The organism is Chryseobacterium sp. (assembly GCF_029240215.1).
Classification (GTDB): Bacteria; Bacteroidota; Bacteroidia; order Flavobacteriales; family Weeksellaceae; genus Chryseobacterium.
In genome coordinates this window covers 115,343-890,040 of the sequence record NZ_JARBTK010000001.1, presented here as the reverse complement: position 1 = coordinate 890,040, position 774,698 = coordinate 115,343, and the positions used below count along the sequence as shown (strand labels likewise).

656 protein-coding genes, 2 tRNA genes and 6 pseudogenes (1 of these 664 cut by a window edge) are annotated in these 774,698 nt (G+C 35.0%); 389 read left to right on the top strand and 275 right to left on the bottom strand.

Annotated features, from left to right (window positions below):
- Positions 1–452: 452 nt before the first annotated feature.
- The 4 genes from K0R77_RS03890 to K0R77_RS03875 all read right to left on the bottom strand — a co-directional run bounded on the left by K0R77_RS03890 (position 453) and on the right by K0R77_RS03875 (position 5,621).
- The gene (locus tag K0R77_RS03890; RefSeq protein WP_300348204.1) at positions 453–2,714 is read right to left on the bottom strand and encodes a glycoside hydrolase family 3 C-terminal domain-containing protein; all 2,262 of its coding nucleotides are present in this window, start codon (positions 2,712–2,714) and stop codon (positions 453–455) included.
- Positions 2,715–3,082: 368 nt separating this feature from the next.
- Complete coding sequence (metQ, locus tag K0R77_RS03885; protein WP_300348192.1) at positions 3,083–3,889, bottom strand: methionine ABC transporter substrate-binding lipoprotein MetQ; 807 nt, start codon at positions 3,887–3,889, stop codon at positions 3,083–3,085.
- Between the two features lie 54 nt (positions 3,890–3,943).
- On the bottom strand, positions 3,944–4,600 hold the full coding sequence (gene metI / locus K0R77_RS03880) for a methionine ABC transporter permease MetI (RefSeq protein ID WP_300348181.1): 657 nt from the start codon (positions 4,598–4,600) through the stop codon (positions 3,944–3,946).
- Positions 4,593–5,621, bottom strand: a complete 1,029-nt coding sequence (locus K0R77_RS03875; protein WP_300348171.1) for a methionine ABC transporter ATP-binding protein — start codon at positions 5,619–5,621, stop codon at positions 4,593–4,595. Before K0R77_RS03875 ends, metI begins: the two co-directional genes overlap by 8 nt.
- 372 nt (positions 5,622–5,993) lie before the next feature.
- Here K0R77_RS03875 and K0R77_RS03870 point away from each other — a divergent pair, with 372 nt between their 5' ends.
- The 3 genes from K0R77_RS03870 (at position 5,994) to K0R77_RS03860 (ending at position 9,801) form a co-directional block, all read left to right on the top strand.
- Positions 5,994–6,968, top strand: a complete 975-nt coding sequence (locus tag K0R77_RS03870; protein ID WP_300348159.1) for a hypothetical protein — start codon at positions 5,994–5,996, stop codon at positions 6,966–6,968.
- Positions 6,958–7,554, top strand: coding sequence for a hypothetical protein (locus K0R77_RS03865; protein WP_300348154.1), 597 nt, complete (start codon positions 6,958–6,960; stop codon positions 7,552–7,554). The genes K0R77_RS03870 and K0R77_RS03865 overlap by 11 nt, the downstream gene beginning before the upstream one ends.
- A 120-nt stretch (positions 7,555–7,674) precedes the next feature.
- Positions 7,675–9,801, top strand: a complete 2,127-nt coding sequence (locus K0R77_RS03860; protein ID WP_300348144.1) for a type IA DNA topoisomerase — start codon at positions 7,675–7,677, stop codon at positions 9,799–9,801.
- Between the two features lie 107 nt (positions 9,802–9,908).
- Here the strand turns inward: K0R77_RS03860 and K0R77_RS03855 are convergent, their stop codons facing one another.
- The 3 genes from K0R77_RS03855 to K0R77_RS03845 are packed head-to-tail and all read right to left on the bottom strand — an operon-like array spanning position 9,909 to position 11,797.
- Positions 9,909–11,213, bottom strand: a complete 1,305-nt coding sequence (locus tag K0R77_RS03855) for a helix-hairpin-helix domain-containing protein (RefSeq protein WP_300348136.1) — start codon at positions 11,211–11,213, stop codon at positions 9,909–9,911.
- 60 nt (positions 11,214–11,273) lie between these two features.
- A complete protein-coding gene (locus K0R77_RS03850) occupies positions 11,274–11,441 on the bottom strand; it encodes a hypothetical protein (protein ID WP_300348127.1) in 168 nt (55 codons plus the stop codon).
- 11 nt (positions 11,442–11,452) lie between these two features.
- A complete protein-coding gene (locus K0R77_RS03845) occupies positions 11,453–11,797 on the bottom strand; it encodes a MerR family transcriptional regulator (protein WP_263002568.1) in 345 nt (114 codons plus the stop codon).
- A gap of 82 nt (positions 11,798–11,879) precedes the next feature.
- On the opposite strand from K0R77_RS03845, the gene K0R77_RS03840 reads away from it, so the two are divergent.
- Positions 11,880–12,770, top strand: a complete 891-nt coding sequence (locus K0R77_RS03840; protein ID WP_300348120.1) for an SMP-30/gluconolactonase/LRE family protein — start codon at positions 11,880–11,882, stop codon at positions 12,768–12,770.
- Between the two features lie 58 nt (positions 12,771–12,828).
- Here the strand turns inward: K0R77_RS03840 and K0R77_RS03835 are convergent, their stop codons facing one another.
- Positions 12,829–14,133 (bottom strand): DEAD/DEAH box helicase, encoded by a 1,305-nt coding sequence (locus K0R77_RS03835; RefSeq protein ID WP_300348116.1) that lies wholly within the window; start codon positions 14,131–14,133, stop codon positions 12,829–12,831.
- A 148-nt stretch (positions 14,134–14,281) separates the two neighbouring features.
- Between K0R77_RS03835 and K0R77_RS03830 the strand changes: the two genes are divergently transcribed.
- The 5 genes from K0R77_RS03830 (at position 14,282) to K0R77_RS03810 (ending at position 18,773) form a co-directional block, all read left to right on the top strand.
- The gene (locus tag K0R77_RS03830; protein WP_300348114.1) at positions 14,282–14,704 is read left to right on the top strand and encodes a PaaI family thioesterase; all 423 of its coding nucleotides are present in this window, start codon (positions 14,282–14,284) and stop codon (positions 14,702–14,704) included.
- 83 nt (positions 14,705–14,787) lie between these two features.
- Positions 14,788–15,132 carry a phage holin family protein gene (locus K0R77_RS03825; RefSeq protein WP_300348102.1) on the top strand — a complete coding sequence of 115 codons (345 nt, stop codon included), beginning with the start codon at positions 14,788–14,790 and terminating at the stop codon, positions 15,130–15,132.
- A gap of 233 nt (positions 15,133–15,365) precedes the next feature.
- Entirely contained in the window at positions 15,366–17,360 is a 1,995-nt protein-coding gene (locus K0R77_RS03820; RefSeq protein ID WP_300348098.1) for a S9 family peptidase, read from the top strand.
- Between the two features lie 188 nt (positions 17,361–17,548).
- Positions 17,549–18,037, top strand: coding sequence for a DNA-deoxyinosine glycosylase (locus tag K0R77_RS03815; protein ID WP_300348094.1), 489 nt, complete (start codon positions 17,549–17,551; stop codon positions 18,035–18,037).
- Positions 18,038–18,089: 52 nt separating this feature from the next.
- On the top strand, positions 18,090–18,773 hold the full coding sequence (locus K0R77_RS03810; protein WP_300348091.1) for a hypothetical protein: 684 nt from the start codon (positions 18,090–18,092) through the stop codon (positions 18,771–18,773).
- 60 nt (positions 18,774–18,833) lie between these two features.
- Here K0R77_RS03810 and K0R77_RS03805 read toward each other — a convergent pair whose 3' ends face one another.
- A complete protein-coding gene (locus K0R77_RS03805) occupies positions 18,834–19,526 on the bottom strand; it encodes an AIM24 family protein (protein WP_300348087.1) in 693 nt (230 codons plus the stop codon).
- Between the two features lie 199 nt (positions 19,527–19,725).
- Between K0R77_RS03805 and queA the strand changes: the two genes are divergently transcribed.
- The 4 genes from queA to K0R77_RS03785 all read left to right on the top strand — a co-directional run bounded on the left by queA (position 19,726) and on the right by K0R77_RS03785 (position 24,007).
- Positions 19,726–20,775, top strand: a complete 1,050-nt coding sequence (gene queA / locus K0R77_RS03800) for a tRNA preQ1(34) S-adenosylmethionine ribosyltransferase-isomerase QueA (protein ID WP_300348084.1) — start codon at positions 19,726–19,728, stop codon at positions 20,773–20,775.
- Between the two features lie 99 nt (positions 20,776–20,874).
- On the top strand, positions 20,875–21,909 hold the full coding sequence (gene rlmN, locus K0R77_RS03795) for a 23S rRNA (adenine(2503)-C(2))-methyltransferase RlmN (RefSeq protein WP_300348080.1): 1,035 nt from the start codon (positions 20,875–20,877) through the stop codon (positions 21,907–21,909).
- Between the two features lie 79 nt (positions 21,910–21,988).
- Positions 21,989–22,867, top strand: a complete 879-nt coding sequence (locus K0R77_RS03790) for a hypothetical protein (RefSeq protein WP_300348076.1) — start codon at positions 21,989–21,991, stop codon at positions 22,865–22,867.
- Positions 22,868–23,029: 162 nt separating this feature from the next.
- Positions 23,030–24,007: a polyprenyl synthetase family protein gene (locus K0R77_RS03785; protein WP_300348073.1), complete on the top strand. Its 978-nt coding sequence runs from the start codon at positions 23,030–23,032 to the stop codon at positions 24,005–24,007.
- A 58-nt stretch (positions 24,008–24,065) separates the two neighbouring features.
- On the opposite strand, the gene K0R77_RS03780 is transcribed toward K0R77_RS03785, so the two are convergent.
- A complete protein-coding gene (locus K0R77_RS03780; protein ID WP_300348068.1) occupies positions 24,066–24,362 on the bottom strand; it encodes a hypothetical protein in 297 nt (98 codons plus the stop codon).
- Between the two features lie 138 nt (positions 24,363–24,500).
- Between K0R77_RS03780 and K0R77_RS03775 the strand changes: the two genes are divergently transcribed.
- Positions 24,501–26,933, top strand: coding sequence for a thiamine pyrophosphate-dependent enzyme (locus K0R77_RS03775; RefSeq protein ID WP_300348062.1), 2,433 nt, complete (start codon positions 24,501–24,503; stop codon positions 26,931–26,933).
- 296 nt (positions 26,934–27,229) lie between these two features.
- On the opposite strand, the gene K0R77_RS03770 is transcribed toward K0R77_RS03775, so the two are convergent.
- The gene (locus K0R77_RS03770; protein ID WP_300348057.1) at positions 27,230–28,432 is read right to left on the bottom strand and encodes a C1 family peptidase; all 1,203 of its coding nucleotides are present in this window, start codon (positions 28,430–28,432) and stop codon (positions 27,230–27,232) included.
- Between the two features lie 348 nt (positions 28,433–28,780).
- Here K0R77_RS03770 and K0R77_RS03765 point away from each other — a divergent pair, with 348 nt between their 5' ends.
- The 12 genes from K0R77_RS03765 to K0R77_RS03710 all read left to right on the top strand — a co-directional run bounded on the left by K0R77_RS03765 (position 28,781) and on the right by K0R77_RS03710 (position 43,177).
- Positions 28,781–29,299, top strand: a complete 519-nt coding sequence (locus K0R77_RS03765; protein ID WP_300348056.1) for a sigma-70 family RNA polymerase sigma factor — start codon at positions 28,781–28,783, stop codon at positions 29,297–29,299.
- 11 nt (positions 29,300–29,310) lie between these two features.
- Entirely contained in the window at positions 29,311–31,764 is a 2,454-nt protein-coding gene (locus K0R77_RS03760; protein ID WP_300348055.1) for a von Willebrand factor type A domain-containing protein, read from the top strand.
- Positions 31,765–31,895: 131 nt separating this feature from the next.
- Entirely contained in the window at positions 31,896–32,399 is a 504-nt protein-coding gene (locus tag K0R77_RS03755; RefSeq protein ID WP_263002549.1) for a GbsR/MarR family transcriptional regulator, read from the top strand.
- A 258-nt stretch (positions 32,400–32,657) separates the two neighbouring features.
- Positions 32,658–32,960, top strand: coding sequence for a hypothetical protein (locus K0R77_RS03750; RefSeq protein ID WP_300348054.1), 303 nt, complete (start codon positions 32,658–32,660; stop codon positions 32,958–32,960).
- A gap of 137 nt (positions 32,961–33,097) precedes the next feature.
- A complete protein-coding gene (locus K0R77_RS03745) occupies positions 33,098–33,802 on the top strand; it encodes a DUF2071 domain-containing protein (RefSeq protein WP_300348052.1) in 705 nt (234 codons plus the stop codon).
- Positions 33,803–33,894: 92 nt separating this feature from the next.
- Positions 33,895–35,334, top strand: coding sequence for an alpha-L-fucosidase (locus tag K0R77_RS03740; RefSeq protein WP_300348045.1), 1,440 nt, complete (start codon positions 33,895–33,897; stop codon positions 35,332–35,334).
- A 275-nt stretch (positions 35,335–35,609) separates the two neighbouring features.
- Positions 35,610–38,273: a glycoside hydrolase family 3 N-terminal domain-containing protein gene (locus tag K0R77_RS03735; protein WP_300348042.1), complete on the top strand. Its 2,664-nt coding sequence runs from the start codon at positions 35,610–35,612 to the stop codon at positions 38,271–38,273.
- A gap of 86 nt (positions 38,274–38,359) precedes the next feature.
- On the top strand, positions 38,360–38,623 hold the full coding sequence (locus K0R77_RS03730; protein WP_300348037.1) for a hypothetical protein: 264 nt from the start codon (positions 38,360–38,362) through the stop codon (positions 38,621–38,623).
- 215 nt (positions 38,624–38,838) lie between these two features.
- Positions 38,839–40,155 (top strand): sorbosone dehydrogenase family protein, encoded by a 1,317-nt coding sequence (locus K0R77_RS03725; RefSeq protein ID WP_300348034.1) that lies wholly within the window; start codon positions 38,839–38,841, stop codon positions 40,153–40,155.
- Positions 40,156–40,238: 83 nt separating this feature from the next.
- The gene (gene lpdA / locus K0R77_RS03720; protein ID WP_300348033.1) at positions 40,239–41,627 is read left to right on the top strand and encodes a dihydrolipoyl dehydrogenase; all 1,389 of its coding nucleotides are present in this window, start codon (positions 40,239–40,241) and stop codon (positions 41,625–41,627) included.
- Between the two features lie 66 nt (positions 41,628–41,693).
- Positions 41,694–42,287: a hypothetical protein gene (locus tag K0R77_RS03715; RefSeq protein ID WP_300348029.1), complete on the top strand. Its 594-nt coding sequence runs from the start codon at positions 41,694–41,696 to the stop codon at positions 42,285–42,287.
- Positions 42,288–42,385: 98 nt separating this feature from the next.
- The gene (locus K0R77_RS03710; RefSeq protein WP_300348026.1) at positions 42,386–43,177 is read left to right on the top strand and encodes a patatin-like phospholipase family protein; all 792 of its coding nucleotides are present in this window, start codon (positions 42,386–42,388) and stop codon (positions 43,175–43,177) included.
- 2 nt (positions 43,178–43,179) lie between these two features.
- Here the strand turns inward: K0R77_RS03710 and ade are convergent, their stop codons facing one another.
- From ade to K0R77_RS03690, 4 genes are all read right to left on the bottom strand, one after another.
- Positions 43,180–44,808, bottom strand: coding sequence for an adenine deaminase (gene ade, locus K0R77_RS03705; RefSeq protein ID WP_300348022.1), 1,629 nt, complete (start codon positions 44,806–44,808; stop codon positions 43,180–43,182).
- A gap of 72 nt (positions 44,809–44,880) precedes the next feature.
- Positions 44,881–45,333: a hypothetical protein gene (locus tag K0R77_RS03700; protein ID WP_300348020.1), complete on the bottom strand. Its 453-nt coding sequence runs from the start codon at positions 45,331–45,333 to the stop codon at positions 44,881–44,883.
- 56 nt (positions 45,334–45,389) lie between these two features.
- The gene (locus K0R77_RS03695) at positions 45,390–46,100 is read right to left on the bottom strand and encodes an ABC transporter ATP-binding protein (RefSeq protein ID WP_300348018.1); all 711 of its coding nucleotides are present in this window, start codon (positions 46,098–46,100) and stop codon (positions 45,390–45,392) included.
- A gap of 82 nt (positions 46,101–46,182) precedes the next feature.
- Complete coding sequence (locus K0R77_RS03690; protein ID WP_300348016.1) at positions 46,183–46,758, bottom strand: hypothetical protein; 576 nt, start codon at positions 46,756–46,758, stop codon at positions 46,183–46,185.
- Positions 46,759–47,312: 554 nt separating this feature from the next.
- Between K0R77_RS03690 and K0R77_RS03685 the strand changes: the two genes are divergently transcribed.
- Positions 47,313–47,504: a cold-shock protein gene (locus tag K0R77_RS03685; RefSeq protein WP_139423175.1), complete on the top strand. Its 192-nt coding sequence runs from the start codon at positions 47,313–47,315 to the stop codon at positions 47,502–47,504.
- Positions 47,505–47,726: 222 nt separating this feature from the next.
- On the opposite strand, the gene K0R77_RS03680 is transcribed toward K0R77_RS03685, so the two are convergent.
- Positions 47,727–48,446 carry a DUF3667 domain-containing protein gene (locus tag K0R77_RS03680; protein WP_300348010.1) on the bottom strand — a complete coding sequence of 240 codons (720 nt, stop codon included), beginning with the start codon at positions 48,444–48,446 and terminating at the stop codon, positions 47,727–47,729.
- Between the two features lie 210 nt (positions 48,447–48,656).
- Between K0R77_RS03680 and K0R77_RS03675 the strand changes: the two genes are divergently transcribed.
- Positions 48,657–49,340 (top strand): GNAT family N-acetyltransferase, encoded by a 684-nt coding sequence (locus K0R77_RS03675; RefSeq protein ID WP_300348007.1) that lies wholly within the window; start codon positions 48,657–48,659, stop codon positions 49,338–49,340.
- 228 nt (positions 49,341–49,568) lie between these two features.
- Here K0R77_RS03675 and K0R77_RS03670 read toward each other — a convergent pair whose 3' ends face one another.
- The 8 genes from K0R77_RS03670 to K0R77_RS03635 form a co-directional block, all read right to left on the bottom strand.
- Positions 49,569–50,294 (bottom strand): LytTR family DNA-binding domain-containing protein, encoded by a 726-nt coding sequence (locus tag K0R77_RS03670; RefSeq protein ID WP_300348002.1) that lies wholly within the window; start codon positions 50,292–50,294, stop codon positions 49,569–49,571.
- 3 nt (positions 50,295–50,297) lie between these two features.
- A complete protein-coding gene (locus K0R77_RS03665; protein WP_300347999.1) occupies positions 50,298–51,326 on the bottom strand; it encodes a sensor histidine kinase in 1,029 nt (342 codons plus the stop codon).
- A gap of 147 nt (positions 51,327–51,473) precedes the next feature.
- Positions 51,474–52,691, bottom strand: coding sequence for an ABC transporter permease (locus K0R77_RS03660; protein ID WP_300347996.1), 1,218 nt, complete (start codon positions 52,689–52,691; stop codon positions 51,474–51,476).
- 363 nt (positions 52,692–53,054) lie between these two features.
- Positions 53,055–53,792: an ABC transporter ATP-binding protein gene (locus K0R77_RS03655; protein WP_300347990.1), complete on the bottom strand. Its 738-nt coding sequence runs from the start codon at positions 53,790–53,792 to the stop codon at positions 53,055–53,057.
- 99 nt (positions 53,793–53,891) lie between these two features.
- Entirely contained in the window at positions 53,892–55,148 is a 1,257-nt protein-coding gene (locus K0R77_RS03650) for an efflux RND transporter periplasmic adaptor subunit (RefSeq protein WP_300347987.1), read from the bottom strand.
- A 28-nt stretch (positions 55,149–55,176) separates the two neighbouring features.
- Complete coding sequence (locus K0R77_RS03645; RefSeq protein WP_300347984.1) at positions 55,177–56,481, bottom strand: TolC family protein; 1,305 nt, start codon at positions 56,479–56,481, stop codon at positions 55,177–55,179.
- Between the two features lie 693 nt (positions 56,482–57,174).
- Positions 57,175–58,173 (bottom strand): SDR family oxidoreductase, encoded by a 999-nt coding sequence (locus K0R77_RS03640; protein ID WP_300347980.1) that lies wholly within the window; start codon positions 58,171–58,173, stop codon positions 57,175–57,177.
- A gap of 124 nt (positions 58,174–58,297) precedes the next feature.
- Positions 58,298–60,004, bottom strand: a complete 1,707-nt coding sequence (locus tag K0R77_RS03635; protein WP_300347977.1) for an FAD/NAD(P)-binding protein — start codon at positions 60,002–60,004, stop codon at positions 58,298–58,300.
- Positions 60,005–61,605: 1,601 nt separating this feature from the next.
- Here K0R77_RS03635 and K0R77_RS03630 point away from each other — a divergent pair.
- The 3 genes from K0R77_RS03630 (at position 61,606) to K0R77_RS03620 (ending at position 66,458) form a co-directional block, all read left to right on the top strand.
- The gene (locus K0R77_RS03630; protein WP_300347972.1) at positions 61,606–64,113 is read left to right on the top strand and encodes a PIG-L family deacetylase; all 2,508 of its coding nucleotides are present in this window, start codon (positions 61,606–61,608) and stop codon (positions 64,111–64,113) included.
- 100 nt (positions 64,114–64,213) lie between these two features.
- A complete protein-coding gene (locus K0R77_RS03625; RefSeq protein ID WP_300347969.1) occupies positions 64,214–65,905 on the top strand; it encodes a sodium:solute symporter in 1,692 nt (563 codons plus the stop codon).
- 34 nt (positions 65,906–65,939) lie between these two features.
- Entirely contained in the window at positions 65,940–66,458 is a 519-nt protein-coding gene (locus tag K0R77_RS03620) for a DUF2911 domain-containing protein (protein ID WP_300347966.1), read from the top strand.
- A 454-nt stretch (positions 66,459–66,912) separates the two neighbouring features.
- Here K0R77_RS03620 and K0R77_RS03615 read toward each other — a convergent pair whose 3' ends face one another.
- The 23 genes from K0R77_RS03615 to K0R77_RS03505 all read right to left on the bottom strand — a co-directional run bounded on the left by K0R77_RS03615 (position 66,913) and on the right by K0R77_RS03505 (position 88,507).
- Complete coding sequence (locus tag K0R77_RS03615; RefSeq protein WP_300347963.1) at positions 66,913–67,269, bottom strand: response regulator; 357 nt, start codon at positions 67,267–67,269, stop codon at positions 66,913–66,915.
- 887 nt (positions 67,270–68,156) lie between these two features.
- Positions 68,157–69,239 (bottom strand): alpha/beta hydrolase, encoded by a 1,083-nt coding sequence (locus K0R77_RS03610; protein WP_300347961.1) that lies wholly within the window; start codon positions 69,237–69,239, stop codon positions 68,157–68,159.
- Entirely contained in the window at positions 69,236–69,622 is a 387-nt protein-coding gene (locus K0R77_RS03605) for a hypothetical protein (RefSeq protein ID WP_300347958.1), read from the bottom strand. Before K0R77_RS03605 ends, K0R77_RS03610 begins: the two co-directional genes overlap by 4 nt.
- Before the next feature lie 98 nt (positions 69,623–69,720).
- Positions 69,721–70,500 (bottom strand): LytTR family DNA-binding domain-containing protein, encoded by a 780-nt coding sequence (locus K0R77_RS03600; protein WP_300347955.1) that lies wholly within the window; start codon positions 70,498–70,500, stop codon positions 69,721–69,723.
- The gene (locus K0R77_RS03595; protein ID WP_300347951.1) at positions 70,497–71,516 is read right to left on the bottom strand and encodes a sensor histidine kinase; all 1,020 of its coding nucleotides are present in this window, start codon (positions 71,514–71,516) and stop codon (positions 70,497–70,499) included. Before K0R77_RS03595 ends, K0R77_RS03600 begins: the two co-directional genes overlap by 4 nt.
- Positions 71,516–71,641, bottom strand: a complete 126-nt coding sequence (locus K0R77_RS03590; RefSeq protein ID WP_300347949.1) for a hypothetical protein — start codon at positions 71,639–71,641, stop codon at positions 71,516–71,518. The genes K0R77_RS03595 and K0R77_RS03590 overlap by 1 nt, the downstream gene beginning before the upstream one ends.
- A 138-nt stretch (positions 71,642–71,779) precedes the next feature.
- Positions 71,780–71,941, bottom strand: a complete 162-nt coding sequence (locus tag K0R77_RS03585; RefSeq protein WP_300347946.1) for a hypothetical protein — start codon at positions 71,939–71,941, stop codon at positions 71,780–71,782.
- Between the two features lie 45 nt (positions 71,942–71,986).
- Positions 71,987–72,463, bottom strand: a complete 477-nt coding sequence (locus tag K0R77_RS03580; RefSeq protein WP_300347944.1) for a DUF6265 family protein — start codon at positions 72,461–72,463, stop codon at positions 71,987–71,989.
- Positions 72,464–72,527: 64 nt separating this feature from the next.
- Positions 72,528–73,331 (bottom strand): DUF6597 domain-containing transcriptional factor, encoded by an 804-nt coding sequence (locus tag K0R77_RS03575; RefSeq protein WP_367182677.1) that lies wholly within the window; start codon positions 73,329–73,331, stop codon positions 72,528–72,530.
- Positions 73,332–73,866: 535 nt separating this feature from the next.
- Entirely contained in the window at positions 73,867–73,962 is a 96-nt protein-coding gene (locus K0R77_RS03570; protein WP_300348362.1) for a DUF2798 domain-containing protein, read from the bottom strand.
- Positions 73,963–74,020: 58 nt separating this feature from the next.
- Positions 74,021–74,794, bottom strand: coding sequence for an SDR family oxidoreductase (locus K0R77_RS03565; protein WP_300347942.1), 774 nt, complete (start codon positions 74,792–74,794; stop codon positions 74,021–74,023).
- Positions 74,795–74,824: 30 nt separating this feature from the next.
- On the bottom strand, positions 74,825–77,878 hold the full coding sequence (locus K0R77_RS03560; RefSeq protein ID WP_300347941.1) for an efflux RND transporter permease subunit: 3,054 nt from the start codon (positions 77,876–77,878) through the stop codon (positions 74,825–74,827).
- Positions 77,879–77,880: 2 nt separating this feature from the next.
- Positions 77,881–78,927, bottom strand: a complete 1,047-nt coding sequence (locus K0R77_RS03555) for an efflux RND transporter periplasmic adaptor subunit (RefSeq protein WP_300347939.1) — start codon at positions 78,925–78,927, stop codon at positions 77,881–77,883.
- Between the two features lie 6 nt (positions 78,928–78,933).
- Entirely contained in the window at positions 78,934–80,298 is a 1,365-nt protein-coding gene (locus K0R77_RS03550) for a TolC family protein (protein WP_300347937.1), read from the bottom strand.
- Positions 80,299–80,342: 44 nt separating this feature from the next.
- Positions 80,343–80,954 (bottom strand): TetR/AcrR family transcriptional regulator, encoded by a 612-nt coding sequence (locus K0R77_RS03545; RefSeq protein ID WP_300347934.1) that lies wholly within the window; start codon positions 80,952–80,954, stop codon positions 80,343–80,345.
- Between the two features lie 217 nt (positions 80,955–81,171).
- A complete protein-coding gene (locus K0R77_RS03540; RefSeq protein ID WP_300347931.1) occupies positions 81,172–82,440 on the bottom strand; it encodes an acetyl-CoA C-acetyltransferase in 1,269 nt (422 codons plus the stop codon).
- A 10-nt stretch (positions 82,441–82,450) separates the two neighbouring features.
- Positions 82,451–83,854, bottom strand: coding sequence for a dihydrolipoyl dehydrogenase (lpdA, locus tag K0R77_RS03535; RefSeq protein ID WP_300347928.1), 1,404 nt, complete (start codon positions 83,852–83,854; stop codon positions 82,451–82,453).
- Between the two features lie 13 nt (positions 83,855–83,867).
- Positions 83,868–85,046 (bottom strand): acetyl-CoA C-acyltransferase, encoded by a 1,179-nt coding sequence (locus K0R77_RS03530; RefSeq protein WP_300347926.1) that lies wholly within the window; start codon positions 85,044–85,046, stop codon positions 83,868–83,870.
- 15 nt (positions 85,047–85,061) lie between these two features.
- The gene (fabF, locus tag K0R77_RS03525; protein WP_300347924.1) at positions 85,062–86,300 is read right to left on the bottom strand and encodes a beta-ketoacyl-ACP synthase II; all 1,239 of its coding nucleotides are present in this window, start codon (positions 86,298–86,300) and stop codon (positions 85,062–85,064) included.
- Positions 86,300–86,734: a PaaI family thioesterase gene (locus K0R77_RS03520; protein WP_300347921.1), complete on the bottom strand. Its 435-nt coding sequence runs from the start codon at positions 86,732–86,734 to the stop codon at positions 86,300–86,302. Before K0R77_RS03520 ends, fabF begins: the two co-directional genes overlap by 1 nt.
- Before the next feature lie 59 nt (positions 86,735–86,793).
- On the bottom strand, positions 86,794–87,387 hold the full coding sequence (locus K0R77_RS03515) for a TetR/AcrR family transcriptional regulator (protein ID WP_300347918.1): 594 nt from the start codon (positions 87,385–87,387) through the stop codon (positions 86,794–86,796).
- Between the two features lie 192 nt (positions 87,388–87,579).
- A tRNA-Leu gene (locus tag K0R77_RS03510) sits at positions 87,580–87,659 on the bottom strand.
- Positions 87,660–87,739: 80 nt separating this feature from the next.
- On the bottom strand, positions 87,740–88,507 hold the full coding sequence (locus tag K0R77_RS03505; RefSeq protein ID WP_300347916.1) for an MBL fold metallo-hydrolase: 768 nt from the start codon (positions 88,505–88,507) through the stop codon (positions 87,740–87,742).
- A 53-nt stretch (positions 88,508–88,560) separates the two neighbouring features.
- On the opposite strand from K0R77_RS03505, the gene K0R77_RS03500 reads away from it, so the two are divergent.
- Both K0R77_RS03500 and K0R77_RS03495 read left to right on the top strand, forming a co-directional pair.
- A complete protein-coding gene (locus tag K0R77_RS03500; protein WP_300347912.1) occupies positions 88,561–89,988 on the top strand; it encodes a TonB-dependent receptor in 1,428 nt (475 codons plus the stop codon).
- Between the two features lie 12 nt (positions 89,989–90,000).
- A complete protein-coding gene (locus tag K0R77_RS03495) occupies positions 90,001–90,450 on the top strand; it encodes a GAF domain-containing protein (RefSeq protein WP_115950968.1) in 450 nt (149 codons plus the stop codon).
- 167 nt (positions 90,451–90,617) lie between these two features.
- Here the strand turns inward: K0R77_RS03495 and K0R77_RS03490 are convergent, their stop codons facing one another.
- The 3 genes from K0R77_RS03490 to K0R77_RS03480 all read right to left on the bottom strand — a co-directional run bounded on the left by K0R77_RS03490 (position 90,618) and on the right by K0R77_RS03480 (position 93,335).
- The gene (locus K0R77_RS03490) at positions 90,618–91,346 is read right to left on the bottom strand and encodes an ABC transporter substrate-binding protein (protein ID WP_300347907.1); all 729 of its coding nucleotides are present in this window, start codon (positions 91,344–91,346) and stop codon (positions 90,618–90,620) included.
- Between the two features lie 23 nt (positions 91,347–91,369).
- Positions 91,370–92,692 (bottom strand): magnesium transporter, encoded by a 1,323-nt coding sequence (gene mgtE / locus K0R77_RS03485; protein ID WP_300347903.1) that lies wholly within the window; start codon positions 92,690–92,692, stop codon positions 91,370–91,372.
- Between the two features lie 85 nt (positions 92,693–92,777).
- Complete coding sequence (locus tag K0R77_RS03480; protein WP_300347888.1) at positions 92,778–93,335, bottom strand: pyruvate decarboxylase; 558 nt, start codon at positions 93,333–93,335, stop codon at positions 92,778–92,780.
- Between the two features lie 172 nt (positions 93,336–93,507).
- On the opposite strand from K0R77_RS03480, the gene rpsO reads away from it, so the two are divergent.
- From rpsO to K0R77_RS03455, 5 genes are all read left to right on the top strand, one after another.
- Positions 93,508–93,777 carry a 30S ribosomal protein S15 gene (gene rpsO / locus K0R77_RS03475; protein ID WP_034679332.1) on the top strand — a complete coding sequence of 90 codons (270 nt, stop codon included), beginning with the start codon at positions 93,508–93,510 and terminating at the stop codon, positions 93,775–93,777.
- Positions 93,778–93,929: 152 nt separating this feature from the next.
- Positions 93,930–95,120, top strand: coding sequence for an acyloxyacyl hydrolase (locus tag K0R77_RS03470; RefSeq protein WP_300347877.1), 1,191 nt, complete (start codon positions 93,930–93,932; stop codon positions 95,118–95,120).
- 142 nt (positions 95,121–95,262) lie between these two features.
- On the top strand, positions 95,263–97,470 hold the full coding sequence (locus K0R77_RS03465; protein WP_300347874.1) for a polyribonucleotide nucleotidyltransferase: 2,208 nt from the start codon (positions 95,263–95,265) through the stop codon (positions 97,468–97,470).
- 182 nt (positions 97,471–97,652) lie between these two features.
- On the top strand, positions 97,653–98,009 hold the full coding sequence (locus K0R77_RS03460; protein WP_300347871.1) for a hypothetical protein: 357 nt from the start codon (positions 97,653–97,655) through the stop codon (positions 98,007–98,009).
- A gap of 504 nt (positions 98,010–98,513) precedes the next feature.
- Positions 98,514–98,948, top strand: coding sequence for a cold-shock protein (locus tag K0R77_RS03455; protein WP_300347864.1), 435 nt, complete (start codon positions 98,514–98,516; stop codon positions 98,946–98,948).
- Between the two features lie 56 nt (positions 98,949–99,004).
- Here the strand turns inward: K0R77_RS03455 and K0R77_RS03450 are convergent, their stop codons facing one another.
- The 5 genes and pseudogenes from K0R77_RS03450 to K0R77_RS03430 all read right to left on the bottom strand — a co-directional run bounded on the left by K0R77_RS03450 (position 99,005) and on the right by K0R77_RS03430 (position 105,359).
- Complete coding sequence (locus K0R77_RS03450; RefSeq protein ID WP_300347862.1) at positions 99,005–100,063, bottom strand: nucleotidyltransferase domain-containing protein; 1,059 nt, start codon at positions 100,061–100,063, stop codon at positions 99,005–99,007.
- A complete protein-coding gene (locus tag K0R77_RS03445) occupies positions 100,060–100,956 on the bottom strand; it encodes a hypothetical protein (protein WP_300347856.1) in 897 nt (298 codons plus the stop codon). The genes K0R77_RS03450 and K0R77_RS03445 overlap by 4 nt, the downstream gene beginning before the upstream one ends.
- A 2-nt stretch (positions 100,957–100,958) precedes the next feature.
- Positions 100,959–102,977, bottom strand: coding sequence for a hypothetical protein (locus K0R77_RS03440; RefSeq protein ID WP_300347850.1), 2,019 nt, complete (start codon positions 102,975–102,977; stop codon positions 100,959–100,961).
- A 110-nt stretch (positions 102,978–103,087) separates the two neighbouring features.
- A pseudogene (locus K0R77_RS03435) lies at positions 103,088–103,837 on the bottom strand (nucleotidyltransferase domain-containing protein).
- 139 nt (positions 103,838–103,976) lie between these two features.
- The gene (locus K0R77_RS03430) at positions 103,977–105,359 is read right to left on the bottom strand and encodes an RtcB family protein (protein WP_300347847.1); all 1,383 of its coding nucleotides are present in this window, start codon (positions 105,357–105,359) and stop codon (positions 103,977–103,979) included.
- Between the two features lie 100 nt (positions 105,360–105,459).
- Between K0R77_RS03430 and K0R77_RS03425 the strand changes: the two genes are divergently transcribed.
- The 3 genes from K0R77_RS03425 (at position 105,460) to K0R77_RS03415 (ending at position 107,256) form a co-directional block, all read left to right on the top strand.
- Positions 105,460–105,798: a HopJ type III effector protein gene (locus K0R77_RS03425; RefSeq protein WP_300347841.1), complete on the top strand. Its 339-nt coding sequence runs from the start codon at positions 105,460–105,462 to the stop codon at positions 105,796–105,798.
- A gap of 258 nt (positions 105,799–106,056) precedes the next feature.
- Positions 106,057–107,067 (top strand): WYL domain-containing protein, encoded by a 1,011-nt coding sequence (locus K0R77_RS03420; protein ID WP_300347834.1) that lies wholly within the window; start codon positions 106,057–106,059, stop codon positions 107,065–107,067.
- 57 nt (positions 107,068–107,124) lie between these two features.
- Positions 107,125–107,256 carry a hypothetical protein gene (locus K0R77_RS03415; protein WP_300347828.1) on the top strand — a complete coding sequence of 44 codons (132 nt, stop codon included), beginning with the start codon at positions 107,125–107,127 and terminating at the stop codon, positions 107,254–107,256.
- Positions 107,257–107,305: 49 nt separating this feature from the next.
- Here K0R77_RS03415 and K0R77_RS03410 read toward each other — a convergent pair whose 3' ends face one another.
- The gene (locus K0R77_RS03410) at positions 107,306–108,496 is read right to left on the bottom strand and encodes a DUF1501 domain-containing protein (RefSeq protein ID WP_300347821.1); all 1,191 of its coding nucleotides are present in this window, start codon (positions 108,494–108,496) and stop codon (positions 107,306–107,308) included.
- Positions 108,497–108,587: 91 nt separating this feature from the next.
- Complete coding sequence (locus K0R77_RS03405) at positions 108,588–109,961, bottom strand: DUF1800 domain-containing protein (RefSeq protein WP_300347815.1); 1,374 nt, start codon at positions 109,959–109,961, stop codon at positions 108,588–108,590.
- A 239-nt stretch (positions 109,962–110,200) separates the two neighbouring features.
- On the opposite strand from K0R77_RS03405, the gene K0R77_RS03400 reads away from it, so the two are divergent.
- The 7 genes from K0R77_RS03400 to K0R77_RS03370 all read left to right on the top strand — a co-directional run bounded on the left by K0R77_RS03400 (position 110,201) and on the right by K0R77_RS03370 (position 117,341).
- Complete coding sequence (locus tag K0R77_RS03400; RefSeq protein ID WP_300347810.1) at positions 110,201–110,764, top strand: hypothetical protein; 564 nt, start codon at positions 110,201–110,203, stop codon at positions 110,762–110,764.
- 113 nt (positions 110,765–110,877) lie between these two features.
- A complete protein-coding gene (locus tag K0R77_RS03395; protein ID WP_300347804.1) occupies positions 110,878–111,933 on the top strand; it encodes a glucokinase in 1,056 nt (351 codons plus the stop codon).
- 144 nt (positions 111,934–112,077) lie between these two features.
- A complete protein-coding gene (locus K0R77_RS03390) occupies positions 112,078–112,644 on the top strand; it encodes a YceI family protein (protein ID WP_300347795.1) in 567 nt (188 codons plus the stop codon).
- Positions 112,645–112,722: 78 nt separating this feature from the next.
- Positions 112,723–113,334 carry a YceI family protein gene (locus K0R77_RS03385; RefSeq protein WP_300347788.1) on the top strand — a complete coding sequence of 204 codons (612 nt, stop codon included), beginning with the start codon at positions 112,723–112,725 and terminating at the stop codon, positions 113,332–113,334.
- A 239-nt stretch (positions 113,335–113,573) separates the two neighbouring features.
- The gene (locus tag K0R77_RS03380) at positions 113,574–114,215 is read left to right on the top strand and encodes an alpha/beta hydrolase (protein WP_300347782.1); all 642 of its coding nucleotides are present in this window, start codon (positions 113,574–113,576) and stop codon (positions 114,213–114,215) included.
- A gap of 95 nt (positions 114,216–114,310) precedes the next feature.
- On the top strand, positions 114,311–115,657 hold the full coding sequence (locus K0R77_RS03375) for an ammonium transporter (protein ID WP_300347776.1): 1,347 nt from the start codon (positions 114,311–114,313) through the stop codon (positions 115,655–115,657).
- 265 nt (positions 115,658–115,922) lie between these two features.
- The gene (locus K0R77_RS03370) at positions 115,923–117,341 is read left to right on the top strand and encodes an L-serine ammonia-lyase (RefSeq protein WP_300347769.1); all 1,419 of its coding nucleotides are present in this window, start codon (positions 115,923–115,925) and stop codon (positions 117,339–117,341) included.
- 132 nt (positions 117,342–117,473) lie between these two features.
- Here K0R77_RS03370 and K0R77_RS03365 read toward each other — a convergent pair whose 3' ends face one another.
- The 7 genes from K0R77_RS03365 to tsaE all read right to left on the bottom strand — a co-directional run bounded on the left by K0R77_RS03365 (position 117,474) and on the right by tsaE (position 124,483).
- Entirely contained in the window at positions 117,474–118,319 is an 846-nt protein-coding gene (locus K0R77_RS03365; protein WP_300347753.1) for a prephenate dehydrogenase, read from the bottom strand.
- A 269-nt stretch (positions 118,320–118,588) separates the two neighbouring features.
- Positions 118,589–120,868: a cation:proton antiporter gene (locus K0R77_RS03360; protein WP_300347744.1), complete on the bottom strand. Its 2,280-nt coding sequence runs from the start codon at positions 120,866–120,868 to the stop codon at positions 118,589–118,591.
- Between the two features lie 100 nt (positions 120,869–120,968).
- Positions 120,969–121,691 carry a LytTR family DNA-binding domain-containing protein gene (locus tag K0R77_RS03355; protein ID WP_300347732.1) on the bottom strand — a complete coding sequence of 241 codons (723 nt, stop codon included), beginning with the start codon at positions 121,689–121,691 and terminating at the stop codon, positions 120,969–120,971.
- Positions 121,657–122,430, bottom strand: coding sequence for a histidine kinase (locus K0R77_RS03350; RefSeq protein ID WP_300347727.1), 774 nt, complete (start codon positions 122,428–122,430; stop codon positions 121,657–121,659). The genes K0R77_RS03355 and K0R77_RS03350 overlap by 35 nt, the downstream gene beginning before the upstream one ends.
- A gap of 10 nt (positions 122,431–122,440) precedes the next feature.
- Entirely contained in the window at positions 122,441–122,812 is a 372-nt protein-coding gene (locus tag K0R77_RS03345; protein WP_300347722.1) for a hypothetical protein, read from the bottom strand.
- Positions 122,812–124,005, bottom strand: coding sequence for an alanine dehydrogenase (locus K0R77_RS03340; RefSeq protein ID WP_300347714.1), 1,194 nt, complete (start codon positions 124,003–124,005; stop codon positions 122,812–122,814). Before K0R77_RS03340 ends, K0R77_RS03345 begins: the two co-directional genes overlap by 1 nt.
- A gap of 70 nt (positions 124,006–124,075) precedes the next feature.
- Positions 124,076–124,483, bottom strand: a complete 408-nt coding sequence (gene tsaE, locus K0R77_RS03335) for a tRNA (adenosine(37)-N6)-threonylcarbamoyltransferase complex ATPase subunit type 1 TsaE (protein ID WP_300347705.1) — start codon at positions 124,481–124,483, stop codon at positions 124,076–124,078.
- 101 nt (positions 124,484–124,584) lie between these two features.
- On the opposite strand from tsaE, the gene dnaG reads away from it, so the two are divergent.
- From dnaG to K0R77_RS03320, 3 genes are all read left to right on the top strand, one after another.
- Positions 124,585–126,555: a DNA primase gene (gene dnaG, locus K0R77_RS03330; RefSeq protein ID WP_300347692.1), complete on the top strand. Its 1,971-nt coding sequence runs from the start codon at positions 124,585–124,587 to the stop codon at positions 126,553–126,555.
- A 172-nt stretch (positions 126,556–126,727) separates the two neighbouring features.
- A complete protein-coding gene (gene clpP, locus K0R77_RS03325) occupies positions 126,728–127,414 on the top strand; it encodes an ATP-dependent Clp endopeptidase proteolytic subunit ClpP (RefSeq protein ID WP_300347686.1) in 687 nt (228 codons plus the stop codon).
- Between the two features lie 163 nt (positions 127,415–127,577).
- Positions 127,578–128,840: an esterase-like activity of phytase family protein gene (locus K0R77_RS03320; protein ID WP_300347679.1), complete on the top strand. Its 1,263-nt coding sequence runs from the start codon at positions 127,578–127,580 to the stop codon at positions 128,838–128,840.
- 124 nt (positions 128,841–128,964) lie between these two features.
- Here K0R77_RS03320 and tpiA read toward each other — a convergent pair whose 3' ends face one another.
- The 4 genes from tpiA to K0R77_RS03300 form a co-directional block, all read right to left on the bottom strand.
- A complete protein-coding gene (gene tpiA / locus K0R77_RS03315; protein WP_300347673.1) occupies positions 128,965–129,723 on the bottom strand; it encodes a triose-phosphate isomerase in 759 nt (252 codons plus the stop codon).
- Between the two features lie 96 nt (positions 129,724–129,819).
- Positions 129,820–130,170, bottom strand: a complete 351-nt coding sequence (locus K0R77_RS03310; protein ID WP_300347668.1) for a TerB family tellurite resistance protein — start codon at positions 130,168–130,170, stop codon at positions 129,820–129,822.
- Positions 130,171–130,224: 54 nt separating this feature from the next.
- Positions 130,225–131,325 (bottom strand): BT_3928 family protein, encoded by a 1,101-nt coding sequence (locus K0R77_RS03305; protein ID WP_300347666.1) that lies wholly within the window; start codon positions 131,323–131,325, stop codon positions 130,225–130,227.
- 1 nt (position 131,326) lies between these two features.
- Entirely contained in the window at positions 131,327–131,893 is a 567-nt protein-coding gene (locus K0R77_RS03300; RefSeq protein ID WP_300347664.1) for a DUF1599 domain-containing protein, read from the bottom strand.
- Between the two features lie 306 nt (positions 131,894–132,199).
- Between K0R77_RS03300 and folP the strand changes: the two genes are divergently transcribed.
- The gene (gene folP, locus K0R77_RS03295; protein ID WP_300347661.1) at positions 132,200–132,964 is read left to right on the top strand and encodes a dihydropteroate synthase; all 765 of its coding nucleotides are present in this window, start codon (positions 132,200–132,202) and stop codon (positions 132,962–132,964) included.
- Positions 132,965–133,148: 184 nt separating this feature from the next.
- Here folP and K0R77_RS03290 read toward each other — a convergent pair whose 3' ends face one another.
- The 5 genes from K0R77_RS03290 to K0R77_RS03270 form a co-directional block, all read right to left on the bottom strand.
- Complete coding sequence (locus K0R77_RS03290) at positions 133,149–135,602, bottom strand: DUF5686 family protein (RefSeq protein WP_300347654.1); 2,454 nt, start codon at positions 135,600–135,602, stop codon at positions 133,149–133,151.
- Between the two features lie 140 nt (positions 135,603–135,742).
- The gene (locus tag K0R77_RS03285; protein ID WP_300347649.1) at positions 135,743–135,979 is read right to left on the bottom strand and encodes a hypothetical protein; all 237 of its coding nucleotides are present in this window, start codon (positions 135,977–135,979) and stop codon (positions 135,743–135,745) included.
- Between the two features lie 90 nt (positions 135,980–136,069).
- Complete coding sequence (locus K0R77_RS03280; RefSeq protein ID WP_300347644.1) at positions 136,070–138,487, bottom strand: hypothetical protein; 2,418 nt, start codon at positions 138,485–138,487, stop codon at positions 136,070–136,072.
- Positions 138,488–138,630: 143 nt separating this feature from the next.
- A complete protein-coding gene (locus K0R77_RS03275; RefSeq protein WP_300347639.1) occupies positions 138,631–139,377 on the bottom strand; it encodes a hypothetical protein in 747 nt (248 codons plus the stop codon).
- 235 nt (positions 139,378–139,612) lie between these two features.
- Positions 139,613–142,096, bottom strand: a complete 2,484-nt coding sequence (locus K0R77_RS03270; RefSeq protein ID WP_300347635.1) for a DUF5686 family protein — start codon at positions 142,094–142,096, stop codon at positions 139,613–139,615.
- A 382-nt stretch (positions 142,097–142,478) separates the two neighbouring features.
- On the opposite strand from K0R77_RS03270, the gene K0R77_RS03265 reads away from it, so the two are divergent.
- From K0R77_RS03265 to K0R77_RS03250, 4 genes are all read left to right on the top strand, one after another.
- On the top strand, positions 142,479–143,075 hold the full coding sequence (locus K0R77_RS03265; protein ID WP_300347629.1) for a hypothetical protein: 597 nt from the start codon (positions 142,479–142,481) through the stop codon (positions 143,073–143,075).
- Between the two features lie 42 nt (positions 143,076–143,117).
- On the top strand, positions 143,118–144,188 hold the full coding sequence (locus K0R77_RS03260) for a hypothetical protein (protein WP_300347624.1): 1,071 nt from the start codon (positions 143,118–143,120) through the stop codon (positions 144,186–144,188).
- Positions 144,189–144,314: 126 nt separating this feature from the next.
- Entirely contained in the window at positions 144,315–144,986 is a 672-nt protein-coding gene (locus K0R77_RS03255; RefSeq protein WP_300347620.1) for a hypothetical protein, read from the top strand.
- A 564-nt stretch (positions 144,987–145,550) separates the two neighbouring features.
- Complete coding sequence (locus K0R77_RS03250; protein ID WP_300347615.1) at positions 145,551–146,273, top strand: hypothetical protein; 723 nt, start codon at positions 145,551–145,553, stop codon at positions 146,271–146,273.
- A 565-nt stretch (positions 146,274–146,838) separates the two neighbouring features.
- On the opposite strand, the gene K0R77_RS03245 is transcribed toward K0R77_RS03250, so the two are convergent.
- A complete protein-coding gene (locus K0R77_RS03245) occupies positions 146,839–147,927 on the bottom strand; it encodes a Gfo/Idh/MocA family oxidoreductase (RefSeq protein ID WP_300347611.1) in 1,089 nt (362 codons plus the stop codon).
- A gap of 95 nt (positions 147,928–148,022) precedes the next feature.
- On the opposite strand from K0R77_RS03245, the gene K0R77_RS03240 reads away from it, so the two are divergent.
- Entirely contained in the window at positions 148,023–148,400 is a 378-nt protein-coding gene (locus K0R77_RS03240; protein WP_300347605.1) for a helix-turn-helix domain-containing protein, read from the top strand.
- 587 nt (positions 148,401–148,987) lie between these two features.
- Here K0R77_RS03240 and alaS read toward each other — a convergent pair.
- Positions 148,988–151,591, bottom strand: a complete 2,604-nt coding sequence (gene alaS / locus K0R77_RS03235; protein ID WP_300347600.1) for an alanine--tRNA ligase — start codon at positions 151,589–151,591, stop codon at positions 148,988–148,990.
- A gap of 588 nt (positions 151,592–152,179) precedes the next feature.
- Here alaS and msrA point away from each other — a divergent pair.
- Positions 152,180–152,695: pseudogene (msrA, locus tag K0R77_RS03230) on the top strand (peptide-methionine (S)-S-oxide reductase MsrA); the annotation flags it as partial.
- Between the two features lie 237 nt (positions 152,696–152,932).
- Here msrA and K0R77_RS03225 read toward each other — a convergent pair.
- The 3 genes from K0R77_RS03225 to K0R77_RS03215 all read right to left on the bottom strand — a co-directional run bounded on the left by K0R77_RS03225 (position 152,933) and on the right by K0R77_RS03215 (position 155,202).
- Entirely contained in the window at positions 152,933–153,370 is a 438-nt protein-coding gene (locus tag K0R77_RS03225; RefSeq protein ID WP_300347595.1) for a hypothetical protein, read from the bottom strand.
- A gap of 81 nt (positions 153,371–153,451) precedes the next feature.
- The gene (locus tag K0R77_RS03220; RefSeq protein ID WP_300347590.1) at positions 153,452–154,297 is read right to left on the bottom strand and encodes an ABC transporter permease subunit; all 846 of its coding nucleotides are present in this window, start codon (positions 154,295–154,297) and stop codon (positions 153,452–153,454) included.
- A gap of 2 nt (positions 154,298–154,299) precedes the next feature.
- Entirely contained in the window at positions 154,300–155,202 is a 903-nt protein-coding gene (locus K0R77_RS03215) for an ABC transporter ATP-binding protein (RefSeq protein ID WP_300347584.1), read from the bottom strand.
- A 94-nt stretch (positions 155,203–155,296) separates the two neighbouring features.
- Between K0R77_RS03215 and K0R77_RS03210 the strand changes: the two genes are divergently transcribed.
- The 4 genes from K0R77_RS03210 to K0R77_RS03195 all read left to right on the top strand — a co-directional run bounded on the left by K0R77_RS03210 (position 155,297) and on the right by K0R77_RS03195 (position 160,191).
- Entirely contained in the window at positions 155,297–156,670 is a 1,374-nt protein-coding gene (locus tag K0R77_RS03210) for an AAA family ATPase (RefSeq protein ID WP_300347578.1), read from the top strand.
- Positions 156,671–157,108: 438 nt separating this feature from the next.
- A complete protein-coding gene (locus K0R77_RS03205) occupies positions 157,109–158,068 on the top strand; it encodes a T9SS type A sorting domain-containing protein (RefSeq protein ID WP_300347572.1) in 960 nt (319 codons plus the stop codon).
- A 207-nt stretch (positions 158,069–158,275) separates the two neighbouring features.
- Complete coding sequence (gene prfB / locus K0R77_RS03200) at positions 158,276–159,388, top strand: peptide chain release factor 2 (RefSeq protein ID WP_300348351.1); 1,113 nt, start codon at positions 158,276–158,278, stop codon at positions 159,386–159,388.
- Between the two features lie 86 nt (positions 159,389–159,474).
- On the top strand, positions 159,475–160,191 hold the full coding sequence (locus K0R77_RS03195) for a VTT domain-containing protein (protein WP_300347565.1): 717 nt from the start codon (positions 159,475–159,477) through the stop codon (positions 160,189–160,191).
- A gap of 152 nt (positions 160,192–160,343) precedes the next feature.
- On the opposite strand, the gene K0R77_RS03190 is transcribed toward K0R77_RS03195, so the two are convergent.
- Complete coding sequence (locus tag K0R77_RS03190) at positions 160,344–161,204, bottom strand: alpha/beta hydrolase (RefSeq protein ID WP_300347562.1); 861 nt, start codon at positions 161,202–161,204, stop codon at positions 160,344–160,346.
- 316 nt (positions 161,205–161,520) lie between these two features.
- Here K0R77_RS03190 and K0R77_RS03185 point away from each other — a divergent pair, with 316 nt between their 5' ends.
- Both K0R77_RS03185 and K0R77_RS03180 read left to right on the top strand, forming a co-directional pair.
- Positions 161,521–162,402 (top strand): DUF808 family protein, encoded by an 882-nt coding sequence (locus K0R77_RS03185; protein WP_300347556.1) that lies wholly within the window; start codon positions 161,521–161,523, stop codon positions 162,400–162,402.
- A 134-nt stretch (positions 162,403–162,536) separates the two neighbouring features.
- Positions 162,537–163,454, top strand: a complete 918-nt coding sequence (locus K0R77_RS03180) for an acyltransferase family protein (RefSeq protein ID WP_300347552.1) — start codon at positions 162,537–162,539, stop codon at positions 163,452–163,454.
- A 186-nt stretch (positions 163,455–163,640) separates the two neighbouring features.
- On the opposite strand, the gene K0R77_RS03175 is transcribed toward K0R77_RS03180, so the two are convergent.
- The 6 genes from K0R77_RS03175 to proS all read right to left on the bottom strand — a co-directional run bounded on the left by K0R77_RS03175 (position 163,641) and on the right by proS (position 170,415).
- Positions 163,641–163,991 (bottom strand): prevent-host-death protein, encoded by a 351-nt coding sequence (locus K0R77_RS03175; RefSeq protein WP_300347550.1) that lies wholly within the window; start codon positions 163,989–163,991, stop codon positions 163,641–163,643.
- 86 nt (positions 163,992–164,077) lie between these two features.
- Entirely contained in the window at positions 164,078–165,196 is a 1,119-nt protein-coding gene (gene dnaJ, locus K0R77_RS03170) for a molecular chaperone DnaJ (protein WP_300347545.1), read from the bottom strand.
- A 70-nt stretch (positions 165,197–165,266) separates the two neighbouring features.
- Positions 165,267–165,803 carry a nucleotide exchange factor GrpE gene (locus K0R77_RS03165; protein ID WP_300347540.1) on the bottom strand — a complete coding sequence of 179 codons (537 nt, stop codon included), beginning with the start codon at positions 165,801–165,803 and terminating at the stop codon, positions 165,267–165,269.
- A gap of 231 nt (positions 165,804–166,034) precedes the next feature.
- Complete coding sequence (locus K0R77_RS03160) at positions 166,035–167,357, bottom strand: Nramp family divalent metal transporter (RefSeq protein ID WP_300347536.1); 1,323 nt, start codon at positions 167,355–167,357, stop codon at positions 166,035–166,037.
- Between the two features lie 121 nt (positions 167,358–167,478).
- Positions 167,479–168,813: an OmpA family protein gene (locus tag K0R77_RS03155; protein ID WP_300347533.1), complete on the bottom strand. Its 1,335-nt coding sequence runs from the start codon at positions 168,811–168,813 to the stop codon at positions 167,479–167,481.
- A 126-nt stretch (positions 168,814–168,939) separates the two neighbouring features.
- Positions 168,940–170,415, bottom strand: a complete 1,476-nt coding sequence (gene proS, locus K0R77_RS03150) for a proline--tRNA ligase (protein ID WP_300347530.1) — start codon at positions 170,413–170,415, stop codon at positions 168,940–168,942.
- Between the two features lie 146 nt (positions 170,416–170,561).
- Here proS and K0R77_RS03145 point away from each other — a divergent pair, with 146 nt between their 5' ends.
- The gene (locus K0R77_RS03145) at positions 170,562–171,626 is read left to right on the top strand and encodes a prolyl-tRNA synthetase (RefSeq protein WP_300347527.1); all 1,065 of its coding nucleotides are present in this window, start codon (positions 170,562–170,564) and stop codon (positions 171,624–171,626) included.
- Positions 171,627–171,681: 55 nt separating this feature from the next.
- Positions 171,682–173,088: a hemin receptor gene (locus K0R77_RS03140; protein ID WP_300347523.1), complete on the top strand. Its 1,407-nt coding sequence runs from the start codon at positions 171,682–171,684 to the stop codon at positions 173,086–173,088.
- Between the two features lie 180 nt (positions 173,089–173,268).
- Here K0R77_RS03140 and K0R77_RS03135 read toward each other — a convergent pair whose 3' ends face one another.
- Both K0R77_RS03135 and K0R77_RS03130 read right to left on the bottom strand, forming a co-directional pair.
- On the bottom strand, positions 173,269–173,988 hold the full coding sequence (locus tag K0R77_RS03135) for a ZIP family metal transporter (protein WP_300347520.1): 720 nt from the start codon (positions 173,986–173,988) through the stop codon (positions 173,269–173,271).
- Positions 173,988–174,713 carry a class I SAM-dependent methyltransferase gene (locus tag K0R77_RS03130; RefSeq protein ID WP_300347516.1) on the bottom strand — a complete coding sequence of 242 codons (726 nt, stop codon included), beginning with the start codon at positions 174,711–174,713 and terminating at the stop codon, positions 173,988–173,990. Before K0R77_RS03130 ends, K0R77_RS03135 begins: the two co-directional genes overlap by 1 nt.
- Before the next feature lie 136 nt (positions 174,714–174,849).
- On the opposite strand from K0R77_RS03130, the gene K0R77_RS03125 reads away from it, so the two are divergent.
- Both K0R77_RS03125 and K0R77_RS03120 read left to right on the top strand, forming a co-directional pair.
- Complete coding sequence (locus K0R77_RS03125; RefSeq protein WP_300347512.1) at positions 174,850–176,019, top strand: class I SAM-dependent RNA methyltransferase; 1,170 nt, start codon at positions 174,850–174,852, stop codon at positions 176,017–176,019.
- A 244-nt stretch (positions 176,020–176,263) separates the two neighbouring features.
- Positions 176,264–177,268: a glycosyltransferase gene (locus tag K0R77_RS03120; protein WP_300347508.1), complete on the top strand. Its 1,005-nt coding sequence runs from the start codon at positions 176,264–176,266 to the stop codon at positions 177,266–177,268.
- 52 nt (positions 177,269–177,320) lie between these two features.
- Here K0R77_RS03120 and K0R77_RS03115 read toward each other — a convergent pair whose 3' ends face one another.
- Entirely contained in the window at positions 177,321–178,547 is a 1,227-nt protein-coding gene (locus K0R77_RS03115; protein ID WP_300347504.1) for an aminotransferase class I/II-fold pyridoxal phosphate-dependent enzyme, read from the bottom strand.
- 144 nt (positions 178,548–178,691) lie between these two features.
- Here K0R77_RS03115 and K0R77_RS03110 point away from each other — a divergent pair, with 144 nt between their 5' ends.
- Positions 178,692–179,150 carry an Lrp/AsnC family transcriptional regulator gene (locus tag K0R77_RS03110; protein WP_300347490.1) on the top strand — a complete coding sequence of 153 codons (459 nt, stop codon included), beginning with the start codon at positions 178,692–178,694 and terminating at the stop codon, positions 179,148–179,150.
- A 5-nt stretch (positions 179,151–179,155) separates the two neighbouring features.
- Here the strand turns inward: K0R77_RS03110 and K0R77_RS03105 are convergent, their stop codons facing one another.
- Complete coding sequence (locus K0R77_RS03105) at positions 179,156–180,181, bottom strand: bestrophin family protein (protein WP_300347487.1); 1,026 nt, start codon at positions 180,179–180,181, stop codon at positions 179,156–179,158.
- A gap of 73 nt (positions 180,182–180,254) precedes the next feature.
- Positions 180,255–182,327 (bottom strand): thiamine pyrophosphate-dependent enzyme, encoded by a 2,073-nt coding sequence (locus tag K0R77_RS03100; protein WP_300347467.1) that lies wholly within the window; start codon positions 182,325–182,327, stop codon positions 180,255–180,257.
- A gap of 424 nt (positions 182,328–182,751) precedes the next feature.
- Between K0R77_RS03100 and dnaE the strand changes: the two genes are divergently transcribed.
- The 5 genes from dnaE to K0R77_RS03075 all read left to right on the top strand — a co-directional run bounded on the left by dnaE (position 182,752) and on the right by K0R77_RS03075 (position 198,480).
- On the top strand, positions 182,752–187,419 hold the full coding sequence (gene dnaE, locus K0R77_RS03095) for a DNA polymerase III subunit alpha (protein WP_300347462.1): 4,668 nt from the start codon (positions 182,752–182,754) through the stop codon (positions 187,417–187,419).
- 295 nt (positions 187,420–187,714) lie between these two features.
- Positions 187,715–190,603 carry a T9SS type A sorting domain-containing protein gene (locus K0R77_RS03090; RefSeq protein ID WP_300347460.1) on the top strand — a complete coding sequence of 963 codons (2,889 nt, stop codon included), beginning with the start codon at positions 187,715–187,717 and terminating at the stop codon, positions 190,601–190,603.
- Positions 190,604–190,906: 303 nt separating this feature from the next.
- Positions 190,907–193,555, top strand: a complete 2,649-nt coding sequence (locus tag K0R77_RS03085; protein ID WP_300347454.1) for a fibronectin type III domain-containing protein — start codon at positions 190,907–190,909, stop codon at positions 193,553–193,555.
- Between the two features lie 193 nt (positions 193,556–193,748).
- Positions 193,749–196,373, top strand: a complete 2,625-nt coding sequence (locus tag K0R77_RS03080) for a GEVED domain-containing protein (protein WP_300347446.1) — start codon at positions 193,749–193,751, stop codon at positions 196,371–196,373.
- A gap of 142 nt (positions 196,374–196,515) precedes the next feature.
- The gene (locus K0R77_RS03075; protein WP_300347439.1) at positions 196,516–198,480 is read left to right on the top strand and encodes a T9SS type A sorting domain-containing protein; all 1,965 of its coding nucleotides are present in this window, start codon (positions 196,516–196,518) and stop codon (positions 198,478–198,480) included.
- Positions 198,481–198,762: 282 nt separating this feature from the next.
- Here the strand turns inward: K0R77_RS03075 and K0R77_RS03070 are convergent, their stop codons facing one another.
- On the bottom strand, positions 198,763–199,590 hold the full coding sequence (locus tag K0R77_RS03070) for an ion transporter (RefSeq protein ID WP_300347434.1): 828 nt from the start codon (positions 199,588–199,590) through the stop codon (positions 198,763–198,765).
- Positions 199,591–199,653: 63 nt separating this feature from the next.
- Between K0R77_RS03070 and K0R77_RS03065 the strand changes: the two genes are divergently transcribed.
- On the top strand, positions 199,654–200,751 hold the full coding sequence (locus tag K0R77_RS03065) for a Nif3-like dinuclear metal center hexameric protein (protein WP_300347424.1): 1,098 nt from the start codon (positions 199,654–199,656) through the stop codon (positions 200,749–200,751).
- A gap of 2 nt (positions 200,752–200,753) precedes the next feature.
- Positions 200,754–201,530, top strand: a complete 777-nt coding sequence (locus K0R77_RS03060; protein WP_300347404.1) for a hypothetical protein — start codon at positions 200,754–200,756, stop codon at positions 201,528–201,530.
- A gap of 245 nt (positions 201,531–201,775) precedes the next feature.
- Here K0R77_RS03060 and K0R77_RS03055 read toward each other — a convergent pair whose 3' ends face one another.
- On the bottom strand, positions 201,776–203,554 hold the full coding sequence (locus K0R77_RS03055) for a long-chain fatty acid--CoA ligase (RefSeq protein ID WP_300347396.1): 1,779 nt from the start codon (positions 203,552–203,554) through the stop codon (positions 201,776–201,778).
- Positions 203,555–203,795: 241 nt separating this feature from the next.
- Between K0R77_RS03055 and K0R77_RS03050 the strand changes: the two genes are divergently transcribed.
- On the top strand, positions 203,796–204,935 hold the full coding sequence (locus K0R77_RS03050; protein WP_263001303.1) for an acyl-CoA dehydrogenase: 1,140 nt from the start codon (positions 203,796–203,798) through the stop codon (positions 204,933–204,935).
- Between the two features lie 33 nt (positions 204,936–204,968).
- The gene (locus K0R77_RS03045) at positions 204,969–205,334 is read left to right on the top strand and encodes a hypothetical protein (protein WP_300347385.1); all 366 of its coding nucleotides are present in this window, start codon (positions 204,969–204,971) and stop codon (positions 205,332–205,334) included.
- A 212-nt stretch (positions 205,335–205,546) separates the two neighbouring features.
- Here the strand turns inward: K0R77_RS03045 and K0R77_RS03040 are convergent, their stop codons facing one another.
- The gene (locus K0R77_RS03040) at positions 205,547–206,485 is read right to left on the bottom strand and encodes a DUF4349 domain-containing protein (protein ID WP_300347382.1); all 939 of its coding nucleotides are present in this window, start codon (positions 206,483–206,485) and stop codon (positions 205,547–205,549) included.
- A 220-nt stretch (positions 206,486–206,705) separates the two neighbouring features.
- Between K0R77_RS03040 and K0R77_RS03035 the strand changes: the two genes are divergently transcribed.
- Together K0R77_RS03035 and K0R77_RS03030 are read left to right on the top strand one after the other, a co-directional pair.
- Positions 206,706–207,200 (top strand): hypothetical protein, encoded by a 495-nt coding sequence (locus K0R77_RS03035; RefSeq protein WP_300347375.1) that lies wholly within the window; start codon positions 206,706–206,708, stop codon positions 207,198–207,200.
- A gap of 16 nt (positions 207,201–207,216) precedes the next feature.
- On the top strand, positions 207,217–209,586 hold the full coding sequence (locus K0R77_RS03030; protein ID WP_300347369.1) for a reprolysin-like metallopeptidase: 2,370 nt from the start codon (positions 207,217–207,219) through the stop codon (positions 209,584–209,586).
- A gap of 70 nt (positions 209,587–209,656) precedes the next feature.
- Here K0R77_RS03030 and K0R77_RS03025 read toward each other — a convergent pair whose 3' ends face one another.
- A complete protein-coding gene (locus K0R77_RS03025) occupies positions 209,657–211,252 on the bottom strand; it encodes a peptide chain release factor 3 (protein WP_300347364.1) in 1,596 nt (531 codons plus the stop codon).
- Positions 211,253–211,308: 56 nt separating this feature from the next.
- A complete protein-coding gene (locus K0R77_RS03020; RefSeq protein WP_300347357.1) occupies positions 211,309–212,499 on the bottom strand; it encodes an MFS transporter in 1,191 nt (396 codons plus the stop codon).
- A 170-nt stretch (positions 212,500–212,669) separates the two neighbouring features.
- On the opposite strand from K0R77_RS03020, the gene K0R77_RS03015 reads away from it, so the two are divergent.
- The 8 genes from K0R77_RS03015 (at position 212,670) to K0R77_RS02980 (ending at position 225,242) form a co-directional block, all read left to right on the top strand.
- A complete protein-coding gene (locus tag K0R77_RS03015; RefSeq protein ID WP_300347349.1) occupies positions 212,670–213,500 on the top strand; it encodes a type II CAAX endopeptidase family protein in 831 nt (276 codons plus the stop codon).
- Between the two features lie 80 nt (positions 213,501–213,580).
- Positions 213,581–214,162, top strand: a complete 582-nt coding sequence (gene rdgB, locus K0R77_RS03010) for an RdgB/HAM1 family non-canonical purine NTP pyrophosphatase (RefSeq protein WP_300348339.1) — start codon at positions 213,581–213,583, stop codon at positions 214,160–214,162.
- 109 nt (positions 214,163–214,271) lie between these two features.
- Entirely contained in the window at positions 214,272–215,186 is a 915-nt protein-coding gene (locus K0R77_RS03005) for a ribonuclease Z (protein ID WP_300347343.1), read from the top strand.
- A 6-nt stretch (positions 215,187–215,192) separates the two neighbouring features.
- Positions 215,193–215,963, top strand: coding sequence for a TIGR02757 family protein (locus K0R77_RS03000; protein WP_300347338.1), 771 nt, complete (start codon positions 215,193–215,195; stop codon positions 215,961–215,963).
- A gap of 10 nt (positions 215,964–215,973) precedes the next feature.
- Positions 215,974–216,504, top strand: a complete 531-nt coding sequence (locus K0R77_RS02995; protein ID WP_300347335.1) for a hypothetical protein — start codon at positions 215,974–215,976, stop codon at positions 216,502–216,504.
- A gap of 230 nt (positions 216,505–216,734) precedes the next feature.
- Positions 216,735–219,002, top strand: a complete 2,268-nt coding sequence (locus K0R77_RS02990) for a choice-of-anchor L domain-containing protein (protein WP_300347329.1) — start codon at positions 216,735–216,737, stop codon at positions 219,000–219,002.
- A 173-nt stretch (positions 219,003–219,175) separates the two neighbouring features.
- Complete coding sequence (locus tag K0R77_RS02985; RefSeq protein WP_300347323.1) at positions 219,176–222,778, top strand: choice-of-anchor L domain-containing protein; 3,603 nt, start codon at positions 219,176–219,178, stop codon at positions 222,776–222,778.
- Between the two features lie 106 nt (positions 222,779–222,884).
- Positions 222,885–225,242 (top strand): choice-of-anchor L domain-containing protein, encoded by a 2,358-nt coding sequence (locus K0R77_RS02980; protein ID WP_300347315.1) that lies wholly within the window; start codon positions 222,885–222,887, stop codon positions 225,240–225,242.
- Positions 225,243–225,330: 88 nt separating this feature from the next.
- Here K0R77_RS02980 and rsmA read toward each other — a convergent pair whose 3' ends face one another.
- Positions 225,331–226,101, bottom strand: a complete 771-nt coding sequence (rsmA, locus tag K0R77_RS02975; protein ID WP_300347306.1) for a 16S rRNA (adenine(1518)-N(6)/adenine(1519)-N(6))-dimethyltransferase RsmA — start codon at positions 226,099–226,101, stop codon at positions 225,331–225,333.
- Between the two features lie 92 nt (positions 226,102–226,193).
- Here rsmA and K0R77_RS02970 point away from each other — a divergent pair, with 92 nt between their 5' ends.
- The 10 genes from K0R77_RS02970 (at position 226,194) to K0R77_RS02925 (ending at position 237,603) form a co-directional block, all read left to right on the top strand.
- Entirely contained in the window at positions 226,194–227,090 is an 897-nt protein-coding gene (locus tag K0R77_RS02970) for a permease-like cell division protein FtsX (RefSeq protein ID WP_300347299.1), read from the top strand.
- Between the two features lie 4 nt (positions 227,091–227,094).
- Entirely contained in the window at positions 227,095–227,391 is a 297-nt protein-coding gene (locus K0R77_RS02965) for a DUF3098 domain-containing protein (protein ID WP_300347289.1), read from the top strand.
- 92 nt (positions 227,392–227,483) lie between these two features.
- Positions 227,484–228,302 (top strand): undecaprenyl-diphosphate phosphatase, encoded by an 819-nt coding sequence (locus K0R77_RS02960; protein WP_300347284.1) that lies wholly within the window; start codon positions 227,484–227,486, stop codon positions 228,300–228,302.
- A gap of 212 nt (positions 228,303–228,514) precedes the next feature.
- Complete coding sequence (gene truB / locus K0R77_RS02955; RefSeq protein ID WP_300347279.1) at positions 228,515–229,213, top strand: tRNA pseudouridine(55) synthase TruB; 699 nt, start codon at positions 228,515–228,517, stop codon at positions 229,211–229,213.
- Between the two features lie 80 nt (positions 229,214–229,293).
- Entirely contained in the window at positions 229,294–229,803 is a 510-nt protein-coding gene (locus K0R77_RS02950; protein WP_300347271.1) for a hypothetical protein, read from the top strand.
- Positions 229,803–230,525: a 23S rRNA pseudouridine(2604) synthase RluF gene (rluF, locus tag K0R77_RS02945; protein WP_300347265.1), complete on the top strand. Its 723-nt coding sequence runs from the start codon at positions 229,803–229,805 to the stop codon at positions 230,523–230,525. The genes K0R77_RS02950 and rluF overlap by 1 nt, the downstream gene beginning before the upstream one ends.
- A 301-nt stretch (positions 230,526–230,826) precedes the next feature.
- The gene (gene rpsA, locus K0R77_RS02940) at positions 230,827–232,623 is read left to right on the top strand and encodes a 30S ribosomal protein S1 (protein ID WP_300347259.1); all 1,797 of its coding nucleotides are present in this window, start codon (positions 230,827–230,829) and stop codon (positions 232,621–232,623) included.
- A gap of 188 nt (positions 232,624–232,811) precedes the next feature.
- A complete protein-coding gene (locus K0R77_RS02935) occupies positions 232,812–235,430 on the top strand; it encodes a T9SS-dependent M36 family metallopeptidase (RefSeq protein ID WP_300347257.1) in 2,619 nt (872 codons plus the stop codon).
- Positions 235,431–235,542: 112 nt separating this feature from the next.
- Positions 235,543–236,523: a DMT family transporter gene (locus K0R77_RS02930; protein ID WP_300347255.1), complete on the top strand. Its 981-nt coding sequence runs from the start codon at positions 235,543–235,545 to the stop codon at positions 236,521–236,523.
- 84 nt (positions 236,524–236,607) lie between these two features.
- Complete coding sequence (locus K0R77_RS02925; protein WP_300347252.1) at positions 236,608–237,603, top strand: alpha/beta hydrolase; 996 nt, start codon at positions 236,608–236,610, stop codon at positions 237,601–237,603.
- Positions 237,604–237,889: 286 nt separating this feature from the next.
- Here K0R77_RS02925 and rplS read toward each other — a convergent pair whose 3' ends face one another.
- Positions 237,890–238,246, bottom strand: a complete 357-nt coding sequence (gene rplS, locus K0R77_RS02920) for a 50S ribosomal protein L19 (RefSeq protein WP_007846341.1) — start codon at positions 238,244–238,246, stop codon at positions 237,890–237,892.
- Between the two features lie 388 nt (positions 238,247–238,634).
- On the opposite strand from rplS, the gene K0R77_RS02915 reads away from it, so the two are divergent.
- Positions 238,635–239,336: a CoA transferase subunit A gene (locus K0R77_RS02915; protein WP_300347242.1), complete on the top strand. Its 702-nt coding sequence runs from the start codon at positions 238,635–238,637 to the stop codon at positions 239,334–239,336.
- A gap of 172 nt (positions 239,337–239,508) precedes the next feature.
- Positions 239,509–240,162: a CoA transferase subunit B gene (locus tag K0R77_RS02910; RefSeq protein WP_129534196.1), complete on the top strand. Its 654-nt coding sequence runs from the start codon at positions 239,509–239,511 to the stop codon at positions 240,160–240,162.
- A gap of 289 nt (positions 240,163–240,451) precedes the next feature.
- Here K0R77_RS02910 and K0R77_RS02905 read toward each other — a convergent pair whose 3' ends face one another.
- A complete protein-coding gene (locus K0R77_RS02905) occupies positions 240,452–241,261 on the bottom strand; it encodes a DUF4197 domain-containing protein (RefSeq protein ID WP_300347239.1) in 810 nt (269 codons plus the stop codon).
- A 106-nt stretch (positions 241,262–241,367) separates the two neighbouring features.
- Here K0R77_RS02905 and K0R77_RS02900 point away from each other — a divergent pair, with 106 nt between their 5' ends.
- The 12 genes from K0R77_RS02900 to gldG all read left to right on the top strand — a co-directional run bounded on the left by K0R77_RS02900 (position 241,368) and on the right by gldG (position 260,322).
- Complete coding sequence (locus tag K0R77_RS02900) at positions 241,368–243,641, top strand: family 20 glycosylhydrolase (protein ID WP_300347237.1); 2,274 nt, start codon at positions 241,368–241,370, stop codon at positions 243,639–243,641.
- A 37-nt stretch (positions 243,642–243,678) separates the two neighbouring features.
- Positions 243,679–244,674 (top strand): isoaspartyl peptidase/L-asparaginase family protein, encoded by a 996-nt coding sequence (locus tag K0R77_RS02895; RefSeq protein ID WP_300347234.1) that lies wholly within the window; start codon positions 243,679–243,681, stop codon positions 244,672–244,674.
- Between the two features lie 59 nt (positions 244,675–244,733).
- Positions 244,734–245,396, top strand: coding sequence for a copper homeostasis protein CutC (locus K0R77_RS02890; protein ID WP_300347231.1), 663 nt, complete (start codon positions 244,734–244,736; stop codon positions 245,394–245,396).
- 148 nt (positions 245,397–245,544) lie between these two features.
- Entirely contained in the window at positions 245,545–248,043 is a 2,499-nt protein-coding gene (locus K0R77_RS02885; RefSeq protein ID WP_300347228.1) for a glycoside hydrolase family 2 protein, read from the top strand.
- A gap of 24 nt (positions 248,044–248,067) precedes the next feature.
- Positions 248,068–248,976, top strand: coding sequence for an AEC family transporter (locus tag K0R77_RS02880; protein WP_300347225.1), 909 nt, complete (start codon positions 248,068–248,070; stop codon positions 248,974–248,976).
- 409 nt (positions 248,977–249,385) lie between these two features.
- Positions 249,386–251,833: a primosomal protein N' gene (priA, locus tag K0R77_RS02875; RefSeq protein WP_300347222.1), complete on the top strand. Its 2,448-nt coding sequence runs from the start codon at positions 249,386–249,388 to the stop codon at positions 251,831–251,833.
- Positions 251,834–251,992: 159 nt separating this feature from the next.
- Positions 251,993–253,462, top strand: coding sequence for a D-alanyl-D-alanine carboxypeptidase/D-alanyl-D-alanine-endopeptidase (gene dacB, locus K0R77_RS02870; protein ID WP_300347219.1), 1,470 nt, complete (start codon positions 251,993–251,995; stop codon positions 253,460–253,462).
- A 144-nt stretch (positions 253,463–253,606) separates the two neighbouring features.
- Positions 253,607–255,520: a M1 family aminopeptidase gene (locus tag K0R77_RS02865; protein WP_300347216.1), complete on the top strand. Its 1,914-nt coding sequence runs from the start codon at positions 253,607–253,609 to the stop codon at positions 255,518–255,520.
- A 232-nt stretch (positions 255,521–255,752) separates the two neighbouring features.
- Positions 255,753–256,949 (top strand): glycine C-acetyltransferase, encoded by a 1,197-nt coding sequence (gene kbl, locus K0R77_RS02860; RefSeq protein ID WP_300347209.1) that lies wholly within the window; start codon positions 255,753–255,755, stop codon positions 256,947–256,949.
- Positions 256,950–257,290: 341 nt separating this feature from the next.
- Complete coding sequence (locus K0R77_RS02855) at positions 257,291–257,845, top strand: CopD family protein (RefSeq protein WP_300347203.1); 555 nt, start codon at positions 257,291–257,293, stop codon at positions 257,843–257,845.
- 76 nt (positions 257,846–257,921) lie between these two features.
- The gene (locus K0R77_RS02850) at positions 257,922–258,650 is read left to right on the top strand and encodes an ABC transporter permease (RefSeq protein WP_300347201.1); all 729 of its coding nucleotides are present in this window, start codon (positions 257,922–257,924) and stop codon (positions 258,648–258,650) included.
- A 4-nt stretch (positions 258,651–258,654) separates the two neighbouring features.
- Positions 258,655–260,322 carry a gliding motility-associated ABC transporter substrate-binding protein GldG gene (gldG, locus tag K0R77_RS02845; RefSeq protein WP_300347194.1) on the top strand — a complete coding sequence of 556 codons (1,668 nt, stop codon included), beginning with the start codon at positions 258,655–258,657 and terminating at the stop codon, positions 260,320–260,322.
- Between the two features lie 49 nt (positions 260,323–260,371).
- Here the strand turns inward: gldG and K0R77_RS02840 are convergent, their stop codons facing one another.
- From K0R77_RS02840 to K0R77_RS02830, 3 genes are all read right to left on the bottom strand, one after another.
- On the bottom strand, positions 260,372–262,039 hold the full coding sequence (locus K0R77_RS02840) for a serine hydrolase (protein WP_300347191.1): 1,668 nt from the start codon (positions 262,037–262,039) through the stop codon (positions 260,372–260,374).
- Between the two features lie 75 nt (positions 262,040–262,114).
- The gene (locus tag K0R77_RS02835; RefSeq protein WP_300347181.1) at positions 262,115–262,924 is read right to left on the bottom strand and encodes an AraC family transcriptional regulator; all 810 of its coding nucleotides are present in this window, start codon (positions 262,922–262,924) and stop codon (positions 262,115–262,117) included.
- A 16-nt stretch (positions 262,925–262,940) separates the two neighbouring features.
- On the bottom strand, positions 262,941–263,795 hold the full coding sequence (locus tag K0R77_RS02830) for a TraB/GumN family protein (protein WP_300347167.1): 855 nt from the start codon (positions 263,793–263,795) through the stop codon (positions 262,941–262,943).
- 294 nt (positions 263,796–264,089) lie between these two features.
- On the opposite strand from K0R77_RS02830, the gene K0R77_RS02825 reads away from it, so the two are divergent.
- Positions 264,090–264,767, top strand: coding sequence for a YceI family protein (locus tag K0R77_RS02825; protein WP_300347155.1), 678 nt, complete (start codon positions 264,090–264,092; stop codon positions 264,765–264,767).
- 78 nt (positions 264,768–264,845) lie between these two features.
- On the opposite strand, the gene K0R77_RS02820 is transcribed toward K0R77_RS02825, so the two are convergent.
- The 6 genes from K0R77_RS02820 to K0R77_RS02795 all read right to left on the bottom strand — a co-directional run bounded on the left by K0R77_RS02820 (position 264,846) and on the right by K0R77_RS02795 (position 269,202).
- Positions 264,846–266,012: an NAD(P)/FAD-dependent oxidoreductase gene (locus K0R77_RS02820; protein ID WP_300347144.1), complete on the bottom strand. Its 1,167-nt coding sequence runs from the start codon at positions 266,010–266,012 to the stop codon at positions 264,846–264,848.
- A 28-nt stretch (positions 266,013–266,040) separates the two neighbouring features.
- A complete protein-coding gene (locus K0R77_RS02815; protein ID WP_300347130.1) occupies positions 266,041–266,799 on the bottom strand; it encodes an AraC family transcriptional regulator in 759 nt (252 codons plus the stop codon).
- 97 nt (positions 266,800–266,896) lie between these two features.
- The gene (locus tag K0R77_RS02810) at positions 266,897–267,634 is read right to left on the bottom strand and encodes an SDR family oxidoreductase (RefSeq protein WP_300347121.1); all 738 of its coding nucleotides are present in this window, start codon (positions 267,632–267,634) and stop codon (positions 266,897–266,899) included.
- A gap of 196 nt (positions 267,635–267,830) precedes the next feature.
- Positions 267,831–268,406, bottom strand: a complete 576-nt coding sequence (locus tag K0R77_RS02805) for a Crp/Fnr family transcriptional regulator (RefSeq protein WP_300347116.1) — start codon at positions 268,404–268,406, stop codon at positions 267,831–267,833.
- 59 nt (positions 268,407–268,465) lie between these two features.
- Positions 268,466–268,741 (bottom strand): zinc ribbon domain-containing protein, encoded by a 276-nt coding sequence (locus tag K0R77_RS02800; protein ID WP_300347112.1) that lies wholly within the window; start codon positions 268,739–268,741, stop codon positions 268,466–268,468.
- A 32-nt stretch (positions 268,742–268,773) separates the two neighbouring features.
- A complete protein-coding gene (locus K0R77_RS02795) occupies positions 268,774–269,202 on the bottom strand; it encodes a DUF4268 domain-containing protein (RefSeq protein ID WP_300347109.1) in 429 nt (142 codons plus the stop codon).
- Between the two features lie 141 nt (positions 269,203–269,343).
- Here K0R77_RS02795 and K0R77_RS02790 point away from each other — a divergent pair, with 141 nt between their 5' ends.
- The 6 genes from K0R77_RS02790 (at position 269,344) to K0R77_RS02765 (ending at position 274,036) form a co-directional block, all read left to right on the top strand.
- The gene (locus tag K0R77_RS02790; protein ID WP_300347107.1) at positions 269,344–269,751 is read left to right on the top strand and encodes an Rrf2 family transcriptional regulator; all 408 of its coding nucleotides are present in this window, start codon (positions 269,344–269,346) and stop codon (positions 269,749–269,751) included.
- A gap of 89 nt (positions 269,752–269,840) precedes the next feature.
- Positions 269,841–270,533 (top strand): phosphoadenylyl-sulfate reductase, encoded by a 693-nt coding sequence (locus tag K0R77_RS02785; RefSeq protein WP_300347104.1) that lies wholly within the window; start codon positions 269,841–269,843, stop codon positions 270,531–270,533.
- A 22-nt stretch (positions 270,534–270,555) separates the two neighbouring features.
- On the top strand, positions 270,556–271,464 hold the full coding sequence (cysD, locus tag K0R77_RS02780) for a sulfate adenylyltransferase subunit CysD (protein WP_300347102.1): 909 nt from the start codon (positions 270,556–270,558) through the stop codon (positions 271,462–271,464).
- Between the two features lie 63 nt (positions 271,465–271,527).
- Positions 271,528–272,769 (top strand): GTP-binding protein, encoded by a 1,242-nt coding sequence (locus K0R77_RS02775; RefSeq protein WP_300347099.1) that lies wholly within the window; start codon positions 271,528–271,530, stop codon positions 272,767–272,769.
- 40 nt (positions 272,770–272,809) lie between these two features.
- Positions 272,810–273,655 carry a sulfite exporter TauE/SafE family protein gene (locus tag K0R77_RS02770; protein ID WP_300347097.1) on the top strand — a complete coding sequence of 282 codons (846 nt, stop codon included), beginning with the start codon at positions 272,810–272,812 and terminating at the stop codon, positions 273,653–273,655.
- A gap of 90 nt (positions 273,656–273,745) precedes the next feature.
- Positions 273,746–274,036: a putative quinol monooxygenase gene (locus K0R77_RS02765; RefSeq protein ID WP_300347095.1), complete on the top strand. Its 291-nt coding sequence runs from the start codon at positions 273,746–273,748 to the stop codon at positions 274,034–274,036.
- 160 nt (positions 274,037–274,196) lie between these two features.
- On the opposite strand, the gene K0R77_RS02760 is transcribed toward K0R77_RS02765, so the two are convergent.
- On the bottom strand, positions 274,197–275,474 hold the full coding sequence (locus K0R77_RS02760) for a T9SS type A sorting domain-containing protein (protein WP_300347093.1): 1,278 nt from the start codon (positions 275,472–275,474) through the stop codon (positions 274,197–274,199).
- Positions 275,475–275,672: 198 nt separating this feature from the next.
- Entirely contained in the window at positions 275,673–276,479 is an 807-nt protein-coding gene (locus tag K0R77_RS02755; RefSeq protein WP_300347091.1) for a T9SS type A sorting domain-containing protein, read from the bottom strand.
- Between the two features lie 258 nt (positions 276,480–276,737).
- On the opposite strand from K0R77_RS02755, the gene K0R77_RS02750 reads away from it, so the two are divergent.
- The 9 genes from K0R77_RS02750 (at position 276,738) to def (ending at position 286,165) form a co-directional block, all read left to right on the top strand.
- The gene (locus tag K0R77_RS02750) at positions 276,738–278,873 is read left to right on the top strand and encodes a TonB-dependent siderophore receptor (RefSeq protein WP_300347088.1); all 2,136 of its coding nucleotides are present in this window, start codon (positions 276,738–276,740) and stop codon (positions 278,871–278,873) included.
- Positions 278,874–278,884: 11 nt separating this feature from the next.
- On the top strand, positions 278,885–279,970 hold the full coding sequence (locus K0R77_RS02745) for an HmuY family protein (RefSeq protein WP_300347085.1): 1,086 nt from the start codon (positions 278,885–278,887) through the stop codon (positions 279,968–279,970).
- Between the two features lie 24 nt (positions 279,971–279,994).
- Positions 279,995–280,873 (top strand): hemin ABC transporter substrate-binding protein, encoded by an 879-nt coding sequence (locus K0R77_RS02740; protein WP_300347081.1) that lies wholly within the window; start codon positions 279,995–279,997, stop codon positions 280,871–280,873.
- The gene (locus tag K0R77_RS02735) at positions 280,857–281,897 is read left to right on the top strand and encodes an iron ABC transporter permease (RefSeq protein WP_300347078.1); all 1,041 of its coding nucleotides are present in this window, start codon (positions 280,857–280,859) and stop codon (positions 281,895–281,897) included. Before K0R77_RS02740 ends, K0R77_RS02735 begins: the two co-directional genes overlap by 17 nt.
- Positions 281,897–282,670 carry a heme ABC transporter ATP-binding protein gene (locus K0R77_RS02730; protein WP_300347076.1) on the top strand — a complete coding sequence of 258 codons (774 nt, stop codon included), beginning with the start codon at positions 281,897–281,899 and terminating at the stop codon, positions 282,668–282,670. The genes K0R77_RS02735 and K0R77_RS02730 overlap by 1 nt, the downstream gene beginning before the upstream one ends.
- Before the next feature lies 1 nt (position 282,671).
- Positions 282,672–283,322, top strand: coding sequence for a class I SAM-dependent methyltransferase (locus tag K0R77_RS02725; RefSeq protein WP_300347073.1), 651 nt, complete (start codon positions 282,672–282,674; stop codon positions 283,320–283,322).
- A 4-nt stretch (positions 283,323–283,326) separates the two neighbouring features.
- Positions 283,327–284,355, top strand: a complete 1,029-nt coding sequence (locus K0R77_RS02720; RefSeq protein ID WP_300347070.1) for a ChuX/HutX family heme-like substrate-binding protein — start codon at positions 283,327–283,329, stop codon at positions 284,353–284,355.
- A 231-nt stretch (positions 284,356–284,586) separates the two neighbouring features.
- On the top strand, positions 284,587–285,459 hold the full coding sequence (locus K0R77_RS02715; protein WP_300347067.1) for a ChaN family lipoprotein: 873 nt from the start codon (positions 284,587–284,589) through the stop codon (positions 285,457–285,459).
- Positions 285,460–285,535: 76 nt separating this feature from the next.
- Positions 285,536–286,165, top strand: a complete 630-nt coding sequence (gene def, locus K0R77_RS02710; RefSeq protein ID WP_300347064.1) for a peptide deformylase — start codon at positions 285,536–285,538, stop codon at positions 286,163–286,165.
- A gap of 25 nt (positions 286,166–286,190) precedes the next feature.
- On the opposite strand, the gene K0R77_RS02705 is transcribed toward def, so the two are convergent.
- The 15 genes from K0R77_RS02705 to K0R77_RS02635 all read right to left on the bottom strand — a co-directional run bounded on the left by K0R77_RS02705 (position 286,191) and on the right by K0R77_RS02635 (position 297,552).
- A complete protein-coding gene (locus tag K0R77_RS02705; protein ID WP_300347061.1) occupies positions 286,191–286,709 on the bottom strand; it encodes a hypothetical protein in 519 nt (172 codons plus the stop codon).
- Between the two features lie 184 nt (positions 286,710–286,893).
- Entirely contained in the window at positions 286,894–287,316 is a 423-nt protein-coding gene (locus K0R77_RS02700; RefSeq protein WP_300347059.1) for an organic hydroperoxide resistance protein, read from the bottom strand.
- The gene (locus tag K0R77_RS02695) at positions 287,317–287,748 is read right to left on the bottom strand and encodes a MarR family winged helix-turn-helix transcriptional regulator (protein ID WP_300347056.1); all 432 of its coding nucleotides are present in this window, start codon (positions 287,746–287,748) and stop codon (positions 287,317–287,319) included.
- Positions 287,749–287,777: 29 nt separating this feature from the next.
- Entirely contained in the window at positions 287,778–288,410 is a 633-nt protein-coding gene (locus tag K0R77_RS02690; protein ID WP_300347053.1) for an NAD(P)H-dependent oxidoreductase, read from the bottom strand.
- A 173-nt stretch (positions 288,411–288,583) separates the two neighbouring features.
- Complete coding sequence (locus K0R77_RS02685) at positions 288,584–288,949, bottom strand: hypothetical protein (protein WP_300347050.1); 366 nt, start codon at positions 288,947–288,949, stop codon at positions 288,584–288,586.
- Positions 288,950–288,961: 12 nt separating this feature from the next.
- On the bottom strand, positions 288,962–289,690 hold the full coding sequence (lipB, locus tag K0R77_RS02680; protein ID WP_300347047.1) for a lipoyl(octanoyl) transferase LipB: 729 nt from the start codon (positions 289,688–289,690) through the stop codon (positions 288,962–288,964).
- A 31-nt stretch (positions 289,691–289,721) separates the two neighbouring features.
- The gene (gene trpA / locus K0R77_RS02675; protein WP_300347044.1) at positions 289,722–290,456 is read right to left on the bottom strand and encodes a tryptophan synthase subunit alpha; all 735 of its coding nucleotides are present in this window, start codon (positions 290,454–290,456) and stop codon (positions 289,722–289,724) included.
- A gap of 50 nt (positions 290,457–290,506) precedes the next feature.
- Positions 290,507–291,691, bottom strand: coding sequence for a tryptophan synthase subunit beta (gene trpB, locus K0R77_RS02670; protein ID WP_300347041.1), 1,185 nt, complete (start codon positions 291,689–291,691; stop codon positions 290,507–290,509).
- Positions 291,692–291,782: 91 nt separating this feature from the next.
- Positions 291,783–292,235, bottom strand: a complete 453-nt coding sequence (gene tnpA / locus K0R77_RS02665; protein ID WP_300347038.1) for an IS200/IS605 family transposase — start codon at positions 292,233–292,235, stop codon at positions 291,783–291,785.
- Between the two features lie 47 nt (positions 292,236–292,282).
- Positions 292,283–292,933 carry a phosphoribosylanthranilate isomerase gene (locus K0R77_RS02660; RefSeq protein WP_300347035.1) on the bottom strand — a complete coding sequence of 217 codons (651 nt, stop codon included), beginning with the start codon at positions 292,931–292,933 and terminating at the stop codon, positions 292,283–292,285.
- Entirely contained in the window at positions 292,930–293,706 is a 777-nt protein-coding gene (gene trpC, locus K0R77_RS02655; protein WP_300347032.1) for an indole-3-glycerol phosphate synthase TrpC, read from the bottom strand. The genes K0R77_RS02660 and trpC overlap by 4 nt, the downstream gene beginning before the upstream one ends.
- Positions 293,707–293,815: 109 nt before the next feature.
- The gene (gene trpD, locus K0R77_RS02650) at positions 293,816–294,802 is read right to left on the bottom strand and encodes an anthranilate phosphoribosyltransferase (protein WP_300347029.1); all 987 of its coding nucleotides are present in this window, start codon (positions 294,800–294,802) and stop codon (positions 293,816–293,818) included.
- Positions 294,799–295,482: an endonuclease/exonuclease/phosphatase family protein gene (locus K0R77_RS02645; RefSeq protein WP_300347027.1), complete on the bottom strand. Its 684-nt coding sequence runs from the start codon at positions 295,480–295,482 to the stop codon at positions 294,799–294,801. Before K0R77_RS02645 ends, trpD begins: the two co-directional genes overlap by 4 nt.
- A 12-nt stretch (positions 295,483–295,494) precedes the next feature.
- The gene (locus K0R77_RS02640; protein ID WP_300347025.1) at positions 295,495–296,109 is read right to left on the bottom strand and encodes an aminodeoxychorismate/anthranilate synthase component II; all 615 of its coding nucleotides are present in this window, start codon (positions 296,107–296,109) and stop codon (positions 295,495–295,497) included.
- 18 nt (positions 296,110–296,127) lie between these two features.
- Positions 296,128–297,552: an anthranilate synthase component I family protein gene (locus K0R77_RS02635; protein WP_300347023.1), complete on the bottom strand. Its 1,425-nt coding sequence runs from the start codon at positions 297,550–297,552 to the stop codon at positions 296,128–296,130.
- A gap of 430 nt (positions 297,553–297,982) precedes the next feature.
- On the opposite strand from K0R77_RS02635, the gene K0R77_RS02630 reads away from it, so the two are divergent.
- The 5 genes from K0R77_RS02630 to K0R77_RS02610 all read left to right on the top strand — a co-directional run bounded on the left by K0R77_RS02630 (position 297,983) and on the right by K0R77_RS02610 (position 302,459).
- Positions 297,983–298,198, top strand: a complete 216-nt coding sequence (locus tag K0R77_RS02630) for a hypothetical protein (RefSeq protein WP_300347022.1) — start codon at positions 297,983–297,985, stop codon at positions 298,196–298,198.
- Complete coding sequence (locus tag K0R77_RS02625) at positions 298,198–298,560, top strand: c-type cytochrome (protein WP_300347021.1); 363 nt, start codon at positions 298,198–298,200, stop codon at positions 298,558–298,560. Before K0R77_RS02630 ends, K0R77_RS02625 begins: the two co-directional genes overlap by 1 nt.
- A gap of 3 nt (positions 298,561–298,563) precedes the next feature.
- Positions 298,564–299,487, top strand: coding sequence for a 23S rRNA (adenine(1618)-N(6))-methyltransferase RlmF (gene rlmF / locus K0R77_RS02620; RefSeq protein ID WP_300347019.1), 924 nt, complete (start codon positions 298,564–298,566; stop codon positions 299,485–299,487).
- A gap of 337 nt (positions 299,488–299,824) precedes the next feature.
- Positions 299,825–301,525 carry a lysine--tRNA ligase gene (gene lysS / locus K0R77_RS02615; protein ID WP_300347017.1) on the top strand — a complete coding sequence of 567 codons (1,701 nt, stop codon included), beginning with the start codon at positions 299,825–299,827 and terminating at the stop codon, positions 301,523–301,525.
- A gap of 169 nt (positions 301,526–301,694) precedes the next feature.
- Positions 301,695–302,459: an OmpA family protein gene (locus K0R77_RS02610; protein WP_300347015.1), complete on the top strand. Its 765-nt coding sequence runs from the start codon at positions 301,695–301,697 to the stop codon at positions 302,457–302,459.
- A gap of 1 nt (position 302,460) precedes the next feature.
- Here K0R77_RS02610 and K0R77_RS02605 read toward each other — a convergent pair whose 3' ends face one another.
- Together K0R77_RS02605 and K0R77_RS02600 are read right to left on the bottom strand one after the other, a co-directional pair.
- Positions 302,461–303,474 carry a cytochrome d ubiquinol oxidase subunit II gene (locus K0R77_RS02605; RefSeq protein WP_300347013.1) on the bottom strand — a complete coding sequence of 338 codons (1,014 nt, stop codon included), beginning with the start codon at positions 303,472–303,474 and terminating at the stop codon, positions 302,461–302,463.
- Positions 303,471–304,814, bottom strand: coding sequence for a cytochrome ubiquinol oxidase subunit I (locus K0R77_RS02600; RefSeq protein ID WP_300347011.1), 1,344 nt, complete (start codon positions 304,812–304,814; stop codon positions 303,471–303,473). Before K0R77_RS02600 ends, K0R77_RS02605 begins: the two co-directional genes overlap by 4 nt.
- Positions 304,815–305,043: 229 nt before the next feature.
- On the opposite strand from K0R77_RS02600, the gene gyrB reads away from it, so the two are divergent.
- The 5 genes from gyrB (at position 305,044) to K0R77_RS02575 (ending at position 312,762) form a co-directional block, all read left to right on the top strand.
- Positions 305,044–306,978 (top strand): DNA topoisomerase (ATP-hydrolyzing) subunit B, encoded by a 1,935-nt coding sequence (gene gyrB / locus K0R77_RS02595; protein ID WP_300347009.1) that lies wholly within the window; start codon positions 305,044–305,046, stop codon positions 306,976–306,978.
- A gap of 146 nt (positions 306,979–307,124) precedes the next feature.
- Positions 307,125–309,017 carry a DUF3857 domain-containing protein gene (locus tag K0R77_RS02590; RefSeq protein ID WP_300347007.1) on the top strand — a complete coding sequence of 631 codons (1,893 nt, stop codon included), beginning with the start codon at positions 307,125–307,127 and terminating at the stop codon, positions 309,015–309,017.
- A gap of 2 nt (positions 309,018–309,019) precedes the next feature.
- Positions 309,020–310,957 (top strand): DUF3857 domain-containing protein, encoded by a 1,938-nt coding sequence (locus K0R77_RS02585; RefSeq protein WP_300347005.1) that lies wholly within the window; start codon positions 309,020–309,022, stop codon positions 310,955–310,957.
- Positions 310,958–311,037: 80 nt separating this feature from the next.
- Complete coding sequence (locus tag K0R77_RS02580) at positions 311,038–311,865, top strand: DUF3298 and DUF4163 domain-containing protein (RefSeq protein WP_300347003.1); 828 nt, start codon at positions 311,038–311,040, stop codon at positions 311,863–311,865.
- A 45-nt stretch (positions 311,866–311,910) separates the two neighbouring features.
- Positions 311,911–312,762, top strand: coding sequence for a diacylglycerol kinase family protein (locus K0R77_RS02575; protein ID WP_300347001.1), 852 nt, complete (start codon positions 311,911–311,913; stop codon positions 312,760–312,762).
- 280 nt (positions 312,763–313,042) lie between these two features.
- On the opposite strand, the gene K0R77_RS02570 is transcribed toward K0R77_RS02575, so the two are convergent.
- Both K0R77_RS02570 and ggt read right to left on the bottom strand, forming a co-directional pair.
- Complete coding sequence (locus K0R77_RS02570; RefSeq protein ID WP_300346999.1) at positions 313,043–314,323, bottom strand: dicarboxylate/amino acid:cation symporter; 1,281 nt, start codon at positions 314,321–314,323, stop codon at positions 313,043–313,045.
- A 201-nt stretch (positions 314,324–314,524) separates the two neighbouring features.
- The gene (ggt, locus tag K0R77_RS02565) at positions 314,525–316,210 is read right to left on the bottom strand and encodes a gamma-glutamyltransferase (protein WP_300346996.1); all 1,686 of its coding nucleotides are present in this window, start codon (positions 316,208–316,210) and stop codon (positions 314,525–314,527) included.
- 163 nt (positions 316,211–316,373) lie between these two features.
- Here ggt and K0R77_RS02560 point away from each other — a divergent pair, with 163 nt between their 5' ends.
- Positions 316,374–317,339 carry an NAD-dependent epimerase/dehydratase family protein gene (locus tag K0R77_RS02560; protein WP_300346994.1) on the top strand — a complete coding sequence of 322 codons (966 nt, stop codon included), beginning with the start codon at positions 316,374–316,376 and terminating at the stop codon, positions 317,337–317,339.
- A gap of 82 nt (positions 317,340–317,421) precedes the next feature.
- Positions 317,422–318,174 carry a polysaccharide deacetylase gene (locus tag K0R77_RS02555; protein ID WP_300346992.1) on the top strand — a complete coding sequence of 251 codons (753 nt, stop codon included), beginning with the start codon at positions 317,422–317,424 and terminating at the stop codon, positions 318,172–318,174.
- Here the strand turns inward: K0R77_RS02555 and K0R77_RS02550 are convergent, their stop codons facing one another.
- The 3 genes from K0R77_RS02550 to K0R77_RS02540 form a co-directional block, all read right to left on the bottom strand.
- On the bottom strand, positions 318,175–318,474 hold the full coding sequence (locus K0R77_RS02550) for a hypothetical protein (RefSeq protein ID WP_300346990.1): 300 nt from the start codon (positions 318,472–318,474) through the stop codon (positions 318,175–318,177). It abuts the gene before it with no gap.
- 24 nt (positions 318,475–318,498) lie between these two features.
- Positions 318,499–319,704 carry a metallophosphoesterase gene (locus K0R77_RS02545; RefSeq protein WP_300346988.1) on the bottom strand — a complete coding sequence of 402 codons (1,206 nt, stop codon included), beginning with the start codon at positions 319,702–319,704 and terminating at the stop codon, positions 318,499–318,501.
- 73 nt (positions 319,705–319,777) lie between these two features.
- On the bottom strand, positions 319,778–320,845 hold the full coding sequence (locus tag K0R77_RS02540; RefSeq protein WP_300346986.1) for a 3-oxoacyl-ACP synthase III family protein: 1,068 nt from the start codon (positions 320,843–320,845) through the stop codon (positions 319,778–319,780).
- Positions 320,846–320,943: 98 nt separating this feature from the next.
- On the opposite strand from K0R77_RS02540, the gene K0R77_RS02535 reads away from it, so the two are divergent.
- The 8 genes from K0R77_RS02535 to K0R77_RS02500 all read left to right on the top strand — a co-directional run bounded on the left by K0R77_RS02535 (position 320,944) and on the right by K0R77_RS02500 (position 326,191).
- Positions 320,944–321,513, top strand: coding sequence for a hypothetical protein (locus K0R77_RS02535; protein ID WP_300346984.1), 570 nt, complete (start codon positions 320,944–320,946; stop codon positions 321,511–321,513).
- A complete protein-coding gene (gene ubiE / locus K0R77_RS02530; RefSeq protein WP_300346982.1) occupies positions 321,510–322,241 on the top strand; it encodes a bifunctional demethylmenaquinone methyltransferase/2-methoxy-6-polyprenyl-1,4-benzoquinol methylase UbiE in 732 nt (243 codons plus the stop codon). The genes K0R77_RS02535 and ubiE overlap by 4 nt, the downstream gene beginning before the upstream one ends.
- A gap of 3 nt (positions 322,242–322,244) precedes the next feature.
- The gene (locus tag K0R77_RS02525; protein WP_300346979.1) at positions 322,245–323,027 is read left to right on the top strand and encodes a porin family protein; all 783 of its coding nucleotides are present in this window, start codon (positions 322,245–322,247) and stop codon (positions 323,025–323,027) included.
- A 138-nt stretch (positions 323,028–323,165) separates the two neighbouring features.
- The gene (locus K0R77_RS02520) at positions 323,166–323,468 is read left to right on the top strand and encodes a hypothetical protein (protein ID WP_263001508.1); all 303 of its coding nucleotides are present in this window, start codon (positions 323,166–323,168) and stop codon (positions 323,466–323,468) included.
- On the top strand, positions 323,468–323,755 hold the full coding sequence (locus tag K0R77_RS02515; protein WP_179467329.1) for a cell division protein ZapA: 288 nt from the start codon (positions 323,468–323,470) through the stop codon (positions 323,753–323,755). The genes K0R77_RS02520 and K0R77_RS02515 overlap by 1 nt, the downstream gene beginning before the upstream one ends.
- A gap of 221 nt (positions 323,756–323,976) precedes the next feature.
- A complete protein-coding gene (rny, locus tag K0R77_RS02510) occupies positions 323,977–325,545 on the top strand; it encodes a ribonuclease Y (RefSeq protein WP_300346971.1) in 1,569 nt (522 codons plus the stop codon).
- Between the two features lie 224 nt (positions 325,546–325,769).
- On the top strand, positions 325,770–325,964 hold the full coding sequence (locus tag K0R77_RS02505) for a hypothetical protein (protein ID WP_300346969.1): 195 nt from the start codon (positions 325,770–325,772) through the stop codon (positions 325,962–325,964).
- Positions 325,965–326,005: 41 nt separating this feature from the next.
- Positions 326,006–326,191 carry a hypothetical protein gene (locus K0R77_RS02500; RefSeq protein WP_300346967.1) on the top strand — a complete coding sequence of 62 codons (186 nt, stop codon included), beginning with the start codon at positions 326,006–326,008 and terminating at the stop codon, positions 326,189–326,191.
- Between the two features lie 77 nt (positions 326,192–326,268).
- On the opposite strand, the gene K0R77_RS02495 is transcribed toward K0R77_RS02500, so the two are convergent.
- Together K0R77_RS02495 and K0R77_RS02490 are read right to left on the bottom strand one after the other, a co-directional pair.
- Positions 326,269–327,141 carry a sugar phosphate isomerase/epimerase gene (locus tag K0R77_RS02495; RefSeq protein ID WP_300346965.1) on the bottom strand — a complete coding sequence of 291 codons (873 nt, stop codon included), beginning with the start codon at positions 327,139–327,141 and terminating at the stop codon, positions 326,269–326,271.
- Positions 327,142–327,147: 6 nt separating this feature from the next.
- Positions 327,148–327,615 (bottom strand): acyl-CoA thioesterase, encoded by a 468-nt coding sequence (locus tag K0R77_RS02490; protein ID WP_300346963.1) that lies wholly within the window; start codon positions 327,613–327,615, stop codon positions 327,148–327,150.
- A 141-nt stretch (positions 327,616–327,756) separates the two neighbouring features.
- Here K0R77_RS02490 and K0R77_RS02485 point away from each other — a divergent pair, with 141 nt between their 5' ends.
- On the top strand, positions 327,757–328,113 hold the full coding sequence (locus K0R77_RS02485) for an arsenate reductase family protein (RefSeq protein WP_300346960.1): 357 nt from the start codon (positions 327,757–327,759) through the stop codon (positions 328,111–328,113).
- Positions 328,114–328,190: 77 nt separating this feature from the next.
- Here K0R77_RS02485 and gcvT read toward each other — a convergent pair whose 3' ends face one another.
- Genes gcvT through idi form a run of 3 tightly spaced genes read right to left on the bottom strand, consistent with a single transcriptional unit; the run spans position 328,191 to position 330,279 of the window.
- Positions 328,191–329,267 carry a glycine cleavage system aminomethyltransferase GcvT gene (gene gcvT / locus K0R77_RS02480; RefSeq protein ID WP_300346958.1) on the bottom strand — a complete coding sequence of 359 codons (1,077 nt, stop codon included), beginning with the start codon at positions 329,265–329,267 and terminating at the stop codon, positions 328,191–328,193.
- 18 nt (positions 329,268–329,285) lie between these two features.
- Positions 329,286–329,762 (bottom strand): hypothetical protein, encoded by a 477-nt coding sequence (locus K0R77_RS02475; protein ID WP_300346955.1) that lies wholly within the window; start codon positions 329,760–329,762, stop codon positions 329,286–329,288.
- A gap of 7 nt (positions 329,763–329,769) precedes the next feature.
- Positions 329,770–330,279 (bottom strand): isopentenyl-diphosphate Delta-isomerase, encoded by a 510-nt coding sequence (idi, locus tag K0R77_RS02470; RefSeq protein WP_300346952.1) that lies wholly within the window; start codon positions 330,277–330,279, stop codon positions 329,770–329,772.
- Between the two features lie 238 nt (positions 330,280–330,517).
- On the opposite strand from idi, the gene K0R77_RS02465 reads away from it, so the two are divergent.
- The gene (locus K0R77_RS02465; protein WP_300346948.1) at positions 330,518–330,919 is read left to right on the top strand and encodes a phosphoheptose isomerase; all 402 of its coding nucleotides are present in this window, start codon (positions 330,518–330,520) and stop codon (positions 330,917–330,919) included.
- 97 nt (positions 330,920–331,016) lie between these two features.
- Complete coding sequence (locus K0R77_RS02460) at positions 331,017–331,976, top strand: NAD(P)-dependent oxidoreductase (RefSeq protein WP_300346945.1); 960 nt, start codon at positions 331,017–331,019, stop codon at positions 331,974–331,976.
- 59 nt (positions 331,977–332,035) lie between these two features.
- On the opposite strand, the gene mscL is transcribed toward K0R77_RS02460, so the two are convergent.
- Positions 332,036–332,422 (bottom strand): large conductance mechanosensitive channel protein MscL, encoded by a 387-nt coding sequence (gene mscL, locus K0R77_RS02455; protein ID WP_300346942.1) that lies wholly within the window; start codon positions 332,420–332,422, stop codon positions 332,036–332,038.
- Positions 332,423–332,558: 136 nt separating this feature from the next.
- On the opposite strand from mscL, the gene K0R77_RS02450 reads away from it, so the two are divergent.
- Positions 332,559–334,076, top strand: coding sequence for an NAD(P)H-hydrate dehydratase (locus K0R77_RS02450; protein ID WP_300346939.1), 1,518 nt, complete (start codon positions 332,559–332,561; stop codon positions 334,074–334,076).
- A 24-nt stretch (positions 334,077–334,100) separates the two neighbouring features.
- On the opposite strand, the gene lgt is transcribed toward K0R77_RS02450, so the two are convergent.
- Positions 334,101–334,946: a prolipoprotein diacylglyceryl transferase gene (gene lgt / locus K0R77_RS02445; RefSeq protein ID WP_300348336.1), complete on the bottom strand. Its 846-nt coding sequence runs from the start codon at positions 334,944–334,946 to the stop codon at positions 334,101–334,103.
- A 455-nt stretch (positions 334,947–335,401) separates the two neighbouring features.
- Entirely contained in the window at positions 335,402–335,644 is a 243-nt protein-coding gene (gene yidD / locus K0R77_RS02440; RefSeq protein ID WP_300346936.1) for a membrane protein insertion efficiency factor YidD, read from the bottom strand.
- A gap of 196 nt (positions 335,645–335,840) precedes the next feature.
- Between yidD and K0R77_RS02435 the strand changes: the two genes are divergently transcribed.
- Positions 335,841–337,118, top strand: coding sequence for a replication-associated recombination protein A (locus K0R77_RS02435; protein ID WP_300346933.1), 1,278 nt, complete (start codon positions 335,841–335,843; stop codon positions 337,116–337,118).
- A 49-nt stretch (positions 337,119–337,167) separates the two neighbouring features.
- On the opposite strand, the gene K0R77_RS02430 is transcribed toward K0R77_RS02435, so the two are convergent.
- The 3 genes from K0R77_RS02430 to K0R77_RS02420 form a co-directional block, all read right to left on the bottom strand.
- On the bottom strand, positions 337,168–337,605 hold the full coding sequence (locus K0R77_RS02430) for a hypothetical protein (protein WP_300346930.1): 438 nt from the start codon (positions 337,603–337,605) through the stop codon (positions 337,168–337,170).
- 199 nt (positions 337,606–337,804) lie between these two features.
- A complete protein-coding gene (locus K0R77_RS02425) occupies positions 337,805–339,976 on the bottom strand; it encodes a DUF2339 domain-containing protein (RefSeq protein ID WP_300346927.1) in 2,172 nt (723 codons plus the stop codon).
- Positions 339,977–340,103: 127 nt separating this feature from the next.
- Positions 340,104–340,517: a thioesterase family protein gene (locus tag K0R77_RS02420; protein WP_300346924.1), complete on the bottom strand. Its 414-nt coding sequence runs from the start codon at positions 340,515–340,517 to the stop codon at positions 340,104–340,106.
- Between the two features lie 135 nt (positions 340,518–340,652).
- Between K0R77_RS02420 and dnaA the strand changes: the two genes are divergently transcribed.
- The 4 genes from dnaA to K0R77_RS02400 all read left to right on the top strand — a co-directional run bounded on the left by dnaA (position 340,653) and on the right by K0R77_RS02400 (position 344,005).
- Positions 340,653–342,107 carry a chromosomal replication initiator protein DnaA gene (gene dnaA / locus K0R77_RS02415; RefSeq protein ID WP_050380830.1) on the top strand — a complete coding sequence of 485 codons (1,455 nt, stop codon included), beginning with the start codon at positions 340,653–340,655 and terminating at the stop codon, positions 342,105–342,107.
- A 115-nt stretch (positions 342,108–342,222) separates the two neighbouring features.
- Complete coding sequence (locus tag K0R77_RS02410) at positions 342,223–342,696, top strand: low molecular weight protein-tyrosine-phosphatase (RefSeq protein WP_300346919.1); 474 nt, start codon at positions 342,223–342,225, stop codon at positions 342,694–342,696.
- A gap of 46 nt (positions 342,697–342,742) precedes the next feature.
- Positions 342,743–343,441 (top strand): SAM-dependent methyltransferase, encoded by a 699-nt coding sequence (locus tag K0R77_RS02405; RefSeq protein ID WP_300346916.1) that lies wholly within the window; start codon positions 342,743–342,745, stop codon positions 343,439–343,441.
- A 186-nt stretch (positions 343,442–343,627) separates the two neighbouring features.
- Positions 343,628–344,005, top strand: coding sequence for a hypothetical protein (locus tag K0R77_RS02400; protein ID WP_300346913.1), 378 nt, complete (start codon positions 343,628–343,630; stop codon positions 344,003–344,005).
- A 67-nt stretch (positions 344,006–344,072) separates the two neighbouring features.
- Here the strand turns inward: K0R77_RS02400 and K0R77_RS02395 are convergent, their stop codons facing one another.
- Complete coding sequence (locus K0R77_RS02395; RefSeq protein WP_300346910.1) at positions 344,073–344,924, bottom strand: DUF4349 domain-containing protein; 852 nt, start codon at positions 344,922–344,924, stop codon at positions 344,073–344,075.
- A gap of 144 nt (positions 344,925–345,068) precedes the next feature.
- Here K0R77_RS02395 and K0R77_RS02390 point away from each other — a divergent pair, with 144 nt between their 5' ends.
- Positions 345,069–346,136, top strand: a complete 1,068-nt coding sequence (locus K0R77_RS02390; protein WP_300346907.1) for a DUF2891 domain-containing protein — start codon at positions 345,069–345,071, stop codon at positions 346,134–346,136.
- A 1-nt stretch (position 346,137) separates the two neighbouring features.
- Here the strand turns inward: K0R77_RS02390 and K0R77_RS02385 are convergent, their stop codons facing one another.
- Positions 346,138–346,611 carry a DUF962 domain-containing protein gene (locus K0R77_RS02385; protein ID WP_300346903.1) on the bottom strand — a complete coding sequence of 158 codons (474 nt, stop codon included), beginning with the start codon at positions 346,609–346,611 and terminating at the stop codon, positions 346,138–346,140.
- Between the two features lie 194 nt (positions 346,612–346,805).
- On the opposite strand from K0R77_RS02385, the gene K0R77_RS02380 reads away from it, so the two are divergent.
- The gene (locus tag K0R77_RS02380; RefSeq protein ID WP_300346900.1) at positions 346,806–348,689 is read left to right on the top strand and encodes a PEP/pyruvate-binding domain-containing protein; all 1,884 of its coding nucleotides are present in this window, start codon (positions 346,806–346,808) and stop codon (positions 348,687–348,689) included.
- Between the two features lie 87 nt (positions 348,690–348,776).
- On the opposite strand, the gene K0R77_RS02375 is transcribed toward K0R77_RS02380, so the two are convergent.
- The 3 genes from K0R77_RS02375 to K0R77_RS02365 form a co-directional block, all read right to left on the bottom strand.
- Positions 348,777–349,358, bottom strand: coding sequence for a DUF4956 domain-containing protein (locus K0R77_RS02375; RefSeq protein WP_300346897.1), 582 nt, complete (start codon positions 349,356–349,358; stop codon positions 348,777–348,779).
- Positions 349,359–349,603: 245 nt separating this feature from the next.
- Complete coding sequence (locus tag K0R77_RS02370; RefSeq protein WP_300346894.1) at positions 349,604–351,058, bottom strand: sigma 54-interacting transcriptional regulator; 1,455 nt, start codon at positions 351,056–351,058, stop codon at positions 349,604–349,606.
- Between the two features lie 4 nt (positions 351,059–351,062).
- Entirely contained in the window at positions 351,063–352,205 is a 1,143-nt protein-coding gene (locus K0R77_RS02365) for a VWA domain-containing protein (protein WP_300346892.1), read from the bottom strand.
- Between the two features lie 391 nt (positions 352,206–352,596).
- Here K0R77_RS02365 and K0R77_RS02360 point away from each other — a divergent pair, with 391 nt between their 5' ends.
- Positions 352,597–353,301, top strand: a complete 705-nt coding sequence (locus tag K0R77_RS02360) for a bifunctional 2-polyprenyl-6-hydroxyphenol methylase/3-demethylubiquinol 3-O-methyltransferase UbiG (RefSeq protein ID WP_300346890.1) — start codon at positions 352,597–352,599, stop codon at positions 353,299–353,301.
- Positions 353,302–353,526: 225 nt separating this feature from the next.
- Here K0R77_RS02360 and metG read toward each other — a convergent pair whose 3' ends face one another.
- On the bottom strand, positions 353,527–355,560 hold the full coding sequence (metG, locus tag K0R77_RS02355; RefSeq protein WP_300346888.1) for a methionine--tRNA ligase: 2,034 nt from the start codon (positions 355,558–355,560) through the stop codon (positions 353,527–353,529).
- A 333-nt stretch (positions 355,561–355,893) separates the two neighbouring features.
- Here metG and K0R77_RS02350 point away from each other — a divergent pair, with 333 nt between their 5' ends.
- The 15 genes from K0R77_RS02350 to pheA all read left to right on the top strand — a co-directional run bounded on the left by K0R77_RS02350 (position 355,894) and on the right by pheA (position 377,606).
- A complete protein-coding gene (locus tag K0R77_RS02350) occupies positions 355,894–358,629 on the top strand; it encodes a SusC/RagA family TonB-linked outer membrane protein (RefSeq protein ID WP_300346871.1) in 2,736 nt (911 codons plus the stop codon).
- Positions 358,630–358,641: 12 nt separating this feature from the next.
- Positions 358,642–360,273 carry a RagB/SusD family nutrient uptake outer membrane protein gene (locus K0R77_RS02345; protein WP_300346868.1) on the top strand — a complete coding sequence of 544 codons (1,632 nt, stop codon included), beginning with the start codon at positions 358,642–358,644 and terminating at the stop codon, positions 360,271–360,273.
- 19 nt (positions 360,274–360,292) lie between these two features.
- Positions 360,293–361,327, top strand: coding sequence for a SusE domain-containing protein (locus K0R77_RS02340; protein WP_300346865.1), 1,035 nt, complete (start codon positions 360,293–360,295; stop codon positions 361,325–361,327).
- Between the two features lie 73 nt (positions 361,328–361,400).
- On the top strand, positions 361,401–363,560 hold the full coding sequence (locus tag K0R77_RS02335) for a glycoside hydrolase family 97 protein (RefSeq protein ID WP_300346862.1): 2,160 nt from the start codon (positions 361,401–361,403) through the stop codon (positions 363,558–363,560).
- 497 nt (positions 363,561–364,057) lie between these two features.
- Positions 364,058–365,908 (top strand): glycoside hydrolase family 13 protein, encoded by a 1,851-nt coding sequence (locus K0R77_RS02330; RefSeq protein ID WP_300346859.1) that lies wholly within the window; start codon positions 364,058–364,060, stop codon positions 365,906–365,908.
- Between the two features lie 7 nt (positions 365,909–365,915).
- A complete protein-coding gene (locus tag K0R77_RS02325) occupies positions 365,916–366,434 on the top strand; it encodes a nuclear transport factor 2 family protein (RefSeq protein WP_300346856.1) in 519 nt (172 codons plus the stop codon).
- 12 nt (positions 366,435–366,446) lie between these two features.
- A complete protein-coding gene (locus tag K0R77_RS02320) occupies positions 366,447–367,829 on the top strand; it encodes an MFS transporter (RefSeq protein WP_300346854.1) in 1,383 nt (460 codons plus the stop codon).
- Positions 367,830–368,064: 235 nt separating this feature from the next.
- Positions 368,065–368,793 (top strand): pirin family protein, encoded by a 729-nt coding sequence (locus K0R77_RS02315; protein WP_300346851.1) that lies wholly within the window; start codon positions 368,065–368,067, stop codon positions 368,791–368,793.
- A gap of 192 nt (positions 368,794–368,985) precedes the next feature.
- Positions 368,986–369,537, top strand: coding sequence for an NADPH-dependent FMN reductase (locus tag K0R77_RS02310; RefSeq protein WP_300346846.1), 552 nt, complete (start codon positions 368,986–368,988; stop codon positions 369,535–369,537).
- A 258-nt stretch (positions 369,538–369,795) separates the two neighbouring features.
- Positions 369,796–370,788, top strand: coding sequence for a phosphoribosylformylglycinamidine cyclo-ligase (gene purM, locus K0R77_RS02305; protein ID WP_300346843.1), 993 nt, complete (start codon positions 369,796–369,798; stop codon positions 370,786–370,788).
- Between the two features lie 109 nt (positions 370,789–370,897).
- Positions 370,898–371,464, top strand: a complete 567-nt coding sequence (purN, locus tag K0R77_RS02300; protein ID WP_300346840.1) for a phosphoribosylglycinamide formyltransferase — start codon at positions 370,898–370,900, stop codon at positions 371,462–371,464.
- Between the two features lie 419 nt (positions 371,465–371,883).
- Positions 371,884–373,398 carry a bifunctional phosphoribosylaminoimidazolecarboxamide formyltransferase/IMP cyclohydrolase gene (purH, locus tag K0R77_RS02295; protein WP_300346838.1) on the top strand — a complete coding sequence of 505 codons (1,515 nt, stop codon included), beginning with the start codon at positions 371,884–371,886 and terminating at the stop codon, positions 373,396–373,398.
- Positions 373,399–373,482: 84 nt separating this feature from the next.
- The gene (purD, locus tag K0R77_RS02290; protein ID WP_300346834.1) at positions 373,483–374,721 is read left to right on the top strand and encodes a phosphoribosylamine--glycine ligase; all 1,239 of its coding nucleotides are present in this window, start codon (positions 373,483–373,485) and stop codon (positions 374,719–374,721) included.
- 279 nt (positions 374,722–375,000) lie between these two features.
- Entirely contained in the window at positions 375,001–376,530 is a 1,530-nt protein-coding gene (gene guaA / locus K0R77_RS02285) for a glutamine-hydrolyzing GMP synthase (protein WP_300346831.1), read from the top strand.
- 239 nt (positions 376,531–376,769) lie between these two features.
- On the top strand, positions 376,770–377,606 hold the full coding sequence (gene pheA / locus K0R77_RS02280) for a prephenate dehydratase (RefSeq protein ID WP_300346827.1): 837 nt from the start codon (positions 376,770–376,772) through the stop codon (positions 377,604–377,606).
- 67 nt (positions 377,607–377,673) lie between these two features.
- Here the strand turns inward: pheA and K0R77_RS02275 are convergent, their stop codons facing one another.
- Entirely contained in the window at positions 377,674–378,738 is a 1,065-nt protein-coding gene (locus K0R77_RS02275) for a hypothetical protein (RefSeq protein ID WP_300346824.1), read from the bottom strand.
- A gap of 108 nt (positions 378,739–378,846) precedes the next feature.
- Here K0R77_RS02275 and K0R77_RS02270 point away from each other — a divergent pair, with 108 nt between their 5' ends.
- Together K0R77_RS02270 and K0R77_RS02265 are read left to right on the top strand one after the other, a co-directional pair.
- The gene (locus K0R77_RS02270) at positions 378,847–380,490 is read left to right on the top strand and encodes an AarF/UbiB family protein (RefSeq protein WP_300346822.1); all 1,644 of its coding nucleotides are present in this window, start codon (positions 378,847–378,849) and stop codon (positions 380,488–380,490) included.
- A gap of 218 nt (positions 380,491–380,708) precedes the next feature.
- Positions 380,709–382,061, top strand: a complete 1,353-nt coding sequence (locus K0R77_RS02265; protein ID WP_300346819.1) for a DEAD/DEAH box helicase — start codon at positions 380,709–380,711, stop codon at positions 382,059–382,061.
- Between the two features lie 34 nt (positions 382,062–382,095).
- Here the strand turns inward: K0R77_RS02265 and K0R77_RS02260 are convergent, their stop codons facing one another.
- The 7 genes from K0R77_RS02260 to K0R77_RS02230 all read right to left on the bottom strand — a co-directional run bounded on the left by K0R77_RS02260 (position 382,096) and on the right by K0R77_RS02230 (position 387,201).
- Positions 382,096–383,061: a tetratricopeptide repeat protein gene (locus K0R77_RS02260; RefSeq protein ID WP_300346816.1), complete on the bottom strand. Its 966-nt coding sequence runs from the start codon at positions 383,059–383,061 to the stop codon at positions 382,096–382,098.
- Between the two features lie 9 nt (positions 383,062–383,070).
- Positions 383,071–383,727, bottom strand: a complete 657-nt coding sequence (locus K0R77_RS02255; protein WP_300346813.1) for a GDSL-type esterase/lipase family protein — start codon at positions 383,725–383,727, stop codon at positions 383,071–383,073.
- A gap of 68 nt (positions 383,728–383,795) precedes the next feature.
- Positions 383,796–384,260, bottom strand: a complete 465-nt coding sequence (locus K0R77_RS02250; protein ID WP_300346809.1) for a lipocalin family protein — start codon at positions 384,258–384,260, stop codon at positions 383,796–383,798.
- A 199-nt stretch (positions 384,261–384,459) separates the two neighbouring features.
- Positions 384,460–385,623, bottom strand: a complete 1,164-nt coding sequence (locus K0R77_RS02245; RefSeq protein WP_300346806.1) for an iron-containing alcohol dehydrogenase — start codon at positions 385,621–385,623, stop codon at positions 384,460–384,462.
- Positions 385,624–385,728: 105 nt separating this feature from the next.
- On the bottom strand, positions 385,729–386,253 hold the full coding sequence (locus K0R77_RS02240) for a hypothetical protein (RefSeq protein ID WP_300346803.1): 525 nt from the start codon (positions 386,251–386,253) through the stop codon (positions 385,729–385,731).
- Between the two features lie 189 nt (positions 386,254–386,442).
- Positions 386,443–386,724: a hypothetical protein gene (locus K0R77_RS02235; RefSeq protein WP_300346800.1), complete on the bottom strand. Its 282-nt coding sequence runs from the start codon at positions 386,722–386,724 to the stop codon at positions 386,443–386,445.
- 219 nt (positions 386,725–386,943) lie between these two features.
- On the bottom strand, positions 386,944–387,201 hold the full coding sequence (locus K0R77_RS02230; RefSeq protein ID WP_300346797.1) for a hypothetical protein: 258 nt from the start codon (positions 387,199–387,201) through the stop codon (positions 386,944–386,946).
- Positions 387,202–388,133: 932 nt separating this feature from the next.
- Between K0R77_RS02230 and K0R77_RS02225 the strand changes: the two genes are divergently transcribed.
- Positions 388,134–390,671 carry a phosphoenolpyruvate carboxylase gene (locus tag K0R77_RS02225; RefSeq protein WP_300346794.1) on the top strand — a complete coding sequence of 846 codons (2,538 nt, stop codon included), beginning with the start codon at positions 388,134–388,136 and terminating at the stop codon, positions 390,669–390,671.
- 129 nt (positions 390,672–390,800) lie between these two features.
- Here K0R77_RS02225 and K0R77_RS02220 read toward each other — a convergent pair whose 3' ends face one another.
- A complete protein-coding gene (locus K0R77_RS02220; protein ID WP_300346791.1) occupies positions 390,801–392,405 on the bottom strand; it encodes a S8/S53 family peptidase in 1,605 nt (534 codons plus the stop codon).
- A 167-nt stretch (positions 392,406–392,572) separates the two neighbouring features.
- On the opposite strand from K0R77_RS02220, the gene K0R77_RS02215 reads away from it, so the two are divergent.
- From K0R77_RS02215 to K0R77_RS02200, 4 genes are read left to right on the top strand one after another with little or no spacing between them, the layout of a single operon-like run.
- A complete protein-coding gene (locus K0R77_RS02215) occupies positions 392,573–393,697 on the top strand; it encodes a DegT/DnrJ/EryC1/StrS aminotransferase family protein (protein ID WP_300346788.1) in 1,125 nt (374 codons plus the stop codon).
- Between the two features lie 3 nt (positions 393,698–393,700).
- The gene (locus K0R77_RS02210; protein WP_300346785.1) at positions 393,701–394,150 is read left to right on the top strand and encodes a hypothetical protein; all 450 of its coding nucleotides are present in this window, start codon (positions 393,701–393,703) and stop codon (positions 394,148–394,150) included.
- A gap of 15 nt (positions 394,151–394,165) precedes the next feature.
- Positions 394,166–395,188, top strand: coding sequence for a UDP-glucose 4-epimerase GalE (gene galE, locus K0R77_RS02205; RefSeq protein ID WP_300346782.1), 1,023 nt, complete (start codon positions 394,166–394,168; stop codon positions 395,186–395,188).
- A gap of 22 nt (positions 395,189–395,210) precedes the next feature.
- A complete protein-coding gene (locus K0R77_RS02200; protein ID WP_300346779.1) occupies positions 395,211–395,648 on the top strand; it encodes an adenylyltransferase/cytidyltransferase family protein in 438 nt (145 codons plus the stop codon).
- Positions 395,649–395,699: 51 nt separating this feature from the next.
- Here K0R77_RS02200 and K0R77_RS02195 read toward each other — a convergent pair whose 3' ends face one another.
- From K0R77_RS02195 to pnuC, 5 genes are all read right to left on the bottom strand, one after another.
- Positions 395,700–398,204: a TonB-dependent receptor gene (locus K0R77_RS02195; RefSeq protein WP_300346775.1), complete on the bottom strand. Its 2,505-nt coding sequence runs from the start codon at positions 398,202–398,204 to the stop codon at positions 395,700–395,702.
- 167 nt (positions 398,205–398,371) lie between these two features.
- Positions 398,372–399,397, bottom strand: a complete 1,026-nt coding sequence (gene mltG / locus K0R77_RS02190) for an endolytic transglycosylase MltG (protein ID WP_300346772.1) — start codon at positions 399,395–399,397, stop codon at positions 398,372–398,374.
- A 26-nt stretch (positions 399,398–399,423) separates the two neighbouring features.
- The gene (gene dapF, locus K0R77_RS02185; RefSeq protein ID WP_300346769.1) at positions 399,424–400,197 is read right to left on the bottom strand and encodes a diaminopimelate epimerase; all 774 of its coding nucleotides are present in this window, start codon (positions 400,195–400,197) and stop codon (positions 399,424–399,426) included.
- Positions 400,198–400,292: 95 nt separating this feature from the next.
- The gene (locus K0R77_RS02180; protein WP_300346766.1) at positions 400,293–400,859 is read right to left on the bottom strand and encodes a hypothetical protein; all 567 of its coding nucleotides are present in this window, start codon (positions 400,857–400,859) and stop codon (positions 400,293–400,295) included.
- A gap of 4 nt (positions 400,860–400,863) precedes the next feature.
- On the bottom strand, positions 400,864–401,532 hold the full coding sequence (gene pnuC, locus K0R77_RS02175; protein WP_300346763.1) for a nicotinamide riboside transporter PnuC: 669 nt from the start codon (positions 401,530–401,532) through the stop codon (positions 400,864–400,866).
- Positions 401,533–401,696: 164 nt separating this feature from the next.
- Here pnuC and K0R77_RS02170 point away from each other — a divergent pair, with 164 nt between their 5' ends.
- The 4 genes from K0R77_RS02170 to hemN all read left to right on the top strand — a co-directional run bounded on the left by K0R77_RS02170 (position 401,697) and on the right by hemN (position 406,874).
- Entirely contained in the window at positions 401,697–403,340 is a 1,644-nt protein-coding gene (locus tag K0R77_RS02170; protein ID WP_300346760.1) for an APC family permease, read from the top strand.
- Positions 403,341–403,391: 51 nt separating this feature from the next.
- Positions 403,392–404,402: a glycosyl hydrolase gene (locus tag K0R77_RS02165; protein WP_300346757.1), complete on the top strand. Its 1,011-nt coding sequence runs from the start codon at positions 403,392–403,394 to the stop codon at positions 404,400–404,402.
- Positions 404,403–404,517: 115 nt separating this feature from the next.
- Positions 404,518–405,399, top strand: coding sequence for a sialate O-acetylesterase (locus K0R77_RS02160; RefSeq protein WP_300346755.1), 882 nt, complete (start codon positions 404,518–404,520; stop codon positions 405,397–405,399).
- Between the two features lie 95 nt (positions 405,400–405,494).
- On the top strand, positions 405,495–406,874 hold the full coding sequence (hemN, locus tag K0R77_RS02155) for an oxygen-independent coproporphyrinogen III oxidase (RefSeq protein WP_300346753.1): 1,380 nt from the start codon (positions 405,495–405,497) through the stop codon (positions 406,872–406,874).
- A 71-nt stretch (positions 406,875–406,945) separates the two neighbouring features.
- Here the strand turns inward: hemN and K0R77_RS02150 are convergent, their stop codons facing one another.
- Positions 406,946–408,313 carry a PQQ-dependent sugar dehydrogenase gene (locus K0R77_RS02150; RefSeq protein WP_300346751.1) on the bottom strand — a complete coding sequence of 456 codons (1,368 nt, stop codon included), beginning with the start codon at positions 408,311–408,313 and terminating at the stop codon, positions 406,946–406,948.
- 215 nt (positions 408,314–408,528) lie between these two features.
- Here K0R77_RS02150 and secD point away from each other — a divergent pair, with 215 nt between their 5' ends.
- The 6 genes from secD to K0R77_RS02120 all read left to right on the top strand — a co-directional run bounded on the left by secD (position 408,529) and on the right by K0R77_RS02120 (position 415,048).
- Entirely contained in the window at positions 408,529–411,438 is a 2,910-nt protein-coding gene (gene secD / locus K0R77_RS02145; protein ID WP_300346749.1) for a protein translocase subunit SecD, read from the top strand.
- Positions 411,439–411,567: 129 nt separating this feature from the next.
- Positions 411,568–412,785, top strand: a complete 1,218-nt coding sequence (locus K0R77_RS02140) for a TCR/Tet family MFS transporter (RefSeq protein ID WP_300346747.1) — start codon at positions 411,568–411,570, stop codon at positions 412,783–412,785.
- A 61-nt stretch (positions 412,786–412,846) separates the two neighbouring features.
- Positions 412,847–413,179: a twin-arginine translocase TatA/TatE family subunit gene (locus K0R77_RS02135; RefSeq protein ID WP_300346745.1), complete on the top strand. Its 333-nt coding sequence runs from the start codon at positions 412,847–412,849 to the stop codon at positions 413,177–413,179.
- Positions 413,180–413,181: 2 nt separating this feature from the next.
- Positions 413,182–413,742, top strand: coding sequence for a phosphatase PAP2 family protein (locus tag K0R77_RS02130; RefSeq protein WP_300346743.1), 561 nt, complete (start codon positions 413,182–413,184; stop codon positions 413,740–413,742).
- 1 nt (position 413,743) lies between these two features.
- A complete protein-coding gene (locus tag K0R77_RS02125) occupies positions 413,744–414,559 on the top strand; it encodes a tetratricopeptide repeat protein (RefSeq protein WP_300346741.1) in 816 nt (271 codons plus the stop codon).
- Between the two features lie 33 nt (positions 414,560–414,592).
- Positions 414,593–415,048 (top strand): tRNA (cytidine(34)-2'-O)-methyltransferase, encoded by a 456-nt coding sequence (locus K0R77_RS02120; RefSeq protein WP_300346739.1) that lies wholly within the window; start codon positions 414,593–414,595, stop codon positions 415,046–415,048.
- A 12-nt stretch (positions 415,049–415,060) separates the two neighbouring features.
- On the opposite strand, the gene K0R77_RS02115 is transcribed toward K0R77_RS02120, so the two are convergent.
- Entirely contained in the window at positions 415,061–415,534 is a 474-nt protein-coding gene (locus tag K0R77_RS02115; protein ID WP_300346737.1) for a 23S rRNA (pseudouridine(1915)-N(3))-methyltransferase RlmH, read from the bottom strand.
- Positions 415,535–415,632: 98 nt separating this feature from the next.
- Between K0R77_RS02115 and K0R77_RS02110 the strand changes: the two genes are divergently transcribed.
- Positions 415,633–416,667: a DUF4421 family protein gene (locus K0R77_RS02110; RefSeq protein WP_300346735.1), complete on the top strand. Its 1,035-nt coding sequence runs from the start codon at positions 415,633–415,635 to the stop codon at positions 416,665–416,667.
- A 55-nt stretch (positions 416,668–416,722) separates the two neighbouring features.
- Here K0R77_RS02110 and K0R77_RS02105 read toward each other — a convergent pair whose 3' ends face one another.
- On the bottom strand, positions 416,723–418,234 hold the full coding sequence (locus K0R77_RS02105; protein WP_300346733.1) for a helix-turn-helix domain-containing protein: 1,512 nt from the start codon (positions 418,232–418,234) through the stop codon (positions 416,723–416,725).
- A gap of 355 nt (positions 418,235–418,589) precedes the next feature.
- Between K0R77_RS02105 and K0R77_RS02100 the strand changes: the two genes are divergently transcribed.
- The 4 genes from K0R77_RS02100 (at position 418,590) to K0R77_RS02085 (ending at position 421,858) form a co-directional block, all read left to right on the top strand.
- Positions 418,590–419,195, top strand: coding sequence for a hypothetical protein (locus K0R77_RS02100; RefSeq protein WP_300346731.1), 606 nt, complete (start codon positions 418,590–418,592; stop codon positions 419,193–419,195).
- Between the two features lie 6 nt (positions 419,196–419,201).
- Positions 419,202–419,822 carry a hypothetical protein gene (locus tag K0R77_RS02095; RefSeq protein WP_300346729.1) on the top strand — a complete coding sequence of 207 codons (621 nt, stop codon included), beginning with the start codon at positions 419,202–419,204 and terminating at the stop codon, positions 419,820–419,822.
- Positions 419,823–419,834: 12 nt separating this feature from the next.
- Positions 419,835–420,476, top strand: coding sequence for a hypothetical protein (locus tag K0R77_RS02090; protein ID WP_300346726.1), 642 nt, complete (start codon positions 419,835–419,837; stop codon positions 420,474–420,476).
- Between the two features lie 353 nt (positions 420,477–420,829).
- Entirely contained in the window at positions 420,830–421,858 is a 1,029-nt protein-coding gene (locus K0R77_RS02085) for a YihY/virulence factor BrkB family protein (RefSeq protein WP_300346723.1), read from the top strand.
- A gap of 132 nt (positions 421,859–421,990) precedes the next feature.
- On the opposite strand, the gene nhaA is transcribed toward K0R77_RS02085, so the two are convergent.
- The 12 genes from nhaA to K0R77_RS02025 form a co-directional block, all read right to left on the bottom strand.
- Positions 421,991–423,169, bottom strand: coding sequence for a Na+/H+ antiporter NhaA (nhaA, locus tag K0R77_RS02080; protein WP_300346720.1), 1,179 nt, complete (start codon positions 423,167–423,169; stop codon positions 421,991–421,993).
- 2 nt (positions 423,170–423,171) lie between these two features.
- Complete coding sequence (locus K0R77_RS02075; protein WP_300346718.1) at positions 423,172–425,376, bottom strand: RelA/SpoT family protein; 2,205 nt, start codon at positions 425,374–425,376, stop codon at positions 423,172–423,174.
- A 121-nt stretch (positions 425,377–425,497) separates the two neighbouring features.
- Complete coding sequence (locus K0R77_RS02070; protein WP_300346715.1) at positions 425,498–425,863, bottom strand: hypothetical protein; 366 nt, start codon at positions 425,861–425,863, stop codon at positions 425,498–425,500.
- A 207-nt stretch (positions 425,864–426,070) separates the two neighbouring features.
- A complete protein-coding gene (gene acs / locus K0R77_RS02065) occupies positions 426,071–427,981 on the bottom strand; it encodes an acetate--CoA ligase (RefSeq protein ID WP_300346713.1) in 1,911 nt (636 codons plus the stop codon).
- A gap of 35 nt (positions 427,982–428,016) precedes the next feature.
- Positions 428,017–429,915 (bottom strand): AMP-binding protein, encoded by a 1,899-nt coding sequence (locus tag K0R77_RS02060; RefSeq protein ID WP_300346711.1) that lies wholly within the window; start codon positions 429,913–429,915, stop codon positions 428,017–428,019.
- 78 nt (positions 429,916–429,993) lie between these two features.
- Positions 429,994–430,359, bottom strand: a complete 366-nt coding sequence (locus tag K0R77_RS02055; protein ID WP_300346709.1) for a response regulator — start codon at positions 430,357–430,359, stop codon at positions 429,994–429,996.
- An 11-nt stretch (positions 430,360–430,370) separates the two neighbouring features.
- Positions 430,371–433,064, bottom strand: coding sequence for an ATP-binding protein (locus tag K0R77_RS02050; protein ID WP_300346707.1), 2,694 nt, complete (start codon positions 433,062–433,064; stop codon positions 430,371–430,373).
- On the bottom strand, positions 433,057–433,251 hold the full coding sequence (locus K0R77_RS02045; RefSeq protein ID WP_300346706.1) for a hypothetical protein: 195 nt from the start codon (positions 433,249–433,251) through the stop codon (positions 433,057–433,059). Before K0R77_RS02045 ends, K0R77_RS02050 begins: the two co-directional genes overlap by 8 nt.
- Before the next feature lie 68 nt (positions 433,252–433,319).
- Positions 433,320–433,547, bottom strand: coding sequence for a DUF6814 family protein (locus K0R77_RS02040; protein ID WP_300346703.1), 228 nt, complete (start codon positions 433,545–433,547; stop codon positions 433,320–433,322).
- Between the two features lie 42 nt (positions 433,548–433,589).
- Entirely contained in the window at positions 433,590–435,137 is a 1,548-nt protein-coding gene (locus K0R77_RS02035; protein WP_300348334.1) for an MFS transporter, read from the bottom strand.
- An 84-nt stretch (positions 435,138–435,221) separates the two neighbouring features.
- The gene (locus K0R77_RS02030) at positions 435,222–436,601 is read right to left on the bottom strand and encodes a porin (RefSeq protein WP_300346701.1); all 1,380 of its coding nucleotides are present in this window, start codon (positions 436,599–436,601) and stop codon (positions 435,222–435,224) included.
- A gap of 247 nt (positions 436,602–436,848) precedes the next feature.
- Entirely contained in the window at positions 436,849–437,265 is a 417-nt protein-coding gene (locus K0R77_RS02025) for a helix-turn-helix domain-containing protein (RefSeq protein WP_300346699.1), read from the bottom strand.
- A 158-nt stretch (positions 437,266–437,423) separates the two neighbouring features.
- Here K0R77_RS02025 and K0R77_RS02020 point away from each other — a divergent pair, with 158 nt between their 5' ends.
- The 8 genes from K0R77_RS02020 (at position 437,424) to argH (ending at position 446,357) form a co-directional block, all read left to right on the top strand.
- On the top strand, positions 437,424–438,023 hold the full coding sequence (locus K0R77_RS02020; RefSeq protein WP_300346696.1) for a GNAT family N-acetyltransferase: 600 nt from the start codon (positions 437,424–437,426) through the stop codon (positions 438,021–438,023).
- Positions 437,995–439,191, top strand: a complete 1,197-nt coding sequence (gene argG, locus K0R77_RS02015) for an argininosuccinate synthase (RefSeq protein ID WP_300346694.1) — start codon at positions 437,995–437,997, stop codon at positions 439,189–439,191. Before K0R77_RS02020 ends, argG begins: the two co-directional genes overlap by 29 nt.
- A 71-nt stretch (positions 439,192–439,262) precedes the next feature.
- Positions 439,263–440,243: an N-acetyl-gamma-glutamyl-phosphate reductase gene (gene argC, locus K0R77_RS02010; protein ID WP_300346692.1), complete on the top strand. Its 981-nt coding sequence runs from the start codon at positions 439,263–439,265 to the stop codon at positions 440,241–440,243.
- Between the two features lie 268 nt (positions 440,244–440,511).
- The gene (locus tag K0R77_RS02005; RefSeq protein ID WP_300346691.1) at positions 440,512–441,651 is read left to right on the top strand and encodes an aspartate aminotransferase family protein; all 1,140 of its coding nucleotides are present in this window, start codon (positions 440,512–440,514) and stop codon (positions 441,649–441,651) included.
- 241 nt (positions 441,652–441,892) lie between these two features.
- Positions 441,893–442,867 carry an acetylornithine carbamoyltransferase gene (locus K0R77_RS02000; protein ID WP_300346690.1) on the top strand — a complete coding sequence of 325 codons (975 nt, stop codon included), beginning with the start codon at positions 441,893–441,895 and terminating at the stop codon, positions 442,865–442,867.
- Positions 442,868–442,922: 55 nt separating this feature from the next.
- Positions 442,923–443,717, top strand: a complete 795-nt coding sequence (gene argB, locus K0R77_RS01995; protein WP_300346688.1) for an acetylglutamate kinase — start codon at positions 442,923–442,925, stop codon at positions 443,715–443,717.
- Positions 443,692–444,774, top strand: coding sequence for a M20 family metallo-hydrolase (locus tag K0R77_RS01990; RefSeq protein ID WP_300346687.1), 1,083 nt, complete (start codon positions 443,692–443,694; stop codon positions 444,772–444,774). Before argB ends, K0R77_RS01990 begins: the two co-directional genes overlap by 26 nt.
- 278 nt (positions 444,775–445,052) lie before the next feature.
- Positions 445,053–446,357, top strand: coding sequence for an argininosuccinate lyase (gene argH, locus K0R77_RS01985; protein WP_300346686.1), 1,305 nt, complete (start codon positions 445,053–445,055; stop codon positions 446,355–446,357).
- 131 nt (positions 446,358–446,488) lie between these two features.
- Here the strand turns inward: argH and K0R77_RS01980 are convergent, their stop codons facing one another.
- Positions 446,489–446,950, bottom strand: a complete 462-nt coding sequence (locus K0R77_RS01980; protein WP_034673539.1) for an Lrp/AsnC family transcriptional regulator — start codon at positions 446,948–446,950, stop codon at positions 446,489–446,491.
- A 249-nt stretch (positions 446,951–447,199) separates the two neighbouring features.
- On the opposite strand from K0R77_RS01980, the gene K0R77_RS01975 reads away from it, so the two are divergent.
- From K0R77_RS01975 to carB, 3 genes are all read left to right on the top strand, one after another.
- Positions 447,200–448,090 (top strand): aspartate carbamoyltransferase catalytic subunit, encoded by an 891-nt coding sequence (locus tag K0R77_RS01975; protein WP_300346684.1) that lies wholly within the window; start codon positions 447,200–447,202, stop codon positions 448,088–448,090.
- Positions 448,091–448,166: 76 nt separating this feature from the next.
- Positions 448,167–449,252, top strand: a complete 1,086-nt coding sequence (locus K0R77_RS01970) for a carbamoyl phosphate synthase small subunit (RefSeq protein ID WP_300346682.1) — start codon at positions 448,167–448,169, stop codon at positions 449,250–449,252.
- 171 nt (positions 449,253–449,423) lie between these two features.
- Entirely contained in the window at positions 449,424–452,606 is a 3,183-nt protein-coding gene (carB, locus tag K0R77_RS01965) for a carbamoyl-phosphate synthase large subunit (protein WP_300346681.1), read from the top strand.
- Positions 452,607–452,676: 70 nt separating this feature from the next.
- On the opposite strand, the gene K0R77_RS01960 is transcribed toward carB, so the two are convergent.
- On the bottom strand, positions 452,677–452,973 hold the full coding sequence (locus tag K0R77_RS01960; RefSeq protein ID WP_300346679.1) for a type II toxin-antitoxin system RelE/ParE family toxin: 297 nt from the start codon (positions 452,971–452,973) through the stop codon (positions 452,677–452,679).
- A gap of 332 nt (positions 452,974–453,305) precedes the next feature.
- Here K0R77_RS01960 and K0R77_RS01955 point away from each other — a divergent pair, with 332 nt between their 5' ends.
- Genes K0R77_RS01955 through K0R77_RS01940 form a run of 4 tightly spaced genes read left to right on the top strand, consistent with a single transcriptional unit; the run spans position 453,306 to position 455,044 of the window.
- Positions 453,306–453,911 carry a DUF2911 domain-containing protein gene (locus K0R77_RS01955; RefSeq protein ID WP_300346677.1) on the top strand — a complete coding sequence of 202 codons (606 nt, stop codon included), beginning with the start codon at positions 453,306–453,308 and terminating at the stop codon, positions 453,909–453,911.
- A 3-nt stretch (positions 453,912–453,914) separates the two neighbouring features.
- Positions 453,915–454,439, top strand: a complete 525-nt coding sequence (locus tag K0R77_RS01950) for a GNAT family N-acetyltransferase (RefSeq protein ID WP_300346676.1) — start codon at positions 453,915–453,917, stop codon at positions 454,437–454,439.
- A gap of 2 nt (positions 454,440–454,441) precedes the next feature.
- Positions 454,442–454,810 carry a cupin domain-containing protein gene (locus K0R77_RS01945; RefSeq protein ID WP_300346675.1) on the top strand — a complete coding sequence of 123 codons (369 nt, stop codon included), beginning with the start codon at positions 454,442–454,444 and terminating at the stop codon, positions 454,808–454,810.
- Between the two features lie 3 nt (positions 454,811–454,813).
- Positions 454,814–455,044 carry a hypothetical protein gene (locus K0R77_RS01940; protein ID WP_300346674.1) on the top strand — a complete coding sequence of 77 codons (231 nt, stop codon included), beginning with the start codon at positions 454,814–454,816 and terminating at the stop codon, positions 455,042–455,044.
- A 50-nt stretch (positions 455,045–455,094) separates the two neighbouring features.
- Here the strand turns inward: K0R77_RS01940 and K0R77_RS01935 are convergent, their stop codons facing one another.
- On the bottom strand, positions 455,095–455,838 hold the full coding sequence (locus tag K0R77_RS01935) for a dienelactone hydrolase family protein (protein WP_300346673.1): 744 nt from the start codon (positions 455,836–455,838) through the stop codon (positions 455,095–455,097).
- A gap of 355 nt (positions 455,839–456,193) precedes the next feature.
- Entirely contained in the window at positions 456,194–456,622 is a 429-nt protein-coding gene (locus K0R77_RS01930; protein WP_300346672.1) for a type I restriction enzyme HsdR N-terminal domain-containing protein, read from the bottom strand.
- Between the two features lie 8 nt (positions 456,623–456,630).
- Between K0R77_RS01930 and holA the strand changes: the two genes are divergently transcribed.
- From holA to K0R77_RS01905, 5 genes are all read left to right on the top strand, one after another.
- Positions 456,631–457,668, top strand: coding sequence for a DNA polymerase III subunit delta (gene holA, locus K0R77_RS01925; protein WP_300346671.1), 1,038 nt, complete (start codon positions 456,631–456,633; stop codon positions 457,666–457,668).
- Between the two features lie 201 nt (positions 457,669–457,869).
- Positions 457,870–458,811, top strand: coding sequence for a thioredoxin-disulfide reductase (trxB, locus tag K0R77_RS01920; protein WP_300346670.1), 942 nt, complete (start codon positions 457,870–457,872; stop codon positions 458,809–458,811).
- Between the two features lie 51 nt (positions 458,812–458,862).
- Positions 458,863–459,234, top strand: coding sequence for a fluoride efflux transporter CrcB (gene crcB / locus K0R77_RS01915; protein ID WP_300346669.1), 372 nt, complete (start codon positions 458,863–458,865; stop codon positions 459,232–459,234).
- Positions 459,235–459,373: 139 nt separating this feature from the next.
- A tRNA-Ser gene (locus K0R77_RS01910) sits at positions 459,374–459,458 on the top strand.
- Positions 459,459–459,710: 252 nt separating this feature from the next.
- Positions 459,711–460,442, top strand: coding sequence for a phage integrase SAM-like domain and Arm DNA-binding domain-containing protein (locus K0R77_RS01905; protein WP_300346668.1), 732 nt, complete (start codon positions 459,711–459,713; stop codon positions 460,440–460,442).
- A 6-nt stretch (positions 460,443–460,448) separates the two neighbouring features.
- Here the strand turns inward: K0R77_RS01905 and K0R77_RS01900 are convergent, their stop codons facing one another.
- Both K0R77_RS01900 and K0R77_RS01895 read right to left on the bottom strand, forming a co-directional pair.
- A complete protein-coding gene (locus K0R77_RS01900) occupies positions 460,449–460,982 on the bottom strand; it encodes a hypothetical protein (RefSeq protein ID WP_300346667.1) in 534 nt (177 codons plus the stop codon).
- A 272-nt stretch (positions 460,983–461,254) separates the two neighbouring features.
- Positions 461,255–461,677, bottom strand: coding sequence for a hypothetical protein (locus K0R77_RS01895; protein ID WP_300346665.1), 423 nt, complete (start codon positions 461,675–461,677; stop codon positions 461,255–461,257).
- Positions 461,678–462,534: 857 nt separating this feature from the next.
- Here K0R77_RS01895 and K0R77_RS01890 point away from each other — a divergent pair.
- Entirely contained in the window at positions 462,535–463,773 is a 1,239-nt protein-coding gene (locus tag K0R77_RS01890) for a phage integrase SAM-like domain-containing protein (protein ID WP_300346664.1), read from the top strand.
- Between the two features lie 473 nt (positions 463,774–464,246).
- Here K0R77_RS01890 and K0R77_RS01885 read toward each other — a convergent pair whose 3' ends face one another.
- Positions 464,247–464,459 carry an ArsR family transcriptional regulator gene (locus K0R77_RS01885; protein WP_300346663.1) on the bottom strand — a complete coding sequence of 71 codons (213 nt, stop codon included), beginning with the start codon at positions 464,457–464,459 and terminating at the stop codon, positions 464,247–464,249.
- A gap of 243 nt (positions 464,460–464,702) precedes the next feature.
- On the bottom strand, positions 464,703–464,960 hold the full coding sequence (locus K0R77_RS01880) for a hypothetical protein (protein ID WP_300346662.1): 258 nt from the start codon (positions 464,958–464,960) through the stop codon (positions 464,703–464,705).
- 501 nt (positions 464,961–465,461) lie between these two features.
- Here K0R77_RS01880 and K0R77_RS01875 point away from each other — a divergent pair.
- The gene (locus tag K0R77_RS01875) at positions 465,462–466,061 is read left to right on the top strand and encodes a YdeI family protein (protein ID WP_300346660.1); all 600 of its coding nucleotides are present in this window, start codon (positions 465,462–465,464) and stop codon (positions 466,059–466,061) included.
- A 120-nt stretch (positions 466,062–466,181) separates the two neighbouring features.
- Here the strand turns inward: K0R77_RS01875 and K0R77_RS01870 are convergent, their stop codons facing one another.
- The 3 genes from K0R77_RS01870 to K0R77_RS01860 all read right to left on the bottom strand — a co-directional run bounded on the left by K0R77_RS01870 (position 466,182) and on the right by K0R77_RS01860 (position 468,560).
- The gene (locus K0R77_RS01870) at positions 466,182–467,225 is read right to left on the bottom strand and encodes a bifunctional transcriptional activator/DNA repair enzyme AdaA (RefSeq protein ID WP_300346658.1); all 1,044 of its coding nucleotides are present in this window, start codon (positions 467,223–467,225) and stop codon (positions 466,182–466,184) included.
- Entirely contained in the window at positions 467,212–467,697 is a 486-nt protein-coding gene (locus K0R77_RS01865) for a DUF1203 domain-containing protein (RefSeq protein WP_300346656.1), read from the bottom strand. Before K0R77_RS01865 ends, K0R77_RS01870 begins: the two co-directional genes overlap by 14 nt.
- A gap of 296 nt (positions 467,698–467,993) precedes the next feature.
- A complete protein-coding gene (locus tag K0R77_RS01860; protein WP_300346654.1) occupies positions 467,994–468,560 on the bottom strand; it encodes a TetR/AcrR family transcriptional regulator in 567 nt (188 codons plus the stop codon).
- Positions 468,561–468,664: 104 nt separating this feature from the next.
- On the opposite strand from K0R77_RS01860, the gene K0R77_RS01855 reads away from it, so the two are divergent.
- The 7 genes from K0R77_RS01855 to K0R77_RS01825 all read left to right on the top strand — a co-directional run bounded on the left by K0R77_RS01855 (position 468,665) and on the right by K0R77_RS01825 (position 477,812).
- Positions 468,665–469,669, top strand: coding sequence for a hypothetical protein (locus tag K0R77_RS01855; protein WP_300346653.1), 1,005 nt, complete (start codon positions 468,665–468,667; stop codon positions 469,667–469,669).
- Positions 469,670–469,705: 36 nt separating this feature from the next.
- Entirely contained in the window at positions 469,706–470,146 is a 441-nt protein-coding gene (locus K0R77_RS01850) for a nuclear transport factor 2 family protein (protein WP_300346651.1), read from the top strand.
- Positions 470,147–470,363: 217 nt separating this feature from the next.
- A complete protein-coding gene (locus K0R77_RS01845) occupies positions 470,364–470,744 on the top strand; it encodes a hypothetical protein (protein ID WP_300346650.1) in 381 nt (126 codons plus the stop codon).
- A 182-nt stretch (positions 470,745–470,926) separates the two neighbouring features.
- Entirely contained in the window at positions 470,927–475,276 is a 4,350-nt protein-coding gene (locus K0R77_RS01840; protein WP_300346649.1) for a CusA/CzcA family heavy metal efflux RND transporter, read from the top strand.
- 3 nt (positions 475,277–475,279) lie between these two features.
- The gene (locus K0R77_RS01835) at positions 475,280–476,434 is read left to right on the top strand and encodes an efflux RND transporter periplasmic adaptor subunit (protein WP_300346648.1); all 1,155 of its coding nucleotides are present in this window, start codon (positions 475,280–475,282) and stop codon (positions 476,432–476,434) included.
- 46 nt (positions 476,435–476,480) lie between these two features.
- A complete protein-coding gene (locus K0R77_RS01830) occupies positions 476,481–476,948 on the top strand; it encodes a heme-binding domain-containing protein (RefSeq protein WP_300346647.1) in 468 nt (155 codons plus the stop codon).
- A 96-nt stretch (positions 476,949–477,044) separates the two neighbouring features.
- On the top strand, positions 477,045–477,812 hold the full coding sequence (locus K0R77_RS01825) for a phosphatase PAP2 family protein (protein WP_300346646.1): 768 nt from the start codon (positions 477,045–477,047) through the stop codon (positions 477,810–477,812).
- A gap of 216 nt (positions 477,813–478,028) precedes the next feature.
- Here K0R77_RS01825 and K0R77_RS01820 read toward each other — a convergent pair whose 3' ends face one another.
- From K0R77_RS01820 to K0R77_RS01810, 3 genes are all read right to left on the bottom strand, one after another.
- On the bottom strand, positions 478,029–478,535 hold the full coding sequence (locus K0R77_RS01820) for a YceI family protein (protein ID WP_300346645.1): 507 nt from the start codon (positions 478,533–478,535) through the stop codon (positions 478,029–478,031).
- A 62-nt stretch (positions 478,536–478,597) separates the two neighbouring features.
- Entirely contained in the window at positions 478,598–479,881 is a 1,284-nt protein-coding gene (locus tag K0R77_RS01815; RefSeq protein WP_300346643.1) for a hypothetical protein, read from the bottom strand.
- A gap of 33 nt (positions 479,882–479,914) precedes the next feature.
- Positions 479,915–480,451 (bottom strand): YceI family protein, encoded by a 537-nt coding sequence (locus K0R77_RS01810; protein ID WP_300346641.1) that lies wholly within the window; start codon positions 480,449–480,451, stop codon positions 479,915–479,917.
- A gap of 897 nt (positions 480,452–481,348) precedes the next feature.
- Between K0R77_RS01810 and adhP the strand changes: the two genes are divergently transcribed.
- Entirely contained in the window at positions 481,349–482,368 is a 1,020-nt protein-coding gene (adhP, locus tag K0R77_RS01805) for an alcohol dehydrogenase AdhP (RefSeq protein ID WP_300346639.1), read from the top strand.
- 106 nt (positions 482,369–482,474) lie between these two features.
- On the top strand, positions 482,475–483,866 hold the full coding sequence (locus K0R77_RS01800; protein ID WP_300346637.1) for an MBL fold metallo-hydrolase: 1,392 nt from the start codon (positions 482,475–482,477) through the stop codon (positions 483,864–483,866).
- An 83-nt stretch (positions 483,867–483,949) separates the two neighbouring features.
- Here K0R77_RS01800 and K0R77_RS01795 read toward each other — a convergent pair whose 3' ends face one another.
- Positions 483,950–484,366: a DUF3788 domain-containing protein gene (locus K0R77_RS01795; protein ID WP_300346635.1), complete on the bottom strand. Its 417-nt coding sequence runs from the start codon at positions 484,364–484,366 to the stop codon at positions 483,950–483,952.
- Between the two features lie 141 nt (positions 484,367–484,507).
- The gene (locus tag K0R77_RS01790; RefSeq protein WP_300346633.1) at positions 484,508–484,792 is read right to left on the bottom strand and encodes a hypothetical protein; all 285 of its coding nucleotides are present in this window, start codon (positions 484,790–484,792) and stop codon (positions 484,508–484,510) included.
- 303 nt (positions 484,793–485,095) lie between these two features.
- Between K0R77_RS01790 and K0R77_RS01785 the strand changes: the two genes are divergently transcribed.
- From K0R77_RS01785 to trxA, 11 genes and pseudogenes are all read left to right on the top strand, one after another.
- On the top strand, positions 485,096–485,758 hold the full coding sequence (locus tag K0R77_RS01785; protein ID WP_300346632.1) for a BON domain-containing protein: 663 nt from the start codon (positions 485,096–485,098) through the stop codon (positions 485,756–485,758).
- Positions 485,759–485,906: 148 nt separating this feature from the next.
- Positions 485,907–486,023, top strand: a pseudogene (locus tag K0R77_RS01780) (transposase); the annotation flags it as partial.
- 139 nt (positions 486,024–486,162) lie between these two features.
- Complete coding sequence (locus K0R77_RS01775; protein WP_300346630.1) at positions 486,163–486,771, top strand: Crp/Fnr family transcriptional regulator; 609 nt, start codon at positions 486,163–486,165, stop codon at positions 486,769–486,771.
- 65 nt (positions 486,772–486,836) lie between these two features.
- A complete protein-coding gene (locus K0R77_RS01770) occupies positions 486,837–487,148 on the top strand; it encodes a rhodanese-like domain-containing protein (RefSeq protein ID WP_300346628.1) in 312 nt (103 codons plus the stop codon).
- Positions 487,149–487,152: 4 nt separating this feature from the next.
- Positions 487,153–487,587: an OsmC family protein gene (locus tag K0R77_RS01765; protein WP_300346626.1), complete on the top strand. Its 435-nt coding sequence runs from the start codon at positions 487,153–487,155 to the stop codon at positions 487,585–487,587.
- A 155-nt stretch (positions 487,588–487,742) separates the two neighbouring features.
- Positions 487,743–489,050 (top strand): TolC family protein, encoded by a 1,308-nt coding sequence (locus tag K0R77_RS01760; RefSeq protein ID WP_300346624.1) that lies wholly within the window; start codon positions 487,743–487,745, stop codon positions 489,048–489,050.
- Positions 489,051–489,235: 185 nt separating this feature from the next.
- Positions 489,236–490,180, top strand: a complete 945-nt coding sequence (locus K0R77_RS01755; RefSeq protein WP_367182664.1) for an efflux RND transporter periplasmic adaptor subunit — start codon at positions 489,236–489,238, stop codon at positions 490,178–490,180.
- A 245-nt stretch (positions 490,181–490,425) separates the two neighbouring features.
- The gene (locus K0R77_RS01750; protein WP_300346622.1) at positions 490,426–493,647 is read left to right on the top strand and encodes an efflux RND transporter permease subunit; all 3,222 of its coding nucleotides are present in this window, start codon (positions 490,426–490,428) and stop codon (positions 493,645–493,647) included.
- A 58-nt stretch (positions 493,648–493,705) separates the two neighbouring features.
- Positions 493,706–494,005: a hypothetical protein gene (locus K0R77_RS01745; protein ID WP_300346620.1), complete on the top strand. Its 300-nt coding sequence runs from the start codon at positions 493,706–493,708 to the stop codon at positions 494,003–494,005.
- A 12-nt stretch (positions 494,006–494,017) separates the two neighbouring features.
- Positions 494,018–494,224 carry a DUF2892 domain-containing protein gene (locus K0R77_RS01740; protein WP_300346618.1) on the top strand — a complete coding sequence of 69 codons (207 nt, stop codon included), beginning with the start codon at positions 494,018–494,020 and terminating at the stop codon, positions 494,222–494,224.
- Between the two features lie 95 nt (positions 494,225–494,319).
- Positions 494,320–494,607, top strand: a complete 288-nt coding sequence (gene trxA, locus K0R77_RS01735; protein WP_300348331.1) for a thioredoxin — start codon at positions 494,320–494,322, stop codon at positions 494,605–494,607.
- A gap of 112 nt (positions 494,608–494,719) precedes the next feature.
- On the opposite strand, the gene K0R77_RS01730 is transcribed toward trxA, so the two are convergent.
- From K0R77_RS01730 to K0R77_RS01685, 10 genes and pseudogenes are all read right to left on the bottom strand, one after another.
- Complete coding sequence (locus K0R77_RS01730) at positions 494,720–495,466, bottom strand: LytTR family DNA-binding domain-containing protein (protein WP_300346616.1); 747 nt, start codon at positions 495,464–495,466, stop codon at positions 494,720–494,722.
- Positions 495,467–495,501: 35 nt separating this feature from the next.
- Positions 495,502–496,473: a sensor histidine kinase gene (locus K0R77_RS01725; RefSeq protein ID WP_300346614.1), complete on the bottom strand. Its 972-nt coding sequence runs from the start codon at positions 496,471–496,473 to the stop codon at positions 495,502–495,504.
- 32 nt (positions 496,474–496,505) lie between these two features.
- The gene (locus tag K0R77_RS01720; protein WP_300346612.1) at positions 496,506–497,390 is read right to left on the bottom strand and encodes a DUF6268 family outer membrane beta-barrel protein; all 885 of its coding nucleotides are present in this window, start codon (positions 497,388–497,390) and stop codon (positions 496,506–496,508) included.
- Positions 497,391–497,433: 43 nt separating this feature from the next.
- Positions 497,434–498,108 carry an ABC transporter ATP-binding protein gene (locus K0R77_RS01715; RefSeq protein ID WP_300346610.1) on the bottom strand — a complete coding sequence of 225 codons (675 nt, stop codon included), beginning with the start codon at positions 498,106–498,108 and terminating at the stop codon, positions 497,434–497,436.
- 218 nt (positions 498,109–498,326) lie between these two features.
- Positions 498,327–499,568 (bottom strand): FtsX-like permease family protein, encoded by a 1,242-nt coding sequence (locus tag K0R77_RS01710; RefSeq protein WP_300346608.1) that lies wholly within the window; start codon positions 499,566–499,568, stop codon positions 498,327–498,329.
- Positions 499,552–500,223 (bottom strand): acyloxyacyl hydrolase, encoded by a 672-nt coding sequence (locus K0R77_RS01705; protein ID WP_300346606.1) that lies wholly within the window; start codon positions 500,221–500,223, stop codon positions 499,552–499,554. Before K0R77_RS01705 ends, K0R77_RS01710 begins: the two co-directional genes overlap by 17 nt.
- Before the next feature lie 62 nt (positions 500,224–500,285).
- Positions 500,286–501,419, bottom strand: coding sequence for an efflux RND transporter periplasmic adaptor subunit (locus K0R77_RS01700; RefSeq protein ID WP_300346603.1), 1,134 nt, complete (start codon positions 501,417–501,419; stop codon positions 500,286–500,288).
- Positions 501,420–501,450: 31 nt separating this feature from the next.
- A complete protein-coding gene (locus K0R77_RS01695) occupies positions 501,451–502,758 on the bottom strand; it encodes a TolC family protein (protein WP_300346600.1) in 1,308 nt (435 codons plus the stop codon).
- A gap of 13 nt (positions 502,759–502,771) precedes the next feature.
- The gene (locus K0R77_RS01690; protein WP_300346598.1) at positions 502,772–503,137 is read right to left on the bottom strand and encodes a DUF2147 domain-containing protein; all 366 of its coding nucleotides are present in this window, start codon (positions 503,135–503,137) and stop codon (positions 502,772–502,774) included.
- A 288-nt stretch (positions 503,138–503,425) separates the two neighbouring features.
- Positions 503,426–503,602, bottom strand: a pseudogene (locus K0R77_RS01685) (conjugal transfer protein TraG); the annotation flags it as partial.
- A 335-nt stretch (positions 503,603–503,937) separates the two neighbouring features.
- Between K0R77_RS01685 and K0R77_RS01680 the strand changes: the two are divergent.
- The 9 genes from K0R77_RS01680 to K0R77_RS01640 all read left to right on the top strand — a co-directional run bounded on the left by K0R77_RS01680 (position 503,938) and on the right by K0R77_RS01640 (position 511,763).
- On the top strand, positions 503,938–504,864 hold the full coding sequence (locus K0R77_RS01680; RefSeq protein ID WP_300346597.1) for an SDR family oxidoreductase: 927 nt from the start codon (positions 503,938–503,940) through the stop codon (positions 504,862–504,864).
- A gap of 61 nt (positions 504,865–504,925) precedes the next feature.
- Complete coding sequence (locus K0R77_RS01675; protein ID WP_300346596.1) at positions 504,926–505,282, top strand: hypothetical protein; 357 nt, start codon at positions 504,926–504,928, stop codon at positions 505,280–505,282.
- Positions 505,283–505,295: 13 nt separating this feature from the next.
- Complete coding sequence (locus tag K0R77_RS01670) at positions 505,296–506,198, top strand: AraC family transcriptional regulator (protein ID WP_300346594.1); 903 nt, start codon at positions 505,296–505,298, stop codon at positions 506,196–506,198.
- Between the two features lie 124 nt (positions 506,199–506,322).
- Positions 506,323–507,081 carry an SDR family oxidoreductase gene (locus K0R77_RS01665; RefSeq protein ID WP_300346586.1) on the top strand — a complete coding sequence of 253 codons (759 nt, stop codon included), beginning with the start codon at positions 506,323–506,325 and terminating at the stop codon, positions 507,079–507,081.
- Positions 507,082–507,101: 20 nt separating this feature from the next.
- Entirely contained in the window at positions 507,102–508,019 is a 918-nt protein-coding gene (locus K0R77_RS01660; protein ID WP_300346582.1) for an AraC family transcriptional regulator, read from the top strand.
- 121 nt (positions 508,020–508,140) lie between these two features.
- On the top strand, positions 508,141–508,707 hold the full coding sequence (locus K0R77_RS01655; RefSeq protein ID WP_300346579.1) for a Crp/Fnr family transcriptional regulator: 567 nt from the start codon (positions 508,141–508,143) through the stop codon (positions 508,705–508,707).
- A gap of 78 nt (positions 508,708–508,785) precedes the next feature.
- Positions 508,786–509,649, top strand: a complete 864-nt coding sequence (locus K0R77_RS01650) for an SDR family oxidoreductase (RefSeq protein WP_300346576.1) — start codon at positions 508,786–508,788, stop codon at positions 509,647–509,649.
- Between the two features lie 460 nt (positions 509,650–510,109).
- Positions 510,110–510,973 (top strand): helix-turn-helix transcriptional regulator, encoded by an 864-nt coding sequence (locus K0R77_RS01645; protein ID WP_300346573.1) that lies wholly within the window; start codon positions 510,110–510,112, stop codon positions 510,971–510,973.
- 79 nt (positions 510,974–511,052) lie between these two features.
- A complete protein-coding gene (locus tag K0R77_RS01640) occupies positions 511,053–511,763 on the top strand; it encodes an FAD-binding oxidoreductase (protein ID WP_300346571.1) in 711 nt (236 codons plus the stop codon).
- A 576-nt stretch (positions 511,764–512,339) separates the two neighbouring features.
- On the opposite strand, the gene K0R77_RS01635 is transcribed toward K0R77_RS01640, so the two are convergent.
- Together K0R77_RS01635 and K0R77_RS01630 are read right to left on the bottom strand one after the other, a co-directional pair.
- On the bottom strand, positions 512,340–513,080 hold the full coding sequence (locus K0R77_RS01635; protein WP_300346569.1) for a YoaK family protein: 741 nt from the start codon (positions 513,078–513,080) through the stop codon (positions 512,340–512,342).
- 202 nt (positions 513,081–513,282) lie between these two features.
- Positions 513,283–514,455 (bottom strand): metallophosphoesterase, encoded by a 1,173-nt coding sequence (locus tag K0R77_RS01630; RefSeq protein ID WP_300346567.1) that lies wholly within the window; start codon positions 514,453–514,455, stop codon positions 513,283–513,285.
- A gap of 203 nt (positions 514,456–514,658) precedes the next feature.
- Between K0R77_RS01630 and K0R77_RS01625 the strand changes: the two genes are divergently transcribed.
- Positions 514,659–515,465 (top strand): sensor histidine kinase, encoded by an 807-nt coding sequence (locus tag K0R77_RS01625; RefSeq protein ID WP_300346565.1) that lies wholly within the window; start codon positions 514,659–514,661, stop codon positions 515,463–515,465.
- On the top strand, positions 515,462–516,157 hold the full coding sequence (locus K0R77_RS01620) for a response regulator (RefSeq protein ID WP_300346562.1): 696 nt from the start codon (positions 515,462–515,464) through the stop codon (positions 516,155–516,157). Before K0R77_RS01625 ends, K0R77_RS01620 begins: the two co-directional genes overlap by 4 nt.
- Before the next feature lie 195 nt (positions 516,158–516,352).
- Here the strand turns inward: K0R77_RS01620 and K0R77_RS01615 are convergent, their stop codons facing one another.
- The 4 genes from K0R77_RS01615 to K0R77_RS01600 form a co-directional block, all read right to left on the bottom strand.
- Positions 516,353–516,958 (bottom strand): NAD(P)H-dependent oxidoreductase, encoded by a 606-nt coding sequence (locus K0R77_RS01615; RefSeq protein WP_300346560.1) that lies wholly within the window; start codon positions 516,956–516,958, stop codon positions 516,353–516,355.
- Between the two features lie 28 nt (positions 516,959–516,986).
- Positions 516,987–518,126, bottom strand: coding sequence for an aldo/keto reductase (locus tag K0R77_RS01610; protein WP_367182661.1), 1,140 nt, complete (start codon positions 518,124–518,126; stop codon positions 516,987–516,989).
- Between the two features lie 97 nt (positions 518,127–518,223).
- Complete coding sequence (locus K0R77_RS01605; RefSeq protein ID WP_300346558.1) at positions 518,224–519,102, bottom strand: AraC family transcriptional regulator; 879 nt, start codon at positions 519,100–519,102, stop codon at positions 518,224–518,226.
- A gap of 543 nt (positions 519,103–519,645) precedes the next feature.
- Positions 519,646–522,714, bottom strand: a complete 3,069-nt coding sequence (locus K0R77_RS01600; RefSeq protein WP_300346556.1) for a glycoside hydrolase family 2 TIM barrel-domain containing protein — start codon at positions 522,712–522,714, stop codon at positions 519,646–519,648.
- A 590-nt stretch (positions 522,715–523,304) separates the two neighbouring features.
- Here K0R77_RS01600 and K0R77_RS01595 point away from each other — a divergent pair.
- On the top strand, positions 523,305–524,597 hold the full coding sequence (locus K0R77_RS01595; protein ID WP_300346554.1) for a hypothetical protein: 1,293 nt from the start codon (positions 523,305–523,307) through the stop codon (positions 524,595–524,597).
- A gap of 47 nt (positions 524,598–524,644) precedes the next feature.
- On the top strand, positions 524,645–526,018 hold the full coding sequence (locus tag K0R77_RS01590; RefSeq protein WP_300346552.1) for a hypothetical protein: 1,374 nt from the start codon (positions 524,645–524,647) through the stop codon (positions 526,016–526,018).
- A gap of 98 nt (positions 526,019–526,116) precedes the next feature.
- Here the strand turns inward: K0R77_RS01590 and K0R77_RS01585 are convergent, their stop codons facing one another.
- Positions 526,117–527,190, bottom strand: coding sequence for a serine hydrolase (locus K0R77_RS01585; RefSeq protein ID WP_300346550.1), 1,074 nt, complete (start codon positions 527,188–527,190; stop codon positions 526,117–526,119).
- Positions 527,191–527,463: 273 nt separating this feature from the next.
- Between K0R77_RS01585 and K0R77_RS01580 the strand changes: the two genes are divergently transcribed.
- From K0R77_RS01580 to K0R77_RS01555, 6 genes are all read left to right on the top strand, one after another.
- Complete coding sequence (locus tag K0R77_RS01580; RefSeq protein ID WP_300346548.1) at positions 527,464–528,426, top strand: alpha/beta hydrolase; 963 nt, start codon at positions 527,464–527,466, stop codon at positions 528,424–528,426.
- Positions 528,427–528,996: 570 nt separating this feature from the next.
- Positions 528,997–529,455, top strand: a complete 459-nt coding sequence (locus K0R77_RS01575; protein WP_300346546.1) for an Hsp20/alpha crystallin family protein — start codon at positions 528,997–528,999, stop codon at positions 529,453–529,455.
- Between the two features lie 72 nt (positions 529,456–529,527).
- Complete coding sequence (locus K0R77_RS01570) at positions 529,528–530,703, top strand: cation:proton antiporter (RefSeq protein WP_300346544.1); 1,176 nt, start codon at positions 529,528–529,530, stop codon at positions 530,701–530,703.
- A gap of 171 nt (positions 530,704–530,874) precedes the next feature.
- Positions 530,875–531,444, top strand: a complete 570-nt coding sequence (locus K0R77_RS01565; protein WP_300346542.1) for a Crp/Fnr family transcriptional regulator — start codon at positions 530,875–530,877, stop codon at positions 531,442–531,444.
- 88 nt (positions 531,445–531,532) lie between these two features.
- Positions 531,533–532,213 (top strand): type 1 glutamine amidotransferase domain-containing protein, encoded by a 681-nt coding sequence (locus K0R77_RS01560; RefSeq protein ID WP_300346540.1) that lies wholly within the window; start codon positions 531,533–531,535, stop codon positions 532,211–532,213.
- A gap of 102 nt (positions 532,214–532,315) precedes the next feature.
- Positions 532,316–532,513, top strand: a complete 198-nt coding sequence (locus K0R77_RS01555; RefSeq protein ID WP_300346538.1) for a hypothetical protein — start codon at positions 532,316–532,318, stop codon at positions 532,511–532,513.
- Between the two features lie 132 nt (positions 532,514–532,645).
- Here the strand turns inward: K0R77_RS01555 and K0R77_RS01550 are convergent, their stop codons facing one another.
- The gene (locus K0R77_RS01550) at positions 532,646–532,897 is read right to left on the bottom strand and encodes a hypothetical protein (protein WP_300346536.1); all 252 of its coding nucleotides are present in this window, start codon (positions 532,895–532,897) and stop codon (positions 532,646–532,648) included.
- Here K0R77_RS01550 and K0R77_RS01545 point away from each other — a divergent pair.
- Positions 532,800–533,335: pseudogene (locus tag K0R77_RS01545) on the top strand (YeeE/YedE family protein). The gene K0R77_RS01550 and the pseudogene K0R77_RS01545 overlap by 98 nt on opposite strands.
- 331 nt (positions 533,336–533,666) lie before the next feature.
- Here K0R77_RS01545 and K0R77_RS01540 read toward each other — a convergent pair.
- The 3 genes from K0R77_RS01540 to K0R77_RS01530 all read right to left on the bottom strand — a co-directional run bounded on the left by K0R77_RS01540 (position 533,667) and on the right by K0R77_RS01530 (position 540,350).
- Positions 533,667–534,329: a hypothetical protein gene (locus K0R77_RS01540; protein WP_300346534.1), complete on the bottom strand. Its 663-nt coding sequence runs from the start codon at positions 534,327–534,329 to the stop codon at positions 533,667–533,669.
- A gap of 156 nt (positions 534,330–534,485) precedes the next feature.
- Entirely contained in the window at positions 534,486–539,639 is a 5,154-nt protein-coding gene (locus tag K0R77_RS01535; RefSeq protein WP_300346532.1) for an Ig-like domain-containing protein, read from the bottom strand.
- 120 nt (positions 539,640–539,759) lie between these two features.
- Positions 539,760–540,350 carry a hypothetical protein gene (locus K0R77_RS01530; RefSeq protein ID WP_300346530.1) on the bottom strand — a complete coding sequence of 197 codons (591 nt, stop codon included), beginning with the start codon at positions 540,348–540,350 and terminating at the stop codon, positions 539,760–539,762.
- Positions 540,351–541,538: 1,188 nt separating this feature from the next.
- Between K0R77_RS01530 and K0R77_RS01525 the strand changes: the two genes are divergently transcribed.
- The 36 genes from K0R77_RS01525 (at position 541,539) to K0R77_RS01350 (ending at position 604,046) form a co-directional block, all read left to right on the top strand.
- Complete coding sequence (locus K0R77_RS01525) at positions 541,539–541,805, top strand: hypothetical protein (protein ID WP_300346528.1); 267 nt, start codon at positions 541,539–541,541, stop codon at positions 541,803–541,805.
- A gap of 939 nt (positions 541,806–542,744) precedes the next feature.
- Complete coding sequence (locus K0R77_RS01520) at positions 542,745–543,470, top strand: NUDIX domain-containing protein (protein ID WP_300346526.1); 726 nt, start codon at positions 542,745–542,747, stop codon at positions 543,468–543,470.
- A gap of 17 nt (positions 543,471–543,487) precedes the next feature.
- A complete protein-coding gene (locus K0R77_RS01515; RefSeq protein WP_300346524.1) occupies positions 543,488–544,972 on the top strand; it encodes an FGGY family carbohydrate kinase in 1,485 nt (494 codons plus the stop codon).
- A gap of 105 nt (positions 544,973–545,077) precedes the next feature.
- Positions 545,078–546,406: a xylose isomerase gene (gene xylA, locus K0R77_RS01510; protein WP_300346521.1), complete on the top strand. Its 1,329-nt coding sequence runs from the start codon at positions 545,078–545,080 to the stop codon at positions 546,404–546,406.
- Between the two features lie 62 nt (positions 546,407–546,468).
- Positions 546,469–549,345 (top strand): SusC/RagA family TonB-linked outer membrane protein, encoded by a 2,877-nt coding sequence (locus K0R77_RS01505; RefSeq protein ID WP_300346519.1) that lies wholly within the window; start codon positions 546,469–546,471, stop codon positions 549,343–549,345.
- Positions 549,346–549,356: 11 nt separating this feature from the next.
- The gene (locus tag K0R77_RS01500) at positions 549,357–551,306 is read left to right on the top strand and encodes a RagB/SusD family nutrient uptake outer membrane protein (RefSeq protein ID WP_300346517.1); all 1,950 of its coding nucleotides are present in this window, start codon (positions 549,357–549,359) and stop codon (positions 551,304–551,306) included.
- Between the two features lie 85 nt (positions 551,307–551,391).
- Positions 551,392–552,567 carry a mannonate dehydratase gene (gene uxuA / locus K0R77_RS01495; protein WP_300346515.1) on the top strand — a complete coding sequence of 392 codons (1,176 nt, stop codon included), beginning with the start codon at positions 551,392–551,394 and terminating at the stop codon, positions 552,565–552,567.
- A 34-nt stretch (positions 552,568–552,601) separates the two neighbouring features.
- Positions 552,602–553,417, top strand: coding sequence for an SDR family oxidoreductase (locus K0R77_RS01490; RefSeq protein ID WP_300346513.1), 816 nt, complete (start codon positions 552,602–552,604; stop codon positions 553,415–553,417).
- A 113-nt stretch (positions 553,418–553,530) separates the two neighbouring features.
- Entirely contained in the window at positions 553,531–554,949 is a 1,419-nt protein-coding gene (uxaC, locus tag K0R77_RS01485; protein ID WP_300346511.1) for a glucuronate isomerase, read from the top strand.
- Positions 554,950–554,953: 4 nt separating this feature from the next.
- Positions 554,954–555,961 (top strand): sugar kinase, encoded by a 1,008-nt coding sequence (locus K0R77_RS01480; protein WP_300346508.1) that lies wholly within the window; start codon positions 554,954–554,956, stop codon positions 555,959–555,961.
- A complete protein-coding gene (locus K0R77_RS01475; RefSeq protein WP_300346506.1) occupies positions 555,958–556,593 on the top strand; it encodes a bifunctional 4-hydroxy-2-oxoglutarate aldolase/2-dehydro-3-deoxy-phosphogluconate aldolase in 636 nt (211 codons plus the stop codon). The genes K0R77_RS01480 and K0R77_RS01475 overlap by 4 nt, the downstream gene beginning before the upstream one ends.
- Positions 556,594–557,877, top strand: coding sequence for an MFS transporter (locus K0R77_RS01470; protein WP_300346503.1), 1,284 nt, complete (start codon positions 556,594–556,596; stop codon positions 557,875–557,877).
- 25 nt (positions 557,878–557,902) lie between these two features.
- Positions 557,903–560,365 (top strand): glycoside hydrolase family 95 protein, encoded by a 2,463-nt coding sequence (locus K0R77_RS01465; RefSeq protein WP_300346501.1) that lies wholly within the window; start codon positions 557,903–557,905, stop codon positions 560,363–560,365.
- Positions 560,366–560,384: 19 nt separating this feature from the next.
- A complete protein-coding gene (locus K0R77_RS01460) occupies positions 560,385–562,103 on the top strand; it encodes a glycoside hydrolase family 43 protein (protein WP_300346498.1) in 1,719 nt (572 codons plus the stop codon).
- Positions 562,104–562,317: 214 nt separating this feature from the next.
- Positions 562,318–563,937, top strand: a complete 1,620-nt coding sequence (locus K0R77_RS01455; protein WP_300346495.1) for a glycoside hydrolase 43 family protein — start codon at positions 562,318–562,320, stop codon at positions 563,935–563,937.
- A 95-nt stretch (positions 563,938–564,032) separates the two neighbouring features.
- Positions 564,033–565,967 (top strand): alpha/beta hydrolase-fold protein, encoded by a 1,935-nt coding sequence (locus tag K0R77_RS01450; protein WP_300346493.1) that lies wholly within the window; start codon positions 564,033–564,035, stop codon positions 565,965–565,967.
- Between the two features lie 243 nt (positions 565,968–566,210).
- Positions 566,211–568,676, top strand: coding sequence for a TIM-barrel domain-containing protein (locus K0R77_RS01445; protein WP_300346491.1), 2,466 nt, complete (start codon positions 566,211–566,213; stop codon positions 568,674–568,676).
- 35 nt (positions 568,677–568,711) lie between these two features.
- On the top strand, positions 568,712–571,273 hold the full coding sequence (locus K0R77_RS01440; RefSeq protein ID WP_300346489.1) for a glycosyl hydrolase 115 family protein: 2,562 nt from the start codon (positions 568,712–568,714) through the stop codon (positions 571,271–571,273).
- 150 nt (positions 571,274–571,423) lie between these two features.
- Positions 571,424–572,542, top strand: a complete 1,119-nt coding sequence (locus K0R77_RS01435; protein ID WP_300346487.1) for a family 43 glycosylhydrolase — start codon at positions 571,424–571,426, stop codon at positions 572,540–572,542.
- A gap of 16 nt (positions 572,543–572,558) precedes the next feature.
- Positions 572,559–573,950, top strand: coding sequence for a glycoside hydrolase family 43 protein (locus K0R77_RS01430; protein ID WP_300346485.1), 1,392 nt, complete (start codon positions 572,559–572,561; stop codon positions 573,948–573,950).
- Between the two features lie 166 nt (positions 573,951–574,116).
- Entirely contained in the window at positions 574,117–576,126 is a 2,010-nt protein-coding gene (locus K0R77_RS01425; RefSeq protein WP_300346483.1) for an NPCBM/NEW2 domain-containing protein, read from the top strand.
- Between the two features lie 21 nt (positions 576,127–576,147).
- Positions 576,148–578,730, top strand: a complete 2,583-nt coding sequence (locus K0R77_RS01420) for a TIM-barrel domain-containing protein (protein ID WP_300346481.1) — start codon at positions 576,148–576,150, stop codon at positions 578,728–578,730.
- 18 nt (positions 578,731–578,748) lie between these two features.
- Positions 578,749–580,155, top strand: a complete 1,407-nt coding sequence (locus K0R77_RS01415; protein ID WP_300346478.1) for a glycoside hydrolase family 43 protein — start codon at positions 578,749–578,751, stop codon at positions 580,153–580,155.
- 25 nt (positions 580,156–580,180) lie between these two features.
- Complete coding sequence (locus K0R77_RS01410; RefSeq protein ID WP_300346476.1) at positions 580,181–581,548, top strand: glycoside hydrolase family 43 protein; 1,368 nt, start codon at positions 580,181–580,183, stop codon at positions 581,546–581,548.
- A 6-nt stretch (positions 581,549–581,554) separates the two neighbouring features.
- Positions 581,555–583,498, top strand: coding sequence for a glycoside hydrolase family 97 protein (locus tag K0R77_RS01405; RefSeq protein WP_300346474.1), 1,944 nt, complete (start codon positions 581,555–581,557; stop codon positions 583,496–583,498).
- Positions 583,499–583,665: 167 nt separating this feature from the next.
- On the top strand, positions 583,666–586,194 hold the full coding sequence (locus tag K0R77_RS01400; protein WP_300346471.1) for a glycosyl hydrolase 115 family protein: 2,529 nt from the start codon (positions 583,666–583,668) through the stop codon (positions 586,192–586,194).
- A 144-nt stretch (positions 586,195–586,338) separates the two neighbouring features.
- Positions 586,339–589,080: a T9SS type A sorting domain-containing protein gene (locus K0R77_RS01395; protein WP_300346469.1), complete on the top strand. Its 2,742-nt coding sequence runs from the start codon at positions 586,339–586,341 to the stop codon at positions 589,078–589,080.
- Between the two features lie 209 nt (positions 589,081–589,289).
- A complete protein-coding gene (locus K0R77_RS01390; protein WP_300346467.1) occupies positions 589,290–591,917 on the top strand; it encodes a glycoside hydrolase family 3 C-terminal domain-containing protein in 2,628 nt (875 codons plus the stop codon).
- Positions 591,918–592,060: 143 nt separating this feature from the next.
- Complete coding sequence (locus K0R77_RS01385; RefSeq protein WP_300346465.1) at positions 592,061–594,034, top strand: alpha-L-arabinofuranosidase C-terminal domain-containing protein; 1,974 nt, start codon at positions 592,061–592,063, stop codon at positions 594,032–594,034.
- Between the two features lie 137 nt (positions 594,035–594,171).
- A complete protein-coding gene (locus K0R77_RS01380) occupies positions 594,172–595,869 on the top strand; it encodes a ribulokinase (RefSeq protein ID WP_300346463.1) in 1,698 nt (565 codons plus the stop codon).
- Between the two features lie 237 nt (positions 595,870–596,106).
- Positions 596,107–596,805, top strand: coding sequence for an L-ribulose-5-phosphate 4-epimerase (locus K0R77_RS01375; protein ID WP_089874206.1), 699 nt, complete (start codon positions 596,107–596,109; stop codon positions 596,803–596,805).
- Positions 596,806–596,891: 86 nt separating this feature from the next.
- A complete protein-coding gene (araA, locus tag K0R77_RS01370; protein WP_300346458.1) occupies positions 596,892–598,388 on the top strand; it encodes an L-arabinose isomerase in 1,497 nt (498 codons plus the stop codon).
- A gap of 21 nt (positions 598,389–598,409) precedes the next feature.
- The gene (locus K0R77_RS01365) at positions 598,410–599,567 is read left to right on the top strand and encodes an aldose epimerase family protein (protein ID WP_300346456.1); all 1,158 of its coding nucleotides are present in this window, start codon (positions 598,410–598,412) and stop codon (positions 599,565–599,567) included.
- 3 nt (positions 599,568–599,570) lie between these two features.
- Positions 599,571–601,298, top strand: coding sequence for a sodium/solute symporter (locus tag K0R77_RS01360; RefSeq protein ID WP_300346454.1), 1,728 nt, complete (start codon positions 599,571–599,573; stop codon positions 601,296–601,298).
- 87 nt (positions 601,299–601,385) lie between these two features.
- Positions 601,386–602,030 (top strand): 3'-5' exonuclease, encoded by a 645-nt coding sequence (locus K0R77_RS01355; RefSeq protein ID WP_300346452.1) that lies wholly within the window; start codon positions 601,386–601,388, stop codon positions 602,028–602,030.
- A 108-nt stretch (positions 602,031–602,138) separates the two neighbouring features.
- Positions 602,139–604,046 carry a DUF294 nucleotidyltransferase-like domain-containing protein gene (locus K0R77_RS01350; protein WP_300346450.1) on the top strand — a complete coding sequence of 636 codons (1,908 nt, stop codon included), beginning with the start codon at positions 602,139–602,141 and terminating at the stop codon, positions 604,044–604,046.
- Between the two features lies 1 nt (position 604,047).
- Here the strand turns inward: K0R77_RS01350 and K0R77_RS01345 are convergent, their stop codons facing one another.
- Positions 604,048–604,725, bottom strand: a complete 678-nt coding sequence (locus tag K0R77_RS01345; protein WP_300348313.1) for an NUDIX domain-containing protein — start codon at positions 604,723–604,725, stop codon at positions 604,048–604,050.
- Positions 604,726–605,250: 525 nt separating this feature from the next.
- Here K0R77_RS01345 and K0R77_RS01340 point away from each other — a divergent pair.
- The 6 genes from K0R77_RS01340 to K0R77_RS01315 all read left to right on the top strand — a co-directional run bounded on the left by K0R77_RS01340 (position 605,251) and on the right by K0R77_RS01315 (position 615,789).
- Positions 605,251–607,626, top strand: coding sequence for a glycoside hydrolase family 127 protein (locus K0R77_RS01340; protein ID WP_300346449.1), 2,376 nt, complete (start codon positions 605,251–605,253; stop codon positions 607,624–607,626).
- A gap of 26 nt (positions 607,627–607,652) precedes the next feature.
- Positions 607,653–609,566: a sialate O-acetylesterase gene (locus K0R77_RS01335; protein WP_300346445.1), complete on the top strand. Its 1,914-nt coding sequence runs from the start codon at positions 607,653–607,655 to the stop codon at positions 609,564–609,566.
- A gap of 33 nt (positions 609,567–609,599) precedes the next feature.
- Positions 609,600–611,054, top strand: coding sequence for an MFS transporter (locus tag K0R77_RS01330; protein ID WP_300346443.1), 1,455 nt, complete (start codon positions 609,600–609,602; stop codon positions 611,052–611,054).
- Positions 611,055–611,333: 279 nt separating this feature from the next.
- Positions 611,334–612,455 (top strand): endo-1,4-beta-xylanase, encoded by a 1,122-nt coding sequence (locus tag K0R77_RS01325; RefSeq protein ID WP_300346442.1) that lies wholly within the window; start codon positions 611,334–611,336, stop codon positions 612,453–612,455.
- A gap of 200 nt (positions 612,456–612,655) precedes the next feature.
- A complete protein-coding gene (locus K0R77_RS01320; RefSeq protein WP_300346441.1) occupies positions 612,656–613,624 on the top strand; it encodes a glycoside hydrolase family 43 protein in 969 nt (322 codons plus the stop codon).
- Positions 613,625–613,755: 131 nt separating this feature from the next.
- Positions 613,756–615,789, top strand: a complete 2,034-nt coding sequence (locus K0R77_RS01315) for an alpha-glucuronidase (protein ID WP_300346440.1) — start codon at positions 613,756–613,758, stop codon at positions 615,787–615,789.
- A 54-nt stretch (positions 615,790–615,843) separates the two neighbouring features.
- Here K0R77_RS01315 and K0R77_RS01310 read toward each other — a convergent pair whose 3' ends face one another.
- A complete protein-coding gene (locus tag K0R77_RS01310; protein ID WP_300346438.1) occupies positions 615,844–616,437 on the bottom strand; it encodes a hypothetical protein in 594 nt (197 codons plus the stop codon).
- 177 nt (positions 616,438–616,614) lie between these two features.
- On the opposite strand from K0R77_RS01310, the gene K0R77_RS01305 reads away from it, so the two are divergent.
- The 7 genes from K0R77_RS01305 to K0R77_RS01275 all read left to right on the top strand — a co-directional run bounded on the left by K0R77_RS01305 (position 616,615) and on the right by K0R77_RS01275 (position 623,829).
- Positions 616,615–617,487: an AraC family transcriptional regulator gene (locus K0R77_RS01305; protein WP_300346436.1), complete on the top strand. Its 873-nt coding sequence runs from the start codon at positions 616,615–616,617 to the stop codon at positions 617,485–617,487.
- Positions 617,488–617,576: 89 nt separating this feature from the next.
- On the top strand, positions 617,577–618,230 hold the full coding sequence (gene fsa / locus K0R77_RS01300) for a fructose-6-phosphate aldolase (protein ID WP_300346435.1): 654 nt from the start codon (positions 617,577–617,579) through the stop codon (positions 618,228–618,230).
- 3 nt (positions 618,231–618,233) lie between these two features.
- A complete protein-coding gene (locus tag K0R77_RS01295) occupies positions 618,234–619,082 on the top strand; it encodes a transketolase (protein WP_300346434.1) in 849 nt (282 codons plus the stop codon).
- Between the two features lie 376 nt (positions 619,083–619,458).
- Positions 619,459–620,415, top strand: a complete 957-nt coding sequence (locus tag K0R77_RS01290) for a transketolase C-terminal domain-containing protein (protein WP_300346433.1) — start codon at positions 619,459–619,461, stop codon at positions 620,413–620,415.
- Between the two features lie 55 nt (positions 620,416–620,470).
- Positions 620,471–621,454 carry a Gfo/Idh/MocA family oxidoreductase gene (locus K0R77_RS01285; protein WP_300346432.1) on the top strand — a complete coding sequence of 328 codons (984 nt, stop codon included), beginning with the start codon at positions 620,471–620,473 and terminating at the stop codon, positions 621,452–621,454.
- A gap of 145 nt (positions 621,455–621,599) precedes the next feature.
- Positions 621,600–622,787 carry a galactokinase gene (galK, locus tag K0R77_RS01280; RefSeq protein ID WP_300346430.1) on the top strand — a complete coding sequence of 396 codons (1,188 nt, stop codon included), beginning with the start codon at positions 621,600–621,602 and terminating at the stop codon, positions 622,785–622,787.
- A complete protein-coding gene (locus tag K0R77_RS01275) occupies positions 622,756–623,829 on the top strand; it encodes a UDP-glucose--hexose-1-phosphate uridylyltransferase (RefSeq protein ID WP_367182659.1) in 1,074 nt (357 codons plus the stop codon). Before galK ends, K0R77_RS01275 begins: the two co-directional genes overlap by 32 nt.
- Positions 623,830–623,859: 30 nt before the next feature.
- On the opposite strand, the gene K0R77_RS01270 is transcribed toward K0R77_RS01275, so the two are convergent.
- Positions 623,860–624,558, bottom strand: coding sequence for a DUF1826 domain-containing protein (locus tag K0R77_RS01270; protein ID WP_300348295.1), 699 nt, complete (start codon positions 624,556–624,558; stop codon positions 623,860–623,862).
- A gap of 268 nt (positions 624,559–624,826) precedes the next feature.
- On the opposite strand from K0R77_RS01270, the gene K0R77_RS01265 reads away from it, so the two are divergent.
- The 4 genes from K0R77_RS01265 (at position 624,827) to K0R77_RS01250 (ending at position 628,562) form a co-directional block, all read left to right on the top strand.
- Positions 624,827–625,693 carry a phosphatase PAP2 family protein gene (locus K0R77_RS01265; RefSeq protein ID WP_300346428.1) on the top strand — a complete coding sequence of 289 codons (867 nt, stop codon included), beginning with the start codon at positions 624,827–624,829 and terminating at the stop codon, positions 625,691–625,693.
- Between the two features lie 114 nt (positions 625,694–625,807).
- On the top strand, positions 625,808–626,164 hold the full coding sequence (locus tag K0R77_RS01260) for a response regulator (RefSeq protein ID WP_300346427.1): 357 nt from the start codon (positions 625,808–625,810) through the stop codon (positions 626,162–626,164).
- A 300-nt stretch (positions 626,165–626,464) separates the two neighbouring features.
- Positions 626,465–627,076: a DUF4142 domain-containing protein gene (locus K0R77_RS01255; protein ID WP_300346426.1), complete on the top strand. Its 612-nt coding sequence runs from the start codon at positions 626,465–626,467 to the stop codon at positions 627,074–627,076.
- Between the two features lie 319 nt (positions 627,077–627,395).
- Entirely contained in the window at positions 627,396–628,562 is a 1,167-nt protein-coding gene (locus tag K0R77_RS01250) for a zinc-dependent alcohol dehydrogenase (protein ID WP_300346425.1), read from the top strand.
- A 45-nt stretch (positions 628,563–628,607) separates the two neighbouring features.
- Here the strand turns inward: K0R77_RS01250 and K0R77_RS01245 are convergent, their stop codons facing one another.
- Complete coding sequence (locus K0R77_RS01245) at positions 628,608–628,883, bottom strand: hypothetical protein (protein ID WP_300346424.1); 276 nt, start codon at positions 628,881–628,883, stop codon at positions 628,608–628,610.
- A gap of 141 nt (positions 628,884–629,024) precedes the next feature.
- Between K0R77_RS01245 and K0R77_RS01240 the strand changes: the two genes are divergently transcribed.
- From K0R77_RS01240 to K0R77_RS01170, 15 genes are all read left to right on the top strand, one after another.
- The gene (locus K0R77_RS01240; RefSeq protein ID WP_367182658.1) at positions 629,025–629,345 is read left to right on the top strand and encodes a DUF6660 family protein; all 321 of its coding nucleotides are present in this window, start codon (positions 629,025–629,027) and stop codon (positions 629,343–629,345) included.
- Between the two features lie 146 nt (positions 629,346–629,491).
- Positions 629,492–633,856, top strand: a complete 4,365-nt coding sequence (locus K0R77_RS01235) for a CusA/CzcA family heavy metal efflux RND transporter (protein WP_300348288.1) — start codon at positions 629,492–629,494, stop codon at positions 633,854–633,856.
- A 1-nt stretch (position 633,857) separates the two neighbouring features.
- Positions 633,858–635,096: an efflux RND transporter periplasmic adaptor subunit gene (locus K0R77_RS01230; RefSeq protein ID WP_300346422.1), complete on the top strand. Its 1,239-nt coding sequence runs from the start codon at positions 633,858–633,860 to the stop codon at positions 635,094–635,096.
- Positions 635,097–635,125: 29 nt separating this feature from the next.
- Positions 635,126–635,494 (top strand): hypothetical protein, encoded by a 369-nt coding sequence (locus K0R77_RS01225; protein ID WP_300346421.1) that lies wholly within the window; start codon positions 635,126–635,128, stop codon positions 635,492–635,494.
- A 289-nt stretch (positions 635,495–635,783) separates the two neighbouring features.
- Entirely contained in the window at positions 635,784–636,584 is an 801-nt protein-coding gene (locus K0R77_RS01220) for a Cof-type HAD-IIB family hydrolase (RefSeq protein ID WP_300346420.1), read from the top strand.
- 121 nt (positions 636,585–636,705) lie between these two features.
- Complete coding sequence (locus K0R77_RS01215) at positions 636,706–638,058, top strand: sigma-54 dependent transcriptional regulator (RefSeq protein ID WP_300346419.1); 1,353 nt, start codon at positions 636,706–636,708, stop codon at positions 638,056–638,058.
- A gap of 160 nt (positions 638,059–638,218) precedes the next feature.
- Complete coding sequence (locus K0R77_RS01210; protein WP_300346418.1) at positions 638,219–638,578, top strand: hypothetical protein; 360 nt, start codon at positions 638,219–638,221, stop codon at positions 638,576–638,578.
- A 12-nt stretch (positions 638,579–638,590) separates the two neighbouring features.
- The gene (locus tag K0R77_RS01205) at positions 638,591–638,731 is read left to right on the top strand and encodes a hypothetical protein (protein WP_300346417.1); all 141 of its coding nucleotides are present in this window, start codon (positions 638,591–638,593) and stop codon (positions 638,729–638,731) included.
- A 335-nt stretch (positions 638,732–639,066) separates the two neighbouring features.
- A complete protein-coding gene (gene kdpA, locus K0R77_RS01200; RefSeq protein WP_300346416.1) occupies positions 639,067–640,755 on the top strand; it encodes a potassium-transporting ATPase subunit KdpA in 1,689 nt (562 codons plus the stop codon).
- A gap of 124 nt (positions 640,756–640,879) precedes the next feature.
- Positions 640,880–642,889, top strand: coding sequence for a potassium-transporting ATPase subunit KdpB (kdpB, locus tag K0R77_RS01195; protein WP_300346414.1), 2,010 nt, complete (start codon positions 640,880–640,882; stop codon positions 642,887–642,889).
- A 13-nt stretch (positions 642,890–642,902) separates the two neighbouring features.
- Positions 642,903–643,469, top strand: coding sequence for a K(+)-transporting ATPase subunit C (locus tag K0R77_RS01190; protein WP_300346413.1), 567 nt, complete (start codon positions 642,903–642,905; stop codon positions 643,467–643,469).
- Between the two features lie 38 nt (positions 643,470–643,507).
- Positions 643,508–644,587, top strand: coding sequence for a porin (locus K0R77_RS01185; protein WP_300346411.1), 1,080 nt, complete (start codon positions 643,508–643,510; stop codon positions 644,585–644,587).
- 62 nt (positions 644,588–644,649) lie between these two features.
- Positions 644,650–645,774: a sensor protein KdpD gene (locus K0R77_RS01180; protein WP_300346409.1), complete on the top strand. Its 1,125-nt coding sequence runs from the start codon at positions 644,650–644,652 to the stop codon at positions 645,772–645,774.
- Positions 645,774–647,504 carry an ATP-binding protein gene (locus K0R77_RS01175; RefSeq protein ID WP_300346407.1) on the top strand — a complete coding sequence of 577 codons (1,731 nt, stop codon included), beginning with the start codon at positions 645,774–645,776 and terminating at the stop codon, positions 647,502–647,504. The genes K0R77_RS01180 and K0R77_RS01175 overlap by 1 nt, the downstream gene beginning before the upstream one ends.
- 134 nt (positions 647,505–647,638) lie before the next feature.
- Positions 647,639–647,857 (top strand): hypothetical protein, encoded by a 219-nt coding sequence (locus tag K0R77_RS01170; protein WP_050379944.1) that lies wholly within the window; start codon positions 647,639–647,641, stop codon positions 647,855–647,857.
- A gap of 84 nt (positions 647,858–647,941) precedes the next feature.
- On the opposite strand, the gene K0R77_RS01165 is transcribed toward K0R77_RS01170, so the two are convergent.
- From K0R77_RS01165 to K0R77_RS01150, 4 genes are all read right to left on the bottom strand, one after another.
- On the bottom strand, positions 647,942–648,349 hold the full coding sequence (locus K0R77_RS01165; protein WP_300346404.1) for a hypothetical protein: 408 nt from the start codon (positions 648,347–648,349) through the stop codon (positions 647,942–647,944).
- 126 nt (positions 648,350–648,475) lie between these two features.
- On the bottom strand, positions 648,476–648,760 hold the full coding sequence (locus K0R77_RS01160; RefSeq protein ID WP_300346402.1) for a DUF3817 domain-containing protein: 285 nt from the start codon (positions 648,758–648,760) through the stop codon (positions 648,476–648,478).
- 127 nt (positions 648,761–648,887) lie between these two features.
- On the bottom strand, positions 648,888–650,156 hold the full coding sequence (locus tag K0R77_RS01155) for an NAD(P)/FAD-dependent oxidoreductase (protein ID WP_300346400.1): 1,269 nt from the start codon (positions 650,154–650,156) through the stop codon (positions 648,888–648,890).
- A 261-nt stretch (positions 650,157–650,417) separates the two neighbouring features.
- Positions 650,418–652,901: a hypothetical protein gene (locus K0R77_RS01150; protein WP_300346398.1), complete on the bottom strand. Its 2,484-nt coding sequence runs from the start codon at positions 652,899–652,901 to the stop codon at positions 650,418–650,420.
- Between the two features lie 134 nt (positions 652,902–653,035).
- Between K0R77_RS01150 and K0R77_RS01145 the strand changes: the two genes are divergently transcribed.
- The gene (locus K0R77_RS01145; RefSeq protein ID WP_300346396.1) at positions 653,036–654,175 is read left to right on the top strand and encodes a 1-acyl-sn-glycerol-3-phosphate acyltransferase; all 1,140 of its coding nucleotides are present in this window, start codon (positions 653,036–653,038) and stop codon (positions 654,173–654,175) included.
- Positions 654,176–654,187: 12 nt separating this feature from the next.
- Here the strand turns inward: K0R77_RS01145 and K0R77_RS01140 are convergent, their stop codons facing one another.
- Positions 654,188–654,412, bottom strand: a complete 225-nt coding sequence (locus K0R77_RS01140; RefSeq protein ID WP_300346393.1) for a hypothetical protein — start codon at positions 654,410–654,412, stop codon at positions 654,188–654,190.
- Positions 654,413–654,722: 310 nt separating this feature from the next.
- On the opposite strand from K0R77_RS01140, the gene K0R77_RS01135 reads away from it, so the two are divergent.
- The 12 genes from K0R77_RS01135 to K0R77_RS01080 all read left to right on the top strand — a co-directional run bounded on the left by K0R77_RS01135 (position 654,723) and on the right by K0R77_RS01080 (position 670,875).
- The gene (locus tag K0R77_RS01135; protein WP_300346391.1) at positions 654,723–656,192 is read left to right on the top strand and encodes a response regulator; all 1,470 of its coding nucleotides are present in this window, start codon (positions 654,723–654,725) and stop codon (positions 656,190–656,192) included.
- Positions 656,193–656,196: 4 nt separating this feature from the next.
- Complete coding sequence (locus K0R77_RS01130) at positions 656,197–659,820, top strand: response regulator (protein WP_300346389.1); 3,624 nt, start codon at positions 656,197–656,199, stop codon at positions 659,818–659,820.
- A 14-nt stretch (positions 659,821–659,834) separates the two neighbouring features.
- A complete protein-coding gene (locus K0R77_RS01125; RefSeq protein WP_300346387.1) occupies positions 659,835–660,200 on the top strand; it encodes a response regulator in 366 nt (121 codons plus the stop codon).
- 1 nt (position 660,201) lies between these two features.
- Entirely contained in the window at positions 660,202–661,032 is an 831-nt protein-coding gene (locus tag K0R77_RS01120; RefSeq protein ID WP_300346385.1) for a protein-glutamate O-methyltransferase CheR, read from the top strand.
- A 7-nt stretch (positions 661,033–661,039) separates the two neighbouring features.
- Positions 661,040–661,624: a chemotaxis protein CheB gene (locus K0R77_RS01115; RefSeq protein WP_300346383.1), complete on the top strand. Its 585-nt coding sequence runs from the start codon at positions 661,040–661,042 to the stop codon at positions 661,622–661,624.
- A gap of 26 nt (positions 661,625–661,650) precedes the next feature.
- On the top strand, positions 661,651–662,016 hold the full coding sequence (locus K0R77_RS01110; RefSeq protein WP_300346381.1) for a response regulator: 366 nt from the start codon (positions 661,651–661,653) through the stop codon (positions 662,014–662,016).
- Positions 662,017–662,208: 192 nt separating this feature from the next.
- Positions 662,209–664,539, top strand: coding sequence for a TonB-dependent receptor (locus tag K0R77_RS01105; protein ID WP_300346379.1), 2,331 nt, complete (start codon positions 662,209–662,211; stop codon positions 664,537–664,539).
- A gap of 4 nt (positions 664,540–664,543) precedes the next feature.
- Positions 664,544–665,350, top strand: a complete 807-nt coding sequence (locus K0R77_RS01100) for a DUF4249 domain-containing protein (protein WP_300346377.1) — start codon at positions 664,544–664,546, stop codon at positions 665,348–665,350.
- Between the two features lie 259 nt (positions 665,351–665,609).
- On the top strand, positions 665,610–666,203 hold the full coding sequence (locus tag K0R77_RS01095; protein WP_300346375.1) for a (2Fe-2S)-binding protein: 594 nt from the start codon (positions 665,610–665,612) through the stop codon (positions 666,201–666,203).
- Entirely contained in the window at positions 666,200–667,177 is a 978-nt protein-coding gene (locus K0R77_RS01090) for a xanthine dehydrogenase family protein subunit M (protein ID WP_300346373.1), read from the top strand. The genes K0R77_RS01095 and K0R77_RS01090 overlap by 4 nt, the downstream gene beginning before the upstream one ends.
- A gap of 41 nt (positions 667,178–667,218) precedes the next feature.
- Complete coding sequence (locus K0R77_RS01085; protein WP_300346371.1) at positions 667,219–669,429, top strand: xanthine dehydrogenase family protein molybdopterin-binding subunit; 2,211 nt, start codon at positions 667,219–667,221, stop codon at positions 669,427–669,429.
- A gap of 216 nt (positions 669,430–669,645) precedes the next feature.
- Complete coding sequence (locus K0R77_RS01080) at positions 669,646–670,875, top strand: PQQ-dependent sugar dehydrogenase (RefSeq protein WP_300346368.1); 1,230 nt, start codon at positions 669,646–669,648, stop codon at positions 670,873–670,875.
- A 63-nt stretch (positions 670,876–670,938) separates the two neighbouring features.
- On the opposite strand, the gene K0R77_RS01075 is transcribed toward K0R77_RS01080, so the two are convergent.
- On the bottom strand, positions 670,939–672,102 hold the full coding sequence (locus tag K0R77_RS01075; RefSeq protein ID WP_300346366.1) for a cytochrome c peroxidase: 1,164 nt from the start codon (positions 672,100–672,102) through the stop codon (positions 670,939–670,941).
- A 106-nt stretch (positions 672,103–672,208) separates the two neighbouring features.
- Entirely contained in the window at positions 672,209–672,586 is a 378-nt protein-coding gene (locus K0R77_RS01070) for a hypothetical protein (protein ID WP_300346364.1), read from the bottom strand.
- A 194-nt stretch (positions 672,587–672,780) separates the two neighbouring features.
- On the opposite strand from K0R77_RS01070, the gene K0R77_RS01065 reads away from it, so the two are divergent.
- Together K0R77_RS01065 and K0R77_RS01060 are read left to right on the top strand one after the other, a co-directional pair.
- Positions 672,781–673,047, top strand: a complete 267-nt coding sequence (locus K0R77_RS01065) for a hypothetical protein (protein ID WP_300346361.1) — start codon at positions 672,781–672,783, stop codon at positions 673,045–673,047.
- Positions 673,048–673,197: 150 nt separating this feature from the next.
- The gene (locus K0R77_RS01060; RefSeq protein WP_300346359.1) at positions 673,198–673,905 is read left to right on the top strand and encodes a DUF421 domain-containing protein; all 708 of its coding nucleotides are present in this window, start codon (positions 673,198–673,200) and stop codon (positions 673,903–673,905) included.
- Positions 673,906–673,983: 78 nt separating this feature from the next.
- On the opposite strand, the gene K0R77_RS01055 is transcribed toward K0R77_RS01060, so the two are convergent.
- The 9 genes from K0R77_RS01055 to K0R77_RS01015 all read right to left on the bottom strand — a co-directional run bounded on the left by K0R77_RS01055 (position 673,984) and on the right by K0R77_RS01015 (position 682,545).
- Positions 673,984–674,406 carry a hypothetical protein gene (locus K0R77_RS01055; protein ID WP_300346356.1) on the bottom strand — a complete coding sequence of 141 codons (423 nt, stop codon included), beginning with the start codon at positions 674,404–674,406 and terminating at the stop codon, positions 673,984–673,986.
- 209 nt (positions 674,407–674,615) lie between these two features.
- Positions 674,616–675,299: a lycopene cyclase domain-containing protein gene (locus K0R77_RS01050; RefSeq protein ID WP_300346354.1), complete on the bottom strand. Its 684-nt coding sequence runs from the start codon at positions 675,297–675,299 to the stop codon at positions 674,616–674,618.
- Positions 675,300–675,758 (bottom strand): sterol desaturase family protein, encoded by a 459-nt coding sequence (locus tag K0R77_RS01045; protein WP_300346352.1) that lies wholly within the window; start codon positions 675,756–675,758, stop codon positions 675,300–675,302.
- Position 675,759: 1 nt separating this feature from the next.
- Complete coding sequence (locus tag K0R77_RS01040) at positions 675,760–676,227, bottom strand: SRPBCC family protein (RefSeq protein ID WP_300346350.1); 468 nt, start codon at positions 676,225–676,227, stop codon at positions 675,760–675,762.
- 28 nt (positions 676,228–676,255) lie between these two features.
- Positions 676,256–677,092, bottom strand: a complete 837-nt coding sequence (locus K0R77_RS01035) for a phytoene/squalene synthase family protein (RefSeq protein ID WP_300346349.1) — start codon at positions 677,090–677,092, stop codon at positions 676,256–676,258.
- A gap of 12 nt (positions 677,093–677,104) precedes the next feature.
- Positions 677,105–678,568 carry an NAD(P)/FAD-dependent oxidoreductase gene (locus K0R77_RS01030; RefSeq protein ID WP_300346347.1) on the bottom strand — a complete coding sequence of 488 codons (1,464 nt, stop codon included), beginning with the start codon at positions 678,566–678,568 and terminating at the stop codon, positions 677,105–677,107.
- A gap of 1 nt (position 678,569) precedes the next feature.
- Positions 678,570–679,250 (bottom strand): MarR family transcriptional regulator, encoded by a 681-nt coding sequence (locus K0R77_RS01025; protein ID WP_300346344.1) that lies wholly within the window; start codon positions 679,248–679,250, stop codon positions 678,570–678,572.
- 171 nt (positions 679,251–679,421) lie between these two features.
- Entirely contained in the window at positions 679,422–680,777 is a 1,356-nt protein-coding gene (locus tag K0R77_RS01020; RefSeq protein WP_300346342.1) for a T9SS type A sorting domain-containing protein, read from the bottom strand.
- A gap of 361 nt (positions 680,778–681,138) precedes the next feature.
- On the bottom strand, positions 681,139–682,545 hold the full coding sequence (locus tag K0R77_RS01015) for a hypothetical protein (protein WP_300346340.1): 1,407 nt from the start codon (positions 682,543–682,545) through the stop codon (positions 681,139–681,141).
- 275 nt (positions 682,546–682,820) lie between these two features.
- Here K0R77_RS01015 and K0R77_RS01010 point away from each other — a divergent pair, with 275 nt between their 5' ends.
- From K0R77_RS01010 to K0R77_RS00980, 7 genes are all read left to right on the top strand, one after another.
- Positions 682,821–684,629: a hypothetical protein gene (locus tag K0R77_RS01010; RefSeq protein ID WP_300346339.1), complete on the top strand. Its 1,809-nt coding sequence runs from the start codon at positions 682,821–682,823 to the stop codon at positions 684,627–684,629.
- A 694-nt stretch (positions 684,630–685,323) separates the two neighbouring features.
- Positions 685,324–685,953, top strand: coding sequence for a TetR/AcrR family transcriptional regulator (locus K0R77_RS01005; protein WP_300346338.1), 630 nt, complete (start codon positions 685,324–685,326; stop codon positions 685,951–685,953).
- Between the two features lie 88 nt (positions 685,954–686,041).
- Positions 686,042–687,127: a DNA polymerase III subunit gamma/tau gene (gene dnaX, locus K0R77_RS01000; protein WP_300346337.1), complete on the top strand. Its 1,086-nt coding sequence runs from the start codon at positions 686,042–686,044 to the stop codon at positions 687,125–687,127.
- A gap of 116 nt (positions 687,128–687,243) precedes the next feature.
- Positions 687,244–687,744: a hypothetical protein gene (locus tag K0R77_RS00995; protein WP_300346336.1), complete on the top strand. Its 501-nt coding sequence runs from the start codon at positions 687,244–687,246 to the stop codon at positions 687,742–687,744.
- Positions 687,745–688,112: 368 nt separating this feature from the next.
- Positions 688,113–689,195: a chorismate mutase gene (locus K0R77_RS00990; protein WP_300346335.1), complete on the top strand. Its 1,083-nt coding sequence runs from the start codon at positions 688,113–688,115 to the stop codon at positions 689,193–689,195.
- Between the two features lie 197 nt (positions 689,196–689,392).
- A complete protein-coding gene (gene rsgA, locus K0R77_RS00985; RefSeq protein ID WP_300346334.1) occupies positions 689,393–690,319 on the top strand; it encodes a ribosome small subunit-dependent GTPase A in 927 nt (308 codons plus the stop codon).
- Positions 690,320–690,646: 327 nt separating this feature from the next.
- A complete protein-coding gene (locus K0R77_RS00980; protein WP_300346333.1) occupies positions 690,647–691,063 on the top strand; it encodes a nucleoside-diphosphate kinase in 417 nt (138 codons plus the stop codon).
- A gap of 399 nt (positions 691,064–691,462) precedes the next feature.
- Here the strand turns inward: K0R77_RS00980 and rpe are convergent, their stop codons facing one another.
- On the bottom strand, positions 691,463–692,113 hold the full coding sequence (gene rpe, locus K0R77_RS00975) for a ribulose-phosphate 3-epimerase (protein ID WP_300346332.1): 651 nt from the start codon (positions 692,111–692,113) through the stop codon (positions 691,463–691,465).
- Between the two features lie 90 nt (positions 692,114–692,203).
- Positions 692,204–693,280, bottom strand: coding sequence for a M42 family peptidase (locus tag K0R77_RS00970; protein ID WP_300346330.1), 1,077 nt, complete (start codon positions 693,278–693,280; stop codon positions 692,204–692,206).
- 52 nt (positions 693,281–693,332) lie between these two features.
- Here K0R77_RS00970 and K0R77_RS00965 point away from each other — a divergent pair, with 52 nt between their 5' ends.
- The gene (locus K0R77_RS00965; RefSeq protein WP_300346328.1) at positions 693,333–694,040 is read left to right on the top strand and encodes a DUF4294 domain-containing protein; all 708 of its coding nucleotides are present in this window, start codon (positions 693,333–693,335) and stop codon (positions 694,038–694,040) included.
- A 21-nt stretch (positions 694,041–694,061) separates the two neighbouring features.
- Here the strand turns inward: K0R77_RS00965 and K0R77_RS00960 are convergent, their stop codons facing one another.
- Complete coding sequence (locus tag K0R77_RS00960) at positions 694,062–694,478, bottom strand: NUDIX hydrolase (RefSeq protein ID WP_300346327.1); 417 nt, start codon at positions 694,476–694,478, stop codon at positions 694,062–694,064.
- Positions 694,479–694,602: 124 nt separating this feature from the next.
- Complete coding sequence (mnmD, locus tag K0R77_RS00955) at positions 694,603–695,277, bottom strand: tRNA (5-methylaminomethyl-2-thiouridine)(34)-methyltransferase MnmD (RefSeq protein WP_300348278.1); 675 nt, start codon at positions 695,275–695,277, stop codon at positions 694,603–694,605.
- Positions 695,278–695,361: 84 nt separating this feature from the next.
- Here mnmD and K0R77_RS00950 point away from each other — a divergent pair, with 84 nt between their 5' ends.
- From K0R77_RS00950 to K0R77_RS00940, 3 genes are all read left to right on the top strand, one after another.
- The gene (locus K0R77_RS00950) at positions 695,362–696,435 is read left to right on the top strand and encodes a branched-chain amino acid aminotransferase (protein WP_300346326.1); all 1,074 of its coding nucleotides are present in this window, start codon (positions 695,362–695,364) and stop codon (positions 696,433–696,435) included.
- Positions 696,436–696,715: 280 nt separating this feature from the next.
- Positions 696,716–697,228 carry an FKBP-type peptidyl-prolyl cis-trans isomerase gene (locus tag K0R77_RS00945; RefSeq protein WP_300346324.1) on the top strand — a complete coding sequence of 171 codons (513 nt, stop codon included), beginning with the start codon at positions 696,716–696,718 and terminating at the stop codon, positions 697,226–697,228.
- 79 nt (positions 697,229–697,307) lie between these two features.
- Positions 697,308–698,345, top strand: coding sequence for a peptidylprolyl isomerase (locus K0R77_RS00940; RefSeq protein WP_300348275.1), 1,038 nt, complete (start codon positions 697,308–697,310; stop codon positions 698,343–698,345).
- 476 nt (positions 698,346–698,821) lie between these two features.
- Here the strand turns inward: K0R77_RS00940 and K0R77_RS00935 are convergent, their stop codons facing one another.
- Together K0R77_RS00935 and K0R77_RS00930 are read right to left on the bottom strand one after the other, a co-directional pair.
- Positions 698,822–700,624, bottom strand: coding sequence for an ABC transporter ATP-binding protein (locus K0R77_RS00935; RefSeq protein WP_300346321.1), 1,803 nt, complete (start codon positions 700,622–700,624; stop codon positions 698,822–698,824).
- A 125-nt stretch (positions 700,625–700,749) separates the two neighbouring features.
- Positions 700,750–701,253, bottom strand: a complete 504-nt coding sequence (locus K0R77_RS00930; protein ID WP_300346317.1) for a hypothetical protein — start codon at positions 701,251–701,253, stop codon at positions 700,750–700,752.
- 159 nt (positions 701,254–701,412) lie between these two features.
- On the opposite strand from K0R77_RS00930, the gene K0R77_RS00925 reads away from it, so the two are divergent.
- The 4 genes from K0R77_RS00925 (at position 701,413) to K0R77_RS00910 (ending at position 704,276) form a co-directional block, all read left to right on the top strand.
- The gene (locus K0R77_RS00925) at positions 701,413–701,988 is read left to right on the top strand and encodes a hypothetical protein (protein WP_300346316.1); all 576 of its coding nucleotides are present in this window, start codon (positions 701,413–701,415) and stop codon (positions 701,986–701,988) included.
- Positions 701,989–702,121: 133 nt separating this feature from the next.
- Positions 702,122–703,222: a three-Cys-motif partner protein TcmP gene (gene tcmP / locus K0R77_RS00920; protein ID WP_300346315.1), complete on the top strand. Its 1,101-nt coding sequence runs from the start codon at positions 702,122–702,124 to the stop codon at positions 703,220–703,222.
- Positions 703,222–703,947 (top strand): DUF5131 family protein, encoded by a 726-nt coding sequence (locus K0R77_RS00915; protein ID WP_300346314.1) that lies wholly within the window; start codon positions 703,222–703,224, stop codon positions 703,945–703,947. The genes tcmP and K0R77_RS00915 overlap by 1 nt, the downstream gene beginning before the upstream one ends.
- Positions 703,948–704,030: 83 nt before the next feature.
- Complete coding sequence (locus K0R77_RS00910) at positions 704,031–704,276, top strand: hypothetical protein (RefSeq protein WP_300346313.1); 246 nt, start codon at positions 704,031–704,033, stop codon at positions 704,274–704,276.
- A gap of 35 nt (positions 704,277–704,311) precedes the next feature.
- Here the strand turns inward: K0R77_RS00910 and K0R77_RS00905 are convergent, their stop codons facing one another.
- On the bottom strand, positions 704,312–705,049 hold the full coding sequence (locus tag K0R77_RS00905) for a DUF6261 family protein (RefSeq protein ID WP_300346312.1): 738 nt from the start codon (positions 705,047–705,049) through the stop codon (positions 704,312–704,314).
- Between the two features lie 586 nt (positions 705,050–705,635).
- On the opposite strand from K0R77_RS00905, the gene K0R77_RS00900 reads away from it, so the two are divergent.
- Positions 705,636–706,802 carry an aspartyl protease family protein gene (locus tag K0R77_RS00900; protein WP_300346310.1) on the top strand — a complete coding sequence of 389 codons (1,167 nt, stop codon included), beginning with the start codon at positions 705,636–705,638 and terminating at the stop codon, positions 706,800–706,802.
- 85 nt (positions 706,803–706,887) lie between these two features.
- On the opposite strand, the gene K0R77_RS00895 is transcribed toward K0R77_RS00900, so the two are convergent.
- From K0R77_RS00895 to K0R77_RS00855, 9 genes are all read right to left on the bottom strand, one after another.
- Positions 706,888–707,271: a DUF5071 domain-containing protein gene (locus K0R77_RS00895; RefSeq protein WP_300346309.1), complete on the bottom strand. Its 384-nt coding sequence runs from the start codon at positions 707,269–707,271 to the stop codon at positions 706,888–706,890.
- A gap of 123 nt (positions 707,272–707,394) precedes the next feature.
- Positions 707,395–707,883, bottom strand: a complete 489-nt coding sequence (locus tag K0R77_RS00890; RefSeq protein ID WP_300346308.1) for a hypothetical protein — start codon at positions 707,881–707,883, stop codon at positions 707,395–707,397.
- A gap of 26 nt (positions 707,884–707,909) precedes the next feature.
- Complete coding sequence (locus K0R77_RS00885; RefSeq protein WP_300346307.1) at positions 707,910–708,296, bottom strand: hypothetical protein; 387 nt, start codon at positions 708,294–708,296, stop codon at positions 707,910–707,912.
- A gap of 3 nt (positions 708,297–708,299) precedes the next feature.
- On the bottom strand, positions 708,300–709,658 hold the full coding sequence (locus K0R77_RS00880; protein WP_300346305.1) for a M28 family peptidase: 1,359 nt from the start codon (positions 709,656–709,658) through the stop codon (positions 708,300–708,302).
- A gap of 1 nt (position 709,659) precedes the next feature.
- A complete protein-coding gene (locus tag K0R77_RS00875; RefSeq protein WP_300346304.1) occupies positions 709,660–711,057 on the bottom strand; it encodes a M28 family peptidase in 1,398 nt (465 codons plus the stop codon).
- Between the two features lie 296 nt (positions 711,058–711,353).
- A complete protein-coding gene (locus tag K0R77_RS00870) occupies positions 711,354–712,595 on the bottom strand; it encodes a DUF1015 domain-containing protein (protein WP_300346303.1) in 1,242 nt (413 codons plus the stop codon).
- A gap of 7 nt (positions 712,596–712,602) precedes the next feature.
- Positions 712,603–713,562 (bottom strand): D-2-hydroxyacid dehydrogenase, encoded by a 960-nt coding sequence (locus tag K0R77_RS00865; RefSeq protein ID WP_300346302.1) that lies wholly within the window; start codon positions 713,560–713,562, stop codon positions 712,603–712,605.
- 107 nt (positions 713,563–713,669) lie between these two features.
- Complete coding sequence (gene serC, locus K0R77_RS00860) at positions 713,670–714,734, bottom strand: 3-phosphoserine/phosphohydroxythreonine transaminase (RefSeq protein ID WP_300346301.1); 1,065 nt, start codon at positions 714,732–714,734, stop codon at positions 713,670–713,672.
- A gap of 117 nt (positions 714,735–714,851) precedes the next feature.
- A complete protein-coding gene (locus tag K0R77_RS00855) occupies positions 714,852–715,202 on the bottom strand; it encodes a 4Fe-4S dicluster domain-containing protein (RefSeq protein WP_300346300.1) in 351 nt (116 codons plus the stop codon).
- Between the two features lie 59 nt (positions 715,203–715,261).
- On the opposite strand from K0R77_RS00855, the gene K0R77_RS00850 reads away from it, so the two are divergent.
- Genes K0R77_RS00850 through K0R77_RS00840 form a run of 3 tightly spaced genes read left to right on the top strand, consistent with a single transcriptional unit; the run spans position 715,262 to position 717,507 of the window.
- Positions 715,262–716,296 (top strand): acyl-CoA reductase, encoded by a 1,035-nt coding sequence (locus tag K0R77_RS00850; protein WP_300346298.1) that lies wholly within the window; start codon positions 715,262–715,264, stop codon positions 716,294–716,296.
- 47 nt (positions 716,297–716,343) lie between these two features.
- Positions 716,344–716,796: a peptidylprolyl isomerase gene (locus K0R77_RS00845; protein ID WP_300346297.1), complete on the top strand. Its 453-nt coding sequence runs from the start codon at positions 716,344–716,346 to the stop codon at positions 716,794–716,796.
- A gap of 27 nt (positions 716,797–716,823) precedes the next feature.
- Positions 716,824–717,507: a Bax inhibitor-1 family protein gene (locus K0R77_RS00840; protein WP_300346296.1), complete on the top strand. Its 684-nt coding sequence runs from the start codon at positions 716,824–716,826 to the stop codon at positions 717,505–717,507.
- Between the two features lie 166 nt (positions 717,508–717,673).
- Here K0R77_RS00840 and K0R77_RS00835 read toward each other — a convergent pair whose 3' ends face one another.
- The 3 genes from K0R77_RS00835 to K0R77_RS00825 form a co-directional block, all read right to left on the bottom strand.
- Positions 717,674–717,922 (bottom strand): hypothetical protein, encoded by a 249-nt coding sequence (locus K0R77_RS00835; protein WP_059136935.1) that lies wholly within the window; start codon positions 717,920–717,922, stop codon positions 717,674–717,676.
- Positions 717,922–718,230, bottom strand: coding sequence for a co-chaperone YbbN (locus tag K0R77_RS00830; RefSeq protein ID WP_300346295.1), 309 nt, complete (start codon positions 718,228–718,230; stop codon positions 717,922–717,924). The genes K0R77_RS00835 and K0R77_RS00830 overlap by 1 nt, the downstream gene beginning before the upstream one ends.
- Positions 718,231–718,355: 125 nt before the next feature.
- A complete protein-coding gene (locus K0R77_RS00825; protein WP_230669270.1) occupies positions 718,356–718,988 on the bottom strand; it encodes a peroxiredoxin in 633 nt (210 codons plus the stop codon).
- Between the two features lie 207 nt (positions 718,989–719,195).
- Here K0R77_RS00825 and K0R77_RS00820 point away from each other — a divergent pair, with 207 nt between their 5' ends.
- A complete protein-coding gene (locus K0R77_RS00820; RefSeq protein ID WP_300346294.1) occupies positions 719,196–719,378 on the top strand; it encodes a hypothetical protein in 183 nt (60 codons plus the stop codon).
- A 44-nt stretch (positions 719,379–719,422) separates the two neighbouring features.
- Here the strand turns inward: K0R77_RS00820 and K0R77_RS00815 are convergent, their stop codons facing one another.
- Positions 719,423–720,613: a pyridoxal phosphate-dependent aminotransferase gene (locus tag K0R77_RS00815; RefSeq protein ID WP_300346293.1), complete on the bottom strand. Its 1,191-nt coding sequence runs from the start codon at positions 720,611–720,613 to the stop codon at positions 719,423–719,425.
- A 167-nt stretch (positions 720,614–720,780) separates the two neighbouring features.
- Between K0R77_RS00815 and rsmG the strand changes: the two genes are divergently transcribed.
- The 4 genes from rsmG to K0R77_RS00795 all read left to right on the top strand — a co-directional run bounded on the left by rsmG (position 720,781) and on the right by K0R77_RS00795 (position 725,121).
- Positions 720,781–721,416 (top strand): 16S rRNA (guanine(527)-N(7))-methyltransferase RsmG, encoded by a 636-nt coding sequence (gene rsmG / locus K0R77_RS00810; protein WP_300346291.1) that lies wholly within the window; start codon positions 720,781–720,783, stop codon positions 721,414–721,416.
- Between the two features lie 65 nt (positions 721,417–721,481).
- Positions 721,482–721,889 (top strand): hypothetical protein, encoded by a 408-nt coding sequence (locus K0R77_RS00805; RefSeq protein WP_300346290.1) that lies wholly within the window; start codon positions 721,482–721,484, stop codon positions 721,887–721,889.
- Between the two features lie 29 nt (positions 721,890–721,918).
- Positions 721,919–722,425, top strand: coding sequence for a DUF922 domain-containing protein (locus tag K0R77_RS00800; RefSeq protein WP_300346289.1), 507 nt, complete (start codon positions 721,919–721,921; stop codon positions 722,423–722,425).
- The gene (locus K0R77_RS00795) at positions 722,422–725,121 is read left to right on the top strand and encodes a PD-(D/E)XK nuclease family protein (RefSeq protein ID WP_300346288.1); all 2,700 of its coding nucleotides are present in this window, start codon (positions 722,422–722,424) and stop codon (positions 725,119–725,121) included. The genes K0R77_RS00800 and K0R77_RS00795 overlap by 4 nt, the downstream gene beginning before the upstream one ends.
- 62 nt (positions 725,122–725,183) lie before the next feature.
- Here K0R77_RS00795 and K0R77_RS00790 read toward each other — a convergent pair whose 3' ends face one another.
- The 3 genes from K0R77_RS00790 to K0R77_RS00780 all read right to left on the bottom strand — a co-directional run bounded on the left by K0R77_RS00790 (position 725,184) and on the right by K0R77_RS00780 (position 728,385).
- Positions 725,184–726,362, bottom strand: a complete 1,179-nt coding sequence (locus K0R77_RS00790) for an acyl-CoA dehydrogenase family protein (protein ID WP_300346286.1) — start codon at positions 726,360–726,362, stop codon at positions 725,184–725,186.
- A 71-nt stretch (positions 726,363–726,433) separates the two neighbouring features.
- Positions 726,434–727,174 carry an NUDIX domain-containing protein gene (locus K0R77_RS00785; RefSeq protein WP_300346285.1) on the bottom strand — a complete coding sequence of 247 codons (741 nt, stop codon included), beginning with the start codon at positions 727,172–727,174 and terminating at the stop codon, positions 726,434–726,436.
- A 23-nt stretch (positions 727,175–727,197) separates the two neighbouring features.
- Positions 727,198–728,385 carry a sugar MFS transporter gene (locus K0R77_RS00780; protein ID WP_300346284.1) on the bottom strand — a complete coding sequence of 396 codons (1,188 nt, stop codon included), beginning with the start codon at positions 728,383–728,385 and terminating at the stop codon, positions 727,198–727,200.
- A gap of 178 nt (positions 728,386–728,563) precedes the next feature.
- Between K0R77_RS00780 and K0R77_RS00775 the strand changes: the two genes are divergently transcribed.
- From K0R77_RS00775 to K0R77_RS00750, 6 genes are all read left to right on the top strand, one after another.
- Positions 728,564–731,467: a TonB-dependent receptor gene (locus K0R77_RS00775; protein ID WP_300346283.1), complete on the top strand. Its 2,904-nt coding sequence runs from the start codon at positions 728,564–728,566 to the stop codon at positions 731,465–731,467.
- Between the two features lie 13 nt (positions 731,468–731,480).
- Entirely contained in the window at positions 731,481–733,016 is a 1,536-nt protein-coding gene (locus K0R77_RS00770) for a RagB/SusD family nutrient uptake outer membrane protein (RefSeq protein WP_300346281.1), read from the top strand.
- 1 nt (position 733,017) lies between these two features.
- Positions 733,018–734,448, top strand: a complete 1,431-nt coding sequence (locus K0R77_RS00765) for a glycoside hydrolase family 30 beta sandwich domain-containing protein (protein WP_300346279.1) — start codon at positions 733,018–733,020, stop codon at positions 734,446–734,448.
- Positions 734,449–734,458: 10 nt separating this feature from the next.
- Positions 734,459–736,681 carry a glycoside hydrolase family 3 N-terminal domain-containing protein gene (locus K0R77_RS00760; protein WP_300346277.1) on the top strand — a complete coding sequence of 741 codons (2,223 nt, stop codon included), beginning with the start codon at positions 734,459–734,461 and terminating at the stop codon, positions 736,679–736,681.
- Positions 736,682–736,859: 178 nt separating this feature from the next.
- On the top strand, positions 736,860–737,669 hold the full coding sequence (locus tag K0R77_RS00755; protein ID WP_300346275.1) for a glycoside hydrolase family 16 protein: 810 nt from the start codon (positions 736,860–736,862) through the stop codon (positions 737,667–737,669).
- Between the two features lie 38 nt (positions 737,670–737,707).
- Positions 737,708–739,147: a glycoside hydrolase family 30 protein gene (locus K0R77_RS00750; RefSeq protein ID WP_300346272.1), complete on the top strand. Its 1,440-nt coding sequence runs from the start codon at positions 737,708–737,710 to the stop codon at positions 739,145–739,147.
- A gap of 140 nt (positions 739,148–739,287) precedes the next feature.
- Here K0R77_RS00750 and K0R77_RS00745 read toward each other — a convergent pair whose 3' ends face one another.
- The 3 genes from K0R77_RS00745 to K0R77_RS00735 all read right to left on the bottom strand — a co-directional run bounded on the left by K0R77_RS00745 (position 739,288) and on the right by K0R77_RS00735 (position 741,635).
- Entirely contained in the window at positions 739,288–740,100 is an 813-nt protein-coding gene (locus K0R77_RS00745; RefSeq protein WP_300346263.1) for an SDR family oxidoreductase, read from the bottom strand.
- A 120-nt stretch (positions 740,101–740,220) separates the two neighbouring features.
- Positions 740,221–740,520: a hypothetical protein gene (locus tag K0R77_RS00740; protein WP_300346256.1), complete on the bottom strand. Its 300-nt coding sequence runs from the start codon at positions 740,518–740,520 to the stop codon at positions 740,221–740,223.
- Between the two features lie 260 nt (positions 740,521–740,780).
- Positions 740,781–741,635 (bottom strand): nucleoside phosphorylase, encoded by an 855-nt coding sequence (locus tag K0R77_RS00735; RefSeq protein WP_300346249.1) that lies wholly within the window; start codon positions 741,633–741,635, stop codon positions 740,781–740,783.
- A 146-nt stretch (positions 741,636–741,781) separates the two neighbouring features.
- Here K0R77_RS00735 and K0R77_RS00730 point away from each other — a divergent pair, with 146 nt between their 5' ends.
- The 3 genes from K0R77_RS00730 (at position 741,782) to K0R77_RS00720 (ending at position 746,942) form a co-directional block, all read left to right on the top strand.
- Entirely contained in the window at positions 741,782–743,629 is a 1,848-nt protein-coding gene (locus K0R77_RS00730; RefSeq protein ID WP_300346244.1) for a cytochrome c peroxidase, read from the top strand.
- 215 nt (positions 743,630–743,844) lie between these two features.
- A complete protein-coding gene (locus K0R77_RS00725; RefSeq protein WP_300346239.1) occupies positions 743,845–745,986 on the top strand; it encodes an alkaline phosphatase PhoX in 2,142 nt (713 codons plus the stop codon).
- Positions 745,987–746,042: 56 nt separating this feature from the next.
- Entirely contained in the window at positions 746,043–746,942 is a 900-nt protein-coding gene (locus tag K0R77_RS00720; RefSeq protein WP_300346237.1) for a leucine-rich repeat domain-containing protein, read from the top strand.
- A 3-nt stretch (positions 746,943–746,945) separates the two neighbouring features.
- Here K0R77_RS00720 and K0R77_RS00715 read toward each other — a convergent pair whose 3' ends face one another.
- Positions 746,946–747,269, bottom strand: coding sequence for a translation initiation factor (locus K0R77_RS00715; RefSeq protein WP_300346235.1), 324 nt, complete (start codon positions 747,267–747,269; stop codon positions 746,946–746,948).
- Between the two features lie 427 nt (positions 747,270–747,696).
- Between K0R77_RS00715 and gpmI the strand changes: the two genes are divergently transcribed.
- From gpmI to K0R77_RS00690, 5 genes are all read left to right on the top strand, one after another.
- Positions 747,697–749,238 carry a 2,3-bisphosphoglycerate-independent phosphoglycerate mutase gene (gene gpmI / locus K0R77_RS00710; RefSeq protein WP_300346233.1) on the top strand — a complete coding sequence of 514 codons (1,542 nt, stop codon included), beginning with the start codon at positions 747,697–747,699 and terminating at the stop codon, positions 749,236–749,238.
- 151 nt (positions 749,239–749,389) lie between these two features.
- A complete protein-coding gene (locus tag K0R77_RS00705; protein ID WP_300346231.1) occupies positions 749,390–750,367 on the top strand; it encodes an acyl-ACP desaturase in 978 nt (325 codons plus the stop codon).
- Positions 750,368–750,463: 96 nt separating this feature from the next.
- Positions 750,464–750,895 (top strand): BT0820 family HAD-type phosphatase, encoded by a 432-nt coding sequence (locus K0R77_RS00700; RefSeq protein WP_300346229.1) that lies wholly within the window; start codon positions 750,464–750,466, stop codon positions 750,893–750,895.
- Between the two features lie 164 nt (positions 750,896–751,059).
- Complete coding sequence (map, locus tag K0R77_RS00695) at positions 751,060–751,869, top strand: type I methionyl aminopeptidase (protein ID WP_300346227.1); 810 nt, start codon at positions 751,060–751,062, stop codon at positions 751,867–751,869.
- Positions 751,869–752,636 carry a class I SAM-dependent methyltransferase gene (locus tag K0R77_RS00690; protein ID WP_300346225.1) on the top strand — a complete coding sequence of 256 codons (768 nt, stop codon included), beginning with the start codon at positions 751,869–751,871 and terminating at the stop codon, positions 752,634–752,636. Before map ends, K0R77_RS00690 begins: the two co-directional genes overlap by 1 nt.
- Positions 752,637–752,690: 54 nt before the next feature.
- Here the strand turns inward: K0R77_RS00690 and K0R77_RS00685 are convergent, their stop codons facing one another.
- From K0R77_RS00685 to K0R77_RS00675, 3 genes are all read right to left on the bottom strand, one after another.
- Positions 752,691–753,395, bottom strand: a complete 705-nt coding sequence (locus K0R77_RS00685; protein ID WP_300346223.1) for a T9SS type A sorting domain-containing protein — start codon at positions 753,393–753,395, stop codon at positions 752,691–752,693.
- 81 nt (positions 753,396–753,476) lie between these two features.
- Positions 753,477–753,803, bottom strand: a complete 327-nt coding sequence (locus tag K0R77_RS00680) for a multidrug efflux SMR transporter (RefSeq protein WP_300346221.1) — start codon at positions 753,801–753,803, stop codon at positions 753,477–753,479.
- Between the two features lie 281 nt (positions 753,804–754,084).
- Positions 754,085–754,648 carry a Crp/Fnr family transcriptional regulator gene (locus tag K0R77_RS00675; protein WP_300346219.1) on the bottom strand — a complete coding sequence of 188 codons (564 nt, stop codon included), beginning with the start codon at positions 754,646–754,648 and terminating at the stop codon, positions 754,085–754,087.
- A gap of 245 nt (positions 754,649–754,893) precedes the next feature.
- Between K0R77_RS00675 and era the strand changes: the two genes are divergently transcribed.
- From era to K0R77_RS00655, 4 genes are all read left to right on the top strand, one after another.
- Positions 754,894–755,769, top strand: coding sequence for a GTPase Era (gene era, locus K0R77_RS00670; RefSeq protein ID WP_263001893.1), 876 nt, complete (start codon positions 754,894–754,896; stop codon positions 755,767–755,769).
- Positions 755,770–755,835: 66 nt separating this feature from the next.
- Positions 755,836–756,264, top strand: a complete 429-nt coding sequence (locus K0R77_RS00665) for a DoxX family protein (RefSeq protein ID WP_300346215.1) — start codon at positions 755,836–755,838, stop codon at positions 756,262–756,264.
- A 155-nt stretch (positions 756,265–756,419) separates the two neighbouring features.
- On the top strand, positions 756,420–758,822 hold the full coding sequence (locus K0R77_RS00660) for a prolyl oligopeptidase family serine peptidase (RefSeq protein WP_300346213.1): 2,403 nt from the start codon (positions 756,420–756,422) through the stop codon (positions 758,820–758,822).
- Positions 758,823–758,971: 149 nt separating this feature from the next.
- Positions 758,972–759,544 (top strand): Crp/Fnr family transcriptional regulator, encoded by a 573-nt coding sequence (locus K0R77_RS00655; protein WP_300346211.1) that lies wholly within the window; start codon positions 758,972–758,974, stop codon positions 759,542–759,544.
- Between the two features lie 86 nt (positions 759,545–759,630).
- Here K0R77_RS00655 and K0R77_RS00650 read toward each other — a convergent pair whose 3' ends face one another.
- Positions 759,631–760,023 (bottom strand): helix-turn-helix transcriptional regulator, encoded by a 393-nt coding sequence (locus tag K0R77_RS00650; RefSeq protein WP_169320020.1) that lies wholly within the window; start codon positions 760,021–760,023, stop codon positions 759,631–759,633.
- Between the two features lie 110 nt (positions 760,024–760,133).
- Here K0R77_RS00650 and K0R77_RS00645 point away from each other — a divergent pair, with 110 nt between their 5' ends.
- The 5 genes from K0R77_RS00645 to K0R77_RS00625 all read left to right on the top strand — a co-directional run bounded on the left by K0R77_RS00645 (position 760,134) and on the right by K0R77_RS00625 (position 764,213).
- On the top strand, positions 760,134–761,912 hold the full coding sequence (locus K0R77_RS00645) for a hypothetical protein (protein ID WP_300346207.1): 1,779 nt from the start codon (positions 760,134–760,136) through the stop codon (positions 761,910–761,912).
- 10 nt (positions 761,913–761,922) lie between these two features.
- Positions 761,923–762,525, top strand: a complete 603-nt coding sequence (locus K0R77_RS00640; protein ID WP_300346205.1) for a DUF6705 family protein — start codon at positions 761,923–761,925, stop codon at positions 762,523–762,525.
- 3 nt (positions 762,526–762,528) lie between these two features.
- Entirely contained in the window at positions 762,529–762,975 is a 447-nt protein-coding gene (locus K0R77_RS00635) for a hypothetical protein (RefSeq protein ID WP_300346203.1), read from the top strand.
- A gap of 80 nt (positions 762,976–763,055) precedes the next feature.
- Positions 763,056–763,541, top strand: coding sequence for a hypothetical protein (locus K0R77_RS00630; protein WP_300346201.1), 486 nt, complete (start codon positions 763,056–763,058; stop codon positions 763,539–763,541).
- A 33-nt stretch (positions 763,542–763,574) separates the two neighbouring features.
- The gene (locus tag K0R77_RS00625; protein ID WP_300346199.1) at positions 763,575–764,213 is read left to right on the top strand and encodes a hypothetical protein; all 639 of its coding nucleotides are present in this window, start codon (positions 763,575–763,577) and stop codon (positions 764,211–764,213) included.
- Between the two features lie 165 nt (positions 764,214–764,378).
- Here the strand turns inward: K0R77_RS00625 and K0R77_RS00620 are convergent, their stop codons facing one another.
- The 10 genes and pseudogenes from K0R77_RS00620 to K0R77_RS00575 form a co-directional block, all read right to left on the bottom strand.
- Positions 764,379–764,765 carry an HU family DNA-binding protein gene (locus K0R77_RS00620; protein WP_300346197.1) on the bottom strand — a complete coding sequence of 129 codons (387 nt, stop codon included), beginning with the start codon at positions 764,763–764,765 and terminating at the stop codon, positions 764,379–764,381.
- 162 nt (positions 764,766–764,927) lie between these two features.
- On the bottom strand, positions 764,928–765,452 hold the full coding sequence (locus K0R77_RS00615) for a GNAT family N-acetyltransferase (RefSeq protein WP_300348267.1): 525 nt from the start codon (positions 765,450–765,452) through the stop codon (positions 764,928–764,930).
- 15 nt (positions 765,453–765,467) lie between these two features.
- A pseudogene (locus K0R77_RS00610) lies at positions 765,468–765,959 on the bottom strand (GNAT family N-acetyltransferase); the annotation flags it as partial.
- Between the two features lie 71 nt (positions 765,960–766,030).
- Positions 766,031–767,392 carry an MATE family efflux transporter gene (locus K0R77_RS00605; RefSeq protein WP_300346195.1) on the bottom strand — a complete coding sequence of 454 codons (1,362 nt, stop codon included), beginning with the start codon at positions 767,390–767,392 and terminating at the stop codon, positions 766,031–766,033.
- A 70-nt stretch (positions 767,393–767,462) separates the two neighbouring features.
- Positions 767,463–768,647, bottom strand: a complete 1,185-nt coding sequence (locus tag K0R77_RS00600) for a sigma-54 dependent transcriptional regulator (RefSeq protein WP_300346193.1) — start codon at positions 768,645–768,647, stop codon at positions 767,463–767,465.
- Between the two features lie 56 nt (positions 768,648–768,703).
- The gene (locus K0R77_RS00595) at positions 768,704–769,363 is read right to left on the bottom strand and encodes a YggS family pyridoxal phosphate-dependent enzyme (RefSeq protein ID WP_300346191.1); all 660 of its coding nucleotides are present in this window, start codon (positions 769,361–769,363) and stop codon (positions 768,704–768,706) included.
- A 142-nt stretch (positions 769,364–769,505) separates the two neighbouring features.
- The gene (locus tag K0R77_RS00590) at positions 769,506–770,372 is read right to left on the bottom strand and encodes a polysaccharide deacetylase family protein (RefSeq protein ID WP_300346189.1); all 867 of its coding nucleotides are present in this window, start codon (positions 770,370–770,372) and stop codon (positions 769,506–769,508) included.
- A gap of 118 nt (positions 770,373–770,490) precedes the next feature.
- Positions 770,491–771,219, bottom strand: a complete 729-nt coding sequence (locus tag K0R77_RS00585; RefSeq protein ID WP_300346184.1) for a DUF72 domain-containing protein — start codon at positions 771,217–771,219, stop codon at positions 770,491–770,493.
- 9 nt (positions 771,220–771,228) lie between these two features.
- Complete coding sequence (locus K0R77_RS00580) at positions 771,229–774,078, bottom strand: heavy metal translocating P-type ATPase (RefSeq protein WP_300346182.1); 2,850 nt, start codon at positions 774,076–774,078, stop codon at positions 771,229–771,231.
- Between the two features lie 231 nt (positions 774,079–774,309).
- Positions 774,310–774,698, bottom strand: the 3' portion of a protein-coding gene (locus K0R77_RS00575) for a helix-turn-helix transcriptional regulator (RefSeq protein WP_300346181.1). Its footprint extends 172 nt past the window's final position; 389 of the gene's 561 nt are visible here — the last part of the coding sequence; its start codon lies beyond the right edge, outside the window; the stop codon is at positions 774,310–774,312.

The window sequence follows — 774,698 nt, the reverse complement described above, 5'->3', positions numbered from 1 at the left end:
CAGCGACATCCTTTTTTGTTATTCGGCAAAAGCACAGGCACAAAAAATATACAGTCAAGAGCTGGAAATAGATACTGATTATTAAAAGGAATGAAAGATTAAAAGTTCAGTTTTGCAGGATCAAAATCGAAAATTAAAAGCCTTTAAGAATTGAATATTTGTTAATAACTGGTAATTGGAAGAAACTGAAAGAAGAAAGTGTAAAAAGCTCGAATGAGATAAAATGTGTTTAATAATAAAAAAAATGAGAACCAGAAAATATAATTTTAAAGAGATCTTTGAATGAAAAGTATAAATTAAATGAATTAGAAGCATTAAACGGTTCAGACCTCTGTTGCTTTAGCGTACCTTCTTACAAATCCCAATAGTAAAGTGAAACAAATTGATATAAGAAATAAAAAGCCCGACACTTCGAGAATTAAGTGTCGGGATTTTTTTAATATAAAAGCAATTTATTTTAATGTAAACTTCACTTTTGTCTTGATTGCATCCGAAGAATTTCCGATTTGTGCTTCAAAATCACCTGGTTCTGCAACCCATTGGTTTTTATCGGCATCGAAAAAACTTAGCGCAGTTTTATCAATCGTAATGCTCACTTCTTTTTCTTCATTAGGATTTAAAAATATTTTTTCAAAACCTTTCAATTCCTTTGTTGGTCTTGGAACAGATGATTTAAGATCGCTGATGTACAACTGTACTACTTCGGCTCCTGCTTTTTTACCTGTGTTTTTTACCATAACCGTAAACATAATTTTATCATCCTGACCAATTACTGTTTTATCGGCTTTAGCTTTGCCGAATTCAAAAGCTGTATAGCTTAAACCATGCCCGAAACTGAATAATGGTCTTATTTTTTTTGTATCATGCCAACGGTAACCTACGAAAATTCCTTCATTATAGGTAATATTTATAGGGTTTTTCTGATCTTTTCCTTTTCCGGCTGTCAGTTCTTCCTTATTTCCCGGATATTCTCCTAATTTGTGAGCCGAATTATCCTCTAGCTTGACAGGAAAAGAGAATGGCAGTTTTCCTGAAGGATTGGTATCTCCAGACAAAATAGAGGCAATTGAATTTCCTGCTTCTGAACCCAAATACCATGATTGAAGCACAGCAGGTACATCTTTGATCCAAGGCATTGCTACTGCATTTCCTGAAACTAAAACCACCGCAAAGTTTTTATTGGCTTTTGCCAAAGCAGCAATCACATTATCCTGATTGTATGGTAATCCATAACTTTTTCTGTCGTTTCCTTCACTGTCCTGAAAGTCAGATTTGTTTAAACCACCAACGAAAATTACATAATCAGATTTTTTTGCCAATTCAACAGCCTCATTCAGCAATTCATCTGCAGAGCGGCTGTCTTTTAAATCCTGTCCTGATTTTACACCATTATATTCTCCACCAATATCACCTACATAACCTCTTGCAAACTGCACATTTGCCTGTTTTCCGAATCTTGATTTGATTCCGTCTAGAGGTAAAGTTTCATATTTTGCTTTTAAAGAAGATGAGCCGCCACCAACAGTCATTATTTTGATTGCATTTTCACCAATGACAGCAATTTTTTTTGCTTTATTTAAATCGATCGGAAGTACATTTCCTTGATTTTTTAAAAGAACGATTCCCTCTTCACCGATTTCTCTTGCAACTGCTTTATGTTCTTCAGAAGCTACGTTTCCGAAAGGCTTCTTGGTGTTCATCGTAGTTTTATAAGCCAGATTCAAAAGCCTGGTCACTTTATCATCCAGTTCTTTTGTCCCTACTTTTCCTGATTTAATTAAATTTAAATAAGGCTGAGCTAAATAATAGTTGTCATAAGCATTTTTTGTTCCGGCGGAAAGTCCATTGGTCCAACTCCCGAATTCAAGATCCAATCCGTTGTGGATGGCTTGCTCGGTATTGTTCACTGCGCCCCAATCGGAAACTACGACACCTTTGTAACCCCATTCTTTTTTTAGAATGTCATTTAAAAGATATTGATTCTGACTTGCATATTGACCTTTGTACATATCATAAGCTCCCATGATTGTCCACGAATCTCCCTCTGTGACTGCTGCTTTGAATGGTGGAAGATAAATTTCGTATAGAGTTCTGTCATCAATATTTACATTGCTTGTATGACGGAACATTTCCTGATTGTTGAGTGCGTAATGTTTTACGGAAGTTGCAACTCCGTTTGACTGTACCCCTTTGATATAAGGAACAACCATTTTTGAAGTTAAATAAGGATCTTCACCCATGTACTCGAAATTTCTTCCGTTGAGGGGAGTTCTGTAGATGTTGACTCCAGGTCCTAAAAGAATATCTTTTTTTCTGTAGCGTGCTTCTTCGCCTAAAGCTTTACCATAATTCCATGACATTTTTTTATTCCATGTTGCAGATAAAGCAGTCAAAGCAGGGTAAGCAATGATAGAATCGTTCGTCCAACCGGCCTGATTCCATTCGTCCCACATTACTTCCGGTCGCACTCCGTGAGGTCCATCTGTTGTCCAGAACTCCGGAATTCCCAATCTTGGAACTCCGGGTGAACTGAATTTTGACTGTGCATGAAGCATTGCCACTTTTTCCTCCAAAGTCATTCTCGAAAGTGCATCTTGCACACGTTGCTCTACAGATTTTGATTCATCAAGATAAATCGGCAGAATAGTATTTTGAGCCATAGAATGAGCAGATATTAGTGTGAACAAACCTACAATGGCAGTTTTCTTTAGCATAAAAAACCTTTTTATTGATTGAAAACAAATGTACTGAAATTATTTATTATCTCAAATTGAGAAAATGGGTTTTGGTTATAAAATGGTTAATTGTAATATTAATTTAATACCACATTTTGATCTTAATTGAAAAGATTATGACTGTTTTCTTGAAAATGCAAATTTGTTTTAACAACACTAAAAAGAGCTAATTTGTTGATGCAAAATAGGGTTTGTTAAAGAAATTTTCTTTTAAACAATTTACTAATTTGATTATATATTAAAATATCCATCTTTTTCTTCAAAAAAAATCACCCTTTCAGAGAAGAGAAATTTTCCGTAATTAAATTGACCATTGATTCTTCACCATTGACGATACAATACTTTAATTAAAAACCTTTAACAGCACCACCTTTGAAAATCTCATCTGCTTTTTTAGCAACTTCTTCAGACTGATAAGCTTTGAGGAAATTTTTAACTTTTTCGTCATTTTTATTGTCTTCTCTTGAAACCACTACATTCATGTAAGGCGAGTTTTTATCTTCTTTAAAAATTCCAAATTCATTGGCATCCAAACCGGCCTGTGCTGCAAAATTATTATTGATGATGGCTATTACAACTTCCTTATCATCCAAAACTCTTGGTAATTGAGGAGCTTCGATTTCCAGGATTTTCAGCTGTTTTGGATTTTCAGTAATATCGGTAACTTTCGGTAATAATCCGACACCTTCTTTTAGTTTTAATAATCCGTTTTTCTGAAGAAGCAATAATGATCTTCCGCCATTTGTAGGATCGTTCGGAATCACGATCGTGCTTCCATTCTGAAGCTGAGAAATATTTTTGATCTTTTTTGAATAAGCGATAATTGGATAAACAAAAGTATTTCCAATCACAGCCAATTTATAACCACGCTGTTTTGATTGTTCATTTAAATAAGGAACGTGCTGGAAAGCATTCGCATCAATATCCCCATTATTAAGAGCTTCGTTTGGAATTACATAATCATTGAAAGAAATGAGTTCAACCTCGAGATTATATTTTTCTTTGGCAACTTTTTTTGCTGTTTCGGCAATTTCCTGTTCAGGACCGGAAGTTATTCCCACTTTAATGTAATTCGGATCTTCTTTTTTTGATGAATTACATGCATTCAATAACAGCAAACCTGCTGCTACAAAACCTAAAATCTTTTTTTTCATTGTAAATTATTTTCTATAAACTGTATAACTTTTTTATTGTCTGACTATTTAGACTTATCGATGATCAAACCTTTTCGCCACCCGATCCCCGGAAAACTGAATGATAAACACCAAAGCCACAAGCAATCCCAAAACCATATTCATGATCACAGCATCATATCCAATGTATCCATATTGATAACCGATTTGCCCAAGTCCACCTGCACCGACTGCGCCACCCATCGCGGAATAACCCACCAAAGTAATCAGCGTAATACTTGCATTGTTAATGAGCGACGGTAAAGCTTCCGGCAATAAAACTTTTCTGATGATTTGAAGCGGACTAGCTCCCAAAGCTCTTGCAGTTTCAATCAAACCTTGCGGAATTTCGAGCAGACTGTTTTCAACCAATCTTGCAATAAACGGAGCAGCACCAATACTTAACGGAACCAAGGCGGCATTCACTCCGATTGAAGTTCCTACTAAAGCTCTTGTAAACGGAATCATCCACACAATCAAGATGATAAAAGGAATGGATCTGAAAATATTAACCAAAACAGAGAAAATCCTGTTGTAGATGACATTTTCTAAAAGCTGACCTTTTTTCGTTAAAAATAAAAAAATTCCAATAGGCAAGCCTAAAGCAAAACCAAAAAATCCTGAAGCGAAAGTCATAAATATCGTTTCCCAAAGTCCTTTGGATAATAGGGAAATCACAGTGTCGCTAAGCATAACCTCTTACTGTATTTTGAATTTTATTCTGATTAAAATAGTAAATTGCTTTCTGGTTTTCTTCGTATTTTCCTTTTAAATGAAGGAGCAGCGTTCCGATGTTTGAACTTCCCAGATATTCTACATCGGCTTTCAGAAGCTGATATGGGATTTTATATTCATCATATATTTTTGAAAGCAGTTTTTCAACGCTGATGTCTTCATTAAGTTCAACTTCAATCAGCGGAAATAAGCCGTCCTTCGGTTCTTTCTGTAGTGTTTTTGTGAATTCCTGAGGTATTGTCATGTTTCCTGAGTTTATAAATTGTTTGATGATCGGATGATCTCTGTTTGAGATAATTTCCCTGAGTGTACCTTTCACGACCAGTTTTCCTTTGTCAATTACTGAAACGTGATTACAAATGGCTTTTATCACATCCATTTCGTGGGTAATCAGTAAAATAGTGATGCCCAATCGATTATTAATATCTTTTAAAAGTTGCAGAATAGATTTTGTTGTAGCCGGATCGAGTGCGCTTGTCGCCTCGTCACACAACAGTAAGTAAGGATCATTGGCTAAAGCTCTCGCAATGGCAACCCTTTGTTTTTGACCGCCCGAAAGACTTTTGGGATAATCATTCGCCTTGTCTTCAAGTCCGACAATTTTTAAAAGTTCATTGACTTTTTCATGGATCTGATCTTTTTTTAGCTGATCCAGTTCTAAAGGAAGCGCCACATTTTCAAAAACCGTCCTTGAAGAAAGCAGATTAAAATGCTGGAAAATCATTCCTATTTTTTTACGCTCTTTTGCCAATTGTTTCGAACTTAATTTGGTGAAATCTGTCCCGTTGATGATGATTTGTCCTTCATCGGGTCTTTCCAAAAGATTGACGGTTCTTATCAATGTGCTTTTCCCCGCTCCGGAAAACCCGATGATGCCTACAATGTCACCTTTTTCGATAGTCAGACTCACATCGTCCAACGCTTTGAAAGACTGTTTTTTTTGATGAAATGTTTTTGAAATGTTTTTTATTTCTATCATTGTTCCTGATTTGTTGTTAAAGAAAAAAGGCTTTACAACGTGGTAAAGCCTTTAAAAAATATGTCATAATAAAGTAAGGTCATCCACTAAAATCCACATATAAAGGCATACAGCAATACATCATCATGTGCATGATGCTCATCTTCTTCATAGAATTGTATCTGAATTTTGTTTTCATTTTCATTTCCAAACCTGATTACGGTTGCAAATATAAAACATATATTTTCATTAGTCTACTTTTTTAGTAGACTTTTTAATGATTCATATTTAAGCTTTTGATTTTTAGATATTTATTTTTTGCAGGCAATCATTTTATATTAGAAAATTTTCCACTTACTTGGAGTAGTTTCATTATATTAGCATAAAAAACTAATGGACGCAAAACTCGAAATTATAAGCTTTAATCTAAATCCATATAAAAAAAATGAAGGAAATTCAACATTTTCCGATATTTTCAATAAAAAAATTCAATCTTCTCAAATAGCAGCTATTTACCAAAAATTAGTAAATATTTTGGATAATCCCTCTGACTCGTCATATCATAGAGTCGGAAAAAAAGCTTTTACACTAATTGGAGATAAATCCGGATATAATAGTACTGACAATCTTATTTATGGTTTGTTAAAAGGAGGAGATTTAGGTAATGGAAAAACAAAAGGTAAGCTAATTGATAAAAATGAGGAAGAAAATTTAGATGGAAATGTGATAAATGATAAGTATTTTTTTATAATTTATTTTCCATTAAATGATAAAAAAGGATATGTTTTATTTCAATCTTATAAAGACGAGGGGATCAGAAAAGTATTTATAGATACTATAATGAAACAACTTTTTAGCTTAGATGAAGAATACAAAAAACCAACGACTGAAAGCTTTTATCCAGCAATAATTAAAGAGGAGTTTAAACAAAATGCTTTAGTAAAAGAAATTAAATTTACGGATAGGCAATTATCTTCAAGATTAAGTGATGAACAAAGTTTTCAATCTATTGCAAATGAATTCAAAATTGAAGTTAAAATTACACCAATTGGTGGTGGTGTAGCAACAAGACTCTACAGACGATTTATTGAATCATTAGGTCTGCAAAAAATAGGAGATAATAATCTTCAAAATTTTGATAGAACTAGTATAGTAGTTCAAAATGAAATTACAAAAAAAGTCACGCATTTTGAACTAGGAAATGATTTTGAAGACATTAAACCAAGAATATATCTAAAAGACAGAGTTGATTTTGATAATAATGAATTACCAGAATATAATTCTTTAAAAGAATATTGCTTGCAGTTACTAAGCGAGATTAAAAATGAAGATAATAATTTAAGAAATATAAGAAGAAATGATTCTTAAAAATTTTAAGAATACTATTAAGTCACTGAAAACCGATGTGAATGGTGTAGAAAAAAAACTTACTCTTAAGTATTTTATTTTTCTCTGTATAATTCCTTTATCCTCTTTTGCAATTGTTTACTGTAATTTGGGTAAAAAATTAATTGATAACCCGTCAATTTTTGCTAATCTTTTATCGCTATTTATTGGTCTTATTTTTGGAGTTTTGATGAAAATACCTGATAAATTAGGAGATCTTAAAATTAAAGAAGATGATAGTTTAGAGAATCAAAATAAAAAAAATCAAGCATTTAATTTCTTAGTTAGTTTTAGAGATTTTTTGACATTTAGTATCGTTTTAGCTATTTTTATTATCATACTTATTGTTTTAAATAATTTTTTCCCTGGATTAACAAGTATAAATGTTGAAGAATATTATACTAAAATTAATTGTTTTGAAATCACAAAAATTAGTACTTACTTAATTATTATCTTAATTTTTCGTTTTATTTTGGTGTGGGGAATATTAAGTTTTATATTTTATTTAATATTAACAATTTCTAATTTGTATGAGTTTATACTTTATGAATTCAAGAAAAATTATTAATTATATAGTTAAGTAATTCGCTTTCATGAGTAATATTTTTCAGAGATTTTTTATTTTTCCTTTAGATGAATTCCAAAAAAAATCCCGAATTTTGCACCCCTTTCTATAACCCGATTATTCATGAAACTTTGTATTGCCGAAAAACCTAGTGTTGCCAGAGATATTGCCAAAGTATTGGGCGCAACCATGCCTAAACAAGGCTATATGGAAGGGAACGGTTATTGTGTAACTTGGACTTTTGGACATCTTTGTACGCTCAAAGAACCGCACGATTACGGTCCGCAATACAAATCCTGGAATCTGTTTTTGCTGCCGATTATTCCAAATAATTTCGGGATTAAATTAATTCCAAACAAAGGCGTTGAAAATCAGTTTAAAGTTATTGAAAAACTAGTTGCAGAATGTGACGAGGTCATCAATTGCGGGGATGCGGGACAGGAAGGAGAACTTATTCAGCGTTGGGTTTTACAGAAAGCAAAATGTGACAAACCCGTGCAACGTTTGTGGATTTCTTCCCTTACCGAAGAAGCGATTAAAGAAGGTTTTGAAAAATTAAAACCTGCCGAAGATTACAAAAATTTATATTTGGCAGGAAATGCAAGAGCAATAGGAGATTGGTTGTTGGGAATTAATGCCACAAGGCTTTTTACAAAAAAGTTTGGCGGAAATAAAGCGGTTTTGTCTATCGGAAGAGTGCAGACTCCCACTCTGGCAATGCTTGTTCAGCGTCAGAAAGAAATTGATGCGTTCTCAACAGAAGAATATTGGGAACTGAAAACCAAATATCGAGATGTTATTTTCAATGCGGCAATTGACCGATTAAAAACTCTTGACCGCGCAGAAAAAGGCTTGGAATATTTAAAAGTCAATCCTTTTGAAATCCTTTCGTTTGAAATTAAGGAAGGAAAAGAGAAAAATCCCAGACTGTTTGATTTGACTGGACTTCAAGTTGAAGCCAATAAAAAATACGGATATTCTGCAGACAGTACGTTGAAGTATATTCAAAGTCTTTACGAGAAAAAGTACGTCACTTATCCCCGTGTTGATACAACGTATCTATCGGAAAGTTTATATCCGAAAATTGGTGGAATTCTTCAAAGTATGGTTATTTATAAAGAGTTGATTTCGCCATTACTGGAGCAGCCGATTCCAAGGTCTAAAGCGGTTTTTGATGACGCGAAGGTGACCGATCACCATGCGATTATTCCAACTGAAATTCCGCCGACTCAGAATTTAACCAAAGAAGAAAAACTGATTTATGATCTGATTGCCAAACGTTTTATCGCTGTTTTTTATCCTGAATGTAAAATTTCAAATACGGTCGTGGAAGCTCAAGTGGGAACAATCCCTTTTAAAACAAGCGGAAGACAGATTCTCGAACCGGGTTGGAGAGCAGTTTATGCTAAAGATGCCAAAGAGGAGCCGACTGATAAAGAAAAAGATAAGGAAGAGGAACAAACGATTCCTGAATTTAAAGTGGGTGAAACAGGACCTCACGAACCCATGATTCATCAGGGAAAAACTTCTCCGCCAAAAGCGTATACCGAAGCAACTTTACTCCGTGCCATGGAAACTGCCGGAAAACAGGTCGATGATGAAGAACTTCGTGAAATGTTGAAAAACAACGGGATCGGAAGACCTTCAACCCGTGCAAACATTATTGAAACGCTTTTTAAGCGAAAATATATAGAAAGGAAAAAGAAAAATTTAGTCGCGACTTCTACAGGAATTCAGCTGATCGACACTATTGAAGATGAGTTGCTGAAAAGTCCGGAACTGACAGGGGAGTGGGAACTTAAACTTCGTAAAATCGAGAGTGGTGAATATGAAGCGAATCAGTTCAAAGATGAATTAATTCAGATGATCAGGGAACTGACCAAAAAAGTCGTTGACGGAAAGGCAAAAGTTTTTACTTTACATGAAGAAAAAGAAGAAGTCAAAGAAAAGAAAAAACGCGAACCAGCCGTAAAAAAAGAACTGCAGTCCTGGGAAGAAACAAAATGCCCCAAATGTAAAGAACACCATCTGATGAAAGGGAAAACCGCAGTCGGATGTTCCGATTTTAAAAACTGCGGCTTTAAAGTTTCATTTGATATTTTCGGAAAAAAGCTTTCGGATAAACAACTGATGGATTTGGTTTTAAAAGGAAAAACATCAAAATTAAAAGGTTTCACCACGCATCCGGAAAGTTTAAGCGAAGGTATAATCTCATTGTCTCCCGAATTTGTAATTAATTTGAATTCATAATTAATTGATTAACATATAGTTTGTCATTCCGTAGGAATCTAAGCTTTTATTGACTGCTTAGATTCCTACGGAATGACAAAAATACTGCGATAATTAAACTCTAAAACCTATTTCACATATAATCTCATTCTCGCTTCGTATTCAGGTTTTGTTTTAAGGAATTTCCAAATTTTTTTGTCGTCAGGATTACTCACTCGATAGTAGATAATTTTATCCGCAGAATATTTAAAATAAGGATGATTTTTCAGCCATTCTTCCGGAGCATCAACCAATGAATATCGTTCCACTTTTGAATTGTCGAGCGGAGCAATACTTAATAATTTCTGAACCAGTTCTTTGTCAATATTATAAGTTTCAAGAATTTGTTCTTTTGTCATAAAACCACCCAGCTTTTTTCTGAAACCGATCATCGAGCCTGCACTTTTTTCGTCTAAACCAAATTCCAGAAGCTGTCTGAAAGTAATAGAATTCATATCTGTTTTAGAAAAATCTGTCTTATCCTGTCTTGTTTCAGACTTTTTATCGACAGAATTTTTCATTGTTGCAGGGTTTAATTTGATGAAAGGTTTCAATTCTGCAAATTTTTCAGGAGAGATTACAAAACAATTCTGGATATCTTCTAAGGTTTTAAAACTTCCTTTTAGGTTCCGGTCACGATAATTGACGATTACGTTAGCTTGTTTTTCTGTAAATCCTAAAGCCATCCAACCATTGACGTCCAAAACATTAGGATCGAAAGTTGTTTGCGGAGTTTTGGTTTTAAACGAATTAGATTTTCCAGCATACACATTAAAATTAGCAGGAGTTTTTGCTGGTAAAAGTAAATAAGGAGCAAGCTTTTGATAATTTTCATCATTAATAATAAAGCATTCTTTGAACTTTTCTTTGCTGACAAAGCTTCCGCCGAGATAACTTTTATATTTTAAAATTGCCGCTGACTGTTTCTCAGAAAAGCCCATCTTTTCCCAATCATTTTGAGAAAGCTGATCGGGATTAAATTTCCCTGAAATATTCAGAGAAGTTTTTTCAAATTGTTTGAAATTATAATGACTTGATTTTGCGTCTTTATTGCTTTCCGGGAGTAAAATAAAATCCTGCAGTTGAGTAAATTTTTCATCAGAAACTGCGTAACATTTTTTAAACTGTTCTTTTGAAAGAAATTTTCCGCCTACAATTTTTTTGTACTTGAGAATTGTTGTGGTTTGTTTTTCGGAAAACCCTAATTTCTGCCATTGATTTTCATCGAGATCATTCGGGTCAAATTCCGTTAAAATGTCTGTAGGTAAGCTTTCAGAAACGAATTGTACTTCAGGGAAATTTTCTTTTTCCTTATCGGTATATTTCTGAAAACCAAAAAGAATAAGCAGCAGCAAACCAAGAACTGCTATCTTTTGATAGTAATTTTTTTTCATCATTTTGTAAAATTAAAAATAAAATTTAATTATTAAAATGATTTCCCGAAAAAATTAAACTTATTTTGTTTTCTTGTTATGAATGAAAAGCTGTACAAGAGAACCTACGGACAACCCAATCAAAGCACTCATCACAATACTATTAGTTTCAAAAATATAACCCATAATTAGAAGCGTTAATGTAATGGCAAGAATGATAAAAAGGTATTTCCGTTCGATTTTGATCATATAATCTGATTTTATTCTGAATCTTTTTCAACTAAAGAATCTTTAAGCTTAAGTAATTCTGCTTTTACAAACTCAAGTCGGTCGATGAGAGAAATTGTTTCAGAAATTTTTGAATTTGTAGTCAGCGCAACACGCGCTCCGTCTAAAGTATACCCTTTTTCTTTCACCAAATGATAGATGATCTTCAGGTTTTTGATGTCTTCGGGAGTAAAATAGCGGTTTCCTTTCTTGTTTTTTTTAGGCTTAATGATCGGGAATTCCTGTTCCCAATATCTTATCAATGAAGCGTTTACATCGAATGCTTTGGCAACTTCTCCTATCGAATAATACAGTTTGTCGGGTAAATTTGTCTTCATTATAGCTGATCCTGAAAATTCAAAGATAAATATTTTTTAAACTACTTCGCAAATCGTAAATTGTCGGCTTTAAATAAAAAGAATGAAAAGGATATTGAATTTAGGTCTTATTGGTTTGGTTTTGGCATTTCTCAGTTGCAAATCACAAAATTACAATGCTATGTTTGACAACACCGAACCGAAATTAGTTTCAGATCAATTCACTTTTACAGAAGGACCGGCAGCTGACAAAGCCGGAAATGTCTACTTCACCGACCAGCCGAACGATAAAATTTATGTCTGGGACTGGAAAACCAATAAAATCACAGAATTTCTCGATAAAAGCGGACGTGCCAACGGAACTTATTTTGACGAAAATGACCATCTGATTACCTGCTCAGATAAAGAAGGCGAAATCTGGAAAATTTCAAAAGATAAATCTGTAGAAGTTTTATCTAAAGGTTTTGAAGGGAAAAGATTAAACGGTCCGAACGATCTTTGGTTAGATGGAAATGGCGGAATTTATTTCACAGATCCTTTGTACAAAAGAGATTACTGGGAAAACTTTAAAGTAGAAATTCCTGAGAAAAATTTGTATTACAGAAACAAAGACGGCAAAATTTCAAAACTGGAAACTTTTACCCAACCCAACGGGATTATCGGAAGCATAAAATCAAAAAAACTGTATGTTTCTGATATTGATGCAGGAAAAACTTATGTCTATGATATTTTAGGGGAAGGAAAACTTTCGGAAAAGAAATTATTTTGCGAAATGGGATCAGACGGAATGACGCTTGATAAAGAAGGAAATTTATATTTAACAGGCGATGGTGTTACGATTTTTAATAATAAAGGAGAAAAAATTCACCACATCAAAATTCCGGAAGACTGGACAGGAAATGTAACTTTTGGCGGAGAAAATAACAATGTTTTGTTTATTACGGCTTCAAAATCAGTCTATACTTTGCCGACTAAGACAAAAGGATTGAGGTAGATTGAGGGTAAAGCAAAGGTCAAGGTTAAATTTTTTAGCCTTAACCTTTGCCTTAATTTTAATAAGCCACCTCCATTTTCACTTTTTTGCCTTTTAGTTTTTCTGTACTCAGTTTTTTCAATAAATCTTTCACTTTACTTCTGGAAACTGCTACATAAGAAGTCGTATCTTTTACTTCAATAAGGCCCAAATCTTCTTTTTGCAGTTCTCCTTTTTTTAGTAAATATCCTACGATATCCACTTTATTGACTTTATCTTTTTTTCCGGCACTGATGTAGACTGTTTGAAACGGAGAATTCTCAGGAACTTTTGTAAATCCTTTCACAGATTCTTCAGGCGTATCTTTTCTGATAAACGGAAATTTTTCATCTTCTGTCATAACCAAATAGGCAAAACCTTTGGCATTCATTCTTGCGGTACGTCCGTTTCTATGGATAAATGCATCTTCTGTTGTAGGTAACTGATAATGAACAATCGACTCAACTTCCGGAACGTCTAACCCACGCGCAGCCAGATCTGTTGTAATCAAGACTCTCGCCGTATCATTTCTGAATTTCAGCAGAGCACGTTCTCTTTCATCCTGTTCCATTCCGCCGTGAAAGGTTTCTCTGGCAATGCCCTTATCCAAAAGCAAATCAGCGATGCGGTCAACGGTTTCTCTGTGATTACAGAAAATCAGAGTTCTTTTATTCCCGATTTTACAAATCAGATGAAATAATGTATCCAATTTTTCTTCAGAAATCGTCATTACTTTTCTTAATTGGATATCAGGTTTGTTCTCCAACTTTAAGAAATCAACTACCTTTTCATTTTTCAGACCTGTAAACTTCGGAATTTCGTCCATAGAAGTTGCCGAAGTCAGAATTCTTTGATAGAGATTGTACATATTCTCAATAATGTACTCCATATCATCATGAAAACCAAATTCCAGGGCTTTGTCGAATTCATCCAACACAAGATTTTTAATCGTTTTTACATCAAGATTTTTATTTCTCATATGATAGGCAACTCTTCCTGGAGTTCCGATTAATACTGCAGGAGCTTCCTTGAGATTGTTCATTTCAATCTTTTTATCGTGACCACCGTAGCAAACCGTAACTTTGAAATCAGTTCCCATCGATTTAAAAACCTGCTCAATCTGTAAAGCCAATTCTCTCGCCGGAACCAATATTAAAGCCTGAATTCCTGTAGATTCTTTTTTAAGATTTCTTAGAACAGGAAACAAAAAAGCCAATGTTTTTCCTGATCCCGTAGGAGAAAGGAGTACAACATCTGTATTGTTTTCCGTAGTTTTGTATGTAGATTTCTGCATCTGATTCATATCCTGAATCTGCAGTTTTTGATAAATAGATTCTAATCCCATTTTGCAAAGGTAAGGGAAAAGTATTTTTGTTGAAATTTTTAAATTATTTTAAAGAACTTTACATCAAAATTTTTAAAGAATTAAAAAGTAAAAAGAACCAAGTAAAAGTAATTTTAACTCTAAAAACTCTAAAACTCTCTCACCCAAGATGACTCCCGAGAAAAAACAACTCATGACCGACAGTTTCAACCGTTCAGAAACGTTGAAATTTTATAATGCCGAACTTCTGGAAGTGGAAACTGATTTCGTCTCCATCAAAATTCCAAAAATGGAAATGATGACCAGAACAGCCGGAATGTTCAACGGTGCGATGATTGCTTCTTTGGTTGATGTTTCATCTGGTTATGCTGCGGTGAGTCATTATGAACAGGATTGCTATGTTGTAACTGTGGAGCTGAAAGTGAATTATTTACGACCTGCAATTGGTGATGCGCTGGTTTCAAAAGCATACGTTGTAAAAGGCGGAAGTAAAATCAGCGTGATTAGAACAGAAATTTATACAGTGAATGAAGATCATACTTCAGAAAGCCATGTCGCAACTTCGTTGGTGACGATGATGAAGATAAAATAATTTGAATGCAATCGGGATTAATATATTTTCTAATGAAATGGAATGAGTTTTGTTAAATAAGCATAACATAAAAATAAAATACTATGAACTTAATTATTCGACTATTGATCACTGCTGTCGTGGCATTTTTACTCACAAAAATTTTGCCGGGCGTAGAATTTGCCGGCTTTGGATCAGCAATCATTTTTGCAATTGTTTTAGGATTACTTAATTTATTTGTAAAACCAATTCTCAGCCTTTTCGGATTACCACTTACGATCATTACTTTAGGGTTATTTGCTTTGGTTATCAACGCAGCAATTGTTCTTATCGCAGATTATTTTATTGACGGAATGGTTGTGAATGGCTTCTGGTGGGCATTCATTTTCAGTATTTTACTTACGATTGTAACTTCGTTGGCTAATTCTATGTTTTCAGATAAAGATTAGTAATATAGTACATTATAATAAAAATCGTCAGTTTCAGCTGGCGATTTTTATTTGGTGATATTGTGAAAAATATTTTTGTAATTTACTTCATCGAATTTTTGATATGTATGTAAATAAACTGTTAATTTTTCGTTGATTTTTATTTAAAATATTAACTTTGGCAACCTTAGACTTAACAGAAAAAATAATTGAATTCTCATTCGATTTATATATTCAAAAATTGAAAATTTTATATGAAACTTAAATATAATCTGCTTGCTTTGGCAACTCCGTTTTTAATGAATGCACAACAATTAATGACACCTGAAATTCTATGGACTTTAAAAAAAGTTGGAGTACAGGCAGTTTCTCCGGATCAGTCTTCACTTATTTATAAAGTCGGACAGGTTGATCTTAAAACAGAAAAAACTAAAAACGAAAACTATTTTCTGAATGTTTTTAATAATCAGTCTTCTAAAATTGATTTAGGAAAAAAAGCATTGATTCAGTGGGATAAAAACGGAATTTACGCTCAGGAAGGCGACAATATCTTTCTTTCAAAAGATAACGGGAAAACCTGGGCTGAATTTTATGCAATCGGTGAAGCAGATAACATTGTAATTTCTCCTGACGGTAAAAAAATAGCTTTCAGTAAGCAGGTTTTAGTTGAAAAACTGATGGGAAAAGATAAATATTCCGACACTCCAAAAACGACTGCCCAAGTTTACACAGATCTGAATCACAGACATTGGGATTATTTCAACGAAGGAAAATACAATCATGTTTTTGTAGTGAATATTTCAGATAAAGTTGATTCTGCAAAAGATCTTCTGGAAGGAAAAACCTGGGATTCGCCTCAAAGACCTTTCGGCGGAGCAGAAGATTTCATCTGGAGCCCTGATTCTTCTCAACTTTTATATGTTACAAAGCCGAAAAGCGGTAAAGAATACGCAACAAGCACAAATACGGATATTTTTGCTTACGATTTAGCTTCGGGAACAACAAAAAATTTAACTGAAACAAACAAAGGTTATGATGTAAACCCAAAATTCAGTCCCGATGGAAAATCTCTGGCTTGGCAAAGTATGGAAAGAGACGGCTACGAAGCCGATAAAAACGACATCAAATTGATGGATTGGAAATCCGGAAAAACTTCAAATCTCACAAAAGCATGGGACGAAAGTGTTTCCGGAGATGTTTTCTGGGGCGGAGATTCTAAATCGATTTATTTCACAGCAGCTTTCAGAGGAACAAAGCAATTGTTTTCTTTAGATGCTAAAAATTCTAAGGTTCAGCAAATTACAAAAGGTGATTTTGATGTTAACGAAATTTTTGCTGACAACAAAACATCACTTTTAGTTTCAAAAACAGATATTAATCATGCTTCAGAACTCTATTCTGTAAATCTTAAAAACGGAGAGTTGAATCCCGTTACAGAAGTTAATAAAGAGATGTATTCTAAGTTAGATCAGGGAAAATCTGAATTAAAAATGGTAAAAACTTCAGATGGAAAAGAAATGGGAGTTTGGTTCCATTATCCGCCAAATTTTGATCCGAATAAGAAATATCCAACTTTAGTTTATTGTCAGGGAGGTCCGCAATCTGCTTTAACTCAATTTTTCAGCACACGTTGGAATTTTGCTTTAATGGCAGCAAACGGCTACATCATCGTTGCGCCAAACCGTCGCGGAATGCCGGGTTGGGGAACAAAATGGAACGAAGAGATCTCTAAAGACTGGGGCGGACAACCCATAAAAGATTATTTGGCAGCAACCGATTTTGCGAAAACTTTACCTTATGTAGACAGCGAAAGAGTAGCAGCAGTCGGAGCAAGTTATGGTGGTTACAGCGTATTTATGTTAGCAGGAGTCCATAACAATAGATTCAAAACATTCATCGCCCACGATGGTTTGTTTGATATGAAATCTTGGTATTTAACAACCGAAGAGCTTTGGTTTGCGAATTGGGATCTAGGTTCTCCATGGGAAAAACCTTTGCCGAAAGCATATACTGATTTTAACCCAAGCAATTTTGTTGACAAATGGAATAAACCGATCATGATCGTTCAAGGGGGAATTGATTTCCGTGTTCCTTACGAGCAAGGTCAGGAAGCTTTCCAGGCTGCAAAATTAAGAGGATTAAAATCAAAATTGGTTTATTTCCCGAACGAAAACCACTGGGTTCTTCACCCACAAAACGGATTGGTTTGGCAAAGAGAATTCTTTGATTGGCTGAAAGAAACTTTGTAAACAAAAGCTTTGACTTTGTAATTCCCCTCCTCTGGAGGGGTGGATAAATTTTCAGAGAAAATTTAGACAGGGTGGTTTTACAGCCTCTAATTACTTTTAACATATAAAAAAAATGAACACGAGCGGACTTTAGTCCGCTTTTTGTTTTCAAATACTCAGGCTTTAGCCAAAATTTATATATTTGAATTATGCAAAACCGCATCTCATCATTTTCGCCAATTATTGATAACACGTCTAAAATCATAATTTTAGGTTCAATTCCAGGTGTGAAATCTTTAGAAAAGCAACAGTATTACGGGCATCCACAAAACAAGTTCTGGAAAATTATTTTTGAACTGTTTCACGAAGAGCTTACGGAAGATTACAATGAAAGAATTCAAATTTTAAAGAAGCATCATGTTGCACTTTGGGATGTCATCGATTCCTGCGAAAGAAAAGGAAGCTTAGATTCTGAAATTAGGAATGAAGAAGCCAATCAGATTGCAGAACTTTTAGAAGAATATCCAAATATCAAAGCAATTTTCTGCAATGGCGGAAAGTCTTATAAAAACGTGCAGAAAATTTTAGGTAAAAATTTCAGAATTCCGATTTATTTATTGCCATCAACAAGTCCGCTTCACACGATTTCTTTTGAGAGGAAATTCGAAGATTGGAAAAAGATTGTAGAATATATTTAAATTTAGCATTTCATTTGAAAAAGATATATTTGTGGTTCACAAATACTTTTACATGAATAAAAATTTTTTATTGCTATTTTGTTTTATTACAAGTTTTGCTTTTTCACAAGAATATCATTACGATTATTTTATTGCAGAACATTCTGTACGTTTTAAACCAGATAATCAACAATGGACGAGTGAGTCTTTTTATGATTCTGTTAATCAGAAAATGTTGTTTATCAGAACTCAAAATGACAAAATTATAGCATCAATTTATGATAAGGAAAATAATAGAAGTCATATATTTAAAGTAAATAAACTAAAAGATAAGATAACTTTCATTTACAAGCACACTAATCAATATCCTCAACAACAACACAAGAAGGATTACAATAAAGAAAATATTATTAAAGTAGAAAAATTAGATTCGCTAAAATATAATGTTACAGTTTTCAAAAATTCAAAATTAAAAAAGAAGAAAATATCAGCAATTGTAACGTTAGAAAAATCTGAATTTAATTATATAAATTTTAATGCTGATTATAACAGAACAGATGAAATTAATAAAAAAATAAGATCATTTCTAAATCCTAAGTTTAATTACATTATAAGTAATCAACAGAAAAAATATCATTCTTCTGATTACACTTTTGAGGAATCAATTCAAAAAATTCAAAAAACGGATTTAACGATTATAGTACCTGAAAAGCTTGTTCTGAAAGAATATAATTATTGGTCAGACTTTGAAGATTAAATTAAATATAAAAAGCAAGGAAATTTTTCCTTGCTTTACTTTTATAAATTAAAATGATTGCTATTTCTCCACCACATAAACCTCCTCATACGGCTGTATCAACACCCAACCGTTCCCTGAAAACTTCATTTGAAATTCTTCACCGCTTCCTCTTCCGATCAAACTCTTGAAAGAAACATTGGTTTTCAGTTCAGGACTTAAATTTCCTGACCACGCAACGGTAGCATTCGGATCTGTAAAAACCGGTGCGTCAGGAGTTACCATTAAGGTTAATGGTTCACCGTGAGTAGTGATTGCGATGTGACCTGTTCCTGAAAGTTTTACTTGGAAAAGTCCTCCAGACATCATTCCGGCAATGCTTTTCAACATTGTAATGTCGCTTTTAACACTTTGTTCGTGCGCTAGAACATCATTTCCATTCACGAAAAGAGTTTCGTTGTTTAAATATAAGATTCTAACCTTTTTCCCTGAATCGGCAACATATAATTTACCGGTTCCTTCTGCTTTCATCAGTTTTGCACCTTCTCCGCTTATGGCTTTTTTCAAAAGATTTCCCAGTCCGCCGGAAAGCATTCCCTGTCTTTCAAAATTGACATTTCCTACATAACCGACCATGCTTCCTGCTTTTGTCCAAACTGCCTGGTTGTTGAGGTTGATTTCTAAAAGTGCTGGTTTTTCCAGTTCAAAATAATCTCTTTCAAGAGGATTTTCTTTGGTCTCTTTTACGAATTCTTCTAAAGAATATTTGCTCATAGGTGTAATTTTAATTCTGTCTAAAATACTGTTTTTTCTTGTAATAAGTAAACAAAATAAAAAAATGTAGTACTTTAAAATCCCTGTCAGTACCGATAGTGAAATAAAGACTTGACAAAGGGGGTGCGAATGTTGTATATTTGCAGTCCGAAAATTACATCCGTAATTTTTTTATAATTTTTAAACCGTAATTTAAAAAATGAAGACATCCGATTTTAATTTTGATCTCCCTGAAGAATTATTGGCAGAGCATCCATCAGAACACAGAGATGAAGCAAGATTAATGGTTCTTGACAGAAAAACTCAAACCATTGAGCATAAAACATTCAAAGACGTTGTGGATTATTTTGACGAAAAAGATTTGTTCATTTTCAACAATACAAAAGTTTTCCCTGCACGTCTTTACGGAAATAAAGAAAAAACCGGAGCTAAAATCGAGGTTTTTCTTTTGAGAGAGCTTGATAAAGAAACCCGGGTTTGGGATGTTTTGGTAGATCCGGCAAGAAAAATAAGAATTGGTAACAAATTATTCTTTACTGAAGACGAATCTTTGGTTGCAGAGGTAATCGACAATACAACTTCAAGAGGAAGAACTTTAAGATTTTTATTCGATGGTTCTTACGAAGAATTCAGAACCAAATTGAAAGAATTGGGAGAAACTCCGCTTCCAAAATATATCAAAAGAGACGTAGAGCCGGAAGATGCTGAAAGATATCAGACAATCTATGCAAAAATTGAAGGAGCTGTAGCGGCACCAACTGCAGGTTTACATTTCTCAAGACATTTGATGAAGAGATTAGAGATCAAAGGAATTGATTTTGCTGAAGTTACGCTTCACGTTGGTTTGGGAACTTTTAACCCGATTGAAGTAGAAGATCTTTCTAAGCATAAAATGGAATCTGAAGAAATCATCATCGATGAGAAAAATGCTGAGATCATTAACAGGGCTGTTCAGGAAAACAGAAGAGTTTGTGCTGTAGGAACTACTACGATGAGAGCAATTGAAACTTCAGTTTCTTCAAACAGAAAAATTTCTGCATTCCAGGGTTGGACCAATAAATTCATTTATCCACCTCACGATTTCGGAGTTGCCAATACGATGATTACTAATTTCCACACGCCAAAATCAACATTAATGATGATGATTGCAGCCTTTGCAGGAAAAGACTTTTTAATGCATGCATACGAAGAAGCCGTAAAAGAAAAGTATAAATTCTATTCTTACGGAGATGCAATGCTTATTTTGTAATTAATTTTAAATTATAGATTATAAATTTTAGATTGAATCCTAATTTTTTAAAGGGTTTTAATCTAAAATTTATAATTTAAATCTATAATAAACAATACTTTGAAAGACATCCGTACATTATCACTCGATCAGCTTAAGGACTATTTTGGGTCTTTGGGAGAAAAACCGTTCCGTGCGAAGCAGGTTTATGACTGGCTGTGGAGCAAAAATCTGCATTCGATTGAAGAGATGACGAATCTTTCAAAGCAGCTTCGTGACAAAATTTCCGAAGAGTATACCATCAATCCTGTTTCTGTCGATCAACTTCAGAAAAGCACCGATGGAACCATTAAAAACGGAGTAAAACTTCACGATGGTTTATTGGTAGAATCTGTTTTGATTCCAACCGAAACCAGAACGACAGCTTGTGTTTCTTCACAGGTCGGCTGCTCATTAAACTGTGAATTCTGTGCTACAGCAAGACTTAAAAGGATGAGAAATCTTGAAGTCGCCGAAATTGTAGATCAGGTTGCATTAATTGACAGTCAAAGCAAAATGTATTTCAACAGACCGTTAACCAACATTGTTTTTATGGGAATGGGTGAGCCGATGATGAATTACAAAAACGTGGTGGAAGCCATTAAAAAAATCACTCAGCCGGAAGGTTTGGGAATGTCGCCAAGAAGAATTACCGTTTCTACATCAGGAATTCCAAAGATGATCAAAATGTTGGCGGATGACGAATTACGAGTGAAATTAGCATTGTCTTTACACTCAGCGATTGAATCTAAGCGTAACGAAATCATGCCGTTCTCAGATAAATTTCCTTTGACGGATATTATGGAATCACTTCAATACTGGTACAAAAAAACAGGTTCTGTAGTTACTTTTGAATATTGCGTTTGGAAAGGTATCAATGATGGAGATGAGGACATTAAAGCTTTAATTAAATATTGCAAACAGATTCCTTCTAAAGTCAATTTGATTCAATACAACCCAATCGGAGACGGAAAATACGATCAGTGTAACAAAAAAGCGGAGGAAAACTATGTTCGTCAGCTTGAAAACGCAGGAATTACCGTTATGATCAGAAAAAGTCGTGGTGGCGATATTGATGCTGCTTGTGGACAGTTAGCGAATAAAAATGCTGAATAATTCAATTAAGATCAATGCTTTATCAATGGCTTGATCATTCTTAACGATCAGTTTATACTTAAAATACTATTTTTGTAGGATGAAAAAAATCATTCTGCTTTTTATCATTTGTTTTTCTCAAACTGCTTTTTCTCAACAGGCAGAAATTTTTAAGCTTAAAAAATTCAGAGTTTCAGTTTTAAACGATTCGATCCAAGAAACTTCTGGGCTGAACTTTTTTGATGGAAAATTATATACTTTCAATGACAGCGGAAATCCTGCAGAATTATATGAAATTGATAAAAACTCAGGAAAAATCCTCAAAGTTTTAAAAACAAATGCCGAAAACAAAGATTGGGAGGCGTTGACTAATGATGGTAAGAATTTTTACATCGGAGATTTTGGTAACAATGCAGGAACCAGAAAAGATTTAAAAATCTATAAAATTCCATTCCAGAATAACGAATTGCAAAATGATGCAATGAAAACCATTTCTTTTTATTATCCTGAGCAAAACGATTTCACATCAAAAAATATTTCGACAGATTTCGATTTGGAATCGATAATATATTTAAACGGAAAAATTCACATTTTCACCAAAGAATGGGCTTCGAAATCTACAACTCATTACACAATTGATCCTGAAAATTTTCAAAATCAAGCTGCTCAGAAAGTTGAAACTTACAAAACAGGTTTTGTGGTTACGGATGCTTATTATTACGAAAAGAAACTTTACCTTGTGGGGTATACCAAGAAAACCGAAGTTTTTTTAGATGTTTTTAATGAAACCGATTCAGGAGTTTTTTTTAAAGAAAATTCAAGACATTTTTATTTAGGTAGTGCTTTGTCAATCGGGCAGATTGAAGGAATTGCCGTCGATGAAAAAGGAATTTATATTTCAGGAGAAAAATTCTATTCGCCGATTAAGAAAACGAAGCCGTTTTTTTATTTTATTCCTAAAGAAAAACTCAAACTTTAATTTTGTTAAAATTGGCTGAAAAACCTGTGATAAAACTTTCTTTTATGTATATGGAATAATTTTGGGTTTTCCATCTGACCTTTTAAAAAAAATAGGAATAAACAGATGAAAAAAATTATCTTTGTGAGAATTAATAAATACTCAACCAATCATTCTTAGATAGTGTCAAATATTGTAGAAGAAATCAAACGACCGATCAATGAGGAAATGAAACTTTTCGAGCAGAAGTTTTATGAATCCATGCAAAGCAAAGTCGCTTTACTCGATAAAGTTACCCGTTTTATTGTTACGACAAAAGGGAAGCAGATGCGTCCGATGTTTGTTTTTCTATGTGCTAAACTGATAGGTGATGTCAACGAAAAAACGTACCGCGGAGCTTCGATGATTGAGCTTATTCACACGGCAACTTTGGTGCATGATGATGTAGTGGATGAAAGTTTTAAAAGGCGTAATTTCTTTTCTATAAATGCTTTATGGAAGAATAAAATTGCCGTTTTAGTTGGTGATTTCTTACTCTCAAAAGCGGTTTTACTTTCTACAGACCATAAAGATTACGATTTGCTTTCTGTGATTTCCAGAACGATCAGAGAAATGTCTGAAGGCGAACTTCTTCAATTGGAAAAAGCTAGGAAACTCGACATTACTGAAGATGTTTATTACGAAATTATCCGTCAGAAAACAGCTACTTTAATCGCAGCGTGTTGCGAAATTGGAGCTTTGTCAAATGATGCTGATGAAAATTTAGCCAAGAAAATGATGCAGTTCGGAACGTATACCGGAATGGCTTTTCAAATCAAAGATGATTTATTCGATTATTTAAGTTCAAATGTGATCGGAAAACCGGTTGGAATTGATATTAAAGAGCAGAAAATGACGCTGCCTTTAATTCATACTTTAAAAATTGCCAGCGAAACCGATAGAAAATATTATTTCAACACCATAAAACGTTACAACAATGATCAAAAACGTGTAAAAGAACTTATTGCTTTCGTGAAAAGTTCCGGCGGTTTAGATTATGCAATTCAGGTAATGAAAGATTTTCAGCAGAAAGCAAAAGATATTCTTGATGAATTTCCTGATTCTGAAGTGAGAAAATCTCTGCACATGATGTTGGATTATGTGATTGAAAGAAAATTCTAATTAATCATTTGTATTAAAATTTCAATGTTAATTTAAAGAAAACAAAAAAACAGGAATTTTAATCAATTATTGTTGTTGTTATAATAATCACAGACAAAATAATACAAAATAAAGCGATTAAAAATAAATAATCCGCAATACTCTCATATCTGTTTCCCAGACTTTCTTTTTTAGATCTTATCGACATGAAAGAAAATAAACTGCTGCACGCAAAAAATACACATGCGATGCCTGCAAACTCGTCTAAAAATGTATGATGACTCGTTTTAGTGATTTTTAATGAGGTAATGATGATCAGAGAAAATCCCAAAAGATTACTCGATGCATTGAGGATGTGGGTTGATTTTTTTTCCATATTACAGAGTTTTATTCAAAGTAAATACATTTTTTTTCATTATCAAATTTTTAAAAAACATTCTTGAAAATTAAAATTAATATAAAAAGTGTATATTAGCAAAATACTTCAGAATTAAAAAATATTTAATATTTGGCTATGCAGACAACCTATATTGAAACTCAGCAGATTTCTTTTCAAGATTTTAAAAATCAGATACTTGAAGACTATAAATTAGGAAGAATCTCTCGTGAAATGTCTTATTTGGGCAGAAGAGAAGTTCTTACCGGAAAGGCGAAGTTCGGAATTTTTGGAGACGGAAAAGAGTTGCCGCAATTGGCAATGGCGAAAGTTTTCAGAAACGGAGATTTCCGTTCTGGATATTATAGAGATCAGACTTTTGCGTTGGCTATAGATGCTTTATCGGTTGAAAGTTTTTTTGCTCAGTTATATGCAGATACAAGTGTGGAAAGAGAGCCTGCATCTGCCGGAAGACAGATGAATGGTCACTTTGCCACAAGAAGTTTAAATGAAGACGGAAGCTGGAAAAATTTGATGGATCAGAAAAATATTTCTTCTGATATTTCTCCGACTGCCGGACAAATGCCAAGATTATTAGGTTTAGCTCAAGCTTCAAAAATATATAAATCAGTAAAATTTGACGGTTCTGAAAAGTTCTCTAACGAAGGAAACGAAATCGCTTTCGGAACAATTGGAGATGCCTCAACTGCCGAAGGTCATTTCTGGGAAACTTTAAATGCAGCATGTGCTCTTCAAGTTCCAATGATTGTTTCAATCTGGGATGACGGTTACGGGATTTCAGTTCCAACGATGAAACAGAGAGCAAAAGCTGATATTTCTGAAATGTTGAGCGGTTTCCAAAGAAAAGAAGGTGAAAATCAGGGTTGTGAAATTATTCAGGTGAAAGCTTGGGATTATCCGGCTTTATTGGATGCTTATGCGAAAGCAGAACATTTTGCAAGAACTGAATCTGTTCCTGTTGTTGTTCATGTAATTGAAGTTACGCAACCTCAAGGGCACTCAACTTCAGGTTCTCACGAAAGATATAAGAACGAAGACCGTTTATCTTGGGAAGCGGATTTTGACGGATTGTTGAAATTCAGAGAATGGATTTTAAATTATTCAATCGAAATTGAAGGAAATGAAGAGATCATTGCAAGTGTTGAAGAACTGGATGCAATTGATGAGGAAGCTAAGAAAAAAGTAAAAGCAGGACAGAAAACTGCTTGGGAAAATTATCAAAAAACGCTTACAGAATTGGCTTTTTCGGTTTTACCTTTAGTTGAAAATTTGAAAGGCCAGAATTCTGAAATTGAAACTTATATAAATCAATATAATAAATTGGTTTCTAAAGCTAAAAAAGATGTTTTCCATTTGGTGAGAAAATCTTTATTGGCAACAAGAGGAACCAATTCTGCGGAAAGAACTCAGTTGATGAACAAGTACAATGAAGTTTTTGAAGTTGAAAAAGATAATTATTCTTCTCATTTATATTCGCAGTCTCAGTGGAAAGCTGAAAATATAAAAGAAGTAAAACCGGTATTCACAGAAGCGTCTCAGGATGTGGATGGAAGAGTAGTGGTAAGAAATAATTTTGATAAAATATTTGAAAAATATCCTCAAACTTTGGTCTTTGGTGAAGATGCCGGAAATATCGGTGACGTGAACCAGGGATTGGAAGGAATGCAGGAAAAATACGGTGACATTCGTGTTGCCGATACAGGAATCCGTGAAGCGACCATTCTTGGTCAGGGAATCGGAATGGCAATGAGAGGTTTAAGACCGATTGCCGAAATTCAGTATTTAGATTATATTTTGTACTGTTTACAGGGAATGAGCGATGATTTGGCGACCGTTCAATATAGAACAAAAGGCGGTCAGAAAGCTCCCGTAATTATCAGAACGAGAGGTCATAGACTGGAAGGAGTTTGGCATTCAGGTTCTCCAATGGCGGGAATTCTGAATCTTTCAAAAGGTATTTTGGTATTAGTACCAAGAAACCTGACGAAAGCTGCCGGATTCTACAATACCATGCTTCAAAGTGACGATCCAGCTGTGATTGTTGAATGTCTGAACGGATACCGATTAAAAGAAAAACAACCGGATAACTTAGGTGAATTTACTGTTCCTGTCGGAAAAATTGAAGTGACAAAAGAAGGAAAAGATGTTACTTTAGTAACGTATGGTTCAACTTGGAGAATTGTCATGGAAGCAGCAGAAGAACTAGAAAAACTAGGGATTTCTGCGGAAGTTATTGACGTTCAGTCGTTAATTCCTTTTGATTTAACGCATGAAATTGCTGAATCTGTGAAGAGAACCAACAGATTGGTCGTAATCGATGAAGATGTGGAAGGCGGAACTTCAGCATTTATTCTTCAGCAAATTTTAGAAAAACAAAAAGCTTTCAGATTCTTAGATTCTGATCCGTTGACGATCGCTGCAAACAATCACAGACCTGCATATGCAAGCGACGGAGATTATTTCTCTAAGCCGTCTTCAGATGATATGGTAGAAAGAATTTATGCATTATTTAATGAAACAAATCCTCAGAAATATCCTGCGATATTTTAATTGAGATTTTTATAAAATTGAAACCGCTTTCTTTTAGAAGCGGTTTTTTTGTTTTTTGAAATTATCAATTAGTTTAAAATATAATGAAATAGATACAGTTTGTCATTCCGTAGGAATCTAAACATATATTTTAAAACTAAGTCTAGATTCCTACGGAATGACAAAAAGATTGTAAAATTCACTTTTATTTTTTAACTGAAAATTTAAAAAAACCGCCTTATGAAAAAATCTCAAAGCGGTCTATTAACAAGTTTAAAAATATCTAAAATTGTCAACTGAATGACAATAATGACTTCCTATAATCCAATATTCTTGTTTGGTTTCAATTGTTTTCTGATGTTCTTTGGAATTGCATTTTTGTGAACCAAAATTGCTGTTGATTTATACTCAACATACGGTCTTGTCACATACAGATATCCATCAAAATCGTTGGTTACTCCCCAAGAATTTTTCACCATGTAATATTGTTTTCCGGTTTGATCTTTTGCCAAACCTACGATGTGCATTCCGTGATCATCGGTTGTCGTAAGGTTGTTCAACGCTTTTTGACGAAGATCTTCAGTGATGGTTTTGTCTTTTTTAGGCTGTGTAAACAATTCTTTTTTTACTTCCGGAGTAATCTGATCCAAATCTACATCCGGTACATATGCAACACCATTTTTGTAAGAAAAATATGGTTCAGAAACATCTGTTGCCCAACCTACAGAATAACCTTTGCTAACAGCATTATCAATGATCGCTGTCATTTCATTCATCGGGATATTCCAGTCTGTATCATGACTCCAGTTATCAGGAATCGGAACTACAAATTTCTGATAGTATGGATAATCTTTGTAAGAAGACAATTCTACATAATCTTCGGGATTAATTCCTACAACTTCTTTAGCAAATGTTTTTGGAGTATAATTTTTCCCTTCATAAGTGAAGTTTGCGGGAACTTTTCCAAGATATTCATCAAGAATTGCATCCACAGAATTCATCCAGTTATCAGGAAGTTTTCCTTTTGAAGATGCTGCAACCAAACCTTCTAAAACAGGTTTCAGTTTCCCTTGCATTTCATTGAAATTATTTAAAGTCTGTCCAGATTTTAATCCTGTGTAAACTTCCTGCGGAACGGCTCCGTATTTTTTATACATATTGACAACATCATGTAATTCTCCACCATCGCCCCAACTGATCGCTCCGCTGTTTAAAACATATAATTTTGCCTTATCGTGATAAGAATTTCTTGCCGTAAAAATTTCTGCCAAATCAACAGGTTTTTTACCCATTCTTTGCATTTCGGATTCTAAAAAAGAGTTTCCCGAATAACTCCAGCAAGTTCCTGACGAACCTTGGTTTTTCACCGAAGTAGCTCCCACATCTTTTAATGTGGTAAACTGGAAATTGGCATTTTGAGACTGATTGTTTTTCAACTTGTTGATCAGGTCATCCTGAGCAAAGATCATACTTCCTGTACATAAAACAACAAGCAATGATGCAAATCTTTTATTTTTCATAAGAAACATACTGTTTATTTACAGTTAAATGAAATCTATTTTTAGCAGTACTAAAACAATTTTAAACAATTTCACCCTGTAAGAATTATATTTAAATAGTCGACAATGTTAACCGTATGTTACAAGATTGAATGTTAAAAAGGGTTAATACTTTACGGTTTTTAGTTATACAGTTAAACAGTTCGGACGCACTAACTAACTAACTAACTAACTAACTAACTAACTAACTAAAAACTCTACAACTTTTTACCTTCTTTACTTTGAGTATTTCCTTATTTTTAGAAAAAGTTTATCATGTTTCCAACCTTTTTAAAATTTCCTGCATCTATAAGAGTATAAAGCCTGATTATGGAAAAAGAATTACTGTTAGAATGCCAACGGAACGACCGCAATGCACAGCGGAAGGTTTACGAGAAAATGGCGGGCAAGCTGCACACAGTCTGCAAACGCTATCTTAAAAATGATGAAGATATTGAAGAAGTATTGGCAGATACTTTCTATAAGATTTTCACAAAGCTAAATCAGCTTCAAAATCACGAAATTTTTGAGGCTTGGGCGAGAAAAGTTGCCGTCAACGAATGTCTCCAAAAGTTAAGAAGTATGAAAGCTCTCAACATTTCTTTAGAAGAAGAGTTGGTAGAATCGACAGGAACTCCAACAGACAGTATTTCTTTTGAAAAAGACATTTTGAAGCTGCTCAATTTCCTTCCCGAAGGTTGCAGAGCGATTTTCAATCTGTTTGCGATTGAAGGTTATCCGCACAAAGAGATTGCAACAATGCTTTCTATAAGCGAAGGAACTTCAAAATCTCAGCTCAATTTTGCGAGAAAAAAATTGCAGGAACTCTTGGTCAATCACAACATTTAAACTTTTACACAATGGAAAACAATCACGATATAGATAAAAAATTCAATGAGGCTTCTCATTCTTTGGAAGAACCTACGACTTTTCCTGGTTTTGATAAAGTTTGGGCAAAAGTGGAGGAGAAATTAGATAAAAAAGAAGAAAAGAAAAAAGTAATTCCAATCTGGTTTCCTTATGGAATCGCAGCGAGTTTGATTATTGGTTTGGGAGCATTTTACTTTATTAATAAAAATAATGTTTCTGAAATTAATAAACCTCAAATTGCTCAAAATACTATTTCACCAAAAGTAAATCCTAAAGTTCAGGTAATTGATAGTACTGTAAAATCTAATATTGAAAAGGAAATTGCTGTTGTACATTCTCAAAAAGAAAATCAAGTTTTAGTTTATTCAAATGTAGTTCCTGAACCTGTAAAAGCTCCAATTATTTTAGTTCCACAACAAGGAGATTATAGAGTTGCAAGTAACCCAAATTATATGGAACCAGATCATGACGGAGTTTTAGATAAAGATGATGAGCCGCAAGAGATGAGAGAAGTTGTTGTAACAGGTGCTTTAGGAATTAGAAAAAGACAAGATGCGACATCATCCTCAACTCAGATTTCAAATTCTAATGTAGTTCAATCTTTACAAGGTAGTGTTGCAGGAATTAAGATTTCAAGTAATAATAATGGGTGGCTTAATAATCAATCATACAACAATAATCCGTTAAATTCTCTTCAAGGACAAATACCAAGTAGTCCGATTCTTTCGAAAAGTCTGCCACAAAATATTGTCATTAGAGGGGTTTCAAGTTTAAATGGGAATAATCAGCCTCTCATTATAATCGATGGTGTTGTTGCAAACCAAAGTGCTTTAACAAAGTTGAATCCTCAGCAGATAAAAAGCGTAGATGTTTTAAAAGAAGCAGCACTAACCGCTCTTTATGGAAGCCGTGCCACCAATGGAGTAGTCGTTGTTACCACCAAAAAACTTTCGAGAAAAGAAAGAAAAGCACTCAAGCAAATTCAAAAAATTCAGGACAGCATTTCAAAATCAAAGCAGATTCAACAATATAATTCTGAAGAATACGATGCTTTCGTTGAAAATCCTTTTGAACTGACAAAAAACCAATCGGTTTCTACTTTCTCGGTTGATGTCGATAAAGCAGCTTATTCCAATATTCGAAGAATGATTAATAATGGTGAAATCGTGAATAAAAATGCGGTGAGAATCGAAGAGATGATCAACTATTTTAAATACAATTATCCCCAACCGAAAAATGATCAGCCTTTTTCAATAAATACAGAATACAATGATGCACCTTGGAATCCTAAACACAAATTGCTGAAAATAGGTCTTCAGGGAAAAAATATTCCGATGGATAAATTACCAAGTTCAAATTTTGTTTTTCTGATTGATGTTTCAGGTTCGATGAATGAAGCGAATAAATTACCGTTGCTCAAATCGTCTTTCAAAGTTCTTTTAGATGAATTAAGACCACAAGACAAAGTCGGGATCGTAGTCTACGCAGGAAGCGCAGGAATGGTTTTACCACCGACTTCAGCTAAAGAGAAAAATAAAATAATTGAAGCTTTAGACAAACTTCAGGCAGGTGGAAGTACAGCAGGAGGACAAGGAATCGAACTGGCATATAAACTTGCCCAGGAAAATTTTATCAAAGGTGGAAATAACCGAGTTATTATTGCAACAGACGGAGATTTCAATGTAGGAGTATCTTCGACAGGCGATCTTCAAACCTTGATTGAAGAAAAAAGAAAATCCGGCGTATTTCTTACCTGTTTAGGTTTCGGAATGGGGAATTTTAAAGACAACCGAATGGAAACTTTGGCCAATAAAGGTAACGGAAATTATGCTTACATCGACAATATGCAGGAAGCCAATAAGTTTCTTGGAAAAGAGTTTGCGGGAAGTATGTATGCGATTGCCAAAGATGTGAAAATTCAGATTGAGTTTAATCCGAAATATGTGAAATCTTACCGTTTGATTGGTTATGAAAACCGAAAATTGAAGAATGAAGATTTTACCAACGATAAAATTGATGCAGGAGAATTGGGAAGCGGACATACTGTAACGGCTTTATATGAAGTCATTCCAACTGATGTAAAATCTGAATTTTTACCAAAAGAAAATGATTTAAAATATACTAAAAACACAAATGATGAAAATTTTAATGACGAAATGGCTACCGTGAAATTCAGATATAAAAAACCTGACGGAGATACAAGTTCAGAAATCGTTCAGGTGGTGAAAAATTTAAATGAAACCATTTCTTCAGCAAGTGACGACTTTAAATTTGCCTCTTCTGTAGCTTGGTTTGGATTGGTTTTAAGGAATTCTGATTTAATTAAAAACAAAAATCTAATTGACATTGAAAAACTTTCTAAGAAAGGAAAAGGAAACGATGAGGAAGGTTACAGATCAGAGTTTATAAGATTGTTGGAAACTTATAAAACCATTCAAAAATAAGATGTTATCAAAAGAAATTTCTTCGGAGATTTCTTTTTTTTAACAAAATAAACTTTCAAATATTATTGAAAATTCAAAAACTATGATTATATTTGTAGTAGAAAATCGACAAAACAAAATAATTAAAAGAAATGAAACTTTCAGAAGCCAAAGAAAAATACATTCAGACTTGGGGAACATTCGCAACGAGCTGGGGAATCAACCGTACAATGGCACAGGTTCATGCTTTACTTTTGGCAAATGGAAAACCGCTTTCTACAGATGAGGTCATGGAATTGCTTGAAATCTCAAGAGGAAACGCCAATATGAATCTCCGTGCTTTGATGGATTGGGGAATTGTGAAAAAAGAGTTTATCAAAGGTGACCGAAAAGAATATTTCATTGCCGAAAAAGATGTTTGGTTTTTGTTTAAACAGATTACAAAAGAGCGAAGAAAGAGAGAAATAGAGCCAGTTGTAGCATTTCTAGAAGAATTAAAAAACATTGAAGACAACAATTCTGATGAAGCAAAAGAATTTATCAAATTGATGGATGATTTTAGCAATGTCACAAGCAAAATCAACAATATTATGGATCTCGCTATAAAAAGCGATGATCATTGGCTGGTCGGAAAGATCACCAATTTATTAAAATAGAAAGGACTTCAAAATCCTTTTTTATTTCAAATTAACTTTCAATAATTACTGAAAATATTATAATTATGAAAAACTCAATTATTCATTTAATCCTAATTTTTTATTTCGGAGGAAAAACAAAAAGAATAACTTTTTAAAATTGAATATCATGAAAACACTTTTAAACATGAATTAAAGATTCAAATCATAACGGTTTTAATATTTGTTGTCACTTTAGCACAATATATTTATTTCGGAAACGACATTTTTTCTCAGATTATGATCATTGAATTTTTTATTTTGGCGATCGTACAATATACTTTGAATATTATTAAATTTTTCAACAATAACTTTACCAATGACGAATCTCGAAAATTATATATGTTTCTGTCAACTTTTGTCGTTGTAGGTTTTCTTAGTTGGAGATTGGCTTTTGTTTTTGATTGGAATGATTTTGAAAATTTTTCGGGAATGTTAGTTTTAACATGGATGTTTCTTACGCCATTGTTGATTTTTCAATCTCTATGGATAAGTTGGTTTGATTCAAAAAACAAGATTAAAAAACAAGATTTAATTGATTGAAATTTCTTAAAACCATTAAACTAAGGGAAAATGAATCATACAGATTTAATCAAAAAACAGCGGAATTATCTGATTAAAAATTAAATATTTAACCATTTTAAATGATATTATTTTAAATAATTCAAAAACAAAAAATTATGAATTTCCTGAAAGCCGAATGGCGAAAATTAGCAATCATCAATTACGAAATAAATCCTGAAATCTTAATTAAATATCTCCCAAAAGGTACTGAAATCGATTTCTATAAAGGTAAATGTTATGTAAGTCTTGTAGGTTTCATGTTTTTAAATACCAAATTATTAGGACTTCCGATTCCTTTTCACAGAAATTTTGAGGAAGTAAATCTTAGATTTTATGTAAAGAAAAAAGAAGGAAACGAGTGGAAAAGAGGTGTGGTTTTCATCAAAGAAATTGTTCCGAAACCGGCTTTGAGTTGGGTGGCAAATTCTGTTTATGGAGAAAACTACAAAACGATGCGCATGAAAAATCATATACAGCATACTGAAAATGATTTTATGATCAAATATTCATGGAAAGACAAAAGTTGGCATTCTATCGAAATAACCGCTGATAATAAAGCCTTTCCTATCGAAAATGATTCAGAATTTGAATTTATCACAGAGCATTATTATGGCTTTACAAAAAGATTCAACAAAACTTCAGAATATGAAGTCTGTCATCCAAAATGGGATTGGTATAAAGTTAAAAATCATCAGGTGGAAATTTGTTTTAACAAGATTTACGGAAAAGATTTTGAATGTTTAAATCATCAGAAACCACTTTCTGTAATGCTCGCAGAAGGTTCCGGGATCATAGTTAAAACTAAGAAGTACTTGGTTTAGGTAAAATCTTCAGATAAAATTCAGTTAATTGACTGTAAGAATATTTTTGCTGGTTCATCAAATCATGATTAAATTAGCAAAAACTAAACTTTATGTTAAGTAAAAAAACGAAAACCATATTTTTCTCGTCACTTTTACTCTCATCCACTTTTTTTTCACAGGCTCACAATGTTTCGGAAGGCTACCAAAAACCGACTGATCCGCTTGTTGTCCAAAATCTTGAAAACTGGCAGGATTTAAAATTCGGATTGTTTATGCATTGGGGAACATACAGCCAATGGGGAATTGTCGAAAGTTGGAGCCTTTGTCCTGAAGACGAACCATGGACACAACGTAAGCCCGAACACGGAAAAGCTTACAATGAATATGTGAAAAACTATGAAAATCTTCAGACGACTTTCAATCCAACTCAATTTAATCCACAAAAATGGGCAGATGCTGCAAAAAAGGCAGGAATGAAATATGTAGTGTTCACAACAAAACATCACGATGGCTTTGCCATGTTTGATACACAACAGTCTGATTATAAGATTACCTCATCAAAAACTCCTTTTTCCAAAAATTCGAAAGCGGATGTGACAAAAGAGATTTTCGATACATTCCAAAAAGAAGGCTTCAAAATCGGAGCCTATTTTTCAAAACCGGATTGGCATTCTGATGATTATTGGTGGTCGTATTTTCCGCCAAAAGACAGAAATGTGAATTATGATCCTAAAAAATACCCCGAAAGATGGAATAATTTTAAAAATTTCACATTTAATCAGTTAAATGAAATCACTTTAAACTACGGTAAAATTGATATTCTTTGGTTGGATGGAGGTTGGGTTCGTCCATTTAATACCATTGATCCAAAAGTGGAATGGCAAAGAACGATCAAGGTTGAACAGGATATTGATATGGATAAAATCGGAACAATGGCTCGAAAAAATCAACCCGGAATTATCATTGTAGACCGCACGGTTCCCGGAAAATGGGAAAATTATGTGACACCCGAACAAGCCGTTCCTGAGCACGCACTTTCGATCCCGTGGGAGAGCTGTATCACGATGGGAGATTCGTTTTCTTATGTTCCGAATGACAATTATAAATCTTCTCAGAAAATCATTGAAACTTTAGTGAAAATCATTTCGAGAGGCGGAAATTACCTGATGAATATCGCTCCCGGACCAAACGGAGATTATGACCCGATTGTTTACGAAAGATTAAATGAAATCTCAACTTGGATGGATAAAAATCAGTCCGCAGTTTTTGCAACGAGAGCGGTGGCACCTTATCATGACGGTAATTTTTATTATACGCAAAGTAAAGATGGGAAAACAGTGAATATTTTTCACTTGGATGAAAAAACAAATTATCAATCTCCGTCAACTTTAAATTTTTCCATTCCTGAAAATTTTAAACCAAAATCATTGAACGTGTTAGGAGTTTCTTCTAAAATTCAATGGAAAAAATCTGGAAACTCAATTGAAATTAATTTACCCAGGGAAAGAACTCAATTACAATATTCAACCGTAATTAAGATTACGCAATAGTTGAAATTGTAAACTAATTGTATATTAAAATGACTTAGGAAATCGGAGCGTTAGGAAAATAAAGTCTGTGAACGTTAAGAAAATTCTACTGTTTGAGCGCGACACAAATGTTGAACTGAAAAAGCAACATAAAATTCGCACGAGTTTTAGAATTTTTAGAGAACAGATTTTATTTTTAGCGGAGAGTTTCAAGTCTTGAATTTTTGGTTCTTTTGTTTGACTTCGTCGAATCTTCGATTTCAAGACAAAAGAACAATAATTAAATCAAATTATTTATGTGCTTTAAATTTCGTTTTAAAATCATAGCAATTTCATTATTGAGTTCTGTAATTATTTCAGCTCAAAAACCATTATATAAAGATCCGAAACAACCAATAGAAACAAGAGTTCATGATTTGCTGAAAAGAATGACACCAGAAGAAAAATTCTGGCAGTGTTTTATGATCCCCGGAGATTTGGACAATGTTCCGGAAGGCCAATATTCCCACGGAATCTTCGGATTGCAGATAAGTGCAGGAAATCAAGGCGGTGGCGTTGCCGGACAATTGTTGAAATATAACGCAAATGAAGATGCGGAAAGATTAACCAAAAAGATCAACGCGATTCAAAAATATTTTGTTGAAGAATCAAGATTGGGAATTCCCATTATTCCTTTTGATGAGGCTTTACACGGATTGATGCGTGAAGGAGCAACGGCTTTTCCGCAGGCGATTGGTTTGTCAGCAACCTTCAATCCTGAATTGATGAAAGAAGTTTCGACAGCTATTGCCAAAGAATCAAGATTAAGAGGAATTCGTCAGATTCTGACACCGGTTGTGAATTTGGCGAGTGATGTTCGATGGGGAAGAACAGAGGAAACGTACGGTGAAGACCCATTTTTGACTTCGGTGATGGGAGTGAATTTTGTCAGTTCTTTTGAAAATCAGGGAATTATAACGACTCCAAAACATTTTTTAGCGAATGTCGGCGAGGGTGGAAGAGATTCATATCCAATTCATTGGAGCAAAAGATATTTGGAAGAAACATATTTAATTCCTTTTCAAAAAGCCTTCACACAAGGCAAAAGCAGATCGGTGATGACTTCTTATAATTTGTTGGACGGACGACCTTCAACGGCAAATCATTGGTTGCTGACCGAAAAATTAAAAAATGAATGGTATTTTAAGGGATTTGTGATTAGCGATGCAAGTGCAGTTGGTGGATCAAACGTTCTGCATTTTACGGCAAAAGATTACGATGATGCTTCTGCACAGGCGATAAATGCGGGACTTGATGTGATTTTCCAAACGGAATACAATCATTATAAATTGTTTATTCCGCCATTTTTGGATGGAAGAATTTCTCAGGAAAGAATTGATGATGCGGTTTCAAGGGTTTTGAGGGCAAAATTTGAATTGGGTTTGTTTGAAAATCCTTACGTTTCTGATGCAGCTATTTCAGAATTAAAGAAATTAAATCACAAACCGTTAGCCGAAAAAACCGCCATTGAATCTTTTGTTTTGCTTCAAAATAATAATCAGACGCTTCCGATTTCGGAAAATGTTAAAAAGATTTTAGTGGTCGGAACTGATGCTGTTGATGCGAGATTAGGCGGTTATTCAGGGCCGGGAAACAAGAAAGTGAGTATTTTAGATGGGATTAAAAATTTCGTTAAAAATAAAAATATTGAAGTCAATTATTCCAAAGGAATTGACTGGAATTTGAAGGATTTCACGACCGTTTCAACTGAGTTTTTATCTTCAGAAAATCAAAAAGGTTTGAAAGGAAATTATTTTTCCAATTCAGATTTAAAAGGAAACCCCGTTTTTGAAAAACAGGACGAACAATTGAATTTCAAATGGACTTTATATTCTCCAAATCCTGAAAAACTGCAACCCGACAATTACAGTGTTCGCTGGACTGGAAAATTGGAGGCTCCAAATTCAGGAAAATATCAGCTTGGATTACGTGGAAACGACGGTTTCAGATTGTATTTAAATGGAAAATTAATGATCGACAATTGGGAAAAGTTGAGTTATTCAACCAAAACTGTTGACATAGATTTTGTGAAAGGTCAAAAATCTGATATTGTTGTTGAGTTTCATGAAAATAGAGGAGAAGCAAACATCGAACTGATCTGGAACTATGGATTGAATGATTACCAAAAAGACTTTAATGATGCTTTAAAATTGATTCAAAATGCAGATAACATCATCATTGCAGCAGGAATTCATGAAGGTGAATTTCAGGATCGTTCTTCGTTGAGTCTTCCCGGAAATCAGGAACAATTTATTCACGAAGTTTCAAAATTAAATAAACCTACAACAGTAGTTTTGGTTGGCGGTTCTGCCATAAAAACTACGAATTGGAAGGACAAAGTAGGAGCCATTTTAGATGTTTGGTATCCCGGAGAGGAAGGTGGAAATGCGGTGGCAAAAGTGCTTTTCGGATCAGAAAATCCTTCCGGAAAATTACCAATTACGTTTCCGATTGAGGAAGGACAGTTGCCTTTAACGTACAATCATCACCCGACCGGACGCGGAAATGATTATTATGATTTGAGTGGTGAACCATTGTATCCGTTTGGTTTTGGTTTAAGTTACACGACTTTTGAAATTTCTGATTTAAAATTAAACAAAAACCAATACTCTGAAAACGATACCATCGTTGCTAAAGTGAAGGTGAAAAACACAGGTTCAAAAGCGGGAAGTGAAGTCGTTCAATTGTATGTAAAAGATTTGGTGGCTTCGGTTTCAAGACCTATTATTGAATTGAAGGGCTTTCAGAAAGTGTATTTAAAATCTGGAGAATCAAAGCAGATTTCAATTGAAGTCCCTGTAAAAGAATTGCAGTTTTTAGACGAAAAAATGAATTGGATCGTTGAAAAAGGAAACTACGGAATTATGGTTGGAAATTCTTCTAAAAACCTGCCTTTAAAGCAAAATCTTGAAGTTGAATAATACCTCTTGATAATGTGGTATGATATATGTAATGTTTATCATGAATCTGAATGAAATAATTTAAATCATTCAAAAAATAAAATGTCATGAAAAAGTTACTAATATCAACTGTATTGTTATTTGGATTATCAATGAGTGTATATGGACAAAAACGTCCGCCTGCTCCGCCACATCCGTCAAAAACGGAGCTGACAAACAGTAAATCCCGCGAATTACAAAAAAGATACAATGCAGAGAAAAAGCTCATAATGAATCATCCGATTGCAACCAAAAAGATGAAGCAGGAGCAATTGAAAGCTTTGAATTTAAGATATCAGAATGAAAAGAAATTACTGAGAAGTGCAAGGTAATATCAATTTCAAGTTAATAAATAAAAAAAGAGAATGTTTTTGCGTTCTCTTTTTTTGTTTAAAATTAAACTGTAAAACTTTGTTTCTGCTAAAAATAATTTAAACATTCTAATCTTATTTTATCTCATGAAAGCTGTTATGAAGCTTTAAAGGAATAGTTTTTGTTCGTGAAATGTAGAAATTTCAATAATCTGTCAAATCACTCAATAAAATTTATGAAAAAATTTATTCTACCTATTGTAATTGCGCTGGTTGTAAGTTGCAAAGACAAGAAAAGTTCTGAAAATATGCAGAAAGACGTGGTTAAAACCGAAACCGATACTTTACAGTTACCTGCTCCGGACGAAAAAAGTGCTAAAAATAAATTCAGTAATGTTATTGGATGGCCATCGGGAAAAACTCCAGTTGCCCCTGAAGGATTTACAGTGACAAGATTTGCGGAAAATATTAAAAGTCCACGTAACATGATTCAGGCTTCAAATGGCGATATTTTTGTGGTGCTTTCCAATTCTGAACGTACAACAAAAGAAAAGATCAAAAATGATATCAGCGGAAAAAGTGATGCCGAAGTTGGCGGAAAATCAGCGAACAGAATTATTCTTTACAGAGATGCCAATAAAGACGGAGTTGCAGAATCTTCTTCTGTTTTTCTTGATAATTTAAATCAACCTTACGGAATGCTGATTATTAAAGATCAATTTTATGTGGCAAATACTGACGGGCTTTGGGTTTATCCATACAAAGAAGGCGAAACAAAAATAACAAAACCTGGTAAGAAAATCGTCAATCTTCCGGCGGGAGGATATAATAATCACTGGACGAGAAATTTAATTTCAAATAAAGACAATTCTAAAATCTATATTTCGGTAGGGTCGGGAAGTAATGTTGGAGAAAACGGAATGGAGTATGAGGTACGGAGAGCTAATATTTTAGAAGTGAATCCTGACGGAAGCGGAGAAAAAATATTTGCAGCAGGACTTAGAAATCCAGTAGGAATGAGTTGGAATCCCACAACCGGAGAATTATGGACGGTCGTGAATGAAAGAGATGAATTAGGAGATGAGCTGGTTCCCGATTATTTGACAAGTGTGAAAAAAGATGCTTTCTACGGATGGCCTTATTCATATTTCGGGAAACATGAAGATCCTAGAAGAAAAGGAGAAAAACCTGATTTGGTTGCAAAAGCAATTGTTCCGGATGTCCCTTTGGGATCTCATACCGCATCTTTGGGATTGACATTTTATACAGGACAAAAGTTCCCCGAAAAATATAAAAATGGAGCTTTTATCGGACAGCACGGCTCTTGGAACCGTTCGTCTTTGGTAGGTTATCAGGTTGCTTTTGTACCATTTAAAAACGGCAAAGCGGCAGGAAGTTTTGAACCATTCCTGACTGGTTTTATTGCGGATAAAGATAAAGGTGATGTCTATGGAAGACCGGTCGGCATTTTACAGATCGCAGACGGATCTTTACTCGTTGCAGATGATGTCAGCGGAATTGTCTGGAGGGTTTCCTACAACAAGGATAAGTAAAAAAACAGCAAAAGCAACTTGGTAGAGTTGCTTTTCGTTTTCGTCAATATTTTTCCTTAAATTCGCATAAAAATTTTAAGCTAATGAATTACGATATTATTGTCATCGGAAGTGGTCCTGGTGGATATGTTACAGCAATCAGAGCGGCACAGTTGGGTTTCAAAACCGCAATTATCGAGAAAGAAAATTTAGGAGGAATCTGTCTTAACTGGGGATGTATTCCAACGAAAGCTTTGTTGAAGTCGGCTCAGGTTTTTCATTACATCAATCACGCTGAAGATTATGGTTTAAATAAAGTGGAAGCTAGTTTTGAGTTTCCGAATGTGATCCAGAGAAGCCGTGGTGTTGCTTCTAAGATGAGCAAAGGAATTGAGTTCTTGATGAAAAAGAACAAAATTGATGTAATTCTTGGTACAGCTAAAGTTCAGAAAGGGAAAAAAGTTTCTGTGACTGATAAAGAAGGTAAAGTAACTGAATATACAGGAACAAACATCATTATCGCTACAGGAGCCCGTTCTAGAGAATTACCAAACTTGCCTCAAGACGGTAAAAAAGTAATCGGATACAGACAGGCATTGTCTCTTCCTGAGCAGCCAAAATCTATGATCGTTGTTGGTTCTGGAGCTATTGGAGTTGAGTTTGCTGATTTCTATAATACAATGGGTACGAAAGTTACGGTTGTTGAATTTTTACCAAACATTGTTCCTGTGGAAGATGAAGAAATCTCAAAACACTTAGAGAAATCTCTGAAAAAATCAGGCATTGACATCATGACTAACGCATCTGTTGAAAGCGTGGACACAAGCGGAAACGGTGTGAAAGCTACTGTAAAAACTGCAAACGGAAACGTAACTCTTGAAGCTGATATTTTATTGTCTGCAGTTGGAATTGCTGCAAACATTGAGAACATCGGTCTTGAAGAAGTGGGAATTCAGACAGATAAAGGTAGAGTTTTGGTTAACGAATGGTACGAAACTTCAGTTCCTGGTTACTATGCGATCGGAGATATCATCCCGACTCAGGCTTTAGCGCACGTTGCTTCTGCTGAAGGAATCACTTGTGTAGAAAAAATCAAAGGCTTGCACGTTGAGAAAATCGACTATGGCAATATTCCCGGATGTACTTACTGTCACCCTGAAGTAGCATCTGTTGGTCTTACTGAAAAGCAGGCTAAAGAAAAAGGTTACGAAATCAAAGTTGGTAAATTTCCTCTTTCTGCAAGTGGAAAAGCTACTGCAAACGGAAATACTGACGGTTTCATCAAAGTAATTTTCGATGCTAAATACGGAGAATGGTTAGGTTGTCATATGATTGGTGAAGGCGTTACCGATATGGTTGCTGAAGCTGTGGTTGCAAGAAAACTGGAAACTACAGGTCACGAAATCATCAAATCTATTCATCCGCATCCAACGGTTTCTGAAGCGATTATGGAAGCTGCTGCTGCTGCATATGGTGAAGTGATTCACATTTAATTTTAAAGTATAATTTATTATATATCTAAAGCTCAGATTCTGTCTGGGCTTTTTTACTCTATATTTATGAAGACAAGATTCATTTTATTATTTTCTCTATTTTCAGTATTCTTATTTTCTCAAGAACAAAATGACAAAGGTTTTTTCTCTACGGAATATATATTAAAAAACACTCAGGATACAATAAAAGCTAAAGTCAGAAACATTGGTAAATTCAGTAATAAGAAGTATTACTTTGCCACGATCATGTTTAAGATGAAAATGAGAGATTCTAACGGAAATGAAATCTGGGTGCAGCCGAATGATATTAAATATATCAAAATCACTGATGAGAACAATCTGAAACACGAATATTTTGCTTCATCAGGGAGACTTCCAAAAGAACAAGGACTCATCGAAATTTTGTACGAAGGGAAAAATATAAACTGGTACAAAGATTATCACAATCCAACGTTGGCTATGCAGCTGGAAATAAAAGGCTATATTACAGATAATAATAAAAATATTCTTTATTGGGGCTTCTTTGATGATCTAAAACGTAAATTTAGAATCATATTTAAAGATTATCCGGATTTGGAACTCAGATTAAAATCAGCGAATACAGAAGAAGATTTTGTAAAGCTCTTACGTTTGTACGATGCTAAAATCAGTAAGTCTTAAAATTTGTATTTGCTGTTAAAATTTTGATTAATTAGTTACGCATAATAATTAACATGAATAGAGTGAAATTTCCAGAGAGTTTTCTTTAAATTTATTCAATGAATTTTGAAAAAACAGGATTGGTTTTATCGGGAGGCGGTACAAAAGGTATTGCTCATGCAGGAGTTTTAAAATTCCTGAGCGAGAAAAATATTGATATTGATATTCTTTCATGTTGCAGTGCAGGATCCATTGTCGGTTGTCTTTATGCAATCGGAAAAAAGCCTGAAGAAATTTTAGATTTCTTTCAATCTATCTATTTTTTTAACTGGAAACATTTTACTTTTAATCAACCCGGATTGGTTTCCTCCATTATTTTTGCCAATTATCTCAAACCTATTTTTCAGGATATGAAAATTGGTGATCTGGATAAAGAAGTGAGAATTGTTGCTACAGAATTGGTTTCCGGAACCGAAAAAGTATTCGATAAAGATTTTAAAGTCATTGATGCGATGATTGCTTCCTGCTCAATTCCCGGAATTACAACGCCTTATATTTTGGGTGAAGAAATGTATTGTGATGGAGGGGTTCTCAATAACTTTCCGGCAGATATTATCAGAAATGACTGTGATAAATTGATTGGCGTATTTGTTTCGCCACCTCATGATATTAAAATTACTGATCTTAAAACTATTAAATCTATTGTTTCACGATCATTCGATTTGTTTTCCTACAGAGTTGAAAAAGTGAAATTTGAATATTGTGACTGGCTTATTTCCTCAAAAGACCTTTCCGCTTTTGGAAATTTTGAAAGAAAAAAAGATCGTCTCGAACAAATTTACAACATTGGTTATGAAGCTGCTAAAAACAGCTATTCTGAAAGTGATTTTGTGAAAGAACTGAAAAATTAAATTTATTTCACAAAAACATCCGTAAACTCAAAAATTTTACCGTTAAACAAGCCTTTATCACTCAGTTTTAGTTCAGGAATTACCAAAAGTGCCATAAAAGATAAGCTCATGTAAGGCGCTCTCAGTTTACTTCCTAATTCTTTAGCTCTTCGATCTAATTTAATGTATAATTCAGCGACTTCTTCAGCAGGAAGATCGGTCATAATTCCGGCAATAGGTAATTCCAAAACCAATTCTTCAGCTTCTGTCGCTAAAGAAATTCCTCCCTTTGCTTTAATCACTGCATTAACAGCTTTACAGATATCTTCATCATTAGTTCCTACAACAACGATATTATGACAATCGTGGGCAACACAAGATGCGATTGCACCACTTTTTAAACCAAAATTTTTAATAAAAGCAGTTGCGACAGGTGCGTCATTGTAACGATTCACAACGGCAATTTTCAGAATGTCTTCTTTAATATTTGATTCAGCAAATCCCTCAATTACTAAAGTTTCTGCTTGAATTTCGTGCGTAATTAATTGTCCGTCTAAAGCTTCTATTACCCGAATTTTTTCACCTTCACTTTTAATTTTAAAATCAGAAGGTTGTTTCATATTGCAATTAAAATTATTCACAATCGGGGCTTCAACAGATTCAATAAATGATTTTCCGTTCTCTGCTACCAATTCTCCATTGATGTACGTTTTTAAAATATTAAGATCATTAATATTATCAATTTCAATAAAATCTGCATTGTCTCCAACTTTTAATAGACCAATCGGTAAATGATAGTGATTGATAACATTGTAAGAAGCCGCACGCAAAACGTCGTATAAATCGTGACCTTCTTTCAAAGCACGTTTTACATGATCGTTGATATGAGATTCAATCAAATTATCAGGATGTTTGTCATCACAACAGAACATGATCTGCTCTGGGAAATCTTTTAATAATGGAATTAATGTATCGAAATTTTTAGCGGCACTACCTTCTCTGATCATTATTTTTACACCATGTTTCAGTTTTTCCAAAGCTTCCGTGTGACCAAAACATTCGTGATCAGTAGTTATTCCTGCATCAAAATAAGTCTTCAATCCTTCACCCATTAATCCGGGAGCGTGGCCGTCGATGGGTTTTTTATGTTTTTTTGCAGAAGCAATTTTCTTTAAAACTTCTTCATCATTATAAATCACACCAGGAAAATTCATCATTTCAGCCAGATAAACGATTTCATTTCTGCTCAATAGTTGATCAATATCATTTGAATCAATTATTGCTCCTGCTGTTTCAAATTGAGTTGCGGGAACACATGAAGGAGCTCCAAAATAAAAGTGAAACGGAACTTGCTTGGCGTTGTGAATCATATAATCTACACCGGTAACTCCTAAAACATTGGCGATCTCATGAGGATCGGAAATCGTTCCTACAGTTCCGTGTTTTACGGCAATTCGGGCAAATTCTGACGGGACAAGCATACTGCTTTCTATATGAACATGAGCATCAATAAATCCCGGTAAAATATATGTATCTAAGTTTTCCTCAATTTTTTTTACTGAAGTGATTTTTTTATTTGAAATGACAACCTCAGCAGAGTAAGTTTCCTTTGAAATGATGTCTATTAAATTGGCTTTAACTGTAAATTCCATTGTGCTTTTATTAAAATGAAAAATTCCTAATCGTGAAAATTAGGAATTTATTATTTGATTTTTTAATTAAATTTAATTTTTTACAACCCTTCCGTCCTGTTTTACCACAATTTTTCCATCAATATCGGTAACAATCAATGTGTACGGTGGTTTTGTTGCAGAATCTGTAAGATAATTTCTGTACACTTTATAGCTGTAATTATTATTGTTGAACTCGTAATAATAATTTCCTCCACTTCCGTCTGGAATAATTTCTCCGTCAGAAATAATCATACTTGGTTTGGCAGTAATTTTTGTATTTGCACCCCACGATTGATAGAGATAATTTCCATTAGGTTGTTTATCGATTCTTATTTTAAACTTTTTAGTTTTAATAATAACCGTTTTCGGAATTTTTTCCTGATCTTTTTCCCCTCTGTTATTCTTGATTTCTTTAGGCAAATCAGAAATATTATCATCTTTTATCACCTTTGCAAAAGATAAAAAGGGTACTAATGTTGCGCACAATATAATTTTCTTAATCATTTTTGTCGATGTATTTTAAGATTATTGTACCGGAATGTTATCAAATTTAGAGCCAATTACAAAATATTTTCTGTCTGTGTATAGCTCGCAAAAGCTTCTTCTAAACTATCGAATTTTCCTTTGAACTCTTCAACTGCGCAATCCTGTAAGATATTTCCTTTGTGAATCAAAATCACTCGTGAACACAATGCTTCAACTTCCTGCATAATGTGCGTGGAAAGCAATACCGTTTTTTCTTTACCAATCTCTTTCACCACATTTCTGATTTCAATGATCTGATTAGGATCTAAACCGTTTGTTGGTTCGTCTAAGATCAATAAATCCGGCTGATGAATGATCGCCTGAGCCAAACCTACTCTTTGCTTATATCCTTTCGAAAGCTGTCCGATTTTTTTTGATTTTTCCGGAGTAATTCCTATCAATTCAATCACTTCATCTACTCTTTCTTTAGAAATTTTGTGAATATTTGCCACAAACTGCAGATATTCTTTCACATACATTTCTAGATATAAAGGATTGTTTTCAGGAAGAAAACCGATGTTTCTTTTGCTTTCAATTTCATTTTCCGAAATGTTTTTACCATTAAAAATGATTTCGCCCTCATCAATTTTCAGAGCACCCACAATAGATTTCATCAAAGTAGATTTTCCGGCTCCGTTAGGACCGAGAAGACCGATGATTTCGTTTTTTTCAATAGAAATATTAATGTTGTTGAGAGCAGTTTGCTCAGCAAACTTTTTGGTGAGATTGATTACTTGCAGAGACATAATTTAATGATAATCTTTTTACAAAAATAAAATAAAAAAACTCATTCGCAGAGAATGAGTTGAGTATTATTAAAAAATAAAATTATTTTCTTGATTTCTTTTTAGGCGTTGCAGGCTTTGTGGCTTCAGGTGCTTCGTTTGTGTAGGTTTGTTGTGTATTCGCCACATTAGAAACGGCGGCTGCTCTTTGTGCTGGTTTATTGTACAAAGCCGCTTTTGAAGTACCGATCCCGAAAATTTTATCAATCTGCTTTTTATTTAAAAACTGTGATTTTCCTACATATTTTCTGTTTTTATTGATAAACTGAATGAATTGTACTGTCGGCTGACCGTAATTTTTTTCATAATGAAGTTCGATGATATCATTAGGAAGTTCTAAAGTGACATTTCCTACAGGTTGGTCGATAAAACCGTCAGTGACAAGTTTATAAAGCCCCATCACATCGCCATTCACATCCAAAAACGAAAATGATCTGAAGGTATTCAGATTACTGGTGTTGATATCCTGATAATTAAAAGTAAACCTGTTTTCTTTTTTATAAAGACCTACCGAGTTTTCCTTGCCGATTTCCACCAAAGTCTCATTTTTCAGAACTTTGATCTGTGAAAAAGCAGCAACACTAAATAGGCAGGTGAATAGTAGAATTATTTTTCTCATGTATTTTTGTTTTAATAATTGTGATATGGTCTTGCTAAATTAATTATTCTCCCATAAACAACAATTTTTTCTGGGACAAAAATAATATTTTTTTTTGACTTCGTTTTTTTCTATTATTAAAATTCCAGACTGGGGAAAAACAGGTATCGGGATAAAAAATACCAGGACAAGATTTGAAATGTTGTATCCTATGAAGATTTTAATCTGAATGCAGTTGACTATCTATCTGGTGAAGCCCTTTACATATACTAAGCAAATGGTGATTAATTGAGAATATAATTGCATATGTCATTTATTTAGTATATATTTGTAAAATAATAAGGCAACTGCATGATAAAAGTGAGATTTTAATTTAATCTCAAATGAATGTCAGCCGCTCAATTTTGTCATTAATATTTTAGGTGTTCTACCTTTTAAGAAGTTCGATTTTCACTCTTAAATTCTATTCATCCATATTTTTTTCTCAAAAATTATTATCGTTTTGATTTATATCAGGACACCAGGACGATTGATCCTTTAAAAACAGAATACAATAATTTTTTAATACATATACAATGCAACAAGGAACAGTAAAATTCTTTAACGATACCAAAGGATTTGGTTTTATTACTCCATCAACAGGTGGTCAAGACATTTTCGTACACACTTCAGGTTTAGTAGATAATATTCGTGAAAATGATGTCGTAACATTCGATTTACAAAATGGAAACAAAGGTGTTAATGCAGTTAACGTTAAAATAGCGTAACTTTATTAATAACCATCATATGGTACATAAAGCAGATAATTTATTTTATCTGCTTTTTTTATTTTTCTATTCAACCTAAGGCTGGATATTTGTCTTATCTCAGCTACTTAAGGAGCTATTTAGAACTGTAAATATAGTTTGTTAATTGTTTAATAAAGCAAGTTAATCAAGCAATCTTTTTCAGATTTACCTTTTTGTTAAATCTATTATTTAAGATCATAATCAATCAAATGAAACTCCCAAAAATAAAAGAATTGCAACCACGAATAAAATTGCGATGATCAAATACATGATATAGCTTAAAATACTTCGTGAAAGGATCTCTATCCATCTCATTTTAAAGAATTGTTTATTCGTCCAAAAAATTAAAATAAAATCGATGAAGAACAGGAGATTAGTAACAATATTAAAACCTGATTGATTTTTGAGAAAATACAGTACGGGTAAAAAAAGTATGTGTACTCCTAGCCGTTGAGATGTTTTAAAGGCCTCAAAAATTATAAATTCATAGAAGTTATACCCAGATTTTTTAAAAATTACGTAGGTTGTCAATGCATAAATTGGAATTGTAGTGACCACAAACCAGTAATAATGTTCAAAAACCTTTTCTAAAACCAGTCCGGAGGATTCGTCAAGATCAGAGCGATTATTGAGATCAAGCAAGTGATAGATCAAGGCATAAACCGTAGCTAAAATAATGACCATTGAAATTGGTCTGAAGTGATTCACTCGTTGTCCCGCAATATAACTTTTGATCACATGACCAGGCTCCTCAAAAAGCTTTTTCAGAGAATAGCCGATTCCTTTATCATAGTGTAGTATACCATGTTGGATGTCTTCCCAAAGGAATTCATGGTCAATACGTTTAGTTGTTGCAGACTGACCACATTGGTTACAGTATTTTCCTTCAAATATGTTTCCACAGTTCTTACAAGTTATCATACATCGAATTTTGGTTTAGCTGACTTTATTGCAAATCATAAGCTGTATTTTGGTATATATCAAAACTACAATTTATTTTCAGAAAATATAATTGTCTTATTTGTAAAGTTTAATTTAGTATCACTTTAGAGGTTAAGATAGTTATTAAGAATACATTTGATTTTCGTAAATTACAATCTCAAATCTTATCCTTTACTTTAATTATTTAAAATGAATCTTGACAAATTAGATAATCCGGCATGGTATTCATTAAGGGAAACTCATGCAAATTTTGCAGTTGACTATGAGCAGATAAAATTTTATAATCCTGATTATTGTACCTTCGGTGGTGCGTTGAATAATGAAAAAACAGAGTCTGGAATCACAACATACGCATCTTTTACCGACAAGTTTTTTGTAATTGGAAATAGACCTGATATCAATAGCAAAGTTCGAATAGAAAGTGAATTGATCTGCGATCAAATGATTCTTGATAGACGAATTGACCTTGATATTTATGAGAATATTATTGTACTTCAGACAGAAGATCAAAAAGATCAACTATTTAAGCTTGTTAATATGGTGCAGCCAGGATATTTCAAAAATAAAACTGCCGATCTGGGAAATTATTATGGGATCTACAAAAATGATCAACTAGTTGCAGTTACCGGAGAGAGAATGAAAATGGATGGATACACTGAATTAAGTGCTATTGTTACCCATCCTGAATACACAGGAAAAGGATATGCAAAACAGCTCATCGTCCACGCAAGCAATAAAATATTCAACGAATCCAAAATTCCTTACCTGCACGTTGCCGATAATAATGTTAATGCTATTAGGCTGTATGAGAAATTGGGGTTTGTGATAAGAAAGAAAATAAGTTTCTGGAAATTACTTTCAAATGAAGGATAATAAATTTTTGATAAAAAGCACTATGATTTAGGAGCTGAAAAAGAACGGAAAGAAAGTGAATTATCATCTTTTTTTCCGGTTTAGTACCGATACCGAAGAAATATCGAAACATTTGGTCGAAAATTTAGAAAGAATTTCGCAATTATTAGATTTATCATCATCGACAAAAAACTATACTCCCAACAAAGTTAGCAACTCCATAACTTATTTTATAAATGGATTCAGTAGTTACAAACTCTTTCCACCAATATATTCCATCAAACCATCTTTATAATTAGGAGCGATTACTATTTGTTCTTTTCCGATAACGACTTGATTTCTTTCGATGGCTTCTATTTTGTCGAGCGCAATGATGTACGAGCGATGAATTCTCATAAAATTTTCAGAAGGTAATTCTTCTTCCAACTTTTTCAGACTCATTAAAGTCAGAATCGGTTTTGGATTATCTTTCAGATAAATTTTCACATAATCTTTGAGACCTTCAATATAAAGCACTTCAGAAAGATTGATTTTGATCTGCTTGTATTCCGATTTCACGAAAATAAATTCCTGTTTTTTTTCTGATTTCGAACCAGAAACAGATTGTAAAGATTCAAAATGATTTCTGGCTTTTGTAGATGCATTCAAGAATTCGTTATAATCAAAAGGTTTCAGTAAATAATCGAGTGCATTTACTTTATAACCGTCAATTGCGTATTGGTCAAAAGCTGTTGTAAAAACCACTTTACTTTTTTGAGGTAACAGTTTTGAAAACTCAAGACCTGTCAAATCCGGCATTTGAATATCAAGAAAAAACAAGTCAATATCTTTATTTTCTTCCAAAAACTGCATTGCTTCGATAGCGTTATTGCATTTAGCTTTCAGCTCCAGAAAAGGCGTTTTCAGAACATAACTTTCTATGAGATTCAGGGCCATTGGCTCGTCGTCGGCAATCAGGCAGGTTATTTTTTTCATTTTCTATTTCGTTTTCAATTTCACTTCCGCAATGTACATTCCGTCATTTAAACAAGAATGAAACTCGTGCTTCTCGGGATAAAGCAAATTAAGTCTTTTCTGCAGATTCTCCACACCAATTCCCGAACCGCTTTTGTCAGTATCGGTTTTAGGAAAATTGGAGTTGGAAGCAGTGAAATGAATTTCATCCTCCAAAATTTCCATTTTAAAATTAATATCCGAAGGCTGCGTTGCAGAAACGCCGTGTTTGAAGGCATTCTCAACAATCGAAATAAACAGCAATGGTACAACTTCCAGGCTAGGAATTTTTGTTGGAAAGTTGGTGTAAACTTTAGTTTTATCATTCAATCGAAGTGACATCAAACTGATATATTTATTCAGAAAATCAATCTCCTCGGAAAGGCTTATTTTTTCAACATCGGTTTTGTACAAAAGATGTCGCATTAGTTTGCTCAGACTGTGAAGGCTTTGCTTGGCTCTATCTGGCGCAAAATCTATTAATGAATAAATATTATTGAGCGCATTGAAGAAAAAATGTGGCTGCAATTGGTATTTCAGATGCTGAAGTTCGGCTTGTAGTTTAATATTATCTGCTTCGATTTTCATTTCTTCAGCTTTCTGCATTTTTTTTCCGGAACTGATGGCAATTGAAAATGCAACAGGAATCAGATAGATCATAAAGTCTATAAAGTAACGCAACCCAACTGGAGGGTTTTTATCCCGGAAACCTTTGGGTTTCCCTTCTTCAAAAAAATCAAAAATTTCGTTCCTGAAATAAATTAAAACAAGAATTAAAGCCATATTTGTAAGAAAATAAACCGATTTTTTGTCCGAGAAAAACCATTTTATCAATACAAAATAATTGACATAAAAAATGATCGCCAAAAAAATAAGCTGCAACCAAAAATGCTGAAAAATATCTCCCCAGCTTCCTTCTGACCCTATAGAAAATGCGGCTGGAAGAAAGAATAAAACCAGCCAGATCAAAAGATGAAGGCTGATTTCGAGGCTTTTATTTTTTAGATTGAGCATTTATTTTTGATATTATTGATTATTTTTTATTTTAAAATTTAAACTTACTCAATCCTTTAAAAATTTTGGATCTGTGGAAGTTTCGAAGAAGTGAATTTAAGAATTTTCCCAGCATTGTTCTTTTTCATTATTAAAATTAAAAGTTTTTTATTCATATCTCAAAGCTGTGATAGGATCTGCCTGAGCAGCCTTTCTGGCAGGATACCATCCAAAAAACACACCAGTAATCGTACAAACTGCGAAAGATATTACAATAGAACTCATCGTAATGCTCACCGGCCAGCCTGCAAATTGTTTGATACCAAAAGTCGTAAGCAGACCAATGATGACGCCCAAAACACCTCCGGTAATTGAAATGAGAACAGATTCTATCAAAAACTGCATCAAAATATCCTTGCTTTTTGCACCAATTGCCATTCTAAGTCCAATTTCCCTGGTTCGTTCTTTTACGGAAACGTACATAATATTCATAATTCCAATCCCACCAACGATTAATGAAATACTTGCAATGGCGACCAAAAGAACAGTCAGCATCTCGCTTGTGGAACTGAATGTGGAAATAAGCTCCTGTTGGGAAGAAACATTGAAATCGTTGTCTTCATCAGGTTTTATCTTATGCTGGTCTTCCATAATTGATGTGATCTCGTTCACCGCCTGTTCAGAATTTTCTTCACTCACAGATGATGCAACAATTGACTGAAGGAACGTCTGAGCCAATATCCTTTTCTGAACTGCCGTGTAAGGCGCAATGATAATATCATCCTGATCCTGACCAAATGTGTTTTCTCCCTTTTCTTTCAAAACCCCGATTATTTTGAACGGAATATTCTTAAAACGTATCATTTTCCCGATAGGGTTTTCATTCGGGAAAAGATTTTCCTGAACGGTTTTTCCTATTACGGCAACTTTGGAATAGGCTTCCACATCGTCCTGTGTAAACATAGAACCTTCTTCCACATTCCAATCCCGGATTTTAAGATATTCCGGCGAAGCGCCATAAATGGAAGTCGGCCAGTTGTTGGATCCCGCAATACTTTGTCCGTTTCCGTTGACCAATGGTGAAATGTCTTTGATTAATTTTGCCTGAGATTTCAGAGCGTTATAATCTGCCATCGTCAAAGTCTGTGTATCGGATGCATCTGAACGAACGCCGCCCATCATTCCTGCACCGGGACGAATCGTGATTAGATTTGCGCCCATACTTGAAATGTTTTTTTTGATACTTTCTTTGGAGCCTTCTCCAATTGCCAGCATTGCAATCACGGATGCCACGCCAATGATAATCCCGAGCATCGTCAGCATTGCTCTGGTTTTGTTGAGGAGAATGGCTTTCCAGGCTATTTTTAATAAATTGGTGAAATTCATTTTTTTTGATTTTTGGTTTTTAACGCAAAGGCACTAAGATTTTTTTTCAACCTACCTTTTTTAAAGTCGCTAAGATTTTGCACTCAGCAATTAGTCTCTCGCAGATTTTTTGATTTTGCAGACTTGCGAAATCTGCTTAATTAGCGAGAGTTTTATTTAAAAAAAACTTTTTGCAAAACCGACCTCTTCATTGTCTTCTCATTTGTCGGTTTCATTTTCTTTCTTCACTGCATCTTCATTTTCGTCAGCATTTTTGGTTTTGCAAAAAGTTAACTTCATTCATTTGTGTTCACTAAATATATAAATTGAACAAGTTTCTATTTTATATTGAATTACAGCAGCCAGGCTGAACTACACAAATAATTATTCTGCTTTTGGAAGTTTTAATAATTCGTCTTTAGCAATCATTCGGTTTTGTACCAATTTGTCTTCTTTGATGATTCCGTCTCGCAAAATCACGGTTCTTTTGCTGAATCTTGCAATGTCTTCTTCGTGTGTTACGAATCCGATAGTAATTCCTTCGTCATTCAGTTGCTGAAAAAGATTCATCACTTCGTAAGAAGTTCTGGTATCGAGATTCCCTGTTGCTTCGTCTGCCAAAAGGATAATCGGATGGTTGACCAACGCTCTGGCAATCGCCACTCTCTGTTGCTGTCCGCCGGAAAGCTGGCTCGGAACGTGACTCATTCTGCTTTCCAAACCGACTTGTTTTAAGGCCTTCACAGCGCGCTCCCTTCTCTCTTCCGCCGACACTTTGGAGTTGTAGAGCAAAGGCAACTCTACATTCTCCAGCGCGCTGGTTCTGGCCAATAAGTTATAAGACTGAAATATGAATCCGATTTTCGTATTTCTGATTTCTGCTAACTGATCTTTGTTCAGACCTTTTACCAAAACCCCGTCCAGTTCGTAAGTTCCGGAGCTTGGCTGATCCAGGCATCCCAAAACGTTGAGGAAGGTTGATTTCCCCGAGCCGCTGGCTCCCATAATCGTCACAAATTCACCTTCGTTGATGGTCAAATTAATTCCTTTGAGAGCGTGAACGATCTCATCGCCCATTTTGAATTCGCGTTTCAGGTTTTCTATTTTGATGATGGGTTTCATTTGTAGTTGTTGGTTTACTGTTGATGGTTGATGGATTTTTTTAGTTGAGATTTAACGATTGATGTTCTATTAACTATCGACCGCCAACTCTTAACCAAATCAATTTCCTTTAGGCGGACCTGGGTCTGAACCAGATTTCTTGTTGTTATTACTTGGTCTTTTCGGCATAAACGGACTGCTTCCGTCTTCTGATTTTGCAACAGCTTCCTGTTGTTCTTCAAGAGATGTTACGATTTGTTCTTTTCCTGACAATCCGCTTTTTACCTGAATATTAATACCGTCATTGATTCCGATTGTGATTAATTTCTGTGAAAGACTTCCATCGTTATTTTTAATCCAAATGTATTTTTCTTTGTTTTTTCCGGTTTTGATTTCAGGGATTTTTGCTGTGATCTGATTCTGCTGATAATATTTCTTCAACATTTCCGCATCCGGACTGAAAGCAATTGCAGAAGCGGGAACCGTATTAATGTCCTTCAATTCCTGAGTATAAATCGTAATGGTTGCGGTAAGTCCTGGTTTTAATTTTTGTTCAGGATTATCTGCATCAATGATGACGGTGTAAGTCACCACATTGGATGTAGTAGTTGCCGACAAACGAACCTGACGAACACGACCACTGAATTCTTCCTGAGGATAAGCATCTACTGTGAAACTAACACGCTGACCAACTTCTACTCCGCCTATATCGGCCTCATCTACATCAGCTTCCACCTGCATTTTGGTAATGTCTTTTGCAATTTTGAAAAGTGTTGGAGTCGTCATACTCGCCTGAACGGTTTGTCCTTCTTCTACTTCTCTGCTCAGGATAATTCCGTCAATCGGAGCATAAATATTTGCATAACTCAAATTGGTTCTTGCCTGGGCCAAAGCTGTTTTTCTCTGACTTACCGTTTGCTGAGAATTTTTAACCTGGTAAGCCGCCTGTTCGTAATCTGCTTTGCTGATAACACCGGATTTGAACATATTGTTTTGACGGTTGTAATTCTGCTGGTAATAATTCAGTTCGTTAAGAGCCGCATTATATTGAGCCAAAGCATTATTCACAGATTCCTGAAGATTGGTTTTGTCCAATTCTGCCAAAAGCTGACCTTTTTTAACTTGAGAATTATAATCTGTATAAATATGATTGATGATTCCCGAAACCTGCGTTCCCACATCCACCTGGTCAACCGGTTCTACAGTTCCCGTTGCAGTAACGGAAGTCGTAACACTCTGCTTAGACATTTTTATGGTCTGAACAGCAATATTGGTTTCTTTTTTCGTTGCGAAAAATTTGTAAACGAAGAAAATAACAATTATCGAAACAAGAACAATAATGGAATTTTTGAAGTATTTTTTATATTTTGGATTCATAATCTTGATATTTTGATTCGTTTTTTTATTAATTTGTTGTCAGAGTTTTACCTTGATAAAAATTCAGCAATTGGCTGTACAGAACTGCCATATATTTTGATTGAAGATAGGTTTGTTCATTGGTGAGATATGTATTTCTGCTTACCGAAAGTTCCGTCGTGGTCAAGCCTCCGAATTCGTATTTCTTACTGGCCAGATCGTAAGCAAGTTTTGCATTATCTCTTGCTACTTTAGAAGATTTTTGCTGAGCCTGATTTGCGACTGCATTTTGCCAAGCCGTTTCGATACTTGAATATAAAGTTTTACTTGCACTGATTTTATCCAGTTTATTTTGTTCTATATCTATTTTAGCCAGTTTCACATTCGTATCGTTCTGTTTTTTTGAGAAAATCGGGATGTTCAGAGACAAACTAACGGATTTATTGAAATTATTTTTAAACTGATTAAAATATCCATAATCCTGAGTGCTTGTGTAGCCAGTATTCAAACTTGCGCTTGCCGAAAGTGTTGGCAAATAACCTGTCTTCGTAATTTGTAACGCATTTGCGAGAATCTCATTTTGCGCATCATAAATTTTAAGATCAGGAAGATTTTCGATGGCCTGAGCAAAAACCGTTTGTTTGTCAGGAATCGATTCCATCAAATCATTCAGAGTCACTTTTTCAATTTGAAAATCTACACTTGGGTCTAATTCCAAAAGTTGTTTCAGCTTCAAAACCCGCTGATTGTAAAGATTCTCGCTATTCACAAGTGTATATTGATTTTGGGCATCCTGAGTTTCCACATCTGCAAGATCTAGTTTTGAAATTGCTCCGTTTTTGTATTTGGTTTGCGTTAGTTTCAGTTCTTCAGCCGAGGAGTTGGCTGCATATTTTGCACTTTCAATACCTTCATAATAGTATAAAGACTGAAGATAAGCATCTAAAACATTCAGAACAATACTGTTTTCTGCCTGTTTCTGGTACAATTCAGATTGTCCGACAAGCATCTTATTCTGTTCGATTTGAAGATTCAGCTTATTTCCCTGATAAATGGTTACGTCTCCACTCAAACCAAAACTGTTCGAAAAAACATTCTGATTGACGAAAGAACTTGTAATGGGATCGACACTGGAACCATTGGTCAACCCAACCGAAGAAGAACCGTAAATCGTAGGAAGTTTATTGTTTTTCTGCTGTTGAAAATTAAGCTCGGCAGTTGTTTTGTCAAACACTTTCTTTTTGACGGTAATATTATTCTTAACTGCGTAATCAATACAGTCCTGAAGTGTCCAGACTTTTTGAGCAGGAGCAAGGATTCCGATGAAAAATAATATGATGAGATATGGTTTCATTTTTTGTCTGTTTTACGAAGCAAAATTGCATCAGACAGAAATCAACATCAAATCTAATAGACAAACGAGAGGATTTTATAGAAGGAAAGTGATATTGTTTCGACAGAGAATTGATAAAAAATAGAAATCTTTATTCTTCAAAAGGAAGCACTATTAATTTTTCAGGCACATCAGATAAAAGATAAAGTATAATGGCACAGTAGCAAACCGGAAGATGCTGTTCATGTTTTCCACGACTACTACAGGGTGAAAAATGATAATATGCATTCTATCTCGGCTCAGAATTATTAATCATAACAAATGCACAGTTTCAGTAAAAAAATGAGATCGGGTAGGGTTTAGATTTTACTATATCTTTGTCGTTTGATGTACATTAATGCCTTGAGTCCTTAAATTGTACTACGAAAATATTATCTATTCTGTGAAATCGTACTCAGAAAATGTGTAATATAATGTTTTTAATACTGCTTTAACAGCATGGTATGGATATAAGAAATCTTATGAACCAGAAGATGATAAAACGTATATCAATCACGCGCTGACTCCTGAGTTATTTTAACTGAAGGAAACAATATGAAAGGAATTCGGGTATCAATTTAATGGTGTTGACTCCCTGATAAGAAAACGTAAAATACTTAACATCATTGAATGAAAAAGCCATCTATAACTGATGGCTTTTTCATTATATTTATATTAGGGTTGACCGCTGCCACCAGCTGAACCATAGATTTGTCCTGTTGCAAAACTTCCATTATTGTCAGCAAACTGCACAAAGATGGAGGCTAGTTCTGCAGGCTGCCCTGGTCTTCCTAATGGGGTATCATCTCCGAATTTAACCAGATTTTCCTGTGTCTGACCGCCACTCACTTCTAAAGCTGTCCAAACTGGTCCTGGAGAAACGCCATTTACTCTGATGCCCTTTGGACCTAATTGTTTTGCAAGGGATTTTACATAACTTGTGGTTGCTGCTTTTGTCTGTGCATAATCGTAGAGATCGGCAGAAGGGTCATAGGCCTGGACTGATGATAGTCCGATAATGCTGGAACCTGGTTTCAAATGGGGTAGTGCTGCTTTTGTGATCCAGAATGGTGCATAGATATTGGTCTTCATAGTTCTGTCGAAATCTTCTGTGCTGATATCCAGAATGGATTCGTTGGATTTTTGGTGACCTGCGTTATTGACTAATATATCAAGTCCTCCCAATTGAGCTACTGCTTCAGAAACCAATTTCTGGCAAAATGCTTCATCTCTGATATCACCAGGAATTGCTATTGCTTTTCGACCGGCTTTTGTGATCAGATCTATCACTTCTGCGGCATCCGATTCTTCTTCCGGCAGATAATTGATTGCGACATCTGCACCTTCTCTGGCAAATGCAATAGCGGCTGCACGTCCAATCCCTGAATCTCCGCCCGTGACAAGAGCTTTTCTACCAACCAATCTTCCGGAACCTATATAGCTTTCTTCACCGTGATCCGGAATTGGATCCATCTTCCCTGCTAATCCGGGAAATGGTTGGAATTGTTTTTTGAAAGGTGGTTTGGGATATTTTTTAGTGGGATCTTGTAGAGGGGATGTTTCTTCGTTTTTCAAAGGTTCTGCCTGGATGTTTTCTTTATCCTCAGTAGATTCAGGGGTAATAATATTTACTAATTTGTCAAGTGCTTCTCTTTGTGTGATTTGATCGTCCATATGAATTGTAATTTGGTGTGAATAATTGATTTTAGTTTTATCATAAGCAATCTACATTCCATATCATATAATGTTGGAAATTATGCTTGAAATTGCAAGAAAAACCAAATTCAAGATAGATAAATTATAATTTTTTTACAATCCTGCTGGCTGCAGTATCGCAGAAATCAAGCCCTGAATAATCTGGATTTAGTCCACCAATAAACGGAACCGCCATGATAAATAAATTGTTGACTGTCTGCCCATATTTATTTAACGACTGGAAATAATCATTAATCTTCAGACCATTGACTTTGAGGTAATAATTATCATTCTGTCCTTTAACCACTGGATTTTCATCAGTTTCTGATAATTTTTCTGCGGTAGTATTACTTTTAAAACTCAAATAGGCTTCACTGATTAGCTCATCCGATCTCAAGCTTTCAAACGGCAGGTCAGACAATTCCAAAGGCTTTTGACCGATGGCATCAACAAATACATGATAATGCTTTTGGTGTTTTTCTCTTTGAGGTGACAGATAATGGTAGACACCTCCTGATTCAGGATGTGGCTCTACATAGCTTTCTTTATCAACTTGGATCAGGTCAATAATGCCTGCGTCATATAATGCGATAATTTCTTTGTATGAAGATTGGGGCAGTGATGCGATAATGATTGATATCAGAGGAAGAAGTGTTTTTCTGAGACGCAGCATATCTTCTGCCGAAAAATGTTTTGCAGGATAATTCATCGCATAACTAAATGCTGATAAAGTTTCTTTCCAGCTGATAGATTGATGCCGTTTGATCGATTTTTCTGCTTCGTTGTATTCTGCTTTGAAAAGCTGAAAAGAATCCAATTCCTCTCTGATGCTCATCATTTTATCAACAAATTCTTCAATGCCCAAGTCCTTTACCTGAAAGTAAAAGTCAGCGTCTTTCTTTTTTAGAGGTAATTTAAAATTGATCTCAAAAACATGGTCCAGATCGACAAAACCATTATGTTTTTTTTTGTAATCATAGATTTCCTGCAGTGACATCATCCAATCATTTGAGTAGGCCTGATCTTCTGAATGAAACCTTAATGCCGGTAAAAAGCCACCTGTTGAAAACATATGAATACGGAAATTTTCCGAATCAACATTGAGTGAATATTTTAACTGCCCATCTTTCAGAACTTCATATTGACCATTTAACCGTGATAAAGTCTTGACAGCATCCACAGCAGTTAGAGAAGTTCCCCTAATCGCAATAGGGAAGTTGGTGTGGCTTGTAAATTTGGTGGGCGGGTAGGGCGAATCAAACCACCCGACCACTGCTTCTTCGTGTTTTTTTGGCCAGTAATGTCCGGTACATAATACCACTCGGTCGACTATGAAATCTTTTTGAAGATCAGTCATAATTTTAAATTTTTGGCCTCTGTTCACAGGAATAATATCCTGTACACAACAGTTTTTTCGGGCAATGATTTTGATCCCATTTTCTTTTGCCATCTTTATATAAAGCTCAAATTGATATTCCATATAATTTCCTAAAAGAAGTCTTGGAATAACCTGGTAGGCATTGAATTTTCCACCTGATGAAAAATCTGGAAATAAACTGGTAGGATGCTGTGCTAAATAATCTTCAAAGCTACAAGAAAATTTTGGCAGTTCATTGGCTGAAATATTGGCAACATGCTCGATTCCAGAGCCGCCTTTTCCGTAGGGCATTCCCACACCCAACCTGTCATTTTTTTCAAATATATAAATGGTGTCAGGCTTAAAATTCTGATCCATCATGTTTTTCATTATCAGAAGTGCGGCAGGTCCGCCTCCTATAAGTGCTATAGTTTTTGAGTCGATATTTTCCATAAGAATATTATACTTGCCTCAAATTCAAATTGCATACCTATTTTTACCTGTAGGGAAAATATTTATACGAGTTGGGTCAGCTCTTTTATTAATAACATGAACTGACAAGGTCTTAACTTTTTATTAATTTCTAATTGGTTATATAAACCAGTCTTCACAATGATCGTCTTTTGCTCATAAATTATAATAATGAACCGCCCCAGGAAGCCATAAAAGAACCTCTGCGTTATATTGTAGTCAGAGCATCATTTTGTTTTGTGGGCATAAAAATTCTTTTGCAGTAGGCTTCACTGAGGACTTGTTTGCCGTTACAATTGCCATCATCTTATAAAAAAGTTTAGTTCCAACCAAAAATATAATAAGGTTCAATAAGGAAGCTCATCAATCTTATGGGCTAAACTATATTTTTAGTTGCTGCGAATAAGAACCATATTTGAGATATGTGTAATTATAATGAATTATTATTGCGAATATGATTAAATTGCATAATAATAACCATTATTCTAATATTATGAATCAAACACTAAAATGTCCAAACTGCAATTCAGAAATTATCTTTAATGCACAGGCCTTAATTGCAGGCGCCTCTTTTGAATGTTCTACTTGCAAATCGAAGATAAAATTGTCCTCCTCAAGCACAAATGAAACGAAAAAAGCTTATGACAAGTTTACCGAGCTTAAAAAAAAACTTGATAAAAAATAATGAGAGGTGGAGATATTAATACAATGCTTATTGATAGACTAGAAAGAGTATATATCTTAACTGGTTATGGACAAAATCTACAGACTCAAATAACCTTAAATGCTTTTATGGATTACATAGGTTGTAGGCAACCCTTAAAAAGTAGATATAATTATTATGATAATACCAAAAAATAAAAAATGAGAATATTTTTTATATGTATGATTTTACTTTTTACCTAAAGCGTAAAATAATCAAATCAAAAAATTATTTCTCTTTATAAAGAAAACTGAAGAATGGCTTATCAAAATATTTATGATCAATGCACTGCACGATTAGAATATTTAAATTTCTTTAGGTATAATACTTTAAAGATGTTAGAGAAAACTTCTAGTGAGAAAGATTTTTTAATTATCAATTATAATATTCCAGTACCATATAGCACGAAAGCAATTTTAAAATTGATAGTAATTATTATGGTTTAAAACATTATTTTTAAGATCAAAACGGTCAATTTATTGATAAAAATAAGTAATTTGAAGTTAGTAAATTTGAAAAAGAGACTATTGAAAAAATTGATGAGTATCTGAAACAGGTAAATCAGAATATTTTAGCAATAAAAGTAATGGTCTAATTGGTATATAAACACATTGGAATGTTATTGCAAGAATTAATGAAAATATATAATTAAAGAATTGTATACAATAAAATCACTTGCTCCTTTGCGAAATTATCGTGAATAACCCCGTATTTATGAGGTTACTTATTATATGCAGTTGTTTTCTTATTTAAGTTTATGATAAACCATACGTTATAAAATAAAACCGACTTTGAATCGTCAGCAAGAACCGTGTTGCTTTTTCTTTTAAGGTTGAAAGAAAAACGATTTACTTATATTTGCCTCGCAAAGCAAATTCAAATGTTCAAAAAAGTAATCATTGTATTTATCCTTAGCTTTTATACGGTTTTTTGTTCGGCTCAACAGGTTCGACCCTCAAAATCATCTGAAATTTACCGTGAACTCAAAACCCTTAAACACCTACCTAAAGTTTTATACCTTGCAGCTCATCCCGATGATGAAAATACAGGGTTACTCTCCTGGTTAATCAACGACCAAAATGTAGAAACGGGTTATTTGTCTTTAACCAGAGGTGATGGTGGTCAGAATTTATTAGGCACAGATCAGGGTGCTGCATTGGGTTTAATCAGAACTCATGAGCTTTTAGAGGCAAGAAAGTTAGACGGCGCCCAACAGTTTTTTACCAGGGCAATTGATTTCGGGTTTTCTAAAAATACGACTGATACCTTTAAACAATGGGATGCAGATAGCATTACAGCGGATGTAGTTTGGGTCATCCGTAAATTCCGTCCTGATGTTATCATTTGTCGTTTTCCTCCTAATGCTGCGGCAGGCCACGGACAACATGCGGCTTCGGCCGTGGTTGCGGAAAAAGCTTTTAAGCTGGCAGGCGATAAAACGGCTTTCCCAGATCAACTAAAATATGTGAATGCATGGCAACCAAAACGCGTATTGTGGAATACTTTCCGCTTTGGTGGGGTCAATACGACAGCTGAAAATCAACTGAAAGTTACCGTTGGGCAATATGATGCGCAACTGGGAATGGGCTATGGTGAATTGGCAGGATTAAGCAGAAGTTTACATAAAAGCCAGGGTGCGGGAACACAGTCTGTAGCCGGTATCAGAACTGAATATTTTGCCCACGTTATTGGCGAACCTGCAAAAGCAACACTCTTGGACGGAATAACTAAAACCTGGACTTCACAAGGAAGCGCTGATATTGACCAATCATTAGATAAAATTATTTCCTCTTTTAATTTTAATCAACCTGATCTCAGCTTACCTGCCTTGCTTGCTTTACGAAAAAAGGTTGTAGCTCTTCAGGATGGAGACCTGAAAAGGGATAAAATTAAATCTCTTGACAATATCATTTTAAGCTGTGCCGGATTTATGGGCGAGGTAGTGACCAATCAGGCTGAAGCTGTTGCCGGGGATCATTATAATTTCAGATTAAATCTGATTTCAAGAGCTACAAACCCTGTTGTTTTAGAAGATGTAAAATGGTTAAGTCAATCAGAAAGCTTCAACAGAAAACTATCAAAAGATTCTTTAATTACCATTCAGCATGACATTCAGATTCCTGCAGATGCAGCACTCACAGAACCTTACTGGTTGGCAAAATCTCCCACGAACGCAGCAACTTTCTCTGTTCCAAATGATACTTTAATCGGTTTGCCAGAGGCAGAATCGCCACTGAATGTTTTGCTTGGTTTAAAAATCGGTTCGGAAAATTTTCAGGTTAAACTTCCTTTATCTTTCAAGAAATTAGACCCGGTGCGTGGTGATGTAGTCGAAGCCTTGCGCATTGTTCCTGCATTGGAACTGAAATTTACACAACCACTTTATCTGGTCAAAGAAAATGAAGATTTGCATTTGGGTTTAAATTTTAAGGTTAATTCCAACAAACCTTTTAAAAATAAGGGTATTGTAAACCTTATGTATAACGGAGAACGATTAGGCGGGGCTGATGTAAATTCGCTCAATGGAAAAGATTTTACCGTTGAGTATGTCATTCCAAAAGCTAAAATTGCCTCAATAAAATCAAATCAGTTACAATTGGATGCCAATTTTATTGCGGACGAAGTTACTTATAATAAAAAACAGGTATTAATTCAATATCCGCATTTACCTTCCTTACAATATTTTACTCCTGCCACTGTAACTGTAATGAAAGGCGATATTCAGGCGAAGGTTAAAAAAGTGGGTTACATACAAGGTGCAGGCGATTTCATTCCTGAATTCCTACGCATTGCAGGTATTCAGGTAGATGTCCTGAAAGACGAAGATTTTTATGGCAACTTAGATGAATCCAACGGAAACGGTAATCAAAACAAGCTGTCACAGTATGATGCTATCGTTCTTGGTGTTCGTGCGAATAATACAGAAAAAAAACTGGGTCGCTGGATGCCTTTTTTATGGTCTTATGTAAAAGCCGGAGGTAATTTGGTGATGCAGTACAACACCAATCAGGATACAACCGTTGACCAATTGGGAATGTACAGTTTTAGCATTGCCAATAAGCGTGTTACCGAAGAAAATGCGGAGGTTAAATTTTTAAATCCAAATCATAAATTACTGAATTTTCCGAACAAAATTACGGCGGATGATTTTAAAGGTTGGATGCAGGAGCGTGGCGCTTATTTCCCTGCTCAATGGGATGCAGCGTACGAACCGCTTTTTGAAATGCACGATACAGGTGAAGAGCCTTTGCAGGGATCAACTTTATATGCCAAATATGGGAAGGGTAATTTTATTTATACACCATTGGCATTTTTCAGACAGTTGCCTGCGGGAAATGTTGGTGCGGCACGTTTATTTTTAAACTTTTTATCTGCACAGAAAAACTAATGAATAATCAACTTAAAAATTGGAATACCTGGTACCTATTACTAGCAGCTGCATTAGTATTGCAGATCGTATTTTATTATTTGTTTACTAAATTCTGGGCATGAGTACTATAGATTGGACAGTTCTTATTGTTACACTTGTTGCAGTGGTGGTTTACGGCGTATTGATCGGTCGTGGCCAAAAAAGTAACGAATCCTACCTGAAAGCAGATAATAAAATGCCTTGGTACATTGTGCTTATAGGTATTATGGCTACGCAGGCAAGTGCAATCACTTTTCTTTCAGCACCGGGTCAGGCGTATACAGACGGTATGCGTTTCGTTCAGTATTACTTTGGTCTGCCGTTGGCGATGATTGTTATTTGTATTACTTTCATCCCGATTTTTCAGCGTTTAAATGTGTACACGGCTTATGAATATTTAGAAAACCGTTTCGATAAAAAAACAAGAGTGCTCACTTCACTGCTTTTTCTTTTTTCCAGAGGCTTATCCACAGGAATCAGCATTTACGCTCCGAGTATCATCTTATCAAGCGTTTTAAACTGGAATATTTATTTGACTAATGTTTTAACGGGTGGCATTTTATTGATTTACACCTATATTGGTGGAGCAAAAGCGATTGCTCACACCCAAAAATTACAGTTTCTCATTATTCTGGGAACCATGGCTTTTGCAGGATATTTACTTATTCAAAATATGCCGAATGGAATTGGTTTTAACGATGCACTTTATCTGGCGGGGAAATCAGGAAAGCTCAATGTAATCACCACAGAATTTGATTGGAAAGATAAATACAACATTTGGAGCGGACTTATTGGTGGTTTTTTTCTGGCCCTTTCTTATTTCGGTACAGACCAGAGTCAGGTTGGGAGGTATATTACTGCGAAGGACAATACCAATGCAAAAATGGGCTTGCTGTTGAACGGATTGGTGAAAATTCCGATGCAGTTTGCTATTCTCCTGATCGGTGCCCTGCTTTTCGCATTCTTTTCTCTTAAGCCGGCTCCGATTTATTTTAACGAACGCTCTTATCAACATTTAAAGGAAACAAAACCTGAACAGGCTGCGGCTTTTGAAAAAGAACACCAGGATTTACAAATAAAATTTAATGTAGAATCGAAAGAAATTCTAAAACTGAAGGAAGCTCATTCTCCCCAAATTAACAAAACAATTCAGGATTTTAAAAATACACAAACCCAGGTAAAAGCACTTCACGGCAGGGTAGAGGAGGCTATCAATAAATCAAACTATAATGCGGAGAAAACTGATACCAATTACATTTTCCTGTATTTCGTAAAAAATACCTTGCCTGTAGGGATGATTGGTTTACTGTTTGCCGTCATTTTTCTGGCCAGCTGGGGCTCAATTTCCGCAGCGCTGAATTCCCTTGCTGCCTGCTCCTTAAAAGATGTACATTTGATATTCAAAAAAGAAATTCCTGATGATGCCACCGAATTGAAGTACAGTCGCCTGCACACTTTAGCCTGGGGTATTTTCTCAATCGGCGTTGCCATGTTTGCCACTCAAATGGGTTCCCTTATTGAAGCGGTTAATGTATTAGGTTCTCTTTTTTACGGCCCGATATTGGGAATTTTTCTTGTCGCATTTTACTATAAGAAAATCACCGGTTCAAATGTATTTATTTCTGCAATTTTATCAGAAATTGCGGTTATTGCCGTTTATAATTTTGATATCGTTTCTTTCCTTTGGCTTAACGTCATTGGGGCAGCGGCAGTCATTATTTTTTCGGCAATTGGGTTACTGTTTTATAAGCAGAAAGCAGTAACTTCGTAACACATATCTACATAAATACATTCAATAAAATATTATGAAAACAATGATTAAAACTGTTGCTGTAGTTTTTGCTACAATGACGATTTCAGTAAATGCATTCGCACAGGAAGCTAAAAAACCTGCGAGCCCTCCGGCTACTGCAACGGGGAAAATTAAAGATGCAACCATCACAATTGCCTATAGCAGTCCTTCTGTTAAAGGGCGTACCATCTGGGGTGGTCTGGAAGCTTATGATAAAGTTTGGCGTGCGGGTGCCAATGAAGCAACTACTTTCACAACGGATAAAGACATTACCGTTCAGGGTAAAAAGCTTCCTGCAGGTAAATATAGCTTTTTCTTAATCCCTAAACAAAGCGGAACCTGGACTGCGATTTTTAACAAAGAGCCAAAACAATGGGGTGCTTATAAGTACGAAGAAGCAAAAGATGCTTTACGTGTTGATGTAAAAACAAAAGCTTTACCAGCAACACAGGAAACTTTAGTATACAAAATAAACAGTAACGGATTCACAATGGATTGGGATAAAATCTCAGTTCCTGTAGAGATAAAATAAATGTAAATATGAGAAATAAAAATCCCGTTAATGCAGGATTTTTATTTAAAAATTTGATCGTGTATTAAAGATGACTATTTGTAAATTTTTAGTGATATAAAACAGCATTTCATAATTACTACTTTCAAATATTTTAAAATACGATGTGTTACAGATTTTTTATTATAATCAAAAAGGTTTATATTCAAAACTTCACTGTATGGTTTTGATAGTCTGCAAAAGAGCAAAATAAAATGTTACTGGCACTGGTAAAGGCTCCGCCTGATCTTATAATGTCCAATCTGAATCAAACAATGGTGCAGTATAATCAAAAGGGATCTGATGAAAGCATTTTCAATGAAACAAACCATTGAAAATGCTTTTTTTGGTTTCATAGCATGAATTCTTATTCGAGATTGATGTTTTTGAAATAATCATCATTTATCTACAAGGTATGATATATGGTGATCGTGCATCAGCTGGTAAACTCTTGTATCTTTAAAATGACTTCATCTATATCAAATGGTTTTGAAATAAAAGCATCGGCATTACACGCATTCGTAACATTATCAGCCTTAGCATGTGCGCTTATGATAATGACTGGAAGTGCTGCGGTCTCAGAATCCGATTTTAATTGATTGCAGATATCAGTTCCTGATCCGTCAGGAAGCATCACATCTAAGATAAAAAGGTCGGGGACACTTGATTTATCTCTGTTGTTAAATGCAGCAACATTCGAGAACGAGCGGACATCATAATTTTCAAATGACAGGAGCAACTGAAGTGCATCTCTGATGCCTGTCTCATCTTCTACAATAAAAATACTTTTCATAATACGCTTCGTTTCAAAAATGAAGCCAATGTTAGTGGAACTTATTATAAAAACAGAAAGAATTGCGTCTACATCCGTGTCTGCTGCTTCTCTTATAACCTTTTATCTTCATTCGTCTGTAGTATAATTGTTTTTTTTTTCATGCCGCTGTATCACGAACCTGTTATTTTATTATTTGGAGACCAATCAACTCAATCTTAAGCATGATAAAAGAGCTTCATTGTATTATTGTAACAGAGATATTGATAATAAACTAATTAAATTGTTTGGAATTGATAGTCAAAAAAAAGGCTATTATGATTTAGAAAAAAAAATGATATAGAAACAGATTATACTAAAGAATAAAATTTTAAGGATGTTAGTATTCAATTCGGACGGGGAATAATAATGCTGGACAGTGCTTATTATTAATCTTAAAGATATAAAATTTGCAATATATGGTTCGGAACTTAATAAAGCATCTAAACTGGAATAGTCTAACCTTATTGATTAGAAAAATTATTTGTTTGATTATCAGTATTTTAATAAGCCATGAATGAGAATTTAGTTTTGTAACTTGTTGACTATGAGTATAATAAAATAATGGCGTCAACTGTCTTTAGTTGACGCCATTTTCCTTTGTACTCATAATCGTAGAAATATCGAAACATTTGATAGAAAATTTGGAAAGAATCATAGAAATAGATATTTCTGGCATATGAAACATGATAGGTTTTCCTCAATTCATTTACTGGTAATTACGTAAAGGAGGCTGTTTCAAAAAATAATACCTGTCTCTACTATCTGACAAATTTTGTCGTTTAGCAGATTTTCAGAGAATGATTTTAGCTTTAGAGATAGCCTTTTTTACTCTGATATGTTTAGACCGTAATCATTATTTTTTTAAATTAATTACAGTAAGACACCCGCGGATTGGTACTGTCTCCGCATCTAAACTGATATTTAAATTGTAGATATTTCGGTGTGGGATTATCCGTGACCTCAAGCGGAGCCATCGACTGTCCGTTATAAGAAGGCATGGTGACCTGTACAGCAGAACCATTGCCTAAAGCCACATTTTTAGCATTGCTGTTTCCATTAAAACTATAATCCATCATGGCATCCAAAAGACGGTACACACCGTAATAGTCCAATGCATCGAAAGCTGTTCGGGAACTTGGCATTACGTGATCTGTCACATAATTGTATCCATTTACACTAGATGATTTAATATAAATAAAATCTTTTTCAGCATTAGAAATATTGATATTTTTAAAGATATCGATTGCCATCCTGTGATCGTTAACATCATCTTCATCATAGACCTGGGTGATCATTTTGGTATTGGAAGGAAAACTCTGCAATTGCTGTTGCGTGGTCAATGGACTGTTCCAGTTGAACGAATACCAGGGAGCCATAGTGAAAAGAAAACGTCCGTTTTGTCCCCAGCCTTTCTCTGTAAATGCTTTATAGGAAAGATCGATACTTGCCCCACCTCCAAAAGAATGTCCCATAAAACCTACTTTCAGAGTGTCAATAATGTTGGGGTAATCTGCAGCGGCCTTCGTGAAGCCTTCCCAAAGGGTCTGGTAACGGTGATCAACACTGACATCAATAGTGCGGTAAGGAACAAACACCGCCACATAACCTTTCTTTGCAATAAAGTTATACAGCTCTATATTGTATTCTTTTTCCTCACCCCCAAACGGATGCGAGAAGAATATAGTAGGTCGAGGAGAAGTAATGCCTTTAGGATAGAAAATTGAAACCTGTGTTCCTGCGTACTGTGGATTACTGAAGTCAATTTCTGCCACCTCATAGCTTCCGTCTGCACCATATCCTGACACAGGTCTTTGTATAGGTCCATCAAGGCTGGTGTCAAGTTTTGACTGGAGAGGAGAAGCTGCTTCGTCAGTATCGTTAGTGTATTGAGAACATGCAGAAATCGCAATAAATATAATAATTAGCCATAGGTTTAATAGTGTTTTCATTTTCTTTTGTTTTTAATATTTTGAATCATCTCATCTTTAATTTCCTGATATTTTTTATATTGATCTGCATCCAGAATTTGGCTCAGGGCATTGGATTTTTCTTTCTGTAAAGCTTTCAGTTTTTTGAATTTGGAGATTTTACTTTCGTTACTTTGCAGAATTGGGTCATTCTTTCGGGCATACTGAAGATCAAGAGCAGAGACCTGCTCAATTTGTTTGGCATTTAACGCTAACTGACTTGTCATCCATGCCGTCATCATCTTTGCACGTTGTTCGGGAGTACTGTCCTGTAACTTTTTTGTCTGTGCTGTTACATTTGCAAATGTCATACATATAAATGCCGCAACAAAAAGTAGACATTGTTTTTTTTGTTTTAAAATCATCTTGAAAATTTTAATTTTAATAAAACAAATGTAGCAAGACTGCTTATTTCCTTTAAGATAAAAAAGGGTGAACCTGCTAAATTCAGAGATGAAATTCATTATTGATCCATCCACTTCCTAAAATGCATGGCCTTTGCTTTGCTGACAAGGATCTGTTCCTGAGGTAAAGGATGTATTTTGACAAGTAGCCTCCCATTGAAAAAATATTCTACGGCTTCTACAGCGTTTTTATTGATAATAAATTGGCGATTAGCCCTGAAAAAAACAGCAGGATCCAATTCATGTTCAAGTTGTTCCAGTGTGAATTCCATTATATATCGCCTGCCATCTGCTGTATGCGCATATACTATTTCATTTGAAGTATGGAACCAATTGATCTTAGCCGCTTCCACAGGAATAAGCCTTCCACAGTAATGGATCAGAAAGGATTTTTTAAATTGTTTTGTCGTATTCTGGAGTTCCTGCAGCAGAGACCGTGTTTTAGTGTGTTCAATTTTGATATCAGCCGCAATAAGGGTATTGTATTTAAGTAAAGTCCGCTTTATTTCTTCCGTGTCAAAAGGTTTTAGAACGTAATCAATGCCGTTGTTACGGAAAGCCTCGATAGCATAATCATTATATGCTGTAACAAAAATAACAGGTTTTATAATGTTTACCTGTCTGAAAATCTCAAACGATAATCCATCGGAAAGCCTTATGTCTGAAAATATCAGGTCATAATCTTTATTATTTAAAATAAACCAATCCATTGCTTGTGTTATACTTTGTAAAGTCTTCACGATTTGGATTTCCGGGTTGATTTCTCTCAGTATATATTCCAGGTTTCTTGCGGTAGCAGCTTCGTCCTCGATAATTACAATGTCTAATTGTTTTTTCATAATAATGGAAGCTTTACGATGAAATATTCTGTCGTTTGATGGATCTCTATCTCATGACGGGTTTGCAATTTGTATCTTTCATTCAGGTTGATAAGGCCAAGTCCGGTGCTTTCTGCTTCGCCGATGTTGGGCTGCAGATTATTCTTGACAATAAGCCATCTACCTTCCCCATAAATCTCTACAGTTAAAGGATAAGAATCTGTACCTCTATTATGTTTAACAGCATTTTCCACCAAGGGTTGCAGTGATAAAGGAAGAATTTGGCCGCCTATAAAATCTTCGCTAATATTGATATGAATCTGAAAGGCACTTTCCAGCCGCATTTTTACAAGCTGGATATAGGATTTCAAATGCTCAAGCTCTTTTTCCAGAGTTACCAGATTGTTGCCTGAACGAACCAATGTATATCTGAAGATTTTGGAAAGATGGAGGATATAGTTTTGGGCCATACCTGGATCTTCCCTGACTATAGCAGAAAGGCTGCTTAGGGTATTGAACAGAAAATGAGGGTTAAGCTGTTCCTGAAGTAATTGAAGCTGTGTCTTTAGGTAGGCGGAATTGAGCTGCTCGTTGATCAGGTCTTTGTTTTTGCTTTCACGCATCAGAAGAATTAGACGGATGACTATAGCGATCATAATACTGCTGAGCAAAAACCGGGCAAAATATCCTCTGATCCTACCTCCCGGAAGTTGAAAAGTTCCAAAAAGCAAAGAATGGGTCATGCTTCCCAGTATAATAGCTGCCACAACCACCAAGGCATTGAATATGTATAGTTTCCAGTATTGTTTATTTTCTCTAAGCACGCTCAGAAGTTTACCGTCAGAAAGATTCAGATACAGTAATAAGATACAGAATATCATATTATTTAAAAACTGAAAACCATATTCCCAAATATTGAATTGCCAGTAACGGGCGATAATCCCATCACTGTTAAGAGCCATCAGTTTTGCAGAATTGACCATCAGCGTAATCAAAAATGCACTGTAAAGATATATTTTTCTCTCATTCTTATTCATTAGTACAAAGAAAGCAAAATATTAAAATCAATGATATAATAAATAGCTGAAGCGGCAAAAGTACGTGGTGAAATGATCGGTTTAGAGTGCATAACATTGGCTAAAGTATTTTGTAACTTCTCCAAATACTTAATTTATACAGTGACTTTTTAAAAGCCCTTACAAATATGTTTAATTTTTTTCGACGATTGTGATCTGTAGTGGCTCAAGGTTTCGTATCAATAATCAGTGTGTAAATCTACTTTATTTTAGATTTTCCAGGCTTAATTTGCCATATCCTTTACAAGCTGGGTAGGAGAGTTGCAGTCACAATTGCTGAAACCGACAAGATAAATGTCCCTTTGAGGAATATAAACCGCCATCGACTTGAATCCGAAAACACTTCCGCCATGTTCACGGGTAGGGATGCCATTGATATCCTTCAAATTTATGTAAATTTGTATATAGTTACCATAATAAAAACTGTCTAACTAATGTATGCGTTTCATGGGAAAGGTTCTATGTTCATCCTTACCATTTCTCAATCCTGAGATTTCTGCCTCCAAAGAATCTCTGCCGATCTTCTGGTAGGAAATTACCTGCGGAAAATCATGGAATCTGTTCTCAAAGATCAATCGGGTGGATGAGACTGAAATAGCTTCGAACCGGACAGGAGATCCTCCATTCTGATCTTTAACGGTAGGGATATAGAAAAGCCTGCCTCTTTCCTCAGATATGCGAATGGTTTCAAGGATGAGGGTATCGCTGCCTTTAATGGAATAGCTTCGACCGCTAAGTTCATTTTTTCCGGACTTCTTCCAAGACTCGTAAACGATACCTCTGCTCGTTCTGTTTTCCCACCTGCCGGCAAGCCATTGTGCTTTTCTGATATAGTTGGAAGGTACAGTGCTACAGCTGTAACATACCCAAATAAAAACCATCATTTTTAAGAATATCTGTTTGCTCATGATGTCATTTTACTGCAAAGGTGCATTATTCCTTAGATTCAAAAATTGTATAAATGCGACAATATTATTTTGTTCCGTAAAACAACGTACTCAATGTAAGATGCTTTCCGTAAAACTCTTTAGGGCTGACACCGACAAGTTCTCTGAAATCCCTGATAAAATGCGCCTGATCGTAGTAATTATTCGCATGAGCCATGGAGGTAAAGCTCGAATATTCTTTGGTTAACATCATTTTAAGCGTTCCCTGAAAACGAATGATCTTTGAAAGTTTTTTGGGACTCATCCATATGGCGCTATGAAATTTTCTTTCCAGTTGCCTCATGCTTATCCGTAATTCGTGAGAAAGAGCTTTAATCGGAATTTGTCCGTTAGCAGTTATAATCATTTCTACTGTGGATCGTACGATTTGATCGGCCGTTTCAGAACGGGCCAGCCTCTCTAAAAGGAATCTTTCAACCCGCTCGATTCTGTTGCTGACATTATGGATACTAAGCATCTCATTTTCAAAATGCTTTCCATCAGCTCCGAAAATACTTTCCAATGGAATACCTGTGTTTTCCATTTTTTTGATGGGAAATGTAGAAAAATGCGTAAACCCGTGGGGACGGAACCTGACGGAAAAGATTTCAGTGCTTCCGGAAGGCTCGATCTCAAGCGGTCGGGAGAGCTGCCCCATGACAAAACATCTCGGCTGCAGAAAACTGCTACCGCATTCGTTATATTGAAGGTACAGACCTCCGTAATGGATGATCATTTCCATACAGCCATCCGGGACAATAGATTGTCTCTGAGGTTGATCACCCGCAGCATCTTGCAATGTCCAGTAGCATTTAACCAGCATCGACAGATCCTCAGAAGGTTCAAACATTCGGTAATCCATTATATTTTTTTATAAAATTAGCTACTTTCGAGCTTACGAACAAGATTTAATGGAAAGTCTCAGATTGATATATTATTTCAGGCAAACATATATTTTAATGTACCAGATCAAAATATGAAATAGTAAATGCCTATGATCAATCTTGTTTATGTGTACTTAATAGTGAAACTCATAATTTAGATAAAGATGCTAACTGGTACAATTAAGTATATAATCACCAAAATTACTTATAAGTGGATGCCTTACGCCAATACTTTAACGCCGATAATTGATGCGCTGAAAGAATGGGGATAAAACACCGGGAAGAGATTTTGAAGCAGTAATATCCTGATTAAGTATATTCGTGTTAGAGTAATAACTTTTATGCAGGTGTGATCATAAATAATTTGGTCCTTAACCACTTAAATGGCTTTATGAACGAGACATAGCCAATTTAGTAATTTTTCAATAAAAGGATCTACCAATTTTTGATATGTGGAGCAATAAGTAAAATAGTAGGTACAGCAACAACGTACGCCAATTCTCAGGACTTTATCCAGATTTTTAAGAAATTGGGCTTAAATCCAATGTTCACTAGGATTACAGTAAAAGATATGATGCCTGTTGTTGCTATTCCCATTATCAATGCAAATGCTATTTTCTTTTTCATTTTTGCTTTAGGCTATGCCGGATCAATATTATTTCTGACTCGCAAGATTTTTTTTGATCTTCATCATAATACTGGCAGGTACAAAATTCGGAAGTTTGGAGTTGAACCAATTTTGAAGACCAATTACTTTTTTTCCGTGTCCTTCGAGCAAATGTTTAACTCCATATTCTGCAACAATTTCCGGATGCATTGGTTTTGTCTTATGCAGGTTTGTCGTTTGCATTTCACTGGTAGTAAACGCAGTATCTACCGTGCCTGGATATAAAGAAAGAATGGTAACACCCGTGCCTTCCAATTCAGCTGCTAGCGTATCACTAAAAGCCAAAACAAAAGCCTTAGTTGCAGAATAAACAGAAAAATATGGCATTGGTAAAAATGAGACTACTGAGCCTATGTTCATAATTCTCCCAGATCTGCGTTTGACCATATCTTGTGCAAAAAGCTTGGTCAATACGACTAAACTGGAAATATTCAGGTGAATCATGTCCAACTCTTCATCCAACGAAGTTTCTGTAAAATGACCATAGTTGCCTACTCCGGCATTGTTGACCAGATGGGTCACTAATAAGTTTTCATCCTTAATCTTTTTGTGCAAATCTCTAGCAACATTTGGATCAGAGAGGTCTGCAACATAATAGTGAATAAGTACGCCATATTTTTTTGTTAAAGCTGTCTGCATCTGTTTCAATTTGCTTTCTGTACGGGCAACCAATATCAGGTTGTGCGCTTTTTCTGCTAATTGATGTGCCATTTCGTAACCAATTCCAGATGATGCTCCGGTAATTAAAATATATTCTTTCATTTTTTATAAATTTTTAGGTTAATTAATAAATTATATCTTCTCATCTAGTTGCGGAGGTATCAACTTATACATGACTGGTGTAACAATTCTTGACAATATCGTAGAGCTTATCAATCCTCCAATTAATACAATTGCCAATGGTGCAATTAAAGGATTAGGGTTCAGTGCGATAGGAAGTAATCCACAAATTGCAGTGATTGAGGTTAATACAACCGGAAGGAAACGTGTTTCACCAGCAATATGGATGGCTTCATCAATACTATGTCCTTCAAGCCTAAGCTGATTCGTAAAGTCAACCAAAAGCAGTGAGTTTTTAACCTGAATTCCTGATAAGCCTATAAATCCGATGATGGATACCAATGACATAGGATTTCCGGTAAGAAGTAACAAAACAACACCCCCTAAAATTCCCAATGGAATAATAGATAATACAATGATGATCCCTTTAAACGTTTTGAACTGTAACAGTAAAACGGCTATGAAAAGAAAAGTACTGAGTATAATGACCGAAAGAAAATTCCCTCCCAATGCATCACCTTCTGATTCTGCTTCGCCTGATAGCTTGTAGGAATATCCTGCCGGAAGTTTTAGCTTGTCGAGTTCAGGAACAATATCTTTAAGGATGTCATTTGCCAATACGCCTTCTTTTGTAAGAGAGGTTACTTTTGCAAAACGGGACTTGTTGAAATGATTGATAGCTGTAGGAGATTTCTCAAAAGTAATCGAAGCAATTTGGTCAATCTGAACCGGGATGCCTTGGATATTGTTGACATATAAATTTTTAAGTGCATTTAAGTTCGAAAACTTTTCTCTTGGAAGCGTTATTACAACATTCCTGGAATCGCCCCGATCGTCAATATAATCTCCCACGTTCAATCCTGCGACCGCCATACGGATCACTTTATCAACGTCGCTTGTCATGACTCCCAATGTTCTTGCTTTTTCTTTATCGATTTTTATCTTTACATCAGATTTATATGCATTCAGTTCATTATTGATATAGAATGTTCCCGGATGCTTTCTTAACAGCTCTTCAACTTTGAATGATAGTGAACGTAGCGTATCCTGATTTTCTCCGAATATTCTTACCACGATATTCGCTTCTATGGGTGTCCCTTGTTCAAAATCTTTTATTTCAATTCTGGCATCAGGAAAATCTGCGAATTTTGTACGCAATTTTCTGATGAGGTCCGTTTTTGAACCCGGACTTGCTTCCTCACCCATCTGTACGAAGATCTGTGCAAAATCAGGTTTGATATCCTGTTGGTGAACATTATAATAGATCTGAGGATTTCCTTTTCCCACATTTGAGGTAAAATTGACAATTTCACTCTCTTTCTTTAATTCTTTTTCTATCAGTTTTGTCACGCGGTCACTTTCAGGAATGTCGGCCTGCAGAGGCATTTTGATATTGACCAAAAACATCGGTTTTTCTGAAGTAGGAAAGAGCTTGAATCCGGCTAGCGGAAATAGCATAAATGCTGCAATACTCAGTACAATAGATATTCCGATGGTCGCTTTTGGCCATTTCAAAGCAACAGGCATAATACGGTTATACGATACGCTTAGAAATTTTTGCAGATGTTTAAGAAAGAAATTCCCTTCTGAATGCGTATGAGTCTTCAATATTTTACTTCCTAAAAAAGGCACTAAGGTCAATGCCACGATCATCGATGCCAAAACACTTGTCATGACGGCCATAGGAAGGCTTCGGATGAACTCTCCTGCAATATCAGGCAGGAATGCCAGTGGAAGAAATGCAATCACCAAGGTAGCTGTACAGCCAACAACTGCGATACCGATCTGTTTGGTTCCTTTCAAGATGGCATCTTTTCTTGAGTGTCCCTCTCTCAGCCACCGCTCTATATTTTCAACCACTACGATACTATCATCAACTAAGAGCCCTAGTGCAACTACCAATCCTACGATACTCAACTGATTGAGGGAATATCCCAAAAGATTCATCGTGATCAGTCCCAAAGCAAGAGAAAGTGGTATGGAAATCATCACAATGATGGATGCTCTGAAACCCAGAGGTAATAATGTGATCACTACTAAAACAATAGCTAACCCGAAATCAAAACCAAGGTGTCCCAGACGTTGCGATACCATGTCTGCCTGATCAAAATTTTTGACCATTTTGATGTTTTCCGGTAGTGTCTTGTTGAATTTTTCTAAAATAGGCTCATATTCTTCTTTCGCATTCGTGATGTTTACATTGTCTTTCATTCCTGCAGTTACCAGAATACAACGATTGCCGTTGAGGCGGGTAATATGATTCACGGTTCCGTCTTTGTAGGTGACATTGGCTACATCTTTAAGATAAATTATTTTACCACCTGCATTATAAATCACCGTGTTGGCAACATCTTCTACATTCTTGAATTTACCGCTGGTCTTGACGTTAAAAACCTTACTGTCAAGATTGATGCTTCCTCCCGGAATATCGGCAGCCTCGCTTTGAATACTTCCCATGACAAGATTCAAAGGGATTTTCAACTGAGCTAATTTATCAAGTTGCAGGTCAATCCTTATTTCCTGCTCCGGGATCCCTGCATACTTTACTTCACGGAGATTGGTGATCTTTTCAAGCTGAGTCTTTAATTGATCTGCCTTATCTCTCAAGGTTTTTCCTGACACCGTGTTTGAAACTAAAGCGACCTGAAGTATTTTAACATCAGAAGAGGATATTTTTTCAGTTTTAATCAGATAAATGTCCTTAGGAAGTTCACTGCTCTTTAGTGCATTGATCTCCGTTGAGATTTCCTGATACTTATTATCGACATCGACACCGTATTTGAATTTAATCTGTATTGCGGCAACACCATCTTCAACTGTGGTCAGGATTTTATCAATATTTTCCAATCCATAGATCTTGTTTTCGATGGGTTTTACCACCTGTTCTTCCATGTCTTTTGGGCTGGTTCCAGGATAAATGACCGTTACAAGATATTGAGGAGGGTGTGTAGTGGGGTCTTCTGATCTCGGCATTGTGAAAAGCGTCAGAATACCTACCACAGCTACCAGAACGAATATGATCAGCGTAAACTGATAATTTTTAACGGAGAAATTGGTAATCTTCATAATTACTGAATGATTTTAATAATAGATTGCTCGTTGAGGTAGGCACTGTTGGAAATGACGATCTGATCAATTCCGAAAGGCTTTTCTTTGAGATAGACCTTATTGTTGTCAAACTTTAAAATATTTACGGCTATTTTCTTCACTCTGTTTTTACCGTTTGGAGCGAAGATGAACCCTTGCTCTCCATCTGCTTCTACCAATGCGTTGTAAGGGATAACCACTGATTTTTCGATCTGGTCTGTTTTGATCTCGGCTTTTCCAAACATACCAACCGCCGGAATTGCGTGGTCAAGTTTTAATTTCAATTCTATCTGAAATGAGCCAATCTCTCTGTCAGCAGCCTGTAATTTTCTAAAAACCGTAGCTTCAAATTTGTGATCAGGATAGCCATCTATCGTAACTTTAGCTGATTGTCCGACTTTAATCGCTGCCCATTCTCTGTCTGTCACACCGACTTTTAATAAATAGCTGTTACTTTTTTGAGTGGAATTGGTTAGAAAGACAGGGATTCCTCCACCTACTATTTCTCCCTCATTCGCTATCTTTTTTGCTACAAATCCATCAGAAACAGCATATATTTTAGCATAGCGCTCGTTAAAGGCGGTAGCTTGCCTTGATTTTTGGGCAACTTCTAATGAAGTTCTCGTGTTCTGTAATTGTTCCAGGGAGAAGACACTATCTTTGTACAGATTATTGGCTCTGTTAAAATCACGCTGCGCTTTAGCAACATTCAGGTCTGCCTGAGCAACTCCAGCAGCAATTTCGGTAGCGTTCAATGTAGCAAGAAGTTGTCCTTTTCTAAAAAACTGTCCTTCATCTACATATATTTTGCTGATCACCCCTCCGATTTTAAACGAATAGTTAGCTTGATCTTCGGTGCTGATTAGTCCTGTTGCTACGATTGAATTGGAAACATCTTCTGATGATAATGATGAAACTTTTACCGAGATGATATCCTGTCCGGACATTGTATTTTTTTCAGGTTTTTTTTCACTGCATGACATGATAAGTAGTATAAGAGCAATGAATGATGATTGAATTTTTTTCATAATAGATTATTGTATATTAAAACTGGCATTTGCTCGTTCAATCGCTGTGTAAGCAATCCAAGTGTCAAATAGGGTAATGTTTGATTTTATTTGTGCGTCGATCCATTGATTTTGTGCATCTAGAAGTTCGATATAGATCGTTATTCCTTCTTTGTATAGTTTAGACATATCGCTGTAGTAGGTCTGACTTGTTTTCAGCTGGGATTGCGCAGCTCGGTGTTGAGCGATCGCACTTTCCATATTGGCCTGTCTAACTTTCAGTTCGGTTAAAAGCTGTTGTTGCACATAATCTGTTTGGGATGTTATGGCTTGTTGTTCAGCTATTGACTGTTTGATGCGGTATGTATTTTTTCCGAAAGCGAAAAGATTCCATTCTAAAGAAATTCCAAATAAGTAGTATCTTGTTTTTTGATTAAATTTCCAGTCAAAAGCTTGGGAACCCAGATCCAGGCTGGCTCCAATCTTCGGAATAAGATAAGACTTGGCAAGTCCTGTCAGATCGTTATTGATGTCCTTGGAAATTTTGAGTTTAGACAATTCCTCACGATTGCTGATATTGTCATTTGGCAGCTGGGCTTCTTCCGGCAAAGTTGTGATGTCATCAATTACAATGCTTTCTGTCAATGGTCGATTTAAAAGAAAATTAAAATAATATTGTGCAGATTCCTCTGTTTTCTGAGATGCGATAATGGAGGCATTGATTTTCGAAACTTCATTTTGACTTCTGATAACTGCTGTTCGATTGATTTTTCCATTTTCAAACAATTTTTTATTTACTCTTTCCCCTTCGGTAACGAGTGTTAGATACGATTGGTAGATCTTGGTCGCATTGGTAGCTTTAAGATAATTGTAATAAGCTGTTTTTATCTCTTTTACAAGCTCTCTTTTGTAAAGGAGAATTTCTGTTTTTTGTAGATCGATCTGTTTTGACTTAATCTTTCTGTTATATCCAAGCTCAGCATTTAAAATAGGCTGGCTAATGCGGAATTTTGCATCATAAAAGTTATCGGGATTCAGTAGAATACTTTGATTCTGAAGTTGAGGGAATGAACTGCTTCCTGTCAACTGGTTCAAAGTAGAGTAGACCCCATTCAGAAGATCGCCTGTCGGGAAATCGATCGTTCTCCCTCCGTCTGCCTTTGTGTAGGTTGTTGAAAAAGCAACGTTGGGTAAGAACATGCTTTTAGCTTCCCCGAGAGCATAGACACTTTTTTCAAGAATAAAAGACTGTTGTTTGATGCTTTGGTTAGATTCAATGCCTTGTTGAATGTAATTGTCAAGTGTACTTTGGGCATGAGTCAATTCTGCTGGAGAAAATAAAAAAATACTCAGGCAACAGAATAATAGTTTTTTTTGATTTTTATTAATCATTGTATTAAATTTAAACAGTGTTCAATTATTGGATAAAAAAAGGATTATCCTTTTTCGAGAAGTGAAACAAAACAATCATAGCCCTTTTGCATTAGTTCCTCATTTGTTTTATTTTCGAAACTAACGGTACGGTCCTTACAGAAAAGAGCACATATACCATGGACAGAGGACAGGATCATAAAGGTCAAATACTCGATATCCATATCTTTAAATCGTCCCTCATTCTGACATTCTTTGATGATCCCGGACAGATGATTGATCGCTTCTTTTGCAATTTGGAAACCTCCTTGTTCAGTCGAATTTGATGTTGATTCCTCAACAAGAAACATCAGGTTGTAATAATCTTTATTATCCTGAGCAAATTTAATAAATACCCTTCCTACAGCTTTCAGTCTTTCAAAGGGTTGTGCCACACTATCTAATATTTTCATCTGAGAAAGCAGCAAACGAAAGCCTTCCTTATGAAGTTCGTGAAAAATCTCACTTTTATCCTTGAAGTGGAAATAGATCGTACCTGCACTATAATCGATTTCACTCGCAATATTTCGCATGCTGGTGCTTTCATATCCCTTTTGAAGAAATATCTTTCTTGCAGCATCTAAAATACGTTTTCGCATTTCAAGTTTTTCTTTATTCTTTCTGTCTGTAATACTCATGGGATTATGAAATTAAATGTATTGAGTTCCTGAAATTAATATTTTATATGATCAATTCCAAAACCGGGAATGATGATTATACCAAATAGTAATTACTTTGCAAATATACTGAACGGTGTTCAATTAAAAAAATGTTTTCTTATTTTTTTTAAAATTATAGAGTAGAATCATAAATGTCCTGATATGACAAGGACATTTATGATTATTCTACCTACTACTATTTCTCAAGGATCATCGTCACGCCCTGACCTCTTGCAGCGCATATGGAAATAAGACCTTTTCCAGCTCCTTTTTCATTTAATAGCTTAGCAAGTGTTGCAATAATTCTACCACCCGTTGCTGCAAATGGATGTGCAGCTGCAAGGCTGCTTCCTTTTACATTAAGTTTATTTCTGTCGATTGTTCCTAAGGCCTGATCTAAGCCAAACTCCTTTGAAAGTTGATCACTTTCCCAGATTTTGAGTGTTGCCAAAACCTGTGCTGCAAAAGCTTCGTGAATTTCATAGTAGTCAAACTCGTCTAATTTAATGTTTGCTCTTTTTAGCATTCGGTCAGCGGCAACTACAGGAGCTAATAATAAATTATGTTGGTTTTTTACATATTCAATTCCTGCAATTTCAGCTTGTGTTATATAGGCGAGGATAGGGAGGTTATTTTTGATAGCCCAATCTTCACTTGCCAGCAATACTGCTGAGGCACCATCAGTGAAAGGAGTAGAATTTCCCGCAGTCAGTGTGCCGTTCTGTTTATCGAATGCAGGTCGTAACTTGGATAACTTTTCAAAAGTAGTGTCCCTTCTCAAATTGTTGTCGACGGATATTCCCAGATAAGGGGTGATCATATCTTTATAAAATCCTTCATCATACGCTTTAGCCATATTCACATGGCTCAGCAATGCAAGATGATCCTGATCTTCTCTTGAGATCCCGTAATATTTTGCAGTGATCTCTGTGTGTTCTCCCATGACCAAGCCCGTTTCAGGCTCTTTTCCTTTATAAGGAATTGGAATGAAATCTTTTATTTTTGCTTTTGATAACTGTTTCAATTTACCAAACGTGGACTTTTCACCATTGGCTTTGAGTAAGATTTTCCTCAATCGTGCATTGGTTTCAAAAGGAATGTTACTCATTGCTTCCACACCACAGGCAATACCACTTTCTATTTGTCCCAGTGCAATTTTATTGGCAATATAGATTGCTGATTCGATTCCTGTATCACAAGCCTGTTGAATATCGCAACCGGGCGTGGCAGGATCAAGTGAGGTTTTCATTACTGATTCCCGAACAAGATTACTTTCCGAGATATGTTTAATAACAGAACCTCCTGCAACTTCACCCAGTCTTTTATGGTGTAGATTGTATTTTTCGATCAGTCCACTTAAAGTGGCAACTAATAGATCCTGATTGGTGGCGTTGGCAAAAACTCCGTTGTGTCTTACGAAAGGTGTTCTGTTATAACCTACAATGGCAACTTTTTTTACTGACATAATACTTAATTTAAATATTGATTGCAGACTGTCCTGAAGCCAACATATAGGCTTCTTTCAAAACTTCCGAATAAGTTGGATGGGCATACGATATCATAAACATATCGCTGTCTGTTACTTCATATTCTAATCCAATCACAGCTTGTGCAATGAGATCTGCAGCTCGTGGACCAATAATGTGCACTCCAAGCACTTCACCATATTTTGGTTCAGACAATACTTTTGCAAAACCATCTTTCTCCATCGCTGCCCTGGCTCTCGCACTTGCTGAAAATGGGAATTTACCTTTTCTGTACTCGATCCCCTTTGCTATTAACTCTTCTTCCGTGTAACCTACAGATGCTACTTCAGGCCATGTATAAACTACGCCAGGAATTCTGTTATAATGAATGTGTGGCTTTTGTCCATCAATAATCTCTGCAACAAAAACACCTTCTTCCTCAGCTTTGTGAGCCAACATTGGTCCTGCAACCACATCTCCTATAGCATAAATTGATGGAACGGTGGTTTGGAGATTTTCATTTGTTTTTATTCTTCCTTTGTCATCAAGCTGTATAGTTGTATTTTCCAATCCCAAACCTTCAGTATAAGGTCTTCGACCTACAGCCATTAAAATATATTCAGCTTCTAAACTAAATTCTTTTTGATTTTCATCTCTATAATAAACAACAGCTTTGTCCCCTAAGTTTTCTACACCATAAACACTTTTGCTAAGTTGAATATCGATTCCCTGTTTCTTTAAAATTTTTCTCAAACTTGCACCCAACTCAAGATCCATTGTAGAGATGAGTTCCTTTGCATATTCTATGATGGTAACCTTCGTACCTATGCGATTATAAATGGAAGCCATTTCTACTCCAATAACTCCGCCTCCGATGATGATCATACTTTTTGGCTTGTCATTTAAAGTTAAAGCTTCTGTTGATGTAATGATTCTTTTCTTATCAATTTTAATATTGGGTAGAGTCGCAGGTTTTGAGCCTGTAGCGATGATAAAGTGTTTAGACTTGATTTCTGTAGATTTGTTATCAGGACTTTTTACGGTGATTTCCGAATTGTTCTTAAATTGTGCAGTCCCCTCAAATACTGTAATTTTATTTTTATCCATTAAAAAGTTCAGTCCTTTGGTGTTTTGAGTAACCACCTCATTTTTTCTTGCAATAAACTGCTGAAAATTTAGCTTTACTTCTTCCAATTCAATACCGTGTTTATCAAAAGTTTCTATTGCCTGATGGTAATGTTCTGAGCTGTCCAGCAAAGCTTTGGTAGGAATGCATCCTACGTTAGTACATGTTCCGCCTAAGGTCGGATATTTTTCTACAATTGCCGTTTTATAACCTAACTGAGCACAACGTATTGCTGCGACGTATCCACCGGGTCCCGATCCAATTACAGTGATATCAAAAGTTTCCATATTGATTTTATTTTTAGTTCATTAAATTTTCAATAACAATGGCAGTTGCGCCTCCACCTCCGTTGCAGATAGCTGCTACGCCATATTTACCTTTTTCCTGCTGAAGTACAGAGACTAAAGTACAAATTATTCTCGCTCCTGAAGCACCCAATGGATGTCCTAACGCCACAGCACCACCATAGACATTGATTTTTTGAGGATCTAATCCTAATTCAATCTGGTTTGCCAGTGCAACAGCTGCATATGCTTCATTAATTTCAAAAAAGTCGATATCCTCCAACTGAAGATTTGCTCTTTTTAAAGCTTTTGGGATGGCAATCGATGGGGCAGCGGTAAACCATTCCGGAGCTTGCGCCGCATCTGCATATCCAACAATTTTTGCCAGGGGTGTAAGATCATATTGATGAACGGCTTCTTTTGATGCCAATAATATAGCTGCTGCACCATCATTCAGATTACTTGCGTTTGCAGCGGTGATTGTGCCGCCTTCAACAAAAGAAGGTTTTAATTTTGAAACTTTTTCGGGAATTATTTTGTAGATATCTTCATCCTCAGTAATAACCGTTTCTCCTTGTTTTTGTTTTAGTGTAAAAGGAATGACTTCATTTTTAAATTTACCTTCTTTTGTAGCTTTTGCAGCTTTTTCATAAGATTTCAAGGCATATTCATCCTGCTGTTCTCGGGTTAACTTATATTTTTCTACGCAGAGTTCAGCAGCATTTCCCATGTGGAAATCATTGTAGACATCCGTTAATCCGTCTTTTAGCAGACCATCAATCAATATTTCATTACCCAGTTTGTTGATCTTTCTTTTATTGGTGTAATGTGGTACGTTGCTCATACTTTCCATTCCTCCGGTGATGACCATGTTTTCCAGTCCCAGCTGAATTTGCTGAGCTCCAAGAATGGTTGCTTTCATACCTGCTGCACAAACCTTATTAACGGTTGTGCAATCTGTCTCGTCAGGAATTCCTGCAAATTTTGATGCTTGTCGTGCAGGGGATTGCCCGAGATTTGCAGACAAGACATTTCCCATATAAACACTATCAATATCTTTAGGATCAATGTTGACGTTTTCAATGGCTCCTTTGATGGCTGCTGCCCCAAGATCTGTTGCTGAAACTTCAGCGAAATTTCCCAAAAATCCGCCAATGGGAGTTCGTTTAGCGGCTATTATAAATACTTCTTTCATTTTATAGAATTAAATTTAAATTTCACGGAAAACAACAGTTGAGTTATGTCCTCCAAAGCCAAAAGCGTTACTCATCGCTGTTTTAATTGTTTTTTGTACCAGCTCATTCATTACGATCTGAATTCCTGCAGGAATGTTTTTATCGAGGTTTTCAATATTGATTGTTGGAGGAATGATATTTTCGTTAATTGATTTGATAGCGAGAATAGCTTCGATTGCTCCAGCGGCTCCCAGTAAATGACCGGTCATTGATTTTGATGAGCTCACCCATAAGTTAGTGGAATCATTGAAAGTTTTCTTAACAGCATTGAGCTCCGCAATATCTCCTATAGGTGTAGAAGTTGCATGGAGGTTTAAATAATCTAAGTCAGAAGGATTAAGTTTTGCCTCTCCTAATGCCAATTGCATTGCTTTGGAAGCACCTATTCCTTCCGGATGTGGTGATGTCATATGGTACGCATCTGCGGTCATGGAAGCACCAACCAGCTCTGCATAAATTTTAGCACCTCTTTTCTTGGCATGTTCATATTCTTCTAAAATAAGTGCACCTGCACCTTCTCCCATTACAAAACCATCACGATCCCTGTCAAAAGGCCGGCTAGCTGTGAGTGGATCCTGATTACGAACTGACATTGCCTTCATTGAAGAAAAGCCTCCAATCGAAGCGGCAGTAATAGGAGCCTCTGAACCACCTGTAACAAATATTTTTGCCTTTCCCAAACGGATATAGTTAAAGGAATCCATAATGGCCGTGTTAGATGTAGCACAAGCTGATACGGTTGTATAATTAATTCCCTGCAAACCAAATTTCATTGAAATCATTCCGGAAGCCATATTAACAATTAGTTTTGGAACAAAAAATGGACTGAACCTGGGAATGTAATCACCCTTTACATAGTTTTCGACTTCGCTTTCAAACGTTTCCATACCCCCTTGTCCAACTCCCCAGATGACACCAATATCAAAAGGATCAAGTTTTGATATTTCTAAACCGGAATCTTGCAATGCTTGTGAAGCACTGTACAAAGCATATTGCGTAAACAAATCACTTCTCTTAATTTCGTTACGGTCAAGATATTTTTGAGGGTCAAAATCTTTAATTTCACATGCAATCTGTGTTCGAAATTTCGAGGCGTCAAATCGTGTTATTTTATTTGCGCTGCTAAACCCATTAATAGAATTTTGCCAAAAAGCATTGATGTCATTTCCCAAAGGATTGACTGTACCTAAACCGGTTACTACAACTCTTTTCATTAGTATTTTATTATTTCTGTTTTAAATAGATTAGAACTGCCTTTAGCGATCAATCTGCTTTTGTCGCTGTTCCAGGTTTCGCATTCGGCATTGATGAATTGTTTTCCTTTTTTAATAATCGTTGTTTTTGCAACGATACTTTCGTCTCCGATTACTGAAGAAAAATAATCGATGACATTATTTATGGTGATATAAAAATGTGCTTCATTCAGTGAAAACATTGTTGCACCGATGATATCGTCAATAATTGCAGCTGTTACTCCTCCATGTAAATTGCCTACAGGATTCAGCCATTCAGGCCGAATCGCATATTGGAATTCCAGCTTTCCTTGCTCAGCAGCAACGATAATTGGATTCAGCCAACGCATAAAAGGCGAAGGTGATTCTGTGAATTCTTCTCCTATAAAGGATTGGATTTTTTCTAGCGGTGTCATATATTTTTATTTACTGATTACTTAAATATACCGATCGGTATTTGTGTGGTTAAAAAATTTTATTTTACGATTTCCTCATCAATGATTTTCTTAATTCTATCCAGCATTAAATGAAGATCTGCGGGATCATCTGAAATTTTTGCGAGCAGAATCCCCCCTTCAATCATCATAATGAATGACTTGGAGTATTCAACAACACTGATGTCATTTTTAAAAAATCCTTTAGTTCTGCCTTCATCTATTATCGCAGAAATATTGTCTTCCCAATTTTCAAAAGTTGACCTTACTAATACTTTCATTGCCGGCATGACATCGTCTGATTCTGCTGCTGAGTTAAGATATGGGCATCCACCATTATCAGAAACATATTTCCAGTTATTTCGATAAAAATCAAGGAATGCTATTAGCTTTTCATATGCATTGTATTTTTTGGAGATCCATGCTTCGGTTTTTTTTGAAAGTTCCTTGGTATTATACTTAAAGACGGCAAGTCCGACCTCTTCTTTATTTAAAAAATTCCCATAGATACTGCCTTTAGTTAAGCCTGTAGCATTTGTAATATCTGACAAAGAGGTACCTGCATAACCTTTTTTATTAAAGATAGAAGCTGTTTTTTCAATAATGAATTGTCGCGTTTGTTCTGCCTTGGTCATTTTTCTAATAATTGTATAACAAAGATATGAAATAATACCGAAGGGTATATTTTTATTTTCGAGAATGCCAAAGTTCTACATAGTAAGTCCTTATGAAACAATAAAACTAAAAAGTGGGAAATGATTATAAAATCAACAATATTTATAGATAAATGGCACCAACTGTCTTTAGTTGGTGCCATCTTTCGTTTGTACCCAGGACCGGGATCGAACCGGTACTCCTAAGAACTGGTGTTTGAGACCAGCGCGTCTACCAATTCCGCCACCTGGGCTGGTGTTACAGTATGCTGTAAATCGGTGTGCAAATATAGAAACTTTTTTTTATGTTCAAAAACTTTTTGCAAAATTTTCTTTAAAAATTGATCTCCAAACCATCGTAGGCAAGGTGCATTCCGTCGGGAAGTAACTTATCTTCAATATCATGCAGACCAAAATGATGACTGATATGCGTTAAAAATAATTTTTTAGGTTTTAACTCTTCGTGAAGTTTTATAACATCTGCCAATACAAAATGGGCAGGATGCGGATCAAATTTACGGATGCAGTTCAAAATAAGAACATCCAGATTGTGCAATTTCTCCTTTTCCGTCTCAGAAATAAAACCGGCATCTGTGATGTAGGCTAAGTTTTTAAATTTATATCCAAATACCATTATTTTGTAATGAATAACCTCAATTGGAGTAATTTCAAGATCTAAAACTTCAAAAGATTTATTTTCAATCGTATGCAGATCAAATGCAGGAGCTCCGGGATATCTTTCATCCACAAAAGCATACGGAAAACGGTTTTTAACTTCATTTCCCACTCTTTCACTGCTGTAAAGAGGCATATTTTTTCCGCTTTTAAAAATTAAAGGACGCATATCATCAAGACCAATTACGTGGTCGTTGTGCTCGTGGGTAAGTAGCGCAATATCTATATGATTTTCCTGATTGATCAGCATTTGTTGTCTGAAATCGGGGCCACAATCGATGAGGATTTTTTTGTTTTCATCGGTTGTTACCATTGCAGAAGCCCTGAAACGCTTATCTTTCGAATTTTTCGAGGTGCATACCTCGCAAGTGCAGCCAATAACGGGAACGCCCTGAGAAGTTCCTGTTCCTAAAAATTTCAACTTCATTTGTTTTGAGGTTGGTTTAATTTTGGTAAATTTACGAAAAATTTAATGTCCTAATGTATCAGAAACTAACTCCTAAACAAAAAGCATTAACAATTAATCTAGATCCTACTATTTATGGTACTTTCGCAGAAATTGGAGCAGGACAGGAAACTGTACGACACTTTTTTAGAGCAGGAGGAGCTTCCGGTACAATTGCTAAAGCGATGTCAGCTTATGACAAAGATTTTAGTGATGCAATCTACGGAAAAGAGGTTAAAAACAGATATGTAACCCAAAACAGACTTCGAAAAATGCTTCGCTATGAAGTTGCTTTGATCGAAGAAAGAATTTCCAGAGAGAACAGCCCAAACAGAAAGTTTTTTTCTTACGCAAATACGGTAACTACCATCAATTTTGACAAAACGGTAAAAGGTCACGGTTGGGTAGGAATCCGTTTTCAGGTGAAAGAAAATGAGGATTATAATGAAGTTGTCATTCACGTAAAATTCAAAGAAAATGACGCTACTTTGCAGCAGGAAACTCTTGGGAATTTGGGAGTGAATCTTATTTTCGGAGCATTTACTTACTTCGATAATCCTAGAAGATTGATTGAATCTCTGTACGACGATGTTGCTACAGATAATCTTGAGATTGATATGATCGATTTCAGCGGTCCCGCTTTCGCTTATGTTGACAACAGACTGATGTCTCTGCAATTGGTGAAGAATAATATGACCGATGCTGTAATCTTCAATTCTCAGGGAAATAATATGCTTCCTGCGGATGTTTTGTATAAAAAGAATATTTTCGCTGTCAGAGGAAGTTTCAGACCTGTAACAAGAGTAAATATTGATATGCTCCGAAACGGAATGGAAATGTTCCTAAAAGACGCAATCTGTACTCAGGAAGAAACTGAAGTTTTATTCGAAATTACCATCTCAAACCTCCGTGCAGACGGAGACATTGATGAGCGTGATTTCTTGGATAGAGTAGACGTTCTTGGTAAATTAGGATATACGGTAATCATTTCAAACTTCTCAGAATACTATAGATTGATCGACTATTTCTCTCATTACACGAATGGTGACATTGGTGTTGCGATGGGTGTAAATAATATGTTGATGGTATTTGACGAGAAGTATTATAAAGATTTATCAGGTGGAATTCTTGAAGCATTCGGTAAATTTTTCCGAAACGGAATGAGAGTGTATCTGTATCCTTACAAAGATCCTGAAACTCACGAATTGTTAAATTCAGATAACCTTAAAGTAGAAGAAAGTCTGAAAGAATTATATAAATATTTCAAACTCAACAACCGTATTGTAGATATTAAAAACTACGATCCTGAGTTTTTGGAAATTTATTCAAGAGAAATACTGAGAAAAATAGCCTGCAACGTAAGCGGTTGGGAAAACCAGGTGCCGGAAGGTGTTGCTGAAATGATAAAAGAAAGAGGAATGTTCGGTTACAAACAGGAACTTTCTCTAAAACAATTTTCTTAAAACAAATTTAAAATGTCTGAATTAAAAAAAAGACTTTCGTCTATTCTTGAAAGTCCAAAACATAATACTGAGGAGAAACTTGAAAAAGTATGCCATTTATTGGATCAGGAAATTTCGTATTTCAACTGGACGGGCTTTTATTTCAAAAACGGAGATAAAGATGAGTTGAAATTAGGTCCTTACGTTGGTGCAGAAACTGATCACATCATTATTCCTTACGGGAAAGGAATTTGCGGACAGGTTGCAGTTTCAAACGAAACGTTCATCGTTCCTGATGTTCATTTGCAGGATAATTATTTGAGCTGTTCAATTGATACAAAGGCTGAAATTGTAGTTCCGATTTTCAAAAACGGTGAAAATATTGGTCAGATCGATATTGATTCTCATACCATTGATCCCTTCACAAAAGAAGATTTAGAATTACTGGAATGGCTTTGTAATGAAGTTTCAAAGATTTTGTAATTCTTAAAATACATAAAATTATAAACTCCGATTTTTTGTCGGAGTTTTTTGTTTGAAATTTTAGCAAATATAATTAACCGCAAAGTTTGTCATTCCGTAGGGATCTCAACAGCGTAGAAAAAGTTCAAACATTTAGATTCCTACGGAATGACAAAGTGTATGTTTAATTAAGTATTAAAATCAGCAATCAATTCTTTAAAATAATTCTCACACTTCGCAATATGCGTTCCGTACCAGGAAAAAGCTTCACCATCAACAATCATTATTTTTTTATCAGGATAAAATTCTTTCAATTCGGAAATGTGTTTTTCTTTAAAAGGAAATGGCTCCGAAGAAAGCATAATCACATCTGCTTCACCCAAATCTTCAACCTGAATTTCAGGATAACGGGTTTGGTTTTTAAATATATTTTCAAAACCGATTTCCGATAAAATATTGTGAATAAAAGTATCTGAACCTATTGTCATATAAGGATTCTTCCAAATCAGATAGGCAGCTTTTATTTTTCTGTCAATTTTTGCCCTGTTAAGAACTTCGTAAATTTTAAGATTAAAAATCTGTGCTTTTTCTTCTTTATTAAACAGTAAGCCTAAGTTTTTAACTAAATAATAATTGTCTTCAATCGTTTCCGTATTATAAACAATTACTTTGAAATCTTTCATTAAAGTTTCTACCTGATCTTTTACGTTTTCCTCTTTGTTTGCTAAAATCAAGTCGGGTTCTAAAGCCTTTATTTTTTCAATATTAAGGTTTTTTGTACCACCAATAATTTCTACATTTTTTATCTTTTCAGCGGGATGAATACAGAATTTTGTTCTTCCAATGATCTCATTATCAGTTAATCCAAGATCAAATAAAGCTTCAGTAATTGAAGGTACCAAAGAAATGACTCTCATAAAATTTTAGACTTTGTCTAAAATTACAAAAGTTTTCCGGTTAAGAAAAGTCCGGCAATCGTAAAGTAAATAATTAAACCGGTAACATCCACCAATGTCGCCACAAATGGGGCAGAAGAAGTAGCCGGATCGAGGTTGAATTTTTTTAAGATAAACGGTACCATAGAACCGGATAAAGTTCCCCAAAGTACAATCATAGAAAGTGACATTCCTGCGCTGAGAGCAATGAAAAACCAATAGTCACCGTAATTAAACCAACCCATTTTGTGCCAGATCATGATTCTGAAAAAACCAATTACCCCTAAAAATGTTCCTAAAATCAGACCTGTCACCAATTCTTTTTTCATGACGATCCACCAGTCTTTGATGGTGATTTCCTGAAGGGCCATTGCACGAATAATCAAAGTTGCTGCCTGCGAACCGGAATTTCCGCCACTTGATATAATTAAAGGAATGAAAAGTGCTAAAACAACGGCTTTTTCAATTTCGTTTTCATAATATCCCATCACAGAAGCAGTGATCAACTGTAAGAAAAATAAAACAATCAGCCAAAGCCCCCTTTTTTTAATCATTTCAAACCAATGCGTCTGAATATAAGGATCATCCAAAGCTTCAACACCCCCGAATTTCTGAATATCTTCTGTGTTTTGAGATTCAATCTGATCTAAAATATCATCAATTGTCACAATTCCCACCAAAACTCCTGCATCTGTTATGATCGGAAGTGCTGTACGGTCATATTTTTCAAAATAGGTTACTGCATCTTCTTTTGACGTTGTGGTTTTAATAGCAACAAACTGATTGTCGGTAAGATCGGAAACTAAAGTATCTTCTTCAACCAATAGTAAACTTCCAAGTGCCAAATCATCAATCAGGCGGTTTCTCTCATCAACTACATACAGATGATTGATGGTTTCCACCCTTTTTCCGACTTTTTTGATCTGCTGAAGACATCTTTTTACCGTCCATTCTTTTCTGATCTGGATGTAATAAGGTGTCATCAGACGGGCAATAGAATCAGAATCGTAACCCAAAAGTTTTAAAGCAATTCTTCTTTCCTGCGGATTAAGGTGATTGATAGAATATTTAATCAACTCATCCGGAAAATCTTCAAAAAGTGCAGTTCTGTCATCCGGAGTCATGGCATTCAGAATCTCTGAAACTTCGTCACTACCGATACTTCTGATGGTTTCTTCCTGAAAATCCGGGTCTAAATGGGAGAAAACATCGGCTTTGTATTCTTTCGGAACTTTCAGAAAAGCCAACAATCGTTCATCAGCGGGAAGTTCGCTAAGTCGTTCGGCAATATCGGCTGGGTTGAAGATGAGTTCGTCTGTATAATTCAAAACCTGAATTTTTTTGGATATGCAAAAATAATTCAAATTTTCAACAAAAGAGAACGATAACGTAAATTTAAGGATTTATTAAAGGTTAAAAACCGGCTTCAGAAGAGGGTTTTTGTTTTCTCAATTCTTTAAGGATACTTTTCATCGCACCATTGGTTCCTATTTTAATTGAGTTTTCTGCAGATCCCAAAAGGCGCATATTTTTACGATATGTGTCATAATCTGATGATGCAATGAGATTTCCTTCAGCATCAAAAAGTTTTAAACTTACAACCACCTGATTTGAGAACACATATTTTCCCAAGCCTACTTTGAAATACTTTACTTTAGGAACGATCACGAAGTCTGCATCGTTGTTTTTGCTGTATTCATGAATGGTTTTAGAATCAATGCTGTCGTAGGAAACCTGAACTTCTGATCTCAGCATTTTATTTTTTCTGAACGCGCTTACATTATCTGAAACTGCACTGAAAAATGCATAATTTGTAGGTTCTTTTATTTCATCCAAATCAGGTTGTACCTCGGGATTAAAGTATAAGATCTTCTTGATTTTGTCATGAGTATTTACTTTCTGTGCTTTTACAGAAGAAATGCTGGCAATAAAGACAGTGGGAATCAGTATGTAGAGTAAAAAATTTTTCATCTTCTTGTCAATGCAAAATTACTGCCTTTTAATGGGATGGCATAATTTTATTAAGAAATTTTTAACATATTTTTCTATCAAATTTAATATACAGCATCAATAATGTTTTGTAGTATTAGAAAATAGTCGTACTTTTGCAGCCGTTACATAATAATCATTAAACAATATTGGAATGTACTTAACAACAGAAAAAAAAGCAGAAATTTTCGCAAAACATGGAAAATCTGCACAAGACACGGGGAGCGCTGAAGGACAGGTAGCTCTTTTCACTTACAGAATCAACCACTTATCTCAGCATTTGAAGGCTAATCGTCATGATTTCAACACTGAGAGATCTTTGGTTAAATTAGTAGGTAAAAGAAAAAGCTTATTAGACTATCTTAAGAAAAAAGATATTACAAGATACAGAGCAATTATTGCTGAACTTGGTTTAAGAAAATAATCTATCCGATTTCCAAAAATAAAAGCAACTTCGAAAGAGGTTGCTTTTTTTGTGAGGCGAAAATGAAATTGGTAATAAATGTTTACATAATCTTTATTTACTTTGATGAAAGAATAGTTAAATTTGCGCTTTTCACATTTTAAATAAAAGATTTGAAATACTTTTACTCATGTTTTTTTCTGTTTGTATCTACTCTTTTCTTTTCTCAGGATTTAGATACGATTCCAAAATCAAATTTACGGGCAACAGCAAGTCTGCAGATCGGGAAATTTTTAGGAACCAATGATTATCTGAAAACTCTTGATCACAGACAATTTATTGGTGCTGCTGCAGAACTGACCGTGCAAACCGAAGGGAGCAAAGAATGGCATAAAAGATTTGGTTATCCTTATTATGGTGGTGGGATTTTAGCATTAGACTTTCTGAAAAACAGTGATATGGGACATCCTTTTGCGGTTTACGGTACATTTGGAGGGGCAATTAAAGAAACAAATACCCATTCTTGGAATTATGAAACGAGTGCAGGTTTTGCATTTGGCTGGGAACCATTTAATCTGGAAAAGGGATATTTGAATGAAACTTCAGGGTCATCGGTCAGTATTTACATCAATTTAGGAGCGAGTTACAAATATTACTTAGGCAAAAATTTTGATTTGGGATTAGGCCTTAATTTCAATCACTTTTCAAATGGTGCTTTAAAACATCCTAATAAAGGAATGAATACTTTTTCTCCCAAATTATCTCTTACATATCACTTTGATAAAAGATTGATTCACGCAAAAGATTCTGTGTCGTCATTTGATAAATATTCAACTTTAGACATCAATGTTTTCGGCGGTGTGCGGCATTCGATATTTTTGGGTAAAGATGATGGTTTTGAATATTCTGATGTTAATTTAACCGAAAAATTTAAAGGTGAATATTATCAGAACTGGGGTGTCGAAACAGTTTATCACAGGCAGGTTACATACAAATCTTCTTTAGGATTAGGAGTAGGCCTTTTGTATGATGAAGATTATAACAACAGATTTTATCAGGATGAAAGTGGGGCAATTCAAACTGAAAAGAGATTTAAACATGACAATCTTTTACTTAATATTTTCCCTTCTTATCGTCTTACGATTTCAAGATTTGCTGTTCAGCTGCAGCCGGGATTTTATTTGTTTAAAAAGTCTGTTGACCGACGTTATGATAAAACTATTTTTTATCAGCGAGTTGGTTTTCAGTATACCATTGGAAAAAACTTGTTAGTCGGAATCGCATTGAAATCTTTCAAATTTCACAAAGCTGATTATATTGAATGGAGACTTGGATACAGGATTTTTAATAAGAAAAATTTATAATTCAGGTAAAATTAATATGAATATTTCTTCTTATCAACTTTAAATCTTGTATTTAAAACAAAAGCCTTAAATTTGCAAACGAAATTTAGACGAAATATAAATAATTAAAGCGCTCAATACGGAGTGCAACACAAAACAATTTATGAGTATACCTCAAGCAATTACAGAGACGATCATTCTTGCAGACGGCAGAGAGATCACAATTGAAACAGGAAAATTAGCGAAACAAGCTGATGGTTCTGTAGTCGTAAAAATCGGCGGAACAATGCTTTTAGCAACTGTTGTAGCCAGCAAAGAAGCAAAAGATGGTGTAGATTTCTTACCATTAACAGTAGATTACAGAGAAAAATTCTACGCAGGTGGAAAAATCCCTGGAAACTTTTTCAGAAGAGAAGCGAGACCATCAGATCAGGAAATCCTGACGATGCGTTTGGTAGACAGAGTTCTAAGACCATTATTCCCGGAAGATTTCCATGCGGAAGTTCAGGTAATGATTTCATTAATTTCTTATGACGGACAGTCAATTCCTGACGATTTAGCAGGTCTTGCAGCTTCGGCAGCGATTGCAATCACCGATATTCCTTTCAACGGACCGATGTCTGAAGTAAGAGTAGTAAGAATTGACGGGAAATTAGCTGTAAATCCTAATTATGAAGATCTTAAATTGGCTGACCTGGACATCATGGTGGGTGCAACTAAAGATTCTATCGTAATGGTGGAAGGCGAGATGAAAGAAATCACAGAAGCAGAAATGCTTGAAGCGATTACTTTTGCTCACGAAGAAATCAAAAAACAAGTTGAAGCTCAGGAAAGATTAGCTGAAAAAGTAGGAAAATCATTCCCAAAAAGAGAATACAGCCACGAAAATCACGATGAAGCCATCCGTGAGAAAGTGTGGAAAGAAACATATGATAAAGTATATGAAGTAGCGAAATCGCCTTCAGGAAAAGAAGAAAGAGGAGAGAAATTCAAAGCTGTTTTGGCTGAATTTTTAGCTCAATATGTAGAGCATCCTGAAGAACTGGAGAGAGTAACGCCTTTCGCAAAAGTATATTACCACGATGTGGAAAAAGAAGCGATGCGTCAGATGATTTTGAATGATAAAATCCGTCTTGATGGTCGTGATCCTCAAACGATTCGTCCGATCTGGAGCGAAATCGATTATTTACCGGGAGCTCACGGTTCTGCAATTTTCACAAGAGGTGAAACTCAATCTCTGACAGCTGTAACTTTAGGTTCGGTAAAAGATGCGAACATGGTAGACAGTGTAATGGTAAATTACGACGAAAGATTCTTCTTACATTATAATTTCCCGCCGTTCTCAACAGGTGAAGCAAGACCTTTGAGAGGAACTTCAAGAAGAGAAGTTGGTCACGGAAACTTAGCTCAAAGAGCTTTGGCGAATATGATCCCGGAAGAAAATCCTTATACAATCCGTATTGTTTCTGATATTTTAGAATCAAACGGTTCTTCTTCTATGGCGACTGTTTGTGCAGGAACTTTAGCATTGATGGATGCGGGTGTTCAAATCAAAAAACCGGTTTCAGGAATTGCAATGGGATTGGTAACTGATATTAAAACAGGAAAATTCACTGTACTTTCTGACATCTTAGGTGACGAAGATCACTTGGGAGATATGGACTTTAAAGTAACCGGAACTGCAGACGGAATCACCGCTTGCCAAATGGACATCAAAATCCAGGGATTGTCGATGGATATCATGGAAAAAGCGCTTCTACAAGCTAGAGACGGTAGATTGCATATCTTAGATAAAATCACTGAAACTATCGCTACTCCAAGAGAAGACGTGAAACCACACGCTCCGAAAATGGTCATGCTTGAGATCTCTAAAGATTTCATCGGTGCTGTTATCGGACCTGGTGGAAAAATCATTCAGCAGTTACAGAAAGATACAGATACGGTGATCGCCATTGAAGAAGTTGGTGAAATCGGAAGAATTGAAATTTCTGGTGTTAACAGAGAAAAGATCAACGCAGCGATTGCAAGAATCAACGAAATTACTTTTGTACCGGTGGTAGGCGAAGTTTACCAAGGTAAGGTGGTAAAAGTAATGGATTTCGGAGCTTTTGTAGCGATTGCAAAAGGTACTGAAGGTCTTCTTCACATCTCAGAAATCGAATGGGCTCGTTTAGACAAAGTTCCTTATAATGAGGGTGACGAAGTTGAGGTGAAATTCATGGGTTATGATGACCGTAAAAAAATGAAACTTTCAAGAAAAGTTCTATTGCCAAGACCAGAAAGACCGGCTCCAAAACCAAGAAATGAAGGAAACGTAAATCCTGAAGGTCGGGACCAACCGGGAGAACACAAACCTTTGAACGAAGCTTAAGAAATCATTCTTAATCATATAAAAATCCCTCGAATTTTTTCGGGGGATTTTTATTTTAATTAATATTCATATTTTGAGTGGGTTTCTAAAATTTATTCTACTTTTAACTTAAAATTAATTCAATAATTAAAGGTTTCAAACCTAATATCTAAATTCTAATATCTAACTTCTTTTTCTAAGCTATGAAAAAACTTTTTATCCTTTCACTAATCGCTTTATCAGCTTTCAGTTTTGCCCAAACCGTCAATGATGTTCCATTGAAAGATATCGATGTAGATTACGTTCAGATCATTGGAACAGGCCGTTCGCTGAGTACGAAAGTGAATGTGGAAATCGATTTTGGGCAGGAAACAAAATCCATCTCATTTAAAAACGGAACCAACATCAAAGATGAAAGAGGGCGTAATGTGAAGTTCAATTCTATGATGGATGCTCTTAATTTTATGTCTGCAAATGGCTATTCACTTCAGTTTGCCTATACAACCAATAATGAAAAAGATGAAGCTGTATATTATATTCTGAAAAAGAAAGACAGGTAATCAATCAATAACATCCATTTAAAGTTAATTTAAAGCGGGTTTTTGTTTAAAGAAATAATCTGACATTCAATTATTTAAATAATAGTCTTCAAAATCCATGGAATTGTCGTATATTTGTATTATAATTAAGAAGAAGGTTTCTGCTTTTCTTAAACTATTAAAGTTTAGAATACTCTTTATCCCTCAGTTTTCTTTATTCTGACTGCCGTTTTTTCACTTTTATTTTTCTAAAATGAATATTGTGTCGGCAAAACGAATCACCAATACTGACAAACAATTCAGAACACCTTTTTATTTTTTCAGGAAGCGAAATGATTGAAATAATCACAGCAACTTCCCGGTAACGATCGTAAATCCTAAAAAATTTATTATCTGAATGAAGCGGAATCATTAGAAGAATTTCAACAGAAATCTTTTTATGATGGTAAATAATACCCTTTGATGAAATATTAAAAAAATCATCAATATTTAAATTCAAGAATAACAATTAATATACAATAATATATGGCGGATTCTTTCTCAAAAAAAGAAAACTTTAAGAAAAAATTACAGAAGCAAAAGGAAAAAGCGATACGTCGCGAAGACCGAAAAAATAGCAATGACAAAGGAAAAAGTCTTGATGATATGATCATGTATGTAGATGCAAACGGTCAGTTGACAAGTACACCTCCCGATAACTCTAATGCAGAGGCTATCAATTTGGATAACATTCAGTTGGGTGCAGCTCCGATCCAGGAGGAAGATCCAATCAAGTCTGGTATCGTTACATTTTTCAGCGATAAAGGATACGGATTTATCACAGAAGATAATTCTAAAGAAAACGTATTCTTCCACAGTAACAACTGTGTGGATATCATCAAAAAAGGAAACAAAGTATCTTTCGAAAAAGAAAGATCACCAAAAGGTTTTTCTGCGATCAATATCAAAATCATCAGATAGTTTTTTTAAACTATATATAAAACAAAACCGTCTCAGTAATGAGACGGTTTTTTATTTTAAGAATAGAGATTTTCTCTGATTTCCACTAAGATTTTGGTCGTTTTTCCAAGATCCGGAAAATCGGGAAGTGTTGAGACTGAATGATAATATTCAATCGACTGAATCAATTCTTCAGCTTTCTTCATGACGGCATCATACGACCAGTTTCCAGCTTTGATGTCCAATAATTCATCACGGTTTTCTACACGGATATTTAAAGAATTGGTTTTAAAAATCTGCTCACAAGACTGCAAAAGCCGAATCGTGTGCATCATATTTTTGCTGTCGTAGTTTTGCCCATGACTTTTATTGACATTGTAGCGATCGTCATTTCTTTCCGAAACCCATTTCCAGTATTCACGGTAATCTTTGCAATAGGTGGAGTAGGCATCGAGATTACAAAACATGAAAGCTACAGATTGTTCATCTTTCGGAATTGATGATAAAGAAACCTGATTGGCTTCTTCGTTCTGGATAATTCCTTTATAGTGTAAATCTCCCGATTCATTGTAGAAAACGGCAAACATTCCTTTGGTATTATCGATGTTGACCAATCCGCATTTTTCCTGAGTTTTTCCGTTTTTCAAAAGCCATTTTTTCAGTGGAAGAGAACCATTGTTTTCTAAAATATAGCAGAAATCAAGAATTGATTTTCTTTCCTTTTCAATAGGATTTAAAATCTTTTTATTGAGTCCTTTTGCTTTTTTGATCTGCGAAATCGCATAACCCGCAAAGGTATCTTTGCATAATTTGGAAAGAAAATCTTCAGGTTTCAGCAAATCCATCAACGGATTTTTATGCTGAATACAGTCATCCGGACTTGCCAGAATTTCCAAAATATTCGGATTGTTTTTCTGTAGTAATTCGACAAATCTTCCAATTTCATAATACGAAATATCATTAGTCTCATTAGAAATCTGCGGAATATAATTTAAGCCAAAAAATTCTTCTTTTGGTAAGTAATATACTCCCCGAATGTCTGTGTCTGAGTTTTCTGTTTCGAGGCCGAAGGAGCGGCTGCCGGAGATGGATTCTAGGAGGATGAGGTCTTTATTTTTTAGGTCTTGGATAGTCATGGTGCTTTTAATAATTCATCAATAATTTCTTTTTTGAATTTGGAAAAAGGTCTTTTATGATAATCTTTTTCTTTGATTTCTATACCGAAAACCATTCTATATGCTTCTTCTTTAGACATTAATTTTCCAAAAGTTTTATTAACCAAAATCTCTAAATAGTTGTCAGAATATTTATAACGTAATTCTAGTAAATCTTTTAGTTCTCGATCGGATTGCGTTTCATAAATCATATCAATTTTATTAAATTCAATAGTCCTTTTAGCTTTTTCACTAGTTGATTTAATGACTGCTTTAGGTTGTTTTATAGAACTAAGAGAATAGCTAAAGGTAAACATTGTGGTTTTATCATCTAAATATGGATGGTTAATGTTTACTAAAGCATTTTCCCAACCTCCAGCAGGAGCTTTACTATGTTTAATATGATTACAAGAATGGCAACTAGGAATTAAATTGTAAAAACTTAATGCAAGAATAGGAAAGGACTCTTTTGGAAACCAATGGTCAAGTTCTGCTCGGGCGTTGTTGAGTTTATCAAAATCTAAAGTGTAGTTTCGATTACAATATACACAGGTATCAATTTCTAAGAGATTTAAAAATTCTTTATTTGGAAAATTATCATAACCAGTTTGAATAAAGAAGCTTTTGATAAGTTTTAATTCATGACTTGACATCCATTTCTTTACAAATTCCTTATTTATTTCAAGTAATCTTTCTGGCTTAGCACTAATCAATTCATCTTTGTATTTATTTAAAAAATACAGGAATTCTGTACTAAGTTTTTTTTGAGTTTTTTCTCTCAATATATATCCTTTTTTTATAGTATCATCGAATACTTTACTTACTTTTTGATTATGAAATTCAATTGCTTGTTTTGTAGGATTTATATTTATCATAACTATCTTTGAATGGTGACTCCTAATTCTTGTGCTTTTTTAATCAATTCTTCTATTTCCTTGTCTTTGTTAAATTCTTCAGGGAATTTTTCGAAATACATATCTTCTAATTTGTATTTTAAAATAGGTTCGTCAATGATATCAATTATTTTTTTTGTATTAGCATTATCACTTATTATACTTTCTTTATCGTTTAGGTATTTAATAACTTCTTCAATCTTTTCTTTTGCAAAGTCTCCCATTAAGCCATCTTTAATGAAGAAACTATCGGATAATAGATCTGTAATGTTAGCGCCAAAAGATTTTGTGGGTTTTTCACTTTCTGATAAAATTTCTGTTGTAACTCCATTTTTTTTTAAATAGACTACATTACTATTTGGAATGTCTGAAAGAGTCAAAGGATCGTGCGTTGCAAAAACAATCTGTATATTTTTAATTTTGTCTTTTACAGAATTTATTAGAATAGGTAAAGTGGTTGTAAGAGCATTAATGTATTTCTTTTTCCATTCAGGATGAAATCCTAAGTCAGCTTCATCTAATAAAAAAATACAATTTTGATTATACTGATGGTCTCCGAATCTTTTTAAATAATCATAAATAGAAGAATATAAGTCTATTAAAGCTTTTTCCCCTGTTGATAGTTTTTTTGTCGATTTAATTTCTAATATATCTCTACTTCTATTTGGAAGTGAATCAGTTAATTCATCTTTAAGAAACTCATATGTTTTGATAAATTGATTGAAAGTCTCCAAATCTAACTTTTGAATGTCTATTTCAAGTCCTCCTTCAATTTCTATGGTAGATTCTTCATCTATAAGTTGATTTATTTGTTTGTAAAAATCCAATATACGTCTAAAAATAAATATATGATTTTTTATTGTTTTATTGATATTTTCGATTTTAAATCCACCAGGAAAAGTTCCATCTTTTAAGCTAATATTATCTCTTAATTCTTTTAATAAAATTTCAGAATCTCTAATCTCTATTTCATTTTTCTGTTTTCTTAAAATTCGATAAAAATAATTACTTGTTTGAATTATATATTTATTGAAAAAATGGTGCAATTTTTCATTAAAATTTTCTGCTTTCAGAATTTTATTAAAATCGTAACTTCCATTATCGCCAGTAATCGTAAAAGTATCATTAACAACTAAAAAGGATAGAATATTTACTTCTAAATTCTTTTTTAAATCTTTTCCGTCGTGTAAAAGATGAGAAGTTTCTTCAGAATTTTTATATACACTCCAAATATCAGTTAATTCTTCTTGTACACCCTTGTGCTTATTAAAAAAATCCTCTACTTCTTTTTCGTTTTCGAAACAGAAGCGCTGATGTTTTGCTCGATCCATTAAATCATTTCTAACTCTGTAAAATTTATTTCCTATCGTTGTCTGTATATAAACCCTTTCAAAATCATCTTTATAGAGTTGGTTTGCTTTGATTGTTAATTTTTCATAAGAAGGAAAATTTTCATATGATTTTTTTAAACTTTCAAGTAAGTTAGTATTTTTTAAAAAGAATAAATGTCTTTGAATGTTTTGAAGATAAAATGTAGAAATTGATTCGCTATGATGGTGAATCATACTTATTTGTGAATTAATATCAATTAAATCATGATCAATAACTGGAGAGTAATAAATTGTTTCAATTTCATTTCTTTTAATTTTAGTAATTTCATCAATTTCAAGTTTTTCTGAGAAATAAGAAAAACTGTCTTCTAATAAATTTTCAAAAATAAAAATACAATCAAAGACTTTATCTTGCCTGTCATAAGGTGAAAATATTTTATTTAGATTTCTGAAAAAACTTGTTTTTCCAGCTCCATTTTCTCCTACAATTGCTGATACTAAACATAGATTGTCACCCCAAAAATTTTCAATATGATTTGTATTTGGAACTCGAGTTACTTCATACTTGTTATCTCGTTTGTGTTTAATATCATAGATGTATTTTCCTCCAAGGTTTAATATAGATTCAGAAAATAGAAAATGTTCTTTTGTATATATTGCTACAAGCCTCATAGTTTAATATTTAGTTTTTTCTAATGTATTAATTTTTTGTATAGATTTCAAAGAAATAAATATATTTTTTATTTCAAAAAAACGACTACGGATTCCCGTAATCGCTTAATTCATATTGCTAATATCTCCCTAAAAACCCTCTCCATCTCATTTTTATCAGTTTTTCCTGATAATAAACCTTTAGACCTTTCCTCATTCTCCTTTACCATTTCCTCCAAAAACCCAAAAAGTTCCCAATCATTTGGATGGTAATAAGATTCTCCTTTTGTGGCTTTTAAGGCAACAAGATTTTCTATTTTGGTTCTTGTAAAATCATCCACTAAAACTAGCAATTCATTGAACAAAACTGGCGGTACCGTTCCTTTTTCTAATATCCATTTTCCTGTTAAAGCTGTTCGAAGGCAATAAAAATAACTTTTCAGTTTTACTTCATCGGTTCTGCAGGCTTAGAGATATTTTTTGCTCATGCTCAGATAATGGTAAGAAACCTTTATCGGAGAAAAGCAGGAATCTGCCAAAGGCTTAAAAGGATCATAAAACTTTTCATTTTTTACATAAACGATAGGAGAGTAGAACCAACTCAACAAAGCCGCATTGGACTTTAACAGCAGATGAAAAGTTTTTCTCAGATCCCATCCGGAGCCGTCCAGATCGTCTTCGGTCATGAATTCTATCGTTTCATCTTTATCCCATGGCGATAGATACCAGTCTTTTTCGTGACGATAGATGAATCGTATGTCATAATCGCTGTCAGGAGACGCAAAACCCCATGCTCGGCTTCCCGATTCTACGGCAAGAAGTATTTCTATGTTTCTTTTTGCCTCTATTTCTTTTAATTTTTCTAATATTTTTGGTGTCATTTTTTTGTTTTTTAATTAGAATTTATGCTTCAAGTTTGTCATTCCGTAGGAATCTCAACATCGCAAATAACTTTGCAGAGATTCCTACGGAATGACAAACTGTTTGAAGATTTTTAAAATAAGATTTGTATCAAAAAATCTATGCTTTTCTAAATTTCTTCTTCTTTTTCCAAGGCGCATTCTTCTGCACATCTCCCGCCATAATACATCCGTAAGGCATCACTTCATCCAACACTTCACAAAGTCCGTATTCTTCGATTTGTGCTCTCACGTTTTTGGCACTTTTATAAGCAGTTGGAAGTTCGGAAATATCAATTTCATTGGAGAAAAAACGGATATCTAATCCTTTGGTTTCTTCTTCAAAAACTTCTTCAATCGTTTTATGAGCCAGTGATTTTTTATGCTGCGTTCTGCTGAAATTCCTTCCTGCTCCGTGTGGCGCAAAACCAAGATTTCTCTCATTGGTTTTCCCCTGAACAATCAAAACGGGTTCTGACATATTCAACGGAATCAATCTTGGTCCCGTAATATCCGGCATAAATTTATCGTCAAGCGGAGTCGCTCCTTTTGCATGATAAAACAAATCTCCATCCTTGAAAACAAAATTATGTTCATTCCAATATCTGTTTTGTTTTTCGATATTCATTTTGTTTAAAACGGCATCGTGGATTGAAGTATGGTTTTCTTTTGTCCATGTTCTTATTAACTGCAAAGCTTCCCAATATGATTTTCCTTCTTCAGTTTCGTAAGGGATCCATGCGTTTTCTCTCAACGTTTCAGGAGAAATTTCCTGTCTGAATCTGTTTGCGACTTTCATTCCTTTATCGTACAAAGCAGCTCCAGGAGCTCTTGATCCGTGGTGAGTTACCAACATTGTATTTCCTGTATTTTTAGAAATTCCGACGAATAAGAAATGATTTCCGTCACCCTGCGTTCCCATATGAGAACGGGCAATGCTGATCAGTTTTTCGTCATTCAGAAACCAGTTTACTCTGAAAGCATCCATTAATTTCTGAGACATTTCCATTTGCTCACCTCTTGGTCTTCCTCCGGGTCCGAAATGTGTAATTGAATGGGCTACATCCAAAACTTCTTTAGGATCAGCTTTTCCAAAATCTGTCAGCATAACTGAACAACAGATATCTGCGCTATGAAATCCCGGGTGAATGGCATTTTTTGCCACAACAACTCCACCAACTGGAATCTGACCTTCAGAGCCTGTCGGACAGGCATCGGGCATGATCGCACCTGCAACCAAAGTCGGAGTTTTCATCAACACTTTCATCGTGTTGATTACTTTTTCGACGTTATCATTTTCACTTTCGTGTTCAGCTCTGATGTTGATGATGAAATCTTTTGGATTTTCATGAAGCGGAATTAAATCCGGTTGTCTGAACTGTTCTAAATATGCAGTGATCTGGTTTTCGTCTAAATTATTTTCGTTGATATGCGCAATTGCTTCTTTGAACCATTTTGCTGATCTGTATCCTAATTCGATTAAGTTGTTTCCGTTAAATTCCATTTTATTTCGTTTTGATAATGCAAAGTAATTCTCTTAATGCGCAATAATTTTGCGTAGATAAAATTATTTTAATTATTTTTGATAAATTAAAATCAAAAATATGCTATTTGAACAATTAGAAAATTCTCAGGATCAGGAACCAATTCAATTCAAAAATGTAATCGCATACATCGATGAACATTACAATTTCACTCCGACAAAATTCAAAAACGGGAATACGGTAAATGAAGCCGATCAAAATAATGGTTCGTGCAAAGTTTTCGGTTTTGCAAAATTGAATAGCTTATCTAAAGAAGATACTTTAAATCTTTTTGGAGAATTTTACAGAGAAGATGTTTTACAAAACCCGGAAGGAACAGATCATCAGAATATCAGAAACTTTATGGAATTCGGTTGGGAAGGAATTTCTTTCGAAGGTGACGCTTTGGCTAAAAAGTAAATTTATTTATTCATGTATTTTGTCATTCTGGAGGAATCTCAACAATTTTTTTATAATTAATTGCTTAGATTCCTCCAGAATGACAAAGTGACTGTTCATTTTTAAACACCCCGTCAAAAAATCGAAGATTATGCCTCAATATTTTTTATATTTAATTGATTCGGCGAATCTCGTTCCTCGATTTCCAAAGGAGGGGAATTCTTTGCGCCTTAGTCTTGAACTCAACCTTAATCATTGCTTTAACCTTAGTCTTAACTTATGTCATCCAACAAAAATGCTCTCATCCGCTACAAAACTTTAGATAAATGTCTCAAAAACAAGTATCGACAATATACTTTGGAAGATTTGATCGATGAATGTTCTGAGGCTTTGTTTGAATTTGAAGGCAAAGAATCGTTTGTCAGCAAACGAACCGTGCAGCTTGATCTGCAGAATATGCGCAGTGAAAAATTCGGGTACGAAGCTCCGATTGAGGTCTACGAAAGGAAATATTATCGTTACAGCGATCCTGATTACAGCATTCATCAAATTTCGGTCAATGAAAGTGATCTGAAAGCGATGAATAATGCAGTCCAGATTTTAAAGCAGTTCAAAGATTTTTCGATGTTCAAAGATATGAACGGGGTCATTCAGAAACTGGAAGATTCCATTCATGCGACCAATCAAAAGTCGATTATTCATTTAGATAAAAACGAACAGCTAAAAGGTCTGGAACATATTGATATTTTGTATGAAAGTGTTTTGAATAAGAAAGTTTTGAGAATTACTTATAAAAGTTTTAAAGCAAAAGAGGAAAATATTTTGACGGTGCATCCGCAATTATTAAAAGAATATAACAACCGATGGTTTTTGATTTGTTGGCACAAAAACGCAATTTACAATCTCGCTTTAGACCGAATTGAAAACATTGAAGTAGACGAAAAAGTAGAGTACATAGATAAAGATTTTGATGCAGACCGATATTTTGGTGAAGTAATCGGAGCAACAGTTTCTGAAACACAGCGTCCACAGAATGTGATTTTTATGGTTAATTTTAAGCATGCTCCTTATGTGAAAACAAAACCATTTCATCATTCTCAGGAAGTGATCAAAGAAGATGAAACCGGTACAACTTTTAAAATTTGTGTACAGCTTAATTTTGAATTAGAAAGAATGATTTTGGGAATGGGTGAGTTTCTGACTGTTTTAGCACCCAGAAAACTAAGGCAAAGAATTGCGAAAAGCATAAAGATTGCCAATGCAAATTATCAGGAACAATCTGATATGTAAATTATTTAAGTAAAATTTATGGCGCAGAAATTGTAATTATCAAGAAAAATAAATATTATGAGATCAAGAATATTAAAAGCGGTACTTGCAATGGTGGTTCCCATTGTCATTGAATATGTTATCAAGAAATTTACAGAAAAGAAAGAAGAAGTGAAGGATCCGAATAGACAGATTCCTTCGCCACACTAATAATTAACCAATTATACCTTTAGCCTTACAAAAAAATTGTAAGGCTTTTTTATACGAAATCATATATGCCGTTTTTCCAGCCGAGAACTTTTGACGAATCGGCATTGAGCCAGTTTTTGAGAATGGTCGCATAGACTTTTCTGAAATCTTCGGTGTAAATCAAATCTCCTTCGTTGAGGTTTTGCAAATCGGGTAGAGCGTTGAGAATTCCTTTCTTTTTTAATCCTCCGCTGATAAAAAACATCTGATTTGCAGTTCCGTGATCAGTTCCTTTGCTTGCGTTTTGGGCAACGCGACGACCAAATTCTGAAAAAGTCATGAGTAAAATATCATTAAACAATCCGTTGGCTTTCATATCTGAAACAAAAGACTTCACTGCGTCGTTGATTTCACCGAATAACTTTTGCTGTCTTTCATTTTGATTGACATGCGTGTCAAAACTTCCTATTGAAAGATAGTAAACCTGAGTGTTGATGTCAGATTTGATCAATGAAGCAACGGTTTTAAAGTCTTTTCCCAATTTAGAATTCGGATATTCCTGAGTCGATTTTTTCGCCTTACTTTTTTCGAAAATATAATCGGCGTTATTAATGGTTGACCCTAAAGTTTTGTACAAATACGAAACCGTTTCGTCATCGTGATGATGGTCATGATCGTAGAGAGATTTGAAATATTTCTCCTGACTTGTCTGATACAGTTTTTTAGGATCTTTAAAGGCAAAAGCTTTGTTGTTTTCACCTTTTAAAGCCAGACTCAACATATCATCAACTTCCAGAGCCTGTGTAGGATGTTCACACTTATAACATTCTTCATCCAAAAATCTTCCGAGCCATCCGGTTTCCAGAAATTCGTCGCTTTTGCTTGCGGAATGCCAAATATCCATACTTCTGAAATGCGATTTGTCTGGATTTGGATACCCAACATTATTCATCAGAGAAAGTTCTCCACTATCAAATAATTCTTTAAAATAAGACAGGGTAGGGTTGATTCCTGTTTCGTCATTTAAAGGCAAAGAATCATTGATGGCGATATTATTTCTTTCTTTAAAATAAATATCATTTTTTGTAGGAATGATCGTATTCAAACCGTCATTTCCACCTGTAAACTGAAGTACAATCAGTATTTTCTGATTCGGATTCAGTGCATTATCCAAAGTCATTGACTGCAGAAAATTTGGAACAAACAATGAAGCCGTTGCCAATGAGCTTATTTTTAGAAATTCTCTTCTTTTGATAATCATGAGATTAGGTTTTAGGTTAAAGATATTAGGTTGTAGTTTTTAGGCGATTGTTTAAGCTTAAACCTAAAAGTTGCTACCTTCTACCTGATAATTACATTAACTGATATTCCGGTGTTGACATTAAGTTGATGATATTCATTTTCACACTTTGATCAGAAAACTGATTCACGGTATTCATATCTAAAGAGTCTGGGTTTACGAGCAGATAATTTTCAGCTTTTTTATTGGTTAAAGCTTTGTCTACTTTGTTCCAGTCTATGATGATATTGGGATTTTTAAAACTCTTATTTAAAGCTTCCCGGGATTTCATACCCATATCCATATCGTCATCTTCTTTTGCAGAATATTCCATCGGTCTTAAACCTGACCATATTTGCGGAATCTGAAGTCTCAACATTAAAGTCGAGCTTTCAATCCATGATTTTCCGTTTGGCCAGCCTGCAACGTTTGGAGGATACAGCAACATTTGCCCTAAAAGCTTCTGATAAACTGAAATGTTTTCAGGATTTTGAATTTGCATCGGTAACATTCTCATCATTCCGGCAAAAAGTTCTGTAGGAGATTTTATTCTGTTTCCGATATTTTTTTTGTCATAAAACCATGAACTTGAAAAGATCTCATTCATTAGTTTTTTAATATCGTAACCTGACTGATAAAAATTTTCGCTGAGATTTTTAATGATTTTTAAATCAGGTTTTTCATTGACGAAGAAAGTGTAAATCTTTGTCGTAATGAATTCTGCTGTAGCTTTTTGTTCCAAAATAATATTTAAAACATCATCACCTGTGAAATTTCCGGTTTTACCGAGAAAATTTTTTGTTCCTTCGTCATGCTGTTTTTTTCGTTCAAGAAAATTACCTTCTTTATCGTAACCCCATCCTGTAAAAGCTCTTGCCGCTTCACGGATGTCTTTTTCTGTGTAATTTCCTCTTCCCATCGTAAAAAGTTCCATGACTTCTCTTGCGAAATTTTCGTTGGGATGATCTTTTTTATTCTGTTGATTGTTCAGAAAGCTGAGCATTGCCGGAGAACGGCTTACCTCAAAAAGGAAATCTTTAAAATTCCCCAAAGATTTCTCCCGGATAACATTCAAAAGCTGTTTATTGAATTTTGGATTGTTGATTCTTGTCGCAAAATGTCCGTGCCAGAAAAAAGCCATTTTTTCTCTTAACTGTTCATTACTTGTAGCGAACTTTTTGAGAAAATTGAGATTGAGCTCATTGTTCTGCTTTTGATTCACCTTTTGGATTTCTCTTTTCTGTTCGGCAGTGGCTTTGGGATCATTATATTCAATGGGTTCAATGTCGGGAGTTTCATAGACAATGGGAGAAAAGTTCTCTTCATTGAAAACTTCCTTCAAGATGGTCTTGATGTTTTTATCTTTCAGGTTATCTACCTGCTCAATTCCCGGTCCGAAACCGGCACGCCAAAGAAGATGTTTGTTATTGATAAATGAAGCAACCATAGTCCTGATTTTGTTTTTTGATGATTAAATGAAGAAGAGGTTAAAGCATGTAAACAATTATTAATAATTATTTATTGTTTGCCTTCATGTAAAGTTAAACAACTATTTAAATATTTGAAAATTTAATCTGTTGATTTCCATTATTTTATGAAATGCTTAAGGTTTAATGTTAAGATGTATGAATTATTTTGGCATGATTTTTACATCTTCCACTTCAGTAAAATTTTAAAATCAGAGTTATGAAAATGTTTAAACAAACCATATTAGCAGCTGGAATTTTAACAGCAGGTTTAGTAAGTGCGCAAAGTGCTCAGATGAACAATATGATTAAAGTTGGTGCAACAGCGGGTATTGCTGTTCCTTCGGATAACCTTTCTGCTGCAGTAGGTGTGGATGTAGCGTACCAGAATTTGATCACTCCGGGATTTGGTTTAGGTATTGCGACCGGATATACTCATTATTTTGGAAAAGATAACAACGGATATGATAATAATGATGTGGGTGTAGTTCCTGTAGCGGCACTGTTCAGAATTTATCCAAAACAGACAGGTTTCTATTTTGGAGCTGACCTTGGTTACGGATTTTTAGTAGGTGATGACAAAGTAGCATCAAACTCTACAGCAGACAGACCAGATGGAGGTTTTTATTTGAAACCTGAAATAGGATATCACAACAGAGACTGGAATTTCTTTTTGCAATATCAGAAAGTATTCTCAGGAAGTAACGGTGATGTAGCAGGTCAGGACTACAATGTGGGAAGCATCGGAGCAGGATTCTCTTACAATATTCCTTTAGGAAAATAATTTATAGCTATATAATTAATTATAAACCAAACCTTTTCTAGTTTTTGAAAAGGTTTTCTTTTACCTAGCGAGAATTACCAAAACAATTATTATATTTGATAAAATTTGCGATTATGAACTTAAATCCAAAATTTCCACTTTTTTTACCGGGGGTAAAAAACAGCAATAACGATAATGTTTCAATCATTGGTGCAAACCTTCGTGAAGATATTACCACGGTCGCTTATTATATCTCTGGGAATGGTGGAATTGAAACTAAAATTCAAAAAAATTATCCTACAAAAGAATATACTTCTTTTACTGACATTCTCAAACAGTTTGTACAGGAAGAGCAGTTAGAAAATGTTAAACGTCTTGGTATTTCAGTTCCTGGACCGGTTTTGAACGGGAAAAGTAACCCTGCAAGATTAGGTTGGAGCTTTGATGTCGAAGAGTATAAAAGCGCATTTGGTTTTGAAGATGTATGCATGCTGAATGATCAGGAAGCTTCTGCATATGGGATTGCTCTTCTTGAAGATAGTGATCTTGATGCAATTTACAGCAGCGGTCATTTAGAGAAAGGAAATGTTGCGATCTTAGCTCCGGGAAATGGACTAGGTGAAGCAGGATATTTCTTCGACGGAAAATATCTGAGACCTTTTGCTACAGAAGGAGGTCACTCAGAATTTTCTCCCAGAACCAATGTTGAAGTAGAGTTTTACCAGTTTTTAAATAACATCTACGGAATTGTAAGTTGGGAAAATGTACTTTCTAAAACGGGATTATTTAATATCTACAGATTTCTGAGAGATGTTAAAAGACATCCGGAACCGGAATGGCTTTCAGACAAACTCAACAACGGAGACGGAAATTTCACGGAAGAAATTTTCAGAGCTGCAGTTGAAGATGATGTCATGATCTGCAAGATTGCTTTGGATACGTTCCTGGAATTTTTAGCAAGAGAAGCCAACAACCTTACGCTGAAATTAAAAGCAACAGGTGGTTTGTTAATTGCCGGTGATATTCCACAGGTTATCAGACAGTACATTGATAAAGACAAATTCTACGAGAAATTCAAGATCAGTGATAAGATGGAAGATATGTTGAAGAACATTCCGATTTATCTCATCAATACAGACAGTACGAGTATTAATGGTGCTGCACTTTACACCGCTTATTATAAAGATTAAAAAATAGAACTCCGAAGAAATTCGGAGTTTTTTTATGGGTGATTTTAGTCATAAAAAATATTTATGATAATTGATCTACATCAACGCTAACTAACGATCAAGATAATTACATTTGCAGAAATAAATAATTAAATAATTTTATTCATGAAAAAAATATTCTTGTTAGCGGTTTTAGCCGGCGGTTTGGCTTTCGGACAGTCAAAAAAAGTAGTAACATCTGATGTTCACTGGTGGGGTTACAAAGTTGCTAAAACTGAATCTAGTTCTCACGACGGTACTGTAAAAGTAAAATCAGGGAATATGATTATGAAAGGTAATGAGCTTGTAGGAGGTGATTTTGTTTTAGATATGAATTCTATCAACGCTACAGATCTTTCAGGAGAATACCAGGGGAAACTTAATGGTCACCTTAAAAACGGAGATTTCTTTGAAGTTGAAAAATTCCCAACAGCAAGTTTCAAAATTACTTCTGTAAAGAAAAACAGCGACAGGGTTTACAATAAATTGGTTACAGGAAATCTTACCGTTAAAGGAAAAACAAGTCCTGTCTCTTTCCCGGCAAAAGTTAATTATGCAAACGGAGTGGTGAGTTTAGAGTCAAATAAATTCTCTTTCGACAGACAAAAATTTGATGTTGCTTACAAATCTTCAATGAAAGATGTTTTTGTGAAAGATGATATCGATATGGTTGTAAAAGTGACTGCGAAATAATTTAATCAAAAAAATATTATTAAAAGTGTAGAAGTTCTACACTTTTTTTTATTTTTGTTGAATTGTAAATAAAAAAGAATGAAAAGATTATTATTGTTTGTGATGATGTGTGCGAGCATATCATTTGTATTTGCTCAAAAAAAGGGAGATAAAATTTCAAAAGTGATCACTTCTGAGATCAAATGGTGGGGACACAAAGTTGTAAAAACTAAAGCTTCCTCTCATTACGGTAGCTTAAAACTGAAAAGCGGAAAGTTTAATTTTGATAAAACAGTTTTTGTAGACGGTGAGTTCGTGATTGATATGAGAAGTTTAGTAGTAGCTGATCTTTCAGGTGACGATCAGGTAAAATTGACGAATGAATTGAAAGGAACCAATTTCTTTGAAGTTAAAAAATTCCCTACTGCAAAATTCCATTTGAAAAAGATTATTCCTTTGGCGAACAGCGAGTATAATTCTACGATCGTTGGAGACATTACCATCAAAGGAATCAGAAAAACGATTTCGTTCCCGGCAAACGCCCATATTACGCAGTTTACCGTAGAAATTGAGTCTTCAGTATTCTCATTAAACAGAAAAGACTTCAGAATTTTCTATCAGAATTCTTTGAAAGATTATTTCATCAAAGACGAGATGGATATTCAGTTTAAAGTTTCTACTCAGAAAGTTGACAACGAAAGACCTTTGTAAGGTTAATATTTTCATAAATTATCATGCACAACTTTTTTTAAGTTGTGCATTTTTTTTATTTTAGTACTACGAATCGATTGGTAATAAAAAAGATATCAGCAATTAGCTTCTTAAAAACTTTGAGGACCTAGTTAAGTGGAACGCCTTTGCGAACTTAAAAACAGTTAGTATAAAAAAATCTTTGCGAACTTTGCGTTTAAAATCTTTATAAATCGAATAAGAAAATTTAAAAAGTACAAATGAAAATATATGTAGTAAGCGGTTTGGGAGCAGATTTTAAAGTTTTAGAAAAACTAAAATTTCCCGAGCAACATGAAATCGTTTTTATTGATTGGTTGATTCCTGAGCTGGATGAGAATTTTACAGATTATGTTAACAGAATGGCTGAAAAAATCGATACTAGCGAGCCGTTTTATTTATTAGGATATTCCTTTGGCGGAATTATGGTACAGGAACTGAATGCATTGAAACCTGCCGAAAAAGTTGTCATCATGGGAAGTATCAAATCTGATAAAGAAAAATCCCGATTGATTAAAATGGGTGAAGTCACAAAAATTCCAAAATATTTGCCTATAGGTCTTTTTAATGATCAGACTTCGGTTTTCTATACAAGACTAAGAAAGTTTTTTGATCCGAAAAATCCTAAAGTCATTGAATATTTCCAGGTAAGAGATCCTTACTACCTGAAATGGTCTGTCGAAAGAATCTCAGAATGGAAATTTGAAGAAAACCCGAATGTAATTCAGATTTTAGGCGACCGTGATATTGTTTTTCCAATAAAAAATTCAAAACCAAACTATATTATCAAAGGCGGAACCCATCTTTTTCCGGCAACAAAATACAAAGAAGTTTCAACCTTGCTAAATGAAATTTTTATTTAAATTTAAAATTAACCCTAATTTAATTGGGGTTGATTCATTTTAATACTTATTTATTAAAATTTATATTTAATTTTGTAGGGGTTAAAAATAAAAATATGAAAGTTGGTTTAAAATGGAAAGTTTCATTTATCATAATTTCTTTAGTTGCCATTGGCGGACTTTTCTGGAAGCCTAGCGTTGATTTTCCAAATACCGGAGATTTTTTAGGACAGGAAAATATTGTAGGTTCTGATGTAGCCTGGATTTTAGCTGCAGCCGGACTTGTTCTTTTGATGACTCCCGGACTTTCATTTTTCTACGGCGGAATGGTCGGCAAAAAGAATATGATCTCAACAATGCTGCAAAGCTTTATTGCTTTAGGAGTGATTTCTATTTTGTGGATTGTTGTCGGTTTTTCTCTGTCTTTCGGAGATTCTATCGGTTTTGAAATCGATGGCGAACATTACGGAATTATTGGAAATCCTTTTACATATCCGTTTTTCAATCATGTCAGTATTTATCCTCATAAGACAATGGCTTCCACGATTCCTTTCATCTTATTTGCATTGTTTCAGATGAAATTTGCGGTGATCACTCCGGCTTTGATCACAGGGTCATTTGCTGAAAGAGTTAGATTCATTTCTTACCTTTTGTTTATGGTTCTTTTCAGTCTGTTCATTTATACGCCTTTATGTCATATGGTTTGGCATCCGGAAGGTCTTTTAAATAAATTTTTTGGCGTTAAAGATTTTGCAGGAGGAACGGTCGTTCACATGAGTGCAGGTTTTGCAGCTTTGGCAGGTGCCATTGTTTTAGGAAACAGAAAAAATCCGCATCACGAACCTTCGAATATTCCCTATGTCATTTTAGGAACAGGAATGCTTTGGTTTGGTTGGTTCGGTTTCAACGCAGGTTCAGCTTTAAGTGCAAACGCAACTGCGGCAATCGCTTTCGGAACTACAACGATTGCTTCGGCTTCAGCAATGATGACTTGGATATTTTTTGACAGAATCAACGGAAGAAAAGTTTCTGCGCTCGGTGCGTGTATCGGAGCGGTTGTAGGTTTGGTGGCGATTACTCCGGGATGTGGTTTTGTATCGATTCAGGAGAGTTTGTTTATCGGTTTTATTTCTGCGATTGTATCAAATTTAATGATGAACTGGAAAGCTTTGAAGAAAATCGACGATACTTTAGACGTTTTTGCCTGTCATGGAGTAGGAGGAATTATGGGAATGATCTTGACTGCGATTTTTGCACATGGCGAAAACGCAAGTCTTCTTCACGGCGGAATCGGGGTTTTTGCCCATCACATGATAGCGTTGGTTTTAGTTTCATTATTTACATTTTTCGGATCATTACTTTTATATAAAATTACCAACCGAATTATCACGCTCAGAGTTTCCGAAGAATCAGAGAATATTGGTTTGGATATGTCTCAACATGAGGAAAGCCTGAAATGGTAATTTAATTTAATTAATTTTATTTGGGCAGCTTTATCCGCCTGTAATTTATCCTGAGCTTGTCGAAGGACTCCCGCTTTTTTGCCTCCGCTTCGCTCCGGCAAAAAGAGCTCCGTTCAAGTCGGGCTGCGTAGTTGTGCAGAGTTCAAGAGAGGTTCATAAAAAGTGAGATTTGTTTGTATTAGATTTAGCTGTAAACCTTTTTTAACATTTCATTTCTTTAGATTTTATCGTGTATATTTGCTTTTCATGAAAATGAAAATCACGTATGGAATCTATATCGGTTTTTGAGATTATTAAAGTAGGAATTGGACCTTCCAGTTCGCACACAATGGGACCCTGGAACGCTGCTTCGGCATTTATCAGAATTATAAAAAGAGAAAGATCAATTGCTGAGGTGAAAGAAGTTTTTCTGGAATTCTTCGGTTCGCTCGCAAAAACGGGGATTGGTCACGGAACTGATATCGCCGGAATGTTGGGTTTAAACGGAGAAGATTTTAAAACCATCAACACTTCAAAGATCGACGAAATCGTTCAACATATCAAAACGTCTGAGATTCTTAATTTAGGCGGAGAAAAAGAAATTCCTTTCATCTACGGACATCATCTGGTTTTGAATATGTCCAAATCTTTAGATTTTCATCCTAATGGAATGATTTTTAAAGCCATCTTTGAAGACGGAACAGAGCTCGTACAGGATTTTTATTCTGTTGGTGGCGGTTTCATTGCAAGTCAGGAAAAAAACTCTATCGAAAAACATTGCGTTCGTACTTTGTACCCTTGTCATCACGGTTCGGATATTGTAAAATATTGCGAGAAATTAGGTTTAGATAAAATGTCAGATCTAGTTTTAATCAATGAAGAAAGCTGGAGAACTCAGGAAGAAACGAGAAAAGAAGCTCTCAATATCTGGGAAAACATCAAAGAATGTATTTACAAAGGTGTTAATAAAGAAGGCGTTTTACCAGGAGGACTCAACGTTACCCGAAGAGCTGCAGGAATCAACAGAAAACTTCTTGGTGAAGAAATTTATAAAAATAAAGATCAGTGGTTTCAGCAGGTTGTTGATGCCGAAGAGAATTTCACCAATATCAATAAATGGATTGCGTGTTTTGCATTAGCTGTAAACGAGGAGAACGCAAGTTTTGGCCGAATTATTACTGCACCAACGAATGGAGCAAGTGGAGTGATACCGGCGGTTTTAATGTATGCACAGGCTTTTACACCCTATACAAGTGACGACGATATTGAGAGATTTTTATTGGTTGCCGGAGAAATCGGAACCTTATTCAAGAAAAACGCAACTATTTCTGCAGCAATGGGTGGTTGTCAGGCAGAAGTTGGGGTTTCTTCAGCAATGGCTGCTGCAGGTCTTACAGAAATTCTTGGCGGAAGTGTTGGTCAGGTTTTGATGGCGGCAGAGATTGCAATGGAGCATCATTTAGGTTTAACGTGTGATCCGATCAGAGGTCTGGTGCAGATCCCATGTATCGAAAGAAATACGATGGGAGCGATGAAAGCGATTACTGCAGCCAATATTGCATTGGAAAGTGATCCTGCAAAAGCCAAAGTAAGTCTTGATCAGGTAATACAAACAATGTGGGAAACTGCTTTGTCGATGAACGACCGTTTCAAAGAAACTTCTGAAGGTGGTTTGGCAATTGCAGTGAATGTTCCGGAGTGTTAAAATAAAAGAAAAATAGCACACTATAAAAACGTCCTGACGTTTTACTTAAAACCTCAGGACGTTTTCATTAAAAGATACTGACGTTTCATCTAAAACGTCAGTATCTTTTTTTTGAGAGATAAAATTCCTTTTTTATTTATCTAAAATCCCTCTGATTTTATTTGCATTTTCAATGAGTTCTCCCAAATATTCAAAGTTTTCTTTTTCCAATGCAGATTTGAATTTTCTTAACTGAGAAATATGTTCATTGAGAACATCCAGTACATTTTCTTTGTTCTGCTTAAAAATCGGAACCCACATTTCAGGATGAGATTTGGCTAATCTTACCGTACTTGAAAAACCCGAACTTGCCAATTGGAAAATCGTTTCTTCTTCTTTTTCTTTCTCTAAAACGGTATTCGCAAGTGCATAAGAAGTAATATGTGAGATATGTGAAATATAAGCGGTGTGAACATCGTGAGCTTCTGCATTCATGTAAATCAAATGCATATCTAAACTTTCAACAACTTTTTGAACCAGTTCTAAAGCATCATTTGCTGATTCTTCACGGTTACAGATCACTCCTGCCTTGCCTGAAAAACTTTCCCCAATGGCAGATTTTGGTCCGTGATTTTCCGTTCCCCACATCGGATGAAAGGCAACAAATCTTGATCTTTTCGGATGGTCTTTAGCTGAATTCACTACTCCTGCTTTGGTAGAACCTACATCCATCACAGTTTGAGAATCTGAAATTGAATCTAAAACAACAGGTAAAATCTCTCTTGCCGCATCAACAGGAATAGCAATGATAATTAAATCAGAATCTTTAATTCCGCTTTCTAAATCCATTTCTTTATCAATGATATTTAATGCTAAAGCTTCTTTTAAATTACCTTTATTATTGTCAATGCCGTATACGAAATCAACGAGTTTTTTTTCTTTCAGTTTTAATGCGATTGAACCTCCGATCAATCCTACACCAATAATGCTAATTTTCATTTTCTTTTAATTTAAAAATAAAAAACCCCGTCCGAGGACGAGGTTTTAAGTTATATAACAAGAATCTCTATCCCAAATCTGAGCTGAAAATTCTATAATAATATGTTCTGTTTTTGTTAATCACAAAGCGAAGGTAATGATTTTTTTAATTTTATTAAAATTGAATGATGAATTTTGTTTTGTAAACGAATAGTCAATTTTAAAATACAATGATGAAATTCATTTTCGAAGAATAATTGACTTGTAAAACAAAATTCATAATTGACCAACTAAGGGTTAGAGATTATCAATGTCGAAGGAATATCCGAAAGCCAAAGACTTTTTGAATCGATCAGACCTCGCCAGCTTTTTTTGCTGATCAACATTAGATCCTGACCATTTAGGAATTCCTTTTCAATTTTCTTTTCGTTGTATAATGTAATGTGATTTGGTGCAACCTGTTCGATACTTCTGATGAGTTCTTTGACCTCAATATTATTACGAATTTGTCCTGCAACATCCAAAATAATGATTTGAGAATTGTTATTATTGATCAGTCTTTTCGCATATTCAAGCAGGTAAAAATCACTTAGATTAAAGATCGGAACAAACACTTTTTCGGCGGAAGTAAATCCTTTCTCCACTAAAACTCCAACAGGAATATTCGTTTTATCTAAAATCTGTAAGGTAAAATCGTCAAACGGAGAATTGTTGAAAATATAGCTTTTACCTTTTACGGTATTCAATAACTTTTCAGGATTGATAATTTTTGTGGTGAATCCTAAAAGTCTTCCCAACAAACTTCCTTCGTACATTGATTTTCCAAGCATAATTAAAAGTAAATCGTAATTTCCTTTGTTTGAAATGCTTGTAAGATCGCTTTCAATGTCTGTTGAAGCTTTGAAAAGCGTAGTTACTTCTATCTGTAGATCATTAGAAGTTTCAATAACGTTTTTGAATTGATCATTTTCATATTCGTTGATTTCGTAAGTGTGCATTTCGTCAACAGGAGCGATATTCATTGCAGTAATGCTCTTATTGCCATTCATTTTATACGTGAAATCGTTGGCGAGTTTCAGAAGAGTACTTCCGGATTCTGGATTATCAAAAGAGAGCAAAACACGATATTTTGAATCGTTCTCATCATTTGCAATATCTTCATTTTTCTTAGATTTAAAAATATAATTAATTAAGTCTAAGGCCGGCCCGGTCATGAATGTTGTGAATAGCGCCATAATGACCATCATTGCAAATATTTTCGGGCTTAAAACTCCAAGGTCGTAACCGATATTTAAAACAATGAGTTCCATTAAACCTCGTGTATTCATCAAAGCACCAATTGTTAAACTTTCTTTCCAGTTGATTCCGAGAAATTTTGCTGTTAAAGCACTTCCTGCAAATTTTCCTACTACAGCAACCAAAATAATAGCACCTGCAGTTACCCACAAATGACCTTCATTCAACAAACCTATTTGTGTACGAAGTCCGGTAAATACAAAGAAAAGTGGTAATAAAAGTACAAGAGCAACGTCTTCTACTTTGTCAATAAACAATGATCTGAATTTCGCGTTTTCAGGCATAATTGCTCCCGCCATAAATGCTCCGAACAAAGCATGAATTCCGATCACTTCTGTTGCGTATGCTGATAAAATCAACGTCAGAAAAAATATAGCAACCATCGGTTTGTTGATGGTGTTTTTTTCTGCCTGAAGATCTCCGATTCTTTTCAGGAAAGGTCTTACAATTTTAATCATTAAAAATACATAACCAATCGCCATTAAAATCACGTAAATCGAACTGGCAAAAGAACCCGCTTTTACAATCGCAATCACGGCTGCCAAAATACACCAAGCCGTAATATCATCCGCTGCTGCACAGGTTATGACAATTGTTCCTAATTTTGTTTTCTGAAGATTCCTCTCCTGAACAATTCTCGCCAACACAGGGAATGCTGTGATACTCATCGCAATGGCAATAAATAAAGCGAATGACGTAAACTGAACTCCATCTGGAGCAAATTCACGATAGATGAAATAGGAAAGTCCGATTCCCAATGCAAAAGGAATAATGATACTTGCATGACTTATGACAACCGCATCGTGCGCTTTTTTTCTTAAAACACTCAAATCAAGCTCCATTCCGACGATGTACATGAATAGAATCAATCCGATTTGGCTTAAAAACTGCAAATTTCCCAATGATTCTTTAGGAAAAAGAAATGCGGAAAATTCAGGGAAATACATTCCTAAAAGTGAAGGTCCGAGAATAATCCCGGCAATCATTTCACCGATTACGCTTGGTTGTTTAATTTTAATGCAGATCCAGCCCAAGAATCTTGCTGCCATTATAATGGTAACAATCTGTGCCAGTAAAAGAGCCAAAGGATGATGAAGATTGGTCTGAAAAGATTCAACGAAATTTTCCCATGTAGAACCGTTATGTGTTTTTACAACGATGTTTTCGCCAACTTCAAGTGTTTGTCCCTGAATCATAAACCAATACATCAGACAAGAAAAAACTGCGATGGTCACGATGTAAAAGATGATATTTCTGTATTTAGCCCAATTCATATTCCCCTTTTTTGTCTACAAATTTGAAAAGAATAAAACGATCTACAGCATTGATTATTTTTAAATGTAATGAATCTTCTGAAAAATGTAATAAAACAGATTATCTGTTTCCAAACACTTCTAATAAAGAACTTCTATACGTTTCACCGATGTGAAGTTTAAGAAAATTCTCATGATTTACTTTAATATTTGTAACAATTTCGCTAGTTGAAAAAACTTTGATTGCCGAGATTGAAATAATCTCTTTTTTGTTGACCTGAGCAAAATCTTTCGAAGGTAGCATTTCTAAAAGTGATCTGAAGTTGAGATTCTTTAAAACAATCGTTGAATTGTCTTTAAGGGTGATTTCTTTGTCTCGGCTATCGATTTCAGAAGTTTTAATATAGGCGATTTGATCTGTAAAAATAATGGTTTTACCGATATTGGTATTCCACTCGATGAAGTTTTTTTTCTGCGAATTGGCGTTGATTTCCTTTACTTTTTCAAACGCCTGAATCAGTCTTTCTTTTTTGATAGGTTTACGCACATAATCGACTACATTCAAATCGAAAGCTTCTGCAGCATATTCTTTGTAAGCCGTTGTGAAGATGACTTTCTTTGAATCTGAAATGCGTTCTGCTACCTGAATACCATTTATTCCGGGCATTTCGATGTCTAAAATGCAGACTGTACAATCAAGATCGTTGATCTCGTTCAGGAAAATTTTAGGATCATTAAAAGCTTTGATGACTTCTACGTTTTCTATTTGCTCACACAGAAGTTTGAGATAACTGATTGCCAGAATTTCATCATCTAATATAACGCACTTTATCGTAGAACTCACCGAGGTTTATTTTTAATTCTGCTGTGAAGATACCATTTTTTGAACTTCTGTTGAGATCGTAGAAGTTATTGTAGATCATTTTTAAACGCTGATCCAAAGACTGACTTCCGAATCCGCTTTTTTCTTTTTCCAAAACATTTTTCAGGGATGCTTTGTTGCTGACTTTCATCGTGAAAACTCTGTTTTCCAGTTCAAGCTGAATCGAAATGAAAGAATCCTGAGCGAGAAAATCTGTGTGTTTAAAGGCATTTTCGATAAGATCTACAGAAATCAACGGTGCAAAAACTTTTTCTTCGTAAACTGCATCAGACTTATCAATTTTAGATTTAATTCTGAAATCAAAAAGCGGATTGATCTTGATTTTATTGATTTCGATCAGGCTTAAAGCAAAACTGAATTCTTCTTTCGGACTTACAAATTTTTTGTTGCTTTCGTATAAAATATAATCCAGAACATTGGCGAGCTTGTCCAATGACATATAGGTCTGATAAGCATGAGACTGTACAGAATTTAAAATGTTTTTAAAAAGATGGGGATTCAGTTTGGTTCCGATATGTTCCAACTGAACTTCGTTTAATCGTTGTTCAATCAGTTTATTAGTTTCCGAAAGTTTGTTGTTTTTCTTTCTGAAACTCTGATTCTGACTGAATAAATAAATACTGACCGTAAGAAAAAAGAAGATGGCAAAAACTCCGACGAAAATCAGATAATCGTGAATCATGTAGTAATTACCGTCCATCGCAGTCGTTTTATTTTATTTTTTTCAAACTTAATAGTTGAGCTTCTTCAGCACATTTTTCAAAAGTAACTTCATAACGAGGATTTTTTTCAGGGTAAAAAATCAGATAATCCGGGCAAGGTTTTTTCTGAGCATGACTTCTGTCGAAATCTACTTTTCCGGCAGTGATGATGCTGTCTTTTACAAATTTTTCATTGATTTGTAAAGCAGCCATTTCAGCTTTGAAATTTTCAGAATACTTAAAATCTTTAGAAAGGGTTTCGGCGATTACGCGACTGTTTGGTAAATATCCACTGCAGCTTACACCTTTTTTATTAAGAACAAAAAATACAATAATAAGTCCGGGAACAAGACCGATTAGAAAGAATTTGATTTTTTTCATTAGAAAATTAAAAGATTGATATCATGATAAGTAAGTCCGAAACGGTCACAGATTACCTTTTTGGTGTGTCTGCCTTTGTACATATACAGACTTTGTTTCATTTCGTTTTTGCGGATCAGCATATTTTCAAAACCACCTTCTACATCATAGTTTAATATATAAGAAAGGAAAAAGTTTGAGATTGCTTTGGTAGTTGTTCTTGGCATTTTTGAGGTCAGATTGGGAAGACCGCAGTGAATAACGCCGTGTTTAATGATGTAAGGGTCATCCATCGTGGTCAGTTCTGATGTTTCGATCACTTTACCGTTATCGATAGCGATGTCGATAATGACGCTGCCTTTTTTCATTTTGCAAACCATTTCTTCGGTTACAATCGGCTGCATATTTAATCTGGGAAGTGCTCCGATGACAACATCGGCACGTCTTAGGCTTTTGCTAAGCTCTTTAGGGTCGATAATTGAAGTTGGAACTCTGCTGTCAACCAAAGTATGAAGTCTCCTCAACTTAGAAAGCGAATTATCAAAAACTTTTACGCTTGCTCCCAAACCAATTGCAGCTTTTGTGGCAAATTCGCCAACGATTCCTGCGCCTAAAATGACAACTTCGGTAGGTCTTACTCCGGTAATTCCGCCGAGCATTAATCCATTTGATAAGGCTAATAATTCTGAGGCATATAAAATGGAAACCGTTCCTGCAATTTCTCCGACTAATCGTACTAAAGCCAATTGTTTGTATTCGTCAACGATAAATTCGAAGGCAATGGCATTGATTTTTTTCTCCGCTAATTTTAAGAAATAATCTTTATCTCTAAGATTAATCTGTAATGCAGAAACTAAATAGGTATTAGGCTTAAAATAATCAATTTCTTCATCCGTCGGAGGATTGACCTTTAAAATCAAATCCTGACTAAATGCCTCTTTAGGATCTTTGGTGATAATCGCTCCCGACTCTGAGTACTGAAGATCGGTAAAAAAAGAACCTTGTCCAGCACCGGATTCTACAATAATCTCATGACCGTGCTGTACCAAAACCTGCACTGCGTCGGGTGTTATACAAGTACGTCTTTCATTGAGACAGGTTTCTTTGGGAACTCCTATACTGAATTGCTTGCCTTTTTTGATAACTTCCAACTTTTCCTCCTTTGGCATTAATTCTTCCTCGGAAAAAGGAGTAAAAATATTTGTGCTACTCATTTTAAATTCAATTATGACTTACAGAAAATTAAAAATTCAATCGATTTCTTCGAACAAAGATACATAATATTTACTCGAAACTGATTTCTCTGCTTTCGCCGTTATTGTGAATGCTCATCGTGTGGTACTTCAATCCGTACAATTCTTCTTCATAAACTTCGGGCCACTCAATGATGCATAAATAGGCATTGTCAAGATATTCTTCAATTCCGATGTCATATACTTCATCGATATTTTTCAGGCGGTAAAGGTCAAAATGATAGACTTTTCCTTTTGGTGTACTGTATTCATTTACAATTGAATAAGTCGGAGAATTGACTTCATCTGTACTTTCTAAATTTTTAAGTAAAAACTGAGTGAAAGTAGTTTTTCCGGCACCTAAATTTCCTTTTAATAAGAGAATCGGATGCTGTAGTTGCGGAAGGATTTCTTCTACAACGTTTTGCCAGTTTTCTATCTGTTTGATATTAAATTGCATGAATGTAATTTGATGCAAAAGTAATAATATTACATTTTAAATATAACAATAAACTCCAATTAATTAAATTCTGAAACTTCAATTTTCCTTACTTTTGTAAGATGATTTCCAAGCAGACGATAGATAAAATATTTTCCACAATCCGGGTAGAGGAGATTGTTGGCGAATATGTGCAGTTGAAAAGAGCGGGATCAAACTTTAAAGGTCTGAGCCCGTTTCATGATGAAAAATCGCCAAGTTTTGTGGTTTCTCCAAGCAAGCAGATTTGGAAAGATTTCTCGACTGGAAAAGGGGGAACTGCAATTTCTTTTTTAATGGAAATTGAAAATTTCACTTATCCTGAAGCGCTTCGCCACGCCGCAAAAAAATACGGAATTGAAATTGAAGAAGACCAGCGTGAATTTTCCGAAGAAGCAAAAAATGCGCAGTCTGAAAGAGATATTCTTTATAAAATTCATGAAATCGCCAACGAATATTTCCAAAATATTTTATGGGAAAATGAAGAAGGCAGATCGATTGGTTTGTCGTACTTCCGTGAACGTGAATTGAAAGATGATATCATCAAAAAATTTCAGTTGGGATATTCTCCGGAAAAGAAAAATGCGTTTACAGAATTTGCTTTAAATAAAGGATATTCCAAAGAAATATTAGAAAAATCAGGACTGTCAATTTTTCCTGAAAATTCTCCTGCAGGTATCGACCGTTTTCGTGAAAGGGTGATGTTTCCGATTCACAGCTTTTCGGGAAGAGTTTTGGGTTTTGGAGCGAGAATTCTTAAAAATAATATCAAAACTGCCAAATATCTCAATTCACCTGAAACTGAAATCTATCACAAATCAAATGTTTTGTATGGTTTAAACCAAAGTAAACAGGCGATTTCGAGAAAAAACATTTGTCTTTTGGTGGAAGGTTATATGGATGTGATTTCTCTTCATCTTTCAGGGATTGAAAATGTAGTGGCGAGCTCCGGAACTTCTCTTACGACCGAGCAAATTAAGCTTATCAAAAGACTGACAGAAAACGTTACGATTCTTTTTGATGGTGATAATGCCGGAATTAAAGCAAGTTTCCGAAGCATCGATATGTTGCTGACGGAAGGGATGAACATCCGGGTATTACTTTTCCCGGAAGGCGACGATCCCGATTCTTTTGCCAGAAAACATCCTCAGGAATATGTGGAAAAATTCATCGAAAATGAAGCGATGGATTTTATTGATTTTAAAGCTGAAATTCTTTTAAAGGAAGCAGGAAATGACCCGATAAAAAAGGCAGAAGCAATCAGAAATATCGTGAAATCTGTCGGTTTTGTGCAGAATGCGCTTAAAAGGGAGGTTTATTTAAAAGAAGTTTCTAATAAATTCGGGCTTTCTGAGCAGAGTTTATTTAATGAACTGGATATTCAGAAGCAGATCACTCAAAATCAGGCACCGAAAAGTCAACCTAAAGAAAATATTCAGCCCAAACTGGAAATAGTTCCTGAAAGCGTGCAACAAGTTGATCCTATTATGTTTGATTTGTTGAATCAGGAAAACAATCTTGTGAATTTGATGCTGAATTTCGGGGACGTTGTTCTTCACAGAGAAAACCAAGAGAACGAGAGATATGAAATTACCGTCATCGAGGAAATCCTTCATCATTTTGAGGAAGAAAACTATGAATTTCAGGTTGAACTGAATAAAATCTTAATCGACAGCATCAAAGAGGGTATTCAGAATGATGAGTTAAGAAAGGGCGATTTTTTTGTCAGTTTTATGGACGAAAATATTACTTCAAAAGTAGTTGATGCCATTATGCCTTTAAATGATCTTGAAAACTGGGCTTCCAGAAATATTTTTCCGCCTAATTATGGTGACAAGATCAACAGTCAGGTAGAAGGAGATATTTTAATTCACAAATTCAGATACATTGATTATTTAATTAAAGAAACTACTGAAAGCCTGGAATTAAATAAAGATAACGAATCTAAATATTTTGAATCTATCAAAAAAATAACCTTACTGAAACAGGCTTCCATGCAGCTTTCGGAAATTTTAGGATATTCTCCTATTAAAGGAATTTATGTGAAAAGGTAGACGGAATTAGTTGTCAGAATTCAGTTGAAGAGTTTAAAATTATTTTAAAATAAAAATCTGCAAACTTAAAGCTAAGACCCACCACCTAAACTGCCAAAAAGTCCTATAAAATTTTAGGAATAAAAGTTGTAAATTACATCTTAATTAATTTTAAAAATATACCAATAGAAATATGGACATTAAAAAAGAATTCAGAGATTTCTCTGTAAAACATTTAGGAAACAACGGTTTGGTAACCGATCAGTATATGGGAATGTATGGTCCTACAAACCTTACCCCTTACATCATGGAAGAAAGAAGAATGAACGTTGCTCAGATGGACGTTTTTTCTCGTTTGATGATGGATAGAATCATTTTCCTGGGAACAGGAATTGACGATCAGGTTGCTAACATCGTAACGGCTCAGCTTTTATTCTTAGAAAGTGCTGATCCTTCAAAAGATATTCAGATCTATATCAACTCTCCGGGTGGAAGTGTTTATGCAGGTTTGGGAATTTATGACACCATGCAGATTATTAAGCCGGATGTTGCTACAATCTGTACAGGTATTGCCGCTTCGATGGGAGCTGTATTATTGGTTGCAGGTGAAAAAGGAAAACGTTCTGCGTTGAAACATTCAAGAGTAATGATTCACCAGCCTTCCGGTGGTGCGCAAGGTGTTGCTTCTGATATGGAAATCAACCTGAGAGAGATGTTGAAATTGAAAAAAGAATTATACGACATCATTTCTGAACATTCGGGACAAACTTACGAATGGGTAGAAAAAGCATCTGACAGAGATTACTGGATGACTTCTACCGAAGCGAAAGAATTTGGAATGGTGGATGAGGTTTTACAGAGATCTAAAAAGGAAAAATAATTTTTCTTAAAAAAATAATTAACATACGCATCAATTTATTTGGTGCGTTTTTTTGTGAGCAAATATTACTTTTAACATCTATAAAATTATTTAAAACACAATTATTATTCTGTTCAAGATGAGTTTATAATCAATATCTACTTTCGCACCTATAAAAGTATTTATGAAAAAAATCCTGTTAACTATTATTGCTTTCATTTCTTTGACAGCATGTAATAATGATGATAATGTAACTAATCAAGACATCAATTACTCAAAACTTCCTCAGGAATTCCCTTTCTCAACATTAATGACCTTAAATGGAGTGAATATTATTAATGGTGGTTTTGGTTCAGGAGCAACGGCGCATCCTACTCAGAAAGGTGAATTTTATGTAATTACCGACCGTGGTCCCAATGTAGCCTACTCTAATGGAATCAAAATTCTTGTACCGAATTTTACACCAACGATCATGCATTTCAAAATCAATGCTGAAGGAAATATTGAAGTCATAAAATATATCAAACTTAAAAACCCTTCCGGACAGCTGATTACTGGTCTTCCGAATCCTGTAGGAATGGGAAGTACTGGTGAAATTGCTTATGCTGCAGACGGAAGTGTATTGGGAACAGACAATTATGGTCTTGATAGCGAAAGTATTGTAGCTGCCGCAGATGGAACTTTCTGGGTTTCTGATGAATATGGTCCTCACATTGTACATTACAGTGCAGAAGGTGTAGAATTAGAAAGAATAAGCCCAATCGGTGTAAATACAGGTACAAGAAAACTTCCTGCCGTTTTTGCAAAGCGAAGACCCAACAGAGGAATGGAAGGAATGTGTATGACACCGGACGGAAAAATGCTGGTTGGAGCAATACAGTCTACAATGTATGTTCCTACAAAAGCTTTGGCAACAAATACTACCTTAACGAGAATTGTAACTTTTGATGTGGCAACAGGGCAGACTAAGCAATATTTATACAAACAAGACGGTGGAGCTTCAGATTCTGTTTGCGAAATTACTCCAATCAGCAACACAGAATTTTTAGTGATTGAAAGAGATGGAAGTTTCGGTTCGGTTGGCGGACTTAAAAAAGTGTATAGGATCAATCTTTCAGGTGCTTCTGATGTTTCAGGAACGGATCTCACTGCTGTTGACGGAATGAAAATCAACGGAAAAACTCTTGAACAATCTACATGGGCCGAGTTGAGTACAGCGGGATTAATGCCCGTTACAAAAACGTTGGCGGTAGATTTGGTTACTAAAATAGGATACGAACACGATAAATTTGAAGGAATTGTCTATTTAGGAAATAATAAACTGGCCGTTTTTAATGATGATGATTTTGGAGTTACAGACGATGGAAACGGAAATCCAAAAACGAAAATCCTTCCTAAAACAGGGAAGCAGGATAAAGGAACTATGTATATAGTCGATATTCAATAATTAGGTTTTTGCAAAAAGCGGCGGCATCTTAGATGCCGCCGCTTTTGTTTTTTATAAAATTTAATAGAATTGATTTATATACTAAAAATCTTATTTAGTTAAGTCAACCTATTTAAAATGGCTTTTAATTAAACCCCTCAATAATTTTAGAAAAATCTTCAACTTTCAAAGCAGCCCCGCCAATTAATCCACCATCAATATCCGGTTGAGAGAAAATTTCTTTAGCGTTGTCAGGTTTTACAGAACCTCCGTAAAGAATAGACACTTCGTCAGCAACTTCCTGTCCGTATTTCTCAGCGATAATTCCTCTGATGTGAGCATGAATTTGCTGTGCCTGTTCCGGACTAGCCGTTTCACCAGTCCCGATTGCCCAAACTGGTTCGTAAGCAATTACTACTCTCTTGATTTCATCCGCAGAAAGAGTGAAAAGCGCAGTTTCGGTCTGGGTTTTCACAACGTCTAAATGTTGACCTGCTTTTCTTTGTTCAAGAGTTTCACCGTTACAGTATACAGGAATTAAGCCTTTATCTAAAGCCAGTTTTACTTTCTTGTTACAGCTTTCGTCGTTCTCACCGTGATATTGTCTTCTTTCGGAATGACCGATCAAAGAACCGTTTACATTAATTGATTCCAGCATATCTGCAGAAAGTTCTCCTGTGTAAGCACCACTTTCAAATTCACTCATATCCTGTGAGAAAACTCCGATTTCGTCTTTCTCAAAAATGTCTTTTGCCATCATTAAATACAAAGATGGCGGAGCGATCCATACTTCACAGTTGGTTTTATTTTCATTTTTATAACCTAATAATTGAATCATCAACTGCTGTGCTTCAATTACGTTTTTGTTCATTTTCCAGTTTCCTGCAACTATTTTTCTTCTCATAGTTTTTTTATTTTAGAAGTTAGAGATTAGATACTGGAAGTTAGAATCACAGTAAGTTTTAAACTAACATCTAACTTCTCGTTTCTAATTTCTCAATTAATTAATATTCCAAAGATTTTTCAAAAGCACATAGAAAGTATGTTCCTCATCAGTCACCACATCATCAGCTTTGATCAGAGATTTTGCAAACTGGGTAAAGTTTAAACGTTCTTCTTCAGTAGAATCTTCTAAGAAACAACGTCCGTGAAATTCAAAATGATCTTTCCATTCTTCAGGCTGAAGCAATGCGATGGTTTCCAACTCGTTATCTAAATTGATTTTAAAAGGAAATTCGTCAGCCAAATACTGCTGAACCAACATTCCTTCTTCCGGAGCAAATTCACCGTCCACAGACGAAAGAATCATTAGTAAATGATAACCTGCAATTGATTTATTTGATTTTTGCATTGATATATATTAAAATTTTTATTTAAAGTTCTGAAATTGACAATTCAGTATTGACTAGTCAATATAATTTTTAGCAGGTTGTTTGTCAACTATTTTTCCTTTTTCTAAAATTAAAACAAAAGGATTGCTTCTCGCAATTGTTTTGATGGCAGTACCATCCATCATTGCATTTTTGATGGTTTTAAAAGTATCCGGCATTGTTGAAATTCCGTAAACAATTGCAGTTTTGTCAGTATTTGCTTTAGCTTCTACTTTCTGAAGAAGATCTTTTGAAACGTCTTTCGGATGATAAGAAAAAACAAGAACAGCTTTCGGTGCGTTGATGATTTCATCCGTAAGGTCAATTCCTGTAGGATCTTCAATTTTAAATTTGGTGATTTCAGATTTGTATCCTTGTTTTACTAAAACCGATTCATTTTTACCTTCTTCAATCTTCCACGGTGAGCCATCTTCCCAATATTTTGTCTGGTTGATATAATCATCCTGATTGACTTTTAAAACTTCTCCTGTTTTTGAGTTTTTCAGAGAGTAATACGTTTTATACTCAGAAGGGTTTTTTGCAATTTTACCTTTTTCGGCAACCAGATCGGTTCCTATTTTATAATCACGGAAATCAATTATTGGTTCATTCATAATTCCCTGAGCCATAATGAAAATCATGATTCCGGAGAAAAGTCCTAAAGCGATAGATTTGAATTTATTATTTGATTTTGTCTGATCAAATTCATCTTTTTTAAACTCTTTTCGATACAATAAAACGAGGATTAAAAGCCCAACCAAAAGAACAATGTCTTTCACAAAGCTTTCCCATGGTGTAAATTTAATTGCATCACCGAAACATCCGCAATCTGTCACTACGTTGAAATACGCTGAGTAAAAAGTTAGAAATCCAAAGAAAATACAAAGCGCAATCAAAGCTGAAAGGGTGAATTTCAGTTTTAATTTAAGCAAAAGCATAAAACCAAGTAACAGTTCCAAAACCACAACGATGATTGAGAAGACCAAAGCAAATTTTACCAAAAAGGGCATATTGAAAACAGAAGGTTCAAAATATTCCTCCATTTTAAATGAAAATCCTACTAAATCTACCGCTTTTACAAATCCTGAAAGGATGAAAATGACGGCAACGATGAAACGTAATAAACCTTTGATCATATTAAATAATTTGATGTTCTACATTGTTTTCTTTTTCAGAGAACTTGATCAGGCAGAAAACCGCATAGTTCAGCATGTCAAAATAATTGGCATCCAGACCTTCCGATACGATGGTAACGCCTTGATTGTCTTCTATTTGTTTGGTTCTTAAAACTTTCTGGTAAATAAGATCAGTAATCGATGAAATTCTCATATCTCTCCAGGCCTCGCCGTAATCGTGGTTTTTTCTTTCCATTAAAGCTTTGGCTTCCTGAGCATATTTGTCGTAAAGGCTTAAAATTTCTTCTTTATTTTCGTTAAAATCATTCGAAAAACCTTTCTCCAACTGAATCAATCCTATGATTGAGTAATTGACCACAGCGATGAATTCTCCTTCCTCACTTTCATCAATCATTTTTACATCAGTCATCTGTAATGTACGAATTCTGTTGATTTTAATGTAAATCTGGTCGGTGATCGAGCTCGGGCGCAAAACTCTCCATGCAGCACCATAATCCTGTAATTTTTTACTGAAAAGATCACGGCACTCATTGATAACTCTCTCGAACTGTATTGAAGTTTTTAGCATAAATTCTCTTAATAGCCCAAATATACGAATTAGGTTTTAGGTAGCAGGAATTAGGTATAGAGTTTTTGAGTTTGAAAGTGGGAGAGTTGTTGAGATTAAGTACCGGAGTACTGAGTTTTTTTTGATTTTGATTATTTTTTTTAGAGCATATTGATTAATGATTATTTTTGCATTGTGAATATCATAACAGATAAAACTAAAAATTCACGATCTTAAAAAGCCATGCTGTCAAATTCTCAAACGCTGAAATCTTTTCATTCAATCAATTGTAATGGTCAATTAGTGGATTTATCTGTCCCGAAAATTATGGGAATTTTAAATCTGACACCGGATTCTTTTTCGGATGGTGGCAAATTTAACAATGAAAAATCTGCGCTTGAACATGCTGAAAAACTAATCAATGATGGCGCATCGATCATTGATATTGGTCCTCAATCTACACGACCGAATGCGGAATTTTTGGATGGTGATGAAGAAATCAGGAGAATTGGAAACATCATTTCATCAGTAAAAAAAGAATTTCCTGAAACTTTAATTTCTTTAGATACTTTTTATGCTGAAACGGTGAAATTTGGTTTTAATGAAGGAATTGACATCGTAAATGATATTTCAGGCGGACAGTTTGATGACGATATGTTTGATGCTGTTGCTGAGACAAAACTTCCTTATATTTTGATGCACATTAATCCTTCTTACAAAACAATGCATGAAAAAACTTCTTTTGCCGATATAACTTTGTCTGTCAATCAGTACTTTTCTAAAAAAACAGATGAATTATTAAAAAAAGGTATCAAAGATATTATTCTTGATCCGGGTTTTGGATTTGGAAAAACAGTGGAAGATCAGATGAAAATGATTGATGAGGTAGAGTTTTTTGATTTTGGAAATTTTCCTTTACTGATCGGGATTTCGAGGAAATCTTTCATTTATAAACCTTTGGGGAAATCTGCTTTAGAAATTAATGAAGAAACGCAAAAACTTCACATGAAAGTTTTAAAGCAAGGAGCGAAAATTCTACGTGTGCATGATGTGGCTGAAGCCAGGAAAACGATTGATGATTTTTTAAAATAATTATTGACAATTGTTTTTAGCCGATATATTTTAACTGTCAATCCTACATTAAGTTTGTCATTCCGGAGGAATCTAAACTGTCTAAAAAAAACTTAGTAGAGATTCCTCCGGAATGACAAAGACTGTGTAGATTTCTTATAAAGTGACAAAATTTATTAAACTTCCCTCTTTATTTAAGTCTATTCTAAAATCCTAATAATTTCAGTTTAAACTGAATGGCAAAATTATCTTTGAATTTTGGACTGTTGTAATATCCGACTCTGTAAAAGAATCCTAGATTGAATTGTGACGAAAGGAAATTATTCCATTCCAGACCTAATTCGTTATACAAATGATCCAATTTTTCAAATTCAAACTGGTGGAATTCCTTGTTTTTTAAATCACCAATTGTTCCTCTGTAAATAAAGTCAAAACTTGAAACGTTTTTGCCGAAACTTTTGAAATACCAAGGAAGTCTGTGTGTCAGATAGGCACCAACAAATTTATCGTTGTAATATTTTCCGCCTTCCATTGTTGCGAAACCTAAATAGGAAGTCAGGTTGAAATTGAGTCCGCCATGTCCGTTTCCTAAGCCATTCATTGTGAAGTTTTTCCAGATCGGTGCTTCACCTGTGATGATTCCACCGTAAGCTCTGATCCCGGTAACTCCTAATTTTGTTTTAAAATTATGAACGAAAAGTGCATCAAATCTGCTGAAATTAAAATCTCCGTCTAAAGTTTTAAATCCTTGTTCGTAATTAAAATATAGTTCCGGAAGATTTTGCTCGTATGTATATTTTCCGGTTGGCGTCATGATGTTTTTTGAATTAGGAGAATATTTTAAAGTAATTGTTGATGATGCTATATCAAATTGATTTCCTAAACCTCGGTAGTTGTAAGCAAATTTAGATTCTTCCTGCGTTTTTTTTGCCGCAACATTGATGGTCAAACCATTCGTGATGTCATTTTCGTAACTTACTTTAAAGCCTTCATGACCAAAGAAAACTCCATTATTCAGAGCAACTCCTGAGTTCATGATTTTCATTCTGAAGTTCCATAAATTTTCTGAGAAACGACCTGCAGCCATCACGTCATTGAAATATTCAACACGGAAAAACGAATTTTTATTTAAAGTAGTACGAATGTCAACTCCTGCTCCGTATTTAAAGTCTTTATCGTAAATTCCGTAAGCAAAATAAGCATCAGGCGAAATGTATTTATTGAATTTTTCGTTCAATTTTGCTCCCGCTCCGAAACGGAAATGCTCGTATTTATTATAACCAATCAATCTCGCCAAATCAAAATCTACGATTCCTACTCTGATTTTCCCTTTCAGTAAACCGGTTAAAGCTTTTGCTTTTTGGTCGAGCTTATATTTGCTGCTCAGACTGTCGATTTTTGTGTAGGTTGTTACTTCACGGTTGGTCAGATTTTCTGTACGATATTGATCAATCAGCTTTCCGTCAGAATTTTTCACATCAATCGTATAGCCTTTAAAATACTGTGGTTTTTCTTTGATGGGCGTTTTAAAATCGAAATAATCAGCGGTGGCAAATGCGTAGCTTCCAAATTTCTTTCTGGTGTTTTTTTCTGCTTCTTTTTCTTCTTTAGTTTTGTTTTTATCAGATTTATCGTCACTATCGAAAGAGGTAGAACCCATTTTCAGTTTGTAGTTTTCTTTTACCAGAAACCATTTGTTTTCAATGGGCTTCCAGATGCTTGTAATACTGCCTTCACTTCTGATTTTGCTGTTGCTTTCTATTTTTTTCAAAGCATAGCTTTCTTTATCTACATAAATATATCCGTTGAATTTTCTGCTGTTCTCAGCTTCTTTGTAGCCAACCTGGCGAAAACGTATTACATAATTTTGTCTTCCGTCAATTTCTATTGAGTCGGTCAGAAAAAAGCGGTAAAGATTTCTGTTTTCTTCTTTGATTTCTTTCGGAATCACATTTCTGTTAGACCGGAAAGCCATCAGTTCGTAGATAGGTTCTTTTAAACCTGCAATTTTATTATCAAGGATATTGGTTTTCTCACCGTATTTTTTTGAATATAAACTTTGTGAAGCCCGTTCCCACAGAAACATTTTACTTTTACCGACCAGTTTCATCAGATTGACAGATTCCAAAGAATCTTTTCTTTCCTGAGCTTTCATCGGTTGCTGCGGAAGTTTTTTCAGGGAATCTATTCGGTTTGCGATATAGGCATTGTAAGCTTTGATGCTATCTTCATCAAAATCCAATGAAATTTTTTCGTAAGATTTAAATGAATAGGAATCCAAGCTTAGCGGTGAATTCTGTTTGTAATTATCATTGATCTTTCTAAGAATTTCTAAAGCTCTCGGATCACTTTTGTCCTCCAGAATTACGGTTTGTATATTTTGGGTCTTAGGATCGGCTTTGCTCAAAAAGACTTCCATCACCTTGTCTACAACCACATCATCTTCATAAAACCCTTTTGCTGAAACTTCTACCTTTTTACATTTTGTTCTGAAGCTGAGAATCCCTGAAGCATCGGTTTTTCCTATGGCTTTATCATTGCAAAAAATGGTTGCATTAGGAATTGCAGCCTGATCAGCAGAATTTTTAACAATAATTTTCGACTGTGAAAAAATGCTGATGCACCCGAAAGACAACAGCAGGATATAAATTTTATTCATAAAGAATTTCTAACAATTAAATTTGATCGATTGTTGATTTTTACATTTTCCTATTTCAGGAATTAAAAATCATGTAAATCAAATCAGCTATGGCAAATAAAGTGCCGCAGATGTTAAAAATTCTTAATATAATTTATTTATCAGTTAAGATGAGCTTGTTTTTCTGCAAATTCTTTAGAGAATTTTATTCTGTCTTCTTCCAGTTTTTCCTGACTGTCGGGTAAAATATAATTAAAGAGAATTTTGTTTTCGTTGTCCAGAAAAATCATTTCTTTTTCTTCACCATCAATCATTTGAGAGAAGATTGCCCACATCGAGGTATCTTTTAATCTTAATAATTCAAAAAACTGTTCTGCTTGTATTTCTATTTTTTTCATTGATTTAATTTTTTATTAATTACTGCTTCTTTAACCACCCCGTCAAAAATTCTTTCGAATTTTCGCCACCCCTCCAAAGGAGGGGAATTTTTAGAACTCTAATAATTTGAGTTTAAACTGAAAGGCAAAATTCTGTTTAAAACTGTATGTTGTATAATATCCGATTCTGTAAAAAATACCTAAATTGAAATAAGACGAAAGGAAATTATTCCATTCCAATCCAACTTCCTGATACAAATGATTTAATTTTCTGAATCTGAAATCATGATATTCCGGATGTTTCATATCACCAATGGTTCCTCTTAAAACAAAATCGAAACTCGAAACATTTTGCCCGATACTTTTAAAATACCACGGAAGTTTGTGAGTAAAATAATATGCAACAAATTTATCATTATAAAATTTTCCGCCTTCCAAAGTTGCAAATCCTAAATAGGAAGTCAAGTTAAAATTAATATCCCGACTCGGCGATGCTAAACCGTTCATTGTAAAATGCTTCCAGATCGGTGCTTCACCGAGAACCAATCCGCCGTATAATCTCACTCCGGTTGTTCCTAATCTTGTTTTGAAATTCTGTACATATAAGGCATCAAAACGGGTGTAATTAAAATCTCCGCCCAAAGCTTTGAAACTTTGTTCAAAATTAAAATACAATTCGGGATATTTCTGATCGATCAGCGATTTTCCCTGTGGAGTCATGATGTTTGTAGAGTTCGGAGAATATTTCAGCGTTACCAATGTGTTGAAATTTTCGAAGGTTGCCCCGCTGTTTCTGAAATGATAATCAAATTTTGCCTCTTCCGTATTTCTTCGTGCGGCAAAAGCCAATGTCAAACCGTTGGTAACATCATTTAGATAAGATACAGAAGCACCTTCATAACGGTAATATTTATCATTGTTGATATTGTTTCCGTAATTCATCATTCGCATTCTGAAAGTCCAGAGTCTGCGGTAAAACTCGCCGGAAGAATTGACATCATCGTAATATTCAATCCTGAAAAAAGAGTTTTTATCAAGTGTGGTTTTGATGTCAAGACCGATTCCATATTTAAATTTTTCGTCAGCCAAACCATATGCAAAATAATAATCCGGTGAAAAATAAGGATTAAAATTTTCATTCAGTTTTGCTTTCAAACCGAATCTGAAACCTTCATATAAGTTGTAATTAACGACTTCTCCAATATCGAAATCAAAACTTCCAACTCTTACTTGTCCGTTGATCAAGCCGGTCAAAATTCTCGCTTTACGGTCGACGTTATATTTTTTTCCTAAACTATCAATAACGAAATAGGTGTTTTTTTCTCTTTCGGATAAAGGCTCGGTCCGGTATTTTTGTAAAGTTTTTCCGTCGGCATTTTTTACTGTGAAAGTGTACCCCTTAAAATCTTTAGGATTTTCTTCGGTTGGCGATTCGTAGTCAAAGTATTTTGAACTCAGATACGCATAAGTTCCGAAACTTTTTTTGTGTTTTTTTGAGTGGCTTTCTTCGTCTTCATCGGATTTTTCGGGATTATTCATTTTCATTCGGCTCATTCTCAATTTTACGCTTTCTTCAGCCAGAAACCATTTGTTATTAAATAAAATCCAGGTACTTGTAATGTTTCCTTCGTTTTTATCTTTGCTGATGCTTTCGATTTTTTTAATACCATATGTTTCGGTATCGATATAAAGATACCCACTGAATTTTCTCCTCTTAACTGATTTTTTGTAACTCGCTTCACGAAATCGGATCACAAAATTTTGTCTGCCATCAATTTCAATTGAGTCGGTGAGGTAAAATCTGTACAAACCACGATTTTCGGTCTTGATCTGACTCGGAATTTTATCCCGGTTTCCCTGCAAAGCAATCAGTTCGTAGATTGGTTGTTTCAGTCCGGAAATACGGTTGTCGAGAATATTGACTTTTTCGCCGAGTTTTTTAGAATACAGAAATTCCTGAGCTCTTTCCCAAAGAAATAATTTGCTTTTAGAAAAAATTCTTCTTGCCGAAACATCATTCATTGAATCTTTCGTTTTCTGCTTTTTAAAGAGATTAAAATTGTTGTTAAAAACTTCATTAAAAGCAGAAATACTGTCTTGATCAATGTCTAAAGATATTTTTTCGTAAGATTTATAAGTATAGGAATCTAAACTCTTCGGAGAATTATTTTTAAAAAGCTGATCAACTTTTCTCAATATTTCTAGAGCTTTAGGATCACTTTTATCTTCAAGAATAACGGTTTCGATGGACTGTGTTTTGGATGAAGTGTTAATAAGTGTGACGGTCATTTCATTTTCAACCAAAGCACTTTCTTTGAAATAATTTTCAGCAGAAATCTGAATACTTTTGCATTTGGATTTAAATTCTAAAAATCCGTTCTCATCTGTCTTTCCTAGAATTTTGTCGTTGCAGGAAATTGCTGCGTTCGCAATAGGTGTTCCTTTAGCTTCATTAATTACTGTAAGCTTTGATTGTGAAAAACCAAAAACGAACGCCCACAGAAACAGAACAATAAGAACTCTTTTCATAACAAATTTGTCGGTCAAAATTACTGATATTTCTTCTTTCAGGAAAGTTTTTCCGGGATCAATTTTTTAAAGATAGTGCATGAAAAACTCCGAAAAATTTAATTTCCGGAGTTGATTTTTATTTTTAAGAAAAAGAAATGATATTATTTCAAATCGCTTTCGGTAATCACAATTTCTTTGATGACTTTCCCTTTAGAATCGGTGTAAACATATTTTAAATTATTGACACCTAAAACAGCAGTCTGCTTGAAAATCTGTTGAATCTGCGGAGTCTTGATCATTTCGTCTTTCATCAATTTGTCTGCACCTTCTGCATTTAGCATCGGAATGTAGCTGTCCGGAACTTCATTTGTGTAAATTAAGTTGTTGTTTTCATCAGCTTTGATGCTCATGATTTTTGTTCCTGTAGTTTGATCAACCATCGGAAGATTTTTGTTGAATGCTTCCAGAATCTGATTAAGCTCATTACTGTTTGGCTTATCGCCTTCTGCGATCGATTTAAAATCTACAGATTGGTTGACATTATTTTTGTCGATCATTTTATCGATGATCAATTTTGAATCTGCGCTGTATACTTTCAGATTAAATTTTACTCCGCTCTCAAAAAGTTCTTTTCCTGATTTTTCACTTTTGATCGCCTGAGCAATCAATTCAGGAAGAGATTTGCTGACCAATTCACTTTCCAGATCGCTGCTTTGATAGTTGGTATTAACATCAATATTGACCTGATCAGCATTTGTAGAGCTCGCTTTTGTAGATCTGATCATCTGATTAATCATCATCGACGAAGAATTGTTGTACATTTTGACAAAATCCTGAACTTTGTCTTCTTTCGTTTGACACGCCATAAGCATCAACGAGGCAAAAATAATTGTGAATAGTTTTTTCATAAATAATATTTTAAGAAATGGTAATAACAAAACAGAAACCAATATGCCTCTGTTTTGTTAAATTATTGAAAACTTCTTTGATTGTGAATCGTAATTTTGACAATGATCTAAACTCTATAATTGAAAAACTTTGTGAGCTTTTATAAGTGAAACGGCTTTGTGTAACTTGACAAAAGTTAATTGTCAAAAAAACCTTTGTGCGCTTTGCGTTAAAATTAAGAATCATAATAAATAATCAATTCAAAAAATTAAATCTCAATTTAATCCCAAAGTTATCCTTGAATTCCGAAGTCTGATAATGTCCTAATCTGTAAGAAAAACCTACGCCGAAATTTCTACCCAAAAATCGATTCCAAATCAAGCCAACTTCCTGATAATAGTGATCCAAAACCTGGAAATCAAACTGATGATCGCCACGGTTTTTAAGATCTCCGATGGCAGATTGATATTCCAGTTCGATGTTTGAATATCTCGAACCAATCGTTTTAAATCTGAAAGGTAAATTTTGTGAAATCTTGAATGCCACAAATTTATCGGCAAAGAAAGTTCCTGAAGGCATTGTTGCAAACGCTAAATTATTTGGCGTGTTGATGTTTGAATACCAATGTTCCGGATTTCTGTCGTTCTGACCGGCAATTTCAAAGTTTTTCCAGATCGGAGCCGTTCCTGAAGAAATTCCTCCGAAAAGTTTCAGATTGGTAATTCCCAATTTCGATCTGAACTGATGAATAAACAATGCATCGGCTCGGTAATAATCTAAATCTCCGCCTAAAGCATCAATTCCTTTTTCGAAATTCATGTAAACCTGCGGAAATCCTTTTTCATAAGTGTATTTTCCGCTTGGAGTCATGATATTTTTATCGTTCGGTGAGAATTTTAACGATAGAGTAGCGCTCACATTATCAAAACGATTTCCCAGATTTTTGTACTGATAATCAAAAAGTGCTTCCTGTTTTTCTTTATTCACGGCAATTTTCATGCTTAATGAGTTTGAAATATCATATAAATAGGATGCTCCCCATTTTTGATTCTTATAAAAATTGGCATTGTGCAGATCTAAATTCAGATCATTCACTTTCATCATCATATCCCACATATTGTTGCTGAATCTTCCTGCTGCAAAGACATCATCCACATAATCGATTCTGAAAACGGAAGTTCTCTTGGAAGACAGTTTCATATCAAGACCCAAACCGTATTTCCAGGTGTGATCTTTAAAACCATATCCGAAATATCCGTCCGGAGAAAATGTTTTGTTGAATTTTTCATTCAGTTTTACACCGGCTCCCAAACGGAAACCTTGGTATTTATCATAGCTGAAAAATTTAGTAAGATCAAAATCAATCATTTTGTAACGCAGATTTCCTCGCATCAATTGGGTCAGGAAACTCAGTTTCTTTTCAAAATCATGTTTCTGTACAAAGCTGTCGATTTTCACGTAGGTTGCACTTTCTCTTGCAGTCAGACTGTCGGTTCTGTATTGCTGAAGCAGACTTCCGTCAGTGTTTTTCATCTCGAGAGAATAGCCTTTAAACTCAGATGCTTTCTGTGCTTCATTCAGCTGGAAATCGAAGAAACGGTTTTTCACATAAAGATAATTTCCGAAAGTTTTTTGGTTGTATTTTTTTCGGTCGCTCAGTTTTTCGCCTTTCTTTAACGTGTCGGTTTTTACGCTGTCTTTCTTTGAAGTATTAAACGTCTGGTCGCCCATTTTCAGTTTGATGTCTTCATAATCCAGAAACCATTTTCCGTCAATCGGTTTCCAGACCGAGACAATGTCGCCTTCATTTCTTTTTTTACTGGTACTCTCAAACTTTTTCAGCGCATAGGTTTCAGAATCCACATAGATTTTTCCGTTAAACTTTCTCGGGTTTTGCTTTTTCTTATCGGTGATTTCCTTGAACTTAATGACGTAGGTTTTTCTGCCGTCCAATTGTAGAGTGTCTGACAAATAATAATTAAAAAGCTTTCTGTTTTCAGGTCTTAGCTGTCGTGGAGTTCGGTCTAGATGTGAAAGATTAATCGCCACCGCTTCATAAATCGGATTTTTAAAACCCGACATTCTGTTGTCTATAATATTGGTTTTCTCCCCGAACTTTTGAGAATATTTGTATTCCGTCGCTTTTTCCCAAAGGAACATCTGACTTTCCTGAGTAGCGTCGAGCAGATCTTCGCCGATCAGAGAATCTTTCTTTTCACTTTCTTTTTGTTTAAATTCAGATTTATCAACCTTTGAAAGAGAATCTTTTCTCGTTGCCAGGAAATTTTTAAAAGTATCAATTGAATCTTGATCGACATCAATCGAAAATTTAGAATACGATTTAAAATTATAGGTATCTAAAGATTTGGGCGAGTTTTCTTTTTCTCTTTTATTCAGTTCGTCCAAAATTTTCAATGCTCGCGGATCACTTTTATCGGTGATCACCACTTTATCGATATTGCTCTGTTTCTCAGACAGCGGCTGCATTGCCACTTCCATTGATTTTTTAACGTCAACGGTAACATCTTCAAAATTGCTCGCCAGAATTTCAACTTTCTTACATTTTGTTTTAAAAGATAAAACGCCGTCAAAATTGGTTTTCCCCAAAAGATTATCGTCGCAGTAAACGGCTGCCTCACGAATAGGTTTTTTATCGGTTTTGCTGAAAACTTTCAGTGAAGTCTGCCCGAAATAGAACACCGCAAAAAATAAAAAGAACGGAGATAGAAGTTTGGTCATTGAGTTTTTTTATTAATAAGACAAAACTATTGATAAGAAGGTTACAAAACCATAACAGAAAATATAATCTTTTGTTAAAAATAATAGTCGAGTGTATTTGCTTTTATTACAGATAATTGTTGGGTTTTTCAATTCTCGGGGTGAGGATAAATGGAGATTTATTTAAGAGATTTTAAGGCTTTGTAAGTATTATACAATTTCTAAATATATGATCTCGTCAGTTCGAGTAAAAATTATTTGAAGAATAATTTGTATCGAGAACACAAGGGCTTCATCTTTTTCATTTAGGTTTGAAATAAAATTGCTTAAATTAAGATGTTTGATTACTTTTAGCTAACTTATTTAGCATTTAAAATTTCTAGCTTTATCAAAAAATTTAAACATGACCAAAAAAGAACTTTTAACATGGATTATTTTAACTATGTTAATCATGATGCTTCCAATATCATTTTTTCTTTACAATTTTTATGATAGTGAGATTTCCGATGATATAGGAAAGTGGGGTGCTTTTGGAGATTATTTTGGTGGTTTACTAAATTGTACATTCTCTTTACTTAGCGTAATTGTAACGATTTACATAGCATTAAAATTATCCAATATTGAAAAAAATAGGAACAGAGATAATTTAAAATTTGAAAAAGAGAAACTACTTCGTGAATTTCGAGAATCAGAATATAAGAGAATCAATTTTGAACTTCAAAAAGTATGGTCATGTGTAACAGATTCTAATCGAGAAGATGCAATAAGAACACTTGCTAGCATAAATTGGCAATATAGATACTTTATGACATCAAATTATCATTTATTTCCATTTCTTGCAGATAATGAAATAACAAATCTTCACAAAACTCTTCAAGAAATTATAAATCTATTTTGGAAAGAAAAAAGTTTTGAAGAAAAGGAAGAAATTATTGGAAAATTTACGAAGGATTTTGATGCTTTAAATATGAAAATGCAAACATTCTTATTGAAAAATTAAAAAAAGTAATTCATAACAATATATAATCTCAAAAAAACATCTATGTCATCAAAAGTTGAATATAAAAGAACAATATGTTTTTGTAATATACGCATTAAAAAAAAGTTCAAGTGTGATTGGTTTCAATTCTACCCTTTGGAAGATTTTATAAATTCTGACATTAATACTAATCATTTTCCTTTTGTTTTAGAATATAAAATTACTACCGATGACATTACTCAAATATCTCATGAAGCTACTTTAGAAGAAGGTGATGAAGAAATTGAACAAATAGATAGAGAATTTTGGTCAAAAATGAATCATGAATTTAATGTTATGACTTATATTCTTCGACTGTTGTCTGTAGTTACAAATCATCACTTTTTCACCTACAATGTAAATGATCAAGGCTGGTTTATTAATTTAGATGGAAAGCGAAATGAAGACATATATTGTAAATATGGAGCTAAGATTTATAACGACAAAAATTTAAAAAATTTAGGTTTTATATCCAAATTTACAGATGTAGACTTCAAAGATATTGATTTGATTCAACACTCAATTTATTATCAAATTCCTGATCTTGACGAAGATATAAATAATGAGTTGAAGATGAGTATACATAGCCATCTTTTTTTTGAATTGCTCGATAATCTTTCTGAAATTCAAAAACAATATTTTGATTCAGCAGTTGTTTTAATTAATAACGGTGTGAAAATTCGAAATGAAATGAAAAGTTTGTCGTTCTTAGCATTTATATCAAGTATAGAAACTATGACATCGCTTGTGACAAAACTTAATAAAGAGGAAGTTGAAGTCGAATGTCATTCATGTAAATCAATAAAGAATTCAAAATATAGCTGTCAGAGTTGTGGTAAACCTATTTGGGGGGTAGGTCAACAAATAAAGTTATATCTAGAAAAATATTTATCTGCGGATGAAAAACTAAAAGCTTCGATTAATAAATTGTATAATTACCGATCAAAAATTGCTCATGCAGGAAGCTTATTAACCGGTAATATCAATTTTGAATGGAATGACCCAAAAAAAAGAAAACAGCATTTTCATACACTTATAGCTGCAATGCAATATAGTAAAATGAGCTTAGTAAATTATGTGTTGATGAACGACTAGCTTTTATTTACGCAATTACGTTTATTAAATTATATATCTATAGGTTTTTACGAGTCAGTTATTAAAAGTATTATTTTATACTTTAAAAATTTACTAAATCTATTGAACTAAAATAATAAAAATATCATGGAATCAGAACAAATTACCAAAGAAAGTCGAATTTCCCTTAAACTTTCTAATGATTTAAAAACTTTTGAGCAAAAAGAAAAATTTTTGGAGATTTTAGAGAAAAGAATGGAAGAAAATAAAAAATCTCTTGGTAGCTTATTTGTAGCTTTATTACTGTGTGGTTTTGCATTTCAATTAATATTACAAACTAAAATATCAGAAGTTAATTTAGGTCCCTTCACAGTTAATGATACAAAAATAATATTTCTAATAATCCCATCAATCTTCACTTTTGTTTACTATAAATATTTAATGATATGGTATGACTTTGCTGAACAGAAAAATGTTTATAAAGTTTTAACTTCATTACTTTTCGATCTTGAATATGAATCGTATTTAAATGAGAGATTGCGACCATTTTCTATTACAGATTCAGTAAGCAAATATCATAGTCAAAAAAAAATGAATTTAACAGGATGTTTAGGTTATTTTCTTTGGCTGCCTATAGGACTAATCATAATAATATTTCCTTTTGGATATGAAGTTTATTTAATTTTCAAATTATTGACCAGTACAAACTCATACAGCTTTTTCGAAATATTACTAATAGCTATTCCATCGACAATTTTTGTTCTAACCATTCTAATGCTTGTTAAGGTTATTGATAAGGGTATAAAAGGTGAAAATTAATTTTTCAACTGTGTAATATATTCTTGACCCTTAAGCATTCTATAAAAACAAACCTCGCCCACCGCGAGGTTTTTCCATTTCAAAAAAATATTCTTTCAATCCCATACTATTCAAAAATATTTTTATATTTGTTTTAAGAACAACAAAAAACAAAATGATGATGTATAAAAATAATCCCGCAGTTCATGCGCAGGTTTCCGGCACTCCCGGTTCCAAAATCCAACTCAACATTTTCAAGCCATTGCCCATCTCAAAAAACGGTAAACCGTTCCGTTGGTTCGTTCAGGCAGTCTGAAGAGCGCTTCAATCCCTTCGAAAGGGCATTCAGGCATTCAGTTGAGGGAATCAACCGCTTCGTAAGGACGTTCAAGTGTTTCGTAAAGGCAGTCAACCGTTTCGAAGAGACAATCAATTAGTTCGAAGGAGCGTTCAACCACTTCGAAGAGGCGTTCAACCCGTTCGAAGAGGTAATCAAGTACAATTTGTTATATTTCAACACTTTACAGCTGTTTTGAAAAGAAAAGTAAATTTAAAAAACAATATAAAAATAAACTTTAATCAAAATTGTTAAACACAAAAAATAATTCTATTATGAAAAAAGATCAGGTAGTACGAACCTTCAGACTTGCAGATTCTGTACTGAAACAAAAAGCAGATGAACTGATGGGTTTGATTGACAGAGACATCACCGAATTTACAGACCGTGGCTATAACGCCGCCAAAAAGACCGAACTGACAACTGCACTCCACACCGTAGACAACTTCCCGAACGATGAACAGCTGGAAGCCATCAAAACAAATCTTACCGAACAAAAAGATGCCGCCAGAAATGCACTCGAAAAAACCATGCGCAGTATTTTCAATATGGCAGAAAATGTTTTCGGACTCTACAGTGCCAAATACAAGGAATTTGGTAATGCATTGATCAGTCAGCAAAGTGATGCAGAGATCGTTCGCGTTGCCAAAATCATGAGTAGTACTGCCGAAAAATATCTTTCCCAACTTGCTGACGAAGGTCTTACCGCAGAGAAAATTACCACCCTTATTACACAGCGTGATGCCCTCGATGTTGCTATAGATGCACAGGCAAAAGGTATTTCTGACCGTGATGTAGCCACAGAAAGCCGTGTAGAAGCACTCAACAAACTCTACCAACTACTTACCAAATACGCAGGCATCGGTCGTGATATCTTCTACGAAACCAACGAAGCCAAATACAACGACTACATCATCTACGACACCCCAAGCGGATTGCCGGAAGTGCCGCCTACAGAGGATCAGGTGTAAACTTCTCAATACGGTTTTCTTCAAAACCTACTTGAAGTGACGACGTGCTTAAATTAATACCAAAGTTGCATCGTCAGTCGTTCGTCAGTTCGAGTGTCCCGATGAAATCGGGATGTATCGAGAACCCGTGAACCGAAGCACAAAATCTGTCTTCCAGTCAAAAACTTCTCGATACGATTTTTTTCAAAAACCTACTCGAAGTGACGTCTCGCCTATACTGATAACGACTTAACCTCGTGAGTCGTTCGTCAGTTCGAGTGTTTTTCGCAGCGCAGCGGAGAAAAATGTATCGAGAACCCGTGGATCGCAGACTGCCTGTAAATCAAAAACTTCTCGATACGGTTTTTACAAAACCTACTCGAAGTGACGACTTGTTTACACAATACATCAGTCGCTTGTCAGTCGAGTTCCGTCAGTTCGAGTGTTTTTCTTCGAAAAGCGAAGAAAAATGTATCGAGAACCCGTGGACCACTGACTGCCTATGAATCAAAAACTTCTCGATACGATTTTTTGCAAAAATCTACTCGAAGTGACGACTTGTTTAAACGATACAAGATACGCTCCGTCAGTCGAGCTTCGTCGCAGACAGCTCTATAGTATTCAGCAATTCATAAAGTTGTACAGCATCATCAAAAGAAGGTGCATTTCGGGTATTGTTTCTAATGTCGTCTGCCAGCAACTTATACATTCGGGCTACATTTCCTACCATTGGATTTTCGGGAAAATTATTCATAATCTCTGCCGGAACTTTCATTAATTTCAGTTCTTTCTCAGTTCCTTTCGCTCCAAAGATGGAGAGAGGCACCAGCTGTCCGTGTCCCAAATCACCTCTTACCTGTATGTCGCCTTCTGTTCCGTTAATTTCCCATAATAAATTAGTACCTCTTGAAACGCCACCACGATAATGTACAGAAATAGCTGCACCATTATCTAATGTACCGATTATCATAATTTGGTCTTCTGCTGTTTTCGATTTTACGTCACCTGTTTCCAATACTTTCACCGTATCGAAATTGCTTGTCAGTTTGGAACTGAGTTCTGAAAAGCTTCCCAATACAGTGGTAACACCAGCCAATGTATGTGCCAATGGTATCGTTAGCATAGTTGCACCATTGGCTTTATCGTACAAATAAGATAAATCTGCAACAGTCTCGTTTCTCCAGTTCCCGCCCGAACCAATCAAAGTTGTAGACAGAACTTTCCCGACAAAACTATCCTTTATAAGTTGTTGCAAATACAAAATTTCAGGTGCAACCACCATTTGAGTTCCTACAACAGCCACAACGTTTTTTTTCGCTGCCATTTCGGCTAAAAGTCTGGTTTCCTCCAAACCATTTCCAAGTGGATGCTCACAATACACGTGTTTACCTGATGCCAAGGCAGCTTTTACTAACTCAAAATGATAGGGTACTTTCACGGTAACGATTACCAAATCTATTTCCGGTGAGCTGATCAATGCTTCCGCATTCTGAAATGCATAAGGGATTTGGAATGCTTCGGAAGCTCTTTTTGCACTTTCATAGGTTGTATTCGCTACACCTAGAATTTCAAAATCATCTTCCAAAAACTGTAATGCGGGTATATGTGATTTTGATGCCCAATGGCTATCGGGATTTAAACCAATAATTCCGACTCTGATACGATCTGTTTTCATTTTTCTTTCTTTTTATCTAATTGCAAATTTATCAGGAAACAATTAACTTTGTACAGTACACATACAATTGTAAGGTACATACAAAAATGTAAGTAATGGCAAACAAAGAAACCTCTACAAATAACCAGAATAAAATTTTTATCACTGATTGCAATGTTACTTACGCAGTTCAGCTGGTTGGAGGCAGGTGGAAACTTCCTATTCTGTTGCAATTGGAAAAAGAGAAAAAGCGTTTCGGAGAATTAAAAAAAATAATTTCCAATATCACCGAAAGAATGCTCACTCTACAGTTAAGAGAATTGGAAAAAGATGGTTTACTAATAAAAACGGTTTTTGCAGAAGTTCCGCCAAGAGTTGAATATGAATTAACGAATATTGGAAAGGAACTGATGCCTGTTTGCAAAGAACTGCATCAATGGGGAGCAAAGCATAAAATGGGATTAATTGAAAGTGATAACGATAAAATAAAATAATAATTGTTCTAAGTAATTTACTTAATTAGGACATCAATAATTTATTACGAGAGTCTTTGAATCAGAGTTTGCCTTTAAACAAAAAACTTCTCGATACGTTTTTTTAGCAAAAATCTACTCGAAGTGACGTCGGGTTTACACGATATCAAACGATACAAAGAGACCCGTCAGTTCGAGTGTTTTTCTTCACTCGGCGAAGAAAAAAGTATCGAGAACCCGTGAAGCATGGGCTGCCTGTGAATCAAGAACTTCTCGATACGGTTTTTGCAAAAACCTATTCGAAGTGACGTCTCGCCTATACTGATAACGACTTAACCTCGTGAGTCGTTCGTCAGTTCGAGTGTTTTTCGCAGCGTAGCGGAGAAAAATGTATCGAGAACCTGTGAATCGAAGCACAAATCTTTCTATAAAACAAAAACTTCTCGATACGGTTTTCTTCAAAAACCTACTCGAAGTGACGAACGACTGAGTTGTCGTTAAATACAAACAAACCCTTTCAAAACTGAAAGGGTTTGTTGTTTACAATAAATTCGGATCATTAAATCCTTATAGAAACCGCAAAGCGGTAATGTTTACTAGAAAATTAATTAAAGATTCAAAGCCTTCTGATACGCATTTTCCAAGCCATCAAGATTTTTTCCTCCTGCTGTTGCGAAGCCTGAATTTCCACCGCCACCGCCTTGGATTTCTTTTGCTAAATCTTTCACAATCGTTCCTGCCTGATAGTTTGAAGCCAAATCATCGGAAATTCCAACGGTAATCATTGGTTTTCCGTCGTAATCTGACAAAACAATCGTTACAGAAGTTGGGATTTCTTTCTTCAGTTGGAATACAATATCTTTTACCGAACCTGCATCCAGAGAGGTTTTCTTTACCAAAAGCTGTTTGTCGCCTTTGTGTTCATAAGCCGTTTTCCAGTCGCCGATTTCGCCTTTTGCTTTTTCTTTTTTCAGAGATTCAACTTCAGATTTTAATGCTGAATTTTCTTCGATCAATTTCTCGATTGATTTTACAATATCTTTAGATTTCAGCAATTGAGAAAGCTCAACAATCTGTTTTTCTAAATTCTTGAAATATTCTTCAGATTTATCTCCTGAAATCGCTTCAATTCTTCTGATTCCTGCCGCAGCAGAACTTTCAGAATTGATTTTAAAATGACCGATTTCGCTTGTATGTTTTACGTGAGTTCCACCACACAATTCTTTTGAACTTCCAAACTGGATCATTCTCACGCTGTCACCATATTTTTCACCAAACAATGCCATCGCACCTTTGTCAATTGCCTCCTGAATCGGGATGTTTCTGAATTCCTGCAAAGCGATATTTTCTTTGATTTTTGCATTGACTTTTTCTTCAATCAAAGCCAATTCTTCATCCGTCATTTTACTAAAATGCGAGAAGTCAAAACGCAGATAATCCGGACCAACAAATGAACCTTTCTGCTCAACGTGAGTTCCCAAAACTTCTCTCAAAGCTTCGTGCAACAAATGCGTTACAGAGTGATTTGCCTGAGAGTTTTTTCTTTCGGTTGCATTAACTTTAGCATAAAAAACAGCTCCTGCATCTTTCGGAAGTCCGTTGATTAAAGAAATAATCAATCCGTTTTCTTTTTTAGTTTCTAAAACTTCAAAGCTTTCAACCGCATTTTCCAGTACACCTTTGTCACCGATTTGTCCACCACCTTCAGGGTAGAAAGGGGAGTTGCTCAATACCACCTGATAAAATTCGCCGTCTTTATTTTCTACTTTTCTGTATCTTGTAATGTAAGTTTCCGCTTCGATTTGATCGTAACCTACAAAATTTTCAGGTTTTTCTTCCAAAACAACCCAGTCGTAGACTTTAGAAGCTGAGTCTTTTTTAGAACGTTGTTTTTGTTTCGCCATTTCAGCTTCAAAACCGGCTTCGTCAATCGTCAAACCTTTTTCTTCTGCAATAATTCTAGTCAAATCATCCGGGAAACCGTATGTATCATACAATTCAAAAACTTCAACACTTGGAAGAACTTTAGAACCTTCAGAAATGGTTTGCTGAATTAATTTATCTACTCTTAATAAACCTGTTTCTATTGTTTTTAAGAAAGATTCTTCTTCACTTTTAATGACTTCAGTGACTAATTTTCCTTGCTTCTCCAATTCAGGGAAGAATTTTCCCATTTGATTTTGAAGCACAGCCACCAATTCAAAAAGGAAAGGTTCTTTTCTGTCTAAAAATCGATAAGCATAAGAAATTCCTCTTCTTAAAATTCTTCTGATCACATAACCTGCACCTCCGTTGGAAGGCAGCTGTCCATCTGCAATGGCAAAAGAAACCGCTCTGATGTGATCTACTACAACGCGGATTGCGATATCTTTTTCGTCCGTTAAAATTCCTGTATATTTTTTACCTGAAAGTTCTTCAACTTTAGCAATCAACGGCGTGAAAACATCAGTGTCATAGTTGGATTCTTTCTGCTGTAAAGCCATACAAAGACGCTCAAATCCCATTCCTGTATCAATGTGTCTTGCAGGAAGATTTTCAAGAGAACCGTCAGCTTTTCTGTTGAACTGCATGAATACTAGATTCCAGATTTCAACAACCTGAGGATGATCGTTGTTCACCAGCTCCAAACCGGAAATTTTAGCTTTTTCCTCTGGAGTTCTCAAGTCTACATGAATCTCTGAACAAGGTCCACAAGGTCCGCTTGCTCCCATTTCCCAAAAATTATCTTTTTTATTTCCGTTGATGATTCTGTCTTCTGAAACGAATTGTTTCCAAAGATCATAAGCTTCAGTATCTCTTTCCAGATTTTCTTTTGCGTCGCCTTCAAAAATGGTTACGTACAAATTTTCTTTTGGGATTCCGTATACTTCCGTCAACAATTCCCAAGCCCAAGAAATCGCTTCTTTTTTAAAATAATCACCGAAAGACCAGTTTCCCAACATTTCAAACATCGTGTGGTGATAGGTATCACGACCCACATCATCCAAATCGTTATGCTTTCCGGAAACTCTCAGACACTTTTGTGTATCGGCAATTCTCGGGGCAGTCGGAGTTTTATATCCTAAGAAAAAATCTTTGAACTGTGTCATTCCCGAGTTGGAAAACATCAGCGTTGGATCATCTTTCAACACGATCGGTGCTGAAGGAACGATAAGGTGGTTTTTACTTTTAAAATAGTCTAAAAACTGTTGGCGTATTTCCTGTGAAGTCATTTTTTATAGCTTTTAATATCAAAAAAATTGATAAGGATGCAAATTTAATATTTTTAAGTGATTGTAAGATACTGTTGTTGGGAATTTATAGATGTTCTGATTATTTTTACTACAATTAAGATAGGTTATAATGCAAATCTTAAATGTCATTAGTTAGTTTAAATCAAATCCCAATATGATTTTTGAAATTTTCAAAGTCGTCTTTGTCATTCCGCAGGAATCTCACCAGTGAAATTCGAACGTTTAGATTCCTCCGGAATGACAAACTATGGAAAAATATGACCAAAAATTTTCATTTAAACTCTAAATTAAAACCGTTCAGATTCGTTTTTCCGTATATATGATTAATCGAAATTGTTAAATGAAAATTCTTAAAACCAAATTTAATTTTAGCGTGAAATTTGCATCTAACTAAAGTGTTCTAAAAATTATATCAACAAAATGATTAAGTACAACAAACAAAAAATGAAAAACATATTCATATTACTCGGGATGTTTCTTGGAATCGCTGTGTTTGCAGCGAGTTGTGGAGATTCAAAAAAAATGAAAACAGGAGAAATTAACAAAGAAAAAGAAAATGAGACCGTTATGGATGGAGCCAATGTAAAAGAAGTTTACTTCGCAGGTGGATGTTTTTGGGGAACCGAACATCTTTTTCAACAAGTGAGAGGAGTTGTAAAAACTGAAGTGGGATATGCCAACGGAAAAACTAAAAATCCTACTTATGAAGAAGTGATCAGTCATACGACGGGATTTACAGAAACCGTAAAAGTGAAATATGATGCCGATCAAGTGGATCTGAAATTACTGATTGATCTTTATTTTAAATCAATCGATCCTACTACTTTGAACAGACAAGGAAATGATGTAGGAGACAATTACCGAAGCGGAATTTATTTTACAGATAAAAGTACCGAAGCCATTGTAAAAGCTGAGGTTGAAAAATTAGCCAAAAATTATTCTAAACCAGTTGTTGTAGAAGTTGAGACTTTAAAAAATTTCTACAAAGCAGAAGATTATCATCAGGATTATCTGAACGCAAATCCGGGTGGATATTGTCACATTGAACCGGGACTTTTTGAAGAAGCCAGAAACGCAAATCCGCTTCCAAAAGCGAAAAAATAAAGTTGAAAAGTTGTCGAAAGGCAACTTTTTTAGTTTAAAAACCTTTCTTTGATGCTGAACATTGAGATGTTTAGGAAAATTAAAAATCCGAGTATTAAATAAAAGGTTTGTTTAGGAAGTTGACTCATTTGAAATTTGAATTTTGTGTAGCCTGTGTAATAGTCACTTTCTGTATAGTTATAAAAAACAGTATCGTCACCAAAAACATTTTGTATTTTATTTGGATCTTTGTAAAAATGAACGGCAAAGATGTCCCGTTTTGTTGAGATATAAACCATAGGTCTCTTGTTTAGCTATAGCCATATCATTTAAAATAGATGCAAAATCTCCATAAGTATTGTTGTTATCTAAAATAAATTCAATTCCTGATTCTTTTTTGTTTCTTTTTTGAAGTTCTTTCAGTTTTGAAACATAATATTTAGAATTTTTTTTTGCGGAATTTGGCTGAACAGTAATTTTTTGATAATTCCAATTTCTCAATGGTTCAAAAGAGTATTTATAATTTTCATCATTTAATTTCGCTGGAATACCTATATCAATAACCCCTACATTGATTTCTTCATATTTTTGATTCCCGAAATACCAAAACAAAACAGGAATCAATAATGCACTTATCAATCCCGGAACATAGTATATTTTCTTTCCTGAAATCATTGGTTTAAATTTAAATAAAAAAAGTGACTCAATAATGAATCACTTTCGTATTTGAATAATTTATGTCTGATAAATATACAATTACCAATCTCTTTTCTTTAAAATCCAGTAAGAACCAACGATGAAGATGGCGCACCAAACCAGACATGCAATCAGACTTTCTGTTGGGTAGGTAAATTCGTATTTTAAGCCCATTGCTTTTGCCATATTCAGTCTAAGCATTGGGTTTGGGATTAAACTTGACATACTTTCCAATGGAAAAAGTCTGCTAAAGAAAAAATCGTTTTGAAGAACTTCATTTCTTTGAGCTCCCTGCATTCCTGTTAATTTAGAGTAAGCTTCAATTCCTCCAATGACAGCCTCGCCAACCCAAATAACGAAAAATGCAAGGAATACGAATACCGATTTTCTTAAAAGAATTGATAAAAACATAAGGAAACAGAAAAAAGAAAATAGTTTCACGAAATAATTTCCAATGAAAAATATTTCTTTAAAAACCATTTCAGAATCTGTTACCGTTGAATAACTTTTCCCTAAAAACAAAGTAATTCCAAAAACAATTAATGTAGAAACTATTGTGAAAATTGTAATGGTAATCAGTTTCGAGCCAATGAATTCTTCTCTGCTCAGTCCGTCAATTGTATTTTGCTTAAACATTCGGTTGCTGAATTCCTGCGAGATTGAAAATACAATAATTAGTCCTAAGAAAATCTTGAGCAATGCGACCGTCCATGTCGTAAAATTCCAGATTCCTGGGAAATCATACATTCCTTGTTCTTTTAGGTTGATTGGATTTCCAAAAAGCTTAAGGTCAGCTAATCCGATAAAAAGCAGAGCAATCAAAATGGCAAAATACAGGATCGTAAAAACCTTAAATGGTCTGTAATTCAGGTTTTTGTAATATTCGAGTTTTAATAATTTCATCATGATTAATTGTTGTTTTTTACAAGTTCAAGGAATTGAGTTTCAAGCGATTGTTTTTTCTTAGCCAGATGAGATAAGAAAATACCTTTTTCTGCAAGTTTCTGATTTAAGCCTGATGCGGAAATCGAAGCATCGTCACGAACCTGAGCTTTAACGATTTCACCATCAATTTTTACTGAGGTAAACCACTGAAGTTCTTCCAGAGCACTCAAAAGTGAAGTATTGTTATCAGCTTTCAGTTCAAAATACCCATCGTTGCTGGTCATTCCGTCAACGGCCCCGGAATAGATGGCATTTCCGTCTTTCAAAACAATTACGTGGCTACAGATTTTTTCAATCTCATCCAGAAGGTGACTTGCAATAATGATCGTTATTCCCTGTTTAGCGATCGTTCCAATGATTTCTCTGATCTGGATAATTCCTTCAGGATCTAAACCGTTCGTTGGTTCGTCTAAAATTAAAACTTCAGGATTATTCAGCAAAGACGATGCAATCGCCAAACGCTGTTTCATTCCTAAAGAAAATGTTTTAAAAGTATCTTTTTTTCTTTCTAAAAGCCCGACCGTATTTAAAACTTCATCAATTCTTGAATAAGGTGTTCCTTTAATCTCAGCAACAATTTTAAGATTTGTTTCTGCACTTAAATAAGGATAAAAATTGGGCTGTTCGATGATGGCACCAATTTTTTTCAGCGTTTCAGAATCTGTTCCCTTTTTTCCAAACCAGAACCAATCGCCGCTTGTAGGATTGATGGTTGAAAGAAGCATCCCGAATGTAGTAGATTTTCCGCTTCCGTTGGGACCGAGAAGTCCGTAAACGTTGCCTCTTTCCACATCAAAGGAAATATTGTTGACAACAACTCTCTTGAATTTTTTAGTCAGATTTTTGACCGATAAAACTTTTTCCATGTAGTTTGTTTATACTCTAAAAAGTCTCTCTTTTTCGTGAAATGTTACAAATTGGGTATAAATAAAAACAATTTTTAATATTAAAATATTAAATTTGATAGAACTAACAGATGATTTTATGAAGTTAACCGAACTTGCAAAAGAGCTCAATATATCACCGGAAAGCATTAAATTTTTTATTCAGGATTTTGATCTTGACTTAGCAGACTGCATCTCAACCAATTTTGAGGTGAAAAAAGATTTTGAAAAATTTGCCCGAGAAAATGCAGATTTTCTTAAAGATTATGAAAAAGATTTAGATAAAAATAAAACCCTCGACCACATTGCCAAAACCATCAATCAGCCAAAAGAAAAGATAGAAAAGGCAATCAAAGAAACAGATCCCAATATTTTTGATAACGGATTTTTCCGCTCATCGATTTCCAGTTATGGAATTGACCAAAAATTAGGAGGGAATTATCAATTCGTTTATGATTATTTCGGATATAAAACCAGTCTTCAGAAACGTGATTTTATAGGCTACAGAGATTTGTTTTTCTATATTTCTACGGTTCTGGAACCTTTTTTAAATGAAAAGCAGATCAAAGACTGGGGAATTCACAAACCTGCCGGAATTATTCTTTACGGACCTCCCGGAAGCGGTAAAATTTTCTGGGCAAATAAAATTGCTGAGATCATCAATTATCATTTCAAAGAAGTGAAAAAGCATTATCTGGGAACTTCTTACGTAGACGGAAACAAAACCGATTTTAATGATTTCTTAGTCAATACGATGAATGCCGACAAAATTTTGCTTTTTATGGATGATTTTGATCAAATTATGACGGAGCGAAAAGCAGAGAAAGACATTCCCTCATGTAACCTGGAAGCTCAGGAAATTATTCTTCATTACATCAGTAAATTTGAAAAAGAAGATCTTCTGATGATCGGATCTGCCAATTCTGTTTCGGAGATTGATAAAGAAATTATGGCACCCGGAAGATTTGATGTTTTGGTTCCGGTATTCCCTCCAAATGCTTCGGAAAGGTCTGAAATCATTTTATACATGATGACAAAAGGTCTTGAAGAAGACTCGCTTTTGTACAAGATTCTGAAAAATAATAAAGCCGACAAAATCCCATTCTGGAATAATATTGCTTCAAAAATGAAAGTTTTCAGCAATACAATGCTCATTGATTTTACCCAAAGTCTGAAAAAACGCATAAAAAATCTCTACCAAAAAACCAGAAACGAAAAATTGGTAATCGACCAAAAAATTCTGAGTGCTGCCTTACGTGACGCTGCAAGTAAGCTTACAGAAGAATATCTGGAGCAGATCGCAATGTTTTTGGCAGATGTTATTATCAATAATCCCGAAGATTTTCAGACAAGAATTAATGCTTTAAAAACTGAACTTGAAACGTACCGTATTGTGGAAGAGCCGAGAAGAGCAATTGGTTTTCAGCATAATGATGGTGATGAAGAATAAGTTTGAAACTTTTATTTAAGTCAAGTATAAAAATAGGATGATTTTTTATTGCTGACAAACCTTTAATTTTCAGTGTAATATTTCTGTTTTTATTTAAAAAAGATGTTTTTATTTAGTATTTAAGAGATTTTCTTTTTATTAATCAGTTTTATAAATGATTTTGTTTTATTAGTGATAATATGTTTTTATGATTCGATAAATTCTGTCGTATAATGTCTTTGAGTTCTTCAAATGATGTTAAATAGTTAATTTAAAGATAAGTAAGTATTTATTGAGTATCTGTTTTTTATTGCAGAGTATTTATAGAGTAGTGGTTTTAATGATACCTCTTCTATATTTGTTCATGCTTTTTCTTGTACCGTGCGATTTGAAATATGCTGATCTTCAAAATTTCAAACTGTAAAAACATAAAAACTAATTAAATATTATACAAAACCTATGAAAAGAAAACTCTTCTCTCTTGGCATTATCTTTACTTTTGCTCAGGTAAATGCCCAAACTTATCAAAAATTATCACTTTCAGGATTCAATGCAGATGTCATCGCAAACGGAGTAGGATTGGCAACAACTTCTACAACTGCAAGTTTAGACAAGGATACAGATAATTTTGCGTATATGTCAAAAGATTTTAAAGTGAATTCATCGACTACAGCTCTTACTTATGGATTGCCCGAAAATGGACTTATCACTTCTGCAGTAGCAACAACAAGCGGATTATCCTATCAGTTGGCTTCTTATTCTGCTAATAATTCTTTAAGACTTCCCAATGCCAACGACACGGGAACTCTTACTTTGGCAACTCCGTATACCGCAAACAATGTATATGTACTCGCTGTGAGCGGAAGCGGTCCGTCGATCGGCGATATTACAGTTAATTTTCAGGATGGGACCTCGCAGGTTTTTTCAAGTACAACTTTTCAGGATTGGTATGGTGGAAGCAGCTTTGCAATACAGGGAATCGGTAGAATTAACAGAGCATCAAATGCTTTGGATGCGGGAGGAGGAATAAACCCAAGAATTTATCAGATTCCTTTAGCTATCAATGCTACGAACCAATCTAAACCCATCATATCTGTCACATTCAAAAAAACGTCTACCGAAGTAACGGTGATGAATATTTTTGCAATCTCTGTACAAACAACTCAGCTTTCAGTTTCTGATACAAAATTGGGTAAAGAAAAAACAGTTTATCCTAATCCATTTTCAAGCGAACTGAATTTTGAAAATATTTCAGATATCGTTTCCATAGATGTCTTAGATGTATCAGGAAAGATCATTAAACAGAATTTACAACCAGAACCAAAAATGGATTTTTCATTTTTAAATAAAGGAATTTACATCATTGTTTTAAAAAATAAAAACGGAACATCTTTATCTCAAAAAATTGTAAAAAAATAAATTTTTAATCAAAAGACGCCTTAAAAACTACTCAAACCGTTTACTTGTAAGCGGTTTTTATTGTAACACTAATGAAATTTAAAGTGATTTAATTCAGAAAACGATTTCGCATTATGACTAAAAAAATAAGATGAAATTGTTTAAACCTAAATTTCGGGAATTATAAACTCTCAATTTTAAATCTTATTTTTGCAAAAAAAAATATTCGTGATCAACAACGACCAGATAAAAGAAATTCAATCAAGAATTGAAGACCTTCATAAATATCTTCAAATCGATAAAAAGAAGATAGAAATCTCCAATGATGATGAAAAAACCGCAGCTCCGGAATTTTGGGATAATCCTAAAACAGCTGAGGTTTTTTTGAAACAGCTCCGTTCAAAGAAAAAATGGGTGGAAGATTATGAAGAGATCAATACTCAGTTTGAAGATCTGCAGGTTTTGATGGAATTTGCAAAAGAAGATCCCGATTCTGAAAAAGAACTCGACGAAAGCTTTCCGCTTTTGATGGAGAAAATTGAAAACCTGGAATTTAAAAATATGCTTTCCAACGAAGGTGATGAGCTGTCAGCAGTTCTGCAGATTACAGCCGGAGCAGGAGGAACAGAAAGTTGTGACTGGGCTGCAATGTTGATGAGAATGTACACAATGTGGGCAGAAAAACAAGGCTACAAAATCAAAGAGCTCAACTTCCAGGAAGGCGAAGTTGCCGGAGTGAAAACCGTGACTCTGGAAATCGACGGCGAATACGCTTTCGGTTATCTGAAAGGAGAAAACGGCGTTCACAGACTGGTAAGAATTTCACCTTTTGATTCTAATGCAAAACGTCACACGAGTTTTGTTTCAGTGTATGTCTATCCGTTGGTAGATGATACAATTGAGATCAACATCAATCCTGCCGATATTTCATTTGAAACGATGCGAAGTTCCGGAGCGGGTGGACAAAATGTGAACAAGGTAGAAACTGCGGTTCGTCTTCGTCATGCACCAACAGGAATTATCATCGAAAACTCAGAATCGCGTTCTCAGCTTCAGAATAAGGAAAAAGCAATGCAGCTTTTGAAATCCAGACTATACGAAATGGAATTGGAAGAAAGATTAAAAGCCCGTAACGAAATCGAAGCCGGCAAAATGAAAATCGAGTGGGGAAGCCAGATCAGAAATTACGTAATGCATCCTTACAAATTGATAAAAGACGTTCGCTCCGGTCATGAAACTTCAGACGTAGATGCGGTAATGAACGGAAATCTTACCCCTTTCCTCAAAGCCTTTCTGATGGCAGACGGAACGGCGGTTTCAGATGATGATCTCGACCTTTAAATATCATGCTTACATTTCTGTTAAAATATGCTAATATATTTTCAGCATAATTTTATTAAGCTTATTTTTGTTCATCATCATTACTTATGGAAGATTTCAATAGCTGGAGAGATTTATTAAACCCTGAATTTTATATAAAAATGGGTGGGTTTTGGCTTATTTTGTTTATCATTTTTGCCGAGACAGGTTTATTTGTAGGGTTTTTCCTGCCGGGAGATTCACTGTTGTTTGTTTCGGGGATTTATGCGGTAGAAATCATCAAAGAAACTTTCGGATCTACAGGAAGTGATTTCTTAGATACCACAATTCTGGCTTCTGCAGTGGCTGTTGCGGCAATTATCGGTAATCAGGTAGGGTACTGGTTTGGAAACAAAACAGGACCAGCTTTATATAACAAAAAAGATACGTTCTTATTTAAAAAGAAATATCTTTATCAGGCACACGATTTCTTTGAAAAAAACGGAGCTTTAGCTATCATCATGGCGAGATTTTTACCTGTGGTGAGAACTTTTACACCCATCATCGCCGGGATTGTAAAGATGGATAAAAAAGATTTCCTCAGAGACAATATCATCGGTGGTGTTTTGTGGTCTTTCCTTTTGATTTTTGCAGGACATTATCTGAATGAGCTGTTTGCAATACAATTCGGGATCGATCTGAAGAAAAAATTAGAATACATTATCATCGTTATTGTATTGATTACAACGCTTCCGGTGATTCTTAAATTTATGTTGGGAGCACCAAAAGAAAATCCGAAACTGGAGGATGAAACTTTGGAAGACCTAATCGATAAAGAGAAATAATTACTTTAAAAAAATAAAAAGAATATTTGTCATTCCGGAGGAATCTAAACGTTTGAATTTCTCCTCCGGAATGACAAACATTTTTTAGAAATATTAAAATTAATTTTAAACAGACTTTAAAATAAAAAAAAATAACCTGCTCAAAAAGCAGGTTATTTTTTTATCCATTCAAGAATATTAGGATAAATAATGCTGTCTCTTTTCTTTTTACTGAAAAATCTCGGAGCGTGACCCGTGTTTTCCATAAAAACCAATTTGTGAGGAACGTTCCTTGCTGTTAATGCAGAATCTAATGCCAATCCCTGTTTCTGATTCACTAAGAAATCCTGGTTCCCCTGAAACAAAAGTGTCGGAACATTTGTAATATTGGCAATCGGGCTTGCTTTCTGAAATTCCGCGGAAAGATTTTTCCTCTCAAATTTGCTTCCGACCATTTTCTGAACCGTTCCTGAAGTATATTTTGAATAAAATGAATTTAAATATTCCTTTGAATAAAAATCTGTCGGTCCGCTGAGAGATATTATTTTTTTAATTTTATTAGAATTTTGATACCCGTAAAGCAAAGCCAAATGTCCACCTGCACTTTCGCCTAAGAGAATATAATTATTAGGAAAAAGTTCGGCTTTTTCTGCCAAAGCATTGAACTTTTCAACAACCGAATTGATGTCTTCAAGCTGTTCTTTATAAGTGAAATGCTTTGAAACCAAACGGTAATTCATATTAATACTCGGAATATGATGATCAAAAAGCATTTTCTGGATTTTAATCATGTGTTCTTTTCTACCATATTTCCAGGCTCCGCCGTGAACGATTAAAACGACAGGCGAATCCTGAGTGTAACCTGCAGGAAGAAAGACATCCATTTTCTGGCGTTTGTGTTCACCATATTTTAAATTGTAAATTTTCTGACTGTCTTTCCCCACCCAAACGCGAAATTTAGAATTACAAGAATTTAATACTAAGCCTATCAATCCTAAAACAAAGAAATGGTAATTGAGAATCAGCTTTTTCATAGAGTAAAAGTAAGAAAATATAATTTTTTTTGAGGGAATTGTTTTGTTTAGATCTGTTGAAATAAATCATTACCTCAAAATTTATATAATGTTTGTCATGCTGGAAGCATTTAAAATAGTAAGCTTAGATTCTTGCGGAATGACAAACTTTTCATAAGTTTCTGTCTGGTTTTATTCTTTATAAATGAATTTTAAATAATATTTTTAATCAATATCTTTTTAATGAAAAATCCTCAACTAAAAACAATTCCCAATCCCAATTAAAACATTATTTTTGTCTGGATTTTAACCACTATTAAAAAAATATTAAAATACTATGGCTTCTGGATTTTTTGCAATTTTAGATGATATTGCGGCTTTGATGGATGATGTTGCGGTTACGAGTAAAATTGCAACTCAAAAAACTGCCGGAATTTTGGGGGATGATTTGGCGGTGAACGCAGAAAAAGCAACAGGCTTCATGTCTTCGCGGGAAATTCCTGTGCTTTGGGCAATTACAAAAGGCTCATTTATCAATAAACTGATTATTCTTCCTGTTGTATTCTTGCTCAACTGGCTGTATCAACCTGCAATCAATTATGTTCTGATATTGGGAGGCTTTTATCTTGCTTTTGAAGGAGTAGAAAAAATCATTGAATTTTTATTTCACCGAAAGAAAGAAGGTCATGAAGTAATAGAAGAAAGCGAAAAAGAAGAAAGCGCCGAAGATTCTGAAAAGTCAAAAATAAAATCTGCAATAACCACTGATTTTATTTTGTCTATTGAAATCGTAATCATCGCTTTGGGAACGGTTTTAGAAGAAAGTCATCCGTTTATTACCCAAATTCTTGTGACAAGTCTAGTGGCATTCATTGCGACAGTAGGTGTATATGGAATTGTTGCCCTTATTGTGAGAATGGATGATGCAGGGTTTAAATTAATTAAAAAAAGCAAAGGAAAAGGTTTTTTTGCTAAACTTGGCCAGTTTCTGGTTGATGCTTTGCCTTGGATTATTAAAGCTTTGGGCGTGATCGGTACTATCGCATTGATTATGGTTGCCGGTGAAATTTTTGCCCACAGAATAGATTATCTTCACCATTTTTTACCAACCTGGCCTGCAATACTGAAACAGGTGGTATTTGGTTTAGCTGGTGGTTTAGTCGGGGTTGCGCTATTTACGGTAGGAAAGAAAGGGTATTCTTTAGTGACCAAGAAATAGTTTCTGATGATAAAGTATAAATATCCTGTTTTGATTCAATCGAGGCAGGATTTATTTTTTAATGAAATTTCATTTACTTTTGTGTTTTAAAAACATCAGGAAATTCAGTATAAATATTTTAGTGACCTTCATCTATGGGTAGAAATTTAACAATTGATATTTTAAAAATTGTACTGGCATTTTTTGTCGTGTTTCTGCACATGAATTTTCTCAAAGAAACTTATCCCGTTTTAAGTTATGTCTTGGTGAATGGACTTTTTAGAATAGCTGTTCCAGTTTTTTTAGTCATTACAGGATTTTATTTTTTTCATATTGATCATTCTAAAAAGCTTAAAAAATGGCTTTTCAGAACGTTTCTTTTGTACACAATCTGGATGATGATTTACATTTCGTATTGGAAGGATAATGAACAGGTCTTACTGACCCTTATTTTTGGTTATCATCATTTATGGTATCTGATCGGAACCTGTTTTTCGGGAGCTATTCTTTTTCTGTTGCGAAAACAGAATTCCTCTTTATTGTTTTTTCTGGCAGTATTTTTATTTTTGATTGGTTATGGCGTACAAATCTTAGGAAATCTTCATTATTTTGAAAAAGAAAAGGATTCGGTTTTGAATATGTATCTTCTCTATCGAAATTTTCTTTTTGTGTGTTTTCCTTTTTTGACCATTGGTTTTTTAATTAACAGACATCAGACAGATTTGTCAAAATATAAAAATTCTTATCTATTGTTGATCCTGTCAGTTTTTTGTGTGATGTCAGAAGCATTTTTCAATTATTATTCGGTAAGTGCAGAAAGTACAGATATCTTATTTTCGTTGCTATTTGCCTGTCCTTTAGTGTTTTTATATTTTAAAAATGTTTACATTAAAACCAACACCAAAATTTTAGCAAACCTTTCAACAGCGATTTATGTTGTACATCCGCTGATCATGAAATCAAGTTTTTACACACAAATTCAATCTTATCAAGTTTTGATTTTCTTGTTGTTATTGATTCCGATAAGCTTTGCTTTGGTTTTTCTCAACAATAAATCAAAGTATCTGCTTTAAATTTAATCCGTACATCTCTGGTCTGAATCAAACTTAAAGCAGATACTTTAATTTACATATTTTAAACTTCTCAGATGAATTTTTTCACCTGAGGTTTTTTTTGTGATAAAATAAATACCGTTTATTATCTATTTAAACTGATTGACGCTCTATTTCAGTAATTGCTTATAGAAATACAGAAATTTTTTAATTTAAATTATAATTCATAATCACAAGTCTCAAAATAAAATGAACAAAGTCTTGTTGTGCATCATTTCTGCTAATGAGCTTGTTTTTGTATTCGTAAGTACTGAAAACTTTGATTAAGGTTTTATAAGTATTGTAATCTTCATCCTTAATTCTGAGTTTTACGTGTCCGTCTTTTCTTTTGATAAGTTGGTCATCTAAAGTTCTGACCTTAAATAACACATCGCATGATTTTGGCACCAAACCATAATATCTTTCCACAATATTTACTTTGAAAGCATCAAAGGTAATTGTATTAAAAACAAGATTACCATTAGAATCTGGTGTGCGAAGCTGAAGTTGATAGTTCATATTGAGTTTCTACCTTTAAATATATAAAATTAAAATATTAGATTAAAGTGAAAAAAAGAGACTTATGCAAAGCCTCTTTTTTGTATTTAGTTGAATAAATCCTTCACTTTATCAAAAAAAGTTTTTTCCTTTCCGGATGGTTCTGCAACCATATCGCCGCTTGACATTTGTTTTTCAAAGAAATCTTTTTGTTCCTTATTGAGCGTTTGAGGGGTCCATACATTGATGTGTATAAACATATCACCTTTTCCATAGCTGTCGATGCTTGGTAAGCCCTTTCCTGCCAATCTCAATATCTTTCCTGATTGAGTTCCTGCATCAACGGTAATTTTTACTTTTCCGCCAACGGTCGGGATTTCTTTTTTTGTTCCCAAAGCTGCTTCAGCAAAAGAAACGTACAGCTCCTGATGAAGATTATCACCTTCTCTTTTGATGGTTTTATCTACTTCTTCCTCTACAATCACAAGTAAGTCTCCCGGAACGCCGCCAAATGGTGCATCGTTTCCTTTTCCTCTTACATTCAGCTGAATGCCGTCTCTTGCACCTGCGGGAATGTTGATGGTAATTTCCTCTTCATCTTTTATTAACCCCTGTGCATTGGCTCCTGCGGGAATTTTATCGGCAACTTTCCCGATTCCCTGACAAGTTCCGCAAGTAGTCTGAGTCTGCATCTGTCCGAACATCGTGTTCATCACCTTCATCTGAACTCCGGCTCCGTTACACGTAGGGCATGTTTTTGAAGTGGCACCTTCTGCCATCTTCATTTTTTTTACTTTAAGAGTTTTTTGGGTTCCGTTTACCATCTCTTCAAGATTCAGCTTGATTCTGATTCTTAAATTAGAACCTTTCACCTGTTGACGACCACCGCCGCCGCCGAATCCTCCGAAACCACCGCCACCGAAGATGTCACCAAACTGACTGAAGATGTCTTCCATATTCATTCCGCCTCCAAAACCACCGCCTCCGAAACCTCCAGCTCCGCCAACTCCCGCATGACCATATTGGTCATAACGGGCTTTTTTATTGTCGTCACTTAATACTTCATAAGCTTCTGCGGCTTCTTTAAATTTATCTTCAGCTTCTTTATCTCCCGGATTTTTATCAGGGTGATATTTGATCGCCATTTTTCGGTATGCTTTCTTTATTTCGTCGGCACTCGCAGATTTGCTGACCTCAAGAACCTCGTAATAATCTCTCTTTGACATATTTTTATAAGTAATGAGTAATGGGTAATAAGTAAACAAATATTGATTGCTTATTACCCATTACTGATAATTAATTTCCTGTTACCACTTTTGCAAAACGGATTACTTTGTCACCTAAAGTATATCCTGTTTCTATCACATCTACAATTTTACCTTTCAAATCTTCAGAAGGCGAAGGAATTTGAGTAATTGCCTCGTGGAAGTCTACGTTAAAGCTGTCTCCGGCTTTTACTTCCATTACTTTTAAACCTTTCTCAGTCAATTTGCTTTTGAATTTTTGATAAATTAATTCAACGCCTTGAAGATCGGTAGGGTTTCCGTTTTTAGCAATTTCTTTTAAAGCTCTTTCAAAATCATCCAAAACGCCTAACATAGAAACCATCATTTCCTGGTTGGCATAAGTGAAGAATTCCATCTTCTCTTTTGAAGTCCTTTTTTTATAATTTTCAAACTCTGCGTACAATCTGATGTAACGGTCTTTTTCTTCTGCCAAAAGTTCTTCGGCAGTAGGCGTTTCTGTCACATTTTCCTGTGTCGTTTCTTCAGTTTGAGTGATGTTTTCTTCCTGATTATTGATATTTTCTTCGTTGATATCCTGATTTTCCATGTTTCAATAACTTTTTATACTCCATGTTTGTCAAAGATTTTGCCAAAGAAAGAATCAGGACATTTAGGCAGATATTGTATTTGGTCTAATGTTGAAAAAATGACTGAAACCATAGCCCCGATTGCAGTGAAAATCCTTTTTTGAAAAAAAAGATTGCAACGGAAAGCGGGAAAAAGCTCTAAAAATTAGATGATTTAATACTAAATTGACGATTCGCAATCATTTCAAAAATTATTCTCCGAAAAACGTCTGATATAAAAGATATAAGTTTAGAATAATTATAATTGCTGTTATAATCCAGACACAGATTTTCAAGAATGATTTGTTAACAAATTCACCCATTTTTGCCTTGTCACTAGTAAACATGACTAACGGAACAACCGCAAAACTTAGCTGCATTGATAAAATAACCTGGCTTAAAACCAAAAGGTCTGTCGTTCCCTTTTCACCATAGATAATCGTTACAATGAGGGCAGGAATTACGGCAATTAATCTTGTGATGAGTCTTCGCAACCATGGTTTTAATCTGATATTTAAAAAGCCTTCCATTACGATTTGTCCGGCGAGAGTTCCTGTCAAGGTAGAGTTTTGTCCGGAAGCTAAAAGTGCAATTGCAAAAGCAATACTTGCCATTGATGCGCCTAAAATTGGTGTCAACATTTTGTAAGCGTCGTGGATATCTGCAATGTGTTTATTTCCGGTTGTGTGAAAAGTTGCAGCCGCCAAAATTAAAATTGCAGCATTGATGAAAAAAGCTAACAATAGGGAAACTGTACTGTCTAAAGTTGCAAATTTTATCGCTTCTTTTTTTCCTTCTCTGTCGCGTGTATAATCTCGTGTCTGAACAATACTGCTATGAAGATATAAATTGTGTGGCATGACTGTGGCACCTAAAATTCCGATGCCAATGTAAAGCATTGCGGGATTTGTGATGATTTCTTTTTGAGGAATTAATCCACCCAAAATAGCATTGATTTCAGGTTTAGAGATGATGATTTCATAGCCGAAACAAATCAAAATGATAAACATCAAACCTGCGACTATACTTTCTATCCATCGGAAACCCTTTGCCTGAAGCAATAAAATAATCAAGACATCAATTGTAGTAATCACAATTCCCCACGTCAGAGGAATTCCAAAAAGTAAGTTTAAAGCGATTGCAGAACCGATGACTTCCGCCAGATCACAGGCGGCAATAGCAATTTCACAAAACACCCAAAGAATAAAATTGGTAGTCGGTTTGAAATGATCTCTACAAGCCTGAGCAAGATCTCGTTCTGCAACTACACCCAATTTCACTGATAAATGCTGCAAAACCATTGCAAAAATATTGGAAATCAAAACTACAGAAAGTAAAGTGTACCCAAATTGCGAACCACCGGCAATATCTGTTGCCCAGTTTCCGGGATCCATATAGCCAACTGCCACCATTAAACCGGGACCGGCAAATGCAAGATATTTGCGCCAGAAACCTGAACCTTTAGGTATAGAGATTGAGGAGAATACCTCTGGTAATGAATTAGATATTTTATCTTTTCGCCAGGCGTTTTTCATACTGAAGTTTCATATTGTTAGAAATGACTAACAAATTTAATTAAATAAATGAAATGGAGAAGGTATTCACATAAAAAATCCCGAAAATATTTCTTCGGGATTTAATTTGATATGTAAAAGATTATTTCGTAAATCTTACTGCCATTTTTCTGTCGACAGCTCTTTCTTCATCTGTTGCAGCTGCATCAACTGTTGCAAACTGACTACCGTAGCCATCAGCTCCTGTAACTTGCGCACCAACACCTTGTTTAGATAACCAATCTTTGATGTAAGTTGCTCTTTCACCGGAAAGTTTTACATTGTTAGCTTCGTTACCGACTTTATCAGTATATCCGCCAATTTTAATTTTAGCTTCAGGATATGCTTTCAAAATAGCAACTAAATTTTCTAACTGACCTTGAGAACCTGCTTCTAATTCTGTTGAGCTTCCCATTTTGAAGTTAACGTGATCAAAATTATACCAGTTATCTTTTAAAGCTGCATCATCAGCTGCGCTTACATAAGATCCGCTTTTAAGGAAAGTAATCATGTTGTCCTCCATTCCTCCTTTATAACCTTTCAATGCTGTACCGTTCAGATCAATATTTTCATCAACTTTAGTGGTTGTCATTGTGGTTGCAGTGTCATTTTGCATTGAAGAACTATCTGTTGTCGTATTTAAAGAATCACCTGCAACAGTTGTCGTAGTTGTAGTTTCCTTTTTCTCACACTGTTTCCATAAGAAATATCCTGCAGCAATCAATAATAGTAAAGGTAAGAGCCATTTCCATATTGATCCTCCTTCAGAAGTTGTAGGTCTTTCCGGGAAAGTTCCGCCATCAGCAACGCTTTTAGTTACCTCGATTTTTGGCTCCTCATTTGAAACTGCAGTTGGTGTCGGAGTAGGCGTAGAAATTGGAGAGGTCTTGATAGCATCGTTATCATTATCAAACTTATATCCTTTTGCCCAGTCTCCAACATTTAAAGATGCTAAAGAAAGTCCTGCAGGCAACAATGATGAAACTATACCTTTCTGATCATTCAATAAACTTGAAATTCCTGATTGATCAAGATTATTATCTGCTGCGTATTTTCCTACCGCACCAACAGTTGCTCCTGTAACTAGGTTAAGTAATGAAGATGAAGAATTATTACTTATTCCCGCATAGGTTGCAATGGAATTAGCTAAACCACCAAGTTTATCACCGAAAATAGAAGATAATAAACTCTGTACCCAAGTGTTATTAGAGGTAAGATCAAGCAAATTTCCCAAAATTCCCTGAGAAGGAGCATTTGAAATTGCATCTAAGACAACCGGATTATCTGAATTGTTCGCCAAACCTCCCACAACTGCGGGTAATAAACCTCCGATAGCTTTTGAAATACCGGATTCACTTTCGCCCAATTGCGATGCAGCTTGTGTTACTAATGCAGAACCAAGCTGTCCTTTAATAAGATCAATAATGTTTAATGACATAATAAATTATTTGAGATTAATGTGATATAAATTTAATCAAAAATCTATCCAAATGTTAATTTCAAAAAAAAAATCTTTAAAAATTTCATCAATTTTTAAAGATTTCCTAATTTTATTAAGCTTGTTTTAATATGCTTTTGCAAATAAAACTCGTCTGGCTGATGGTTTTCCTGAAATTAGGGAAACACCTTCTTCAATATCATCATCTAAAGGAATACAACGGATTGTAGCTTTAGTTTCATCTTTTATCTGTGCTTCTTCTTCATCTGTTCCGTCCCAATGTGCATAGATGAAACCTCCTTTTTCTTCCAAAACTTTCTTAAACTCTTCATATGTGTCAACTTTTGTAATGTTGTCTTTTCTGAAATCAAGAGCTTTAGTGTACATATCTTGTTGGATGGTTTTCAGTAGATCTTCAATGTAAGAATCTAAACCTTCCAATGGACGTGTTTCTTTCGTAAGGGTATCTCTTCTTGCGATTTCGACAGATTTATTTTCTAAATCTCTTTGACCCATCGCAATTCTCAAAGGCACACCTTTCAATTCGTATTCTGCAAATTTCCAGCCCGGTTTGTTTTGGGTATCGTCATCAAATTTTACAGAAATTCCTTTTAATTTTAATTTATTCTGAATTTCTAAAGCAACCTCGCTGATTTGATTTAATTGATCCTCACCTTTAAAAATAGGGACAATCACCACCTGAATCGGAGCTAAAGTCGGAGGTAAAACCAATCCGAAATCATCAGAGTGCGTCATGATCAAGGCACCCATCAAACGGGTTGATGTTCCCCAAGAGGTTGCCCAAGCGTGCTCTATTTTTCCTTCTTTATTGGTGAATTTTACATCAAATGCTTTTGCGAAATTTTGACCTAAAAAGTGAGAAGTTCCGGCTTGAAGTGCTTTTCCGTCCTGCATCAATGCTTCGATACAATAGGTGTCATCTGCACCTGCAAATCTCTCAGACGGAGTTTTTACACCCATAATTACAGGCATTGCCATGAATTTTTCTGCAAAATCTGCATAAACATTATTCATTTTTTCTGCTTCTTCCAAAGCTTCATCTCTTGTAGCGTGAGCAGTGTGACCTTCCTGCCACAAAAACTCGGAAGTTCTTAAAAATAAACGAGTTCTCATTTCCCAACGGACAACATTTGCCCATTGATTAATCAAAATCGGAAGATCTCTGTAAGACTGAATCCAGCCTTTATAAGTATTCCAGATGATTGCTTCTGAAGTAGGACGTACAATAAGCTCTTCTTCCAATTTTGCTTCAGGATCAACCATCAGTTTTCCTGGATTATCAGGGTCGTTTTTTAAACGGTAATGAGTTACAATTGCACATTCTTTGGCAAAACCTTCAGCATTCTTTTCTTCAGCTTCAAATAAACTCTTGGGAACAAATAGCGGGAAATACGCATTAACGTGACCTGTTTCTTTGAATCTCTTGTCCATTTCGTCACGCATTTTCTCCCAGATCGCATATCCGTAAGGTTTGATAACCATAGATCCTCGTACTCCGGAGTTTTCAGCTAAATCTGCTTTTACAACCAATTCATTATACCATTTGCTGTAATCTTCGCTTCTTGAGGTTAATTTTGCCATTAATTTTATTTTAATATTTTAACTTTTCTATATTATTGTAATCTAAAAATAAAAATCTATTTTTGATAGATATTTGTAACCAATAAATTGGTATATTTTTGGTACAGATTGCAAATATAATTTAAATTAAAAATTTTTACATTATCATGAAAAGAAATATACATAAAAATTTACTTGGGATGCTAAAATCTAAAGGGGTTTTAGCTGTTGCAAGTGGTTTACTATTAATGTCTTGCGGTGCTCAGGTAGGAGGTTATAGTGAAACAGACGGAGTATATTATGATCCAAATAAAGATACACTTCCGGAAGGGGTGATTATCAATGGTGATCAGGGAAACAGGGTAGGAGACTATTATGACTATTATCCTGAATCCAGCATTGTGGAAAACGCTCAAATCAACTCATCAGAATATGATAACAGATTTGACACTTGGAGTAATGGCAACAATGGCAATGCTACGGACTCTGACTGGGGTAATTTTGCAGGAAATGAGACCAACATCTACGACAACTCTTGGGGTTGGGGAATGGGATGGGGTTCACCTTGGGGATGGTATGGCGGTTATAGCCCTTACTGGGGATCTGGCTGGGGCATGGGAATGTCATTCGGCTGGGGAAGTTCTTGGGGATGGGGCGGATATAACCCGTATTGGGGTATGGGATGGAATTCTCCTTATTGGGGAATGTACAATCCTTACTGGGGATACGGCGGTTATGGAGGCTGGTATGGCGGTGCAGGATATTGGGGAGGTAACTATTACAGACCAATTTACAGAAGAAGCGGTGCAAACGGCAGAGGGTTTACCAACAATACGGTAGGCATTAATAAATATAACGGAAACAGTTCTGGTTTCAGAAACGGTAACAATGGTTCTGGTATGAGAAATGGTCAAGGTCAGGGCGGTTTTAGAAATAATAACGGCGGTTTCAGACAGGGTACAACGAATGGTGGTTATAGACAAGGAACTATGAACGGTGGTTTCAGAAATCAGTCTGGAACAAGAAATCCTAATTATCAACCAAGACCCAACTACAATACAAGACCAAATTATAACCAACAACAGTCACAACCTAGACCAAGTGATAACGGTGGTTTCAGATCAGGAGGTTTCAACTCTGGCAGCGGCGGCGGATTTAGATCTGGCGGTTCTTCAGGCGGAGGAATGAGATCAGGCGGCGGAGGCGGCGGTTTCAGATCTGGTGGTAGATAATTTTTAAAACTCAATAACTATTAATAAAATAATGTTAAAAAAATCTTTAGTCATAATGAGTATTTCTGCAGCATTTTTTGTGCAGGCTCAGGATATTTCAGTAATCAGAAACTCTGTTGATGTATATTCAAATAGTCCGATGGTAGGTTCTTCGAAATTTAATGCGATGGTGGGTTCAAATGGAGCTCTGGGTGGTGATGGTACTTCGTTGCTGACTAACCCTGCAGGTATCGGAGTTGCCATTGCGGGAGATATCTCAGGAACGTTATCACTTACTAATAATAAAAATACGTCTTCTTTAGCAGGTTCTTCAATCAACTATAACATCAATAAATTCAATGTTGGAAATGTAAATGGTGTAGCCACTTTTCAGTTGATGACAGAAACACCGTGGAAGTTTATTAATATCGCTGCTAATATTTCAACAACATCTTTAGAAGATTATGTAGAGTCTCCCGGAAATTCTAATATTTCTATCGCTAAAAATCTTGTTGATTCAGGCGGAAATAATGTTGTAGGAAATATGTCTTATTTAGGTCACGCCTACAACAGATATGGTACACAAACTAAATTCAATGTCGGTGTAGGTGCAAATTACAATAATACTTGGTATTTTGGAGCTAGTTTGAATATGCATGGTGTTGATATGGAACAGTATGACAGTGCGGTTTTCGGATTAGATTTGGATAATTCTGTTACTACCTTTGATAAGCAATACACTCCGTATTCTGAGAAGTCAAGTGGTTTCTCAGGAAGTTTAGGGGGCATTGGTAAAATGAGCAATCAGCTGAGATTGGGTGTTTCAATTGAAACACCGACTTGGTGGACGATCGATAGAGCCTACAGAGATTATTATGATGGCGGAGACGGAATTTATTATGATAATTTTGTTGAGGACAGAACTTTCAGATCTCCAATGAAAGCGACTGTGAGTGGTGCATTTGTTCCAAACAAAAATTTTGCGATCAATGTTGACTATACTTTAGGTTTAACGAAACCAAGATATAAAGTACAAGGAGCAGCAGAAACCGAATTGAATTCTTTCTTTAGCGACAACTACAAAAACTTATCAGAAATTAAAGTGGGTGCAGAATACAGAATCAAAGCTTTGAGATTGAGAGGAGGTTATTCTTATGCTTCAAGTCCGTTTGATACAACTACAATCAGTGCTTTTTCTAATACAGGAACTGTTGGAAACAATAGCTACAGCAACTTTATTTTAGGAGACAGAAGTACAATTGGCGCAGGTATCGGATATGATTTCGGACCATTCTACATTGATGCTGCTTATCAAAACGTTACTTCAGATTACAAAAATCCGTTTTTGGCTGGATATGAGTTTGATAATTACAATACAGGATATTACTCGGGAGATTTTGACGTAACAACTCCAAATTCAGTAGTTTCGGATGTGAAAAATGTGAGAAACAATTTCTTTCTTACTTTAGGCTGGAAATTCTAATTAGAAATTTTACTTAAACATATAAAAGGCTTCGAAGATAATTCGAAGCCTTTCTTTCTTGTTCTTGTTTTATTGAATTAACAGATTGCGTTAGATTAATACTTTATAAAATCTGCTTGATGAGCCTAATCTGCGAGAGTTTAAAAATTTAAACTAATCATTTAATTTAAATTGAAGTCATTAATGATGATGACCATGATCATGCGAGTGAAACAAATGCATTACTAAAGCCAAAGAAACTCCCAAAATCACCAAACCAATTTTTGACCAGTTAATATTGTGGTTTTTATTACTTTCAAAAATGATTACTGATGAAATATGTAAAAATATTCCCCCGACAACAGCTAAGAAATAAGGCTGTAAATCAGGATTAAAATAATTTCCCAACAGCATTCCCATTGGTGAAGCTAAAGCAAATAACGCAACGATCAACAATGAAGGATATGAAGCTTTTGAACCTGATCTGTTAAATAAAAAGGCTCCTAAAATGAACGAGATCGGAAGATTATGAAACAAAATTCCCAAAAGATAAGGTGATAACGGATTGGTTTCATTTGCCAAAGGAATTCCCTCAATAAAAGCATGAATGAAAAGTCCGACCATTAATGCAACAGGCAAAATATTGCTGCTTTCATTATGATGATGAAAATGCCCATGCTCAAAACCTTTAGTCAATGCTTCGAGAATCATCTGAAGTAAAACCCCGCCAATCACGAAAATTCCTAAATTCTCGCTTACTTCTGAAGAATAGACCTGTGGAAAAACTTCGTTTAAACAGATTGTAATCAGAAAACCTGCACTTAAAACCAGAAGATTTTTTGCAAACTGCTCCTTTTTACCAAAGAATTTCCCGAGAAAAACTCCCGCAATTACACTTAAAATCAGTAAAATAAAAATCATTATTTCTTCTTAAATAAATTGATACAACGAGGCGAAATTTCTTTCTGAAAATCATTCAGCTGATAATCTCCCCAAATTTTTATCCTTTCAAAACCACATTCTTCTGCGTAGTTTTTTATCGTATCCAAAGTGTGAAGTTTTACTTTTTCAAAAAAGTGATAAGATTTGCCTTCATCTTCAAAACGAATATCTTTAATGATATGTCTTCCTTCGATTTTTTTAGAAACATTAAAATCAATACCTTCTCTGTGAACGGTCGTTTCCGGAATAATGACGCTTCTTACATATTCTTCGTTCAGATAATCCAGAACAAAATATCCGTCAGGTTTTAAAGCATTGTAAACAGACTGGAAAACATTTTTATCATCAGCTTCATTGTCAAAATATCCGAAACTTGTAAAAAGATTAAAAACTGAATCCACAGGTTCAGAATCGATAGGATTTCGCATATCATGAACTTTAAATTGTAGACTTTCGTTTTCAAATTGTTTATCGAAGTCGATACTTTGATGAGAAAGGTCCAAACCAAGAACGTTGTAGCCCAATTTATTTAAAAAAACCGAGTGTCTTCCTTTTCCGCAGGCAAGGTCAATAATCTTTGAAGATTTGGGAAGCTCAAGTTCCTCTGTCAGTTTTGTAATAAAATTTTCTGCCTCCGTATAATCTCTGTTATTGTAAAGCAAATGATAATAAGGCGTATCAAACCAAGATTCAAACCATTCCATAATGCAAAAATAACTAAATTTGTGCGGTTAAAAGAAATGTATTTTAAACATTGCAGGATTGAAACATTCAATTAAATTTGAAATTTAAATTATAATCTTTTGATTTTTAGATAATTAAATCTTTTAATTGCAACTTATGGATACAGAAAATATAAAAATTCAGATAAAAACATTCTTCGGATTAGAAACTGTTTTAGGGGAAGAAATCAAAAAACTGGGCGGAAAAAACGTAGAACTTAAAAATCGTGCAGTAAATTGTGAAGGAGATCTTGGTTTTCTTTACAAAATCAATTATTCTGCAAGAACGGCATTAAAAATTCTTGTTCCCATCGAAGAATTTAAGGCTTACAACGAAACAAAATTCTATGAAAAGCTTTTTAAATTTGAGTGGGACGATTTTATGAGCGTTGACCAGACTTTTGCGATCGATTCTACGGTAAATTCCGAAAGATTCAGCCATTCTCAGTTTATGACCTTTAAAATGAAGGATGCGATTGTTGATTTTTTTCAGAACAGATACGGAAGAAGACCAAGCATCGAAACAAAATCTCCGGACATTAAATTTCACCTTCATATCGATAGAGAATTGGTAACGATCTCTCTCGATTCTTCGGGTGATGCCTTATTCAAAAGAGGATACAGAAAAGAACAGGGTGAAGCACCGATCAATGAGGTTTTAGCAAGCGGAATGCTTCAGTTGGCAGGTTGGGACGGAAAAGGGAACTTTCTTGATCCGATGTGTGGTTCGGGAACGCTTTTGATTGAAGCTGCGATGATTGCGATGGATCTTCCGGCACAACTTTTCAGAAAAAGATTTGCTTTCCAAAACTGGAAAAATTATGATGAAGCTTTATTTACTAAAATCAAAGAATTCAGAATAGAAAGGATAAGAGAATTCCACGGAAAAATCGTTGGTTACGATATTGACGGGAGAATGTTGGATGCTGCAAGAGACAATATAGAATCTGCAGAAATGGAAGATGTAATCGAAGTGAGAAGAGAAAATTTCTTCGATACCAAGAAAGATATGTTCCCATTATTGATGGTCTTCAATCCGCCTTATGACGAGAGAATTTCTATCAATGATGATGATTTCTACAAGAAAATAGGAGATACTTTCAAAACAAATTATCCGAATACTTTGGCGTGGCTGATTTCTTCAGATCTCGATGCTCCAAAGAAAATCGGATTGCGCCCTTCAAGAAAAATCAAGCTTTTCAACGGAAAACTGGAAACCAGATTTTTGCAGTACGAAATGTATGAAGGAACGAAGAAATTGCATAAAATTGAAAATAAAGAAGACTGAAAAATACGTTTTGAATATTTAATTTCAAAACAGCTTTATAAAAAATAGAACTTCATTTGAAGTTCTATTTTTTATTTATTAGAAGCCGGTTTGTCATTCCGTAGGAATCTCAACAACGTTTATAAAGCACCATTTAGATTCCTACGAAATGACAAACTTAGTATATTGCTATTTTTATATTTTAATTAACGGTAAACTGTTTGTAAGTTCATTCACGAATAATTAATTTTGAAAAAATTTCAACTTGAACCCAACTATTTCCATCGTCGTTGCTATATTTAACCGAAGAGACGAACTTTTTGAGCTTTTAAATTCTTTAGTTTCTCAAACAGATAAAGTTTTTGAAATCATTATTGTTGACGATGGCTCTTTGATCGATCTGAAACCAACCATTGGTAATTTTGATGGAATTTTAGACATTAAATATTTCAGGAAAGACAATTCTGGTCCAGGTTTATCTAGAAACTACGGTTCAAAAAGAGCTTCCAACGATTGGCTCGTTTTCGTAGACAGTGATGTAATTGTGGAGAAAGATTATATTGAAAACATTAGAAAAGGTATTCTTACTATTCAATGTGATGCTTTTGGCGGAGCCGATAAAGCACATAAAGGATTTAATCTAATGCAGAAAGCAATTTCTTATTCTATGACTTCAGTTTTTACAACTGGCGGAATCAGAGGGAATAAAAAAGCGGTTTCAAAGTTTCAGCCCAGAAGCTTTAATATGGGAGTGAAGAAAGAAGTTTTCGAAAAAGTTGGCGGTTTTTCTGAAATGAGAATCGGTGAAGATCCTGATCTTTCGATGACGCTTTGGGAAAACGGTTTTTCAACTGCATTTTTTGATGATATCGCCGTTTATCATAAACGTCGTGTAGATTTTGGTAAATTTTCAAAACAGGTGTATCAGTTTGGTTGTGCAAGACCTATTTTGAACCAAAGACATCCGAAATATGTAAAAATCTCATTTGCGTTTCCAACTTTGTTTCTGCTGGGATATGTTTTAGGTTTTATCGAATATTTTATTCTTGGAAGAGGAATTATTCTGGCGTTCTATGGTCTCTATACTTTCATGGTTTTGATTCATGCAATGATTGTTACAAAAAATATTGCGATTGCAGGTATGGCAGTCATTTCCACCTATATTCAGATGTTTTCTTATGGCTACGGTTTTTTAAAATCATGGATTTTACTGAATATTTTCAGAATGAAACCGGAAGAGGCTTTCCCAAAACATTTTCATAAAAATTAATGGAATTATAATTATAAAAAAATGCTGTTGGAATTCCAACAGCATTTTTAAATCAAGATGTAAAAATAGTTTCATGGTGCAGAATGCCTGTTTTGATCATGCATTCTTTCATTTTTTGATAGGTTCGCTCGATGTCGTGGTCGAGACCTATTGAGAATCGTATGAGTCCGTCAGAAATTCCCATTTCTTCTCGTTCTTCTTCCGGTATTTCGGATGAGGTTGAGCTTCCGGAACACGAGAATAATGTTTTATAAAATCCCAAACTTACCGCAAGATATCCGAGATTTTTCTGCTGCATCATTTCCATTAGTTCGTTAGCTTTTTCGGTTGTTTCTGCATCGACAGTCAGAAGTCCGCCAAAACCATATTCTTTTTGCATCATACTTTTCATTAAGTCATGATTTTTGTGAGATTTTAGACCTGGATAAGAAACTTTTAAACCATCATTCTCAAATCTTTCAGCAAGATACATGGCATTGTGGCTATGCTGTTTCATTCGAATGTGAAGGGTTCTTAGGTTTTTCAGAATACTTGCAGACCTGAAGCTGTCCATCGTTGGACCAAGAAGCATACAGGCTCCGTTGTTTACATTTTTGGTGTCATTTATAAATTCTTGCGTACCACAATAAACTCCGCCAACCGTATCACTGCTACCATTAATAAATTTAGTTAAACTGTGAATGACAATATCAGCACCTAAAAGAGTTGGTGATATGGAAAGCGGAGAAAAAGTATTGTCTACAATAAGTTTCAGGTTGTGTTTTTTACAGATTGCCGAAAGTTTTCTCAAATCTGCAACTTCAAGAAGCGGATTGCTCACACTTTCGCAATAAATTATTTTTGTGCTGGGCTGGATCGCATTTTCTATTGATTCAAAATTATTAATATCTACAAAGCTTGTTTCGATATTAAAAGGAGGAAGAAAGTTCTTAAGAAAAGCATACGTTCCGCCATAGATTGTTCTGCTTGAGATGATGTGGTCACCGCTTTTACAGATCTGCATCAAAACAGAAGTAATGGCTCCCATTCCGGAAGCGGTTACATTGGCGGTTTCTGTGTTTTCCATTTTTGCCAAAGCCTGAGAAAGATATAGATTCATCGGGGATGAATGTCTGGAATATAGATAGCAACCGTCTGCATTACCTTCAAAAGTGTCAAACATGGTTTTTGCTGACAGAAATGTGTAGGTAGAGCTGTCTGAAATCGATGGGTTTACTCCTCCGAATTCTCCGAAATATTGTAAATCCTGTATTTCGTTTGCTGCATTAAAATGATCCATATTTTTTTGTTTTAAAAATGAATCTTTTAAATCTTTTGTACAAGATATTAGTAAAAATTTAGATTATAAATCTAGTAATGTCTTAATTTATTGATAAAAAGTTTGTTAATTTTAAATTTATTAAATTTAACCAAAAAAAAATCTATGCACTTTGACGAAACTGATAAAAAACTGCTGCTTTTTCTACAGCAAGATTGTAAGCAAACTACCAAAGAGTTGTCTCACAAATTAGGTTTATCGGTAACTGCTGTTTATGAACGCATCCGAAAGCTTGAAAATAATGGAGTAATCTCAAAATATGTAGCACTTTTAAATAAAACAAAAATTGACAAAAACTTTATCATCCTCTGTCATGTAAAGCTTACTCAGCACAAGAAAGAATATGTTCTTCAGTTTGAAAAAGAAGTGATGACTTTAGATGAGGTCACAGAATGTTTCCATGTAAGTGGTGACTATGATTACATCTTAAAAATCTGTGTAAGAGATATGGAAGATTACCGGAATTTTATGCTGACCAAACTGACGACCATTCAGCATATTGCAAGCACGCAGAGTTCGTTCACGATTTCTGAGGTAAAAAATACAACTGAATTGGTCTTGTAATATTTTTAAACTAAAACTCCATTTTTAGAATCAATTGGATCGGGTAAATCGTCATGTTCCCCGATTAATTGCAAAAGATCGATCTCAATGGTTCGGCAGATAGAGAGCATAGGAACGTCAAACATTAAGCCTGCAAAAGGATTCTCAGAATAATCGCCGACCAATTCCATGATGATATAAATCCAGCCAACAATCACGCAAAACGGGATACACGTCCAGATTCCCCAATCTCCCAATTTGCTGAATTCGCTTACCAAACCTAAAGGTAAAAGTATGATGAAAATGACAATAAAAATAAATCCTGAATTCGCAAACTGTCGTGGTGAGGGGAATTTTTTGATTCTTTCTGCCTGTCCCTGATAATCGTAAAAATCATTCAGACAATTCTGAAGCTGCATATGATCAAAATCGGTGATGACTTTTTTATTTTTCAAATAATTCAAATCTTTCGCTTGTTTTGAATTTAAAAATGTTGCAAAATTTTTATATTTTTCCTGCAATTCACATTCTTCCTCCGAAAGATATTTTTGCTGAAAGAGATGTGTTCTTACATAATCCGGGAAACCTGCTTTTATCAGACGGTTTCTTTTGGTATTAATTTCTCCGAAATGTCTTTCAAGACTCATGTGTTCCCATTCGGTAGGGATGAGAAGTTGTTCTCTTAAAGTGTAAAGCCACGCAATATGACGGTAAACAAGTTGCTTTTTAAAATCTTTTATATAGTGCATTTCACCTTTTTCTGTATCAAAAGCATACAACATTGAAGTAAATGATCTACTTGAATTTACAATGGAACCCCAGATTTTTCTGGCTTCCCAAAGTCGATCATACGCCTGATTACTTTTAAAACCAACAAAGAAAGCAACTGCAGTACCCACCAAAGTAAGCGGAACCAAAGGAATCGTCATCCATTGCCATTCAAAAAAGTAATAAATTGCAGCCACGAAAGTGCTCCACGCAGTAAGCCAAACCAGATGCAGACCAGCAAGATTAGCAATTTGTTTGTAATTGAAATATTTTGTTGTGATCATAAAAATAATAATAAAACCAAGTTAACAAAAACCGTACAAAAAAACCTCTAAATAATATTTAGAGGTTTTAATTTTAATATTTCAACATTTCGTCGATTTTCTTTGAAAGCTTTTCAGCGTTTGGAAGCATTTCTTTTTCCAGGATTAAATTGATAGGAACTGCAGGTGTATCAAGAGATCCCATGGTTTCAACAGGAGCGTCAAGATATTTGAAACAATTTTTAGAAATGCGGTGTGCAAAAGCTTCAGCAAATGAATTGTTTAGTTGTTCCTCTGTCAGAACGATACATTTTCCGTGAGCTTTTACTCTTTCAAAAACCAATTCTTCATCCAAAGGAATGATGGTTCTCAAATCAATTACTTCTACTTTACCACCGAAGTTTTTCACAGCTTCTTTTGCCCAGTAAACTCCCATTCCGTAAGTAACTACGACTACTGTGTTTCCTTTTTTAATTTCATTTTCGTCAGCTTCAATAATAATTTTTCCTTTTCCGAAAGGTAAAATATAGTCTTCAGCAGGTTCGATAGTTTTTGCATCTTCAGTTCCCGGAACTTTACTCCAGTACAAACCTTTATGCTCCAGCATAACTACAGGATTAGGATCGTAGTAAGCTGCTTTCAACAGACCTTTAAAATCTGCCGCGTTGCTTGGATAAGCAATTTTAATTCCTTTAATATTGGCTAAAATACTTTCAACACTTCCGCTGTGGTAAGGTCCGCCGCCGCCATAAGCTCCAATCGGAACTCTGATGATATTGCTTACAGGAAATTTTCCGTTGCTTAAATAATTTGATTTTGAAATCTCGGTAATCAACTGATTGATTCCCGGATAAATATAATCAGCAAACTGCACTTCGACAATCGGTTTTAAACCAACCGCGCTCATTCCTGTCGTCGAACCAATAATGTAAGCTTCCTGAATTGCTGTATTGAAAACTCTTTTGCTTCCGAACTTCTTCCCTAAAGTCACTGTCTCACGGAAAACTCCACCAATTCTTTCGCCAACATCCTGTCCGTACAACAAAGCTTCGGGATGTTTCCACATGATCTCCTGAATTGCATGAATTGCTGCGTCAACCATTACTATTTTTTCTCCGCCTTCCGGTTCACGGGTTCCAACCTCCTCCGTAATCGGTGTCGGTGCGAAAATATGTTGCATCACCGTTTCAGGTTTCGGGTCTTCAGCTTTTTGAGCCCTTTCAAAAGCTTCTTCGGCTTCTAATCTTGCCTTTTTGGTGATTTGCTTTAATAATTCTTCATCAGTACCAGATTCCATCAATTGATTTCTAAGGATTTCTCCCGGATCTTTTGCTCTGTGTTTGGATAAATCTTCTTCATCTCTATAGAATTCTCTTCTCACTCCGGAAGTATGGTGCCCAATCAAAACTGTTTTTGCACAAACTACTAAAGGTTTTCTTTCAGTTCTCACAAAATCAACCGCTTTTTTCATCACTTCAAAACTTTCAGCGAAGTCAGTTCCATCAACTCTCATTCTTCCCAAACCTTCAAATCCGGCTACAAAATCGTAAGCGTCACAAGTTCTTGCTTCTTCTTTAGTTACAGAAATTCCCCATTCGTTATCCTGAACAAGGAAAATGATTGGAAGCTGATGTAAAGCCGCAAATTGTAAAGCTTCACTCACTTCACCTTCAGTTACAGAATTGTCTCCCAAACTGCAGATGACAACAGGATTGTTTTCAAATTGTTCTAAATTAAAATCCTGAATATATTTGATTCCCTGTGCAACTCCGGTGGTAGGAATGGTCTGCATTCCTGTTGCCGAACTTTGGTGAATGATCTTCGGCATATTTTCGTTTCTGCTCGAAGGGTGAGAATAATACGATCTTCCGCCCGAAAAAGGATCATCAGCTTTTGCCAGTAGTTGAAGCATTAATTGATAAGGTTCAAAACCAATTCCTAATAAAATACTTTCGTCTCTGTAATATGGAGAAATCCAGTCTTCTTTTTTTAACTGATAAGCCGTAGCCAATTGAATAGCTTCGTGTCCTCTTGAAGTACTGTGTACGTATTTACAGACATTTCTGTTTTCTTCATAAATATCTGCCATTGCTTTCGCAAGCATCATGTGATTGTAAGCCTTAAGTAAAATATCCTGAGAAACTTTTTCGTGAAGTGTATTTTCCATAGAAAGCAAAGATAAACATATTTTGGATTTTGAAAAATAATTGCCTAACAATTGATAGGGAAGATTGTTTTCAGTGACAAAGTTTGAATGAAGTCAGTGTGAAGTCTACTTTTTTTCCAATGCTTTTATTTGAAATAGTATTTAATACAACCCTTCCAGCGTTTTAAACGCTGGAAGGGTTCTGGGAGTGTTATCGACGGAAATGACTTTTCAGTTTTAAAAATCTTTAATTTTGATATAATGAATTCTAAATGTTTTCAATTTAAATCAAGTCAAAATTAAAGTGTTTCTGATGTGTTACAAAATATTAGGAACACTCTCATTTATACAAAAATCAAGTCAGTTTCTAGCCCCGAAATTACTATAAAAACCAAAAAATACACTAACTTTACATTCTTTTTTAAATAAAAGTCAGAGATAATTTATGTATTTAGTTTTTGACACAGAAACCACAGGTTTACCGAAAAATTTCAACGCACCGCTTTCAGATTCAGACAACTGGCCAAGAATGGTTCAGATTGCATGGCAACTGCATGATGATGATGGTGTCTTGCTTGAAAACCAGGATTATATAATTAAACCGGAAGGTTACGATATACCATTCAACGCTGCAAGAATTCACGGAATTACTACAAAAATAGCCAACGAAGAGGGGCGTGATCTTCAGGAAATTTTAGAAGAATTTGCTGAAGTTTTAGAAAGAGTACGAGTTGTCTCCGGGCACAATGTTGAGTTCGATTATAATATTGTCGGAGCAGAATTTTTTAGAAAAAACATCAAAGATAATCTTCAGGAGAAGCCGAAAGCAGATACCATGATTCTGGGAACAGATTATTGTCAGCTCGGCGGTGGAAGAGGAGGAAGATATAAATCTCCAAAACTGGAAGAATTATACGAGAAATTATACGGTCACAAATTTGACGAAGCGCACAATGCTGCAGCCGATGTGAATGCCACGGCTCAGGTTTTCTTTGAAATGATGCGTATCGGAATTATTCCTGCTGAGGTTTTGAAAACTTCTGAGGATCAATTGGCGTATTTTAAAACGCTTCATCCCAATCCGATCAAACCTTTTGAGATAGTTATCAGAAGGCAGGTTGCAGATTTTAATAACAAGAAAAAACAATCTGATGTCGGTAGTATTGATGATATTGATTTAGGACGATACTTCAATTTCGATAATAAAAGTGTTTTTTCAACGTTGACGGCAACTTCCAGCATTAATGATTTAATTAAAAAAGCCTCAGACGAAAATTTCCCCGCTGTCGGAATGGTCGATCTCGGAAATATGATGGGTGCATTTAAATTTGTTTCTGCTGTAGAATCTGCCAATTCTGACCGTTCAAAAAAACATAAAGAATATTTAGCAAAAAAACAGGAAGCTGAAGAAAACGGAACGGAATTTAACGAGCCCGAACCTGTTTCAGAACCTTTGATTCCTGTCGTGGGCTGTGAGTTTTATATTTCTGACCGTTACGAACAAAAGCAATTTACAAAAGATGATCCGGACAGAAGAACGCAGGTTGTCTTGCTAGCTAAAGATTTTAACGGATATAAAAATTTAGCAAAACTTTCAAGTATCGGATTTTTAAAAGGATTCTATTTCGGAGTTCCAAGGATCAGCCGTGAATTGATTGCTGAATATAAAGAAGGATTGATTGCACTCACTTCCGGAATCAATGGTGATATTCCCGATGCGATTTTAAATACCGGAGAACAAAAAGGGGAGGAGCTTTTCAGATGGTGGAAAGATACTTTTGAAGATGATTTTTATGTTCAGATTCAGAATCATAAACTTCCTGAAGAAGAGCATTTAAATGATGTACTCTTACATTTTGCAGATAAATATCAAGTTAAAATTTTAGCACAAAACCAAACTTATTACACCGACAAAGATGATTCTAATATTCAGGATATTGTAAGCTGCATCAAAGACGGTGAAAAGTTGACAACACCTGTAGGAAAAGGCTTTGGAAAGAGAAGAGGATTGGCAACCGGCGAATATTATATTAAAAATTCGCATGAAATCAAGGAAGCTTTTCTGAATTATCCGGATGCTTTTGATGCCTATGAAGAATTTACGGCAAAATTCAGTCCTTACACTTTAAAAAGAGATGTTTTACTTCCAAAATTTGATATTCCGGAGGAATTTATTCACGCAGAAGATGAAGTTGATGGCGGAAAACGTGGTGAAATGGCTTATTTGACACATTTAACTTACGAAGGTGCGAAAAAGAGATATGTTGCAACCGGAATTACTGCCGAAATTAAAGAACGTCTTGATTTTGAGCTGGAAGTTGTTGCCAATACAGGTTATCCCGGTTACTTTCTGATTGTACAGGATTTCTGTAACGAAGCCCGTAAAATGGGAGTTTGGGTTGGTCCCGGTCGTGGTTCTGCAGCAGGTTCAGCAGTTGCCTACTGTACCGGAATTACCAATGTTGACCCCATTAAATATGATCTCCTTTTTGAGAGATTCTTAAATCCGGAAAGGATTTCGATGCCCGATATTGATATTGATTTTGATGATGAAGGTCGTGATAAAATCATCAAATGGGTAGTTGAAAAATATGGTAAAAATCAGGTGGCACAGATTATTACTTATTCGGTTTTAGGTGGAAAATCAGCAATTAAAGATGCCGGAAGGGTTTTGGATTTGCCAATTCCCGATACCAACAATATTGCAAAATTGATTCCGCCAAGTCCGGGAATGAATATTGCAAAAGCTTTGGCAAAATATGATAAACTGAAACCTGAAGATCAAATGCTGGTTGACGAGATGAAGTTTGTTTTGGGTAATCCCGATGATCCTCGTCATGATGTTTTGGGAAGTGCCAAAAAGATGGAAGGCTGTATAAGAAACACGGGAATTCACGCTTGTGGTGTTATTATTACACCGGAAGATGTGAGTAATCTTGTTCCTGTTACGATTGCTGCCAAAGATGCTGATATTTTAGTTTCTCAGTTTGACAACTCGGTTGCGGAAAGTGCGGGGCTTTTGAAGATGGACTTTTTGGGACTTAGAACATTGACGATCATCAAAGACGCTTTAAAATTAATTAAACAAAGACATAATGTAGATATCGATCCGGATACAATTCCTTTGGATGATATGAAAACATATCAGTTATTTAAAGAAGGAAGAACGGTCGGGATTTTCCAGTATGAAAGTCCGGGAATGCAAAAATATATGCGGGAACTGAAACCAACGGTTTTTGCCGATCTTATTGCGATGAATGCATTGTATCGTCCTGGTCCGATCAAATATATTCCAAACTTTATCAACAGAAAGCACGGAATCGAAGAAATTGTTTACGATTTACCCGAAACTGAGGAATACTTAAAAGAAACCTACGGAATTACTGTTTACCAGGAGCAGGTAATGCTTTTATCTCAAAAATTAGCCAATTTCACGAAAGGTGAAGCCGATACGCTGAGAAAGGCGATGGGTAAAAAGCAGATTGAAGTTTTGAATAAAATGTATCCAAAATTTATTGAAGGCGGAAGAAAAAATAATCTGGATGAAGGACCTTTAGAAAAAATCTGGAACGACTGGAAAGCCTTTGCAGAATATGCTTTCAATAAATCTCACTCCACCTGTTATGCTTTAATTGCTTATCAGACTGCATATTTAAAGGCGAATTATCCTGCGGAATATATGGCGAGTGTGATGAGTAACAATATCAACAATACCGACTCGATCACAATGTTCATGGAGGATTGTAAAAGTATTGGTGTAGACGTTTTAGGACCCGATGTGAACGAATCCCAGTATAAATTTTCGGTAAATGAAAAAGGTCAGATCCGTTTTGGGTTGGGAGCAATTAAAGGAATCGGGGAAGGGCCGAGTGAAGCTATAACGAAAGAAAGATCAAACGGAAGATTTAAAAATATTTATGATTTTTTTGAAAGAATCTTACCTTCTCAAATGAATAAGAGAGTAGCGGAAAGCTTGGTTTTGGCAGGAGCTTTTGATGAATTTAATATGTATCACAGAGGTCAGTATTTTGATATTGATATGGCGGGAAGAACGAATCTTGAACGACTCATCAGATACGGACAAAGTTTTCAGGAGAGTAAAAATGAGATGGAAAATTCTCTTTTCGCAGATTTTGCCGAAGAGGTTCAGATCGAGCAGCCAAAATTAGCACCTTGCCCGGAATGGCCAAATATGCATAAATTAAACAAAGAAAAAGAAATCATCGGTTTCTATCTTTCTGCGCATCCTTTAGATGAATTCAAATATCACTATCAGTTTATGCAGGGTAAACTTTCTAAAAAATCGGTCTTGGAAAAAGAAGATGAGGTGAAAGTAGTGATTGATGAGGTTCCTATTCTGGAAGTTGATGACAAGGATGAAACAGTAGATATTACAGAAATCGTTTCTGATGATATTGTCGCCGGAGAAGAAGAAATTATTGAAGAAGCGGTCAAAAAAGCTGAGCCAAAAGGTAATTTCGGGTTTTTAAATCTTGATGAAGTTGATGCTTATAAAGAGCAGGCTTTTGCGAATAAGCCCGCAGAGCTGTTTGAAGAGAAAAAGAAAGACTGGAAAACCCTTCAGAAAGAAAGAGAGAATGGTGGTGGCGGAAAAGAATTTACCGTCGCCGGTTTAATTACTGAATACGTGGTAAAAGATGGTTTTAAAAGTGGAGAAAAAGTGGCATTTTTAACCTTAGAAGATTACTCAGGATCTTACTCTTTCAGACTAGGCGACCGTGATTATATGAGGTTGAAAGAAAAACTGGAAGTACAGCGTTTTGTTATTTTAAAAATAAAATTTGCTCAGGTAAAAGATGGTCGGGTTTTCGTAAATGTTGTCGATGTAATTGAGCTTCAGGAAGCATTTGAAAAGTTTGCAAAAAGTATTTCTTTGGTAATGGATATTATGGATTTCAGAAAAGAAGATCTGGAGTTCTTCAGAAATGTACTTGATCAGAATAAAGGTGATCAGAAGTTCAAATTTTTCATTAAAAACCCGGAAGAAGATTCTCATATTGAGTTGCAATCGATGAAGTATTCTGTTGATTTAAACGGCGATTTGATTAAAGAAATTCAGTTATTGAATAAATATGAGTTTTATCTCAATTGATTATTAGTTAAAATTCTTCAAAAAGCGACTTTTTTAGTCGCTTTTTTTTGTTTATAATGATAATAAATTACAATCTTACATGGATAACTCAATTGTTGTTGATTTTTTTTTGTTAAATTAATGTATTGGAAATCAATTCATTGTAAATTTAATTCTGTAAATAATTAAATGGATGTTTAAATTATATTTAATTATTTTTAAGTATTTATGTGTTTTAAATAAAAAATTAGGATAATTTTTGATGAATTTTGCAAATATTTAGTAATTTAACTCCCTAATTTTAATTTAACTAAGTATGAAAAAATTAAATCTATTCTTTCTACTTTTAATGAGTTTATTAACTTATCAAAAGTATTGGGGACAAGCCTACACTGTTCCGGTTTGTAACGGAACAATTGGGACGAACAGCTATGGAGCGCCAAATAGTAATGCGACATTAAATTCTAAGAGCCGTGGAGCTTTTATTATTCCGGCATCACAATTAACGGCTATAGCTAATAATTCAATTACATCAACGTATTTGAAAAGGTATACTGCATCAGGAACCCTAAATGCTGATGCTAATTTCAAAATCTATTTGATGAATACCACTGCTACTGATTTTGGGTCAGGAGCGTTAGATTGGGCTACTGCAATTACCGGGGCAACATTGGTGTATGATTCTAATCCTCAAACTGCTGTAGGAAACTCTGCTGGTTTTAAACAATTTGTTCATTCGGTCAACTTTCCTTATACCTCAGGAAGTAATCTTGCCGTATTTACAGAATACAGCCAAACCACAGCGCAAGCTGCAACAATTAACTGGGAATATGAATATTCTTCCCCATGTGTAAATACGAGTAATAGCAATACAACAAAATATGTAACAACAACTTCAGCGTTTGGAGCTACTCTTACTTCATCAGATTACAGAAGACCTCATATTGCATTTGATGTGCCTCCGACCTCTGCTCCGAGTTGTACTACGCTGACTTTCCCTACTGCAGGAGCGATAAACGTTCCTTACTCTCCGACTTTGACATGGAATGCAGTTTCAGGGGCTGGTGCAGCATCAAGCTATAAATTAAGAATTGGAACAACTCCGGGTGGAGCTGATATTGTTGCTAATACTAATATTGGTAATGTAACTTCGTATGCTCTTTCAAATCTTACGGCTTCTACAACATATTATGTAACAATTACTCCTGTCAATATACTTGGTGAAGCTTCAGGGTGTACGGAAACTTCATTTACTGTAGCAGGTCCTCCTGTTAATGATAATTGTGCTAATGCTACTACCTTAACTGTGAATTCAGATATGAATTGTGGGGTAACTACAGCAGGAAATACTTTAGGGGCAACTAATTCGGGGATTACTATGGTGTCTCCGTGTAGTACAACGGCTGTTGGTGATGATGATGTTTGGTATTCCTTTGTAGCTACATCTGCAACACATGTTGTTACCTTGACAAATGTTGTTTCTACAGGAACTACAAGTACTACAGATGCATATTTTCAAGTATTAAGTGGTGCTTGCGGTTCTCAGGCTAGTGTACTTTGTTCAGATCCAAATGCTGCTCTGGTAACGGGTTTAACTGCTGGGCAGACTTATTATATAAGAGTGTTTACATTTGGTGAATCTAACGCAGGAGGTAGAAATATTAGCTTTAATATTTGTGTAGGAACACCGCCGCCGCCGCCAGCAAATGATAATTGTTCAGGTGCGACATCTTTAACAGTAAGTACCGGATCTTTATGTGCTAATCCTGTAGCCGGAACTACTTTATCTGCTACGGATTCTGGCATTGCTGTTTCTCCATGTACAGGAACGGCAGATGATGATGTTTGGTATTCATTTGTAGCTACCTCTGCAACGCATACTGTGGCTTTGACAAATGTTGTATCTGTAGGAGTTACTTCCTCAACGTCACTATACCTACAGGTTTTAGGTGGTACTTGCGGGTCATTAACAAGTATTATTTGTGATACATCTTCTGCTACACCCGCACAGCTTACCGGCTTGACGGTTGGTAATACTTATTATATAAGAGTTTATAATAGTAATGGAGCGGGTTATGCCAATTCGTTTAATATTTGTGTTACTACTCCAGTTGCGCCGGCAAATGATAACTGTGCAAATGCTGTTACATTGACTGTGAATCCTGATCTTTTATGTGGTGTTACAACTTCCGGAACTACATCTAGTGCAACGAATTCATCTGTTGCAGTTTCTCCTTGTACAGGTACGGCAGATGATGATGTTTGGTACTCTTTTGTAGCAACAAATGCATCGCATGTTATTGCTTTATCAAATGTAATTTCTACGGGAAGTACATCTTCTACAAGTTTATATACTCAAGTATTTAGTGGAGCGTGTGGAACATTAACAAGTGTTGTTTGTGGTACCTCAACCTCTACAACTGCTACTGGTTTAACATTAGGACAAACTTATTATGTGAGAGTCTATAACAGTAATGGTGCAGGATATAGCAATAGTTTTAATATCTGTGTAGGAACACCACCACCACCACCAGCAAATGATAATTGTTCAGGTGCAATTGGTTTAACTCCAGGAGCAACTTTCGTTCAGAATGCTATAGCAGGAACAACAGTTAGTTCTGCTAATACACCAGCTTTAACGGCAAGTTGTTTAGCTACACCAACAAATGTTGGAGGAAATGTATGGTATAGTGTAATTGTGCCAGCTTCAGGTAATTTAACAATTGAAACAGATGCAGTTACAGGTTCTCCTTTATTAGATACGGTTGTATCTGTGTTTGCAGATTGTACATCAACCACATCTTTAGGTTGTAACGATGATGATGGAAATGGTAATTTTTCTAAATTAGTATTAACGGGTCAAACTCCTGGAGCTATATTGTATATAAGTGTTTGGAGGTTTTCAACTGCAGTTGATGGTGCTTTTCAAATTTCTGCTTACGATGCGAGTTTATCGACATCAGAAGTGGTGAAATTGAATGACAAGATCAAAGTTTATCCAAATCCATTTGCTGATGTATTAAACATTTCAGATGTAGCTAATGTGAAATCAATTTTAGTAATGGATATTGCGGGAAGAATAGTGAAAACTATAGAAAAACCAAGTTCTACTCTTCAGTTAGGAGAATTGAAATCTGGAATGTACATAGTTGTTCTTAATATGAATGATGGTTCCAGACAAACTATAAAGGCAATTAAAAAATAATATTGTATTTTTTAATATTAATCAATAGCGGCTATAAATAGCCGCTGTTTTTTTTTTGAATTATTATGAATTTGGGCAAATCTTAAAGAAGTTATTATTCTGGTATTTAATATGTTTTAAGTAATTCTTGATGAAAACATATTAATTGTTTTTTGGAAAATTAGTTAAAAAAATCAAATGTTTGTTTGAAAATCTTTAGTAGATTTTGTTATTTATTGAAATTTATATAAAAATTTAAGATAATTTTCAATGTATATTGCAAATATTTAGTAATTTCGCCCCCTAATTTTAATTTAACTAAGTATGAAGAAACTTTTACTAACGTACCTTTTATTTATAGGTACATTAATCTCTGCTCAGGTCACTTTGGGATCTGGTACTACAAGTGGTGGAGTATCCACGTCAGTTGCTACTGTACCTTGGAGTACATATTATGGCTATAGCTATACTCAGCAGATCTTGACAAAGACCGATATAAACGCAGATGCTGCAGGAAGTATAACGGGGCTCAAGTTTTATTTGGGAGCATCACAAGTAATTACTAACTCAAATGAAGTTGTAGTTTACGTAGGATTAACAAACAAAACAAATTTCTCTTCTGCAACCGACTGGATTCCTACAACTTCACTTACACAGGTTTTTAGTGGAGTAGCAACCAATAATGCGGGAGTTGTGGAGATTACTTTTTCAACACCATTTGCTTATGATAACGTAAATAATTTGGTAATTGCTGTAGATGAAAATAAATCTGGAGATGACGGTGGAGAACATTTTTACACATATTCAAATGGATCTAATAAGACTTTGTATTATAGAAGCGATTCTACAAACCCTAATCCTGTATCAATTACACAAACTGGTACAAGATCTGCAACACAGTCTGTTGTTACCTTGCTTGGTCTTACTCCTAGTCCTATTCCTAGCTGCCCTTCGGTTACTTCGCCATCTGCCGCAGCAACAGGTGTTTCTGTTACCCCAACAATAACTTGGGGAACAATAGGTAATGCAACAGGTTATAGACTTTCAGTTGGTACAACAGCCGGAGGAACTGATATAATAAATAGTCAGGATCTGGGTAATGTGACTAGCTTTGTTTTTTCGACATCGCTTGAATATAATAAGCAATATTTTTATACAGTAACGGCTTACAATGGAACTATTCCGTCAGTAAATTGCGTGGAAAGATCATTCACTACTGTAAATATACCATGTCCTACTGTTTCTGCTCCTATAGCAAATGCAACAGACGTCCCATTGTCTCCTTCGATCACATGGGCTGCTATAAATGGAGCTACTGGTTATAAAATTAAAGTTGGAACAACAACTGGAGGTACAGATATTGTAAATAATCAGGATGTTGGAAATGTACTGACATATTCTTTTGCAACACCACTGAATTCATCTACTAAGTATTATTATACTGTAACTTCTTATAATGCTACAACTTCTTCTACAAGTTGTACAGAACGAAACTTTACTACAATTTGTACGGCGATTACAGCTCCATATGCAGAAAACTTTGATACTACTGCTGTAGGATCTTCTACAAATACCAATGCGCCTACTTGTTGGAGATATCTTGAGCCATCTGGATGGGCTGGATATGGATATGTGAGTACGACTGCTTTCACATCTGCACCTAATGGCTATTATATATATAGTGATGCTGCAAGTACAGGAGGCGGAATGTTAGTGTCTCCACAGACTACAAATTTGACAAACGGAAACAATAGAGTTCGTTTCTCTGCAAATGCTGGCGGAAGTTCATATACTATGGAAGTTGGAACTTTATCAGATCCTACTGATGCAAGTACGTTTGTTGCCATTGGTAGCCCAATAAATTTAACAACAACACTTACTCAATATACTGTAAATATTCCTGCAGGAACAAATCAGTATTTAGCTCTAAGACATGCAGGAGGTGGTACTTATAGATCTGTTCGTTTTGATGATATTAGTATTGAGCCGATTCCGACTTGTTTAGAGCCAACGGCGGTTGTTGCGTCAGCTATTACTAGTAATAGTGCTACTTTAGCTTGGACTGCACCAGCGACTGCACCAGCAAGTGGATATAATATTTATTACAGCACTACTAATACAGCTCCAACGGCTACAACAACACCAACATTAAGTGTTACGGCAACGACGACACCTCTGTCTCCACTTACTCCAGCAACAACTTATTATGTTTGGGTAAGATCAAATTGTGGTTCAAGTCAATCTCCTTGGACGACTATAGTAACATTTACAACTTTAGCATTACCACCAGCAAATGACAATTGTACAGCTCCTACATCAATAACTCCAGGTGCTGCATTTGCTCAAAATCCTGTAACCGGAACTACTATAGGTGCTACACTTACAAGTGATACTACAGCTACAACAGCTTGTCAAACAACAAGGTTTGCTGATACTTGGTATTCAGTAGTTGTACCTGCAAGTGGAAATATTACTATAGAAACTAAATCAGTAGTAGGATCTTCTGTTACAGATACAGTTTTAGGTGTTTATACGGGTTCTTGTGGCACTTTAACTTCTGTAGGTTGTGATGATGATAGTTCTACTGACGGAAACTTCTCACTTTTAAACTTAACAGCTGCAAATGGAATTACTCCAGGTCAAACTCTATTAATAGGTGTTTGGAATTATAGTTCTGCAAATAATGGTACTTTCCAAATCTCAGCTTATGATGCAAGTTTGTCAACTTCAGAAGCTGGTCAGATTAAGAATAATCTTACAGCTTATCCAAATCCATTTGCTGATGTATTAAACATCTCAGATGTGAAAAACTTGAAATCTGTTTCAGTGGTTGATATTGCTGGAAGATTAGTAAAAACTATAGAAAAACCAGGTTCTTCTCTTCAGTTAGGAGAATTGAAATCTGGAATGTATGTAGTTATACTTAATATGAATGATGGTTCTAAGCAAACTATTAAAGCAATTAAGAAATAAAATTTCCTAAATTTTTTTTAAGAGAGGTGGCCATATGGCTGCCTCTTTTCTTTTGTACAATTAATAAATTAAAAATGCTGCTTTTTTTTAATTTTATTTATATCGTTATTGTTTATATGATAAAAATGTTATTGTTTTGGTAACTCGAAAACTTTATCTAATTTTAATTATCAATTTAAAAAAATAACTGTTAATGAAAAAAGCTTACTTTTTTGTGCTTCTCCTTTCTGCGATTGGAATAAGTGCTCAAACCTATTGTACTCCGGATTATCAAAGTGGATGTAGTGGTGGGGATCAAATAGATGATTTTACAATCTCTACTTCAGGATTCAGTCATCTTGGTACTGGGTGCTCATCAGGAACCTATGGTGATTATTACGCAACGCAAACCATTACGTTAGCGCCTACCGTTACATATTCTTTTTCTGCAACACATAACTACGAAGGTCAGTTTGTGAAAATTTGGGCAGACTTTAATAATGACGGTACTTTTGATGAATCGACAGAACTGATTGGTTCAGGATCAAGTGGCAGTACGATGACTACAAATGGTACAATTACTTTACCTGCTGCTGTTACGGCAGGAACGTACAGACTCAGAGTTGCAGACCGTTGGAATATTGATCCAATACCTTGTGATACTAGTGGTTATGGAGAAGCGCATGATTATAAACTTATTGTGACTGCGCCGCCTACTTGTATTGCGCCATCAAATTTGACTACCTCAAATATAACCGCAACCAGTATCGATCTTTCATGGACAGCGCCTTCTACGCTACCGGGATCAGGCTATGATATCTTCTATAGCAATGCAGGGGTTATACCAAATGCGACAACAGTTCCAAATATGACTTCCTCTGTACCGAGTGCTACAATAACTTCATTAACTCCGGGAAGTAATTACTGTGTTTGGGTACGATCAAAATGTACAGCGACTGATGCAAGTGTATGGATCAGTAGCTGTTTTGTTACCGCTTGTGTTGCTGCAAACGTTCCTTATTCTTTAGACTTTGAAAATACAACACCTCCGGCAATGCCTATTTGTACGGCTGTAACAAATGCAGGAAACGGTAATAACTGGACTGTAAGTTTTGATCCTGGAAATGGTTTCACAAATAATACATTAGCGTATAACTATAATTATCAGGAAGCAGCTAATTCGTGGTTCTTTACTCAGGGAATTAATTTGGTTGCTGGTACAACTTATAGAATAAAGTATAACTATGGGAATAACAGCGCTAGTTATTCTGAAAAAATGAAAGTTACTTACGGCAGTGCAGCAACTCCTGCATCACAGACTAACGTTTTGCATGATTATACCAATATTATTGACGTTTTGAGCCCAGTTACAGATTTTTATACATTTACTCCTTCGTCAAGTGGTGTGTATTACTTTGGATTTAATGTTTATTCGGATGCAAATATGTTTAATTTGTATGTTGATGATATTCTTGTAGAAGTTAATCCTTCTTGTGTTGAGCCAACTGCTTTGGGTATGACAGCGGTTACCGCATTTACTGCGACAGCATCATGGACCGCTTCGACCCCTGCGCCATCCAATGGATACGAATATTATTTATCAACAACCAATACGGTTCCAACTTCAACAACGGTTTCTACGGGAACTGCGAGCAGTGCCACTGTCGATCTTTCATCATTAATTTCATCCACCACATATTATGTATGGGTACGATCAGTATGTACTGCGACAGATAAAAGTGCATGGTCTTCCGCTGCTACTTTCACAACTGAATCTTTCTGCCCGGTTGTTACGGGGCCTGCAGATGGAATTACCAATATGTCAGTAACCCCTACGATCAATTGGACAGCTATGACTGGAGCTACAGGTTACAGGATTACGGTAGGAACTACATCGGGAGGTTCAGATGTTCTTAATAATATTGATTTAGGGAATGTTACTTCTTACACGTTTACTGCTCCTTTATCTAATAATGTTGAGTATTTTTACATCGTTAATGCTTATGGGGCAGGTGGTGTTACGTCAAATTCTTGTTCTGTAAGAAGTTTCACTACAGCATGTGCAGCGATTACTCCAAATTATACAAATGACTTCACAAGTATTACAACATCTTGTTGGGGGCAGGCTTCAGGAGGTTCTGCAAGTGGCGGATCAACGGGTAATAATGATCATTGGGTTGAAGATGGATTCCTTAATAACGGTACAACAGGAGCAGCTAAAATCAATTTATATTCTGATAATAAAACCGGTTGGTTAATATCACCTACTTTCAATTTATCAGGAGCTTCTTATGACGTGAAATTTGATTATGGAATGACGGCGTGGGATACAACAAATGCTTCAACTCTGGGATCTGACGATGTGATACAAGTTTTGATGTCAAATGACAACGGATCAACCTGGACGGCTATTCAAACATGGAATGCATCTACAGTTATCTCAAATACTTCTACTCAGTTTACATATACTGTAACTGGTGGAACTAACCAAATGAAATTTGCTATTTTCGCTACGGAAGGTACAGTAGATGATCCAGAGGATAATGATTTCTTTGTTGATAACTTCGCAGTTACCCAGTCTTCTTTGTCTACAGTAGAAAATACTTTAACTAAAAATAACATAAAAGCATATCCTAATCCATTCTCAGATGTTTTAAATATCTCAGATGTGAAGGATGTGAAATCAGTTTCTGTAGTTGATATTGCAGGTAGAGTAGTTAAAACATTTGAGAAACCGAGCTCTGATCTTCAATTACGCGAATTAAATTCCGGAATGTATTTAGTGGTACTTACCATGATTGACGGCTCTAAGCAAACAATCAAAGTAATTAAAAAATAAATACTTAAATATTTATTTAATTTAATAATGACGGTCTTTTGATCGTCATTATTGTTTTTGTAACTAATTATTGTTGAAAAATTCAAATCATAAACCATTAAAATGTTATAAATTCGTATTCATATAGTTAATGTGTTCGGTTATGAGAAAAATTTTACTTTTATGCCTGTTTTTATTAAATATGGCTTTAAATGCCCAAATTACTTTGGGTGCAGGAAGTACTACAGTCGGGGTTGCACCAATAAGTACTTATTATGAATACTCGTATGTTCAGCAAATCTTCACAAAAAACGAGATCAATGCGAATGCGGCAGGAAATATTACAGGTCTTAAGTTTTATCTGAGTCCGTCATCGAGTATTACCAATTCTTCAAGTTGGGTAATATATCTGGGAACCACTTCAAAAACTACTTTTACATCCAGCTCAGACTGGATTCCTGTTTCTCAGCTCACGCAGGTTTTTTCAGGAACGGTTACGAATGTAAACGGAGTCGTGACAATTGTTTTTCCAGTGCCTTTCGCCTATAATAATTTGAATAACTTGGTAGTTGCTGCCGAAGAAAATTCTGCAGGCTATGATGAGAATGGTTTTGATGATGCTTTTTATGGGTATGATTCCACTCCGGGTTCAATTCTGTATTATCAGAATGATAATACGAATCCAAATCCTTCATTTCCTCCGGGTGGATCTTTAGATAACAAAAAATCTGTGATTACTTTTAATGGTTTAAATGCAAGTTCAACTATTGCTTGTCCGGATGTTGCTTATCCTTCCAATAATGCAAATTATATCCCGTTGTCACCGACTATCGAATGGAATACAGTTGCGGGAGCAACAAGCTATAAAGTTTCTGTAGGTACAACGAGTGGTGGTTCAAATGTCGTCAATCAACAATCTGTTACTACCAATAGTCTTTTACTTCCCGTAACTTTAGCGTCGAACACCATTTATTATATAAAAGTAGTTGCAGTAAACGCTTCAGGAGAATCACAGGGATGCTCATCAGTGATGTTTAGAACAACACCGGGACAGCCTGCAAACGATGAATGTGCCAATGCAATTACATTAACTGTTAATCCTAATGCAGTCTGTACGGCTTCTACACAAGGCTATACTTTAGGAGCAACAAGTTCAGGACTAGCTGCCGCTCCTTGTTATGGAGATCCTGATGATGATGTCTGGTTTAAATTTGTCGCTACATCAACTTCACATAAAATTTCTCTTAATAATATTGAATCCATAGGTACAACAAATAATGATGATCTTTATTTTCAGGTTTTTAGCGGAACTTGTGGTAATTTGAACAGTATTTTATGTTCCGATCCGGCTTCTTCTATGGTTACAGGATTGACTGTTGGAGCAACTTATTATGTCAGGGTTTACAGTTATGATGGTGCAGGAAGCAATCAGAGTTTTGATATCTGTGTAGGAACGATTCCGCCACCGCCTGCAAATGATGCGTGTTCCGGAGCTTTGTCTGCAACTTCTTTTCCATATTCTTATACTCAGAATGATGCTTTAGGAGCTACTAATAATTCAGGATTTTTAACAACCTGTACAGATGGAATGAATGACGGAACATGGTTCAGTTTTGTAGGACATGGAGGGAATGTTGATGTTATCGTATCATTGCCAACAGGAAGTTCTTTTGATCCGCAAGTAGGTGTGTTTACAGGAAGTTGTTCCTCACTTACTTGTATAGATACTGAAGACAGTGGCGGTGATGGCGAAACGGAAATACTTTCTGTACCTACTATTTTAGGAACTACATACTATGTAAACGTTGGCCATTATGACGATACTGAGAATGAACTGGAAGACACTTTCACAATTAATATGGTGTCAGATTTCCTCGCAGCTACAGAAATTTCGCAGGTAAAGACGAAAGTGAAAGTTTATCCAAACCCATTTTCTGAGGTGATCAATATTTCGGATGCTGAAAATATAAAATCTATTTCTGTGACAGATATGGTTGGAAGGACTGTGAAAACTGTGGAACATCCGGATTCAGTTATTCATTTAAATGATTTGAAATCCGGGATGTATATTGTAACTTTGATAATGAAAGATGGTTCTAAACAATCCGTAAAAATTATTAAAAAATAGATCGAATCAGATAAAAAGTAAAAAAGGATGCAGGTAAATAATTAACTGCATCCTTTTTTTATGTGTAAAATTGATTTTATTCTGAAGGCGGTACTGGTTTTATGTCTCCCGTGTTCATAAGGTCAAATACTGTAGGGAAAAACATAACGAGTATAAAATAGATAATGATCATTAAAATAACTAAAGCGAATAAGATAATCACTAAACTGTTGGGCTTGTTTTTCTTTTGTGGTTCCATGATTTTTTAGATATTTAGATTAATATATTATTTGATAAGAGATACTATGCTAATTTCTTGCCACATTGTTTGCAATACCTAGCATCATCATCAATATCTTCATTTCCGCACCGTTCACAGATCAATTCCAGGTTCTGTCTTTTGTTTCTCATTTCGGCAGTGACAATTCCTGTAGGAACCGCAATGATAGAATAACCAGCCAACATGAGTATCACCGCAAAGAATTTTCCCATCGGTGTAATTGGAGAAACATCTCCGTAACCTACAGTCGTTACTGTTACTACAGCCCAATAAATCGATTGCGGAATCGTCTCAAAACCTGGTCTTCCGCCTTCCACCATAAACATTAGCGAGCCGACGATAACCGAAAATATAATTAAAAATAAAAGGAAAATATAAATTTTTCTTGAACTGTTTTTTAAGGCTCTCATTATCACAAAGCCGTCATTCATAAAATCCAGCAAATTAAAAATCCTGAAAATCCTCAGCATTCTCAGCATTCTGAAAATCAGAAAATATTTGGTAACAGGAAAAAAGAAGCTCAGATAAAAAGGAACCAGTGAAAGAAAATCTATAATCCCAAAGAAGCTGAAAATATAGTGCTTTTTATTTTTTACAACAGCTATTCTCATCCAATATTCTGCAGTAAAAATTACAGAAATGATCCATTCACAAATAATAAAATAAACATGAAACTTTTTGTCGAGCTTCGGGATACTTTCCATCATAATGATAGAAGTGCTCACGAGAATAAGAGAGAGAAGTGCAACGTCAAACAATTTGCCCAGTTTTGTATCTGAGCGGTAAATCACGCGGTACAGGAATCTTTTCCAGAGCTTATCTCCCGGAACAAGATTGTGTTCTTTCTCCATGATCAGAGTTTTTTTTAAATTTAGCAAATTATCCCTATTTTCGTAACAAACATACATAATAAAATGACAATACAAAAAGTAATTGCAGAGATAGAAAAACACATTGCCATTTCACAGGCAGAAGACTTTGATAACGTAGGACTTCTTTGTGGATTACCAGAACGCAACGTTTCCGGTATTCTGGTTTGTCATGATGCCCTGGAAAATGTTGTAGATGAAGCAATTCACAGAAACTGTAATTTAATTGTATGTTTTCATCCGATTATTTTTTCTGGTTTGAAATCTCTGACCGGTAAAAATTATGTTGAAAGAGCTGTTTTAAAAGCAATAGAAAACAAAGTGGCGATTTATGCCATCCATACAGCTTTTGACAATGATTTTCATGGAGTGAATGCCGGAATCTGCAATCTTTTAGGTTTGAAAAATCTGAAAATCCTTCAGCCTAAAAAAAATAATTTAAAACAATTGACCGTTTTTGTTCCAAAAGATCATTCTGAGAATGTAAAAGAAGCACTTTTCTCTGCAGAAGCCGGAAATATCGGATTTTATGACGAATGCAGTTTTAAAATAGAAGGAAAAGGAACTTTCAGACCGATCGAAGGTTCAAATCCTTTTTCTGGAGAGCAAAATGTTCGTGAAAATGCCGACGAAGAAATGATTTCTGTGATTTTTGAATCATTTAAACAAAATCAAATTGTTGCTGCCATGAAATCTGCACATCCTTATGAAGAAGTAGCACATCAGATTTATCAGCTGGAAAATGATAATCAATATTCAGGATTGGGAATGTACGGCGAGTTTGAAACTGAAGTAGATGAAAAGGATTTCCTGAATTTTGTAAAGGAAAAATTTAATTTAAATATCATTAAACATTCAGATTTAAACAATAAAAAAATCAAAAGAGTAGGTGTTTTGGGCGGCTCCGGAGCAAGCGGGATAAAAGCTGCACTTTCAAAAAAATGTGATGCTTATCTTACGGGAGATCTCAAATACCACGATTATTTTCTGGCAGAATCTAAAATGCTGATTTGCGACATCGGACATTACGAATCGGAGCAATTGGTAAGTCAACAATTATTTGAAATTTTGTCACAAAAATTTAGTACATTTGCAGTCTTAAAATCTAGTGAAAAAACAAACCCAGTAAATTATTTCCTATAGATATGGCAAAAATCACCGAAATTTCAGTTGAAGAAAAATTAAGAGCTTTATACGATTTGCAAATCATCGATTCAAGATTGGATGAGATCCGAAATACAAGAGGAGAGTTGCCAATCGAGGTTGAAGATCTTGAAATTGAGATTGAAGGCCTGGAAAAGAGAGCGGAAAAATTTCACGCAGAGATTAAAGAGCAGAATGATCAGATCAGCAACAAAAATGAGGTGATCAACCACGCAAAAACTTTAATCGATAAATACAAATCTCAACAGGATAACGTAAGAAACAATAAAGAATTTGAAGCTTTAGGAAAGGAAATTGAATATCAGGAACTTGAGATTCAGCTTTCTGAAAAAAGAATTAAAGAATTCGGAGCTAAGATCGGTCACAAAGAAGAAACTTTAAACGAGTTGAATTCTAAAATCGATGATCTTAAAAATCACCTTAAATTCAAAAAAGAAGAATTGGAAGGTCTGATCTCTGAAACTCAGAAAGAAGAAGAGTATCTGATCACAAAATCTGAAGAGTTTGCTTCTAAAATCGACGAAAGATTATTGGCTTCTTACCACAGAATCAGAGCTAATTCTTCCACAGGTCTTGCAGTTGTAGGTCTTGAAAGAGGTGCTCCGAAAGGTTCTTTCTTCACAATTCCGCCACAAAAGCAAATGGAAATTGCTCAGAGAAAGAAAATCATCATTGATGAGCATTCAGGGAAAATTCTTGTTGACGACGAGTTAGTAAACGAAGAAACTGAAAAAATGAATGCTGTAATTAAATTCTAATAAAATTTAATTCAGATTCTTTTATAAAAATAGAAAACGGCTTCAAATTTTTGAAGCCGTTTCTGTTTTACACTATGTTTGTCATTCCGGAGGATCTAGGCAATAAATCTAAAAATACTGCTTAGATTCCTCCGGAATGACAAAATGGACGTTTGATCGTTTTTATAAAGTAAAACATGATGAATTTGTGTAGGAATTAAGAAATAAAAAAACCGCTTCAAACTGAAACGGTTTCATTTATTTATTTAATCATGATGATCATACATCTTATCGTAAAGATCTTTGAACTTCTCTTTTACGGCTTTTCTTTTCAGTTTGAGAGTAGGAGTGAGAAGTCCGCTTTCAATGCTCCAGACTTCAGGAGTAAGCTCGATTTTCTTTATTTGCTCCCAATTTCCTAAGTGCTCATTGATGTTATGAATTTCTTTCTCAATTCTTTCTTTCAGTTCGGGGCTTTTGGCAATTTCCTGTGGAGTAGATCCGATGTTGAGGTTGTTTCTCATTGCCCAGTTTTTGGCAAATTCAAAATCTGGCTGTACAAATGCACAAGGCATTTTTTCGCCATCACCAACAACCATTACCTGCTCTATAAATTTTGAAGCTTTGGCTAAATTTTCAATCGTTTGAGGAGCAATATATTTTCCTCCGGAAGTTTTAAACATTTCCTTTTTACGGTCGGTGATCTGTAAAAATCCTTCACTGTCGATATGTCCGATATCTCCGGTTTTGAAAAATCCGTCTTCTGTGAATGTTTCTTTAGTTTGTTCTTCGTTTTTAAAATAACTTTTAAATACAGAAGGCCCTTTTACGGTAATTTCACCGTCTTCCTGAATTTTTACCGTTAAATTATCTAAAGGATGTCCCACAGTTCCCACTTTCATTTTTCCAAAAGAGTTTACTGAGATTACGGGTGATGTTTCCGTTAAGCCATATCCTTCAAGAATCGGAATTCCCGCATTTTGAAACATTAAATTTAATCTTGTTGATAAAGCTGCAGAACCTGAAACTAAAGTGATGATCTCACCTCCTAAACCTTCTCTCCACTTTTTGAAGACCAGTTTGTCGGCAATAATTTCAGACAGACCTGAAGGTTTTGTAACTTCTTTCTTTTTCTGAATTAAATTTAATGCCCAGAAGAATATTTTTTGTTTTAAACCACCTGCCGATGAACCTGTGTTGTAGATTTTGTCATAAACTTTTTCTACCAAACGAGGAACAACACTCATGTAATGAGGTTTTACTTCTTTTACATTTTCGCCCATCTTATCAATACTTTCAGCAAAATAAATTGAAAAACCATTGTATTGGAACAGATAAAAAAGCATTCTTTCAAAAATATGGCAGATCGGCAAAAAGCTTAAAACCCTTGTATCTTTATAATCTAAACTTTTCTTTCTTGGGATTCTCGGAATTGAGCCTAAAACATTCGAAACTATATTTTCATGGGTCAACATTACACCTTTCGGTTTTCCTGTTGTTCCGGAAGTGTATATTAAAGTTGCCAGATCTTGAGTGTTGATGGCTTTCGAAAGGTCTTCCACCTCAATTTGGGTAGAATCGTCTTCACCAAGATCCAGAATTTCTTTCCAGTTTGCTGCTCCTGTGACGTTGTCAAACGTAAAAATACCCTGCAGAGATGATACATTATGTTTGATCTTCATCACTTTCGCAAGAAGTTCCTTATCTGAAACAAAACAGTATTTTATTTCAGCATTGTTGAAGATGAATTCATAATCTTCCGGCGAAATACTTGGGTAAACCGGTACAGAAACTACACCAATCTGTGATAGTCCAAGATCCATCACAGCCCATTCTGTACGGGAATTAGTTGTAATCAAAGCAATTTTATCTCCGGGTTTTATTCCTAGTTTCAAAAGACCTCTTGAAATCTTGTTTCCCTGATTGATAAATTCCTGTGTTGAGGTTTTTTGCCATTCTCCCTGGTGTTTTGTGGCAAACATAACATCATTGGGAAATTTTTCTAAAGCAAGGTGGGGTATATCGAATAATCTTTTAATTGACATAATTTATTATATATTTAGTAAAGAATTTAAATATAAGCATTTTTTTTAATTATAAATTTAGATTTTTAAAATAAATAATTAAGTGCAAAAAGATCAGATGTATACAGAAATTTTTAATATTTATTTCAATGATAAAAGCCTATCAATACAGTGAAATTTGAAGTTCACTATACTAAGTTCTCTTAGTATTTTCAGATTTCGTTAAAAAGTGTAAATTTACGACCATCTAATTATAATTTTTATGGACTTTAATTTATCAGAAGAACAGCTGATGATTCAGCAGGCAGCAAGAGATTTTGCACAAAACGAGCTCTTACCGGGAGTAATAGAAAGAGACCGTGACCAGAAATTTCCTACTGAGCAGGTGAAAAAAATGGGAGAAATGGGGCTTTTGGGAATGATGGTTGATCCTAAATACGGCGGAGCCGGGATGGACAGCGTTTCTTACGTTTTGGCAATGGAAGAGATTGCAAAAATTGATGCTTCTGCAGCGGTTGTAATGTCTGTAAATAACTCATTGGTTTGTGCAGGTCTGGAAAAATATGCTTCTGAGGAACAAAAAATAAAATATCTTACACCTCTGGCAAGCGGTCAGGTAATCGGAGCATTTGCTTTGTCTGAGCCGGAAGCCGGTTCTGATGCAACTTCTCAGAAAACTACTGCAGAAGACAAAGGAGATTATTATCTTTTAAACGGAGTTAAAAACTGGATCACCAATGGTGGAACAGCTTCTTATTATGTTGTAATCGCACAGACAGATCCTGAGAAAAAACATAAAGGAATCAACGCTTTCATCGTAGAAAGAGGTTGGGAAGGTTTTGAGATCGGACCAAAAGAAGATAAATTGGGAATCAGAGGAAGTGACACGCATTCTTTGCTTTTCAACAATGTAAAAGTGCCTAAAGAAAACAGAATCGGTGAAGATGGTTTCGGGTTCAATTTTGCAATGGCTGTGTTGAATGGTGGTAGAATAGGGATCGCTTCTCAGGCTTTAGGAATTGCTTCCGGAGCTTACGAAATGGCTCTTAAATATGCCAAAACAAGAAAAGCTTTTAAAACTGAAATTATCCATCATCAGGCAATTGCTTTCAAATTGGCAGACATGGCAACTCAGATTACAGCTGCAAGAATGCTTTGCTTTAAAGCTGCAGTAGAAAAAGATGCCGGTAAAGATATTTCAGAAATCGGAGCAATGGCAAAATTGTATTCTTCTCAGGTTGCAATGGATACTACGATTGAAGCTGTACAAATTCACGGTGGATACGGATATGTAAAAGAATATCACGTAGAAAGGCTGATGAGAGATGCGAAGATCACTCAGATCTATGAAGGAACTTCTGAAATTCAGAAAATTGTAATTTCGAGAAGCATTTCAAAATAATCAACGTAAATTTAAAAACACTAAATATCTTGTATGAAAAAATCTTGGTTAATCACTTTGGGAGTCATTTTACTTCTTGTGGGAGTTTTTATCTGGTATAAATTTTTCTTCGTTTTCGGAGAAGGTGTGAAATCCGGATACCTGAATTATGCCATCAATAAAGGCTATGTTTTTAAAACCTATGAAGGCAAACTGATTCAGGAAGGTTTCGGAAGAGGAAAAACCGGAACAATAACAAGTTATGAATTTGAATTTTCGGTACAAGATCCCGAAATCTTCAAGCAACTGGAGCTCAACAGTGGAAAAACCTTTGATCTTCATTACAAAGAATACAACGGGACTTTGCCGTGGCGAGGAAACACAAAGTATATTGTAGACAAAATAGTGAACATGAAATAATCATAAAAGGCTCTCAAATCGAGAGCCTTTTACTTTACACCAAATCACAAATATATAATATATGAAATATTAAATTCTTTATTCTTTGATTGTATTTACCTTGTTAGGTTAAATATAATCTGGTTTTTATTATAACTTTAACATTTATTGATGCAAATGTATGAGGAATTTCTTTTCGAAAATCATTTTGTCTTAAAATTTTATTAATTTTTTTAGTTGGAATTGTTTCCCGGAAGGTTTTTGTTTTTCTTCTTGTAAAAATAATAGGCAATTCCGGAAATTAAAAATAAAGGCCAAAGCGGAAGAATAAACAGGAAAATAGAAGTGATAACATTCCATCCGGACGCAACTGCAGCCAGTGATTTTGCGCCAAAACTTTCCGGTTGATCTTTTATGGCAAGATTTGAATCAGTTCCGTATAAAGTGATTTCTACATCGCATAAAGTATTGTTGACGAAATCCTGACCTGAAACATCGATGCCTTTATTTTCAACCTCACCAATATTATAACTGAGATCATCCATCAGGTAATCAAACTTCTGGATCGGAACTTTCACTTTCAGATAAGCGATCTTCTTGTCGTTATTGTTGAGAGAAATATTTTCACTTCTGATAAAACCGTCATATTTTTTCACCTGCTCTTTTACGATTTCTTTAGCAGTTTCTGCATTGTTTACATTAAGTTCAAGGATTCCCGATTTCAGCATTTTGTTTTTTGAAACCGTCAAAACTTCAGAATTTGTTTTTGGTTTGTCTTTGTATATGATCTTCGTTTCTTTAATAATTTTCGGAGCAGGTACATTCACAACAATTCTCTCAGTCTTTTTACTGGATGAATCTTTTTTCGCTTCTGTTTTAGATTCAAGCTTCATATGAGCAATCTTTTCAGATAGCGAATCAATACTTTTTGAGGTAGATTCTATTTTTTCGTCTGCTTCACTTTTTGTTTTTTCAAAATCTTTAATTTTAATACTTGCAGAATCCAAAACAGCTTCAGCATTTTTACTTACAGAATTCACTTTGTCTGTAACGTTTGCTAGAGTACTGTCTGCAGAAGGTACAGAGTTTTCCATTTGAGATGTTGCAGCTTCTCCCTTTTTACACATGATAAAAGTGCTGCTCACAGCTACTAATAAAATATACTTTTTCATAAGATTATTTTTTTGTTGAAGTAAAATTAGAATCTTATTGATCCGATGGTTTGTAAATGAAATGTATGATTTTAGTAAAATTTTATAATATTGAAAATCAGTAAATTGTAAATTACTTACAATACTTTTACAAAGATTTATGTTAAATGTTAAAAATGTTAAAAAAAAACTTTCTTTGGAAATATAATAATATTTACCTTTGCTTTTTGAGAGTTTAATAATGAAACGTGCTTGGTTTTTAGTATTATCGTTTTTTATGATTGCTACAGGATACAGTTGCAGAAATATTTCTGCGGTAAAAAGTGATATAAAAGCAGAAACATCAATGAGCAAGCAAGCAGGAAACATAACTTTTTCTGAGGTGAAAAGATCAAACTATAATCTTCCGCTGGGAGAATATAGGGTAATTACAACTTTTAGTGAAACTTTAGATATTTATAGCCAGTTAGCTGATAAGAAGTTTTCGCGATCAGAACCTATACCTACACTTTCTGAAGATGAATTTTTTCTTTTGCTGAAGCCCACATTAATAAAACAGAAATACGGTGACATTGAAGTTATTAAAATGGAGAAAGACAACTCTGTTTTAAAGGTTTATTATAAAGAAATAGGCAACAGTGAATATTCATTAAGCAAACAAAACAATCCCATACTAATCCTGAGAGTAAATGGTGAAATTCCGACAGATGTAAAACTTTTACTCCAGAAAAATTAAAAAAATTGAAAAAAATATGAAGAGAAAACTACTAATTCTGGGCTCCCTGCTTGTCTTATCGGCTACAGGATTTGCTCAGCAAAATCATTGGAAGAAATTTGATTCTAAAGTAAACAGTGAAGTACGTGAGAATAATGTGAGGTTATCTGATTATTCTTTATTTACACTTAATGTCAACGACATTCAGAATCAGCTTAAGAATGCTCCGGAAAGAGAAAAATATCCTGCTGTAAAAGGAGTATTTCTTAATTTCCCAAATCTGCAGGGAGGTTTTGATACTTATGAAGTTTATGAGTCATCAACGATGCATCCTGATCTTCAAAACAGATATTCTGAGGTAAGATCTTACATAGGATTCAAAAAAGATGATAAGTCATCACTGTTGAGATTTACCATAGATCCTTATTTCGGATTCAATGGTATGGTGAGAAATGATAATGGTATTTACTATATCGATTCTCATACCAAAGATAATAATGTCTACAAAATGTATGACAGAAAAAAAGCATCATCACTGAATCAGTTTGAATGTCTTTTTAATGGTGACAGCGACCTGAAAGATGCAGCGGCGGCTGTTGCTCAGAAAACAGTTATTGACGGACTTAAAAGAAAGTACAGACTTTCAATTACAACAACAATAGAATACACTGCTTATATCGCAGGACAGGCTGGTGTGGGTACAGGAACAGATGCTCAGAAAAAAGCTGCCGTTCTTGCGGCTGTTAATTTAGTAGTTACCCGTCTTAATGAAGTTTTTGAAAGGGATATGTCTATAAGGTTACAACTTATAGCCAATACAGATGCATTATTTTTCATCAGTACTGATACTTTTAACACATTGGATGCTGCTCAAATGCTTAATGAGAACATTTCAGTAACCACTTCTGTAATTGGTGCGGCAAACTATGATATCGGACACTTGTTTTTCAGAGCAACGGCGGGTAATGATAACGGTTTAGCTGCTACTCCTTCTGTATGTGGTACCAGCAAAGCAGGTGGTGTTACGGGGTCTGCCATTCCTGTAGGAGATCCTTTCGTGATTGATTTTGTTGCTCACGAAATGGGACATCAATTTGGTGCTAAGCATACTCAGAATAATGGTTGTAATAGAAATGGCCCTACGTCCATAGAGCCTGGAAGTGCAAGTACTATTATGGGATATGCCGGAATTTGCGCACCAAATGTTCAAAATAATAGTGATGCTTATTACCACGCAGTTAGTATAAGAGAAATGTATACAACGCTTACAGGAACAGGATCACCTTCTACCTGTGGTGAAAAAACATCGATAAATAATGCAGAACCAATTGCAAATGCCGGTTTAGATAAAAGTATTCCTAAGAGTACCCCATTTGTTTTAACTGCTTCAGCAACAGATGCAAATAACGATTCACTTACTTATACATGGGAACAGATAGATCCGGGGACTGTTGCTGCTACAGCACCACCAGCTTCTACTCTTGCAGCCGGTCCATTATTTAGATCTTTTAGCCCTACCGCTGTAAATTATAGATATTTTCCAAAATTACCTGTCATTGTAACTCCATCTACATTGAGTACTTGGGAAGTTCTTCCTTCTGTTGCAAGAGAACTTAACTTTTCGGTGTTAGTAAGAGATAATAATTCATTAGGAGGCCAAACTGGTCGTGATGATGTGAAACTAACAGTAGTATCCACTGCAGGACCTTTTGTAGTTACTTCACAGAATACAGCTGGAATTGTTTGGAATGAAGGTCAGTCACAAACAATTACTTGGGATGTTGCGAATACAACAGCAGCACCTGTAAGTACGCCGAATGTAACCATTTTATTATCAAAAGATGGTGGTCTTACATTCCCTACTGTATTGGTGGCAAGTACTCCTAATAGTGGTTCATATAATTATACTGTTGCAGGTGGACTTGGCACTATTACGAATAATGCCAGAATTATGGTGAAGGCTATTGATAATGTATTTTTAAATGTAAATTCACAAAACTTTACCATCAATTCATCAGCAGTTGTAATTCCTCCGGGAGGTGGAAACCCAGGAGGTGGAAATCCAGGAAGTCCAGGAACTCCAAGTGGTCCTCAATCACCAATTTTCCAGGGCATGATGATTTATCCAGTTCCTGCAAATGACGGTTATGTTTACATTAAAACTGATTTCCCACCGAAGTTTGACGCAAACAGGCTTCCTGCTCCATATAAAGTAACTTATGAAATTTATTCAATGGACGGAAAATTAGTAGTACCAAAAAGAACAAGACATATTTTCTCAAGAACTGTTGATAACAGAGCAGATGAGAAGATTGATTTAAGAACTCTTCCTACAGAAGCTTACATGATTCATGTAACAGTAGATGATGAGAAGATTGTTAAGAAACTATTGATGCTTAATAAATAAAATCTATTATATTAATAACAAGCATAAAAAAACCGTTCATTTGAACGGTTTTTTTATTTTTAAATAAGAATTAATTCTGTTTGAATTCACTAATGAAATGTAATTTCACATTCGGGAACTTCTCCTGTGTCATGTGAATTGTAAATGATGAATCGGCTAAGAATACCAATTGATTGTATTTATCTCTTGCAAGGAATCTCTGTTTTAATCTGGCAAATTCTTTAAACTCTTCAGATTTTTCGTCAGCTTCTACCCAACAAGCTTTGTGCATAGAAAGTGGTTCGTAAGTACATTTTGCTCCATATTCATGCTCCAAACGATACTGAATAACTTCATATTGAAGAGCTCCGACCGTTCCAATGATTTTTCTGTTGTTCATTTCAAGTGTAAATAACTGAGCAACACCTTCATCCATCAACTGATCAATACCTTTTGCTAATTGTTTAGCCTTTAAAGGATCATTGTTATTGATATATCTGAAATGTTCCGGAGAAAAGCTTGGAATACCTTTGAAGCTGATTTTTTCACCACCCGTCAAAGTATCGCCAATTCTAAAACTTCCTGTATCGTGAAGTCCGACAATATCTCCCGGAAAACTTTCATCTACCACTTCTTTTTTATCAGCAAAGAATGCATTCGGCGACGAGAATTTCATCTTTTTACCTTCTCTTACCAACAAGTAATTCTCATTTCTTTTGAATGTTCCCGAAACGATTTTCACGAAAGCCAGACGGTCTCTGTGTTTAGGATCCATATTGGCATGAATTTTAAAAACAAATCCTGTAAATGCAGATTCCTCAGGTTTCACCATACGGGTTTCGCTTTCTTTTGGTTGTGGCATCGGAGCAATTTCTATGAATGCATCCAACAATTCACGAACTCCAAAATTATTTAAAGCTGAACCAAAGAAAACAGGCTGCAGATCACCATTCATATAATCTTCACGGCTGAATTCAGGATAAACAGATTGTATTAATTCCAATTCTTCTCTTAAATTCTTCGCAGCTTTTGTACCGATGATTTCATCGATTGTAGGATCATTAATATCATCAAATTTGATCGCTTCACCTACTTTTTGTTTTTTTTCTTCTAAAAATAACTGAATATTGTTTTCCCAGATGTTGTAAATGCCCTGGAAATCTGCACCCATACCGATCGGAAGAGAAAGCGGAACAACTCTCAAACCTAATTTTTGCTCAACTTCATCCAAAAGATCAAAAGCATCTTTACCTTCACGGTCAAGTTTATTAATGAAAACCAACATCGGAATGTTTCTCATTCTGCAAACTTTCACCAATTTTTCTGTCTGTTCCTCAACACCTTTTGCAACGTCGATGACAACAATTACAGAATCTACAGCTGTTAAGGTTCTGTAGGTATCTTCAGCAAAATCTTTGTGACCGGGAGTATCAAGAATGTTGATTTTATAACCTTTATATTCAAATGCCAATACGGAAGTCGCAACCGAGATACCTCTCTGTCGTTCGATTTCCATAAAGTCGGAGGTAGCTCCCTTTTTAATTTTATTCGATTTTACGGCTCCGGCTTCCTGAATGGCTCCTCCAAAAAGAAGCAGTTTTTCTGTAAGCGTGGTTTTTCCGGCATCGGGGTGAGAAATAATTCCGAATGTTTTTCTTTTCTCTATTTCTTTGATTAAGTCTGACATAGTGTATTTTGAATTTGCAAAAATCGGGATTTTTATCGGATTCTGAAAATCGTATTTTAAGACTTTTTGAAACTCAATTTTGTTTTAAGAATATAAGCAACTCCCAAACCTAGAAAAACCATCAAAGCACTGAATGGAAAAATATATTTCATTCCCCAAATATCGGCAACACCTCCAATTAATGGGCCTGCAACACCAAGAGAAAGATCAATGAAAAGTCCATAACCTGCCAACGCTGATCCCTGACTTGAAGGCGAAACACTTTTAATAGCCACAACCCCAAGCGCAGGAAAAATTAATGAAAATCCTAATCCCGTCACGCCCGCTCCAAAAAGTGCCATCTCAGAATTCGTAGCGAATGATATGATTAAAAGTCCGATTGCTTCTACTAAAAGACAAGCAATTGCGACTCTGATTCCACCATAATTATTAATGACATTGCTAAAAACCAATCTTCCGGCAACGAACAATCCACCGAAAACAGTAAGACAAAGCGCACCGTTATTCCAATGAAAATAGTTGTAGTATAATGTGATAAAAGTAGAAATACTTGCAAAGCCAATTCCTCCCAAAGCCAGACAAATTCCGAAAGGCGAAACTTTTCCCAAAACTTTCCAGAAAGATTGAGAATCCTGAGTGTGTGAATTGGTGTAGTTTGTTTTTGTTTTAGCAAAAAGAAAACCTGAAAATCCAACGATGATAGAAAGAATTCCGATGCCGTAAAGACCAAATTGATGTTCGATAACTACTCCGAGTGAAGCACCGATTGCCAAAGCTCCGTAACACGCAACACCGTTGTAAGAAATAATTTTTGCAGTATGTTTTTCGCCCAATGCCATAATTGCCCAATTGATTGGACTTGCACCAATCATCCCTTCTCCACAACCTGTCAATAGACGGCTGATAATTAAAAATCCTAAACTGATTATTGGTGAAAATTTAAAATAGTAAGCCAGAACCAGAAAAATCCCTGTCAATGAAAAACTTAGCATGCTAAATAAAACAGCGAGTTTCGGACCTTTTCCATCAATGATTTTTCCGGAATAAGCTCTCAAAAAGAATGTTGCAACATATTGTAAACTGATAACAAGTCCCGCAATAACCAAACTGAAACCTAAATTTCTACTGATGAAAATCGGAAGGACGGAAAGTGATAAACCTATAATAAAATATCCTAAAAAAGTGAAACCAACGTATGTTAGCAATGGTAAATTAACATTTTCTGGCTGTTTGACTGCATGATCCATATTCATAAAAAATTAAGGTGCAAAGATACTTCAGAAAAATAATTTAAAATAGGTTATAAGTTCTAAATAGATAAGATAAATCGTTGATAATAAATGAAAGTTGTTTCAAAACAGCTTTACTATCCTGTATTTTCATAAAATCAATTATCTTTGTTTTTCAAATTTAAAAAATGGAAAACAGCAGATACCCGAAATTTACATTCACCTGGATTGGAGGGTTGATATTATTCGCAGGTTTTGTAGTTGGCTCTATAGCTGTTGGAGTTTTTAATGTGTTCTGGATGTTGGTTTTCAAAGAAAATCTGCAATACAAAGATTGGTTTTTGATGGTTTCAAATGCTGTTGTATTTCTCTCTTCGATTGCATTTTTCGATTTTTTTGTCGTTCGGCTGCAAACAAAACAGAAACTGAATTTTAATTTTTCTCCAACTAACTTTTATACTTACCTACTCATATTTCCGATGATGTTGGGAATGATGTTTATTGGTGAGTTTGTCACTTCTCAAATTCCGATCACTGGACCGTTTTTTGGGGAATACTACGATTTTTTCACGAAATTGATGGAGCAGCTGACCGACGATCCGGTTGTAATGATCATTACAGCGGTGATTATGGCACCGATCTTTGAAGAAATTATTTTCAGGGGAATTATTCAGAAAGGAATGATCAATAATGGAATGCAGCCCTGGAAAGCGATTATCTTTGCCTCAATTATTTTCGGTTTAGTGCACGGAAATCCGTGGCAGTTTGTAGGTGCAGTTTTATTGGGCTGTGTTTTAGGTTTGGTGTATTATAAAACTAAATCACTGCTTTTACCCATGCTTTTGCACGGTTTTAACAATCTTTGTTCTTCAATCTTGATATTTTACACAAAAAATGAAAGTTTTGCAGAAGCATTCAAAGTTTCTGAATGGATAATTTTAGGAGTTGGAATTGTACTTTTTTCACTGTTCTCTTATTTATTTATGAAAAAATATAAAGTGCATTATTCGGAAATTTAAATCTAAACACGGATGGCTCAAATGATTTACACCCGTTTATTGGTGTTATTTGTACATTCGGTGCTTAAATAAAATAAAAAATTATCATGGAATTATTAGTTGCTACACACAACATACATAAAAAAGAAGAAATTCAGCAGATCTTAGGTGATCAATTTAAAGTTAAAAGTCTGACAGATTACAATATACATGAAGAAATTGTGGAAGATGGAGATTCCTTTAACGCCAATGCTTTAATTAAAGCTAAATATTGCTTTGAAAAAACAGGAATTCCAAGTTTGGGAGATGACAGCGGTTTGGTTGTAGAGTCTTTGGACGGAAGACCGGGGATTTTCTCCGCACGTTATGCCGGAGATCATGATTTCGCAAAAAATATTGCAAAAGTTTTGAGCGAAATGGAAGATGTTGAAAACAGAAAAGCTTATTTCATAACAGTTTTATGTTATTACGACGAAAACGGTGCTCAGTATTTTGATGGCAGAGCTCATGGAAATTTACTCGACGAAAATAAAGGATATAAAGGCTTCGGTTATGATCCTATTTTTGTTCCGGAAGGTTACAAAATGACTTTTGCAGAGATGAATCCTGAAGATAAAAACCAGATAAGCCACAGAAAACAGGCTTTAGATTTGTTTTTAGAATTTTTAAAAGTAAAGGATTAGGGAAAGATTTAGATAAAATTACAAATAGCAGTTTTTAAAACTCACCTCAACCTTCATCAACCTTTGCCTCAAACTTTTGTCGTACATTTGCTCGTAATAAACTATTGATTTGAGTACTTATTTAACCATTTTAGGCTTTAATTCAGCTATTCCTACCGTCAATACATCGCCAACAGCGCAGCTTCTGGAAATGGAAGAAAGATGTTTCCTGATCGATTGTGGTGAAGGAACGCAGGTACAGTTAAGAAAAGCAAAAGCAAGATTTTCAAAAATCAATCATATATTCATTTCTCATCTTCACGGTGACCATTGTTTTGGTTTGCCGGGATTGATCGCATCGTTTCGCCTGTTGGGAAGAGACGTTCCGTTGCATGTTTACGGTCCGAAAGGAATTAAAAAAATGCTGGAAACTATCTTTACCATTACTGAAACCCATCGAGGTTTTGAAGTGATTTATCATGAATTGGATAAAGATTATTCCGAAAAAATTTATGAAGACAATAGAGTAGAGGTTTATACGATTCCGTTGGATCACAGGATTTACTGTAACGGTTATCTTTTTAAAGAAAAACAAAAAGACAGGCATCTCAATATGCAGGAAATTTCAAAATATAAAGAAATAGAAACCTGCGACTATCACAATCTGAAAGCCGGAAAAGATTTTGAATTAAGCGACGGATATATCCTGAAAAATGAAGTTCTGACAACAGAACCTGCTCAACCTGTTTCATATGCTTTCTGCAGCGACACAAGATATTTGGAATCTGTAATTCCTATCATAAAAGATGTCACTGTATTGTATCATGAATCTACTTTTTTGCATGATTTAAAGGAAATGGCTGATTATACAGGCCACACAACAGCATTGGAAGCAGCGAGAATTGCAAGACAAGCCAAAGTCGGGAAACTGATTTTGGGTCATTTTTCTAACAGATATGGTGACTTAACGGTGTTCACAGATGAAGCGAGAACTGTTTTTCCGAATACGTTTTTGCCAAAAGCTCTGGAAGTTGTGAAAATTTAAGCTGTTATGTGGAATTTTGAAGAGTTAAAAGATTTTTTGAACGAAAAAGCTGATATTTACAATAATTCTGAATTCATTCAGGATGATCCCATCCAGATTCCGCATCGTTTTTCTTTAAAGCAGGATATTGAAATTGCCGGTTTTTTGGCAGCTACGATCTCATGGGGAAACAGAAAGTCGATTATCAAATCTGCTGAAAAGATGCTTGATATGATGGGGAATTCTCCCTATGATTTTGTAAAAAATTATTCTGAAAATGATTTGAAATCAATTGAAGGAAGAAGTATACACAGAACATTTAATGGTGAAGATTTCACATATTTCATAAGACAGTTCAACAGAATTTACAGTGAAAATGAAAGTTTTGAAAATTTATTTATTGTTAAAGATTCAGAAGTTAATTTTTATCACGCTATTGAAAGATTCAGGGCTCAGTTTTTAAATATTGAAAAACACAGAAGCCACAAGCATGTCAGTTCGCCATATAAAAACTCGTCCTCAAAAAGAATTATCATGTTTCTGCGGTGGATGGTGCGAAATGACAATCGTGGAGTAGATTTTGGAATTTGGGAGAATATTGATTCAAAACATTTATCCATACCTTTAGACGTTCATACCGGAAATATTTCGCGAAAATTAGGTTTAATTACAAGAACACAGAATGATTGGAAAACGGTTTTGGAACTGGACGATATTATCAGAAAATTTGATGAAAAAGACCCTGCAAAATATGATTTTGCCTTATTCGGATTGGGAGTAACAAAAGAATTATTTTAAACAAAAAATAATGAAAACATCACACGAAAGAATAGAATTTTTAGAAAAAATGGCAGACGGAATCACTTCATGGATTGGTTCTATACCTTCTCTCATCATTCACACATTGCTATTTCTTACTGCATTTTTGCTGCCTAGTTTTGGTGTTGTTGATTTTGATAAAATGCTTTTGGTGCTTACAACCGTGCTTTCTTTAGAGGCAATATATCTTTCAATTCTTATTCAGATGTCGGTGAATAAAAGTCATGAAAAAATTGAAGACATCCAGGAAGATATTGAGGAAATCAGTGAGGATATTGAAGATATTCAGGAAGATTTGGAAGAGATCAGCGAAGATATTGAAGAAATAACGGAAGACATTGAGGATATTCAGGAAGATATCGAAGAGATCAACGAAGATGAAGATGATGAAGATCATATAGAAAAAGCTAAAAAAGCAATTTTAAAAAGCAATGTAAGTTCCAATAAAAATGAGATTAAATTATTGAAAGATAAAATTCAGGAACTACAAAATATGATTGACGAGCTGAAAAAAGATTAAAACATCCAATTTTCGTATTTAATTTATTTATGTTTAATTATAATTAAATTTTCTTATCAATTTATAAATAGATACTTTAAATCTTAATGTTTTAGATTTATTTTTATTATTTTTGAGCAAACAATAATAAAATGTTAAAATATCGAATAAAGAATTACTTTAGGTTAATTTTCTTTCTGTTATTCCTCACTAGCGCCTTTTCTTATGGGCAAACAGTAAAGCAAAAAAGATTGGAATCAGCAAAAAATACGATTCCATCGTCGTCAGCTAAGGCTGGTGATTTGATAGACGTAAATGTAACTCCATATGTTGGGTCTACTTATACTCCGACGCAATTGGTTACAAATGTTTTAGTTGGAGGCTCATCCTCATGTGGGACACCGAATATTTCTAATGTTACAATTTCACCGGTTCAGCCTGTAACTGACAATGAGAGATTTTGGGGTTATTTTCATAAAGGTACTTCAAATTTCCCTTTCACTGATGGTATTGTACTGACAACAGGTACAGCACGTCTGGCAGGAAATACTCCTGAAGGACAACTTGGTGTTGATCTTACAACAGGTACTGATGCAGATTTAGAAGCTGCTTTAGCTGGCAGTACGCTTGATTTGGAAGATGCTGTAATTTTAGAGTTTGATTTTGTACCGTCGAGTTCACAAATGACGTTTAATTATATTTTTGCTTCAGAAGAGTATGATGGTGGATTCCCTTGTTCAGGTTATGAAGATGCTTTTGCTCTTTTATTAAAACCAAATACAGCGGGAGGTACATATACCAATCTTGCTATTTTACCTGGAGGTGCGGGACTTGTTACTGCTACAAATATTGTACCTGCAAGTTTTTCTTGCGGTCCAATTAATGCACAATATTATGAGACATCATCCCCTGATAACCAAACCAACCTTTTTGGAAGAACGGTTCCTTTAACAGCTTCTGCAACTGTAATACCGGGACAATCTTACCATATTAAGATGGTAATGGCTGATGATAATGACGGAACTCATGATTCTGCTGTTTTCTTGGAGGCTGGGTCTTTCGATATTGGAATTAGTATTGTTGATAGTGCAGGAAATCCGTTACCGGAAACCCTCAATATATGTGATAATACACCACAGATTCTGAAAGCTCAGGTAGTTGCAACTCCGGGTATGACCTTTCAATGGTTTAAAGATAATGTAGCTATTCCGGGAGCTACTAATATTACTTATACTGCTACTTCACCAGGTGTATATACGGTAAAAGTTACAGTACCGGGTGGAAATTGTCCGGGAGAAGCAAAAGTAACGATAATAGGTGGTACAAGTCCGGTTGTGCAAAATGCAACTTTAAAAATTTGTACAACGCCAAGTAATTTTACATTTAATTTAGACTCTGTCAAACCACTTATCAGTACAACAACCGGAGCGGTTTTCAAATTTTATTTAGCTCAGGCAGATGCCGTAGCGGGAAATAACAGCAATATAACCAGTACCACTGCATTTAACGGAAATGATGGACAGGTTATTTATGTAAATGTTTCAAACGGAGCTTTCTGTTCTAAAGTAGCTACGTTAACTTTAAGAAAAGAAGAAACACCGACAGCTGCTGTCACTTCTACGAAGTTAAAAATTTGTGTAGGAGAATCAGTTACTTTAACAGCTTCTGGTGGTGTAACCTACGAATGGGAAGGTTTTTCCGGGACAGGTGCAGTACGTACGGTTTCTCCGACACAGACTACAACGTACACAGTGTATGCTATTGGTGCTCAGGGATGTAAATCTTTACAGCCAGCTTCAGTTACTGTAGAAGTGGTTCCGGCGATTACTTCCAATCTTACAGGAGGATTCATTTGCGTTGGTGACAGAATTACTCTGGATGCAGGAGCAGGTCCTAATTATTCTTACCAATGGAATAACGGTGAAACTGCACAAACAGTTGCTGCAGAATTACCAGGAATATATTCTGTAACTATTAGTAATGGTGTTTGCTCTAAAGTTTATACTACTCAGGTTTTTCAGGCAATTATTCCTCAAATCATAAAAGTAGATTATAATGAATCAGGAACGATGGTGGTGACAGCAAGCAATCCGAGTAACGGACAATTAGAATACTCCAATGATAATGGTGTTACATGGCAATCTTCAAACGTATTCACAAATGTTCCCAATAATACACTGATTTCTATCAGAGTTAAAGTAAAAAATACAAGTTGTATTGGTTTCTTAGAATATTTCACATTTGTTATGAAGAACGTAATTACTCCAAATGGTGATAACGTGAATGATATGATTGATTTCAGAGGAATCAGCGATCTTAAAGATTTCCAGGCAGTAATTTCAGACCGATATGGTAAAGCAGTATTTAAAGCTGAAAAAACAAGACCTTTCTGGGACGGGTTCTTCCAGGGTAAAAAATTACCGACATCATCGTATTGGTATCAGGTAACATTTGAAGATCCAGCGACTAAAAAACTCACAGTAAAAACTGGATGGATTTTACTTAAGAATTTTGAATAAATTTTTATTACATATTGAAAAAGACCGATAAGCTATCGGTCTTTTTTGTTTTCAGTATTTGAATAATGAAATTGCTTATTTACCACTCCTCAATTTGTGTTAATAATAATATAAATATTTTTGAATTAAATTTAAATCAAAAAAAATAGTATTTTTGTTAAAAATAATACAAAATGTTAAATAAAAGTGCAGGAAGTTTATTTTTGGCTCTGTTTTTAGTTCTTATTGGAAATTTTACATTTTCTCAGACTAGGGAAAGAGGTAAAAGTATGCAGAAAGCTTCTTCTCAAACAATGAAAGCGGGCGCTTTTATAGATGTAAATACAACTAATTATCCCGAATCTTCTTACAGCATTACGCAGTTGGTGAAAGATGTTCTTATTGCCGGCGGATCTACGTGTTCCACAGCTAATGTAACGAATGTTGTTGTATCACCAAATTTAGCAGTAAGCAATCAGGCAAGAACGTGGGGGTTTTTTAATAAAGGTACAACCAACTTTCCTTTTGATAAAGGTATTATATTAACTACCGGACATGCAAGAAAAGCCGGGAATGTTTTTCAGGCAGGTGAGCTAAGTGATGGTGTTCCTGTACAGGGAGATATTGATTTGGCAACGGCTTTAGGAATTTCAAACGGAAATTTAAAAGATGCTACATATATTGAGTTTGACTTTGTTCCTAGTTCCACCGAAGTTACGTTTAGATATTTATTCGCTTCTGAAGAGTATGAAAACAACTACCCTTGTACCATCGGTGATGGTTTTGCTCTATTGTTGAAAAAATCGACTGATCCTACTTATACTAATTTAGCAGTTTTACCAAATGGTACACCTGTGAGTGTTACCAATATTCATCCGGCTAATGAATTTGACGGATCACCATTAGCTTGTGGAGCATCTAATGCAGCCTATTTTGCAGGATATAATACAACAGCAATAGAAACAAATTTTAGTGGAAGAACAGTTCCCCTTACTGCTAAAGCGACAGTTATTCCTGGTGAGACTTATCACTTTAAAATGGTTTTAGCAGATTATCAGGATGCGGCTTTCGACTCTGGTGTTTTCTTAGAAGCTGGTTCTTTTGATATAGGTGTTCAGATTTTGGGACCAACAGGAGTTCAGCTTCCGGCATCAATCAATGTTTGTGATAATGAACCTCAGACTTTTACAGCATCAACTCAGATTCCAAATGCAACCTATCAGTGGTTTTTAGGAACCAACCCGATACCAGGAGAAACAAATGCTTCTTACACAGCAACGCAACCGGGTGTTTATTCTGTAGAAGTGACGATTCCGGGAAATTCTTGTCCGGGTAAAGCCACCATAACGATTGTTGGCGGAACATCACCAATAGTACAAAATGCTACATTGACAAGTTGTTATACTGCCGGAAATGCAACTTTTAACTTAACATCAGCTCAGGCTTCAATAAGTACAACACCAGGCGCTACATTCTCATATTATTTAAATCAGGCAGATGCCAATGCAGGAAATACAAGTACAATTGCTGCTCCTACTACTTTTTCAAGTGCAGGAAATCAGACAATTTATGTTTTAGTAAAAAGCGGATTCTGTTCCAAAGTTGCACAGTTACAATTAGTGAAAGCGGCAGAAATCACACCAACAATAGCAACACCTGCTACATTAACATGTACAAATACTCAGGTTACATTAAATGCTTCAGCCTCAGTTTATCCTACAGGTTCTACATTTGCATGGACAACCACGGGAGGAAATATTGTATCAGGTGGCACAACTTTAAATCCTATCGTCAATGCGGCTGGAACATATACACTGACGATTTCGAATACTTTCGCAGGAAATGTTACCTGTACAGGAACAGCCAATGTAACTGTAGTGGGAGACAGCGCACCACCAGCAACAGGACTTGCAGCTAATAAACTAATCATTTGTGCAGGAGAATCTGTCACTTTAACGGCAACAGGAGGTACAACTTATAATTGGACAGCTCTCACAGGTAATGGAGCAACTCAAACTGTAACTCCAGCCATAACTACAACATATTCTGTAACGGCAGTTGGAGCAAACGGATGTGTATCAACTTCTCCGGCAACTATTACGATTCAGGTTTCGCAACCTTTTACCGCTCAAAATGCAAGTCTTTTAAAATGTTACCAACAGGGAAATATTACTTATGATCTTACATCGGCTCAAAGCCAGATAACCACAGCTACGTCGGGTATTACATTTACATATTATGTCAATCAGGCAGATGCAAATGCAGGAAATACAAGCAACATTACAACACCTACTACATTTCAAAGTCCAGGAAATCAAACGATTTATGTTTTGGTCAGCAACGGTGGATGTAAGTATGTTGTAACACTTCAGTTATTAACCACAGCAGCTACAACATTAACGATTGCTGCTCCTCAAACTATTACCTGTACAACGGCTCAGGTAACTTTAAATGCTTCAGCATCGGTAATACCGGCAGGTTCTACAATTTCATGGACGACTACAGGAGGAAATATTGTTTCAGGAGGAAATACTTTAAGCCCTGTCGTTAACGCAGCAGGAACATATACTTTAACGGTTACTAATGTAACACAACCAGCAAATTTAACTTGTACATTTACAGCAACTGTAACAGTTATTCAGGATAAAGTTTTGCCGGTAGCAAATTTAACATCTACATTCCAGCAAATCTGTCCCGGAGAATCTGTTACTTTGACGGCTTCAGGGGGTGCAACGTATAATTGGGGTAATGGTCTTACGGGAAATGGACCAACACAAACAGTTTCTCCAACTACAAATACAACTTATACTGTTTTCGCAGTAGGAACAAATGGTTGTATCTCTGCTAATCCTGCCACTATTACAATTGTTGTAGGACCACCAACCGCTATTGTTGCTGCTTCAAAAAGTAAAATATGTGCAGGTGAATCTGTAACATTGACTGCAAGTGGAGGGTTTACATATAATTGGGTAGGTCTTACAGGAAATGGTAACACTCAGGTTGTTACTCCTTCTGTTACTACAACTTATTCAGTATTTGCATTAGGAGGAAATGGTTGTGTATCTAATACTCCTGCAACTATAACCATAGAAGTTGTTCCTGCAATTGTTTCTACATTACAAGATGTATATGCCTGTGCCGGTGATAATGGAATCTTAGATGCGGGAGCAGGACCAAATTATACTTATTTGTGGAGTACCGGTGCGACTACGCAGACGATCTCAACCAATGTTCCGGGATCATATTCTGTAACAATCAGTAACGGAACTTGTTCAAAATTATTTACTGCACAGTTGATTAATCCTGATCTTCCTCAGTTTACGAATGTCGTGTTTGAAAATAATGTACTTACAATTTCGGCAACAAATCCTACGGGCGGAGTTTTAGAATACTCAATTGATGGAGGTATTACTTGGCAGCCATCTAACATATTTTATAATGTTTTAAACAATACCAATTATACTATTTTTGTAAAAGTAAAAGATGCGAAATGTGGTAATTCATTGCAGTATTTTACATTTGTTATAAGTAATGCAATTACTCCGAATAGTGATGGTGTGAACGACTATATAGACTTTAGCGGAATCAGTAATTACAAAAGTTTTGCGGCATCAATTTTTGACAGATACGGAGCGGAATTATTTAAAGCCGATAAATCTAATGTGAGATGGGATGGTTCACTAAAAGGAATAAACTTGCCAACCGCAACATATTGGTATAGAGTTCAATGGGAAAATCCTGCAAGTAAAAAACTCGAATTAAAATCGGGATGGATTTTACTTAAAAATAGAAATTAAATAAAATTTAAAGTCTTCCGCTTGGAAGACTTTTTTATGTTAAAAATATGAGTTATTAATGGCATTTATGTAAAAAAAAACTAAATTTGTTGAAACAAAAATTATTATGAAGAGATATATACTGTTGTTTTCATTATTCTTATTAAATTCAAATTTTCTTTTTTCACAAGCTACCCAATCTAGAAAACCTGCTAAAGAAACCTTTTCTGAATTGTCAAAAAAAGCAGGCGTTTTCATAGATGTTAATGTGCCTACTTATCCTGCATCATCTTATTCGCCTTTACAATTGGTGAAAGATGTTCTGATTTCATCTGGTACAAATACTTGTGTTACTCCTACAGTTTCTAATGTTACTGTTACTCCTAATCAGGCTGTGACATTTGCAGACAGAGCTTGGGGATATTTTCATCAGGGAACAACGAATTTTCCCTTCAAGGATGGAATTGTACTGTCTACAGGTTTTGCCAGAAAAGCGGGAAATACCTTAGAAGGAAATTTAAGTGATAATAATACAGGAGGAACTGATCCTGACTTGGCAACTGCAATTGGAGCTTCGGGTGTACTTACTAATTCTGCAATATTGGAATTTGATTTTACACCGACAACTTCTCAAATTAAATTCAATTATTTGTTGGCTTCAGAAGAATATACTGGGACTTTTCCTTGTAGTTATGCGGATGCATTTGCATTGCTTCTAAGACCTTCTACTGGTGGACCTTATGTAAATATGGCTGTTTTACCGGCAGGTGCCGGTCCTGTAAGTGTTACGAATATTCGGCCTCAAATAGGTACAACTTGTGCTGCTGTAAATCCGCAATATTTTGGTGGTTATAACACAGCAAACATTGAAACGAATTTTTATGGTAGAACAGTTCCTTTAACTGCAACAGCTACTGTAGTTCCGGGTCAGTCTTATCATTTTAAAATGGTTGTAGCTGATTTTGGACCTTTTGGTGCAGATTCATCTTATGATACTGCTGTGTTTTTAGAAGGAGGTTCTTTCAATATCGGTGTAGAGTTATTAGATCCTTCAGGAGCTCAGTTACCTGAAGAAATTAATGTTTGTGATAATGTACCGCAAGTGATTACTGCATCTGTAAGTGATCCTAACTTATTATATCAGTGGTTTTTGAATGGAACTCCTATTCCGGGAGCAACAACGAATGTTGTTACAGCTGTACAACCTGGAAATTATATGATTGAAGTAACCGTTCCGGGAAATCCTTGTCCGGGAACAGCTACAATCAAAATTAACGGTGGAACTACACCTTTAGCTCAGGATGCGTCATTCCGACTGTGTAGTACGCCGGATATTACAACATTTGATTTAAATAATGCAAAACCATTAATAAGTCCAACACCAAATGCTGTTTTCAGGTTTTATGTAAATCAGGCAGATGCAATAGCTCAAAATGCTAATTTTATTCAAAATCCAGCCAATTATAATGGAACAGACGGACAGATTTTATATGTGGTAGTTTCAGACGGAGGTTTCTGTAGTAAGACTATTAAGTTAACGCTAATTAGAGAAGTTACCCCAATTGCAGGACTTACCTCTTCAAGAATCAGAGTATGCCCTGGTGAATCTGTGACGCTTACCGCTACCGGTGGTGTAACTTATTTGTGGGATAATTTTACAGGAAATGGCAATACCCAAACTATTCCTGTTTATCAGACCACAACATTTACTGTTTATGCAATCGGAGCAAAAGGATGTCAATCTCTTTTACCTGCAAAAATTACTGTTGAGGTTGTACCGGAAATCACTTCACCTTTATTGGATGTAGAAATGTGTATTGGTGATACAATCGTTTTAGATGCAGGAGCGGGAACCAATTATTCTTATGTTTGGAATACGGGTGCAGAAACTCAGACCATTGTAGCAACTCAGTTAGGAATTTATACCGTAACAATTAATAATGGTATTTGTCAGAAACTTTTCACGGTTAAAGTACATGGTGCATCATCACCGTTCTTTACCAATCTTAGTTACGAAAACAATACGTTGACAGCGATTGCTACCAATCCTTCCATAAATAATATTTACGGAACGTTAGAGTATTCTGTTGATGGGATCAATTGGCAAGATTCTAATGTATTTACCAATCTTACGGATAATACGACATACAACGTTCAGGTGAGAATAAAAGGGACAAGTTGTGTGGGGGCAGTTGAATTCTTTACATTGGCAATTAACAATGTTATTACTCCAAATCAGGATGGTGTGAATGATGTATTGGATCTTACTAACCTGAAAGACTTCAATAATTTCACAGGATCAATCTATGACAGATATGGTGTTGAGATTTTCAGATTCTCAAAAGAAAGACCAATCTGGGATGGAACTGTATCAGGAAAAAGACTACCAACAGCAACATATTGGTACAAATTCAACTTCGAGTACAAGAAGTCTAAAGTACAAATGAACAGGTCTGGATGGATCATGTTGAAAAACAGAGAATAATCTTAAAACAGATATCAATAAAAATAGCCTTTCAAATCTGAAAGGCTATTTTGTTATGTTATGCTAAAATCATTAAATGAATTGCTGTTTATTGATTTTCTTTCCAAAGTTGAGTGAAGTGAATAAAATCTTCTACACTTAATTCTTCAGCTCTTTTATCCATAAATTCGTGAGTTTTTAAGGCTTCAGGAATATTCAGAACTTTCCATGAGTTGGATAATTTTTTTCTTCTTTGTCCGAAACCTGCTTTTACGATTTGCTTAAAAAGAATTTCATTTCCAACCAAACCTTTTTTCGGATTTCTCGTCAGTCTGATAACACCAGATTTTACTTTCGGTGGCGGATTGAATACATTTTCATGAACTGTAAAAAGATAAGTCACATCATAATATGCCTGTACCAAAACAGACAAAATTCCGTAATCTTTAGTTCTCGGAACAGCAGCAGTTCTTTCGGCAACTTCCTTTTGGAACATTCCTACCATCTCAGGAACAATTTGATAATAGTCAATGATTTTAAATAAAATCTGTGACGAAATATTATATGGAAAATTACCGATTATGGCAATTTGCTCATTATTGATAAAGTTAAAATCCTGCTTCAGGAAATCTCCTACGAAGGTTTCTTCTGTAGCTTTAGCATAATTTTTTTTAAGATAATCTATAGATTCTGTATCAATTTCAGCCAGATAAATGGTCTGTTCTTTATCCAAAAGATATTTGGTAAGCACACCCATTCCAGGTCCCACTTCCATGACGTTGTTGTAGTTTTCGTAACTTAAGCCTTCTACAATATTTTTTGCGATGTTTTCATCCGTCAAAAAGTGTTGACCCAGATGTTTTTTTGCTCTTACACTCAAAGTTTATTTATGATTTCGTTAACAATGATTTTCTCTTATTCGTTCCAAATTTCGGTAGAATTTTTCTATTTTAGCCAAAAATTTTAATATTAATGGCGAAATCTGTAGAAGAGTTTAATAAGAAAAGGCTTCGGTCTAGCAATATTACTGTTGTAATAAGTATTGCCCTTGTGTTATTTTTGTTGGGATTAATGGGTTTGATTTTGATCAATGCGCAGAAATACTCTGACTATCTGAAAGAGCAACTTGTTGTAAATGCGTACTTTGACGAAAATTATGATGTGAAAGATTCTGCCAGAATTGTAAAGCAGGAAGCGGAAGCAGTTCAGCAAATTCAAAAATTGGAGTCTGTAAAGCGTACCACATATATTTCTAAGAAAATGGCTTCAGCAGAGGCTAAAAAAAGTTTAGGTGTCAACAGTGAAGCGCTTTTTGAAGACGATATTTTCCCGGCTTCTGTAGAAATTGCCTTAAAACCTGAATATACAGACTCAACCAAAATCGGTGCAGTTTTATCTCAGATCAAATCGGTTCCCGGAATTGTAGATGTGAAAAACGATTCAGATTCTCAGAAGATTTACGATAAATTAAATAAAATTCTAAAATGGATTTTGGCATTTTGCGTTCTGTTTTTAGTTTTGGCAATTGTTTTAATTAACAATTCAATCAGACTAAAAGTTTTCTCAAAAAGATTTATCATTAAAACCATGCAGCTTGTAGGTGCGAAAAGAAGATTTATCTTAACTCCATTCATCAAAGAAGCTTTGATTCTTGGTTTGTTAGGTGCAATTCTAGCTCTATTGGCATTGTCTGGACTTTGGTATTACTTTACAACCACGATAAAAACTCCTTTTGTACAAGATACCAATCAGTATTTCTGGTTAGTTCTTTTAATTTTCGGAGTAGGTATTTTCATCACAATATTAAGTACAATCGTTGCAACGTGGAGATTCTTGAGATCAAATGTTGACGACTTATATTATTCTTAAAAAAATGGGCAAAAAAACACATAAATTTTCCGCGTCAGATTTTGGGACGGAAAGAGAAGTTTCAGAAAAACAGGCTTTCTATTTCGGACAGCAAAATTATAAATGGATGCTTATTGGTCTGGCTTGTATCGTTGTTGGTTTCCTTTTGATGATGGGGCCGGATGCGAATACAGTTGATGGAAAATTAGATCCGAATTCATGGAACGACGGTATATTTTCAATCAGAAGAATAAGAATCGCACCATTATTAATTGTAATTGGTTTCGTTATTGAAATTTATGCGATCCTGAAAAGAAAATAAAAACTTTAGACATAAAGATTAAAGAGTTAAAAGATTTGAATGCAATTTGAATCTTTTAATCTTTTTAATCTTTTAATTTTTAATAAAGAAAAATGGATTTAATCAAAGCAATTATCATTGCGATTGTAGAAGGACTTACAGAATATTTACCGATTTCGTCAACCGCTCATATGGGTTTTGCAGCCAATTTGATGGGCTTGGAAGAAACAGAGTTTCTTAAAATGTTTCAGGTTTCCATACAGTTTGGGGCAATTTTATCCGTTGTAATAGCATATTGGAAAAAGTTTTTTGACCTGAAAAATCTTCAGTTTTATTTCAAATTGGGTTTTGCTGTTATTCCGGCTTTGGTTTTAGGATATATTTTTGATGACAAAATTGAGGCAGTTTTAGGAAATCAGATTGCAATTTCGTCAGTTTTGGTTATTGGTGGTGTAGTTCTGCTATTTGCGGATAAGTGGTTCAAAAATCCTGTCATTCATGACGAAAAAGAATTGTCTATAAAAAAAGCAGTAATCATCGGTTTTTGGCAATGTCTTGCAATGATGCCCGGAACGAGTAGAAGTGCAGCTTCTATCATTGGTGGAATGACACAGGGTTTGACAAGAAAAGCAGCGGCAGAATTTTCTTTCTTCCTCGCTGTTCCTACAATGTTGGCAGTAACGGTATATTCAGTTTTTGTAAAAACCTGGGGTAAAGAAACTGCAAATCCAATGAAAGGATATGAGATGATTCTTGAATCTCAAGATCACATCATGATATTTATCGTTGGGAATATTGTAGCATTTATCACAGCACTTATCGCAATCAAAGCATTCATCGGTGTTCTGAATAAATATGGTTTCAAACCTTGGGGATGGTACAGAATTATTGTCGGAATTGCTTTGTTGGTTTATTTTTATTGGTTTAAATAACTTTTAGGGCAGCTAAGAACTTCGTTCGTAAACTTCGATAAAGCTTTGCTTTTTCTCATTTATGCCTTCCACTCCCGCTTTTTTGCCTGCGCTTCGCTCCAGCAAAAAGAGCTCCGTTCAAGTCGGGCTGCGAGAGATTCAACGCGTAAAGGCATAGAATTAATTTAATAAATAACTAATCAACTGATAACTTTTAACTCAAGCAACTCAAAATGACAGCAGAACAACTTCTCGAAGGACACATCTTTCTTTTAGATAAACCTCTGGACTGGACTTCCTTTCAGGCGGTCAATAAAATGAAATACAAACTCAAAAGTGAGTTTGGCCTTCCGAAAAAATTTAAAATCGGTCATGCAGGAACTTTAGATCCGAGAGCGACTGGTCTTTTGATTGTCTGTACCGGAAAATTCACAAAAAAAATTCCGGAAATACAGGACGCTCCCAAAGAATATTGGACGGAGATAAAAGTCGGAGCACAGACAGAATCTTATGATACCGAAAAACCTGAAATTCTTCAACAGGATATTTCGCATATCACAGAAACAAACGTAAAAGAAGCTTTAGAAAAATTTTTAGGTGAAATCGAACAGACGCCACCGATTTTCTCTGCCATCAAAATAGATGGTAAAAGAGCTTATGATATGGCTAGAGCAGGGCAGGAGATAGAAATGAAATCCAGAAAAACTACAATTACTTATATAAAAGATGTAAAAATCAATTTTCCTTTGGTAAGTTTTACTGTTGGTTGTTCGAAAGGAACTTACATTAGAAGTCTGGCTCACGATATTGGTCAAGAATTAGGGGTTGGTGCTTATTTAACACAATTGAGAAGAACAAAAACCGGAGACTACAACGTAGAACATGCAACGACAGATTTTTTAGAAAACGAATACAAATTTGAAAATTTATGATCAGAAATTTATTATTAATATCATTTTTATTGATTTCATTACAATCATTTTCGCAGGTAGGTCAATCGAAAAAACCGAAAATGAATTTCTATTTTAATCCTTCATTGAACGTAGGATATAATTTAGGTAATAGTATTAAAGACAATCAGAACAAAGATTCTTACGACTATCAACAAAATATTGCGCCTTATCTTCCTAACAAATATATGTACGGAATTTCGGCAATCGGCGGTTATCAATTTCTTCCTAACTTTGCAATCGGTACCGGATTAAAATATAGTTACATAGATCCCAATTTTCATTTAATGTACTGGATGATTCAGCCAAAAGTTATTTTTAATCCGGGAGACGAAGCTTTTTTTATTGATCTTACCTATGGTAGACAATTTAATAAGTCGGTTGTTTCAAATGCTGACTTCTGGAGCTTAAAAGCAGGTATTCAGGTTTCTTATTCAAAAAGACTTAGCCAGGAGGGAGGTTTATTTTTGGAAGGAGCCCAGCTTGGAAATACAGGTGCTGTATTTATAGGAATAAGCTATGGAATCACGATTTTCAGTAATAAAAATTACACAGTAGAAGGAATAGACTAATGGAAAAAACACGTATCAACAAATATCTATCGGAAGTTGGTTTCTGCTCAAGAAGAGCTGCAGACAAACTTTTGGAAGAAGGAAGAATAACGATCAATGGTAAAGTACCCGAAATGGGAACGAAAATATCTGATGATGACGTGGTGGAAGTTGACGGAAAACCCATTCGTGAATCTGAAGATAAACCTATTTATATTGCTTTCAACAAGCCCGTTGGGATTGTTTGTACTACAGATACAAAGCGTGAGATTGATAATATCATTGAATATATTAACCATCCAAAAAGAATTTTTCCCATCGGAAGATTAGATAAACCTAGTGAGGGTTTGATATTATTGACGAACGACGGTGACATCGTCAATAAAATTCTTAGAGGAAAAAACAATCACGAAAAAGAATATCTGGTAAGAGTTGATAAACCGCTCAATACAAAATTCCTCGAAAAAATGCGAAACGGCGTTCCTATTTTGGATACCGTTACCAAAAAATGCGAGGTGGAGAGAATTGATGATATGACTTTCCGTATTGTTTTGACACAAGGTTTGAACAGACAGATCAGAAGAATGTGCGAATTTCTTGGTTATGAAGTGAAAAAACTGAAGCGTATCAGAATCATGAATATCAAACTTGATCTTCCTTTAGGGAAATGGAGAGATTTGACAGATGAGGAACTTTCTGAACTTAATATTCTACTGGATGGCTCGTCAAAAACCTTTGAATAATCTATTTATAAGTACGTACAAAACTTTACAAATATTATTAGATGCTAATTCTCTTGTAGGTATCAATGCTTTGAGAGTGTAATTAAGCTGAATTATAAATATCTGATAAATAGAAGCTTAAAATATAAAACAATAATATAAAAAAGTATTGTCATAATTAAATTTTTTCGTAATTTTGCACTCACTTTTGTGAACGTACTTTCGGCGAAGTAAAACATTAACAATTAACGACTTCCATATTTTTCAGGATTCACAGCAAAGCCAAAGTCTGTAAGAATAGGAATACAAATTTTATTAGAAAATGTCAAAAGAGACAAATTCAGCAGAGGTTATTCTTAACCAAAACGTAGCACCAGAACAATTTGACTGGGATTCTTTCGAATCTGGTCTTGATGCAGATGCTAGAAAAGAAAAAAGCGATCTAGAAGAAATCTATAACGGATCTCTTAGCAGCTTAAATGATAACGACGTTATCACTGGTAAAGTTGTAAGATTGACTGACAAAGAAGCTATCGTAGACATCGATTTCAAATCTGAAGGTGTTATTTCTCTTAACGAATTCCGTTACAACCCAGGCCTTAAAGTAGGTGATGATGTTGAAGTAATGGTAGACAGAAGAGAAGACAAAACAGGACAGTTACAATTATCTCACAGAAAAGCTAGAACGCTTAAAGCTTGGGATAGAGTAAACGAACTTCACGAAACTGGAGAAATCGTAAACGGTTTTGTAAAATCTAGAACTAAAGGAGGGATGATCGTTGACGTACACGGTATCGAAGCATTCTTACCAGGTTCTCAAATCGACGTTAAGCCAATTAAAGATTACGATCAGTTCGTAGGTAAAACTATGGAGTTCAAAGTTGTGAAAATCAACCCTGAGTTCAAAAACGTAGTGGTATCTCACAAAGCATTGATCGAAGCAGATATCGAAGGTCAGAAAAAAGAAATCATCGCACAGCTTGAAAAAGGTCAGGTTCTTGAAGGTACTGTTAAGAATATTACTTCTTACGGTGTATTCGTAGATCTTGGTGGTGTAGACGGATTGATCCACATTACAGACCTTTCTTGGTCTAGAGTGAACCATCCATCTGAAATCTTGGAAGACGGACAAACTGTGAAAGTGGTTATCCTTGACTTTGATGACGAGAAAACAAGAATCCAATTGGGTATGAAGCAATTAGAAGCTCATCCTTGGGATGCTCTTTCTGCTGACATGAAAGTTGGTGATAAAGTAAAAGGAAAAGTAGTAGTTCTTGCTGACTATGGTGCATTCGTTGAGATCGCTCCAGGTGTAGAAGGATTAATTCACGTTTCTGAAATGTCTTGGTCTACTCATTTGAGAAGCGCAGGAGATTTCGTAAAAGTAGGTGACGAAGTGGAAGCTGAAGTACTTACTCTTGACAGAGAAGACAGAAAAATCTCTTTAGGGATGAAACAATTATCTAAAGATCCTTGGGAAAATATCGAAGCTAAATATCCGGTAGGTTCTGAGCACGTTGGAACTGTAAGAAACTTTACAAACTTCGGTGTATTCGTAGAATTGGAAGAAGGTATCGACGGATTGATCTATATCTCAGACCTTTCTTGGACTAAGAAAATCAAGCATCCATCAGAATTCTGTGCAGTAGGTGATAAATTGAATGTTGTAGTTCTAGAACTAGACATCCAGGCTAGAAGATTATCTCTAGGTCACAAGCAATTGACAGAAAACCCTTGGGATAAATTTGAAACTAAATATGCTGAAGGAACTGTACACGCTGGTAAAGCTGTAGAAGTACACGATAAAGGTGCTTCTGTACAATTCGAAGATGCTGAAGTAGAAGCTTTCTGCCCTTCAAGATTATTAGAGAAAGAAGACGGATCTAAAATCAAAAAAGGTGAAGATGCTCAATTCAAAGTAATCGAATTCAACAAAGAATTCAAAAGAGTAGTGGTATCTCACACAGGTATCTTCAGAGACGAAGAGAAGAAAAATGTAAAAGAATCTAATAACAGATCTAATACATCATCATCATCTTCAAACAACGAAGAAAGATCAACTCTTGGTGATATCGATGTTTTAGCAGAACTTAAAAAGAAAATGGAAGGAGGTAAATAATCTCTGATCGTTTTTTAGAATATGAAGCCACTCTTAGGAGTGGCTTTTTTTTGTTGAGTAATCGTATATAAAATATTATTATTACATTATTGAAAGTTATCATCAATAAATCTTATTGCTTTCTACAAAATTTTAGACGTGATTTCGTAAAATGTTCATATTTTTATAAAGCATTAATAACTAAAGTCATGAACCACCATATTATTAATAAAATTAAAATAAAAAGTGTTGAAATTGCATTGGTACTTTTTATTTTACTTCCTTATTTCATGTTTTCTCAGCAACAGAAAAGGCTGATAACGAATTATTTCCAAACAAGACAGATTCAGGATTTTAAAAAAGCAGATTTAATGAATTTTGATATAGATAATATAGATTCATCAAAGTCATTGGGAGCAGAGGTTATTAAAATTCAGCAAAAATTTAAAGGTTATCCTGTTTATAATGCAGTAGGGACTGCTCTTATTAAAGATGATAAAATTGTTTATTTTTCAGATTCTTTTGTAAAAAATTATGATAATTCCACATCAAATATTGCTCTATTAAGTAAAGAAAATGCACTTGAAAAAATTGCTGCCGTTTTACGTAATAATGTTATAGAAAGCTATACTATCCTTGAAAATTCTTCTCCGGAACCCAATCATAAAAAATTCGCAAAACAAAAATTAGTTTTTGTTGAGGTAAATTCAAATTTCAAACTTGCCTACCAATTTTTCCTTCACGAACCGCAATCTAAAAATTCATGGAATATTTTAGTCGATGCAAATACAGGAGAAATTTTAAATAAGGATCATCTAAATTTGTCATGTAGCTTTCACCCAGAAGCCTATGGTCATGATTATTCAAATGAATATTTTACTGAATCTTCAAATAAATCATACAACACATCCAATTTACTTTTGCCGGATAATGCATCCTATAATGTATTTCCTCTGCCAATTGAAGCTCCGACTTTTGGAAACAGAACGATTCTTACCAATCCTTGGGTATTGACTTCATCTCCGGAAGGATGGCATTCTGATGGTGCAAATCATTACACAATTACAAGAGGAAATAATGTTTTTGCTTATGCAGATACATCAAACTCAAACCAACCGGGATTTTCTCCGGATGGCGGTGCAAATAGGAATTTTAATTTTCCTTTTTCAGTCAACGCTACTTCTGCGTTCAACCGAAATGCTGCTATCACCAATTTATTTTATATCAATAATAGAGTGCACGACATTTTTTATCAATTCGGATTTACAGAATCGGCAAGAAATTTCCAGCAGAATAATTTTGGAAAAGGTGGTGTAGGAAATGATTATGTAATTGCTGAAGCTCAGGATTCAGGAGAATTAAATAATGCCAATTTCACAACACCTTCTGACGGAAATAAACCATTGATGCAAATGTATCTTTGGTTTACAGTCAACAGATTTTTCTTTTATAATTCTCCGTTATCGGCTATTTCTCGTGTTCCACAAGCCAATCCAGCTCAGTTTGGACCACCGCTCAATGGGATTGGGGTGACAGGTGATATCGTATTAGCAACTGTAATTGATGGTTGTACTGCATTACCATCGGGATCTTTATCAGGAAAAATAGGCCTTATCGAAAGAGGGGGAAGTTCGCAATGTACATTTGCTCTGAAAGTGAAAAATGCACAAAATGCAGGAGCAATTGCTGCAATTATCTATAATAATGCTGCTGCTGTAAATTTTCCGTCTTCTATGGGGGGAACTGATCCTACAATCACTATTCCTTCAGTTCTGATTACCAATAGTGAAGGTGAATATATCAAAACTCAATTGAATAATGGAGCCACAGTCAATGTAACTTTAAAAAGTGACCCTGCAACCGCAGTTACTCCTGACGGAAGTTTTGACAACGGAATCATCACACACGAATACGGTCATGGAATATCAAACAGACTCACCGGAAACGGATACACCTGCCTTTTAAAATCTCAAAGTAAAGAACAGATGGGTGAAGGCTGGTCAGATTTTTTTGCATTAATGCTTACCAATAGCCCTGATGATAATGCAAATATTCCGAGAAGTGTAGGAACCTATGCAAGCGGACAGTCAACAAATGGTGCTGGTTTAAGACCTGTAAAATATTCTCCCGATTTTTCTATAAACGATTATACGTACGGCAAAACTAACGGAATGGAAATCGAAGAAGATTCTGAAATTGTTCCTGATGTACACAAGATAGGATTTGTCTGGGCAACAATGCTGTGGGATTTACATTGGCAATATGCTGCAAAATATGGATATTCATCTGATGTGACTGCTAATATGAACAGTGGAAGCTCACGAGTACTGCAACTCGTAACTGACGCTTTGAAATTACAGGCTTGTAATCCTACTTTTATAGACGGTCGTAATGCAATTTTATCCGCAGAAATGTTGACAACTAAAGGCGAAAACCGATGTATGATCTGGAAGACTTTTGCGAAAAGAGGTTTAGGTTTAAATGCTTCTGCGGGTAACAAAATGAATATCAGTGATCAGGTTGAAGATTTTTCAATACCCAGAGATTGTACTGAAGGAAATTCAAACATTCCTGTTGATAGAAGTCAGATCGCAATTTATCCTAATCCTGCTAAAGATGAATTTTTCATTTATTTAAAAGATTATACCATAGGAAAAGTTCATGTTCAGGTTTATGATATGTCCGGAAAATTGGTGTTGTCAGAAAACAGATCTTCACCGGATTCAAGAATTCTGGTTTCCACAAAAGACTTTGAGAACGGAGTTTATGTAGTAAAATTACAAGGTGTAGGAATTGACATTACTTCAAAAATAATCGTTAAAAAATAGAATTTAGAAATATCAATATGATTGTCCCGGAATTTCTGAACGGTTTTTATTTAATATAGATTTCTGCTGAATCACATTTTTATGTCGTAAATTTGCCGGCTGTAAAAATGATATGGAGAAGAAGAATATTTTAAAAGGAGTTATATTTGTTGGTATTGGAGCAAGTATTTACGGGATGTTGGCGACATTTGTGAAGATGTCTTACAAAGAAGGATTTACAACTTCAGAAGTTACAACGGCACAGTTTGTAATGGGATTTTTGGGATTATTGATTTTAAATTTTATTCAGACAATTACCTCAAAAAAAACTTTATCATCACCTGGTTTCAAAGAATTTAAAATGTTGATGTTAGCGGGAACTTCGTTAGGTTGTACCAGTCTTTTTTATTATATATCAGTTCAGTACATTAATGTATCAATAGCAATTGTTCTTTTGATGCAGTCGGTTTGGTTTAGTGTGGTGGTCGAGAGTTTTTTAACAAAAAAATTACCGAATGCTAAAAAGATCATTGCGACCTTGATTGTTTTAATAGGAACAGTTTTAGCCACAAATATCATTAATTTAGAAGTGAAAATCGATTGGCGTGGCATATTTTGGGGATTGTTGGCAGCGGCTTCATTTACCATGACGATGTTTACTTCCAATACTTTGGCAACGAATTTACCAGTTCTCAGAAAAAGTATTATTATGCTTTCCGGAGGATTGGTTATTGTGCTTTTATTTCTCTTTTTTGCTCAGATTGGACCTCTGCATTTTGAAGGACTAAGATCTTTTTACTTAAATTTCACAGAAAATACACAACATATCCGTCCGTTTGATTATTCAATATTTTGGACTTATGGATTCATTTTAGCACTTTTTGGAACGATAATTCCACCGATTTTATTTAATCTAGGTTTTCCAAATACAGGTTTGGGTTTAGGAAGCATCATTTCATCTTTAGAGCTTCCGGTTTCTGTTACGATGGCTTTTGTTTTGTTAGGTGAACAAGTACTTTTCGTTCAATGGACAGGAATCGCATTAATCCTTTTCGCAATCGTTTTAATGAATTTGCCCTCCAAAAAAGAATTGAAAACAGCAGAAATGTCTTAAAAATATTAATTAAATTAAAAATAACATCCTAAAACCGTTTCTTTTGAAGTGGTTTTTTTAATTTTAGTATCTAAAATCAATTTCATGAAATATTTAAAAAATGCTGTAGTGACAATGCTGCTTTCTCTTTCTTCAGATTTAATGTTTTCACAGGTCAAACCTTTAGATGCAACGCTTTCAAACTATCCATATCCTTACGAAGTTCATTTCAAAGATTTAAAATCCCAAAATCAAACTTTGAAAATGGCCTATATGGATGTAAAACCTAAAACATCGAACGGAAAAACTATCATGCTTCTTCACGGAAAAAATTTCAACGGAGCGTATTGGCAAAAAACGGCAAAAGATTTATCAGATAAAGGTTTCAGGGTGATAATTCCGGACCAGATCGGCTTTGGGAAATCTTCAAAACCGCAGAGTTATCAGTTTTCATTTGCACAATTGGCAAGTAATACCAAAGCAATTTTGGATGATTTAAAAATTGATAAATTGATTGTTTTAGGACATTCAATGGGCGGAATGGTTGCTACAAGATTCACTTTAATGTATCCTGAAGTGGTTGAAAAGTTAATTTTAGAAAATCCGATTGGATTAGAAGATTACAAAACTTTAGCAAAATATCAGACTGTTGACGAAGCGTATCAGTCAGAATTAAAAAACACAGCCGAAAGCTACAAAAATTATCAGCTGAAATTTTATTACGATAACAAATGGAAAGCCGAATACCAACCGTGGCTTGATTTAATAGCAGGCTGGACATTGCACAAAGATTATCCTCAAGTAGCCTGGAATGCTGCATTAACGAGTGATATCATCTTCAATCAGCCTGTCGTTTATGAATTTAAAAACATTAAAACTCCAACATTATTAATTATCGGAACACGAGACAGAACAGCAATTGGAAAAGACCGAGCTCCAAAAGAAATGCAGCCAACAATGGGACAGTATCAGGAATTAGGAAGGAAAACACAACAACAAATTGAAGGATCAAAACTGGTTGAACTTGAAAACGTAGGACATCTTCCTCACATCGAAGTCTACGATAAATTCTGGAGTGCTTTGTATGATTTTATTAAGTAGAATTAAAGCTGTTTTAATTGACTTAGGAAATGGAGGCGTTAAGAAAATTGAAATTTAATCCGTTAAAAAATTCCCATTGTTTGAAGCGCGACACAAATTCTGATCCGAAGAATTAGTTTTGATGCGCGCAAGTTTTGGGAATTTTAGGATTAAATTTCAATTTTTAGCCGGAGTTTCCAGTCTTGAACTTTTGGTTCTTTTGTTTCAAGACAAAAGAATATATATGAAAATAAAGAGAGGGTTTATCAATTGATAAACCCTCTCTTCGTATGTGTTGTTGTCTGAATTATTTCTTCTTGTAAGCAGCGTCTTTAATTCTCGCTTTTTTACCTCTAAGGTCTCTGAAGTAGTAAATTCTAGATCTTCTAACTTTACCTCTTCTGTCAACTTCGATTTTTTGAAGAGCAGGCATGTTGATAGGGAAAACTCTTTCTACACCTACATCACCACTCATTTTTCTGATTGTAAAAGTCTTTGTAGAACCTGTTCCTCTCAATTGGATTACAGTTCCTTTGAAGAACTGAGTTCTCGTTTTTTGACCCTCCTTAATCTCGTAATACACAGTGATTGTATCACCAGCTTTGAATTCTGGGAATTCTTTTTTTGTAATGTACTTGTCTTGTACGTACTTTAATAAATCCATTATTAATAAAATAAAAAGTGTTAAGCTAAGCAACTTTCACGGACTTCGTCAGAGGTTGAATAACAGATTGCAAAAATAAAATAAATTTTTCTGTTAGCCAACAGTTTACGAAACAATTTTCAAGAATTTTCACATTTTCGAATTCATTTTCTAGTGCGCTTAATCAAAATCATAACTATTTGACTTTCAAATGTAATCATGACGTGTCCTTCACTCGGTCATTCCGCTGCGCTCCATTTCCGTTGCGGCGGCTTTGCCGCCGCAACTCCCAAAAAGGATGTCGCTTTCATCCCTCACGCAAAATACAGCCTTTCAAATCAAAAGATTACAAAATTGAGAAAATTCCCAAAAAAATTGTAATTTCAGACCACAAATTTTAAGCAGTACAATGATAGATAAAAGAGTAAAAAATGCTACTGAAGCGATACAAGGAATCAAAGACGGAATGACCTTGATGTTAGGAGGTTTCGGTCTTTGCGGAATTCCAGAAAATTCAATTAATGCCTTGGTAGATAGCGATGTAAAAGATCTTACCTGCATTTCAAACAATGCCGGAGTTGATGATTTTGGTTTAGGATTATTGTTGCAGAAAAAGCAGATCAAAAAAATGATATCTTCGTATGTTGGAGAAAATGCAGAATTTGAAAGACAGATGCTTTCAGGCGAATTGGATGTTGAACTAACTCCACAAGGAACACTGGCTGAAAAATGCAGAGCCGCACAAGCCGGAATTCCCGCATTTTATACTCCTGCAGGCTTCGGAACTGAAGTCGCCCAAGGTAAAGAAGTGAAAGATTTCAACGGCAAGCCGCATATTTTGGAACACGCTTACAACGCAGATTATTCTATTGTAAAAGCTTGGAAAGGTGATCACGCAGGAAACTTAATTTTCAAAGGTTCTGCAAGAAACTTTAATCATCCAATGGCAGGAGCAGGGAAAATTACCATCGCTGAAGTAGAAGAATTGGTTGCTCCGGGAGAATTAGATCCTAACCAGATTCACATTCCGGGAATTATGATTCAAAGAATCTTCCAGGGAGAAAAATTTGAAAAAAGAATTGAACAGCGAACTGTGAGAAAAAAAGATTAAAAATTATCTACAAAAAAGGGACAAATATCTTCTGTGCTCTTTGCTGAGTGGAGCGCCTTTGCGGACTTAAAAACAGAATGAAGTTTAAAAAAATCTTTGTGCCCTTTGTGTTTAAATCAAATGACTGTTAATTTTCAAATTATCATATCAACAAATTTTCAAATTAAACAAAATGTTAAGTAAAGAAGATATAGCAAAACGTATTTCCAAAGAAGTAAAAGACGGATATTATGTAAACTTGGGAATCGGAATTCCGACTTTGGTTGCCAATTACGTTCCGGATAATCTTTCGGTAGAGTTTCAGAGTGAAAACGGAGTTTTAGGAATGGGACCGTTTCCCTTCGAAGGCGAAGAAGATGCAGATGTCATTAATGCAGGAAAACAGACGATCACAATTTTAGAAGGTGGTTCATTTTTCGATTCTGCATTCAGTTTTGGGATGATCAGAAGCCAGAAAGTTGACTTGACCATTCTCGGAGCAATGGAAGTTTCAGAAAACGGAGACATCGCCAACTGGAAAATTCCTGGAAAAATGGTGAAAGGAATGGGTGGCGCAATGGATTTGGTAGCTTCAGCTGAAAATATCATCGTTGCAATGATGCACGTTAATAAAGCTGGAGAAAGCAAAATCCTAAAAAAATGTACACTTCCTCTAACCGGGATCAATTGCGTGAAAAAAGTGGTTACTGAATTAGCCGTTTTAGATGTTACTCCGGCCGGATTCAAGCTTGTTGAAAGAGCTCCCGGTGTTTCCGTAGAACACATTATAAAATCCACAGAAGCAGATCTCATCATAGAAGGCGAAATTCCTGAAATGCAGTTCTAATAAAAAAACCTTGTCGATCGACAAGGTTTTTTTATTTGTAGTTTATTGACATAGGAAAATGGAACGTTAATAAAATTAAAAATTAATCCGTTAAAAAATTTCCACTGTTTGAAGCGCGCCATAAACCTTTAATCAAAAAATAAATCTCTAATCCGCGCGAGTTTTGGAAATTTTAGGATTAAATTTTAATTTTTAGTGGAATTTTCCAAGTCTTGAATTAATTTTTCTTTTGTTTCAAGACAAAAGAAAAATTAATTGAATTTGTTTTATTAACTTTATAAAAGAAAAATTATTTTCCGTCTTGCGCTCCAAAAACTTTCTGCAAAATACTTGTAGTCCTCATCACAGAATTATTCCTGATTCCGGTTTCTTTTTCAGCTATCATTTTGAAAACACCATTGATTGTTTCGTTGGTAACGTATTCGTTTAAATCAGTAGAAACAGCATTTCCTGTCAATGTATTGTATTTAGAAATCAAATTATTCCAGACCTTATCTGCGCCCACTTTTCCAAGAGAAGCCTTTACTTTCGGCTGAAAAGCAGTGAAAAGTTGAGCCTGTGTTTTGTTCTGTAGATAGTTTGTTGCTGAGTTATCTCCTCCTAGCAAAATATTTTTAGCATCGGTAATTGTCATTGACGTAATCGCTTTTGTGAAGATCGGAGCAGCTTCTGTGACAGCATCTTCCGCAGCTCTGTTCAATAGTTTGACGCCCTGATCAGCCAGACTTCCCAATCCGAATTCACGGAGTTTCGTATCAATTACTCTTAATTTTTCAGGCATTAATATCTTTACGGCTTCATTTTTCAAAAAACCATCGGTTACACCCAATTTTTTCACGCCTTCTGTTACACCCAAACTCAAAGCTTCCTTCAAACCTGACGAAATCTGAGTTGAAGACAGACTGCTGATATTTACAGAAGGTGATTTTGTAGGGGTTGAAGTTGTAGTCGTTGTATTTGTAGAGGTTTTCGTTTTCACAGGATTGTTGAGATCAACTCCTGTTTGATTTTTAACGGTCGATTTGATAATATCTAAAATCTGTGCTTGTGCAGAAACTGAAAATAATAATCCAGCTACTAGAATAAAAGTTTTTTTCATCGCTTATTTTATACAAATTTAGATGTTTTATGGCTTAATAAGTTAAATTATAGACTTAAATTTTTCAGAAAAGAATTATATTCGCTAAAATCTAAACTCAACAAAAATGCTGCGTATTCTACTGGTTTTTTCTGTGTTACTTTCAGGCTTGTTTTTTTCTCAAAACAAATTAAATTTAATTCCTTATCCGCAAAAAGTTGAGTTTCAAAAAGGAGAATTTATTATCCCTGAAAATTTCATTTTAGATGAAAATCTGCCAAAACAAGAAACTGAATACTTCAAAAAACATTTTAATAAAGTATTCGTTTTTAAATATGGAAATTACAAAGAGGGAATTCATTTAATAGAATCTTCATATCCGCCAAAAATATCGCATTTACCAACAAATGAAGAACAAAAAAAAGAAAAATATACCATTCATATTTCTTCAAAGAAGATCGTCATCAATTCATATACAAAGCAAGGGTATTTTTTAGCACTTCAAACACTGATCCAGTTATTCGAGCAGTATAAAGATGAAGGGAAAATTCCCGCGATGAAGATTGAGGACGAGCCCAAATTTGCATGGCGTGGAATGCATTTGGATGTTTGCCGCCATTTTTTTACGGTTGAAGAAGTAAAACAATACATCGATTATTTAGCAATGTATAAACTCAACACTTTTCATTGGCATTTAACCGATGATCAGGGTTGGAGAATTGAAATAAAAAAATATCCAAAACTCACACAAATAGGTTCAAAACGTAAAGAATCAATGATCGGAGCTTATGTTGACAATACCTTCGACGGAAAACCTTACGGACCGTATTTTTACACGCAAGATCAGATAAAAGATGTTGTAAAATATGCTCAGGATCGACATATTACGGTAGTTCCCGAAATTGAAATGCCCGGTCATGCTTTGGCTGCTTTGTCCGCTTATCCTGAATTGGCGTGTACAAAAGGTCCTTTCGAGCCGGCTACAAAATGGGGCGTTTTTGATGATGTATTTTGTCCGAAAGATGAAACTTTCACCTTTTTAGAAAATGTTTTAGATGAAGTAATGACATTGTTTCCTTCGCAATATATTCACATCGGCGGAGACGAATGTCCAAAAACAAGGTGGAAGGAATGTGCTCATTGTCAGCAATTAATAGAGAAAAATAATTTGAAGGATGAACATGGCTTACAAAGTTATTTTATTCACAGAATTGAAAAATATGTAAATTCTAAGGGTCGAAAAATTATCGGTTGGGATGAGATTCTTGAAGGAGGATTAGCTCCAAACGCAGCTGTAATGAGCTGGACGGGAATTAAAGGTGGTATAGAAGCTGCAAAGTCAGGACATTTCGCTGTAATGACTCCGGGTTCTTATTGCTATTTCGATCATTATCAAGGAGATCCTGCAACGGAACCAAATGCTTTCGGTGGTTTTACGCCATTGGATAAAGTATATTCTTACAATCCGATTCCAACTGAATTAAATGCTGAACAGGCAAAATATATTTTGGGAGTTCAGGCGAATTTATGGACTGAATATATTCTTGATTTTAAACAGGTTCAATACATGATTTTCCCAAGATTATTTGCTCTTTCCGAAGTCGGATGGGGAACCTCTGATCCTGAAAATTATAAAGAATTTGAAGGAAGAGTCATCAATCAGTTCAAAGTTTTGGATAAAATGAATGTGAACTATGCGAAAAGTATCTACAACATTTCCGGAAAGGTAATTCCTAATAATAATGGAGTTTCTTACGAGCTTTCAACTTCACAAAATTCAAGTGGAATAAGATATACTTTAGACGAAACAGAGCCGAATGTAAATTCGCAAACCTATCAAAATCCGATTCCGGTTTCAAAATCAATGACGATAAAATCAGCTTATTTTGAAAACCGACAATTAAAAAGTGCCGTTTCTTCTCAACAATTTATAACATCTAAAACTACAGGAAAAACTATTACATTAGAACAGCAGCCGAGCGAAAATTATTCTTTCGGCGGATCTTTCACATTAGTTGACGGAATTGTTGGGAATATAAAACAATTGGGAAAAACGTGGCTTGGTTTTCAGGGAAAAGATGTTGTGGCAACAATTGATTTTGGACAAAAAACTAATTTTACAGAAGTTTATTTTAATACATTAGAAAACAAAGGAAGTTGGATTCATATGGCAAAATCTGCACAGATTTTTGTTTCTGTTGATAATGAAAATTTCAAAATGATTAAAGAAATCGAAAAAGACGAAATCCAAAACGCAAAAGGAAAAATTAAATTAAACGTAGGAGATCAAAATTCAAAATACATCAAAATTAAGATAAAAAATGCAGGAATTATTCCAGCAGGAAATCCGGGAGCAGATTCAAAAGCTTGGCTTTTCGTTGATGAAATTGGTGCAAACTAATTTACAATTCCTAAATACTAATACCTATTAAAAAACAATGAACTCACGCAGAAAATTTCTAAAAAACACAGCATTGGCGTCTTCCGCATTATTGTTGAATCCATTGGATTTAATTGCTAAAGATCTACCTGAAACCCATAATAAAGTTGTAAACAAACCGATTGTAATTTCCACATGGAATTTCGGTTTAAAAGCCAATGAAGAAGCCTGGACGATTTTAGCAAAAGGCGGAAAAGCTTTAGATGCTGTTGAAAAAGGCGTTCGTTTGGTAGAAAACGACCCGACTGAAAGAAGCGTTGGCTACGGCGGTCGTCCCGACAGAGACGGTAGAGTGACGTTGGATGCCTGCATTATGGATGAAAATTACAACATCGGTTCGGTTGCGGCTTTAGAAAATATCAAAAATCCGATTTCTGTTGCGCGAGCTGTGATGGAAAAAACACCACACGTCATGTTGGTCGGTGATGGGGCTTTACAATTTGCAGTTTCTCAAGGTTTTAAAAAAGAAAATATTCTGACAGCTGAGTCTAAAAAAGAGTGGAAAGAATGGTTAAAAGACAGCAAATATCAACCAATCGTAAATATTGAAAACCATGACACAATCGGAATGATTGCGTTGGATGCACAGGGAAATCTTTCCGGAGCTTGTACGACCAGCGGAATGGCTTTTAAAATGCATGGAAGAGTAGGAGATTCACCGATTATTGGAGCGGGTTTATTCGTTGATAATGAAGTAGGTGCAGCGACGGCAACAGGTCACGGTGAAGAAGTAATCAGAACGGTTGGAACTCATTTAGTGGTTGAATTGATGAGACAAGGTAGAAATCCGCAACAGGCTTGCAAAGAAGCGGTTGAGAGAATTGTGAAAATTACAAAAGCTAGAAATAAAAATTTGAAAGATATTCAGGTTGGTTTTATAGCCTTGAATAAGAAAGGAGAATATGGTTCGTATTGTATTCAGGATGGATTTAACTTCGCAGTGTATGATCAGAAAGGAAATCGTCTGGAAAAACCGGAGTTTGCTTTGAAATAGATTAAGAAATTAGAAATTAGAAATTAGAAATTAATTTTCCTAACCCTAATAAACCCCAAATGTCAAAAATAGAAATAGCCTGCTTCAACCCTGAATCAGCAATCATTGCCTTCGAAAATGGAGCCGACAGAATAGAATTATGCGACGGATTAAGCGAAGGTGGAACAACACCAAACTTTGAAACAGCAAAACAACTTAGAGAAAAAATAAACATCCCGATTTTTGTGATGATTCGTCCGAGAGGTGGAGATTTTACGTATTCTGACGCCGAATTTGAGCAGATGAAGAATGAATTAATTCAATTAAAATCATTGAATGTTGACGGCTTTGTTTTTGGAATTTTAGATAAAAATGATGAGGTGAATATTGAACAAAATAGAACTTTAGTTGAATTGGCAAATCCTCTTCAGTGTACTTTTCATCGTGCTTTTGACAGAGCAAAAGATCTGGAAAAATCTTTAGAAAAAGTAATTGATTGTGGTTTTAAAACAATTCTTACTTCGGGTCAGAAACCAAACGTTTCTGAAGGGAAAGAAAACCTTAAAAAGTTAGTTGAATTGTCCAACAGAAGAATCGAAATTCTTGTCGGTGGCGGACTTCGTTCAACAAATATTGAAGAAATCAGAGGAGTTACAAAAGCAGAATATTTTCATTCTTCTGCGATTACTGATGGTGGCGTTTTGGCGAATGCTGATGAGGTTGTAGCTTTGAAAAATAGATAATCTTAAACATCAACGGCCTGTTTGTCATTCAGAGCGGAACGAAGTGGAGTGAAGAATCTCTATTTGATTGTTTAGATTCTTCCTTCGTGAGAATGACAAACCAAGTGTTTTAAATTTTACGATTATAAATTCCATAAACCATTCATTAATGAACAAAACTATCCTTTTTGCTTTCTTTTTTATCCAAAATATACTATTTGCACAGTTTTCAAAACGAAATTTATCTTCTGAAAAATGGCAGTTCAAAAATGCAAAAGAAAATTCTTGGCTGACCGCCTCGGTCCCGGGAACAGTTCATTTGGATTTGATGAATAATAAAATCATTCTCGATCCTTACAAAGATGAAAACGAAAAGAAAGTTCAATGGATAGAAAATGAAGATTGGGATTATCAGGCTTTATTTACAATTTCAGCCAAGGAATTAGAAAATCAAAACATCGATTTGGTTTTTAATGGATTGGATACCTTTTCTGAAATTTATCTGAACGGAAAACTGTTGAGAAAAACAGATAATATGTTTAGGAAATGGGAAATTCCTGTAAAACAAAATTTAAAAATTGGAGGTAATTTACTGCAAATTAAATTCAAATCTGCGGTAAACGTCGGGAAAGAATTAGCAAAGAAAGTTCCTTTCAAAACGCCTGAATCTCCAAGAAGTTTTGTGAGAAAAGCGCAATATCAATTCGGATGGGACTGGGGACCGAGATTGGTAACAGCCGGAATCTGGAAAGATGTTAAGTTGAATTTTTGGAATAATGCCAAACTTGAAAACGTAAAAATAGAGCAAAAAATTTTAACAAAACAAAAAGCAGAATTAAATATTCAAACCGAAATTATTGCTGAAAAAGAAGGAAAATATGCTGTTTCAGTTAATAATCAATCAAATAATTTTCAATTAAAAAAAGGAAAAAATACCATTCAGATTCCTTTTACAATTAATAATCCAAAACTATGGCAGCCGAATGGTTGGGGTTATCCGAATTTATATGATATTAAAATTTCTTTACAAAATGAGTCGAAAAATTTAGATAATAAAACTGAAAGAATTGGATTAAGAACGGTCGAATTAATTCAGGAAAAAGACGCAAAAGGAAAATCTTTCTATTTTAAAGTCAACGGAAATCCAATGTATGCAAAAGGAACCAACTGGATTCCATCAGATAGTTTTTCGCCAAGAATTACCAAAGAAAAATATCAGAAACTCATCAGGGATTCCAAAGAAGCCAACATGAATATGATTCGCGTTTGGGGCGGCGGAATTTACGAGGACGACGAATTCTACAAAGCCTGTGACGAAAACGGAATTTTGGTTTGGCAGGATTTTATGTTTGCGGGAAGTTTTTATCCATCCGATAAAGAGTTTTTAAACAATGTAAAAGAAGAGGTGACAGATCAGGTCAACCGACTTCAAAATCACCCGTCAATTGCTTTGTGGTGTGGAAATAATGAAATTGATGAAGCGATTGTCAATTGGGGTTATCAAAAACAATTTAATTATTCAAAAGAAGATTCTATGCAGGTTTGGAAAGATTATAAAAAACTTTTTCATGAAGTTATTCCAAATGCAGTCAATGAAGTTGCTGTAAAAGATAAATCGATTTATTGGCCAAGTTCACCGTCAATCGGTTGGGGTCACAAAGCAAGTTTAACCAAAGGAGATTCTCATTATTGGGGAGTTTGGTGGGGCGAATTTCCATTTGAAATTTATAATGAAAAAGTGGGTAGATTCATGTCTGAATATGGTTTTCAGGGAATGCCGAGTTTGGAAGCTGTAAAATCCATGTTTTCTGATAAACCTAATTTAAGTTTAGAAAATCTAACCATAAAAGCTCATGAAAAAAATGCTCGCGGTTTTCATATTATTGATGAATATATGAAGCGTGATTATATTGTTCCGACAGATTTTGTGAAATACAATTATGTTTCGCAATTGCTTCAGGCTCGTGGAATGCAGATTGCGATTGACGCACATCGTCGTGCAAAACCTTACAATATGGGAACGTTGTATTGGCAGTTAAATGATTGTTGGCCGGTTATTTCATGGTCTTCAATTGATTATTTAGGAAATTGGAAAGCGTTGCATTATCAGATTAAAAGAAGTTTTGAAAATCAGGTGATTTTGATGTCGGAAGAGAAGATAGAGCAAGATGAAATCTTAAATTTTTATGTAATTAATGATAATTTAGAAAAGGTTGAAGATTTATATTTAGATTTTAATATTATGAAATTCAATGGTGAGAAAAAAGGTTCCGGAGGGTTAGCAGAGTCTAGTACTATAGAGTCAAACGGGATATTAAAATTTTCTTTTTCACTTGAAGAAATTATTGGAGATTCAAATAAAGATGAAATTTTTCTCGACATCACTGTTAGAGATAAAAATGAGAAAATATTTGCTAAATCTAATTATTTCTTTGCAAAACCAAAAGATTTAAAACTTTCAAAACCGACAATTAAAATCAAGAAAATTTCTGCAACTGAAATCGAAATTTCTACTGATGTTTTAGCAAAAGATGTTTATTTAATGGGAAGCACACATTTTAGCGACAATTTCTTTGATCTACTTCCAAAAACTTCAAGAAGAATCACACTTTCAAAACCTTTGGAAAAAATTGACGTAATGAGTCTTTGGGAAACAATGAATCCTTAAATTTGCAGAAATCTTATTACAATTATGGTAAATTTTGTTTTGATCGCTGTTTGTATTCTCGCAGGAATGATCTTAAAAGGAACAAAATCTATCCATCCCGATGCGCACAAAGGTATCAATACCTGGATTATTTATCTCGCTTTACCTGCTGTTTCGTTTAAATATCTTCCGAAAGTTGATTGGTCAACCGAAATGCTTTTTCCTATCATTTCAACTTTTATTATCGCATTCGGAAGTGGTTTGTTTTTCCTGATTTACAGCAAACGGAAAGGATATTCCGGAAGATCGAGAAGTACGCTCGAATTGGTAAGCGGTTATTGCAACACGTCATTCATCGGATTTCCTCTGATTTCTGCTTTTTATGGTGAAAGTTTTTTAAGCATCGCAATTATTTGTGATCAAACCATGTTTTTTGCCCTTTCAACTTTAGGAATCATCGCTGCTGTAAAAGGGGGAAGCAAATCTGGACAGGTAAGTGCACTATTTATTTTAAAAAGACTGGTTACTTTTCCGCCGCTTATTGGTTGTGTTGCTGCTTTAGTTTTATCTCAATTTGTAGATTTCACATTTGCCGAACCTTTTTTTGATAAATTAGCTGCAACGGTAAGTCCTTTAGCATTATTTTCTGTCGGATTACAATTAAAATTCAATGGCTGGAAAAAACTCATTCCACAAATGTCGGCTTCCATGTTTTATAAATTAATTTTATCTCCGGCAATTATTTTAGCATTCGCTTTGCTGATAGGAATCAAAGGTGATATTGCAAAAATTACCGTTTTTGAAGCAGCAATGCCGACCGTTCTTACCGCAAGTATGATTGCTGAACAGTTTAGATTAAACACAAAACTCACGAACCTAACGATTGGATTCAGCATTCTTGTAGGATTTTTTACGACGACGATTTGGTATCATATTATTGAATTTTTCTTTTAATTTTTTTAGGAGCTATTTCCAGCTTTTCGTTCCAATCTTTTTTTTCAAAAAAGGATTTCCACTGCAATCTGGGCTATGAGTTTTGTTATCATTTTCAACTTTTGTAATAACTATAACGTTTGTCATTTATTTCAAATATTTAGACTAGTCAGCGTCAAGTTTGTCCTTCCGGAGGAATCTCAACATAGGCATTTCAAATCCAATTTCGCTGAAATCCCTACGGAATGACAAACTTTGTGTTGATTTGAAAAGTGGAGATTGATTTTTTTGAGTGAAACCTTTTGCGAAAGAAAGTATCCTCAATAAAACAAATAAAGACTTTACTTTCTTTGCTTTTAAAAAATTTAACTTCACCTAAAAAATTGCAGTTCACAAAAGAAAAATTTAATTTTACACTTTAATTTTCCCCTTGCAGTACGCTCAAATTATTTTACCGCTCAATTTAAAAGGAACTTTTACTTACAAAGTTCCGGAAGAACTGGATTCAAAAATTCAGGAGGGAATGCGGGTTCTCGTCCCTTTTGGCGGAAAAAAAATCTACACGGGAATTATTTTTGAGCTGCATGATTTAGCGCCGGAAGATTTTGTTGCAAAAGAAGTCATCAGTATTTTAGATGATTATCCGATTGTTCCGTCTCAGCAAATTAATTTCTGGAACTGGCTTTCAAACTATTATCTCTGCAATTTGGGTGAAATTTACCGCTTTGCTTTTCCGTCTTCTCTGAAACTGGAAAGTGAAACCTATTTAAAGCTTAAACCAAATGCGGTCATTGAGTTTGAGAATCTCGATGTCAACGAAATGTATCTTGTTCAGGCTCTTGAAGTTCGTCAGTTGATTAATTTGACTGATATTGAAGCATTTATCCCGAAAAAGGAAATCATTAAAACGATCAATTCACTGATTGATCTTCAATATATTGAAATTGATGAGAAAGTTGCTGAAAAATACAAAGCTAAAGAAGTTGCCTATGTAAAAGTGAAAGATGAGGTTTTAGAAAATCAAAATCTTACAGAAATTCTTTTACAACTCAACAGAGCTAAAAAACAGAAAGAACTTTTCCTGAATATTATTGAAAAACAAACAGAAAATCCTGATTTGCACATCAAAAAATCAGAACTATTCGAAGACGGGTATTTTGGAAGTTCTCATTTTAAAGCTTTAGCAGATAAAAATTTGGTTGAAGAATATTATCTTCAAAAAGACAGAATTGAAAGTTATGAAGGCGAAATTGAAGAAATAGATGAACTTTCAGAAGCTCAGAAAGAGGCAAGAATTGAAGTTGATGAAGCGTTTGAAGAAAAGAAAAACGTTCTTCTTCATGGTGTCACATCATCCGGAAAAACCCATATTTATTTAGAGAAAATTGAAGAATGTATCAATGAAGGAAAAAATGTTTTGTTTTTACTTCCTGAAATTTCTTTAACGAAACAAATCACTCAAAGGTTAGAAAAAAAATATGGTCGACAACTGGGTTTTTATCATCAGAAACTTACTGATTTTGAAAAAGTTGAGGTTTGGCGAAGAATTAAAAATAATGACATTAAAATTCTGATTGCAACAAGAAATGCCCTATTTCTGCCTTATCAGAATTTAGGATTGATTATTGTGGATGAAGAGCATGATTCTGCATACAGACCGAGAGAGGTTTCTCCATTTTTTAATGCAAAAGATGCGGCTTTGGTTTTGGCCGGCTTTTATGATGCGAGAGTTATTTTGGGTTCTGCGACGCCTTCTGTCGAGAGTTATTATTTAGCCAGAAAAGAAAAATTGCAATATGTTTTCCTGAATGAAAGATTCGGAAATGTGAAATTGCCTGAATTTGAATTGATCAATTTTAAAGAAGCTCAGGATTCCAAAAAAGTTTCCGGGAATTTTTCATTGCAGTTGATTGATGAGATTAAAAAAACTTTAGACGAAAAAAATCAAACGATCATTCTTCATAATCGCCGTGGCTATGCAAGCGTCATAGAATGTGAGACTTGTGGTTATGTCAATTATTGTTCAAACTGTGATGTCGTTCTTACGTATCACAAGGCTGCCAACGAAATGAAATGCCATTATTGCGGTCAAAGAGCTTCAAAACCAAGAGCCTGCCCGAAATGTCATTCTGAAAATCTAAATGAAAGAGGAGTCGGAGTAGAGCAGATTCACGAGGAAATTTCAAAGATTTTCCCTGAAAATGAAGTAGACAGAATGGATGTTGATTCGATGCGGAAGAAATTTGCCTACGAAAAATTGTATGAAAAAATAGAAGATCGGGAAACCGATATCATTGTTGGTACTCAAATGATTTCCAAAGGCTTAGATTTTGATCATATCGAATTGGTAGCGATTCCCAAAGCTGATTCTATGCTGTATGTTCAGGATTTCAGAGCGGAAGAACGTGCTTATCAATTGATTACGCAGGTTTCAGGAAGAGCGGGAAGAGTTTCAGGTACTGGTAAAATTTTAATTCAGACTTATAATCCGGATCATTCTGTTTTTCAGTTGATTAAAATGAATAATGTGACGAAAATTTATAAATATTTTCTTACTGAAAGACAGAAATTTCATTATCCTCCTTTCACGAAATTAATCATGATCGAGCTGAAGCATATCAAAGATGATAAAGTTAACCGTGCTTCCCAGTTTTTAGGTTCTATTTTAAGAAAATATCTTCCGGAAGACTGTATTCTCGGCCCGGAAAGAGCGCAGATTGCAAGATTAAATAATTTATATCAGTTTCAGATCTTACTGAAGCTTCCACGAGGTAAAAACTATGATAAATTTAAAAACCTTGTATTATTAAGTTTAAAAGAATTTGATGAAATCACTGCTTATCAAAGCATTAAAAAAGAGGTTTTTGTAGATTTTTAACAATTTTTAACAAACTTTAAGCGGTTTTAGTATACTTTTATAGACTGCATTCTAACAATAATATCTACATTTGAACGTTTATTATGTGTTTGGATGAAAGTAAATGGTTTAACTTATCATATTTTATGCCATCCAAAGTATAACAAAAAGAAAAAATTGATGATAAATTACAGAAAGTATATTTCAGGTATTACGGTTTTGGCCACTGGTTTTTTCCTTGCTCAATCTACCGTATCTACAGTTCTTTATTCTCCTAATTTCGACAGCCAAAAAAGTGGATTAAATTTACCTTCGCCCGCTGCGGCGATTGAAAAAGCTTTTTTGTCACCCAAGGAACTTGTAGATGTAAGCGTAAACACCATGATGGCAGATCCCGTGCTGAAAAATGCAACCTGGGGATTTGTAGTCTATGACCCGAAAACGAAGAAGATTATTTCTTCTTATAACGAAAATACTCCTCTTGTTCCTGCTTCAACTACAAAACTTTTGACCACAGAAACTGCTTTGAATCTGTTGGGTGAAAATTATCGTTGGATGACACAGCTCGAATATTCTGGAGAAATCGACGAAAATGGAGTTTTGAACGGAAATCTATATATTGTAGGAAGCGGCGACCCATCCTTGGGAACCAATAAAGCAGGAGCATGGTCTTACAAAGAAATCGTTTCAGACTTCGTGAGCGGAATGTCTCGTGAGGGAATCAAAAAGGTAAATGGTGATATTATTATTCAGACAGCGCTTTTCAAAGGTAACATTTCGAGACTTCCGGAAAATGTTGTGTGGTTAGAAAAGAATAATTACTATCTTCCGGTTGGTACAACACGTGAGATCAATCCTGCTAACGAAAAACTGATCGTAAAGAAAGGTAACAACTTAGCTTCAGACAAAAAATATTTTTACGTTTCGCCTTATGCCAACCAAATGGTTTATGCTGAAAAATATGAAGGTGACGGAATTTTAACGACTAAACTTCCTGATGCTCCTGCATTTTTAGCCAATACTTTCAGAGCAACTTTGGTGAAAAGCGGAGTAGGTGTTACCGGAAAAGTAACTCCAAAAATGACCGATGCAGCACCAGAAAACAGAAAAATGATTTCTGCTTACAAATCTCCCACGTTGTCAGATATTATTTACTACACCAATCAGCGTAGTGATAACGGTTTGGCAGAAGCTTTATTAAAAACGGTTGGTTTCCAGAAAATGGGTGATCAGACTTCTGAATCGGGAAGAATCGTTGTAAACGAGCATTTAAAAGATGCAGCTTTTGATTTAGAAGGTTTAAATTATATGGATGGAAGCGGATTGTCGAGAAGCAACAAAGTAACTCCGATTTCTCAGGTGAAATATTTAACTTCATTGATGAATCAGAAATATTATAAAACTTATTTTGATTCTCTGCCGATTGCCGGACAGTCGGGAACTTTGAAAAGTATGTTTGTAACCGAAGGAAACGGACAGATTTTTGCTAAAACCGGAACTTTAAATAAAGTGAAAGCTCTTGCAGGTTATATCAAAACAAATTCAGGAAGAACATTGGTCTTTTCTCTATTGGTTAATAACTACGCAGGTTCTGTATCTCAGGTGAAAAGCAAAATGGAAAAAATTCTTCAGCCGACTTTAGATCTTTAGAAAATTTATCGAATTACTATACAAACCTTTTAATCTCAGATTGAAAGGTTTTTTTTATCTTTAACCTCTAATTTGTTGATAATGAATTTGATTTATATTTTGATCAAAAACCATTTCATCTAGACAATCGTATATTAAATAGATATGAAAAAATTTTACCTTCTAATTTTAAGTGTTTTAGTATTTCAAAACGTCTTAGCTCAGGAAAACCTTGAAATGAAAGGATTGATGGCTAAAGAAATGAAATCTTTTGCTGCTAAGATGAATATCGGAAATACCAATCCCAATACCTTAAACTACGATCTGCAATATCAGAGAATGGATGTTTCTATCAATCCCTCTGTAGCTCAAATTTCAGGTTCGGTAACTTCTCATTTCAAGCCAACTCAGACAATGAGCAGTATTTACTTTGATCTGAGTAATCAGTTGACGGTTTCTCAGGTTACTTTTCATGGGCAACCTTTAACCTTTCAGCAATTAGCGACAAAAGAAGTTAAAATAGATTTTACATCTGCTCTTCCTGCTAACGTGTTAGATTCATTAACGATACAGTATAACGGAGCTCCTCCTACAAACAATAATGCATTTTTCATCAATACACAAGGTGGAACTCCTGTTCTTTCTACTTTAAATGAACCTTATGGTGCGCAAGATTGGTTTCCTACTAAACAAAGTTTAAATGATAAGATTGAAAGATTTGACATCAAAGTAACAACACCATCACAATACAGTGTAGCGTCCAACGGAAAACTGATGAGCGAATCGATTTTGGGAAGCGGACAAAAATTAACCTTCTGGAGAACTCAATATCCTATAGCTGCATATTTAGTGGCACTTTCAATTACCAATTTTGTTAAACTGAATGATACGATGGGAACTCCGCCTTTCCCTTTTGTCAATTATATTTATCCCGCAACAGCAGCCAATACGACGAGTATGGCAAATATCGAATGGACGAAAACGGTGATGAACACCTTTGAAACTTTTTTTGGACCTTATCCTTTCAGAAATGAAAAATACGGTCATATGGAATTTACTGCAGGTGGCGGAATGGAACATCAAACGATGACTTCAATGGGAGGCTGGACTAAGCAATTAATTGCTCATGAGCTTGCGCATCAATGGTTTGGTGATAAAGTTACCTGTGGCGCATGGAATGATATCTGGCTGAATGAAGGTTTTGCAACTTTTGGTGAACACGTTGCCAATGAAAAGTTATTAATGACCAATACTCAGTTTTTAAATTATCTTCTCAATGAAAAAAATGTAATTACAAGTGCTCCTGGAGGAAGTGTTTATGTTGCTGATACCAATTTAGGAAACATAGGAAGTATTTTTGATGGGAGATTATCCTACTCAAAAGGTGGATATGTGGTAAGAATGATCAAATGGATCTTAGGTGAAACGTTATTTTATCAGGCACTGAAAGATTATCATGCAAGACCAAATTTAGCTTACAATTACGTGAAAACTTCAGACTTAAATGCTTCATTATTACAATCGACTGGAAAAGATTTCACCGGATTTTTCAATGACTGGATTTACGGACAGGGATATCCAATCTATGATATCCGATGGAAACAAACAGGAAATACATTGACTTTTAAAGCGACACAAACTCAAAGTCATGCTTCTGTGAGCTTCTTTGATATGCCTTTGCCAATCAAAGTCAACGGAACCGGAGGTCAGGTTGCATATTTTGCTTTAAATAATACTTCAAACAATCAATATTTTACAGAAACGGTAGCATTTCCGGTTGCGAGTGTAGAATTTAATTATGAATATCAGATTTTAGAAAAAAACTCGACTGTGACACTGGATAATAATTTGAGTACATCGGAGATTAAACCTGTAGAGTTTGCAATTTATCCGAATCCTGCGAAAAATGAGTTATTCGTTTCAGGCTTAAAAAAGCAAACCGATTATACTATTTACACAGCAGACGGAAGATTAGTAAAAAAAGGAAAAACGGAAAATAAAATTGATGTTTCCTCCTTTTCTAAAGGAGTTTACTTCATGACGATTGAGAATACTAATTTTAAGTTTGTAAAAGAGTAAGCTTTATTTTAAATCTTATAATAATATTTTATTTAAATGAAAGTCTTCTATTGTGAAGGCTTTCATTTTTTATAATGGTTGAAAAAATAATTAGACTCCATGTTATTCTGGTTAAATAAGTAGGCTATTGGATTTAAAAATTATATCAACATCAAAATTTAGAATAAAAAACAGGAAAAGCTAATAGTTTAAAGCCTTTTTGTTAAATTAGCAGACCTAAAATATTATTATAATGATCTCTGAAAAGTATCTTGAAAATCTACAGAACGAACTTAAAAATATCGAAAACGATGGTCTTTTTAAAAAAGAAAGAATCATCACATCCCAGCAAAGTGCTGAAATTGAAGCCAACGGAAAAAAACTTTTAAATTTCTGTGCCAATAATTATCTGGGACTTTCAAACCATCCGGAAGTGATGAAAGCTTCTCAGGATATGATAGAATCTCATGGTTATGGGATGTCTTCGGTACGTTTTATCTGCGGAACTCAGGATATTCACAAGCAGTTGGAAGAGAAAATTGCTCAGTTTTTAGGTCTTGAAGACACGATTTTGTATGCAGCTTGTTTCGATGCAAATGGTGGTGTTTTCGAACCGTTATTTACAGAAGAAGATGCGATAATTTCTGATGAATTGAATCATGCTTCAATCATTGATGGTGTGCGTCTTTGTAAAGCGGCAAGATACCGTTACAAAAACAATAATATGGCAGATCTTGAAGCGCAGTTGATTGCCGCTTCAGAAAAAAATCATAGGTTTAAAATCATTGTTACAGACGGAGTTTTCTCAATGGATGGAATTGTTGCTGATTTGAAAGGTGTTTGTGATTTAGCCGACAAATACAATGCTTTGGTCATGGTTGATGATTCCCATGCAACCGGATTTATCGGTAAAACTGGTCGTGGAACTCATGAAGCCAACGAAGTGATGGGTAGAGTAGACATCATTACTTCTACGCTAGGAAAAGCTTTGGGAGGTGCTTTAGGCGGATTTACTTCCGGTAAAAAAGAAATCATCGATATGCTGAGACAGCGTTCTCGTCCATATTTATTCTCAAATTCTCTGGCTCCCGGAATTGTAGGTGCTGCTTTGAAAGTTTTAGATATGATTTCGGACGATACTTCATTGAGAGATCAGGTAATGGAAAATGCAGAATATTTCAGAAAAGAAATGAAGTCTAAAGGTTTTGATATTCCTGAAGGGGATGCTGCGATTGTTCCAGTCATGTTGTACGATGCAAAATTGGCCCAGAAAATGGCTGAAAAATTGATGGATGAAGGAATTTATGTGATAGGATTCTTCTATCCGGTTGTGCCGAAAGAAAAAGCGAGAATCAGAGTGCAGCTTTCTGCATCTCACACAAGAGAACATTTGGATAAAGCGATTGTTGCTTTTGAAAAAGTTGGAAAAGAATTAGGAGTAATTTCATAAAATTAAAAAACATCCATTCTACAATTGTAGAACGAAAACAGGATTTCTATATTTACAGAAATTCTGTTTTTTTATGATGGAAACGGTAAATTAAAGTACGTAAAGAAATATGTTGATGGTAAAAAGGTTCACAGTATTTCTTTCAGTCAATAGAAACGGGCTTTAGCAGATTTAAATTTTCAAATATTTCATATTGGTCTTAGTTGAAATTTAATTTAGAGACTATTATAATCATTATTTCGTAAATAAAATTGATTAAAAGTATCAAGACGGTAGATTGACGCACTATTTTCCCTTCACTTCATCAACAAAATCATTATCTTTGCACACAAATTTTTACGATGCTATATACCATCATCAAGGCGTTGCATATTATTTTTATGGTCAGTTATTTTGCGGGAATATTTTATCTCGTGAGAATTTTTGTGTACTATAAAGATACTGATGAGTTTTCTGATGAAAAAAGGAAAATACTTCGAGAGCAATACATCTTTATGGCTCGCCGATTATGGAATATCATTACCGTTCCTGCAGGAATTATCATGGCGGTTTGCGGACTGATTTTGATTTTTCTGAACACAGGATTGATGAAAACATCATGGTTTCATTTAAAATTAACATTCCTCATCGGATTAGCAATTTATCATTATTGGTGCTGGAAAAAGGTAAACCAACTTGCAAAACTTAACGGAAATACTTTAGAAACTGCCAATATAAAACTTAGACAGGCAAATGAAATTGCTACCTTTATTTTATTTCTGGTCGTGTTTACAGTAATTTTAAAATCTTCGATCATTGAGTATTGGTGGCAATTAATCACCGGATTTTTCGTTCTGGTATTTTTAATCATGATGACGGTGAAATTGGTGAATAAGAATAAAAAAAGTAAAAAGTAAAAAGAGACAAGTAAAAAGTCCGAGAATATTTACTTCTAACTTCAAAAAATTAAGTTTAAACTTCTAACTAAAAAACATGATTGCAATTTTTAAAAAAGAGCTTTGGAGTTATTTCGGGAACTGGAGTGCATGGGTGATCATTGCTGCTTTCAGTCTGATAACGACATTGTTTTTGTTTTTTTTCGAAAATGAGTCTAATATTTTCGACATCGGGCTGGCTTCTTTACAGAGCTATTTCGTTTTGGTGCCATGGCTTCTGATGTTCATTATTCCTGCATTATCGATGAAAACTTTTGCGGAAGAACAACAAACAGGAACATTAAATTGGTTGTTTTCTCAACCATTGAAAGTTTCAGAATTGGTTTTTGGTAAATTTCTTTCGGTTTGGGTAGTCGGAATTTTATGTCTGATTCCTTCCTTGATTTATCTCTACACCGTTTATGTTTTAGGTGTTCCGGAAGGAAATGTTGATTTAGGAATGACTTTCGGAAGTTATTTCGGATTAATTATCCTAATCGCAGCATTCGCCGGAGTAGGTATTTTGGCTTCATCGCTTTCTCAGAATCAAATCATGGCTTATCTGTTGGGTGTTTTCATGTGTTTCATCATGTATTTCGGGATTGAGCAGTTAGCGAGTTACAAATTGTTGGGTGGAGCAGATTTTATCCTTCAAAATATCGGTTTTTATCAGCATTTTTTAGGCTTTACAAGAGGTCTGATTGATTTTAAAGACGTCGCTTATTTTGTATTTGTCATCGGTCTTACGTTAGCATTGTCCAATCATTTTATCACTAAAAAGAAGTAAAAATATGAAGAAGATATCCTTAAAATCTCCATTCGGAATTTTACTGTTTGTAATTTTACCTTTAAGCATCATTTTGATGTTTTCAGGAATTCGGTTGGATTTGACCAAAGAAAAAAGATACACACTTTCAGAAAGTACGATCAAAGTTTTAGAATCGATCAAAAAACCTGTCACAATTGATGTTTATCTTGAAGGAGATTTTCCCGCAAGCTTTAAACAATTGCAAAGCGAGACAAGATTTATGCTTGAGGAATTCAGAAAAGTAAATCCTAAAATCGATTTTAAATTCATTGATCCCATCAAAACAAAAATGTCTCAGGATACTTTGATGGCAATGGGAATGCAGCCATCTATTCTCCCTGATATTAAAGACGGAAAAGTGTCTCAGATTACACTGTTTCCTTATGCGGTGGTAAAACATGGCCAGAATGGAGCTTCTATTCCGTTGGTAGTGCAACAGGCAAACATCAATGCGGATGAACAACTGAGAAAATCAATTGAAAATTTAGAATATAATTTAGTTTCAAATATTAAAGCAGTTTCAACCAACAAGAGAAAAAAAGTTGGAGTTTTGGTCAACCAGGACGAGTTGAGACCTGAAGAATTTCAGGGTTTTATGAACCTGGCTTTGGAAAGTTATGATGCAGGTCCGATAATTCCTAAAAATAATGTCGAACTGACTTTGGCAGATTTACCATTATTAAAGCAAATGAGTGCTTTGGTTATCGCAAAACCCAGAAAAGCATTTACAGACGGTGAAAAAATTATTTTGGATCAATACATCATGAATGGCGGAAAAACACTTTGGATGATTGATGCCGTGAATGCCGAAATGGATACTTTGACAAGATCTAAAAAAGTAATGCCTTTTCCTGTTGATATCAATATGACCGATTTCTTTTTTAATTATGGCTTGAGAATCAATCCGGCATTGGTAAAGGATGTGAAGAAATTTGCTTTGCTGAAACTGGTGACTGGTGAAGTAGGAGGGAATCCTCAATACACAAGTCTTCCTTGGCCATATTTTCCGTTGGGAATTGCTGAAAACAATAATCCGATTACTAAAAATATCAATCCGGTAAAATTTGAATTTCCTACTTCGATCGATACTTTGGGCGGAAAGAAATTTAAAACAAACGTTCTTTTTGAATCAAGCGAAAGAACTTTATTAAAGCAGGTTCCGAATTATGTACAGCTTGATGAAATTGCCAGCGTCGACAGTCTCGGACAAATGGAAAAACCAAGTACACCGAAGATTTTTGCAGTTGCTTTAGAAGGAAAATTCTCTTCAGCTTATGCATCAAGAATCGAAAGACAATCTTATCCCGGATTTAAAGCAACAAGTCCGGAAAATAAAATGATCGTTATCGCAGATGGTGATGTTGGTAGAAATAAAACCCATAAAGGTGAACCTTTACCTCTTGGTGTAGATCGTTTGACCGATGAACAGTTTGGTAACGAACAGTTCCTTAGAAATGCTTTAGATTACCTTCTTGACGATAGTAATCTGATAGAATTAAGGAATAGAAATATTGAAGAACGTCTTCTCGACCGTCACAGAATCAGCGAAGAGAAAACAAACTGGCAATGGTTTAATTTATTACTTCCTTTAGCGATTATCGGGCTTTTAGGAGGTTTGTTCTTCTGGTTAAGAAAAAAGAAATTTGGATAGAAATAGAAAAAGAGAAACCTTGGTTTCTCTTTTTTATTTGAAGTCATTTTTATTTCAAAATTGCAGGTAAAATAAACTCCTTCACAATCTTCTCTGCTTGCGGATGTCCGTAAGGTTTGTTATAAGCTTTTGAAGTAATAATAATGACAATCGGAAGATTCTTGAAGATGATAAACTCATTGCCTCCATTTCCTGCGCAATAATAGGTTTCATAATGCTTTCCTTTGTATTCAACTGATTTATTCCAAAACAGATAACTGTAAAATTCGTTTTCTCTTTCAGGAATTTGAATCTGATGAGTGAAAGTTTTTTGTACCCATTCTTTAGATATTATTTGATTTCCGTTCCAGGCACCATTATTTTTATAAAGTTGGGCATATTTTGCATAATCCAAAGATCTCATCTGCAAGCTTCCTGCTGTATTTGCCACATTTTGCGGAGTATATTGCCATTGGTATTTTGTAATGTTGAGAGGTTTGAAAAGCTTTTCGTCAGCGTATTTTTCCAGTCCGCCAGGAACTTTTTTATCAAGAATATCGCCTAAAAGTATTGTGCCTGCCGTGAAATAATCCCATTTTCCACCGTTTGTTTTTGATTGATCCATTGGAAGATCAAGTGCGAACTTCACCCAATTATCAGTAGGGTACATATTTTCTTCATTGCCAGGAGATTCACTGTTTGCATCAGAACCATTGAAAGCAGAACTCATTGTTAGGAGATCTTTTAGGTTTATCTGATCTTTTTTGACATCATAATTTTCAAATGATTTCAGGTTATAAAACCGATCTAAAGTCTGATTTTCATCTTTAATATAACCGTCTTTAATGGCAATTCCCATTAAGGTTGAAACGAATGATTTTCCTGCAGAACGGGGATCGTGCAACGTGTTTCTGTCGGCTCCGTTAAAATATTCCTCAAGCAAAAGTTGACCTTTGTGGATGACAACAATACTCGTAATTTCTTTCAGGTTATAAGTCGCAATTTCACCGTTAAGTGCTTCAATTTTCTTTTTATCGAATTTAAAATCTGAAATTTCCCAACCGCTATTTGGCTGAGTTGGTTGTATTGCAACTTCTTTGGCTGTTGCTTTGGGAGTTTTTACAACAAGTTCGGTTTGACCTGCCGCAATTAAATTTCCAACAATCGCCTCAGCTTTTTCATTGATTTTAAGGTAAGGTCTGATCTCGATCTTGAGTTGATGTTTGCCTTCTTTCAATGCTTTTTCACCACCATTCATTTGAAATCTTTCCCATAGATGCAATGCCCAGAGATTTTCACCTTTAGAACTTGTCAGTGGGATTCTGAAAGTCGTTACTGTATTTTTTAGTTCATTGGCATTACCAATCCAACATCCGGGATTGAGATTTTCTTTATAAATGAATTGACCATCAACATAAAATGTGAACTGCATATTTCCTTTTTCGAGTAATTGTTCTGCTGAAAGATCCGGAGACAACCGATGAAGATAATTGGTAATCGAATTATCCATAAAAACACGGATGTTTAGATCAGACTTATAGGTCAATGGAAATGACTTCAGAAAATCAGATTCTTTATATTGATCGAGCGGAATATTACCATTCATAAAGGTTACTTTACCAACATTGGTTTTGTGTAAAGCTGTAATGATGCCGTCGGTTTTTACCAGATCTTTCGATTGCCCAGAAACTGTAAGACACAACAGGTTTAATAAAATGATAATCAAAATCCTTTTCATAATTAAAATATTTTAATGCAAAACTATACTAAAAGTCCGCTTTGAAAATAGAACAGGATTAACATTCAAAGAATATTAGCCGAAAAGGATCTTTCTGTATTGTGAAGGTGTAATGCCGTTGATTTCTTTGAAACATCTCGTAAAATGACTCTGGTCTGAAAAACCGCATTCAAGAGCAATGGCTGTTAAATCTAATTTTTTTTGAGAGATAAGCTGTAAAGATCTTTGAACCTTTATTTTCCTGATATATTCTCCCAAACCGGAATTGAAGTATTTTGAAAAATCTCTCGATAAATGAACCGGATGAATATGTAATGTTTTTGATAAATAATCTAAGCTCAGATGATCCGAGAATTGGTCATTAAGAATCAAATGTAATTCTGAAACCCAGGTTGGCTTTTTATTGGATTCGGTTTTGCGATTCCGAAGCATTTTTGAGAGTGTTTCCAATAACAAAGTTTGAATGGAAATCATAGTAGAAATGTCATCTGCTTTTGTTTCCCGGAAAATTTTATACATTAAAAATTTCAGATCGGGATCAGCAAGATTGATACTTCCTTGAATGTCTGTAGCTTTAAAATCAAGATCATTAAACCATTCCTCTTCAATCTCGATGTGAAAACCTCTGGTGAATCCTTCAGGTTTGATATTATAATGGGGTTCCTGCCAATTGTGGAATAACAGATCGCCTGCAGAACAGTTGTAGATCTCTTTTTTATTTCCTTCGATCACATTTCCTTCAAGAATAAATGTAAAATAAGCATTTTCGTGATAATGCCAATCTACTTTATCGTGGGTATAAACAGTATCGGTCAAGGTAATTCCTTCAAGATTGATGGTCGTGTTGGTTTGTCCGTAGAATTCTCCTTTTTGCGACTGTTTCATTATAACATCTTTTAAATTATTCCTCCAAATTATATATCGGCTCAACTTTATAACCAGCCAGTTTCAACTTAGAAATCAATCCGCATTTTCCTGTGAGATGCGCATATCCTACTGCAATAAAACTGTTTTTCTCTGCAATATTCTTTTCGATAATAGGCAACCAGACCGCACTTCTGGAACTGATCATCAGACTTTCTGCACATTCAGAATCAAGTTGGTAATCTAAATTCTGCTTTTTGTAAGATTCAGCCATACGACAGTGAATGTCAGTATCACGCTTCATTTTAATATTGTCGAGCCAGAGATTAATATGTTTTTTTATATCCTTCCAGTCTGTGCGATCTTGCTGATTGATGTAAGAAGTCATGAGGTCGTTGCTTTCTAAACCTACCAATTCAACAGAATTTTGCTTTGCCGTTTTAATCAGGTAATTATCAAAACTTTTAAAAGTATCGCTGTTTTTTACTGTTCCACATTGTGTTTCCAGATAGGTCTGCTGAAGCTTTAAAAGTAATTCGGGAGGTGATAATTTAGAAATTGGAACAGTCCATTTTTGTGCAATTTCTTCTAAAAATTTCAGATGATTTTTATCTAATTTCTGTTTATAAGTAAAATTTTCTTCTCTGGCGTTTAAGTATTTTGCAAGATTTTCTCCCGTATCTATATTTTCAAATATGGCAACTTTAGAAGATTTGAGCGATCTTATTAAGGTTTTAAGCGAATCTATATAAGAATTTCCCATCTGATGATAAGTTCCTAAAAGGTATGAAACGTTTGGATTGCCTTCTTTCTTTATTGTCCAGAGTATGGTGTTCTGAGCAAATGAGAGATTTAATGATAAAATAAGAAATAGTAAAAATATTTTTTTCATTGCAGTTTTTATTTTAAATAAATGGTAGCAAAAACCGTTTTGGAATACGTTCAAATATAGTAAAATGTTCATAAACTCACTCTATAAAGAAAAATACATACTGCAAAAAAAGTAAACAAAAATTGGAACTAACAATGAAATCAGGAAAATTTATATTTTTTTGTTTTCTTATCCTATGTTAATAAGTTAAATCATAAATTTTTCCGAGGTTTGCAGTGTTGAAATAATAAAACAGTGTTTTTGCTGTTTATAAAAGCAATACTTAATCAATATTAATATTAAATATTTAAAAAAATGAAGAAAATCAGTGTAATCGCTTTAGCAGGTATGGGTCTTTTACTTGCATCTTGTGGAGATAAAAAAACAGAAGCTGCAACTGCAGGCCAAGAGCAATCTGTAGCTGAAAAGCAGGGAGCTGTATTTACAGTAGATACTGCAGCATCTAAAGTAAACTGGAAAGCGTTCCACAAAGGAGGTTTTGCTCCACGTTGGGGAACTCTTGCTGTATCAACAGGAGAATTGTCTGTAGCTGAAAACCAATTGACTTCAGGAGAATTTGTAATCGATATGAAATCTATTAAGGTAGATCCTGCTTCAGTAACTGAAAAAGATAAAAAATACACAGATCTTGAAGGACATTTGAAGAATCAGGATTTCTTTAATGTAGAAAAATTCCCGACTGCTGATTTTAAAATCACTAAAGTGGAAGATCTTGCTGCAGGTGCTCAAAATGCTGTAGAAGGTGCCAATAAAACAGTGAGCGGAAACCTTACTTTATTAGGTAAAACGATGAATGTTACTTTCCCTGCAAAAGTTGACATCGTAGACAAATCAGCAACTGTAAAAGCTCAGTTCACTGTGAATCGTGCTGATTGGGGAATCAAATTCGGAACTGACGAAACTGATCCTGCAGAATGGATGATCAGCAAAGATATCGAGATCGGTATCGATGTGAAAGCTACTCAAAAATAATTTTTGCTCAAAATATTTGAAAAGACATCTGTATTTTTGCGGATGTCTTTTTTTATTTACATCGTAAAAGTTTTAAATTTAATGATCAGTACTATTAAAAAATTCCAGCATTGTGTTTAATGAATCAGCAGAATGCATTTTCTCACCATTTTCAAGCGAGTCCTTCGCTGCAATTGCTGCTCTCTTACGCATCTTCGATTCATAATTTAAAATAGCTTCCTCTAAAGAACCATATTCCTCCGAAGTCAGAGTTTCACTTAGTTCCAGAGCATCAAGCATCGCCATGTTTGCACCTTCTCCGGCAAATGGCGGCATTACATGAGCTGCGTCACCGATGATGGTCAAGTTAGGAAGAGTTTTCCATGTTTGATCGAAAGGCGTACAGTAAATCGGACGAGGAATAAATGGAGTAGCTGCTTTTTCAAATAATTCATCCCAGATATTGCTCCATTCCGAATATTCTTTTTTAAACCAATTTAGAACCTCTGTGCGATCTGAGAAATCAATTCCGCTTTCTTTTGCCCAATTTTGATTGGTTTTAAAACTGACATAAAATCCAAGATCGCCACCGCCTTTCTGTCCCATCAGAATATTTTTTTCGTTTCCAAAAGCCATGATTTTTCCTCCGTTGATCAATGAATGTATTTGCGGAACTGCTTTTTCGGAATTATAAACATTACCTTCCAACATCGTAATTCCAGAATAAAAAGGTTTAGTATCTGTCAGGTAAGAACGGATTTTAGAATTGGCACCATCAGAACCAATGACGAGATCTGCGTAAACCGACAAACCACCTTTGAAATGTAGCAGCCAACCTTCATCTTGTGGTTCCATAGAAATAAAATGACTGTTCCAGACAACAGTTTCGGGATCTAAAGAATTTAATAATATTTTTCTTAATACGCCACGATCGATCTCCGGACGAAAATGTTCGTTTCCAAAATCTTCGTCAATATTGCTTTCGTGATCACTGAAAAAGATTTCTGCCTGATCGTTTAAGATGAGTGTTTTATCTGCACCCGGCATAAAATTATTTTTAAATTCGGTCAGTAAATCAGCTTTAATTAAAGCGGCCAATCCCGATTCTTCATGCATATCGAGAGGTGCACCTTGCACTCGTGCATCTTTGTTGATGTCTCTTTCGTAAACTTTTACATCGGCTCCTTTAAGCTGTAAAAGTCTGGCTAAAGTCAGTCCACCGGGACCTCCGCCGATAATTGCGATTTTTTTATTGTTGATTTGCATATTCTTTATCGTTTTGAATGATGCAAATTTATTCTGTCCTGAAAGAGGATAATAGTATAAATCGGTCGTTTTTATTTTTAAATAATTCTTTAGGTACCGCTCCGGAAAACTTTTTTATTTCTTTGATAAAGTGAGTCTGGTCTGCAAAATTGAGTTCCGGAAAGAGTTTCCCTTTTGCAATATGTTCCAGTGAAGCTCTGAAACGAAGGATGCTGCAAAATGATTTTAACGAAATGCCAAATTGCTGATTAAAATAGCGGTTGATTTGTCGGCTGCTCCAACCCACTTTTTCAGAAAGTTCTTGTACTGAAACAGAACCGTGATTATAGTAAATAAGATCAAACAGCTTCTTTTTGCGGGGATCAATTTGTTTGATGAGAAGAGATTTTATTTTTTCTGATGCCTTTTTGCAAAAATCTTCAAAATTATTGAGATCTTCAGGCTTAAAATTCCAGAAATCATCAGGTAATATTTTTCCTTTATCTACAATATCGGAAATGGCTTCATGAAAAATATATTCTACGGCAAGTAGCTTAAAACTGACCGCAAATCTCAGACTTTTGGCAGGAATAACACCTTCTTCATGCTGCTGCGTTCCCAAACCGAGAAGTACAATTCTGAAAGGTTCATCGTCTGATTGTATTAGAAATAAATCGATGCGTCCGTCAGGTAATCCTATCGTTTCTTTGTAATTTTCCGAATGATTATGCAACACCCAAAAACTCTCTACAAAGTCAGAAATAGACTCGTCTGGTTTGATGTTTTTGTAATAGATGTCGTTGGTCATATTTGATTCTGAAAATGAAATCAAATCTAATGATATTACTGAAAACAAAAAAGAGAAACCCGAAAGTCTCTCTTTAAATATAATCTTAAATTTGTTTCTACCAAGGACTGATTCCTGTTTCGTCCTCAATGTCATTGCTGTAAAATTGTCCTGTCGGTGCGTTTTCGTCTGTCAAAGTATGTTTGATGATAAACGAGGCTGCGCTTTCCACAGAACCGGGACCGCTGTGATGATTAAAATCTGTTGCCGTATAACCGGGATCAATTGCATTGACTTTAAAAGAGAGATCTCTAAGTTCATACGCTAAGACAATTGTGTAAGCATTCAAAGCTGACTTTGAAGGACCGTAAGCTGCAGCTTTTACCTGGTAATATTTCCAGCTCGGATCGCTGTGCAACGTCAATGAACCTAATCCTGAAGTGATATTACTGATTCTTGGGCTGTCAGATTTTTTAAGTAAATCTAAAAAAGCCTGAGTCACATTGATCACTCCGAAGAAATTTGTTTCAAAAACCTCTTTAATATCATCGACTGCAGTTTCTGTTGCAGTTTGAGGATTTACACCAAGAATTCCCGCGTTGTTGATAAGAATATCAAGTTTCCCTTGTTCGTTTTCTACGATGTTTTTTGCTGCCGAGATTGATTCAGGATTGGTAACATCGATTTCAATCGCTTTGATATTTTGAAAGCCTTTTTCGTTTAATTCTTTTACAATCACTTCTCCTTTTGCAAGATCACGACTACCTAAATAAACGAATAATCCTTTTTGTGAAAATTGTTTTGCGGTTTCAAGACCAATACTTCTGTTGGCTCCTGTTATTAATGCTGTTGTCATTTTTTTATTTTAATTGATGGTGTAAAAGTCCGCCAATTTAATAAGATAACATTTGCCAAATGACAAAAAGCGATGATGAGTTGGAAGTTTGATCGGGGAGAATTAGAAGTTTTTGAAATTAATACATTTTGTTTGTTGATAAATTAATAAGCAAATCAATTAAAGTTTCAAATAGGCAAAGCCAGAAATCTGATGTCTAAACCTTACCAATATTTTTCCTGATCCGACTTAGTGAAGATTGCGTAATCCCTAAATAGGAAGCAATATATGAAAGCGGAATGCGGTTGACTACATTAGGGTAAATTTCCAGAAACTTCAGATAACGTGTTTTAGCATCTTCAGAAACAAGCGGACTTCTTCTTTCTACTTTTTGAAGCAATGCTCTTGAAATTATTTTATGAACAATGGCTTCCCAACCAACAATAGTTTGTAGTAATTCTAACCAGTCTTTTCTCTGAAAAACAATCAACTTACAATCAGTAACCGCCTGAACATAAGAGCTGGAGGGAATTTCATTATCAAAACTTTCGAGATCTACGACCAGATTATTTTCTTCAATGAAATATTTTGTGATTTCTTCACCTTTGTTATCGTAATAGCAAACCCGCATAATTCCATCAACGACAAATGCAACTTGTCTTGATATTTTTCCGGCTTCAGAAAAATATTCTTCTTTTGAAAGATTTATTTCTGCTGCTTTACTGGCGATAAAATTAATTTGCTGTTGGTTGAGGTTTCCAAATCGTAGGATAAAATCAAAAAGTTCTTTCATGAGGGCAAGGTAAGAAAAGTTGATTTTTTAGGATTTGTCATTTGGTAAAAAGTGATGAACTACAATTTTCTTTTATTACCACATTTTGGACAAAAAGTTGCCGTTTCTGTTCGATAAGGTTTTCCACAGTTTTCACAATCAGGACCATACATATCAATAAAATGATGCATAATTGCATTAGGATTTGTCTCTTCAAAACCTGTTACATCTTTATAATAACTAAGTAATTTGCTAAAACGTGGAGGTTTCCTCAATTTTTTTGCTTCCTGAAATCCTTCAGATAATAATTTCGAAGCAATTTCTCCTTCTTCAGAATCCAGCATAGGAACATCCATTCTACACCTCCAACAATATCTGATTTTCATATTTAAACATCTTTTATAAAGTCCTCATATTCATAATAAAACCTTTCAAAGCCATCCATTTTCTCTACAAAAAATTCAAAAATTTGCTGCCATGTATTTTTGTTAAGAACAGAAACTCCGTCTTTTTCTACCCAGATTCTGCTGATGACTTTTCCGTTTTCCAAAGTATAAAATTCTTCTTTATGAAAATCACCAATATAATCTTTCAGAATATCTTCAAGCGACCAGATCTTATTATAGTACGCATCTCGATAGATTTCATCTCTCATTTCGATGTCTAAAGAAACTTCTGCCTTTTTGCTTTCAGCATTAAATTTGAACGAAAAATCTTTGACTTTTGTATCGTACAAAATCCATTTTCTGGGAAATGACTTTCCGAATGCCGTCCAAAATTCTTTTTTTAACTGCTGTGCTTCCTGTTTACTGAACATATAAACAAATTTAAGAAATTTGGTGAGATGTTTGGAGACCAAAGACCGAAGTTTTATAATAGAAATTACTTCTGACCCGAACTTCCCACCTTCTAAAATTCAATTTTATACAATTAAAACAATTTTCTTACTTTTGCTGTAATGCTGTCAAAGAAATCTCAATATGCGTTTAAGGCACTTTCATATCTTGTAGAAAAAAGAAATGGAGGTCCTGTTCTTATTTCTGAAATCGCCGAGCACAAAAAAATTCCGTTAAAATTCCTTGAAAATATTTTACTTGAACTTAAAAAAGCAGACATTCTCGACAGTAAAAAAGGAAAAGGCGGCGGATATTTTTTTAAAGAAAACCCTGAAGACGTAAAGCTTGCGAAGATTATTCGTCTCGTAAACGGTCCGATTGCATTGCTTCCTTGTGTAAGTCTCAATTTCTATGAAAAATGTGCAGATTGTAACGAAGATCATTGTAGTCTGCATGATGTTTTGATCGAAGTGAGAGATGCTTCTTTAAAGATTTTGGAAGAAAAAACACTTCTTGACTTAATCGATTAAATAAATTCTAAATTTTGACTTTATAAGTCTACTTATTTGGTAGGATAATTATTTTATCTGATATTTGCATTACTTCAAATGAATAAACTATGATTTCAAAAGAAGATGCAGAGATATTAAAACATCTTTCACCACTTGACGGACTGAAATTTATTTCACAAAAATTGCCGGAAGGAGTTGTATTTTCCACATCGCTTGGTCAGGAAGATCAGGTCATTACCGATATGATTTTTAATAATCATTTGCCTATAAAGGTTTTCACTTTAGATACCGGAAGACTTTTTTATGAGCATTACGATTTACTTTCACAGAACAATTCTCGATATAAAATCAAAACAGAAGTTTATTTTCCCGAAGTTTCTGATGTTGAAAAATATGTGAATGAAAAAGGTATCAACGCTTTTTATCATTCGATAGAAAACAGAAAAGAATGCTGTTTCATCAGAAAAGTAAAACCTCTGAACCGTGCTTTGGAAGGGGCAAAAGTCTGGATCACCGGACTTCGTTCCGAACAATCCGAAAATCGTGAAAATATGCCGATCATTGAATGGGACGAAGACCGAAAGCTTTTTAAATACAATCCTTTAATCGATTGGTCTTATCAGGAAGTTTTAAATTATCTTGAACAAAATAAAGTTCAGGAACTGACTTTACACAAAAAAGGATTCATCAGCGTTGGCTGTCAACCTTGTACAAGAGCGATCGAAGAAGGCGAAAATCCTCGTGCCGGACGTTGGTGGTGGGAAAGTTCACAAAAAGAATGCGGTCTGCATACACATTAATTCAAATTTTTCAGAAATAAAAATGAGTACATATAAACTAGACTATCTGGAACAGCTGGAAGCCGAAAGTATTTATATTATGCGCGAAATTGCAGCGCAGTTTGAGAAACCGGCTTTGCTATTCAGTGGCGGAAAAGATTCGATCACATTGGTACATTTGGCTAAAAAAGCTTTTGCTCCAATGAAAATCCCGTTTCCGCTGGTGCATATCGATACGGGACACAATTTCCCGGAAGCATTGCAGTTCAGAGATTATTATGCTGAAAGTATAGGCGCCGAACTGATTGTAAGAAAAGTTGAAGATACCATTAAAGCTAAAAATTTAACCGAACCCAAAGGAAAATTTGCCTCAAGAAACTGGCTGCAAACCCATACTTTATTAGATACGATTGAAGAATTTCAGTTTGATGCCTGTATTGGTGGTGCGAGAAGAGACGAAGAAAAAGCCAGAGCAAAAGAACGTTTTTTCTCTGTTCGTGACGAGTTCGGACAATGGGATCCGAAATTACAACGTCCGGAATTGTGGAATATCTACAACGGAAGAATTAATAAAGGTGAAAATGTAAGAGTGTTCCCGATTTCGAACTGGACGGAACTTGATGTCTGGAATTATATTAAAAAAGAGAATATTCAGTTGCCATCTATTTATTTTGCTCATGATCGTGACGTGATAGAATATGATGGACAATTAATTGCGGTTTCGGATTTTATTCAGATTGATGAAAATGATAAAATTGTAAATAAGAAAGTACGATACAGAACCGTAGGAGATATGACTTGTACTGCAGCAGTTGAAAGTTCAGCCGAAACTTTGGATGAGGTTGTGACAGAAATTACCGCCTCAAAAATTTCAGAAAGAGGGGAAACCCGAATCGATGATAAAGTGACGGAAGCTGCAATGGAAGACCGAAAAAAAGGAGGGTATTTTTAAGTAATAAGCAGTAAGCTTTCACAACTCATCATTTAACACTCACAACTTATAACTAAAATTAACGTGGACATATTAAGATTTATCACTGCGGGAAGTGTAGACGACGGGAAAAGTACCCTGATCGGAAGACTTCTGTATGACAGTAAAAATATACTGATTGATCAGCTTGAAGCTTTAGAAAAACAGTCAAAAAACAAAAACGAAAATGGTGTTGACCTTGCAATTCTTACCGACGGATTGAGAGCGGAAAGAGAGCAGGGAATTACCATCGACGTTGCTTACCGATATTTTTCGACACCAAAAAGGAAATTTATCATTGCAGATGCTCCGGGACATATTCAATACACCAGAAATATGATTACGGGAGCTTCAAATTCACAACTCATTGTGATTCTGATTGATGCAAGACAGGGCGTGATTGAACAGACCAGAAGGCATTCAATTATTGCTTCATTGCTGAAGATGAAAAATGTTGTGATTGCTATTAATAAAATGGATTTGGTTGATTATTCCGAAGAAATTTATAATGATATTAAAGCTCAATATGAATTGGTAGCACAGAAATTAGGTCTGGAAAACGTCAGTTATTTCCCGATTTCTGCCTTTCATGGAGATAATATTGTGGATAAATCTTCTAAAACCGATTGGTATAAGGGTTCTACACTTTTAGATTTCCTGGAAACTGTGGAAATTGCTGAAAATAAAGATGTTGATCATCCGAGATTTCAGGTTCAGTACGTGATTCGTCCACAAACCGATGAACTGCATGATTACAGAGGTTATGCCGGAGAAGTAATTTCAGGAATTTATAAAAAAGGGGACGAGATTACTATTCTTCCACAAAACATTCAAAGTAAAATTTCAAAAATTGAAACAGGAGGTCAAGAAGTTGATTTTGTCTTTACCAATCAACCTGCAGTTCTGCATATTGAAGATGATATCGACATCAGTCGCGGTGATTTTATAGTTAAAACAGACAGTCATCCCAAAGTTGAAAATGAGTTTGAAGCTATTGTTTGCTGGCTTGATAAAAAAGAACTGATGGAAGGAAATAAATATTTTATTCAGCATAAAAGCAAAACTCTGAAAGCAATTGTCAAAGAAATTGAATATAAAATTGATGTGAATACATTAGAAAAAACGCCCACTGAAGAAAGCATAAAACTGAATGAAGTTGTGAAAGTTCGTATGAAAACTGCTTCACCATTGGTTTTTGACAGTTTTGAAAAAAGTAAATCTACAGGAAATGCAATTCTCATTGATGAAACGAGTAATTCTACAGTAGGTGCGGTAATGATTCTATAGTATGGTAATTACAAGAAAAGTTCAGATAAGATTAAACATTTTGTTAATCACGCTCGCAATATTATTTATTGTGGTTTTTTCGATGTATGAAATGGGCTATCTTGATGAGCTTTTAAATATTTTAGCAAAAGATAATTACATATTTTACTGGATGCTGTTGGTTGGGTTTTTAGCGGAAATCGTTGCCGGATCGATGGGAATGGGATATGGTGTCATTTGTACAACGACACTTTTGTTCCTAAACATTCCTCCGCATATCGTGAGTGCGAGTATTCATTCAGCAGAAAGTTTTACCACAGCTGCAGGAAGCATCAGTCATATTAAACTGAAAAATGTAAGTAAAAGTCTGGTGAAAAAACTGGCAATTCCTGCAGTCATCGGTGCCATTATCGGAGCATTATGTCTCACTTATGTTGGAGAATATTATTCGAAAATTACAAAAACTATTATCGCTTTTTACACTTTATATTTAGGTTTTCAGATCTTATCGAATGCTTTTAAGCCAAAACAGAATAAATCTTTAAAAAAGAAAACAAACTTAACAAGATTAGGATTGATCGGTGGTTTTATCGATTCTTTTGCAGGCGGAGGATGGGGACCTTTAGTTACCGGAACTTTGATTAAGAATAGTTTTACACCACGATTTGCGGTCGGAAGTTCTACGGTTGCCAAATTTATTCTCACGATTACGGCGGCAATTACCTTTATTTTTACATTAGGAATTCAGCACTGGAACATTATTTTAGGACTTTTGATTGGCGGAATTGTAACCGCTCCGTTTTCGGCAATGCTTACAGCAAAACTGCCCGTAAAAAAAATGTTTATTGTGATCGGAATATTAGTAATTGTAATGAGCTCAATAACGATTTATAAATCTGTATTTTAATAAAAAACTTTATCTTTATTAAAGAAATTTTAGGATCTAAACTTAAAATAAGCAGCGAAATTATTTACATTTACACCCTAAAAATAAAGCATGAATTTACACATTGTTGCGCTCTTCAAGTTTAACGAAAGTTATCTGATGGAAGCGGTTGAACTTTTCCAGACATTGGTGAGAGAGACAAGAAAGGAAGAGGGTTGTCTTCAGTATGATTTGATAGAAGATAATGAGCAGAAGGGAACTTTTTTCCTGACGGAACTTTGGGAAAGTGTAGAACACCACAATCATCACAACGGAACAGATCATTTGTTGAATTTCAGAAAAGATGCCTCAAAAATTATGACAAGTAGCATTCAGGTTTATAAGGGATTTAAGGTTTATTAATTTACTCAATAGCTTCAAAAAATGCAAAGGCAGTTTCATCATTTTTGAAACTGCCTTTTAGAAAAAATAGAAAGTATTAATTTTAATTGTGAATAGTAGACAATCGTTAATTTTAAAATTCACCATTGACAGCAGAATGCTGATTTACCATTCACTTCATTTATTTTACAATTAATTTTTTTGTTTCTGTGCTTCCACCATACGTGATTTTTACAATATAGTTTCCTGATTGAAGATGAGATAAGTTTAAATCTTGTTTATAGAAGCCTTCTTGATTGGTCAATTCGGCATTATAAACTTTTTTTCCGGTAAGGTCATATACTTCTACATTTCCTCTGTTACTTGATTTTTCTTTTACATCAAATAATACAGTAACTCTTTTGTCTGCAGTCGTAGGATTTGGATAGATCCCGAAAGATGCTTTTTTACTCACCTCAGTTACATCTAAAACTGAAGTAATGTTTTTATATTTAAAATACATATTACCTGTCGTAGCTCCACCATTTTGTGTGAAATACATTCTGTAATAAGTGCTTCCTTGCTTCACATAATAAACTACATCGCTGTAAACTCCTGTTGTTGGTTTCCAAGTGTGTCCTATTGTTGTAATATTGCTTGAAAATGCTGTTGTTGCAGGTAAAGTTGCGGCTGAAGTTTCCTGAGTTTCAGGCTGTACTTTTGCGATTGTTACGTTTGGACTCTGGATAACTCCTGATAATCTGTACATCATAATATTGGCATAAAATGACCAATATCTTGTGAACATAAGATCCCAGTCTGCTTTTGGAGGTTCAAGATTAGCAACTTTATCACCCGTTGTAAAAGAGAAGTAATTAAAGAATGCATCGTCAGTTCCGTTTGCAATCGTTTTAGTTTGGGTTGCATCCCAAGTAGAAGATGTAGCATTCCATTTAGAATATTTGAAAGTATATCCTCCAAAATAATCCTGAATCATAAATTTGATGTATTCTCCCGTAGATAAATATTTTAAAACAAAAATGACATTTCCTTCAATATGATGATTTCCTGGATTGTAAGATCCCCATCCGTAAGGTGCAGATCCTTGTTCGAAAGCACCGTCCTGAAGTGTCGTTGTTGCATCCGGATTATAAAGCGGTGCGCCCCAGGAAGCAATATTGGCAATATTGATATTGTCCCAGTTGGTTGCTACATTTGAAGCTTCATAAACTTCTATATTTTGAGCATCATTGATTCTTGTTCCGAAACTCATTGATGAATTTCTATAGAACGCAACATCCCAAGTATTTGCAGGTTGTGAAACAATATTATTTGCACTAAAATCAAAAAATACACGATTTTGATAATTTGCTCCTGTCGTTAAATTTACAGAAGTGTATCCGTTTGCATCAGTTTGTGATAAAACAGTCTGTTGAACTGTTAAAGCAAATAAAGAAGCTAAAAGTAGTTTTGTCTTCATAATGGATTTCTTATTTAGAATTATTCTACAAAACTAAGTATTTATTTTTAATCAGTCTAAATAAAAACATGACATTTGTCTTATTTTTATCACTTTTATATTAAATTTAATTAATAATATGTTGATTAATAAATTTTTATAAATAAAAAAGCTGATTACAATTTGTAATCAGCTTTTGAATTATTTTAAATAATTGAATTATTTCTTGATAAATTTAGATTTCACAGCTTTACCTTCTGTAGTTTCAATAAGAATATAATAAACTCCTGTCTGAAGATTAGTGATATCAAAAAGACTGTTGTCAACTTTTCCTGAAGCAACTTTTTGTCCTTCTGCAGAATAAATTTCTAGATTCTTAGGTTGTACTTTACCTACGAATTGGAGTGCTGTGTTTTCTGCGTTGATGGCGAATTTGGTGTTGTCTGTAGCTTTTAAAACATCTGAAGTTCCCAAAACAGAAGTCAGATCATATACGACATCATCAATATCTACAGCTGTGTGAGGTGCAGCAACAGCACTTACTGTTCTGAATACCAAATATGAAGATGATGAACTTGGAACTGCTATAGTGAAATTTTGAAAAGTATCTGTAGTTAGCATTGTCGCAGTTCCCAATCCCACAAATGTAGTCATATCAGTTGGGCTTGAAGCAAGACCAACCTGAATCATAACCGGTGCAGAAGCCGTATTTTTTCTGGCTTTGAAACTGATGCTCTTATTTCCTGTAGGAACTGTAATTTGTGGGGATACCAAATATTGTGGGGTACTCACATTAGCTCCTGAGTAAGATTGAATATATTGATTAGAATTAGCTGTATCGTTAAATACAATCATCATCGGACCAGGATTACCTGTCGGTGTCGGTAAAACTGCAGACCATCCATTCTGAGGAAAAGTAGTGTTTCCCGCAGTAAAAGTGTTGAAGTTCTGATTAATTGTAGCTACTTGAGCTTGTGCAGTAATAGCAGAAAAAGCTAGAGCTGCAAAAAGTAATTTTAATTTCATTTTTTCTATTATTTAATTATGACGCAAAATTAAACATTTGTTTTTAATTGTTCTAAATAAAACAATGATTTTTATTTTGTTTTTTTCATTTTAACCAAAATTGGACTAAAAATTATTACGTAAGAATTTTCCAAATAGAAGTTATCATTATCAGTATTGTGTTATCATCGTGCTCTTGCAAAAAAACATGTGACAAAATTCTAATTATTTTTAATTGTTCTAAATAAAGCACTATATTTGTCGAAAATTTTTGAGTTTATGAAGAAGAAAGTGCTTTCAATCGTGTCATTATCAGCTATTTTTTGGATCAATGCACAGGAAAAAGATTCTCTTAACCAGAAGAAAATAGAAGAGGTTGTTATTACTGGGCAATATATGCAGCAGTCTATTGATAAATCTATTTATAAGGTTGAGGTAATTGATGCACAGCAGATTAAAAATATGGCGGTAACAAACGTTGCAGAAGTTCTTAATCAGAATCTTAATATCTTAATAGAACCAAGCAGAGGTTCGGGAAATTCAAGTGCGAATATCATGGGATTGAGTGGTGAATACACAAAAATCCTGATTGATAATATTCCCGTTGTAAGTGATGAAGGAATGGGAAATTTGGTTGATCTTACCAAAATCAATGTCAACAATATTGAAAGAATTGAAGTAGTAAAAGGATCAATGGGCGTGGAATATGGTAATAATGCCGTAGCTGGAGTTATCAATATTATTACCAAGAAAAATTATGGAAAAAAGTTTACAGCGATTGCTTCTTTACAGGAAGAAACTGTAGGTAAAGATTACGACTGGTTCAAAAAGGGTAATGGTCGTCATTTGCAATCTTTAAACCTTGGCTATAGAATAAACGATAACTGGTCTGTGACAGCAGATATTAATCATAATGATTTTCAGGGATATAAGGGAATTCTGAACGGCTATAAGTATTTCAGCGAAAATAACGACGGAAAACGCGGTTATGAATGGCAGCCCAAAGATATGCTTACAACCAACGGAACCATCAGATATGGTAAAGGGCACACAAGCTTTTTTTATAAGCTAAATTTTCTAACAGAAAAAATAAACTACTACAATCCTTTAGTTGTTGAAGAATATCTTGGCGCTGGAAACAGAACCTATACTTCTGAAGATATAGATTACAATACACAACGCTGGATTCATCAGTTTAATATTCAGACCAAATTGGGAAGAATCAATTACAACGGTGATTTTTCTTATCAGACTCAGGAAAGAAAATCTCAGGATTATCTTTACGATGTTCCAAACAGGAAAGAGATTTCAAGAGAGCCGGAAATTACTTTCTATAAATCTGATGTTCTATACTCAAGAGGGATGTTCAGTAACTTTTTAAATAGTGAAAAAATCAATTTTCAGCTTGGTTACGAATTAGACAGAACCAAAGGCTTTGCCGACGCAACTACTTTTGAAAGCAATAATAATGGAAGAAGCATTGAAAGATTAATCTTCAACTATGCAAATTTCCTTTCCGCAGAATGGAATGTTGTTGATTGGTTTTCATTCCGTCCCGGTGTAAGATTGGCGCTAAGTGATAGATTTGATTCTCAATATAATTATTCTACAACTTTCAGATTCAAAACATCAGAAAAATCAGATATTCGTGCCGTTTTTGGTACTGCCAACAGATTTCCGACCTATGATGAGCTTTATACTTTTGTAGTAGATAACAATCATGATATCAGAGGGAACGAAAGCCTTAAGCCGGAAATAGGGTATTCAGGAAGTATATTCTGGGATTATGCCACAACTTTATCAAACGATTGGAAGTTTAATTTCAGTGCTTCAGGAATGTATCTTGATGTGAAAAACAGAATTGAAGATGTTGTAATTAATAACAGTCCTTTACAAATCACTTTTTTAAATGTTGATAATTACAAATCATTATTATTCGGAGGTGGTATCAATGTAAGAAAAGGAGATTTATCACTCAACGCAGGAGTTTCGGTAATGGGAATTTCACAGTCTTTAAATTCAGGAAATATTTCTTCACCTGATGATTATAATTTCTATACCGAAGCCAATTTGGCAGCTAACTATACCTTACCCTACACTAAAACTTTATTTGCCCTTTATTATAAATATACTGGCGAACAGAGAAAATATACTTTGAAAACCAATGCTCAGGATCCAAAAGATCCGGGACAATATATTTTAGGAGAAATTGGTGACTTTAATATGCTGAATTTCACACTAAGTCAGCCGTTTTTTAAAAATCATTTCGAAGTTAGTTTAGGAATTAAAAATATTTTTGATGTGACGAGCATCAGAAACACTGTGCAGGCTGGAAATAGTCATAACGGACCACAAGACCAACAAAATCTATTCTATGGCAGAAGTTATTTTGCCAGATTAAATTATACTTTTTAAATAAATTGAAAATGAAAAAAATACTATTTTGCTTATTGATAGGCACTTCTTTTATTTCTCAATCATGTATAAATGACAACGAAGACCCCATAGCAGTACCACCTTCAGACGGATCGAGAGTTGATCCTGATGTGGGAGGTGCTACCCAGCCAAATCAGGTTTGGTTTGATTTGGGTACAGACACAGAAATCCTTACGAAAAGAACCGATTGGGATCTTGCATTATATTCAGGAAACGAATTTAAAGTGGTTTTAAACTCATCCATCATGATGGCGGCAGGTAAAATTCCTAATGCTACCAATATAGATCTGGTAACAGAAGCAAGTGTGGCGACATTAAAAACTCAGGTTCAGGTTGCTGATTTTAATCCTTCAAACGTTGCTTATATTGATGATGTAAAAGGTAATTTTCCTTCAGGATACACAGCAATTGAAGACATCAAAGCAAACGAATCTGATAACGCAATCTATTTGGTCAACATGGGTAAAGAAATTTATTCGGGAACGGTACCAACAGGTTCAGTAGCAACAGGTGGAGACAGTAGAGGTTGGATGAAAGTTCAGATATCAAGAACAGCTACAGGATATAAAGTGAAATATGCTGAACTTAATTCAGCTACTCATAAAGAACTAAGTGTCAATAAAAATACTGCTTATAACTATAACTTTGTAAGCTTAAAGAACAACAAAGAAGTTTTTATTCAACCTGAAAAAAAGAAATGGGATATCTGTTTTACTGTATTTACAAACACAATCACAGGAGCCGGAAGTTACATTTATGCTGATTTTGTAACGATTAATAATGTAGGTGGAGCAGCTGCTTACGAAATTATCGTTCCATCAACATCTTCGGGAGTTGAAGCCTATACAAATTTCAAAACTTCAGATATTGATCAGTCTAAATTTATTCACGACGATCAGAGAGTAATCGGTGCAAACTGGAGAAACCCTGTCGGGACCAATGGTCTCGAAGTATATGGTGACCGTTTTTATGTCATCAAAGATCCTGAAGGTTTCTATTTTAAATTACGATTTACGAGATTGACCAACACCGCAGGAGAAAGAGGAAGACCCCAATTTGAATACAAACCTTTATAGAAATAATCAAATAATAAGTAAAACATGAAAAAATTCATTCTTGCAGTTTCTGTACTTGCAGCAGTATATTCTTGTAAAAAAGAAACTTCAAAACCAACTGAAAATAAAACGGAAGTTTCTTCTGAAACTCCGAAAACCAATAATAAAATTGTTTCTCTAAGTGGAGGAATTACAGAGATTGTCGCAGCTTTGGGACACGAAAGCGAAATTGTTGCTACAGATGTTACAAGCACTTATCCTGAGAGTCTGAAAGCTACCGCTAAAGATTTAGGTCACGTAAGATCAATGACTATTGAGCCGATTATGGCTGTAAGCCCTACTTTAATTTTAGCTTCAGATAAAGATATTAATCCGGATTTGTTAGGGAAAATCAAAGCTTCAGGGATCAAAACTGAATTATTCAAACAGGAATTTTCTGTTGATGGAACCAAAAAACTAATCGCTGATGTTGCAAAAGCTATAGGTAATACAGATTATCAGAAACTAAACGATAAAATCGATGCAGATTTAAAGCAGGTACAGCCGATTGCTAAGAAACCAAAGGTATTGTTCATCTATGCAAGAGGAAATATGATGATGGTTTCAGGGAAAAATACTCCGATGGCAGCTTTGATCAGTCTTGCAGGAGGTGAAAACGCAATCAATGATTTTGAAGATTTCAAACCTTTGACTCCGGAAGCAGTTGTAAAAGCAAATCCTGATGTATTATTCTTTTTCACAAGCGGATTACAAGGTTCAGGCGGAAACGAAGGTGCTCTTAAAATGCCGGGTGTTTCACAGACCAATGCCGGAAAAAACAAAAAAATTATTGCGATGGACGGAGGTTTGGTTTCCGGTTTCGGTCCAAGATTAGGAGAGGCTGCAGTTGCATTAAACAAACTTTTAGTTGAGAACACAAAGTAAATTATACTTTTATTTTATTACAAGTGCCCTGTTGCTCATTATTCTGGCAACCGGGGCACTTTATGTAGGAGTTTACGATTTTAACGGTGTTTCACCCTTTACGGTTTTAGGACAGTTGATTCAAGGTGATCCGAATTTAGCCTTAAGTGATAAATATGTCATTTGGGATGTGCGTGCAGCACGAATTATGATGGCGATTTTAGTAGGAAGTATGCTCGCAGTTTCAGGAACGAGTTTGCAGGGATTGTTCAAAAATCCTTTGGCAACCGGTGAAGCAATAGGTTTAACTTCCGGAGCAACTTTACTTGCGGCAATTGCAATTGTTTTAGGAGGGCATTTCAAACAGTATCTTCCTGAAATGGTTCAGTTTTCACTGACGGGTATTTCAGCTTTTGTAGGAGCTTTATTAGCAATGATGCTGGTTTACAGAATCTCAACGAGTGCAGGGAAAACCAATGTAGTCATGATGTTGTTAAGCGGAGTTGCCATTACATCCATCGGTTTTTCAATTACAGGATTTCTGATTTATATTTCTAAAGACGAGCAGTTAAGAGATTTAACGTTCTGGAATATGGGAAGTTTAGCCGCTGCAACATGGACGAAAAACATCGTTTTAGCCATTGTAATAGCAATTTCATACACCATTTTACTCCCAAAAGGAAAGGCTTTAAATGCAATGATGTTGGGAGAAAGAGATGCGCAGCATTTAGGAATCAATGTTGAAAGATTAAAGAAACAGATTGTGATAATTACCTCTTTAATGGTAGGAACCTGTGTAGCATTTTCCGGGACGATTGGTTTTGTAGGTCTTATTGTACCCTATATTTTAAGGCTTTTATTTAAATCAAATTATACATTTATTTTGCCTTTGTCAGCAGTTTTGGGAAGTATTTTACTTTTAATTGCCGATACGATCAGCAGAAGCATTGTAGCACCGTCAGAATTACCCATCGGTATTTTGACATCACTGATTGGAGGTCCGATTTTCATTGCTATTTTAATTAAATTTAAAAAATCACTTTAATGTTAAAGGCAAATCATATCAATTATAAGCATAAAGAGTTTTTTATTCTTGATGAGGTTGATGTTTCTTTGAATTACGGAGAATTTTTAGCGATTGTCGGTCCCAACGGAGCCGGAAAGTCTAGTTTGCTCAGTGTTTTGGCAAATGAAATAAAACAGGGAAAACAAGAGATTTTATTTAAGGAAAAACAGATTTCAGCTTGGGAAGTACGGGAATTGTCAATGCATAAAGCAAAGTTTTCTCAGCATAACTCGAATGAAATTCCTTTGCAGGTAAAAGATGTAGTCATGATGGGACGTTATCCGTATTTCGATTCCCAACCTAGAAAAGAAGACTTCGAAGCAATGAATAAACATCTGTACGAAACCGATGTTTATCATTTGAAAGACCGGGATTACAATACTTTGTCGGGTGGTGAAAAACAGCGGGTACATCTTTCGAGAGTCATGGCTCAGGTGGAAAACCAAATTGAAAGAAAACTGATTTTCTTAGACGAACCTTTGAATAATTTAGATATAAAACATCAGTACAAAGCTTTAGAGATCATCAAAAAATTTACACAAAATGAAAATTCGGCAATCGTGGTTTTACATGATTTGAATTTGGCAGCCCAGTTTGCAGACAAGATTTTATTGATGAAATCTGGGAAAATTTCGGCGTACGGAACACCGGAAGAAGTTTTTACGGCTGAAAATATTACGAATGCTTATCATTTCCCCTGTACGATTTGTCCGCATCCTGTTAACTCAAATCCGATGATAATTTTTGGATAATATGGAAAAAGATCAACTTAAAATATTAGCACAAAATCTTGCCAATCCGCAAGGTGAAAAAGGAATCGAAATTGGCGAGATGATGAATGCCACCAATATCGGAATGACGCTGGAAAGCATCAAAATGCTTTTGCTTGAAGACAATGAAAATATCCTCGAAATCGGTCATGGAAATGCAGGTCATCTAAAAAATATTTTAAAGAAAGCTAAAAACTTAAAATACACAGGAATTGATATTTCTGAAACCATGCACAATGAAGCTGAAAAATTAAATAAAGATTTTAATGATCAGGCTGATTTTGTATTGTATGAGGGCGAAAAACTTCCTTTTGAAGATCAATTTTTTGATAAAATATTTACAGTCAACACCGTTTATTTCTGGGAACAACCTGTAGAATATTTAAATGAAGTTTACAGGGTTCTAAAAGATAATGGAACGTTTGTTCTTACTTTTAGTCAGCGTGATTTCATGGAAAAATTACCTTTCACCAAATACAATTTTAAACTTTATAATAATGACGAAATGGAAGAATTGATTTCAGAAAGTCATTTTAAAAGAATGAAAATCTCCGAAAAAGAAGAAGAAATAAAAAGCAAAACCGGAGATGAAGTAATCAAAAGAATTTACACAGTTTTAACCATAAAAAAATAAAATAATGAGCACATTAGTTAACGAACTGAAAGAAAAATGGGAAGCTCTTAAAGCAGAAAATCCACATTTGAGAATAAGAAATGCCGCAGAACAATTGGGTGTAAGCGAAGCAGAATTATTATTAACTAACGTAGGTGAAGAAGTTACCGTTCTGAAACCTGAATTTGCCAACATCTTGACAGAAGTTGAAAAATTAGGCAAAGTAATGGCTCTCACGAGAAATGATGAGTGTGTACATGAGAGAAAAGGAACCTATCTGAACGGCGATTTCAGCAGTCCTCATGCCCAGCTTTTTGTAGGTGAAGATATTGACCTTAGAATTTTTATGAATCACTGGAAATTTGCTTTCGCAGTAGTGGAAGGTGACCGAAAAAGCCTTCAGTTCTTCGGAAAAGACGGTTTGGCACTTCATAAAATATATTTAACAAAAGATAGCAATGTTGAAGCTTTCGATCCGATCGTGGCTCAGTTTAAAGCTGAAAACCAAAGCGAAACTTTCGAATTTGAAGCTGCCGCTCCAAAAGCTCCTGAAAAGGCTGATTCTGAAATTGATGCTGAAGGTTTCAAAAAAGCTTGGACTGAATTGAAAGATACCCACGATTTCTTTATGATGACCAGAAAATTCGGAGTTTCAAGAACTCAGGCTTTGAGATTGGCCCCTGAAGGATACGCTAAAAAGATGGAGACTTCAAAAGTGGTCAACGTTTTGGAAGATGCGTCTGAAAAGAACCTTCCGATCATGATTTTCGTGGGTAACAGAGGAATTATCCAGATTCATACAGGTGAAGTGAAGAAAACGATGTGGCATCAGCAATGGTTTAACGTGATGGACCCTGATTTTAATTTACACCTTGATGTAACTAAAATCGCTGAAGCGTGGATCGTGAAAAAACCTACGGAAGACGGTGAAGTAACAGCAATTGAAGTATTCAACAAAGAAGGTGATTTCATCGTTCAGTTTTTCGGAAAAAGAAAACCGGGAATCCCTGAATTGCAGGAGTGGAAAGATCTTGTAGCAGATTTGGAAAAGTAATTGATAATTGATTTGTAAAGGCCGTTTTGTTTTTTCAAGGCGGCTTTTTTCTTAAGTAATTGTAAATTTGCTTAACAGCAAAGGGTCATGAAATTTCCATTGATCCACTTAGCTTGTCATACCGTAGGGATCTAAACCGGATTATTAGAGATTAAACTGGAAAGATTAGTGTCTAAATCACTACGGAATAACAAATATGATGGTTACTAAAAACGACTAAAAAGACTAAAAATGAAAAATATTTTCATCGCCATATTATTGATTAGTTTCTGTTCTATAAATGCTCAGAATATAAAAGCTTTTCAGTTTTACAATCAAAAAGGAAAAGAAATTAAAACAGATAAATTGGTCAAAGAATTGGCGGAATATGATATTGTTTTCTTTGGTGAAAATCACAACAGTTCGATCAATCATTGGCTGCAATTGAAAATCACCGAGGAATTATTTACAAAGAAAAACGGACAGATCATTCTTGGAGCAGAAATGTTTGAAAGAGATAATCAATCTCAACTGAACAATTATTTAAGCGGAAAATTTGATGCTAAAACATTGAAAGATTCTGCCCGTCTTTGGAATAATTTTACCACAGATTACAAACCTTTGGTTGATTTTGCCAAAGATAAAAAACTGAAGTTCATCGCAACCAATATTCCCAGAAGATATGCTTCTCAAACAGCCAAAGAAGGTTTGGAATCATTGAATAAACTGAGCGAAAAAGAGAAAACTTATATTGCTCAACTACCAATAAAAGTAACTTTAGACACACCCGGTTATCCTGAAATGAAAACCATGATGGGTGAACATGCAGATGGAACGAAAGTGATGAATTTTATTTCTGCTCAGGCAACGAAGGATGCGACAATGGCAGAATCTATCCTGAAAAATTTTGAGGCAGGAAAAACATTCATCCATTACAATGGAAATTACCATAGCAAAGAATTTGGCGGAATTTACTGGTATATCAAACATAAAAATCCCAACCTGAAAATGGCTGTCATCTCCGTTTTTGAATCTGAAAATCCTGAATTGAAAATTCCTGAAAAAGAATATATCCCGACAGATTTTAATCTGATCATTCCTGCCGATATGACGAAGACCTATTAAATTTGATAAAGTAATATTCGGAATGACAAACTTTGTGTTTTAAAAAACATCTATATTTGTTTAAGATTTCAAAAAAATGAAAAAACTCTCTTTATTTCTCATATTTTTCGTCAGTTTTATCAACGCTCAAAAACTGACTTCCACCGAAATTTCTCTAATCAATCAAGGAGATATTAAAACATTATTACCCATTTTTCAAACGACAGATTCTCATCAGCATACAACATTATTAGATCAGTCGAAGGAAATCGATCCTACCGATCCAAACACCGCAGTTTTAGTAGCAAGAATGAAAGAATCCTTACTTTCGACAGACGGTGGAGTAGGAATTGCTGCACCACAGGTCGGAATCAACAGAAAAGTAATCTGGGTTCAGCGTTTTGATAAAGAAGGAGAACCGCTGGAATATTTTATAAATCCTGTGATCACATGGAAATCTGAACTTCAAAATCTCGGACCGGAAGGTGATTTGTCAATCCCGGAATTCAGAGGACAGTTTTACAGAAGCAAGGTCATTCAATTACAATATGTAGATTTAAAAGGACAAAAGTTTACAGAAATTGTAGAAGGTTTTACTGCAGTGATTTTCCAGCACGAAATCGACCATCTTTTCGGAATTTTAATTTCAGATAAAAAAGAAAAGGAACTGAATGATGAGTATATAAAAGTGGATGCTTATAAGAGGAGTGATTCTGTTACGAGGTAACTATTTTGGTTTTTATACTAGATGTTTAGGTAATAAAAGTATTTGTAATCTCTTTTATGATCCAACTTCCATCTTTTTGCTTTTCAAGTAAATATCCAAAACCAATTCCAAAAACTGAGTCATAATAAATGGTTTCGATATAAACAAAATTTTCATTAAAATATACTGGATTTGAAAATTGATACAGCTTTTTTCGCTTATCAATCTCTTGTTTATTTGCTATTTGAATGTTTGAATTTATTTCAGCATCAATATTTAAGGAATCAAAGATGTATACGTTCTGTTTTAATAAATTTAATGAATCAGATTTTCTGTTTTTAAATTTACTCCCTTTCAAATCTAATAAATGAATAATATTTTTATTGAAAAATGGAGGAGGTCCCGGTTCTTCACCTAAAATCTCTTTTTGACTTGGAACATAGATTTTTAATTTTTGAAATTCAGGATTTATTAAAAATTTGTGGTTTGCTCTGAAACTATTTCGTTTAGATTCATATTTCAAAATAGTATTTAATATCTTGTTTACTTCTATTTTTTCGTTCATTTCATTCTTAGTACAGCTAATTAAAAAAGTCATTGAAATCGTTAGTGAAAATATTTTATTCATGTTGAAATACATATGATTAGAATTATGTATAAAACTTCAAAAATGCTGAATTTATTCAACTTAAACAAAAAAATCTGCCTCCAAAGGAAGCAGATTCATATAATTAAAAAAGAAAAAAATCTTAGTTATTCGTTACCGAAAGTTTCACCTCAATATTATTTCTCGTAGCATTAGAATACGGACAAATCTGATGAGCTTTTTCAGTTAATTCCTGAGCCTTTTCAATAGAAACTCTCGGAATATTCACATCTAATTCTGCTGCCAAACCAAAACCACCGTCTTCATTTTGTCCGATGCTTACTTTTGCGGTAACTGAAGTTTCTCCGGTTTCAATTTTAGATTTATTGATGATCAAATTTAAGGCGCTGTCAAAACAAGCTGCATATCCTGCTGCAAAAAGCATTTCAGGATTTGTGTAATCGTCATTGGCTCCGCCTAATCCTTTTGGCATTCTCACCTCAAGATCCAAAACTCCGTTTTCGCTTTTTACCTGTCCGTTTCTTCCACCTTTTGCGGTAACGTTGGTTGTATATAATGTTTTCATTTATTTTTGAATTTTGTTTAAAATTTTCTCGACAGTTTCTTTCAGTTCCAGAAGATCTTCAGTTGTAAGATTTAGTTTTTCCTGCATTTTCTGCGGAATTTCACAGGCTTTTTGTTGTAAATTTCTTCCTGCATCATCCAAAAAAACTTCTACCACTCTTTCATCTTCTTTTTTTCTTTTACGAATGATAAAACCTTTAGATTCGAGTCTTTTCAGAAGCGGAGTCAAAGTTCCGCTGTCGAGATACAGTTTTTCACCGATTTGATTCACAGTCAATCCATCTTTTTCCCAAAGCACCATCATCACAAGATATTGCGAATAGGTAATATCCAGCTCATCAAGAAATGGACGGTATAAACCTGTAATTTCCTTTGCGATAACATAAAGCGGAAAACAAAGCTGATTTCCTAATTTGGGCGGATGATTTTCCATAATTAAATAAGGATGTTGAAAAGAAAAAACTATTTTCTAATGATAAATTCTTCCATCGGAATTCTTACTTTCTTCATGTGAGAAAGATAGTCGTTTTCGAGATCTCTGTAGCCAAGATATAAAAGACTTACGCTCTTCAGACCCAATTCTCTTAAATCTAAAATTTCGTCTACCACTTCATTGCTGAAACCTTCTGCAGGAGTAGAATCGATCTTCAATTCTGCAGCCTGAGCCATAGCTAAGCCTAAAGCAATATAAGTCTGTCTTGCGGTATGTGCAAAATGTTGATCAGGAGTTTGAGCACCATACAATTCTTTGATTTTATCGGTATAGCTGCTAAAACGCCCTCTCGGCAAATCTCTTACATCGGTATGATGATCATAAACTTTGTCAATCTTTTCGTTTGAATAGCTATCCCATGCTGCAAAAACCAAAACATGAGAAGAATCTCTCATCACTTCAGGATTCAATGCACCTTTTACCATCTTCTCCTTCAGTTCCTGATTTTCTATTACAATCACACGGAAAGGTTGTAGTCCTGATGAAGTAGGAGCTAGTCTTGCAGCTTCTAAAATTTTATTTAAATCTTCTTCTGATACTTTTTTTGTTGAGTCATATGCTTTTACAGCGTGTCTCCAGTTTAAATTTTCTATTAACGACATTGTTTGTTATTTTTTATCTGTTTAAAATTTTTTGACCAGAATATTTATTTGATCAAATTAACAAAGCAAAGGTAGTTAACAATTAAATTGTGTGCAATTTAATTTTGAGAAATGTATTTTAGATGAAATCTATTTAAAATTGTAATAAAATATTTATCAAAAGATTTAAGCCATTATTTATCATTTCGATAATTTTCAAGCAAATTATTTTTGATAATTTCTTGGTCTCTGAATATGTATTCTATGGAATCTCCTTTATCTTTTGATATTGAATCTCCTATTTGATAAGGAAATTCTAACATTTTACTAGTGCCATTTGAATATTTTACATAAGGGGCATTGTGTTGTTCTTTATTATCGTAAAGATCGATTACTGACGTGTGTCTTTCTATATTTAATAAGCTGTCTTTCGTAATTTCATCTCCATAAATAGATTCACGAATATATAAAAAGCCAATAATCACAACTAAAAAAATGACCATAGATATTTTGATTTTTCGTTCTATTCCAGGCTCAAATTGTATCTGACCGTAACTCATAATTGTAAATAATTATCGACTCACCAATTCCGCTACAAAAACATCTGCAAAATGCTTTCTGATCTTCATTTTAATATCTTCAACTTCTTCCTGAGTCAATTCTCTTTCCAATTCTCTTTTCAAAGAAGTCACCTGTTTATCTTTAATTCCACACGGAATAATGTATTCAAAATAACGCATATCGGTATTGACATTAAAAGCAAAACCATGCAAAGTCACCCAACGGGAAGCTTTTACACCCATCGCACAAATTTTTCTGGCGTAAGGTTTTCCTACATCGAGCCAAACCCCGGTTTCTCCGGGTGAGCGTTCACCTTTTAAACCAAATTCAGCCATAGTCCGAATAATAACTTCTTCAAGATTTCGCATGTATAAATGAATATCGGTGAAGAAATTTTCAAGATCTAAAATCGGGTAACCCACAATTTGTCCGAAACCGTGATACGTAATGTCTCCGCCACGATTTACTTTTACGAAAGTAGCATCGATTTCCTTTAATTTATCAATTCCGGCGAGCATATTTTCTTCATGTCCGCTTTTGCCTAATGTGTAAACGTGAGGATGCTCCACCAAAAGAAAATGGTTAGGAGTTGTAATGTGCTCTTCAGCAGGTAAGTCGCGGTTTTTGATTTTGGTATCGATGATTTCTTTCATCAGTTTTTCCTGATAATCCCAGGAAGACTGATAATCTTTTACGCCCAAATCTTCAAATGCTACGACTTTATTTTGATGTGTGTTCATTCCAATTATTAACAGACAAATTTAGTGATTTTTAATTTTTTATTGAATGAATAAAATCTATTGCATTTATCTTCCAATCTTTATCATTCAGCAAAATATTGACGAATGCAGTTCCTATGATTCCGCCGTCTGCTTTTTCGGTCACGTTTTCGAAATCTTCTTTAGATTTAATTCCAAAACCGATCATCACAGGATTTTTTAATGAAAGTGCTGCAATTCTAGAAAGGTAATCTTCATTTTTTAAAACTGCATTCTCGTTTCCTGTTGTGGAAGACGAGCTCACAGCATATAAAAACCCTGAACTCAAAGAATCAAGATACAGAATTCTATCATCCGAAGTTTCAGGTGTGATCAGAAATGTAAAATTTAAATTATATTTTTCTAAAATTTTCTGATAATTTTTTTCGAATTCGATAGGTGGAAGATCAGGAATAATCAATCCTGAAACACCACTTTCAGAACATTCTCTACAGAAATTTTCAAATCCGAAGCTTAAAACAGGATTGATATAACCCATCAAAATTACCGGAATTTTCATTTCATTTTTAGTTGATTTTAGCTGAGAAAATAGTTTCTCAATCGTCATTCCGTTTTTTAAAGCCTGTTCGTGAGCTTTCTGAATGACAGGTCCGTCTGCAACCGGATCAGAATACGGCATTCCGATTTCCATCATATCCGCTCCCGAATCCTGAATTAGTTTTATAATTTCTGCTGTATCTTCCAGTTGAGGAATTCCTGCTGTGAAGTATATATTGAGTTTTTTCATTTTTTAGAATTTAGAGGTTATTTTTCATGCTGTATACTAATGTCTAGTATCTAGCTTCTAATTTCTTTTAAGTACGTTTCCATATCCTTATCACCACGTCCGCTCAAACAGATCACGACAATATCATTTTCATTAAACCTTTTCTTATTTAAAACTGCCAACGCATGAGCACTTTCCAAAGCAGGAATAATTCCTTCCAGTTTTGTCAGTTCAAATGCAGATTCTAAAGCTTCATCATCGTTAATGCTGAAAAATTCCGCACGGTTTTCTTTAAACAAATGGGCATGAAAAGGTCCGATTCCCGGATAATCCAAACCTGCTGAAATTGAATGAGGTTCAACCACCTGTCCGTCTTTTGTCTGCATGACCAGACTTTTACTTCCATGCAAAACTCCTAAAGTTCCCAGGAAAGTAGTGGCAGCTGATTTTCCGGATTCTACTCCAAAACCTCCTGCTTCTGCAGCAATGATTTTCACATTTTCTTCCTCTACAAAATGATAAAAAGTTCCCGCTGCATTGCTTCCTCCGCCGACACAGGCAATTACATAATCAGGATTTTCTCTTCCGATTTGTCCGTAAAGCTGTTCTTTAATTTCTTTGGAAATTACACTTTGAAATCTCGCCACCAAATCGGGAAAAGGATGCGGTCCTACAACACTTCCGATCACGTAATGAGTTGTGGTTGAGTTGTTAATCCAATCTCTTAAGGCTTCGTTCACGGCATCCTTCAAAGTTTTTGATCCTGAAGTTGCAGGAATTACGGTTGCTCCCAACATCTTCATTCTTCCAACATTCGGAGCCTGTCTTGCAATGTCAACCTCGCCCATGTAGACGATACATTCCAAACCTAACAATGCGCAAGCTGTTGCCGTAGCAACACCATGTTGTCCGGCTCCGGTTTCGGCGATAATTCTGTGTTTTCCGAGACGTTTTGCTAACAAAACCTGTCCTAAAGCATTGTTGATTTTATGAGCTCCCGTATGATTGAGATCTTCTCTTTTCAGATAAATCTTTGTATTGTATTTTTCACTTAAATTTTTCGCAAAATAAAGCGGAGTAGCACGTCCAACATAATTTTTAAGCAAATCCTGATATTCATCTTGGAAATCTTCAGATTCTATGATTTTTAAATAATTATTCTGAAGTTCTTCCACGTTCGGATACAACATTTCGGGGATAAATGCGCCTCCGAATTCTCCGTAATAACCGTTTTGATCTGGGTTTTTATAATTCATATTTTTTTATTTAATAATAGAAAGTCCCAAAGGGACAATTTAACAAAGCATAGGAATTTATTCCTATGAATTTAGCGAGATCATAAAGACATCAATCCCAAATATATTTTTCGTCATAATCTATTTTGTATTTTTTGTAATAATTAACCATCTCATATTTGAAATCAAATTCTTTATGATGCTCTCTTTGGTTTTTAATATATTCTGTAACCACGAAAATGTTATTTGGACTAACAGAAAAAGCTCCATAACCTTCCTGCCAAAAGAAATCTTCATATTTTTTTCCTTTAGTCTTAATCCACTTAGATGAAATTGCTTTTATCTCCTGTACAAATTTCATCAAAGCAATTTTTCTTGACAATAAACATAGAATGTGAATATGATTATCGTTTCCACCAATTTGTAATGCTGGACTTTCTAAATCTTTACATAAAGCCGAAATATATGCGAAGAGCTCGGTTTCTATTTTCTCATCAATAAAATCATTTCTATATTTTGTACTAAAAATGATATGAATGTAGTTTTTGACTAAAGATTGTGGCATTTTTCTGTTGTGTTTTATATTTTAATAGGATTTTATCCTATTCTTTGTTAAGTCGTCCCTTTGGGACTTTGAAATAAATTTACCAATTTTTTTATTTTTTCTACATCTTTATTTCCGGGTCCCATTTCAAATCTTGAATTGATGTCTAATGCAAAAGGTTTTTGATTTATGAGTTCAATGTTTTTGATATTTTCTAAAGAAATTCCGCCGCTTAAAAAATAAGGAATAGGAATTTCAATTTCATTTAAAATATTCCAATTAAATGTTTCTCCGGTTCCGCCGTACGCTTTTGAATCAGTGTCGAAAAGTAAGTAGTTGATGGTTGACAGTTGTCTGTTGATGTTTTTTTGCAATTCATCGGAAGATTGATTTCCAATTCTGATAACTTTAATAATTCTAATTTTAGGATTCAGTTTTTTCCTTAGTTCAGAAATAAACTCATTATTTTCGTCACCATGAAGCTGAATAAAATTTAAATCTGCCTTTTCTGCAATTTCTATTAATTTATCTAAATTTTCATTAACAAAAACTCCGACTTTTCCTGAATGATTTATTTTTAAAATTTCATCTAAACTTAAATGATTCAAAACATATCGTGATGATTTTTCATAAAAAATAAAGCCAAGAAAATCTGTATTCATCGAAATTAATTCCTGAATCTGATCCAATTTTGTTAAGCCGCAAACTTTGAGTTTCATGATATTTTATTTGTAAATTCTTCAAAAGCTTTTGCAGGATTTTCGTTTTTCATAAAATATTCTCCCATCAAAAATCCGTCAAAGTCTTTTTCTTTTAGATAATTAAAATCTTCAATATTATAAATTCCGCTTTCTGCAATTGATAAAACGTTTTTTGGAAGCTGATTTTTCAGATTGACAGAATGTTTTAAATCAACTTTGAAATCTTTTAAATTTCTATTGTTAATTCCTACAAAATCAACTGTTTTGTGATAATGTTTGAGTTCTTCTTCTGTATGAATTTCCAACAAAACTTCAAGACCTAATTGATGAGACAATTCTGTGAACTCTAGAACCTGAGAAGGTGAAAGACAAGCAGCAATTAACAAAATAAGATCTGCTCCTATATTTTTTGCTTCATAAAACTGATATTCATCGATCATAAAATCTTTTCGAAGAATTGGGATGTTGATTTCTCTTCTTGTTTTTAAAATATCATCAAAACTTCCTCCAAAAAAATCTTTATCTGTCAAAATAGAAACCGCACTTGCTCCGAATCTTTCATACTCAGAAACAACTTCTATCGGAGAAACTATGTCATTAATTATTCCTTTTGACGGAGATTGTCTCTTAAATTCAGCAATAATTCCGGATTTGGACTTTAATGTTTCTTTTAACGATAACGTTTTTCTGTTGAAAAATTCTGAATCTGTTAGTTGCTGTACAGAAATTTTAGATTTTGATTCTTTAATTTCCTGTTTTTTTCTTTCTATGATTGTATCTAAAATAGTCATGTTGGTAATCGGTTTCTAATTCTTACACATTGCGACCCGGCTTGAACAGAACTCCTTTTGCAAAGCAAAAGAGTGGGAGTGGAAGACGGAAATTGTCGCCATAAAAAAATTAATGAATTAAATTATTCAGACTTCTCAATGCTTTCCCGCTTTCCAGACTTTCCTGAGCAAGAAGGAGACAGTCTTCATATTTTCCGAATTTTTGAGTATGATGAAGCGCAACCGCCGCATTAGCAACAACAACTGCGTTTTGCTCAAACGTTCCATTACCTTCCAAAATATTTCTGAAAATTTTGGCTGATTCTTGAGGAGTTTCTCCGGCAACAATACTTTTTGGATCTAAAGTATTAAAACCTAAATCTTTCGTGGAGTAAATTTCTTCGCTGTTTTTTGTGATGATTTTGCTGTCGCTGGTTAAGCTTATTTCATCATAACCATCCAATCCGTGCACAATTGTGAATTCACGATTGTCTTTTTGAAGGAGATATTGATAAATTCTTGCAATTTCTAAATTGTAAACTCCGATCACCGAAAACTGAGGTTTTGCAGGATTCACTAAAGGTCCGAGCAAATTGAAGAAAGTTCGTAACCCTAAAGATCTTCGCAAAGCTCCTACTGATTGCAAAGCGGGATGAAAATAGGGTGCATGTAAAAAACAAATATTTGCTTTTTCTAAATCTTCATTCAGACTTTCAGAATCATTATGAAATTGATAACCAAGTTCTTCCAGAACATTTGAAGAGCCTGTAATTGTCGATGCACCGTAATTTCCGTGTTTGGTTACTTTTTGTCCGGCTCCTGCAATAACAAAGCCTGCTAAAGTAGAAATGTTGATGGTATTTTTCCCGTCACCGCCTGTTCCGACAATATCCAAAGCATCGCTCGCATCGATGTTGACGGGAACTGCCATTTGCAGCAGAGCCTGTCTGAAACCTTCAAGTTCTTTTAAGGTAATATTCCGCATCAGAAAAACAGTGATAAATGCTGTAACTTCTGCTGTGTTGAATTTATTTTGAGCAATCTCAATCATAATCGCTTTTGCTTCAGATTTTGACAAAGTATGATGATTGAAAAGGTATTCTAAGATTTCTTTCATTTGTGTTGATTTTGGTTAAAAATTTCACAGATTATTAAATTGTGATCAGATATATTTTTTTCGATTTCGATCATTTTTGTTGTATATGTTTTATTGGACAAAAAATCCATATTTATCACTGTATGAATTGCAGAATCTTCATTTTTTTTAGTAAGTATTTCTAAATTTTGATTCTCAAAAAAATCTTTTGTTTCTTCAATAACTTTTGCACCTGGATATTTCCAGCCGGAAAATGAGATGTTGAAATCTCCTGAAAAACAAATATTTCCCTTCAAATTGGTAATATCGTTTTTCTGTTGTTCTAAATCATTTTCAAAGTGAAAACCTCTTCCACCAAAACTTCCAATAATGCTTCCATATATAGTAAGCTCACCAAAAGGAGTTTCCACTAATCCACAAATACTTGTAAAAGAGTCGTATGTTGAAATCTTTTCTTTAAAAGGGAATTTAGAATAAATACTTACTCTGTTTTCACCTTCCGAGTAGTTTTGGTTTTCATAGATCGGAGGTAAAACCGTTGTATGTAAACTAAAATATTTTTCTCCAAAATCTAAACAAAGATTGTTTTCTGTGAGAATAATGATATCAGGATTTTCAGCGACAATTAAACTCTTAATTTTCTCTATTTTCATAGCCTGATTTTTCTTTGGTCGTTCAAGATTCCAACTCAGAATTTTCATTTCTATTTAAAATTAATTCAAAAGAAAATTTCTGATAATCACTTCTCCTTCAGGTGTCAAAATACTTTCGGGGTGAAACTGAACGCCGTGGACATCGTAGGTTTTATGTTGCAAAGCCATGATCATTCCGTCATTATCGACTGCGGTAATTTCTAACTCGTCAGGAAAATTTTCGTTGTTGACAGCCCAACTGTGGTATCTTCCAACCTCGATTTCTTTTGGTAAATTTTTGAAAAGCTTTACATCTTCCTTTATCGTTTTTGAAGTCGTTGCAACCCCATGAAAAATCTCTGAAAGATTAATCAAATTTCCACCAAAAGCTTCTGCAATTGCTTGTTGACCAAGGCAAACTCCGAGAATACTTTTCTTTGGAGCATATTTTTTAATCAAATCCAGTAAAATTCCGGCTTCTTCAGGAATTCCAGGACCTGGAGAGAGAATGATTTTGTCATATTTTTCAATTTCTTCTAATGAAATTTCATCATTTCGATGAACATCAACTTTTTGATTGGTGATTTTTTCAATCATCTGAACGAGATTGTAAGTGAAACTATCGTAGTTATCGAATACCAATATTTTAGTTGTTGGTTGTTCGTTGTTGGTTGTTGGTTTTAAAATATTTGTCATTTTATTTTTCTTTAATAATTAATTAGCAACCAATTTTTCTGCTTTTTCAACTGCTTTTTTCAAAGCATTTAACTTATTGTTGACTTCTTCCAACTCATTTTTGGGAATTGATTTTGCCACCAAACCGGCTCCGGCCTGATAAAAAAGAGTATTGTTTTTGCTTAAAAAAGTTCTGATCATAATCGCCTGATTGCAATCGCCATTTAATCCAATCATCCCGATGCAGCCACCATAATAACCTCGAGAATCTTTTTCGTATTCATTAATCAACTCAAGAGCTTTGTATTTTGGAGCTCCGCTTAAAGTTCCCTGTGGAAAAGTTGCAGAAACAATTTCAAATGGATTGGTATTTTCTTCCAAATCTGCTGTAACTTCACTTACCATATGAATGACATGAGAAAAAAGCTGAATTTCTTTTAATTTGGTTACAGTAACATTTTTTCCGAGTTTTCCAAGATCATTTCTTGCCAAATCCACCAACATTGTATGTTCGGCATTTTCTTTGGGATCTTTTTTTAAAGCTTCGGCTGAAAGTAAATCGGTTTCAAAATCGTTGGTTCTTTTAAATGTTCCTGCGATGGGATGAATAATTGCTTTGTTATCTTTAATAATCAATTGACTTTCAGGACTTGATCCGAATAGTTTGTAGTTTCCGTAATCGAAAAAGAAAAGATAAGGTGAAGGATTGATATTTCTTAAAGCACGATACACATTGAATTCATCTCCTTTGAATTTCTGCTCAAATCTTCTGCTGAGAACCAACTGAAAAACATCGCCTCGCATACAATGTTTTTGAGCCACTTTTACCAGTTCAAGATACTCTTCGTCAGTAAGATTAGAAGTTTCTTCATCTATTTTTTCAAAAGGAAAAACGACAGAATTTTTATTTTTAATTAAATTTTCCAAAGTGTAGGCTTCAGATTTTACGCCATCGATTTCATTTTCTATCAAATGCATCTCATCATTGTAATGATTGATCGCAATGACATACTGATACAATCTGTAACGAAGAATCGGAATTTCAACTTCTTTGCTTTGTGGTTTAAAGTCAATTTTCTCAAAAAGCGGAACAGCATCAAAACTTGTATATCCAAAAAGACTTTGAGCGGTTTCCTCTATTTTTTCATTTGTTTTTTCACATACAAAAACTTTTGAAAAATCATTAAGCAAATCTGTCACTTGAATGTTCTCTAAAGTTTTTTTCTCCGGATTTTCATTTGGAAATTTTATTTCAAATTCGTGATGATTTTTGATCTCAATTCCGGCAATTGCATTGATCGCAATAAATGAAAAATTGTTGTCGGTGCTTTTGATATCCGAACTTTCAAGTAAGATCGTATCTCTGAACTTATCGCGAATCTGAAGATAAATATTCATCGGAGTCTGAAGATCGCCCAATGATTTTTTGGAGGTAGTTTTTATGTGGATTTTGTTGTTAAACATTTTAATTTTTTTAAATAGTTGACAAAAAAAAGACTTCAACGCAATCGTCAAAGTCTATATATTTTCTATAATATTCCGGTTGTATTTAGCAACAAGATAATAGCATCAGACCCGACGAAGAGTTTGAGTGCCACCACCAAAAATTGTTGCTTGTATTAAACATGGGACAAATGTAGATATTTTTTTTATATCAAAAACAAAAATTAGAAAAAATTTAATTATGATTTAAAAAAGGTGTGAATTCTCTTATTTAAAAGTTTATTTTTATATTTTTGTCAGCAGATTAAAAGGCTATGAAATCGGTTTCGGTTTTGTTATAATAATTAGAAATAATAGAAATTTAGATATGAAATCGCTCTGTTTGTTTTAAATTCACAAGCATTTTGAGTAGCGATAACATATGTCCTTTAAAAACAATAAGTATTTACATATGAAAAAAGTATTAGCAATCGCATTTATCGGAAGTTTATTCGCAGTTAGTTGTTCAAAAAAAACAGACAAATCTTTACAAGACAGCAATATTATGCTTGAAGAACCTGCAGCTCCTACTGTTCCGGCTGATTCTACAGTTAAAACTGAAACTGCTCCGGCAACTGCAATTCCTGCTCCGTCACCATCTACAGATTCTACGGCATCAAAAAAATAATGAAAAAACTGTTTTTAACGGGAGTATTGAGTTTGCTTACTTTTTCCTGTTCTAAGAAAGAAAATTCAGAAATACAACCTTCATCAGATGCTTCTACACCTGTCACGACCAATGTTTCGGGACAAAGCTTGATAGAAGCATCTGACTGTATGGCGTGTCATAATGCCGATGAACGTTTGATCGGACCTTCATATAAAGAAATTTCTGCAAAATATTCTGAAAAGGATATTGAAATGCTGGCTTCAAAAATTATAGAAGGAGGAAGCGGAGTTTGGGGAAGTGTTCCGATGCAGCCTCATCCGCAAGTGTCAAAAGCTGACGCAAAAAAAATGGTGGAATATATTTTAAGTCAGAAAAAATAGTTGATGACCGAAAAATCAGGACTGCACATAAGAAATTTACATCGAAATTCTTACAATTTTGAACAGTTGATTTCCTGTGTGCCGGAACTGAAACATTATGTTTTCACCAATGCTTATGGGAATTTAACCTTAAATTTCAGCATTCCGAAAGCTGTAAAATTGCTTAATAAAGCTTTATTGCAACATTTTTATGATGTTAAAAATTGGGATATTCCTGACGAAAATCTTTGTCCACCCATTCCGGGACGTGCAGATTATATTCATTACATCGCAGATTTATTAGCTGAAAATTTAGCGGAAATACCCAAAGGTTTATTGATAAAAGGTTTGGATATCGGAACCGGAGCCAATCTTGTCTATCCTTTGATTGCCCATCAATCTTATGATTGGGAGATGATCGGAACAGATATCAATCAAAAATCTTTGGAAAATGCTCAGAAAATTTTGGATTATAATCCTGGTTTTTCTGAAAATATAAAATTGAGATTCCAGCCGGATTCAAATTTTACATTTAAAAATATTCTTAATTCTGAGGATAGATTCACTTTCTCCATGTGCAATCCACCATTTCATGATTCAGAAGAATCTGCCTTGAAAGGAAATCTCAGAAAAACAAAAAATCTTAAAAAGTCAAAGGCTCAAAAGCCAAATCTCAATTTTAGTGGACAACAATCTGAACTTTGGTGTGAAGGTGGCGAAGTGGCTTTTATCTCAAAAATGATTGAGGAAAGTGCTTTGTATTCGACTCAAATTCTTTGGTTTACATGTTTGGTTTCCAAAAAAGAAAATCTTTTCAAACTGAATTCACTTTTAAAAAAAGTAAAAGCTGTCGAAGTGAAAACAATTGATATGGCGCAAGGTCAGAAAGTGAGCAGGATTTTGGCTTGGACTTTTGTGCTCCCGAAAGAAAGAAAAACTTGGGTCTAATTTTTTTGGCAGCAACGAACTTGGTTCGTAAACTTCGATAAAAGCGTTCGCTTATATCTCATTTATGCCTTCCGATCCCAATCTTTTGCTTTGCAAAAAGATTTCCGCTCAAGTCGGGCTGAAAATTGAATGTTCATATCTTGTTTCGAGAATTAAACCTCACTTTGTCATTCCGGAAGGATCTAGACAAAGCTGTAGAGATTCCTCCGGAATGACAAAGTGTGTATTGAAATAAATTACAATAAATAATGTTTGTTATTTTGTGGTTGCTCGAAAATTTAACTTCCATAAACACTTAAAATTCACTATTTTTGCAATTCGAAAAAATTGAATTATAATGCAATTATCAGAACAGGAAATCATTAGAAGAGAAAAGCTGAATAAGCTTGTTGAAATGGGAATCAACGCTTTCCCGGCAGAAGAATATGTCATTACAGATACTACAGAATCTATAAAACAGGATTTTTCTGAAAGTAAACAGGTGAAGATTGCGGGAAGATTGATGTCCCGCAGAATTCAGGGGAAGGCTTCTTTTGCTGAATTGCAGGATTCTACAGGTAAAATTCAGGTGTACTTCAACAGAGACGAGATCTGTACAGGAGAAGACAAAACTTTATATAACGATGTTTACAAGCATTTATTAGACATCGGTGATATCATCGGAATTGAAGGCGAATTGTTTACGACTCAGGTTGGTGAAAAAACAGTTTTGGTAAAAAACTTTACGTTGCTTACCAAAGCATTACGTCCACTCCCACAGGCAAAAACGGATGAAAATGGAGTAGTACATGATGCTTTCAACGATCCGGAAATGAGATACAGACAGCGTTATGTAGATTTAACGGTGAATCCGCAAGTGAAAGAAATTTTCGTGAAAAGAACAAAATTGTTCAATGCAATGAGAACTTTCTTTAATGATGCAGGATATTTTGAAGTTGAAACTCCAATTTTACAGTCAATTCCTGGTGGAGCTGCGGCGAGACCGTTTATAACCCATCATAATGCTTTAGATATTCCATTATATTTAAGAATTGCAAACGAATTGTATCTGAAAAGACTGATCGTTGGTGGATTTGACGGTGTTTATGAATTTTCGAAAAACTTCAGAAATGAAGGAATGGACAGAACGCACAACCCGGAATTTACAGCAACGGAAATCTATGTTGCTTATAAAGATTATAATTGGATGATGGACTTCACAGAAAAATTGTTGGAATTCTGCGCAACTTCAGTGAACGGAAATTCTGAATCTACTTTTGGCGAGCATACGATCAGCTGGAAAGCACCTTATCCACGAGTTTCTATGACTGAAGCGATTCAAAAATATACAGGTTTTGATATTACAGGTAAAACGGAGCAGGAATTATTCGACTTTGCTAAATCTATCGGAATCGACGTTAACGAAACGATGGGTAAAGGAAAATTAATCGATGAAATTTTTGGCGAAAAATGTGAAGGAAACTTTATCCAACCGACTTTCATTACAGATTACCCGATCGAAATGTCGCCTTTAACGAAAAAACATAGAAGCAAAGAAGGTCTTACAGAACGTTTTGAATTAATGGTTTGTGGAAAAGAAATTGCTAATGCTTATTCGGAATTAAATGATCCGATCGATCAAAGAGAGCGTTTTGAAGAACAGTTGAAATTAGCTGAAAAAGGTGATGATGAAGCTGGACAATTCATCGACGAAGATTTCCTAAGAGCTTTAGAATACGGAATGCCGCCAACCTCTGGTTTAGGGATCGGAATGGACAGATTGATTATGTTTTTAACGAATAATCCGTCAATTCAGGAAGTATTGTTCTTCCCTCAGATGAGACCGGAAAAAACTGTTCCTCAAATAGAATTGGGTGAAGACGAAAAAGTGATTCTTGAAATTTTAAATTCTCAACAAGAAGCATTTTCTTTAGCTGAAGTGAAAGAGAGAAGTCAATTATCAGGAAAAAAATGGGATAAAGCTTCTAAAACTTTGACTAAACATAATTTGGTGAAGGTGGAGAAGATTGATGAGAATGTTTTGATGAAACTGGTTTAAAATTAATCATTACTCTTAATTAGAAATAAAAATTCCTGAAATTATTTTCAGGAATTTTTATTTCAGATAAACTACAAATAAATATTTTTCGTTGTTAAAAAAAAGCTAAGTGAAAACTCTCATATTCTTATTTCTGTTTTTCATTTCGATTAACATGAATTCACAAACAGTGAGTTCAATATATTTTAAAAATAACAGTTATGAGCTCAGTCAAGAATCTAAAGTAAAGCTTGATAGTTTAGCACAGTTAAAATCAAATCTCACTTTCAGAATCTTTGGAAATTGCGATCCTTCGGGAAATGTTGAACTCAACAAAAAATTGTCAGAAAACCGTGCAAATGCCGTCAGTGAATATTTAAAAGGAAAAATTGGAAACAAGATAAAATTGGCAAGTACAGTTGGTTTAGGAATCGAAAAACAGATTAATGATAACAGCACAGAAGATTTACGCAGTAAAAACAGAAGAGTAGATGTGTTTATTGAAAAAACATTTGCTAAAGGAGAAAAAATTTCCCGAAAAGCATTACCCAGTTTTTTGAGTACAAAAATTGCTCAGATGAAAGTAAAAGATACTTTTTCTCTTCCTGATGTAAATTTTATCGGAGGTCGTCATGTTTGGCTTCCAAGCGGAAACCCAAACCTTTTGAGGCTTTTAAAAATATTAAAAGAAAATCCCTCATTAGAAATAGAACTGCAAGGTCATATTTGTTGTGATTACGAGAATTTTGATGGTGAAGATACAGATTTGGGAACTTTCAATTTATCATGGACCAGAGCAAATGCCATTAAAGAATTTTTAATAAAACAAGGCATACAAGCCTCAAGAATTAAAGCCAACGGATCAGGACACCTCAATCCGGTCGTTTATCCTGAAGTTACAGAAGCAGACCGGATTAAAAACAGAAGAGTAGAATTGGTTTTACTTAAAAAGTAATTTACAATTTTTTGCTCGATGCTTTCGTAAACGAAAACATCAGATAAAATAAAAAAGGTAAAATGCACAGTGAACCCAAAATCAAAGCCCATCCTAAAGCTGAAATGGTTTTCGGAGCTGCTATGTGCTTCAATAAAGAAAGATGTTCTCCGTTTCCTAATAAGATAATATCAGGATTGTGCTGATAAGTTGCCGCAACCAAAATCATAATAATCTGAAATCCGGCTAAAGCTCTTACGGGTAAAAGTTTCTTGTTGTGCATGGCTTTTAAAATTAAACCTAAAGCCATAGTAGCAAACGTGATTGACATAATACCTAAGGGTTTTGAAAACACCCATTTTACCAATGGAATGTCTGAAAAGTAAGCAGTTACGAAAACCAATAGTCCTGTTATCACCACAAAAATCATGGTTTGTTGTGATTTTTTGATCATTAAATTAAGTTCCAGTCTGTCGTTGGTTTCTCGTAAGGAAAATATTGATGCCAAATAAGCACAAAGTGCTACAACAAAAAATCCTACTGAAACTCCAAACCAATTGAGCCAACTGAAAATATATAAGTCTAGAAAAGTTTTGGCATCAGGATTAATAGATTGTGAAACAGTAGCTGCAGCTATTAAGCCTAAGAAAAAAGGAGTTAATAAACTCGCATAATAAAATATTTGGGTATAGATAATCTGCCAATCGTCCTTCACCGCATCATAATGTCTGAATGTAAATGCCGTTCCTCTCGCAATAATTCCTAGAAGCATTAATACCAACGGAATATGAAGATAAGTAGACATGGTAGTATAAATTTCCGGAAAACCGACAAAGAGAATGACAATCGCAATGATCAGCCACATATGATTGGCTTCCCAGACAGGGGCGATCGACTCGTACATTATTTTTTCGGTATATTTCCTGTTTTTCTTTTTGGTCATTAATTCTACTATTCCGGCTCCGAAATCTGCACCGCCCAAAATGAGGTACAGACATACAGAAAGCCATAGAAAACCGATTACAACGTAGATCATGATTTTTTGTTTTTAGAGTTAAACTGCGCATCGGTCGGATCATAAAGTCTCGGAACCATTTGTATCTGTCTTCTCAAAAGAAAAATGATAATCAATGATAATGAAATGAAAATAGCAGTAAAAAAGTAAAATGAATACTGAATTCCCGGCATCGGAGTAACAGCATCTGCGGTTTTCATAATACCGTAGATAATCCAGGGTTGTCGGCCGACTTCAGTGACTGTCCAGCCGGCTTCCAGAGCAATATATCCGAAAGGTGTTGCGAAAAGAAATGTCTTTAACAGCCAGTTTTTCGTCAGCCATTCTTTTTTGAAAAAGAAAGAGTAGAGATACAAACTTCCGATACAGATCATCACGACTCCAAAGAAAATCATGATCTGAAAAGCATAGTGTACAACAGCTACAGGAGGCCATTCGTCTCTCGGAAAATCATTTAAGCCTTTTACTTCAGCATCAAAATCATTACTTACCAGAAAACTTAAAACTTTTGGAATTTTTAGAGCATATTTTATTTCTCCTTTTTCTTCATCAGGAATTCCACCCAAAACGAATGCAGCACCTTTTTCAGTTTCAAAATGAGCTTCCATTGCAGCTAATTTTATGGGTTGCCTTTCTGCAACAGATTTTGCAGCAACATCACCACTTAATGGAGCACCAAAAGCACCGACAAGCGCAAAAGCTGCGGCAATTTTAAAAGCTTTGGTATGAAATTCTACATTTTTCTTTCTCATAATTAATAATGCATGAACTCCCGCAACAGCAAAACCTGTTGCACAAAATGCAGCCACCGTCATATGTAAAGCTTGTGGAAACCAAGCCTCATTAAACATTGCTTTTATTGGGTCAATATTTACATATTCTCCATTTATATAATCAAAACCTGCAGGAGAGTTCATCCAAGCATTAGCCGCAACAACAAGAATCCCGGAAGCTAATCCGCTCAAGCCAACTAAAAATCCGCAAAACCAGTGAAACCATTTATTAAATTTATCCCAACCGTAAAGGAAAAAACCGATAGCAATTGCCTCAATAAAAAATGCCGTTCCCTCAAGAGAAAAAGGCATTCCGAAAATAGGACCTGCGTGTTTCATAAATCCCGGCCAAAGCAATCCCAATTCAAACGAAAGCATTGTTCCTGAAACGGCTCCGGTTGCAAAAAGAATTGCGACACCTTTGCTCCATGCTTTGGTGAGACCTTTATAAATTTCGTTTCCTGTTTTCAGATATTTCCAGTGGGCAAAAGCCATCAAAAACGGCATTACCATTCCAACGCAGGCAAATATAATATGAAAGCCTAACGAGAGTGCCATTTGAGCGCGTGCTGCAATGAAATCATCCATAATATCAATTTTTCAGCTGAAAGTTACGGATAAAATTATGGTAACTTTATATGATTTAAAACATTGCAATCAATTCAAATCTGCATTGTAACTTTATTGTTTTTTTGTTGAACAAATCATTCAAATTTTAGGATAAATTCTGATATTTTTAGAGGTAAATTACTTTCATAAGTCGAAAAAAATCACGATATTTGTGAGTCTTTGCATTAAGCAAATATTTCAATTTTATATGAGTCAAAAACAATATACAGCTAGTAGTATCCAGGCATTAGAAGGCATGGAGCACGTTCGATTAAGACCATCTATGTACATTGGTGATGTAGGAGTGAGAGGTCTTCATCATTTGGTTTATGAAGTAGTGGATAACTCTATTGACGAAGCTCTTGCAGGTCATTGTGATACGATCTTAGTAACAATACATCAGGGAGAAAGTATCTCTGTAAAAGATAACGGTAGAGGTATTCCTGTAGATTTTCATGAGAAAGAACAAAAATCAGCTTTAGAGGTTGTAATGACCAAAATCGGAGCGGGTGGAAAATTTGATAAGGATTCTTACAAAGTTTCCGGTGGTCTTCACGGGGTAGGTGTTTCATGTGTGAACGCACTTTCTACTTTGTTGGTAGCTACAGTAAGCCGTGATGGTAAATTATATCAGCAAAAATATTCTGAAGGAAAAGCATTAACGCAAGTTGAGGAAATAGGAACTACAGATGAAAGAGGAACTGAAGTTTTCTTCCAGCCGGACGGAACTATTTTTCAGGAATTGGTTTATAACTATGATACACTTGCTGCAAGATTAAGAGAATTATCTTTCCTAAATAAAGGAATTACAATTACTTTAGTTGATGAAAGAGAGCCTAACGAAGACGGATCTTTCGCTTTTGAGGTTTTTCATTCTGAAGGAGGTTTAAAAGAATTCGTTGAATTTATCGATGGAAACCGCGAAGCAATAATGGAAAACGTTATTTTCATGGAAGGTGAAAGAGATGACATTCCTGTGGAAGTTGCGATGCGTTACAACACTTCGTTCAGCGAAAATTTACATTCTTATGTAAATAACATCAATACTCATGAAGGAGGAACTCACTTAGCAGGTTTTAGACGTGCTTTGACGAGAACTTTGAAGAAATATGCAGATGATTTAGGAATTCCTGCTAAAGAAAAAGTAGAAATTACCGGAGACGATTTCCGTGAAGGTTTGACGGCTGTAATTTCTGTAAAAGTAATGGAGCCTCAGTTTGAAGGACAAACAAAAACGAAACTGGGTAACTCTGAAGTTTCAGGTGCAGTTGATAAAATCGTTGGTGAAATGCTTACCAATTTCTTGGAAGAAAATCCTAACGAGGCAAAAATCATCGTTCAAAAAGTTGTTTTGGCTGCAAAAGCGAGACAGGCTGCGAAAAAAGCCCGTGAAATGGTTCAGAGAAAATCTCCGATGGGAGGTTCCGGCTTGCCGGGTAAACTTTCTGACTGTTCATCAAAAGATCCTGCAGAATCTGAATTGTTCTTAGTCGAGGGAGATTCGGCAGGTGGAACTGCAAAGCAGGGTAGAGACAGACATTTCCAGGCGATTCTTCCTTTGAGAGGTAAAATTTTGAATGTTGAGAAATCAATGCTTCACAAAGTGTATGATAACGAAGAGATTAAAAATATTTACACGGCTTTAGGTGTTTCTGTAGGTACAGAAGAAGATAGCAAAGCATTGAATATGGCGAAGTTAAGATACCATAAAGTAGTAATCATGACCGATGCTGATATTGACGGTTCTCACATTTCTACTTTGATTCTTACATTCTTCTTCCGTTTTATGAAAGAAATGATTGAGAACGGATATATTTATATTGCTCAACCTCCTTTATATCTATTAAAGAAGGGGAATAAAAAAACATATGCTTATAATGAAAAAGAGCGTGAAGAATTTACTTTAGAGATGGCTCCGGACGGAAAAGGTGTTGAAGTTCAGCGTTATAAAGGTCTTGGGGAAATGAATCCTGAGCAGCTTTGGGAAACAACACTAAATCCTGAACACAGAATTCTGAAGCAGGTAACGATTGATAATGCGGTAGAAGCTGACAGTGTTTTCTCAATGTTGATGGGAGATGAGGTTCCGCCAAGAAGAGAATTTATCGAAAAGAATGCAAAATACGCGAAGATTGATGTTTAATCATCTTCTGAAATAATATTTAAAGACTTCATTTTTAATGGAGTCTTTTTTTTGCGTTTAAAAAAACTAATAAATCTCATATTAACGATAATTATTTAACATTTTATTAAGAATTTTTATATTTTTGGGGAAATTAAATAACCATGATGAAAATTCTTTGCTTAGGTGCTTTTTCGTTAGCATCATTGTATTACTCGCAAAGTTATCCAGTCTCAGAAATCAGCGAAAATCTTAAGAAAAATGCAAGTGTAGTCATAAGAAATGAAAGCACAGTCGTTGAGATCAATAAAATTGATGAAATTGTTTACAGAAATCTTTCTGCAGTTACCATTTTAAATAAAGATGCGATAAGCTATTCCATTCCCAAGATTTATTACGAAAAAGGGGATGTTATCTCAAATGTAAAGGTCATCATATTTGATGAAAAGGGAACTAAAGTGAAAAGCTTCTCAAAAAGTGATTTCTCAGATGTGGCGGCCAATTCTCAGGGAACTTTTTACTCGGATAACAGAGTGATGGTTTTGCCTTATACACCGACATCATTTCCTTATACGGTAGAGTTTAGCTATGATCAGAAAGATCAGAATACTATTTTTATTCCTGATTTTACGCCATTTTATGATTACAATATTTCATTAGAGAAAAGCAGTTTTAAAATTGTCAATAAATCTGGGATCAATCTTCGTTCAAAAACTTACGAATCTCCTTTTAAATATTCTGCTGTTGATATTCAGGACAACGGAAACGAAAAATTGTACACTTATCAGAATGTTCCGGCAATTGATAATGCAGAATTGGTTCCCAATCCGCAGAAAATTTTGCCCAAAGTGAGTTTCTCTCTGGATCAATTCAACTTGGTGGGTAAAAAAGGGAATATCACCTCATGGAAAGATTTCGGACTTTGGTATCACAATAATCTTTTGACTCCGGTATCGGTTTCTACACCTCAGATCAAATCTGAAATTGCTGCACTCAATCTTTCAGGAAGCACGGAAGATAAAGTGAAAAAAATATTTCAGTATATGCAGAGCAAAACACGATATATTTTTGTGGCTCTAGGAATTGGCGGTTGGCAACCAATGATGCCGGATGAAGTTCAGAAAAAAGGTTATGGAGATTGTAAAGGGCTAAGTAATTATATGAAAACGCTTCTTGACGAAGCGGGAATTCCATCTTATTATTGTAAAATCAATTCCAACGAGTCTCCGATTTCTTTTGATAAAGACTTTCCGAAAATGGGTGGAAATCACATTATTTTAATGGTTCCTACAGAAAAAGGCAATATTTGGCTAGAAAACACTTCTCAGGATATTGCTTTCAACCATTTAAGTTATCATACAACAGACCGAAATGTTTTAGCTGTAATGCCAACCGGTATTGAGGTTATGGAAACTCCGAGCTATACATCACAGCAAAATAAAGAGAAACAAATACTGAATATTCAGATCAATCCTGATAAAACAATCTCCGGAAAAGGGAAATTTTCATACACAGGAAATCAATATGATTTTAATTTAAGCTACATTTCACTTTCTCAAAAAGATAAAAATGAAGCGGTGAAATCTAAATTTTCGAGTTTGAATTTTGAAAATGTGGAAATGAATAATTTTATCAACAATAAAGATTTGGCTTCAATAGATTTTGATTTGAATTTTAAAGCCTCAAATTATTCCAAAATGATGGGCGACAGTTTTATTTTCAGAGCGGTTCCTATTTATTCTACAGGTTTTTATCATCAGGATGAAAACCGTCAGTTGCCATTTGAAAACAGATTTTCTTATGAAGACGATTATGAAATTGTTTTTCAGCTTCCTTCTAATTACATTATTGAAGAAATGCCGCAAAACGGAATTCTGACCTCAGATTTTGGAACTTACATGCTGACTTTTGAGAAAAAACAAGATCAGCTTGTGGTAAAAAGAAGCATTAATATAAAAAAAGGAATTTATTCTAAAGAAAAATACAACGATTACGTCAATTTCAGAAAAAAAATAATGAACGCCGATAATTCAAAAATCTTAATATCAAAAAAATCATAAGAATGAAAAAAATATTTTTAGTTCTCTGTGTAATCGTGATGAGTTCTTCCGTCTTTGCACAGAAACATGAGTTCCTGAAAATGCCAAAATTCACAATTGAAGATTTAAAGAAAGCAAAATCAAATATTGATGAAAAAGCTCCGGCAGAAATTCTTTATCGTTCGATACATTATCGTGTAGATCCTTATAACGGTCAATTGATAAAAAAATATGCTTACAGAGTAAAGATTTATGACAAAGATAAATCTGAAGACTGGTTAAATTTGGATATTTCCTTATATGATAACAATACGGGAAGCCGGGAAATACTCAATTCTGTAAAAGCCTATGTTTATAATCTTGAAAATGATCAGATAGCTGAAACTAGAGTTGATAAAAGTTCGAAATTCAAATCAAAAGAAAATAAATATACGACTGTAAATAAGTTTGCTTTCCCCAACATCAAAAATGGCTCGGTGATTGAGTATCAATATGAGGTTACCTCACCATTTTTGTATGAAATTCCGTTGATTTATATGGAATTAGATACACCTTCAATGTATTCTGAATATGTATTGGATGCACCTACCAATATGTCTTACCACATTGACTTTACGGGTAGTCTGACTCCTAAGCATAAAAAAGTGGGTGATGAGTTTCTATATGGAGCAGACTCTAAAACATATAGATTTGCTTACGAAAATCTAAAGGCTTTCAAAGCAGAGAAATTTGTAAAGAATAGTGATAATTACAGAACTAAAATACGTGCAGAGCTTCATTCTACATTCTTTAACAATGGCTTAAAAACATACACTTCTACTTGGGAAGACATTAGAAAAAAATTGTGGGATCATGAGGAATTCGGTTTGCAATATAAAAAAGACCGATTGGTAAAAGATTTGATTCCGAAAAATATTTCTGAAGAAAAAGATGAACTAAAAAAAGCGAATTCAATTTTTGATCATGTTAAAAATTCTTACACATGGAATCAAACATATGGTTTCTACACAGAAAACGGTATCAAAGAGTTAAATAAAACTAAAACAGGAAATACAGGTGATATTAATCTTGTGTTGATTAATATGTTGAGAACGGAGCATCTAAAAGCGTATCCAATTTTGATTTCCACAGTAAAAAACGGATATGTCAATCTTACATTTCCAAACATCGGAAACTTTAATTATGTAATTGCAGCGATAGAAATAGGAAAAGATATATACCTTTTTGATGCAACATCTAAGCAGGCAAAAGAAGGGATTCTGCCAAGTAGAGTTTGGAATAGCAACGGACTTTTGCTGAGAGATGACAAAGCTGAAGTAATTTCCCTGAATAACATCAAAATGAGCTATTCTACTCACACAACAAAAGCGAAAATAAATCCTGATGGTACTGTAACAGGGCAGTATCAAGATGATGATGAAGGTTTGTTTGCATTAAATGCAAAAGAAAATTTTGACGAGAATCCTGATAAATACAAAAAACAGTACAAAGAAAATTTTTCAGTAGACTTTTCCAATATCAGCTCAAGAGTTTTGGATACAGGAGAATTCAGATCTACCATGAATTTTGAATCGGGCAATTTGATGGATAATCTTGGGAAAAGAAAAATCATCAATCCGCTATTATTTTTGCATCAGACAACCAACGATTTTGATCAGCAGGAAGAGAGAAAATATATGATCGATTTTATTTCACCAATTAGTAAAACAAAAATCGTAGAAATAGAAATTCCTGAAGGATATGATGTTGCAGATTTGCCTAAAAGTAAAAAGATTGTGACAGAAGATAAAGAAATAAGCTATTCTTACGTTGTAGAAAAGAAAGAAAATAAAATTATCACCGTTTCTAAATTTGAGATTGCAAGTGCAGATTATCCCAAAGAATATTATCCGGCTTTCAAACAAATCTGGAAAGTGATTTCTGACAGCGAAAATCAGGTGATGAGTCTGATTAAAAAATAAATTTATAAAAATTAACCGAAATATTTAAAAACCATTCATCTTTTGAATGGTTTTTGCATTATTAGACAAAATAATAATTTATGAAAAATACCTTCGCTATTCTCGCATTGTCTACGATATTTGCTGTTACATCTTGCAAGAAAACAGATTCTCAGAACGCAGAATTAAATACTACGGAAACCAAAGTTCCGGAAAAATTCTTTGTTGATTCTGTTAAATTGAGTGATTCAGCAAAGGTCAACAATTTGCTTTCATTAAAGTATGAAGCTAAAATGCTTGTTTTTCCGACTCTCAAAGACAAGGCACTTCTAGACAGTATCTATTACGACAAAAAAGGAATTACAGATTTTTCAAAACAAGGTTTACAGAAATTTTTAGATAAAGATAAAGATCAATATTTTGCTTCCGTTAAAGGAAAAGATAACGATTGGATTGCAGATATTCAGCATCCTCAAACGTGGGATACAGGATCATTTATGAAACTGAAATCACATTCAAACGATTTTTTACAGATCGAGTATATGTATTCTTCTTATGAAGGAGGGGCACACGGGAATTATGGTTTTGTTGAAAGAGTTTTTGACTTAAAAAACAATAAAAGAGTTGCTTTGAAGGACATTACAACGATGCCAAAAGCAAGATTAGAGGCGCTTTTGATGAAGAATATCAACAACATTCCAAGTGGAACTACCGATTCTCAAGGAGCGGTTAAAAATTCTGATATGCTTTTGCTTGAATCTATTCCAGCGAGCGATAATTTTTATTTTGATGACAAAAACCTATATTTCCATTACAGTCCTTACGAGATTGCGGCTTTTGCAGCGGGAGATATTATAATTCCTGTGTCTTGGGAAGAACTGAAAGGAACTATCAATGAGCAATTTAAAGAAAGAATGAAAATTAATTAATATTAATGCTTCCAAATCAGGAAGCATTTTTTTATTTTTGTGGCAATGGAAAAAGTAGCTTTTATTATCAATCCTTTTTCGGCGAAAAAGAATTATCAGCCATTTCTCAATGAGCTTACAAAAAAAGTCGAAAATCCGTTATATTACATCTCGGAGTCTATTCCGGGAACTGATGAGTTTATTCAGAAACATTTTTCTGATATAGATATTTTCGTCGCAATCGGCGGAGACGGTACGATTTCTACGGTGGCGAAAAATCTGATTGATACAGAAAAAATTCTGGCGATTTTTCCTGCTGGTTCGGGAAATGGTTTTTCAAACGAGACACAGTTCAGCAAAAATTTAGACGAGCTTATAGAAAAACTAAATCACAGAAAATCGAGGAAAATAGATACTTTCACGGTTAATGAAAGGTTGTCGATCAATGTTTCGGGAACCGGATTTGATGGAAAAGTCGTAAAAGAGTTTGAAAAAACCGATCGTGGATTTAAAAATTACATCAAAGTTTCACTCAAAACTTTTTTTAATTACAAGCCCATTAAACTCAAATTTTTGGACGAAAAATATCAGCAGCACAACGGAAAATATCTGATGGTCAACATCGCAAACACCCGTCAATTTGGTAACAACGCTTATATTGCTCCGATGGCGAGCAAAAGTGACGGTTTGGTTGATATGGTTTTGGTTAAAAAATTTCCATTGACGTATTCGCCACTCTTTGCTTTCAGAATGTTTACAAAAAAACTCAAAGAAGACGATTACATCACCTATTTACCAGTTTCAGAAGTCGAATTTAAAGTAAATACCAAAAACTGGCATCTCGATGGCGAATTCAACAAAATCAAATCACCGATTCATATTAAAGTTCAGCCTGCAAGTTTAAATATTTTGATATAGATCATTACATTTGGTCTGTCATTCTGATGAATTAAGAATCTATTACCCATTACCAATTACTCATTTTTCAGGAGCTATTTCCCGCTTTCCGTTGCAATCTTTTTTTTCAAAAAAGGATTTCCACTTCAATCGGGGCTGGGATTTTTGTCTTCATTAGAAAATCTTGTCAAAGTAATACGCTAAGTTTGTCATTCCGTAGGAATCTAAACTATGTTTTTATGCGATGTTGAGATTCCTCCGGAATGACAATTCGAGTACAAATTATATCAAAAATAAAAAATTAAACTTCCAGTTTTTTCTCCACCTCATTTGGATGATCCAAAGAATATTTCAGTTGATTTTTATCCAACTGTTTTTCCCAGTTTGCAACCACCACAGTTGCCACAGAATTCCCGATAACATTGGTCAAAGCTCGACATTCACTCATAAATTTATCAATTCCCAAAATCAAAGTCATTCCCGCAATCGGAATTTCAGGCACTACAGCTAATGTTGCGGCTAAAGTCACAAATCCTGCTCCTGTAACTCCTGCAGCACCTTTTGAACTTAACATGGCCACCAGAAGAAGCATCAGCTGTTTCTCAAGTGAAAGATCAATATTTAAAGCCTGAGCAATAAAAAGAGAGGCCAATGTCATGTAAATATTAGTTCCGTCAAGATTAAAGGAATAACCTGTAGGAACTACCAATCCTACAATGGCTTTGGAACATCCGGCTTTTTCAAGCTTATCCATAATTCCCGGAAGTGCAGATTCTGAAGAGCTTGTTCCTAAAACCAAAAGAAGTTCTTCTTTCAGATAATACATAAGTTTAAATATGCTAAAACCATTGTACCAAGCAACTGCGCCCAAAACCAAAACTACAAATAGGGCGGAAGTAATATAAAATGTTCCCACGAGAAAAATTAAATTTAAAACGGAGGCGAGTCCGTATTTTCCTATGGTAAAAGCCATTGCCCCAAAAGCGCCAAGCGGAGCCAGTTTCATCAGCATATGTACAATTTTGAAAACCGGTGTTGCCAAATCCTGTAAAAAATAGGTAATTCTCTGGCTTTTTTCTTTTGTTAAAACCAAAGCAACTCCCATCAAAATTGCCACCAAAAGCACCTGAAGAATATTATCACCAACCAAAGGACTGAATAAAGTTTCCGGAATAATATTCATCAGAAAACCAGTCAATGTGGTAGCGTGAGCTTTTTGCTGATATTGAGAAACGTCACCCGATAAACTTGCTGGATCAATATTTAATCCAGATCCGGGATGTAAAAGATTTCCTACAATTAAACCAATAATTAAAGCCAAGGTAGAAAATGTGAAAAAGTAGATCATTGCTTTTACGGCAATTCTTCCTACTTTTTTCAGGTCGGTCATGTGAGCAATTCCTAAAGTCAGGGTAATGAAGATGACGGGAGCGATAATCATTTTGACCAATTTGATGAAACCGTCACCCAAAGGTTTCATTTTTTCACCCAATTCGGGATAAAATTTTCCTAAAAGAATTCCTGCAATGATGGCAACAATTACCTGAAAGTAAAGTTGCTGGTAGATTTTTTTGGCTTTCAAAGCGTATTTATTTATAGGCTGAAAAGTAAGAAAATTACTTGGGATAATAATATGGATGTCATGGGAAGTTTCGGCGGGGCTTTCAGCCCCGCCGAAACTAAATTTTTAATTCGTTTATCATTCTGACAAAGGGGGAATTTTAGTAACAGAAATGATTCTTCATTACACTTTCGTTTTATTCAGAATATAAAGAAATCTCAATCATTCCACAGCAACAGAATCGTCACCACGACCATCTGCAACGGCATGAATATTTCCGTTATCATCAATAAGAATCATTTCCGTTCTTCCTAATTGTCCCCATCTTTCACCTTTGTAACCCAGTTTTTCGAGATCTTTTATAGTTGTCTCAGGAAAATTTTTCTCGAAAGCTATTGTTTCTGGAAGCCATTGATGATGGAACTTTGGAGAATTGACGGAAACATTGGCATTCAGTTTAAAATCTACTACATTCACAATCGACTGATAAACGGACGTCGGAATTGTAGTTCCGCCCGGAGTTCCGACGATCATATAAGGTTTTCCGTTTTTTAAAACGATTGTCGGAGTCATTGATGACAGCATTCTTTTGTTCGGCTGAATAGAATTAGCTTCTCCGCCAACCGCTCCAAACATATTCGGAACGCCTGGTTTTACAGAGAAATCATCCATTTCATTGTTTAGAAAGAAGCCTGCTCCGGAAACAACAACTTTACTTCCGTATAATCCATTTAAAGTGGTTGTAACTGCCGCTGCATTTTCATCTTTATCAATTACAGAAATATGAGTAGTTTCTGTAGATTCTTTAGGTTGTTGAATGATTTTCCCGACTGCCGAACTCAGTGTTGCTTTATTAAAACTAAAACTTTTCCATCGTTTTTTTAAATAGTCATCCGAAATCAAGTAAGAAGTTTTATCATGAATGAAATCAGGATCGCCCATATATTCGGCTCTGTCTGCAAAGGCTCTTCTTTCAGCTTCTACCATGATCTGAATTGCCTGAGTGGAATTTTGTTGATATTTTTCTAAATTTTCAAAACCTGACATTTTCAGCATTTGCGCCAAAAGAATTCCGCCGCTTGAAGGCAATGGCATTGATACGATCTGGTTTCCTTTATAATCAAATTCCAAAGCTTTTCTTTCGGCAACTTTATAATTTTTAAGGTCTTCCAAGGTGATGATTCCGTTTCCTTTTTTCATTTCGGCGACCAGAAGTTCTGCTGTTTTTCCTTCATAAAATCCTTTTGAACCTGATTTTTGAATTAATTTTAGAGTTTCTCCCAATTCTTTTTGAACTAAAATATCTCCGGACTTCCAGCTTTCATTTTTTACAAAAGCATTTGAAGTTTTATTATGTTTCTGAAAATATTCTTTACTTGAATTGAGTAACCCAGCTTCCTGTTCGGTAATGGCAAATCCTTTTTCAGCCAAATCAATTGCCGGCTGAATGATTTGATTCATAGGGAGTTTACAATATTTTAAAGTAGCAAAAAATCCTGCCACACTTCCTGGAATTCCCACGGATAATCTTCCGTTTTGAGATAAATCTGTATTTGCATTGCCTTTTTGGTCGAGATACATATCTCTTGAAGCCTTTTTGGGAGCTGTTTCGCGATAATCTATAGTAAATTTTTCTCCATTATTTTTTACTCCGACTAAAAATCCGCCACCTCCAATATTTCCTGCTTGAGGATAAACAACTGCTAAAGCATATTGTGTCGCTACAATTGCATCATAAGCATTTCCACCCATTTTGAGAATTTTTGCACCCGCTTCACTCGCAAGAGGATGTGCAGAAACTACCACACCTTTGTTTTTGACTTTGACTTCTTTTACAATATTGATGTCGGTAAATTGAGCATTGATAAATGATGAAGCTAACAAGATGGTGAATAACAACTTTTTCATTTTATATCTGTGTTTCTAAATTGTGTAAAATGTTATGTTAAATTGTTTTTGATGCTGAAATAAACTTTTTAATGACAAAAATTATATCCGAATTTACAATTTTGTTTTCTTATAGTAGTCAAAATCTCTATTTTTGCTTTTACTCATCTAATAAAAAATAAAAATGGAATCCTTCACGGAAAAAATTCTCATCACAGGAGCTTTGGGGCAGATTGGCACAGAGCTTACCAACAGACTTGTAGAAATTCACGGAGCTGAAAATGTAGTTGCTTCAGGGCTAGACAGATGGCAAAAAGACCTTACTTCTGCAGGATATTATGAAAGAATGGATGTTACCAATACGCAATTGGTGAGACAGGTCATTAAAGATTACGATATTACAACAGTTTATCATTTGGCTTCACTTTTGTCAGGAACTTCTGAAAAACAACCGGTTTTTGCATGGAAACTGAATCTTGAGCCACTTCTTCATTTCTGTGAAATGGCGAAAGAAGGTTTGCTTAAAAAGATTTTCTGGCCTAGTTCGATCGCTGTTTTTGGGAAAGGAATTCCTAAAAATGATGTTGCTCAGGATGTCGTTTTGAATCCTACTACAGTTTACGGAATTTCAAAAATGGCGGGTGAAAAATGGTGCGAATATTATTTTGATAAATATGGTGTTGATGTAAGAAGTATCAGATATCCGGGATTGATCTCATGGAAAACTCCTGCAGGTGGAGGAACAACAGATTATGCAGTAGAGATTTTTTATGAAGCAGTAGAAGAGGGGAAATATACAAGTTTTATTTCTGAAGATACGGCAATGCCGATGTTATATATGGATGATGCGATCAACGCAACATTGAAATTAATGGAAGCTCCGAAGGAAAGTCTGACGGTTCGTTCGTCTTATAATTTAGGTGGAATGTCTTTCACTCCAAAAGAATTGGCAGCAGAAATTAAAAAAGAAATTCCGGGATTTGAGATAGATTATAAACCGGATTTCAGACAAGCTATTGCAGATTCCTGGCCATCATCAATTGATGATTCAATCGCTAAAAAAGATTGGAATCTTTCTTATGATTTTGGAATTTCTGAAATGTCTAAAGACATGATTAAAAATTTGAAACTGAAATTAAATAAAAATTAATTATAAAGTTTTACTTTAAGTAAAATTGATTTTAACTACTGGAAATTAATTAATTGTGATTTTTATATAAAATTTAATTTAAATGATATTATTAACCTTCAACATTTTGAATATTGAGTCAGGAACCAAAAATGGTTCTCAAATTACCAATGATGAAAGGTTGGAAATTACAATTGCAAATGCAAAATCTGTTCTTAGAATTTTAGATATTCATGAAGTTAAAGCGAGCTTTTTTGTTGAAATTTCCATCGTAGAAAAAATTAAAAACCTTATAAAAGCAATTTCTGCTCAAGGGCATGAAATTGCTTTTTACAATAAAAATTCTTCAGCATTGCAAATTGAAGAAGCCAAAAAAATTGCAGAAGAATTTCTTGAAAAACAAATCAAAGGTATTCGTCAAAAAGAATTTAAAATTGCTGAATCAGAATTAAAACTGATGGGATTCAGTTATATTTCCAATATTGATCATGCGGATATTCTGTTTCCATTTAAACGTCTGAAAAGAGATTCTGATATCACAGAAGAAAACGGAATCAGTATTGTTCCGGAAAGTATTTCGCCTTACAGTCAGCTTCCTTATAATGATTTTGTGTTTCAGGTTTTGCCAATGAAATACTATCAGAATATGGTTTTTGAGACTTTAAAAAACGATGATTTTGTATTAGTTTATCTTGATATTTGGCAATTCACGGATGTCAAAAAATTTAACTTTAAAGTCCCATTTCATAGAAGCTTTAACTGCGGTAAAAAGATGGAGGATAAGCTAGAAGATTTTCTGGTCTGGATTAATGAAAAGGAATTGGCGACTTCGAGGATGAAGGATTATATATTTTGATTAAAAAAAATATTTGCTATTTTCCTCTAAGAATTTGATGATAGAATCATTTGCTATTCTTTCCATCTCTCCTTTTATATTTCTGTCTTTAAAAGTGGAAAGAGCATAGTGCTGAATCTCTTTTACAAAAGAATTTAGGTAATCTCTCCCGTTATTTTGATACTGACTCATTTCAGATTTGTTTAATTGAATAAGCATATTAAAACTGATAAATGAATGACTGCAGTTGACATCAATGTAGTAGTCCTCTTCATGACTCAGAAAGAACCATGATTTAGATTCAAAATCAATTATTTTCATAGGAGTATTTTTCAACGGTTTTCATTAAGAAAGTTCCAGTAGAGTAATTTCCGGCAAAACTCCAACTCTTCCCGGATAACCTAAAACCCCAAAACCACGGTTCACATAAAGCATTTTTCCTTCACTTTCATACAAATCTGCCCATTTTGGATATTTGTATTGTACGGGTGACCATTTGATATTTTTTAAATCTAAACCAAACTGCATTCCGTGAGTATGACCGGAAAGAGTCAAACTGATATCTGCAGGATGTTTTTTAACCACATAATCAAAATGAGTAGGGTCGTGGCTCATTAATATTTTTGCGGCGTTTTGCGGTACGTTTTCTAATGCTTTATCAATTTTTCCAAATTGTGGAAAAGGCTTTAAACCCCAGTTTTCTACACCTAAAATGTATAATTTTTCTCCATTTCTGTCGATCGCGCGGTTTTCGTTCATCAACATATCAAAGCCTGCCTGTTTTTCGTATTCAATCAATGCTTCAAGATTCACTTTTTTAGCATGAGGAGATTCCCAAGTCACATAATCACCATAATCATGATTTCCCAACACCGCAAACTTTCCGTCTTTCGCCTTGATTTTAGAAAAAAGAGGAATAAAGGGTTTGAATTCTTCAGAAACATTATTGACCATATCTCCTGTAAATAACACTAAATCAGGATTTTGTTCGTTAATTAAATCAATAGCATGTTCCAGTTTGCTTGGATCAGAAAAGCTTCCGCTGTGAACATCTGAAATCTGAATGATTTTATAACCTTTAAAGCTCTGAGGAAGATTTTTAATTTTTACTTTTACTCTTCTTACTTTGTGTCTGTACTTTCCAAAGGTAATTCCATCAATAAATAACGCTGAAAGAACTCCACCTAAACCAAGTCCCATAATGCTCAAAAACTTTCTTCTCTCCGGGAAAAAGTTTTCCGTTGGTCTGGTTAATCCGACTAAATAACCTCCCGTTCTGAAAATATCATCAATTAATAAAAATAAAACGATGAAAATTTTAGGTAAAATAAAGACCAAAAATAACGAGATCATGATTTGGGCTCTCATTGTACTTCTGTCTGATCTCTGAAAATGGGAAACTTCATAAGCAAAGAATCCGTAAACGGCTAAAGACAAAACGCAGTATCCGATTTTAATCCATGAATTATCGGTTAACGTTCTAATTGCCTGATAAATATAGACTTCAAGAAACAAGAAGATTGCAGCTACAAATAAAAAATTTCTTTGCATAATGGAGTTTTAAAAAAGCACAAAAGAAATCTCCTTTGTGCTTTTAATATTTTTTTTAATTAAATTTTAAGTCTTAAGGAAATTTATAAACGATCGCATTGATATTCATTCCGGCACCTACCGAAGTCATCACAATGTTCCCTTTATCTTTAAACGTTTGACCCTCCATTTTTCCTTTAATTATTAAATCAAACATGGTAGGAATTGTTGCTACAGAAGAATTTCCAAACTCCTGAATCGTCATTGGTGAAATTGAGTGATCATAATCTTTCACATCGTAAAGCTTGTGAAGTCTTTCGATCATTGCATAGTCCATTTTTGCATTAGCTTGGTGAATCAGAATTTTATCAATGTCTTCAATAGAAAGTCCCGCATCATCAATGGTTTCTTTGATAGCAGTGGGAACGTTTTTCAGCGCATATTCGTAGATTTTTCTTCCCATCATTCTGATGTACAGTTTCTGATCGTCAAAATCTTTATTGATAGAAGCGCCGTTTCGTAAATATTCTAATTCAGGACCGTTATCGCAAATGGTATTGTGAGAAATTATTCCAACATTTTCTTCGTCAGTTGCGGTTACTACAACTGCGCCGGCTCCGTCAGCAAAGATCATTTTATTTCTGTCGTAAGGATCGGTAACGCGGCTTAAAGTTTCTGCACCTACAACCAAAATAGTTTTGGCAACGCCTGCTTTGATAAGATTGTTTGCCAAAATCATCGCTTCAACCCAACCCGGACAACCGAATATCATATCATAAGTGATACATTTTCTGTTTTTAATGCCTAAATGATTCTTTACTCTTCCAGCCATATTCGGCATAAAGCTCGCAGCACCATTGGTTCCTACCTCACCGAAATTGCTTGCATAAATAATATAATCTAAATCTTCACCGTCAACTTCTGCATCTTCAAGAGCCACTTTTGCAGCTTCGTAACCGATTTTGGAGTTTGAAGTGTCGTCTTCAATATATCTTCTGTTTTCAATTTCTGTAATTTCTACAAATTTTGAGATGATTTCTGTGGTTGGCTTGTCTATTTTTTCGCCTTCATCGGTATAGAATTCAGAATTTAGAAAATAATCTCTACCAATAACTCTGTTAGGAATGTAAGATCCAGAACCAATAATGATCGTATTCGGCATTCGTTCAAATAATTTTAAAGATGCAAAGTTAATAATTAATATTAATAAGAAAGAATTAAAAATATTATTAAATTTGCAAAAATTGTGCTTTACAATCTATGAAAAACAATCCGTCTTTAAAAGGGTTACTCATCGCTGTTGTAGTTTTTATACTTGCTTTTGGAGTTTACTTCTTCTTACTTGCAAAGAAAAATTATTATCTGGTAGATAACCCGACTCCCGATACGTATTATTATAAAATCAATAATGGATCTGAAGGGATTATTTCTGCCGGTCAATATGTAAATGTTGATCTTAAAAAGGGAAAAAATTCAATAAAAGTTTTTGATCAGAATAAGAAATTATTATACGATTCTGCCTTCGAAGTGAACAAAATCAGAGGTCTTATAAATATAGCTCATAAGGATTATTACATTAATCGTCAATATTATGGGTACAATCTTAAAAAAGATTCATTACTTTTGGCGTTGGATAAAACGATTATAGACGGGAAACCGTATTTTGGAGGGGCAAAACACTTCAATAAGCTTTATACAGAAGACTTTTACTACAATGTAGACGAAGATTATGACAAGCTGATAAAAAATATTGATAAAGTAGAATCCCGTTCAAAGATCTTTAGAAAACAAGATTACCTTAACTATTATAAAGAATATTACAAGTTTTGACAAACGATATCAATAAAGTAACTCCCTACAATTCTGAGGCTACGAAAAAAAGCCAGGTAGAGGATATGTTCGACAATATAGCGCCGAAATACGATTTGCTAAACCATGCTTTATCTATGAAAATAGATGTTTTGTGGAGAAACAAGCTTGTTCGCATGATGAAAGAAGATGCTCCACAGGAGGTACTTGATGTGGCTACTGGAACAGGTGATCTGGCGATTGCTGTAGAAAAAGGAACCGGCGCAAAAGTAGTTGGTTTAGATTTATCGCAACAAATGTTAAATGTTGGCGTTATTAAAATAAAAAAACTTAAATTAGACGGCAAAATTTCTATGCAGAAAGGCGATGCAGAAAATTTACCTTTCGAGGACAATAGATTTGATGCTGTTTCCGTTGCATTTGGAGTAAGGAACTTTGAGAACCTTACAAAAGGTTTGGCAGAGCTGAGAAGAGTAGTGAAAGAAAACAAAAGTGTGTATATCCTTGAGTTTTCAAAAGTGGAAGGTTTTTTAGGACCGTTTTATATGTTTTATTTCAAAAATATATTACCAGCAATCGGAAGACTGGTTTCTAAAGACAACAGAGCTTATACGTATCTTCCGGATTCTGTAAATGCTTTTCCATTTGGAGAAAAAATGAGACAAATACTTTTAGATACAGGATTCAAAAAAGTAGAATATAAAAAATTAAGTTTAGGTATAGCCACAATTTATAAAGCAACAAAATAACCTATGAATAAATTTCTATTAAAAGCTCTGGTTTTAGCCTCAGTTAGCATTGCAACTTTTGCAGATGCGCAATTTAGAACTCGTAACAGGATGGATAAGCTGGAAGATTTTGACCAGCAAAAATTCAGCTGGGGTTTCTTTTTAAACGGAAATAGACTAGACTATCGCATTGTACTTCATCCAAGATATGGGATGAACGGGAACCAGAATCTTGTTACTTCAAAAGAAAGTTACAGCTTTGGTGCGGGTCTTATCACAAAATTCAGACTAAATGATTATTTAGACGTAAGAGTAGAGCCAGGTTTACAGTTTGCTCAGAGACAATTGATCTTCAATACGCAATCTAACGATATTTATCAAAACGGAAATCCTCAAAATCCGGCTTTTACACCAATTGCATTGACTGAAAAAGACAGAGTAAGAGAAATTAAATCTACTTTGGTAGACGTTCCTGTATTATTAGAACTTCATGGAGAGAGATGGTATAATTCAAGACCATACATTGCTGCAGGGGTTAATTATATTGTGAATTTACAGTCAAATTCTGATTCAGAAGATGATAACCAACAGCAGGTTTTCAGATCTACAACTCACAATTTTGCCTGGTCTGCAGAAATGGGAATCCAGTTTTATTTTAATAAATTTAAACTGACTCCTGCAATCAGAGGAACGTTCTTTATGAACAACGAAATGGTAGCTGATAACGCTACTACACCACCTTACTGGTCTGCAGCAGTTTCTACATTACAGACAAGAGCCGTAATGTTTGTGCTGAAATTTGAATAATATAATAAAAAATTAATATAGAAAGGAGGTGCTTTGGCATCTCCTTTTTGTTTTTAGTCAAAATATAGAGACTTTTATTTTTGTTAGTCTTTTTATTTTCATATTTTTGCTTTTAGTTAGAATATTTAGAAACCTGAAATGCTTCAAGAATTAGAAAACAATTTTTCAGAACTGGAAAAAAAGATTTTGAATCTTCATAAAAGTCATCAAAATCTTTCTGAAAAGTTATCAGAATTGAATAAAGAGCATGAAGAGCTGAAGATGAAATATGATGAAGAGCGTAAGAAAAATCAGGTATTAGCAGAAGAACAGAAAAATATAAAATTGTATTCAGCAATATCAGGAAATCCTGAGCACAACAGACTCATGAAAAGCCACATCAACAGATTGGTAAAAGAAGTAGACTTTTGTATTGCACAGCTTCAAAACAGTGGACTATAATGGAGGTAAGGAGAATAACCATCAATATTGCAGGAAGAGTATATCCGCTGAATGTACCCGCAGCAGAAGAAGAGACTTTGCGCAAAGTGGGGAAGCAAATTGAAAATATGATTAAAGATTTTGAGCAAAATTTCGATGTAAGAGATAAACAAGATGCTTTGGCAATGTGCGCCCTCAAATTGGGAACCAATGCAGAAGTTGTATCTCTGAACTACGAAAAAAATATAAATTCTACCAACGAAAGATTAGCTAAAATTAATCAGACGTTGAATGAAGTTGGAAAATAAATTTTCCACGAAAAGCTGCCTACAGTAATTCTAACACATTAAGGTAAACTCAACACTAAACAATTAATGTTCGAAAGTCTTTTCAATGGCGTGCTGCTTTACGCAGATTACAGAGAGAAGAAATCAGATCAAATCGTGGAGATCGGGAGTTTACTCTAAATCACTGGATTATTGTAGGCTTTTTTTATTTTAAATTTAGACAATTAAAACTCAATATATATATGACAACAGCCATAATAGTCGGCGTTATTTGTTTAGTAGTAGGTGCTGTTTTAGGAATGATATTTTCTAAAAGCTCTCTGAATGCTAAAGGCAAATTTATTATAGACGATGCTACCAAAAAAGCAGAAAACCTTATAGAAAAAGCTACCGTACAAGCTGAATCGATAAAAAAAGAAAAAAACCTTCAGGCTAAAGAAAAATTTCTTGAATTAAAATCTCAGCATGATGCAGATATTCAGGTTCGTGAAAAGAAAATGCAGGAAGCTGAAAAAAGAACCAAAGACAAAGAAAATAAGCTCAATGACGAGCTTAGCAAAGCAGGAAAATTAGAAAAAGATCTTGACAGACAGATCGCTGATTACGCTAAGAAAACTGAGATTTTAGAGAAAAAACAGCATGATCTTGATTCTGCAACGGCGAAGAAAGTTGAAATGCTTGAAAAAATTTCAAACTATACAGCTGAAGAAGCTAAAGCAGAATTGGTAGAAACCATGAAAGCTGAAGCAAAAACCAGAGCTCAGGCGCACGTTCAGAGCATCATGGAAGAAGCTCAGTTGAATGCCAAGAGCGAGGCTAGAAAAATTGTTATTCAGACCATTCAGAGAATTGGTACAGAACAGGCGATTGAAAATTCAGTTTCTGTATTTAATATTGAATCAGACGAAGTAAAAGGTAGAATTATCGGTAGAGAAGGGAGAAATATCCGTGCTTTGGAAGCAATGACTGGTGTAGAGATCATCGTTGATGATACTCCGGAAGCTATTCTTCTTTCGTGTTTTGATCCTGTAAGAAGAGAAATCGCAAGATTGTCACTTCACAGATTGGTAACTGACGGTAGAATTCACCCTGCAAGAATCGAAGAAGTGGTTGAGAAAACTAAGAAAATGATTGAAGAAGAGATCATTGAAGTTGGAAAAAGAACAATTATTGATCTTGGAATCCACGGTTTACACCCTGAATTGGTGAAAATTGTTGGTAGAATGAAATACCGTTCGTCTTACGGACAAAACCTTTTACAGCACTCAAGAGAAGTTGCAAATATCGCTGCAACAATGGCTGCTGAATTAGGATTAAACGTAAAAATGGCTAAAAGAGCTGGTCTTTTACATGATATAGGTAAAGTTCCTGAGCAGGAATCTGAGCTTCCTCACGCTTTGTTAGGAATGCAATGGGCTGAGAAATACGGTGAAAATCCTGAAGTAATCAATGCAATCGGAGCCCACCACGACGAAGTGGAAATGACTTCATTGTTATCACCGATCATTCAGGTTGCCGATGCTATTTCCGGAGCAAGACCGGGAGCAAGACGTCAGGTTTTAGAATCATATATCCAAAGATTGAAAGATCTTGAAGCTGCAGCGTTGAGTTTTGAAGGTGTGTCAAGTGCTTATGCAATTCAGGCGGGTAGAGAATTGAGAGTAATGGTAGAAAGCGGAAAAGTGAATGACGAAATCGCCTCTCAACTTTCTTACGATATTTCAGAGAAAATTCAGAACGAACTGACTTATCCGGGACAGGTAAGAGTCACTGTAATCAGAGAGACAAGAGCTGTAAATATCGCAAGATAAATAGTTAAAAGAAATAGATAGAATCCTTTCAAAGAAATTTGAAAGGATTTTTTTATTGAATCAGGCTTAAATTAATGATTTTTATTTATTAAAATTGAGTCATAACATTAATATTCTAATGATATACTAAGAATTTATATTCAAAGTTATAAATAATATAAAATAAATTACAAAGTTGTTATTATAATTGTTAAATTTGAATATCAACTTAAAACCAAATCATTATGTTAAATGAAATTTTAAAAAACGCTAAAAAATTAAAAAGTGCTGATCTGAAAGGCATTGTAGGAGGCGTAAGTGGTACTCCAGACTTATCGCTTTGCGGATGTAGCTGTTCAGGTGCTGTTACGGGACCTAAATATTGCCCAACTTATATTGGCTGTCTACAGGTGTATACTTGTGATGATTTTGCTGTATAAATTGAGATCTTTATATTTTTTAACTTAAAAACCCAATCATTATGTTAAACGAAATTTTAAAAAACGCTAAGAAATTAAAAAGTGCTGATCTGAAAGACATCGTAGGAGGTGTCGGTAAAATTGGTACTCCCGATTTATCGCTTTGCGGATGCAGCTGCACCGGAGCAGTTACTGGTCCTAAGTATTGCAGTCAATATATGGGATGCCCACAAGTGATTACTTGTTAAGATTATTAAAAATATTTAAGATAAAAAGTCTTCCAGATAATGGAAGACTTTTTTAATAATAGGGGGATGCTTTAATTTTAATCGAAAAAAAATGAATTGTTCTCAATATATTTTTTACTCATCAAAATACTTTCGAAAATATCTTTGTCACTTGAATCTTGTTCCACAAACCAATATTTCAAACCTGCTTTTTCTCTTGCTTCAAATAATTTTTTAAAATCAATGATGCCATTTCCGATTTCTGTGAAATTTTTGGTGTCTTTTTGCAGATCTTTCACATGCCATAAAGGAAATCTTCCAGGGAATTTTTCAAAATAACTTAAAGGATCAAATCCCGCTTTCGTAATCCAATATAAATCCAATTCCATTTTGACTAAATCTGGTGAAGTATTGTCTAAAATGAAATCATAAATAAGTTTGTTGTCGCCTAATTTTTCAAATTCGAAGTCATGATTATGATAAGCAAACTCAATTCCCGATTTCTTTGTAATTTCTCCTGATTTATTTAATATATCAGGAAGTTTTCTGTAATTTTCATTTGTTCTTTCTTCAGGAATCAAATAAGAACAGACCATATATTTTGTGCCAATAAATTGCAGATCCTCAACAGATTTTTCCCAATTATTAAGCAAAGTTCCCTTTTCATTTTCTAAAACTCCTGTTTTATGATGAGAACTGATCACTTTTAAACCTGTATTGTTTAAAATTGATAAAAATTCTTTTTTGTTTTTACCGAAAAAAGCTCCATCATATCCGTAAATTTCCAGGTCTTTAAAACCTAAAGCTGCCAATTTTTCAAATGCCTCCTCAAGGTTTTTTGAAATAGCTTCGCGTATTGTGTAAAGTTGTATTGCCAATCGATGATCTTTTTTTAATGAGTTAGAAATTCCGCATGAATACAATCCGAAAAATCCTAATGATGAAAGTTTTATAAAATCGGTTCTGTTCATATTCAGCTAAAGAAAAGGTTTCATTTCATCTTCAATCTGAGTTCTGAGTTCCATCAGACGTTTGGCGTACATTTCCTGTTGTTTTTCTTCATTGGTTTCGGGAATCCATTTTGGGACAGGAAGTTTTTTACCGTTTTCATCAACTGCCACAAAAACGATAATACAGTGTGTTTTTTTGTCGAAAATAGGCTGTTTCAGGTTTCTGGAGAAGACATTGATCGAAATATGCATACTCGAAGAACCTGTATAAATTACCTGAGCTTCCACTTTTACAATTTCTCCTATTTTTATAGGCTCATAAAAACGGATTCCTCCAACGTATACTGTGACAGAATAATTCCCGCTCCATGTTGTCGCACAGGCATATCCCGCTTGGTCAATCCATTTCATAACGCTTCCACCATGTACATTTCCTCCGTAATTGACATCTGAAGGCTCCGAAATAAACTGAAAAGTAATCGGTTTGTTATCCATTTTTTTTAATATTTTACTAAAGATATTTAATTATTTTGAAAAAGTCAGATTAAATTCGTCTTTTAAGGTTTTAAAGTGTTATATTGTCAAAATGTTCAATTTTGAACTTGAATAATAAAAAAATTATAAATTATAATATAGATGAAAAAAGTATTTTATCTTAATAGTTGCGACACTTGCAGAAAAATTTTAGCAAAATTTGATCTGAGAGATTGGGAGATGCGTGAAATAAAAAAAGAGCCAATTACACAAGAGGAAGTGGAAGCAATGCACAAGATTACCAATTCTTACGAGGATTTGTTTAGTAAAAAATCTACCCAGATAAAATTGAGAGAGCTTGATTTGAAAACAATGGGCGAAGGTGATTTCAAAGAATTGCTGCTGGATCACTACACATTCCTGAAACGTCCGGTTTTCCTTACAGATACAGAGATTTTTATAGGCAATGATAAGAAAAACATTGAAAATTTAAGAGCACATTTCAACGGAAATAATTAAAACTCTTATTTCTCTCTTAAAAAGTAAAAACCACAGATTAAATCTGTGGTTTTTTTATTTTTTTTAATAAATTTCTATTAAACGAAAGGCATTTTCACCACTTTCGCAGGAATATTTTTATTTCTTACCTGAATAAAAATTTCTGAACCTAATTTAAAGTGTGGTTTATCAACATAGGCGATTCCCAACCCGATCTTTTTCATTGGAGACTGCGTTCCTGAAGTTACTTTCCCAATCACGTTTCCTTCTGCATCAACAACCGGATAATCATGTCTCGGAACACCTTTATCAGTTAATTCAAAACCTACTAATTTTCTGCTAACACCTTCTTCTTTTTGTTTTGCGAAAATTTCTTTTGAAACAAAATCTTTATCAAATTTTGTAATCCAGCCTAATCCAGCTTCAATAGGAGAAGTTGTATCATCGATGTCCATTCCATAAAGACAGAAACCTTTCTCGAGTCTTAAAGTATCTCTTGCAGCAAGTCCACAAGGAATAATTCCTTCGCTTTCTCCTGCTTTGATAATCTCGTCCCAAAGCTGTTCTGCATTTTCATTTTTAAAATAAATTTCGAAACCGCCGCTTCCTGTGTAACCGGTATTTGAGATAATTACATCATTTACTCCTGCAACGTTTCCAACCGTAAAGTGGTAGTAAGGAATTTCAGAAAGGTTAGTTTCTGTCAATTTCTGAAGAATTTCCGTAGCTTTCGGACCCTGAATTGCCAAAAGAGACATTTCATCTGAAGCATTGGTCATTTTCGCCCCGAAAGTGTTGTATTTTGAAATATGATCCCAGTCTTTCTCAATGTTTGAAGCGTTTACGACAACAAAATATTTATTATCTTCCATTTTATAAACGATAAGGTCATCAACGATACCGCCGTTCTCGTTCGGAAGGCAAGAATACTGAGCTTTTCCGTTTTCAAGAACGTCTACATTGTTTGTGGTTACAAATTGCAAAAGATCTTTAGAACCTTCACCCTCAATGAAAAACTGTCCCATGTGAGATACGTCAAATAATCCGGCTTTTTCTCTCACTGCAAAATGCTCTTCCGTCACTCCGGAATATTGTACAGGCATTTCAAATCCTGCAAAAGGTACAATTTTCGCTCCCAAAGAAACGTGTTTGTCGTACAAGGCTGTTTTTTTCATAGGTTGATTTATTACTTTTTATTTCTTGATTTTAAAACTTTCAAAAGTTTCGTTAAAAACTTTCATGTAATTTCCGTTCCAGTATTTTTTCTGGCAATTGATGCTTATAATATAAAGGTCTTTATTTTTCTGAAAAACTTTGGTGATCCAGAACAAATTTTCTTTTTCATCAAAATATTCGTAAAAATACTCGGTGAAACCTTTCTTTCCTCCGTTGCTTTTGATTTTTTTCTCTTCATCTGCAGAATTGTAAAGTGCAAGAATAAATTTCTTTGTTTCACTTTTCGGAAGTTCCAGATCATGATATTCTGATATCGTTATTGCACCGATTTGATTGGTCGGGAAAATATTAACAATGCCTTCATCATTGGTCGCTTTCCAAGTATCTGGCATTGTCACTGAGTAATTTTCGCTTTCAAAAACTTTGGTATCTGATTTCTGACCAAACAGACTTAAAGAAATAATGAGAGCAAAAAGAAATACTGTTTTTTTCATTATATTTTTAAAAATTGTGTTTGTATTCTTCTAAAATGATTTTAAACCATTCTGTGAATCGTTCAGGATATTCTGAAATCTCCTGATCTAGATCTTTCATGGAAATATACCGTACTTCTTCCACTTCATCTTTGTTAAGATTAAATTCAGAATTGTAAGATCCTGTGAAGACATAATCAAGTTCATGTTCCCAAAGTCCACCTCCTACATCTGCTTTATAGATAAAATTAAATTTTTCTGAAAGTTCAGTTTCAATTCCCAGTTCTTCCTTTACCCTTCGTTTTGCTCCGTCAAGATAGTTTTCTCCTTCTCTTGGATGTGAGCAAACAGCATTCGTCCATTGATTTGGAGAATGATATTTCATTGATGCACGCTTTTGTAAAAGCATTTCGCCCTGATCATTAAATAGGAAAACAGAAAATGCACGGTGTAGCAAACCATTGATATGAGCCTGCTGTTTTTCCATTAAACCCAAAACTTCATCTTGAGGATTCACTAAAACTACATATTCTTCCATTCCTACAAATTTAAGTTTAAATCATGATTTCGTAAAATAATTGTTTAAAATTTTTAATATTTATGAAATATTGGCTTTTTTTTAAGTAAAAAAAAGACTTCATATTTATGAATAATGTAATAGAATAGTGTTTTTTGCTGATTTAAAAATATTTTTTATGTTAAAATTTTAACATAAACCAAGATTAATATAAGGGTTTATCTGATAATGTGTAACTTTGCACTTTAAAAAATTGAAGATGGAACTAGATTATATTGAGCACATAAGCCCGATTTTGAAAGACGGAGTGAAGAATTATCTTATTGATATTGACGGAACAATTACAGATGATGTCCCAAACGAAGAACCGGAAAGAATGATCACATGTTTGCCTTATCCGGACGCATTGGAAACAGTCAACAAATGGTATGACGAAGGTCACCAAATCTGTTTTTTTACATCAAGAACAGAAAACCTTAAGCAGATTACCATCGATTGGTTAGATAAACACGGATTCAAATATCACAGTGTATTGTGCGGAAAGCCAAGAGGCGGCAATTACCACTGGATCGATAATCATTTGGTACGTGCGACAAGATACAAAGGGAAATTTACTGATTTGGTTGAAAAACAGGTAACCATTGAAGTTTTTAAAGATTAAAATATAAATTAAAGATTTAAAAATTAGATAATAAAGTTTTAAACGACTTCCATTTTTTAATTTTTAAATCTTTCAGTTTTAATATATAAATAGGAGTATGAAAGTTTTAGCAAATGACGGCTTAGATCAATCAGGGATTGATGCATTAGCGGAAAAAGGTTTTGAAGTAATTACTAAAAAAGTTCCGCAGGAATTTTTGGTTGATTATATTAACGAGCACAAGATCAGAACGATCTTGGTGAGAAGTGCAACACAGGTTAGAAAAGATATTATAGACAACTGTCCGTCAATCGAGATCATCGGTAGAGGTGGAGTAGGAATGGACAATATTGATGTAGACTATGCGAGAGAAAAAGGAATTCATGTGATCAACACCCCTTCAGCTTCATCAGAATCTGTTGCTGAATTGGTTTTTGCGCATTTATTTTCAGGTGCAAGATTTTTGCAGGATTCCAACAGAAAAATGCCTTTGGTAGGAGATACAGAATTTGCTTCACTTAAAAAGGCATATGCTGCAGGGATTGAGCTGAAAGGTAAAACCATAGGAATTATCGGGATGGGAAGAATCGGTCAGGAAGTTGCAAAAATAGCTTTAGGTCTTGGTATGAGAGTGATTGCTGCTGATAATATGATCGGAAAAGCGAGTATTAAAGTGACTTTCTACAACAATCAATTCATCAACGTTGATATAGAAACAGAACCTTTACAGGAAGTTTTGAAACATTCAGATTTTATTACACTTCACGTTCCGGCTCAGAAAGAAGGTTTCATGATCGGGAAAAATGAATTTGACATCATGAAAGACGGTGTTGCAATCGTAAATTGCTCAAGAGGCGGTGTGATTGACGAGGCTGCATTGATCGAAGCGTTAGATTCCGGGAAAGTAAAATTTGCAGGTCTTGATGTTTTCATCAACGAACCAACCCCTTCAAAAGAGATTTTAAATCATGCTAAAATTTCTTTAACACCTCATACAGGTGCTTCAACGTTAGAAGCTCAGGATAGAATTGGTCTTTCTCTGGCAGAACAGATCTCGAGTATTCTGCAAATTCACTAATAAGAATTTCTTTAAATAAATAAAAACCGCCGCAAAATATTTTGCGGCGGTTTGTTCTTTTATATGTTATTTTTTGCTCTCAATAAATCTCTGATCTCCATCAGCAATTTTTGATCTTCTGTTGGACCTGCAGGAGCGGGAACTTCTTCGTCTTTTTTACTCAGACTGTTAATTCCTTTGATCATCATGAAAAGAACAAATGCTACAATCAGAAAACTGATCACGGAAGATAAAAAGTTGCCATACTTTACGCCATTCCACGAAAGTTCTGCAATATTTTTCACATTTGCTTTCTCAAGAGCAGGGTTCAATAGCAATGGCGTTACAATATCATCTACAAATGACTTGACGATAGCACTGAATGCAGCACCAATAATTACACCGACTGCTAAATCAACCACATTTCCTTTGAATGCGAAGGCTTTAAATTCTTTTAAAAATCCCATAATTTATATTTTTTTAGATGTTTAAAACAAAATTATAATTTAAAAATGCTAATCGTGCATATTTTATCTGTTTTTTGAGAGGATAATCCGATTATTTTTAGATTTTAATCATTAAATTTATGTGAAAGATTATTCTATGAAAATTTTCACAGCGGAAAAAATAAGATTGGCAGATGTGTTTACCATTAAAAATGAACCAATTTCTTCAATTTTATTAATGGAAAGAGCTGCTCAAAAATGTATAGACTGGATTTCTGTTAATTGTAAAAAGCATAATAGATTTGCAGTATTTTGTGGAACCGGAAACAATGGCGGAGATGGTTTTGCCATTGCAAGAATGCTTTATCTTAAAGGCTTTGATGTAGATGTTTTCGTTGATCCTCACAATGAGAAAATTTCTGATGATGCTCACATCAATTATAAAAGATTAAAAGAAATTTCCGGAATTTCAATTCATGATTTTACAAAGATTGATTCTATTCAAATTGACTGTGAGACTGTGATTATTGATGCACTTTTCGGAACAGGATTGTCAAGAAAATTAGAGGGGAATTTTTCTCAATTAATTGAAAAGCTGAATGATTTCAAACACATAAAAATTTCTATTGACCTTCCTTCAGGTCTTTTTGCAGATCAGATTTTAGAAAAAGATCAAATTATTTTTAAAGCAGACTACACGCTGAGTTTTCAATTCTGGAAACGAAGTTTTCTTCATCCCGAAACAGGAAAGTTTATCGGAAAAGTGATCATTTTAGATATAGGTTTAAGTAAAGATTTTATCAATAAAACACAGACAGACTATTTTGTAATTGACGATGAAACAATAGAAGAAATTTTCAAACCAAGAGACAATTTTGCACATAAAGGAACTTACGGTAAAGCAATCATTGCTGCAGGAAGTTATGGTAAAATGGGTGCAGCAGTTTTAGCAACAAAATCTGTTCTTAAAACCGGAGCAGGACTCACATTTACGGTTGCGCCAAACTGTGGTTATGAAATTCTGCAAAGTAATTGTCCTGAAGCAATGTTCATTTCAGGAGGAGATAAATATTTAGAAAAAATTGAAATTCAGAAACAATCTGTCTACGGAATTGGTCCCGGTTTAGGTACAGATATTTTAACAAAGAAAGCGCTTTTAGAATTCTTAAAACAAACTTCTGAACCCATACTTTTAGATGCAGATGCTTTAAATATGATTGCAGAAAATAAAGAAAATATAAGCTTAGTTCCTGAAAAATCAGTGATCACTCCGCATCCTAAAGAGTTTGAAAGACTTTTTGGCTCCACTGAAAATTCTTTTGAAAGGCTGGAACTGGCAATAAAAAAAGCAAATGAACTGCAAATTTATATTGTTTTAAAAGACCATCACACGCAGATTATTACACCTGAAGGAAGGGTTTTTTACAATATTACGGGAAATGCCGGTCTCGCAAAAGGTGGGAGCGGTGATATTTTAACGGGAATTATCACTTCACTTTTAGCACAAAAATATTCTCAAAAAAATGCCTGCATTTTAGGAGTCTGGCTTCATGGAAAAGCCGCAGATTTTGCTGCTGAAAAATTCTCAAAAGAATCTATGCTTCCCACCGATGTAATTGACGAATTGGGAAATGCATTTTTGTACCTGAATAAAAAAGTCACAACTCGGTTGTGACTTTAATGATATTTTCAATCTTTCTTAAGCAGTTTTTTCCGTTTCAGGATAAGCTTTGTTGTTTTTAGAATAAATCATAATTACCAATCCGGCGATCATAAAAGGTATAGATAAAATCTGTCCGGTATTCAATCCTGCAAACGAAATGAATTCGTCTCCCTGAGGTTCTTTTAAAAATTCTACAGAAAATCTGATTGCCCAAAGAAGGAAAAAGAACAGACCAAATAACCATCCTTGTTGATATTTCTTGTCAGTTTTTCTATACAAAACCCAAAGGATGACAAATAAAGTAACATAACCTGCAGCTTCAAACAACTGTGTAGGATATCGTGGAACAGTTACACCATATTCACTGCTTTGTTGTGGAAATAATAATGCAAATGGTGAAGTAGGATCGATTGGTTTTCCTATGATTTCAGAGTTGAAAAAGTTACCCATTCTCACAAATGCGCCACCAATAGCCACTACAATTCCTAATCTGTCAAAAACCCACAGCGGATTTTTTTTCACAATTTTATAAGAATAGTAAAGTGTTGTCACGATCACGGCAAGTGTTGCTCCGTGACTGGCAAGACCTGCAAAACCTGTGAATTTTAATCCGTTTTTTGTGCTTATCGGCAAAAATACGCTCCAGAAATCTTCTTTGAATAATTCCGGCTGATAAAAGATAACGTGACCCAATCTTGCTCCTAGAATAGTTCCGATCAAAGTCCATGTGAAAAATGGTTCCACATATTTTGTATCAACACCATCAATAGAATACATTTTTGTCATCAGAAAATATCCGATTCCAAATGCGAAAATGAACATTAAACTGTAAAAATGTAAAGTGATCGGTCCTAAATGAATTCCCGTTGAGGGATCCCAGATTTTAAAAGGAGTTTCAAGCTCAATATTGTCTGATGATTTTATCGGAGTTGAAGATTTTACAGCGTATTTTACAGTTTCAATATTTTCTTTAGTAATATTGAGGTTGGCAAGTAATTTAAAATCTTTATCAAAAAACTGATAGTTTCCATTTTTAAATTTGCTTAATACATTTAAGCTATACTCGAAATGGGTGGTTTCTAAATTTGATTTATTTAAGATAACCAAAGTATTAGTGTTGGTCTTAAGATCAGCAAAATTACTCAAGTTACCCACTTCAGAGTTGGTGTATATTTTTACAGGAATTTCTGTTGAATTTATTTTTAAAGTTCCGTCTGATAAACTGTCCTGAATATTTTGCGCAAAAAAACACTGCGTTGTAATTGCAAATATGAAAAGATAAATTCTGAAAAAAATATTGCTCATTTCTATTTTTTTATAGTTCGTTTGAATGTAATTTATTTTTTTGGCGGGACAGGATCGTAACCGCTTCCTCCCCATGGATGACACTTTGCAATTCTTTTTACACCAAGCCAAAATCCTTTGAAAATGCCGTGAACCTGAAGAGATTCTACCATGTAATGCGAACAAGTCGGCTCATATCGGCAGTTTTTTGGAAGTAATGGCGAGATAAACCATTGGTAAAATCTGATTAAAATTACCAAAGGCGATGTAATGATTTTATTGAATGTAAGTTTCAAAACAATGCAAAAATAGGCTAAAAATTTGAAAATTAGTTTAAATTTGTTAGAAGTTTCAGAGTGATAAATAGGTGTTTATCGGATTATTTGACGGGTTTGTCGATTTTGAATTTTATCATTTTACAAACCATCATATTAATGTAGTAGCTCTGTTATTTTTTAAATAAAATTTCAATTAAAATTAAATCATAAAATTTTGAGTCAAAATACTCCACTAGCCGAAAGAATGAGACCTAAAAACCTGGATGAAGTTTTGGGGCAGGAACATCTTACCGGTGAAAAAGGAACCATACGTAAAATGCTGGAGAATGATACGCTGAATTCTCTTATCCTTTGGGGACCTCCCGGAACAGGTAAAACAACTTTGGCAGAAATCATTTCAGAAAAATCAGGTCGTAAGTTTTTTAAGCTTTCAGCGGTTTCTTCCGGTGTGAAAGATGTACGTGATGTAATCGAAGAAGCCAAAAAGCAAAATCTTTTTTCAGGGAAATCTCCGATTCTTTTTATTGACGAAATTCACCGGTTTAATAAATCGCAACAGGATTCTCTTCTTCATGCGGTAGAAAAAGGCTGGATTGTTTTAATCGGAGCCACCACAGAAAATCCGAGTTTTGAAGTGGTTTCTGCGTTGCTTTCAAGAAGCCAGGTATATATTTTAAAAGCTTTGACTCATGAAAAACTGGAAGAACTGATTGACATTGCGCTTGAAAGATTTAATAAAGATGAAAAAACCGATTTCAAAATAAAAGAAAAACAGGCTTTTATTCAATATTCTGGTGGTGACGGAAGAAAACTGATCAATTCTGTTGAGTTGGTTCTCAGTCAGTTCATCAATTCAGATACGAAAGAAATTTCGAATGATGAAGTGATGGAGGTTCTTCAGGAAACCATGGCGTTGTATGATAAAAACGGGGAACAGCATTATGATATCATTTCAGCTTTCATCAAATCAATGCGTGGAAGCGATCCGAACGGTGCAGTTTATTGGCTCGCAAGAATGATTGCGGGAGGAGAAGACATTAAATTTATCGCAAGAAGGATGCTTATTTTAGCTTCTGAAGATATTGGTCTGGCAAATCCGAATGCTTTGGTTATCGCAAACAGTTGCTTTCAGGCAATTAATGTGATCGGAAATCCCGAAGCCAGAATCTTACTGAGCGAAACAGCAATTTATCTTGCGGTTTCTCCGAAAAGTAATTCGGCTTATGCGGCAATTAACGATGCTTTGGCTTTTGTGAAAAAGACCGGGAATCTGCCTGTACCTTTGCATCTGAGAAATGCTCCGACAAAACTGATGAAAGATCTTGATTATGGTAAAGAATATAAATATGCCCATTCTTACGAAGGCAATTTTGTAAATCAGGATTTTTTACCTGAAGAAATAAACGATGTGAAATTTTACGAGCCCGGAAATAATGCTACAGAAAAGAAAATTTATGATGAGCTCAAGAAAAAATGGAATAATAAATATTAAAAAAACGGATATTCAATGAGAGTATCCGTTTTGTATTTTGAAGTATAAACTATTTTTTGATGGTAGTGATTACCAAAGCTTTTTTACCATCTACGGTTTCCACTTTTGTATCTGTGATCATGTCAGCAAAGATTTTTGTATCAGGATTTTTAAATTCATAACCTTCAATAAAAACTGAAGCGTCTTGTGGAAGACCGTTTTGAGTATTGTAGTCTCCTAATGTCATAAAATCTAATGTTCCGAAATCTTTTTTGAATTTCACTTCAGCCAAACCGTTATCAGCTAAATAATCAAATTTTTTCAGATTTTGAGGAAGATTTGCTTTTGCCTTAAAAACATTTACGCTCTGAACAAATTCTTTTTTTGCATCAAACATTGCTACAGTTCCCACAGCGTCGTTACAGATTGCAAATTTTACGGTAGGATTTTTCTGAGCAAATAATGTTGCCGATGCAAAGATTAATAATGAGTAGAGAATTTTTTTCATATGTAGATAATTATTATTTTTAAAGGTCATATGGAATCGCTGAATCTTCATTGGTGTTTGTGTTTCCAAATCATGGCGATTTCATAGTCAAAAATATAAGTGTTAAAAACCTGATAAATATACTTATTTTTTGCAAATTGTCAATGAAAAATTGATATAAATTAAAAAATAATGATAAAAGATAGATTTTATAGTATTTCTAAAGATTTTCTTCAGGAGATTCTTCTTTTTTATCCACTAAATTTTTAATTAAATTTTTCAATCGCTGGAACATGAATGAACTTAGAAGCAAAATGATTCCTAAAATGATAAAGGCAATGATTCTCGAAATGTTATCCATTTGCCAAACATCAAAAGCATATAATTTAAAAATCATGATTCCGAGTAGAGTAAAGCCGATTTTATTAAATTCAGAAAGTTCCTTTTTCAAACCAAAATAAATAAAAAGACATGATAAAACTGCCCAAATTATGGGTAAGTACAACATACTGAAATGATTTTGAAGCATATAAATCTCATCAGGGTTATCAGCATTTATTAATATATAAGATCGGTACAATTCAAAACTGAACGCCAAAATAATAATTAAAGAAATTGCCCAGTAAGATATATGAATTTTAATAAAATCTGATTTTGGAAATATTTTTAAAATTAAATAGACAAATGGAATAATGTACAACAAGTGAACAATGAAAAAACCGAAATCAATTTTGTTGCGGATAATTTCTGTTGCAACTTGTGAAGTTAAAATATGTGCAAAAAGCAATAACAGAAATATGTAAATCATTCCTGTCTGGAAATCTTTACTGATGCTGAGTTTTTCGGCGAAAAGAATTAAAATAAATAAATAATAAATGGTGAATAGAAAACCAATTATAAAGATGAAAACTAAACTTTCATCTGAAATATGATAAATAATTTCAAAGAAAACAGAACAATAAATAACTGAAATGCATAAAATCTTAAATACATTTTCATAGAATTCCAGTTCTGATTTTTCTTCTTCAGAATCTTTTTTCAATAAATACAAATTCATAAAACAACTTCCAATCACAATCAAGCTCGTAATAAAAACCGGATTAAAAATAACAGCCAACGATCCTGCATCAAAATATCTTGCCCATGTCATCATTTGAGACAAAATAACCATCGGAAACAAAACATAAAAGAAAACTTTGAAAATTTTATGATTGGTTTTCTTCCAAATATACAGAAGGAGACTTGCCTCGATTGCCCAAACGCTGGTAATGAGATGTGTTTTCAATTCAAGCGCAAAAGCTAAAGTTATCAAACTAATCGTGATACTTGTAAAAACCGAATAATTAATGCCGAAATCTTTCTTTTGATATTCTTTATACGACCCCACAGCATTAATTAGAGCAAAAATAACAGGAAATACTGACGCAGGAAGCAGTTGCAATTCGTTAAAGGTAAAAACTAAACCTGCAACGCTTGAAAAATTAATCAGAACAAGCATTAAAATATCAAGTTGCTCTAAAATATTTTTTTTGAAATAATTCTGCAGCGCAAATGCATAAAAAATAAGATACGTAATCATGTAAAACGGAATAGCTTTCAATTCAGGATTTTCCGTTGTCCAGAAAAACAGATAGATTGAAGTGAATATGAAAGAAATCCAGCCAATACTTTTCCATTGTTTAAGATAAGCAATGATGAGCGTTCCTACATTTAAAACGGATAAATAAGTAAATAAAAAAAGATAGTTGCTTTGTCCGGTACTGATCATTAACGGAGCTAAAAATCCGCCAAACAAAGAAAAAATGATTAAAATTTCACTTTTATAATAGTAGGAAAGCGCAATTGATGCAATTGTAATTAGACAGGTAATCAAGAAACCTGAATTCTGTGAAAAAATATGATATTCACGAAAAGCAATGGTTGTCGTAAAATACAGTACAGCAATTCCGCCACCTGTAATGATTGATGAAAAAGCATTGTAGTTCTTTCTCAGAAAATGTCCGATTCCTATAATGGCGACACCGACGATGAATCCGATTCCTGCTCTTAATGTTTCGCCAATCCAGTTTTTATCGATGGCATATTTTACGAAATATCCGATTCCTAAAACTAAAGTGAAAATACCGATAATGGTGAGTGCATTCTGTTTTAGAAAATCAAAGAAAGGAGTGAGCCAGTCTTTTTGTGGTTCCGTATCTCTAAAATCGGTTGAAATTATATTTGGATCTTGAACATCTATTTTCTGGTTAGGAACGAGAACGGGATTTGCAAGATTTTCTTTATCGTCCACATCCTCAATTGTTGGAACTGCTTTTTTAGACAAATCAGAAATCTGTTTTTCTAAAATATTAATGCGCTTATTGAGCTTGTGATAAACTAATATGAGTAGCACGATTAATATGATCATTATTACAAAAACAGAACTCATAAATTAAATTTGTTATCAAATATATGAATTTGAAAAATAGGTCTTAAAAAAATCCGTTGTGCAAATTTTTTTACAGAAATAGATTCCAAATTCAATCTTCTTTCCAGTTTTTTTCGATGAGTTTCATCAAAAAGTCGGGACATTTGATCACTTTATTGGTTTTGGCATCTAAAAAGAAAAGGGTAGTGCGGGCTTCTGTGATTTTTATTTTTTCTTCGTTGTAGATTTCATATTCAAATTCTATTCTCACTCCCGGAATTTTTTTTACATAAGTGTGAATTTCTAATTTTTGATCGTATAAAGCTGGTTTTAAATACTTAATATTGTAATCTGAAACCGGTAGCCAGATTCCAAGCTTTTCGATCTCGTCATATGATATTCCTATGCTTCTGAAAAGTTCGACCCTTCCTAATTCAAAATATGCGGCATAGTTGCCGTAATATACATATTTCATAGGGTCAGTTTCTGCGTAACGTACTCGTATTGTGTGAGTTGTGTGTATCATGTGGCGGTTTAAATTATACATACAAATATATTTTTTAATAATCAATACCTGCAATATTTTTTTTTAAAATTAAAATATAAGACCTTTGTCTTCCCAGTAAAAACAAGTAACCACAAAATAATCAGGGCATAAAAAATGGATGAAAATTTAATGATGATATGGCAGAAGTGCCTTCAGTTTATGCGAGATAATTTAAACGCGGCTGAAGACAATTCTGATCTTAAAAAACTAGAAAAATCTTTTGACCTACTGTTTGATAAAGTTCAGCCAATTTCTTTGGTTGACAACAATCTTACGTTGATGGTTCCAAGTGACTTTTACAAAGAATATATTGAAGATAATTATTTATCGTTGCTTTCTGCTGCCCTGAAGAAAAACATCGGTAAAGGCGTTAAACTTTGGTATTCGGTAATGGAAAACAAGCCAAGCGGCTTAGAAAAACCCGTTACAATGAATATGAAAGGAAAGACGGTTCCTACACCAAAAATGCAGGAAACAATGCCACAGGGTTTTTCATCCAACATCGTTAATCCTTTTGTTGTTCCGGGAATCAAAAAAGTGAATATTGATTCTAATCTGAAAGCTGATTTTTCTTTTGATAATTATGTGGAAGGAGAGAGCAATAAATTTGCTTCTACGGTTGCAAGATCAATTGCAAAAAGACCTGGAGCAACAGCTTTTAACCCATTGTTTTTATACGGAGGTTATGGTGTCGGTAAAACTCACCTCGGACAGGCGGTTGGATTGGAAGTGAAAAGCCAGTTTCCGGATAAAGTGGTACTTTATCTTTCTTCAGAAAAATTTATCCAGCAGTTTATTTCTGCTGCTAAAGCGCATAAACAGACAGAGTTTGCCAATTTTTACCAAATGGTGGATGTTCTGATTATCGATGATATTCAGTTTTTATCGGGTAAATCGGCAACACAGGATAGTTTCTTCCATATTTTTGATTATTTGCATCAAAACGGAAAGCAGATTATTCTGACTTCAGATAAAGCGCCTGTTGATATTATGGATATCCAGGACAGAATTGTTTCCCGTTTCAAATGGGGACTTTCTGCAGAGATTAAATCTCCGGATCTGGATACCCGTAAAAGAATTATCGTTGACAAACTAAGCAGAGACGGAATTGTTTTAACAGAAGATATGTTGGACTTCCTTGCTGCAGAAGCAAAAACCAACGTAAGAGAATTGATTGGAGTTATCAATTCGGTGATTGCATATTCTACGATTTATAAATCTGATCTTAGTCTTGAATTATTAAAGGAAACAATCAATAAGATTGCTGCCAATCAGAAAAAGATCATCAATATTCCTTATATTCAGGAAGTTGTATGCGAGTATTTCGGAATCAAAAGAGAGCAGCTTTTGTCTAAGACGAGAAAAAGAGAAATCGCTTTGCCAAGACAGTTGGCAATGTATTTTGCAAAAGAATTTACCAATGCAACTTTCACAAAAATTGGTGAAGAAATGGGTGGTAAAGATCACTCAACGGTAATGTATGCTTGTGATACGATAAAAGATGTTTCTAAAATCGATAAGGAAGTCAAAAAATACGTAAAAGAATTGACAGAGAAGATCAAACATTAATCTGTAACCAAAATAATTGAAGAGTGGAGAATAAATTTTTGTTCTCCATTTTTTATTTAATTTTGTCAACTGAAAATATAGTAATACTCAATTTTCAATCTTTAAATTTTGTTCAATGAAAATACTCATGGTTTGTCTTGGAAATATATGCAGAAGTCCTCTCGCAGAAGGGATTTTAAGATCTAAATTATCAGGGAATTTTTTAGTTGATTCGGCCGGAACGATTTCAATGCATGAAGGAGAAACCCCTGATAAAAGAGCCGTAAAAACTGCCGCTAATCATGGTATTGATATTTCAAAACAAAAATCAAGACCTCTTCATCATTCAGATTTAGAGAAATTTGATAAGATCTACTGTATGGATTTGAAAAATTTCGAGGATGTTATTTCAATGACTAAAAATGAAGAACAACGCCAGAAAGTTCATTTATTTTTAGAAGAGGCGGGAAATCATCAGAATTCTGAAGTTCCCGATCCTTATTGGGGAGATATGAATGATTTTGAAAATGTATTTCAATTACTGGATGATGCTTGCAACAAGATTTCTCATCAATTGCAGCAACAGGCAATTACCAATAAAATAGGATAATTTATTTATCTTTCATTTTTTATTAATACTAAAATAATTTGATATAATGCTTTTCTTACTTCCGGCTTACCTTTCAGAAAATACACCAATTACCCATTTTTCACCTGTTATCAAAGAATACATCATGCAGACTGATTATTTTTTTGTTGAAAATGAAAAAACAGCAAGAAAGGTCATCAAATTTTTTGCTCCGGAGAAGAAACAATCAGATTTGAAGCTGTTTCTTTTAGATAAATACACCGAAAACGCAGATATCAAAGAAGCGCAGGACAGAATGCTCAATGGTCAGGATTTCGGATTACTTTCAGAGGCCGGACTTCCATGTATCGCTGATCCTGGAAATCTGATTGTAAAATGGTGTCACGAGAAAAATATTAGAGTCATTCCCATTTCCGGACCATCATCGATTATTTTGGCTTTAATTTCAAGCGGATTTAACGGTCAGGAATTTACTTTTAATGGATATCTTCCAATTGAAAAAAGCGAAAAGAAAAAAAGAATTCAACATTTGGAAAGCGAACTTCAGAAAACAGGTTACACACAGATTTTCATGGAAACACCGTATAGAAACAATGCCCTTTTTGAAGATTTGTCTAAATTTCTTTCACCAAATACTAAACTTTGCATCGCTGCAAACATCAACGATTCAGAACATGAATTTATTAAAACGTTAAGCATCAAAGACTGGCAGAAACAAAAACCTGAATTACATAAAATTCCTGCGGTATTTGTTATAGGGAAATAATTTTCATTTAGTAAGCTCCCGCAGATTTATCAATTGAGCAGATTTATCTTAATGATCGTGTTATTTGTGAAATTCATCAGTGAAATTTGTGTTTATAAAAATCTGACTAAATTAATTTAACAGCCATTAACAGACCTTTAGCATCATTATTGCGAATACAAAGACATAACATTAAAAAATTAAATTATGTCTGACAAAAAATTAGCAGGACTTTGGATCGATACCCAAAAAGCTGTAGTAGTAAAAAACCACGATGCACAGAACGCTTTTAAGTTTTTCCTTTGCAGTCCGGTGAAAGCGACAATTCAGCATGGGAATTCAAGTGAAAACGCCGGAAATAATGCCGAGCAAACCAATAAAGTCAAATTTTTCAAGGAAGTAGAACATCTTTTGACCAATTCTGAAGAAGTTTTAATTACCGGTCCGGGAACCATTCAGGAAGAGTTGAAACATTATCTGCACGATACCGCACAATTTAAAGATTTAAAAATCACCTTAGAAACCTCTCAGCAAATGTCTGATGAACAGGTTTTAGAAACTGTAAAATCACATTTTAATGCTTAAATAAATTTTTATTGCAAATGAAACATCCGAATATTTTTGATATTCGGATGTTTTTTGTTTTATGATCTTATTTTTCAACTCTGTTTTTCCTCCTTTTTTTCCAAACGAAAATAGCTATTGGAATAAGTAGCAAGAAAGGCCAGAAAGAAATAATTCCTAAAAAGAATGCTACAAAACTGTTCCAGCCTTCAGTTACAGAATCTCCAAAGCGACTTCCGAAACCCATTTTTGAAGTTGTTGAACTTCTGACTTTTTCTTTGTACAGCATCAATTCCAAAGTACTATAATTCACTCTGTCGTCAATGAAACGAAGTCTTCCCTCCGAAACGTCAATTTCATCCTCAAGTTCCCGAATATTTTCCTGAATTTCCAACATATCTTTGGTAGTTTTTGCACCTCGTAACATATCACGATATTTTTCAAGATAAATTTTCTTGTTTTCTAACTTGATAGAAACATCTGTGTATTCTTCTGTCACGTCATCAGAAGAAATATTTTTTGATAAAACAGAACCAACTCCGTTTGAAAACGAATTGATCAATGCATCAAAATTCTGATGCGGAACTCTTATCGTTAAATTTAAATTTTCGGCAGTATCATTATTGTTAAAACGTTCAGATTGAATGTAAGCTTTATTTTTCTTTAGGATTTCACTTACCTGATTTTGTGCTTTTTTAATTTCACCGACCTGAATTTCCATTTCTCCATTTTTAATTACTTTTTTTAAAATAATTTCATTTTTTGGAGTTCCGGAATTGGGTTGTGATTTATTCGCAACAGGTGCATAAGAACTAACTGCTGAATCAACTGCAACATCTTCCATTACAGCCATCGCACTTACAGATTTATCTGCAACAGCTTCAGATTTATTACAATTAAAAAGGATCAAACAGAATAATGGTAAAATTATGTTTTTCATAAATGAATTTTTCAATGTGGTATCAAAAAACGTGCTCAAAGTATTATTTATTAGAAATTTCTCAAATATTTTTAGATAAATTAGATAATAGAATAATCAACTGTCAATTATGCTGATTAAATTAATAATTAATATTTTTATGGAATGAAAAAAAGTCTTCTATTATTTGTGTTTTCACCTTTCTTCATTTTCGCTCAGGAAGTCCCGAAACTGACTGATGAAATGGCCATTAAATTATCAGAAAAACCGCTTCATTGCATCAATCAGGAATATCCCAATAAAACAGCACATATTATAAACACTGCCAACGAAGTTTCTCTAAGCCCGAAAGATCTGCACCCAAGTTTTTATGGATGTTTTGATTGGCATTCGTCTGTTCATGGACATTGGATGCTGGTGAGGTTATTAAAAACTAAACCCAACTTGTCGGTTGCTAAAGACATTGAGAATATTTTAGATAACTCATTTAGAAAAGAAAATCTTCAGACTGAAGCCGATTATTTTACAAAATATCAGTTGACCACAACTTTTGAACGAACTTATGGCTGGGCTTGGCTTCTGAAATTGGACGAAGAACTAATGACCTGGAACCATCCTAAAGCTAAGATCTGGCATCAGAATTTAAAACCGTTAACTGATAAAATTCTTAGTTCGTGGAAAACGTATTTACCCAAACAAACCTATCCGAATAGGACTGGAGTTCATCCAAATACGGCATTTGCGATGGTTTTTGCTTTAGATTGGGCGAAAGCTTCAAAGGATAAGGATTTCGAAAACCAATTGACGGAGAAGGCTAAATATTTTTATTTAAATAATACAAAAACGCCCGCGTATTTAGAACCTGATGGTTCAGATTTTTTCTCGCCAAGTTTAGAAATTGCCGATTTGATGCGAAGAGTTCTGCCGCAAAAAGAATTTGTAAAATGGTTTAATAATTTTTACGAAAAAAGAAGCTTAGAAAACATCGAAAAAATTCCGGTAGTTAGTGATTTGAGTGATTATCAGACCGTGCATTTAGTTGGTTTATCTTTCACAAAAGCATGGTGCATGAAAGGAATTGCCAAATCTCTTCCCAGTAATCATCCTATAAAAAAAGAATTCTTAAAAACAGCAGATGTATTTTTAGCAAACGGTTTACCATTGTTATTTCAGGGAAATTACGGCGGAGATCACTGGTTGGCAAGTTTTGCCGTATATGCTTTGGAAAACTAAATTAATATCTGATTCCCACCTTTTTTAAAATAAAACTTAAAAGCCAGATCGGGCCGATCAGAAGAAATTGTAAGTCCTTTAGAAATGAAGGTTTTTTACCTTCGATTTTATGCCCTAGGAACTGCAAAATCCATGTAATTATGAAAACTGCAAGATAAACTATCCACGATTTTTTCCCAAAATGAATATTGACTGCGTACGCAAAATGTTCCATTAAAAGCATTGCGAAAATCATGATCAATCCAATCAAAAGCGACAATCTCAGATAAAATAAAGTAACAAGTGCAATGGCAATTAAACTGACCAAACTGATGCATCCAAAATACGATGCACAAAAATGTGGGGAAGGAATCAGCGAAATAAACCCTAAAATCGTCCAGAAAATCAACGGAACACAAATCCAGTGAATCATTTTGTTGGTTGAATTTCTATGGCTTTCGGCGTATTCTGCGAAAAGTAAATCGATCTTTCTCATAACTTTGAATTTGGTCTGCTAAAATAATAAATTTTTGCAATCAGAAATTAGATTAATTATATTTACTCTTCTCGAAGTCAGAAAGTTTGTAAGAACGAGGTTCAAACCTTTAATATTTTTAAATTACTGTTAATGATTTCGGGAAGCTTTAAAATTTAAAGATATTCTCTACATTTGTATGTAATCTACACAAAATGAAAAATATTTTATTATTCTTATTTCTTACAATTTCGCTTTTTTCTTATTCGCAGGACAATTATGTACATTTAATTACCAAAAAAGAGCAGTTTCTGAATCTTGCAGGAAAACCACTGACAGATAAATTTACCAATATGAAATCTGTAAAAGTGGTATATGACTATGAGTCAAAAAAAATATATTTCTTTAACAGTACGAGATATACCTATCATTACGATTTTTGCCTGAAAGTCTTGGGCTTTAATGATGAAATTGGGGAGTTCAATAAGCAGTCTTATAACCCGACCAATAAAAGAACTTACCTTCTTGCCAATATCAATTATCTTCAAGATTCTGATGATTGGGTAATGGAGCTGGCTGCTTCGGACGAAATGAATGCCGGAATGATCAATTTTTTTTATAACGTGGTAAGTAAGAATGTATTTTTCAAAGAGAAGCTGAAGTTTTATCTCAATTCTCCTTACGTAATCGGTCTAAATGCAAAAAAAGAACTGAAAATTCCGACAGTTCTCTCTGATTTTATTTTTAAAAGAATTACAGAACAGTCAGTTGAAAATGCTTCTAATATTGGAATTCTGAGAAAGTATGATCTGCAGAAAAAGGAAGATTTTAATCCTAAATCTGATGAAATTATCATCATCAATACCACGCCTGAGTTTATTCCTACCGTGCGAGGAATTATTATTACCGAGTTACAAACTCCTTTGAGCCATTTGGTTTTATTGGCGAAAAACAGAAATATTCCTGTTTATGTGGATACCAAAGTTTGGGATAAAGAGTCTGTGAATGCACTTCTGGGAAAGAAAGTTGAATTGATTACCAGAGAAAATTCATATTCATTAAAAGCTTCGCAGAAAGCTATTCCGATTAAAAAAGCTGTAAAAGAAATTATTCTGAAAAAAGATTTTTCGGTAACCGATTTAGTCGATTTAGAAACTACAACGCCTCTGAATATTGTCAATTCAATAGGTTCAAAGGCAACCAATCTGGGACTTTTAAAACAGATTCAGAAAGATATGAATTCTTTTAAAACTCCCGAATATGCTTTTGCTATTCCGTTTTATTATTTTGATCAGCATATTAAAGAAAATCATCTTCAGGATAAAATCAATGCATTGTACACGATTCCGAAAGATTCTGTAAAACTTCTTGAAAAAGAATTGAAAAACTTTAGAAAGGTAGTTAAAAATTCAAAGGTTAATCCTGAATTGCTAAAGAAGATTGATGAGAAACTAAATGCTCAGACTGATTTCAAAAACTTCAGATTTCGTTCTTCCACCAATGCTGAAGATATGGAAGGCTTCAACGGAGCCGGATTATATGATTCTAAAACGGCAATCATCGGAGATCCGGAAAAGACTGTGGAAAAAGCTATTCTTGATGTATGGTCAAGCTTCTGGAATTTCCGTGCCTTTCAGGAGCGTGATTTGTTTGGCATCAATCATGAAAGTTGTGCGATGGGAGTTTTGGTTCACCGCTCTTTCCCGGATGAGAAAGCAAACGGAGTATTGGTTTCTAAAAATCTATACCGTAATCAGTATGATGGAATTACTGTGAATGTTCAGCTAGGTGAAGATTCTGTGGTAAAGCCGGAACCGGGTGTGACCTGCGATGAATTTTATTGTCACAATTTCAGTAGTTTTGGTTCATTTGTGGTCGATTATCGGTCTACATCAAGCCTTAACAATGGAAAACCGATTCTTACGGAGAAAGAAATTAAAAAACTTTTTGATATTTCCTCTCCTTTAGAAAGAAGACTGAATCTGCTTTGGCAAAAGAGAAAAATGTCAAAAAAATATTATCCTTTAGATATTGAATTTAAATATTTGGGTGATGAAAAACAGTTGTATATAAAGCAGGCAAGAGCTTATATGGATTAATTTTTTATCTCAAATTGAGATGATTGAGCAGTTTTTTAATATCACGAAAATCTGGTAGAAATACAGTGGAGATTTTGATTTAAAACCTTAATGCGAAACTTTTAAAATCACAATATTATCATTCAGATTAATGCTCTTTATATTGTAGCTGAAATTTTTCAACTTGGTTTTTTCGGTAAGAATTCTTTTCCGGTCAGATTCTTCAAGCTGTAAAAAATCTAAGGATGAAATGATTTCAATCGAACTTTTTTCTGAAACGATGGGTGATTTTTTCTCGAAATAATTTAAAATCAGATAGATCGTAACAATCGTAATGTTAATTCCTAAAAGAACTTCAAGGTTTTTAATGGGCAAAAGTCCGTCTAAAAGTGACAGAGTAATTGATACAAATAAGAAAACTATCGTCTGAATGGTAAAAGTTTCTGTTCTGAAACGGAGGATCGAAAAAACAGCAAACAAACCGAAACCCACGCCGAGACTGTATTCTGCTTTCGTGAAAACCAGACACATGAAAAAAGTACAAATACTGATCAGACCCAAAAGTGGATGCAATCTGATATTCCGGTTTCTGTTTGAAAAATAATATAAGGTAAAGATGGATAAACAAAGTATCGCTAAACGTTCGGTAAGTTCCTGTAATTCCAAAATTGCGTTTTTAATTTGTGACAAATATACAATTTAGAATGAATGTTGAGGATAAAATTATATTAGGTCAGTCAGAATATTTTTCCTTAATAAAGAAGAAAAATTTATTAAGAATTTGTTATAGCGTCTGTTCTCGATATAAAATTCTTTCAGAATTTCTAATCGAACTGACAGATAGACCAATAGTAATATATTTGATAAAAAGGAAACATAAATTACTCAACTATTTGAGAATTTATGTTTCCAATATATAATTAAAATTTTAAATTTTAGTTTCTGAACAACTGCCTAACATCAGCGGAATCGAATGTATATGTCGCAGAATTTTCAGATTTATCTAATTTCTTACTAATCGTCAACGCCCATAAAATCAATTCTTTGCAGAAGTTTTGATCCTCCTTACTTAATTCTGGAGCATTTTCTTCAATAACTTTGGTCAAAGGAGTAATACTTTCAAGTTTTTTGTAAAATTCTTCGTCAGTATCCGTATAATTCAGCTCAAGCTGGTTTTTGTTAAACCATTTGATCAAATCTGTGTAAGGCGTTTTGATGCCTTCTTTTTCAAGTTTAGAAATGCGTGGAAAAATGCTTTCAAACTGGGTCATCACTGCTTTGTCGATTAATATTTTCGCAACGTAATCTGCGCCTTCCTGTTCACCTTCATATACCAACTCAATTTTTCCGGTAATCGATGGAATGATCGACATAAAATCGAGTAGACGAACAGTTGTTTTTTCTGCGTCAGTTTCAATTAAACGAAGTTTTGCTGCAGCTATCAAATTTTCCATCGCACTGATGGTTAATCTCGCACTTACGCCACTTTTTGCATCTACATATTCACTGTCACGGGCTGCAAAAGCGACTTCTTCCAATAGATTTTTAGCTAAATCAGGAATTTGTATCTGTGCTTTATCTTCCGCTGAAACCTGAGCTTCCTGTTCGGTAATTTGTTTTGCTAATGCAATTGTTTTCGGGTAATGCGTAAAAATCTGCGACCCGATTCTGTCTTTCAGAGGTGTAACGATGCTTCCACGGTTGGTATAATCTTCAGGATTTGCTGTAAACACAAACTGAATATCCAATGGCATTCTCAACTGAAATCCACGAATCTGAATATCGCCTTCCTGCAAAATATTAAATAAAGAAACCTGAATTCTTGCCTGTAAATCGGGAAGTTCATTCAATACAAATATAGAACGGTTGGCTCTCGGAATCATTCCGTAATGCAAAACACGCTCGTCTGAGTAAGGAAGTTTTAACGTGGCTGCTTTTATCGGATCAATGTCTCCAATCAAATCGGCAACATTCACATCCGGAGTCGCTAGTTTTTCGAAAAAACGGTTCGAACGGTGAACCCATGAAATCGGAGTTTCATCACCCAATTCTGAAATCAGATCTCTGGCAAATTTCGAAATCGGCTGAAACGGACTGTCGTTGATCTCAGAGCCTTTTACAATTGGCATATATTCGTCTAAAAGGTTCACCATGCTTCTTGCAATACGGGTTTTTGCCTGCCCGCGCAACCCTAATAAATTGATATGATGACCAGCCAAAATCGCCTTCTTCAATTGCGGAACTACAGAATCTTCATAACCCCAAAGTCCTTCGAAAACCGGCTCTTTCGCTTTAATTTTTGCAATTAAATTTGCCTGAATTTCCTGACTGATCGTTTTATCGGTATATCCTGATTTCTTTAATTCTTTAAATGTAATATCGTTTTTCATTATTTTAAATTCTCTTTATTCTATTTTTTTCGTAATCTTCAAAAATCATTTGTCCCAAACCTGAAAGCCCTGTAAGAAAAGCTTTTCCTTTATTTTGTACCGTAAAAGCATTTACAAACTGTCGCAGATAAGGATCCTGTGCAATCATAAATGTGGTGATCGGAATTTTCAGTTTTCTTGCCTGAGCTGCTTTATTCAAACATTCGGTTACGATTCTTTGGTCGAGCCCGACACTGTTCATATAATATTCTCCGTTGGGCAATTTCAGGCAACTCGGTTTTCCGTCGGTGATCATAAAAATCTGCTTGTTGGTATTTCTTTTTCTGCGGAGAATATCCATTGCCAATTCCAATCCTGCCACCGTATTCGTATGATACGGACCGACCTGTAAATATGGAAGGTCTTTGATTTTGATCGGCCACGCTTCGTTTCCGAAAACAATAATATCGATAGAATCTTTTGGATATTTTCGCTTGATCAGTTCCACCAAAGCCATCGCAACTTTTTTAGCAGGCGTGATCCTGTCTTCCCCATATAAAATCATTGAGTGACTGATGTCGATCATCAAAACTGTACTCATCTGAGCTTTATGTTTGGTTTCTTCAACGATGAGATCGTCTTCGGTCATTTGAAGGTCGGCAATTCCGTTGTTGATCTGAGCATTTTTCAGACTCTCGGTCATGTTGACTGTCGATAAATCATCACCATATTGAAAATTTCGGTTTTCACCATCACGCTCGTCACCAACTCCGGATTTGTTGGTTCTATGATTTCCGATGCCGCTTTTTTTGAGCTTTCCGAAAATCTGATCTAAAGCATATTCTCGTAAAGCCGCTTCGAGTTTGGCAGTCAGAATATTTTTACCTTTTCCGGGTCCTGTATTTCCGTCTTCGGAATCATCTTCTTTTTTAATGTAGCCTCGCTTTCTCAGGTCTTCTTCAAAATCCGCAAGTGTATATTCGTCGGTAAAAATATCGTATTCTTTATCAAGCATATCGAGCCACTCAAAAGCTTCCTCAATATCGCCGGAAGTGTGGGTCAGCAAATCTTTGAATACATCAAAAACCCGGTCAAAATGCGATATTTCTTCCGGAACGTGCTTGCTAAATGTAAATCCCTGTTGAAAATTAAATTGTTTATCTGTCATGAGATGAATCTCGTTTTTAGAATATACAAGTTAGGGAAATTTTGTTTTAAAGAAGCTTATTTAAAAATAGAAAATGTGGATTATGGTGATAGCCGATAAAATTTTGGATAGTTAATTTCATTTTTATTATTTAGCTTTAGGTTTTGAAATCCTTTTACCAATGCTTGAAATTCTAGAGTATTCTAATTTAGTTTATATTTTGGTAGTAATTTGTTGTTCAGTTTTACTCTCAATTTCTTTATCATTAAATATCAAAATGAAATTTTGACTGATTCAGATTATAACTACAAAAGCCAATATACATGACATTTTTATGAAAAAGTTGTTTGGAATGTGATTAAGAATGAAATTAAGTGGTAAACCCTTATCTTTGCCCTCAATAAAATTCAGCATGAAAGACTTAATGGGACGTGCAATCTGGGATTATTTTCATAACGAAAATCCTGAAGATCTGCAGACTGAAACTTCAATTTCCGAACTCGATGAGCTTCCGGTAGACTATCTTTTCAGAGATTTTGAAGAGATGAATAAAATCGAAAAGAAGGCTTTGAAATTGTCTCAGGGAAAAGTTCTTGATATCGGAGCTGGAGCCGGTTCGCATTCACTTTATCTTCAAAATGAAAGGGATTTAGATGTTACGACTTTAGATATTTCACCAAAATCAATTGAAGTTTGTCAGTTGAGAGGAATTAAGAAAGCAGTTGCTCAAAATATGCTTGAATTTTCTGATGGAACTTTTGATACTATTCTTCTGTTAATGAACGGAACCGGAATTTTCCAAAGTCTGAAAGTAATTGATATTTATCTCAAAAAACTACATTCCTTATTAAACAAAAACGGACAGATTCTTATTGACAGTACAGATATTCTGTATATGTTTGATGCAGATGAAGACGGTGGCGTCTATATTCCCGCAGAAGGTTATTATGGTGAGCTTGATTACATCGTTCATTACAAAGGAGAATCTGAAGATCCGATCAAATGGCTGTATCTCGATTTTAATACATTGAAAAATGCTGCAGAAAATAATGGTTTTGTGGTTGAAAAAGTATTGCAGGATGAGGATTCTTATTTGGCGAAATTGATTAAGAAATAGCTGTCATTGTAAAGTATAGCAACAAAGTAATCTCACCAATATCTGACCGTTCAGTTTGTCATTCTGTAGGAATCTAAACAAGGATTTTACACCTCAATCTCTACAAAATGAGTCTGGATTCCTACGGAATGACAAAGTTGATGGAAAAAAATGGGCTTAAAAAATAAAATATAAAAAACAGACGTATAAATTATGCGTCTGTTTTTTATCTAGAATAGTGAACTATTATCCTATTTCAATACCGTTTTCCACTGTTTCATCAGGGGTTACAAAAGATAACTTTCCGTCTGCTTTCGTCGTTAATAATAACATTCCCTGAGATTCAATTCCTCTGATTTTTCTTGGAGCAAGATTTAGTAAAATCATTACTTGCTTTCCAATTACTTCTTCCGGAGTAAAGCTTTCTGCGATCCCTGAAACGACTGTTCTTACATCTACACCTGTATCGACTTTAAGTTTCAACAGTTTATCAGCTTTTTCTACTTTTTCAGCTTCTAAAATGGTAGCCGTTCTAAGATCGATTTTCGTAAAATCATCAAAAGAGATTTCGTCTTTCATAGGATTTGCGTTAGGGTTTGTTTTTTTATTATTTTGTTTTGTATTTTCCAGTTTTTGGATTTGAGCTTCAATAACATCGTCTTCGATTTTTGAGAAAAGAAGAGATGATTCATTGATTTTGTGACCCGTTTCAATTAAAACAGATTTTGTTTCAACATCACTCCAATCTGATTTTTGAACATTGAACATAGTCAACAACTTTTCAGAACTGAAAGGCATAAACGGCTCACACAATTGAGCTAAAGCAACAGCAATCTGAGCTCCGACAAATAAAGATTGTGCCGCTTTTTCAGGGTTATCTTTAATGGTTTTCCAAGGTTCTTCAGCCTGAAGATATTGGTTTCCGAAACGTGCCAAATTCATTAAAGCCGTCAAAGAATTTCTGAATTCATAGTTCTCAAGGAAGCTTGAAATTTCTTTCGCTGATTTATTGATTTCCTGTAATTCAGAAGCATTTACATCACCTTGAGGAACAATTCCATCATAATATTTATGAATTAAAACGGCAACTCGGTTAATGAAGTTTCCGAAAATCCCAACCAATTCAGAATTATTTTTCGTCTGAAAATCTTTCCACGTAAAATTATTATCCTTTGTTTCGGGAGCAGAAGATAATAAAGCATATCTTAAAACATCTTGCTGTCCCGGGAAATCTTCAACATATTCATGTGCCCAAACCGCCCAGTTTCTTGAAGTTGAAATTTTATCATTTTCAAGATTTAAGAATTCAAAAGCCGGAACATTTTTCGGCATAATATAATCTCCGTGAGCTTTCATCATCGCAGGGAAAATGATACAGTGAAACACAATATTATCCTTTCCTATAAAATGAACTAAATCGCTTTCTTCACTCTGCCAGTAATCCTTCCAGTCTTTTCCGTTTTTCTCAGCCCATTCTTTAGTGAAAGAAATATATCCGATCGGTGCATCAAACCAAACGTAAAGTACTTTCCCTTCTGCATTCGGAAGCGGAACAGGAACACCCCAGTTCAGATCTCTGGTCATGGCGCGAGGTTTTAAGCCGTCATTTAACCAAGATTTAACCTGTCCGTAAACGTTGGGTTTCCAGTCGTCTTTATGACCTTCAATGATCCATTCATTAAGGAAATCTTCATATTCATTTAAAGGTAAATACCAGTTTTTTGTTTCTTTTAAGATAGGAACATTTCCGCTCAACATTGATTTTGGATTGATCAATTCTGACGGAGAAAGGGTAGAACCGCATCTCTCGCACTGATCGCCGTAAGCGTTTTCGTTGCCACAATTCGGGCAGGTTCCTACAATATATCTGTCGGCCAAGAATTCATTAGCTTGTTCATCAAAATACTGTTCAGAAACTTCTTCCGTAAATTTTCCTTTGTCATGCAGGGTTCTGAAGAAATCCTGACTCGTCTGATAATGCTTTTTAGAAGTCGTTCTTGAATATTCATCAAAAGAAATCCCTAAATCTGAAAAAGATTTTTTGATAATCTCATGATACTGATCTACAATATTCTGAGGTGTAACTCCTTCTTTCTTAGCTCTTATGGTTATAGGAATTCCGTGCTCATCTGATCCGCAGATAAACGCTACATCTTTTCCTGATCTTCTCTGAAATCTTGCGTAAACATCCGCAGGAATATAAACACCCGCCAAATGCCCTATATGAACCGGTCCGTTTGCGTATGGCAAAGCTGCCGTAATCATTTTTCTGTTTGACATTTATAGTATAGTTTTAAGTCTGCAAAGATAAAGATAATTTGCTTAAATCTTTTTTTACAAATTTTTAATATTGAAATTGATTACTGATAAAGAAAAAAACGGTGTTATTGTTAAACGGTTGTTTAATTTATGAATGTGTGTTAACTATATGTTATGTAATGAATAATTCTGTTTAATTAATTGTAATTCAATTATCTAACGAAAAACATTCGTTTAATTTACAAAATATTAACTTAATATTATATAATTTTATGATAATTGTAATTTTTTTTAAATTGCAAGACTGCTTTGGCAGTTATTATCAAACAAAAAAACTATATAAAAATAATATTTGTGAAAAACTTTACGACGGTATTAAAAATTGCACCTGCATTTTTATTGGCAAGTTCCATGATGCATGCGCAGACACAAGACTCTACAACTAAGGAGAGAAAAATCGAGGAGGTTGTATTGATTGGATACGGAAAACAGAAGAAAACTGATTTGACGGGATCAATCACTTCTCTATCAACAGCCGATTTTAATAAAGGTGCTGTAGCAACTGCAGAAGGGCTTATTAATGGTCGTGCTGCCGGAGTGGTGATTACTCAATCCGGAACACCCGGGAGTGAACCGATAATCAGAGTAAGAGGAGGTTCTTCTTTGAATGCAAGTAACGAACCTTTATTGGTTGTAGACGGTTTGCCTTTAGATGGAGTTTCTTTATCTACTATTAACCCAAATGATATAGAATCTTTTTCTATATTAAAAGATGCTGCTTCTACTGCAATTTATGGATCTAGAGGATCTAATGGAGTTATATTAATTACTACAAAAAAAGGAGGAAAAAGATTAAGAGTATCATTAAATGCTTTTACTACGGTTAATACTTTAGCTAAAAAAATTAAAGTATATAGTGGTGATGAGTTTAGGGCTTTAATTAATCAATATGTTCCGGATAAAGTAGCTCAATTAGGCACTGCTAATACTGATTGGCAAGACGAAATTTTTAAAACTTCTGTAACGAATGATATTAATGCTTCAGTTTCAGGAAGTTTATTCGGGAAAATACCAACTCGTTTCTCTGTAGATCATTTAGAAAATAGCGGTTTACTGATTACTTCTGGTTTCCAAAGAACAACGGGGAATATTGCAATCAGCCCTAGTTTTTTTGATGATCATTTAAAATTTAATATCACAGGTACTTATTCTTATACTTTTAAAAATAATGCAGAAGAAGGAGCTATCGGTAATGCACTTTCTATGAATCCTACACAACCTGTTTATGATGATAATTCTATCTATGGAGATGGTTATTACGAAAACAGATTGGGTAATTTTAATTCTACTACAGGAACGTATAATCCCAATGGAGTTTCGAATCCTGTAGCACAGTTAAGAAATAAGCACGATATTCAAAATTTCAAAAGATTTTTTGGAAATGTAAACATGGAATATAAATTCCATTTTTTACCAGAATTAAGATTGGTTGCTAATGCTGGTTTGGATAGCAAAGAATTGGATGGTCATGTTACCACAACTAAAAATTCCAGAAACGGATATTATTCTGTAGCTAATACTTTTGCTTATTATGGGTCAGAATCTTTCTCTGGAGAAAGTCTGTTGAACAAAAACGCTAACGTTCAGTTGAATTATGGTAAAACCTTTGGTCAATTCAATTTTGATGTAATGGGAGGTTATGAGTATCAAAATTATCATAAAACGAGCTTTTCAAGTGGAAATACATTTTTATATACTTTAGATCCTGTTAATAATTTTTATAATCCGGATTCTAAACCAGATCTTAATTTGCAAGCATTTTTTGGTAGGCTAAATTTAGGATATGCCAATAAATATTTACTTACCTTAAATTATAGAAGAGATGGTTCTTCTCGTTTTAGCAAAGCAAATAGATGGGGAGATTTTGGAGGAGTTGCTGCTGCCTGGAAAATTTCAGAAGAAAGTTTTTTAAAAGGAAATACTACACTATCAGATCTTAAACTAAGAGCGAGTATTGGTAAAATAGGAAATCAGGATATTGGAGATTATAGATTCGATTACTTTAAAACGTATAATGTTTCTTCAACATTATTTTATCAATTTGGAAATACATTTTATCAGATTGCAAAAGCCAACGGATATAATGAAAACCTAAAATGGGAAGAAAGTATAAAATATAATCTAGGATTAGATTTTGGATTCGCTAAAAATAGAGTAACAGGGACATTAGACTTTTATTTAGCAGATACAGAAGATCTATTATCTATTGTACCTGAAGGTCCTTTAGAAAATTTAAGAATTATTGGTCCTAAAAATATTGGTAGATTACAATCTAAAGGGATAGAATTAGGTTTGGATATTAAAGCTGTGAAAAAAGAAAATTTCACACTAAATTTTAATTATAATGCAACCTACAATAATATAAAAATTAAAGAATTAGAATTAGATAAGATAGATAAAGGAGGTGTTGGCCTAGGAGGGTTTGTACAAACATTTACAACAGGATATTCTCCTTATGCATTTAATGTATTTCAACAAGTATATGACAGCAATGGTAAACCAATAGAAGGAGCTTATGTAGATAGAAATAATGATGGGGTAATAACTTCTGCAGATAAGTACATCTACAAAAAACCACAGGCAGATGTTACAATGGGATTCATGACCAATGCAACTTTTGGAAAGCATATTGACTTTTCTATGGCTTGGAGAGCAAGTGTAGGAAATTATGTATATGATCAAATTTCTGCTGATAGAGCTCAATTGGGTAACATTTACAATACTGTAGATGGTACTATTAATAATGCTCCCGTAGATTTTAGTAATACCAGTTTTACATTTACCAATAAAGAATCTGACTATTACGTTAAAAACGGAAGTTTTGTGAAATTAGATAATGTAACTTTAGGATATACTTTTAATAATTTATTGAAAAACAATGGTTCTATAAGATTTTATACAGGTGTAAATAATGTACTTATTATCACAAAGTATAAAAACCTTGATCCAGAAGTGTTTAATGATGGAAGAGATGCTTCAATATACCCAAGAGCGAGAATGTTTACTTTAGGTATTAATGCAAACTTTTAAACTTTATAAAAAATGAAATTAAATATAGTAAAATTAAGAAATCTGGCTATTGCAAGTGTATTTCTTTTATCGGCAACCTCTTGTCTTAATGATCTGGACGTTAAAGTAAATGATGATGAATTATACACATCTGAACAATTTTATGCAAATCCAGACTCTTATAAACAGTTTTTGGCAAAAATTTATGCCGGTTTAGCGGTAACAGGACAGACTTCTCCTAACGGAAATTCAGATTTAGGACTAGAATCAGATGGAGGACCCAATGAAGGTTTTTCACAATATATCAGAGGATATTGGCAACTGCAGGAACTTACAACTGATGAAGCTATTATTGCTTGGGGAGAATCTGATAATCCCGGGATCAGAGATTTAAACTTCAATACCTGGAATGCAGATAATAAATTTAACGAGGCTTTTTTTGCAAGAATATTTTTCCAAATTGGCTTGGTCAATGAGTTTTTAAGAGAAACAACTGATGACAAGTTATCATCAAGAGGGGTTTCAGCAGATTTAAAAACCCAGATAAAAGCTTTCCGTGCGGAAGCTAGATTTTTAAGAGCTTTATCTTACTATCACGCTATAGATATTTATGGTAGAATTCCTTTTGCAACTGAGGGAGATATTATTGGTTCTGGTATAAAACCATCAGTACAATCAAGAGAGTATGTTTTCAACTATATATTAGGAGAGTTGAATGAAATAGATGGAGATTTAGCAGGTGCAAAAACCAATGAATATGGTAGAGCAGATAAAGCTGCTGCCTGGATGTTAAAAGCCAAACTATACCAAAATGCAAAAGTATATACAGGTGTTGACAGGAGCACAGAAGCCTTAACAGAAATTACAAAAGTAATTGGTTCACCATATAAAGTAGCAACAATACCTTATGCTAATTTATTTAAAGCAGATAACAATATCAATGGAGCACAGGATGAAGCTATTTTTCCTATTACTTTCGATGGTATTAAAACTAAAACTTACGGAGGAACTACTTTTTTAATTCACGCAAGTTGTACCAATGCAGTAGGAGCTTTGTTAGGTGTTGATGCGGGTTGGGCAGGTTTTAGAACCCGTCAGGAATTTATTCAGTCTACAGGAACAGATGCCAGAGTAATGAAAGTAGCCGGAAGTACAGACCCTGCATCTATTTCAGATTATGCTAAATTTGAAGAAGGTACAAAATTGATTAAGTTTTCTAACAAAAAAACAAGCGGCGCAAATGGAAGTGATGGTACTTTTGCAGATGCAGATTTTGCATTGTTCAGAATGGGAGATGCTTATTTGATGTATGCAGAATTAGCAATTGTTAACGGAAAAGGTAGTACAGCTACAGCTTTAGAATATATCAATACGTTAAGAACAAGAGGTGGTGTTACAAATATAGCAATGTCTGATATTAATGCTCTTACTACAACAGATGCAAAAGAAATGTTTATTTTGAACGAAAGAGCTAAAGAATTGTATTGGGAAGGTACAAGAAGACAAGATTTGATTAGATTAAATCATTACGTATCTGGTTATACTTGGCAATGGAAAGGAGGAGTCCAAAATGGTTCTTCTATAGCTTCTACCAGAGTTTTGTTCCCAATTCCGAATAAATATTTGAATATTAATTCTAACTTAACTCAAAATCCAGGTTATTAATTTTTAAAAGCTTAAAATAATGAAAAATATAATAAAATTTTTTTTCGCAGCTGTCGCTATTATGATGGTTTGGTCTTGCGAAAAAGATGAAGATCAGGCTATTTTATCTTTAAAATCTGAGCCTACACTTAAAGCAAGTGCAACTACACTATCTTTGTCTAGTGCAAATGCAAATAACAATGCGGTTACTTTCACAATTACTCCTGCAGAATATACTCCTGAAGTTGAGATTACAAATGTATTACAATTTGCAGTTACAGGTACTAATTTTGCCCCACTAAAAGAAGCAGGTTTAAGTAATGGAGTATTGTCTAAATCATATACGGTAATAGAATTTAATGCTTTAATGCTAAGTCTTGGATTGCCAACTGGTGTTGCTTCTAACATAGATGTAAGATTAAAAACTACTGTAGGAAAAGGAACTCCTGTTTATTCGGCGGTACAAAAAATTTCTGTGAATCCTTATGCGCTGATTTCTTATATGTATGCTCCTGGTAAATATCAGGGATGGGATCCTAATACGGCAAATACTCTTGTATCTCCTAATTCAAATGGGATTTATGTTGGCTACATTAAATTTCTGGCAACTGCAGACAATGGACTTGCATTCAAAATTACCCCACAGAAAAACTGGGATAACTCTTACGGAACAAATAGCCAGTTTTCATCAGCAACAAATACAATTCCTATTTTGTATAATGCAGGTGGTGACATTGTAGCACCAGGCGTTGGCTATTATCAAGCTACAGTAAACACTAATGCTAATACTCTGAAGATGATCCCATATCAAATGAGTTTAATAGGATCTGCAACACCTGGTGGTAACTGGAGTACAGATATAGATATGGTTTGGGATAATACTCAATTGAAGTGGACTGCTACAGCAAATTTTTTAGCGGGAGAGTTTAAATTCAGGCTCAACCATGACTGGAGTCAACCAAATTGGGGAGGTTCTGGCGGAAATGCTTCAACTTCCGGAGGTAATTTAGCGATTTCGGCAGGTCAGCACACTGTTACTTTCGATCCGTATGAACTTACTTATACAATAAATTAGTAACTATCAATTCTTTAAAACTGTTGCTTTATAGCAACAGTTTTTTTATTTTTAATGTTTATATAATAATCATATGAAGAAAATGACAATCGGAGCATTCTTGCTCTCAATGATGTTTGGAGTTGCTAATGCACAATCTTTAAAATCACCTGACGGAAAATTCGAAATGGATTTTCAGCTGAAGCAAGGAGTGCCTTATTATAATCTGAAATATAATGGTAAAACAGTAGTTGAAGATTCAAAACTAGGATTGAGAATTTTTAAAGATTCTTCAATAAAATTTGCTTCAGAAATTGCAAAACCGGAAGATGCTAAATTTGATTTAAATAGCGGATTTACGAAAACAGCAGAAAAAACAGATTCAAAAAACGAAACCTGGCAACCGGTTTTAGGAGAAAAGAAAAACTATATCAACCATTACAACGAATTGGCGGTTACGCTTAATCAGGCGAGTACTGAAAGAAGTATTATTGTGAAATTCAGATTGTTTAATGACGGATTGGGATTTAGATATGAGTTTCCGCAGCAGAAAAATTTAAATTATTTTGTCATTCGTGAGGAAGATTCTGAAATCGATTTTCCTACTGATATGAAAGCATGGTGGATGGTTGCCGACTACGATTCTCAGGAATATCAGTATCAGGAAACCAAAGTTTCTGAAATTCCGGGAAGATGGTCAAAAGCAGCAGATGCGAATGCGTCACAGACATTGATTAAAGATGCGGTACAGTCACCTTTAATGCTCAAAAAAGAAGGGAAAGAACCTTTGTATATTAACGTTGCGGAAGCTGCGGTTTTAGATTATCCGGCTTCTCACCTTGAAGTGGATGCTCAGAATTTTAAATTCAAAACTCACCTTACAGCCGACAGACAGGGTGCAAAAGGATACATGCAGACTCCGATGGTAACACCGTGGAGAACAATTATTGTTGCTCCGAAAGCCGAAGATGTGATGGATTCTAAAATGATTTTTAATCTCAACGAACCTACAAAATATACCGACACTTCATACATCAAACCCACAAAATACATGGGTGTTTGGTGGGAAATGATTATTGGAAAATCTCAATGGGCATACGGACAGCCGGAATCAAATGTACGTCTTGGGCAGACTGATTTTTCAAAACTGACACCCAACGGAAATCATGGTGCCAACAATACAAAAGTGAAAGATTATATAGATTTTGCTTCTGAAAATGGTTTCCAGGGGCTTCTGATTGAAGGTTGGAATGTCGGTTGGGAAGACTGGTTTGGTCGTTCAAAAGAATATGTTTTCGATTTTATCACGCCGTATCCGGATTTTGATATCAAAATGCTGAACGAATATGCGCATTCAAAAGGAATTGACCTCATTATGCACCACGAAACTTCAGGTTCTGCAACCAATTACGAAAGATGGGCAGACAAAGCTTTTCAGCTGATGAATAAATATGGCTACAAATCTGTGAAAACAGGTTATGTAGGTGATATTATTCCGAGAGGAGAGCATCATTATTCTCAATGGATGATCAACCATTATTACAGAATTGCCGAAAAAGCAAATGAGTATAAAGTAATGGTGAATTCTCATGAATCGGTTCGTCCGACAGGTGAAAGCCGTACCTATCCAAACTATATCTCTGCCGAAGCTGCTCGTGGAACTGAGTATGAAGCATTCGGAGGAAACAACCCGGATCACCAGACGATTCTTCCTTTCACAAGATGGATGGGAGGTTCTATGGATTACACTCCCGGAATTTTCCAGACCAAACTAGACTATTATTTCCCTGGAGACAAACGTTTCGTAAAAACCACTCTGGCAAAACAGTTAGCACTTTATGTGACGATGTATATGCCGCTTCAGATGGCTGCAGATTTACCTGAAAATTACAAAAAGCATATGGACGCTTTCCAGTTTATCAAAGATGTAGCAGCAGATTGGGATGATACCAAAATTTTATCAGCAGAACCGGGAGATTATGTCATAACGGCTAGAAAAGCAAAAGGTACAGAAAACTGGTTTGTAGGTGGAATTACAGACGAAAACAAACGCGATTACACCGTTGATTTCTCTTTCCTTGATAAAGGTAAAAAGTACGAAGCCGTAATTTATGAGGACGGAAAAGATGCAGATTACATCGATAATCCTCAGAGCTACAATATTTACAAGAAGCAGATTACAAGTAAGTCAAAAATTCCTTTAAAAATGGTAAGAAGCGGTGGTTTTGCCATCTCAATAAAACCGATAAAATAAAATTCCCCTTTTCTGAGAGGGTAGATTTTGAGCGTAGCGAAAAGATGGGGTAGTTTTATACGCATTTTTATTTTTTAGAAGCTATTTCCCGCTCTCCACTATATCTTTTTTGTTCTAAAACAAAAAAGGATGCCGTTGCGATCGGGGCTAGGAAAGACCATATTTATACAAACTTTGTCAGGGTTTAAACGCTTTGACAAAGTTTTTTTTGCAAATTAAATTTTTAAAATTCTTATCGATGTAGGTGATGACAAATGTATTCAACAAGCAGGAATTCCCGGCAATCAGAAACTGCTTTTTCTTCTTCCCGTGATGATTTAACATAGTTTTCAGTTATTTTATGTAAGCTAACTCGCCAATAAAATTGCAAAAAGAATGAGCGATGTTGAGAGATGAAAAATATATTTGATTATCTTTAAAATTATGAATTTTATTTTCAGAAACATTTATTACAAACAGTCTCATACATCATGATAGTTACACAATAATTTAAAAGAATGAAAAAAATATATACAATTTTTGCGCTGTCGGCAGCTTCCGTAGCTTTTGCGCAGATTCAGAAAGTAGAACCCGCATTCTGGTGGAAAGGAATGAAAAATCCTGAGCTTCAGATTTTGATCTACGGAAAAAATATTGCAGGTAATGAAATTGAACTTTCAGACGGAATTAAAGCAAAAGAAATTCAGAAAGTTGAGAATCCCAATTACGTTTTTGTTACCGTAAACACAAACGAAATCAAAGGTTCACAATTTAAAATCAATCTTAAAAAAGGAAAGAAAAGTATAGGTTCATACACTTATGAACTAAAACAAAGAAATCCTAATTCTGCCAACCGGGAATCTTTCTCCTCAAAAGACCTGGTGTATCTCATTATGCCCGACCGTTTTGCCAACGGAGATGAAAAAAATGATTCCACACCCGGTTTGATTGAAAAAGCAAACCGTAGCCTTCCCAATGGAAGGCATGGTGGAGATTTGAAAGGCATCATCGATAATCTTGATTATATTCAAAATCTCGGTGCAACTGCAGTCTGGCTCACACCTGTAAATGAAGACAACGAAAAAGTATATTCTTATCATGGTTACGCACAGACAGATTTATATAAAATCGACGATCGTTACGGAAGCAACGAAGATTATCGTGAACTTTCGAGAAAACTCAACGACAGAAAAATGATGCTTGTGATGGATTACGTCACCAATCATTGGGGAATTTCACACTGGATGATCAAAGATTTGCCGACAAAAGACTGGATTCATTGGTTTTCTGATGGCGAAAACGGGTTTAAACGTTCCAATTATAAAACGACCACACAGTTTGATACAAACGCATCTGAAGCCGACAAAAAAGTAGCATTAGACGGTTGGTTTGATACGACAATGCCCGATATCAATCAAAAAAATCCATTGGTTTTAAAATATTTAACCCAAAACGCAATCTGGTGGATCGAATATGCCGAATTAGGCGGTTTCCGTGTAGACACTTATCCTTATAATGATAAAGAAGCAATGGCGAAATGGGCAAAGGCGATCACCGATGAATATCCTAAATTTAATATCGTTGGAGAAACTTGGCTGAATACTGCAGGCCATATTTCTGCATGGCAAAAAGATTCAAAAACAGGCGAGGCTGCCAATTACAATTCAAATTTGCCTTCTGTGATGGACTTTATGCTGTATGGAGATCTACCGAAAGCTTTAAATGAAAAAGAAGGTTGGGACACAGGAATGAACAGGCTTTACAACAGTATGTCAAGCGATTTTCTTTATCCTGATATCAATAACGTCATGGTTTTCTTTGAAAATCACGACACAGAACGATGGAATGAGATTTTTAATTCCGATCCTAAAAGCTACAAAATGGCAATGTCGATCATCTCAACCATTCGTGGAATTCCACAGATTTATTACGGTACAGAGGTTGGAATGCGTGGTGATAAAAATAAAGGTGGCGATGCAGATATCCGGAGAGATTTTCCGGGCGGTTGGAAATCTGACAAGCAAAATGCCTTAAATCCTGCAACTCAAACCCCTGAACAGAAAGAGTTTTATCAGTTTACTCAGAAACTATTAAACTGGAGAAAAGGAAAAGAAGTCATTCACACCGGAAAAACTAAAAATTTCGTTCCTCAGAATAATGTTTTTGTGTACTTTAGATATAACGAAAAAGAAACGGTAATGGTTGTAGTAAACAGCAATGAAAAAGATGAAAATTTAGATTTAAAACGTTTTTCGGAAGCCATAAAAACTTCGACAAAAGGAAATGAGGTGACTTCAGGAAAAGAAATTTCTCTGGAAAATAATTTAACTGTTCCAGCAAAAACGTCTATGATCATTGAATTAAAATAATTTAGATATGAAAACAACAACAATATTCTTTACGTTCATTTTATTTGTATTAAGTTTTACAACAGTTTCAGGTCAGGCAAATTTTGAAAAAGAAAAAACAGCCATCAATAAGATGCTTGATGAATTTAATGTAGCTGCTGCAAAAGCAGATTACAAAACTTATTTTGATTTTTTTGCTGACGAATCAACGTTCATCGGCACTGATGCCACGGAAGTTTGGAACAAAAAAGAATTTATGATTTGGGCAAAACCATATTTTGATAAAAACAAAACATGGAATTTTACTTCATTAAAAAGAAACATCTATTTCAGCAAAGACGGAAAATTAGCTTGGTTTGATGAATTATTGGACACTCAAATGAAAATCTGCCGTGGTTCAGGAGTTTTAGAAAAAATCAACGGAACCTGGAAAGTGAAACAATATGTTCTTTCAATGACAGTCCCAAATGATATTGTTGATAAAGTAGTTGACGAAAAAACGGTAATTGAAGATGCTCTGATTGAAAAATTAAAAATAAAAAAATAAATAAAAAACACAATGTCAAAAAAAATAAAACCAAATCTTTCCATGTCCCAGATTATCAATATGAGCATGGGATTTTTAGGAATTCAGATGGCTTTCGGACTTCAAAACGGAAATGCAAGCCGTATTCTTGGAAATTTCGGTGCAGATGTACACCAGCTTTCATGGTTTTGGTTGGTTGCCCCAGTTACAGGATTGATCGTTCAGCCAATCATCGGTCATATGGGCGACAATACGTGGAGTCCGCTTGGAAGAAGAAAACCTTATTTTCTGATTGGTGCGATTCTTTGTGCAGTCGGATTGGTTTTACTTCCCAACGCAGCGTCCGCAACCCAAATGATGGCTGCGAATGTTTTATTGCTGGCTGTGATTTTTTTGGCAATGATGGATGCATCAATCAATATTGCAATGGAGCCGTTCCGTGCGTTGGTTGGCGATATGCTTCCGAAACATCAGGGAACTTTAGGATTTTCGGTACAGACTATTTTAATTGGAATTGGTGCAGTGATCGGATCTTATTTACCAGATTGGCTGACAAAATTAGGGGTGTCAAATGTTGCAAAAGAGGGTTTTGTCGCTGATAATGTCATTTATGCTTTTTACTGTGGTGCCGGAATTCTTTTATTGACAATCATTTATACAATCGTTACAACGAAAGAATACTCCCCGAAAGAATTTGCCGAGTTTGAAGGTGGGAAACAAATAGCAGAACAGCCTTCAAAATTCACGGACATTTTTAATGACTTCGCTAAAATTCCAACTTTGATGAAGAAATTGGGAATCGTTCAGTTTTTTTCATGGTTTGCGCTGTTCACGATGTGGGTTTTCACGACAAGTGCTTTGGCAACACATCATTTCGGGCTTTCTCCGGAAGATACTCATTCGGTTGAATTTAATAATGCAGGAGATTTAACAAATAGATTATTCGGAATGTACAATCTTTGGGCAATTCCTTTTGCCTTTTTATTAACCCCGATTGCAAAGTGGATTGGCAAAAAACAAACCCATGCTTTGGCACTTTTTTGCGGAGGGTTGGGTTTAATTTCGATGTATTTTATTAAAGATACCTCGTTGCTCTGGATTTCAATGATTGGTCTTGGTTTTGCCTGGGCAAGTATTTTGGCAATGCCTTATGCGATGCTGATTGATGCAATTCCACAAAGAAAAATGGGAGTTTTTATGGGAATCTTCAACTTCTTTATTGTAATTCCTCAAATCATTAACGGACTTTTTGGAGGACCGATTGTGAAAGGTGCTTTTGGAAATTATGCAATGGGTTATGTTGTCATAGGTGGTATTTGTATGCTTTTAGCGTCAATTCTTACCTTGATTTTCATTAAAACAGATGATTCAAACTCAAAAGAAATTGAAGAAGAAATACAACAAGTTCATTTTTGAAATTTAACAATTATCTTTTTAAATAAATAGGAGCGGACTTTAGTCCGCTTTTTTAATTAATCATAGAAGAAGGCTTTAGCCGAAAGTTAATTTTCTTAAAAACCTAGTTGAAATTCATTTCAAGAAAATTGACAACTCAATATTGACTAGAATTCCTTTCTTACCTTACATCAATATTTTCAAATAATGCTTGGAGTACATTTGTACTATAAATAATCAAAAAAATAGCTACAATATGAAAACAGTATATCACAAAGCAGATTCAAGAGGTCACGTAGATCACGGTTGGTTAAATTCTTATCATACTTTCAGTTTTGCAGGGTATCAAAACAGAGAAAGATCAAACTTTGGAGTTTTAAGAGTTTTAAATGACGACACCGTTTCTCAGGGAATGGGTTTCGGAACGCATCCTCACAAAAACATGGAAATCATTTCAATTCCGTTAGAAGGAAATTTAGAACATAAAGATTCTATGGGAACTACAGCGGTTATCAGAAAAGGAGAAATTCAGGTGATGAGTGCCGGAACCGGAGTAATGCACAGCGAATACAATAAAAACAAAGACGAAGCCGTAAAATTCTTACAAATCTGGGTTTTTCCGAGAGAAGAGAATGTGGAACCAAGATACGACCAGAAAAGTATCAAAGATGGAGAGAAAATCAACGGTTTTCAACAAATTTTATCACCGAACAAAAATGATGACGGAGTTTGGATTCATCAGGATGCATGGTTTAATTTAGCCAATTTCACAAAAGGAAACGGTAAAAACTATACTGTCAACAAAAAAGGAAACGGCGTGTATGCTTTTGTATTAAAAGGCAGCGCAAAAATTGGTGATAGAATCTTAAACGAAAAAGATGGGTTAGGAATGTGGGACACTCAAAGTTTTAACATCGAAGCCGTTGAAGATACAGAAATCCTCTTAATGGAAGTTCCAATGGATTTACCTGAATATCTAAAATAAAAAGTAATATTTTCGCAAACCAAAATTCCCCTCCACTGGAGGGGTGGCGAAAATTCAAAGAATTTTTGACGGGGTGGTTTAAAACAGTACAATAAAACAAAACATCTCAACAACAAGCCCCAAAGGGGCGACATAAAAAAGTGTAGGGCAAAGCCCTATGAAATCAAGAAAAAATATACAAGAATTATAAAAATGAAAATCCTAGCCATAGCAGGAAGCAATTCCGACACATCAATCAACAAACAACTGGTAACTTACGCCACAACTTTGTTTGAAAATGCAGAAATAGAAATCGTAGACATGAATGATTTTGAAATGCCAATCTACAAACATCAGCGTGAAGTAGAAAGTGGCGTTCCACAACAAGCTATCGATTTTGCTTCAAAAATTGACAACGCAGATGTCCTTTTAGTTTCACTTTCTGAGCATAATGGAACATATTCTACAGCATTCAAAAATGTTTTCGACTGGACTTCAAGAATCAAACAAAGAGCAGTCTGGAACGAAAAACCAATGTTGTTGATGGCGACAGCTCCCGGTGGAAGAGGTGGTTTAGGCGTTTTAGAAGCTGCAGAAAAGCGTTTTCCTTTACATGGAGGAAATATCGTAGGAACTTTTACGCTTCCTTTCTTTAATGACAATTTCGATAAAGAAGCTCAAAAAATTTCTAATGAGGAAAAAGACAGCGAGTTACGTGAAAAAGTAAGTAAGATTTCTGCAGTTGAAACAATCTTAGAAAAATAGCATTTGAATATTAACTTAAAATTAATATCTTTGCAAAAAGAAAAAAGATGAAGATTCAGTCCACTTTCAAAGAATGTTTTTCAGTTTATGGAAAAACTGTGGACTCTGAAACTCTCAGATAAAACATCAGCCGATAATCTACCAAGATTGTCGGCTTTTTTATTTAGATAATTAAAAATAGAATGTACCAATTTACCATTATTACAATTGAAAACATTGTTAGATTGCTAAACTGATACATTGTTACATTAACATACTATGAGCAATACGTACAAATCTGCAGGTGTAGACAAAGAAGAAGGTTACAAAACCGTTGATAAAATCAAAAAAGCGGTGGGTGAAACTCACAACTCCAATGTATTGAATCATTTGGGAAGCTTCGGTGCTTTTTACGAAATTGGAGGTTACAAAAACCCAGTTTTGGTTTCAGGAACTGATGGAGTAGGAACGAAATTGAAAGTCGCTTTAGATTCAAAAAGATACGATTCTATCGGTGTAGACTGTTTCGCAATGTGTGCCAATGACATCCTTTGTCACGGTGCAAAGCCTTTGTTTTTCCTGGATTATTTAGCTTGCGGAAAATTAGATTCTGAAATTGCTGCTGAGATCGTTTTAGGAATGGTAAAAGCTTGTAAAGACAACAACTGCGCATTGATTGGTGGTGAAACTGCCGAAATGCCGGGAATGTATCAGCCGGGAGATTACGATGTAGCAGGATTTTGCGTAGGAATTGTTGAAAAAGATCAGATCATTGATGGTTCAAAAATCAAAAACGGAGATAAAATCATCGCTTTACCAAGTTCAGGATTCCACTCAAACGGATTCTCTCTGGTAAGAAAAATTTTCCCGAATTTCGAAGAAAAATTTGAAGGAAAACCTTTGTATGAAACACTTTTAGTTCCTACAAGATTATATTTCAAAGATATTCACAGCGTAATCGAAGAAGTTGAAGTTTCAGGAATTGCTCACATTACAGGGGGTGGTTTGTATGAAAATATCCCAAGAATTATTGGTGACGGATTATGTGCTTCAATCGATGCATCAAAAATTCAGATTCCTAGCGTAATGTTAGAGTTGGAAAAAAGAGGAAATATTGCTCGTGAAGAAATGTTCGGAACCTTCAATATGGGTGTCGGAATGATTGTAGTTGTAGATCCTGAACATGCTGAAAAAGTGCTTCACCTTTTAGACGACGCTTACGAAATCGGAGAAATTACAGAAGGAAGCGAAAAAATTGATTTAAAATTTTAGGAGCTTAATCCCGCTTTCCGCTATATCTTTTGTTCCGCTTCGCTACACAAAAGGATACCGCTTCAATCGGGGCTAGGAAAGAAGACATTTTAGCAATAGTAGTTTTTAAATGAAAAATATTGTCATTTTAGTTTCAGGTTCAGGAACCAATCTTCAGAGAATTATTGATACCATTGACAGCGGAGAAATCCAGAATGCAAAAGTATCCTTAGTTGTTGCCGACAGAGAATGTTATGGACTTGAAAGAGCAAAAAACCACAACATAGAAACTGCGTTGATTCCGAGAGGGAAAAACTTCAGCAGCGAATTAGGTAAAATTATCCCAGAAAATACAGATTTGATTGTGTTGGCAGGGTTTTTATCCATCCTCAAACCTGAGTTCGTGGAAAGTTGGGCAGGAAAAATCATCAACATTCATCCGGCCTTACTTCCAAAATACGGTGGAAAAGGAATGTGGGGACATCATGTTCACAATGCAGTTATCGAAGCTAAAGAAAAAGAAAGCGGAGCAACCGTCCATTTTGTAACCGTAGGAATTGACGAAGGAGAAGCAATTCTTCAAAAATCATTCGAAGTCACAGAAAGCGATACTCCCGAAACATTAGCAGAAAAAGTTCATAAAATTGAATATGAAATTTTCCCAATAGCAATAAACAAAGTATTAGGAAATAATTAGAAGCTAATTATTAGAGATACAAAAATTCCCCTCCTCTGGAGGGGTGTCAAAAATTCAAAGAATTTTTGACGGGGTGGTTTAAAACATCAACCTTATCTGAGTAAAACGCTTTTGTAAACAAAAGTATTCAGGAAAAAATAAAAAACATTCACTTTGTCATTCCGTAGGAATCTAAACAAAGCAAATGCTTTTATACAAAATTAATGTTACATTAAATATAAAGACACACTTAGATTGAATAAAGAATATTTCGAAAAAGTAAAAAAATCTAAGTAAAGTAAGATCGGAGGTGAAAGAACCGGTCTACAGTTTGAAATAACTGTAAAAAGTAAAAAGTGAAAAGCCTCGAAAGGGCAAGTAAAATGAGGGAAAAACCGCAATTTTTTTGCGGTTTGAACTTAAAAAAAATGAAAAAATCTATGAGCAAGAGAGTTTTGATCAGTGTTTCTGACAAAAGCGGATTAACAGAATTTGCACAGTTTTTAGAATCCCAGAATTATGAATTGATTTCTACAGGAGGGACATTCAAACATTTGAAAGACGCTGGTTTAAATCCAATCCAGATCGATGAGGTAACTGATTTTCCTGAAATGCTTGACGGAAGAGTAAAAACTTTACACCCGAAAGTTCACGGTGGTCTTTTGGCAGTTCGTTCAAACGAAGAACACATGAAAACCGTTCAGGAGCACAATATCGGTTTGATCGACATGGTGATTGTGAATTTGTATCCGTTTTTTGAAAATGTTAATAAAGACATTTCATTACACGAAAAAGTAGAATTCATCGACATCGGAGGTCCTTCAATGCTTCGTTCGGCAGCTAAGAATTTCGATTCTGTGACCGTAATTACTGATGTTGAAGATTACGAAAAAGTAAAAATCGAAATGGAACAAAACGGTGACACGTTCATCGAAACCCGTAAAAGATTAGCAGGAAAAGTATTTAATCTTACTTCGGCTTACGATGCGGCAATCTCAAGAATGCTTTTAGAAGAAGATTATCCAAATTATTTAAGCGCTTCTTACAAGAAAGTTTCAGACCTAAGATATGGTGAAAACCCGCATCAGACTGCAGCGTACTACGTTTCAACTTTTGAAAACGGTGCGATGAAAGATTTCGAACAATTAGGAGGTAAAGAATTATCATTCAACAACCTTCGTGATATGGATCTTTGCTGGAAAGTGGTTACTGAATTTAAAGACGAGATGGCTTGTTGCGCAGTAAAACATTCTACGCCTTGTGGAGTGGCAATCGGAACTTCAGCTTTAGAAACATATAAGAAAACTTTCGAATGTGATCCTGTTTCTATTTTCGGTGGAATCGTTGCTGCCAACTTCAAAATTGACGCTGCAACGGCTGAAGAATTAAACAAAACATTCCTTGAAATCGTAATGGCTCCTGACTTTGATGAAGAAGCTTTGGAAGTTTTAAGAAAAAAGAAAAATTTAAGAATTATAAAAATCGTTAATCCGGTTTCAGACAAGCAAACTTGGGTAAAAGTTGACGGTGGAATCTTGGTTCAGGATAACGACAGTATTTTCTCAGAAGATATTAAAGTCGTTACTGAAACTCAACCAACAGAAGAGCAGAAAAAAGCATTATTATTCTCTCAGAGAGTAGTAAAATATGTAAAATCAAATGCAATCGTTGTTTCAAACGGTATTCAGGCTTTCGGAATCGGTGGAGGTCAGGTGAACAGAATCTGGGCGACTCAACAGGCAATCGAAAGAGCGAAAGAGAAATTCTCAGGAGATTTAGTTTTGGCTTCTGATGCATTTTTCCCTTTCCGTGATGTGGTAGATTTCTGCGCTCAGGAAGGTATTACTGCGATTATCCAACCTGGAGGAAGTGTAAAAGATCAGGAAAGTATTGATGCTGCCAACGAACACAAAATCCCAATGATGTTCACGGGTGTAAGACATTTCTTTCATTAAAATTGAATTAAAATAGTAATTTGAGATTGTATTTATAGCATTCAAAATTATATATTTGTAAACTAGACTAGAAATAAATAAAGTATGAGAATATTAATCATAGGTGAAGGTGGAAGAGAGTCTGCACTGGCAGCGAAACTTCAAAAAGACAACAGAGTTACTAAAATGTTTTTTGCCAACGGAAACGCATCTACTGATGCAATCGGGCAAAATGTTCATATGTCGGAGATTAAAGAATTAAGAGATTTTGCAATTAAAGAAAAGGTAGATCTTACAATCGTTGGTCCTGAAGCTCCTTTAGTTGCTGGTTTGAAGGATGAATTTAAGAAACATGATCTTAAAGTTTTCGGTCCGAACCAGAAAGTAGCAAGTCTTGAAGGAAGTAAAGCATTCTCAAAGAAATTTATGCAGACCTATGATATCAAAACGGCGAAAGCTGTGGTATTTGATTCATACAACGAAGCAAAAGCCTATGTACAGACTCAGGAATATCCTTTGGTAATTAAGGCAAGTGGTTTAGCAGGTGGAAAAGGGGTTGTTATTTGTGACACTATCGAAGAAGCTGAAGCTACCATCCATGATTTTATGATCCGTAGAATTTATGGGGATGCAGGAATACGTTTGGTTATTGAAGAATTTTTACAAGGTTTTGAGGCATCAATTATTGCATTTTCAAACGGTGAAAAAATATTCCCTTGTATTGCTGCTAAAGATTATAAGAAAGTAGGAAACGGTGATAAAGGTCCAAACACAGGTGGGATGGGTTCTGTAGCACCAAGTCCGGAATTTACAGCTGAACATACTGCAGATTTTGAAAAAAATATTTTAGAGCCTACGTTGAAAGGTCTTAAAGCTGAAGGTTTCAGTTTTAAAGGAATCATTTTCTTCGGATTGATGGTGACTAAAAACGGAACGTATCTTTTAGAATACAACATGAGATTCGGAGATCCTGAAACTCAGGTTTTGATGGCGTTAATGGAAAACAATCTGTTAGACGTGATCAACGACTGTATGAACGGAAAAGATTTAGATCTTAAATTCAAAGACGAAAAAGCAGTTTGCTTGGTAATGTGTTCAGGCGGTTACCCCGGAAATATCGAAACAGGTTTTGAAATAACAGGTATAGAAAAAGCAAAATACAGCCAGGTGTTGTGTGCAGGAGCTATTAAGAAAGGTGATAAAACGGTTTCTAACGGCGGTAGAGTAATGAATGTTGTTGCAACAGGAGCTACTTACGATGAAGCTAGAAAGAAAGTTTATGAAGATGCCGCTCACGTACATTTCGATTACAGTTTCTACAGAGAAGACATTGGGAAATTTTAAATAAATCACGAAAAAAGATTTGGATTAATTTCCAAGTCTTTTTTTGTAAAAATTTTATCAATAGGATTGGGCTTTATCAAAACCAGAATAAGATTAATCAAAAAATATTTGAGTTTAATTCTGATTTTACATAAAACAATTTTTGTCATTCCGTAGGAATCTCTACGATGATGATAAAATTTAGAAGTTTAGATTCCTACGGGATGATAAATGCTCTTAAAAACTTTATTAAAATCAAGTTAACTCATAATTTATAACTCATAACTCATCATTCAAAAAATGAACAACGGTATTATCATATTAGATTTCGGATCTCAATACAATCAGCTTATCGGAAGAAGAATCCGTGAGATGGGTGTGTATTCCGAAATTTTACCTTTCAATACACCATTAGAAACAATTTTAGAAAAGCAGCCAAAAGGAATCATCCTTTCGGGAGGTCCAAGTTCTGTAAATGCAGAAAATGCTCATTTGGTTGAAAAAGCATTATACGAACAGGGAATTCCTGTTTTGGGAATCTGCTATGGAATGCAGCTTACAGCTCATCTTTTAGGTGGAACGGTACATAAAGGTGTAAAAGGAGAGTACGGGAAAGCACATTTAGATATTGTAAAAGAAAGTTCTTTATTAAAAGGTGTTGCTCAGAATTCTGTAGTTTGGATGAGCCACTTCGACGAAGTGGGAATGTTGCCTCCAGGTTTTGAATTGAATGCAAAATCCGGTGTAATCGCTTCGATTTCTAATGAAGATAAAAAAATCTATTGCGTACAGTTCCACCCGGAAGTTTCTCATACAGAAGAAGGTGGAAAAATGTTGGAGAACTTTGTTTTCGCAATCTGTGATTCAGAAAAAAACTGGAAACTGACGAACTATATCGAAAAAACAGTTGAAGAAATCAAAGAAAGAGTAGGAGACAACAAGGTAATTCTTGGTCTTTCAGGAGGTGTAGATTCTTCTGTTGCTGCTGTTTTGATTCACAAAGCAATTGGCGATCAGTTGCAATGTATCTTCGTAGACACCGGACTTTTAAGAAAAGATGAAGATGTAAAAGTAATGGAAAATTACGGTGAGCATTTCCATATGAACATTAAACTTGTTGATGCTTCAGAAAGATTCTTATCAAAATTAGCGGGAATCGACGATCCTGAACAGAAGAGAAAAATTATCGGAAACGAATTTATCCACGTTTTCGATGAGGAATCTCATAAAATTGAAGGTGCTAAATTCTTAGCTCAGGGTACAATTTATCCTGACGTGATCGAAAGTCAGTCTGTAAATGGACCTTCAGCAGTAATCAAATCTCACCATAATGTGGGCGGACTTCCGGAAGAAATGGAGTTTGAGTTACTAGAGCCTTTGAGAGAATTATTCAAAGATGAAGTAAGAAAAGTGGGTGAAGAATTGGGTATTCCTCATCATTTGGTACACAGACATCCTTTCCCTGGTCCTGGTTTAGGAATCAGAATTTTGGGTGCTGTAGATGCTGAAAAAGTGAAAATTTTACAAGAAGCGGATGATATTTTCATCGAAGAATTATATAAAAATGATTTGTACGAGAAAGTTTCTCAGGCATTCGTGGTTCTACTTCCGGTAAAATCTGTCGGAGTTATGGGTGACGAAAGAACTTATGAATATACAGCTGTAGTTCGTTCGGCAAACACTATCGACTTCATGACGGCAACGTGGAGCAGACTTCCTTACGAGTTTTTAGATACTGTGTCAAGCAGAATTATCAACGAGGTAAGAGGAATCAACAGAGTAGCTTACGATATTTCAAGCAAACCACCTGCAACCATTGAGTGGGAATAGTCTTGATTTAAATTAAATATAAACCAGCTTTTCGAGGCTGGTTTTTTGGGTTTCAACCCGAAAGCTTTACTCGAACTTGCGAAGCAATGCAAAAATTTCTTCATTAAAAAGCAAAACCATTATTCATTATAGATTCGTGCATTTGTGGCAATAGAAACTTTTTGTTTGAAAGTACATTAATATTAGTTTTTACTTAGTCCAATGTCATCAATTCAGTCAATATTTTCTAAATTTGTTCAATGAAGATAGCATACCTCGGTCCACAGGCGAGTTTCACGCAGTTGGCAGCATCACAGATTTTCCCGAATGAAGAATTGATTCCACAATCGAGTATTTTAGATTGCTTCAATGCGGTGAAAAATAATGAAGTAGATAAAGCAGTCGTACCTTTGGAAAATTCAATTGAAGGTACTGTTTCAATGACACTTGATTATCTGTATGAATTTGACATTTTCATAGAAACTGAGCTTGTGATGCCGATTGCTCATCACTTGATGATTCATCCGGATAATGAAGTTTTTGAGAAAGTCATTTCCCATCCGCAGGCTTTAGCACAGACTTTTCATTTCAGATATGACAATTTTAAAGATATTCCATCGCAGGATTTTAGTTCTACTGCAGCTTCTGCAAAGTTAGTTTCTGAAAACCCAGAAGAAAAATGGGCTGCAATTGCTAACAGATATTCTGCCAAATTATATGGTTTAAAAATCATTCATGAAAATATTCAGGATTTTGAACAAAATCACACCAAGTTTATTGTGATTTCAAAAGAAAAATCTGCGTTACAACTTCCGCTACCCAAAACTTCTGAAAAAACATCTCTAATTATCACACTTCCTGAAGATCAGGCAGGAGGTCTTCATCAGGTTTTGTCTGTCTTCGCTTGGCGAAAAATGAATCTTTCAAAAATCGAAAGCAGAACGCTGAAAACCGGTTTAGGAAATTATTTTTTCTTCATCAATGTTGCAAGTGAATGGCACAATGTTCTGTCTCAGAATGCAATTGATGAGATCATTTCGTTGGGTTCTAATGTGAAATTTTTAGGACATTATGATGAGTATGTTTTCGCAGAATAATTTTGATGGATACAAAAATTCTTAAAAGATGATCATTATCTTATTAGACAATAGACTTATATTAATATTAATAAAACTCATCAATATCCGCCATCAAAAATTCATAATTCCACACTCTATCAATGAATTCTTTCATTTTTAATATTCTTTCCTCTGTAATTTCTAAAGGCTCGTCACTAATTTTATAAACTTGAAGTTCATTATTGAAAATATATACAATGATTCCTTCTTTTTTTAAAGTTGCTAATTTTATCTTAACATCTTTATCAAAAAACTTGAAAGTATTACTGCTGGTGTTATATAACGAATCTTTAATTTGAAGATCTAATATTCCAAATTTATCTTCATATTCAATCACTAAATATTTATCCAACAAAAGATGTAGCATCGGCGATTTCTCCTTTCCAATACGGATTTCTCGCAATGGCTTTTTTTGATCATAAATATTATAAATACAAACAGTCATTTTTTCGTAGTCGTCATTAGCAACGAAAATATATTCATCGCCTAAACTGTTTATTTCAATATAAGCATTTTCTATTTCATCTCTATGGCAGTACAGACCACTTTCGCAGATAATTTTCAAAGAATCTTTTTTTAAATCTAATAAATGTAAATACATCCTATTTTCATATGCATTGCATAAACCAAATAACAAATTATTAGTTTTTTCGATAGTGAAATTTCGATTATAGTGGCCAATACTTTCTAATTCATATTTTTTTAAAGTCCTATCTTTAGTATTAAAAAGTCCTAAAGACCGATTGGAAGAAGGCTCATAAATCTCAAGAAGAATTTCATTTTTATTATAATATTTTGAACTTATTACTCCGTCAATATTTGATAAACAGATTAGATTTCCACTTAGATTGTGAATTGCAATTTTTTCGAAGTAACATATAACAAACTCCTGTGTCTCAATATTGAATTTTAGATCGGTGACAATATTAAAATTAATTTGAGGTATTTCAATTTTGTAAAGTAATGATTCAGTTTTACCGCAAAAAACATCTATCATATTTTGTGAATGAAATCCTTCTTTTTTGTAATAAATATAAATTTGATTATTTTCTTCATTACAATGAATGAAATATACTTGATAGTTTTCGAAATTTTTAATTTTGTTTGTCATTAGATCTTAAAAAAGAATTTTTAAATTTAAATAATTTATTTTCCAAAATCTATTTTCAATAGGAATAATTTTTGAACTTACTTTGCAATTCAATTCATTCTCAAAATTATGTTTGACAAGCAACAGCGAAAGCTGAAAAGATCTGCCAAATTAATATCCGTTTTAAGCAAATACGGGTTTAAAGATATGATCGCACGAATGGGCAAAAAACCGGAAGAAAGTTCTGCGCCATCTGAAGAAATTATTTCCAAAGGAACGGTGTACGAAAGAATCCGTCTGGTTTTGGAAGAATTGGGACCTACGTTTGTAAAACTTGGACAAACATTCAGCAACCGTGAAGATTTGCTTCCACCTGAACTGATTCAGGAACTGCAGAAACTTCAGGACAGAGTAGAAGTGATCGACATGAACGTTGAGGAAATCCTGGAAAACGAATTTAATATTATTGTTAGAGAACATTTTTCTGAAATTATTCTAAAACCTTTAGCGACAGCTTCTATAGCTCAAGTTTACAAAGCGACCTTAATAACAGGTGAAGAAGTTATTTTAAAAATCAAAAAACCCGATGTTCTCAGTGTCATTGAAGATGATTTACTTCTCATAAAAGATTTGGTAAAACTGATTTCGACGTATTCAGAAATTGGTTCGAAGTTAAATTTAAAACAAGCGATCGCAACTTTCGAAAAGTCTTTGTTAGAGGAAGTTTCTCTGGTCAATGAAAGAAACAATATTCATCAGTTTGCATTAAATTTTAAAAATAATAAAGAAACTTACGTTCCGGTTGTCTATGACGAATTTTCCAACAATAATGTCCTTTGTATGGAATTTATTGACGGAATTAAAGTAACTGACAAAGTCGAATTAATAAACAACAATATAGATCCGGTTGTTGTTTCTGAGGTTGGTTTAAGGCTTTTTGTGTCTCAGATATTAGATTACGGTTTTTTTCATGCAGATCCTCATGCCGGAAATATTTTAGTGAAAAAAGATGGAAAAGTGGTGTTCATCGACTTCGGTGCAGTAGGAAAAATTCAGCCAAATGATAAAGAAATTCTTGAAAGTCTGATTGTTGCTTTTGTCGCTAAAAACTCCCATAAGATCGTAAGATATCTTAAGAAAATGGCGGTCAGTTATGAGATTCCTGATGAAAGAAGATTTGAAAATGATGTCGAGGAAGTTTTGAATTTTGTTCACAGCACTTCGCTGAAAGACATCGATCCGCATATCATCATTAATAAGATGAAAGATGTTTTAAAGGATAATCAGTTGTATATGCCTGATTATTTTTATCTTTTATTTAAAGGAATTGGTTTGATTGAAGGGGTCGGAAGAACCATAAATCCCGATCTTGATATTGTAAAAAGTCTTCATCCGTACACAAAAAAGATTCTTTCAAAAAAGATCAGTCCGAAAAAACTTCTTAAAACCGGAATGGAAAAGATGATGACCTTCACCGATAATGTAGATGAAATTCCGAAAGAACTTCGCTCCGTTTTGCAGAAACTGGATGATAATAAGTTTACCATTTCGAGTGAAATTAAAAATATTGAAAAGACCAACAATTTGATCAAATCAAGTATTATCAATTTAATTTTAGCAATGATCTTGGGAGCCAACATTATTGCAACGGCGATTGTTTTTGTTTCAGAATCCGGACCGAGAATAGGGGAGATGTCTTTGGTTGCTATCTTAGGGTTTGTGTTTTCAGTATTGTTGGTGATTATTCTTTTATTGAGAATTACAAGGAAATAGGATTTATATACAAATTTATAGTTAAATTGCCAGCTAGTTTGTCATTCTGGAGGAATCCCAATACAGAATTTTTTTTAGTTGCTTAGATTCCTACTGAATGACAAACATTCTGTTAATTTTTGACGTAAAAAATAAGCATAAAAATTACTATAATTTATCCTATATCCTTCAAATTTCTGCAATAATCCACAACCAAATTAATTGCCTATCTTTGCAAAATGGAAAAACTCACTTTTGCAGATTTTGACCTTCCGGTTAAAGTTCTTGATGTTTTAGCTGATTTAAATTTATTTGAGCCTACTCCAATTCAGGAGAAGAGTATAGGTCCGATCCTTTCGGGACGAGATGTGATGGGAATTGCACAGACGGGAACAGGAAAAACCTTAGCTTATCTTTTACCGGTTTTAAAGACCTGGAAATATAATAAAAACGGAAATCCTACGGTCGTTGTATTGGTTCCTACAAGAGAATTGGTAGTTCAGGTAACAGAAATTGTAGAAAAACTGACAGAAAACATTACTGCAAGAGTAATCGGGATTTACGGTGGAAAGAATATCAATACCCAAAAGCTTCTATTCAACGATGGGTGTGATATTTTAGTTGGAACTCCTGGAAGAATCATGGATTTAGCGATTGATAATGCAATTTCCCTGAGAGAAGTTCAGAAACTGATCATTGATGAGTTTGACGAAATGCTGAACTTAGGTTTCAGACCTCAGTTAACGCATATTTTCGAAATGATGAGAGAGAAAAGACAGAATATTCTTTTCTCTGCAACCATGACAGAAGCCGTTGACGAAATGCTGGATCAGTATTTTGCAGGTCCTATTGAAATTTCATTAGCAAAATCGGGAACTCCGCTTGAAAAAATTGAGCAGACTGCTTACAAAGTTGAAAATTTCAACACGAAAATCAATTTACTTGAACATTTGCTGAAGAGCAATGAAGATATGTCCAAAGTTTTGATTTTTGCCAATAACAAAAAGCATTCAGACTTGTTATTTACAAAGATCAATGAGCTTTTCCCCGATCAGTTTGACGTGATTCACTCCAACAAATCTCAAAACTACAGACTGAAAGCGATGAAGCGTTTTGAGAATGAAGAAATCAGAGGTCTGATAACGACTGACGTTATGGCAAGAGGTCTTGATATTTCAGATATTACCCACGTTATCAACTTTGAAACTCCTGAAGTTCCGGAACAATATATTCACAGAATTGGTAGAACGGGTAGAGCAGATAAAGACGGTAAAGCCATTACTTTTGTGGCGAAAAAAGAAGAAACTTTGGTTCTTGACATCGAATTACTGATGGATAAAGAATTAAGATATATTGACTTCCCGACCGAAGTGAAAATCAATCCTAAAAAGATTGCTTCTGAAGAAGATTTGATTATTATGAAAAATCCGGCTCAGGTTAAACTTTTTGATGGTGGTGGTGCTTTTCACGAAAAGAAAGACAAAAACAAAAAAGAAAACTGGGGAGGTCCTTCAAAAAGAAAAGCTCCTAAAAAATTCGGAGCCAACAGAGCGCAACAGAAATCGATATCTAAGTCGAAAAGAAAGAAATAATAAAAAACGATTCCAATTTGGAATCGTTTTTTGTTTAATTGAACTCGATATTATTTTTTTTCAGAATTCCCTCAAATTTTTCAGCCTGTCCTTTTTCTTTCATACTTTTATAAATTGAAGATATAATGCTTTCAGCATCTGTTCGGTAGGGAGATTTTTGGTTAGTATAAATTCTGTAGGCTTTACAGATATAATCTAATGCTTTTTCATCGTCTTTTATTCCTGAAAAATAAATATTACCAATTCCATAATATACTTCAGGATCTCCGGGATATACCTTGTCTAATTCTAAATATACATCAATAGCTTTTTGATATTCTTTTTTGTAGATATATATTACCGGAATATTCTGCAAAGGCATCTTTCCCTTCGGATCTACTTTTAGAGATTTTTTATAGGCATCCAAAGCTTTGTCATATTCTCCGGCTCTCCTGTAGCATACACCCAAATTATCCCATGCGTAGGTATAAGATGGATCTTTTTTTACCGCTTTTTCGTAATTTTTTATAGCTTCTGCCCAATCTTCTTTTTCTGATGCGTTAAGTGCCTTTTGATAAAATTCTAAAGCCTCTTCATTTTTAGTGACTTTTTCTATTTTGCTTTCTGCCACATTTACTGTTTTTTTTATACTTGGGCAGTTCTTCATCATATAACGTTCAATCTCATTATAGCTTTCTGTATATTGCTTAGAATCTTTATCCGTATTAAAGTTTAGATTTACTTGTTTTTTACCATTGACTTCCGGTGCGTTTTTTGACAATTCATCAACACTTGAGAGAAGAGATCCTAACTGTAAAGCTCCTGTATATTTGTCAATACAACCATGAACATCTTTTATGACATCAGATTTATTTCTGTTGAACATTTCTATGGAATCCACACATTTACAGGCGTTTTCAGAAAGTTCCTTGATTAATTTTTTATTGTCTACGTTTTGTTGTGCAAAACCTAAACAACAAATTAGTACAGTAATTAAAATGGTTAGTTGTTTTTTTATCATGGTTAAAAATTATTTCATATAAGGATTCATAACATTTGCCCAAAGTCTGTAACCTTCCGGAGTCATGTGGAGCATATCTTCTACAAAAAGGTCTTTTCTTACGTTTCCGTTTGCATCATTCATTGTTTTGGTGATATCAATAAACTCGGCATTTTTTTCCTTCTTCATAAATTTTGCAATTTTTTTATTAGCCTCTTTCATTTGAGGCCAAAGTTTTTCTCGGCTCGGAGAATATTTTATCGAAATGTAATCAATCTCAATATTCGGAAACTTTTCACGTATTTTTCTGTAAAATGTTTTGAATCTGTTAACTACCACATCTGCTTTCAGTTGGGCATCGTCAGCAAAATCGTTTTCGCCACAATAAATGATAATTTGCTTTGGTTGATAAGGATTAAGCAAGTCTTCAGAATAATAATTTAGATCTGTCAGTCTTGAACCCCCAAATCCCCTATTGATAATCATTTTGCCCGGGAAATATTCCGAGACATCCTGCCATTTTGTAAAAGATGAGCTTCCTACTAATAGGATAGCATTTTTGGGTGGAACTGACTGTCTGTCAGCTACTTTAAAATTTTGAATGTCTTGCCAAAACATCGGCTTTTTTTCCTGTGAAAAAATAAAGGTAAAGGCAAGCAATAGAAATGCTGCGAAAATCTTCTTCATTGTTCTCTAAATTTTTTAGAAATAAATATAAGAAAAAACTCCCGAAATTTTCGGGAGTTAAGTGGTTTTTATCTTTTATAACTTCTGTAAACAAAGTCAATCTTCTGATCTCCGTTGTAATCTATACTGTCAAACATTTCCATCAACCTCAGTTCGCTGTTGCTGAGTATATCGACTCTGTAAGGTCTTTCATTATCATTATCATTATTATATTTGATCACTAAAATCTTTTTTTCGGCATCATAAGTATAAGTTCCTTCTGTTTTTGCACTTGTACAGGTAGCTCCTATTCCGGTAACTGCAGTGTATGCAGCGTAATAATCTATCCTGAATTCTGTTGTGCTTTTTGCGCTGCAACCGGTAGGTACTACAGTATTAAGTACCGTTTTATTGTCAGCTCCGGAAATTACTTCTTCTTTTGTTTCTTTCCATTCACCTTTTAGCATGTCCATTTCAAAACCTTCGACATCATCATCTTCACATGAACTAAGCGCTAAGGCTGAAAAGGCAAATAAAAGTAGGTATTTTTTCATTTTCACATATTTAAGATGCTAAAATATAAATAAATTTCAAATATTTATAATGAAATCTAGGTTTTTTAAACTAATGTTTATAAAAAAGATAATTTTTCAAGTTAAAACAGTGATAACGGAAGAAGAAAAGTCTGGAAACTTTAGGTTTTATAGACTCAAAGATCCGAAGACTTCTCACTTCTACTTAAGGTTTCAGGATTTAATAACTCATTTCGACAATTTTATAAGCATCCTGCGGGGTCAGCTTTTTATATTCCCCTAAACCAACCCAGTTTCTTTCTGTAAAGGCTTTTTCGACACGTTCAGCAGTATTTTGAAAATCGTCAGTATAATCTGAAAGCTTAGTCTGAATTTCAAGGCTGTGAAAAAACTCTTCAAGCTTTTTGATTGCAGCTTCAGCTTTTTCTTCTGTGCTTCCTTCGGTAATTTTCCAGACTCTTTCAGCGTATTGAGCCAGTTTTTCTTTCTTAGTTTCAAAATTATAGCGGTAGTGGGAAGGTGCAATGACGGCGAGCGTTCTTGCATGATCAATTCCGTAGTAAGCAGTTAACTCATGACCCATTGCGTGAACCGCCCAGTCTGTGATGACTCCTTTTTGAATCAGCCCGTTAAGAGCCATTGTGCAGCACCACATAAAGTTTCCTGCAGCGTCATAGTTAAAATCTTCAGACATTACCTTTGGTGCCGTTTCCTGTAAGCTAATCAAAATGCTCTCTGCAATTCTTTCCTGAAGATCTGCAGATGATGGTGCAGTCATATATTGTTCTAAAACATGAGTGTATGCGTCAGCAATTCCGTTGGCAATTTGTTTTTTTGGAATGGATCTGATTACTTCAGGATCTAAAACGGAAAACTGAGGAAATAATCCGGGACCACCCGAAGATAATTTTTCGTTAGTTTCTCTTCTCGAAATGACATATCCGGAATTCATTTCAGAACCTGTTGCCGGTAAAGTAAGAATGGTTCCGAAAGGCATCCCTTCACCTTCCAGAGTTCTTACCGGTTTTGTCAGGATTTCCCAAGGCTCGTCATTGTAATTTGCTGCAGCAGAAAGGAATTTTACACCATCAATTACAGAACCTCCGCCAACTGCGAGAAGATAATTAATGTTATTTTCTTTAATGAAACTTAAAGCTTTCAGTAAAACCTCATATTCAGGATTGGCGGGAACGCCACCGAATTCCTGAAGATTGTGATCTTTCAAGGCATCTTTTACCTGATCGTAAACGCCGTTGCTTTTGATGCTTCCGCCTCCGTAAATCATTAAAATTTTAGCATCCTTCGGAATTTCTTTTGAAATTTTGGCAATTTCACCTTTTCCGAAAAGTATTTTTGTTGGATTTTTTAACTCGAAATTAAGCATTGTTCTAAATTTATTTTAAACCAAATTTACGCATTGATTATCGAAATTTCAGTTAATGAAAGTTTAAAATTTAGATGATTGAATTTTATTTAAACTATGGAAATATTAATGAACTTTATAATTAGATATGTTTTGTTGTCTCTGATTAAAACTTTCACGATATATTTTAAGATAATGGTTGAGTTCAGAATCAGTGATATCAAGATCATCAATTTTTATCTCAATTCTTTCATCTCTAAAATTGAAAAATAAATAATTAATTTCATTCTTGAAATCATGTTTTGATTCCTTGGCGGTGAAAGTTCTGGAAATAATCTTTTCATTCTCTATATCATCCCAATTCATTAATGCTCTTTTATAAGTTTGTATTCCTTTTTTATTGATTTGAATAACTATAGAATTCATTTTTCTTATTTCCAAAAATATCATAATCAGAGAAAACAGTATGGTCCCAATCGGCATAATTGCGAATGTAGTTAAGCTTTCTGGTTGATTTTTCAGAAGAAGATTTAAGAAAAAAATGCAGACTATTATAAAGATTAAGTAACTTAAAGATGTAACTACAGAAATAGATTTAGAGTTTTTGATTTGTAGCTCTTCCTGAATTTCAAGTGAGTTTAGATTGTTCATCAGAGAAACCCGAATTTGATATTCCCTGTAGAGTAACAGAATATTGGCAATTGTAGCAATGAAAAAAATTAAAGATAAAAAAAGAAGGTTTTTCAGATAATACACTCCCAGAGTAAAAGTGATTACTCCAAATATAATATGGAAGAATATGCCTGAATTGTTTCTCATCAATCATAAAATGTTTTGCTTTTATTTATTCTCCTGTATTTTCTTTTGTATAAAGATATAAGCCGTTCTTGTCTTAATTTCAGCTTTTACTTTTTTCAGATTAATGAGCGAATAAATATAGATTGGCGTAAAAAGCAAAGGGAAAAAAGTGTAGATACTAAAGTCATTTTCAATTGTTATATAAGCAGCAATTCCAACGAGGATGCAAAATGAAATGATGTGGAATTTTACTATTGAAAGATATTTTTTTTCAGTACGTTTTAGTTCTTCTAGAGTTTGATCCGAAAAGATTTTCTTTTGCATTTGTGAGATAATTTAAAAGACAAAGTTACGAAAAAAGATTAATATTAATCAAGTGAAAATCCCTATTTAATGAATAAATAATGTGTAATTTGTATTTATGTGGTTGAAAACGAATGTTTTATAATATTTACAGCATGGGTTGTTTTAATATAATTCAATGGTAGTAGATATTATTGTTTATTTTATAAAGCTTAGTCCAAACCAATATTAATGCATTTCTCATTTAGTATACTTTGATTTTCTTGATCTTATCTCTGCATTGATCTGACTCATTCCTATAAAACTTGGTAAAAGAGTCAATAAACAACAAATGGCAATGGGAATGAGAGTGATGTTTTTGTCAGTAACTGCAAGATAAAATAGAATAGAGCATGCGATAAACAATACAATACTTAGACCAATTATTGCACCGGTCATCGTTTTCTTTTTTGAAGCTAATTGTTCTGAGCTAAGATCTGATAATTTATTGTTTTTCATGTAGTCTGTTTTATTCTAAATTATTCTGTAGTAATCATTTTTCTTTTGTTGCGATGATGCTGTCAAATTCTATCTGGTCAATCTGAAATCCATCACATTCTGTAGTGACATTGGATGAGCGGATCGAAAAATTTAAAATCTGATTCCGGAGACAAGCCTATAGTTTTTTGTTCCGTTGAAAGATCCGACATCTCTGAGAATAACTTTATGATTGTCAGTTTTCTTAAGCCGTACCCCATAATAATTCCCTTTTCCTGCATTTTCCGAAATGGCAAAAGCTAGCAGACTGCCGTTTCTATAAGGTTTTTGCCTTGAGAATTAATAAATTTAAAGTAACAGTTCCGGGAGAAGTGTAATATCGTCTTTACAGGAAATTAAAAATAGAGTTATAGCAAATAGGTATAAGATTTTCCTAAACATCATATATTATCTGTTTTGAATTTGGCAAAACAAAAATAGGAAAAATCTCGATAAAAAAAGAATAAAAACTCCCTTGTTGTTGAAAAAAATGAAAAGAATTATTCCTTTAAATGTATAAGTCTGGACTTTATCTCTTCCCGGATATTCTTTAATCTAAAAAAAGCAGACAAAATAGAATAGCTGAAAAAGACAGGAAAGAAAGTAAAGAATCCCAATCCTTTTTCTGAAGTTATGAAGATAGAAATACCGATGATAAAAATCATCACAATTGAATTTCTTATAAAATCTCTTTGCGTCTTCTTTTCGTTGTAATACAATTCATCAATGCTTTGCTTTTTTAAAGGTTTCTCGTTCATAATAGGTGATTGTATACCGTTAATTATATAAAAATAAGCTTAATTATTTAAAATAACGCATTTAACATCAAAATGTTTTGTTAAATAAATTAAAATTTCACATTTTTTTAAAGCCGATCACTCGCAATTAAATTTAAAATCTATTACATTTGTTAGATGATACACGACCAGCGCGCAGAAAAATTCAGGCAGATTGTAGAAAATAAGTTTCAGATCTACAATTCATTATTTATGAGTTTGCCTTATGATAAAATGACCAATATCGGGATGCTTCTTCCTTTTCTTTATGAAGAAAGTAAAGAAGGTTATCAGGCAGGAAAAACTCCTGAACAGATTGTGGAAGAATTTTTTACAAATCATACCGATTTACAAACCGAAGAGCAGAAGCTTGAATTACTCTTTAAGATCATTCAATATATTGAAAGGCAGGTGGTTTTGTTTGACAGTATCGAAGATGCTGCATTTCCGAGCCTACATTCTGAAAGCGACAGTGGAACGGTGACCAATCTTTTTGAGCGTTCTTTGCAGGATCATAAACTTGAAAAAGTGCGTGAAAAATTGAGAGATTTTACGGTGAAAGTAGTTTTCACAGCACACCCGACACAGTTTTATCCAAGCTCGGTGCAGAGAATTTTGCATGATCTGAGAAAATCGATTACCGATGATTCTATTACCAACATCGATATGCTTTTGCAGCAATTGGGTAAAACACCTTTTGTAAATAAAGAAAAGCCAACTCCTATTGATGAGGCTTTGAGCATTATTCATTACCTGAGATACGTGTATTACGATACGATCGGGGAACTGTTTACTAAAATTAAAAAAACTTTCGGAAACGGACACTTTCATTTGCATGAAGATCTGATTCAGCTTGGTTTCTGGCCAGGAGGTGACAGAGACGGAAATCCTTTTGTGACGGCAGATGTTACGAAAAGAGTTTCGGAAGAACTTCGTTCTGCAATTTTAAAATCCTATTACGGAAATTTAAAAGATGTAAGAAGAAGACTAAGCTTCAGAGGAGTTTCTGAAGTTTTTGCACAGCTGAGCACTGAATTGTACTCTGCCATTTTCAGAAATGAAAGAATCACAGCGGAAGATATTCTTAAAAGGCTGAATGAAGCTGAAAAAATATTGATTGAGCAGCACAATTCGCTGTTTCTCGATTTGCTTCAAAATTTTAAAGACCGTGTGATGATCTTCGGAACTCACTTTGCTACATTAGATATAAGACAAGACAGCAGAATTCATCAGCAGGTAATTGATGATGTTTATAATGCGAAATTTGGTGAAAATTCTGAAATTAGTAACGACGAGAAATTCAATAAACTTATTCAGCTTTCAGAAAAAATAGATGCAGATCAGTTTGAAGATATTGTAAAAGATACATTAATCAATGTTGCTCAGGTGAAAGATATTCAGTTAGCCAACGGAAACCGTGGGATGAACAGATACATTATTTCCAATTCTGATGCAGTGAAAGATGTAATGAATGTATATGCGTTTTTCAAAATTTCAGGTTACAAAGATGAAGAAATAGAGATGGATATTGTTCCGCTTTTTGAAACGATGGAAGGACTTGATAATGCAGAAAGCGTTATGACCGAATTGTATCAAAACCCAATCTATCAAAAACATTTAGAGCGAAGAGGAAATCAGCAGACGATTATGCTCGGTTTCTCAGACGGAACGAAAGACGGAGGTTATCTGAAAGCCAACTGGGAAATTTATAAAGCGAAAGAAGTTTTGACCAAATTGTCTGAAGAAAACGGAATTAAAGTGGTCTTTTTTGACGGACGAGGAGGTCCGCCAGCAAGAGGAGGCGGTAAAACACACGATTTCTATGCTTCGCAAGGGAAAACAATTGCCAATAATAAAATTGAATTAACAATTCAGGGACAAACCATTACAAGTATTTTCGGGAATAAAGAACAGGCGAAATTCAATTTTGAACAATTGTTGACTGCAGGAGTTGAAAATGATGTGTTTAAAAATTCCAAAAAAGATTTAACGGAAAAAGAAAGAGCATTAATTATTGAACTGGCGAATATCAGTTATAAAAAATATTCAGATCTAAAAGCTCATCCGATGTTTGTACCTTATCTCCAGGAGATGAGTACGCTAGAATATTACGGAAAAACCAATATCGGAAGCCGACCTTCAAAACGTGGTGGAGGAAATGAATTGAAATTTGAAGATTTGAGAGCTATTCCGTTTGTAGGATCTTGGTCACAATTGAAACAAAATGTTCCGGGATTTTTCGGTTTTGGTTTTGCGATGCAGCAGTTGAAAGAAGAAGGAAGATTTGATGAGGTAAGAGAATTGTACAAAGGTTCAGATTTCTTTAAAACTTTGGTGTTGAACTCAATGATGAGTATGAACAAATCTTATTTCCCATTAACCTATTATATTAAAGACAATCCTAAATTCGGTGAATTCTGGAATGTACTTTTCAGCGAATACAATCTTTCAAAAGATATTATGCTTGAACTGACAGGTTTTAAAATACTTCAGGAAGAAGATCCGTTATCAAGAAAATCAGTGAAAATTCGTGAGAAAATTGTACTTCCTTTATTAAGTATTCAGCAATATGCTTTAATGAAAATTCAAAAAGGCGAAGGTAATAAAGCTGCGTATGAAAAACTGGTGACGAGATCACTTTTTGGAAATATTAATGCGAGTAGAAATTCAGCTTAGATAAACTTAATCGCAATCTTTGTCATCTAACTAAAGAATTAAAAAATACTGTAGAGATTCCTACGGAATGACAAACATAATATGCTATATTAAAAACAAAGCCTTCCAAATCGGAAGGCTTTTCTTTAGTTATTCTTTCAGAAATTTCTCATAATAAAATTTATCTTTTACCTGAATCTTCAGATAATAAGTTCCGTTTGAAAAATCCTGTACATTGATCGATTTTTGATTTTTTGATTGTAAAACTGATCTTCCTAAGTTATCATAGACTTCGAGAGATACTACTTCGCCTTCTGTAGCAACATTCAAAATCGTTTTAACAGGATTGGGAAATATTGAAATTCTTTCTCTTTTTACAAGCTCGGAAGTATTTAAAACTGAATTATATAAGTTCCCGAAATTTAAAATTCCGTAACCTATTTGGTTATTCATATTTGGATATAAGGATGCGGTCTGTCTTAATTTGGTTTTCATTAAATCTCTACTCATCGTAGGAAAAGCCTGTATTAAACATGCAACGCCTCCCGCGGCGATTGGCGTGGCAATTGAAGTTCCTGAAACTATTGTTGTAGAATTATCATTTACAGTCGTAGATGCGGTTCCTCTTGCACTTGCGTCTGGTTTGATAACTCCTGCAGAATTAGGTCCGAATGACGAAAATCCTGAAGCTGATCCGGCAGAATCTACGGATCCTATGGTGAAAACCTGCGCATTATCTCCAGGAGTTGTAATGTAATGCCATGTCTGTTCTCCTGAATTTCCTGCCGCAATTAGAACAAAAATTCCTTTGCTCACCGCAATCTGGCTTGCTCTTCCAATGAAAGAAGTTGTTCCGTTCATATTGGCGTACGTGTAGCTGTATTTCGGATCGTCAAAAACATTATACCCTAAAGATGTTGTGATGATGTCAACTCCCTTTCTGTCAGCTTCTTCAGCGGCTTCAATCCAATATAGTTCTTCTTCGGGAACTTCCACAGCAGTATTTTCACTTCTGTATAAATAAAAATCTGCATCGGGAGCCGAACCTACAAATGTGTTTTGAATATATCCGCCGATAGCTCCTAAAACCACAGTTCCATGCGCATTTAAAGTACCGTCATAAATATTGGTTGTTTTAGTGACAAAATCGTAACCACCTTTTATCCTGTTGTTTGACCAAAGTCTTGAAAATGCAGAGCCTGTATTGACAGTAGGGAAACCAGTGTCAATCACGGCAATAGTAACGCCTGGTCCGGTAAATCCGGCAAGGTGAAGCGGCCTTAGATTGATCTGGTCAATCTGTTCTGATCCCGATCCGTAGTTAAAAACGGTCAGATTCTTTTGAGCCAGTTCAAAACTTTCCCACTTATTGACAGTTTGAGTTTTTAAAACAAGAGAAGAATTTTTCGCAAAACTTTCTACCGACTGTACAAAAGATTGAGCTTTAATCAAATTTACTTGAGCTTGATTTGCAGTCACAGCAACCCCGTTCAACCATTTAGAAGAATCGGTGATGGTAAATCCTAAATTTTGTAGATTTTGGATAAATGACTGTTCGATAGGAGCGTCCTGATCATTCAGCGGAATTCCCAAAGTAGTTCTTCGTGTCAGTGCTTTCTGAGTTAATTCTGATAAAGGATTTGCATAAAATGCAGCTTTATTGGGTTTGTTATTAAAGTATACAAAAACCAGTTCGCTTTGTGCGTGAACGAAACCATAACCTGCTATAAAACAAAATAATAAAAGTCTTTTCATCTATTTATTTTGTATAAAGATAAAACAATTTCAATAAAATTTTTAAAAGGATTTTAAAATCCTTATTTTTACGAAAATATTTGTTGGTGAAATCGCTGTTCAACGCCTTACGTAAAAAACATCAAAGCAAAGCGGTTACATTTAACTTAGAAAAATAAAATTGACGTATGAAAAAAATACAGATGGTTGACTTGCAAAGTCAGTATTATAAAATAAAAAATGATGTCGATAATGCGGTTTTAAATGTGATGGATTCAGCTGCTTTCATCAATGGTCCTGAAGTAAAATCTTTCCAGAATGAGCTGGAAACTTATCTTGATGTAAAACACGTAATTCCTTGTGCAAACGGAACAGATGCATTACAAATTGCTTTAATGGCATTGGATTTACAGGAAGGTGATGAGGTGATCACTGCTGATTTTACTTTTGCAGCAACTGTAGAAGTCATTCATTTGCTTAAATTAAAATCTGTATTGGTAGATGTAGATTACGATACGTTTACGATTTCAACAGAGCAAATCAGAAAAGCAATTACTCCGAAAACTAAAGCAATTATTCCGGTACATATTTTCGGACAGTGTGCGAATATGGAAGAGATTTTAAAAATTGCTGAAGAACATAATTTATTTGTGATCGAAGACGATGCACAGGCAATTGGTTCTCAGTTTACTTTTTCGGACGGAAGTGTAAGACACGCAGGAACAATGTCGACAGTAGGAACAACTTCTTTCTTTCCATCTAAAAATTTAGGTTGTTATGGTGATGGTGGAGCGATTTTCACCAACAATGATGAATTGGCACACCGTTTAAGAGGAATCGTCAATCATGGAATGTACGAAAGATATTATCATGATGAAGTGGGAGTAAATTCCAGATTGGATAGCATTCAGGCGGCAATTTTGAGAAAAAAACTTCCAAATTTGGATTCTTATAACGATGCAAGAAGAAAAGCTGCTGATTATTATGACGAAGCTTTTGCCGGAAACGAAAATATTTTAACTCCAAAAAGAGCAGAGTACTCAACACACGTATTTCATCAATATACTTTAAGGATTCTAAATGGCAAACGGAATGAGTTGCAGAAATTCTTAACTGAAAAAGAAATTCCTGCAATGATTTATTACCCGGTAGCTTTAAGAAAACAAAAAGCATATTATCAGGAAAGTAATGATGCAGATTTTGTAAATACAGATAAACTTTTAGATCAGGTGATTTCTCTTCCAATGCATACAGAATTGGATGAAGAGCAGTTGAAGTATATTACGGATGCTGTGTTGGAGTTTATAAAATAAGCTATGCTTCACGATGAAAGAATATTAAAAAATAAGTTTGCTTATTTTTTTACAATAATATTTATTCTTGGTTGGATGATATTTTATGCATATCATGCGTTTAATATTTTATTAAGAGGCTATCGAATCGAGGAAGCGTATTCTGCATTTGAAGTGCCTGTTTATATATTATATTTTACAATATTGCCATTATTAATTATTGCTTTTGTGTGTATTTTCAAAGAATCTAGAAATATGTTTAAGTATTTATATATTTCTCTACTTTTAATGACCTTTTATAATGCAATTTTTTTTTATAGTAGATATCAAAAAAATCCAGATTTAGGATTATATATTAGGTCTTTTTTGTTTGTAAGTATATTATTTGTTGTTGGACCAGCAATACTTATAAATTATTTTAAACATCAATCAGCAAAAAGTGAAATAGATAATATAGGAAGACAAAATGATTAAAAACTAACAAAAACAATGGCAATACTTGTAACAGGCGGACTTGGATACATCGGTTCTCACACCGTGGTAGAACTCATTAATAATAACTTTGAAGTAGTTATTGTAGATGATCTATCCAATTCGGAAAAATTTATTTTAAATAATATTGAGGAAATTACAGGTAAGCGACCTATTTTTTACCCTTTTGATTTAAAAAGAAAAGAACTTCTGCATCAGGTTTTTGATGCACACAATATTGAAGGCTGTATCAATTTCGCAGCGTTTAAAGCGGTTGGTGAAAGTCAGGAAAAACCAATTGATTATTATGAGAATAATTTGTTTTCGTTAATCAATATTTTGCAGGAATTTAAAGCAAGAAAAATTTCGAACTTTATTTTTAGTTCTTCTTGTACCGTTTACGGGCAGGCAGATGAAATGCCAATCGACGAAAATACTCCGCTAAAAATGCCCGAAAGCGTTTATGGAAAAACAAAGCAGATGGGCGAAGAAATCCTTAAAGATTTTGCTCAGGCTTATCAAAGTAAAATCTGTCTTTTGAGATACTTTAATCCTATTGGCGCACATCCATCTTCTTTATTAGGAGAATTACCCATCGGAGTTCCGAATAATCTGGTTCCTTATGTGATGCAGACAGCTGCAGGAATTCGTGAGAAATTGAATGTTTGGGGAAATGATTATCCTACAGAAGATGGAACAGCAATCCGTGATTATATTTATGTAGTGGATTTGGCGAAAGCCCATGTTGCTGCTTTAAAAAGCTTAATCAATAAAAATACAGAAGAAACTGTAATTGATATCTACAATCTTGGAACAGGGAAAGGTTCGTCAGTTTTGGAAGTGGTACAAGCTTTTGAATTGGCTAATAATGTTGCTGTGCCGTATAAAATCTGTGATAGGAGAGAGGGTGATATTACGATAGCTTACGCCAACGCCGATAAAGCTGAAAAAGAACTCAACTGGAAATCTGAAACTTCGTTGGAGGAAGCTTTAAAAACTGTCTGGGAGTGGCAAAAATATTTAGAATCAAGAAAAAATTAATTTAAACATAAATATATAAAAGATGAAAACCGAAAGAATAGGCATCACATTTTCGTCATTTGATTTGCTACATGCTGGTCATATCAAAATGTTAGAAGAGGCTAAAACGGTATGTGATTACCTCATTGTAGGATTGCAGATTGATCCCTCTCATGATCGCCCCACAAAGAATAAACCTACACAGACCATTGTTGAAAGATATATTCAGCTAAAAGCCGTGAATGCGGTTGACGAAATCATTCCTTATTACACAGAGGAAGATTTGGAGGATATTTTAAAATCTTTTGTAATCGATGTCAGAATTATCGGTGACGACTATATGGACAGAGATTTCACCGGAAAAAAATACTGCGAAGAAAAGGGCATTGAGATTTTTTACAACAAAAGAGATCACCGTTTCTCATCCAGCGATCTAAGAAAAAGAATCTACGAAGCTGAAATGGCAAAATCATCAAAATAAAAAAGTCCCGAAATTTAAATTTCGGGACTTTTTATGTTCATTAAACTCTGATTACATAGGACCTTGTTGATCATCTCCTGTAGCATTTGAATTGACATCTTTCTTTCTCTTCGGCTGTTCGATTTTTTCACCTTGCTTAAATCTGTAAGTTAGAGAAACTGCAAATTGTCTCGGCTGCCACTGCATATAAGAATCTCTGCTAAACTCTGAAGTAGTGGTTGTACTTCTCATTGCACGGGTATTGAAAATATCCTGAATGTTGAAACTTACTGTTCCGTTACCATCCCAAATTGTTTTTGAAGCGCCAAAATTTAAAGCATACATATCATTTCTGGTCTGGTTTTCTGTCTTTTGAGCACCTCTGTAGAATCCTTGCAGCTGGAAACTGAATGTCTTATCAACTTTAAAAGTTGAAGTAAGTCTTGCTCTTGTGGAGAAACCTGTACCTTCGAAAGACATCGGTTGATTCAAAATATCAGGATTTGTATAAATTCCCGTAGTTTTATATCCAAATAAATCTACGTTTCCTAAGAATTTCAACCATTTTGTTGCATCCCAGTTGAAATTTAAATCTAATCCGTAACGATCATCAGCACCCAAATTGATTGGCTTTGTTTTGAAAATTCCATCGTCAGAATATACCAACATCTTTACATCATCTGATGAATGTCTATAATAAAGAGTAGGGTTGATCGTGAATTTCCCTTTTGAAATACTATATCCAAACTCATAAGAATCTACATAAGAAGGGTTTAAATCAATATTTCCTTCAAAGATATTTTGATTATCAGTATAACTAGGATTTGGAATCAAAAAGAAAGATCTTGGTCTGTCAATTCTTCTTGAATAATTGACTAAAAACTGATTGTCTTTGGCGATTTCGTAACTCAGGAATACAGACGGAAATAAATTATTATAAGTCTTTTTACTGTTAATATTGTCAGTATAATAATCTAAGTTTGAATATTTAATATCAACCTGAGAATACTCATTTCTGAGTCCTAACTGATACCCTAATTTGCCAATTTTGCTTCTAAACTGTAAGTACCCGGCGTTGAAAATTTCTCTGTAATACGCATTATAAGTATAATTATTAAGAAAATGAAACTCAGGATTGTCGACAGTTCTTTCCAAAACATCATTATCATAAATATTTTGATTAATATCTAGTCTGTAACCGGCTTCAATTTTTGAGTTTTCACCAAGAGGAAGCTCGTAATCAGCTTTACCAACTAATGTTTTATTTTTAGTAGTCTGATTGATTACATTCTGCAATTGAAAAATATTATCTTGAGTCTGATTCACATCAGTATCATTATAAGATCTGTTACTTTGTAAACTTGCAGATAATGATAAGTTCTGTCCTTTGTCATCAAATTTGTGATCTAACCCTAAATCTGCCTGAAACGCAAGGTTGTCATTAGAACCGGTATTCATCCTGTTTACAAACGAGTTTGGATTTTTAAGAAAACGGTAATCATAAGTGACATTTCCAATGTTTTCACTTTCGAAAGTTCTAACAGTTGCTGAAGCATTCACCGATGTTTTATCAGAAATATCATAAACAATACCTGATGATGCATTATAATTGCTATTATTGTTATTTGTGATTGATTCCTGACCTGTGAAAGTTCTGTCATCATCCAAAACTGCATTAAAGAATGTCGCATTGTTTCTATTCGTATTCTTAGACTCACGATAGCCACCACCGCCATTCAAAAACCATGTCAGGCTTCCTTTTCTCCAGCTTAAATTGGTATTTAAATTGGTTTGAGGCAAATATCCTAAAGTTCCTATTACACTTCCGTTAAAACCTGTTTTTTTAGATTTCTTTAAAATGATATTTAAAATACCTGCCGTTCCGCTTGCTTCAAATTTTGAAGAAGGATTGGTGATCACTTCAATTCTTTCGATCTGATCTGCAGGAATACTCTGTAATGCGTTTGCGCCATCGTCAATTCCCAGAAGAGCAGAAGGTTTTCCGTTGATCAAAAATCTTACATTAGAGCTTCCTCTCATTGATACCGTTCCGTCTGTGTCTACAGAAACCGAAGGTACATTTGAAAGTACATCCTGAAGATTTCCACCTTTACTTACAATATCCTGAGATGGATCGTACGTTCTTTTATCAAGCTCGACTTTATAAGGTTTTGTAGCAACAGTGATCGTAACCCCTTGAATATCCTGAGTTTTCAGATTTGTAGCGGAAGTTTCAGCCTCGATTGATAAAGCACCAATGTTTCCTGCAGCTGCAATCTGTTTGTTGATCACACTTTTTTTGTAATCGATTGCTTCTATTGTGATGTCGTAGTTTCCGGGAGTCAGCTCAAGTTTGTACTGGCCTTTTTCGTCCGTTAAAGTAGCATCACTGAAAAGTTTATTTGCTTTGTTGCTAAAAGTAACAGAAGCATAAGGAACAGGCTGATTGCTTTTGTCTACAATAGTTCCCGTTACGCCCACTTTTTCTTGCCCGAAAGCAAAGGCTGCTGCAGATAATACAAAAGTAAGCCCTAAAGTTTTCTTTGTGAAAATGCTGATAATTTCCGTCTGATTCATATGATATTCTTTAAATAAAATCATGAAAAACATATTTATAATTGTGAAATTATAAACGCTGAATTTTTCAGGTTTTCAAGATTTCGTTTATTATTTTTAATAGATAGGTCGCTTTTGAGAGCGAAATGTTAATTATTTAATTGTTAAATTAAAGTTAAATATATTTACTATTTGATATTTTTTGAATTAAGCCAGTCTTGGTACGCTTTTGCATTGATTACATGCTCTTCCGCACTGGCTGTAAACTTGTGATAGCCCATTCTCGCAGGATCGGCACACATAAAAATATAGGAGTTGTTTTCGGCATCCAAAACTGCATCTACAGAATTTTTGTCAACTACACAAATCGGTCCCGGAGGAATTCCTGCATTTGCATACGTGTTGTAAGGTGAAGGTGTTGTCAAATGTTTAAACAAAACTCTTTTAATAGATTCTTTAAAGTTGGTCTGTTTATTCATCGCATAGATTACAGTTGGGTCAGATTGTAATTTCATTCCTTTTCTGTAACGGTTTAAATATAATCCTGCAATGGTTTTCATTTCGTCTGGTTTCCCTCCTGATTCTTTATAAACGATAGATGCCAAAGCATAAATCTGATCTCTTGTCAAACCGGATTTCTGTTCTTTTGCTTTTCTGTCGGCAGTCCAGAATTCATTATACTGATCTTCAAATTTTTTGAAAAATTCTTTCGGAGTTACCGTCCAGAAGAAATTATAAGTATCGATGAAAAAATATTTTTTAAGATCTTCGGCATTATTATAGCCTTTCTCTCCGGCAATTTTATTTAAATCATTGACGAATTTCAGTGAATCCAATTCAGTTTTCTTTGAAACTTTACCAACCATCTGATAAATGTCTCCGAAATCTCCGATTCTGAAAGAATTTTCGGTCTGATTTCCTGCTTTGATCATATTAACCAGGCTTGTATTGCTTGCTCCTTTTTTGAAGTGGTAACGTCCCGGCTTGAAAAATTGATCCATTTCTTTATCTTTAGCTACCTCAGTAAAAGATTCTTTATTGTCAACGTAAGGTGCAATAGAATCTAAAATCTGCTTAAATTCTGCATCATGCGGAATTAAAACGTAGCCGTCTTTTTCTACGTTGTTTCCGTAGTATTTATTGTAGAATTTCAAACCAAAAAATCCTGCCACAGCAAGAATTAAAAGGACGATAATGAGAATAGCTTTTTTCATTATAATTAAAATGGATTAAAAGTTTTTTAAAATAAAAGAAGTTCTACCTTTCCTTTAAATACTTGTTTTGCCGGACCTTCGAGCCAAATTTCACGGAAAGAATTTCCGTTTTTTTCAGCATAAACCTTAAGATCACCGCCCAATGTTTTAACTTTTATGGAAGTTAGATTGCTTTTTTGAAGAAAAGTTAAAGCCGAAGCTGTAACTCCGGTTCCACAACTGAAAGTTTCGTCCTCAACGCCTCGTTCATAAGTTCTTACGAAAATTTCTTCATCAGAAATATTTTCAACAAAATTGACATTAATGCCATTTTCTTTGTAATTTTCAGAATTTCTAATGCTGTTTCCTTCTGCAAAAACATTGAAATTAGCAATGTCTTCTACGTATTTTACGTAATGTGGTGAACCGGTATTTAAAACTGAATCATTTCCGTCATTATTAATGCTGTCAACGTCAATCATTTTTAATTTTACGATTCCGTTGTGAATTTCAGCTTTGTGTTCTCCGTCTGTTGCGATAAAAGTACATTTGTTTTCAAAAATATCCAGGAAAAAAGCAAAGGCTACGAGACATCTTCCGCCGTTTCCGCACATTGTGCTTTCTCCGCCGTCAGAATTGTAGTATACCATTTTAAAATCGTACTTATCATCGTTTTCAAGCAGGATCAAACCGTCTGCACCGATCCCGAATCGTCTGTCGCACAATCTTTCAATGATTTTTTTATCTTTTGGAAACTGCAAATCACGGTTGTCGATCATTACAAAGTCGTTTCCTGTTCCCTGATATTTATAAAATTCCATACTTATCTGTCTAAAAAATTAACGTGCAAAATTACTATAATAAAAACGAAAAAACGAACAGTGGTGGCTGTCCGTTTACTTATTTAGAATGATTACTATCTGAAACCTCCGTTGGATCTTGTTGAGTTATTCTGTTGGGGAGTTTGAGGAGTCGCAGGAGTGGAAGGCGTAGTGTTTCTTGTACTGTTGGTACCATTTCTGAAACCGCTGTTGCTGTTTGATCTAGGAGCATTTTGTTGCTGCTGTCTTTGGCTGCTGTTGCTTCCTGAATTTCTAAAACCCCTGTTTCCGCTATTATTCCGGTTGCTGTTATTATTGTTTCTAGGGTTTGTGTAATTTCCGTTATTGTTATTTGGTGTATCTCTGAAACTAGGAGCAGGTCTGTTTGAAGGGCTTCTTTTTTCTACATACACTTTTGTTCTGTTATTTCCATAATAATAAGGCACACCATTGTCATAGTAATACCTCATATCATTTCTGTAGTAATATCCGTCATTACCATAATATCCTCCCGTGTTGTAATAACCTTGGGGTGCGTAGTAATATCCATTATCATAATATGGATCTCCGTAGTTATCTGCATATCCGTTATTGTATGACATACAAGAAGCTAAGCTTGCTGCTATGAATACCGTGAATGCTATTTTTATTAAATTTTTCATGACTTTAATGTATTTTTCTCTTTAAAACTTTTTTCCAGTTGACGTATCCCATGATCGCCATTATGGTAAATACCAAATATTGAACCGAAGTGATTCCGAGCTCTTTATAAATTAACATTGGAATGCAAACTAAATCTCCCAGGATCCAGAAAATCCAGCTCTCAATGCGGCGTTTCGCCATGAGCCACATTCCTACAAGAAATGTAGAAGTGACGACTACATCAAGCCAGTTTGCCCAATCAAGATGATGTAATCCCAGATCTGCGCCATCAAATGAAAAATGATTATCAATATAAGGTTTGTAGTAATAGATGGCAGTCACCATAATCATACTGAGGATAAAAAGCATGATCGCAAAGATCCATTCTTTTCTGGTTGCCCATGTTACGTCTACATGAATGTGATCCTCTGAGTTTTTTGACCACAAAATCCAGCCATAAATGCTCATCGCAGTATAATAAACATTGATCATGCAGTCACCAAGCAATCCGAAATTGAAAAGGATATAAACGTAAATTAATGTAGAAATTATTCCTGTAGGATAAAGCCAGATGTTTTTTTTAATGGAAAGGTAGACGCTCAAGATTCCGAAAATAGTTCCCGTAGCTTCCAGCAGAATTTGTAAATAGGTATAATACTCATACGGTTTTACAAAGAGATCATATAAATTCATGTCATCAAAAATAATGAAAATATCAATCGGTCTGAAATGTTTTAAAACAGGTGTAAATCAGTTTTTTATATTTTAAAATTTAAATTTAATATCGAAAGTTTATTAATAAATGTTAAGATCTATAAATTTTTTATATTTTCGTAAATCTTTAATAAATAAAAAATATGTCAAAAATTTGGGCTAAAAAGCCAATGAGTGCTTATGAAGCCGATATACAGAAAAGTGAACTAAAACGTGTTTTAGGAAAATGGAGCCTTACTGCTATCGGAATTGGTGCTATTATCGGAGGAGGAATTTTTGTACTTACAGGTACTGGTGCCTATTATAACGCAGGCCCTGCATTGGCACTTTCTTTTGTAGTAGCTGGTATTGCCTGTGTATTTGCAGCTTTGTGTTATGCTGAGTTTGCGTCAATACTTCCAGTAGAAGGTTCTGCTTATGCGTATGCATACGGAACGGTAGGTGAAATTTTTGCCTGGATCATCGGTTGGGGTTTGATATTAGAATATGCGATGGGATCGATGACGGTCGCCGTTTCATGGTCAGGTTATTTTGCTAAACTTCTCAAAATGTTTGGTCTGCATTTACCCTATTGGATGACCACTGATCCCGGAACAGCTCACAAAGCGTTCGGTGAAGCTACGAAGCAGATTGCCGAAGGAAAACTTCCTGCAGATAAATTATTGGGCTTTCAGGAAACTATCAATAATTTCAATGCAGCTCCTGAATTGTTAGATTTTAAACTTTTCTTGAATCTTCCTGCTTTACTTATCGTTTTGTTTGTAATCTGGATCTTATTGAGAGGTACAAAAGGTGCTGCTAAAGCCAACAACTTTATTGTAATCTTAAAAGTTTCTGCAATTATATTTGTGATTATTGCCGGTTTATTTTTTATAGATACTGATAACTGGACACCTTTTATCCCTGAAGCAACTACCATTACAGAAAACGGAGTCTCCCACAAAGCATATGGCTATGGCGGAATTATTGCCGGAGCTTCTGCTATTTTCTTTGCTTATGTAGGCTTCGATGCAGTTTCTACGCAGGCGGGTGAGGCGATTAACCCTAAAAAAGATGTGCCTTTTGCTATCATCACTTCGTTAGTAATTTGTACAATTTTATATATTTTGGTATCATTGGTTCTTACAGGAATGATGCATTATACTGATTTTAATCCTCTAGGTAAATATCCTGATGCCATTAAAGCACCTGTAGCTTATGCATTTGATATTGCAGGTCAGGCTTGGGCTGGTTATATCATTACGATTGCTGCTACAGTAGGCTTAATTTCTGTATTGATGGTAATGATCATGGGACAATCAAGAATTTTCTTGGGAATGTCCAAAGATGGTTTAATTCCTTCAACTTTCTCAAAAGTAAATCCTACTTCTGGAGTTCCTAGGAAAAACCTGATGATTTTAGGTACAGTTATCGCCATAGTAGCTTCACTTACGCCAATTAACGAGCTAGCACACATGACAAGTTTCGGGACTTTATTTGCCTTTACAATGGTTTGTGTTGCAGTTTGGGTATTAAGAGTAAAAGAACCAAATTTGGTAAGAAGTTTCAGAGTTCCTGCATTGCCTGTAATTGCTTGTTTAGGAATTGCGATCAATGTATACTTGATTTTCAACCTTAGTAAAGAAGCACAGATGTACTCTTTTGGTTGGTTGATTATAGGATTTATCATTTATTTCCTTTACAGTAAGAGAAATTCAAAACTGCAGAATGGCGGTTATGGAGAAACCTTCAAGGCTGAGCAAAAACCTTTAGAAGACGTCAATATTAATATTGACAATAAAGAATAAATTTAAATTCCGCTTTATGCGGAATTTTTTTTTTCATTAAATTTGACTGTTATGAAAAAAATATTCCCCACATTATTTCTATTCTTCGGAACTTTTCTCTTCGCCCAAAATATAAGTTTTGAAACTTTACTTAATGATAAAATCAGTATCAGAGCCATAGAAATCTGGGACGGCAAAGTATGGTACAGCGGAACAGACTCTAAATTCGGATATGTAGATTTGAAAGACTCAAAAAACCAGAAACAGATTAAATTATCAGACGAAAAACTACAGTTCCGCACTTTAGCTCAGGATAAAAATTCATTTTATGCAATCAATATAGAAAGTCCTGCTTATTTCTTTAAAATTGAGAAGAAAAAACTGATTTCTCAAAGAGTTTTCACAGATGTAAGTAAAGCTGCATTTTATGATGCATTTCATTTTGTAAATGCGGACTTGGCTTTTGCGTTTAGTGATACTGATGACAATAGACTAAAACTTACAATGTATAAAAATGGAGAATGGAGTTTTTTTAAAAATAATATAAAACTAAATCCGGGTGAAGCAGCATTTGCAGCAAGTAACACCAATATTTCCTCAGCTAAAAATTACGTTTGGATTGCAACAGGTGGAAAATCTTCAAGAATTTTGAAATTAAATTTAAAAAACCAGCAGATCGAAATTTTTAATACACCATTTATTCAGGGAGAATCTTCACAGGGTATGTATTCAATTGATTTTTCTGATGATAGATTTGGGATTGCAGTCGGTGGAGATTATACCAAACAAGAAGCCAACATCAATAATATCGCAACGACAATTGACGGCGGGAAAACATGGCAGATTCAGGCTTCTGGAAAAAATGCAGGATATACAACTTGTGTAAAAATAAAACCAAATTCTAAAGGAAAAGAAATTATAGCAGTTGGAGATCAACACATCAGTTACTCATCTGATTTCGGAAAAACATGGAAGAAAATCTCTGACGAAAAAGGACTTTTTGTCTGTAAATGGATTGATGATAAAACGGTAGTTTTTGCAGGAAAAGACAGAATTATAAAAATGAAATGGATTAATATTTAAATGAAATTTAAGATGACTTATTTTTTATTTTAATGTTTCTGATAGACGATATCGTTTATTTAACTGACTTTTTCAAATTACCTTTGATAAAATTTCTCCAATGAAAAACCTGAAAATGTTTTTTTTACTCTTAGTTCCTGCTTTATTTTATACTCAGAAAATCAGGATTTTTATTCTTGCCGGACAATCGAATATGAACGGGTTTGGATATAATAAAGATCTTCCCAATGATTTAAAGTCTTTTAAAGACGTTTACATATTTCAGGGAAATTCTGTTCCTGACGGAGATCTGAATGGCGGAACCGGAAAATGGGATGTTTTAAAACCCGGGAACGGAACAGGCTTTAAGTCTGATGGAAAAACTAACACGCTTTCAGACAGATTTGGTCTGGAACTTTCTTTTGCTAAAAGAATGAAAGAACTTTTCCCGAACGATAAAATCGCCTTGATAAAATATGCAAGAGAGGGTACTTCTATTGACAGTCTTGCAGCGGCAAATTTTGGATGTTGGGATGCTGATTTTAATGGCAAAAATGAGATTAATCAATATGATAATTTTTTGAAAACAGTGAAAAATGCCTTGTCTGAAAGTGACATTGATGGAAACGGAAAAAAAGATGAAATCATTCCATCAGGAATTCTTTGGATGCAAGGTGAAGGTGATGCAAGTTACAACGAAGAAATTGCCAGCAAATATTACGGACATTTAAAAATTTTAATGAATCAAATGAGAGCAACTCTGCTTGCAGATGATCTTCCTGTTGTGATCGGTAAAATTTCAGATTCTGGGAAGAACGAAAAAGGAAGAGTTTGGCCAACTGGTGAATTGGTGCAATATGCTCAGGAAAAATTTGTAAAAACAGATAAAAACGCTGCAATCGTCCGTTCAACCAAAAAATACAATTACGGAAATGATCCTTGGCATTACGACAGCGCAGGTTATATTGATTTAGGAAAAAACTTCGCAGACGAAGTATTTAGATTGATTATAAAATAAGAACTAATATATTTCATGCTCAAAAAGTCATCCGTAATGGTTAATTTTGCATGATGAAAATCTCACAAGGATTTAATCTTTTTTAAAATTTCAAAATGAATTCGTTAATCGATAAATATAATATTCCCGGACCTCGTTATACGTCTTATCCCACTGTTCCTTATTGGGACGAAAGCACTTTTTCACCAGAAAAATGGAAAGAAAGTGTGATAAGATCTTTCAATGAAAGCAATTCGGAAGAAGGTATTTCAATTTATATTCACCTGCCTTTCTGTGAGGCTTTATGTACATTTTGCGCATGTCATAAACGTATTACCAAACAGCACAGCGTAGAGATTCCGTATCTTGAAAGTGTTTTAAAAGAATGGAAGTTATATTTAGATTTGTTTAACCAACAACCAACAACCAACAACCATAAACCAATTTTAAAAGAACTTCACTTAGGAGGCGGAACTCCCACTTTTTTTTCTCCGCAGAATTTAAAAACATTATTGGAAGGGATTTTTTCAACAGTTGAAATTGCTGAACATCCCGAGTTTTCATTTGAAGGTCACCCGAATAACACAACCAGAGAACATCTGCAGACTTTATATGATTTAGGTTTCAGAAGAGCGAGTTTTGGGGTTCAGGATTATGATCCAAAAGTACAGAAAGCGATCAACCGAATTCAGCCTTTCGAAAAAGTAAAAGAAGTAACCGAAATCGCCCGTGAAATTGGTTATACAGGAATCAGTCACGATTTGGTGTTCGGTCTTCCGCATCAAAGTTGGGAAGCAATGGAACATACGATTCACAAAACAATGGAACTAAAACCAGATCGTTTAGCGTTTTATTCTTACGCTCATGTTCCGTGGGTAAAAGGAGTCGGACAAAGAGGTTTTGATGAAAATGATCTTCCGAGTGGTGAAGAAAAGCGACGTTTGTATGAAGATGGCAAAAGACTTTTGGAAAATTTAGGATATATTGAGGTGGGAATGGATCATTTTTCTCTCGAACACGATGATTTGTATCAATCTTTAATTCAGAAAAAACTTCACCGTAATTTTATGGGATATACTTCGAGCAATACCCAATTAATGGTTGGCTTGGGAATGTCTGCAATTTCAGATTCGTGGTATGCTTTTGGGCAGAATGTAAAAACTGTGGAAGAGTACCAGAAAATTGTTGAAGAAGGAATGATTCCAGTAGTAAAAGGACATATTCTGAACGAAGAAGATTTAATTGTAAGAAGACATATTTTAAATTTAATGTGTCAGCTTGAAACTACTTTTGATATACAAAATTCTTTTCCTGAGCTTGAAAATGCTTTTCAAATGTTAAAGGAAATGGAAAAAGATGAATTGGTGGAAATTCATGACAATCAAATAAAAATTACCGAAAAGGGTAGAGCATTCACGAGAAACGTTGCCATGGTTTTTGATCTCCGAATGATGAGAAATAAACCGGAAACGAGAATTTTCTCAATGACGATATAAAAGAAAAGCGATTCAAAACTGAATCGCTTTTCTTTGCCTAAAGCCTAAAGCCTAAAGCCTAAAGCCTAAAGCTATTTAATAATCAACTTCTGACTGTACTCTTGCAAATCTCCCGATTTGATGTTGAGATAATAAACTCCGGGTATAACTCCGGTAATGTCAAAACTGTTTTCGCTATCCAGTTTCACATCAGTCATAAAGATTTTACCTTCTGTACTGATTAATTCTATTTTAGCATCAGCAGATTGTAATCCTTCCACAAAAACTCTTTCAGAAGCAGGATTTGGATAAATTCTTATCTGGTTCAAAGTATTTTCCTGTGTTCCTAAACTGGCTGTCGTGATTTTATAAATTTTTCCGTTATTGACTGCTGCCACATATAATTCTTTCTGAAAATCTTCGCCAAATGTTGAAAAATTGTTTCCTGAATAAGCAGTAGTCCAAGTAATAAAATTATTAGAATCTAAAGTTCCGATCTGTTGTGAGCAGTAGTCCGCAAAAAAATATCTTCCCTGCAGACTCGTTGATGCAGTTCCCCGGTAAACGTAACCTCCCGTAATCGAGCATTTTCCACCTGAATGATCATATACCGCTATTGGAAATGTCATTGTAGCTGAAGCAGCACAACCTGCAGTATTATAAGTGTTGTTTCCTTCGTAGCATCTCCATCCGTAATTGAGTGCTGAAGTTGCGATTGGCATTTTGTTGATTTCTTCAATCGCGCCTTGACCGACATCTGCTATCATTGCGCTTCCTGTTGTAAGATCGAATGAAAATTTCCATGCATTTCTTAATCCGTAAGACCAAACTTCATCTGCACCATCAACTCCGGCTCCGATAAATGGATTTCCGGCAGGAATGTTATAAGGTCCGGTCGAATTGATGTCGATTCGCAACATTTTTCCCAACAAAGAATTTTTATTTTGTCCGTTATTATTAGGGTCACCGCCGCTTCCACCGTCACCGGTCACAATCCACAGATTACCATCAGGAGCAAAGTGAATACTTCCGCCATTGTGATTGTCAAATGGTTTTGGTATATTGAGGATGATTTTTTCGCTGGTATTGTCAGCAACATTCGGATTGGTTGTACTTACAGAATATCTCGCAACAACAATATTTCCTGCAGTATTGTTATAGTACACAAAAAAGTAGCCGTTGGTTGCATATTGAGGATGAAAAGCTAATCCGAGAAGTCCTCTTTCTCCGCCATAAGTAATTTTTGAACTTATATTGAGGAAATCAGCGGTATTGACGGTTCCGTTGGGTTGGATTATTTTAATGATTCCATTCTGTTGTACGACAAATAATCGGCTGTCGTTAGCATTCGTGATTTCTACAGGTGCAGTAAGACCTGTCGCAAATTCTTGCAATACAAAACTTTGGGAATAAAACAGTAAGGAAGAAAATAGTGAAACTGAAAGTAGTAATTTTTTCATAATATTTTGATATTTAGTGTATTATGTTAAATGAAAATTCCGTACCAAAAGGAAATTAAAAAATTCATTAAAATTTTATATAAAAATTAGTAAATCTTTAATTGAAAGAAGAATACCGATATATCTGAAAATAAACCATTTCTGTTCTTAAAAATTCATAAAATATCAATAAAATCATTATATTTGCCGACTTAATTTAACGTAGTTATAACAAAATGCAAGGAAAAGGACTTATTACAATTGTTGCTATTGTACTAGGGTTAATTTGCTTAAATGAGCTATTACCAACATGGTACGCCAGCAAAATTGAAAAGCAGGCAACTGCTATTGCAGGAGACAATCCGGAAAAGTATCAGAAAGAAATCGCAAGACTTTCTAAGGATACACTGAATCTAGGTTTTACAGAACTTTATTACACCAAAGCGAAAGACAAGGAAATGAAACTTGGTCTTGACCTTAAAGGTGGGATCAACGTTCTTTTGGAGATCAATCAGAGAGATCTTGTGAATGATTTAACCAATTATTCTACAAACCCAATTCTGATCGAAGCTTTAAACAAAACAGACGAAGTTCAGAAAAATTCAACAAAATCTTACATTGATAATTTCTTTGTTGAGTTTGATGCTGTAAACAAAGCAAAAGGAGCAAATCTAAAACTTGCAGATCCTGAAATTTTTGGTAATACGAATCTTTCTGAGATCAAATTCAACACAACAGATGAGCAGGTTCAAAGTATCATCAAAAGAAGAATAGACCTTTCTGTAGGTACTGCTTTTGAAGTAATCAGAACCAGAATTGATAAAATGGGAGCTGTTCAGCCAAATGTTCAGAGAGTTCCGGGTACAGCAAGAATTTCTGTTGAAATGCCGGGAATGAAAGACATTGACAAGGTGAAGAAAATGCTTCAGACTTCTGCGAAACTTCAGTTTTGGGAAGTACAGCAAATTCCTGAAGTAGCGTCATATTTCCAGACTCTTACAACTACCGTTTCTACAAAAGGAGATTCTATTGGAGTTGCAAAGAATACAAATTTCATGAGCCTTCTTCAGTTAGATAAATTAAAAACGAATGGTGTTGCCAGCGTAAAATTATCTGATACAGCGAAGGTTAATAAAATATTAAACAGCAAAATTGCTAAGTCATTACGTCCTGCAAACATAAAGTATACCCAATTTATGTGGGGATATAAGCCGGAATCTACTGATACAAACAGTTTGGTATTGTATGCCGTAAAAGGAAATATTAACCAAAAAGCTCCGGTAGACGGTGCTGTTGAGACTGCAAGCATAGGTTACGATGAATTGAGCAGAGTAGTTGTAGACATGCAGATGGATTCTAAAGGTGCAAAAGACTGGAAAACTCTAACGGAGAGAAACGTTGGAAAACCGGTTGCAGTAACTTTGGATAACAGAGTATATACAGCTCCGAATGTTGTAAATGCTATTCCAAACGGTAGAACTCAGATCTCTGGTAACTTCTCTCAAGAGGAAGCTAAAGAATTGGTTGACGTTTTAGGAGCGGGAAAATTACCGGCAGGTGCAAAAGTAGTGCAGGCTACTCAGGTAGGACCTTCATTAGGACAGGAATCTATTGATGCAGGGATGCTTTCATTTGGTATTGCATTCTTAATCATTATTGCTTATATCATTTTCTATTACGGTGGAGCGGGAGTTTACGCTGTAATCGCAATGATTATCAACTTATTCTACATTTTCGGAATTATGGATTCCGCAGACGCTACTCTTACGCTTCCTGGTATTGCAGGTATCGTTCTTACAATGGCGATGGCAGTAGATACGAACGTAATTATTTATGAAAGAACAAAAGAAGAACTATTCGCAGGAAAAAGTATTCTTGAAGCATACAAAGATGGTTTCAAACATGCATTAAGTGCGATTGTTGATGGTCACTTAACGACATTATTGACTGCAGGTGTACTATTCTTATTCGGAACCGGTCCTATTAAAGGATTTGCTTTGACTTTAGGAATTGGTATCTTAATGACATTCTTTACTTCTGTATTGCTTTCAAGAGTAATGATTTTCAGCAGATTGAATAAAGGAAAACATCTTTCTGTTTGGACAGCTCCTACTAAAAATCTATTCAGAAATACCTGGATCGATTTTATCGGGAAAAGAAAATATGCTTACATCGTTTCTGGTTTATTGACAGTTGTATGTATAGCATCAATCGCAATCCACGGATTCAAATACGGAATTGACTTTACCGGAGGTAGAAACTACGTTGTAAGATTTGATAAAGATGTAAATGCTGAAAATATCGAGCAGAATTTGGTTAAAATGTTCAAAACTGAAGACGGTAAAAACTCTTCTGTTGAGGCTAAAACTTTCGGTAGCGAAAATCAGTTGAAAATATCTACAGATTATTTAATCGATGACGAATCTTTGAAAGCTGATCAAACTGTTGAGCAAAAATTATACGAAGGTTTAAAATCAAGTTTACCGGCTAATATTACTTTGGAAGATTTCAAAGCTGCTGATAAAGGTAATACAGGAATTGTTTCTTCCGAAAAAGTAGGACCTACGGTTGCAGATGATATCAAAACTCATGGTATGTTAGCAGTTGCTGCTGCTTTGGCAGGTATCTTTATCTACATTTTAGTAAGATTTAGAAAATGGCAATTCTCATTGGGTGCTGTTGCGGCATTATTCCATGATGCGATTATTATTTTGGGAGCTTATTCGTTGCTTCACAAATTCATGCCTTTCAACATGGAGATCAATCAGGATTTTGTTGCTGCGATCTTGACGGTTTTAGGATATTCAATCAATGATACCGTAATTATCTTCGACAGAATCAGAGAATATTTGAGAGAGAAAAAATCTCTTACATTGGCAGGATTGTTTGATGATTCTATCTCAAGTACATTGGGTAGAACTTTCAACACTTCATTTACAACAATTCTTGTAATCTTGGCTATTTTCATCTTTGGTGGAGATAACCTGAGAGGATTTATGTTTGCAATGTTGATCGGTATCGGTTTCGGTACCTATTCATCAATATTCATTGCTTCGGCGATTGCTTATGACTTCCTTAAAACAGGAAAAGAAGAAGGTGTACATGGAAAATCATCTTCTGATAAAGAAGTCCTTGCTTCAAAATAATTTACACTACAATAAATAAGAAAAAGCCTTTCATTTGAAAGGCTTTTTTCGTTTTCTGAATATTATACTTTTTTAATAGAGAAAATTTAGGATCATTATTTTTAGGGATTTGATTACTTTTGCAGAGCTATGGAAAAATCAAAGAAAAAAGCTGCGATGAGCTTTATTTTCATCACTTTGCTGATCGATATTACAGGATGGGGAATTATTATTCCCGTAGTTCCGGCTTTGATCAAAGAATTGATTCATGCTGACATCAGTGAAGCTGCAAAATATGGGGGTTGGCTTGGTTTTGCCTATGCTTTCACTCAATTTCTATTTTCGCCAATTGTCGGTAATCTGAGTGATAAATTCGGTCGAAGACCTATTATTCTGATTTCACTGTTCGGTTTTGCCATTGATTATATTCTTTTAGCATTATCACCAACAATTATCTGGCTTTTTGCAGGTAGAATTATTGCAGGAATTACCGGAGCAAGTGTAACTACAGCAAGTGCATATATCGCAGATATTTCGACAGATGAAGACCGAGCTAAAAATTTTGGTTTAATTGGAGCTGCTTTCGGGCTCGGATTTATCATTGGTCCTGTGATTGGTGGCGTTTTAGGACATTATGGAGCAAGAGTTCCATTTTATGCGGCAGCGGTTTTATGTTTACTGAATTTCCTTTATGGATATTTCATTCTTCCTGAAAGTTTAGATAAAGACAAAAGAAGAGAATTCAGCTGGAAACGGGCAAATCCTGTCGGTTCATTTAAATTTTTAGGCAAACATCCTGAAATCTCAGGGTTGATTGTTGCTTTAATTTTAATCTACATCGCAGGTCATGCCGTGCAAAGTAACTGGAGCTTTTTTACGATGTACGAATTTGACTGGACTGAAAGAATGGTTGGGATTTCTTTGGGTGTAGTTGGTTTGTTGGTCGGCTTGGTACAAGGAGTTCTGATTCGATGGACGACCCCAAAATTGGGTGAACAGAAAAGCATCTATTACGGTTTAGCTCTTTACGCTCTCGGAATGTTACTTTTTGCATTTGCCACAGAAGGCTGGATGATGTTTGTTTTCCTGATTCCATATTGTTTGGGTGGAATTTGCGGTCCTGCTTTACAATCTGTGATCACCAAAAGCGTTCCTTCAAACGAACAGGGTGAATTGCAAGGAGCATTAACAAGTTTAATGAGTGCAACTGCGATTATCGGACCTCCGATGATGACCAATTTATTTTACTTTTTCACGCATGAAGAAGCACCTTTTAAATTTTCTGGTGCGCCGTTTTTCTTAGCATTTATCTTAATGACAATCAGTGTGGTGGTGACATACTATGCTTTCCAGAAAAAGAAATCTTAAAATTTATTTAAAATTAAACCTTAAAACATTATTTGTTTATAATCTTTTGTAATTTAGCATCATGGAATTAAGCATTGGAGAAATGGCATTGATCGCCATTGCGATTGTGGTTTTATTCGGACCGGATAAATTGCCTCAGATTGCTCGAGATCTAGGATCGGGAGTAAGAAAAATGCGTGGCGCAGTAGAAGATATCAAAACCGAAATCATGAAAGAAACAGATAATCCTGTCTCTGAAATAAAACGTGAGATCGAAAAAGTGAAAGATGCGGCCAAAGATTTTGATCCTACAAAAAATATTCAGAAAGATATTATTGGTGAACCTTTAGCTGATACAACTCCAAAATTGAAGCCTTCCGATGACGACACATACGAAGGTCCTGTAAGCAGATAATAATGGAAGAAATCATTCTTGAAGATAAAAAGGTATTTCTGTACCTCAATAATTTGGGAGATACTCCATTTGATCAGTTTTGGATGATGATCTCAGGAACGTGGATCTGGGTTCCTTTGTACATCATTTTCTGCTATTTTCTTTATAAAAATTTTAAGCTAAAATCTTTACTTTATATTCTTATTTTTGTCGCAATAGGAGTAACGGTTTCCGATCAGTTAGCCGGTGTTTTCAAATACGGAGTTGCAAGATTAAGACCCTGTCACGACCCAGGTTTACAATCTTATATGAGAATTGTAAAATGTGGCGGACAGTTCGGTTTCTATTCTGCCCATGCCTCAAATACCTTTTTTTTAGCGAGTTATCTAAGTTTTTTGTTAAAAGATAAGCTCAAATGGTTTCCTTATATTATATTTGTCTGGGCAGTAGTGGTATCATACAGCCGCATTTATTTAGGAGTGCATTTCCCGATAGATATTTTGGTGGGGGCGTTTGTTGGAATTTTATTGGGAGCTCTATTTTCTATGCTCGCCAAAAAAGTCATCAATAAACAAACTATATAAAATGAAAAAACTTTTACTCATTATTACTTTAGCGTTTTCTTCGCTTCAGTTTTTCTCGGCTCAGGACAAAAAAATTGCAGAAGAATGTATGCAGAAAGCTGATTTTAAATGTGCTGAAGAACAGTACACAAAATTGGCAGAAAAAGAGAAGATTCAGAAATTTCAGTCTGAATATTACAATAATTTAGGAACGGCACAAAGACGGTTGGGGAAAATTCCTGCAGCGTTTAAATCTTATGAATCTGCTTTAAAATCAAATCCTCTTTCAGCTTCTGTGTATGCAAACTTAGGATCATTACACAATCAAAAGGGCAGCAAAACCAAAGCGCTGGATTATCTTAACAGTGGTTTAAAAATAGATGATCAGAATGCCGAAATGTATCTTACGCGTTCAAAAGTCTATGAAAATTTAGGTAAAAAAGATTTGGCTGAAAAAGATCTCAATCAAATTCTGACTTTCGCTCCCGACAATATTTTTGCAAGAACGGGTTTGGCGAATCTTAAAAAAAGAAATGGTAATCTTGAAGGTTCTTTAAAAGATTACAACCAACTCCTGTCAGAAAAGCCTGAGTCACTACTTTACAACGGAAGAGCAGATGTTTATCTGAAACTGAAAAAGTATAAGGAAGCCTTAGCAGATGTCAATAAAGCAATTTCAATCGATCCCAAATTTTCACAATCATATGTAGCAAAAGCTATGATTTTATTTGATACTGCTAAAGAAAAAGAAGCTTGCGCAAGTTTAGATAAAGCAGTTGCATTAGGATATGAGAAAGGTGCTCTTGCTGAACAGTATAAGAAATGTGTCAAAAAATAAAAAGTCAATTTTTTAAATAAATTAAATTCATTCATGTTAAACATTGTTCTTGTAGAACCGGAAATACCCAATAACACAGGCAACATCGGACGATTATGTGTAGGAACGGAAAGTAAATTGCATTTAATTCATCCGTTCGGATTTTTGATTGATGATAAAAACCTCAAACGTTCCGGCTTAGATTATTGGGTGCATCTCAATGTTACAGAATATGCAAATGTTGACGAATGGATGAAATTAATTCCTGACTTATCACGCGTTTTTCTGATGAGTTCTCATGCAGAAAAATCTTACCTTGAAATTGATTTTCAGGATGGTGACTGGTTGGTTTTCGGAAAGGAAAGTGTGGGTTTAAGCAAAGAGGTTTTAGACCAATTTGATAATCATCTAACGATCCCGATGTCTAAGCTGATCAGAAGTTTTAATATTGCCAATTCCGTTGCTTTTGTGGTGGGTGAGGCAAAAAGACAAATTAATCTAAAAATTTAGTTTAAATATTTTTTAATCATTATGATATGGTTTTCCCTGCAAAATCTGATCAGCACGGTACAACTGTTCAACAATAAATAACCGGATCATCTGGTGTGTAAATGTCATTTTTGAAAGTGACATTTTTTCGTTGGCTCTGTTGTAAATTTCATCCGAAAACCCATAAGCGCCACCAATCAGAATATGGATTTTTTTTACTGAAGAATTCATCCAGTTGTCGATTTTCTGAGAAAATTCTCTGCTGGTAAACTGTTTTCCTTTTTCATCCAAAATAGCGACCCAATCATTTTTATCGATGTGATTTTGAAATAATTTGGCTTCTTCCTTTTTCAGTAAATCAGGTGAAAGATTTTTTGCATTTTTAATGTCAGGAATTTCTATAATTTCAAAATTCCAGTGTTTTGGAAGTCGGGTGAGATAATAGCTGATCAGAGAATTGATTTCTTTATCATCTGTTTTCCCGATACAAAGTAGATTGATGCGCATTTTTTAGCTTTAAAAAAGAAAGTTCAAAGATACTTATAATTAAAAAATAAGAGAATTATTTTAAAATCTGTATTTTTACAAGACCAGCACAATCAAGAATGAAGTTTTCTTTTTACTCATTGTTGTTTTTTAGTTTTTCGGGAATGACTTTCTGTCAGGAAGTTAGCGATTCTGCTGAGAAAAAATATCTTCAGGAAGACCTCAATAAAATTTCTCTGGTTGCAGGGGTGAGTTATGTGAATAATTCTTTCGGATTGTATTACGAAGGTCAGACTTTCCTTTTAAAACCAAATGATTCTTTTTACACGGAATTTTTTCTTCGTTACCGATGGGTCGATGCAAGTATTTCATTTGCTCCAAAATTGGTGAGAATCAATAATGATGATGATATCAAAGGTAAAACCAGATATTTTAATTTGGGATTTGCTTTTTTCCTCAATCCGAAATTTCGTCAATACATTAATTATAGCCAGGTGAAAGGTCTGTATTTTGAAAGTACAAAAAGATTTTTTGAAGCTGTTTTTGATACAGAAGTCGCCAATGAGTTCACTAACGATTATATGCAGTTTCGTGATGCTAAATACCAATCTTTTACAGGTGAAACGAGTTATCTCTGGGTTGGAAATAAAGATAATTACAGAAGTTATACAAATATGACGCATAAGCCATTGAAAAATGATTTTGTAATGATTTCAGGTTTGTTTTATCAATACAATATGATGAAAGATACAGATCGTGTCATTTATCAGGGAATGGAAATCTCTGATTCTTCAAACGATAATTCTGTGACAAAAGATATACGTCTGACTTTTAGAACCGGTGGCGGAATGCAGAAAGTGATTGCTAAAAACTGGTACGCAATCATAGAACTTTATCCGCAGGTCTATTATGCGCATTTAATTGATGAAAATTATAATGAATTCAATATCGGTCTGAATTCTAACACTAGAATAGGATTCGACAACGGAAAATGGTTTTTCGGTGGCGGTGCGCAGCTTAACTGGATTAATAGCAATAATGAAAATTTCTATTCAACCACGAACTGGTTATTTCGATTCGGACTTGGTTTTAGAATAAATTCCCCTAACTTTGTCAATCAACAGTTTGACAGGATTGATCAAATTTTAAAATAAAATGACAAATCGGAAAAGCTAAAATCAGGACAAGTTTTAAATGAGTTTTTTGTAATTAATCTTCTCCTTCTGCATAAAGTTGTTCCAAATACTCCGAAGGTGATATGCCTTTAATATTCTTAAATGCTTTAGTAAATGTACTGTGAGATGCAAAACCGCAAAGAGTTGCCAGGTATGCAATTTTGTAACTTTTGTATTGCGGATTCTCAGAGAGTTGACAAATAATATATTCAATGCGTAATGTTGTAATATAAGTACTGAAATTCATATCCTTATTTTTGTTGATTACTCTTGAAAGGGTTTGTGGACTGATATTCAGATGAACAGCTACTTTAGACATTGTAATATCCGGATCTATAAAAAAAACAGTGTTTTCATATTCCGTTAGTTGTTCCAGTATTTTTTTATGATAAGCATTATCAATCGACGCATCTTCAGGTGATTCTTCTTCCTGGCATTCTGAAAGCAATTTGGTTTTACTGTCTAGATCTTGGGAGGAAGCTTCTATTATTTTTTCGAGATTGATTATTTTTTTCTCATTCCGTATTTTTCTGAAAATTAATATGAGTAATAATACAGACATCACGGTAAGTGCTAATTTCAGAAAATTTTCTTTTTTTTCATTGCTGCTATAATTATTAGCCCGGTTAATAGCTATGTTGTCAATCTTTTCAAGCTTTTGTAAAAATTTCACTTGAGTTTCAGAATAATATTTAGCCATTTTTACATTGTTTTTTGCCAAAAAAATCGATTTGATGCTATCAAATGATTCATTCAGATATTCAATATTACCTTCACTCTTTAGAGGTTCAATACTTTTTTTGTAATAAACCAATGCACTGTCTTTTTGATTTAATCTTGAATGGATCATTCCGATATTCATATAAGCGACACCTGAAAATTTTCCATCATCAAATCTTTGTAAGGCGATATGATTATATTTAAGTGCATTTTTTAAATCACCTTTAACCATGTATACATCTCCAAGGTTTACTGCTATACTGTGTCCCAGCCTGAGATTTTTGGATGGTTTTATGCTGTGTAGAATCCGGTATTGATCATCAGCTTTTTTATAATTTTGCATAGAATAGTCATCTTCACCGTTTACTGAATTAATCTTTGCAGTATAAAAATAGAAATACGCTCTTGCCTCATGAAAATTTTCTTTATTGCTCAAAAACATACTTATTCTGTTGCTGTCATCAAGCAGACCTTTTGCCTTAAAAGCATATTTGAGATATGTATATAAATAAGCAGCTTCGCCATAAAGTTTGGTACTGATTACCGGATTTTTTTTCTCAAATGCATGAAGCCTCTTTTCAAGAATCAGAAGATTTGCAATAGCCTTTTTATCTTCTTTAAGTTTGTACCAAGCCCTACCTGTGTAGTAAATTATATGCAGCCTGTCTTCTTCTGAATTTGCTTCATTCAGCAGGCGTTCACTTTTTAAAACAAAATCACTTGGAGATTCATTTGAAAGTTTATCGAAATAAAGCTCATTGGAATATAATAAAGTGGCAAGCAGAATGAATAGGCAGGTTAAGACTTTCTTACATATATATTGCATCAGAATACTTTTTTTCAGGTAAAAGTAATGTAATTGTCAGACTTTATCAACGATAATTATGATCTTCCTTGTCAGTTTATGTGTTCTGACAAGTATATTTAACTTATTTATTTATCTTTCTGATTATGTTGATTTTATGCTGTTGAAAACTGTAATTTATATGCGAATTTATACTTAATATATATATTTCGACAAAAGGGATATTGAAGAAAATGTAAAATTTCCTGTGTCGCTGCAGAGATCCTACTTTTGTATTGTAAAAAATATTCTATTTCTTAAATGATCCGGTTACACAGTTTACCAATAGTTATTTTCTCATTTAACATAAACTAATTAAGAAATTAAAATTAAAGTCATGAAGTATAAAATTTTAGTTTTTTCCTGTCTGGTATTTCTACCAATGTTTAAAGCACAACAGGGAAATGTTGGTATTAATACAATAAATCCACGCGTTAAACTGGAGGTTAACGGAACATTCAAATCTACTAAAATCATTACCGGAAACATTCCTTTTGTATCTGCTGCGGAAAAGGACAGATACCTTCTGATGAATCAAAGTACCGTAGATAATAAAATACGGAGAATAGATCCGTCACAGGGAAATTCGACAGGAGTGGCAAGTATAATTACTTATAAACTTAGTAATGTTAATCTTGATTGGGTTGAAAACTTCAATACCAAAATTAACTCTACAGATTATTCTCTTATGGTTTTATCTGCATTCTTTAACATCGATGTAGAGGGTGGCAATATTGCAATACCTTCGTACGGTGTAAAAAGTGTTAATAACGAATGGAATCTATATGCTGACTATTCGCAGTTGGCATCTGCTTCTAACGGTACGTGGACGATTGTCTGCGCTGTCTATCCTAAGACATATGTGAAGATTTTTCCTGAAAGAGGTCCGTTTGATTTAAACAATACCTCTACAGGAACAGATAATTCCCCAATTTTACAATAATTAATTATGAAGAAATTTTTATTCCACGCTTTAATGTTATCGACTACTAGTTTTTATGCTCAAGTTGGTATAGGTACAACTGCGCCTACAGAAAAATTGGAAATTACAGGAAGTACTGCGATCGCAACGTCTGTGACGGTTGACCCATTGGTATATGTTAATAATGCTTCAGGATTCACCATAGTTGGTACAGATCCCCAATCTACCGTTGTTAATGGGAAAATTTTGGCAATTGAAAATCTTTACACTCCACTGATCATTCAGCCTTATTCAATATCTAACGTCTACAGAGATGATTTGAATGATCTTAATCTTAATATATCAACTGAAAAATTCTTTATTACTATTGCCAATTTTGAGGCGATTCCTAGCAACGGGAATAATGGGATTCATACAACATCCAATAATAAAGGTCATTTTTTAATCGACATATTTCAGTCCAATAATATGTGGCATGTTAAGATAGGCTATCCCACTTTAAATACTTTAAGTACATCAGACAGATATACTTACAAATTTGATATTATTCTTTATTCTAAGAGATTTTATAAAAATTTAGGTATAGTAACTTATGATTTACAGGGTAGTAATTCAGGTAGTGCAGCAAATCCACCTTCCGGAATTTAAAAATAAAAATCTATGAAAAATATTTTCTTTGTCTTCATCTTCGCCATCTCAACACTCAACGCTCAGGGAGTTGGCATAGGAACCACCAACCCTACACATAACCTTGAGGTCGTAGGTAATGTGAAGCTCAGTGATGAACTTTATTTCGAAAACCCGGGAGTATATTCGGATGTTGCATCAAATTCATATTTAATTGTACGTGATAATTCCGATAAGGTACTGAAAAGATACGTTCCGGCAACTGCCGAGTATAGTGCTATAAACAGTACGGTATTTTATATAAAGAACATTAACGCAGGGGGATTGACTGATTTCAATACAGGGATTTCCGCCAATGATTATTATCTTGTTATCGGAGGATTTATTATCAGAGGTGTTAATAATAATTCAAATATCAACATCACTCAGCCTGCTAATACGAATTTAAATGAATTTATCCCTCAATACTCAGCGAGATCTTATATTCAGAACGGAACATGGCATATAAAGTTCACTCCTAACAACAATAGAGTATTTGATCAAAGTCCGGAAATCAGACTAAATGTGAGCGTTTACAGAAGAGATATGTTGACGACAATAAATAATACCATCAACTACAATATGAACGGAGTGACCACGGGAGTTGCATCTGCACCTGCACCTGTTTTACCATGATGATCTAAACAAATTTATCTGAGAGTCATCCTTAAGAACAAACTTTAATATTAACATATGAAATGAGGTGAAAAATTTATGATCTGGATTTTAAAATCAAAGCTTATAGCTAAATTTTTATTTGCGTATTAAAGATTAAAAAGTACTATTAAAAACACAAAAACTAAAATATAAGTCTTTAATACAATCATTCAAAGCAAAAATGGGTAACGATTTATTACTAAATTATTACCTGTTTTTGCATTTTACTTCAAAATTATTTACTTATTCATAAAGGGATGTAAAACCATTATTACCGACCCTCTTCACTGTTTTTCCTATCTTTGCTTTAATTAATGTTTTTTTTATAAAAGATGGCAATAAAAGTTCCGGGTTTTCTTTTGAAAGTTCAAGATTTTCTAGATGATATACATATTCCATTATTGGGGATATCACTTTGGCAGTTGTTTCAAATCTATTTTGCAGGTGTTTTCAAAGGGAAAATTGGCAAAAAAGCTGCAGCAATTTCCTGGAGTTTTACATTAAGTTTATTTCCTTTTATCTTGTTTTTGCTTTCAGTATTGCCATATATGCCGCATTATGATAAACTACAGTTTTATATTTTTGAGGTTTTGATGCATAATATTTTCCCTTCTAATATTGAAGGTGATGTAAGAGGTTATATTGAAGATAATATTATTCCCAATATGAAGGGAATCAGTAATTTAACTATTCTTATTGCGCTCGTATTTGCTACTAACGGTACATTTTCTATCATCAATGGTTTTAATGAAAATTCTAAAGAAAAACTTCCTGATGTTAAAGAATTTATCCTTTCATTTTTTATCACGATTGGCTTTGTGACTATCGTATTTTTAGCACTTTTCGGAGTTTATTATTCTGAAGTTGTTCTCAAGCTCTTTACACCGACTTACAATATTTCCTGGCTGGTCAATAACCTCTCGAAGATTATTGGTTTTGTCTCTTTTCCTCTGTTCTTTTTCTTATTGCTGGCTATGTTTTATTGGCTGGGAACAGTGAAAATAATCAGATTCAGACAGGCAATTCCCGGAGCAATTCTCACAACTGTTTTATTTATTGTGACAACCTATCTGTTTACTCTTTATGTTAAAAATATTGCCCGATACAACGTTTTATACGGTTCCATAGGAAGTATGATTTTACTGATGGTTTGGGTAAATGTGAACGTGTATCTTCTGCTTTTCGGGAATGAACTTAATATGGCTTTGCGAAAGCTGAGAGTTGAAAAACTTTTAGCGGATGAAATTAAGAAAGAAACATCACATTATCAATCAAAAAACGAAGAGCCCAATCTGGATAGTGATGAAGAGCATATAAGGAGTATTATAACCGACATAAAGAAGAAAGATGATAAAAAATAGGTTAATTATAGTTTTTATTTAAAATAGTCTATACTTTTTTAAAGTATACAAATCAATTCAAAATTTGCTAAAGTCTTGATTTAAAAGTGTTGTAAATAAATAATTTTTAAAGGAATTTAAATTCTTACAAATCTAATCTTCTTCATCTTCTGTAATTTTAGACGAACTTAAATTTAAAATAATATAACCGGAAACTGCTGCAATAAAAGAAGCAATCAGGATTGCAAATTTTGCTTCGTCCTGAATCTGAATTTTATCTTTAAATGAAAGCAATGCGATGAAAATTGACATCGTAAAACCTATTCCTGCTAAAAGTCCGACGCCCAACATTTGTTTCCACGATGAGTTTTGAGGAAGTGAACTGATTTTCGATTTAATAGCAATAAAAGAGAAAAGGTTGATTCCGATCAGTTTTCCTAAAACCAAACCGCTGACAATTCCCAATCCTAAACCACTGAAGAGCCCGTCAACCATTCCGTTGGTGAATGTTATATTGGTATTCGTCAATGCAAAAATCGGCATGATGAGAAAGCTCACCGGAAAATGGAGCTGATGTTCCAGTTTTTCTAAAGGTGAAATTTCTGTAGTAGAAATATTTGTAGGAATAGAAAACGCAAGAACAACTCCTGCAATCGTTGCATGAATTCCTGAATGATGCAGAAAATACCAAAGAAAAACACCCGGAATCAGATAAAAAATAATTTTTGTGACTTTTAAATAATTCAGAATAAACAACAAAACTGATACTCCCAAAGAAAGGAAAATATATAACCAGTGAATTTGATCGGTATAAAAAATAGCAATCACTAAAATTGCTCCCAAATCATCTACAATTGCCAATGCAGCTAAAAATATTTTGATAGAATTCGGAACTTTCTTTCCAAGCATAGAAACAATTGCCAAAGAAAAGGCAATATCTGTTGCCATCGGAATTCCCCAACCGTTGCTGTGTTCTGTTCCATAGTTGAAAGCTGTGTAGATCAGTGCAGGAACAATCATTCCGCCAATTGCTGCGAATATGGGAAGTGATGCATTTTTAAATGATGAAAGTTCGCCTTCAACGACTTCTCTTTTGATTTCAAGGCCCACCAAAAGAAAGAAAATTGCCATCAAACCATCATTAATCCAAATACTTACAGCATATTTTAGATGAAAAAGATTGATACCGATTTTCTGATCCAAAAAATTCTGAAAATTTTCAGCCAAAGAAGAGTTGGCAATTCCAAGTGCCAAAGCGACACAGAGAATCAATAAAATTCCTGATGACTGACTGCTTTCAAAGAATTTTTTAAAATATATGCTTAATTTCATGCTTAAATTCTGACAACTTTAGAAACACCGTCAATATCTTTCAGTTTTTTAAATGTTTCGTCCAGTTGGCTTCTGTTTTTTACTTCTAAATTAATATTTCCTACAAAAACACCATCGTTTGATTCTATCGACATACTTTTCATATCCATTCCCATCGCACCGCTGATCACGGTTGTAATATCGTTGATCATACCCATTCTGTCGAGTCCTTCAATCTCAATTTTGATACGGTTTTTGAAGCTTTCCTCATTCACCCATTTTGCAGGAATGACACGATAATCATATTGTGCTCTCAGGTTGATGGCATTCGGACAATTGTCGCTGTGAACTTTTATGCCTTCTGAAATTGTAATAAAACCAAAAATTTTATCTCCCGGAATTACTGTACAACATTTTGCATAGCTGTAATTCAGTTTTTCTTCGTCTTTTCCAAAAACGATCATGTCAAGATTGATCTCTTTCGGCTCAATGTAATGCTGGTTTTTAGTTGGTGATTTTCTGAATCTTGAAAGCAGATTATTAAATACGTTTTTACTTTCAATATATTTTCTTAAACTGCTTGCATCCAGTTCATTCGTCTGAAATTTTAAGAATAATTCCTGAGAAGTTTTCAGATTAAAGAACTTCTGAAGCTTATTGATTTCTTCATCATTAAAATTAATCTTGGCATGTCTCAGTTTTCTCTGAAGAATTTCTTTTCCTTCGTCTACCAAAGAGTTTTTCTCAGAATTCAGATAACCTTTGATCTTTGATTTTGCTTTTGAAGTAACCACAAAATCAAGCCAGTCAAACTTTGGTTTTTGATTCTGGGATGAAAGGATGTCGACCTGATCACCATTTTGCAAAACATAAGAAATAGGAACCAGTTTGCCGTTGATTTTTGCTCCCAGACATTTCATTCCCAGATCTGAGTGTACTGAAAATGCAAAATCCAGAGCCGTTGCATTGGTTGGCAAAATTTTAATTTCTCCTTTCGGTGTAAAAACAAAAACTTCTTTTGAATATAAATTAAGTTTAATGTTATCTAAAAGCTCGGAAGTAGAAAGATTCTGTTGCTGTTCAAGCACTTCACGGATTTCCGTTACCCAGTTTTCAAAATTCCTGTCGTCGTTTGTCTGTTTGTAACCTTCTTTGTATTTGTAATGAGCGGCAACACCTTTTTCGGCAATATCGTCCATTCTTTCTGAACGGATCTGAACTTCAATCCATTTTTTATCAGGACCGAGAACCGTTAGATGTAAACTTTCGTAGCCTGTAGAACGAGGTTGAGTAATCCAGTCACGCATTCTTGACGGGTTACTGTGATAAACATCCGTTACGATAGAATATATTTTCCATGCCAGAAATTTTTCGTTTTTGGCATCAGATTTATAAATGATTCTTATTGCGTAATTATCAAAAACCTCTTCGAAAGAAACGCCCTGCTTCAGCATTTTTCTGTAAATTGATGAAATTGCTTTTGCACGACCTTTGATGGTCACATTCAGACCTTCATCATTCAGTCTTTCAGAAACTTCTTTTTTAAATTCTTCAATATAACGCTCTCTGCTTTCTTTGGCGAGTTCTAATTTTTGAGTGATTTCATTAAAAACTTCAGGATTGTTATATTTTAAAGAAAGATCTTCAAGCTCAGATTTAATATTGTACAAACCTAAACGGTGAGCCAATGGAGCATAAATGTATACTGTCTCGGAAGCGATTTTTTTCTGCTTATCGGGAGCCATACTTTCCAATGTTCTCATATTGTGAAGGCGGTCGGCAATTTTAATCAAAATCACACGGAAGTCTTCAGAAAGCGTAAGAAGAAGCTTTCTGTAATTTTCAGACTGTACAGAGATATTCTGATGATTCATGATGGAGATCTTCGTCAGTCCATTCACAATAACGGCAATTCTTTCACCGAAAATTTTCTTTAAATCTTCGTAAGTGTAATCAGAATCTTCAATTACATCATGCAATAAAGCGCAGGCTATTGATGTTGCTCCCAAACCGATTTCCTTGGCTACGATTTTTGCAACCGCGATCGGATGATAAATGTAAGGCTCACCAGATTTTCTTCTCTGGTCTTTATGAGCGTCTAATGCAATATCAAAAGCCTTTCGGATGAGCTTGTTGTTTTCTTCATCCAAAGTTCTGTATGTATTAGAAATCAGGTCTTTATACCTCGCAGAGATTTCTTTGTTTTCTTGCTCTAAGTCGTAACTCATTTGTGTAAAAGGCTTTGTTTAAACGAAAATACGAAAAATAAAGCGATTTGTCAATTCCTGCAACCAAAAAATCCGCAGAAAAAAATTCCACGGATTTCGGTTATTAGCTTTAGTTTAATTTTCAGAATTTTACCTCAGAATCCATTCCTGTGTGCTGAGATTTTTTCTTCACATCCGGACTGTTGTGAATTTCGGCTTTGCTTCTTGCGTCGATATATTTTTTTACATTGCTGTACGACGCTTCATTGATGCTCATGTTTTCAAATAAATATGTTTTCAGAACAGAATTCTGATGAAATATATCACGTGCTTTTTGTGACTGTTCGTTATCTTTTATTTCGACACTCGCCATAAACTGTGAGTGATGGTGATCTTCTGTAAGATAAACAATGTAATCAGAGTTTTCAAACCCTGAATTTTCCAGTTCGTTTTCAAGTCGTTTGTAATCACCGTTGCGTTCAAATAATCCTGCTAAAATGCTTGACATAGTAATCTTGTTTTGGTACTTAAAGATAAAAATATTTTTTCTAATAATTAATAAAAATTTAAAATAATTTGTAATTTATTATTTTATCTATAGTGATTTAATAAAAATTAATAAATTATCTATTTTAAATGAAAATGGTTTTGTTTCCTTTTAAATGAAAAACTCTGTACAATTTATACAGAGTTTAAGATATTAAGTTAAATTTATTTAGCCTAATCTTTCATTTTTAATCTCATCCACAATCTCAGGATTCAAAAGGGTAGAAGTATCTCCGAAATTACTGAAATCACCTTCAGCAATCTTTCTCAAAATTCTACGCATGATTTTTCCTGATCGGGTTTTCGGAAGCCCGGAAACAAACTGAATCTTATCCAATTTTGCAATCGGGCCGATCTGATCCGAAATTAACTGATTAATTTCTTTTTTCAGGTTTTCCTTTTGACGACCTGCACCGCTGTCTTTTAAAATGACAAAACCATACAAAGCACTTCCTTTGATGTCATGCGGGAAACCAACAATTGCAGATTCTGCAACAGCAGGATGTTCATTAATGCTATCTTCAATCGGAGCAGTTCCCAAATTGTGTCCGGAAACAATCACCACATCATCTACACGACCTGTAATTCTGTAATATCCAACCTCGTCTCTCAAAGCACCGTCACCAGTGAAATATTTTCCAGGGAAAGCGGTAAAATAAGTTTCCTTATATCTTTGATGATCTCCCCAAATGGTTCTTGCAATTCCCGGCCATGGAAAACGGATGCAAAGATTTCCTGTCACCTGATTCCCTGTAATTTCATTGCGTTTATCATCCATTAAAACCGGCTGAACTCCCGGAAGCGGAAGTGTAGCATAAGTTGGTTTTGTAGGTGTCACAAAAGGAATCGGCGAAATCATAATTCCGCCCGTTTCGGTTTGCCACCAAGTATCGACAATCGGACATTTTTTTCTTCCAACGTGGTCATTAAACCAATGCCAAGCTTCATCATTGATAGGTTCTCCAACAGATCCGATTACTCTTAATGAACTTAAATCATGTTTGTCAACCCATTCTGAGCTTTCTTTTGCCAAAGAACGGATTGCAGTTGGGGCTGTATAGAATTGGGTAACTTTATGTTTTTCAATAACTTCCCAGAATCTGTCTGGTTCAGGATAAGTGGGAATTCCTTCAAAAATAACGGTTGTCGCACCATTTAAAAGTGGTCCGTAAAGAATGTAAGAATGTCCGGTAATCCAGCCAATATCTGCGGTACACCAATAAATATCGTTTTCCTGATAATTGAAAACATTTTTGAATGTGTAAGCCGAATAAACCATATAACCTGCACAAGTATGAAGCATTCCTTTTGGTTTTCCGGTTGATCCTGAAGTGTACAAAATAAATAGCGGATCTTCTGCATCCATGATGATTGTAACGAAATCTGATGAAGCTTTTTCATATAAATCCTCCATCCAGAAGTCTCTTCCTTCCTTCATTTTAACCTCGTTATTGGTTCTTTTTACGACCAAAACTTTTTCTACGGTAGGACACTTTTCTACCGCTTCGTCGATAATCGATTTTAAATCTAAAACTTTACTACCTCTGTAACTTCCGTCTGAAGTGATCAACATTTTTGCTCCACAATCATTCACTCTTGAAACAACCGCAGAAGCAGAAAATCCGGCAAAAATTACTGAGTGAACCGCTCCTAATTTTGCACAAGCCAACATCGCAACTGCCAATTCGGGAATCATAGGTAGGTAAATGCAGACTCTGTCACCTTTTTGGATTCCCATTTCCTTCAAAACATTGGCTGTTTTGTTTACCCTTGTGTAAAGATCGTTGTAGGAAATATGTTGCGCCTCTTCTTTGGGATCGTTTGGTTCCCAGATAATGGCGGTTTTCTCGCCACGTACCGAAAGATGCCTGTCGAGACAGTTTTTAGTTATATTTAATTTAGCATTTTTAAACCATGTAATTTTTGCTTCATTCATGTCGTATTTTACGACTTTGCTCCATCTTTGGTACCATACGAAGTTTTGATCGGCTATATTATCCCAGAATTTTTTAGGATTTTTTATAGATTTTTTATACTGTTCGTAGTAATGTGGTAAATCTTCGATCACGTAATTTCTCATATACTTTTTATTTTTTTAATTAAATTTATTTATACTTAAACTATTTTTTTAGACTGATATAATTTGAATTTTTCCTGAATTTCTTCAATAATCTTTTCATCATCAATCGTCGATGGAATCTGAAAATCTTTACCGTCAATAATCGTTCTGATCAATTTTCTTAAAGTTTTTCCGGAACGTGTTTTCGGTAGTCTTTTGACGACCATCACACTTTTAAGAAATGCAACTGCACCTATTTTTTCTCTTATTTTTAAGATGATTTCTTTTTCTACATCTTCTTCTGAAATTTCAGAACCATTTTTCAAAACCACACTTGCAAAAGGAACTTGGCCGCGCAATTCGTCATCAATTCCAACCACTGCACATTCTGCAACATCGGGATGTGACGAAACGATTTCTTCCATTTCGGAAGTTGAAAGTCTATGTCCTGCGACATTGATGACATCGTCAACTCTTCCAGTGATGAAAATATATCCGTCTTCATCTTTTATTGCGCCGTCTCCGGAAAAATAGTATCCATTATATTGTGATAAATAACTTTTTTCAAAACGATCGTGATCATTCCAGATTCCCAAAAGTGCACCAGGAGGAAGTGGCAATTTGATTACCAAATATCCTTCTTTGTGCTCGTCAAGCTCAAAACCGTTTTCATCAAAAATTTTAATATCGTAACCCGGAATCGGTTTTCCTGCCGAAGCTCTTTTGATCTGATAATTTTCATCAAAAGTTATTAAACCCAACATTGGCGAGCCAGATTCTGTCTGCCACCAATGATCGATTGCGGGAACTCCAATGTGTTTTTCAAACCAGTCTAAAGTAGCAACATCACATCTTTCACCTGCTAAAAATTGTTTTTTAAAATGTGATAAATCATATTTTTTCACCAATTCACCATTCGGATCTTCTTTTTTTATTGCGCGAATTGCAGTCGGAGCAGTAAACATCGCAACAACTTTGTATTCTGAAATAATCCTCCAGAAAGTTCCTGCATCGGGAGTCATAATGGGTTTTCCTTCGAAGATGATGGTTGTATTTCTATTAATCAATGGTCCGTAAACACTGTAACTATGACCAACTGCCCAACCAAAATCTGATGCTGCCCAAAAAGTTTCTCCAGGCTCAATTCCGTAAATATATTTCATGGAAAATTTCAGAGCGGTAGCGTAACCACCTGTATCTCTTGTAATTCCTTTTGGTTTTCCTGTTGTTCCGGAAGTGTATAACAAATATAATGGATGATTTGATTCTACAGAAATACATTCTGCAGGTTGTGATTTTTCAACCAATTCTTCGTAATCGATCAATCCGTCAAACATTTCGTTCTGATTATCAACCAGTTTTCTATTGAAAACAATGATGTTCTCAACCTTGTCCTGAGCTAATTCGATGGCTTTTTCAACCAAAGGCAAATAAGGAATCCTTTTTGCGATTTCTATTCCTGCCGTTGCGGTAATCAGTGCTTTTGGTTTGCAGTCGTCAATTCTTACAACCAATTCATTCGGAGCAAAACCTCCAAAGACGACATTGTGAATCACACCAATCCTCGCACAAGCCAACATTGAAAAAAGTGTTTGCGGAATCATCGGCATGTAAATTACCGCTGTATCGCCTTTTTTTAAACCTAAAGACAATAATCCGCCCGCCAATTTTGAAATTTCTTCTTTAGCTTGGCTAAAAGTATAGATTGTTTTTTGATTAGTAACTGGAGAATCATAAATTATTGCAGTTTCTTCCCCGAAACCGTCTACAATATGTTTGTCGATGCAGAGATGGCATATATTCAGCTTTCCGTCTGAAAACCATTGTGTGTAATTGTTTTCGTCTTTGGTAATAATTTCTTTAGGAAATTCAAACCATGAGATTTCCCTAGCTTGTTCTGCCCAGAACTGCTCTTTATTTTCTATGCTTTGTTTAAATAAATCGTCTGCGTTCATATTCTTTTGTTATTATTGAAACACTAATTGCACGAATTCCACAAAATTCTTTGTGTGATTTGTGCGAGCTATTTGTGATTAAACATTAAGCAATTCCTCAATTTGCGAAATCAGTTTTTTTATCGAGTAGGGTTTTGTTACATATGCATCGGCTCCCATTTCCAGACCTTTTTCAATGTCTTTCGGATTGTTTTTGGCACTCAGGAAAATAACTTTTGTCTGGTCTAATTTTCTATCTTGCTTAATGATTTCCAATGTGCTGTAACCATCCAGATTGGGCATCATGATATCGAGTAAAATCACATCGGGAACTAGTGTTTTCAGGAATTCTAAAACCTCTGTTCCGTCTCTTGCGATAAAAACCTTGTAGCCTATTTTTCTGAAACTGTATTCCAGTGACATTAATATTTTATGTTCATCATCCGCAATGAGTATCTTTTTCATGGTGTGTTCCGTTATTGTTCAACTTCATTATTATTTCTTGTTTTTTTGGGAAGAGTGACTGTAAAAGTGACACCCAATCCGCTGTTTTCTGCTTTTATATCTCCGGAATGAGCTTCTACAAGCCTTTTTGAGATGGCAAGTCCGAGTCCGCTTCCGGTAGGTTTTAATATATTTTGATTTTTAGACTGATAAAATTTATCGAAAATCATTTCTAAATCTTCTTCGGGAATGTTTTTTCCGGTGTTGAATATTTTTATGATTAAGGAATTGTCTTTTTCTGACAATTTGGTCTGAATTGTTCCCTGTTCGTCAGTAAATTTCAAAGCATTTCCTAAAATATTCTGAAATAACTGAATCATTCTCGCTTCGTCATATTCAAAAATATAATGATTGAGAAGATTTACTTCACTTATATGGATGTTTTTCTGCTGAATCAGATGTAAAATAGGATTTAAGGCCTTTTTGTAGGTTTCGATAATGTTGTTTTCCTGAATATGTAAAGCAATTTCGCCATGTTGAAGTTTATCTAAATATAAAATATCATTGATAATTTCACTTAATCTGTCAGATTCCGTGATGATATTGTTGAGAAATTCTCGTTTAATATCTAATGGAATATCGTCATCATCTGCTAAAATTTCTCCTGCTGAACGAATTGCTGTGATCGGGGTTCTCAATTCATGCGCAACGGAATCCAAAAAGTCATCTTTCTGGCGGTCTTTTACGATGAGATTTTTGTTGGCAGCTGATAATTCATCTGAAAGCTGCTTTAATTCTTCAGATTTTTCAGTCAGTTTTTTATTTAAAGTAATGTTCTCTTTTGATTCTTCTAAAATATTTAAAACTTCTTTTAAAGATATTTTATCTTCTTTGGTAACGCCTTCGATCAAAATTTTAGCTGAAGCCGTTCCGATTCTTCCTGCCAAAAGGTTTTCAGAAAATTTAATAAATCTTGAGTCTGCCGTTTCGGTTTGCGAATCGATATTGTATTTAATGTTGAAAATCCGCATTGCCTGTTCGGTTTTCTTCTTACCTAAGAAACGTTCCAAAATGTTCTGAATGTCAGAAACATAAGCTGTTCCTCTCCAAATAAATGCATTTTCGTGATTTTGAATATATTTGTCGATATCGACGTACAGTTCGGCAAAATTTCTTTCGCGGTAATTTCCTTTCATACTGACTGATAAAATAGTAAACAAACCGGTATTAATTAAAATCGACCAAAAGAAAATCTCAGGTATTCTTGTTAAATACGGAATGTTGAAAAAATCAAAAGCATCATACAATCCTCTCAAAGCACCTTTAACTTCCTGATTGTAAGAAAAATAATACTGTGGAATGATTAACCCAAAATAGCAGATCACCAAACCTGCTAAAAGTCCGACAACTGCACCTTTGTAGCTTCCTCTTCTCCAGAATAATGCGCCAAAAAAAGCAGGAGCTAGTTGTGCGATAATCACAAATGAAATCAATCCTACTGAATCGAGAGAGGTTTTTAAGATAAAATATTTATAAAAACCAAAAGCTAAAATTACCAGACCGAAAATTGAAAATTTTCTGATATTGGTAATATTTCTGGTGTTCTGTACTTCATTTTCAGCTTTGAATTTTCCCAATAATCCGTAAGGGATAATTAAATTATTAGAAACCATGATCGATAAAGTAATTGCTGAAATGATAATCATTGAAATACTAGAGCTTAAACCTCCCAAAAATACCAGAACTGTGATTAAAGTATTATTGAAATACTGCGGTATCAGGATTGAATAAAACTCAGGATTTACATTTTGTCCTTCGAAAATCAATCTTCCGCCCCATGCAATCGGGAAGATGAAAAATGTGAAAATTAAAAGGTATAAAGGGAAAAACCAGATTGCTGTTTTAATATGTTTTTCCTGTCTGTTTTCAATGATTGCGGTGTGAAACTGTCTTGGCAAAATACAAATTGCCGTTCCTGAAATCATGCATAAAATCATCCAGTTCATTGCACCTTCGATTCCGTTGAACGTATTTTTTGCTTTAAAATCAGGAAATTTACTTGCCTTTTGATAAATATCTGAAAATCCGTCAAATGCAAAATAAATGACAAATAACCCTAAAATAATGATAAAGAATAATTTAAGAAAACTTTCCAAAGCAATTGCTGAGATAATTCCTAAACGTTTTTCAGATGCATCTACATATTTTGTTCCGTAATAAGATGAAAATAAAGCGATTAACAAAACAACGAATGTTGCATTATCAGTCAGAATGTTTTTTGACATCGGAGTTTCTGTCACTAAATGAAAAGTTTCAGAAATGGCTTTAATCTGCAATCCAATGTATGGAACAATCGCAAAAATGCAAACCAGAGTGATTATTGCACTAAAACTTCTGCTGTTTCCGTATCGTAAAGAAATAAAATCGGCCAAACTGCTGATTTTGTTGACTCTTGAGATACGGACGATTCTTGTATTAATATAAATCCAGGCCGGAATGACCATGATCGGACCTATGTAAATCGGTAAATAATTGAGTCCGCTTGTTGCTGCAACACCGATACTTCCATAATAAGTCCAAGCTGTGCAATACACGGCAAGAGATAATGCATAAATGTACGGATTATTAATCCAGATTTTACTCTTCTTCTTCTCTGCCAAATGAGCAACTAAGAACAAAAGTGCAAGATAAATAAGAACAACAACAAATAATACGAAGCTACTCATCATATTTTTTTATGATTACAAAAGATACAATGATGGAAATCATCCAGACAGCAAACACATAAATAAGAATCATAGGATAACCGAAAACTTCTTTTTCACTATTGAATAATAATGAAATGGGGATACTGAAAGCAATCAGCAACCCGAAGCTCAGGATAATCAGTTTTTGCTCGTGTCTTTTCTTCATAAATAATTGTTGATAAAAGATAATTGATGAACAGAATCATTCATCAATTATCAAATATCGTTTATAAATTATTGCTTGTCGTCAGAATATTCTCCTATTAAAGAGTAATATCCGAAAATTGCCATTCCGCCAGAGACAATCGGTACCAATACGAAGAGTATGATAATACCGAATACCAGATCTTCCTGTTTTCCTGATGCCAATTTTGGGATTCCCATTATGGTGATTCCGAAGTAAGCTACAGCAAGCGCAATCAAGATCCAAACTATGCCTAATATTTTTTTTAATCCGTCCATTTTCTTTGTATTAAAATTAATAAATTTTGAGTGAATAAGCTATTAATCGTGGATATTATTGTTCTTATTTTTTAGATAAAATAATCCAATGATCAGACAGACTGTTGCGACACCGATGGGATACCAAAGTCCTTCAAGATACCATGTTGCATGTCCTGCATCTTTACCGGTTGTTACTAAGTATGTTGCAACTGCCGGAAGCAATCCTCCAAACACACCATTTCCAATATGATACGGAAGAGACATGGATGTGTAACGGATTCTGACCGGGAACATTTCTACTAAAAATGCTGCAATCGGACCGTAAACCATCGTTACAAAAATCACCTGAATAAAGACTAAAAACACCAAATACCATCTTGTATCATCGTTCAGAGTAACGGATTTTGTAACTTTCGGTTCTTCAGCTTTTCCGTCTTTCATTACCGGACCTGCTGCAGACCAATGAACGATGCTGTCTTTTTTCATTAACGTTCCGTCTGTGTACAAAATTTCTTTGTGGAAAGTGACCAAACTGTCTGTTGCAATATCTTTGTGGATTTTTGCAGTTCTTTTTTCTGTAATTCCGTTAGCTGCAACTGTTTTACTTTCCAGATTGACGCTTTTAAACATCGTATCATAGATTGGCCTGTACGCTAAAATTGCAATCAGCATTCCCGTCATCATAATTGCTTTACGACCGACTTTATCAGAAAGCCAACCAAAAAACACAAAGAAAGGAGTTCCCATTAATAAAGCAGTTGCCATTAAATAATCTACCTGTGTAGATTCCACATTCATTACTTTCTGAAGAAAACTCATAGAGTAGAACTGACCGGTGTACCAAATTACACCTTGTCCCATTGCAGCTCCGAATAATGCCAATAAAACAAATTTGAAGTTGTATTTATTTCCGAAACTTTCCTTTAAAGGATTGGTTGATGTTTTTCCTTCTTTTTTGGCTTTGGCAAACAAAGGAGATTCTTTCATATTCTTTCTGATGACATAAGAAACTCCTACCATCAAGATTGAAATCCAGAAAGGTACTCTCCACCCCCAAGAATCAAACTGTTCTGCAGAAAGCGAGCTTTTCGTTAGTAAAATAATGATTAGAGAAATGAAAAGTCCTGCGGTAGCCGTTGTTTGAATCCAAGAAGTCCAGTAGCCTCTTCTGTGGGGTTGTGCATATTCTGCAACATAGGTTGCGGCACCTCCATATTCTCCGCCTAAAGCCAATCCCTGTAATAATCTCAAAATTAAAACTAAAACGGGAGCCAAAAATCCTATCGTTTCATACCCCGGAATACATCCTATCAAAAATGTAGAAAATCCCATGATTAATAATGTTACCAGGAAAGTATATTTTCTTCCGATAATATCACCCAGTCTTCCGAAAAATAATGCTCCGAAAGGTCTCACTACAAATCCTGCTGCAAAAGTTGCTAATGTTGACAAAAATGCTGCTGTCGGATTGTCTGAAGGGAAAAATTTAGTCGCCAAAACTACAGCTAAACTTCCAAAGAGGTAGAAGTCATACCATTCTATCAATGTTCCCAGAGAAGATGCAGTAATCACGCCCCAAATGGTTTTATTTTTCTGCTTTTCTGTCATATCCTCAAAGGAGGTTTCGACTTGCTGATTGCTCATATTGTTGTTTTTTAGTTATTAAATAAATTGTTTTTGATTACTTGAGGTCTATAAATAAATTTGCAGCTGAACAATAAACTCACCTTTTGAAGTCGGGCTTTCCGTCGGGCTTGTGTAAACTGGTCTTGTAGAATATTGTGTGGTAATTTTTGCGTGATGACCGTCTAAAAACCAGTTGGCTCCTACGTCAAATTGTGAAGAAGGTTTATCAAATGCTTCAAAATCTTTATAAGTATATGCTGCAAAAGGCTGAATTCTGATTTTCGGTTTTTCTGCCTGACTTGGTAATAATAAACCTGCCTGAGCGTAGATTACGTTTCCGGTTCCAATCATCGGTTGAAGATTTCCGGGACCAGCCAAAGCTCTTTGTCCGACAAAATTGGGATCATTGGCTGCAATATTCATTGTTCCTAAATTTCTTACGTAATTCGGTCCGAAATTATAGTTGAAATATCCTGCATAAGCCGAAACTGCCATTTTATTTTTAGCTTCTCCTAAAGGAATATCTGCGAAAGCATCTACAGAAAGTAGAGTGATATCGTGTTTTTCAATATTGGAATTAACTGAAGTTCTTGTTCCCTCCTTTTGGTGATAAAAACCTGCACCAAGATTGAAAACTTTTTTAGTTCCTAAATAAGAACCCACTTTGAAAGGAAGAAGATTTGATTCCGTGTCTAAGAATTGATATTCAAAATAACCTGCTTTAGACCAGTTTGGATTTCCGTTGTTGTCAACAGCAACTTCATTTCCTGGAACCAGTGTGTTTGCAGGAGTTAAATCTGTTGCAAATGGTTTGTTCAAACTCATTCGGTATTCAAATTTACCATATTTTCCTTTTGCAAAAACACCCATCTGCCTTGCAAACTGATCAGAATTATCAATCAGAGGCCAGCTGAAAATTGGTGAATCTAAAGTAAGAAAATTAAGTGTTGAAGCCATTGTCATACGAGAGAGCCCCATGTAATAATGAAGTCCGCCTCCCAAAGTTAAACTAAATTTTCCTGCTTCTCCGGGCATTACGACTGCATATTCATTCCATGCATCATGGAAGAAAAGCTGTGGTTTTTTACCGTTCCCGTAGCCACCGGTTCCTGTAGTTCCTGTTGCGCCGCCGTTGATAAAAGTCTGATTGTTGATCCCAAAGTGCGTAAGAATCATGTAGCGCTTGGTAATTTGAGCGTAAGCTAAAATACGCGCTCTTCGGTTTCCTAAGTTCCAGGTATTATCGGTCGGTTCGCCACCCACCATACTTCCGGGGTTCATTTCAGTGTTCCTGATCCAGAACTGATCCCATAAAATAAATCTAACATACTTGTCTCCTTCAGGATTTAAATTTATTTTTAAACCATTTCCATAATCAGGAGAACCTTGACCATATACAGAACTGCTCATTAAAGCTAATCCAATAAAACTTAATATTTTCTTCATAAATTATTAATTTTTTGGCTGTTATTTTGTGAAAGCCAAATTGTAATTAATAATTTAGTTATGAAAGTTTAATATATATTAATGGTTAGAATATAGTTGATCAATCATTAATGATAATTGATAAGCAGGAAGTTAATATTAATATAGATGAAAATTTTAGATAAAATGTTGATTTAATTATGATTAAATAATAATTTTAATGTTTTAACTTATTATTTTATAATTGAATTATCATAAATAATCTGATTTATTTTTTAAACCGTTCCCATTTAATCAACATGTATTTGTCTGCAAACTGAGTAATAATTAAACCTGAGTCTTTAATATTTTCCTCTTTCGAAATATATTCAATTAACTCATTTTGCTTTAAAATTTTATAAACCGGATGAAAGTCTGAATGAGGTGGTCGTGTGATATTATATTTCTTAATCCATGAACTTATCGTAACATGAGAAACACCGATAATTCTCTCTATTTCTCGGAGACTTAAGCCTTCAAGATATAATTGAAGTGCTTTCGTTACATAGTAATCATCAATCTTTTTACCTAATTTTTTGACGGTAAAATAATAATTACAGTCTTTACAATGGAATCTTTGTTTCTCATTAATGATACCGCTTTTTACTACTTTTTCACTCTTACATTTAGGACAGATATTTTCCATATATAGTATTTTAGCAAATATATAATAATTTAGCAATATTAAATTTAAGTAATAAGATAATTGTACCTGTTAATATTAATTAAACAATAAAATTATCTTTTTAATTTGGTTTTTAAAGATAATATACTTTAAATTTGCCAAAAAATTCAGATAAATAAATGGAAATACAAATTTCCTCATGCGAACATTTAATGTATGTGAGTGAAATACAGCAGGAAATGTATGATTCTGCACAGCGACGAGGAACGGGAATCGCTAAACGTTCCATAGAATATTTAAGCAAAAAAATTTCAGAAGGCAATGCTATTGTCGCCACTGAAAACGGGGAATGGGTGGGTTTCTGTTATATAGAAACGTGGTCCCACGGACAGTTTGTAGCCAACTCGGGATTGATTGTTTCTCCAAAATTCAGGGAAAGAGGAGCTGCAACTTTAATTAAGGATAAAGTTTTCCAATTGTCTAGAGATAAATATCCGACTGCAAAAATTTTCGGGCTTACAACAGGTTTGGCTGTCATGAAGATCAACAGCGATTTAGGTTACAAGCCTGTTATTTATTCTGAATTGACACAGGATGAAGAATTCTGGAACGGCTGCAAAAGCTGTGTGAATTATGAAATTTTAATGAAAAAAGAACGCAAAAACTGCCTATGTACGGCCATGCTTTTCGTTCCCGATAATAATAAAGAAAATGGTGTTGTAAGTAATCAACCCGAAAATCAATATAAAAATGAGCAAGAAAGTAATCTTAGCATTTAGTGGAGGTTTAGATACCTCTTACTGTGCCAAATATCTGAGTGAAATACTTGGGTATGAAGTGTATGCAGTCACTGTAAATACCGGAGGTTTTTCTAAAGAAGAGGAAAAAGAACTGGAGGAAAAAGCCTTTAATCTTGGTGTGAAAGAATACAGGTGCGTTGATGCTCAGGAAGATTATTACAATTCTTGTGTGAAGTATTTGATTTTTGGTAATGTCTTGAAAAATAATACGTATCCATTGTCTGTAAGTGCTGAACGTACGATTCAGGCACAGGAAATTGCAAAGTATGCTATTGAAATCGGAGCTGATGCGATTGCTCACGGAAGTACAGGTGCAGGAAATGATCAGGTTCGCTTTGACCTTATTTTTCAGGTAATGTGTCCGAATGTAGAAATTATTACGCCAATTCGTGATATGGCTTTGTCTCGTGAAGAAGAAATTGAGTTTTTGAAAAACCACGGTTACGAAATGGAATTTCAAAAAGCACAATATTCTGTGAATAAAGGACTTTGGGGAACTTCAGTTGGTGGAAAAGAAACCTTGACTTCAAGAAATTATCTTCCCGAAGAAGCTTTTCCATCTCAAATTAAAGAAACTCAGCCTTCAGAACTGGAAATTGAGTTTAAAAATGGTGAAGTTGTAGCAGTGAATGGAGAGAACTTTGAACACTCGGTTTACGCGATTCAAAAAATTGAAGAATTAGCTTCTGCTTATGGAATCGGTCGTGATATCCACGTTGGCGATACGATTGTTGGAATTAAAGGAAGAGTAGGATTTGAAGCTGCTGCGGCATCGGTGATTATCAAAGCGCATCATTTATTGGAAAAACATACGCTTTCAAAATATCAGCAGATGATAAAATCTCAATTGTCCGATTGGTACGGAAACTGGCTTCACGAAGCACTTTTCTTAGATCCTGTGATGAGAAATATCGAGTCTTTCTTAAACGATTCTCAGAAAACAGTAAGCGGGAAAGTTTTTGTAACGCTTCATCCATACAGATTTATTTTAAACGGAATTGAATCTAAACATGATCTGATGTCTGATAAATTCGGAAGCTACGGCGAAGCAAACAGAGCTTGGACGGGAGAAGATGTGAAAGGCTACACAAAAATCGTAAGCAATTCTTTAAATATATATCATCAGATTAATCAAAATATAAATTAATGGGAGTTCCGAAGGAACGACTTAAATCAGGATAGGATGAAAATCCTATCAAAAATAATTATTGGAAGAAAATGATTAATCAAAAAGAAATAAAAACAGCAGGAATCATAGGAGCCAACGGCTACACAGGAAGCGAATTAGTTCGTCTGTTGGCTTTTCATCCCAATGTGACTTTGAGTTTTTTATATAGTCGTTCAAATTCGGGGACAAAAATTTCAGATTTGTACCCTGATTTAGCGACGGTTTGTGAAATGGTTTTAACGGATCAGCCTGAAGAGGTAGATATTTTATTTTTATGTCTTCCTCACAAAGAAAGCCAAAATTGGCTGACTCAGAATGCTGTAAAAGATGAAACGTTAGTGATCGATTTAGGAAATGATTTTCGTTTAGAAGGAAATTTTGGAAACAGAAATTTTATCTATGGATTACCTGAAATCAACAAAAAACAACTTTCAGCAGCAAAAAGTATTGCGAATCCGGGATGTTTTGCGACAGCAATTCAACTGGCTCTGCTTCCATTGGCTGAAAAAGGTTTGTTGGATGAGGTTTATACAACAGGAATTACAGGTTCAACAGGTGCAGGTCAGTCTTTACAACCGACTACACATTTTACCTGGAGAAACGATAATATTTCAGCATATAAAACTTTGACACATCAACATGTAGATGAAATTTTACAGCAGTTAGTTTCTTTTAATACGAATGAAATCAGTCTGAATTTTGTTCCATGGAGAGGGGATTTTGCGAGAGGAATTTTTACGAGTTCCACGGTGAAAACAGATTTAGAACTTTCAGATATTAATCAATTGTATCAGGATTTCTATGCAGATGAGCCTTTTGTGAAGGTAAGTGAGAAAGCAATTGATTTAAAACAGGTTGTCAATACCAATCGCTGTGTGATTCATATAGAAAAGAGTGGAAATGTTGCAGTTATTCACTCAGCGATTGACAATTTGTTAAAAGGGGCTTCTGGGCAGGCTGTTCAAAACATGAATCTTGCAATGGACTGGGAAGAAAATTTGGGATTGAACTTGAAGCCGATTGCGTTTTAAAACGGACAATAATCCGACCTAGGAAAATGGAGCGTTAAGAAAAATAATTTTGTGAACGTAAAGAAAATTCTACTGTTCGAAGCGCGAGACAAATGTCGAATCGAAGAACAAATATCGATTTAGCGCAAGTTTTAGAATTTTTAGAGAACAAAAATATTTTTTAGCGAAAGTTTCCAGTCTTGAACTTTTGTTTCTTTTGTTTCAAGACAAAAGAAATTAATAAAAAATGAAATATAGCTATTCAAAACCAACAACAATCAACTAGAAAATGAATTTATTCAACGTATATCCATTATTTAACATAAATCCAGTAAAAGCTCAGGGATCATTTCTTTGGGACGATAAAGGAGAAAAATATCTTGATTTTTACGGAGGTCATGCGGTAATTTCAATCGGTCACAACCATCCGCATTATCAAACTCAATTAAAAAACCAATTAGATAAAATATCTTTCTATTCAAACTCGGTTCAGAATGAATTACAAACTGAATTGGCTGAAAAATTAGGAAAACTTTCAGGTTTAGAAGATTACAACTTGTTTTTATGCAATTCAGGAGCTGAAGCGAACGAAAATGCTTTAAAACTAGCCTCTTTTCATAATGGAAAAAGCAAAGTGCTCTATTTTTCTGGTTCATTCCATGGAAGAACTTCGGCAGCAGTTTCCGTGACAGATAATCCGAAAATTGTTGCTCCTGTAAACTATGACGAAAGATTCATTAAATCCGAATGGAATAATATTGAACAGCTTGAAGCTGTTTTTGAAAATCAAGGAAGTGAAATTTCATCTGTAATTATTGAAGGAATTCAAGGAGTTGGCGGAATTATGATTCCAACGGTTGAATTTTTAACTAAAATCAAAGAATTATGTGAAAAACATGATGCGGTTTTGATTTTAGATGAAGTTCAGTCAGGATATGGAAGGAGCGGACATTTCTTCGCACATCAGGAATTTGGAATTGAAGCAGACATTGTCACAACCGCAAAAGGAATGGGTAATGGATTCCCAATCGGTGGCGTTTTGATTCACCCGAAATTTAAGGCAAGCAATGGTTTGCTGGGAACCACTTTCGGAGGAAATCATTTAGCTTGTGTTGCTGCGATTGCCGTACTGGATGTGATGAAAGATGAAAATCTCATCGACAATGCTCACAAAATGGGTGAGTATATTGAAAATGAATTGAAAGATTTTCCACATATTAAAACCATTCGAAGGAAAGGTTTGATGATTGGAATCGAACTCGACAGGGATTGCTCGGAAGTGAGGAATAACCTGTTGTACAATCATCATATTTTCACAGGAAACTCCAATGATAAGGCTGTGTTGAGGATTCTTCCGGCACTTAACATTAAAAAAGAAGAAACCGATTTATTCATCGGTGCTCTGAAAACTGTTCTTGAAGAAATTTAAAGACGAATAAAATCAATAAAGTTTAAATATAAGTAGAATAATCTAGCGCAAAGTTTGTCATTCCGTAGGAATCCCAACAGATAAAATGAAAATTTAGATTCTTCCTTCGCCAGAATTACAAACGCAACTTCCAATTGCTGAGTGAACGTCCTTGCGAACGTAAAAAAGTTTAGTAGTTAAAGTAAACTTTGAAATCATTGCCTAAAATCCTCAGCGAAATATGTAAAATAAAAATTACCAAATGAAAAAATTTACCTCTGTAAGTGATGTTGAAAACTTACAGGAAATTATAAAAAAAGCTTTACAAATTAAAGAAAATCCTCTTTCGGAAACCGAGAAAGGAAAAGGAAAAACAATCGGACTTGTATTTTTAAACTCAAGTTTGAGAACACGTTTGAGCAGCCAGATTGCAGCGCAAAATTTAGGATTAAATGTGTTGACGTTAAACGCAGCACAAGAAGCCTGGAATTTAGAATTCGCAGACGGAGCCGTAATGAACGGTGATACGGTAGAGCATATCAAAGATGCCATTGAAGTATTAAATCAATATTGTGACATCATCGCGGTTCGTTGTTTTGCAGGAATGAAAAGCAAGGAAGATGATGTTAACGAAAGCATTTTAAGCCAGTTCGAGCAACATGCGAAAGTCCCCATTATTTCATTGGAGTCGGCTACACGTCACCCTTTGCAAAGCTTGGCTGATTGTATCACGATTACAGAAAACTTGGGACACTTCGACAAGCTCAGTGTAAACCGTAAACCGAAGGTAGTTTTGACTTGGGCTCCTCACATCAAACCAATTGCTCACGCAGTTGGAAATTCTTTTGCAGAATGGATGCAGGTAATGGATGTCGATTTTGTGATCGCCAATCCTGAAGGCTATGATTTGGATAAAAATTTCACAAAAGATGTAAAAGTAATCCATAATCAGGATGAAGCGTTGAAAGATGCGGATTTTATTTACGTGAAAAACTGGTCGTCTTTTGATGATTACGCAGCAATGCCTGAAGTGAAAGAAAACTGGATGCTGACGAATGAAAAATTAGCCAATACCAATCAGGGGAAAGTTATGCACTGCCTTCCGGTTCGTCGTAATGTAGAATTGAGTGATGAGGTAATGGATGGTGGAAATTCTATTATTTATCAACAGACAAAAAACCGGATTTTCTCTGCTCAGGCGGTTTTCTCTGAAATTTTAGATGAATTGAATTCTTAATAACTAAACCTCATAGGTTTCAAAAACCTATGAGGTTTTTAAAAAAAGATTTGCAATGAAAAATAAATTATACATCATAAAAATCGGCGGAGCATTAATCGATGATGAAGAATTATTGAATGAATTTCTGGAGCAGTTTTCTGAAATTAAGGAAAAGAAAATTTTAGTTCATGGCGGAGGAAAATTAGCAACTACATTGGCTGATAAATTAGGCGTTGAACAAAAAATGGTCAACGGACGAAGAATCACAGATAAAGATACGTTGGATATTGTGGCTATGGTCTATGCGGGAGGAATCAACAAAAATATTGTGGCAAAACTTCAGCAGAAAAAATGCAAAGCAATCGGATTTTCGGGAGCTGACGCCAATTTAATTAAAGCTACAAAAAGAGAACATGCAGAAATAGATTTTGGGTTTGTGGGCGATATCGAGAAGAAAAGTGTGAACAAGAAATTGATTTCAAAATTAATTAAACTTCACCTCGTTCCGGTGTTTTCAGCAATCACTCACGACAAAAAAGGAAATCTTTTCAATACCAATGCTGATACAATTGCTTCGGTAATCGCTCAGGCGCTGTCTTCAAAATATGATGTTGAATTGTTATATTGTTTCGATAAAGAAGGTGTTTTGGAAGATGTTGGAAATCCTGAATCTGTCATCAAAAATATTTCTGAAGGAGAATTTTCAATATTGAAAAATGAAGGAAAGCTTCACAAAGGAATCCTTCCAAAACTGGAAAACGCTCTTGGAGCAGTAAAAAATAATGTAAATAAGGTATTCTTAATTAAAGAAACCGAACTAAAAAACCATATAGAGAACCATCATGCAGGAACTGAAATCTGTTTATAGTAAAGAAGAATTACTGAATAACGCAGTGGATTTGTTGAAAAAACTGATTGAAATTCCGTCATTCAGCAAAGATGAATTTAATACTTCTGTAGAGATTGAAAATTTTTTCAAAAAACATCAGATTCCTACAAAACGTTTTAAAAATAACATCTGGGCAGTGAATAAAAATTTTGATGTTTTTAAGCCTTCGATTTTGCTGAATACGCATCACGACACGGTAAAACCGAATAAAGCTTACACTCTAGACCCGTTTTTGTCGAGTGAGAAAGACGGAAAATTGTTCGGATTGGGAAGTAATGATGCGGGAGCTTCTCTGGTCTCGATGGCTCAGGTTTTTTTACATTTTTATGATAAAGAAGATTTACAATATAATTTAGTGATTGCTTTGACGGCAGAGGAGGAGATTTCAGGGTTTGACGGAATTGAAGCTTTATTCCCCCAACTACCAAATATCGAGCTTGCTATTGTAGGAGAACCAACACAGATGAATCTGGCAATCGCCGAGAAAGGGTTGTTGGTTATTGATGGGGAAATGAAAGGCACTCCTTCTCACGCCGCTCATCCGAATGACGATAACTCGATTGTAAAATGCATGGAAGATGTACAGCAGATTTTAAATTTCAAATTTCCAAAAGTTTCGGATTATTTGGGTGAAGTTAAAATTACTTTGTCGGGAATTCATGCCGGAGTTCAGCATAACGTAGTTCCGGAATCCTGTGCTTTTACTTTGGATGTTAGGGTTACGGATGAATATTCTAATGAAGAAGCGTTTGAAATCATCCAATCTCAGATGAAATCGACCTTAAAGGCAAGGTCCTTTAGGTTAAATTCTTCAAAAATCGAAATGGATCATCCATTTGTACAGGCAGGTCTGGAAATCGGGAGGGCAACTTACGGTTCGCCAACTTCATCCGATCAGGCGATTATTCCCTGTACATCGGTAAAGCTCGGTCCCGGAGACAGCACACGCTCTCACACCGCTGATGAATACATCTATATAAAGGAAATAGAAGAGGGGATTGCTATTTACATCCAGATCCTTGAGAAGGTTCTATAAATCGACCTAGGAAACGGAGGCGTTAAGAAAATTGAAATTTAATCCCTTAAAAAATTCCCACTGTTTGAAGCGCGACACTAATTTTGAATTGAAGAATAAATTTTGAATTCGCGCAAGTTTTGGGGATTTTAGGATTTAATTTAAATTTTTAGCCGGAGTTTCCAGTCTTGAAATAACATTCGCCGACTTTATGGAGGCAATTTTTGTTTCTTTTGTTTGACTACGTCGAATCTTCGATTTCAAGACAAAAGAAAATTTAAAATAAAAAAATAAATTTTATGAAAAAAATATGGCAAAAAGACGATAATGCCACCAATATATTAGTCAATAAATTCACAGTCGGGAAAGATCTTGATTTTGATGAGCGTTTAGCAAAATACGATGTTAAAGGCTCAATGGCGCACTGTAAAATGTTGGCAGAAGTGGGAATTATTTCCAATGAAGAATCAGAGCAGATGTTGTCTGTTTTGGAAGAAATTTTGAAAGATATCGAAAACGGAACTTTTGAAATTGATAAAACTGCGGAAGATATTCATTCGCAGGTTGAATCTATTTTAATTGAAAAATTGGGCGATACAGGAAAGAAAATTCATACGGCTCGTTCAAGAAATGATCAGGTTTTATTGGATATTAAACTGTATTTACTGGATGAAATCCGTGAGATCACAATTTTGACGGATGAATTTTTTCAAATATTAATCAAACTGGCAGATCAGCATAAAAATATTCTTCTTCCTGGCTATACACATTTACAAATTGCAATGCCTTCATCGTTTGGATTGTGGTTTGGAGCTTATGCCGAAGCGTTGTTGGATGATGTTGAAATGCTTTTCTCGGTTAAAAATATCATTAATAAAAATCCATTGGGCTCAGCGGCAGGTTATGGTTCGTCTTTCCCGATTGACCGTGAGAGTACAACGTATAATTTAGGTTTTCAATCGATGAATTATAATTCAGTTTATGCGCAAATGACACGTGGGAAATCAGAGAAAATGTTGTCGATGGCAATGGCAACTTTGGCGGGGACATTAGGAAAATTTGCATACGATGTTTGCTTATATTTAAGTCAAAATTTTGATTTTATAAGCTTTCCAAAGGAATTTACAACAGGAAGCAGCATTATGCCTCACAAGAAAAATCCTGATATTTTTGAGTTGGTTCGTGCCCGTTGCAACAGAATTCAGTCTTTGCCGAATGAGTTTATTTTATTAACGAATAACCTTCCTTCCGGCTACCACAGAGATATGCAGTTGACAAAGGAAATTCTTTTTCCAGCAATCGATTCCTTGAAAGAATGTCTTGAAATTTTGAGTTATACATTACCAAATATTCAGGTGAAAGAAGGGATTTTGGAAGATGAAAAATATCAATATCTTTTCAGCGTAGAAAAAATCAATGAAGAAGTGAAAAACGGAAGTTCATTCCGTGATGCTTATGTAAAAGTAGGGCAGGAGATTGAAAATAATGAGTTTGATTTTGAAATTAAAAATTTGAATCATACTCATCAGGGAAGCATTGGAAATCTCTGTTTAGATAAAATTGAATATCAGTTTAATAAATTGAAAGGAAAGTTGTTGGGTTAATAGTTTTAGACTTAAAATTTTCTTAGATGCTTCGACTTCGCTCAGCATGACACCGCTACAAATAAATCACTAACAAAAACAGATCGTATTAGAAATGTCATGCTGAGCGAAGTCGAAGCATCTTTAATTTATTAAGCTAAATCAATCTTAAACTTAGTGGATTTTTTAACTTCATGCAGCACAATTGAACTATGATATTGCCCGATATTAGGAATATTTGAAATCACATTAACCGTAAAATCATTATAAGAATTAATATCTTTTGCAATGATTTTCAACATATAATCATATTCGCCGGAAAGACTAATAATTTCCTGAACTTCATCGTGTTGCATGATATTTTTCTCGAAAGTTTCCAAAACTTTTTTGGATTGTTCTTTGAGACGAACATTGCAGTAGACAACAATATTTAAACCTAATTTTTCACGGTTCAAAAGACCTACATATTTCTCAATAATTCCTTGTTTTTCCAGCTGTTTGATACGCTCATAGGTTGGAGTAAACGTAAGACCTATCTTTTCTGAAATTTCTTTCACAGAATAGGTAGAGTCTTCCTGAATGATACTGAGAATCATTTTGTCTTTTAAATCCATAGAATATAGAATAAGATTGAATTCTAACAAAAATAGTATTTAAAAATGAAAATAAAGAGAGATTAAGATTTTTTAATTTAATCAGGATTTTGGTTTTGTCAGCTCGCGGAAATGTTATATCTTTGCACCTAATGAATAACACAGTATTTATATCATTAGAATTACCGGGCGTAGACGCCCTTTACGATATTTATTTATTTTAAGCGAAGATATTTTCTTCGCTTTTTTTTTGTAAAAAATTAAGATATTATGTTTACGATTACAGAACTAAGCACCGAGAGAATCAACAGTATAGTAACAGAAGCACTGGCTTTTGCAAACGGAAAAACTGCCAAAATTGAAGGAGAAGTTTTTTGCTCTAATCTTTTCTTCGAAGACAGCACGAGAACAAAAACAAGCTTTGATATTGCCGAAAGAAAATTAGGATTGCAGGTCGTTCCTTTTGATGCAGCAAACAGTTCTGTCAATAAAGGCGAAAGTTTATATGACACAGTAAAAACGATCGAAAGCTTAGGAGTAAATTTAGTCGTGATCAGAGATAAGAAAGATAGATATTTTGATGAACTAAAAAATATTAAAATTCCTGTCATCAACGGAGGAGACGGAACGGGAAACCATCCATCTCAATGTATGCTGGATTTAATGACGATCTATCAGGAATTTGGAAAATTCGAAGGTTTGAAAATAGGAATTGTAGGGGATGTAAAGCACAGCCGGGTTGCCAATTCAAACGCAGAAGCATTAAGAAGACTAGGAGCAAAAGTATATTTTTCAGGACCAGAACAATGGTTTGATGAAGGCGCTTTAATTAATGGAACTTATCTTTCAGTAGATGAATTGATTAAAGAAGTGGATGTTTTGATGTTATTAAGGATTCAGCATGAAAGACACGATTCAAAAATGAGTTTCTCAGCTTCCGATTATCATAGAAAATATGGTTTGACAAAAGAAAGAGAAAAAGCGATGAAAAAAGAAGCTATTATCATGCATCCGGCTCCAATCAACAGAGGAGTTGAGATTGATACAGACTTGGTAGAATGTGAACGTTCAAGAGTTTTCAAACAAATGCAGAACGGCGTTTTCGCAAGAATGGCCATTTTGAAAGAAGCCTTGGAAAAAGAAGGACATACTTTTAAATAAGCTAAAAAAATAAATAAAATAACAGAATGCAGAAGTCTAACTTCTAATTTCTAAAATCTAATATCTAATTTAAAAAATGAAGAAAAAGTTAATACTGGAGTCCGGTGAAGTATTTCATGGAGAAGGTTTCGGAGCAGAATTGGAAACTGCAGGAGAAGTGGTTTTCAATACCGGAATGACAGGGTATCAGGAGCTGATTTCTGACCCTTCTTATTGCGGTCAGATTGTTTGTATGACCTATCCGCTTATCGGAAACTATGGAATTAATAGAGATGATTATGAGAGTATCGAGCCGGCTATCAAAGGTCTTATTGTAAAAGAAATTTGCGATTTGCCTTCGAATTTCCGTACTCAGATTACCTTAGATGAGTTATTTAAAAAGAAAAACCTTTCAGGAATTTCAGGAATCGATACAAGAAGACTGACAAGAATTCTACGTAATTCCGGAGTAGTAAAAGGAAAAATCGTCAATGATGATACTGACGAAAACACAATCGTTTCAGAGTTAAAATCAACAATTTTCCCAACCAATCAGGTAGAGCAGGTTTCTACAAAAACACCTTATGCAAATCCGGGAAGAGGTTTCAAGGTTGTTTTGGTAGATTTTGGTTCTAAATTAGGGATTATCAGAGAACTATCTCAAAGAAACTGCGACATTATCGTTGTTTCTCAAGATACAACAGCAGAAGAAATTTTATTAATGGATCCGGACGGAATCATGTTGTCAAACGGTCCCGGAGATCCTGAAGACAATGAGCAAGCGTTGGAAATGATCCGCGGATTATTAGGAAAAGTTCCAATCTTCGGAATCTGTTTGGGACACCAATTAATCGGTTTGGCTTGCGGAGCGAAAACTTTCAAATTAAAATTCGGTCACAGAGGAGGAAATCACCCGGTTTTAGATTTAGAAAAAAATAAAGTGGCAATCACTTCTCAAAACCACGGTTATGCGGTTGATCAGGAAAGTTTGAAAGGAACAGATTTAATTGAAACACACATCGCATTGAACGACAGAACAAACGAAGGTTTGAAACATAAAATTCACCCTTGTTTCTCAGTTCAGTATCACCCGGAAGCTAGCCCTGGTCCTGAAGATGCAAACTATTTATTTGATGATTTCATTCATTTGATGGAAGATTTTAAGAATAAGAAGAATCAGTAAGACGGTTAGTTTGTCATTCAGAATGAAGCGAATGCGGAATGAAGAATCTCAACAAAGAAAGTTTAGATTCCTACGGAATGACAATGTGTGAGAAAATTAAGTCAAAACAAAAATACAATGCTAAAAGTCTAACATCTAATATCTAGCTTCTAGCATATAATTAAAAAGAAAATGGCAAAACGTACAGATATAAAAACAATTTTAGTAATCGGTTCCGGTCCAATCATTATCGGTCAGGCGGCAGAATTTGATTACGCAGGAACGCAGGCTTGTCTGTCTTTGAGAGAAGAAGGCTACAAGGTAATTTTGATCAATTCAAACCCTGCAACGATCATGACGGATGTTGAAATCGCTGATAAAGTATATATTGAGCCGATTTCACTTCAATTTGTAAGTCACATCATCAGAAAAGAGCGTCCAGATGCACTTTTACCAACACTTGGTGGACAAACAGGATTGAACATGGCGGTAGAATTGGAAAAATCCGGAATTCTTGAAGAATGTAAAGTTGAGGTTCTTGGAACTACGCTTTCTGCGATCAACAGAGCAGAAGACAGAGATCTTTTCCGTGAGTTGATGAGAGAACTGAACGAACCCGTTCCTGAATCTGATATTGTAACGACGGTTGAAGGAGCATTAAGCTTCGCTGAAGAAATTGGTTATCCGGTAATCGTTCGTCCTGCCTTCACGATGGGTGGAACGGGTGGAGGAATCGCTGCCAACGAAACAGAATTAAAAGAAATTGCAGAATTAGGTCTAAAATACAGTCCTGTTACTCAGTGTCTTATCGAAAGGTCAATCGCAGGTTTCAAAGAAATTGAATACGAAGTAATGCGTGATGCAAACGACAATGCGATTGTGGTTTGTAACATGGAAAATATAGATCCAGTTGGAGTTCACACCGGTGATTCAATCGTTGTGGCACCTTCTCAAACACTTTCTGATAGAGAATATCAGATGTTGAGAAATGCATCATTAAAAATCATCAGAGCTTTAGGAATTGAAGGAGGATGTAACGTACAGTTGGCTTTAGATCCGCATTCATTTGAATATTACATCATCGAGGTGAACCCAAGAGTTTCCCGTTCATCAGCTTTAGCATCAAAAGCGACAGGATATCCGATCGCTAAAATTGCAGCTAAAATTGCAGTTGGATTAACATTAGACGAGATCATGAACCCTGTTACAGGTAAAACATATGCTTGTTTTGAGCCGGCTTTGGATTATGTGGTAACTAAATTCCCAAGATTCCCTTTCGATAAATTTGAAACGGCAGACAGAAGATTGTCAACTCAGATGAAAGCAACGGGAGAAGTAATGGCAATCGGAAGAAATTTCGAAGAATCTTTACAGAAAGCGGTTCGTTCCCTGGAAACAGGTTTAAGACATTTAGGCTTAAAAACTAAACAGGCTGCGGCATTAACAGATGAAGATATCGAAAGAAGAATCAGAGTTTGTGATGACGAAAGATTGTTTATCATTTGTGATGCTCTAAGAAGAGGTTATGATTGGGAACAGATTGTGGACTGGAGTAAAATCGATAAATTCTTCATCTGGAAATTAAAAAAACTAATTGATTTCGAAAAAACGATCGCAGCCAACAGATTTGATAAAGAAATTCTGATTCAATCTAAAAAATTAGGTTTTTCAGATCAGAATATCGCTCATTTATGGGAATCTACTCAACGTGAAGTCTACAATTTCAGAAAAGAAAACGGAATCATCCCCGTCTATAAAATGGTAGATACTTGTGCTGCTGAATTCGAAAGTGAAACTCCCTATTTCTACGGAACTTATGAAGAGGAGAATGAAAGCGTAGTTTCAGACAAACAAAAAGTAGTGGTTTTAGGTTCTGGACCCATCAGAATCGGTCAGGGAGTTGAGTTTGATTACGCAACTGTTCACTCGGTTTGGGCGATCAAAGAAATGGGCTACGAGGCGATTATCATCAACAACAACCCTGAAACAGTTTCTACAGACTTCTCGATTTCAGATAAATTATACTTCGAGCCTTTAACGGAAGAAGATGTGATGAGCATTATCGATCTTGAAAAACCAATGGGAGTTGTAGTTCAGTTTGGCGGACAAACAGCCATCAATTTAGCAGATAAATTGGCAAGTTACGGAGTGAAAATTTTGGGAACTTCTCTTGAAGATCTTGACAGAGCCGAAAACAGAGATAAATTTGAAAAAGCACTTCAGGAATTAAATATTCCGCAACCTTTGGGTAAAACTTCCACTTCAAAAGAAGAAGCAATAAAAATTGCGAACGAGATTGGTTACCCTGTTCTGGTTCGTCCAAGCTACGTTTTGGGAGGTAGAGCAATGGAAATTGTCTACACAGAAAGCGAATTAGCTCATTACATGGAGTTTGCGGTAGATGCAAGTCCGGAACATCCAGTTTTAGTTGACCGATATATTACGGGAAGGGAAGTAGAAGTAGATGCGATTTGCGATGGTGAAACGGTAATTATTCCTGGAATTATGGAGCACATCGAAAGAGCTGGAGTTCACTCCGGTGATTCGATCGCTGTGTATCCGCCACAGAATGTTTCTCAAGCGGAAATCGATACTTTGGTTGACTATACCGAAAGATTAGCTAAAGGATTGAATGTAATTGGTTTAATGAATATTCAATACGTTCTTTTCGAAGGAAATGTATTTGTAATTGAAGTAAATCCACGTTCGTCGAGAACAGTTCCTTTCTTATCTAAAATCACGGAAGTTCCGATGGCAAATTTGGCTACCAAAGCAATTTTAGGTCAAAAACTAAAAGATCTAGGGTACAAAAACGGATTGGTTCCTAATAAAGAAGGTGTTTTCGTAAAAGTTCCTGTTTTCTCTTTCTCGAAATTAACGAAAGTCGATATCTCTTTAGGACCAGAAATGAAGTCTACAGGAGAAGTGATGGGGAAAGATACAACCTTGGAAAAAGCTTTATATAAAGGATTAGTTGCAGCAGGAAGAAAAGTTCCGATGCACGGATCTATTTTGTTCACGGTAGCTGATAAGCACAAACAGGAAGCAGCTGATTTGGCGGCGAGATTCCATGAAGTTGGTTTCAGAATCTGGGCAACAGAAGGAACGGCAAAATTCTTTGAAGAAAAAGGGATTCCTTGTAAAATAGGGTACAAAATAGGAGAGGAAAGTGTAAATCTGATCGATCTGATTCAAAAAGGAAAAGTTCAATATGTTGTCAATACGATGACAAAAGGAAAACAGTCTGAAAGAGATGGTTTCCAGATCAGAAGAATGAGTGTTGAAAATGGTGTACCTTGTTTAACATCAATGGATACAGTTGAAGCGATCTTGAAAGTGATCGAAAGCATGAGTTTTAAAATGGAGACGATGTAGTTTTCAAAAAATAAAATAAATTTAATCCCCGTAAGTTTTCTTGCGGGGATTTTTTATTTACGGATATTGTTCAGGGTTGTGAAGTATGAAAAACTCTTGCTATAACAATTGTTTTTTCTTTTTCATCCACAATATAGAATAGTAGAAAAGGATGTTTTTTCATTGATTTAGCACGAAAATTATCAAACCAAATTTTGAAAAATGGACTTTTTGAAATCACATCTATAATAGTTTTGAATTCTTTCAAAAAGTTGTTAGCAACCTTTTTATTTACTTTCGTTTGGTAATAGAGATAAGAATGTTCAACATCTATTTTAGCTTCATGTGAAATAGTAATCTTAAACACCATATTTTGAATCCATTTCATTTAGAAAAGTATCAATTTCGGTATGCTGATCGTAATCTTGACAAAGAAGTTTTGCATGAGTTTATTACTCAGCAGAATCAATTAATGAATCAATTAATGAATCGAAAAATGTCAATTTAAATAAAGTAAAAATAAGTATAAGTATTTCTAAATTAATTAAACTAAAATTAGGAGATATACCTCGTTTTGTTATTTATCATAATCTCAGATATATTGAGCAGACAAAAAGAATTTTAAACGTATAAAATTTTCTTCTGAATTTAACAAATTTTATCACATTCAAAAACAAATTTCTAACATCCATTTCGTATTTTTATCAAAATTTAAAAAAAGTGAAAAAATTATTATTCGCAGTTTGCATTTCGGCTTCGGCTTTCGGTTTTGCACAGGACTATTCGGTACCGGCAGCGAGCCCGCGTCAGAAGGTAGAGCAGCAGTTTTCTATGTCTAAGATCAGCATCGATTACGGAAGACCGGGAGTGAAAGGAAGAAAAATCTTCGGAGAATTGGTTCCTTACGGACAGGTTTGGAGAGCAGGAGCAAATTCATCAACAAAAGTTACATTCGGACAGTCGGTGAATTTTGGTGGAAAAATGGTTCCTGCAGGAACTTACGGTTTGTTTATCGTACCTACCGAAAAAGAATGGAAAGTCATTTTAAATAAAGATTTCCAACAGTGGGGCGCTTATACTTACGATCCTAAACAGGATGTTGTAGACGTTACAGTTCCGGTAAATAAATTGGCAGATAAACAAGAGTGGTTTGAAATTACTTTAAACCCAACCGACGAAAATTCCGGAAACTTAGTGATTAAATGGGATATGGCTCAGGCAGAAGTTCCATTGAAACCTGCAAAACCAGAAGCGGTAACAAAAATTGCTGAAAAATTGAAAGAAATCAAAAAAATAGAATCTGACGCTGCAAAAGCAAAAAGCTAAATGATGAATTTTCCAATTCAGACTATTTTAGAAAATCAGGAATATCAATTAATCCCCTTACAACAAGGGGATTTTGAATTGTTATACCAGGTTGCTTCAGATCCGAAAGTTTGGGAACAACATCCGAATAAAGACCGTTACAAAAGAGAAGTTTTTGAAAACTTTTTTAAAGGCGCAATGGAAAGTAAAGGTGCTTTTAAAATTATTGAAAAATCTTCAGGTGATATTTTAGGAAGCACCCGTTTTTATGATTTTGATGAATCTGAAAAAAGTATTTTCATCGGATATACATTTTACGGAACAAATTCATGGGGAAAAGGGATCAATCCGCAGATTAAAAAACTGATGTTGGACTATATTTTTCAATTTGTAGACAAAGTTTACTTTCACATCGGAAAAGAAAATTTCCGCTCACAGATTGCTTTAGAAAGATTGGGCGGGAAAAAGGTTAATGAAGAAGAAGTTGCTTATTTTGGTGAACCGACAAGAACCAATTTTGTGTATGAAATTGTAAATAAAAATAATTAATAATGAAAAAATATAAAATTCAGAAATCACCATTTGTAGTTCCTACAGATGATGGAAAATTAATTGAAGAACATTGGGGAAATTCCACACAGAATCCAAATATTTCTATAGCTCACATGATTGCGCCTCCAAATTGGAGCGAGCCTCACCAAACTCCTGAATTTGATGAATTTACAATCGTTATTTCAGGGAAAAAACAATTTGAAATTGATGATGAAATTGTAGTTTTAGAAAAAGGACAAAGTATTTTGATTGAAAAAGGAGCAAGAATTCGTTACAGTAATCCGTTCTCAGAACCTTGTGAATATATTGCAATTTGTCTTCCTGCTTTTTCTATGGATTTAGTGAATAGAGAACAAGAAATAATTTAAAATATGGCGTTACAAATTTGTCCTAAATGCAAAGAAAATTCATTTACTTGGTTTATCAACGGGAAAACTCATTTGACGAGCTGGAGTTGCTTTAGTTGCGATTATGAAGCGAAGCAGACTGACAGTGATGAGCAAGTATGTGAAAACTGCGAAGAAAAATCAAAAATAAAGTTGAAAGATAGAGAAACTGAGTACTGGTGGTGTTCTAATTGTAATGCAACCAGTGATTTATAAACAAAAACAACCTCAATCAATGAGGTTGTTTTTAATTTATTATAGTTCAATTACTTCAAAATTTCTTTTAAAAACAAAAGCGTGTGATTCCAGGCTCTTTTCGCCATCACTGGATTGTAATCTGCTGATTTCGGATCTGTAAAAGTATGTTTTGAATTGGCGTAAGTAATGATTTGCCAGTCTGCTTTTCCTTCATTCATTTCTTTCACCAAGTTATTATAATCTTCAGGAGTTACCCCTTTATCTTCTGCGGGATTTTCTACTAAAATTTTAGTTGAAATGGGTTCATTTGGTCTTGATTGATCTTTTCCGATGCTTCCGTGAATAGAAACCACACCTACAATCGGTAATTTTCCTCTTGCAGATTCCAAAGCTCCGGTTCCCCCAAAACAATAACCGATCACTGCAATTTTATCAGAAATTGCACCGTTTTTCTTCAGTTGTTCCAAGGCCAGAGAAATTCTTTTTTGATAGGCAGCATAATCTTTCTTATAAAATCCGGCTGTTTTTGCCGCTGAAGCATTGTCTGTCGGTATATTGCCTTCACCGTAAATGTCTGCGATAAATGCAACATACCCTTGTTTTTCTAAATCTGCGGCTGCAGCTTTCGCTTCATCGTCAATTCCTTTCCAGGCGGGAAGAATCAACACTCCGGGAAGTTTTTTTCCTGCATTTGACGTAACCAAACCGTTCAGTTTTTGCGAACCGTCCTGATAAGAAACGGGTTTTAAATTTTGGCTGAAAACTGTTGTTGAAGTAAAAAGAAATGTGGATAATAAAATTGAGCGTATCATATTTGTAATTTAATTTTTTAAGAACTATTGACTATGTTGAATTGCAGTTTATTTTTTGAAGCAATTTCCCGCTTTTCGTTTCAAATCTAACCAAGTGCTTCGACGTAGTCAATTTTTTTTCAAAAAAAGATTTCCACTACAATCGGGGCTAGGAGTTTTGTCAGATTTGCAAATTTTCATCACTAAATTAACAGCTTCTTTGTCATTCCGAAGGAATCTAAGCAATGTTTTTAGATTCGAGCCGAGATTCCTACGGAATGACAAAAATTGTGCATGATTGTTATTTGAAATAAATCCTTTATCTAAATTAACAAAAATAACTTACAATGAGATGAATAAAACGTTATAAAAGCTTTCAGGGTTTATAAAACTGATATTCTCCATTATCATAATAAGCATTGATATGTTGTAAACCATTTGTCAGAACAATTTCTTTTGCTCCGATAATAGAATTGTAACGTGCGGTTTGTTCGAAAGTTTTTTCGGTCAGCTTTATTTGTGGCGCTTTGCATTCGATAAGAATTACAGGCTGTGCTTTTTCCGTAATTAAAAGATCAATTCTTTTAGTCAAACCATTGAGAACGATTTTTTTTTCTGTGATCAGGGCCGATACAGAGTAAGATTTTACTGTAAGATAATAATGTATCCAATGTTGTCTTACCCATTCTTCAGGAGTAAGCAAAAGGTAAGTTTTACGAACCAAATCATAGATAAAAAACTTATCTTTGTCTTTCTTGAATTTAAAATCAAAAGTTTCCTGAAAATTCAGTTTGGGAAGTTCCATTTATTAAGATGAAAGAATTAGATTTAATCCTCAAAAATATTAAAAATAAAGAAGTTTTACCGATTTATTTTTTTCACGGAGAAGAACCCTACTTTATTGACGTTGCCGTAAAAGCTCTTGAACACGAGTTTCTGGAGGAAGACGAAAAAGCCTTCAACCAAACTGTAACGTACGGAAAAGATACAACCTATCAGGAAGTTCTTTCTCTGGCGAGACAGTTTCCGATGATGGGCGATAAGCAGGTAATCATCGTAAAGGAAGCTCAGGATTTAAAATTTAATGATGAAGAAAGCAAAGCTCTGGAAGCGTACGTGGAAAATCCTGTTCCATCTACGGTTTTGGTTTTTGCTCACAAACACAAAAAGTTAGACAGCCGAAAGAAGGTTACTAAATCTTTAGACAAATCAAACGCACTTTTTTTGAGCGAGTCTTTCAAAGATCACAATCTCCCGAAATGGATTGCCGATGAATGTCTCAGACTTAAAATAAAAACAGCCCCGAATATTTCTCATCTTCTCGCAGAATATCTCGGAAATGATCTTTCCAGAATTTCAAATGAGTTGGGAAAACTGAAAATTATTCTGAAAGAAGATCAGATTTTAGATGGAACCATTGTTGAAAACCACATCGGAATTAGCAAAGAATTCAATGTTTTTGAACTTCAGAAAGCTTTGGGAACAAAAAATGCGAACGCTGCGTTTAAGATTGCTCATTTTATGGGTAAAAATCCAAAAAATAATCCTTTCGTAATGTTGCTTTCAAGTCTTTATAATTATTTTTCTAATGTGATTGTTTACAGTACAATGACTGGTCAGCCACCACAAGTAATCGCTTCGCAAATGGGAGTTAATCCTTATTTTCTTAAAGATTATGCAGAAGCGGCGAGATTATATCCGCTAAAACATTCTACGAGAGTGATTTCCATTCTCCGCGAATTTGATATGAAAGGAAAAGGTTTGGGAGCTGTGAATATGAGTGAGGCAGAATTGATTAAGGAATTGGTTTATAAAATTATTAATGTTGATAAAATTAAGATGAAGGTTTAGTGGATGAAGTATGAATGGTTAATTTCCTAGTCAATTTGTGACAGATTTTGAACACACACATTCTACTTTTACTTATTGACAGTCTCAATTGACAATCGACATATTTATTATTGAAAACTATCATTAATTTTTCTTTAATTAAATCTTAAAAATTACGAACTTTGTCATCTTAAAAATTTAAATCTTTTTGAAAAGCTAATTATGGAGCAAAATATTTTAGATTGTATCATCGTAGGATCCGGACCTTCTGGTTTTACAGCAGCAATTTATGCAGCGAGAGCAGACTTAAAGCCTGAGTTATATACAGGTCTTGAGCCGGGTGGACAATTAACGACAACTACCGAAGTTGATAATTTTCCTGGATATCCTGCAGGAATTACAGGTCCTGAAATGATGATGGATCTGCAAAAACAAGCAGAAAGATTTGATACAAAAGTTCATTACGAAATGATCACCAAAGCTGAATTTTCCAAAGAAGTTGGCGGTGTTCATAAGTTATATGCAGGAAATAAAGAGCTTTTTGCAAAAACAGTAATTATTTCTACAGGTGCTACTGCAAAATATTTAGGTTTAGACGACGAAAAAAAATATAATGGGGGAGGAGTTTCTGCCTGTGCAACCTGCGACGGTTTTTTCTACAGAGGAAAGGATGTTGTGGTTGTAGGAGCCGGAGATACTGCCGCTGAGGAAGCAACTTATCTTGCAAAGCTTGTCAACAAAGTAACAATGTTGGTAAGAAAAGATGAATTTAGAGCATCAAAAGCAATGATTCACAGAGTTGAAAATACACCGAATATTGAAGTGAAATTTCACCATGAATTAATTGGTATTGAAGGTGAGAATAATTTGGTTGAAAGAGCTGTTGTGATCAATAACCAGACTCAGGAAAAATCTACAATTGATGTTCACGGAATTTTTATCGCAATCGGTCACAAACCGAACACCGATATTTTCGTAGGACAGATCAATTTAGATGAAAACGGATATATTCTTACTGAAAAAGGATCTACACGTACTAATCTTCCCGGAGTTTTTGCGGCAGGAGATGTTCAGGATCATATCTACAGACAGGCGATTACAGCGGCAGGAAGCGGTTGTATGGCAGCAATGGATGCTGAAAAATATTTGGCTGAATTACACTAATTGTCAAATTTTAAATATAAAAACGCACCTCTTGGTGCGTTTCTTTTTATCATGAAAAACATACTGTTCATTTTTCTCGGTGGCGGATTTGGAAGTATCTTAAGATATCTTATGTCAAATTATACCCAAAAACTGTGGAATGTAAATTCATTTCCCATGGGGACATTTTTGGTAAATATAATGGGATGCCTTATTATTGGATTCTTAACTTCTTATTTTATGAAGAATGATAATTACCTAAAATATCTACTCATTACAGGATTTTGTGGAGGTTTTACTACTTTCTCTACTTTTTCTGTTGAGAATTATTCATTATGGCAAAATCAACAATACACAACACTACTTTTATATGTAGTTTTGAGCATAGTTTTAGGTTTTGCTGCAGTTATAATAGGAATGAAATCTCAGGTTTTGTTGCAATGATTTAATTTCAATTTAAAATAATTCGACTGATTTTTAATGGATTATTAATTTAAAATAAATTTAATTTGAAATTGTTTTGCAGATATTGAAAAGAGTCCTATATTTGCACCACTGAAAACGACAGTACAGTCGCAGTTCAGGAGAGATGGCAGAGTGGTCGATTGCGATAGTCTTGAAAACTATTGACTGTAACAGGTCCGGGGGTTCGAATCCCTCTCTCTCCGCTGGTAGAGATACTAAAATAAGCTAAAACGCTGTAAACATCAATGTTTACAGCGTTTTTTGTTTTACGCTAGAGTAAAAAAAAATCAAAAAAGGTCACGATTTATATGACCTTTTTCGTGACCTATCCTGAAAATTTGAAAATAGGTCACGAAAAATTCAGGGAAGCCCGACCAATAGGCAGTCTAACGATTGTACATCTTGCAGAAAGTGGTAACAAAAAGTAAATTATTAACAATTAAAGTTACCACACTATGAACAAAACATTCAACCTGTTATTCTTTATAAAAAAGAATAAAATTAGAACAAACGGAACTGCTCCCATCTACTTAAGAATAACGATAGATGGCAAGGCAGCTGACATTGCCGCTAAAAGGTACATCGACCCACAGAAATGGGATGTTAAAGCACATAAAGCAGTTGGCAACTCTCAGGAGGCGAAAACGCTTAATGTCTATCTTAAAACTTTGGAACAGCAAGTTTACGATTCTCATTACCTGATGCTGAAAGAAGAAGACTTTGTAACATCAGAGAGTTTAAAATCTAAACTACTTGGAACCGATATTTCCACAAGAATGCTCATTCCTATTTTTCAGGATCATAATGATAAAGTGGAAGCACTGGTAGGTCAGGATTTTGCCCCGGGAACATTGGAGCGTTATAAAACATCGTTAAAGCATACGCAGGAATTTTTAATCTGGAAATATAAAACTTCTGATATTGACATCACAAAAATTGATCATGCTTTTATAATGGATTATGATTTTTGGCTTCATAGTGTGCGTAAATGCGCAAACAATACTGCTGTAAAATACATCAAGAATTTTAAAAAGATCATTTGCTTATGTATAGCGAATGGCTGGCTCTCTAAAGATCCTTTTCTAGGCTACAAAGCAAAGCTTAAGGTAGTAGAACGTCCATATCTTACCAAGAAAGAAATTCAGACGATTTATGAAAAGGAATTTGCATCAGACAGATTGAGGTGAATGTGGTCATTTTGTGGTTACTGTGTAAGAGGCATTATTTTTTTTAAGATAATTTTTATGAAAGTATGCATTTAATAAAAGTGATTCTATGGTATTATGAACTACCGACTTAAATAATAATTTATCTTTAAGTGAAAATTTCAAAAGTCTCTCGATTACAAATACCTTGTTATGTTTGTCATTACAAAAATAAGGATCAGCAAAGATATGACATGTATTATTGGAAAAAATTTCTGAGTTTAGTAAAATATTTTTAGTAGGACTTTCATAAAAGGTTGATGAAAAAGCGATAATATATAAGTTTTTTGCATCAGTATTTACTAACTCAAATTTTTGTTGAGGACCTAAAAATACTATATTCCCTCCCTCAATCTGATAGAGCTCATTTCCTACTTTAATCTCTAAGTCGTCTATTGAAAGGAAAATAGAATTAAATTTTAATGTTGTAAAGTTCAGTGTATAATTGTTTCTCTCAATGATTTGTGATAAAGAATTGAAGCTAAATCCATGATTTACGATTTGACTGGATAATTCGATCATATTTTTAAATTTAATAATTATAGTGAAGGCTGTTTGTATTTTACAATTCTACTATTTGTAAAATGATAGTACGATACTCAAACTTCTTTGCTGATAAAAATTTTTTTTTGGAGAAATTTCATAAATAGAGAAAATGTACGTTTTAAGTATTTCATATTATTAGTTTAATGTTTTGGAGATTTAATATAGAATGATAGAAAGATTTATTAGAAATAAGAAATTATGATTAATCATAACTTTACTAATAATTCTAGAAATGGCGGGTTTTTCATTTAATAGTTTGGTTTTAAAGAGTTTTCCATTTTTCGGTAGTCATTGTTTTTGAGGTTTGAAATTTTTAGCTTAATTTTTATAATTCTGTTGTTCTCTTTTACAAGAACATCAATTTTAAGAAGGTCGGATTTTAAAAAATTTTCTTCTATTTTGAACCTTTTTATATTAGAAATAGGAAATTCAAGGTAAGGAAATATAATACCTCCTTTAAATGGGTGATAGTATTTAATACTGAATGTCGATCCTATATTTTCAAATTGAAATATCCTTAAATTTTTAATTGAATTAAAAATTACCATAATTAATATTATCATCAATATTAAAAATGGAACTCTAAAATTATATTTGATTAAAGGTTTTAGAACAAAACCTACAACGGTTGCGCAAAAAATTAATGCAAGAATAGTTAGCAGAAGATTCATTTTTCGAACTACGCTCTTTTTATTGGTAACAAGCATGAAATTAATATTTAGTTATGAGTTTTTAGATATGGTGCTGTTTTCCATTTCATAACTGTATTTCTACAAGCTTGTAATAGCTCGCTAGTTGTGGACTTATTACAAATCGATGGTATTGGTTAAAGGTGTCGTATGCTAGAAGATTGTTTTTAGCAAAAGTTGTATTATAAGTATTAACAAGATGGCAATAGGTTCGAACATCTTTATTTAATAACTTGTGACATTGCGATATTTTTTCAGAATATTTTAAAAATGTAATATCATTGCAATCATTTTTGTAATAGGGTATTTTCATAGTTTGATTAGTTTGCATTTGGTGGTGATTTAGAATTGGTTATTGTTATTTATTCATGGTAAAGGGTATAGATTTATTAGTATTCTATTTATATTTTAAACTTTGATTTTAACGTCTTAGGAAGGTTGGTCAAGTTAAATATGTAATTTGCATCATATTTTAAACGCATAATTGATTTTGCGTAGAGATAAATATTCCGTCTCGTTAATAAACATAAAACTAATTTTTTTAGTTAGAAATATAAAAAGTACATATTTGTAGTCCTATCTAGACTACTATTAAATATAATTTACTGATAAACAGAATATATATTATTTTTTTTAATAAAAAGGATGTATCGTTGAAAATTTAATATATCGCATTTTAGGATTTTGTAAAAAATAAATTTTGCAAATCTTTTAATTATCAATTGTTTAAAAATTTTATTTCTATGTATATTTTTTTATATTTGTGGTATTAAGTAGTCTAGATAGGACTACTTTTTTTTCCCTAGATTCGTAGGTAATTAACTCTTCAAATTATCAAAATGACATTTCAGTTCTTCCTTTCAAGTAATGGAGCTATAAGAAATATTAATCTAAAATTTACAGATGATTTAAATAACAATAGTTTTGTTGTTCATATGCCACTTCGAATTTTAGAAACAGAATGGGATAGAGAAAAACAACGTCCCAAAAATATTTACCTCAAAAAATATAAGGATCTTAATAATAAAATAAATACTTTAAAAGTTGAGCTCAAGGAATATTACAGCCAACTAATCATTAAAAAGAAGCAGATTAGTCAACGGCTTTTTTCACAAATCGTAAAAAATATCTGCCTTAATAAACAGAGCAGTTTCCCTGAAATGACTCTATTGTTTTTTATGGAGCAATACATACGTACAAAGGAGGAGGTTATTTCGCATTCCACTTATAAACGATACAAAGTTTTTTTTAATTTAATGCAGAAATTTGAGGGATACCTTGCTGAAAGGCTATATGTTGAACAGGTTAATTCAGAATTTATTAAGAATTTTTTAGTGTTTGGAAAAGAAGAAGATTATAGTGAAAATACACTGTATAGAACAATTCACTTTGTTAAAACAATTCTCAACTTTGCTGAACGTAAAGGCATTCAGACGCGTGTTCGTGAACTTGAAGTACGTAGAGAGCGACAGAACAAAGAAGTTATAACATTGACTGAACCCGAGATACTTAAAATAAAGTATACCAACGTACCTTCCCATCTACAAGATGCCAAGGACTGGTTGCTGATCAGCTGTTATACAGGGCAAAGAGTCTCCGACTTTATGAAGTTTTCTAACACCCAGCTTATAGAAATAAATAAGAAAAAATGTCTAAATTTCGTTCAGCAAAAAACACAGAAGGAAATTTTTCTACCGCTACATCCTATTGTTCAGAATATAATCAATAGAAACAACTGTAAATTTCCTGATGCTTTAGCTATACAAAAATATAATGAGGATATAAAAGAAATAGCAAGGTTATCCGGGATCGATGAAACGATAAATGCCCGTAAGCGTTTAGGACACAGGACTAAGCTGTTGAGAATTGAGAAATGGTCAGTAATATCAAGTCACATCGGTAGGCGAAGTTTTGCTTCTAACTTTTATGGCAAGATACCTACTCCTTTACTAATGGAGGCCACGGGGCACAGTACCGAAGAAATGTTCCTAAAATATATAAACTCTTTTGACATGGACAGAACGGTTAAGCTAAGTAATTACTTTCAGAAAATGTATGAAGAGATTTCTGCAACATAATTACAAATAATAGAACAATGTTCTAAGTAGAATTGAATCTTTTAATAAGGTTATAAAGATGAGTGGAGTTGCTAACTTTGTTAGGACACAATTCTTATAATCTTTAACATTAAGAGTATGAAAAAGATCAGGCTCCGAAAGGAACTTAAAAGAAACAAATCTAGAACATGACATCTTAAAAGAGGCGGTTAGCATCTTTTAAAAATTGATGAGTAAAAGGAAATTGCTATGACAATGTTTTGGCGGAAGAGCTATTGAAACTCATCTAAACATTCTTAATTACAGATTTTTAAAAGAAGAAAAATAGCATTCAGTTGCTTTTTTTTCACAAGACCGTTGCTTTTTAAATAATAACAATTACTATGGTCCTGATCAGAATATTTTCTGCGGATGTAAAATAAGTCGTAGATCTTGTCGGAGCGATTAAATTTAGAAAAAATCTTGTTCAGCCACATCAAATATGTATGTAAAACTCACAGTTTCTCAGATTTTATTTGTGAAAGGTCAACCCCCAGCTTTGCGAACTCTTGCTCGCCTTTATCGGTAATAAAAAAATACTTGTCACTGGATTTTTCTTTTGCAATCCAGCCTTTGTTTATAAATTGTTCCAGAAGAAGTGCCCCCAGTTTACCACCCAAATGATCGTAGCAGGCCTTTGCCGGTTTTTTAACTGTTTGTTGTGTCATGGTCTTGCCGTTTTATAATTATTTTGAAGATCGGGATTTTACATATTCCTTCAATATGGATTCCAATATTCATAAAGTTAGACAATTTCAGATAAATAGTAATACGATTTGGAGATCTTTTGAGTTCTATTTTTGATTCATTTATTTAAGACTCAATGAACCTATTTTATACCTTTAATAATACATGAAAAATTAAATCCATACCACTTTTTTTCTCAACAAGAGATAGTCTGGATTTTCATTCTAGATACTCTCAATATCTTCAATGGGAAGGATACGGTCGATTTCCTCAGGGGATAAAACAGGTAAATTGTTTTTAATTCTTAATTCATTGATTTGTTTCTTGTTGATCAAAGGATAAATGGTGCCATCTGAATTGAGCTGTGTAGCAAATTTCTGAGGCATTCCCTGAAAAAATTGTATCCTGTCGAAGAGGTCGGTCAGATTTTTCAGGTCAACATCTAAAGTATTTTCAAAAATCAATTGATAAGCATCCTTCATAAACTCTGACTCGGCAATGGAATGCTAAATGATTAGCCAGGCGCTTCGTTTCCAGCTTTTGAAATGGTCGGAAATCCGATTTCCTTGATGGTCTGTCTTAACTGCGCTGCGGTCTCCCTATGTACTTCTTTCTAAATTTGTAGAAGACTTTTTATTGAATTGATCTGAGTAACACGGAGACAAAATACTGCCTGTAAAAAGGCTTCACATCACACCTGCCGGGAATAATTAAAGGGATATAGGAAAAATAATTTTTGACGCTACTGACATAATGTTGTCATAGATTGGTTTTAGTTTTGTGCAATAATCAAAAAAGATAGAATTATGCAAAACAACGAAGCACAAATTAAAATCGTTCCAGATAATTACACCTCTGTAACACCTTGGGTAATATCCCCGCTCTTCATCTGATTTAATCGATTTTTTACAGGCTGTATTTGATGCAGAAGAAATACCTAACAGCAAAATCGTAAATGAGAAAGGCATTCAGTTAAATAAATAATGAGCTTAAACCAAGTTGAAAAATATTACCCAGAAAGCAAACAGCATTTAAGAAAATGGTTAGAGAAAAATCATCTAACAAAAGATGCCGTTTGGTTTATATTTTATAAGAAACATACAGGAAAACCAACTGTAAACTGGAGCGATGCTGTAGATGAAGCTTTGTGTTTTGGATGGATTGACAGCAAAGCAGAAACCATTGACTGCGATACTTTCAGGCAATATTTTTGTAAGCGAAAACCAAATAGTACGTGGAGTAAAATAAACAAACAAAAAATTGAAAATCTAATGTCAAAAGGTTTAATGACACCTGCGGGTTTGGCAGTTATTGAGGTTGCCAAGCAAAATGGTTCGTGGACAATTTTGGACGAAGTAGAAGAATTAATTATTCCACAAGATTTGGAAGAAGCATTTACAAATCTTGACAACTCAAAACACCATTTCTTAGCATTAAGCAAAAGCAATAGAAAGTATTTATTGCAATGGATAGCACTTGCAAAAACAGAAGCAACAAGACAAAAGCGAATTTTAGAAGTAGCAGAAAATGCCTTTCAAAAACAACTATCCAAATTATCTAGACCGAAGAGAAACGGCAGCTAACATTTTCCTGCAAAGGAACCAGTTTTATATTTTGGTTTTCTAAAGTTGGCTGGAGGTTCATTGTAGACTTATAGATTGATAACGTTGTTGTTGGTTGTCAGACTGAGGCTGTCGAAGCTACTAGAAAAGTATTGCTTTTTCAAGTTCCAACAGTTTCTGTTTCCGCCAGATTCCGCCGCCGTAACCGGTCAAAGTTCCATTGGTTCCAATGACTCTATGACATGGAATAATGATTGAAATTTTGTTAAGCCCATTGGCATTTGCAACTGCTCTTACGGCTTTTGGATTGCCTAGAATATCGGCTTGCTGTTGATAACTTCTGGTAGTTCCGTAAGGAATTGTTCTCAAAACTTCCCAGACATTTTTTTGAAAATCTGTTCCAACAGGCGAAAGCGGAACGGTAAAATACAATCTTTTCCCTTCGAAATATTCAGCAAGTTCTTTCTCTAAAGTTTTGAAATGTGGATTTTCTCCCTGAATGATATTTGCTTTAAAGTATTTTGAAATATCTTCTAATTCTTTTGAAAGTGACTTTCTGTCGGAGAATTCCAGCATACAAATGCCGTTTTCGTTAGCACAGGCAATCATTGTTCCGAGCGGTGTTTCGATTCTTTTGAGGTCAACAATTTTTTCAAGTTTAGAATTCTTTGGCGATGTTCCGATTATCGATTTGAAGCTGTCATTAAAACCGCTTAGACTTTCGTAACCATTTTCCAAAGCAACATCCAAAGCATTTTCGCCTTGCTGAAGTTTCTTAAAAGCAGAATTAATTTTGAACATTCTTTGAAACGCATGGAAGGTCATTCCGTGGTGTTTCAGAAACCAACGTTTTACCGTTATTGGCTGTAATCCACGTTCTATCAAATCAAAATCTTTGAATTTAAGTTCCGGATTTTTTGACAATTCACTAATTAATTTCTGGATTTCCACAGGTGTTTCATCCGGATTTTCCAAAGGTTTGCAGACTTTACACGGCCGGTAACCTTTCCGAATAGCGTCTTTTGTATTATCAAAAAACTCTACATTTTCTGGTTTTGGTTTTCGGGCTGTACAAGTTGGCCGACAGAAAATGCCTGTTGTTTTTACACCCATCCAAAATACGCCTTCAAATTCCGGATCTTTATCAACAGACGCCTGATACATTATCTCTTTACTGATCTGCATTTCTTACTTTTTTTACTAGGCAATTGAAACAACCCGGCTTTGCATTATGGATATGAAGATACTTAATTTTATGATTAGCAAAAGCATCTTCAATCTTATCTTTCAAAATATTTCCTTCAAAAACATCGGCTTTTACCATCATTCCATTTTCATCATAAGTTCTCACTGAAAGCAGCCGATGAAGAAACATTTTCGGAATTACATTCATCGGATAATCTTTGGTCACCTTATCCTTTCTGATGAAAATAGGGCCACTAGCTTTATAAGGAGAATTGGCTGAATGATGGTTGTAATTCAGTAAAAAAACATCTTCCCCAACTTCAGCATCTTCCAAAGTTATTCTGCAAGGAAAACCCGGAAATTTATCAACAGTCATTTTGATAATATCTTTTTCGCAAAGCTCTTGTGCCGAAAGGTCATTCAGATAATCAAATTCCAAATGATTTAGTGCTATAAATTTAAAATTATTCATATTTTTTTTCAGCAAATTTACTTTCAAATTAAATCAGAGTACAACCGAAAAATGAACAGGCAATTTTTTTAGTTGACAATATACTTAAATGTCCCAAATTATAATTTTACATAAAAAACCAATTTTACTACTTATTGAACAATAAACTGGATTATACAATAAATGATATTGTAGTTTTTTGATTCGGTACATTCAAATATATAGTTGACTAAATTTATAATACTTAATATCGTATAAATAACATTGGTATGTACTCATCAACCTAGCATTAGGGTTGTTTTAGGAAATATAAATATTTATCTCTCCACAATGGAAATTAGTTTTACCATCATCTCAATTACTCCTTTTTTTGTCAGAGGAATAACATTACTTACAATAGTATAACCTTCTACAAAGGGAATAAGAAAACTTACAATCTCTTCAGGTTTTTTACAGAATTTAGAAACTAAATCTATCATCCACAGGCAGTAGGTTTTGTAATAAGTTTCTACCGCATCTTGCAGTTCTTTATTTCTTGATGCCAAAGTCCATATTTCCTGAAACATTAAAGTCTGATGGCTGGACCTTCCATCTATCAACAACATATTCAATATCTTTTCCAGAAAAACATCTTTATCCGGTGTGCTGTCAACGCTTAAAAGTTTAATAGCATGGGAAAGTTCTTTCTTGCAACTTTCAAAGTAAAATTCTACAGTTGCGATCAGAAGAAGATTTTTGTCTTTATAATAATACTGAAGATTGCTTAAAGACAAATTGGCATTTTTTGCGACTTTCCTCATCGAGAGATTTTCTGCTCCTTCTTTGATAAGTATAGCTATCGTCGTTGATAAAATCTTGTTTAATCGCTCCTCCTTTTTGTCCATCTGGTAAATTTAAAAATAAAATATTAAAGTAGTGTTGTTTTAGGTCAAATGACCTATATTTGCATTAGGTCATTTGACCTAATTTAATTTTTAAAATATTTTTTATGGAATCACAGGAAAAACGAATCTTAATTATTGGAGGTTATGGCCAGGTGGGAAGCAACATAGCACGTTTGATCAGAAAAGCTGACCTTACCATTGAACTCATTCTTGCGGGCAGAAACCCTCGGAAAGGCGAACTGCTGGCAAAAGAATTAACTCATGCTGAAACTGTTTATGTCAATCTTGAGGAAGGTTTCAATCTAGATCAATTTCGAAACATTGACCTTATCATATCTGCATTGGGTGACCACAGCAATATCTTAAGGGAAACTGCTATTTTAAATGACATCGCCTGTATTACGGTAAGCGAGCTGGCTGATGAGATCTCTCCAACGACGTTTCTGAGCCTGCACAAAACAATAGCTGCTCCGATAGTCTTTGCCGGACATTGGCAGGCAGGATTGTTGACAATTATTGTTAAACAACTGGCAACAAAATTCAGTCATATTAGTCGCGTAGAAACAGCAGGATTATATGATGAGAAAGATCCTGTGGGACCGTTGGTTACAGACGAGGTGACAGGTTTTGTAGGTCGGGCACTGATCCGCCAGGATGGAAAGTGGCTGCATGTAGAATCAAAAGCCAATACCAGATTGATCGATCTGTATGACGGTTCATCCGCAGTTGGTTATCCAATGGGCACTCTTGATGTTCCCAGTATCGCTGCATTTACGGGTGCTGGAAATATCCGATTTGATTTCATTGTCGGAGATTCGATAGGCAGTGGTAAGGGGCTGGAAGCTTCGCATGATCTGTATATTGAAATTGAAGGTATCTTGTTATCAGGTGCAAAGAAGAAGTTTCGTACCATAATTTCAGGATCAAGAGGAAATTCTCACTTCACTGCTGTAGGTGTGTATTTGATTACAGAAAAAATATTAGGTCTTAAAGGGCAGTCCGAACAAAAAACAGGAGGTCTGTATCTTCCTGAAACTATTGTTTCAGAGGACAATATTATCAAACGTTTGTCAGAATTTGGAATTAATACCATTGAAGATATCGGTTAGAATCTAATCTAATATTTATTAAATTCAGCTTTTAATATGAAAAAATCATTGATCATTATCTCACTTTTGTTTTTGAAAGTGAACATTGATGCACAAGTAAAAAATAATCATCTAAAACAACAGAAAAATATGAACAACACAACAATCCTGCACACGGCCAATGAATATGTATCAAAAGGCGATTATGAAAGTTTCTTAGCTTACTGTAGCTCTGATACGAAATGGGTATTTGTAGGCGAGCGTACCCTTAATGGAAAAGAAGAAGTTCGGGCCTATATGAAAGAATTTTATATTGAACCACCGGTATTTGATGTTGAATTGGCTATCGAAGATGGCGACTTTGTCACGGTAACAGGCAGTATCAGCTTAAAAAATAAGACCGGAAAATATGAACATTTTAATTATTGTGATATTTGGCGATTTGAAGATGGAAAAATTGCGGAGCTGAAAGCATTTGTAATAGAAAAGAAACCTTAAAGGTTCATTCTGCGGTTACCTAAAGGGTTTTTTGAATAATCGATCTAGCATTTAAACTTCTACAATATCCCCCAAATTTTTGGGGGACTTTAGTTTTATATGCAGATAATTTTCTTTAATTATAGTTGATTGATATTGGTGTTTATATTGTTTGCATTTAGAGATAAGCATATATATTTATAATCATTCTTAACGAAACATTTCATAATTTTGATATGTGAAAAAATGGATTTCCATACTGTTACTTTCCTTTTATTTGGTTTCGACAACTGAACTGTATCAGCTATTAAAAATTCCGACACTCATAGAGCACTTTATCGAACATAGGGGAGATAATCCTAAGATGACACTCATTTCTTTTCTTAAAATGCATTATGATCATCCTGTAAAAGATGCTGATTATCAAAAAGATCAGAAATTACCTTTCGTAGCTCACTCGTGTCCACTTGCACTTTTATTTATTGTAAATCCTGACTTTACAATTGAAATTAAGAAGCAAATTATCTTAGATTATCATAAGGAGATCAGTACATTTTATGATCTTTTCTATGATAAAGATGCTTCAAATTCTATCTGGCAGCCGCCGAAAAACTGTTAAAATCTTTTCGTTTTTACATTACGTTTTATTACGTCAATCTCATTGTGAACATTTATGTTGATGGTATTCTTAGTTATATTCAAAACCAAGATTATCGGCTGTATTTCACGATCTGATAGTGCTGATGGTTTTCTTATCAGCTAAAACGTATTCAATTTCTAAAAATTTTAACAGAATTATTTATGCTTACAAAAATCATTGAGTTTTCTGTAAAGAATAAGCTCATTATAATACTATTGGTTTTTGGACTGATCGGTGTAGGAACCTATCAGGTAACTCAATTACCGATAGATGCAGTCCCTGATATTACCAATAATCAGGTTCAGGTGATAACCACAGCGCCGTCATTCGGAGCTACCGATATCGAAAGATTAGTTACTTTTCCCATAGAACAGGCCAACAGTAATATTTCAGGGTTAAAAGAAATCCGCAGTTTCTCGCGGTTTGGCCTTTCGTTAGTTACCATTGTCTTTGATGATGATATTGATATTTATTGGGCAAGACAACAGGTTGCAGAGAGACTGCAGCAGGTGCAGAATCAGATTCCGCAGGATGTCGGAACACCTACTTTAGGACCTATTTCAACAGGGCTTGGTGAAATTTATCAATATGTAGTCCGCCCTAAAAAAGGATATGAAAGTAAATATGATATTACAGAACTCAGAACGCTTCAGGATTGGATTGTCAGAAGACAGTTGCTTGGTGTAAAAGGCGTTGCGGAAGTCAGCAGTTTTGGCGGAAAATTGAAACAATATGAAATTTCCGTCAATCCCGATAAGCTGAATGCTTACGGAATTACCATCACAGATGTTTTCGATGCACTGAAAACCAACAATCAGAATACGGGTGGTTCTTATATTGAAAAAGGACCTACCGTTTTATACATACGAAGCGAAGGATTGGTCGGAAATCTGGATGATATTAAAAATATTTCAATCGTCACCAAAAACAATGATGTTCCTTTGTTTATAAGAGATATTGCAGATGTTCGCTATGGTTATGCGACAAGATTCGGTGCAATGACCTATAATGATAATGGCGAAGTTTCCGGTGCGGTTGTGATGATGCTCAAAGGTGAAAACAGCAGTGAGGTCATTAAAAATGTAAAAGCTAAGATTCTGCAAATCCAGAAAACCTTGCCGGAAGGTGTTGTAATTGAGCCATTCTTAGACAGAACCAAGATGGTAAACAACGCCATCGGAACTGTTGAGAAAAATCTGATGGAAGGTGCGTTGATTGTTGTCTTTGTGCTGGTTTTGTTTTTAGGAAATTTCCGTGCAGGGCTATTGGTAGCTTCAGTTATTCCTCTGGCGATGCTTTTTGCAATTTGTATGATGAATCTCTTCGGGGTAAGTGGGAATTTAATGAGTCTTGGCGCACTGGATTTCGGGCTGATTATAGACGGGGCTGTTATTATTGTAGAATCGGTCATGCATCAGTTTACCCATAATTCAAAATTCCGCAAAGCCCTTTCGGTTTCAAAACAGGAAATGGATACAATTGTCATAGATTCTGCAGGAAAAATGATGAACAGTGCAGTTTTCGGTCAGATTATTATCCTTATTGTGTATTTGCCTATTTTAACATTGCAGGGGATTGAAGGAAAGATGTTCAAACCGATGGCACAAACCGTTGCCTTTGCTTTACTGGGGGCATTTCTGCTTTCGCTTACCTATATTCCGATGATGAGTTCTATTATTTTAAACAAAAAAATAAGCCATAAAATGAATTTTTCAGACCGGTTAATGGCAAAAGCTGAAATAATTTATCGTAAGGCCTTGCTGAAAGTTTTAAGAATACCCAAAACCATTTTCAGTATTGTCATTGTTCTTTTTATTTTTTCCGTTGTGGTTTTAAGCAGAATGGGAGGTGAATTTATCCCGTCATTGGAAGAAGGAGATTTTGCTGTTGATACCAGAGTTCTCCCCGGAAGCAATCTCAAAACAACAACTGAAAGTACACAAAAAGCGGCACATATTCTGAAGACCCGTTTTCCGGAAGTTCAGAAAGTAGTTACCAAAATAGGAAGCGGAGAAGTTCCCACCGACCCGATGCCGATGGATGCTTCTGATATGATGGTAATTCTGAAAGATAAAAGCGAATGGACTTCTGCTAAAACCTTTCCGGAGCTTTCGGGGAAAATGGGCAAAGCCTTAGAAGATGTTCCGGGAGTTACATTTGGTTTTCAATATCCCGTTCAGATGCGTTTTAATGAATTGATGACAGGCGCAAGACAGGATGTTGTTTTGAAAATATTCGGAGAAAACCTGGAGACACTGGTGAAAAATGCCAATCAGCTTGGAAAAATAGTTAATACAGTAAAGGGAACTCAAAATCTGTATATCGAACCCATTTCAGGTCTTCCGCAGGTTATTATCCAGTACAACAGACCGGTTATAGCGCAGTATCATTTGTCTATCGGAGATATCAACAGGGTTATTAATACCGCTTTTGCAGGTCAAAGTACAGGCTTGGTTTTTGAGGGCGAAAAACGTTTTGATATGGTGGTAAGATTAAATAGTAATGACCGTAAAAACCTGGATGATGTCAGGAATTTACTGGTTCCTACGCCATCAGGTAATCAGATTCCGCTTTCGCAGCTTGCCAATGTTGAGATTAAAGATGGTCCAAATCAAATCCAACGGGAGAACGGACAACGAAGAATCGTGGTGGGATTTAATATCAAAAACCGCGATGTTCAGGGGATTGTAGAAGAACTTCAAGCTAAGGTAGACCGACAGCTCAAACTTCCTCTGGGATACTACATCACATACGGAGGTTCTTTTGAAAACCTTAAAAATGCAAAAAACAGGCTGATGATTGCGGTACCAATTGCTTTGGTTTTAATTTTTGTGCTGTTGTTTCTGGCTTTTAATTCGGTCAAGGAAAGCCTTTTGATTTATACTGCGATTCCACTTTCTATCATTGGAGGCGTATTCTTACTGGCAGCCAGGGGAATGCCATTCAGTATCAGTGCAGGTGTAGGATTTATCGCTCTTTTTGGAGTGGCTGTTCTCAACGGAATTGTCCTGATTTCAGAATTCAACAGATTGTATAAAGGTGGAATTAAAAATATTGTAAGAATTGTTGTAGACGGCGGAGAAGCAAGGTTAAGGCCTGTGTTGATGACTGCTTTTGTGGCTTCACTAGGCTTTATTCCGATGGCTCTAAGCAACGGAGCAGGAGCAGAAGTTCAAAGGCCATTGGCAACTGTAGTGATAGGTGGACTTTTGATTGCTACATTACTCACGCTTTTTGTGCTTCCGCTGCTATATGTAACTATTGAAAAAGGATTTAAAATGAAAAAAATACGAAAAAATACAGTGACACCCATTCTTATCATCTTTTTTGTATTGACAGGAAGTGTTATGAAATCTCAAACCAAAGTCACTTTAAATGAAGCTGTTGCTATAGCTTTGAAAAATAACAGAGGCCTGAAAAATGAAAAATTAAAATCAGAATATGCAAAAGCACTTATTAAAACTTCTTCAGACATTCCTCAGACAGGAATTTCTGCGGACTATGGACAAATCAATAGTGCTTACCGGGATATAAAATTCGGAGTTTCACAGAGCATTGCATTTCCCACCGTTTACAAAAGACAGAAAAATCTGTACACCGAAGAATGGAAAAAAAGTGAGCTTACTATTTCATTAAAAGAATATCAGCTGAAAAAAGGCGTGACGCTTACATTCTACAATATTCTATATTGGCAGGAAAAGGAGAAAATCCTGAATGAATCTTTAGACTTTTATTCTCAATTTCTGGAAAAGGCGACTTTAAGATTAAAAAGCGGTGAGAGTAATATTTTGGAAAAAACGACTGCTACCAACCAAAAATCAGCTATCGAAATCCAGATTAAACGGGTGCGGCAGGAACTCAGAACTTTGCAGCTGCAATTGCAATGGCTTCTCAATTCAGAAACGGAATTCATTCCTGATGGAGAACGTATTTTCGCTCTTTCTAATCTACAAAATGATGTTTTCACAAATCCTTCGTTGAAAATATTAGAACAGCAAAAAAATATTGCAGCACAGCAAACGGCTTTGGAGAAATCCAAATTACTGCCGGGTTTACAGCTTGCCTACAACCTCAACAGTTTCCGTGGAATGGGGGCAGATGACAGGGTTTACAATGCTTCACCTCAGTTTCATTCTGTTCAGGTCGGCGTTTCGGTTCCTTTATTTTCGGGAAGTCATAAAGCAAGAATTGAAGCTTCAAAAATTGTAGAATCAGTGACCGAAAATGATTTTCAGAATGCCGAGTTTACCTTAAAAAAACAGTATAAAAAACTCTCAGAGATTCAGCAGAAAAACATGGAAATTGTTTCTCAGTACGAGAAATATGAACTGAAAAATGCCGATACCATTCTTGATACTGCTCAAAAACAGTTCATCAACGGAGATATCAATTATCTGGAATTTGTAATGCTTGCCAATCAGGCAATCAGCATCAAAAATAATTATACAGATGCCGTTTGGAATCTTAATGAAAGTATCATTGAACTGGAATATATTACTTTAAATCAATAAATTATGTCAAGATTAATTCAAAATAAATATTTGATTTTATTAATGCTTGTCCTCTTTTTTTCGGTTCAATGCCATAAAAAAGAAGAAGCTGTTATAAAGCCAACAACTTCTAAAGATGAAAGTATCGTTATACTTACCGATGCCCAGCTTAAAAACACGCCTATAGAAACAATGTCACTTTCTGTGAAAAATATTTCTACGGTACTTAAAATCAATGGGAAAATAGATGTTCCGCCTCAGAATTTGGTTTCCGTAAGCGTTCCTCTGGGTGGTTATCTGAAAAATACCAATCTGCTTCCGGGAATGCGGGTGAATAAGGGACAGGTGATTGCTGTTATCGAAAATCCTCAATTTATGCAGCTTCAGCAGGATTATCTGATGGCAAAATCAAAACTTCATTTTGCAGAACTGGATTATGGCAGACAGAAAAAGCTCAACCAGAGCCAGGCAAGCAGTGATAAAGTAATGCAGCAGGCTCAGTCTGAAATGAACAGCCAAAGGATCATGATGAATACTTTGGCAGAACAGCTTCAGCTTGTCAATATAAATCCGGGAAATTTAACCGCAGAGAATATTAGAAAAAGTGTTCCGGTCTACAGTACAATCAATGGTTTTGTGAGCAAAGTGAATGTGAATATAGGAAAGTTTGTAAATCCGTCTGATGTTTTATTTGAACTCATCAATCCTAATGACATTCATCTGAATCTTAAAGTATATGAAAAAGACCTTGAAATGCTGAAAATAGGACAAAGATTTACCGCCTATACCAATACACAGCCGGAGAAAAAATATAATGGAGAAATTATTCTCATCAGCAAAGATATCAATGCAGACGGAACGGCAGATGTGCATTGCCATTTTGAGCATTATGACCAGAACCTGATTCCCGGAATATATATGAACGCTGAGATCGATACTGAAACATCCTTTTCCAATGCACTTCCAGAGGAAAGTATTGTCAGTTTTGAAGGGAACAATTATGTTTTTGTTCAACAAAAAAAACAAACCTATAAACTGACTCCTGTAACGTTGGGAGAAGCTGAAAACGGTTTTGTTCAGATCAAAAATTTTGGAGATTTCAAGAATAAAAAAATCGTCACCAAAAATGCGTACACGCTTTTGATGAAGCTTAAAAATACGGCAAGTGAAGAGGAATAATTCCGATTTAAATAATTAGAAAATAATCATGCAAAAATTAAAAATAATGAATAAGTCATTTTTCACCATAAGAAATATTTTAGCTGTACTGTTGTTACTGTTTATCGGTATTCAGTTTATTGATGTTAAAAAAAATATCAGTCAGAGTCAATCTGAAAATGCTATTGGAAATTATTATAAAATACCGGCAAACGTTCAATCTATTTTGAAAACGAGCTGCTACGACTGCCACTCCAACAACACTACCTATCCTTCATACAGTAAGTTACAGCCTGTGAAATGGTGGTTGGCTGATCACGTAAATTCTGGTAAAAGACATTTGAATTTTGACGAGTTCAATTCTTACAGCCGGGAAGAGAAGCTTAAAAAACTTGATGAGATTATTGAAACTGTCAAAGACAGAGAAATGCCGCTTACTTCTTACACGGTTATTCATCAGGATGCAAAACTATCTGTTTCGGATCGGGCTGAAATACAAAAATGGGTCTATGAGACAAAAAAGGAGGTGAAATAGATGACTAGATTCAGTTTCAATCATTCTTAATCAATCATCACATCAGCCATGAAATCTTATCTTATTTCTTTAAATTTAATGTTTAAATAACCTACCATGAAAATAGTAACAATCATTGTTTTAACCTGTTCAAATATTTGTTTTGGACAGGTTCAATCTGATTCAGCCGAACTGAAAAAACTCTCTGTAGAGAATTACGGTAATTCAGTGTACAAACCAAGCTATAAAAAGCTAATTATTCCAACAGTATTTATTGGCTTCGGAGTGGTCAGCCTAAGTTCTGATGCGCTCAAAAATCTAAACAGTTCCACAAAGTATGAAATCGGAGAACATCAACCCAAGCATATCACTCTTGATAACTACACCCAATATTTGCCTGCAGCAATGGTCTACGGTTATAATCTTGCAGGCATAAAAGGAAAGCATAATCTTAAGGAACGAACTATTATCTACGGAACCTCTCAGCTGATTTCAGCCACATTTGTTTTGCCTTTAAAGCATCTGGTAAAAGAGGAACGTCCGGATGGCACCAATCATCTTTCTTTTCCTTCCGGTCATACAGCGACTGCTTTTTCTTCCGCACATTTTCTCTTCAGAGAATATCAGGATGAGAATATGTGGATTGCTCTTTCAGGATATCCAATTGCCCTTTTTACAGGTGTTTACAGGACATTAAATGATAAACATTGGGTAGGCGATGTGGTTGCAGGCGCTGGATTTGGTATCCTGAGCACCGAAATTGCCTATTGGATATTCCCCATTGTCAATAAGATCTTCAAAAATAACGAATCGAAAGGCGTCACTTTCATCTATCCGGTCATTCAATCGAAGTCTGCCGGTCTGGGTCTGGTTTTGAATCTATAATAATGTAGTATCATTAGAATAAAACTCCAAACATTAACCAACTGCTATATCAATACAGATGATTACCGGATATGGTTAAGGCAGGAAATTTAATTTGTATGTAATAATTACTTATTTTTAGATAACTTATTTAAGGCGGCTAAATAAAAAAGCAACATCACCAGTTAGATCCAGTGATGCTGCGTGGAAAAAATTTAATTATCTGAAAAAGTTTATCTAAATTCTTGTTGCCAGGCTTAATATCAGATCAAGGTCATCTTTCACAATGATTATTCCGCCCATCTTTTTTGGAGGTGTGATATTGAAATCACTGAATTTGACATTCTTCCTACCTGTAAGTTTATTGTTTTCCATTTCAAATCGCACATTGTATCTTTTGCTCTTATTCATCATTTTGACTTCTACCACTGCAAGAAGATTTTTCTGATCTTTAGTAAGGCTGATGAATCTGATCGTCATCTCAGGGTATTTTTCTGCATTCAGTATCTTCTGGAAATCCTTGGTCATCATCTTGTTTTCGCAATAGAAATCGCTCACTTTCAAAATGATGTTGGGTAAATCTTTTTCTGAGAAAGAATAAGCACCGCGGTCATTTCCGAATTTGCTGTTGATGAATTGGAAACTGTTGACATTTGTACTACCATTAATTTTAACAAAGTTTTCCTGAGCAGTGATCATTGTTGCAGAAAATAAAAGAAGCAGAAAAATATGTAAGGGTTTCATGATTTTAAATTTAAAAAACAAAGGAGACTCTAGAGTTTCCTCTGCTTCTGTTAGCTGAACATTTAGAAAGAGATCACAGCTTCCAGCATAAATCCATTGAACTTACCGTCTCTGCGGATGTTGGTTGCTGGATATCCGTCATATTTCTGGTTTACGTATTCTATTTTGGTAAGGATGTTTTTGGTCATAAACCAGCCTCCACCAATATTATATCGGTCTACACTAATGTCGTCACCTGTAATTAGTTTTCCGTCTACTTTGTTATACCGTCCGCCGAAGTAGAAGTTTTCAGTATTTCCAAATCTGTAAAGCAATTCTGCAGCATATTGGTTGTACGTTCTTCTATCAGTTTCTACGAGGTTACGTCCAGAGGCGGATTCGAAGATTCCGAAGAATTCCAATCCTTTGTATTTCAGAAACGGGTTGATCATCAATGAAGTCATCGAATTGGCGAAGTCCGGATCTACCATTCCGGATCTCATCTGCGCTGAAGAAGTGGCTGCTGTATTCTCCATCACAAAATAATATCTGGAACCTGCTCTGTCCCCATTGTAAAAGTCCAGTCTTGGAGCTCTTGCAATATTATAAACCGATCCTGTAAGTCTTATTCTAAGATCCTGATTGATCTGTTTGTCATATCCTAATTTTCCGTAAATGCCGGGGCTTGTTCCTCCCGTAGCAGTTTGATTAAGTTTTCCGTTGGTTACACCACCCATTACGATCACACCGTTTCTTCTGTAATAAAGCTCTGCGAAAGGAAACGTAGCATAAGCGTCCATTAGGTAATTTCCAACAAATGGATTCAAAATGGCGTAAGCATTATCGGTTCTTCTCAGTTGAGCATCACCGTAGTTGATTTGATCCTGACCTACTTTGATAGTTGTATATTTCATCAATTCCTCTGCAAAACCTTTCTGGATGAAGTCCAACTTATCAATCTGTAAGTATCCACCTTTTACATAAGTTTCGTTATGGTGTCTTGAAGACAGGAATGTTCTCAAGTGTAAGTTCACACCATCATACAAAGCGACGTCCAAGTCTAAATTGGCGGTTGGGAGGTTGATGTTATTTCCGATGTTGTACAATTGAGTAGTATTCACACCGTTAACGATAACCGGTGTTGCATTATTCTCATGTTTTATTCCCTGAAATTGTAATGCAAATGCACCCCCTACTTTTACTCTTAAGTGATCAAAAGTGGAAACAGTATCTTTTGGGTTTTCAAAAACCGTCAACCCCCGTTGGTCTCTTGGTTTCAAATTGTCTAATTTACCTTCCTGAGCGAATCCCGATGTTGCTGTTAGTAAAGCAGCGATGAAGCCGGCTTTAAATATATTTCTTTTCATGATATTAAATATTATTCAGTTATTTGATTTGAATTAATCTGCTACTACATTTATTTTTACAGTGACAACGTCACCAGTTTTGATTCCCATAAATCCCGGGCGTTCCATTCCGAATTCTGACATTTTGATCGTTTCGTTTCCGTCAATGATATAAGTGTTTCCTTTTTTCACAATGGAGATAGGGAACGCAACGGTTTTAGTAGCTCCTGCAATTGTTAATTTTCCAGTAGCATTGCTCTTGCCAAGATTGATGGAGGTAGCTGTGAAAGATATATTCGGAGCCTTGTCTGCCTTCAATGCATCATAAGCCTTCTTTTCCATCGTCTTTCCCTTTTCTGCCTTCAGATTTCTGACAGGGACGGTGAAGGTCACATTCGTGATTGCATTCCCCGAAACAGTTCCAGAAAAATTCGCATTGGTACCGGTCATTTCCCAGTCGTGCATCGGAGATGTTCCGAAAATAGTGATTGCCGTACTTTTTTGGACTAATCTTTGAGCATTTGACAATTGCGGCATTAACATGCTTCCTAATACTAAACTAAGCGCCATAAGATGTTTCGTAGTTTTCATTTTGATACTATTTTATTGTTTTAATTATGTTTTTTATATTTTATAAGATGAAGAAGTGGGTAATTAATTTTACTCGTATAAAAGGATGATTTAAATTTTGTTTATCATCACGATACGAGATTAGTATTGATTGTACCGTGTTGATTTCTCTGAACTTTATTGTTGGAAGTTGATTTAAATTTATAGGACAAAGGTAAAATCTGAGTAATATTCAGAAGATGACGGTAATTTCATTTTTAAATGATCCTCATCACTTTATTCTTTCAGCTTCTCAAGGATCATGTTTATGATCATCTGAAATGTTTGTAATCCTAATAATTATTTGGTCTTCATAATGTCTTTTTAATATTTAAATTAATTTAATTTATTGATTATCAATATTTTATTTTATTTAGGTTCATCAAATATCATCCTGGCACTATAATTAATCGGGATACTAAATTACTTTGCTGACGATCACAAAAATTCATGATGAGGGTCATTTTCTATATCGGGTTCTGTTTCTAAATTTGTTCAACTTTAAAATAGCAACATGGAAACAATGGGCATGACATCAATTATCAAAACGGTGAACCCGTTCAATAATAAACTTGTGAAGTCATTTGATGAATGACAGAGGAACAGCTTGAGTCAAAATCAAGCTGACGGATAAAGCTTTCAAAAGCTGTAAGAAATTAGTACAATCTGAGCTGGCGTAATTATTACAACGCCTTGCGGTCATCATGCGCAACAAATCCGATTCGTACGACTGCTCTGGACGTCGCAATTAATTACAGCAGAGAGTTGCAAAATAGCATATCTTTTTATTTTTCCAATTTAACCTTTAATTCAGCATATGGCTTTATTAATAGTAAAGCCATATGCTCTAGATCTTTATAAATTATGATACCAAAAAAAATGAAAGCAGCGGTAATCCACGCTTTTGGAGAGCCGTTACAAATCGAAGAAATGCCCGTAAGAGAGCCAGGCGACAATGAAATATTAGTGAAAGTCATTGCCTGTGGAGTATGTCATACCGATCTTCACGCATGTGAGGGAGATTGGCCTGCCAAACCAAAGATGCCTTTGGTTCCTGGACATGAGGCGATAGGATATGTCGTTGCGTTAGGACACAGTGTAAAAAACGTGCAAGAAGGTGATATTGTCGGTGTACCTTGGTTATACAGTGCCTGTGGATGTTGTGACTATTGTTACACGGGCTGGGAAACCCTTTGTGAAAGTCAGAAAAATGGAGGTTATAGTGTAGACGGTGGTTTTGCTGAATATGTTGTTGCTGATTCAAGATATGTTGCCCGCTTTCCTTCAGGTATCAATTTTGCAGAAATGGCACCGATCATTTGCGCCGGGGTTACCGTTTACAAAGGTTTGAAACAAACTGAAGCCAAACCCGGGGAATGGGTAGGTATTTCCGGAATCGGGGGATTAGGTCACCTTGCTGTACAGTATGCCAAAGCGATGGGTCTGCATGTGGCAGCGATTGATATTGCTGATGATAAACTAAAATTGGCAAAAGACTTAGGGGCAGATGTCATCGTAAATGCCAAGGAAAAAGATCCGGGATTGTTCCTTAAGAAAGAGACCGGCGGAATGCATGGCATGCTTGTGACAGCACCGTCGATAACTGCATTTAATCAGGCGCTCGGCACCCTTCGACGTAAAGGGGTACTCTCCTTAAATGGACTGCCTGCAGGTACTTTTGATCTCTCGATTTTCGACACAGTGATCAATGGTACTACTATCCGTGGTTCTATTGTAGGAACACGTAAAGATATGGAAGAAGCCATCGCTTTTGCCGTGGAAGGAAAGGTGAAAGCTACTGTAAAAACAGCCAGACTCGAAGATATTAATACCGTTTTTGATGAGATGAAAAAGGGAGATATCAGCGGCAGAATGGTTTTGGAAATCGCAAAACCATAGCGTTCGTTTGCAGCAATATTAAAATCTTATTGATGATAACAATAGGGCATGGATATACTTAAAAACCAGTCCTCTAATTTAAAGTTCAACATTAAAAAAATAATTTATGTTTTTTCAACATATTTATGATAAGAGCCTTGCGCAGGCGAGTTATTTAATCGGCTGTCAGACAGTCGGAGAAGCAATAGTTATCGATCCAAAAAGAGATATCGATACCTATCTTCAGCTTGCCAAAGAAAATAATCTGACAATTACCCATATCACGGAAACGCATATTCACGCAGATTTTCTCTCAGGTTCCCGTGAGCTTGAAAAAGCAACAGGTGCGAAGCTGTATCTTTCTGATGAAGGCGGAGCGGATTGGCAATATCAGTTTCAGCATATTGGTTTAATCAATGGGGATACAATTGAAGTAGGTCGCCTTACACTGAAAGTAATTCACACCCCGGGACATACCCCTGAAAGTATCAGTTTTTTACTAACCGATCATCCTGCAGCGGATGTACCGGTGATGATTTTTACCGGAGACTTTGTTTTCGTGGGAGACATAGGAAGACCTGATTTACTGGAAAAAGTAGCGGGATTGACCGGAACTCAGGAAAAGGGAGCAAAAGAAATGTACCATTCGGTGCAGGACTTTGTCAAGCTCCCTGAGTTTATTCAGGTCTGGCCGGGACATGGAGCAGGTTCGGCCTGCGGAAAATCTTTGGGTGCTGTCCCAAGTTCTACGGTCGGTTATGAGAAAATCAGAAACTGGGCATTTCAGTATGAAGATGATGAGGAAGGTTTCATCGAGTATCTGTTAGAAGGTCAGCCGGAACCGCCGAAATATTTTGCAATGATGAAAAAGTGGAATAAAGTAGACAGACCTTTATTGATGGAAGTTCCGATACAGAAAAAACTTTCAAAGGAAGAATTTCTCAGCGCATACCATGATGGAGTACAGGTGATTGATACGAGAAGTAAGGAAGACTTTGCCAAAGGTTTTATTCCGAAAAGCCTCAATATTCAGGGGAATAATTCTTTTTCGACCTGGATGGGATGGATGGTCAACTATTCAGAACCTTTTATTTTGTTAGCCCAAGAGGGACAAATGGAAGACCTTACCCGTAAACTGATGAGGATAGGGATGGATCAAATGATGGGCTACATTTCTAGTGCCGAAAATTTGGGATTGGAATTGCAGACCGTTGACAGCATTGATCTTGAAGAATTTAAAACCTATCTGAACAGAGAAGACGTTCAGGTGATCGATGTAAGAAACAAAACTGAATATGAAGCAAGACATATCGCCAATGCAGAAAACTTTTTTGTTGGAACTCTTGAAGATCATCTCGACATGATTTCCCATGAAAAGCAGGTGATCATCTATTGTCAGAGCGGTGACCGTGCTTCTATCGCCTATTCTATCTTAAAGAAATATGGTTTTGAGAACGTAAAAATTTATTACGGGGGAATGAAGGAATGGTTGGAGAAATACAATTCTGTAACCAACTAGAAATAGATTTGTTATTGGAATTAAAAATACTTAAAAAAAGCAGTAACGGACGGAAAACCTATTACTGCTTTTTTATTAAGATATCAGTGATCAATCTTTATTTTTATTAGTTTTTCAATGTCTTTCAAATTTGATCTGTCTCTGACTTCAATTCTGATTCCACGTCCTTCTGTATAAGCCTTTGCGGCTAAAAGCTCGGCTTTTATTTTGTCTGAAATATTACTTTCAAGTATTTTTTCAGTCGCTTTCTGTCCAAAAACAAATGCTGCCTTAAAGAATTTCTCTCGCGGTAAAAGATATATGATAACCCTTGTTTTATCTTTGATTCGAAAACTCCATCCGAATTTTGCTCCGGAAAAATGCCATCCTGATTTAGAGTTGAAATCATGTTCATGAGTAAATTTCTCAAAGCTTTTCCATATATCAAAAGTGTCTCCTAGGACTTCTTTCAGCTGATTCTCTGTAGGAATTTCATCCTTCATACTAAATATACTTTTCATTATTCTCACAAAATTTTAAAGTACGTCTTTATCAATATATATTATGTTTCTAAATGATTCGGTTTATGTAACAAATCAATTTGTGGTCGACAATCTTGATCCATACGTCAGCAATGACGTTATTGATTTAGACTGAAGAGATTATTTCTTAGATATTCTTTTGGCTCCCTCGTTACTGCCTTTAAAAGTAACATAACATCCAAGTACAAAACCTAAATTATACCAATTGCCATTATTGGCAACTTCATAAACGGTAATGTCTTTTTCAAACAAGCTTAATACAAAAGAAACAGGAGAGATAATGCCCTGCCAAAATCCGTGTAAAAATCCTGCATCAGTGGACTGTATACACTTCGATAAATCATGTGTTGAAGCACAGCTTCCCATTAATAAAAGGAGAAGCAGTAAAAATAATTTTTTGTTCATGAGTTCTTAATTTTTCATCTAATATAATAATATTTAATGTTTTCTTATCCTTGATCACCTACACCAATAATGCAAGTTGATCAATATCAAATGACAGCGTGATGAGCATCACTTTATTTGACCAGAACTTTGCGGAACTTTGAAACACTTTAATAACAAGAGGATTACGTAACCTGATTGCAAATAAAGCAAGACTAAATTAATAATTGTATAATCGGAATAAGGGCAAGTTGAAAATCTGATGAACTAATCGCTCAGATAGACAAAGGCAGCAAGCCATATTCAAAATTAAAATTAAAAAAAATGAAAACAAATTCAGAATTACAGAAAGACGTTCAGGATGCCATTAAATGGGAACCACTGCTCAACTCAGCAGAAATCGGAGTCATTGCTAAAGATGGTATCGTTTCTTTAACAGGTATTGTCGACAGCTATGCGAAAAAAACGGAGGCGGAAGAGGCTGCTAAAAGAGTAAGCGGTGTAAAAGCTTTGGTAGAAAACATCGAGGTGAAATTTCCCAATTCATTTACAAAAACAGATCCGGAAATTGCAAAAGAAGTATTGGATGCTTTGAAAGCTGCATGGGACGTTCCTGATGATAAAGTTTCGGTAAAGGTAGAAGATGGGTGGGTTACTTTAGAAGGAGTATTGCCATGGAACCATCAGAAAGAAGCGGCTAAAAGAGTGGTCAAATATCTTAAAGGAGTGAAGGGGGTTTTTAATAATATTAAAATTAAATCCGAGCTTCATGACGTAATAGAACAGAAAGCGGTAAAAGATGCTCTTAAAAGAAGTGCGATTGATGACAGCGATATTGATGTTGCCGTTTCAGGAACAACTGTAACTCTAACAGGATTGGTAAATTCTTTTTATGCAAAAGAAGAAGCTGGACGAATAGCCTGGAAAACACCCGGTATCTGGCATGTGAAAAATGAATTAGAAGTTGACTATGAATATGCTTTCTAATCCATTTTTGTAAAAAAACTTAAAAGCACTAAATGTACTTTTAAGTTTTTTTTTGATGAAACTGCTCAGCGAAATGTATGTGATTTTAAAGGTTATATAAATTGAAACAATCCGCTATAATTGAATTGTCTCATCGCTATGAAATTCATTTTTAGAAATTGGTTATGAAGATAACCATGTTCATTTTTTGATACAAATTGTTCCAAACTTATCAATTAGTAAAATTTGTATGAAAGTAAAAAGTATCACAGCTAAAGAAATTTTCAAAAGTTTTCCTTAAGCTAAAGCTAAGCTTTTGTTTCTAATATTTCGGGGCTCTGCCACGGGGTAGTTTATTAAAAAAAAGAATAATCTACTATTTAGGAATGCATTCCGCTTTTCCATGATTATAGTTATATTTGAGTATGAATATTTATGAAATATTAGATCCTGAACTCAAGAAAGAAATTGCAGCCAGTGGCGATTTAAAAATATTCCCTGCAGGTACGGTTATTTTAGATATCAACTCCTATGTTAATTACATTCCATTGGTAATGTCTGGCAGTGTGAAGGTCGTAAGAACGGAAGAGGATGGGAGAGAAATCCTTTTGTATTATCTTACGCCCGGGGAAAGTTGTATCTCATCAATACTTTCAGGGCTTACCCAAGGCACTTCGAAAGTTAAGGCGGTGGTAGAAGAGGACGCTGAAATTCTGATGCTGTCACTTCCAAAAGCCAAAGAATGGCTCACAAAATATCCGGAATGGTCTACTTTTGTTTTTGAGCTTTATCACAAAAGATTTGAGGATTTAGTCAATATGGTCAATTCAATTGCTTTCCAAAAAGCAGATGCTCGAATTTTATATTTATTAGATCAAAAATCAAAACTGTATAAATCTAGAGAACTTTCCGTTACCCATCAACAACTTGCAGACGAGCTAGGTATTACGAGAGAAGCAGTAAGCCGTGTGCTGAAACAGATAGAGATCGAAGGTAAAATAAAACTTTCCCGAAATAAAATTACCCTATTGTAACTTACATCACTGACTGACTTTTATCTCATCCGTACATTTGCATTATAAATTTTAAAACCAATAAAATGTTAGATGCAATAAAAAACCTTTTCGGTATGGATAAAACCGATTATGCGGCTCTTGTAAATGAAGGTGCTGTTATCCTTGATGTAAGAAGCAAAAGCGAATATGCTGGCGGACATATCAAAAATTCTATTAACATTCCTGTTAATGAACTTCAAAATAATCTTTCAAAGTTAAAAAACAAAGATAAAACCATTATTACCTGTTGCGCATCGGGGATGAGAAGTGCTTCTGCGAAAAATATTCTACAGAATAATGGCTATAAAAAAGTCCACAATGGTGGAGGATGGAGTAGTTTAAACTCTAAATTATAATCCGATGGAAGCACATTATTATAACGTTAATATTTCCTGGAAAAATGAGCGTAAGGGAGAAATGTCATCGCCGGAACTTCTTCAAAGCATAGAAATAGCAACACCTCCTCAATTTCCCAAAGGAATCGAAGGAATCTGGTCGCCGGAACATTTGTTTACCGCAGCCGTTAGCAGTTGTTTGATGACAACTTTCCTCGCAATTGCAGAAAACTCAAAATTAGAATTTGAAAATTTTGAGTGCAAATCCAAAGGAAAATTAGAACAGGTTGAAGGCAAATTTCTGATGATCGAAGTGATTTTGGAACCTGTTGTCACCATCAAAGACGAATCGGACAGAGAAAAAGCTGAGAAAATTTTGCAGAAATCAGAAGCCAATTGCTTAATATCCAATTCTGTGAAATCTAAAATCACGATGATTCCTCAAATCAAATTAACATAAATGTTTCCATATATTTTTAATTATTACCGCCTTTACTGGCGGTTTTTTTTTGTCCCCAAAATAAAAGCAAATGTTATTCTGAATTATCTTCTTATGTGATAAAGGTTACTGTGCAACAGTTTTCATCAGTCTAATTTTGTCAAAAATTAAAGATTATGCAAAAAGTCTGGGTGCTTATTTTATCGATAATCACATTTCAAACTATATTTTCACAGGATACCATAACTATTTCCAAAACCGAACTAGAGCAGAAAATTTTGGACAATAATCTTCAGGTAAAAATGGCGCAAAAAGAAGCCGAACTTGCCGATGCAGAACTGTTGGGAACAAGAGCGATGTATCTCCCAAACATTAATGCGTCTTACACTTTTTCCAATACTAACAATCCGCTGTATGCATTTGGTTCAAAACTCAATCAGGAACGTATTACGATGACGGATTTCAATCCGGATAATCTCAATTCGCCAAAAAGTATTTCTACGTTTGCGACCAAATTAGAAATTCAGCAGCCCATCATCAATATGGATGCGGTTTACCAGAAAAAAGCCGGACAGGTAAAATCAGAAGTGCTGAAAATCAAAACAGAAAGAACCAAAGAATACGTTCAGTTCGAACTCAAAAAAGCATATATGACGTTACAGGTGGCGTACAAGATGGTTGAAACGTTAGAAAACGCTAAAACAACAACATTGGCAAATAAAAGAGTCATCGACAATTATTACAAAAACGGAATTATTCAGAAATCAGAAGTTTTGTATATGGATGTACGTCTGAAAGAAATTGACAATCAGATTCAGTACGCTAAATCAAATGTCAAAAATGCTTCCGATTATCTCTATTTTTTGTTGGATGAAAATTACCAGAACAAAGTCCTAAAACCCACAGAATCATTAGAATATCAGGAAAATATGGTAGAAAATAATCCCACTTTGAATATTAATAGAAAAGATTTACAAGCCTACCAAAAATCTCTCGAAGCTTACGGTTTGATGATAAAATCTTCCAAAGCCAAATTTCTACCAAAACTCAACGCCTTTGGAAGTTTCGAGATGTACGACAACAAAATCGCACAGTTCGATGCCAACGGATATTTAGCCGGAATTCAGCTTTCTTGGAACGTTTTCGATGGTTTGAAAGCCAAAAGCGAACAGGAAAAATACAAAGCCGAACGCTCCAAAGCAGAAACCGAAATCCAGCAATACCAAAAACAAAGCGAGCTGGAATTGAGCAAAACTTCCCGACAAGTTCAGGATGCCGGGAACAAAGTAAACCTCACCAAACTTGCCTGGGAACAGAGCAAAGAAGCCTACCGAATCCGCAAAAACCGCTACGACCAAGGTCTGGAAAAATCTGCCGATCTGCTTACGTCCGAAACGCAAATGTCACAGAAAGAATTAGAACACATCCAAGCCATTTTCGAATACAACACCGCTTTAGAGTATTATAAATTTTTGAAAAATTAATTTTTTTAGGAGCTTAATCCCGCTGTCCACTATATCTTTTTTGCTTTTGATTTTTTTTTAGAATAGAAAATTTAGGATAAGCAAAAAAGGATGCCGTTCCCATCGGGGCTATGATTAAAGTTTCGCTCAATACAATAAAAAATAAAAACCTATGAGGTTTGAAACAGAAAAATAAAATCAACATTATGAAAACATATATTTATTCCGGTCTTATTCTGTCAGCAGTTCTTTTGAGCAGCTGCTCGTCCGACGACAAAAAAACCGAACAAAACACAGATGCTCCCATTTCGGTTACGGTCAATCAATCAACTACCAATTCCACAGGTTCATCCGCAACTGCCACCGGAAAATTGGTTGCCAGAAATTCCGTGAATGTTTCTACCAGAATGATGGGCTACATCACCTCGATGAGAGCAGAAGTCGGACAGAACGTATCTGCCGGGCAAGCATTGATAAGCATTAATTCCACCGATATTCAGGCAAAAGGCGGACAAGCCAACGCACAGATTTCGCAAGCTCAGGCTAGTTTCAATATTGCTAAAAAAGATTACGAAAGATTCCAGAATTTATACAAAAATCAAAGTGCATCTCAAAAAGAATTAGACGATATGAGAGCCCGTTTCGAAATGGCTCAGGCGGGTTTGCAAGCCGCTCAGCAAATGAAAAACGAAGTCAATTCTCAATATAAATATACCAACATTACCGCTCCGATTTCCGGAACAATTACTGCGAAATTTGCGGAACAGGGCGATATGGCAAGTCCGGGAATGCCTCTGCTTACGATAGAATCTTCGGGAGCTTTGCAGGCGCAGGTTTTGGTTTCCGAGCAATACATTACTATGATTAATCCGGAAATGACTGTTCAGGTAACACTCAAATCCATCAACAAAACGGTTCCAGGAAAGGTTTCCGAAATCAGTAAATCGGCCACCAACACTGGTGGGCAATATATGGTGAAAATCAATATTCCTGCATCAAAAGAATTGCTCCCCGGAATGTTTGTCAATGTGCAGTTTCCATTTAAAAATTCCGGTAAAACCAATCAGGATTTCGAGGAAAGCATAACGGTTCCAAAATCTGCTTTGGTAGAAAATGGACAATTAACGGGAGTTTACACGGTAAGTTCATAAAATACAGCAGTCTTACGATGGATAAAAATCGGGAAATCTTTCGGAGATGAGGTGGAAGTGCTATCAGGTTTAAATGCTAAAGAACCATACATCATTTCAGCCAACGGAAAATTGTATAACGGAGCAAAAATTCAAATTAAATAATGTAACAATTGACCAATGCAGCAATTACTGATTTACGAATAAAGTTTGTAATTGTTATACTGTTACATTGATACATTTTCACATTAAAAAAATATTTTTTTATGGAAAAAGGATTCGCAGGACGTATCGCCGAGTTTTTCATCAATTCAAAACTGACGATTTTATTGATGGTCGCTTTGATGATAATCGGGGTGTACAGTTCCACATTAATACCAAGAGAGGAAGAACCGCAAATCATTGTGCCAATGGCAGATGTAATGGTCGGTTATCCAGGCGCATCGCCGAAAGAAGTAGAAAGCCGCGTGGTAAAACCTTTGGAAAAAGTTATTTCCAACATCAAAGGGGTAGAGCACATCCACTCAATGGCAATGAACGGAAAAGCAATGATTATTGTTCAGTTTTATGTGGGTGAAGATACAGAACGCTCTTATGTGAAATTGTATGATGAACTGATGAAAAACAAAAACATCTTGCCGAAAGGCGTGATGGAACCGATGGTGAAAACCCGTTCCATAGATGATGTTCCGATGTTGGGACTTACGCTTTGGAGCGAAAAATACAACGATTACGAACTTCGTCAGATCGGTGAAGAATTATCTTCGGAAGTCAAAAAAATTAAAGACGTTTCCCTGACCAATGTGATTGGCGGAAGAAACCGACAACTAAAAGTCATCGTAGATAAAGATAAAATGGCTGAACTGAACGTCGATGCACTTTCTGTGATGCAGATGATTCAGGCCAACAACGGAAGTTCACAATCCGGAAGTTTTGATTCTAATGATACAGAATATCTTTTGACAACAGGACAATTCCTGAATTCAGCAGAAGATGTAGAAAATCTGGTTATTGGAACCTCTCAAAATATGCCAGTGTATCTGAAACAGGTCGCGAAAATTGAAGACGGAGCAGCTTCTCCCGCCAATTACGTAAGTTTCGGAAACGGAAATGCGATGGAAAACAGCAAGAAATTTAAGTCTGAGTATCCTGCAGTGACACTTTCTGTTTCCAAAGTAAAAGGTGCAGATGCTATGAAAATTTCCGAGCAAATCCTAACCAAAGTAGAAGAATTGAAGAAAACTTTAATTCCAAATGATGTTCACGTAGAAGTTACCAGAAATTACGGAGAAACGGCTTCCCACAAAGTGTCAGAATTATTGATGCATTTGGGCATTGCAATCTTGGCAGTTACCTTTTTGGTAATGCTTGCGATGGGTTGGAGAGGCGGATTGGTCGTGTTCTTCTCAGTTCCGCTTACGTTCGCTTTGACATTGTTCAGCTATTATATGTTAGGGTATACTTTAAACAGAATCACGCTTTTTGCTTTGGTTTTCGTGGTCGGAATTGTGGTGGACGACAGTATTATCATTGCGGAAAATATGCACAGGCATTTTCATATGAAGAAATTACCCTTCAAACAAGCGGCTATTTATGCCATTAATGAAGTCGGTAATCCAACCATTTTAGCCACTTTTACGGTAATTGCTGCGATTTTACCAATGGCTTTTGTCTCCGGAATGATGGGACCTTATATGTCGCCAATGCCGATTGGAGCTTCGATTGCGATGTTGCTTTCGCTGTTTGTAGCTTTAACGGTAACACCATATTTAGGTTTTCATTTATTAAAAGTAAAAGATACGCACGAGCATAAGGAAGAACAGGGATTGGAAACCGGTTTAATTTATAAAATTTATAAAAAAATAGAACAGCCATTGCTCGACAGCAAATCCAAAAGATGGACGATGACGGGCGTTACGGTGGTACTTTTATTGATTTCGGTATTGGCATTTTTCACGAAATGGGTCGCTGTGAAAATGCTTCCTTTTGATAATAAAAATGAAATTCAGCTGGTGATTGATATGCCGGAAGGAACCACTCTGGAAAGAACAGCCGCTGTTACCAAAGACATTTCCCAATACCTGAAAACCGTTCCTGAAGTCGTAAATTACCAGAATTATGTAGGCTCTTCTGCTCCAATTACGTTCAATGGTTTGGTTCGTCATTATGATATGAGAGGAGCGAGCAATACCGCAGATATTCAGGTAAATCTTTTGCACAAAGAAGACCGAGATGCGCAAAGCCACGATGTAGCCAAGAAAATCCGTCCGGAAATTCAGAAAATTGCAGCAAAATACAACGCCAATGTCAAAGTGGTGGAAGTTCCGCCTGGTCCGCCGGTTTTATCAACTATTGTAGCCGAAATTTATGGTCCTGATTATGATGGGCAGATAAAAGTTGCCAAACAAGTGGAGGAAATTCTGCATAAAACCGACGATGTTGTGGATATCGACTGGATGGTAGAAGCACCTCAAACTGAATTTAAGATTATTCCGGACAAAGAAAAAGCAATGCTGAATGGTGTTGCACCACAACAGATTGTTGGTAATCTATCATATTTGATGGGCGAACATCCGATTGGAAATTTATATGACGAAAAATCCAACGATCCTGTTGATATCGTAATGAAACTGAATAACGGCGACAAAGCCAGCATTCAAGACGTGATCAACCTGAAAATAAAAGGACAAATGGGAATGATTCCTGTAAGCGACTTGGTAAAAGTAGAACAAGATACGTTGCAAAAATCCATTTACAGAAAAGACCAGAAAAGAGTGGTGTATGTAATGGCAGACATGGCAGGAGGTCTTGAAAGTCCGGCGTATGCGATCTTGGGAATGGAAGAAAAACTGAAAAAAATCCAGCTTCCGAAAGGATATTCACTGAACGAACTGTATATGAACCAGCCGGAAAGCGAAGATAATTATACCGTAAAATGGGACGGAGAATGGCAGATTACTTTAGAGGTATTCAAGGATTTGGGGACAGCTTTTGCTGTGGTAATTATTATTATTTATATGCTGATTGTCGGTTGGTTCCAGAATTTTAAAACCCCGATTGTAATGATGGTTGCCATTCCGCTGTCGCTCATTGGGATTGTTTTGGGACACTGGCTTCTCGGCGCTTTCTTTACCGCAACTTCATTCATAGGAATGATTGCTTTGGCTGGTGTGATGGTAAGGAATTCGGTTTTACTGATTGATTTTATAGAAATCCGTCTGAACGAAGGTATCCCAATCAAACAAGCCATTATAGAAGCAGGAGCAGTGCGAACTACGCCCATTTTATTAACAACTGGAGCGGTAGTAATCGGAGCGGTAATCATTCTTTTCGATCCTATTTTCCAGGGATTGGCGATATCACTGGTGTTCGGGGCCATAGTTTCCACCATTCTGACATTGATTGTTGTTCCTGTTATTTATTATATCACGGAGAAACATAAATGGGAGAAAAAAACTGAAGTTGAAAATAAAGTTTCCGAAGAGTAAAAAATAACATATCGCATAGGTTTCAAAAACCTGCGAGGTTCAAATAAAGTTCAAAATTATGAAACTATTATTGATAACAGCAATAGAAGAATTTGAAAAAGAAGTGAAAAATATTCTAAAACATTCCGGAGTGAAAGCCTTTTCCTATCAATCGGTAAAAGGATTCAAAAACAACGGTGATGAGCTCAAGAATTGGTTCAGTTCGGACAATGTTGAGATTGATTCTTTGTTATTTACCGTTTTTATAGAAAGCAGATATGTTGACGAAATTTATATCCGTATACAAGATTTCAATTCAAAACAAAAAACATTTTCACACGTTCATATCGCAACCGTACAATTAGAAAAATCAATTTAAAACAAGAAATATATGCATACGAGAATCGCACACGCAATAGCCGGAATTTTAATTCTGTCCAGTCTTTTTTTAGGAATTAAAGTGAATGAGAACTGGTTTTGGCCTACAGGTTTTGTAGGTCTCAATCTTTTACAAAATGCTTTTACCAATTGGTGCTTGATGTATGTAATCCTTCGCAAATTGGGGATTAAGGACGACGGAAAAAGCTGTTCCAGATAAATATTATTTTAAATTTTGCCCTTTCATTATATTTGTGAACACAAGTGATGAGGTCGAATATGAAGAAATCAAATAAAATCCAAAAAAATGAATAAATTCAAGAACTTATCAATCAGGATAAACCTGTTTTGGTAGACTTTTTTGCAGAATGGTGTGGTCCGTGTAAAATGCAGGCTCCTATTCTTCAGGACCTAAAAAAGAAAATAGGAGACTCTGCCAATATCGTCAAAATTGATATTGATAAAAATCAGGCGGTTGCAGCTCAGTTCGGAATCCGTAGTGTTCCTACTTTGATGATTTTTAAAGCAGGTGAAGTTAAATGGAAACAGTCCGGTGTCTTTCAGGCAGATGAATTGGAGAGATTAATAAAGCAAAACAGCTAAGAGCTGAATGTTTCTGCACTTCTGGTTTTGAAGTTGTACAACAATAACAAGGTAGTCTGGGAAAACCTTGGTTTTATCAAAATATCACCTGCGAATAGGGATGAAATATAAACTACGATTCTAACCAGTCTTTAAAAGCAGTAACTTTCAACCTGCTTACAATTAACTTTTCTGATAGGTTGAACTTTGTTTGAACAATGACTTTTCTGTTGAAATATGGCTCAATAGACAATATTGCTTCTCTATTAATCAAAACCTGCCTGTTGATACGAAAAAACTGTTTAGGGTCACAAACTGATTCGATGTACTCCAGATTTTTGAACAAGGAAAATTTTTCGCCGCCAATGGTGTATATATAAACAGTCTCAAATTCAATGTAAAAAAGAGCGATGTCTTTTACGTATTTTACCAGTGTTTTATCTCGATATTGTGTCAGAAAGCTTTGCTGGTATTGAGTAGCATCGGGAAATTGTAACGGGGCAGATGATTTGCCCTTAAAAGTTTGAACCAGCCTTTTGTATTTGTTTAGTGCAGTGTGAATGTCTTCCTCCTTGAAAGGTTTGAGGATATAATCAATACCGTTATTTTTAATGGCTTGTAAAGTATACTCATCATAAGCGGTACAAAACACTACGGGAACAGTAACGTCAATATGGTTAAAAATCTCAAAGCTATGCCCGTCGGCTAACTGGATATCCAGAAAAATCAGGTCTAATTTTTGCTGGTGTTTACTTAAATATTGCGCAGCTTCTGCTACCGACTCCAAACGTTCGGTTACCAAAAAATCTTCATCCTGCTCAATTATTTCTTTCAGCAACTTGGAAGTATGTAATTCGTCTTCTACTATCAGTACGTTCATATTATTTCAGTTGAGCATTTAGATTACCCCCTTCATTAAATAAGTTTAAGTCTTACCAGAAAGTAACCATCTGTCGATTCAATATCCACTCCGTTTTCGATGTTTAGCAACTCATACCTCTTTTTCAAATTTTCCAATCCATAGCCGGAAGATGAACTGTTGGTCATCCTGGGTTGAACATTATTTTTAATTTCAATATAATTATCGGCACTTTTGATCTCAATATACAAAGGCATTTTCGATGTCATCATATTATGCTTAAAACAGTTTTCTACCACGGTTTGCAATGCCAATGTAGGAATTTGGTGTTCGTACAATTCTTCAGCAATCTGGATACTGATTTGTACAGCTTCCTCATTTCTGTTCTTCATTAGAAATAAATAGGATTCCAATACCTTTACCTCATCAATCAGTTTAATCAATGTGCTTTCGTTGTACCGTAAAGTTTGCCGGTAAAAGTCGGAAAGACTGAGGATAAACTGTTCAGATTTCGGGTCTCGATGCCGCACCATTGTACGAAGGGTATTGAGTGAATTAAATAAAAAATGCGGGTCGGCTTTGGTGCGTAATGCTTCTAATTGAACCTTGTAGTTTTCTGTTTGTATCTGCTGTTTTTCCAGTTCCAGTTGTGCTACTTTTTTGTTGGCACGAAAGGCATATTGAATTATTAGAAATGGAATAATGGCAATAAAATACCTCACCACAAACATCCATTTCAAATTCTTATTTTGAAATAGCGGTGTGAGCAGAAATATATTGTAAACTATAATAAGTAACGCTGTCGCTGCAATAATTGATTTAAGAAATCTGTACGTTTCTGCTTTTCTAGAAATATAATCCAGCAAGATCCAAAGCAGGTAAAGCATTGCAGAAACAGACGCCCACCGAAGTAATATCAAGGAATCAACATCAAAAATATTTATAATCCCCCTCGTAGTAATCGCATTTAATGCCGGAAATACGATACATAAAGCAATGGGCAATATTTTTTCTATGGGTAATTTCATTTTTATGATAAAGTTACAAAAGATAAGGTCTTCTAGAATGGTTTAAATAAAATACCCAGTTGAATATTCCATCCGTTGTTGTCTATTTCATAGATGGGGTCGGGCTTTTCACCTAAAGGCATAGTAATAACCGTCCAAGGTGTAGTAGCTGTATCATCATAAAGTTTGTAGCTCTGTCTAAAATTTCTACCGACCCCAATATTCAGTTCCCAGTTTTTTGCAAACTGATATTCCAGCTTTGCCAAACCAGTCCATTGATTGACCTGGATAAACTGATTGTCACTTTCCGTTGCTGAAAGCCTGTAGCTGGATGCATCTGCGGATACTTCAATCCCGGCACTCCATTTATCATTAAAATGGTAAAGCACTTTTGGTTTGATGGGGAACTGCCCGGTAATGCTCCATTTATCATTGGGTTTGTAATCTACATCAATGAATGGGATAATCTGGTTACCGAAAAACTGTCTGGAATAAGCCAGACCCCAACCTGTACGCAACTTTTCGGAATGTTTTACCCTGTAACGCAAGCCTGCAGTATACCTGAAATCTTTGCCACTCACATCTTGTAAATCTGAAAACAATCCTGTTTGAGCAAAAAAGGTCAGGCTTTTTCTGTCTGATAATTTATAGATCCAGGCTCCCTGCAAAGTGAGACCGTGTAAATTGCTGGTATGATCCGCCGGGAAATTCTGTAGCGATAAATTTTTGTAACCCACTATTCCAACAATGGTATGTTGTTTTTTTTGGAACACCGGAAGTTTGAGTTTTACATCAAATAAATTGGCATTAGCAAAAGTGTCGTTATATTTTAATGTCGAAACTGCATAGTTGACATTCAATAAATCCCTATCCTGAGCAAGTAAGCTATTTGCAAATAAGAATGTCGTTAATAGCAGCAGGGTATTGTGTTTTATCATTCTTAAAGACTTTTATTTTTAATTAACAACTGAAAGTCTATTCTCAATTTGCTACTATTTTCCCATCTACCATTTCAATAATTCGGTCGCAATTGGCAGCAAATTCGTCATCGTGGGTAACGGCAATGATGGTTTGCCCTTTTTCCTTGGCCAACTGGCGAAAAATATCAAACACAATTTTGGTGTTTTTACTGTCCAGGTTTCCCGTAGGCTCATCGCCCATAATAATGGCTGGTTCGTTTATCAAAGCTCTTGCGATAGCAACTCTTTGCTGCTGACCACCCGATATTTTGGACGCCTTTTTGGTTTCGTGGCCTTTAATATCAAGCAACGTCAATAGTTCCATTGCTCTTGCTTCTATTTCGTCTTTAGATTTCTTTTTAAGCTTCAAAGCCGGTAGCATTATATTATCCAATACGGAAAATTCCGGCAATAAATAATGAAACTGAAACACAAACCCGATATGCTCATTCCTGAACTTGGCTAACTGGTTTTGTGTTAACCCGGTAACCATAGTGTCATTGATAACGATGTTTCCTTCGTAGGATGTATCCATTGTGGAGAGTAGGTAAAGGAGGGTAGATTTACCCGAACCGGATTTACCAACAATGGCAACAAATTCACCTTTGTTTACGTCAAAACTCACGTCTTTCAATACCTGAAACGTTTCAGGGTCGTGAAAGTATTTTGTAATTTTATTTGCAGTTAATGCTTTCATTTTTAATTTTTAATAACATCCATAGTAATAGTAACACCCATAAAACCAGTAACATTCGCATTCATAACCATACTGGTAATAGTAATCGCAGTACTGGTAATAGTAATAGCAATCCAGGTAATATAGAAGTAGAGTTAACACACCTAAAAAAACTGTCAGCCAAATGAATTCCGAGCCTTCATTCGGTAATAGCTTCTTCTTAAAATTATTCTGTCCCATTATCCTCGCAAAATTTCTACAGGGTCTACCTTGGATGCTTTTCTGGCAGGTAAATAGCCCGCAATAAACGTGATGGCCAAGCCAAATACCATTGCCAAAATATAATCAGAAGGCAGATAGGTGATGGGTAATGTGTCAAAAGATGCAATCTTAAATGGAATGCTGTCTACAATAAAAGCAACAGCAAAACCTAATAACAAGCCTATAAAACCACCAATTAAGCCGATAATGACAGATTGGACCAGGAAAATGTGTACGATGTCCTTTCCATCAAAACCCATTGCTTTCAGGATGGCAATCTCCCGTATCTTTTCACTCACGGTCATGTTCATAATGTTATAAATTCCAAAACCCGCAACAATAAGTATGGTAAGTGAAACAGCAATCGCTATGATGTCCCGCAGGGTATTGGCAGATTCTAATTGGGCATTGCCTTCCTGCCAGGCTTCTGTTTTGTATTTAATATCTGGACACACTTCATTGGCAATAATTTTGGCATCGTTGTAGTCCTTTACATTTGCCATCACATCTGTTGCATAACTTTTATTCTTAGACAATAACTGTCGTGCCGTGTTGATAGAAATAATTGCACGGCTCTTATCAACACTTCCGCTCCCGGTTTCTAGTAATCCCACGACCTTAAAAATTTTATTTACGCCATCGGATGTAGTAAGCGATATATTGTCACCTATTGATGCACTTAACTTATCTGCCAATCCACTGCCCAGTACCACAGCATCCGAACGCTTTTCTAAATCATACAAATTACCCTCTGTTATATACTCCGTGGTGTTGAACATCTGGATTTCATTCACTACATCAATGCCAGAAAGTGAACCGCTTACTTTGGTCACGCCATTTCTGAAAAATACGTTTTGATTGACCTGCTCGGTAATGGCGACAATGTTTTTGTTTTTTTGCAATACTTGTTTTACTTCATCGGCATTGAGTATACCTTCCGTATAATTGATGTGCCTGGCATTGCTTACCATATTCAATGTATCCGAAGCATTCTTTTGCGACAACAGTATTGTGGGCTCTCCGGCAGGGTCATTATATACCCTTATATGTGACATTGAGGTAAAAGTGATATCGGTCTGGGCATTATTTACACCGTTCATAAAGCTGTTCATAAAAACGTACATCGATATCCCAAATGTTACGCTTAGTACCGCTACAATCAACTGTTTTACTTTGGAAGTAAGATGTGTCCAGGATATCTTGTTATTTATATTTGTCATTTCTTTCTTTTTTTAAATTCCAGCTTAATCCTACAAATAATCCATTGCTGTCGTGTGCAGGATTTCTTTCTGCTCCTTTTGTATTGCCATTAGAGATATGAAGATGTCGTACGCCAAATAATAAGTCCAAATTGTTGAGATGTATTGATGTCCCGATGCCGTACTTGGTTGTTCCATTCCAGTAGGTGCCAAGGCGATTGTCTTGCGTGGTAGGATTTGGAAAATTATCAATAAAGTATATCATCCCTCCACCCGCTTCAAACCATAATTTCCAATCCGGTTTATTGACTGCGTAAAATCTTGCAAAAGGTCTTATCGCAAAACCCACGGTATTGTTGTAATCATCAAAAGGTGCTGTGATACTGAATTCTGTACCAATGGACATCCATTTTCGCATCATCAGGTTTACGCCTGTACTGTTTTGTACTAAGGTGCTGTAAGGATATTTGTACCCAAATGTTACACCCATTTCTGAATAAATACTCAATCTGTCTTGTAGTGTACTGTCTTTTTTGGTAAGCAATAAGGCAGTACCTACAACTGCGGCAGGAACAATAAAACCCATACTGGTATGAAGTTTTAAGGGTTCAAATCCCAATGGATTCTGATACCATTTGTCGCCTTGCGGAAATTGTGCAAAGGATTTGTCTATCATTAAAAAAATGAATAAAGCGATAAACGAATACCTGTTTAAAATTATCATACACTTATATCTTTCTATTCAGTACCCGGAATTGTAACGCCCTCTTCTGTATGCTTTCCTTTTGGTAAAAGAATAATATCTTTTCCGGTCAAGCCTTGTTTTACTTCAACCCAATTGCCTGATTTTTGTCCGATCTTTATTTCTTTTTCTTCACCATTTCTTAACTCTACATATTTGCCACGGATGACCGCTGCTGATGGAATGACCAAAACTTTCTTTGTGCCTTGCTGCTTAATATTTGCTTGTAGCTGTGTGCCCGAAAGTAAAAGCTGTGGTGGATTTACAAAGGCTGCCTCTGCTGTGAATGATTGTTCCGCCTCGTCAAATGCCGGAAGTATTTTTGTGATCGATGCCGTAAATGTGGTGTCGGGATAATTGTTCATTTGCACAATCGCTTCTTGACCTATGGAAAGTTTTGCAATATCATCTTCTGCAATAAATAGCTTCAGGATATTTTTACCACTGCCGATTTTGGCAATCACCTCGCCCTTTCGTACCAATTCGCCTTTCTTTTTTAAAACCTCCAGCACAATACCGTCCTTATCTGCTTGTATGCTGTAATCGTTTAAAATGGCCTGCTGTGTTTTTACCTGTTGCAAACTACGATCGGCATTTAATTGTAATGCATCCTGTGCCTGTTTGTAACTTTTCTCCAATACCTGCAAGCTACTTTGTGAGGCTTTGTATTGTAGTTCTGCTTTTTCATATTCCAACTGCGATACAGAATTTTTCTTGCGCAAATCGGCATAACGCTGATAGTTGATCTTGTCGAGATTGAGCTGAGTCTTAGACTGGTCAATCTGTGATTTTATCTGCTCTAATTGCGGTGCATTGGCCGATGAATTTTGTTTCGCATCGTTATAAACTACTCGTGCTTCCTGCAACTGCGTATTGGAAACATCACTATCAATTCGCACCAGTAATTGTCCTTTAGAAATATAATCACCTTCACGAATGCTCAATTCCCGGATAGTACCATCGGCAGTCGCGGAAATTATATATTCATCCTCCTGCTCCATGTGTCCGCTTGCAAAAATGGCTTGCTGTATAGTCTTGTATTGTGGTGTCGTTTCCTCCTGAGGGTTGCAAGACAATAGGCCGAACATTGGAAGATAGAATAACCCAACTATTATTTTATTTGTTTTCATTGATATTTTATCATAACATTTATGATCATACTTAAAATTGCTTACGGATATAAAGCTTGTAATAGCTGATATATTGGTTGCTGAGGCTTTGCATATATTGATTTTGTACTTCCAGCAAATCCTTGAATTTATCCAGTCTCTCATCTAAGCCAATGATGCCGCTGTCGTAGCGATTCTTGGAATGTGTATCATTTTTATATTGTAATTGCAATACTTCTTCCTGTTTTCTAAAATCCTCAATTCCGTGCCTGTACTGTATTTTCAGATTGTCATCATCTTTTTTTACCATCAACCTTTTGCTGTCCAGTACCAATTGCTCTTGTTCGAATTGTATTTTCGACTGTTTGATTTTTGACTTGGTACTGAAGCCATTGAAGATGGGCACACTCAATTTTATTCCCAAAAACTGTTGTGGAAGGTTATTGGCTCCCGAAAAATCTGTAATCTTATCTGTTGCCCAATTGTAATTATATTGATAGCCCAGTGCAAGTGTTGGATAATGTAGGGATTTGGTTTGAGCCAATTGTTTTTCATTTAGTTTCACCTGTGCTTCCTGCAGCAATACCTCTGGATGAGATCCTGTTATTGCAAGAACATTATCAATATCCATTTCGTTATCGAGAAGTTCATCTTTCAAGGCAATGGGTTCATCGATGTTGAGTTGTGACTGCAATTGATTGTACAGTTGTTCCAAAGAAGTGGCAAGGCTGCTCACTTGTTGCTGTGCCTGTACCAGTTGAATCTTGCTGCGGTTCAGGTTTTCTTCCGTGAAAATTCCGGTGTCATATTTATCTTTTGCTATTCGGTAAATACTATCTGCCGCCGCAATATTTTCTTTGCTTATTGTCAAATATTTTTCCGTTAGCAAAATGGAAAAATAGGTCTGGGCCAGTTGGTTGTAAACCTGATATTTTGCATTGATGGTACTGGCTTGGTCCAATTGTAATGCAGCTTCGGAAGTCTTAATGTCAAACCATTTTTGAAAGTTCACAATATCCCAATTGGCTTGTACGCCGGTACTGTACATATATTTCCTTCCAAAAGTATATTCATTGAAAGTACCTTCAGGTGCAGCAGGATTGAATAAATTAGCCGGAACCAGGGTTGGTTGTATGGTAATGTTATCATTAAACCCGGCAGATGCATTTACAGTAGGCAATAAGGCTGTTTTGGATGCTTTGTTTTTTACAGCAGCTATTTGTTCCTGATGCAACGCACTTTGGATAGAGATGGCATTTTTATCTGCATAAGCCAGCACTTCCTGCAATGAGCCAAACTGTACCTGACCCATTGCGTTGAAGCTGGTGAAACCCAATAGTGCTAAAATAATAGTTTTCATTGCCTGGAATAATTTAGAGCTTGGTCCAGGTTAGGGTTTTAGACATCATGCCATGGCTCGCTTTAATGTACAGCATAGTATCCCCAGAAAGTGAAGCGGTGCATTTTGCCGTTTTCCCCTTTTTGATAATGTGCAGCGTACCATCCGCAAATGAAGTCGTACCAGTTGCTTTAAGAGCTGTGATTTGCTTTTTACCAACTATGCTGTTGTCTTCGGCCTTTCTAATGATGGCATCATAAGCATCACCGCTCTTTACGAATTCGATGATACGGGTTTTGTCTTCGTTTGTCCATTTGCCCAAAATTTTATCATGGGTTGTTTGGGCAAAGATGTTGAGGCTGAAAAGCAGCCCGGTTACCATTAAAATAATCTTTTGCATTGATATTAAATTTTAAATTCAATACAAAGATGCAATCGCTTTTGGCGTGTTCCTCGGTGCAATTGGGTGAGTTGAACATTTTGCGGGTCGAAATGAACAGAGAAGGATTTAAATAAATAAAAGCTGAAACCTGACTTTCGACAAAAACACTAACACGTTAAAAATTTTAATTTTTTTAATTCGTACCATAATAGTGTGCAAGATACTTGATACGTAATATTGATATTCAAAATGTAAAATTAAAATGCATAAAAAAAAATAAACTATTTAAAACGGATAAATTCAATACTATTCCTGCTGCATAAGATGCTGTAAATCCGGGTTATTCTTGATACGTTCCAATTCCATTTCAATAACCTGTAAAATTTCTTGTTTTATCTTATCTTCCCCCTGCTCATTGAGAAAGGATAAAATTTGCGGTATCTTTTGATATGCTTTGGTTTCTGAGGCTACTTTTTTATTATCTTTAGGTTTTGAACGCCCTCAATCTTTCAATAAACTATTAAAATATAAAACTGAAATGCCACCGCTAGAATTCCGACAGACGTTTATTTAATGATAATTTTTACGACCTTTATCTATGTTTTTCCTGATTTTATTTGAAAATTTCTGTTTCGTTTGAAATATGACGATGGTTATCGGTAGCCCTACTCGTATATTACATTAAACGAAAAACACATTTTTTATATACTGATTTTTTTAATGCAATAGACTAGCATTTTTTTGACTACATCAACAGTCGTTTTGGATAAATCCAACATTTAAGGTTATGCCATCTTTGTATCAAAAATAAATTTAAAATGGAAAACGATATTAAAAATTGGACAGCTTCAAATATTCCTCAAAGAAATAACGGTTTAGCTGTAATCACAGGTAGCACAGAAGGTATTGGTTACGAAGATGCATTGGCATTATCTTCTGCCGGTTGGAACGTGATTGTAATGGGACGAAACGCTGAAAAAGGAGCTGATACAATTGCTAAAATCCAACAAATTAATCCGAAGGCAAAAGTGAGTTTTGAAAAAATAGACCTTGCCGACTTATCTTCCATCAAATCCTTTGCTTCGAGAATGATTGAAAGAGGCGAAGCCATACATCTGCTCATCAACAACGCTGGCGTAATGACACCACCCAACAGGCTCGAAACAGCCGATGGTTTTGAATTGCAATTCGGTACCAATCATATTGGTCATTTTGCATTGACAGCCCAATTGCTCCCTTTGCTTCGTAAGGCACAAGATGCTCGTGTGGTTACCGTTTCAAGCGTAGCCAATCGTAGCGGGCAAATTAATTTTGATGACCTTCAGTCAACAGCTTCGTATGTTCCGGGGAAAGCATATAGCCAATCAAAAATTGCGAATTTAATGTTTGCTTTAGAACTTCAGCGACAAGGTGAAAGGCACGGTTGGGGCATTACAAGTATTGCTTCACATCCCGGCGTTTCCCGAACCAATCTATTAATAAATGGTGCCGGAAAATGGAGTATTCCGGGAATTATGCGAAGATTTTTTCCATTTTTATTTCAGCCACAGTCACAAGGAGCATTACCCACTTTATTTGCAGCCACTTCACCGGAAGCTAAAGGCGGATTGTATTACGGACCTAACAAAATGAGCGAAACGCGTGGTTTTCCATCTATCGCAAAAATCCCTGAACAAGCAAATGATTTAGCAGTTGCTCAAAGATTATGGGAAGTATCGCAAAAGTTAGCAAAGGTTGAGTTTTAGTATTTCAATGAAATTTGAAAGATTTCAATAAATTAGTAAAGTAAGTTTAAGAAACAAAACGATGGTAAAAAGTATAATTTCTTTGGTATTGTTGGCAGTGTCGGTTTTTCTTGCATTCAAACACGGTTGGGACACATTTAATTACAAAAAAAATCCCGAAGCGATGAAAATGATGGCCGACTTGGGCATAACCGAAACAATGATACCCATTTTTGCTGGGCTTACATTATTGGTTGGTGTATTGTTGCTTATCCCCAAAACATTTTTCTTAGGTAATATGCTTAATGCAATTTCAATAGTGATCATTATGGAATTGGCAATGAGAATTGGGAATTTTAAAATGGTGTTGATGGAAATTCCGTTTTTAATTATGCCGCTGGTGTTGATTTGGTTGAAATATCCGTTTTTAGAAAATTAATCAAATCTACCCTATGGAAAAACCAATCCGAATAAAAACCATTTCAGAGTTACACCAAATAATGGGTTTGCCCAAACCGCATCATCCATTGATTGAACTCATTGATTTATCCAAACAAAAAAAGGATACAGGAATTTTTGCCGTACTATTTGATTTGTACGTGATTACCTTAAAAAGAGGTTGCGACAAACTGTTTTACGGACAACAACAATATGATTTTGATGAGGGCGTAATGGCATTTTTATCGCCCGGACAAATTTTACGCGGAGAAAGTGATAACATTCCGGAAAATATAGACGGCTGGATGTTGTTTATCCATCCCGATTTTTTATGGAATACTTCTTTGGCTAAAAAAATAAAACAATACGATTTTTTTGGTTACACCATCAACGAAGCCTTGTTTTTATCGGATAAGGAAGAAACAATGATAAATGGTATTGTTGAAAACATTAAAAACGAATATCAAACAAACATAGACCAATTTAGTCAGGACATCATTATTTCACATTTAGAAACTTTGTTGAATTATTCGGAACGGTTTTACCAGAGACAATTCATTACCCGTAAAAAAACGAACCATCAAATCCTCGACCGGTTGGAAGTATTACTTTCAGCTTATTTCAACAGTGATGATTTGGTTTCAAAGGGATTGCCAACTGTTCAGTACATTTCGGACCACTTAAATGTATCGCCAACCTATCTGCGAAGTTTACTCAAAACATTGACAGGTTTGAATACGCAACAGCACATTCACGAAAAACTGATTGAAAAAGCAAAGGAAAAATTGTCAACAACAGATTTAACGGTAAGTGAAATTGCTTATGAACTAGGTTTTGAGCATATGCAATCGTTCAGCAAACTGTTTAAAGAAAAGACCAGTCAAAGTCCGTTGGCGTTTAGGGCTGGTTTTAATTAGAAAAAAGCATCCATTTTTAAACTGTAAACATTCCACGATTTTGTTATAATAAACCTCAATTGGGTTACAAACAACATTTTAGATATAATGACCTTTGTTTTTCAAACATTTAAAATTAAAAGAAATGAAAAAGGCATTAATTACAGGAGCGAACAAAGGCATTGGTTTAGAGGTAGCAAAACAATTGTTACAAAAAGGGTATTATGTTTATCTGGGTAGCAGAGATTTAAAAAATGGTAAAGAAGCCGTTGAAAAATTAAAAAATGAAGGGCTCGAAAATGTTGAATTGTTAGAAATAGATGTTACCAGTCAGCAGTCGGTAAACAATGCCCGGATTGAATTGGGCAGGAAAACACAGGTACTGGACGTACTGATCAACAATGCCGGCATCAATGGAATAGAATTTAAAGATGGCAAACCTGTAATGCATACTGCAACAGAAACGGATGTAGATGTTTACAAGAAAGTCTATGAGGTAAATGTATATGGCGTGATAAGAGTTACACAGGCATTTTTAGATTTATTACGAAACTCATCAGCACCAAGAATAGTCAATGTAAGTTCAAGCCAGGGCTCGCTCACTTTACACAGCGATCCAAATTTTATTCATTACAACTTTAAAGGTTCGGTATATCAATCTTCAAAATCAGCCTTAAATATGTACACCGTTGTTCTGGCATTTGAACTAAAGGACTTGCCTTTTAAGGTAAATGCAGTTAGCCCAGGTTCTACAAAGACAGATTTTAACCATAATTTGGGGCAAGGTTCTGTGGTAGATGCCGGTAACAGAATTGTAAAATATGCCATCATTGGCGAAGACGGACCGACAGGTAAATTTTTCTCTGAAGATATGAATACGGATACCGGCGAAATTCCGTGGTAGAAAATCACTAAATTTATGAGATGAAAAAGGACAAAAATATTCCTTACCATTACAATTCACTTACAGAATTGCATCGGATGCTTGGGTTACCTAAACCCTTGCACCCGTTGATTAGTTTTTTTGACAATACTGATAGAAAGATAGATTACAGCAATATAGCCGACCTGCGAACTTCAGCATTTTATAAGATCTCTTATAAATCAAATCTTACCGGGCAGTTACAATACGGGCAACATTATTATGACTTTGATGAAGGCGGATTGTTTTTTGTATCGCCTAATCAGGTTACTGCAAACAGTGATAATAACGGTGACCATTCTGGCTATACTTTATTAATTCATCCCGATTTTTTATTGACTTATCCTTTAGCAAATAAGATAAAGCAATATGGCTTTTTCTCTTATTCTGCCGATGAAGCGTTGCATCTTTCAGATAAAGAAAAAGACACCATTATTTCAATTTTCAAAAATATTGATGAAGAATTGCAAAGCAGAATTGATGATTTCAGTCAAGATGTAATGATCTCACAAATAGAAACTTTGCTCAATTACAGCAATCGATTTTACAAGAGACAATTCATCACTCGAAAACAAGTAAATAACGACCTGTTACAAAAAATGGAGAAAATTTTGGAAGAACTGTTTAAAGATGAAAATCTATCCATCAAAGGTATTCCGACAGTCCAGTATCTTTCCGAGAGCCTCCATCTTTCGCCAAGTTATTTGAGTGATATGTTGCGCTCCCTAACAGGGCAAAATGGACAACAACACATCCAAAACAAGATCATTGAAAAAGCGAAAGAAAAATTATCTACTTCTCATTTATCGATTTCAGAAATAGCTTATGAATTAGGGTTTGAATATTCGCAATCTTTCAGTCGCTTATTTAAAGCTAAAACCAGTCAAAGCCCGCTGGAGTTTAGGTCTAGTTTCAATTAGAGAAGATCATTTAATCTTTGCTAAACTAAAAACCTTTCACGATTTTCTTATAAACCCAGCCTACATCACTTTTTACCAAATGGTAATTCTTTAATTAAAATCGCTTCCTACCTTTACAATAATGGAAAAATTAGTTGAATATATACTGCATTTTGGCAATTTGAACCAACAGCAAATCGACTTTATCAAAAGCAAGGCAACGGAATTGGAACTGAAAAAAGATGATTATTTTTCCGAAGCAGGAAAAATTCCAAAATACATTGGTTTTGTTTTGGAGGGCGTTTTTCGATTTTGCTATTACAATAATAGGGGCGAAGAAATAACCTATTATTTTATTAGCGAAAACAGTTTTGTTTCAGACCAGCAAAAATTTGATGCACAAGCAGCAACTGATTATATCCAAGCTGTTACCGATTGTAAAATGCTGGTATTCTCTAAAAAAGATTGGGACGAAATTTTAAATACAATTCTGGATTGGGATAAGATTTCTGCTAAAATAACGCACAAATGTTTAACGGAAGCGATGGACAGAAGAAGTCCGTTGGTTTCGGAAGATGGAACTACCCGTTATCTGTCATTCCTCGAAAAATATCCAATGCTTATCAATCGTGTTCCGCTTTCATTGGGCGCTTCGTACTTGGGCGTTACCCAACAGTCGTTGAGTAGAATTAGAAAAAACATCCGCTAAAAATCTCTTTTTACCAAATGGTAAATGTTTTCATTTTTAAAGTTTAGAACTTTGTATCATTAATTTAAACAAAATATAATGAGCAAAAAAATAGTATTAATTACAGGAACAAATAGCGGATTTGGATGGCTTACCGCAAAAAGCGTTGCAGCCTTGGGACACCAGGTTTACGCAACAATGAGAGATACAACCGGTAAAAATTCAGATAAAGCAAAATCTCTTTCAAAGATAGAAAACATCACCGTTCTGGATGTTGCACTTACGGACGAAAATAGTGTGCAGAACGCCATAGATACCATTATCGCAAAAGAAGGAACAATAGATGTTTTGGTAAACAATGCGGGTTTTAGCAGAAACGGTGTGGCCGAAAGTTTTACTACTGCCGATGTGCAAGAAATATTCGATATCAATGTCATCGCACCTTGGCGATTGATGAAATTGGTATTGCCATTTATGCGTAAACAATCCGAAGGTCTAATCATCAATATCACCAGCGGATTTGGTACAGTTTCGTTTCCTTTTGCAACAATGTACAGTGCTTCAAAATTTGGTTTGGAAGGCATCAGTGAAGGTTTGCATTACGAAGTAAGACCATTGGGTGTGGACGTTGCAATCCTACAACCAGGTGCTTTCCCGACAGAGATGTCGCAAAAATTCAACCCTGGCTCCGATGCTTCGGTTAACGATGCTTATCAAGCCATTGCGGATTATCCTAATAAAATGGGTGCTGCTGTTGGCAAGGCATTCGAAACCCTAAAACCTAATCCGCAAGATGTTGCAGACGCCGTGGTAAATTTAATCAGCTTACCCAAAGGTCAGCGTCCGATAAGAACTAATGTTGATCCTTTCACAGGACAATACATCAAAGCTGCAAATGATGCGGTACAAATTGAATATGATAAGGCGTTAATGGCCTTTGGAATGGGAGATTTGTTGAAGTAAATTATTGAAACCATCAAATTTTCATTACAGCATTAAATTTAAAACCTTCTTAAAATAGAGGGTTTTATTCTTGGCGAACAAGCTGGTTATTATTTGTTAATTTATTCTCCTTTTTTTCTTCATCTTATTGGCAAAATATTGTACCTTATAATCTTAGCCCTGTGCTTCGGGCAATAAACCGTCTTCGTGTCCTTCAGTAGATTTAAGGAGGAGAACAAAGAATGTGGTTCTTGGGCAGGAAGATCCACATCATTTGTCCTTGATGTTTTCGATTGCTGTTTAGCTGACTCTTTAATGTCGGGTTTGACGTTATTGTTCCAGTTTTGTAGGTTAATTGAAATTTGTATTTTAGGTGAAAGAAAGTACCGCCTTTGCCAAGCCGTTTCCAGTCATCGGTAATCCTGAAACGACTGTTCTGTACAACAAGAAATGACGAACTTTATACAGTGAACAAACAACAATGACAAAAAGAAAATCTATACCGATAAATCAACCTGCTTATGACTTTAGTTTGGCAGGTATTGGTATTGCAAAAATTTCGGTTAATGATATTCAGTCTTTATCTCTAAAGGGAATAGACCAGTCGCACCGAGATGACTATCATTTGTTTTTCTTACAGGAAAAAGGAACTACGACCATCGAAATTGACTTTAAAAAGCATACGGTAAAGCCATTTTCCATTATCTATATCCACCCAGATCAGGTGCATCGAACATTAGAAGTGAAAAATGCTACATTTAGTGGTTGGTTAATTAATAATGAAAATCTAAAGCCTGAATATTTAAAATTACTAGACACTATTACACCCGTAAAGCCTTTACTTTTAAATAAAGAAATGTTTTCCATCATTTCCGAAGCAGTAACACTCTGTATAAAATTTTCTGAACGCAAACATGACAAGCTACATCATTCATTACTAAAAGACAGTTGCAATATTTTGGTCGGCATGGTGATTTCACAGTATTTAGAGCAATCTAAAAGAATCGATAAACTATCAAGATTTGAATTAATTGCCAAAGCATTCAGGACCACACTGGAACACAATTTTACCACTTCCAAAAAACCATCAGCGTATGCTGAGGCACTTAATATTTCAACTCCTTATTTAAATGAGTGTGTAAAAAATGTAACAGGTTACCCCGTTTCATACCACATCCAGGAACGGGTTATTTTAGAAGCAAAACGCTTGCTTTATTATACTGATAAATCAGTAAAAGAAATTGCCGCCGAATTGGGATATGACGATTACCCTTACTTTTCAAGACTGTTTTCCAAGGTAACAGGAATGACCGCATTAAATTTTCGTAAAAAAAACCACGATTAGTCCAATACTTACTCTGTATTGACATTGTTTGCACTTATCATTCATTGTTCCTTTGTAACGAATTTTAAAATAGCAAATAATGATTTCAAGCTTACCAAAATGGGTTGGAGATTTGTTCGAAAGTTCACTTCGTCCCAATGTGAAAGTTTTAGACACTTCCTATATCAATCCACAGATTAAGAAAATACGTTTTGGAGGAGATATATCAAAAATGAATTTTCAGATTGGCTACGCCAATGTGATTCGTGTTAGCGAAACTGAATACAGAAATTATACTGCTGCTTATCACGACAAGGAAAAGGGAATAATTGATATAATCTTTCATATTCACGATAATGGAGTAGGAAGCCAATATATTGATACCATAAAAACAGGCGATGAATTATATATTGGCCCATCAAGAGGGAAAAAATTATATGACCCAAGTGTAAAACAGCAATTTATTTTTGGCGATGAAACTTGCTTGGGAGTGGCGAGTTCTTTTCTACCTTATTTGAAAAGGAACAATCATCAATATCAATTCTATTTTGAATTGGACGAAGAAAATAAAAATACTCCAGAACTTTTGGGATTGGAAAACTTTACAGTCTTCCCGAAAAAGGGTTTATTCAGAAATGAAAAATGGATAAATGACTTGCCATTATTCAAAACATCTGAGTGGCAAACAGCAAGTTTTGTAGTATTAGGAAATGTAAAATCAGTTCAAGCCTTCAGAAAAGTTCTAAAAAATAATATGTCGGGAAAAATTATAACACAAGGTTATTGGCTCGAAGGTAAAAAAGGATTATAGAGACTTTTATTTTACTGTGATTTATATATTTAAATGCTGTAAAAAAAGAAATTGAAGGTGAAAAAGACTTCTGAAAAGAAGAAGGTAAAGGTAAAATAGAGATAGTATAAATCTTTTCGATCAGAAAGATCGTTTCACTCATATCCGTTGTTGATACAGGGGATATTTTTTTCATCCATTAATGATTGTTGAAGACTCCGTTGCAAAACTAACTTATAGCCACGTGTTTAATATTCTGCCGATAGTTGAACATCGACAAAACCAGAATCTCTAGCTGAAATTTTTCAAATTAAATGAATATGAGAATGAGGTTGCCAAGTCCTAAAATTGTTGGTTCGTCTGCAATGACCTGTTGAAAACAAGTTTCATTGAGTTGTTTATGAGTTAATAAATTTAATTTTTCGGGTCTAACTAATTTCATTCAATGGTTGTCTTATTATTAGCGTTGAGTTTCGGAAAGGTGATGCACAACGTTTCATAGTGGGGGGGAGCACTGTATTTTGTTCGGAGAACTAAACTTTCACCTTGCACAAATGTTTCTGCGAAGCATGGAACCCCCGCTATCGCAACCCCATGTTATATGCCGTTTTTATATTCGTCATTGTGGCTTCTATTTTGAATTATTAATTTCAATTTTAAGTCGTCATATATTATTCCAACAATTAAAACTGTAGCTGCAATTGCTAATACGTAAAGCTTTAAAGTCGAATATAGAATACCACCTAAAAGTCCACCCAAAAAGAAAAAAGTAATAATGTTCAGACGTAATTTTATTGAAGAGTAAAGTTTGTCTTTCTGGTCTTGCTGTTTGTAAAAAAACAATTGAGAAAGTTCTATTCCTAAGTCTGTAAATAGTCCTGTTAAATGTGTTGTCCGAACGGTTGCATTTGAAATTGTCGTTACCAATGAATTTTGAAACCCCATTGTAAAAAGCAAAGAGCAAGCAAGAAGATTGGGGGTTTGAGAGATTAGAAATTGTCCAAATACCGCTAAAAAAAACAAAATAAGGCTTTCGATAATTGTCGGAATTGTATAAATTAACCTGTCCTTTGTCTTTGATATAATTTCAACTATGAGGTTTGATACAAATGAACCTAAGAAGAAAAAGAAAATGTATAAGAAATAGACAAACCCTTGCCAAAAATTGAGTTTAAAAATTTCGTCCACAAAAAAAGCAAAGTGTCCCGTTACATTTGTTGTCAAGCGTTGAACAGCTAAAAAACCAGCTATATTTACAATACCTGCCACAAACGACAGTAACGAAGCAATTCTTAAGTTATGCTTTAATGTCCTCGCCTTTCCCTTGTGTCTAAACATAAATTAGTTGTCAATTTGTTCGTTCTTGCATGTCGTCCTAAAATGGCATATAACGTTTCGGGGCTTGGCGAAGGCGGGGCAATCGAAGCTGAAACTTTCAACTAAAATACAAATTTCAACCGAAGCACAAAACTTGAATTAACGATTTCTGCCCCGCTTTTGCCAAGCCCTTGTTAGCGGTAGTTTTGGTTTTCGGTTCATTCTATATTTCCTTTTTTTCTCCATTATGCAAAACCCGATAATATTTATTTCCATCAATCAACAAAGCTTCTGATTTTTTATTGGGCAGAATTTTTGAGAAATCTTTTGGGTGTTTTACATCAATTCCGATTACTTTTCCGTTGTATTGTTTGTTGACTTTTGATTGAAGCGTATGACCGACTACGATTGATTTTGCATTGAATTTATTTAATCCTCTTTCTACTTCTTCTTGGCTCAAATCATCTTTAAAATAACCTCTGTACCAAGCAATTCCTTTGTGTGAAGAAATTAACAATTGCTCCAAATTTTTCTGCGGATTTGGATAGTAAGGTTGGTAATAATTACTGCGAATAATTTGATTGATTTCATCTAAATTTGTTTTGTAGCCAGCTAAATCAGGATGTATTCCGCCGTGGGCAAAGAGGATTCCGTTAATTTTTTCGATTGAATTTTTGCTCGACATCCATTTTCCAAGAAACGAATTGGTACCATATAAATCGGTTTGCTTTTTCTTTAAAATAGAAGAAACGTGGTAATATTTCGGGGAAGTATTTTCAAAATTTCCTTGCATATTTTTCAATTCGTGGTTTCCTAAAATGTAATGAACATTTCCGCCTTTTTCTTTTGCTTCCTGCTCCAATTTATAAATAAACCAAAGCACTTGTGTGGTAGAAAAATCCCTGTCTACAAAATCTCCGAGTAAAACCAAATGCCCATTTCCAAATGTCCAATTGAGCTTATTGTCAATGACTTTATTGGTAATTAAAAAATCACGAAAAGTTTTAAAACCACTTTCTATATCAGAAATAGCTAAAATTTTTGCGTTGTCTTGATACGTATTTTTAGGAATTTCAATTTCGTTGTTGATGGTAAATTTAAAACTTGTAGAATCTAATGAAAAATGACAAAAAGCTGGAATTTTTGAACCCAAAACATAATCCTTTTGGTTTAAATAAAACCCATCATCCTGATTTCCTCTGATGTAATTTACCGAAATTAGGCTATCATTTTTATTAAAAACATAAGGCCCATCTTTGTCCCATTTCATCATCGCTGGATTTTCCGAATACCGAAAACTTGCGTCGTGATACAATCCGAATGATACAACCATCAATCCTAAAACTGTAAATGTGATAATGATATGTTTTGCATATCTTAAAATTCTTTTTTTCATTTTATTTTCAATTAATTTCTGCAAACCTAAAAATGCTTTTTCCGTTTCTAAAACAATTGTGACAAACGACTTCTGGGATTTGACAAACAATATTTACACAAGCTCAAAGTGCTTTCATCACTCGTTTTCATCATTTCAAAACCTAATTTTGATTGTTGGTCAACAGGTTTGCAGAGGCTTATTTATAGTTGTAATATTGCATTATGATGATTCTGAAAAAAAATAGAAAATGGTTTGTGGTTGCACTTTTAGCAATTGCAATTGTTCCTGTAATGATTACGGCTTATGAAGTCATTTTTACAGAAAACAAATCCGTTGTGTTTTTAGGAAATTATCACCCGAAAGTTGTGATTATTGTAATTTGTTACTACGTTTTGCTTCTATGCTTGGGTGCGGTTTGGTTGATTCGGGAAATTATTTTTATTACCAAACTTAAAAATGAAAAAATGAAAGCCGAATTAATGCTTTTGAAAAGCCAGGTTAGTCCGCATTTCTTTTTTAATACACTTAATAATTTATATGGATTGGTTGCGAAAGACCCTCAAAAAGCACAAGAATTGATACTGAAACTTTCGGATATGATGCGTTACAGCATTTATGAAGGCGAAAAAGATACGGTTGCTTTACGAGACGAAATTGTTTTTCTGAAAAACTATGTCGAACTCCAAAAAATACGTTACCACAAGCAGATAAGCGTCGATTTTGATTGTGAAGTTGACGAAAACCGAAAAGTTGTTCCTTTGTTATTTATCATCCTTTTAGAAAATGCTTTCAAACACGGAATCGAAAATTTGAGGAAAAATGCCTTTATAAAAATGAGTTTAACATCTTCACAAACTGAAATCATTTTTAAGATTGAAAATAATTATGAAAAAGCCGAAAATCAATCAGGAATTGGTTTAAAAAACTTGAAAAGAAGATTAGAATTAATCTATCCAAATCAATACGAATTGAGTTTTTCAATATCAGAAAATATATATCATGTGCAGTTAATTTTGAAACAATTATGATAAAATATTTAATTATTGACGATGAACCTATCGCTCACGACATCATTAAAAGTTATTGTGATTTGCTTCCAAATATGCAATTGATGAAAAACTGTTACGATGCTCTGGAAGCCTTTGAATATCTGAATAAAAATGAAGTAGATTTGATTTTTTTGGATTTGAATATGCCCGTTTTAAAAGGTTTTGAATTTTTAAAAACATTGCAAAATCCGCCAAAAGTAATTGTAACAACTGCTTACAACGAATTTGCTTTGGAAGGATATGAACATAATATTTCAGATTATTTGCTAAAACCATTTGGTTTTGAACGTTTCTTAAAAGCCATCAATAAAACGTTTAGTAATCCGTTGAATGAACAGAAAATCACACCAGAAAGCAATCCTATTTCCAATCGAATATTTGTGCAGAGCAACAAAAAACACATTCAATTGGAAGTTGAAAACATTCTTTACATTGAAGCAACAGGAAACTACACCAAAATTATAACTACGACTGAAACCATTACCATTCGTGAAAAATTCTCTGCATTTTTAGAACAATTACCCAAAACCAATTTTGTGCAAGTTCATAAATCTTTCGCAATTGCTCCAAAACGCATTAACAGCATTGAAGGAAACATCATCGCTATCGCAGATTATAAGATTCCGATTGGTAAAATTTATAAATTGAATATTGTTCAATTGTTAAAGTAGATTCAATCTTTTCGGACGTTCTTTAAAATTACCAGTAACGGTTTGGGTATTGACGAAGGCAGGGAAATATAAGCACTTCAGTTCGGCTAATTTACAAAAGTTTAATAGAAGCACAAAAGCTGAAGTTTGCACTTCAGCCCTGCTTTTGCCAATACCTTGTTACCTGCCGTTTTTTGTCGGTTTGTTTTGTCCGTTTTAGAAGTCAAATACTTTCACTAAATGTGCTGGATAATTCTCAACGTCTTTGGCAATGTCTGTTCGTCTATAAATGTCAAAGCAGTTGTAACTATCCATAATGTCGTAACCACAAAAACGATAGTTGCTTGTAATATGCAAGAAAATATCTGTCAAACCTTTGCCTGCAAATAAATATTGATTGGGGTCATCAAACGCTTCGGCTGGAGCATTCCAAGTGGCACAAATCATAAATTTTTTACCTTGCATCAGTCCACCTGTTCCATATTGAGCGGTTGGGTTTTCAGGTGTTCTGCCATCACCTGTTAGTAGTGATTTACTGGCAAATGCACTGTTAAAAACTTCGTCCACATACTTTTTATAAATCCAAGGTGCACCAAACCAATTTAAAGGTGTTTGTAAAATAACAATGTCTGCCTTCAAATGCTTTTCTACTTCTTCATCAGCATTGTAGCCATCTTCTACTGTCGTTTCTAAAACTTCATAATATTTGGATTCAAAAAAATCTTTTGCGACTTTAAAGAATGAATTGTTTAGCGTTCCTTCTGTCCAATTTGGATATGTTAAATGTGTATTGATAAGCAATACATTTTTTGTTTCTGTCATTTTTATTCTGATTTTAAATGTATTTTATTTATTGGCAAAAGGTCATTTGCATAGCATTCATTCTGCCACCGTTTACCTTTAATTTTGAATATGCCGCTTCTAATTCTTGTAAATCTTCAGTTGATAATTTAATTTCGTATGCCCCTAAATTTTCTTTAAGATGTGGAATATTTCTTGTGCCTGCGATCGAAACTATAAATGGTTTTTGTGCCATAAGCCAAGCCAATGCAATTTGAGAAGCAGTTGCGTTTCTTGCTGATGCAAAGCTGTTTAGAAGATTCACAATCTGCATATTGGCTGCTAAACTTTCAGGGGTGAAACGGTCAAATGCAGAACGCAAATCAAATTTGCTGTCAAAAGGCGTTTGTGCATTCAATTTTCCTGTGAGATAGCCCATTCCAAGTGGTCCCCACGGAACAAATCCGATGCCTAATTCTTCGCAAATATTTAAAACCCCGTTTTTTTCAACACTACGTTCCATAAACGAATACTCTGTTTGGATAGCAGAAACTGGCTGGACTAAATGTGCTTTGCGAATGGTTGTAGTATTGGCTTCGGACAAGCCAAAGTGCAATACTTTGCCCTCTTTTATCAAATCTTTTACCGCTCCTGCAACGTCTTCGATAGGTACATTTGGGTCAACTCGGTGTTGATACAAAAGGTCTATGCGGTCAGTTTTAAGTCGTTTTAACGATTGTTCTACTGCTTTTTTGATGTGTTCTGGCCTGCTATTCAAGGTGATTTGCGAAGCCCCAATCTCAAAACCAAATTTAGTAGCAATAGTTACTTTGTTTCTGAATGGCGACAGTGCTTCACCTACAAGGGTTTCGTTGGTATAAGGTCCATACACTTCGGCAGTGTCAAAAAATGTAACACCATTTTCAAAAGCTGTACGAATAGTTTTTATTCCATCTTCAATTTTTGCAGATATACCATAATTCGCACTGATGCTCATACATCCTGCACCCAAAGTAGATACTTCTAATTTTCCTAATTTTCTGGTTTTCATTTTAGCTCCTTTTTCTTTCTTCAGCGTATGTTCGGATTGATAATTAGATGCAGAAAGTAGATTAGGTACAAAAAGTAAACCCATACCTGCAATGGCAGATTGTTGAAGGAAGTTTCGTCTTGAACTTTCTTCCTTTTTTTGAGAATTAAAATTGTCCATATTATCTTGTTTTATAATTATGGAACAAAATTAGAAGTTCGTAAAACGAAGGCAGGAAACAAACCACTATAAAAAAGGAAACAAATTACTGATTGAGCTACATCCGTTGTAAATTGATGTTCTTATCAGAGGCTTGCAGACGATACTCTTTCGGTGTCAGATTTACTTGCTTTTTAAAAAACTTAGCAAAGTAGTTTGGATATTCAAAACCTAATTCGTAAGCTATTTCGGTATTGTTTAAATCGCTCCTTTTTTCAAGCATTTCTTTCGCTTTTTCTATCACAAATTCGTGAATGTTTTCAATGGCAGATTTTTGGGTAAAATGTTTGATGATGTCACCAAAATAATTTGGGGTTAATCCAAATTTGTCGGCAAAATATTGAACTGTTGGGATTCGGTTTACTGGTTCGTTGTAATAATCTTTTAAACCTTGTTGAAAATCGGTAACGATTCGATTATATTGTTTGGGGTCGGCAGAAAATTGTCGCTTATAAAATGCTTCTACCAACGAGATAATCACATTTACATAAGAAAGTATCACCTCAAAATTTTGATTATCTTGGTTGTAATACTTTATCATTAAACTATACAACGTGCTAATTTCATTTAATTCGCTTTCGGTTAAAAATAGGGCTTCGTGCAGTCCGTAGTCAAGATAATTTTTAAATAAAAAACGATTTTCCTCAATGATTTTTTTTGATAGTTGTAAATACATTCCCGAAAAGGAGGGTTCTATATCCCAACCGCCAACCATTTCAGGACTGTTGAAAAACACCGCAGTTATTGGCTTTGCATTGGGTGTTGTCTTATCTGTAAAATTTATTTTAAAAGAAACTCTGTAAAAATCAATCATCACTGGCTCCGACTTTAAACGCATATTCGCAGGGTCGTAATAACCAATGTCAATATCATTGTCCAGAGGTTTTGCAACACCCAAATATTCATTGAAAGCTGTGAAGTCTTTAAATTTTGTCATTTAGTCGTCTATTTTCTTGTTAACACGGTCGCTCTTAAAATGGCAGGTAACATTTGGCTTAGCGCATTGCGTCAATCCAAACTATATATTGTTAAAATTAAATAAATAATTATAGAGATACAATTTTTTATTTTGATGTTTAAAATAGCATAGAGAGATTAGTAAAATGTAAATACAAATTTTCTGAAATAGTTAAGCAAAATAATGATTGCTTTTGAAATAACAAAAAAACCTGGTAGATGAAACCCAGAAAGGTTGCCACCGACCATTTTACCTCAGAATTTTAAATAGCATTGCTGTTTAGTTATAATTATCAATGTAGAGAGAATATGATTAAGAAATATCGTAAAGAAGAAATTAAGAAAAGATGAATTGAATCCGTCAAATCTTCAATTTCGCTTTGGGAAAATATCACATTTTACGTGTAATCAATCTAAAAATGTAGCATAAAGAAAGATCTAAATATTGTCTCAAAAAGTTGCAATTTTAAAATACACCTACCCGAAAACATTAGACATTCAGGTGCTTTCGGGCAGGTTATAGTTATTTTTTGTTCAGCAGACCAATAGTATAGCTGTAACTGTATTTTTTGTCAAGCAAGCGGTATTCATCATGCGGATAAGCGCCCCAGCTGTCATCACCACCAAGTCCACGTTGTTTAAGGTCAATGTTTAAAAATACCTGATGTCTTGGCGGCAAATCAACAGGATGCTGCTGCTTTTTGGTCAGACCCGGATCAAGGTCTTCCACACTGTGGTTGATGGCTGTAAAAGCAATAGGTTGTGTACCTTCCACTTTTATTCCATTGCCCAGTTCATCAGTCAGAGTGAACCAGCGGACATCTGTTTTATTGCCACTTTCCTGCGGACGGATATAACCTTTGTAATATTGATTCTCTACTTTATCCTGATAGATACCGATAAATGATGCCCTGTTCCGATCGATATAGTTCTCGTACGGACCTCTTCCATAATAACTGAGGTTATTATAGTTTCCGGGCAATGTAGTACGCATCCCGAAGCGCGGCAGTTCAGGAAGCTCTTTACCGGTCATATCCATTGTTGCAGTGATCTGTATGTCGCCATTATTATGGATAAAATAGTTGATTTGATAAGGTACATCGATGCCGGTCAGTTGCCACTCGACCTTAATCCCCATTCCGTTCTCAGCTTGTTCTGCAATCGTAACCTTTTTTAATTTTTTTTGGTCATGGGCAGAACGCCATAATCCCGATCTTGAAGGCATACGGTTTCCGAAATCATTATCGGTAGGTGCCCTCCAAAAATAAGGTTCCGGGAAATTATTGAAATTGCTGTTGTTTTTGCTGTATCGTGTGAACTTTCCTGCCTGCAGATCAAATTCACCTTTTACGTCACCAGCAGTGAAACTCAGTTTTTTATCATCTTTTGTGATGACTAATTTTGGAGCTGCATCCGCCTCTTTCTCAAAATAAGAACCTGCATAGCCGAATTGCTCTCTGGCGATCTCCGCTCCTGCAGGCAGCATTTCTGTCGCTGTTTTAGTATATACATAAAGGTTTAGGAAATACTCGGTTCCTGCAGCAGACTTATATTTGGGAAGCTCAAGCTTTAGGTCTTTTGACTGATGAGGAGCAAGCTGAACATCAAATTTACCTTCATTCACTTTTTCACCATTCCTTAGCAACTCCCATTTAAATTCATATTGGTTCAGGTTGGTAAAATCAAAGATATTTTCGATATTAATTAAACCTTTACCCAAGTCTTTTGCGGTAAAGATCATATTCTGATAAACCTTTTTTACTTCATAAGCACCAGGATCTGGCGTACGGTCAGAACTGATGATCCCATCGGCTACACCATTCTCGTCATTCTGCCAGTAAAATGCACCCAGATCACCACCATAAGCCCAGAATGGCTTGCCGTTAACATCTTTGGTTTTAATACCCTGATCTACCCAATCCCAAATGAACCCGCCCTGCATATTTTTGCTTTTTCGCATAATATCAAAATAGGTCTGCATATTACCATTGCTGTTACCCATTGCGTGTGAATATTCACACATAATATAAGGTCTTTTTTTAGTGGTGTCAGCAGCATATTTTTTCATATCGGCTATGCGTGGGTACATAGGAGCTACAATGTCCGTATTCCAGTCTTGCCCTGCCTGTTCAAACTGTACCGGCCTGGAAGTGTCCCTGCTTTTGATCCATTTATAATTATCGTGGAACACGGGCCCGTTACCACATTCATTGCCTAGGGACCAGATAATAACAGAGGCGTGGTTTTTGTCGCGCTCCACCATTCTTACGATCCTGTCTGTGTGTGCCGGTGCCCATTCCGGAAGGTAGGCAGGATGTACAGTTGTGTCAAACCCGCCCTGCAGTTCCGCACCCATACCGTGGGTTTCAATGTTCGCTTCATCTACCAGGTACAACCCATATTGATCGCATAATTTATACCATAGCGGATTATTTGGATAATGCGAAAGTCGTACAGCATTGATGTTCAGTTCCTTCATTAATTTGATATCTTTCAGCATTAATGCCTTAGTGGTGGTATGACCTGTTACATCATCATGCTCATGGCGGTTTACCCCATGTACGGAAATTGCCATACCATTAACCAGGAGCCTTGCATTTTTGATCTCTACTTTACGAAAGCCCACTTTTGAAGAGGTAATGCTGAGTACCGTTCCTTTTTGATCTTTCAGCGTGAGCACACAATCATATAGATTCGGTGTTTCTGCATTCCATTTTAAGGGATTTTTAATGATTGCATTGAATTTCAGAGTCTGAATGCTATCTGCATTTACACTGAATTTTTCCTGTTTGTTATAAATGGCTTTTCCTGACTTGTCCAGCAGGCTGATAGACAAGCTTCCGTTTTTAAGATCGTTCCCTTTGAATTTGCGAAGATCTACATCGGCACTGAACAATCCATTTGTGTACTTAGCATCCAGATCAGCTTTCAGAAAGAAATCCCATATGGCTAACTTTGGAAGAGCATACAAATAAACATCCCTTTCCAGTCCACTTAAGCGCCAAAAATCCTGATCTTCCAGGTAGCTGCCATCGTGCCAGCGGAATACCTGTACAGCGAGCAGGTTCTGACCTTTTTTTAGGTATTTGCTGATGTTAAATTCTGCAGGAGTCTTGGAAGCTTTGGTCATCCCGACTTTCTCGCCGTTCACATAAATAAATGCACATCCTGAAATAGAACCAAAATGAAGCAATACTTCTTTCTGATCCCAATTTTCAGGAACGGTAAACGTTTTTCTGTAAGTACCTACAGGATTATTCGGGCCTATAAATGGCGGGGTTTTGGGATGCGGATAGGTGACATTGGTATAGATGGGTATACCGAAACCGTTCAATTCCCAATTGGAGGGAACTGTTAAATTCGCCCATCCGGAATCGTCTAATGTAGTTTTGTAGAAATCGGTAGGTCTGTCTTTGTACTGATCTGTATAGCTGAACTTCCATTGCCCGTTAAGGGATTTATAGTTAACGGATTTAGTATAATCATCGGAAAGGGCATCTTGTTGACGATCGAAGGATACGAATGTGACGTGAGGCTTTTCCTTTCCCTGGTCAACGAGACTAGGATTTTCCCAATCGTTGTTTTGCGCCATAGCCGACACAAAGAAAAAAAAGGACAGGAATACTGCCGTTAATGTTTTTAAATTCATGATAGGAGTCTTCGTGGTATATGTTTGATAAACAAATTTACATAAAAAATGATCACGAATATATGAGTGTACATTCGGAGGAGTCTGTTTTAAAAAAGCCTGGATGTACATCGTAAATCCATTTTACAGAACAGCTTTATTCTTAAGATGAGCATATATAATTAATTTAATGGGTTTTAGCAATAGAAAATATTAAAAAATAAAAAATGGAATCATGAAAAATCTCATTAAATTAAAATATTTATTTCTAATAATCAGTTGATTACTGATTTGTATTTTATCACTAAAAGAATAGTTTTTTGTGTAAGTTTAATTTCTATATTTGTATCACTAATTTGATAGTTATATTTACAATAACCTTATATTAAAAACCGATAACGGAAATCTGGTTATTTAAATTACATGAATACTCTGTGGCAAGATACTTCAAATCAATAAAACATGCTTGAAAGACAGGATTAAGAAAGATAACAACAGAATTGAGCTAAAAACATCATTGTGATATAGGGCATAACATATAAAGCGGAGATCAAATGAAAAACATATTATTAATATTAATTATTCTGACATTTTTTAACTTTACAAAGGCTCAAAAAGTATACACTTCTGATATCAATAATTTTTGGATTGTCTACGACAGTATTCAAAAAGTAGAAAATAACAGTAAAAAAGAACTTATAGAAAATCTTTTTTTGAATAAAAAAACAAATGGACTGAATGCTTTTATGGAAATTAAAAAATTTGGCGAAGATGATTATCTGGCCGTAATTGAAAAATATCCTAAATTCTGGAATTCCCTTAGAGCAAATACTTTGATTGATGATAAAAAAATCAGAACAATAAACAAAGCTTTGAAAAAACTAAAAAAGCTTTATCCTCATAACTCGGATGGAAGTATTTATTATACCATCGGAACATTAAAATCTGGAGGAACAACCAATCAACACGACTTACTCTTAGGCATTGAAAAAATCGTTGGTGATAAAAACACTATTGTTTCAGAATTTGAGAATGAAAATCTTAAGAAAATGTTTCAGTTTACTAATAGTTCAAAATTGGAGCAGATTACGATTCACGAGTTTGTTCATACTTTTCAAAAAGAGGGGGAAGTGAATGTTTTATCTAAATCAATTAAAGAAGGCTCTTGTGACTTTGTTGCAGAATTAACCTTAAACAAAAAATTCTCTTCACAATACATTGACTATGGAATTAAAAATTATGAAAAAGTAAAATCTGATTTTAAAAAGGAAATGTTTAGCCAAAATTTCGGAAATTGGTTTTATAACAGTGACTCAAGTGACAATCCCGATTTAGGATATTTCGTTGGTTATATTATTTCCAAGAAATATTACGAAAATTCGAAAGATAAAAAAGAGGTAGTCAAAGACATTATTGATTTAGATTTTAATAGTGAATCTGCAGTGCTTCAATTCCTGGAAAAATCAAAATACTTTGAAGAAAAAATTAATGCTGAGCTGATTAAATCCGCCTATAAAGAAAATCAACCCAAGATTATAAGAATAGTTGAGTTTGAAAACGGCAGCAAGAATGTAAATCCGGACTTAAAGCAGATTCATATTGAGTTTTCAAAACCTATGAGAGATAAAATTTCGATTAACTTTTCAAAATCAGGTAAGGAACATTTTCCATTAAAAAATATTGTAGGTTTAGACCAAACGAAAACAATTTTAACACTTGAATTAAATGACTTAAAGTCTGATACGGAATACGACTTTTATATCACAGACCGGGCAACGAAATCAGTAGAAGGCTATCCTTTGGGAGAACAGGAACATAAAATATCATTTAAAACCGGAAAAAGATAAACTATACGGATTGAGAAGAAGTATATAAAACTTAAAAGACAAAAAATATGAAATCTTTATTTTTATTACCCTTGTTGCTTTTGACAGTTTTTGCATTTGGACAAAAACCAACCCTTAAAATTAAATATTCCGAGCAGTTGGCTGTTTTTGTCTTTATTCAGAATCTTTCTGAAAATCATCCGAAAAATGTATTTAAAACTGCATTTCAAAAGTCAAAATATAATACGGAAGACTACAAAAATAAGATTGCAAAGTTTGATAAGTTAGCCATTGATTACAGCTATCAGTTTGAGGAGTTTCCATATGGATCAAAAGTTCCGATGCAGACGAGGGATATTTTAAAGAAAAATCTCATCGAGACTGATAATCTGAATGATTTTATGCTTCGCTCCATTGGGATCGTTCCCATCAAAACTTTGAATGATTTGACAGCATTCATTTCATATTTCACGCCCATCTATAACGAATTAATTTATCATCCAAACAGAGAAAAATTTGAAAAACAGGTCATAGAAATTACAGCTTATGCTAATGATCATAAAATAGAAGAATATTTTCAGACAGGCTTATCTTTTTATCATTCAAGCTGGGATCTGTCTGTTCCGTTTCAGATTGCATTCTATCCGCTGCCAGATTCGGATTACTTCACCGCACAGGCATTCTGCAATAATTTTGTAAGTGCAATTCAAACCAATTTAAAGGATTATAAAGATTTGTTTAGCGTGATGATGCATGAAATCTTTCATATCATCTATAATGAGCAATCGCTTGAAATAAAAGTTGAAATGGATCAGGCTTTCAAAGAAAATAAATCAAAAAGCAGTAATTATGCTTATCAGCTTTTGAATGAACTCCTGGCTACGACATTAGGAAATGGGTATGTCTATGAAAAATTAGAAGGGAATTTAGATCAGAATGACTGGTACTACCATCGATATATAGATCTGATGGCGAGAAAAATTTACCCTTTAGTTAAAGAGTACATTATTCAAAAGAAATCAATTGATAAAAATTTTATTGACAGTTATATAAAGCTGTACGAAACCAACTTTCCGAATTGGATCAATGAGCTCGACAATATAATGACCTACCGATATGTGATCTCCGAAAATGAGAATGATTTTAATACGATCAATCAACTTTTTCGTTACCGTTCCAGTGCAGAATATGAAACTCAAATTACGGAAAAAAGTATTGAAAAAATGCAAAAAACGCCATTGACCAAAATAATCATCGTATCAAAAAATAATATTGAAAAACTCAAACTCATCAGGACACAATTTAAAGAACTGATGAATTGGAAGTTTAATGCTGATCAGGATTTCACTTACAAAATTTTGTTAGCCGATAAAAGCCAGCTCATCATCATTAATATTAAGAAAAAAGACTTGAAAACACTTATTGCTTTGAAAGCCAAATAGGCTGTTTAATTCCAAATTCATGCTAAGTGATTGGGCATGAATTTGGAATAAACATCTATAATCTTTAGATTAAGTACTTTATACAATTACCAATTATACTATTTTATGTTTTTCAGATTTTCAACGCTTAGTTTTGCAATATCTTTCACCAGTTGGGTAGGAGAGTTGCAGTCACAATTACTGAATCCTAAGACATATATATCTTCACTGGGAATATAAACTGCCATAGATTTGAATCCAAAAACACTTCCGCCATGTTCACGGGTTGCGATGCCATTGATATTTTTCAAGTGCCATCCATAGCCATATTCTATTTCCTGTCCATTATTTAGCTTATATTTTGTAAAAGCTTTCATTTTATTTTTTTGACTTAACAAAAGATTTTGATTTAATGCATTTTGCCATTTCAACATATCATCCAAGGTTGACATTAACGAACCGGAAGAAAAAGGAACACTAAAATTAATCACTGTTTTATTCACATAACCCGAACTTTTTTTATGATAACCGTAAGCTCTGTTTTTGATAACCTTCCTGTCGCTGGCATAATAAGAATTGGTCATCCCGATCTTATCAAATATATTTTTCTTTATAAAATCTTCATAAGTTCCGCCGGATGTCAGCTCAATGATATATCCTAAAACCACATAACCGGAATTATTGTACTCAAATTTTTCTCCGGGTGCATCATCAACAGGCTCATTTTTGAAGAAATCAACCATTTGTTCGGGTGTCATTTCCTTTTGTGCAATGTCGGATATGGTTTTCATTTTCGTAAAATCTTTAATGCCTGAAGTGTGTGTCAGAAGATGATGAATGGTAATGTTATTCCCGTTAGGATAGGAAGGTATGTATTTTGAGATAGGATCATCAACTTTTAATTTTCCCTGTTCTTCCAACATCAGAATAGCGATGGCTGTAAACTGTTTGGTCATAGAGCCGATCTGAAAAATACTGTTTGTATTCAGCTTAGCATCCAATTCCAAATTTGCCATTCCGAAAGCTTTTTTATAAACAGGTTTCCCTTTCTGTGAGACTAGGAAAACGCCGCCCGGTCCATTAGATTCTTTGAATTCAGACTGAATCAGACTGTCAATTTTCCGATCCGGATTTTGAGCATTTGATGGGATCGAAAGGAAAAGAATAAAACATAATAAAAAGAATTTTTGCATAATGACATATATTTAATGCAAAGATATATTTTAATTTTAATACTGTGCAATACAAAGTAGTGTATATTTTAAATAAACTAAAATTTTCACTATTAAGTTTTTCGTTAAAAGTTTAAGTATTTTACTCAAAAATACAATCTAGAACATTCAAGTATATTGTCACTTTTTTTCTTTTTAATAACAGATGATTTGTTAAATTTTTGACTACCTTGCTTGCCATAACTGATGACCAATAGTGAAAATAAGATTGAACCAGAAAATGTTAAATAGAATATGAAAGTAAAAATTTTTAGTGTATGGATTATTGTATTATTCATCAATAATTTATTGGCACAATCGCAATCTGTATATGATACTGTATCCGTTGGAAACATCAAACAGGTTGTCTCTTACAGCGGGAACAAAGACTTACCGCTTATCCTTTTTTTACACGGCGGACCAGGAAGTTCAAGGATGAAACAGGCGGAGATTTTCTCTAATAATCTCCAAAAGCACTTTCTTGTAGTTCAATGGGACCAAAGAGGAGCGGGTAGAACAGATGCTTTAAACAAATCATCGGTTCCCATCACCTTTAATTTAATGGAAAATGATACATATGAATTAATCAAGATACTTTTAAAAAAGTTTAATCAAAAAAAATTATATCTCGTAGGGGAATCCTGGGGAACCGTTCTGGGATTTAAGATGGCAGAAAAGCATCCTGAACTTTTAAATGCTTATATCGCTTTCAGCCCTGTTATCAATCAAACAAAAAGCGAACAAATTTTGCTCGAAAAATTGAAACTTGATGCAAAAGCGAACTCTAATGTAACCGCCCAGAAAGAACTGAATAGCGTTAAAATTCCATTTATGAGCTATGAAGACATGTTTTACTCAAGAAAATGGATGTTCAGCTATGACGGACACCCATTTGCAGAAAAAGACCTCCCTCTTTTGAAGCAATATATGGAAGATTGGTCAAAGATCTGGATGTCTACATGGAATGAGGTAATGAAGAAGAATCTTTTTGTTGAATTACCCAAAATAAACTGTCCGGTATATCTGTTTTTAGGCGAAAAAGATTTGCAGACTAACTTCGGTATTGCGAATGAATATTTTAAGATATTGAAAGCACCTGAAAAAAATATCTATACTTTTGAAAATGCAGGACATTCTGTACTGACCGAAGAGGCAGAGCGAGTTCAAAAAATAATTATAGATGAAATTTTGGCGGATACTGATAAGCAGGAACATTAGTATACAATTATTTTAAATGCAAACCATTTTCCCAAAGATACCAAAGGAAAATAAATAGCAAAATAAATTGTTTTTTGCATTTTTAAGCAAAAGCTAAGATAGTTCTGGAAATCTAATTAGATTTAAAGCTGATGATCCGGAGTATATATATTTTCTTCTGGGCTCCATTTCATAATGCCGGAAGTTATGGTTATATTGAAATTTTCACCATGATATATGATTTTGGTTTGTGCTAATAAAGTTAAAAATTTAATTAATACAGCCAAGTTTTTTCTTATACATTATTGTTAAATATTGAATTGCATAATGAATTTAACAATAATGCATAAGAAAAAGTTCGAATTTTTGACTCAGCGGCTATCATTTAAAGGTGAACCCTAATATCAAAAGGTTTCTTCAGTTTGATTATAGCTTTAGTTATTGAGTGACATTTTTACATTGAAAAAATGACAAAATGTAAAATATAAAAGTCTCAATATGACAATGTTTCAGATGGTCTTGATGGTATATTTTTTGTGTTTTTGAAAATTGAGATCATTAAAATATTGTTTAACTTAAAATTTGTTTGTTATGACAACAATCGTAAAAAGAAACAATGGCAGTTTGATTCCTGCCAATCCACGTTCACTGTTTGACGATTTTTTCAACCGCGAACTTTTTAATTGGGGCAATAATAATTTTTCGCCTTCACGTACAACACTTCCGTCGGTGAATATTAAGGAGCTTAAGGAGGTTTTTGAAGTAGAGGTTGCAGCACCAGGTATGAACAAAGAAGATTTCAAAATCACTCTTGACGGAAATGTGCTCACCATTTCATCTTCTAAAGAAGACAAACATGAAGAAGACAAAGGAACCTTTACACGAAGAGAATTCAGCTACCAATCTTTTCAACGCAGTTTCGAACTCGCAAAAGAGGTAGTTGATGATGAAAGAATTGAAGCCCGATATGAGAATGGAGTTTTAAGACTCATCATTCCGAAAAAGGCCGGTGGAAAAATAGAGACAACAAAATTAATTGAAGTTCAATAATTTTTAAAAGGTTTCCCGGCTTCCGGGAAACCTTTTATTTTTTGTCGTATCATTAATTTAAACTTACAGGATATGAATGCATTATTATGGTCTATCTGTATTTTATCACTTACCCTATTAATTCTTGGTTTTATACTCAAAAAATTTAATCAGCCTTATCTCATAGCCTATATTGTTGCCGGAATTTTGCTGGGACCTCACATTACAGGTGTTTTTTCAAATGTAGAAGAGATAGAAATCATTGGTGAACTTGGGATATTGCTTCTTATGTTTTTTTTGGGTCTGGAAATCAACATTCCCAATAAACGGCATCTCATTGTAAAACCACTGGTTGCTCAGGGAATGAAGGTACTATTAGGTTTTAGTTTTGCAGTTCTTATAGGCTACTTTCTACAATTAGACTCCAAAAGTATCACCTTAATAGCTGTACTTTTCTTTTTTAACAGCACGGCTGTCGTCACCGAATTCTTAAAGAAATACAATATACTCAACACAACATTTGGCAGTACAATATTTAATATTCTTCTATTACAGGATATTTTACTGGCACCTGTACTGACTCTCTTAAAAGCTTGGAGTGGACATCAATTAACAGCTATAAATTTTATACTTCCGATCATCATATGTATTGCGATCTTTCTTCTTTTCAAAAGAATCAGAAACGTACAGGAAATAAGATTACCCGGATTTTTGAGAAAAGTGGGGTATGATCACGACCTGCAGTTGTTTTTTGGTCTTCTGATCTGTATGGGATTTGGTTTGTTGGCAGATCTTGTCGGTTTGAGCAGTGCGTTAGGAAGCTTTATTGCGGGCATTCTTGTCGGAAGGCTTAAAGTTCTCAATTGGCTCGAGCATTCTCTTGCTTCTTTTAAGGTGTTTTTCGTTGCATTATTTTTTGTATCTATAGGTTTGCGGCTGGATCTCAGCTATTTTCTGAGTCATAATAAAATCATTCTTATCGGTACTTTCTTTGTGTTATTGAGCAACAGTTTGATATCTGCAATTGTTTTCCGTTTTTTAAAATTCGACTGGAAAAATAGCTGGTACGGTGGTGCTTTATTATCACAGACAGGTGAGTTTGGGATTCTGGCACTTACTATTGCCTACAAAGCGCACATCATTCATTATGATATATACAAAGCCGGTCTTGCTATAACCTGTCTCACCCTTTTATTTTCTACCATCTGGATTGCAATACTTAAAAATATTTTAGACAAAAAAAATCCTGTTTCATTAAAGAAATCATAAGCTATAAACTTGAAAGATTAATTCTTTTGACCTTATTTTTAAACATTATCAGCGATGTTCTGTAATATTAAAATAAAAGCTGCCTGATGATAAAGTTGTTTTTTATACTATTCATTTGAAATTCTACAACATGAAAATTCATATATTTAATCATGAAAATAACAGCATTAAATGAATGTAGCATTAAGAAAACATATTGAGGAAATAGTGTCTCTTACGGATGAAGAATTTGAATACATCAATTCTTTCTTTAAATTGAAGAAACTCAAAAAACACCAGCATCTTATTCAGGAAAATGAGGCTGTTACATCTATTTATTTTGTTGGAAAAGGTCTTTTAAAAGCGTCTTTGACGACTCAAGACGGGAAAGAGCATATCATTCAGTTTGCAAGTGAAAACTGGTGGATTTCAGATTTTCAGGCTTTCTATAATAAAGTTCCTTCAGTCACAAATATAAATTGCCTGGAAGATGTTGAACTTTATGGTATAGACAAAGAAAATCTGGAGGAAATGTGCAGAAATAATCATAAGGTTGAACATTTTTTCAGAATCAAAAACAGTTTGGGATATGTTGCCTTACAGCAGAGAATTCTGTCATTACTTACTGCAAGCGCAAAAGAGCGTTTTGAGCAGTTTTCTATTCAGTATCCGCAACTTATTCAAAGGCTGCCCAAATCAATTATTGCATCTTATCTTGGCGTTTCCAGAGAAACATTGAGCAGGATTTCCCACAAATTGTGAGCTGGGTCACAAAAAATAAGTGATACACATCACGTGGTAAACAGGCAAATATATCCAACTTTGTACTATAAATTTAAAAATTACTAAAATGAACAAAAAAGTTTTATTTGTGCTTACGAGCCACGATGAATTAGGAAATACCGGTTTGAAAACAGGATTTTGGACTGAGGAATTAGCCGCACCTTATTATGCATTATCTGACCAGGGAATTGAGATTGCACTCGCATCTCCAAAAGGAGGTCTTCCGCCGATAGATCCGAAAAGTGAAGATCCGTCATCTCAGACTGATGCTACACGAAGAATGGATAGCGATCCTGTTTTACAGCAGAAACTTAGAAATACACTTCTTTTATCAGAAGTGAAAAGTGAAGATTATGATGCTGTATTTTATCCGGGTGGTCATGGTCCCTTATGGGATCTGGCTGAAGATAAAACTTCGCAAGAGCTGATTACCGATTTTTACACACACAACAAGCCCGTTGCATTTGTATGTCACGCACCCGGAGTTTTGAAAGATGTAAAGATAAACGGTGAATATCTTGTGAAAGGCAAAAATGTGACAGGATTTACAAATACAGAAGAAGATGCTGTACAACTGACGGATATTGTTCCTTTTTTGGTAGAAGATATGCTGAAAAAGAATGGTGGAATTTACAGTAAAATAGAAGACTGGAGTCCTTATGCGGTAGTAGACGGAAGATTAATTACAGGGCAGAACCCTGCTTCTTCTGAAAAAGTTGCTATGGAGCTGCTGAAACTTATTGGTTAGAAGTAAGTTTTTTATTGCAAATAATTCCTTAAAGCTTTTTAGTTTTAAGGAATTGTTTTTTATAATCAGACAAGCTTTTTCAGATACCAAAATCAATTTCAAATGAGGCAATTTTTAAAGAGCAAGAGAGAATGTAATGACAATGTTTTAGGTTTTCTGAAAGGTAGTTTTGAATCTTGGAAAAACAGTGGAAAGGAAATAAACAAAGTTCATCGAATCTCCGCAAAACAGTTTGAAGATGAGATTAAAGGTAAAACATTACAATCATTGACGTTAGAAAAGAAAACGAAAACACGTTGATGAAGCCTGCAATAAGCCTTTAGCTTACATCAATGAATAGATCAATCATATTGAATCTATTGAACATTTTTATCTTCACTGTGTGGGCAGTTATAGAAGTATGATGGCGGCAAATATTTTAAAGACAAGGGGTTACAGGAATTTTACTGAAGTTGAGAGCGGTTTTAATGCAATAGCCAGACTGATGTTCCCAAAAGCGATTTCGTTTGTCAGAGTAAAGTTTTGAAAGAATTTTGAATTAATTAAATAAATAATATTAATGTTAGATATCATAAAAGAACCCTGACTGTGGTACGTTGCAGGTCCGCTGATTGATCTTACTGTTCCTGCTTTGCTGATTTTAGCAGACAAATCTTTTGAAATCAGCTCGTCATTACGGCACATTTGTGAAGCTTGTATTCCGTTAAACGTGAGCTTTTTCAAATACGACCGAAAAAAGAATTCTGGAATTTATTCTTTGTATTGGGAATTTTCTTTGGAGGAATAATTGCTGCTCAATTTTTGATGAATCAGGAAGAAATTACAGTCAATCCAAAACTTAAAACCGAATTGGTAACTTACGGAATCACAGGTTACAGCAATCTTGCCCCCTACACAACTAATGGATTTTGAAAGTTTATTAACGTAAAAGGTTTTATTTTGATGGTTGTCGGCGGATTTCTCGTAGCGTTTGGGACCCGATATGCGGGCGGTTGCACAGGCGGGCATGCTATAATGAGGCTTTCCAATCTGCAATGGCTGTCTTTTGTGGCAACGATCTGCTTTATGATTGGCGGTTTTTTAATGGCAAATTTCATTTTGCCAATCATTCTTTCAATCTAAACTTTTTTAATAATGACAAAAGAAAAAGAGATCCGGTATTTGTACCAACGAAAGCCAATTTCAGCACAAATGGTATCACAATTTGAAATATTTAATACTTTAACGAGTGCTGTTTTTGGAACTTGGATTTATGCTTATTTTAGAGATAAATTGCCGCATTAAGACTAACAAAATTTGGGCATAAAAGCCGTAATCCGGAACTTCTCAATGAAGAAATAACGGCAAATTAATAGGAGCTCTAATAATCAAGCCACAATAATTTTTTTGCTATTAGGCATAAACAAAAAATCCCTGTAAAACAGGGATTTTTTTAAGCTAAGCTAAACTACAGCTAAGGTTTCCAGAAGCTCCATACGGTTCCGTTGTATACGGCTAATTGTTGCTTTACCGTATCGAATACCATCATTCCTGGAGTAGGATTGATGATGTTCAGGTGCGGGCTTGCAACTTTAGGAAGAATCATTGCACGGTTTACATCAGTAAGCACCAAGATTCCTGTGGTTGTATCAGAATTGGAGTTGGTTCCGATAGCAGCTTTTGCATCGGTATTCTCTCTTACATTATCCTGCAAAGAACTGTCTACAGCATTGTTTGCACTTATCGTTTGTGTCGTGTTATCAGACCTTTTCACGTCAACGGGATAGGTTACATTGGTAAGATTAAACCAAACTCCGTCTTTTCTGTACTTTATATTTTTGTCGGAAAGGTCGAAGATGAGAGTTCCGTTCTCTATTGTGCCCTGCATCCCTCTGTAGCCGGCTCCGGTTGTTGCATTGTAGCTTACGGGCTGGTTGTTTACTGTAGAAGTCCATGGGAGAACCATTCCTTTTTTATTGTCTGCCGAGTCATAAAATTCTAACGAAATGCTCGGATTGGTTGTCGTATTGGCAGGCTGTATTTTAGAAAGCTCGCTTTTTCCGATAGCTATCTGAGCCTGCGCGGAGAAAGATATAATTACGGCAACTGTGGCGGTTATTTTTTTGATATTTATCATTGTAAATCTTTTTTTAAACCTTCAAGGTAAATTAAACCTTGAAGGTTTTTCAGTTATTATTTGTAGGTACCCTCTAAAAATTTCTCTGGAAAATTTTGCAGACTCTTAAAAATTGTAGAATTCCGCATAATAATCCTTTTTTGGAGGTTAATATTCTTAATCCGGGCAAGCCTGTGTTTCAAAACAGTGCCAAGCAGCATTGGTTTCTCCGGATTTTACAGCATATATTTTCAGACATTTTGCTTCAATATCATAGACCATCATTCCGATTACCGGGTTGGTAATATTAGCAAGAGCTGCAGTAGTAGGTACTCTGTTTATAACAAATCCTTTTTCTTTGGATTCCAATACATTCCACGCACTTTGTCTTGCCATCGGCCAGTTTCCATTGTCGGCTCCCGCTCTTGACAATGCAGTAATACCCTGTTTAGAGGGGAAGGTATTTCCTGCATCAGTAATTCCTGGTTTGTAGCAACGGGTATTACATTGATTTATAGCGTTGTTTTTGGAATCACCAATACTTTGTCCTGCAGTATTGCTGTAGTTTGCAGGCAATACTCCGAATTGAGGGATACCGGTCGAGTTTACACACGTTGGTGAGGCACAAAGATTTTGGTTTACTGTAGTGCTGCCTCCCGATAGCGAAGCAGGTGCTGTTACCAATTGTGTTGACAGAATATCTGCGCCACCTTCTGTAGCATCAGAGCAGCCGTCACCATCACTGTCTAAGTCTAACTGATCTGCAATGCCATCACCGTCAGTATCACAGGCAAAAGCACTTCTTAGTCTCATACCGGCAGCTCTTTCTACAATATTTGTAGTAGAGTTTCCGGTTATTCCAAAAACGAACATTGCAGAAGTGTAGCTGTCATATTGCATATACATCTTGATGTTTTCATCGTCTGTTGTGATATTTGGAACAGTTCCCGTACCATCATTTGCCAAATTCATATGTCTGTAATAGTTATATGATGCAGGAGGAGAATTTGTCGCACTTGTAAATCCACCGTTCACGAGGTTACTTCCTATAATAACTGAGCTTGGTGCCGTAGAAGTATTAAAACCTGCTACGTCTGAAAAAGCTTGATTATTCCCGTCTATATTGTTGAATTGAATAGTCACGTAAGGAAGAGTTGCCGGAGTATATATTGCAGAAGCGTTAGAAACAGTCCCTGTAGCAACAAAGTCTAATTTGAATTCCGCATAAGGATTATCTGAAGCTCTGGTATTCTGCAAAGCTAAAGCGCCTGCTGAAGTTAAAGCTAATGCAGGTGTCCCTGTTCCTGAACTTGGCGTATTTTTAGAAATTACAGTTAGAATTGCATCATACTGATGTCCTAAATACGTTAGAGCGTTGGCTCTGATCAGCTTAGTTCCGGCAATAAAATTGGTATTTGTTCCCGCCGAGCCGGATAAAAGAGTAGCCTTGTTTGCTGCATCTGCAAAATCAAAATAGATTGTAGGGCATTCTGCTTCATCCGTAATCCCATCATTATCATCATCCAAATCAGTATCATCCGGAATACCATCTCTATCGGTATCTTGTTTTACAGCGATGGTGAATGTCTGAATAGAGGAAGTATCTATACCTCCGTTTGCCGTTCCTCCATCATCCTGAACTCTTACGCTTATAGTAGCTGTTCCGCTGGCGTTGGCCGCAAGAGTATACTGCAATTGTCCACTGCTGCTGATATTAGGCTGTACCGTAAACATTGCATTGTTGTTATTGGTAACAATAAAACCAACAATGCTTTGTAAAGACTCATTAGAAGGTCCTTTGCTGATGTTTGTTGCCCATGCGTTTACAACGTAAGGCATAGCAGAACTGGTTTGAATATGAGTCTGATCAGCTCCTTTTGTGAAAGAAGGTGAATCATTTACAGGATCTACAGTTACCGTAATACTTGTTGGATTAGATTTGTATCCTAATGAGTTTTCTACAGTATAAGATATGGAATCGCTACCAAAATAATCCTGAGCCGGTGTAAAGGTTATATTCCCATTGTTATCAACACTCCATGATCCGTTGGTTGTTGTGTAAGTAGTCTGTCTTCCAGCAGTAGTAGGATCCAAATCTACAGTAGTTCCATCCAGGGTTCCGGAAGCGGTTGTATCATTCGTCAATATATTGAATGTTTTTGCAGTATCTTCCAATGTGCTTGTCGTGTCAGCATTTCCTACAGGGTTGCTTATAGCAATACCAAAATTTACATTCGTATTATTGGTATTGTTACCTGCAGTTACAACAAGATAGGCATTCGTAGAATTTCCTCCTGTCAAAGAGTTAGTAGTATCATTATCTATAGCTCCGTTAAATGTAGCTCCTGCAGGGAGATCAGATGTTGTAGGCACAGCAATACCATCACCGTACGGTGTAGTTTTAATAAATACTCTATAAGCGTTTGCTGTTGTACTTGCAAGGTAGCTAAATTTATAAGTTCCATCCGGTGCAACAGTAACGGATGAAATGGCAGTGTAAGGAGAAGTATTCAGGGTAATAATCGCATATAGTTGTTGTCCTCCAATCTGCGATACCGGAGTACCGTCTACTTTTTGTGGAGCTACCGAACCGTTCTGATCATTATAAACAGTTCCTGAGATTTCATTGTTTACATTATTGGTGACTGCAATTGTACGGCAGATTTGCGTTCCGTTTCCACAAGAGTTTGTAGGGGTTGCGCAAACAGTATACGTACCACTTTGTCCGGCATTGTTAAAATTTAACAAAATAGAATCCGTTCCTTGTCCTGATGTAATTGTAGCTCCGGCAGGTGCTGTCCAAGTATACCCTGTAGCACCTGAAATACCTGTGATTTTGAAGTTCACACTGCTTTGATCATCTCCAAAAGCAGCGTAATAAACCGTAAACGATACATAATCTATGTTTGCAGTTGCTGTACCGTTTGCATTATTATACGCCTGTATTCTGAGTTTGGTATTTGCAAAGTCAGAAGATTGCCAAGTTGTTCCCCAAAGATCTGAAGCATCTCCATATTGAGCAACAGCATCTGTAGTAGGCCAGAATGTTCCTGTAACTGCTTTATTGTTTCCAACTGCAACGTTATTCTTCAAGAGTTGAACAACGTTATCTCTTATGCTATTAGCGCCGGAAGCATTTCTTTCTAAATTTATGCTAATTCCCGCTATAGAATTTCCTGCCGGAATTGTAATAGCTGGAAAAGGAATTTCCAAGTATTGTGACGTTCCGCCATTTGCAGCAATATTAGTAGCTGATGTATTGATATTATTGCTGCTTACAATATTAGCAACATTAGCCCAAGGATTTGTTCCTACTGTATTATTATTTGCAGCAGTATTTGGAGCTGCTAAAGCTCCTGTATTTCCTGACGTACCGTTAGCTCCTGTAGTGGTGAAAATTACCCCTGTTCCGGTGATGCTGCTTGCAGAAGAAACTGTAGCGATAACCGGCGTACGACCAGATTCGCAACCCGTATCCGGATTGTAAAAAGAAACATAATAAGTGGTAGTAGCAGATATGCTCGGTGTCGTGAAAGATGCTCCTGTTGCTAAAGGAGAACCTCCGGTAGAAGCAGCATACCAACGATATTGCTGGTTCCCCTGTGCACCGCTTGCTGTGAGAGTAACGGTACCGGCATCACAACGATTTGACCCGGTTACATTTACAGGATCTACATACGCTGTATGAGAGGCTGAAATGGTATCTTCATAAAGTCCCGGACAAGCAGCTGTTGCAGTGTTGGTAATAATTCCCTGTGCATTACAGTTTACATTTACATCGAAAGTAATGGTTGCTTTTGCTCCAGGTAATAAGGTGATATTATCACTGCTGGCAATTACATTCGAAGGAACACCATTTACTAAAGTACCGCCTGAAAGAGCATTTGTTTTATTTTGTACTGCCTGGCTTAAAGTGTACTCTAATAACAGATTATCAACGGTAGTTGTTTTTGTAGCCCAAGCACTTCCGCTTGAATTTACCAAACGGATACGTGTATCAGCAGTTAAATAAAGAGGGTTGATTATCGCACTAAAGTTACCGCTTGTGGTTCCGCTTACAGTTCCTATTGAGTAATAGGTTGAACCATTCGGAGAAACCTGAACGTCTAAAGTTCCATTAGCAGCAGTTTGTGTGTAAGCAAATGATAAAGAAGCATTTGCAGCTTTTGTAAGATTTGCGGTTCTTTCAATACCACTTCCATTAGGTAAGGTAGCAAAATTTAATCGGTTTGTTGCAACTGTAATTGCACCTGTAGCCGGATTTGTAGTCGTTTCACCTAATTCTGTCCATTCGTTTTTCCATAAAGCCGTTCCATTATTTCGGGCGTAAGAAACAGAATTGAAGTTATCTCCAACATTTTCTACTACACTCACCGCTGGTACTGAGATGGTTGTGCTATTCGGAACATAAGAAAGTCCTGCAGGAAGCGGGTCTGTAAGAGTTACATTCTCTGCTGTACTTCCCAGGTTATCCAGAACAACAGTGTATTTTCTTGTCGTTCCCGCTAAAAAATGATCGGTATCTGCAGTTTTGTTAATATACATCAGTTTCACAGGATTCCTTACAGTAGTAGGGTTAGTAAAAGTACCTCCTGCGGTTCCAAACTGAACGGAAAACTGACGAGCAGTTCCAGCATTGCTTTTACCAAGTGCAAACGTAACTTTGGTATATGGAAACTTGTATTGTGCAATAAATGCAGCGGTATTATCGAAAGTAACGCCATTGAGTTCAGTTGTAATCCCTCCAAATCTTGTTCGTCCGGATGGTTGTTGACTGATCGTAAGACCGCTGGTTGCATCTACCTGATAGGTAGAATATCCTCCTATTTCCACAACTTCATTTCCGTCAATATCTGCTGCGGTAAAATAATATTCTGAAATGTAGGCTCTTTTATTGGTAGTAACTTCATAAAACTCCAGCTCAAACAAAACATTACCACCTGAAGCTGGTGTAGTTATCCGGGGTTGAAATCTCCCGGGAAGTCCTGTATTAGGAGCTTCATCATCCAGAATTGTAAGAACGGTTCCTGTTCCGTTAACTTCTTTGATGGTAAGAAGACCGTAAATAGTAATTCCGTTAGTCGTAATAAGATTATCGTAACGCCACACAGAGCCGGCAGATAACCCATTGTTTCCTGCGTTTGTAATAAGTGTGCGGTTAGCATTCAAAAAGTTAAGATTCTGACCCGGGATTGCAAGAATAAAAGAACTTGGCTGTTGTGCAGAAACATTAAGGGAGCTGAGCATCAGTACTATTGCAAAAATCATAGGTCTGAGCTTTTGTCCTACATATTTTTTCAATGTAGGTTTTTTTAAAGTAGATTTTTTCATTATTTAGCATAAAATTATAATCATCATTCGCTTTTCATATTGAGTTAATATGACGAAGATGACCAATCAAAAAAAAATTATAATAGCTTTTTTCGAAAACGTATTATTACAATACATTTTTTAGAATAATGAAAAAGGGGGAGGACGTGTCCGGAAGCTTTTGCTTGTGCGGATTAATGGGTGTGTAGAGGTGTAAAAAGATTTGTTCTTTTCAACAAAATAAATGTTGTAAAATGTGTTGACAGTCTCAGGTATTTCCCATTTCAAATGGTGATCAGGAAACAGGATGGGTTTTTCAGCAGAACCCGCTAGTATGAAACTTTCGTCACTGCTGTTTTTAAAAAGAAATCCTAAGGAAGCCGGTTTGTATTTTTGTTTTTTGGGGACTTGTTGCTTTCTTTTTTGGGAAAGCTCAAGAGTGTCTTTTTTTGCCGGTTTTGTCTTTCTTCGTTTGATTACGGAGGTTTTATCATCTCTGCTTTTTTGCTGAATGGTTGATGTTTTTTCAGAATGTTGTGAGGATACGTTGCCTGATACTGAAATGGCATTGGATAAGTTTTCTGTAATAACGGTGTTTTTTTCCACAAAAACCGTTGCCCCTTGTTGAATGTAAACCTGCCCGTGAATAAAACTAGAAAAACAAATAAGGAAAAGAGATAACAGAAATTTTGTTATCTTCTTGTTTTTCTTGTTTTCTTGGGTTATTAGCATTGCGAAAAAGTAACTTACTTTTAAGTTTGCAAATATACACTTATTTGTTTCTCTTTCAAATAATTATTAATATGATTAGCAATTTTCAGATCTTGCGATTGAGCTTTGAAAATTAAAAATATCCTGCTTTTCTACATATGTGGTACCATCAATAATTTTCAAACATATTTTTATTATGTAAATAATTGAAGGGTTTAATCTTCAAACCTTTATGGAATATTAAAAATTTAATAGCTCAGTTGCGAAACTCTCTAAGTCTGCTTCATTTTTTTCTGTTTTTCTTAGGTGGTTATTCAGACTTTATATTAATAATTTAGACTTATAAAAATTCAATAATATAAGATTATGATTTAAAGTTTTGTATTCACGTCCAAAAAACAGATTCTTAATGCTGATTCTGTTTAAGATATCAAAATACACTGATTGCCACTAAAACCATATGAAAATGAAAATAATGGATGAAATTAACAACTTTAAATTCGTTTTTTATAAGATTGTTTGGCTAAAGACCAGTATATTTGCAACTGAAAACTAAAACATGCTTTTAAGTTGTTGAAATTTAAAGCGAAATGAAAATTTAACACAGTCTCACATAGTATGAGCAGATCCAAATCAAGGAGTTTTGCAATGAACGCTGTGTTTAATATTTCTTTCCGTAAAAAATCAACAAATGTCTGCTCTTTATATTTAATTAGCCATATATAGATTGGCTCTGAATAAGAATAAGGGATTGTGCATTATAGACGGTTGAAGTATAATAAACCATGAGAATGACAAAAATAGAAACTCTAAAGAGGATAGTTTCCTCCTTGAATGATATTTTTTTTCGGAAAGTTGATGAGAATGGTATTCAAACAACTATTGAATCCCAAAAAGAGATTATAAATAAAGGATACAAAACTCATCAATATGTTCCTATACTTCTTAATGGTTCACTAAAGGTATACTCCTTAGACCTTAGAAGTGAATTTTCATACTATTACCTACGATTTTTTACCAATTGTATCTTGACGTTTTCTTGCTTATTTAAAATGGTGAACCATATGTACGCATATGCTGAAGAATTTTCCGAAGTTATTTTGCTGGCTGTGAAAAGAAAATGTTCATCTCAATCTTTCTTACCAAAAAATGAAAAATAGTTATAAAAGTGTTGAGCATTATTTGTTTATTGTAAAAAATTAATATAAAATGAATTACGAGGAAGCCCTAAGCAGAGTTGAGAAACTGCAGAAATACGCAGACGAATATCAGCATGATGCAAAGTATATCATTGTGCCTGCAGCCAAGGAAGAGATGGAAAAATATCTAAATGATTATCGAAATATATCTGACCGAAGCAATTTATTGAACTGTACAGAATATTGCTCTGACGGAAATTTTTTAGTTTATCGAATCGATATCAGCTCTGGTCAAAAAAAAAATAAGAAAACAAGTGTACATAAAAACAAGGACTAATCAAACTATTAGCTCTGTAATGCCAGTTTCGGAGCATGATCAGTTTTCTTTTTTATAATATGTTTTTCTTGACAATTTTAAGAATTGATTTTTTTATTTCTAATGAATGCATTGCTTTTCTAATCCGTATTACTGATGTCAATTATTCAGCAAATATTTTATAATGTTATAATTCATACTTCAATAAATTCTGCACCTGCCACCATAATAAATATTTTTTTTAAAACTTTAATTATTCTATTAACCTGATCAGGTTTCCTCTACAAAGTAGCTCTGCCTACTGCTGTCTTTCATTTCCTGGAAAAACATGGTTTGCAATTAGTCGGCCGAAATTTCTGATATGCCAATAAACTTTACCCAACTGATTTTTTAATTTTTTTATACTATAAAGGATATGCCCAATAAAGTTAACTTTTGTTGTAAGGCGTACTGCTCATTATGATACTCTTTTCCAATATTAGATGTTTTTATATATAAGTTTAATAATAGAAGAGTAAGACATATTGTCATGACTATAATCACTTTTAAAGAATTGAATCTTATGTTAAAAAATTACGAACTCGGTCATAATTTTGTCTGTTGGACTATAATTTGGTGAAAATTTTGGGTACTCAAATGACTAATATTTACGTAAAATCATCATTTATTAATTTATTAATAAAAAATATTTCAATGATTCATCACCTTTGTTATCATATTCTGTAATTTAACTAAAATTAACTTAATAAGTGTACGTTTAACATTTAATATGTTTACAGCTAGCGGATTAAGTTATCATAATCATATTTTTAATGATAAGCTTATCATTAAAACAATACAATTCATATCATCAAAAATCGGTATGTAAACAGTTGATATTTAATATATAATGTAATTTTATTTTTTTTTGTCAATTGAATTTTTATATTTGTCATGTTACGTAAATGTTAACATACTAATATGGCTCCAGATTTTATACATACTTATGTTTCGGTTGACTGTGTTGTTTTCGGATTCGACTTAAATAACCAACTGAATATATTATTGGTTCAACGTCGTTCTGATGACACCCCAACAGAAGTGCACAGGAAATTGCCTGGAAGTCTGATATTTAGCAATGAAGACGTTAATGATGCTGCTGGTAGAGTATTGTATGAACTTACCGGTATCAAAAAGATGGTGCTGAAACAGTTTAAATGTTACGCCGACCCAATGCGTGCAAGTAATCAGAATGACATCAGATGGATGGGTAAAGAGTACAAACATAATATTGACAGAATAATTACTGTTGCATATTTGTCTCTCTGCAAGATCGATCATAAAATCAACAGTTCAAAGTATAGCAATGTTGACTGGTTTCCTGTTGATAAAATACCAGCTCTTCCATTTGACCATAACATTATCATAAAAGAGGCACTGGTTGAGATCAGAAGATGGATAGAGATTGATTTTTCAATTATTTTTGAGCTTCTACCAAAAAAGTTTACGATAAGACAATTATATCAATTATACTGTGCTCTAAGTGAAAAGAATATTGATATTAAAAATTTCCATAAAAAAGTTTCTTCATTTAGCTATATCGTAGCGTTGGATGAGATTGAAGATAACGTCCCGCATCGGGCTGCAAGATTCTATAAATTTGATGGGAAGGCCTACAAAAAGAATAATTCAAAATTAATTAAATAAAAATCATTTTCAATAGTATGTATTTATTAGGATACGATATAGGTAGTTCTTCTGTAAAAGTTTGTCTTATTGAGGCATCGAGCGGCAAGGTTGTGGCTTCTGATTTTTCACCTAAAAAAGAAATGAAAATCATTGCGCTGAAAGCTGGTTGGGCTGAGCAAAATCCTGCCGATTGGTGGACTAATTTAAAGCTAGCTCACGAATCAGTAATGCACCAAGCCGGAATAGACCCCGAAGACATTAAAGGTATCGGAATAACATGGCAGATGCACGGATTGATAATGGTAGATAAAGATCAGAACCTTTTGCGACCTTCAATTATTTGGTGTGACAGCCGCGCCGTTGAATATGGTGAGAAAGCTTTTGAACAAATAGGACCGGAGAAATGCCTTTCGCATCTTTTAAATTCCCCGGGAAATTTCACAGCATCAAAATTAGCATGGGTAAAGGATAACGAACCTGAGATTTTTGATAAGATTGATAAAATTATGCTTCCCGGAGATTACATTGCCATGAAACTATCGGGAGAGATAGGAATTACTGTTGAAGGTCTGTCAGAAGGGATTTTCTGGGATTTTAAAAATAATTGCATTTCTCAGGATGTCATTCAGTATTTCGGAATTCCTGAAAGTTTCTTCCCTGAGATTGTTCCGACTTTTGGAATTCAGTCAACGGTTTCAGCTGCAGCTGCTAATGAACTTGGGTTAAAAGAAGGTACACCCATATCCTACAGAGCAGGTGACCAGCCAAATAATGCCTTATCACTTAATGTTTTTAATCCCGGAGAGATTGCATCGACAGCCGGAACATCAGGAGTTGTCTACGGAGTTTTAGACAAGCTTGATTACGACAGGCTTTCGAGAGTCAATACATTTGCACACGTAAATCACAGTGAGGAGCAAATGAGACTTGGGGTATTATTATGCATCAATGGAACAGGAATTTTAAATTCCTGGCTTAAACACAACTTTGCTACATCACTTTCTTCATATGGAGATATGAACGAGTTAGCTTCACTTTCACCTATCGGCTCAAAAGGTTTAAGTATTATTCCTTTCGGTAATGGTGCAGAGCGTGTTTTAGAAAATAGAGACACCAGATGCTCTATACACGGAATCAATTTCAATATACATTCCAAAGGTGATGTTCTGAGAGCTGCACAAGAAGCGATCGTTTTCTCATATGAATATGGGATGAACATCATGAGGAATATTGGGATGGACATCAATGTTATTCGTGCAGGTAATGCCAATATGTTTCTCAGTTCCATTTTCAGGCAGTCGCTGGCAAGTGTAAGCGATGCTGTGATAGAGCTTTACGATACAGATGGAGCTGTAGGTGCAGCAAGAGCTGCAGGTATGGGAATAGGTTTTTATGCAGACTCTTCTGAAGCATTCGCATCGCTTGAAAAAATTGCAATTATAGAACCTGAACATGAAAAAAAGGAGCAATATCTAGAGGCATATTACACATGGCAGGATCATCTTAGGGAAATATTATAATCAAAAAAAATAACAAAAAATTATCATACTTACTAACTAAAAATCATAGTGAGCAGGGTAGTTCCATATCAAAAAACGAAATTTTCAATTAATAAATCAACTTACATGAACGTTTTAAAGTCAACAAAAGAATTTTTTTCAGGAATAGATCAAATTAAATTTGAAGGTAAAGAAAGCAGAAATCCAATGGCATTCCGTCACTATGATGCTGAAAGAGTGATCATGGGAAAACCAATGAAAGAATGGATGAGATTTGCAATGGCTTGGTGGCATACCTTATGTGCAGACGGTAGCGATCCGTTTGGCGGACCTACTATCCATCATCCTTGGTCACAAGGTACAGATGCTGTTTCCAGAGCTAAATATAAGATGGATGCAGGCTTTGAATTCATGAATAAAATGGGCTTCGGTTACTATTGCTTCCATGATATAGACTTAGTAGATCCTGCAGATAACTGGAGAGATTATGAGAAAAATTTGCAGGCAGTTGTAGAATATGCTAAAGAAAAACAACAAGAATCAGGCATAAAACTTCTTTGGGGTACAGCTAATGTATTTACTCATGAAAGATATATGAATGGTGCTTCTACCAATCCGAATTTCGATGTTGTTGCATGTGCCGGTACACAAGTTAAAAATTCAATTGATGCTACTATTGCATTAGGAGGAGAAAATTATGTATTCTGGGGAGGAAGAGAAGGATATATGAGTCTTCTTAATACGGATATGAAACGTGAGAAGGAACATCTTGCCCGTTTTTTATCAATGTCTCGTGACTACGCAAGAGGACAAGGCTTTAAAGGTACTTTTTTAATCGAGCCTAAACCAATGGAACCAACTAAGCATCAGTATGATTATGATGCTGAGACTGTAATAGGTTTTCTGAAAAACTATGGATTAGACAAAGATTTTAAATTGAATCTGGAAGTAAATCACGCTACATTGGCAGGTCATACATTTGAGCACGAATTGCAGGCAGCTGTAGATGCGGGAATGTTGGGAAGTATTGATGCAAACAGAGGGGATAATCAAAATGGTTGGGATACCGATCAGTTCCCTGTTGACTATTTTGATCTTGCACAGGCTTGGTTAGTGATTCTTGAAGGAGGAGGCTTAGGTTCGGGAGGAGTTAATTTTGACGCTAAAATACGTCGTAATTCTATTGATGCGGATGATCTTTTTATTGCTCATGTTTCAGGAATGGATGCATTTGCAAAAGGTTTATCTGTTGCAGCGGATATTCTTGAGAATTCTGATTATAAAAAATTAAGAACAGAAAGATATTCTTCATTTGACAATGGTATCGGAAAATCTTTTGAAAACGGCGAGCTAACTCTGGAAGATCTAAGAAAAAGAGCTATTGAGATTGGCGAGCCACAACCAAAAAGTGGTAAACAGGAATTGTTTGAAGCTCTTGTGAATATGTATATCTAAAAGCAAAAAGTTTAATTAATTAGCTTTTTGTTACCCTAATATTTAAAAACAATATAATAATTATGAACCTATTTTATTTAAGTAAAAGCAATAAGGCGGCAATGTTCTTTGCCATGACCTTATTACCTTCAAGCCTGGTTTATTCTCAAAGTAAAAAAGATACTATTCCAAAAGAAAAGCAGATTGAAGAGGTTGTTGTAATTGGATACGGTACCCAAAGAAAGGAATCTGTAACAGGATCCGTAGCTACTGTAAAAGGTGATGCCTTGCGTGAGGTGCCTTCTGCAAACATTACACAGGCATTACAAGGGAGAACGGCGGGTGTTGATATTAGTCAGACCTCTACAAAACCAGGTGCTCCAATGCAAATTCGTATAAGGGGAGTACGTTCTTTAACAGGAGATAATAATCCCCTGATTGTTTTAGATGGGATCCCTTTTGTTGGATCACTTGGTGACATTAGTTCCAGCGATATAAAAAGTATTGATATCTTAAAAGATGCTTCTGCAACTGCTATTTACGGTTCCAGAGGTGCGAATGGAGTAATACTTGTTACAACTAATAGAGGTGTGAAAGGACAGAAACCAAGATTTAGCTACAATTCCTTTACGGGTGTTCAGACATTGTTTTCAAGATATCCTATGATGGATGGTCCTAAATATGCAAAATTAAGAACAGATGCAGGTAATTTATATGGATTGGGAACAGATGAAACGTTAGGTACAAACACAGATTGGCAAGATCTATATTATAAACCAGCAATGATTACCAGCCAAGATGTTGGAGTTTCAGGTGGAACAGATGGGGGTAATTATAATGTGGGATTATCTTATTTTAAACAGAATGCTTTAGTCCCGATCCAAAATTATGAAAGATTTTCATTTAGAATTGGTTTGGATCAGCAAGTAGGTAAAAATTTTAAGTTTGGTTTTACAACCAATACCAACTATACTGTATCAGAAGGTAACGGTATTGCAGCTGCACCTACTTTAGGTAATTCTCCTTTAGCAAATCCATATAATGCGGATGGGAGTATTAAAAGAACTATCAGCACTGCTTCAAATGTTGATCAGGGTTGGGTATACATAAGGCAAACTGTTGAAAATCTAGGAGACAAATATGTAGATGAAAGCAAAGATTTTGCATCGTATAATAATATGTATGGGGAAGTTACTTTGCCTCTCCCTGGTTTAAAGTATAGGTTAAATGTAGGATTAGATTATCGTACTGCAAACAGCGGAAACTACACTGGTGTAGGTGTATTCAATGTTAATCCATTAGCTCCGTCTGGAGCAGGGAAAGGAAATAATCAAACGTATCATTGGGTTCTAGAAAATTTATTAACCTATGACAGAACTTTTGGTAAACATAAGGTTAATGCTGTAGCCTTATATTCTGCTGAACAAAACAGATTCATAAGCTCTTATATGAGTGCAAGAAATGTTCCTGGCGACTTTTTCCAGTATTATAATTTAGGTCAGTCACCTCAGGCGGATATTTCTGTGAGACCGGAAGACCAAAACTACCAGCAATGGGGTTTGATGTCTTATATGGGTAGAGCAATGTATACATTTGATAATAAATATATGTTGACTGCGACATTTCGTGGAGATGGTTCATCCAGATTAGCTGAAGGAAACAAATGGCATACCTATCCGGCACTTTCTTTAGGGTGGAATGTTGCTAATGAATCATTTATGAAAAATTTCAGCTTTATAAATCAATTCAAGCTAAGAGCGGGATGGGGACAGACATCAAATCAGGCAGTTGCTCCATATTCTACATTAGGTCAATTAACGGTTGTACCTTATAACTTTGGAACTGCAAATGGTACAGGTGTTTATGTAAGTCTCGCTCCTAATGCAAACTTAGGCTGGGAATATTCTAAAACACAAAATTATGGTGTTGATTTCGCATTTCTGAACAATAGATTGACGGGTACTGTAGAATATTATAGAACTAAAACAGAGGGTCTACTACAATCTGTTGCATTACCACCTTCAGGAGGTCTTCCGACACAAACGGCAAATGTTGGTTCAACAGAAAATAAAGGATGGGAATTTTCATTAAACGGCAGTATTTTCAATAATCCCGATGGTTTCTCTTGGGATGCAGGAGTTAATGTATACACAAATAGAAATCAAATTTTATCTTTAGCTTCTGGAAGGGATAGAGATGAAGGAAATCTTTGGTTTGTAGGACATAACATCAATGCATTATTTGATTATCAGAACATCGGACTTTGGCAAAACGGAGATCCTTATTTAAATATTCTTGAACCACAGACAGGAGCTGCGCCAGGAATGATAAAGGTATTATATACAGGTGGTTATAATGCGGATGGAACTCCAATGAGAGCTATCGGACCAGCAGATAGACAGGTGATTGATACTGCACCAGATTGGCAAGGTGGTTTCAATATGCGTTTTGCATACAAAAATTTTGAATTAAGTACAGTTGGTGCATTCCAGCATGGAGGTGTTTTAATTAGTACTTTATATGGCTCCACAAGTTATCTTAATAGATTAACTGGTAGAGGAGGTAACGTAGATGTAGATTATTGGACAGAAGAAAATCCTAATGTAAGATATCCCAAACCAGGTGGACTCAGAGAGGGTGATAATCCAAAATACTCTTCTACATTAGCAATGTTCGATGCCTCTTATCTAAAATTAAGAACAATAACATTAGGTTATAACTTAAAAAGCGAATATCTAAAAGATCTAAATATCAGCAGTTTAAGAATTTATTTTACAGTAACTAATCCTGTTGTTCTTTTTTCACCATATCATAAAGAATCTGGTATGGATCCTGAACCGAATTCATTAGGAGATCAAAATCAGGCAGTGAACTCTGGTTATAGACAGAGACAATTGGTTATTGGTACAAATAATCCATCAACAAGAAACTATTTAATGGGACTTAATTTAACGTTTTAAAAAATAAGGTTATGAAAAATTTAAATAAAAGAATAATTATAGCTTCAGTATTTTTATCATTAACTTTTACCGGATGTAACGAGATCTTGGATGAGCAACCAAGAGCAACTTATACTGTAGATTTTTTCAATACTGAAGATGGCATAAGACAGGGTGTTACTGCACTTTACAGACATATGCGAACGCTCTATGGCAACGGTTATTTTATGAGTAATTGCCAAAATGGAACCGATGAAACCACATGGGGGCAGAGTGCTGATGGAAACTTCAAAGATCTTGATATGACAGGAAATGTCGGAAGTCTTAATCCAAGTACATTCCCTCCAAGTATGATTTGGGGTTCGGTTTTTCCTTACATTAACACAGCAAATGGAATCATTGAAAAAGGGCCAAGTTTCGGAATTGCAGAATCTCTTGTTTCTGAGGCAAGATTTTTCAGAGCATTTGATTATTTTTTATTGGTTCAGACTTATGGCGGTGTTCCTTTAAATCTTGGTTCGGGTGAACTTGCATTCAATACTTCTGCTGTAACTACTTCTACAAGAAATACAGTTCCCGAAGTTTATACTAAAGCTATTTTCCCTGATCTTTTAAAGGCAATTGACAACCTTCCGGCTCAACCAAGGGTTACAGGAGGAGTTACAAAAAATGTTGCTAGATTATTCTTGGCTAAAGCTTATTTAACATACGGTTGGTGGTTGCAAAATCCAAATTCCATCCCAACGTATCCGGAAACACCAAGAACTGATCCCGCTGGACATGATGCACAATGGTATTTTCAGCAGGCATACGATATTGCTTTGGCAGGTATTAACAATCCTGGACCATACTCTTTACAACCTACTTTTTATGATGTGAATGTTGGTTCTAATGATCGTAATAGCGAATGTATGCTTTATGCAGATCACACATCTACAAGCACTTATTACAATGAGAGTGATCCTACAGGGTTTGGATCAGGTTGGTCACCAGATAACTTTGCAGCATGGATGCAGACCTGGAACTATACCAATTTGAAAAGTAGTAAAACGGCATCTTGGGGGTCGTCGGATATTGTAAGTTCTGTTCAGAGAGCAGCTACACAATCACTTGGTAGACCATGGGTACGTATGGCTCCAACAATTGGTGTCATCAAGAATACTTTTGCTGACAAAACTTTAGATTCTCGTTATGACGGAACATTTGTAAGCACTTATAGAGGCAACTGGGAAAAAGCCGGTTTAGGAAATATCACATTGTACAATGCAAACAGTTTGCCAGTACAACCTGGAGGTGCTATCCTTTCGTTCTTAAATGATGATTCACAAACACCAACATATCCAACAGGAGCTGGGCAGAACGGTGTTGGAGCTGGAACATTGCCTGGAAGAGCAGATTGGGTTGTTGCACCTAATGGTATCAGCAGAATGGTATATCCAGGTCTATGGAAGATCGGAACTTACAGCACACTAGATCCAACTGGATTAGGGTATCCAAACGCTGGCTTAACAAGACCTTTTAATGTTGCTAAATTCTCAGAATTTTATTTCATTGCTGCTGAAGCGGCAGTTAAAGGTGCTTCGGGTACAATGTCAGCAAGAGATCTGATCAATGTGATCCGAGCTAGAGCCGGTAAATGGAAATTTAACAATGCGCAGAATGCTCCTATGATAGCAGATAACAGTGCAGCGATGATTGCAGCAACGCCTTCTACGATAACTGTTGACTATATTTTAGCTGAACGTTCTAGAGAATATTATGGAGAATTTTACAGATGGTATGATTTGATCCGTACTCAAAAATGGGAACAATATGCTGCTAGTTATCAGATTGGAGGAGTAAATTACGGAGATCATACTCCAACTACCTTCAACCGTAATATACAGAAATTCCATTATCTGAGACCAATTCCGCAAGGTCAGTTAGATAATATGAGTTTGAGTGCTGCAGAAAAGGCAAAATATCAGAATCCTGGTTATTAAATCAACAAAATACATTCATATTAACAGCAGCAAAGTAGGTGTTCTATTGCACCTGCTTTGTTTTAATTAAAATTTCTAAAGTATTATGGAAAAAACCTGGCGTTGGTTTGGTAAAAAAGACAAAATACAATTAAATATGCTCCGACAAATCGGGGTGGAAGGTATTGTTTCTGCACTACACGATATTCCAAACGGAGAAGTGTGGTCGTTGGACGCAATTAATGATTATAAAAATTATATAGAAAGTTTCGGACTTCGCTGGTCTGTTGTAGAAAGTCTGGCCGTAAGTGAGGCCATAAAATACGGAGGAGAAAACAGAGATCAATTAATAGAAAATTATATTCAGAGTCTTGAAAATCTTGGGAAATCTGGCGTAACAACAATTTGTTACAATTTTATGCCAGTTCTGGATTGGGCTCGTACAGATTTGTTTTATCAGTGGGAAGACGGATCGTCGTCATTATACTTTGATAAAGCTAAATTTGCTTATTTTGAAATTCATATTCTACAAAGAAAAGGTGCAGAAAACGACTATAATTCAGACATTCTTCAAAAAGTAGAAGAACTAAAAAATACTTTAACAGAAGAAGATAATAATGATCTGATAGACTCGATCATTGTAAAAACACAAGGTTTTGTTAATGGAAACATTAAGGAGAGCGACCAGAATCCGGTAGCTATTTTCAAAAGCTTATTGTCATTATATGATGGGATTGATAAAAATCAGCTCCGTCAGAATATGAAATATTTTCTCGAAAAAATAATGCCTGTCTGCGAAGAATGGAATATTCAAATGTGTGTGCATCCCGATGATCCACCATTTTCTTTGCTTGGATTACCAAGAATCGTAACAAACGAAGAAGATATTGACTGGTTTTTAAACGCTGTCGATAATCCTCACAACGGATTGACTTTCTGTACAGGTTCTTTAAGTGCAGGTCTTCAGAATGATGTTCCGAAGCTTGCCCAAAAATATGCTCACCGAACAAAATTTGTTCATTTAAGAAGCACCAATGTCTTTGACAACGGAGACTTTATCGAAGCTCATCATTTAGGTGGAAGAGGAAAATTGATTGAAGTAATCAAAATTTTTGAAAAAGAAAACCCGACTTTACCAATGCGTGTGGATCATGGCAGACTTTTGACGGATGATATTGATAAGGGCTACAATCCAGGCTATTCGTTTTTAGGAAGAATGCTTGCTTTAGGACAAATCGAAGGTGTGATGGCTGCAGTACAATCAGAATTGCAAAAAAATTAAATCTAAAGTTTGCAATAATTTTAAAAATTAAAAAATGAATGAAATATTCAGCATAAAAGATAAAGTAGCAGTCATTACTGGAGCTTCAGGTGTTTTGGGCGGAAGCTTGGCGAAAAGCTTTATTGAAGCCGGAGCCAAAGTTGTTGCTCTTGGCAGAAATCAGGAAACTCTGGATGCCCGTGTAAAAGAACTGGCAGGTTTGGGCGGAGATGCCTTCGCTGTGGAAGCCAACGTAATGAATATCGAAAGTCTTGAAGCTGCTTCAAAGAAAATCATAGAGAAATACGGCAAAATTGATATTCTCCTCAACATCGCTGGAGGAAATATACCTTCTGCAACATTAGCTCCAGACCAATCTTTTTTCGACCTGAAAATGGAAGCCTGGAACGAAGTAACCGATTTAAATATCAACGGAACGGTTTACCCAAGCTATGTTTTCGGGAAAGTAATGGCAGAGCAGGGAAGTGGAAGTATCGTCAATATTTCATCAATGGCAGCCTATTCAGCGATCACAAGAGTGGCGGGATATTCCGCAGCCAAATCTGCAATTACCAATTTTACACAATGGTTAGCTTCTGATTTGGCATTGAAATTTGGCGACAAAATACGTGTCAATGCAATCGCTCCGGGATTTTTTATCGGAGACCAAAACCGTGCAATTTTATTAAATCCGGATGGCTCTTTAACCGACAGAAGTAAAAAAGTTATCGCCAAAACCCCAATGGGACGTTTCGGAAATGCAGATGAACTCAACGGAGCTGTCCAGTTTCTCTGTTCAGATGCCGCAAGTTTTATCACGGGTGCTTTATTGCCTATCGATGGTGGTTTCAGTGCATTCAGTGGTGTTTAAGATTGATATTATTTTCTTCATATAGTTGCAAGGCCTTAGATGATATTATAGATTTCAATTAAGGTCTTGTTTTTAAAGATTTTTACAAAATCAAATCATTTTTAAATTGAATAATGACTCATTCCATTAAAAATAAAGAAGTTTTCGGAGAATCGTTTTTGCTGGAATCGGCAAAGGCAGAGAATCTATATTTCGGATATGCGAAAGAAATGCCGATTATTGATTATCATAATCATCTTGAGCCCGATGTAATTTCAAATAATCAGAATTTCCGTTCCCCAACAGCGATTTGGTTGGATGGCGACCATTACAAATGGCGGGCAATGAGAAATTTCGGAATTGAGGAGCAATTCATTTCAGGCAAAGCTTCGGACTTGGAAAAGTTCAAAAAATGGGCAGAAGTTGTTCCTTTTACGCTTCGAAATCCATTGTTTCATTGGAGTCATTTAGAACTCAAAAATCCTTTCGGAATCAAAGAATATCTTTTACCGAAAAATGCAGATTCTGTTTATCATCAAATGAATGAAAGTTTGCAGGCCTCAGATTTTTTACCACAATCTATCATTCAGAATTTCAAAGTAAAAGCACTTTGCACAACAGACGACCCTTCTGATGATTTGGGTTATCATAAAGCACTAAAAAACAGCGGTTTTAAAACTCAGGTTTTACCCGCTTTCCGTCCTGACTCTTACATCAATATCATTAATCCTGAGCAATATCTTTTGGGTATTAAAAAACTTGAGAATGTTTGCGGAATTTCAATTCAATCCGTTTCAGATTTGTTAAATGCGCTTCAATCTAGAATCAATTATTTTGCAGAAGTAGGAGCCAAAGTTGCTGACCACGGTTTTGAATATTTCCCCGATACCACAAAATGGAATCTGGAATTGGAAACCGAATTTTCTGAATTTTTAAAGGGAAATAATCCAACATTCTCAAATCCGGAAGCGTTGTGCGGTTATCTGTTGAAAGAGCTTTGCAAAATGTACGCTGAAAAAGATTGGGTTCAGCAATTTCACGTAGGAGCAACCCGAAATAATAATTCCGAAATGCTCAGCAAAATTGGAATTAATGCAGGTTATGATGCCATTGGCGAACAATATTTTGCCCAAAGATTGAGCATTCTTCTGGACGAACTGAATTCTGCCGGACAACTTACCAAAACCATTATTTATAATCTTAATCCCACTTTTAATGAAGTTTTAGCAACACTTGCAGGAAATTTCAATGAAGGCGGAATTAAGTCCAAAGTACAGTTTGGTGCAGCCTGGTGGTTTCTCGACCAATTAGACGGAATGAAAAAACAGATGAACACGCTTTCCAACATCGGTCTCATCAGCACGTTCGTCGGAATGCTGACAGATTCCCGAAGTCTCCTGTCATTTTCAAGACACGATTATTTCAGAAGACTTTTGTGCAATATGTTCGGCAGCGAGATGGAAAGAGGATTGCTTCCCAATGATGAAGAGTGGGTAGGAAAAATCATTCAGGATATCTGTTATCACAACACGAAAAATTATTTTGAAATTTAATACAATGCAAGATTCATCTTCCAATAAAATATTATGTTTCGGAGAATTGCTTTTGCATTTTGCTCCCGATTCTGAAGGAAACTGGCTCAATGACCAGTTTCTGAAAATTTTTGTGGGCGGTGCGGAATACAACGTAGCTTCTGCGCTTGCACAATGGAAAAATCCAGTAACACTTCTCTCAGCTTTGCCGGAAAATTTTATAGGAAATCAGTTGGAATCTCAGCTCAAAAATAAAGGAATCGAAATTCTTGTAGAGAAAAACAACGGCAGAATCGGAACATTTTACCTGTCTTCGGACGGCGATATGCAAAATGCATCGGTGGTGTACGACCGTTTTCCATCGGTTTTCACGGAATCGGATTTTAAAACATTTAGCTTCGATGAAATATTTTCAGAAGTAAAATGGCTTCACATCAGCACGATTACGCCAGCATTGAGTGAAAATGCATATCAGAAATGTCTGGATTTAATGAAAGAAGCGGCGTTCAGAAATATTAAGGTTTCTCTTGATTTGAATTACCGTTCCGCCCTTTGGCAGGGCAGAAATCCTTCAGATAAAATTAAAAAACTAATGCCTTTTGTGAATGTTCTGATGGGAAATATCTGGTCAATTCAACAGTTTTTGAATATTCCGGTAGAATATGAATTAAATGGAAAATTCGATGATAAAAACCTTTTAAAGCAGGCAGAAAAATCAGCATTAGAAATTCAGAAACAATTTCCTAATGTAGAATTGGTTGCCAATACATTTCGTTTTACAATCGGCGAAGAAGTCAATTATTTTGCGACTTTATTTGCTGACGAGAAGCTTTTGGTTTCACAACAATATCAATCGGACAAAATTGAAGAAAGAATAGGAAGTGGCGATTCTTTTATGGCAGCCTTGATTCACGGAACTTTAAAAGAAAATTCCTCACAGCAGATTTTAGAAGATGCTACAAAAGTCGCTTTTAAAAAGCTTTTTGTAAAGGGCGATACCATTAATGACAGTATTAATATTGAAAAATTATGAGTTTAATAATACAGAAAATAAAAGACCAGAAAATCGTTCCGTTGTTTTACAACGAATCATTTGAAGTTTCAAAAAATACCGTAAAAGCTTTATACGACGGTGGAATCCGTGTGATAGAATATACAAACCGCGGAACGCAGGCACTGGAAAATTTCATCAAACTGAAAGAAATCTCCGCCACCGAATTTCCCGGACTTTTATTAGGAATCGGAACTGTGAAAAATACAAATGAGCTGGATGATTATACCGATGCAAAAGCAGATTTCATTATTACGCCTGTCATCAGTGAAGAGCTTGTAAAACATTCAGTTTCAAAAAATATCATTTTAATTCCGGGCTGTTTCACGCCTTCTGATGTCAATTTAGCCTTTCAGAACGGACTTCGGTTAGTAAAAATTTTCCCGGCAGATGCTTTGGGCAAAAACTATATAAGTTCCATTCATCCTGTCTTTCCGGGAATGAATTTTATGCCAACCGGAGGAATCAATGCCGATTTTGAAGACATTACAGAATGGCTGAAAGGTGGTGCGATTGCTGTTGGATTGGGAAGTTCGCTCATCAAAACAGATTTTACGGCAGAACAGCTGACTGAAAAAGCACAGAAATTATTAAAAAAACTTAATCAAAACTAAATGCAGGCTCCTAAAAATCACAATATCAGATGGTTTATGCTGTCTTTGGTGTTTCTCGCTACCACGATCAATTATCTCGACCGTCAGGTAATGGGTTTGCTGAAACCTGTTCTTGAAAAAGAGTTCAGCTGGGACGAAAAAGATTACAGCTACATCGTGATGGCATTTACGACGACTTATGCCATTGGTTATCTTGCGATGGGGAGGTTTATCGACAGGGTAGGAACCAAAATCGGTTATGCCGTTTCTTTGATTGTCTGGAGTTTGGCTTCGATAGGGCACGGTTTTGTGAAAAGCACCGTCGGATTTTTGATTGCAAGAAGCACATTGGGAATCAGCGAAGCCGGGAATTTTCCAGCAGCAATAAAATCGGTTGCAGAATGGTTTCCCAAAAAAGAAAGAGCCTTGGCAACGGGGATTTTCAATTCGGGAGCTACAGTCGGAGCTATTTTGGCGCCACTTCTCGTTCCATTTATTCTGGGACATTACGGATGGAGACAAACTTTCGTTTGGATTGGTGCTTTAGGTTTATTATGGATTGTCTTTTGGTGGAGATTTTATTCAATTCCGGAAAAGACTAAAAAATTAAGTCAGGAAGAATTACAATACATCAAAAGCGACCAAGACGGGAAAACGCAGGAACAATCCAAAGTGCCATTGTCCGAAATATTAAAATATAAAGTCACCTGGTCTTTTGCCATTGGAAAAATTCTGACTGATCCAATCTGGTATTTCTTTATGTTTTGGTTGCCTGCTTATTTTTCGGATGTATTTAAAATGGATATGACAAAACCTTCCATTCCGTTGATAATCATTTACAGCGGAACCACGATTGGAAGCATCGGCGGCGGTTATCTTTCTTCATTTTTAATTAAAAAAGGCTGGGCAATCGGAAGAGCCAGAAGTTTCACAATGCTGTTGTTTGCTTTGATGGTTGTTCCGGTAATGTTCTCAAAATACGTCGATAATATGTGGCTGATTACCATCATTATTGCATTCGCCACTGCAGCGCATCAAGGTTGGGGAGCCAATCTGATGACAACTGTTGGTGATAAATTACCTAACAATTATGTAAGTTCGGTTATCGGATTTGGCGGAATGTTGGGTTCAGCAGCAGGAATTATTTTTCCTTTGTTTATCGGAATTGTCTTAGATACTTTCAAGAAAGCAGGAAATATCAATGGTGGATACAACATTATATTTTTCATTGCCGGCGTTTCTTATGTTGCCGCTTGGGGAATTATCTGGTTGATTAATAGGAAAAAAACTGAGATTTCTATCTGAAATTAATGAAATATAAAAAGTAAAAATGAACGTAAAACATTGCATATTAACCATCTGTATTTTCATTAGCGGATTTTCCTCTGCACAGAAAGGAGGAAAATACAAGCTTTGGTATGACAAACCCGCCAAACAATGGGTGGAAGCATTACCTGTTGGAAATGGAAGATTGGCGGCAATGGTTTTCGGCGATCCTTCAAAGGAAAGACTTCAGCTGAATGAGGGTACATTCTGGTCGGGTGGTCCTTCCCGAAACGATAATCCTGATGGTCCAAAAGTGTTGGATTCTATTCGGTATTATTTATTTAACGGAAATTACAAAAGAGCTGAAATCCTTTCCAATAAAGGTTTAACAGCAAAAACACTTAACGGTTCGGCGTTTCAGAATATTGGTGATTTGAATCTTGATTTTACTAATCTTGGCGATGTTAAAGATTATTACCGTGAGCTTGATATTGAAAAAGCAATAACAACGACCACATTTTCCTCCAACGGAACTCATTATAAAAGAGAAGTTTTCGCTTCAATTCCGGATCAGGTAATTGTGATAAAACTAAGTTCAGACAAAAAAAATGCACTGAATTTCAATGCCGGATTCAACAGCGAACTGAAAAAAAATACAAAGGCGATTGATGCTAACACCTTGCAGATGGACGGACTTTCTTCCACATTAGATGGTATTCAGGGTCAGGTTAAATTCAATGTACTGGCAAAATTCATTACTAAAGGAGGAACAACTTCTGTTTCAGGAAACGGAATTTCGCTTGCCAATGCAGATGAAGTGATGATTCTGATTTCGATTGCCACCAACTTCACAGACTACAAAACTTTGAATACTGATGAAGTTTCAAAAAGCAAAAAATATATTTCACAATCAGAAACAAAAAATTTCAATACCTTATTTAAAAATCATCTCAACGCTTACCAGAACTATTTCAAAAGGGTAGATTTTAACCTCGGAACTTCTCCTGCTTCACAATTTTCTACGGATATTCGTGTTAAAAATTTTGCCACCAGTTACGATCCTGAGCTCGTTTCATTATATTATCAGTTTGGGCGTTATCTCCTGATTTCTTCTTCGCAACCGGGCGGTCAGCCAGCGAATCTTCAAGGGATTTGGAACAACTCCAACAAACCGGCATGGGACAGCAAATACACCATCAACATCAATACGGAAATGAATTACTGGCCTGCGGAAAAAACCAATCTGCCGGAAATGCACGAACCATTGATTCAGATGATAAAAGATTTGAGCGTAACCGGAGCAGAAACGGCAAAAGTAATGTACAAAAGCCGAGGTTGGGTAGCACATCACAACACCGATATTTGGAGAATTACAGGCGTTGTAGACTTTGCCAATGCCGGACAATGGCCGATGGGAAGCGCTTGGCTTTCTCAGCACCTTTGGGAAAAATATCTGTACAGTGGAGACAAAAATTATCTTAAATCCATTTATCCCGTTCTGAAATCTGCAACACAGTTCTATGAAGATTTCCTGATTGAAGAACCTACCCACAAATGGTTGGTCGTAAGTCCGTCTATGTCTCCCGAAAATATTCCGCAGGGAAACAAGGGAAGTGCTTTGGCATCAGGAAATACGATGGATAACCAGTTAATGTTTGATCTTTTCAGTAAGACAAAAAAAGCAGCACAAATTTTAAATGTAGATTCAGATAAGATTCCGGTTTGGAACAATATCATTTCAAAATTAGCACCGATGAAAATCGGTCGATACGGACAATTGCAGGAATGGATGGAAGACTGGGACAACCCGAAAGACAATCACAGACACGTTTCTCATTTATACGGATTGTTTCCAAGTAATCAAATCAATCCTGTCACAACACCAGAACTTTTTGATGCTTCAAAAACAGTTTTGTTACACCGTGGCGATGTTTCCACAGGCTGGTCGATGGGCTGGAAAATCAATCTTTGGGCTAAATTGTTAGACGGAAACCACGCCAATAAATTAATAAAAGACCAGTTGACTTTGGTAGAAAAAGACGGTTGGGGCGAAAAAGGAGGAACTTATCCGAATTTGTTCGATGCACATCCTCCATTTCAAATAGATGGAAATTTCGGCTGTACTTCAGGAATTACCGAAATGCTTTTGCAGACACAAAACGGAAGCATTGACATTCTACCCGCACTTCCCGATGAATGGAAAAACGGAAATATTTCCGGACTGAAAACATATGGCGGTTTTGAAGTCAGTATTGTTTGGAAAGACAATCAGGCAACCGAAGTGGTAATCAAATCAAACCTAGGTGGAAATTGCAGAATCAGTGCATCTAATGAGTTACAATTAAAAGGAAAAAACACTTTAAAATTGGCATCAGGAAACAATCAAAATCCTTATTTTGAAATTCCGAAAATCAAAGAACCTATAATTTCGCGAGAAGCAAAATTGAATGAGGTTAAAATGAAAGAAAAATTCACTTATGATTTTCCAACAGAAGCAGGAAAAACTTATATATTAAAAATTAAATAATAATCTAAAAAATATAACAATGAGACAGAGAATAATGCATTCGATTTTTTTAAGAAATAAACTCACTTTGGTGACGGCAGTTTCTTTACTTTCTTTAAGTAACGTTTCAGCACAGACTTTCTCAGACTTTTCCTACCGTGGAAATGATAAAATATACTCAAACAATCCTTTGAAAGAGAATGAATTTTATTCACCGATTCTTCAGGGATGTTATCCTGACCCGAGTATTACCAGAAAAGGAGAAGATTATTATCTTGTAAATTCTTCATTTTCAATGTTTCCGGGTGTTCCGATTTTCACTTCAAAAGATTTGGTTAACTGGAAACAAGTTGGTCACGTTCTGGACAGGCCTTCTCAGCTTAAAGTTGAAAAAGGCGGTGTTTCTCAGGGAATCTATGCTCCGGATATTAAATACAACAAGTACAACGATACATTTTATATGATTACCACACAGATTGCTGGTGGAATCGGAAATATGGTCGTGAAAACAAAAGACCCTGCAAAAGGCTGGAGCGAAGTTCAGAAACTGAATTTTGATGGCATCGACCCTTCAATTTTCTTTGATGATGATGGAAAAGCATATATCGTTCACAATGATGCGCCACCGAAAGGAACTGAGCAATACAATGGTCACCGTGTCATCAAAATGTGGGATTATGATTTAGAAAAAGATCAGGTTGTTGCGGGTTCAGATAAAATTATTGTAAACGGCGGTGTCGATCTTTCTCAAAAACCAATCTGGATAGAAGGTCCGCATTTATATAAAAAGAACGGGAAATATTTTCTGATGTGTGCAGAAGGCGGAACAGGCGGTAATCACAGCGAAGTTATTTTTATGTCAGATTCTACGAAAGGTCCGTTTGTTCCTGCACAAAATAATCCGATTTTGACACAGCGTTATTTCCCGAAAGACAGAAAAGATAAAGTAGATTGGGCTGGTCACGCCGATTTGGTGGAAACTCCTGACGGAAAATATTTCGGAGTATTTTTGGCGATTCGTCCAAACGAAAAAGGACGTGTGAATCACGGAAGAGAAACTTTCATTCTTCCCGTAGACTGGAGTGGAAAGTATCCTGTTTTTGAAAACGGTTTAGTTCCGATGAAACCAAAATTAAAATTACCTGAAGGCGTAAAAAATCAAACCGGACAAACCGGATTTTTCCCGAACGGAAACTTCACGTATAACGATAAACTGACCGAAAAAAACCTGGATTACAGATGGATTGCAATGCGTGGACCACGAGAAAACTTTATTGCAACAGCTAAAAATGGGGTGAAAGTAACTCCTTTTGAAACCAATATCAAAGCTTTGGCTCCGGTTTCGGCATTATTCCACAGATTACAGCACGAAGATTTTGAAACTTCCGTAACACTGGATTTCAAACCGAAATCTGAAAAAGAATTAGCCGGAATCACTTGTTACCAAAGTGAACGATTCAACTACGTATTCGGAATTACGAAAAAAGATAAAGACTTTTACATTGTTTTAGAAAGAACCGAAAAAGGAGAATCCAAACTGATTGCCAGCGAAAAGATTTCACTTTCAAAAACCATCAAATTGCAGGTGGTTGGTGAAAAAGATGATCTTAATTTCAATTACTCTTTGGATGGGAAAAACTTCAAAAACCTTGGCGGTCCGGTTTCCGGAGACATTCTATCCACAGATGTTGCAGGAGGTTTCACAGGAAGCTTGATTGGTTTGTACAGCACATCGTCTAACGATATTAAACCTAATTAAATATCAATAGGAATGGGCTTTAGCCCATTCAATAAAATGAATAACCAAATTGGCTTTAGCCAAAACTTAATATACAAATGCAGGTTTTGACAGGTGAACTTGAAAAGCTTAAAGCAAAACGGTTAATATTAGCAGTGTCACACTGAGCTTGTCGAAGTGTTTTCTTTTAAAATTGGATTAAAGAATTAAATCAACCAACCAAAATATTAAAATTTTGAAAATTAATAAACCATTTTATATAGTTTCTTTATACGGATTTATCGGGCTGAATCTCCTTTCAGCTCAGGTAAATCCTGCTAAGAAACAACAAAAGACAGCATTTACAAACCCAATCATTTGGGCAGATGCACCGGATTTGTCCATCACCAGAAATGGCGATGATTTTTATCTCATAAGCACCACGATGCACCTGATGCCGGGAGCTCCGGTAATGCATTCCAAAGATCTGGTGCATTGGGAAATGTCAAGTTATGTTTTCAATACTCTGAATGACAATTCCAAATATGATTTGCTTGACGGAACGGTTTACGGTCGTGGACAATGGGCTTCTTCAATACGCTATTATAAAGGCAAATATTACGTTTTGTTTTCTCCGAATGACGAGCCTTTCAGATCTTATTTCTATGTGACAGATAATCCTGAAACCGGAAACTGGAAACTGATTACCAGAACCAGACATTTTCACGATGCTTCGCTACTTTTTAATGATGACGACAGGGTTTATGTTTTCACCTCCAATAAAGTTTTTGAATTAAGTCCTGATTTTAAAGAAGTCATCGGAAATCAGGAAGGAACAGAGGTTTTTCAACGAGATTCCTCAGAAACCGGACTTCTGGAAGGCAATCAGATCATTAAAAAAGACGGAAAATATTATATGATGATGATTTCCTGGCCAAGAGGTGGAAAACGCCGTCAGGAAGTTTACAGAGCTGATAAAGTAACCGGACCTTACGAGAAAAAAGTCATTCTGGAAGACAACTTTTTAGGATTTTCTTACGCCGGACAAGGTGCTTTGATTGATGATAAAAAAGGAAACTGGTATTCTTTGATTTTTCAGGATAGAGGAGGCGTTGGACGCGTCCCGATTTTGATTCCTGTAAAATGGGAAAATGACTGGCCGGTTTTGGGTGACAACGGAAAAATCCCTTTGAATGGCGAGGTTCCGCTTCCGCCGTTTAAACCGAAAAATAACATCGTGGAAAGTGATGAATTTTCAAATAAAAAACTAAAAATCCAATGGCAATGGAACCATAATCCTGTGAATGAAGCCTGGTCTTTATCCGAAAGAAAAGGATTTATGCGACTGAAAACCAATAGAATTGTTGATAATATTTATTTGGCTCCAAACACAATCACGCAAAGAATGACTGGTCCGAAATTAAGTGCTGTTGTTGCCTTAGATTTGAAAGGAATGAAAGACGGCGATATTACAGGTTTCAGTGCATTTAATGGCGATTCAGGGTTGTTATCGGTTATAAAAGAAGGCAATCAGAAATTTTTGACTTTTTCTACCAATGAAGTCAGCTTAGATAATAAAACAAAAGCGATTTTGGGGGTTAAAAAGGAAGAGAAAAAGCGTATTCCTTTAACTTCGGATACAATTTATCTTCGTATTGAAGCTGACTTTAACCTTGGAAAAGACCTGGCAGATTTTTCTTACAGCACCGACCAGAAAAACTGGATAAATATGGCAAAAGATTACAAAATGATTTTCGATTACAGAAGGTTATTTATGGGATCTAAATTTGCGATTTTCAATTATGCAACGAAAAATAAAGGAGGTTTTGTGGATGTTGATTTTTTCCGAATAACGGATTCTTCAATCATAAAATAAAACTTTTAGATTAATAATAAAAAAAGAAAAATAATTCCGGTGGATATTATTTTTTTGCCTAAATTAATAAGTGTAAAAAATACAAATAAAAAATTATGAAAAATTCAGTTGTATTTACCTTAGGTTTTGTCTTGTCAGGAATGTTTATTTCTGCACAAACTTTTGATAAACAGGCACCACAAGGTTTTGATGTTGAAAAGAAAGAAATTCCCCACGGGAAAATTGATACCATACAATATGAGTCAAAAACGGTAGGAACTCAGAGAAAAGCTTTGGTTTATACGCCGCCGGGCTTCAAAAAAGGGACTCAATATCCGGTTTTGTACCTGCTTCACGGGATTGGCGGAGACGAAAAGGAATGGTTCAAAAACGGAACGCCCCAGATTATTTTGGACAATCTGTATGCTCAAGGAAAACTGACGCCGATGATTGTGGTTTTGCCGAATGGCAGAGCGATGAAAGATGACAGAGCAACGGGAAATATTATGGCAAAAGATAAAGTGGAAGCATTTGCAACCTTTGAAAAAGATTTGCTGAACGATCTGATTCCTTTCATCGAAAAAAAATATCCGGTTAAAAAAGACAGAGAAAACCGTGCGATTGCCGGACTTTCGATGGGTGGCGGACAAACCCTAAATTTCGGATTGGGAAATATCGACAAATTCGCCTGGGTTGGTAGTTTTTCTTCCGCTCCAAATACGAAAGAACCTCAACAGTTACTTCCGAATCCTGCCAAAGCAAAAGAATTAAAACTGCTTTGGATTTCCTGTGGCGACCAGGACGGATTGATGCCTTTCAGTAAAAGAACTAGTGATTATCTCACGGAAAATAAAATTCCGCACATCTTTTATATAGAACCGGGCGGTCACGATTTCAAAGTCTGGAAAAACGATTTGTACATTTTTTCGCAGTTGTTGTTTAAGCCTGTTGACAAAAGCAAATTTTCTGAATTTACGGTTTTTGGAAGTCCAGCTGAATCAAACATCAGAAACGCACAGTTTCCACAGATTTTACCCAACGGAAAAGCAATTTTCAGAGTGAAAGCTCCGGATGCACAGAAAGTTCAAATCGATTTAGGAAAAAAATACGACCTCAAAAAAGAAAAAGACGGCGTTTGGACGGCTACCACAGATTCTTTGAGCGAAGGCTTTCATTATTATTCTTTATTGATTGATAATGTAGCGGTTGCAGACCCGTCAAGCAAAACATTTTACGGAATGGGAAGATACGCCAGTGGGATTGAAGTTCCTTTTGCGGGAGACGATTATTATGCCCTGAAAGACGTTCCTCACGGCGATATTCGCATTCAGAATTTGTACTCAAAAATCACGAATTCCTGGAGAAGAGTGTTCATTTATACTCCACCTGGATATGATAAAAATGTCAATGAAAGTTATCCGGTTCTCTACATTCTTCACGGCGGCGGCGAAGATGAAAGCGGATGGGCAATGCAGGGAAAAACGAATCTGATTCTGGATAATCTGATCGCAGAAGGAAAAGCAAAACCGATGATTGTGGTAATGCCGGATGCGAATATCGGACCTGCCGGATTTGGAAATTTTGGTATCAGAAATCTTCAGATGTTTGAAAAAGAACTGAAAGAATCCGTGATTCCATTTACGGAATCGAGTTTCAGAGTTAAAAAAGATGCTTCTAACAGAGCTTTGGCAGGACTTTCAATGGGCGGGATTTATACGTTATACACAGGGATTCAGAACTCGGAAATGTTTTCTTCTTTGGGCGTTTTCAGTTCAGGATGGATGCTTCCTATGTTGCAGAATGTAGCGGATGATGAATATAAATTTCTTTCTGAAAACAAGGCGAAATTCAATTCAAATATCAAAAATTTCTGGATTGCGATGGGCGGAAAAGATGATATCGCTTATAAAAATGGTCAGATTATGAATAAAAAATTGGATGAGATCGGGATTAAATATACTTATTCCGAATATCCCGGCGGTCACACCTGGCCGGTTTGGAGAAACAATCTGTATCAGTTTGCTCAGTTGCTTTTTAAAGATACTAAGTAGTTCTTAACCTTCAGAGTCTGTGTTAAATTTAAAAGAACAATTTTTCAACATAAAGACATTAAGATTTTAAAAGAATTATGCTTAATAAATCTTAATCAAAATCAATTCATTGATTTCTTAAGTGTTTAATAATGAGCAAAATTCTTAACTCCTTAATGTTGAAAAAAGAGAAGATAAACTTCGTCTATTAGGATTAAGAAACTTAAGAGTATAAATTTAATTCAAATCCATAATCACAAAAAAATGAATTTCACAAAAATAAATATAAAAGCTTTAATTATTACCATTGTGGTGCTATCAGGAATAGAGCAGAACGCCAATGCACAGTCGTATAAAAAAACGGATGCAGGCTTGAGCTTTTCTACAGCTGATATGAATGTGGAAGTGAAATTTTACGGACCACACACGGTAAGAATTATCAAATATCCTTCGGGAAAATCATTTGTAAAAAAAAGTTTGTCTGTCATTAAACAAGAACAAAAAACAAAATTCTCTGTTACAGAAAATAAAGATATTTTATCAATAAAAACGAATGATTTGCAAATATCTGTTAATACGAAAAACGGAGAAATAGCCTACACAACACCATACGGAAAAGAACTTCTGAAAGAAAAAGGAATTGATTTTAAACCTTTCAATGATGCTGGTCAACCAACTTATTCTGTAACCCAATCTTTTCACTTAGAGAAAGATGAACCAATTTACGGTTTGGGAATTTTACAGAATGGAAAATTATCCCAACGGAATCAGGACATCAGAATGGTGCAGAACAATACCTGGGATTTTGTGCCTTTTTTCCAGTCTGTAAAAGGTTATGGCATTTTTTGGGATAATTATTCCCCGACTCAGTTTACCGATACTACTCAGAAAACATCTTTCGCTTCCGAAGTGGGAGAAGGTGTGGATTATTATTTTATGTACGGCGGGAATGCTGATGGTGTGGTTGCTTCGATGCGTGACCTTACCGGAAATGTCCCAATGTTCCCGTTATGGACGTATGGTTTCTGGCAAAGCAAAGAACGCTACAAAAGTCAGAATGAAATTGTAGATGTTGTAAAAAAATACCGTGATCTGAAAGTTCCTTTGGACGGAATCATTCAGGACTGGCAATATTGGGGAAACAATTATCAGTGGAATGCGATGGATTTTATCAGTCCCGATTTTCCTGATGCCAAAAAAATGATTAATGACATCCACGGAATGAATGCGCATTTTTCTGTTTCCATCTGGTCGTCATTCGGACCGATGACCAATCAATATCGTGAAATGGACAAAAAAGGAATGCTTTTCAATTTTGGAACGTGGCCGGAATCGGGTAGGGAAGTTTGGCCTCCCGATATGAATTATCCTTCCGGAGTGCGTGTTTACGATGCCTATAATCCCGAAGCCAGAGACATTTACTGGAAATATCTGAACAAAGGCGTTTTCAGTCTTGGCGTAGATACTTGGTGGATGGATTCTACGGAACCTGACCATCTTAGCCAGAAACCTGAAGATTTAGACACGAAAACATATTTAGGTTCTTTCCGGAAAGTAAGAAATGCGTATCCGTTGATGACTGTTGGTGGGGTTTATGACCATCAGAGAGCAACGACAAGTGATAAAAGAGTTTTTATTTTAACAAGATCTGCATTTGCGGGTCAACAACGATATGGCGCAAATACCTGGTCAGGAGATGTTAATTCTTCTTGGGAATCTTTGCGTAATCAGGTTCCGGCTGGTTTAAATTTTAGCCTTACCGGAAATCCCAATTTCAATTCGGACATCGGTGGATTCTTTGCCGGAAGTTACAAAAAAGGCTGGAGCGAGAGTTCAGGTTCAAAAAATCCGATGTTTCAGGAATTGTATGTCCGTTGGTTACAATATGGAACATTCACGCCGATGATGCGTTCGCACGGAGCCGATGTACCGAGAGAGATTTACCAGTTCGGAAAAAAAGGAGAACCGGTGTATGATGCTGTTGAGAAATTCATCAGATTAAGATACAGTTTGTTACCCTATATTTATTCAGTTTCCAGGGACGTTTCTAAAAATCAGTCGAGTTTTATGAGAGCGTTGGCAATGGATTTTGCAGAAGATAAAAAAGTCTGGGACATCAATAATGAATATATGTTTGGGAAATCCTTCCTGGTCGCTCCCGTACTGAATGCGCAATATACCCCTGAAAAAATAGTGAAAACCAACGAACAAACCGGTTGGGATAAAAAAGAGGAAATTCAAAAAGGACCTTCTGCTACGGATGTAGATTTTACACAAAATAAAACCGTCAAAGTATATCTTCCGTCCGGTCCTGTATGGTATGACTACTGGACCAATGCAAAGCATAACGGCGGACAGGAAATCGATAAAACAGTCAATATTCAAAGCATTCCATTGTATGTAAAAGGTGGAAGCATTATTCCTTTAGGTCCCGATGTTCAGTATGCGACAGAGAAAAAATGGGATAATCTTACCCTGAAAATCTATCCGGGTTCAGATGCGGATTTTGTCCTATACGAAGATGAATTCGACAATTACAACTACGAAAAAGGCGACTTTACCGAAATACCAATGCATTGGAATGATAAATCCCGAACACTCACCATCGACACCCGAAAAGGAAAATATAAGGGAATGATCGAGAACAGAAACTTCACTATTATTCTTCCTGATGGTCAGCAGAAAACGGTGGCTTATGCGGGTAAAAATGTTAAAGTGATTTTTAAATAATGATAAAGCTTGAAAGCCTTTAAAATTTAATCAATATGGTAACCCATCAAAATATCAAAATAATTCTACTGCTTTGCTTCTTTGGAAGCGGAATTTTTTCTGCCCAGCAAACATCTGGAATTAATGAAAATATTATTTCAAATGATAACGGTTTTCCTGTTGTTTCTGCGGATGGAAATGTTGCAAACTTATTTTACGATCCTTCAGAAAATGTTGCAGTTATTCGTGCTGCAAAAGATTTACAGTCGGATATTCAGAAAGTGACCGGGAAATTATCCAATCTTTTAACGACAGAAACTTCCGGCGAATTTGAAATCATCATTGGAACTTTAGGCACAAATAAAATCATTGACAAGCTTATTTCATCCAAAAAAATCAATGCCAAAGATTTAAAAGGAAAATGGGAAAGTTTTGTCATCACAACCGTAGAAAATCCAAAATCAAAATCCAAGAAACAACTTATCATCGCCGGAAGCGACAGGAGAGGAACTATTTATGGAATTTATGAATTATCAAAACAATTAGGCGTTTCTCCGTGGTATTACTGGAATGATGTTCCTGTTCAAAAACGTTCTTCGGCGTATGTTGTTCCGGGATATTTTGCTTCAGGCGAACCTAAAGTAAAATATCGTGGCATTTTCATAAATGATGAGGAACCAGCTTTTGGAACGTGGGCAAGAACCAAATTCGGAGGCATCAACAGCAATATGTATGCAAATATGTTTGAGCTTTTGCTTCGCCTCAGAGCCAATTATCTCTGGCCTGCAATGTGGGGGAAAGCCTTTAACGAAGACGATCCGCTCAATCCTAAAGTAGCTGATGAATATGGAATCGTGATGGGAACTTCGCACCACGAACCGATGATGCGTGCCCAGAAAGAATGGGGAAATCACCGCAAAGAATACGGAAACGGCGAATGGAATTACCACACCAACAAAGATGGTCTTCTGAAATTTTGGGAAGACGGTTTTAGCCGAAACAAAAACTACGACAATCTCGTAACGATGGGAATGCGTGGTGACGGAGACGAACCGATGAGTGATTTGGGAAGTGCCGAAGCCAATTTTAAATTGCTTGAGCAGATAATGCAGGACCAGCGAAAAATCATTGAAAAAGTAACCAAAAAACCTGCAAAAGAAACACCTCAGCTTTGGGCTTTGTACAGCGAAGTTTTGGATTATTATGACCAGGGAATGAAAGTTCCGGACGATATGGCGATTTTGCTGTGTGACGACAATTGGGGAAATGTCCGCAGATTGCCTTACCTCGATGCCAAAAAACATCCCGGTGGTTACGGAATGTATTATCACGTCGATTTGCACGGTGCACCGAGAGCGTATCAATGGCTGAATATGACGCAGATTCCGCATATGTGGGAACAGTTACAGTTGACTTACAGTTATGGCGTTGATAAAATCTGGATTCTGAATGTCGGAGATTTAAAACCCAACGAATATCCAATGGATTTCTTCCTGAATATGGCGTGGAATCCAACTTCATTTACCCAAGATAATTTAAATAATTACTCGGTGAAATTTGCAGAAGAACATTTTGGAAAGACTAATGCGAAAGAAATTGCAGAAATCATCAATCTCTACTGTAAATATAACTCAAGGGTTTCCGCAGAAATGATGAACCACAAAACCTACAATCTTCAAAGCGGAGAATTTTTGCAGGTAAGAGATTCGTATTTAGCTTTGGAAACGAGGGCTTTAAGGCAGTTTTTGACTTTAGATGAAGCTTATAAAGATACTTATAAACAGATTGTTTTGCATCCCGTTCGTGCGATGGCAAACCTCTACGATATGTATTACGCCGTGGCAATGAACCACAAATTGGCTGAAGAAAAAGACCTGAAAGCCAATTATTGGGCAGATTACGCTGATGAATGTTTCGCCAGAGATGCCGAATACACCAAAGATTACAACCTGAATATTTCCGGCGGAAAATGGAATCATATGATGGATCAAACCCACATTGGCTACAAATCGTGGGACGAGCCGAAAGAAGGAAACATCAAACCAACTGTTTACAGAATCACGCCTGAAGAAGAAAAAACCGGCGGTTATATTTTCGAAGAGAAAAATGGTGTAGTTGCTATGGAAGCCGAACATTTTTTTGAAACTAAAAATCCAAAAAACACAAAATGGACGGTCATTCCCGATTTGGGAAGAACACTATCGGGAATCGCTTTGATGCCTTACACCGAGAAAACAGACGGAGCTTCCATCAATTATCAGTTTAAACTAAAGAATAATCCTTCGACTGTAAAAATTCATTTTTTCTTTGATTCTACACTTCCCTTCAAAAAAGGAGGTCACAGCATTAAAGCTTATTTCGATAAAAATGATTCAAAAACGATTGGCATCAATCAGGATTTGACGTGGGCAAATAATTATACCAAAATGTATCCGGCCGCGGCTGCAAGATTGGTAGAAAAAGTGGAAACATTCACGCTTCCGGCCAATCAAAATGGAAATTATATCCTGACTATTGAACCTCTAGACCCAGGAATTGTCTTGTATAAAATAGTTGTTGACAACGGTGGCTACGAAGAAACATATTTGAAAATGGATGAAAGTCCTTACAAGAGATAAATATCCAAAAAGTCCCAAAGGGACGGTTTAACAAAGAATAGGATGCAATCCTATCGAACTTAAAAGATAAAAAATTAGTGAGTCCCAATGGGACGACTTAATATAGAATAGGATGAAATCCTATGAACATAAAAAGACAAAATTAAAATTATGAAGGTTTTTAAAAATATTCTGGCGTTTTCATTATTCATTTTTACTTTGAATAATGTTTTTGCTCAGGTTGAAAAAAGCAAAACTTCCTTACAGAAAGAATTTCGCTACACAAATCCAATTACTAGGGATTCAGCTATTTCTATGCGCGATCATTTTATTATTAAAGTAGATGATATGTGGTATTGTGTCGGAACTTCCAATCCGGTTTGGACAGGTCCAAATCCCGGTGTGCGAATGTTGGTTTCGAAAGATTTAATCAACTGGAAACAGCACTCTTTTATCATTGATGCTAAAAAGCTTCCGAAAGACACACCTTACAACGGAAGATTCTGGGCACCTGAAATTCATTTTATTCAGGGGAAATACTGGTTGACCGTAAACAGCGGAAAAGTCACCAAAGAAGATCCGAAAGGAATGGCGACGCACAGCGTTTGGTTATTTTCAGCAGACAAAATAACAGGACCTTACAAATTGGTCAACGGTCCTCTGACACCTCAGTATAATAATGATTCAACATTGTTTGAAGACGAAGACGGTCAGGTTTATTTATACTGTAGCGGCAACGGACTTTTCCAGGCTAAAATTGATTTGAAGACAGGAAAATTAACCACACCTATTCAAAAATTTCTCGATAAAAAACAACCCGGCTGGCCGGAATGGATGGTTGGCGGAATCGAAGGGCCTTTCGTTATTAAAAAAGAAGGAACTTACTTTATGTTTTTCTCCACCTGGACACGAGGTTATGAAGTTGGTTTGTTAAAATCAAAATCACCTTTAGGATCGTGGGAACTCGCTTCGCCTGAACCGATTTTCGGAACTCGTAAAAAAGGTTACCGAACCGAAATGGCAAAAGAAAACGGCTATGATAATCTATTCTTTACCGATACCGAAGACCCTTATCAGGAAACCGGACACAACGCCTTGTTCATCGGCCCGGACGGAAATCTCTGGAATTCCTGCCATTATTTTATGTACGAAAAAAGACCATATCCGTACAGCCAGACTTTTCAGCCTTGGGAGCTAGGTCCGCAAATGGGAATCGAGCCTGTGCATTACAAAGACGGAATGTTCTACATCACAGGACCAACGTGGACAGAGCAAATTATTAAATATTAAATCAAAAAAAATAATTATGATAAAGAAAACAGTTTTAAAATATGCTTTAAATATCGGGTTGATGCTAACAGGATTATCACTGTCTGCGCAAAATCCAATCATTCAGACCAAATTCACGGCTGACCCTGCACCATTGGTTTACAACGACACCGTTTTTCTGTACACCAGTCACGACGAAGATGATGCGTTCGGATTTAAAATGAAAGATTGGTTGCTGTACACTTCGACTGATATGGTCAATTGGACCGATCACGGTGTTGTGGCTTCATTAAAGGATTTCAAATGGACTGATCCGGAAAACGGAGCGTGGGCTCCTCAGGTTATCGAAAGAAACGGCAAGTTTTATATGTATTGCCCGATGCCCGGACAAAGAGGAATCGGTGTTTTGGTGGCGGACAGTCCGTATGGTCCTTTTAAAGACCCTATCGGAAAACCGTTGGTTAAAAATTCAGGCGATGATATCGACCCGACAGTTTTGATTGATGATGACGGACAGGCTTACCTGTACTGGGGAAATCCAAATCTGTGGTATGTAAAGCTGAATGAAGATATGATTTCTATAGATGGATCTGTTATAAAAGACCCATCGATCGCCAAAGTCAAAGGTTCTCCCGACCCGTTTCATTATCAGGAAGGACCTTGGGCGTGGAAACGCAATGGTAATTATTATATGGCTTATGCCTCAACGTGTTGTCCGGAAGGGATTGGTTACGCAATGGGCAAATCGGCGACTGGTCCGTGGGAATTCAAGGGAATGATTATGGACAGCGACAAACGTTCCAACGGAAATCATCCCGGAGTTATAGATTACAAAGGAAAATCTTATGTGTTCGGTTTCCATTACAATCTGGGAAAACAAACAATAAGCAAACATTATGAGCGCCGTTCCATTTGTGTAAGCGAACTGACTTATAATGCCGATGGCACGATTCAAAAATTACCATTCTGGAATCCGGAAGGCGTGAAAAGAATAGCAACGCTGAATCCATATGAAAAAGTAGAAGCAGAAACGATTGCTTATAGTGAAGGCTTGAAAACAGAAAAAATGACCGAATGGGAAAGAAATAATCCTTACGATACCGGCAAAAAAATTACTGACCGATTGGTGGTTTCATCTATCAACAATGGCGATTACCTCAAAGTTCAAGGTGTTGATTTTTCAAAAGGAACAAAATTTCTAGAAGTATCAGTCGCTTCAATGAATGGTGGAAGTATAGAAATCCATACCGATGCTTTGGACGGGTCGCTTTTAGGAACTGTTCAGGTAACCGGAAAAGCAGAAGGCGATGTCTTTAAAACTATTAAATCTCCGGTAAAAAATATAAAAGGTGTTCACGATGTGTATTTTGTATTCAAAGGAAGTAAAGATCTTTTCTACTTTGACTGGTGGAAATTTAGTGCAAATTAAAGAACTACACATACACCTAGATTCCGCTCAGTGTGACATCTCTAATGCTAGCTGTATCGAAATGTTTTAACGATGTCAGTCTGAGCGGAGTCGAAGACCTGGGTGAACTTATGGACAATCATATGTTTTTTTAATATGATTAATTATCTCAGTTAAAATTTTAAAAATGTACAGATTTAAACTCTTTATTATCAGTTTCTTAATAGCCGGATGCTGGATGAATGCACAAACTGTCGTTTGGCTGGATGAACTTGACCTCAGTGTTTCCACGCAAGGTCACGGCAAACCGGGCATTAATACCTCTGTTGACGGAAAACCTTTAACGATTGCGGGAGAAGTTTTCAAAAGAGGCTTCGGGACGCACGCTGAAAGTTCTCTGTTAATTAAGTTAGACGGAAAAGCAAAGAAGTTTACGGCTCTGGTAGGACTTGATGATGAGATTAAAGAACAAACTCCGGCAGTGGTTTTTGAAATTTACGGTGACAACAAAAAGATTTGGTCAAGTGAATTAATGCATCTTGGCGACAAGGCAAAACCTGTATCGGTTTCATTAGAAGGCATTAATCAACTAGAATTGGTTGTTGCTGATGGTGGCAATGGTCCTTATTACGACCACGCCGATTGGGTGAATGCGAAATTTGAAACTACAGGAGTGAATACCTTAAAAACATTCAATCCAATTTCGTCAGAAGAATATATTTTAACACCAAAAGCTCTCACAACGCCGCAAATTAATTCGGCAGCGGTCTTTGGCGTTCGTCCAGAATCTCCATTTCTATTCAGAATTCCGGCAACAGGAGAACGACCAATGACATTCTATGTAAAAGGCCTTCCGAAAGGATTGAAATTGGATTCACAAACCGGAATTATTACAGGAAAACTGGATGAAAAAGGAACATTTGAAGTCAACTTAATGGCTCAGAATGCAAAAGGAAAAACTTCAAAAAAATTAAAAATAAATTGCGGAGACAGGATTGCCCTCACACCAACGATGGGCTGGAACAGTTGGAATTGTTTTGGGCTCGAAGTCTCTGCCGATAAGGTGAAACGTGCCGCCGATGCTTTGGTTAAAAGCGGTCTGGCAGACCACGGCTGGAGCTACATCAATATCGATGATTCGTGGCAGTACAACCGCGATTCTAAAGACCATCCCAAAATGCGTGATGAAAAAGGATTTATCATTCCCAATTCAAAATTTCCGGATATGAAAGGTCTTGCCGATTATGTTCACAATAACGGATTGAAAATGGGAATTTATTCATCGCCCGGTCCGTGGACTTGTGGTGGATGTGCCGGAAGTTACGGCTACGAAAAACAAGATGCCGAAAGCTACACCAAATGGGGAATTGATTATTTAAAGTATGACTGGTGCAGCTATGGCGGAGTGATAGACGGTCTGCCGGAAAACGACCCTTTCAAAGTTCCTTCCTTGGCTTTTCAGGGCGGTGGCGACCCGGAGAAAGGAACAAAGCCTTTCAAAGTGATGGGTGATTTACTTCGTCAGCAGCCACGGGACATTATTTATAATCTTTGTCAATACGGGATGGGAGATGTCTGGAAATGGGGCGATAAAGTAGATGCACAGTCGTGGAGAACTACTAACGATATCACTGATACTTGGGCAAGCGTCAAAAGCATTGCATTGGCGCAGGACAAAGCCGCTCCATTCGCAAAACCAGGCAATTGGAACGATGCAGATATGCTTGTCGTTGGCGAAGTAGGTTGGGGAAATCCGCACAAAAGCCGTCTGAAACCGGACGAACAGTATCTCCACATCAGCCTTTGGAGCATATTTTCTGCGCCCTTGCTCATTGGTTGCGATTTGGAAAAATTAGATGATTTTACTTTGAATCTTTTAACGAATGATGAGGTAATTGCCGTGAATCAGGATGCATTGGGGAAACAAGGGGTTTGTCTTCAAACCATCGGAGAATTGCGCATTTATGTAAAAGAATTGGAAGACGGAAGTAAAGCGGTTGCTTTTACCAATTTCGGGAGAGAAAAAGTGAAGATGAATTATAAAGATTTTTCAAAACTGGGAATATCCGGAAAGCAAACTATTCGTGACCTCTGGAGACAGAAAGATATTGCGAAATTGAATACAACTAACGAAAGCCTGTCACTGGATATTCCGGCGCACGGTGTGGCTTATTATAAATTTAACGGAATTAAATAATCACATTCTAAAGTATTTTATATGAACTGGAAAACGATCATCTACCTTTTTATTCTGTTTCCTTTAATGGTGAACGGACAAGCCTATATCAATCATACCGTCAATAAAGATGGTGTAATGGTGAAACTGTCGGAAGGTTTTTTGAAAATAAATCCCGTTCATAAAAATGCGGTCAGAGTACAGTGGATAAAAGATTTACCGGCAGAAGAGCGTGAGTTTGTTTTGGTCAACAAGCAGGATGTTCCGAATTTCAAATGTTCGGAAAATAAAGATTTCTTAAAGCTTAAATCAGGAAATGTTATGGTCTTGTTCGATAAAAAAAATTCAAGGCTCACTTTTCTTGATAAAAAAGGAAAAGCGTTGTTGTCTGAAGCAATAAACAGTCGAAAATTAACGGACAACACCGTTTCTTCCGAACCTTGCTATATTGCAGAACAAGGTTTTGAAACAACACCTGATGAATATCTTTTCGGGTTGGGACAGTTTCAGGACGGTCATTATAATCTGAAAAATATCAGCAGAAAACTAATTCAGGTCAACAGTCAGATTGCCTTGCCTTTCCTGTATTCCTCCAGAGGATATGGTATTTTGTGGCATCAGTACGGCTTATCTTGGTTTAATCCGGCGGACAATAATGTATTGCTTGAAAAGGATTCATCTTCCAAAGGAGAAGAAAAAGAAGTGACCACAACAAGCGGAACGGTGAAAGTTTCCCAACAGCAGGCTTCTTACAAAGGCAAATTATCTTTACACAAAGATTCTGAATATACTTTTATGCTGGATTTAGGTGATATGGATAACCGGCATTTATTGATAATTGACGGAAAACCGGTCATCGACCAGTCTAATCTCTGGCTGCCTCCTGCTGTAAGCACAAAAATTCAATTGAAGGCCGGTGAACATCAAATACAGGTTGTTTGTAAAGCCAGCAATACACCCTCTTTAAAATGGAATGAAGCCAGTAACGTCACGACATTCCGCTCTCCAAACAGCAAAGTTTTGGATTATGTTTTTTTTGCAGGCAATGATACGGACGAAGTGATAGAAGCTTACAGAGAACTTTCGGGTGAAGTTCCGATGCTTCCGAAGTGGGCTTTTGGATATTGGCAATGTCGCGAGCGATACACTTCGTCCTCGCATCTTGTTGAAACGGTGAAAGAATTTCGTAAACGAAAATTGCCGATGGATGTGATTGTTCAGGACTGGCAGTATTGGGGGAAATACGGATGGGGCGTTCCGAAATTTGATGAACAGCATTATCCGAACCCCGAAAAGTTCATTGAAGAATTACATCAGTTAAATTCCAAATTCTCCATATCCGTATGGGAAAATTTAGATAAAAAATCCGTTGTAGCAAAGGATTATGAAGGTCTTTACATTTCGGACAGTCCGTGGATTGATATCTATAATCCGAAAACTCAAAATGTTCATTGGAATGCTTTAAATGATAACCTTTTTAAATTCGGTGTTGATTCCTGGTGGATGGATGCAACAGAACCGGAAAATGATGCATTAGCAGGAAAAAAAACGTATTTCGGAGCCGGAGAATTTTACAGATTGACCTATCCTCTTTTCGTAAGCCAAGCGGTTTATGAAGGACAAAGAAAAGCAAATCCCGATAAAAGAGTGGTGATATTAACAAGATCCGCATTCCCAGGTCAGCAACGTTACGGAACCATCAATTGGTCGGGAGACATCGGCTGGGATTGGGATACGTACAAAAGGCAGATTGTCGCCGGACTCAATTATTCTTTGACCGGAATGCCGTATTGGACAACCGATATCGGTGGCTTTTTCCGTCCGGGTTCGTCTCAATATACAGACCCTAAATACCACGATATTTTGATGAGATGGTTTCAGTGGGGTGTATTTTGTCCGATTTTCAGGACTCACGGCTATCAGTCCGAAACAGAACCCTGGAAATACGGTGATAAAGTGGAGGGCGAAATGCGGGAATTAATCCATCTGAGATATCAGTTATTGCCTTACATATATAGCCAATCGTGGGAAGTATCTCACAATAATTCTACGATAATGCGCCCGATGGTGATGGAGTTTAAAGATGATTCGGAGGCTGTGAAACAAGCTTATCAGTATATGTTTGGAAAATCCATATTGGTTGCTCCTGTCACGATGCCGGAAGCGAAAGAGTGGAAAGTATATCTTCCGAAAGAAACTTCCTGGTACGACTTCTGGACGGATAAAAGCTATGATGGCGGACAAAGTATAACGGCTGATGCTTCTGGAAATAAAATCCCTTTGTTCATTAAATCCGGTTCTATCATTCCTTCGGGACCGATAATGCAATATTCTTCTGAAAAATCAAATGAAACAATGACCATTAAAGTCTATTCCGGCAAAAACGGTTTTTTTGAACTTTATGAAGATGAAGACGATAACTACAATTATGAAAAAGGAAATTACAGCTTAATTCCATTTACCTGGAATGAAAAAAATAAAATCTTGAAGATTGGTTCACGTCAGGGATTTTTTAAAGGAATTACAGAAAAAAGAACTTTCAATATCAGTGTAATAGGATTGAATGGTAAAACAATAAACAGGACGATTCTTTATGATGGTCGTTCTGTAAAGTCAGAATTTTAATCAAAATAAAATCTAACTATGAAAAAAATAAAAATAATAACCAGCTTGGCTTTATGCAGTTTAAGTTCAACCATATTTGCCCAGAATCCGGTGATCCAGACTCATTTTTCACCAGATCCGGCACCAATGGTTTATAAAGATAAAATGTACGTTTACACAGGAGACGACATTCCGGGATACGATTTTTATTATATGACAAAATGGAGGTTACATTCATCCGAAGATATGGTGAACTGGACCGATCACGGTGTTCCTATTTCCCTAGAGTCTTTTAGTTGGGCTCGTGACCGCGCCTGGGCATCACAATGTATACAGCGTGACGGCAAATTTTACTGGTACATCTGTGCTCAAACCGTTAATAATGATATGGCAATCGGCGTTGCTGTTTCCGACAGTCCGACAGGGCCATTCAAGGATGCACTTGGAAAACCGCTGATTACAACGGGAAGCTGGGATAATATCGATCCGACGGCTTTTATAGATGATGACGGGCAAGCCTACCTTTATTGGGGTAACAGTCATCTTTTTTATGTAAAGCTCAATAAAGATATGGTTTCCTATGAAGGAAAAATTACTGAGATTCCGCAGTCGGTAGAATCATTTGGCGGACTCAGAAGACCCGGAAGAAGCGATGAGGTTTTGCAAAAGCAGGAGAAATTTGAAGATGTTTTTGTGGAAGGACCTTGGTTTTACAAACGAAATAAACAATATTATCTGATGTATGCAGGAATGACCGGACGTACAGAATGTCTGTCTTACGCCACAAGCTCATCACCAACAGGTCCCTGGAAATATCAGGGAAAAATAATGACCGATCAGCCGACCAACAGCTTCACCAACCACGGCGGAATTATTGATTTCAAAGGAAAATCCTACCTGTTTTATCACACCGGATTATTGCCGGGAGCAGGTAGTTATGGCAGGTCGACTGCAATTGAAGAATTCAAATATAATCCGGACGGTAGCATTCCGAAGATTACAATGACCAAAGAAGGTGTAAATCCTGTAGCAACGGTAAACCCTTATAAAAGAAATGAAGCAGAAATGATGGCTTGGTCAGAAAAATGCAAAACCGCCGAAAATAAAAAAAACGGTGTTTATGTTACTGAAACCCGGGTGAACGGATTTATTAAAGTTCGAGCAGTAGATTTCGGAACTCAGGGTGCTTCTGCGTTTTCAGCTTCCATAGCTTCCGGGCTTGATGGCGGAATTCTGGAAGTTCGTTTAGACAGTTTCACAGGAACAAAATTAGCACAAATTGACGCACCGAGAACAGGGAGCTGGGATGTCTGGAAAACATTCAATGCGAAGATTTCAGAATCTGTTTCAGGCGTTCACGATGTGTATTTTGTCTTTCAGGGAAAAAATATCACGGCTGGTCGGGAGCTTTTTAATTTCGATTACTGGAGCTTTCAGAAAAAATAATGTTGAATGTTAATTGATTTAAAAAATGAAGAATAATAAAATAAAATATGTGTTAAGTTCTCTGTTTATAGGATGTGCAGGAATTTTTTCTGCACAGAATCCCATCATTCAGACTGCTTACACAGCCGACCCGGCGCCAATGGTTTTCAATGACCGTTTGTATGTTTATACCAGCCACGACGAAGATGATTCTACCTGGTTTACAATGAACAACTGGAAACTGTTTTCCACCAATGATATGGTCAATTGGACAGATCACGGCGTGATTCTTTCCTACAACGATTTCGATTGGGCAAAGCGTGATGCGTGGGCAGCTCAGTGTATCGAGAGAAACGGCAAATTCTTTATGTACGTCCCGATGATTTCCAAAACAAATAACAAAGGTGCAATCGGAGTTGCGGTTGCCGACAGTCCGTTCGGTCCGTTTCACGATCCGCTGGGAAAACCGCTTGTTCAGAGTGAATGGGGAGACATTGACCCGACGGTTTTCATTGATGATGATGGTCAGGCACATCTCTATTGGGGAAATCCGAAGCTTAAATATGTAAAACTGAATGAAGATATGATTTCCTATTCCGGCGATATTGTTGAAGTTCCGATGACCGAAGAATCTTTTGGAAAGCGGGAAGGCAATCCTGAAAGACCAACGAAATACGAAGAAGGTCCGTGGCTTTACAAACGAAAAAATCTCTATTATCTCTTTTGGCCGGGCGGTGCATTGCCGGAATTTATTGGGTATTCCACCAGCAAAAATCCGCAAGGTCCGTGGAAATACGGCGGAATTATAATGCCTGCCGAAGGAAAATCTTTTACCAACCATCCCGGCGTGATTGATTTTAGAGGAAAAACTTATTTTTTCTATCACAACGGTGCATTACCAGGCGGAAGTGGATTCACACGTTCGGTAAGCGTGCAGGAATTAGAATTTAATAAAGACGGTTCTATTTCACCCTTCAAAATGATGACCGGAATTTCCAAAGCTATTGCAACCGTCAACCCTTACGCATTCAATCAGGCAGAGATGATTTCGTGGTCAGAAAATGTAAAATCTTATCAGAACAAGATAGCAGGAGTTTTCATTAAAGCAAAGAAAAACGGTGCCTACACAAATGTGAAGAATGTTGATTTTGGAAAAGATGGCGCAACAACTTTTTTGGCAAGAGTAGGAACCACACATAACAGCGGCGTAACAATGGACGTTCGTTTAGACAGTCTTAACGGACCGATTGCAGGAACTATAAAAGTCCCGATGACTGGCGGAGACGACCGCTTTGAAACGGTTAAAATCAATTTGTCCAATAAAATTACAGGTGTTCACAATCTGTATTTCGTCTTCAATGGCAAAGCGGAAAAAGATATTATGTTTTTCGACTATTGGACGTTTTCAAAATAAATCAGAATGAAAAAATTGACACTTATATTTCTATCATTAATAAGCTTTTGTTTTTTATCGAAGGTCAAAGCACAGGTTGCCGAAGTTTCCAGTCCGGACGGAAAGCTGAAGCTGAATGTATTTTCAGAAGAAGGAAAAGCATTGTATTCCGTGACTTTTCAAGGAAAAACAATGCTGGAAAAATCTCCTTTGGGTTTAATAACCAATGAATCGGATTTTTCTAAAAACTTAAAATTCATCAACAGTAAAAAGGATAAGTTTTCCAAAAAATACAGCAACGAAAAAATCAAAAAATCAGAAGTTGAGTACGAAGCGAATACATTGACCGTCAATTTTACCAATGCAGACCAATTCAATATCGGGATTGAGTTTCAGGTAAGCGATAATAATATTGCTTTTCGATATGACATTCCGCCAATTAAAGACCGTTTTAGCGTTGTCGTACAATCGGAAGTGACAGGATATAGATTTCCTCAACAAACTACTACATTTCTTTCACCAATGATGAAGGCGATGACAGGTTTTGCACGAACAGCACCGAGTTACGAAAGTGGATATAAGGCCGATGCAGAATTAGGAACAAAAGCAGATTATGGTTACGTTTTCCCTGGACTTTTTCATATCGGAAATGAGGGATGGATTTTACTTTCAGAAACTGGAGTAAGCAGTTTGTATTGTGCTTCTCATCTTGATACCACTTCAGAAAAAAATCTTTACCAAGTTGCTTATCCCAATATAGCTGAAAACAATGGTTTCGGAAGTTCGGGAGCGGCACTTTCTCTTCCCGGAAAAACACCGTGGAGAACCATTACGGTAGGAGATTCTTTAAAACCGATTGTAGAAACTACCATTCCTTTTGATGTGGTGGAACCGATTTATGAGCCTTCTCAGAAATATCAATTCGGAAAATCTACCTGGAGCTGGATTCTATGGCAGGATAACAGTATGAACTACGATGATCAAACTCTCTTTATTGATTTGGCATCAAAACTCGGTTATGAATATATTTTGATGGATGCGCTTTGGGATAAAAATATTGGCAAAGAAAGAATGAAAGAACTCGTTCAATACGCAAAATCCAAAAATGTGGATGTTATGCTTTGGTACAACTCCAATGGAGCTGCCAATGATGCACCAATGGGACCGAGAAACAAAATGAGCAGTTCGGTAGAGCGAAAAAAAGAAATGAAATGGCTGAAAGAAGCCGGTGTAAAAGGTTTGAAAGTTGATTTCTTCGGAGGAGACAAGCAGGAAACGATGCGTCTGTACGAAGATATTTTGTCGGATGCCAATGATTTTGGTTTGATGATTATTTTCCACGGCGCTACTTTGCCGAGAGGTTGGGAAGTGATGTATCCGAATTATGCAGGAAGCGAAGCTGTTTTGGCTTCAGAGATGCTTTATTTTTCTGAAGATGTCCGTAAACAGGAAGCATTTTTTGCAGCCTTGCATCCGTTCATCAGGAATACGGTCGGAAGTATGGAATTTGGCGGGACTTTTCTCAATAAATATTTAACGAAATCTAATAAAGACAGGAATAAAAGACACACTACAGACGGATTTCAGTTAGCAACAGCTGTTCTTTTTCAAAATCCGGTTCAGATGTTTGCGGTAATGCCGAATAACCTGACGGATGCTCCAAAATTCCAATTGGATTTTATGAAAGAAGTTCCCACGCTGTGGGATGAGACGGTTTTCATCGATGGCTATCCGGGAAAATATTCTGTGATTGCAAGAAGACATCAGGATAAATGGTATGTAGTAGGCGTGAATGCTGAAAAAACTTCGAAAAAACTTAAACTCAATCTTCCGGTGTTGGCAGGTAAAAACATAGAATTCATCAATGATGATAAAGCAGGGAATACTTTTACAAAACCAGCTTCTATTAATAAAAAAGGAGAATTTGAAATTGAAATTCAGCCCAATGGCGGATTTGTGTTGAAGAATTAATGCAGGAATAATTTGGGCAGCTTAATCCGTCTTCCACTCCCGCTTTTTTGCTCGTCGTTCCTCCTCACAAAAAGAGCTCCGTTCAAGCCGGGCTGCGTGCAATTCGCCCCGATAAATGTTAAACTAAACCTATAAGGTTTCTATCCAATCAAAATAAAATAAAGATTATGAAAAAATCACCAATACTATTTCTCTTTATACTATTGTTTGGTGCTTGTTTTAATGTACAGGCTACCGAACCGTTCATCACGACAGAAAAAATAAGTGATGCCATTCTCCTCAAGGACAAATCAGTCAGGATTTCAATATTTACAAACAATAATATTGATGCAGGAATTATGAGAGCTGTAAAAAATCTCCAAACAGATTTCCAGAAAGTCACAGGTGAGCAACCAACGATTTTGAATCAGATTTTTGGGATAAATTCTCCTTTAATCATTATCGGAACGGTCGGAACAAACTCTGTCATTGATGATTTAATTAAACAAAAAAAGATCGATGGAAAATCTTTAACCGGAAAACGTGAAAAATACATCATCCAAAATGTCAGCAATCCTTTTCCCGGCGTTTCCGAAGCGATTGTCATTGCAGGAAGCGACAAACGTGGAACGATTTACGGAATTTACGAAGTTTCTCAACAGATTGGTGTTTCACCTTGGTATTTTTGGGCAGATGTTCCGGTAGTAAAGAAAGAAAATTTGTATTTCAAAAAAGGAATTTATACCGATGGAGAACCTGCAGTAGAATACCGCGGAATTTTCCTGAATGATGAAGAGCCTTCACTTGGTGGTTGGGCAAGAGCTACTTTTGGAGGAATCAATTCTAAATTTTATGAAAAAGTTTTTGAACTGCTTCTTCGCTCTAAGGCGAATTATCTTTGGCCAGCAATGTGGGGGAAAGCTTTTTATGACGATGATGCGTTGAGCGGACCATTAGCTAACGAAATGGGTATCATAATGGGAACTTCTCACCACGAGCCGATGGCTCAGGCTCAGACGGATTGGCACCGATATATCAAAAAAAATAATCTTCCGAATGTTTGGGATTACTCAAAAAATGCCAAAGTCTTGCAGGAATTCTGGAAAGCCGGAATTGTAAGAAGCAAAAACTGGGAAAAGCTTGTAACGGTTGGAATGCGTGGCGACGGCGACGAAGCAATGGGAGAAGGAACTAATATTTCTTTGCTTGAGAATATTGTAAAAGACCAGCGTAAAATTATCCAAAATGTGACGGGTAAAAATCCAAGCAAAACCCCTCAGGTTTGGGCATTATACAAAGAAGTTCAGGATTATTATGATAAAGGGATGAGAGTTCCGGATGATGTAATTTTATTGTTTTGTGATGACAACTGGGGAAATGTTAGAAAACTTCCGGACCCTTCAAAACCTTTGCACAAAGGTGGTTATGGAATGTATTACCATTTCGATTATGTAGGTGGACCGAGGAATTCCAAATGGATTAACATCAATCCAATTCAGAGAGTTTGGGAGCAGATGAACCTTTCTTATGAACATAAAGTTGATAAAGTTTGGGTTGTGAATGTGGGTGATTTAAAACCGATGGAATTTCCAATCAGCTTTTTCTTAGAAATGGCTTGGAACCCGAAACAGTTTAATTCTAAAAACCTTTTGGAATACACCGAAAAATGGTCTGCACAGCAGTTTGGAGAAAAACATTCAAAAGAAATTGCCAGAATGATTAATCTTTATGCCAAATATAACAGAAGAGTAACACCGGAAACGTTGGATAGTAACACATTCAGTCTTGAAAATTATAATGAATTTGAAACCGTTTTGAATGACTACAGAGCTTTGGCGGTTGATGCTTTACGTCTGAAAGAACAGATTCCGGCAGAATATCAGGATGCGTATTATCAGTTGGTTCTTTATCCTATTGATGCGTGCAGCAATTTGTACGAGATGTATTATGCTGTTGCGAAAAATAAAGAATTGGCTGCCAAAAATGATCTTAAAGCGAATTATTATGCAGATAAAGTAAAAGAAAGTTTTGAAAGAAATGCGTATCTCGATAATAAATACAACAATGAAATTGCCGGCGGAAAATGGCCGCATATGATGGACCAAATGAAGATAGGATACAAAGCCTGGTTTGACGGGAAAGTAAATGTAATGCCTGAAGTAATCTATGTGTCTGAAACAAATGTTCCGAAAGAGAAAGTTTTTCAGGAGAAAGACGGTTACGTTTCTATTGAAGTTGAAAATTTTGCGAGAATGAATAACTCAGACCGAATCCATTGGGAAGTAATTCCTGATTTCGGGAAAACAAAATCAGGAATTACCACATTTCCACAGAATGATTATCCGAAAGCTGATGAAAATATCAACCTGGAATACGACATTAACTTTGAGTCCAAAGGCGAATTTGAAGTCCAGCTTTTACTCGCGCCGACTTTAAATTATAATCACAACAAAGGATTACGATACGAAATTTCATTTGATGGCGGAACACCTCAAATTGTCAATTTTAATGGTCATTATAAAGGGGAATTGGGACAATGGCAGTCCGAACATATTATCAAATCAATTACTAAACATCAGATTTCACAACCGGGAAAACATACTTTACGTTTCCGTGTTCTGGAACCGGGGATTGTCTTAGAAAAAATACTTATTGATACAGGAGGCCTTAAAACAAGTTACTTAGGAGCACCGGAAAGTGAATATTCGGGAAAATAATGAAGATGGTCATTGTTGAAAATTGATGATTGAATGGTATAATGATGCAGGCAAATTTTCAAAGGAAAGCCTTAGAATATTAATTATAACCTTATAATCTATTCATTAGATCTATTTTATATCACAATTAAACAACTTATTACTATGAAAAAAATCTTCAAGTTTATACTTGTAATGATTACAGGTATTGCAATTTCAGTACAGCTGAATGCACAAAATGTGCAGGCAAAAGTAAAAATCGATAAGAATATTTCTTATCAGAAAATAACTGGTTTTGGCGGTTTTGTCTGCAGTCCGCAGTTTGGGTACAACCATATGACGACCACAGAGATTCAAAAACTATGGGGCGCAGGCAGTGAAGGTGGGTATAATATTATGCGTCTCTATATTCCCGAGCAAAGCAGCAATTGGAGTACAGCTTTGGCAACGGCTCAGTTGGCAAAATCTATGGGACTTACCGTATTCGCCAGTCCGTGGACCATGCCTGCAGACTGGAAAACCAATAACCACGTAAACGCAGTATATACCGATGCAAACGGCGTACAGCAGATCGGTTATCTCAAGCCGGAAAAATATCAGGATTATGCTCTTTATCTCAATAGTTTTGTCACCTATCTGCAAAACAACGGTGTTGCTCTTGATTACATATCCATACAGAACGAGCCTGATGAAATGGCACAGTATCAGGGATGTATCTGGACACCGACGCAAATTGCAACTTTTGTTAAAAACTACGGTCAGCTTATCAACTGTAAGGTAATTGCACCAGAAAGTGTTGGTTTTACGGATAATTTTGCTAACGCATTCTTAGATCCTTTGGTTATGGCAAATTTTGAGGTGTATGGAGGTCATCAGTATGGTTCTATGCAGTCTGTTTACAAGCAGTTTCAGAATTATAACAAAGAAATATGGCAGACAGAATATCTGATCAACTGGAATTCTTCAAGCAGCCAGACTCCGAGAGATTTTATATGGAATACCGATGGTTTCACTTTTGCAAAAAGTGTCAATAATGCGTTGCTTGGAAATGTAAATGCGTGGATTCATTACGCCTCAAAAAGATATTACGGACTGATGGGTGACGGCTCATACGGAACAATTGCCGGCGATATGACCAAAAGAGGATATATTTTATCCCAATATGCTAAAAATACGACAGGCAAAACCAGAATTGACGCCAAATGGGAAACCTCAAGCGGAACTTTGGAAGGTTCGTCTTATATCTCGCTGGACGGCAACCAGATTACCCTTGTTGTTATCAATTCTTCCTCCAACACCTATGATCTTAAAGTTGATTTGCCATTCTTTACCACTTCAGGAGTACAGACAACTACTTCACAAGCTGTGAATATGACTTCATCACCTTTCTCTTTCAGTACGGCGAGTTTCCGTCCGACAGTTCAGGTGGGTCCTTCCAGCATAATGACTTTTGTTTTTAATAAAAGTGGCGACAGACCAGTATCATTAATGACAGGCGGTGATGTTCATTATAATAAAATTGAAACTCAGATCCCGACCAATTCAGCGTTTGGTATTAATTATCAGCTTAGCGGAAAAACGGTTACCTTCTATAATTCCACACCATTGATAAGCTCAAATACTGATGCCAACAGCGGATATTTGAATCTTGATGACCGTTACAATAAGTTAATTTTTAATGTATTAAGCTATACAACAAGCAACTTGCCGACTTCTTCCAATACGACTTTGTATTACGTTGATATAAATGGAACAGTAAGATCTCATAATTATGGCAGTGTAGCATTCCCTGCACCGGGTTCTGGTAGCTTCAATCTTGTGTTTGATATTTCCAGATCAGTCCTTCCGTATGGCTGCAAAGGAATCATCGGGCTTAGAAGCGGAAATTACAGTTCCATTCTTACATTAACTTTGGGTGATGTATATTTCAATGTAGGCAATGAAAGAGCTTCAAAATTTGCGTCAGCATACTCACTTACAGACAGCAATCTTATGGATGCCTTAGAAAATGAATATTATACATCTGTTGATTTCAAAGATGTTACAGGAAACACATCAGCAGATACATGGAATAGTGCTTCTGCCAATCTTAACAGTATTTTTTATGTTAACGGAAGTGTCAGCAACAGTAATGTAAATGTAGTTTCAGGTAATTCTTGCCAGAACCTTACGCTTTCAGATATGGGTAAAGATTTTCAGGTTCCTTTCGGTTTTACAGCAAATTCTGCCACGTATACAAGAACTTTCAATGGGTACGGGATCGTTCTTTTACCTTTTCAGTCGGCCATTCCTTCTGGAGTTACGGCATACATGATGCAGCCTGGTTCCGGAAATGTGGTTTGTACACAGATTTCCAATGGAGTAATTCCTGCCAATGTTCCTGTATTAATCAATGCTACAGGAAGCAAAACATTCACTGGATCAGGTGCTGTATCTACACCAAAAGCAATTACTATAAACCAGATAAACGGTGTTTATCAATCTATAAAAGTGGCTGCAGGAGGTTATGTTTTGAAAACAGAAAGCGGAGTTACAGGATTTTATAAAGTAACAGCGGGCAACGAGCCTGTAATCAGTTCATTCCAGGGATATCTTACCGAAGATAATACTTACACGAATAATTTTCTTTCTTTGAGCTTTGGTACGCTTGGAGTTGAGAATTTAATAACAACAAAAGAAGATATTATTCTATATCCAAACCCGGCTAAAAACGAAATTTTTGTTGATTGGAAATCGGCTGATGCAACTTATTCTATCATTGATGCAAAAGGAAGTACAGTTTCCTACAAAGCAAAACTGACCACAGGCAAAAACAGAATTGATGTTTCTAAAATTCCTTCTGGATTATATTTTATTGAAATATCCGGTTCAGGGAAAAACACCACAAGCAAATTTATAAAGCAATAGCCTTTAATCATATTTTTTTCAAATTAATTTTTTTACAAGGTCATCGGGTTATTCCGGTGACTTTTTCTTTTACTACTATTTATAAATTAAGTGTAGTATATACATTTATTCAAAATAGAATCTTATATTTGTCTTTATCACACTGCAAAGGAATATCCGGTGATAATATTCAGTATTTATTAATAAAAAACTGCTTTAAAATCAATTATATGAACAAAATTTTATTAACCATATCAGTAGTTGTCTGTACTTTCAGTTTTGCTCAGAATCACAAATATCCATTTCGAAATCCCAATCTTCCGGTCGAACAAAGAATCGAAAATCTTTTGGGATTACTAACAGCAGATGAAAAAATAGGAATGATGATGGACAATTCCAAAGCTGTACCCAGACTGGAAATTCCTGCTTACGGATGGTGGAATGAAGCGCTTCACGGTGTTGCAAGAGCTGGAACAGCGACTGTTTTTCCGCAAGCTATTGGTTTGGCAGCAACCTGGGATGTTCCGGAACATCTCAAAACTTTTGAAATGATTTCTGATGAAGCCAGAGCAAAATACAACAAATCTTTTGATGAAGCCAGTAAAACCGGACGTTACGAAGGTCTTACATTCTGGACTCCGAATATCAATATTTTCCGTGATCCGAGATGGGGAAGAGGTCAGGAAACTTACGGAGAAGATCCATATCTTACTTCTGTTTTGGGTGTTGCTGCGGTAAAAGGTTTACAGGGAAATGATCCTAAATATTTTAAAACCCACGCCTGCGCCAAACATTTCGCTGTTCACAGCGGTCCGGAATGGAACCGACATTCCTACAATGCCGAAATTTCTAAAAGGGATCTGTATGAAACCTATCTTCCGGCTTTCAAAGCACTGGTTTTGGAAGGAAATGTAAGAGAGGTGATGTGCGCTTACAACGCTTTCGACGGACAACCTTGTTGTGCCAATAATACTTTGCTTAATGAAATTCTTCGAGGTAAATGGAAGTATGACGGAATGGTCGTTTCAGACTGTTGGGCTTTGGCAGATTTCTATCAGGAAAAATACCACGGAACACATCCCGACGAAAAAAGTGCAGCAGCAGATGCTCTAAAACATTCCACAGATCTGGAATGTGGAGATACTTATAATAACCTCAATAAATCTCTTGCCAGCGGATTAATCACCGAAAAAGACCTCGATATTTCAATGCGAAGAATCCTCAAAGGCTGGTTTGAATTGGGAATGCTTGATCCCAAATCTTCCGTTCACTGGAACAATATTCCTTATTCTACGGTAGATTCTAAAGAACACAAAGAACAGGCATTAAAAATGGCTCAGAAGTCTATTGTACTGATGAAAAATGAAAAAAACATCCTGCCTTTAAATAAAAATATTAAAAAAATAGCGGTTGTGGGTCCCAATGCCGATGACGGAATTATGCAGTTGGGAAATTACAACGGGACACCTTCTTCAACCGTAACGATTTTAGAAGGAATTAAAACCAAATTTCCGGATGCAGAAATCATTTACGAAAAAGGAAGTGAAGTGGCAGATCCATCTTCCAGAGCTTCGCTTTATCAGAATTTTGTAAGCCAGAAAAACGGAGAAAAAGGAATGAAGGTTGAGTTTTTCAATAATAATGAATTCAAAGAAAAACCGGTTAATATTTCCGTTAATAAAACAGGAATTACCTACAACAGTTTTGGCGGAACCCAGCTTGCACCCGGAGTTGCCAGAGAAAATACTTCAGCAAGAATTTCCGGGATTTTTAAAAGCAGTTATTCGGGCGAAGTCATATTTTCTGCCGCAACATCAGACATTTACATGCTTTTTGTTGATGGTAAAGAAATTGCTACCAGAAAAGGTCCCGATGCAAGACATCCTTCGGAATTCCCCGTGAAAATGGAGAAAGGGAAAGAATACCAAATAGAATTGCGTCACAGTCAAAAAGGGAAATATGTAAGTATTGTCTTTGAAGTGTACAGAAAAGACCCGGTAAATTTCGCTTCAGTAAGAGAAAAAGTGAAAGATGCCGACGTCATTATCTTCGCAGGCGGACTTTCTCCAAGTCTGGAAGGTGAAGAAATGTTGGTAAGCGCAGAAGGTTTCAAAGGCGGTGACAAAACTTCAATAGAACTTCCGAAAGTTCAACGTGAACTGTTGGCAGAATTGAGAAAAACAGGAAAACCTGTTGTTTTTGTACTCTGTACAGGAAGTGCGCTTGGCTTACAGCAGGATGAAAAAAATTATGATGCTCTGCTGAATGCCTGGTACGGCGGACAATCCAGCGGAACTGCCGTTGCCGATGTTCTTGCGGGAGATTACAATCCTTCTGGAAGATTACCGATTACTTTTTACAAAAATCTTGAGCAATTGGATAATGCACTTTCGACCACAAGCAAGCATCAGGGTTTTGAAAATTATGATATGAAAGGAAGAACCTACCGTTATATGACCGAAGATCCATTATATGCATTTGGCCACGGTTTGAGCTACTCAAAATTTACTTATGGCAATGCAAAATTGAGCAAAAACAACATCAATTCTAATGAGAATATTACGATAACGATTCCGGTTACCAATACTTCAGAAAGAGACGGCGAAGAAGTCGTGCAGATGTATGTGAAAAGAAATAATGATGCTTTGGCTCCGGTAAAAACATTAAGAGCTTTTGAAAGAGTTTTGATTAAAGCAAAAGAAACAAAAAATATCCAATTGACTATTTCAGAAGATTCATTCAAATTTTATGATGAAAAAGCTGATGATTTGGTTTCAAAATCAGGAGATTATACCATTTTCTACGGCGGAACTTCAAAAAACTCGGAATTAAAAAGCATGCAGTTGAAGGTGAAATAAACTATTCTCAATTTAGAAAACCTTATAGGTTTTTAAAACCTATAAGGTTCAGAATAATATCATTCAATTTAAAAGTTTACTATTAAAGATGTCACACTGAGCGTAGTCGAAGTGTCTGTTTGAACAATCAAAAAATATTATCAATGAAAACTAAAAATAAAATTTTCACCTTTCTTCTTTCAGGTTGCGTTGCATTTTCATCGGCACAAACCTCAAAGTTTACTTTAGATTTGGACGGAACATCTACCAACATCAAAATCCAGCCAACGATGTACGGTATTTTCTTTGAAGACATCAACTTTGCAGCCGACGGCGGTATTTACGCTGAACTCATTAAAAACCGAAGCTTTGAATTTAATGAGCCTTTAACGGGTTGGAAACAGCAAAACACAAAAACACTTTCTCCGAATTTGGATTCTGGTTTTTTGACGATTTATTCGGATAATTCCAAGACCAATAAAAACTACGCAAGAATAACCGTTTACAATGATAAAAATTATATTTTGGAAAATGAAGGTTTCAGAGGAATCGGACTTCACCAGAATTCAAGATATGATTTTAGTTTCGACTTGGAAAATGTATCAGGCAACATTTCTGCCGTCAACGCAAGTCTGATTGACGAAAACGGAAAGATAATCTCAACAGTTCCTATACTCATCAATGGAAAAGGCTGGCAAAAATATACGGCTGTTTTTTCTCCATCAAGAACAGTTGAAAAAACAAAACTTCAAATCACTTTTACCGGAAACGGCGTGGCAAATATGGATATGATTTCTCTATTTTCCCAAGATACTTGGAAAGGAAGAAAAGGCGGTTTACGAAAAGATTTGGTTCAGAAATTATATGATTTGCAGCCTGGATTTTTACGTTTTCCCGGTGGTTGTATCGTTGAAGGCAGAACCCTTGCCGAAAGATATCAATGGAAAAAAACATTGGGAAATGTGGCAGACAGAGAATATCTCATCAACAAATGGAGTTCCGGATTTGCCCATCGCCTGACTCCCGATTATTATCAGTCGTTCGGATTAGGTTTTTATGAATATTTCCAGCTTTCCGAAGATTTGGGGGCTGAGCCGTTACCGATTTTAAGTTGCGGAATGGCGTGTCAGTTCAACACAGCCGAATTGGTTCATTTGGAAGAATTAAATCCATTTGTTCAGGATGCATTGGATTTAATCGAATTTGCCAATGGAAACGAAAGTACAAAATGGGGAAAAATCCGTGCTGAAATGGGACATTCAAAACCATTCAATATGAAATATATTGGCGTTGGAAACGAACAGTGGGGAGAAGATTACATAGAGCGTTACAAGATTTTTGAAAAAGCCATTCATTCCAAATATCCTGATATTAAAATCATTTCAGGAAGCGGACCGTCTCCTGACGGAGAATTTTTTGAATACGGTTGGAAAGAACTCAAGAAACTTAATGCACAGATTGTCGATGAGCATTATTACAATTCGCCCGAATGGTTTACAAAAAATGCCGGACGTTATGATGCTTACGACCGTTCCGGACCAAAAGTTTTCGCCGGAGAATATGCTGCACAATCAGTCGGTGTAGTAAAACCGGATAATAAAAATAACTGGCAAACCGCATTATCAGAAGCTGCTTTTATGACCGGATTGGAAAGAAATGCAGATGTTGTCACAATGACTTCCTATGCTCCGCTTTTTGCCCACGCAGATGGTTGGCAATGGACACCGGATTTGATTTGGTTTAATAATCTTCAGTCATATGCAACGCCAAATTATTATGTTCAAAAATTGTTTTCAAATAATAAAGGAACCGATTTAATTAAAATTTCGGAAAACGGAGATGCTGTAAAAGGTCAAAATCAACTCTTTGCATCCGCGGTGAAAGACGGTAAAAATAATGAAGTGATTATTAAAATTGTCAATACAGATTCTCAGGAAAAATCAATTGAAATCAATCCGAAAAATATCAAATTAGGAAGCAAACTGACTAAAACAACCTTAACATCATCACAACTTTCTGATGAAAATAATTTTCAAACAGAAAACATAAAACCTCTTGAAGAGAATTCTGTGATTAAAAAAGGGAAATTTTCTGTTCAGATTCCATCCAATTCTTTCGTGGTTTTAAAGATAAAATAGCCTTTAAGTATCATCAATAAAAGAAAAATAAAAATTAAGTGTAATATTTACATTTATTTAAAATAAAAATTTATATTTGTTTTAATCTCTCAATAAGAGAAATGTCAACATTTATTAAAATTTAATTCATCGCTTAAATGAAGAAATATGTTATCGGGTTAGATTATGGTACGGATTCGGTGCGTGCAGTCCTGATTGATACAGAAAACGGAGCCGAGCTCGCAACATCCGTAAGCTACTACCAAAGATGGAAAGAAGGAAAATTCTGCCAACCGGAACAAAATCAATTCCGTCAACATCCGCTTGACCATATTGAAGGCTTGGAAAAAACCATTTCCGATGTTGTCAAAGAAAGTGGAGTAGCCCCCGAAAGTATTGTCAGCATTTGTATTGATACCACTGGTTCATCACCGCTTCCGGTAAACAAAGAAGGAATTGCATTGGCTCTGACTCCCGGATTCGAACAAAATCCAAATGCAATGATGGTATTGTGGAAAGACCATACTTCAATTTCAGAAGCCGAGGAAATCAACCATTTGGCGAGAAATTGGGGCGGCGAAGATTATACCAAATTTGAAGGCGGAATCTATTCTTCCGAGTGGTTTTGGGCAAAAATCCTCCACATCAACAGAGTTGATGACAATGTGAAAAATTCGGCTTACAGCTGGGTGGAACATTGCGATTATATCACGTTTCTCCTTTCCGACCATCAGGATTTATCAACTTTCAAAAGAAGCCGTTGTGCAGCAGGTCACAAAGCAATGTGGCACGAATCGTGGGATGGACTTCCATCTAAGGATTTCCTCGGACAGTTGGACTCATCTTTAGCCGAACTTCGTGACAGATTGTACGATAAAACCTACACTTCCGATGAGGTTGCAGGAAATCTTAACCTAGAATGGGCAGCAAAATTGGGATTAACAACCAATACTGTGATTGCCGTAGGAACTTTCGATGCCCATTCCGGAGCTGTCGGTGCAAAAGTCGAGGAGAACACACTCATCCGAATTATGGGAACTTCCACCTGCGATATTATGGTTGCACCCAACGAAATTATTCAAGATAAAACTGTCAAAGGAATTTGTGGACAGGTCAACGGTTCGGTCATTCCGGGATTGATTGGTCTGGAGGCTGGTCAGTCGGCATTCGGAGATTTGTTGGCTTGGTACAAAGATATTCTTACTTGGCCAGTCCATAATATTCTGATGAATTCAAATATCATCGATGACACTCAAAAACAACTTTTAAAAGAAGAAATAGAAAACAATCTCATCCGAAATCTGACTTTGGAGGCAGAAAAAATTCCTCTTTCCGAAGCCGTTCCTATCGCATTGGATTGGGTGAACGGACGTAGAACGCCCGATGCCAATCAGGAATTGAAAGCGGCTATAAGCAATCTTTCATTAGGTACAAAAGCACCACATATTTTCAAAGCATTGGTGAATGCCATTTGTTTCGGTTCCAAAAAAATCGTCGACCGTTTCGAAGAAGAAGGCGTGAAAATCGAAAAAGTTATCGGAATCGGCGGTGTTGCCAGAAAATCACCATTCATTATGCAGACTTTGGCAAACGTCCTCAATATGCCGATTGTCGTAGCAGCGTCAGACCAGGCTCCCGCTTTGGGGGCAGCGATTTATGCAGCAGTTGCAGCAGGAATTTATACCAATGTTCAGGAAGCAAGTCAAAAAATGGGTTCCGATTTCGAAGCCGAATATTTCCCGCAGGCAGAATACGTGGAAAAATATGCGGAATTAATGAGTCAATATCAGATTCTCGCCGACTTCACGGAAAACAATATCAAATCAAAGAAGAAGTTGATTGTTGACAGTTTATAGTTGATAGAAATCACATTCAATTTTAAAATAACAACTAATAACCAAAGATTTTATGGCAGCTTTATCCGCCCTCCGTTCCCGCTTTTTTGTTCCGCTTTGCTACACAAAAAGAGCTCCACTCAGGTCGGGCTGCGTGAGATTCAATGCTGAAACTAAACCAATAAGGTATGCAGCCCGAAATAGGTAACCTGTAATCTTTAAATTATTTTAATCTTTTAATCATTTAATAAAACTAAAATGAGCATCTATAAAGAACTCCAGAGAGAATGTTACGAAGCCAATATGCAGTTGGATGCCTTGAAGCTGGTCGTTTATACATTCGGAAACGTGAGTGCCGTTGACCGAGAAAAAGGAATCTTTGCCATCAAACCGAGCGGTGTTCCCTACGAACTTTTAAAACCGGAAGACATTGTGATTTTAGATTATGATGCCAACGTGGTTGAAGGAAATCTAAGACCATCTTCCGATACTAAAACCCACGCTTATCTTTACAAAAACTGGGAAAACATTGGCGGAATCTCACATACTCACGCCATTTATTCGGTCGCTTGGGCGCAGGCTCAGATGGACATTCCTATTTTTGGAACAACTCACGCCGACCATTTAACGACAGATATTCCCTGTGCACCGCCAATGCGTGATGATTTAATCGAAGGAAACTACGAATACAACACTGGAATTCAGATTCTGGACTGCTTCAAAGAAAAAGAACTGTCTTACGAAGAAGTAGAAATGGTACTCATCGGAAATCACGGACCGTTCACCTGGGGTAAAAATGCGGACAAAGCCGTTTACAACAGCAAAGTCCTGGAAACCATTGCAGAGATGGCATATCGAACAAGACAAATCAACCCGAATGCGCCACGCCTGAAAGATTCGCTCATCAAAAAACATTACGAACGAAAACACGGCAAAAATGCCTATTACGGACAGTAAATAGCTATTAGCTTTTGGCAATTAGCATTTAGCTTTAAAAATCAATCAATAATCAACCATCAACCAAAAACCATCAACTAAAAAATATGTTAACACCTCTCAATACAAAAGAAATCTGGTTCATCACCGGAAGCCAGCATTTATACGGACCCGAAACCTTAGCTCAGGTTGCCGAACATTCAGCGAAAATCGTAGAAGCTCTTAATATTTCTTCATCAATTCCGGTAAAAGTGGTTTTAAAGCCAACGGTAAAAACTACGGAAGAAATTTTTGAAACCCTTACAGCTGCTAATTTCTCAAAAGACTGTATCGGAATTGTAACCTGGATGCACACGTTTTCACCTGCAAAAATGTGGATTCGTGGTTTGACCGCTTTACAAAAACCAATGTTGCATCTTCATACGCAGTTCAATCAGGATATTCCGTGGTCTACGATGGATATGGATTTTATGAATCTGAATCAGGCGGCACACGGTGACCGTGAATTCGGATTTATGGTAAGCCGTCTTCGCAAAAACCGAAAAGTGGTTGTCGGACATTGGGCTGACGAAAGAGTTCAAAAACAAATCGGAGACTGGAGCCGTGTTGCGGCAGGTTGGGACGATTGGCAAGGTGCAAAATTCGCTCGTTTTGGAGATAATATGAGATATGTTGCCGTAACCGATGGTGATAAAGTAGAAGCTGAAACCAAATTCGGATTTTCGGTAAACACTTGGGGAATCGGAGATTTGGTAAGTGTTGTCAATTCCATTGGCGATGGCGAAATCAAAACTTTGATAGAAGAATATGAAGCCTCATACAAAATGGCTGAATCTCTCCTTTCGGGCGGAAGCAACAGAAAATCTCTTGAAGTAGCTGCAAGAATAGAATTAGGTTTAGAAAAATTCCTGAAAGACGGAAATTTCAAAGGTTTCTCCGATACTTTTGAAGACCTTCACGGTTTGGAACAGCTTCCCGGAATTGCCGTTCAAAGATTAATGGAAAAAGGTTATGGATTTGCCGGAGAAGGCGACTGGAAAACTGCTGCACTCGTTCGTGCAATGAAAACGATGGGACAAGGTCTTGAGGGCGGAAATGCCTTTATGGAAGATTATACCTACCATCTCAATCCAGCAAATCCTTCCGTTTTGGGTTCTCATATGTTGGAAGTAGACCCTGTGTTAGCAGTAGACAAGCCATCTTGTGAAATTCATCCGTTGGGAATTGGTGGCAAAGCTGACCCGGTTCGTTTGGTTTTCAATTCAAGAGGAAATATTGACTCTCTGAATGCTGCTTTAATGGATTTCGGAAATCATTTCAGGCTGTTAATCAACAAAACAAAAGCGTTGGAAATCACCGAAGAATTACCAAAACTTCCTGTGGCAAGAGTTCTTTGGAAGCCGCTTCCTGATTTGTACACGGCTGCAGAAGCCTGGATTTTGGCTGGTGGAGCGCATCACACGTGTTACAGTGAAAACATCAGTGCAGAGCAGCTGGAAGATTTTGCAGAAATTGCAGGAATTGAATCTCTTGTTATCGATGAAGACACAAAAATCCGTGATTTTAAGAATACCCTTCGTTGGAATGAAATTTATTATCGTTAATCTTGCAAAATCATTCAGACTATGAAAAAAATAACTTATAACCTGATTATTATTGCGCTTTTATGTATTTTCGGGTGCAATAAAAAAGAAAATAATAATCAGCCTCAAAAAGAGAATATGGAAAACATACAGGTTTCAGATTACGGAGTAACAGCGAAAGGCGATTCCATCAAAAAATATACTTTAACGAATAAAAACGAGATGAAGGTGGAAGTCATCAATTTTGGAGGCATTATCACCTCACTCACAGCTCCCGATAAAAACGGAAAATATGAAGATGTCGTTTTAGGTTTCACAAAACCTGAAGATTACTTCAACGGAAATCCTTACTATTTCGGCGCTTTGATTGGCCGTTATGGAAACAGGATTGCCAATGCAAAATTCACTTTGGAAGGTAAAACTTACGACATTGATAAAAATGACGGACCCAACAGTCTTCACGGCGGAAAAGAAGGTTTTCATACCAAATTTTGGAATATTGAACCTGTAAAAGATGCGAAATTCCCGACGTTGAAACTGACTTACACAAGTGAAGATGGCGAAGAAGGTTATCCCGGAAAGCTGACGACCACTGTTTTATATACTTTGACAGACGATAATGCTTTGGAGATTTCTTACGAAGCTACAACGGATAAAGCAACGGTTGTGAATCTTACCCAGCATTCGTACTTCAACCTTTCAGGGAATTTCTCAAAAACGATTACCAACCACGAATTGCAAATCAATGCAGATAAATTCTTGCCTGTAAATGAAACATTGATTCCGACTGGTGAACAGAAAGCGGTAAAAGGAAGTCCGTTTGACTTCACCGTTTCAAAACCAATCGGAAAAGATATCAACGCAGATGACGACCAACTTAAAAAAGGAAAAGGTTACGACCACAACTGGATTTTGAACGGAAGCGGACTAAGAAGTATCGCCAAAGTGTATCATCCTGAATCGGGAAGAGTGATGGAAGTTTTGACAGACGAACCGGGTGTTCAGTTCTATTCCGGAAACTTTCTTGACGGGAAATTCGATACCAAAACCGGCGGAAAAAATGAATTCAGAACAGGTTTTTGCTTAGAAACCCAGCATTTTCCGGATTCTCCGAACCAAGCTTCTTTCCCTTCAACAGAACTGAAGCCGGGACAAAAATATCAGACTAAAACGATTTATAAATTCTCAGTTAAAAAATAAATTATGGGAAACTTAGCAACGATTGATATCATCATATTTCTTGTTTATTTTGTGGTGGTAGCCGGTTACGGAATCTGGATTTACAACAGAAAAAAATCTGCAGCTACTGGCAGTAAAGATTACTTCCTTGCCGAAGGTTCACTTACTTGGTGGGCGATTGGTGCCAGTTTGATTGCTTCCAACATTTCGGCGGAGCAGTTTATCGGGATGAGTGGGGAAGGATTTTTCGTAGGAATTGCTGTGGCAGCTTACGAATGGATTGCAGCGATTGCATTGATTATCATTGCGGTTTGGTTCATTCCAATTTACCTTAAAAACAAGATTTATACAATGCCCCAATTTCTTGAAACCCGTTACAATAAATCGGTTTCACTGATAATGGCTGTTTTTTGGCTGTTTTTGTACGTAGTTGTAAACCTTACTTCGATTCTTTATTTAGGAGCTTTGGCAATTGATACATTGTTGGGTGGAGATAATCTTCATATTATAATGATTGGATTACTTCTAATGGCATTATTAATCGGTCTTGGCGGAATGAAAGTAATCGGATATACCGACGTTATTCAGGTAGCAGTTTTGATTATCGGAGGTTTTGCAACGGTTTATATGGCTCTTCAGATTGTTGACCAGAGAATCAACGGCGTGGCTGTAGGAAATGCTTTTGCAGGTTTTCAGACTTTGATGAACGAAGCACCGCAACATTTCAAATTAATGCTTGATAAGCCAACGACAACTACTACAACTTTAGCAATGCCGGAAAATCTGAGTGTTCAGAAATATGTGGTTTTACCAGGATTGGCGATGTATTTTGCAGGTCAGTGGATCGTCAACCTAAATTATTGGGGATGTAATCAATACATCACGCAACGTGCTTTAGGAGCTGATTTGAAAACCGCAAGAACCGGAATTTTATTCGCAGGATTTTTGAAATTATTTATGCCCATTATCGTAATGCTTCCGGGAATTGCAGCGTATGTTTTATATACAAAAGGGCATTTGCCAGGTTTCAATGGGGTAAAAGATGGTGCTTATTCAGCTATTTTAGGATTTTTGCCAACGGGACTTAAAGGTCTTGCAGTTGCAGCATTGACGGCGGCAATTGTTGCGTCATTGGCGGGAAAAGTAAACAGTATTTCTACCATTTTCACTTTAGATATTTATAAAAAATACCTGAAAGCCGATGCAACCGAAATCCAGATGGTAAGAACAGGACGTTGGGCAATTATCATCGCAATGGCTGTTGCTTTGGCATTTACGTGGACGGATGTTTTGGGAATCGGAGGAGAAGGTGGTTTCACGTTTATTCAGAAATATACAGGGTTCATCAGTCCGGGTGTTTTTGCGATGTTCCTTTTGGGAATGTTTTGGAAGAGAACAACAGGAACAGCAGCTTTAGTCGGGGTTCTTCTTGGCTTTTTACTTGCGATTTTCTTCAACAGTTTTGCAGTAGATATTTTCGGGAAAGAAACTTGGTTATACACTGCTTTCACGTATGAAAAATTAGAAAACGGAGTAGTTCACACGATTACAGAAATTCCTTTCCTGATTAATATGGGATGGTCATTCTTTATCACAGTTGCTGTAATGGTGATGATCAGTTTGGCTGGTCCGAAAGTGAATCCAAAAGCTTTCGCGATTGATGCGACAATGTTCAAAGTAGATAACAGAACTTTAGTTATGATTGTAGTAACGGTTCTTTTATTGACCGCACTTTACGTAAGATTCTGGTAATTTTAAAATAAATTAAAAATAGGATGTCAATATTGGCATCCTATTTTTGTTAAATATTCTGATGATTTTATAATTTTAAATAAAGTTTTGAAAAAACATCTCCTTTTTATCGACACCGAAACCACAGGCATCCCGAAACGCTGGGATTTACCTTACTCTGAAACCGAAAATTGGCCTTCAGCAGTTCAGGTTTCGTGGATTATTTATGATGAGAACGGTAACGAAATTAAAAGAGAAAATTGTTATATTGATGTTGATGATTTGAAAATTAGTACCAAATCATTCAAAATACACGGAATTACCAAAGAATTTTTAAGCAAAAACGGTCGAAACCGAAAATTGATTTTAGAAAAACTTTCGAAAGATATTCAGCAATATCAACCGTTGCTTATCGGACATTTTATTGAGTTTGATATTGATACGTTGAGCTGTGACTTTTATAGAGCTAATCTGGAAAATCCTTTTCAGCAAAGTCATTTTTACTGTACAATGCTTAAAAGTAAAGACTATAATTTGAATCCAAACGTCATTTATCTTCGCTTGAACCAGCTTTTTGAGTTTCTTTTCAATGAAAAAATGGAACGCTCTCACGATGCGATGATTGATGCGGAAATGACGGCAAAATGTTTTTTTGAAATTCGTTCCCGTGGAGAAATTTCAGAGGATGAACTTCAGAAAATCCATCACGAAATCGAATGTAAATTAAAATTTTTAACAGATAAATTGAAATAAAGTTTGTTTAATTTTATCAGAGAAAAATAGCCACAAATGCACGAATTACATCTTTAATATAAGGTTGCTTGATTTTAAAATTCGTGCATCCGTGGCAAAAATAAAATTATGGAAGAAAAAATCATTTCACTATTAAAAATAACAAAACCTTTCCATCTTTTACCTGAAACAGTTCTTGCCGAGATCTCTGAAACATTGATTAAAACCGAGTTTTCTAAAGATACGCTGATTTATCGTCAGGATGTGACGGAGATGACCGGCGTAAGCATTATAGCATCCGGAGAGTATGAAACTTTTTTTTTCGATGCCTCAGAAAACAAAAGAGCGGTAACCAAACATCATAAACCTTATTGTTTTGGCGGAATTTCCATTATTCTGAACAGAGTTCGTGCATTGAAATCTGCCATAGCCAAAAAAGGAACCGTGGTTTACACCTTACCCAGAAAGGAATTTTACGAATTGTGTAATGCCTACGAAGATTTTTTTCACTATTTCACTTCAGATTTTGGTAAAAAAATGTTGGATGAGGAGTTTTCTCATTTTGTAAAAACACCCGCCACTTTCGAGGAAAGTTATTTCGCAGCCGACCAATTGTATTCCAGAAAAATTGAAGGCATTGCTTACAAAAGCATCGTTTCGTGCGAGGAAAATACGCCTGTCTTTGAAGCTGCTAAAATGATGGCAGCCAATAAAGTAAGCTGTATTTTTATCAAAAAGTTGAGGAGTAACGAGATTATTGGTTATGCAACAGATATTACTTTAAGGGATAATGTCATCGCTCGTTGTCTGGATTCAAAGATTGCCATTTCGGAAGTAATGGATAATCCGATTGTTAGCATTTCCACCGATGCCTATTTGTATGAAGCCGTTCTGATGATGTTCAAAACCAAATCAAGATATCTTTTGGTAAAAAATAAGGAAGAATATGTCGGTTTTCTAAGCAGAAACCGTTTGTTGAGCGAGCAGGCACAGAGTCCACTAGTATTTATTCAGTCCGTAAAGCAGGCTGAAAATACCGAAGAACTTCGTAAAAAATGGAATCAGGTTCCGGATATCATCAATCAGCTTTTAGGAAGGGGAGTACACGGCGAAATTGCCAGTCAGGTCATTACTACGATTGCCGACACCATTACCGGAAAAGTGATAGAAAAAGTCATAAAAGAAATTGGAAAACCGCCTGCGAAATTTGCCTTCATTGTCACCGGAAGTGAAGGAAGGAAAGAGCAGACGCTGAGTACCGACCAGGATAACGGAATCATCTACGAAGACAAGGCCAATGAACACAGGGAAATGGTTCGGGAATATTTTCTGGATTTTGCCAAAAGAGTTTCAGACGACCTCAATACGATTGGTTTCGAATACTGCAAAGGCGGCTTTATGGCAAGTAATCCCAAATGGACACATTCTCTTTCTCATTGGAAAAGAAATTACAGCCAATGGATTGAAGAATCTGTACCGGAAAATGCAATGAAATTTTCCACATTCTTTGATTTCCGTTTCATTTACGGTGACGAAAATATTGTGCGTGAGCTGAAAACTTTTATCAAGGAAAAACTCGTTTCACCCAATCAAATTTTCTTTGCACATATTGCAAAAAATGCATTGCAATACGAACCTCCTTTGACTTTTTTTAAAAGAATAAAAACCCAGACCATCGGGAAATCAGAAGTTTTCGATATTAAAACAGCGATGTCCCCAATTGTGGATTTGGTTCGTGTTTATGCATTGAAAAACCATCTGGAAATGGAAAATACAGGCGAAAGAATGAAAAAACTGACGGAAATCGGGATTTTCACGCAGCAGCAGTATAATGAAATGCATCAATCGTATTATTACTTGATGGCGCTCCGCTTAAAAAATCAGGCAAATCAAATTAATATTGACAAAAAACATCCTGATAATTATATTGCAATCAGTAAATTGACCAAAATAGAACAAGTAACTTTAATCGAAATCTTCAAGACTATTGCCAATTTTCAGTTGGGGATCAAAGTAAAATTTACCGGAAGTTTCTAAATTAAATTTTAAACATAAAACCTTCCGCAATTTTCTTATTGTATTTTTCCTCGTCAAAAGTGTAGAGAAAAGACCCTTTTTTAGACGAACTCATATCTTTTTCGCTGGTTTTTACCAATACATCTAAAGCATTTATTTTGCTGGTAAAGTTTCGCTTGTCGTATTTTTCGTCAAAAATCGCTTCGTAAAGATTCTGCAAATCTTTCATTGTGAATTTTTCAGGAAGCAGTTCAAAGCCAATCGGTCTTGTGGTTGCTCTTCTTCTCAGTCTCAGGACAGCATCTTTTACCATAGCGTTGTGGTCGAAAATAAGATCGGGACTGTCTTTCAAATCAAACCATTTTGCGCTGTATTTCTCATTGATTTGAATAGAATCCTGAATGTTAATCAATGCATAATGCGATATCGACATAATTCTGGCACTGGGATCGCGGTCAACCGCGGTGTAAGTATTCAATTGTTCAAGATAGATATTTTCCAAACCTGTCAACGCATTTAGAATACGATCGGCCGCCTGGTCAGAACTTTCCTGTTCATTGATAAATCCACCCATCAGTGACCAATCTCCTTTATTGGGTTCAAAATTTCTTTTAATCAAGAGAATTTTAAGATTTTCTCCATCAAAACCGAAGATAATACAGTCTACTGCGACAAAATGTTTAGAATAATTCTCTTCCATCAAAATGATTTTATACAAAGTTAAAGGTTTTAAAGTAGATTTTAATATGAAAAATAAATAAATGTATGTTAAACACTTTATTTTTCCACCATCACCATTTTTTTAATAATTTGCGGGTTTAAGGAAGTGTTTTGGGGAATTGTTTTCATCTTCTGAGCAATTTATTTGCCAAAATTACTATAAATCCTATATGAATGTAATGTTAAAATTGTGTTAAAATTTTATTTTGAATTTAAGTTAAAAATTTATTCGACATATTATTTAAAATACGATAAGTGTAAATATAAATTTTTATTGTTTTTTATAAACCCACTCTATCTATTTTGATAATGACGAAATTACATTTATTTAATTGATATTCTATGATTTGTCTATTCTTGTTTTTTATGATAAGGTAAAGCTTTTTTAGGCTTTTTTTCATTGCCACAAAATGCTTTTTCAATAAGATTTATTTCCAAATGATGAAAATTGTTTGCCATATAGATACTTTCTTTTATTTTAGAAATGTAGAAATAACATTTATTAATGAACAAAAAATCACTGATATTATTTTTAAGCTTTACTTCGCTTGCTTTTGGGCAGGTAAAGAAAAATGTTAGCTACTTTCCGCTCAACAAGGTTCATCTGTCCGAAAGTGTTTTCAGCAAGGCAATGCAGACCGATGAAAAATATATCCTTTCGATGGATGCAGACCGGCTTCTTGCACCTTATCTGAAAGAAGCAGGACTGAAACCCAAAAAAGAAAATTATCCCAATTGGGAAAATACCGGGCTTGACGGTCATATCGGCGGTCATTACATTTCAGCTTTGGCGTTAATGTATGCTTCCACGGGCGATCCAAAAGTCAAGCAGCGTTTGGATTATATGATTGATGAGCTGGAGCGGTGCCAGAATCTTTCAGGAAACGGCTACCTTTCTGGTGTTCCGAACGGTAAAAAAGCCTGGAAAGAAATTGCTGATGGAAACATTCGTGCCGCAACTTTCGGGTTGAATGACAGATGGGTTCCTTTATATAATATTCACAAGATTTATTCTGGTTTACGCGATGCCTATTGGTATGCAGACAGTGAGAAAGCAAAAAAAATGCTGATAAAACTCACGGATTGGATGGCTGATGAAGTTTCCGGACTTTCCGATGAACAGATTCAGGATATGCTTCGCAGCGAGCACGGCGGTCTGAATGAAGTTTTTGCCGACGTTTATGACATCACAAAAAATCCAAAATATCTAAAACTTGCTCATCGTTTTTCTCATCTTGCTATTTTAAACCCATTGCTGAATGGTGAAGATAAACTCACAGGAATTCACGCCAATACGCAGATTCCGAAAGTGATTGGTTTTAAAAGAATTGCAGATTTAGAAAATAACAAAGAATGGAGCAGTGCTGCCGATTTTTTCTGGACGAATGTCACGCAAAAAAGATCAGCGATTATCGGAGGAAACAGTGTAAGCGAGCATTTTAATCCCATCAATGATTTCAGCGGTATGATTAAAAGTATCGAAGGTCCGGAAACCTGCAATACGTATAATATGCTGAAACTTTCCAAAGAATTGTATGCAACCAATCCAAAATCATCTTACGTAGATTATTACGAAAAAGCGTTATACAATCATATTCTTTCCACCCAAAATCCCGACAAAGGTGGTTTTGTCTATTTCACGCCGATGCGTCCCGGTCATTACAGGGTTTATTCTCAGCCGGAAACCAGCTTTTGGTGCTGCGTAGGTTCCGGAATGGAGAATCACGCCAAATATGGTGAAATGATTTATGCTTATTCTGATGAAGATTTATACGTGAATCTATTTATTCCTTCCATTTTAAAATGGTCTGAAAAGAAATTGGTTTTGAGACAGGAAAATAATTTCCCTGAAAATCCATCAACAAAATTAGTTTTTGATGTTGCTCCGAAATCAACTATAAATTTAAAATTAAGAGCACCGCAATGGGCAAATGCTTCTGAAATTACAATTTCAGTGAATGGCAAAAATATCAATGTTACGGTTGATGCCGAAGGTTATTTTACCATTAATAAAAAATGGAAAAAAGGAGATGTTATCGAAATGAAAATGCCAATGCACCTTTCCGCAGAACAGCTTCCTGACCATTCGGATTATTTTGCCTTCAAATATGGTCCTATCGTTTTGGCTGCCAAATACGGAAAAGAAAATCAGGACGGACTTTTCGCTGATGACAGCAGAGGCGGACATATCGCGCACGGACCACAAATTCCTTTGAATGAAATCCCGACTATTTTGGGAAGTTCAGCTTCAGTTTTAAGCCATTTGGAAACCGTTAACGGAAAAGATCTGACCTTCAGATTAAAAGGTTTGTATCCTCAGAATAAGTTCAGTAACGGATTGGAGTTGGTTCCGTTTTATAAAATTCAAGAAGAGCGCTACATTATTTATTTTCCGCAGGCGAATCAGAATAAAATCGAAGTGATTCAGAAACAGAAAATCAAAGAAGAAGAGGAAGTCAGAAAGCTAAACAGCATTACTGCTGATAAAATTCAGTTGGGTGAGCAGCAGCCGGAATCCGACCATTTCATCGACAGCAAAGATTCCAACACCGGTTATATGGAAGACCGCCATTTCCGTGAGGCAAAAGGTTGGTTCAGCTACCAGATGAGAAACAAAGATCAAAATGCAAAATACCTTTATCTTATTTATTTTGATGCCAATAACAACCGTACATTGAATGCGGAAATTAATGGAATCAAAGTGATTTCTAAAAATTTCGACGGAAAAATGGGCGGTTCTCCACAATCATTATTAATCCCGATTCCGGAATCTGAAAGTAGAAAAGAGATTCTTAATGTAAAATTTAATACAAATGAAAAATCCCTGACTCCGAAACTCATTGAAGTAAGATTGCTGAGCCAAATGCCAGATAAAAACTAAAAATAAACTGCAGAATTCAATTTGCTATGAAAAACAGAATCTTTTTTAAAATATTAATTTTATTCGTAGGCTCATTATGCATTTCTTTTATTAATGCAAAAATCAAACTTCCTGCACTGGTTTCAGACGGAATGGTTTTGCAGCGTAACCAAAAGCTGAATGTTTGGGGAAAAGCTGATGCCGGAGAAAAAGTGGAAGTGAAATTCCTCAACAAAAATTATAAAACTATTGCCGACCAGACCGGAAACTGGAAAATCACACTTCCCGAGCAAAAAGCCGGAGGTCCTTACACGATGACCATCAATGAAATTACATTGAAAGATATTCTAATCGGTGATGTTTGGCTCGCTTCCGGACAATCGAATATGGAGCTGCCGATGCGCAGACTGACTCCGCTTTACGCTGACGAAATTAAAAATGCAAATAACCAAAATATCAGGTTTTTTACGGTTCCTCAAAAATATAATTTTAAGTCACCTCAAACTGAGCTTGATGGCGGAAAATGGGAAGCTACAAATCCACAAACGATTCTTAATTTTTCCGGAGTTGCCTATTTTTTTGCTAAAGAATTAAGTCAGAAAAATAAAGTGGCCGTTGGAATTATCCACGCAAGTTTGGGTGGTTCTCCGATTCAGGCGTGGATGGATGAAAATTCTCTGAAAAAATACCCTGAATATCTGGACGAAGCTAAAAAATGGCAAAATGATGATTTGATAAAATCTACCGAATCCGGCGAACAGGCATTGAGTAAAGCTTGGTACACAGAACTCGACCAAAGCGATATCGGATTAAACCAACATTGGGAAAACTTCGACCTAAACGATTCTGACTGGAAAACAATGAATATTCCTGGTTCTTGGGAAGATAAAGAAGGTTCTTTTGAAGGTTCGGTTTGGTTTAGAAAAGAAATTAATTTAACTAAAAATCAGGCAGGAAAAGCCGCTTTTTTAAATTTAGGAAGAATAAAAGATGCTGATGTTACCTACATCAACGGAACAAAAGTCGGAAATGTAACCTACGAATATCCGCCTCGTTGGTATGATATTCCGGCAGGTGTTTTGAAAGAAGGTAAAAACATTATTGCTGTAAGGATTACCAATGGGAGCGGAAAAGGACAGTTCATCGCTGACAAACCTTATTACCTCGAAATTGACGGAAATAAAATCGATTTAAAAACCGAATGGAAATATAAAACCGGTGCTAAAATGGAAAAAATGGCTCCAGGAACTACTTTCATCCGTTGGAAACCAACCGGATTGTACAATGCAATGATTAATCCGCTTATCAATTATAGCATCAAAGGTGCCATTTGGTATCAAGGCGAAAGCAACACCGGAAAACCAAAAGAATACGGCGATTTGCTGACCACAATGATTCTGGATTGGCGAAATAAATGGAATCAGAAAGAGATGCCTTTTTTCACAGTACAATTAGCCAATTTTATGGAACCAAAAACACAACCTGTGGAAAGCAATTGGGCAGAACTCAGAGACCAGCAGCGTCAGGTTTCGCTGAAAGTTCCAAACACCGGATTAGCTGTAATCATCGACATCGGCGAGTGGAATGATATTCATCCTCTAAACAAAAAAACAGTTGGAGACCGATTGGCTTTACAGGCACTGAAGATTGCAGACAAAAAGAATATCATCGCAGACGGACCGGTTTATCAGTCAATAAAAGTGGAAGGAAATAAAATAATTCTTTCTTTCAAATCCGGAACTGATGATTATGCACCAGTTTCAGAACTGAAAGGTTTTGCCATCAAAGGAAAAGACGGAAAGTATGAATGGGCAAAAGCAAAAATCGAAGGCAATAAAATCATTGTCTGGAACGACACCATTTCAAATCCAATTTCAGTAAGATACGATTGGGCAGACAACCCTGACGGAAACCTTAAAAATAAGACCGGACTTCCTGCATCACCATTTACTACAGAATAATTAATTATCATTTATCAATTATAAATTATTAAAATGAACAACTCATCTCAAAAAATATCTGTCGTTGAGAAAATCGGCTACAGTTTAGGAGATTTAGCCGCCAATCTGGTTTTCCAGACGCTTGTAACCTATTTAGCTTATTTTTATACCGATATTTACGGATTAAAACCGGAAGATGCATCCATCATTACACTTACGGTCGGCTTATTGGCTGGTTTTGTTTTCAACCCGATGGTTGGAGCTTTGGCAGACAGAACACGCACAAAATGGGGGAAATTCCGTCCTTGGATTTTATTAACAGCAATTCCGTTGGGTGCAGCGGCACTTTTTGCGTTCAGCACACCGGATTTTTCTTACAAAGGAAAAATGATTTATGCGGCAGTTACTTACTCTGTTTTATTATTGCTTTATGCAGCCAATAATTTACCTTACGCAGCTCTAAGTGGCGTAATTACAGGCGATATGAGCGAAAGAAACAGTATTTCATCTTACCGTTTTGTTGCCGTTATGTTTGCACAGTTTTTCGTTCAGGTATTTATGTTGCCGATTATTTTGTCTGCGGGACACGGTGACAAAGCAGCCGGAATCGAGGTTGTAATGACTTGGCTTGCAATTATCGGAACGATAATGTTGCTCATCACTTTTCTCACAACCAAAGAAAGAGTGATTCCAAAACCGGAGCAGGAATCTACTTTAGGGGCTGATTTAAAAGATTTAAAGAAAAATAAGCCGTGGATTATTATGTTAACGGTTACAGCATTGATTTTCATTACATTGGCAATGAAAGGCGGTTCGTATGTTTATTATTTCAATAATTATGTAGATGAAGCTTCACTTCAGCAGTTTATATCACCGATTACCAATTTCTTCAATTCCATTGGGATGAATTTCTTCGGAGAAGACCCTCGTTCAGCAGGTTTCGGGTTATTCAATGCAGGTGGAATCATTATGATGATTGTTGGAATCACTTTCTCGAAAAAGTTTGCAGATAAATATGGCAAAAGAGATGCATTTATCGCTTCACTTTTTATTTCAACACTATTCGTTTTAGCATTTATATTTTATCCGCCAAAATCAGTCGGATTAATGTTTTTATCCCAGGTTTTACACGGTTTCTTCTACGGAATCGGAACACCATTACTTTGGGCGATGATTGCCGACGTTGCCGATTATTCAGAATGGAAAAACAACAGACGTGCGACAGCAATTATTTTCTCGGCAATGATGGTCGGTTTGAAAGTTGGTTTAAGCATCGGAAGTTCATTAGTTGCATTAATTATCGGAAAATATGGTTATATTTCCTCAGAAGGTGCAGTCAACGTGATACAGCCGGAAACCGTTTCCACAGGTGCCAAAATGCTGGTCAGCGTATTTCCATCCATTCCGTTCTTTTTAGCGTGCGGATTGCTGATGTTCTACGAAATCAACAAGAAAAAGGAAATCGAAATCGAACACGATCTTAAAGAAAGAAGAAAAGCGAAAGATTAATGATAAAATAAAAATTTGGGCAGCTTTTCCGTCTTCCACTCCCAATCTTTTTTTGCCAAAGCTTTTCCAGCCGCAAAAAAAGGATTTCCGTTCAAGCCGGGCTGCGAGTGATTCGATGTTAAAATCCGTGTCGAGGCTTGAAACCGTGAAAAGCTTGAAAAATAAACGTTATGTGAAATTTTTGTATTTCTTCGCTGTGTTTACGCCTTTGCGAACTTTAAAAAGTATAGTAGTCAAAAAATCTTTGCGCGCTTTGCGTTTAAATTAAAAATAATAATTATGAATAAAATAGCAGCATTGTTAGGAATTTTAACCTTGACCGTCTCCTGCAAGACAGCCAACACGGCAGCTTCCAACGATTCCCTGAAGAATGCATTCAAAAATAAATTCTACATCGGTACTGCGATGAGTCTTCCTCAGATTGATGAGAAAGATGTAAAATCTGTTGAGATTATCAAAAATCAGTTCAGTTCCATTGTTGCAGAAAACTGTATGAAATCAATGTTCCTTCAACCTGAAGAAGGGAAATTCTTTTTCGACGATGCAGATAAATTTGTCGCTTTCGGGGAGAAAAATAAAATGTTCATCATCGGTCATACGTTGATTTGGCATTCGCAGTTACCCAAATGGTTTTTCGTAGGCAAAGACGGAAAAGATGTTTCTGCTGAAGTTTTAAAACAAAGAATGAAAAATCACATTACCACCGTTGTCACCAGATACAAAGGTCGCGTAAAAGGCTGGGATGTGGTTAATGAAGCTATTATGGAAGATGGGACTTACAGAAAATCTAAGTTTTACGAAATTTTGGGTGAAGAATTTATTCCGTTGGCTTTCCAGTACGCTCAGGAAGCAGACCCGAATGCAGAATTATACTACAACGATTACAACGAATGGCATCCCGGAAAAGTAAAAACTGTAAGCAAAATAGTTCAGAAACTGAAATCCAGAGGAATCCGAATCGATGGAGTAGGAATGCAGACCCACGTTGGTCTTGATACACCAACCCTTGACGAATACGAAAAAGCAATTCTTGACTACACAGCAAACGGCGTAAAGGTAAATGTTACTGAAATGGAAATCAGCGCACTTCCTTCACCGTGGGGAACTTCTGCCAACGTTTCCGATAAGGTAGAATATGAAGCAAAAATGAATCCTTATACAGCGGGACTTCCTGAGAATGTAAAAACAGAATGGGAAAACCGTTATCTGGATTTTTTCAGATTATTCCTGAAACATCAGGATAAAATCAGAAGAGTAACCTTGTGGGGAACTACCGATACCCAATCCTGGAAAAACGATTTCCCGGTAAAAGGCAGAACCGATTATCCGTTACTTTTCGACCGAAATAATCAGGCAAAACCTGTGGTAGAAAAAATCATTCAGTTAACAAAAGAAAAATAATATTTAACCACAAAAGTCACAAAAGAAATTATTGAAACTAAAGTTATACAAAAGAATAAAAAAGCTAATGTATATTTATTGTCCTTTTTGTTCTTTTGAAAAGCTTGAAAGCATAAAAATTCTTTTGTGACTTTTGTGGTTGGAAAATATTGATGTTCACTAAAAATCTAGTATCTAAAATCTAACTTCTAATTAAAACAATGAACAAAGCAAAATACCTCTTCCCAAGCGATTATATGGCAGACCCGTCCGTACACGTTTTTGAAGGCAAAATTTACATTTATCCATCACACGACCGCGAAAGCGGAATCGAAGAAAATGACAACGGAGACCATTTTGATATGAACGATTATCACGTTTTCTCGTTGGATGATGTAGAAAACGGCGAAATCATAGGCCACGGTGTTGTCCTTTCGGTAAAAGATATTCCGTGGTCTGGAAGACAGTTGTGGGATTGTGATGTGGCATTCAAAAATGGAAAATATTATATGTATTTTCCGTTAAAAGATAAAAATGATATTTTCAGAATAGGTGTTGCGGTAAGCGACAAACCTTACGGACCATTTATTCCGGAAAAACATCCAATGATGGGAAGTTACAGCATCGACCCTTGTATTTTTGAAGAAGATGGAAAACACTATATGTATTTCGGTGGAATCTGGGGCGGACAATTGCAACGTTACAGAAACAACAAAGCATTGGAATCAGCCGTAATTCCTAATGATAACGAACCGGCAATTCCTTCAAAAGTTGTTTTATTGAGCGATGATATGCTGGAGTTTGGAGAAGAGCCAAAAGATATCTTAATTCTGTACGAAAATGGAAATTTATTGCTTCACGGCGACAAACACCGCTTTTTCGAAGCGTCCTGGATGCACAAATACAACGGCAAATATTATTTCTCATATTCTACCGGCGACACACATTTGATTTGTTATGCCACAGGCGACAGTCCTTATGGTCCCTTTACTTTTCAGGGAGAAATTCTGACGCCTGTCATTGGTTGGACAACTCATCACAGCATTGTTGAATTTAAAGGAAAATGGTATCTGTTCTTTCACGACTCCGTACCAAGCGAAGGAAAAACCTGGCTCAGAAGTATGAAGGTAATCGAGCTGGAATATGGCAACGATGGTAAAATTAAAACCATTGAAGGTTTAGAAGAATAATCTATAAAAAGTCCCGAAGGGACGATTTAACTAAGGATAGGATGAAATCCTATCAAAATAAAATATTTCAAAAAACCCCAAAGGGTTCAATATTAATAAATGTAGGTACGACCTATAGAAAAAAGTTTTCAATGAAAAATTTCCGACTGTATATCCTATTATTTCTAATGATTCCATTAACGATTTTCGCAGAAGACGGAAGTCAGCTTTGGCTTCGATTTCCGGCAAGGAACGGAATTTCGGCAGATAAAATTATTTCCAAAGGAAACAATCCGACTGTGAATATCGCCAAAAAAGAATTAATGAATCATTGGCAAGGTCAGGAAATTGAACTTCGAACCGACAAATCATTAAAAAATCTGAAAGGCGGTTATACCATAAAATCAGTTCAGAATAAACTGGTCATTTCTGCCGAAAAAGAAATAGGATTGTTGTACGGAGTTTATCATATTTTACGTTTGCAGCAGACAAAATCTATACTAACAAATTTGAATATTACCGAAAAACCATCATATGATGTCAGGATTCTCAACCATTGGGATAATCTGGATGGAACTATTGAACGCGGTTATGCAGGGCATTCGCTTTGGAAATGGGAAGATTTACCCAGTAAAATTTCCCCCAGATACGAAGAATATGCACGAGCCAACGCTTCGATTGGAATTAATGCAACTGTTCTTAACAACGTGAATGCTTCACCAAATATGCTCCGCAAAGACTATCTTGAAAAAGTAAAAATTCTCGCAGATATTTTCAGACCTTACGGAATTAAGGTTTATTTGTCAGTCAATTTTTCGTCGCCTAAAGTTTTGGGCGGATTGGAAAATTCTGATCCGTTGAATAAAGATGTTCAAAAATGGTGGAAAGATAAAGCATCAGAAATTTATAAATTAATTCCTGACTTCGGAGGATTTTTGGTTAAAGCCAATTCTGAAGGTCAGCCGGGACCGCAGGATTACGGAAGAACGCACGCTGATGGCGCCAATATGATGGCTGACGTTTTAAAACCTTATGGCGGAATCGTAATGTGGAGAGCATTTGTGTACAGTCCGAGTAAAGAAGACCGAGCAAAACAGGCTTATCTGGAATTTGTTCCGCTAGACGGAAAATTCAGAGATAATGTGATTGTTCAGATTAAAAACGGACCTGTTGATTTTCAGCCTCGTGAAGCGTTTAATCCGCTTTTCGGAGCTTTGAAAAAAACTTCCGAAATGGTTGAATTTCAAATTACTCAAGAATATTTAGGGCAAGCCAATCATCTGGTTTACCTTGCTCCTTTATTCAAGGAAACTTTGGACAGCGATACGTATTCTGACGGAAAAGGTTCTACAATTGCGAAAATTACAGACGGAACTTTAAGACCTGCAAAATTAACCGCAATTTCTGCTGTTGCAAACATTGGGGAAGACAAAAACTGGACGGGACATCATTTTGCACAGGCCAATTGGTACGCTTTCGGACGTTTAGCTTGGAACCACAATTTGACTTCGGAACAGATTGCCGACGAATGGATAAAAATGACCTTCACTGACAACGAAAAATTCCTCAATCCTGTAAAAGAAATGATGCTCGCTTCGAGGGAAACTGCCGTAGATTATATGATGCCGCTTGGTTTGCACCATATTTTTGCAGGAATGCACCATTACGGACCGGAACCGTGGGGTGACTATAAAGGTACGAGAGCAGACTGGTCACCGGTATACTATCATCAGGCAAATACACAGGGTTTAGGTTTTGACAGAACCAAAACGGGAAGCAATGCTGTTTCACAATATTTCCCTCCACTCAACGACATCTATGGAAATATCAAAACGACTCCCGAAAACCTCATTCTCTGGTTTCATCACGTTCCGTGGGATTATCAGATGAAAGATGGAAAAACATTGTGGGAAGAACTTTCTTACAAATATGATACAGGCGTAAAAAATATACGTAATTATCAAAAAGTTTGGGACAAAATGCAGCCTTATATCGATGAGCAAAGATTTAAAGATGTTCAATCTAAATTAAAAATTCAGGCAAAAGATGCCGTTTGGTGGAAAGATGCGTGTCTGTTGTATTTCCAGACATTTTCCAAAAGACCAATTCCTTATGATATCGAACGACCGGTTCACGAACTGGAAGATTTGAAAAAGATTAAACTCAATATGGGACATCATAACTAAAAAAACAGCTCTTCCGAAAAGGTAGAGCTGTTTTTAATAAATATGAATTTTATATTATTTAAGAGCAATAATTTTACTGAATATATTACCGTTTTTCTCAACTGCAATGATGTAGCTTGGAGAGGTTTTGGGATCAAGTTTGAACGTTAAACTAAGCTTGCCGTCTTTTGCAAATTTAGTTTCATTGTAATATACATTATCAGAAAAATCCTGAACAGAAACGTTTACAGAGCCATCCATATCTTCCATATTCAGTTTTACAATATTGTTATTGATGGTAAATTCCGGCTTGATGATTTCACTTACAGGAGTTTTTTCTACCACTAGGTTTTTATTTTGGATACTGATTTTATATTTTTCAATTTTATAATCAGATTCTGCAACCAGATAATAAGTTCCGTCAGTTAAAGTCTCAAGATTATATGATTTCGAAATAAAATTTTGATCTCCTATTTTCTCAGAATATATTTCTCCCTCATTATCATTGTATACAAACAGAGAAATATTTTGCGCATTGTTTACTTCAAAACTAAGGGTTTTAGAATTTACATTTCCGAATGATACAGAAAAGTCTTTGTCTTTACTCATTACATCTGCTGAAGTTAAAAGAAACACAACAAATAGACTGATTTTTAATAAATTATTCATAATAAAAGTGTTTTAAGTTTACTAATATTGATACTGCAAATGTATAGTGTTTCCCTGTTAGATTTTAGAATGCAATTTTCATATTTATGTCCTATATTAACCCTAATTGTATGTTAATTAAATATGAACAGTTAATTTTGTAAATGTTATTTTGTAACTTTGATTGATAATTAAATTATGAAACATCACAGTCCTGCATTTGAAGCTATCAATCCTAATATAGGAAGCAGTTTTACGAGTCTTAAGTTTCAGAGAAACGAGAATATCAAATCTCACGTTTGGCATTATCATCCTGAGATTGAACTGATTTTGGTAAAAGGAGGTTCCGGCAAAAGGCAGATAGGAAGTAATATTTCTTACTTTACGGAAGGTGATCTGGTGCTGATTGGCAGTAATTTGCCACATTGCGGTTTAACCAATGAAAACACCAATAACGATTACGAAATGGTGATTCAGTTTAAACCTGATTTCTTGGGTGAAAAAATTTGGGAAAATCCTGAAATGAAAAAAATTCACGCAATGCTAGAAAAATCAAAAAGCGGAATGGTCTTCGGCGACGATGTGAAAAAAGTAATGAGAAAAAAGATTTCCCAGATGCATCAGTCAGAATCCTTAGAAAAGCTTTTGAAGTTTTTTGAAATTCTGCACGATCTTTCTGTCACAGATGATTACAGAATCCTCAACGCCGGAAAATATTACCTGCAAACTCAGGTTGAGGATAACGAGAGGATCAATCATATTTTCAATTATGTAAAAGATCATTTTAAAGAGCAAATTACTTTGGAAGAAATTGCCGGTTTGGCGAATATGAAAGTGCCTTCTTTCTGCCGTTATTTCAAGAAAATCACCAACAAAACCTTCACTCAATTTGTTAATGAATACCGTATTACACATTCTCTGAAACTGCTTGCTGAAAAACCTTTAAGCATTACAGACGTTTGTTTTGAAAGCGGTTTTAATAATTTCAGCTATTTCAACAAAACTTTTAAAGAATATATCAAGAAAAGTCCTTCTCAGTACCGTAAAGAGTTTAATTATGTAATGGAATGATACTTTTTCTTCAAAATAAATTAAACTAAAATTGTTTATTTCATTAGTTAAGTGTATTTTTAACACTTAAAAGAATTAAACAACATTTTATGAAATTTTTTATCGATACTGCCAATTTAGAGCAGATAAAAGAAGCCAACGGCCTCGGAATTCTGGATGGCGTTACAACCAATCCATCTTTGATGGCAAAAGAAGGAATCAGCGGAACAGAAGCTATTTTGCAACATTACAAAGATATTTGTGACATTGTTGATGGAGATATTTCTGCGGAAGTTCTTTCTACAACCTACGAAGAAATGATTGCAGAAGGCGAAATTCTTGCGGCAATTCATCCAAACATCGTTGTGAAAATCCCGATGATAAAAGACGGTGTAAAAGCTTTAAAATATTTTTCCAACAAAGGAATCAAAACTAACTGTACCCTTATTTTCTCAGCAGGTCAGGCTCTTTTGGCAGCAAAAGCCGGTGCAAGCTACGTTTCTCCGTTCCTTGGAAGACTGGATGATATTTCGACAGACAGTTTGAATCTTATTGAAGAAATCCGTCTTATTTTCGACAATTATGACTACAAAACAGAGATTTTAGCGGCTTCTGTAAGACACAGTATGCACATCATCAATTGTGCAAAAATTGGTGCCGATGTCGTGACTTGCCCAATTCAGCCGATTCTTTCCTTGTTAAAACATCCTTTGACAGATTCAGGATTGGAGCAGTTTATCAAAGATTCACAAAAAATGCAATAATTTATGCAGCACGATATTTCAAAACTCAAAAATATCGCTTCACAAGTTAGAAGAGATATTGTAAGAATGGTTCACGCCTGTCAATCCGGTCATCCTGGCGGTTCGCTCGGATGTGCAGATTTTTTGGTCGCACTTTATTTTGATGCGATGAAAAGAAAAGAAGGATTCGATATGAAAGCCAAAGGCGAAGACGTATTTTATCTTTCTAACGGTCATATTTCACCTGTTTTTTACAGTGTTTTGGCGCACGCAGGTTATTTTGAGAAATCAGAACTTGCAACTTTCAGAAAACTGAATTCCAGATTGCAGGGACATCCCACCACGCACGAGCATCTTCCGGGCGTTCGTATAGCTTCCGGTTCTCTGGGGCAAGGAATGTCTGTGGCAATTGGTCACGCAGTCGGTAAAAAGCTGGACAAAGACGAAGATCTCGTGTTCACCCTTCACGGCGACGGTGAATTGCAGGAAGGTCAGAACTGGGAAGCCATAATGTATGCTTCTCACAACAAGGTTGATAATCTGATTGCAACCATCGATTACAACGGTCAGCAGATTGATGGTCCGACTTCAAAAGTGCTTTCTTTAGGTAATCTTAAAACCAAATTCGAAGCCTTCGACTGGAAAGTTCTTGAAGTGGAAAACGGAAACGATATGGAAGAAATTCTTAACGTTCTGGACGAAGCAAAATCATTAACCGGACAAGGTCAGCCTATATGCATTCTCCTGAAAACCGGAATGGGTCACGGTGTCGATTATATGATGGGAAGCCATGCGTGGCACGGAAAAGCACCTAACGATGAGCAACTGACAAAAGCATTAGATCAACTCGAAGAAACTTTGGGCGATTATTAGACATTAAACTTTGGGCAGCTTTATCCGCCCTCCGCTCCCAATCTTTTTTGCAGACGGTTTCAGTTTAATAGAACTTGATGACCACGCAAAAAAGGATTTCCGCTCAAGTCGGGCTGCGAGCGATTCAACGCAAACTCAAAAGTCCCAAAGGGACGACTTAACAAAGGATAGGATAAAATCCTATACGAATGTCCGTTTTTAATAATAACGATAAAATAAGCATTCATTTTGTCATTCCGTAGGAATCTAAACTGCTTTATTTTCAGTGTGTTGGAATTCCTACGGAATGACAAACAAACTGTTAAAAAACTAATTTATTAATATTTACGGATATTCATAAAATCCTATTAAAATTATTTCAACAACAAATCGTAAAATGAAAAAATATACTTACACAGAAAAAAAAGATACCCGAAGCGGTTTTGGAGCCGGTCTCGCAGAACTGGCAGACAAAAATTCTGATGTCGTAGCACTTTGCGCCGACCTTATCGGTTCCCTGAAAATGGAGAAATTCATAGAAAAAGCACCGGAACGTTTTTTCCAGATTGGAATTGCAGAAGCCAATATGATTGGGATTGCTGCAGGATTAGCTATCGAAGGCAAAATTCCGTTTACGGGAACTTTCGCCAACTTTTCTACCGGAAGAGTTTATGACCAGATTCGTCAGTCGGTGGCTTATTCCGATAAAAACGTGAAAATCTGTGCATCTCACGCAGGATTGACTTTAGGTGAAGATGGAGCAACACACCAGATTCTGGAAGACATCGGATTAATGAAAATGCTTCCCGGAATGACGGTCATCAACACTTGCGATTACAACCAGACCAAAGCTGCAACGATTGCCATTGCAGATTACGAAGGTCCGGTTTATCTGCGTTTCGGAAGACCTGTGATTCCTGTTTTTACCAATGAAAATCAAACATTCGAAATCGGAAAAGCCTGGATGGTCAACGAAGGAAAAGATGTGACGATTATTGCCACCGGACATCTGGTTTGGGAAGCAATAAAAGCCGGAGAAATCCTGGAAGAGCAGGGAATTGATGTCGAAATTATCAATATTCACACGATTAAACCTTTGGATGCTGAAGCAATTTTAAAATCAGTAAAGAAAACAGGTTGCGTTGTAACTGCCGAAGAACACAACAGATTAGGTGGTTTGGGAGACAGCGTTGCTCAGCTTTTGATTACAGAATATCTTGCGCCGCAGGAATATGTTGCCGTAAACGACAGCTTCGGAGAAAGCGGAACTCCCGATCAACTGATGGAGAAATATGGACTGACTGCAAATGACATTGTAGAAGCTGTAAAAAAAGTAATGAAAAGAAAAAATTAAATTAGAGTTAAAAATAAACTTTCTGATTTTTGCAAAATATTTCATTAATCAAAATATGAAAAAAATAAGATGGGGAATTCTGGGTACAGGAACTATTGCTCACAAGTTTGCAGCAGACCTCAAGTACGTAGAAGGTGCAGAACTGACTGCAGCCGGATCTCGCACACTTCAAAAAGCTCAAAGTTTTTGCAAAGACTTTAACATTCCATTCAGTTTTGGAAGTTATCAAGAACTTGCAGAAAGTAATGTGGTAGATATCATTTACATCGCAACACCGCACAACCTGCATCACGAAAATACGTTGCTATGTCTGAATAATGACAAACCTGTTCTTTGTGAAAAACCATTTGCCCTGAACGCAAAACAGGCAACTGAAATGATAAATTTAGCCCATCAGAAAAAACTATTTTTGATGGATGCCTTATGGACAAAATTGCTACCTCATTATCAAAAAATGATGGAAATGATTAAAACCGGTGTTTTGGGAGATATAAAAGTGGTTTTAGCTAATTTCGGTTTTCAAGCGAATGCAGACCCAGCTTCTCGTTTGCTCAATCCTGAATCTGGAGGAGGATCATTGATGGATATTGGAATTTATAATGTTTTTACAGCATTGGATGTTCTGGGTAAACCTGATGAAATTAACGTCAGCATTGTTGCGACAGAACAAGGTGTTGACGAGCAATGCGGGATTATTTTTAAGTATGATAACGGGAGTATGGCAAGTTTATTTTCGACTTTATCAACCGATCTTGCTACTGAAGTAGAAATATGCGGTACATTAGGTCGTCTGAAATTAACCACCCCTTTCTACGAACCTTCGTCCACTTTGGAATATTATTCCAATGGAGAAAAAAATATCATTGAAGTAGAAAAGAATGATGGATTTGGCTACCAGTTTGAGGCGCGCCACGCCACAGAATGCCTGCAAAATGGTCTTACCGAGAGCCCAATCGTAACTCACGCCGGGAGTTTGTTGCTGATGCAAACTTTAGACAGAATCCGTAATTTGTCAGGAATTGTTTTTCCTGGTGAATGAAATTAAATCATTTTTTTAAACATATTAGATTACTGTTAATCATTTAATTGATGAAATGATAATTAAAATATTCTGATTAAGTTAAAGCACTATTCACAATTTTAATTTTAAAATACCTCTAAAAAAGCATAAATTGCAGTCATCTATGAAGGAGAAATTAATCAATCATACAACAGAAGCATTCCAGGCTTTCTTCCAATCAGAACCGGAAAATATTTTTCTGGCACCGGGAAGAATTAATATTATTGGTGAACACGTCGATTACAGTGATGGCTTTGTGCTTCCAGCAGCTATTGACAAATACATTTGCTTTGCTGTAAAAAAGGTGGATGGCTCAGAAACCTGCACTTTTTTTGCCAAAGATTTTGATGAATCATTTAGTTTTAATATTCATCAGAAACAAACTCCGGTTTCACAGACCTGGGTTAATTATTTATTGGGTGTTTTCAATGCCATTCAGGAAAGCGGAAAAAAGATCGGCGGTTTGCAGATTGCTTTTAGCAGTACGATTCCAATGGGTTCAGGTTTGTCTTCTTCGGCAGCTTTGGAATGTGGTTTTGCCTATATTCTCAATCAGGTTTTCGATTTAAATTTATCTAAAAAAGAATTGGCACTTATTGGTCAGAAATCTGAACATACCTTTGTTGGTGTAAAATGCGGAATTATGGACCAGTTTGCATCCGTTTTCGGTAAAGAACACCAAGTAATTATGCTCGATTGCAATTCTCTGGAACATCAGTATTTTGAAGCTAATATTGAAGGGTACAGTCTGGTGCTTTTCGACAGTTGTGTGAAACATACGCATCTTACTTCCGGTTACAACGACCGAAGAAATGATGTTGATAACGGAAAGAAAGTTTTGTGGGAAAAATTTCCGGAAGTAGAAAAATTCAGAGATTTCAGCTTTTCAATGCTGGATGAAGTGAGGGCAGAAATAGGAGAGACGTCGTACAAAAGATGCCTGTATCTTCTTAAGGAAATTAAAAGGGTAGAAAAGGCTTCAAAAGCTTTATCAGAAGGAGATGTAGAGTATTTAGGACAGCTTTTAATCGAAACTCATTCCGGACTTTCAACAGAGTTTGAAGTAAGTTGCGAAGAACTTGATTTTATGGTAGAAGAAACCTTAAAGGAAAGAGGCGTTTTGGGCGCAAGAATAATGGGCGGCGGCTTTGGAGGATGCAGTATTAATCTTATAAAAGATGAAAATGTTGATGATGTAATTAAAAACATCAGCGCAAAATACAAAGAAGGTTTTGACATCGAAATGAAAGTGTACCGTGTAAAAATATCGGATGGAATTAATGAATACAAAAGAAATGAATTCGTCGTTTAATCAAAAGCAGTACCCTCACAGAAGATACAATCCACTTTTGGATGAGTGGATTTTGGTTTCCCCACAACGAGCCAACCGACCTTGGCAAGGGCAGACTGAAAAAGTAGCTGAAGAAAAACTTCCTTCTCACGACCCGAATTGTTACTTATGTTCGGGAAATGTGCGTGTAAATGGTGATAAAAATCCTGATTACCAAGGTGTTTTTGTTTTCGAAAACGACTTTGGTTCTTTGATGAAAGATGATGTCGAATTTTCTGATGAAAAGTCTAATTTTTTTACATTGAAACCGGAACGAGGAATTAACAGAGTCATTTGTTTTTCGGAAAATCATAGTCTCACTTTACCGGAAATGGAAGTTGATGACATTAAAAAAGTGGTAGATGTTTGGCAGGAACAGTATAAAGAATTGGGAGCTGAAGATTACATCAATCACGTTCAGATTTTTGAGAACAAGGGAAGTGTAATGGGATGCAGCAATCCACATCCGCACGGACAAATCTGGGCACAGTCTTCGATTCCTTCGACGGTTTTGAGAACGCAGGAGAATCTTAAAAAGTATTTTGAAAAGAACGGAAGTTCGCTTCTGGAAGATTATGTCAAAAAAGAATTAGAAGTAAAAGAAAGAATCATTCTGGAAAATGAGGATTTTGTCGTATTAGTTCCATTTTGGGCAGTCTGGCCGTACGAAACGATGATTATCAGCAAAAGAAAAGCGGAAAATATTCTGCAGTTTTCTGATTCAGAAAAACTTTCATTGGCTGAGATTATTAAAAATTTAACCACAAAATACGACAATCTTTTCAACATTTCCTTTCCATATTCAGCAGGGATTCATCAATCACCAACCGATGGAAAATCACATCCCGAATGGCATTTTCATATGCATTTTTATCCGCCTTTGCTGCGTAATGCCGAAGTTAAAAAATTTATGGTCGGCTACGAAATGCTGGCAGAACCACAACGCGACATCACGCCGGAACAAAGTGCTGAAATATTGAAGAATCTTCCACTTGTACATTACAAGGAAGCTTTAGAAAAATAGTTTAAGCAAATATTAGCTCGTAAGATCGAATTAAGAGATCAGCAGCAGTCTATACTCACCATTTTTTTCATCAGGTGCCCTGTGAATACAAGGTAAAACTTGCTGTTGCGGATGATCTACTGCCAATCTCCAGAGATGACCTAACTTTAAATTTATAGGTTTAGCATTATGTTTTGGCTGATAGTGCAGATCAAAATAATTTTCCTTCAGAAAGGTTTCGAATTCATCTTCTTTACCATGGTATAATTCTTTAATCTTCTCAAGAATTTCAGGAATCAGGATTTTTTTTATACATTGGTCATTGGGCAATATGTCACTTGTAGCGCCGTAGTAGGTGCATAAAAAAGTATCCGTTCCAATGTCCGAACGATCTACATGGTAAGAATATACATCTGTTGAAATAAAATCAAACTCCTGATCCCGTTCGTAACTCTTAATTAAATTGAGTGAAGGAGACGCTCCGAAGTCTGTTAATAATTGCAAATCATGTAAGATAATTTCTCTTGCAATATGACCTTTTTCTGAAAGTTCAAGAGATAAAAGATCTTCAGAATAAACTTCTGTAATGTTTTCTTTTAATTGAAGCTTTGATACAATTTCTCTAAAATCTCCACCTAAATTTCTGTCCCAACAAATTGCATTTATATCTCCTTGAAAACAAGTATCTACAAGTTCAGAAAAAGAGGAAACCACTCCAATTTGATTATTATCAGTAAATGTATCATTCATATAATTAAGAAAATGCTTGTTGATAACCAGAGATTGCAAAAATAATGAACAAATAGATGACATAGGTGCAATTCATATTTTTTTAAAACTTAATTTTAAAATTAGCCACAAAACGTACTGAAGTTTCCATCTATCATTATAGTTTTGATAATTCACAAACACTTAATAATTTATAAAAAACGGAAAATATTGTTTTTTTCTATGATCAAGAAAAAGGCATTAAGTTGGTGCTTTAAATTGATAAGTTTGCTGTTTCAAAACAGAACTCATGAAACGGCTTTTTATTCTATTATTTTTCTTACTATTCAATTTTGTTTTTTCGCAGGAAACTGATAGTATAGAGCTTAATTCTCATTCAGCAACAGATACTTTAATTGTCTCTAAAAAAAATAGTATCGGGAGGCAGCTTGTCGTTGATGGCAAACAGATATTTAACAATATGGCGCACAGTTATCTTAGTCCGTTTTCATGGAAAAAAAATAATTGGATCGATGTGGGCGGAGTTGCATTAGGAACTGTATTACTGTATTCTGTAGATAATGATACCAGCCGTTACTTTGCGGATCAAAGAGATAAAGTACCTAGCGTTATCAGAAAGTTTGGAGACTATTTCGGAGGTCCACAGAATAATTACGGTATAACAAGTGTGGTTTATCTGACGGGACTTTTCACAAAAAATGATAAAATCAGAGAAACAGGAGTTCTGATGATTTCTTCTGCAACAACTGCCGGATTGATCCAGACATTCTCCAAAACATTGGTAGGAAGGGCAAGACCCGGAACGGGTGAAGGAAAATTTTATTTTAAACCTTTTAGTGGTCAGCCTGCGTACAGATCATTTCCATCAGGTCACACAGTATTGGTTTCTACTACCATGTTTGCGTTGGCAAAACAATTTTCAAACCCATGGGTAAAGGCAGGGATTTACAGTATAGGCATTATAACGCCATTATCAAGAATGTGGGATGGTGCACATTTTTTCTCTGATGTATTTCTGAGTACTGCGATCAGCTATTTCATCGTAGACGGTACCTATCGATATATGCAGAAGAATAATTACCAGAAAAAAGAGAAAAAAATCTCATGGAAGCTAAATGTCTCCCCTCGTATGCTCGGCTTAAATGGTACCTTTTAACTTTTATTGAAAGTTGCAGCAACAGAAACAAGATACTCATGCTGTTACCTTAATGCATTTTTATCCTTTGTATTAAATATTTATTTACTTTTGTAAAAAAAACTATAATACTTAATGAAGAAAAAAGTTGTTCTCGTTCAAGATAATGCCGAAATTCTCAATATTATGGATCAGGTATTGGATGAAGCCGGATTTGATGTGGTAGGATCGCTTACAACGGAACCCATCGAAAAAGTTGAGGAGATTGATCCCGATGTAGTTATTGTTGATGACCACATCAAAGGAAAAGCTAAAGGTTCACAGGTAATTAAAGAATTGAAATCTGATCCTGATACAGAAGATATTCCGGCAGTCCTGACTTCTACATCAAGTAGTATTAAGGAGATTGCGAAGGAATGTAAAGCAGACGATTATATAGAGAAACCATTTGGTATCGATGAGATGATCGATGTTGTAAAGAGAAATATTTGATAAAAAAGCACATACAAAAATAAGAGCCTGATTAAAACGAGGCTCTTATTTTTTTGTGAAATTTCAGTTTAATGTTGCCCACTTCTGTCTCCATGCCATAAATCTACGCATTTCGTTGTCGTTAAATGAATGCATTAGAGATCATAATTTGTTGAAGATGTAGACATAAAAAAGTTTGATTAAAAATATCTTTTATAAATGTTGATTTGAATTTAACCGAATTGGCAAAATAATTGTAAACACATCTCACAGAGTAATTAATTTTACTCAATATTCTAAACCAATCAAATTTTATTATTTATGAAAAATTCAATTCTAACTTTGTTGGCATTGGCTGCAATCACAGCATGCAACAAAAAAGAAAACACAACAACAGCTGATTCTACAGCAGACACCACCATGAGTTCACCTCAGGACACTCCTACGACTCTCAACGATTCTGCAACAGTATCGAATACGGCGGTAACAGAAAAAACACTTAGCGATCAGGACAAAAAATTTGCCGACGAAGCTGCAAGAGGTGGAATGATGGAAGTAATGATGGGCGATCTTGCTGCTAAAACTTCTACAAATGCAACTGTAAAAGCGTTAGGTGAAATGATGGCAAGAGATCACGGAAAAGCCAATGAAGAACTTAAAAAATGGGCGTCAGCTTCAGGTTACACTTTACCAACAAGCTTAAACGCTGAGCAACAGAAGAAGCATGACGACCTGAAAACTAAAAAAGGAAGCGAATTCGATAAAATGTACACCGATCTAATGGTCAATGACCACAAAAAAGATATTGCTGACTTTAAGAAGGAAGCTTCAGAAGGTTCAGAAACTTCTCTTAAAGGATTTGCAAGCAAAACGCTACCCACTCTTGAGCATCATTTGATGGAGTCAGAAAAAGCTAAGACAGCAGTAAAATAAAGGAGATCAATACTGATATGATAAAGTTATTCCTGTAAAGCATCCAACCTCAAAAAGATCTTTACAGAAATAACTTTTTTATAGAATATTTATAATTTAATCATGACTTTACCAATATAATTATTTCAGATTGTATTTAATCTGAAATGTCTTAAAATATTACGTTTGTATATGATTGAATCATTTTATGTAAAATCTAACTTCTAAACGAGCATTTATTTCTCAGACAGTCATATCATTTCGTTTAATTTAAATCTTAATTATGCGAATCAGAATTGTTTTCGCATATATCCACAACACCAATTTCTAAAATATTACTATGAAAGCAGCAGTTTTTCATTCGCCGGGTAAAATTACCTGCGATATAATCGATGATCCTAAAATTCAGGATGAGAATGATATCATCCTTCGTGTCACTTCAACCGCAATCTGTGGGAGTGATTTACATATGTATTCAGGAGGAATTCCTCAACCCCGCCCAATGGTTATGGGGCATGAGTTTATGGGGATTGTGGAAGAAACCGGAAAAAATATTAAACATTTACAGGTGGGCGATCGGGTAGTTGTTCCGTTTCCTATTGCCTGTGGAGGATGCTATTTTTGTCAGCACGATCTTCCGGGTGGGTGTGAAAATTCCAATCCTGAAAATTATGGACCGGAAGGAGGATTAATTACCGAAAAGGGGGGAGGAATGTTCGGATATACCGATCTTTATGGCGGATACAATGGCGGACAGGCTCAGTATGTCAGAGTTCCTTATGCTAATTTTGGTCCCAGAAAAGTTCTTGATTCACTGACTGATGAGCAGGTTTTATTTCTTACCGATATTTTTCCGACAGGATATACCGGTGTCATGTGGGCAGATCTTAAAGGCGGAGAGACGGTTGCTATTTTCGGAGCAGGACCTGTAGGTTCCATGGCTGCTAAGAGTGCAATACTCCATAATGCAAAAAAAGTGATTGTCATTGATACTCTTCAGTACCGTTTAGATCAGATAAAAAATCTGACAGGTTGCGAAACCATTCTTTGGGAAGATTCAAAACAAACTGTTGAGCAAATACGAAGCATGACAGACGGCAGAGGTGCAGATCTTTGTATTGATGCAGTAGGTTTTGAACCGGACAGAAATCTTGTTGATAAAGCCAAAGCTTTAGTCAATTTTGAAAAAGGTTCTATAAAAGTTCTTGAAGCCTGCATGAGCGGGGTTAGACGTGGTGGATTTGTTTCTATCTTAGGAGTATATCCCATGAATTATGACAATTTCAGGGTAGGTCAGCTTTTTGATAAAGGAATTACTTTAAAAGCAGGGCAGTCGCCGGTACATGCTATCATTGATAAATTAATGAAATATGTAGAAAGCGGACAGGTAAAATTGGATGACATTATTACCCACAGACTTTCGCTTGATGATGTAGCAAAAGGATATGAACTTTTTGACAAAAAAGAAGACGGCTGTGTAAAGGTTATTCTTGATCCCTGGAAATAAATTTAAGCTGCCTTTTGGCAGCTTTTTTCATTCGCAAACAGTGTATTATCTTGTTTTCAGAGCATAAATTTCTTTTCTCAAATCACTGATCGTTGTGATGGTATGATTGATATGCTGAAACACATTGTAGAGACTCAGTCTGAGTTCTATATTAGAATCGATATAATGTGAGAAAGTAGGTACGATTATATATTTTCCGGAAACTAAATTTTTTTCCAATAAATATTCGTCTTTAAGGTTTATTTTTATTTTAAAATCACGTTTAAGATATGTTAATATCAGTTGATGAAGTAAATTTTTATGTAATCTGAGATTTTTCATTGTGTTTAAAGCTATATTGGATGCTGACTTACCATATTAATATAAATATCGTGCCATGAATAGATTTTCTTTTTACAATGATAAATGGAAGAAAACTTAAAGTAAATAAAATTTCAGGATAATTCTTATATTTGTATCTGAATGAAATATCTTGTATTTATATTCACATTGTATCTCATGGCAATTTCTTTAGTGCCATGCAATGATGTGGACGACAAATACAGTTTTTCAGAAACCAAAGTAGAAAGACTGCAAGATAACCATCAATCTGGTCACAGCGATATCTGCAGCCCTTTCTGTACCTGCAATTGCTGTCAGATGACGGTTGCATCTTTCAAAATCGAGCCTTTATTGGAACTGCCTTCGCACGTTCAGATTTATTTTTCAAAGAAAATTCTTTTTCAGAAAAACGATTTCGCCTATCAGGTTTACGATCATATCTGGCAACCTCCCAAGATTTAATTTTTATTGATTTTTTGAAATTTTAATTTCAAATTTTTGTGAAGACTTTTCAGTTTTCAGAACTCATATGCTGTTGCTTTATGTTTGAAAATTATATTCAAATGCGAAAAAAGCAGGCAAATTTAATCAATATTAAATACAATTCTGTGTTAGATAAAATTATAAAATTTAGCATCAGTAACAAGATTATCATTGGTATTATGACATTGTTGCTGATCGTTTGGGGAGTTTGGAGTGCTACAAAACTACCTATTGATGCTGTTCCGGATATCACCAATAATCAGGTTCAGATTATTACTGTTTGTCCTACATTGGCAGGGCAGGAAGTGGAGCAACTGGTCACTTTCCCCATCGAGCAAAGTATTTCAAATGTTCCCGATATCGAGGAAACCCGAAGTATTTCAAGATTTGGACTTTCGGTAATTACCGTCGTTTTCAAAGAAGAGGTCGACGTATATTTTGCGCGTCAGCTGATCAGTGAAAAACTAAAAGAAGCCGCAGAAGAAATTCCCAAAGGAGTAGGAACACCGGAACTAGCTCCTGTAAGTACAGGTTTGGGTGAGGCTTATCAATATATTCTGCATCCGAAAAAGGGAAGTGAGAATAAATATTCAAGTAAGGAACTCCGTACAATGCAGGACTGGATTGTACGAAGACAGCTCAACGGGACACCCGGAGTCGCAGAAGTCAACAGCTTTGGTGGTGAGCTGAAACAATATGAAGTAGCAGTCGATCCAAATCGGCTTCGCGCAATCGGAGTAAGTATTTCCGATATTTTCACAGCACTGGAAAAAAATAATCAGAATACAGGCGGAGCCTATATTGATAAAAAGCCAAATGCTTATTTCATCCGTGGAATTGGTGTCGTTACGTCTTTGGAAGATATAAAAAATATTGCCGTAAAAAATGAAAACGGAAGTGTTCCGGTTTTTGTAAAAGATGTAGCCGATGTACGTTTGGGAAGTGCAGTCCGTTACGGAGCAATGACTTACAATGGAAAAGTGGATGCAGTAGGAGGAATAGTAATGACCTTAAAAGGCGCAAATAGCAATGAAGTTGTTAATTTAATTAAAGATAAAATCCCGACCATTCAAAAATCGCTACCTGATGATGTTTTGATAGAACCGTTTTTAGACAGAACAGATTTGGTTGGAAGAGCCATCAACACCGTTGAGAAAAACCTGATAGAAGGCGCTTTGATCGTTATTTTCGTGCTTGTGGTTTTTCTGGGCAATCTTCGGGCAGGACTTATCGTTGCTTCTGCAATTCCCTTGTCATTGCTTTTTGCTTTGGGAATGATGAATGTTTTCGGAGTGAGCGCCAATTTAATGAGTTTGGGCGCGATTGATTTTGGCTTGATTGTCGACGGAGCTGTTATTATCGTGGAAGCAACACTTCATCATTTAGGTTTAAGAAAATCAAATCAAAAATTAACGCAGGCGGAGATGGATGACGAAGTTTTTCTTTCTGCCTCAAAAATACGAAACAGTGCTGCTTTCGGAGAAATTATTATTCTTATTGTTTACATTCCTATCCTGACTTTGGTGGGTGTTGAAGGGAAAATGTTCACACCAATGGCTAAAACAGTTGGTTTTGCAATTTTAGGAGCATTAATTCTTTCTTTGACTTATATTCCAATGATGAGCGCATTGTTTTTGTCTAAAAATCAATCGAATAAAAAGAATTTTTCAGATAAAATGATGGATAAACTACAACGTATTTACCATCCGTTATTGGAAAAAGCTATAAAAATCAAAGGAATTATTGTTTCTGTCACCGTTCTTTTATTTGCGGTCAGCATTTTTCTATTCAGCAGAATGGGAGGGGAGTTTATTCCACAGTTGCAGGAAGGTGATTTTGCATTTCACTGTATTTTACCACAAGGAAGTTCATTAAGTCAGAGTATTGAAACTTCAATGCAGGCTTCAAGAATTATTAAAGAGTTTGATGAAGTAAAAATGGTGATTGGAAAAACCGGCTCTGCAGAGGTTCCTACCGATCCGATGCCACCGGAAGCTTCAGATTTAATTATTGTTTTAAAACCTCAAAAAGACTGGAAAACAAAGAAATCCTACGATGAACTGGCAGATGAAATTTCTGAAAAACTTGAATTGATTCCTGGTGTTTTTTTTGAAAAAAATCAACCGATACAGATGCGTTTCAATGAATTAATGACCGGAATACGGCAGGATGTCGCCGTGAAGATCTTTGGTGAAAACCTGGATTCTCTTGCTGTTTATGCCGATAAAGTGGGGAAAATAATTCAAACGGTTGACGGAACGACAGTTCCACAAATTGAAAGAATAAGCGGACTTCCACAGATTAATGTGGAATATGACCGTATAAGAATGGCCAATTACGGTTTGAATATCGAAGACGTAAACAATGTCTTAAGTACTGCCTTTGCCGGAAAAAGTACAGGTCAGGTCTTTGAAAACGAAAGACGTTTCGATCTTGTTGTGCGTCTCGACAGTCTTCACAGAACCAATATTGATGATGTGAATAATCTGATGGTTTCAACAAGTTCCGGAAGCCAGATCCCGCTGTCGCAGGTTGCCAATATCAATTACAAATTGGGTCCCGCCCAAATAAGCCGTGAAGAAGGAAAACGTAGAATTGTAATCGGATTTAATGTAAAAGACCGCGATGTGGAAAGCATTGTAAATGATATTCAGGCAAAATTAGATCAACAAGTGAAGCTTCCTTCAGGATATTATTTTACGTATGGCGGACAATTTGAGAATCTACAGGCTGCAAGCAAACGTCTGATGATAGCAGTTCCGGTTTCTTTGCTGCTTATTTTTATGCTGTTGTATTTTACTTTTAATTCATTTAAACAGGCTGCTTTGATTTTTACCGCCATTCCGATGAGTGCGATTGGGGGAATTTTCGCGCTGCTTGTAAGAGATATGCCTTTCAGCATCAGTGCAGGAATAGGATTTATCGCTTTGTTCGGTGTCGCAGTTCTGAATGGGATTGTTCTCATAGGAACTTTTAATCAATTGGAAAAAGATGGCGAAAATGATATTTTAAGAAGAGTTTTTAAAGGAACGAAAACAAGGCTCAGACCTGTTCTGATGACTGCTGCAGTAGCATCTTTAGGGTTTTTACCGATGGCAATTTCCACGGGAGCAGGAGCGGAAGTCCAGAAACCTTTGGCAACCGTTGTGATTGGCGGTTTGATCACAGCAACTTTCCTTACTTTATTTGTTTTGCCAATGTTATATATTATTTTCAATACTCAATTTACAAGAGGAAATTTTAAATTGAAATCTTTGACAACAGCTATTGTTTTAGGATTTTTATTTTCCGGACAAACATTGAATGCACAGACAACAGAAGTTTTAACGGTTGAAAAAGCAACAGAAATAGGATTGAAAAATAATCATTTAATTCAATCAAAAGATCTTGATATAAAAGTTTCCGAAGCTTTGAAACCTACGGCAAGTGAGCTTCCGAAAATGAATATGAATGCGCAGTTAGGACAATACAACAGTCCGAAATTTGATCAGTCGTTTTCAATTTCTCAGAGCATTCCGTTTCCGACTTTGTTTAAAGCAAAAAAAGATCTGATTGCTGAAGAAATTAAAGCCAAACAAATTAATAAAGAAATCTCTGCAAATGAATTAGCAAAACAGATCAGAACATATTATTATCAAATAGAATACCTGCAGTACAATCAACTAAAACTGATGAAAATGGATAGTCTTTATCAGGATTTTATCAGAATTGCTACGGTGAGATATAAAGCAGGAGATATTAAAAAAATTGAAATCAATACGGCAGAAACTCAAAAAGGAGAGATTGATCTTTTATTGAGTCAAAATAAAGTATATCTCAATAATGCCTATAAAAATTTAAAAACGCTTCTTAATACTTCGGATCTTTTCGAAATTCCTCTCATTAAAGATTACAAGCCTCTGAAAGCAGAATATGTTCTGGATAGTACTGTAATTGCTAATCATCCGAGCGTAAAAGCATTGTATCAGCAAATGGAGATTGCCGAAAAGAATAAAAATGTAGAAAAATCACAAGGTTTGCCGGAATTTAGTCTTGGATATACCAATCAGTCTCTTACTGGTTTTCATACACTCAACGGTCAGGAAAAATATTTTGATGCGGGAAACCGTTTTCACGTTGCGAATGTTGGAATTTCAATTCCGCTGACTTTCGGAGCTACAAAAGCGCGAATTCAATCTTGGGAGTATCAGAAACATCTGGCGGAATCTAATGCAAAATTGCAGCAGAAACAGCTTGTTACACAACTGGAAAATGCATTCAGCCAATACAATCAGGATGTTCTGCAATATGAATATTATGTCAGTCAGGCTTTGCCGAATGCAGAGAAAATCGTTAAAGCTGGGCAACTCGGCTACAAAACCGGAGAGATTTCTTATGTGGAATACCTTTTTGCACTTCAGACAGCAACCAATATTCAGCTAAAATACTTAGAGTCGATTCAACAGGTGAATCAGTCGGTTATTACTATTAATTATTTAATCAACAAATAAAATGGAACTCAAACTCAAACAAAACATTCTCTATGTCTCGCTCGCTTCTGTCTTTCTTTTAAACTGCGGGAAAAAAAATGCCACCAACGATTCTGAAAGTGAAATAAAAACAGAACAGACTGCAGATCATCATAATGAAGCTCCGAAAACCATTGCTTCCATTACCGAAGATCAGATAAGAACTGTAGGAATTACTTTAGGCAAAATTGAAATGAAAGAACTGACAGCAACAATAAAAGCCAACGGTTTATTAAGGGTTCCAAACAATAATAAAGCTACAGTAACGTCACTTTACGGAGGTGTGATCAAAACCATCAATGTACAGATCGGAGATTACATAAAGAAAGGACAGGTTATCGCAACAATAGCAAATTCAGAATATATTCAGGTGCAGGAACAATATCTTACCGTGAAAAGCAGGATTGTTTTTGCCGAGCAGGAGTACAGAAGACAGAAAGAACTGTTTGACAATGATGCAGGAGCAAAGAAAAATCTTCAAAGCTCAGATTCTGAACTGAAAACTTTAAGGACTCAAAAAGCCTCTTTACAAAGACAGCTTCAGATAATGGGAATCAATCCTGCGAACATCAGTAATGGGAATCTGCGTTCGGGATTGGTGATTACTTCGCCGATCAGCGGTACGATCAGTACAATTAATGCTCAGATCGGAAGTTATGTAGACATTTCTTCACCTGTTGCAGAAGTGATTGATAACGGTTCGATTCATCTTGATCTGCAGGTTTTTGAAAAAGATCTTCCCAAAATGAAAACAGGGCAGATCGTACATTTTAAACTTACAAATAATCCTGAAACGGAATATGATGCAAAGGTATACAGCATCGGTTCTTCTTTTGAAAATGAAAGCAAAACGATTTCCGTGCACTGTACAGTTATCGGAAATAAATCAGGATTGATTGACGGAATGAACATTACAGGAATTGTAAGTCTGAATAATACCACAACTCCCGCCGTTCCCAATGAAGCCATCGTAGAAGCAGACGGAAAATTTTACGTTTTCATACAAACCAATAAAAAAACTGAGGAACACGATGAAGCTAAAGCCAAAAGTGAAAGCAAAGCTATTAATTTCGAAAAGATAGAAATTGTAAAAGGCTCTTCCGATATGGGCTACACAGCGATAACTCCGGTCAAAGAAATTTCTGATAACATCAATATTGTGGTAAAGGGTGCTTTTTTTGTGAATGCTAAATTGAGTAGCTCGGGGCAACATGAGCATTAATTATCAAATGAAAAAGCCATCCGAATTGAATGGCTTTTTTATTAAAAATATGTTTAGAATTACAAACAAAAAAAAAGACAAAACATAAATGTTTTGCCTTTTTCAATATAAATGATTTGGTGTGTGGTGTGAAGTTTATTATAAGTCAATTATTTGCAATTCACAGTGTAATTTTCAGTCATCTTAAAGCTGTATCGCTTTTTAATTTCTTTAGTAAAGATAGATCGGAAATCAGACGGATACAAGTATATGCAGTGGTGATTTATAAATCTTTACGTAGAAATTTATCAATTTTTGCATTGTGGGTAGTTTTTATTGTTTTGAAAATGAATGAGTTGTTGCAATGTTTTGATTTTATCTTTAATGTTTTTAAAAATGTATTTACAAAAGTCTATTAACTGAGAAATAAGAGTATTTATGGCTTTTTTTAAGGCATTTTAGAAATTAATAACTAAAATTTATCTCAAAAAAAAGAGAATTACTTTAATAAATTTTACATTATTTTTATTCTTTACAATAAAATGTAATTAAAGAATTGTAGTATTCATCGTTGCTTTTTGTCAAAAGCTAAATTGTAAATTTGCAATAAGATTAAAATTTTATTTACGTTAAAATATTGTTATCATTTGCCGTTAAAGGCTGAGACTACAATATTATCCACTATATTTGATATTTAATGAGAGATTTATGAATGATATTAGGTTGATAGTGACGGATATGGATGGCACATTTCTTAATTCTAAACATGAAGTAAGCCCGGAATTTCCCGAAATTTATGAAGAACTGAAAAGACGAAATATCCTTTTTGTTCCCGCAAGTGGCAGACAAATGCTGGGAATTACAAAATACTTTGGAGATATAGAAAACGAGATGGCTTTCATCGCTGAAAACGGTGGTTACATGATCTATAAAAACGAAGAATTGTTTGCAGACAAGCTTGAAGTACAGTACGTGGAAGAGATCATCATAGCAATTCGCCAGATTTTGGGAGCAACGGTTGTAGTTTCAGGTAAAAAGAGAGCTTACTATGAAACAGACAATCAGGACTTTATTGATTATATCGCACAATTTTATACAGGAAATCAGAAAATAGACGATCTTACACAGGCATTGGACGACAGCATTTTCAAAATTGCAGTTTATCATCCTGAAGGTTCTGAAGAACATTTATATCCTGCCCTAAAGCAATTTGAAAAATATAATCTGGAAGTTGTCGTTTCTGGAAAATACTGGCTGGATATTATGAACAAAGATATCAACAAAGGCAATGCGCTGGAAAAACTTCAGAAAACGCTCAATATCAGTCCGCAACAGACGATGGTTTTCGGTGATTATATGAATGACATTGAGATGCTGAAAAAAGCAGAATATTCCTTCGCAATGGAAAACGCTCATCCATCGGTAAAAGAGGCTGCAAAATTTGAAGCTTTGAGCAATAATAATTTTGGAGTTTTAAATACAATTAAAAATTATCTCAACGCCAATTAAGATTTTTTGAAATATTTTGAAAGAAAAATCTCAACGTAATATCTATCTTTGAAAAAATATTTAACAGATATTTTACGATCAAAAATTACATTTTTTCTATTAATTTAAGAACATCAGAAAATTGAATACAGTTTTAATAATTGATGATGAAGCCAAAATAAGATCACTTTTATCACGCATCATCAGTCTAGAAAGTTTTGAAGTTTTTGAGGCTGGAAATCTGAAAAGCGGACTCAAACGACTTGAGATTTCCGATATTGACATTGTTCTTTGCGATGTTAAACTTCCCGACGGAAGCGGAGTCGATTTTTCAAAAACAGTGAAAGATCAATTTCCAGGTGTTGAAATTATTCTTCTGACCGCTTTTGGAAACATTCCCGATGGTGTAATGGCGATCAAAAACGGTGCATTCGATTACATCACCAAAGGAGACGACAATACCAAAATTCTTCCGTTACTTTATAAGGCTGCAGAGAAAGTAGAACTGAATAAACGAGTTTTACAGCTTGAAAAACAGCTTGACAATAAACAATCTTTCAAAAGTATTATTGGCAAATCTGCTGAAATTACCAACGCAATTTCTTCGGCTCAGAAAGTGGCTGTTACGGATGCAACAGTTCTTCTTACAGGAGAAACTGGCACCGGAAAAGAGGTTTTTGCACAGGCAATACATCATGCAAGCAACAGAAGCAAGAAAAATTTTATTGCAGTCAACTGTTCGGCTTTCGGAAAAGAATTGCTGGAAAATGAACTTTTCGGTCACAAAGCAGGAGCTTTTACAGGAGCTCTGAAAGATTCTAAGGGTATTTTTGAAGAAGCCAATCTCGGAACGGTTTTTCTTGATGAAATTGGTGAAATGCCTCTCGATTTACAGGCAAAATTGCTCAGAGTTTTAGAATCTGGCGAATTTTTGAAAGTGGGAGACAGCAAACCAACAAAAACTGATGTACGAATAATAGCTGCAACGAATAGAGATCTGGAAACAGAAATTGAAACCGGAAACTTCCGTGAAGATCTGTATTATCGTATTAATATTTTTACTATTAAACTTCCTTCTTTACGAGAAAGAGTAGCAGATATAGAATCTCTCGCAAGCTTTTTTCTAAAGACTTTTTCTCAGAAAATGGGAAAAAATATTTCTTCTTTTTCGGATGATTATTTAAAAGCTTTAAAAAACCATCAATGGAAAGGTAACATCCGCGAACTTCGCAATGTCATTGAGAGAAGTGTCATCCTTACAGATTCATCCGAATTATCAACTGACAGTCTTCCTGTAGATATTCTTGCAAAGCAGGAGCAGACGGAACTTTCACAGAATAAAATGATGTCTGCATTTTCTATGGCAAGTGCAGAAAGAATGCAGATACAGAAAATATTAAAGCATACCAACGGAAACAAAGCCGAAGCGGCGCGTCTTCTCGAAATTGGCATTGCCACACTGTACCGAAAAATCGAAGAATACAGTATTTTATAAAAGAATGATTCCATTCTGATAACGACCCTATCATTTTGATAGGGTTTTTTGTTTTTTCTAATCATTGGATTTTACTTTAAATAATTAAATATCAACTGTTTATAATTAAATTTTTCTTTGAGGAATAAATCTTGGCATTACTGTTTCAAAACAATTTAAAATGAATCATACAGATGCCATCACAGAGATCATCAAAACGATCCCTGAAACACAGGAAGATTTTAAAGAATCTTACAAAACAAATTCACCCTTCATGGTCATCAGTGTCTTTACCAAACAGATCAAGAGACTGATCAAAGAAAATGATCAGAAAATTCTGACTAAATCTATTCTTAAAATGAATAAGCTTTACAGTAAAGGCGATGCAGCGTTAAAAAATGCGATCGAAAACATCTTTGTCTATTCTCTGGACAGTTTTACATTTTGCTGTGAACCGACTTACAAAAAAATGATATTTAATAAAATGTCACCGAGTTTACAGGAAAATTACTTTCACCAGGTTTACAAATCAGGAATTTAAAATTTAAATAAGATGAAAACAAAAATCAGAAAAATCGGAAGCTGGAAAGAATGGAAATCAATTCGTGGAAAACACGATTTTGAAGTGGTAACGATCAACATAGCGGTCATTCTCGGAGTTTTTGTAGCAGCAGCAATTATTCAATTTAATTAAAACAAAAAAGAAAATGATCACAATTATTTTATTGGCTTCTGGAGTATTACTGTTCGCACTGTTTTACTTTTTGGTAGAATATTTTGAAAAGATTTAAAAATTAAAAACGTACTCATGACCCTATTATTTATCACAGCAATAGCCATCTTCTTCTACATGATTTATGTACTCGTAAAACCGGAAGAATTTTAAATAAAATTAATAATCAAATGAACCGTAAGATTTTAAATGAAATAAAAGAATGGAGCATCATGATCTTTTGGATCTGCTTCGTGATTGCTTTTATTTATCTGATTTTTACGGTTAAAAAATTTGCTTTAATTCATTAAACTACTATGAACACTGAAATTTTTGGAATTATAGCCATGTTTCTGGTAACGCTCTTACTGGCGATACCATTTGGGAAATACATTGCTAAAGTATATGCAGGAGAAAAGACTTTTCTTGATCCTGTTTTCAAACCTGTAGAATCTTTTATCTACAAAATCTCAGGAATCAATCCTGAAAACGAAATGAACTGGAAGCAGCATCTGAGTGCACTTCTTACGATCAATCTTTTATGGTTTTTCATGAGTATGCTTGTCTTGATGAACATGAGTTGGCTTCCACTTAACCCTGATGGAAACCCCGATATGTCACCTGATTTGGCATTTAACACGACCATTTCCTTTTTGGTTAACTGCAATCTTCAGCATTACTCCGGTGAAACTGGATTGAGTTACCTTGGACAAATTTGGCTGATGTTTCTTCAGTTTGTTTCCGCAGCGACGGGAATGGCTGCAGCGATTGTTATTTTTAAAGCTTTCCGTGAAAAATCAACAGAAAAACTGGGGAATTTCTATGATTATTTTTTGAAATCAAGCACAAGAATTTTTCTTCCACTTTCATTGATCATGGGTGCAGTTCTTCTTTTTGAAGGCGTACCGATGACTTTTGAAGGTAAAGATAAAGTAATAACGCTTCAAGGAAATACTACCGAAGTTTCTACAGGTCCTGTTGCTGCATTTGTTCCTATTAAACATATTGGAACCAACGGAGGTGGTTTCTTCGGAGCAAACAGTGCGCATCCGTTTGAAAACCCAACCTATTTCACCAATATAGTTGAGATGGTTTCGCAATTAATTATTCCTATGGCTATGGTTTTTGCATTTGGTCATTTTATCAGAAGGAAAAAATTCGGATATATGATTTTTGGAGTCATGACCGCTGGTTTTCTTCTGCTTGCAATCCCAACAATAAGTATGGAAATGAATGGAAATCCTGCCATTTCATCAATGGGAATTGATCAGTCATTGGGCGCCATGGAAGGAAAAGAAATTCGTTTCGGTGCCGCTGCTTCCGGTTTTTGGAGTATTGTAACAACCGTTATTTCTACAGGATCTGTTAACTCAATGCACGACAGCTCAGTTCCGCTTTCCGGAATGACACAAATGTTGGCAATGATGGTGAATGCATTTTATGGTGGTGACGGTGCAGGTATTTTAAACATATTTATTTATATCATTCTTGCAGTATTTATCAGCGGTTTGATGGTGGGTAGAACGCCCGAGTTTTTAGGTAAAAAAATCGAAGCAAGAGAAATGAAAATTGCAATGATTGTGGCGCTTTTCCACCCGTTTTTGATTTTGGCAGGAGCAGCAATTGCAACTGCTTTTCCTGATGTGGGAACAAGTACACTCAACAATCCTGGTTTTCATGGTTTCAGTGAAGTATTATATGAATTTACATCATCTGCCGCCAATAACGGAAGCGGTTTTGAAGGTTTGGGCGACAATAATCCTTTCTGGAATATCTCGACCGGAATTGTTCTGTTGTTTGGTAGGTTTTTACCAATCATCGGTCCGATTGCAATTGCGGGTTTACTGGCTCAGAAAAAATATATTCCTGAAGGCGAAGGAACATTGAAAACCGATACCTCAACTTTTGGATTAATGATTTTTGCAGTCATTGCAATCATTGCGGCATTATCATTCTTCCCGGCATTGGCTTTAGGTCCGATTGCTGAATATTTTTCACTGAAATAAAATAGATAAAGAAATTAAAATGAAATCGCCATGATTGGAAAGATAAAACCAATGAAGATTCAGCGATTGCATTACTTGTCCCGACTATTCGGGATGACCTTCAAATAAAAATAAATATATCCAAATGAATAATAATAAATCGTTGTTTCAAAAAGAACTGATGCAGGAAGCACTTGTACAGTCTTTTATAAAACTCAACCCAAAAACGATGTTCAGAAATCCGGTTATGTTTCTGGTCTGGATTGGAACTCTTGTCATGTTGATCGTAAGTATATGGACTTTGACAGGAGAAAAATCTCAGGGAAGTTTTGCCTATAACTTTACTGTATTTATGATTCTATTGCTTACCGTTCTGTTTGGAAACTTTGCTGAAGCCATCGCAGAAGCAAGAGGAAAAGCGCAAGCAGACAGTCTTCGAAAAACAAGAGAAGAAACACCTGCCAAATTGCGTGATGGCAGTATTATTTCTTCCGCAAAACTTCAGAAAGGTGACATCTTTGTCTGCGAAACGGGAGACATCATCGCATCTGACGGAGAAATTATTGAAGGATTGGCAACTATTGACGAAAGTGCCATCACCGGAGAATCTGCTCCTGTCATTCGTGAATCAGGTGGAGATAAAAGCTCAGTAACCGGAGGTACGAAAGTTTTGTCTGACAGAATTGTTGTAAAAGTGACTACACAACCCGGAGAAAGTTTTCTCGATAAAATGATTGCGTTGGTAGAAGGTGCATCAAGACAAAAAACGCCCAACGAAATTGCACTAACGATTTTATTGGCAGGATTTACTTTAGTTTTTATCATTGTTTGTATTACTTTAAAACCTTTTGCAGATTATGCTAATGTAAGTATTACCATCGCATCATTCATATCACTTTTTGTATGTCTGATTCCTACGACAATAGGTGGACTTTTATCTGCAATCGGTATTGCGGGAATGGACAGAGCATTGCGTGCTAATGTCATTACAAAAAGCGGAAAAGCAGTAGAAACAGCAGGAGATATAGATGTGCTTCTTTTGGATAAAACAGGAACAATTACTATTGGAAACCGTAAAGCAACTCATTTCTACGCCGCTAATAATGTTAATGAAAAAGATTTAATAAAAGCTGCTGTATTAAGTTCAATGACCGATGAAACACCAGAAGGAAAATCGATTGTTGAATTGGCCGGAATTGATCCTTCTACTTATTCATTAGAAAATCCTGAATATATAAAATTCACAGCAGAGACAAGAAGTTCGGGAGTGAATTATGAAAACTTCCGGATCCGAAAAGGGGCAACCGATGCGATCAAAAATATCGTTCTGACCGCAGGAAACACATTTCCACAGGAAACCGATGATAAAGTAAAAGAAATTTCGCAAAACGGAGGGACCCCGCTTGTTGTTTCTGAAAACGAAAAAGTATTAGGTGTAATCGAACTTCAGGATATCATCAAACCCGGAATCAACGAACGTTTTGATCGTCTTAGAAAAATGGGAATTAAAACAGTGATGGTTACAGGTGACAATCCGCTTACTGCGAAATTTATCGCTGAAAAAGCAGGTGTTGATGATTTCATTGCTGAAGCAAAACCTGAGGATAAGATGAATTACATCAAGAAAGAGCAAACCGAAGGTCGCCTTGTTGCCATGATGGGAGACGGCACCAATGATGCTCCGGCTTTGGCTCAGGCAGATGTTGGTGTAGCGATGAACAGCGGAACTCAGGCAGCAAAAGAAGCCGGAAACATGGTTGATTTGGATAATGATCCTACGAAACTGATCGAAGTTGTAGAAATCGGGAAACAGTTGCTGATGACGAGAGGAACACTGACTACATTCAGTATTGCAAATGATGTCGCGAAATATTTTGCCATTATTCCGGCTCTTTTTATTACTGCGATTCCTGCATTACAAGGTCTGAATATTATGAATCTTCACAGTCCGGAAAGTGCGATTCTTTCAGCAGTTATTTTTAATGCGATCATTATACCTATTCTTATTCCGTTGGCTTTAAAAGGTGTGGCCTACAAACCAATTGGTGCTTCGGCGTTGTTGAGACGTAATCTTTTTATTTTCGGACTTGGAGGTGTCATCATTCCATTTATTGGAATTAAAATCATCGATCTTTTAGTTTCATTATTCTTTTAAAATTTAATTAAAAATGAAAAAACATATTTTACCTGCTATTAAATTAACGGCAATGTGCATTATACTTTTTGCTGTTGTTTATCCTGCTTTGGTTTTTGCAATGGCTCAGTTGGCACCCAATCACGGGAAAGGAAAAACTGTGGAGTCTAACAATAAAAAATATTACTCAAATATAGGACAAGCTTTTACCGATGATCAGTATTTCTCATCACGACCTTCTGCCGTTGATTATAATTCTGCGGGATCGGGTGGAAGCAACAAAGCACCTTCCAACAAAGAATATCTTCAGCAGGTTCAGGCTCGTATTGATACTTTGATGATGAAAAATCCCGGAATTGAAAAATCTCAGATTCCTGCCGACTTGGTGACTGCAAGTGGGAGCGGACTTGATCCTAATTTCTCGGTACAGGCAGCAAAGGTTCAGGTTAAAAGAATTGCCAAAATCAGAAATATTGATGAATCTAAAATCAATCAGCTAATCGAAAAGAATATCGAAAAACCTTTTCTTGGAATGTTCGGTCCGGAAAAAATAAATGTTCTCAAACTGAATATTGCACTCGATCAAATTACCAAAAAGTAATATTAAAGAATAATTAGAAAATATTTAAATTAGATTTAATGAAAAAAATAATATTTGGACTTTTAGCGATGTTGAGTATATCAGCAAACGCTCAGAATGATTCACTTAAAAAACCATTGACAATAAGCGGTTATGCAGAAGTGTATTATCAGGCAGATTTTAATAATCCTAAAAACAATACTCGTCCTTCGTTTGTGTACAGCCATAACAGAAATAATGAAGTCAACGTTAATCTTGCTTTCATAAAAGCAGGATACAATACAGATCAAATTCGTGCAAATGTTGCAATCGCTGCAGGAACTTACATGAATGCAAATTATGCTGCGGAACAGGGAGTGATGAAAAATATTTATGAAGCCAATGCAGGATTCAAAATCTCAAAAAAGCATGATTTGTGGATTGATGCAGGAATTTTCTCTTCTCATCTTGGCTTTGAAAGTGCTATCGGAAAAGATAACTGGACTTTGACGAGAAGCCTTTTTGCCGATAATTCTCCTTATTTCGAAACCGGAGCAAAAATTTCATACAATTCACCAAGTGGAAAGTGGTTTTTAAGCGGATTGGTTTTAAACGGGTGGCAGCGAATTCAGAGAGTAGACGGTAATTCAACACCTGCTTTCGGACATCAGTTGACTTTTAAACCCAATGAAAAACTGACATTGAACAGTGGATCTTTTATTGGAAATGACAAGCCCGACAGTATAAGACAAATGCGATATTTTCATAATTTATACGGAATTTATCAAATCAGTAAAAAATTAGGGATTACAGCAGGTTTCGATATCGGAGCTGAACAGAAAGCAAAAGGAAGCGAACAGTACAATATTTGGTACACTCCGGTTTTGATTGCCAAATATTCTCCAACAGAAAAATTCAGCATCACGGCAAGAGGAGAGTATTATCAGGATGAAAAAGGAGTCATCATTTCAACAGGATCAGAAAATGGTTTCAAAACATTCGGATATTCATTAAATGCAGACTATCAGATTTTGCCAAATCTCGTCTGGCGAACAGAAATTCGAAATCTGAATAGTAAAGATGCGATTTTTATGAAGAGAAACGAAGATATCTCTAATAACAGTCTTACTGCTGTCACAGCAATTGCAGTTTCATTTTAAATTAATAAAATCTCCCTGTTATTTTTGTGCAGGGAGATTTGTAAATTTTATTTATTCCTAAAATGGATGAACCTAGAAAATCAGCACAAGAGTTTTTGCAGCTCATCAATACATCAAAGCGAGGAAAACTGAAAATCTACATCGGAATGAGCGCCGGTGTCGGCAAAACCTACAGAATGCTGCAGGAAGCTCACGTTCTCCTTCAAAACGGAATCGATGTGAAAATAGGTTATATAGAAACCCACAATCGTAAAGAAACCCACAATTTACTTCAAGGATTGCCTATTATTCCAAGAAGAAAACTGTTTTATAAAGGGAAAGAGCTGGAAGAGCTTGATGTTCCTGCAATTATTGTTCTGCGTCCCGAAATTGTAATTATAGACGAACTTGCTCACACCAATATTGAAGGAAGCAAAAACAAAAAAAGATGGCAGGATGTGATGGAAATTTTGGAGGCAGGAATCAATGTAATTACTGCCGTCAATATTCAGCATATCGAAAGTCTGAACGAAGAAGTAAAAGCAGTTACGGGAATAGAAGTCACCGAGAGAATTCCTGATACCATACTTTCTGCTGCAGATGAGGTGGTGAATATTGACCTTACAGCAGATGAGCTTATTTCCAGACTAAAAGAAGGCAAAATCTATGATCAGAGCAAGATACAATCTGCACTAAATAACTTTTTTAAAAATGAAAATATCCTTCAGCTTCGCGAATTGGCTTTAAAAGAAGTTGCTTCTCAGGTTACCAGAAAGGTAGAGACTGAAATTGTAACCGGAAAAGTTTTAAAAAAAGAAAGATTCCTTGCCTGTATCGGTTCAAACGAAATTACTGCGAAAAATGTGATCAGAAAAACGGCAAGACTTGCCAATTATTACAACAGTCAATGGTTTTTGCTTTACGTACAGACTCCCAGAGAATCTCCAGACAGAATTGCGCTCAATAAACAGAGACATTTGATCAATAATTTTCGATTAGCAACCGAATTAGGAGCAGAAATTATTAAAATTCAAAGTAAAAATGTTGCAATGACCATCATGGAACAATGTGAAGAAAGGAAAATTACTACTGTTTGTATCGGAAAACCGCATCTTGACATCTGGAGAATTATTCTGGCGACAGATACTTTTAATTCGTTACTCAAAAGACTTTCAAAACAAAATGTAGATTTAGTAATTTTGTCCTGATGAAAATAAAAACTAAGCTTAATGCAGGAGTCGGTCTTCTGTTTTTAATGATTATCATACTTTCTGTACTTGGTGGATGGTTTATCTATCAGCTGAAAAAAGATACGCAGAATATACTTGTTGCGAATTACAATACGCTGCAGTATTCGCGAAATATGCTTTTGTCTCTTGAAGAAATAGACAAACAGCCTTTTGCGGTCAAAGAATTTCAGAAAAACCTCAATCTTCAAAGTCAAAATATTACAGAAAGCGGAGAGAAAGAAGTAACCCGAAATATCATCAGTCATTTTTCTGATTTAAACGAAAACCGGACAGATCAAAATCTTAAATCTGTCATCAGAAAAGATATTGCTGAACTGATGCAGCTGAATATGAATGCCATTCAGATCAAAAGCGGAATTGCCAATACTACAGCCGAAAACGCCATTGCCGTCATTTCTATTACAGGAACTCTGTGTTTTCTGATCGCTTTTATTCTGATGATCAATCTTCCTTCAAATATTGCAAACCCTATCCGTGAGCTTACACTCAGTATTCATCAGATTGCACAACAGAATTACAAAGAAAGAGTACGATTTGAAGGAAACAGCGAATTTGGCGAATTGGCAAAGTCATTCAATACAATGGCAGAAAAACTTCAGGAATATTCTGAAAGCCGGCTTGATAAAATTTTAAAAGGAAAAAAGCGCATTGAAACACTGATTGACAATATGCATGATGCTGTGATCGGAATTGACGAAAATAGAAAGGTTCTTTTCGTTAATGATGAAGCTTTAAAAATAACCGGATTGAAAAAAGATCAATTCGTAGGAAAATTAATTCAGGATGTTGCTGTCGGAAATGATTTGGTGAGAGATCTTATCAGAGAAATAATTAATCCGGAGATTCAGAAAAAAACCGATTCAGAATTATTAAAAATTTTTGTGGAAGGAAAAGAAAATTATTTTGAAAAGGAAATTTTAGACATCAACGTTTTACCAACCGGAGAAGACAGTAAACGTTTTATCGGACAGGTAATTATGCTGAGAAATGTAACTCCTTTCAAAGAGCTGGATCTTGCAAAAACTCACTTTATGGGAACAGTTTCTCATGAGTTTAAAACTCCTATCTCATCAATCCAGATGGGAGTACAATTGCTTGAGAATAAAAGAATTGGTGAGCTTAATGAAGAGCAGCAGAAACTGGTAATCGGAATAAAAGAAGATACTTTAAGACTTCTGAAAATCACAGGTGAACTTCTCAATCTTACCCAACTGGAAACCGGAGTGGTGCAGTTGAATATAAGACCTTCTGGCATTAGTCAAATCGTTGAAAGCGTGATTGCAGCCAACAAATCAGCAGCAGATAGCAAAAAGATCTCTATTAAATACCAAATCGAGCCAAATCTTGAGTTTGTGAATGCAGATTATGAAAAAACTTCATGGGTTCTGAGCAATATTGTTTCGAATGCCATTCGTTATTCTTATGAAAATTCTGAGATAGAAATTAAAGTGGAAAATGATGCTGAAAGCCAGATCAGATTTTCTATAAAAGATCAGGGTTACGGAATAGAAGAGCAGTATCTCGACAAAGTTTTTACCCGCTATTTCAGAATTCCGGGAACAAAAGCTGATGGTACAGGTTTAGGTTTAAGCATCAGCAAAGAATTTATAGAAGCTCAGGGAGGGAAAATTTCAGTTAAAAGCGAAATAGGTGTCGGAAGCACTTTTTATTTCAGTCTCAAAGCTTAGCATTTCCTTCTTGGCAATCTGTTTTTATTTTAAATAAGATAAATAGTTTCCAATGTTTATGATATTTTTAGATTTTGGTAGATAAATTGCATATAGTTAATTGTTAATCAACTCTAATCATAAAAACTATACTTATGGATATTTCTTATTACGAATTTACGAATCTGCCTGATGAGATGCAATTTGATATAGTATTGAGCCAAGGAAAAATGATCAATGAAAACACAGTGAGCAATTCACGGTACGTTCTTTACGAACTTTCAAGTTTTTCTGTTGAAATTATTTACAGTTTATCAAAAAACAAGATCTCAGGGAAAAATATATTTCTCAATAGAGCTGCTTACTCAGCTTAAAATTCAGATTTAAATTAAATAATAAAAAAACTTGGTTGCAATAAGCAATCGAGTTTTTTATTTTGTGAAATTGAGGAGAAATTTTTATTTGATTCTGTCATAGATAAATTTTGTTACCAAAGCCCCAAAAATATAATATCCGACGGTCATCACTTTTTTCTGTATATTTTCTGCAACCGGATCGTCGTTAAGACCTAATTTCTTTGGAAGTGCAATCGCACCAACTCCGGCAAGCAGACCGGAACTAAGATCGTTTTTGGTTGCTGTAGTTGCGTAATATAAACCGTTACTCAAAACGTCACCAACTAATGTCGCAGCATAGAGATTTTTTTCTCCTGTAATGTTGATTGGTGTGTTATCAGTTAGTTTTAACAATGCCTCTTCACCAACTTCGTTAATATGTGGAACATTACTGAAGTTTTTCCTGATTGTCTCGTGAAGGATGTTTAACGCAATTGCGCCGCCTAGTCCGGCTAAAATTTTCTTGTACATAATATTTTGGATTTTGTTGATTGTAATTATCTGTAAATCTTAAAAAGACTTTGATGTTTTTACAAGTTCAAAATTCAGACCACAAGAGCAATATCTTAGAATTAATAGTATTACTTAAAAATCTTATTAAAGATCATATTCTTTTTTCAGATTTTTATCAAGGTAAAAAGGAACAAACGGTAATACAGAACCTATTAAATAAATAGCAATTCTTTTTAAAGTCCAATTATATTTGATGGCTGCACCTAAAAGAACTGCCGCAAATACAATAAACAAGACTCCGTGAATCCAGCCGAAATATTTTACAGCCTCAGAAATATTAAAAATATATTTTAAAGGCATTGCAATAAAGAGCAGAATCAAGTAGGAAATTCCTTCAATAAGAGCTGTTTTACGATATAAATTAATCATATAAAATTGTGAGTTTTAAGGAGGTTTCCTGTTTTTGGAAGCAAGATACTTTATTCCTTTGTAATAGACAATTTCATCATAATTAATTCTTTTTAAAGACTGCGTTAAAATCAATTTCGATTTTTATTTATTCGTACTTCGTATTCCTTTTTGGGTATAAAATCATACGGATAGAAGGATTATTCGTAATAAACAATCTGAACCAGTCAAGTGCTAATCTTATTTTACTTCTGAAACTCACCAATGGTATCACATGAATGAAAAGCCACGTAAGCCACGCAAAAAAACCGTTGAAAGAGAATTTGGGAAGATCAACCACCGCATTGAATTTTGAAATAATTGCCATACTTCCTTTGTCATTATATTTAAAAGAATTCAACTTTTCAGATTTTTCCATTCTTTTGAAATTTGCACCTAAATTTTTCGCCTGTTGTATAGCAACCTGCGCAAGTTGAGGATGACCCTTGGGAAATTTTTCATCAGTTAGTTGCATACAGATGTCACCGACAGCAAAAATATCATTGGTGTGATTTACCTTATTAAAAGCATCAACGGCAATTCTTCTTCCTTTTACAATACTTTCCTCGGGAAGACCTGGAACTTCACGCCCGATCACTCCGGAAGTCCAGATCAGCGTTTCGGTTTCAATAAAATTTCCGTTTGAAAGTACTACTTTATAATCTTTATAATCTTTAACGGAAACATTTAAAATAATCTTTACGCCTAGTTCTTTTAGTTTATTATAAGCAGTTTTCTGAGCCATCTTACTCATCGGCGAAAGTAGGGAAGGCAAAGCATCGATGAGGTATATATTTGACAGGCTGAGCTTCATTTCAGGATATTCTTTTTCAGCGATATATTTGCCCATTTCAGCAATCATTCCTGCCAATTCTACTCCGGTAGGACCACCACCTGCAATAACAATGTTTTGTAACCGTTGAGCGATCCGGATATCTTTATTTCTGGCAGCTTCTTCTAAGGTAAGAAGCATATGATTTCGCAAATAAAGAGCTTCTTCTATGTTTTTCATCGGCAGACTGCATCGCTGTACATTTTCCATTCCGAAAAAATTTGACTCTGTACCAAGAGCCAAGACGAGATAATCATAAGAAAGAGTTCCGGTATCGGTTTCAATAGTTTTACTTTCGGGATTTACTTTCATGAGGCTTCCCATATGAAAATGCACGTTATCATGATCTGCAATCATTTTTCTAAAAGGATAACTGATATTTGAAGCCTGAATAAATGAAGTTGCAACCTGATAGATCAGAGGCGGAAAAAAATGATAATTGTTTTTATCAACCAGTGTTATACGAAATCTGGGATCGTTTTTCAAAGACTTGATAATATGTACACCGGCAAATCCGCCACCTACAATGATAATATGCTTTGCCATAATCAGAATAATTTTATATGATTTTATTCTTCAACAATAAGACCAAAGCGGATTTGTTTTTTGTAAAAAGCTGTAATGAATGTAATTGCAGTGGTACAATGTAAGAGTTTTAAGAAAAAAACAAAAAGCCTTCTCAAAAAGAGAAGGCTAAAAACACAAATGATGAAAAAAAATTATACCATCAAAAACGGTATAAGGGTACAAATTTAAAATAAAATTTTGGTTCTTTATATGTTCTTGATCATAATTTTTGATTTTTTTTTAGATAAGATATTTCTTCAAACCTTCCATAATTCCCTGCCACAGCATACTGAAGAAGCTTCTGTCCGAATCTCTTTTTTTCTCGATCACCACATGATCCGGCTCACCGGTAGATTCATTTTTCACAAACCAGTTGGCAACTTTACTCAGCAGTTTTCTTTCATTTCCTTTTTTGTTGAGGAGATTGACGTACATTTCATTGTATTTGAAATAAAAGTTTCCTCCAATTCCTGCATTGGTTCCATGATAATCAAATTTAAGATAATCAATGTTTCCATCAAGAGTTACATTAAGATATGGTCTCACAAAAAGGTTTACATTTTCTGCAGAAAGTTTTTGAATGTTTCCGTTGATGGTAAACTGGTCGTTGAGATTCATTACATCAAATTTCCATTTGATCGTTGTATTTGCAGTTCCGTAAAAAGCGAAATTAGCATCGGCTGTGATAGTCGTTGGTCTGCCTTTTATTTTTCCGTTGTTTACATTGTTGATGTCAATCGAGAAGCGGTCAAAAGTCAGCTTTCCCGGAATATTGCTGTTCTCTGCATTTTCTTCATACGTAAGATTTGAATTTCTTATCAAAACATTTTTCACAAACATCGGAATCTTTACATCACGCAGTTTTTTGCTGAAAAGATATCTCGCTGCATTGTCGTCGGGCGGAGCGAGATCGTGATAAATACCACATTTTAATCCGTCAATATTTACTTTACTGATATCAATCACAGGATTTTTGATAAATTTTGAGTTCTGATCTGTAATTCCGATTCTTTTTACAGTGATGCTGTATAAATCGGTTTCCTTTGCAATTACTTTGCTGAATGCAGCTCGTGAATATTTTGGAAGATACTGTAGATCTTTCATATCCGTTTGTTTTCCGGTGTTTTTTACTTCACCGATTTTCAGAGTATAATATTTTCCTGCGTCAAGAAAAACTTTCTGCGCTGTGATAGAATGGTTGATGATTTTAAATGGCAAATCGTTTTTCAGATATTCGTTTCCCGAAACGATGCGGTTGGCCAAAACATCAAATTTCCCTACGGATAATTTCTCTTTTCCCTGAGAAGACTGAGAAAGTTTACCATTCGAAATTTTAATGAAACCCAGATTTAATGCAAATTCCGGAGGTTTAGCATCAGACTTTTTCTGTTTTAGTTTTTGACTTGCAGAAATTATTTTTATATCAGGAGTTTTGATTTCCAAGCCATCAAGCTGGATGTTCAGTTTTTGACCAACATATTTAGTTTTGTTATTGATGATTTTTATCTCGTCTGTATTTACATTAAAAAGATCTTTGTGTGAACTTCTTCCTAATGCGGTCATCTGAAATTCTTCAATCAAAATATCGGAATTTCTGGAGGATATTTTTTTAATCTTTACAGCCTGAAGACTGTTCGCTTTAAGGTAAATATGATCAGCTTCGATATCATGATTGGTAAATCTGAACGGAATTTTTTCTTTCACCGTATTTTTATCAAAGACAATATTGCTTAATTTAAAATTAAAATTATCAACCGAAGCAGTTTTATCCTTGTCTGCCTGTAAAACAACAATTTTTCCTTTCTGGAAATTGATGTTTTTCATGCTGATCTTCATTTCGATCTCTTTGGAATTTTCTTCTTTTTCCACAATATTTTTTCCTGTCGAGGTTACCTTCAAATCTGGTTGAGTGAAGATAATATCTGACACGATCAATGAATCCTTGCTAATATTGAAATCGGTTGCCAAAAGACGCTCCGAAGAAAAATCAAAAACGTTTTTTGAATTGTATTTTTCAGGACTTTGGATAGGAACAAGATGAAATTTTCTGAGATCTAAAGTTTTATTGGCTGCAAAAATTTTATCAGAATTGATTTGATAAAAATCATTTACTCCGATTTTCACATCCTGTGCATCAATCTTAAATTCTTTGAAAGATAAAGGAATTTTTGCATCATCTTTATTCTGTTGAATATCTTTCAGTTTTACGTTAATATTTCTTCCCGTAAAGACAGGTTTTCCGTCAGCATTTACAATGTCTGCAAATACATTACTCAATACAATATTATTGATGTGGATATCTGTCTTTTTGGGGGATTTTTTTTCTTTATCTGATTTAGGGGCAAGTCGCATTTTTACATCAGAATCATAAAGAAGGAACTGATCTGCATGATATGATTTGTTGAAAATAGCTTTCCAAACACCAAAATCTTTGATCTCTATTTTTTTTATCTCACCATTGATCTGAGTGATTTTTTTGTCATTGGGATTTTTGGTTGATATTTTAAGATCTGTTGCAGTAAAATCACCGGAAATCAAACTCAAATCAAAATTTTTTAATTCTAATTTGTAGGGCGTTTTTTTGTTGATGAGATCCGGAAGTTTCTTTTGTAAATAGAAGTTAAGTGCAAAAGGAAATATTGCCAAAAGCAAGATAATAGTTGCAGTAATTCCCAAAAACCATTTTTTGCGGTTGCTTTTCGGGCCGGAGTTATTTTTTTCCATCGATTATTGGTTCAGACATACATACTAAACAAAACGTATTCCAATTTGTGACATACTAATCTATTTAAACTTAGCACGGAGTCTTCAATAATTTTTTGTTCTTTTGCAAACTGTAATAAAAAGTTAGTAATTCAATGTCGAAGTTTGATGAGATCAGGTCTTTTGATGACTGCGAAGTCAATGATGCCGTACAAAGTATAATCCGCCATCCAATGCTGAAGGCACTGATGAATTTTACATTTCCTGATGTTGATGAGAAAATATGGTCAGAGCAGTTGAAGAATACACATTCTATCTACGATTTTCAAAAGAATTTTATTTCGCATACCATCAGTAAAATTTTGGAAACAAGTTCTCAGGGACTTACGAATTCGGGATTTGATAAACTTGATAAAAATACCTCCTACCTTTTTGTTTCCAACCATCGGGATATTGTTTTAGACACTTCATTGCTCAATTTGGTGCTTTTAGAGAAAGATTACATTATGACATCTTCTGCAATCGGTGATAACCTTGTTCAGCAAAACTTCCTGCATATTCTTGCCAAACTCAATCGTAATTTTTTAGTTCAGAGAGGGTTATCTTTGCGTGAACAATTGAAAAGTTCTCAACTGATGTCTGAATATATTTTTCAGCTTTTGAAATCTGAAAACCGTTCTGTATGGATTGCCCAGCGTGAAGGCCGTACAAAAGACGGTAACGATGCAACACAACAAGGTGTTTTAAAAATGCTTGCAATGGCATCAAAACATACATCACTTTCTGATTTTTTCAAAGATCTGAGAATAGTTCCTCTGTCGATTTCATACGAATATGATCCTACAGATGTGTTAAAAATGCCGCAACTAATAGCAAATCAAAACGACGAAGTTTACATCAAAGCCAAAGATGAAGATTTTACGACCATGATGAGTGGAGTATTGGGACAGAAAAAACGCATTCACCTACACGCAGGCAATGTAATCAATCATGAATTGGATGATGTTTTCATTAACTTTGAAAATAAAAACAAACAACTTCAGGCAATTGCACAGATCATCGATGAATCTATCATACAAAATTACCAGCTTTGGCCGACCAATTATATTGCCTATGATATTTTAAATCAAACAAACAGATTTTCAGAAAACTATACAGAGAAAGAAAAACAACTTTTTGAACGCAGGCTTGAAATGCGTATTAATATCGATGACATAGCCCTGAAAAAGGGTTTTTTATCGATGTATGCTAATCCTGTAATTAATAAAATGAAATTGATGCCTGAAAGTTTTTAGATTACAGACGGTTCATTGTTCTTTTTTAAAACTCACCACTTCAAATTCATCATCAGTACAATACTTTTTACAGCTTTCATCGTCAAAAGCTTCAGGATTTTTCGTAAAATCTTCTATGTATTTGTAGCTTTCATCGGTATTTGCCGGAGTGATTACAATATGATACAATTTTAATAATGATTCATCAGCTTTATTCACTGCTTCCTTTTTGTGTTTTACGGCTTCTTTGTAATTCATAATTTTATGATTTTCTCTTTAGATTTATAGAATAAGCATGCCAATTTTTTCAATATTAGTTGATTTTTGGCTTTTAATTTTATGATATGTTTTTAAAATAATAGCTATTTGTATCAAGAATTTATAATTTGTGGTATATTAAATATTGTTTTACAGATAATTTAACATATAAATATTATTTATATTTAATGTAGATGCTTAATAGTTTATAAGTTCAATATTCTTTAAATAATAAACTGTTTTTTGAAAATTTGTGAGTATTTTTGGTAGCTGAGGAAAGGATACCCTCTACAAGATTATTTTACGTTTTATGATTTTAATTGTTGATGATAACCAGAACAATATTTATTCGCTAAAAAAACTCTTAGAATCGAAAGATTTTCAGGTTGATACTGCCAATTCCGGCGAAGAAGCATTGGGTAAAGCACTGAAAAATAATTATGCACTGATTATTTTGGATGTACAAATGCCCGGAATGGATGGTTTTGAGGTGGCTGAAACTTTTGCAGGATACAGCAAGACAAAGGAAATTCCCATCATATTTTTATCTGCTGTCAATACAGATAAGAGATTCATTACCCGCGGATACAATTCCGGCGGGATGGATTATGTTACAAAGCCTATAGATCCTGAAATTCTGATGCTCAAAGTAAAAACTTTCTACAATCTGCAGGAAAACAATCTTGCAATGAGAAAAACACAGGAGAGTCTGGAGCTGGAAGTGAAAGGAAGAAGAGAAGCCCAGGTTTCTATGAAATCGGAAATTGATCATTTTCATCTGATGTTGGAAGCCTTACCACAAATTGCATTCACATTAAACCAGGATGGAGTCGTCAATTTTGTCAACAAAAAATGGTTTGAATATTCTGAATCTGGTCAACAGTTTCCGGAAACGCATTCCGATGATCTCAATATTGAGGAAGAATTTCAAAGATGCAGAAAAAAAGGAAAGGCTCTTGAATTGGAGATCAGAATTAAAAATCTCGATTCCGGAGATTACAGATATCATCTGTTGAGAATGTCACCCGTTTATCAAGACGAAAAAGTGAAAAACTGGGTAGGAACATTCACAGATATAGAAGACCAGAAAAAAGTAGAAAAAGAAAAGGATGAATTTCTCAGTATCGCAAGCCACGAACTGAAAACACCTTTGACAAGCATAAAAGCTTATATGCAATTGCTGGATCGTAAGTTGAAACTCAATACCGAAAATACAGAAGCCGTTTTTGTAACGAAAGCTTTGGATCAGATAGAAAAATTAAATACGCTGATCACCGATTTACTGGATGTTTCCAAGATTGAAAATGGCAAGCTCAAAATAAATAAGAAGCCTGCAAATCTTGAAAAACTTATTCACAATACCATCGACACTATTCTCCAGACACATGATAACCCGAATGTGAAAATAGAGCGTCATATTGGCGAAATCAATCAGCTCATTTCTTTTGATGCCATACGCATTGAGCAGGTTTTGATCAATTTTCTGACCAACGCCATCAAATATTCACCTGAAAATAATCAGGTCATCGTCACAACATTTGTAGATGATGAAGAAGTAAAGGTGAGCGTCACAGATTTTGGGATCGGAATTCCTGATTTTAAGCAGGATGCCGTTTTTCGTAAATTTTACCGTGTCGAAGAATCATCTGTACAGTTTCAGGGGATGGGAATAGGTCTTTATATCTGTGCAGAAATTATCAAACAACATCACGGAACAATCGGTCTTTCCAGTAAACTGGAAGAAGGGTCAACGTTTTATTTTACATTACCATTAAATTAATTTTATGCCGAAAAAAGTCATAAGAAATCTTCAATTTGGAATTGGATTTTCCTTACTTATTTTAATTGCGAGTTCGGTCGCATCATATTGGAGCATCAGAAATCAGATGAAGCATCGCGAAAGTGTTTCCAAAAGCAGGAGATCTGTAACGGCTGTAAAAGATGTTTTAATAGCACTTCTGGATGCAGAAACCGGAAACCGGGGCTACCAGCTTACCGGAAAAGAAAGTTTTTTAGATCCTTACAATACAAGTTTGCAGGAATATTCTAAATCTATAGAGCGTGTAAAATCTCTGGAGATTACAGACCAGTCTCAGCTATTGCGTCTGAAAAGTCTGGAAGAAAATGTAAATGCCAATATCAAAAATTTGAAGTTTTTTGTCGATAACAGGCGAAAAGGGATCGAGATGACTCAGGAACAAATTGAGATGAGCAAATTGTATATGGACAAATGTCGCTCACTTGTGCAGGATTTTGTAAACTTTGAGGAAAACGGACTCGAAAAAAAGAATAAAGATCTTGACAGTTCATCAAAAACTACGGTATTATTCATCATTTTTTCATCTTTAGCAGCAGTTTTTGTAACCATATTTTTCTATGTGAAATTACGTAACGACTTGCTTCGTAGAGATAAGTTAGAAAAAGAACTAAAACAGAAAGATATTGAAATTTCAAGAAGAGTAAGTGTCATTCAGCAGGTTGCAAATCGTGTTGCCAATGGTGATTACAGTCAGAAGCTCACAGATGATTCTGCAGACGATCTCGGTGATCTGGTAGAATCTCTGAATCATATGACAGAATCTCTCAAAAAATCTTTTGATGAGATTAATAAAAGCGACTGGAGGCAAAAAGGTTTGGCTTTATTGAATGAAGCTTTGGTCGGAAATAAATCTGTGAAACAGATTAGTAATGATGCTCTTAATCAGCTTATCGAATACGGAAATTGTATTAATGGGGCAATTTATCTTATTGATGAAGAAAGATTAAAACTCAGCGGCTCTTTTGGTCTGGAAAGTACTATGAAACAGTTCTTTGCACCCGGAGAAGGAATGGTGGGACAGGTTTTTGTTCAGAAAAAACCCAAAGTATATAATGATTTAGATGAAAACGATTTTGCAGTTACATTTGCAAGCAGTAAGATGAAAATCAATGCGATTCTCCTGATTCCTGTAATTTCGGATAGACAGATACTTGGTGTTTTGGAATTAAGTTCAGGCACTAATTTCGATCAGGATAAAATCGAATATTTTGTTGAGAGTTGCAGAAATATTACCATTGCCATACGTGCAGCCAAAAGCCGTGAAAAAGAACAGAGATTACTTGAGGAAACTCAGGCTCAATCAGAAGAACTGCAGGTGCAGCATTCTGAATTGGAAAACCTGAATACGGAGCTTGAGGCACAGACTCAAAAACTTCAGGCGTCGGAAGAAGAGCTGAAAGTGCAGCAGGAAGAACTGATGCAGACCAATACCGAACTGGAAGAACGTTCGAAATTACTTGAAGAAAAAAATCACCTGATTGCTGAGCGTAATATTGAAATTCAAAGAAAAGCGGAAGAATTAGCTTTAAGCACACAGTATAAGTCTGAATTCCTGGCAAATATGTCGCACGAATTGAGAACACCATTGAATTCAATCCTTCTTTTGTCTCGCCTGATGGCTGAAAATCCTGATGAAAATCTGAATGAAGATCAGATAGAATCGGCAAAAGTTATTCAGAGCTCGGGAAGCAGTTTGTTGACTTTGATTGATGAGATTTTGGATCTGGCAAAGATAGAATCAGGAAAAATGTCTCTGGAATATCAGAATGTTGAGATTGATGAAGTGGTGAAAGATCTGAAAAATTTGATCAATCCTTTAGTGAAAGAAAAAGGAATTGAATTTAATATCAATATCGAAAACGGTTTGGAAAAAAGCCTTGAAACAGATCGTTTACGTTTGGATCAGGTCTTAAGAAATCTATTGTCTAATGCTTTGAAATTCACAAAAGAAGGAAGCGTAGCCTTAAACATTAAAAAAGATCCGAAAAATAAAGATTTTATAATTTTCTCCGTAAAAGATACAGGTATCGGAATTCCCGATGATAAGCAGAAAATTATCTTTGAAGCCTTTCAGCAGGCCGATGGATCTACACAGCGTAAATTTGGCGGAACAGGTTTGGGATTGTCTATCAGCCGTGAAATCGCAAAATTATTAGGTGGTTATTTAGATCTGAAAAGTAAGGTCAACGAAGGAAGTGAGTTCAGTTTAATCATTCCGGTGAGTGAAAAACTAAAAGGGAATCAGATGAATTTAAGTGTAAATTCTGATCAGAATTTAGTTGATGTTATTTTAGAAGATGTTGAAGAAATCAAAAATATTATCGATTACGAGGAAAGTAATGTCACCACTGCATTCAATCATTTAGAAATTCCCGAAGATGTAGATGACGACAGAGAAAATATTTCAAAAGATGATAAAGTTATTTTAATCATTGAAGACGATACCAATTTTGCCAAAGCATTATTGAAATTTGCGAGAATGAATAGTTATAAAGGTATTGTTGTTGTTCGTGGTGATCAGGCGTTATCTGCTGCAATGCAGTATCGTCCTGCAGCGATTTTACTGGATGTACAGCTTCCTGTAAAAGACGGCTGGAAAGTAATGGAAGAACTCAAATCAAATCCTCAGACAAAACCAATTCCTGTTCACATGATGTCGTCACTTCATGTAAAACAGGAAAGTCTGATGAAAGGAGCCATTGATTTCATTAATAAACCTGTTGCAATGGAACAAATGACGGATGTTTTCAAAAAAATTGAAGATGCACTGAAAAAATCTCCGCAAAAAGTTCTTATCGTGGAAGAAAATGCGAAACACGCAAGTGCATTATCGTATTTTTTGAGCAATTTTGATATTTCGTTATCTGTTGAAGATAATGTGGAAGACAGTGTGCGAGCATTCAATACCAATGGAGTAGATTGTGTGATTTTAGACATAGGAGCAAACAGGAGAAATGCCTATAAAATTATCGAATCTATTAAAAGTTATGAGGGATTAGAAAATCTGCCGATTATTATTTTTACAGAAAGAAACCTTTCGACCTCTGAAGAGCTTAAAATCAAGCAATATGCTGATTCAATCGTAGTAAAAACGGCACATTCTTATCAAAGAATTTTAGATGAAGTCGGATTATTTTTACACTTGGTAGAGGAAAAAAACAGCTCAGTGGAAACCATCAGAAACAAAACTTTAGGTTCATTAACCGAAGTTCTGAGCGGTAAAAAAATATTGATCACCGATGATGATGTTCGAAATATTTTCTCATTAACGAAAGCCTTAGAAAAATATAAAGTAGAAGTTGTTTTGGCGATGGACGGCGTTCAGGCTTTGGAACAGATTAAAGAACATCCTGATGTAGACGTAGTTTTGATGGATATGATGATGCCAAATATGGACGGTTACGAAACCATTCAGGAAATCAGAAAAATGTCGAAGTTTAAAAGACTTCCGATCATTGCTGTAACAGCAAAATCAATGATTGGTGACCGTGACAAATGTATTCTGGCAGGTGCATCAGATTATATCACAAAACCTGTAGATATAGATCAGTTGCTGTCTCTTCTGCGTGTCTGGCTGTATGAAAGTTAAACCACAGATTTTTTATGAAGAAGAAAATTTTGATTGTGGATGATGATCCACGGAATATATTTGCCTTAAAACTAACCCTGAAAGCCCGTGGTTTCAGGATGGAAACCTGTACAATGGCGCAGGAAGCTATTCAGATTTTAAAAAATGATCCCGAAATCGGAGTCGTTCTAATGGATATGATGATGCCTGAAATGGATGGTTACGAAGCTTTAAAAATCATTCGTCAGACACCTGCAATACAGCATATTCCGGTAATTGCGGTAACCGCTCAGGCGATGGAAGAAGACCGACAGAAATGTCTTGATGCAGGAGCTCAGGATTATGTAAAAAAACCGATTGACGTAGACAAATTATTAACATCAATAGAAAAACTGTCTTAAAATGCTGGAGCCAAGTATCGTAAGAGATGAAGAAATAGAATATCTGATCAAAGATGTATACGATTTGTACGGATACGATTTTTCTTTGTACAGCAGAGCATCTTTCAAACGCAGAGTCAATCGTATTTGTCTCATTGACCGTTTTACAAGCTTTGCAGAATTGCGATATACCATTATCAATGATCCGGATTATCTCAAACATTTTATCGAAGAAATTACAGTGAATGTGACAGAAATGTTCCGCGATCCGCAATTTTTTAAAAAATTAAGAGAAGAAATTTTGCCTCAGCTGGGAACTTATCCTTTGATTCGAATCTGGGTTGCAGGTTGTTCTACAGGTGAAGAGGCGTATTCGATGGCGATTTTATTAAAAGAAGCCAATCTATATCATAAATGTCTGATCTATGCAACAGATATCAATCCTTCAGTTTTGGAAACGGCGAGATCAGGAGTTTTCCCGATGAATCAAATGAAAATTTACTCTGAAAATTATATGCTTTCAGGTGGAAAAGAAGATTTTTCAGATTATTATACTGCGAATTATGACAGCGCAAGGTTTGATAAAAGTCTTCAGGAAAAACTGATTTTATCTACACATAATCTGGTTTCTGACAGTTCGTTTAACAGCTTTCAGTTAATTATCTGCAGAAATGTGATGATATATTTCGAAAAAGCTTTGCAGGAAAGGGTTTTCAATCTTTTTGATGCAAGTCTGGAAAATTTGGGCTTCTTAGCTTTAGGCTCAAAAGAAACAATACGTTTTTCCAATTTAGATAAATTCTATCATCAGATTGAGGATCAGAAAATCTGGAAAAAAATAGATCATAACTAATTCAGTAATGGAAACACCAATAAGTAAAACTGAATTGATCGTCATCGGAGGATCTGCCGGAAGCCTGCAGGTTATCTTGGAAATGATCAAAAATCTGGATGAGAATCTAGGTTTTCCGGTTTTGCTGGTGGTTCACAGAAAGGCATATTCTACAAGTATTCTTCCGACTTTGTTGCAGCAATTTACTCTTTGGAAAGTGATTGAAGTTGAAGATAAGACTGAAATAGAAAATAATAAAATTTATATAGTTCCTGCAGATTACCACTTGCTGTTTGAAGATAAAAAAACGATGTCGTTGGATAGTTCAGAAAAGATGAATTATTCAAGACCTTCGATAGATGTCACCTTCAAATCTGCCGGCGAAACTTTCGGCGAAAGCGTTATAGGTGTTCTTCTTTCAGGAGCCAATGCAGATGGGGTGGAAGGTTTAAATTATATTAGAAAAAATAAAGGAAAAGTCTGGATTCAAAATCCGGGATCTGCCGAAGTTGATTATATGCCAAGACAGGCATTTGAGCGGGTAGATTACGATTTGCTGATCGAACCGAAAGATTTGGCAAAACATATAAACAAATTAGCTACAAACAAATAATTTAAAATTAAACAAATAATAAAGATATGGACAGAAAGAAAATTTTGATTTTTGATGATGATAAAGTTATTCTTGAAGTGATCAGTATCATTTTTGAGGAAGGTGGATATCATGTCGAAATTTCAGAAACGTCACACGACATTATACAAAAAGTTTCACAATTTGAGCCAGATGTTATCCTTATGGACAATTGGATTCCCAACATCGGTGGAGTGGAAGCAACCAGACTTTTAAAAAGTCACGAACAGTACAAAAATATTCCTGTCATCTATGTGACTGCAAATAATGACATCGTCGCTCTTGCCGAAAGCGCACAAGCTGACGATTATGTTGCAAAGCCTTTTAACTTAGAAGATTTAGAAGAAAAGGTGGCAAAGCATATCAAGAATTAACTTAAATTCTTTTTTAAGATATTTTCAAATTCCTCATTTTTAAAGTGAGGATTTTTTTATGAACAAGATTTCACACAAACAAAGACAATTTAAAACCCAATTATCCGTTTATTCACTTTCAGGTCCACTTAATTAAAGCTTATCTTTAGGCTTTTATTTTTTTTAAAAACTATTTCTAATAAACATCTAAGAATGCAAGCAATCTATTGTAGAATTTTTGCCACGATCGGGCTCTCGGTTTTCAGCATTACAGCTTTTGCCCAGGAACGACGGACGATCAGCGGAACAGTAAGAGACGGTAAAAATGGTGAGCTCCTCATCGGAGTGACCGTAAAAGTAGAAGAAGATCCCAGTGTGAGTGTCGTTGCCAACGAATATGGCTTTTACTCACTTTCGCTTCCGCAGGGAAATTATACAGTAGCAGTTGCATATGGAGGTTATGAAGCTTACAAACAGAAAATTCAGCTTGATCAGAATGTAAAATTAGATTTAATTCTTTCTCAGGAAACAGAACGAACTGCACAGATTGACGAAGTTGTCATTTCAGCAGTGAAAAAAGATAAAAATCTGACTTCTGCTCAAATGGGAACAGAAACTTTAAGTATTAAAAGCATAGAAAAACTTCCCGTCTTATTTGGCGAAAAAGATGTTTTGAAAACCATTCAGCTTTTACCTGGAATCAAAAGCAATGGTGAAGGCAGCAGCGGATTCAGTGTAAGAGGAGGGGCAACCGATCAGAATTTAATTTTGCTGGATGAAGCACCTGTTTACAATGCATCGCATTTGTTAGGATTTTTCAGCACATTTAATAGTGACGCACTGAAAGATGCGAGTATCATCAAAGGAAACAGCCCTGCGCAATACGGTGGTCGTCTTTCTTCGGTGATGGATGTAAAAATGAAAGACGGAAACAACAAAGATTATAATGTCAACGGAGGAATTGGTTTAATCAGCAGCCGACTGAGTGTAGAAGGACCGATTCAGAAAGAAAAATCTTCTTTCATTGTTTCCGGAAGACGAACTTATGCCGATGTTTTTCTGAAAGCTACCGATGATTTTAAAGACAGTAAGCTTTATTTTTATGATCTAAATTTAAAAGCCAATTATCAGATTAATGAAAACAACCGTCTGTATGTTTCGGGATATTTTGGAAGAGATGTTCTGGGATTAGGAAATACTTTTGCCACAGATTGGGGGAACACAACAGCAACAGTACGGTGGAACAGTATCATCAACAGCAAATTATTCTCAAACACGTCATTCATCTACAGTAATTACGATTACAAAGTCAGTCTTTCTAGCAACGATAATACTTTTGGTTTAGATTCTCAGATTCAGGATTGGAATCTGAAGCAGGATTTCAGCTGGTTTGCAGGGAATAAACATTCCGTCCGTTTTGGTTTGCAGTCAATTTATCATACAATTACTCCAAGCAGTGCTTCGGGAACGAGTGTGAGCAGTTTTCCGAGAAATTCAAGGTATTCCTGGGAAAATGCATTATACATCAATGATGATTTTAAAGCTACAGAAAAACTTACGGTTAATTATGGTTTAAGACTATCCATGTTCAGTGTTTTGGGTGGAGATACATTTAATACCTATGACAATGGAGTTTTAACTGACAGTAAATTTCTGGAAAAAGGAAAATTCGGAAAAACATATGTTAATCTTGAGCCTAGAATTACAGCCAATTACAGAATCGATGAAGTAAGCAGTATCAAAGGTGGATATGCAAGAAACACTCAAAACCTGCACTTACTCAGCAATAGCAGCAGCGGAAATCCCACGGATCAATGGATTGGGAGCAGCTATACCGTAAAACCCGAAATCGCAGATCAGATCAGTGCCGGTTACAGCAGAAATTTCAACAATAATAATTACGAAATCAATGCAGAAGTTTATTACAAATCGATGCAGAATCAGATTGATTTTAAAAATGGTGCAGAAATTACTTTTGATGCCGCAGCAGATGTAGAAGGAGAATTGTTATTTGGAAAAGGAAGAGCGTACGGTTTAGAACTCATTGCTAAAAAGAAAAGCGGGAAACTGACAGGCTGGATTTCCTATACCTTATCAAAAACTGAAAGAAAAATAAACGGAATCAACGATAATAACTGGTACAACGCCAGACAAGATAAAACCCATGATTTAGCAGTTGTTGCAACTTACGAATTGAATCCAAAATGGTCATTTTCTGGACTGTTTGTCTACAGTACAGGAAACGCAGTGACTTTCCCGACAGGAAAATACGAATTGCAGGAACAGACAATTTTTCAATACAGCTCCCGAAATGCCGACAGAATGCCTGCGTATCACAGATTAGATTTGAGTGCAACGTACGAGCCGGGAAAAAACAAACGTTTTCAAAGTTCATGGTCATTCGGAATTTACAATCTGTACGGAAGAGAAAATGCATACACCATTACATTTGAAGACAATCCCGACAAACCCGGAACGACTCGTGCAATGCAGACTTCACTTTTTAAATTTGTTCCGAACGTAACTTATAATTTCAAATTTTAATGCCATGAAAAATATATTTTTAATCATCATATCTCTTTTTTTGTTTACTGCATGTGAAAAAGAAATTGATCTCGACCTTGACGACAAAAGCGGAAATATTGTGATCGAAGGAAATTTAACTGATCAGGCAGGACCATATTACGTGAAAATTACCAAATCGGTAGCATTTACGACCAATAATACCTATCCGATTGTAAGTAATGCTGTTGTAGTTTTAAGCGACGATACCGGACAAACCGAAACATTAAATCATGTGGGTGAAGGATTTTATGAAACTACAAATTTTACTACAGCTCCGGGAAGAACTTATACCCTGAAAGTTTCTGCAGAAGGGAAGGATTATACCGCAAAAAGCACCATGCCTCAACCTGTTTTGCTCGACAATCTCCAGCAGGATTCCTTTATGGTTGCAGGTGAATTATCATACACGCTTTTGCCTGTTTTTACAGATCCTGCGGAGTTAGGAAACAGATATCTTTTCAGTTTTTCAGTGAATAATTCTGGTAAAATGTTTGAAGCATTTTCTGATAATGTCAATAATGGAGCCGTCAATCAAAGACCTTTATTGTTGCCAAATGACGACGAAGATGGTAATGGTCAGAAAACCAAAGTAGGAGATACCATTTATGTTGAAATGCAGTGTATTGACACCAATGTTTACACTTATTTTACTTCATTACTGCAGATTATCGACGGTGGCGGTCCCGGTGGTGGAATCACACCTTCCAATCCGCCAAGTAATATCAGTAATGGTGCTTTGGGATATTTTTCTGCACATACCGTAAGCAAAAAAAGTTATGTGATCCAATAAATTATTTCACATTATTAAGCGAAACGGCTTTAAAATATAAGTCCGGCAAATATTTTATTTTGTCTGGACTTTTTTTTTATGTGAAATCATAATTTATTTTCATTATAAATTGCACAAAACCTACTTAAATTCAGATATCTTTAATAAATTTTACCTGAAGTTTTCATTATATTTGAAAGTAAGTGAATCTGTTTTTAAATTCTTATATTTTTATCTTATTTAAAATCAGTACTTCTTCAAATCATAAAATCCATCAGATATGTCTGACCCGACTAATTACAGCAGAAGATTTTTTCTCAAGAGTACGGCAATTGCTGCCGTTTTTGCCGCAATTCCAACATCAGTAAAAGCTTTTTACAATGATGTTAAAGATTTTATTCTTCCTAAAAAGAGTGTGTTACCGATAAAAATTTCTGTCAATAAAAAAATGCACGACATTAAAATTGACAGCCGCTCAACACTATTAGATGTTCTTCGTGAAAACCTGGATCTTACCGGAACAAAAAAAGGTTGCGACCATGGTCAATGCGGCGCTTGTACGGTTCATCTTGATGGGGAAAGAGCATTAAGTTGTCTTACTTTAGCAGCAATGGTTCCCGGAAAAGAAGTGACAACAATTGAAGGTTTATCGGCGGGTAATCAACTTCATCCGATGCAGGAGGCTTTCATCGAATGTGACGGCTTCCAATGCGGATATTGTACTCCCGGACAAATCATGTCTGCAGTTGCCTGTGTAAGAGAAGGACACACCAATTCTGTTGAAGAAATTAAAGAATTTATGAGCGGAAATCTTTGTCGTTGTGGTGCTTACAACGGAATTGTTGAATCTATACAAAAAGTAGCAGCATTATGAAACCATTTATATTTGAAAAAGCAAAAACTTCTGCTGAAGCTTTAAAATTGAAAACTTCAGGTAAAGATTTCATTGCAGGAGGAACCAATATTGTAGATCTTCTCAAAAAAAATATTGCTCAACCCGACGGAATGATTGATGTATCTACCGCATTGTCTACTGAAATTAAACTGTCAGAAAGATCATTGAATATAGGTTCGATGGTTCGTAATACTACTTTAACCACGAATTCTGATTTGCTTAAAAATTATCCGTTGATTACCAAAGCAGTTTTAGCAGGAGCTTCTCCACAAATCAGAAACATGGCTAGTACAGCCGGAAATTTATTGCAAAGAACTCGTTGTCCGTATTTTTATGATGTGACAACACCATGTAATAAAAGGAAAAAGGGAAGTGGATGCAGTGCTCTGAATGGTGACAATAAAATGAGTGCTATTGTAGGGTATAGTGATCAGTGTGTGGCAGTTCATCCTTCAGATTTGTGTATCTCTTTGGTTGCATTGGATGCTAATGTTCATGGAGTTGATTCTAAAAATAAACAGTTTACAATTCCCTTTAAAGATTTCCATAAATTGCCGGAAGATACACCCTGGTTAGACAATAATTTACCTCAAAATGCTTTGATAACTCATATTGAAGTTCCGAAAAATGAGTTTCATAAAAAATATTCGTACATAAAGTTGCGTGAAAGAACTTCTTATGCTTTTGCGATGATTTCTGTAGCTTCCGCATTACAGATGGATGGAGATACCATCAAAGAAGCAAGATTAGCTTCGGGAGGTGTCGCCCACAAGCCTTGGAGATGGCATGAAGCTGAAAGTTATTTAAAAGGTAAAAAAGCTTCAGATGAAGTATTTAAAAAAGCATCTGAAATTGTAATAGAAAAAGTGAAGCCGCTTTCTAATAATGCATACAAAGTTCCGATGTTGAAAGGAGCGATCGAACTTGCTTTGCGTAATGCGGTAAATTTATAAAGCAACAGTTTTATTTCTAACAAATTTTAAAAATTAAAAACATGGGATTTTTTGACGATGAAACTGAATTTATAGTACCTGTTGAAGGTCGTGTGGAAGCCGTTGCAAAAGTAAAAGGACAAGGGAAATACGCTGCCGAATATAAAGTTGATAATCTTTGTCATGCAGTTTTGGTGACGAGCGAGATTGCATCAGGTACGATCAAATCGATTAATTTAGATTTGGCGAAACAGTCGGATGGAATTCTTGACATTATTTCTCATCTTAAAAAACCAAACGTTCCGGGATTTGCAAACGAAGCTAAAATAAAGGAGTCAAAATTCGGATTGCCGGTTTTTCATACCGATAAAATATTTTTTAAAGGTCAGCCCATTGCTTTAGTGATTGCCGAAACATTGGAAGAAGCAACATACGCAGCATCATTAGTGAAGGTTGAATATACGACCGAGCCTTTTGAAGTTAATTTTAATAAAGCTAAAAACTCCGTTGAATTAAAACCGACCGGAAAAGAAAGAGGTGACGAAAAAAGCTGGAGCAGTTCACCATTTTCTGTCGACCAGGAATACAATATTGCAGCCGAGATCCATAATCCGATGGAAATGCATGCAACGATTGCAGATTGGTATGCAGAGAATAAATTAAGGCTTTACGATAAAAATCAGGGAGTCAATAATGTGCAAAAAACTTTTGCGGGATTATTTGAAATTCCGGTTGAAAATATTCAGGTGATCAGCGAATTTGTCGGTGGCGGATTTGGTTCAGGGCTAAAAGTCTGGCCTCATGTTTTAGCTGCAATTTTAGGTGCAAAACAAGTAAAAAGACCCGTAAAACTGATGTTAACCCGTCCTCAAATGTTTCATTCTGTAGGTTACAGACCTGCATCTTGGCAGAGAATAAAAATTGGAGCCGATCAGGATGGCAAAATTACAGGACTTCTCCATCAGGCAAAAAACGGTTGTGCAATATATGATCCTTTCAGTGAGGGAATTACAAGAGTAACGAGGCTTATCTATCAATTAGATAATCTTAAAACTGAAAATGCAGTTGTCCCGTTAAATCTAAGCGCTCCAACATGGATGCGGGGTCCCGGAGATTGTACCGGTGATTTTGCTATCGAGAGTGCGCTGGATGAACTGAGTTATCAACTGAAAACAGATCCTGTTGAGTTGAGATATAAAAATTTGGCACTCGAGAAAAATCCGGAAACGCGATTGCCGTGGTCTACAAATTATTTAAAAGAAGCCATTGAAAAAGGTGCTAAAATGATTGGTTGGAATTTAAGACAGCCAACTCCGGGAGCAATTTCAGAAGGCGATTGGAAAATCGGTTACGGAATGGCTGTAGGAATGTGGAATGCAGGAAGAAACAAATCCAGCGCAGGAATCAAAATGACGAAAGACGGAAATGTTGTTTTACAGACAGCAATGACCGACATCGGAACCGGAACGGGAACAGGGATGCAGAATATTATGTATGAAACTTCCGGTATTTCTAAAAGTAAAATTACCATTGAACTTGGAAATTCTGATCTTCCTCCGGCGGGAAGTCAGGGTGGAAGTACAGGATTGTCTTCTATCAGCGGAGCTGTAGTTGCAGTAAGTGATGCTTTAAAAATAAAGTTAGCAGAATATGCAACTCAAATAAACCCAAAATATAAAGATGCTGTTGCAAAAGATGTTATCCTTTCAGATACAGGAATTTCTTTTCAGAAAAGTGGCGAGAATTTTATTTCTTATCAGGATATTTTCACGAAAAATAATTTAAAAATAATTGATGTAGAAGCTTCATCGGGACCGGGGGATGAGAGAAATAAATTTTCTTTTTGTTCGTCAGCTGCTCATTTCTGTAAAGTAAAAGTCAATACAAAAACCGGAAAAGTGATGATTGATAAAATGGTTGTTGTAGTAGATGGCGGAAAAATTATCAATGAAAAACCTGCAGCCAACCAGATTTCAGGAGCAGCAGTAGGAGGAATTGGTATGGCTCTGATGGAAAAAATGTCGGTTGACGAGAAATTGGGAAGTATCATTGCAAATGATCTAGCGGGTTATCATTTCCCTGTAAATGCAGATGCTCCGATTATCGAAGTTTCTTTTATCAACAAACCTGATCCGAATCTGAATCCTAGTGGAGCCAAAGGGTTAGGTGAAGTGGGAATTATAGGTGCTGCTCCTGCAATTGCGAATGCCATTTTTAACGCAACTGGAAAACGTTTTAGAAATTTACCGATAACTCCTGATTTAATAGTTTAAACCTAACCTTTAAAATTTATATTAAAATAAATAGAACCCTTAAATTAATTTTTAAGGGTATTTTGTTTTTTCAAAAAATGAAATTCGTATCATATTTTTATACAAAATCTTCTGAAAGTCTTTTCTTGGCTTAAACTTTGATGCTTTCGTTTACATATTTCGTAATAATAATTGAATTATGAAATGAAAATCACTAAAACACCAAATTTTTTAAATATGAAATTCAAACTGCATTACTTAATGATTGCATCGTCGATGCTTTTAGTCAATTGTATAGATGATTTAGAGGGCAATGGCGGAAACAACGGCGAGACATTTCCGCCCGTAGAAACCAATCCTGCAAACACCAATTACGCTCCGGCATTTGCCGGACAGACAAGAATCAACGCTGTAAAGACCACAACACCTTATCAAAAAACAGTTCTTACATCTTCGCTTACTTCGCCTTGGGGAATTACGAGCCTTCCGGATGGACGATTATTAATTACTCAAAAAACAGGAACCATGCGAATTGTCACAAATACTGGAACGGTTGGAAACCCGATTACTGGGCTTCCCGCAGTAAATTCTACAGGACAGGGCGGATTGCTTGGACTGTGTCTTGATCCTCAGTTTTCTTCGAATAGAATGGTTTATTGGGTGTTTTCTGAAAATGTCGCTGGTGGTACTTTGACAGCCGTTGCAAAAGGCAGACTTTCGGATTCTGAAACAACTATTGAAAATCCGACAGTTATTTACAGGGCAAATCCATCTGCTTCAACGGGTAATCTTCATTATGGAGGAAGAATTTTATTTGATTCTACAGGAAATTTGTTTGTAAGTACGGGAGAACGGTCTGACCTTTCTACGAGACCTTTAGCGCAATCAGTTACTGCAGCAATCGGTAAAATAATACGCATTACAAAAGACGGTCAGCCGGCATCAGGAAATCCTACATTCTCCCAATCCGGAGCTTTACCTGAACTGTATAGTATTGGTCATAGAAATCCACAAGGAATGGCGATTCATCCTGTAACCGGAGATCTTTGGCAGGGAGAGCACGGCCCGAGAGGAGGAGACGAAATCAATCGTATACAGGCAGGAGCAAATTATGGATGGCCGACAATAACCTACGGAATAGAATACAGTGGTGCAGTAATCGGAAACGGAATTCAACAGCAAACAGGAATGCAGCAACCCGTTTATTATTGGGATCCTGTGATATCACCAAGCGGAATGACATTCTACAGAGGAAATAATATGCCTGAATGGCAAAACAATCTTTTCATAGGATCTCTAAGCGGAATGCACATCGTAAGACTGGTTATCGAAAACAATAAAGTTGTAGGTGAAGAAAGATTACTTGCCGATGAAAATCAACGTTTCAGAGATGTTACACAAGGTACTGATAACGCTTTGTATGCTGTCACTGATGCCGGGAGATTATATAAAATAAATAAGCAATAGAAAATATTCTAATTAAATCTCAAGTGTGGAGCATGAAGGACATTTTCTGAATGTTCTACACTTTTACTTTGGAAGTTTAGGCGGTGCAGGTCTTACCGTTGGTGTGCTCAATGTTCCGAGAAATGCTTCCAATTGTAAAATCTCTTCTTTTGTAAGATCTAAAAGTTTAAGCATATCAGATTTTTCAGAATTTAATGGTACTCCTTCATGAATAGTTTTCTTATGCTTAGATGATTCAGGATTTCCGGTATTGTAAAAATTGATGACTTCCGTTAAAGTATTAAAAGAGCCATTGTGCATCCAAGGTCCTGTTCTCGTAACTTCTCTCAATGTTGGAACTCTAAATTTCCCTACATCCGAAGTTTTTTTCGTGATTAAATATTGTCCCAAATCTTCATTTTCTGAGCTGAGCAGAGAAGTTCCGTCATTTTCAAAAAGATTATTCGAAAAATAACCTGAATTGTGACAGTTCATGCATTGAGCTTTCGTCCTGAAAAGGTGAAGTCCCACTACTTCATCATTGGTAAAAATATCTTTTTCACCATCAATAAATCTATCAAATCGGCTTGGTGGACTTATTACTGTACGTTCAAAAGTTGCAATGGCTTTTGCTATTCTGTCTTTCGTTATTTTTTTGTCACCAAAAGCTTTTTCAAAAAGAATTTCATAACCTTTTACTTTTACAATTTTTTCAGTGGCAATATCGATATGCTCATGCATTTCTCTCATATCTTCAATTGGCATTTTTGCCTGATCTTCAAGAGATGCCGCTCTGCCGTCCCAAAAAAGAGACTTTGCATAAGCAATGTTCATGATTGTCATCGCGTTTCTGCTACCTAATTGTCTGTCGTGCCCAAAAGAAAATTTTCTGTTGTCTGTCCATCCCAATTCGGGGTCGTGACATGATGCGCAGGCAATTTGATTAGAACCTGAAAGTCTCGGATCGTAAAACAAAGTTCTTCCCAACGCAGCCTTTTCATCAGAATAAGGATTGTCTGATGGAAATTCAACTTTTGGCAGATGACCTATTTCGGAAAAAGTGGGTTCGGAAGGATCAAGAATCGGTTTTGGCCATTTCGAAATGTCACTTGAAGAATACACAAACCTTAACTGATCAATGAAAGATTGCTTTTTCCTGATCTCTTTGTATGTTTTGGTTTGCAGGCAATTGTTGAGTAGGGTAATGGTTAAAAATAGAACCAGAACCCAGCTTACCCCATTCTTCATTTTGATGATAATTTCAGCAAAAATAATCAATCTGAATTAGATTCAAATATTATTTATTTGAATATGATTTTATTAAAAAAATGAAGATTTATTAATTTTTTAAAGCTTAGTCTTCCATAGATTTTAAAGCCCAGCCGATAAGCATAGGTTGCATGAATAATCTTGCCTTTCTTCTTTCATCGGTGTCTAGCCCAAAACCGTCTTTTCTGTTTTTATATTGTGAAATATTTCCAGGGAAAACAGCTGTGAAAAATACTGCGGTTATTTTTCCTAAAAGACTTCGGTATTTCTTCGGAGTAGCGATAATACTTGCTCCCAAAGCAATTTCAACAATTCCGGAATACACAACAGTATCGTCTTTTTTCAAAGGGACCCAATCCGGAACCTGTGCCTGAAATTCTTTTCTCCCAAAAGTGAGATGTGCAATTCCTGCCGTGACAAGCATCGTTCCTAATGCAATTCTTGAAATATTTTTAGAATCCATAACAATTTTTTTTAATGTTCATATTAAGACAAAATTCAGACCAGTCTGAAGATTATATCCAACTAGTTTTTAAGTCTTGAATAATATAAATTTTAATGGGAAATAAAATTTATATTATACTGATAATGTGACTGTAATCATAAATATGTCAGGAAAATTTCGTATCTTAGCAATCACTACCAAATCTAAAATTTATGGAACGAATTAAATTTTTTCTGGACGAAGCAACGGTTCAGAAAACTAAGAAAACGACTGAAAAAAACGGTATTAATTTCAATGAAATAAAGAACTTTTTATGTGAAGTTGATAATTATAGTTTCGATCAGATAAGACTAAGACTTAAGCCCAATCGTAATAAGTTTGTAATTGATATTGCAACGGGAATACAGTATCCTGCTTATAATGATTTTATGGCAAAAATTCAGCAGAGTAAATATGCAGGTTATTTTGATTTAAAATAAAATTTTACTACGCTCCTTAATTTATTACTTTAAACTTTTATATTAAAAGTGAGAGCCTCCTGATCTGAATTTTGAGATCAGGAGGCTTTTTAATTTAAAGCTAATTGTATGTGGCTTATTTTTTGACATCTTTGTTGCAAATAATCATCTATGTATCTCTCTGTTTTTTTGAATTTTAATTGGAAAGAATTTCTTTTGGGAAGCGAAGAATGGATTTTCATGCTTGAAATTGTTTTACGAACGATCATTATGTTCCTTACTATCATCATTGGTTTGAGGGTTTTGGGAAAAAGAGGTGTGAAGCAATTATCTGTTTTTGAACTTGTTGTGATCATTGGTTTAGGCTCAGCAGCTGGTGATCCTATGTTTTACAAAGATGTAGGAATAATGTCTTCTATTATTGTTTTTATTGTTATTATTTGCATTTACAGTCTTTTTACTTATTTAATCGGAAGGTTCAAAAAGTTTGAAAATTTATTGGAAGGAAAATCGATTTGTCTTATCAAAGATGGAGTTTTTGCCATTGATAATTTTAAGAAAGAAAATCTGGGCAGTGATGAATTTTTCTCAGAATTAAGATTGAAAGGTGTTTCACATTTAGGTCAGATAGAAACAGCAATTGAAGAAACTTCAGGAGATATCAGTGTTTTCTTTTATGATGAAAAAGAGGTTAAATATGGGTTGCCGGTAATGCCGCATTCATTGGATTATCCTTTGCAATTTGTTGAAAATGAAGGTTATTACTCTTGCACATTCTGTGGATCTACGGAAGAAAAGCAAACAGGCAACGCTGGAACCTGCAAAAAATGTGGAAAAAGAAATTGGGTTGAGGCGAGCAATAAAAAAAGAATTACTTAAAACAAATAAAAATTCCCGACTTAATTTAAAGTCGGGATTTCAATTAAACATATATATAATTGAGATTTGGTGTTGATGTTAAGCTATAGCTTCATTCTTGAAAATGCTTTTCATAGAAATTCCTGTGTCTTTTCCGAACAGGCTTGAAAAAATATTCTGAAACTCGTGGATATATTTACATCTGATTGTATTTCCGTAAATCTTCAATCCTTCAACGATTTTTTTAGAACTCAAATCAATATCATATTTGATGAATGTTTCCGGTCTTTCGTATCTGATTCTGTGATCTGAACTGTATGTTCTCATGAATCCGAATTTCTCCAGCCAGTCTTCATTGATTGTAATAGGTTGAATAGAATCTGCAGGCACAGCCAGATGTTGATAATCATTCTCGATCTTTACTGAATATTCATTTTTCTCATTCTGAAAAATCTCTGTAATTGTAAAAATCTGGCCTTTATAATCTACCAGATTTTTAATTTTTAAATCTGTAACGTTCATAATATTTGTGGTATAAGTGGTTTAGAAGAGAAGTTGCAAATACTATGCCTTACATTAAACGTGTGGTATGCAAAAGTGAATAATAACTGCTAATTTTTTAAATAATAATAATTTTTCGATTAGTGAATTAATTTCAATTAAAATAAATCTTATAGCAGTGATAAAATTATTTTGATAATTGTATTGTATACTTCTATTTTTAATCTTTTTCATTCAGTTCTGAATTTTTGAAAAAAATAGAGATTCCATAAAATCATTTCATAACCATAAACAGTATCTTCTATGGGAATCGTAAAAATTCGGATTCCGATAATATACTCAGGATTATAATTGACGATAGGAGAATCGAGTCCGCTTCCGGTGAGAATTCCGTTGACAGCCAAAAAACCGGGCATTAATATTAAATAAATCAATGATGCTTTTCCAATCCATTTGACTTTTAAAATAAAATACAACACAAAAAGACTGATTGCTGTTGTAAAAAAAGTAACAAACGGATAAATTCTCTGTTCAAAATAGACTGAAAGGCAAAGTAGAACTGTGATAGAAATAATCACAAATATTCTTTCAAAATCAGGATTCCAGTCTAGCTTAAAAAATTTATCTAAACAGAAATACGTAAAAATGCAGGAAAACGGGATGCAGATAAAAAACATGAGTTCTTCAATAGGAAGTCCGAAAAGTCGGCTGCCAATAAGATATCTGTCATTAAACCACCAAACACCGATTTTGGTAAACCAAACATCCCAAACAATAAAAAAGACGGCAACCAAAAGAGAAGCCATCATAAATGCTTTAAAATGCCTGTGAAACTTTATTTTCGGGTGAAATGAAAACAAAAAACAAATAATCACCGTAAAAAAGTTGATCGCCAAATACGTGTACTGCCACATTTACTTCTTATTTTTATTAAAATACATTTTGAAATACTTCACAGGAACCCACAAAAATCCAAAACATTCTCCCTGCTCTTTTCCGGTATGTTTGTGATGCTGTTTATGAGCGCGTCTTATCGCTAATAAATAAGGATTTTGTGTGTCTCGCAAAAGCTTAAAACGCTGATGAATAAAGATGTCATGAACAAAAAAATACGCCATTCCGTATAAAGTTATTCCGATAGAGATGTAAAAATAGGCATTAAAATTATTCACCGTTCCGTAATACATCATTGCAATGGTAGGAATCGCAAAAATGGCGAAAAAATAGTCGTTTCTTTCCATGTGACCATCATTGCTATGGTCGTGATGATCCCGGTGGAGCGTCCATAAAAAACCATGCATAATGTATTTGTGAACCATCCACGTGATCCCTTCCATGATAAAAAATGTGGCAACAACAATCAAGAAATTCATATCAGTTTTGTTTCTGGTTAAACATTTTTTCCAAGATATTAAATCGGTAAAGGAAGATGTGTTCTAATTTACTTTTAACGAAAAGCTTATGGGCAATTTCTCCCAAAAATCCCATCGGAAGTTCATAATCTACAGTGTCTTTTATTAAAACGCCTTTTTCGTTGGGGATAAATTCATGAAAATGATTCCATAATTTATAAGGCCCTTTTTTTTGAAAGTCCGTAAAACTTTGATGATAATTGACTTGTGTGATTTCCGTCTGCCAATCCATTTTAATTCCTAATAAGGGCGAAACGTAATAATCGATGATCATTCCTTCGTAGATTTCATCACTTTCCATTTTTGTACGAACAATGAAGTTCATATCTTTTGGAGTGATTTTAGAAAGATTATTGGCTGATGAAAAAAATTTCCAGGCAGTTTCTATATCGCAGTTTAATTGTTGCTCTCTTTTAAGTTGATGTACCATTTTTCTTGTTTAAAATAAATTTCTGATCTTATAAATATGATATTTTATACTGTAGATAACTGCTCATCATTAATGAAAATTTTCTTCCGTTTGAAATTCTGATTCTCTGATTGATAATTTTTTTTGCAGGTGTTTTTTTAATTTTTCTGAACAGAGAAATGTAATATCGATATGCAAGATAAACTCCGAAACGTGCTGAGTTGGGCAAATTTTTAATGCCTTCCAAAGCTTCTTTAAATTCCTGCTGAATATCATTTTCAATGTGTTCTTTCACGGAATTGTCAAAAAAAGTTATATCAACATTAGGAAAATAAGTGCGACCCAAAACCTGATAATCATCTTTCAAATCTCTTAAAAAATTAACTTTCTGAAAAGCCGACCCGAGTTTCATTGCAGAAGGTTTCAATATTTCGTACTGCTCTTTATTTCCGTCTACAAAAATGTGAAGACACATCAAACCAACGACTTCGGCAGAACCTAAAATGTATTGTTTGTAAAGATCAGAATTGTAATCAATTTTCTGAAGATCCATTTCCATGCTGTGTAGAAACTGGTTAATCAGTTCTAAATCAATTTTATACCGATGAATTGTTTCCTGAAAGCATTGCAAAATAGGATTTAAAGAAATTTTTTCTTCCAAAGCCTGATTCGTCTGTTCTCTGAAACGTGCAAGTAGACTTGCTCTATCAAAATCATGGAAACTGTCTACAATTTCGTCAGCCAGTCTCACATAGCCGTAAATTGCATAAATTGAATTTCTGATTTTTGGTGACAATGCCAAGATCCCCAATGAAAAACTGGTACTGTATTGTTTGGTGGTCTGTTTACTGATCTTGTACGAGAGATCATCAAATAGCTTTTTCATATTGATCCTGGTTTATTTGGTTGCTTCAATGGCTGCAATTTTCCCTGAAATAATCGACGGCGGAACTCCGGGTCCCGGAACGGTCAATTGTCCCGTGTAAAATAAATTGCTTATTTTTTTATTTTTTAGTGAAGGTTTTAAAACTGCTGTTTGGGAAACTGTGTTTGCCAATCCGTATGCATTTCCTTCATATGCGTTGTAATCTTCTTTAAAATCTTTGATGCAATAGCTTTGTTTATAGTCTAATTTCGATTTTAGATCTAAAGTTCCAGTGTGTTTTTCGAGTCTGAGAATCATTTCGTCAAAATATTTTTCTCTGATTTCTTCGCTGTCTTCCAAACCGGTTGCAACAGGCATCAGAAGAAATACATTTTCACAATTTTCAGGAGCTACATTTTCATCCGTTTTTGACGGACAACAAACGTAAAAAAGTGGTTTCGTAGGCCATTTTTTATCATCATAAATTTCTGTTGTATGCAGATCCAGATCATTTTCAAAAAACAAAGTATGATGTTTCAGATTTGGAATTTTTTCTTTAAATCCTAAATAATAAATTAAACATGAAGGCGCAAAGGTTCTTTTTTTCCAGTAATCTTCCGTATAATTTCTATACTCTTTGGGAAGTAAAGTGTTTTCTGTGTGGTGATAATCTGATGATGCAATCACAATGTCAAATTCAATATCTCTTCCATTGACAGACAATGAAGTTGCTTTATCTTTATTGATCTTTATCGAATCAATATTAGAATTTAAATGAAAGTGAACTCCCTGCTTTTTTGCGATATCTGCCATCGCATCGATGATTTTAGAAAATCCCCCAACCGGATACCATGTTCCCAGTTTGTATCCTCCGTAATTCATCAAACTGTACAATGCAGGAATATCTTTCGGAGCTGCTCCCAGAAAAATTACCGGAAATTCCATCAGCATGATCAGTTTTGGATCTCTGAAGTATTTTCTTACAAATTTATGGAAATTAGATAGTAAGTCTAATTTTAAAGCACTTTTTGCGATTTTCGGAGAAACAAATTCAAACCAGGAATGACAAGGTTTGTTAACGAATTCTTTCATGCCTACTTCATATTTGTATTGGGCGTCTTTCATGAATTCATCAAGCTTTTTTCCTGCACCTTTTTCAGTAGTTTCAAAAAGATTTTTCATCTCATCATAATCATGTGGAATCTGCATCGTTGTCTCTGAGAAAACCATTTCAAACTGAGGATTTAAAGGAATTAATTCAAAATAATCTGAAGTTTTTTCACCAAAATCTGAGAAGAAATTTTCAATAATATCAGGCATCCAATACCAACTTGGGCCCATATCGAAAACATAACCATTATCTGTGGTGAATTTCCTTGCTCTTCCCCCTAAACTGCTGTTTTTTTCAAAGACATGCACCTGATGACCTTGCTGTGCAGAATAAGCTGCTGCCGACAAACCTGAAAATCCTGATCCTATAATCGCTATTTTTTTCATATTAATTATTTTCAAATGAAAAATCTTTATAAACGGTTTCTATAAGATCTTTGCTGTCAATATTTTTGTGATAAATAGGATGGTGAAACTGATCTAATTTGTTAAGAATACGAATCAATTCCATTTTTTCTGAATGATAAAGATTACCTGAAACGATTTTGGTTGCCTGACGAATTTTACCCATCTGGTTTTCGAGAACTTTCAGACCTTTTTCTGTAATATTTATCAATTTGATTCTTTTATCTTGCACAGAATCTGTCTGTTGAATCCAGCCATGCTTCAAAAGCCGGTTGATGATCAGAATTCCGACAGGTTTTTCGTGAATGTTTTTTTTTATTAAATCAATTTTCGACATTGCTCCGAAAGCTTTAAGATTAATCAGGTAAATGAAATCTTCCTGAGTAGAGAAATCAGAATCTGAAATTGCAGATTTTGAATAAGATTTTGCATATCGGTTGAGATGTAGTAAAAGTGTTGTAATTGCACTTTCAGCACTTCTCCCATGCTCTTTCCCTTCCCAATTTGTGTCTGCCGTCATATTCTCATAGTTTTGTTTTTGAGATTCCTGATCAAAGACCCAAGCTTTGAAACCATCAATTGTTGAAGGATAGGAAGCGTTTTTATTACTCAAATTAAATTCTTCGAGTAATGTGACAGTATCTTTAATTAAGTCAAAGTCCATTTAAATAAATTTATATTTATAAATATACAGTAATTTTAAAATAAGGTTTATTTATATTTTAAATCCTATCAAAAATGATTCCACAAAACGTTTTTATTAATAAAAAATAAGACTCTGCAAGCAAAGTCTTATTCTCTCTAATTCTAAATTCTAAGGATAATATGAAACTTTTTATTTTTTAATGATTTTTTTGATGATAGTTTTATTTGTTTGTGTCTTTATTGTTACAAAATATACACCTGCTGATGCATCTGAAATATCTATTTTTTCAGTATCATTTTGAGATTTGATTGCTTTTCCGGCAGCATCAGAAACTTCAACTGATTTTATTTTGTCTTCTCCTTTCACATAGATAATTCCTGTAGTTGGATTAGGGTAAATAGTTGAAAGTTCTTTTTTGGTATCATTTACAGATAAGCTGGACAAAGAAATTCTCTTCACTTTGGTTGTACCTTGTGAATATGCAAGAACCAGATAATTATTTACCGGATCTATTGCCAAATCATTATATGTTGCCTGATCGTCAGAGACGAAATTTCCTCCAAAAGCAGACCACGTATCAGTTATGTTGTCAAACTTATATACTGTATTTTTCAGGTGATTTCCATCGGAGCTATCCCATTGACTGGCAACAACATAAGGTGTTCCGCTTGAGGTAACGGTAATGGCAAGATGCTGAACTGCTTTTGCGGAAAAATTAGCATTACCAACTTGGCTCCATGATGTACCATTCCATTTTTTTACATTTATTTTTCTTCCATTCGTAGAATTTGAAATATATGCAACATATAAATTGTTATTCCCGTCAATCGCAATATCAGAAGTATACTGTTCACCGGACGATGATGTGTCTACAATCGCGCCTCCAACCATTATCCAGTTGTCTGTAGATGTCGCAGTTGTGGTGTTTTCGTAAACTCTTACCCCGCTTGATATATTACATGTGTATACTTTATTATTAGTTCCGATCACCATTTCTGCAAAAGTTGCCCCGCTTGAGAAGCCCACATTACCGACTTGTTCCCAAGCATTGTTTACAAATCGTCTTACTGTTCCTGATCCGTCAGAAGAATAAGTGAAGAGTACGTTTGCTGGTGATACTGCTGAAGCATGATAATTTACCGTATTACTTGTAGCACTTGCTAAAGAAGACCATGTCGTACCACTAAACTTTCGTACTTCCAACCCCGTTCCTTGATTGGTATAAAATACATTTCCCAAACCATCCAAAGACAAAGAATTATAAAGTGCAATTCCTGTTGTAATACCTGCAGTTCCTCCTAAATATGACCAGGAACTTCCTTCAAACTTTTGTACAGAACCTTTAGAAACTGAGGTGTCATAATAAGAAAGATAATATTTTCCTGTACCATCAACAACTAGGTTATTATAACTGGAACCTCCTGCCGAAACATTGGCTGCAGATCCTACATTTTCCCACTGTTGAGCTTTTAAAGAAAGAAAATTTACAGCAACTCCAAAGAGTAGGAGTGTTCTTTTAAAAGTAAGAGAGTAGTTTTTTTTCATGATAATTGATTTTAAATTTTATAATTTTTATGTGATTTTTTTAAGTTTTCAGAAATTAAGTTTTTGTTATGATAATTGCTTAAGAAGCATTTGACAAATGTAGGAGGTGATTTGTTTAAACTGAAATATTTTGATGATTTCTAGTCTAAATATGATACTCATTAGATACTTTATGACTTATGATCAATATTTTTGATTAATTTACAATACAGAAAATGTAAATTTCTGGAAATAATTTTTTTTTCTGATTCTAATTTCTGAAGTGAAAATTGATTTGATGTGGTTGAATGTTCAATAACTAAAAGCCATTATCATTTAATTAATGATAATGGCTTTTGGATGTCTGATAATATATAATGAATTAAATATTATCTATGAATTGATAAATATCTTCGTTTGCAGGAATTTCTAATTTTTTTCTGATCCGGTACTTTTTATTTTGTACTGTACGCGTTTCTATGAAGGTATACTGCGCAATTTCTTTGGTTGTTAATTTAAGTTTTAAAAGTGCACAAAATTCAATTTCGGATTGTTGAAGATCAGAATTGATGTTTAATAATTTACTTGAAAATTGAGGGAAAATATTTTCAAAAGTAAACATAAAAGATTCATCCTTATTTTTGACCAAGGTGATCAATTGGCTGTAAGTTTCCTGTAAATTAAGATCAGTTTCCTTCTTGTTTTTTCTTTTAAATATATACATGAAAAATCCGAAAACAGCTACGAGAACAATAAAAGCAAGTCCAAAAAGAAGCAATTTTTGAGAACTGTTTTCATCTTCTTCAATCTTCTCTTTTTCAATTACTTTTTGAAGCGAGTTGTACTTACTCTGTAAAATATTTAAGTCAAGCTGTTTCAGTTTTTGCTGATAATAATCTGCACTGTCTTTATTTTTTGTCTTCGCGTAAATTTCCTGTAAAGCTGTATAAATATTGCTCTTATTTAGTTCAATGCCATTTTTTTGACTGATTGAAAGTGCTTTATGAAAATTAGCAATTGAAGTTTTAAAATCACCTTTAGACTTCATTACCTCACCCAAAACAATATAATTAGAAACCATCGTTTTGTCGTTCGAAAAATCTTTAGGTTTTAGTTCTATAGATTTTTTCACATAATAATCTGCAGAATCTATATTGTACTGAATATAGATATTGGCAAGATTAGAATAATTTAAATATTGAAAATTGGCATATTCTTCCGGATCCGTAAGTTCTTTTCCGCTATTTATTTCTTCAAGAATTTTTTTTGCAGCTTTTCTGGGTTCATTAATGTCGAGATAAATATTTGAATAACTGTTAAGTATATTGGCTTTTGCGTAGAATATTTTTTTAGACTTAGACTGATCTTTTTTCAAAATATCGTAGGCGTTATTGAGATAAGTAATCGCCTTATCATGAAACTTGTTGATGGAGTAAGTTTCAGCCAGATAAATATTTGCCATTGCTTGATAATAAGAATCCCCAAATTCACGAGATTTTATTTGCAAATTTTCTGTAGAAATAATAAGACTGTCTGTAAGATTTTTGCTGTAAAAATAACGGCATTTTCTGTCAAGAAGTTTCATTTCAGAAAGAGAATCTTTTAAAATGTGCGATTCATGTAATAATGCCCCGATTTCCCGATATGCATTATCTATATTGGTGGTAAAAAGCTTAGAATTTTTGGCAACTTTTTCTCTGAATTTTTCTACATGAGCAGATTGTTGAGCTTTCAGAAAAACACTCAATAAAATAATTAAATAGGTAAATTTCAGAAAAACCCTTCGCATTTTATCCGATCAGATTGTAATTTAAATGATTTTTTGTGAAGTGTGGTGCTAATTTACTTAAAAATTATTCATATCAATACTATTTATCATTATAATGTATAAAAATGATAAATAACAGATTTTTTACTTTTTAAATAGTATTGATTGCATAATTCTTTTTTAAATTATAATTTTACGAGACCATATTAAGGATATTAATAAGGTGTCAGGTTTTCAGATCATTTAAACTTTCATTTAATCAATGAAAGATGATTTTATTTATATTTAATTTAAAAATGATTAATAAACCTTTACACAGCTTTCATATTCCGGTAATGGGACTGGCTTACACGATCGATTCTCCGATACGGGTTGCACAATACGGGATTTCTTCAGTAATATCTATAATTGATGATGAGATTATAGAAAAGATGAAAAATTTTTATAATAAAAAATTTAATCTCAATTATCCTGAAATTTCAATAAAAACAGATGATTATCGCGCTAAAAGAATTACAGAGTATCTCGATATGGTTGATGATATCGTCAACGAAAAATTCAAAATCTTCAAACAGGAAATTTCAAAAAATACCGAAGCTTTAAAACACTTTATCAACATTCTTCCGAATACTTCAGAAATCAAAACGACACTTCAGAATCTTTTGGAAAACAGAGATTATTTTGGATGTCAGATTAAAAATTTTATCGAAAAAAATCTTGTTCCCGGAAACATCGACGTTAATATTATGACGAAAGTTGATAAGGATAATTTTATTAAAAACCAACAGCTTCCCGTTATATACAATGATGCACACGCTTCTTTAAGGGGGTTTGCCAAAAGCAAACTTTCGTCTTCAATGGTTTTGTCTGCGGGTATGAATCCTCGTTTGTATACTTATATCGAAGAATTTGATGACTTTTTCCCGGATAATGAAGGTGTTTTAAAAAAGAAAATCATTTTAAAAGTAAGTGATTTTCGATCTGCGATGATTCAGGGAAATTTTTTGGCAAAAAAAGGATTGTGGATTTCTGAATACAGAATAGAATCGGGTTTAAATTGTGGTGGTCATGCTTTTGCCACTGAAGGTTTGCTTTTAGGCCCGATCATGGAAGAATTTAAGCAAAAAAAATCTGAATTGATAGATTCTGCGTATTCTTTAATGGTCCCGGCTTTAGAACAGAAAGGAAAATTTGTCCCTTCAGAACCATTAGAGATGAAAATCACGGTGCAGGGCGGAGTAGGAACTTCTGAAGAGCATGATTTTTTGCTGAAAAATTACCTTGTTGACAGTGTTGGTTGGGGTTCTCCTTTTCTTCTTGTACCAGAAGCAACGTCTGTAGATGCAGAAACCCGAAATTTATTGGCTCATTCAAAGGAAGAAGATTTTTATCTGAGTCATATTTCTCCTCTCGGAGTCCCTTTCAATACGGTAAAAGGTACATCTAATGAAGTTTTAAAAAACCAGAAAGCAGCCAAAAACAAATACGGAAGTTCGTGTCCGAAAAAACTATTAGCTTTAAATAAAGAATATTCTTCACAAGGAATTTGTACGGCTTCTAAAAAATACCAGGAAATCAAATTGAACGAACTTGAACTTCAAAAACATGAAATGACCAATCTTCAGTTTAAGAAAAAAGAAAAAGAGATTACCGATAAATCGTGCCTGTGCGTAGGATTGGTGAATTCTGCATATATCGAAAACCATCTTCCTGTAAAGGGAGAAAAGCAAGGAGTTGTCATTTGTCCTGGCCCGAATCTTGCCTATTTTGATAAAGAACTTTCGCTTTCGGAAATGGTAAAACATATTTACGGAAATTCAAATGTGATTACAAATGAGCGTCCTCATATATTCATTAACGAACTTAAAATGTACGTAAGGCATTTACAAAAAGAAATAACAGATTTTTCAGGAAATTTGACCAATGCACAAATCAAAAAATGGAACATATTCAAGAGTAATCTTCTTAATGGAATTGAGTACTATCAAAAACTTTTTGCCTGCTCAGAATTTTTCAGAAACGATTACAAAAATATTAAAAATCAACTCGACGAGAGTGAATTATCGATTTTAAATATTGAAATTCCGGAAATTCTAAAAGCTTAAAAGAAAATAAAAATCAACAATAGCTAAATAAAAATCAGAAATTCATATGTGATCTGGTTGAGAAAAAAAATAAATCGAGTATTAATAGCATATTAACCTTGATTATATAATAATTGAGGTTTTTTTGTGAATAAAGTAAATATAACTTTATATTTGTATAAATTATATTATGCAAGTTCTTTAAATAAAAATAAAAATTAATTTGTATTGATTCAAAATATAAACACTTTGAGAATTGATTCCAAACTTATAGTTACTTTTGATAAAAAAAGAAAACTGTGAATTTTATTATTAAACTTATTTGGTATAATTTTAGAGGCTAAAAAAAATATTTAAAATAAAAAAATTAATATGTAAATTTACTTTAGCAGTTCTCTTGTAATAGTGAATCGCAATATCAGTTCTGATGATAACTATTTTTTTAATAGCTTTGCTGATGTAGTGCAGAGGTATATTGCAAATATTTATTTTTATGAATAAATATTTTAGAGTTTAGCCAAATCCAAACAAATATTAATATCGTAATTATTATAAGTCTTTTCAAAAAAGTGGGAAATCTACAGTTCCGGATAGCTTTTTGATAAAAGAATGGTGATGAATAAAGAAATACGATTAAACGTTTTCTTTAGAATTTACTTTTTATTTTTAAAATAAAAATAATTAATTGCTTCATTGCAGTTTTAAATAATAAACGATGCCTAGAAAAGTTGTACAAGGTCCTATCAGGGATAAAGAAAAAACCAAACAAAAACTGCTGAATGCAGTTGGAAAAATTTTGAAAACTAAAGGTTATTCAGGATTAATGGTAAGTAAAATCGCTGCCGTTGCGGGTTTCGATAAAAAACTAATTTACGAATATTTCGGAAGTACAGATAAGCTTATTGATGAATACATCAGATCACAGGATTATTGGAGCAGGGTAGATGAAAAAGAGATGAATGTAGATCTTTCTGACGGTGGAAAAGAAATGTCAAAAATGGCTTTGCTTAATCAGTTTGAGAGCCTAAGAAAGAATAAAGAACTTCAGAAAATTATTGTATGGGAGCTTTCAGAAAGCCGCCCGATTTTGAAAAAAATATTCGAACAGCGCGAAGAAGTGGGTGAAGGCTTATTCAAAAACATCACTGATCCGCATTTTGGCGAAAAATCTGAAGAATACAGAGCAATTACTGCTTTACTGGTTGCAGGGATTTATCATCTTAATCTGTATACTGCATACAACGGAACCACTTTCTGCGGAATAGATACCAAAACCGAAGACGGAAGAAAGAAAATTGAGAAAGCGATTGTTGATATCATAGATTTTGCATATCAGAAGAAATAATTATTTTTTACAAAAGTTAAGCTTAGGTTTTATTCAAATTTGAAATTTTATACTTTCAGATTAAAACTATATTTCTTACTTTTGGGCTATGGAAAATTTCATCGTATCTGCAAGAAAATACCGTCCGCAACAGTTTGACACCGTTGTTGGGCAATCTCATATTACAGATACTTTAGAGCATGCTATTGAAGAAAATCAATTAGCACAGGCTTTGTTATTCTGCGGTCCACGTGGAGTAGGAAAAACAACCTGTGCCCGAATTTTAGCCAGAAAAATCAACGAAAAAGACGGTTCAGTTTCAGAAGACGGATTTGCGTATAATATTTATGAATTAGATGCAGCTTCTAATAACTCTGTTGATGATATTCGTGAATTGATTGATCAGGTGCGTTTTGCGCCTCAGGTTGGTCAGTACAAAGTGTATATTATTGACGAGGTACATATGCTGTCATCTGCAGCTTTTAATGCATTTCTGAAGACCTTGGAAGAGCCTCCCGCTCATGCGATTTTCATCTTGGCTACAACTGAAAAGCATAAAATTATTCCTACGATATTATCTCGTTGTCAGATTTATGATTTTAAAAGGATCACCATTCTTGATATTCAGGAACATCTGAAAGGAATTGCTGAAAAAGAAAACATCAAGTACGAAGATGATGCCTTATATCTGATTGCCCAAAAAGCAGATGGAGCTTTAAGAGATGCGCTTTCAATTTTTGATAGATTATCTACTTTCTCTCAGAAAAATATTACTTTGGCAAAAGCTGCCGAAGTTCTCAATATTTTAGATTACGATCAATATCTGAAAATTGTAGATTTTGCAAAAGAAAATAAAATTCCGGAAGTGCTTTTTGCCTTTAATGAAATTGTAAAAAAAGGTTTTGATCCGCATATTTTCATTGCAGGTTTGGGGAACCATTTCAGAGATTTGATGATGGCTCAGAATGCTTCAACAATTGATCTGATAGAAGTTGGCGAACAAACGAAAACAAAATTTGTAGAACAGGCTCAAAAGTGGAATGCTCAGCAATTGATAGATGGCATCGAGATTTGCAACCATGCAGATATTAATTATAAAAATTCTAAAAATCCGAGGCTTACAGTAGAGATTGCTTTAATGCAATTGGCTTCTCTAGCGGCTGTTGGAGACGTTGCTAAAAAAAAAAGTTTATAATATTAGCTCCATTTCTTCATGAAAAGCAAGAGGTAAAGTTACCATCAAAAGCTGAAGAAAAGAAAGAGGAGATCATAGTAAACACAGTTGTTGCTACAACAGAACCGCCTGCAGAATTGACGATAAAAACGGCTTCAAAACCATTATCAAGACCAAAGATTTCATCAGGTTTCAGCATCAATTCTTTTATCAATAAAGAAGATAAGCAGGAAGTCGAAGAGACTGTTGTAGTTAAAAATGATCATTTGCAGGAACATCATTTCACAGATACCGATCTTCAGGCAGAATGGAATCTCCTGCTCATGCAGTTGCGTACTAAAGAACCTTTCGTTTTTAATGCCATTAAATCTTTTAAATTAGTAAAGGTCAGCGAAAAAGTGATCCAGGTTTTGTATCCTTCTGAGTCTGCAAAAGCTGAATTTGATAAGATAAGCGGTGAATTTTTTAATCATTTTAAAAGAAAAGTAAATAATTACACAATTGAATTTGATTATAAAAAAGATCACGAAAATCTTAAAATTGAGGTAGTTACAAAGAAAAAGATATTCGAGAAATTTGTAGAGATCAACCCATTATTGAAAGATCTTGATGATTTAATGAAGTTTGATTTGACTTAATTTTATATATTTGTCAAATGTTTTTGCTGAAATGTTGTTTTTCAGGAAAATATTTACTTAAAAAAACTAGAATTAGACATTCTCAATTTCAAAGTGGAAAAATTATTATTCCCATATCTGTCTACTTTTGCACCTGCTGATTTTTTTAGCAGTTATTTTAGTTTTTCATCTTTTTATTATAGAAATTTCAGAACGTATTATCGATTTTATTGGTATAGCTAACTGAATTTCTTTCTCAAAAAATACAGGAAAATCAATCATTTTCCATTTCATTACATTTTTGTATCAAATTTTTTGAAAAGAATTATAAAGCAACTTTATAAGGCTTTGTCATTGAATATAAATTTAAATAAATAATACTTTACAATATGAACTTAACAGAATTAAAAAACGACTGGATCAAAGAGTTTCCACAACCGATGATGATTGCAGGACCATGCAGCGCAGAAAGCGAAGCCCAAATGTTGGAGACCGCAAAAAGAATAAAAGATACCAAGGCTCAGGTTCCGATTTTTCGTGCCGGAATCTGGAAACCACGTACGAAACCCAATGGTTTTGAAGGGGTTGGAGTAATTGGTTTAAACTGGTTAAAAAAAGTAAAACAAGAATACGGATTTAAAACTGCTACCGAAGTTGCCAATGCGCATCACGTTGCAGCAGCTTTGGAAGCCGATGTAGATATTCTTTGGATTGGTGCGAGATCAACGGTAAATCCTTTTACGGTGCAGGAAATCGCAGAAGCTTTAAAAGGAACTGAGAAAACAGTTTTGGTTAAAAATCCTGTGAATCCGGATTTAGCTTTATGGATTGGTGCTTTGGAAAGACTTCTGGGACAAGATATTAAAAATTTAGGCGTTATTCACCGTGGATTTTCAACTTACCAAAAAACAAAATACAGAAACAATCCGAACTGGCAGATTGCTTTGGATTTTAAAAGCCAATTTCCCAATATTCCGATGTTGGTAGATCCTTCACACATTTGCGGAAACAGAACCGGTTTGGCAGATATTACACAGGAAGCTTTAAATGTGGGCTACCAAGGTGCAATTATTGAAACCCATTCTAATCCTGATGAGGCATGGAGTGATGCTTCTCAACAGATTACCCCGGAAGTTTTGGCAGAATTAATTTCAAATCTAAAAGTAAGAAATTCCGGTTTGGCAGGTTTTGATAATGAAATGGGAAGACACAGAACATTGATTTCCGATATTGATTTTCAAATGATTGAATTGCTTTCTCAAAGAATGAAAATTTCGGAAAAGATTGGTAAGCTGAAGAAAGAAAATGATATTGCGATCTTCCAGCCGGAACGTTGGAAAGTGATTACGGAATATGCTGTACAAAAGGCTAAAGAAACAGGAATGTCACAAGATTTTATAGAAAAAGTTTTTAAAGCGATTCATGAAGAGTCTATTGAGAAACAAAATAATATCATGATCGACAGAAAGTAGAAAAGGAAGTTGTGACAGGATTTAGAATTGATAAATAAATATATTGTTTGTTATTCCGGAGGAATCTAAACTTCGAGATGAATAAAAAAATCTTGTCGAGATTCCTCCGGAATGACAAACTTTGTGGTAATATAATTCCAGATATAAACTAAATCCTGTTACCTTAATCCTAAATTCTTATCTTTGCATTCATATATATGAAAGGAAAAATCATTAAATCTACAGGAAGCTGGTATCAGGTTTTGGAAATGGAAACCGGAAAAATTTTTGAAGCGAGAATTCGTGGAAAATTTAAGCTGATCAAAACCAGGCTGACCAATCCTCTTGCTGTGGGTGATTTTGTCGAATTTCAATTGGAACAGGATGATATTGCATGGATCACGAAAATCGATCCTCGTAAAAATTATTTGATCAGAAAAGCTGTTAATCTTTCGAAAGAAGCACATATTATTGCTTCAAATATTGATTTGGCTTGTTTTATTTTTACTTTAAAACATCCTGAAACATCTTTCGGTTTCTTAGACCGTTTTCTTGCCTGTTGTGAAGCTTACAACATAAAACCTCTAATTCTTTTCAATAAAATTGATGTTTTAAATGAAGAAGAAATAGAAGTAGTGAAGGATATTCAGTTTCTCTATCAGGAAATTGGTTATGACAGTTTGGAAATTTCATCTTATTCTAAATTAAATCTGGAGGATTTACAGGAGCTTCTTAAAAATCAGACTTCAGTATTCTTTGGTCATTCTGGCTGTGGAAAATCAACTTTGGTCAATGCTTTACAACCTGATTTGAATCTTCGTACTTCAGAAATTTCAGATACTCATCTTAAAGGAAAACATACCACCACTTTTGCTCAAATGCATTTTTGGCATTTTGGCGGAAATGTTATTGATACTCCCGGTGTAAGAGAGTTTGCAATGATTGATATTGAAAAAGAAGAAGTGCAGCATTATTTTCCTGAAATCTTTAAAAAAAGGAAAGAGTGCAAATTTCATAATTGTATGCATATCAACGAACCCAAATGTGCTGTTCTTGATGCCTTAGAAACAGGTGAAATACAACATTCCAGATATTCAACCTACATCAAACTGATGGAAGAGGCTGAAGAAAATTCTCAAAACTAAATTTATACTCGAAAAATGATCTGATTTTATTCTATTATTTACAATAGAATTGATGCTTTGCGTTTATGATATTTGAGTTGATTTAATTTTACGAAATATGTAATTTTATGGAGTAATTTTTGCAAATAAAAAAACCCAGCCGAAGCTGGGTAAAAACTAATAACCATGAAAACTCAAATTAAACATGAGAATCGAAATAGTAGTTGCAATTAGTATGCCAAAAAGCATCGGTGATTTTCTTAATAAAAGTTATTTTATGTTAAAATTAAATTAAAATTATAGTTTAGATATTTTTCGTAATTTTGTGCATTCAAAAAATATACATTTATGTCAAACATTACATTCACTATGATTAAGCCTGATGCGGTTGCTGATGGGCATATTGGTGCGATTTTAGGGAAAATTTCAGAAGGAGGTTTCAAAATCAAAGCTTTAAAATTAACTCAGCTAACAGTTGCTGACGCAAAAAAATTCTACGAAGTACATGCTGAAAGACCATTTTATGGAGAATTAGTAGACTTCATGAGCTCAGGACCAATCGTTGCTGCGATTTTAGAAAAAGACAATGCTGTTGAAGATTTCAGAACTTTAATCGGGGCTACAAATCCTGCTGAAGCTGCTGATGGAACAATCAGAAAAATGTTTGCCAGAAGCATCGGAGAGAATGCTGTACACGGTTCAGATTCTGATGAAAATGCTCTAATCGAAGCACAATTTCATTTTTCAGGAAGAGAGATTTTCTAAGCAAAACTCTTCGAAATAAAAAATCCGGAAATTATTCCGGATTTTTTCGTTTTATGTCAATATTTCGTTTTTTCATGACATTTAGTCAATATAAAATAACTCAATATATTTTTTTAAATTATTTGTTTTGATTCTAAATAATTAATAAAATGTTTGTCAAATCCTTAATCATACATCAATATGGTTTCTTTGTAGCAAAAATATTTTTTATATAATAAAAAATTCCGTGTTTTTACGGATGTTTTTGCTTTAAAAAAAAATCCATCTTTACAGCAGTTAAAATAAAAATCAAATTAACAATTAGGCATCGTTAACTGAGCATTATTAACTAAGAAAACTAATAACCATTATACTCTTAACTTGAGAACAAAGGGCAGCTTTTATGAGCTGCTTTTTGTTTTATACTTTTAATAGCTCAATAGTTCTTTCAGGATTATCAGCGGAGAATACTGCATTGCCTGCAACCAAAACATCTGCTCCGGCTTCAAAAAGTTTAGAGGCATTATCAAGATTTACACCGCCGTCAATTTCGATCAGTGCTGTAGAATTGTTGCTTAAAATTAAATCTTTAGTTTCTGCGATCTTTTTGTAAGTGTTTTCAATAAATTTCTGACCTCCAAATCCTGGATTTACACTCATTAATAATACCAAATCAACATCAGCAATGATATCTTCAAGCATTAGAACGGGAGTAGATGGATTCAATACAACACCTGCTTTTGCGCCTTTACTTTGGATTAGGTTGATTGTTCTGTGAAGATGCGTACATGCTTCATAATGTACAGAAACGAGGTCTGCGCCATACTCAATGAATTCTTCAACATATTTTTCGGGTTCTACAATCATCAAATGAACATCTACAAACTTTTTAGCATGTTTCTGAACGGTTTTCATTACCGGAAAACCAAATGAAATGTTAGGAACAAATCTTCCGTCCATGACATCGATGTGCAACCAGTCAGCTTGTGAATTATTCAGCATTTCAATGTCTCTTTGCAGGTTCCCAAAGTCTGCAGATAAAAGGGAAGGAGCAATTAGCTTAGTTTTCATTTTTACTTTTATACTTAATATTAGATTTTAGAAAAACAAAAGAACAAAGAATTTTAGATCTTAACTCTTTGTTCTTTTGTCTGATGTCTGTTAATGATACTTCAGTTTCATTTCAGGTTTTATATTCAAAAGTGTTTCGTAGATCAATTGAATTACGTTCCCTACATCTTCTTTTGAAACCATTTCTACTGTTGTGTGCATATAGCGCAAAGGTAAAGAAATCAATGCGCTTGGTACTCCTCCGTTTGAATGTGCAAAAGCATCGGTGTCAGTTCCTGTAGCCCTGCTCGCTGCTGCTCTTTGGTAAGGGATTTCTTTATTTTTTGCAGTATCAATGATTAATTCTCGGATAATGTGATGAACACTTGGAGCAAAGAAAACAACGGGACCGTTACCGCATTTTTGATCGCCTTCTTTTTTCTTTTCAATCATCGGAGTTGTTGTATCATGTGTTACATCTGTAACGATGGCGATATTGGGCTTAATGGTGTCAGCAATCATATCTGCGCCATAAAGACCTACTTCTTCCTGTACTGAATTCGTAATGTAAAGACCAAATGGAAGCTCTTTTTTGTTTTCCTTTAAAAGTCTTGCAACTTCTGCAATCATAAATCCACCGATTCTGTTATCTAAAGCTCTGCAAACAAAATAACGGTCGTTCATTTCAAAAAATTCGTCAGGATATGTAATCATGCATCCGATAAAAATTCCTAAATCTTCTACTTCCTGTTTTGTTGTAGCTCCGCAATCGATAAAAATATTTTCGATTTTAGGTGTCGGTTCGTCCTGATTGGCACCTCTCGTGTGAATTGCAGGCCACCCGAAAACTCCTTTTACAATTCCTTTTTCACCGTGAATGTGAACAATCTTTGATGGCGCAATGGTTTGATCCGAACCACCATTTCTGATCACATAAATCAATCCGTCGTCTGTAATATAATTGACATACCAGGATATTTCATCTGCATGAGCTTCGATCACAACCTTAAAATCGGCTTCAGGATTGATGATTCCGTAGCAGGTTCCGTAATGGTCAACTTCTATTTTATCAACATAAGGAGTGATGTAGTTCATCCATACTTCCTGACCTCTGTGTTCGTATCCGGTTGGTGATGAAGTGTTTAAATATCTCTCTAAAAATTTCAAAGATTTCTTTTCAAATTTCATATTAAAGGAATGATTTTTGCAGTTAAGTTTCGTTATAATACGCGTAAAAATAATGAAAATTCATAAAATCACCTTTCTTTTTCTTTTCTTTTTTAGTGCTATGATCTTTGGGCAGCAAAGGGATTCCGTTATTGCAAAGGCTTTAAGCCAATATCCTCAGGATGAATTGAAAACGGACGAATTTGGAAATAAATACTATTACGATGAAAGACAAAAAGCAAAAATTTATGAGATCAATGGTGAGACAGTAGTCGTGATGGATGAGCTAATACTTCTTAATAAGCCCAAATTCAATAATCAGCTGGATAAAAATTATTATCTTTTTTTAAATAAAAAATTATACAGGGTTTATCCTTTATTTTTAACTGCTTTGCAACAGTACAGAGATATTCAGAAAGAAATGCAGGTAATGGATACTGCAGCTAAAAGAAAGTATGTAAAAGACCGACAGAATATGCTTGCAGATCAATATGAAAAACAACTGAGAGATCTGACGACAACTGAAGGGCAGGTTTTTGCGAAATTGATGAATCGTGCTACAGGTAAAAATGTTTTTGAGATTGTAAAAGAGTTAAGAGGCGGTTGGAGCGCATTCTGGTGGAATGTAAAAGGAAAACTCGCAGATATAGATTTAAAAGATCAATACAATCCACATAAAAACAGAACAGATGAATTTTTAGAATCTTTGCTACAATCTAATTGGAATTCAGGTTATTTACAGCCTTATCCCGGAGCAAAAGATTTTAAAGTTTCCAAATAAAAATAAATTCCTGTAATGCACTTACAGGAATTTTTCTTTTAATTTATCAAAAACGATTTTATCAATTGGTAAAGTGAAAGGATTGATTTCAGTATCAATCGGAAGCCATTCGGTTCTTTCGATACAAGGATCAAGTATCAGGAAATCTTCCTCATTGATGATTTTAACCATATAATATATAGTAAGCAATTGCTCATTCTCCCGAAAACGCGACACCAAAAAATCTTCTTGAGTATAAAGATGCTCTACGATTTCTATTTTTACATTAAGTTCCTCATCAAACTCACGGTGAAGACAGTCTGTCAAACCTTCACCAAGTTCCAATCCGCCACCCGGGAATTTTAATAAGGGTTGTCCTGCATATTCTTCAAAAAGAGTAAGGACTTTGTTGTCTTTTACTGCACAAGCATAAACTCTTACGTTGATCTTGTCTATCATATTTAATATTTTGTAAAGCTAAAATAGGGAAAATAGTTAAAAGTTACGAGTTATAAATTAGGAGTTTTGAAATAAGCATTGATGATTTAGAGACTTTAATTAATTTATAATCATCATTCATAACTTACAATTTTACAGCATTGATCATTTCTCTTTTTCCGGGTGGTCCTTGTTTTTTCTCTACCTTAAAATTAAGCTCTTTCAAAATCCTTCTGACACTTCCTTTAGAAGAGTAGGTTGTTAACAGTCCGTTTACACTCATTTTCCCGGAAACCATTTCAAATAAAGGTTTTTCCCAGAGATCAGGTTGTACTCTTGCGCCGAAACAGTCGTAATAAACAAGGTTAATCTTCGGTAAATCAATGTTTTTCAGACCAAAAAAGTCACACTGTATTTTTTTGAGATTAAAACCTTTAATGATTTCTGCTGGTTTTTCCCAATCAGTCTGATGAATTTTTTGATAAATATTTTTTAATTCTGGGTTATCAAAATGATTGAAGTATGCCAAATTTTCTATTTCAGATTCATTTATCGGGTATTTTTCAAGTGTAAAATAATTGATGATATGATTTTTGTCAGTTTTTAAATATTCATTAATTGTAACTAAAACGTTTAAACCTGTTCCAAAACCGAGTTCTAAAATGTTAATTTCGCAATAATTTATTAGATTTAATCCATTTTTGATAAACACGTGTTCTGCTTCCTGTAATGCACCATGGTGTGAATGGTAGTTTTCGTTTAATTCATTGATATATAATGTTTTACTACCGTCGTTTGTGGTTCTGATTTCTCTTTCCAAAGTATTTTTTTTCAAATTTAATGTAAAATTTTTATATTTGAAAAATTATGTTAAATTTGTAGAACATCATAAAAATTTTAAGAAATGATAATTCAAAAAACAGAAAACTCTAGAATTTCTACTTTCGATCCCAATAATTTTTCGTTTGGAAATACTTTCAGTGATCACATGATTATCTGTGAATATGAGAACGGTAAATGGGGCGATGTGAAATTGGTTCCTTACGGTCCTTTATTATTTACGCCTGCCATGATGGGAGTAAATTACGGACAGGCTTGTTTTGAAGGCATGAAGGCTTACAAAGACAATGACGGACAGGTTTTCCTTTTCAGGCCCGAAAAGAATTTTGAACGTATCAATAAATCTGCAAAACGTCTGGCAATGCCGGAAGTTACGGAAGAAATGTTTTTAGATGGTCTTAAAGCATTAGTAAATATCGACAGAAACTGGATTCCTCAGGGAGAAGGAATGTCTCTTTATATAAGACCTCTTATTTTCGCTACAGAAGAAGCTTTAAAAGCGAGAGTTGCTAATAAATATATGTTTGCGATCGTTGCTACACCTGCCAAAAGTTATTATGCAGACCCTGTTTCTGTGAAAATTTCTGATCACTATTCAAGAGCAGCAAGTGGTGGAGTAGGTTCTGCAAAAGCAGCAGGGAATTATGCTGCATCTTTCTATCCGACACAGTTGGCGATGGAAGAAGGTTATGATCAAATTATCTGGACTGATGACGCAACACACGAATATTTTGAAGAAAGTGGAACAATGAATGTTTTCGTAAGAATTAACGATACTATTTATACACCGCCGACTTCTGAGAAAATTTTAGATGGGGTTACAAGAGACAGTTTTATTCAATTGGCGAAAAAAAGAGGTCTTGATATCAAAGTAGAACCTATTGCTGTAAAAGCTGTTGTTGAAGCTCATAAAAACGGAACTTTAAAAGAAGTCTGGGGTGTGGGTACAGCTGTTGTTACTACTGTATTCAAGGCATTGGGATATAAAGGTGAGAAATTAGAACTTCCTACGCTTACTGCTGAAGAAAGCTATGCAGAATTATTGAAAAATGATTTGGTCAACTTACAAAACAATATTACTGAAGATTCATTCGGATGGAGAGTATTGGTGGAAAAAGATGTTTTAGAAACAGCTTAATTTTCAACTAATTCAATAATAATATATTAAAGTCAGGATTTTTCCTGGCTTTTTTCATTTTTCATTTAACCTGCAAAAAAATGTTGAGTAAATATATCTCAATAATTAATCTGCACAATCAGCTTAATTGATGAGAGTTTTAATTTAAAATAACATCTTAAAATAGAGCTCGATCTCAATATTTTCAAAACTGTAAATACAACTTAACGGGTAAAAAAATAATAAATTCATCAAGTTTTGTTAATCATTCCCGAAATGCGTATTTTCGCAAAAGTTTTTTATGAAAAAAATACTTCTCATATCTGTATTAGGGCTTATAAGCTGTAAAAGAAATACTCCGCAGGTTCATCCTCCGGTAGGTGGTGTCCTGAGTAAAAGCGATCTCGATGTTTCGAAAAACCGGATGAAAAATCTCAACACATTAGAGAGACAGCAGATTCAGGATTGGGTAAATGGTCAGGATATTAAATTTTATCCGACTCAACTTAATTATTGGACGACAGTAGACGGATTTGATCAAAGACAGCGAAGACCTGATGATTCTCCGATTTCTTATTCTTATGATCTGTATGATTTTGATCAGACTAAGATTTATGAAAAGCCAATTCAAAGAAATGACGCAAGATTCGGACATTTTGATGAATTGAAAGCCGTAGAAAATGCCTTGAGATATATGAAAAATGGTGAAGAAGTAACCTTGCTTGTCCCATCATCATTGGCTTACGGAACTTTCGGGGACGAAAATAAAATAGATAACGATATTCCTTTAATTATAAAATTAAAAGTTCTATAAAATGAAATTGTTTAACAAAAATATAATTCTGGCAGCTGCAAGTGTTTCGCTGCTAAGTTGTACACCAATTTATAAGAAAATGAACGTAGACAAAGAAACTTACGAAGGGCTTAAAGACGGACTTTATGCTAATCTTCAGACTACAAAAGGTAACTTGATTGTAAAGTTTGAAGACAAAAAATCACCGGTAACTGTGGCTAACTTTGTTGGTCTAGCAGAAGGTAAAATTGATAACAAAGCGAAAGCGAAAGGTGTTCCTTTCTATGACGGAACAATCTTCCACAGAGTGATCAAAGATTTCATGATTCAAGGAGGTGATCCTCAGGGAACAGGAATGGGTGATCCAGGATATAAATTCGAAGACGAAAAAAATGATCTTAAACATACAGGGAAAGGTATTTTGTCAATGGCTAACTCAGGACCAAACACCAACGGTTCTCAGTTTTTCATTACTGAAGTAGCGACTCCCTGGTTAGACGGGAGACATACGATCTTCGGTGAAGTGGTAAAAGGTAACGATGTGATCGATGCGATTGCCAACGTAGAAAAAGGAGCTCAGGATAAACCTAAAACTGATATCGTTCTTGAAAAAGTAAGCATTTTCAGCAAAGGTGACGAGTACAAAGGTTACGATGCTGCGAAAACTTTTACAGAAGGTAAAGCTAAAATCGCTGAAAACAACAAAGCTTTTATCGCTAAGGAAGAGGCTGAAAAGAAGAAAAAAGAAGAAGAATTCAAAGCAAATCAACAGAAAATGGTTGATGACGCAAAAGCAGGAATGCTGGTAACTGAGTCTGGTCTTTATTATAAAATCACTAAAAAAACTGAAGGAAAAGCTCCTAAAGCCGGTGATAATATTTCTGTACATTATGCAGGTAAATTAGTTGACGGAACTGAGTTTGATTCATCATTCAAAAGAGGTGAGCCTCTTGAATTTCCTGTAGGAACCGGAAGAGTAATCAAAGGTTGGGACGAAGGAATTCTTTTGTTAAAAGAAGGAGAAACTGCTACACTTTTGATCCCGCCGGCAATGGCTTACGGTGAAAGAGGTGCAGGAGGAGTTATTCCGCCGAATGCTTGGTTGATTTTTGATGTGGAATTGGTAAAAGTTCCTTAATCGAATTTTTTATACTTACAAAAGCCGTCTCGAAAGAGACGGCTTTTGTATTTTATATTTATTTTTCATAATCATTATTATTCACTCTCTAAGCATTCTTTTTGTCATTCCGGAGGAATCCAAACACAGAAACTAAACTGCCGAGATTCCTCTGGAATGACAAAAAAGATATCATAATTATTTGAGAATAACCTAAACCTTTTATGTTGAAATTTAATCACTTTTTCTTCGACCATTCTTGAGCATTTTTTAATAGAACCTAATCATTTAAATCCTGTTTGTCATTCCGGAGGAATCTCAACGCAGAAACTAACTGCTGAGATTCCTCCGGAATGACAAATAAGATGTTATAATTATTTGAGAATAACCTTATATCTTTTGGGTTGAAAATTTGTCATTCGTAAAAATCTAAACACAAAAAAACTAAACTGTCGAAATTCCTACGGAATAATAAACTTATAATTTATAATTGCCTTTTAAACAGCAGGATTCACCATTTTTCTTTCCCCGATCTGCTGTCTCCACATTGCATAATACAGTCCTTTCAAATCCAAAAGATTTTCATGTGAACCAGTTTCTATAACCTGACCACGCTCCAAAACATAAATTCTGTCTGCGTGCATAATGGTACTTAGTCTATGTGCAATCAATACTGTAATCTGCTCTTTTTCTTCTGAAATATTTTTAATCGTTGACGTGATTTCTTCTTCCGTTATACTGTCTAAAGCTGATGTTGCTTCATCAAAAATCAATAGGTTTGGTCTTCTTAACAGAGCTCTTGCAATGGCGATTCTCTGTTTCTCACCTCCGCTTAGTTTTAGTCCGCCTTCACCGATAACGGTGTCTATTCCGTTATCTGCTCTTTCAATGAGTGTTGTAGCACTCGATTTTTTTAAAGCTAAATCTAAATCTTCTGCTGTAGCATTAGGATTTACAAAAAGTAAATTTTCTTTGATAGTACCTGCAAAAAGCTGAGTGTCCTGTGTTACAAAACCGATCTGATTTCTCAATTCGTCAAAATCAAATTCATTTCCGTTGATATTGTTATAAAAAATAGAACCTTCTTTCGGTCGATATAATCCGACCAATAATTTTACCAGTGTACTTTTTCCTGAACCACTTGGTCCAACAAAAGCGATCGTCTCACCATTATTTACATCAAAAGAAATATCATTAAGAGCTTTGTAAGAAGCACTTTGATGTTTGAAAGAAACATTTTTAAATGCCAGTTTTTCAATTGCTCCAATTTGTTTAGGAGTTTGGGGTTTTTCTTCAATATCTTTCTTCATTAATGTATCAAAGTTATGCAATGATGCCTGAGCTTCCCGATAGGAAATGATAATGTTTCCAATTTCCTGCATCGGTCCGAAAATAAAAAAACCGTAAAACATTAGTGATAAATACTGTCCGGGAGTTACGATATTTCTGAAAATCAGATATAAAAGGGTAAGCGTAATCAACTGCTGCAGAAAATTCACCATCGTTCCCTGAATAAAACTTAAAGAACGAATACTTTTCACCTTTTTAAGTTCTAGTCCTAAAATTTTGTAGGTATTATTGTTCAGACGTTTTACTTCCTGTTTCGTTAAACCCAAACTCTTTACAATTTCTATATTACGAAGACTTTCGGTGGTGCTTCCTGCCAATCCGGTAGTTTCGGTAACGATTGTTTTCTGAATATTTTTAATTCTTTTGCTTAATAAATTGGTGATAAAAGCAATAAGGAAAATTCCCACAACATAAACCGGCATGATTGACCAATGCAAACGGATCGCATAGATCGAAACGAAAATAATACTCACCAGAATTCCGAAGAATATATTGATGAAATTGGTAATAAATTTTACTGAATCTTCTCTTACTTTTGTTAAAATAGAAAGCGTTTCGCCACTTCGCTGATCTTCAAATTCCTGATAGGGAAGTGCCATTGAATGTTGTAGTCCGTCAGTGAAAATGTTGGCCCCGAATTTCTGGGTAATCACATTCACCACATAATCCTGAAATGCTTTGGCAATTCTGCTGATCATTGCAGTTCCTATCAATAATCCCAGGAAGTAAAATGCTCCGTGATAAATATCAGTTCCGTATAAATATTGGTCTAAAGTTCTTGCTGCAACTTTTTCTTTATCAAAATGATTGGGATGAGTAACCAGCTGATCGAGGATATTCCCTGTAATTGCGGGACTGAATAAAGAAAAAACCTGATTGATCGTTGCCAAAACCAAAGACAAAATAAGCAACCATTTGTGTGGTTTTAAATAATATAATAATGTTTTCATTCTTCTAAAAATACTTGGGTGCAAAATTACAGATATAAATCGGATGGATTGCGATATAATATTACATTAAAAACAATATTCAGGATTTCAAAAAACAATCGACAATGCATTTTAGTAATGTAATTTTACTCTTTGATTTGATGTGAAAAATTATATTTCTTCAGCAATCCGTTGAGATATTTTCTGAACGGTTTACTCATTCCGTCCGAAAGATAATATACGTCTTTACCTTTTCCAATTTTGCCCTGATTCTGAGCAGGAATATTCTTGCTCGAACTCAGCCTGTTGCAATCTAAACAAACAGAAACATGAGCAATTGGTTTGTTTTTCAAATAATAAACGATCCCTAAATGAGGTTCAAAACAAGCAGCAGTTCCGCCACCGTAAGATTCTTTGCTCTCCATTTTTTTGTTCAAGATTTTTGTCGTTTCTTCATCTAATATTACTTTCTTTATTACAGTTTTAGATAGATTTCCTTTTTCGTCAATAATAGAAGTACCTATACTTTTCCCACCAGAAAAGTCATACATAACAACTTTGTCAAACTTCAATGTCGAAAATGGTTTTTGCTGACCAAAATATAAAACTGAAATCAGAAGAAATATTCCGAGAATAAATTTATTGATCATTGTAAAATTTAATTTTTAGTAAGATTTAGATAAGATCAGAATTGTCAGATAATTTATTCAAATGTAGCTTTTTTCCCAAAGTATTTGACCGAAATTTTGCATATATTTGAAACCTCTCACCCAAAAGAGAACTTTAATAATACGAAAAAAAAGCATTTTATGAAAACTAAATTAATCACATTCCTATTCATTTTTACCGCATATTTTTCGTTTGCACAGACGAAAGTAAATTCCGAAGATCAGGCGATCAGAAAATCAATCGTTTATTTTGTCAACAGCATTAAATACAAAAAAATAGATCAGTCGGTAAATTCTTTGTATCCTAAGTTTTTTACAGCAGTTTCAAAAGAGCAGATCACTCAGCTTTTGAATATGACGTACAACAATCCGTTTATAAAAATTGATGTGCAGGATATGAAATTCGGAAGCGTAGGAAAACCGGAATTAATTAGTGGTGAATATTTTTCTATTGCCAATTATTACCTTACAATGAAAGGCGACGTAAGTTCTATGAGTGAAGACATGAAAAAGAAAATAGGCGAAATGATGAATTCTAAATATGGTAAAGCCGGTGTAAAATACAACTCCAATGAACAATCATACCTCATTACTGCTCCGATGAAAGTGGTAGCTGTTTCTAAAGATAAAAAAGCATGGAAATTGGTTTTCGCTGATAAGGAATACAAAGCGCAATTGGTGAAAGTGCTTCCGAAGAAGGTTTTGGATAAGCTGTAAACTATTCATTTTAAAACCAAATTATATAAGTTGGTTTTTTTGTTGAAATTCCGTGAAAATACGGATTTCCATAAATAATTAAGATTGTATATTTATTATTTTTAAGATTCAATTGTAATTAAGCACACGACTTATGGGAAGAGATATACACAAAAAGCCATTTGATGAGGGAACGAAGGCAAAGCTTGCTATTTTTAAAGATTATTTAGTTGAATGGTTACCTGTATTTTTAGCTAAAAAAGAAATATACTATCCTACAATTAATATTTATGATTTCTTTTCTGGTCCTGGTTCTGATGGTTACGATAGTCTGGGCACTCCGCTGATAATACTTAAAGAACTAGAGGAGTACATATCAAATATTACAACAAAAAAATTGCAGGTTAATTTATATTTTAATGAATTTGATAAATCTAAATATGAAATTTTAAAAAATACAATCAAAGATTCTAAATATCAAAATTTACCTATATGTATAGAGGTTGATAGTTTAGATTTTAAAGTTGCATTTGACAAAAAGTATCCTGAAATGGGTAAGAAAGGTAATGCTAATTTATTATTTCTTGACCAAAATGGCATAAAGCATATCACAGAAGAAGTTTTTAGTAAAATTGTCAATTTAAAGCAAACAGATTTTTTATTTTTTATTTCCTCATCTACAATAAAACGATTTACGGATCATCCTAATATTTCTCAGCACATTAAGCTAGATGAAAAACAAGTTGAGAAAACGCCATATCATAAAATACATCGATTGGTTTTAGAATATTATAAAAGCTTAATTCCAGAGAAAAAAGAATATTATTTAGCTCAGTTCTCTTTAAAAAAAAATGCAGGACTTTATGGGTTAATATTTGGAAGTGGTCATGTTTTAGGTATTGAGAAATTTTTAATAAGCTGTTGGAATTTAGATAAAGAACGTGGTGAAGCTAATTTTGATATTGATGAAGATAATATAATTCCAGGACAATTAGATTTATGGAGTGGTGAAGTGAGAAAGCCACAGAAAGTTGAACTGTTTGAAACAGAATTAAAGAAAAATATTTTAAATAAAACTTTACAAACAGATAGAGATTTATATTTGTTTACAATAACAAATGGATTTAGAATAATGCAAACTAAGCAGGTCTTAAGAACATTAATAAAAGATAATAAATTGGAAAAAACTAACTTTGATCTTTCAAATAAGATTTGTAGAAAAGACGCAATAATTAAGCAAATAATCTTAAAATAATGGCACAATCTAGTATAGAATGGACAGAAATGACTTGGAATCCTACAACAGGATGTGATAAAATATCTGCAGGTTGCAAATATTGTTATGCAGAAGTAATGTCCAAAAGACTGCAAGCAATGGGATTGGAAAAATACAAAGATAATTTTGAAGTTAGGATTCATGAAGATGCTCTTGGTACTCCCTACACTTGGAAAAATTCTAAAGTTGTATTTGTTAATTCCATGAGTGATTTATTTCATAACGATATTCCTTTAGACTTTATAAAAAAAGTATTTAAGGTTATGAATAATAATCCTCAACACGTTTTTCAAGTATTGACTAAAAGAGCGGAAAGACTTTTTGAATTACATACTGAACTTAAATGGACTCATAATATTTGGATGGGTGTTTCAGTTGAAAATGAAAAAGTAAAACAGAGAATTGATTTTCTTCGATATACAAATGCTAGAGTTAAATTTTTATCATTAGAGCCTTTAATTGGCCCTCTTCCTAATTTAAATCTTGTTAACATTGATTGGGTAATTGTCGGTGGTGAAAGTGGACATCGACCAAGACCTATGGATGCTGATTGGGTTATTGATATTCAAGAACAATGTAAAGATAATGATGTGGCTTTTTTCTTTAAGCAATGGGGAGGGAAAAATAAAAAAGCTGCCGGACGTTTATTAAATGGAAGAACATATGATGAAATGCCTGAAATAGAATTGCAAAGAAGTGTTTAGATAAAAAAATGTACAATATATTTTCCATTCATATTAGTTAGAGACTACATGGATAGAGAAAATGAAATTTTAAAATAAAAATAATGAAAAAACATTTTATAGATAAAGTTAATGTTATAATAGATGGTTCTACTCAAAAAGTAGTAACAATCAGTGGATTAGGATATGATATTAATATTGTTAAGAATAAAGCCATTGAGCTTGTTAAAGTGGAATATCCTAATTCTAAACTTGCGGCAGTAATTTTTGAACACAAAGAAGTTAATATTGAAGAATATAAATCTATAATTGGATCAAATCCTCCTTGGTTAGGTAATCTCGAAAAATAAATAATAAAAACCGCCCTTTTCAGGGCGGTTCTCATTTAAGGCTTCTCCACATTACTCTTATTTCCGGTTCTTCTTGAGACCACTACATTTGAAAAATAACTTCTTCCATTATTGATGATGGTAAGAATATCTTTATAGTAAGTATCTTCTTTTACAGAAGCTAATGCAGAAATGTAGCTCGTCATTTTATTGTAATCTTCCCTCAGGTTTTTGCGTAAAGTTTTTACGTCGTAGGTAATCTTTTGGGAAACCTGATAAGAACGGTGCGAAAACAGATCGTTGAATGCCGTATTAGAATCTGCTAAATGATTGATGAATTTCACAAGTCCTAACGCTGCAACGTGCGAACTGTAATCAGAAGAGAGAAGTCGGCCGACCAAAGAATTCAGCTTGTTGGTTTCCTCTTCGTACGTGTCGTCTTCCACGCCTTTGTATTCGTTCAATAAAATTTTGAGAGCATTGTAAGCCTCTTTTTCTGCCTGAGTTTTGGCATTTTTGTACGGCTTCAGACCGTCTCTTAACGACTGCAAATCGGCATCACGTTCTGCATCGAGTTCTGCAATTTTCTGAGATTCCTCATTCGCTCTTATCTGATTGAGCGCATTGTTGTAGGTAGGGATTTGAGCATTTAAAGCATCAAAAAGCCTTTTAAAATCCGGATCAGCATTTTGATCCAAATCTGAACTACCGAAATCTTCAAAGAATCTTACGATCAACTGACCGAATTCTGCGTGGTGTAACTTAGCGTGGTCTAATGAAATTAAATTTTTCATAAATGCATTTTATATATTAAAGTTAAAGTCTTCGACTTGAAGAATAGTGTCGTGCTAAACAAAGTCGAAAATATTTTTTTCGATAATGCGTCGGAAGTTCCGACGGGGCAAACCTAAACTGTTTCTTGTCGTCGGAACTTCCGACGGAGAGAACTTTAACAGAGGGAAGCTTTCTGAAGTTCAGACGGAGTGATCCTGAAGTGTTTTTGACTGTCTGAGCCTCAGACGGAGAGAACCTGAACAGAGGAAGACTGTCGGAACTTCCGACGGGGAAAACCCAAATAAGCGGTCGATAAAGTGTTTTATTTTTCATCAAATTTTGTTTTGTGTTATTCAAAATTATTAAAAAAATTAATTGAATGAATTTTTTTTAATGAAAATTTCTACTGTAATTTTAAAAAATGGTGTATCAATTTGTTTTTTTTTTACTTTCTTCAAGACAGTTTGAGGGAAAATATATTTGAAAATCATTTAATTGTTCTTTTTAAAAAGATTTTAAGGCGAGGAATATTTTTTCAAATAAACAGGACTGTAATTAAGAATAGTTTTTATCAAATAAATCCCTACTTTAGTACAAAATAACGCCATGAAGAGAAATCTGCTTTTACTTTTTGTTTTTTATATCACCACTTTTTCAGCGCAGGGAAAGAGGTTTTTTGAGGGTGGGGAAGCGGTGCTTAAAAATGATGTTGAGAAAGTGAATCTTACATTTGCCAACGAGCTACCTTTAATAAAAGTAAGCATCAACGGAAAACCGTATCAGTTTTTATTTGATACAGGTGCACCGACAGTCATTTCAAATGCCGTTTATAACGAACTAAATCTAAAGAAAAAACATAAAAGCAGAGTAGGAGATTCTCAGAAAAACAAGCAGATGCAGGTTTTCACAGAGTTACCGGAAATGATTGTTGATCAGATTGTGTTCAAAAATATTGGTGCTATAGTCGTTGATCTGGAAGGTCCAGAATTTGGATGTTTAAAGATTGACGGGATTTTAGGAGCCAATCAAATGGCAAAACTTTTCTGGAGGATCAATTACTCTGAAAATATGCTTGAGGCAACAAAAGATCTGACTAATTTTTCTACAGACGGTTACGAAACGGTTTTCTCTTTCAAACCAAAACCTCAGAAAACACCAATGATTTCCTCAGAAATTTTAGATCAAAAAATCAATCTCACTTTTGATACGGGATTCACCGGAGGTATAAAAATTTCGGATAAAAATTACGATCCCAAAAACGGGAAAGTGAAATCTATTGAAACATATGGAGTAAACTCGGTAGGAGCTTTCGGAACGGGAAAACCGTTGTCTTCGTATCACTTCAGAGCCAATGAATTGTTACTTGCCGGACAAAAATTTAACAACGAAATTGTAATGACCGGAAATTCAAACCTTGTCGGAAACGAGTTTCTGAAAAAGTTTAAATTCATCCTCGACTGGCAAAACAACAAGGTTTATCTGCAGCGCATCAAAAATGTTCCTGCAAAATTAGAGTCGTTTGGTTTTGCATACCGTTTTATTGATTACAAAGCGAAAGTAGTACTGGTGTTCCGTGAGAATAATGTTCCCTTGAAAATTGATGATGAAATTCTGAGCATCAACAATGTAAGTTTAGAAAATCTAAATCAGGAATCTTCTTGCCACTATTTACTCAACAGAGTAGAAAAAAGCGCCAATTCTATTGACATAAAAGTGAAAAGAGAAGGAAAGATTTTAGATTTTACGGTAGCTAAGAAGGAGTATTTGAATTAATGTAGATCCTACGTCAATTCGAGTAGATTTTTAAAGAAAATCGTATCGAGAATATTATATTTAAATGGCTTAAAAATAGATGTAATCAAGACCATTTTGCAAACTTGATCACTTCTATTGCAACGAGATTTACTTCATCAATAACCTCAGTAGGAGTAGGGTGAGTTGCAATTTGATTGATTCTCTCCTGAATTTTTTTACTTTTTGTAGATTTCCCAAAGATTGAAATCACCCAATATTTCCAAACTTCATCGTTGGTATTTAGCACAAACATAATTTCATCCTCAATATCATCTTGGTAGCGTAACAGATTTTCTGCGAGAATTCCAGCAACAGGCCAATTCATATCCTGCAACCATTCCATCAATTGAGGAATAATCGATTTGATTTCTTCATATTTGTAATCTTCAAGCCTGTAAGCGGGTAGAAGATCACTTTTGTCTTTAGGAATTAATTGGTTTAGATTCATCCGATCTTTTTTTAATCAACTTCAATAATATCTATATTGTTATTTCTCATTTTTAATTATTTTAAATTTCGTCAATTCGAGTAGGTTTTTGAAGAAAACCGTATCGAGAATTTTGTGATATTTCTATTTAAATATTTCCTTAAACTCGTCGTAATATGATAGCTTTTCATAGCCGAGATATTTAAAGTCTGCTTGTATCTGATTTTTTATTTTGAAATAATTTGAATGATAAAATTGAGATATCTTAATGATTTTTTTGTCACCTTTATATAAATACAAATACTCATATGTACCGCTTTTGGAAGTAAGATGACTATATTTCCATCCTTCAATTTCAGATACTTTGTATAATTCTGATTTTAATCCGAAAAACTTTTTCACAATTATTTCATCTTTGTAAAGTTTCACAGTGATGCATTTAGTTCTCAGCTCTCCAAAAAATAGCATTACAAAAGAAAATATAAAAATAAAGGGAAGGAAGATTTTAATGAATAATTTATCTTCGTATTCAGAAGAAGTGAAAAATGTCGGTAAAATTATTATAATTAAATACATAAATGCAGTAGAAAGTATCAAAGGTAAATAAGCTTTGATTGTAAATTTTGTTTTCATCTTGATTAATTTAAACATTAAGTTTTTCACTCCAAATAATTCCCATCCTCAATCACATAACCTCTCAATGTTGAATCCTGATCGTACATTAGTTTAAGTCTTACAAAACCATTAGGATCTATCAAACCCTGCTTTTCTTCAATTTCATAGGTGTCATTACCATCACAATCCTTCATGAAATGTTTTCCTATTAACTTTACAACCTCCGTTCTCTTTGTACCTTTTTCATTTCCTCTGTGTGGAAAAAACAAGACATTATTGATTAAATCAGGAAGCATTTTCTTTCTGTGATTTTCTCCGTACAAACCGTTTTCTTCATTTTGCCACTTTTCAGATTCAAAATTTTCTTTGCATCCAGAAATTGAAAATAATATTAAAAGCAATAAAAACTGTTTTGGAAATGTGATTTTCATGGTTTACCAATTCTTATCAATCATATAAATCATCTGCGTCATCACGGTTGCACCCAACAACAATTCTCTGCGGTTTACTTTCTCAAAAGTGTCTTCTTCGGTGTGGTGAATGTCAAAATATCTTTGAGAATCGGGAACCAATTCGGCAGTCGGAACTCCCATATCATGAAGCGGATAAATATCTGTACCGGAATATCTTCCGTCAAAATCATAAGCTCCGTAAGGTAAAAACAACGGAATCCAGCTTTTAATCTGATTGATTTTTGCCTCGTCCATTTCTAAGGCAATTCCTCTTGGTGAAAATCCTCCCGCATCAGATTCTAAAGCGAAAAGATGCTTTTCTCCGGTTTCTTTTGCTGTTTTTCCATACTGAATTCCGCCTTTTACACCGTTTTCTTCATTGGCAAAACAGACCACTCGTATGGTATGATTATTTTTGATTCCTAAATTTTTGAATGTTCTTAAAACTTCAATACTCTGAACGATTCCCGTTCCGTCATCATGTGCTCCTTCACCAACATCCCAAGAATCTAAATGTCCACCAACAACAATCACGCTCTGATCTTTTTTGCCTGACAGCTCTCCAATCACAGTATGAGAAAGTTTTTCGCCTTTCATTCCACAGTTTGAATTTAATTTTGCTGTAATTTTTTGTGACTTTAAAAGATTTTCCAGTTCATCAGCGGTTGTATTTCCTATAGCTACAGCAGGAATTTTGGTCACATTATCTTTATATCGCATTGCTCCTGTGTGCGGAACATCATCAAAAGCTGAAGACAAAGATCTCACGATGGCGAATTTACCACCCTTCTGTGCGGTTAAACTTGCAGCGGTTGATCTGTACGCAGAAGCATCGCCATATGCTTTAAAAGTTTCGACGAAAGACTGGCTGAAAGGGTAGTTGAAGAAAACGATTTTATCTTTTACCTGCTCAGTCATTAGTTTTTCGTATTCTGCAAAAGATTTTACCATAATAATTTCTCCAGAAATGTCTTTTCCTCCTGTACCTTCAGAATTTCCGAGAGAAAGCATTTTAAGTTTTGTCCATTTTCCGTTTCCGGTTTTTATCTGTAAAGATTCTTTTCCTCTTTTCCAAACCGGAATCATTACTTCCTGTAGCCAGACTTTATCTGCTCCTGCATCACGAAGTTTCTGAGCCGCCCACTGAACAGATCTTTCATAGGCTTCAGAACCGCTCAGACGATGACCGATGTTTTTCGTTAAATCTTTAAGTTCATTGTAAGCTTTTCCTTTGTTTAAAATCTCTGTCGAAATTCTGCGGAATTGGGCAGAATCTTCTTTGCTTTGGCAGAAAAGGTTCAGGCTTAAAAATATTGTAATTGCAAATGTTATCTTTCTCATATTACCAATTCTTATCAATCATAAAAACCAACTGTGTCATCACAACTGCCCCCAAGAGCAATTCTCTTTTGTTAACTTTATCGAAAGTATCTTCGGCAGAATGGTGATAATCGAAATATCTCTGCGTGTCAACTACCATTTCAATTAACGGAATATCCAGTTTCTTCAATGGTGCAATATCCTGAATAGCATATGTCTGATCAAAATCGTAAACACCGTAAGGAAGAAAGTATTCTTTCCATGGGAAGATCAGACGCCTTCTCTGCGGAGACATATCGAGTGAGAAACCTCTCGGAGAATATCCCCCTGAATCCGAACCTAAAGCGAGAATGTGTTTTTCTTCTTTCTTTTTCACGTAGGCTGCGTAAGTTTCTCTTCCCTGTCCGCCATTTTCGCTGTTGGCGTATAGCACAACTCTTATAGTGTGATTGTTATCGTAACCCAAAGCTTTAAATGTTCTTAAAACTTCCAGGCACTGCACCACTCCCGAACCGTCATCATGAGCACCTTCTGCAAAATCCCAGGAATCAAGCTGAGCTCCCAGAACAATCACTTTAGAATCTTTCTTTCCCGGAATTTCTCCAATGATATTGTGGTTGATGGTTTCGCCTTTAGATTCCGCAGTCATGTTGAGTTTTGCTTTTACAGTTTGTTTTTTCAGAAGCTTTTCCAGTTCGTCTGCAGATTTCACTCCGATTGTTACAGCAGGGATTTTTGCTTTGTCATCTGGTTCGTAATAAATCTGTTTTGCATGAGGAACATCGTCCAAAGCAGTAGTTAATGATCTTATAATTAATGCTTTTGCTCCTTTTTTACCGATTACAGATGCGGAAAGTAATTTAGATTTGGCAGCGATCAGATAAGAATCTACAGTGAAAACAATTTTTGGATCGATAGGATAGTTGACGAAAATGATTTTGTCTTTTACTTGCGCACTCGTGAGATTAACCATTTCCTGAACATCATTCACCAAAAGAATATCGTAGATCATATCTTTCCCGCCTGTACCTTCAGAATTCCCGAAAGAGAGCATTCGTATATTTTTCCATTCTCCGTTTCCTGCTTTGATCTGTAGCGACTCTCTGCCCCTGATCCAGACAGGAACTCTTACTTCTTGTTTCCAGACATTTTCTGCACCAGCTTCTTTAAGATTTTTCTCTGCCCATTCTGTAGCCTTTGCATAACCAGGAGTTGCACTGAATCGTGGACCTACGCCTTTGGTCAATTCGCCAAGATTATTGTATGCCGCTCCGTTGGTCAGTATTTCATCCGAAATCTTTTTAAACTCATCGATATAATTAAATTTCGGGATTGGCTTCGGTTTTTTGACAGGTTTCTTTTGTGAAAATAAAAATCCACTCAAAAAGAGTGGAAATATGATGAGCAGAATTTTTTTCATTGTACTGACCTTTTTCTTTTCGGTGCATAAAAATAAAGAAAAATTCAGTAAGTATGGTAGATTTAGATGATGCTTCTGTTTTTTAACGCAAAGAGCGCAAAGATTTTTTGACTATTGACTGTTTTTAAGTTCGCAAAGGCGTTCTACTTAGCAAAGACCACGAAGATTTTAATTTAAATAAAAATTTCATGATAAAAAAAATCCTCAAAATTATTAATAATTTTGAGGAAATAGTATATTTTAATTTTCGCTTTGAATGGTAAGCAATAAGCAATAAGCCAATCGCCAGCCGCCAATTACTTCATGTCGTACATCAACAATGCAGTCACCAATTTAGGTTCAATGAATGTACATTTTGGAGGCATACGAAGTTTTAAATCAGAAATTTTAATCATATCATTAAAACTTACAGGATAAATTCCGAAGCCTACTTTTCCTTCACCATTATCTACTTTTTCTTTTAAAATCTTGATACCTTCAATATTAGAACTTCCTTTGATGTAAGAAATCTGATCTGAACTATCCGAATCTTCAATTTTCAGAATGTCCTGAATGATGTATTTATCTAAAAGATGGTGATCTAAATTATCCAAAGACATCTCCTGTGAACGAAGATCATGCTTCACATGAAGAGAGTAAAACTTCCCATCAATGTACATAGAAATGTGGAATTTCTGTGACGGATAGTAAGGAGTTTCTTCTTTTTCGTGAATCAGGAAATATTTTTCTAAGCTTTTAAGAAATTCTTCTGTTGTCAAATCTCCAATACTGCTTACAATCCTGTTGTAATCGTGGATTTTGATCGACTGGTTGGAAACGATAAAGCTGTAAACAAAGTTATAAGCTTCCGTACCGTTGTGCTTTTTATTTTTATCTTTCAGACGCTTTGCATGAAGCGCAGTAGAACCAATTCTGTGGTGACCGTCGGCAATGTAGAAAGAATCAATCTGGTCGATAACCTCCTTGAACTGCTGAAGTTTCAGACGGTTGTCTATTCTCCATATTTTGTGTCTGATTCCTACGGTATCCACATGATTAAAAATCGGAACGTTTTTTTCCTCATGATTCATCAGCAATTCGATCTTTGAATTGGATGGATAGGTTAACAATACGGGTTCTGCCTGAAGGTTTACTTTATCTAAATAGTGAGCTAATTTCTCTTTTCTTTGAGGGATGGTACTCTCATGTCTCTTTATTTTACCACTCCAGAAATCTTCTATACTTGCCAAGCCGAGAAGTCCTCTGAAAACCTGTTTATTGGGGTAAATCTGCTCATAAAGATAATATGAAGAGCTATCCTGAACGAGAGTTTTCTCATCCAGCAGTTCCTCAAAAGTTGAACGGATTTTCCTTAAATTCCGGTCTACATCTTTAGATTTACTTACAACATAGGGTTTGATCATATTGATGTAAGTCTTTTCTTTTTGCGCTTTTTCAGCGATTTCAGCCTGTGTGAAATTATCTAAAGGATGAGTAGGAAATGTAGCCTCATGATCCTTATGAGGTCTAATTCCGCGGAAAGGTTTAAAAACTGGCATATATAATTTATAGTTTCTTTTTAATCTCAATAATCTGCTCTGCAAGCTCTACACCTATTTTTTCCTGAGCATCTACGGTGTTTCCGCCAAGATGTGGTGTAAGAGACAGGTTAGGGTTCATTAATAAAATGAGTTCAGGAGTTGGTTCTGTTTCAAAAACATCCAATGCGGCTCCTGCCACTTTGCCGGACTCAATAAAATCGAGTAGGGTAACTTCATTAATAACGCCTCCTCTTGCAGTATTTACAATATAAACACCTTCTTTCATCATTTCAAACTGAGGCGTGTCTATAATATATTCATTTGTTTTAGGAGTATTGATGCTGATAAAGTCTGCATCTTTTAAAAAAGCTTCTGTATCGTTGGTAGAAGTTACTTCAAAATGTACAGTCTGTCTGTCAAAAAAACTTAAACTGATGGTTTCTGTTCTCGGTTTTCTTGTCAGAACTTTAACTTTCATCCCTAAAGAAATTCCCATTTTTACTACTTCCTGTCCGATTCCTCCAAATCCTATGACTCCTAAAGTTTTGCCTGAAAGTTCATAAGCATTGCTGAAAGATTTTTTCATGGCATTGAAATGAGTATCTCCTTCTAAGGGCATCAATCTGTTTGATTCATGAAGAAATCTTGCAAGCGAAAAGAAATGTGCAAAAACCAATTCAGCGACTGATCTTGAAGATGCATTCGGTGTGTTGATTACGTACAATCCCTTTTCTATGGCATGTTCTACATCAATGTTATCCATTCCGATGCCGCCGCGTCCGATAATTTTCAAACCCGGACAGGCATCAATTAAATCCTGTCTTACTTTGGTAGCACTTCTTACCAAAAGAACATCCACATTATTTTCATTAATAAAATTAATAACGTGATCCTGAGCAACTCTGTTGTCAAGAATTTCGATCCCTGCCTCTTTTAAAGCAAGTTCTCCTGCTTTTGAAATTCCGTCGTTAGCTAAGACTTTCATATATTTTTAATTTTAGGATTTAAAGATTTAATTATTTAAAATTCATTGATTTTACTTAATAATTTTAATCTTATCATCTTTCAATTTTTTGCGTTGCCTAATTTAAGCTATTTTATTGACTTCATCACATCGACCAAAACCTGCACGCTTTCAATAGGTAATGCGTTGTACAGACTTGCTCTGTATCCCCCTAAACTTCTGTGACCATTCAATCCGCTGATCCCTGCTGCTTTCCACGCAGCGTCAAATTTTTCTTTTTTGCTGTCATCAACCAATTTGAAAGAAACATTCATCAAAGAACGGTCTTCTTCTACGCAGAAAGTTTCAAATAAAGGATTGCTGTCGATTTCGTCATATAAAAGTTTTGCTTTTGCTTCGTTTCTTGCTTCAGCAGCTGCAATTCCTCCGTTGTTTTCTAAGTGTTGTAATGTCAGCAAAGACGCATAAACAGGGAAAACCGGTGGAGTATTGTACATTGATTCTTTTGAAATATGCTGAGAATAATCCAGGATTGAAAACATATTTTCTCTTCCTGTTTTACCTAGAATTTCTTTTTTAATCACCACTAAAGTAACTCCGGCTGGTCCCATATTTTTCTGAGCCCCGGCATAGATTAAATCAAATTTAGAAAAATCTAATTGTCTTGAGAAAATATCAGAACTCATATCGCAAACCATCAAAGTATCAACTTCGGGGAAAGATTTCATCTGAGTTCCGTAGATCGTATTGTTTGATGTACAGTGGAAATAATCATATTCTGATCCTACGGTATAATTTTTAGGAACAAATGAATAGTTTTCTTCTTTTGAAGAACCTAAAACATCCACAGTTCCTACTTTTTTTGCTTCTTTGATCGCTCCCGCAGCCCAAGTTCCGGTATCCAGATAAGCAGCTTTTCCGCCAACTTTCATCAAATTGTAAGGAACCATTGCAAACTGGAGACTTGCACCACCTCCCAAATACAAAACTTCATAATCATCACCAAGATTCATCAATCTTTTTACAATTGCACGAGCTTCATCCATTACCGCTACAAAATCTTTGCTTCTGTGCGAAATTTCAAGAAGAGATAAACCGATCCCGTTAAAATCTAAAATCGCTTCTGCCGATTTTTCGAAAACTTCCTGTGGTAAGATACATGGTCCTGCGCTGAAATTGTGCTTTTTGCTCATAATTTTACTTTTTGTTTTATTTGAGATTTTGCCGATTTATCAATCTGCTATTTCGTATTTGATCTATTTAAATATAAAGTTAAAAAAACCGTCTCAAGAAAAATGAGACGGCATTGTTTATTCACCGTGTAAGAATGCTTTTTTGTTAAGCAGTGCTTCGTCAGATTCTACATGATCTTCATCCGGAACACAGCAGTCTACCGGGCAAACTGCGGCACATTGTGGCTCCTCATGGAAACCTTTACACTCTGTACATTTGTCTGTAACAATGAAGTATACATCATCACTCACCGGTTCCTGAGGCGAATCTGCATCTACAGTCAAACCCGATGGTAATGTCACAGTACCTCTCAATTCGGTACCTTCGGAAGCTTTCCAGTCTACTGCTCCTTCATATATTGCATTATTGGGACATTCTGGTTCGCAGGCACCGCAATTAATACATTCATCAGTTATTTTAATAGCCATCGCTAATTTTTTTTAAATTTGCACAAAATTACAAAATATTCCCCACTTTTACAGTAATTATGAATATCGAAAAACAAGTTTTAGGGCTTATTAAATTAAGTGAGTACATAAAAGCGTTTTTATCAAAAAATCCTGCAGATTTTAATGAAAATGATTCTGAATTTGAAATGATTCTGAAGAAATCTGAAATTGAAAATCCGTGGTTTACGATGGATAATCAGAAATTTGCTTTGACGCAATGGACGGATTTATTGACAGAGGAAAATTTAAAATCATGGTTGGGGAAGTATTCTCCATCCAAAACAACAAAAAAAGTAGGGTTGATTCTTGCCGGAAACATTCCTTTGGTGGGATTGCATGATGTGATTTCTGTGGTTTTGAGCAATCATATTCCATTGATCAAATTGTCGTCAAAAGATAAGCAAATGCTTCCATTTCTCTTAAAAAAATGGAAAGAATTTTCTGATAACGAAATTAAATATGAGTTTGTTGAAAGACTGGTAGATTTTGATGCTGTAATTGCTACCGGAAGTAATAATACTGCGAGATATCTGGAGTTTTATTTTAAAAATCATTTAAGTATTATCAGAAAAAACAGGACTTCTGTTGCAGTTTTAAAAGGTGATGAAACAGAAGAAGAACTGAAGCTTTTGGCACATGATATTTTCTTGTATTTTGGTTTGGGATGCAGAAATGTAACAAGACTTTTTATCCCTCAAGATTTTGTAATCGACAGGATTTTTGAAAGTTTTATTGATTATAAAGAAATTATCAATCATAATAAATACGCCAACAATTACGATTACAACAGAGCTGTTTATCTTCTGAACCAGGATCAATTCTGGGATAATAATTTTGTGATGATGAAGGAAGACGAAAAGCTGTTCAGTCCTTTGTCAGTCATTCATTTCAGTAGATATTCTTCTTTGGAGGACGTGAAAAATTTCATTGCCGAAAATGAAAAAGATATCCAGTGTGTCGTTGCGAAAAAAGAGCTGAATCTAGATTCTATTGAGTTTGGTGAAGCGCAAAATCCAGATCTGGACACATACGCCGATAATGTTGACACGATGAAATTTTTGGAAGTAATCTGATTTATTCTTCGTATCTTCATCTGCAAATTGACACTCAAATCATCAAAATGAACAAATTATTTTTAATATTAGCACTTTTATCTGTCCAACTTTTTTATTCACAAGAAGTTGTGGATCTGAAAGTTGAGAATAACAGAAAAACTGATACGCCTTTAGATTTAACTAAAAAGCAGATTGAATTGTACAACGGAAGATTTTCACAATTTATCGCCGCTTTAAAATCTTCTGACCGTAAAAAGATGGAAAGTCTGCTTGCTGATAACGCAAGAAAGGTTGTAACGGAAGCTGTTTACAAAAAATTGACATCAGATATCAACAGTACAAAAAAAATGGAGATCATCAAAACAGGTTATAAGCCTATGATTGACGGAAATACCTATCCAATGATTCAATACAAATATGCAGATGACAAATCGGATGATCCGAAAGAAGTGATCACGGCGGTGTTTGAAAATGACGGTAAAATCCTTGGAATTAAGCCCTTTAAAAAGACAAAATAAATTATTAAAAAAATAAAATATAAATTTATGATGACAGATGTTTTAGTTGCGAACTCAACAGATGTTGAAAAGGCAAGTTTTTATAAGAAAACCTATTTACACGTTGCTTTTGCAATTTTAGCTTTTATAGGAGTTGAAACTGTTTTATTGAAAACTGTTCCTGCAGAATGGATTTACATGATGTTTGCACAGAAATACGCTTGGTTATTGATCATTGGTGTCTTCTGGCTGGCTTCTTTTTTAGCTTCAAAATGGTCCTTATCTCAAAGTAAATCTACGCAATATTTTGGTTTAGGATTTTATGTCGTGCTTGAAGCTTTGATTTTTCTTCCTTTGATCTACATTGCGGTTATTCAGTCGGGAGGTCAGGTTATTTTTCAGGCAGCGACGCTTACAATTGCAATGTTTGCCGGGATTTCCGCAGTTGCTTTTACTTCGAAAAGAGATTTTTCTTTCCTTAGAAATATTATTGTGATCGGTGGTTTTCTTGCGTTAGGATTGATCGTTGGCGGAATTGCTTTCGGTTTCAATCTTGGACTTTGGTTCTCTGTTGGTATGGTGATTCTTGCTTCTGCAACCATTTTATATCAGACAAGTAAACTGAAAGATTCTTACAGCACAGATCAATATGTAGGAGCTTCTTTACAGCTTTTTGCTTCTATTATGTTGTTGTTCTGGTATATTCTAAGTATTTTAAACAGAAGAAGCTAAACTTTAAAAGTTAGTTATAAGTTTTGAGTTATGAATGCTCAAACTCTTACAAATAAAAAATCCTGATGTGCTTTTCATCGGGATTTTTGTTTTTTTATTTAACACGAATAGCACAATTCTTAAATAGAGCATATTCATGAGAAATATTTATAAAATTAGTGTTTAACTATTTATCAATCGAACCTAAAACTTTCTGAGCAAAAGAATTCAAAGCATCTTTTTCGCTCATTCCGTTTTGTACGTTGGCGTGAACTTCTAAAGCTCCGCAGATATTGGTAATCAATTCTCCGGCAACATTTAAATCTTCTTCGCTTGTTCCTCTGAACTCACTAAAACTTTCCAAAACTTCTAAAGTTTTTTCAAGATTTTCAGGAGTCTGGTTCTGATAAAATTGTCTGATTATAGGTAACTTCATTATGCTAATTCATTAAATAAATTAATTAAACTTTCCGCCTGATTAGACTGAACCTGGTTTACCAATTCACCATTTTTGAAAATAGCAAACGTTGGTAAATTGTCAACTTTAGCCAGTTTTCTGCTTTCAGGAAGTTTTTCTGCATCTACATATAAAAATGGAATTGAATCATTTTCAGAAGCTAATTTTTTGAATTTCGGCTTCATAATTCTGCAGTTTCCGCACCATGTTGCTCCGTATTGTACAACTACTTTTTCATTTTCGCTTACAATATTCTGAAGTGTATCTTCTGTTAATTCTGTATACATGAGTTTATTTTTTAGAATAAAAAATAAACAATGTAGCAATTTTTAATAATTTACCAATCTAACAATTGAAAAACGAGTCTTAAAATTGTTATACTGTTAGATTGCTACATTGTTATAATAAAACTTTAGTTCTTTGCTAAATATTCAGCAGTAGAAGTTCTGTCAGCTTTCATTGCGTCTTTTCCTTCTTCCCAGTTTGCAGGACAAACTTCACCGTGCTTCTGAACGTGAGTGTAAGCATCGATTAATCTTAAATATTCTTTCACGTTTCTTCCCAAAGGCATATCATTTACAGACTCGTGGAATACTTTTCCAGTTTCGTCGATCAAATAAGTTGCTCTGTAAGTTACGTTTGAACCTGTGAAATACTCATTACCTTCCTCGTCAAATTCAAGATCCTGATCAACAATATCTAATAGATTTGCCAATTGTCTGTGAGTATCAGCTAAAAGCGGATAAGTAACTCCTTCAATACCACCGTTGTCTTTTGAAACATTTAACCAAGCAAAGTGTACTTCGTTTGTGTCGCAAGAAGCTCCGATTACTTTAGTATTTCTTTTTTCAAATTCACCTAAAGCCTCCTGAAAAGCGTGAAGCTCGGTTGGGCAAACAAAAGTAAAGTCTTTTGGGTACCAGAATAAAAGTACTTTTTGTTGGTTTTTTGTAGTTTCTTCGAAGATGTTGATTCTAAGATCATCACCCATTTCAGACATTGCGTCAATCGTTACGTTTGGGAATTTTTTTCCTACTAAAGACATAATTTTCTAATTTTTGATTTATAATTTAATGATGCAAATATATAATATTTCTATCTATCGAAAGAATGATTATTGATAAATAAAATCTATAATTGTTTTTGAATTCTAACTTATTATGATAAAGCGTAAAGTAAGTTAAATCATAATCAAAAATCAGTAACTTTGAGAACATAGAACTAAAAAATTCACCAACCAAAAAGAATTATTATGAAAAATTTAAAAACCCTTTCAAGAAAAGAACTGAAAAACATTAAAGGTGCAGCATCAACTTCAAAATGTCCTCCGGGAGATCACTGGTGTCCGGATGCTGCAGTTTGCGTTCCAATCATTGTAGAATGCTACATTATTGTTCCCCCTGAATTACCGGATGGAGAATGTTTATCTTGTTAATGAATTGTAGTAAAAAAGTTCTTCCTCAGGAAGAACTTTTATTTTTATACGTTTGCTAGTAATTCTTTTATTCTTCTCATAGCCTCTCTCAATTCTTCTTCAGAAGCAGCATACGAAAATCTGATACATTCCGGACTTCCGAATGAAACTCCACCAACGCAACCAACATGAGCGTTTTCCAAAATAAACATGGCAAAATCATCTGCATCTTTTATTTTTGTTCCGTTTAGTGTTTTTCCTATATAATGAGAAATATCTGGGAAGAAATAGAATGCAGCCTTTGGTAAAAGAACTTTAAAGCCGGGAATTTCTTTCATTAAATCAAACATCACATTTCTTCTCTGCTCGAAAGCATCAATCATGTATTTGTATTCTGAAGGATCTGTTTTTAAAGCAACAATTGATGCTCTCTGTGCAACTGTATTTGCGCCGCTTGTCATTTGTCCCTGAACTTTTTCACAGGCTTTTGCCAACCATTCAGGACATGCAGAATATCCGATTCTCCAGCCTGTCATGGCAAATGCCTTAGACATTCCGTTGATTACTGCGGTCTGCTCATAAACCTCCGGAAACTGTGCGATAGAAGTTGTTTTCGTCTCGTAATTGATGTACTCGTAGATTTCATCAGAAATAATGGTTACATGAGGATATTTAGCAATCACTTTTGCTAAAGATTTCAATTCATCATATGTGTAATATCCTCCGGAAGGATTACAGGGCGAGCTGAAAAGAACTGCTTTTGTCTTTTCATTAATCGCTTCTTCCAATTGTTCGGCGGTAATTTTAAAATCTGTTACATATGAAGTTGGAAGCATTACGGAATTTCCACCCATCATTTTTACCATTTCATCATAACTTACCCAATAAGGTGTCGGAAGAATCACTTCGTCGCCGTCATTAATGATTGCTGCTAAAACATTGATAATTGCCTGTTTTGCACCGTTTGAAACACAAATTTGTGTTGGTTTATAATCTAATTGATTGTCTCTTTTTAATTTATCTGAAATTGCCTGGCGTAATTCCAAAAATCCCGGAACCGGTGAGTAGTGGCTGTAATTTTCATTAATAGCATCAAAAGCAGCCTGTTTTATATTATCGGGAACATCAAAATCCGGTTCACCAAGTGTTAAGCTTATTACGTCAATTCCGCTGGCTTTCATTTCTCTGGCCTTATTTGACATTACGAAAGTTTGGGAGTAACCTAATCTGTTTACTCTGTCTGAAAGTTTATTCATGAATTCTTTTTGTCGTTTTAACAAATATATGTAAAAACTTAGTGTGAATAAAATGTGAATTCGGGATATTTTATAAAACCTAAAATTACATCATGCTATATTATCTTCAAAAAAGATTATCTGAATATGAAATAAAACTTATTTTTGCTTTTTATATTATCAGTCGTATGTCAATAGCGTTAATTCAGAAATATTTCCCGGAACTTTCCGAAAAACAGATCGAGCAGTTTTCAAAACTAGAAAGCCTGTATGGTGAATGGAACGAAAAAATCAATGTAATTTCCAGAAAAGATATGGAATCGCTTTATGAAAAGCACGTTCTTCATTCTTTAGGTGTTGCAAAAATAATGGGATTTGCTCCCGGAACGAAAGTTCTTGATATCGGTACTGGTGGCGGTTTCCCCGGGATTCCGTTGGCGATTCTTTTTCCTGAAACAAAATTTACTTTAATTGATTCTATCGGAAAGAAAATTACTGTTGTAAATGCTGTAGCCGAAGGTGTTGGATTGACTAATGTAACAGCAATTCACGGAAGGGCAGAAAAAGTAAAAGAAAAGTTTCATTTTGTGGTTAGTAGAGCCGTTACACAAATGCCAGAGTTCTTAAGATGGCTAAAAGGAAAATTTGAAAAAGAACAGTTCAACCCGAAGCATAACGGGGTGTTGTATTTAAAAGGCGGAGATTTGGCAGAAGAATTGGCAGGGCTCAAATGTGAACTTTTTAATCTTAAAAATTATTTTGAAGAAGAATTTTTTGAGACTAAGAAAGTTGTTTATCTATCAAAAGGTAATTTTAATTCATAATTTAACATTACAAGGGAATAATTTTTGATAATTTACGTTTAATAATCATAAATTTTTATAATAAGATGAAAACATTGTTTAATGCAGCTTTATCAGTAGTCTTTATAGGACTTTCTTTAGTGTCTTGTAACGACGATGATGATTATGAAACTATCCAATACACAGACAAAGTAAAAATCGACAGTGTAAAAATAGTAAATGATACAATGTCTGTTTTTGGCGTTCAAAGTATAAGAACATATTCAACATATGCATCTCAATGTCAGGGATTTTATGGATATGATTATATTCATACCGGTAACTTCACCAGAGATGTGACTGCTTATCAGTATCATACGAACGGATCTTGTGCACAAGCGAATCATGTTTCGGCTAATCAGATCAATTTTAGTCCGCAACAGGTTGGAACGTATACTTTTAAGTTCTGGAATGGTAATAATACCTGGATTACCAAAACTATTGTAGTGGAATAATGAAGTATGTATTTTTAGTTTTGTTTTTGATGTCCAATCACTTATGGAGTCAGAGAGTAGAGTGGAAGGAAGACAGAAAGCTGGTGTGGAATAATTTTAAAAGCAAAGTTAATAACCAACGAGGAAAAGATATTGTAGCCTACACCCATTGCGGATGGGTTTACTCTGTTGTAAAATCTTCAAATCCTAAAGGAGCCGCAAAAGTAAATATAGAAACGATTTTTAACGAAGATAAATCCTGGAAAGATGATAATCGGATCAGTGAATATGTTTTGAATCACGAACAAAAACATTTTGACATCGCAGAAATTTATGCCCGAAAAATAAGAAAAGAAGTTGCTGCGAAAATCAAAACTTCCGGTGATTATGATAGATATTTTCAGGGAATTTATAACAGAATTCTTAAAGATTACAAAAATTTTCAGGCTTTGTATGATGGTGTCACAGAACATGGCATGAATAAAGAAAAGCAGTCGGAATATGATGTAATGATCAGTGATGAGCTCGAACAATTAAAAGACTACAAAAAACCTTGAAATTTCTAAATAAAATCATCGATGAATTGCTGCTTCAAAATGCCGATTTATCTCAGTTTAACGTCGTTTTACCCGGTAAAAGACCTATTGTTTTTATCAGACAGATTTTAGAGGAAAATAACTATTCAGGATTTCTTCCGAATTTTTTTACGATTGAAGAATTGATTAACGATATTGTTGATCAGCAAGCTATTCAGGGAATTGCATTATGGCTGTTTTCTTTTGATGTTTATAAAACGTTAAACCTCATTCCGAATGATGATTTTGCTGAATTTCTAAAGTGGTTTCCGACGCTTCAAAAAGATTGGGACGACATTCTGAAATTTTCTGAAAGTGATGAAGCGGTTCTGCAGTATATGTTTGATGAAGAAAGAATCAAAGAGTGGGCGCAGGATTTAGGCGATGAAGAAGAAGTTCCAAGAAAGAAATTTCTAAATTTTTGGAGAAATATGAACATTTTTCTTCCTGTTTTAAAACAAAAACTGAAAGAGAAAAATTGGGCAACTCCAGGAATGATTCACGAAGCTGCAAAAGCTAAAATTATAGATTTTGCAAAAAAAACTCAGGGGAATTTTGTTTTTTGTGGCTTTAATGCTTTTACTCCAGTTGAAGAAAAATTAGTGAGAAATCTTTTGCAATGGGATAAAGCACAGTGTTTTTTTCAGGCAGACCGTTATTATTTTGATGATGAACGACAGGAGGCAGGTAAATTTCTTCGCAACCATAAATTATGGAAAGAATTTAATGACAGTCGAAGTTTCAATTGGATAGAAGATGATTTTAATCAACCAAAAAATATAAAAATCTATGAAGTTTCAGGGAATGTGACACAAACTAAAGTCTTGCCTGATCTTTTTAAAGATATTGATAATAAAACATTTACCAATACAGCTGTGGTTTTGTTGGACGAAAATCTTTTACCAGCAAGTTTAGATGTTATGCATGAAGTTGAAAACCTGAATATTACCATGGGTTTTCCTTTGAAAAATTTATCGTTTTCCAATGCTGTGAAGCAACTTTTTTATCTTCAGAAACAGCTTGAAAAAAACAAATCCTCATATTATTACCGCGATGTTTTCCCGATTTTAGAAGAGCTTCCGAAAGCTGAAGAAGACGAAAAGATAATTAATAATTTCAAATCTAACATTGAAGAACGAAATATTGTTTACATTTCAAGAAATCTTATTAATGAATTATTAGGCAATCTATCTTATTTTAATTTACTTCAAAAAGCTGATTCCGGTTATCTTTTTTTAGATATTTTAATTGAATATTGTCAAAAAATTAAATGGTTGCAACTTGATGATATACAGTATGAAAATGTATCTCACTTCGAGAATGCATTTAGGATCATAAAAAACCAGATCACTCCTTACGGCTTCGAAATAAGAATGGAAACTCTGGAGATTCTGATCAATCAGCATATCAATTCAGAAAGTATCGATTTTCAAGGTGAACCCTTGAAGGGATTGCAAGTGATGGGACTTCTAGAGACGCGTCTTCTTAATTTTGAAAACGTGATTTTACTTTCTGTTAACGAAGGTAAACTTCCGCTCGGTAATTCCCAGAATACCTATATTCCGTTTGATATCAGAAAGCATTTTGATCTGCATACTTTTCTTGAAAACGACAGTATTTATGCCTATCATTTTTACCGTCTGATCCAGGATGCACAAAATGTACATTTGCTTTTTAATGCATTAAGTTCCGGTGTAAATACGGGTGAAAAAAGCAGATTTATCACTCAAATTGAGATGGAAAGCAATCATAAAATTGAACATCTGATCGTTGAAAATACTTCTGAACCGATCACAAGCCAGCCGATCGAAATTGAAAAGACAGAAATCGTAATGCAGCAACTTGAAAAATGGAAAGAAAAAGTTTCTGCTTCGCACCTTACCAGTTATCTTTATAATCCTATAGATTTTTATCTTTCTAAAATTTTAAACAGTTCTGAAACAGACGAAATTGAAGAAGAACTTTCAATAAGAAATTATGGAAATCTTGTACACTATACCCTTCAAGAAATATATGAAGTTGTAAAAGGTAAAGTTTTAAAAACAAAAGATTTAGATTATTCAATTAAACAAATAGATGAATATATAAATATTGCTATTGAGAAGCTAAAACATCAACCCGAATTTTATAATAAAGGGATGAATTTTATTCACAAAGCGATAGCAAAAAAAGTGATTGAAAATATTCTGAAGTATGATCTTGAATTGGTGAAGCAAGGAAATTCTTTAGAGATCATTGATATTGAAAGACGTTTTGAAAATGTTGATTTTTATCTTGACGAAACTAAAAATGATAAAGTTTCTTTCTTTGGTTTCATTGACCGGATAGACAGATTGAACGGAACTGTGCGGATTATCGATTACAAAACTGCAAAGATCAAAAATTTAAGTGTAAAAATCGATAGTGAAAATATTGATCATTATTTTCATAAAGATGATAGAAAGCAGGCATTACAGCTTTGTATTTATCAATACGTTGTTCAAAGTTTACCGGAGTTTTGGGGCTTTCCGATGGAAACGGGAATCTGGAGTTTTGCTGATGCCAAAAAAGGAGTTGCTTCACTCGAGTTTGCGCAGGGGAATCTTGATGATGCGATGCAATCTGTGAAAAGTCTGATCATGGAAATTTTAAATCCAGATATTAGTTTCATAGAAAATATTAAAACATATTCTTACTAAAGAAAAAGGTGACTTCGAAAACCTCAGTCACCTTTATATAATTTATTTATAGTTACAAATTTTTAAAAAGCATTAAATCCTGTAATGTCAAGCCCTGTAATCAACAGATGAACATCGTGGGTACCCTCATAAGTAATTACAGATTCTAAATTTGCAGCGTGTCTCATCATTGGGAATTCACCCATGATTCCCATTCCACCTAGAATCTGACGAGATTCTCTTGCAATATCAATTGCCATTTTTACGTTGTTTCTTTTAGCCATTGAAATTTGTGCAGGTGTCGCTTTATGATCATTTTTAAGATTTCCTAATTGTAAACAAAGCAACTGAGCCTTAGTGATTTCAGTTAGAAATTCAGCCAGTTTTTTCTGCTGTAACTGAAATGCTCCCACTGGTTTTCCAAACTGTTTTCTTTCCTTAGAATATTGCACCGCAGTACAGTAACAATCGATTGCTGCACCGATAACTCCCCATGAAATACCATATCTCGCTGAATTTAAACAAGATAAAGGACCTTTTAACCCTGTAACTCCGGGAAGTAGATTTTCTTTTGGAACTCTTACATTGTTGAAAACCAATTCTCCCGTTTTAGAGGCTCTTAAACTCCATTTGTTGTGGGTTTCCGGAGTTGTAAAACCTTCCATTCCTCTTTCAACGATCAATCCCTGTACTTTTCCGTCTTCATTTTTAGCCCAAATCACAGCAATATCGCATAATGGTGAATTGGTGATCCACATTTTTGCCCCATTTAAAAGATAATGATCTCCCATATCTTTAAACTGTGATTCCATAGAACTAGGATCTGAACCGTGATTGGGTTCAGTAAGTCCAAATGAACCGATCATTTCACCGGAAGCTAACTTGGGAAGATATTTTCTTTTTTGTTCTTCAGAACCAAATTCATTAATCGGGAACATGACCAAAGAACTCTGTACAGAGGCTGCCGAACGTACCGCAGAATCTCCTCTTTCCAATTCCTGCATGATCAAACCATAAGAAATCTGATCTAAACCTGAACCACCATATTCTTCGGGAATGTAAGGACCTAAAGCACCGATTGTCCCCAATTCTTTCATTAGTCCGGGCAAATCTGTGTGATTTTGTGCTGCCTGATCAATATTTGGCATTACAAAACTTTCTACCCAGTCTCTTATTGATTGGCGGATAAGCTTGTGTTCTTCGGTAAGTAAAGCATCAATTCCGTAATAATCCGGAATGGTGGTAAGAGGATAATATGACATGAAATTTAATTTTCCTAAAAATAATACTTTTCACCACTTCTGTGAAAATTTTTTTAGAAAAAAGAAAAAAACTATTCTTTTATAAATTTATACAAAAACGGAGCTTTATTTGCGGAACCGTCATAGAATTTTTCAAGCCTTTCAAGAGAGTTCATACTCAGTATTTTACGCTGGAAATTATTTCTCCTGAATTTTTCACCTAAAATTGTCTCGTATAAAGACTGGAGATCTTTCATAGTGAATTTCTCCGGCAAAAGGTTACTCGCAGCAATCTGAGTATCAATGTTTTTGCGTAAATACTGATGCCCGTCTGCAATGATTCTGTCATGATCAAATGCCATTTTAGGAAGTTTGCTTACCTCAAACCATGCACAGGTTTCGTTAAATGCATCAGGAAAAGTATTGGCCAAAGAAAAATCGATCAAACTGCAATAACCAACTGTAATAAAACGCTGCAAGATCCAGTGATCTTTCGGCACGTCAAGTCCTTTGTTATTGATTAAAGTTTTATGTACGTTGTTTTCTGTACGGTTTAATCGTCCAAAAGTGTGAAATTGTTCAAGAAAAAGACCTTTAAGATGAGTTCTTTCGTACAAAACTCTGTCAGCAGCCTCACGTAGATCTTCATCAAGAAAAACGAATCCTCCCGGAAGCGACCACATATCAAGATCGTGATACTTCAAGAGCAATACCTTCAGAATGTTATCATGAAAACCAAAAATTGTACAATCAACGGAAATATTGGGGATAAAATGTTTTTCCTCAATAAGCTGTTTAAGTGTTTCGATGTTTTTTGAACCGTAAGTTTTCATGACCGTAAAAATAAAATTATTTTTTAATTTTTGAGATAATCTTGCTTAAAATAAAATAAACTCAGACAAAATATAATCACAACGGCTCCCAAAATATAAAGGGAATAGAACGTTAATAGTTGATTCTCAAAGAGTATTGACATCAATACAGAACTTACCGAACTTCCCAATGAAGAGAATATTACAATTACTGAAGTAAAAGTATTTATTTTTTGGCTGTCAATATGTGAAATCATTTTAGAATTGATAATTGGATAGAGTGGTGAAAGAAACAAACCAATAATAGGGAATAAATAAAGTAATATTTCGGATTTATCTGAACCAAAATATTGAATGCTGAAAATAGTACCTAAAAGCAAAATGATACAGGTAAGACAATACATGAAATATTTTACCAAAGAAAACCTCTGGATCACATTTGCCGTAATTATTCTTCCGAAATATGAAAACACAGCAAGCATTGAAGATGCCTGAATGGCAAAAAATGAATTGACTTTTAAATGATTTTTATAAAATGTAGGAAGCCAAGAATTAAAACTTTGCTCTGTGAATACAATGAAAAAAATAACTGCAAAGAATAAAATAACCGGTGTCTTCTTAAATGAAATCAAATGAGATAAAATATTGGTCTTTAGTTTTTTATCTGCTTCAATGATATTAATTTTTGATAATAAATAAATGGTGATCAAAGAAACAATTGAAATAAATATAAACCCAAATTTCCAGTATTCTGAGTATTCACTTGCGATCAGCCAGCCAAAACCAACATTGACCACGAAAATTCCGATCATAAATGAAGCTTCCACATTATTCATGGTTTTTGCTAAGGATTTTTCTTCCGTAATATTATTTCGAATAATGCCATAAACGCAGATTTTCCCAATCGCAAAAGAAGTTCCGATGATTGCAAACCAAAGTTTGTAAAACCAGAACACCTCAACAAAAGGTAGTATAAAGGAGCATATTCCTACGATGCCTAAAGCAACGATCAGAGATTTCTTAGTTCCTACTTTACTGATGAGATTGACAGCAAACAATGATATGAATGCAATAGGTAAATCTTTGAAAGCTTCCAAAAAACCAAGCTTATCATAACCGATATTTTCCTGTGAAAGCTGCAAAATAACAATCCCCATACAGTTGAGTACCATTGAAAAAATAAAGAAGGTTAATCTCAGCGGAAGCGAAATATTTGTGGGTTTGATGCTCATTTTGGGAACCAGATTACGGCAATTTTAATGAAATATTAAGACATTTAACATAAAATTTATGCCTTTCAAGCCCCAAAAATAGTGGAAATATTAAAATAATTGTGATTATGATGTTAAATAATTAAAAAAAAATATATTTTTATTGTCTCAATTTGAGAATTAAAAAAACTAACTGTATATGAATGTAATAATATCAAGAAGTTTGGGAGCGATTGCGGTACTTTATTTTACTGCCAATTTTAATGCTCAAAACACTACAACAGACACAATTCAAAAGGAACAGAAAATTGAAGAAGTGATTATGATTGGTTATGGTACTCAGAAGAAGAGTAATGTGACCGGAGCAATATCAAGTTTAAAAGCTTCAGATATTGAAGATATTCCAGCGGGTAGACCCGAACAAGTTTTGCAGGGTCGAGCAGCTGGAGTTACTGTGATATCAAACTCTGGCCAGCCAGGTTCTAATGCTACTGTAAGAGTACGTGGTGTAACTAGTTTTGGTGCAGGAAGCAATAACCCTCTTTGGGTAGTAGATGGAATCGTTGTAGACAATATTTCTTGGCTTAATCAATCTGATATTGAAAGTATGGAAATATTGAAGGATGGTGCATCTGCTGCAATCTATGGGGTATCAGCTGCTAAAGGAGTTATTTTAGTTACTACTAAAAAAGGTGCAAAAGGCAGATTAAATTTATCCTATAATGGATTCTACGGTTTCGGAAATGCTGCAAAGAAATTAGATCTTTTAGATGCAACACAATATGCTACCATTATTAATGAAGGATTTACAAATGATGGTAAACCTGCCAGATTTTCTAATCCGGCACAATTTGGAAAGGGTACAGACTGGCAAGATTTAATATTTAATACCGCTGAAAGAACCTCTCATGAATTTAGCGTTAGCGGAGGTAGTGATAAATCTACATTCTATACATCTTTTGGTTATTACAGCCAGGATGGAATTGTAATGCGTGATATTTCTAATTACAGAAGAATTAATGCAAGAATCAACTCCAACCATAAAGTATTAGATTGGTTAACTGTGGGACAGACGTTTTCTTATACCAATAATAAAACAAAAGGAATTAATGCAAACGGAGAATTTGGAGGCCCTTTGAGTTCGGCAATCAATTTAGATCCTACTACACCCGCTGTAGTTACAGACTGGTCGATGGTAGATCCCAATTTATATACCAATCCATTTATAGTAAGAGATCCAAATGGAAATCCATACGGAATTTCACCTTACGTGAATCAAGAAATGTCTAATCCATTGGCATTCAGATATACACAGCAGGGAAAAGACAACTGGTCTGATGATTTTGTTGCTAATGCTTTTGCGGATGTTAAATTTTTAAATCATTTCAATTTCAAATCCAGCATTAATGGAAAACTATCTTATTGGGGAAATCAAGGTTTCACGCCTAAATTTTATTTAAGTCCAACATACAGTAACTTAGGATTCAATAGTTTGTCAAGAAATACAAATAGAAAACTTGAATGGAGCTGGGAAAACACTGCTACTTACCAAAATAAGTGGGGAAGACACAGTTTGAATGTTCTGATTGGGCAAGGTGTATATGAATACAATATTGGCTATGGTCAAACTGTAACTCATACCAATTTACCTGTTGAGAATTGGGAAGATGCATCATTTAATTTTGATTTATCTAGAGAAAATATTAATGCTGATGCGTACGATGGTATTCAAACGCACAAAGCTTCGTATTTCGGAAGAATTACATATGACTATGATAATAAATATTTGTTCACAGGTACAATGCGTAGAGATGGGTCATCACGATTTGGCGGTAACAAACACTGGGGTAATTTTCCTGCGGCATCATTAGGTTGGAATATTTCAAACGAAGAATTTTGGCCAGAAAATAAGATTATTAATACAGTCAAGCTAAGAGGTGGATATGGTGTATTAGGAAATGATGAGTTTGCCAATTTTATGTTTGCAAGTTATATGGTTTCCGGAAGCAATTATACAAATGGCAACAATACAATTATTACAGGCTACGCACCTGCGACTTTAGAAAATCCCGATCTTCACTGGGAAGAAACTTCACAGCTTAATATTGCTGCAGATATTAAATTTCTCACAAATTTTAATCTGACTGTAGATTATTACAAAAAGAAAAGCACTGATATTTTGAGGCAAGTAAGTATTCCTGGTTATGTTGGAGTATCTACAAATCCTTGGGCAAATGTGGGGGATATGAATAATACAGGTGTAGAAGTAAGTTTGGGATACAATAAAAAATGGTCAGATTTTGGAGTTTCAGTAAATGGTAATTTTGCTTATCTGAAAAATGAAGTTATTAAATTAGAAAATGGAAGAAAATTTATAGATGGACCAGGATTTCAATCAATGGGACCTGTCTCCAGAGCAGCATTAGGAATGCCTTACGGATCTTTTTACGGATTTGAGTATGATGGAATCTTCCAAAATCAATCTGAAATAGACAATTATAGAAATTCAAACGGATCGCTTATCATTCCTGGTGCAAAACCGGGTGATTTTAAATGGAAAGATATTAATGGTGATGGGCAAATTACAGATGATGACAGAACATATTTAGGTAATTCTTTACCAAAATATACATTTGGTTTAACATTTAATCTTAATTATAAGAATGTTGATCTAATGATTTTTGCTCAAGGTCAAGCCGGAAACAAAATTTTTCAGGGTCTAAGAAGATTAGATATGCTCGATGCCAATTACCAGACTGCAATATTAGATCGTTGGACAGGTGAAGGAACTTCAAATGATACACCAAGAATTTCCAGGGATGACCCAAATAAAAATTATTCAAGAATGTCTAATTATTACTTGCAAAACGGCGATTATCTTAGAGTAAAATTGGTACAGCTTGGTTACAGTTTACCAAAGCAAATATCAGAAAGTTTAGGAGCCAGTAAAGTAAGGTTCTATATTACTGCCGAAAACTTATTTACACTTACCAAATATACAGGTTACGATCCGGAAATTGCAGCAGGTGATGATTTCGGGATAGACAGAGCTTATTACCCACAAGCCAGATCATTCTTATTTGGAGCTAATATTCAATTTTAAAAAAGGTAAAAAAATGAAAAACAAAATATACAAAAGCATAGCAGTTTTATTATTATCTGGAATTAGCGTATTCACTGTGTCATCGTGTAACGATAATTATATAGAAGATATAAAAAATCAGGGAGCATTCGATACCAACAATTATTTCTCAAACGAAGAGCAATCATTCAGTGCCTTAGTAGGTGTTTACGATATTATGAGAAAATATGCCGGTGGTTTTGAAAACACGGTAACCTTTATGAACGCCGGATCAGATGATTTTTATTCAGGTGGAGGAAGTTCTACAGATGGCGCAGGGATTCAAGGGTTCTCTAGCTTTACCATCAACCAAAATACTGTTCCATTGAGTTATTGGAAAGATTTTTACCAAGGTATTGCAAGAGCAAACCTGGTAATCAAAAGAGTGCCGGATGCAAGTATGGGAGAGGTTCAAAAAAGCAGATTTATAGCTGAAGCCAAAACTTTGAGAGCCTTATATTACTTTGAGTTGCTGAGAATGTTTAAAAATGTTCCGCTTATTTTAGAACCAATAAGTGCTAATTCAGATTTTTATAATATTCCTCAAGCACCTCCTGCTACAGTTTATGCCCAGATTGAATCTGATATTCTATCTGCAATACCTAATCTGCCGGCTACAGTTTCTGGAGCTGATAGAGGAAGAATAACTCAAGGATCTGCAAAAGCTATTCTGGGCAAGATTTATTTGTATGACAACAAGAAATCAGAAGCTGCAGCACAATTTGCAGACGTTAATGGAACTCCTGGTCAAACCAGTCAATATGGCTATAAACTAGTTGCTAATTTTGATGATCTGTGGAAAGTTGATAATAAATTTACCACAGAATCAATTGTTGAAGTAATGCATACAAATCAAGGAAGCTCAGATTGGGGATTTTGGGGGCAGGGAAATGATGAAGGGAACTCAATTTGCATTATGACAGGATTAAGATCTTATACCCTTAAAACAGCAACCCCAAATAATGATGCTCCAGATTTAGTTTCCGGTTGGGCATTTAATCCTGTGACAGATGATTTATTTAACTTTATGCAGGGTGATCCACGTATGAATGCAAGTATTTTGAACGCTAAAAAGTTCATGCAGGAAAATAAAATCACTTATTCTCCTGCTTACAGGGATTCTGGTTATTTCCTAAATAAATTTCAACCTAGAACAGCTGATAAATCAAATTTACCTGGACCTGTAGAACTGAATTTCCGACAAAATTATATGGTAATCAGATTAGCAGACACTTATCTGATGGAAGCAGAAGCTTTGAATGGAGCAGGTGCAAGAGCTCAGGCTTTATTGGATGCTGTTAGAGCAAGAGTAGGATTAACTTCAGTTCCCGTTTCTTTACAAGCTATTAAGGATGAAAGAAGAAGAGAATTAATTGGAGAAGGTCATCGATTTTTTGACTTAGTAAGATGGGGCGATGCTGCAACTAAATTAGGATCAAGAGGATTTGTCACTGGTAAAAACGAGATTTTACCAATTCCGTACAACGATTTGGTGAATACTGCGATCAAGCAAAACCCAGGTTATAACTAATATGAAATTTAATAATTTATATAGTTTCTTTTTAAAAAGTATCACACCGCTATTTTGTGGGGTGGTACTTTTACCTTTATCATCATGTAGATCTGTAACGAATACAGAAAACATGGTTCAGGTTTGGCTTACAAAAGGCGATGAAAGCATAAAGTTACAGAAGCAGACTCCTGTCAGTTTTGTAAATAACTCCAACAACATTCAAAATATTGAAATCGACGATTCTCAGAAGTTTCAATATGTTGACGGTTTTGGATATACATTAACTGGAGGAAGTGTTGAAGTAATCAATAGACTTTCACCTTCAAAAAGGAAAGCTCTGCTTAAGGAACTTTTCGGAAATGATAAAAATTCGATTTCTATAAGTTATTTAAGATTAAGCATTGGTGCATCCGATTTGGATAGCGAAGTTTTCTCTTATGATGATTTACCGGAAGGGCAGACAGATCCTTCACTTTCAAAATTTAGTTTAGCAAGAGATAAAGATTTAATTTCTATGCTAAAAGAAATTTTAGCAATAAATCCAAAAATCAAGATCATTGCAGCTCCTTGGTCGGCTCCGGTCTGGATGAAAGATAACGGGAAATCAATTGGCGGAAGTTTAAAACCAGAATTCTATGATGCTTATGCAAAATATTTTGTAAAATATATTCAGGGAATGCAGAAAGAAGGAATTACAATTAATGCAATAACTCCTCAAAATGAACCTTTACATCCCGGAAATAATCCGAGTTTGTATATGCCTTCAGACCAACAGAAAGATTTTATCAAGAAAAGTTTAGGTCCGATTTTTAAATCAAATAATATTAAAACTAAAATTGTGGTTTATGATCACAATTGCAACAAACCCGAATATGTTACCAATATTTTAAGCGATACTGAAGTTTCTCAATATATTGATGGTTCTGCATTCCATTTATATGAAGGCGAAATTTCAGCTTTAGGTACTGTTCATGCTGCTTTTCCAGATAAAAATTTGTATTTTACCGAGCAATGGACAGGCGCGAAAGGAACTTTTAATGAAGACTTAAATTGGCATACCAAAAACGTGATTATCGGTTCTATGAGAAACTGGAGCAAAATAGCTTTGGAATGGAATTTAGCTAATGATACAAAATACAAACCTCACACTGACGGAGGTTGTACAGAATGCAAAGGTGCAATTACTATTTCTGACAGTGAAAACTTTACCAGAAATGTTGGCTATTATATTATTGCTCATGCTTCAAAATTTATTCCTGCTGATTCAAGAAGAATTGCTTCTACACAAACCGATAATCTTTATACTGCAGCTTTCATTACGCCTGCAGGAAAGAAAATTTTGGTTGTGCAAAACGGATCAAAAAATGAAGAAACATTTAATATAAAATATAACGGAAAAACGTCGACAGTCAACCTATCAGGCAACTCGGTGGCAACATACGTTTTTTAAAAATAACAACATGAAGAAAATTTCGTTCTTATTACTATTATCAGCATTTTGGATGAATGTTTTTGGGCAAAAGACAATCGATCAGAAGGTTTCTGAGCTGTTGTCTAAAATGACATTAGAAGAAAAAGTAGGACAGCTTGTTCAATATAGCGGTTTTGAATATGCCACAGGTCCTCAAAATTCCAATTCTGCAACAGTTTTAGACGAAATTAAAAAGGGTAAAGTTGGTTCCATGCTCAACGTGGCGGGAGCTGAAGAAACAAGAAAGTTTCAGGAATTAGCTTTAAAATCGAGATTGAGAATTCCTTTGTTGTTTGGGCAAGACGTCATTCACGGATACAGAACGACTTTTCCAGTGAATTTAGGTCAGGCTGCAAGCTGGGATTTAAGTTTAATTGAAAAATCTGAAAGAATTGCCGCAACAGAAGCTTCGGCTTATGGTATTCACTGGACGTTTGCGCCGATGGTCGACATTGCAAGAGATCCGAGATGGGGCAGAGTGATGGAAGGTTCGGGTGAAGATACTTATCTGGGAACTCAAATTGGTTTGGCTAGAATCAAAGGTTTTCAAGGAAAAGGTCTGGGAAATATTGATGCGATCATGGCTTGTGCAAAGCATTTTGCAGCGTATGGAGCAGCAGTTGGCGGAAGAGATTACAATTCTGTTGACATGAGTTTAAGACAATTAAACGAAACCTATTTGCCACCTTTCAAAGCAGCTGCAGAAGCAGGTGTTGCCACTTTTATGAATTCTTTTAATGATATTAATGGAATTCCGGCAACGGCAAACAAATATATTTTAAGAGACCTTTTAAAGGGTAAATGGAACTATCAGGGATTTGTGGTTTCAGATTGGGGAAGTATTGGTGAAATGGTTCCTCACGGTTACGCAAAAGACAATAAAGAAGCTGCAGAAAAAGCAATCATTGCAGGAAGCGATATGGATATGGAAAGCCGTGCTTACATGGTTGAACTTCCGAAATTGGTTCAGGAAGGTAAAGTTGATCCAAAGTTGATCGATGATGCAGCAAGAAGAATTTTGGTTAAAAAGTTCGAAATGGGATTATTTGATGATCCTTACAGATTTAGCAACGAAAAAAGACAGAAAGAACAGCTAAACAATCAGGAAAATAGAAAATTCGGAAGAGAATTTGGTTCAAAAAGTATTGTTTTATTAAAGAATGAAAAAAATATTCTTCCGCTTTCAAAATCTACGAAAACGATTGCATTGATCGGACCTTTCGGTAAAGAAACAGTTGCTAATCACGGCTTTTGGTCGGTTGCATTTAAAGATGACAATCAAAGAATTATCACTCAGTTTGACGGAATTAAAAATCAATTAGACAAAAACTCAACGTTATTATATGCAAAAGGTGCCAATGTTGATGATCAGGATAAATCGATGTTTGCTGAAGCAGTGGAAACGGCAAAAAAAGCAGATGTTGTGATCATGACTTTAGGCGAAGGGTCAGCAATGAGCGGTGAGGCGAAAAGTAGAAGTAACCTGCATTTTACGGGAGTTCAGGAAGATTTATTGAAAGAAATTGCAAAAACAGGAAAACCAATTGTTTTAATGATCAACGCAGGAAGACCTTTAGTTTTTGATTGGGCGGCAGAAAATATTCCAACAATTGTTTACACTTGGTGGTTGGGAACGGAAGCGGGAAATTCTATCGCAGACGTTCTTTTCGGAACAGTAAATCCGGGCGGAAAATTACCAATGACTTTCCCCAGAACAGAAGGGCAAATTCCGGTTTATTACAATCATTACAACACTGGAAGGCCAGCGAAAAACAATACAGATAGAAACTATGTTTCGGCTTACATCGATTTGGATAATGATCCGAAATTCCCTTTTGGTTATGGTTTAAGTTATACTCAGTTTAAATATTCTGATATGAATTTAAGTTCGACAAACCTTAAAGGAAATCAGACTTTAAATATTACTGTAAACGTTTCCAACACCGGAAATTACGATGGGGAAGAAGTGGTGCAGTTATACATCAGAGATTTAGTGGGAAAAGTCGTAAGACCTGTGAAAGAATTGAAAGGTTTCCAAAAAGTGTTCATCAAAAAAGGAGAAAATAAAGCCGTAAACTTTATGCTGACTCCGGAAAATTTAAAATTTTATGATGATGCATTAAATTATGATTGGGAAGCCGGAGAATTCGACATTATGGTCGGAACGGATTCTCAAAATGTTCAGATAAAAAGAATTAATTGGAATAAATAATGCCAATTTATATTAATAAGAGCGGGATAAAATCCGCTTTTGGTGGTAAAAGACTAAACATTTTTTGTAAAGACTTTATTAACATTGAGTTTGTCATTCTGAAAGAATCTAAATAATCTTTGTAGAGATGCTTCCAGCATGACAAACTTTGAAAACAGTAAAAATTAATTCAAAAATTTTGAAAATAAAACTTCAACATATTTCTCAATTAATTATCGGAGGAATTTTGGTTTTTTCATCGTTAAATTGTGCTTCAAATAAGCCCGATCCAAACAGAAAATTGATTTGGAATGACGAGTTTAACGGAAGAGGATTACCCGATGCCACAAAATGGAACTATGATATTGGAGGCAATGGTTATGGAAATAATGAAGCTCAGTTTTATACCAAAAATCGCTTGGAAAATGTAAGAGTTGAAGACGGAAATCTTATCATTGAAGCCAAAAAAGAAAATTGGGAAAAGAATAAATATACATCTGCAAGACTTTTAACGAAAGGAAAGTTTTCCTTTCAATACGGAACGGTTGAAATAAGAGCCAAACTTCCAAAAGGTCGCGGAACCTGGCCTGCCATCTGGATGATGAGCGAAAATATGAAGCAATGGCCCGATGACGGTGAGCTTGATATTATGGAGCATGTCGGCTATAATCATGGATATATTCATGCTTCGGTTCACACTAAAAATTACAATCATACTGTTGGAACTCAAAAAACCGATACATTGATCGTAAAAGATGCCAGTGAAAAATTCCATGTGTATAAAGCAGATTGGACGCCCGATAAAATTGATGTGTATGTCGATGATCATAAGTTTTTCACCTATGAAAATAAAGAAAAAATATATAAAGCCTGGCCTTTTGATCATCCCTATTTTATCATTTTAAATTTGGCTGTTGGCGGAACCTGGGGTGGAAAAGAAGGAATTGATGATACCATTTTCCCTCAAAAATATTACATCGATTATGTAAGGGTTTACGAAAATAAATAATGAAGTGAGCAGATTGCTCAGAAAAATAGAAAGAAATTATGAAGAAATTAGTCGTAAGTTGTTTTGTTGTAGGAATGATTTTCAATGCAAACGCACAAAATTACTGGAAAAAAAATGCAGGAAAAACGGCGAGAGTAATTTTTACCAATTCTAAAACCAGCGAAAAAATGGTCGAAAAAGGAATGGTGAAATTCGAGAAAATGGATCAGCCGAAAGAAACTGATGCCTGTATTTTTGTAGATCCAGATTTTAAATATCAAAAATTAATCGGAATCGGTGGTGCCATCACAGATGCTGCTGCTGAAACTTTTTATAAACTTCCAAAGAATAAACAGAAAGAAATTATTGATGCTTATTATGGCAAAAATGGGCTGGGATACACGGTTGTTCGTACCAATATGAACTCGTGTGATTTCTCAAGCGATTCTTATACTTATGTAACGGAAAATGATCAATCATTAAAATCATTCAATGTTTCTCATGATGAAAAGTATAAAATTCCGATGATTAAAGAAGCTCAAAAGGCGATCGGAAACAATTTTACCTTTTATTTTTCTCCGTGGAGCCCGCCGGCTTGGATGAAATCTAATAAAAGTTTATTGAAAGGAGGAAGATTGGAGAATCAGTATTACCAGACCTGGGCAGATTATTATGTGAAATTCATCAAAGAATATGAAAAAAAAGGAATTAATGTTTGGGGGTTGACAATTCAGAACGAGCCAATGGCTACTCAAACTTGGGAATCCTGTATTTATACTGCGGAAGAAGAAGGTGCTTTTCTTAAAAATAATTTAGGACCAACGCTTTGGAAAAATGGTTTTAAAGATAAAAAAGTAATGATTTGGGATCACAATCGTGATTTGATTTATCAAAGAGCAACAACTACTTTGAGCGATCCGGAAACTTCAAAATATGCACACGGAATCGGCTACCACTGGTACGAAACATGGAATAATAAAACGCAGCTTTTTGATAATTTATTGGAAACTCAAAGAGCTTTTCCTGACAAGTTTTTAGCTTTTACCGAAGGTTGTAAAGAGCAATTCGATATGTCTAAAATTTACGATGTAAGTTTGGGTGAACTGTACGGAAAAAATATGATCAACGATTTCAATAAAGGCACCGCTTTATGGACGGATTGGAATGTCCTTCTTGACGAAACTGGCGGACCAAACCATGTCGGAAACTTCTGTTTTGCACCAATTATTGCAGATACGAAAACCGGAGAGGTTCATTATACCTATGAATATTATTATGTTGGTCATGTTTCGAAATTTATCAAACCAAATGCACAAAGAATTGGAACCTCATCCAACAGAGCAGCTTTAACATCAACAACTTTCATGAATGAAAACGGACAATTGGTAACCGTTATTATGAACGACTCCGACAATGATATCGATACCAATCTTTGGATTGAGGGAATGTCAGCCAAGTTATCTGCACCTGCACATTCTATACAAACTGTAATTTTATAGACTTCATATTAACATTTTTATTTTAAGAATCGGCGGCACCAAAGGTGCCGCCGATTTGATTTATTGTAGAAAAATTTAAACAAAAAACCGAAGCAAAATATTGCTTCGGTATATTATTATTTAAACTAAATCTTCAGATCTTAGTTTTCAGTATCATATTTTGCGATCACTTTTTGAGTAACTCCTGAGCTGCTGAAACCTCCGTCATGGAAAAGATTCTGCATCGTTACTTTTTTAGTAAGATCAGAGAAAAGAGTAACACAGTAATCTGCACATTCAAGAGCGGTTGCATTTCCTAGCGGAGACATATCTTCCGCATAACCAAGGAATCCTCCGAAACCTTTTACTCCGCTTCCTGCTGTAGTAACTGTCGGTGACTGAGAAACCGTATTGACACGTACTTTTCTTTCGCCCCAATAGTTTCCGAAAGTTCTTGCAATACTTTCAAGATAGGCTTTATTGTCAGACATATCATTGTAATCCGGGAACGTTCTCTGTGCTGCAATATACGAAAGAGCCAAAATACTTCCCCATTCATTCATACAATCTTTTTCCCAAGCCGTACGCATCACTTTGTGGAAAGATACCGCTGAAATATCCCAACCTTTCTCTGTCCAGTCGTAGTTCATTTCGGTATAATGTTTCCCTTTTCTTACATTTACGGACATTCCTATAGAGTGAAGGATAAAATCTATTTTACCGAATTTTGCAATTGCAGCATCAAAAAGTTTTCCAAGATCTTCTGTAGAAGTTGCATCCGCACCGATCACTTCAGAACCTGTTTTTTCTGCTAAACCGTTCAATTCTCCCATTCTCAAAGCGATAGGAGCGTTAGACAATATAAATTCAGCGCCTTCTTCATGGCATCTCTCAGCAACTTTCCATGCGATAGATTGTTCATTAAGGGCTCCAAAAATAATTCCTTTCTTCCCTTTAAGTAAACCGTATGACATAATTTTTTAATGTTTAATATTTACAAATGTAGGAATAATTTGTGTTTAGCACATAATAAAAAACGGAGCCTTTGTAAAAAGACTCCATTTTCTTTGAATATATTTAAAAGACTGAATTTTCTAATTCGTTTTCTTGTTCCATTCTGCTTTTACATCTTCAGCAGCATCTTTAGTTTTTTCCCACGCATCACTTGCTCCGTCTTTGATGTCTTCCCAAGTGTCAGAAGCATTAGCTTTTACTCTGTCAAGCCATCCTTCATGAGTAGCTTCCTCATCATTATTCCGCTTTTCGTTGATATAATCTCTGGCCTTATCTGCCAAATCACTTACTTTCCACTTAGCGTCGTTGGCAGTACTTCTTAAAGAATCTTCAGTATTGTCAACTGCTTTTTCTGCTTTGTTATAATCTTGATTGTCCATAATAATATAGTATTTAAGTGTTATATGTTGTAGAATAAACAAGAACTATTCCTAAAGAAAAAAGACGTTGTTAAAGTTTTCATAAAATTTAAATTCTGAATATTTATTTTTAGCTGTAGTGAATGCGAATGTTTTACTATAATGTATTTGTGCATTCATGGCAGAATAAATTTTCAGCCTGCAACCAATAAAAGTTAGCTTTTGTTGCAAATAGTTAGTTTAAAATATAAAGGATCTCAAAATTTGAAATCCTTGTTGTTCTATTTAATCACTCTCTCCAAAACCCATTCGATCAGCCTCTTTTCAGAGTTGTGATGATCTGCTGAGAATTCTCCGCGTCTTCTGTTGGCAATCACATTGTTTACGGTAATTGCTTTGTGACCCAAAAGTTTAGAAAAAGCATAAATCGCTGAAGTTTCCATTTCAAAATTGGTAATTCCGAGATCGTTTAAGGTTTCAAGAAATTTGTCATCAAGTGCTTTTAAACGAAGTTCTCTTCCTTGTGGTGCATAAAATCCCGGAAAAGTCGCTGTGTTACCATGATATTTTGCATCTTTGAAAGCTTCGCCTAATTCTTCCGACCATTCAGAGAAATAAAGCATTGGTCTAATTTTTTCGTAGGGAAATTTCTCCAGAAAATTCTTCGAAAATTCATTCTCAAAACTGTAATCCTGATAAAAATGCATCAGTCCGTCTAAACCGACTACATTTTGAGTCACCAGCATATTATCAACCTGCACATCCGGATTCACACTTCCGCAAGTTCCCATTCTGAAGAGTTCAAGAGATTTGTGCTTGGTTTTAAATTCCTTTTTCTCAAGATCAATGTTAACTAAAGCATCAAGCTCATTCATTACAATATCAATATTCTCAGTTCCGATTCCTGTTGACATCACAGAAATTCTTTCACCACGTAAAGTACCGGTGTGGGTGTAAAATTCTCTTTTATTTTTTTTGATTTCTACGGTATCAAAATATTTCGAAACTTTCGGTACACGATCGGGATCACCTACAAGAATTATTTTATCAGCAATATCTTCTGGTAAAAGGTTTAAGTGATACACGCTTCCGTCTTGATTCAGTACAAGCTCTGAAGCTGCAAGTTTATTTAACATAATTGTTTTTTTTGTATAGTTTGATTGATAATCTGTGATTCTCTTTTTTAAGGGATTTAAAATTAACGAATTTAAATGAAGCAAAATATAAACATTATTTAATTTTTCGTTAAAACTGTGGTAACCTTAGGATGATAGTTTTGCGAATGAAAAATTTTGTAGGATCTTATCCTTTACTTCTTCTTATTGTATTCATCGGGATTGCGGCAATGTCATTCAATCCTGTCGACAAAGGTTCAGAAACGGAAGAGACTTTTGTCAGGAAAGGTTTGTTTAATTTTAAGAATCATCTCGAAAACTTAAAATCAGATGTTTATCTCTTTAAGGAAGATAAAATCACCGTTAAAAAATTACAGCTTTCATTAAAAAACACCAGAAACTCATACAAAGAGATCGAGTTTTATATCGCTTATCACTATCCTGAGTTTTCTAAAACACATCTCAATGCAGCTCCTCTATTCAGAATTGAAGCTGCGGGAACTACTGCCTACACTTTGCCACCGGAAGGTTTGCAGGTACTTGATGAATTGATTTTTTCTGATGAAGCGAGCGAACAAAAAGATAAAATTATTGACATCACAGATTTTCTATACAATAATTACAATAATTTTTATTTAAGCACCACAAAAAATGGCTTAAGCAAAGGGAGTAATAAAACTTTGGCTTTAAGAATAGAGCTCATCAGAATTTATACTTTAGGATTGACAGGTTTCGATACACCGGGTTCACTGAATATTTCAGAAGAAGCTTCATTTGCTTTTCAGGGAATGCAAAAATATATTACTAATGATCCTTATTTTAAAAACTTCAATACTTCAAAAGCGGAAAAACTCATCACAGAAAGTACACTTTATCTTTCTCAAAATACAGATTTTGAAACTTTTGACCGTATTGAGTTTTACAAAAAATATCTACAGCCTTTATACGAGGAACTTGGTAAATGGGACGGAAATCCGGATGATCTGAAAGAATTTTCCGGATGGAATATAAGTAATAAAAACTTTTTCAGCAGCGACTTTCTTGATCCTTACTTTTATACAATTCTTAAAGGTTCTGAAGACAGTGAAGAATTGAGAAAATTGGGAAAAGAAATATTTTTTGACCAAAATTTAAGTGACAACGGAAAAATGAGTTGTGCAACCTGCCATCTTCCGGAAAAAGGTTTTGCAGACGGTAAAACTAAATCTTTAAGTAATGTGGCAGAAAAAACAGTTTTGAGAAATTCTCCGTCTTTATATAATGCAGTTTTTGCCAAAAGATTCTTCTATGATATGCGTGCTTTCTATCTGGAGCAACAGGCAGAACACGTAATTTATAATGATCAGGAATTTAATACAAGCTACGAAAGCATTATCAAAAAACTGAAAACAAAACCTGAATACAAAAAGGTATTTCGTAAAACATTTAAAAATGGAAATATTGATAAGCAGAATTTTTCTAAAGCTTTAAGTTCTTATGTTGCATCTCTGTATTCTTTCGATAGTGATTTTGATCGTTTTATGAGAAACGAGAAAGAGATTTCTGATGATGCTAAAAAAGGTTTCAATCTTTTTATGGGCAAAGCCAATTGTGCAACGTGTCATTTTGCACCCCATTTTTCAGGATTGGTTCCGCCATTTTTTAATGAAAATGAATCCGAAGTTTTAGGGGTTACCAAAAAACCAATAAGATTATCTCCATTAGAAATAGATTCTGATCAGGGAAGAATCAAAAGTAATGTCAAAAAAGAAAATTCGTGGATTTATGAAAACTCATTCAAAACCATGACGGTAAGAAATATTGCTTTAACGAAACCTTATTTTCACAACGGAGCCTTCAATACTTTAGAAGAAGTTTTAGATTTTTATAATGAAGGCGGAGCAGAAGGTTTAGGTTTAAAAATAAACAATCAGACTTTACCTGCCGACAAGCTGAATCTTACAGAACCGGAAATCAAACAGATTATTGCTTTTCTGAATTCTCTGACAGATATTAGTAAAGCAAAAGTGAAGTAATATTCTTCGATTTTTAAATATAAAGGCCATCCATTTGAGATGGCTTTTGTCATTATGATACTTAGTGTTTTTATAGTTGATTTAACAATAAATTAATCCCCGTAACATTGGGTTTGAGATTTATTAATATTTGGTAAGAATTAATTAAAACCCTATTAATAGAGGGCTCGTTACAATAAGATAGTTTTGCAATGAAAAAATAAAGGTATTAATAAATGAAAAGAAAACTACTTACAATTGCAGCACTTGTTTTGATGACGAGTACAGCATTTCAGGCTCAAACCACGATTTTTCCTCTGGGATCATCTTGGAAATTTAATGACAATGACTTAGCCCTTGCTAGCACATGGAAAGATGCTACTTATGACACTTCTGCATGGGCGTCAGGAAACGGGCCATTAGGTTACGGAGATCCTGTAACGACTAACTTTGTTTCAGGTGTAGATACAGCTTATCTTACCAAAGATTTCGCAGTAAACTTAGCTGATCTTACAACAACCATGGAATTTGGTATAAGAAGAGACGATGGTATTGTTGTTTATCTAAATGGTGAAGAAGTAATTAGAAACAATATGCCAACGGGTGTAATTTCTCACAGCACACTTTCTGTTGATATTATTGATGGTGCAGCAGAAACGGCGATCAACATTTTCTCAATTCCGAAAAATAAATTTGTGCAGGGCAACAACAGAATCTCAATAGAATTGCATAACAGAAGTACGGGAAGTTCAGATTTGACGATTGATGCTTATCTTAAAACAACTGTTACAGTTCCACCAACTACATGCACGGGAACTCACATCAGCTGTTTTACCTCTATTGTACCCACAACTCAGACTTCAAAACTGATTATTCCCGCTGAACACAGATTTCAGATGATTTTGAAAGAAGGTGATGCCTATACAGAAGGAGGTGGACTCGTTGGCGGACTGAATGATTTCACGGGTTACGTGGCAAAAAACGCAAGCAGCACAGACGGATATCTTTCTGTAAATCACGAGACCAGTCCTGGTGGAGTAACGATGGCAGAGATTAATTATAATACAACTACAAAGCTTTGGGCTTTAACGAAATCAAGAGGCGTTAGTTTTTCTGCACCAAGTTTGGTTCAAACCATCAGAAACTGTTCTGGCGGTGTTACACCTTGGGGAACAATTGTTACTGCTGAAGAAGCTGTAACAGGAAACGACACCAATGCGGATGGAAACCATGACTATGGATGGTTGGTAGAAATTGATCCTGTTACTGCACAGGTGATGTCACACAATCCTTCAGGAACTAAAGATAAGCTTTGGCAAATGGGTAAGATGAATCATGAAAATGTAGTGGTAAACAATGCAGGAACAATCGCTTATTACGGTGAAGATGGAGGTACAAACTTAGTGTACAAATATGTGATGGATACTCCAAACGATCTTACATCAGGAAATTTATATGTTTTAAAATTAGATCAACCTCTTTCTGGTGGAAACCCAACTGGTACAACTGCTACATGGGTACAGGTTCCTAATAAACTACAGGTAGATCAAAATAATACGCAGGCTCTTGCATCATCTCTGGGAGGTACTGCATTCAACGGTGTTGAAGACGTAGAAATCAGTCCACTGGACGGGAAAATATACTTTACAGCCAAAGGTTTAAACAAAGTATACCGTTTGCAGGACAATGGAATGACAGCTTCTCAGGTAGAAGTTTTTGCAGGAGGATTAACAACTCAATATTCTTTCAATACAGCACAGGGAATTAAGACCGAAACTTGGGGAGATGGTAATGATAACCTTACGTTTGACGAATTAGGAAATCTTTGGGTTCTTCAGGATGGTGGTAAAAACTACATCTGGGTAATTGCTCCTGATCATACTGCTGCAAATCCTAAAGTGAGATTGTTTGCTTCAATGCCTGCTGGTTCTGAGCCGACTGGTTTGACATTCACACCGGATCATAAATTCGGATTCTTCTCAGTTCAGCATCCAAATGCTACAATCGATACAGATATTGACGCTACCGGAAATGTAATTGACTATAAAGGGAAATCAGCTACAATGGTTATTGCATTACAACAGTTTTTAGGGACAAGTGCTGTATTGGGAACCACAGAAACCATTAAAGAAACAGAAGTTACAGTTTCTCCGAATCCTACATCAGGATTGGTGAAAATCACATCTCCGAAAGCTTTGAAAAATCTTGAAGTAACTGCTTACAGCATGGATGGTAAAATTGTTTATCAGAAGAAATTTACAGGAAATAATTCATCTATAGATTTAGATTTTACATCTCAACTTCAAGCTACAAGAGTTTTGATGCTGAATATAGAAGCTGAAGGTTTCCAAAAAACCGTGAAAATTCTTAGAAAATAATTACTAATTTTCTTTCTCAGCTGCCGGCATTTTCTTTGCCGGCGGCTTTTTTTATTATGAAAAAATTACTCCTTATTATCAGTTTGCTTTCACTTTCACAGATAAAAGCGCAGATTGATCCTTTAAAATATCCGACTTATACCGAAATTGAAGATGCTTTGAAAAGCGGCAAAACAGTGTATAGTATGAGCTTTAGAGATAAAGGTCTTTTCAATATTCCAAAGGATTTGTCTAAAATGAATTCTCTTTTTTTCCTGAATCTGATGGGAAATAAATTAGAAAAAATGGATCAGCAGATTTTTGCTTTAAAAGAATTGGAAATTTTAAATATCAATTCAAACAGCATTAAATTTATTCCTGATGAAATTGGTGAGCTGAAAAAATTGCATACTTTTTCAATGAATCTCAACAGTCTTACAAAAATAAATCCCAATCTGGCAAAACTTCAAAATCTGAAAATGGTACATTTTGATGCCAATAATTTGAATGTTTTTCCTGAAGCATTATTAAAAATTCCGGCTTTAGAGGAAATTAATCTTAGCAGCAATCAGATCAGTTTTGTTTCGCAGGATTTAGATAAAATTAAAAACTTAAGATATTTAAACCTTTCAGCAAACCAGATCAATGATTTGACAGATGTGAAATTCCCGTCAAAAATAAAATATCTTGAACTTCAACAAAATTCTATCGTAAAACTTCCCGATTATTTATTTAAATCAGAAAATCTTGAATTTCTGAATGTCAGTAATAATAATCTGAAAGAAATTTCTCCTAAAGTAAAAGGATTAAAAGGCGTTGTCAGCATAAATCTGGCACACAATCAACTGAAAGATCTTCCTGAAGAATTTCAACAGCTTAAAAATCTGAAAACATTGATTTTAGCAGGAAATCCGATGGATAAAGAAACCATTCAGAAGCTTAAAGAATTGATGCCGCAAACGCAGATTTATTTTTAAAAATTATCCGCCGACTCTTTTTGTTTTAAAACCCATATCCTTCAGGATATTCATGATTTTATCACGGTTATCACCTTGTATGATGATCGTTCCGTCTTTTTCAGAACCACCTATTCCAAGTGTGGTTTTTATTTTTTTCGAAATCTTTTTTAAATCTTCCTCACTTCCTTCCCAACCTTCAACAATGGTTACGGGTTTTCCATTTCTGCCTTTCTTTTCAAACTTACAAACAAGAGGTTCTTTTTGCTTAAACTGTTCTTCGGGCATCTGGAATTCCTGCTCTTCATGCTCAGGAAAAAGGTTTTTGAGTTGATCGCGTAAATCCATACGGCAAAATTAATAATTATTTCTATTGCAAAGAATGCAAATTAAGTATAAAGTTTTTGAGTTAGAAAAAATCAGCGATCATCTGTTCAAATTCGTGAAATCTATGGGAGAAAATAAAAATATACTGAAGCAACATTTGTCATGCTGAAAGCATCTCTACAAAGTAAATTTAGATTCCTACCGGAATGACAAACTTTTTTTCAAACTCGATTATGCAAAGATTCATGATTATTAGTTGTTTAAAACTTGTGAAAATTTAGATTTAAAAAAAAAATAACCACAGATGCACAAATGAATGTGTTTTAATTTAATTATCAGTAAAAATCTGCGAGAAGACTGACAAAATCTTTTAATAAAAATTTAAGCCTTTCAAATTCTTCAATTCGTTTCAAAATCGATAAATTTGTTTGTTAAAAAATAAATTAGAATGTCAAAAAAAGCAATACTGGCAATACTTGACGGTTGGGGTTTAGGTCAAAATCCTGAAGTTTCCGCATTAGCTCAGGCAAATACACCATTTATAGATAGCTGTTATCAAAAATATCCTCATACAACTTTAGAAGCAAGCGGTTTAGCAGTTGGACTTCCATTAGGACAAATGGGAAATTCTGAAGTAGGACACATGAATCTTGGTGCAGGAAGAGTAGTGTACCAAAATCTGGTAAAACTCAATATGGCAGTTGAAAACGGAACTTTGGGTCATGAAGAAGTCATTCAGGAAGCTTTTGCTTATGCCAAAACAGAAAATAAAAATGTACATTTCATCGGATTGGTTTCCAATGGTGGAGTACATTCACATATCAATCATTTAAAGGGATTATTAACTGCTGCAAGTGAATACGGACTACATGAAAATGTCTATGTTCATGCATTTACAGATGGCAGAGATTGCGATCCGCATTCGGGATTAGGATTTATTAAAGAACTTCAGGATCACATGAGCACAACGACTGGTGCTTTGGCAACTGTGATTGGAAGATATTATGCAATGGACAGAGATAAGCGTTGGGAACGTGTAAAATTAGCTTACGATGCGATGGTAAGCGGTATCGGACAGAGAACAACGGATGCTGCTGCTGTCATTCAGAATTCTTATAATGAAGGAGTGACGGATGAATTTATTAAGCCGATTATTTTAGTTAAAGAAACGCAGATTGGTAACGTTGTTCCTGTTGCAAACATTGTTGATAATGATGTGGTGATTTGCTTCAATTTCCGTACAGACAGAGGACGGGAAATTACCGAGGTTCTTTGTCAGCACGACATGCCGGAATATTTCATGAGAAAATTAAATCTTCACTATGTTACTTTGACAAATTATGATAAAACGTACGAAAACGTACAGGTTGTTTTTGATGAAGAAGTTTTAAAAGAAACAATGGGCGAAATCCTTGAAAGAAATGGAAAAACCCAGATCAGAATCGCCGAAACAGAAAAATATCCTCACGTAACATTTTTCTTTTCGGGAGGTCGAGAAGAAGAATTTCATGGTGAAAAAAGATTACTTTGTCCGAGTCCGAAAGACGTTCCGACTTATGATTTGAAACCTGAAATGTCGGCTTATGAAATTACAAATGCTATTCTTCCTGAATTACAGAACGAGACCGCTGATTTTATTTGCTTAAATTTTGCAAATACTGATATGGTAGGTCATACAGGAGTATTCGAAGCTGCTGTAAAAGCTGCCGAAACGGTAGATAAATGTATCGAACAGGTTGCTACAACGGCTTACGAACATGGTTATGCAGTTTTCATTCTTGCAGATCACGGAAATTCTGATGTAATGATCAATCCGGACGGATCACCAAATACACAACATTCAACCAATTTAGTTCCTTTAATTGTGATGGATAAAGACCATCAGTGGAATTTGAAACCAGGAAAATTAGGAGACATGGCTCCAACGATTTTATCGGTGATGGGAGTTGAGATTCCTGCAATCATGACCGGAGATATTTTAGTCAGTTAAAATTTAAAATAATATGATATAAATACCGTTGTCTTTGTAGATAACGGTATTTTTTTTATGATTTTGGTCAGACATACTATGAGAGACATAGAATATTATGCTCCAAATAATAAAATATTAATATCTTTGTAAATTATAAACGTATTTAAGAATGTACAATAAACTCGTAAGAAAAGAGGTAATGGGTATTTTAGAAAAGGAAGTAGGTTCTTTTCTCGACAAATTTTTGACGCCAATCGAAAAAATATGGCAGCCATCAGACTATTTACCAGATCCTTCAAGTGAAGATTTTAAATACGATTTAGAAGAAATTCAGACTTTCGCACGTGAGATGCCTTACGATCTTTTTGTTACTTTAATTGGTGACTGTATTACCGAAGAAGCTTTGCCATCATATGAATCATGGTTAATGGGTGTTGACGGGGTAAATCAGGAAGAGAAAGTAGGCTGGGCAAATTGGGTAAGATCCTGGACAGGTGAAGAAAACCGTCACGGAGATCTGTTAAACAAATACCTTTATCTGTGCGGAAGAGTCAACATGAGAGAAGTTGAGATTACGACACAATATCTTATCAGTGACGGATTTGATTTGGGAACAAGCATGGATCCTTACAGAAACTTCGTTTACACAAGTTTTCAGGAAACAGCAACCAATATTTCTCACAGAAGAGTAGGAACATTAGCAAAACAGTCCGGAAACGGAAAGCTGGCAAAAATGTGTGGTGTAATTGCCGCAGATGAAGCAAGACATGCAAAAGCGTACAAACATTTCGTAGCAAAAATTCTTGAGCTTGATCCTTCGGAAATGATCTTGGCTTTCGAAGATATGATGCGTAAGAAAATCGTAATGCCTGCGCATTTGATGAGACAATCAGGGCAAAAAGCCGGTGAACTTTGGGGGCATTTTTCAGATGCGGCACAAAGATGTATGGTTTACACAGGTCAGGATTATATCAATATCATGAAAGATTTGTTAGATGAATGGAAAATCGAGCATATAACAGGTCTTACTGAAAAAGCTGAAAAAGCTCAGGAATATCTGATGAAGTTGCCATCGAGACTGCAGAAGATTACAGACAGGGTTTCTACACCCGATCTTCAGTTTCAGTTTAGCTGGGTAAAACATTAGTTTCCAATTTAACATTAAATTATAAGTAGGAGTGCCGGATGTTTTTTCGGCACTCTTTAATTATTTATTATCTTTGCCAAGCTAAAAAAGAACAAAATGGTTAGTAACAAAAAAATTGCTGTAGATTTTGACGGAACAATCGTGGATGATGCTTATCCCGGAATTGGAAAAGCAAAGATTTTTGCATTCGAAACACTGAAAAAACTTCAGGCTCAAGGATATAGACTGATTTTATGGACGTACAGACATGGCAAAACTCTTGATGAAGCGGTAGAATTCTGTAGAAAAAACGGAGTGGAGTTCTATGCCATTAATTCTAGTTTTGAAGGAGAAGTCTTTGACAGCGAAACGCAATCAAGAAAACTGGATGCAGACTGGTTCATCGACGACAGAAATCTTGGAGGATTTCCGGGATGGGGTGAAATTTACAACATCATCAACGAAAGGATAGAATTCCGTGTTGAAGGGAAAGAGGTTTTAGCATACTCAAAACTTAAAAAAGAAAAGAAAAAAGGACTTTTCTGGTAAATTTTTTAAGAAATTAGAAGTTAGATTTTAGAAATTAGTTTTAATAAATTGCTTTTAATTAAAGTTTATCAGAAAATATAGATGCTTAGAAGTGTATAGAATTTAAATATTCATAAAGCTGTAAGTCTAGCTTCTAACATCTAATATCTAACATCTATACAAAAATGATTCAATTAAAAACGATAGACGAGCTTCGTCTGATGAGAGAAAGTGCTCAGTTGGTTTCGCGCACATTAGGAATGTTGGCAAAAGAGATTAAACCGGGAATTACCACATTATATTTAGATAAATTAGCTCACGATTTTATCAAAGATCACGGCGCAGAACCAGCATTTTTGGGTTATGGAGGTTTTCCTAATTCTCTGTGTATTTCTCCGAACGAGCAGGTAGTGCACGGTTTTCCAAATAAAGAAGAAATAAAAGAAGGTGATGTGCTTTCTGTTGATTGCGGAGCTGTTTTAAATGGTTTCGTAGGAGATCATGCTTATACTTTTGAGATTGGTGAAGTAAAACCCGAAATCAAAAAGTTGCTTAAAGTTACCAAAGAATCTCTATACAAAGGAATCGAACAATGTGTAAGAGGAAAAAGAATAGGAGATATTTCTCATGCCATTCAATCGCATTGCGAGAAAGAAGGTTATGGAGTTGTAAGAGAATTGGTAGGTCATGGAGTTGGTAGAAAAATGCATGAAGATCCTCAGGTTCCCAACTACGGAAGACAGGGAAGCGGCAAAATCATCAAAGATGGTTTGACGATTGCCATCGAACCGATGGTGAATATGGGAACAGAAAAAGTGAAATTTCATAATGACGGTTGGACGGTTACAACTTTAGATAATCAGCCTTCAGCACATTTTGAGCATGATGTAGCGGTAATCAACGGAAAACCCGTTTTACTTTCTACTTTTAAATATGTTTATGAAGCTTTAGGAATCGAAAGCGATGAAGAAAAGCCTTTCCAAATGGAATTTTAATGAAAAAGCTGACTAAGTTTTTATTGAATAAAATCCCTCGTCCGATGCTTATTCAAATGAGCGTTTGGGCGCGACCGCTCATTTATCAGTTCTTTAAAGGAGATCAGTTTTTTGATCCGATTGATGGAAGATCTTACCGGAAATTTTTGCCTTACGGTTACGGAAAACAAAGAGAAAATGCTTTATCGCCCGGAACTTTAAGCTTGGAAAGACACCGCCAAATGTGGTTGTATCTTCAAAATGAAACCGATTTTTTCATTAAAAATTCTAAAGTTCTTCACATTGCTCCTGAACAGGAATTTCTGAGAAAATTTAAGCGAATGAGCAATCTCAATTACATTTCGGCAGATTTATATTCACCGATTGTAGATGTGAAAGCTGATATTTTAGATTTGCCTTTTGAGAATGATAGTTTTGATGTGATTTTTTGTAATCATGTTTTAGAGCATATTGAAGACGATTCTAAAGCAATGAGCGAATTATATCGTGTCCTGAAGCCTGGTGGATGGGGAATTATTCAGGTTCCGATGAAAAATTCTTTAGAGAAAACGTATGAAGATTTTACCATAAAAGATCCAAAAGAACGTCAGAAACATTTCGGGCAGTACGATCATGTTCGTTGGTACGGAATGGATTATTTTGACAGATTGAGAAAAGTCGGTTTTGAAACCGAACCAAACTTTTATTCAAAGCAATTCAGTGATGCTGAAATTTTAAAATACGGGCTCAATCACAACGAAATTTTACCAGTGGTTTATAAAAAATAAAAAAACGTCTTCACAATTGAAGACGTTTTTTTGTTTGTATAAGATTTTTTTAAATCAATCTTTAATGAAAAGTTCAGGTTTGAAATTCTCAATCAGAAGAATATACTGACCTTTTTGAAGGTGACTTACATCAATTTTATTTGATTTATCGGTAGTTAATGTTTCGTAAACTAACTTACCCGACATTTCATAAATCTTTAGGTTTAACTTTCCTTGAATATTTTCTATCGTTAAAAAATCTGTCACAGGATTTGGATAGATTTTGATACTTTTCTTAATGATATTGTCTTTTGTACCCAAAAATGAATTATTGTAATATATTTTGTCTCCCGTATTATTATTTGTAATAATCAGTGTTTTGTAACTTCCATTATTAATGATCTGATAATTAAAAATTGCTCCCGTAGCTGTATTGACATAAAAATCGCAGTTTTTTTGATCATAAGCCTGAGCTGCGGTGGCATTTGTACCATTATAAACCAATAATGTACAACCACCGCCATGTCTCGTAAAGCTATCTGTCACTGTATTGAAAGTAATTGTAGAGCCTGCTGAATTGTAATATGACGAATTAAAACTGTAACCGCTTCCGTTATTCGAAAACATGGATGTACCGATAGAAACCTGCATTGCAGGACTCACAGTAGTCTGATTATTGATGACTATTTGCGAAATATACCAGTTGTTGCTAAAAAGATCAGAAGTTTGAGCAAAAATAAGATTACTCAAAAATGTTAAAAAGAGTAGAGTTTTTTTCATGAAATTTTTATTTAAAGGTACAAAATAAAATTATTCTGCAAGCAGTGATAAATATTAAGCTTGATTAAAATATCTAATCAATCAATGAGAAACTGCTTTCAGTCCAACCACAGAACCAATCAAAGTACAGATAAAAAATATTCGCCAAAAACTTGCAGGATCTTTAAATACTAAAATTCCCATCAAAACAGTTCCCACTGCACCAATTCCCGTCCAGACTGCATAAGCTGTTCCTATTGGTAATGTTTCGGTAGCTTTGATAAGCAAAAGCATGCTGATCGTAAGACAAGCCAGAAAGCCTCCAAACCAAAGATACATTTCGTTTCCCGAAGTTTCTTTTACTTTTCCTAAACATGATGCAAACCCTACTTCAAACAATCCTGCAATAATTAAAATAATCCAGTTCATAAATAAATAAATAAATAAATAAATAAATAAATAAATAAATAAATAAATAAATAAATAAATAAATAAATAAATAAATAAATAAATAAATAATTGATGCTGTAAAGTTGAGCTTTTGATTTTATTTAAAATTTTACAAATGATAAAAAATTAACAACCTCAAGAAATGATCAGATTTTATTTTGAGTGAAAATTTAAATTAAAATAGAAATATTTATCTCGCAGATTTCGATCAAAAAAAGAAATCTGCTTAATTTGCGAAATCTGCGAGAGTTTAAAAAAAATCATTTTATTTCCGCGCGAATTCTACTCAAACTCACTTGGGTGATTCCTAAATACGAAGCAATATGTCCCAACTGAACTCTTTGCAAGAGATATGGTTTTTCTCTCAGCAAATCTTTATATCTTTCTAATGCAGTTTTGTATTGTCTTGAAATAATCAGTTCTTCTGTTTTTATCAATTCCCGTTCTGCGAATTTTCTTCCCCAATTAGCAATATGAATGTCTTCATTAAAAAGCTGTTTTAATTTTTTTGTTTCCAATTGATACAATTCACAATCTTCGAGTAATTCAATACTTTCATAACCCGGTTTTTCATCCACATAACTTTTCATGGAAACGATTGGTTCGCCTTCCGTTCCAAACCAGAAAGTAATGTCATTATTTTCTGTCGAAGCGTAAGCTCGTGCAATTCCTTTTTTTAAAAAATAAATTTGCGGGATTACTTTGTTGGATTCCATTAAACAAAAACCTTTTGGATGATTGATTTCTGTAATAAATTTTTTCAGACTTTCCTTTGAAGCCATCGGAAGCGGGTAGATGCGGTCAATAATCTCGTTAATATTCATAAAGAAATCAAATTTTTAAAAGTTATCTGTGAAAAATGAGTTCTAGGTATTACGTAAAAAATTAAAACTCCTTTAACTTAATGAAATATACATCTTTCCAAAAACCTTAGTTTAACCTTGTGATTAAAACACTATTTTCAATCAAAAATAGACTTTTTTCCGCATCTAATTTTAATATTGATCGTAAGACCGATTTTGTTTTACTAACTTTGCAAATCGTAATAAAAGCGACTTAATTTTTTTATATGCATAAAGCAGGATTTGTAAATATCGTTGGAAAGCCAAACGCCGGAAAATCTACCCTTCTGAATCAATTGATGGGCGAGAAACTGGCAATCGTAACACAAAAGGCACAGACAACAAGACATAGAATTTTCGGAATTTATAATGAAGAAGATTTACAGATCGTATTTTCTGATACTCCGGGAGTTTTGGATCCTAAATACGGTTTGCAGGAAAAAATGATGGATTTTGTGAAAGATTCTTTACAGGATGCAGATGTTTTTCTTTTCATAGTAGATGTTACCGATAAATCAGAACAGTCAGAATTTTTGATTGAGAAATTAAACAAAATTCCGGTTCCGGTTTTATTGTTATTGAATAAAATTGACCAGACCAATCAGGAAGGTCTTGAAAAAATAGCTACCGAGTGGCACGAAAGAATTCCTAAAGCTGAAATTCTTCCCATTTCTGCTTTAAATGCTTTTAATATTGATGTTATTTTACCAAAATTAAAATCAATGTTACCGGAAAGTCCGGCTTATTATGACAAAGATATGTATACCGATAAACCTGAAAGATTTTTCGTAAACGAAGCAATTCGTGAGAAAATTCTTTTGAATTATGAGAAAGAAATTCCATATTCTGTGGAAGTGGTGACAGAAATGTTCAAAGAAAATGAAGGAATTATTTTTATTGATTCTATCATTTATGTTGAAAGAGATACACAGAAAGGAATTATCATTGGTCATAAAGGTGAGGCAATCAAAAAAGTAGGAACTGAAGCAAGAATAGATCTGGAGAAATTTTTCGCAAAAAAAATACATCTGAATCTCTTTGTGAAAGTAAAAAAAGACTGGAGAAAAAACGACAGAGATCTGAAGAATTTCGGATACAGATAGACTAAAAAGTCAATACTCATCGTTGTATAAGAAGTTTTTCTTATCTTTAATGTAAATATTCAATCAATGACCTATTTTAATTCAAAAACTAATCTGGTACTCATAGACGTTGTATTATTAATTGTGAGATTATTTGTGGGATTTGCCATGTTGTCTCACGGTTTTCCGAAACTTCAGATGTTACTTGAAGGGGGAGATATCAAGTTTTTTGATTTTCTGGGATTAGGACCAAAAATATCATTGGGTCTTACAGTTTTTGCGGAATTCGTTTGTTCAATCTTTCTGATATTAGGATTGTTTACTAGAATTGCAGTGGGATTTCTGATGTTTACCATGATTGTTGCTGGTTTTGTAGTTCATGGTTCAGATGGATTTGACAAGAGAGAAATGAGTTTCCTTTACTTGAGTATTTATTTTCTTATTGTAGTTTTGGGAGCAGGCAGATTTTCTATTGACGGCATGATCGAAAAGAGAAGAAGAGCTTCAGAATGGTAATGTAGATTTTATCTTTAAATATATATGAGCAGTAATTTTTTTACTGCTCTTTTTATTTTTTTTTAAGGTATTTAACCTTCGGTTTTGAGTTTACAATTTTCGCATCTTTTACAATTAAATACTTTTCATTAAATTCGTGACAAATCAAAAAGATAATGAAGATCAAATTAACCATCTGTCTTCTTGCGTTTCTCAATCTCTATGAAGCTCAGGAAAATATTTCGTACCAAAAGCCATCTGCCGAAATCCTGAAACTTGCAGATTACGACAGACCGCCAAGTGTAATGACCAATTCAAAAAAAGACTGGATCGTTTTCACCTATAGACCAACGTACAAGACTTTGGATGATCTTAATCAGCAGGAAATGAAATTAGGCGGATTAAGAATCAATCCGGTTACCAATATTTCAAGTTCGACATCATACGCTTACAATCTTAAAGTAAGAAAGATGAATGATAAAACCGAAGTTCAGGTAAAAGGTCTTCCTTCTAATCCTAAAATTACCAACACTTCTTTTTCACCGGACGAGAAAAAACTGGCATTTACCAACACTACAGAAAAAGGGGTTGAACTATGGGTTATTGATCTGGAAACTGCCACTGCAAAAAAGATTACCAGAGACAATCTTAATGCGAATCTGGGAAATCCTTACAGTTGGATGAAAGATTCTCAGAGCTTTTTGATTAAAGTCCTTCCTGAAAACAGACCAAAGCTTACAGATGCTTCCAAAGATCTGCCTACAGGACCGATTGTCTCTACTTCTGACGGAAAAGTTTCGCAAAACAGAACCTATCAGGATTTGCTTAAAAATCCGCAGGATGAAAAGAATTTTGAAATTCTTACCGCTTCGGAATTATATCATGCAGACCTGAACGGCAATATTAAAAAGTTTAAGGATCAGGATCTGTTTGCAGGAATCAGCTATTCTCCAGACGGAAACTATGTCATGCTGACAACCATTAAAAAACCGTTTTCATATATTGTTCCACTTAACAGATTTCCATCAATGGCTACGGTTTATAATGCGAAAGGAAATTTAATTAAAGTGGTGAATGAAGTTCCGTTGAATGAAATTATGCCAAAAGGATTTTCATCTGTAAGAACAGGAAAAAGAGACATGAGCTGGAGAGCAGATCAGCCTGCAACTTTGGTTTTCGCAGAAGCTCTTGATGGTGGAGATCAATCAAAAACGGTTGATTTCAGAGATGAAATTTTCACATGGGAGGCTCCGTTTACTACTCAGCCAAAGTCTTTCTTTAAAACAAAGCAAAGATACGAAGGAACCAGCTGGACAAATAATCATTACGCCATTGTTTCCGAAGGTTGGTACGATACAAGAAATACAAAATCTTATCTTATAGATTTAAATGACGGAAAATCACAGACTATAGAAGACAGAAATTATCAGGATGTTTACAGCGATCCGGGTAGTTTCAATACCACAAAAAATGATTTTGGAAGATATGTTTTAGACATGAAAGGTGACAAAGCCTATCTTATCGGAGCCGGATTTACCAAAGAAGGTCAACATCCTTTCATTGATGAAATGGATATGAAATCTTTAAAAAAGAAAAGACTCTACACTTCAAATCTGAAAGGTGCAAAAGAAGAAATCATCGATATTATTAATCCTGCAAAAGGAGAGGTATTGACGATTCAGCAGTCGGCAAGTCAATACCCGAATTACTTTAAGAAAAATATTAAGTCTAACAAAGCTGAAGCGGTAACCAATTTTGCCAATCCGTTTGAAAGCATTAAAGATGTTTACAAAGAAGTCATTACGTACAAAAGAAATGACGGCGTTACTTTGACTGGTACCCTTTATCTACCCGCTAACTACGACAGAAAGGCTAAAAAAGAAAAACTTCCTTTGCTAATTTGGGCGTATCCTACAGAGTATAAAGATAAAAATACGGCGGGTCAGAACACGCAAAACCCGAACGACTTTACTTTTCCATATTACGGATCTTTCGTGTATTGGACGGCGAAAGGGTATGCAGTTCTTGACGATGCTGCATTCCCGATCATCGGTGAAGGTAAAACAGAACCTAATGATACCTTTATACCTCAATTGGTTGCCAACGGAAAAGCTGCCATCGATGCGGTTGATCAGTTGGGTTACATCGACAGAAATAAAGTCGCAGTTGGCGGACATTCTTACGGTGCATTTATGACTGCCAATCTTTTAACACATTCTAAAGATTACGCATGCGGAATTGCCAGAAGTGGAGCCTACAACAGAACTTTGACACCGTTTGGTTTCCAGAGCGAACAGAGAAATTACTGGGATGTACCGGAAATTTATAACACGATGTCACCGTTTATGAATGCCGATAAAATGAAAACACCATTGCTTCTGATTCACGGTGATGCAGACAACAATCCGGGAACGTTTACTTTACAGACCGAAAGATATTTTCAGGCTTTGAAAAATCTGGGAGCTCCTGTGAAGATGGTTCTTCTTCCAAAAGAAGCTCACGGATATGTTGCTAAAGAAAATATTTTGCATTTGCTTTGGGAACAGGATCAGTTTTTGGAGAAATGTCTAAAGAAATAAATAAGGAAACTCGTTCTGATGGACGAGTTTTTTTATGGATTTTAGTATCGAATAATTCACATTGTGTTCACGTTAGTTTTTGTAATTTTCTGCAGTAAAATTTAGTTTAAATATTAGATCCTGAAAGGATTTACGTTACAAAAAAAGTTATGTTAAAAACAAACCAACCATTTTTAGATTATTTAGAAAAAATATATAATAATCAGGAGAACAAGAGTAATATCATTATAAATTCTTTTGAAAAGGGAGAAAAAATATTGACACAAAACGAAGTTTCTACCAATATAATGCTTATCAAAAGCGGAATTACAAAATGTTTTTTCACGGAAAAAAATGATCAGGAATACATCGTTGAATTTCTTGGAAAAGGAGAAATTATTGGCGAAATTGAGGTGATGAAAAATGTTCCGTGTATTTGCAGTATTGAGGCCATAACAGAAGTTACTGTGTTTTCGATGACGATTCCGTACTTTCAGTCATTAATCAAAAGCAATATCAATTTAAACAATTTATTGCTTGATGTTTTTGCTGAACGTATTGTTAATACTTCAAACAGATCATCCTATCAGCAGCTTCATTCAACCGAACATACTTTGTCTCAACTTTTAGAACTAAAATCGAAAGAAATGAAAGTTTCAAAAGAAGATATGGCAGCTTACTTAGGAATTACCGTTAGAAGTCTAAACAAAGCTTTGAAAGATTCTAAAGAAAAGATGGTATGATCCTATTACGACACCTCATGAAATCGTCTGATATATGTTTGAAGAAATAAATATAAACCTCGCTCAATCTGGGCGAGGTTTTTTGTTTACTTTTTTAGGGTAGTGATAATATCCTGCAATTGCTGTATCATCTTATCTTTATCTTTTAGTCTCTCTTCGTACAGAGATTCTATCTTTTCTGTTTTATCTTTATTTTCCTGATACAGATTTTGAATATCCTGATAACCAACAGAAGCATCATAGAAATTTTGCTGATTATAAATGTTATTAGGATTTGCATCTAACAATTCATAAACTGGAGCTTCCAAAATTTCTGCAATCTGATACAATCTGTCTACGGTAAGCTTAGTTTCGTTCTTTTCTATTTTGCTGTAGGCAGCCTGGCTTATGTGCAGTTCTTCTGCCATATTCTCATGAGAAAAGCCTTTCTTCTTGCGGTATTCTTTTATTTTTTCGATGATAACTTCCATGGTATCCATAACTAAAAATTATAATTATTACAGCAAAAGTAATATTTTTTCCGAAAAAGTTGTGTAATGATTTCAAAAAATGTTTTAATATTGCAATAATTATTTAACACAATAATATTATGAAAAGAAATTTATTTCTCAGGCTTTGCCTGATAATGACAGTCGCACTTTCACTGCATTCCTGCAGAAGCGAAGATTTTTTACAGGATACTGAAAAATCTAAACAGGATTTTAAAGTTTCGCTCCTCAACAGACAACAGCTCGATCAGCAGAAACCTCTTCTGCAAGAACTCTCAGAACTCAAATCTAAATTCAGATACAAAAATATAGATCGTAAGCTGGGAAAGTCTGCGCAGGATGATATTTTTGAAGGTGCAATTATTGGTACCAATCAGGTTTTGCTTATTGAGAAAAATGGAAATAAGACCTATACCTTTCCTGTGTACAGAACGTATATGAGTGATAAAACAGAAAGTCTGATTGTGAAAGAAAATGAAGATCATACGTTTTCGGGTATTCTTGTACAGTATGATCTTACCAAAGAAGAAAAGCAACAGTTTCTCACGGGACAGAATACTGAAATCAATTCTAAGATAAAGATTTTTGATGTTGATAAGCTAAACATCAATGCAAAAACAAATGTAGATGTTATAGGCTGTTTTGTCATAACCTGGGAAGTAGGATGGTGCTCTGCAAATAAACATTATACAGGCGGTCCGGGAGGCTGCTCGGTTGGTGGAGCTCCTGCTCCGATGATTCAGTCTATAGAATATGTCTGCGAAAACGGGAACCCTGCTGATAATGGAGAAAGTGGAGAATCTGGCTCTACAGGTCCGGTAGTGGGTGCAGGTATTGATTTGGGTGCTTATTTTTCTATACCTTTTATTTCTATCGGTTACCAGTACTATGAAACAGAAGATGATCTTGATCCCAACTATCTGCATTATATGAGTGTTGTCAATTATTTTTCATCATTAGGAACTACACTTAATCAATTAAGAACTGCGAACCCAGATTTGTTTTATTATACCTTTTTCTATTTTAAGGATAACGGGATTAATCCTACTACGAAAGCATTTATCTCACAAAGATTAAACGGTCTTAATGCATGGTATGTAGCTGCGGAAAACTCTCCAAATAGCATATCTGCCAATAATCAGTATTTTCTGAACTGGGCTTATAAGTATCTGGTTCTAAATCCTGATGTTACTTGGGAAGAATTTTATGAAGAATATTTGGCGACACCGTGTGATAATTTGAGTAAACTTTTAGATCCTACAAAAGGAAACTTAAAACCATTAATTACAAATGGAATGTATTCTTACATTAATAATAGCGTAGGTGAGGCTGGAGTTTTTATTAAAAAGGATTCTGGTGGAAATATAACAACTCAAGTAGCACCACCAAGTGGAGATAATACTCTGCAAATTAAGGTTAATGACAATTACTATTCTGCAGTACATACCCATCCTAAAACTACTTATCCCATGTTTTCTTATGATGATATTATAAGTTTGTATACTTTGGAAGTTGAAGGATCAAACCACAACGATAAACAATCATCTTTTATACTAGTCTGTGAAGATGATTTTGGAGTAAAACAAACTTATGCAATTGTTTTTGAAAATGCAGGACAAATGGTAGAACAGGTATGGAATAGCCCTGAAAATATCGGATGTAGTCTAGATGAATTGAAAGCTGCAATGATGAAAAAATATCTCGAAGAATATGAAAAAGAAGAAAATGGTCAAAAAAATTATGAAAGAGCTTTTTTAAGACTTAACTTCGGAACAAATATAGGATTATACAAAACAGATCCTAATTTAACAAGTTGGCAGAAATTATATATAGAAGCAGATTTACCGACAGCAACAGTAAAATCAACAAATTGTAATTAAAATCAAGATTATGAAAAACGTATTTTTAATTTTCATCTTTTCTTTATCATTTTTTAAAGGTCAGACAATAACAATAGATATTAGAGATTCTGAATTGAATCAGCCAGATGGTTATTATAGTAAAGACATCAGTAATCTTTTAGATTCTTTTGTAGGTACTTATTTGTACACAAACGGAAATACTAGTTTCAAAATAGTATTAGAAAAGAAAGTAAAACAATATAATGGCAGATATTATGAAGATTTGATTATTGGAGAGTATCAATATATTGTAAATGGGGTAGAAAAAATCAATACATTGTCACAACTTAATACAGTGTATTCAAATCAAAATAGGCATAAAATTTCAGGTAATCACATTATTACAAATAATAATACTCGATTATGGAAATGTCCACAATGTGCTCCTAATGAAAAAAGATTAGGTTTAGGTATTTTGGATGCAGCTACACAAAGATCTGCAATGATTTTTATGAGAAGGACTACTGTAAATGGACAACAGGTAATGCAGGTAAAAATAGGTAATGTAAATTCGGTTACATGGGCTTCTGGACAGCCAGAACCATTAGAATTTTCTCTACCAAAAGGTGAATTTACTATGATAAAGCAGTAGAAAATGAATTTTAAATTTTTATGTTTATTTATTTTAATCCTTGTTTTTTCTTGTACGTCTCAAAAAAGTGAAATTGAATATGTAGAATTTGAACATGAATGCTATATAAGAAAGATAAGCGATAAAATCTTGATTAGGATTCTTCCCTCACAAAAAAAATATAATAAGGAAAGAATTGTAGAGCTTATTTATCACGGGAAATCCTTTGTAAGAAAATCAATTAGTGAAAAGGAATATCAAAATATAGTTGATTCTATTTTTAAAATTAGCGAAAAAGATTCAACAATGGTTTTTACGGACGGAGGTTCTAATATAATTGAATATAGAAAAGGAGATGTAATTAAAAAACACTATTCTCAAGTCCTTAATAAAGATTATAATAATACTTTTTATAATACCTGTGAGTTAATTACTGAATCTGCTGGACTTGATATTACAGCTATCAAATAAGAATTTGTTTTAAAGTTTTGTACATTCAAATCAGTTAGAAAATCATAAGTTGAGTGTTCAATGATAAAAAGCAGTAAAATATGAATATTAGAGTTTTATGTTTATCAATTCTATTTTTATATTGTTTTCAGGCATGTACAAGTGTTGTAGGAAATTATAAAAATATTGGTGGTGTCTATCTTTATACAATAGAGATTAATAAAGACCACACCTATTTTTATACTGCTTCTTCCCACTTGGCAGGTGAGAGATGGTCTTTCGGAACATGGACACAGAAAAACAATATCCTTTTTCTAAAACCTCAACCTTTTTATGATATAGTAAGGCTTAAAGATAAAGATACTTTAGTTTTATCTATAGATCAAAAACATGATGTAATAATTCAATTCCAAAATGAAAAATATTTTAGTGTTCTATACGAGATATATTCTAAAGATAACATGTATCCTCAAAATATTAAATTTGTACCATTTATGAATAAAATGATTATCAAGAGAAAAAAATTATATGAGTTTAACAAAAATGGGAAAATAGACGGAAAGAAAATTTACTACAAAGAGAAGTAGTTAATTATTGTATCTCTTCGTAAATAGAAATAAATGAAAAATATTATAAGAATTATTATATTGTTTATAGGATTTGGTGTCAATGCTCAATCCTACACTTTTGATTACAATTTAAAAATTAGATGTGTAAATCCGAAAGGAGCAACAAAAATCACTACAGGACAATTTATTTTAAATTCTGATACTCCTACTTATGAGATGTATATTAGACAAGATAATGGAGGTGTGTTGATTGATAAAATTGATAATGAAAAGTACATTTTGCATGATTTTCTACATTCTAAAATATCCAATAAAAGTTTTTATAATTTTACTTCAATCAGAGAAATTAATAATAATTTGGAAAAAAGATCAATAGATCATGTAGATGTAGAGAAAATAGGAGAGAATAAATATTTTATAAAATGCTATCCCACAAAAAAAAGTAAAAGCACTAATTTAGAAATAATTGTTAATCTTAGGCCAACAGATAGAGACTTACTAAGATTTTACTATTTAGATTTGGGTTATAGTATTCGCCAAAAACTTATTGCTAGCTTGAAAGAAAAATTACACGGTAATTATAATTACTTTATCGAAAGCTTTTCAACAAATTATAGAAATGGATATAAAACTGAAAGCTATATAGATGGCATAGAAAAGATAGATCTTAAAATTATTACACCACAATAATAAAAACCGCAGAATTTCTGTGGTTTTTATCATTGATTTAATGCTTCTGTAAAACTCCACTAAAGGATTATACCAAAAGCTCTCGACGATTCGTATAAAAGGTCTAGAGGTTTTAAAAAAAGCAGACGTGCAATTTCTAAAAGCACGCCTGCTTTTTAAAAATGCTTACTTAGCTTTTTCAAACTTCATAATAGCAAGCATTTCTTTGAGGTCAATCCCTGGTCGAAACGCTATTTTTGCCCCTTTAATCATTGAAGAATTAAATTGTTCGGCAGTTTCTGCACCTTCGCTACTCAGAGAGATACTGAATGAGCCAAAATCCCCAAATCTTACAATTCTTCCTTCCGAAAGATGTTTTGCAAGTGCTTTGGTCAAATCATTCAAAACTGCTAAAACATCGGTGTCACTTACCGTGGTAGAGCCACCCGCAATTTCTTTACTCAGACTACGGAAGGTGACTTCACCCGTAGACTTTGCTGTGGCATAGAATTTTTTCGGAATGGTTTGATCAGACGGATTTCCTTTTTCGCTTAATGAATACTGTACTGGCATATTGTTGTGTTTTTTTTAGATTACAATATCAAATATACAGTTTATGTCAATATATAATAATGTTTTTTATATACTATGCATAGTTTATTTATGAATATCCCTTCAAATATTTCTACTTTCTTAAAGTTTTAATGATGATTTTCTTCTTTTGAAAAGATGGTTCTACTTTAATTCTTTTTTCATCATAATATCCGTCTGATCCTCATTACCAAATTTAAAAATATGCTTGTCAAATTCTACAAAACCGTTTTTCTTATAAAACTGAACAGCCCTGTGGTTTTCTTCCCAGACACCCAGCCAAACGTAATCTGCATTTTTTTCTCTGGCAATTTCTAAAGCCTTATCATAAAGAATCTGACCTACTTTTTTGCCATGAAAATCTTTTGAAACGTAGATTCTTTCTATTTCCAGCGAGTCTGCTTTCTTTAGTTCTGTCTGCGCATCACCGGTGTTTACTTTCAAATATCCGATCACCTCATTTCCTGAAAGCGCAAAGAAAAATATTGAATTTTTGTTTTGAATTTCAGCTGTCAACTTATCGATGGTAAAACCTTCTGCCATATATTGGGCCATATTTTCTTCCGTATTGTAGGGTGAGAAGGTATCAAAGAAGGTTTGCTTTGCTATTTTTTGTAATGTTTCTATATCTTCTGTTCTGATTTGTTTAAGTACAATCTTCTGCTGCATATTTTTAATATTTTTAATTGAATAAATTACACCTTCTTTACCTCCAAAATCAAAATCTTTTTTATATTGAAGTCCTGCTTTTTCTAAAACTTTGATGGAGGCTGAGTTTTCTTTCATAGCTCTTCCGATAATTGTTTCTAAATCTAATTTTTCAAAACCATAATTAATACAGGCTTTTGCACTTTCAGTTGCATAACCCTTATTCCAGAAATGTTCAAAAAAGCGAAACCCAATATCAGTTTCATCAAGCATTTCGTCATGTTTTAATCCACACCAACCGAGAAATCCCTGAGTTGATTTATTGATCACCGCCCATCTTCCAAAGCCGTTTTTTTGATAATCTGAATAGTTTTCCAAGAACCTTTTAGCTTCATTTAAATCTTCAAATGCAGAGTTTCCAGTATATTTTATGACGTTTGGATTTAAGTTTAATTCGTAAAAACTTTGTGCATCATTGATATTAAGTTCTCTGAGCAAAAGACGTTCTGTTTCTACAATAAATTTCACCAGTTTAGTTTTTTATTATTTTACTTCAGCATTAAATATATAAAAGCGATCCAAAGACCGCTTTCAATTTATCATTTGTTGGCTTCAATTCGCTTTGCAGATAAATTGAGAAAACGTACTACGAGCATAAATGCTGAAATCGTTAATCCCAATCCCAGAGCGATCCACATTCCGAATGCGCCCATTTTCATCGTCACACAAAGGAAATATCCCAACGGAATTGTAATCACCCAATAGGCAATAAACGTATAGATAGAAGGAATTTTTACATCCTGCAATCCTCTTAAAGTTCCCAACGCCGTCACCTGAATTCCGTCAGAAAGCTGGAATAACGCAGCGATGATCATCAGTTTTGAAGCCAAAGTAATCACTTCAATTTCTTCACTTTTGGTAAAGAATGTCGGAAGAATATTTCTCCCTGAAATAAAGATTACTCCACAAATACACATGAAAATAAAAGCGATTTTCAGATTGTTGATTCCAACTTTTCTTAGTTCAACGAAATTCTGTTCACCTAATTTTCTCCCAATCATTACCGTTGAAGCTACACTAAAACCAATACATAAATTAAAAGTAAATGAAGCCATGCTCAATGCAATCTGATGTGACGCAATATCATGCGAGGAAATTAATCCGCATATAAAAGCGGCAGCAGCAAAAGCGGTTACTTCAAAAAACATCTGTAAAGCAGTAGGAAAACCGATTCTTATCATTTTTTCAAACATTTTTTTGGAGAAAACCTCAATTTTTAATGTAAAATCTTTGATATACTGTCTCGTTTTTTTCTCTTTAAGCAAAACATAGTAAAGAAAAACAACCATGAAAACTCTGGCTATCAAACTTGCCAAAGCAGAACCTTTCACCCCCATTTCAGGGAAAATCCATAATCCTTTGATGAAGACATAGTTCAGAATGATGTTGATGACATTGGCAATGATGGTTGCTTTTGTAACTCCGATCGTGTACGAAAGTCCTTCTGAAACTTCTCTTAAAGTCTGAAATGCCATAAAAGGAACAATGCTGATCGCCATGATCCAGAGAAAATCTACCGTATCAGGAATGATTTTCGCAGGTTGACCCGAATGGTAGAGTAGTGGTAATCCTAAAAATAAAACCAGCATCAGAATAACTCCAACCGTCATGTTAATAACGAACCCATGACTGAAAACTGAATTAATGGTTTTATGATCATTCTGAGAATGCGCCTCAGAAACCAATGGCGGAATAGCAAAAGAAAACCCCAATGCTAAAACAAACATTGAGAAAAATACAGCATTTCCCAGAGATACAGAGGCCAAAGCATCTGCACCAAGCAATTTTCCGACAATGATATTATCAAATAAGTTCACCGAAACCTGACCGACCTGAGTTAGCATCACAGGAAGCGCCAAAGTCAGGGCTTCTTTCGTATAGTTTTTATTTAAAAAGTTCATAACAGTTCAAAAAAAAAATTGCAGTAATAATACTGCAAATTTTTATTATATATTTTAATTAATAATTAAATTATTTTCTCACAAAACTTGCAACATCCTCTTCAGAAACAGTAGTTCCTCCAAGAATAATCAATCTTTCAACAACGTTTCTCAATTCTCTGATGTTTCCTGTCCATGACAGCGCTTTTAAGGCATCAATGGCAGTGTCATCAAATTTTTTCAAGGCAGTACCGTGCTCATCAGAAATCAACGCTGAAAAGTGGTCTACCAATAATTTGATGTCTTCTTTTCTCTCATCCAAAGGCGGAACGTAGATTTCAATCACCGAAAGTCTGTGATACAAATCTTCTCTGAATCTTCCTGCCTCGATTTCTTTCGCCATATTTTTGTTGGTTGCTGCAAGTACTCTCACATCAACTTTTATTTCTTTATCGCTTCCTACAGGAGAAACTTTGCTTTCCTGCAATGCTCTTAAAACTTTCGCCTGAGCAATTAAGCTCATATCTCCAATCTCATCCAAGAAAATAGTACCGCCATTTGCCTGCTCAAATTTCCCCTGCTTATCTTTGATTGCACCTGTAAACGAACCTTTTACGTGTCCGAAAAGTTCAGATTCGATTAATTCTGAAGGGATTGCAGCACAGTTGACTTCTACCATCGGACCTCTTGCTCTTTCACTTAAATTATGAATGGCATGAGCAACCAATTCCTTCCCTGCACCGTTTGGACCTGTAATCAAAACTCTTGCGTCTGAAACCGCCACTTTCTCGATCATCTCCTGAATTTTTTTCAAAGGAGCAGATTCACCGATCATTTGGTATTTTTTGTTGACTTTCCTTTTCAGGGTTTTGTTTTCGGTTTGAAGATTTTTATTTTCTTTTTTTAAAGTTTCTTTTACCAAAGCATTTTTCACACTGGTAATCAATCGGTTGATGTCGATTGGTTTTGAGATAAAATCGTAAGCTCCATCCTTTAAGCAAGCTACCGCAGAATCAATGTCTGCATGCCCTGAAATCATGATAAATGTAGATTCAGGTTTTAAAACCAAACTTTGTTTTAAAAACTCGGTACCTGACATTTTAGGCATTTTAATATCTGAAATTACTAAGGCAAAGTCTTCTTTTTCAACTTGTTTATAACCTTCAAGGCCGTCTTCGGCAATAACAAATTCGTAATCGGTAAGTTCATCCGAAAGAATACTTTGAAGTACTCCGGAGATTGCTTTTTCGTCTTCTACAATAAGGATTTTTTGCATAGTCGCAAATTTAGTTAATTTTTGCTCAATTGCATCAAAAACTGTTCCTAAATCTGCTATTTGGAATAATCTCTCCGCCCGAAAATCGCCGAACCGACACGCACAGAATTGGCTCCGCACTCAATTGCGATAGGGAAGTCGTCACTCATTCCCATAGAAAGAGTTTGTAAAGGTTTCGTTTTACTTAGATCATCGAAAAGATCTTTTAGAATTTTAAATTCTTTTCTTACCTGATCTTCATCCTCTGTGAAGGTTGCCATTCCCATTAATCCTGTGACTTCAATATTTGAAAATTCACCGTCAACAAATTTTTGAAACAGATTTTTAGCTTCATCTGTTTCAAGCCCGAACTTAGTTTCTTCTTCAGCAATTTTCACCTGTAGTAAAACTTTAATTGTGCGGTTGTATTTTGCAGCTTCTTTATTGATTTCGTTCAAAAGCTTTTCAGAATCTACGCTTTGAATGGTGTCAATAAATTCTGCAATGTATTTTATTTTATTGGTTTGAAGATGCCCGATCAAATGCCATTCAATATCTTTCGGAAGTAAAGGATATTTTTCAGTCAATTCCTGAACTTTATTTTCACCAAAAACTTTTTGTCCCAAATCATAAACTTCCTGAATCGCTGAAACGGGATGTGTTTTTGAAACAGCGACCAATTCAACATTCGCCGGAAGCTGACTTTTTATATTGTTGTAATTTTCATAAATACTCATAAATGCAAATTTCTGAAATTTAGAAAAGAAAAACTATTTAATTGTGAATTTTATTGATTTAAGATTCCCGCAGATTTTCACAGATTATTATGTGTAATTAAAATGTAACATACAGATCTGTGAAAATCTGCGGGAGATTAAATTAATTCAAAACTTCATTAATTCTAGGATATTTAGAAATTTTCCTGAATACAAAACGATTGCTTTTCTGAAGTTTTTCGATGAATAAATCAAGTTCGTTAATAGAATCTGCATCCGTTAAATATTGATCGTGTGTAAGAAAAACCAAATGTCTGGAAGTTTTTTCGAGATCATTAAAGAAAATACTGTCCACTTTTTTGAGCATTTCCTGATGGTTTCCTTTCAAAGCCATTTTGTTGGTGGGTTTCCATTCGAGATCCCAACCAACTATTTTGTAACCAGCACTTTTGAGTTTGTTTGCAGCTTCATTTGAAGTTTTTATATCTGTACTTGTAATATTATTGAGTCTCCAGATGTTTCTTCCGGGCGTTCTTGCGATTTTATTTTTTAATTTTAAACTGTCTTTTGCGGTATCAAAGTCATGAATTACCAACGCAGGATTTCTGTAAAAATCTGTGTATTTATTATGAGCGTGAGTATGACTGTGATTGGCTAATTCAACAAGTCGGTCTTTTCTCAAAGATTCAAGATCATCTTTTTGTCTTTTGCTTCCTGTAGCATGTTGACCAACTAAAAATGCAGTTGCACAAACGTTTCTTTTATGAAGTATTTTCAAGAGATTTTCGGTTCCCCGGTTGGGACCATCATCGAAAGTGAGATAGATTACTCTTTTATCTGAGATGACATTTTCATCATCAATTTTCTGGACTTTGATTGCGACGGGATGTTTTTCTGAAATTATCTTCTGAGATTCTTTCTTGTCTTTTTTCTCATTGCAGCTGTTGAATAAGATTGTGGTTGCACTCACCAATGCAAACACCCCAAGAAAAGTCTTGTTCACAGACTTTTCCGCAAAGTTTTTTTTCATAAAAGTAAATGGAAATTAAATTGTTAAAAAATGTTAAATTTTCAGAAATAAAGTTAACAAATTTTAAGCCAATTTTTACATAAGTTTTAAATTTTTAATAAAATTTTAATAAAAGATTTTATCCTGAAATTTTCTGAAGATATAACCCATTTTTAATAGCTGCAGTTCCCCAAGTATTATTAAAAAATACATATGTTTTAAGATCTGAATTTTTAATTTTTTCAGCTAATTCGTTTAAAAAATCTTCTGAATATTCTGATTTATATAAAATCGGTTTGCCGTGAAGACGATAATACAGGACATCTTTAGAATTAATGATAACATCTTCAGGAAGATTTCCAGGAAAACTCACACCTGAAAAAATGATATTGTTGTCTTTCAAAACTTTAAAAATTTCTTCGTTCCACCATGATTCATGACGGAATTCTATAACATTTAAAAAGCGGTAATCAAGATTTTCTAAAATGATTTTTAAATTCTCATCTGTATTTTTAAACGAAGGTGGAAACTGATATAAAAATCCTGCAAGTTTTCCCTTTAAATTAGCTTCAATATGATTACAAAATTCTGTAATTTCTTCTTTGCAATTTTCCAAACGTTTTTCGTGCGAAATAGTCTTTGGAATTTTAATGAAAAATTTAAAATCAACAGGTGTTTCATCGAACCATTTTGTCAGAGTTTTTGCGGTCGGTTTTCTGTAAAAAGTAGAATTGATTTCAACCGAATTAAATTGTTGAGAATATAAAATAAGAAATTCTTTGCTTTTCGCATCTTCGGGATAAAGAGAGCCTTTCCAATCATTGTTATAAAAGCCTGAACAACCTATATAGATTTTTTCTTTTTCCATTTTGAAATTTTAATGTTTTTCTTTGATCTCCAAATTCACAGAATTTAATCTCAATGAATTTAAAATCACAGATAAAGAACTGAAACTCATTGCCGCTGCTGCAATCATAGGCGACAGCAGAATTCCAAAAAACGGATACAATAATCCTGCCGCAATAGGTATTCCCAATACATTATAAATAAAAGCAAAAAAAAGGTTTTCTTTGATATTTCTGAGAAGTTTTTCGCTAAGGATCTTAGCTTTAGCAACGCCAATGAGATCTCCTTTCAGCAAAGTAATTTCCGAACTTTCAATGGCAACATCAGTTCCTGTTCCCATCGCAATCCCGATGTTGGCTTGTGCTAAAGCAGGGGAATCATTGATTCCGTCGCCGGTCATGGCTACTATTTTTCCTTGTTGCTGTAATTTTTTCACTTCATTTAATTTATCTTCAGGAAGACAGTTTGCTTTAAAATGTTTGATTCCCAATTCATCAGCAACAGCTTTTGCGGTATGTTTATTATCACCCGTCATCATCATTACATCAATGCCGTCTTTTAGGAGAAGTTCAACTGCTTTTTTAGAACTTTCTTTAATTTTATCCGTAAAACTTATAAATCCTAAAACTTCATTTTCCTGTGCAACATAAGAGATGGTATGTGCTTTTGACTGAATTTCAATAGCTTTTTGCTTTAAATTTTTTGGAATTTGAATCTGATTAGAAATTAACAGACTTTCGTTTCCTAAATAAACAGTTTTTCCGTTGATGATTCCTTTTACACCTTTTCCGGAAATGTTTTCAAACTGGTTTACTTTTTCAGTAGAAATATTTTCTTCTTCAGCTTTTTTGATTACAGCATTTGACAAAGGATGTTCTGAATTTTGGTTTAATGAATAGGCCAGTTTTAAAATTAAATCCTGATCATTATTTGCAGTTTCAATATGTTCAACAGAAGGTTTTCCTTCAGTCAAAGTACCTGTTTTATCGGTGATTAGAATGTTTACTTTATTCATCTGTTCAAGTGCTTCTGCATTTTTAATCAGGATTCCGTTTTTAGCTCCTTTACCAATTCCGACCATTAAAGACATCGGTGTTGCAAGTCCTAAAGCACACGGACAAGCTACGATGAGAACTGCAACAGCATTGACGAATGCAAACAGACTTTTCTTCCCTTCCGGACCGAAAAATTGCCAGAGAATAAATGTTACAACTGCAACCAAAATAACAGTCGGAACAAATATTTTAGCTACTTTATCGGTCAGTTTCTGAATCGGAGCACGGCTTCGGCTTGCGTCATTGACCATTTTTATGATTTTTGAAAGCAGAGTTTCATCACCTACTTTTTCGGCTTTCATAATGAAAACCTGATTTCCGTTTATGGTTCCGGAAGTTACCTGATCGTTTATGTTTTTTTCAACAGGAATCGGTTCACCGGTAATCATACTTTCATCTACAGTAGAATTTCCTTCAGTGATTTTACCATCAACAGGAATTTTTTCACCAGGTTTTACTTTTAAAAGATCTCCGATTTTAATTTCTGATAACGAAACTTTTTTTTCTTCTCCGTTTACGAGTAAATTAGCTTCATCAGGAGAAAGATTCATGAGTTCTTTGATCGCATTTCCTGTTTTTTTGTGTGCTAAAGCTTCCATTAGCTGACCTAAAATCACCAAAGTAATAATGACACAAACTGCCTCAAAATACAGCGGACTTTCATGACCGTTACCTCTGATTTCGTGCGGAACGACATCCGGAAAAATTAAAGCAACAATACTGAAAATAAATGCAGCCGAAATACCTAAAGCAATCAAACTGAACATATTTAAGTTCCATGTTTTGAATGAAACAAATCCTCTTTTCATCAAAAACCATCCCGAATAAAACAGAACAGGAAGTGTTAAAATGAATTCAATATAACCCTGAATTTCATGTGAGAAAGGAAAATCGATCAACATTCCGCCCATTGAAAGAATAAAAACGGGGATTGTAAAAACTAAAGAAATGATGAATTTTTTCTTTAAAATAGTATACGTTTCGTCTTCATCGTTGTTTTCACTGTCGGGCATTCTTACAAGATCCATTCCGCAGATGGGGCAATCTCCCGGTTCATTTTTAATGATTTCGGGGTGCATCGGACAAGTGTATTTTGTGGTCTTTTTCTCAGGATATTTAACCAAATCCATTCCGCAAACCGGACAACCGACATTTGAATCATATGTTTTATCACCTTCACAAAACATTGGACAGTAATATCTTCCCGCCATATCATCAGTAACTTTCGGAGCTTCATGGTGTTCGTGATGATGAGAGTGAGAATGATGAGCAGATTTTGAATTTTCAACCAAATTTTCAGTGATTTCTTCGAGATGCATGTGGCAAACAGGACAATCTTTTTTTTCGGTATAAATTTTATCACCTTCGCAAAACATCGGACAATAATATTTTCCAATATTGTTTTTAAAGTTTTCAGGTAAATTGGTTGTTGAAAAAGTAGGTTTGAAATTAGGATCTTTTGCCAGTTTTTCTTCAATCGGAACTAAAAACATATTGCAAACCGGACATCTTTCGCCTTGTTTAAAATACACTTTTTCACCCTCACATTCCATCGGGCAATAATAAACTGAAGATGGGGAAACTCTGTACTGTGGTTTTATAAGGGCATTATCTGGACTGTTTGAATCTTCAAGTTTGTAATTTCCAATTTCTTCTAAAGCTTTATTTAATTCATTTAAATTAATTTCTTTATCAGAAGTAATAATTGCTGTATTATTTTCTAGGTTGATTTCAGCATTTATATGTTCAAGACTGTTGAGTTTTTCTGAAATTTTGTTCTGACAACCTGAACAGGTCATCCTAAGTATTTTATATTGCTTTTGCATGATCCTAAATTTATTGTACAAATTTCCAAAATGAAATTCGAAAGCTGTTATAAATTTAAGGATAATGTTTATAGAATTTGGTTAGTTATAGTTAGTTAGTTAGTTAGTTAGTTAGTTAGTTAGTTAGTTAGTTAGTTAGTTAGTTAGTTAGTTAGTTAGTTAGTTAGTTAGTTAGTTAGTTAGTTAGAATTACTTAACTGTAAAACTGAATAATTGTACACTAATTAACTTTCAGACTTGATCCAATGGTTTTCTGTCGAGCACTTTTAGTTTTTTGAATTCGGTAGGAGTGTAGCCTGTACTGTTTTTGAATTGTGAAGAAAGATGCTGTACACTTTTGTAACCCATATGAATTGCGATTTCAGTCAAAGTGAAGTCGTTATTGAACAGAAGTTCTTTCACTTTTTCAATTCTCTGTAGGATATAATACTGTTCTAAAGTGATGTTTTCATTTTGTGAAAAAACTTTAGATAAAGCACTGTAATCTTTATGTAATGCGTTACTTAAGAAATTTGACAATAGAAAATTTTCGTCAGTTTCCAGTCTGCTTATTTTTAGAATAATCAGATTTTTTATACTTTCGATAAGCTGTTGAGAAGGATCTTTGATGATTTCAAAAC

Bases quoted from the DNA above. Each gene is read 5' to 3' on its own strand.
- K0R77_RS02855 (WP_300347203.1), top strand. From the start codon at position 257,291: ATGCTATATACCATCATCAAGGCGTTGCATATTATTTTTATGGTCAGT.
- K0R77_RS02790 (WP_300347107.1), top strand. From the start codon at position 269,344: ATGCTGTCAAAGAAATCTCAATATGCGTTTAAGGCACTTTCATATCTT.
- K0R77_RS03065 (WP_300347424.1), top strand. From the start codon at position 199,654: ATGACAATACAAAAAGTAATTGCAGAGATAGAAAAACACATTGCCATT.
- K0R77_RS02905 (WP_300347239.1), bottom strand. From the start codon at position 241,261: ATGAAAAAAACTTTTATTCTAGTAGCTGGATTATTATTTTCAGTTTCT.
- K0R77_RS01580 (WP_300346548.1), top strand. From the start codon at position 527,464: ATGAAAGTAAAAATTTTTAGTGTATGGATTATTGTATTATTCATCAAT.
- dnaJ (WP_300347545.1), bottom strand. From the start codon at position 165,196: ATGTCAAAGAGAGATTATTACGAGGTTCTTGAGGTCAGCAAATCTGCG.
- K0R77_RS01980 (WP_034673539.1), bottom strand. From the start codon at position 446,950: ATGGATTTAAAAGACAAAATGATTCTCAGTATCATTCAGGAAGACTCT.
- K0R77_RS01020 (WP_300346342.1), bottom strand. From the start codon at position 680,777: ATGAAAAAAAACTACTCTCTTACTTTTAAAAGAACACTCCTACTCTTT.
- K0R77_RS02360 (WP_300346890.1), top strand. From the start codon at position 352,597: ATGAAAGACTTAATGGGACGTGCAATCTGGGATTATTTTCATAACGAA.
- K0R77_RS01365 (WP_300346456.1), top strand. From the start codon at position 598,410: ATGAAAAAAATAACTTATAACCTGATTATTATTGCGCTTTTATGTATT.
- K0R77_RS01225 (WP_300346421.1), top strand. From the start codon at position 635,126: ATGGCTTTTTTATTAAAAATATGTTTAGAATTACAAACAAAAAAAAAG.
- K0R77_RS02120 (WP_300346739.1), top strand. From the start codon at position 414,593: ATGTTAAACATTGTTCTTGTAGAACCGGAAATACCCAATAACACAGGC.
- mscL (WP_300346942.1), bottom strand. From the start codon at position 332,422: ATGGGATTTTTAAAAGAATTTAAAGCCTTCGCATTCAAAGGAAATGTG.
- K0R77_RS02630 (WP_300347022.1), top strand. From the start codon at position 297,983: ATGAAAAAAGTATTAGCAATCGCATTTATCGGAAGTTTATTCGCAGTT.
- rsgA (WP_300346334.1), top strand. From the start codon at position 689,393: ATGAAAGGAAAAATCATTAAATCTACAGGAAGCTGGTATCAGGTTTTG.
- K0R77_RS01400 (WP_300346471.1), top strand. From the start codon at position 583,666: ATGAAAAAATCACCAATACTATTTCTCTTTATACTATTGTTTGGTGCT.
- K0R77_RS02405 (WP_300346916.1), top strand. From the start codon at position 342,743: ATGCTTTTCTTACTTCCGGCTTACCTTTCAGAAAATACACCAATTACC.
- K0R77_RS02825 (WP_300347155.1), top strand. From the start codon at position 264,090: ATGAAGAAAATCAGTGTAATCGCTTTAGCAGGTATGGGTCTTTTACTT.
- K0R77_RS00580 (WP_300346182.1), bottom strand. From the start codon at position 774,078: ATGCAAAAGCAATATAAAATACTTAGGATGACCTGTTCAGGTTGTCAG.
- K0R77_RS02055 (WP_300346709.1), bottom strand. From the start codon at position 430,359: ATGAAAAAGATACTCATTGCGGATGATGAACATAAAATATTAATGTCA.
- K0R77_RS03270 (WP_300347635.1), bottom strand. From the start codon at position 142,096: ATGACCAAACTTCTATCTCCGTTCTTTTTATTTTTTGCGGTGTTCTAT.
- K0R77_RS01145 (WP_300346396.1), top strand. From the start codon at position 653,036: ATGTCGAAGTTTGATGAGATCAGGTCTTTTGATGACTGCGAAGTCAAT.
- K0R77_RS02840 (WP_300347191.1), bottom strand. From the start codon at position 262,039: ATGAAAAGGATTTTGATTATCATTTTATTAAACCTGTTGTGTCTTACA.
- K0R77_RS03385 (WP_300347788.1), top strand. From the start codon at position 112,723: ATGAAAAGATTATTATTGTTTGTGATGATGTGTGCGAGCATATCATTT.
- K0R77_RS03620 (WP_300347966.1), top strand. From the start codon at position 65,940: ATGAAAACAATGATTAAAACTGTTGCTGTAGTTTTTGCTACAATGACG.
- K0R77_RS02815 (WP_300347130.1), bottom strand. From the start codon at position 266,799: ATGACCAACGACATCTATTACAAAAACATCAAACCAGACGAGTCTATT.
- K0R77_RS01055 (WP_300346356.1), bottom strand. From the start codon at position 674,406: ATGAACGTTACAGATTTAAAAATTAAAAATCTGGTAGATTATAAAGGC.
- K0R77_RS03505 (WP_300347916.1), bottom strand. From the start codon at position 88,507: ATGAAGTTGAAATTTTTAGGAACAGGAACTTCTCAGGGCGTTCCCGTT.
- K0R77_RS02035 (WP_300348334.1), bottom strand. From the start codon at position 435,137: ATGACAGAAAAGCAGAAAAATAAAACCATTTGGGGCGTGATTACTGCA.
- K0R77_RS01750 (WP_300346622.1), top strand. From the start codon at position 490,426: ATGGAAAAAGGATTCGCAGGACGTATCGCCGAGTTTTTCATCAATTCA.
- proS (WP_300347530.1), bottom strand. From the start codon at position 170,415: ATGGCAAAATTAACCTCAAGAAGCGAAGATTACAGCAAATGGTATAAT.
- K0R77_RS01600 (WP_300346556.1), bottom strand. From the start codon at position 522,714: ATGGCGCAAAACAACGATTGGGAAAATCCTAGTCTCGTTGACCAGGGA.
- K0R77_RS01820 (WP_300346645.1), bottom strand. From the start codon at position 478,535: ATGAAACCCTTACATATTTTTCTGCTTCTTTTATTTTCTGCAACAATG.
- K0R77_RS01695 (WP_300346600.1), bottom strand. From the start codon at position 502,758: ATGAAAACTATTATTTTAGCACTATTGGGTTTCACCAGCTTCAACGCA.
- argC (WP_300346692.1), top strand. From the start codon at position 439,263: ATGATTAATCAAAAAGAAATAAAAACAGCAGGAATCATAGGAGCCAAC.
- K0R77_RS03780 (WP_300348068.1), bottom strand. From the start codon at position 24,362: ATGGAAAAAAAATCAACCCACATCCTCAATGCATCGAGTAATCTTTTG.
- K0R77_RS02390 (WP_300346907.1), top strand. From the start codon at position 345,069: ATGAAAAAAAGTCTTCTATTATTTGTGTTTTCACCTTTCTTCATTTTC.
- K0R77_RS00980 (WP_300346333.1), top strand. From the start codon at position 690,647: ATGTCAAACATTACATTCACTATGATTAAGCCTGATGCGGTTGCTGAT.
- K0R77_RS01950 (WP_300346676.1), top strand. From the start codon at position 453,915: ATGAATTTTCCAATTCAGACTATTTTAGAAAATCAGGAATATCAATTA.
- K0R77_RS01015 (WP_300346340.1), bottom strand. From the start codon at position 682,545: ATGCGAAGGGTTTTTCTGAAATTTACCTATTTAATTATTTTATTGAGT.
- secD (WP_300346749.1), top strand. From the start codon at position 408,529: ATGCAAGGAAAAGGACTTATTACAATTGTTGCTATTGTACTAGGGTTA.
- crcB (WP_300346669.1), top strand. From the start codon at position 458,863: ATGAAAAACATACTGTTCATTTTTCTCGGTGGCGGATTTGGAAGTATC.
- K0R77_RS01230 (WP_300346422.1), top strand. From the start codon at position 633,858: ATGGAACTCAAACTCAAACAAAACATTCTCTATGTCTCGCTCGCTTCT.
- dnaX (WP_300346337.1), top strand. From the start codon at position 686,042: ATGGAAAATTTCATCGTATCTGCAAGAAAATACCGTCCGCAACAGTTT.
- K0R77_RS00820 (WP_300346294.1), top strand. From the start codon at position 719,196: ATGAAAAATTTAAAAACCCTTTCAAGAAAAGAACTGAAAAACATTAAA.
- K0R77_RS03350 (WP_300347727.1), bottom strand. From the start codon at position 122,430: ATGGACGGTAATTACTACATGATTCACGATTATCTGATTTTCGTCGGA.
- K0R77_RS01515 (WP_300346524.1), top strand. From the start codon at position 543,488: ATGTATTTATTAGGATACGATATAGGTAGTTCTTCTGTAAAAGTTTGT.
- K0R77_RS01605 (WP_300346558.1), bottom strand. From the start codon at position 519,102: ATGACAAAATTTAAAGACTTCACAGCTTTCAATGAATATTTGGGTGTT.
- K0R77_RS00750 (WP_300346272.1), top strand. From the start codon at position 737,708: ATGAAGAAATTAGTCGTAAGTTGTTTTGTTGTAGGAATGATTTTCAAT.
- K0R77_RS03290 (WP_300347654.1), bottom strand. From the start codon at position 135,602: ATGAATAAAATTTATATCCTGCTGTTGTCTTTCGGGTGCATCAGCATT.
- K0R77_RS02310 (WP_300346846.1), top strand. From the start codon at position 368,986: ATGAAAATCCTAGCCATAGCAGGAAGCAATTCCGACACATCAATCAAC.
- tpiA (WP_300347673.1), bottom strand. From the start codon at position 129,723: ATGAGAAGAAAAATAGTTGCAGGAAACTGGAAAATGAACAAAAACGTA.
- cysD (WP_300347102.1), top strand. From the start codon at position 270,556: ATGAGTACATATAAACTAGACTATCTGGAACAGCTGGAAGCCGAAAGT.
- K0R77_RS02895 (WP_300347234.1), top strand. From the start codon at position 243,679: ATGAACTCACGCAGAAAATTTCTAAAAAACACAGCATTGGCGTCTTCC.
- K0R77_RS00865 (WP_300346302.1), bottom strand. From the start codon at position 713,562: ATGAAAGTCTTAGCTAACGACGGAATTTCAAAAGCAGGAGAACTTGCT.
- K0R77_RS03700 (WP_300348020.1), bottom strand. From the start codon at position 45,333: ATGATTAAGAAAATTATATTGTGCGCAACATTAGTACCCTTTTTATCT.
- K0R77_RS02995 (WP_300347335.1), top strand. From the start codon at position 215,974: ATGAAAACATCACACGAAAGAATAGAATTTTTAGAAAAAATGGCAGAC.
- K0R77_RS01390 (WP_300346467.1), top strand. From the start codon at position 589,290: ATGAACAAAATTTTATTAACCATATCAGTAGTTGTCTGTACTTTCAGT.
- K0R77_RS01050 (WP_300346354.1), bottom strand. From the start codon at position 675,299: ATGTGGCAGTACACGTATTTGGCGATCAACTTTTTTACGGTGATTATT.
- K0R77_RS01140 (WP_300346393.1), bottom strand. From the start codon at position 654,412: ATGAATTACAAAGAAGCCGTAAAACACAAAAAGGAAGCAGTGAATAAA.
- K0R77_RS03655 (WP_300347990.1), bottom strand. From the start codon at position 53,792: ATGAAACCCATCATCAAAATAGAAAACCTGAAACGCGAATTCAAAATG.
- K0R77_RS01705 (WP_300346606.1), bottom strand. From the start codon at position 500,223: ATGATAGACAAATCCTTTGCACAATTTCCGCAAGGCGACAAATGGTAT.
- K0R77_RS02600 (WP_300347011.1), bottom strand. From the start codon at position 304,814: ATGGATGATTTCATTGCAGCACGCGCTCAAATGGCACTCTCGTTAGGC.
- K0R77_RS01785 (WP_300346632.1), top strand. From the start codon at position 485,096: ATGAAAACAAATTCAGAATTACAGAAAGACGTTCAGGATGCCATTAAA.
- K0R77_RS02040 (WP_300346703.1), bottom strand. From the start codon at position 433,547: ATGGACGGATTAAAAAAAATATTAGGCATAGTTTGGATCTTGATTGCG.
- era (WP_263001893.1), top strand. From the start codon at position 754,894: ATGCATAAAGCAGGATTTGTAAATATCGTTGGAAAGCCAAACGCCGGA.
- K0R77_RS02095 (WP_300346729.1), top strand. From the start codon at position 419,202: ATGAAGAAATTTTTATTCCACGCTTTAATGTTATCGACTACTAGTTTT.
- K0R77_RS03310 (WP_300347668.1), bottom strand. From the start codon at position 130,170: ATGCAAAAATCAAATAAATCAATTGCAGGTTATCATTTACTAATGATT.
- K0R77_RS01425 (WP_300346483.1), top strand. From the start codon at position 574,117: ATGTACAGATTTAAACTCTTTATTATCAGTTTCTTAATAGCCGGATGC.
- K0R77_RS00745 (WP_300346263.1), bottom strand. From the start codon at position 740,100: ATGTCATACGGTTTACTTAAAGGGAAGAAAGGAATTATTTTTGGAGCC.
- K0R77_RS00830 (WP_300346295.1), bottom strand. From the start codon at position 718,230: ATGTATACAGAATTAACAGAAGATACACTTCAGAATATTGTAAGCGAA.
- K0R77_RS03165 (WP_300347540.1), bottom strand. From the start codon at position 165,803: ATGGAAAATCAGGATATCAACGAAGAAAATATCAATAATCAGGAAGAA.
- K0R77_RS00640 (WP_300346205.1), top strand. From the start codon at position 761,923: ATGAAAAACGTATTTTTAATTTTCATCTTTTCTTTATCATTTTTTAAA.
- K0R77_RS02450 (WP_300346939.1), top strand. From the start codon at position 332,559: ATGAAAATTTTCACAGCGGAAAAAATAAGATTGGCAGATGTGTTTACC.
- K0R77_RS03840 (WP_300348120.1), top strand. From the start codon at position 11,880: ATGAAAAGGATATTGAATTTAGGTCTTATTGGTTTGGTTTTGGCATTT.
- K0R77_RS02830 (WP_300347167.1), bottom strand. From the start codon at position 263,795: ATGAAAAAAATATTTTTACTATTTCTTATTTTATCATTAAATCTCTCA.
- K0R77_RS00770 (WP_300346281.1), top strand. From the start codon at position 731,481: ATGAAAAACAAAATATACAAAAGCATAGCAGTTTTATTATTATCTGGA.
- K0R77_RS02785 (WP_300347104.1), top strand. From the start codon at position 269,841: ATGATTTCAAAAGAAGATGCAGAGATATTAAAACATCTTTCACCACTT.
- K0R77_RS02025 (WP_300346699.1), bottom strand. From the start codon at position 437,265: ATGGAAAATATCTGTCCTAAATGTAAGAGTGAAAAAGTAGTAAAAAGC.
- K0R77_RS02725 (WP_300347073.1), top strand. From the start codon at position 282,672: ATGGAAAAAGATCAACTTAAAATATTAGCACAAAATCTTGCCAATCCG.
- K0R77_RS03675 (WP_300348007.1), top strand. From the start codon at position 48,657: ATGAATCTTGACAAATTAGATAATCCGGCATGGTATTCATTAAGGGAA.
- adhP (WP_300346639.1), top strand. From the start codon at position 481,349: ATGAAAGCAGCGGTAATCCACGCTTTTGGAGAGCCGTTACAAATCGAA.
- K0R77_RS01795 (WP_300346635.1), bottom strand. From the start codon at position 484,366: ATGAAAAGTATATTTAGTATGAAGGATGAAATTCCTACAGAGAATCAG.
- K0R77_RS03725 (WP_300348034.1), top strand. From the start codon at position 38,839: ATGAAAAAATTTATTCTACCTATTGTAATTGCGCTGGTTGTAAGTTGC.
- K0R77_RS02755 (WP_300347091.1), bottom strand. From the start codon at position 276,479: ATGAAATTAAAATTACTTTTTGCAGCTCTAGCTTTTTCTGCTATTACT.
- K0R77_RS02640 (WP_300347025.1), bottom strand. From the start codon at position 296,109: ATGACAAATATTTTAAAACCAACAACCAACAACGAACAACCAACAACT.
- K0R77_RS00605 (WP_300346195.1), bottom strand. From the start codon at position 767,392: ATGAACTTTTTAAATAAAAACTATACGAAAGAAGCCCTGACTTTGGCG.
- K0R77_RS01885 (WP_300346663.1), bottom strand. From the start codon at position 464,459: ATGACACAACAAACAGTTAAAAAACCGGCAAAGGCCTGCTACGATCAT.
- K0R77_RS01295 (WP_300346434.1), top strand. From the start codon at position 618,234: ATGCAGCACGATATTTCAAAACTCAAAAATATCGCTTCACAAGTTAGA.
- K0R77_RS01165 (WP_300346404.1), bottom strand. From the start codon at position 648,349: ATGTACAAGAAAATTTTAGCCGGACTAGGCGGCGCAATTGCGTTAAAC.
- K0R77_RS03565 (WP_300347942.1), bottom strand. From the start codon at position 74,794: ATGAAAGAATATATTTTAATTACCGGAGCATCATCTGGAATTGGTTAC.
- clpP (WP_300347686.1), top strand. From the start codon at position 126,728: ATGGACATTAAAAAAGAATTCAGAGATTTCTCTGTAAAACATTTAGGA.
- purH (WP_300346838.1), top strand. From the start codon at position 371,884: ATGAGCAAGAGAGTTTTGATCAGTGTTTCTGACAAAAGCGGATTAACA.
- K0R77_RS01060 (WP_300346359.1), top strand. From the start codon at position 673,198: ATGTATCTCTCTGTTTTTTTGAATTTTAATTGGAAAGAATTTCTTTTG.
- gcvT (WP_300346958.1), bottom strand. From the start codon at position 329,267: ATGAAAAAAACAGCCTTGTACGACAAACACGTTTCTTTGGGAGCGAAA.
- K0R77_RS03175 (WP_300347550.1), bottom strand. From the start codon at position 163,991: ATGAACTATCAACTTCAGCTTCGCACACCAGATTCTAATGGTAATCTT.
- K0R77_RS03560 (WP_300347941.1), bottom strand. From the start codon at position 77,878: ATGAAGATTACCAATTTCTCCGTTAAAAATTATCAGTTTACGCTGATC.
- K0R77_RS02005 (WP_300346691.1), top strand. From the start codon at position 440,512: ATGAATTTATTCAACGTATATCCATTATTTAACATAAATCCAGTAAAA.
- K0R77_RS03645 (WP_300347984.1), bottom strand. From the start codon at position 56,481: ATGAAACCATATCTCATCATATTATTTTTCATCGGAATCCTTGCTCCT.
- K0R77_RS01755 (WP_367182664.1), top strand. From the start codon at position 489,236: ATGAAAACATATATTTATTCCGGTCTTATTCTGTCAGCAGTTCTTTTG.
- purM (WP_300346843.1), top strand. From the start codon at position 369,796: ATGAGCAATACGTACAAATCTGCAGGTGTAGACAAAGAAGAAGGTTAC.
- K0R77_RS00615 (WP_300348267.1), bottom strand. From the start codon at position 765,452: ATGCAGCAGAAGATTGTACTTAAACAAATCAGAACAGAAGATATAGAA.
- K0R77_RS00685 (WP_300346223.1), bottom strand. From the start codon at position 753,395: ATGAAAAAAACTCTACTCTTTTTAACATTTTTGAGTAATCTTATTTTT.
- K0R77_RS01005 (WP_300346338.1), top strand. From the start codon at position 685,324: ATGCCTAGAAAAGTTGTACAAGGTCCTATCAGGGATAAAGAAAAAACC.
- K0R77_RS01340 (WP_300346449.1), top strand. From the start codon at position 605,251: ATGAACAAAAAATCACTGATATTATTTTTAAGCTTTACTTCGCTTGCT.
- K0R77_RS02420 (WP_300346924.1), bottom strand. From the start codon at position 340,517: ATGATACACACAACTCACACAATACGAGTACGTTACGCAGAAACTGAC.
- K0R77_RS03735 (WP_300348042.1), top strand. From the start codon at position 35,610: ATGTGCTTTAAATTTCGTTTTAAAATCATAGCAATTTCATTATTGAGT.
- K0R77_RS03180 (WP_300347552.1), top strand. From the start codon at position 162,537: ATGGGTAGAAATTTAACAATTGATATTTTAAAAATTGTACTGGCATTT.
- K0R77_RS00785 (WP_300346285.1), bottom strand. From the start codon at position 727,174: ATGAAAACTTACGGTTCAAAAAACATCGAAACACTTAAACAGCTTATT.
- K0R77_RS02835 (WP_300347181.1), bottom strand. From the start codon at position 262,924: ATGAAACAGTCGCAAAAAGGAGAATTCTACGGACAAACCAACACGACC.
- idi (WP_300346952.1), bottom strand. From the start codon at position 330,279: ATGGAAGAATATGTAGTTTTAGTGAATCCTCAAGATGAAGTTTTGGGT.
- K0R77_RS01345 (WP_300348313.1), bottom strand. From the start codon at position 604,725: ATGGAAGAGAATTATTCTAAACATTTTGTCGCAGTAGACTGTATTATC.
- K0R77_RS01010 (WP_300346339.1), top strand. From the start codon at position 682,821: ATGATTAATAAACCTTTACACAGCTTTCATATTCCGGTAATGGGACTG.
- K0R77_RS02730 (WP_300347076.1), top strand. From the start codon at position 281,897: ATGTTAAAGGCAAATCATATCAATTATAAGCATAAAGAGTTTTTTATT.
- K0R77_RS02315 (WP_300346851.1), top strand. From the start codon at position 368,065: ATGAAAACAGTATATCACAAAGCAGATTCAAGAGGTCACGTAGATCAC.
- K0R77_RS02695 (WP_300347056.1), bottom strand. From the start codon at position 287,748: ATGGAAAATCATCCGCCCAAATTAGGAAATCAGCTTTGTTTTCCGCTT.
- K0R77_RS01830 (WP_300346647.1), top strand. From the start codon at position 476,481: ATGAATAAGTCATTTTTCACCATAAGAAATATTTTAGCTGTACTGTTG.
- K0R77_RS01275 (WP_367182659.1), top strand. From the start codon at position 622,756: ATGAATACAAAAGAAATGAATTCGTCGTTTAATCAAAAGCAGTACCCT.
- K0R77_RS01350 (WP_300346450.1), top strand. From the start codon at position 602,139: ATGGAAGAAAAAATCATTTCACTATTAAAAATAACAAAACCTTTCCAT.
- K0R77_RS03665 (WP_300347999.1), bottom strand. From the start codon at position 51,326: ATGCTCAATCTAAAAAATAAAAGCCTCGAAATCAGCCTTCATCTTTTG.
- K0R77_RS03115 (WP_300347504.1), bottom strand. From the start codon at position 178,547: ATGGATCATTTTAATGCAGCAAACGAAATACAGGATTTACAATATTTC.
- K0R77_RS03520 (WP_300347921.1), bottom strand. From the start codon at position 86,734: ATGACACCGCTAGAAAAAATCCAATCCTTTATAGGAGAAGAATTCACA.
- K0R77_RS01475 (WP_300346506.1), top strand. From the start codon at position 555,958: ATGAGTTTAATAATACAGAAAATAAAAGACCAGAAAATCGTTCCGTTG.
- K0R77_RS02525 (WP_300346979.1), top strand. From the start codon at position 322,245: ATGAATAAATTTCTATTAAAAGCTCTGGTTTTAGCCTCAGTTAGCATT.
- K0R77_RS03480 (WP_300347888.1), bottom strand. From the start codon at position 93,335: ATGAAAAATTTTTTACTCTACATACTGATTCCCACTGTCTTTATTGCC.
- K0R77_RS02150 (WP_300346751.1), bottom strand. From the start codon at position 408,313: ATGAAAAAATTACTACTTTCAGTTTCACTATTTTCTTCCTTACTGTTT.
- K0R77_RS01665 (WP_300346586.1), top strand. From the start codon at position 506,323: ATGAAAAAGGCATTAATTACAGGAGCGAACAAAGGCATTGGTTTAGAG.
- K0R77_RS00725 (WP_300346239.1), top strand. From the start codon at position 743,845: ATGAAAAGAAAACTACTTACAATTGCAGCACTTGTTTTGATGACGAGT.
- K0R77_RS01375 (WP_089874206.1), top strand. From the start codon at position 596,107: ATGAGCATCTATAAAGAACTCCAGAGAGAATGTTACGAAGCCAATATG.
- K0R77_RS00595 (WP_300346191.1), bottom strand. From the start codon at position 769,363: ATGAGTATTTATGAAAATTACAACAATATAAAAAGTCAGCTTCCGGCG.
- K0R77_RS02715 (WP_300347067.1), top strand. From the start codon at position 284,587: ATGAAAAATATTTTCATCGCCATATTATTGATTAGTTTCTGTTCTATA.
- K0R77_RS00765 (WP_300346279.1), top strand. From the start codon at position 733,018: ATGAAATTTAATAATTTATATAGTTTCTTTTTAAAAAGTATCACACCG.
- pheA (WP_300346827.1), top strand. From the start codon at position 376,770: ATGAAGATAGCATACCTCGGTCCACAGGCGAGTTTCACGCAGTTGGCA.
- K0R77_RS03380 (WP_300347782.1), top strand. From the start codon at position 113,574: ATGAAAATATATGTAGTAAGCGGTTTGGGAGCAGATTTTAAAGTTTTA.
- K0R77_RS00945 (WP_300346324.1), top strand. From the start codon at position 696,716: ATGAAAAAAATACTTCTCATATCTGTATTAGGGCTTATAAGCTGTAAA.
- K0R77_RS01710 (WP_300346608.1), bottom strand. From the start codon at position 499,568: ATGACAAATATAAATAACAAGATATCCTGGACACATCTTACTTCCAAA.
- K0R77_RS03415 (WP_300347828.1), top strand. From the start codon at position 107,125: ATGAGATCAAGAATATTAAAAGCGGTACTTGCAATGGTGGTTCCCATT.
- K0R77_RS02550 (WP_300346990.1), bottom strand. From the start codon at position 318,474: ATGAAAATAATTGATTTTGAATCTAAATCATGGTTCTTTCTGAGTCAT.
- K0R77_RS00850 (WP_300346298.1), top strand. From the start codon at position 715,262: ATGAATATCGAAAAACAAGTTTTAGGGCTTATTAAATTAAGTGAGTAC.
- guaA (WP_300346831.1), top strand. From the start codon at position 375,001: ATGAACAACGGTATTATCATATTAGATTTCGGATCTCAATACAATCAG.
- K0R77_RS02135 (WP_300346745.1), top strand. From the start codon at position 412,847: ATGGAATTAAGCATTGGAGAAATGGCATTGATCGCCATTGCGATTGTG.
- K0R77_RS01080 (WP_300346368.1), top strand. From the start codon at position 669,646: ATGAAATTCAAACTGCATTACTTAATGATTGCATCGTCGATGCTTTTA.
- K0R77_RS03345 (WP_300347722.1), bottom strand. From the start codon at position 122,812: ATGAAAAAAATCAAATTCTTTCTAATCGGTCTTGTTCCCGGACTTATT.
- K0R77_RS03445 (WP_300347856.1), bottom strand. From the start codon at position 100,956: ATGATAAATATAAATCCTACAAAACAAGCAATTGAATTTCATAATCAA.
- K0R77_RS02250 (WP_300346809.1), bottom strand. From the start codon at position 384,260: ATGAAAAAATACCTACTTTTATTTGCCTTTTCAGCCTTAGCGCTTAGT.
- K0R77_RS02925 (WP_300347252.1), top strand. From the start codon at position 236,608: ATGAAATATTTAAAAAATGCTGTAGTGACAATGCTGCTTTCTCTTTCT.
- K0R77_RS03870 (WP_300348159.1), top strand. From the start codon at position 5,994: ATGGACGCAAAACTCGAAATTATAAGCTTTAATCTAAATCCATATAAA.
- K0R77_RS01520 (WP_300346526.1), top strand. From the start codon at position 542,745: ATGGCTCCAGATTTTATACATACTTATGTTTCGGTTGACTGTGTTGTT.
- K0R77_RS03625 (WP_300347969.1), top strand. From the start codon at position 64,214: ATGAGTACTATAGATTGGACAGTTCTTATTGTTACACTTGTTGCAGTG.
- K0R77_RS01815 (WP_300346643.1), bottom strand. From the start codon at position 479,881: ATGAAAAGAAATATATTTAAAGCCGGCTTCATCGCTGCTTTACTAACA.
- K0R77_RS01810 (WP_300346641.1), bottom strand. From the start codon at position 480,451: ATGAAAACTACGAAACATCTTATGGCGCTTAGTTTAGTATTAGGAAGC.
- K0R77_RS01315 (WP_300346440.1), top strand. From the start codon at position 613,756: ATGAAAAATTTCCGACTGTATATCCTATTATTTCTAATGATTCCATTA.
- K0R77_RS03365 (WP_300347753.1), bottom strand. From the start codon at position 118,319: ATGAAAATTAGCATTATTGGTGTAGGATTGATCGGAGGTTCAATCGCA.
- rplS (WP_007846341.1), bottom strand. From the start codon at position 238,246: ATGGATTTATTAAAGTACGTACAAGACAAGTACATTACAAAAAAAGAA.
- K0R77_RS01690 (WP_300346598.1), bottom strand. From the start codon at position 503,137: ATGCAAAAGATTATTTTAATGGTAACCGGGCTGCTTTTCAGCCTCAAC.
- kdpA (WP_300346416.1), top strand. From the start codon at position 639,067: ATGAACACTGAAATTTTTGGAATTATAGCCATGTTTCTGGTAACGCTC.
- K0R77_RS03080 (WP_300347446.1), top strand. From the start codon at position 193,749: ATGAAAAAAGCTTACTTTTTTGTGCTTCTCCTTTCTGCGATTGGAATA.
- K0R77_RS01460 (WP_300346498.1), top strand. From the start codon at position 560,385: ATGAGACAGAGAATAATGCATTCGATTTTTTTAAGAAATAAACTCACT.
- K0R77_RS01135 (WP_300346391.1), top strand. From the start codon at position 654,723: ATGATTTTAATTGTTGATGATAACCAGAACAATATTTATTCGCTAAAA.
- K0R77_RS01120 (WP_300346385.1), top strand. From the start codon at position 660,202: ATGCTGGAGCCAAGTATCGTAAGAGATGAAGAAATAGAATATCTGATC.
- K0R77_RS03710 (WP_300348026.1), top strand. From the start codon at position 42,386: ATGAATTTTGAAAAAACAGGATTGGTTTTATCGGGAGGCGGTACAAAA.
- K0R77_RS01530 (WP_300346530.1), bottom strand. From the start codon at position 540,350: ATGCTAATAACCCAAGAAAACAAGAAAAACAAGAAGATAACAAAATTT.
- rsmG (WP_300346291.1), top strand. From the start codon at position 720,781: ATGTCAATAGCGTTAATTCAGAAATATTTCCCGGAACTTTCCGAAAAA.
- K0R77_RS03430 (WP_300347847.1), bottom strand. From the start codon at position 105,359: ATGGAATTTAACGGAAACAACTTAATCGAATTAGGATACAGATCAGCA.
- trpD (WP_300347029.1), bottom strand. From the start codon at position 294,802: ATGAAAGAAATCTTAGAATACCTTTTCAATCATCATACTTTGTCAAAA.
- K0R77_RS02625 (WP_300347021.1), top strand. From the start codon at position 298,198: ATGAAAAAACTGTTTTTAACGGGAGTATTGAGTTTGCTTACTTTTTCC.
- K0R77_RS01170 (WP_050379944.1), top strand. From the start codon at position 647,639: ATGGATATTTCTTATTACGAATTTACGAATCTGCCTGATGAGATGCAA.
- K0R77_RS03810 (WP_300348091.1), top strand. From the start codon at position 18,090: ATGAATAAAAATTTTTTATTGCTATTTTGTTTTATTACAAGTTTTGCT.
- argG (WP_300346694.1), top strand. From the start codon at position 437,995: ATGAGCAAGAAAGTAATCTTAGCATTTAGTGGAGGTTTAGATACCTCT.
- ade (WP_300348022.1), bottom strand. From the start codon at position 44,808: ATGGAATTTACAGTTAAAGCCAATTTAATAGACATCATTTCAAAGGAA.
- K0R77_RS03105 (WP_300347487.1), bottom strand. From the start codon at position 180,181: ATGATCACAACAAAATATTTCAATTACAAACAAATTGCTAATCTTGCT.
- K0R77_RS01850 (WP_300346651.1), top strand. From the start codon at position 469,706: ATGAAAAAATCATTGATCATTATCTCACTTTTGTTTTTGAAAGTGAAC.
- K0R77_RS01210 (WP_300346418.1), top strand. From the start codon at position 638,219: ATGAATCATACAGATGCCATCACAGAGATCATCAAAACGATCCCTGAA.
- K0R77_RS03465 (WP_300347874.1), top strand. From the start codon at position 95,263: ATGAGTATACCTCAAGCAATTACAGAGACGATCATTCTTGCAGACGGC.
- K0R77_RS02210 (WP_300346785.1), top strand. From the start codon at position 393,701: ATGCTTCACGATGAAAGAATATTAAAAAATAAGTTTGCTTATTTTTTT.
- K0R77_RS02085 (WP_300346723.1), top strand. From the start codon at position 420,830: ATGGCAATAAAAGTTCCGGGTTTTCTTTTGAAAGTTCAAGATTTTCTA.
- K0R77_RS01555 (WP_300346538.1), top strand. From the start codon at position 532,316: ATGAGGCAATTTTTAAAGAGCAAGAGAGAATGTAATGACAATGTTTTA.
- K0R77_RS03860 (WP_300348144.1), top strand. From the start codon at position 7,675: ATGAAACTTTGTATTGCCGAAAAACCTAGTGTTGCCAGAGATATTGCC.
- K0R77_RS01205 (WP_300346417.1), top strand. From the start codon at position 638,591: ATGAAAACAAAAATCAGAAAAATCGGAAGCTGGAAAGAATGGAAATCA.
- K0R77_RS03545 (WP_300347934.1), bottom strand. From the start codon at position 80,954: ATGAGTATTACAGACAGAAAGAATAAAGAAAAACTTGAAATGCGAAAA.
- K0R77_RS03085 (WP_300347454.1), top strand. From the start codon at position 190,907: ATGAAGAAACTTTTACTAACGTACCTTTTATTTATAGGTACATTAATC.
- lpdA (WP_300347928.1), bottom strand. From the start codon at position 83,854: ATGGAAACTTTTGATATCACTGTAATTGGATCGGGACCCGGTGGATAC.
- K0R77_RS00835 (WP_059136935.1), bottom strand. From the start codon at position 717,922: ATGAAGTTACCTATAATCAGACAATTTTATCAGAACCAGACTCCTGAA.
- K0R77_RS03300 (WP_300347664.1), bottom strand. From the start codon at position 131,893: ATGCTAAAAACTTCAATACAGTTCGAGAGAGTTATCAATGAGTGCCGT.
- K0R77_RS01065 (WP_300346361.1), top strand. From the start codon at position 672,781: ATGGAACGAATTAAATTTTTTCTGGACGAAGCAACGGTTCAGAAAACT.
- trpA (WP_300347044.1), bottom strand. From the start codon at position 290,456: ATGAAAAAACTCAATATATACTTCACAGCAGGAATTCCTCAACTGGAA.
- K0R77_RS02950 (WP_300347271.1), top strand. From the start codon at position 229,294: ATGAATTTCTATTTTAATCCTTCATTGAACGTAGGATATAATTTAGGT.
- K0R77_RS02910 (WP_129534196.1), top strand. From the start codon at position 239,509: ATGTTAAGTAAAGAAGATATAGCAAAACGTATTTCCAAAGAAGTAAAA.
- K0R77_RS02020 (WP_300346696.1), top strand. From the start codon at position 437,424: ATGGAAATACAAATTTCCTCATGCGAACATTTAATGTATGTGAGTGAA.
- K0R77_RS03830 (WP_300348114.1), top strand. From the start codon at position 14,282: ATGACTCCCGAGAAAAAACAACTCATGACCGACAGTTTCAACCGTTCA.
- K0R77_RS03605 (WP_300347958.1), bottom strand. From the start codon at position 69,622: ATGATTTTAAAACAAAAAAAACAATGTCTACTTTTTGTTGCGGCATTT.
- K0R77_RS03015 (WP_300347349.1), top strand. From the start codon at position 212,670: ATGGAAAACAGCAGATACCCGAAATTTACATTCACCTGGATTGGAGGG.
- K0R77_RS02000 (WP_300346690.1), top strand. From the start codon at position 441,893: ATGAAAAAATTTACCTCTGTAAGTGATGTTGAAAACTTACAGGAAATT.
- K0R77_RS02575 (WP_300347001.1), top strand. From the start codon at position 311,911: ATGGAAAAAGTAGCTTTTATTATCAATCCTTTTTCGGCGAAAAAGAAT.
- K0R77_RS00885 (WP_300346307.1), bottom strand. From the start codon at position 708,296: ATGAAAATCACATTTCCAAAACAGTTTTTATTGCTTTTAATATTATTT.
- pnuC (WP_300346763.1), bottom strand. From the start codon at position 401,532: ATGAATTTATATGATCTCTTTGTAAAACCGTATGAGTATTATACCTAT.
- K0R77_RS02115 (WP_300346737.1), bottom strand. From the start codon at position 415,534: ATGCGCATCAATCTACTTTGTATCGGGAAAACAGATGATAAAGAAATC.
- K0R77_RS01620 (WP_300346562.1), top strand. From the start codon at position 515,462: ATGATAAAATATTTAATTATTGACGATGAACCTATCGCTCACGACATC.
- K0R77_RS02465 (WP_300346948.1), top strand. From the start codon at position 330,518: ATGGAACTAGATTATATTGAGCACATAAGCCCGATTTTGAAAGACGGA.
- K0R77_RS03875 (WP_300348171.1), bottom strand. From the start codon at position 5,621: ATGATAGAAATAAAAAACATTTCAAAAACATTTCATCAAAAAAAACAG.
- K0R77_RS02230 (WP_300346797.1), bottom strand. From the start codon at position 387,201: ATGAAAAACAATAAATTATCAGATCTTAGCTCAGAACAATTAGCTTCA.
- K0R77_RS02235 (WP_300346800.1), bottom strand. From the start codon at position 386,724: ATGCAAAAGAAAATCTTTTCGGATCAAACTCTAGAAGAACTAAAACGT.
- K0R77_RS02030 (WP_300346701.1), bottom strand. From the start codon at position 436,601: ATGAAGAAAATATTAAGTTTTATTGGATTAGCTTTAATGAGCAGTTCT.
- K0R77_RS01385 (WP_300346465.1), top strand. From the start codon at position 592,061: ATGAAAACTAAAAATAAAATTTTCACCTTTCTTCTTTCAGGTTGCGTT.
- K0R77_RS01570 (WP_300346544.1), top strand. From the start codon at position 529,528: ATGAATGCATTATTATGGTCTATCTGTATTTTATCACTTACCCTATTA.
- K0R77_RS00645 (WP_300346207.1), top strand. From the start codon at position 760,134: ATGAAAAGAAATTTATTTCTCAGGCTTTGCCTGATAATGACAGTCGCA.
- K0R77_RS01265 (WP_300346428.1), top strand. From the start codon at position 624,827: ATGAAACGGCTTTTTATTCTATTATTTTTCTTACTATTCAATTTTGTT.
- K0R77_RS02495 (WP_300346965.1), bottom strand. From the start codon at position 327,141: ATGAACAGAACCGATTTTATAAAACTTTCATCATTAGGATTTTTCGGA.
- gpmI (WP_300346233.1), top strand. From the start codon at position 747,697: ATGTCAAAAAAAGCAATACTGGCAATACTTGACGGTTGGGGTTTAGGT.
- K0R77_RS03455 (WP_300347864.1), top strand. From the start codon at position 98,514: ATGGCGGATTCTTTCTCAAAAAAAGAAAACTTTAAGAAAAAATTACAG.
- K0R77_RS02800 (WP_300347112.1), bottom strand. From the start codon at position 268,741: ATGGATGTTCCTATGCTGGATTCTGAAGAAGGAGAAATTGCTTCGAAA.
- K0R77_RS01075 (WP_300346366.1), bottom strand. From the start codon at position 672,102: ATGAAGAATGGGGTAAGCTGGGTTCTGGTTCTATTTTTAACCATTACC.
- K0R77_RS02970 (WP_300347299.1), top strand. From the start codon at position 226,194: ATGGCGAAATCTGTAGAAGAGTTTAATAAGAAAAGGCTTCGGTCTAGC.
- K0R77_RS00940 (WP_300348275.1), top strand. From the start codon at position 697,308: ATGAACGTAGACAAAGAAACTTACGAAGGGCTTAAAGACGGACTTTAT.
- K0R77_RS02520 (WP_263001508.1), top strand. From the start codon at position 323,166: ATGCTTCAAGAATTAGAAAACAATTTTTCAGAACTGGAAAAAAAGATT.
- K0R77_RS02750 (WP_300347088.1), top strand. From the start codon at position 276,738: ATGAAGAAGAAAGTGCTTTCAATCGTGTCATTATCAGCTATTTTTTGG.
- K0R77_RS02500 (WP_300346967.1), top strand. From the start codon at position 326,006: ATGTTAAACGAAATTTTAAAAAACGCTAAGAAATTAAAAAGTGCTGAT.
- K0R77_RS02485 (WP_300346960.1), top strand. From the start codon at position 327,757: ATGAAAAAAGTATTTTATCTTAATAGTTGCGACACTTGCAGAAAAATT.
- K0R77_RS00775 (WP_300346283.1), top strand. From the start codon at position 728,564: ATGAATGTAATAATATCAAGAAGTTTGGGAGCGATTGCGGTACTTTAT.
- K0R77_RS02140 (WP_300346747.1), top strand. From the start codon at position 411,568: ATGGAAAAATCAAAGAAAAAAGCTGCGATGAGCTTTATTTTCATCACT.
- K0R77_RS02365 (WP_300346892.1), bottom strand. From the start codon at position 352,205: ATGACAGATAAACAATTTAATTTTCAACAGGGATTTACATTTAGCAAG.
- K0R77_RS02460 (WP_300346945.1), top strand. From the start codon at position 331,017: ATGAAAGTTTTAGCAAATGACGGCTTAGATCAATCAGGGATTGATGCA.
- gldG (WP_300347194.1), top strand. From the start codon at position 258,655: ATGAAGAAGATATCCTTAAAATCTCCATTCGGAATTTTACTGTTTGTA.
- K0R77_RS02320 (WP_300346854.1), top strand. From the start codon at position 366,447: ATGTCAAAAAAAATAAAACCAAATCTTTCCATGTCCCAGATTATCAAT.
- K0R77_RS03135 (WP_300347520.1), bottom strand. From the start codon at position 173,988: ATGATTTTTATTTTACTGATTTTAAGTGTAATTGCGGGAGTTTTTCTC.
- K0R77_RS03035 (WP_300347375.1), top strand. From the start codon at position 206,706: ATGAAACGTGCTTGGTTTTTAGTATTATCGTTTTTTATGATTGCTACA.
- K0R77_RS00740 (WP_300346256.1), bottom strand. From the start codon at position 740,520: ATGGACAATCAAGATTATAACAAAGCAGAAAAAGCAGTTGACAATACT.
- K0R77_RS02240 (WP_300346803.1), bottom strand. From the start codon at position 386,253: ATGAACAATCTAAACTCACTTGAAATTCAGGAAGAGCTACAAATCAAA.
- K0R77_RS02765 (WP_300347095.1), top strand. From the start codon at position 273,746: ATGAATTTACACATTGTTGCGCTCTTCAAGTTTAACGAAAGTTATCTG.
- metG (WP_300346888.1), bottom strand. From the start codon at position 355,560: ATGTCAAACAGAAAAATGATTACGGCAGCTTTGCCATACGCAAACGGA.
- trpB (WP_300347041.1), bottom strand. From the start codon at position 291,691: ATGAATTATAAAAACCCAGATCAAAACGGTTATTACGGAGAATTCGGA.
- K0R77_RS00815 (WP_300346293.1), bottom strand. From the start codon at position 720,613: ATGAATAAACTTTCAGACAGAGTAAACAGATTAGGTTACTCCCAAACT.
- K0R77_RS03615 (WP_300347963.1), bottom strand. From the start codon at position 67,269: ATGAAAAGTATTTTTATTGTAGAAGATGAGACAGGCATCAGAGATGCA.
- K0R77_RS02935 (WP_300347257.1), top strand. From the start codon at position 232,812: ATGAACCACCATATTATTAATAAAATTAAAATAAAAAGTGTTGAAATT.
- K0R77_RS01190 (WP_300346413.1), top strand. From the start codon at position 642,903: ATGAAAAAACATATTTTACCTGCTATTAAATTAACGGCAATGTGCATT.
- K0R77_RS00845 (WP_300346297.1), top strand. From the start codon at position 716,344: ATGAACAAATTATTTTTAATATTAGCACTTTTATCTGTCCAACTTTTT.
- K0R77_RS01645 (WP_300346573.1), top strand. From the start codon at position 510,110: ATGACAAAAAGAAAATCTATACCGATAAATCAACCTGCTTATGACTTT.
- K0R77_RS01800 (WP_300346637.1), top strand. From the start codon at position 482,475: ATGTTTTTTCAACATATTTATGATAAGAGCCTTGCGCAGGCGAGTTAT.
- K0R77_RS01125 (WP_300346387.1), top strand. From the start codon at position 659,835: ATGAAGAAGAAAATTTTGATTGTGGATGATGATCCACGGAATATATTT.
- K0R77_RS02705 (WP_300347061.1), bottom strand. From the start codon at position 286,709: ATGAACGAAAAAATAGAAGTAAACAAGATATTAAATACTATTTTGAAA.
- K0R77_RS03600 (WP_300347955.1), bottom strand. From the start codon at position 70,500: ATGAAAAAACAATTAGACATTGTAATTATCGAGGACGAAGCTGCTACC.
- K0R77_RS03750 (WP_300348054.1), top strand. From the start codon at position 32,658: ATGATCATTGAATTTTTTATTTTGGCGATCGTACAATATACTTTGAAT.
- K0R77_RS01625 (WP_300346565.1), top strand. From the start codon at position 514,659: ATGATGATTCTGAAAAAAAATAGAAAATGGTTTGTGGTTGCACTTTTA.
- K0R77_RS03770 (WP_300348057.1), bottom strand. From the start codon at position 28,432: ATGAAAAATAAAAGATTTGCATCATTGCTTGTTGTTTTATGTACAGGA.
- K0R77_RS02090 (WP_300346726.1), top strand. From the start codon at position 419,835: ATGAAAAATATTTTCTTTGTCTTCATCTTCGCCATCTCAACACTCAAC.
- K0R77_RS03050 (WP_263001303.1), top strand. From the start codon at position 203,796: ATGGACTTTAATTTATCAGAAGAACAGCTGATGATTCAGCAGGCAGCA.
- K0R77_RS03555 (WP_300347939.1), bottom strand. From the start codon at position 78,927: ATGAAAAAAATTCAATCATCATTCATTGCTCTTATACTACTTATCATG.
- K0R77_RS00590 (WP_300346189.1), bottom strand. From the start codon at position 770,372: ATGAAAAAAAACTTTGCGGAAAAGTCTGTGAACAAGACTTTTCTTGGG.
- K0R77_RS00870 (WP_300346303.1), bottom strand. From the start codon at position 712,595: ATGCCAGTTTTTAAACCTTTCCGCGGAATTAGACCTCATAAGGATCAT.
- rny (WP_300346971.1), top strand. From the start codon at position 323,977: ATGACAACAGCCATAATAGTCGGCGTTATTTGTTTAGTAGTAGGTGCT.
- K0R77_RS03275 (WP_300347639.1), bottom strand. From the start codon at position 139,377: ATGAAAAAACTATTCACAATTATTTTTGCCTCGTTGATGCTTATGGCG.
- K0R77_RS03425 (WP_300347841.1), top strand. From the start codon at position 105,460: ATGCTATTTGAACAATTAGAAAATTCTCAGGATCAGGAACCAATTCAA.
- K0R77_RS01940 (WP_300346674.1), top strand. From the start codon at position 454,814: ATGGCGTTACAAATTTGTCCTAAATGCAAAGAAAATTCATTTACTTGG.
- K0R77_RS01100 (WP_300346377.1), top strand. From the start codon at position 664,544: ATGAAAAATATATTTTTAATCATCATATCTCTTTTTTTGTTTACTGCA.
- K0R77_RS01635 (WP_300346569.1), bottom strand. From the start codon at position 513,080: ATGTTTAGACACAAGGGAAAGGCGAGGACATTAAAGCATAACTTAAGA.
- K0R77_RS01745 (WP_300346620.1), top strand. From the start codon at position 493,706: ATGAAACTATTATTGATAACAGCAATAGAAGAATTTGAAAAAGAAGTG.
- K0R77_RS02585 (WP_300347005.1), top strand. From the start codon at position 309,020: ATGAAAAAAATATTTTTAGTTCTCTGTGTAATCGTGATGAGTTCTTCC.
- K0R77_RS00655 (WP_300346211.1), top strand. From the start codon at position 758,972: ATGTTAAAAACAAACCAACCATTTTTAGATTATTTAGAAAAAATATAT.
- K0R77_RS03375 (WP_300347776.1), top strand. From the start codon at position 114,311: ATGAAAGTTGGTTTAAAATGGAAAGTTTCATTTATCATAATTTCTTTA.
- K0R77_RS01310 (WP_300346438.1), bottom strand. From the start codon at position 616,437: ATGAATAATTTATTAAAAATCAGTCTATTTGTTGTGTTTCTTTTAACT.
- K0R77_RS01525 (WP_300346528.1), top strand. From the start codon at position 541,539: ATGAATTACGAGGAAGCCCTAAGCAGAGTTGAGAAACTGCAGAAATAC.
- K0R77_RS01285 (WP_300346432.1), top strand. From the start codon at position 620,471: ATGAAAAAAATAAGATGGGGAATTCTGGGTACAGGAACTATTGCTCAC.
- K0R77_RS00720 (WP_300346237.1), top strand. From the start codon at position 746,043: ATGAAAAAATTACTCCTTATTATCAGTTTGCTTTCACTTTCACAGATA.
- K0R77_RS03760 (WP_300348055.1), top strand. From the start codon at position 29,311: ATGGAAAACAATCACGATATAGATAAAAAATTCAATGAGGCTTCTCAT.
- K0R77_RS01095 (WP_300346375.1), top strand. From the start codon at position 665,610: ATGTCTGACCCGACTAATTACAGCAGAAGATTTTTTCTCAAGAGTACG.
- rlmF (WP_300347019.1), top strand. From the start codon at position 298,564: ATGACCGAAAAATCAGGACTGCACATAAGAAATTTACATCGAAATTCT.
- K0R77_RS02635 (WP_300347023.1), bottom strand. From the start codon at position 297,552: ATGTTTAACAACAAAATCCACATAAAAACTACCTCCAAAAAATCATTG.
- K0R77_RS00905 (WP_300346312.1), bottom strand. From the start codon at position 705,049: ATGAAAAATTTAATTTCATTAGACCACGCTAAGTTACACCACGCAGAA.
- K0R77_RS03690 (WP_300348016.1), bottom strand. From the start codon at position 46,758: ATGAGAAAAATAATTCTACTATTCACCTGCCTATTTAGTGTTGCTGCT.
- K0R77_RS00600 (WP_300346193.1), bottom strand. From the start codon at position 768,647: ATGCAAAAAATCCTTATTGTAGAAGACGAAAAAGCAATCTCCGGAGTA.
- K0R77_RS01335 (WP_300346445.1), top strand. From the start codon at position 607,653: ATGAAAAACAGAATCTTTTTTAAAATATTAATTTTATTCGTAGGCTCA.
- K0R77_RS00840 (WP_300346296.1), top strand. From the start codon at position 716,824: ATGATGACAGATGTTTTAGTTGCGAACTCAACAGATGTTGAAAAGGCA.
- K0R77_RS03755 (WP_263002549.1), top strand. From the start codon at position 31,896: ATGAAACTTTCAGAAGCCAAAGAAAAATACATTCAGACTTGGGGAACA.
- K0R77_RS01505 (WP_300346519.1), top strand. From the start codon at position 546,469: ATGAACCTATTTTATTTAAGTAAAAGCAATAAGGCGGCAATGTTCTTT.
- K0R77_RS03070 (WP_300347434.1), bottom strand. From the start codon at position 199,590: ATGGAGAAAGAACACAATCTTGTTCCGGGAGATAAGCTCTGGAAAAGA.
- K0R77_RS01730 (WP_300346616.1), bottom strand. From the start codon at position 495,466: ATGAACGTACTGATAGTAGAAGACGAATTACATACTTCCAAGTTGCTG.
- K0R77_RS02045 (WP_300346706.1), bottom strand. From the start codon at position 433,251: ATGAAGAAAAGACACGAGCAAAAACTGATTATCCTGAGCTTCGGGTTG.
- K0R77_RS02865 (WP_300347216.1), top strand. From the start codon at position 253,607: ATGAAAAAATTTTACCTTCTAATTTTAAGTGTTTTAGTATTTCAAAAC.
- K0R77_RS03390 (WP_300347795.1), top strand. From the start codon at position 112,078: ATGAAAAAAATATTCTTGTTAGCGGTTTTAGCCGGCGGTTTGGCTTTC.
- K0R77_RS02745 (WP_300347085.1), top strand. From the start codon at position 278,885: ATGAAAAAAATACTATTTTGCTTATTGATAGGCACTTCTTTTATTTCT.
- K0R77_RS01250 (WP_300346425.1), top strand. From the start codon at position 627,396: ATGAAAGCAGCAGTTTTTCATTCGCCGGGTAAAATTACCTGCGATATA.
- queA (WP_300348084.1), top strand. From the start codon at position 19,726: ATGAAGACATCCGATTTTAATTTTGATCTCCCTGAAGAATTATTGGCA.
- K0R77_RS00680 (WP_300346221.1), bottom strand. From the start codon at position 753,803: ATGAACTGGATTATTTTAATTATTGCAGGATTGTTTGAAGTAGGGTTT.
- K0R77_RS02660 (WP_300347035.1), bottom strand. From the start codon at position 292,933: ATGAAACTCAAAGTTTGCGGCTTAACAAAATTGGATCAGATTCAGGAA.
- K0R77_RS03420 (WP_300347834.1), top strand. From the start codon at position 106,057: ATGTCATCCAACAAAAATGCTCTCATCCGCTACAAAACTTTAGATAAA.
- tcmP (WP_300346315.1), top strand. From the start codon at position 702,122: ATGGGAAGAGATATACACAAAAAGCCATTTGATGAGGGAACGAAGGCA.
- K0R77_RS01270 (WP_300348295.1), bottom strand. From the start codon at position 624,558: ATGAATGATACATTTACTGATAATAATCAAATTGGAGTGGTTTCCTCT.
- K0R77_RS01040 (WP_300346350.1), bottom strand. From the start codon at position 676,227: ATGGTACATCAACTTAAAAGAGAGCAACAATTAAACTGCGATATAGAA.
- argH (WP_300346686.1), top strand. From the start codon at position 445,053: ATGAAAAAAATATGGCAAAAAGACGATAATGCCACCAATATATTAGTC.
- nhaA (WP_300346720.1), bottom strand. From the start codon at position 423,169: ATGAAATTAAGCATATATTTTAAAAAATTCTTTGAAAGCAGTCAGTCA.
- K0R77_RS02050 (WP_300346707.1), bottom strand. From the start codon at position 433,064: ATGAGTAGCTTCGTATTATTTGTTGTTGTTCTTATTTATCTTGCACTT.
- trxB (WP_300346670.1), top strand. From the start codon at position 457,870: ATGGAGCAAAATATTTTAGATTGTATCATCGTAGGATCCGGACCTTCT.
- K0R77_RS01840 (WP_300346649.1), top strand. From the start codon at position 470,927: ATGCTTACAAAAATCATTGAGTTTTCTGTAAAGAATAAGCTCATTATA.
- K0R77_RS03030 (WP_300347369.1), top strand. From the start codon at position 207,217: ATGAAGAGAAAACTACTAATTCTGGGCTCCCTGCTTGTCTTATCGGCT.
- araA (WP_300346458.1), top strand. From the start codon at position 596,892: ATGTTAACACCTCTCAATACAAAAGAAATCTGGTTCATCACCGGAAGC.
- K0R77_RS03745 (WP_300348052.1), top strand. From the start codon at position 33,098: ATGAATTTCCTGAAAGCCGAATGGCGAAAATTAGCAATCATCAATTAC.
- K0R77_RS02590 (WP_300347007.1), top strand. From the start codon at position 307,125: ATGAAAATTCTTTGCTTAGGTGCTTTTTCGTTAGCATCATTGTATTAC.
- lpdA (WP_300348033.1), top strand. From the start codon at position 40,239: ATGAATTACGATATTATTGTCATCGGAAGTGGTCCTGGTGGATATGTT.
- K0R77_RS01960 (WP_300346679.1), bottom strand. From the start codon at position 452,973: ATGAAATGGATTCAAAATATGGTGTTTAAGATTACTATTTCACATGAA.
- K0R77_RS02270 (WP_300346822.1), top strand. From the start codon at position 378,847: ATGTTTGACAAGCAACAGCGAAAGCTGAAAAGATCTGCCAAATTAATA.
- K0R77_RS03805 (WP_300348087.1), bottom strand. From the start codon at position 19,526: ATGAGCAAATATTCTTTAGAAGAATTCGTAAAAGAGACCAAAGAAAAT.
- K0R77_RS02805 (WP_300347116.1), bottom strand. From the start codon at position 268,406: ATGAAAGAACTTTTTGATTTTATCCTACGATTTGGAAACCTCAACCAA.
- rpe (WP_300346332.1), bottom strand. From the start codon at position 692,113: ATGAAAACTAAGCTAATTGCTCCTTCCCTTTTATCTGCAGACTTTGGG.
- K0R77_RS02255 (WP_300346813.1), bottom strand. From the start codon at position 383,727: ATGAAGAAGATTTTCGCAGCATTTCTATTGCTTGCCTTTACCTTTATT.
- K0R77_RS03145 (WP_300347527.1), top strand. From the start codon at position 170,562: ATGAAAAGAAATATACATAAAAATTTACTTGGGATGCTAAAATCTAAA.
- K0R77_RS03670 (WP_300348002.1), bottom strand. From the start codon at position 50,294: ATGAAAAAAATAACCTGCCTGATTGCCGACGACGAGCCAATGGCCCTG.
- K0R77_RS01615 (WP_300346560.1), bottom strand. From the start codon at position 516,958: ATGACAGAAACAAAAAATGTATTGCTTATCAATACACATTTAACATAT.
- K0R77_RS03020 (WP_300347357.1), bottom strand. From the start codon at position 212,499: ATGGATCATGCAGTCAAACAGCCAGAAAATGTTAATTTACCATTGCTA.
- acs (WP_300346713.1), bottom strand. From the start codon at position 427,981: ATGAGAAATTACGTGATCGAAGATTTACCACATTACTACGAACAGTAT.
- fabF (WP_300347924.1), bottom strand. From the start codon at position 86,300: ATGAAAAGAGTTGTAGTAACCGGTTTAGGTACAGTCAATCCTTTGGGA.
- K0R77_RS03575 (WP_367182677.1), bottom strand. From the start codon at position 73,331: ATGTTTGAACCTTCTGAGGATCTGTCGATGCTGGTTAAATGCTACTGG.
- K0R77_RS03550 (WP_300347937.1), bottom strand. From the start codon at position 80,298: ATGATTAATAAAAATCAAAAAAAACTATTATTCTGTTGCCTGAGTATT.
- K0R77_RS00915 (WP_300346314.1), top strand. From the start codon at position 703,222: ATGGCACAATCTAGTATAGAATGGACAGAAATGACTTGGAATCCTACA.
- K0R77_RS01860 (WP_300346654.1), bottom strand. From the start codon at position 468,560: ATGGACAAAAAGGAGGAGCGATTAAACAAGATTTTATCAACGACGATA.
- K0R77_RS01660 (WP_300346582.1), top strand. From the start codon at position 507,102: ATGAAAAAGGACAAAAATATTCCTTACCATTACAATTCACTTACAGAA.
- K0R77_RS03405 (WP_300347815.1), bottom strand. From the start codon at position 109,961: ATGGTTGCTTCATTTATCAATAACAAACATCTTCTTTGGCGTGCCGGT.
- K0R77_RS01700 (WP_300346603.1), bottom strand. From the start codon at position 501,419: ATGAAAACAAATAAAATAATAGTTGGGTTATTCTATCTTCCAATGTTC.
- K0R77_RS03060 (WP_300347404.1), top strand. From the start codon at position 200,754: ATGGCAAAAATCACCGAAATTTCAGTTGAAGAAAAATTAAGAGCTTTA.
- K0R77_RS03045 (WP_300347385.1), top strand. From the start codon at position 204,969: ATGAAAAAATCTTGGTTAATCACTTTGGGAGTCATTTTACTTCTTGTG.
- K0R77_RS01465 (WP_300346501.1), top strand. From the start codon at position 557,903: ATGAACGTAAAACATTGCATATTAACCATCTGTATTTTCATTAGCGGA.
- K0R77_RS00665 (WP_300346215.1), top strand. From the start codon at position 755,836: ATGACCTATTTTAATTCAAAAACTAATCTGGTACTCATAGACGTTGTA.
- K0R77_RS01775 (WP_300346630.1), top strand. From the start codon at position 486,163: ATGAATATTTATGAAATATTAGATCCTGAACTCAAGAAAGAAATTGCA.
- K0R77_RS01415 (WP_300346478.1), top strand. From the start codon at position 578,749: ATGAAAAAAATAAAAATAATAACCAGCTTGGCTTTATGCAGTTTAAGT.
- K0R77_RS02820 (WP_300347144.1), bottom strand. From the start codon at position 266,012: ATGCAAATCAACAATAAAAAAATCGCAATTATCGGCGGAGGTCCCGGT.
- K0R77_RS02245 (WP_300346806.1), bottom strand. From the start codon at position 385,623: ATGCTTAATTTCGAGTTAAAAAATCCAACAAAAATACTTTTCGGAAAA.
- K0R77_RS00630 (WP_300346201.1), top strand. From the start codon at position 763,056: ATGAATATTAGAGTTTTATGTTTATCAATTCTATTTTTATATTGTTTT.
- K0R77_RS01945 (WP_300346675.1), top strand. From the start codon at position 454,442: ATGAAAAAATATAAAATTCAGAAATCACCATTTGTAGTTCCTACAGAT.
- K0R77_RS01655 (WP_300346579.1), top strand. From the start codon at position 508,141: ATGGAAAAATTAGTTGAATATATACTGCATTTTGGCAATTTGAACCAA.
- dnaG (WP_300347692.1), top strand. From the start codon at position 124,585: ATGATTTCCAAGCAGACGATAGATAAAATATTTTCCACAATCCGGGTA.
- K0R77_RS01870 (WP_300346658.1), bottom strand. From the start codon at position 467,225: ATGCAGATCAGTAAAGAGATAATGTATCAGGCGTCTGTTGATAAAGAT.
- K0R77_RS00950 (WP_300346326.1), top strand. From the start codon at position 695,362: ATGATAATTCAAAAAACAGAAAACTCTAGAATTTCTACTTTCGATCCC.
- K0R77_RS03610 (WP_300347961.1), bottom strand. From the start codon at position 69,239: ATGAAAACACTATTAAACCTATGGCTAATTATTATATTTATTGCGATT.
- K0R77_RS02325 (WP_300346856.1), top strand. From the start codon at position 365,916: ATGAAAACAACAACAATATTCTTTACGTTCATTTTATTTGTATTAAGT.
- K0R77_RS03730 (WP_300348037.1), top strand. From the start codon at position 38,360: ATGAAAAAGTTACTAATATCAACTGTATTGTTATTTGGATTATCAATG.
- K0R77_RS01865 (WP_300346656.1), bottom strand. From the start codon at position 467,697: ATGAATAATTTTAAATTTATAGCACTAAATCATTTGGAATTTGATTAT.
- K0R77_RS02560 (WP_300346994.1), top strand. From the start codon at position 316,374: ATGGAATCCTTCACGGAAAAAATTCTCATCACAGGAGCTTTGGGGCAG.
- K0R77_RS02810 (WP_300347121.1), bottom strand. From the start codon at position 267,634: ATGACAACAGCATTAATAACAGGAGCCAACAGAAGTATTGGTCTTGAA.
- K0R77_RS02225 (WP_300346794.1), top strand. From the start codon at position 388,134: ATGATACACGACCAGCGCGCAGAAAAATTCAGGCAGATTGTAGAAAAT.
- galE (WP_300346782.1), top strand. From the start codon at position 394,166: ATGGCAATACTTGTAACAGGCGGACTTGGATACATCGGTTCTCACACC.
- K0R77_RS02195 (WP_300346775.1), bottom strand. From the start codon at position 398,204: ATGAATCAGACGGAAATTATCAGCATTTTCACAAAGAAAACTTTAGGG.
- K0R77_RS02160 (WP_300346755.1), top strand. From the start codon at position 404,518: ATGTTTTTTTTACTCTTAGTTCCTGCTTTATTTTATACTCAGAAAATC.
- K0R77_RS00625 (WP_300346199.1), top strand. From the start codon at position 763,575: ATGAAAAATATTATAAGAATTATTATATTGTTTATAGGATTTGGTGTC.
- K0R77_RS01835 (WP_300346648.1), top strand. From the start codon at position 475,280: ATGTCAAGATTAATTCAAAATAAATATTTGATTTTATTAATGCTTGTC.
- gyrB (WP_300347009.1), top strand. From the start codon at position 305,044: ATGAGTCAAAAACAATATACAGCTAGTAGTATCCAGGCATTAGAAGGC.
- K0R77_RS03440 (WP_300347850.1), bottom strand. From the start codon at position 102,977: ATGAGGCTTGTAGCAATATATACAAAAGAACATTTTCTATTTTCTGAA.
- rpsO (WP_034679332.1), top strand. From the start codon at position 93,508: ATGTACTTAACAACAGAAAAAAAAGCAGAAATTTTCGCAAAACATGGA.
- K0R77_RS03570 (WP_300348362.1), bottom strand. From the start codon at position 73,962: ATGGGAATAGCAACAACAGGCATCATATCTTTTACTGTAATCCTAGTG.
- K0R77_RS03410 (WP_300347821.1), bottom strand. From the start codon at position 108,496: ATGATTATCAAAAGAAGAGAATTTCTAAAAATAAGCTCATTGGCAACG.
- K0R77_RS02070 (WP_300346715.1), bottom strand. From the start codon at position 425,863: ATGTCAAGCATTTTAGCAGGATTATTTGAACGCAACGGTGATTACAAA.
- ggt (WP_300346996.1), bottom strand. From the start codon at position 316,210: ATGAAAAAGTTGTTATTCACCATCTTGTTAGCTTCATCATTTATCAAT.
- K0R77_RS03790 (WP_300348076.1), top strand. From the start codon at position 21,989: ATGAAAAAAATCATTCTGCTTTTTATCATTTGTTTTTCTCAAACTGCT.
- K0R77_RS02555 (WP_300346992.1), top strand. From the start codon at position 317,422: ATGATATTATTAACCTTCAACATTTTGAATATTGAGTCAGGAACCAAA.
- K0R77_RS01325 (WP_300346442.1), top strand. From the start codon at position 611,334: ATGAATAAAATAGCAGCATTGTTAGGAATTTTAACCTTGACCGTCTCC.
- K0R77_RS03855 (WP_300348136.1), bottom strand. From the start codon at position 11,213: ATGAAAAAAAATTACTATCAAAAGATAGCAGTTCTTGGTTTGCTGCTG.
- K0R77_RS02200 (WP_300346779.1), top strand. From the start codon at position 395,211: ATGAAAACCGAAAGAATAGGCATCACATTTTCGTCATTTGATTTGCTA.
- K0R77_RS03515 (WP_300347918.1), bottom strand. From the start codon at position 87,387: ATGACCAAGGCAGAACAAACGCGACAATTCATTATTGAAAAAACAGCT.
- K0R77_RS03155 (WP_300347533.1), bottom strand. From the start codon at position 168,813: ATGTCATTAAACATTATTGATCTTATTAAAGGACAGCTTGGTTCTGCA.
- rpsA (WP_300347259.1), top strand. From the start codon at position 230,827: ATGTCAAAAGAGACAAATTCAGCAGAGGTTATTCTTAACCAAAACGTA.
- dnaE (WP_300347462.1), top strand. From the start codon at position 182,752: ATGTATTTAGTTTTTGACACAGAAACCACAGGTTTACCGAAAAATTTC.
- K0R77_RS03305 (WP_300347666.1), bottom strand. From the start codon at position 131,325: ATGATCAAAGGTTTATTACGTTTCATCGTTGCCGTCATTTTCATCCTT.
- K0R77_RS03530 (WP_300347926.1), bottom strand. From the start codon at position 85,046: ATGAAAGAAGTATTTATAATAGCCGCTAAACGAACTCCCATTGGCGGA.
- K0R77_RS00730 (WP_300346244.1), top strand. From the start codon at position 741,782: ATGAAAAATTTTGTAGGATCTTATCCTTTACTTCTTCTTATTGTATTC.
- purN (WP_300346840.1), top strand. From the start codon at position 370,898: ATGAAAAATATTGTCATTTTAGTTTCAGGTTCAGGAACCAATCTTCAG.
- K0R77_RS01105 (WP_300346379.1), top strand. From the start codon at position 662,209: ATGCAAGCAATCTATTGTAGAATTTTTGCCACGATCGGGCTCTCGGTT.
- K0R77_RS02180 (WP_300346766.1), bottom strand. From the start codon at position 400,859: ATGAAAAATTTAATAAAAATAGCATTCACGGTATTCATAGCAGCAAGC.
- K0R77_RS03540 (WP_300347931.1), bottom strand. From the start codon at position 82,440: ATGTCAGTAAAAAAAGTTGCCATTGTAGGTTATAACAGAACACCTTTC.
- K0R77_RS03835 (WP_300348116.1), bottom strand. From the start codon at position 14,133: ATGGGATTAGAATCTATTTATCAAAAACTGCAGATTCAGGATATGAAT.
- alaS (WP_300347600.1), bottom strand. From the start codon at position 151,591: ATGACTTCACAGGAAATACGCCAACAGTTTTTAGACTATTTTAAAAGT.
- K0R77_RS01825 (WP_300346646.1), top strand. From the start codon at position 477,045: ATGAAAATAGTAACAATCATTGTTTTAACCTGTTCAAATATTTGTTTT.
- map (WP_300346227.1), top strand. From the start codon at position 751,060: ATGATTCAATTAAAAACGATAGACGAGCTTCGTCTGATGAGAGAAAGT.
- K0R77_RS03075 (WP_300347439.1), top strand. From the start codon at position 196,516: ATGAGAAAAATTTTACTTTTATGCCTGTTTTTATTAAATATGGCTTTA.
- K0R77_RS01895 (WP_300346665.1), bottom strand. From the start codon at position 461,677: ATGAATCTTCTGCTAACTATTCTTGCATTAATTTTTTGCGCAACCGTT.
- hemN (WP_300346753.1), top strand. From the start codon at position 405,495: ATGAATTCGTTAATCGATAAATATAATATTCCCGGACCTCGTTATACG.
- K0R77_RS01935 (WP_300346673.1), bottom strand. From the start codon at position 455,838: ATGATACGCTCAATTTTATTATCCACATTTCTTTTTACTTCAACAACA.
- K0R77_RS03865 (WP_300348154.1), top strand. From the start codon at position 6,958: ATGATTCTTAAAAATTTTAAGAATACTATTAAGTCACTGAAAACCGAT.
- K0R77_RS03215 (WP_300347584.1), bottom strand. From the start codon at position 155,202: ATGGAAAAAGTTTTATCGGTCAAAAATCTGACTAAAAAATTCAAGAGA.
- uxaC (WP_300346511.1), top strand. From the start codon at position 553,531: ATGACTCATTCCATTAAAAATAAAGAAGTTTTCGGAGAATCGTTTTTG.
- K0R77_RS00585 (WP_300346184.1), bottom strand. From the start codon at position 771,219: ATGGAAAAAGAAAAAATCTATATAGGTTGTTCAGGCTTTTATAACAAT.
- K0R77_RS03140 (WP_300347523.1), top strand. From the start codon at position 171,682: ATGAGTATTTCTGCAGCATTTTTTGTGCAGGCTCAGGATATTTCAGTA.
- K0R77_RS02900 (WP_300347237.1), top strand. From the start codon at position 241,368: ATGCTGCGTATTCTACTGGTTTTTTCTGTGTTACTTTCAGGCTTGTTT.
- K0R77_RS01330 (WP_300346443.1), top strand. From the start codon at position 609,600: ATGAACAACTCATCTCAAAAAATATCTGTCGTTGAGAAAATCGGCTAC.
- K0R77_RS00690 (WP_300346225.1), top strand. From the start codon at position 751,869: ATGAAAAAGCTGACTAAGTTTTTATTGAATAAAATCCCTCGTCCGATG.
- K0R77_RS03240 (WP_300347605.1), top strand. From the start codon at position 148,023: ATGGCAAACAAAGAAACCTCTACAAATAACCAGAATAAAATTTTTATC.
- K0R77_RS02385 (WP_300346903.1), bottom strand. From the start codon at position 346,611: ATGAGAAAGATCGATTTACTTTTCGCAGAATACGCCGAAAGCCATAGA.
- K0R77_RS02165 (WP_300346757.1), top strand. From the start codon at position 403,392: ATGAAAAAAATATTCCCCACATTATTTCTATTCTTCGGAACTTTTCTC.
- K0R77_RS02985 (WP_300347323.1), top strand. From the start codon at position 219,176: ATGTTAAATAAAAGTGCAGGAAGTTTATTTTTGGCTCTGTTTTTAGTT.
- K0R77_RS02880 (WP_300347225.1), top strand. From the start codon at position 248,068: ATGGTAAATTTTGTTTTGATCGCTGTTTGTATTCTCGCAGGAATGATC.
- K0R77_RS02885 (WP_300347228.1), top strand. From the start codon at position 245,545: ATGAACAAAACTATCCTTTTTGCTTTCTTTTTTATCCAAAATATACTA.
- K0R77_RS01405 (WP_300346474.1), top strand. From the start codon at position 581,555: ATGAAAAAATTGACACTTATATTTCTATCATTAATAAGCTTTTGTTTT.
- K0R77_RS00910 (WP_300346313.1), top strand. From the start codon at position 704,031: ATGAAAAAACATTTTATAGATAAAGTTAATGTTATAATAGATGGTTCT.
- K0R77_RS00925 (WP_300346316.1), top strand. From the start codon at position 701,413: ATGAAAACTAAATTAATCACATTCCTATTCATTTTTACCGCATATTTT.
- K0R77_RS00760 (WP_300346277.1), top strand. From the start codon at position 734,459: ATGAAGAAAATTTCGTTCTTATTACTATTATCAGCATTTTGGATGAAT.
- K0R77_RS01445 (WP_300346491.1), top strand. From the start codon at position 566,211: ATGAATTTCACAAAAATAAATATAAAAGCTTTAATTATTACCATTGTG.
- K0R77_RS03360 (WP_300347744.1), bottom strand. From the start codon at position 120,868: ATGAATTGGGCTAAATACAGAAATATCATCTTTTACATCGTGACCATC.
- folP (WP_300347661.1), top strand. From the start codon at position 132,200: ATGGGAATTTTAAATCTGACACCGGATTCTTTTTCGGATGGTGGCAAA.
- tsaE (WP_300347705.1), bottom strand. From the start codon at position 124,483: ATGCAATTTAATATCAAACAGATAGAAAACTGGCAAAACGTTGTAGAA.
- K0R77_RS01150 (WP_300346398.1), bottom strand. From the start codon at position 652,901: ATGGAAAAAAATAACTCCGGCCCGAAAAGCAACCGCAAAAAATGGTTT.
- K0R77_RS02100 (WP_300346731.1), top strand. From the start codon at position 418,590: ATGAAGTATAAAATTTTAGTTTTTTCCTGTCTGGTATTTCTACCAATG.
- K0R77_RS03220 (WP_300347590.1), bottom strand. From the start codon at position 154,297: ATGATGAAATTATTAAAACTCGAATATTACAAAAACCTGAATTACAGA.
- K0R77_RS03000 (WP_300347338.1), top strand. From the start codon at position 215,193: ATGTGGAATTTTGAAGAGTTAAAAGATTTTTTGAACGAAAAAGCTGAT.
- K0R77_RS01765 (WP_300346626.1), top strand. From the start codon at position 487,153: ATGGAAGCACATTATTATAACGTTAATATTTCCTGGAAAAATGAGCGT.
- K0R77_RS01045 (WP_300346352.1), bottom strand. From the start codon at position 675,758: ATGAATTTCTTGATTGTTGTTGCCACATTTTTTATCATGGAAGGGATC.
- K0R77_RS03055 (WP_300347396.1), bottom strand. From the start codon at position 203,554: ATGTCAATTAAAAGATTATTCGATATACCCCACCTTGCTTTAGAAAAA.
- K0R77_RS03695 (WP_300348018.1), bottom strand. From the start codon at position 46,100: ATGTCTCTGCAAGTAATCAATCTCACCAAAAAGTTTGCTGAGCAAACT.
- K0R77_RS02505 (WP_300346969.1), top strand. From the start codon at position 325,770: ATGTTAAATGAAATTTTAAAAAACGCTAAAAAATTAAAAAGTGCTGAT.
- K0R77_RS03460 (WP_300347871.1), top strand. From the start codon at position 97,653: ATGAAAAAACTTTTTATCCTTTCACTAATCGCTTTATCAGCTTTCAGT.
- K0R77_RS02535 (WP_300346984.1), top strand. From the start codon at position 320,944: ATGAAAAACAATCCGTCTTTAAAAGGGTTACTCATCGCTGTTGTAGTT.
- K0R77_RS00805 (WP_300346290.1), top strand. From the start codon at position 721,482: ATGAAAACATTGTTTAATGCAGCTTTATCAGTAGTCTTTATAGGACTT.
- K0R77_RS01970 (WP_300346682.1), top strand. From the start codon at position 448,167: ATGAAGAAAAAGTTAATACTGGAGTCCGGTGAAGTATTTCATGGAGAA.
- K0R77_RS03245 (WP_300347611.1), bottom strand. From the start codon at position 147,927: ATGAAAACAGATCGTATCAGAGTCGGAATTATTGGTTTAAATCCCGAT.
- K0R77_RS00700 (WP_300346229.1), top strand. From the start codon at position 750,464: ATGGTTAGTAACAAAAAAATTGCTGTAGATTTTGACGGAACAATCGTG.
- K0R77_RS01025 (WP_300346344.1), bottom strand. From the start codon at position 679,250: ATGGACTTTGACTTAATTAAAGATACTGTCACATTACTCGAAGAATTT.
- K0R77_RS03190 (WP_300347562.1), bottom strand. From the start codon at position 161,204: ATGAAAAAGCTGATTCTCAATTACCATTTCTTTGTTTTAGGATTGATA.
- K0R77_RS00895 (WP_300346309.1), bottom strand. From the start codon at position 707,271: ATGAATCTAAACCAATTAATTCCTAAAGACAAAAGTGATCTTCTACCC.
- K0R77_RS03635 (WP_300347977.1), bottom strand. From the start codon at position 60,004: ATGGAAAATATCGACTCAAAAACTATAGCACTTATAGGAGGCGGACCT.
- K0R77_RS01715 (WP_300346610.1), bottom strand. From the start codon at position 498,108: ATGAAAGCATTAACTGCAAATAAAATTACAAAATACTTTCACGACCCT.
- K0R77_RS01290 (WP_300346433.1), top strand. From the start codon at position 619,459: ATGAAAAAATATACTTACACAGAAAAAAAAGATACCCGAAGCGGTTTT.
- K0R77_RS00960 (WP_300346327.1), bottom strand. From the start codon at position 694,478: ATGATAGACAAGATCAACGTAAGAGTTTATGCTTGTGCAGTAAAAGAC.
- K0R77_RS01610 (WP_367182661.1), bottom strand. From the start codon at position 518,126: ATGGACAATTTTAATTCTCAAAAAAAGGAAGAAAGTTCAAGACGAAAC.
- K0R77_RS00970 (WP_300346330.1), bottom strand. From the start codon at position 693,280: ATGAAATTTGAAAAGAAATCTTTGAAATTTTTAGAGAGATATTTAAAC.
- K0R77_RS00935 (WP_300346321.1), bottom strand. From the start codon at position 700,624: ATGAAAACATTATTATATTATTTAAAACCACACAAATGGTTGCTTATT.
- purD (WP_300346834.1), top strand. From the start codon at position 373,483: ATGAGAATATTAATCATAGGTGAAGGTGGAAGAGAGTCTGCACTGGCA.
- K0R77_RS00965 (WP_300346328.1), top strand. From the start codon at position 693,333: ATGAAAATTCATAAAATCACCTTTCTTTTTCTTTTCTTTTTTAGTGCT.
- K0R77_RS01880 (WP_300346662.1), bottom strand. From the start codon at position 464,960: ATGAAGGATGCTTATCAATTGATTTTTGAAAATACTTTAGATGTTGAC.
- K0R77_RS02340 (WP_300346865.1), top strand. From the start codon at position 360,293: ATGAAAAATATAATAAAATTTTTTTTCGCAGCTGTCGCTATTATGATG.
- K0R77_RS02345 (WP_300346868.1), top strand. From the start codon at position 358,642: ATGAAATTAAATATAGTAAAATTAAGAAATCTGGCTATTGCAAGTGTA.
- K0R77_RS02220 (WP_300346791.1), bottom strand. From the start codon at position 392,405: ATGAAAAGACTTTTATTATTTTGTTTTATAGCAGGTTATGGTTTCGTT.
- K0R77_RS02930 (WP_300347255.1), top strand. From the start codon at position 235,543: ATGGAGAAGAAGAATATTTTAAAAGGAGTTATATTTGTTGGTATTGGA.
- K0R77_RS01130 (WP_300346389.1), top strand. From the start codon at position 656,197: ATGCCGAAAAAAGTCATAAGAAATCTTCAATTTGGAATTGGATTTTCC.
- K0R77_RS03265 (WP_300347629.1), top strand. From the start codon at position 142,479: ATGACCAAAAAAGAACTTTTAACATGGATTATTTTAACTATGTTAATC.
- K0R77_RS03370 (WP_300347769.1), top strand. From the start codon at position 115,923: ATGGAATCTATATCGGTTTTTGAGATTATTAAAGTAGGAATTGGACCT.
- K0R77_RS00790 (WP_300346286.1), bottom strand. From the start codon at position 726,362: ATGTCATATTATCCTCTTACCACCATTCCGGATTATTACGGAATTGAT.
- K0R77_RS02130 (WP_300346743.1), top strand. From the start codon at position 413,182: ATGGAAGAAATCATTCTTGAAGATAAAAAGGTATTTCTGTACCTCAAT.
- K0R77_RS02400 (WP_300346913.1), top strand. From the start codon at position 343,628: ATGTCTGACAAAAAATTAGCAGGACTTTGGATCGATACCCAAAAAGCT.
- K0R77_RS01410 (WP_300346476.1), top strand. From the start codon at position 580,181: ATGAAGAATAATAAAATAAAATATGTGTTAAGTTCTCTGTTTATAGGA.
- K0R77_RS02060 (WP_300346711.1), bottom strand. From the start codon at position 429,915: ATGAACGCAGACGATTTATTTAAACAAAGCATAGAAAATAAAGAGCAG.
- K0R77_RS02605 (WP_300347013.1), bottom strand. From the start codon at position 303,474: ATGATCTACGTTGTAATCGGTTTTCTATGGCTTTCTGTATGTCTGTAC.
- K0R77_RS02490 (WP_300346963.1), bottom strand. From the start codon at position 327,615: ATGGATAACAAACCGATTACTTTTCAGTTTATTTCGGAGCCTTCAGAT.
- K0R77_RS03845 (WP_263002568.1), bottom strand. From the start codon at position 11,797: ATGAAGACAAATTTACCCGACAAACTGTATTATTCGATAGGAGAAGTT.
- K0R77_RS00990 (WP_300346335.1), top strand. From the start codon at position 688,113: ATGAACTTAACAGAATTAAAAAACGACTGGATCAAAGAGTTTCCACAA.
- K0R77_RS01875 (WP_300346660.1), top strand. From the start codon at position 465,462: ATGAGCTTAAACCAAGTTGAAAAATATTACCCAGAAAGCAAACAGCAT.
- K0R77_RS01115 (WP_300346383.1), top strand. From the start codon at position 661,040: ATGGAAACACCAATAAGTAAAACTGAATTGATCGTCATCGGAGGATCT.
- K0R77_RS03890 (WP_300348204.1), bottom strand. From the start codon at position 2,714: ATGCTAAAGAAAACTGCCATTGTAGGTTTGTTCACACTAATATCTGCT.
- K0R77_RS03395 (WP_300347804.1), top strand. From the start codon at position 110,878: ATGAACTTAAATCCAAAATTTCCACTTTTTTTACCGGGGGTAAAAAAC.
- lipB (WP_300347047.1), bottom strand. From the start codon at position 289,690: ATGAACACACATCAAAATAAAGTCGTAGCATTTGAAGATTTGGGCGTA.
- K0R77_RS01575 (WP_300346546.1), top strand. From the start codon at position 528,997: ATGACAACAATCGTAAAAAGAAACAATGGCAGTTTGATTCCTGCCAAT.
- holA (WP_300346671.1), top strand. From the start codon at position 456,631: ATGAAAGAATTAGATTTAATCCTCAAAAATATTAAAAATAAAGAAGTT.
- mltG (WP_300346772.1), bottom strand. From the start codon at position 399,397: ATGAAAAAAGCTATTCTCATTATCGTCCTTTTAATTCTTGCTGTGGCA.
- K0R77_RS00675 (WP_300346219.1), bottom strand. From the start codon at position 754,648: ATGAATATTAACGAGATTATTGACCGCATCTACCCGCTTCCGATGGCT.
- K0R77_RS01185 (WP_300346411.1), top strand. From the start codon at position 643,508: ATGAAAAAAATAATATTTGGACTTTTAGCGATGTTGAGTATATCAGCA.
- K0R77_RS03185 (WP_300347556.1), top strand. From the start codon at position 161,521: ATGGCTTCTGGATTTTTTGCAATTTTAGATGATATTGCGGCTTTGATG.
- K0R77_RS01760 (WP_300346624.1), top strand. From the start codon at position 487,743: ATGCAAAAAGTCTGGGTGCTTATTTTATCGATAATCACATTTCAAACT.
- K0R77_RS00900 (WP_300346310.1), top strand. From the start codon at position 705,636: ATGAAGAGAAATCTGCTTTTACTTTTTGTTTTTTATATCACCACTTTT.
- K0R77_RS03125 (WP_300347512.1), top strand. From the start codon at position 174,850: ATGGATACAGAAAATATAAAAATTCAGATAAAAACATTCTTCGGATTA.
- K0R77_RS01030 (WP_300346347.1), bottom strand. From the start codon at position 678,568: ATGAAAAAAATAGCGATTATAGGATCAGGATTTTCAGGTTTGTCGGCA.
- K0R77_RS02850 (WP_300347201.1), top strand. From the start codon at position 257,922: ATGATTGCAATTTTTAAAAAAGAGCTTTGGAGTTATTTCGGGAACTGG.
- K0R77_RS01590 (WP_300346552.1), top strand. From the start codon at position 524,645: ATGAAATCTTTATTTTTATTACCCTTGTTGCTTTTGACAGTTTTTGCA.
- K0R77_RS03340 (WP_300347714.1), bottom strand. From the start codon at position 124,005: ATGAGTAGCACAAATATTTTTACTCCTTTTTCCGAGGAAGAATTAATG.
- K0R77_RS03680 (WP_300348010.1), bottom strand. From the start codon at position 48,446: ATGATAACTTGTAAGAACTGTGGAAACATATTTGAAGGAAAATACTGT.
- K0R77_RS01070 (WP_300346364.1), bottom strand. From the start codon at position 672,586: ATGGATTCTAAAAATATTTCAAGAATTGCATTAGGAACGATGCTTGTC.
- K0R77_RS01630 (WP_300346567.1), bottom strand. From the start codon at position 514,455: ATGAAAAAAAGAATTTTAAGATATGCAAAACATATCATTATCACATTT.
- K0R77_RS03490 (WP_300347907.1), bottom strand. From the start codon at position 91,346: ATGAGAGTCATTTCTTTGGTACCTTCAATTACTGAAGCTTTATTTGAT.
- K0R77_RS02980 (WP_300347315.1), top strand. From the start codon at position 222,885: ATGAAGAGATATATACTGTTGTTTTCATTATTCTTATTAAATTCAAAT.
- K0R77_RS02915 (WP_300347242.1), top strand. From the start codon at position 238,635: ATGATAGATAAAAGAGTAAAAAATGCTACTGAAGCGATACAAGGAATC.
- K0R77_RS00620 (WP_300346197.1), bottom strand. From the start codon at position 764,765: ATGCCAGTACAGTATTCATTAAGCGAAAAAGGAAATCCGTCTGATCAA.
- K0R77_RS01220 (WP_300346420.1), top strand. From the start codon at position 635,784: ATGAATGATATTAGGTTGATAGTGACGGATATGGATGGCACATTTCTT.
- K0R77_RS02720 (WP_300347070.1), top strand. From the start codon at position 283,327: ATGAGCACATTAGTTAACGAACTGAAAGAAAAATGGGAAGCTCTTAAA.
- K0R77_RS01470 (WP_300346503.1), top strand. From the start codon at position 556,594: ATGCAGGCTCCTAAAAATCACAATATCAGATGGTTTATGCTGTCTTTG.
- K0R77_RS01085 (WP_300346371.1), top strand. From the start codon at position 667,219: ATGGGATTTTTTGACGATGAAACTGAATTTATAGTACCTGTTGAAGGT.
- K0R77_RS02330 (WP_300346859.1), top strand. From the start codon at position 364,058: ATGAAAAAAATATATACAATTTTTGCGCTGTCGGCAGCTTCCGTAGCT.
- K0R77_RS01640 (WP_300346571.1), top strand. From the start codon at position 511,053: ATGATTTCAAGCTTACCAAAATGGGTTGGAGATTTGTTCGAAAGTTCA.
- K0R77_RS01890 (WP_300346664.1), top strand. From the start codon at position 462,535: ATGACATTTCAGTTCTTCCTTTCAAGTAATGGAGCTATAAGAAATATT.
- K0R77_RS01155 (WP_300346400.1), bottom strand. From the start codon at position 650,156: ATGGCAAAGCATATTATCATTGTAGGTGGCGGATTTGCCGGTGTACAT.
- K0R77_RS01160 (WP_300346402.1), bottom strand. From the start codon at position 648,760: ATGATTAATTTATATCGTAAAACAGCTCTTATTGAAGGAATTTCCTAC.
- def (WP_300347064.1), top strand. From the start codon at position 285,536: ATGAAAAAACTCTCTTTATTTCTCATATTTTTCGTCAGTTTTATCAAC.
- K0R77_RS01440 (WP_300346489.1), top strand. From the start codon at position 568,712: ATGGTAACCCATCAAAATATCAAAATAATTCTACTGCTTTGCTTCTTT.
- K0R77_RS02125 (WP_300346741.1), top strand. From the start codon at position 413,744: ATGAAAAAACTTTTACTCATTATTACTTTAGCGTTTTCTTCGCTTCAG.
- K0R77_RS02335 (WP_300346862.1), top strand. From the start codon at position 361,401: ATGAAGAAAATGACAATCGGAGCATTCTTGCTCTCAATGATGTTTGGA.
- K0R77_RS03285 (WP_300347649.1), bottom strand. From the start codon at position 135,979: ATGAAAAAAATAGAAATACAAGCAGAACAGTTTTTTGAATTATTAAGA.
- K0R77_RS01905 (WP_300346668.1), top strand. From the start codon at position 459,711: ATGAACAAAACATTCAACCTGTTATTCTTTATAAAAAAGAATAAAATT.
- truB (WP_300347279.1), top strand. From the start codon at position 228,515: ATGACAGCAGAACAACTTCTCGAAGGACACATCTTTCTTTTAGATAAA.
- K0R77_RS01240 (WP_367182658.1), top strand. From the start codon at position 629,025: ATGAAATATCTTGTATTTATATTCACATTGTATCTCATGGCAATTTCT.
- K0R77_RS02105 (WP_300346733.1), bottom strand. From the start codon at position 418,234: ATGCAATATATATGTAAGAAAGTCTTAACCTGCCTATTCATTCTGCTT.
- K0R77_RS00825 (WP_230669270.1), bottom strand. From the start codon at position 718,988: ATGTCTTTAGTAGGAAAAAAATTCCCAAACGTAACGATTGACGCAATG.
- K0R77_RS03090 (WP_300347460.1), top strand. From the start codon at position 187,715: ATGAAAAAATTAAATCTATTCTTTCTACTTTTAATGAGTTTATTAACT.
- K0R77_RS03740 (WP_300348045.1), top strand. From the start codon at position 33,895: ATGTTAAGTAAAAAAACGAAAACCATATTTTTCTCGTCACTTTTACTC.
- K0R77_RS01675 (WP_300346596.1), top strand. From the start codon at position 504,926: ATGGTAAAAAGTATAATTTCTTTGGTATTGTTGGCAGTGTCGGTTTTT.
- K0R77_RS00800 (WP_300346289.1), top strand. From the start codon at position 721,919: ATGTCCAATCACTTATGGAGTCAGAGAGTAGAGTGGAAGGAAGACAGA.
- K0R77_RS01670 (WP_300346594.1), top strand. From the start codon at position 505,296: ATGGAAAAACCAATCCGAATAAAAACCATTTCAGAGTTACACCAAATA.
- K0R77_RS00715 (WP_300346235.1), bottom strand. From the start codon at position 747,269: ATGGATTTACGCGATCAACTCAAAAACCTTTTTCCTGAGCATGAAGAG.
- K0R77_RS02370 (WP_300346894.1), bottom strand. From the start codon at position 351,058: ATGAAAAACGATATTACATTTAAAGAATTAAAGAAATCAGGATATACC.
- K0R77_RS02795 (WP_300347109.1), bottom strand. From the start codon at position 269,202: ATGTTCAGTAAACAGGAAGCACAGCAGTTAAAAAAAGAATTTTGGACG.
- K0R77_RS03100 (WP_300347467.1), bottom strand. From the start codon at position 182,327: ATGGAAAATACACTTCACGAAAAAGTTTCTCAGGATATTTTACTTAAG.
- K0R77_RS03040 (WP_300347382.1), bottom strand. From the start codon at position 206,485: ATGAAAAAGTATATTTTATTAGTAGCTGTGAGCAGCACTTTTATCATG.
- argB (WP_300346688.1), top strand. From the start codon at position 442,923: ATGAAAAATAAATTATACATCATAAAAATCGGCGGAGCATTAATCGAT.
- K0R77_RS01720 (WP_300346612.1), bottom strand. From the start codon at position 497,390: ATGATAAAACACAATACCCTGCTGCTATTAACGACATTCTTATTTGCA.
- K0R77_RS00635 (WP_300346203.1), top strand. From the start codon at position 762,529: ATGAATTTTAAATTTTTATGTTTATTTATTTTAATCCTTGTTTTTTCT.
- K0R77_RS02580 (WP_300347003.1), top strand. From the start codon at position 311,038: ATGAAAAATACCTTCGCTATTCTCGCATTGTCTACGATATTTGCTGTT.
- K0R77_RS01585 (WP_300346550.1), bottom strand. From the start codon at position 527,190: ATGCAAAAATTCTTTTTATTATGTTTTATTCTTTTCCTTTCGATCCCA.
- K0R77_RS01770 (WP_300346628.1), top strand. From the start codon at position 486,837: ATGTTAGATGCAATAAAAAACCTTTTCGGTATGGATAAAACCGATTAT.
- K0R77_RS01360 (WP_300346454.1), top strand. From the start codon at position 599,571: ATGGGAAACTTAGCAACGATTGATATCATCATATTTCTTGTTTATTTT.
- K0R77_RS00660 (WP_300346213.1), top strand. From the start codon at position 756,420: ATGAAGATCAAATTAACCATCTGTCTTCTTGCGTTTCTCAATCTCTAT.
- K0R77_RS03765 (WP_300348056.1), top strand. From the start codon at position 28,781: ATGGAAAAAGAATTACTGTTAGAATGCCAACGGAACGACCGCAATGCA.
- K0R77_RS02960 (WP_300347284.1), top strand. From the start codon at position 227,484: ATGGATTTAATCAAAGCAATTATCATTGCGATTGTAGAAGGACTTACA.
- K0R77_RS03495 (WP_115950968.1), top strand. From the start codon at position 90,001: ATGTCTGAATTAAAAAAAAGACTTTCGTCTATTCTTGAAAGTCCAAAA.
- K0R77_RS01180 (WP_300346409.1), top strand. From the start codon at position 644,650: ATGGATGAACCTAGAAAATCAGCACAAGAGTTTTTGCAGCTCATCAAT.
- K0R77_RS01490 (WP_300346513.1), top strand. From the start codon at position 552,602: ATGAATGAAATATTCAGCATAAAAGATAAAGTAGCAGTCATTACTGGA.
- K0R77_RS03320 (WP_300347679.1), top strand. From the start codon at position 127,578: ATGAAAAAAATCCTGTTAACTATTATTGCTTTCATTTCTTTGACAGCA.
- K0R77_RS02475 (WP_300346955.1), bottom strand. From the start codon at position 329,762: ATGAAAAAAACAGTATTTCTTTTTGCTCTCATTATTTCTTTAAGTCTG.
- K0R77_RS03280 (WP_300347644.1), bottom strand. From the start codon at position 138,487: ATGAAAAGAGTTCTTATTGTTCTGTTTCTGTGGGCGTTCGTTTTTGGT.
- K0R77_RS01535 (WP_300346532.1), bottom strand. From the start codon at position 539,639: ATGAAAAAATCTACTTTAAAAAAACCTACATTGAAAAAATATGTAGGA.
- galK (WP_300346430.1), top strand. From the start codon at position 621,600: ATGAAGGAGAAATTAATCAATCATACAACAGAAGCATTCCAGGCTTTC.
- fsa (WP_300346435.1), top strand. From the start codon at position 617,577: ATGAAATTTTTTATCGATACTGCCAATTTAGAGCAGATAAAAGAAGCC.
- K0R77_RS01740 (WP_300346618.1), top strand. From the start codon at position 494,018: ATGCATACGAGAATCGCACACGCAATAGCCGGAATTTTAATTCTGTCC.
- metI (WP_300348181.1), bottom strand. From the start codon at position 4,600: ATGCTTAGCGACACTGTGATTTCCCTATTATCCAAAGGACTTTGGGAA.
- K0R77_RS01245 (WP_300346424.1), bottom strand. From the start codon at position 628,883: ATGAAAAATCTCAGATTACATAAAAATTTACTTCATCAACTGATATTA.
- K0R77_RS02700 (WP_300347059.1), bottom strand. From the start codon at position 287,316: ATGAAAACATTATATACAACCAACGTTACCGCAAAAGGTGGAAGAAAC.
- K0R77_RS03850 (WP_300348127.1), bottom strand. From the start codon at position 11,441: ATGATCAAAATCGAACGGAAATACCTTTTTATCATTCTTGCCATTACA.
- K0R77_RS00705 (WP_300346231.1), top strand. From the start codon at position 749,390: ATGTACAATAAACTCGTAAGAAAAGAGGTAATGGGTATTTTAGAAAAG.
- K0R77_RS02265 (WP_300346819.1), top strand. From the start codon at position 380,709: ATGGAAAAACTCACTTTTGCAGATTTTGACCTTCCGGTTAAAGTTCTT.
- tnpA (WP_300347038.1), bottom strand. From the start codon at position 292,235: ATGCCACAATCTTTAGTCAAAAACTACATTCATATCATTTTTAGTACA.
- K0R77_RS01550 (WP_300346536.1), bottom strand. From the start codon at position 532,897: ATGTGCCGTAATGACGAGCTGATTTCAAAAGATTTGTCTGCTAAAATC.
- K0R77_RS01595 (WP_300346554.1), top strand. From the start codon at position 523,305: ATGAAAAACATATTATTAATATTAATTATTCTGACATTTTTTAACTTT.
- K0R77_RS01450 (WP_300346493.1), top strand. From the start codon at position 564,033: ATGAAAAATTCAGTTGTATTTACCTTAGGTTTTGTCTTGTCAGGAATG.
- serC (WP_300346301.1), bottom strand. From the start codon at position 714,734: ATGAGCAAAAAGCACAATTTCAGCGCAGGACCATGTATCTTACCACAG.
- K0R77_RS00780 (WP_300346284.1), bottom strand. From the start codon at position 728,385: ATGAGCATCAAACCCACAAATATTTCGCTTCCGCTGAGATTAACCTTC.
- K0R77_RS01305 (WP_300346436.1), top strand. From the start codon at position 616,615: ATGAAACATCACAGTCCTGCATTTGAAGCTATCAATCCTAATATAGGA.
- K0R77_RS01900 (WP_300346667.1), bottom strand. From the start codon at position 460,982: ATGATCGAATTATCCAGTCAAATCGTAAATCATGGATTTAGCTTCAAT.
- rluF (WP_300347265.1), top strand. From the start codon at position 229,803: ATGGAAAAAACACGTATCAACAAATATCTATCGGAAGTTGGTTTCTGC.
- K0R77_RS03160 (WP_300347536.1), bottom strand. From the start codon at position 167,357: ATGAAAAACGCCTGGCGAAAAGATAAAATATCTAATTCATTACCAGAG.
- K0R77_RS01435 (WP_300346487.1), top strand. From the start codon at position 571,424: ATGAAGGTTTTTAAAAATATTCTGGCGTTTTCATTATTCATTTTTACT.
- K0R77_RS00875 (WP_300346304.1), bottom strand. From the start codon at position 711,057: ATGAAAAAAATTCTGCTCATCATATTTCCACTCTTTTTGAGTGGATTT.
- K0R77_RS01110 (WP_300346381.1), top strand. From the start codon at position 661,651: ATGGACAGAAAGAAAATTTTGATTTTTGATGATGATAAAGTTATTCTT.
- K0R77_RS01395 (WP_300346469.1), top strand. From the start codon at position 586,339: ATGAAAAAAATCTTCAAGTTTATACTTGTAATGATTACAGGTATTGCA.
- K0R77_RS02260 (WP_300346816.1), bottom strand. From the start codon at position 383,061: ATGATAAAAAAACAACTAACCATTTTAATTACTGTACTAATTTGTTGT.
- K0R77_RS01500 (WP_300346517.1), top strand. From the start codon at position 549,357: ATGAAAAATTTAAATAAAAGAATAATTATAGCTTCAGTATTTTTATCA.
- K0R77_RS03630 (WP_300347972.1), top strand. From the start codon at position 61,606: ATGTTCAAAAAAGTAATCATTGTATTTATCCTTAGCTTTTATACGGTT.
- kbl (WP_300347209.1), top strand. From the start codon at position 255,753: ATGATCTCTGAAAAGTATCTTGAAAATCTACAGAACGAACTTAAAAAT.
- K0R77_RS01175 (WP_300346407.1), top strand. From the start codon at position 645,774: ATGAAAATAAAAACTAAGCTTAATGCAGGAGTCGGTCTTCTGTTTTTA.
- K0R77_RS02890 (WP_300347231.1), top strand. From the start codon at position 244,734: ATGTCAAAAATAGAAATAGCCTGCTTCAACCCTGAATCAGCAATCATT.
- K0R77_RS01855 (WP_300346653.1), top strand. From the start codon at position 468,665: ATGGAATCACAGGAAAAACGAATCTTAATTATTGGAGGTTATGGCCAG.
- K0R77_RS00930 (WP_300346317.1), bottom strand. From the start codon at position 701,253: ATGATCAATAAATTTATTCTCGGAATATTTCTTCTGATTTCAGTTTTA.
- K0R77_RS01790 (WP_300346633.1), bottom strand. From the start codon at position 484,792: ATGAACAAAAAATTATTTTTACTGCTTCTCCTTTTATTAATGGGAAGC.
- K0R77_RS02430 (WP_300346930.1), bottom strand. From the start codon at position 337,605: ATGAAAAAAATTCTCTACTCATTATTAATCTTTGCATCGGCAACATTA.
- K0R77_RS02690 (WP_300347053.1), bottom strand. From the start codon at position 288,410: ATGTCGTTAATAGAAAATTTAAACTGGAGACACGCTGTAAAAGCATAT.
- K0R77_RS00890 (WP_300346308.1), bottom strand. From the start codon at position 707,883: ATGAAAACAAAATTTACAATCAAAGCTTATTTACCTTTGATACTTTCT.
- K0R77_RS03685 (WP_139423175.1), top strand. From the start codon at position 47,313: ATGCAACAAGGAACAGTAAAATTCTTTAACGATACCAAAGGATTTGGT.
- K0R77_RS03225 (WP_300347595.1), bottom strand. From the start codon at position 153,370: ATGATTTCAGGAAAGAAAATATACTATGTTCCGGGATTGATAAGTGCA.
- K0R77_RS01430 (WP_300346485.1), top strand. From the start codon at position 572,559: ATGATAAAGAAAACAGTTTTAAAATATGCTTTAAATATCGGGTTGATG.
- dacB (WP_300347219.1), top strand. From the start codon at position 251,993: ATGATAAATTACAGAAAGTATATTTCAGGTATTACGGTTTTGGCCACT.
- K0R77_RS01725 (WP_300346614.1), bottom strand. From the start codon at position 496,473: ATGAAATTACCCATAGAAAAAATATTGCCCATTGCTTTATGTATCGTA.
- K0R77_RS02215 (WP_300346788.1), top strand. From the start codon at position 392,573: ATGAAAAAAATACAGATGGTTGACTTGCAAAGTCAGTATTATAAAATA.
- K0R77_RS01560 (WP_300346540.1), top strand. From the start codon at position 531,533: ATGAACAAAAAAGTTTTATTTGTGCTTACGAGCCACGATGAATTAGGA.
- K0R77_RS03205 (WP_300347572.1), top strand. From the start codon at position 157,109: ATGAAAAGAAAACTCTTCTCTCTTGGCATTATCTTTACTTTTGCTCAG.
- K0R77_RS02515 (WP_179467329.1), top strand. From the start codon at position 323,468: ATGGAGGTAAGGAGAATAACCATCAATATTGCAGGAAGAGTATATCCG.
- K0R77_RS03110 (WP_300347490.1), top strand. From the start codon at position 178,692: ATGCACTTTGACGAAACTGATAAAAAACTGCTGCTTTTTCTACAGCAA.
- K0R77_RS02540 (WP_300346986.1), bottom strand. From the start codon at position 320,845: ATGCCGAATACGATCATTATTGGTTCTGGATCTTACATTCCTAACAGA.
- dnaA (WP_050380830.1), top strand. From the start codon at position 340,653: ATGGATGAAAATTTAATGATGATATGGCAGAAGTGCCTTCAGTTTATG.
- K0R77_RS03660 (WP_300347996.1), bottom strand. From the start codon at position 52,691: ATGAATTTCACCAATTTATTAAAAATAGCCTGGAAAGCCATTCTCCTC.
- K0R77_RS01420 (WP_300346481.1), top strand. From the start codon at position 576,148: ATGAACTGGAAAACGATCATCTACCTTTTTATTCTGTTTCCTTTAATG.
- lysS (WP_300347017.1), top strand. From the start codon at position 299,825: ATGCAATTATCAGAACAGGAAATCATTAGAAGAGAAAAGCTGAATAAG.
- K0R77_RS03580 (WP_300347944.1), bottom strand. From the start codon at position 72,463: ATGAGCAAACAGATATTCTTAAAAATGATGGTTTTTATTTGGGTATGT.
- metQ (WP_300348192.1), bottom strand. From the start codon at position 3,889: ATGAAAAAAAAGATTTTAGGTTTTGTAGCAGCAGGTTTGCTGTTATTG.
- K0R77_RS01320 (WP_300346441.1), top strand. From the start codon at position 612,656: ATGAACAAAGCAAAATACCTCTTCCCAAGCGATTATATGGCAGACCCG.
- K0R77_RS03820 (WP_300348098.1), top strand. From the start codon at position 15,366: ATGAAACTTAAATATAATCTGCTTGCTTTGGCAACTCCGTTTTTAATG.
- trpC (WP_300347032.1), bottom strand. From the start codon at position 293,706: ATGACTATTTTAGATACAATCATAGAAAGAAAAAAACAGGAAATTAAA.
- K0R77_RS03595 (WP_300347951.1), bottom strand. From the start codon at position 71,516: ATGAATAAGAATGAGAGAAAAATATATCTTTACAGTGCATTTTTGATT.
- K0R77_RS02685 (WP_300347050.1), bottom strand. From the start codon at position 288,949: ATGAGTTACGGTCAGATACAATTTGAGCCTGGAATAGAACGAAAAATC.
- K0R77_RS02645 (WP_300347027.1), bottom strand. From the start codon at position 295,482: ATGAAAATTCTGAGTTGGAATCTTGAACGACCAAAGAAAAATCAGGCT.
- K0R77_RS03715 (WP_300348029.1), top strand. From the start codon at position 41,694: ATGAAGACAAGATTCATTTTATTATTTTCTCTATTTTCAGTATTCTTA.
- uxuA (WP_300346515.1), top strand. From the start codon at position 551,392: ATGGAAAAAACCTGGCGTTGGTTTGGTAAAAAAGACAAAATACAATTA.
- K0R77_RS02380 (WP_300346900.1), top strand. From the start codon at position 346,806: ATGAAAAATATTTTATTATTCTTATTTCTTACAATTTCGCTTTTTTCT.
- K0R77_RS03650 (WP_300347987.1), bottom strand. From the start codon at position 55,148: ATGAATCCAAAATATAAAAAATACTTCAAAAATTCCATTATTGTTCTT.
- K0R77_RS00735 (WP_300346249.1), bottom strand. From the start codon at position 741,635: ATGTTAAATAAACTTGCAGCTTCAGAGCTTGTACTGAATCAAGACGGA.
- xylA (WP_300346521.1), top strand. From the start codon at position 545,078: ATGAACGTTTTAAAGTCAACAAAAGAATTTTTTTCAGGAATAGATCAA.
- K0R77_RS01480 (WP_300346508.1), top strand. From the start codon at position 554,954: ATGCAAGATTCATCTTCCAATAAAATATTATGTTTCGGAGAATTGCTT.
- K0R77_RS03500 (WP_300347912.1), top strand. From the start codon at position 88,561: ATGTATCAGAAACTAACTCCTAAACAAAAAGCATTAACAATTAATCTA.
- K0R77_RS01035 (WP_300346349.1), bottom strand. From the start codon at position 677,092: ATGAAAAAGCTATTTGATGATCTCTCGTACAAGATCAGTAAACAGACC.
- K0R77_RS02545 (WP_300346988.1), bottom strand. From the start codon at position 319,704: ATGCAAAGAAATTTTTTATTTGTAGCTGCAATCTTCTTGTTTCTTGAA.
- K0R77_RS03255 (WP_300347620.1), top strand. From the start codon at position 144,315: ATGGAATCAGAACAAATTACCAAAGAAAGTCGAATTTCCCTTAAACTT.
- K0R77_RS03195 (WP_300347565.1), top strand. From the start codon at position 159,475: ATGGAAGATTTCAATAGCTGGAGAGATTTATTAAACCCTGAATTTTAT.
- K0R77_RS01975 (WP_300346684.1), top strand. From the start codon at position 447,200: ATGTTTACGATTACAGAACTAAGCACCGAGAGAATCAACAGTATAGTA.
- dapF (WP_300346769.1), bottom strand. From the start codon at position 400,197: ATGGAATTTTATAAATATCAGGGAACAGGAAACGACTTTGTAATGATC.
- K0R77_RS01540 (WP_300346534.1), bottom strand. From the start codon at position 534,329: ATGATAAATATCAAAAAAATAACCGCCACAGTTGCCGTAATTATATCT.
- K0R77_RS00650 (WP_169320020.1), bottom strand. From the start codon at position 760,023: ATGGATACCATGGAAGTTATCATCGAAAAAATAAAAGAATACCGCAAG.
- K0R77_RS03025 (WP_300347364.1), bottom strand. From the start codon at position 211,252: ATGTCAGACTTAATCAAAGAAATAGAGAAAAGAAAAACATTCGGAATT.
- K0R77_RS02760 (WP_300347093.1), bottom strand. From the start codon at position 275,474: ATGAAGACAAAACTACTTTTAGCTTCTTTATTTGCTTTAACAGTTCAA.
- K0R77_RS00880 (WP_300346305.1), bottom strand. From the start codon at position 709,658: ATGAGAAAGATAACATTTGCAATTACAATATTTTTAAGCCTGAACCTT.
- K0R77_RS03775 (WP_300348062.1), top strand. From the start codon at position 24,501: ATGCAGACAACCTATATTGAAACTCAGCAGATTTCTTTTCAAGATTTT.
- K0R77_RS01650 (WP_300346576.1), top strand. From the start codon at position 508,786: ATGAGCAAAAAAATAGTATTAATTACAGGAACAAATAGCGGATTTGGA.
- K0R77_RS01255 (WP_300346426.1), top strand. From the start codon at position 626,465: ATGAAAAATTCAATTCTAACTTTGTTGGCATTGGCTGCAATCACAGCA.
- K0R77_RS03130 (WP_300347516.1), bottom strand. From the start codon at position 174,713: ATGGAATGGTTTGAATCTTGGTTTGATACGCCTTATTATCATTTGCTT.
- K0R77_RS02275 (WP_300346824.1), bottom strand. From the start codon at position 378,738: ATGACAAACAAAATTAAAAATTTCGAAAACTATCAAGTATATTTCATT.
- K0R77_RS02395 (WP_300346910.1), bottom strand. From the start codon at position 344,924: ATGAAAAACATAATTTTACCATTATTCTGTTTGATCCTTTTTAATTGT.
- K0R77_RS01680 (WP_300346597.1), top strand. From the start codon at position 503,938: ATGGAAAACGATATTAAAAATTGGACAGCTTCAAATATTCCTCAAAGA.
- K0R77_RS03640 (WP_300347980.1), bottom strand. From the start codon at position 58,173: ATGGACGATCAAATCACACAAAGAGAAGCACTTGACAAATTAGTAAAT.
- K0R77_RS03825 (WP_300348102.1), top strand. From the start codon at position 14,788: ATGAACTTAATTATTCGACTATTGATCACTGCTGTCGTGGCATTTTTA.
- K0R77_RS02965 (WP_300347289.1), top strand. From the start codon at position 227,095: ATGGGCAAAAAAACACATAAATTTTCCGCGTCAGATTTTGGGACGGAA.
- K0R77_RS02170 (WP_300346760.1), top strand. From the start codon at position 401,697: ATGTCAAAAATTTGGGCTAAAAAGCCAATGAGTGCTTATGAAGCCGAT.
- K0R77_RS03450 (WP_300347862.1), bottom strand. From the start codon at position 100,063: ATGACTATCCAAGACCTAAAAAATAAAGACCTCATCCTCCTAGAATCC.
- K0R77_RS01990 (WP_300346687.1), top strand. From the start codon at position 443,692: ATGCAGGAACTGAAATCTGTTTATAGTAAAGAAGAATTACTGAATAAC.
- carB (WP_300346681.1), top strand. From the start codon at position 449,424: ATGGCAAAACGTACAGATATAAAAACAATTTTAGTAATCGGTTCCGGT.
- K0R77_RS02075 (WP_300346718.1), bottom strand. From the start codon at position 425,376: ATGAGTTACGACTTAGAGCAAGAAAACAAAGAAATCTCTGCGAGGTAT.
- K0R77_RS01380 (WP_300346463.1), top strand. From the start codon at position 594,172: ATGAAGAAATATGTTATCGGGTTAGATTATGGTACGGATTCGGTGCGT.
- K0R77_RS02740 (WP_300347081.1), top strand. From the start codon at position 279,995: ATGAAAAAATTCATTCTTGCAGTTTCTGTACTTGCAGCAGTATATTCT.
- K0R77_RS03815 (WP_300348094.1), top strand. From the start codon at position 17,549: ATGCAAAACCGCATCTCATCATTTTCGCCAATTATTGATAACACGTCT.
- K0R77_RS03400 (WP_300347810.1), top strand. From the start codon at position 110,201: ATGAAAATGTTTAAACAAACCATATTAGCAGCTGGAATTTTAACAGCA.
- K0R77_RS03260 (WP_300347624.1), top strand. From the start codon at position 143,118: ATGTCATCAAAAGTTGAATATAAAAGAACAATATGTTTTTGTAATATA.
- K0R77_RS00855 (WP_300346300.1), bottom strand. From the start codon at position 715,202: ATGGCTATTAAAATAACTGATGAATGTATTAATTGCGGTGCCTGCGAA.
- K0R77_RS02410 (WP_300346919.1), top strand. From the start codon at position 342,223: ATGAAAATACTCATGGTTTGTCTTGGAAATATATGCAGAAGTCCTCTC.
- K0R77_RS02110 (WP_300346735.1), top strand. From the start codon at position 415,633: ATGAAGTTTTCTTTTTACTCATTGTTGTTTTTTAGTTTTTCGGGAATG.
- kdpB (WP_300346414.1), top strand. From the start codon at position 640,880: ATGAATAATAATAAATCGTTGTTTCAAAAAGAACTGATGCAGGAAGCA.
- K0R77_RS01090 (WP_300346373.1), top strand. From the start codon at position 666,200: ATGAAACCATTTATATTTGAAAAAGCAAAAACTTCTGCTGAAGCTTTA.
- K0R77_RS01930 (WP_300346672.1), bottom strand. From the start codon at position 456,622: ATGGAACTTCCCAAACTGAATTTTCAGGAAACTTTTGATTTTAAATTC.
- K0R77_RS01260 (WP_300346427.1), top strand. From the start codon at position 625,808: ATGAAGAAAAAAGTTGTTCTCGTTCAAGATAATGCCGAAATTCTCAAT.
- K0R77_RS01565 (WP_300346542.1), top strand. From the start codon at position 530,875: ATGAATGTAGCATTAAGAAAACATATTGAGGAAATAGTGTCTCTTACG.